The sequence below is a fragment of the Micromonospora sp. WMMD1219 genome (assembly GCF_049315215.1).
Lineage (GTDB): Bacteria > Actinomycetota > Actinomycetes > Mycobacteriales > Micromonosporaceae > Micromonospora > Micromonospora tulbaghiae.
This window is the reverse complement of the sequence record NZ_CP186057.1, coordinates 2148473-3053864: the sequence shown is the minus strand read 5'-3', so window position 1 is coordinate 3053864 and position 905392 is coordinate 2148473. Positions and strand designations below refer to the sequence as shown.

Annotated in this window: 875 protein-coding genes, 8 tRNA genes, 5 pseudogenes and 3 riboswitches (1 of these 891 only partly in view); of the genes and pseudogenes, 388 read left to right on the top strand and 500 right to left on the bottom strand. The window is 72.9% G+C overall.

Features of this window, described 5'->3' with window-relative positions; genetic code table 11:
- Positions 1-35: 35 nt before the first annotated feature.
- Together ACN27C_RS14715 and ACN27C_RS14710 are read left to right on the top strand one after the other, a co-directional pair.
- Positions 36-1106 carry a LacI family DNA-binding transcriptional regulator gene (locus ACN27C_RS14715; protein WP_422751406.1) on the top strand — a complete coding sequence of 357 codons (1071 nt, stop codon included), beginning with the start codon at positions 36-38 and terminating at the stop codon, positions 1104-1106.
- 43 nt (positions 1107-1149) lie between these two features.
- The gene (locus ACN27C_RS14710; RefSeq protein WP_422751625.1) at positions 1150-2793 is read left to right on the top strand and encodes an alpha-amylase family glycosyl hydrolase; all 1644 of its coding nucleotides are present in this window, start codon (positions 1150-1152) and stop codon (positions 2791-2793) included.
- Between the two features lie 21 nt (positions 2794-2814).
- Here ACN27C_RS14710 and ACN27C_RS14705 read toward each other — a convergent pair whose 3' ends face one another.
- The 3 genes from ACN27C_RS14705 to xylA are packed head-to-tail and all read right to left on the bottom strand — an operon-like array spanning position 2815 to position 6961.
- Positions 2815-4251, bottom strand: coding sequence for an MFS transporter (locus ACN27C_RS14705; protein ID WP_252450352.1), 1437 nt, complete (start codon positions 4249-4251; stop codon positions 2815-2817).
- A 56-nt stretch (positions 4252-4307) separates the two neighbouring features.
- Complete coding sequence (gene xylB / locus ACN27C_RS14700) at positions 4308-5762, bottom strand: xylulokinase (protein WP_422751405.1); 1455 nt, start codon at positions 5760-5762, stop codon at positions 4308-4310.
- An 11-nt stretch (positions 5763-5773) separates the two neighbouring features.
- On the bottom strand, positions 5774-6961 hold the full coding sequence (xylA, locus tag ACN27C_RS14695) for a xylose isomerase (protein WP_013288170.1): 1188 nt from the start codon (positions 6959-6961) through the stop codon (positions 5774-5776).
- A 53-nt stretch (positions 6962-7014) separates the two neighbouring features.
- Between xylA and ACN27C_RS14690 the strand changes: the two genes are divergently transcribed.
- From ACN27C_RS14690 to ACN27C_RS14680, 3 genes are all read left to right on the top strand, one after another.
- On the top strand, positions 7015-8274 hold the full coding sequence (locus ACN27C_RS14690) for an ROK family protein (protein ID WP_422751404.1): 1260 nt from the start codon (positions 7015-7017) through the stop codon (positions 8272-8274).
- A gap of 132 nt (positions 8275-8406) precedes the next feature.
- The gene (locus ACN27C_RS14685; RefSeq protein WP_422751403.1) at positions 8407-10074 is read left to right on the top strand and encodes a PP2C family protein-serine/threonine phosphatase; all 1668 of its coding nucleotides are present in this window, start codon (positions 8407-8409) and stop codon (positions 10072-10074) included.
- Entirely contained in the window at positions 10071-11105 is a 1035-nt protein-coding gene (locus ACN27C_RS14680) for a B12-binding domain-containing protein (RefSeq protein WP_396852909.1), read from the top strand. Before ACN27C_RS14685 ends, ACN27C_RS14680 begins: the two co-directional genes overlap by 4 nt.
- Before the next feature lies 1 nt (position 11106).
- Here the strand turns inward: ACN27C_RS14680 and ACN27C_RS14675 are convergent, their stop codons facing one another.
- Positions 11107-11661 carry a MarR family winged helix-turn-helix transcriptional regulator gene (locus ACN27C_RS14675; protein WP_120573475.1) on the bottom strand — a complete coding sequence of 185 codons (555 nt, stop codon included), beginning with the start codon at positions 11659-11661 and terminating at the stop codon, positions 11107-11109.
- Positions 11662-11717: 56 nt separating this feature from the next.
- Here ACN27C_RS14675 and ACN27C_RS14670 point away from each other — a divergent pair, with 56 nt between their 5' ends.
- Positions 11718-12848: a PP2C family protein-serine/threonine phosphatase gene (locus ACN27C_RS14670; RefSeq protein WP_422751402.1), complete on the top strand. Its 1131-nt coding sequence runs from the start codon at positions 11718-11720 to the stop codon at positions 12846-12848.
- A gap of 10 nt (positions 12849-12858) precedes the next feature.
- On the opposite strand, the gene ACN27C_RS14665 is transcribed toward ACN27C_RS14670, so the two are convergent.
- The 7 genes from ACN27C_RS14665 to ACN27C_RS14635 all read right to left on the bottom strand — a co-directional run bounded on the left by ACN27C_RS14665 (position 12859) and on the right by ACN27C_RS14635 (position 21353).
- On the bottom strand, positions 12859-14340 hold the full coding sequence (locus ACN27C_RS14665; protein WP_120573473.1) for a sugar transferase: 1482 nt from the start codon (positions 14338-14340) through the stop codon (positions 12859-12861).
- 212 nt (positions 14341-14552) lie between these two features.
- A complete protein-coding gene (locus tag ACN27C_RS14660; protein ID WP_262014066.1) occupies positions 14553-16307 on the bottom strand; it encodes a VWA domain-containing protein in 1755 nt (584 codons plus the stop codon).
- Positions 16308-16484: 177 nt separating this feature from the next.
- The gene (locus tag ACN27C_RS14655; protein WP_422751401.1) at positions 16485-17519 is read right to left on the bottom strand and encodes a lactonase family protein; all 1035 of its coding nucleotides are present in this window, start codon (positions 17517-17519) and stop codon (positions 16485-16487) included.
- Positions 17520-17620: 101 nt separating this feature from the next.
- Positions 17621-18223 carry a GTP-binding protein gene (locus tag ACN27C_RS14650; RefSeq protein ID WP_262014064.1) on the bottom strand — a complete coding sequence of 201 codons (603 nt, stop codon included), beginning with the start codon at positions 18221-18223 and terminating at the stop codon, positions 17621-17623.
- Positions 18204-18593 (bottom strand): DUF742 domain-containing protein, encoded by a 390-nt coding sequence (locus tag ACN27C_RS14645; protein ID WP_091422853.1) that lies wholly within the window; start codon positions 18591-18593, stop codon positions 18204-18206. Before ACN27C_RS14645 ends, ACN27C_RS14650 begins: the two co-directional genes overlap by 20 nt.
- Positions 18583-19005, bottom strand: coding sequence for a roadblock/LC7 domain-containing protein (locus tag ACN27C_RS14640; RefSeq protein WP_013288181.1), 423 nt, complete (start codon positions 19003-19005; stop codon positions 18583-18585). The genes ACN27C_RS14645 and ACN27C_RS14640 overlap by 11 nt, the downstream gene beginning before the upstream one ends.
- Positions 19005-21353 (bottom strand): nitrate- and nitrite sensing domain-containing protein, encoded by a 2349-nt coding sequence (locus ACN27C_RS14635; RefSeq protein ID WP_422751400.1) that lies wholly within the window; start codon positions 21351-21353, stop codon positions 19005-19007. The genes ACN27C_RS14640 and ACN27C_RS14635 overlap by 1 nt, the downstream gene beginning before the upstream one ends.
- A 303-nt stretch (positions 21354-21656) precedes the next feature.
- Here ACN27C_RS14635 and ACN27C_RS14630 point away from each other — a divergent pair, with 303 nt between their 5' ends.
- The 5 genes from ACN27C_RS14630 to ACN27C_RS14610 all read left to right on the top strand — a co-directional run bounded on the left by ACN27C_RS14630 (position 21657) and on the right by ACN27C_RS14610 (position 25922).
- Positions 21657-22262 carry a hypothetical protein gene (locus ACN27C_RS14630; RefSeq protein WP_120573468.1) on the top strand — a complete coding sequence of 202 codons (606 nt, stop codon included), beginning with the start codon at positions 21657-21659 and terminating at the stop codon, positions 22260-22262.
- A gap of 13 nt (positions 22263-22275) precedes the next feature.
- Positions 22276-23337: a hypothetical protein gene (locus ACN27C_RS14625; protein WP_422751399.1), complete on the top strand. Its 1062-nt coding sequence runs from the start codon at positions 22276-22278 to the stop codon at positions 23335-23337.
- Positions 23338-23463: 126 nt separating this feature from the next.
- Positions 23464-25122: a sodium:solute symporter family protein gene (locus ACN27C_RS14620; protein WP_422751398.1), complete on the top strand. Its 1659-nt coding sequence runs from the start codon at positions 23464-23466 to the stop codon at positions 25120-25122.
- A 17-nt stretch (positions 25123-25139) separates the two neighbouring features.
- A complete protein-coding gene (locus tag ACN27C_RS14615; RefSeq protein WP_091422840.1) occupies positions 25140-25463 on the top strand; it encodes a hypothetical protein in 324 nt (107 codons plus the stop codon).
- Positions 25464-25538: 75 nt separating this feature from the next.
- A complete protein-coding gene (locus ACN27C_RS14610) occupies positions 25539-25922 on the top strand; it encodes a hypothetical protein (protein ID WP_422751397.1) in 384 nt (127 codons plus the stop codon).
- Positions 25923-26029: 107 nt separating this feature from the next.
- On the opposite strand, the gene ACN27C_RS14605 is transcribed toward ACN27C_RS14610, so the two are convergent.
- Positions 26030-27841 (bottom strand): glycoside hydrolase family 6 protein, encoded by a 1812-nt coding sequence (locus tag ACN27C_RS14605; RefSeq protein WP_120573465.1) that lies wholly within the window; start codon positions 27839-27841, stop codon positions 26030-26032.
- A 546-nt stretch (positions 27842-28387) separates the two neighbouring features.
- On the opposite strand from ACN27C_RS14605, the gene ACN27C_RS14600 reads away from it, so the two are divergent.
- Together ACN27C_RS14600 and ACN27C_RS14595 are read left to right on the top strand one after the other, a co-directional pair.
- Positions 28388-29668 carry a hypothetical protein gene (locus ACN27C_RS14600; RefSeq protein ID WP_422751396.1) on the top strand — a complete coding sequence of 427 codons (1281 nt, stop codon included), beginning with the start codon at positions 28388-28390 and terminating at the stop codon, positions 29666-29668.
- A gap of 79 nt (positions 29669-29747) precedes the next feature.
- Complete coding sequence (locus ACN27C_RS14595; RefSeq protein ID WP_422751624.1) at positions 29748-30512, top strand: class F sortase; 765 nt, start codon at positions 29748-29750, stop codon at positions 30510-30512.
- A 64-nt stretch (positions 30513-30576) separates the two neighbouring features.
- Here ACN27C_RS14595 and ACN27C_RS14590 read toward each other — a convergent pair whose 3' ends face one another.
- Entirely contained in the window at positions 30577-35640 is a 5064-nt protein-coding gene (locus tag ACN27C_RS14590; RefSeq protein ID WP_358174990.1) for an NAD-glutamate dehydrogenase, read from the bottom strand.
- Positions 35641-35928: 288 nt separating this feature from the next.
- On the opposite strand from ACN27C_RS14590, the gene ACN27C_RS14585 reads away from it, so the two are divergent.
- Complete coding sequence (locus tag ACN27C_RS14585; RefSeq protein WP_357799820.1) at positions 35929-37896, top strand: penicillin-binding transpeptidase domain-containing protein; 1968 nt, start codon at positions 35929-35931, stop codon at positions 37894-37896.
- Between the two features lie 68 nt (positions 37897-37964).
- On the opposite strand, the gene ACN27C_RS14580 is transcribed toward ACN27C_RS14585, so the two are convergent.
- The 3 genes from ACN27C_RS14580 to ACN27C_RS14570 all read right to left on the bottom strand — a co-directional run bounded on the left by ACN27C_RS14580 (position 37965) and on the right by ACN27C_RS14570 (position 42018).
- Positions 37965-39134 (bottom strand): arginase family protein, encoded by a 1170-nt coding sequence (locus ACN27C_RS14580; protein WP_422751395.1) that lies wholly within the window; start codon positions 39132-39134, stop codon positions 37965-37967.
- A gap of 58 nt (positions 39135-39192) precedes the next feature.
- Positions 39193-40110, bottom strand: a complete 918-nt coding sequence (locus ACN27C_RS14575) for a tetratricopeptide repeat protein (protein ID WP_120573460.1) — start codon at positions 40108-40110, stop codon at positions 39193-39195.
- Between the two features lie 219 nt (positions 40111-40329).
- Positions 40330-42018 (bottom strand): acyl-CoA mutase large subunit family protein, encoded by a 1689-nt coding sequence (locus ACN27C_RS14570; RefSeq protein ID WP_121685044.1) that lies wholly within the window; start codon positions 42016-42018, stop codon positions 40330-40332.
- 318 nt (positions 42019-42336) lie between these two features.
- Between ACN27C_RS14570 and ACN27C_RS14565 the strand changes: the two genes are divergently transcribed.
- On the top strand, positions 42337-42720 hold the full coding sequence (locus ACN27C_RS14565) for a hypothetical protein (protein WP_422751394.1): 384 nt from the start codon (positions 42337-42339) through the stop codon (positions 42718-42720).
- Between the two features lie 4 nt (positions 42721-42724).
- Here ACN27C_RS14565 and ACN27C_RS14560 read toward each other — a convergent pair whose 3' ends face one another.
- Positions 42725-44368 carry a PucR family transcriptional regulator gene (locus ACN27C_RS14560; RefSeq protein ID WP_422751393.1) on the bottom strand — a complete coding sequence of 548 codons (1644 nt, stop codon included), beginning with the start codon at positions 44366-44368 and terminating at the stop codon, positions 42725-42727.
- A gap of 107 nt (positions 44369-44475) precedes the next feature.
- On the opposite strand from ACN27C_RS14560, the gene ACN27C_RS14555 reads away from it, so the two are divergent.
- From ACN27C_RS14555 to ACN27C_RS14535, 5 genes are all read left to right on the top strand, one after another.
- Positions 44476-46008 (top strand): CoA-acylating methylmalonate-semialdehyde dehydrogenase, encoded by a 1533-nt coding sequence (locus tag ACN27C_RS14555; RefSeq protein ID WP_422751392.1) that lies wholly within the window; start codon positions 44476-44478, stop codon positions 46006-46008.
- 17 nt (positions 46009-46025) lie between these two features.
- On the top strand, positions 46026-47357 hold the full coding sequence (locus ACN27C_RS14550; RefSeq protein WP_422751391.1) for an aspartate aminotransferase family protein: 1332 nt from the start codon (positions 46026-46028) through the stop codon (positions 47355-47357).
- Positions 47358-47475: 118 nt separating this feature from the next.
- On the top strand, positions 47476-48606 hold the full coding sequence (locus ACN27C_RS14545) for a thiamine pyrophosphate-dependent dehydrogenase E1 component subunit alpha (protein ID WP_422751390.1): 1131 nt from the start codon (positions 47476-47478) through the stop codon (positions 48604-48606).
- Between the two features lie 28 nt (positions 48607-48634).
- On the top strand, positions 48635-49603 hold the full coding sequence (locus ACN27C_RS14540) for an alpha-ketoacid dehydrogenase subunit beta (protein ID WP_123110079.1): 969 nt from the start codon (positions 48635-48637) through the stop codon (positions 49601-49603).
- 14 nt (positions 49604-49617) lie between these two features.
- Positions 49618-50916 (top strand): dihydrolipoamide acetyltransferase family protein, encoded by a 1299-nt coding sequence (locus ACN27C_RS14535; RefSeq protein WP_358174975.1) that lies wholly within the window; start codon positions 49618-49620, stop codon positions 50914-50916.
- A gap of 75 nt (positions 50917-50991) precedes the next feature.
- Here ACN27C_RS14535 and ACN27C_RS14530 read toward each other — a convergent pair whose 3' ends face one another.
- From ACN27C_RS14530 to ACN27C_RS14490, 9 genes are read right to left on the bottom strand one after another with little or no spacing between them, the layout of a single operon-like run.
- Positions 50992-53292, bottom strand: a complete 2301-nt coding sequence (locus ACN27C_RS14530; RefSeq protein ID WP_422751389.1) for a sulfatase-like hydrolase/transferase — start codon at positions 53290-53292, stop codon at positions 50992-50994.
- An 8-nt stretch (positions 53293-53300) separates the two neighbouring features.
- On the bottom strand, positions 53301-54056 hold the full coding sequence (locus tag ACN27C_RS14525) for an SDR family NAD(P)-dependent oxidoreductase (RefSeq protein ID WP_121685035.1): 756 nt from the start codon (positions 54054-54056) through the stop codon (positions 53301-53303).
- Positions 54053-54877, bottom strand: a complete 825-nt coding sequence (locus ACN27C_RS14520; RefSeq protein WP_121685034.1) for an ATP-binding cassette domain-containing protein — start codon at positions 54875-54877, stop codon at positions 54053-54055. The genes ACN27C_RS14525 and ACN27C_RS14520 overlap by 4 nt, the downstream gene beginning before the upstream one ends.
- On the bottom strand, positions 54874-55860 hold the full coding sequence (locus ACN27C_RS14515) for an ABC transporter ATP-binding protein (protein WP_422751388.1): 987 nt from the start codon (positions 55858-55860) through the stop codon (positions 54874-54876). Before ACN27C_RS14515 ends, ACN27C_RS14520 begins: the two co-directional genes overlap by 4 nt.
- A gap of 5 nt (positions 55861-55865) precedes the next feature.
- Positions 55866-56750, bottom strand: coding sequence for an ABC transporter permease (locus ACN27C_RS14510; protein WP_073830545.1), 885 nt, complete (start codon positions 56748-56750; stop codon positions 55866-55868).
- The gene (locus ACN27C_RS14505) at positions 56747-57691 is read right to left on the bottom strand and encodes an ABC transporter permease (RefSeq protein WP_104114889.1); all 945 of its coding nucleotides are present in this window, start codon (positions 57689-57691) and stop codon (positions 56747-56749) included. The genes ACN27C_RS14510 and ACN27C_RS14505 overlap by 4 nt, the downstream gene beginning before the upstream one ends.
- Positions 57692-57713: 22 nt before the next feature.
- A complete protein-coding gene (locus ACN27C_RS14500; protein ID WP_422751387.1) occupies positions 57714-59156 on the bottom strand; it encodes an aldehyde dehydrogenase family protein in 1443 nt (480 codons plus the stop codon).
- Positions 59153-60397: a M20 family metallopeptidase gene (locus ACN27C_RS14495; RefSeq protein ID WP_252450511.1), complete on the bottom strand. Its 1245-nt coding sequence runs from the start codon at positions 60395-60397 to the stop codon at positions 59153-59155. Before ACN27C_RS14495 ends, ACN27C_RS14500 begins: the two co-directional genes overlap by 4 nt.
- Positions 60398-60408: 11 nt before the next feature.
- Entirely contained in the window at positions 60409-61935 is a 1527-nt protein-coding gene (locus tag ACN27C_RS14490; RefSeq protein WP_422751386.1) for a PLP-dependent aminotransferase family protein, read from the bottom strand.
- A gap of 185 nt (positions 61936-62120) precedes the next feature.
- On the opposite strand from ACN27C_RS14490, the gene ACN27C_RS14485 reads away from it, so the two are divergent.
- The 3 genes from ACN27C_RS14485 to ACN27C_RS14475 all read left to right on the top strand — a co-directional run bounded on the left by ACN27C_RS14485 (position 62121) and on the right by ACN27C_RS14475 (position 65815).
- Positions 62121-63209 carry a 3-isopropylmalate dehydrogenase gene (locus tag ACN27C_RS14485; RefSeq protein ID WP_262014038.1) on the top strand — a complete coding sequence of 363 codons (1089 nt, stop codon included), beginning with the start codon at positions 62121-62123 and terminating at the stop codon, positions 63207-63209.
- Between the two features lie 7 nt (positions 63210-63216).
- Entirely contained in the window at positions 63217-64173 is a 957-nt protein-coding gene (locus ACN27C_RS14480) for a formylglycine-generating enzyme family protein (protein WP_422751384.1), read from the top strand.
- 124 nt (positions 64174-64297) lie between these two features.
- Positions 64298-65815: an ABC transporter substrate-binding protein gene (locus tag ACN27C_RS14475; RefSeq protein ID WP_422751383.1), complete on the top strand. Its 1518-nt coding sequence runs from the start codon at positions 64298-64300 to the stop codon at positions 65813-65815.
- Between the two features lie 726 nt (positions 65816-66541).
- On the opposite strand, the gene ACN27C_RS14470 is transcribed toward ACN27C_RS14475, so the two are convergent.
- The 4 genes from ACN27C_RS14470 to ACN27C_RS14455 all read right to left on the bottom strand — a co-directional run bounded on the left by ACN27C_RS14470 (position 66542) and on the right by ACN27C_RS14455 (position 71669).
- A complete protein-coding gene (locus ACN27C_RS14470; RefSeq protein ID WP_422751382.1) occupies positions 66542-68005 on the bottom strand; it encodes a P1 family peptidase in 1464 nt (487 codons plus the stop codon).
- Between the two features lie 191 nt (positions 68006-68196).
- Positions 68197-68913 carry a FadR/GntR family transcriptional regulator gene (locus ACN27C_RS14465; protein WP_422751381.1) on the bottom strand — a complete coding sequence of 239 codons (717 nt, stop codon included), beginning with the start codon at positions 68911-68913 and terminating at the stop codon, positions 68197-68199.
- A gap of 114 nt (positions 68914-69027) precedes the next feature.
- Positions 69028-69438, bottom strand: a complete 411-nt coding sequence (locus tag ACN27C_RS14460) for an Asp23/Gls24 family envelope stress response protein (RefSeq protein ID WP_121686410.1) — start codon at positions 69436-69438, stop codon at positions 69028-69030.
- Between the two features lie 92 nt (positions 69439-69530).
- A complete protein-coding gene (locus ACN27C_RS14455) occupies positions 69531-71669 on the bottom strand; it encodes an ABC transporter permease (protein ID WP_422751380.1) in 2139 nt (712 codons plus the stop codon).
- 145 nt (positions 71670-71814) lie between these two features.
- On the opposite strand from ACN27C_RS14455, the gene ACN27C_RS14450 reads away from it, so the two are divergent.
- Positions 71815-72459, top strand: coding sequence for a TetR/AcrR family transcriptional regulator (locus ACN27C_RS14450; RefSeq protein ID WP_422751379.1), 645 nt, complete (start codon positions 71815-71817; stop codon positions 72457-72459).
- 33 nt (positions 72460-72492) lie between these two features.
- Here the strand turns inward: ACN27C_RS14450 and meaB are convergent, their stop codons facing one another.
- Genes meaB through ACN27C_RS14435 form a run of 3 tightly spaced genes read right to left on the bottom strand, consistent with a single transcriptional unit; the run spans position 72493 to position 74989 of the window.
- On the bottom strand, positions 72493-73494 hold the full coding sequence (gene meaB, locus ACN27C_RS14445; protein ID WP_422751378.1) for a methylmalonyl Co-A mutase-associated GTPase MeaB: 1002 nt from the start codon (positions 73492-73494) through the stop codon (positions 72493-72495).
- 12 nt (positions 73495-73506) lie between these two features.
- Positions 73507-74700, bottom strand: a complete 1194-nt coding sequence (locus ACN27C_RS14440) for an acetyl-CoA C-acetyltransferase (RefSeq protein WP_194800615.1) — start codon at positions 74698-74700, stop codon at positions 73507-73509.
- A 34-nt stretch (positions 74701-74734) separates the two neighbouring features.
- Entirely contained in the window at positions 74735-74989 is a 255-nt protein-coding gene (locus ACN27C_RS14435) for a helix-turn-helix domain-containing protein (RefSeq protein WP_422751377.1), read from the bottom strand.
- Positions 74990-75089: 100 nt separating this feature from the next.
- Here ACN27C_RS14435 and ACN27C_RS14430 point away from each other — a divergent pair, with 100 nt between their 5' ends.
- The 56 genes from ACN27C_RS14430 to ACN27C_RS14155 all read left to right on the top strand — a co-directional run bounded on the left by ACN27C_RS14430 (position 75090) and on the right by ACN27C_RS14155 (position 113854).
- Complete coding sequence (locus ACN27C_RS14430) at positions 75090-75320, top strand: helix-turn-helix domain-containing protein (protein ID WP_422751376.1); 231 nt, start codon at positions 75090-75092, stop codon at positions 75318-75320.
- A 143-nt stretch (positions 75321-75463) separates the two neighbouring features.
- On the top strand, positions 75464-76663 hold the full coding sequence (locus ACN27C_RS14425) for a DUF932 domain-containing protein (protein ID WP_120573444.1): 1200 nt from the start codon (positions 75464-75466) through the stop codon (positions 76661-76663).
- A gap of 116 nt (positions 76664-76779) precedes the next feature.
- Positions 76780-78525: a hypothetical protein gene (locus ACN27C_RS14420; protein ID WP_422751375.1), complete on the top strand. Its 1746-nt coding sequence runs from the start codon at positions 76780-76782 to the stop codon at positions 78523-78525.
- Between the two features lie 77 nt (positions 78526-78602).
- Positions 78603-78917: a hypothetical protein gene (locus tag ACN27C_RS14415; RefSeq protein ID WP_422751374.1), complete on the top strand. Its 315-nt coding sequence runs from the start codon at positions 78603-78605 to the stop codon at positions 78915-78917.
- Positions 78918-79036: 119 nt separating this feature from the next.
- Positions 79037-79258, top strand: a complete 222-nt coding sequence (locus ACN27C_RS14410) for a hypothetical protein (protein ID WP_120573442.1) — start codon at positions 79037-79039, stop codon at positions 79256-79258.
- The gene (locus ACN27C_RS14405) at positions 79255-79500 is read left to right on the top strand and encodes a hypothetical protein (protein WP_162959337.1); all 246 of its coding nucleotides are present in this window, start codon (positions 79255-79257) and stop codon (positions 79498-79500) included. The genes ACN27C_RS14410 and ACN27C_RS14405 overlap by 4 nt, the downstream gene beginning before the upstream one ends.
- A 153-nt stretch (positions 79501-79653) precedes the next feature.
- Positions 79654-79863 (top strand): hypothetical protein, encoded by a 210-nt coding sequence (locus ACN27C_RS14400; RefSeq protein ID WP_162959336.1) that lies wholly within the window; start codon positions 79654-79656, stop codon positions 79861-79863.
- Positions 79856-80218, top strand: coding sequence for a DUF6197 family protein (locus ACN27C_RS14395; protein ID WP_358174927.1), 363 nt, complete (start codon positions 79856-79858; stop codon positions 80216-80218). The genes ACN27C_RS14400 and ACN27C_RS14395 overlap by 8 nt, the downstream gene beginning before the upstream one ends.
- Positions 80215-82248, top strand: coding sequence for a YqaJ viral recombinase family protein (locus ACN27C_RS14390; RefSeq protein ID WP_422751373.1), 2034 nt, complete (start codon positions 80215-80217; stop codon positions 82246-82248). The genes ACN27C_RS14395 and ACN27C_RS14390 overlap by 4 nt, the downstream gene beginning before the upstream one ends.
- Positions 82245-82634 (top strand): hypothetical protein, encoded by a 390-nt coding sequence (locus ACN27C_RS14385; protein ID WP_358174921.1) that lies wholly within the window; start codon positions 82245-82247, stop codon positions 82632-82634. Before ACN27C_RS14390 ends, ACN27C_RS14385 begins: the two co-directional genes overlap by 4 nt.
- Positions 82621-82773, top strand: a complete 153-nt coding sequence (locus ACN27C_RS14380; RefSeq protein ID WP_422751372.1) for a hypothetical protein — start codon at positions 82621-82623, stop codon at positions 82771-82773. Before ACN27C_RS14385 ends, ACN27C_RS14380 begins: the two co-directional genes overlap by 14 nt.
- Positions 82754-82975, top strand: coding sequence for a hypothetical protein (locus ACN27C_RS14375; protein ID WP_422751371.1), 222 nt, complete (start codon positions 82754-82756; stop codon positions 82973-82975). Before ACN27C_RS14380 ends, ACN27C_RS14375 begins: the two co-directional genes overlap by 20 nt.
- Positions 82965-83903 carry a recombinase RecT gene (locus tag ACN27C_RS14370; RefSeq protein ID WP_422751370.1) on the top strand — a complete coding sequence of 313 codons (939 nt, stop codon included), beginning with the start codon at positions 82965-82967 and terminating at the stop codon, positions 83901-83903. The genes ACN27C_RS14375 and ACN27C_RS14370 overlap by 11 nt, the downstream gene beginning before the upstream one ends.
- On the top strand, positions 83900-84115 hold the full coding sequence (locus ACN27C_RS14365) for a hypothetical protein (protein WP_422751369.1): 216 nt from the start codon (positions 83900-83902) through the stop codon (positions 84113-84115). Before ACN27C_RS14370 ends, ACN27C_RS14365 begins: the two co-directional genes overlap by 4 nt.
- Positions 84112-84582 (top strand): DUF3846 domain-containing protein, encoded by a 471-nt coding sequence (locus ACN27C_RS14360; protein ID WP_422751368.1) that lies wholly within the window; start codon positions 84112-84114, stop codon positions 84580-84582. The genes ACN27C_RS14365 and ACN27C_RS14360 overlap by 4 nt, the downstream gene beginning before the upstream one ends.
- Positions 84579-84869, top strand: a complete 291-nt coding sequence (locus ACN27C_RS14355; RefSeq protein ID WP_422751367.1) for a hypothetical protein — start codon at positions 84579-84581, stop codon at positions 84867-84869. Before ACN27C_RS14360 ends, ACN27C_RS14355 begins: the two co-directional genes overlap by 4 nt.
- Positions 84870-85014: 145 nt before the next feature.
- Entirely contained in the window at positions 85015-85608 is a 594-nt protein-coding gene (locus ACN27C_RS14350) for a crossover junction endodeoxyribonuclease RuvC (RefSeq protein WP_422751366.1), read from the top strand.
- A complete protein-coding gene (locus tag ACN27C_RS14345; RefSeq protein WP_422751365.1) occupies positions 85605-85859 on the top strand; it encodes a hypothetical protein in 255 nt (84 codons plus the stop codon). The genes ACN27C_RS14350 and ACN27C_RS14345 overlap by 4 nt, the downstream gene beginning before the upstream one ends.
- Positions 85856-86401, top strand: coding sequence for a hypothetical protein (locus tag ACN27C_RS14340; protein ID WP_422751364.1), 546 nt, complete (start codon positions 85856-85858; stop codon positions 86399-86401). Before ACN27C_RS14345 ends, ACN27C_RS14340 begins: the two co-directional genes overlap by 4 nt.
- Positions 86395-86658, top strand: a complete 264-nt coding sequence (locus tag ACN27C_RS14335) for a hypothetical protein (protein WP_422751363.1) — start codon at positions 86395-86397, stop codon at positions 86656-86658. Before ACN27C_RS14340 ends, ACN27C_RS14335 begins: the two co-directional genes overlap by 7 nt.
- Positions 86655-87107 carry a hypothetical protein gene (locus ACN27C_RS14330; protein ID WP_422751362.1) on the top strand — a complete coding sequence of 151 codons (453 nt, stop codon included), beginning with the start codon at positions 86655-86657 and terminating at the stop codon, positions 87105-87107. The genes ACN27C_RS14335 and ACN27C_RS14330 overlap by 4 nt, the downstream gene beginning before the upstream one ends.
- Positions 87104-87430 carry a DUF6197 family protein gene (locus ACN27C_RS14325; RefSeq protein WP_422751361.1) on the top strand — a complete coding sequence of 109 codons (327 nt, stop codon included), beginning with the start codon at positions 87104-87106 and terminating at the stop codon, positions 87428-87430. The genes ACN27C_RS14330 and ACN27C_RS14325 overlap by 4 nt, the downstream gene beginning before the upstream one ends.
- Positions 87427-87729: a hypothetical protein gene (locus ACN27C_RS14320; RefSeq protein WP_422751360.1), complete on the top strand. Its 303-nt coding sequence runs from the start codon at positions 87427-87429 to the stop codon at positions 87727-87729. Before ACN27C_RS14325 ends, ACN27C_RS14320 begins: the two co-directional genes overlap by 4 nt.
- Positions 87729-88163 carry a hypothetical protein gene (locus ACN27C_RS14315; protein ID WP_120573428.1) on the top strand — a complete coding sequence of 145 codons (435 nt, stop codon included), beginning with the start codon at positions 87729-87731 and terminating at the stop codon, positions 88161-88163. The genes ACN27C_RS14320 and ACN27C_RS14315 overlap by 1 nt, the downstream gene beginning before the upstream one ends.
- Positions 88163-88525, top strand: a complete 363-nt coding sequence (locus tag ACN27C_RS14310) for a hypothetical protein (protein ID WP_422751359.1) — start codon at positions 88163-88165, stop codon at positions 88523-88525. The genes ACN27C_RS14315 and ACN27C_RS14310 overlap by 1 nt, the downstream gene beginning before the upstream one ends.
- On the top strand, positions 88522-89589 hold the full coding sequence (locus tag ACN27C_RS14305) for a hypothetical protein (RefSeq protein WP_422751358.1): 1068 nt from the start codon (positions 88522-88524) through the stop codon (positions 89587-89589). The genes ACN27C_RS14310 and ACN27C_RS14305 overlap by 4 nt, the downstream gene beginning before the upstream one ends.
- The gene (locus ACN27C_RS14300) at positions 89586-89999 is read left to right on the top strand and encodes a DUF6085 family protein (RefSeq protein WP_422751357.1); all 414 of its coding nucleotides are present in this window, start codon (positions 89586-89588) and stop codon (positions 89997-89999) included. Before ACN27C_RS14305 ends, ACN27C_RS14300 begins: the two co-directional genes overlap by 4 nt.
- Positions 90000-90002: 3 nt before the next feature.
- Positions 90003-90245, top strand: a complete 243-nt coding sequence (locus ACN27C_RS14295; protein ID WP_422751356.1) for a hypothetical protein — start codon at positions 90003-90005, stop codon at positions 90243-90245.
- Positions 90242-90475 (top strand): hypothetical protein, encoded by a 234-nt coding sequence (locus ACN27C_RS14290; protein ID WP_422751355.1) that lies wholly within the window; start codon positions 90242-90244, stop codon positions 90473-90475. The genes ACN27C_RS14295 and ACN27C_RS14290 overlap by 4 nt, the downstream gene beginning before the upstream one ends.
- Positions 90476-90478: 3 nt before the next feature.
- Positions 90479-91171 carry a hypothetical protein gene (locus ACN27C_RS14285; protein ID WP_422751354.1) on the top strand — a complete coding sequence of 231 codons (693 nt, stop codon included), beginning with the start codon at positions 90479-90481 and terminating at the stop codon, positions 91169-91171.
- Positions 91168-91482, top strand: a complete 315-nt coding sequence (locus ACN27C_RS14280) for a hypothetical protein (RefSeq protein WP_422751353.1) — start codon at positions 91168-91170, stop codon at positions 91480-91482. The genes ACN27C_RS14285 and ACN27C_RS14280 overlap by 4 nt, the downstream gene beginning before the upstream one ends.
- Before the next feature lie 470 nt (positions 91483-91952).
- Positions 91953-93611: a hypothetical protein gene (locus tag ACN27C_RS14275; protein WP_422751352.1), complete on the top strand. Its 1659-nt coding sequence runs from the start codon at positions 91953-91955 to the stop codon at positions 93609-93611.
- Between the two features lie 19 nt (positions 93612-93630).
- Positions 93631-93795, top strand: a complete 165-nt coding sequence (locus ACN27C_RS14270) for a hypothetical protein (RefSeq protein ID WP_186461526.1) — start codon at positions 93631-93633, stop codon at positions 93793-93795.
- Positions 93777-95066, top strand: a complete 1290-nt coding sequence (locus ACN27C_RS14265; protein WP_422751351.1) for a phage portal protein — start codon at positions 93777-93779, stop codon at positions 95064-95066. The genes ACN27C_RS14270 and ACN27C_RS14265 overlap by 19 nt, the downstream gene beginning before the upstream one ends.
- Positions 95063-96724 carry a head maturation protease, ClpP-related gene (locus tag ACN27C_RS14260; RefSeq protein WP_422751350.1) on the top strand — a complete coding sequence of 554 codons (1662 nt, stop codon included), beginning with the start codon at positions 95063-95065 and terminating at the stop codon, positions 96722-96724. Before ACN27C_RS14265 ends, ACN27C_RS14260 begins: the two co-directional genes overlap by 4 nt.
- Before the next feature lie 139 nt (positions 96725-96863).
- Positions 96864-98291: a hypothetical protein gene (locus ACN27C_RS14255; protein WP_422751349.1), complete on the top strand. Its 1428-nt coding sequence runs from the start codon at positions 96864-96866 to the stop codon at positions 98289-98291.
- A gap of 13 nt (positions 98292-98304) precedes the next feature.
- Entirely contained in the window at positions 98305-98601 is a 297-nt protein-coding gene (locus ACN27C_RS14250) for a hypothetical protein (RefSeq protein WP_358174855.1), read from the top strand.
- Entirely contained in the window at positions 98601-99008 is a 408-nt protein-coding gene (locus ACN27C_RS14245; RefSeq protein ID WP_358174852.1) for a hypothetical protein, read from the top strand. The genes ACN27C_RS14250 and ACN27C_RS14245 overlap by 1 nt, the downstream gene beginning before the upstream one ends.
- Before the next feature lie 15 nt (positions 99009-99023).
- Positions 99024-99494 carry a hypothetical protein gene (locus tag ACN27C_RS14240; protein WP_422751348.1) on the top strand — a complete coding sequence of 157 codons (471 nt, stop codon included), beginning with the start codon at positions 99024-99026 and terminating at the stop codon, positions 99492-99494.
- Between the two features lie 30 nt (positions 99495-99524).
- A complete protein-coding gene (locus tag ACN27C_RS14235) occupies positions 99525-100328 on the top strand; it encodes a hypothetical protein (protein WP_422751347.1) in 804 nt (267 codons plus the stop codon).
- Positions 100325-100777: a hypothetical protein gene (locus ACN27C_RS14230; protein WP_422751346.1), complete on the top strand. Its 453-nt coding sequence runs from the start codon at positions 100325-100327 to the stop codon at positions 100775-100777. The genes ACN27C_RS14235 and ACN27C_RS14230 overlap by 4 nt, the downstream gene beginning before the upstream one ends.
- Complete coding sequence (locus ACN27C_RS14225; protein WP_422751345.1) at positions 100777-101094, top strand: HK97-gp10 family putative phage morphogenesis protein; 318 nt, start codon at positions 100777-100779, stop codon at positions 101092-101094. The genes ACN27C_RS14230 and ACN27C_RS14225 overlap by 1 nt, the downstream gene beginning before the upstream one ends.
- A complete protein-coding gene (locus ACN27C_RS14220) occupies positions 101091-101522 on the top strand; it encodes a hypothetical protein (RefSeq protein WP_422751344.1) in 432 nt (143 codons plus the stop codon). Before ACN27C_RS14225 ends, ACN27C_RS14220 begins: the two co-directional genes overlap by 4 nt.
- Complete coding sequence (locus ACN27C_RS14215) at positions 101522-102115, top strand: hypothetical protein (protein ID WP_422751343.1); 594 nt, start codon at positions 101522-101524, stop codon at positions 102113-102115. The genes ACN27C_RS14220 and ACN27C_RS14215 overlap by 1 nt, the downstream gene beginning before the upstream one ends.
- A 3-nt stretch (positions 102116-102118) precedes the next feature.
- Positions 102119-102781, top strand: a complete 663-nt coding sequence (locus tag ACN27C_RS14210; RefSeq protein WP_422751342.1) for a hypothetical protein — start codon at positions 102119-102121, stop codon at positions 102779-102781.
- 11 nt (positions 102782-102792) lie between these two features.
- Complete coding sequence (locus ACN27C_RS14205; protein ID WP_358174828.1) at positions 102793-103029, top strand: hypothetical protein; 237 nt, start codon at positions 102793-102795, stop codon at positions 103027-103029.
- 20 nt (positions 103030-103049) lie between these two features.
- Entirely contained in the window at positions 103050-106112 is a 3063-nt protein-coding gene (locus ACN27C_RS14200) for a hypothetical protein (RefSeq protein WP_422751341.1), read from the top strand.
- 10 nt (positions 106113-106122) lie between these two features.
- Complete coding sequence (locus ACN27C_RS14195) at positions 106123-106506, top strand: hypothetical protein (RefSeq protein WP_358174822.1); 384 nt, start codon at positions 106123-106125, stop codon at positions 106504-106506.
- Positions 106503-107642 (top strand): hypothetical protein, encoded by a 1140-nt coding sequence (locus ACN27C_RS14190; RefSeq protein ID WP_422751340.1) that lies wholly within the window; start codon positions 106503-106505, stop codon positions 107640-107642. The genes ACN27C_RS14195 and ACN27C_RS14190 overlap by 4 nt, the downstream gene beginning before the upstream one ends.
- Entirely contained in the window at positions 107627-108316 is a 690-nt protein-coding gene (locus ACN27C_RS14185) for a hypothetical protein (RefSeq protein ID WP_422751339.1), read from the top strand. Before ACN27C_RS14190 ends, ACN27C_RS14185 begins: the two co-directional genes overlap by 16 nt.
- A 10-nt stretch (positions 108317-108326) precedes the next feature.
- The gene (locus tag ACN27C_RS14180; RefSeq protein WP_422751338.1) at positions 108327-110900 is read left to right on the top strand and encodes a hypothetical protein; all 2574 of its coding nucleotides are present in this window, start codon (positions 108327-108329) and stop codon (positions 110898-110900) included.
- A gap of 21 nt (positions 110901-110921) precedes the next feature.
- Positions 110922-111983, top strand: a complete 1062-nt coding sequence (locus ACN27C_RS14175) for a hypothetical protein (RefSeq protein WP_422751337.1) — start codon at positions 110922-110924, stop codon at positions 111981-111983.
- On the top strand, positions 111980-112858 hold the full coding sequence (locus ACN27C_RS14170; protein WP_422751336.1) for a peptidoglycan-binding domain-containing protein: 879 nt from the start codon (positions 111980-111982) through the stop codon (positions 112856-112858). Before ACN27C_RS14175 ends, ACN27C_RS14170 begins: the two co-directional genes overlap by 4 nt.
- The gene (locus ACN27C_RS14165) at positions 112858-113253 is read left to right on the top strand and encodes a hypothetical protein (protein ID WP_120573422.1); all 396 of its coding nucleotides are present in this window, start codon (positions 112858-112860) and stop codon (positions 113251-113253) included. Before ACN27C_RS14170 ends, ACN27C_RS14165 begins: the two co-directional genes overlap by 1 nt.
- On the top strand, positions 113254-113595 hold the full coding sequence (locus ACN27C_RS14160) for a hypothetical protein (RefSeq protein WP_120573421.1): 342 nt from the start codon (positions 113254-113256) through the stop codon (positions 113593-113595).
- The gene (locus ACN27C_RS14155) at positions 113588-113854 is read left to right on the top strand and encodes a hypothetical protein (protein WP_422751335.1); all 267 of its coding nucleotides are present in this window, start codon (positions 113588-113590) and stop codon (positions 113852-113854) included. The genes ACN27C_RS14160 and ACN27C_RS14155 overlap by 8 nt, the downstream gene beginning before the upstream one ends.
- 175 nt (positions 113855-114029) lie before the next feature.
- On the opposite strand, the gene ACN27C_RS14150 is transcribed toward ACN27C_RS14155, so the two are convergent.
- Complete coding sequence (locus tag ACN27C_RS14150; RefSeq protein WP_422751334.1) at positions 114030-114461, bottom strand: FxLYD domain-containing protein; 432 nt, start codon at positions 114459-114461, stop codon at positions 114030-114032.
- A 35-nt stretch (positions 114462-114496) separates the two neighbouring features.
- Entirely contained in the window at positions 114497-115102 is a 606-nt protein-coding gene (locus tag ACN27C_RS14145) for a hypothetical protein (RefSeq protein WP_422751333.1), read from the bottom strand.
- Between the two features lie 410 nt (positions 115103-115512).
- Between ACN27C_RS14145 and ACN27C_RS14140 the strand changes: the two genes are divergently transcribed.
- Together ACN27C_RS14140 and ACN27C_RS14135 are read left to right on the top strand one after the other, a co-directional pair.
- Positions 115513-115707, top strand: coding sequence for a hypothetical protein (locus tag ACN27C_RS14140; protein WP_422751332.1), 195 nt, complete (start codon positions 115513-115515; stop codon positions 115705-115707).
- 231 nt (positions 115708-115938) lie between these two features.
- Positions 115939-116346 carry a hypothetical protein gene (locus ACN27C_RS14135; protein ID WP_422751331.1) on the top strand — a complete coding sequence of 136 codons (408 nt, stop codon included), beginning with the start codon at positions 115939-115941 and terminating at the stop codon, positions 116344-116346.
- 235 nt (positions 116347-116581) lie between these two features.
- Here ACN27C_RS14135 and ACN27C_RS14130 read toward each other — a convergent pair whose 3' ends face one another.
- The 5 genes from ACN27C_RS14130 to ACN27C_RS14110 form a co-directional block, all read right to left on the bottom strand.
- Positions 116582-117043: a hypothetical protein gene (locus ACN27C_RS14130; RefSeq protein WP_422751330.1), complete on the bottom strand. Its 462-nt coding sequence runs from the start codon at positions 117041-117043 to the stop codon at positions 116582-116584.
- Positions 117044-117551: 508 nt separating this feature from the next.
- Positions 117552-118097, bottom strand: coding sequence for a hypothetical protein (locus ACN27C_RS14125; protein WP_422751329.1), 546 nt, complete (start codon positions 118095-118097; stop codon positions 117552-117554).
- Positions 118098-118498: 401 nt separating this feature from the next.
- Positions 118499-119278 (bottom strand): TIGR04255 family protein, encoded by a 780-nt coding sequence (locus ACN27C_RS14120; protein ID WP_422751328.1) that lies wholly within the window; start codon positions 119276-119278, stop codon positions 118499-118501.
- Between the two features lie 711 nt (positions 119279-119989).
- On the bottom strand, positions 119990-120199 hold the full coding sequence (locus ACN27C_RS14115) for a hypothetical protein (protein ID WP_422751327.1): 210 nt from the start codon (positions 120197-120199) through the stop codon (positions 119990-119992).
- Positions 120200-120502: 303 nt separating this feature from the next.
- A complete protein-coding gene (locus ACN27C_RS14110) occupies positions 120503-121063 on the bottom strand; it encodes a hypothetical protein (RefSeq protein WP_422751326.1) in 561 nt (186 codons plus the stop codon).
- Between the two features lie 115 nt (positions 121064-121178).
- Here ACN27C_RS14110 and ACN27C_RS14105 point away from each other — a divergent pair, with 115 nt between their 5' ends.
- Positions 121179-121463 carry a hypothetical protein gene (locus tag ACN27C_RS14105; RefSeq protein WP_422751325.1) on the top strand — a complete coding sequence of 95 codons (285 nt, stop codon included), beginning with the start codon at positions 121179-121181 and terminating at the stop codon, positions 121461-121463.
- A 57-nt stretch (positions 121464-121520) separates the two neighbouring features.
- Here the strand turns inward: ACN27C_RS14105 and ACN27C_RS14100 are convergent, their stop codons facing one another.
- A complete protein-coding gene (locus tag ACN27C_RS14100) occupies positions 121521-122354 on the bottom strand; it encodes a tyrosine-type recombinase/integrase (protein ID WP_422751324.1) in 834 nt (277 codons plus the stop codon).
- Positions 122351-122614, bottom strand: a complete 264-nt coding sequence (locus ACN27C_RS14095) for a hypothetical protein (RefSeq protein WP_422751323.1) — start codon at positions 122612-122614, stop codon at positions 122351-122353. Before ACN27C_RS14095 ends, ACN27C_RS14100 begins: the two co-directional genes overlap by 4 nt.
- A 320-nt stretch (positions 122615-122934) precedes the next feature.
- Here ACN27C_RS14095 and mce point away from each other — a divergent pair, with 320 nt between their 5' ends.
- The 5 genes from mce (at position 122935) to ACN27C_RS14070 (ending at position 130303) form a co-directional block, all read left to right on the top strand.
- A complete protein-coding gene (gene mce, locus ACN27C_RS14090; RefSeq protein ID WP_422751322.1) occupies positions 122935-123399 on the top strand; it encodes a methylmalonyl-CoA epimerase in 465 nt (154 codons plus the stop codon).
- 281 nt (positions 123400-123680) lie between these two features.
- Positions 123681-125036 (top strand): crotonyl-CoA carboxylase/reductase, encoded by a 1356-nt coding sequence (gene ccrA / locus ACN27C_RS14085; RefSeq protein WP_262014027.1) that lies wholly within the window; start codon positions 123681-123683, stop codon positions 125034-125036.
- A gap of 264 nt (positions 125037-125300) precedes the next feature.
- Complete coding sequence (locus ACN27C_RS14080) at positions 125301-126551, top strand: DivIVA domain-containing protein (RefSeq protein ID WP_047894792.1); 1251 nt, start codon at positions 125301-125303, stop codon at positions 126549-126551.
- 171 nt (positions 126552-126722) lie between these two features.
- Positions 126723-128780: a hypothetical protein gene (locus ACN27C_RS14075; protein WP_364802451.1), complete on the top strand. Its 2058-nt coding sequence runs from the start codon at positions 126723-126725 to the stop codon at positions 128778-128780.
- Positions 128781-129085: 305 nt separating this feature from the next.
- Positions 129086-130303, top strand: a complete 1218-nt coding sequence (locus ACN27C_RS14070) for an AI-2E family transporter (protein ID WP_120573408.1) — start codon at positions 129086-129088, stop codon at positions 130301-130303.
- A 4-nt stretch (positions 130304-130307) separates the two neighbouring features.
- On the opposite strand, the gene ACN27C_RS14065 is transcribed toward ACN27C_RS14070, so the two are convergent.
- From ACN27C_RS14065 to ACN27C_RS14035, 7 genes are all read right to left on the bottom strand, one after another.
- Entirely contained in the window at positions 130308-131117 is an 810-nt protein-coding gene (locus ACN27C_RS14065; RefSeq protein WP_422751321.1) for an alpha/beta hydrolase, read from the bottom strand.
- Positions 131118-131184: 67 nt separating this feature from the next.
- Entirely contained in the window at positions 131185-131517 is a 333-nt protein-coding gene (locus ACN27C_RS14060) for a hypothetical protein (RefSeq protein WP_120573406.1), read from the bottom strand.
- A gap of 61 nt (positions 131518-131578) precedes the next feature.
- The gene (locus ACN27C_RS14055) at positions 131579-132631 is read right to left on the bottom strand and encodes a hypothetical protein (RefSeq protein ID WP_120573405.1); all 1053 of its coding nucleotides are present in this window, start codon (positions 132629-132631) and stop codon (positions 131579-131581) included.
- Entirely contained in the window at positions 132628-133122 is a 495-nt protein-coding gene (locus ACN27C_RS14050; RefSeq protein ID WP_357236161.1) for a SigE family RNA polymerase sigma factor, read from the bottom strand. The genes ACN27C_RS14055 and ACN27C_RS14050 overlap by 4 nt, the downstream gene beginning before the upstream one ends.
- Before the next feature lie 41 nt (positions 133123-133163).
- The gene (locus tag ACN27C_RS14045; protein ID WP_120573403.1) at positions 133164-134954 is read right to left on the bottom strand and encodes a 3-hydroxyacyl-CoA dehydrogenase family protein; all 1791 of its coding nucleotides are present in this window, start codon (positions 134952-134954) and stop codon (positions 133164-133166) included.
- 123 nt (positions 134955-135077) lie between these two features.
- Positions 135078-136142, bottom strand: a complete 1065-nt coding sequence (locus ACN27C_RS14040) for an alpha/beta fold hydrolase (protein WP_364802457.1) — start codon at positions 136140-136142, stop codon at positions 135078-135080.
- A gap of 365 nt (positions 136143-136507) precedes the next feature.
- Entirely contained in the window at positions 136508-136954 is a 447-nt protein-coding gene (locus ACN27C_RS14035) for an FHA domain-containing protein (RefSeq protein ID WP_120573401.1), read from the bottom strand.
- 218 nt (positions 136955-137172) lie between these two features.
- Between ACN27C_RS14035 and ACN27C_RS14030 the strand changes: the two genes are divergently transcribed.
- Entirely contained in the window at positions 137173-138675 is a 1503-nt protein-coding gene (locus ACN27C_RS14030; protein ID WP_422751320.1) for an aldehyde dehydrogenase family protein, read from the top strand.
- Between the two features lie 9 nt (positions 138676-138684).
- Here the strand turns inward: ACN27C_RS14030 and nucS are convergent, their stop codons facing one another.
- Positions 138685-139344 (bottom strand): endonuclease NucS, encoded by a 660-nt coding sequence (nucS, locus tag ACN27C_RS14025; protein WP_252454510.1) that lies wholly within the window; start codon positions 139342-139344, stop codon positions 138685-138687.
- 71 nt (positions 139345-139415) lie between these two features.
- Between nucS and ACN27C_RS14020 the strand changes: the two genes are divergently transcribed.
- Positions 139416-140033, top strand: a complete 618-nt coding sequence (locus ACN27C_RS14020; protein WP_120573399.1) for a DUF4126 domain-containing protein — start codon at positions 139416-139418, stop codon at positions 140031-140033.
- A gap of 10 nt (positions 140034-140043) precedes the next feature.
- Here the strand turns inward: ACN27C_RS14020 and ACN27C_RS14015 are convergent, their stop codons facing one another.
- The 5 genes from ACN27C_RS14015 to ACN27C_RS13995 form a co-directional block, all read right to left on the bottom strand.
- Positions 140044-140340 carry a DUF1540 domain-containing protein gene (locus ACN27C_RS14015; RefSeq protein ID WP_120574165.1) on the bottom strand — a complete coding sequence of 99 codons (297 nt, stop codon included), beginning with the start codon at positions 140338-140340 and terminating at the stop codon, positions 140044-140046.
- Positions 140341-140392: 52 nt separating this feature from the next.
- On the bottom strand, positions 140393-142405 hold the full coding sequence (locus ACN27C_RS14010) for a protein meaA (RefSeq protein ID WP_121685146.1): 2013 nt from the start codon (positions 142403-142405) through the stop codon (positions 140393-140395).
- Between the two features lie 103 nt (positions 142406-142508).
- Positions 142509-144662, bottom strand: coding sequence for an FtsX-like permease family protein (locus ACN27C_RS14005; protein ID WP_422751319.1), 2154 nt, complete (start codon positions 144660-144662; stop codon positions 142509-142511).
- On the bottom strand, positions 144659-145339 hold the full coding sequence (locus ACN27C_RS14000; RefSeq protein ID WP_120573396.1) for an ABC transporter ATP-binding protein: 681 nt from the start codon (positions 145337-145339) through the stop codon (positions 144659-144661). Before ACN27C_RS14000 ends, ACN27C_RS14005 begins: the two co-directional genes overlap by 4 nt.
- Complete coding sequence (locus ACN27C_RS13995) at positions 145336-145860, bottom strand: PadR family transcriptional regulator (RefSeq protein WP_302905151.1); 525 nt, start codon at positions 145858-145860, stop codon at positions 145336-145338. Before ACN27C_RS13995 ends, ACN27C_RS14000 begins: the two co-directional genes overlap by 4 nt.
- Before the next feature lie 86 nt (positions 145861-145946).
- Between ACN27C_RS13995 and ACN27C_RS13990 the strand changes: the two genes are divergently transcribed.
- The 3 genes from ACN27C_RS13990 to ACN27C_RS13980 all read left to right on the top strand — a co-directional run bounded on the left by ACN27C_RS13990 (position 145947) and on the right by ACN27C_RS13980 (position 148536).
- The gene (locus tag ACN27C_RS13990) at positions 145947-146795 is read left to right on the top strand and encodes an ABC transporter ATP-binding protein (RefSeq protein WP_120573394.1); all 849 of its coding nucleotides are present in this window, start codon (positions 145947-145949) and stop codon (positions 146793-146795) included.
- Positions 146792-147640 carry an ABC transporter permease gene (locus tag ACN27C_RS13985; protein ID WP_121685142.1) on the top strand — a complete coding sequence of 283 codons (849 nt, stop codon included), beginning with the start codon at positions 146792-146794 and terminating at the stop codon, positions 147638-147640. The genes ACN27C_RS13990 and ACN27C_RS13985 overlap by 4 nt, the downstream gene beginning before the upstream one ends.
- Positions 147641-147726: 86 nt before the next feature.
- Positions 147727-148536: an alpha/beta hydrolase gene (locus ACN27C_RS13980; protein ID WP_422751317.1), complete on the top strand. Its 810-nt coding sequence runs from the start codon at positions 147727-147729 to the stop codon at positions 148534-148536.
- Positions 148537-148576: 40 nt separating this feature from the next.
- On the opposite strand, the gene ACN27C_RS13975 is transcribed toward ACN27C_RS13980, so the two are convergent.
- Both ACN27C_RS13975 and murA read right to left on the bottom strand, forming a co-directional pair.
- On the bottom strand, positions 148577-149425 hold the full coding sequence (locus ACN27C_RS13975) for a 3-hydroxyacyl-CoA dehydrogenase family protein (protein ID WP_120573389.1): 849 nt from the start codon (positions 149423-149425) through the stop codon (positions 148577-148579).
- Positions 149426-149494: 69 nt separating this feature from the next.
- Complete coding sequence (murA, locus tag ACN27C_RS13970; protein WP_422751315.1) at positions 149495-150916, bottom strand: UDP-N-acetylglucosamine 1-carboxyvinyltransferase; 1422 nt, start codon at positions 150914-150916, stop codon at positions 149495-149497.
- Here murA and ACN27C_RS13965 point away from each other — a divergent pair.
- Both ACN27C_RS13965 and ACN27C_RS13960 read left to right on the top strand, forming a co-directional pair.
- Entirely contained in the window at positions 150915-151487 is a 573-nt protein-coding gene (locus ACN27C_RS13965; RefSeq protein ID WP_013475364.1) for a cob(I)yrinic acid a,c-diamide adenosyltransferase, read from the top strand. The two genes, murA and ACN27C_RS13965, sit on opposite strands and share 2 nt — an antisense overlap.
- Positions 151463-151797, top strand: a pseudogene (locus ACN27C_RS13960) (glyoxalase). Before ACN27C_RS13965 ends, ACN27C_RS13960 begins: the two are co-directional and overlap by 25 nt.
- Positions 151798-151842: 45 nt before the next feature.
- On the opposite strand, the gene ACN27C_RS13955 reads toward ACN27C_RS13960, so the two are convergent.
- The 14 genes from ACN27C_RS13955 to glyA all read right to left on the bottom strand — a co-directional run bounded on the left by ACN27C_RS13955 (position 151843) and on the right by glyA (position 164186).
- On the bottom strand, positions 151843-152418 hold the full coding sequence (locus ACN27C_RS13955; protein WP_422751314.1) for a hypothetical protein: 576 nt from the start codon (positions 152416-152418) through the stop codon (positions 151843-151845).
- Positions 152419-153230: 812 nt separating this feature from the next.
- Positions 153231-153686 carry a DUF2550 domain-containing protein gene (locus tag ACN27C_RS13950; protein WP_121684028.1) on the bottom strand — a complete coding sequence of 152 codons (456 nt, stop codon included), beginning with the start codon at positions 153684-153686 and terminating at the stop codon, positions 153231-153233.
- A 12-nt stretch (positions 153687-153698) separates the two neighbouring features.
- On the bottom strand, positions 153699-153977 hold the full coding sequence (locus tag ACN27C_RS13945) for a F0F1 ATP synthase subunit epsilon (protein WP_047893558.1): 279 nt from the start codon (positions 153975-153977) through the stop codon (positions 153699-153701).
- A gap of 109 nt (positions 153978-154086) precedes the next feature.
- Positions 154087-155232: an LCP family protein gene (locus ACN27C_RS13940; RefSeq protein WP_120573384.1), complete on the bottom strand. Its 1146-nt coding sequence runs from the start codon at positions 155230-155232 to the stop codon at positions 154087-154089.
- 215 nt (positions 155233-155447) lie between these two features.
- A complete protein-coding gene (atpD, locus tag ACN27C_RS13935; protein WP_120573383.1) occupies positions 155448-156893 on the bottom strand; it encodes a F0F1 ATP synthase subunit beta in 1446 nt (481 codons plus the stop codon).
- Positions 156893-157822, bottom strand: coding sequence for a F0F1 ATP synthase subunit gamma (locus ACN27C_RS13930; protein WP_120573382.1), 930 nt, complete (start codon positions 157820-157822; stop codon positions 156893-156895). The genes atpD and ACN27C_RS13930 overlap by 1 nt, the downstream gene beginning before the upstream one ends.
- A gap of 4 nt (positions 157823-157826) precedes the next feature.
- A complete protein-coding gene (gene atpA, locus ACN27C_RS13925) occupies positions 157827-159479 on the bottom strand; it encodes a F0F1 ATP synthase subunit alpha (RefSeq protein ID WP_393158634.1) in 1653 nt (550 codons plus the stop codon).
- 85 nt (positions 159480-159564) lie between these two features.
- Positions 159565-160386: a F0F1 ATP synthase subunit delta gene (locus tag ACN27C_RS13920; protein WP_422751313.1), complete on the bottom strand. Its 822-nt coding sequence runs from the start codon at positions 160384-160386 to the stop codon at positions 159565-159567.
- Positions 160386-160925 carry a F0F1 ATP synthase subunit B gene (locus ACN27C_RS13915; RefSeq protein WP_422751312.1) on the bottom strand — a complete coding sequence of 180 codons (540 nt, stop codon included), beginning with the start codon at positions 160923-160925 and terminating at the stop codon, positions 160386-160388. The genes ACN27C_RS13920 and ACN27C_RS13915 overlap by 1 nt, the downstream gene beginning before the upstream one ends.
- A 29-nt stretch (positions 160926-160954) precedes the next feature.
- A complete protein-coding gene (locus ACN27C_RS13910) occupies positions 160955-161182 on the bottom strand; it encodes an ATP synthase F0 subunit C (protein WP_091422600.1) in 228 nt (75 codons plus the stop codon).
- Between the two features lie 70 nt (positions 161183-161252).
- Positions 161253-162050 carry a F0F1 ATP synthase subunit A gene (gene atpB, locus ACN27C_RS13905; RefSeq protein ID WP_121684030.1) on the bottom strand — a complete coding sequence of 266 codons (798 nt, stop codon included), beginning with the start codon at positions 162048-162050 and terminating at the stop codon, positions 161253-161255.
- 11 nt (positions 162051-162061) lie between these two features.
- Positions 162062-162298 (bottom strand): AtpZ/AtpI family protein, encoded by a 237-nt coding sequence (locus tag ACN27C_RS13900; RefSeq protein ID WP_091423295.1) that lies wholly within the window; start codon positions 162296-162298, stop codon positions 162062-162064.
- A 174-nt stretch (positions 162299-162472) separates the two neighbouring features.
- Positions 162473-162904: a hypothetical protein gene (locus ACN27C_RS13895; protein ID WP_357896779.1), complete on the bottom strand. Its 432-nt coding sequence runs from the start codon at positions 162902-162904 to the stop codon at positions 162473-162475.
- Positions 162897-164186, bottom strand: coding sequence for a serine hydroxymethyltransferase (glyA, locus tag ACN27C_RS13890; RefSeq protein ID WP_199733116.1), 1290 nt, complete (start codon positions 164184-164186; stop codon positions 162897-162899). Before glyA ends, ACN27C_RS13895 begins: the two co-directional genes overlap by 8 nt.
- Positions 164187-164221: 35 nt before the next feature.
- On the opposite strand from glyA, the gene ACN27C_RS13885 reads away from it, so the two are divergent.
- Positions 164222-165688 (top strand): SDR family oxidoreductase, encoded by a 1467-nt coding sequence (locus ACN27C_RS13885; protein WP_422751311.1) that lies wholly within the window; start codon positions 164222-164224, stop codon positions 165686-165688.
- Here ACN27C_RS13885 and ACN27C_RS13880 read toward each other — a convergent pair.
- Positions 165685-166527 carry an SDR family NAD(P)-dependent oxidoreductase gene (locus ACN27C_RS13880; protein ID WP_422751310.1) on the bottom strand — a complete coding sequence of 281 codons (843 nt, stop codon included), beginning with the start codon at positions 166525-166527 and terminating at the stop codon, positions 165685-165687. The genes ACN27C_RS13885 and ACN27C_RS13880 overlap by 4 nt on opposite strands.
- Positions 166528-166588: 61 nt before the next feature.
- On the opposite strand from ACN27C_RS13880, the gene ACN27C_RS13875 reads away from it, so the two are divergent.
- Positions 166589-167215 carry a TetR/AcrR family transcriptional regulator gene (locus ACN27C_RS13875; protein WP_422751309.1) on the top strand — a complete coding sequence of 209 codons (627 nt, stop codon included), beginning with the start codon at positions 166589-166591 and terminating at the stop codon, positions 167213-167215.
- A gap of 3 nt (positions 167216-167218) precedes the next feature.
- Here the strand turns inward: ACN27C_RS13875 and ACN27C_RS13870 are convergent, their stop codons facing one another.
- The 4 genes from ACN27C_RS13870 to prmC form a co-directional block, all read right to left on the bottom strand.
- Positions 167219-169327, bottom strand: a complete 2109-nt coding sequence (locus tag ACN27C_RS13870; RefSeq protein ID WP_422751308.1) for a transglycosylase domain-containing protein — start codon at positions 169325-169327, stop codon at positions 167219-167221.
- Between the two features lie 112 nt (positions 169328-169439).
- Positions 169440-170051, bottom strand: coding sequence for a phosphotyrosine protein phosphatase (locus tag ACN27C_RS13865; RefSeq protein ID WP_047893554.1), 612 nt, complete (start codon positions 170049-170051; stop codon positions 169440-169442).
- Positions 170052-170696 (bottom strand): L-threonylcarbamoyladenylate synthase, encoded by a 645-nt coding sequence (locus ACN27C_RS13860; protein WP_047893553.1) that lies wholly within the window; start codon positions 170694-170696, stop codon positions 170052-170054.
- On the bottom strand, positions 170696-171586 hold the full coding sequence (gene prmC, locus ACN27C_RS13855) for a peptide chain release factor N(5)-glutamine methyltransferase (RefSeq protein ID WP_422751623.1): 891 nt from the start codon (positions 171584-171586) through the stop codon (positions 170696-170698). The genes ACN27C_RS13860 and prmC overlap by 1 nt, the downstream gene beginning before the upstream one ends.
- A 130-nt stretch (positions 171587-171716) precedes the next feature.
- On the opposite strand from prmC, the gene ACN27C_RS13850 reads away from it, so the two are divergent.
- Positions 171717-173270: a GGDEF domain-containing protein gene (locus ACN27C_RS13850; protein WP_422751307.1), complete on the top strand. Its 1554-nt coding sequence runs from the start codon at positions 171717-171719 to the stop codon at positions 173268-173270.
- An 81-nt stretch (positions 173271-173351) separates the two neighbouring features.
- Here ACN27C_RS13850 and prfA read toward each other — a convergent pair whose 3' ends face one another.
- The 12 genes from prfA to argS all read right to left on the bottom strand — a co-directional run bounded on the left by prfA (position 173352) and on the right by argS (position 193355).
- On the bottom strand, positions 173352-174440 hold the full coding sequence (prfA, locus tag ACN27C_RS13845; RefSeq protein ID WP_120573346.1) for a peptide chain release factor 1: 1089 nt from the start codon (positions 174438-174440) through the stop codon (positions 173352-173354).
- 88 nt (positions 174441-174528) lie between these two features.
- Complete coding sequence (rpmE, locus tag ACN27C_RS13840) at positions 174529-174753, bottom strand: 50S ribosomal protein L31 (protein WP_013288272.1); 225 nt, start codon at positions 174751-174753, stop codon at positions 174529-174531.
- Positions 174754-175109: 356 nt separating this feature from the next.
- Entirely contained in the window at positions 175110-178541 is a 3432-nt protein-coding gene (locus ACN27C_RS13835; protein ID WP_422751306.1) for a phosphodiester glycosidase family protein, read from the bottom strand.
- 141 nt (positions 178542-178682) lie between these two features.
- Positions 178683-180764 carry a transcription termination factor Rho gene (gene rho, locus ACN27C_RS13830; RefSeq protein WP_422751305.1) on the bottom strand — a complete coding sequence of 694 codons (2082 nt, stop codon included), beginning with the start codon at positions 180762-180764 and terminating at the stop codon, positions 178683-178685.
- A gap of 335 nt (positions 180765-181099) precedes the next feature.
- Entirely contained in the window at positions 181100-182002 is a 903-nt protein-coding gene (gene thrB / locus ACN27C_RS13825; protein WP_121685744.1) for a homoserine kinase, read from the bottom strand.
- Positions 182003-182066: 64 nt separating this feature from the next.
- Positions 182067-183311: an MFS transporter gene (locus ACN27C_RS13820; protein ID WP_120573342.1), complete on the bottom strand. Its 1245-nt coding sequence runs from the start codon at positions 183309-183311 to the stop codon at positions 182067-182069.
- Positions 183312-183320: 9 nt separating this feature from the next.
- The gene (locus tag ACN27C_RS13815; RefSeq protein WP_334461894.1) at positions 183321-184142 is read right to left on the bottom strand and encodes a polysaccharide deacetylase family protein; all 822 of its coding nucleotides are present in this window, start codon (positions 184140-184142) and stop codon (positions 183321-183323) included.
- A 116-nt stretch (positions 184143-184258) separates the two neighbouring features.
- The gene (locus ACN27C_RS13810) at positions 184259-187504 is read right to left on the bottom strand and encodes an efflux RND transporter permease subunit (RefSeq protein ID WP_422751304.1); all 3246 of its coding nucleotides are present in this window, start codon (positions 187502-187504) and stop codon (positions 184259-184261) included.
- A gap of 274 nt (positions 187505-187778) precedes the next feature.
- Positions 187779-188828, bottom strand: coding sequence for a threonine synthase (gene thrC / locus ACN27C_RS13805; RefSeq protein WP_120573339.1), 1050 nt, complete (start codon positions 188826-188828; stop codon positions 187779-187781).
- Positions 188829-188940: 112 nt separating this feature from the next.
- The gene (locus tag ACN27C_RS13800) at positions 188941-190245 is read right to left on the bottom strand and encodes a homoserine dehydrogenase (RefSeq protein WP_120573338.1); all 1305 of its coding nucleotides are present in this window, start codon (positions 190243-190245) and stop codon (positions 188941-188943) included.
- Entirely contained in the window at positions 190242-191627 is a 1386-nt protein-coding gene (lysA, locus tag ACN27C_RS13795; protein ID WP_120573337.1) for a diaminopimelate decarboxylase, read from the bottom strand. The genes ACN27C_RS13800 and lysA overlap by 4 nt, the downstream gene beginning before the upstream one ends.
- A 60-nt stretch (positions 191628-191687) precedes the next feature.
- The gene (argS, locus tag ACN27C_RS13790; RefSeq protein WP_047893771.1) at positions 191688-193355 is read right to left on the bottom strand and encodes an arginine--tRNA ligase; all 1668 of its coding nucleotides are present in this window, start codon (positions 193353-193355) and stop codon (positions 191688-191690) included.
- A gap of 98 nt (positions 193356-193453) precedes the next feature.
- On the opposite strand from argS, the gene ACN27C_RS13785 reads away from it, so the two are divergent.
- The 8 genes from ACN27C_RS13785 (at position 193454) to ACN27C_RS13750 (ending at position 200713) form a co-directional block, all read left to right on the top strand.
- Positions 193454-194290, top strand: a complete 837-nt coding sequence (locus tag ACN27C_RS13785) for a DUF3105 domain-containing protein (protein WP_422751303.1) — start codon at positions 193454-193456, stop codon at positions 194288-194290.
- A gap of 10 nt (positions 194291-194300) precedes the next feature.
- Complete coding sequence (locus ACN27C_RS13780; RefSeq protein WP_120573334.1) at positions 194301-194975, top strand: DUF305 domain-containing protein; 675 nt, start codon at positions 194301-194303, stop codon at positions 194973-194975.
- 404 nt (positions 194976-195379) lie between these two features.
- Positions 195380-196075 (top strand): winged helix-turn-helix domain-containing protein, encoded by a 696-nt coding sequence (locus ACN27C_RS13775; RefSeq protein ID WP_026267749.1) that lies wholly within the window; start codon positions 195380-195382, stop codon positions 196073-196075.
- A 76-nt stretch (positions 196076-196151) separates the two neighbouring features.
- A tRNA-Arg gene (locus ACN27C_RS13770) sits at positions 196152-196223 on the top strand.
- A gap of 131 nt (positions 196224-196354) precedes the next feature.
- Positions 196355-196750 (top strand): GntR family transcriptional regulator, encoded by a 396-nt coding sequence (locus ACN27C_RS13765; RefSeq protein ID WP_120573333.1) that lies wholly within the window; start codon positions 196355-196357, stop codon positions 196748-196750.
- Complete coding sequence (locus ACN27C_RS13760) at positions 196747-197646, top strand: ABC transporter ATP-binding protein (protein WP_422751302.1); 900 nt, start codon at positions 196747-196749, stop codon at positions 197644-197646. Before ACN27C_RS13765 ends, ACN27C_RS13760 begins: the two co-directional genes overlap by 4 nt.
- Positions 197643-198620: an ABC transporter permease subunit gene (locus ACN27C_RS13755; protein ID WP_422751301.1), complete on the top strand. Its 978-nt coding sequence runs from the start codon at positions 197643-197645 to the stop codon at positions 198618-198620. Before ACN27C_RS13760 ends, ACN27C_RS13755 begins: the two co-directional genes overlap by 4 nt.
- Before the next feature lie 95 nt (positions 198621-198715).
- Positions 198716-200713 carry a LuxR C-terminal-related transcriptional regulator gene (locus tag ACN27C_RS13750; RefSeq protein WP_422751300.1) on the top strand — a complete coding sequence of 666 codons (1998 nt, stop codon included), beginning with the start codon at positions 198716-198718 and terminating at the stop codon, positions 200711-200713.
- A 46-nt stretch (positions 200714-200759) separates the two neighbouring features.
- Here the strand turns inward: ACN27C_RS13750 and ACN27C_RS13745 are convergent, their stop codons facing one another.
- Entirely contained in the window at positions 200760-201911 is a 1152-nt protein-coding gene (locus ACN27C_RS13745) for a cupin domain-containing protein (RefSeq protein WP_233585546.1), read from the bottom strand.
- Positions 201895-202335, bottom strand: coding sequence for a hypothetical protein (locus ACN27C_RS13740; protein ID WP_422751299.1), 441 nt, complete (start codon positions 202333-202335; stop codon positions 201895-201897). The genes ACN27C_RS13745 and ACN27C_RS13740 overlap by 17 nt, the downstream gene beginning before the upstream one ends.
- Between ACN27C_RS13740 and ACN27C_RS13735 the strand changes: the two genes are divergently transcribed.
- Positions 202328-203059, top strand: coding sequence for a DUF1275 family protein (locus ACN27C_RS13735; RefSeq protein WP_091422508.1), 732 nt, complete (start codon positions 202328-202330; stop codon positions 203057-203059). The two genes, ACN27C_RS13740 and ACN27C_RS13735, sit on opposite strands and share 8 nt — an antisense overlap.
- A gap of 12 nt (positions 203060-203071) precedes the next feature.
- On the opposite strand, the gene ligD is transcribed toward ACN27C_RS13735, so the two are convergent.
- The gene (gene ligD / locus ACN27C_RS13730) at positions 203072-204031 is read right to left on the bottom strand and encodes a non-homologous end-joining DNA ligase (protein ID WP_357896759.1); all 960 of its coding nucleotides are present in this window, start codon (positions 204029-204031) and stop codon (positions 203072-203074) included.
- An 89-nt stretch (positions 204032-204120) separates the two neighbouring features.
- On the opposite strand from ligD, the gene ACN27C_RS13725 reads away from it, so the two are divergent.
- From ACN27C_RS13725 to ACN27C_RS13715, 3 genes are all read left to right on the top strand, one after another.
- A complete protein-coding gene (locus ACN27C_RS13725; protein ID WP_422751298.1) occupies positions 204121-204522 on the top strand; it encodes a winged helix-turn-helix transcriptional regulator in 402 nt (133 codons plus the stop codon).
- Positions 204523-204613: 91 nt separating this feature from the next.
- Positions 204614-205159 (top strand): TetR/AcrR family transcriptional regulator, encoded by a 546-nt coding sequence (locus ACN27C_RS13720; protein ID WP_120574154.1) that lies wholly within the window; start codon positions 204614-204616, stop codon positions 205157-205159.
- A 28-nt stretch (positions 205160-205187) separates the two neighbouring features.
- A complete protein-coding gene (locus tag ACN27C_RS13715) occupies positions 205188-207368 on the top strand; it encodes an MMPL family transporter (protein ID WP_422751297.1) in 2181 nt (726 codons plus the stop codon).
- A gap of 34 nt (positions 207369-207402) precedes the next feature.
- Here ACN27C_RS13715 and ACN27C_RS13710 read toward each other — a convergent pair whose 3' ends face one another.
- The gene (locus ACN27C_RS13710; RefSeq protein WP_422751296.1) at positions 207403-208659 is read right to left on the bottom strand and encodes an erythromycin esterase family protein; all 1257 of its coding nucleotides are present in this window, start codon (positions 208657-208659) and stop codon (positions 207403-207405) included.
- An 89-nt stretch (positions 208660-208748) separates the two neighbouring features.
- Between ACN27C_RS13710 and ACN27C_RS13705 the strand changes: the two genes are divergently transcribed.
- Positions 208749-208943, top strand: a complete 195-nt coding sequence (locus ACN27C_RS13705) for a DUF2795 domain-containing protein (RefSeq protein ID WP_091422483.1) — start codon at positions 208749-208751, stop codon at positions 208941-208943.
- Here the strand turns inward: ACN27C_RS13705 and erm are convergent.
- On the bottom strand, positions 208927-209733 hold the full coding sequence (erm, locus tag ACN27C_RS13700) for an ErmE/ErmH/ErmO/ErmR family 23S rRNA (adenine(2058)-N(6))-methyltransferase (RefSeq protein ID WP_358176253.1): 807 nt from the start codon (positions 209731-209733) through the stop codon (positions 208927-208929). The genes ACN27C_RS13705 and erm overlap by 17 nt on opposite strands.
- 424 nt (positions 209734-210157) lie before the next feature.
- Complete coding sequence (locus ACN27C_RS13695) at positions 210158-211054, bottom strand: Gfo/Idh/MocA family protein (protein ID WP_422751295.1); 897 nt, start codon at positions 211052-211054, stop codon at positions 210158-210160.
- 131 nt (positions 211055-211185) lie between these two features.
- Here ACN27C_RS13695 and ACN27C_RS13690 point away from each other — a divergent pair, with 131 nt between their 5' ends.
- Both ACN27C_RS13690 and ACN27C_RS13685 read left to right on the top strand, forming a co-directional pair.
- Positions 211186-211596, top strand: a complete 411-nt coding sequence (locus tag ACN27C_RS13690) for a hypothetical protein (RefSeq protein ID WP_121683832.1) — start codon at positions 211186-211188, stop codon at positions 211594-211596.
- Positions 211589-212058, top strand: a pseudogene (locus tag ACN27C_RS13685) (hypothetical protein). The gene ACN27C_RS13690 and the pseudogene ACN27C_RS13685 overlap by 8 nt, the downstream one beginning before the upstream one ends.
- Here the strand turns inward: ACN27C_RS13685 and fabG are convergent.
- Complete coding sequence (gene fabG / locus ACN27C_RS13680; protein ID WP_422751294.1) at positions 212031-212789, bottom strand: 3-oxoacyl-ACP reductase FabG; 759 nt, start codon at positions 212787-212789, stop codon at positions 212031-212033. The pseudogene ACN27C_RS13685 and the gene fabG overlap by 28 nt on opposite strands.
- 60 nt (positions 212790-212849) lie before the next feature.
- Positions 212850-214502, bottom strand: a complete 1653-nt coding sequence (locus tag ACN27C_RS13675) for an alpha-amylase family protein (RefSeq protein WP_422751293.1) — start codon at positions 214500-214502, stop codon at positions 212850-212852.
- A 53-nt stretch (positions 214503-214555) separates the two neighbouring features.
- Here ACN27C_RS13675 and ACN27C_RS13670 point away from each other — a divergent pair, with 53 nt between their 5' ends.
- Both ACN27C_RS13670 and ACN27C_RS13665 read left to right on the top strand, forming a co-directional pair.
- Complete coding sequence (locus ACN27C_RS13670) at positions 214556-215146, top strand: DUF1349 domain-containing protein (RefSeq protein WP_422751292.1); 591 nt, start codon at positions 214556-214558, stop codon at positions 215144-215146.
- Between the two features lie 70 nt (positions 215147-215216).
- On the top strand, positions 215217-215879 hold the full coding sequence (locus ACN27C_RS13665) for a DedA family protein (RefSeq protein WP_422751291.1): 663 nt from the start codon (positions 215217-215219) through the stop codon (positions 215877-215879).
- A 13-nt stretch (positions 215880-215892) separates the two neighbouring features.
- Here ACN27C_RS13665 and ACN27C_RS13660 read toward each other — a convergent pair whose 3' ends face one another.
- The 4 genes from ACN27C_RS13660 to ACN27C_RS13645 form a co-directional block, all read right to left on the bottom strand.
- Positions 215893-217458 (bottom strand): cellulose binding domain-containing protein, encoded by a 1566-nt coding sequence (locus tag ACN27C_RS13660; protein WP_422751290.1) that lies wholly within the window; start codon positions 217456-217458, stop codon positions 215893-215895.
- Between the two features lie 143 nt (positions 217459-217601).
- Positions 217602-219026 (bottom strand): carbohydrate-binding protein, encoded by a 1425-nt coding sequence (locus ACN27C_RS13655; protein WP_357896748.1) that lies wholly within the window; start codon positions 219024-219026, stop codon positions 217602-217604.
- 77 nt (positions 219027-219103) lie between these two features.
- On the bottom strand, positions 219104-219850 hold the full coding sequence (locus ACN27C_RS13650; RefSeq protein WP_120573316.1) for a YidC/Oxa1 family membrane protein insertase: 747 nt from the start codon (positions 219848-219850) through the stop codon (positions 219104-219106).
- A gap of 124 nt (positions 219851-219974) precedes the next feature.
- Entirely contained in the window at positions 219975-220250 is a 276-nt protein-coding gene (locus ACN27C_RS13645) for a DUF6412 domain-containing protein (protein WP_091422448.1), read from the bottom strand.
- A 184-nt stretch (positions 220251-220434) separates the two neighbouring features.
- Between ACN27C_RS13645 and ACN27C_RS13640 the strand changes: the two genes are divergently transcribed.
- From ACN27C_RS13640 to ACN27C_RS13625, 4 genes are all read left to right on the top strand, one after another.
- A complete protein-coding gene (locus ACN27C_RS13640; protein WP_121683805.1) occupies positions 220435-221583 on the top strand; it encodes a carboxylate-amine ligase in 1149 nt (382 codons plus the stop codon).
- Positions 221584-221624: 41 nt separating this feature from the next.
- The gene (locus ACN27C_RS13635) at positions 221625-223007 is read left to right on the top strand and encodes an FAD-dependent oxidoreductase (protein ID WP_358176274.1); all 1383 of its coding nucleotides are present in this window, start codon (positions 221625-221627) and stop codon (positions 223005-223007) included.
- Positions 223008-223085: 78 nt separating this feature from the next.
- The gene (locus ACN27C_RS13630) at positions 223086-224507 is read left to right on the top strand and encodes a WGR domain-containing protein (protein ID WP_422751289.1); all 1422 of its coding nucleotides are present in this window, start codon (positions 223086-223088) and stop codon (positions 224505-224507) included.
- 57 nt (positions 224508-224564) lie between these two features.
- Entirely contained in the window at positions 224565-225437 is an 873-nt protein-coding gene (locus ACN27C_RS13625) for an aminoglycoside phosphotransferase family protein (protein WP_422751288.1), read from the top strand.
- 1 nt (position 225438) lies between these two features.
- On the opposite strand, the gene ACN27C_RS13620 is transcribed toward ACN27C_RS13625, so the two are convergent.
- Positions 225439-226248, bottom strand: coding sequence for an Fpg/Nei family DNA glycosylase (locus ACN27C_RS13620; RefSeq protein ID WP_422751287.1), 810 nt, complete (start codon positions 226246-226248; stop codon positions 225439-225441).
- 274 nt (positions 226249-226522) lie between these two features.
- Between ACN27C_RS13620 and ACN27C_RS13615 the strand changes: the two genes are divergently transcribed.
- The 5 genes from ACN27C_RS13615 (at position 226523) to rocD (ending at position 232086) form a co-directional block, all read left to right on the top strand.
- On the top strand, positions 226523-227272 hold the full coding sequence (locus tag ACN27C_RS13615) for a cellulose binding domain-containing protein (RefSeq protein WP_422751286.1): 750 nt from the start codon (positions 226523-226525) through the stop codon (positions 227270-227272).
- Positions 227273-227277: 5 nt separating this feature from the next.
- Complete coding sequence (locus ACN27C_RS13610; protein WP_422751285.1) at positions 227278-228735, top strand: RICIN domain-containing protein; 1458 nt, start codon at positions 227278-227280, stop codon at positions 228733-228735.
- Positions 228736-228870: 135 nt separating this feature from the next.
- A complete protein-coding gene (locus ACN27C_RS13605) occupies positions 228871-229767 on the top strand; it encodes a thrombospondin (protein ID WP_422751284.1) in 897 nt (298 codons plus the stop codon).
- A 289-nt stretch (positions 229768-230056) separates the two neighbouring features.
- Positions 230057-230872, top strand: coding sequence for a dimethylargininase (gene ddaH, locus ACN27C_RS13600; RefSeq protein ID WP_422751622.1), 816 nt, complete (start codon positions 230057-230059; stop codon positions 230870-230872).
- Positions 230872-232086, top strand: a complete 1215-nt coding sequence (gene rocD / locus ACN27C_RS13595; RefSeq protein ID WP_422751621.1) for an ornithine--oxo-acid transaminase — start codon at positions 230872-230874, stop codon at positions 232084-232086. The genes ddaH and rocD overlap by 1 nt, the downstream gene beginning before the upstream one ends.
- 78 nt (positions 232087-232164) lie before the next feature.
- Here the strand turns inward: rocD and ACN27C_RS13590 are convergent, their stop codons facing one another.
- Complete coding sequence (locus tag ACN27C_RS13590; protein ID WP_121683827.1) at positions 232165-233313, bottom strand: FHA domain-containing protein; 1149 nt, start codon at positions 233311-233313, stop codon at positions 232165-232167.
- Positions 233314-233539: 226 nt separating this feature from the next.
- Between ACN27C_RS13590 and ACN27C_RS13585 the strand changes: the two genes are divergently transcribed.
- Positions 233540-234304, top strand: coding sequence for a hypothetical protein (locus ACN27C_RS13585; protein ID WP_422751283.1), 765 nt, complete (start codon positions 233540-233542; stop codon positions 234302-234304).
- Between the two features lie 51 nt (positions 234305-234355).
- Here ACN27C_RS13585 and ACN27C_RS13580 read toward each other — a convergent pair whose 3' ends face one another.
- On the bottom strand, positions 234356-235408 hold the full coding sequence (locus tag ACN27C_RS13580) for a fatty acid desaturase family protein (protein ID WP_422751282.1): 1053 nt from the start codon (positions 235406-235408) through the stop codon (positions 234356-234358).
- Positions 235409-235694: 286 nt separating this feature from the next.
- On the opposite strand from ACN27C_RS13580, the gene ACN27C_RS13575 reads away from it, so the two are divergent.
- On the top strand, positions 235695-236474 hold the full coding sequence (locus ACN27C_RS13575) for an SDR family NAD(P)-dependent oxidoreductase (protein WP_120573308.1): 780 nt from the start codon (positions 235695-235697) through the stop codon (positions 236472-236474).
- A 106-nt stretch (positions 236475-236580) separates the two neighbouring features.
- On the opposite strand, the gene ACN27C_RS13570 is transcribed toward ACN27C_RS13575, so the two are convergent.
- From ACN27C_RS13570 to ACN27C_RS13550, 5 genes are all read right to left on the bottom strand, one after another.
- Entirely contained in the window at positions 236581-236949 is a 369-nt protein-coding gene (locus ACN27C_RS13570; RefSeq protein WP_422751281.1) for an SCO4402 family protein, read from the bottom strand.
- 259 nt (positions 236950-237208) lie between these two features.
- Positions 237209-240625: an SCO7613 C-terminal domain-containing membrane protein gene (locus tag ACN27C_RS13565; protein ID WP_422751280.1), complete on the bottom strand. Its 3417-nt coding sequence runs from the start codon at positions 240623-240625 to the stop codon at positions 237209-237211.
- Between the two features lie 47 nt (positions 240626-240672).
- Positions 240673-240993 carry a divalent-cation tolerance protein CutA gene (gene cutA / locus ACN27C_RS13560; protein WP_104114519.1) on the bottom strand — a complete coding sequence of 107 codons (321 nt, stop codon included), beginning with the start codon at positions 240991-240993 and terminating at the stop codon, positions 240673-240675.
- A gap of 56 nt (positions 240994-241049) precedes the next feature.
- Positions 241050-242075, bottom strand: a complete 1026-nt coding sequence (locus ACN27C_RS13555) for a 1-acyl-sn-glycerol-3-phosphate acyltransferase (RefSeq protein ID WP_357896730.1) — start codon at positions 242073-242075, stop codon at positions 241050-241052.
- Positions 242076-242909 carry a patatin-like phospholipase family protein gene (locus ACN27C_RS13550; protein WP_091422409.1) on the bottom strand — a complete coding sequence of 278 codons (834 nt, stop codon included), beginning with the start codon at positions 242907-242909 and terminating at the stop codon, positions 242076-242078.
- 178 nt (positions 242910-243087) lie between these two features.
- On the opposite strand from ACN27C_RS13550, the gene ACN27C_RS13545 reads away from it, so the two are divergent.
- Positions 243088-244623, top strand: coding sequence for a serine/threonine-protein kinase (locus ACN27C_RS13545; RefSeq protein ID WP_422751279.1), 1536 nt, complete (start codon positions 243088-243090; stop codon positions 244621-244623).
- Between the two features lie 4 nt (positions 244624-244627).
- Here ACN27C_RS13545 and ACN27C_RS13540 read toward each other — a convergent pair whose 3' ends face one another.
- The 9 genes from ACN27C_RS13540 to ACN27C_RS13500 all read right to left on the bottom strand — a co-directional run bounded on the left by ACN27C_RS13540 (position 244628) and on the right by ACN27C_RS13500 (position 253830).
- Entirely contained in the window at positions 244628-245686 is a 1059-nt protein-coding gene (locus ACN27C_RS13540; protein WP_350814956.1) for a glycosyltransferase family 4 protein, read from the bottom strand.
- Positions 245687-245819: 133 nt separating this feature from the next.
- On the bottom strand, positions 245820-246491 hold the full coding sequence (locus ACN27C_RS13535; protein ID WP_121683538.1) for a BON domain-containing protein: 672 nt from the start codon (positions 246489-246491) through the stop codon (positions 245820-245822).
- 135 nt (positions 246492-246626) lie between these two features.
- Positions 246627-248207 (bottom strand): trypsin-like peptidase domain-containing protein, encoded by a 1581-nt coding sequence (locus ACN27C_RS13530; RefSeq protein WP_422751278.1) that lies wholly within the window; start codon positions 248205-248207, stop codon positions 246627-246629.
- Positions 248208-248269: 62 nt separating this feature from the next.
- The gene (locus ACN27C_RS13525) at positions 248270-249826 is read right to left on the bottom strand and encodes a sensor histidine kinase (protein ID WP_121683540.1); all 1557 of its coding nucleotides are present in this window, start codon (positions 249824-249826) and stop codon (positions 248270-248272) included.
- Positions 249823-250524 (bottom strand): response regulator transcription factor, encoded by a 702-nt coding sequence (locus tag ACN27C_RS13520; protein ID WP_030271847.1) that lies wholly within the window; start codon positions 250522-250524, stop codon positions 249823-249825. Before ACN27C_RS13520 ends, ACN27C_RS13525 begins: the two co-directional genes overlap by 4 nt.
- A 64-nt stretch (positions 250525-250588) precedes the next feature.
- Positions 250589-251209, bottom strand: a complete 621-nt coding sequence (locus ACN27C_RS13515) for a PadR family transcriptional regulator (protein WP_422751277.1) — start codon at positions 251207-251209, stop codon at positions 250589-250591.
- Positions 251206-252036, bottom strand: coding sequence for a DUF4097 family beta strand repeat-containing protein (locus ACN27C_RS13510; RefSeq protein ID WP_422751276.1), 831 nt, complete (start codon positions 252034-252036; stop codon positions 251206-251208). Before ACN27C_RS13510 ends, ACN27C_RS13515 begins: the two co-directional genes overlap by 4 nt.
- 124 nt (positions 252037-252160) lie before the next feature.
- Positions 252161-253057 carry a lysophospholipid acyltransferase family protein gene (locus ACN27C_RS13505; RefSeq protein WP_422751275.1) on the bottom strand — a complete coding sequence of 299 codons (897 nt, stop codon included), beginning with the start codon at positions 253055-253057 and terminating at the stop codon, positions 252161-252163.
- Positions 253054-253830, bottom strand: a complete 777-nt coding sequence (locus tag ACN27C_RS13500; RefSeq protein WP_421498870.1) for a GNAT family N-acetyltransferase — start codon at positions 253828-253830, stop codon at positions 253054-253056. The genes ACN27C_RS13505 and ACN27C_RS13500 overlap by 4 nt, the downstream gene beginning before the upstream one ends.
- Before the next feature lie 174 nt (positions 253831-254004).
- On the opposite strand from ACN27C_RS13500, the gene ACN27C_RS13495 reads away from it, so the two are divergent.
- The 7 genes from ACN27C_RS13495 to ACN27C_RS13465 all read left to right on the top strand — a co-directional run bounded on the left by ACN27C_RS13495 (position 254005) and on the right by ACN27C_RS13465 (position 264148).
- On the top strand, positions 254005-254661 hold the full coding sequence (locus ACN27C_RS13495; RefSeq protein ID WP_358176318.1) for a hypothetical protein: 657 nt from the start codon (positions 254005-254007) through the stop codon (positions 254659-254661).
- 138 nt (positions 254662-254799) lie between these two features.
- A complete protein-coding gene (locus tag ACN27C_RS13490; protein ID WP_374669294.1) occupies positions 254800-255741 on the top strand; it encodes an ABC transporter ATP-binding protein in 942 nt (313 codons plus the stop codon).
- Positions 255738-256565, top strand: coding sequence for an ABC transporter permease (locus ACN27C_RS13485; RefSeq protein WP_121683544.1), 828 nt, complete (start codon positions 255738-255740; stop codon positions 256563-256565). The genes ACN27C_RS13490 and ACN27C_RS13485 overlap by 4 nt, the downstream gene beginning before the upstream one ends.
- Positions 256566-256823: 258 nt before the next feature.
- On the top strand, positions 256824-260570 hold the full coding sequence (locus ACN27C_RS13480) for a multifunctional oxoglutarate decarboxylase/oxoglutarate dehydrogenase thiamine pyrophosphate-binding subunit/dihydrolipoyllysine-residue succinyltransferase subunit (RefSeq protein WP_422751274.1): 3747 nt from the start codon (positions 256824-256826) through the stop codon (positions 260568-260570).
- A gap of 66 nt (positions 260571-260636) precedes the next feature.
- The gene (locus tag ACN27C_RS13475; protein ID WP_013288341.1) at positions 260637-260816 is read left to right on the top strand and encodes a DUF6104 family protein; all 180 of its coding nucleotides are present in this window, start codon (positions 260637-260639) and stop codon (positions 260814-260816) included.
- 156 nt (positions 260817-260972) lie between these two features.
- Positions 260973-263039 (top strand): phosphate acetyltransferase, encoded by a 2067-nt coding sequence (pta, locus tag ACN27C_RS13470; RefSeq protein ID WP_422751273.1) that lies wholly within the window; start codon positions 260973-260975, stop codon positions 263037-263039.
- On the top strand, positions 263036-264148 hold the full coding sequence (locus ACN27C_RS13465; RefSeq protein ID WP_422751272.1) for an acetate/propionate family kinase: 1113 nt from the start codon (positions 263036-263038) through the stop codon (positions 264146-264148). The genes pta and ACN27C_RS13465 overlap by 4 nt, the downstream gene beginning before the upstream one ends.
- 45 nt (positions 264149-264193) lie before the next feature.
- Here ACN27C_RS13465 and ACN27C_RS13460 read toward each other — a convergent pair whose 3' ends face one another.
- A complete protein-coding gene (locus ACN27C_RS13460) occupies positions 264194-264367 on the bottom strand; it encodes a hypothetical protein (RefSeq protein WP_422751271.1) in 174 nt (57 codons plus the stop codon).
- A gap of 181 nt (positions 264368-264548) precedes the next feature.
- On the opposite strand from ACN27C_RS13460, the gene ACN27C_RS13455 reads away from it, so the two are divergent.
- From ACN27C_RS13455 to ACN27C_RS13445, 3 genes are all read left to right on the top strand, one after another.
- Positions 264549-265670: a chlorophyllase/cutinase-like alpha/beta fold protein gene (locus ACN27C_RS13455; RefSeq protein WP_422751270.1), complete on the top strand. Its 1122-nt coding sequence runs from the start codon at positions 264549-264551 to the stop codon at positions 265668-265670.
- Positions 265671-265825: 155 nt separating this feature from the next.
- Positions 265826-266359, top strand: a complete 534-nt coding sequence (locus ACN27C_RS13450) for a nucleotidyltransferase domain-containing protein (RefSeq protein ID WP_422751269.1) — start codon at positions 265826-265828, stop codon at positions 266357-266359.
- A 40-nt stretch (positions 266360-266399) separates the two neighbouring features.
- Positions 266400-267365, top strand: coding sequence for an alpha/beta hydrolase family protein (locus tag ACN27C_RS13445; RefSeq protein ID WP_393158705.1), 966 nt, complete (start codon positions 266400-266402; stop codon positions 267363-267365).
- Between the two features lie 4 nt (positions 267366-267369).
- Here the strand turns inward: ACN27C_RS13445 and ACN27C_RS13440 are convergent, their stop codons facing one another.
- The 3 genes from ACN27C_RS13440 to ACN27C_RS13430 form a co-directional block, all read right to left on the bottom strand.
- Entirely contained in the window at positions 267370-268323 is a 954-nt protein-coding gene (locus ACN27C_RS13440) for a zinc-binding dehydrogenase (RefSeq protein ID WP_121686686.1), read from the bottom strand.
- A gap of 86 nt (positions 268324-268409) precedes the next feature.
- Positions 268410-269585: an NAD(P)-dependent malic enzyme gene (locus ACN27C_RS13435; protein ID WP_120573292.1), complete on the bottom strand. Its 1176-nt coding sequence runs from the start codon at positions 269583-269585 to the stop codon at positions 268410-268412.
- Between the two features lie 157 nt (positions 269586-269742).
- Positions 269743-270081, bottom strand: coding sequence for a S26 family signal peptidase (locus tag ACN27C_RS13430; protein WP_422751268.1), 339 nt, complete (start codon positions 270079-270081; stop codon positions 269743-269745).
- A gap of 78 nt (positions 270082-270159) precedes the next feature.
- Between ACN27C_RS13430 and sodN the strand changes: the two genes are divergently transcribed.
- The 3 genes from sodN to ACN27C_RS13415 are packed head-to-tail and all read left to right on the top strand — an operon-like array spanning position 270160 to position 271525.
- Positions 270160-270564, top strand: a complete 405-nt coding sequence (sodN, locus tag ACN27C_RS13425; RefSeq protein ID WP_013288353.1) for a superoxide dismutase, Ni — start codon at positions 270160-270162, stop codon at positions 270562-270564.
- Positions 270561-271085, top strand: a complete 525-nt coding sequence (locus ACN27C_RS13420) for a GNAT family N-acetyltransferase (protein WP_421498877.1) — start codon at positions 270561-270563, stop codon at positions 271083-271085. The genes sodN and ACN27C_RS13420 overlap by 4 nt, the downstream gene beginning before the upstream one ends.
- A gap of 32 nt (positions 271086-271117) precedes the next feature.
- Complete coding sequence (locus tag ACN27C_RS13415; protein WP_047894358.1) at positions 271118-271525, top strand: ATP-binding protein; 408 nt, start codon at positions 271118-271120, stop codon at positions 271523-271525.
- A gap of 48 nt (positions 271526-271573) precedes the next feature.
- Here ACN27C_RS13415 and ACN27C_RS13410 read toward each other — a convergent pair whose 3' ends face one another.
- Positions 271574-271975, bottom strand: coding sequence for a hypothetical protein (locus ACN27C_RS13410; RefSeq protein ID WP_422751267.1), 402 nt, complete (start codon positions 271973-271975; stop codon positions 271574-271576).
- Between the two features lie 43 nt (positions 271976-272018).
- On the opposite strand from ACN27C_RS13410, the gene ACN27C_RS13405 reads away from it, so the two are divergent.
- Entirely contained in the window at positions 272019-272969 is a 951-nt protein-coding gene (locus tag ACN27C_RS13405) for a diacylglycerol/lipid kinase family protein (RefSeq protein WP_120573289.1), read from the top strand.
- Between the two features lie 450 nt (positions 272970-273419).
- Entirely contained in the window at positions 273420-273677 is a 258-nt protein-coding gene (locus tag ACN27C_RS13400) for a WhiB family transcriptional regulator (protein ID WP_013288358.1), read from the top strand.
- 63 nt (positions 273678-273740) lie between these two features.
- Here the strand turns inward: ACN27C_RS13400 and ACN27C_RS13395 are convergent, their stop codons facing one another.
- From ACN27C_RS13395 to ACN27C_RS13380, 4 genes are read right to left on the bottom strand one after another with little or no spacing between them, the layout of a single operon-like run.
- Entirely contained in the window at positions 273741-274490 is a 750-nt protein-coding gene (locus ACN27C_RS13395; RefSeq protein WP_422751266.1) for a sirohydrochlorin chelatase, read from the bottom strand.
- A complete protein-coding gene (locus tag ACN27C_RS13390) occupies positions 274472-275221 on the bottom strand; it encodes a phosphoadenylyl-sulfate reductase (RefSeq protein WP_120573287.1) in 750 nt (249 codons plus the stop codon). The genes ACN27C_RS13395 and ACN27C_RS13390 overlap by 19 nt, the downstream gene beginning before the upstream one ends.
- On the bottom strand, positions 275218-275376 hold the full coding sequence (locus ACN27C_RS13385; protein WP_120573286.1) for an IS1 family transposase: 159 nt from the start codon (positions 275374-275376) through the stop codon (positions 275218-275220). The genes ACN27C_RS13390 and ACN27C_RS13385 overlap by 4 nt, the downstream gene beginning before the upstream one ends.
- The gene (locus ACN27C_RS13380; protein WP_121686685.1) at positions 275373-277082 is read right to left on the bottom strand and encodes a nitrite/sulfite reductase; all 1710 of its coding nucleotides are present in this window, start codon (positions 277080-277082) and stop codon (positions 275373-275375) included. The genes ACN27C_RS13385 and ACN27C_RS13380 overlap by 4 nt, the downstream gene beginning before the upstream one ends.
- A 631-nt stretch (positions 277083-277713) precedes the next feature.
- Between ACN27C_RS13380 and ACN27C_RS13375 the strand changes: the two genes are divergently transcribed.
- A complete protein-coding gene (locus ACN27C_RS13375; RefSeq protein WP_422751265.1) occupies positions 277714-279573 on the top strand; it encodes a glycosyltransferase family 39 protein in 1860 nt (619 codons plus the stop codon).
- On the opposite strand, the gene ACN27C_RS13370 is transcribed toward ACN27C_RS13375, so the two are convergent.
- Both ACN27C_RS13370 and ACN27C_RS13365 read right to left on the bottom strand, forming a co-directional pair.
- Positions 279548-281140: a histidine kinase N-terminal domain-containing protein gene (locus ACN27C_RS13370; RefSeq protein ID WP_422751264.1), complete on the bottom strand. Its 1593-nt coding sequence runs from the start codon at positions 281138-281140 to the stop codon at positions 279548-279550. The genes ACN27C_RS13375 and ACN27C_RS13370 overlap by 26 nt on opposite strands.
- A 25-nt stretch (positions 281141-281165) precedes the next feature.
- Positions 281166-282194 (bottom strand): SIS domain-containing protein, encoded by a 1029-nt coding sequence (locus tag ACN27C_RS13365; protein WP_030275110.1) that lies wholly within the window; start codon positions 282192-282194, stop codon positions 281166-281168.
- A 183-nt stretch (positions 282195-282377) separates the two neighbouring features.
- Between ACN27C_RS13365 and ACN27C_RS13360 the strand changes: the two genes are divergently transcribed.
- Entirely contained in the window at positions 282378-283979 is a 1602-nt protein-coding gene (locus ACN27C_RS13360) for a tetratricopeptide repeat protein (RefSeq protein ID WP_422751263.1), read from the top strand.
- A 431-nt stretch (positions 283980-284410) separates the two neighbouring features.
- On the opposite strand, the gene ACN27C_RS13355 is transcribed toward ACN27C_RS13360, so the two are convergent.
- The gene (locus ACN27C_RS13355; protein ID WP_422751262.1) at positions 284411-286003 is read right to left on the bottom strand and encodes an MDR family MFS transporter; all 1593 of its coding nucleotides are present in this window, start codon (positions 286001-286003) and stop codon (positions 284411-284413) included.
- A gap of 119 nt (positions 286004-286122) precedes the next feature.
- Here ACN27C_RS13355 and ACN27C_RS13350 point away from each other — a divergent pair, with 119 nt between their 5' ends.
- Positions 286123-286698 carry a TetR/AcrR family transcriptional regulator gene (locus ACN27C_RS13350; RefSeq protein ID WP_120573280.1) on the top strand — a complete coding sequence of 192 codons (576 nt, stop codon included), beginning with the start codon at positions 286123-286125 and terminating at the stop codon, positions 286696-286698.
- A gap of 14 nt (positions 286699-286712) precedes the next feature.
- On the opposite strand, the gene ACN27C_RS13345 is transcribed toward ACN27C_RS13350, so the two are convergent.
- Positions 286713-287225, bottom strand: coding sequence for a GNAT family N-acetyltransferase (locus ACN27C_RS13345; protein WP_121686311.1), 513 nt, complete (start codon positions 287223-287225; stop codon positions 286713-286715).
- Positions 287222-287437 carry a biotin/lipoyl-binding carrier protein gene (locus tag ACN27C_RS13340; protein ID WP_013288370.1) on the bottom strand — a complete coding sequence of 72 codons (216 nt, stop codon included), beginning with the start codon at positions 287435-287437 and terminating at the stop codon, positions 287222-287224. Before ACN27C_RS13340 ends, ACN27C_RS13345 begins: the two co-directional genes overlap by 4 nt.
- 236 nt (positions 287438-287673) lie before the next feature.
- Between ACN27C_RS13340 and ACN27C_RS13335 the strand changes: the two genes are divergently transcribed.
- Positions 287674-287748, top strand: coding sequence for a 50S ribosomal protein bL37 (locus ACN27C_RS13335; RefSeq protein ID WP_369752275.1), 75 nt, complete (start codon positions 287674-287676; stop codon positions 287746-287748).
- Between the two features lie 80 nt (positions 287749-287828).
- On the opposite strand, the gene rsrA is transcribed toward ACN27C_RS13335, so the two are convergent.
- The 5 genes from rsrA to ACN27C_RS13310 form a co-directional block, all read right to left on the bottom strand.
- Complete coding sequence (rsrA, locus tag ACN27C_RS13330; protein ID WP_013288372.1) at positions 287829-288116, bottom strand: mycothiol system anti-sigma-R factor; 288 nt, start codon at positions 288114-288116, stop codon at positions 287829-287831.
- 2 nt (positions 288117-288118) lie between these two features.
- A complete protein-coding gene (locus tag ACN27C_RS13325; RefSeq protein WP_120573278.1) occupies positions 288119-288928 on the bottom strand; it encodes a sigma-70 family RNA polymerase sigma factor in 810 nt (269 codons plus the stop codon).
- A gap of 228 nt (positions 288929-289156) precedes the next feature.
- The gene (locus ACN27C_RS13320) at positions 289157-289768 is read right to left on the bottom strand and encodes an alpha/beta family hydrolase (protein WP_422751261.1); all 612 of its coding nucleotides are present in this window, start codon (positions 289766-289768) and stop codon (positions 289157-289159) included.
- Between the two features lie 98 nt (positions 289769-289866).
- Positions 289867-290259: a WhiB family transcriptional regulator gene (locus tag ACN27C_RS13315; protein ID WP_013288375.1), complete on the bottom strand. Its 393-nt coding sequence runs from the start codon at positions 290257-290259 to the stop codon at positions 289867-289869.
- A gap of 213 nt (positions 290260-290472) precedes the next feature.
- Positions 290473-291180: an SOS response-associated peptidase gene (locus tag ACN27C_RS13310; protein WP_422751260.1), complete on the bottom strand. Its 708-nt coding sequence runs from the start codon at positions 291178-291180 to the stop codon at positions 290473-290475.
- 102 nt (positions 291181-291282) lie between these two features.
- Between ACN27C_RS13310 and aroA the strand changes: the two genes are divergently transcribed.
- Genes aroA through ACN27C_RS13290 form a run of 4 tightly spaced genes read left to right on the top strand, consistent with a single transcriptional unit; the run spans position 291283 to position 295586 of the window.
- On the top strand, positions 291283-292584 hold the full coding sequence (aroA, locus tag ACN27C_RS13305) for a 3-phosphoshikimate 1-carboxyvinyltransferase (protein ID WP_120574139.1): 1302 nt from the start codon (positions 291283-291285) through the stop codon (positions 292582-292584).
- On the top strand, positions 292554-293681 hold the full coding sequence (gene rsgA / locus ACN27C_RS13300) for a ribosome small subunit-dependent GTPase A (RefSeq protein ID WP_422751259.1): 1128 nt from the start codon (positions 292554-292556) through the stop codon (positions 293679-293681). Before aroA ends, rsgA begins: the two co-directional genes overlap by 31 nt.
- A gap of 60 nt (positions 293682-293741) precedes the next feature.
- Positions 293742-294560: a histidinol-phosphatase gene (hisN, locus tag ACN27C_RS13295; protein WP_422751258.1), complete on the top strand. Its 819-nt coding sequence runs from the start codon at positions 293742-293744 to the stop codon at positions 294558-294560.
- A 60-nt stretch (positions 294561-294620) separates the two neighbouring features.
- The gene (locus tag ACN27C_RS13290; RefSeq protein ID WP_199733186.1) at positions 294621-295586 is read left to right on the top strand and encodes a hypothetical protein; all 966 of its coding nucleotides are present in this window, start codon (positions 294621-294623) and stop codon (positions 295584-295586) included.
- Here ACN27C_RS13290 and ACN27C_RS13285 read toward each other — a convergent pair.
- Positions 295469-296737, bottom strand: coding sequence for a glycosyltransferase (locus ACN27C_RS13285; protein ID WP_120573274.1), 1269 nt, complete (start codon positions 296735-296737; stop codon positions 295469-295471). The genes ACN27C_RS13290 and ACN27C_RS13285 overlap by 118 nt on opposite strands.
- Positions 296738-296928: 191 nt before the next feature.
- Here ACN27C_RS13285 and ACN27C_RS13280 point away from each other — a divergent pair, with 191 nt between their 5' ends.
- From ACN27C_RS13280 to ACN27C_RS13270, 3 genes are all read left to right on the top strand, one after another.
- Positions 296929-297927, top strand: coding sequence for an SDR family oxidoreductase (locus ACN27C_RS13280; protein ID WP_120573273.1), 999 nt, complete (start codon positions 296929-296931; stop codon positions 297925-297927).
- 56 nt (positions 297928-297983) lie between these two features.
- Positions 297984-298655: an ATP-binding protein gene (locus ACN27C_RS13275; RefSeq protein ID WP_421498884.1), complete on the top strand. Its 672-nt coding sequence runs from the start codon at positions 297984-297986 to the stop codon at positions 298653-298655.
- A 79-nt stretch (positions 298656-298734) separates the two neighbouring features.
- Entirely contained in the window at positions 298735-299307 is a 573-nt protein-coding gene (locus tag ACN27C_RS13270) for a DUF5709 domain-containing protein (protein WP_422751257.1), read from the top strand.
- Between the two features lie 4 nt (positions 299308-299311).
- On the opposite strand, the gene ACN27C_RS13265 is transcribed toward ACN27C_RS13270, so the two are convergent.
- On the bottom strand, positions 299312-299944 hold the full coding sequence (locus ACN27C_RS13265) for a response regulator (protein ID WP_181726793.1): 633 nt from the start codon (positions 299942-299944) through the stop codon (positions 299312-299314).
- 11 nt (positions 299945-299955) lie between these two features.
- A complete protein-coding gene (macS, locus tag ACN27C_RS13260; RefSeq protein ID WP_422751256.1) occupies positions 299956-301077 on the bottom strand; it encodes a MacS family sensor histidine kinase in 1122 nt (373 codons plus the stop codon).
- A gap of 115 nt (positions 301078-301192) precedes the next feature.
- Here macS and ACN27C_RS13255 point away from each other — a divergent pair, with 115 nt between their 5' ends.
- Entirely contained in the window at positions 301193-301660 is a 468-nt protein-coding gene (locus tag ACN27C_RS13255; RefSeq protein WP_422751255.1) for an ATP-binding protein, read from the top strand.
- Positions 301661-301670: 10 nt separating this feature from the next.
- Here the strand turns inward: ACN27C_RS13255 and ACN27C_RS13250 are convergent, their stop codons facing one another.
- A complete protein-coding gene (locus ACN27C_RS13250) occupies positions 301671-302609 on the bottom strand; it encodes a ribose-phosphate diphosphokinase (protein WP_422751254.1) in 939 nt (312 codons plus the stop codon).
- Between the two features lie 64 nt (positions 302610-302673).
- Between ACN27C_RS13250 and glpK the strand changes: the two genes are divergently transcribed.
- Positions 302674-304158, top strand: coding sequence for a glycerol kinase GlpK (gene glpK / locus ACN27C_RS13245; protein WP_422751253.1), 1485 nt, complete (start codon positions 302674-302676; stop codon positions 304156-304158).
- A 3-nt stretch (positions 304159-304161) separates the two neighbouring features.
- On the opposite strand, the gene ACN27C_RS13240 is transcribed toward glpK, so the two are convergent.
- Positions 304162-304995: a phosphoribosylaminoimidazolesuccinocarboxamide synthase gene (locus ACN27C_RS13240; RefSeq protein WP_422751252.1), complete on the bottom strand. Its 834-nt coding sequence runs from the start codon at positions 304993-304995 to the stop codon at positions 304162-304164.
- Positions 304996-305117: 122 nt separating this feature from the next.
- Here ACN27C_RS13240 and ACN27C_RS13235 point away from each other — a divergent pair, with 122 nt between their 5' ends.
- Positions 305118-306443, top strand: a complete 1326-nt coding sequence (locus tag ACN27C_RS13235; protein WP_422751251.1) for an ABC transporter substrate-binding protein — start codon at positions 305118-305120, stop codon at positions 306441-306443.
- Between the two features lie 49 nt (positions 306444-306492).
- On the opposite strand, the gene ACN27C_RS13230 is transcribed toward ACN27C_RS13235, so the two are convergent.
- A complete protein-coding gene (locus tag ACN27C_RS13230) occupies positions 306493-306741 on the bottom strand; it encodes a hypothetical protein (protein ID WP_091422247.1) in 249 nt (82 codons plus the stop codon).
- Between the two features lie 138 nt (positions 306742-306879).
- On the opposite strand from ACN27C_RS13230, the gene ACN27C_RS13225 reads away from it, so the two are divergent.
- Together ACN27C_RS13225 and ACN27C_RS13220 are read left to right on the top strand one after the other, a co-directional pair.
- Positions 306880-308412 (top strand): MFS transporter, encoded by a 1533-nt coding sequence (locus ACN27C_RS13225; RefSeq protein ID WP_422751250.1) that lies wholly within the window; start codon positions 306880-306882, stop codon positions 308410-308412.
- On the top strand, positions 308399-308974 hold the full coding sequence (locus ACN27C_RS13220) for a TetR/AcrR family transcriptional regulator (protein WP_422751249.1): 576 nt from the start codon (positions 308399-308401) through the stop codon (positions 308972-308974). Before ACN27C_RS13225 ends, ACN27C_RS13220 begins: the two co-directional genes overlap by 14 nt.
- Before the next feature lie 41 nt (positions 308975-309015).
- Here the strand turns inward: ACN27C_RS13220 and ACN27C_RS13215 are convergent.
- From ACN27C_RS13215 to ACN27C_RS13190, 6 genes are all read right to left on the bottom strand, one after another.
- A tRNA-Met gene (locus tag ACN27C_RS13215) sits at positions 309016-309089 on the bottom strand.
- Between the two features lie 136 nt (positions 309090-309225).
- Positions 309226-309299 (bottom strand) — tRNA-Met (locus ACN27C_RS13210).
- Positions 309300-309349: 50 nt separating this feature from the next.
- Entirely contained in the window at positions 309350-310276 is a 927-nt protein-coding gene (locus ACN27C_RS13205) for a hypothetical protein (RefSeq protein ID WP_422751248.1), read from the bottom strand.
- Positions 310266-310775: an RNA polymerase sigma factor gene (locus tag ACN27C_RS13200; RefSeq protein ID WP_120573261.1), complete on the bottom strand. Its 510-nt coding sequence runs from the start codon at positions 310773-310775 to the stop codon at positions 310266-310268. The genes ACN27C_RS13205 and ACN27C_RS13200 overlap by 11 nt, the downstream gene beginning before the upstream one ends.
- 148 nt (positions 310776-310923) lie before the next feature.
- Positions 310924-313923 carry a UPF0182 family protein gene (locus ACN27C_RS13195; protein ID WP_252452959.1) on the bottom strand — a complete coding sequence of 1000 codons (3000 nt, stop codon included), beginning with the start codon at positions 313921-313923 and terminating at the stop codon, positions 310924-310926.
- Between the two features lie 127 nt (positions 313924-314050).
- Positions 314051-315064, bottom strand: a complete 1014-nt coding sequence (locus ACN27C_RS13190) for a YlbL family protein (protein WP_422751247.1) — start codon at positions 315062-315064, stop codon at positions 314051-314053.
- Positions 315065-315179: 115 nt separating this feature from the next.
- Here ACN27C_RS13190 and ACN27C_RS13185 point away from each other — a divergent pair, with 115 nt between their 5' ends.
- On the top strand, positions 315180-316451 hold the full coding sequence (locus ACN27C_RS13185) for a zinc-dependent metalloprotease (RefSeq protein WP_422751246.1): 1272 nt from the start codon (positions 315180-315182) through the stop codon (positions 316449-316451).
- A gap of 109 nt (positions 316452-316560) precedes the next feature.
- Here ACN27C_RS13185 and ACN27C_RS13180 read toward each other — a convergent pair whose 3' ends face one another.
- Both ACN27C_RS13180 and ACN27C_RS13175 read right to left on the bottom strand, forming a co-directional pair.
- Positions 316561-317232, bottom strand: a complete 672-nt coding sequence (locus ACN27C_RS13180; RefSeq protein WP_422751245.1) for a hypothetical protein — start codon at positions 317230-317232, stop codon at positions 316561-316563.
- A 112-nt stretch (positions 317233-317344) separates the two neighbouring features.
- A complete protein-coding gene (locus ACN27C_RS13175) occupies positions 317345-317866 on the bottom strand; it encodes a M48 family metallopeptidase (RefSeq protein WP_120573257.1) in 522 nt (173 codons plus the stop codon).
- Between the two features lie 473 nt (positions 317867-318339).
- On the opposite strand from ACN27C_RS13175, the gene ACN27C_RS13170 reads away from it, so the two are divergent.
- From ACN27C_RS13170 to ACN27C_RS13160, 3 genes are all read left to right on the top strand, one after another.
- Positions 318340-318507, top strand: a complete 168-nt coding sequence (locus ACN27C_RS13170) for a DUF5679 domain-containing protein (protein ID WP_007464795.1) — start codon at positions 318340-318342, stop codon at positions 318505-318507.
- Positions 318508-318685: 178 nt separating this feature from the next.
- Entirely contained in the window at positions 318686-319798 is a 1113-nt protein-coding gene (locus ACN27C_RS13165) for a hypothetical protein (protein ID WP_162959306.1), read from the top strand.
- Between the two features lie 10 nt (positions 319799-319808).
- The gene (locus tag ACN27C_RS13160) at positions 319809-321155 is read left to right on the top strand and encodes an ABC1 kinase family protein (RefSeq protein ID WP_120573255.1); all 1347 of its coding nucleotides are present in this window, start codon (positions 319809-319811) and stop codon (positions 321153-321155) included.
- A 349-nt stretch (positions 321156-321504) separates the two neighbouring features.
- On the opposite strand, the gene ACN27C_RS13155 is transcribed toward ACN27C_RS13160, so the two are convergent.
- The 3 genes from ACN27C_RS13155 to ACN27C_RS13145 all read right to left on the bottom strand — a co-directional run bounded on the left by ACN27C_RS13155 (position 321505) and on the right by ACN27C_RS13145 (position 324510).
- Complete coding sequence (locus ACN27C_RS13155) at positions 321505-321870, bottom strand: WhiB family transcriptional regulator (protein WP_013288404.1); 366 nt, start codon at positions 321868-321870, stop codon at positions 321505-321507.
- Between the two features lie 132 nt (positions 321871-322002).
- A complete protein-coding gene (locus tag ACN27C_RS13150; protein WP_120573254.1) occupies positions 322003-322257 on the bottom strand; it encodes a hypothetical protein in 255 nt (84 codons plus the stop codon).
- A 129-nt stretch (positions 322258-322386) separates the two neighbouring features.
- Positions 322387-324510, bottom strand: coding sequence for an ATP-dependent DNA helicase UvrD2 (locus ACN27C_RS13145; protein ID WP_422751244.1), 2124 nt, complete (start codon positions 324508-324510; stop codon positions 322387-322389).
- 91 nt (positions 324511-324601) lie between these two features.
- Between ACN27C_RS13145 and ACN27C_RS13140 the strand changes: the two genes are divergently transcribed.
- On the top strand, positions 324602-324844 hold the full coding sequence (locus tag ACN27C_RS13140; RefSeq protein WP_018784736.1) for a mycoredoxin: 243 nt from the start codon (positions 324602-324604) through the stop codon (positions 324842-324844).
- A gap of 58 nt (positions 324845-324902) precedes the next feature.
- Here the strand turns inward: ACN27C_RS13140 and ACN27C_RS13135 are convergent, their stop codons facing one another.
- Positions 324903-326156, bottom strand: coding sequence for an MFS transporter (locus ACN27C_RS13135; RefSeq protein ID WP_422751243.1), 1254 nt, complete (start codon positions 326154-326156; stop codon positions 324903-324905).
- Between the two features lie 204 nt (positions 326157-326360).
- Here ACN27C_RS13135 and ACN27C_RS13130 point away from each other — a divergent pair, with 204 nt between their 5' ends.
- From ACN27C_RS13130 to ACN27C_RS13120, 3 genes are all read left to right on the top strand, one after another.
- Positions 326361-327341, top strand: coding sequence for a helix-turn-helix domain-containing protein (locus ACN27C_RS13130; protein ID WP_121686386.1), 981 nt, complete (start codon positions 326361-326363; stop codon positions 327339-327341).
- Positions 327342-327412: 71 nt separating this feature from the next.
- On the top strand, positions 327413-327652 hold the full coding sequence (locus ACN27C_RS13125) for a DUF397 domain-containing protein (RefSeq protein ID WP_120573249.1): 240 nt from the start codon (positions 327413-327415) through the stop codon (positions 327650-327652).
- Positions 327653-327848: 196 nt separating this feature from the next.
- Entirely contained in the window at positions 327849-328118 is a 270-nt protein-coding gene (locus ACN27C_RS13120; RefSeq protein ID WP_120573248.1) for a hypothetical protein, read from the top strand.
- Positions 328119-328389: 271 nt separating this feature from the next.
- On the opposite strand, the gene nudC is transcribed toward ACN27C_RS13120, so the two are convergent.
- Genes nudC through ACN27C_RS13105 form a run of 3 tightly spaced genes read right to left on the bottom strand, consistent with a single transcriptional unit; the run spans position 328390 to position 331987 of the window.
- Complete coding sequence (gene nudC, locus ACN27C_RS13115; RefSeq protein WP_422751242.1) at positions 328390-329337, bottom strand: NAD(+) diphosphatase; 948 nt, start codon at positions 329335-329337, stop codon at positions 328390-328392.
- Positions 329334-330680: a M16 family metallopeptidase gene (locus tag ACN27C_RS13110; RefSeq protein ID WP_121686383.1), complete on the bottom strand. Its 1347-nt coding sequence runs from the start codon at positions 330678-330680 to the stop codon at positions 329334-329336. The genes nudC and ACN27C_RS13110 overlap by 4 nt, the downstream gene beginning before the upstream one ends.
- Positions 330677-331987, bottom strand: a complete 1311-nt coding sequence (locus tag ACN27C_RS13105; RefSeq protein WP_422751241.1) for a M16 family metallopeptidase — start codon at positions 331985-331987, stop codon at positions 330677-330679. Before ACN27C_RS13105 ends, ACN27C_RS13110 begins: the two co-directional genes overlap by 4 nt.
- A 230-nt stretch (positions 331988-332217) precedes the next feature.
- On the opposite strand from ACN27C_RS13105, the gene ACN27C_RS13100 reads away from it, so the two are divergent.
- From ACN27C_RS13100 to ACN27C_RS13085, 4 genes are read left to right on the top strand one after another with little or no spacing between them, the layout of a single operon-like run.
- Positions 332218-333279: an ABC transporter substrate-binding protein gene (locus ACN27C_RS13100; protein ID WP_120573244.1), complete on the top strand. Its 1062-nt coding sequence runs from the start codon at positions 332218-332220 to the stop codon at positions 333277-333279.
- On the top strand, positions 333276-334055 hold the full coding sequence (locus ACN27C_RS13095) for an ABC transporter ATP-binding protein (RefSeq protein ID WP_121686380.1): 780 nt from the start codon (positions 333276-333278) through the stop codon (positions 334053-334055). The genes ACN27C_RS13100 and ACN27C_RS13095 overlap by 4 nt, the downstream gene beginning before the upstream one ends.
- On the top strand, positions 334045-334929 hold the full coding sequence (locus ACN27C_RS13090) for an ABC transporter permease (protein WP_120573242.1): 885 nt from the start codon (positions 334045-334047) through the stop codon (positions 334927-334929). Before ACN27C_RS13095 ends, ACN27C_RS13090 begins: the two co-directional genes overlap by 11 nt.
- A gap of 4 nt (positions 334930-334933) precedes the next feature.
- The gene (locus ACN27C_RS13085; RefSeq protein WP_120573241.1) at positions 334934-335377 is read left to right on the top strand and encodes an RrF2 family transcriptional regulator; all 444 of its coding nucleotides are present in this window, start codon (positions 334934-334936) and stop codon (positions 335375-335377) included.
- A gap of 11 nt (positions 335378-335388) precedes the next feature.
- Here ACN27C_RS13085 and ACN27C_RS13080 read toward each other — a convergent pair whose 3' ends face one another.
- The 8 genes from ACN27C_RS13080 to ACN27C_RS13045 form a co-directional block, all read right to left on the bottom strand.
- Positions 335389-335907 carry a GNAT family N-acetyltransferase gene (locus ACN27C_RS13080; protein ID WP_422751240.1) on the bottom strand — a complete coding sequence of 173 codons (519 nt, stop codon included), beginning with the start codon at positions 335905-335907 and terminating at the stop codon, positions 335389-335391.
- 52 nt (positions 335908-335959) lie between these two features.
- Positions 335960-336145 carry a hypothetical protein gene (locus ACN27C_RS13075; protein WP_120573240.1) on the bottom strand — a complete coding sequence of 62 codons (186 nt, stop codon included), beginning with the start codon at positions 336143-336145 and terminating at the stop codon, positions 335960-335962.
- Positions 336146-336286: 141 nt separating this feature from the next.
- Positions 336287-337540 (bottom strand): DEAD/DEAH box helicase, encoded by a 1254-nt coding sequence (locus tag ACN27C_RS13070; protein ID WP_121686379.1) that lies wholly within the window; start codon positions 337538-337540, stop codon positions 336287-336289.
- 177 nt (positions 337541-337717) lie between these two features.
- Positions 337718-337921 carry a transcription antiterminator/RNA stability regulator CspE gene (gene cspE / locus ACN27C_RS13065; RefSeq protein WP_013288421.1) on the bottom strand — a complete coding sequence of 68 codons (204 nt, stop codon included), beginning with the start codon at positions 337919-337921 and terminating at the stop codon, positions 337718-337720.
- Between the two features lie 204 nt (positions 337922-338125).
- Positions 338126-341530 carry an ATP-dependent helicase gene (locus tag ACN27C_RS13060; RefSeq protein ID WP_422751239.1) on the bottom strand — a complete coding sequence of 1135 codons (3405 nt, stop codon included), beginning with the start codon at positions 341528-341530 and terminating at the stop codon, positions 338126-338128.
- Positions 341531-341644: 114 nt separating this feature from the next.
- Positions 341645-345430 carry an ATP-dependent helicase gene (locus ACN27C_RS13055; protein ID WP_422751620.1) on the bottom strand — a complete coding sequence of 1262 codons (3786 nt, stop codon included), beginning with the start codon at positions 345428-345430 and terminating at the stop codon, positions 341645-341647.
- A 266-nt stretch (positions 345431-345696) separates the two neighbouring features.
- A complete protein-coding gene (locus ACN27C_RS13050) occupies positions 345697-346242 on the bottom strand; it encodes a TIGR00730 family Rossman fold protein (protein ID WP_120573237.1) in 546 nt (181 codons plus the stop codon).
- Positions 346243-346245: 3 nt separating this feature from the next.
- Entirely contained in the window at positions 346246-347109 is an 864-nt protein-coding gene (locus ACN27C_RS13045; protein ID WP_393380242.1) for a TIGR00730 family Rossman fold protein, read from the bottom strand.
- A gap of 173 nt (positions 347110-347282) precedes the next feature.
- On the opposite strand from ACN27C_RS13045, the gene ACN27C_RS13040 reads away from it, so the two are divergent.
- Positions 347283-347444: a hypothetical protein gene (locus ACN27C_RS13040; protein WP_162959305.1), complete on the top strand. Its 162-nt coding sequence runs from the start codon at positions 347283-347285 to the stop codon at positions 347442-347444.
- 48 nt (positions 347445-347492) lie between these two features.
- Here ACN27C_RS13040 and dapE read toward each other — a convergent pair whose 3' ends face one another.
- Entirely contained in the window at positions 347493-348566 is a 1074-nt protein-coding gene (gene dapE, locus ACN27C_RS13035; RefSeq protein ID WP_422751238.1) for a succinyl-diaminopimelate desuccinylase, read from the bottom strand.
- A 102-nt stretch (positions 348567-348668) separates the two neighbouring features.
- Between dapE and dapD the strand changes: the two genes are divergently transcribed.
- A complete protein-coding gene (dapD, locus tag ACN27C_RS13030) occupies positions 348669-349628 on the top strand; it encodes a 2,3,4,5-tetrahydropyridine-2,6-dicarboxylate N-succinyltransferase (protein WP_120573234.1) in 960 nt (319 codons plus the stop codon).
- Between the two features lie 51 nt (positions 349629-349679).
- On the opposite strand, the gene ACN27C_RS13025 is transcribed toward dapD, so the two are convergent.
- Positions 349680-353030: a S8 family serine peptidase gene (locus ACN27C_RS13025; RefSeq protein ID WP_422751237.1), complete on the bottom strand. Its 3351-nt coding sequence runs from the start codon at positions 353028-353030 to the stop codon at positions 349680-349682.
- A 140-nt stretch (positions 353031-353170) separates the two neighbouring features.
- On the opposite strand from ACN27C_RS13025, the gene ACN27C_RS13020 reads away from it, so the two are divergent.
- Both ACN27C_RS13020 and ACN27C_RS13015 read left to right on the top strand, forming a co-directional pair.
- Complete coding sequence (locus tag ACN27C_RS13020; RefSeq protein WP_358176407.1) at positions 353171-353737, top strand: sugar O-acetyltransferase; 567 nt, start codon at positions 353171-353173, stop codon at positions 353735-353737.
- 83 nt (positions 353738-353820) lie between these two features.
- Complete coding sequence (locus tag ACN27C_RS13015) at positions 353821-356406, top strand: hypothetical protein (protein WP_422751236.1); 2586 nt, start codon at positions 353821-353823, stop codon at positions 356404-356406.
- A gap of 13 nt (positions 356407-356419) precedes the next feature.
- Here the strand turns inward: ACN27C_RS13015 and ACN27C_RS13010 are convergent, their stop codons facing one another.
- Genes ACN27C_RS13010 through fdxA form a run of 5 tightly spaced genes read right to left on the bottom strand, consistent with a single transcriptional unit; the run spans position 356420 to position 360161 of the window.
- Positions 356420-357067, bottom strand: coding sequence for a nucleoside/nucleotide kinase family protein (locus tag ACN27C_RS13010; protein ID WP_121683494.1), 648 nt, complete (start codon positions 357065-357067; stop codon positions 356420-356422).
- A complete protein-coding gene (locus tag ACN27C_RS13005; protein WP_422751235.1) occupies positions 357067-357705 on the bottom strand; it encodes an SIMPL domain-containing protein in 639 nt (212 codons plus the stop codon). The genes ACN27C_RS13010 and ACN27C_RS13005 overlap by 1 nt, the downstream gene beginning before the upstream one ends.
- Positions 357706-357710: 5 nt before the next feature.
- Positions 357711-358727 (bottom strand): prephenate dehydrogenase, encoded by a 1017-nt coding sequence (locus tag ACN27C_RS13000; RefSeq protein WP_355506380.1) that lies wholly within the window; start codon positions 358725-358727, stop codon positions 357711-357713.
- 1 nt (position 358728) lies between these two features.
- The gene (gene dapC / locus ACN27C_RS12995; RefSeq protein ID WP_121683501.1) at positions 358729-359838 is read right to left on the bottom strand and encodes a succinyldiaminopimelate transaminase; all 1110 of its coding nucleotides are present in this window, start codon (positions 359836-359838) and stop codon (positions 358729-358731) included.
- The gene (fdxA, locus tag ACN27C_RS12990; RefSeq protein WP_007464872.1) at positions 359835-360161 is read right to left on the bottom strand and encodes a ferredoxin; all 327 of its coding nucleotides are present in this window, start codon (positions 360159-360161) and stop codon (positions 359835-359837) included. Before fdxA ends, dapC begins: the two co-directional genes overlap by 4 nt.
- Before the next feature lie 79 nt (positions 360162-360240).
- Here fdxA and ACN27C_RS12985 point away from each other — a divergent pair, with 79 nt between their 5' ends.
- Entirely contained in the window at positions 360241-361251 is a 1011-nt protein-coding gene (locus ACN27C_RS12985; protein WP_422751234.1) for a GNAT family N-acetyltransferase, read from the top strand.
- Between the two features lie 12 nt (positions 361252-361263).
- On the opposite strand, the gene ACN27C_RS12980 is transcribed toward ACN27C_RS12985, so the two are convergent.
- The 3 genes from ACN27C_RS12980 to mshB all read right to left on the bottom strand — a co-directional run bounded on the left by ACN27C_RS12980 (position 361264) and on the right by mshB (position 363229).
- Complete coding sequence (locus ACN27C_RS12980) at positions 361264-361728, bottom strand: hypothetical protein (protein ID WP_120573226.1); 465 nt, start codon at positions 361726-361728, stop codon at positions 361264-361266.
- An 86-nt stretch (positions 361729-361814) separates the two neighbouring features.
- Positions 361815-362288 (bottom strand): hypothetical protein, encoded by a 474-nt coding sequence (locus tag ACN27C_RS12975; RefSeq protein ID WP_422751233.1) that lies wholly within the window; start codon positions 362286-362288, stop codon positions 361815-361817.
- A gap of 17 nt (positions 362289-362305) precedes the next feature.
- Positions 362306-363229, bottom strand: coding sequence for an N-acetyl-1-D-myo-inositol-2-amino-2-deoxy-alpha-D-glucopyranoside deacetylase (gene mshB / locus ACN27C_RS12970; RefSeq protein WP_199733075.1), 924 nt, complete (start codon positions 363227-363229; stop codon positions 362306-362308).
- Positions 363230-363314: 85 nt separating this feature from the next.
- Here mshB and ACN27C_RS12965 point away from each other — a divergent pair, with 85 nt between their 5' ends.
- Positions 363315-365459 carry a prolyl oligopeptidase family serine peptidase gene (locus ACN27C_RS12965; RefSeq protein WP_422751232.1) on the top strand — a complete coding sequence of 715 codons (2145 nt, stop codon included), beginning with the start codon at positions 363315-363317 and terminating at the stop codon, positions 365457-365459.
- Positions 365460-365505: 46 nt separating this feature from the next.
- Here the strand turns inward: ACN27C_RS12965 and ACN27C_RS12960 are convergent, their stop codons facing one another.
- The 5 genes from ACN27C_RS12960 to ACN27C_RS12940 form a co-directional block, all read right to left on the bottom strand.
- Complete coding sequence (locus ACN27C_RS12960) at positions 365506-367251, bottom strand: ABC transporter substrate-binding protein (protein ID WP_355506369.1); 1746 nt, start codon at positions 367249-367251, stop codon at positions 365506-365508.
- 107 nt (positions 367252-367358) lie between these two features.
- On the bottom strand, positions 367359-368345 hold the full coding sequence (locus tag ACN27C_RS12955; protein ID WP_091422104.1) for an ABC transporter permease: 987 nt from the start codon (positions 368343-368345) through the stop codon (positions 367359-367361).
- Positions 368346-368358: 13 nt separating this feature from the next.
- Positions 368359-369363, bottom strand: coding sequence for an ABC transporter permease (locus tag ACN27C_RS12950; protein WP_073828805.1), 1005 nt, complete (start codon positions 369361-369363; stop codon positions 368359-368361).
- Positions 369360-370382, bottom strand: coding sequence for an ABC transporter ATP-binding protein (locus tag ACN27C_RS12945; protein ID WP_350815550.1), 1023 nt, complete (start codon positions 370380-370382; stop codon positions 369360-369362). The genes ACN27C_RS12950 and ACN27C_RS12945 overlap by 4 nt, the downstream gene beginning before the upstream one ends.
- On the bottom strand, positions 370379-371482 hold the full coding sequence (locus ACN27C_RS12940) for an ABC transporter ATP-binding protein (protein ID WP_422751231.1): 1104 nt from the start codon (positions 371480-371482) through the stop codon (positions 370379-370381). The genes ACN27C_RS12945 and ACN27C_RS12940 overlap by 4 nt, the downstream gene beginning before the upstream one ends.
- Positions 371483-371722: 240 nt before the next feature.
- Between ACN27C_RS12940 and ACN27C_RS12935 the strand changes: the two genes are divergently transcribed.
- The 6 genes from ACN27C_RS12935 (at position 371723) to ACN27C_RS12910 (ending at position 379487) form a co-directional block, all read left to right on the top strand.
- Positions 371723-372271, top strand: a complete 549-nt coding sequence (locus ACN27C_RS12935) for a Uma2 family endonuclease (RefSeq protein WP_422751230.1) — start codon at positions 371723-371725, stop codon at positions 372269-372271.
- A 273-nt stretch (positions 372272-372544) separates the two neighbouring features.
- Positions 372545-373981: a TldD/PmbA family protein gene (locus ACN27C_RS12930; protein ID WP_422751229.1), complete on the top strand. Its 1437-nt coding sequence runs from the start codon at positions 372545-372547 to the stop codon at positions 373979-373981.
- On the top strand, positions 373978-375408 hold the full coding sequence (locus ACN27C_RS12925; protein ID WP_422751228.1) for a TldD/PmbA family protein: 1431 nt from the start codon (positions 373978-373980) through the stop codon (positions 375406-375408). The genes ACN27C_RS12930 and ACN27C_RS12925 overlap by 4 nt, the downstream gene beginning before the upstream one ends.
- A 227-nt stretch (positions 375409-375635) precedes the next feature.
- Positions 375636-376457, top strand: a complete 822-nt coding sequence (locus ACN27C_RS12920; protein ID WP_121685313.1) for a hypothetical protein — start codon at positions 375636-375638, stop codon at positions 376455-376457.
- Positions 376458-376467: 10 nt separating this feature from the next.
- A complete protein-coding gene (locus ACN27C_RS12915; RefSeq protein WP_121685312.1) occupies positions 376468-378381 on the top strand; it encodes a fumarate reductase/succinate dehydrogenase flavoprotein subunit in 1914 nt (637 codons plus the stop codon).
- On the top strand, positions 378381-379487 hold the full coding sequence (locus tag ACN27C_RS12910) for a succinate dehydrogenase/fumarate reductase iron-sulfur subunit (protein WP_091428234.1): 1107 nt from the start codon (positions 378381-378383) through the stop codon (positions 379485-379487). Before ACN27C_RS12915 ends, ACN27C_RS12910 begins: the two co-directional genes overlap by 1 nt.
- Positions 379488-379594: 107 nt before the next feature.
- Here ACN27C_RS12910 and ACN27C_RS12905 read toward each other — a convergent pair whose 3' ends face one another.
- The gene (locus tag ACN27C_RS12905; protein ID WP_205775970.1) at positions 379595-380035 is read right to left on the bottom strand and encodes a (deoxy)nucleoside triphosphate pyrophosphohydrolase; all 441 of its coding nucleotides are present in this window, start codon (positions 380033-380035) and stop codon (positions 379595-379597) included.
- A gap of 184 nt (positions 380036-380219) precedes the next feature.
- Between ACN27C_RS12905 and ACN27C_RS12900 the strand changes: the two genes are divergently transcribed.
- The 5 genes from ACN27C_RS12900 to ACN27C_RS12880 all read left to right on the top strand — a co-directional run bounded on the left by ACN27C_RS12900 (position 380220) and on the right by ACN27C_RS12880 (position 383177).
- Complete coding sequence (locus tag ACN27C_RS12900) at positions 380220-380528, top strand: 4a-hydroxytetrahydrobiopterin dehydratase (RefSeq protein ID WP_120573214.1); 309 nt, start codon at positions 380220-380222, stop codon at positions 380526-380528.
- 32 nt (positions 380529-380560) lie between these two features.
- On the top strand, positions 380561-380923 hold the full coding sequence (locus ACN27C_RS12895) for a PH domain-containing protein (protein ID WP_013288454.1): 363 nt from the start codon (positions 380561-380563) through the stop codon (positions 380921-380923).
- Between the two features lie 22 nt (positions 380924-380945).
- On the top strand, positions 380946-381659 hold the full coding sequence (locus tag ACN27C_RS12890; protein WP_393158273.1) for a SanA/YdcF family protein: 714 nt from the start codon (positions 380946-380948) through the stop codon (positions 381657-381659).
- Between the two features lie 207 nt (positions 381660-381866).
- A complete protein-coding gene (locus ACN27C_RS12885; protein WP_350815543.1) occupies positions 381867-382598 on the top strand; it encodes a class I SAM-dependent methyltransferase in 732 nt (243 codons plus the stop codon).
- Between the two features lie 87 nt (positions 382599-382685).
- Positions 382686-383177, top strand: coding sequence for a GNAT family N-acetyltransferase (locus ACN27C_RS12880; protein WP_422751227.1), 492 nt, complete (start codon positions 382686-382688; stop codon positions 383175-383177).
- Between the two features lie 19 nt (positions 383178-383196).
- Here ACN27C_RS12880 and ACN27C_RS12875 read toward each other — a convergent pair whose 3' ends face one another.
- On the bottom strand, positions 383197-383628 hold the full coding sequence (locus tag ACN27C_RS12875) for a hypothetical protein (protein ID WP_422751226.1): 432 nt from the start codon (positions 383626-383628) through the stop codon (positions 383197-383199).
- Between the two features lie 111 nt (positions 383629-383739).
- On the opposite strand from ACN27C_RS12875, the gene ACN27C_RS12870 reads away from it, so the two are divergent.
- From ACN27C_RS12870 to ACN27C_RS12855, 4 genes are all read left to right on the top strand, one after another.
- Positions 383740-384099 (top strand): GntR family transcriptional regulator, encoded by a 360-nt coding sequence (locus ACN27C_RS12870; protein ID WP_120573209.1) that lies wholly within the window; start codon positions 383740-383742, stop codon positions 384097-384099.
- Positions 384096-384974 carry an ATP-binding cassette domain-containing protein gene (locus ACN27C_RS12865; RefSeq protein WP_422751225.1) on the top strand — a complete coding sequence of 293 codons (879 nt, stop codon included), beginning with the start codon at positions 384096-384098 and terminating at the stop codon, positions 384972-384974. The genes ACN27C_RS12870 and ACN27C_RS12865 overlap by 4 nt, the downstream gene beginning before the upstream one ends.
- On the top strand, positions 384971-385666 hold the full coding sequence (locus ACN27C_RS12860) for an ABC transporter permease (protein WP_422751224.1): 696 nt from the start codon (positions 384971-384973) through the stop codon (positions 385664-385666). The genes ACN27C_RS12865 and ACN27C_RS12860 overlap by 4 nt, the downstream gene beginning before the upstream one ends.
- Before the next feature lie 156 nt (positions 385667-385822).
- Complete coding sequence (locus ACN27C_RS12855) at positions 385823-386542, top strand: DinB family protein (RefSeq protein WP_393158277.1); 720 nt, start codon at positions 385823-385825, stop codon at positions 386540-386542.
- 27 nt (positions 386543-386569) lie between these two features.
- Here ACN27C_RS12855 and ACN27C_RS12850 read toward each other — a convergent pair whose 3' ends face one another.
- On the bottom strand, positions 386570-387133 hold the full coding sequence (locus tag ACN27C_RS12850; protein WP_422751223.1) for a dihydrofolate reductase family protein: 564 nt from the start codon (positions 387131-387133) through the stop codon (positions 386570-386572).
- A 201-nt stretch (positions 387134-387334) separates the two neighbouring features.
- Here ACN27C_RS12850 and ACN27C_RS12845 point away from each other — a divergent pair, with 201 nt between their 5' ends.
- On the top strand, positions 387335-387469 hold the full coding sequence (locus ACN27C_RS12845) for a hypothetical protein (RefSeq protein WP_350815540.1): 135 nt from the start codon (positions 387335-387337) through the stop codon (positions 387467-387469).
- Positions 387470-388042: 573 nt separating this feature from the next.
- Here the strand turns inward: ACN27C_RS12845 and ACN27C_RS12840 are convergent.
- Positions 388043-388396: a hypothetical protein gene (locus ACN27C_RS12840; protein ID WP_422751222.1), complete on the bottom strand. Its 354-nt coding sequence runs from the start codon at positions 388394-388396 to the stop codon at positions 388043-388045.
- Positions 388397-388772: 376 nt separating this feature from the next.
- Between ACN27C_RS12840 and ACN27C_RS12835 the strand changes: the two genes are divergently transcribed.
- Positions 388773-389678 (top strand): hypothetical protein, encoded by a 906-nt coding sequence (locus tag ACN27C_RS12835; RefSeq protein ID WP_422751221.1) that lies wholly within the window; start codon positions 388773-388775, stop codon positions 389676-389678.
- Between the two features lie 189 nt (positions 389679-389867).
- Here ACN27C_RS12835 and ACN27C_RS12830 read toward each other — a convergent pair whose 3' ends face one another.
- The 4 genes from ACN27C_RS12830 to ACN27C_RS12815 form a co-directional block, all read right to left on the bottom strand.
- A complete protein-coding gene (locus ACN27C_RS12830; RefSeq protein WP_422751220.1) occupies positions 389868-390404 on the bottom strand; it encodes a DUF4760 domain-containing protein in 537 nt (178 codons plus the stop codon).
- 180 nt (positions 390405-390584) lie between these two features.
- Positions 390585-391229 carry a hypothetical protein gene (locus ACN27C_RS12825; RefSeq protein WP_422751219.1) on the bottom strand — a complete coding sequence of 215 codons (645 nt, stop codon included), beginning with the start codon at positions 391227-391229 and terminating at the stop codon, positions 390585-390587.
- 594 nt (positions 391230-391823) lie between these two features.
- Positions 391824-392357, bottom strand: coding sequence for a phosphotransferase-like protein (locus ACN27C_RS12820; RefSeq protein WP_422751218.1), 534 nt, complete (start codon positions 392355-392357; stop codon positions 391824-391826).
- Entirely contained in the window at positions 392357-393238 is an 882-nt protein-coding gene (locus tag ACN27C_RS12815; protein ID WP_422751217.1) for an AAA family ATPase, read from the bottom strand. Before ACN27C_RS12815 ends, ACN27C_RS12820 begins: the two co-directional genes overlap by 1 nt.
- 169 nt (positions 393239-393407) lie before the next feature.
- Here ACN27C_RS12815 and ACN27C_RS12810 point away from each other — a divergent pair, with 169 nt between their 5' ends.
- The 13 genes and pseudogenes from ACN27C_RS12810 to ACN27C_RS12750 all read left to right on the top strand — a co-directional run bounded on the left by ACN27C_RS12810 (position 393408) and on the right by ACN27C_RS12750 (position 401644).
- Positions 393408-393725 carry a hypothetical protein gene (locus ACN27C_RS12810; RefSeq protein ID WP_041799353.1) on the top strand — a complete coding sequence of 106 codons (318 nt, stop codon included), beginning with the start codon at positions 393408-393410 and terminating at the stop codon, positions 393723-393725.
- A gap of 294 nt (positions 393726-394019) precedes the next feature.
- A pseudogene (locus ACN27C_RS12805) lies at positions 394020-394911 on the top strand (hypothetical protein).
- Positions 394912-394996: 85 nt separating this feature from the next.
- Positions 394997-395869 carry an FtsK/SpoIIIE domain-containing protein gene (locus ACN27C_RS12800; protein ID WP_422751216.1) on the top strand — a complete coding sequence of 291 codons (873 nt, stop codon included), beginning with the start codon at positions 394997-394999 and terminating at the stop codon, positions 395867-395869.
- Complete coding sequence (locus tag ACN27C_RS12795; RefSeq protein WP_210883953.1) at positions 395866-396078, top strand: hypothetical protein; 213 nt, start codon at positions 395866-395868, stop codon at positions 396076-396078. The genes ACN27C_RS12800 and ACN27C_RS12795 overlap by 4 nt, the downstream gene beginning before the upstream one ends.
- Before the next feature lie 84 nt (positions 396079-396162).
- Positions 396163-396600, top strand: coding sequence for a DUF6197 family protein (locus tag ACN27C_RS12790; RefSeq protein ID WP_422751215.1), 438 nt, complete (start codon positions 396163-396165; stop codon positions 396598-396600).
- On the top strand, positions 396600-396899 hold the full coding sequence (locus tag ACN27C_RS12785) for a hypothetical protein (RefSeq protein WP_422751214.1): 300 nt from the start codon (positions 396600-396602) through the stop codon (positions 396897-396899). Before ACN27C_RS12790 ends, ACN27C_RS12785 begins: the two co-directional genes overlap by 1 nt.
- Positions 396896-397246: an RRQRL motif-containing zinc-binding protein gene (locus tag ACN27C_RS12780; protein ID WP_013288473.1), complete on the top strand. Its 351-nt coding sequence runs from the start codon at positions 396896-396898 to the stop codon at positions 397244-397246. Before ACN27C_RS12785 ends, ACN27C_RS12780 begins: the two co-directional genes overlap by 4 nt.
- Positions 397243-397539 carry a hypothetical protein gene (locus tag ACN27C_RS12775; protein ID WP_422751213.1) on the top strand — a complete coding sequence of 99 codons (297 nt, stop codon included), beginning with the start codon at positions 397243-397245 and terminating at the stop codon, positions 397537-397539. The genes ACN27C_RS12780 and ACN27C_RS12775 overlap by 4 nt, the downstream gene beginning before the upstream one ends.
- The gene (locus ACN27C_RS12770; protein WP_422751212.1) at positions 397526-398281 is read left to right on the top strand and encodes a hypothetical protein; all 756 of its coding nucleotides are present in this window, start codon (positions 397526-397528) and stop codon (positions 398279-398281) included. The genes ACN27C_RS12775 and ACN27C_RS12770 overlap by 14 nt, the downstream gene beginning before the upstream one ends.
- Positions 398278-398541: a hypothetical protein gene (locus ACN27C_RS12765; RefSeq protein WP_422751211.1), complete on the top strand. Its 264-nt coding sequence runs from the start codon at positions 398278-398280 to the stop codon at positions 398539-398541. The genes ACN27C_RS12770 and ACN27C_RS12765 overlap by 4 nt, the downstream gene beginning before the upstream one ends.
- On the top strand, positions 398541-400325 hold the full coding sequence (locus ACN27C_RS12760; RefSeq protein ID WP_422751210.1) for a replication initiator: 1785 nt from the start codon (positions 398541-398543) through the stop codon (positions 400323-400325). Before ACN27C_RS12765 ends, ACN27C_RS12760 begins: the two co-directional genes overlap by 1 nt.
- A gap of 22 nt (positions 400326-400347) precedes the next feature.
- Positions 400348-400536, top strand: coding sequence for a helix-turn-helix transcriptional regulator (locus ACN27C_RS12755; protein WP_013288478.1), 189 nt, complete (start codon positions 400348-400350; stop codon positions 400534-400536).
- 1 nt (position 400537) lies between these two features.
- A complete protein-coding gene (locus tag ACN27C_RS12750; protein WP_030501476.1) occupies positions 400538-401644 on the top strand; it encodes a tyrosine-type recombinase/integrase in 1107 nt (368 codons plus the stop codon).
- Positions 401645-401664: 20 nt separating this feature from the next.
- On the opposite strand, the gene ychF is transcribed toward ACN27C_RS12750, so the two are convergent.
- The 3 genes from ychF to ACN27C_RS12735 are packed head-to-tail and all read right to left on the bottom strand — an operon-like array spanning position 401665 to position 404098.
- Positions 401665-402750, bottom strand: coding sequence for a redox-regulated ATPase YchF (gene ychF, locus ACN27C_RS12745; protein ID WP_422751209.1), 1086 nt, complete (start codon positions 402748-402750; stop codon positions 401665-401667).
- Positions 402751-402808: 58 nt separating this feature from the next.
- Positions 402809-403555: a Type 1 glutamine amidotransferase-like domain-containing protein gene (locus ACN27C_RS12740; RefSeq protein ID WP_422751208.1), complete on the bottom strand. Its 747-nt coding sequence runs from the start codon at positions 403553-403555 to the stop codon at positions 402809-402811.
- 30 nt (positions 403556-403585) lie between these two features.
- Positions 403586-404098 carry a MarR family winged helix-turn-helix transcriptional regulator gene (locus ACN27C_RS12735; RefSeq protein WP_364775893.1) on the bottom strand — a complete coding sequence of 171 codons (513 nt, stop codon included), beginning with the start codon at positions 404096-404098 and terminating at the stop codon, positions 403586-403588.
- A gap of 92 nt (positions 404099-404190) precedes the next feature.
- On the opposite strand from ACN27C_RS12735, the pseudogene ACN27C_RS12730 reads away from it, so the two are divergent.
- Positions 404191-405012: pseudogene (locus tag ACN27C_RS12730) on the top strand (EamA family transporter); the annotation flags it as partial.
- A gap of 233 nt (positions 405013-405245) precedes the next feature.
- Here ACN27C_RS12730 and ACN27C_RS12725 read toward each other — a convergent pair.
- The gene (locus ACN27C_RS12725; protein WP_233586042.1) at positions 405246-405710 is read right to left on the bottom strand and encodes a hypothetical protein; all 465 of its coding nucleotides are present in this window, start codon (positions 405708-405710) and stop codon (positions 405246-405248) included.
- A 242-nt stretch (positions 405711-405952) separates the two neighbouring features.
- Here ACN27C_RS12725 and ACN27C_RS12720 point away from each other — a divergent pair, with 242 nt between their 5' ends.
- From ACN27C_RS12720 to valS, 5 genes are all read left to right on the top strand, one after another.
- Positions 405953-407404 carry an AlkA N-terminal domain-containing protein gene (locus ACN27C_RS12720; RefSeq protein ID WP_120573200.1) on the top strand — a complete coding sequence of 484 codons (1452 nt, stop codon included), beginning with the start codon at positions 405953-405955 and terminating at the stop codon, positions 407402-407404.
- Positions 407401-407913: a methylated-DNA--[protein]-cysteine S-methyltransferase gene (locus tag ACN27C_RS12715; protein ID WP_120573199.1), complete on the top strand. Its 513-nt coding sequence runs from the start codon at positions 407401-407403 to the stop codon at positions 407911-407913. The genes ACN27C_RS12720 and ACN27C_RS12715 overlap by 4 nt, the downstream gene beginning before the upstream one ends.
- 37 nt (positions 407914-407950) lie before the next feature.
- Entirely contained in the window at positions 407951-409771 is a 1821-nt protein-coding gene (locus tag ACN27C_RS12710) for an ABC transporter ATP-binding protein (protein WP_422751207.1), read from the top strand.
- Between the two features lie 17 nt (positions 409772-409788).
- Positions 409789-411768, top strand: a complete 1980-nt coding sequence (locus ACN27C_RS12705) for an ABC transporter transmembrane domain-containing protein (RefSeq protein ID WP_422751619.1) — start codon at positions 409789-409791, stop codon at positions 411766-411768.
- A gap of 161 nt (positions 411769-411929) precedes the next feature.
- The gene (gene valS / locus ACN27C_RS12700; RefSeq protein ID WP_422751206.1) at positions 411930-414494 is read left to right on the top strand and encodes a valine--tRNA ligase; all 2565 of its coding nucleotides are present in this window, start codon (positions 411930-411932) and stop codon (positions 414492-414494) included.
- 52 nt (positions 414495-414546) lie between these two features.
- On the opposite strand, the gene ACN27C_RS12695 is transcribed toward valS, so the two are convergent.
- From ACN27C_RS12695 to ACN27C_RS12675, 5 genes are all read right to left on the bottom strand, one after another.
- Positions 414547-414984 (bottom strand): hypothetical protein, encoded by a 438-nt coding sequence (locus ACN27C_RS12695; RefSeq protein WP_358192262.1) that lies wholly within the window; start codon positions 414982-414984, stop codon positions 414547-414549.
- Between the two features lie 150 nt (positions 414985-415134).
- On the bottom strand, positions 415135-415845 hold the full coding sequence (locus ACN27C_RS12690) for an ABC transporter permease subunit (RefSeq protein WP_013288490.1): 711 nt from the start codon (positions 415843-415845) through the stop codon (positions 415135-415137).
- Positions 415845-416804 carry an ABC transporter ATP-binding protein gene (locus tag ACN27C_RS12685; protein WP_422751205.1) on the bottom strand — a complete coding sequence of 320 codons (960 nt, stop codon included), beginning with the start codon at positions 416802-416804 and terminating at the stop codon, positions 415845-415847. Before ACN27C_RS12685 ends, ACN27C_RS12690 begins: the two co-directional genes overlap by 1 nt.
- Positions 416801-417679: an ABC transporter permease gene (locus ACN27C_RS12680; protein WP_121686229.1), complete on the bottom strand. Its 879-nt coding sequence runs from the start codon at positions 417677-417679 to the stop codon at positions 416801-416803. The genes ACN27C_RS12685 and ACN27C_RS12680 overlap by 4 nt, the downstream gene beginning before the upstream one ends.
- Positions 417672-418586, bottom strand: coding sequence for an ABC transporter ATP-binding protein (locus ACN27C_RS12675; protein ID WP_091426126.1), 915 nt, complete (start codon positions 418584-418586; stop codon positions 417672-417674). The genes ACN27C_RS12680 and ACN27C_RS12675 overlap by 8 nt, the downstream gene beginning before the upstream one ends.
- A gap of 162 nt (positions 418587-418748) precedes the next feature.
- Between ACN27C_RS12675 and ACN27C_RS12670 the strand changes: the two genes are divergently transcribed.
- The 4 genes from ACN27C_RS12670 (at position 418749) to galT (ending at position 422706) form a co-directional block, all read left to right on the top strand.
- On the top strand, positions 418749-419012 hold the full coding sequence (locus ACN27C_RS12670; RefSeq protein WP_121686228.1) for a hypothetical protein: 264 nt from the start codon (positions 418749-418751) through the stop codon (positions 419010-419012).
- A 129-nt stretch (positions 419013-419141) separates the two neighbouring features.
- Positions 419142-420671, top strand: coding sequence for an adenylyl-sulfate kinase (cysC, locus tag ACN27C_RS12665; RefSeq protein WP_120573192.1), 1530 nt, complete (start codon positions 419142-419144; stop codon positions 420669-420671).
- A 176-nt stretch (positions 420672-420847) separates the two neighbouring features.
- Positions 420848-421636 carry a DeoR/GlpR family DNA-binding transcription regulator gene (locus ACN27C_RS12660; protein ID WP_121686227.1) on the top strand — a complete coding sequence of 263 codons (789 nt, stop codon included), beginning with the start codon at positions 420848-420850 and terminating at the stop codon, positions 421634-421636.
- The gene (gene galT, locus ACN27C_RS12655; protein ID WP_120573190.1) at positions 421633-422706 is read left to right on the top strand and encodes a galactose-1-phosphate uridylyltransferase; all 1074 of its coding nucleotides are present in this window, start codon (positions 421633-421635) and stop codon (positions 422704-422706) included. Before ACN27C_RS12660 ends, galT begins: the two co-directional genes overlap by 4 nt.
- 234 nt (positions 422707-422940) lie before the next feature.
- On the opposite strand, the gene ACN27C_RS12650 is transcribed toward galT, so the two are convergent.
- Entirely contained in the window at positions 422941-424158 is a 1218-nt protein-coding gene (locus tag ACN27C_RS12650; protein ID WP_120573189.1) for an NADP-dependent isocitrate dehydrogenase, read from the bottom strand.
- A 139-nt stretch (positions 424159-424297) separates the two neighbouring features.
- Between ACN27C_RS12650 and ACN27C_RS12645 the strand changes: the two genes are divergently transcribed.
- The gene (locus ACN27C_RS12645; RefSeq protein ID WP_422751204.1) at positions 424298-425089 is read left to right on the top strand and encodes an MBL fold metallo-hydrolase; all 792 of its coding nucleotides are present in this window, start codon (positions 424298-424300) and stop codon (positions 425087-425089) included.
- Between the two features lie 130 nt (positions 425090-425219).
- Here ACN27C_RS12645 and mdh read toward each other — a convergent pair whose 3' ends face one another.
- Entirely contained in the window at positions 425220-426170 is a 951-nt protein-coding gene (mdh, locus tag ACN27C_RS12640; RefSeq protein WP_120573187.1) for a malate dehydrogenase, read from the bottom strand.
- 98 nt (positions 426171-426268) lie between these two features.
- The gene (locus ACN27C_RS12635; RefSeq protein WP_120573186.1) at positions 426269-427132 is read right to left on the bottom strand and encodes a bifunctional methylenetetrahydrofolate dehydrogenase/methenyltetrahydrofolate cyclohydrolase; all 864 of its coding nucleotides are present in this window, start codon (positions 427130-427132) and stop codon (positions 426269-426271) included.
- A 390-nt stretch (positions 427133-427522) separates the two neighbouring features.
- Between ACN27C_RS12635 and ACN27C_RS12630 the strand changes: the two genes are divergently transcribed.
- The 5 genes from ACN27C_RS12630 to ACN27C_RS12610 all read left to right on the top strand — a co-directional run bounded on the left by ACN27C_RS12630 (position 427523) and on the right by ACN27C_RS12610 (position 433236).
- Positions 427523-429121, top strand: a complete 1599-nt coding sequence (locus ACN27C_RS12630) for a peptide ABC transporter substrate-binding protein (RefSeq protein WP_252449654.1) — start codon at positions 427523-427525, stop codon at positions 429119-429121.
- Between the two features lie 88 nt (positions 429122-429209).
- On the top strand, positions 429210-430148 hold the full coding sequence (locus ACN27C_RS12625) for an ABC transporter permease (protein WP_120573184.1): 939 nt from the start codon (positions 429210-429212) through the stop codon (positions 430146-430148).
- 18 nt (positions 430149-430166) lie between these two features.
- Positions 430167-431123: an ABC transporter permease gene (locus tag ACN27C_RS12620; RefSeq protein ID WP_120573183.1), complete on the top strand. Its 957-nt coding sequence runs from the start codon at positions 430167-430169 to the stop codon at positions 431121-431123.
- A 63-nt stretch (positions 431124-431186) separates the two neighbouring features.
- A complete protein-coding gene (locus ACN27C_RS12615; RefSeq protein WP_262015840.1) occupies positions 431187-432224 on the top strand; it encodes an ABC transporter ATP-binding protein in 1038 nt (345 codons plus the stop codon).
- Positions 432208-433236 (top strand): ABC transporter ATP-binding protein, encoded by a 1029-nt coding sequence (locus ACN27C_RS12610; protein ID WP_120573182.1) that lies wholly within the window; start codon positions 432208-432210, stop codon positions 433234-433236. Before ACN27C_RS12615 ends, ACN27C_RS12610 begins: the two co-directional genes overlap by 17 nt.
- A 219-nt stretch (positions 433237-433455) precedes the next feature.
- Here ACN27C_RS12610 and ACN27C_RS12605 read toward each other — a convergent pair whose 3' ends face one another.
- The 3 genes from ACN27C_RS12605 to purN all read right to left on the bottom strand — a co-directional run bounded on the left by ACN27C_RS12605 (position 433456) and on the right by purN (position 436248).
- Positions 433456-433911, bottom strand: a complete 456-nt coding sequence (locus tag ACN27C_RS12605; protein WP_422751203.1) for a hypothetical protein — start codon at positions 433909-433911, stop codon at positions 433456-433458.
- 145 nt (positions 433912-434056) lie between these two features.
- The gene (purH, locus tag ACN27C_RS12600) at positions 434057-435631 is read right to left on the bottom strand and encodes a bifunctional phosphoribosylaminoimidazolecarboxamide formyltransferase/IMP cyclohydrolase (RefSeq protein ID WP_358175516.1); all 1575 of its coding nucleotides are present in this window, start codon (positions 435629-435631) and stop codon (positions 434057-434059) included.
- Complete coding sequence (purN, locus tag ACN27C_RS12595) at positions 435628-436248, bottom strand: phosphoribosylglycinamide formyltransferase (RefSeq protein ID WP_120573179.1); 621 nt, start codon at positions 436246-436248, stop codon at positions 435628-435630. The genes purH and purN overlap by 4 nt, the downstream gene beginning before the upstream one ends.
- Before the next feature lie 178 nt (positions 436249-436426).
- Here purN and ACN27C_RS12590 point away from each other — a divergent pair, with 178 nt between their 5' ends.
- Entirely contained in the window at positions 436427-436723 is a 297-nt protein-coding gene (locus tag ACN27C_RS12590; RefSeq protein ID WP_121683018.1) for a CD225/dispanin family protein, read from the top strand.
- A gap of 35 nt (positions 436724-436758) precedes the next feature.
- Positions 436759-437316, top strand: a complete 558-nt coding sequence (locus tag ACN27C_RS12585; RefSeq protein WP_120573177.1) for a DUF4190 domain-containing protein — start codon at positions 436759-436761, stop codon at positions 437314-437316.
- A 75-nt stretch (positions 437317-437391) separates the two neighbouring features.
- Here the strand turns inward: ACN27C_RS12585 and ACN27C_RS12580 are convergent, their stop codons facing one another.
- The gene (locus ACN27C_RS12580) at positions 437392-438678 is read right to left on the bottom strand and encodes a DUF6350 family protein (protein ID WP_422751202.1); all 1287 of its coding nucleotides are present in this window, start codon (positions 438676-438678) and stop codon (positions 437392-437394) included.
- Between the two features lie 158 nt (positions 438679-438836).
- Here ACN27C_RS12580 and ACN27C_RS12575 point away from each other — a divergent pair, with 158 nt between their 5' ends.
- Complete coding sequence (locus tag ACN27C_RS12575; protein WP_120573175.1) at positions 438837-439106, top strand: DUF4190 domain-containing protein; 270 nt, start codon at positions 438837-438839, stop codon at positions 439104-439106.
- A 56-nt stretch (positions 439107-439162) separates the two neighbouring features.
- Here the strand turns inward: ACN27C_RS12575 and sucD are convergent, their stop codons facing one another.
- From sucD to ACN27C_RS12560, 3 genes are all read right to left on the bottom strand, one after another.
- The gene (gene sucD, locus ACN27C_RS12570) at positions 439163-440050 is read right to left on the bottom strand and encodes a succinate--CoA ligase subunit alpha (protein ID WP_120573174.1); all 888 of its coding nucleotides are present in this window, start codon (positions 440048-440050) and stop codon (positions 439163-439165) included.
- Between the two features lie 2 nt (positions 440051-440052).
- Positions 440053-441231 carry an ADP-forming succinate--CoA ligase subunit beta gene (gene sucC / locus ACN27C_RS12565; protein ID WP_073828859.1) on the bottom strand — a complete coding sequence of 393 codons (1179 nt, stop codon included), beginning with the start codon at positions 441229-441231 and terminating at the stop codon, positions 440053-440055.
- A 468-nt stretch (positions 441232-441699) separates the two neighbouring features.
- Positions 441700-442104, bottom strand: a complete 405-nt coding sequence (locus ACN27C_RS12560; protein ID WP_120573173.1) for a cobalamin B12-binding domain-containing protein — start codon at positions 442102-442104, stop codon at positions 441700-441702.
- A gap of 402 nt (positions 442105-442506) precedes the next feature.
- On the opposite strand from ACN27C_RS12560, the gene ACN27C_RS12555 reads away from it, so the two are divergent.
- Positions 442507-443217 carry a M23 family metallopeptidase gene (locus tag ACN27C_RS12555; protein ID WP_120573172.1) on the top strand — a complete coding sequence of 237 codons (711 nt, stop codon included), beginning with the start codon at positions 442507-442509 and terminating at the stop codon, positions 443215-443217.
- A 262-nt stretch (positions 443218-443479) separates the two neighbouring features.
- Positions 443480-444244, top strand: coding sequence for a M23 family metallopeptidase (locus tag ACN27C_RS12550; protein WP_422751201.1), 765 nt, complete (start codon positions 443480-443482; stop codon positions 444242-444244).
- A 53-nt stretch (positions 444245-444297) separates the two neighbouring features.
- On the opposite strand, the gene ACN27C_RS12545 is transcribed toward ACN27C_RS12550, so the two are convergent.
- From ACN27C_RS12545 to pcrA, 3 genes are all read right to left on the bottom strand, one after another.
- Positions 444298-445737, bottom strand: a complete 1440-nt coding sequence (locus tag ACN27C_RS12545; RefSeq protein WP_422751200.1) for a hypothetical protein — start codon at positions 445735-445737, stop codon at positions 444298-444300.
- The gene (locus tag ACN27C_RS12540; RefSeq protein WP_233586163.1) at positions 445734-446264 is read right to left on the bottom strand and encodes a SigE family RNA polymerase sigma factor; all 531 of its coding nucleotides are present in this window, start codon (positions 446262-446264) and stop codon (positions 445734-445736) included. The genes ACN27C_RS12545 and ACN27C_RS12540 overlap by 4 nt, the downstream gene beginning before the upstream one ends.
- A 104-nt stretch (positions 446265-446368) precedes the next feature.
- Positions 446369-448762, bottom strand: coding sequence for a DNA helicase PcrA (gene pcrA, locus ACN27C_RS12535; protein ID WP_422751199.1), 2394 nt, complete (start codon positions 448760-448762; stop codon positions 446369-446371).
- Positions 448763-449051: 289 nt separating this feature from the next.
- On the opposite strand from pcrA, the gene ACN27C_RS12530 reads away from it, so the two are divergent.
- The gene (locus ACN27C_RS12530) at positions 449052-449405 is read left to right on the top strand and encodes a chorismate mutase (protein ID WP_121685974.1); all 354 of its coding nucleotides are present in this window, start codon (positions 449052-449054) and stop codon (positions 449403-449405) included.
- An 84-nt stretch (positions 449406-449489) separates the two neighbouring features.
- On the opposite strand, the gene ACN27C_RS12525 is transcribed toward ACN27C_RS12530, so the two are convergent.
- The 7 genes from ACN27C_RS12525 to ACN27C_RS12495 all read right to left on the bottom strand — a co-directional run bounded on the left by ACN27C_RS12525 (position 449490) and on the right by ACN27C_RS12495 (position 457844).
- Entirely contained in the window at positions 449490-450506 is a 1017-nt protein-coding gene (locus ACN27C_RS12525) for an ABC transporter ATP-binding protein (RefSeq protein ID WP_120573165.1), read from the bottom strand.
- Positions 450499-451527, bottom strand: a complete 1029-nt coding sequence (locus ACN27C_RS12520; protein ID WP_422751618.1) for an ABC transporter ATP-binding protein — start codon at positions 451525-451527, stop codon at positions 450499-450501. The genes ACN27C_RS12525 and ACN27C_RS12520 overlap by 8 nt, the downstream gene beginning before the upstream one ends.
- 25 nt (positions 451528-451552) lie before the next feature.
- Positions 451553-452536 (bottom strand): ABC transporter permease, encoded by a 984-nt coding sequence (locus tag ACN27C_RS12515; protein WP_121685976.1) that lies wholly within the window; start codon positions 452534-452536, stop codon positions 451553-451555.
- Positions 452537-452611: 75 nt separating this feature from the next.
- On the bottom strand, positions 452612-453538 hold the full coding sequence (locus ACN27C_RS12510; protein ID WP_121685977.1) for an ABC transporter permease: 927 nt from the start codon (positions 453536-453538) through the stop codon (positions 452612-452614).
- A 144-nt stretch (positions 453539-453682) separates the two neighbouring features.
- Positions 453683-455326 carry a peptide ABC transporter substrate-binding protein gene (locus tag ACN27C_RS12505; RefSeq protein ID WP_422751198.1) on the bottom strand — a complete coding sequence of 548 codons (1644 nt, stop codon included), beginning with the start codon at positions 455324-455326 and terminating at the stop codon, positions 453683-453685.
- Between the two features lie 588 nt (positions 455327-455914).
- Positions 455915-456592, bottom strand: coding sequence for a response regulator (locus tag ACN27C_RS12500; RefSeq protein ID WP_030501521.1), 678 nt, complete (start codon positions 456590-456592; stop codon positions 455915-455917).
- Between the two features lies 1 nt (position 456593).
- On the bottom strand, positions 456594-457844 hold the full coding sequence (locus tag ACN27C_RS12495; RefSeq protein ID WP_120573160.1) for an ATP-binding protein: 1251 nt from the start codon (positions 457842-457844) through the stop codon (positions 456594-456596).
- Between the two features lie 176 nt (positions 457845-458020).
- Between ACN27C_RS12495 and ACN27C_RS12490 the strand changes: the two genes are divergently transcribed.
- The 3 genes from ACN27C_RS12490 to ACN27C_RS12480 all read left to right on the top strand — a co-directional run bounded on the left by ACN27C_RS12490 (position 458021) and on the right by ACN27C_RS12480 (position 461807).
- The gene (locus tag ACN27C_RS12490; protein WP_422751197.1) at positions 458021-459952 is read left to right on the top strand and encodes a PspC domain-containing protein; all 1932 of its coding nucleotides are present in this window, start codon (positions 458021-458023) and stop codon (positions 459950-459952) included.
- The gene (locus ACN27C_RS12485; protein WP_422751196.1) at positions 459949-460404 is read left to right on the top strand and encodes a hypothetical protein; all 456 of its coding nucleotides are present in this window, start codon (positions 459949-459951) and stop codon (positions 460402-460404) included. The genes ACN27C_RS12490 and ACN27C_RS12485 overlap by 4 nt, the downstream gene beginning before the upstream one ends.
- Before the next feature lie 155 nt (positions 460405-460559).
- Positions 460560-461807, top strand: coding sequence for a phosphatidylserine decarboxylase (locus tag ACN27C_RS12480; protein ID WP_121682935.1), 1248 nt, complete (start codon positions 460560-460562; stop codon positions 461805-461807).
- A gap of 59 nt (positions 461808-461866) precedes the next feature.
- On the opposite strand, the gene ACN27C_RS12475 is transcribed toward ACN27C_RS12480, so the two are convergent.
- The 3 genes from ACN27C_RS12475 to ACN27C_RS12465 all read right to left on the bottom strand — a co-directional run bounded on the left by ACN27C_RS12475 (position 461867) and on the right by ACN27C_RS12465 (position 465133).
- Positions 461867-462781 (bottom strand): CDP-alcohol phosphatidyltransferase family protein, encoded by a 915-nt coding sequence (locus ACN27C_RS12475; protein WP_120573156.1) that lies wholly within the window; start codon positions 462779-462781, stop codon positions 461867-461869.
- Positions 462782-463126: 345 nt separating this feature from the next.
- Positions 463127-464038, bottom strand: a complete 912-nt coding sequence (locus ACN27C_RS12470; protein ID WP_422751195.1) for an NUDIX hydrolase — start codon at positions 464036-464038, stop codon at positions 463127-463129.
- A gap of 147 nt (positions 464039-464185) precedes the next feature.
- Positions 464186-465133: an NUDIX hydrolase gene (locus ACN27C_RS12465; RefSeq protein WP_120573154.1), complete on the bottom strand. Its 948-nt coding sequence runs from the start codon at positions 465131-465133 to the stop codon at positions 464186-464188.
- A 144-nt stretch (positions 465134-465277) separates the two neighbouring features.
- On the opposite strand from ACN27C_RS12465, the gene ACN27C_RS12460 reads away from it, so the two are divergent.
- Complete coding sequence (locus ACN27C_RS12460) at positions 465278-465643, top strand: PspC domain-containing protein (RefSeq protein ID WP_121682926.1); 366 nt, start codon at positions 465278-465280, stop codon at positions 465641-465643.
- Between the two features lie 6 nt (positions 465644-465649).
- Here ACN27C_RS12460 and guaA read toward each other — a convergent pair whose 3' ends face one another.
- Positions 465650-467206: a glutamine-hydrolyzing GMP synthase gene (guaA, locus tag ACN27C_RS12455; protein ID WP_120573152.1), complete on the bottom strand. Its 1557-nt coding sequence runs from the start codon at positions 467204-467206 to the stop codon at positions 465650-465652.
- Between the two features lie 80 nt (positions 467207-467286).
- Positions 467287-468969: an FAD-dependent oxidoreductase gene (locus tag ACN27C_RS12450; protein WP_422751194.1), complete on the bottom strand. Its 1683-nt coding sequence runs from the start codon at positions 468967-468969 to the stop codon at positions 467287-467289.
- Between the two features lie 139 nt (positions 468970-469108).
- Here ACN27C_RS12450 and ACN27C_RS12445 point away from each other — a divergent pair, with 139 nt between their 5' ends.
- Positions 469109-470209, top strand: coding sequence for an LCP family protein (locus tag ACN27C_RS12445; protein WP_393158333.1), 1101 nt, complete (start codon positions 469109-469111; stop codon positions 470207-470209).
- A gap of 4 nt (positions 470210-470213) precedes the next feature.
- Here ACN27C_RS12445 and ACN27C_RS12440 read toward each other — a convergent pair whose 3' ends face one another.
- From ACN27C_RS12440 to guaB, 4 genes are all read right to left on the bottom strand, one after another.
- Positions 470214-471668 carry a M1 family metallopeptidase gene (locus ACN27C_RS12440; RefSeq protein ID WP_252449631.1) on the bottom strand — a complete coding sequence of 485 codons (1455 nt, stop codon included), beginning with the start codon at positions 471666-471668 and terminating at the stop codon, positions 470214-470216.
- A gap of 88 nt (positions 471669-471756) precedes the next feature.
- Positions 471757-473151, bottom strand: coding sequence for a M1 family metallopeptidase (locus tag ACN27C_RS12435; protein WP_422751193.1), 1395 nt, complete (start codon positions 473149-473151; stop codon positions 471757-471759).
- Positions 473152-473249: 98 nt separating this feature from the next.
- A complete protein-coding gene (locus ACN27C_RS12430) occupies positions 473250-474368 on the bottom strand; it encodes a GuaB3 family IMP dehydrogenase-related protein (protein ID WP_013288539.1) in 1119 nt (372 codons plus the stop codon).
- Between the two features lie 30 nt (positions 474369-474398).
- Positions 474399-475961, bottom strand: a complete 1563-nt coding sequence (gene guaB, locus ACN27C_RS12425) for an IMP dehydrogenase (protein ID WP_120573146.1) — start codon at positions 475959-475961, stop codon at positions 474399-474401.
- 197 nt (positions 475962-476158) lie between these two features.
- Here guaB and ACN27C_RS12420 point away from each other — a divergent pair, with 197 nt between their 5' ends.
- The gene (locus ACN27C_RS12420) at positions 476159-476563 is read left to right on the top strand and encodes a DUF5319 domain-containing protein (protein WP_120573145.1); all 405 of its coding nucleotides are present in this window, start codon (positions 476159-476161) and stop codon (positions 476561-476563) included.
- A gap of 12 nt (positions 476564-476575) precedes the next feature.
- Here the strand turns inward: ACN27C_RS12420 and ACN27C_RS12415 are convergent, their stop codons facing one another.
- Positions 476576-477394: a helix-turn-helix transcriptional regulator gene (locus tag ACN27C_RS12415; RefSeq protein ID WP_120573144.1), complete on the bottom strand. Its 819-nt coding sequence runs from the start codon at positions 477392-477394 to the stop codon at positions 476576-476578.
- A 252-nt stretch (positions 477395-477646) separates the two neighbouring features.
- Between ACN27C_RS12415 and ACN27C_RS12410 the strand changes: the two genes are divergently transcribed.
- The gene (locus ACN27C_RS12410) at positions 477647-478030 is read left to right on the top strand and encodes a WhiB family transcriptional regulator (RefSeq protein ID WP_120574131.1); all 384 of its coding nucleotides are present in this window, start codon (positions 477647-477649) and stop codon (positions 478028-478030) included.
- Between the two features lie 165 nt (positions 478031-478195).
- On the opposite strand, the gene ACN27C_RS12405 is transcribed toward ACN27C_RS12410, so the two are convergent.
- The 3 genes from ACN27C_RS12405 to groES form a co-directional block, all read right to left on the bottom strand.
- Complete coding sequence (locus ACN27C_RS12405; protein WP_422751192.1) at positions 478196-479806, bottom strand: sulfite oxidase; 1611 nt, start codon at positions 479804-479806, stop codon at positions 478196-478198.
- Positions 479807-479929: 123 nt separating this feature from the next.
- Positions 479930-481576 carry a chaperonin GroEL gene (gene groL, locus ACN27C_RS12400; protein WP_422751191.1) on the bottom strand — a complete coding sequence of 549 codons (1647 nt, stop codon included), beginning with the start codon at positions 481574-481576 and terminating at the stop codon, positions 479930-479932.
- Between the two features lie 70 nt (positions 481577-481646).
- Positions 481647-481961 (bottom strand): co-chaperone GroES, encoded by a 315-nt coding sequence (gene groES, locus ACN27C_RS12395; protein ID WP_018222648.1) that lies wholly within the window; start codon positions 481959-481961, stop codon positions 481647-481649.
- A 254-nt stretch (positions 481962-482215) separates the two neighbouring features.
- On the opposite strand from groES, the gene ACN27C_RS12390 reads away from it, so the two are divergent.
- The 7 genes from ACN27C_RS12390 (at position 482216) to ACN27C_RS12360 (ending at position 489473) form a co-directional block, all read left to right on the top strand.
- Positions 482216-483415, top strand: a complete 1200-nt coding sequence (locus tag ACN27C_RS12390) for a THUMP-like domain-containing protein (RefSeq protein WP_422751190.1) — start codon at positions 482216-482218, stop codon at positions 483413-483415.
- 56 nt (positions 483416-483471) lie between these two features.
- Positions 483472-483951 carry a Cys-tRNA(Pro) deacylase gene (gene ybaK / locus ACN27C_RS12385; RefSeq protein WP_422751189.1) on the top strand — a complete coding sequence of 160 codons (480 nt, stop codon included), beginning with the start codon at positions 483472-483474 and terminating at the stop codon, positions 483949-483951.
- Positions 483952-484155: 204 nt separating this feature from the next.
- The gene (locus ACN27C_RS12380) at positions 484156-485259 is read left to right on the top strand and encodes a sugar ABC transporter substrate-binding protein (protein WP_120573139.1); all 1104 of its coding nucleotides are present in this window, start codon (positions 484156-484158) and stop codon (positions 485257-485259) included.
- Positions 485260-485362: 103 nt separating this feature from the next.
- Positions 485363-486175 (top strand): ATP-binding cassette domain-containing protein, encoded by an 813-nt coding sequence (locus ACN27C_RS12375; RefSeq protein WP_120573138.1) that lies wholly within the window; start codon positions 485363-485365, stop codon positions 486173-486175.
- Positions 486172-487431: a sugar ABC transporter permease gene (locus ACN27C_RS12370; protein WP_422751188.1), complete on the top strand. Its 1260-nt coding sequence runs from the start codon at positions 486172-486174 to the stop codon at positions 487429-487431. Before ACN27C_RS12375 ends, ACN27C_RS12370 begins: the two co-directional genes overlap by 4 nt.
- 30 nt (positions 487432-487461) lie before the next feature.
- Positions 487462-488637 carry an ROK family protein gene (locus ACN27C_RS12365; RefSeq protein WP_120573136.1) on the top strand — a complete coding sequence of 392 codons (1176 nt, stop codon included), beginning with the start codon at positions 487462-487464 and terminating at the stop codon, positions 488635-488637.
- A 98-nt stretch (positions 488638-488735) separates the two neighbouring features.
- Positions 488736-489473: a DUF4142 domain-containing protein gene (locus tag ACN27C_RS12360; RefSeq protein ID WP_120573135.1), complete on the top strand. Its 738-nt coding sequence runs from the start codon at positions 488736-488738 to the stop codon at positions 489471-489473.
- Positions 489474-489523: 50 nt separating this feature from the next.
- Here the strand turns inward: ACN27C_RS12360 and ACN27C_RS12355 are convergent, their stop codons facing one another.
- The 6 genes from ACN27C_RS12355 to tsaB all read right to left on the bottom strand — a co-directional run bounded on the left by ACN27C_RS12355 (position 489524) and on the right by tsaB (position 495508).
- Positions 489524-491293, bottom strand: coding sequence for an ABC transporter ATP-binding protein (locus ACN27C_RS12355; protein ID WP_393158346.1), 1770 nt, complete (start codon positions 491291-491293; stop codon positions 489524-489526).
- Positions 491290-492996: an ABC transporter ATP-binding protein gene (locus ACN27C_RS12350; RefSeq protein WP_120573133.1), complete on the bottom strand. Its 1707-nt coding sequence runs from the start codon at positions 492994-492996 to the stop codon at positions 491290-491292. The genes ACN27C_RS12355 and ACN27C_RS12350 overlap by 4 nt, the downstream gene beginning before the upstream one ends.
- Positions 492997-493066: 70 nt before the next feature.
- Positions 493067-493321, bottom strand: a complete 255-nt coding sequence (locus ACN27C_RS12345; protein ID WP_091426737.1) for a hypothetical protein — start codon at positions 493319-493321, stop codon at positions 493067-493069.
- A gap of 17 nt (positions 493322-493338) precedes the next feature.
- On the bottom strand, positions 493339-494385 hold the full coding sequence (gene tsaD, locus ACN27C_RS12340) for a tRNA (adenosine(37)-N6)-threonylcarbamoyltransferase complex transferase subunit TsaD (RefSeq protein WP_121685463.1): 1047 nt from the start codon (positions 494383-494385) through the stop codon (positions 493339-493341).
- 5 nt (positions 494386-494390) lie between these two features.
- Complete coding sequence (gene rimI, locus ACN27C_RS12335) at positions 494391-494834, bottom strand: ribosomal protein S18-alanine N-acetyltransferase (protein ID WP_422751187.1); 444 nt, start codon at positions 494832-494834, stop codon at positions 494391-494393.
- On the bottom strand, positions 494831-495508 hold the full coding sequence (gene tsaB / locus ACN27C_RS12330; RefSeq protein WP_422751186.1) for a tRNA (adenosine(37)-N6)-threonylcarbamoyltransferase complex dimerization subunit type 1 TsaB: 678 nt from the start codon (positions 495506-495508) through the stop codon (positions 494831-494833). Before tsaB ends, rimI begins: the two co-directional genes overlap by 4 nt.
- Positions 495509-495739: 231 nt before the next feature.
- Here tsaB and ACN27C_RS12325 point away from each other — a divergent pair, with 231 nt between their 5' ends.
- Positions 495740-496468 (top strand): helix-turn-helix domain-containing protein, encoded by a 729-nt coding sequence (locus ACN27C_RS12325; protein WP_120573129.1) that lies wholly within the window; start codon positions 495740-495742, stop codon positions 496466-496468.
- Here the strand turns inward: ACN27C_RS12325 and ung are convergent.
- Positions 496457-497155, bottom strand: coding sequence for a uracil-DNA glycosylase (gene ung / locus ACN27C_RS12320; RefSeq protein WP_422751185.1), 699 nt, complete (start codon positions 497153-497155; stop codon positions 496457-496459). The genes ACN27C_RS12325 and ung overlap by 12 nt on opposite strands.
- 181 nt (positions 497156-497336) lie before the next feature.
- Here ung and ACN27C_RS12315 point away from each other — a divergent pair, with 181 nt between their 5' ends.
- Complete coding sequence (locus ACN27C_RS12315) at positions 497337-498719, top strand: lipase family protein (protein WP_422751184.1); 1383 nt, start codon at positions 497337-497339, stop codon at positions 498717-498719.
- On the opposite strand, the gene tsaE is transcribed toward ACN27C_RS12315, so the two are convergent.
- From tsaE to ACN27C_RS12295, 4 genes are all read right to left on the bottom strand, one after another.
- Complete coding sequence (tsaE, locus tag ACN27C_RS12310) at positions 498716-499198, bottom strand: tRNA (adenosine(37)-N6)-threonylcarbamoyltransferase complex ATPase subunit type 1 TsaE (RefSeq protein WP_013288562.1); 483 nt, start codon at positions 499196-499198, stop codon at positions 498716-498718. The genes ACN27C_RS12315 and tsaE overlap by 4 nt on opposite strands.
- On the bottom strand, positions 499195-500280 hold the full coding sequence (locus tag ACN27C_RS12305; protein WP_120573127.1) for an alpha/beta fold hydrolase: 1086 nt from the start codon (positions 500278-500280) through the stop codon (positions 499195-499197). The genes tsaE and ACN27C_RS12305 overlap by 4 nt, the downstream gene beginning before the upstream one ends.
- Positions 500277-501395 (bottom strand): alanine racemase, encoded by a 1119-nt coding sequence (alr, locus tag ACN27C_RS12300; protein ID WP_422751183.1) that lies wholly within the window; start codon positions 501393-501395, stop codon positions 500277-500279. The genes ACN27C_RS12305 and alr overlap by 4 nt, the downstream gene beginning before the upstream one ends.
- Before the next feature lie 84 nt (positions 501396-501479).
- A complete protein-coding gene (locus ACN27C_RS12295; RefSeq protein ID WP_364802719.1) occupies positions 501480-502949 on the bottom strand; it encodes an NAD(P)H-hydrate dehydratase in 1470 nt (489 codons plus the stop codon).
- Positions 502950-503166: 217 nt separating this feature from the next.
- Here ACN27C_RS12295 and ACN27C_RS12290 point away from each other — a divergent pair, with 217 nt between their 5' ends.
- Together ACN27C_RS12290 and ACN27C_RS12285 are read left to right on the top strand one after the other, a co-directional pair.
- On the top strand, positions 503167-503469 hold the full coding sequence (locus ACN27C_RS12290) for a type VII secretion target (RefSeq protein ID WP_120573124.1): 303 nt from the start codon (positions 503167-503169) through the stop codon (positions 503467-503469).
- On the top strand, positions 503466-505085 hold the full coding sequence (locus ACN27C_RS12285; protein ID WP_422751182.1) for an alpha/beta hydrolase: 1620 nt from the start codon (positions 503466-503468) through the stop codon (positions 505083-505085). The genes ACN27C_RS12290 and ACN27C_RS12285 overlap by 4 nt, the downstream gene beginning before the upstream one ends.
- A 64-nt stretch (positions 505086-505149) precedes the next feature.
- Here the strand turns inward: ACN27C_RS12285 and glmS are convergent, their stop codons facing one another.
- Positions 505150-507063: a glutamine--fructose-6-phosphate transaminase (isomerizing) gene (gene glmS, locus ACN27C_RS12280; protein WP_120573122.1), complete on the bottom strand. Its 1914-nt coding sequence runs from the start codon at positions 507061-507063 to the stop codon at positions 505150-505152.
- A 272-nt stretch (positions 507064-507335) separates the two neighbouring features.
- On the opposite strand from glmS, the gene ACN27C_RS12275 reads away from it, so the two are divergent.
- Both ACN27C_RS12275 and ACN27C_RS12270 read left to right on the top strand, forming a co-directional pair.
- A complete protein-coding gene (locus ACN27C_RS12275; RefSeq protein ID WP_422751181.1) occupies positions 507336-508298 on the top strand; it encodes an MmpS family transport accessory protein in 963 nt (320 codons plus the stop codon).
- 31 nt (positions 508299-508329) lie between these two features.
- The gene (locus tag ACN27C_RS12270; protein ID WP_421498947.1) at positions 508330-509514 is read left to right on the top strand and encodes a pyridoxal phosphate-dependent aminotransferase; all 1185 of its coding nucleotides are present in this window, start codon (positions 508330-508332) and stop codon (positions 509512-509514) included.
- A gap of 56 nt (positions 509515-509570) precedes the next feature.
- On the opposite strand, the gene glmM is transcribed toward ACN27C_RS12270, so the two are convergent.
- From glmM to ACN27C_RS12240, 6 genes are all read right to left on the bottom strand, one after another.
- The gene (gene glmM, locus ACN27C_RS12265) at positions 509571-510926 is read right to left on the bottom strand and encodes a phosphoglucosamine mutase (RefSeq protein WP_120573119.1); all 1356 of its coding nucleotides are present in this window, start codon (positions 510924-510926) and stop codon (positions 509571-509573) included.
- 117 nt (positions 510927-511043) lie between these two features.
- Positions 511044-511508 carry a 30S ribosomal protein S9 gene (rpsI, locus tag ACN27C_RS12260; protein WP_018784602.1) on the bottom strand — a complete coding sequence of 155 codons (465 nt, stop codon included), beginning with the start codon at positions 511506-511508 and terminating at the stop codon, positions 511044-511046.
- 20 nt (positions 511509-511528) lie between these two features.
- Positions 511529-511972 carry a 50S ribosomal protein L13 gene (gene rplM / locus ACN27C_RS12255; RefSeq protein ID WP_013288574.1) on the bottom strand — a complete coding sequence of 148 codons (444 nt, stop codon included), beginning with the start codon at positions 511970-511972 and terminating at the stop codon, positions 511529-511531.
- Positions 511973-512181: 209 nt separating this feature from the next.
- Positions 512182-513549, bottom strand: coding sequence for an MFS transporter (locus ACN27C_RS12250; protein ID WP_252449613.1), 1368 nt, complete (start codon positions 513547-513549; stop codon positions 512182-512184).
- Positions 513550-513673: 124 nt separating this feature from the next.
- Positions 513674-513967, bottom strand: a complete 294-nt coding sequence (locus ACN27C_RS12245) for a type II toxin-antitoxin system PemK/MazF family toxin (protein ID WP_120573117.1) — start codon at positions 513965-513967, stop codon at positions 513674-513676.
- Complete coding sequence (locus ACN27C_RS12240; protein ID WP_181726592.1) at positions 513957-514214, bottom strand: DUF6364 family protein; 258 nt, start codon at positions 514212-514214, stop codon at positions 513957-513959. Before ACN27C_RS12240 ends, ACN27C_RS12245 begins: the two co-directional genes overlap by 11 nt.
- 175 nt (positions 514215-514389) lie before the next feature.
- On the opposite strand from ACN27C_RS12240, the gene ACN27C_RS12235 reads away from it, so the two are divergent.
- On the top strand, positions 514390-514857 hold the full coding sequence (locus tag ACN27C_RS12235; RefSeq protein WP_121685007.1) for a helix-turn-helix domain-containing protein: 468 nt from the start codon (positions 514390-514392) through the stop codon (positions 514855-514857).
- Positions 514858-514897: 40 nt separating this feature from the next.
- Positions 514898-515497: a PIN domain-containing protein gene (locus tag ACN27C_RS12230; protein WP_422751180.1), complete on the top strand. Its 600-nt coding sequence runs from the start codon at positions 514898-514900 to the stop codon at positions 515495-515497.
- On the opposite strand, the gene ACN27C_RS12225 is transcribed toward ACN27C_RS12230, so the two are convergent.
- A complete protein-coding gene (locus ACN27C_RS12225; RefSeq protein ID WP_422751179.1) occupies positions 515470-516180 on the bottom strand; it encodes a class I SAM-dependent methyltransferase in 711 nt (236 codons plus the stop codon). The two genes, ACN27C_RS12230 and ACN27C_RS12225, sit on opposite strands and share 28 nt — an antisense overlap.
- A gap of 147 nt (positions 516181-516327) precedes the next feature.
- Between ACN27C_RS12225 and ACN27C_RS12220 the strand changes: the two genes are divergently transcribed.
- Genes ACN27C_RS12220 through ACN27C_RS12200 form a run of 5 tightly spaced genes read left to right on the top strand, consistent with a single transcriptional unit; the run spans position 516328 to position 523868 of the window.
- Positions 516328-518439, top strand: coding sequence for a molybdopterin oxidoreductase family protein (locus tag ACN27C_RS12220; protein WP_422751178.1), 2112 nt, complete (start codon positions 516328-516330; stop codon positions 518437-518439).
- The gene (locus ACN27C_RS12215) at positions 518436-519908 is read left to right on the top strand and encodes an FAD-dependent oxidoreductase (protein ID WP_422751177.1); all 1473 of its coding nucleotides are present in this window, start codon (positions 518436-518438) and stop codon (positions 519906-519908) included. The genes ACN27C_RS12220 and ACN27C_RS12215 overlap by 4 nt, the downstream gene beginning before the upstream one ends.
- Positions 519905-522436: a nitrite reductase large subunit NirB gene (nirB, locus tag ACN27C_RS12210; protein ID WP_422751176.1), complete on the top strand. Its 2532-nt coding sequence runs from the start codon at positions 519905-519907 to the stop codon at positions 522434-522436. The genes ACN27C_RS12215 and nirB overlap by 4 nt, the downstream gene beginning before the upstream one ends.
- The gene (gene nirD, locus ACN27C_RS12205; RefSeq protein ID WP_120573111.1) at positions 522433-522780 is read left to right on the top strand and encodes a nitrite reductase small subunit NirD; all 348 of its coding nucleotides are present in this window, start codon (positions 522433-522435) and stop codon (positions 522778-522780) included. The genes nirB and nirD overlap by 4 nt, the downstream gene beginning before the upstream one ends.
- Positions 522780-523868 (top strand): uroporphyrinogen-III synthase, encoded by a 1089-nt coding sequence (locus tag ACN27C_RS12200; protein ID WP_120573110.1) that lies wholly within the window; start codon positions 522780-522782, stop codon positions 523866-523868. The genes nirD and ACN27C_RS12200 overlap by 1 nt, the downstream gene beginning before the upstream one ends.
- Positions 523869-523879: 11 nt before the next feature.
- On the opposite strand, the gene ACN27C_RS12195 is transcribed toward ACN27C_RS12200, so the two are convergent.
- The 4 genes from ACN27C_RS12195 to ACN27C_RS12180 all read right to left on the bottom strand — a co-directional run bounded on the left by ACN27C_RS12195 (position 523880) and on the right by ACN27C_RS12180 (position 528369).
- Positions 523880-524497, bottom strand: a complete 618-nt coding sequence (locus ACN27C_RS12195; protein ID WP_013288586.1) for a GTP-binding protein — start codon at positions 524495-524497, stop codon at positions 523880-523882.
- On the bottom strand, positions 524478-524840 hold the full coding sequence (locus ACN27C_RS12190) for a DUF742 domain-containing protein (RefSeq protein ID WP_013288587.1): 363 nt from the start codon (positions 524838-524840) through the stop codon (positions 524478-524480). The genes ACN27C_RS12195 and ACN27C_RS12190 overlap by 20 nt, the downstream gene beginning before the upstream one ends.
- Before the next feature lie 62 nt (positions 524841-524902).
- Positions 524903-525310, bottom strand: a complete 408-nt coding sequence (locus tag ACN27C_RS12185) for a roadblock/LC7 domain-containing protein (RefSeq protein ID WP_013288588.1) — start codon at positions 525308-525310, stop codon at positions 524903-524905.
- Entirely contained in the window at positions 525307-528369 is a 3063-nt protein-coding gene (locus ACN27C_RS12180) for a nitrate- and nitrite sensing domain-containing protein (protein WP_422751175.1), read from the bottom strand. Before ACN27C_RS12180 ends, ACN27C_RS12185 begins: the two co-directional genes overlap by 4 nt.
- Positions 528370-528816: 447 nt before the next feature.
- Between ACN27C_RS12180 and ACN27C_RS12175 the strand changes: the two genes are divergently transcribed.
- A complete protein-coding gene (locus ACN27C_RS12175) occupies positions 528817-529998 on the top strand; it encodes an ABC transporter substrate-binding protein (protein ID WP_121685014.1) in 1182 nt (393 codons plus the stop codon).
- A gap of 161 nt (positions 529999-530159) precedes the next feature.
- Here ACN27C_RS12175 and ACN27C_RS12170 read toward each other — a convergent pair whose 3' ends face one another.
- A complete protein-coding gene (locus ACN27C_RS12170) occupies positions 530160-530990 on the bottom strand; it encodes an ABC transporter permease (RefSeq protein WP_422751174.1) in 831 nt (276 codons plus the stop codon).
- 104 nt (positions 530991-531094) lie between these two features.
- Positions 531095-532123 carry an ABC transporter substrate-binding protein gene (locus ACN27C_RS12165; protein ID WP_091426339.1) on the bottom strand — a complete coding sequence of 343 codons (1029 nt, stop codon included), beginning with the start codon at positions 532121-532123 and terminating at the stop codon, positions 531095-531097.
- Positions 532124-532409: 286 nt separating this feature from the next.
- On the opposite strand from ACN27C_RS12165, the gene ACN27C_RS12160 reads away from it, so the two are divergent.
- The 4 genes from ACN27C_RS12160 (at position 532410) to ACN27C_RS12145 (ending at position 537395) form a co-directional block, all read left to right on the top strand.
- A complete protein-coding gene (locus ACN27C_RS12160; RefSeq protein WP_349880305.1) occupies positions 532410-533192 on the top strand; it encodes an ABC transporter ATP-binding protein in 783 nt (260 codons plus the stop codon).
- A 2-nt stretch (positions 533193-533194) separates the two neighbouring features.
- The gene (locus tag ACN27C_RS12155) at positions 533195-534145 is read left to right on the top strand and encodes an LLM class F420-dependent oxidoreductase (protein WP_422751173.1); all 951 of its coding nucleotides are present in this window, start codon (positions 533195-533197) and stop codon (positions 534143-534145) included.
- Positions 534142-534450, top strand: coding sequence for a cupin (locus ACN27C_RS12150; protein ID WP_262013077.1), 309 nt, complete (start codon positions 534142-534144; stop codon positions 534448-534450). Before ACN27C_RS12155 ends, ACN27C_RS12150 begins: the two co-directional genes overlap by 4 nt.
- Positions 534451-534524: 74 nt before the next feature.
- Positions 534525-537395, top strand: a complete 2871-nt coding sequence (locus ACN27C_RS12145) for a hypothetical protein (protein ID WP_422751172.1) — start codon at positions 534525-534527, stop codon at positions 537393-537395.
- 46 nt (positions 537396-537441) lie between these two features.
- On the opposite strand, the gene thiC is transcribed toward ACN27C_RS12145, so the two are convergent.
- From thiC to thiE, 7 genes are all read right to left on the bottom strand, one after another.
- Positions 537442-539034 carry a phosphomethylpyrimidine synthase ThiC gene (thiC, locus tag ACN27C_RS12140; RefSeq protein ID WP_252449602.1) on the bottom strand — a complete coding sequence of 531 codons (1593 nt, stop codon included), beginning with the start codon at positions 539032-539034 and terminating at the stop codon, positions 537442-537444.
- 17 nt (positions 539035-539051) lie between these two features.
- Positions 539052-539840, bottom strand: coding sequence for a bifunctional hydroxymethylpyrimidine kinase/phosphomethylpyrimidine kinase (gene thiD, locus ACN27C_RS12135; RefSeq protein WP_121685018.1), 789 nt, complete (start codon positions 539838-539840; stop codon positions 539052-539054).
- Positions 539837-540586, bottom strand: coding sequence for a thiamine phosphate synthase (locus ACN27C_RS12130; protein ID WP_422751617.1), 750 nt, complete (start codon positions 540584-540586; stop codon positions 539837-539839). Before ACN27C_RS12130 ends, thiD begins: the two co-directional genes overlap by 4 nt.
- A 71-nt stretch (positions 540587-540657) precedes the next feature.
- Positions 540658-541431 carry a thiazole synthase gene (locus ACN27C_RS12125; protein WP_422751171.1) on the bottom strand — a complete coding sequence of 258 codons (774 nt, stop codon included), beginning with the start codon at positions 541429-541431 and terminating at the stop codon, positions 540658-540660.
- A gap of 4 nt (positions 541432-541435) precedes the next feature.
- A complete protein-coding gene (gene thiS, locus ACN27C_RS12120) occupies positions 541436-541636 on the bottom strand; it encodes a sulfur carrier protein ThiS (protein ID WP_073828929.1) in 201 nt (66 codons plus the stop codon).
- Positions 541627-542712, bottom strand: coding sequence for a glycine oxidase ThiO (gene thiO / locus ACN27C_RS12115; protein ID WP_422751170.1), 1086 nt, complete (start codon positions 542710-542712; stop codon positions 541627-541629). The genes thiS and thiO overlap by 10 nt, the downstream gene beginning before the upstream one ends.
- A complete protein-coding gene (thiE, locus tag ACN27C_RS12110; RefSeq protein WP_422751616.1) occupies positions 542709-543332 on the bottom strand; it encodes a thiamine phosphate synthase in 624 nt (207 codons plus the stop codon). Before thiE ends, thiO begins: the two co-directional genes overlap by 4 nt.
- Positions 543330-543441: riboswitch (TPP riboswitch) on the bottom strand. (Overlaps the previous gene by 3 nt.)
- A 118-nt stretch (positions 543442-543559) precedes the next feature.
- Here thiE and ACN27C_RS12105 point away from each other — a divergent pair.
- Positions 543560-544471, top strand: coding sequence for a DUF559 domain-containing protein (locus ACN27C_RS12105; protein WP_422751169.1), 912 nt, complete (start codon positions 543560-543562; stop codon positions 544469-544471).
- A gap of 422 nt (positions 544472-544893) precedes the next feature.
- Here the strand turns inward: ACN27C_RS12105 and ACN27C_RS12100 are convergent, their stop codons facing one another.
- Genes ACN27C_RS12100 through ACN27C_RS12085 form a run of 4 tightly spaced genes read right to left on the bottom strand, consistent with a single transcriptional unit; the run spans position 544894 to position 548996 of the window.
- The gene (locus tag ACN27C_RS12100; RefSeq protein ID WP_199733204.1) at positions 544894-545856 is read right to left on the bottom strand and encodes an aldo/keto reductase; all 963 of its coding nucleotides are present in this window, start codon (positions 545854-545856) and stop codon (positions 544894-544896) included.
- Position 545857: 1 nt separating this feature from the next.
- Positions 545858-546673 carry a nucleotidyltransferase family protein gene (locus ACN27C_RS12095; protein WP_422751168.1) on the bottom strand — a complete coding sequence of 272 codons (816 nt, stop codon included), beginning with the start codon at positions 546671-546673 and terminating at the stop codon, positions 545858-545860.
- Positions 546670-548349 (bottom strand): ABC-F family ATP-binding cassette domain-containing protein, encoded by a 1680-nt coding sequence (locus ACN27C_RS12090; RefSeq protein WP_120573095.1) that lies wholly within the window; start codon positions 548347-548349, stop codon positions 546670-546672. Before ACN27C_RS12090 ends, ACN27C_RS12095 begins: the two co-directional genes overlap by 4 nt.
- Positions 548350-548390: 41 nt before the next feature.
- A complete protein-coding gene (locus ACN27C_RS12085; protein WP_357896541.1) occupies positions 548391-548996 on the bottom strand; it encodes a class I SAM-dependent methyltransferase in 606 nt (201 codons plus the stop codon).
- A 125-nt stretch (positions 548997-549121) separates the two neighbouring features.
- Between ACN27C_RS12085 and ACN27C_RS12080 the strand changes: the two genes are divergently transcribed.
- Positions 549122-550357 (top strand): hypothetical protein, encoded by a 1236-nt coding sequence (locus tag ACN27C_RS12080; protein WP_422751167.1) that lies wholly within the window; start codon positions 549122-549124, stop codon positions 550355-550357.
- 7 nt (positions 550358-550364) lie between these two features.
- On the opposite strand, the gene truA is transcribed toward ACN27C_RS12080, so the two are convergent.
- From truA to ACN27C_RS11775, 61 genes are all read right to left on the bottom strand, one after another.
- Complete coding sequence (gene truA / locus ACN27C_RS12075) at positions 550365-551198, bottom strand: tRNA pseudouridine(38-40) synthase TruA (protein ID WP_422751166.1); 834 nt, start codon at positions 551196-551198, stop codon at positions 550365-550367.
- A gap of 70 nt (positions 551199-551268) precedes the next feature.
- Positions 551269-551829, bottom strand: a complete 561-nt coding sequence (rplQ, locus tag ACN27C_RS12070) for a 50S ribosomal protein L17 (protein ID WP_013288611.1) — start codon at positions 551827-551829, stop codon at positions 551269-551271.
- A 34-nt stretch (positions 551830-551863) separates the two neighbouring features.
- Positions 551864-552886, bottom strand: coding sequence for a DNA-directed RNA polymerase subunit alpha (locus tag ACN27C_RS12065; protein ID WP_007073009.1), 1023 nt, complete (start codon positions 552884-552886; stop codon positions 551864-551866).
- Between the two features lie 95 nt (positions 552887-552981).
- Positions 552982-553608: a 30S ribosomal protein S4 gene (gene rpsD / locus ACN27C_RS12060; protein WP_120573092.1), complete on the bottom strand. Its 627-nt coding sequence runs from the start codon at positions 553606-553608 to the stop codon at positions 552982-552984.
- A 14-nt stretch (positions 553609-553622) separates the two neighbouring features.
- Complete coding sequence (gene rpsK, locus ACN27C_RS12055) at positions 553623-554030, bottom strand: 30S ribosomal protein S11 (RefSeq protein WP_013288613.1); 408 nt, start codon at positions 554028-554030, stop codon at positions 553623-553625.
- Between the two features lie 18 nt (positions 554031-554048).
- Entirely contained in the window at positions 554049-554429 is a 381-nt protein-coding gene (rpsM, locus tag ACN27C_RS12050) for a 30S ribosomal protein S13 (RefSeq protein WP_013288614.1), read from the bottom strand.
- 211 nt (positions 554430-554640) lie between these two features.
- Positions 554641-554754, bottom strand: a complete 114-nt coding sequence (gene rpmJ, locus ACN27C_RS12045; protein WP_012184307.1) for a 50S ribosomal protein L36 — start codon at positions 554752-554754, stop codon at positions 554641-554643.
- Between the two features lie 90 nt (positions 554755-554844).
- Positions 554845-555066 (bottom strand): translation initiation factor IF-1, encoded by a 222-nt coding sequence (gene infA, locus ACN27C_RS12040; protein ID WP_007073013.1) that lies wholly within the window; start codon positions 555064-555066, stop codon positions 554845-554847.
- Between the two features lie 232 nt (positions 555067-555298).
- Positions 555299-555823: a DUF1707 SHOCT-like domain-containing protein gene (locus ACN27C_RS12035; protein ID WP_350815553.1), complete on the bottom strand. Its 525-nt coding sequence runs from the start codon at positions 555821-555823 to the stop codon at positions 555299-555301.
- 81 nt (positions 555824-555904) lie between these two features.
- Positions 555905-556759, bottom strand: coding sequence for a type I methionyl aminopeptidase (gene map / locus ACN27C_RS12030; protein WP_120573090.1), 855 nt, complete (start codon positions 556757-556759; stop codon positions 555905-555907).
- Between the two features lie 96 nt (positions 556760-556855).
- Positions 556856-557509, bottom strand: coding sequence for an adenylate kinase (locus ACN27C_RS12025; RefSeq protein WP_013288618.1), 654 nt, complete (start codon positions 557507-557509; stop codon positions 556856-556858).
- A complete protein-coding gene (gene secY, locus ACN27C_RS12020; protein ID WP_355506162.1) occupies positions 557510-558838 on the bottom strand; it encodes a preprotein translocase subunit SecY in 1329 nt (442 codons plus the stop codon).
- A 235-nt stretch (positions 558839-559073) separates the two neighbouring features.
- A complete protein-coding gene (rplO, locus tag ACN27C_RS12015; protein WP_091426377.1) occupies positions 559074-559517 on the bottom strand; it encodes a 50S ribosomal protein L15 in 444 nt (147 codons plus the stop codon).
- On the bottom strand, positions 559517-559699 hold the full coding sequence (gene rpmD / locus ACN27C_RS12010) for a 50S ribosomal protein L30 (protein ID WP_013473693.1): 183 nt from the start codon (positions 559697-559699) through the stop codon (positions 559517-559519). Before rpmD ends, rplO begins: the two co-directional genes overlap by 1 nt.
- Positions 559699-560313 carry a 30S ribosomal protein S5 gene (gene rpsE / locus ACN27C_RS12005; protein ID WP_013288621.1) on the bottom strand — a complete coding sequence of 205 codons (615 nt, stop codon included), beginning with the start codon at positions 560311-560313 and terminating at the stop codon, positions 559699-559701. Before rpsE ends, rpmD begins: the two co-directional genes overlap by 1 nt.
- A gap of 33 nt (positions 560314-560346) precedes the next feature.
- Complete coding sequence (gene rplR, locus ACN27C_RS12000; protein ID WP_030501605.1) at positions 560347-560736, bottom strand: 50S ribosomal protein L18; 390 nt, start codon at positions 560734-560736, stop codon at positions 560347-560349.
- Positions 560733-561275: a 50S ribosomal protein L6 gene (gene rplF, locus ACN27C_RS11995; RefSeq protein WP_018784558.1), complete on the bottom strand. Its 543-nt coding sequence runs from the start codon at positions 561273-561275 to the stop codon at positions 560733-560735. Before rplF ends, rplR begins: the two co-directional genes overlap by 4 nt.
- Positions 561276-561291: 16 nt before the next feature.
- A complete protein-coding gene (rpsH, locus tag ACN27C_RS11990) occupies positions 561292-561699 on the bottom strand; it encodes a 30S ribosomal protein S8 (protein WP_013288624.1) in 408 nt (135 codons plus the stop codon).
- Between the two features lie 98 nt (positions 561700-561797).
- A complete protein-coding gene (locus tag ACN27C_RS11985) occupies positions 561798-561983 on the bottom strand; it encodes a type Z 30S ribosomal protein S14 (protein ID WP_007073023.1) in 186 nt (61 codons plus the stop codon).
- Between the two features lies 1 nt (position 561984).
- Positions 561985-562554, bottom strand: a complete 570-nt coding sequence (rplE, locus tag ACN27C_RS11980; RefSeq protein ID WP_018784556.1) for a 50S ribosomal protein L5 — start codon at positions 562552-562554, stop codon at positions 561985-561987.
- Positions 562554-562874 (bottom strand): 50S ribosomal protein L24, encoded by a 321-nt coding sequence (gene rplX, locus ACN27C_RS11975; protein ID WP_013288626.1) that lies wholly within the window; start codon positions 562872-562874, stop codon positions 562554-562556. Before rplX ends, rplE begins: the two co-directional genes overlap by 1 nt.
- The gene (gene rplN / locus ACN27C_RS11970) at positions 562871-563239 is read right to left on the bottom strand and encodes a 50S ribosomal protein L14 (RefSeq protein WP_007073026.1); all 369 of its coding nucleotides are present in this window, start codon (positions 563237-563239) and stop codon (positions 562871-562873) included. Before rplN ends, rplX begins: the two co-directional genes overlap by 4 nt.
- A 98-nt stretch (positions 563240-563337) precedes the next feature.
- The gene (rpsQ, locus tag ACN27C_RS11965) at positions 563338-563613 is read right to left on the bottom strand and encodes a 30S ribosomal protein S17 (RefSeq protein ID WP_013288627.1); all 276 of its coding nucleotides are present in this window, start codon (positions 563611-563613) and stop codon (positions 563338-563340) included.
- The gene (gene rpmC / locus ACN27C_RS11960; RefSeq protein WP_013288628.1) at positions 563610-563846 is read right to left on the bottom strand and encodes a 50S ribosomal protein L29; all 237 of its coding nucleotides are present in this window, start codon (positions 563844-563846) and stop codon (positions 563610-563612) included. Before rpmC ends, rpsQ begins: the two co-directional genes overlap by 4 nt.
- Positions 563846-564271 carry a 50S ribosomal protein L16 gene (gene rplP / locus ACN27C_RS11955; RefSeq protein WP_007465292.1) on the bottom strand — a complete coding sequence of 142 codons (426 nt, stop codon included), beginning with the start codon at positions 564269-564271 and terminating at the stop codon, positions 563846-563848. Before rplP ends, rpmC begins: the two co-directional genes overlap by 1 nt.
- 3 nt (positions 564272-564274) lie before the next feature.
- Positions 564275-565147: a 30S ribosomal protein S3 gene (gene rpsC / locus ACN27C_RS11950; protein WP_047891645.1), complete on the bottom strand. Its 873-nt coding sequence runs from the start codon at positions 565145-565147 to the stop codon at positions 564275-564277.
- Entirely contained in the window at positions 565147-565596 is a 450-nt protein-coding gene (gene rplV / locus ACN27C_RS11945) for a 50S ribosomal protein L22 (protein WP_013288630.1), read from the bottom strand. Before rplV ends, rpsC begins: the two co-directional genes overlap by 1 nt.
- Positions 565597-565636: 40 nt before the next feature.
- Positions 565637-565918 (bottom strand): 30S ribosomal protein S19, encoded by a 282-nt coding sequence (rpsS, locus tag ACN27C_RS11940; protein ID WP_007073032.1) that lies wholly within the window; start codon positions 565916-565918, stop codon positions 565637-565639.
- Positions 565919-565930: 12 nt separating this feature from the next.
- A complete protein-coding gene (gene rplB / locus ACN27C_RS11935; protein WP_013288631.1) occupies positions 565931-566770 on the bottom strand; it encodes a 50S ribosomal protein L2 in 840 nt (279 codons plus the stop codon).
- Between the two features lie 12 nt (positions 566771-566782).
- Positions 566783-567085 (bottom strand): 50S ribosomal protein L23, encoded by a 303-nt coding sequence (rplW, locus tag ACN27C_RS11930; protein WP_013288632.1) that lies wholly within the window; start codon positions 567083-567085, stop codon positions 566783-566785.
- Positions 567082-567747, bottom strand: coding sequence for a 50S ribosomal protein L4 (gene rplD / locus ACN27C_RS11925; protein ID WP_120573087.1), 666 nt, complete (start codon positions 567745-567747; stop codon positions 567082-567084). Before rplD ends, rplW begins: the two co-directional genes overlap by 4 nt.
- The gene (gene rplC, locus ACN27C_RS11920) at positions 567744-568409 is read right to left on the bottom strand and encodes a 50S ribosomal protein L3 (RefSeq protein WP_120573086.1); all 666 of its coding nucleotides are present in this window, start codon (positions 568407-568409) and stop codon (positions 567744-567746) included. Before rplC ends, rplD begins: the two co-directional genes overlap by 4 nt.
- 11 nt (positions 568410-568420) lie before the next feature.
- The gene (gene rpsJ, locus ACN27C_RS11915) at positions 568421-568729 is read right to left on the bottom strand and encodes a 30S ribosomal protein S10 (RefSeq protein ID WP_007073037.1); all 309 of its coding nucleotides are present in this window, start codon (positions 568727-568729) and stop codon (positions 568421-568423) included.
- A gap of 355 nt (positions 568730-569084) precedes the next feature.
- Complete coding sequence (gene tuf, locus ACN27C_RS11910) at positions 569085-570278, bottom strand: elongation factor Tu (RefSeq protein ID WP_013288635.1); 1194 nt, start codon at positions 570276-570278, stop codon at positions 569085-569087.
- A gap of 222 nt (positions 570279-570500) precedes the next feature.
- Entirely contained in the window at positions 570501-572597 is a 2097-nt protein-coding gene (gene fusA, locus ACN27C_RS11905) for an elongation factor G (protein ID WP_013288636.1), read from the bottom strand.
- 75 nt (positions 572598-572672) lie between these two features.
- A complete protein-coding gene (rpsG, locus tag ACN27C_RS11900) occupies positions 572673-573143 on the bottom strand; it encodes a 30S ribosomal protein S7 (RefSeq protein WP_013288637.1) in 471 nt (156 codons plus the stop codon).
- Between the two features lies 1 nt (position 573144).
- Positions 573145-573519, bottom strand: coding sequence for a 30S ribosomal protein S12 (gene rpsL / locus ACN27C_RS11895; protein ID WP_007465318.1), 375 nt, complete (start codon positions 573517-573519; stop codon positions 573145-573147).
- A 499-nt stretch (positions 573520-574018) separates the two neighbouring features.
- Entirely contained in the window at positions 574019-574390 is a 372-nt protein-coding gene (locus ACN27C_RS11890) for a hypothetical protein (protein WP_199733314.1), read from the bottom strand.
- 350 nt (positions 574391-574740) lie between these two features.
- A complete protein-coding gene (locus ACN27C_RS11885) occupies positions 574741-575109 on the bottom strand; it encodes a hypothetical protein (protein ID WP_199733312.1) in 369 nt (122 codons plus the stop codon).
- 113 nt (positions 575110-575222) lie between these two features.
- Positions 575223-579110 (bottom strand): DNA-directed RNA polymerase subunit beta', encoded by a 3888-nt coding sequence (locus tag ACN27C_RS11880; protein WP_120573084.1) that lies wholly within the window; start codon positions 579108-579110, stop codon positions 575223-575225.
- Between the two features lie 80 nt (positions 579111-579190).
- A complete protein-coding gene (locus ACN27C_RS11875; protein WP_120573083.1) occupies positions 579191-582622 on the bottom strand; it encodes a DNA-directed RNA polymerase subunit beta in 3432 nt (1143 codons plus the stop codon).
- A 575-nt stretch (positions 582623-583197) separates the two neighbouring features.
- Complete coding sequence (gene rplL / locus ACN27C_RS11870) at positions 583198-583584, bottom strand: 50S ribosomal protein L7/L12 (protein ID WP_120573082.1); 387 nt, start codon at positions 583582-583584, stop codon at positions 583198-583200.
- A gap of 54 nt (positions 583585-583638) precedes the next feature.
- Entirely contained in the window at positions 583639-584187 is a 549-nt protein-coding gene (rplJ, locus tag ACN27C_RS11865) for a 50S ribosomal protein L10 (protein ID WP_120573081.1), read from the bottom strand.
- A 315-nt stretch (positions 584188-584502) separates the two neighbouring features.
- Positions 584503-585192, bottom strand: coding sequence for a hypothetical protein (locus ACN27C_RS11860; RefSeq protein ID WP_422751165.1), 690 nt, complete (start codon positions 585190-585192; stop codon positions 584503-584505).
- Complete coding sequence (locus ACN27C_RS11855; protein ID WP_422751164.1) at positions 585189-586076, bottom strand: ATP-binding cassette domain-containing protein; 888 nt, start codon at positions 586074-586076, stop codon at positions 585189-585191. The genes ACN27C_RS11860 and ACN27C_RS11855 overlap by 4 nt, the downstream gene beginning before the upstream one ends.
- A gap of 82 nt (positions 586077-586158) precedes the next feature.
- Complete coding sequence (gene rplA, locus ACN27C_RS11850; RefSeq protein WP_013288646.1) at positions 586159-586875, bottom strand: 50S ribosomal protein L1; 717 nt, start codon at positions 586873-586875, stop codon at positions 586159-586161.
- Between the two features lie 83 nt (positions 586876-586958).
- Complete coding sequence (gene rplK, locus ACN27C_RS11845) at positions 586959-587390, bottom strand: 50S ribosomal protein L11 (RefSeq protein ID WP_018784542.1); 432 nt, start codon at positions 587388-587390, stop codon at positions 586959-586961.
- Positions 587391-587577: 187 nt separating this feature from the next.
- Positions 587578-588300, bottom strand: coding sequence for a transcription termination/antitermination protein NusG (nusG, locus tag ACN27C_RS11840; protein WP_073828961.1), 723 nt, complete (start codon positions 588298-588300; stop codon positions 587578-587580).
- A gap of 35 nt (positions 588301-588335) precedes the next feature.
- On the bottom strand, positions 588336-588728 hold the full coding sequence (secE, locus tag ACN27C_RS11835) for a preprotein translocase subunit SecE (RefSeq protein ID WP_120573078.1): 393 nt from the start codon (positions 588726-588728) through the stop codon (positions 588336-588338).
- A 214-nt stretch (positions 588729-588942) separates the two neighbouring features.
- A tRNA-Trp gene (locus ACN27C_RS11830) sits at positions 588943-589015 on the bottom strand.
- Between the two features lie 127 nt (positions 589016-589142).
- Positions 589143-589535, bottom strand: a complete 393-nt coding sequence (locus ACN27C_RS11825; protein WP_030269317.1) for a MaoC family dehydratase — start codon at positions 589533-589535, stop codon at positions 589143-589145.
- A 4-nt stretch (positions 589536-589539) separates the two neighbouring features.
- On the bottom strand, positions 589540-589986 hold the full coding sequence (locus ACN27C_RS11820; RefSeq protein ID WP_120573077.1) for a MaoC family dehydratase N-terminal domain-containing protein: 447 nt from the start codon (positions 589984-589986) through the stop codon (positions 589540-589542).
- A gap of 122 nt (positions 589987-590108) precedes the next feature.
- Positions 590109-590276, bottom strand: coding sequence for a 50S ribosomal protein L33 (gene rpmG, locus ACN27C_RS11815; protein ID WP_013288652.1), 168 nt, complete (start codon positions 590274-590276; stop codon positions 590109-590111).
- A 130-nt stretch (positions 590277-590406) separates the two neighbouring features.
- Positions 590407-590479: transfer RNA gene (locus ACN27C_RS11810), tRNA-Met, on the bottom strand.
- Positions 590480-590504: 25 nt separating this feature from the next.
- Positions 590505-590577 (bottom strand) — tRNA-Thr (locus ACN27C_RS11805).
- Between the two features lie 96 nt (positions 590578-590673).
- A complete protein-coding gene (locus ACN27C_RS11800) occupies positions 590674-593196 on the bottom strand; it encodes a putative bifunctional diguanylate cyclase/phosphodiesterase (RefSeq protein ID WP_422751163.1) in 2523 nt (840 codons plus the stop codon).
- A 50-nt stretch (positions 593197-593246) separates the two neighbouring features.
- Positions 593247-593384, bottom strand: a complete 138-nt coding sequence (locus ACN27C_RS11795; RefSeq protein ID WP_162959301.1) for a hypothetical protein — start codon at positions 593382-593384, stop codon at positions 593247-593249.
- Between the two features lie 422 nt (positions 593385-593806).
- Positions 593807-594064 carry a hypothetical protein gene (locus tag ACN27C_RS11790; protein WP_422751162.1) on the bottom strand — a complete coding sequence of 86 codons (258 nt, stop codon included), beginning with the start codon at positions 594062-594064 and terminating at the stop codon, positions 593807-593809.
- Between the two features lie 63 nt (positions 594065-594127).
- The gene (locus ACN27C_RS11785) at positions 594128-594487 is read right to left on the bottom strand and encodes a hypothetical protein (RefSeq protein ID WP_357896522.1); all 360 of its coding nucleotides are present in this window, start codon (positions 594485-594487) and stop codon (positions 594128-594130) included.
- Between the two features lie 184 nt (positions 594488-594671).
- Positions 594672-595178 carry an HNH endonuclease signature motif containing protein gene (locus ACN27C_RS11780; protein ID WP_357896932.1) on the bottom strand — a complete coding sequence of 169 codons (507 nt, stop codon included), beginning with the start codon at positions 595176-595178 and terminating at the stop codon, positions 594672-594674.
- A 134-nt stretch (positions 595179-595312) separates the two neighbouring features.
- Positions 595313-595396 (bottom strand) — tRNA-Tyr (locus tag ACN27C_RS11775).
- A 147-nt stretch (positions 595397-595543) separates the two neighbouring features.
- On the opposite strand from ACN27C_RS11775, the gene ACN27C_RS11770 reads away from it, so the two are divergent.
- From ACN27C_RS11770 to ACN27C_RS11750, 5 genes are all read left to right on the top strand, one after another.
- Positions 595544-596038, top strand: a complete 495-nt coding sequence (locus ACN27C_RS11770; protein ID WP_121686212.1) for a YajQ family cyclic di-GMP-binding protein — start codon at positions 595544-595546, stop codon at positions 596036-596038.
- Between the two features lie 233 nt (positions 596039-596271).
- On the top strand, positions 596272-596715 hold the full coding sequence (locus ACN27C_RS11765; protein ID WP_422751161.1) for a YunG family protein: 444 nt from the start codon (positions 596272-596274) through the stop codon (positions 596713-596715).
- Between the two features lie 120 nt (positions 596716-596835).
- Complete coding sequence (locus tag ACN27C_RS11760) at positions 596836-598197, top strand: MFS transporter (protein WP_422751160.1); 1362 nt, start codon at positions 596836-596838, stop codon at positions 598195-598197.
- Between the two features lie 65 nt (positions 598198-598262).
- On the top strand, positions 598263-598769 hold the full coding sequence (locus ACN27C_RS11755) for a SigE family RNA polymerase sigma factor (RefSeq protein ID WP_120573070.1): 507 nt from the start codon (positions 598263-598265) through the stop codon (positions 598767-598769).
- On the top strand, positions 598750-599265 hold the full coding sequence (locus tag ACN27C_RS11750; RefSeq protein ID WP_121686195.1) for a hypothetical protein: 516 nt from the start codon (positions 598750-598752) through the stop codon (positions 599263-599265). The genes ACN27C_RS11755 and ACN27C_RS11750 overlap by 20 nt, the downstream gene beginning before the upstream one ends.
- A 4-nt stretch (positions 599266-599269) precedes the next feature.
- Here the strand turns inward: ACN27C_RS11750 and ACN27C_RS11745 are convergent, their stop codons facing one another.
- Positions 599270-600529, bottom strand: coding sequence for an MFS transporter (locus ACN27C_RS11745; RefSeq protein ID WP_121686196.1), 1260 nt, complete (start codon positions 600527-600529; stop codon positions 599270-599272).
- A 191-nt stretch (positions 600530-600720) separates the two neighbouring features.
- Here ACN27C_RS11745 and ACN27C_RS11740 point away from each other — a divergent pair, with 191 nt between their 5' ends.
- Positions 600721-600885: a hypothetical protein gene (locus tag ACN27C_RS11740; RefSeq protein WP_162959299.1), complete on the top strand. Its 165-nt coding sequence runs from the start codon at positions 600721-600723 to the stop codon at positions 600883-600885.
- Entirely contained in the window at positions 600882-602072 is a 1191-nt protein-coding gene (locus ACN27C_RS11735) for an MFS transporter (RefSeq protein WP_422751159.1), read from the top strand. Before ACN27C_RS11740 ends, ACN27C_RS11735 begins: the two co-directional genes overlap by 4 nt.
- 97 nt (positions 602073-602169) lie before the next feature.
- On the opposite strand, the gene htpX is transcribed toward ACN27C_RS11735, so the two are convergent.
- The 8 genes from htpX to ACN27C_RS11695 all read right to left on the bottom strand — a co-directional run bounded on the left by htpX (position 602170) and on the right by ACN27C_RS11695 (position 610129).
- Positions 602170-603048, bottom strand: a complete 879-nt coding sequence (gene htpX, locus ACN27C_RS11730) for a zinc metalloprotease HtpX (protein WP_422751158.1) — start codon at positions 603046-603048, stop codon at positions 602170-602172.
- A 149-nt stretch (positions 603049-603197) separates the two neighbouring features.
- Positions 603198-604664 carry an NADH-quinone oxidoreductase subunit N gene (locus ACN27C_RS11725; protein ID WP_422751157.1) on the bottom strand — a complete coding sequence of 489 codons (1467 nt, stop codon included), beginning with the start codon at positions 604662-604664 and terminating at the stop codon, positions 603198-603200.
- Entirely contained in the window at positions 604661-606166 is a 1506-nt protein-coding gene (locus ACN27C_RS11720; RefSeq protein ID WP_422751156.1) for a complex I subunit 4 family protein, read from the bottom strand. The genes ACN27C_RS11725 and ACN27C_RS11720 overlap by 4 nt, the downstream gene beginning before the upstream one ends.
- The gene (locus ACN27C_RS11715) at positions 606163-608088 is read right to left on the bottom strand and encodes an NADH-quinone oxidoreductase subunit L (protein ID WP_422751155.1); all 1926 of its coding nucleotides are present in this window, start codon (positions 608086-608088) and stop codon (positions 606163-606165) included. Before ACN27C_RS11715 ends, ACN27C_RS11720 begins: the two co-directional genes overlap by 4 nt.
- Entirely contained in the window at positions 608085-608453 is a 369-nt protein-coding gene (nuoK, locus tag ACN27C_RS11710) for an NADH-quinone oxidoreductase subunit NuoK (protein ID WP_349880265.1), read from the bottom strand. The genes ACN27C_RS11715 and nuoK overlap by 4 nt, the downstream gene beginning before the upstream one ends.
- A complete protein-coding gene (locus tag ACN27C_RS11705) occupies positions 608450-609046 on the bottom strand; it encodes an NADH-quinone oxidoreductase subunit J (RefSeq protein ID WP_358175285.1) in 597 nt (198 codons plus the stop codon). Before ACN27C_RS11705 ends, nuoK begins: the two co-directional genes overlap by 4 nt.
- The gene (locus tag ACN27C_RS11700) at positions 609043-609633 is read right to left on the bottom strand and encodes a NuoI/complex I 23 kDa subunit family protein (RefSeq protein WP_350815472.1); all 591 of its coding nucleotides are present in this window, start codon (positions 609631-609633) and stop codon (positions 609043-609045) included. The genes ACN27C_RS11705 and ACN27C_RS11700 overlap by 4 nt, the downstream gene beginning before the upstream one ends.
- A 73-nt stretch (positions 609634-609706) precedes the next feature.
- Positions 609707-610129 carry an ester cyclase gene (locus tag ACN27C_RS11695; protein WP_422751154.1) on the bottom strand — a complete coding sequence of 141 codons (423 nt, stop codon included), beginning with the start codon at positions 610127-610129 and terminating at the stop codon, positions 609707-609709.
- 141 nt (positions 610130-610270) lie between these two features.
- Between ACN27C_RS11695 and ACN27C_RS11690 the strand changes: the two genes are divergently transcribed.
- Positions 610271-611314, top strand: a complete 1044-nt coding sequence (locus ACN27C_RS11690; protein WP_393376985.1) for a glutathione S-transferase family protein — start codon at positions 610271-610273, stop codon at positions 611312-611314.
- Between the two features lie 141 nt (positions 611315-611455).
- On the opposite strand, the gene nuoH is transcribed toward ACN27C_RS11690, so the two are convergent.
- Both nuoH and ACN27C_RS11680 read right to left on the bottom strand, forming a co-directional pair.
- Positions 611456-612418 carry an NADH-quinone oxidoreductase subunit NuoH gene (gene nuoH / locus ACN27C_RS11685; protein ID WP_013288672.1) on the bottom strand — a complete coding sequence of 321 codons (963 nt, stop codon included), beginning with the start codon at positions 612416-612418 and terminating at the stop codon, positions 611456-611458.
- On the bottom strand, positions 612418-613245 hold the full coding sequence (locus tag ACN27C_RS11680; RefSeq protein WP_422751153.1) for an NADH-quinone oxidoreductase subunit C: 828 nt from the start codon (positions 613243-613245) through the stop codon (positions 612418-612420). The genes nuoH and ACN27C_RS11680 overlap by 1 nt, the downstream gene beginning before the upstream one ends.
- Positions 613246-613348: 103 nt before the next feature.
- Here ACN27C_RS11680 and ACN27C_RS11675 point away from each other — a divergent pair, with 103 nt between their 5' ends.
- Complete coding sequence (locus tag ACN27C_RS11675) at positions 613349-614395, top strand: glucose 1-dehydrogenase (RefSeq protein WP_422751152.1); 1047 nt, start codon at positions 613349-613351, stop codon at positions 614393-614395.
- A 30-nt stretch (positions 614396-614425) separates the two neighbouring features.
- On the opposite strand, the gene ACN27C_RS11670 is transcribed toward ACN27C_RS11675, so the two are convergent.
- From ACN27C_RS11670 to ACN27C_RS11660, 3 genes are all read right to left on the bottom strand, one after another.
- Positions 614426-615742 (bottom strand): DUF2252 domain-containing protein, encoded by a 1317-nt coding sequence (locus ACN27C_RS11670; RefSeq protein WP_252449569.1) that lies wholly within the window; start codon positions 615740-615742, stop codon positions 614426-614428.
- Between the two features lie 102 nt (positions 615743-615844).
- Positions 615845-617761 (bottom strand): carboxypeptidase regulatory-like domain-containing protein, encoded by a 1917-nt coding sequence (locus ACN27C_RS11665; protein ID WP_422751151.1) that lies wholly within the window; start codon positions 617759-617761, stop codon positions 615845-615847.
- Positions 617762-617845: 84 nt separating this feature from the next.
- Entirely contained in the window at positions 617846-618403 is a 558-nt protein-coding gene (locus ACN27C_RS11660; RefSeq protein ID WP_120573053.1) for an NADH-quinone oxidoreductase subunit B, read from the bottom strand.
- Between the two features lie 148 nt (positions 618404-618551).
- Between ACN27C_RS11660 and ACN27C_RS11655 the strand changes: the two genes are divergently transcribed.
- From ACN27C_RS11655 to ACN27C_RS11645, 3 genes are all read left to right on the top strand, one after another.
- The gene (locus ACN27C_RS11655; protein WP_121685634.1) at positions 618552-619109 is read left to right on the top strand and encodes a SigE family RNA polymerase sigma factor; all 558 of its coding nucleotides are present in this window, start codon (positions 618552-618554) and stop codon (positions 619107-619109) included.
- Positions 619102-620289, top strand: coding sequence for a hypothetical protein (locus tag ACN27C_RS11650; RefSeq protein ID WP_422751150.1), 1188 nt, complete (start codon positions 619102-619104; stop codon positions 620287-620289). The genes ACN27C_RS11655 and ACN27C_RS11650 overlap by 8 nt, the downstream gene beginning before the upstream one ends.
- 99 nt (positions 620290-620388) lie before the next feature.
- Positions 620389-621333: a hypothetical protein gene (locus tag ACN27C_RS11645; protein ID WP_422751149.1), complete on the top strand. Its 945-nt coding sequence runs from the start codon at positions 620389-620391 to the stop codon at positions 621331-621333.
- Between the two features lie 48 nt (positions 621334-621381).
- On the opposite strand, the gene ACN27C_RS11640 is transcribed toward ACN27C_RS11645, so the two are convergent.
- Positions 621382-622860: a pyridoxal phosphate-dependent decarboxylase family protein gene (locus tag ACN27C_RS11640; RefSeq protein ID WP_422751148.1), complete on the bottom strand. Its 1479-nt coding sequence runs from the start codon at positions 622858-622860 to the stop codon at positions 621382-621384.
- Between the two features lie 43 nt (positions 622861-622903).
- Positions 622904-624328, bottom strand: coding sequence for an MFS transporter (locus ACN27C_RS11635; protein WP_422751147.1), 1425 nt, complete (start codon positions 624326-624328; stop codon positions 622904-622906).
- A gap of 123 nt (positions 624329-624451) precedes the next feature.
- Here ACN27C_RS11635 and ACN27C_RS11630 point away from each other — a divergent pair, with 123 nt between their 5' ends.
- Together ACN27C_RS11630 and ACN27C_RS11625 are read left to right on the top strand one after the other, a co-directional pair.
- Positions 624452-624808 carry a hypothetical protein gene (locus ACN27C_RS11630; protein ID WP_422751146.1) on the top strand — a complete coding sequence of 119 codons (357 nt, stop codon included), beginning with the start codon at positions 624452-624454 and terminating at the stop codon, positions 624806-624808.
- Complete coding sequence (locus tag ACN27C_RS11625; protein WP_422751145.1) at positions 624808-625248, top strand: nucleotidyl transferase AbiEii/AbiGii toxin family protein; 441 nt, start codon at positions 624808-624810, stop codon at positions 625246-625248. Before ACN27C_RS11630 ends, ACN27C_RS11625 begins: the two co-directional genes overlap by 1 nt.
- A gap of 55 nt (positions 625249-625303) precedes the next feature.
- Here the strand turns inward: ACN27C_RS11625 and ACN27C_RS11620 are convergent, their stop codons facing one another.
- The gene (locus ACN27C_RS11620; RefSeq protein WP_252449560.1) at positions 625304-625615 is read right to left on the bottom strand and encodes an MGMT family protein; all 312 of its coding nucleotides are present in this window, start codon (positions 625613-625615) and stop codon (positions 625304-625306) included.
- A 13-nt stretch (positions 625616-625628) separates the two neighbouring features.
- On the opposite strand from ACN27C_RS11620, the gene proB reads away from it, so the two are divergent.
- The gene (gene proB, locus ACN27C_RS11615) at positions 625629-626786 is read left to right on the top strand and encodes a glutamate 5-kinase (RefSeq protein ID WP_120573046.1); all 1158 of its coding nucleotides are present in this window, start codon (positions 625629-625631) and stop codon (positions 626784-626786) included.
- Positions 626787-626812: 26 nt separating this feature from the next.
- The gene (locus ACN27C_RS11610) at positions 626813-628054 is read left to right on the top strand and encodes a glutamate-5-semialdehyde dehydrogenase (RefSeq protein ID WP_422751144.1); all 1242 of its coding nucleotides are present in this window, start codon (positions 626813-626815) and stop codon (positions 628052-628054) included.
- An 881-nt stretch (positions 628055-628935) separates the two neighbouring features.
- On the opposite strand, the pseudogene ACN27C_RS11605 reads toward ACN27C_RS11610, so the two are convergent.
- The 6 genes and pseudogenes from ACN27C_RS11605 to ACN27C_RS11580 form a co-directional block, all read right to left on the bottom strand.
- Positions 628936-629805 (bottom strand): annotated as a pseudogene (locus tag ACN27C_RS11605) (hypothetical protein); the annotation flags it as partial.
- A 130-nt stretch (positions 629806-629935) separates the two neighbouring features.
- The gene (moeZ, locus tag ACN27C_RS11600; RefSeq protein ID WP_199733261.1) at positions 629936-631183 is read right to left on the bottom strand and encodes an adenylyltransferase/sulfurtransferase MoeZ; all 1248 of its coding nucleotides are present in this window, start codon (positions 631181-631183) and stop codon (positions 629936-629938) included.
- A 41-nt stretch (positions 631184-631224) separates the two neighbouring features.
- A complete protein-coding gene (locus tag ACN27C_RS11595; protein ID WP_252449556.1) occupies positions 631225-632052 on the bottom strand; it encodes a DUF3152 domain-containing protein in 828 nt (275 codons plus the stop codon).
- Between the two features lie 78 nt (positions 632053-632130).
- Positions 632131-632994 carry a DUF3152 domain-containing protein gene (locus ACN27C_RS11590; protein WP_357896493.1) on the bottom strand — a complete coding sequence of 288 codons (864 nt, stop codon included), beginning with the start codon at positions 632992-632994 and terminating at the stop codon, positions 632131-632133.
- Positions 632995-632999: 5 nt separating this feature from the next.
- Positions 633000-634079 (bottom strand): alpha/beta fold hydrolase, encoded by a 1080-nt coding sequence (locus ACN27C_RS11585; protein WP_120573040.1) that lies wholly within the window; start codon positions 634077-634079, stop codon positions 633000-633002.
- Positions 634080-634119: 40 nt separating this feature from the next.
- Positions 634120-636996 (bottom strand): hypothetical protein, encoded by a 2877-nt coding sequence (locus tag ACN27C_RS11580; RefSeq protein ID WP_422751143.1) that lies wholly within the window; start codon positions 636994-636996, stop codon positions 634120-634122.
- 149 nt (positions 636997-637145) lie between these two features.
- On the opposite strand from ACN27C_RS11580, the gene ACN27C_RS11575 reads away from it, so the two are divergent.
- Complete coding sequence (locus ACN27C_RS11575) at positions 637146-637784, top strand: TetR/AcrR family transcriptional regulator (protein ID WP_013288691.1); 639 nt, start codon at positions 637146-637148, stop codon at positions 637782-637784.
- Positions 637785-637849: 65 nt separating this feature from the next.
- A complete protein-coding gene (locus ACN27C_RS11570) occupies positions 637850-638077 on the top strand; it encodes a DUF3107 domain-containing protein (RefSeq protein ID WP_013288692.1) in 228 nt (75 codons plus the stop codon).
- A 45-nt stretch (positions 638078-638122) separates the two neighbouring features.
- Here ACN27C_RS11570 and ACN27C_RS11565 read toward each other — a convergent pair whose 3' ends face one another.
- Complete coding sequence (locus ACN27C_RS11565) at positions 638123-638794, bottom strand: ferritin-like fold-containing protein (RefSeq protein ID WP_422751142.1); 672 nt, start codon at positions 638792-638794, stop codon at positions 638123-638125.
- Positions 638795-639076: 282 nt separating this feature from the next.
- Here ACN27C_RS11565 and ACN27C_RS11560 point away from each other — a divergent pair, with 282 nt between their 5' ends.
- Both ACN27C_RS11560 and ACN27C_RS11555 read left to right on the top strand, forming a co-directional pair.
- A complete protein-coding gene (locus ACN27C_RS11560) occupies positions 639077-640744 on the top strand; it encodes a DEAD/DEAH box helicase (RefSeq protein WP_422751141.1) in 1668 nt (555 codons plus the stop codon).
- A 209-nt stretch (positions 640745-640953) separates the two neighbouring features.
- A complete protein-coding gene (locus tag ACN27C_RS11555) occupies positions 640954-642102 on the top strand; it encodes a class I SAM-dependent methyltransferase (protein WP_422751140.1) in 1149 nt (382 codons plus the stop codon).
- Between the two features lie 12 nt (positions 642103-642114).
- On the opposite strand, the gene ACN27C_RS11550 is transcribed toward ACN27C_RS11555, so the two are convergent.
- Complete coding sequence (locus ACN27C_RS11550; RefSeq protein WP_358175246.1) at positions 642115-642546, bottom strand: hypothetical protein; 432 nt, start codon at positions 642544-642546, stop codon at positions 642115-642117.
- A 192-nt stretch (positions 642547-642738) separates the two neighbouring features.
- Here ACN27C_RS11550 and ACN27C_RS11545 point away from each other — a divergent pair, with 192 nt between their 5' ends.
- The gene (locus ACN27C_RS11545) at positions 642739-643158 is read left to right on the top strand and encodes a helix-turn-helix domain-containing protein (RefSeq protein WP_026268433.1); all 420 of its coding nucleotides are present in this window, start codon (positions 642739-642741) and stop codon (positions 643156-643158) included.
- Between the two features lie 25 nt (positions 643159-643183).
- Here the strand turns inward: ACN27C_RS11545 and ACN27C_RS11540 are convergent, their stop codons facing one another.
- The 4 genes from ACN27C_RS11540 to ACN27C_RS11525 all read right to left on the bottom strand — a co-directional run bounded on the left by ACN27C_RS11540 (position 643184) and on the right by ACN27C_RS11525 (position 648632).
- Positions 643184-644254 carry a hypothetical protein gene (locus tag ACN27C_RS11540; protein WP_422751139.1) on the bottom strand — a complete coding sequence of 357 codons (1071 nt, stop codon included), beginning with the start codon at positions 644252-644254 and terminating at the stop codon, positions 643184-643186.
- Positions 644247-644477: a heavy-metal-associated domain-containing protein gene (locus ACN27C_RS11535; RefSeq protein WP_120573033.1), complete on the bottom strand. Its 231-nt coding sequence runs from the start codon at positions 644475-644477 to the stop codon at positions 644247-644249. The genes ACN27C_RS11540 and ACN27C_RS11535 overlap by 8 nt, the downstream gene beginning before the upstream one ends.
- A gap of 109 nt (positions 644478-644586) precedes the next feature.
- Positions 644587-646707 (bottom strand): DEAD/DEAH box helicase, encoded by a 2121-nt coding sequence (locus tag ACN27C_RS11530; RefSeq protein WP_422751138.1) that lies wholly within the window; start codon positions 646705-646707, stop codon positions 644587-644589.
- Positions 646704-648632: a BTAD domain-containing putative transcriptional regulator gene (locus ACN27C_RS11525; RefSeq protein WP_422751137.1), complete on the bottom strand. Its 1929-nt coding sequence runs from the start codon at positions 648630-648632 to the stop codon at positions 646704-646706. Before ACN27C_RS11525 ends, ACN27C_RS11530 begins: the two co-directional genes overlap by 4 nt.
- Positions 648633-648797: 165 nt before the next feature.
- Here ACN27C_RS11525 and ACN27C_RS11520 point away from each other — a divergent pair, with 165 nt between their 5' ends.
- On the top strand, positions 648798-649598 hold the full coding sequence (locus ACN27C_RS11520; RefSeq protein WP_422751136.1) for a hypothetical protein: 801 nt from the start codon (positions 648798-648800) through the stop codon (positions 649596-649598).
- Positions 649599-649655: 57 nt separating this feature from the next.
- Here ACN27C_RS11520 and ACN27C_RS11515 read toward each other — a convergent pair whose 3' ends face one another.
- From ACN27C_RS11515 to ACN27C_RS11480, 8 genes are all read right to left on the bottom strand, one after another.
- A complete protein-coding gene (locus ACN27C_RS11515; RefSeq protein WP_422751135.1) occupies positions 649656-650408 on the bottom strand; it encodes an SDR family NAD(P)-dependent oxidoreductase in 753 nt (250 codons plus the stop codon).
- Between the two features lie 159 nt (positions 650409-650567).
- A complete protein-coding gene (locus ACN27C_RS11510; protein WP_422751133.1) occupies positions 650568-651677 on the bottom strand; it encodes a branched-chain amino acid ABC transporter permease in 1110 nt (369 codons plus the stop codon).
- Positions 651674-652564 carry a branched-chain amino acid ABC transporter permease gene (locus tag ACN27C_RS11505; RefSeq protein ID WP_120573027.1) on the bottom strand — a complete coding sequence of 297 codons (891 nt, stop codon included), beginning with the start codon at positions 652562-652564 and terminating at the stop codon, positions 651674-651676. The genes ACN27C_RS11510 and ACN27C_RS11505 overlap by 4 nt, the downstream gene beginning before the upstream one ends.
- Positions 652561-653295 carry an ABC transporter ATP-binding protein gene (locus tag ACN27C_RS11500; RefSeq protein ID WP_422751132.1) on the bottom strand — a complete coding sequence of 245 codons (735 nt, stop codon included), beginning with the start codon at positions 653293-653295 and terminating at the stop codon, positions 652561-652563. Before ACN27C_RS11500 ends, ACN27C_RS11505 begins: the two co-directional genes overlap by 4 nt.
- On the bottom strand, positions 653296-654039 hold the full coding sequence (locus tag ACN27C_RS11495) for an ABC transporter ATP-binding protein (RefSeq protein WP_013288706.1): 744 nt from the start codon (positions 654037-654039) through the stop codon (positions 653296-653298).
- A gap of 3 nt (positions 654040-654042) precedes the next feature.
- Positions 654043-655245 (bottom strand): substrate-binding domain-containing protein, encoded by a 1203-nt coding sequence (locus ACN27C_RS11490; RefSeq protein ID WP_422751131.1) that lies wholly within the window; start codon positions 655243-655245, stop codon positions 654043-654045.
- A 216-nt stretch (positions 655246-655461) separates the two neighbouring features.
- A complete protein-coding gene (locus ACN27C_RS11485) occupies positions 655462-655707 on the bottom strand; it encodes a hypothetical protein (protein WP_422751130.1) in 246 nt (81 codons plus the stop codon).
- Positions 655704-656006: a DivIVA domain-containing protein gene (locus tag ACN27C_RS11480; protein ID WP_422751129.1), complete on the bottom strand. Its 303-nt coding sequence runs from the start codon at positions 656004-656006 to the stop codon at positions 655704-655706. The genes ACN27C_RS11485 and ACN27C_RS11480 overlap by 4 nt, the downstream gene beginning before the upstream one ends.
- Positions 656007-656289: 283 nt before the next feature.
- On the opposite strand from ACN27C_RS11480, the gene ACN27C_RS11475 reads away from it, so the two are divergent.
- Positions 656290-656517 (top strand): GntR family transcriptional regulator, encoded by a 228-nt coding sequence (locus tag ACN27C_RS11475; RefSeq protein WP_073829006.1) that lies wholly within the window; start codon positions 656290-656292, stop codon positions 656515-656517.
- Between the two features lie 355 nt (positions 656518-656872).
- Here the strand turns inward: ACN27C_RS11475 and ACN27C_RS11470 are convergent, their stop codons facing one another.
- Positions 656873-657994 (bottom strand): glycerophosphodiester phosphodiesterase, encoded by a 1122-nt coding sequence (locus ACN27C_RS11470; protein WP_422751128.1) that lies wholly within the window; start codon positions 657992-657994, stop codon positions 656873-656875.
- A gap of 108 nt (positions 657995-658102) precedes the next feature.
- Between ACN27C_RS11470 and ACN27C_RS11465 the strand changes: the two genes are divergently transcribed.
- Positions 658103-659437: a TrkH family potassium uptake protein gene (locus ACN27C_RS11465; RefSeq protein ID WP_120573021.1), complete on the top strand. Its 1335-nt coding sequence runs from the start codon at positions 658103-658105 to the stop codon at positions 659435-659437.
- Positions 659427-660095: a potassium channel family protein gene (locus ACN27C_RS11460; RefSeq protein ID WP_422751127.1), complete on the top strand. Its 669-nt coding sequence runs from the start codon at positions 659427-659429 to the stop codon at positions 660093-660095. Before ACN27C_RS11465 ends, ACN27C_RS11460 begins: the two co-directional genes overlap by 11 nt.
- Positions 660096-660168: 73 nt before the next feature.
- Here ACN27C_RS11460 and ACN27C_RS11455 read toward each other — a convergent pair whose 3' ends face one another.
- From ACN27C_RS11455 to ACN27C_RS11425, 7 genes are all read right to left on the bottom strand, one after another.
- Complete coding sequence (locus tag ACN27C_RS11455; RefSeq protein ID WP_422751126.1) at positions 660169-661794, bottom strand: serine/threonine-protein kinase; 1626 nt, start codon at positions 661792-661794, stop codon at positions 660169-660171.
- A gap of 71 nt (positions 661795-661865) precedes the next feature.
- Positions 661866-663422 carry a fused MFS/spermidine synthase gene (locus ACN27C_RS11450; protein ID WP_422751125.1) on the bottom strand — a complete coding sequence of 519 codons (1557 nt, stop codon included), beginning with the start codon at positions 663420-663422 and terminating at the stop codon, positions 661866-661868.
- 36 nt (positions 663423-663458) lie between these two features.
- Positions 663459-664496, bottom strand: coding sequence for a coiled-coil domain-containing protein (locus ACN27C_RS11445; RefSeq protein WP_364802911.1), 1038 nt, complete (start codon positions 664494-664496; stop codon positions 663459-663461).
- Positions 664497-664680: 184 nt separating this feature from the next.
- Positions 664681-665490, bottom strand: coding sequence for an inositol monophosphatase family protein (locus ACN27C_RS11440; RefSeq protein WP_194801486.1), 810 nt, complete (start codon positions 665488-665490; stop codon positions 664681-664683).
- Positions 665483-665935, bottom strand: coding sequence for a response regulator (locus ACN27C_RS11435; RefSeq protein ID WP_091426599.1), 453 nt, complete (start codon positions 665933-665935; stop codon positions 665483-665485). Before ACN27C_RS11435 ends, ACN27C_RS11440 begins: the two co-directional genes overlap by 8 nt.
- Positions 665932-667692 (bottom strand): sensor histidine kinase, encoded by a 1761-nt coding sequence (locus tag ACN27C_RS11430; RefSeq protein WP_422751124.1) that lies wholly within the window; start codon positions 667690-667692, stop codon positions 665932-665934. The genes ACN27C_RS11435 and ACN27C_RS11430 overlap by 4 nt, the downstream gene beginning before the upstream one ends.
- A 53-nt stretch (positions 667693-667745) precedes the next feature.
- Positions 667746-668939, bottom strand: a complete 1194-nt coding sequence (locus ACN27C_RS11425) for a PP2C family protein-serine/threonine phosphatase (RefSeq protein WP_199733316.1) — start codon at positions 668937-668939, stop codon at positions 667746-667748.
- A 312-nt stretch (positions 668940-669251) separates the two neighbouring features.
- On the opposite strand from ACN27C_RS11425, the gene ACN27C_RS11420 reads away from it, so the two are divergent.
- Positions 669252-671630, top strand: coding sequence for a M28 family peptidase (locus ACN27C_RS11420; RefSeq protein WP_422751123.1), 2379 nt, complete (start codon positions 669252-669254; stop codon positions 671628-671630).
- An 84-nt stretch (positions 671631-671714) separates the two neighbouring features.
- Here ACN27C_RS11420 and ACN27C_RS11415 read toward each other — a convergent pair whose 3' ends face one another.
- A complete protein-coding gene (locus tag ACN27C_RS11415) occupies positions 671715-672599 on the bottom strand; it encodes an NAD(P)-dependent oxidoreductase (RefSeq protein ID WP_422751122.1) in 885 nt (294 codons plus the stop codon).
- A 29-nt stretch (positions 672600-672628) separates the two neighbouring features.
- Between ACN27C_RS11415 and ACN27C_RS11410 the strand changes: the two genes are divergently transcribed.
- Together ACN27C_RS11410 and ACN27C_RS11405 are read left to right on the top strand one after the other, a co-directional pair.
- Positions 672629-672979, top strand: a complete 351-nt coding sequence (locus tag ACN27C_RS11410; protein WP_013475175.1) for a winged helix-turn-helix transcriptional regulator — start codon at positions 672629-672631, stop codon at positions 672977-672979.
- A gap of 109 nt (positions 672980-673088) precedes the next feature.
- Positions 673089-673637 (top strand): YciI family protein, encoded by a 549-nt coding sequence (locus ACN27C_RS11405; RefSeq protein WP_422751121.1) that lies wholly within the window; start codon positions 673089-673091, stop codon positions 673635-673637.
- A gap of 4 nt (positions 673638-673641) precedes the next feature.
- On the opposite strand, the gene ACN27C_RS11400 is transcribed toward ACN27C_RS11405, so the two are convergent.
- The 4 genes from ACN27C_RS11400 to ACN27C_RS11385 all read right to left on the bottom strand — a co-directional run bounded on the left by ACN27C_RS11400 (position 673642) and on the right by ACN27C_RS11385 (position 675661).
- Positions 673642-674124, bottom strand: coding sequence for a hypothetical protein (locus tag ACN27C_RS11400; RefSeq protein ID WP_422751120.1), 483 nt, complete (start codon positions 674122-674124; stop codon positions 673642-673644).
- A 2-nt stretch (positions 674125-674126) separates the two neighbouring features.
- A complete protein-coding gene (locus ACN27C_RS11395) occupies positions 674127-674381 on the bottom strand; it encodes a Smr/MutS family protein (RefSeq protein WP_013288724.1) in 255 nt (84 codons plus the stop codon).
- 59 nt (positions 674382-674440) lie between these two features.
- Positions 674441-674803 carry a tetratricopeptide repeat protein gene (locus tag ACN27C_RS11390; protein ID WP_120572992.1) on the bottom strand — a complete coding sequence of 121 codons (363 nt, stop codon included), beginning with the start codon at positions 674801-674803 and terminating at the stop codon, positions 674441-674443.
- Positions 674804-674890: 87 nt separating this feature from the next.
- Positions 674891-675661: an ROK family protein gene (locus ACN27C_RS11385; RefSeq protein ID WP_350816906.1), complete on the bottom strand. Its 771-nt coding sequence runs from the start codon at positions 675659-675661 to the stop codon at positions 674891-674893.
- 85 nt (positions 675662-675746) lie between these two features.
- Between ACN27C_RS11385 and ACN27C_RS11380 the strand changes: the two genes are divergently transcribed.
- The 3 genes from ACN27C_RS11380 to ACN27C_RS11370 all read left to right on the top strand — a co-directional run bounded on the left by ACN27C_RS11380 (position 675747) and on the right by ACN27C_RS11370 (position 679072).
- Entirely contained in the window at positions 675747-677384 is a 1638-nt protein-coding gene (locus ACN27C_RS11380; protein WP_357896443.1) for an ABC-F family ATP-binding cassette domain-containing protein, read from the top strand.
- Between the two features lie 38 nt (positions 677385-677422).
- Positions 677423-677740 carry a hypothetical protein gene (locus ACN27C_RS11375; RefSeq protein WP_013288728.1) on the top strand — a complete coding sequence of 106 codons (318 nt, stop codon included), beginning with the start codon at positions 677423-677425 and terminating at the stop codon, positions 677738-677740.
- Between the two features lie 606 nt (positions 677741-678346).
- Positions 678347-679072: a methyltransferase domain-containing protein gene (locus tag ACN27C_RS11370; protein WP_357793205.1), complete on the top strand. Its 726-nt coding sequence runs from the start codon at positions 678347-678349 to the stop codon at positions 679070-679072.
- 106 nt (positions 679073-679178) lie between these two features.
- Here the strand turns inward: ACN27C_RS11370 and ACN27C_RS11365 are convergent, their stop codons facing one another.
- The gene (locus ACN27C_RS11365; RefSeq protein WP_422751119.1) at positions 679179-680177 is read right to left on the bottom strand and encodes a LacI family DNA-binding transcriptional regulator; all 999 of its coding nucleotides are present in this window, start codon (positions 680175-680177) and stop codon (positions 679179-679181) included.
- 150 nt (positions 680178-680327) lie between these two features.
- Here ACN27C_RS11365 and ACN27C_RS11360 point away from each other — a divergent pair, with 150 nt between their 5' ends.
- Genes ACN27C_RS11360 through ACN27C_RS11345 form a run of 4 tightly spaced genes read left to right on the top strand, consistent with a single transcriptional unit; the run spans position 680328 to position 685012 of the window.
- Entirely contained in the window at positions 680328-681839 is a 1512-nt protein-coding gene (locus tag ACN27C_RS11360) for an alpha-N-arabinofuranosidase (protein WP_350817078.1), read from the top strand.
- 37 nt (positions 681840-681876) lie between these two features.
- Positions 681877-683208: an ABC transporter substrate-binding protein gene (locus ACN27C_RS11355; protein WP_120572987.1), complete on the top strand. Its 1332-nt coding sequence runs from the start codon at positions 681877-681879 to the stop codon at positions 683206-683208.
- A gap of 6 nt (positions 683209-683214) precedes the next feature.
- Positions 683215-684177: a carbohydrate ABC transporter permease gene (locus ACN27C_RS11350; protein WP_120572986.1), complete on the top strand. Its 963-nt coding sequence runs from the start codon at positions 683215-683217 to the stop codon at positions 684175-684177.
- 10 nt (positions 684178-684187) lie between these two features.
- On the top strand, positions 684188-685012 hold the full coding sequence (locus tag ACN27C_RS11345) for a carbohydrate ABC transporter permease (protein WP_350817077.1): 825 nt from the start codon (positions 684188-684190) through the stop codon (positions 685010-685012).
- Between the two features lie 68 nt (positions 685013-685080).
- On the opposite strand, the gene ACN27C_RS11340 is transcribed toward ACN27C_RS11345, so the two are convergent.
- Complete coding sequence (locus ACN27C_RS11340; RefSeq protein ID WP_120572985.1) at positions 685081-686574, bottom strand: amino acid permease; 1494 nt, start codon at positions 686572-686574, stop codon at positions 685081-685083.
- A gap of 272 nt (positions 686575-686846) precedes the next feature.
- Between ACN27C_RS11340 and ACN27C_RS11335 the strand changes: the two genes are divergently transcribed.
- Positions 686847-688511, top strand: a complete 1665-nt coding sequence (locus tag ACN27C_RS11335; RefSeq protein ID WP_422751118.1) for a glycoside hydrolase family 10 protein — start codon at positions 686847-686849, stop codon at positions 688509-688511.
- A gap of 160 nt (positions 688512-688671) precedes the next feature.
- Positions 688672-689214 carry a phospholipase gene (locus tag ACN27C_RS11330; RefSeq protein WP_422751117.1) on the top strand — a complete coding sequence of 181 codons (543 nt, stop codon included), beginning with the start codon at positions 688672-688674 and terminating at the stop codon, positions 689212-689214.
- A gap of 45 nt (positions 689215-689259) precedes the next feature.
- On the opposite strand, the gene ACN27C_RS11325 is transcribed toward ACN27C_RS11330, so the two are convergent.
- Together ACN27C_RS11325 and ACN27C_RS11320 are read right to left on the bottom strand one after the other, a co-directional pair.
- Positions 689260-692076 carry an ATP-binding protein gene (locus tag ACN27C_RS11325; RefSeq protein WP_121686088.1) on the bottom strand — a complete coding sequence of 939 codons (2817 nt, stop codon included), beginning with the start codon at positions 692074-692076 and terminating at the stop codon, positions 689260-689262.
- Between the two features lie 155 nt (positions 692077-692231).
- On the bottom strand, positions 692232-692447 hold the full coding sequence (locus ACN27C_RS11320) for an FmdB family zinc ribbon protein (protein ID WP_013288739.1): 216 nt from the start codon (positions 692445-692447) through the stop codon (positions 692232-692234).
- Positions 692448-692485: 38 nt separating this feature from the next.
- On the opposite strand from ACN27C_RS11320, the gene ACN27C_RS11315 reads away from it, so the two are divergent.
- The 3 genes from ACN27C_RS11315 to ACN27C_RS11305 all read left to right on the top strand — a co-directional run bounded on the left by ACN27C_RS11315 (position 692486) and on the right by ACN27C_RS11305 (position 698236).
- On the top strand, positions 692486-693787 hold the full coding sequence (locus tag ACN27C_RS11315) for a murein transglycosylase (RefSeq protein ID WP_422751116.1): 1302 nt from the start codon (positions 692486-692488) through the stop codon (positions 693785-693787).
- 67 nt (positions 693788-693854) lie between these two features.
- Positions 693855-694871 carry a GNAT family N-acetyltransferase gene (locus tag ACN27C_RS11310; protein WP_120572980.1) on the top strand — a complete coding sequence of 339 codons (1017 nt, stop codon included), beginning with the start codon at positions 693855-693857 and terminating at the stop codon, positions 694869-694871.
- A gap of 92 nt (positions 694872-694963) precedes the next feature.
- On the top strand, positions 694964-698236 hold the full coding sequence (locus ACN27C_RS11305; protein WP_422751115.1) for a lamin tail domain-containing protein: 3273 nt from the start codon (positions 694964-694966) through the stop codon (positions 698234-698236).
- Between the two features lie 32 nt (positions 698237-698268).
- Here the strand turns inward: ACN27C_RS11305 and ACN27C_RS11300 are convergent, their stop codons facing one another.
- The 6 genes from ACN27C_RS11300 to ACN27C_RS11275 all read right to left on the bottom strand — a co-directional run bounded on the left by ACN27C_RS11300 (position 698269) and on the right by ACN27C_RS11275 (position 705053).
- Complete coding sequence (locus tag ACN27C_RS11300; RefSeq protein WP_422751114.1) at positions 698269-698901, bottom strand: helix-turn-helix domain-containing protein; 633 nt, start codon at positions 698899-698901, stop codon at positions 698269-698271.
- Positions 698902-699355: 454 nt separating this feature from the next.
- Positions 699356-700339: a porphobilinogen synthase gene (gene hemB / locus ACN27C_RS11295; protein WP_422751113.1), complete on the bottom strand. Its 984-nt coding sequence runs from the start codon at positions 700337-700339 to the stop codon at positions 699356-699358.
- 13 nt (positions 700340-700352) lie between these two features.
- Positions 700353-701933, bottom strand: coding sequence for a uroporphyrinogen-III synthase (locus ACN27C_RS11290; RefSeq protein WP_091426652.1), 1581 nt, complete (start codon positions 701931-701933; stop codon positions 700353-700355).
- Positions 701930-702916: a hydroxymethylbilane synthase gene (gene hemC / locus ACN27C_RS11285; RefSeq protein WP_422751112.1), complete on the bottom strand. Its 987-nt coding sequence runs from the start codon at positions 702914-702916 to the stop codon at positions 701930-701932. Before hemC ends, ACN27C_RS11290 begins: the two co-directional genes overlap by 4 nt.
- Positions 702913-704286 carry a glutamyl-tRNA reductase gene (locus ACN27C_RS11280; RefSeq protein ID WP_422751111.1) on the bottom strand — a complete coding sequence of 458 codons (1374 nt, stop codon included), beginning with the start codon at positions 704284-704286 and terminating at the stop codon, positions 702913-702915. Before ACN27C_RS11280 ends, hemC begins: the two co-directional genes overlap by 4 nt.
- Positions 704283-705053: a redox-sensing transcriptional repressor Rex gene (locus ACN27C_RS11275; RefSeq protein ID WP_422751110.1), complete on the bottom strand. Its 771-nt coding sequence runs from the start codon at positions 705051-705053 to the stop codon at positions 704283-704285. Before ACN27C_RS11275 ends, ACN27C_RS11280 begins: the two co-directional genes overlap by 4 nt.
- Positions 705054-705442: 389 nt before the next feature.
- On the opposite strand from ACN27C_RS11275, the gene ACN27C_RS11270 reads away from it, so the two are divergent.
- Positions 705443-706747 (top strand): sensor histidine kinase, encoded by a 1305-nt coding sequence (locus ACN27C_RS11270; protein WP_120572973.1) that lies wholly within the window; start codon positions 705443-705445, stop codon positions 706745-706747.
- A 102-nt stretch (positions 706748-706849) separates the two neighbouring features.
- The gene (locus ACN27C_RS11265; RefSeq protein ID WP_120572972.1) at positions 706850-707506 is read left to right on the top strand and encodes a LuxR C-terminal-related transcriptional regulator; all 657 of its coding nucleotides are present in this window, start codon (positions 706850-706852) and stop codon (positions 707504-707506) included.
- A 9-nt stretch (positions 707507-707515) separates the two neighbouring features.
- Here ACN27C_RS11265 and ACN27C_RS11260 read toward each other — a convergent pair whose 3' ends face one another.
- The 3 genes from ACN27C_RS11260 to ACN27C_RS11250 are packed head-to-tail and all read right to left on the bottom strand — an operon-like array spanning position 707516 to position 710102.
- A complete protein-coding gene (locus ACN27C_RS11260) occupies positions 707516-708157 on the bottom strand; it encodes an HAD family hydrolase (RefSeq protein WP_422751615.1) in 642 nt (213 codons plus the stop codon).
- Between the two features lie 24 nt (positions 708158-708181).
- Complete coding sequence (locus tag ACN27C_RS11255) at positions 708182-708436, bottom strand: glutaredoxin family protein (protein WP_013288752.1); 255 nt, start codon at positions 708434-708436, stop codon at positions 708182-708184.
- Complete coding sequence (locus tag ACN27C_RS11250) at positions 708426-710102, bottom strand: AMP-binding protein (RefSeq protein ID WP_422751109.1); 1677 nt, start codon at positions 710100-710102, stop codon at positions 708426-708428. Before ACN27C_RS11250 ends, ACN27C_RS11255 begins: the two co-directional genes overlap by 11 nt.
- A gap of 495 nt (positions 710103-710597) precedes the next feature.
- Here ACN27C_RS11250 and ACN27C_RS11245 point away from each other — a divergent pair, with 495 nt between their 5' ends.
- The 3 genes from ACN27C_RS11245 (at position 710598) to ACN27C_RS11235 (ending at position 713716) form a co-directional block, all read left to right on the top strand.
- On the top strand, positions 710598-711572 hold the full coding sequence (locus ACN27C_RS11245) for an ECF subfamily RNA polymerase sigma factor, BldN family (RefSeq protein ID WP_422751108.1): 975 nt from the start codon (positions 710598-710600) through the stop codon (positions 711570-711572).
- A gap of 292 nt (positions 711573-711864) precedes the next feature.
- On the top strand, positions 711865-712725 hold the full coding sequence (locus ACN27C_RS11240; protein WP_422751107.1) for a DUF5667 domain-containing protein: 861 nt from the start codon (positions 711865-711867) through the stop codon (positions 712723-712725).
- A gap of 112 nt (positions 712726-712837) precedes the next feature.
- Positions 712838-713716: an HAD family hydrolase gene (locus ACN27C_RS11235; protein WP_422751106.1), complete on the top strand. Its 879-nt coding sequence runs from the start codon at positions 712838-712840 to the stop codon at positions 713714-713716.
- 16 nt (positions 713717-713732) lie between these two features.
- Here ACN27C_RS11235 and ACN27C_RS11230 read toward each other — a convergent pair whose 3' ends face one another.
- The 11 genes from ACN27C_RS11230 to ACN27C_RS11180 form a co-directional block, all read right to left on the bottom strand.
- Complete coding sequence (locus tag ACN27C_RS11230; protein ID WP_422751614.1) at positions 713733-714590, bottom strand: lysophospholipid acyltransferase family protein; 858 nt, start codon at positions 714588-714590, stop codon at positions 713733-713735.
- A gap of 362 nt (positions 714591-714952) precedes the next feature.
- On the bottom strand, positions 714953-716026 hold the full coding sequence (locus ACN27C_RS11225) for an NAD-dependent epimerase/dehydratase family protein (RefSeq protein WP_120572965.1): 1074 nt from the start codon (positions 716024-716026) through the stop codon (positions 714953-714955).
- A gap of 120 nt (positions 716027-716146) precedes the next feature.
- On the bottom strand, positions 716147-716248 hold the full coding sequence (locus ACN27C_RS11220) for a 30S ribosomal protein bS22 (protein ID WP_007465623.1): 102 nt from the start codon (positions 716246-716248) through the stop codon (positions 716147-716149).
- Positions 716249-716469: 221 nt separating this feature from the next.
- Positions 716470-716679 (bottom strand): helix-turn-helix domain-containing protein, encoded by a 210-nt coding sequence (locus ACN27C_RS11215; protein ID WP_013288759.1) that lies wholly within the window; start codon positions 716677-716679, stop codon positions 716470-716472.
- Between the two features lie 202 nt (positions 716680-716881).
- Positions 716882-718066 carry an ABC transporter permease gene (locus tag ACN27C_RS11210; RefSeq protein WP_422751105.1) on the bottom strand — a complete coding sequence of 395 codons (1185 nt, stop codon included), beginning with the start codon at positions 718064-718066 and terminating at the stop codon, positions 716882-716884.
- Positions 718063-718959 carry an ABC transporter ATP-binding protein gene (locus tag ACN27C_RS11205; protein WP_422751104.1) on the bottom strand — a complete coding sequence of 299 codons (897 nt, stop codon included), beginning with the start codon at positions 718957-718959 and terminating at the stop codon, positions 718063-718065. The genes ACN27C_RS11210 and ACN27C_RS11205 overlap by 4 nt, the downstream gene beginning before the upstream one ends.
- Positions 718956-720353, bottom strand: coding sequence for an efflux RND transporter periplasmic adaptor subunit (locus ACN27C_RS11200; protein WP_422751103.1), 1398 nt, complete (start codon positions 720351-720353; stop codon positions 718956-718958). The genes ACN27C_RS11205 and ACN27C_RS11200 overlap by 4 nt, the downstream gene beginning before the upstream one ends.
- A gap of 29 nt (positions 720354-720382) precedes the next feature.
- The gene (locus ACN27C_RS11195; protein WP_422751102.1) at positions 720383-722059 is read right to left on the bottom strand and encodes a hypothetical protein; all 1677 of its coding nucleotides are present in this window, start codon (positions 722057-722059) and stop codon (positions 720383-720385) included.
- A 115-nt stretch (positions 722060-722174) separates the two neighbouring features.
- Positions 722175-722510 carry a YrdB family protein gene (locus ACN27C_RS11190; protein ID WP_422751101.1) on the bottom strand — a complete coding sequence of 112 codons (336 nt, stop codon included), beginning with the start codon at positions 722508-722510 and terminating at the stop codon, positions 722175-722177.
- Positions 722507-723076, bottom strand: coding sequence for a TetR-like C-terminal domain-containing protein (locus tag ACN27C_RS11185; RefSeq protein ID WP_358177600.1), 570 nt, complete (start codon positions 723074-723076; stop codon positions 722507-722509). Before ACN27C_RS11185 ends, ACN27C_RS11190 begins: the two co-directional genes overlap by 4 nt.
- Positions 723069-723863 carry an alpha/beta fold hydrolase gene (locus ACN27C_RS11180; RefSeq protein WP_422751100.1) on the bottom strand — a complete coding sequence of 265 codons (795 nt, stop codon included), beginning with the start codon at positions 723861-723863 and terminating at the stop codon, positions 723069-723071. Before ACN27C_RS11180 ends, ACN27C_RS11185 begins: the two co-directional genes overlap by 8 nt.
- A gap of 76 nt (positions 723864-723939) precedes the next feature.
- Here ACN27C_RS11180 and ACN27C_RS11175 point away from each other — a divergent pair, with 76 nt between their 5' ends.
- Positions 723940-724344, top strand: a complete 405-nt coding sequence (locus ACN27C_RS11175) for a VOC family protein (RefSeq protein WP_120572958.1) — start codon at positions 723940-723942, stop codon at positions 724342-724344.
- A 1-nt stretch (position 724345) separates the two neighbouring features.
- Here the strand turns inward: ACN27C_RS11175 and ACN27C_RS11170 are convergent, their stop codons facing one another.
- On the bottom strand, positions 724346-725266 hold the full coding sequence (locus ACN27C_RS11170; protein ID WP_120572957.1) for a proline dehydrogenase family protein: 921 nt from the start codon (positions 725264-725266) through the stop codon (positions 724346-724348).
- 127 nt (positions 725267-725393) lie between these two features.
- On the opposite strand from ACN27C_RS11170, the gene ACN27C_RS11165 reads away from it, so the two are divergent.
- From ACN27C_RS11165 to ACN27C_RS11155, 3 genes are read left to right on the top strand one after another with little or no spacing between them, the layout of a single operon-like run.
- Positions 725394-725669: a hypothetical protein gene (locus ACN27C_RS11165; RefSeq protein ID WP_233585676.1), complete on the top strand. Its 276-nt coding sequence runs from the start codon at positions 725394-725396 to the stop codon at positions 725667-725669.
- 1 nt (position 725670) lies between these two features.
- A complete protein-coding gene (locus tag ACN27C_RS11160; RefSeq protein ID WP_120572955.1) occupies positions 725671-726837 on the top strand; it encodes a glutathionylspermidine synthase family protein in 1167 nt (388 codons plus the stop codon).
- Positions 726838-726856: 19 nt separating this feature from the next.
- Positions 726857-727423 carry a CGNR zinc finger domain-containing protein gene (locus tag ACN27C_RS11155; protein WP_018787720.1) on the top strand — a complete coding sequence of 189 codons (567 nt, stop codon included), beginning with the start codon at positions 726857-726859 and terminating at the stop codon, positions 727421-727423.
- 52 nt (positions 727424-727475) lie between these two features.
- On the opposite strand, the gene ACN27C_RS11150 is transcribed toward ACN27C_RS11155, so the two are convergent.
- Both ACN27C_RS11150 and ACN27C_RS11145 read right to left on the bottom strand, forming a co-directional pair.
- Entirely contained in the window at positions 727476-728282 is an 807-nt protein-coding gene (locus tag ACN27C_RS11150) for a sugar phosphate isomerase/epimerase family protein (protein ID WP_199733150.1), read from the bottom strand.
- A 75-nt stretch (positions 728283-728357) separates the two neighbouring features.
- Complete coding sequence (locus ACN27C_RS11145; RefSeq protein WP_422751099.1) at positions 728358-729302, bottom strand: Ppx/GppA phosphatase family protein; 945 nt, start codon at positions 729300-729302, stop codon at positions 728358-728360.
- Positions 729303-729376: 74 nt separating this feature from the next.
- Here ACN27C_RS11145 and ACN27C_RS11140 point away from each other — a divergent pair, with 74 nt between their 5' ends.
- A complete protein-coding gene (locus ACN27C_RS11140; protein WP_121684348.1) occupies positions 729377-730183 on the top strand; it encodes a hypothetical protein in 807 nt (268 codons plus the stop codon).
- Positions 730184-730228: 45 nt separating this feature from the next.
- On the opposite strand, the gene ACN27C_RS11135 is transcribed toward ACN27C_RS11140, so the two are convergent.
- From ACN27C_RS11135 to ACN27C_RS11125, 3 genes are all read right to left on the bottom strand, one after another.
- Entirely contained in the window at positions 730229-730804 is a 576-nt protein-coding gene (locus ACN27C_RS11135; protein WP_422751098.1) for a hypothetical protein, read from the bottom strand.
- 1091 nt (positions 730805-731895) lie between these two features.
- Complete coding sequence (locus tag ACN27C_RS11130) at positions 731896-732579, bottom strand: response regulator transcription factor (protein ID WP_030272198.1); 684 nt, start codon at positions 732577-732579, stop codon at positions 731896-731898.
- Positions 732580-732600: 21 nt separating this feature from the next.
- A complete protein-coding gene (locus ACN27C_RS11125) occupies positions 732601-733893 on the bottom strand; it encodes a sensor histidine kinase (protein ID WP_393156486.1) in 1293 nt (430 codons plus the stop codon).
- Positions 733894-734095: 202 nt separating this feature from the next.
- On the opposite strand from ACN27C_RS11125, the gene phoU reads away from it, so the two are divergent.
- Entirely contained in the window at positions 734096-734740 is a 645-nt protein-coding gene (gene phoU, locus ACN27C_RS11120; RefSeq protein ID WP_120572951.1) for a phosphate signaling complex protein PhoU, read from the top strand.
- A 46-nt stretch (positions 734741-734786) separates the two neighbouring features.
- Here the strand turns inward: phoU and ACN27C_RS11115 are convergent, their stop codons facing one another.
- Positions 734787-735554 carry a phosphoglyceromutase gene (locus tag ACN27C_RS11115; RefSeq protein WP_120572950.1) on the bottom strand — a complete coding sequence of 256 codons (768 nt, stop codon included), beginning with the start codon at positions 735552-735554 and terminating at the stop codon, positions 734787-734789.
- 151 nt (positions 735555-735705) lie between these two features.
- Here ACN27C_RS11115 and ACN27C_RS11110 point away from each other — a divergent pair, with 151 nt between their 5' ends.
- Both ACN27C_RS11110 and ACN27C_RS11105 read left to right on the top strand, forming a co-directional pair.
- On the top strand, positions 735706-737031 hold the full coding sequence (locus ACN27C_RS11110) for an MDR family MFS transporter (protein ID WP_357896398.1): 1326 nt from the start codon (positions 735706-735708) through the stop codon (positions 737029-737031).
- Positions 737032-737111: 80 nt separating this feature from the next.
- A complete protein-coding gene (locus tag ACN27C_RS11105; RefSeq protein ID WP_422751097.1) occupies positions 737112-738368 on the top strand; it encodes an MFS transporter in 1257 nt (418 codons plus the stop codon).
- 377 nt (positions 738369-738745) lie between these two features.
- Here ACN27C_RS11105 and ACN27C_RS11100 read toward each other — a convergent pair whose 3' ends face one another.
- The 3 genes from ACN27C_RS11100 to mshA form a co-directional block, all read right to left on the bottom strand.
- On the bottom strand, positions 738746-739567 hold the full coding sequence (locus ACN27C_RS11100; protein WP_422751613.1) for a hypothetical protein: 822 nt from the start codon (positions 739565-739567) through the stop codon (positions 738746-738748).
- 287 nt (positions 739568-739854) lie between these two features.
- Positions 739855-740388: a YbjN domain-containing protein gene (locus ACN27C_RS11095; RefSeq protein ID WP_013288782.1), complete on the bottom strand. Its 534-nt coding sequence runs from the start codon at positions 740386-740388 to the stop codon at positions 739855-739857.
- Positions 740389-740439: 51 nt separating this feature from the next.
- A complete protein-coding gene (gene mshA / locus ACN27C_RS11090; protein WP_358174262.1) occupies positions 740440-741801 on the bottom strand; it encodes a D-inositol-3-phosphate glycosyltransferase in 1362 nt (453 codons plus the stop codon).
- A 171-nt stretch (positions 741802-741972) separates the two neighbouring features.
- Between mshA and ACN27C_RS11085 the strand changes: the two genes are divergently transcribed.
- Positions 741973-742737 carry an SDR family NAD(P)-dependent oxidoreductase gene (locus ACN27C_RS11085; protein ID WP_120572946.1) on the top strand — a complete coding sequence of 255 codons (765 nt, stop codon included), beginning with the start codon at positions 741973-741975 and terminating at the stop codon, positions 742735-742737.
- Positions 742737-743519, top strand: a complete 783-nt coding sequence (locus ACN27C_RS11080) for a class I SAM-dependent methyltransferase (RefSeq protein ID WP_422751096.1) — start codon at positions 742737-742739, stop codon at positions 743517-743519. Before ACN27C_RS11085 ends, ACN27C_RS11080 begins: the two co-directional genes overlap by 1 nt.
- A gap of 369 nt (positions 743520-743888) precedes the next feature.
- Here ACN27C_RS11080 and ACN27C_RS11075 read toward each other — a convergent pair whose 3' ends face one another.
- Positions 743889-744980, bottom strand: coding sequence for a UDP-N-acetylmuramate dehydrogenase (locus ACN27C_RS11075; RefSeq protein WP_120572944.1), 1092 nt, complete (start codon positions 744978-744980; stop codon positions 743889-743891).
- Between the two features lie 70 nt (positions 744981-745050).
- On the opposite strand from ACN27C_RS11075, the gene ACN27C_RS11070 reads away from it, so the two are divergent.
- From ACN27C_RS11070 to ACN27C_RS11040, 7 genes are all read left to right on the top strand, one after another.
- Positions 745051-745806 (top strand): maleylpyruvate isomerase family mycothiol-dependent enzyme, encoded by a 756-nt coding sequence (locus tag ACN27C_RS11070; protein ID WP_120572943.1) that lies wholly within the window; start codon positions 745051-745053, stop codon positions 745804-745806.
- Positions 745807-745983: 177 nt separating this feature from the next.
- On the top strand, positions 745984-747291 hold the full coding sequence (locus tag ACN27C_RS11065) for an ABC transporter substrate-binding protein (RefSeq protein ID WP_121683308.1): 1308 nt from the start codon (positions 745984-745986) through the stop codon (positions 747289-747291).
- Between the two features lie 70 nt (positions 747292-747361).
- Entirely contained in the window at positions 747362-748351 is a 990-nt protein-coding gene (locus ACN27C_RS11060) for a carbohydrate ABC transporter permease (protein WP_121683309.1), read from the top strand.
- A complete protein-coding gene (locus ACN27C_RS11055) occupies positions 748348-749181 on the top strand; it encodes a carbohydrate ABC transporter permease (RefSeq protein WP_121683310.1) in 834 nt (277 codons plus the stop codon). Before ACN27C_RS11060 ends, ACN27C_RS11055 begins: the two co-directional genes overlap by 4 nt.
- Positions 749178-750545, top strand: coding sequence for a GH1 family beta-glucosidase (locus tag ACN27C_RS11050; protein ID WP_422751095.1), 1368 nt, complete (start codon positions 749178-749180; stop codon positions 750543-750545). The genes ACN27C_RS11055 and ACN27C_RS11050 overlap by 4 nt, the downstream gene beginning before the upstream one ends.
- Before the next feature lie 19 nt (positions 750546-750564).
- A complete protein-coding gene (locus ACN27C_RS11045) occupies positions 750565-751572 on the top strand; it encodes a LacI family DNA-binding transcriptional regulator (protein WP_421499048.1) in 1008 nt (335 codons plus the stop codon).
- A gap of 62 nt (positions 751573-751634) precedes the next feature.
- On the top strand, positions 751635-752540 hold the full coding sequence (locus ACN27C_RS11040; protein WP_422751094.1) for a GNAT family N-acetyltransferase: 906 nt from the start codon (positions 751635-751637) through the stop codon (positions 752538-752540).
- Here the strand turns inward: ACN27C_RS11040 and ACN27C_RS11035 are convergent.
- A complete protein-coding gene (locus ACN27C_RS11035) occupies positions 752533-753051 on the bottom strand; it encodes an O-acetyl-ADP-ribose deacetylase (RefSeq protein ID WP_422751093.1) in 519 nt (172 codons plus the stop codon). The genes ACN27C_RS11040 and ACN27C_RS11035 overlap by 8 nt on opposite strands.
- Position 753052: 1 nt before the next feature.
- Complete coding sequence (locus ACN27C_RS11030; protein ID WP_422751092.1) at positions 753053-753844, bottom strand: EI24 domain-containing protein; 792 nt, start codon at positions 753842-753844, stop codon at positions 753053-753055.
- A 40-nt stretch (positions 753845-753884) separates the two neighbouring features.
- On the opposite strand from ACN27C_RS11030, the gene ACN27C_RS11025 reads away from it, so the two are divergent.
- The gene (locus ACN27C_RS11025) at positions 753885-754874 is read left to right on the top strand and encodes a helix-turn-helix transcriptional regulator (RefSeq protein ID WP_422751091.1); all 990 of its coding nucleotides are present in this window, start codon (positions 753885-753887) and stop codon (positions 754872-754874) included.
- Here the strand turns inward: ACN27C_RS11025 and ACN27C_RS11020 are convergent.
- Positions 754865-755779, bottom strand: coding sequence for an SDR family oxidoreductase (locus ACN27C_RS11020; RefSeq protein ID WP_357793100.1), 915 nt, complete (start codon positions 755777-755779; stop codon positions 754865-754867). The genes ACN27C_RS11025 and ACN27C_RS11020 overlap by 10 nt on opposite strands.
- A 76-nt stretch (positions 755780-755855) precedes the next feature.
- Between ACN27C_RS11020 and ACN27C_RS11015 the strand changes: the two genes are divergently transcribed.
- A complete protein-coding gene (locus ACN27C_RS11015; RefSeq protein WP_422751090.1) occupies positions 755856-756527 on the top strand; it encodes a nucleotidyltransferase domain-containing protein in 672 nt (223 codons plus the stop codon).
- A gap of 6 nt (positions 756528-756533) precedes the next feature.
- Here the strand turns inward: ACN27C_RS11015 and ACN27C_RS11010 are convergent, their stop codons facing one another.
- On the bottom strand, positions 756534-756983 hold the full coding sequence (locus ACN27C_RS11010; RefSeq protein ID WP_358174231.1) for a VOC family protein: 450 nt from the start codon (positions 756981-756983) through the stop codon (positions 756534-756536).
- Between the two features lie 43 nt (positions 756984-757026).
- On the opposite strand from ACN27C_RS11010, the gene ACN27C_RS11005 reads away from it, so the two are divergent.
- A complete protein-coding gene (locus ACN27C_RS11005; protein WP_358174228.1) occupies positions 757027-757626 on the top strand; it encodes a CGNR zinc finger domain-containing protein in 600 nt (199 codons plus the stop codon).
- A gap of 1 nt (position 757627) precedes the next feature.
- Here ACN27C_RS11005 and ACN27C_RS11000 read toward each other — a convergent pair whose 3' ends face one another.
- The 5 genes from ACN27C_RS11000 to ACN27C_RS10980 form a co-directional block, all read right to left on the bottom strand.
- The gene (locus ACN27C_RS11000) at positions 757628-758365 is read right to left on the bottom strand and encodes an alanyl-tRNA editing protein (RefSeq protein WP_422751089.1); all 738 of its coding nucleotides are present in this window, start codon (positions 758363-758365) and stop codon (positions 757628-757630) included.
- An 11-nt stretch (positions 758366-758376) separates the two neighbouring features.
- The gene (locus ACN27C_RS10995) at positions 758377-759264 is read right to left on the bottom strand and encodes an alpha/beta fold hydrolase (RefSeq protein ID WP_422751088.1); all 888 of its coding nucleotides are present in this window, start codon (positions 759262-759264) and stop codon (positions 758377-758379) included.
- Positions 759261-759575 (bottom strand): DUF2516 family protein, encoded by a 315-nt coding sequence (locus ACN27C_RS10990; protein WP_013288803.1) that lies wholly within the window; start codon positions 759573-759575, stop codon positions 759261-759263. Before ACN27C_RS10990 ends, ACN27C_RS10995 begins: the two co-directional genes overlap by 4 nt.
- A 72-nt stretch (positions 759576-759647) precedes the next feature.
- Positions 759648-760394, bottom strand: a complete 747-nt coding sequence (locus tag ACN27C_RS10985) for a hypothetical protein (RefSeq protein WP_422751087.1) — start codon at positions 760392-760394, stop codon at positions 759648-759650.
- Complete coding sequence (locus ACN27C_RS10980) at positions 760391-760999, bottom strand: helix-turn-helix domain-containing protein (RefSeq protein ID WP_120572928.1); 609 nt, start codon at positions 760997-760999, stop codon at positions 760391-760393. The genes ACN27C_RS10985 and ACN27C_RS10980 overlap by 4 nt, the downstream gene beginning before the upstream one ends.
- Before the next feature lie 113 nt (positions 761000-761112).
- Between ACN27C_RS10980 and ACN27C_RS10975 the strand changes: the two genes are divergently transcribed.
- On the top strand, positions 761113-761910 hold the full coding sequence (locus ACN27C_RS10975; RefSeq protein WP_252448357.1) for an alpha/beta fold hydrolase: 798 nt from the start codon (positions 761113-761115) through the stop codon (positions 761908-761910).
- Positions 761911-762027: 117 nt separating this feature from the next.
- Here the strand turns inward: ACN27C_RS10975 and ACN27C_RS10970 are convergent, their stop codons facing one another.
- The 4 genes from ACN27C_RS10970 to ACN27C_RS10955 all read right to left on the bottom strand — a co-directional run bounded on the left by ACN27C_RS10970 (position 762028) and on the right by ACN27C_RS10955 (position 765550).
- Entirely contained in the window at positions 762028-762987 is a 960-nt protein-coding gene (locus ACN27C_RS10970) for an asparaginase (protein WP_422751086.1), read from the bottom strand.
- 94 nt (positions 762988-763081) lie between these two features.
- Positions 763082-763924, bottom strand: a complete 843-nt coding sequence (locus tag ACN27C_RS10965; protein ID WP_422751085.1) for a 3-keto-5-aminohexanoate cleavage protein — start codon at positions 763922-763924, stop codon at positions 763082-763084.
- 112 nt (positions 763925-764036) lie between these two features.
- The gene (locus ACN27C_RS10960; protein WP_120572925.1) at positions 764037-765146 is read right to left on the bottom strand and encodes a YgfZ/GcvT domain-containing protein; all 1110 of its coding nucleotides are present in this window, start codon (positions 765144-765146) and stop codon (positions 764037-764039) included.
- Positions 765143-765550: a Fur family transcriptional regulator gene (locus tag ACN27C_RS10955; protein WP_120572924.1), complete on the bottom strand. Its 408-nt coding sequence runs from the start codon at positions 765548-765550 to the stop codon at positions 765143-765145. Before ACN27C_RS10955 ends, ACN27C_RS10960 begins: the two co-directional genes overlap by 4 nt.
- 92 nt (positions 765551-765642) lie before the next feature.
- On the opposite strand from ACN27C_RS10955, the gene ACN27C_RS10950 reads away from it, so the two are divergent.
- Positions 765643-766530 (top strand): aminotransferase class IV, encoded by an 888-nt coding sequence (locus ACN27C_RS10950; RefSeq protein ID WP_422751084.1) that lies wholly within the window; start codon positions 765643-765645, stop codon positions 766528-766530.
- A 46-nt stretch (positions 766531-766576) separates the two neighbouring features.
- Here the strand turns inward: ACN27C_RS10950 and ACN27C_RS10945 are convergent, their stop codons facing one another.
- Both ACN27C_RS10945 and mtfM read right to left on the bottom strand, forming a co-directional pair.
- A complete protein-coding gene (locus ACN27C_RS10945; RefSeq protein WP_422751083.1) occupies positions 766577-767164 on the bottom strand; it encodes an FABP family protein in 588 nt (195 codons plus the stop codon).
- Between the two features lie 115 nt (positions 767165-767279).
- A complete protein-coding gene (gene mtfM, locus ACN27C_RS10940; RefSeq protein WP_013288813.1) occupies positions 767280-767384 on the bottom strand; it encodes a small membrane protein MtfM in 105 nt (34 codons plus the stop codon).
- A 23-nt stretch (positions 767385-767407) separates the two neighbouring features.
- Here mtfM and ACN27C_RS10935 point away from each other — a divergent pair, with 23 nt between their 5' ends.
- The 3 genes from ACN27C_RS10935 (at position 767408) to ACN27C_RS10925 (ending at position 770307) form a co-directional block, all read left to right on the top strand.
- Positions 767408-767770, top strand: coding sequence for a DsrE family protein (locus ACN27C_RS10935; RefSeq protein WP_135242222.1), 363 nt, complete (start codon positions 767408-767410; stop codon positions 767768-767770).
- 72 nt (positions 767771-767842) lie between these two features.
- Positions 767843-768232 carry an SCP2 sterol-binding domain-containing protein gene (locus ACN27C_RS10930; protein ID WP_357793080.1) on the top strand — a complete coding sequence of 130 codons (390 nt, stop codon included), beginning with the start codon at positions 767843-767845 and terminating at the stop codon, positions 768230-768232.
- The gene (locus ACN27C_RS10925) at positions 768229-770307 is read left to right on the top strand and encodes a glycogen debranching N-terminal domain-containing protein (RefSeq protein ID WP_422751082.1); all 2079 of its coding nucleotides are present in this window, start codon (positions 768229-768231) and stop codon (positions 770305-770307) included. The genes ACN27C_RS10930 and ACN27C_RS10925 overlap by 4 nt, the downstream gene beginning before the upstream one ends.
- 2 nt (positions 770308-770309) lie before the next feature.
- Here ACN27C_RS10925 and ACN27C_RS10920 read toward each other — a convergent pair whose 3' ends face one another.
- The 7 genes from ACN27C_RS10920 to ACN27C_RS10890 form a co-directional block, all read right to left on the bottom strand.
- Positions 770310-771158 carry a hypothetical protein gene (locus ACN27C_RS10920; protein ID WP_422751081.1) on the bottom strand — a complete coding sequence of 283 codons (849 nt, stop codon included), beginning with the start codon at positions 771156-771158 and terminating at the stop codon, positions 770310-770312.
- A 55-nt stretch (positions 771159-771213) separates the two neighbouring features.
- The gene (locus tag ACN27C_RS10915) at positions 771214-772266 is read right to left on the bottom strand and encodes a hypothetical protein (protein ID WP_422751080.1); all 1053 of its coding nucleotides are present in this window, start codon (positions 772264-772266) and stop codon (positions 771214-771216) included.
- A gap of 130 nt (positions 772267-772396) precedes the next feature.
- On the bottom strand, positions 772397-772735 hold the full coding sequence (locus ACN27C_RS10910) for a DUF1416 domain-containing protein (RefSeq protein WP_013288819.1): 339 nt from the start codon (positions 772733-772735) through the stop codon (positions 772397-772399).
- Positions 772735-773583, bottom strand: a complete 849-nt coding sequence (locus tag ACN27C_RS10905; protein ID WP_120572916.1) for a sulfurtransferase — start codon at positions 773581-773583, stop codon at positions 772735-772737. Before ACN27C_RS10905 ends, ACN27C_RS10910 begins: the two co-directional genes overlap by 1 nt.
- A 205-nt stretch (positions 773584-773788) precedes the next feature.
- Positions 773789-773866, bottom strand: coding sequence for an Ms5788A family Cys-rich leader peptide (locus ACN27C_RS10900; RefSeq protein WP_310503780.1), 78 nt, complete (start codon positions 773864-773866; stop codon positions 773789-773791).
- Between the two features lie 133 nt (positions 773867-773999).
- Positions 774000-774782: a DUF2993 domain-containing protein gene (locus ACN27C_RS10895; RefSeq protein WP_120572915.1), complete on the bottom strand. Its 783-nt coding sequence runs from the start codon at positions 774780-774782 to the stop codon at positions 774000-774002.
- Positions 774783-774861: 79 nt separating this feature from the next.
- A complete protein-coding gene (locus ACN27C_RS10890; RefSeq protein ID WP_120572914.1) occupies positions 774862-775908 on the bottom strand; it encodes a hypothetical protein in 1047 nt (348 codons plus the stop codon).
- 243 nt (positions 775909-776151) lie between these two features.
- Between ACN27C_RS10890 and ACN27C_RS10885 the strand changes: the two genes are divergently transcribed.
- From ACN27C_RS10885 to pstB, 7 genes are all read left to right on the top strand, one after another.
- A complete protein-coding gene (locus tag ACN27C_RS10885) occupies positions 776152-776871 on the top strand; it encodes a winged helix-turn-helix transcriptional regulator (protein WP_176722767.1) in 720 nt (239 codons plus the stop codon).
- 150 nt (positions 776872-777021) lie between these two features.
- Entirely contained in the window at positions 777022-777876 is an 855-nt protein-coding gene (locus tag ACN27C_RS10880) for a polysaccharide deacetylase family protein (protein ID WP_252448343.1), read from the top strand.
- Between the two features lie 67 nt (positions 777877-777943).
- The gene (mshD, locus tag ACN27C_RS10875; protein ID WP_422751079.1) at positions 777944-778882 is read left to right on the top strand and encodes a mycothiol synthase; all 939 of its coding nucleotides are present in this window, start codon (positions 777944-777946) and stop codon (positions 778880-778882) included.
- A gap of 232 nt (positions 778883-779114) precedes the next feature.
- Positions 779115-780212 (top strand): phosphate ABC transporter substrate-binding protein PstS, encoded by a 1098-nt coding sequence (pstS, locus tag ACN27C_RS10870; RefSeq protein WP_358192250.1) that lies wholly within the window; start codon positions 779115-779117, stop codon positions 780210-780212.
- 41 nt (positions 780213-780253) lie between these two features.
- The gene (gene pstC / locus ACN27C_RS10865; protein WP_120572910.1) at positions 780254-781339 is read left to right on the top strand and encodes a phosphate ABC transporter permease subunit PstC; all 1086 of its coding nucleotides are present in this window, start codon (positions 780254-780256) and stop codon (positions 781337-781339) included.
- Complete coding sequence (gene pstA / locus ACN27C_RS10860; protein ID WP_358174200.1) at positions 781336-782424, top strand: phosphate ABC transporter permease PstA; 1089 nt, start codon at positions 781336-781338, stop codon at positions 782422-782424. The genes pstC and pstA overlap by 4 nt, the downstream gene beginning before the upstream one ends.
- 20 nt (positions 782425-782444) lie before the next feature.
- Complete coding sequence (gene pstB / locus ACN27C_RS10855) at positions 782445-783221, top strand: phosphate ABC transporter ATP-binding protein PstB (protein ID WP_120572908.1); 777 nt, start codon at positions 782445-782447, stop codon at positions 783219-783221.
- 114 nt (positions 783222-783335) lie between these two features.
- On the opposite strand, the gene ACN27C_RS10850 is transcribed toward pstB, so the two are convergent.
- Positions 783336-784163 (bottom strand): NUDIX hydrolase, encoded by an 828-nt coding sequence (locus tag ACN27C_RS10850; protein ID WP_422751078.1) that lies wholly within the window; start codon positions 784161-784163, stop codon positions 783336-783338.
- 471 nt (positions 784164-784634) lie between these two features.
- Here ACN27C_RS10850 and ACN27C_RS10845 point away from each other — a divergent pair, with 471 nt between their 5' ends.
- Together ACN27C_RS10845 and ACN27C_RS10840 are read left to right on the top strand one after the other, a co-directional pair.
- Positions 784635-785324: a class I SAM-dependent methyltransferase gene (locus ACN27C_RS10845; protein WP_357896342.1), complete on the top strand. Its 690-nt coding sequence runs from the start codon at positions 784635-784637 to the stop codon at positions 785322-785324.
- A 59-nt stretch (positions 785325-785383) separates the two neighbouring features.
- The gene (locus tag ACN27C_RS10840) at positions 785384-786352 is read left to right on the top strand and encodes a Gfo/Idh/MocA family protein (protein ID WP_422751077.1); all 969 of its coding nucleotides are present in this window, start codon (positions 785384-785386) and stop codon (positions 786350-786352) included.
- Positions 786353-786400: 48 nt separating this feature from the next.
- Here the strand turns inward: ACN27C_RS10840 and ACN27C_RS10835 are convergent, their stop codons facing one another.
- From ACN27C_RS10835 to ACN27C_RS10825, 3 genes are all read right to left on the bottom strand, one after another.
- Positions 786401-787405, bottom strand: a complete 1005-nt coding sequence (locus ACN27C_RS10835; protein ID WP_120572904.1) for an inorganic phosphate transporter — start codon at positions 787403-787405, stop codon at positions 786401-786403.
- Positions 787406-787409: 4 nt separating this feature from the next.
- Positions 787410-788036: a DUF47 domain-containing protein gene (locus ACN27C_RS10830; RefSeq protein ID WP_030504473.1), complete on the bottom strand. Its 627-nt coding sequence runs from the start codon at positions 788034-788036 to the stop codon at positions 787410-787412.
- 149 nt (positions 788037-788185) lie between these two features.
- Positions 788186-789136: a PPK2 family polyphosphate kinase gene (locus ACN27C_RS10825; RefSeq protein ID WP_422751076.1), complete on the bottom strand. Its 951-nt coding sequence runs from the start codon at positions 789134-789136 to the stop codon at positions 788186-788188.
- A gap of 197 nt (positions 789137-789333) precedes the next feature.
- On the opposite strand from ACN27C_RS10825, the gene sigJ reads away from it, so the two are divergent.
- Positions 789334-790287, top strand: coding sequence for an RNA polymerase sigma factor SigJ (gene sigJ / locus ACN27C_RS10820; protein ID WP_393156445.1), 954 nt, complete (start codon positions 789334-789336; stop codon positions 790285-790287).
- 6 nt (positions 790288-790293) lie between these two features.
- Here sigJ and ACN27C_RS10815 read toward each other — a convergent pair whose 3' ends face one another.
- Positions 790294-790800: a DUF402 domain-containing protein gene (locus ACN27C_RS10815; protein ID WP_013288837.1), complete on the bottom strand. Its 507-nt coding sequence runs from the start codon at positions 790798-790800 to the stop codon at positions 790294-790296.
- A 124-nt stretch (positions 790801-790924) separates the two neighbouring features.
- On the opposite strand from ACN27C_RS10815, the gene ACN27C_RS10810 reads away from it, so the two are divergent.
- On the top strand, positions 790925-793066 hold the full coding sequence (locus tag ACN27C_RS10810) for an ATP-dependent DNA helicase (protein WP_422751075.1): 2142 nt from the start codon (positions 790925-790927) through the stop codon (positions 793064-793066).
- Positions 793067-793119: 53 nt separating this feature from the next.
- Here the strand turns inward: ACN27C_RS10810 and ACN27C_RS10805 are convergent, their stop codons facing one another.
- Positions 793120-794394, bottom strand: a complete 1275-nt coding sequence (locus tag ACN27C_RS10805; protein ID WP_308212722.1) for an AI-2E family transporter — start codon at positions 794392-794394, stop codon at positions 793120-793122.
- A 172-nt stretch (positions 794395-794566) separates the two neighbouring features.
- Here ACN27C_RS10805 and ACN27C_RS10800 point away from each other — a divergent pair, with 172 nt between their 5' ends.
- On the top strand, positions 794567-794914 hold the full coding sequence (locus ACN27C_RS10800; RefSeq protein WP_120572899.1) for a GroES family chaperonin: 348 nt from the start codon (positions 794567-794569) through the stop codon (positions 794912-794914).
- 98 nt (positions 794915-795012) lie between these two features.
- A complete protein-coding gene (locus tag ACN27C_RS10795; protein ID WP_013288841.1) occupies positions 795013-795180 on the top strand; it encodes a hypothetical protein in 168 nt (55 codons plus the stop codon).
- A 29-nt stretch (positions 795181-795209) separates the two neighbouring features.
- Here ACN27C_RS10795 and ACN27C_RS10790 read toward each other — a convergent pair whose 3' ends face one another.
- Positions 795210-796775 carry a PrsW family intramembrane metalloprotease gene (locus ACN27C_RS10790; RefSeq protein ID WP_422751074.1) on the bottom strand — a complete coding sequence of 522 codons (1566 nt, stop codon included), beginning with the start codon at positions 796773-796775 and terminating at the stop codon, positions 795210-795212.
- A 23-nt stretch (positions 796776-796798) separates the two neighbouring features.
- Positions 796799-796921, top strand: a riboswitch (SAM riboswitch).
- Positions 796922-796966: 45 nt separating this feature from the next.
- Here ACN27C_RS10790 and ACN27C_RS10785 point away from each other — a divergent pair.
- Entirely contained in the window at positions 796967-798229 is a 1263-nt protein-coding gene (locus ACN27C_RS10785) for an aminotransferase class V-fold PLP-dependent enzyme (protein WP_422751073.1), read from the top strand.
- Between the two features lie 118 nt (positions 798230-798347).
- Here ACN27C_RS10785 and ACN27C_RS10780 read toward each other — a convergent pair whose 3' ends face one another.
- Positions 798348-799601 (bottom strand): FUSC family protein, encoded by a 1254-nt coding sequence (locus ACN27C_RS10780; RefSeq protein ID WP_422751072.1) that lies wholly within the window; start codon positions 799599-799601, stop codon positions 798348-798350.
- Positions 799602-799670: 69 nt separating this feature from the next.
- On the opposite strand from ACN27C_RS10780, the gene ACN27C_RS10775 reads away from it, so the two are divergent.
- Positions 799671-800306 carry a metal-dependent phosphohydrolase gene (locus ACN27C_RS10775; RefSeq protein ID WP_357824884.1) on the top strand — a complete coding sequence of 212 codons (636 nt, stop codon included), beginning with the start codon at positions 799671-799673 and terminating at the stop codon, positions 800304-800306.
- Here the strand turns inward: ACN27C_RS10775 and ACN27C_RS10770 are convergent.
- Positions 800232-800564, bottom strand: a complete 333-nt coding sequence (locus ACN27C_RS10770) for a DUF4031 domain-containing protein (RefSeq protein ID WP_422751071.1) — start codon at positions 800562-800564, stop codon at positions 800232-800234. The genes ACN27C_RS10775 and ACN27C_RS10770 overlap by 75 nt on opposite strands.
- Before the next feature lie 33 nt (positions 800565-800597).
- Here ACN27C_RS10770 and ACN27C_RS10765 point away from each other — a divergent pair, with 33 nt between their 5' ends.
- Positions 800598-801998, top strand: a complete 1401-nt coding sequence (locus ACN27C_RS10765; RefSeq protein ID WP_422751070.1) for an FAD-binding oxidoreductase — start codon at positions 800598-800600, stop codon at positions 801996-801998.
- Here ACN27C_RS10765 and ACN27C_RS10760 read toward each other — a convergent pair.
- Both ACN27C_RS10760 and ACN27C_RS10755 read right to left on the bottom strand, forming a co-directional pair.
- Positions 801995-802492: a hypothetical protein gene (locus tag ACN27C_RS10760; protein WP_120572894.1), complete on the bottom strand. Its 498-nt coding sequence runs from the start codon at positions 802490-802492 to the stop codon at positions 801995-801997. The two genes, ACN27C_RS10765 and ACN27C_RS10760, sit on opposite strands and share 4 nt — an antisense overlap.
- 66 nt (positions 802493-802558) lie before the next feature.
- Positions 802559-804376 (bottom strand): glycerol-3-phosphate dehydrogenase/oxidase, encoded by a 1818-nt coding sequence (locus tag ACN27C_RS10755; RefSeq protein WP_121686490.1) that lies wholly within the window; start codon positions 804374-804376, stop codon positions 802559-802561.
- A gap of 68 nt (positions 804377-804444) precedes the next feature.
- Between ACN27C_RS10755 and ACN27C_RS10750 the strand changes: the two genes are divergently transcribed.
- The 3 genes from ACN27C_RS10750 (at position 804445) to ACN27C_RS10740 (ending at position 808142) form a co-directional block, all read left to right on the top strand.
- On the top strand, positions 804445-806859 hold the full coding sequence (locus tag ACN27C_RS10750; RefSeq protein WP_422751069.1) for a S8 family serine peptidase: 2415 nt from the start codon (positions 804445-804447) through the stop codon (positions 806857-806859).
- A 43-nt stretch (positions 806860-806902) separates the two neighbouring features.
- Positions 806903-807829 carry a GNAT family N-acetyltransferase gene (locus ACN27C_RS10745; RefSeq protein WP_422751068.1) on the top strand — a complete coding sequence of 309 codons (927 nt, stop codon included), beginning with the start codon at positions 806903-806905 and terminating at the stop codon, positions 807827-807829.
- A gap of 70 nt (positions 807830-807899) precedes the next feature.
- Entirely contained in the window at positions 807900-808142 is a 243-nt protein-coding gene (locus tag ACN27C_RS10740; protein WP_120572890.1) for a hypothetical protein, read from the top strand.
- Positions 808143-808213: 71 nt separating this feature from the next.
- On the opposite strand, the gene groL (ACN27C_RS10735) is transcribed toward ACN27C_RS10740, so the two are convergent.
- From groL (ACN27C_RS10735) to ACN27C_RS10725, 3 genes are all read right to left on the bottom strand, one after another.
- A complete protein-coding gene (groL, locus tag ACN27C_RS10735; RefSeq protein ID WP_018787968.1) occupies positions 808214-809836 on the bottom strand; it encodes a chaperonin GroEL in 1623 nt (540 codons plus the stop codon).
- A 274-nt stretch (positions 809837-810110) separates the two neighbouring features.
- Complete coding sequence (locus tag ACN27C_RS10730; RefSeq protein WP_422751067.1) at positions 810111-811301, bottom strand: hypothetical protein; 1191 nt, start codon at positions 811299-811301, stop codon at positions 810111-810113.
- Positions 811302-811591: 290 nt separating this feature from the next.
- Positions 811592-811795: a cold-shock protein gene (locus ACN27C_RS10725; protein WP_013288855.1), complete on the bottom strand. Its 204-nt coding sequence runs from the start codon at positions 811793-811795 to the stop codon at positions 811592-811594.
- Positions 811796-812013: 218 nt separating this feature from the next.
- Here ACN27C_RS10725 and ACN27C_RS10720 point away from each other — a divergent pair, with 218 nt between their 5' ends.
- Positions 812014-812529, top strand: coding sequence for a GNAT family N-acetyltransferase (locus ACN27C_RS10720; RefSeq protein ID WP_357799553.1), 516 nt, complete (start codon positions 812014-812016; stop codon positions 812527-812529).
- Between the two features lie 60 nt (positions 812530-812589).
- Here the strand turns inward: ACN27C_RS10720 and paaN are convergent, their stop codons facing one another.
- From paaN to ACN27C_RS10700, 4 genes are all read right to left on the bottom strand, one after another.
- Positions 812590-814263, bottom strand: coding sequence for a phenylacetic acid degradation protein PaaN (gene paaN, locus ACN27C_RS10715; protein WP_422751066.1), 1674 nt, complete (start codon positions 814261-814263; stop codon positions 812590-812592).
- Positions 814264-814315: 52 nt separating this feature from the next.
- On the bottom strand, positions 814316-815335 hold the full coding sequence (locus ACN27C_RS10710; protein ID WP_252448317.1) for a GNAT family N-acetyltransferase: 1020 nt from the start codon (positions 815333-815335) through the stop codon (positions 814316-814318).
- Between the two features lie 295 nt (positions 815336-815630).
- The gene (gene thrC / locus ACN27C_RS10705) at positions 815631-816920 is read right to left on the bottom strand and encodes a threonine synthase (protein WP_422751065.1); all 1290 of its coding nucleotides are present in this window, start codon (positions 816918-816920) and stop codon (positions 815631-815633) included.
- A 12-nt stretch (positions 816921-816932) separates the two neighbouring features.
- Positions 816933-817065, bottom strand: a riboswitch (SAM riboswitch).
- 72 nt (positions 817066-817137) lie between these two features.
- Positions 817138-818112: a DMT family transporter gene (locus tag ACN27C_RS10700; RefSeq protein WP_422751064.1), complete on the bottom strand. Its 975-nt coding sequence runs from the start codon at positions 818110-818112 to the stop codon at positions 817138-817140.
- Positions 818113-818201: 89 nt separating this feature from the next.
- Here ACN27C_RS10700 and ACN27C_RS10695 point away from each other — a divergent pair, with 89 nt between their 5' ends.
- Positions 818202-818510, top strand: a complete 309-nt coding sequence (locus ACN27C_RS10695) for an ArsR/SmtB family transcription factor (RefSeq protein ID WP_422751063.1) — start codon at positions 818202-818204, stop codon at positions 818508-818510.
- Positions 818511-818517: 7 nt separating this feature from the next.
- Positions 818518-819159 (top strand): DUF4232 domain-containing protein, encoded by a 642-nt coding sequence (locus ACN27C_RS10690; protein WP_422751062.1) that lies wholly within the window; start codon positions 818518-818520, stop codon positions 819157-819159.
- Between the two features lie 54 nt (positions 819160-819213).
- On the opposite strand, the gene ACN27C_RS10685 is transcribed toward ACN27C_RS10690, so the two are convergent.
- The 3 genes from ACN27C_RS10685 to ACN27C_RS10675 form a co-directional block, all read right to left on the bottom strand.
- Positions 819214-819660 (bottom strand): DoxX family protein, encoded by a 447-nt coding sequence (locus tag ACN27C_RS10685; RefSeq protein WP_422751061.1) that lies wholly within the window; start codon positions 819658-819660, stop codon positions 819214-819216.
- Between the two features lie 152 nt (positions 819661-819812).
- On the bottom strand, positions 819813-820730 hold the full coding sequence (locus tag ACN27C_RS10680; RefSeq protein WP_194801866.1) for an ABC transporter permease subunit: 918 nt from the start codon (positions 820728-820730) through the stop codon (positions 819813-819815).
- Positions 820730-823594 carry an alpha/beta fold hydrolase gene (locus ACN27C_RS10675; RefSeq protein ID WP_422751060.1) on the bottom strand — a complete coding sequence of 955 codons (2865 nt, stop codon included), beginning with the start codon at positions 823592-823594 and terminating at the stop codon, positions 820730-820732. Before ACN27C_RS10675 ends, ACN27C_RS10680 begins: the two co-directional genes overlap by 1 nt.
- Positions 823595-823968: 374 nt before the next feature.
- On the opposite strand from ACN27C_RS10675, the gene ACN27C_RS10670 reads away from it, so the two are divergent.
- From ACN27C_RS10670 to ACN27C_RS10640, 7 genes are read left to right on the top strand one after another with little or no spacing between them, the layout of a single operon-like run.
- Positions 823969-825147: a hypothetical protein gene (locus ACN27C_RS10670; RefSeq protein ID WP_121686415.1), complete on the top strand. Its 1179-nt coding sequence runs from the start codon at positions 823969-823971 to the stop codon at positions 825145-825147.
- A complete protein-coding gene (locus ACN27C_RS10665) occupies positions 825134-827989 on the top strand; it encodes a nitrate- and nitrite sensing domain-containing protein (protein ID WP_422751612.1) in 2856 nt (951 codons plus the stop codon). The genes ACN27C_RS10670 and ACN27C_RS10665 overlap by 14 nt, the downstream gene beginning before the upstream one ends.
- Positions 827986-828450, top strand: coding sequence for a roadblock/LC7 domain-containing protein (locus ACN27C_RS10660; RefSeq protein ID WP_013288866.1), 465 nt, complete (start codon positions 827986-827988; stop codon positions 828448-828450). Before ACN27C_RS10665 ends, ACN27C_RS10660 begins: the two co-directional genes overlap by 4 nt.
- Positions 828447-828896 (top strand): DUF742 domain-containing protein, encoded by a 450-nt coding sequence (locus tag ACN27C_RS10655; RefSeq protein ID WP_120572877.1) that lies wholly within the window; start codon positions 828447-828449, stop codon positions 828894-828896. Before ACN27C_RS10660 ends, ACN27C_RS10655 begins: the two co-directional genes overlap by 4 nt.
- Positions 828874-829635 carry a GTP-binding protein gene (locus ACN27C_RS10650; RefSeq protein ID WP_199733027.1) on the top strand — a complete coding sequence of 254 codons (762 nt, stop codon included), beginning with the start codon at positions 828874-828876 and terminating at the stop codon, positions 829633-829635. The genes ACN27C_RS10655 and ACN27C_RS10650 overlap by 23 nt, the downstream gene beginning before the upstream one ends.
- A gap of 45 nt (positions 829636-829680) precedes the next feature.
- Positions 829681-830175: a hypothetical protein gene (locus ACN27C_RS10645; protein ID WP_422751059.1), complete on the top strand. Its 495-nt coding sequence runs from the start codon at positions 829681-829683 to the stop codon at positions 830173-830175.
- 37 nt (positions 830176-830212) lie between these two features.
- Positions 830213-832453 (top strand): AAA family ATPase, encoded by a 2241-nt coding sequence (locus ACN27C_RS10640; protein ID WP_422751058.1) that lies wholly within the window; start codon positions 830213-830215, stop codon positions 832451-832453.
- A gap of 19 nt (positions 832454-832472) precedes the next feature.
- Here the strand turns inward: ACN27C_RS10640 and ACN27C_RS10635 are convergent, their stop codons facing one another.
- From ACN27C_RS10635 to ACN27C_RS10620, 4 genes are all read right to left on the bottom strand, one after another.
- Positions 832473-833504, bottom strand: a complete 1032-nt coding sequence (locus tag ACN27C_RS10635; RefSeq protein WP_422751057.1) for an SRPBCC family protein — start codon at positions 833502-833504, stop codon at positions 832473-832475.
- A gap of 3 nt (positions 833505-833507) precedes the next feature.
- Complete coding sequence (locus tag ACN27C_RS10630; protein WP_422751056.1) at positions 833508-833963, bottom strand: hypothetical protein; 456 nt, start codon at positions 833961-833963, stop codon at positions 833508-833510.
- A 154-nt stretch (positions 833964-834117) separates the two neighbouring features.
- Positions 834118-834627 (bottom strand): GNAT family N-acetyltransferase, encoded by a 510-nt coding sequence (locus ACN27C_RS10625; RefSeq protein WP_223165255.1) that lies wholly within the window; start codon positions 834625-834627, stop codon positions 834118-834120.
- Between the two features lie 150 nt (positions 834628-834777).
- Complete coding sequence (locus ACN27C_RS10620) at positions 834778-835680, bottom strand: hypothetical protein (protein WP_422751055.1); 903 nt, start codon at positions 835678-835680, stop codon at positions 834778-834780.
- A gap of 151 nt (positions 835681-835831) precedes the next feature.
- Between ACN27C_RS10620 and ACN27C_RS10615 the strand changes: the two genes are divergently transcribed.
- Positions 835832-836044, top strand: coding sequence for a hypothetical protein (locus tag ACN27C_RS10615; protein WP_120572870.1), 213 nt, complete (start codon positions 835832-835834; stop codon positions 836042-836044).
- Between the two features lie 6 nt (positions 836045-836050).
- Here the strand turns inward: ACN27C_RS10615 and ACN27C_RS10610 are convergent, their stop codons facing one another.
- The 4 genes from ACN27C_RS10610 to ACN27C_RS10595 form a co-directional block, all read right to left on the bottom strand.
- Positions 836051-836506, bottom strand: coding sequence for a DUF3263 domain-containing protein (locus tag ACN27C_RS10610; protein WP_422751054.1), 456 nt, complete (start codon positions 836504-836506; stop codon positions 836051-836053).
- 136 nt (positions 836507-836642) lie between these two features.
- Complete coding sequence (locus tag ACN27C_RS10605; protein ID WP_120572868.1) at positions 836643-837656, bottom strand: ABC transporter permease subunit; 1014 nt, start codon at positions 837654-837656, stop codon at positions 836643-836645.
- A complete protein-coding gene (locus ACN27C_RS10600) occupies positions 837653-838651 on the bottom strand; it encodes an ATP-binding cassette domain-containing protein (protein ID WP_120572867.1) in 999 nt (332 codons plus the stop codon). Before ACN27C_RS10600 ends, ACN27C_RS10605 begins: the two co-directional genes overlap by 4 nt.
- Before the next feature lie 96 nt (positions 838652-838747).
- Entirely contained in the window at positions 838748-839533 is a 786-nt protein-coding gene (locus ACN27C_RS10595; protein WP_422751053.1) for a DeoR/GlpR family DNA-binding transcription regulator, read from the bottom strand.
- A gap of 198 nt (positions 839534-839731) precedes the next feature.
- Here ACN27C_RS10595 and ACN27C_RS10590 point away from each other — a divergent pair, with 198 nt between their 5' ends.
- From ACN27C_RS10590 to nagA, 3 genes are read left to right on the top strand one after another with little or no spacing between them, the layout of a single operon-like run.
- Positions 839732-840661 (top strand): SIS domain-containing protein, encoded by a 930-nt coding sequence (locus tag ACN27C_RS10590; protein WP_422751052.1) that lies wholly within the window; start codon positions 839732-839734, stop codon positions 840659-840661.
- Positions 840658-841590 carry an ROK family protein gene (locus ACN27C_RS10585; RefSeq protein WP_422751051.1) on the top strand — a complete coding sequence of 311 codons (933 nt, stop codon included), beginning with the start codon at positions 840658-840660 and terminating at the stop codon, positions 841588-841590. Before ACN27C_RS10590 ends, ACN27C_RS10585 begins: the two co-directional genes overlap by 4 nt.
- Complete coding sequence (gene nagA, locus ACN27C_RS10580) at positions 841587-842696, top strand: N-acetylglucosamine-6-phosphate deacetylase (protein ID WP_121683854.1); 1110 nt, start codon at positions 841587-841589, stop codon at positions 842694-842696. Before ACN27C_RS10585 ends, nagA begins: the two co-directional genes overlap by 4 nt.
- Before the next feature lie 12 nt (positions 842697-842708).
- On the opposite strand, the gene ACN27C_RS10575 is transcribed toward nagA, so the two are convergent.
- Entirely contained in the window at positions 842709-843917 is a 1209-nt protein-coding gene (locus ACN27C_RS10575) for a DUF4032 domain-containing protein (protein WP_120572862.1), read from the bottom strand.
- Positions 843918-844058: 141 nt separating this feature from the next.
- Here ACN27C_RS10575 and ACN27C_RS10570 point away from each other — a divergent pair, with 141 nt between their 5' ends.
- Positions 844059-844796: a phosphatase PAP2 family protein gene (locus ACN27C_RS10570; RefSeq protein WP_358174315.1), complete on the top strand. Its 738-nt coding sequence runs from the start codon at positions 844059-844061 to the stop codon at positions 844794-844796.
- 85 nt (positions 844797-844881) lie between these two features.
- On the top strand, positions 844882-847434 hold the full coding sequence (locus tag ACN27C_RS10565; protein ID WP_422751050.1) for a chitinase C-terminal domain-containing protein: 2553 nt from the start codon (positions 844882-844884) through the stop codon (positions 847432-847434).
- Positions 847435-847528: 94 nt separating this feature from the next.
- Here ACN27C_RS10565 and ACN27C_RS10560 read toward each other — a convergent pair whose 3' ends face one another.
- Positions 847529-848674: a hypothetical protein gene (locus ACN27C_RS10560; RefSeq protein WP_120572860.1), complete on the bottom strand. Its 1146-nt coding sequence runs from the start codon at positions 848672-848674 to the stop codon at positions 847529-847531.
- Between the two features lie 276 nt (positions 848675-848950).
- On the opposite strand from ACN27C_RS10560, the gene ACN27C_RS10555 reads away from it, so the two are divergent.
- Complete coding sequence (locus ACN27C_RS10555) at positions 848951-850189, top strand: APC family permease (RefSeq protein WP_120572859.1); 1239 nt, start codon at positions 848951-848953, stop codon at positions 850187-850189.
- Positions 850190-850207: 18 nt separating this feature from the next.
- Here ACN27C_RS10555 and ACN27C_RS10550 read toward each other — a convergent pair whose 3' ends face one another.
- The gene (locus ACN27C_RS10550; RefSeq protein ID WP_422751049.1) at positions 850208-851992 is read right to left on the bottom strand and encodes a potassium channel family protein; all 1785 of its coding nucleotides are present in this window, start codon (positions 851990-851992) and stop codon (positions 850208-850210) included.
- 87 nt (positions 851993-852079) lie between these two features.
- Here ACN27C_RS10550 and ACN27C_RS10545 point away from each other — a divergent pair, with 87 nt between their 5' ends.
- The 4 genes from ACN27C_RS10545 to ACN27C_RS10530 all read left to right on the top strand — a co-directional run bounded on the left by ACN27C_RS10545 (position 852080) and on the right by ACN27C_RS10530 (position 856027).
- Complete coding sequence (locus ACN27C_RS10545) at positions 852080-852559, top strand: MSMEG_6728 family protein (RefSeq protein WP_121683858.1); 480 nt, start codon at positions 852080-852082, stop codon at positions 852557-852559.
- A 77-nt stretch (positions 852560-852636) separates the two neighbouring features.
- Positions 852637-854181 carry an FAD-dependent oxidoreductase gene (locus ACN27C_RS10540; RefSeq protein WP_422751048.1) on the top strand — a complete coding sequence of 515 codons (1545 nt, stop codon included), beginning with the start codon at positions 852637-852639 and terminating at the stop codon, positions 854179-854181.
- Positions 854182-854235: 54 nt separating this feature from the next.
- The gene (locus ACN27C_RS10535; RefSeq protein ID WP_393379392.1) at positions 854236-855372 is read left to right on the top strand and encodes a hypothetical protein; all 1137 of its coding nucleotides are present in this window, start codon (positions 854236-854238) and stop codon (positions 855370-855372) included.
- 214 nt (positions 855373-855586) lie between these two features.
- Complete coding sequence (locus tag ACN27C_RS10530; RefSeq protein WP_120572855.1) at positions 855587-856027, top strand: HNH endonuclease; 441 nt, start codon at positions 855587-855589, stop codon at positions 856025-856027.
- A 73-nt stretch (positions 856028-856100) separates the two neighbouring features.
- Here the strand turns inward: ACN27C_RS10530 and ACN27C_RS10525 are convergent, their stop codons facing one another.
- Positions 856101-856724 (bottom strand): TetR/AcrR family transcriptional regulator, encoded by a 624-nt coding sequence (locus tag ACN27C_RS10525; protein WP_422751047.1) that lies wholly within the window; start codon positions 856722-856724, stop codon positions 856101-856103.
- A gap of 69 nt (positions 856725-856793) precedes the next feature.
- On the opposite strand from ACN27C_RS10525, the gene ACN27C_RS10520 reads away from it, so the two are divergent.
- On the top strand, positions 856794-857345 hold the full coding sequence (locus tag ACN27C_RS10520) for a peroxiredoxin-like family protein (RefSeq protein ID WP_422751046.1): 552 nt from the start codon (positions 856794-856796) through the stop codon (positions 857343-857345).
- On the opposite strand, the gene ACN27C_RS10515 is transcribed toward ACN27C_RS10520, so the two are convergent.
- From ACN27C_RS10515 to ACN27C_RS10505, 3 genes are all read right to left on the bottom strand, one after another.
- Positions 857320-857931, bottom strand: coding sequence for a hypothetical protein (locus tag ACN27C_RS10515; RefSeq protein WP_422751045.1), 612 nt, complete (start codon positions 857929-857931; stop codon positions 857320-857322). The genes ACN27C_RS10520 and ACN27C_RS10515 overlap by 26 nt on opposite strands.
- A 58-nt stretch (positions 857932-857989) precedes the next feature.
- Positions 857990-858757 (bottom strand): enoyl-CoA hydratase/isomerase family protein, encoded by a 768-nt coding sequence (locus ACN27C_RS10510; protein WP_422751044.1) that lies wholly within the window; start codon positions 858755-858757, stop codon positions 857990-857992.
- Positions 858758-858832: 75 nt separating this feature from the next.
- Positions 858833-861232, bottom strand: a complete 2400-nt coding sequence (locus tag ACN27C_RS10505; RefSeq protein ID WP_422751042.1) for a M4 family metallopeptidase — start codon at positions 861230-861232, stop codon at positions 858833-858835.
- A gap of 170 nt (positions 861233-861402) precedes the next feature.
- Between ACN27C_RS10505 and ACN27C_RS10500 the strand changes: the two genes are divergently transcribed.
- Entirely contained in the window at positions 861403-861855 is a 453-nt protein-coding gene (locus ACN27C_RS10500; RefSeq protein ID WP_120572849.1) for a hypothetical protein, read from the top strand.
- Between the two features lie 76 nt (positions 861856-861931).
- Positions 861932-862588, top strand: a complete 657-nt coding sequence (locus ACN27C_RS10495; protein ID WP_233585556.1) for a type 1 glutamine amidotransferase domain-containing protein — start codon at positions 861932-861934, stop codon at positions 862586-862588.
- A 7-nt stretch (positions 862589-862595) separates the two neighbouring features.
- Here ACN27C_RS10495 and ACN27C_RS10490 read toward each other — a convergent pair whose 3' ends face one another.
- From ACN27C_RS10490 to ACN27C_RS10475, 4 genes are read right to left on the bottom strand one after another with little or no spacing between them, the layout of a single operon-like run.
- On the bottom strand, positions 862596-863207 hold the full coding sequence (locus ACN27C_RS10490) for a histidine phosphatase family protein (RefSeq protein WP_422751041.1): 612 nt from the start codon (positions 863205-863207) through the stop codon (positions 862596-862598).
- Between the two features lie 49 nt (positions 863208-863256).
- Positions 863257-863676, bottom strand: coding sequence for a VOC family protein (locus tag ACN27C_RS10485; RefSeq protein ID WP_030502816.1), 420 nt, complete (start codon positions 863674-863676; stop codon positions 863257-863259).
- A 35-nt stretch (positions 863677-863711) separates the two neighbouring features.
- Positions 863712-864131, bottom strand: a complete 420-nt coding sequence (locus ACN27C_RS10480; RefSeq protein WP_120572847.1) for a helix-turn-helix domain-containing protein — start codon at positions 864129-864131, stop codon at positions 863712-863714.
- A 27-nt stretch (positions 864132-864158) separates the two neighbouring features.
- The gene (locus tag ACN27C_RS10475; RefSeq protein WP_422751040.1) at positions 864159-864659 is read right to left on the bottom strand and encodes a GNAT family N-acetyltransferase; all 501 of its coding nucleotides are present in this window, start codon (positions 864657-864659) and stop codon (positions 864159-864161) included.
- Positions 864660-864873: 214 nt separating this feature from the next.
- On the opposite strand from ACN27C_RS10475, the gene ACN27C_RS10470 reads away from it, so the two are divergent.
- Complete coding sequence (locus ACN27C_RS10470) at positions 864874-865260, top strand: VOC family protein (RefSeq protein ID WP_120572845.1); 387 nt, start codon at positions 864874-864876, stop codon at positions 865258-865260.
- 79 nt (positions 865261-865339) lie between these two features.
- Here the strand turns inward: ACN27C_RS10470 and ACN27C_RS10465 are convergent.
- Positions 865340-865416, bottom strand: a tRNA-Thr gene (locus ACN27C_RS10465).
- 365 nt (positions 865417-865781) lie between these two features.
- Between ACN27C_RS10465 and ACN27C_RS10460 the strand changes: the two genes are divergently transcribed.
- Entirely contained in the window at positions 865782-866873 is a 1092-nt protein-coding gene (locus ACN27C_RS10460; RefSeq protein WP_120572844.1) for an ABC transporter ATP-binding protein, read from the top strand.
- Between the two features lie 60 nt (positions 866874-866933).
- Here ACN27C_RS10460 and rlmB read toward each other — a convergent pair whose 3' ends face one another.
- Positions 866934-868055, bottom strand: coding sequence for a 23S rRNA (guanosine(2251)-2'-O)-methyltransferase RlmB (gene rlmB / locus ACN27C_RS10455; protein ID WP_120572843.1), 1122 nt, complete (start codon positions 868053-868055; stop codon positions 866934-866936).
- Positions 868055-869470, bottom strand: coding sequence for a cysteine--tRNA ligase (cysS, locus tag ACN27C_RS10450; protein WP_120572842.1), 1416 nt, complete (start codon positions 869468-869470; stop codon positions 868055-868057). Before cysS ends, rlmB begins: the two co-directional genes overlap by 1 nt.
- Positions 869471-869533: 63 nt before the next feature.
- Here cysS and ACN27C_RS10445 point away from each other — a divergent pair, with 63 nt between their 5' ends.
- The gene (locus ACN27C_RS10445; protein WP_047891141.1) at positions 869534-870181 is read left to right on the top strand and encodes an IclR family transcriptional regulator; all 648 of its coding nucleotides are present in this window, start codon (positions 869534-869536) and stop codon (positions 870179-870181) included.
- A 214-nt stretch (positions 870182-870395) separates the two neighbouring features.
- Positions 870396-871484 carry a hypothetical protein gene (locus ACN27C_RS10440; RefSeq protein WP_422751039.1) on the top strand — a complete coding sequence of 363 codons (1089 nt, stop codon included), beginning with the start codon at positions 870396-870398 and terminating at the stop codon, positions 871482-871484.
- Positions 871485-871552: 68 nt separating this feature from the next.
- Here the strand turns inward: ACN27C_RS10440 and ACN27C_RS10435 are convergent, their stop codons facing one another.
- From ACN27C_RS10435 to ACN27C_RS10425, 3 genes are all read right to left on the bottom strand, one after another.
- Complete coding sequence (locus ACN27C_RS10435) at positions 871553-873241, bottom strand: S8 family serine peptidase (protein WP_162959292.1); 1689 nt, start codon at positions 873239-873241, stop codon at positions 871553-871555.
- Positions 873242-873329: 88 nt separating this feature from the next.
- Positions 873330-874028 (bottom strand): HAD family hydrolase, encoded by a 699-nt coding sequence (locus ACN27C_RS10430; protein ID WP_422751038.1) that lies wholly within the window; start codon positions 874026-874028, stop codon positions 873330-873332.
- A complete protein-coding gene (locus ACN27C_RS10425; RefSeq protein ID WP_358174073.1) occupies positions 874025-874981 on the bottom strand; it encodes an EamA family transporter in 957 nt (318 codons plus the stop codon). The genes ACN27C_RS10430 and ACN27C_RS10425 overlap by 4 nt, the downstream gene beginning before the upstream one ends.
- Positions 874982-875053: 72 nt before the next feature.
- On the opposite strand from ACN27C_RS10425, the gene ACN27C_RS10420 reads away from it, so the two are divergent.
- The gene (locus tag ACN27C_RS10420; protein WP_120572837.1) at positions 875054-875599 is read left to right on the top strand and encodes a CGNR zinc finger domain-containing protein; all 546 of its coding nucleotides are present in this window, start codon (positions 875054-875056) and stop codon (positions 875597-875599) included.
- On the opposite strand, the gene ACN27C_RS10415 is transcribed toward ACN27C_RS10420, so the two are convergent.
- The 6 genes from ACN27C_RS10415 to ACN27C_RS10390 form a co-directional block, all read right to left on the bottom strand.
- Positions 875563-876162: a GNAT family N-acetyltransferase gene (locus tag ACN27C_RS10415; RefSeq protein WP_120572836.1), complete on the bottom strand. Its 600-nt coding sequence runs from the start codon at positions 876160-876162 to the stop codon at positions 875563-875565. The two genes, ACN27C_RS10420 and ACN27C_RS10415, sit on opposite strands and share 37 nt — an antisense overlap.
- A 55-nt stretch (positions 876163-876217) precedes the next feature.
- The gene (locus ACN27C_RS10410; protein ID WP_120574110.1) at positions 876218-877618 is read right to left on the bottom strand and encodes a class II fumarate hydratase; all 1401 of its coding nucleotides are present in this window, start codon (positions 877616-877618) and stop codon (positions 876218-876220) included.
- 53 nt (positions 877619-877671) lie between these two features.
- Positions 877672-880647 (bottom strand): BTAD domain-containing putative transcriptional regulator, encoded by a 2976-nt coding sequence (locus ACN27C_RS10405; protein WP_422751037.1) that lies wholly within the window; start codon positions 880645-880647, stop codon positions 877672-877674.
- 249 nt (positions 880648-880896) lie between these two features.
- Positions 880897-882564, bottom strand: coding sequence for a fumarate hydratase (locus ACN27C_RS10400; protein WP_128136745.1), 1668 nt, complete (start codon positions 882562-882564; stop codon positions 880897-880899).
- A gap of 76 nt (positions 882565-882640) precedes the next feature.
- Positions 882641-884041 carry a PQQ-binding-like beta-propeller repeat protein gene (locus tag ACN27C_RS10395; RefSeq protein ID WP_422751611.1) on the bottom strand — a complete coding sequence of 467 codons (1401 nt, stop codon included), beginning with the start codon at positions 884039-884041 and terminating at the stop codon, positions 882641-882643.
- 108 nt (positions 884042-884149) lie between these two features.
- On the bottom strand, positions 884150-884644 hold the full coding sequence (locus ACN27C_RS10390; protein WP_091425618.1) for an Lrp/AsnC family transcriptional regulator: 495 nt from the start codon (positions 884642-884644) through the stop codon (positions 884150-884152).
- 140 nt (positions 884645-884784) lie between these two features.
- On the opposite strand from ACN27C_RS10390, the gene hppD reads away from it, so the two are divergent.
- From hppD to hisC, 4 genes are read left to right on the top strand one after another with little or no spacing between them, the layout of a single operon-like run.
- Complete coding sequence (gene hppD, locus ACN27C_RS10385) at positions 884785-885990, top strand: 4-hydroxyphenylpyruvate dioxygenase (RefSeq protein ID WP_071097563.1); 1206 nt, start codon at positions 884785-884787, stop codon at positions 885988-885990.
- Positions 885991-886000: 10 nt separating this feature from the next.
- Positions 886001-886705, top strand: a complete 705-nt coding sequence (locus tag ACN27C_RS10380) for an RDD family protein (RefSeq protein ID WP_422751036.1) — start codon at positions 886001-886003, stop codon at positions 886703-886705.
- On the top strand, positions 886702-887724 hold the full coding sequence (locus ACN27C_RS10375; protein ID WP_422751035.1) for an RDD family protein: 1023 nt from the start codon (positions 886702-886704) through the stop codon (positions 887722-887724). Before ACN27C_RS10380 ends, ACN27C_RS10375 begins: the two co-directional genes overlap by 4 nt.
- The gene (hisC, locus tag ACN27C_RS10370; RefSeq protein WP_422751034.1) at positions 887721-888824 is read left to right on the top strand and encodes a histidinol-phosphate transaminase; all 1104 of its coding nucleotides are present in this window, start codon (positions 887721-887723) and stop codon (positions 888822-888824) included. Before ACN27C_RS10375 ends, hisC begins: the two co-directional genes overlap by 4 nt.
- 58 nt (positions 888825-888882) lie before the next feature.
- Here the strand turns inward: hisC and ACN27C_RS10365 are convergent, their stop codons facing one another.
- From ACN27C_RS10365 to ACN27C_RS10345, 5 genes are all read right to left on the bottom strand, one after another.
- Positions 888883-890136, bottom strand: a complete 1254-nt coding sequence (locus ACN27C_RS10365) for a PQQ-binding-like beta-propeller repeat protein (protein ID WP_422751033.1) — start codon at positions 890134-890136, stop codon at positions 888883-888885.
- A 67-nt stretch (positions 890137-890203) separates the two neighbouring features.
- Positions 890204-890686, bottom strand: a complete 483-nt coding sequence (locus ACN27C_RS10360; protein ID WP_422751032.1) for an SRPBCC family protein — start codon at positions 890684-890686, stop codon at positions 890204-890206.
- Between the two features lie 111 nt (positions 890687-890797).
- Positions 890798-891007, bottom strand: coding sequence for a DUF397 domain-containing protein (locus tag ACN27C_RS10355; RefSeq protein WP_120572827.1), 210 nt, complete (start codon positions 891005-891007; stop codon positions 890798-890800).
- 177 nt (positions 891008-891184) lie between these two features.
- Positions 891185-892384 carry a fumarylacetoacetase gene (gene fahA / locus ACN27C_RS10350; protein ID WP_422751610.1) on the bottom strand — a complete coding sequence of 400 codons (1200 nt, stop codon included), beginning with the start codon at positions 892382-892384 and terminating at the stop codon, positions 891185-891187.
- Between the two features lie 53 nt (positions 892385-892437).
- Positions 892438-893304 carry a hypothetical protein gene (locus tag ACN27C_RS10345; protein ID WP_357900288.1) on the bottom strand — a complete coding sequence of 289 codons (867 nt, stop codon included), beginning with the start codon at positions 893302-893304 and terminating at the stop codon, positions 892438-892440.
- A gap of 94 nt (positions 893305-893398) precedes the next feature.
- Here ACN27C_RS10345 and ACN27C_RS10340 point away from each other — a divergent pair, with 94 nt between their 5' ends.
- A complete protein-coding gene (locus tag ACN27C_RS10340) occupies positions 893399-894565 on the top strand; it encodes a homogentisate 1,2-dioxygenase (protein ID WP_422751031.1) in 1167 nt (388 codons plus the stop codon).
- 55 nt (positions 894566-894620) lie between these two features.
- On the opposite strand, the gene ACN27C_RS10335 is transcribed toward ACN27C_RS10340, so the two are convergent.
- Genes ACN27C_RS10335 through ACN27C_RS10325 form a run of 3 tightly spaced genes read right to left on the bottom strand, consistent with a single transcriptional unit; the run spans position 894621 to position 898276 of the window.
- Positions 894621-895661, bottom strand: a complete 1041-nt coding sequence (locus ACN27C_RS10335; RefSeq protein ID WP_422751030.1) for an NAD(P)-dependent alcohol dehydrogenase — start codon at positions 895659-895661, stop codon at positions 894621-894623.
- A 45-nt stretch (positions 895662-895706) separates the two neighbouring features.
- Positions 895707-896873: a tetratricopeptide repeat protein gene (locus tag ACN27C_RS10330; RefSeq protein WP_364803182.1), complete on the bottom strand. Its 1167-nt coding sequence runs from the start codon at positions 896871-896873 to the stop codon at positions 895707-895709.
- A 50-nt stretch (positions 896874-896923) separates the two neighbouring features.
- Entirely contained in the window at positions 896924-898276 is a 1353-nt protein-coding gene (locus ACN27C_RS10325; RefSeq protein ID WP_422751029.1) for a BTAD domain-containing putative transcriptional regulator, read from the bottom strand.
- Positions 898277-898450: 174 nt separating this feature from the next.
- Between ACN27C_RS10325 and ACN27C_RS10320 the strand changes: the two genes are divergently transcribed.
- Complete coding sequence (locus ACN27C_RS10320) at positions 898451-898981, top strand: hypothetical protein (RefSeq protein WP_422751028.1); 531 nt, start codon at positions 898451-898453, stop codon at positions 898979-898981.
- Positions 898982-899019: 38 nt separating this feature from the next.
- Here the strand turns inward: ACN27C_RS10320 and ispF are convergent, their stop codons facing one another.
- Positions 899020-899502: a 2-C-methyl-D-erythritol 2,4-cyclodiphosphate synthase gene (gene ispF, locus ACN27C_RS10315; protein ID WP_422751027.1), complete on the bottom strand. Its 483-nt coding sequence runs from the start codon at positions 899500-899502 to the stop codon at positions 899020-899022.
- A 165-nt stretch (positions 899503-899667) separates the two neighbouring features.
- Between ispF and ACN27C_RS10310 the strand changes: the two genes are divergently transcribed.
- Positions 899668-900774, top strand: a complete 1107-nt coding sequence (locus ACN27C_RS10310) for a hypothetical protein (protein ID WP_422751026.1) — start codon at positions 899668-899670, stop codon at positions 900772-900774.
- Between the two features lie 9 nt (positions 900775-900783).
- On the opposite strand, the gene ispD is transcribed toward ACN27C_RS10310, so the two are convergent.
- Both ispD and ACN27C_RS10300 read right to left on the bottom strand, forming a co-directional pair.
- The gene (gene ispD, locus ACN27C_RS10305) at positions 900784-901479 is read right to left on the bottom strand and encodes a 2-C-methyl-D-erythritol 4-phosphate cytidylyltransferase (protein WP_350815395.1); all 696 of its coding nucleotides are present in this window, start codon (positions 901477-901479) and stop codon (positions 900784-900786) included.
- A gap of 53 nt (positions 901480-901532) precedes the next feature.
- Complete coding sequence (locus ACN27C_RS10300; RefSeq protein ID WP_013288937.1) at positions 901533-902018, bottom strand: CarD family transcriptional regulator; 486 nt, start codon at positions 902016-902018, stop codon at positions 901533-901535.
- A gap of 328 nt (positions 902019-902346) precedes the next feature.
- On the opposite strand from ACN27C_RS10300, the gene ACN27C_RS10295 reads away from it, so the two are divergent.
- Complete coding sequence (locus ACN27C_RS10295) at positions 902347-903042, top strand: hypothetical protein (protein ID WP_121685896.1); 696 nt, start codon at positions 902347-902349, stop codon at positions 903040-903042.
- Positions 903043-903105: 63 nt separating this feature from the next.
- Here the strand turns inward: ACN27C_RS10295 and ACN27C_RS10290 are convergent, their stop codons facing one another.
- From ACN27C_RS10290 to ACN27C_RS10280, 3 genes are all read right to left on the bottom strand, one after another.
- Positions 903106-903708: a hypothetical protein gene (locus ACN27C_RS10290; RefSeq protein WP_422751025.1), complete on the bottom strand. Its 603-nt coding sequence runs from the start codon at positions 903706-903708 to the stop codon at positions 903106-903108.
- 39 nt (positions 903709-903747) lie between these two features.
- On the bottom strand, positions 903748-904800 hold the full coding sequence (locus ACN27C_RS10285) for a type III polyketide synthase (protein ID WP_121685905.1): 1053 nt from the start codon (positions 904798-904800) through the stop codon (positions 903748-903750).
- A gap of 165 nt (positions 904801-904965) precedes the next feature.
- On the bottom strand, positions 904966-905392 hold the final stretch of the coding sequence (locus ACN27C_RS10280; protein ID WP_422751024.1) for an acyl-CoA dehydrogenase family protein. The gene runs 740 nt beyond the window's last position; the window shows 427 of its 1167 coding nt (coding positions 741-1167); its start codon lies off the right edge, out of view; the stop codon is at positions 904966-904968.

The following is a 905392-nucleotide window of genomic DNA, read 5'->3' as shown; positions in this document are numbered from 1 at the left end:
GGCGGCGGGGCCCGGGTCACAGCGGGGAGCTCACGATGACCAAGATTGACGACGTCGCCCGTCTGGCCGGGGTCTCCACGGCCACCGTCTCCCGGGCGCTGCGGGGCCTGCCGACGGTCTCGGCCGCGACCCGCCGCCGGGTGCTCGCCGCCGCCGAACAACTCCAGTACGCGGTGTCGCCCAGCGCGAGCCGGCTGGCCGGCGGCCGGACCGGCACGGTGGCGGTGGTGGTGCCCCGGATCACCAGGTGGTTCTTCGGCACGGTGGTCGAGGCGGTCGAGGAGTTCCTCCAGGACAGCGGCTACGACCTGCTGCTCTACAACCTCGGCGGCCGGGAGCGGACCCGGCAGCGGGTGCTGCGCACGGCCAGCCTGCACAAGCGCGTGGACGCGATCATCCTGGTCGCGACCCCGCTGCGCGCGGCCGACGTGCACGCGCTGACGAAGCTGGCCCTGCCGGGCGTGACGATCAGCTCCGGCAGCGAGGTGCCCGGGTGGCCCTGCGTCCGGATCGACGACGTGGCCGCCGCCCGGACCGCCACCCGCCACCTGCTCGACCTCGGCCACACCCGGATCGCGCACATCTCCGGCGACCCGGACGACGAACTGGCCTTCACCACCCACCTGGACCGGCGGCGCGGCTACCAGGAGGCGTTGCGGGCCGCCGGGCTGCGGCCCGATCCGAGCCTCGACGTCGAGTCGCGGTTCACCATCGACGGCGGCACCCGCGCCACTGCCGAGCTGCTGGCCCGGGGCGAGCCGCCGACCGCCATCTTCGCCGCCTGCGACGAGATGGCGATGGGCGCGATCACCGCGCTGCGTGACGCCGGGCTGCGGGTGCCGCAGGACGTGAGCGTGATGGGCATCGACGACCACGACCTGGCCGGCGTGCTCGGGCTCTCGACGATCGCCCAGCCCGCCGCCGACCAGGGGTCGCTCGCCGCCCGCATCCTGCTCGACCCGCTCGGCGTACGGGCCACCGAGCCGTATCCCGGCCTGGTGCCCGCGCCGCGCGGCGCCGACACCGGCGACGGGACACCACCCCCGGTGATCCTGCCCACTCGCCTGGTGGTGCGTGAATCGACCGCGCCGCCCCGGGCACACTGAACGAACTCGCTCGTCACCGCACCACCCAGACAGGAGTAAGGCGCTGAACACCGACGCGACGCAGCAGGCCCCGGGCACCGGCTGGTGGACCGAGGCGGTCATCTACCAGGTCTACCCGCGCTCGTTCGCCGACTCCGACGGCGACGGGATCGGCGACCTGCCGGGCATCACGTCCCGGCTCGACCACCTCGCCGAGCTGGGAGTCGACGCGGTCTGGCTGTCCCCGTTCTACCCGTCCCCGCAGGCCGACGCCGGGTACGACGTGTCCGACTACCGCGACGTCGATCCGCTGTTCGGCACGCTCGCCGACGCCGACAAGCTGATCGCCGAGGCGAAGGCCCGCGGGCTGCGGGTGATCGTCGACCTGGTGCCCAACCACACGTCGTCCGCGCACCGCTGGTTCACCGCGGCCGTGGCGGCCGCGCCGGGCAGCCCGGAGCGGCAGCGGTACGTCATCCGCGACGGCAAGGGCCCGGACGGCACCGAGCCGCCGAACGACTGGGTGAGCGTCTTCGGCGGGCCCGCCTGGACCCGGCTGCCCGACGGGCAGTGGTACCTGCACCTGTTCGACGCGGGCCAGCCCGACCTCAACTGGGACAACCCGGAGGTCCGCGCCGAGTTCCTCGACGTGCTGCGCTTCTGGCTGGACCGGGGCGTGGACGGCTTCCGGGTGGACGTGGCGCACGGCCTGATCAAGCAGGCCGACCTCGCCGACTGGCAGGAGCCGCAGGAGATCCTCTCCGGCAGCGAGGTGGACAAGCCGCGCCCGCCGATGTGGGACCAGGACGGCGTGCACGAGATCTACCGGGAGTGGCGCCGGGTGCTCGACTCGTACCCCGGTGAGCGCATCCTGGTCGCCGAGGCGTGGGTGGAGCCGGCCGAGCGGCTGGCCCGGTACGTGCGCCCCGACGAGATGCACCAGGCGTTCAACTTCGAGTACCTGCTGGCGGCGTGGAGCGCGCCGGCCCAGTACGCGGTGATCACCCGCTCGCTGGAGGCCACCGACGCGGTGGGCGCGCCGACCACCTGGGTGCTGTCCAACCACGACGTCGTCCGCCACGCCTCCCGGCTCGGGCTCGGCACCGCCGGCGGCCGGGCCAACGGCGTCGGCGTGGACGACCCGCAGCCGGACGCCGCGCTGGGCCTGCGCCGGGCCCGGGCGGCCAGCCTGCTGATGCTCGCGCTGCCCGGCTCCGCCTACCTCTACCAGGGCGAGGAACTGGGCCTGCCGGAGCACACCACGCTGCCCGACGAGGCCCGGCAGGACCCGACCTGGAAGCGCAGCGGCCACACCGAGCGCGGCCGGGACGGCTGCCGGGTGCCGATCCCGTGGGAGGCCGACGCCCCGTCGTACGGCTTCGGGCCGACCGACGCGAGCTGGCTGCCCCAGCCGCCGGTGTGGGCCGAGTACGCGCTGGACCGGCAGCGCGGCGTGCCCGGCTCGACGTACGAGCTGTACCGGACCGCGCTGCGGCTGCGCCGCGAGCACGCGCTGGCCCGGGGCCCGCTGCGGTTCCTGACCTCCGGCGACGAGGTGCTCACGTTCACCAACGGCGACCTCACCGTGCTGACCAACTTCGGTGCCGACCCGGCGCCGCTGCCGGCCGGTGCCCAGGTGCTGGTGTCGAGCGCGCCGCTCGACGGCGACGCGGTGCCGACCGACGTGACGGTCTGGTTCCGGAGCTGACGCAGCGGCCCCGCCGGACGGTCACCGTCCGGCGGGGCCCTCGCTCTCCAGCCGGCCGGCGCGGGCGTGCAGCAGGTCGTGCACCTGCGCGATGTCCCGGGGCGAGGTGCGGGCGGCCAGCCAGTACATGATCCCGGTCGGGATGAAGAACAGCTGGAACGCGGCCAGCCCGACCGCGTAGTTCAGCGGCGGCGGGAAGGCCGCCCGCAGCGCGGCGAACGCCACCCCGACCAGCCCGTTGCCCGCCGCCCGGCCCACGCCGTTGACCAGGTTGCCCAGGCTGTAGACGGTGCCCCGGTGCTCGGGCGGGTTGACGTCGGCGATCAGGGCGAACCAGTTCGGCGAGTTCGCCGACGTCAGCGCCAGCGCCACCACGGCGGTGAGCAGGCTCAGCCCCACCGACGGCTCGGTGAACACGCTGGACAGCACCGCAGTCACCACCGCGCCGGAACCGGCGCCGTCGGGCACGTCGATGCGGATCGGCACGAAGAACAGGACCAGGTAGAACGGCAGCGCCGCGAGGATGCCGACGGCCGCGACCATGGCCCGGCCACTCGGCGTACGCCGTTGCAGCGCGTCGCCCACCAGACCGCCCACGATGGACAGCACGCCGCCGAGCTGGAACAGCGTGGCGAAGACGCTGCCCACCACCACCGCCGTGGCGGGCGAGTAGCCCTGCGCCTCGGCCCGCTGGCTGAACAGCACCGGCAGCCAGACCAGCGAGCCGAACGCGGCCTGGGCGGTGAGCCCCTGGAGGATCAGCCAGCGGTTGGTCCGGCGGGCCAGGATCCGGGGCAGGTCGGCACGGCTGATCCGGTAGTCGTACTCGTTCCCGGCGTCGATCGCCCCGGCCAGCTCCGGTTCGCTCTGCCCGCGCCGGATGTCGTAGGTGAACAGGTACGCCACAGTGGCGGCCAGACCCACGCCGGTCAGCAGCAGGAACGGCCGTCGCCAGTCGGTCGCGCCGAGCACGCCGCCGAGCAGCGTCCCGGCCAGCGTGCCGACGCCCTGGGACAGGCCCCAGAAGCTCATCACCAGGCCCCGGCGGCGCGGTGAGATCAGGTCGGTGACCACCGAGAAACCGACCGACCCCACCGCGCCGAGCCCGACCGCGCCGACGAACTGCGCGATCAGGAACGTCGCGTACCCACCGGCGAGCGCGCTGCCGCCGGTGCCGGCCGCCCAGAGCAGCGTGCCGACCATGAGCAGCGGCTTGCGGTTGGTGCGGTCCCCCACGTACGCCCAGCCCACCGCCGCCACCGCGCTGACCAGGAAGCTGACGGCGGTGACCAGGCCGAGCATCCGCTGGGGTACGTCCAGCGCGGTGGAGATCGGCCCGTACAGCGGGGGCACCAGGCCGATCGCCACGTTGTCCAGCGAGGCGAGCACCACGAAGACCACGACGCTGTAGAACCGGTGTGCCGCGTTCCCGCGCCGGGAGATCCTGGTGCCCGTCATGCCGGGCAGCAAATCAGGTGCAGGTCACCTGCGCAGCACGACCCCCCGTACCGGCGTCATCCCCGCGCCTCGGCGTAGCGCTCGCGGATGGCGGGCACCGCGTCGCCGGTGTACTCCTCGGTGTCGCCGATCGACCAGGCGGGCGGGGTGTCGCCACCCAGCGCCACCCAGGCGGCCTGCCGGGCCGCGCCGTCGGCCACGTACTCCCCCGGCGGCGGCACCACCACCGGGCGGCCGAAGACCTGCGGCGCGATCCGGCGCACGGCCGCGGACCGGGCGCCGCCGCCGACCAGGATGATCCGGTCGGCGCGGGCGCCCTGCGCGATCAGCGCGTCCAGGCCGTCGGCCAGCCCGCAGAGCATGCCCTCGACGGCGGCCCGGGCCAGGTGCGCCGGGGTCGAGGTGCCGAGCGTGAGGCCGTGCAGGGTGCCGGTGGCGTGCGGCCGGTCCGGCGTCCGCTCCCCCTCCAGGTACGGCACCAGCACCAGCCCGTCCGCACCGGGCGGGGCGGACAGGGCCAGCTCGCCGAGCGTGTCGAGGTCGACGCCGAGCAGCGTCGCGGCGGCGTCCAGCACCCGGGCTGCGTTGAGCGTGCACACGAGCGGCAGGAACCGGCCGGTCGCGTCGGCGAATCCGGCCACCGCGCCGCCGGCGTCGGCGGCCGGCGTGTCCGCCACCGCGAACACGGTGCCGGAGGTGCCGATCGAGACGACCACGTCGCCCGGACCGGCCCCGGCCCCGAGCGCCGCGGCGGCGTTGTCCCCGGTGCCCGGCCCGAGGAGCACCGGACCGGCGGCACCGGTTCCCGGGCTCCCGGCCGTACCGGACGCCGCGCCGCCGCCGAGCACCGCCGGGTCGAGGTGCCCGGCCGCCTCGGCCGGGCCGAGCACGACCGGCACCTTCGGGCGCCGGCCGAAGGCCCGCTCCAGCAGGTCCAGCCGGTACTCGCCGGTGCGCGGCGACCAGTAGCCGGTGCCGCTGGCGTCGCCCCGGTCGGTGCGCAGCGCGTCCAGGCCGGGAGCGCCCGCCAGCCGCCAGGTGAGCCAGTCGTGCGGCAGGCAGACCGCTGCCACCCGATCGGCGTTGTCCGGCTCGTGCCGGGCCAGCCAGCGCAGCTTCGTCGCGGTGAAGCTGGCCACCGGCACCGCGCCGGTCGCCTCGGCCCAGAACCGGCGGCCGGCCTCCCCGCCGCCGGCCTCCTCGACCAGTTCCCGGGCCGCGTCGGCGGAACGGGTGTCGTTCCACAGCAGCGCCGGGCGGACCACCTCACCGGAGGCGTCCAGGCAGACCATGCCGTGCTGCTGGCCGCCGACCGAGACGGCTGCCACGTCGGCCAGGCCACCGGCCTCGGCGACCGCCGTCCGCAGGGCCTCCCACCAGGCGTACGGGTCGACCTCGGTGCCGGGCGGGTGCGGCGCGCGGCCCTGCCGGACCAGCGCGCCGGTCTCCGCGTCCCGGACGACCACCTTGCAGGACTGGGTCGACGAGTCGACCCCCGCGACGAGCGGCATGGCGGCCCGCCTCAGCGCGCGCCGAGCACGTGCTCGACGGCGAGCTGGTTGAGCCGGACGAAGCCGAAGCCCTTCGCCCCGGCGGCCTCCGGGTCGAACTCCTCGAACGCGGTCCGGTCGGCCAGCAGCTCGCGGTAGCCCTCACCGGGGTTGAGCGTCGGGGTGGCCAGCTCGGCCACCCGGGCGGCGGCGAGCGCCTCGACCACCTCCGGGTCGGCGCGGAACGCCGCGGCCCGCTCCTTGAGCAGCAGGTACGTCCGCATGTTCGCCTCGGCGGAGGCCCACACGCCGGTCATGTCCTCGGTGCGGGACGGCTTGTAGTCGAAGTGGCGCGGGCCGTCGTAGGCCGGGCCGCCGTTCGGGCCGCCGTGCTCCAGCAGGTCGACCAGGGCGAACGCGTTGAGCAGGTCGCCGTGGCCGAAGACCAGGTCCTGGTCGTACTTGATGCCGCGCTGGCCGTTGAGGTCGATGTGGAACAGCTTGCCCTGCCAGAGCGCCTGGGCGATGCCGTGGGCGAAGTTCAGCCCGGCCATCTGCTCGTGCCCGACCTCCGGGTTGAGCCCGACCATCTCGGGGCGGGCCAGCGTGGAGATGAAGCCGAGCGCGTGCCCGACGGTGGGCAGCAGGATGTCGCCCCGGGGCTCGTTCGGCTTGGGCTCCAGCGCGAAGCGCAGGTCGTAGCCGTTGTCGACGACGTACTCGCAGAGCAGGTCGACCGCTTCGCGGTAGCGGTCCAGCGCGGCCTGGACGTCCTTGGCCACGTCGTACTCGGCGCCCTCCCGGCCGCCCCACATGACGAACGTCTTCGCGCCCATCTCGGCGGCGAGGTCGATGTTGCGCAGCACCTTGCGCAGCGCGTACCGGCGCACGTCGCGGTCATTGCTGGTGAAGCCGCCGTCCTTGAACACCGGGTGGTTGAACAGGTTGGTGGTGACCATCGGCACGACCAGGCCGGTCTCGTCGAGGGCCTTGCGGAAGCGGCTCAGCCGGGCGTCGCGGGTGGCCGCGTCCGCGCCGAACGGGACCAGGTCGTCGTCGTGGAAGGTGATGCCGTACGCGCCCAGCTCGGCGAGCCGGTGCACCGCCTCTACGGCGTCCAGCTCGGGGCGGGTGGCGTCCCCGAACGGGTCACGGGCCGGCCAGCCCACCGTCCAGAGGCCGAAGGAGAACTTGTCCGCGGGGGTGGGGCGGGGTGCCATGGCAGACCTCCAGGTGGTGGTGTCGTCCGCGATTTGTTCAGCGGTTGAATTAAATGGCGGCGATGTGGCAGTGTCAAGAGGTGACAAGCACCAGCACCGCCGGGGCGGTCCGGCAGGGCAGCCTGCGCGAGTTGAACCTCGCGGTGGTGCTCCGGCGGATCGCCGCCGCCGAACGGCCGCCCTCGCGCGCCGGGATCGCCGCCGACACCGGCCTCACCCGGGCCACCGTCTCCGCCGTGGTGGACGACCTGATCGCCGGCCGGCTGGTCGTCGAGGCGGAGCCGGAACCGCGTACCGGAGCGGGCCGCCCGGCCCGGGGCCTCGTGCTCGCCTCCGACGGCCCGGCCGGGCTCGGCCTGGAGGTGAACGTCGACTACCTGGCGGCCTGCGTCGTCGACCTCACCGGCACGGTCCGGCACCACCTGGTCCGCCGCGCCGACCTGCGCCCGGTCTCCCCCGCCGACGCGCTCGCCCGGCTCGCCGCGCTGGCCGCCGAGGCGCGCGCCGCCGCCGTACGCGACGGGCTGACCCTGGCCGGCGCGGCGCTCGCCGTGCCCGGCCTGGTGGGCGACGGCGGCCTGGTCCGGCTCGCGCCGAACCTCGGCTGGCGGGACGTGGACGTGCCGGCGCTGCTCACCGGTCACCCGCTGGCCGAGCCGGTCGACGGGGTGCCCCCGCTGGTGGTCGACAACGAGGCGAACCTGGCCGCACTCGGCGAGCTGTACGCCGGCCCGGGCGGCGCGCGCAGCTTCCTGCACGTCACCGGCGAGATCGGCATCGGCGCCGGGATCGTGCTCGACGGCGCGCTCTACCGGGGCGCACGCGGCTGGAGCGGAGAGATCGGTCACTTCCCGGTGCAGCCGCAGGGCCGGCCGTGCCGCTGCGGCGGCCAGGGCTGCCTGGAGCGGTACGCGGGCCAGGAGGCGATCCTCGCCGCCGCCGGACTGCCCGGCGCGGAACTTCCGGCGGACACCGCCGCCACCCGGCTCGCCGACCTGGCCGAAGCCGGTGACCCGGCCACGCTGACCGCCCTGATCGACGCCGGCACCGCCCTCGGGATCGCCGTCGCGGGCGTGGTGAACCTGCTGGATCTGGACACCGTGGTGCTCGGGGGCGGATACGCCCGGCTCGCGCCCTGGCTGCGGCCGACGGTGGAGGCGGAGGTCTCCCGGCGGGTGCTCACCGCCGGATGGGCGCCGGTCACGGTGCGTCCGGCAGTGCTCGGGGCGCAGTCCGCGGCGGTCGGCGGCGCCGGCTCGGTGGTCCGCCGGATCGTCGACCGGCCGGTGGGCTGGCTGGCCCGGACCACCTGATCCGGGATGATCCTGGACGGGCATTCCGTGCCTGCGCTCGGTACGCTTGCCGCCAGGCAACATGTCGCCGAGTGAGGGGTGCACCGACAGCATGCGCAGGGGTCGACCGACCGAAGCGCCCGGCCACCGGAGGTGACCGCCGCGCGCCGGGGCGGTGTCGCGGGGCCGGTCAGCGGCGGTGGACACGCCTCGCGGAGACGGCCCCGGCGGGTTGCCGAGGCCGCGCTGCCGGCTGACGACCACCTGGCCCGGGAGCTGCTGGACGGGCTCGCCGAGGCGGTCGTGACCGTCGACCACGGCGGGGTGGTGACGCTCGTCAACGCGATGGCCGCCGACCTGCTCCCCGAGGTGACGCCCGGCGTCGACCTGAGCGCGTGCCGGGTGCCGGCGCTGGCCGACGCGGCCGCCGCCGGGTCGGACGCGTTCGAGACCGACCACCACGGCCGGCGGCTGCGCGGCGTGCGGCGTCCCCTGGCCGACGACCGCAGCGCCTGGTACGTCCGGGACGTCACCGAGGAACACGCGCGCACCGACGCGCTGCTCGCCGAACGGTCGCGCACCGCGTTCCTCGCCGAGGCGGGCAGCCGGCTCGGGCTGTCCCTGCACCGCGAGCAGACGCTGCGTACCGCCGTGACGCTGCCGGTGCCCTACCTGGCCGACGCGGCAGTCGTGGTGCACCGCCCGCCGCCACCCGCCGAGGACCAGCCGCACTGGATCCGGTACGCCACCGGCGACCCCGGCCCGGTCACCGGCCTGGCCGGCTGGCCCACCCTGGAGTCGGTGCCCGGCCTGGTCGAGGCGCTCGACGGCGACCTCACCGAACCGAGCCCCTGGCTGGACGCCGAGCTGGCCGACCTGGCCGAGGTGCTGCCCGCCGGATTCGGCCGCCCGGGCACCGTGCTGATCAGCCCGATGCCCAGCGCCGGTGGTCCGGCCGGCGCGCTGGTGCTGGCCCGCCGCCGGGAGCGGCCCGGTTTCGACAGCCGGGAGATCGGCCTGGCCCGGGAGTTCGCCGGCCGGGCCGGCGCCGCGCTGGCCGCGGCCGAGCTGTACGGCGAGCAGGCGCACCTGGCCCGGGTGCTCCAGAACAGCCTGCTCCCGCCGGCGCTGCCCCGCCTGCCCGGGATGACGCTCGCCGGCGGTTACCGCGCCGCCGGGGACAGCCTGCGCATCGGCGGCGACTTCTACGACCTGTTCCCCACCGGCGACGGCGGCCTGTTCGCGCTCGGCGACGTCTGCGGCAAGGGCGTCGGCGCGGCCGTGCTGACCGGCCGGGTCCGCCAGTCGCTGCAGACCCTGCGCCTGGTCGAGCAACGCCCCCGGGAGCTGCTGGAACTGCTCAACCGGGCGCTGCTGGACGCTCCCGACGCGGCCCGCCGGGCCCAGTTCACCACGCTCCTGCTCGGTGCGCTGCGCCGCGAGCCGGACGGCGGGCTGCTGATCCGGGTGGCAGGTGGCGGGCACCCGTCGCCGCTCGTCGTCCGCGCCGGCGGCGGCGTCGAGACGGTCCGGGTGGGCGGCATGCCGGTGGGCGCGCTCACCGACGCCCGGTTCGCCGACAGCGAGGTACGGCTGGCGCCGGGTGACCTGCTGCTGGCGTACACCGACGGGGTGACCGAGGCCCGGGGCGGCCCGACCGAGCCGGCCATGTTCGGCGACGCCCGGTTGCGTCAGGCGCTCGCCACCGGCGCCGGGCTTCCGCCCGCCGCGCTCGTCGACCGGGTGCTCCAGCTCGTCGACGAATGGCTGGACGGGCAGCCCCACGACGACATCGCCATGCTCGCCGTGGCGGCCGGGTGACGCCGCCGCCTGACCGCCCCACCCCCGCGGCCGGGCGCCGGATCGGGCCGGAGACGCTCGCCGCGTACCTCGACCGCCTGGACGCCGCCGACGGGGCCGGCGCGGTCGCGCTGGCGCGCGGCCTGCTGGCCGACGGCTTCTCGGTCGCGGACGTCCTGGTCGACCTGGTCGCGGCGGCGCAGCGGGAGGTCGGCCGGCGCTGGCTCACCGGCTCGTGGAGCGTCGCCCAGGAGCACGCCGCCACCCACGTCAGCGAGCAGGTGGTGGACGCGCTGGGCGCGACGGCCGGCCCGCCGCGGCGCGGTCACGTGGTGATGGCCTGCGTGGAGGGCGAGTGGCACGCGCTGGCCGCCCGCATCGTCACCGAGGTGGTCCGGGCGGCCGGCTGGCGGGTCACGTTCCTCGGCGCCAGCGTGCCGGCCCGGCATCTGGTCTCCTACCTGCATCAGACCGGCCCGGACGCGGTGCTGCTGAGCTGCGTACAGCCGAACCGGCTGGTCCGGGCGGCGCGGATGGTGGAGGCCAGCCGCGCGGCCGGGGTGCCGGTCCTGGCCGGTGGTCCCGGCTTCGGCCCGGACGGCCGGTGGGCCACCGCGATCGGCGCGGCGGGCTGGGGCGCCAGCGCCCGGGACGCGGTGGCGCTGCTGGAACGGCCGCTGTCGGCCGCGCACACCGGAGCGCCGCCGCCCCCGCCCGACGACTCGTACGTGGCGGTGCTGCACCGGCGGCGTGAGCTGGTCGGGCTCGCGCTCGCCACGGTGGACCCGCCCGAGGAGCACGCCGAGGATGTCGCCGCCGGTATCGCGCACCTGGTGGACGCACTGATCGCGGCCGTGCGGGTGGACGACGACCGGCTGCTGCGCGACTTCGTCGGGTGGCAGGAGGAGGCGCTGACGTCCCGGGGCGGCCGGGCGCTGCTGGACGAGGTGCTCGGCACGCTGGAGCGGGCGCTCACCGAGCATCCCCGGGTGGTGGCCCGGTTGCGGGCCGCCCGCGAAGGCGCGCCGGACGATCCCGGCCGGGCCGGCTGAGTCAGGCGGTACGGGCCACCGGAGGCTCGCCGGCCGGCCCGACCGGGTCGCCGATCCGTTCCCCGGAGGGCTGCAGCATCGGCCAGCCCTCCGCCACGGTGGCCTCGCCGCGCCGGCCCACCTCGTCGAACTCGCGCATGCCGCGTACCAGCGCGGCCCGGCCCTCCGGGCTCATCCCGGCCAGGATCCGCTCCAGCCGGCGCCGCCGGTCGGCACGCAGCTCGGCGAGGAGCCGTAGGGCGGCGGGCGTGAGGTGCAGCGAGATCTCCCGCCGGTCGTAGCGGCCCGGCTCGCGCTCCAGCATCCCGGCCGCGACCAGCCGGTCGCACAGCCGGCTGGCGGAGGAGAGCAACATGTCGGTGAGCGTGGCGAGACGGCGGAGGTTGATGCCGTCATACTGCTCGACGACCATGATCGCGCGTAGCTGGGCACTCGACAGCCGGCTGGTGGTGCGCTCCCGGGCGGCCTCCCAGACGGCGAGCAAGGTGCCGGCCGCCTCGTCCAGGGCGGCGGACGTACTCGTTTCAGGTCCCCGGGGACCGCGCTCTTCGGTCATGGTGGGCCCGAGACTACTCCCCGGATCTGCCCGGCGACCTGTGCAAAGGAGCAAAGATGAGCGGAGCGGAGGGCCACGCGCGCCGGGTCCTGACCGAGGCGCCGACGGATCTCATCGTGGATCGGCTCGCCGCCGAGCTGGCGCGCACGTACGGCGTCACCCGCATCGAGCTCTACCAGGTCGACTACCGGCTCGCCGAGCTGCTGCCGCTGGGTGACGGCGCGGCGGTCACCGGTCCCGGCCACCCGGCCTGGCGCGCCTTCGACCACCAGGAGCCGGTGATCGCCGACGGCGTCGGCTGGTTCCCGGTGGGCATGCGCGGCGAACGCCGGGGCGTGCTCGAGGTCTCGCCGGTGCCCGCCGACCCGGACGCCCGCCGGGAGCTGGACACCATCGCCACGGTGCTCGGGCACGAGCTGAGCGCGGTCATGGCGACCACCGACATCTACCGGACGGCCCGGCGCAGCCGGCGGCTCACGCTGGCCGCCGAGATGCAGTGGGAGCTGCTGCCCGGGCGCAGCCGGATCCGCCCGTCTTTCAGCCTGGCCGGGCAGCTGGAGCCGGCGTACGCGGTGCGCGGGGACAGTTTCGACTGGTCCGACGACGGCCACCGGCTCTGGCTGGCGGTGCTGAACGGCTACGGCGAGGGGGTGGCCGCGGCGCTGCTCGCCTCGCTGGCCACGTACGCGCTGCGCAACGCGCGCCGGGCCGGGCTCGACCTGGCCGACCAGGCCGCGCTGGCCGACCAGGCGATCTACGCCCAGCACCGGGGCGAACAGCACGTCTCCGTGCTCCTGATCGAGCTGGACCTGGCCACCGGCGAGCTGACCGTGGTCGACGCCGGTTCGCCGCGGTTGCTGCGGCTGCGGGCCGGCGAGGTGACCGAGCAGGAGCTGGACAAGCAGTTCCCGCTCGGCATGTTCGAGGGCACCGACTACCGCCCGCAGCGGTTCCGCCTGGAGCGCGAGGACCGGCTCTTCGTGGTCAGCGATGGCGTGATCGAGGCCACCACCGAGCAGGTGCGCTACGGCGAGGTGGCGCTGGACCGGTTCCTGCGCCGGACCGGGCCGATGGAGCCGCTGGACGCGGTCCGGTCGCTGATCGGCGACCTGCGGGCCTTCGTCTCCGGTGACCTGGTGGACGACGCGGTGGTGGTCTGCCTGGACTGGCTGGGGCCGCAGCCCTGACCCGCCCCTCTCAGTACGCGCCGCGGCTGTTGACCACCGCGCCGAACGTCTTCCAGAGGATGGTCAGGTCGGCGGCCAGCGACCAGTTCTCCACGTAGTAGAGGTCCAGCCGGATGCCGTCCTCCCAGCTCAGGTCCGACCGGCCGCTGACCTGCCAGAGGCCGGTCATGCCGGGCTTGACCAGCAGCCGGCGTGCCACGTCGCCGTCGTACCTGGCCACCTCGGACGGCAGCGGCGGGCGCGGGCCGACCAGGCTCATCTGGCCGAGCAGCACGTTGACGAGCTGGGGCAGCTCGTCCAGCGACCACTTGCGCAGCAGCCGGCCGACCCGGGTGACGCGCGGGTCGTCGCGCATCTTGAACATCAGGCCGTCGGTCTCGTTGCGCGCGGCCAGCTCGGCGAGCAGGGCGTCGGCGTTGACCACCATGGTGCGGAACTTGAAGACGCCGAACTCCTCGCCGCCCTGGCCGACCCGGGTCTGCCGGAACAGCACCGGACCGCGGCTGTCGATCTTTATGGCGAGCGCGATCACGATCAGCAGCGGCGCCAGCACGAGCAGGGCGATCGACGAGATCGACCGGTCGACGAAGCCCTTGACCAGCTTGCGGGCGCCGCGGAACTCGGGCGCCTCGACGTGGATCAGCGGCAGGCCGGCGACCGGACGGGTGTGGATGCGGGGACCGGCCACGTCGGTCAGCGCCGGTGCCACCACCAGGTCGACGCCGGTGCCCTCCAGCTGCCAGCCGAGGCGGCGCAACCGGGTCGCGGTCAGCTCGCCCGAGGCGGTGACCGCCACCGTGTCGGCGCCGATGGCGGTGGCGGCCTCCGGGATGCCCCGGAAGCTGCCGACCACCGGCACGTCGCCCAGCCGCTGCGGCACCGGGGCGAGCAGCGCGTCCGGGATGCACGCGCCGACCACCTGATAGCCGGCGTACGGCTCCCGGCGCAGCGTGTGCACCAGCTCCAGCACGTGCGCGGTGTCGCCCACCACGAGCACCTTGCGGGACCAGCCGGCGCCCCGGTCGCGGGCCCGATGCAGCCGCTTGCGGGCCGCGAACCGCGCCACCTCCAGCCCGATCGTGCCGACGGCGAAGGAGATGGCCAGGAAGCCCCGGGAGACGCCGACGTCGGCGATGTACCCGGCGATGGCGATGCCGCCGGCGAGTCGCATGCTGGCCGCGCTGACCCGGCGGTACTCGTCGGCGCCGTAGCCGAGCACCTGGTCGTCGTAGCACCGCATCGCCTTGAGCGAGACGAGCCAGACCAGCAGCAGCACCGGGGCGACCACCACGTACGGGATCTCGGAACCGGTCGGCTCCTCGTCGCCGAACCGGGCCAGGTAACCGACCAGGATGGCCACCGCGAGCACGGCGGTGTCCAGCACCACCAGGACCCGGATGTAGGCCCGCTCCGCCGCTCGCGTCGTCTTGCCCGGGCGTTCACCACCGGGTCGCGACGACGTGGCAGGGGTCAACAGCGTCGCCGAGGTCACCGGCCCTCCCCACTTCGCTCAGGACCGCCCCGTCCCCACCCGGCTCCGGTGTGGAGCCCGCGGTCGAGGCACCCGGTCATCATGCCTGGACAATTATGGTTACCGATTGATTCGGACGCATTACCGTCAGTTCTCATCCCGTGTCTTGACCCGGGAAGCCTTCCGCCGTACCGGATTTCCGGTACGGCGGAAGACTAGCGCTGAGCTTCAGGTCAGCGGGGAGCGGGCGGCCGCAGCGCGATCGCCCGGAGGAAGATCTCGCCGATCTTGCTGGGGTCGGTGGTGACGAACGCGCCGCCGCCGGTGACCTTGGTGATCGACTCCAGCTCGGCCCGGTTCACCTCGGTGCCGATGCCGATGATGACGACCTGGACCGGCTGCTCGTCGTCCTTCAGCTTCTTCAGCTGGTCCAGCAGTTCCTTCTGCGAGATGCCGTTGTCGTCCTCGTTCTTGCCGTCGGTGAACAGCACGATCGAGTTGACCTTGCCCGGCTCCCAGTCCTGCTGCACCTTCTTGTACGCCGCGAGCATGGTGTCGTACAGGCCGGTGTTGCCGCTGGAGGGCTTGATCGAGGCCAGGCCGCGCTGCAGCGCGCCCCGGTTGCTGGACAGCGGCTTTATTCCGACCAGCTCGCTCCAGTCCTGCGAGCCCTGCAGGTTGGTGGAGAACGTCCAGAGGCCGATCGACCAGGAGTCGTCGAACAGCCCGAGGCCCTGGCTCGCGGCGGCCACCGTGACCTGCTCCCGGCTGGCGCCGTTGGCGGTCGCGACCGGCTTCTTCATCGAGCCGGAGACGTCGATGACGCAGAGCATCCGGCCGGACTGGGTGGCCACCGACCAGGTGGTGGTGGCGGTCGAGATGGCACCGGGGTCGAGGTCGGCCGCGCCGCCCTGGCCCGACGGCGGCACCTGACGCTCGCCGCCGTTGGCCGGGCTCGGCGCGCCGGTCGGCGCCTGGAAACCCCGGCCCCAGTTGCCGTCCGGCGCGCGCAGCGCCTGCGCGGCGAGCCGGTCCTTGAAGCCCGGCGTACGCAGCACCTCGAAGAGCACCTTGGCGGCGGACGCCTTGGCCGGCTCGATGCCGGGCAGCACCGCGAACGGGTAGTCCAGCGAGATCGGCGGCGGCTGCAGGTACAGCGCGGCGAGCCGGATCGGCGGCTTGGTGCTGTTGTAGGCGATCACGTCCTCCTCGGACAGCGCCGCCGCCCCCAGCCCGTTGGCGATCGCCGTCGGGTCGGACGAGCGCGGGAATCGCGCGAGGAGGTCCTGCCGCAGCGAGGACCGGTTGGTGGCGAGGGCCCGCAGCGCGCCGACCATCGCCTCCTGCGCCTTCGGCGAGCCGGACTCACCGGCGGAACTGGCCGCGGCGGTCAGCGACAGCAGGCCGGACAGGCCGGCCGCGTCCTGGGTCGGCTCGACGATCCCGGCCCGCAGCGGCTTGCTGGCGGTGACCTGGGTCAGCAGGTCCGACCAGCGGAGTTCCTTGTCCGGCCACCCTATGCGGGAGGCCACCGGCTCGGGCAGCGCCACCACGACCGGGCTGCGTGCGATGGACGCGCCGTTGGTCGGCGCGAACGCGCTGGCCCCGCCGCTCTTGAGCCGGACCAGCCAGGTCGAGGAGTCCGGCACCCAGACGTCGGGGGTGACGGCGGTGCCGCTGGCCTGCCCGACGCCGGCGAGCGTGGCACCGTGCTTGCTCGCCACCGCGGCGGCCACCTCGACCGGCTCGGCCGAGGAGACGTTGACCGCGATGCAGGTTCCGCCCACCGCGGCGCCGTCGGAGACCCACTGGTCGGCGGCGGCGCGCACCGCGGGGGCGATCTCCGGGGCGGTCGCCACCGACAGCTCGACGCGGCCCGAACAGTTCGGGCCGGCCAGCTGCTGGTAACCGAACCAGGAGCCGGCTACGACGGCGACCAGGGCGGCCGCCACGGCGGCGGCACCTGCTCCGCGGAGGTGAGAACGCATGCGATGGCGGCCAGACACGGTGACCATCTTGCGTACCTCGTGGGGTTACCACCACAACCGTTCGGACGAAAGTTACGCAGCAGAAACAGTTGATCAGCTAACCCATACGCTAAGTTACTGGTCAGTCATTTATGGTGAGGTCAATCCACTTCGGACTGTCACTTGGTGACCGTCCGGTCACGGTCGGACGCACGTCGGGCTCGCCATCGGCACCGGCTCCCCCACCGGCTCCGGCACCCCGCCGTCCGGATCGACCCGGAAGATCCTGATCATGTCGGCCCGCTCGTCGGCCACGTACAGGTGCTCCCCGGCGAACGCGAAGTGCCGCGGCCACTCGCCGCCGGTGTCAACCTCGGCCACCAGCTCCGGCGCCGGGCCGTCGAGCGCGAAGACGGAGATCGTGCCCACGCCGCGGTTGCCCACGTAGAGGAAACGCCCGCCCGGCCCGACAGTCACCTCGGAGGGCTGGACGTGCCCGGTCCGGCCGCTGGCGTCGACGCGCGTCCGCTGACGCGGCCCGTCCGGCGTCAGCTCGTACGCGGTGACCGTGGCGTCCAGCTCGCCGACGAGCCAGAGGCGCCGCCCGTCCGGGTGCCGGGCCAGGTGCCGGGGCCCGGTCCCGGGCGCCGTCCGCAGCCGGGGCTCCCGCTCGGTCAACCGGCCGGTGCCGGCGTCGACCGCGTACCGGTAGACGGAGTCGGTGCCCAGGTCGACAGCGAGCAGCCCACCGCCGGCCGGGTCGGGCGAGACCATGTGGCAGTGCGCGTGCTCCTGCCGCTGCGGGTCGGCGCCGTGGCCGGAGTGCCGCACCAGGTCGGTGCGCTCCCCCGGCACGCCGTCGGCGTCCAGGCCGAACACCGCCACGCTGCCGCCGCCGTAGTTCGCCACGAACAGGTGCCGCCCGTCCGGTGCGACCGCCAGGTGGCACGGCTCCGCGCCGCCGGTCTCGCGGACACCGAGCGGCGCGAGGTCGCCGTCCGCCGCCACCCGGAACGCGCTCACCTGCCCGGCGGGCAGCTCGTTGCACGCGTACAGCACCGGCAGCGCCGGATGCCGCACCAGGAACGACGGCGACGGGGTGACCGCCACGACGCCCAGCGGGGTCAGTTCCCCGGTCGCCCGGTCCCGCCGGGCCGCCACGACGCCCTCGGCCCGCCCGCCCGTCTCCGCCGTGTAGCCGCCGATGTGGACGATCTCGTCCTGCCCGGTCACCGCACCCACCTCTCGTCGGTCCTGCCTGCGATCCAACCAGAGGCTTCCCGGTGGCGCGCCCGGTCGGTCCCACCAGGCCCGACGGATCGGGTACGGCGTGCTCAGCCCACCGGCACCGGCTCGCCGCGCTGCCGCGCCACGTGCTCGACGAGCGAGATCAGCACCAGCTTGCCGGACTGCCGGTCCCGGGCGTCGCAGAGCACCAGCGGGACGTCCGGGTCCAGGTCCAGCGCGTCGCGGACCGCCTCCAGGCCGAACCGGCGGGAACCCTCGAAGCAGTTGACGCCCACCACGAACGGGATGCCCCGCTGCTCGAAGTAGTCGATCGAGGGGAAGCAGTCGGCCAGCCGGCGGGTGTCGGCGAGCACCACCGCACCGAGCGCGCCGAAGGCCAGCTCGTCCCAGAGGAACCAGAACCGGTCCTGGCCCGGGGTGCCGAACAGATAGACCTGGAGGTCGTCGTTGATGGTGATCCGCCCGAAGTCCATCGCCACCGTCGTGGTCGACTTCTGCTCGACCCCGGAGACGTCGTCGGTGCCGAGCCCGGCACCGGTCAGGACCTCCTCGGTCTGCAACGGCCGGACCTCACTCAACGCGCTGACCAGCGTCGTCTTTCCGGCGCCGAAGCCGCCGGCGATGAGGATCTTCAAAGCCAGCGGCACTCGTGGCGCCTCCGGCTCCCGGTCATAGCGCACGGAGTCCACTGACCACCGCCTTGAGGATGTTGTCGTCGGGCAGGTACGCGGTGGCCGGTGGCCGGTGCACCGCGACGAGCCCATGGGCGAGGAGGTCGCCGAGCAGCACCCGGACCACGCCCACGGCGAGGTCAAGGTCGGCGGCGAGGTCGGCCACGGCCTTCGGCCGCCGGGCCAGCTCGATCAGGCGGCGGTGCTCCGGCTGGAGACCGGGCGTGCCGGCCGGGTCCGCGCCGGGGGCGGCGAGCACGAACGCCAGCAGGTCGAAGCCGTCGACGGGCGGGCGCACCCGGCCGCCGGTGAGCGTGTACGGGCGCACCACCGGGCCGGCGTCGGCGTCCAGCCACTCGTGCTGCGGCCCCGGCGACTCAGCGCGCATCGGTCCGCTCCCCCGCCACCCGGCTCGGCGCGGCCAGGTTCTCCCCGACCCGGATGACGAGCATCGCCATCTCGTACGCCACCAGGCCGATGTCGGCGTCGGCGTCGCTGGCCACCGCCAGGCAGGCGCCCTGCCCGGCGGCGGTCACGAACAGGTAGGCCGACTCCATCTCCACCACCGTCTGGCGGACCGCGCCGCCGCCCAGGTGCCGGGTGGCGCCCTTGGCCAGCCCGGAGAAGCCGGACGCCAGCGCGCAGAGGTGTTCCGCGTCGGTCCGGTCCTGGTCGGTGGAGGCGCCGAGCAGGAGCCCGTCCGCCGAGAGCACCACCGCCTGGCGGGCGGCGGGAACACGCTCCACCAGGTCGTCGAGCAGCCAGTCGAGATCGGCGTTCTGCCGCGTCGTGTGCACCACTAGGCGTCCCTCTCAGTCGCGGTTCGTTGGTCCGGCGCCGGCGGGGCGGGCTCCACGGCCGGCCCCGCGGTGGTGGACGGCGTACCGGTGTCGCGCGTTTCGCTGGCGGGGGTGGCCGGATCGGTTCCGGCGGCGCGGGAGCCGTCCCGGCGTCCGCGGGCAGTGCCGGCCTGCAACGCCGACATGGCCCGGCGGGCCTCCTCGGGGGTGCGGTGGGCCGGGGTGTCGGCGACGGCGGCGCGGGGACGGGCGGTCGCGCCGCGACGCCGGATCCGGCGGGGCAGCCCGTCGTCGTCGGCGGGCGGCTCCACCGTCGAGGCCCGCGCCGACTGCAGCGGGACGACTGTGCTCTCCGACCGGTCCCGGCCCGGCCGGACCGGGCGGACCGGCCGGGGCACGGTGGTCAGCCGGGTCACCTTGGCCAGGCGCCGCCGTTCCGGCCCGGCGGAGGCGTCCGCACCCACCGGCGGCTCGTCGGTGATCAGTTCCGCCGGTACGAACACCGCTGCCACGATCCCGGCCGGGCGGGACGGCCGCAGCTCCACCCGGACGCCGTGCCGGGCGGCCAGTCGCGCCACCACGAACAGCCCCAGCCGTGCGCTGCCGGCCGGGTCGAACTCCGGTGGCTCGGCCAGCTTGCGGTTGGCCTCGGCCAGGGCCGGCGCGGACATGCCCAGCCCCCGGTCGAGGATCTCGATGGTGTAGCCGCCCGGGACGCTGCGGCCGGTGACGTCCACCCGGGTGCCGGGCGGGGAGAACGTGGTCGCGTTCTCGATCAGCTCGGCGAGCAGGTGGATCACGTCGCCGACGGCGCGGCCGAGCACCCCGGCCGGCGCCACCTCGCCCACGTCGACCCGGTCGTACGCCTCGACCTCGGAGATCGCGCCGCGCATCACGTCGACAGCGGCGACCGGGCGGCGCCAGCCCCGTCCGGGCGCGGCCCCGGCGAGGATGACCAGGTCCTCGGCGTGCCGCCGCAGCCGCGTCGCCAGGTGGTCGACCTGGAACAGCCCAGCCAGCTCGTCCGGGTCCTCGGTACGCCGTTCCAGCCGGTCCAGCAGCGCCAGCTGCCGGTGCACCAGCCCCTGGCTGCGGCGGGCCAGGTTGAGGATCACCTCGTTGAAGCCCCGGCGTAGCGTCACCTCGTCGACGGCGGCCCGGACCGCGGTCCGGCGCACCTCGTTGAAGGCGCGCGCCACCTGGCCGATCTCGTCGCCGCCGTGGTCCAGCTCGGGCGCCTCCCTGGCCACGTCGACCTCCTCGCCCCGGCGCAGCCGCGCGACCACGTCGGGCAGCCAGCGTTCCGCCACCTCGGTCGCGGCGGCGCGCACGCCGGTCAGCCGCTGCGCCAGCGACCGGCCGACCCGCAGCGCCACCAGTACGCACACCACGATCGCGATCAGGCCCAGCACACCGGCGGCGGCGAGCTGGACGAGGATCCGGGTGGCCATCGGCACGGACCGCTCGGCGAGGGCGTCCGCGCCGCGCAGCTCGAAGTCGCGCAGGCTCTGCCACACCTCGGCGTGGCCGGTCTCCCACGCCCGCATGTCGAACCGGGCGGGCAGCCCGGGCGAGCGGATCAGGCTGTCCTGGAGCGCGCGCAGCCGGAGGAACCCGGCGCCCTCGGTCATCCGCTGGTACGCGGTCCGCTCCCCGGGCGGCAGGTCGGCGACCGCGATCTCGGCGAGGAAGCGCTGGTTCTCGATTGTGCGTACGAGTTGCTCGTGCTCGCCCTCGGCGTACCGGCCCGCGGTGACGGCGCCGGCCAGCAGCGCGTCGGCCTGCCCGAGCAACTCCCGGGAGCGGCCCAGCGCGGTCAGCGCGGTGGCCTCCCGGTTGAGCTGCGCGTCGGGCAGCGCGGCCATGGCGCCGAACGCCTGGAACGCCGAGCCGATCATTCCGCTGTAGAGGCCGACGGCACCGGCCCGGTCGACCTTCCGGTCGTCGATGAACACCCGCCCGGCGGGCAGCGCGTCGAGCGCCGAGACGAGTTGGTCGAGCCGGTTGTCGAGCTGGGCGTCGGCGACGTCGCGCAGGTCCCCGCCGTCGACCTTGCGGCGCAGCTCGACGATCGCGTCGTCGGTGCGTACCCGCTGCTCGGTCAGCTCGGGGAGGGCGCGGTCGCCGGCGAGCTGGACCACCGACAGCCGCCGCTCGCGTTGCAGCTCGGCCACCACGGCCTCGCCGGGACGGCCCAGGTCGTAGAGGAGGGTACGCGCGGAGAGCAGGTCGAGTGCGGGCCCGAAGGTGAGCGTGGTGGCGAAGATCCACAACGCCAGCAGCCCGGTCACCGGGCCGATGACCAGCGCGGTCAGCTTGGCGCGGATCGGCCAGTCACGGGTGTTCAATCAGACCTCGCCCGGGAAGGTGTCGCTCGGTGGCGCCGGCAGCGGCCGCCGTTTCGCCGGCCACGACGCCGGGCCCCGGCCCGGACGCCTTGGGCAGGATACGTAATCCGGGGCGGATGCACTACCGGCCGTCTCGGCTCTCACTACGGTCCGAGACGGGCACGACGGGCTCAGTCGGACACCGCTGCGGCACCGGACGGCGGTCGCGGCAGCGCGCCTTTTTCCCGGCCGGGGCGGAAAGTGCCGCACAACGGGATTGGCGATCACCCGCACGAGGGAATACCAGCGTGCGAAGGAGGAGCCATGTCGTCCACCCAGGTAGTCGTCATAGTCATCGTCGTCGCCGTCATCGCCGCGCTCGTCGCGGTAGCCGTGGTCGCCAGCCGCCGCCGGGCGCTGCGGGAACGTTTCGGCCCCGAGTACGACCGGGCCGTCGCCGAGCAGGACAGCCGCAGCGCCGCCGAGCGTGAGCTGCGGGAACGCGAGCGCCGGCACGCCGAGCTGGAGCTGACCCCGCTGAGCCCGGAGTCCCGGGCCCGCTACGCCGCCGCCTGGGAGGAACTCCAGGTGCGCTTCGTCGACTCCCCCGCGGAGACCGTCGGCGAGGCCGACGAGCTGGTCAGCAGCCTGATCGCCGAGCGCGGATACCCCACCGGGGACTTCTCGGACCAGATCGCCCACCTCTCCGTCGAGCACGCCCGCACGCTCACCCACTACCGCGACGCCCACGAGATCCGGCAGCGCAACGAGCGCGGTGAGGCCGGCACCGAGGACCTCCGGCAGGCGCTCGTGCACTACCGGGCCCTCTTCGCCGACCTGCTCGGCGAGGACCCGGTGCACACCTCCACGCAGCAGCCGGAGCAGCGCCACCCCGACCACGACCACGACCACGACGTCCCGAGCCGCTGAGGAGGCCGCCGCCATGCGCCAGGAGGAACAGCAGGTCACGCAGGACCACCCCGAGGCCGTCCGGTCCGCACCGGTACCGGTGCCGCAGCCGGGCGAGCACACCGACGCCGACCGGCGCGACGCCGACCGGGCCGACGTGCCCGAGGACGCGCTGGACGACCGGGGCACCTTCGACGACCCGGCGGTCGCCGACCAGCGGCGTGACGCCGAGGTCGACGAGACCCGCGCCTACGACGCCGGGGAGCTGCGCGACGCGGCCGACCGGACCGACGACGACGGGCGGCCCCCGTTCCACGAGCCGGCGCCGCTGCCGACGGCGTTCGGCGCGGCCACGGTGGGCGACGCGGTCGCCGCCTCGGCCCTGGCGAGCGGCCGCCCGCAGGACGAGCGCGACGCGCGCGGCGAGGACACCGCTGCGCCGGGCGACGGCGCGCCGGGACGCACCGACCCGCTGGACGACGAGCGGGCCGACCCGACCGCCGGGGACCGCCTGCACGACCGGGACCGCTGGGACGCCGAGCACTCCGGCACCACCGACCAGGACGTCGACGGTGACGGCCGGGACGACACCGACGACCGCATCGACGGCGTCGTCCGGGACGACGCGGCGGCCGACGGCGCGGTCGGGTACGGCAGCGCCGAGCCGGGCCTGGTCGACCCGGACGCCGAGCCCGTCCCCGCCACCGACGACGCCGACCGGCGGCACGGGGTGGACACGGCCACCGCCGGCGCGGCGGCGGGCGCGGCAGCCGCCGGCACGGGCCTGGCCGGCGCGGCTCGGCCCGCACCCGGCGCGGTGCCGGCCGACGCGGCGACGCTGTTCGCGCCGGAGGCCGCCCAGGGCTTCCGGGACCGCTGGCGTGACGTGCAGCTGCGCTTCGTGGACGACCCGCGCGCCGCTGTCGGCGAGGCGGAGTCGCTGGTCGAGGAGGCGATCGAGGCGCTCTCCACGGCCCTGCGCGAGCAGCGCACCCGGCTCGGCGCCTGGCAGGAGTCCGGCTCCACCGACACCGAGCAGCTCCGGGTCGCCGTACGCGGCTACCGCGACTTCCTGGACCGCGTGCTCGGCCGCTGAGAACCCGTGACGAAGCCCCGGCCGGTGACTCGGCCGGGGCTTCCCCGTGCCCGGACCGAACAGCAGGTATGATACCTCGCAATCGGGGTACGTGCGGGCAGCGGTGCACACGAGGGGAGCACGGGCATGGGCGGTGGCGGCCTGCGGTTGAACATGAACGCCCTGGACTATCTGATCCTGGCGCTCTACTTCGTCACGGTGCTCGGCGTCGGTTTCGCCGCCCGGCGCGCGATCCGTACCAGCGTGGACTTCTTCCTCTCCGGCCGTTCGCTGCCCGCCTGGGTCACCGGCCTGGCGTTCGTCTCGGCGAACCTGGGCGCGCTGGAGATCATCGGCATGGCCGCCAACGGCGCCCAGTACGGCATCATGACCGTGCACTACTACTGGATCGGCGCCGTGCCGGCGATGGTCTTCCTCGGCATCGTGATGATGCCGTTCTACTACGGCTCCAAGGTCCGCAGCGTCCCCGAGTACCTGCGGCTGCGCTTCAACCGCCCCACCCACCTGCTCAACGCGATCAGCTTCGCGGTCGCGCAGGTGCTCATCGCGGGCGTGAACCTCTACGCGCTGGCCCTGATCATGCAGGCGCTGCTCGGCTGGCCGCTGTGGTTCGCGATCATCGTCGGCGCGGTGATCGTGCTGGCGTACATCACCGTCGGCGGGCTCTCCGGCGCGATCTACAACGAGGTGCTCCAGTTCTTCGTGATCATCGCCGGTCTGGTGCCGATCACGGTGATCGGACTGGTCAAGGTCGGCGGCGTCAGCGGCCTGATGGACGCGGTCCGCGACTCCAGACTCGGCGAGGCCGGACTGCACGCCTGGGAGGGCACCGGCAGCACCGACAACCCGCTCGGCGCGCACTGGCTGGGCATCGTGTTCGGCCTCGGCTTCGTGCTCTCCTTCGGCTACTGGACCACCAACTTCGCCGAGGTGCAGCGCGCGCTGTCCGCGCGGAACATGAGCGCCGCCCGGCGTACGCCGATCATCGCCGCGTACCCGAAGCTGCTCATCCCGGCGGTCACCGTGATCCCCGGCCTGATCGCCCTGGTCACGGTGAAGGGGCTGGGCGCCGACGAGGGCGACCTGGTCTACAACAACGCGATCCCGCTGCTCATGCGCGACCTGCTGCCCAACGGCGTCCTCGGCATCGCGGTCACCGGCCTGGTGGCCTCGTTCATGGCCGGCATGGCGGCGAACGTCAGCGGGTTCAACACCGTCTTCACGTACGACATCTGGCAGGCGTACTTCCGGCGGGACAAGCCGGACGAGTACTACGTCAAGGTGGGCCGGCTCGCCACCGTCGCCGCTGTGGTGATCGGCATCGGCACCGCGTTCATCGCGGCCGGGTTCAGCAACATCATGAACTACATCCAGGCGCTGTTCTCGGTCTTCAACGCGCCGCTGTTCGGCACGTTCATCATCGGCATGTTCTGGCGGCGGATGACGCCGCTGGCCGGGTTCTGGTCGCTGCTGTCCGGCACCGTCGTCGCGACCGCCACCTACCTGCTCTACAAGGGCGGCGTGATCAGCTTCAACTCGGACCTGGAGGAGAGCTTCTGGGGCGCGGGCCTGGCCTTCGCCACAGTCGCGGTGGTGGCCGCGATCATCACGCCGCTGACCCGGCCGAAGACCGACCGGGAGCTGACCGGACTGGTGTACGGCCTCAGCGACACGACGCTCGCCGACGACTCGCTGGCCGGCGACACCGCCTGGTACCGCTCCCCGGTGCTGCTCGGCGTCGTCGCCGTGATCCTCGCCGCCCTGTTCTACATCCCGGTCTTCTAAAGGAGGGGACGCACGCCATGGCAGACAACGCGGACCGCCACTACCAGGGCGGCGAGGCGCACGACCCGCTGGTCGACGAGACCGAGGACGCCCGGGAGGAACGCTCCGCCGCGGCCCGGCTGTTCGACATCCGCCGGGTCATCGGCGGCCTGTTCGTGGTGTACGGGCTGATCGTGGGCCTGATGGGGCTGTTCGACACGTCCGCCGAGATCGACAAGGCGCAGGGCGTCCGGATCAACCTGTGGGCCGGCGCGGCGATGCTGGTGTTCGGCCTGCTGATGCTGCTGTGGCAGCGGCTGCGCCCGACCGAGGCGCCGGAGCCGCAGCGCGACGAGTCCTGACCCCCTCCGCCCGCATGGCGCGGCCCGCACCGGGTAGGCCACGGGGATCACGCGAAGGGACAGGAGGGCAGCAGCATGACCGATCGTGACCGCGGTGGCGAGCGGCCGCTGGAGGAGACCCCCGAGGTGGCCGCGGCGGTGGACGACGACAGCACGGTGCCCCAGTTGCGCAACAGCGGCACCGACCCGGACAACCCCACCTTCACCGAGCCCGACGGCGCGGTGCCGGACACCGGGTCGCCGAACCTCATCGGTGACCCGTACGCGGCCGGGACCGGCGCGACCGGCACCGGCACCGGTGCCGCACCGGACGACATCCGTACCGGCGCCGAGCAGCCCTGGGACCCGGCGGACCTGGTGCAGGCCCGGGGCCAGGACGTGACGCCGGAGAACCTGGAACGGGCCCGCCGCGACCTGGCCGAGCTGGGCCGGGCGGCGATCGAGCGCACCGTTCCCTGACACCGGAACGGCCGAGGGCCCCTGGCCGACGTGGGCGTCGACCAGGGGCCCGGGGAACCCGCGCGGCGGTGCCTCACTCCCGCCGCCGCGGGTGGTCCGGCCGCGACTCAGGAGAGCGGCGGGTACGCGTTCTGCATGAGCTGCTGGAACTGGGCCGGGAACCACGCGCCGGAGATCGGCGCGTCGGCCAGGGCGCCGGACATGTTGTTGCCGTTGCGGGCGTTACCGGTGTAGGTCGGGTCGCACATCCGGTCGAAGCCCTTGCCCTCGTTGTTCGGGATCTCCTTGCTGGAGCCGTCCGACTCACCCGGGGGCTTCACCCAGACGTAGGCGTCGATCCCGGTCTCCGGGTTGGCCCGCGGCCGCTCGCCGAGACCCGCGCCGGCCTGGTTGCACCAGTTGCCGGTGTGCAGGCGCCGGTCGACCCGGCCACCGTCGACGTAGGCGTCCACGCTGGTCGACGGGCCGGGGCCGGTCGGCCGGGCGGAGCCGCCCCAACCGTTGCGGGAGGTGTCGATCAGCATGCCGATGTTGCTGTCGAAGCCGACCGAGACCAGCTTCTGCCGGAACGCCTGGGCGAACGACAGCTCGTCGACGTACTGGTTCCAGTCGATCCACTTGGACTGCCGGACGGTCTGGCCGTTCACCGAGTCGGTGACCTTGACGTACGGCTCCTTCAGGGCGGAGTAGTTCGCCGTGTTGACGATGAAGCCCTGCACGTTGGCGACGGTGCTGCCGGACGCGACGGCGGCGGCCTTGAGCTGGTCGGCGACCGGGCCGAAGTTGCTGTCCCAGCCGATCCAGCCGTGGTGGGCGGCGTCGATGTAGTTGTAGACGTTGCCGATCGCACCCAGCTTCGCCAGGGCGTAGCCGACACCGTTCACGTACGCGCCGTTGGCCTTCACCGTGTCACACATGACCGTGCCGCCCGCGTTGCCCGAGGTGTTGGTCACCAGGTTGGGCAGCGAGTCGATCTCGATGATGTTGACGATGCGCAGGTTCCGGTACTTCGAGTCGCCCTGGATCGCGGCGATCGGGTCGATGTACTCGGCCTTGTAGCGGGGCAGCTCGTCCGGGCCCAGCTCACCGTTGGAGGCGAGCGCGGAGCAGTCGCGGCCGGGCAGGTTGTAGATGACGAACTGGATGTAGCCGGCGCCCTGGGCGACCGCGGCGTCCAGGTGGTCACGCACGCCCATCGCGCCGTTGGAGCTGCTGTCCGGCGTGCCGTTGATGGCGGCGATCCGGTCGATCCAGACCGCGGTCGGGTTGTTGGAGACCCGGCTGCCGCCGGACACCGACTCGGCCTTGGCCTTCCACTCGGGGTTCACGTACCCCTTCACACCGGCGTACGGGTTGTCGACCCGCTGCCCCGGCGGCGGAGTCGTGGGCGGCGGGGCCGTCGTGGGCGGCGGCGCCGTCGTCGGCGGCGTGCTGGTGGGCGGCGTGCTGGTCGGCGGCGTGCTCGTCGGCGGGGTGCTGGTGGACGGCGTGCCGCCGTTGCAGACCGTGCCGTTGAGCGTGAACTGGGTCGGCTTCGGGTTGCTGCCGCTCCAGGAGCCGTTGAAGCCGATGGTGGTGCTGGCGCCGCTGGCGAGCGACCCGTTGTACGACTCGTTCTGCGCGGTGACGTTCTGGCCGCTCTGGGACCACCGCGCGGACCAGCCGTTCACCACCCGCTGCGAGCTGTTCGGGAAGGTGAAGCCGAGGCTCCACGAGCTGAGCGCGTCACCGATGTTCTTGATGGTCACGTTGCCGGTGAATCCACCGGGCCAGTCGCTGGTCGTATAGGTCACGCTGCACTGGGTGGCGGCCTGCGCCGCGGTGACCGGGAGGGTCACCAGTCCACCGGCTACCAGGACGCCGGCGCCGGTGAGCGCAAGCGTCCGGTTCCGGCCGGACAGCCTTCTCCACAGATTCATGCCACTGATCTCCTTGGGCGAGACCGGATCCGCGTACGGCCCGGCGCAAATGGCGGCGGCGGTCGTCCTGCGGGGACGGCCGTGCGCGCCAGGGGGTTCTTCGGGGGACGCCCGACCCGGACGGGCGCTTGGGGGTGGTGGTGCCGACCGGTCCGCAGGACCGGCCGATGGAGCCGACGTCGGCCGGTTGGTGCCGGCTGCCCTCGACGTCTGAGCTCGCGGTGTGGCTCCCCGAACCGCGTGCAGCGATTCTTGCATGGGAGCGCTTCCATGGCAATGCCTCGATACGCCCGCCACCCACCCTACCGCCGCGCCCGCCGGCACCCGCCCGGACGGATCGCCATGAGGTGCCGAAACGGCGCGAAGGCTCCCACCGCGTTCCCCCCAGCGGTGCCGAAGGGTGCCCGATCGGCGCGCGGTGTCGCGGAGAACGCGGACCGCCCGAACATCGGCATATCCCTAAAAGCGAAACTTTCCCCGGATAAGTCGCGAAAAGGTCTAACGTCGGCCTTAGCTCGACTGACGTCGGGCTCAGGACGAACAGGGATGGAGACGCTGGTCATGGCTAAGAAGATGCTCGGGAAGGTGGTCGCGGGCGCCGCCCTCGGCGGAGCCGGCCTTCTCGCGTTCACCCCGGGAATGGCCTACGCGGGCGGGCACGACGAGGGCAAGGTCATCGCCAAGCCCCACGTGGTGAAGGCGGGGGACACCGTCGAGCTGCTCGCGATCTGCTCCGAGCCGCAGAAGCACGCCACCGTCTGGTCGAAGGTGACCGGCAAGGTCGACCTGCACCCGGCCCGCGACGGCGAGCACGGCGACTGGGCCGACCGGGGTGGCGACCAGGACTGGGGCTGGGACGACAAGGGCTCGGACGGCAAGGACGACCACGGCAAGGACGACCACGGCAAGGGCCCCGACGGCAAGGACGAACACGGCAAGGGTCCGGACGGCCGCGGCGAGCCCGGCGGGGACGGGCACGGCCCGGACGGCAACGGGCCGGGTGGCAATGGGCCGGGTGGCAACGGTCCCGGCGGCAATGGGCCGGGTGGCAACGGGCCGGGCGGGAACGGTCCCGGTGGCGACGGCATGCCGCAGCCGCCGGCGAACCAGCCCCAGCCGCCGGCCGACCAGCCGGGAGGACAGCCGCAGCCGGGCGGCGCGGGCGCCGGCGCTGCTGTCGACCCGGGCGACTGGCAGGGGCACGACGAGTACGGCCAGGACGCCGAGCCGGGCTGGGAGAAGGAGCAGCGGGGCGCGCCGGACTGGACCAAGGACGCGCACGGCCCCGACGGCAAGGACCGGTACGGCAAGGACGCCAAGGACGAGCACGGCAAGGACGACCGTGGCGGCCGGCCGGACGACAAGGGCAAGGACGCCAAGGACGAGCACGGGTCCTGGCAGGACGACAAGGGCAAGGACGGCAAGAACGAGCACGGCTCCTGGCAGGACGGCAAGGACGACTGGCAGGGCGGCAAGGACGACTGGCAGGCGAGCGGAGGCGCCTGGCAGGACGACAAGGGCGACTACGGCAAGGACGCCGAGGGCGACTACGGCAAGGACGGCTGGGAGCACGGGAAGGACTTCGTCTACTACGGCGAGGCCACCGTCTCGCACGACGCCCGGCCGGGCCGCTACGAGCTGCGGGGCACCTGCGGTGAGGGCGAGCTGGTGGTCCTGCCGCGCGGTGGGGTCGACGGCGGTGACGGTGGCATGACGACCACCGGCGTGGACCGCGACCTCGCCACCGGTGGCGCGGGCATGATCGGCGCCGCGGCGCTGGGCGGCCTGGTGCTGCTGCGCCGGCGGCGGGCCGGTGGCGTGGTCTGACCGGACGACGACCCGGGCCGGCGGCCGTCACGGAAGTCCGTGGCGTGCCGTCGGCGCGGCCGTCGTCGTCCTGCTCGCCATGGCCGGGGCGGGTCTGATCGGCGCGTCCGTGCGCACCGTCCCGCCGCCGGCACCGCCGCAGCCGATCTCGCAGGCGGGCCCGGTCACCACCGGCCCGCAGACCGACCCGGACGGCACGTACGCCGACCCGGACGCGGAGGGGCAGGCGACACCGGACGCCGCCCGGCCCGTGCCCGGCAGCACCGGCCGACCGACGGCGGACGTCGCCGGGGGCGGCGTCGGCCCGGCGACACCGGGCCCACCGACGGGCGGCCCCGGCACCACCCCGGGCGCCCCGACGGCGACGAGCCCCGCCCCGGCTCCGCTCCCCCGGTCGGTGCCGGTCACCATCTCGATCCCCCGCATCGGGGTGCAGGCCCCGATCATGTCGCTCGGCACGAATCCCGACGGCACGGTCCAGGTGCCCCCGCTGGACCAGGCCATGAAGGCCGGCTGGTACTCCCCCGGCGCCAGCCCGGGCGAGTCCGGCAACGCGGTGATCGTGGGTCACGTCGACTCCGCCCAGCTCGGCCCGGCGGTGTTCTTCAACCTCGGCGCGCTGGTGCCCGGCGACACGATCGTGGTCGCCCGGCAGGACGGCTCGGCCGCCACGTTCACGGTGCGGGAGGTGGGGTCGTACCCGAAGACCGCCTTTCCCGCCGCGCAGGTCTACGGCCCGTCGGACGTCCCCGCCCTGCGCGTGGTGACCTGCGGCGGGGTGTTCGACAAGACGGCCGGGAGCTACCTGAACAACATCGTCGTCTACGCGGCGATGACGAGCTGAGGGCGGGAACGGCAGTGGCCCGGTGGTCGGGGAACCGACCACCGGGCCACGCGCGTCGGAGCGGTCAGGCCGCCGCCGAGGTCCGGACCAGGGTACGGATCTGGCGCAGCAGCACCGACAGCGCGGACAGGTCGGCGCGGGACTCGTCGAACTCCCCCATCGCCCGGTGCGCCCGGTGGATCGAGGTGGCGTTCGCCTGCTCCCACTCCTGCACCCGCTCCACCGGCGGCACGTCCTCCGGCGTGGACCCGAGCACCTCCGCGGTGAGCGCGGCGAGCGCGGCGTACAGGTCGTAGCGCAGCGCCATCCGGGCCAGGGTCTGCCACCGGTCCTCGCGTGGCAGCAGGGAGATCTTCGACAGCAGCGCGTCGACCCGGAACCGGTCGGAGAGCACGAAGTAGACCGAGGCCACCTCGCTCACGTCCCGCCCGGTCGCCTGCGCCGTCTCGACGATGTCGAGCAGGCCGAAGCTGTACATCAGGCGGGTCGCCTGCTCGGCCAGGTCACGCGGCAGCCCGCGGCCGACCAGCGACTCGATGTGCGCCGCGATGGCCTCCCGCTCGGTGCCCCAGAACCGGTGCTCCAGGTCCGGCAGGAGCCGGGCCACACCGTCGCGCAGCCGGGCGATCTCCGCCGGCACGTCGATCGGCGAGCGCCGGTTGGTGACCAGCCAGCGCACCGCGCGGTCGAGCAGCCGCCGGGTGTCCAGGTAGACCGCCGTCTGCAACTCGGGCGAGACCTTGTTGTCCAGCGCCTCGACGGCGTCCCACAGGTCACGCAGGCCGAACACCTCGCGGACCACCACGTACGCCCGGAGCACGTCCGCCGCGGAGGCGGCCGTCTCCTCGACCACCCGGAAGACGAACGAGATGCCGCCCCGGTTGATCGCCTCGTTGACCAGGACCGTGGTGACGATGTCCCGGCGCAGCCGGTGCCGGCCCATCCGGTCGGCGAAGCGCTGCCGCAGCGGCGTCGGGAAGTAGTTGACCAGGACGTCGGTCGTCCACTCCTCGTCCGCCAGGCCCTCGCCGACGATCTCGCGCTCCAGCACGATCTTGACGTACGCGAGCAGCACCGCGAACTCCGGCGCGGTCAGGCCGCTCTCGGTGCGGACCGCCAGTTCCTCGTCCGAGGGCAACGCCTCCAGCGACCGGTTCAACGCGCCGGACCGCTCCAGCTCGTTGATCATCCGCCGGTGCACCGGGAGCAACGAGGCGGCCTGGGCCTGGGCGTTGTTGAGCGCCCGCGCCTGGTCGTAGTTGTCCCGCAGCACCAGATCGGCGACCTCGTCGGTCATCTGGGCCAGCAGCTCGTCGCGCTCCGGCCGGTCCAGCTCACCGTCGGCCACCGCCGTGTTGAGCAGGATCTTGATGTTGACCTCGTGGTCGGAGCAGTCCACACCGGCCGCGTTGTCGATGAAGTCGGTGTAGATGCGGCCGCCGGTCGAGGCGTACTCGATCCGGCCCTGCTGGGTGAAGCCCAGGTTGCCGCCCTCGCCGACCACCCGGCAGCGCAGGCCCTTGCCGTCCACCCGGATGGCGTCGTTGGACTTGTCCCCCACCTCGGCGTTGGTCTGGCTGGACGCCTTGACGTAGGTGCCGATGCCGCCGTTCCAGAACAGGTCGACCGGCGCGGTGAGGATCGCCTTCATCAGCTCCTGCGGGCTGAGCTGCGTGACGTCCTCGTCGAGGCCGAGAACCGCGCGGACCTGCGGCGAGACCGGCACCGACTTCGCCGTACGCGGGTAGACGCCGCCGCCTTCGGAGATCAGCTCGCGGTCGTAGTCCTCCCACGACGAGCGCGGCATGTCGAACAGCCGCTTGCGTTCCTCCCACGACCGGGCCGAATCCGGGTCCGGGTCGAGGAAGATGTGCCGGTGGTCGAACGCGGCCACCAGCCGGATGTGCCGCGACAGCAGCATCCCGTTGCCGAACACGTCGCCGGACATGTCGCCGACGCCGACCACTGTGAAGTCCTGCGTCTGGGTGTCGTGGCCCAGCTCCCGGAAGTGCCGCTTCACCGACTCCCAGGCGCCCCGGGCGGTGATGCCCATCTTCTTGTGGTCGTAGCCGGCCGAGCCGCCGGAGGCGAACGCGTCACCCAGCCAGAAGCTGTGCGCCTCGGAGATCTCGTTGGCGATGTCGGAGAACGTCGCGGTGCCCTTGTCGGCGGCGACCACCATGTACGGGTCGTCGCCGTCGTGCCGGACCACGTCCTCCGGCGGCACGATCTCGCCGCTGACGATGTTGTCGGTGACGTCGAGCAGCGCGGAGATGAACTCCTTGTAGCAGATCACCGCCTCGTCCCGGTCGCCCGGCTTCTGCTTGAGCACGAAGCCGCCCTTGGCGCCGACCGGCACGATCACCGCGTTCTTCACCATCTGCGCCTTGACCAGGCCGAGCACCTCGGTCCGGAAGTCCTCGCGCCGGTCGGACCAGCGCAGGCCGCCGCGGGCCACCGGCCCGTACCGCAGGTGCACGCCCTCGAACCGGGGCGAGTAGACGAAGATCTCGAACTTGGGCCGCGGCGCCGGCAGGTCCGGGATGGCCTGCGGGTCCAGCTTGAACGCCACGTACGCCTTGGGCCGCCCGCCCACCGGCTTCTGGTAGAAGCTGGTGCGCAGCGTGGCCTGGATCAGCGTGAGGTAGGCCCGCAGGATGCGGTCCTGGTCGAGGCTGGCCACCTCGTCCAGCGCCTCGCCGATCGCGTCGACCAGCTCGCCGCTGCGCTGCCGCCGCTCGTCGAGCGTGGTCGCGCCCGGAGCGAACCGGGTCTCGAACAGCTTCACCAGCAGTTCGGCGATCTGCGGGTACGCGATGAACGTCTGCTCCATGTACTCCTGGGAGAACACGGTTCCGGCCTGCCGCAGGTACTTCGCGTACGCGCGCAGCACGACGACCTGCCGCCAGGTGAGCCCGGCCCGCAGCACCAGCTCGTTGAAGCCGTCCACCTCGGCCTCGCCCCGCCAGGCGGCGGCGAAGGCGTTCTCCACGTGCGGGCGCACCTCGGCCAGGTCCTGGTGCCGCTCGGGCAGCTCCAGACCGAAGTCGTAGAGCCAGATCCGGCCGTCGACGCGCTCCACCTCGTACGGGTGCTCGTCGACCACCTTCACGCCGAGCGAGTGCAGCACCGGCAGCACGGCGGAGAGCATCATCGGCTCGCCGTACCGGTAGACCTTGAACCGGACGTCCATCGCGTCGTCGGCGTCGGCGGCGCGGGCGGCGTACGGACGCGGCGGCGCCTGCTTGCGGAACAGGTGCATCTCCAGCTGGCCGGGCTCCTCCAGCAGCTCCAGCTTCGCCAGGTCCTTCATCGCCTCGTACGGCGTGTGCCCGTCCTTGTAGCCCTCCGGGAACGCGTCGGCGTACCGGGCGAACAGGTGCTTGGCCTGCTCGTCGCCGAGCTTGCGTTCGAGCACCAGCCGGTAGTCGTCGTCCCAGAGCCGGGTCGCGTCGGCCAGTTCCTCGGCGAGCAGGTCGGCGTCGATGTCGCCGGGCGGGTTGTTCGGGTCGGTACGCACGATGAAGTGCACCCGGGCCAGCATCGACTCGGTCACCCGCGTGGTGTAGTCGACGCCGACGCCGTTCAGCTCGCGCAGCAGGATGTCCTGCATGCGCAGCCGGTTCTGCGTGGTGAACCGGTCCCGCGGCAGGTAGATCAGGCAGGAGATGAACCGCCCGTACGCGTCGCGGCGCAGGAACACCCGCAGCTGCCGGCGGCCCGCCATCCGCAGCACGCCGATCACCGCGTGGTAGAGGTCGTCGGTCTTGATCTGGAACAGCTCGTCGCGCGGGTAGGTCTCCAGGATCTGCAACAGGTCCTTGCCGGAGTGGCTGCGCAGGCTCAGGCCCGAGCGGTCGAGCACCTCGGCGACCTTCCGCCGCACCACCGGCAGCTCCTGCACGCTGGTCCGGTACGCGGCGGTGGAGAACAGGCCCAGGAAACGCCGCTCCCCGACCACCTCGCCGGCCTCGTTGAAGATCTTGAAGCCGATGTAGTCGAGGTACGCCGAGCGGTGCACCGTGGCACGCGAGTTGGCCTTGGTGATGATGAGCAGGCGCTTCTCCAGCACCTTCTCGTGCGCCTCGGGCGTCATCGAGTTCAGCGACCGGGCCTCCGGCGAGTCGGAGCGCAGGATGCCCAGCCCGGTGCCGAGCACCGCCTCCAGGGCCTGCCCGCCGCGCGCGCCGTCGGTGTGGACCAGGCGGTACTCCCGGTAGCCGAGGAACGTGAAGTGGTCGTGCGCCAGCCAGCGCAGCAGCTCCACCGAGTCGGTGATGTCCTTCTCCGGCACCGGCGGGCGGTTGTCCGACGTCCGGGCGGCGGCCAGCTCGTCGGCGAGCGCGAGGGCCCGCTGCCGCATCTTCGGCCAGTCCTCGACCGCCTCGCGCACGTCGGTGAGCACCCGCTGCAACTCACGGCGCAGCGTCTCCCGCTCGGCCGGGTCGCGGACCGGGTCGATCTCGATCCGCATCCAGCTCTCGACCAGGTCACCGGCGATGGCGTCGTCCGGTTCCACGTCCGCCGAGACCTCGGTGAGCCGGCCCAGCGGCTCGCGCCGCACCACGACCAGCGGGTGCACCAGCAGGTGCACGTCCAGGTGACGGGAGTTCAGCAGGGCGGTCACCGAGTCGACCAGGAACGGCATGTCGTCGGTGACGATCTCGACGACCGTGTGGTGCTGCTCGGCGTCCGGCTCGTGGATGCGGAGCTTCAGCTCGCCCGGCACCCGCTGCTGGGCCAGGTCCCGGTGGGCCCGGGCCGCCTCCAGCATCTCCTCGGCGGTGAAGCCGATCAGCTCCTCGTCCGGCGCGAACCGCCAGAAGCGGTCCACCAGTGTGGCCGCGTCGTGGTCGTCGCCGGCCAGCGCGACCGCCTGGGCGACCAGCCGCTCCGCGTTGGGAACGGGCTCGTCCAGCTCGGCGTCCTCCGACTCGTCGGCCAGTGCCTGCGCAGGCAGGCCCAGGTCGTAGAGGGTGTCGATGCTGGAACCGGTCATCCCGGTCACTCCTGTGTCGAGACGGCTGAAACCGTCTCCGTCGGTCGCCGAATCGAAGCTGTCGTCGTCCCGGCCGGTGTCAGCCTGCCGGAGGTCGGGTCCCGGTTTGATCGCCGGACGCCGGTCCATCGGTGCCACTCCCCTCGACCCACCGCGTTGTGGGTCACTCTGCCGCCCAGCCTAGGCCCTACCGCGTGGTACCTCCCGCGGCGGACCACTGGCCGGACGTCCGGATCGGGACTCTGTCCTTTCACCCGTTGCGGGTCCGTGGTCGGCCGCTCGCGGAGTACCCCGACTGGCGATGTTCATCACACTGCCACACGCCGCTTCTCGCGCTGCCGGAGGCCGTGGCGGGGCGGTGGCGAACGCCGGGCCGTACTAGCGTGCAGGGCAGTTGAGCACCGGAGGGACCGCTTCATGCCCGTGTCGTACCCCGTCCGCCCCCACCGCCACACCCGTCACCGCGTCCTCGCGACGCTGGCCGCCGTGCTGGTCACGGCCGGCGCGCTGACCGGATGCTCCGGCGACGACGGCCCGGAGACGGCAGTCGAGGCGTTCCTCGGCGGCTGGCACTCCGGCGACCTCCAGGCGGTCGGCTTCGTCGAGCCGGCCGGCGGGCGGGTGCCCGCCGCCGAGGTGACCAAGCAGATCCAGGCGCTCAGCGGCGCGCTCGCGGCCGACCCGCCCGAGCTGGCGCGCACCGGCGACATCACCACCAAGGGAGACGTGGCCACCGCCCGGATCAAGGTGAGCTGGGCGCTGCCCGGCGGTGGCACCTGGGCCTACGAGAATCCGGTACGCCTCAAGCGCGGCGGCGACGACAAGTGGCAGGTGATCTGGGAGCCGTCGGTGGTGCACGAGAAGCTGGAGGGCGGTGACAAGATCGCGCTGCGGCGGGAGCCGGCGCAGCGCGCCGGTGTGCTGGACGCGGCCGGTCAGCCGATCGTCGCGCCGCGCCCCGTGGTCCGGGTGCAGGTCGTCCCCGGCGAGGTCACCGACGTGCCCGGCCTGGTCAAGAAGCTGGACGCCGCGTTCAAGGCGATCCGGCCCGCGCTCACCCCGCCGGTCGACCTGGGCGACCTGCCCAAGCGACTCAAGGAGGCGAAGGCGGACGGGCTCGTCGAGGTGGTGACGCTGCGCGACGAGGCGTACCGGCAGATCAAGCCGCGCATCTACGACCTGCCCGGCACCCGGTTCGTCTCCGAGCAGCTCATGCTGGCGCCGACCCGCGAGTTCGCCCGGGCGCTGCTCGGCTCGGTCGACCAGGCCACCGCCGACGACCTCCAGGCCCACCCCGAGCGGTACGCGCGCGGCGACCTGGTCGGCCACGGCGGTCTCCAGGGCCGGTACGACGAGCGGCTGCGCGGCGTCCCCGGCGTCACCGTGATCACCGAGCGGACCACCCCGGACGGCAAGGTGGAGCCGACCGGCACGGAGCTGTACCGCGCCGACCCGAAGCCCGGTCAGCCGGTGAAGACCACCATCGACGCGGCCACCCAGAACGCCGCCGACGCCGCGTTGCGCGGGCAGACCCGCCGCTCCGCCCTGGTCGCCGTTCGGATCAGCGACGGCGCGGTGCTGGCCGCCGCGAACGGCCCGGGCGCGGCGGGCGACAACCTCGCCTTCACCGCCCAGGTGCCGCCCGGCTCGACGTTCAAGATGGTCAGCGCGCTCGGCCTGCTCGACCGGGGCGCGGTGACGCCGCAGACGACTGTGGACTGCCCGAAGACGTCGACGGTCGAGGGCCGGGTCTTCAAGAACTCGGACAACTTCGAGCTGGGCGCGGTGCCGTTCGCCACCGACTTCGCCAAGTCGTGCAACACCGCGTTCGTGGCGCTGGCGCCGAAGCTCGGCCCGGACGGGCTGGCGCAGGCCGGCCGTACGCTCGGCCTGGAGGCCGCGTGGGATCTCGGCACCGACGCGTTCACCGGCAAGATCTCCGCCAACGGCCCGGCCACCGAGCAGGCCGCCGCCGCGATCGGCCAGGGCACCACGCTGGTGAGCCCGCTGGCGATGGCGAGCGCCACGGCGGCGGTGGCCCGGGGCAAGTTCGAGCAGCCCAAGCTGCTGCTCGACCCGGCACCGGCCAAGCCCGCGCCGGCCGGCGAGGCGCTCAAGCCGGAGTCGGTGGCGGCGCTGAAGTCGATGATGCGCGGGGTCGTCACCTCGGGCAGCGGCAGCGCGCTGGCGGACGTGCCGGGCGAGCCGGTGCACGGCAAGACCGGCACCGCGGAGTACGACAACAACCCGGCGCACACGCACGCCTGGTTCGTCGGCTGGCAGGGCGACGTGGCCTTCGCCGTCTTCGTCGAGCAGGGCGGGGCGGGCTCGAAGGTCGCCGCGCCGATCGCCGAGAAGTTCCTGCGCGGCCTCGCCGCGAGCTGAGCGGGTTCCGCACCGCCCGGCCCTGAGCCGAGCCCGGTCCGGCCGGGCGACGCGCTGAGGCGTACCGGTCAGGCGATGTCGATGCCGGAGCGGGCCGGGTCCGGCTCGTCTCCGGCGGGCGCGCGGCGCAGCAGGCCGGGCCCCAGCGGGTCCTCGCCGAGGTCGTCGGCGGCGGTCGGGTCGGGGCCGATCGGCTCCACCGCGACCGCCGGCGCCGGTACGGCAGCCGGGGCGGGCAGCGGCTCGGGCTCGGGCCGGCCGTCGGCGGCGCGGGGCGCCGGCGCGACCGGCCCGGCCGGCAGCAGCCGTGGCGGCACGGCGCCCGGCGCGACCACCGGGGCGAGCCCGGCCACCACGGTGTTCACGATCTCGGCCGCGTACGCCCCGTCCGGGTCGTAGTCGGGGTCGAAGACGGTCAGCTCGACGCCGAGGCAGTGCGGGGTGTCGACCAGCCCGGCGAGCAGGATCTCCAGCTCGGCGAAGGCGATGCCGCCCGGGTCGGGCGCGTCCACGGCGGGCATCACCGCCGGGTCGAGCACGTCCACGTCGATGTGCACCCAGTACCCGGCGCAGTCGACGAGCTGCTCGTGCGCCCACTGCGCGGTCCGGGCGGCACCCTCGGCGCGCAGCGCCGGCACCGGCCGGGTGGTGATGCCGGCGGCCTGGAGGTCGAGCCGGTACTCGTCCTGCGCGCGGATGCCGAGCACCACCACGTCGATGTCCCGGAAGTAGGGCCGCCGGCCCTCGATCGCGGCCAGGTCGGGCTGTCCCCGGCCGGTGACCAGGGCCAGGTCCTCCCCGGCTGCCGCACCGACGTAGGAGGCGTTGCCGGGGTGCCGGAAGTCGGAGTGGCCGTCGACGAAGACCAGCCCGATCCGCCCGCCGACCGCCTCACCGAGGCGGTGCATGGCCAGCGCCGAGCCGAGCAGCACCGAGCAGTCGCCGCCGAGCACCAGCGGGAACTCGCCCCGGTCGATGATCGCGCCGATCCGGTCGGCGAGCGCCGCCGAGTACGCGGAGATCTCCGGCGCGTGGCAGACGCCATCGCCGGGGCGCCAGTCCCCCGGGTCGTACCGCGGCGGGGTGAGGCAGCCGGCGTCGCGGGCCCGCAGCCGGGCGAGCAGGCCGTGGTCGCGCAGCGCACCCGGCGCCTTGGCGCAGCCGGGGACGGAGCTCGCGGTGGGCGGGCGCAGTCCGAGGTTCGTCGGCGCGTCGAGGACGGCGATCCGGCGCATCATGGGCTCCCGTCCTCGGTGGTCGGGCGGGCCGGCGGTGCGCCGGCCCGCGCGGGTTGACTCAGAACAGTGCGCTGGCCAGGGCGCGTCGGGCGGAGGCCACGGCGGGGTCGTCCGGGCCGGCGATGGTGAACAGGCCGAGCAGGTGCTGGCGTACCCGGTCCCGGTCGTCCCCGGCGGTGCGCCGGACCAGGCCGACGAGCCGCTTGTACGCCTGGTCGGCGAGGCCGCTGAGCACCTCGATGTCGGCGGCGAGCAGTTGGGCGTCCACGTCGTCGGGGGCGGCGGCCGCGGCGTCGAGCGCGCCCTGCGGATCCGCGCCGGCCACCCGGCGGGCCAGCCCGACCTGCGCCAGGCCCGCCTCCGCCGCCGCGTCGGCCGGGGTCTCGGCCAGGATCTTCCGGTACGCCGCCTCGGCGGCGTCGAGGTCACCGCTCATCAGCGCGTCGTCGGCGGCGTCGAGGCGCGGGTCCTCCGGCTCGGCGACTGTGACGCCACCGGCCTTCAGGACCGCCTGGAGCCACTGTCGCAACTGCGACTCGGGCACCGGGCCGGGGAAGGCGTCGATCGGGCGCCCACCGACGATGGCGTACGTGGTCGGCAGCGTCTGGAGCTGGAACATCTGCGCGAGGCGCGGCTGCTGCTGCACGTCGACCCGGGCCAGCAGCCACGCTCCGCCGCCCTCGGCGGCCAGCCGCTCCAGCACCGGGGCGAACTGGTCGCTCTCCGGGTAGCCGGCGGCGCCGAAGAAGACCACGACCGGTGTGGTGAGCGAGCGTTCGAGCACCTCGGACTGGATGTTCGCCTCGGTCACGTCGATCACGGCGGCGGAGCCGGCGGGGCTGCCCGGCAGCCCGGTCGGCCCAGCGCCCTGGGACGGTGTGGCGGAGGAGGTGTCGGCCGGTGCGGGGGTGCGCAGCGCGCTGAGGTCGACCGCGCCGCGGGTGAAGATCGACGAGGTGATCCGTGGGTCGCTCATGGTTGTCTAGTCTCGCACGTACCCCGAGGATCTCCGACCACCCGCAACGCCCACGTCGCCACTCTCACCCCTGCTCAACCCCCGCGCCGCCCCCTCACCCCCACCTCCCCGCGATCTTGCACTTTCCGCCCCGGCAAATGCGACGAACTGCCGCACGCGGAAGGCCCGAACTGCAAGATCGCGGGGGTGGGGGTGGGGGTGGGAGTGGGGACGGGTGGGTCAGAAGCGGGCGGGCTCTCGGTAGACGCCCCACTCGGTGCGGAGGGCGTCGCAGATCTCGCCGAGGGTGGCCTCGGCGCGGACCGCGTCGAGCATGGCGGGGATCATGTTCTCGCCGGTCCGGGAGACCTCGACCATCCGCGCCACGGCGGCGGTGACGGCGGCGTCGTCGCGGGCCGACTTGCGCTCGGTCAGCACCCGGCGCTGCTCCAGCTCCACCTCGTGCGAGATGCGCAGGATCTCCAGGTCCTTGGCGACGGTCCCGGTGTGGCAGTTGACGCCGACGATCCGCTTGTCGCCCTTCTCCAGCGCCTGCTGGTAGACGAACGCCGACTCGGCGATGTGCCCGGTGAACCAGCCGTCCTCGATGCCGCGCAGGATGCCGGAGGTCATCGGGCCGATGGTGTGCGGGCCCTCGCCGCCGAGCTGCTTGATCCGGGCGAAGATCTCCTCCGCCTCGGCCTCGATCCGGTCGGTGAGCGCCTCGACGTACCAGGAGCCGCCGAGCGGGTCGGCGACGTTGGTCACGCCGGTCTCCTCCATGAGCACCTGCTGGGTACGCAGGGCGATCTCGGCCGACTCGTCGGTGGGCAGGGCGAGCGTCTCGTCGAGGGCGTTGGTGTGCAGCGAGTTGGTGCCGCCGAGCACCGCGGCCAGGGCCTCCACGGCGGTGCGTACCACGTTGTTCACCGGCTGCTGAGCGGTCAGCGACACCCCGGCGGTCTGCGTGTGGAACCGCAGCCACTGGGCCTTCTCGCTGGTGGCGCCGTACACGTCGCGCAGCCAGCGGGCCCAGATCCGGCGCGCGGCGCGGAACTTGGCGATCTCCTCGAAGAAGTCCACGTGGGAGTCGAAGAAGAAGCTCAGGCCGGGGGCGAACGTGTTCACGTCCAGCCCGCGCGACAGGCCCAGCTCGACGTACCCGAATCCGTCGGCCAGCGTGTACGCCAGCTCCTGCGCGGCGGTCGAACCGGCCTCGCGGATGTGGTAGCCGGAGACGGACAGCGGCTTGTACCGGGGGATCTCCCGGGCGCAGTACTCCATCAGGTCACCGATGAGGCGCAGGTGCGGCTCGGGGTCGAACAGCCACTCCTTCTGCGCGATGTACTCCTTGAAGATGTCCGTCTGGAGCGTTCCGTCCAGCGTGGACAGATCGGCGCCCTGCCGTTCGGCGGCGACCAGGTACATGCAGAAGACCGGCACGGCCGGGCCGGAGATCGTCATCGAGGTGGTCACGCCGGCCAGGTCGATGCCGTCGAACAGCACCTCCATGTCGGCGGCCGAGTCCACAGCGACGCCACAGTGGCCGACCTCGCCGAGCGACTGCGGGTCGTCCGAGTCGCGGCCCATCAGCGTCGGCATGTCGAAGGCGACGGAGAGACCGCCGCCGCCCGCGCCGAGGATCATCTTGTAGCGCTCGTTGGTCTGCCGGGCGTTGCCGAAGCCGGCGAACTGCCGGATGGTCCAGGTCCGCCCGCGGTAGCCGGTCGGGTACAGACCCCGGGTGTACGGGAACTCGCCCGGCCAGCCGATCCGCTCGAACCCGGGGTACGCGGTGTCCTCCGGCGGGCCGTACACCGGCTCGACCGGCATTCCGGACAGCGTGGTGAAGTCCGCGTCGCGCTTGCGGGCGGCGTCGTAGCGGGCCTGCCAGCGGGCCCGACCGGCGGCGATCTCGTCAGCGTCCATGCGCGGAGCTCCTTCTCAAGTCGTCGTCCCGGTTCCGAGTGTAGAGCGAGATCCTGAACGATCCTTAAGGGCTCGCGTACCGGCCGGTAACCCGGCGATCGGCCCCACCGAGGCGACCCATCACCTTCGATCCGCAGGTCAGGGCCCTGTCTCACGTGGCGGACGGCTGCCCGGCGCAGCCTCCCGGCGAGCCGGTTCCCGTGCCACACTCCCGCCGTGGGCAATCGAATCGCGACCCGGCTGATTACCTAGGCGGCGTACGCCTCCGCGTGCGTCGCCGGCCAAGCCAACCTGTCGGCTCGTCCCTGTGAGGCCCCCGTGAGCGCGTCCGCATCCATCCCCGCAACCGTCGATCCTCCCCGGCCCGACCCCGGCCGCCGCCCGCACGACGAGCCCGCCGCCGAGCACGGCACGCCGTGCACGATGGTGGTCCACCTCGGCGTGGGTCACTCCACCACCGGGCTTCTCAAGGTGCTGTCCGTGCTGCACTCCCGCCGGGTCGCCGTGTCACACGTCCAGTACGTGCAGTGCCCCGACCGGTCCGCGGTGATGATCGTGGAGTGCTCCCCCGCCACGGCGCCGATGGAGACGGTCCGCAAGAGCGTCGCGAACGCCGTGCCGGTGGTCAGCGTCAGCGTGCACAGCGCCCCGGGCCGCGACGGCGTCCGGCGCCTCCGGTCGGGCCGCGGCACCCACAGGTGACCGGTCAGCCGGCGACCTCCGAGCCGCCGGCGCGCATGACGTCCCGGGCGGTGAGCGCCACGTGCAGCGACAGGCGCCGTTCGCTCGAATCCAGGTCGACGCCGAGCACCCGCTCGATCAGCTCCAGCCGCTGGTACAGCGCGGACCGCGACAGGGACATCGCGTCCGCCGCGCGCCGCTTGTTGCGCCCCTCCACGAGGTACGTCTCCAGCAGGGCGACGTGGTTGGTGCCGTGGCGCTGGTCGTAGGAGAGCAGCGGGCCCAGCTCGCGCTCGACGAACGTCTGCAGGCGCACGTCGTCGCGCAGCAGGTACAGCAGGCCCCGGAGACGGACGTCGTGCAGCCGGTAGAACGGGCGCGGCTCGGCGGTGTGCACAGTCGCGTCGGCGACCTGCGCCGCCTCGACCAGTGAGCGCCGGGCCAGGTCGAGCGTCCGGACCACCGATCCGGCGGCGACCACGACGTCCGATCCGGCCCGGTGGCCCGCCCGGGTGAGCGCGGCGGACAGGCTCCCCAGCGCGGCCTCGTCGGAGCCGGTCCCGTCGAGCGCGACGAGGAGGGTGACGCCGGTGCCGCCGGCCGCCTCGTCCACGTCGCCGACGAGCGCGGCGAGCCCGCACTCGCGTACCGCCGTCTCGACCGCGTCGAGCAGTTCCCGCCGGCGCGCGTTCGCCTCGCCGCCGGTGGCCGGGGCCGGCCGGCGACGCCGGACCACGACGCCGAGCAGCAGTCGCTGCTCCAGGACGACACCGAGCCCGCGCGCCCGCAGCGCCATGTCCCGGGTGGGCGCCGAGTGGTTGACGAGGCTCAGCAGCAGGCTGCTGCGGGCCTGCCGCTCGACCGACGACGAGTCCCGGGCGACGAGCTGGTTCAGCGCGATCGTGGACGCGGCCCGTTCCAGCAGCACCCGGGTCCGGGCCGGCGGCTCCTGGTCGCACAGCAGCACGAGCCGCCCCCACCGGTTGCCCCGCGCCTCGACGCCCGTCACCAGCCAGCCCGAGCGCGGCTCGTAGCCGGTGCCGGACGGGACCTCGACCGCGCGGGAGCGGGTCTCCCAGCGGTCGAGCAGTTCCTCGGCGGTCAGCGGGCCGGTCTCGTACGCCAGCACCTGGTGCGCGAGGTTCTCCAGCACGGCGGGACGCCGGGACAGGCGGGTGACCTCGCGGAGCACCTGCCGGGGCTCGGCGCCCTCCACCGACAGCTCGGTGAAGACGCGGTGGATCTCGTCCTTCGCGAGCAGGTCGGCCGTCTGCTCCTCGACGATCACCGAGTGGACGACCTCGGTGACGGCGACGAACCGCATCTCGCGCCGGAGCGCGATGAGGGGCAGGTTCCGGCTGCGGGCGTGCTCGACCAGCCCGGCCGGCAGGGTGCCGCCGAACCGGCGGCCCAGCTCGACCACCACACCCGCCGCCCCGACGGCCGCGAGGCCGTCGATCCACCGGCGCAGCCCGTCGTCGTCGGGGGGCAGGCCGATGCCCGTGGTCAGGACCAGTTCGCCGCCGCGGAGCAGGTCGGCGATCTCGGGGATCTCGGCGACGTGCACCCAGCGCACCGGCGCGTCCAGCCGGTCCCGGCCCGCCAGGACGCGCGGCCCGGCCTGCTGCAGCGCCGGCAGTTCGAGCACGTCGCGGACGGTCATCGGCATCGGAGCGCCTCCCCCTTCCCTCCGGCGCACAGTATGTGCGCTTCCCGGGGACGGGAACGACACAGTGCCCATTGCCCGGACCTGGGGAAGCGCAGATGATCCCGGGCATGACCCAGACAGCACCCGGCACCGCGCCCGCTCCCGTCCCGCTGGAGCGGGTGACCCACTGGATCGACGGCAAGCCGTTCGCCGGCGTCACCGAGCGTGCGGCCCCAGTCTACGATCCGGCGCTGGGCACGGTCCGGACGGAGGTGCCGCTGGCCTCCGTCGACGAGGTGGACCAGGCCGTCGCCTCGGCCGCCGCCGCGTTCGCCTCCTGGCGGACCTCGTCGCTGACCAGGCGCACCCAGGTGCTGTTCGCGTTCCGCGAGCTGGTCAACCAGCACAAGCAGGAGCTGGCCGAGCTGATCACGGCCGAGCACGGCAAGGTCGTCTCCGACGCCCTCGGCGAGGTCACCCGCGGCCTGGAGGTCGTCGAGTTCGCCTGCGGGATCCCGCACCTGCTCAAGGGCGGCTACTCCGAGGGCGTGTCCACGAACGTGGACGTCTACTCGATCCGCCAGCCGGTCGGCGTCTGCGCCGTCATCTCGCCGTTCAACTTCCCGGTGATGGTCCCGATGTGGTTCGTGCCCATCGCCATCGCGGCCGGCAACACCGTCGTGCTCAAGCCCAGCGAGAAGGACCCGTCCGCGTCGCTGCTCGTGGCCCGGCTCTGGGAGCAGGCCGGCCTGCCCGCCGGCGTGTTCAACGTCGTCCACGGCGACAAGGTCGCCGTGGACCGGCTGCTGGAGCACCCCGAGGTCAAGGCGGTGTCGTTCGTCGGCTCCACCCCGATCGCCCGGTACGTCTACGAGACGGGCACCCGCAACGGCAAGCGCGTCCAGGCCCTCGGCGGCGCGAAGAACCACATGGTGGTGCTGCCGGACGCCGACCTGGACCTGGCCGCCGACGCGGCGGTCAACGCCGGGTTCGGCTCGGCCGGCGAGCGGTGCATGGCGATCTCGGCCCTGGTGGTCGTCGAGCCCGTCGCCGACGACCTGGTGGCCCGGATCCGCGAGCGCATCGCCACGCTGAAGGTCGGTGACGGCCGCCGCTCCTGCGACATGGGCCCGCTGGTCACCCGGGAGCACCGCGACCGCGTCGCGTCGTACCTCGACGCGGGCGTCGAGGCCGGCGCCGAGCTGGTGGTGGACGGCCGCGAGGTACGGGTCGACGGCGATGAGGCCGGGTTCTGGCTCGGGCCGAGCCTGCTGGACCGGGTGTCGCCGGAGATGAGCGTCTACACCGACGAGATCTTCGGGCCGGTGCTGTCGGTCGTCCGCGTCGGCAGCTACGACGAGGCGCTCGCGCTGGTCAACGCCAACCGGTACGGCAACGGCACGGCCATCTTCACCAACGACGGCGGCGCGGCCCGGCGCTTCCAGAACGAGGTCGAGGTGGGCATGGTCGGCGTCAACGTGCCGATCCCGGTGCCGATGGCCTACTACTCCTTCGGCGGCTGGAAGGACAGCCTCTTCGGCGACTCGCACGCCCACGGCGCCGAGGGCGTGCACTTCTTCACCCGCGGCAAGGTCGTCACCTCCCGGTGGCTCGACCCCAGCCACGGCGGGATCAACCTCGGCTTCCCCGAGAACGTCTGAGCAGCGGAGAGAGACCGATGAGCAGCAGCGCACAGCGCACCTACGAGCTCGACCGCGCGCACGTCTTCCACTCCTGGTCCGCCCAGTCGCTGCTCGACCCGATGGTGGTCGAGCGCGCCGAGGGCTCGTACTTCTGGGACGGCGACGGGAACCGCTACCTGGACTTCTCGTCCCAGCTCGTCAACACCAACATCGGCCACCAGCACCCGGTGGTGGTGGCGGCGATCCAGGAGCAGGCGGCGCGCCTGTGCACGATCGCGCCGTCGTACGCCAACGACGTCCGCGGCGAGGCGGCCCGGCTGATCACCGAGCTGACCCCGGCGGGCCTCGACAAGGTCTTCTTCACCAACGGCGGCGCGGACGCGATCGAGCACGCCGTCCGGATGGCCCGGCTGCACACCGGCCGGCCGAAGGTGCTGTCGCAGTACCGCAGCTACCACGGCGGCACCCAGACCGCCGTGAACCTGACCGGCGACCCGCGCCGCTGGCCCAGCGACAACGGCACCGCTGGGGTGGTGCACTTCTTCGGCCCGTTCCTGTACCGGTCGGAGTTCGGCGCCACGACCGAGGAGCAGGAGTGCGCGCTCGCGCTGCGCCACCTCGAACGCGTCGTGGAGATGGAGGGCCCGTCCACCATCGCCGCGATCGTGCTGGAGACGGTGCCGGGCACCGCCGGCATCATGCCGCCGCCGCCGGGCTTCCTCGCGGGTGTACGGGAGCTGTGCGACAGGCACGGCATCCTCTACGTCGCCGACGAGGTGATGGCGGGCTTCGGGCGTACCGGCGCCTGGTTCGCGCTGGACCACTACGGCGTGACGCCCGACCTGATCACCTTCGCCAAGGGCGTGAACTCCGGTTACGTCCCGCTCGGCGGTGTGGTGATCGCCGACCACGTGGCCGAGACGTTCGCCACCCGCGCCTACCCCGGCGGCCTGACCTACTCCGGTCACCCGCTGGCCACCGCCGCCGCCGTCGCGACCATCAACGTGATGCGGGACGAGCGGATCGTCGAGAACGCCGCCACGATCGGCGCCGACGTGCTGGGCCCGGGGCTGCGCGAGCTGGCCGACCGGCACCCGAGCGTCGGTGACGTACGCGGGCTCGGCGTGTTCTGGGCGCTGGAACTGGTACGCGACCGCGAGACGAAGGAGCCGCTGGCGCCGTACGGGTCGTCGTCGCCGGAGATGAACGAGGTGCTGGCCGCGTGCAAGCGGGGCGGCCTGGTCGCGTTCGCGAACTTCAACCGGATCCACGTGGTGCCGCCGTGCACCGTGTCGGAGACGGAGGCCAAGGCCGGCCTGGCGATCCTCGACGAGGCGCTGACACTCGCCGACCGCCACACGGTCTGAGGCAATGCCCACCACCGCCCGCCGGGTCCACCCCGGCGGGCGGTCCCGTATCCGAGAGATCCGCGAGACGGCCGGCGACCCCGGTGACGCGGAGACCGACGCACCCAGAAGGTGACGAATGACTACCGTAGATCTCGCCGACCCACCGGTCACCAACCCGTTCACCGGCACCACCGGACTTCCGCGTACGTCCGAGGGCTGGACCCAGCTCGTCACCCCGGACGGACGCCTGCACCCCGAGGTCGACGCCGACCGCGACGCGCTCGGCCGCCTCACCCGTGACCTGTACCGGGGGATGCGGCTCGCCCGCCGCCTCGACGACGAGGCGTTCGCGTTGCAGCGACAGGGCGAGCTGGGCCTGTGGCTGCAGTGCCGCGGCCAGGAGGCCGCCCAGGTCGGTTCCGTCGCGGCGGTACGCGCCGACGACTACGTCTTCCCGAGCTACCGGGAGCACGCCGCGGCGCTGTGGCGCGGCATCGGCCCGGCCGACCTGCTGCGCCAGTGGCGCGGCGTCGCGCACAGCGGCTGGGATCCGGAGCCGTACTCGTTCCACATCTACACGCTGGTCCTGGCCGCCCAGCTGCTGCACGCCACCGGGTACGCCCTCGGGGTGCAGCGCGACGGCAGCGACACGGTCGTCATGACGTACTTCGGTGACGGCGCCGCCAGCGAGGGCGACGCGAGCGAGGCCATGAACATCGCCGCCGTCAACGCCGCCCCGATGGTGTTCTTCTGCCAGAACAACCAGTGGGCCATCTCGACGCCGACGGCGTCGCAGACGCGTACGCCGATCCACCGGCGCGGCGCCGGGTTCGGCCTGCGCAGCGAGTGGGTCGACGGCAACGACGTGCTGGCGGTGTACGCGGTGACGTCAGCGGTGACCGCGCACGCCCGGTCCGGCAACGGTCCCGCGATCGTCGAGGCCACCACGTACCGGATGGGTGGGCACAGCACGTCGGACGACCCGACCCGGTACCGCACCGACGACGAGCTGGAGGCGTGGCGGGCGCGGGACCCGCTGGCCCGGGTCGAGGCGCTCATGCGCGCCGAGGGCTGGAGCGACGAGGCGTTCCTCGGCGAGATCCAGACCGAGGCGGACGAACTGGCCGACCGTACCCGCCGGGAGTGCCTGGCGCTGACGGCGCCGGACCTCGCGGACGCCTTCGCCACGGTGCTGGCCGACGTGCCCCCGCTCCTGCGGGAGGAGCGCGACGCGTTCGTCGCCTACCGCGCCTCCTTCCTCGACTGACGCCCGCCGCGATCGGAGAACTCGTTTCATGCTCACCCTCTGTCAGGCACTGAACAGCGGCCTGCGCCGCGCCATGGAGGACGACGACAAGGTCCTCCTGATGGGCGAGGACGTCGGCCGGCTCGGCGGCGTCTTCCGGGTCACCGACGGTCTCCAGAAGGACTTCGGCGAGGCCCGGGTGGTGGACACCACCCTCGCCGAGTCCGGGATCATCGGCACCGCCATCGGGCTGGCGCTGCGCGGCTACCGCCCGGTCTGCGAGATCCAGTTCGACGGCTTCGTCTACCCCGCGTTCAACCAGATCGTCTCCCAGCTCGCCAAGATGCGGGCGCGCACCGGCGGCCGTACCGGCCTGCCCGTGGTCGTGCGGATCCCCGTGGGCGGCGGCATCGGCGCGGTGGAGCACCACAGCGAGTCGAACGAGGCGTACTTCGCGCACACCGCCGGGCTGCGGGTCGTCTACTGCGCCAGCCCGGACGACGCGCACTGGATGATCCGCCAGGCCGTCGCCGGTGACGACCCGGTCATCTTCTACGAGCCGAAGCGCCGCTACTGGGTCAAGGGCGAGGTGACAACCGCCGGACCGCCGCTGCCGCTGGACCGCGCCCGGACCGTGCGGCCGGGCACCGACGTGACCCTGCTGACGTACGGCGGCACGGTCGCCACCTGCGTCGCCGCCGCCGAGGCCGCCGCTCAGGAGGGCCGCGACATCGAGGTGATCGACCTGCGGTCCATCTCCCCGCTGGACGTGGCGACCATCGAGGAGTCCGTGCGCCGTACCGGCCGGGCGGTGGTGGTCCACGAGGCCCCCACGTTCGCCGGGTTCGGCGCCGAGGTCGTCGCGCAGGTCACGAGCCGGTGCTTCTACTCGCTGGAGGCGCCGGTCGAGCGGGTCGGCGGCTTCAACCTGCCGTACCCGCCGGCCAAGGTCGAGGAGGAGTACCTGCCCGACCTGGACCGGATCCTCGACGCCGTCGACCGCGTCCTGGCCGCGTGAAGGGAGAGGTACCAGTGAGCGTTCAACAGTTCCGCCTGCCCGACGTCGGCGAGGGCCTCACCGAGGCCGAGATCGTCACCTGGCGGGTCGCACCGGGCGATCCGGTCCGCCTCAACGACGTCCTGGTGGACATCGAGACCGCCAAGGCCGTGGTCGAGCTGCCCAGCCCGTACGCCGGCGTGGTGGACCGCCTCCTCGCCGAGGAGGGGCAGACCGTCGACGTCGGCTCGCCGATCATCGCGATCCGGACGGCGGGCGACGACCCCGCGGCCCCGCCCGCCGATGAGCCCGCCGCCGCGACGCCGGCCGGGGACGAGCCGACCGGCGACGAGCCGGCCGTGGAGCGCACCGCCGTGCTCGTGGGCTACGGGGTGTCGGCCCAGGCGCGGACGCGCCGGCCGCGCCGCGCGACGCGGTCCGTCCGCCCGGCCGAGCCCACCCGCGGGCCGCACACGTCCCGGCCGCCGGTGCTCACCAAGCCGCCGCTGCGCAAGCTCGCGAAGGACCTCGGTGTGGAGCTGACCGAGGTACGCGGCAGCGGCCCCGGCGGCCGGATCACCCGCCAGGACCTGCTCGACCACACCACCGGCCCGGCACCCGTGGCCGACCACCGGCGGGACGAACGCCTGCCCGTGCGCGGGGTCCGCAAGGCGACCGCCGCCGCAATGGTCGCCAGCGCGTTCACCGCGCCGCACGTCACCGAGTTCCTCACCGTCGACATGACCGGCACGGTCGAGTTCGTGGACCGGCTGAAGCAGGACCCGGCCTTCCAGGGGGTGAAGGTCAGCCCGCTGCTCGTGGCGTCGCTGGCGGTGCTGGACGCCGTCCGCCGGTACCCGGACGTCAACGCCCGCTGGGACGAGGAGAACCAGGAGATCGTCCGGTTCGCCGACGTCAACCTGGGCATCGCCGCCGCGACGCCGCGCGGCCTGCTCGTACCGAACGTCAAGGCCGCGCACAACCTGGGGGTACGGGATCTCGCGGTCGCCCTGAACGAGCTGGCGGCCACCGCGCGGGAGGGCCGCACCCGTCCCGCCGACCTGTCCGGCGGAACGATCACCATCACCAACATCGGGGTGTTCGGGGTGGACGCCGGCACCCCGATCCTCAACCCGGGTGAGGCGGCGATCCTCTGCCTCGGCGCGCTGCGCCGGATGCCGTGGGTGGTCGACGAGCAGGTCGTCCCCCGGTGGACGGTGCAGTTGTCGCTGTCGTTCGACCACCGGCTGGTGGACGGCGAACTGGGCAGCCGGGTGCTCGCCCACGTCGGGCGGTTCCTGGAGGACCCGCTGTGGGGCCTGGCCCTGCGCTGAGGCCCCGGTAGGCGGACGGCGCGCGGACGGACGACGAGGTCCGTCCGCGCGCCGCCGCCGTACGCGCGGCGCGTGTCAGTCCACGACCTCGAACCCGACGCCGGCCGACGGACGCGGCGCGACGCCGCCCGCCGGCGCGATCGGTTCGCCGACCTCCTCGGACGCGGCGAGCCGGAACCGCACGTACTCCAGCTCGCCGGAGAACTCGTGCCGGGCCGGATAGCTCGGCGACACCGGCGAGTGGATGCTGCGCCCGACGTCCATGCCCGCGAAGCCGTGGAAGAACGGCAGCAACTGCGGGAACAGCGCCTCGCCCGCCGCCTCGCCGTCCACGTACAGACGGCCGGTGCCCTGGCAGTCGGCCGTCTTCGTCAGCTCGAAGGTCAGCTCCACCGGGCCCAGCGGCAGCTCACCCTCGGACCGCAGCACGTAACGGGTGCCGAGGTGGTTGTACTCGTACACCAGGTGGTTGTCCTGGATGTGCAGCACGTACCCGCCGCTGACGTTGCCGAGCACCACGATCACGCCGCCCTGGGTGGCGTCGGTGCGGTGCACCCGCGCGGTGATGGCGTGCGAGCGGTTCATCGTCGGCGGCACCGCCGCGCCGGAGATCGTCGGCACACCGGCCAGGTACGTGAAGTCCAGCCGGTCCCGCACCGATCCGGGGCGCGGCACCCGGGCCCGGATCGCGAATCCCCTGTCGTCCAGCGGCAGCACGTCGTAGCGGGCCGCCTCGATCCAGAACTCCTCGATGAGACGCCGCAGCACCTCCGGATGCTCGGCGGCGAGATCGCGGCTCTCGGTGGGATCGTCCTCGATCCGGTACAGCTCCCAGCGGTCCTCGTCCCAGGAGGTGCCCCGCTCGTGGAACGCCACCGCCTTCCAGCCCTGGTGGTAGATGCCGCGGTGGCCGAACATCTCGAAGTACTGGCGGTCCCGCGACGGCGGTGCCGCCGCGTCGCGCAGCCCGTCGCGGAAGCTGCGGCCGTGCAGCGGCATCTGCGGGACACCCCGGCGTACGGCGGGCGGCCGCACCCCGACCAGGTCGAGCACCGTCGCGGTGACGTCGATGCTGTGCTGGAACTGCGTCCGCACCTCCCCGCCGGGTACGTCACCGGCCGGCCAGCTCAGCACGAACGGCACCCGGACCCCGCCCTCGTGGGTGTGCTGCTTGTAGCGGCGGAACGGGGTGTTGCTGACCTGCGCCCAGCCCAGCGGATAGTTGCTCTGCGCCCGCGGGCCGCCGATCTCGTCGATCCGGTCCAGGCTGTCCCGGAGGTTCTCCGGCACCCGGTTCTGGAAGGCCGTCGGGTTGAGCGTGCCGAGCGGCGTGCCCTCGGGGCTCGCGCCGTTGTCCGACATGATGACGAAGATCGTGTCGTCCAGCCGGCCGATCCGTTCCAGGAAGTCGACCAGGCGCCCGAGCTGGGCGTCGGTGTGGTCGACCATCGCCGCGTACGCCTCCTGCATGCGGGCGAACAGGCGCCGCTGCTCCGGCGGCACGTCGTCCCACGGCACGACGCCCGGGTTGTGCGGTGGCAGCGGCGCGTCCGGCGGGATGATGCCCAGCCCGATCTGCCGCCGGTGCCGGTCCGCGCGGACGACGTCCCAGCCGGCGTCGTAGCGGCCCCGGTACTTCGCCAGATACTCCGGCGGGGCCTGGTGCGGCGCGTGCGCGGCGGCGTACGCCAGATACAGGAAGAACGGCTTCTCCGGGGTGAACGAGGTCTGGTCCCGGACGAACCCGATGGCCCGGTCGGTCAGGTCCTCGGTGAGGTGGTAGCCCTCCTCCGGGGTGGCCGGCGGATCCACCTGATGGTTGTCGTACACCAGCTCCGGATAGAAGTTGTCGGTCTCGGCCTCCAGGAAGCCGTAGTACCGCTCGAAGCCGCGGCCCAGCGGCCACTGGTCGTACGGGCCGGACGGCGTGGTGTGCTCCAGCGGCGCGACGTGCCACTTGCCGACCGCCATGGTGTTGAACCCGGCGTCGACCAGCATCTCCGCGACTGTGGCGGCGGCGTGGGTGATCCGCCCCCGGCCGCTGGGGAAGCCGCTGTCGAAGTTGGACAGCATGCGCATGCCGACGCTGTGGTGGTTGCGGCCGGTGAGCACGCTGGCCCGGGTCGGCGAGCACAGCGGCGAGGTGTGGAAGTTGGTGTACCGCAGCCCGGAGGCGGCCAGCCGGTCGATCGTCGGGGTGTCGATCTCGGCGCCGAAGCAGCCGAAGTCGGCGAACCCGACGTCGTCCAGCAGCACGTACACCACGTTCGGCGTACCCGCGGCGGCCGACGGCGGCGCGCTCCAGTGTTCCGTCGACTCGTCGTAGGTGCGTCCGATGGTCCCCTCGTACGGAGGGTCCGCCAGAGGTCCGGTCACGGTACGCCTCAGCCGGCCGTCGTGCCGCCGTCGAGGACGAGCGTGTGGCCCGTGATCATGCGCGCCTCGTCGCTGGCGAGGAACACCACCGCGTCGGCCGAGTCGCGCGGCGTCGCCATGCGGCCCAGCGGGATCGACGCCCGGAAGTTCTCCCGCGCGCTGTCCGGCACGTCCCCCATCCCGCCCAGGAACGCGGAGAGCATCGGCGTCTCGGTCGCCGCCGGGGCGATCGCGTTGACCCGGACGCCGTGCGGCGCGAGTTCCAGCGCCAGCGCCTTCATCAGGCCGATGACGCCGTGCTTGGCGGCGGTGTACGGCGCGTACCGGGGGCGGGCGATGACCGCCTGGAGCGACGCGGTGAACACGATCGCGCCGCCACCGGCCTCGATCAGCGCGGGCGCGGCGGCCTGCGCGGTCCAGAACGCGCCCTTGAGGTTCACGTCGACCACGCGGTCCAGCGTCGCCTGGTCCACCTCGTCCAGCGGGCCGGTGAACGGCGTACCGGCGTTGGCGTGCATGAGGTCGAGCCGGCCGAACCGCTCGACGGCGGTCTCCACGGCGGCGCGGCAGTCAGCGGCCCGGGTGACGTCGCAGGCGACGCCGACCACGGCGGACCCGAAGCCGGCGGCCGCCTCGGCGGCGCGGTCGCCGTCGAGGTCGGCGATGACCACGCGCGCGCCCTCCTCGACGAGCCGGCCGACGGTGGCCAGTCCGATGCCGCTGGCGCCTCCGGTGACGACGGCGACGCGGTCAACCAACCTCATGTGCTGCTCCTGTTGAATCGGTCCAGGAGGTCGCCGCTCAGGGTGGGCACCGCGGACAGCAGCCTCTGGGTGTAGGGGTGCCGGGGGTCGGAGTAGATCGATTCGGTCTCACCCGTCTCGACGATCCGGCCCTGGTTCATCACCGCGATCCGGTCGCAGAGGTACCGGACGACGGACAGGTCGTGGGAGACCAGGATCAGGGTCAGCTTGAACTGCTCGGCCAGGTCGGTGAGCAGGTTGAGGATCTGCGCGCGCACCGAGACGTCGAGCGCGCTGACCGGCTCGTCCCCGACGATGACCTTCGGCCCGGCCGCGAGGGCGCGGGCGATGGCGATGCGCTGCCGCTGGCCGCCGGAGAACTGGTGCGGGTAGCGGGTCACCGCCTCCTCGGGCAGACCCACGGAGTGCATCAGCTCGGCCACGCGGGCCCGGTGGTCGCCGGGCAGGCGCAGCGCGCGCATCGGCTCCGCGATGATGTCCGCGACGCGCATGCGCGGGTTCAGCGACGACATCGGGTCCTGGAGCACCATCTGCACGTCGCGGCGCAGGAACCCGAGCCGCCGCTCCGGTACGCCGCTGATCCGCTGGCCCTGGTAGAACGCGGTGCCGGAGGTCGGCTGGTCGAGGGCCATGAGGATGCGCGACAGCGTGGACTTGCCGGAGCCGCTCTCCCCCACGATGCCGAACGCCTCGCCCTCGTGGACCTGCACGCTCACGCCGTCGAGCGCGCGGATCGGCCGGCCCGGCGTACGCAGCGACCGCCGCGGGGCGCGGTACTCGCGCACCACGTCGACGGCTTCCAGCAACGGGGTGGTGGTCATGCGCTGGCCTTCCCGCTTCCTAGGGACTGGTCGCTCTCGATCGGGTGGTGGCAGGCCGCCCGCTGGGTGCTGCCGGGCGGTGCTGTCAGCAGCGGGACCGTGGCGCAGACGTCGTCGGCGCGCGGGCAGCGGTTGCGGTACACGCAGCCGGTGGGGAACGACCCGAGCGACGGGACGCGGCCCGGGATGGTGGACAGCCGGCCGCTCCCGTCGGTGCTCTCCAGCACCGTGGACGCCCGCAGGCCCGCCGTGTACGGGTGCCGGGGCGAGTCGAACACGGTCGCCACGTCGCCGTGCTCGACGATCGAGCCGCCGTACATGACGAGCAGTTCCTCGCAGATGCTGGCGACGACCGGCAGGTCGTGCGTGATGAGCAGCAGCGACGCGCCCTCCTCGCGCACCAGCGTGTCCATCAGCCGCAGCATCTCCGCCTGCACCGTGACGTCCAGCGCGGTGGTGGGCTCGTCCGCGACCAGCACGGCCGGGTCGCACGCCAGCGCGATGGCCAGGACGACGCGCTGGCGCTGACCGCCGGAGAGCTGGTGCGGGTACTTGCGCGCGGTGCGGTCGGGCTCGGGGAGCTGGACCCGTTCGAGCAGTTCGACGGCCCGGGCCGAGGCCGCGGCGCGGCTCATCCCCTTGTGCAGCCGCAGCGACTCGGCGACCTGGTTGCCCACCCGCATCAGCGGGTTGAGCGCCGTCATCGGCTCCTGGAACACCATGGCGATGTCGTTGCCGCGGACCGCGCACATCTCCTTGTCGGACAGGTCGAGCAGGTTCCGGCCGTTCAGCAGCACCCGGCCGGACGCGGTCACGCCGTGGGGCAGCAGGCCCATCAGCGCGAGCGCGGTCAGGGACTTGCCGCAGCCGGACTCGCCGACGAGCCCCATCCGCCGGCCCCGCCCGATCTCGAACGAGACGCCCTTGACGGCCTGGATGTCGTGGACCTTGACGACGAGGTCCTCCACCACGAGCCCGCTCACGCCGCTCACCGTCCTCTCAGCCGCGGGTCGAGGGCGTCGCGCAGCCCGTCGCCCATGAGGTTGAAGCCGAGCACCGACAGGGCGATGGCCAGACCGGGCCAGACGGCGAGCATCGGCTGCACGACGAAGTAGTTCTGGGCCTCCTGGAGCATCCGGCCCCAGGTGGGGGTCGGTGGCGGGGTGCCGTACCCGAGGTAGGACAGCGCCGCCTCGGCGAGCACCGCGTGCGCGAACGACACCGACGCCTGCACGATGAGCAGAGCCGCGATGTTCGGCAGCACGTACCGGACCATGAGCACCACGCCGCGGCGGCCGTAGCTGCGCGCGGCGAGCACGAAGTCGCTCTGCAGCACCTGCATCGCGCCGGCCCGGGTGAGGCGGCCGAACACCGGGACGTTCGCGACGCCGATGGCGATCATGCCGGTGAGGGTGGAGGCGCCGAAGCCGGCGGCCAGGATGATCGCCAGCAGGATGGCCGGGAACGCGAACACGATGTCCAGCGCCCGCATCACCGGCTCGCTGAGCCACCGGTGCCCGGTGGCGGCGAGCAGACCCAGCGGTACGCCGACAGCGGCGGCGATGGCGACGGCGACGACACCGACGAACAGTGTGGTCCGCGCGCCGACGAGGAGCTGGCTGACGATGTCCCGGCCGAAGTGGTCGGTGCCCAGCCAGTGCTCGCCGCCCGGGGAGAGCAGCGTCTGGGACGGGTCGACCCGGGTGGGGTCGTACGGCGTCCAGAGGAACGACACGAGTGCGGTGAGGACGACCAGGCCCACCAGGCCGGCGCCGATCACCAGCGTGAGGTTCCAGCGGCGGCGCGGCTTGACGGGGCCGGCCGCGACGACGTCGGCGGTGGCGTCCGGTGGGGCGTCGGCGACTGATGTCATGCCTTGCTCCTCAGCCTGGGGTCGACCGCGTGGTACACCACGTCGACGACGAAGTTGATCAGAAGCACCGCGGCGGTCAGCACCATCACGGTGCCCTGCACCTTCAGCAGGTCGCGGTTGCCCACGTCCTGCAGCAGCATCCGGCCGAGACCGGGCAGGCCGAAGACGTTCTCGATCACGACGGTGCCGATGAGCAGCGTCGCGAGTTGCAGACCGAGGACGGTGATGACCGGGATGGCCGCGTTGCGCAGCGCGTGCCGGGTCAGCGCCTGCGAGCGGCTCAGCCCCTTGGCCCGCGCGGTCTGGATGAAGTCCTCCTGCATGACCTCGACCACCGCGGACCGGACGTAACGCATCAGGATCGCGCCCTGGGCCACGCCGAGGACCAGCGCCGGCATCAGCAGGGCCTGCACGGCGCCGCCGACGTCGTCCCACCCGGTGAACCCGCCGGCGGGCAGCCACTGCAACTTCACCGCGAACACGGTGATGAGCAGGATGCCGAGCCAGAACGACGGAACGGCGATGCCGACCTGGCTCAGCGCGGACAGCGCCGTCCCGATCGCGGTGCGGCTCTTCACCGCGGCGAGGATGCCCAGCGGCACGGCGATGAGCAGCGCCAGCGTCATCCCGGCCAGGATCAGCGGCACCGTCACGCCGAGCTTGTCGGCGATCTCCGAGCCGACCGACACCCCGCTCAGCGGCGAGATACCGAAGTCACCGCGGATCAGGCCGCCGGCCCAGTCGAGGTACCGCTCGGTGAACGGCCGGTTCGTGCCGAACTGCTCCCGCAGCGCCTCCAGCGCCTCCGGGGTGGCGTTCACGCCGAGCATCGCCTGCGCCTGGTCGCCCGGCAGCAGCGCCAGCATCGTGAAGACGAGGATGGACGCGGCGAACAGCGATACCGCGAGGATGGCCAGCCGCCGGACGAAGTAGATCACCATGCGTGTGTGCTCCCACTCCGAGTCATGGCCTGATCATCACCATCTTGGTCACGGTCAGCTCCTCCATGGCGAAGCGCGGTCCCTCCCGGCCGATGCCGGAGTCCTTGACGCCGCCGTACGGCATGTTGTCGGCGCGGAAGCCGGGCACCTCGTTGACCAGCACACCACCGACGTCGAGGCGGCGCACGACGTCGAGGGCGACCGCCAGGTCACGGGTGAAGACGGCGGCCTGGAGCCCGTAGCGGGACCGGTTGACCAGCTCGACCGCCGCGTCCATGTCCGGCACCGACCGGACGCAGACCACCGGACCGAAGATCTCCTCCGCCCAGCACTCGGCGTCCTCGGGGACGTCGACGAGCACCGTCGGTTGCAGCACCCGGCCCTGCGCCGTACCGCCGGCCAGGCAGCGGGCCCCGGCGGCGACCGCACGGTCCACCCACGAGTGCACCCGCTCGGTGGACGCCTCGTCCACCAGCGCGGACACGCGGGTGTCGGCGGACCGGGGGTCGCCGGTGGCGACCGTCGCCAGCAGCGGCTGGAGGCGTTCCAGCAGCGCCTCGCGGACCGGCTCCTCGACGATCACCCGCTGCACGCTGATGCACGCCTGGCCCGAGGCGTAGAACCCGCCGCGTACGACCGCCTCGGCGGCCCGGTCGAGGTCGGCGTCGCGGCCGACGACGAGCGCCGCGTTGGACCCGAGTTCCAGCAGCACCTTGCGCGGGGCCGCGGCGCGGGCGATCTGGTGGCCGACGTGCGCCGACCCGGTGAACGACACGGCGGCGACGGCGGGGTGCGTGGTCAGGAGCTTGCCGACCTCGACGCCACCGGTGACGAGCTGGACCCCGGCGGCCGGGCAGCCCGCCCGCCGGAACAGGTCGACCAGCACCAGCGTGGCCAGCGGCGTGTTCGGCGCCGGCTTCACGATCACCGGGCAGCCGGCCGCGACCGACGGCGCGACCTTGTGCGCGGCCAGGAGCAGCGGGTAGTTGAAGCCGGTGATGCCGACGACGACACCGACCGGGCGGCGTACCCAGAAACCGAGCATGCCCTCGCCGGCCGGCTGCATGTCCAGCGCCACCGTCTCGCCGGTCAGGTGCCCGACCTCCTCGGCGGCTGTCTCCAGCGTGACGAGCGTCCGGGCGACCTCGACCCGGCAGTCGACGAGCGGCTTGCCGGTCTCCAGGACCAGCAGCTCGGCCAGCGAGTCGGCGCGGGCGCGCACCTTGGCGGCGACCGTCGTCAGGATCGCGCGCCGCCGGTGGCCGGGCAGGCCGGCCATCTCCGCGGCGGCCTCCCGCGCGGCGTCGACCGCCGCCTCCGCGTCGCCGGGGTCGCCCCACGGCGCCTGGGTCACGGTGCTGCCGTCGTACGGGAAGCGCACCGGCGCGGTCTGCGCGGTGGTGGTCCAGCCCGCGCCGATCGGCAGCCCGGCGGGCAGCGCGGTGAGCAGCTCCTGCGCGGTCACGACGCCGCACCCGCCCGGGCGCCGGTGGCACCGGTGAGGAAGGCCAGCGCCGCCTCGGCGTAGACCTTCGTCTTGCGGACGATGTCGTCGACCTCGACGTACTCGTCGGGCTGGTGGGCGATCCACTTCGGGCCGGGGCCGTACACCACGTTCGGGATGCCGCTGTCGCGCCACAGGATCGTGCCGTCGGTCGCGCCGGGCACGCCGCCGAAGACGGGCTCGGCGCCGGTGACGGCGCGGTGCGCCTCGGCCACGGCGAGCGAGACCGGGTGGTCCTCCGGGGTGACCGCGCACGGCCGGTCGTCGACGACCTCGACGGCGAAGGTGACGCCGTGCCGGGCGCCGATGGCGTCCGCGTCGGAGCGGACGCGCGCGGCGAGCGCGGCGTGGTCGACACCGGGTACGGTCCGGCAGTCCACGCCGAGCACGGCGCGGCCGGGGATGACGTTGAGCTGGTCGGCGGAGCCGGCGTCCAGGACCGTGGGAGTCAGGTACGTCAGGCCGAGGTGCACGTGCTCACCCGGGTCGGCCTGCAACTCCTTCTGGAACCGGCCGAGCGCGGCGACCAGCTCGGCCACGGCGGGGACGGGGTTGCGGCCGTGCTGCGGCATCGCGCCGTGCGCCATCTTGCCGGTGCAGGTGACCAGCAGCCGGACGGCGCCCTTGGCGACCGCGCAGATCTCCTCCGCCTCCGGCTCGCAGATGATCGCGGCGTCCACCTCGCGGGCCAGCGCTGTCGTGGTGAAGTGCTTCGCCCCGAGCATCTGGCCCTCCTCGTCCACCAGGGCCGCCACCACGATCCGGCCCGGGAACGGCCCGGCCAGCTCGACGGCCCGGGTCGCGTGGATCATCGCGGCGACACCGGCCTTCATGTCGGCGGAGCCGCGACCGTACAGCCGCCCGTCGACGATGTCACCGCCGAACGGGTCGACGGTCCACTCCTCGGGAGCGCCCTCGGTGACGACGTCGGTGTGCCCCTCGAACATCAGCGTCGGGCCGGGCAGGCCGCCGTCCACCACCGCGACGACGTTGGGACGCCCGGGGACGACCTCGGTGACCTCCGGCCGCCAGCCGAACCCCCGCATGACCTGCGCGACGAGTTCCGCCACGGGCTGCTCGCTACGCCCGCGCCCGGCGTCCCAGGTCGAGGGGATGCGGACCAGGTCCTGGGTGAGCGACACGACGGCTTGCTCGTCCACGAGATGGCCGGCGCGGAGGGAGGCGTGGGTGTCCGACGTCATGGCGTCGGAGGTTACGAACTCCGACCCCGGAGGGGAACGTCCAGTTTCCGGGTCGGCGGGGGTACCAGTCGCGGCCGGACCTGGTCTTCTACGGCCGCGGCGACCCGCCGCACCCCCTCGTCGATGCGGTCCAGCGGCATCACCTGGTACCCCAGGCGCAGGTGGTGACGCGGTGCCGGCCGGGCCGCCCAGTACGGCGCACCGGGGTCGAGCAGGACACCCTGCCGGCGCAGCTCGCGGGCCAGCTCCCCGGCGTCCAGCCCGGACGGGCCGGTGATCCACCGGGCCAGCCCGCCGCGCGGCACCGGCTGCGGTCCCCAGCGCACGTGCCGCTCGACCGCCCGCACCATCTCCTCGTACAGCCCCTGGTAGTGGGCGCGGACGCGGCGCACGTGGCGGGCCAGGTCCCGGCTGGCGATCATCTGCGCGAGGGCGCGTTGCATCGGGCCGGGCGGGTGGCGCAGCACGTAGCGGGAGCGGGCCCGCATGGCGTCCACGAGCGCCGGGGACGCCACCACGTAGCCGAGCCGCAGCCCCGGTGCCAGCAGCTTGCTGAAGCTACCGAGGTAGACGACGCGGTCCTCGTCGTCGAGCGCCCGCACCGCCACCGCGGGCATCCCCCGGAACGTCATCTCCGGGTCGTAGTCGTCCTCGATCACGACCGCGTCCGCCGCGCCGGCCCGGCGCAGCAGCTCCTCACGGCGGGACGCCGACATGGTCGCGCCGGTCGGGTACTGGTGGCTCGGCGTCACGTACACGAGCTGGGCGCCGTGCAGGTCGGCCGGCAGGTCCGCGACGACCAGGCCGTCCTCGTCGACCCGGCCGGGCACCACGTCGGCGCCGGCCATCTGCATGATCGTCCGCGCGTCGGGGTAGCCGGGGTCCTCGACGAGCACCACGCTGCCCGGCCGGACGAGGACGCTCGCCAGCAGGTGCAGCGCGTGCGTCGAGCCCAGCGTGATCATCACCTGGTCCGGGTGGGCGGAGATGCCGCGCGCGGGCAGCACGTGCTCGCAGAGCTGACGCACCAGCTCCGGGTCGTCGGCCTGGCCGGCGTCCCCGATGACCCGGGACAGCCCGTCCTGCCGCAGCGCCTCGCGCTGCGCCCGCTCCCACGCGCCGATCGGGAACATGGACGGGTCGGGCTGGCCGACCACGAAGGGGAACGGCGCCCGCGCCCAGGCCGGATCCCGGTGCACCGGTGTGGGCGGCGGTTCCGGCAGCCGCGCCGCCCAGTCGATCGGCTGCATCGGGGAGCGGGCGGTCCGCCGCGCGGCCCGCATCCGCACCACCGCGTCGGAGGAGACGTAGAGACCGCGCCGCGGGACGGTCACGATCAGACCCTGCTCCATGAGCCGGTCGTACGCGGTCAGCACCGTGTTCCGGGAGACGCCGAGCGCCTCGGCCAGGCGGCGCGTGCTCGGCAGCGGGCCGTCGTCGTACTGCCCGGCGAGGATGGCGTCCTCTAGCCCGGTGATGATCTGTTCGTAGAGCGGAACCGTGCTCTGCGGGTTGACCGGCAGCAGGAAATCCGCCACCTCGACCTCCCACTCCCGCGGGGGTCTCGCCTCGTCCCGTCGTCGTACGCCCTGCACACGCCCCATGCGTCCCGCTGGTACTAGCCTAGCCGGAGACCTGGACCTGTTGCGGAGGGCCCGTTCCCGCCACGCTTGGCCGGGCGATGGCAGGTGACGGTCTCCTGCACGCGGACAGGGGTGGACTCATGAGCGCCCAGCGAATCGCGCTGGTGCCCGGCGACGGCATCGGACCGGAGGTCACCGCGCAGGCGGTCAAGGCGTGCGACGCCGCCGCCCGACGGTTCGGGATCGACCTGGTCTGGGAAGACTACGAACTCGGCGCGGACTACTGGCGGATCACCGGCCAGGTCGTGCCGCCGGACGTGGAACAGGAACTGGCCAAGGCGGACGCCATTCTCTTCGGCGCCGTCGGCGACCCGTCGGTGCCGCCCGGCGTGCTGGAACGCGGCCTGGTCATCCACCTGCGGACCGCGTTCGACCAGTACGTGAACCTGCGGCCGGTCAAGCTGCTACCGGGTGTGCCCACGCCCATCGGCGGCCTGCGCCCCGAGCAGTGCGACCTGGTGATCCTGCGGGAGAACACCGAGGGCGCGTACGTCGGCGCGGGCGGCTTCATCCACCGCGGCGGGCCGGACGAGATCGCCACCCAGGAGTCGGTGAACACCCGCAAGGGCGTCGAGCGCCTCATCCGGCACGGTTTCCGGCTGGCCCTGGGCCGCCGCAAGCACGTGACGCTGGTGCACAAGGCGAACATCCTCACCTACGCCGGCGACCTGTGGCAGCGGACCTTCGAGGAGGTCTCGGCGGAGTACCCGGACATCGCTGTGGACTACGTGCACGTCGACGCGATGTGCCTCTACCTGGTGACGCAGCCGGAGCGGTTCGACGTCGTGGTCACCGACAACCTGTTCGGCGACATCATCACCGACCTGGGCGCCGCGGTGCAGGGCGGTCTCGGCCTGGCCGCGAGCGGCAACCTCAACCCGACCGGGTCGGCGCCGAGCATGTTCGAGCCGGTGCACGGCTCCGCGCCGGACATCGCCGGCCGCGGCTGGGCCAACCCCGCCGGGTCGATCCTCAGCGCCGCGCTGATGCTGGAGCACCTGGGTCACCCGGAGGCGGCCCGCAGCCTGGAGGACGGCGTGAAGGCGGTGCTGCCGCGCCTGGGCGCCATGCGCGGGCCGGAGATGGGCATGTCGACCGAGGACTTCGGCGACGCGGTCGCCGCCGTCATCGGCGAGGGCGCGCACCAGGCGGACGCCCTGCCGGCGTGACACGGATGTGAGCACCGAACCGGATCCGGACGGCGGCGGGGGCGCTCCCCCGCCGCCGCCGTGTTGCGCGCCGAGACGCCCGCCCGCCGCCGGCACCGGCGCCGCGGCGGGCGCGAGTGCCGTCCGCTCACCACACGGGGGTACGGACGACCTGATCGCGCTGCCCGGCGGCACCTTCCTCATGGGCACCGACGACCCGGAGGGCTTCCCGGAGGACCTGGAGGGACCGGTCCGGCCGGTGACCGTGGGCCCGTTCGCGATCGGCGCGACGCCGGTGACGAACCGGCAGTTCGCCCGCTTCGTCGACGCCACCGGCTACCGCACGGACGCGGAACGGTACGGCTGGTCCTTCGTCTTCCACCTGCTGCTGGCGCCGTCCGCGCGCCCGTACGTGCTGGACGCGTCGGTGCCGCAGGCGCCGTGGTGGCTGGCCGTCGAGGGGGCGCACTGGGCCGCCCCGGACGGGCCCGGGTCGGGCGTACGGGGACGCGAGCGACATCCGGTCGTGCACGTCTCGCACCGCGACGCCGAGGCGTACTGCCGCTGGTCCGGTACCCGGCTGGCCACCGAGGCCGAGTGGGAGTACGCGGCACGCGGCGGCCTGTCCCGGGCCCGCTACGCCTGGGGCGACGAGCTGACCCCGGACGGGCGGCACATGTGCAACATCTGGCAGGGCGCCTTCCCGGCTGTCAACACCGCGGACGACGGGTTCGCAGGCACCTCTCCGGTGACCGCGTTTCCGCCGAACGGCTACGGCCTGTACGACGTCGCGGGCAACGTTTGGGAACTCACGGCCGAACCCTGGCGCGACCACCGCGGCCGCATCTCACCAGGTGAGAGCGTCATCAGGGGTGGTTCGTACCTGTGCCACGACTCCTACTGCAACCGTTACCGCGTGGCAGCACGGAGTCGGACCACCGTTGACTCCTCGACCGGCAACACCGGGTTCCGGGTGGCCCGGTAGCCGGACGCTGATTGGTACCTGCCGACCCCGCTGAACTGGCCCTTTTGCATCGGGTACCACGCTCATAGTGTCCCGCCTCACAGGCTACGAGCGCCCTTGGCGTTCTTCGCGATGGGACACACGAATGAATCGGCTGAAGATAACGCTGCCCGCCGTGCTGCTCGCCACGGCGCTGGCTCTGACCGCGTGCAGTAGCGACGGCGACTCGAAGACCACCACCGGCGGTGGTTCCGGCAACGGTACGGTCACCCTCGGCGCCTACCTCGAGCCGGTGAGCCTCGACCTGACCGCCGAGGCCGGCGCCGCGATCCCGCAGGTCCTGCTCTACAACGTGTACGAGGGCCTGGTGCGCCAGAACGCCGACACCGGCGAGGTGGAGCCGCTGCTGGCCAGCGAGTGGAAGGTGTCCGACGACGGCACCAAGTACTCGTTCAAGCTCCGCGACGGCGTGACCTTCCACGACGGCCAGAAGCTCACCGCGCAGGACGTGGTGTGGAGCTTCAAGCGGGTGACCGCCGAGGGCTCGACGAACCCGTTCAAGTCGCAGATGACAGTCGTGAAGACCGTCGAGGCGCCGGACGCGTCCACCGTGGACGTGACGCTGTCCCGGCCCAGCCAGAGCTGGCTGTTCGACGTCGCCGGCCGCGTCGGCGTGGTGCTCAAGGAGAACGCCACCGACCTGGGGACGAAGCCGAACGGCACCGGCCCGTTCAAGTTCGACAAGTGGAACCGCGGCGACAGCATCACCCTGGTCCGCAACGACGGCTACTGGGGCGAGAAGGCGAAGGTCGGCACCGCCGTCTTCCGGTACATCACCGACGCCAACGCGCTCAACAACGCGATGCTCTCCGGCCAGCTCGACATCGTGGCGAACATCCAGGCGCCGCAGCTGCTCGAGGTGTTCAAGGGCAACAAGCAGTTCGAGGTGGTCGAGGGCAAGACGACCGGTGAGGTCGTCCTGGCCATGAACAACGGCAAGGGCCCGCTGGCCGACGCCCGGGTGCGCCAGGCCATCCGCCACGCGATCGACCACGACGCGCTCATCAAGACCGTCTGGTCCGGCTACGGCACGAAGATCGGCAGCATGGTGCCGCCCAGCGACCCCTGGTACGAGGACCGCACCGGGGACTTCCCGCACGACCCCGCCAAGGCCAAGCAGCTGCTCGCCGAGGCCGGTCACGCAGGCGGGCTCACCCTGACCATGGACGTCCCGCCGCCCGGCTACGCCCGCGCATCCGCGCAGTTCGTCGCCTCGCAGCTCGCCGAGGTCGGCATCAAGGTGACCCAGAACAACGTCGAGATGCCGCAGTGGCTCGACAAGGTGCTCGGCAAGGCCAACTACGACCTGTCGATCATCGCGCACGTCGAGCCGCGTGACCTGGTCCGCTACGGCCAGCCGGACTACTACTACCGCTACAAGAACCCGGCCGTCACGCAGCTCATGAACGAGGCCGACACGGCCCTGGACGCGGCGACCCGGGACAAGAAGTTCGCCGAGGCCGCCAAGGTCATCTCGCAGGAGGCCGCCAGCGACTGGCTCTTCCTGCTGCCGAACCTCGCGGTGATCCGCGACGGCGTGGAGGGCTACCCGAAGGACGCGGTGACCCAGTCCTTCGACGTCACCAAGGTCTCCAAGAAGTAGCTCGGTTCCACGCGCAGAAGGACCTGGTGGGCTCCGCCCACCAGGTCCTTCTCGCATCCCCCCGCTCCCCGCTCCCCGCTCCCCGCTCCCCGCTCCCCGCTCCCCGCTCCCCGCTCCCCGCTCCCCGCTCCCGCGATCTTGCACTTGCTGCCCCTGGCGCGGGGGATTTCACCCCGTTCGCCGGGGCACCAAGTGCAAGATCGACGGGCTAGGAGGGCCGGGGACGCCCGGGAGCCGTGGACCGTACGCAGCGGACTGCGCAGTCGAGGTGTGCTGCCTACGTGCCCGACGGCGCGGGGCGTCAGCACAACGCACTGCCGGGCGAGGGCCGAACCGCGGGTAAGACGCGTTCCGTCCCGCCGACGACCACGTCCAGCCCTACGGGGCGCGGCCTCTGTGCTCGGCGCCAGCGCGACGCAGCGAGCTGTCGAGGGCAGCGCATCCCCACTCACGCTCCACCGGCCCAGGAGTTGGCGTGCTGCGAAGCGGGTCGGCCTTGAACGGCCCACCCCGTCGATCTTGGAGTTGTGGCGCCCAGGATGTCCCGTGAGCGAAGTGTGCGAGGTGCCACAACTCCAAGATCGACGAGAAGCGCCCCCGAGCGCAGCCCCGAGCGCCAAGGGCGCGCCCCGGGAACGACGTGAGGCGGGCCCCGTCCGGGTGGACGGGACCCGCCTCGATCGTCACGCGCCTACGATGCCGGCGCGAGGTGAGACAGCGGCTGTGTCAGCTGAGCCGGCCGGACGACGCGCGGCGGCGACCCCGCAGGTGCATGCCCAGCAGGCCGACACCGAGGATGCCCGCGGCCAGCAGGCCCGTGGTCACGCCCGTGGAGAGCGTGGGGCCGCCGGTGTTGCCGGAGGCGAGGACCATGCCGTTCTGCGACTCCTGCTGCGTGGTGTTGCCCGCCGGAGCGGCCTTCGGCTTCGGCTTGTCCTTGCCCTTGCCGTTGTCGGCACCGGCCGGCGCGGGGACCGGGGTCTGCGCCAGCGCCTGCGACGCCTGGGCGAAGGTCTCCGGGGTCACGTCCGGGGCGTTGCCCTGCGTACGCCACTGCTTGAGCTGCTTCATGCCCTTGCAGGCCGAGGGGTAGCGGTCGCAGTAGCTGGTGGTGTTGCCGATGCTCTCGGACGAGAGGACCGCCTTGGCGATGGCACGGGCGAGCGTGCTGGCACCGGCGTTGAAGATGGCGTTGAGCTGGCGGCTGTCGGCCGGGTCGTTGATCTGGAGCGCCTCGCCCTTGCCGGTGGACACGGCGAACACGGTGTCACCGTCGCCGAGCGTGTGGATCGGGCTGATCGCGCGGGCCATGCCGTCGTGCGCGTTGCCGGACATGCGCTGGGCAGCGGCCTTCTCCAGCGGGGCGTTGGTGGCCACCACGGCGATCGTGGTGTTGGCCGGCTGCTCGGCGGCGGCGGCCGGCGGGGTCGGCGGGTTGCATTCCTTCTTCTTGGGAGCCTTGTACCCGGCGAACTCGTCGCCGATGCCGTACTTGACGCCGTACAGGGTGCAGTCGGCCGGGTCGACCGGCGAGCCGGCCGGGTTGACGATCACCATCGCGCCGACGTAGATGCCGTCGCCGAGGTGGACGCTCGCGGTGCCGACGCCGCCGCGCATGCCGCCGCCACGGGCGCCGGTGCCGCCGCCGACGCCGCCCTGACGGACCGGACCGTCCGAGGTGGCCTGAGCCGCGAGGTAACCCCACTCGGCGGACGTGCGGGCCTTCGGGTCGCCGCCGCGGCCGAGGTCGAAGATGTCAGCGGCCGGCACGATCGGGGCCACGCCTCCGGCGCCGACGCGTACGCCCTCGCCCCGGTCCTCCAGCCAGCGGATGATGCCGTTGGTGGCCGACAGCCCGTACATGCTGCTGCCGCCGAGCTGGATCGCGTTGACGCCCGGGTTCGAGTTGAGCGGGCTGAGCAGGTCGGTCTCCTTGGTGGCGGGGGCGCCACCACGCTGGTCCACACTCGCCACGGACATCTGCGGCATGTAGACGACCGAGGTGCCGGTCAGGTACGGAGCGGTGTCGGACTGGACCTGGCCGACCTGGATGCCGGGGACGTCGGTGATGGCGTTGTGGGCGCCCGGGGCGCCGGCGGCGGGGTTGGCCGACGCGGGCGACGCGACGAGTACGAGTCCCGGACAGACCAGGGCTGCCGCGGCGATCGCGGCGAATCTGGACGACTTCATGCAGCTTCTCCCATGTGAAGCGGTGCGACCTCCGCCCCGGTCCGGGGCGATCGATGCATTGGGCAACTGGTGGTCCCCCGTGGTACACGACGAGATGTGGGGGAGGCTACTGGTCAGACCAGTTGAAGGGAAGAGCCTGCTCAGCTGATGGCCGACTCGGATAATCCGAGGTCAGGCCACATCAGGCGGATTCAGAGCAATACGTCCACCATCGAGCGCTGCGCCTCCGGGACGTACTCGGCGTAGTAGCGGTGCAGTTCCTCGCGGGTCAGCCGGGTGACCTCGTCGGCCTCCCCGGCGCGCATCGCGTCGAGGACGCGGCGGTGGTGGGCCAGCGTGCGCTCCATCAGGGCCGCACGGTCCGGAGCCTCGGCCAGCTTGGTGGAGATCAGGTCCAGCACCATGCTCCGGACCGCGTCGAGGCAGAGCACGAGCAACTCGTTCCCGGACAGCCGGGCGACGTGCTCGTGGAAGCGGACGTCGGCCGCGCTGAAGGCCTCGTAGCCGTCGGCCACCGCGTCGCGCATGCCCGCCAGCGCCTGCTCCAGCTCGTCCAACTCGGACGGTGACGCCATCCGGGCGGCGACGGAACCCGCAGCCGACTCGATGATCATCCGGAACTGGAGCAGCTCCGCCACGCCGAGCCGGCGGCTGTCCACGACCCGGGCGAACAGCTTGCGCATCGCCGAGGCGGTCGAGGCGATCACCTGCGGCCCGAGCGGGTCACCGGGGCGCGAGCGGATCAGGCCGCTGCTCTCCAGCACGCGCAGCGCCTCACGCACGGTGGACCGGCTGACGTCGAACTGCGTGGTCAGCTCGCGCTCGCTCGGCAGCCGGTCCCCCGGCCGCAGATCCCCGGCAGCGATCCGCTCCTCGACCTGCCGGACGATCCCCTCGTACGCCCTCACGGTGCGTACTGGAGCGAACGAGACACCCTTCGGCATGGCGAACCTCCCGACGCACGGCGGCCTCGCGCCGCTGTGAACAACGGTACGGGTCGTTGGCCCGTCGGACAGGGAGGGTCAGGCCGTGGGAGGCGGCGAGCCCATCGCCACGTCGTCGACCTTGATGTTGATCTCGTCGACCCGCAGGCCGTACGCCTCGACGGCGGACGCGACAGCGATGCGTACCTCGTCGGTCACCTGCGGAACCGGGTGGCCGGCCTCGATCACGAGGACCAGGTTGATCACGGCCGCGCCGTTGGTGACGTGGGCCGTGCAGCCCCGCCGGGCGTCGCCGACCTGGTCGAGCCCGACCCGGTCGAGCACCGCGTTGAAGAACCGGGCCACGTCGCCGCCCAGCTCGGCCACGCCGGGCACCCCTCGGGCGGCGGCCACCGCGATCTTCTCCACCACCTCGTCGGAGACGTGCGTGGTCCCGCCCGCCACCGCGTCCGGAGTCAGCTGAAGTTCCTGGGTCGCCTCGTCAGCCATGCTCTCCCACCCGTCGCACCGCCCCGCGCCGGCGGCGTGGGGCGGTGCGAGCGTACTGGACGGAGGCGGTCCGCAGTGGACGGCCGCCGGGTTCAGCGCGCCCCGGCCGGCGCCGGCTCGCCGATCCCGTCCAGCCCGCCGGAGGCGCCCGGCACCGGGTGCGGCCCGGTGCCATCCGCTGCCTGCTCGCGTCGCCGGAGCCACCGGTCGACGCCGAGGTTGAGCAGCAGGCCGACCGCGGCCCAGACCGCCACGACGGCCAGGTTCCGCCCGACGCCGACCCCGCCGAAGTAGACCAGCGACCGGGCCGTGTCCACAGCGGCGGGCAGCGGCAGGACGCCCTGGAGCGTCCGGAAGAACTCCGGCACCATGTAGATCGACAGGCCGCCGCCGGACGCGGGCACGCCGGCCATCATCAGCACCACCATCATCGGGACGATCGCGGCGAGGCCGAAGGTACGGGTGAACACGGCGGTCACCAGCGACACGGCGAAGATGGTGAGCGCGCCGAAGCCGATCATCTCCGGGGCGTGCCCGTTGACCGCGCCGATGATCACGTCGAACAGCAGCCACAGCCAGGTGGACATGCCGATCGCCCAGCCACCGAGGATCGGCAGGAACTGGCGCAGCCGCCGGATGTGCGGCGCCCCGCCGCGGAGCACTGCCAGCATCAGGAAGCCGGACATGATCCAGGACATGCCGACGTACAGGCTGTTGCTGCCCATCGTGTCGGTCTCGCTCAGCGGCGACACGTCGGTGACCGCCAGTGGCATCTGCTGCCCGGCCGCCACCTGCCGGAACATGGTCTGGACCATGGTGTGCTGGCTGGACCCGGCGGCCGAGGACGAGTACAGCACGGCCTCGCCGCCGGGCGTGGACGGCAGCACGTACGCGGCGACCAGGTCACGCGCGAGGATGCGTTCCCGGGCCTCGTCCACCGATGCGGCCACGGTGATGTCGGCGACGCCGTTCAGGCCCGCCCGCAGCCCGGCGGCGGCCCGCTCGGCCTGCTCCGGGACGGCGGCGACCACCGCGACCGGGATGTCGTGGGGCTCCGGCTTGTGCATGGAGAAGCTCATCAGGCCCACCACGACGACGAGGATGCTCAGCGGGAACGCCGCGACCGTCGCGTACCGGAACCGCTTGGACCGCGGCGGCCCGCCGGCGAGTGCGGGCAGCGGCGTGTCCGGGCCGTCGACCTGCGGCGCCTGCGGGATGGGCGCCCCGCCGCGCTCCTTGAGCAGGCAGAGCGCCACGGCGGCGACGATCCACGCGGCGAGCGTCAGCAGGTGGACGCCGATGCCCCGGCCGTCGAAGTAGAGCGCCGACCGAAGCGCCTCGCCGGCCGCCGGCAGGGGCAGTACGCCGTGCAGGAACTGGAAGAACCCGGGCATCGTGTGGACCGGCAGCGCCAGGTTCGACGCGGGCATGCCGAACACGACGAAGAGCAGCATCCCGAGCAGGACCGCCAGCGGCCCCATCAGCTTGGTGAACAGCAGTTGGGCGAGACCGACGGCGGCGGTGGCGAGCATGCCGACGCCGAGGAACGTGAGGTAGTGGCCGTCCACCGCGCCGACGACCGGGCCGAGGATCAGCCAGACGATCGTGCTGGTCAGCGCGGACCAGCCGGCGACCAGCGGGACGAACCGCCGCAGGCGCAGCAGGTGGGGGGTGGCCATCAGGAGCAGGCTCAGCGGCACGTAGCCGGCGAGCATCATGCCCATCGCGGCGAACAGCACGGCGATACCGGCCCGGTCCTCGTCGGGCAGCGCGGCGACCTCCTCGGTCGTGGCCGTCCACTGCTGCTGCACCGCGACCGGGGCGAGGAGCTGCTGGGCGGTGGCGGCGCCGGAGGCCCCGGCGGCCGACGCCGTGAAGATCGTCGCCTGGTCCGACCCGGCGGCCGGGAGTTGCAGCGCGCCGCTGATCTCCCGGTCCCGCAGCAGCTCGACCGCGGCGTCACGGGAGGTCACCAGCCGGGCCTCGACCGGCTCTCCCGGGGTGGCGTTGAGCGCGTCCACGACGCCCTGCGCCTGGGCGCCGCTGCCGACCACCGCCACCGGCATCTGCCGGGGGTGGGGCGAGTGCATCGTCGCCATGTAGGTCGCGAACATCATCGTGACCATGAGGAACGGCATGACGAAGAGGGCGACCGAGCGGATGATCCGCTCCTTGCGGTCGGCGGCGTTCGGCTCGGCGGTCGCCGGGTCGGTGGTGGACGGCACAGGCATGCTCCGGACTGGGTTCGCGGCCGCGTCGGCGGCCAGAATGTAAGTCAACTGACTTACGCAGTGTAGGTGACGCCGACGCCGGACCACGAAACGACTAGGTTTGGCCTGCGCCACAGTCGCGCGGTCCACGAGGAGAGGTGCGGTCATGGCACGGTCGGAGGCAGCCCGCGTCGCGCTGCTCGACGCGGCCGAACGCCTGTTCGCCGAGGAGGGGATCGCCCAGGTCTCCGACCGCCGGGTGGCCGAGGTCGCGGGCAACACCAACCACTCCGCGGTGCGCTACTACTTCGGCGGCCGGGAGGGCCTGCTGCGGGCCCTGGTCGCCCGGCACATGGACGCCCTCGCCGGACCCCGCCGGGCGATGCCCGAGCAGCCCGACTCGGTCCTCGGCGACGTACGCAGCCTCGTGCAGCCGTCCATGGCGGTGCTCGCGAGCCTGCCCCGGCCGAGCTGGCGTGCCCGTTTCCTCGCCCAGGCACTGCACGACCCGACGCTGCGGGTGCTGATGCGCGAGGCGTTCGAGTCGGCCTTCGTCGACCTGCCGGTCCGCGCCTCACTGGCGTCGCGCCTGGCGCACCTCGATCCGGGGGTGGTGGCCGGCCGGGCGGCCCTGATCGCCCGCATCGTCATGACCGCCACCGCCGAGGTCGAGGCCCGCGCCGAACAGGACGGGCAGGACCCGCGCTGGCTGGACGTCGGGGACTTCCTCGCCGACGCCATCGCCGGCATGCTGGCGGCCCCGGTCAGCCGGGCCGGAACCGCCAACCCACTCACCGACGCGGAGCTCTGAGAGGCCGGCCGGGACGACCCGGCCGGCCGCGCCTCAGGAGCCGAGCTGGGAGATCAGTTCCTCCGCCGCCGCGTACGGGTCGATGGCGCCCTCGGCCACCTTGGCCGCGAGCGTCGGGAGCTGCGTACCGTCGCGCAGTGAGCCGATCCGGGCGCGCAGCGCGCCCAGCGCGATCGCCTCGATCTCGGCGGCGGCCCGCGCCTCCCGGCGGCGGCGCAGCTCGTCGTGGCGCTCCAGCCAGTCACGGTGCTTGTCGATCGCGGCGGCGATGTCGTCGATGCCCTCGCCGCGGGCGGCGATCGAGCGGACCACCTGCGGGCGCCACTCCCCCGGCCCGCGCTCGCCGAGCGCGATCATGCCCTGGATGTCACGGACGGTGGCGTCCGCGCCGTCCCGGTCGGCCTTGTTGACCACGAAGACGTCGGCGATCTCCAGGATGCCGGCCTTGACCGCCTGGATCGCGTCGCCCATGCCCGGCGCGAGCAGCACCAGGGTGGTGTCCGCCAGCGAGGCCACCTCCACCTCGGCCTGCCCGACGCCGACGGTCTCGACGAGCACCACGTCGCACCCGGCGCCCTCCAGCACGCGCACCGCCTGCGGCGTCGCCGCGGAGAGCCCGCCCAGGTGGCCCCGGCTGGACATCGAGCGGATGTAGACGCCCGGGTCGGTCGCGTGGTCCTGCATCCGGACCCGGTCACCGAGGATCGCGCCGCCGGTGAACGGGCTGGACGGGTCGATGGCCAGCACGCCGACCCGGTGCCCGCGCGCCCGCAGCGCGCGTACCAGCTCGTTCGTGGTGGTGGACTTGCCCACGCCGGGCGAACCGGTCAGGCCGACCACCTGGGCGTGCCCGGCGTACGGCGCGAGGGCCGCCGCGACCCGCGGCAGCACCTCGTCGCCGGACTCGACCAGCGTGATCAGCCGGGCCACCGCGCGGGGGTCACCCGCGCGGGCCCGTTCCACCAGCATGGGTACGTCCCGGCTGCGGCGCACCGGCCCGGAGGCCGCCGCCGGGGCGTTCTGTGCATCGTTCACAGGTATCAGCAATCAGCTCTCGGCGCCGTTCGGCACGTGGATGATCAGCGCGTCGCCCTGGCCGCCACCGCCGCAGAGCGCCGCCGCGCCGGTGCCGCCGCCGCGCCGCTTCAGCTCCATCGCGAGCGTGAGTACGAGGCGGGCGCCGGACATGCCGATCGGGTGGCCGAGCGCGATCGCGCCGCCGTTGACGTTGACCTTGTCGGGGCTGATGCCGAGGTCACGGGTGGACTGGATGCCCACCGCCGCGAACGCCTCGTTGATCTCGATGAGGTCGAGGTCCTCGATGCTCAGGCCGCCCTTCTTCAGGGCGTGGTTGATCGCGTTCGACGGCTGCGAGTGCAGGGAGTTGTCCGGGCCGGCCACGTTGCCGTGGGCGCCGATCTCGGCCAGCCAGGTCAGGCCCAGCTCCTTGGCCTTGGCCTTGCTCATCACGACCACGGCGGCCGCGCCGTCGGAGATCGGCGAGGAGCTGCCGGCGGTGATGGTGCCGTCCTTGGTGAAGGCGGGACGCAGCTTGCCGAGCGACTCGGCGGTGGTGTCCGGACGGATGCCCTCGTCCTCGCTGATCACCAGCGGGTCGCCCTTGCGCTGCGGGATGACCACCGGGGTGATCTCGTCGCCGAAGTGGCCGTTCTTCTGCGCGGCGGCGGCACGCTGGTGGCTGGCCGCGGAGAACGCGTCCTGCTCCTCGCGGGTGATGCCGTGCTTCGCGCCGTGCCGCTCGGTGGACTCGCCCATCGAGCAGCAGTCCCAGGCGTCGGTGAGGCCGTCGAGGGCCATGTGGTCCTTGACCGTCACGTCGCCGTACTTGTAGCCGGAGCGCTGACCGAGCAGCAGGTGCGGGGCGTTCGTCATCGACTCCATGCCACCGGCCACCACGACGTCGAACTCACCGGCCCGGATGAGCTGGTCGGCGAGCGCGATCGCGTCCAGCCCGGAGAGGCAGACCTTGTTGATGGTCAGCGCCGGGGTGGACATCGGGATGCCGGCCTCGACGGCCGCCTGCCGGGCCGGGATCTGCCCGGCGCCGGCCTGGAGCACCTGGCCCATGATCACGTACTGGACCTGCTCGGGCGCGACGCCGGCGCGCTCCAGGGCCGCCTTGATCGCGATGCCACCGAGCTTGGTCGCGGGGAGGTCCTTGAGGTTGCCCAGCAGGCGCCCCATGGGGGTCCGCGCGCCGCTGACGATCACCGAAGCCATTGCCTGCCTCCGAGGGGGTGCCGACCTGTACGCCTTAACGATTGTTAGGACGCACCATAGCGGCCGGGAGTAGATCGATGACGGTGACCCCGAGCACATCGGCGATTCGCTGAAGGTCGTTCAGGTCGATCGGCTGCTGTCCGGTTAGCCGATAGCTCACCCACGATGGCGAGACCCCCAGCATTTGCGCCAGCTTGCGGCCACTCATCCGCCGTCGGGTGAGGAGTACGCGGATCTCCTCGGCGACGGCCTCAGACAGCGTGGCTGTTCGCGCTGCATCAATGCTCATGACCTAAGACTGATAGCGATTCGGTATCACGTCAACCCCAATCCGAAACTATGGCCGAGCAACATTGACAGTGTCGCGCTATGCGTGACACTGTGGCGACATGGACGCCAATGGTCGCCGGGAGGCGATAGCCGCCGAGGTCCGCGCCGAGCTGGCACGCCAGCGCAAGACGCAGCGCGACGCGGCCGAGATTCTCGACCTCCCGCAGCCGTCCGTGCAGCTGCGCCTGGCCGGCAAACGGTCGTTTCGCGCCGAGGAACTGACCACCCTCGCCGACGCCTTGGGCGTGCCTGTCGCGCAGTTCCTGACCACACCGGAGCGGGTCGGGTGACGCCCTTTCCGTGGCAGAAGCCGATCGGCGCACCTCGCCCGTCGACGGCCCCGAAGCCGCGGACCCCCGGGAAGCCACCCAAGCCCAGCAAGCCCAAGCCCAGGGGCGCGACCCGCCCCATCCCACGGAGGGGATGACTGGAGATGACCGACACCCTGCGTCACAGCAAACTCGCCGCCCTCGCGGCAGCCCTCAACGACCAGCGCACCCGCGCCCTGGACCTGGTGGTCCCGGCCCGGGAGATGACCTTCGACGCCGGCGCGCTGCGGCTGCGTGACGCCCCACCGGTCCTGACCGACGACGGCGTCACCGACCCCAACGGCCGGTACACGCCCACCGGCGTCGGGGATGAGGGCATCGCGGAGAAGCTGAACATCCCGATCAAGTACCTGCGGCGGCTGCGCGCTGAGGCTCCGGACCTGTACGACGCCAACGTCAACGGCTGGCTGTCCCGCTCCACCGACTCCTACCTGGTGCGGCTGCTGCGCGGCGACGCCGAGACGGTCGAGACGCGGGGCGTGCTGCGGGCGTTCCTGTCCGACCGGTACCGCACCATTGACAACTTCGACGTGCTGCTGGCCGCGTTGCAGGGCATCCAGCGGACCTGCCAGACGATGCCGGACTTCTCAGCCGATCTCACCGACCGGCGCATGTACGTCCGGGTGACGCACCCGGGCGTCGCGGCGTACGCGCCGTCGCTGCTGGAGGGCTACCGGTCGCCGTTCGACGGCCGCGACGTCGGTAACGGCTGGACCCCGCAGCGGGTCGCCCGCGCCGCCGGCGGGGAAGGGCAGGCCATCGCGGCCGGCGCGGAGCCGATCGTGTTCGCCGGGTTCGTAATCAGTAACTCGGAGACCGGCGGCGGCGCGTTCTCGATCACGCCCCGGCTGGTCGTGAAGGTGTGCAACAACGGCCTGACGATCACCGCCGACGCGCTGCGCGAGGTGCACATCGGCGGCCGGCTCGACACCGGTGTCATCCGTTGGTCGGCGGACACGCAGCGCAAGAGCCTCGACCTGGTCACCGCGCAGACCGCCGACGCGGTCGCGACCTTCCTGGACGCCGACTACGTCAAGGCGAAGGTCGCCGAGCTGGAGGAGAAGGCCGGCACGCCGGTCAACGACGCGCAGGGCGTCATCACCACGGTCAGCAAGAAGCTCGGCTTCACCGAGGCGCAGCAGGCGACGATCCTCGACCACTTCATCCGGGGTGGGCAGGTCACCGCCGGAGGTGTCCTGCACGCGGTCACCTCGGCCGCGCAGACCCTCGCCGACGGTGACGCCGCCTGGGACATGGAGGCCGCCGCCTTACCCGCGCTGGCTCTCGCCGCGCGCAGCGGGTGACCGCCTGCGGGGCCGGCGCGCAGTTCTGTGACGCCGGCCCCGCCCCCTGGCTGACCCCGCCGACGCATCCCCCTCTCGTCTTCCCGCAAACCTCCCCCCGAAGGACGTGATCAGAGATGACCAAGGTCGCCCCCGTCGACGTCGTGTACGGGCAGCTACCCGGCCCGGCCGACGACCCGATCAGTCCCGCTGCGCTCGCCGAGCAGACCGGCATGGGTTACTCCACCGTCACCCGCCACCTGCGTGCCCTCGCCGCGGCGGGCCGCGCCGACAAGGTGGACCCGAGCGAGCGCGGCGCGTCGGTGCGGTGGTTCCGCACCGGCGCCGATGCGACCCCACAGACTCCGGCCCGTCAGGAACCGGTCCGACCGACCGCTGCCGCCCAACCTGACGGGCCGGGCCAGCACCCGCAGTCGCGAGCGGGTGACCCGGCCGACGCCCGGCCGGTAACCGCACCGCAGGCCGAATCCCGCGAGCCTGCGACGGAAGCCGACGCGGAGAATCGCGGCTCCGCCGAGGCAGGCGAGCCGGCTGGTCCGGCGGTGGAGCTTCCCTCGCCGCCGGGCCAGCCGAACCCCCCGCAGGTCGTCGAGCTGAGCGACGAGGAATGGCGGGCCGCCGCGTTGCGCGGCCTGAACCGGCTCGGGTTGACGTTCGCGCAGCTGGCCGAGCAGGGCCGGGCCAGCCGGTTCGACGACACGGAGGCGCTGAAGCTGTGGCAGGTGCTGCGCGGCTCGACGCCCGGTGAGGTCTACAACCCGGAGACCGACCGGTTCGAGACGCTCACCCCGGCGCGCCCGGTGTCCGCGCCGCCCGCGTCCGGCGACGTCGCCGAGGTAGCGGAGTGGATGCAGTCGGCCCGTCCGGTGTCACCCGCCCCGGTGGACGTCGCGGCGCCGCCGCCTGACCGGCTCACCGAGGCCGAAGCCCGCGCGCTGACCGCGGAGATCCGTGCCCGGGTCACCGACCTGCTGCCGCTGATCAAGACGGCGTTCCAGCGGCGCGCCGACCTGGCGTTGGGCTACGCGTCGTGGGCGGCGTACTGCGACGCGGAGCTGCGCGGGCTGCGGATGCCGCTGGAGGAACGGCAGACCGCGACGGCTGCCCTGCACGCCGAGGGTATGTCGACGCGGGCGATCGCCGGGGCGTTGGGCACCTCCGACGCGACCGTGCGCCGGGATCTGCGGGACACAGGCGCGACGGATGACGCACCTGAGCGAGTGGTCGGGCTGGACGGGAAGCGGTACGCGTCCACCCGGCCGACGACGGCTGCCGAGGCTGGCGACCTGGCCTCGGCAGATGCGGGCGGTGAGGGGCCGGACACGAGCGGCCCTGTTGACGCCTCCGCAGCCCCGGCCGCGTCCGTGGGGGCGGACGCGGTCGGGGTCTCCCCGCAGGTCGACACGGCCGCCGAGGGCTCCCACGACCCGGCCCCGGCGGATGGGGTGGACAGCGCGGCGGGCGAGACCCGGCCGCCGACCGGCGCCGCCTCAGCCCTCTCCCCAGCCGACCCGGCTGGGGAGGGGGCAACCCCCGGCCCGTACAGCGCCGATCCGGTCGAGCGGGCTGCGTGGGTCGCGGAGAACACCTCCGGCTACGTGCGGGTGATCGACGGGGAGTCCGTGGAGATGACAGCCGTCGACCCGCACGACCCGGGACCGGTGCCCGAGCCGCCCGCCCCCGACGCGGTGCTGCGCGACCGGATCGAGAACGCCCTCACCCAGATCGACGCGCACATCGGTGACCTGGCCACCTGGCTGCACCAGGCAGGCGACCACGCCCCCGCGTGGAAGCACGCGGTACGGACGCAGCGCCAGTCGCTGGATCAGCTCATCCGCCGTCTCGACGACATCGACGGCTGACAGATCCCGGTGCGGGCGTCCGCGACGTAGGACTCCGGACGCCCGCGCCGGCCAACAGAACCGGGAGGCATCCTCTCATGACCCAGCAGTCCATCCCGCCGCCGCCCGTCGGCACGATCCGCCTCACCGAGCAGAACACCCTGGAGGCCCGGCCGCCCGTCTGTGACCGGCACCCGTCGGCCACCGCGCTGGTGATGGTCGAGTCCCCGCAGTACGCCGGCCACCGCTACGGCACCCCAGCCGACGGCCCGAAACGGCAGCTGACCCTGTGCGGGCACTGCTACGAGCAGCACGCCCTGGTCCTCGACCTCGGCGGATGGTCGGTGGTCGCCGACACCCGGCCCCGCCTGTACGCGGAGGAAGACGCACGCCGGCGGGGGTGGGCGCGGTGAACAGCAGCAGTCGGCCCCGTCCGACACGCCCGTTCACCGCACCCCGTCCCGCCGGCCGGCCAGCCCCGGCCCGTCGGGCACGCCGTGCCCTCGGACGCGCCGGGGCGACGGCCGCGACGGTGGCCGCGAGCACCACCGCCGTGGTGTGGCTTGCCGCGCACGGACGGTTTGCGCAGGCCAGTATCGCCACTCTCGTCATCGTCGCCTACCTGGCGGTGGAGGTGACGCTGTTCCTGCACCGTCACCCGGTCCAGCGACCCACCACCGCTGGTCCTCTCGCGGACTACACCCCGCAGACCGTCGACCGGCATCAGCAGTGGTGGGAGGCGACCCACCGATGACCAGCTACCCGACGACAGTGTGCGGGTCGTGCAAACAGCCGGTGATCTGGACGGTCACCGACAAGAGCAAGCGGATGCCCGTCGACGCGCAGCCCACCGCGGACGGGACGGTCGCGCTGACCGTCGCCGGCAGTCAGGTCCGGTCCCGGGTGGTGGAGGCCAAGTTCCGGTTCGGCCGCCAGGACCTGCACAAGGCCCACTTCAGCAGTTGCCCGCAGGCGAAGACGTGGAGGCGGCGATGACCGCGACGAACGGGCCGGTGACGTTCCCGCCGACGGTGGTCGCGGCCTCCGGCTGCCCGCACTACGTCACCACCGCGCCCGGTGCCACTCGATGCCGCTGGTGCACCGTGCGCCCCCTGGCACCGGCCCGCACCCTCCGGCGAGGTGGCCGCCGTGTTGCGTAGCCGCCTCACCGCAGCACTGAACGCCCGCCGCGACAACGACGTGGTCGCCGACGTCGGCGGCTGCCGGGTGCCGGTCGTCGCCGTCGACTACTGCCCCCTCGGCGACCAGATCGTGCTGCGGCTCGACCCCGACGAACTAGCCGCCGTCCTCGACGCGGCGGCCGAACCGACCGACCCGGAAGGGAACGGCAATGAGTGACACCGTCACCGTACTGCCGCCGGACACCCCGGCCGCCGACATCCTCACCGCCGCTGCCGACGTCATCGCGCAGCGCGGCAAGTGCGAGGGCGCATACACCGACCGGCAGGGCCGGGTGTGCGCTCTGGGGGCGCTGCGGCTGGTCCTCACCGGCGAGGCCGAGCCGAGGCCGTTCGCCCCCGGTGACCGTGACCGGCAGGTCGCGTACATCGACGCCTTCACGGCCCTCGGCCGGCACCTGGAGGCCGTCGATGCCAACGCGCCCGCGATCTACGAGTGGTCGGACGCGTCGACGCAGGACCAGGTAGTGGCCGCGATGCGCGCCGCGGCCGACCGTGCACGGGTGACCCGGTGAAACCGAAGACGGTCGTGCCGTTGACCAACGGCGACGCGAAGAAAGCCGTCGCCCGGTTCGGGCGGTCGCCCCGGGTGCCCGCGGTGCCGCTGCTGCCGGCCGGCCCGCCAGAAGACGTGTGGCTGGCCGCCCGGCGGGCCGGACCGGACGGCTACCGGGTCGGCGCGTCGGAGCTGGCCGCCGTGCTGGGGATCTCCCCGTACGCGTCCCCGTTCTCCCTGTGGTGGTCGAAACAGGACGGCTGGAACGCGGAACCAGCCAGCCGCAGGCAGCGCTACGGCCACGCGGTGGAGGACGGCATCGCCGGCCTGTTCGGTGAGGACCACCCGGAGCTGCTGGTGTGCCGTCCCGGCGCCGGGCTGTGGGGGCATCCCGTCGAGCGGTGGCTGGTGGCCACCCCCGATTTCCTGGCCGTCGCCAGCGACGCCGACCCAGGCTGGCGTGACGACGCGACCGGCCTCACCTCCGGGCCCCTGCCCGGGGTGCACGTCGAGCCGGTGGAGTGCAAGGGGCTGGCACTGGACACCCCGCTGCCGACACCGACCGGATGGACGACCATGCGCGCGGTGCAAGTCGGTAACGAGCTCTTCGATGCCGCCGGCCGCCCGTGCCGGGTCACAGCCAAGTCCGAGGTTCGGTACGTCGACTGCTACCGCATCGTCTTCGACGACGGCTCCTCGGTCGTCTGCGACGCCGACCACCGGTGGGTCGTCTCCACCGGGCAGAACCAACGCCAGCACCCTGCGGTACTCGACGCCCGCACCATTGCCCGGACGCTGCGCGGCACCGATCGGAAACGGCAGCACCGGGTGCCGCTGGCCGGCCCGCTGGAGCTACCAGAGATCCCGCTGCCGGTGGAGCCGTACACCCTCGGCTGCTGGTTGGGCGACGGGTCGACGGCGACCGGACGGATCACCAGCGCCGACCCGGAGCTCTACGACCTGGTCCACGCGGCCAGCGGGCTGGCGATCGGTCAGGACATCGGCCCGGGACAAAGGTGTCCCACGCGCACCGTCCACGGCCTGCGGACGCAGCTGCGGACGGTTGACCTGCTGGGACACAAGCACGTCCCGGACATCTACCTGCGGGCGTCCGCTGGCCAGCGGTTGGCGCTGTTGCAGGGGCTGATGGACACGGACGGCACGTGGGCAGCCCAACGGCACCAGGCAGTGTTCGTCTCAACCGTCAAGGCCCTAGCACTGGCGGTCGAGGAACTTGCGGCAAGCCTCGGGGAACGACCGGTGATGGTCGAGGTGGAGGCCAGCGGGTTCGGCACGACCACGACTGCATGGCGGGTGCAGTGGCGGCCCGTCCGGTATAACCCGTTCCGCCTGTCCCGCAAGGCCGTGCGTGTCACCCTCGCTGGTCCCGGAGGGCAGTCGCACCGCCGGATGATCGTGGAGGTTCGGGCCGTCCCGACTGTCCCCACGCAGTGCGTCGTCGTCGATTCTCCCGACCACACCTACCTGTGCACCGAGCGGATGATCCCGACGCACAACAGCGACGACGGCGGTAAGGGCTGGGGCAAGCCCGGCACCGACCAGGTGCCCGCGCATCACCGGGTGCAGCTGCTGGTGCAGTGCGAAATCCTCGGCGCGCCGCGTGGCTGGCTGGTCCGCAAGGAACACGCCTACGTCGTGGAGTACGACGACGCGGCCCGCGCCGAGATGAAGGCGTGGCTCGCCGAGGGCCGGTCGTTCGTCGTGTCGCTGGAGACGGGCATCAGCCCGGACATCGACGGCCACGGGGCGACCACCGACACCCTCACCCAGCTGCACCCCGCCATCGAGGACGGCGCCGAGGAACCGGTCCCGGCCGCGTTGGCGGCCGAGTTCCGCGCTGCCCTGGACGCCCTGGACGCGGCGAAGACCCGGGCCGAGGAAGCGAAGAACCGGCTGCGGGACCGGATGGGCGCGGCGCAGTACGCGGTCGACGCCGACGGCCGCCGCATCGCCCAACGGCTGATCTACAAGCGCCGCGCCTATGAGGTGCCCGCCGGGATGGTCGACCAACTCAGGAGGACGAAGTGAGGAACGCGAGAGGAAAGGTGCGCATCACCCGCCGGCGTAACGGCGCGGAGGTGGCCGGGGTGGCCGAGAGCCGCCGGACGCCGCGGGCCGGGATGCGGTTGCCGCACCGGCTGGACCCGGCGGTGGCGTCCCGGCTCGCCGGGGCCCGCGCCCGCCACGCCTGCGGCCTGGACTACGTGGCGCGGCTGGGGGTCTACCAGGAGCAGAACGGCCCGCCCTACACCCTGACGGCCCGCCAGCGGCGACGGCTGAACCACAAGGCCGGCCATCAGGAGGCGCAGGCCCGAGGCGCGATCCTCCGCCGCGCGGGGCTGCCCAGGGCGGGCGTGGTCGACGCCCGCTATGTCGACGACCCGTGGCGGGGAGGTGCCAGTGACGCCCGGTGACGACCGGCAGGCGCAGTGGCAGTGGGCGAGACGGCGGCGCACCAGCCGTAAGCAGCGTCGGCAGCTGGCCCGGCTGCGGCGCACCCGCGACGACGTGGCCGCGAAGGGCGGTGGCCGTCGTGGAGACCGAGCGGCGTGACCTGAGCCCCGAGGTGGTGCGGGTGCGCCTGGTGGTCGTGCTGGAGCGCATCGGCCCGATCCGCAAGGACCGGTCGACGGTGGTCACCGCGCTGCGGCGGCTGCTGTGCCGGCAGCACACGGTGTGGGCCGGCACGGACATCAAGCAGACGGCCTACCGGGTCGTGTCGATCGAGGAGGAGGAAACCAGCGATGCCGGATGAGGTAACGAAGACCGCCGGCACGGACGTCGCGGTCAAGAAGAAGGGCACCCTGTCCGACTTCATCGCCAGCTACGAGGGCGACTTCGCCGCGGTGGTGCCCCGGCACGTCAACGTGGAGGCGTTCGTCGGCCTGGCCGCCGCCTACGTGCGCCGCGACCAGTACCTGCGGGCCGCGGCCAGCGCCAACCCGGCGTCGCTGATCCTGGCGTTGCGGGAGTGCGCGGCGCTGGGACACGTGCCGACGCCGAAGGTGTTCGCGCTGACCGCGTTCAACGACCGCAACGCCCCGGGCGGCAAACGGATCGTCGGGATCGAGACGTACCACGGGGTCATCGAGCGGATGTTCCGCGGCGGCGGGGTGCAGGCCGTGCACGTGGAGGTCGGCCGGGAGCACGACCCGGTGCTGCGGTTCAACAGCACCCGCGACCGCCTGCCGGTGCACGAGTACGACGAGTTCGCCGCCCCGGAGGACCGCGGACCGCTCAAGGCCGTGTACGCGTGGGCGACGCTGATGGGCGGCGCCACGTCGCAGGTGATCTGGCTGAACCGGCACGACGTGGCCCGCATCCGCGCCATGTCGAAGTCGATCAACCCGCGTAACGGGCCGCCGGGCGGCAACTTCTGGGGACCGCCGTGGCCGGATGAGGGACCGAACACGGTGCCGATGTGGAAGAAGTCGGCGCTGCACCGGCTGGAGACGTTCGTTCCCACCTCTGCCGAGTACCGGTGGCAGGTCGCGTCGTCGGAAGCGGGCGCGTCCAAGGGCTTCACCGGCATCCCGGACCGGCCGGTGCGGGAGTTCGGTCCGTCGCCGGACGACGTGGTCGACGCGGAGCTGATCGACGACCCGACCGGCCCCGCCGACCCGGGCGGCCCGGACTGGTCGGACGTCGAGACCCGCCAGCCCGGATCGGGGGCACCGGCGTGATCGACGATTGGACGGTCACCGACTCGTTCGGGCAGACCCGCACCTTCACCGACAAGGGGCCTGCGTGCGCATACGCGGTGCGTAACGCCCGCGCCGACAAGACCACGGTGGTCATCGCACCCGACGGTGAACGCACCCTGGTGCTGCGGATCGACCCGGCGGTGGAGGTCCACGCCGTGCGGCGGCTAACCGGCTGGGGGACGATCGCATGACCTACCTGGTGATCGACCCCGACGGTGCGCTGCACGTCCGTGACCGGCCGCCGACCCTCGACGCGATCAACGCGGAAGTCGGCGACGGCGGCACCGACCGGGTGCTCCTCGGCGTGAACGCCCGCGGGTTCGTCAACGACGTCGGCCACCTCGCCGGGCTGCCCCGCAACGTGGTCGGGTCGCTGCTGCTCATGTGCTGCGGCGCCGCGCACCAGCCCTACGCCGGTCCCGTCGTGGTCGTCGGCTGGGACCGGCACGCGTGGGACGGCGTCGAGATCCGGTCGCTGCCGCCGGAGGTGCTGGAGGCGCTGCGCGGCCTGCACACCGACATCCGCACGGTCGTCGACGGCGGTGTCCCCCGCGACCGGTGCGACCCGCTGTGGGTCGCGCAGGTGCGCGAGGCCGCCGCGTTCGTCGCCGCTGCGGACACTCCGACCATCACGATCCGCCGAGGACTGCCGACATGACCGACCCGCACTACTCCCGCGCCTACCTGGCGCAGCCGCACATCCAGGCCGTCGTCGACCAGCGGCGCGCCGAGGTGTCCGACCTCGCCGGGCAGGTCCGCCGGCACCGCGACGACGGCTGCCCGGCCATGTCGTTGTGCCCCGGCACGGCGGTGACCGGCCACCTGGCGGGCATGTGCGACCACCACCGGTTCGACCTGCTGGTGGCCGCGCTGATCCTGCTGGCCGAGAAGAACGCCGAGGTCCGGTCGCTGCGCGGGCAGCTCGGCAGCCAGGGGGCCGTGTGAAGGCCCGGTCGTGCTGCCGGTGCGGGTCCGACGTGGCTCCGCTGACCGCGTCGCGGCGGCACGCCGGGCAGCGGTGGGTGTGCGTCAACACCGGCGCGTGCCGCCGCCGCGTGCACCGCCGAGACATCAGAAGGAGGCGACAACGGTGACCACGACGACCGTCATCGGGATCGACGCCGCGCTGGCGGCCACCGGTGTGGCCGTGTGGCGGCGCAGCCAGACCGGACCCGGCCGGTTCTACCTCGACACCATCCGCACCAGCCCGGACACGACACCACGGCCGGCCCGGTGGGGGCAGATCACCGCGCCGATCTGGCCGTGCATCACCACCAACAGCCTCGCGGTCGTCGAGGCCGTGTTCCAGGGCGCGAAGGGCGACACGGCGCTGCGGCTGGCCGAGCTGCACGGCGTCATTCTCGACGGCCTTTACCGCCGCGGTGTGCCTTACGTGGTGGTCCATGACAAGCAGCTGAAGAAGTACGCGACCAACTCGGGCGCGGCCGACAAGGACCTCATGCTGGCTACGGCCCGCAGTCAGCTCGGTCACGCCGCGTTCCCCGCCGACCACGACCAGGCCGACGCGTTGTGGCTGCTGGCCATGGGCCTGCACCAGTACGGCCAGCAGCTGCTGTCCGGCCCCGTCCCGCGCTGGCGGACCAAGGTGCTGGCCGACATCGGCTGGCCGCCCGACTTCCACCTGCACCCGGAGACCAACACGGCGAGGGAGGGTCCGGCGTGATCACCAAGCTGTTCACCTTCGGCTACGGGCAGACATGCCCGTTCACCGGCCGGAAGCTCGACGACCACTACGCGACGATCACCGCCGCCACCGAGGCGGAGTGCACCGCCCTGATGGTGCACCTGTTCGGCGCGGGGTGGGCATTCCCGTACGACACCCCGGAGGCGGCCGGCGTCGACCGGTTCGGCCTCACCGAGCATCTGCGGCTGACTGTCGGGCTGGCCGCTGACGCGCCGAGGGAGGCGCCATGACCGACACGACGCCGGAAGACGTCACCGGATGGGTAGCCCAGATGGACCAGCAGACCGCGATGGTGCGGGACCTGGCTGCCCGGGTGCGCCGGCACTGGACCGACGGCAGCGGCTGCCCGCTGCCGCGATGCCCCAGCGCTTCCCTGACCGTCCTGCTGGAGATGGCGCCTGCGGACAACGTGCGGGTCCTGCTGCTGACCGCGCTGGTGCTGCTGGCCGACGGTCCCTCCACCGACCAGCCCTCGACGGGAATGACGCCTGCCGAGCGGGCCGTGGTCGACGCGGCCAAGACCTGGCGCTGGTCTGGTGACACCGCCGGCGGGCACCAGCAGGCCGAAGGTGCGCTCATGGCCGCCGTCGACGCCCTGCCAGGCCGCCCCGACCACGGGCCGCGCGCGTTGCCGCACGGCTACGTACCCGACGCCTGCGGCGACCACTGCGACAACCGCCCATGCCCGGCCGGGCAGCTCCACGACCGGTGCAGCCCAGCGTGCCAGCCGCCGGCGGCCCCTGACACCTCACCGGAGGCAAACCCATGTTGATGATCGGCGGTCCCCGCCACGGCGGTGACATCCCGGCCGACGGCGCCATCGGTTCCTACGTGGACCTGGTGAGCGCCACCGCCCACTACCGGCGGCGCTTTGTCCGCGTGTTCACCGACCCGGTGACCGGTAAGCCCGCGAACGCGTATGCCCAGGAGCTTCTGGTGCACGAGTCGATCCCGAACCAGGCTCACGCACGGCCCTGGTTCCGGTACCCCAGCCCGGAAACGCCCTCGCAGGAAGGACCAGCCTCATGACGGCTGTCACGATCTCCGGCACGTTCAGCAAGGACGAGCGGCCTAACAACGGTCTGGAGCGCATCGCCGACGACCTGATCCGCAACCAGCTCGGACGCCACGTGGTGGTCGGCATCGTGCAGTTCGCCGGCGCGACGATCCCCGGCCCCGGGGAACCCCTGTCGCCGCGGGTGAAGTTCCTGGCGATCGAACCGCTGTCCGACGACACGGCCGACCAGGGCCGGCAGATGCTCGACCAGGCCCGCAAGCTGGTCAACCTCGGTCCGGTCGCGGAGACCCTGTTCGACGCGGTCGCCGACGTCGACGACCGGCCCGACATCGAGCCGGGCCCCCCGGCCGCCGGCGGGAACCTGCCCGGCGCGGACGAGCCCACGATCCCGGGCACCGACCCGGACGACGGGCCGGTGTCGGAGCGGCGCCGCGACGAGTGGCTGGACGGCCCGAAGTGAGCCCGGCGGACATCCTCACCGGCGCCGCGACGCTGATCGAGGCCCGCGGCAAGTGCGCGCGGCAGTACCGCGACGACGACGGCCGGTTGTGCACGATCGGCGCGATGCGGGAGGTCGCGTTCGGCAACGCGCTGACCGCGCCGACCCACTACAAGATCGACGCGGCGACGCGGGAGCACTACCTAACCGCGCACCAGGCCATGCAGAACGGCATCGGTGACCGGTCGGTGACCAACTGGAGCGACGACCAGCCAGCCGAGGTGGTGGTGGCCGCGCTGCGCACGGCCGCCGCCGGCCTGTCCACGGCGGGGGCCCGGTCGTGAACGGGCTCACCGCCGCGTGGATCGCCGTGGCCGCCGCCGTGGTGGTCATCGAGACGGTGGCGCTGCTGAACACCCGCCGCGGTGACACCCTGTCGGAACACGTGTGGGCGTGGCTGGGGGTGCGGCGCCCGCAGGACGGTCGGCGGCCGGTGGTCATCTCTCAGGACGACGGCGGCCCCGCCCTGGTGGTGCCTCCGCTGAAGGTCACACCGAGGTGGACGCTGCGACTGGCCCGCACGGTCGTGCTGTGCGGCGGGGTGTGGCTGATCGCCCACTTCCTGACCGGCGGATGGCTGTGATGGCCACGCCCGAGCTGGCCACCGTGCTGGTGCTGTCCGGGGCCGCCGGGGTGGCCACCCGCACCGACCTGAGTCACGCCCCGGCCGAGTTCCACGCCCGGGTGATCGACGACTGGACGGTGCGGCCCGTCGACGGCCCGCCGGTGAACGTGGTGGTCGTGCGGCCACCATGCGGCCCGTACATGCTGACGATCAACCAGCTGTCCGACGGGGCACCCGACGGCGTGGTGTTCCTGCTGGTACAGGCGCTGGACGTCGCCACCGCGCAGCAGGCCCGGGAAGCGACCCGGCATCTGATGCGGGCCGTCGTACACGGCACCCTGCCGGGCGTCCCGGCCGGTGACGACGACCAAGCCCACTGGCAGGCGTGCGCGGCCGTCGTGTCCCGCATCGTCGTGCGGGCGTGGCCGCCCGCCCAGCCGAGGGGACGGTGATGCCGGACCAGGAGACCCTGCCCGGAACCGGGCGCATCCCGTTCAACCCGCTGGACCACGGCCTGTACCGGCATCTGGTCGACAGCGACGGGTTCATCGTGCACGGCGCCTGGCTGCGGGCGTGCGCGGCCAGTGAATTCGTCGGCACGTGCCGGCAGTGCGGCGACTACCTGATCCCGGCGCGTCCGGATGAGGTCACCTCCCAGCGCATGGACTACGAGGCGGCGTGCCGCCGTCGGCAGACCCTCACGGTCGTCGACGGGGTGCGCCGCCTCGACGGTTGCGGCTGGCGTCTGATCGCGGTCGGTGGCCGCACCTTCGCGCGGTCATCGCGCTGGTCGGAAAGGAGAGGCAAGAGATGAGGGGTGGTGAGGACTACGCCGCCACGGCGGGCGCCTGGCTGGACCTGGTGCGCCGCGCCCGGTGGGGCAATCACCGGCTGAAGCTCGCCGCCCTGGTGGTCGGGTCGTACGCGGCAACCGACGGCACGGACGTGCACTGCGGGGTGGCCAGGCTGGCGTTGGACGCGGAGATCGGCTACTCCACCGCCCGCAAATACCTGGCGGAGCTGCGCCGCATCGGGCTGATCGAGCTGGTCGCCCGGGTACGGCGACGCGGCCGAAGCGACGAGTACCGGCTGATCCTCGGCCCGGACGTCCTAGAGCACCTGCAGGTGCCGGACCCGGACGCCTACCGCCGCGACGCCCGCGAGGTCCGCACCGCCGCGCAACGCCCCCGTACGGCTACCTCATGCCGTAGCCGTACCGAGGCTGTGGATAACCCTGGGGACAACGCGGCTACGGCTACGCCTGGAGATAGCCGTACAGCCGCCAGCGGGGCTCGTCCTGTACCGCTATCCCAGGGCGAGCCGTACGACGAAAAGTACGGCTACGTAGAGGCCCCTGTACGGCTATCCCATGGGATAGCCCCCACCTCCCCTACTACACCTACCCGGTCAACTACGGACCTCCCATCACACATGACTGATGTTCGTACGGCCGTCACCGTTGCGCGCACCCGCGAGGCCGTAGCTGTGGACGCTCCCGCCAGCGACAGCAGACCCGCCCCGCCGACGCTGCGAATCATCGCCGGCGACGGCCTCTCGCCCCACCCGAACACCGCCGCCCAGACCGCCCTGTGGCCCGCACCCGTCCGCACCCTGGAGGCGACCGTGAACGCCGAACAGGCCAAGGCCCACATCCGAGCGACCCTGCGCGGCCACCGCCGCGCCCCCCTGTCCCGCTACACCCGCACCAGCCCGCCGCCGGTCCCCCGCGCCGACGCGCCACCACCGGCCCCGCCCACCCGCGGCTACGGACTCTGCATCACCTGCCACCTCACCGGCCACCCCGGCGTCGTCGCCGCCGACCCCGTCAACGGCGACGCCTGCCCAACCCACCTCCACGAACGGAACGCCGCCTCATGACCGAGAAGCCGTACACCGATGCCGACGTCGACGACCTCCACGAGACGTTCGCCAAAGCGTGGACCCTGCACCTCGGCCAACACCCGGCGCCCGCCTGCCCCTCGGACATGAACACCGAGGACTGCTGCGACCGGCACGGCCTGCGCGCCGCCCTGGACGCGCTGACCGCCGCGGGCCGGCTCGCCCCGCCTGACGACGCCCCTCGCCACATCATCGAGTTCCGGCCCGACGGGTGGACCCTGAAGCACCCGCTGAGCTGCCGCCTCGGCGACCTGTTCAGCTGCCCCGTCAACGAGGCCGCCGAAGACCTCGACGAGCCGCCAGCCGAACCCGGCCGGTACGCGGTGACCGTCGACAGCATCGACGGTCACCTGCGGGTAGGCGACCGCGTCGACCAGGCCGAGGGCTGACCGATGCTGACCGACGCCGAACACACCGCGATGGACCTCACCGCCCAACTGTGGAACACCCTGTCCGCCATCGCCGACAACGGCCCCGCCCGCGCCGGCGACCTCGCCGAACTGGCCACACACATCCACGCCATCCAGCACGCGGTCATGGCGCAGGCCGCCGCCCGCGCCCACCCCGACCGGTACCGGCTCATGGGCGGACACCCCATGCAGGGCGTACGGATCGCCGGACGGACCGTCCCGTGACGTACGACGTGTGCGGCCTGCCCGACCCGTACAACGGCCAAGGCGACGGCGTCGGGTCCTGCGACTGCCCCCGCTGCGACCACGGCTGCGGCGTCGCCCGCACCTCCTACCTGTGCCAGGGCCCCGACGACGACCCCGACGCCAGCTGGCCCGACGACGACGAACCGTGGCCCGCCGACGTCATGCCCCGCCTGGTCACCAGCGTGCAACCGTCCGAGAGGTACCTCTGAGCCGTGGACACATCACCGGCCGCGCCGTCGCTGGCCCCCGACCACCAGCCGCTGCGCACCCTGTTCCGCCAGGGCTACCGCCTCGCCGCGCCCGCCAGCCCCGTGCCCTGGCTGCGCCGCTGCGCCGGCTGCGGCCGGACCGACACCCCGGTCGAGGGCCGCCGCCTGCCACCCGCCGTCCCTGTCCCCATCGAGGGCGCCGCCCCGCACTGGCCCGAACCCGAGCCGTGCAACGTCTGCCCCACCTGTTCGGCCGCCACGCCCGGCCCGCACGTCGTCGCCCTGTACCTCGCCCTCACCGCCCACGACGCCTACCGGCTGACGCTGCTGCACGGCGACCGCGCCCACCAGTACGAGGTGTCCGGCCAGCTCGCCCGCGACCCCAGCCACGACCGGCGCGGCCTGGTCGACGCCTGGCGTTGCACCGAACGCCACCTGCTGCGCAGCCTCGCCCCCCGCTGCGCCCACCCCGGCGGATGCACCGAACCCGCCCGCTACCGCTACGAGCTGACCATGCCCGTCCCGTGGGCCGGCACCTGGCTGATGCCCGGCCACACCATCACGCTGTGCGGACACCACGGCGCCGAGCTGTACCAGCACATCCTCACCAGCGCTGATCCCATCCTCGGGCCCTACGCCACCACACCCGTGCACCAAGCCTGCCCACGCGAACCCCTGCCCTGGACGCGGGTATGACCAGCGGACGCAGCGGCACCGGCGCCCGCCCCTACCGACGTAACCGCGCCGCCGTCCTCGCCAACTCCGACCTGTGCCACCTGTGCAACCACCACGGCGCCCGCACCATCGACCACATCATCACCGCCCGAGACTGGCCACGCGGACCCGACGGCCGCCACCTCCCCGGCCTCGACGACCCCGACAACCTCGCCCCCGCCCACGGCACCCTCGGCAACCAGGCGCTAAACCCCTGCCCGCAGGGCTGCGGCCTGTGCAACCAACGCCGAGGCACCCAACCCCTCCCCACCCTCACCCGCCGCCCCTGGTAACCCACCGTCACACCCCACACCCACGGACGCATAACCATGCAGCACCAACACCGCCCCCCAACCAGCACCAACACCCCCACCCGAACGATCAAGGCCCTGAACTGCGGAAACGTTGGGAGTTTTTCATGACCAGAACAGCGGAAACGCGCCGGCGCTTCCGTGTTTTCTCTCTCCCGCCGGAAATCCATGCGCCGTTACGTATGGACGAACGCCGGGCGGTCACGCTCAGTGGCGGGGTGGGCTGATGCCGCGGCGGAAGGCCGAGCCGCAACCGGGGCCGGTCGAGGCGGCGGTGCGCGCGGACCTGGCCCGGCTCGGCAAGCTTGACCAGGGCGTGCGCGGCACGCTGGAGCAGATGGCGCTGAAGCTGGCGCAGGCGTTCGACGCGTACACCGGGGCGGACCCGACGAAGCTGGCCCGCCTCAACCAGGAGCTACGGCAGACCCTCGCGGCGATGGTGGGAGACGGCAATGACGGCGACCCTGACGGAGCTGACCTGCCCGCCCCTGTATGGGACTCCGCGGAGCCCGGACCGGCCGACGTTGGGCGGGCAGCTGGCGGCGGTGGCGGACCGGCTGGGAAAGCCGCTGATGCCGCACCAGCGGCACATCGCCGACGTGGCGCTGGAGCTGGACCCGGAAACCGGGCTGCTGGCGTACAGCGAAGTCGTGGTGATCGGGCCAAGGCAGGCGACCGGGAAGACGGAACTGCTGCTGCCGATGATGGCGCACCGGTGCGTCGGGTTCGGCGATCCGCTGACGCGGTGGATTCGCCAGCACCTCGGGCACGTCGTTCCCGAGCCCGGCCCGCAGTCGGTGGTGTACACGGCGCAGACGGCGGATGACGCCCGCAAGAAGTGGCGGGATGTGCACGTGGCGCGGCTGGAGAAGTCGGTCTACGGCCGCCAGTTCACGGCGCGGCTGCGGCAGAACGCGGAGGCGATGATCTGGCGTAACGGGTCGCGGTGGTCGCCGGCGTCGACGACCGGCAAGACGGCCGGTACGGGTGATTCGATCGACGTTCCGGTGATCGACGAGGCGTGGTCGCGGCCGGACTCGCGTACCGAGCTGGGCATGCGGCCGGCGTCGATGACGCGGCCGTGGCGGCAGATGTGGGTGATGTCGATGATCCCCGGTCTGTCGCGGGCGTTGCCGGGCACCTGGCCGTACCTGGCGCACAAGCGTCGGGTGGGCCGGGCGCGGGTCGTCGCCGGGATGACCAGCGGCACGGCGTTCTTCGACTTCTCGGCCGCGCCGGGCCTGGACCCGGGCGACCCGCAGACGTGGTGGTCGTGCATGCCCGGCCTCGGCCACACCGTGCCCGAGAAGGCGATCCGCGAGGACTACGAGGCAATGGACCTGGTGGACTTCAGCGCCGAGTACCTGGGATGGGAACCGATGGTGACGACCCCGAAGTGGCGGCTGATCCGGGAAGAAACGTGGGAGAACCGGCACGACCCGACCTCGGCGGTGCAGGGCCGTCCCGCGCTGGCGGTGGAGATGGCCCGGGACCGGTCCCGCGGTGTGATCGGGGTGGCGGGCCGCCGCGCCGACCGGCACTGGCATGTGGCGGTCGCCGAGCCCGGCTACCAGGTGCCCGCCGGTGTGACCGGCGTGGAATGGATGCTCCCCCGGGTGCTGGAGCTGGTCGACGAGGCCGACGCGGTCGCGGTGGTCATCGACCCGCGGCGGCCGGCCAACTCGCTGATCGCGCCGCTGCGCAACCGCGAGGTGACGGTGCTGACCCCGAACCAGCAGGAAGTCGCCGCGGCGTGCGGCCGGTTCTACGACGCCACCGGCGAAGACGCTGATGCGACGGATGACGCACCTGCCGACCCCACCCGGCTGTTCCACCTGGGGCAGGCGTCGGTGGCGCGGGCGTTGGGCGCCGCGGTGAAACTCGACGTCGGGGAGGGCGCGTTCACGATCGTCAAGCGCGGTTCGGGGGACGAGCTGATCGACCTGTACGCGCTGATCCTGGCGATGCACGGGCATGAGGTGATGGACCCCGGCGACTACGACATCGGCGACTCCGTCGACCAGACGGTGCCGTGCCTGGTATGCGGCCGGCAGCTGTACTGCAACAATGGCCAGTGGGTGCACTGCGACGACGACAGCGGGCAGTGCTGAACAGAGAGACCGTGAAGGTGTGCGCGACGCAGTGACGGCGGCCCTGGACGTGGCCGGCCTGCTGGCCCTGGCCGCCGGGTCGTTCTACGCCGCCCGGCCGCATGTCGGACTGGTGGCCTTCGGTGTGGCCGGGGTGGTGATCCTCGCAGGCTCGGCGTTCTTCCAGTGGCAGGCCCGCCGCTGATGGGCCTGCTGTTCCCTTCCCGCAAACGGGCCGCCACGGTCACCGGGCCGGTGATCCCGCCGCGCGGCGGCGGACACGGCGTCGACCCGGCGTCCATCAACGACGACAAGGCGCTGCGGCACTCGGCGGTGTGGGCGTGCCGCCGGCTACGCGCCAACCTCATCTCGACGCTACCGGTCGACGTGTTCCGCCGCGTCGACGGCTACCAGGTGCAGCTGCCGAAACCGCCGGTGCTAGTGGAGCCAGGCGGCAAGCGGTGGCGGTGGATTCCGTGGGTGCACGCCTCGCAGTGGGAGCTGGACGGGTCGGGTAACGCGATCGGGCTGATCACCGAGGTCAACGCTTTGGGCCTGCCGTCGCGCATCGACCTGTACCCGTCGTCGGCGTGTTCGGTGCGCAAGCCGAAGGGCTCCACCGAGTACAAGTACCGCATCGACGGCAAGGAGTACGACGCCGACAAGGTGTGGCACGAGGTGCAGTACCCCGTGGCTGGGCTGCCGGTCGGCCTGTCGCCGATCGCGCACGCCGCCTGGTCGATCTCCGAGGGCCTGTCGATGCAGCAGTTCGCGCTGGACTGGTTCGGCGGCGCCGGGGTGCCGAAGGCGCGGCTGAAGCACACCCAACGCAAGATCGACCCCAAAGAGGCCGGGATCATGAAGGACCGGCACAACGCGGCGATCCGCAACGGTGACCTGTTCGTGCACGGCGTCGATTGGGAGTACGACTTCATGCAGGCCGAGGCGGCCGGCAACGAGTTCATCGACGGCCGCCGCATCAACGTGCCGGACATCGCCCGCTACTTCGACTGCCCGGTGGACCTGATCGAGGCGGCCGTGTCCGCGCCGGGGTCGCTGCGCTACGAGACGACCGTGACCCGCAACCTCCAGTTTCTGATCATGGCGTTGGGTCCGGCGATCATCCGCCGGGAAGACGCCTGGTCCGCCGGCCTGCTGCCCCGCCCCCGCTACGTGAAGCTGAACGCCGACGCGCTGCTGCGCATGGACCCGCAGACCCAGGCGCGGGTCATCGACATGCGGATCAAGAACCGCACCCTGACCGTGACCCGGGCGCGGGAGCTGTACAACGAGAAGCCGCTGACCCCGGGCGAGATCGCGGAGTTCGAGACGCTGTTCGGTCCGCCGCGCAGCCAGCCCGCCATGCCGCCGCCGCAGACGCCGGCGCGCGGCGCCGAACCGGTCAACCCGCTGTCCGCGGTTCCGTACGACAACTCGGCGGCGTGGGCCGCCACCTACGGGGAGGGCCCGCTGTGACCAGCATTCACACCCGCCGCCTGGAGACGATGGTCGCGCGGACCACCGCCCGGTTCCTGGAGCTGGCCGCGCAGCAGAACCTGGCCGTCGCGGACCTGCCGCAAGCGCGGCTGCCGTGGTTCGAGGTCCGCAACGCCGACGGCGGCGGCCGGCCGGGCCAGCCGCCCACCGTGCTGATCTTCGACGAGATCGGCGGCAGCCTCGGCGTGAAGGCCAAGGAGTTCGTACAGACGATCGAGGCGATCGAGTCCCCGACGATCCGGGTGCGGATCAACTCCCCCGGCGGCAGCGTGTTCGACGCGCTGGCGATCCACTCGGCGCTGCTGCACCACCAGGCCCATATCGAGGTGTACGTGGACGGCCTGGCCGCGTCGGCGGCGTCGGTCATCGCGATGGCCGGCGACGACCTGATCATGATGCCCGGCGCGCAGCTGATGATCCACGACGCGTCGGCGGTGGAGCAGGGCAACGCCGAGGACCACCGGCAGATGTCGGTGTTCCTCGACCGGCAGTCCGACAACCTCGCCGACCTGTACGCCCGCCGCGGCGGCGGCGACCCGGCCGAGTGGCGGGACCTGATGCGCGCCGAGACGTGGATGTTCGCCCGGGAGGCCGTGGAATCCGGTCTCGCCGACCGGGTGGAGACCGTCGAGATCGACGACACCGAGGAACCCGAGCTGCGGCGGCGGATGCGCCGCAGCTTCGACCTCGGCGGCTACCGGTACGCCGGCCGGGACGCCGCGCCCGCCCCGGCCCGCCGGCACGCCGCCCCGGCGTCTGCCCCAGCCCGCGAGGTCCGCGCGCCCGCCCGCACCAGCCCGCGCCCGCCATCGGTCGACCAGTACCGGGACGCGGCCAGCCGCCGAGCCGCCGCCAGCCGGGACCGCAGCCAGCCGCCGGCCGGGCAGGCCCGCTCGGTGTCGACCGCGTGGATGAGCCGCGCCGTCGCCGGCAGTCGGGAGCTAGCGCCGCTGCCGCCGCGACTGTCGGCGCAGCGGGTCGAACGCGACGGCAAGATGTTCTACCGCGTCGGCGGCCACTACACGGTCCACGAGCGCGGCTACGAGATGTGGGACGAGAACGGCCCGTACGTGGAAATCGTATCCGCGGGCGCCGGCGACAAGACGATCGCCGCCCGCCCCGATGTGATCTTCCTGGTCAACCATCGAGGCCTGGCGATGGCCCGCACGGTGGCCGGGACGCTGGAGCTGTGGTCCGACCGGGTCGGTGACGGGAACACGGCGTGGCTGAACCCGCAGCGTCAGGACGTCATGGACCTGGTCCACGGCATCGAGGACAGCACAATCACCGAGCAGTCGTTCGCGTTCATGATCGAGGCCGGGCACTGGAACGCCGACTTCACCGAGTACCGCATCGACAGTTACGACCTGGACCGCGGCGACACCAGCGCCGTAAACTACGGCGCGAACCCGAACACCTCCATCGCAGCCCGCTCCGCCCGGGAGATTCTGGACGAGCTGGACCGACTACCGGCCGGGGCCGCCCGCGCTGCGATGGACCGACTGACGCACCGGGTCGACCTGGCGCAGAGGCGAGATCAGCCCGCCGCCCCCGCCGCCCCGGACCTGCCGCAGCACGCTGGCCGCTCCGTCACCCAGGTAGATGCCTGGCTGGCCACGATCGGCATCGACCTGTAGCCGCACCTCGCAGCACACACAACTGCATCCCACCTCCGCAACGCAGATGACCGCGCGGGAACGCTGACGCGCGAGCCGGAGATTCGAGCCGCCACGGCGCATGGGGATCCCTGATCCTTCTGCCCGAGAGGCCCGGTCCATGACGACCACCTTCGACGATCTGATCATCTCCGCGGAGGCGGAGCAGTCCCAGGCGATCCGCCGCCGTGAGAAGGCCCTGGCGACGGTCAAGTACATCCACGGCAAGGCCAAGCAGGAGGCCCGCGCCCGTCTCACCGACGACGAGGACGCCGAGGTCGCCGCGGCGATGGAAACCCACGCGCTGGCCGAGAAGGACGTGGCCGGCGCGCAGCACAAGATCGCGCAGCTGACGGCGGCGAAGGCCGCCGAGGAGCGCCACGACCAGGCCATGCAGGAGCGCCGGGAGGACCCGGCGACGGTACCTGCCCGCAAGGCCGCCTACGACCAGGTCGCGCGGGTCGGCCGTGAGGAACGCACCTACCACCGCGGCAACTGCCGCAAGGGCGCCGAGTTCCTGCGCGACGTCGTGGCCGCGCAGATCAACCGCGACATGGACGCGGAGCTGCGGCTGTCCCGGCACATGCAGGAAGAAAAGGTCGAGCGTGGCCAGTACCTGGAGCGCGCCGTCGGGACCGGCGGCTTCGCTGGCCTGGTGGTGCCGCAGTACCTGACCGAGATGTACGCGCCGGCGGTTGCCGCGCGGCGGCCGTTCGCCGACGCGATGACGAAGCTGCCGCTGCCGCCGAAGGGCATGACGGTCAACATCTCCCGGATCACCACTCCGACCGGTGTCGGTAACCAGGCGGCCGAGAACACGAACGTGACGAACACCCCGGAGATCGACGACACGCTGCTGACCATTCCGGTGCAGACGGCAGCCGGTTCGCAGACCCTGTCGCGGCAGGCCGTCGACCGTGGCCTGGGTGTCGAGGACGTGACGATGTCGGACATGCAGCGCCGGTACGCCACCAACCTGGACTCGACGGTCGTCAACCAGGTTCCTGGCGGACTGTCGAACATCGCGCAGCTGATCACGACGGATGACGCCGCGCCGACCGGCGAGAAGCTGTACCCGAAGATCCTCCAGGGTGCATCGCAGTCAGAGGCGGCTCTGCTGGGGCAGGCCACCCCGGACGTGGTGGTCATGCACTCCCGCCGCTGGTACTGGTTCCAGTCGCAGATGGTGGCGAAGTGGCCGCTGATCGGGCAGCCCGGCATCCCCGCGCAGAACGGCGGCGTGAACTACGCCGAGCGGTACGGCTCCGGGTTCCGCGGTCTGCTGCCCAACGGCATGGCCGTGATCACCGACAACAACATCTCCACGACCGTCGGGGCCACCACCCAGGACGAGATGTTCGTGGTGCCGACCGAGGAGTCCTACCTGTGGGAGGACCCGGACGCGCCGCAGTTCATCCGCGCCGACCAGGCCAAGCAGCTGTCGATCGACCTGGTCCTGTACGGCTACTACGCGTACACGATGGGCCGCTACGCCAACAGCCACCAGCGGCTGTCGGGTACCGCGCTCGTCACGCCGGTCTTCGGGTAAGGAGGCCCGGCGCATGGCGCGGTCGGACATCGTCCACGAATTCAAGGGCAACCTCAGTGGAGGCAACTACGCCAGCCCGTGGATCGACACCGCCGAGGTCCAGGCGGTCACCGCGATGTGGACCGACTTCGGGGGCCTCGCCAACACGGGCGAGATCCAGCACTCGGTCGACGGCTCGACCGCGATGCGATCGGCCACCGTTGCGGTCGGCCAGGAAGTCGTGTTGCCGGCGAGGTACTTCCGGTTCCGGCTGTCCACCAGCGGATCCGGTGCCGATCCGTTCCATCTGAGTATGCGGCGGGTCCGCTGATGGCGACGCTGCCGGCGAACGCGTCGGGTCGCACCCCCGAGGTGGTGCCGTTGTCGGTCGCGCAGGCCGGCAACGGCGTGTCGACGAACGTGGCCGACCGTGGGCCGTCCCACAAGGGCGGCGTCGTGCAGATCCGCACGGCGGTGGGCGGCACCCCGACGTGCACCTACCAGATCGAGGTGTCGGCCGACGGGGTGGCCTGGTCTCCCGCGACGTGGGCGGACCTGGCCACCCCGGCCGTCACCTCGACAGGCACGTTCGTGATCACCACGGCCACGACCGTGCAGAAGATCGTCAAGCAGCCGACGCCGTGGCGGTACGTGCGGGTGACCTACTCGGCCAACACGAACGTCACCAACACCACGGATCTGCTCTACGACGACACCCAGACCCCGCCGTGGTCCTGATCGAGGGAGCAGCACATGACGAAGGACAACGACGCAGCCCGCGGGGCACACGCCGACAACACGCCGTCGTGGGCCACCGGACCGACTGACGTGCCGGCGCCCGGCATGGACCCTGACTCGCGGCTGCGGGACCTGAAGGCGCAGCTCGCCCGCGCTGAGTCGACCGGTGACACCGCCGCCGCGGCGACCGCGCGCAAGGAGATCGAGAAGGTGCAGAAGCAGGCGCCGCGGCAGAGCGCCGCGCAGGCCCGCCGGGAGGCGGCGCAGGGCGACCCGAACTCCCGGACGCAGGCCCCGCAGGGCCGCACGCCCGCCCCGGCGAAGCCGCCGACCGGCGGGACCGGCGGGGGCGGCAAGGCCACCACGTCCGGCAACTCGGGCACCGCCGGCACCGGCTCGGCCAGCTCGGCCGGCGCGGGCAGCTCGGGCGGGGCAGGCGCGAAGTCCGCCGCCGGCGGCGACAAGCCCGCGGGCAAGGACAAGTAGCCGGTGGGGCTGATCCGGGTGCAACGCGGCGTGGCAGCGCAGCTGACGCGCAACTTCTACGTGGGCGAGACACCCACCGACGTCGCCGGCGACGTCACGGTCACCGTGACGCGGCTGGACGGCTCGGCGGTCGTGTCCGGCGTCGCGTCGCACCCGGGCCCCGCCGGTCATTACACGTTCGCGGTGCCGGCGCAGGCCCGCCTGGACGCCCTGGCCGTCGACTGGTCGGGCAGCCTCGGCCGGTACCGGGACCTGGTGGAGGTCGTCGGCGGGTTCTACTTCGACCTCGCCGAGGCCCGCACGGAGCACGGCCTGACGCTGGCGCAGCACCCCACCGAGAAGCTGATCCGCAAACGGCTGGAGGTCGAGGTCGAATGCGAGCGGATCTGCGGGCAGGCGTTCGTGCCCCGCTTCGAACGGGCCGAGGTGCGCGGTGACGGCCGCGGCGCGCTGCTGCTGCCCCGCGTGAACGTGCGGGCGCTGCGGGCCGTCACCGTCGCCAGCACGGTGTGGAGCCCCGCCGAGGTGGCCGCGGTGGACGTCGCCGCGTCGGGGGTGCTGCGCCACCCGGTCGGCTGGCCGGCCGGGCCGGTGGTCGTCGAGTACGAGCACGGCATGGACATGCCGCCGGAAGACCTGCGCACCGCGGCGATGCTGCGGCTGCGGTCCCGGGTACACCTGACCACCTCGGGTGTGCCTGACCGGGCGATCAGCTGGTCGGCGGCCGACGGCGGCACATACCGCATCGCCCTGCCGTCGGGCGAACGCACCGGCATCCCGGAGGTCGACGCCGCGTACGAACGCCACACCGTCGACATGGGGGGTTTCGCGTGAGCACCAACGTGTACGCGGCGAAGAAAGCCCTGTTCGACGGTCTGACCGCGCTGACCGCGACGGGCCGGCCGCTGGAGGGCATCCAGGTCGCGTACGCGTTCCCCGGTGACGTCGGCCTGGAGTGCGTGTACGGCGGCGGGGTGCGGTTCGTGCACGACGACGAGACCGCCGAGCGGTGGGTGGTCACCGGTGAGGTGGCGCTGATCTCGGTGTACATCCGGGTCAACCGCAAGGAACCCCGGGCGGTGGCCGCGGCCGACACCCGCTGCGCGGCGATCTTCGGGCAGATCGTGTCGGTGCTGCGCACCTACCCGTCGTTGGGCGGCGGGATGACCGTCACCGGCGTCACGCAGGGACAGGGCGACTACGACCAGCCGCAGGACGAGACGGTCAGCATCCTCGGCGTGCAGGTGCGCGTCGAGTCGCAGATCACCTACGGCGGTGGGTGATGACCGACGACGTGCGGATCGTCGTGCACGAGCGGGCGATCCGGGAGTACGCCGCCGGCGGCGACGTGGCCGACCTGCTGATGGAGGCCGGCGAGCCGGTCGAGGGCTACGCGAAGGCCGGCGCCCCGAAACGCAGCGGTGAGGGCGCCGAGTCGATCCGGCGGGAACCGGTGCTCGATGGGTTCGTGCAGACGGTGCGGATCTCCTGGGACCGCACCCACTACTACCTGTATTTCCACGACCGCGGCACCGAGCATCTGCCGGCGCGGCCGTTCATGGAGCCCGCCCTGGAGGCGGCGATCGGAGGGATCTCATGACATTCCCGGGCATCGAGCACGACCCGCAGGCCCCGCAGGTCAACCCGGACATGCTGGCGGTCGAGGAACGGCGCCGGGAACGCGAGGCCGAGTACGGCGTATGGGTGGCCGTGCAGGACATCCCGTGGGGCACGGTGCTGGCCGCCATCCCCGGCATGCCGGTGCCCGCGTCCACGGTCGAGCGGCTGAAGTGGGACGAGCTGGGCCTGGTCGCCAAGCGCGACAGCAAGGCCGGCCGGGAGGTGCTGGAGCGCACCGGCACCGCGACCACCGAGGAACGGCAGCGGTGGGCCGCGCAGGCCGCCGCTGAGAAGAAGGCCGCCGCCGAGAAGCCCGCCGCGGAAAAGGCCGAGGCCGAGAAGCCCGCCGAGAAGGCGGCGGACAAGACCGCCCGTACGACCACCACGACCACGGAAGGGGCCCGCTGATGCCTCTGTCGCAGGCCACTCCGCTGCTGCTGCGCGAACCGGGCTTCCTGTTCCACGCGCTGATGGCCTCCACCGAGCCGGTGCACGCCGCCGCCGGGTCCAGCTACGACGCCGACCCGTGGCCGGTGGCGTGGATCCCGTGGGGCCCGACCCAGGAAGGATCGGTGTTCTCGCACTCGACGAACATCGAACCGATCCGAGTCGCCGAACTGTTCGAGGCGGTCGCCTACAGCGTCACGGAGGTCACGACCACCCTGGCGTTCGCGGTCACCAACTACACCCTGCACAACATCCGCCGGGCCATGAACGCCCCCAGCTCGCTGGTGACCACCGTGTCCGGCACCGGCCCGACCCTGTCGTCCAAGCTGGAGCCGCCGGACCCGGAGCAAATCGTCCGGTCGATGATCGGCTGGGAGTCGCTGGACCACACGATGCGGCTGGTGGGCCGGCAGTGCCTCAACGGCGGCGAGGTGCAGTCCACGTTCGGCCGCGGCGCTGCGGCCGGCATCGCCACGGTGTGGAACTTCGAGCGGCCCGCAGCCGGTAAGGCGTTCGCGTTCTACGGCGCCGGCGTCGGCCGGCTGGGGTCCTGAGCCGTGGGCCGCAACATCGGCACCCTCGGCCGCACCCGGGAGCCCCTCGATCTGGAGTTCGGCTACTTCGGGGCGACGATCCGGGTGCACCCGCAGGCCACCGACGCGGTGGAGATGGAGTTCCTGCGCGTCGGCGGCGACGTCGACATGAAGGAACTGGAGGGCGTCGACCTCGCCAAGGTCGACGCGCTGCCCCGCGACAAGCAGATCAAGCTGCTGCGGGCGATGGGCCGGCGGGTCGAGGCCGCGCACACCGCGCTGATGACGTCGCTGCGGGCGCTGATCCACCCCGACGACTACGACATGTACTGGCGGCTGGGGATGGAACACGGCCAGCAGATCCGCGACCGGATGGCCGACGTACGGGCGATCACCACGGCGGTGGTGGAGGCGACCACGGATTTTCCTACTGGCCGGCTGTCCGGCTCGCCGGCTGGGCCCGCGACAACGCCGCCCGGATCCGGGGACGACTCGCCCTCGCCGGCCCCGCCGGCGACCAGGGGGCCGGCGTCGGACCTGGAGATGTCGCTGGCGTTGGAGCGGGGCCGGCCGGACCTTCAGGAGTTCTTCGTGATGGAGGCCGAGGCGCAGGACGCCGAGGCGCGGCAGCGGCGGGACCGGGAGCAGCGGGACCAGCAGAAGCTGGCGGCGGCCGGGCTGGTCTGAGCCTGGCCGACGTGCTGGCGGTGGCGTACGTGCTGCGGCTGGAGGACCTGGCCCGGGACGTGCACGCCCACACCGTCGGCGCCGTCATCGCGCAGGCCCTCGGCGCGCAGCAGGTCGCCGGTGACCGCGCCGACTGGGGCGAGGCGAAGGCCCGGTTCGACGCCGCGTTGGCCGCCCCGCCGGCCGGCGAGGGCCCGCGAGACGACAGCGCGCGGGGCATCAAGCTCCGCGCGCTCGGCGTGGCGTGACAGAGGGGAGGTGACGGGGAGTGGCCAGGGGTAAGAAGCTCTCCGACGCCTACCTGGAGTTGCGCGCCGACGACTCGAAGCTGTCGCCGGACGTCAAGGTCAAGGCCCGCCGGGTGGCGAAGGAGTTCGGTGGTCAGCTGAACCGGCAGCTGGCCGCCCTCGACATCGACCCGATCGACATGAAGGCCGACCCCCGTTCGGCGATCACGGCGATCGAGACCACCCGGGAGCGGCTACGCGCGTTGTCCCGCGACGCGGACAGCGTCGAGATGCGGGTGAAGACCGAACGGGCCCTCAGCCAGCTGGAGCGGGTCCGTAAACAGCTCGGCGACGTCGACGACAAGCCGGTGGAGCCGAAGGTCGATCCGTCGCCGGCGCAGCGGCAGATCGGGCAGCTGAGCCGGCAGCTGGCCGCGCTGGGCATCGATCCGCCGATCGCGTTGGACGCCGACCCGAAAGACGCGCTCGCCGACATCGCCCGGGTGGAATCCGAGCTGCGCCGGCTGTCCGCCGAGGGCACGACGGTGAAGGTACGCGTCGACGCCGAGTCCACCCGCACGGTGGTGGAGCGGCTACGTAGACAGATCGGCGACGACGGCGGTGAAGGTGCCGCGCAGAGCTTCGCGGCCCGGTTCGTGGCCCGGCTCGGGCCGGTGGTCGCCGAAGGTCCGGGCCTGGCCGTCGCCGGCGGCATCATCGGTGTGGCCCTCGCGCCCGCCGTCGCGTCGGTGGTGGCCGCCGCGATGATCGGCGGGGCCGGTGCGGGCGGGATCATCGGCGGGGTGGTGCTGGCCTCCCGGGACGCGCGGGTGCAGGCGGCCGGGAAGTCGCTGGGGGCGTACCTGCTCGGCGACCTGGAGGCGCGGGCGACGAGCTTCACCCCGGCGATGCTGTCCAGCATCACCCGGATCCGGGCCGCCTGGTCGGACCTGGGACCGGACCTGGACCGGATCTTCGCCAGTTCCCGGTTCATGGACCCGCTGGTTGACGGGGCGTTGTCCGGGGGCCGGAAGCTGATCGGCGGGCTGGCCGACGCGGTCGAGGAAGCCGACCCGGTCGTGCTGGCGTTCGGCCGTACGTTCGACCAGGTGGGCCAGTCCGCCGGTGAGGCGTTCACCACGCTGTCCGACGACGCCGACGAAGCCGCCTCCGCCGTCGACGACCTGTCCCTGACCATCGACCATCTGATCACCACCATGGCGGGCATCCTGCACGCCGGCGCCGTGGTCAAGGGCTGGACCAACGAGCTCGACATGGCGATCGACAAGGGCCGGTACTGGATCGAGGACAACAGCTACCTGGCCGAGTCGCTGCGCAAGGTGGGCGTCGAACTGGACCTGACCGCCGACGGTTTCAAGAAGGGCAGCAAGGAAGCCGAGGCGATGCGCCGGGCCAGCATCGGCACCGCCACCGCGGCCGACTTCGTCATCCTCAAGACCGCCGGGATGACCGACGCGCAGATCGCCGCCGCGGACGCCTCCGGCACCTACCGGTCGAAGATCGACGAGGTCAACCAGGCGCTGGGTAAGTCCGGGGACACGATCAGCGCGACCGAGGACGACGTCAAGGCCCTCCAGGACGAGCTGGACGCCACCGGGGTGCGGATGGAGAACTTCGGGAAGATCGGCAACGCCGCGTTCGACGGGCTGCTGCTGCGCACCGGCGCCGTCACTGGGGCGATGCTCCAGCAGCAGAGCACCGCCGACAACCTGCGGCGCGCCCATGAGGCCATGTACGGCACGGTCATCGCGCAGACCGAGGCCAGCGAGGGCTACCAGGCGGCGCTGGACGACCTGACCTCCACGGTGAAGAACAACGCCGACCAGATCAGCCGGAACAAGAACAACCTCGACCTTCACTCGAAAGCCGGCCGCGACAACCGGGACGCGTTGCAGGCGCTGCTGCTGAAGTCGAACGAAATGTACTTCGCGGACATCGCCGCCGGCATGGCCGTCGACGAGGCCCGCAAGAAGCACGAGAAACGCACCGACGCGATCCGCACCGAGGCCGGGCAGCTGAAGCTGAACAAGGCCGAAACGGAGAAGCTGATCGGCACCTACGGCAACATCCCGCCGAAGAAGACCACCAACCTGCTGCTGGACGGCGTGGACCGGATCGTGGGTCTGCTGACCGACCTGTACATCTTCCAGCGGTCGCTGGCCGAGGGCATCACCCTCGGCCAGGCGAAAGCGGCGGTGACCGGCACGTACGGCGTTGACCCGAGGCTGCTGAAGCGCACGGGCGGTGAGATCACCGGGCAGGGCCTGCGGGGCGTCGACTCTGAGGTGATCATCGCCGCGCCGGGCGAGTACATGCAGCCGGTGCCGGCGGTGGACTACTACGGCGTCGCCGCGATGGACGCGATCCGGCACCGCCGCATCCCCCGGGAGGCGCTGCGCGGCTTCCGCACCGGCGGGCTGGTCGGCGCGCCGTGGAGCACCCGGCTGCGCTACGAGACGGACGTGCGGGGCACGCGCGTCCCGTCGCGGGAGGAAGTCGCGAACAAGGTCATTCCCGCGTTCGGGGCGTGGCCATCGTCGCCGGCCGCGCAGCGCGGCGACTCCGGGGTGTGGCGGCGCATCATGGCCCTGGTCCGCGGCTCGGGTATCCCGTACACGTTCGGCAACGCGTACCGGCCCGGTGATCCGCTGTGGCACGGCTCCGGCCGGGCCGTCGACTTCATGGGCTACAACCAGGACCGGCTGGCCCGCCTGTTCCTGGGCATGCAGTCGCGGGTGCTGGAGCTGATCCACCGCACCGACCGCGGCGACTACGCGATCTCCCGCGGCCGGCGGGTGTCGATGCCCACGCAGCTGCCGCTGCACCGCAACCACCTGCACGTCGCGATGGACGAGGGCGGCTACCTGATGCCCGGCTGGAACCCGCCCATCTACAACGGCACCGGCCGGCCCGAGCCGGTGACCACCGCCGCGTCCATGGACGCGGTGGTGGCCCGCCTGGACCGGCTGGTCGACGCGGTCGTGCAGCGGCTGCTGCCCGCGGTGCAGGGCATCGGGCCGGGGGTCGGGGTGGCGCTGGCCGGCGCCACCGACGCCGCGTTCGATCAGGCGAGGCTGCGGTGAGGGGGCCGGCATGGCGACGTTGATCCTGCCGTACGTGTTCCTCAACCACATGGGGTCCGGGGCGTTCGTGGCCGCGCGGGCCGCGCCGGACCGCCGGCGGCAGGTGGGCCGCGACGGGGAGGTCCGCACGTACGGGGCGGGCCGCCGCCGGGCCGTCACCAAGGCGGGCCGGCTCCACGAGATGCAGCTGCGGCTGGTGCAGGTGCCGCAGGCGTCGGTGGACCTGCTGGAGCAGTGGACGGGTCAGCACGTCCTGTACCGCGACGACCGGGGCCGCCGGTTCGTGGCCGTGTTCCTGCGCCTGGACGACCACGAGTGGCTGGCCGACAAGCAGCGCTACGACATCAGCCTGACGCTGCTCGAAGTGTCGTGGGAGGAGGCGGTGCCGGCATGATGCAGCCGCTGACCGCGTCGCCACGCGACCAGATGACCGCCGCGCAGGTGCGATGGCTGGTCCAGGACTGCCCGGCCGTCGAGGCCGGCAACGGCTGTGAGCTGGTCGACCAGAACCTGGAGACGATCGACGACATCTCCGATGACTTCACCGGCGGGACGGTTGACCGCCGCTCCTACAACACGCTGCACGGCTCCGCGCAGCTGGCCATCGCCCGCACCCTGGACTGGGGAACAGCGATCGTGCGCCCCTACCTGACCCTGACCGACGGGACGATCTCGGCCCGGTTCAACCTGGGGGCCTACTACACCAGCCGGCCGCAGCGGCGCACCGGGCAGGACCCGCCGGCGCACGCGGTGGTCGGCTACGACATCCTCGACCGGCTCAACGACAAGACCGGCACCGCGTACGCCGTCGACGCGGGCGTCGAGGTGCTGACCGCCGTCGAGACGATCCTGCGCGACCGCGGCTACACCCGCTACATCCTCGACCCGGCGGCGGCCGGGAAAACCCTGCCCAGCGCGTACGTCAGCCCCCTCGACGACGACAAGACGTGGCTGACCATTGTCAACGACCTGCTGAAGACGGTCGGCTACCAGGGGGTGTGGTCGGACTGGAACGGCTACCTGCGCGCCGAACCGTACGCCCGTCCGGCGGAACGGCCGGTGGAGTGGCTGTACACCCTCGACCCGGCGCAGGCGATCATCTCCCCGGAGCGGGCGTACACCCTGGACACGTACGCGGCCCCGAACCGGTGGGTCGCGATCCGCGCCAACGACATCGACGGCGCGCCGCCGGTCGAGGGCGCCGGGATCTTCACGTGGGAGAACCAGTCGGCGGGGCCCACGTCGATCGACGCCCGCGACGGCCGCGTCATCACCAGGACGCTGCGGATCTCCGCCGCCGACCAGGCGGCGCTGGAGACGCAGGCATGGCTGGACATCGACGCCGACATGCGCCGCCCGCAGACGATCACCCACACCACCGGCCCGAACCCGCTGCACTGGCACTTCGACCGGGTCGCCCTGGACGACCCGGCTGCCGACGGCGCGGAACGGTGGGCGGACGTGCTGGCCACCGGATGGCGGCTGCCGCTGGACGGCGGCGACATGGACCACGAATGGACCGTGCTGTGATCCCCACCGGTTTCATCGCGCGGCTGGTCGACATCGTCGACGCGCGCCTGCGCGCGGCGGAGAAGACCACGGAGACCACCGGCACGCTGGTGACGGTGTCCGGCCGCTACGCGCACGTGATCATGGACGGTGATCCGATGCCGCTGCCGTGCAAGTTCGTGGGCGGGCTGACACTGCTGCCCGACTCGCGGGTGCTGCTGCGCCGCTACGGCGACGAGTGGACCGTGACCGGGTCGTTCACCAAGGACTACTGGCCGCGCCACAACCGCAGCCTCGACGCGTTGACCGGGCAGAACAACACCGCGCCGGCGTTGGGCTCCCCCGAGGTCGGTTTCGTGTTCATCGCGCCGCCGTCCGGCGCCGTGATCGTGACCGTCGGCGGGCACATCACCCAGACCAGCAACGGCAACACCGCGTACCTGTCGTGGTCGGTGCGCGCCGGCGACGACTGGACCAACGGCACGCCGGTGCACGGCTTCGACGGACGGTTCGGTATCTCGGCGGGCCGTCCGGTTAACAGCGGCGCCGCCGCGGTCAGCGCGGGCAGCCACACCAGCCGGCTGGTCGGGCTGGAGCCGTGCGCCCCGTACGTGATCCGGACCGGGCATTGGACGACCCCGGCCGGCGGGATGACCGTCGAGTACCGGTACGTGCAGGTCGACGGGATTCGGTGAGGAGCAGACAGTGGGATCGACGGCCACCATCCACACCACCACGCAGGCGGGGCAGCTGCGCTACCCGGGCGGGCGGCGCATCGACCGGCAGAGCAGCACCGGGCACCTGTTCTACGTGGCCGTCACCGACAGCGGCACCGCCTTCCAGGTGTACCGGTCCACCGACAAGGGCGTCAGCTGGGCCGCGTTCGGAGGCACCCGCGCGGCCGAGGCCGCGGTGCAGGAGATGGGCGGCCTGTTCGTCGACTGGCAGAACCGCCTGTACTGGACGTTCCGCACCAACCACAACGGTCAGGACCGGGTGTGGATGCAAGCCGCGGTGATCACCGCGTCGGGCCTGTCGTGGCACACGGCGCTGCTGATGGGTGCCGCGTCCAACGGCGGTAACCCCGGCTCCTACTTCTCCGGAGTGGCCGTGCCGCTGGTGGTGCGGCTGCGCGACGGCCGCAGCGTCGGGTTCGTCGCGGTCGGCCACCAGGGCACGACGGTGATGGCGCTGCGGCTGTACGGGTTCACCATCGCCGCCGTCGGGCAGCCCCGCGCCGCCACCACCGTCACGAACAAAAGCCTGTGGACGTTCACCGAACCGGCCGGCGGTCACCAGGCCCCGGCGGTGGGCTACGAGCTGTCGCCGGCGCACGCCTGGGTGGCGTGGGGCCGCACCTACCTGTGGACGGTCAAGCTGCCGTGGACCGGCAGCAGCTGGACGGGGCCGAACACGGCCGTGCGGTTGTCGCAGCAGGGCACCGACATTCCGGCTCCGCCCGCGATGGACTCGGTGCCGGCGGTGTGGCGCAATCCGGGCTGGCTGGTCGCGCAGCCCTACCAGTACAACACCGGCCAGGTGATTGTGTGGGAACGCAACCAGGCGAACACCCGCACGACCCCGTACGTCACGCCGGCCCACCCGGCCGGCGTGGTCCGGCACTGCACCCTGTCGTACAACAACGTGACCCGCGACTTCCGGGTGTACGCGGTCGGTACCTCCAGCGCGCTGCTGTACTACATCGACTACTCGGTGGCGGCCGGCACCTGGTCGGGCTGGTCGACCGTGTCGGCTACCGCGGTCGCCGGCGTCGACAACTACTCGGTGCGCCGCGACTCGTTCGGGTCGGCCCGCTACGACGTCGTGCTGGCCGGCGGCGCCGCGTCGCCGTGGAACATCACCCACGTCTCGCAGGACCTGACGTATGCGCCGTTCGCGCCCACCTGGCGGTTCGGGGAGGGCGGCAACAGCCTGGACGCCAACGGCCGCGCGTGGGACGTCACCCGGGACCTGGACCTGCGGTGGACGTTCTCCGACCCGGACAGCGCCGACACGCAGTCGGCGTGGGCGATCTCCCGGCAGATCGGCACCGGCACCGTGCAGTACCTGCGGGCCTCCGACAACACGTGGCAGGCCACCGAGCAGAAGAACTCCAGTGCGACCCCGGCGCGGACACTGCCCGGGTTCACGTGGGGTGTGACCACCGACCCGAACCACTCGTACCGGGTGAAGGTGTGGGACTCCACCGACGCGGCGAGCGTGTATTCAGCCGCGCTGGTGGTCGTCCCATCAGGCAAGGTCAACCCGACGGTCACCGCCCCCACCCCCAACCAGGTGATCACGCAGGACACCGTGACGGTCACGTGGACGGCCGCGGAGCAGACCGCCTACCGGGTGCGGCTGAGGATCCTCGCCGAGACGGTGTACGACTCCGGCTGGCGGGCCGGCGACGCCACCAGCCACACCCCGGACCTCGCCCTCGGCGACGGCTTCTCCTACGCCGCGGTGGTCGAGACCCGCAACGCCGAAGGGCTGGGCAGCGACGAACAGTCGGTCACCTTCTCGGTGGACTTCGTCGAACCGGCCACCGCCACGGTGGCGCTGACCCCGATGCCGTCCACGGGCATCATCCGGGCGGCGATCAGCAACCCCGCGCCGGTCGGCGCGCAACCCGCCGTCGCCGCGCAGGAACTGTACCGGCGGCCGGTGCTGAATCCGTACCTGGTCGAGCACTACTTCGAAACCGCGGACATGTCCGGGTGGACGGCGCCGCACGCCGGCACCGCCGCCCGCAGCAGCAGCCGCGCCCATCAGGGGTCATGGTCGTATCAGCTGACCAGCGACGGCACCGACGCGCTGGGCAGCCACGTGCAGACGGCGCTGATCCCCTGCACGGCGGGGGTCCGCTACTACCTCGACATGTGGGCGACCGCGTCGGTGTTGAAGGACGTGTTCGCGCAGCTGCGGTGGTACGACTCGGGCGGCGCCCTGATCGTCGCCGACAACGGGATCGGTAAGCCGCCGCCCGCCGTGCACGCGTGGGAGTACCGGTGGGCGGTCGGGGTCGCGCCAGGCAACGCGACGCACATGCGGCTGTGCGGAGTGCTGGACAGCTTCCCCGCCGCCGGCGACGTGATGTGGGTCGATGAGGTGCGGGTGCGCGTCAACGACCCCAGCCAGGGTGTGCGCATCGCGGCGGGGCTGCCGTCCGGGTCGGTGTTCGACGACTGGCAGGCCGCGTCGGGGATGGCCTACGAGTACCGGGTGCAGGTCCGTGGGGTCAACAACGCGACCGTCGGCGGCGTGTGGACCGCCTGAATCGAAGGAGAGGTGCGACTGATGACGCACGTGGCGAGCGCGGACGGCTTCACCGGCATGTTCGCGGCCAAACAGGACCAGGAGTGGTCCGGCGGTGACCAGGCCACCAGCGTGCCCGCCGGCGGGCACGTGTACTGGCTGTTCGGAGACTCGATGCTCTCGGGCGGGGAAACCGCGGCCAGCGCGTACCCGCCCGGCGCGGTGATGGTCAGCAACCGCATCCTGCGCCAGCACGGCGGCGACCAACTGGTCAACGCCGTCGCCGGCGGCGGCGTCGGGGTGCCGGACCCGGCGACGCACACCCCACAGAACCAGGAACGCTACTGGCCGCAGGCCGGGTTCACCCTCGGCGGCAAGCTGTACGTGCTGGCGCAGCGGGTGCTGGCCAAACCGGCAGGCGACGGTTTCACGTGGGCCGGGGTGGAGATGTTCCGCTACGCCATCGGCGCGGACGGGCAGCTGACCCTGGAGGCGGTGGTGGCCACCCCGTCGACCGGTGTGACCGGTAAGCGGGGCGTGCCCGCCAGCGTGCAGTGGGCCGGTGAGGCGGTGGTCGACGGCGGGTTCGTGTATGTGTTCGGGCACGTCGAGGCCGACGGCAACCCGTACGTCGTGCACTACACCTACCTGGCGCGGGTACCGACCGGGCAGGTGGAGGTGCCGTCCGCGTGGCGGTTCTGGGCCGCGTCGACCGGCCAGTGGGTGACGCAGGTCAGCCAGTGGAACACCGACCCGGCGAACCAGGGTGACGCGATCGTGTCGTCGCAGGTGTCCTCAGCGAACGTCGTGGGCGGCCGGTGGGTGCTGCTGCACAAGCCGTGGAACGGTTTCGGCAGCACCGTGTACGCGGAGACCGCGACCGCGCCGACCGGCCCGTACACGCGCACCGCCCTGTTCGAGTCGCCGGCCGGCAGCTGGCGGGGCCGCGAGTACGTCACGTACTGCCCGCAGCTGCATCCGGAGCAGCAGTTGGCCAGCGGAAAGACGCTCGCGTCGATCGCGTGGAACGGCAAGACCCTCACGGACACGATGGCCGACGCCGACCTGTACAAGCCGCGTTTCGTGGAGGTGGTGTTGCCGTGACGACCGCACCGGCCAACCTGCTGGCCGTCCGCCAGTTGCTGCTGGCCCACCTCAACGTCGACAAGGGCCGGGTGCGCTCCGACGACCTGGAGCCGGCGGAGGTCGGCATCGTGGGCGACCCCGCCCACCGCGGCGGCTACCACTGCGGCTCCGACCGGGTCGTCTCCCGGGACTACTCGGTGGTCGAGTCGTCCCGGGACCGGGCCGGCCTGTCCTCGTACGCGTGTGCGTTGGACGTCGGCCAGTTCGAGGTGACCACGCCGAAAGGCCGCTTCGACCTGCCCCACTACTCCCGCTGGCTGGTCGCCCAATGCGAGGCGAACACGCCGGACACCCGGGACATCCGAGAGGTCATCTACTCCCCGGATGGGCGGACGGTGCGCCGCTGGGACCGCCTCGGCAAGCGCACCAGCGGCGACAGCTCGCACCGCTGGCACACGCACCAGAGCTACTTCCGCGACGCGATCAAGGCGGCCCGGGACCAGACCGCCGTAATCCGCCGCTACCTGGCCGAGATCGGCCTCACCACCACCAGCGAAGGGACCGCCCAAATGTTCTGCAAGCACGGTGACCGGGGCGAGAACGTCCGCGCCCTCCAGTACGCCCTCCACAACATCGGCTTCCCGCCCGGCACCATCGACGGCACCTACGGTGACGCGACCGCCGCGGCGCTCAAGAAGGCCGAGGCGTCGATCGGCGTGACCTCCGACGGCAAGACCTACGACGCCGACTCCTACACCCGAATCCAAGCCCTGTTCGTCAAGCGGTTCTCCGCCGGCGAGCGCGGGCCGAAGGGCGACCCGGGCGGCCTGACAATGGACCAGGTCGCCACCGAGCTGGCCGCCCGCATCACCGCCGGTCCGGCGGCGACCTGATGGTCGCCCGCCCCCGCCGCTGGTCCCGGGTGTTCGGCTACGTGGCGGTGGCCGCCGCCGGGATCGGCGCGGCGATCGTGCCCGACCCGCGCGTGGTCGAGGTGACCGGCCAATGGGTGTACCTGTGGGCCGGGTTCCTCATCGCCGGCGGAATCTCGGCCGCGGTGGGCTCCCTGACCGACCGGTGGCTCGGTGAAGCCCTCGGCTGCCCGCTGCTCGCCACCTCCCTGGCCGCCTACGCCGTGGTGCTGGCCGCCACCCGCCAGCCGCCCCTGGTCATCGGCGGGCTGTTCCTAGCCGGCATGGCCCTGCTGATGTGGGCGCGCAGCCGCGACATCGAGCTGCTGCGGCGGGAGGCCACCCGAGCAGCACACATCCGCCAGAGGGAGACGTAGGTGACCGTCACGCAGGCCGTCGTCGCGATCGTCGCCGCGCTACTCACCACCGGCGGTCTGGCATGGGCGCGAGCGCTGCTGCGCGGTGTCGGCTCCGTCCGCGCCGGCGTGCGGGCCACCGAACGGGCAGCGGTCGCCGACCTGGCGCAGCGGGCCGCCGACGCCGAAGACGACCGGGACTACTGGCGTAACACCGCCGGCGCCTACGCCTACCAGCTGCGCCTGGCCGGCGTCGTACCAGTTCCCGCCGATCCTGTACCACCGTCGGCCCGGCGAGGTAACCCCCGCGCGGCCCGGCGACGGCTGCACACACAACCGCCCCAGGAGGACCCCCGTGACTGACCCGGCGACAACAACCCAGGCGCGGCACCCGTGGCGGGCCGTGCTCCGCACCATCATCGTGTACATCCCCCCGGTCGCGGTCATGCTGCCCGAGGCGGCGAAAGCCGCAGGCATCGAACGGTGGGCGTGGGTAGCGGCGATCCTCGCCGTCGCCGGCGGCATCACCCGCGTCCTCGCGGTGCCGTCCGTCAACCGGTTCTTCCAGCAGGTGTTCCCCCCGCTGGCCGCCGCGCCGAAGACACCAGACAGGGGCCGTTGACCATGTGGCCCTTCCGGCACGCGCGAGGGCAGATGCAGGCCGCCAACGGCGGCTGGATTGAAGGGGCGCGATCGACACATGCCACGCGAACATGCATCATCATCAGCTCAGGAAGAGCCAGTGACCCAACAGAAACGCCCCCCTCCGGGTGGGGGCGTTTCTGTTGGGTCCGGGGTCAGGACACTCTCACAAGCTTGCAGTTCACTGTGGTCGACTCGGCGTTGAGGAACGTGGACTCATCGCCGCGCACAGTGTCGCCGGCGGGCACATCCCCGACGTACGCCGTGTCAGTGTCCAGGCGGGCACCGGACGCGTCCCGGTATTCGATCTCCAACCGGACCCGCCGCGCCTTGTTGCCGGAGTTCCGGACGGTGTACCCGACCTTCGCGACCCGCCCGTTGGTGCTGCACGAGGTGATCTGCGCGTCGATCTGCTTGACCGCGTTGCGGTCGCTCACCGCTCCGATCATTACCAGTCCGACGCAGAGCACGGCGACGATGCCGAGCGACCCGAACACGATCAGAAGGATGCCGGGCGTCGAGCCCCAGAAGCTGGACTTCTTCGGCGGCTGGGCCGGGTAAAACCCGGGAGGCGGCGGGCCCTTCATCGGCCGAGGCCTGTACGGGGCGGGCTGAGGGGGCACTACATCTTCTCCACTTCGGTGACCACAGCGGTGACCTTCTTCGACGAGCTGGACGTCTGTCCGTACTCGGTCTTGTCGACCGAGTAGGAGCCGTCGCCGGTCATCTCGAACGTGCCCGTCATCGGATCGGACAAGCCCTTGTACGTGTAGCTGATCTCGTACGTTGCGGACGGGTCCAGGTCCGGCCCGCTGTAGGTGACCTTCGAGATCCTGAACTCAAGGTTGCAGCCGGCCGACCCGAAGCACTGCTTGTCCAGCTGCTTCACCGTGAGCTTGAAGTCGGCCGGCTTGGGCTGCGCGGCGGCGGGGGGCGCGGCGGCGGCTGTGGTCGCCGGCGCCGGTGTTCGCCATGTCGATGTTGGTGCCGGAGGCGCTGGCTCGAACTTACTGCCGGTGTCGGTGGTGTCGGGGCTGACCATGTAGACCACGAACCCGCCGCAGCACAGCAGAGCGATGAGGACTGCAGCGCCGACGATCAGGGGCACCTTTTTGCTGCGCGTGGCCGATGCCGACCGCCCCGTTTCCTGAGGTGAGGGGTAGCGGTGCTGGCCGGCGTTGCGGTATTCGTCTGGTGTCGGTCCGGTGGGCTGTTCGGGCGCGGTCAAGGGGTCCCCCGTCAGGTGATCGCTCTGGGTGGTCGAGCAGGCACGCTACCGACCTAGGTCACACTGCGCATATTCGATGTAGCGATAGCGTGCTGGGTGTGGATCGGTCAGGCACTCCCCTCGGTCCCGCTGACTGTCCCGGATCGACCGCCTCGGCCCACCACCCACGTGCACCCTGCACCGTTGCCGCGCATTGCGGCGGGCCTCTACAGTCCTGATTGACCGCTTTGCTCCGACCAGTCGAGGAGCGCGACCCGCCTATGCCGCCGATCTTGCCTGTGCCTCCGCCGGATGCTCCGCGCCCGAACGACACGCGGAGCCCGTTCTCACCGCGCGGCAAGGTCCGGCGCACCGCGTGGAAGGTGCCCGTGGACACAGCCGTGGAGGATGCGGTCGCTGCCGGGTTTAGTGTGACGAGCCGCAGCGGCCCGAACAGGGTCAACGTGCAGCGGGACTGGATGACGGCGGCGACGATCACCCCGATTCCTGGGGGCGTGGTCGTGAAGCCGGCGTGGACGACGGCGCAGCTGGCGATCGTGGCAGGGGTGCTGGTGGTGCTGTTCCTCGGGGTGTGCGGCCTTCCCCTGGTCGGTGGCCCCGCCTAGTTCCTGACGCACAGGCTGACTACTTGAGCCGGAAGTCGGCCATTCTGTGGCTGCTGCTCGTCCAGGCCATCGCGGTCGCCGGCTGCGGCCCACCCTGACGCTGGGTCAGGCGCCGCTCCCGCGCGGCTGAGCCCAGGATGCCCCCGACACCGTGGACATGCCGCACGTCTGGGGCCCCGGCCGCCCTCTCGTTACCGCCCTGACCAGGGCATCCTGAGAGAGAATCACATTGTGACCGACAAGCCGATCCGCTGCACATCCACAACGAGGCCGCACCGCCCGCCGTACGGCACCCGCGTCCTCGAAGAGGACACCGGCCTCATCCAGGAATACCGAGGCGGCGCATACCACGCGGGATGGCAGCCTGTCAGCACCAGCGACTCCCTCTGCCCCGCTCCCTACCGCGCTCTCCTCACCGCCACCGACGGAACCCTCCGCGACGTCGCCGCCCTCCACCGGCCCGAACCCCACAGCATCCACTCCAGCGGCCTCGTCAGCTGGTGGCAATGCAAGGGCTGCGACGCCCACGGCTACGACTGGGAGCATTCCGGCTGGCCCTGCCGCACCACCCAGCTGATCGCCTCACAACTCGGCGTATCCCTCGACGAGGAAACCGACATGCCGGACGGTGGAGCATGACCGCATCAACGTCCCGGCCAGCACCGACCAAACATGCAGCGGCCCCGCCCTCCTCCGGGAGGGCGGGGCCGCTTCGTCGTGGCCCGGGGTCAGGGCCGGCTCGACAGGATGCTGCTTACGTCGACGCGGAACGGGCCGGGAAGCCGGAGACCGACGTTCATGCTGCACCGTACGGCCGGTCACCAATGTAGAACCTGAGATCATCCGCGTCTCGATCTTCTCGACGTGCGTGGGATCAGACGGCCCGCCAGCGTGCCCGCGCCTCCCCGTCCTTACGCGTGCACCGCATCGGCGTACCTTTGGCGGTAAGCCCGTAGGCGCCCTCCGGTGCGCAGAACGCGCCCGGCCGTACGTTCCCGACCGGCTTCGCGATCGTCGGCTTCGGCTTCGGCTTCGGCTTGGTGGTGACTTTGGGTGCGGGTTTACGGGTGGGCGTGGTGGCGCGTTTCTTCGTCGGCAACGGCTTGACGGCCGGCGTCGGCGCCGCTGTCGTGGCAGCGGGTGTGGTTGTTGGCGGTTCGGTGGCGGGCGTGGGGCTGGTTTCGGCGGCGGGAATGCTGGTGGCGATAGGCCGCGCGGCGGGTTGTGGGCTGCCGCAAGCGGTCAGGGCGAGCAGGATTGTGAGTGCTGCGGTACCGGCACGCGCCTTCTTGCCGCGCTTCGCGGACGCCGGCCCGGTGGTTTGTTCGGGCATCATCACGGGATCCCCCGTCAAGGTGGTCGCTTAGGGTGGTCGGGCAAGCACGCTACTGGCCTACGTCGCGCTGGTGACATTTGATGTAGCGATAGGGTGAGCCTTCAGGCCATGGCCCACGCCCGCCGACCGCCCTCGGATCGCCCCTCTCCACCGACTATTGGCCTAACACCGCTTCAACCCGGGCCAACGTCAAACCAGCCCTGCCCTTCCACGAGGAGGGCGGGGCCGTTACGCCTAGGGGCGATCCGAGCCGACTCTCGTCAACCCGGACGCTACTGCCAGACGGACGGCTGCGCTAACCCTTGGTTGAGAAGGCGAGCCGCGTGAAGGATCTCGCAAGAACATTCCTCCGCGACCGGGTGATGGCCCGATCGACGACCTCAAACACCTTCTCGAACACCGACGCAAGCGGGGTGACTAATTGGGTGACGACCGAAACTGACAGGTCAAAAGGAGCGGACGATGCGATGTCGGGCAAGAGTAGCAGGGCGGCGAACGGGCAGCAAGGCTATGCCGTTGCAGGCGTGTATTTGTCGAATGCTTCCAGGCCAGCAGGCAATCCGACTCTCATGAAGTATCGAGCGAACCCCTGCGAGATATGCTCGCGATAAGGTGAACGGAGTCGCAGTCGAGTTCCCATTGCTTCCGCGTGATTTTCTACGACTGGCTTCGGAAGCGTATACAAATGACTGAAGTCGACAATGGTCCACGATAAAGTGGGAGGACCCACAAAGGGTGGGAGGAGCGCCAAGTTGGGGTATCGCCCCCTTGAGCACTGGCTGCGAAAATCCTTCTTCCCGTACTTCGCTGGGTTGACGCGAACTAGCTCGTCGTAATTTAGCAGTTCCGCCAGCAGCACGAACTCAACCTTGCCATCATGCTCAAGATCGCAGGACTGCGTCAGAATGACGACATCCGTCGCGACAATAGTGCCTTCCATCTCGTCAGGGTCGACACCTTCATCTTGCCACTTCAGAACACCGCACTGTGGCAGCAAATCGCCCTGCATCAGGGCGCGCCCCTTGCATAGCTCGAACCATGACTGATCAGTCATCCGCAGCGTTGTCCGCGTTCGTCGAGACAGATTCCACGCTATGCACGCGAGTCACTCGGGCGACAACGCGGATGCGGCGGCTTCCCAGAACTCGCCCCATCGAAGGCAGCGTCACATCGAGGTCGGGTTGCAGCTCGTCGCGAAGAGGCGGGCTCAAAATCTCGGAGGAGGGTACGGCGAATTGCTGCTCAAGACGCTCTAGCCATCGCCAGAGTTCTGCCGCCGCCAAGCCGGCCTCTTGGGTTACCCCTGAACTGACGTTGCCTCCGACTGAAGCCGAAGGAAGGGGAGGGGATTCAAAGAAGTACGAGGATGCGTGGTCGAGGGCATCCAGGCGACCAAGCGAATAGGTGTAGCGGCTTGGCCGACATAGGGATGACAACCCTCGCGTCTGCGATTGCTCAGGAGTTTTCGTTTGCATCGAAGATCTCCCTCAAGCGATCATTAATAAGAGACTCGAATGCGATTCTTTCTCTGTTTCTCAATTCTTCCACGTTCGCGAGAACGTTCTCAAAGCTGCATGGTTCGTTCCAGCGAAGGTCCAGGTCTAATACGAACGCGGAACCTCTATCCGACTTCTCCGGCCTGGTTGTTGCCCAGGTAAACGCGATCGTTGCCGGAATCTCGTCGTAGGTGAGTTCCATGCGGTCGAAGAAAGAATTGAGCCGAGCCGGAAAACCGGCTACTGGAAGGCCTTGGACGATAGTGAAGTAGTCTCCAAGACTAAACTGTTCGGCGGCTAGCTCGATCCTATTTATGTAGCGAACCCCTATCGTCGAGACTGCGTCAGGGTTCAATATCGAACGATACGTGGAGAGGGCGCTATCGATGCGAGCCTTAAGGGACTCCCAGCCTTCGTAGGGCCTTACGCTGTTAACCGTAAGCACGTTCGGCCCCAGGACAAGGAGGCGGCTCCCGTTTCTGAAAAGAACGCGCTGCTCTTTTCGATTAACACTGAGCATGGCTTCGTCGGGGGACTTTCCGCCAAAATTGGCCTCGACAACTTCTCGCTGCTCCGGTTCGTCGGGAAACTCACTCTTAATCTGGTCATAGAAACGACCAGGGATTGTAAGATTCCAGGTGAGGCCGCCAAGAAATCGCAATTCTACGATCGCTTCCACAATTGGCGGATTGCGGTAGATGCGCCGTTCAGGTAGATCGGGGCGTTTGGCGTCTTCCACGGAAAACCTCCCTTCCGTGCCGTAGCCCGTCAAGGCTGTCCATCCATGATGCAACAGACGGTACCTTGCCGTCTGTCCTACCAGCGCTCAACGGCGCCTGCGTCGACAAGCTTCCACGCCCTAATACGATCATGGCTAGGTCGCTGACCACATCAGCCGGAGTTGAGACCCGCTCCGGAGCGCGTGCCGTCGGCCGGTGCTTGGTTGCACGCTGCGGGAACGACCGCAAGGTTCAAACCAGCCGCAAGATCCGGAACAGACGCGGAACATTCAGGCACATCAGCCGGGAGTCGATCGACGTACGGCCTGGTGAAACGCGAGTTGACACAGTCGACGCTAGTCCCTTCCTAGAACGTGTGCACTAACGCCGGGACGGCGAGCTACGCCGAACCGGCTCATGGCACAGAACCGCGCAGCCTCCGTGAATCGCGTAGTTTTGCCCTGACCCGGTTCCTCGCAAGGAGTGCGACGCTGAGAGCCCGTCGTCGCGCGTTCACCAGGCAGCAGCGAAAGGCTCCCGCATTTACTGCCGTTCTGCGGGTCCGCGTCCTGGTGGCTGCTCGCGGCGCTGAGACGGGATGGTCATGGCGCGCAGCGCGTCCTGTGGCTTGGCCCGGGCCAGGTAGTCGCGGCGCCACTGCCGCCGCTTGCGCCGGCACGGTCGGCATCCCCACGGCAGCAGCTTGCGTTTCCCGCACATCCAGCACGCTGTCACGGCACCCGCACTTCCCCGCTGAGCGCGTGAGCTGCGTCGAGGGTCAGGGGTGCGACGATAAGGATGGTCAGCAGCGCCACGACGGCGGCGATCAGCGCGATGCGCCGTCGGCGCCGCCGGTCCCGTGTCGCGTAGTACGCCTGGTATTCGGCCCAGCGTGGGTGTGATCGCAGCCGCTGGAGACGTTCCTCGGGTGTCACGGTCAACCTCAGTATCGGAGCGCCGGGAGTGTCGGCTCGACGAGCGCGAGGACGGCGGCGGCAGCACCGATGGCAGCGGCGGCGGTGATGGTTCTGATCACGGGAGTCACCTCCCCTCGCGTGTGCGGATCCAGTGGAGCATTTTGTGCACCATGAGCACTAGGTTCCGTTCATAGTGGTCGGGGTGACTCTCGGAACAATCAGGCCACGGCTAGGCGTTCTGGCGCTTCCTGCGCGCCGGGCACCCGCAGGGGTATATGACGGGCCTATGGCTGGCTGAGGCTGACAGCGCAACCCACACCCCCGCCATCATTCGTGAGTGAACGGTTGGATACGGACGATGATCCTCGGGTGGGTGTGCGGCCTGTGTCTCGCGGGTGAACCGGCGCAGGGCGAACCGGTACCGCTGCCGCCGGTCGGCATCACCGGTACACCGCTGCCCGTCCCGTCGCCCGTGCCGCACGTGATCGAGGTCGTCCCGGTCACGCCGACGCCGCCGGCCATCCGGCCGCCGCGCTCGCCCGGGTCGTCGCGTAGGCCGGCGCCTCCGGCGGTGCCCACCACGCCACCGCCCGCCCCGGCCACGGTGCCCAGCGAGGCTTCAACGGCGCAGCCGGTGCCTCCCGCACCGCCGCCGCCCGCCTGGCCGGACACCGGCCCGGCCAGGCCGCCAGGGCACCCGGACACGTCGGACGACCGCCCCCGTCCCGCGCCGCCCCTGCCGCCGTGGACGGCCCCGCAGGCCGTCGCGCCGCCCTCGACGACCGTCACCGCCGGCGGCGATTCGGGATCCCCGACCTCGGGGACACCCGTGCCGCCGACATGCCCGCCCTCACTGTCCCGCGGTGAGGCGGTGGTGGCCGTGAACACGCAGGCCACCGGCCTGCCCGTGCCGCGCGCTCATCCCCCGCCACGACCGTTCCTGATCACCCCGCCAATCTGGAGCTGATCAGGAGATGACGTCATGGAACGAGCTGTGATTTGGGTGCCCGACACCATCACCGAGCCGGTGCCGGCGGCCGCGAAGTGCATGTCCTACGCCGAGCAGCAGGGCTACCTCGTGCAGGGAGTGGTGCACGCGGTCTGGGCCCGCGCTGAGGAAATGATGTCCGCTGGCACCATCGACGTGGTGATCGTCGCCGACAGGACGCACGTGCCCGCCAAGCGGGCACCGCGGATCGAGCTCGCCGACGTCGGTCCCATGTTCGCCGGGGCGGAGGGCGGCGCGGCATGCACGCCGCGCCGTCGCCGGCCTCGGCGTCTACGCTGAGACGCACCGTGCGCCACGTTGCTCGGGATGCCTCCCCGGGCAGGCAAAGCGTCTTGGTCAGTCGATGGGCAGCGGCAGGCTGTCCACAGCGGCCCGCTTCAGCGGGCTGCTGGTGTCGATGTAGACCTGCGTCGTCGACGGGGAAGCGTGGCCCAGCAGTTCCTGAGTCACCCGCACGTCACCGCCGGCGGCCCGGTGCACATGGGTGCCGTACCAGTGCCGCAGCCGGTGCATGGTCACGCCGCGGTGCCGCAGGGTGCGCTGGAGGTGGTAGTTGGCGCGTTCGCGGACCTGGCGGCGGTTGGCGCGGCCGGTGCCGTCCGGATGGTGGGCGACCGGCCCGTCCGGCAGGTCCCGCACCGCGGCCCACACAGCGGCCGGCGTCGGCACGATGCGCTCCCGGTCGCCCTTGCCGCGGATCCACGTGTCCTCGGCGGTGATGTGCTGACGGTCGAGGCGGGAGATCTCGATGCAGCGCAGGCCCTCCCCGGCTGCCAGCAGGTACCACAGGCGGAAGGGGTCGCGTCCCCGGCGCAGGATGTCGCGCAGCTGATCGTGGGTGACCGGGCGGGCTGCCCGGCGCGGGACGTCGACGTGGGGCAGGTAGCGGCTGGGGTCGAAGTCGAAGCGGTCGGCTTCGGGACGTTCTTCGCTGCATCCCCAGCGGAAGAACCCGCTGACGGCGGCGCGGTAGAGGGCGCGGGTGCCGGGCTTGCGGCCGTCGGTGTAGATGACGGCGCGTAGTTCGTCGGCGTTGGCGTCGCACAGGCCGTAGGGCAGGTCCCGGTCGAGACGGGCCAGCAGGTCGGTGTAGGTGTCGAGGGTGGTGCCGCTGTGCCGGCCGTTGGCGCGTAGGTCGTGGATGTAGGCGGTGATGTACGGGTCGGTCACCGGTCTGCCCGCCTGCTGGCATCCCGGGCGGTGTCGCGTCGGATCTGGACGCAGGCGATAGCTCCGGGCAAGAGAACGGCGAGGGTGTGTGCCGCTTCGAGGTCGTCGTCGGAGAGGCTGGCGACGGCGTCGATCAGCAGGTCCTCGCTGCTGAAGGTCATGCTCCAGTCCTGGTCGAGCATGACTGCGGCGCCGAGTTGCTGCCGGCCGGTGGCGGACAGGCGACGTGGTGGGCCGTAGAACGTGGATAGGGTGCTCATGGTCGGACCTCCCGAGTCCGGTCAACGCCCCGGCGCGTCGTTGCGAGCGACGCCCGGGGTCGCCTTACTGCTGTTCAGCGCGCTTCATGCGGGAATCGTGCATCGATATCGGTCAGCGCGGCATCGTCCGTCCGGCAGGACGATTCAGGCGCGGCCTGCGCTGGCTCGGGTGCGTGGGGGATACCGGGCGGGTGACCTCAGCCGCGGGTCGGCCGTTCGACTGGCGGGGGCGGCGGGGACGTTCGGGCGTGGTCCGGCCGGCTGCGTGAGATGCCTGACTGGGCAGGTCTTCCGAACGATTGTTCGGTCAGACTAGCGTCATGGCTGAGAACTCCCCCGTCGAGCCCGCTGCCGAGTTTGTCACAGACATCGGCCTGCGCCGCATCGACCACGTCGGGATCGCCGTGGCCGACCTGGACGCCGCGATCGACTTCTACCAGCGCACGTTCGGGATGCGCTGCGTGCACACCGAGACCAACGCCGAGCAGGGCGTACGCGAGGCGATGCTCGCGGTCGGGCCGGACGCCTCCGGCGGCATGGTGCAGCTGCTCGCGCCGCTGTCCCCGGACACCACGATCGGCAAGTTCCTGGACAGGCGCGGTCCCGGCATCCAGCAGGTGGCGTACACGGTGGCGGACATCGACGTGGCCTGCGCGGCGCTGCGTGAGCGCGGCGTCCGGCTGCTCTACGACGCACCCCGGCGCGGCACCTCGAACTCCCGGGTCAACTTCGTGCACCCCAAGGACGCCGGTGGCGTGCTGATCGAGCTGGTCCAGCCGGCCTGACGCGCGCGGAGGGGGCCGGTCGCGGCCCCCTCCCGGCATGCGGGAAGGCGCGCGGCAGTGCGCACTTGCACGTTCCCACGGACACCTCCACGCATCGGTGGATGCAGTTTTTCACAGAGGGGTTCCCGCTTTAGCTACCGTTCAGTAACGTCCGCCCGAACAGCAGCGGCGACCGGTTGCCGAATGTGTCGATTGCCGACATGGCGGTCCCGTCGCACCGGCGCCGACGATGGCAGCACCCCTGCCCGCGTCGTGCGGGTGCGGACAAACGGGAGGTCACCGTGCAGGACATCCTCGAAGCGATCATGGCGGCGGAGGGTTCGTCGCAGCCGGAGCGGGAGCTCGCCGGCCTCGCCGGCCTGCCCGTGCCGGAGAGCTACCGGGGCGTGGTGGTGCGTGCCGAGGACACCCGCATGTTCGAGGGCATGGCCACCCGCGACAAGGACCCGCGCAAGGCGCTGCACGTGCAGGAGGTGCCCACCCCCGAACTGGGCCCGGGTGAGGCGCTCGTCGCGGTGATGGCCAGCGCGATCAACTACAACACGGTGTGGACGAGCATCTTCGAGCCGCTGCCCACCTTCAAGTTCCTCCAGCGCTACGGCCGGCTCTCCGAGCTGACCCGCCGCCACGACCTGCCGTACCACGTGGTCGGCTCGGACGCCGCGGGCGTGGTGCTGCGCACCGGGCCGGGCGTGACCAAGTGGAAGGCCGGCGACGAGGTGGTCGCGCACTGCCTCTCGGTCGAGCTGGAGGACTCCGCCGGCCACGACGACACGATGCTCGACCCGCAGCAGCGGATCTGGGGCTTCGAGACCAACTTCGGCGGCCTGGCCGAGATGGCGATCGTCAAGGCCAACCAGCTGATGCCGAAGCCGCGCCACCTGAGCTGGGAGGAGGCGGCCAGCCCGGGGCTGGTCAACTCCACCGCGTACCGGCAGCTCGTCTCGCACCACGGCGCGAACATGAAGCAGGGCGACGTCGTGCTGATCTGGGGCGCCTCCGGCGGCCTCGGCGGCTACGCCACCCAGATGGCGCTCAACGGCGGCGCGATCCCGGTCTGCGTGGTCTCCTCGCCGGAGAAGGCCGAGCTGTGCCGCAAGATGGGCGCCGAGCTGGTCATCGACCGCACCGCCGAGGGGTTCAAGTTCTGGTCCGACGAGCACACCCAGGACCAGGACGAGTGGCGGCGCTTCGGTGAGCGCATCCGCGAGCTGACCGGCGGCGAGGACCCGGACATCGTCTTCGAGCACCCGGGCCGGGAGACGTTCGGCGCCAGCGTCTACGTCGCCAAGAAGGGCGGCACGATCGTCACCTGCGCCTCCACCAGCGGCTTCAACCACCAGTACGACAACCGCTACCTGTGGATGCACCTCAAGCGCATCGTCGGTAGCCACTTCGCCAACTACCACGAGGCGTGGCAGGCCAACCGGCTGGTCGCGCTGGGCAAGGTGCACCCGACCGTGTCGAAGACGTACGCGCTGGAGCAGACCGGCCAGGCCGCGTACGAGGTGCACCGCAACGCGCACCAGGGCAAGGTCGGCGTGCGGTGCCTCGCCCCCGCCGACGGGCTCGGCGTCCGGGACATCGAGATGCGTTCGCGCCACGAAAGCGCCATCAACCGGTTCCGCGGTCACTGACCGTACGGTCGCCCCGGATTGCCTTTCCGGCCGACCGGGGCGCCATTCGACCGGCGTACGCACAAAGGGCCGCGGGTGCCGACCCGCGGCCCTTTTCGCGCCGCCTTCCCCGCAGAAGCCCGACCCGCCCCACCCGCCCGGGAGCTGCCAAGATCGCCAATTGGTCCGGGTCTCACCGGACGGCGGAGTTGACCATGTAAACAGGACGCGAAAGGTGCCCACCGCTCTTGCGAACCACCCTGGGGCGTCTGCCAGTATGTCCCAATGCCCCAGCAGCAGTCCTCCCCTCTTGCGTTCTTCGATAACGCGAACTCACAGCCCGATTTCACCGTTGGCCTGCGTGGTTACAACACCAACCAGGTCGACGACTTCATCGGCCGCCTCAGCGCCGCCCTGAGCCAGTCCGAGCAGGCCCGCGCCGAGGCCGAGCAGCGGATGAACGACGCCCAGCGCCGCCTGCGGCAGGCCGAGCAGCGCCAGAGCGCGCTGGAGCAGAAGCTCACCGAGACCAACAAGCAGCTCGAGGAGAACAGCCGGCCGACCCTGTCCGGCCTGGGCACTCGCGTCGAGCAGATCCTGCGGCTGGCCGAGGAGCAGGCCAACGACCACCGCAACGAGGCCAAGCGCGAGTCGGAGGGCATCCTCTCCGCCGCCCGCCTCGAGGCGCGCGAGATCACCGACAAGGCACGTGCCGAGGCCGCCGCCATGAAGGCGACCGCCGAGCGCGAGGCCGGCAGCGTCCGTACCGCCGCCGAGCGCGAGGCCGCCGAGGTCCGCGTGCAGGCCCGCCGCGAGGCCGACACGCTGCGCGCCGACGCCGACCGCGAGACCAAGCAGCTGCGTACGGTCACCGCGCACGAGGTGGCCGAGCTGAAGTCGACTGTCGAGCGCGAGGTCGCCACGCTGCGCGCCACCGCCGAGCGGGAGATCACCCAGCAGCGGGCGAAGGCCGCCCGGGAGGCCGAGGAGAAGCGGGCCGAGGCGACCAAGCTGCTCACCGACGCGCGCGACAAGCGCGACAAGGACCTCCAGGCCCTGGAGCTCCAGCTCGCCGAGCGGCGCGAGAAGGCCGAGCGCGAGGAGTCGGAGCGGCACGCCGCCCAGGTCGCGCAGACCCAGAAACTGGTGAACGAGGCCGAGCAGCGGGCCCGTGCCGCGCAGGAGCGGGCCAAGGAGATCGAGCAGCGGGCCGAGGCCCGCCGGGTCGAGTCCGAGCGCACCGCCAACGAGACCGTCGACAAGGCCAAGGCGCTGGCCGACAAGACGCTCAACGAGGCGCGCGCCGAGGCGCAGCGGGTGCTCAACGAGGCCCGCACCGAGGCCGAGCTGACCACGCAGGCGGCCCGCCGCGAGGTCGAGGACCTGACCCGCCAGAAGGACGCGGTCACCTCGCAGCTCGGGCAGATGCTGTCCGGCCTGGCCGGCATCGTGCCGGGCGTGCCGGCCGGCGGCAAGGCCGAGGCGCCGAAGGCGGACGCCTCCGGCCAGAAGGTGTCGGCGGAGTCGGCCGGCTGATCGAACACCCGCTGTCGGGGGCATGAGCCACGGCGCGGGGTGACGCCGGGTGACCGGTGTCGCCCCGCGCCGTCATGCTTGTGCGGCCCGTTTCGCCAGGAGGGTGAAGTAGCTCCCAGAAGGGGCGTCCGTATCGCCCCAGCAGAGCCGGATGCGTGTGAGGATGGGGGCATGTCGCACGGCGAGGAACTGTTCGCGCTCGGCGGGGACGTGACGACGGAGCCCAGCTTCGAGTCCGCCCTGCGGGGATACGAGAAACGGCAGGTCGACCGCTACGTCGCTCGCGCGGAGCACGAGATCGCGGCGTTGACCACCGAGCGGGAACAGGCGTACACCCAGATCCACAAGCTGGCCGGTCAGGTCGAGGTGCTCCAGCGCGACCTGGCCCAGGTGCGCAAGCAGGCGGCCGTGGTGGACCGGGCGTCGTTCCGGCACCTGGGTCCGCGCGTCGAGCAGATCCTCACCATGGCCGAGGAACAGGCCGACGAGATCCTCGGCGCCGCCAACGAGGAGATCGAGGCCCGCCGCGCCGCCGCCGAGCACATCGTCGAGGAGGCCCGGGAGCAGGCCGCCCAGGCGCTCAAGGACTTCGAGATCGCGCTGGCCGCCCGCCGGGCCGAGGAGGAGCGGCACACCGCCGCCCGCAAGGCCGAGGCCGAGGCCACGCTCAAGGCCGCAAAGGACGAGTCCGCGCAGCTGCGCAAGGCCGCGCAGGACGAGTCGACGAAGCTGCGGACGGCCGCCCAGGACGAGGCCGAGAAGCTGCGCCGGACCGCCCAGGACGCGCTGGCGAAGGCCCAGCAGGAGGCCACCCAGCTCCGCGACACGGCCAAGGAGATCCACGCCCGGGCCCAGCAGGAGGCCGCGCGGCTGCGCGAGGCGGCCAAGGAGGCGCTGGCGAAGGCCCAGCAGGAGGCGAGCCAGCTCCGCGAGGCGGCCAAGGAGGTGCACGCCAAGGGCCAGCAGGAGGCCAAGCGGCTCACCGACGCCGCCGCCGAGGCCGGCCGGGCCACGCACGCCAAGGCGCTGGCCGAGGCCAAGAAGATCGTGGACGACGCGGAGGAGGCCGCCAAGGCCACCCGCGGCCGGGCCCGCACCGAGGCCAACCGGCTCACCACCGAGGCCGCCGAGGCCGGCAAGCGCAACCGCGCCGAGGTCGAGGCGTACGTGCAGCGCATGCGCACCGAGACCGAGGCGTACGTGCAGCAGTCCCGCGCGCAGACCCAGCAGGAGCTGGGCGCCTGGCGGGCGGGGGTGGAGAAGGAGGTCGCCGAGCGGCGGGACAGCGCGGAGAAGGAGCTGGCCCAGCGCCGGGCCGCCGCCGAGCAGGAGTTCGCCAAGCGCCGCGACGAGCTGGACAAGCAGCACGCCAAGCGGCAGGAGGAGCTGGAGCAGGCGTACACCACGCGGCGCGACGAGATCGAGCGCACCGCCGCCGGCGTCCGGGAGGCCGCGGAGGCCGACGCGCTGAGCATGCGGCAGCAGGCCGAGCTGGAGGCCGCCGAGCTGCTGCGCCGCGCCGAGGCGGACGCCACCGCGCAGCGCCGCAAGGCCGACGAGCACGTGGCGGCCTCGCGTCGCCAGTTCGAGGAGTACGCGGCCACGACCCAGCAGCACCTCGCCACCACCCAGCAGCACCTGGCCTCGACCCAGCAGGAGGTGGCCGCCGGCCGGCAGCAGCTCGCCGGGGTGATGCTGGAGATCGCCAAGGCCCAGCAGGAGCTGGCCGACCTGCGTACCGAGACGTGGAAGTCGCGGCAGGAGTCCGACGACCTGCAACGCCGCCTCACCGATCTGCGGCGCGACGCCGACTCGGCCGGGATCGCGGCCACCCCGGTCGACCCGGACGACCTCGCCACCGCGGCCTCAGGGCGGGCCGGCGACGACGGCGGCGAGCCCGCCGACATCCCGGTCGGCAGCGGTGCGCCGGTGGCCGCGAAGGGCGCCGCCACGACGGCCCCCGACGGCACCGGCCCGGCGAAGGGCGACGGCGAGCCGGCCGAGGCGGGCAAGGCGAAGCCGGTCGGTGAGCCGGTGACCACGATGGACTCCCCCGCCGGCGCGGGCGTCGACGGGGAGCCCACTGTGGCCGCCGTACCGGGCGAGGGTGGCCGGGGCGCCACCCCGACGAAGATCACCAGCACCGGCGAGAACGGCAAGCGCCCGACCAAGCCGACCACCGACGAGCGCAGCGCCAAGCCCAGCACGGTCAGCGTCGACAAGGACTGATACCCCCCGCCGCGCCGGATCGGGGAGGTGGTGGCATCCGCCGCACCCGGACCCCACCACTTCCCCGAACCGGCGGGCCCAGCGCCACGTCGGGGAGGTGGCGGCATCCCACCCACCCGGACCACACCACCTCCCCGAACCGGCGGGCGACCCGCGCCGGGGCGGTCCGGCGGGACGGGCCGGCGGGAAGTGGTGTGGGATGGTCGGGGCGGACGGCGGCGACTACCCTGCGGGCAGAGGGCCGCGCGTCGGCCGTGGACGTCACCGGCGGGCGAGCCGGGCAGCGCGGAAGCCGGGAGGCACGGGTGTCGCAGGAGGGCTCCGCCACCCCGGATGACAAGGCGGCGGCCGTGAACACCGCCGGCGAGGCGGAACCCGCGCCCGACGCCAACCGCACCGCCGGCAACCCACGAGCCGGCACCGGCACGAGCAGCGAGCGGCCCGTCGACGTCGAGCCGGGTGAGTTCGAGCCGAGCGGGCGTTTCGGCGTACCGGGGCGGCCGCTGCGGCGCAGCGCCTTCCTGGTCGGGTTCACCGGCGCGCTCGGCGTGCTGCTGGCGTACGCGCTGTTCCTGGGCATCCGCAACGCCGCGGGCATCCTGGTGCTCGTGGTGATCGCGCTGTTCCTCGCGGTCGGCCTGCACCCGGCGGTGGTCCGGCTGCACAAGTGGGGCGTGCCGCGCGGCCTGGCCGTGGCGGTGGTGACGCTCACCGTGCTGCTGCTGATCGTCGCCGGTCTGCTGGCGCTGGTGCCGCCGGTGGTGACCCAGTCCGGCCAGTTCATCCAGCAGCTACCCGGCTACGTCGAGGAGCTGCGCCGCAATCCCACTGTCAACGACCTCGTCATCCGGTACGACGTGATGGAGCGGGTCCAGGCGGCGGCGAACGCGGACACGATCGGGCGGGCGCTCGGCGGCGTGCTCGGCGGCGCGCAACTGGTCTTCGGGACGATCTTCCGTCTGCTCACCGTGCTGGTGCTGACGATCTACTTCCTGGCGTACTTCGACAAGCTGCGCGAACTCGGGTACGCCCTGGTGCCGCGCTCGCGCCGGCAGCGGGTCCGGCTGATCGGCGACGAGATCCTCACCCGGGTCGGCGCGTACATGGTCGGCGCGCTCGCCATCGCGGTGCTGGCCGGGGTGACCACGTTCGTGTTCGCGCTGGCGGTCGGCCTGCCGTACCCGTTCGCGCTCGCCGTGGTGGTCGCGGTGACCGACCTGATCCCGCAGATCGGCGCGACGCTGGGCGCGGTGGTGGTGACGCTCGTCGGGCTCGCCACGGACCTGCCGGTGGGCATCGCCTGCCTGGTGTTCTTCGTGCTCTACCAGCAGGTGGAGAACTACCTGATCTATCCCAAGATCATGCGCCGGGCGGTGTCGGTCAACGAGGTGGCCGCGTTGCTCGCCGCGCTGCTCGGGGTGGCGCTGCTGGGCGTGGTGGGCGCGCTCATCGCGATCCCGACCGTCGCCGCGTTGCAGCTGATCCTGCGCGAGGTGGTGCTGCCCCGCCAGGACGCCCGCTGAGTCGTTACTCGGCGCGCCGCTGGGCCGGGCCGGGCACCGGGGTGTCCGCGAACGCGGCGACCGTGCGGTCGGCGTACGCGCTGGCGTCTCCGGTCTCCATCGGGCCGTCCCAGGTCGTCGGCAGCGGCAGCGGTACGCCGGGGGCGACCCGCCGGACGACCTCGTCCAGCACCTTCTCCGCGTCGCCGACCCAGAGGTGCTTGGCGCCGTCCACGCCCACCACCTCGGCCTGCGGCACGGCGGCGAACCGCTCCCGGGCCTCCTCCGGGCGCAGGTAGTCGTCGAACTCGGGGACCAGGGCGGTCAGCGGCTTGCCCGTCTCGGCCCAGACCGCCAGGTCCTCCGGCGCGGAGTAGCGCAGCGGCGGGGAGAGCAGGATCGCGCCGGCCACCGCCGGGTCGCAGCCGTACTTCAGCGCCAGGTCGGTGCCGAACGACCAGCCGACCAGCCAGATGTTCGGCAGCTCGTGGAACTCGGCGTACTCGATCGCGGCGGCCACGTCGAACCTCTCACCGACCGCGCCGTCGAACGTGCCCTCGCTGGTGCCGCGGACGCTGGTGGTGCCCCGCGTGTTGAAGCGGAGCACGGCGAGGCCGGCCAGGGCGGGCAGCCGCCAGGCCGCCTTGCGGAACACGTGGCTGTCCATCATCCCGCCGTGGGTGGGCAGCGGATGCAGGCAGACCAGCGTGGCGGCCGGTTCGCGGTCCAGCGGCCGGGCCAGCTCGCCGACGAGCGTCAACCCGTCGGCTGTGTGCAGCTCGATGTCCTCCCGGCGGCCGGGCAGGATCGACGACGCGCGAATCGGAGTGCTCACGCCTGCCAGTCTCCCGCGTCGGCGGCCCCGCCGCCCAGCGGGACGCGAACCGGGTGATCCAGATCGCTCAGCCGTAGCGCGGGGCACCCCGGCCGCGCTGGAGGTTCGGCCCGCGCCGGTCCCGGGCCCGCCAGCAGCCGGAATGCCAGTGCCGGCGGTCGGTCAGGTCGCCCCGGTCGTCGGCCGGCCAGGCCACCAGGTGCGCCACGCCGGGGCGGATCTCCTGGTCACAGCCGGGACAGCGGTACGTCTTGACCGACGCGCCGCCGCTGATCGCGCGTATCTGCCAGTCGCCGTCGCGCCACTGCTGCACGGTCGGCACGCCGTGGCGGGCACGCTCGGCGTCCAGGCCGGGGCCTTCTTCCCGGCGAGGGCGGTTGCGACGGGGGCTCACGGTCACCAAGCGTACGGTCCGCCGGCCGGACCGGCCCGGGTCGGGCGGCCGGCCGGCGGACGAGCGCTCAGTCCCAGGTCTCCGGGCGGGTCGGATCCGGCGCAACCTGGACGCCGCCCAGCACGAGCGCCGCGTCGAGTTCGTCGAACCCCTGCTCCGGCCAGCCGTAATCGGCGAGCAGGCGCGACTTCGGCACGCCCAGAAGCTCGATCCGATCCTGTGCCGAGTAGAGGTGGGCGGGACGCCCGCCGATCGTCATGTTGCGGTCGACGGTGTGCGGCGAGGTCTCGGCCGCGTACTGGTAGGAGACGCTCATCTGGTGGTTGTCGGCACGGACGATGCCGAACCGGGCGGTCACCAGCCGCGGGAAGCCGGTCACGTTGACCCGGCAGCTGGCGACCCGGGCGCCGTCCGGCACGGTCGTGACGCGGACCGGAGCACCACAGCGGCGCGCCTCGGTCAGCCGCAACGCCTCGGCCGCGACGGTCAGCGCCGTGTCCTGTTGCGCCGACACGCTGGCCCGCGCGTACAACCCGGGCGCCGGTCGCCACTGCCGGACCTGGATCGGCATCCCGTCGACGGTCAGCGTGCTGGTCCGGCCGTCGAACGCCGCCTCCTCGGCGAGCGCAGCGACCTCGAACGGCACCCCCTCGGCGCTGGCCTCCCGCAGCGTCTGCGACGAGCGCGCCAGCTCGACAGTGACCTTCCGCCCGTCGCCGACGTCCAGCCCGACGGTCTCCCGGCCCTGCGACGCCTCCCAGCTCAGGTAGCGGGCCCGGGTGGTGTCGACGCCGAAGTGCAGCACCCCGGCGTCGGTGCCGACGACCTCCGGCGCGGCCGCCGCTCCCGGCGCGGCCCGCATCAGCGGTGGCGCCGCCCCGGCCGACGCGGCCGGGCCGGCCGGGCCGGTGAACGGCCGGTCCACGCCCGGCAGGCCCGGGACGACGGCCAGGCCGCCGAGCAGCGCGACCAAGGCGAGACCCCCACCGAGCACGGCCCGGCGACGGCGTAGCCGACGACGGCCACCCGTCACGGCCCCGGCGGTCAGCCGGTCGATGTCCACGGCACCCTCGGCGTGCTCCCGCAACACCGAGACGATCCGCTGGTCGAGGTCGGTCACGGCCGGCTCCCCTTCGTCATCGGGACGCCGCAGCGCTCCCGGAGGTGGGCGAGCGCCCGCATCGCGTGGGTGCGGACGGTGACCGGGGAGCAGTCGAGGATCTGGGCGATCGTGGCGTCGTCCAGATCCTCGTAGTAGCGCAGCACCAGCACGGCGCGCTGGCGGTCCGGGAGGGCGCGGATCAGCCGCCACATCTCGTCCCGGTCGGCCGCCTCGCCGCCGAGGTCGCCACGCTGGGGCCGGTCGGCGAACGTGTCCACCGTCAGCTCGCGGTTGGTTCGCCGCCGCCACCAGGACGTGTTCGCGTTGACGAGCATCCGCCGCACGTACACGTCGGGCCGGTCGGCGCGGGCGATCTTCCGCCAGTGCACGTACGCGCGGGCCAGCACGTCCTGCGTCAGGTCCTCGGCCCGGTGCGCGTCACCGGTCAGCAGCCGGGCCAGACGCAACAGAGCCGGGCCGCGGCTGCCGACGTACTCCTCGAATGTCACACCTCGAAGACGCCGTCACCGGGCCCGGCTGTTGACAGCGGTCAGCGCCGGGTGTGGTCGCGGAAGCCGCGGCCGGACTTGCGGCCCAGGTAGCCGGCCGTGACCAGGTGCTCCAGCAGCGGCGCCGGGGCGAAACCGGGCTCGCGCAGCTCCAGGTACAGCTCCCGCTGGATGGCCAGCGAGACGTCCAGGCCGACCACGTCGAGCAGCTCGAACGGGCCCATCGGGTAGCCGCAGCCGAGCTTCATCGCGTAGTCGATGTCGTCGGCGGTCGAGTAGCTGGCCTCCAGCATCTTCACCGCGTCGTTCAGGTACGGGAACAGCAGCGCGTTGACGATGAAGCCGGACCGGTCGCCGCAGACCACGCCGGTCTTGCCCAGCTTCGCGCAGACCGCGCGGGCGGTGGCCGACGTCTCGGCGGAGGTGCGGATGGTCTGCACGATCTCCACCAGCGGCATGATCGGCGCCGGGTTGAAGAAGTGCAGGCCGACCACGTCGGCGGGGCGCTGGGTCGCCATCGCCACGTCGATCACCGGCAGCGACGAGGTGGTCGTGGCGAGCACGACACCCGGCTTGCAGATCTCGTCCAGGCTGGCGAACAGCGCCTTCTTGACGCTCAGCTCCTCGATCACGGCCTCGACCACCAGGTCGACGTCGGCCAGGTGCTCCAGCGTCGCGGACCAGGTGATCCGGCCGAGCGCGGCGTCCCGGTCGGTCTCGCTGAGCTTGCCCCGCACCACGCCCTTGTTGAGCGAGGTCTTGACCGCCTCGCAGACCTTCGCGGACTTCTCCGCGCCCCGGGTCACCGAGACGACCTCGTACCCGGCCTTGGCGAACACCTCGATGATGCCGGTGGCCATGGTCCCGGAGCCGACCACGCCGACCTTCGCGATGGCGCGGGCGCCGTCGGCGAGCGCGGCGTCCGCGGCGAGCGGCGTGTACTCGTCGGGTACGACCTTCGGCGAGCCCGGCCGCTCGTAGGTGTAGAAGCCGCGACCGGACTTCCGGCCCAGCAGACCGGCGGTGACCATCTGCTTGAGCAGCGGGGCCGGGGCGTGCCGGCGGTCCCGGCCGCCGCGCCGGTACATCGTGTCGAGGATCTCGTACGCGGTGTCCAGGCCGATCAGGTCCATCAGCGCGAGCGGGCCCATCGGCAGGCCGCAGCCGAGCTTCATGGCGGCGTCGATGTCCTCGCGGGTGGCGTAGCGGGCCTCGAACATGCCGACCGCGTGGTTCAGGTAGCCGAACAGCAGCGCGTTGGCGATGAAGCCGGCCCGGTCGCTGATCGTCACGTCGACCTTGCCGAGCCGCTCGCAGAGCGCCTCCACGTCGGCGACCACGTCGGCCGAGGTGACCACCGTGCGGACCACCTCGACCAGCTTCATCACCGGGGCCGGATTGAAGAAGTGGATGCCGATGACCTGGTTCGGCCGGGTGGTGGCGACGGAGATCTCGGTGACGCTCAGCGAGGACGTGTTGGTGGCGAGGATCGCCTCGGGCTTGCAGACCCGGTCCAGCTCGGCGAAGATCCGCTGCTTGAGGTCCAGGTGCTCGGGCACCGCCTCGATCACCAGGTCCACGTCGTGCAGCGCGTCCAGGCCGACCCGGAAGTCGACCCGGGCCAGCAGGGCGTCCCGCTCGGCCTCGGCGAGCTTGCCCTTGGCCACGGCCCGGTCCGTGGAGCCGGTGAGCGTGGCCCGGCCGCGCTCCAGCGCCCCGTCGGAGATCTCGACGGCTGTGACGTCGACGCCGTTGCGGGCGAACACCTCGACGATGCCGGCACCCATGGTGCCCAGACCCACCACGCCCACCCTGGTGAACTCCCGCGCCACGACCGGCCTCCCCTGGCTCGACTCCGCCGTTCGCGACATGAACGGCCGCTAAGGTTATGCGCCGGAGTCTGCCACGTGACGCTGTGTTGTCGAGACGCCGTGGGATATTTCACGCACCGCGCCTCACCCGGTGGCGTTCTCCCCCACCAGCGCCAGCAGCTCGGCGACGAACTCCGCCGGCCGCTCCAGGTGCGGGCTGTGCCCGCAGCCGGGCAGCACCACCTCCCGGTAGGTCCCGCCGGCCGCCGCGTACCGCTGGAGCACCGCGCGGGTCTGCCCCACCATCGGCTGCGGCGGGCACTCCTGCGGGCCGGGCCAGCCGGGCACCACACCGAGCTGACCGAGGTACGCCAGGTCGAACAGCGAGGTGTCCGAGACGATCACGTCGGCGTCGCCGCGTACCCAGGTCACCGGCGGCTTGACCGGCGCGGCGACCAACTCGTCGGCGAGCCGGAAGTGGGCCGGGGCCAGCGCGTTGAGCACGCCGCGCGGCCCGGCGGCGGTCCCCGGCCAGTGCGGCGAGGCGACGGCGGTGCCCGGGTAGTTGTCGTCGCCGGTGGCGGTGGTCAGCATGCTCTCCAGCAGCAGGTCCTCGTCGTCGCCCAGGGACGCCGGGTCGGCCACGTACGCGGCACGCAGCACCGCACGCGGGCTGGTCGGGCCGTCCGCGCCCCGGTCACCGGCGGCGAGCCGGGCCACGAAGTCCGGATTAGCGCCGCCGGCACCGGTGCCGGCGAAGTCGGGCGTCGTCGGGGTGCCGTCGAGGTCCCGGGTGCCGCCGAAGCCGTACGGGGACACCGGCGCCTCCAGCAACAGACCGGCCACCCGCTCCGAGTGGCCGACGAGCAGCCGCATCGCCACCCCACCGCCCAGCGAGTGCCCGGCCACCACCGGCCGCGCGCCGGGCCGGAACAGCCCCGGGGCGTCCAGCAGCGCGGCCACGTCGTCGGCGAAGTCGTCCAGCCCTCGGGTGGCGTCGACCGGCGCGGTGTCGGTCTCGCCGTAGCCGCGCAGGTCGGGAGCGACCACCCGGAGCGTGTCCGGCAGCCGGGCAAGCAGCGGTTCCCAGAACGCGGAGGAGGAGACGTTGCCGTGCACCAGCAGCACCGGCACGCCGTCCGGTGGACCGGCCACGCGGACCGCCTGGGTGATGCCGTTGGCCTGGACCGTGAGCCGTGCGCTGCGCATCCGCGCATGCTGGCACGCGCCCCCACCCCCGCACCATGTCTCCCACCCCCACACCGCCCACCCCAACCATGGGCGCACACCCCCCGCCTCACGGAACCGCACGCACGCGCCACCCCCCTTAGCGCGTCGATCATGAAGTTAGCGGCGACAAATCAGACGCAGAACGCCGCCAACGTCATGATCGACGGGCCTGGAAGCGCCCACCCGGCCCACCCACCCGTCCGCCGGCCCCGTCGCCGGTCGCATCGCCGCGGTGATCAAGGAGTTTGCGTCACCGCGGGAGCCGTTTCCGTACCCAAACTCCTTGATCAACGCGGGTGGGTGGGCCGGGTAAGGAGCGCCGGGAACGCGGCGGGTGCGGAGGGCTAGCGGGCGTCGGCCGGCTGGGCCTCGCGCGCCTCGATCGGCTGGCGCGGCCCGGGGACGGGCAGCGGCAGGGTGGGACGCTGGTCGCGGCGCAGCGCGCCGAAGCTCATCCCGACCGGGTCGGTCCGGGCCACGCCCGGGTCGTAGAGGCGCAGGTCGGTACGGCCCAGCCGGACCACGTCACCGTCGGCGATCGCCACGCTGCCGGTGACCCGGGTGTCGTTGAGCCAGGTGCCGTTGGTCGAGCCGAGGTCGGTGAGCATCACCCCTTCGGGGGTGGCCCGGACGGTGGCGTGCCGCCGGCTCAGGTGCGGGTCGGCGAGCACGATGTCGGCGGTCGGCGCGCGGCCGATCACCTGCGCGTCCTGGCCGACCCGGAACGTGAGCCCACGCATCGCCCCGCCGGACACCGTCAGCAACGGCATCAGCTCAGGATGCTCCTCCATGGACAGTCGACCTCCACCCCACATCGCCCCGCGGCGTCAGCCTGCCACCTCACCGTAGTGGCTTGCACCACCGCGCGGTCACCCCCGCGACCCCGGCCGGTCATCTCCCGTTCGCCGTTTCGGACGGCACTTCCGTCGATGCGACGGCTGATCGTCCGCGCAGCGTACGGCGCGTTCGACACCTACCGGCGAGTAATCCTCGGGTCTAGACTTCGGCCATGACCGCTGTGCATGTGCCGGGCGCCCCGCTCATCTCCGAGGGTCTGCTGGTGTCGACCAGCCCGGCCACCGGCGCCGAGGCAGGCAGATTCCCGCTGGCCGCCGAGGCGGACGTGCGTGCCGCTGTCGACCGCGCCCGGGAGGCCGGCGACTGGTGGGCCGGGCTCGGCTTCGCCGGCCGACGGGACCGCCTCCAGCGCTGGCGCGGTGTGCTCGCCCGGCGGATCGAGGAGCTGGCCGACCTGATGCACACCGAGGGCGGCAAGCCGGTCGGTGACGCGGTGGTGGAGATCCTCACCGCGCTGGAGCACATCGACTGGGCGGCCCGCAACGCCCGGCGGGTGCTCGGGCCGCGCCGGGTCCGCTCCCGCCTGATCCTCGCCGAGTTCACCGGTCACCTCGAATACCAGCCGTACGGCGTGGTCGGCGTGATCGGCCCGTGGAACTATCCGGTCTTCACGCCGATCGGCTCCGCCGCGTACGCGCTCGCGGCCGGCAACGCCGTGGTGTTCAAGCCGAGCGAGTACACCCCTGCGGTCGGTCAGTGGCTGGTCGACCGGTTCGCCGAGGTGGTGCCGGAGCAGCCGGTGTTCCAGGTGGTGCACGGCTTCGGCGCGGTCGGTGCGGCGCTGTGCCGTTCCGGGGTCGGCAAGGTGGCGTTCACCGGCTCGACCGCGACCGCGAAGCGGGTGATGGCCGCCTGCGCCGAGTCGCTCACGCCGGTGCTGCTGGAGGCCGGCGGCAAGGACGCGATGATCGTCGACTCGGACGCCGACCTGGACGCCGCGGCGGAGGCGTGCGTGTGGGGCGGGCTGACGAACGCCGGCCAGACGTGCATCGGCATCGAGCGGGTCTACGCGGTCGACCAGGTCTTCGACGCCTTCGTCGACAAGGTGGTGGCGAAGGCCGGCCGGCTCACAGTGGGCGCCGACGGGTCCGACCTCGGCCCGATCACCATGCCGTCGCAGATCGACATCATCCGCCGGCACATCGACGACGCGATCGACCGGGGCGGCCGGGCGGTGCTCGGCGGCCCGGAGGCGGTCCAGCCGCCGTACGTGCACCCGACGGTCCTGGTCGACGTGCCGGAGGACTCGGCCGCCGTGCAGGAGGAGACGTTCGGGCCGACGCTCGTGGTCAACCGTGTCAGCGACGTGGACGAGGCGGTCGAGCGGGCCAACGCGCTGCCGTACGGGCTCGGGGGTTCGGTCTTCGGCCGGGCGCGGGCGGTGGCGGTGGCGCGGCGGCTGCGTTCCGGGATGGCCTCGGTCAACTCGGCGCTGACGTTCGCCGGCATGTCGACGTTGCCGTTCGGCGGCACGGGCGAGTCCGGCTTCGGCCGCATCCACGGCGAGGAGGGGCTGCGCGAGTTCGGCCGGCCCAAGTCGGTCACCCGCCGCCGGGCCCGGTCGCTGCTGCCGGCGATGACGTTCGAGCGCACCCCGGCCGACGTTGCCCGCATCGTCAAGATCGCCAAGCTGATGTACGGCCGGGGCCGCTGAGGCAGCGCCTCAGAACAGCGTCAGCTCGTCGCGTTCGATGCCGCGCAGCTTGTCGTAGTCGACCACGACGCACCGGATGCCCCGATCGGTGGCGAGCACCCGGGCCTGCGGCTTGATCTCCTGCGCGGCGAACACGCCGGCCACCGGCGCGAGCAGCGGATCGCGGTTCATCAGCTCCAGGTAGCGGGTGAGCTGCTCCACGCCGTCGATCTCGCCGCGCCGCTTCACCTCGACCGCCACCGCGCCGCCGGCCGCGTCCCGGCAGAGCAGGTCGACCGGCCCGATCGCGGTCATGTATTCCCGCCGGACCAGCGTGTAGCCCTCCCCCAGCGTCGCCGGGTTCGCGGCGAGCAGCTCCTGGAGGTGCGCCTCGACGCCGTCCTTGCGCAGGCCCGGGTCCACACCCAGCTCGTACGAGGTGTCCTGGAAGATCTCCTCCAGGGTGATGCGCAGTTCCTCGCCGGCCTTGTTGACCACCCGCCAGACGCCGGGCGCCTCCTCCAGCCGGCAGGGCGGGCTCATCCAGTTCAACGGCTTGTAGGCCCGGTCGTCGGCGTGGATCGACACCGACCCGTCCGCCTTCACCATCAGCAACCGGGTCGCCGGGGGCAGATGGGCCGAGAGCCGTCCGACGTAGTCCACCGAGCACTTCGCAATGACCAACCGCACCCGCCGAGGGTAGCCGAGGCCCCGGCGGACGCCGACGAGCGCCACTGGCGTACCGGTGCCATATTGAGATCGTGCTCGAAGTCCTCACCGGTTCCGGCCTGGCCGCCTCGGCGGGCCTGAACGCCTACATCCCGCTTCTGCTGATGGGTCTGCTGTCCCGCTACACCGATCTGGTCGAGCTGCCGAGCGGCTGGCAGTGGCTCGGCAACGGCTGGGTGGTGCTGATCCTCGCGGTCCTGCTCGCGGTCGAGGTGGTGGCCGACAAGGTGCCGGTGGTCGACCACGTCAACGACGTGGTGCAGACGGTGGTCCGGCCGACGGCCGGCGGGCTCGCGTTCGGCGCGGGCGCCGGCTCGGAGACGGTCACCGTCAGCGACCCGGACACGTTCTTCTCGTCGCACCAGTGGGTGCCGGTGGTGGTCGGCGTGTTCATCGCGCTCGGCGTGCACCTGCTCAAGGCCGCCGCCCGGCCGGTCATCAACGCGACCACGGCCGGTGTGGGCGCGCCGGTGGCCAGCACCGCCGAGGACGCGACGAGCGTCGTCATGTCGGTGGTGGCGCTGCTGCTGCCGGTGCTGGTGCTGGTGTTCCTGGTCGGCCTGGTGCTCTTCGTGCCCTGGCTGTTCCGCCGTCGACGGGAGCGGCGCCGGGAACGCGCCGCCGCCCGGGAGGCCGGTTTCCGCGTCTGACCGTGGCGGCTCAGCGGCTCTCGTACGTCATGCAGTCGGCCATGTCCATGTCCGGGCCGACGGTGATGGCCGGGGCGTGGCACTCCAGGTCGGCGTTGTGCCGGCAGTCCGAGCGCGAGCACGCACCGACCTGGGCCACGAGCTGGTCGATGCCGCCGCGCACGGGCATCTCCACGAACGTGTGGCAGTGCGCGTGGTCGCTGCTGCCGATGGTGATGGCGAACGCGTGGCAGTCGTTCGTGTGGTTGTAGGCGCAGGACCGGACGGCGCACTCCTGGACCCGGGGCATCTCCAACGACGCGGTCATCATCTCGCCCTTCAGTGGGTGTCTTGCCCCGACTTTAGGCTTTGTGATGCTTTCAGCGTGCGGGATCCAGCGCGTTCGCCTCGCGGATCACGGTGACGAGTTCGTCGATGATGCCGGTGAGCGCGAAGTCCTTCGGCGTGAACACCCGGGCCACCCCGGCGGTGCGCAGCGCGTCGGCGTCGGCGGCCGGGATGATCCCGCCCACCACCACCGGCAGGTCGCCCCGCCCGGCCGCGCGCAGCCCGTCCAGCACCGCCGGCACGGCGGCCAGGTGCGAGCCGGACAGCACGGAGAGGCCGACCAGGTCGACGTCCTCCTCCACCGCCGCCGCGACGATCTGCCCGGCGGTCAGGCGGATGCCCTGGTAGACCACCTCGAACCCGGCGTCGCGGGCGCGTACCGCGATCTGCTCGGCGCCGTTGGAGTGCCCGTCCAGCCCCGGCTTGCCGACCAGCAGCCGCAGCCGGCCACTGCCCAGCTCCCGGGCGGTCGCGACGACCCGCTCGCGGACCCCGGCGAGGGTCGCGTCACCGGCTGTGCCGACCGCCCCGGCCAGGCCGGTCGGCGCGCGGTACTCGCCGTACACCTGGCGCAGCGCGCCCGCCCACTCGCCGGTGGTGACACCGGCCCGCACGCAGTCCAGCGTCGCCGGCATCAGGTTCGCCGTGGTGGCGGCGTCGGCGCGCAGCCGGTCCAGCGCCGCCTCGACCGCCGCCGCGTCCCGGTCGGCCCGCCACCGGCGTACGCCGTCGGTTGCCGCCTCCTCGACGGCCGGGTCGACCTGCTCGATCGCCTCGGCGCCGGCTGCGGTCAGCGGCGACGGCTCGGTCTCGGTGAACCGGTTGACGCCGACCACCACGTCCGAGCCGGACTCCATCCGGCGGCGCCGGTCGGCGAGCGAGGCCACCAGCGCGCTCTTGAGGTAGCCGGTCTCGACGGCGGTGACCACGCCGCCCATCTCCAGCACCTTCTCCAGCTCGACCCGGGCGCCGGAGACGATGTCGTCGACCAGCGCGGTCATCACGTGCGATCCGGCGAACAGGTCCGGGTACTCCAGCAGGTCCGACTCGTACGCCAGCACCTGCTGCATGCGCAGCGACCACTGCTGGTCCCACGGGCGGGGCAGGCCCAGCGCCTCGTTCCAGGCGGGCAGCTGCACGGCGCGGGCGCGGGCGTCGCGGGACAGCGTGACGCCGAGCATCTCCAGCACGATGCGCTGGATGTTGTTCTCCGGCTGCGCCTCGGTCAGGCCCAGCGAGTTGACCTGGACGCCGTAGCGGAACCGGCGCTGCTTCGGGTTCTCCACGCCGTAGCGGTCGCGGGTGATCTCGTCCCAGAGCGCGCCGAACGCGCGCATCTTGGCGATCTCCTCGACGAAGCGCACCCCGGCGTTGACGAAGAACGAGATCCGCTGGACCACGTCGCCCATCCGCTCGGGCGGCACCTGGCCGGAGTCGCGCACGGTGTCCAGCACGGCGACGGCGGTGGCCAGCGCGAAGCCGACCTCCTGCACCGGCGTGGCGCCGGCCTCCTGGAGGTGGTACGAGCAGATGTTCACCGGGTTCCACCGGGGCATCTCACGCAGCGTGTACGCGATCACGTCGGCGGTCAGCCGCAGCGACGCCGCCGGCGGGAAGATGTACGTCCCCCGGGACAGGTACTCCTTGATGATGTCGTTCTGCGTGGTGCCGGCGCAGCGGCTCAGCTCCGCGCCCTGCTCGGCGGCGACGGTGCCGTAGAGGCCGAGCAGCCACATCGCCGGGGCGTTGATGGTCATCGAGGTGTTCATCTCGGCCAGCGGGATGCCCTCGAACAGCGCCCGCATGTCACCCAGGTGCGCCACCGGCACGCCGACCCGGCCCACCTCGCCGGAGGCCAGCTCGTGGTCCGGGTCGTACCCGGTCTGGGTGGGCAGGTCGAAGGCGACCGACAGGCCGGTCTGCCCCTTCGCCAGGTTGCGGCGGAAGAGCGCGTTGGTGGCCGCGGCGGAGGAGTGCCCGGCGTACGTGCGCATCACCCACGGGCGGTCCCGCTCGGGCAGCCGTCCCGGCATCGCGTCGTCCATGGCCGGAGTTTAAGTTACCGTTCAGTAAAAGAGAGTGTGGAAAACCACACAACCCGATGCCCGTGCCGGTGGGCCGGCGTGCTCGGCCGGCCCACCGTACGGGTCACTCGCTGCGGGCGGTCTCCGGACCGGTGATCCGTTCCAGCAGCGGCAGGGTGGCCGCGATGACCGCGAGACAGCCGAGCACGCCGAGGGCCACCACCGCGGCGAACCCGATCCCCGGCACGCGCAGGTCGTAGTCCATCTGCGCGCGCAGGAACAGCTGCGCGGCGACCAGTCCCATCCCGACCGCCACCACGGCGACGGTCAGCAGCGGCACGGTGCTCTCCAGGGCCACCACCCGGCGCAGCAGCCGCACCGGGGCGCCGCTGAGCCGAAGCAGGCTGAACGGCCTTTTCCGTTCACTGAGGCCGGCCGCCACGGCCACGGCCAGGCTGCATCCGGCGAGCGCGAGACCGGCCACCACCACGAGGTCGGCCAGCCGCTGCCAGCCCCGCATGGTGTCGGCGAAGTCGGCCTCGAAGTCGCCGGGCACGTTCGGTGCCACGAAGAAGGTGGGGAACGCGGCTTCGAGGAGCGTCCGGGCCCGCTCCACCGCGACCGGGTCCTCCGCCTCGACCGCCACCGAACCCGCCGGGAGTCCCGCGAGGGCGGCCGGGCCCACCGGGGACGACGGCCAGACCCGGTCGGCCGAGGCGGACTCCCCCCAGGGGATCAGGTCCGGCGGCACCTCGGCGACGCTCGCCCCCGTGGCGCACCGCCCGTAGGCGGGCGGGATGTCCACGCAGGCGATCACGCCGGAGTCGCGGCCGTCACCGCGTACCGGGTTCTCCCGGACGAGCACCGGGTTGCGGACGCCGGGAACCGCCGCCAGATCGGCCAGCAGCGTGGCCGGCGCCGGGGCGTCGTTTGTCAGCACCATCGACAGCCGGCCGGCCTCCAGGGAACCCCGGGGCGCCGGACCGCGCTCGTGCGCGATCGTCCCCATCACGCCCACGGCCACCGTCGTGACGAACAGCGCGAGCATCACGCCGCTCACCGCCCGGAACCCGGCGGCCGGGTTGTCGGCGAGCCGGCGCGCGGCGATCAGCGCGGCCGGCCGGCTGGCCCGGGCGGCCATCGCCCGGGCGCCGACCATGGTCAGCCACGGGCCGCCGGTGATCAGCCCGACCATGACCAGCAGCAGGGCGGGCAGGAACAGCGCGGTCTGGCCGTCCGACGTGGGGGGTCGGTACACCAGGGCGAAGCCCAGCCCGGCCAGGCCGAGCGCGAGCGGGATCAGCCGGTACGCCCGGGGCGGCCGGGGCGTGACCCGGCGGCTGACACCGAGCGGGGAGATCCGGACCCGGCGCAGCGCGACCCAGGCCGCGGCCGCCGCGCCCGCCGGCACGCCGAGGGCCACCAGGAGGGCCTCCGGCGCACCGATGGCCATGTCGCCGGGGAAGAACGGCATGCCGGTGAACGGAATGCCGGCGAGCTGCCCGCGGAACGCGAAGAACGCCGCGAAGCCGGCCGCCGCGCCGGCCGCCGCCGCGAGCGCGGCCTCGACGGCCGCGACGACCGAGATCTGCCGGGGCGTGGCCCCGACCAGCCGCATGGCGGCGAACCGCTGCTCCCGGCGGGCGGCGCCGAGCCGGGTCGCCGTGCCGATGAAGACGAGTACGGGAAACAGCAGTCCGCCCGCGGCCACGCCGAGGATGAGGTCGATCGCCGCCCTCGGCAGCGGAGCCCGGTTGTCGTCGAGCCGGGTGACCTTCCTGACCTGGTCCAGCTTCCCGACCTGCTCCGGGGTGCCGCCCACCAGGACGAGCAGGGTGTCCGGCGAGGTGAGCGCCGCCGGCCCGACGACGCCGAGGTCCCGGCCCGGGTAGCGGTCGGCGAGCTGGTCGGCGGGGATGGTGGCCAGCAGGTCGCGCAGCGCCGGGGAGGCGTAGAACTCGCCGGGCCCCGGCGCGCGGGGGACGCCGATCGGCGTGGGCGCGTCCGGACCGGTCGCGGCGACGTCGATACGGAGGATCTGATCGCCCCGGAAGTAGTCGGTGCGGGTGGACCACAGCAGCGGGTCGGCGGACCCGCCCGCCGTCTCCTGCGGGTACATCGACGCGTAGCGGGTGAGCTGGGCGTCGGTGGCGTGCACACCGGCGAGCGTGGTGAGCAGCAGCCCGGTGCCGACCGCGACGGCGGCGGCTACGGCGACCAGCCGGACCAGCGCCTCCCGGCCACCGGCGACGGCGAGCCGGAGCGCGAGCCCGATCACGAGGCGACCCCGGCGGGGGCGTTGACCCGGCCGTCCCGCACCATGACCTCCCGGTCGGCGTACGCGGCGATGCGCGCCTCGTGCGTCACCAGGACGACTGTGGTGCCCTTCTCGCGGGCGGCGTCCACCAGCAGCGTCATCACCTCCTCGCCGGTGAGCGAGTCGAGCGCGCCGGTGGGCTCGTCGGCGAACAGCACCCGCGGCTCGGCGACCAGGCCGCGGGCCAGCGCGACCCGCTGGGCCTGCCCACCGGACAGTTCCCCGGAGCGGCGGTGCTCCATGCCGGCCAGGCCGAGCCGCTCGAACCAGCCCCGCGCGGCGCGCAGCGCCGGAGTGCGGCGGACACCGCGCAGCAGCAGCGGCAGCGCCACGTTCTCCGCCGCGGTGAGTTCGGGCACGAGCTGGCCGAACTGGAAGACGAAGCCGAAGCTGTCGCGGCGCAGCGCGCTGCGGTCGGCCTCGCCGAGCGTGTCGATCCGGGTGCCGTCGAAACGGACCTCACCGGAGTCGGGGCGCAGGATGCCGGCCAGGCAGTGCAGCAACGTCGACTTGCCGGAGCCGCTCGGTCCCATCACGGCGACGACCTCGCCGGCCCCCACGGCGAGGCTCGCGCCGCGCAGGGCGGGTGTCTCGCCGAACGCGTACGTGACGTCGCGTGCCTCGATCATCGGGCTCATGGCCGTACCGCCTTTCTCAGGGCGTCCAGCCGGGCGCCCGTCGTCTCGATCCACCGCAGGTCCGCCTCGAGGTGGTAGAGGCCGTGGTCGGCCAGCATCACGTCGACGAGTTCGCCGCTGCGCTTGATCTCGGTGAGTTCGCGCATCCGGCGCAGGTGGGCGGCGCGCTGGGTGTCCAGGTACTCCTCGGCCGGGCGGTCGAGCATCAGCGCGAGCACGACCTTGGTGAACAACACGGTCTGCAGGTGCGGTTCCGGTTCGACCGGCTCGGTCAGCCAGTGCTCCACCTCGGTGGCGCCCACGTCGGTGATGACGTAGCGCTTGCGGTCCGGCCCGGCACCGGGAGCGACGTCGCCGACCACCACCTTGCCGTCGCGGGCCAGCCGGCTCAGCGTCGAGTAGACCTGCCCGTACGGCAGCGGCTTGCCGCGCCCGAAGAAGGTGTCGTAGTCGCGCTTGAGGTCGTAGCCGTGGCTCGGCTCGCGTTCGAGCAGCCCGAGCAGGGTCAGGGGAACGGTCATGACCAGAGACTACACCGAGTGTATACCTCGCGTATATAGCTGACCCGGCAGTGGAACGGGCGACCGCACGACGCACACTTGACGTCATGGAGAACGAGCTCGCGATTTCCGTGCGAGGGCTGCGCAAGGCGTACGGCGACAACGTCGCCGTCGCCTCGGTGGACCTGGACGTCCGCCGGGGCGAGGTGTTCGCCCTGCTCGGCCCGAACGGCGCCGGCAAGACCACCACGGTCGAGATCCTGGAGGGCTACCGGCAGCGCGACGCCGGCGAGGTACGCGTCCTCGGCGCCGACCCCGCCCACCCCGACGCCGGCTGGCGTTCCCGGGTCGGCATCGTGCTCCAGGGCACCGGCGAGTTCGACGAGCTCAGCGTCATCGAGGTGGTCCGCCACTTCTCCGGCTTCTACCCGGAGGCCGACGACCCGGACAAGGTGGTCGAGCGGGTCGGGCTGGGCGCCAAGGCGAAGGCGCGCACGCACACGCTCTCCGGCGGGCAGAAGCGCCGCCTGGACGTGGCGCTGGGCATCATCGGCCGCCCCGAGCTGCTCTTCCTCGACGAGCCGACCACCGGCTTCGACCCGGAGGCCCGGCGCGAGTTCTGGGAGCTGATCCGGGACCTGTCCGCCGCCGGCACCACGATCGTGCTCACCACCCACTACCTGGACGAGGCCGAGGCGCTCGCCGACCGGGTCGGCGTGATCGCCGCCGGGCGGGTGATCGAGGTCGCGCCGCCGAACGCGCTGGGCAACCGGCAGGAGTCGCTGGCGACCGTCTCCTGGCGTACCCCGGACGGGACGCCGGCCTCGGCGGAGACCGCGACGCCGACGGCGCTGGTGGCCGACCTGGCCGCGCGCTTCGGCGGCGAGGTACCCGGCCTCACCGTGACCCGGCCGACCCTGGAAGACGTCTACCTGCGGATGATCGGACACTCATGACCACCACGACGAAGCACGCGGCCCCGGTCACCGCCGCGACCGCCGCCCGGCGGCCCGGCGCGGGCGCGCTGGCGCTGCGTCAGGGGCGGCTGGAGATCACCCAGTTCCTGCGCAGCCGGGAGTCCGTCGTGTTCACGATGGGCTTCCCGATCATCATGATCCTGATCTTCGCGGCGATCTTCAGCGACGAGATCGCGCCCGGGGTCAGCTACACGCAGTACTTCATCACCGGCATGATCGCGACCGGCCTGATGACTGTGAGCTTCCAGAACCTCGGCATCTGGATCCCGATCGAGCGGGACCGCGGCGTGCTCAAGCGCTACCGCGGCACGCCGATGCCGAAGTGGGTCTGGTTCGCCGGCAAGGTGATCATGGTGGTGGTCATCGGCATCGCGGAGACCGTGCTGCTGCTCGCCGTCTCGGTGGCGATGTTCGACCTGGACCTGCCGCAGACCACCGCCAAGTGGCTGACGTTCGCGTGGGTCTCCGTGCTCGGCGTCACCGCCTGCACGCTGTGCGGCATCGCGATCTCGTCGCTGGCCCGCACCGCCCGCAGCGGCTCGGCGGTGGTCACCCCGGTCGCGCTGGTGCTCCAGTTCATCTCCGGCGTGTTCTTCGTCTTCACCAGCCTGCCCACCTGGATGCAGCAGGTCGCGGCGATCTTCCCGCTGAAGTGGATGTGCCAGGGGCTGCGCTCGGTCTTCCTGCCGGACAGCTTCGGCGCCCGGGAGCCGGGCGGCTCGTTCGAGCTGGGCACCGTCGCGCTGGTGCTGGGCGCGTGGTGCGTCATCGGCCTGGTGCTGTGCCTGACCACGTTCCGCTGGACCACCAAGCGCGACGGCTGAGGTGTAAGGAAGGGCCCCCTTTTAACGCCTGAGGTAGAGGAAGGGCCCCTTCTTAACGCGCGCCTCGCGGTGGCACACTCGCCGGCATGGCATCGACGCTGACCCGGCGTACCCTGCTCGGCGCCGCCGCCGGCGTGGCCGGCGCCGCGGTGGTCGGCGGCCTCGCCGCCCGGCAGCTCTCCGGCCCCCGCCCGGGACCGGCCCCGGACCTGCCGGACGCCCCGCCCGGCGACGAGCGGCTGATCCGCATCGCGTCCGCCGCGCGCGGCCGCGAGGTGGACTTCTGGACGGCCGTGCCCGACGGGTACGGCGACGGCCGCGGCCTGCCCGTCTGCCTGGTGCTGCACGGCGCGTCGGCCACCCCGCGCGACTACGGCCGGTTCGGACTGGCCCGCTTCCTCACCGACGCGGTACGCCGGGGCGCCCCGCCGTTCGCGCTCGCGGGCGCCACCGGCGGGCGGCTGTCGTGGCGCGCCTCGGGCGACGACGACCCGCAGCGGATGGTGCGCGAGGAGGTGCCCACCTGGTGCGCCCGGCGCGGTTTCGACAGCAGCCGGCTGGCCGTGTGGGGCTGGTCGATGGGCGGCTTCGGCGCGTTGCTGCTCGCCGAGACGTACCCGAAGTGGCTGCGGATGGCGGCGGCCTTCTCCCCCGCGGTGAGCCCCGGCGACGCGGTCTTCACCGGTGTGGAGAAGCTGCGCGGCACCCCGGTGGGGCTGTGGTGCGGGCGGCAGGACAACTTCCTCAAGGATGTCCGCGCGCTGGCCCGGGTGCTGCCCGAGGAGCCGGTACGCGCCGCCTGGGCCGACGGGCGGCACAACTTCGGCTACTGGGGGACAGTCATCCCGGACGCGTTCGCGCTGATCGGCGCCGCGCTCAGCCCACCCCGGACGTGAACCGCCCCCGGCCGCGCGGGCCGGGGGCGGGACGGGCCGGTCAGTACGAGTAGAAGCCCTGGCCGGTCTTGCGGCCCAGGTCGCCGGCGGTGGCCATGCGCTGGAGCAGCTCCGGCGGGAAGAACTTCTCGTCCGCGGTGTCGGTGTAGATGTTGCGGGTGGCGTTGAGCAGCACGTCCACGCCGGTCAGGTCGACGGTGGCGAGCGGGCCCATGGCGTGGCCGAAGCCCAGCTTGCAGGCGGTGTCCAGGTCCTCGGCGGAGATCACGCCGGACTCGACGAGCTTGACCGCCTCCATCGCCAGCGCGCAGATCAGCCGGGTGGTGACGAAACCGGCGATGTCCCGGTTGACCACCACCACGGTCTTGCCGATTCCCTCGGCGAACGACTTGACGGTGTCCATGGTCGCGTCGCTGGTCTTGTAGCCGCGTACCAGCTCGCAGAGCTTCATCATCGGCACCGGCGAGAAGAAGTGCGTGCCGACGACCGACTCCGGGCGCTCGGTGGCGGTGGCGATCTGGGTCACCGGGATGGCCGACGTGTTCGTGGCGAGCACCGCGTCCGCCTTGCAGATCTTGTCGAGCGCGCGGAACACCTCGTGCTTGATCTCGATCTTCTCGAAGACCGCCTCGACCACGATGTCCGCGTCGGCGGCGGCCTCCAGCTCGGTGGTCGGGGTGATCCGGGCCAGCGTCGCCTCGACCTCGGACGCCTCGATCTTGCCCTTCTCGGCGAACTTCGTCAGCGACTTCCGGATGCCGTCCACACCGCGCTTCGTGGCCGCGTCGTCGATGTCGCGCAGCGTCACCTGCCAGCCCGCCTGCGCCGCCACCTGGGCGATGCCCGAGCCCATCAGCCCGGCACCGACGACCGCGAGTCGACCCGCCATCTGCTTCTCCCTCGCCGTGTTCTGCAACGTCTGGGAGAACCCTACTTAACGAGGGATAAGCCCCGGCCGTCAGATGGCCAGGTCCGGCTCCTCCGGCGCGGTGCCGCGCTCCACCTCGACGCCGAGCGCCCGCAGGTCCGCCACGAAGTCCGGGTAGCCCCGGTCGACGTGGTGCACGTGCGAGACCTCGGTCAGCCCGTCGGCGCAGAGCCCGGCGATGATCAGCCCGGCGCCGGCCCGGATGTCGGTGGCGCGCACCGGGGCGCCGGACAGCCGCTCCCGGCCGCACACCAGGGCATGGTGGCCGTCGGTACGGATCTCCGCGCCCAGCCGCATCATCTCGTTGGCGAACATGAACCGGCCGTCGAAGATGTTCTCGGTGATCAGCGAGCCGCCCTCGCTCACCGCCGCGAGTCCGATCGCCATCGGCAGCAGGTCGGTGGCGAAGCCCGGGTAGGGCAGCGTGACCACGTCGACCGCCCTCGGGCGGTCGTCCATGCGTACCCGGAAGGCGTCGCCCCGCGTCTCCACCAGGCCGCCGGCCGCGACCAGCTTGTCCAGCGCGACCTCCAGGTACGCCGCGTCCAGGCCGGTCACCGTCACGTCCCCGCGGGTCATCGCGGCGGCGAACGCCCAGGTGCCGGCGACGATCCGGTCCCCCACCGTGGCGTGCCGGACCGGCCGCAGCTCGGGTACACCGACGATGTGCAGCGTCGACGTGCCGGCCCCCTCGATCCGCGCGCCCATCCGGGTCAGCATCGTGCAGATGTCGACGATCTCCGGCTCGCGGGCCGCGTTGTCGATCGTCGTGGCACCCCGGGCCAGCACCGCCGCCATCACCAGGTTCTCGGTCGCGCCCACGCTCGGGAAGTCCAGCACGATGTCGGCGCCGTGCAGCCCGTCCGGCGCCTCGGCGATGACGAAGCCGTGCTCACCGGAGATCTCCGCGCCCATCCGGGCCAGCCCGGCGATGTGCATGTCCAGCCCACGCGAGCCGATGGCGTCGCCGCCGGGGTGGGCCACCCGGACGTACCCCCGGCGGGCCAGCAGCGGGCCGAGCACGCAGATCGACGCGCGCAGCCGCCGCACCAGGTCGTAGTCGGCCTCCGCGCCCGGCCGTTCCGGCACGTCGATGAGCACCGAGCGGGACCGCTCCACACCGCCGTGCGCCACCATCGGGTCGACCGGGTCGTCCGGCCCGAAACGTACGCCGCAACCGAGCCGCCGCAGCACCTCGCCCATGATCGCGATGTCGGTGATCCGGGGCACGTTGGTGATCAGGCTGCGGCCGGGCGCGAGCAGCGCGGCGGCCATCAGTTTCAGCGCGGAGTTCTTCGCACCCACCACGTGCACGGTGCCGGCGAGCCGGGCGTCGCCGCGTACCCGGATGACGTCGACGTCGTTGAGCGCCGGATCTCCCGCGTCACCCGGACCCACCGGACTCGGCCGGGCCGGGATCGTCAGTTCCGGTATCCGTAGGCTGTGCGTCATGGCCGTCCACCTCACGCGCATCTACACCAAGGCCGGCGACGCCGGCATGACCAGGCTGAGCAACAACGAGCAGGTGCCGAAGACCGATCCGCGCATCGCCGCGTACGCGGACGTGGACGAGTGCAACGCCTCGATCGGCGTCGCGCTCGCCCTGGGGCAGCTCTCGGACGAGCTGCGGGCCGTGCTGGAGTCCGTGCAGAACGACATGTTCGACGTCGGTGCGGACCTGGCGACGCCTGTCGAGCCGGACCCGAAGTACCCGCCGCTGCGGGTGACCGAGGAGTACGTCGAGCGCCTCGAGGGCTGGTGCGACGAGTACAACGCGCGCCTGAGCAAGCTCGACTCCTTCATCCTCCCCGGCGGCACCGCGGGCGCGGCACTGCTGCACGTGGCACGGACGACCGCCCGGCGCGCCGAGCGTGCGGCATGGGCGCTGGTCGCACACGACCCCGATCGGACCAGTCCCCTCCCGGCAAAGTATCTCAACCGGCTCTCCGATTTGCTCTTTATCCTCTCAAGAACGGCAAATCCGGACGGCGACGTGCTATGGGTGCCGGGCGGGAAGCGCTGACCATCGGCGGCCTCCATCACGTGGAGGTGTGGGTACCCGACATCGCGGCGGCCAGTCGTTCCTGGGGCTGGCTTCTCGGCCACCGGCGCTCACCGGCCGCACCCACGACAGGTGCGCGCCCGGCCTGAACCACCTGGCCTTCCACGCCGGCCCGCCGGCCGCCGTCGAGCGCCTGGTCGCCACCGCCCCGGGGTACGGCTGGACGCTGCTGTTCCCGGACCGGCACCCGCACGCGGGCGGCCCGGACAGCTACGCCGCGTACCTCACCGACGGGCAGGGGTACGAGGTCGAGCTGGTCGCGGAGACGTGAAGAGGCCGGCACCCCGTTGTTTCGGGGTGCCGGCCTTCGCATCTCTTACTTGTTCCAGTGTTCGGCGACGAGGTCGGCGGCCTGCTGTTCCCACTGGGCGTAGTGGTCGGGGTAGGCGGAGACCTGGACGGTCTGGGCGGCCTTGGTCAGCGGCATGTCCTGCCAGCCGTCGACCTGCTTCAGACCCTTCAGGAACGCGGTGGTCGAGTATTCGGGGTCGGTGATCTGCTCGACCGTGCCCCAGCCGGAGGAGGGGCGCTGCTGGAACAGGCCCTGCGAGTCGTGGTCGTTGCGGTCACCGAGGTGGCCGAGGTTCTCCAGCTTCGACTCCTGCAACGCCGTCGCGATCGACACCACCGCGGCGCGCTCGTCCATGCTGGCCTTCTTCGTCGCGGCGATGATCGCCTTCACGTTCTTGGTCTGCTCGTCGTTCAGGTCGATGTGGGACTGGTTGCCCTGCACGCCGTGCGGGATCAGCTTGTCACCCTGCACCGTGACGCTCACCGGCTTGACCGCGTGGGTGGTGTCCGCCGCGTGGGCGGCCACCGGACCGGCGAAGACGCCACCGGTGAAGGCCAGACCAGCAATACCCAGGATGCTCTTCCGCAGGATCGTGTTCATGATGGGGGCTCCATTCGGGGGATCGACGCCCACACCGACGGGGGTCGGCGCGGGTGCGAGCACCGTCAGGCGCTCAAGAAAGTCTTCAAGGGGGGATCTCGGCTGCTCGCGGGGCACCGGGGGTGCCTCTGCGCGGCGCCGGAAGCATGTCCAACGACCCGCCACCCGCCACCATTCCCGAGGCGGCGCACGCCACCGGGCGGCGCGGGGGTTCACGTCGTCGGAACCGTGTTCAACGACCAGCCCGCCAGGATCATTCCCCGGCTCGTGCCGCCCCGCTCGCGGGGCACGGCCGATGCTCGGTCGTTCACCGGGTTACAACGCCACCCACCCGCCGGCGATTCCACCGTCAGAGTGCCGCCCACCACCCCCGAACCGGACACCCCACCCACACAGGCTCAGGATGCCGACTCCCCCACCTCGAAGCACCCCCGCACCCTCACGGCAACCCGCCCGACGGCGTCGACCATGAGGTTAACGGCGACAAACCGGACGCCAACCGCCGTCAACCTCATGATCGACCCAGCCAGGGGCAGGGCAGAGCTGCCCGGCGCCAAGAGCGTGAGCGGGGCCCCGGGGAGGCATCCGCGATCTTGCGGTTCGCGCCCTGCGCGTGCCCTGTTTGCGCGGTTTGCGAGGTGCCTAAGTGCAAGATCGCGGGGTGCTGCGGGAGAGGCTCGGCGATCTTGGAGGTGTGGTGCCTCGCGAAGGGTGCGAAGTGGGCATCTGCGGCGCCAGAAGTCCAAGATCGGCCGCAGCGAAGGCGCCTACCGCGACCCGTGACAGGGGGCGGAGGTCCGGGGGTCAGGGGGTCAGGCGGCGGGCCAGTCCTGGGAGGCCAGACGCGGCGAGACCGCCCCGGGTGGGGCGGCCTCGAGCCAGGACAGGAATCCCGTGACGGTGGAACGCGCCATGGCGATCTCGATCGGCGCGTGGTGGCTGGTACACCGCAGGATCACCCACTCGGCGGGCATCGACATGCGCTCCTGCCCCTCGGGCAGCCGGCGGCGCTCGACCGCCAGCCCCTTGCGCGAGAGCACCCGCTTGGGGCGCAGCGCGAAGCTGAACATGCGGTACCAGCGGAGTTCGTCGCCCACGAACCGGCCGAACCCGGGTGACCAGCCACGACCGTCGAGGATCGTGTTGACCCGGACGCTCAGCCGGATGATGCCACCGCTACGTGTGAACAGGGCCCGCCGGATGAAGAGGATCAGAAGCGCGACGACGACGATCGCGAAGCCGATTCCGATCCCTTCGACGATCTCCATCGGCGGGTCGGCTCAGCGGGCCGGGGTGGCGGGGGTTGCGCTCTCGGCGAGGACCGTGACGCCCTCACCGGTCACCGACAGGAAGCCGCCGGCCACGTCGTACGCGACCTGCTGGCCACCGGCCTGCTTGATGCGTACCTGGCTGGGTTCGGCGAGCTGGCCGAGCAGAGGTGCGTGCCCCGGCAGCACACCGAGCTCACCCTCGGTCGTCCGGGCGACGACCATCTCGGCCTCGCCGGTCCAGACCTTCTCCTCGACGGCTACGAGCTCGACGTGAAGCTGCTGTGCCACGCTGTCTCCTTGCTGCGGCGGCGGATTGCCGAAAGTCTAGTCGCGCCCCCGCAGCCCACCCAACGCGGGTGGTGAGAGCCGGACCACCACGGCCCCGCACCCGCTCAGGCTACTTGGTCTTCTGGACGAAGTCGGGGTGCTCCAGGAGGAAAGCGTCGAGCTGTTCGGTACGCAGGGCGGTGAAGAAGTCCTCCGCCGGTTCGAGCAGTTGCTCACCCCGGTAGTTGCTGCCGGTGCCGATCCCCCCGCCCGGCAGCTTGATGGTCTCGATCGCGTCCGGGCGGATGTCCTTCAGGGCCAGCCCGAAGTCCACCACGCTGTTGCCGCGTCCGTTGAACACCAGCGACTTGCCGGCCGCGCGCAGTACCCGGTCCAGCTTGACCGGGTTGGTCACCACGTCGGCGCTGAACGCCTGGCTCGCCATCGCCTTGACGAACTGCTGCTGGTGCCGCTGCCGGCCGTAGTCGCCGTCCGGCACGCCGTTCTTCGGATAGCGCTGCCGGACGTAGTCCAGCGCCTGCCAGCCCTCCAGGTGGGCGTTGCCCTTCTTGTACACGGCCTGCGGGCCGAGGTAGCCCCCGCCGCCGGGCCGGAGCTGGCGCGGGGTGCCGTCCGGCTGGAGGTGCTCGGAGCGCACCTCCCGCTCGATGTACATGTCGACTCCGCCCATGGCGTCGACGATCTTCTTGAACCCGCTGAAGTTGATGATCGCGCCGGCGTCGAAGCGCTTGATGCCGGTGACCTCCTGCACGGTCAGGGCGAGCAGCTCGAAGCCCTGTGCGGTGCTGGGGTTCTGGCCGGGCACGTTGCTGCCGTGCGACATGGCCGCGTTGAGCCGGTCGTTGGCGCCCGCGTAGTCGGCCTTGGGGAAGGCCGGGATGTCGACCCGCAGGTCGCGCGGGAGCGAGAAGAGATAGCCGCGGTCCATGGTGGCGGGCACGTGCAGGACCATGATCGAGTCAGCCAGGGGGCGGGCGGTCGACGTGCGGGGGTCCACGCCGACGAGCAGGATGTTGAGCGGGCCCTTGATGTCGCTCTTCTTCTCGTTGGCGCCGGCGGCCTGGTCACCGAAGAGGTCGGCCTTGCCCACCGATCCCTCGTAGCGGGCGACCAGGGCGCGGGAGCCGATCAGCACGGAGCCGCTGAGCACCACCATGACGATGCCCAGGATCGTGCAGACGCGGGCCCACCGGGGCACGCCGCGCCACATGGACCGCTTCCCGCGATCCGCGCCGCCCTTACCGCCCACGAGCATCTCCAATCGTCGCGCCCACGGGTAGGAAGACGGGCGCGGGGGTCCGTTTGGTTGCAGAGATCAACGGCCGGGATGTGAAGTCGTGTCAGGAACGGTACCGCGCGATCCGGCGAACTGCTTGCCGGAGAACCGGGCATCTGGTAGTGCGGTGACCCGAAAAGGCGAAGGCCGCCCCGGCTTTCGCCGGGACGGCCCTCGTGGGTGTGAGCGGGCTCTCAGCCCTCCTCGCCCATCAGCTCCTTGGCCTTGGCCCGAAGGTCGTCCAGGCCGCCGCACATGAAGAACGCCTGCTCCGGGAAGTGGTCGAACTCCCCCTCGCTGATCCGGCGGAAGGCGTCGATGGTCTCGGCGATCGGGACCGTCGAGCCGGGCACGCCGGTGAACTGCTCCGCCGCGTACGTGTTCTGCGAGAGGAACCGCTCGATCCGGCGGGCGCGGCCGACGGTGAGCTTGTCCTCCTCGGAGAGCTCCTCGATACCGAGGATGGCGATGATGTCCTGCAGGTCCTTGTAGCGCTGCAGGATCCGCTTCACCTCGGTGGCGACGGCGAAGTGCTCCTCGCCGACGAACTCCGGGGCGAGGATCCGGGACGAGGACGCCAGCGGGTCCACGGCCGGGTAGATGCCCTTGTCGGAGATCGACCGCTCCAGGTTGGTGGTCGCGTCGAGGTGGGCGAACGTGGTGGCCGGCGCCGGGTCGGTGTAGTCGTCGGCGGGCACGTAGATCGCCTGCATCGAGGTGATGGCCTGGCCCCGGACGGAGGTGATCCGCTCCTGGAGCTCGCCCATCTCGTCGGCCAGGGTCGGCTGGTAACCCACGGCGCTCGGCATACGGCCGAGCAGCGTGGAGACCTCGGAACCGGCCTGGGTGAAGCGGAAGATGTTGTCGATGAAGAGCAGCACCTCCTGCTTCTTCACGTCACGGAAGTACTCCGCCATGGTCAGCGCGGACAGGGCGACCCGCAGGCGGGTGCCCGGCGGCTCGTCCATCTGGCCGTAGACCAGCGCGGTCTTGTCGATGACGCCCGACTCGGTCATCTCGGCGATGAGGTCGTTGCCCTCGCGGGTGCGCTCACCCACGCCGGCGAAGACCGAGGTACCACCGAAGTTCCGGGCCACACGGGTGATCATCTCCTGGATGAGCACCGTCTTGCCCACGCCGGCACCGCCGAACAGGCCGATCTTGCCGCCCTTGACGTACGGGGCGAGCAGGTCGATGACCTTGATGCCGGTCTCCAGCATCTCGGTCTTCGGCTCCAGGTCGGCGAAGGCCGGGGCCTTGCGGTGGATGCCCCACCGGTCGTCGGCCTGGATGGTCTCGCCCTCGGTGAGGTTGAGGCACTCGCCGATCGCGTTGAACACGTGGCCCTTGACCGCGTCGCCAACCGGCACGCTGATCGGCGCGCCCGTGTCGCGCACCTCGGTGCCGCGAACCAGGCCGTCGGTCGGCTGCATCGAGATGGCGCGGACCAGGTTGTCACCCAGGTGCTGGGCGACCTCCAGGGTCAGCGTCTTCTCGCCGCCGGAGAGCGTCACGTTGACGTGCAGGGCGTTGAACAGCTCCGGCATGGCGTCGCGCGGGAACTCGGCGTCGACGACCGGGCCGATGACCCGGACCACGCGACCCGTGGCCGTCTTGGTCTCAACTGCGGTTACAGTCATCACACTTCACTTCCCGACGCGGCCAGCGCGTTCGCGCCGCCGACGATCTCACTGATCTCCTGGGTGATGCCGGCCTGACGGGCCGAGTTCATCTCACGCGTGTACTTCTCGATCATCTCTTCGGCGTTGTCGGTGGCGCTCTTCATCGCCCGCCGACGGGCGGCCGACTCACTGGCCGCCGACTCCAGCAACGCCGCGAAGATCCGCGTGTTGATGTACTTCGGCAGCAGGGCGTCGAGCAGCGACTCCGGCTCCGGCTCGAACTCGTACGCCGGCAGCAGGCCCTCGGACCGGGGCCGGTCCTCGACCTGCATCGGACCGACGATCCGGGTCACCGGGTTCTGCGTCATCAGGGACTTGAACTCGGTGTAGACGATGTGCAGCTCGTCCACGCCGAGGATCCCGTCGGCGCCGGCGTCGTTGTCCGTGTCGTCCGCGCCCGCGGTGAACGCCTTGATCAGCGTCTCACCGACCTCGCGGGCGTCCTCGAACGTCGGCTGCTCGGAGAAGCCCGTCCAGCTGGCGGCGATCTGCCGGTTGCGGAACCGGTAGAACGCCACGCCCTTGCGGCCGATGACGTAGAGCACGGGCTCCTTGCCGTCGGCGCGCAGGCGGGCGATCAGCGACTCGGCGGTCCGGATCGCGTTCGAGCTGTAACCGCCGGCCAGGCCCCGGTCGGCGGTGACCAGCAGGACGCCCGCCCGCCGCACCCGCTCGCGCGGGGTGAGCAGCGGGTGGTCGATCCGCGCGTTCGAGGCCAGCGCCGTCAGCACGCCGGTGATCGCCTCGGCGTACGGCAGCGAGGCCGCCACCTTGGCCTGGGCCTTGGCGATGCGGCTCGTCGCGACGAGCTCCATCGCCTTGGTGATCTTCTTCATCCCCTTGGCGGAACGGATCCGCTGCCGGAGAACGCGTACCTGGGCGGCCATCGGATCAGCTCTCGGCCGGGCGGTCGGTGCTGCCGTCGCGGAAGCGGGTCACCGTCTCGCGGGTCTCCTCGCCCTCCAGCGGCTTGGCCGGCGCGTCGTTGACCCGGACCTCGTCCTCCTTGCCCAGGAAGACCTGCTTGAACTCGGCGATCGCGGAGTCGAGCGAGGAGATGATGTCGTCGTCCCACTTGTTGTCCGCGATCCCGGCCAGGACGCCCTCGTGCTTGTGCCGGAGGTACTGGAGGAACTCGGACTCGAAGCGGCGGACCTCGCCGACCGGGACGTCGTCGAGCTTGCCCTCGGTGCCGGCCCAGACGGAGACGACCTGCTCCTGCACCGGGTACGGCGAGTAGTTCGGCTGCTTGAGCAGCTCGACCAGGCGGGAACCGCGGTCCAGCTGGGCCCGGGAGGCCCGGTCCAGGTCGGAGGCGAAGGCGGCGAACGCCTCCAGCTCGCGGAACTGGGCCAGGTTCAGCCGCAGCGAGCCGGCGACCTTCTTCATCGGCTTCACCTGCGCGGCGCCACCGACCCGGGAGACCGAGGTGCCGACGTTGATGGCCGGCCGGACGCCCTGGTTGAACAGGTCGGTCTCCAGGAAGATCTGGCCGTCGGTGATGGAGATGACGTTGGTCGGGATGAACGCCGAGATGTCATTCGCCTTGGTCTCGATGATCGGCAGACCGGTCATCGAGCCGCCGCCCAGCTCGTCGGAGAGCTTGGCGCAGCGCTCCAGCAGACGCGAGTGCAGGTAGAAGACGTCACCCGGGTAGGCCTCACGGCCCGGCGGGCGGCGCAGCAGCAGCGACACGGCACGGTACGCCTCGGCCTGCTTGCTCAGGTCGTCGAAGACGATCAGGACGTGCTTGCCGCCGTACATCCAGTGCTGTCCGATGGACGAGCCGGTGTAGGGGGCGAGGTACTTGAAGCCGGCCGGGTCGGAGGCCGGCGAGGCGACGATGGTGGTGTACTCCATCGCGCCCGCCTCCTCCAGCGTCCCCTTGATGGAGGCGATGGTGGAGGCCTTCTGGCCGATCGCGACGTAGATGCAGCGGACCTGCTTCTTCGGGTCGCCGGAGCGCCAGTTCTCGCGCTGGTTGAGGATGGTGTCCAGGGCGACAGTGGTCTTGCCGGTCTTGCGGTCACCGATGATCAGCTGGCGCTGGCCGCGGCCGATCGGGGTCATCGCGTCGACGGCCTTGATGCCGGTCTGGAGCGGCTCGTCGACCGACTTGCGGGACATCACGTTCGGGGCCTGGAGCTCCAGCTCGCGGAAGCCCTCGTTGGCGATGTCGCCGAGGCCGTCGATCGGCTCGCCCAGCGCGTTCACCACGCGGCCGAGGAACGCGTCCCCGATCGGCACGGAGAGCACCCGGCCGGTGCGCTTGACGCGCTGACCCTCTTCGATCCCGCCGAAGTCACCGAGGACGACGACACCGATCTCCCGGACGTCGAGGTTCAGCGCCACGCCGAGCGTGCCGTCCTCGAACTCCAGGAGCTCGTTGGTCATGGTCGAGGGGAGACCCTCGACGTGGGCGATGCCGTCACCGGCGTCGGCGACGGTGCCGACCTCCTCGCGGGAGACGTCGGCCGTGTAGGAGGAGACGTAGCGCTCCAGGGCGCCGCGGATCTCCTCCGTCGAGATGGTCAGCTCGGCCATCCTCTGCTTCCTTAAGTATCAGGGGCCCGGGATACCTAGTACCGACCGGTCCGATGGCGTCGAATCAGGGCTGCTAAGACGCTGGTCAGCGCTTCGCGAGCGCGTTGCGGGTCTCGTTGAGGCGGCGCAGGACGGTCCCGTCGTACAGGTCGGATCCGACCCGTACGCGCACTCCGCCGAGCACGTCGGGGTCGACCGTCTGCTTGACGGACACCTCCCGACCGTACATCTGGGAGAGGCGGGCGCCGAGGCGTCGCTCCTCCTCGTCGTTCAGCGGAGCCGCCACTGTCACGTACGCGACCTGACGGTCCCGCCGGTCGGCGGCCAGCTCGACCAGCCGGGTGAGCGCACCGGTGAAGGAGCGTCCCCCGAAGCCGGCGAGCGCGGCCTCGACGAGGCGGACGGTGACCGGCCGGGCCTTGCCGGCGAGCAGCTGCCGGGCCAGTTCGGCCCGCCGCTCGACGGTGGCCATCGGGTCGGAGAGCGTGTTGGACAGCTCGCCGGAGCCCGAGACGACCTGCCCGAAGCGGAACAGCTCGTCCTCGACCTCGCCCAGCTCGCCGGTCGAGTCGGCGCTCGCCAGGAGCGCCTCCACGCCGAGCCGCTCGACGCCGTCGAGCAGCTCCGACGGGGCCGACCAGCGACCGGAGACCAGCGTGGTCAGCAGGTCGAGCGCGTCCGCGCCGACCTTGCCGCCCAGGATCCCGGTGAGCAGAGCGGCGCGGTCCTCACCCGAACGCGCCGGGTCGGACAGCGCCCGGCGCAGCCGCGGCTCGCGCCGCAGCAGGGCGGCGACGGAGAGGATGTCGTCGGCGGTGGAGGTCACCGCCGACGGCTCCGCGCCGCGGGCGTACGCGTCGAGGCGCTCGGCCCCGGCGGAGTACGACTCCCGGCTGGCGGCCTGCATCAGCGGGCCCCCGTGCTCTCGAGACCGCTCAGGAACCGGTCGACGGTGCCCTTGCGGCGCGCCTCGTCGGCCAGCGACTCACCGACGATCTTGCTCGCCAGGTCCACCGCGATGGTGCCGACCTCGGTGCGCAGCTCACGCACGACGGTGGCCCGCTCCGCGGCGAGCTGCTCCTTGCCGGCGGCGATGATCCGGTCGGACTCCTCGCGCGCCTTGGCGAGGATGTCCTGGCGGATGCCCTCGGCGTCGGCCCGGGCGTCGTCGCGGATCTTGGCGGCGTCGGTACGCGCCTCCGCGAGCTGGGCCCGGTACTGCTCGAGCAGCTGGTTCGCCTCGGCCTGCGCGGCCTCGGCGCGCTTGATGCCGCCCTCGATCGCGTCCACCCGGGCCTGGAACGTCTGCTCCATGCGCGGGAAGACGAACTTCATCAGCACGAAGCAGAGGACACCGAAGGCGACCAGCCCGACCACGATCTCCTGCCAGACAGGAAGGATCGGGTTGTGGGTCGTCTCACCACCCTCAGCGGCGAGGAAGTACATGGGAAAACCTCCCGGTCAAAGGGGCTGGTTCAGCCGGCCCAGATGAAGCCGAAGGCGATGCCCAGCAGCGCCAGCGCCTCGATGACGGCGAAGCCGATCCAGACGTACGGAAGGGTCATCCGGGACGACTCCGGCTGGCGGGCGGTCGACTGGATGTAGGCCGAGAAGACCAGGCCCACGCCGATGCCCGGGCCGATGGCCGCGAGACCGTAGCCGATGGCGGCGGTGCTGCCCTCTACCGCGGCGTAGATGTCCATTGGTTGGTTCCTCCTGGTTATCACGCGTGACGGTCACGCGGGACGACAACGGTTGGTGCGAAAGATCGGATCAGTGCTCGTCGGCGAGGGCGCCCTGCACGTAGCTGGCGGTCAGCACCGTGAAGACGTACGCCTGCAGACAGATCACCAGGAACTCGAGGAAGGTCAGCGCGATCGTCATCACCCAGGACAGCACCGAGACCGGTGCCAGCCAGACGTTGGCGCTGAGCATGGCGAACCCGCCGAGCGTGAAGACCAGCAGGAGCATGTGGCCGGCGAACATGTTCGCGAAGAGACGGACGGCCAGCGAGAACGGCCGGACCAGGAACGTCGAGAAGAACTCGATCGGGATCAGCAGCGGCAGGATGTACCAGGGCGCCGGCGGAACCAGAGAGGCCTTGACGTACTTCACGAAGCCGTGGTGCCGGATGCCGACCCAGATGAACATCACGTAGCTGATCACGGCGAGGATGGCCGGGAACGCGATGTGCGAGTTCGGCGAGATCTGGAAGAACGGCACGATGGCGAAGAAGTTCGTCAGCAGGATGAAGCAGAAGAGCGTGGTGAAGTACGGCGCGAACCGCACTCCCGCGTGCCCGATCATGTCCACCGCGATGTTGTTGCGCACGAAGCCGTAGATCGACTCGGCGAACCACTGCTTCTTGGTGGGGACGAGCTGCGGCTTCCGGTACGTGGCCAGGAAGAAGATGATCAAGATACCGACGGCGATCCACACCATCGCCGTGATCTTGGTGAACCAGTACGAGTTCTCCGCACCCCAGGGCAGGATGCTGGGCAGGTAGAAGTCCCCCACACTGGGTGGGAATTCCGCCTGGCCCTGAGCCAGGACGTTCGCCTGTCCGAACACCGCGTCCCTTCCTAAGTAGGCGTGCCCAGTCGGCGGACGACCAGGATGATCCCCCCGGCCATGCCGAGCACGACCCCGATACCGGTGGCGACGCCGCCGGTGTCGAGCCAACGGTCGACCAGCCAGCCGATGAAACCCCAGACGAGCATGCCCCCGATGAGGTATGAGAGCGCGGTCCAACCCTGACCGGCACCGGACGGAACGTCGCCCGGGCCGCCAGTGTCGGGGGGTTTCTGGTCACCGGCCATGACGGGGCGAACGATATCAGTCGAGCAGAAGAGGCTGTGCCTCACCCCCCGCACAACCTGGTTGTGTGGGACACGGGCGGGCGAAGTCGTCTGGAGGCACGGTACTCCTCCCCCGCCACTGAGAGAATGACCGATCGCGGACAGAACAACGCGTCGCCCGAAGGGTGGGACGGCTCAGCGCGGCATCCGTCGGGCGTGGACCGTGGTCAGCCACCAGACGTGCACGCCGGTCCACACCACGACGCCCGCGGCGATGCCGACAGCGAACGGGATCAGCCCCGGCCAGCCGGTCGAGGCGACCAGCACCATCACCCCGCCGAGCGCGGTGATCTTGGCGACGTAGAGGCCCAGCCCGAACGGCAGCACGAGCTGCGGATCCTTGGAGTCCGCCCAGGCCAGGACCACAGTGGTGAGCGTGTAGCTCGCCGCCGTGACGGCCACCCCGGCCGCCGCGCCGAGCGCGCCGTCCGCGCCGCGCCACACCCCGCCGGCCACCGCCGCGACGGCGGCGAGCACCGCCACCGCGGCCAGCAGCACCGGCAGATGGCGCAGTCGCCAGCCGTGGTCCGCGGTCTCCTCCGCCGCGCGCGTCCCGGGCTCAGCCACGGGGGTACGCCGGGAACTCGGTGACCAGCGCGGTCACGTCGGCGGAGATCCGGGCCAGTTCGTCGCCGCCCCCGGCAGACTCCGGATCGGTCCGCACCGCCCGCCCGATCAACGTGGCGATCCGGCGCATCTCCCCCTCGCGCATGCCCTGGGTGGTGACGCTCGGCGAGCCCACCCGGATGCCGGAGGCCACCGCCGGCGGCTGCGGATCGTACGGGATCGCGTTCTTGTTGAGCGTGATGCCGGCGGCGTCGCAGCGGGCCTCGGCCTGCGCGCCGGTCACGCCGGTCTCGCGCAGGTCGAGCAGCGCCAGGTGGGTGTCGGTGCCGCCGGAGACCGGCGGCAGCCCCTCCGCGGCCAGACCGTCGGCGAGCGCGCGGGCGTTGGTGACCACCTGGGCCGCGTACGTGCGGAACTCCGGCTGCGCGGCCTCGCGCAGCGCGACCGCCTTGGCCGCGACGGCGTGCATCAGCGGGCCGCCCTGGGTGAACGGGAAGACCGCCTTGTCGATCCGGGCCGCCAGCGGCTCCCGGCAGAGGATCATGCCGCCGCGCGGGCCGCGCAGCACCTTGTGGGTGGTCGCGGTGACCACGTCGGCGTACGGCACCGGGGAGGGGATCGCACCGCCGGCCACCAGGCCGACGAAGTGGGCGGCGTCCACCATCAGGTACGCGTCGACCTCGTCGGCGATCTCCCGGAAGCGGGCGAAGTCGATCAGGCGCGGGTACGCGGTCGCGCCGCAGATGATCATCTTCGGCCGGTGCGCGCGGGCCAGGTCGCGTACCTCGTCGTAGTCGATCGTCCCGGTGTCCCGCCGGACGGTGTAGCCGACCGGGTGGAACCACTTGCCGGAGAAGTTCACCCGGCTGCCGTGGGTCAGGTGCCCGCCGTGCGGCAGGTCCATGGCCAGCACCGTGTCACCCGGCTGCACCAGTGCGGCGTACGCGGCCAGGTTGGCGCTCGCCCCGGAGTGCGGCTGGACGTTCGCGTGCTCGGCGCCGAACAGTTCCTTCGCCCGGGAGACGGCCAGTTCCTCGGCCCGGTCCACCTCGGCACAGCCGCCGTAGTAGCGCCGTCCCGGGTAGCCCTCGGCGTACTTGTTGGTGAGCGTGGAACCCAGCGCGGCCAGCACCGCGGGCGAGGTGAGGTTCTCGCTGGCGATCAGTTGCAGGCCGCCGCGCAACCGGTCCAGCTCACCCAGCACCACCTCGGCGATCTCCGGGTCGACGGCACTGAGCTGCTGGAAGTCCGGTCCCCAGAAGGTGTCCCTCGCGTTCTCCACAGCGAAGGAGTCTACGGAGCCGCACACTGGAGGCCGTGAGATGCCTCGTCACCGGTGCTACCGGCTACATCGGCGGACGCCTCGCGCCCCGGCTGCTGGCCGAGGGGCACACCGTACGCTGCCTGGCCCGCACCGCCGGGCGGCTGCGGGACGTGCCGTGGGCGGCCGAGGCGGACATCGTCGAGGGCGACCTGCGGCGGCCGGAGACGTTGCCGGCCGTGTTCGCGGGCATCGAGGTGGCGTACTACCTGGTCCACTCGCTGGGCCAACGGGGTTTCGAGGCGGCCGACCGGGAGGCGGCGACGAACTTCGCCGAGGCGGCGCGCGCCGCGGGCGTACGCCGGATCGTGTATCTCGGCGGGCCGGAGCCGGCGGAGCGCGACGGCCTGCCCTCGGCGCACCTGCGCTCCCGGGCGGAGGTCGCGCGGATCCTGCTGGACAGCGGCGTGCCCACAGCGGTGCTGCGCGCCGCCGTGATCATCGGGTCCGGTTCGGCCTCGTTCGAGATGCTCCGCTACCTGACCGAGCGACTCCCGGCGATGGTCACCCCGCGCTGGGTGCGCAACCGGATCCAGCCGATCGCGGTCCGGGACGTGCTGCGCTACCTGGCCGGGTGCGCGCACCTGCCGGCCGACGTCAACCGGGCCTTCGACATCGGCGGCCCGGACGTGCTGACGTTCACCGAGATGATGCAGCGCTACGCCCGGGTGGCCGGGCTGCGGCCGCGGGTCATCCTGCCGGTCCGCCCGCTCACCCCGTCGCTCTCCTCGCACTGGGTCGGCCTGATCACGCCGGTGCCGAACGCGATCGCCCGGCCGCTGGTGGAGAGCCTGGTGCACGAGGCGGTGGCGCACGAGCACGACATCGCCCGGTACGTGCCGGACCCGCCGGACGGCCTGACCGGCTTCGACCAGGCGGTCGCGCTGGCGCTGTCGAAGGTGCGCGACGCGCAGGTGGAGACGCGCTGGTCGAACGCGAGCGGGCCGGACGCGCCCGCCGAGCCGCTGCCGTCGGACCCGCGCTGGTCCGGCGGCACCGCGTACACGGATCTGCGGGAACGGACGGTGGACGCGCCACCGGCGGCGTTGTGGCGGGTCATCGAGGGCGTCGGCGGCGAGAACGGCTGGTACTCGTTCCCGCTGGCCTGGTCGGTGCGCGGCTGGATGGACCGCCTGATCGGCGGCGTCGGGCTACGGCGGGGCCGGCGCGACCCGCACCGGCTCCAGGTGGGCGAGGCGCTGGACTTCTGGCGGGTCGAGGAGATCGTCCCGGGCGAGTTGCTGCGGCTGCGCGCGGAGATGCGGCTGCCCGGGCGGGCCTGGCTGGAGATGCGCGCCGAGCCGGACGGGGACGGGCGCAGCCGCTACGTCCAGCGCGCCGTGTTCCTCCCGCGCGGGCTGCCCGGTCACCTCTACTGGGCCTCGGTGGCCCCGTTCCACGCGGTCGTCTTCGGCGGCATGGCCCGCAACATCGCCCGGGGCGCCGAACACCCGGCCGGTTAGGACGAAGAGCTGCCCTGCAGTGCGGGGCCGAGGAGCAGCCCTCCGTCGATGACGTACTCGGCGCCGGTGATGAAGGCCGCCTCCGGCGACACGAGGAACAACAGCAGCGCGGTGACGTCGGCGGGCTGCCCGAGGCGCGGGACGGCGTACGGCTCGGGCGAGTAGAAGTCGGCGATCGGGGCGTCACTGCCGGCCGCCGGCTCGGTGATGAACGGAGTGTCGACCACGCCGGGGTGGATCGCGTTGACGCGGATGTTGTCGCGGCCCAGTTCGAGGGCGGCGGTCCGGGTGAGCCCTCGGACCGCCCACTTGCCGGCGACGTAGGGCGCGTAGAAGGCGGTACCGCCGATGCCCATGGTGGAGCCGATGTTGACGATCGTTCCTCCCCCGGCGCGCCGCAGCGCCGGGGCGGCTGCCTTGATGCCGAGGAACGTGCCGGTGAGGTTGACGTCGAGGATGCGGGCCCACGTGGCCCGGTCGGTGGACTCGATGAGGGCCGGCGGGTTCTGCACTCCGGCGTTGTTGACCAGGACCGTGAGCGCGCCGAAGGCCTTCTCGGTCTCCGCGACGGCGGCGGCCCACGACTCCTCCCGGGAGACGTCCAGGCGGACGGAGAGGGCCCGGTGTCCGAGCTCGGCGGCGAGGCCGGCGCCACGCTCGGCGTTGATGCCACCGATGACGACGTTGGCGCCTTCGGCGTGCAGGGCGCGAACGTGGCTGGCCCCCTGCCCGCCGGTGCCGCCGGTGACGAGAACGGTCTGATCGGCGAAGCGGGACATCGGATCCTCCAGTACGTACGGGACGACCACCCGGGCCGGGTGGTGAGTCGAGCGACTCACCACCCGAAGATACGCCCCGGCAGATGGTGAGTCAACCCACTCACCTCGCTATGATGGGCGGATGACCCCAGCGCCGTCGGCCTATCACCAGCGCGTGGCCCAGGAGAAGCGCGCGCTGATCGTCCGGGCCGCCACCGAGCTCTTCCTGGAGCTGGGCTACGACCGGGCGTCACTGGCGCGCATCGCCGACAGTGCCGGCGTGTCGAAGGCGACCCTGTTCAAGCAGTTCCCGACGAAGGCGGCACTGTTCGATGCCATCGTCATCGACTCCTGGGCCGAGAAGGACGTCGCCGACGTACCGCCCGCCGGTGACCTGACGGCCGGCCTGACGGTTCTCGGGAGGCAATACGCGACGCTCCTGAGCCGGCCGGAGATGACCGACCTGTTCCGCATCGTGATCGCCGAACTGCCACGCTTTCCCGAACTGGCCCGAGCACACTTCGCCCAGGGCAAACTGCCGTACTTCGAGTCCGTCCGGATCTACCTCGTGGCCGAGCACGAGGCGGGAGCCGCAGACATCGCCGACCCGGAGATGGCCGCCACGCACTTCCTCGGGATGATCTCCAACTACCTGTTCTGGCCGCGCCTTCTGCTCCCGGACTGGACGGTGAACCCTGCCCGCACCACCGCGGTCGTCGAAGAAGCCGTCCGGACCATGGTCGCGCGGTACGGCAGGCCGACGAGCTGACTCTCAGTTGCCGGTTCGGGGGCTGGTGTGCTGGAAGGCCACGGCCTGACCGGGCGGGACGAAGTCGCGTACCGGCTCGTCGCGCAGCGACCACGCGAGGATGCGGCCCACGGCGGCGATCTGCCGCTTCTGCACACCGCCGCCGACCGCGTCCCGGGGGTCGTCCGGGTTCGCGGCGATCGTCGCCACCGACAACTGCGGCGTGAACGCGACGACCGTCTCGGTGGCGTTCCGCTCCGAGCTTCCGGTCTTGCCCGCCACCGGCCGGCGCAGACCAGGGGCCAGCTCCTCGGCCGTGCCACCGTCGCAGCGCCGGTACATGGACTGGTCGCCGACCGGGCAGCGGCTGGCGTCGGCCGCCGCGCGGGCGACCTCGGTGTCGAGCACCTGCCGGCAGTCGGTGTTCCCGGCGGCCACCTTCCGGCCGGCCGGATCGGTGATCGAGGTGACCGGCGTGGGCCGGCACCAGGTGCCCTCGGCGGCCACCGCGGCGTACGCGCCGGCCAGGTCCAGCGGCGTGGTGGCGGAGACGCCGAGAGTGAACGGTCCCCAGCTCTTGGCGCCCTCGCGGGCCATCTTCGCGTCGGCCGGTGCGCGGAACACGATGCCCAGCCGCTGGGCCATCTCGACCACCCGGTCCGCGCCGACGCGCTCGGTCAGCCACGCGAAGTACGTGTTCACCGACCGGCCGAACGCGTCCCACATGTCCCGGTCGCCGTCCATCCAGTAGGTGTTGGCGTTCGCCGGGCACCACCGGCCGCCGCAGCTCGCCGGGCCGGCGCCGACCGGGTACTGCGTCACGTAGACGGGCGGGGCGTCGAACTCCGTGTCCAGCGGCAGCCCCGACTCCAGCGCGGCCAGCAACGCGAACAGCTTGAACGTGGAGCCCGCCTGGTAGCCGGTGATGCCGCCACCGCCGGCCACCAGCTGGTTGACCGTGTTCGGGTAGTTCTGCTGCCCGTCCGGGTTGGCCGTCGTGCCGTAGGTGCGGTTCACCGCCATGGCCAGCACCCGGCCGGTGCCCGGCTGCACCACGGCGGTCGGCGCCGCCCGCGCGATCGTCTCCGGGTAGATCTCCCGCACCTGCTCGCTCGCCTTGGCCTGCACGTCCGGGTCGAGCGACGACACGATCTTCCAGCCGCCGCGGCGCAACGTCCGCTGCCGCTCGTCGACGTTCTCGCCGAACGCCGGCTGGGCGTTCCACCACTGGGTGAACCAGTCGCAGAAGAAGCCCCAGTCGTTGTGGTCGGCGGGCACGGCGGCGCAGTCGTTCGGCGTGGTGTTGGGCTCCAGCGCCAGTTCCGTGGCCTTCGCCGCCTCCGCGTCGGCCGCGTTCACCCGGCCGGTCTCCACCATCCGGTCCAGCACGTACGCCCGGCGTTGCAGCGCCGAGTCGGCCTCCCCGTTGATCGGGTCGTCGGCCGGGGACCGGACCAGCCCGGCGAGCAGCGCGGCCTGGGCGAGCGTGAGCCGGTCCGGCGTGGTGGAGAAGTATCGCTTGCTGGCGGCGGCGATGCCGTACGCCCCGGCGCCGAAGTACGCGATGTTCAGGTAGCGCCCGAGGATCTCGTCCTTGCCGATCTGCCGTTCCAGCGTCAGCGCGTACCGCATCTCGCGGATCTTGCGTCCGACGGTGATCTCGGTGGCGGCGGCGCGCTGCTCCTCGGTCAGCCGGGGGTCACCGGCCAGCGCGTTGCGCACGTACTGCATGGTCAGCGTGGAGGCGCCCTGACGGGTGCCCTCGCGGCGGTTGGCCGTGAACGCCCGTGCCACGCCGCGCACGTCGACGCCGTGGTGCTCGTAGAAGCGCACGTCCTCGGCGGCCACGATCGCCTCGCGCATCACCGGCGCCACCTCGGCGACCGGCACGTCCACGCGGTCCTCGACGTAGAACGAGGTGATCAGCGTCCGCCCGTCGTTGGCGTACAGGTTGGAGCGCTGCGCCGGCTGCGGCGTCTTGAGCGCCTCCGGCAGCACCGTGTACGGCATCAGGTTCTTCACGCCCAGCCCGAAGACCAGCGCGGCCGGCAGCGCGGCGGCGGCCAGGGCCAGTCCGGCGAGCACGCCGGCGAGCACAACGGTGAACAGCTTGTCGAGATAGGCCCGGTTCATCAGCTCTCCCCGCAGGAGCCGGCCGTACGGACCCGTTCAGAATGACCGGATTGCTCGCTTTCGCCGACATCTTCCGCGAAATGCGCAGGAAGTTCGCGAGGAAGGATGAATCTCAGGGCAGCAGCGCGGCAGCCAGCGGCTGCACCGTCTCCTCGATCTCGTCCGCGACCCGGCTGAAGCACTGGTCGCCCCGGCCCCACGGGTCGTCCAGATCGTCGGTGGGCAGCGCGGAGGCGTTCTGCCGGGCCGCGTCGGCGGCCGCCACCAGCGCGACACCGCGCGCGAACACGGCGTCCGGCGTCGGCTCGGCCGGCGGCAGGGCGGACCGGTCCAGCCCGCCGAGCAGGCGGCCGAACTCACCGAGCACGAACGTGCGCGCGGCGGCGTCCGGCCGCAGCGCCACCACGTACTCCTGCTGGTCGGCGGTCGCGGTGAGCACCAGGTCGGCTGCGTCGATCAGGTCGGAGCGCAGCCGCCGGGCGGCGAACCCCTCGGTGTCGCCGCCGCGCGAGAGCACCTGCCGGGCGGCGGGCGGGTTCATCTCCTCGCCCGCGTGCCAGCCGCCGGTGCCGGCGCTGTGGCTGTGCACGAGCGCGTCCGACCCGGCCGGGTCGACGTCGAGGCGGGCCAACCGCTCCCGGACCGCGAGCAGCAGCAGCCGCTCGGCCATCGGCGACCGGCAGATGTTGCCCATGCAGACGTGCAGGACGGTGAAGGGCGGCACTCAGACCCCCCGCTCGTCGAGGATGTCCGGCACGACCTCCCGCAGCTTCGCCAGCGTCACCGCGCCCTCGCGCAGCACCCGCGGCACGTCGCCGGTCAGGTCGACGATGGTGCTCGGCACCGGGTCCACCGCCGGCCCGGCCTCCAGGTACGCCCGGACGCCGTAGCCGAGCTGGTCGCGTGCCTCCTCGGCGGTGAGCGCGGCGGGCTGGCCGATCTTGTTGGCCGACGCGACGGCCATCGGGCCGGTCTCCCGCAGCACCTCCAGCGCCACCGGGTGCAGCGGCATCCGCACCGCCACCGTGCCGCTGTTGTCGCCCAGGTCCCAGGCCAGGCTCGGCGAGTGCTCCACCACGATGGTCAGCGCACCGGGCCAGAACGCCTCGACCAGGTCGCGGGCCGCGCCGGGCAGCGAGAAGACCAGGCCGTCGAGCGTGTGCCGGGAACCGATGAGCACCGGGGGCGCCTGCCGGGCGCCACCCTTGGTGTCCGCCAGGGCCTTCACCGCGTACGGGGTGAAGGCGTCCGCCCCGATGCCGTAGACCGTGTCGGTCGGCAGGACGACGAGTTCACCGTTCTTGACCGCCTCGACGGCAGCGGCGATGCCGCGGTCCCGGTCGGCGGGCGACCGACAGTCGTAGAGCATCACGAGGAGTCAGTCTGCCACGCCGGGGCCGGGTCGGCGTGGGTGCCGTCCGCCCGCCGGGACGCGCTCGCAAAGCGGGGCCGCCCGGCCAGGTCCCGGTGTTCCGCGACCCGGTCGTAGCGGCCGTCGCCACGCAGCAGCGCCGGCACCGCCGCCGCGTGCGTGTCGTCGTGCTCGATGCCGATCGCGCCGCCCGGGCGCAGCAGCACGGCGGCCCGGCCGACCACCGGCCGGATCACGTCCAGCCCGTCCGCGCCGCCGAACACCGCCTCGTCCGGGTCGTGCCCGGCCACCTCCGGCGGCACCGCCACCGACCTCGGCACGTACGGCGGGTTGCAGAGCAGCACGTCGACCCGTCCGGCCAGGTCGGCCAGCAGGTCCGGATCGGTCACGTCGGCGGCCACCACCTCGATCGGCCGGTCCCCGGCGGCGGCCCGGCCGGCCGCGTTGCGCCGCAGCCACGCCAGCGCGGCCGGAGACCGTTCCACCGCCACCACCCGGGCCGCCGGCACCTCCTGCGCGACCGCGAGTGCGATCGCGCCGGAACCGCTGCACAGGTCGACCACGAGCGGCGCGGCGTACTCCCGGACCCGCTCGATCCCCCAGCCGGCCAGCAGTTCCGTTTCCGGCCGGGGCACGAACACGCCCGGCCCGACGGCCAGCTCCAGGTGCCGGAAACCGGCCGAGCCGAGCAGGTGCTGCAACGGCTCGCGCGTCACCCGCCGCCCGACGAGCGCGTCCAGGCGGTCGCGCTGCGCCGGGGTGAAGCCGTCGGCGAGCGCCAGCCGGCCACGCGGCACTTCCAGGACGTACGCGGCGAGCTGCTCGGCCTCGGCGCGGGGCGCCTCGACGCCGGCCGCCGCGAGCGCGCGCGCCACCCGGGTGATCACCAGCGAGGGGCGTTCGCGTTCTGTCCCTTCGGACGGGTGTTGCGGGAGTGCGGTCACGCAATAATCATGAGGCGTCGCGGCCCACCTCACGAGCGGGTGCGTCCGGGCGCACACCGCAGGGAGGTCGCGAGTGGGCTGGCTCGACCAGGTCGAGGACCAGGTTGACGCTCTCCGCCGCGCTCGGTCACTGCAGGAGGCCAGCCGGTCCGCGGAGGCGTGCGCCCTGCTCGACCGCGTCATCCGCACCACCGACGACCCGTACGCCCGCGCCGACGCGCTGGTGCAACGCCTGTCCGCGCTGATCAATCTCGGCCGCACCGCCGAGTTCACCCGTGCCGTCGAGGACGCCTCCGCCGCCGTACGCGACCTGACCGAGCCCTACCTGCACGGGCACCTCAACGCGCTGGCCGCGCTCGCCGCCCACCACCAGGGCGCGCTGGACAGGTGCGTGATGCACCTGGTCCGGGCCGCCCGCGCGCTCAGCGCCGACGACTCCCCCGACCGGGACACCGCCTGGGGCTGGCACGACCTGGCGATGGCGTACTCGTACCTCAGCTTCCACGGCCACGCGCTGGGCGCGATCGAACGGGCCCGGGAGGTCGGGCTCAGCGTCGGCATCCCCGAGGAGACGTTCGCCGCCCCCGGGATCCGGCTGCGCAACGCGGTCGCGCTCGACCACAACGGCGACAGCGACGGGTGCCTGCGGGTGCTGCGCGACGTCGCCGGTGACCTGGCCCGGTTCCTGCGGGGCGGGGGCGCCGGCAACCTGCGCCCGAGCAGCCTGGCCGCGTACGGCTACGCCGCCGCCCGCCGGGCCGCGCTCGGCGACCGGGTGGAGTCCGCCGGGGACGCCGACCCGACCCGGCTGCTCGGCCACGGCGGGGACAGCGCCCGCGCCCGCGACCTGCGCCAGCTCGGTCAGGTCTGCCTCGCGGTGGCCGCCGGCCGCCCGATCGAGGCGGTCACCCGGCTGGACTCGCTGCGGGTCTCCGACGAGACGCTCGGCGCGGCCGAGGCGCCCCGGCTGCGCAGCGTCGCGCTGGCCCGGGCCGGTGACCACGCCGGCGCGCACCGGGCCGACCGGCACGCGTTCCGGCTGGCGGCGCGGCGCAGCGACCGGCTGCGGGACGTCTACATCGACGGCATCGCCGCCCGGATCGACCACGAGGAGATGCGCCGCGAGGCGGCCCGGTACGAGGGCGAGGCGCTCACCGACCCGCTCACCGGCCTGCCCAACCGGCGCCGTCTGGAGCGCTACCTGGGCGCCGTGGTGTCCCGGGGCGAGCGGGTGGTGATCGGCGTCTGCGACCTCGACGGGTTCAAGGCGGTGAACACCCGGCACGGCCACCACTCCGGCGACCTGGTGCTGCAACGGGTCGCCGGGGTGATCAACCGGGTGATGCGGCGGGGCGACTTCGTGGCCCGCTACGGCGGCGACGAGTTCGTCGTGGTGCTGCCCGACACCGTCATGCCGGAGGCCGTCGAGGTGGCCCGCCGGATCGAGGCGGCCGTCCGCACCGAGGACTGGGAGTCCCTGGTGCCGGGCACGCCGGTCGGGGTGACGATCGGCTTCGCCGAGGTCGACGGCAGCACCACTGTGAGTGTCCGGGAGGCACTGGGCGCCGCGTTCGAGCTGGCCGACCGGGAGATGCTGCGCGCCAAGGCACGGTTGCGGGCGAGCTGAGGCCGTACCCGCGGGGTTGCCTTCGCGGATCCCCCTGCGAGCCGTGCGGGCGGCGCGGCCTTCGCGCGGTGCCGCGCCGGGTCAGCGGCGGGACAGCTCGGTCTCGCCGGCCAGCCGGGCCGCGCGGTCCGCCTCGGCCAGCGCGTCGAGCACCCCGTCCAGCTCGCCGGCCAGCGCCAGGTCGAGGTTGTACGCGGTGTAGCCGATGCGGTGGTCGGTGATCCGGTTCTGCGGGAAGTTGTAGGTGCGGATCCGCTCGGACCGGTCCACGGTGCGGACCTGCGCCTTGCGGGCGTCCGACGCCGCGGCGTCCGCCTGCTCCTGGGCGGCGGCGAGCAGCCGGGCGCGCAGGATGCGCATGGCCTGCTCCCGGTTCTGCAGCTGCGACTTCTCGTTCTGGCAGGAGACCACGATGCCGGTCGGCACGTGCGTGATCCGGACCGCCGAGTCGGTCGTGTTCACCGACTGCCCACCGGGGCCGGACGAGCGGAACACGTCGATGCGCAGCTCGTTCGGGTCGATGGTGACGTCGACGTCCTCCGCCTCGGGCAGCACCAGCACGCCGGCGGCGCTGGTGTGGATGCGGCCCTGCGACTCGGTGACCGGGACGCGCTGCACCCGGTGCACGCCGCCCTCCCACTTGAGCCGGGACCAGACGCCGTTGCCGCCCTCCGGGACGCCCTTGCTCTTGATCGCCAGGGAGACGTCCTTGACGCCACCCAGGTCGGAGTCCTGCGCGTCGATCACCTCGGTAACCCAGCCGTGCCGCTCGGCGTACCGGGTGTACATCCGCAGCAGGTCGCCCGCGAACAGCGCGGACTCCTCGCCGCCCTCGCCGGCCTTGATCTCGACGATCACGTCCTTGGCGTCGTGCGGGTCGCGCGGGATGAGCAGTTCCGCGAGCCGTTCCTCCAGCGCCGGCAGGGACGCGGCGATGCTGTCCGCCTCGGCGGCGAACGTCGCGTCCTCGGCGGCCAGCTCCCGGGCGGCGGTCAGGTCGGCGCGGGCCTGCTCCAGCTCGCCGGCCGCCTTGTGCAGCGGGACCAGTTCGGCGTACCGACGGCCGACCCGCCGGGCGGTGCCCTGGTCGGCGTGGATGGCCGGGTCGGCCAGCCGCCGCTCCAGCTCGGCGTACTCGTCGAGGAGGGCGGCCAGGCGCTCACTGCTCATGCTGCGGATGCTCCTTGGAAGTGGAACCGGCACAAACGGACGAACGCCCGTGCCCGGCAGGAGCCGGACACGGGCGTCGTCGACGGAGCTACTTGGCCTTCTTGGCCTGAACCTTGGCGTACTTCTGCTGGAACTTCGCGACCCGGCCGGCGGTGTCCAGCACGCGCTGCTTACCGGTGTAGAACGGGTGGCAGGCGCTGCAGGTCTCGACGCTGATGGCGCCGCCCTTGGCGGTGCTGCGGGTCGTGAACGTGTTGCCGCAGGAGCAGCGGACCTCGGTGGTCACGTACTCCGGGTGGATGTTGGGCTTCATGTCGCCTCGGTCCTTTCGTCGGTGGTCGCCGGGTCGCCGTCAGTGCTCCCCGTCGTCACGACGGGCTCGGGCGTGAACCGGAACCGGTGGCCGATTGACCAGTCTGCCACGGGCGTCTTCCACCCGGCACAGGAGGTCCGCCACCCCCAACGCCGGCCCACCCGTCAGCATTCCCACCCCCACCCCACCCACTCCCCCACCTGCCCGGGGCGCCGGGCCGACCCGCGCCCGGTCTGCCCCGGCGATCATGAAGTTAGCGGCATTTCCTGTCGCTTTTGTCCAGGTCAACTTCATGATCACCGAGGCGAGAGCCAGGTGGGCGAAGGCCGGGGCGGGGCGGGGGCAGGGCCCGGGGGTTACGGGGTGGTGGTCATCTGGGCCTCGGCCTTCACTCCGTTCACCGTCACAGTCAGCTGGACCTGGGCGCCGGGGCGCAGGGCGGTCAGTTTGCCGGTCAGCGGGTCGAATCGGGCGGCGTGCCAGGGACGTACGCCCGCGGCGCCGCCGATGTGCAGGTTCGGCGAGCCGGACCAGTCGGCGCTGACCGGCGCGGCCACCGGCACCTGCCGGCCGCTGGGCTGGGTGAGCGTGGCCGTGACGTCGGCCGGCGTACGCCGGGACACCTGCGCGGGGGCGGTCACCGCGAGCCGGTCGACGTGGGCGTGCATCTCCGCGCTCACCCACCGCGGGCCCTCGGCCAGCGGGTCACGGCGGGCACGCTCGGCCTCCCCCGGCGTCACCGGGTCCACGCCGAACTCGGTCCAGCCGGTGAACCCGCCGAGCGCCGCCGGGGTGGACGGGTCCTTGCCCGAGTTGCCGTTGATCACGTACGGCACGCCGTCCACCCGGTCGGCGTGGAACGTGCCGACGTGACCGTTGACCATCAGCGCGCCCTTGCCGGTGCGGTGCTGGAAGTCGGCCAGCCACTGCTCGACCAGTGCCGCCTCCTTGCGGTCGCCGAGCTGGCTCGCCTTGGCCGGGCTCGGGTCGCGCGGCGGGTGGTGGAAGAGCACCGCCACCGAACCGACCGAGCGGTCGGCGGCGGCCTGGTCGAGCGTCCGGCGCAGCAGCTCCACCTGGTCGAACCCGCCTCCGCGCAGGGAGCCGGTGGCGGTGCTGAGCGTGAGGAACCGGGTGCCCCGGTGGTCGAAGACGCGCGAGGTGTCCCCGAAGACGCTGCGGAAGTTGTCGATCGGCGCGCCCATGATCTCGTGGTTGCCAGGCACGTAGTGGTACGGCACCTGGCCGTCCAGTTCCTCGTCCAGGATGCGCTTGGCCAGGGCGAAGTCCGCCGGGTAGGCGGTGTCCACGAAGTCGCCGTTGATGATCAGGAAGTCCGGCCGGGCGGCGCGGACCTCGCGCAGCGTACGGCGGGCCTGGGCGACCAGGTCGCTGTCCGGGTTCGCGGCGACGAACTGGGCGTCGGAGAGCACCGCGAAGCGCCAGGGCGCCCCGTCCACAGTGCCGTCGCGCACCACCACCCGGTCGGTGCGGTTCGGCTCCGGCGGCGCCTGCACGTCCGGCGGCACCCGGGCCACCAGGTCGTCGATCACGACCTCGCTGCGGTACTGCTTGGCCGGGTCGGTCTCGGCGACGTAGAACCGGCGCACCCGCACCGGGTACTGCACGCCCGGCGGTACGGCGAACTCGACGTACTTCCAGCCGGTCCAGTCCAGGTACGGGCCGCGCAGCACGAACTGGGTGTCCTGTGCGTCGTGCAGGTGCAGGCTGGGCCACTCGCCGGTGCCGTTCGCCTTGATCCACATACCGAACGCCTGCGGCTGGCCGGGGACGTCGATCCAGGCGGGCGGGTCGGCGTACGCGGCCCGGGTGCCGGTGGACTGGCTGAAGTCGTACGACATCCGCAGCCCGCCGCCGGTGTGCCCGTCGGCCGGTGCGACCGACCCGGAGGCGCGGGCCTGGCTGAACTTCCAGGACGCGGCGTCGTCGAACCCGGCCACCGGCACGTCGGTGAGCCCGACGGTCACCGGCATGACCGTGGTGCGGTTGCCGACCCGCGCGGTGACCAGCGCCGAGCCGGTCGCGGCGAGCGCCTTGACGGACAGGTTGCCGTCGGCGGTGGGGGTGACGGAGAGCAGGTCGCTGTCGTACTCCAGCGTCAGGTCGGCCGGCTCGATCGGCGCGGTGTTGCCCTCGGCGTCGTAGCCGACCACGCCGAACAGGCCGCTGTCACCGGCCCGGTCCAGGCCGACCCGGTCGACGGTGCCGTCGATGCGCGCCAGCGGCCCGAGCACTGTCAGCTCGATCGTGCCCCGGGCCCGGCCGCGGGCGGCCGTGACGGTGCTGCGGCCGGGGACGGCGGCCCGGAACACGCCGTCGCCGTCCACCCGGCCGTGGGTGGCGTGCCAGCGCGGCTCGCCCGCGGCCGGGCCGTACGTCTCGTCGTATCCGGCGGCGGTGAGCCGGCGGGTGAGGCCGGGGAAGACCCGGTCCGGCCGGCCGCCGCGCACCGGCGCGACGCCGGGTGCGGCGGTCGGGTCGCTGGCGGTCTCCAGCCAGTAGCCGGTGAGCCGGCCGCTGCCCTTCGGGGCGTAGACGGCGAGCCCGTTGGGCACCGGCCGTTCGCTGCCGTCGGACGGGCTGTTCTCCACCTGGACCGTGGCCGCGCCCGGCTCCCGGGCCAGCAGCGTGGAGGAGCCGCCGCCGTCGAGGTTGAGCGCGTTGGCGGCGCCCAGCTCGGCCATCATGCGGCCCATCTCGGTCTGGGTGACGCCCCGGCTGTCCACCTGCCGGCCGTCCACCGTCAGCATGATCATCTTGCGGCCGTCGGCGGAGAAGCCGACAGCCGTACGCGGCGCCAGCGACTCGTCGGCGACGGCCTGCACCACGCCGTCGCGCACGAGCACGTTGCCGCCGCCGACCGCGGCGCGCAGGTCGCCGCCGTCGGAGGCCCGCGGCCGCCAGGTCAGGTCCACCGCGTCGCCGGGACGCAGCGCGGCGAGCGCGTCGGCGCCGGCCTCGCGGCCGAGCAGCACGGTGCTGCCGGCCGGGATCGGCCCCTCGCCCGCCGTGGTGGCCACGCTTGCCACCCGGCCGCCGGTCACCGTCACCTCGACCGTCCGGGCCGCGCCCTCCACCGCCCGCTTGCGGGTGTACGACCCCCAGAGCGGCGTGAACACGCCCACGCCGTCGCGCTGCACCATGTTGTTGAACTGGGTCAGCGGCACCGGCCCGGCGGGCAGCGTCGCGGTGCCCTCGAAGCCGACCTGGACCACCCGGCCGATGCCCTGGGCGCTGATCCCGACGGCGTTCGGGTGCCCGGCCACCGGCGACTGCACCAGCTCGCCGGAGCGGACGCCGACGCCCTGGGCGGCGCCGGAGTTGTTGATGTCGAAGAAGTCGCCGTTCACCGCCGCGACGGCACGGGACCGGTCGACCGCGGCGCGCAGCGGCTCGTCCTTCGTGACCTCGCCGGAGTTCACGTAGTCCACTGTCAGCCCGCCGGCCAGGTCGGCGGTGAGGGCGTCGGCGCGCAGCCAGCCGGCCGCGTCGTACCTGTCGAAGGAGGTCAGGTCGAGGCCGGGCGCGACCGGCCGGGTGGTCTTGGCGGTCTCCAGGCCGCCGGCCGGCTCCACACCGGCGAGCGCGACGGCGGAGTCGGGACGGGACGAGGCGCGTGGCGCGTCCTCGGCGGCGGTGGCGGCCGACGGCGCGACAGCCGACGGCGCGGCGGTGGCGGCGGTCGGTGCCGGCGCGGTGAGGGTCAGCAACGGCGTCAGCAGCAGGACGCCGGCGAGGTGGGCGGGTCGACGACTGCGGGTTCGCATGGACGACAGTCAACCCGACGGTGAACAGAAGTTTCAATACCTCTCGGCTTAACCGTAGAAAAACTTCACGGCCGGCCGCCCGGTACGCGACGAGGGGCACGGCCGGTGCGGCCGTGCCCCTCGTTCGACGGATCCGTCAGCTCACTCGCCCGGAGTGGACTTCGCGATCTGCATCAGGAACTCGATGTTGGTGCGGGACTGCTTGAGCCGGTCCAGCAGGAGGTCGAGCGCCGCCTGCGAGTCCAGCGAGTGCAGCACCTTGCGGAGCTTGTGGATGATCGCCAGCTCCTCCGGCGCGAGCAGGACCTCCTCCTTGCGGGTGCCGGAGGGGTTGATGTCGATCGCCGGGAAGACCCGCTTGTCGGCGATCTTCCGGTCCAGCTTCAGCTCGGCGTTACCCGTGCCCTTGAACTCCTCGAAGATGACCGTGTCCGCCATGGAACCGGTCTCCACCAGCGCGGTGGCGAGAATGGTCAGCGAACCGCCGTTCTCGATGTTGCGCGCCGCGCCGAGGAAGCGCTTGGGCGGGTAGAGCGCGGTGGAGTCGATACCACCCGACATGATCCGGCCGCTGGCCGGCGCCGCCAGGTTGTACGACCGCCCGAGCCGGGTCACCGAGTCGAGCAGCACGACCACGTCGTGCCCCAGCTCGACCAGGCGCTTCGCCCGCTCGATCGCCAGCTCGGCGACGGTGGTGTGGTCCTGCGGCGGACGGTCGAACGTGGCCGCGATGACCTCGCCCTTCACCGACCGCTGCATGTCGGTGACCTCTTCCGGCCGCTCGTCCACCAGCACCACCATCAGGTGGCACTCCGGGTTGTTGCGGGTGATCGCGTTCGCGATCGCCTGCAGCACCATCGTCTTGCCGGCCTTCGGCGGCGACACGATGAGCGCCCGCTGGCCCTTGCCGATCGGCATGACCAGGTCGATCACCCGGGTGGTGAGGATGTGCGGCTCGGTCTCCAGCCGCAGGCGCTCCTGCGGGTAGAGCGGGGTGAGCTTGTAGAACTCCGGCCGGCGCTTCGCCTCGTCCGGCTCCATCCCGTTGATGGTGTCCAGCCGGACCAGCGGGTTGTACTTGTCGCGCCGCTGCTCGCCGTCCCGCGCGGCCCGCACGGCGCCGGTGATCGCGTCACCGCGGCGCAGGCCGTACTTCTTGATCTGGGACATCGAGACGTACACGTCGTTCGGACCGGCCAGGTAGCCGGTGGTCCGGACGAAGGCGTAGTTGTCGAGCACGTCGATGATGCCGGCGACCGGGACGAGCACGTCGTCCTCGCCGACCTGCGGCTCGCGGCCGCCACCGCTGTCGCCCTCGCCCCGCTCGCCGCGGCCGCGACGACGGTCCCGGAACCGGCTGCGCCGGCCCCGCCGGCCGCCGCCCTCGCCGTCGTCGTCGCCGTCGTTGTCCCGCTCGGCGCGCTGACCACGGTCGTTGCGGTCACCCCGGTCGTTGCGGTCGTTGCGGTCGCCGCCCCGGTCACCGCGGTCGTTACGGTCGTTGCGCTCGGCGCGCTCGCCCCGGTCGGCCCGCTCGTTGCGGTCGCTCCGCTCGGCCCGGTCACCACGCTCGGCGCGGTCACCACGGTCGTTGCGGTCACCACGGTCGTTGCGCTCGCCGCGCTCGGCCCGCTCGCCACGGTCGGTCCGCTCGCCGCCACGCTCGGCACGGTCACCGCCGCGCTCGCCGCGCTCACGGCCCCGGCCCTCGTTGCGCTCACCGCGCTCGGCCCGGTCGCCGGTCTCGGCGGGCGCCTCCTCGGCGCGCGCCGTCTCGACCGGCCGCGCCTCGGCCGCCGGCGTCTCCGCCGGTCGCGCCTCGGTGGTAGCGGCGGCGGCCCGGCTGCGGCGACCACGGGTACGACCCTCGGTCACCTCGGCGGCCGGCGCCTGCTCGGCGGGGCGTGCCTCGGCCCGCTCCTCACGGACCTCCGCGTGCACCTCCTCACGGGCGGGAGCGGACGCAGCCGCCACCTCGGCACGCGGTCGAGGGGTTCCGGCCGCGGCGCCGCCCTGCTGCCGCTCGGTGATGGCACTGATCAGCTCGCCCTTGCGCATGCGAGCGGTACCAGAGATGCCGAGCGACGCGGCCAGGCTCTGGAGCTCCGGCAGCAGCATCGCCGACAGACCGGTGCCGCTCCGCCGGCGGCGCGTGGGGGCGGCGGTGGTGGCATCGCCAGCGACGTTGGAAACATCCGACGTCACGTCGGTGGTGTCGCTCAATGGATTCCTTCCCTCGATAGGCCGGGCTGCCCGGAGTCGTGGAACCAGGTGGCCGGGCGGCCTCGGTGCACCCGCCTCGCATGACGCGTCGCGGGAGTCTGTGACACAGCAGCCGGTGGTTTCCCGACTCACCACCATCGGTGAGCAGGTCTCGCCGTCTGCGGCGACCTGTGGAAACTGCGGCGCGGCGTGGGCCTTGAGCAGGGGTGACGGGCTACCGCCGAGAGCTTCGGGGGTGCGCCGAACCGCAGGAAGATCGCATGCTTCGCGGCTGTGCTAGGTCTAGAGCGTAATCGCCTCGTCCGACCTGCGGCAACAGGGCCCCGCTCGGCGTGTCAAAGTCTACCCCGGATGACCCGGGCACCGCTGACATCTATCGGCAACTCCCACCGGCGCCAATCTGTTCCCGCCTGGAATCCGGCCGGGACCTCGGAGAGCGCCAGCACCGTCGGACCCGCCCCACTGACCACAGCCGCCACACCGGCCTCGCGCAGCGCACCGACCAGCCCTGCCGTGGCCGGCATCCCCGGCGCCCGCTGCTCCTGGTGCAACCGGTCGACGGTGGCGGGCAGCAGCAGCCCGGGATCCGCGGTCAGCGCGTGCACCAGCAGGGCCGCACGGCCCGCGTTGAACGCCGCGTCGGCGTGCGGCACGGTGGCCGGCAACGCCGCCCGGGCCACCGAGGTCAGGCCCCGCTCGGCGGGCACGAAGACGGTCGGGCGCACCGCCGGCGCCACCGGCAGCGAGACCGCCCGCGCGCCGCCCGGTTCCGTCCAGGCGATGGTGAAGCCGCCCAGCAGGCAGGGCGCGACGTTGTCCGGATGCCCCTCCAGCTCGGCCGCCAGCCGCAGCGCGGCGTCGCCGTCCAGCCGCTGCTCGCCGTCGGCCACCAGCGCGCGGGCCGCCAGCACCCCGGCCACGATCGCCGCCGACGACGAGCCGAGCCCCCGGGCCTGCGGGATGCGGTTGACGCACTCCAGCGCCAGGCCGGCCGGCTGCGCGCCGAGCGCGTCGAACGTGGCCCGCATGGCGGTGACGATCAGGTGCCGCTCGTCCGACGGCAGCTCGCCGGCGCCCTCGCCGGTGACCGAAACCCGTACGCCGCCGTCCGTCACCTCGGCCGTGACGTCGTCGTGGCGGCCGAGGGCCAGACCGAGCGCGTCGAAGCCGGGGCCCAGGTTGGCGCTGGTCGCGGGCACCCGGACCCGCACCGGGCCGGGGGTGAATGTGGTCGGCACCGGCTCATGCTAGGACGTCACCCCGACAGCCCGGCCGGACCGCCCGGAGCGTGGGATTGGCGTGTCAGCCGGTGCGCTCGGGGGTCGGCGTGTCGACCGGGTCGGTGAGCGAGAGCCGCCGGGTGGCGAACCGCCAGCCGATCGCGTACACGACTGTGACCAGGCCACAGCCGGCCAGCACGGTGCGCTCGTCCACCCGGTCCACCACGAGCGCCACCACCAGCTGGCTCACCGCGATGGCGAGCGTCGCCAGCATCATGTCGGTGGCGAAGACCCGCCCGCGGAGCCGGTCCGGCACCTCGCCCTGCAACGCGTAGTTGGACAGCACCCAGTTGCTGCCGCCGCCCAGGTGGGCCAGGAACACCAGGACCAGCACCAGCGGGAACCAGGTCACCACCGAGGCGCCCAGGTAGGCCAGGCCGTACATGGACATGGACAGCGCCAGGCCGGTGAGCAGCCAGGCCCGGTTGCTCAGCACCCGGCGCATCATGATCGGGCCGACCAGCGCCCCAGCGCCGCGGGCGGCGAAGAGCAACCCGGCCCCGACCGCGCCGACGCCGTACACCCCGGCGAGCAGCGGGAAGACGGTGAGCACGCCGTTGCCCAGGCCGACCGCCGACTTGACCGTGACCAGCGCCAGCACGCGCGGGCGGTGGGCGATGTAGCGCAGGGCCTCCCGGATGGCCGCCCAGGTGCGCGGCACCGTCGCCGCCGGGTCGCGCGGCGCCTGCAACGGCCGGCGGATCAGCGCGGCCAGGCCCGCGGCGGCGAGCAGGCCGACGGCGGCCACCCAGAAGCTGGCGTACGGGCCGGCCACGGCGCTCAGGATGCCGCCGAGCGAGGCGCCCACCACAGTCATCGTGCCCCAGGCCGAGCCGGCGACCGCGTTGCCGGCGGCCAGGTCCTCCGGGTCGACCACGTTGGGCAGCGCGGCCTGGGCGGCCGGCGAGTAGAACGCCTTCGCCACCGCCACCAGCGCGATCGCCGCCAGCGCCAGCCAGGCCGTACCGGCACTGCGCACGCCGAGCAGCAGCAGCACACCGGCGAGCGCGCCCACGTTGGCCACCATCATCACCTTGCGGCGATCGAACCGGTCGGCGATCGTCCCGGCGTACGGGAGCAGCAACGCGGTCGTGCCGGTGTCCACCGCCAGCACCAGCGCACCCCAGACGCCGCTGCCGGTCAGCTCGGGCAGCAGCACCAGCAGCGGCACCATGACGAACCAGTCCGCGCCGAAGACCACCAGCTCGGCGAGGAACAGATGGCGGAAGTCGCGGTTGCGGACGAGGACCGAGAGGGTGGGTGACACGCGGGCACCCTACCGGGCCGCCCCGGGCGTGGCAGCGCGGCGCAGCAGGTCGGAGACCGTGACGAAGGTGTATCCCCGGGCCCGCAGACCGTTGATCATGTCGGGCAGGCCGCGGAGTGCGACGAGCCGGCCGTCGTTGCCGACGTCGTGGCCGAGCAGGATCGTGCCGGGTCGCACGTCGGCGACGATCCGCCGGGCGTGCCCGGCCGGGTCGTGCGGGAACTCGCTCTCGACCATCTGGAGCGTCCAGAGCACCAGGCGGTAGCCGAGCCGGGCCGACGCGTACAGCACCGAGCCGCCCAGGTGCCCCCAGGGCGGGCGGAGCAGCCGGGGCGCCGAACCGGTGGCCGCCGTGATCGCGTCGTGGCTGCGGCGCAGGTCGTCGTAGACCGTCGCGGCGTCCATCCGGGCCAGGTCGCGGTGCGCCCAGCTGTGGTTGCCGACCTCGTGGGTGCCCATCCGGCCCCGGACCAGGGTGGCGTGCTCGCGGGCCCGCTCACCGACCAGGAAGAAGGTGGCCGGCACCCGGTGCTCGTCGAGCGTGTCGAGCACCATCGGGGTCCACTGTGGGCGGGGGCCGTCGTCGAAGGTGAGCGCCACCAGGGGTTCCTCGGTGCGGACGCCCCAGACGACCTGCATCCCGCCGGTGCCGACGTCCTGGTGGCGGTTGCCGAGCGTGGCGCTGGCCGGGCCGCCCGAGATCGGGAGCCGGCGGTCGGCGACCCAGGTGCTCTCGACGGTCGCGACGGAGCCGACCACCGCCCCGCCGAGCAGGAGCGCGGAGCGGCGCAGCACGGTACGCCGATCCCACCGGCCCGCACCCCCCGCCATCACGCCTCCGAACCGAAAGTAGGCAGCAGCTCACTGAGCGTACCGCCCGGTGCGGCTCGGGTGTGTCCCGCGCGCCGAGTGCCGGGAGGTGCCCGCGCGGGGCCCCTCCCGGCCGGTCACTCGGTGGGCGGGAGCGGCGACTGGCGGCTCTTGGGCAGGCGGAGCACCTCGAACTGGTCGGTGCCGTCGACCAGCGCGCCCGACGGGCGGGCCGGCGGCGGCGCCACCACGGCCCGCTCCTCGGCCCGCTCCCCGCCGCCGACCGCCACCGGCACCGGGTCCGGCTCCGGCCGCGGCTCGACCGGCTCGGGGGCGCCGCCCCGCCGCCGGTTCCGGAACGAGCCCTTGGTGTGCTCGACCATGGTGTAGAGCGTCGGCACCAGCACCAGCGTCAGCAGCGTCGAGCTGAGCAGGCCGCCGATCACCACGATCGCCAGCGGCTTGGAGATGAAGCCGCCCTCACCGGTCAGGCCGAGCGCCATCGGCAGCAACGCGAAGATGGTGGCGACGGCGGTCATCAGGATCGGCCGGAGCCGCCGCCGGCCGCCCTCGACCACGGCCTCGGTCACGTCCATGCCCTGGGCCCGGTACTGGTTGATCAGGTCCAGCAGCACGATCGCGTTCGTCACCACGATGCCGACGAGCATGAGCACGCCGATCAGCGCCGGCACACCCAGCGGCGTGCCGGTGACCAGCAGCAGACCGATCGCGCCGGTCGCGGCGAACGGCACCGAGATCAGCAGGATCAGCGCCTGGGTCAGGCTGCGGAACGTCGCCACCATGATCAGGAAGACGATCGCGATGGCGGCCAGCACCGCGAGCCCGAGGTCCGCGAACGCGTCGGCCTGGTCGGCGCTGACACCGCCGATCACGTACGTGGCGCCCGGCACGTCCAGCGCGTCCAGCCGCTTCTGCAGCTCCTGCGTGGTGGCGCCGAGGTTCGAGCCGGTCGCCGTGCCGGTGACCGAGACGCTGCGCTCCCCGTCGATCCGGGTCACCAGCTGCGGGCCGTCGACCTGCTCGACGTCGGCGATCGCGTCCAGCGGCACCGCGCCGACCCGCAGCGCCCGCAGCTCCTCGACGGTCAGCGGCGGCCGGGCACCGCTGCTGAGAACCACGTTCTGCGCCGTACCGTCGAGCGTCACCTGCCCGAGCGGCGCCCCCCGGTACGTCTGCGCGACGAGCTGCCCGACGGCCGCCTCGGTGAGACCCGCGCGGGCCGCGGCCACCCGGTCCACTGTCACCTCGACGCGCGGCACCTGGGTGGCGAGGCTGCTGGTGACGTCCTCCACGCCCGGCGTGCCGGCCATCGCGCCCCGTACCGCCTCGGCCGCCCGGGTCAGCGTCTCCTGGTCGGCGGCCTGCACGACCACCTCGACCTGGTTGGCGGAGGCGTTCTGCCCGCCGCCGAACGTCAGCTCGCCCACCTCCGGGCCGAGCGCGTCGAGCTCCTTGCGCAGGCCCTGCCGTACCGTCGCGGCGTCGGTGTCGTCGGAGAGCGACAGCGACCAGGTGGCCCGGTCGCTGCCGCCGCCGGCGAACGGGTTGTCCCCACCACCGGCGCTGACCTGGTAGGTCTCCACCCCAGGGGTACGCCGCAGCACCTCCTCGACCCGCGCGGCGGCCCGGTCGGTGCCGGCGAGCGAGGTGCCGGCCGGCATCTCCTGCCGGATGGCGAGCGTGTCCTGGCCGGAGTCGTCCAGGAAGTTCGTCTCCAGCTTCTGCGCCAGGCCGAACGTGCCCAGGAGCACGAGCAGGCCGAGGCCCACCGTGGCCCAGCGGGTCTTCCGCGAGCGGGTGGCGAAGTCGATCACCGGCAGGTACGCCCGCTGCAACGGGTTGCGCAGCTCCTTCTCCTCGGCGGCGCGCCGGGCGGCGGCGTCGTCGGACCCGTCGCGCGGCCGCAGGAACCAGTACGCCAGCACCGGGATGACTGTGAGCGACACCAGCAGCGAGGCGAGCAGCGCCACCGTCACGGTGATCGCGAACGGGGCGAACAGCTGCCCCACGAAGCCGCCCACCAGGGCGATCGGCGCGAACACGGCGACCGTGGTGAGCGTGGACGCGGTCACCGCGCCGGCCACCTCGCGGACCGCGGTGAGGATCGCGTCGCGCTTCGGTTCGCCGTACTCCAGATGGCGTTTGATGTTCTCCAGCACCACGATGGAGTCGTCCACCACCCGCCCGACGGCGATGGTCAGCGCGCCGAGGGTGAGCAGGTTCAGCGAGTAGTCGCCGGACCAGAGCACGATCAGCGCGACCAGCACGGACAGCGGGATGGACACCGCGGTGACCACCGTGGAGCGCACCGACAGCAGGAAGACCAGGATCACCACGACCGCCATGACCAGGCCCAGCAGGCCCTCGGTGGTCAGGCTCTCGATGGACTTCTCGACGAACGGGGCCTGGTCGAAGACCACTGTCAGTTCGGCGCCCGCGGCGTCGCCCAGCTCGTCCAGCCGGTCCCGGATCTCGTGCGAGATCTCCACCGCGTTGCCGTCCGGAGCGGCGGTCACCGCGATGCCGAGGCTCGGCTTGCCGTTGGTGCGGGTGAACGAGGTGGCCGGGGCGAGCTGCTGCTCCACTGCGGCCACGTCGCCGAGGCGTACCGGGGCGGCGGGGGCCGTGGTGAGCACGATGCCGCGCAGGTCGTCGAGCGTACGGATCGGCGTGCCCACCTGCACCGGCAGCGACCGGTCGCCGTCGGCGAGCGCGCCAGCCGGCACGGCCACGCCGTTGCTCTTGAGCGCCGAGGCGATGGCGGTCGGCGCCACCTTGGCGGCGGCCAGCTTCGCCGGGTCCGGCGTGATTGTGACGACCTGGTTCCGGGCGCCGGTGACGTCCACCGCGCGGACGCCGTCCAGCGCCTCCAGCTCCGGTACGACGGCGCTGCGCAGCTTCTCCGCCAGCGCCCGCTCGTCGCCGTCACCGGTCGCGGCGACCACCACGGCGGGCAGGTCGTCGGTGCTGCCGGCGATCACCTGCGGGTCGACGCCCTCGGGGAGCTGGGAGTCGATCCGGTTGAGCGCGGTCTCCATCTTGTTGACCACGTCGTCCAGGTCGGTGCCGAACTCGTACTGCACCTGGACCGTGGCCGCGCCCTCGCGCGAGGTCGAGGTGACCTTGTCCAGGCCCGGGATGCCCTTGAGGCTGTTCTCGATCGGCTCGGCGACCTGGGATTCCACGATCTCCGGCGCGGCGCCCGGGTACGTCGCCACGATGAACGCGGCGGGGAACTCCAGCGACGGCAGGAGCTGCTGCTTCAGCGACGGCACGGCGAACAGGCCGAAGGCCGTGGTCACCAACGCGATGAGGGCGATCAGCCCCCGGTTGGCGAGGCTGAATCTGGCGAGCAGCGACATCGGCGTTACTCACTCCTGGAGAGGTGTCTGCGGGGGTGTCTGAGTCTGCCGCACGCCCCGACACTCCCGGCATCCGCCCCAGCCGATGACACCGCCGCCCTCGGGGGCGTCCCCGCCCGCCTTGATCGACTCCACTTCGCCGAGGTGGCGGCATCCACCCACTCCGATCCCGCCACCTCCCCGAGCTGGTGTCGATCAAGAGCGGGGATGCCGCCACCTCCCCGAGGTGGCGTGGATCAGGGCGGTCGGGGGAACCCCGAAGGAGACGGAGGGATCAGACCAGGTCGAGCGAGCGGGCGGCGGCCAGCGCGTCGTTGGCGATGGTCACCGGCGCCGGGGCGGTGGAGATGGCCCACTCCGGGTCCTTCAGGCCGTGCCCGGTCACGGTGCAGACCACCCGCGACCCGGCCGGCACCCGACCGGCGGCGGCCTGCTGGAGCAGACCGGCGACGCTGGCCGCGCTGCCCAGCTCGACGAAGACGCCCACCTCGCGGGCCAGCAGCCGGTACGCCGACAGGATCTCCCGGTCGGTGACCGCCGAGATCAGACCGTCGGAGGCGTCCCGCGCGTCGATCGCCTTCGTCCAGCTCGCCGGGTTGCCGATCCGGATGGCGGTGGCGATCGTCGACGGCTCCGGCACCACCTGCCCGGTGACGATCGGGGCGGCGCCGGCCGCCTGGAAGCCGTACATCCGGGGCGCCTTCGTGGCGTTGCCGTCGCGAAGGTCCTCGGAGTAGCCCATCCAGTACGCGGTGATGTTGCCGGCGTTGCCGACCGGCAGGCAGTGGATGTCGGGCGCGTCGCCGAGCGCCTCGACGATCTCGAAGGCGGCGGTCTTCTGGCCGTGCAGCCGGTCGATGTTGACGGAGTTGACCAGCGCGACCGGGTAGTCCTGGGCGAGCTTGCCGGCGAGCCCGAGGCAGTCGTCGAAGTTGCCCTGCACCTGGAGCAGCTTCGCGCCGTGCACGAGCGCCTGAGCCAGCTTGCCCAGCGCGATCTTGCCCTGCGGCACCAGCACCGCGCAGGTGATCCCGGCTCGGGCCGCGTACGCGGCGGCGGAGGCGCTGGTGTTGCCGGTGGAGGCGCAGATGATCGCCTTGTCACCGGCCTCGACGGCCTTGGAGACCGCGACAGTCATGCCGCGGTCCTTGAACGAGCCCGTCGGGTTGGCGCCCTCGACCTTGAGCCACACGTCCGCGCCGACCCGGGCGGAGAGCACCGGCGCCGGCAGCAGCGGCGTGTTGCCCTCGTGCAGGGTGACGACGGGAGTCGCCCCGGTGACCGGCAGCCGATCCCGGTACGCCTCGATCAGTCCCCGCCACATGTCGTGCTCCTCGCCTCCGTCGCCCCGCTCCGGGGCCTGTCACCAGCGTGGACCAGCCTGCCCGGCCGGCCACCGGCACACCCTGCTCTAACCATCAGGCGGGACGCGCGGGTTACGCGCCACCCTCCACCCGCAGCACACTCGTCACCGAACGGACGATGTCGAGTCCGCGCAGCTCACTGACGGTGGCCGCGAGCGCGGCATCGGGCGCGACGTGGGTGACGATGACCAGTTCGGCGTCCCCGCCGGCCGGGCCCTGCCGAACCGTGGCGATGGACACCTCGTGCCGGGCGAAGACGCCTGCCACCCCGGCCAGCACGCCCGGCCGGTCGGCCACGTCGAGGCTGATGTGGTAGCGGGTGAGCGCCTCGCCCATCGGCCGCACCGGCAGGTCCGCGTACGCCGACTCGCTCGCCGCGTGCACCCCGGCGAGGCGGTTGCGGGCCACCGCCACCACGTCGCCGAGCACCGCGCTGGCGGTGGGCGCGCCACCGGCGCCCCGGCCGTAGAACATGAGCTGCCCGGCGGCGTCGGCCTCGACGAAGACCGCGTTGAACGCGTCGCCGACGCTCGCGAGCGGGTGCGTCAGCGGGATCATCGCCGGGTGCACCCGGACGTTGACTGTCTCCCGGCCCTGCGCGTCGACGCCCCGGGCCGCGATGCAGAGCAGCTTGATCGTGCAGCCCATGGCCTTGGCGCTGGCCACGTCGGCGGCGGTCACCTCGGTGATGCCCTCACGGTGCACGTCGGCGGCGGTCACCCGGGTGTGGAACGCCAGCGAGGCGAGGATGGCGGCCTTGGCGGCGGCGTCGAAGCCCTCCACGTCGGCCGTCGGGTCCGCCTCGGCGTACCCCAGCTCGGTGGCCTCCTCCAGCGCCTCGGCGAACCCGGCGCCGGTGGAGTCCATGGCGGAGAGGATGAAGTTCGTGGTGCCGTTCACGATGCCGGTGACCCGGGTGATCCGGTCGCCGTGCAGCGACTCGCGCAGCGGGCGCAGCAGCGGGATGGCCCCGGCGACGCTGGCCTCGTAGTAGAGGTCGGCGCCGCCCTCGGCGGCGGCGTCGTGCAGCGTCGCGCCGTCCTCGGCGAGCAGCGCCTTGTTGGCGGTGACCACGCTCTTGCCCGCGCGCAGCGCCTCGACCAGCCAGCCCCGGGCCGGCTCGATGCCGCCGACCACCTCGACCACCACGTCCACGTCGTCGCGCTTGATCAGCCCGAGCGCGTCGGTGGTGAACAGTGCCGGGTCGACCGGCAGGTCGCCGCGGTCACGGCCGATCCGGCGTACGGCGATCCCGGCGATCTCCAACGGGGCGCCGATCCGGGCGGCGAGGTCTTCCGACTGCTCGTGCAGCAGCCGGACCACGTCGCTGCCGACAGTGCCGCAGCCGAGCAGCGCCAAGCGAACCGGTGAGGTCATCCCACATCCAATGCCAGCAGGTCGTCTTCGGTCTCCCGGCGGACGATCAGCCGCGCCCGACCTTCGCGGACGGCGACGACCGGGGGCCGCGGGACATGGTTGTAGTTGCTCGCCATGCTCCGGCAGTAGGCCCCGGTGCCGGGCACCGCGACAAGATCTCCGGGCTGCACGTCAGCGGGCAGGAATTCATCCTTCACCACGATGTCCCCGGACTCACAATGCTTTCCCACCACGCGGGCGAGCATCGGCTGTGCGGTCGACGTGCGGTTCGCCAGCGTGGCCGAGTACGAGGCGTCGTAGAGCGCGGTACGGATGTTGTCGCTCATCCCCCCGTCCACACTGACGTACGTCCGCAGGCCGTCCACATCTTTCACGGTCCCGGCCTGATAGAGCGTGAACACGGCCGGACCGACGATCGCGCGGCCCGGCTCGACCGACAGGTGCGGCACGGCGAGGTTCTCCGCCGCGCACTCCCCGTCGACGATCTTGCGCAGGCGCTTCGCCAGGTCGTGCGGTGACGCCGGGTCGTCCTGCGTGGTGTACGCGATGCCGAAGCCGCCGCCCAGGTCCAGCTCGGGCAGCTCCACGCCCCGGGCGTCGCGGATCTGCGACTGGAGGGCGAGCACCCGGCGGGCGGACACCTCGAAGCCGCTGGCGTCGAAGATCTGCGAGCCGATGTGCGAGTGCAGGCCGCGCAGCTCCAGCACGTCCTCGTCGAGGATCTTGAAGGCGGCCGCCGCGGCGGCGCCGCCCGCGAGCGAGAAGCCGAACTTCTGGTCCTCGTGCGCGGTGGCGATGAACTCGTGGGTGTGCGCCTCCACGCCGACGGTGACCCGGACCAGCACCTTCGGGCGTACCCCGCGCTCGCGGGCCAGCTCGGTGAGCCGGTCGATCTCGGTGAACGAGTCGACGATGATCCGGCCCACGCCGGCGTCCACCGCCCGGGTCAGCTCCGCCACCGACTTGTTGTTGCCGTGGAAGCCGATCCTCTCCGGCGGCATCCCGGCCGACAGCGCGGTGGCCAGCTCGCCGCCGGTGCAGACGTCGAGGAACATGCCCTCCTCGGCGATCATGCGGACCACGGCGCGGCACAGGAACGCCTTGCCGGCGTAGTAGACGTCCGCGTCCGGGAAGGCCGCCCGGAACTCGCGGCAGCGCTCGCGCAGGTCGTCCTCGTCCAGCACGTACGCCGGGGTGCCGTACTCCGCGGCCAGGTCGCGGACGTCCAGGCCCGCGACGGTGAGCGCGCCGCCGGGGCCGCGCGCCACGTTGCGCGGCCACAGTTGCGGCACCAGGGCGTTGACGTCGACCGGGGTACGCAGCCACGCGGGCCCCCGGGTGCCGATCTCGCCGTGCAGTGCGCCTGCCTCGTGAGCCCGCATGTCTACTCGTCTCCGCTTCGCGACTGCGGGGCTCGCAAGCTCACTCCTCGCGCTCGCACGCTACATCCGCTCCGGCGCGGACACCCCGAGCAGGTGCAGGCCGTTGGCGATGACCACCCGGGTGGCGTCGTTGAGCCAGAGCCGGGCCCGGTGGGTGTCGGTGATCTCCTCGTCACCCTGCGGGGCGATCCGGCAGTTGTCGTAGAACCGGTGGTACGCCTGCGCGACGCTCTCCTCCAGGTAGCGGGCCACCCGGTGCGGCTCCCGCAGCTCGGCCGCGGTGGCCACCACCGCCGGGAACTCCGCGAGCGCCTTGAGCAGCTCGTTCTCCTTGTCGTGGCCGAGCAGCTCCGGCTGGAACGCGGCGGCGTCACCACGGGTCAGCCCGATCTCGGCCGCGTTGCGGGCCGCACCGGCGGTCCGGGCCGCGACGTACTGCACGTAGTAGACCGGGTTGTCGTTCTTGGCCCGGGTCCACAGCTCCACGTCGATGTCGATGGGCGAGTCGGCCGAGTAGCGGGCCAGCGCGTACCGGGCGGCGTCCACGCCGATCGCGTCGACCAGGTCCTCCAGCGTGACCACGGTGCCGGCCCGCTTGCTCATCCGCACCGGAGCGCCGTCGCGGACCAGGTTGACCAGCTGGCCGATGAGGATCTCCAGGTTGCGCGCCGGGTCGTCGCCGAAGCACGCGGACATCGCCTTCATCCGGCCGATGTAGCCGTGGTGGTCGGCGCCCAGCATGATCACGACCCGGTCGAAGCCGCGCTCCCGCTTGTTCAGGTAGTAGGCGCAGTCGGCGGCGAAGTACGTCCACTCGCCGTTGGACTTGCGCAGCACCCGGTCCTTGTCGTCGCCGAACTCGGTGGTCCGCAGCCAGGTCGCGCCCTCGGACTCGAAGACGTGCCCCTGCTCCCGCAGCCGGTCCAGCGCCGCGTCCAGCGCACCCCCGTCGTGCAGGTCCTTCTCGTTGAAGTAGGTGTCGAACTCCACACCGAAGTCGCGCAGCGAGGACTTGATCTCGGCGAACATCAACTGGACGCCCTCGTTCCGGAACACCTCCTGGGCGGCGTCCTCGGGGAGGTCGAGCACGTCCGGCCGCAGCCGGACCACCTCGGCGGCGATCTCCGCGATGTACGCGCCGCCGTAGCCGTCCTCCGGCGCGGGCTCGCCCTTGGCGGCGGCCAGCAGCGAGCGGGCGAACCGGTCGATCTGCGAGCCGGCGTCGTTGAAGTAGTACTCGGTGCCCACGTCGGCGCCGGTGGCGCGGAGCAGGCGGCTGAGCGCGTCGCCGACGGCCGCCCAGCGGACCCCGCCGATGTGCACCGGGCCGGTCGGGTTCGCCGAGACGAACTCCAGGTTGATCCGCTGACCGGCGAGGGTGTCGCTGCGCCCGTACGCCGGGCCGGCCTCGACGATGACCCTGGCGAGCTGGCCGGCGGCGGCCGCGTCCAGGCGGATGTTCAGGAAGCCGGGCCCGGCGATCTCCACCGACTTGATCCCCGGCGCCTTGGCCAGCTCGTCGGCCAGCGCGGTCGCCAGCTCCCGCGGGGGTACGCCCACCTTCTTGCTGAGCTGGAGCGCCAGCGTCGAGGCGTAGTCACCGTGATCGGGATTACGGGGTCGCTCGACGGTGGTCTGCGCGGGCAGCGCGGCGCGGTCCAGTCCCCGCTCGTCGAAGACGGCGTGGGCTGCGGCGAGGACGACCTCGGCGAGTTCTGCGGGAGTCACTGATCCATGTTATCGGGGGTAGACTCGGGCACCGCGGAGGCGACCCAGCATGTGAACCGGCCCCGCGCTCCCCTGACCGACCGACCTGACGAGGCACGATGAGCATCAGCACCCCGGGCGGCCCGGAGCGCCGTCCCACCGTGGTCAGCACCGGCAAGAAGCCGGCCGCCGGCCGGCCCTCGGCTGCCGACAAGCCCGCCGCGAAGGCCGGCTCGGGCAAGACCGGGGGCGGCAAGGGCACGCCACGGCAGGGCGCCGGGGGCAAGGGCCGCAAGCCGGTCGCCCCGGTGAAGGTGAGCCAGGGCCGTTCGTGGGGCCCGATCGCCCTCTTCGTCGCGGTCGGCGTCCTGGCCGTGGGCATCATCGGCGTCGGCGCCTGGGCGGTCTACCAGGGCGGCCAGCCGTGGCAGAAGCGGGCCGAGGCGATCGACGGCATCGTCGACTACCACGCCAAGGACAAGGACCTGGTCAAGGGCGGCAACCACCAGCCCGGCGCGATCAAGTACGACATCCTCCCGCCGGTCGGCGGCCCGCACAACCAGGCGTGGCAGAACTGCATGGGTGACGTCTACGACGCCCCGATCGCCAACGAGCACGCGGTGCACAGCCTGGAGCACGGCACGGTCTGGATCACCTACCGCCCGGACCTGCCCGCCGAGCAGGTGGAGAAGCTCCGCAGCAAGGTGCAGGGCAAGGAGAAGACGATGCTCAGCCCGTTCGAAGGGCTGGACAAGCCGATCTCGCTCCAGGCCTGGGGCTACCAGCTCAAGGTCGACAACGCCGACGACGGCCGGATCGACGACTTCATCAAGACCCTGCGGGTGAACGCCTCCATCGAGGGCCCGAACGCGCTCTGCGACCAGGGCGTCACCGCCACCGGCACCGCCCCGCGCGACAACCTGCAGAACACCATGCCCCAGCAGCCCACCCAGTGAGGACGCCGCGATGACCGCTCCGGTGACCACCGACAGCGAACTGGACGAGGCTCCGGCCGCCGACCAGGGCGGCCGGGGCGCGGTGCGCCGCTACGGCCTGCTGGCGGTGGCCGCCGCCCTCGTGGTCGGGCTGGTCCTCGGGTACGCGGGCGGCCTGCTCACCCCGACGCTCACCCGTCCGGGTGAGAACTCGGCGGAGGCCGGGTTCGCCCGGGACATGACCGCCCACCACAACCAGGCCGTGGCGATGGGTCTGCTGGCGTTCAGCCAGGGTCAGGACCCCGAGGTACGCCAGGTCGGAGTGGACATCGCCACCGGCCAGCAGGGCGAGATCGGCACCATGCAGACCTGGCTGCGGTCCTGGAAGCTGGACCCGACCGGCGAGCAGGCGCCGATGGCGTGGATGAAGGACGGCGGCGGGCTGATCAAGAACGGCCTGATGCCGGGCATGGCGACGCCGGAGGAGATGGCGAAGCTGCGCGCGGCGAGCGGCCGCGAGTTCGACGTGCTCTTCCTCCAGATGATGATCCGTCACCACATCGGCGGGGTGCACATGATCGACGGCATCCTCGACGAGGGGGGCGACGACGACGTGCTGGCGGTCGCGCAGACGATGAAGAACACCCAGCAGAACGACCTGACCAACCTGAGCGCCGCACTGAAGCGCCTGGGCGGAACCCCGTAACACCCGCCCACCCGATCCACCGAGGCCCGGTCCCCCACCCAGGGGCACCGGGCCTCACCATCCCCGCCCTCCGCCCGCCCCCGCCCCGCCCCGCGCCGCCCCGCGGAGCGCCGGCGATCTTGCAGTTACTGCCCCGGTGATGCCGGATTCGCCCCGTTATCGAGGGGCCGCAACTGCAAGATCGCGCACGGGGTGCGGGGGTCGCGGCGCGGAGATCTTGGTGCGAAGGGGCCCCTGGGAGGGCCGTTTCGTACCAAGATCTTGACTTCGGAGGGCTGCGGGCTGTCCGGAATGTTCGGTATGGGGGTTTGTAACGGTTTGGGGTTAACGGGTCATTGAGGGGGTTGGAGAGTTTTCTACCCACATATCGTGACCAGTTGCGATTCGGGCTCGTTGCCCAAGACGTGGGGGTTGCACTCAGAGACGCAGGGCGGTCGGTGACCAGCTGGTGCCGACGCCACACCATCGGCGGTGACGGAGCGGTGGCAGCCGTCCGTCGCGGACTGCGGCAGGGCGAGCCGGGAACGCTCAGCCGCGAACAGGAACTCGAACTCATCGACGTGCTCCGGGGCGTCCACCCCGACGAGTTCGGCCTCGACGAGGAGCTGTGGACACGGCAGAGCCTGACCGCTCTCATCGAGCGGCGGTTCGGGCTGGCGATGGACGCCGGCACCGTCGGGGCGTACCTCCGGGCCTGGGGTCTCGGGCCGCGCGAGCCGCGCGAGCGGGCCTGCGGCCTGTGCGTCGGCGCGGTCGAGCGCTGGGTACGCAGCGAGTACCCGGCGATCACGCGGGCGGCCCAGGAGCACGCCGCGGAGGTCTACTGGATCGGCCGGGTACGTCTGCGCGGCACCATGCCCGCCGCCGACGTGGTCTCGGCGGTGTCCTCGCGGGGACGGGTGCGGTTCATGGTGACCACGCCGTCGGTGGACCCGCCGCTGCCCCGGGACTTCGTGCTGCGGCTCAGCGGCGCCGAGGAGCGCACCGTGCACCTGATCGTGGACGGCTCGTGGCCGCGCAACGAGTGGCCCCGCCGGCTGCCCCGCCGGGTCGTGCTGCACCCGCTGCCGAGCTGCGGTCGCGCCGTCGCCGCGGCCTGATCCGACGAAGATCGACTCGCGGGGGTACCGATTCGGTGATCCGGGAGGGGGTTTGCTACTCTTCTCGGGTCGCTGAGCCCCCGTAGCTCAGGGGATAGAGCACCGCCCTCCGGAGGCGGGAGCGCAGGTTCGAATCCTGCCGGGGGCACCTCACAGAAGACCTTCACGAGCCCGACAGCCACCTTGGCTGCCGGGCTCGTTCCGTTCCCGGGCGAGCCGGCCTCCTTGACCACCGGCTCACTGCTTTACTACGTTACTAGTAAAGCAGTGAGGAGCATCGTGTTCGTCTTCCGGCTCGACACCCACTCCGGCGTGCCGCCGTACCTGCAACTCGTCCAGCAGGTCCGCCAGGCGGTGCTGCTGGGCTTCCTCCAGCCCGGTGACCGCCTCCCGCTCATCCGCGAGGTGGTCGAGGACCTGGCGATCAATCCGAACACCGTCGCCAAGGCGTACCGGCAGATGGAGCAGGAGAACCTGGTCACCGGCCGGCCCGGCCAGGGCACGTTCGTCAACGAACAGCAGTCGGCCGCCATGTCGGCGTCCACGTACACGTCGCTGCGCCGCGGCCTGGAGACCTGGTTGCGCCGCGCCTACGCGGCCGGCCTCGACGAGCAGGCGGTGGACGCGCTCTTCACCTCCGTCCACCAGCAGACCAGGAAAGAGGACGTGGCGTGACAGCGACCGGGTCGGCGCTACGCACCGACGGTGTGGGCAAGCGGTACCGGAAGGGCTGGGCGCTGCGCGACTGCACCCTGGCCCTGCCTGCGGGCGGCGTGATCGCCCTGGTCGGGCCGAACGGCGCGGGCAAGACCACGCTGCTGCGCCTGGTCGTCGGGTTGCTGGCACCGAGCACCGGCACGGTGGAGGTCCTCGGCCGGGACGTCACTGCGAGCACCCCGCAGACCCTGTCCCGGGTCGGGTTCCTGGCCCAGGACCACCCGCTGTACAAGCGCTTCACCGTCGCCGAGATGCTCCGCTTCGGCCGGGCCTGCAACCTGCGGTTCGACCAGGGGCTGGCCGAGCGCCGGCTGGCGAAGCTGGGCATCCCGCTCGACCGCAGGGCCGGTTCGCTCTCCGGCGGGCAGCAGGCCCAGGTCGCGTTGGCTCTGGCCCTGGCGAAGCGGCCGGAGCTGCTCGTCCTCGACGAGCCGGTGGCCAGCCTCGACCCGCTGGCCCGGCACGAGTTCCTCCAGGTCCTCATGGGCGCGGTGGCCGAGGGCGGGGTGACAGTCCTGTTCTCCTCCCACGTCGTGCACGAGCTGGAGCGCGTCTGCGACCACCTGGTCGTGCTCAACCAGGGCCGGGTCACGCTCGCCGGTGACATCGACACCCTCCTCGCCGAGCACCGGCTGCTCGTCGGCCCGCGCACGGCCAACGACCTCGACCGGGCCGCCGCCGTCGTGGAGGCCGTCCACAGCGACCGGCACACGACCCTGCTGGTACGCGACGGCGGCATCCCGGCCGCGCCGGGATGGCAGGCCCGGCCGGTCGCGCTGGAGGATTTGGTGCTGGCGTATCTGCGCCGGCCGTCCGAGCCGAGCGCCGGTGTCCCGTCGGGGGTGGCGGCGTGACGTGGTTGATCTGGCGTCAGCACCGGACCGAGGTCTGCGTCCTGGGCCTGCTCGTCGGCGTGTTCGGCGTCGCCCTGCTCGTGCTCGGGACGCAGGCCCACGACCTGTTCCCCGGCGGTCCCGCCCGCTGTGCGGGAGAGGCAGGTGTCGGCGACGCCTGCGCGGCCTCCTTCCGCCGGCTCGACGACGAGTACGGGTACGTCGAGAACCTCCTTGCGGCCTTCTATCTGGTCCCCGTCGTCATCGGTGCGTTCCTCGGTGCGCCGCTGCTCGCGCGCGAGCTGGAGGACGGCACCTGGCAGCTCGCCTGGACCCAGGCCGTGCCGCGGATGCGCTGGCTGGCGGCCAAGCTCGTGGCGCTGGCCGGCGTCACAGTCGTGCTCACCGGGATGTTCACCGCGGTGCTCACCTGGTTCCGTCAGCCGTTAGACGCGTGGGAGGGGCGGTTCCAGTACGACGCCTTCGACCTGGAGGGGCTTGTGCCGGTGGCGTACGCGCTGTTCGCGTTCGGCGTGGCCACCGCGGCGGGGGCGATCCTGCGGCGCAGCCTGCCCGCGTTCGGCGTCGCGTTCGGGGCGTTCCTCGCCGCCCGGATGTCGGTGGCGCTGCTGGCCCGTCCCGCGTACGCCACGCCGCTCACGGCCATGGAGCCGGTCCCCGCCGGCGGCGGGACGGACCAGGCGGGGCACCGGTTCGTGCCCGGCGTCGCCGACTGGGTGATCGAACGCGGCTACGCGGACGCCACCGGGCACAGGCTGAGCAGCGTCGAGTACTACGAGCTGGAGGACGCCGCCAACCGGGCCGGCGCCAACGTCAACCAGTTCCTGCACGCGCGGGGCATCCAGCAGTTCGGGGTCTACCACCCGGCCGACCGGTTCTGGACGTTCCAGCTCATCGAGGCGGCAGTGTTCGTCGCCGTCGCGGCGATCCTGGTCGGTGTGGTGGTGTGGCGGGTCCGGCGCCGCGTGCTCTAGTGAGCCACCCTCACCTTTGTCCCCGATTCGCGGATGGGCCGGTCGTGAGCTGGCTAACCTCGCGGTGAACGGGTCGAACCACAGCACCTGCGAAGGTGAGCCAGTTGCCCGAGACGCCGCTGACCAACCGTCCCAAGATGCACACGGGCGTTCCCTCCTCACTGACCACCACGCAACGGTGGGTCCTGCGCGGCATCGCCGTCGCCGACGCCCCCTGCGGCCTGTGGTTCCTCGAAGCGGTGGCCACATGCACCGGCACCGCACCGGACGAGCCGGTCGACGCGACGGTGGAGGAGCTGATCTCGCGCGGGTTCCTCGTCGACACCGCCGCCGGGCTGCGGCTGGCCTCGATCGCGCTGCGCGACGACGTCCTGCGGGACACCCCGCCGTCGGTACGCCAGGCGTTGCGCGAGGCGGCGGCCGAGGTGCTCGCCGACGCCGGGCGCCCGGCCCAGGCGGCCCGGCAGCTCCTCCGGGTGCTCCCGGCGGTGAGCCGGTCCGCCCGGGCGCTCGCCGCGCGGCTGGCGGGCGACCCGGCGGTCGGCCCGAGCCTCGCCGCGGATCTGCTGCTCGCCACCCCCGCGCCCGGCCCGGCCGACGAGCGCCTGGCCCGGCTGGTCGACGTGGCCGACAACCTCTATCTGGCCGGCCGGGTGGACGAGACGCTGCGGATGCTGCACCGGGAGGTCGCCGCCGACCGGTACGGGCCACGGCAGCGGGCGATGCTGCTCGGGCGGCTCGGGGCCTACTACGCGACGCAGCGTCCCTCGCTGTCCCTGACGTACCTCGGGCAGGCGCTCAACCAGGAGCTGGACGCCGCCGGGCGGAGCTGGACGCTCACCATGCTGGCGTCGCTGGCGGCCCGGTTCGGGCACCCGGACGCCGCCGAGCTGGTGGCGGCGGCGGAGCGGGCCCACGAACGCAGCCCCTCCCCCGGCGGCGGTATCCGCCTGGCCCTGGCGCACGCGTCCCGGGCCACCGCGGCCGGCGATCTGCCCCGCGCCGCGCGGATCCTGCGGGAGGTGGACGCGGGCGAGCCCACCGCCCGCACCCAGGCGGTCTTCCTGCGCGTCGACCGGGTGGCGAACCAGATCGCGCTCGGCCGGTACGTCGACGCGGCGACCGCGCTCGACAGCGTCTCCGCGGAGATCGACACGCTCGGCACGGTGGGGCAGCCGCTGGTGACCGCGTTGGACTGCGTCCTGCGGCTGACCACCGGTGAGCTGGCCGAGGCCGAGGTCCGGGCCCGGCTCGCGTTGACCGAACGCGGTGGCGCCCTGCCGGCGCAGGCGCGGGTGGACCTGCTCGCCACGGTCGTCGAGGTGCTGCTGCGCCGGGGTGAGGTGGCCGCGGCCCGGGATCTGCTGGCCGACGAACGTCCCGCGGTGGGCTGGCCCGACGACATGCAGTGGTTCCGGCTCGGCTGCGCCGCCGCGGGCGATCCGGAACCGGGCCGGCACGCCGCGCTCCTGGAGGCCGCCTTCGCCATGCCGGACCGCTCGGCGGCTCCCCTGCTGCTGGTGCCGCACCACGGCCCGCGACTGGTTCGCGCGGCGCTGGCGCTCGGCGACCGGCAGCGGGCCGGGATCCTCGCCGACCACCTGAAGCGGGCCGCCGGCATGACCAACAACGCGCTCTGGCGCGGGGTGGCGCACCAGGCCGACGGGCTGCTGACCGGCGATCCGGCGGCGCTGCGCGCGGCGGTACGGCTGCTCCGCACCACCTCCGCCCGGCCGGCCCTGGCCGACGCGCTGCACGACCTGGCGCGGTCGCCCGGGCTGCCACCGACCGAGACGTTCGACCTGCTGGCCGAGGCCGACGCGATGTACACCCGGATGGGTGCCGGCGGGACACGGGAGCACGACGGCCCGGCGGGCGACGAGGTCTGCCGTCCGGCCGTGGCCGCGCTGACGCCCGCCGAGGTACGGGTGGCCGAACTGCTCGCGGTCGGCATGACGAAGCAGGAGGCGGCCCGGGACCTGTTCGTCTCGTTCCACACCGTCGACACCCACCTGCGCTCGATCTACGCGAAGCTCGGCGTCCACAACCGGGTGGAGCTGGCGCTGGTCTGGGAGTCGCGGGACGAAGGCTGAGCGCGGACGCCACGACCCTGTGGCGTCCGCGCTCAGCACCACGTCCTCAGTGCCGTTGCAGCGGGCTCTTCGTCTTCGGAAGCGCCTCGACCAGCTCGCGCGGCACGTTGATCGTGTCGGCGACCACCTCCGGCGGGATGTTCGCCAGCCACTGCGCGAGCGACACGTCCTCGAACTTCGCGGTCCGGAACAGCTCCAGGTAGACGAAGGGCTTGTCGCCGATGTTCTCGATGTAGTGGCCCATCGAGATCGGCACGTAGCCGACGTCGCCGGTCTCCATGTTGTAGGTACGGGCCGTGGCGTGGTTGGCGAAGACGCCCATCCGCCCCTTGCCCGAGATGACGTACTGCATCTCCGCGCCGTTGGGATGCCAGTGCAGTTCCCGCATCGCGCCGGGCTCGATCTCCACCAGCGCGGCGGTGGTGGTGACCGCCGCCGCGAAGTTGCTCGAGTCGGCGATCCGTACGCTGCCGCCCTCGAACTTCTCCGGCGTCTGGGCGAGCAGGCTGTGCTTGAACGTGCGGGGCACGTCGCCGGTCGGACTGAAGACCCGGTCCTCGGCCAGCGGCGGCGGCACCTGCCCCGGGAAGATGTACCGCTCGGACTCCGCCGGGAAGTTCGCCATCTGCTGCATGGTCCAGCCGAAGTTCTTGGCGATGACCTCCCGCGGCACGTGCGCGAAGAAGTCGGTCACCTGGAACGTCCCGTCCTCGGAGTAGCACCCGTCGTCGAAGACGAGCAGGAACTCGACGCCCTCCTCGAACGCCTGGATGTGGTGCGGAATGCCGGCCGGGAAATACCAGAGGTCACCCGCCTTGACGTCCTCCAGGAAGTTGCGCCCCTCCTGGTCCACCGCGGCGATCCGGCAACTGCCGGACAGGATGAAGGCCCATTCGGACTGGATGTGCCAGTGCAGTTCCCGGTAGGCGCCGGGATCGAGCTTCATGTTCACGATTGCCAGGTCGTGGGCGATCGGCAGCAGGCGGTTCGTGACCTCCCGGGTCCAGCCGCCGCTCTCCCGGCGGGTGTGCGCCAGCGAGAACGGGAACACCAGGTTCGGCATGAGGCCGTGGTCGGTCGACGGCGGGTTCACCAGGTCCGGGTGGGTGTCGTCGATCGCCGGGTTGCGCGGGACCGTACCGACCATCGCGGTGTCCTTCGGCGGATTCTTGCCGACGGGGTCAGTGGATCTGGGCATGACGGATGTCCTTCCGGGTGAGGGCCGCCGACTCGGCGGCCCGGGACGGGACGAACAACGCCCGCAGGTGTTCCGGGCTCTGAAAGGCCACCGCGAGCGGAATCGCGACACAGAGGAACAGCGACGCCGCGATGCTCCAGATCGGAGCATCAGTGGCGACTCCGGCGACAGCCAGGGCCGCGATCGAATAGAACGTGACGCGGATTCTGGCGACGGGGAGCACGAACATGCGCTCGGCCTCCTTCGGCTTCGAGTCTCGCCGTCGAGACGCAATTGCGATGCTGCCGAATCGGATCCCCCCGGTGAATAACGCGATCGCGCCATTCACCGGAACGGACGGGAAACCCTTTTCCCGGCACTTCCGCGCATCGCGCGCCCCACCGGTTTCGCGGGTGCGACCAGGGGTAGGGAGGGCGATGTCCAACAACGCGGAGGATCGCTGGCGGGTGGGGGAATACGACTTCCACGTACCGTTTCTGGCACTTGCGCTCGCCACCGGCCTCGCCGGTGTTGTCGACGCATTCTCGTTCCTCAAGTACAAGGTGTTCGTGGGTATTCAGACCGGCAATGTGGCGTTCGTCGGAATGGGTGCCGCCGATCACTTTCCGCCCTGGCCGGCCGCGGTGGCGTCGCTTGTCGCGTTCGGCCTCGGCGGCCTGCTCGGCGCCGGCATCCGCCGCCTGCGCCCGGCCGGCCCGCTCACCCCGCCGGGCATGGAACTGCTCGCCATGCTGGCGCTGCTCGTGCTCTGGGGCCTGGTGGACCGCTCCCTCGACTCGGGGCGCGACTCGCTGACCGAGCGCACGATCCTGACCGCGCTGCTGGCGTTCCCGGTCGGCATCCTCGGCGGGTTGATCGTCCGCACGTTCGGCGTGCAGACCGCCACGTCGTACCAGACCGGCACCGTGCTGCGCACCACGAAGGGCATCGCCGACTGGGTGTTCGAACCGGAGGGCCGCAGCGCGGCCGGGCGGCTCGCCGCGACCGGCCTGCTCTGCCTGGTCAGCTACGCGATCGGCGGGTTCGTCGGCGCGGCCACCGAGACCCGCCCGATCTGGACGATGATCGTCACCTGGGCCCTGGCAGTGGTGCTGATCGCGCTCACCTGGGGCAAGCGCCCGCCGGCGACGGCGACCCGGCGCCGCTGACGCGGACCGGCGTCACCCGGCCTCGCGGCGGGCCTTGGCGCGGCGTTTGCCCTCGTGCATCGCCTGGACCCGGGCCACCGGGATGGTCCGCCCCTGCTCGACCAGCTCCGCCGGCAGGCGCTGCGGCGCGGGCAGCGCCTCCGCCCACGGATCCCGGTCGCCCAGCAGCGCGGGCACGGTCCGCACGGTGAAGTCGGCCGGGCTCGCGCTCTCCAGGTCGGCCCAGCCCACCGGGTACGACACCGGGGCGCCGGGCCGGATCCGAGGGCTGTAGGCTGCCACCACAGTCGCCCCGTACGCCCGGGTGGAGTCGACGAAGACGCGGCCGCCGCGGTCGGCGACGACGAACGCGGTGGTCGCGGCCGCCGGGTCGAGCCGTTCGGTACGGGCGGCGAGCGCCCGGGTCGCCGCGGCGGCCTCCTCGGCCGTGGTGGCCGGGTCGACCGGCACGATCACGTGCAGCCCCTTCGCCCCGCTCGTCTTCACCGCGCCGGCCAGCCCGGCGTCGGCGAGCGCCTGCCGCACCAGCAGCGCGACCCGCACCACGGCGCCGAACGCGTCCCCCTCCGGCGGGTCCAGGTCGAGCACCAGGTGGGTCGGATGCTCGGGCTGCCCGGCGCGGGCGAGCGTCGGGTGGTACTCCACCGCCCGCTGGTTGGCGAACCAGAGCAGCGTCCGCCGGTCGTCGCAGAGGGCGTACGAGATCCGCCGGTGCGACGCCTCCGCCCAGACCTCGGTGCGGCGCACCCAGTCGGGCGTGTACTTCGGCAGGTTCTTCTGCATGAACGGCTCCTGGCCGGGCCGCACCCGCAGCACCGACAGCGGCCGGTCGCGCAGTTCCGGCAGGATCCGGTCGCTCATCGCGTCGAGGTAGTCGACCAGGTCGCGTTTGGTCGCCCCGGCGCCGTCGAACAGCGGCTGGTCGAGGTTGGTCAGCGACACTCCGGCCCGGGTCTCGTCGGCGGCACCCATCGGACCACCATCCCGGGCCGGGCCCGGCTCGGCAACCCCGACACGGTGCCCGGCGCGCCTCGCCGGCCCGCACCTGCGACGATCGGGGCGTGGGTGAGGCAGAGTCGGACGAGTGCGGGGCCGGCGCGGCCGGGCAGGCCAGCGCGTGCACCGTGCGGGAGGCGCTGGACCGGGTCGGCGGCAAGTGGGCCATCGGCATCCTGATCGCCGCCTCGGCCGGGCCGGTCCGCTTCACCGAGCTGGAGCGCCGGGTGGAGGGGATCAGCCGCCGGATGCTCACGCTGACGTTGCGCAACCTGGAGCGCGACGGGCTGCTGGACCGGCACGTGCATCCCACGGTGCCGCCGAAGGTGGAGTACACCGCGACGCCGATGGCCCAGGAACTGTACGAGTCGCTGGTGGCGCTGACCAGCTGGGCGGAGCGGCACCGGGAGGCGATCAGCACGGCGCGGGCCGAGTACGACCGGCGGCGCGGCGGCCCACCGGCCTGACCTGCGGAAACAGGCCGTTGTGGTGAACGCCACGCGGTGGATCTGACCGATCGGTCAGCACCTGACCGATCGGTCAGGCATGCTGGAGGACATGGCGCGACCCACCACCGCCACCCACGACGAGCTGCTGGCCGCGGCCGCTCGCCGGTTCGCCGTCACCGGGTACAAGGGCACCTCTCTCCAGGACATCGCCCGCGACGTGGGCTGCTCCAAGGCGACGGTGCTCTACCACTTCGCCAGCAAGGACGCCCTGCTCTGCGAGCTGATGGCCCCGGCCATCACCGTGCTGGAGGAGCTGGACGCCCGGATCGCGGCGCACACCGGCGCAGAGGCCCAGCGCGTCGCCGCGGACGGCTTCGTCGACCTGGCGGTCCGCTTCCGCCGGGAGATCGCCCTGCTCCGGGGAGAGTTCCCCGACCTGCTCCAGCAGCCCGCGTTCGCCCACATCCAGCAGATCTCCGAACGGCTCGTCGCCGCGTTCGCCGGCTTCTCCGACCGTCCGGAGGCACGCGTCGCGGCGCTCGTCGTGCTCGCCGGCATCGCCGAGACCTGCGGCGAGTTCCTGGACATCCCCGACGAACAGTTGCGACCCGCACTGCTCGCCGTGGCGTACCGCGCGCTCGAAGTCACCACCTGATCCGTTCCTGCGAGGACAAGGAAGGTCCATGGCGACCCTGCTGTACCGGCTCGGCCGGGCATCCCTGCGCCGGCGGCGACTCGTCGCCGTCGTCTGGCTCGTCGTACTCGTCGGCCTCGGCCTGGCCGCGGCCACGCTGCGGGGCCCGACGGCGAGCAACTTCACCATGCCGGGCACCGAGTCGCAGAAGGCGATCGACCTGCTCGCCGACCGCTTCCCGGCGGCCAGCGGCGCCACCGGCACGATCGCAATCAAGGCGCCACAGGACGGCGCCCTGACCACGCCCGCCGGTCAGGCGGTGGTCAAGCAGGTCACGCAGGAGGCGGCCACGCTGCCCGGCGTGATCGGCGCGGTCGACCCGTACCAGGCGCAGGCGCTCACCCCGGACGGCCGGTACGCGCTGATCCAGGTGCAGTTCGCCGGCGGTGCCGACGACGTCACCGACGAGCAGCGCGACGCGTACGAGAAGGTCGGCGCGCAGGCCGAGGCGCAGGGCTGGCAGATCGCCCCCGGCGGTGAGGTGCTCAACGCCGAGCCGGAGGTCGGCTCGACCGAGGCGATCGGCGTGCTGGTCGCGGCGATCGTCCTGGTGATCACGTTCGGCTCGCTCGTGGCTGCCGGCATGACCATGCTGAACGCGCTGATCGGCGTGGGTGTCGGCATGGCCGGTCTGTTCGCGCTCAGCGGTGCGGTCGAGCTGACCAGCACCGCGCCGATCCTGGCGCTGATGCTCGGCCTCGCGGTCGGCATCGACTACTCGCTGTTCATCACCTCCCGGCACCGGCAGAACCTGCTCGACGGGCTCTCCCCGGAGGAGGCGGTCGGCCGGGCGGTCGGCACCGCCGGCTCGGCAGTGGTCTTCGCCGGCGCCACCGTGGTGGTGGCGCTCGCCGGCCTGGCCGTGGTGGGCATCCCGTTCCTGACCGTGATGGGCCTGGCCGCGGCCGGCACCGTCACGATCGCCGTGCTGGTGGCGATCACGCTGGCCCCGGCGCTGCTCGGCTTCGCCGGCCACAAGGTGCTGCCGCGCAAGCTGCGTGACCGGAAGGCGGTCGAGGACCCGGCCACCGGCTCCGAGGACCGCTCCGGCTTCGGCTTCCGCTGGGCGCGGTGGGTGACCAAGCTGCGCATCCCGGTGATCCTGGTCGGGCTGCTCGGCCTCGGCCTGCTCGCGATCCCGGCCCAGGACATGCGCCTGGCGCTGCCGGACGCCTCCGCCGCCGCCGAGGGCACTCCGGCCCGGGTCAGCAGCGACCTGATCCGGGAGGGCTTCGGCCCCGGCTTCACCGGCCGGCTCGCGGTCGTGGTGACCGCCGACTCGCCGCAGGACACCCAGGCCGCCATCCCGCAGGTGACCGCGCTGGTGCAGAAGACCGACGGGGTGCTGGCGGTGGCGCCGCCGCAGGTCGACCCGTCGGGGCGTACCGCGCTGATCGGGGTGATCCCGAAGACCGGGCCGACCGACGAGGCCACCGAGACCGTGGTGCACGACATCCGCAAGCAGGTCTCGGGCATCCAGAACGCCGACGTGCTGCTCACCGGCGTCACAGCGGTCGGCATCGACGTGTCGGAGAAGCTCTCCGACGCGCTGCCGGTCTACCTGCTGCTGGTGGTGGGCCTGTCGATCCTGCTGCTGATGCTGGTGTTCCGGTCGATCCTGGTGCCGGTCAAGGCGGCGCTGGGCTTCCTGCTCACCGTGGCGGCCACGTTCGGCATCACCGTCGCGGTGTTCCAGCAGGGCCACCTGGCCGACCTGGTCGGCCTGGACACGCCGGCCCCGCTGGTCAGCTTCCTGCCGATCCTGCTCATCGGCATCCTGTTCGGCCTGGCCATGGACTACGAGGTCTTCCTGGTCTCCCGGATGCGCGAGGACTTCGTGCACGGCGACACCGCACAGCAGGCCACCATCAACGGCATGGGGCACGGCGCCCGGGTGGTCACCGCCGCCGCGCTCATCATGATCTCGGTGTTCGGCGGCTTCGTGTTCCTGGAGGACCCGATCATCAAGTCGATGGGCTTCGCGCTCGCGATCGGTGTCGCCATCGACGCGTTCGTGGTCCGGATGACGATCGTGCCGGCGGTGATGTCGCTGCTGAACAACGCCGCCTGGTGGCTGCCGCGCTGGCTGAACAAGATCCTGCCCAACGTGGACGTCGAGGGTGAGGGCCTGCGCGCCCACCTCGCCGAGAAGCAGCACGCGAACGTGTGATCGGCACGGGTGGGGCCCCGCGGGGCCCCACCCGTCACACACCCGCCGGATACGTCTCCATCTCGCCGGGTGTGACGCACGCCGGCAGCGGGTGCAGCGCCGTCGTCTCGTCGCACCAGATGAACGCGTCGTAGCGCTCACCCAGCCGGGTCGGCACGTAGTTGCCCCAGGACTCGAAGCTCGGGTCGTACACCACCCCGATGGCCCGGTGGTCCGCCTCGCCGGTCACCCACTCCGGCTGGTCGTCGCCGCCGAAGACCAGCACCGCCCGCTCCGGCATCAGCTCGTGCAGCCGGTGTTCCACCGAACCCTCCCGGGCCGGCGGCACCACCATCGTCTCGGCCGGTGAGCCCCAGCGCGGCGCGGCCACCACGCTGCCGCGCCAGCTGCCGAAGCCGATCAGCGCCACCGCGTCCCGGCCGTGCCGTTCCCGGCCGAGCTGTCCGATGTTGACCATGCCGTCCGCCGCCATGTCGGTGGCCCGGGCGTCGCCGACGTGCGTGTTGTGCGCCCACACGATGCCCCGCGAGCCGGGACCGTACCGGTCGAGCAGCCGGTCGAGCGTGTCGGCCATGTGGACGTCGCGGACGTTCCACGACTCGGGACCGCCGCCGACCATGGCCCGGTAGTACCGTTCCGCGCCGGCCACCACCTCCGCGTTCTGCCAGGCCGAGAAGCGGTCCGGGCCGTCCGCGGCGGCCTGTTCCCGGGTACGCGCCAGCAGCCGGACCACCTCCTCCTCGCACCGGGCGGAGACGAACCGGCTGGCCATCCCGTACTCCTCGGGCCGCTTGCCGTACGGCTCGAAGCAGCGGTACGCCTCCTGGGCCGCCTCAAGCGAGGCCGGGTCCTCCTCACCGAGGTAATCGAAGATGGCCTGCATCGACTCCCAGAGGGAATACACGTCCAGCCCGTGGAAGCCGGCCCGCTCCCCCTCGGGGCGTTCCAGGTTCCACGCCCGCAGCCAGCGGCAGAAGCGGGCCACCTCGGCGTTCGCCCACATCCAGGTAGGCCAGCGTTCGAACCGTTCCAGCGCGACGAGCGGATCGGCGAGACCGCCGGGCGCGCCCACCACCGACCGGTGCACCCGGTCGCAGTCCGGCCAGTCCCCCTCCACCGCCACGAAGTCGAACCCCTGCTCGGCGATGAGCCGCCGGGTCAACTGTTCCCGCAGCCGGTAGTAGTCGTAGCTGCCGTGCGTCGCCTCGCCGATCATCACCACCCGGGCGTCCCGCACGCGGTCCAGCAAGGGGTCGAAGTCGCTCGGCGCGCCGAGCCGCTGTACCAGCATGTCCGCGGCTACCCGGGGCCCGCCGGGACAAACCGCCGCCGCGTCCCGGCGGCGGGCATGCCGCCGGGCGCAGCGGGTAGCCGGGCGGCATGACCGTCACCGGCGCGCAGTTGCAGGAGTTCCTGGCCGGGCTGGACTACCCGGTCTCCCGGGAGGACCTGGTCCGCTGGGGCCAGGAGAACGGCGCCAGCACCGAGACGCTCCAGCGGCTGCGCACACTGCCGGCCGAGGAGTTCGACACCCCGGCCGAACTGGTCGAGGCGCTCGTCACGCTCGCCGGTTGAGCGGCGCGTGCAGCAGCCGGAACAGCACCAGCCACTGTTCCGGCCAGACCAGCCCGACCGGGGTGTCCGGCGCGATCCGCGCGGCCCGCAACGCGCCGTCGACCCGCGGCCGGGGATGGCCCGCGCGCAGCGAGGCCGCGAGCGAGCCGCCGACTCCGCCGAAGCCCAGCTCCACCATCCGCCGGTACGCGGGCAGCGCGGCCGGCGCCACGAGTGGCGTCGTCCGGCGTTCCAGCCGCAGGATGCCCCCGTCCACGCCCGGCACCGGCCGGAACGCGGTCCGGGGCACTCGCCCGGCCAGCCGCCAGTGGTACTCGGGCCAGGTGAGCACGGTGAGCCGGCTCCACCGGCCGTGGTCGCCGGTGCGCTTGCGGGCGTAGTCGAGCTGGGTGAGCAGCGTCGCGGTACGCAACCCTGGTGCGGCCAGGCACCACCTGACCACCGCCGCGGTGAGCGACCAGGGGATGTTGCCCGCCACCGAGAACGGGCCGGCGGACGGGGACGCGGTCAGGAAGTCGGCCGCCCGTACCTCGACGTTCGGCAGCGGAGCGCAGGCCGCTGTCAGCTCGGGCAGCACGGCCGGGTCTACCTCATACGCGATCAGCCGCCCGCACCGCGCGGCGAGCGGCCGGGTCAGCCGGCCGCGACCGGCGCCGACCTCCAGCAGCAGGTCGTCCGGGCCGGGCCGGACCGCGCGGACCATCCGCGCGACGGCGGCCGGGTCGGCGAGGAAGTTCTGGGAAAGTACGCGACGGGACCGGTCGCGTGCGGTGTTTCGGCGGGGCGCCACGGGTTCGTCCTGTCTGTCGCCGGACGGCGACGGGTACGGACCGCTGCGCGGGTGTCCCCCGCCGTCGAGGCGGCGTGGGGCGGATCGGGCGGGCGGTCCGAGCGGATCGGGACTCGGACGACCCTGGGGAATGGCCGGGACGCGGCGCATGCCGGAGACAGCCACCTCGGCGAGGTGGTGTGGACGAACCACGGGTACCGCCACCTCGGCGAGGTGGCACGACCGGCGCCCCTCGGGGCAGGTCGGGAACCGGCGGTCAGGTCAGACGCGGGCGGCGTACCGGCCGGCCAGGGCCGGGCGCCGGAACCGCGGACGGGCGTCCAGGAGGAGCCCACACGCGGCCGGCGCGACGGCCACACGGATCAGGGCATGCGTGAACATGCCGCCACGCTAACGACCGGGTCGGGCCCGGGCGACCGGTTTTCTACAGGTCGACTGTGCGTCCCTGCGCCCGGGCGGTCTGCGCGGCGTCCAGCACCGCCACCACCTCGCGGCCGAACCGCACGTCGCAGCGGTGGTCGCGGGTGCCGGCGTCGACCTCCTCCAGCAACTGGTCGAGCGCCGCGCCGAACGCCTGGAGCGCGCTGCCGTCGCCGGGCGGCACCGTCTCGGTGCCGTTCTCGCCGAAGAAGACGAAGTCCCGGGTGACCGCCTCGGACGGCGCGTCCAGGGTGAGCGAGAGCGAGCTGGTCGCGCCGCCGTCGTGGGTGAGCAGCAGGTGCACCAGGCCGCTCGGGCCGTCCATCGCGGCGACCCGGGTGACCCGGCCGAGCACCGGCAGGATCAGCGACAACGCGTGCGGGCCGATGTCCCAGAGCGCGCCGCGCTCCCGCCGCCAGCCCGAGTCGCCGTACGGGTTCCCCGGCTGGAAGATCGACGCGAACATGGTGGCGCGGGCGTGCTGCCAGCCGCCGGCCGCCGCGGTCGCGGCGAGGAAGCCGGTGACGTTCGGGTGGAAGCGCTGGGTGAAGAAGACCACCGAGGCCACCCCGGACGCCTGCGCCGCGGCGACCACCCGGTCGGCGTCGGCGAGGTCGAGCGCCAGCGGCTTGTCCAGCAGCAGGTGCCGCCCGGCGGTGGCGGCCCGGACGGCGATGTCGGCCTGCACGTCCGGCGGGAGCGCCACGGCGACCGCGTCGCAGGCGTCGATGAGCGCGTCGACGTCGGTGAAGGCCGGCACGCCGTGCCGGGTGGCCAGTTCCTCCGCCTTCGCGGGGTTGCGCCCCCACACGCCGGCGAGCCGGGCCCGCGGGTGCGCCTCGATGGCCGCGGCGTGCGTCTGCGCCGCCCAGTAACCCGTGCCGAACAACCCGAACCGCACCCCGGCCCCCTGCCGTCGACGTCCGCCACCGGCGTACGCCGGGACCGTGATCCACGCTAGTCCCCCGGCCCGTCCGGCGCGCCACGACCCGGCGGGCGAGCCGCTACTACACCGGTTAGTAGGCTGTGCCGGTGAACGACACCGTGTCGACGACCAGCGCGGCAGCAGCCTCTCCGGTGGACGGGCCGCTCGCCACGGTCGCGATCGTGATCTCGCTGGCGGTCGCCGTCTGGGCCCTGGTGGCGGCGGTACGCCACCGGCCGCCGGACCGGATCCAGTTCATCGGCCTGGCCGTGCTGGAGGTGGCGCTGCTCGCGCTCACCGTGACGGCGCTCGTCGCGCTCGGCGGCGGGGACCGGCCGGGCGAGCCGGGCGCGTTCTTCGGCTACCTGGCGACGCTGGTCTGCCTGCCGCCGCTGGCCTGGGTGCTGGCCCGGATGGAGCCGACCCGCTGGGGCTCGGGCATCGTCTGCGCGATCTGTCTGGTCACGCCCGTGGTGGCGGTACGGCTCCAGCAGACCTGGGAGGCCCTCGGTGGCTGAGACCACGACCGAGCAGCGCGCCACCAACCGCGGGCCGGGCCGATTGCTGATCGCCGTCTACATCGTCTTCGCCATCGCCGCGACCTCGCGGGCCGGGTTGCAGATCGCCACGAAGTTCGACGAGGCGCCGGTGGCGTACCTGCTGTCCGCGGTGGCGGCGCTGATCTACATCGTGGCGGCGGTCGGGCTGGCCCGGGCCGGGCACGCCGGCCGCCGCGTCGCGCTGGCCTGCTGCGCCGTCGAACTGGTCGGGGTGCTCGGCGTCGGCGTGCTGAGCATCGCCGACAAGGAGCTGTTCCCGGACGAGACGGTCTGGTCCGGCTTCGGCAGCGGCTACGGCTACGTACCGCTGGTGCTGCCGGTGCTCGGCCTGTTCTGGCTCTGGCGCACCCGGCGCGACCCCGCCTGAGCGGGCCCGCGCCGGGTCGGGCCGGTCAGTCCTTCGGACCGCCGGCGACGTAGATGACCTGGCCGGAGACGAAGGACGCGCCCTCGCTGGCCAGGAACGAGATGGTGTGCGCGACGTCCTCCGGACGGCCGGGACGGCGTACCGGGATCTCGGCGGCGGCGTGCTTCTGCAGGTCGTCGAAGTCGACCTTCATCCGCGCCGCGGTGGCGGCGGTCATGTCGGTGACGATGAAGCCCGGCGCGACCGCGTTGACTGTGACACCGAACGGGCCCAGCTCGATCGCCAGCGTCTTGGTGAAGCCCTGGAGGCCGGCCTTGGCGGCCGAGTAGTTCGCCTGGCCCCGGTTGCCGAGCGCGGACGTGCTGGACAGGTTGACGATCCGGCCCCACTTCGCCTCGACCATGTGCTTCTGCGCGGCCTGGCTGAACAGGAACGCCCCGCGCAGGTGCACGCCCATGACCGTGTCCCAGTCGCCCTCGGTCATCTTGAACAGCAGGTTGTCGCGCAGCACGCCCGCGTTGTTGACGAGCACGGTCGGTGCGCCCAGTTCGGCGGCGATCCGTTCCACGGCGGCCTCGACCTGGTCCCGGTCGGACACGTCGGCGCCGACGCCGAGCGCCCGGCCGCCGGCCGAGCCGATGGCGTCCACCGTCTCCTTGGTGGCGGACTCGTCGATGTCGACCACGGCTACGGCCATGCCGTCGGCCGCCAGCCGGCGGGCGGTCGCGGCCCCGATGCCGCGCGCGGCTCCGGTGACGATGGCGACGCGGGGCTCCTCCGACATGCTTACCTCCCGGTAACTTGTGGCTCGATCGAAGGAGCTTAACCCGCCGGTACGCCTCCCCTACCGCTCGTGGCCCCGGCAGAGCCGGATCCACCGGTAGCCGTAGCCGCCGAGCTTGAGCCGGTCGAGCTTGCCCACGTCCTCGTAGTTGCGGTCGCTCAGCACGTCGATCGGCAGGTCCGCCTCCGGGGCCAGCGTGCTCAGGTCCACCTCGACGTCCTCGGTGCCGAGGTTGTGCAGGAAGACCATGGTCCCGGTACGCCCGTCGGCGCGGTGCGCGAGCACGCCCGGCGGCATCGGCACGTCGATGTGGGTGGTGCTGCCCGAGCCGGTCTCCGGCGCCTCCCGCAGCGTCCGGATCATCCGCTCGAACCAGCCGAGCAGCGAGCGCGGGTCCTTGCGCTGGGCGGTGACGTTGACGTTCTGATAGCCGTACTCGCCCTTGTCGATAACCGGGCGGACCAGCTTCTCCGGCTCGGCGGTGGAGAAGCCGGCGTTGTCGGCGTAGGACCACTGCATCGGCGTGCGGATCGCGTCACGCCCGTCCAGCGACAGGTCCTCCCCCATGCCGATCTCCTCGCCGTAGCGCAGCACCGGCGTGCCGCGCAGCGAGAACTGCAACGAGTACGCCAGCTCGATGTGCCGGCGGTCGTTGCCGAGCATGGGCGCCAGACGACGGCGGATGCCCCGGCCGTAGAGCTGCATGTTCTCGTCCGGGCCGAACTTCGCCAGCACGTCGTTGCGCTGGTCGGCGGTGAGCCGGGACAGGTCGATCTCGTCGTGGTTGCGCAGGAACGTGGCCCACTGGCCGCCGGTGGGCAGCTTCGGGGTGTCGCGCAACGCCTCGATGATCACCTCCGGGTCCTGCCGGGCCAGGGCGAGCATCAGCCGGCCGTTGAGCATGAAGTCGAAGAGCATGTGGATCCGGTTGCCCGAGCCGCTGCCGTCGCCGAAGTAGACCGGCAGCTCGTCGGGCTCGACGTTCGCCTCGGCCAGCAGGACCGAGTCGCCGCGCCGCCACTGCACGTGCTGGCGCAGGTCGGTGAGGAAGTCGAAGTCCTTCGGCGAGTTCGGGTTGCCCGGCTCGGTGCGCTCGATGATGAACGGCACCGCGTCCATCCGGAAACCGGAGACGCCGAGCTGGAGCCAGAACGAGGTGATCTTCTTGATCTCCGCGCGGACCTTCGGGTTCTCGATGTTCAGGTCCGGCTGGAACTTGTAGAAGCGGTGGTAGTACCAGGCCTTGGCGGTCCGGTCGTACGTCCACGTCTCGTGCTGCTCGCCCGGGAAGACCATGCCCTGGTGGCGGTCGTCCGGCTCGTGGTCGGCCCAGACGTACCAGTCCCGGTACGGCGAGTCGGGCGAGGAGCGGGCGGACTGGAACCACGGGTGCTGGTCCGAGGTGTGGTTGACCACCAGGTCGATGATCACCCGGATGCCCCGGTTGCTCGCCTGGTGCAGCAGTTCGGCGAAGTCGCCGAGCGTGCCCAGGCGCGGGTCGACGTTGTAGAAGTCGGTGGCGTCGTACCCGTCGTCCTCGTTGGGCGAGGGATGGATCGGGTTCAGCCACAGGCACGTCACCCCGAGCCGGGCCAGGTAGTCCAGGCGTCCGATCACGCCCTGGAAGTCACCCACCCCGTCGCCGTTCGAGTCAGCGAAAGTGTCGACGTCGAGGCAGTAGACGACCGCCTCCTGATACCACCTGTCACCCATGCGAGGACTACTTCTCCGAACGCGCGCGCCGTCAAACCCGGTACTGTGCTCCGATGAGCGAGGCTGACGACTGGTCCGCCGGCACCTGGCTGAACCCGCCGGAGCGGGCCGAACCGGTCGACGGCGGCCTGCTCGTCGAGCCGCGCGGCGGCAGCGACTTCTGGCGGCGCACCAGCTACGGCTTCGTGCACGACGACGGCTCGGCGCTGCTCGCGCCGTTCGGCGTGGACAGCGCCGTGGAGGTGTCGTTCCGGCTCGACTACTCGGAGCAGTTCGATCAGGCCGGCGTGCTGGTGCGGGTGGACGAGCGGCGGTGGACCAAGGCCGGGGTCGAGGTGAGCGACGGCGCTCCGCAGGTGGGCGCGGTGGTCACCGACGAGTTCTCCGACTGGTCGGTCGCGCCGGTGCCGCAGTGGTCGGGCCGGGAGGTGACGGTCCGGGTGAGCCGGGCCGGCGACGCGCTGACCGTGCGGGCCCGGTGCGACGACGAGCCGTGGCGGCTGGTCCGCGTCGCCCCGCTCGACCCGTCGGCGGAGGCGTCGGCCGGGCCGTACTGCTGCTCGCCCAGCCGGGGCGGCCTGCGCGTCCGCTTCACCGGCTGGCGGCGGGGGCCGGCGGACGCGGCGCTGCACCCGGAGGGCTGAGTCACAGGTGTGACACCGGCCGGTCCGGGTAACAGTTCCGGATCTCCGGCTCTCGCGTGGAAGGACCGCCATGGCCCTGGCCCAGGACGTCGACCCGAACCAGTTCACCGGGCTGACCGGCTGGGTGGCGAGCGTGATCGACTCGCTCGGCGCGGTCGGTGTGGCGTTCCTGGTGGCGTTGGAGAGCATCATCCCGCCGATCCCGAGCGAGATCGTGCTGGCGATGGCCGGCTACCTGTCCGCCGAAGGCCGGTTCAACGTGGTGCTGATCGTGGTCGCCGCGACTGTCGGCTCGCTGGTCGGCGCGCTGGTGCTCTACTGGCTCGGCGCGGCGCTCGGCGAGGAGCGGCTCAAGCGCTGGCTGGACCACATCCCGCTGGTCGACCTGGAGGACCTGGAGAAGGCCGACCGCTGGTTCGAGCGGCACGGCCGGTGGGCGGTGCTGATCGGCCGGGTGGTGCCGGTGGTGCGCAGCCTGGTCTCCATCCCGGCCGGGGCGAACCGGATGCCGCTGGGCGAGTTCGTCCTGCTCACCACGCTCGGCAGCGGGGTGTGGAACGCCCTGATCGTCGGCGCCGGGTTCGCCCTCGGGTCGCGGTGGGAGGACGTCGACAGGTACAGCCAGTGGTTCAACTACGCGATCTTCGCCGTGTTCGGTTTCATGATCGTGAGCTGGGCGGTGAAGAAGGTGCGCCGGCGGCGCGCCCGGCAGTCGGTGACCACCGGGCGCTGACCGCCGTGCGGGCTCAGAAGCCCGCGGTGATGCCGGTGAACTCCCAGGTGTTCTGCGCGATGCCGGAGCAGTTGGCGACCACGCCGCCGCCGGGGCAGGGCCGGTCCCGGTTGACCGACCAGAACGTGAACCGGGCCAGGCCGCGGGCCTTGGCCCAGTCGCGGATCTGCGTCCAGGTGGCCGGCGAGGTCAGCTCCTGCTGGTCGGAGAGGCCGTTCATGCCGGACAGGCCCATGTGCGCGTACGCGGTGGCGTCGGACCAGCCGAACGCGCTCTTCAGCGCGGTCTTCAGACCCTCGGCCGCGTTCACGGTGCTCTGGTACATGTTCGCGCCGCCGCCGAAGTCGAACGGCATGATCGTGAACACGTCGATCCCGGCGCCCTTGGCCGCGGCCTGGTTGATCAGCCGGGTGCCGTAGTACGACGGCCCGGTGGTCGAGGTGCCGAACGTGATGATCGTCTTGATGCCCGGGTTGTTCTGCTTGACGATCTTCAGGGCGTCCAGGATGCGGTCCTGCACCACCTCGTTCTCGAACTCGTCGCTGTTCTCGATGTCGATGTCGATCGCCTTCAGCCCGTACGCGTTGATGACCTGCTGGTACGCGCCGGCCAGGGCGGCGGCGGTCGAGCAGTTCGGGCCGAGCTTGTTGCCGCTCCAGCCGCCGAAGGACGGGATGACGTCGCCGCCGGCCGCCTTGATCGCGGCGATGGTGGCGGCGTGCGTGCCGCCGGTCAGCGGGCCGTTGCCGTCCCAGGCCGGGGTGCAGCCGCCGCCGGAGAGCACGAACGCGATGGTGAACCACTTGATCCCGGTCGCGCCCATCACCGTGGCGGGCGCGGGCGGGTCGCCCCAGCCCGGGTAGAGGTAGGGCGCGGCGGCCATCGCGCCACCGCCGCCACCGGTGCAGCCGCTGGTGGTGGCCGCGACCGCCGCCGACTTCGCCGACTCGCCGGTGCCGTTGTACGCGGTCACCGTGTAGTTGTGCCCGCTGCACGCGGCCAGCCCGGAGACGGTGGCCGACGTGCCGGTGACTGTGGCCTTGACGGTCGTGCCCTCGTACACCCGGTAGCCGGTGACGGTGCCGGAGACCGCGTTCCAGGCGAGCGAGACCGCCGACGCGGTCGTGCCGGTGACCCGCAGCCCGCCCGGCGTGGCCGGTGCGCCCGGGTTGCCGGGGTTGCCGCCACCGGTGCAGGAGGCGCCGTTGACAGTGCAGTTCACCGGGTCGCCGGTGCCGCTGACGACGAAGCCGAAGCTGGTGCTGGCGCCCGGGGCGAGCGCGCCGTTCCAGGACTGGTTGACGGCGGTGACGTGCTGGCCGGAGGTGGTCAGCCGGGCGTCCCAGAAGGAGCCGAGCGTGCTGCCGGACGGCAGGTCGAACTGGACGTTCCACGAGGAGATCGCGGCGGCGCTGTCGTTGGTGACGGTGAACCGTGCCTCGTACCCGCTGCTCCAGCTGGAGGTGCGGACGAAGGCGGCGGTGGCGGCGGAGGCGGGCGGCGCGGCGAGCAGGGCACCGGCGACCACTGCGGTGGTCAGCGCGGCGGCGAGCGTCGCCAGGCGGGGGCGGAGTCTCACGGCGTCCTCCAGGGGACGGGCGGGGGTGGAGAGGAATTCACAACCGTCGACGTGCGCCTATTATTAGGAGTGTTAACTGTTTCTGTCCAGCACGGGTTCGACGCGACCCGGACCGGGGGTCCGGGCCGCGCCCCGGCCGCGCCTCAGCGGCGGAAGGTGAACCAGTTGACGTTGACGAAGTCGGACGGCTGGCCGCTGCTGAACGTCAGGTAGACGGTGTGCCGCCCGGTCACCGCGCCGACGTTGCCCGGCACCGAGCGCCAGGTCTGCCAGCCGCCGGTGTTGCCGACCGCGAAACTGCCGATCGGCGGCGCGGTCGGGCTGTCCACCCGGACCTCCACCAGCCCGCTCACCCCGGACGCCGCGCCGGAGGCGACCCGGGCCACGAAGTCGCGCGGCGGCGTCGAGCCGAAGTCGACGTTGTCGTAGCGGGCCCAGTCACCGTTGGCGAGCCAGCCGATGTCCTGGCCACCCTCGGCGCACGTCTCCACCTGCACGCCGTTCTGCGCGTTGAACGACTCGGCCTGGATCGTCGCGTACGCGTCCCGCACCCCGCCCGGCGGCGGCGTGGTCGGCGTGGGCGACGGGTTGCTCCCGCCACCGCGGGTGTAGACGGCCACGTAGTCGACGAGCATCGACCGGCCGGGCACGGTCGATGCGGTGGGGGTCGCCGAGCCGGCCACGCCGTCCGGGAATCCGCCGCCCATCGCCACGTTGAGCAGCAGGAAGTAGCCGGCGTGGTTGGTCATCTGACTCCAGTACGGCTCACCGACCTGGTTCTGCCCGACGGTGTGGAAGAGCTGGCCGTCGACGTACCAGCGCAGCTGCTGCGGGCTCACCGAGGCGTCCCACTCGAACCGGTAGGTGTGGAACGCCGACTGGCAGGTGCTGCCCGGGCAGGCCCGGGACGCGCCGATGCCGTTGAACTCCCCGCACGGGCCGCCCGGCGCGACGCCGCAGTGCAGCACGCCCCAGACCGAGTTGATCCCGTTGACGTTCTCCATCACGTCGAACTCGCCGATGCCCGGCCAGTTCTGGTAGTTGCCCCGGTACGGCGAGCCGAGCGCCCAGAACGCCGGCCAGTACCCGGACGCCGCCGCGCCTGTCACGTTCGGCATCTGGATCCGGCCCTCCAGGGCCAGCACGCCGCCCGACGGCGCCTTGAAGTTGGAACGCACCGTCTCGATCCGGGCCGAGGTCCAGCGGCCGGCCGAGTCCCGCAGCGGCGTGATGCGCAGGTTGCCCGAGCCGTCGTGGGCCAGGTTGGCGGTGCTGGACGTGTAGGTCTGGATCTCGCCGGTGCCCCAGTTGGCCGGGCCGCCCGGGTAGCTGGTGCCGGTGTCGATGATCCAGTTGGCGGACGAGGGCAGCGTGCCGGAGGGGCCGGTGAAGTCGTCGCTCCACACCAGGCTCCAGCCGGACGGCGTCGGGGGCACCGCCGCCTGGGCGGTCATCGAGACGCCCGCGAGGGCTGTGGTGAGCGCGAGGACGCCGGCGGCCAGGGCGAGCCGGCGGCGTGATCGGGGCACGGTGGCGGAGGCGGCCGGGGCCGCCGGGATCGGGTTCATTCGGGGTGCCTCTCTGCGGGGACGGGTCCGGGAGAGCGCTCTCTGAGGCGATTTCTACGCGCCCGCCCCCGCACTTGTCAACGCTTGTCGATGGCCGCCGCCGGCTGCGGCCGGCGCAGCACCACCTGCTCCAGCGCCGTCCACGCCGTGGTGGTGACCAGATAGAGCACCGCCGCCAGCGGCACCACGAGCGCGACGAGCACAGTGGCGTACGGCAGCAGCGGCAGCAGCCGCCCGAGCACCGCCGCGCCCGGACCCTCGGTCGGCGTCCCGGCCACCGTGCCGGTGGCGGCCGCCGCCCGGCGCATCCGCCGCGACGACCACCAGGCCAGCGCGAGCAGCGCGGCCAGCAGCACCCCGAACACCAGCGGGACCGGGCCGGCCAGCCCGTCGCCGAGGTGCCAGCCCAGAGGTACGCCCGCGAGCCGCTCCCCCAGCAGTTCCGGCGCGCCGTCGCCGGTGGCGAACAGGCGGTACATGACCAGGAAGAACGGCGCCTGCAACAGGGCCGGCAGGCAGCCCGCGACCGGGCTGGCCCCGGCGTTGCGGTAGAGCGCGAACACCTCGCTCTGGAGGCGTGCCGGATCGTCGGCGTACCGGCGCTGGAGTTCCCGTACCTCGGGGGCGAGCGCGGTGCGACGCCGCTCCCCGCGGACCTGAGCCACCGTCAGTGGCGAGATCAGCAGCCGGACGCCGACCGTGAACAGGACGATGGCGGCGGCCGTCGCGGCGCCGCCGGTGAGCGGGGCGAGCACGTCGGCGAGCCAGGTGACGACTGTGGCCGCGGCCGAGGCCGCGGAGTGCAACGGTGCGAAGGCGAGCATGGGTGGACCCCTCGACGGCGATTCCGGGTGTCCCGGGCGGCGACGTGCCGCGCGGCGGGACGGATGACGACGGAATCGGCCGCGAAGCCTGGACGGAGACCCGCCGACGCGGGCCGGGAGGTGGCTACGCGGCCGAGGGGTGCAGGCCGGGTGCGCGGGGGCGCGGACGCCCCGGCGCGTCCGGGTCGACCTGCCGGGGCACCCCGCGACGGCGGGCGCGGGCACGCAAAGCGGCGGCGAACCGGGTGCCGGGCGGCGTGGGCAGGGCGCGGACCCGCAGCGCGAGCAGGGTGGCGAGCAGCAGCGCGGCGACGACCGCCGCACCGGCGAGCAGCCCGGCCGGCCGGTCGGCGAACAGGGCGAGGGCGTAGGCCCACGCTCCCGTCAGCACCGCCAGCATCCCCGCCACGCGACCACCCTAGCCCGCGTTGTCACGCCCGGCGGGCCCATGTGCGAACGCGCCCGGCCGACCCGATCGGGCGAACCGGTGCCGACACGCCCGTCGGCACGTTTCCCGAAACGGACACGGTGGGTAACAGGATCTCGACCACGCGGCACGGTGCCGTGAGCGGTCCGGAGAGACGGTGGTGACGATGAGTGGCTCAGTGGCGGAGCGGGAGCGGAGCGCCGCACCGGGCGGAACCGACCTGCTGACAGTCGGCGTCGAGGAGGAGTTCCTGCTCGCCGACCCGCACACCGGGACCGCCGTACCCGCCGTCGACCTCGTGATGGAGCAGGTACCGGCCGAGCTGCGCGGTCAGGTGGAACGCGAGTTCCAGACCAGCCAGATCGAGATCGGCAGCCCGCCCGGGCTGGAGCTGTCCTCGATCCGGCACTCGCTGTCGATGCTGCGCGCCGAGCTGGCCGACGCGGCCGAGCGGGCGGGCGTACGGCTGCTCGCGATCGGCACCGGGCCGGTCGACGGGCCGGTGCCGCCGGTGGTGGACAAGCCGCGCTTCGACCGGATGATCGAGCGGTTCCGGCTGCTGGTGCCCGGCCCCGGCAACAACGGCATGCACATCCACGTCGGCATCCCCGACCCGGACACCGGCGTGCAGGTGCTCAACCACGTCCGGCCGTGGCTGCCGATCCTGCAGGCGGTCACCGCGAACTCCCCGTTCTCGCGGGGCGAGGACACCGGGTACGCGAGCTGGCGCTCGGTGGAGTGGGAACGCTGGCCGTCGGTCGCGCCCACCCCGTTCCTGGAGTCGCACGAGCACTACGAGCGGCTGATCCGGCAGCTCATCGCCAGCGGCGTGATGCTGGACGAGGGAATGCTCTACTGGTACGCCCGGCTCTCCGCCAAGTACCCCACGGTGGAGATCCGCATCGGCGACGTCTGCCCGTCCGTGGACGACGCGGTGCTGGTGGCGGCGCTGGTCCGCGCGCTCGTCGCCACCGCGCTCACCGACATCGCCGCCGGCCGTCCCGCAGTCAACACCGACCACCACCTGCTGGTGGCGGCGCACTGGCGCGCGGCGCACGACGGGCTGGAGGGCGAGGGCGTCGACCTCACCGACGGTGAGCTGCGCCCGGCCTGGGAGCTGCTGGACCGGCTGGTGGACCGGCTGCGCCCGGAACTGGAGCGGCACGGCGACCTGGACCGGGTGACCGATCTGCTCGGCGGGCTGCGCCGGCACGGCAGCGGCGCGGCGCGGCAGCGGGCGGTGTTCGCGCGTACCGGCAACCTCGTCGACGTGGTCGCGGACGTGGCGCGGCAGACCCGTGGCTGAGCGGCCACGCGGCCGTGGCCCGGCGTGACAGGATGGGCGACGTGGCCGAGCGCATGATCGTCATCGGCGGCGACGCCGCCGGCATGTCGGCGGCGTCGCAGGCGCGGCGCCGCCGCCGCGACCGGTCCGACCTGGAGATCGTCGCGTTCGAGCGGGGGCACTTCACCTCCTACTCGGCCTGCGGCATCCCCTACTGGGTGAGTGGCCTGGTGGAGGACCGGGACGAGTTGATCAGCCGCGACCCGCAGACCTTCCGCGACGAGTTCGGCATCGAGGTCCGCACCCGGCACGAGGTCACCGCCATCGACCTGGACCGCCGCGAGGTGATCGCGCGGGACCTGGACCGCGGCGGCGAGGTCCGCGCCGGTTTCGACACCCTGGTGTACGCCACCGGCGCGTCCCCGGTGCAGCCGGAGTGGGCGCGCGACGACGTGTCGGGCGTGTTCGGCGTGCAGACGCTGGACGACGGCGCGGCGCTGATCGGCTGGCTGGAACGCGAGCCCCGGCCCCGGCACGCGGTGGTGGTCGGCGGCGGCTACGTCGGCGTCGAGATGGCCGAGGCGCTGGTGCAGCGCGGGCTCTCCGTCCAGCTGGTGGAGCAGGCCGACCAGCCCATGTCGACAGTGGACCCGGACATGGGCGAGCTGGTGGCCGACGCGATGCGCGGCACCGGCATCGCCGTCCGCACCGGCCTCACCGTCACCGGGTTGGAGGAGCGGGACGGCCGGATCTCCGCGGTGGTCACCGACGAGGGGCCGATCCCGGCCGACGTCGTGGTGCTGGGCCTCGGGGTACGCCCCAACACCGGGCTCGCCGAGGCCGCCGGCCTGCCGATCGGTCCCTCCGGCGCGGTCCGGACCGACCGCCGGATGCGGGTGCCGGGCGTGCCCGGCGTCTGGGCGGCGGGCGACTGCGTGGAGTCGCTGCACCGGGTCAGCGGCATGCCGGTGCACATCCCGCTCGGCACGCACGCCAACAAGCAGGGCCGGGTGGCGGGCATCAACATCGGCGGCGGGTACGCCACCTTTCCCGGCGTCATCGGCACCGCCGTCACCAAGGTCTGCGAGCTGGAGGTGGGCCGCACCGGGCTGCGCGAGCGGGACGCGCGGGAGGCCGGCTTCGAGTTCGTCACAGTGCTGGCCCAGTCGACGAACCGGGCCGGCTACTACCCGGGCTCCCGGCCGATGACGGTCAAGCTGATCGCCGAGCGGCCCAGCGGGCGGCTGCTCGGGGCGCAGATCGTCGGCTGGTCCGAGGCGGCCAAGCGGATCGACGCGCTGGCCGTGGCGCTGTGGAACGGCATGACAGTGGACGAGATGACAGCGCTCGACCTGGGCTACGCGCCGCCGTACGCCCCGGTCTGGGATCCGGTGCTCATCGCCGCCCGCAAGGCCGTCGACGCGCTCGCCGCGGGCGGCAGATGAGAAGTGTCGGTGGCCGGCGTTAGCGTGTGCGCGCTGTCGCGTTGCCGGTCCGGCACTTCCCCTCGGAGGTAACCCCCCATGTCGCAGGAGACGACCTACCTCGAACTGTCCGAAGTGGACGGTGGAGCGCACAAGTTCTACGAGGTGGTGGTCGACGACACCGCGATGACAGTGCGCTACGGGCGGATCGGCGACCAGGGCCAGGTGAAGACGAGCACCTACCCGGACAACACCCGCGCCCGCGCCGCCGCCGCGAAGAAGATCGGCGAGAAGGTCCGCAAGGGGTACGCCCCGGCCGTGCCCGGCGTACGCCAGAAGCGCACGGTGTCGCGCCGGCAGATCGTCAGCACCCGCTCGACCGCCCGCACCGCCCCGGTCCTCTGGCGGTACGCCTCGGGCGCGCCCGCCTTCGGCATCTTCGTCGACGACCGGCACTGCATGGTCGGCAACGAGCACGGCGTGATCACCACGCTCGACCACGACGCCCGGCTGGTCAACCAGGTCCGGCTGCCCGACGGGGTGAAGTGCATCGTCGCCGACGACGCCTGGGTCTACGCCGGCTGCGACGACGGCAACGTCTACGACCTGTCCGGCAAGGTGCCCCGCGCGGCGTACGCGATCGCACCGGAGATCGACATCTACTGGCTGGACATCCACGACGGCGTGCTGGGCGTGTCCGACCGCGACGGCGGCATCTCGGCGATCGACCACGAGGACGAGTTCCTCTGGCGCCGGCCGGGGCGGGGCCGGTCGGCGTGGATGGTGCGCTGCGACGCCGACGCGCTCTACCACGGCCACTCGCAGGGGGTCACCGGCTACGACTGGCGCACCGGCCGCGAGCTGTGGCACACCGGCACCGGGGCGGTCCTGTTCGGCTGGCAGGAGCGGGACGCCGTCTTCGCCGGCACCGGCACCCGCGAGGTGGTGCGCCTGCGCAAGGACGGCAGGGCCGAGCAGGTCTACCGCTGCGACTCGGCGGTCTTCTCCTGCGCCACCGCCGAGGGCGGCCGGTACGTGTTCGCCGGTGACAGCACCTCCTCGATCTACTGCTTCGACCAGGCCGGCAACCGGTTGTGGAAGCTCGGCACCGGCTGCGGCTCGGCGTACTCGATGCAGTACCACGACAACCGGCTCTACGTGGTCACCACGAGCGGCTACCTGGCCTGCATCGACGCGAGCGAGGCGGCGATCCGGGCGGCCGAGGCGGGCAGCGTGCCCGACGTGGTCGACGTCAAGGCGCCGGCCCGGATGCCCGAGACGGCCGCCTGGACGTCGGTCGAGGTGACCACCGACGACCGCGACGGCGTGCTGGTGCAGTGTGTCGAGCAGGGCGGCCGACTGCGCGTCCACGTCCTCGCCGACGGCTACCGGCGGGACTGGTCGGTGCAGTTCCCCAAGGGCATCCGCGAGCCGGGCGCGCGTTACCTGGTCACCGAGGTCCGCGAGTCCGGCCGGGGCGGCTTCTACCGGGCGTACGGGGACATCCGCCGGCTGGGCTGACGAGACACCGGCCGGGCCGGGCCTGCGGATCGTCGCCGCACCGGTCAGGATGTCCCGATGCGGTGCGACATTCCCGAAGGGCTGCGCTGGGTCGAGCGGACCGAGGCCGGCCGGGCGTGGCTCGCGGAGCTGCCCGGCCGGCTGGCCCACTGCGTCGCGCGGTGGGAGCTGACGGTCGGCCCGCCGTTCGCGTACGCGTTCGCCTCGCTGGCGCTGCCCGCGACGCTGCCGGACGGCACCCGGGCGGTGCTGAAGCTCCAGTACCCGGACGACGACAGCGTCCACGAGGCCACCGCGCTGGCGCACTGGGACGGGCGGGGCGCGATCCGGCTGCTCGCCCACGACGCCGATCGGCGCGCGCTGCTCGTCGAGCGGTGCGACCCCGGCACGCCGCTGCACTCCCTGACGGCCGACGCGGCGCTCGACGTCGCGATCGGCCTGCTGCCGGGGCTCGCGGTCCCGGCCGGTGCGCCGTTCACGCCGCTGGCCGAGGAGGCGGCCGGCTGGGCGGATCGGATGCCTGGCAACTGGCGGCGGGCCGGCCGCCCGTACGAGCGGCGCCTGCTCGACGCCGCGCTCGGGCTGCTCGCCGACCTGGCACCGAGCCAGGGCGAGCAGGTGCTGGTCAACCAGGACCTGCACGCCGGCAACGTCCTCGCGGCCGGGCGCGAGCCGTGGCTGGTGATCGACCCGAAGCCGCTGGTCGGCGAGCGGGAGTTCGCTGTGGTGCCGCTCGTGCGCGGCGCGGAGCTGGGTCACTCCCCGGCGGCGGTCCGGCACCGGCTCGACCGGCTCAGCGCCGAGCTGGGCCTGGACCGGGAGCGGGTACGCGGCTGGGCGATCGGGCAGACGGTGGCCTGGAGCATCGGCGGCGACCAGGTCTTTCCCGGCAACGTCGAGGCGGCCCGCTGGCTGCTCGACGAGATGTGACTCAGCCCGCCTGGCAGGTGGGGCACCAGTAGAGGTTGCGCCCAGCGAGCGCGCCCCGGCTGACCGCCGTGCCGCAGACGTGGCAGGGCGCGCCGGGGCGGCGGTAGACGTACACCTCGCCGCCGTGCCGGTCCACCCGGGGCGCACGGCCGGTCACCTCTGGCAGGTCGGCGTCGCGGACCGTGTCGATCCGGCCCCGCTCCACCGCGCGGGTCATCAGCGCGACCAGGTCCGCCCAGAGTTCGGCCCAGCCGGCCGGCGTCAGCTCCCGGCCCGGCAGCAGCGGCGGCAGGCCGGCCCGGAACAGCGCCTCGGTCACGAAGATCAGGCCGGTGCCGGCCACCACCGACTGGTCGAGCAGCAGCGCGGCCAGCGGGGTGGGGCTGCGGCGGATCCGCGCGTACGCCCGGTCCGGGTCGGCGTCGGCGCGCAGCGGATCCGGCCCGAGCCGGTCGCGCAGCGCCGCCACCTCGGGCGGGGTCAGCAGCTCGCAGGCGGTCGGGCCGCGCAGCTCCAGCCAGTGCCGGTCGCTGTGCAGCCGCAGCCGCACCTGCCCGACCGGGGCGGGCGGCTCCCCCGGCCCGTCGGCGAACTTGCCGTACAGGCCGAGGTGTACGTGCAGCGTCAACTCGCCCGCGTAGTGGTGCAGCAGGTGCTTGCCGTACGCCTCGGTGCCGTCCAGGACGGTGCCGCTGAGACGGGCCGCGCCCTCGGCGAAGCGGCCCTGCGGGCTGTCGGCGTGCACCTTGTCGCCCGCGAACAGCTCGGCGTGGCGGGCGGCGAGGCGGTGGATGGAGTGTCCCTCTGGCACGACCGCCAAGCGTAGTCAGCGGACGGCACCGTCGGCGACGTCGGGCTCTGGGACGACATTGAATCGATGTCCGTCGACTGAAAGACTGGCGGCGGTAGCGCTCGGGAGCCAGTGCGAGCAGCTCGATCCCGCCGGAGGGACAAGCGCGGGGTGATGCGCCACCCCGGTGCCGGGCAGTCGTCTCCGGCGCTCCGCCGTGCCGCCACGGCGGCGACATCGCGGTCCACCACTCCGGCGCCGACCGCCCCCGGCGCCCCCAGCTCGGGAGAGACAGATGCTCCGTACGCTCGGCGCGGCACTGGCCGCCGCCCTCGCCCTCACCGGCCTGGCCGCCTCGGCCGGCGCCGACCGGTCCCCCGCCACCACGACGATGACGCTCGCCTCCGTGGCGACGCCCACCCCGACGCCCACGTTCGCGTGCCCGCCGGCGCTGCCGGTCACCGGCCAGGTGACGGGGGCCACCACCACCAGCGTCACCATCACCTACTGGATGGTGCTCAGCCCGCCCTGCGGCTACGACCCGCCGCTCCTCATCAGCCTCTTCGCCAGCCGCGAGGACGCCACCGGGTGGCGCGATCCGGTGGCCGAGGCGGTCACCGGGCCGGAACGGTCCGGGACGGTGACCATCGGCGGCCTGGCCCCTGGTACCGAGTACTGGTTCCGGTTCGGCGACACCAAGGGCACGCGGGATCCGTACGTGATCGGCGGACCGGCGCGCACGCTGTCGCTCTGCTCCGCGACAGCCACGATCGACAGCAGGTGGGGCGGCGGCTTCGTCGCCACGGTGACGGTGCGCAACGGCGGCACCGAGCCGGTACCGGGCTGGCTCGTCTCGTGGCGCTGGTCCGGTGACGAGCGCGTCCAGTCGATCTGGGGCGGGGTGGCCGAGGGCGCCGGCCAGGACGTCGCGGTCCGCAACGCCTCCTGGAACGGGACGCTGGCGCCGGGCGCTTCGGCGACGTTCGGCCTGCTCGTGGCGAGCAGCGCGACGCCCGCCGCGATCACGCCGGTCTGCGGGCGGTGACCGGCATGCGGTGGACGGCACGGCACGGCGGCACCGGCCGCCTCCTCGCGGCAGGGCTGGCGCTCGCCGTGGCCCTCGCGGCGACGGTGCTGGGGCCGCCGGTGGGTGCGCTTGCGGCGCCTGTGACAGTCACCAACGGCACCCAGTTCACCGACACCACCGGCGCGGTGGTGCACGCCCACGGCGGCGGCGTGCTCAAGGTCGGCGACTACTACTACTGGTTCGGCGAGAACCGCAACCCGGACAACACGTTCCGGGCGGTCTCCGTCTACCGCTCGACGGATCTGCGCACCTGGGAGTTCCGCAACAACGTGCTCACCCAGTCGTCGGCCGCCGAGCTGCGTGTCGCCAACATCGAGCGGCCGAAGGTCGTCTACAACGCAGGCACCGGCCGCTTCGTGATGTGGATGCACAAGGAGAACGGATCGGACTACAACGAGGCGCGGGCCGCCGTCGCCTCGTCGGCCACTGTGGACGGCAACTACACCTACCACGGCAGCTTCCGGCCGCTCGGGCAGCACATGTCGCGCGACATCACGCTCTACGACGACAACGGCACCGCGTACATGATCTCGGCCGCCGACGACAACTACGACCTGCACATCTACCGGCTCACCTCGGACTACCTGAACGTCGCCGCTCTGGTGGGCAACTTCTGGGACGGCGCGCACCGGGAGGCGCCGGCGATGTTCAAGCGGGGCAGCACCTACTTCCTGCTGACCTCGGGGGCGACGGGCTGGAGCCCGAACCAGGCCCGGTACGCCACCGCGCCGAGCATCTCGGGACCGTGGAGCGGCTGGACCGACGTGGGCAACGGCACCACGTTCAACTCCCAGCCGGCCTTCGTGCTGCCGATCCAGGGCACGTCCGGCACCGGCTACCTCTATCTGGGTGACCGGTGGGCGGGTGCCTGGGGCGGCCCGGCCAACGACTCCCAGTACGTGTGGCTGCCGATCAGCTTCCCGACCGCCACCAGCATGAGCCTGACCTGGTACCCGTCCGTCACAGTCGACACGGCGGCGGGCACCGTCACCGGCAACTCGCCCACGTACCACCGCGTCACGGCCCGGCACAGCGGCCGGGTGCTCGACGTGATCAACGGTTCCACCGCCAACAACGCCGAGGTCAAGCAGTGGAGCTGGAACGGCGGCGGCAACCAGCGGTGGGAGTTCCAGGACGCCGGCGGCGGCTGGTTCCGCCTCGTCAACGCCGCGAGCGGCAAGTGCCTCGACGTAGCGAACGCGTCCACCGCCGACGGCGCCAACATCATCCAGTACACCTGCGGCAGCGGCGCCAATCAGCAGTGGCAGTGGGCCGCGCTCGGCGGCTGGTTCCAGCTGCGGGCCCGGCACAGCGGGAAGTGCCTGGACGTGGTGAACGCCGGCACCGGCGACGGCGCGGACGTCCAGCAGTACACCTGCGGTACGGGCACCAACCAGCAGTGGTCACGCACCGTGTCCTGACCGGCGACGATCTCCGCACGCTCCGATGCCGGTCGTCGGAGCGTGCGGAGCGGGCCGCGGGTGTCGATTTCGGCGCACCTGGGTACTTCCTGCATGTCATGCGCGGCCTCCGCGCCTGGATCAGGAGGTGCCATCGTGAAGATCCTGTCCCGCCGGAACTCCCCGGCGACCGATACCAACGGCGACGGCGTGGTCGACGAGCGCGACCGGACCGCCGAGCAGCCGGCCGACCGGCCGGTGGTCACCGACCGCGACGAGGAGCGGACCACGTACCGCAGCGCCGCCACGGCGACCGACGACGAGCGCGCCCGGGACGCGGCGGCCGACCGGGAGGCGCGCGACCCCGGCGCGGCGACGGCGACCGACGGCCGGACGGCGGCCACGACGACCGGTGGCCGGAACGCGACGGCCGTGGACGAGCCGGACGCGGAGGCGCGGCGAAGGGCTGCGGACCGGGGCGCGGCGGCGCGCGCGGTCACCGGCCGGCGGGCCGACGCCGACACGCGGACCCCTCCGGTGACCGACGCCCGGACCGTCGGCGCGACGCCCGCCGCCGAGCGCACCGTCGACCTGGACCGCGACGGCCGCCCGGACCGCACCGACCTCGACTGGGACGGCCGCACCGACCTGGACCGGGACGGCCGGCCCGACGGTACGGACGCAGACCGCGACGGCCGGGTGGACCAGCCGGAGCCCTACACCACCAAGCGTCCCCGGGCCAGCCTGCTCGCCACGCTCGGCCTGATCGTCTCGGTGGTCGGGGCGCTGTTCGTGCTCTCCGGCACGCTCGCCGGGTACGGCATCGGCGTCGGCGCGGCCGGTGCCGTGCTGGCCGTGCTGGGCCTGATCGCCACCCGCCGCCGGCACGTGGCGGGCAAGACCGACGCGCTCATCGGCATCGCGGTCGGCCTGGCCGCCGTGGTGCTCGGCATCGTGGCGATGACCGGCCAGTTCGACTGGCCCACCACCGACGGCGACTGGGTGGGCCGGTTCCGCGAGTGGCTTGACTCACAGTTTGGCAACTGGTTCTGACGGGCACTGTCCCGATCGCCGACGCGGGGCGTCGGCAGCCTGATCAGCTCCGGTGGTTCACCGGCCGGGCAACACCTCTTTCGGGGGCGGCGGTTCGCCGCCCCCGAAGTGTGTCCGGCGTCGACGCAATGATCACTCACCGCTGACCGATTCAACGCAACGATTCGCTGCTCAACGCAACTTCTCGCGGTGGATGTCGTCTACCCGGGCCGCATAACGTTGGACCACGGCGCCAGCCCGTGGGCCGACCGTGGCCGGGCGCGCCCGACACTGGGAGCACGACATGACGATGGACGCCATCCGCCAGCGCTTTCTGATGTGCCGGCCGACGTACTTCGCCGTCGACTACGCGATCAACCCGTGGATGGACCCCACCGCCCCGGTCGACGCCGACCTGGCGGTCCGGCAGTGGGAGCAGCTTCGGCGCACGTACCTCGACCTGGGCCACGAGGTCGACCTGATCGAGCCGGTCGCCGGCCTGCCGGACATGGTCTTCGCCGCGAACGGCGGCACCGTGATCGACGGCAAGGCCATGGCGGTGCAGTTCCGCGACCCGCAGCGCGCCGACGAGGCGCCCGCGTACCGGGCCTGGTTCGAGGGCGCCGGCTTCGAGATGTACGACCCGAAGCACGTCAACGAGGGCGAGGGCGACGTCCTGCTGACCGGCGACCACCTGCTCGCCGGCACCGGGTTCCGCACCGCGCACGCGTCGCACGCGCAGCTCCAGGAGGTCTTCGGCTACCCGGTGATCACCATGCAGCTCGTGGACCCCCGCTTCTACCACCTGGACACCGCGCTGACGGTGCTCGACGAGCGCACCGTGGCGTACCTGCCGGAGGCGTTCTCCCCCGGCAGCCGGGCGGTGCTGCGCCGGCTGTTCCCGGACGCGATCCACGCCACCATGGCCGACGCCGAAGTGCTGGGCCTGAACGCGGTGAGCGACGGGCGGCACGTGGTGCTGCCCGCGCAGGCCACCGACCTGGCCGCGAAGCTGCGCGACCGGGGCTACGAGACCATCGGGATCGACCTGTCCGAGCTGCGCAAGGCCGGCGGCGGACCGAAGTGCTGCACGTTGCGACTCCGTCAGGGAAAGGCGAGCAAGTGATCATCGACGACATGCTGCGGACTCCGTCCGCGGTCCGGGACGCGGAGCGTCACACGGCGCACAACTACCACCCGCTGCCCGTGGTGATCTCGTCGGCCGAGGGCGCCTGGCTGACCGACGTGGACGGCCGCCGCTACCTGGACTGCCTGGCGGGATACTCGGCGCTGAACTTCGGCCACCGGCACCCGAAGCTGATCGAGGCCGCGCACGCGCAGCTCGACCGGCTCACGCTGACCAGCCGCGCGTTCATCCACGACCAGTTCGCCGACTTCTGCCGCGAGCTGGCCGCGCTGTGCGGCAAGGACCTGGTGCTGCCGATGAACACCGGAGCCGAGGCGGTCGAGACCGGCATCAAGGTCGCCCGCAAGTGGGGCTACCAGGTCAAGGGCGTCACGCCGGGCCAGGCCAACATCGTGGTGGCGGAGGGCAACTTCCACGGCCGTACGACCACGATCGTCAGCTTCTCCACCGACGAGGACGCGCGCGCCGACTTCGGGCCGTACACCCCGGGTTTCACAGTGGTCCCCTACGGCGACCTGGACGCGCTGACCGAGGCGATCGACGAGAACACGGTGGCCGTGCTGCTGGAGCCGATCCAGGGTGAGCAGGGCGTCGTGGTGCCGCCGGAGGGCTACCTGCCGGGCGTGCGCCGGGTCTGCACCGAGCGCAACGTGCTGTTCGTCGCCGACGAGATCCAGTCGGGCCTGGGGCGTACCGGCGCGACGTTCGCCTGCGAGCACGAGGGCGTCGAGCCGGACATGTACCTGCTGGGCAAGGCGCTCGGCGGCGGCATCGTGCCGGTGTCGGCGGTGGCCGCGAACCGCGACGTGCTGGGTGTGCTCCAGCCGGGTCAGCACGGCTCGACGTTCGGCGGCAACCCGCTGGCCTGCGCGGTCGCGACCGAGGTGGTCCGGCTGCTCGCCACCGGCGAGTTCCAGCGCCGTTCGGCCGAGCTGGGCGAGCGGCTGCACGCCGGGCTGCGCGGCCTGATCGGCAAGGGCCTGGTAGCGGTACGCGGTCGCGGGCTGTGGGCCGGGCTGGACATCGACCCGGCGCTGATGACCGGCCGGCAGGCGTGCGAGCGGCTGATGGAGCGGGGCGTGCTCGCCAAGGACACGCACGGCTCGACCATCCGGCTCGCCCCGCCGCTGGTGATCACCGCCGACGAGATCGACCACGCGGTGGCGCAGCTCGCCGCCGTGCTGGCCGGCTGAGGCCGTACGCGACGAGGCTCACTCCGTACGCGAGAAGGCGCCGGGACCGCGACGGTCCCGGCGCCTTCGCACGTGCGGTCAGGGACGCGGCAGCCGCATCGCCATGGTCGGCGCCTCGGCCATCACCGAGTTCGGGGCGTACTTCGCGTCGCTGCTCATGTCGTCGGCGCGGCCCACCTGCACGCCCGGGTACAGCTCGATCAGGTCGCCCTCGGCGAGCACCCGGGACTGCTGCGGCGCCAGCGCGAGCCGCTCCTGTTCGGCCATCGAGCCACCCGGGCGCACGCCGGAGCCGTTGGTGCTGGTGTCGGTGACCACCACCTCGCCCACCCGCAACTCCAGGCGGATGTGGCTGCGGCTGATCCAGCGCCGGGCCTCGTCGTTGAGCCACTGGCCCAGCGTCACCCCGCCCGGTCCGTCCGGCGCCCGGCCGACCGCCACCGGCTCGGTCTCGGTGAGCGCGAACCGCTTGCGGACCAGCCCGCCGATGCGCACGGCGAGCACAGCGGTACGCGGGCGCGGGCCGGCGTCGGAGAGCCGCGCGCCGTGCCGGGGGCAGGTCGGCGCGCCGGTACGCAGCGTGGGCGGCGGCTGCTCGGCCGGCACCCGGTCCACGGCGGCCAGGTCGGCGAACGCACCGCCGCCCCCGCCGCCGCCGAACAGCGCGCAGCCCGGCTCGGGGCAGCGCCACTTCCGGGAGAGCACCTTGACCCCGGCCGGCGATCGGCTGCCGGTGGCCGGGTCCTGGCCGCCGCCGACGTGCGCGATGAAGACCGGCCCGCCGGCGCCGGGCACCGGGGCGAGCACCCGGCCCGCCTGCCCGATCCACGGGTACCGCCCGACGAGCCCGTCCAGCCGCGCCCGGGTGAGCACCGGAAGGCCGAGCAGGTCGGCCACCTCCAGCATCCGGTCACCGGGCTGGTCGAGCACCTCCACCAGGCCGTCGTCGGCCCACCGGCGCACCACCATCCGCTCGTTGGAGGTCAGGTCGGCGTCGGACAGCAGCGCCCGGTGCACGATCGCGTAGACCGGGACGCTGTCCTCGCCGATCTGCCGGGACAGCGCGTCGATCACCATCCCGAGTCGCAGCAGGCTGGCCGGACGGCCGCCGTCCAGGTTCTGCCAGCGGATCACCTCGGCCAGGTCGACCACGGCCCGGGCCAGCGACGGATCGGTGCAGACCCGACCCTCGATGGCGTCGAGCACCTTGCTGATCTCGAATCTCATGCCGCAGCTCCGCACGATGTCGTCCCGTGACGCGGCCGGGGCCGGTCGGCCCGCCGCGCCGCGCGCCACCACCGTGGCGCGCCCTCCACCATGCGACGACCCTACCGGCCACCCCCGCCGGCGGCCTCGCGGCGCACTCCGGAAAAGGGGCGCACGCCACCCGGCGGGTGCCGTTACATTGATCGTCCGGCCCCGGTGGGGGCCCTTTTGCGGAGGAACATCACTGATGACGAAACGACGGCTGGCGACCACGGGGGTCGCGCTCGTCGCGGTGCTCGGCCTCGGTCTGACCGGGTGCGGCGACCGGACCGGAGCGGACGCGCCAGCCGAACGGGCCGCCGCTACGGGCTCCGCGAGCCCGGCGACGACGCCGCGTGACGAACTGACCGCCGCCATCGAGAAGCTCAACGAGCAGACGTTGCGGGTCAAGCTGGACTCGGCCATGCTCAGCGCGCACGGTGTGACCGATCCGCGGGCCCGCACCATGCAGACCACCCTGACGATGGCCGCGTTCGGTGAGGTGCGCATGCTGGTCATCGGCGCCGACACCTGGGTCAAGTTCGACGGCGAGCTGGGCGAGCAGTTCGGCGGTTCCCGGAAGTGGCTGCGTATGGACACCGGCAACGGCGTGATGCCGGTGGACGACCCGGGCGGGGTGAAGAAGCTGCTCACAGCAGTGGTCGACGTCCGCCGGTCAGGTGACCGCTCGTACGCCGGGACGCTCGACTACACGCGCAGCGGCGCCAACGGGAAGGCGCTCACGGCGGCGGGCGACAAGGCGAAGGCCCTGCCGTTCACCGCGACGGTGGACGAGCAGGGGCACCTCAGCACCTTCACGATGGACATGACGCCCATCGACGCGTCGCTCGGCAAGATGTCGGTCACCTACTCCGAGTTCGGCACGCCGGTGCGGCTGAGCCCGCCCGCGCCCAGCGCGGCGGAGGAAGCGCCGGCGGAGGTCGCCGCGGCCTTCTCGGGCACCCGGTCCTGACCTGACGCCGGGCGGAGGCGCCCCCACTCGCCCCCGCCCGGCCCGCCCGGCTCAGGCCGCGCGCAGCGGCCGGCCCACGTCGTGCAGGTGCGCCAGAGCCTGCCGGTACGACTCGAACAGCCCGGTCTCCGCGTACGGGACGCCCTGCTCGGCGCAGTACGCCATGACGAGCGGCCGGGCCCGGCGCAGGTTGGCGCGCGGCATGTTCGGGAACAGGTGGTGCTCGATCTGGTAGTTGAGCCCGCCCAGCGCCAGGTCGACGAACCGGCCGCCGCGGACGTTGCGCGAGGTCAGCACCTGCTTGCGCAGGTAGTCCAGCTCGTCGTCGGCGGTGGGCATCGGCATCCCCTTGTGGTTCGGGGCGAACGAGCAGCCCATGTAGAGCCCCCAGAGCCCCTGGTGCACGGCGACGAACAGCAGCGCCTTGACCGGGGACATGACCGCGAACAGCAGACCGAGGTACCCGGCGGCGTGCGCGGCGAGCAGCAGCGCCTCCACCGCCCGGTGCCGCATCGGCACCCGCCACCGTCCGTCCGGCTCCCGGCCGACCAGTGCCTGCACGCTCGCCACGTGCAGCGCCAGCCCTTCCAGCAGGAGCAGCGGGAAGAACAGCCACGCCTGGCGCCGGGCCATCCACCGGCTCAGACCACGCGTCGCCGTGGCCTGCTCGTACGTCCAGACCAGCGCGCCCGCGCCGACGTCCGGGTCCTCGTCGGTGTGGTTCGGGTTGGCGTGGTGCCGGTTGTGCTTGTCCACCCACCAGCCGTAGCTGAGCCCGACCGCCAGGTTGCCGGCGACCAGTCCGGCCGCCTCGCTCGGCCCGCGCCGGCGGAACATCTGCCGGTGCCCGGCGTCGTGGCCGAGGAACGCCACCTGCGTGGTCGCCACCGCCATCACCACCGCCAGCGGCACCTGCCACCAGGAGTCGCCGACGAGCGCCACCACGACCCAGCCGGCCACGAACGCGCCGAGCGTGAGCGCGATCCGCAGCGCGTACCGGCCGGGCCGCCGCTCGAACAGCCCCGCCTCGGCGATCCGGCGGGACAGCCGCGCGTAGTCGCTGCCCCGCCGTGCCGCGGGTTCCGTCGACGTGGAAGTAGTCATGTCGCCCCCGATGCCGCGAGCCACGCTCCGTACGCGACTCTCCGTCACCGATTCTGGCGATGATCGTCGCCGTGGGTAATCCCGCAGACCCCCGGCTACGGGGTGGTGCTGTCCCTACCCCTGCGGGCCGGAGCGGCGCAAACGATCTTCGTCACACTGCAGCAAGCCCTCTTGCCGGTGGGCGCACCCCCTCTGACCAGCTAATCTGTACGTAAAGATGAGGGCCATTCATCCGAACGGTCAGCCGTGCCGGACGCACGGACATCGACAGACGGGAGACAGCGCGGTGCGTGGATTGACGGACAAGGTGGTGTTGGTGACGGGCGGCGGCTTCAGCCCGGACCAGGTTGGCTCCGGACTCGGCATGTCCATGTGCGTCGAACTGGCCGCCGAGGGCGCGAAGGTGGTCGTCTCCGACCTCTCCCTGGAGCGCGCCGAGGCGACGGTCACGCGCGTCAGGGAAGCCGGCGGCGACGCGGTGGCGGTGGCGGCCGACGTCACCGACGAGGACTCGGTACGCGCCATGGTGAGCGCCGCCCTCGACGCGTACGGGCGCATCGACGTGCTGGTGAACAACGCCGGCGTGTTCGGCGCGTACGTGCCGCTGCTGGAGATCGAGAACGACCAGTGGGACCGCGTCATGGAGGTCGACCTGAAGGGCGTCTTCCTCGCCACGAAAGCCACGCTGCCGCACATGCTGGAGCGCGGCAAGGGTGTCGTGATCAACGTGTCGTCGGCGTCCGGCGTGGTCGCCAGCGAGGTCGGCGCGGAGTACACCACCGCCAAGCACGGCGTCATCGGGCTCACCAAGCAGATCGCCTACGACTACGGCCACCAGGGCATCCGCGCGGTCGGCATCGGTCCCGGCGTGATCAAGACCGCCGCCTTCGAGGGCGCGGAGATCACCAGCGACTTCCCGTTCTACGACCTGACCATGCAGGCGCCCGCCGGCCGGTACGGCGAGCCGCACGAGATCGCCCGGGCGGTCTGCTTCCTCGCCAGCGACGACGCGTCCTTCATCCACGGCCACACCATCCCGGTCGACGGTGGTTCGCCGATCAGGTGAGACGCACCGGTGCCATCCGAGCCCGGTTCCCGGTCGCGGACGCCGGGTGGCGTCTCGTTCAGACACCACCCGGCCCGCGAGCCACGGCGAACTCTCCTGCTACGCGCTATCCGTCGAAGCTGGACAACGCCCTGTTCGCAGCCTCCACCACTGCCGGCCAACCAGGTGCCCGCAGATAGGCTTCGTCAGGAAGCTCGGTGCCACACTCGTGGAAGAGCGAATCGAGCGCCTGGGCCAATCCCCGCAGTGCATCAGCTTCCTCCTGAGATCTCAGGTATATGCCGATCGCTGCGTCCGGATCCTCCAAGACCTGCGTGTCGTCGTAAAGGATGTGGATGCGATGGGTGAACTCGTCGTATCCGCCGGGCGGCAGTTCCCTTCGAACCCATGCCGACCACTGATGAGCCGGGTCTGCCAGGGCTTTGACGGCCCGAACCATCTCGTTCCTCAAGTCGCGGAACCGGACCTCACTCATGGCTTGCTCCAGGACGACCAGCCTCGCCACTCGCTGAGAGGGATATGGGCATTCGTCGGATCTTGATCAATGGCACCCAACGCCCTTCTCTGTTCGCCCTGCCGGCACCCACGCCTGCCCCGCTACGCGTTGAGCTCTCGGGACCGCTTTCTCTGCCCCCTTCGCGGCGTCGATGCAGCGGAGCAACAATTGCCGCTGATCAATTTTGACGCGACGAAGCCCTCTCACCACAGTGGGTGAGAGGGCTTCGCCGCCCCGCTCAGCCGAGCCGGGCGACCGCGTCGCGCAGCCGGACCACGTCGCGCCGGCGCCGCTCGTAGGTGGCGGCCAGCCCGATCAGCAGCAGCCCGCCGAGGCCCAGGAAGATCCAGCGCGGCAGCAGGTCCCAGCCTCGGGCCAGCTCGTGCAGCGCCAGCGGCACCAGCGTGGCCGCACCCAGCACCACCGGCGCCTGCCAGCGCCGGGCCGCCCCGGCGAACACCACTGCCACTGCCGCCGCGCCGAGCGCCAGCCGCCGCCACGGCTGCGGCTCACCGAGGACCAGCACCGACACCAGGCTCGGCAGCAACGCCGCGCCGAGCCCGGGGCCGAGCGCCAGCCAGCTGGTCAGCCCGGGCCGGTGCCGCAGCGCCAGCACCCCGGCGCCCAGGGCGAGCGCCGCCGCCGGCAGCGTGTACGCCTCCAGCACGACCACCCCGCGCGCGGCGAGCACCAGCCAGCCGCCGACCAGCTCGCTGCCCGCGGCCACCGCCGCCAGCGCGCGACGCCCGGCCGGCGACTCGCCCCGGCGCAGCACCCGGACCGCGACGGCCACGCCCCACAGCACGCAGACCGCCGCCGCGTGCCGCAACGAGCCGCCCGCGAGCAGCAGCGCGAGCAGCGCCACGGCCTGCGCCGACGCCTCCAGCGCCCACGCGCCGGCCCGCCCTGCGCCGGCGCCGTCCGGGCCGCCCGATCGGACCAGCCGCAGCAGTGGCGCCGCGTGCAGCGTCACGGCCGCGACGGCGAGGACCGCGAAGGCTCCGGTACGCAGCGGCTGCCCGGCCGTGAGCGACGCGACGACAGCGAACCCGGTCGCCGCCGTGACGGCGCCCAGCCACCCCACAATCCGGACCACCGCCGGCCGTCCGGCCACCCCGGTCACCGCACCGGCCACCACCAGCACACCGAGCGCGGCGAGCGTCGCGGCGCGGGTGGCGAGCAGGCCGCCGAACCCGGGAACGGCCAGCACCACGCCCAGCGGCACGAGCACCGCCCGGTGCGCACCGGTGAGCGCGGCGGCCAGCAGCGCTGCCAGCCCGATCCCGAACGCCACAGCCGGCACCACCGGCCACGGCGCCCCGGCCGCCTCCGCCAGCACGGGCAGCGCCACCGCGCCGAACGGCGACGCGGCGAGCCACCACGCGACGCGGCGATCCGTCGCGGCGTACGCCCCGGCGGCGGCACCCAGGAGCAGCAGCACCAGCCCGGCGCGGGCGGTCTCGGCGGACGCCGTCGCGGCGGCGGGCACCCCGGCCCCAGGCCGCACCGGCAGGTTCGCGAGCACCAGCAGCGCGGTCCACGCGCCGGCCAGCAGAGCCAGTCCGGCAAGCGCGGCACCCACCGCGCGCGGCGCGGCCGCCGGCCGGGAGCCGGCACCGGCGGCGAGCGCCAGCAGCACCCCCACCGCGGCGTACAGCGCCACCGGTTCCCCGCCCGGCGCGACGAGCGGCCCGAGGCCGACCCCGGCGAGCGCCACGGCGAGCCCCGTCGAGGCGTACCCGCTCAGGTCGGTCCACAGGCGACGGACGGCGAGGACGACGACCACCGGCACCACGACGGCGGCGGTCGCACCGCGCAGCTGCCACCAGGCCGGCGCGCCGAGGCCGAGCAGCGCGACCGCCACGCCCGCCGGTACGGCGAGCAGCGCCACCGCGAGCGCGACGCCGCCGACGACCGGCTGCGCGCCCTGTCCGCGCCGGCCCAGCGTGGCGAGCGCCGCGCCGAGCACCACAGTGACGGCGAGCACGGCGACGGCACCGGCCGGGGCGGCGCAGCCGACCAGCAGCGCGTGCCCGAGCAGCACCGCCCCGGCCGACGCGGCGGCCGGCACGACGACCCGTCCCCCGCGCGGCCGGACCACCGCCGCCAGCAGCAGCGCGGTGGCCGCCGCGAGGTCCACGACCAGCACCAGCGGCCACGGCGTCGCCGTCACGGCCGGCACCGCGAGGGCGACCAGCCCGGCGGCCGCCACGCCGGCGAGCGGCCGGACGGCCCGGGGCGTCAGCAGCGCGACCGCCCCGGCGGTCAGCAGCAGGGCCACCGGAAGCTGCCAGCCCCAGGACGGCACCGGCACGTCCCGGCCGCCCTGCCAGGCCGGGAAGCCGGCACTCGCGGCGGCCGCGCCGACCACGCCGGTGAGCACGACCGCGACCTGGCCCAGCGCGGCGGCCACCGCGAGCGCGCCCACGAGCGGGCCGGTCCGGACCGGCGCCGGCAGCGCCCGGACCGCACCCGCGAGCGCCGCCACCACCAGGCCGGCGGCGAGCAGCAGCAGACCGGGACGCAGCTCGCCGACCGGCCGGACCAACGCGACCGCGAGCACCGGCACCAGCAGCCCGCCGGCCGTCGCGCGCCAGAGGCGGCCACCCGCGGCGAGCGCGCCGGCGACCACTGCCAGCGCCACCACCAGCAGCGGACCGCCGGCCAGCAGTGGGGTGCCCGCCGCGCGGCCGAGCGCCAGCGGCACCAGCGCGCAGCCGGCCGCCAGGACCAGCGCCACGCCGTGCCCGGTCCAGCCCAGCACCCGCCCGGCCACCAGCGCCGTGCGACTGCCGGAGGTACGACGGCGCAGCGCCACCACCACCGCGAGGTCGCCGAGCGCCACGGCGGTCAGCACCAGCGCCCAGCCGGCGGCAGTCGGCCGGAACGCCGCAGCGGCCAGCGGCAGCACCGGCTGCGCGAGCAGCCACGCCGCGAACCAGGGCGCGGTGAGGCGGCTTACCAGGGCGTACCCGGCCGCCACCGCCGCGCCGACGGCCGTCACCAGCGCCGCGTACCGGCTGCCGGGCAGGCCGGTCACCCCGAACAGGTCCACCGACCAGGCGGCGTACCCGTCCAGGACCACCAGGAGCAGCGCCACCGAGGCGAGCGTCTCGGCGGTGCCGCGCAGCCCGCGCGCCCGGGCGACGAGCGGCGCGACCAGGGCGAGCGCGGTGACGGCGAGCAGGATCAGCGCCCGGCCGGCCACCCCGAACGTGGCCCACGCGACGGCGGTGAACACCACGGCGGCAGTGCCGAGCAGCAGTCCACCGAGGACGAACAGCAGGCCCTGGACCGCGCGGGTGGAGGTCTCCGCACCGCCGGGGCGTACCGCGGGGGTGGGTGGAACCGGAACCGGACGCGGCGGCGTCGGCGCCGGCAGCGGCGCGGGACCGGCGGCGCGCGGCGCGGGGATCTCCTGGCGGATCCGGGCGGCCAGCGCCGCCCGCCGCTGCCGGGCCGTGACCAGCCGGCCGGACAGATCCTGGTACGCGAGCCGGGCCGCCTCGACGCGCGGCGCCAGCTCGGTGATCTCCCGGTCCAGCCGGACCACCTCGGCGGCGGGCGGGTAGGGCGGACGGCCGCAGGTGCGGCATCCGGCGACGAGGTCGGCCGGGGCGCCGCAACCGGGGCAGGGGTAGCCGGTGTTCTCCACCCCGCCAGCTTCGTCAGCGGCGGGGCGGACGGACAGAGTAGGAGTACCTAGGGCCGGGTCTGCTCGTGTACCCAGGTCGTGTACGCGGGGTTGCCGCTGTCCTCCCGGCTGACCAGGATCTCCGGCACCTCGTACGGGTGGTTGGCGCGGAGCTGGTCGACCAGGGCGTCGACCCGGTCCGGTGCGGTCTTGAACCGCACCTGCCACTCGGCGGTGGTCTGGATCGCCGACTGCCACCAGTAGGTGCTGTCCACCGGGCCACCGACCTGGGCGCAGGCCGCGAGCCGGCCGGCGACGGCCGCGGCCGCCAACACGTCCGCCACCCCGCGGGCGTCCACCACAGTCGTCACCACGCAGATCTGGTCCACCAGCGCACCCTACGCGGCGGACCTGGCACCGCGCTGAACACGCGCGGCGATTCCGCTCAGGCGTCGTCGGCCGCGCCGTTGCGGTTGGCCGCGATCCAGGTGTCGATGCGGGCCCACCAGTCGAACAGCCAGTCGATGCGTTCCTGCTCGCCGGCCGGGACCTCCTCCGGCGGCACCGACCAGAACCGCATCACGATCCGCTTGTCCATCGGCAGCTCGCGCCACACGTCCGCGACGGTGAGCATCTGGTCCAGGCCGGTGTGCGCCACGAAGATCACCCCGGCGTCCGGCGCGGCGTCGAGCGCGGCGAGCAGCCCGCCCGGCTGCGGGGCGAGCACGTGCTGCATCCGCTCGGCCCGCCGCGCCATCCGTTCCAGGCCGAGCGACCGCAGCCGGTCGATCGCGCGCAGCCGCCGCGACGGGGTGAAGTTGCCGCCCTCCGGGAAGATCACGAAGGCGTCGTCGTCGTCCAGGCCGGTGGCCAGGTGCGCGATCTGCCGCACCACCGACCCCCGCCCGTCCGGCCCGGCCGCGATGAACCGGTTGGGCAACCGGTTGAGCAGCACGTCGATGGCCGGATCCCACTGGAGCGTCTCCTTGAGCACGATCCGGGGTTCCCGCTTGAACCAGTTCACCAGCGCGTGGATCAGGATGAACGAGTCGCCCGGCCCGGCGTGCCGGCAGACCACCAGTTCGGGGCGGCCCGGCAGGGCGGTGTCCGGGTCGGTGCCGACCACGTCGATGCTCAGCCGCAGCGTCCACCGGGCCTGCCAGAACATGAACCGCAGGAACCAGCCGGCCAGCACGTAGTGGGCCCGCTGGAAGGCCGGCGCGCGCTTGTACGCGCCGAAGCCCGAGGCGAGCCAGAGCAGGAACAGGGCGAGCAGCGCGGCGGCGTCCCAGACCAGGTAGACGGTGCCGATCCAGAGCAGCCGCAGCGGGCGCAGCCGTCCCGGCACCAGCGGGGACGCGGCGAGCGCCAGCAGCGCCCAGCCGGGCAGCGTGGTCACCACGAAGACGGCCAGCAGCACCACTCCAGGAGCGAGCACCAGCCGGCGTAGCCAGCGGGGTGGCAGCGGCATTCAGCGCTCCAGCGCGGTGTCCAGGTATCGGCGGGAGGCAGTGTACGCCCGGCTGATCCGCCGTCCCACCGCCGCCGTGTCCCGGTACGCCCACGGGCTGTCGTCGCGCGGCTCCAGCCCGCCGGTGGGCAGCACGTGCACCTCGACGTCCTCGGGCAGTGCCGCCATCTCCCGCGCGAACCGGTGCCTGCGGGCGATCTCGAACGCCACCTGGGCGATCTCCCAGGGGCGGCGCGGCGGGCTCAGCTCGCGTTCGATCCGGCCCACCTGGAGTACGAAGATCTGCTTCGCGCCGAGCAGGACCGCCTCGCCGACCGGGATCGAGTTGACCACCCCGCCGTCGATGTAGTGCTGGCCGTCGATCTGGGTCGGGGGCAGCAGACCGGGCACCGAGGCGGACGCGAGCACCGCCGGCACCAGCGGTCCGGTGTGGAACCAGTGCTCGGCGGCACGCTCGATGTTCGCGGCGCAGCAGCGGAACGGCACGGCCAGGTCGGCGAAGGTGGTCTCCTCGCCCAGCGTGCTCTCCAGCAGGCGGTACAGCGGGCGGGGCGAGTGCAGGTGGGTACGGGCGGCGAACCGGCGCAGCTGCCGGGCGACCGAGTCGCCGTACACCTCGCTGGCCTCGGGTGACGCCCAGAGCCGGACCAGCCGGTCGGTGACCGCCTCGGTCGGGTCGGCGGCGACCAGGGCGCCGTTGACCGCGCCGATCGACGTGCCCAGCACCAGGTCGGGTTTGATCCGCGCGCGGAACAGGGCACGCAGCATCCCCACCTCGACCGCGCCGAGCACTCCCCCGCCGCCGAGCACGAACGCCACCGGACCCGCTGCCATGCGTTCATCCTGGCACGCGGCCCACAATAGGCCGGGCGGGCCGTCCCCGCTGGTCCCGGCCGTCACCGCGAGCCATCGCTGATGCGCGCCCCGCAATCGGCTCCGCGGGGACTGTTGACAGGTAAGACACATTCACGCAACCTGATAGCGCTCCCGAGCCCAGGCAGGTGCGAGCTAGATGGCGACACTCCAGGCCGGCCGTCTGCTGGCCCGGCGGTACCGGCTCATCGACCGGATCGGCGCCGGTGGCATGTCGGTGATCTGGCGTGCCCGCGACGAGGTGCTCGACCGGGTGGTGGCGGTGAAGGTGCTCGCCCCCTCGCTCGCCGCCGACGCGCGGTTCCGCGACATGGTGCGCGAGGAGGCCCGCTCGGCCGCCCAGCTCGACCATCCGCACGTCACAGCCGTGCACGACTACGGCGAGACGGTGGCCCCGGACGGCTCGATCACCTCGTTCGTGGTGATGGAGCTGCTCAGCGGCGAGGAGCTGGAACACCTGCTGACCCAGGGGCCGCTGCCCTGGCCGACGGCGGTGGAGACCGGCGCGCAGGTGGCCGAGGCGCTGGCCGCGGCACACCGGCTCGGCATCGTGCACCGCGACGTGACCCCGGCCAACGTGATGATGACCGCCACCGGCGCGAAGGTGCTCGACTTCGGCATCGCCACCCGGATCGGCACGCCGGACGACGACGAGGACGGCGGCACGTTCGGCACCCCGGCGTACGTGGCCCCGGAACGGCTCGACGGCGCGCCCGCCCAGCCCGCCACCGACGTGTACTCGCTCGGCGTGCTGCTGTTCGAGACGCTGACCGGGCAGCCGCCGTACCCGGCGGAGACCTGGGAACAACTGAGCGCGGCGCTGGCGGACAGCCCGGAGCCCACACTGGACGACGTGCCGGGACTGCCCGGCCCGGTCGCGGAGATCTGCCTGCGCTGCCTGGCCCGCGACCCGCGTCGCCGGCCCACCGCGCGCCGGGTCGCCGCCGTGCTGCGCGACCAGATGCTGCCCGCGGACCCGCAGGCGGCCACCATGCTGGCGCCGACCATGACGCTGCCCGCGCTGACCTCCCCGCCGCCGGCCGGCCCGGCCGCGCAGCCGGCCCCGGACCAGGTTCCCGCCGCGCCGCCGGTCCCGGAATCGGGGCAGGTTCCCGCCGCGCCGCCGGTCCGGGAGCCGGGACAGGTCCCCGACGCGCCGCCGGTCCCGGCCGCCGCGCCGGGCCGGCGCCGGACCCTCACGCTGGCGGCCGTCGGCGTCGCAGTGGTCGCCGCGGCGGTGCTGCTGGCATCCGCGCTGACACCGGACCGGCCCGCCGGCCCCCGGGTGCTGCCGACCGCCGGGCCGGTACAGCCGTCGACCGCCGAACCGCCGGTGACGGAGGCGCCGGCCACCACGCCGCCGGCCGCGCCGACTACTCCGCCGTCGACGGGCGGCGCCCGCCCGCCGGCCGCCGGTCAGGCCGACGCCGCCGAACGGGTGGACGGGCTGATCGAGGCCGGGCTGACCGAGGGCCAGATCCGCGAGGACGTCGGGGTGGACCTGCGCAACCTGCTGCGCAACGCGGTCGCCGCGAACGGCGAGACCGAGGTGACCGCCGCCGTGGACCGGCTCCGCGGCAAGATCGACGAGCGTCGCCGCGAGGGCAGCATCAGCCCCGGGTACGCGCGGCGACTCGACGCCGCAGCGGCGGAACTCGTGGCCGGGCAGACCTGACGGGTCAGCCGACGGCCGGCGCGACCGTCCGGGGTGCCCGTGCGGGCTCCCGCGCGGCCAGGAAGCCCCGGTAGACCGCCTCGTAGTCGGCGGCCATCCGCTCCACCGAGAAGTTCTCCGCCACGTGCGCCACGCAGTCCGCCGGGTCCAGGTCCGCCGCCGCCCGCAACGCCGCCGGCAGCTCGCCCGGGTCGTCGCAGACGAAACCGGTGACCCCGTCACGGACCAGCTCCGGCACCGCGCCCCGGCCCAGCGCCACCACGGGCGTACCGGTCGCCATCGCCTCCACCATCACCATGCCGAACGGCTCCGCCCACTGGATCGGCATGATCAGGCAGCGGGCGTCCAGCAGCATCCGCAGCGCGGTCGCCCGGTCGGCGTTCACCACGGGCGTCACGTCGTCGCCGAGCAGCGGCCGGACCACCTGCTCCAGGTAGCGGCGCTCGGCCGGCTCGTTGCACTTGCCCGCGAGCGTGAGCGGCAGCCCGGCCGCCCGGCAGGCCGCGATCGCCACGTCCGGGCCCTTGTCCGGACTGAACCGGGCCAGCCAGAGCACCGGGCCCGCGCCCGGACTGCGCTTGCGCGGGATGTCCCGCAGCGGCATCGCGTTGTGCACGGTGCCGGCCCAGGGCAGCCCCGGGTTCGCCCGGCGCTGGGTGTGCGAGATCGCGACCAGCCCCACCCCGTTGTCGGTGTTGCCGAGCACCGTGCCGTACTCGCCGACCGGGTTGCCGTGCACGGTGGCCACGGTGGGCACCCGGCGACGGCCGGCCACCATCGGGCCGATCGTGGTGTGGTCGTGGATCAGGTCGAAGCCGGCCGGGTCGACCAGGCGGTCCACGTGGGCCAGGTGCGCCAGTTCGGGCAGCGACTCGCCCATCCGCTCGTACTGGAGGTCGTCGCAGGTGGAGACGAAGTCGGCGGCGGTTCCGTGCTCGGTGCCGGCGCCGAACAGCGTGACGCGGTGCCCCCGGTCGACGAGCGCGTCGACGAGGCCCGCCACCACCGTCTCCAGCCCGCCGTAGCCGGGCGGCGGCACGGACAGCCACGGCGGCACCACCATGGCGATCCGCAACGGACCGGCCCACGCGCGCTCCGGGGACTGCTGGTTCACGGCCACGAGTCCTCCCCGTCGGTCCCCGGCGTACCCCGCTGGGCGCGGGTTCCCGACCCGGCCCGCGGTAAACGACAGCCGGTCAGCCGGCCACCACGATCCCGACGTGCACCTCCCGTACGCCGGGCAGCGCCCAGGCGGCCCGTTCCGCGTCCTCCCGCTGCCACCAGGCGCTCACCACGCCGTCGAGCACCACCGTGTCGCCGTCGACCCGGGCGTCGATCCGCTCGGTTCCGGTGCGCCGCAGCAGCAGGCTGCGCAGGTCGAGCCGCTTCTGCTCGTCGCTCGGCGGGGTCGGTGGCCGCACCTCGACCAGGTTCGTCACGCCGCGTACGCCGCGCAGCCGGCGCAGCTCCCGTTCGGCGGTACGGCGCTGGAAGCCGAACTCGACCTCGCCGCGCAGCATCACCCAGCCGTCGGCCACCGTCACGTCCAGCCGCTCGGCGGGCACGAAGCTGTCCCACTCCAGCGCCCGGCTCGCCGCGATCGCGATGTCGGCGTCGGTACGCAGGTCCGTGGCGGGCAGATCGACCGCCAGGTCACTGGCGACCGCCCGTACGCCGCGTACCCGGTGCGCACAGCGCTCGACGGCCCACCGCCGGGCGTAGCTGTCCACCTGCCCGGTGAGCGTGACGACGCCCCGCGACACGGTCACGCCGACCTCGGTGGCCCGGGTCTGCGCGTCCCAGTCCAGTTCGGCGAGGACGTCGCGCTGGATCTCCTGGTCGGTACGCAGGGCGGACGTGGTGGTCATGCCCCGAGCCTGCCGCCGGTACGGGTGAGGCGTGCTCACCCGTACCGGGTGAGAAACGAGGAGGGGCGGCGGGTGACGGAGCCAACCCCCTTGGCTCCGTCACCCGCCGCCCGGGAGGGAGGCAGGTCTTCGGGACTATGACGTCTCGGCGAGCGTCACGGTTGCGTTCTCGGTGGATCCGTTCCGCTTGTACTGCACCTCGACCCGGTCACCGACCTTGCCGGCCTGCACGGCGCCGACCAGGTCGTTCGAGTCGTTGATCACCTTGTCGCCGAACTTGGTGATCACGTCGCCGCGCTGGAGGCCGGCCTTCTCGGCGGGGCTGCCGGGCGTGACGGCGGCGACCAGCGCCCCGCCGTCCTCGGCGCCGTTCACGCTCACCCCGAGCGAGGGGTGGCTGATCTTCTCGCCGCGCTGGAGCTTCTCGGCCACGTCCTTGGCCTTGTTGCTCGGGATGGCGAAGCCGACGCCGATGTTTCCGGTGCTGCCCTGCCCGGCGGTGGCGATGGCGGTGTTGATGCCGATCACCTCGCCCCGGGTGTTGACGAGCGCGCCGCCGGAGTTGCCCGGGTTGATCGGGGCGTCGGTCTGGAGCAGGCCGGAGATCGAGCTGGCGCCCTGCTGCGGGTTCTGCTGGCCGCCCTCCCCCGCCTGGATGGTGCGGTCGCGGGCGCTGAGGATGCCGGCGGTGACCGAGCCCTGGAGGCCGAGCGGGCTGCCCAGTGCGAGCACCTGGTCACCGACCTGCATGGCGTCGCTGTCGCCGAACTTGGCCGCCTTCAGGTCGCTCACGCCGCTGGCCTGGACCACCGCGAGGTCGGTCTTCGGGTCGGTGCCGACGATCTTCGCGGAGGCGCTCTTGCCGTCGGCGAAGACCACCCGCACGGTGTCGCCACCGGCGCCGGCGACGACGTGGTTGTTGGTGAGCACGAACCCGTCGGCGCTGAGGATCACCCCGGAGCCCTCACCGCTGTTCGTCATGATCGTGACGATGCTGTCCTGGACGGAGGCCGCGATCTTGGGCAGGTCGGCGCTGTTGATCACCGGGGCGGCGGAGTAGGTGCGGGTGGGTCCGCCCTCGTCGAGCGCGAGGGCGAGCGCGCCGCCGGCCGCGCCGGAGCCGAGCATCAGGACCAGTGCCAGCGCGCCCGCGCCGACGAACTTCCCGGCCCGGCTGGGGCGGGCCGGCTGCTGCGGGCCCCACTGCGGCATCGGCTGCCCGGGCTGGTACGACTGGTAGCCCTGCTGCGTCTGGTACGGCTGCGCCTGGTACGAGGGCACCGGCCCACCGTGCTGCGTGGCCGGGTAGCCGGTGGCGGCCTGCTGGTTCCAGCCGCCCTGCTGGTGCTGCTGCTGCCCGTACCAGGGGTGGGGCTGCTGCGGCTGCCCCGAGGCCGGGTACGGCGGCGCGGACGGCGTCGCCGGCTGCGGCGGGTACGGCCCGGCGGGCACGTTGTTCCCGGCGCTCTCGGCCGGGTTCGTGTTCCCGGCGCTCTCCGCCGGGTTCGTGTTCCCGGCGCTCTCCGCCGGGTTCGTGTGCCCGGCGGGCGTGCTGGTTCCGGCGGCCGGGGAGTCGGCCGGAACCGACGCCGCGGCCGGGGTGGTGGAGGAGTCCGACGTCCCGCTCTCGACGCGGGGCAGCTCGGCGGTGTGGTGCGACGGCTCGGCGTCGGCGGGGGCCGGCGACCGCTGCGGATCGGTCTCGTGCTCGGTCATGCCACCAGCTTTCCCCGTTGCACTGTCACCAGCCTGGAATCAGCCTGGAAGTTTTCTGAATGTCACTCGCCCGGCTCGGGCGCCTCGGGCAGCAGCGGCAGCTTCACCCGGAACGTCGCCCCGCCACCGGGCGTCTCCGCCACCTCGACGGTTCCGTGGTGCGCGGCGACGAGCGCGGCCACGATGGCCAGGCCGAGGCCGGTGCTGATCGGTCCGCCGGCCCGGCGGGTCCGCGCGGCGTCCACCCGGTAGAACCGCTCGAAGACCCGCTCGGCCTGCTCCGGGGTGAGCCCGGGACCGGTGTCCGCCACCTCCACCACGGCGAGGTTGCCCGCCTCCGACCGCAGCCGCAGCGTCACCGAGGCGTCCGGCGGGGTGTGGGTGAGCGCGTTCGTCATCAGATTGCCGATCACCTGGCGCAGCCGGGCGTCGTCGCCGAGCACCACCAGCGGGCCGGAGCCCGGCTCCCGCTCCAGCTCGATCCGCCGGTCCGGGTCGACCACCCGGGCCGCCTCCACCGCGTCGGACGCCAGCACCGGCAGCTCGACCGGGCTCAACGCGATCGGCCGTTCCCGGTCCATCCGGGCCAGCAGCAGCAGGTCCTCCACCAACAGACCCATCCGGGACGCCTCGTCCTCGATGCGGCGCAGCAGGTCGGCGGTCTGCTCCGGCGCCCGGGCCGCGCCCTGCCGGTACAGCTCGGCGAAGCCCCGGATGGTGGTCAGCGGCGTGCGCAGCTCGTGCGAGGCGTCGGCGATGAACTGCCGCATCCGCTCCTCGGACCGGCGGGCCCGCGCCTCCGACGCCTGCGCGTACGCGGCGGCGTCCCGGGCGCCCATCTCGGCGCTGCGCGCCGCCGCCTCGGAGGCGGCCCGCGCGGTGAACGCGGCCTCGATCTGCGCCAGCATGGCGTTCAGTGCCCGGGACAGGCGGCCCAGCTCGGAGGTCGGGCACGACCGCCCCTCCTCCGGGTCGGGCACGCGCCGGGTCAGGTCACCACCGGCGATGGCCGCCGCCGTCCGCTCTATCTCCACCAGCGGCTTCAGGCTGGTACGGACGATGCCGGCGCCGACGGATGCCAGCGAGATCAGCACCGCGCCCCCGACCAGGAGGTCTATCCACACCAGCCGCCCGACCGCGGAGTCGACGCCGGTGAGGTGCTGCCCGAGCGCGATGATCCGCCCGTCGGGCAGGGCGGTGTAGAGCATCCGCCACCGGCTGCGGCCGTCCTCGGAGCGCACGGTGAACGGGTCGCCCACCCGCTCCTGGTAGCCCGCGAATTCGGTGGGGAAGCGGGGCAGTTCCTCTTCGCGCAGGTTCTCGTAGCGCGTCGGCTCTTCCGGCAGTTCGCCGGGTGCCATGACGGACGCCACGTAGTCCGACGGAATAGTGATCTTGATCGGGCCGCCGCCGGCCTTGTCGAGCGTGTTGGCCACCGTGTACGCGCCGCCGCGAAGCTGGTCGTCCGCCTGCCCGATCAGGTAGTTGCGCAGCAGGAACGCCGTCAGGCCGCTGATCACGACGAGCGCCACGGCCACGAGCGCGAGGACGGCGGCGACGAGCTTCAGCCGGAGCGGGACGCTGCGCAGCCTGCCCTTCGCGTCGTCGACGACGTTCACGCCGCCGGCTTGCGGAGCACGTAACCCACTCCCCTGAGCGTGTGGATCAGCCGGGGCTGGGTGTTGTCGACCTTGCGCCGCAGGTAGGAGATGTAGGACTCGACGATGTTGTCGTCACCGCGGAAGTCGTAGTTCCAGACGTGGTCGAGGATCTGCGCCTTGCTGAGCACCCGGTTGGCGTTGAGCATCAGGTACCGCAGCAGCTTGAACTCGGTCGGCGACAGCTGCACCCGCTGGCCGGCCCGGTGCACCTCGTGCGTCTCCTCGTCCAGCTCCAGGTCGGCGAAGGTGAGGCGGGACGGTGCCTGCTCGCCGGTCGCGGTACGCCGCAGCACGGCCCGGATCCGCGCGGTCAGCTCCTCCAGGCTGAACGGCTTGGTGACGTAGTCGTCGCCGCCCAGGGTCAGCCCGCGGATCTTGTCGTCGGTGGCGTCGCGCGCGGTCAGGAAGACCACCGGGGTACGGGTTCCGCCCTCGCGCAGCATCCGGATGACCTCGAAGCCGTCCAGGTCGGGCAGCATCACGTCGAGCACCACCAGATCGGGCCGGTGGTCCTTGGCGGCGTTCAGGGCGGCGCTGCCGCTGGTCGCGGTGGCCACGTCGAAGCCCGCGAAGCGCAGGCTCGCGGAGAGCAGTTCGAGGATGTTGGGATCGTCCTCGACGACGAGAAGCCGGGCCTCGGTCTGGGTAGCCGCCATGGCACCCATCATCCGCGCTCCGGCTGCGGTCGCGCTGGGTGCCGGCTGGAAACAACCTGTGAGATCAGCGGAGCAGCCGCCGCAGCCCTTCCAGCGCGCCGTCGAGCAGCCGGATCGCGGTACGAAGCTGGTTGTCGCTGAGCCGCCGGGCCCGGACCAGCGCCCCGACCTCGACGGTGAACGCGGCCAGCCGCTGGTCGAAGTCGGCGAGCAGCGGCGAGTCGTCCGGGCGGGGCGATCCCCCGTCGCCCGCCGGCCGGGCGCCGGCGGACGCCGTCCAGCCGTCCTGCCGGGTCTGCCGGGCCGCCTCGCGCAGTTCCCGCTTCAGGTCGCGCACCGAGCCGCGTACCTCGGTGCGGATCTCCCCGGCCAGCGCGGAGAGATCCTCGACGGCGGCGCCGATGTCGCTCTCCAGCGTCGACAGCTCGTCGGCGCGCTGCCGCAGTTCGGCGCGGCCCGCCTCGGTGATGTCGTAGACCTTGCGCCCGCCCGCGGCGGTGTGCGTGACGAGCCCTTCCGCCTCCAGTCGTTGCAGGCGCGGGTAGATGGTGCCGGCGCTGGGCGCGTACAGGCCGAGGAAGCGCTCCTCCAGCAGACGGATCAGCTCGTAGCCGTGCTTCGGGCCGTCGTCGAGCAGCTTCAGCAGGTAGAGGCGGAGCCGGCCGTGGCTGAACACGGCGGTCACGGCACGTCCTCCACATGGTCGGCGGGCGCGACCGGGCGGGCGAGCAGCGCGATGCTGCCGGAGGTCGCGGAGGCCCAGAGCCTACCCGCACCCCCACCGAGCACGCCGTGGCTGTCCTTGATCGAGCCGAGGCCGCGCCCACCGCTGTCCACCTGCGGGAAGCCGCTGGTGATCTTGCCGGAGGTGGTGTGCAGGTGCACGGTGAGGTCGCTGTCCTCGCGGACCCGCACGGTGATGCTGCCGGAGATGGCGCTGAGCCGGATCTCGCTGCCGCGCGGGTTGTCCAGGTCGCAGGTGATCGAGCCGGAGACGGCGTGGGCGCGGACCCGCTCGGGCGCGCTGTCGGCCAGGATCAGCTCACCGGAGACCGTCTCCAGGTCCAGGTCGCCGCCGATGCCGAGCGCCTCGACCGGCCCGGAGATGACCTTGGCGCTGGTGCGCCCCCGCAGCCCGCGCAGTGTGACCTGCCCGGAGGTGACGTCGACCCGGGTCTCCCGGCGCAGCCCGGAGGCGACGAGCGCGCCGCTGACCACCGACAGGGTGGCGAGCACGTCCGGCGGAACGGCTACCGACACCTCGGCCCGGATCCGGTTGCCGAACCAGGAGAAGATGCCGAGCAGGCCGGGCTTGCGCTTGTGCCGGATCGTCAGCCGCCCGTCGCGTACCTCGACGAGGAGCGGCCGGCTGCTGATCCGGGTCACGTCGACCCGGGCCGGCCCGTCGGAGCCGACCACGTTCAGCCGGCCGCTGATCAGCTCGGCGTCGAGCCGGGTGATCGGCTCGTCCAGCGTGATTCGCTGCGGGTTGTCGACCGTCCAACTGGCCATGACGCGCTCCCCTCGTCGGCGTGCCGATCCACGGCGCACCAGGTGTTGCGAGGAGCATAACGCGATACATCGCGACTGAACAAGACACTATCGCGACTGTGTCGCGTCCCTGACGTCCCGCAGGTCAAGCCGCCAGGTCGAGCTGTGTCGCGAGCGGCGGTCGAGGGGACGGATGGATCGCGGCCTCCGCGATCCGGGCCAGCGACCTGCGGTCCGCGCCTTCGCCCGGGTGCAGCGCGGCACTCAGCGCCACCGACACGGTCAGGCCCCGGGCGGCGAGCACCCGGCGTACCGATGCCCAGAGCGTCTCCTCGCCGAGGAAGGCGGGCAGCGTGCTCGGATCGCCCGCGTACCGGTAGCCGATGCGCAACGGCACCACCGGCGCGCCCGCCGCCACGGCGGCCTCGAACATCGCCGGGCGGAAGCCGCCGCTCGGGCGGCAGTCCGTGGCGGCGCCGCACCAGGTCGTACCCTCCGGGAACACCGCCACCGACCGCCCGGATCGCAGCGCGCCGGCCACCTGAGCGACGGTGGCCGGCAGGTCACGCGGCCGGGACCGGTCCACGAAGACGGTGCCCGCCGCGGCGGCCAGGGCGCCCACCAGCGGCCAGCGCCGGACCTCGCGTTTCGCCAGCATCCGGGCCGGCGACACGGCGAGCACCGCCAGGACGTCCAGCCAGGAGACGTGGTTGGCGACCAGCAGCGCGCGCCCGCGCGGCGCCCGCCCGCGGACCAGCAGCCGGACCCCGAGGGTACGCAGCGTCCACAGCGCCCAGCCGCGCAACGCGGCCCGGCCCCGGGTGGCGGGCAGCAGCGGCAGCAGGACCGCCAGACCCGTCCCGGCCACCAGCATGCCGAGTACGCCGAGCAGCCGTCCCGCCCGGCGCAGCCGCGACACGTCCGGGGCGGCGGGCGGCGGCAGGCAGTCCGGCCCGCAGCCCGAGGCGGGCCGCCACAGACCCGCCCCGTCGACACCGGCGCCCAGGCCCGCGCCGACCCCGGGAACGGCGACGGCGGTCACGACCCGGCCTCGCCGAGGAAGTGCCGCAGGTAGCGCGGGTTCATCCGGTCCAGCGAGAACAACACGTAGAAGTCGGCGCAGCCGAAGTCCCTGTCGTACGCGGGCTCGCCGGCCACCCAGGCGCCGAGCCGCAGGTAGCCGCGCAGCAGCGGCGGCACGAGCGCCCGGCGTTGCGCCGGGGTGAGCGCGGCGAGGTCGGCGGCCGGCGCCTCGGCGAACCAGGGCCGGCGCGGGGTGACCCGCAGCAGCGGCGGGGCGAGGTGCCGGGCGGTGACCTCGGCCCACACCTGCGCGGCGGCGGTCCCGCCGTCCGCGACCGGCACCGAGGCGCAGCCACCGAGCCAGCGGACACCGCGCAGGTGCAGGTAGCGGCAGATCCCGGCCCACATGAGGTTGATCACGGCGCCGGTGCGGTGGTCCGGGTGGACGCAGGAGCGGCCCGCCTCGACCAGGTCGTCGCGGAGCGGGGCCAGCGGGCCCAGGTCGAACTCGGCGTCGGCGTAACGGCAGTCGGTGCGGCCGGGCGGCAGCAGCCGGTACGTGCCGACGACCTCGCCGGTGCCCTCGCGCAGCACCACCAGGTGGTCGCAGTACGCGTCGAACTCGTCGGTGTCGAGCCCGGTCGCGGCGGTCGGCACGGTGGCGCCGAGTTCGCCGGCGAACACCTCGTGGCGCAGGCGTTGCGCGGCCGCGACCAGTGCCGGGTCGTCGGCGATCAGCAGGGTGTAACCGCTGGTCGTGAGCGGTGCGCCAGCGGCGTGCAGGACAGCCATGACTCCTGTGTAGGTGCCCCGGGTTGCCACCGGACGGGACGAGGGGTGTCGATCCGGTGAACGACGGCCGGCGGTGGTGTGCGAACCGGGACGGCCGGGGCGGGATCGGCGTGTGCGAGGCTGCCGGGCGGACCGCCCGCGACGGCGCCGGCGGCGGTGGACCCGGAGGTGCACATGCTGGTCGAGGCCCGCTTCCAGGGACCGGACGGCTCCGGCAACGGCGGCTGGAGCGCCGGGATCTTCGCCGCGCTGATCGACGACCGGGGCCCGGTGGAGGTCACGTTGCGCCGGCCGCCGCCGCTGGACACCCCGCTGACCGCAGCCGACGGCGAGGTACACGACCCGGACGGCCGCCTGGTCGCCCAGGTACGCCGGGTCGAGCCGGTCGACGCGGTGGTGCCGCCGGTGGACCCGGCGACGGCGGCCGAGGCCGCGCGGGCGTACCCCGGTCTGGTCGACCACCCGTTCCCCCGCTGCTACGTCTGCGGACCCGCGAACCCGGACGGGCTGCGGATCTTCCCGGGGCGGCTGCCGGACGGGCGGACCGCCGCGCCGTTCCGCGCGCCGGCCGCTGTGGTGCCCGCGACGGTGTGGGCGGCGCTGGACTGCCCGGGCGGCTGGGCGGTGCTGGCGCCCGGCCGGCCGTACGTGCTGGGGCGGATCGCCGCGCAGGTCACGGCGCTGCCACGGCCCGGCGACGAGTGCGTGGTGACCGGCCTCGCCGTCGGCGGCGAGGGACGCAAGGCCGAGGTGCACACCAGCCTGTACGGTTCGGACGGCGCGCTGCTCGGCCGCGCCCGGGCCACCTGGGTGGCGCTGCCGACGGCCTGATCTCCTCCCTGAGGAGGACGGCGCGTACGCGTCCCGCCTGATTGACCCCCTTGCGCCGGGTTGGAAGGCTGTTGCGGGGCGCCCCCGCAACGGCGCCCCCACCGGCGCGCGTCGAGCCCGCCGGGGCAGGAGAGGAGAATGATGTCCGACGGGCAGCCACGCCCCAGTGCCGGGACCGGCCAGATCATCGTGTCCGGCCTGACCAAGCAATACAAGACCGTCCGCGCGGTGGACAACCTGTCGTTCACGGTCGAGCCGGGCCGGGTCACCGGCTTCCTCGGCCCCAACGGCGCCGGTAAGACGACCACGCTGCGCATGCTGCTGAACCTGGTGACGCCGAGCGCCGGCACGGCCACCATCGGCGGCAGCCGGTACGCCGACCTGACCGACCCGCTGCGTACTGTCGGCGCGGTGCTGGAGGCGTCCAGCGCGCACAAGGGCCGCACCGGCATCAACCACCTGCGGGTGATCTGCGCGGCGGCGGGCCTGCCGAAGGAGCGCGCCGACGAGGCGCTCGCCCTGGTCGGGCTCTCGCCCGCGGCGAAGCGCAAGTTCAAGGGCTACTCGCTCGGCATGAAGCAGCGGCTCGGCATCGCGGCCGCGATGCTCGGCAACCCGCAGGTGCTGATCCTGGACGAGCCGGCCAACGGCCTGGACCCGGAGGGCATCCGCTGGATGCGCGGCTTCCTCAAGGGGCTGGCCGCCGAGGGGCGTACGGTGCTGGTCTCCAGCCACCTGCTCTCCGAGATGCAGCTGCTCGCCGACGACGTGGTGATCATCGCGGCCGGCAAGCTGGTCCGGCAGGGTCCGGTCGACCAGGTGATGGCCTCGATGACGCACGACGTGCAGGTACGGGTGCGTACCCCGCAGGCCGACGAACTGGCCGCGGCGCTGCGCGAGCAGTCGGCCACCGTCGACACCGACCCGCACGGCGCGCTGCTGGTGACCGGCGTGGACGCGCCGACCGTGGGCCGGGTCGCGCTGGCCGCCAAGGTCGAGCTGCACGAGCTGACCACCGAGCGCCCCGACCTCGAAGGGGTCTTCCTGGAGCTGACGGCCGGAAAGGCGGAGATCCGATGACGCTGGTCCGATCCGAACTGCTCAAGATCCGTACCACCAGCACCTGGTGGATCTTCGGGCTGATCAGCCTGGCGCTGTGGGCGCTCACGCTGTTCTTCAACTGGTTGCAGACCGAGGCGCTGGCCGGCGGGGACTTCGGCGAGGTGCCGGCCGACCAGTCCGACCAGTTGCAGGCCATCTCGGCCGCCGACAACCTGGCCGCCAACCTCTACACCAACGGCCAGTTCTTCGGGCTGCTCATCGTGCTGCTGCTGGGCATCGTGGTGGTGACCAGCGAGTTCTTCCACCAGACGGTGACCACCACGTTCCTCACGGCGCCGCACCGCACCGCGGTGATGCTGGCCAAGTTGGCCGCGGCCGGCGTGCTGGCGCTGCTGTTCTGGCTCGTCACCACCGTGCTGAACCTGATCATCTCGCCGCTGATCCTCAACTCGGTGGACGTCGGCTCGCAGCTCGGCAGCGGCGCCGTCTGGCGGGCGATCGCGCTCAACGGCCTGGCCTACCTGCTCTGGTCGGTGCTCGGCGTCGGGCTCGGCGTGCTGATCCGCAGCCAGATCGGCGCCACGGTGACCGGCATCCTGTTCTACCTGGGCGGCGCGATCGGCGCGGTCATCGTCCTCAGCCTCCTCGCGGCACGGTACGGCGACTGGATCAACAAGCTCCAGCTGCTGGTCCCGTCGCTGGCCTCCGGGCTCATGGTGGGCGGCGACACGGACATCCCGGGCAACCCGCCGCAGTGGGCCGGCGCCCTCGTGCTGATCGGATACGCGGTGGTGGCCGGCGCGATCGGCGTGGCCACGATCCGCAAGCGCGACATCTCCTGACCTCGTGGTCGGGGCGGACCCCGGTCGATGACGGACGTCGTCGGCCGGGGTCCTGCTCGTCTAGCAGGAGTCGGCGGATCACGCAGCGTTTGCCGAACTTCTGGCATCTTCTGTGAAACGGACCACCAGCCGGAGGCGAGAATGCCTGCGCGCAGCGCACGGCGTAGCCTTGGCATCGGTTTACCCAGCGTCGGCAACCGGGGGTCACCGGGGGCCACCGTGACATTCACAACCGCGTGAAAGAGGCGATTAGCGGCCGTGTCGACCCAGCAGACTTCGCAGGAGAACCCACTGGCGGGTTTCGGCCCGAACGAGTGGATCGTCGAGGAGATGTACCAGCGTTACCTCGCCGACCCCTCGAGCGTCGATTCGGCCTGGCACGACTTCTTCGCCGACTACCGGCCGGCCCCGGGCGCCGCCACGCCGCGCCCGGACGGGCAGGCCAAGCCGGCCGCGAAGCCGGAGCCGGCCGAGCAGCAGGAAGCAGTGGCCACGGTCAAGGAGCAGCCCGCCGCCAAGGCGGAGCCGAAGGCCGCCCCCAAGGCCGCGCCCGCCCCGGCCAAGCCCGCCGCCAAGCCGGCGGCGAAGGCCCCTGAGCCGGCCAAGAAGTCCGCCCCGGCCAAGCCGGCCGCCAAGGCGCCGACCGCGAGCGCCGCGGGCACCACGCCGCTGCGCGGCGTCGCCGCCAAGATCGTGCAGAACATGGACGCGTCGCTGTCGGTCCCGACCGCCACGAGCGTGCGCGCCGTCCCGGCCAAGCTGCTCGTCGACAACCGCATCGTGATCAACAACCACCTGACCCGCGGTCGCGGTGGCAAGGTCAGCTTCACCCACCTGATCGGGTACGCGCTCGTCCGTGCGGTCGTCGAGCACCCGGAGATGAACAACTCCTTCGCCGAGGTCGACGGCAAGCCGGCGATGGTCCGCCCGGAGCACGTCAACCTGGGCATCGCGATCGACCTGGTCAAGCCGGACGGCTCGCGCAACCTGGTGGTGCCGTCCATCAAGGGCTGCGAGCAGATGGACTTCCGGCAGTTCTGGCAGGCGTACGAGGACGTGGTCCGGCGCGCCCGCCGCAACGAGCTGACCATGGAGGACTACTCCGGCACCACGATCTCGCTGACCAACCCGGGCGGCATCGGCACCGTGCACTCCATCCCGCGCCTGATGCAGGGGCAGAGCGCCATCATCGGCGTCGGCGCGATGGAATACCCGGCCCCCTACCAGGGCATGAGCGAGGCCACGCTGGCCGAGAACGCGGTCAGCAAGGTCATCACGCTGACCAGCACGTACGACCACCGGATCATCCAGGGCGCGCAGTCCGGCGAGTTCCTGAAGGTCATGCACGAGCTGCTGCTCGGCGAGCGCGGCTTCTACGACGGCATCTTCACCTCGCTGCGGATCCCGTACGAGCCGGTGCGCTGGATGCGCGACGTGGCCGTCGACAGCGAGGGCCAGATCAACAAGACCGCGCGGGTGCACGAGCTGATCCACGCGTACCGGGTCCGCGGCCACCTGATGGCCGACACCGACCCGCTGGAGTTCAAGATCCGCAAGCACCCGGACCTGGACGTGCTCCAGCACGGGCTCACGCTGTGGGACCTCGACCGCGTCTTCCCGGTCAACGGCTTCGCCGGTCAGCAGCGGATGAAGCTGCGCTCGATCCTCGGCGTGCTGCGCGACTCGTACTGCCGCCGGGTCGGCATCGAGTACATGCACATCCAGGACCCGGAGGAGCGGCGCTGGATCCAGGAGCGGGTCGAGCGCAAGTACGAGAAGCCCAGCTCCGACGAGCAGAAGCACGTGCTGAACAGGCTCAACGCCGCCGAGGCGTTCGAGACGTTCCTGCAGACCAAGTACGTCGGCCAGAAGCGCTTCTCGCTGGAGGGCGGCGAGTCGCTGATCCCGCTGCTCGGCGAGGTGCTGGAGTGCTCCGCCGAGGCCGGGCTGGACGAGGTCGTCATCGGCATGGCCCACCGCGGCCGGCTCAACGTGCTGGCGAACATCGTCGGCAAGCCGTACGAGAAGATCTTCTCCGAGTTCGAGGGGCACCTCGACCCGCGGTCCACGCAGGGCTCGGGCGACGTGAAGTACCACCTCGGCCAGAACGGCAAGTTCACCACCCCGGACGGCGAGCACGCGGTCAAGGTGTCGGTGGTGGCGAACCCGTCGCACCTGGAGGCCGTCGACCCGGTGCTGGAGGGGATAGTCCGGGCCAAGCAGGACCGGATCGACCTCAAGCTGGAGGGCTACACCGTGCTGCCGCTGGCGGTGCACGGTGACGCCGCCTTCGCCGGCCAGGGCGTGGTCGCCGAGACGCTCAACCTCTCCCAGCTGCGCGGCTACCGCACCGGCGGCACCGTGCACGTGGTCGTCAACAACCAGGTCGGCTTCACCACCGCCCCGGAGTACAGCCGGTCCAGCCTCTACAGCACCGACGTGGCCCGGATGATCCAGGCGCCGATCTTCCACGTGAACGGCGACGACCCGGAGGCCGTGGTCCGGGTGGCCCGGCTCGCGTTCGAGTACCGGCAGGCGTTCAACAAGGACGTCGTGATCGACATGGTCTGCTACCGCCGGCGCGGGCACAACGAGGGCGACGACCCGTCGATGTCCAACCCGCAGATGTACAAGATCATCGACTCGAAGCGGTCGGTCCGGAAGCTCTACACCGAGGAGCTGATCGGGCGCGGCGACATCACCGTGGAGGACGCGGAGGAGCTGCTGCGCGACTACCAGTCGCAGCTGGAGCGGGTCTTCAAGGCCACCCGGGACGCCGCGACCACCCCGCGTCAGCTCAGCCGCCCGGCGCGGGAGGAGGAGCCGGAGCCGCAGGTCGACACCGCCACCGACGCCGCAGTGGTCAAGGCGATCGGCGAGGCGCACGTCAACCTGCCGGAGGGCTTCACCCCGCACAAGCGGATCCAGCAGCTGCTGGAGCGGCGCCGCAAGATGTCCGTCGAGGGCGGCATCGACTGGGGCTTCGCCGAGATCATCGCGTTCGGCACGCTGCTGCACGACGGGGTCACCGTCCGGCTCGCCGGGCAGGACTCGCGCCGCGGCACGTTCGTCCAGCGGCACGCCTCGGTGGTCGACGCCAAGACCGGCGAGGACTACCTGCCGCTGAAGTCGCTCACCGCCGACGGCGAGCGGTCGCGCTTCTTCGTCCACGACTCGCTGCTCTCCGAGTACGCGGCCATGGGCTTCGAGTACGGCTACTCGGTGGAGAACATCAACGCGCTGGTGGCCTGGGAGGCCCAGTTCGGTGACTTCGTCAACGGCGCCCAGTCGGTGATCGACGAGTTCATCTCCTCCGGCGAGGTGAAGTGGGGTCAGCGCTCCGCGGTGACCCTGCTGCTGCCGCACGGCCACGAGGGCCAGGGCCCGGACCACACCTCCGGCCGCCCGGAGCGGTTCCTCCAGCTCTGCGCCGAGGACAACATGCGGGTGGCCATCCCGACCACCCCGGCGAACTACTTCCACCTGCTGCGCCGCCAGGCCCTGTCGCCCAAGCGCAAGCCGCTGGTGGTGTTCACGCCGAAGTCGCTGCTGCGGCACAAGCTCTGCGTGTCGCCGGTGGAGGACTTCACCACCGGGACGTTCCAGCCTGTGCTGGCCGACACCGCGGCTCCGGCGCCGGAGCAGGTCAAGCGGGTGCTGCTCTGCTCGGGCAAGGTCTACTACGACCTGTTCCAGGCCCGGCAGGAGCGGGGCGTCACCGACACCGCGATCCTCCGGATGGAGCAGCTCTACCCGCTGCCCGTCGAGGAGGTCCGGGCCGCGCTGGCGCAGTACCCGAACGCCGAGGACTTCGCCTGGGTCCAGGAGGAGCCGGCCAACCAGGGCGCCTGGTCGTTCGTCGCGCTCAACCTGCTGGAGCACCTGCCCGAGGTGCGGCTGCGCCGCATCTCCCGCCCCGCCGCCGCCGCTCCGGCGGTCGGCTCGGCGAAGATGCACGAGGTCGAGCAGAACGCGCTGATCGAGGCGGCTCTCCCCCGCCCGTGACACCACCGGCAGCGGCCCGTCCCGACCCGGGGCGGGCCGCTGCCGTACGACGACGAGAGGAACACCGTGTACTTCACCGACCGTGGCATCGAGGAGCTGGTCGAGCGCCGTGGCGACGAGCAGGTCAGCATGGAGTGGCTGGGCGAGCGGCTGCGTGACTTCATCGACCTGAACCCGGAGTTCGAGACCCCGATCGAGCGGTTCGCCACGTGGCTGGCCCGCCTCGACGACCCGGACGACGACTGACGCCCCTCTCTCCCGCGATCTTGCAGAAATGGCCCACCTCGTGTCCGGTTAGTGGCGTCTGCCGGGGCGGCAACTGCAAGATCGGCAGTGCCGGAGGGGATGGGGACGGGTCGAAGGACCTGGGCGGGGGTTACAGCGATCTTGTAGCGTGAGGTCGTGGCGCGCAGCGTGTACCTGACCGGCGTTGGTTCGGGCGGCGGAAAGTCGACGGTGGCGCTCGGGCTGGCCGAGCTGTTGTCCCGGCAGGTGGAACGGATAGGCGCGTTCCGGCCGCTCGTCTCCGGTGACGGCACCGACCCCATCCTGGCCCTGCTCACCGAGCGCTACCGGATGGACCTGCCGGTCGACGAGCTGTACGGCGCCACGTACGCCGAGGCGAGCGCGCTCGTCGCGGACGGCCGCCGGGAGGAGCTGATCTCCCGGATCGTCACCCGCTACCGGGAGGTCGAGCGCCGCTGCCCGGCGATAGTGGTGGTCGGCAGCGATTTCGCCTACGGCGACGGCACCGGCCCCCGTGAACTGGCCTTCAACGCCCGGCTGGCGACCGAGTTCGGCAGCGTCGTGGTGCCGGTGGTGGACGGGTTCGGGCAGCAGCCCGACGCGATCGCGGCGGCGCTGCGCGGCGCCTACCACGATCTGGTGGACCTCGGCGCGACAGTGATCGCGGCGCTGGCCAACCGCGTGCCGGAGCCGATGACGCTGCCCGAGCTGCCGGTTCCCGCGTACGCCATCCCGGAGGTGCCGACCGTGTCGGCGCCGACGGTGGCCGAGGTGGCGGCGGCGCTGCGCGGCACCGTGCTCACCGGTGACGAGACCGCGCTCGACCGCGACGTGCTCGACTACGTGGTGGGCGCGGCGCACGTGCCGACGCTGCTGGACCACCTCACCGACGGGGCGCTGGTGATCACCCCGGGCGACCGCGCGGACCTGCTGGTGGCGGCCGGCGCCGCACACGTGGCCGGGCAGGTGTCGCTGGCCGGGCTGGTCCTCACGCTCGGCGAGCAGCCCGACCCGCGCGCGATGCGCCTGGTCGAGCGGATGAACACCGGGCTCCCAGTGCTGTCGGTACCGAGCGACAGCTACGACACGGTGGCCGCGTCCAGCCGGATCGAGGGCCGCCCCAGCACCGCCAACCCGCGCAAGGTCGAGGCCGCGCTCGGCGCGTTCGAGCGCTGCGTGGACACCGACGACCTGGCCCGCCGGCTGCGGGTCAGCCGCTCGGAGCGAGTCACCCCGCTGATGTTCGAGAACGACCTGATCGACCGGGCCCGCGCCCGGCGCCGCCGGCTGGTGCTGCCCGAGGGCGCGGACGAGCGGATCCTGCGCGCCACCGAGGTGCTGCTGCGCCGGGGCGTCGCCGAGATCACCCTGCTCGGCCGCCCGGACGAGATCGCCCGGCGGACCCGGGAACTGGGCGTCGACCTCGGTGACGCCCAGGTCGTCGACCCGGTGACCAGCCCGTGGCGGGACGAGTTCGCGCAGGCGTACGCGCAGTTGCGCGCCCACCGCGGCGTCACCGTCGAGCTGGCGCACGACATCGTGGCGCAGCCCAACTACTTCGGCACGATGATGGTGCAGACCGGCCACGCCGACGGCATGGTCTCCGGCGCCACCCACACCACAGCCGCCACCATCCGGCCCGCCTTCGAGATCATCCGAACCGTGCCCGGCGTCTCGGTCGCCTCCAGCGTCTTCTTCATGCTGCTCGCCGACCGGGTACTGGTGTACGGCGACTGCGCCGTCAACCCCGACCCGGACGCCGACCAGCTCGCCGACATCGCCATCTCGTCCGCCGACACGGCGGCCCGGTTCGGCATCGAACCGCGGGTGGCGATGCTGTCGTACTCCACCGGCAGCTCCGGCGCCGGCGCCGACGTGGAGAAGGTCGCGGCGGCCACCAAGCTGGTCCGGGAACGCCGGCCGGACCTGCTGGTCGAGGGCCCGATCCAGTACGACGCCGCGATCGACCCGCAGGTCGCGGCCACCAAGCTGCCGGACAGCCCGGTCGCCGGGCGGGCGACGGTCTTCATCTTCCCGGACCTGAACACGGGCAACAACACGTACAAGGCGGTGCAGCGGTCGGCCGGAGCGGTGGCGGTCGGGCCGGTCATGCAGGGCCTGCGGCGGCCGGTGAACGACCTGTCCCGCGGCGCCACCGTGCCGGACATCGTCAACACGGTGGCGATCACCGCCATCCAGGCCGCCGCGGAGGCGTCGGAATGAGCCGCATCCTGGTCCTCAACAGCGGATCCTCGTCGGTCAAGTACCGGCTGTACGACGGCGACGACGTCCTGGACAAGGGCACGGTCGAACGGATCGGCGAACCCGGCGGCGGGCCGGCCGACCACGAGAGCGCGGTCCGGGAGATCATCGGCCGGCTCGACCTGACCGGGCTGACCGGCGTCGGCCACCGGGTGGTGCACGGCGGGCGGAAGTTCAGCGCGCCGGTACGCATCGACGACGCGGTCGTCGCCGCGATCGAGGATCTGGTGCCGCTCGCGCCGCTGCACAACCCGGCCAACCTCGCCGGCATCCGGGTGGCCCGGGAGGCGCTGCCGGACGTCCCGCAGGTGGCCGTCTTCGACACCGCGTTCCACCACACGCTGCCCGAGGCCGCCGCCACGTACGCGATCGACAAGGCCATCGCCGAGCGGTACGGGGTGCGCCGCTACGGCTTCCACGGCACCTCGCACGCGTACGTCTCGCGTCGCGTCGCCGACCTGCTCGACCGCCCGTACGACGAGCTGAACACGATCACCCTGCACCTGGGCAACGGGGCGAGCGCGTGTGCCGTCCAGGGCGGGCGCAGCGTGGCCACCTCGATGGGCATGTCCCCGCTGGAGGGCCTGGTGATGGGCACCCGCAGCGGCGACCTCGACCCGACAGTCATCTTCCACCTGCGCCGCGAGGGCGGCATGGTCGTGGACGACATCGACGACCTGCTCAACCACCGCAGCGGCCTGCTCGGGCTGACCGGCGTCAACGACATGCGGGAGGTGCTGGCCCGCCGCGACGCCGGTGACCCGGACGCGACGCTGGCGTTCGACGTCTACTGCCGCCGGATCACCGGCTACGTGGGCGCGTACTACGCGCTGCTCGGCCGGGTCGACGCGATCGCGTTCACCGCCGGGGTCGGCGAGCACGCCGCTCCGGTGCGGGCGGCGTCGCTGGCCGGGCTGGAGCGGCTGGGCGTCACGGTCGACCCGGCGCGCAACGACGGCCACGGCGACCGGGTCGTCTCCCCGGACGGCGCGGAGGTGGCGGTGCTGGTGGTCGGCACCGACGAGGAGCGGGAGATCGCCCGCGAGACCCGCGAGGTGCTGGGCGTCTGACCGTCCGACCCTTCGCGCGGCTGATCCGGACCGGATCAGCCCGGCTCAGCCCAGGGCGATCCAGGCGACCAGGGCGACCACCACCGCAGCGGCGACTGCGACGCCGGCGATCAGCGGCACGCGCGACGGCGCCGACGCCGACGCGGCCGGCTCGGGAGAATCGACGAATGCGCGGAACTGCGCGGTGTTGCCACTCGGGTCGGTGTAGTTCTCAGCCATGCGGCTGACCCTAGCGAAGCCGCCCGGGGCGGAATGTCCCGCCGGGCCGCCACCTGCGGATCCGGATGGTGGGATCGGGCAAACCCGGCCACCCGGTGGAGGCGGGAGCCGCCCGGGTGGCGGCACCGACCGGCCCGGACGGCGGGCGCGGGCCGACCGCTCGGCTGCCTACCGTGCAGGTGTGAGGGGGCAGCGGCTGGTCGCCGCGCTGATGACGGCGCTGCTGGCCGGTTGCGGCCCGGCCGTGGCCACGTCCGACCCGGTGCCGGCCGCCGTCGGGCCCGCGCCGACGCACCAGTACGCGGTAGGGATGCGGCAGTTCACGCTCGACCCGGACGGCAGGCGGCCGCTGCCGGTCACCGTCTGGTACCCGGCGCAACCACCGTCTCCCGCACGGCCGCACACGGCCGGCCCCGGCCCGACTGGTTCCGGCTCGGCCGGTCCTGGCTCGACCGACCCTCCTTCGGCCGGCCCTGGCTCGGCCGGTGCCGGTCAGGCGCCGGTCCTGCCGGGCCCGCGCGGGCCGCGCGCTTCGGCCCTGCCGTCCGTCGTCGCGGCTCCCTCCGGACGCGCCACACCGGCGAGCCCCGGACCGCGTGTGCGGCCGGGAGCGCCGTTCGCCGCCGGACGGTTCCCGGTGGTGCTCTACAGCCACGGGCTGCGCAGCCTGCCCGCCCTGCACGCGGCGCTGACCAGCCGCTGGGCCGCCGCCGGCTTCGTGGTGGTCGCGCCCACCTATCCGCGTACGAACCAGCGCGCCCGCGCCTTCACCCGCGAGGACGTCCGCAACCAGCCGGCCGACGCCTGGCGACTGATCCGTCACCTGGTCCGGCTGGGCGCCCGCCCCGGGGATCCGCTCGGCGCGCACATGGCAGTGGACCGGTTCGCCGCCGCCGGTCACTCGGCCGGCGGTCACACCACGCTCGGCATGTTCGCCTCCGGGCAGCCGTTCCCGGTACGGGCCGGAATCGTGATCGCCGGTGGCCGGATGGTCGCCGGGCTCTCCCGGCCGCTCGCGCCGATGCTGTTCGTGCACGGGAGCGCGGACCGGATCGTGCCCGAGTCGATCGGCCGGGCCGCGTACGCCCGCTGCCTCGGGCCGGCCGCCTTCCTGAGCCTCACCGGTCAGGGCCACGGGGAGTACCTGACGCCCGGGCGACCCGGCTTCGCCCAGGTGCTCGCCACCACCACCGACTTCCTGCGCTGGACGCTCTACGGCGACCGCGCGGCCCTGCACCGCCTCCCCGCCGACGCCGCAGCGCCGGCCACCACCACCTTCACCACCCGCTCCCTCCCCACCTGACGCACCGCGCTCCCGCCTCCCGCCCCCGCCCGCCCCCGTTGTCCCGTCGATCATGAAGTTGACGGCGTTCGCTGTCCGGTTTGTCGCCGTCAACTTCATGATCGACCGGGGCTGGGCGGGCGGCGAGGGCTGGGCGGGGTGGGTAGGGTGCCGGGGTGGACGGGCTGGAGGGGCGGCAGCTGGGGGCGATCCGCGAGGTCGTCGACGTGTGCGACGCCTGCGGGGTGGACGTATGGCTGCGCGGGGGGTGGGCGATGGACTTCCACCTCGGTGACGTGACCCGCCCGCACGTCGACGTCGACTGGTACTGCTGGCGGCGCGACGCCGACACGCTGGCCGACCGGCTCGGCGCGCTCGGCTGGCGCCCCGACCCCCGGATGCCCGCCACGACGCAGCTCGACCTGCTGCGCGACGACGTCGAGCTGAGCTTCGCGTACCTCGACCGGGACGCGGACGGCCGGGTCGTCGTCGGCGCCGGACCGTGGGCGGGCACGCTCCTGCCGGACGGCATGCTCGCCGGGCCGCCCGGCCGGATCGGCACGCTCGCGGCGCCGGTGATCAGCGTCGCGGCTCAGATCGAGTTCAAGGAGATGTTCCCGGTCTGGATGCCGGAGCGCCCCCGCCGGGCCAAGGACGCGGCCGACCTGGCTCGTCTCCGGGCGTCAGCGTGTGGTCACCCGGCGCGCTGACCGGGCCTGGCGGCCGGAATCGCGAGGCACAATCGAGTTCATGCGCCGTCGTCCCGCCGCCCTGCTCACCGCCGCCGTGCTCGGCGCCGCCCTCACCGGCTGCTCGGAGCAGCCCACCGCCCCGGCCGGGCGGCCCGCACCCGACGTCCCACCGACCACCACCACACCCGCTCCGCGCGTACCGGCGGGCAAGGCCCCCACGGAGAGCTTCGCGGTCGGCGTACGCCAGGTGAAGCTGAACCGCGACGGCGAGCGGCCGTTGCCGGTGACGCTCTGGTACCCGGCGGCGGGCTCGGCCGGTGGCGCGGTCGAGCGTTCCGCCGCGGCGGCCGACGGGCGGTTCCCGGTGGTGCTGTTCAGCCACGGCCTGAGCGCGCGGCCGGAGGACTACCAGGCGCTGCTGACCCGCTGGGCGGCGGCCGGTTTCGTGGTCGCCGCGCCGCGTTTCCCGCACACCTCCCGGGGCACCGAAGGCAACCCGCTGGACGTGCTCAACCAGCCGGCCGACGTGTCGTACGTGCTGACGCAGGTGCTCGCGCTGGGCGAGAAGGCGGGCGATCCGCTGCGCGGCCGGCTGGACCCGGAGCGGGTGGCCGCGACCGGGCACAGCGCCGGCGGTGTGACCACGATCGGGTTGTTCACCGCCGGCCGGGACGAGCGGCTGGACGCGGGCATCGTCTTCGCCGGCACCGCGCTCGGTGTGGGCACCGCGTTCGCCGGCGCCGCCGCGCCGCAGTTGTTCGTGCACGGCGAGGCCGACGAGGTGGTGTCGTACGCCGCCGGCAAGGCCGTGTACGACGCGGTGCCGTGGCCGAAGGCGATGCTCAGCCTGCCCAAGGGCGACCACGGCCGGGCGCTGCTCGGCGACGGCAAGGCGCTGGGCGTGGTCGCCGACACCACTGTCGAGTTCCTCCGCTGGACGCTCTACGGCGACCCGGCGGCGAAGAAGCGCCTCCCGGCCGACGCCGCCCGGGGCGGCCTGGCCACCCTGGACGACCGGCTCTGAGACGTCAGGCGGTGTGGTCGACGACCACCTTGCCGAAGACCTCACCGGAGTGCAGCCGGGCGAACGCCTCGGAGATCTCGCTGAACGGCACCACCCGGTCGACCACCGGGCGCACCTCGTGCTCGGCGCAGAACGCGAGCAGCTCGGTCAGCTCGTCCGGGGTGCCCATCGAGGTGCCGAGGATCTCCAGCTGCATGGCGAAGACCCGCCGCAGGTTGACCTTGGGCTCGTGCCCGGCGGTGGCGCCGGAGACCACGATCCGGGCCAGCGGGGCGGCCGACTTCAGCGAGTGGTCGAAGGTGGCCGCACCGACCGTCTCGATCACCACGTCGACCCGCTCCGGCAGCCGCGCGCCGGGCTCCAGCGCGGTCGCGCCCAGCTCGGCGATCCGCTCCCGCTTGGCGGCGTCGCGGCTGGTCGCGTACACCCGCTTGCCGAGCGCGACGCCGAGCGCGACGGCCGCGGTGGCCACGCCGCCGCCGGCGCCCTGGACCAGCACCGACTCGCCGTCGGCGACCCGGCCCTTGGTGGTCAGCATCCGCCAGGCGGTGAGCCAGGCCGTGGGCAGGCACGCCGCGTCGGTGGCCGACAGGCCGTCGGGCAGCGGCAGCAGGTTCATCCGGGGTACGGCGACAAGCTCGGCGAACGTGCCCTGGTAGTGCTCGGAGAGGATGGAGACCCCGCGCGGGTCGCCGGGGGTGGGCACCACCGGGTAGATGACCACCTCGTTGCCGTCCGGGTCGGTGCCGACCGCGTCGCAGCCCAGGATCATCGGGAGCTGGTCGGCGGTCAGGCCCACGCCGCGCAGCGACCAGAGGTCGTGGTGGTTGAGCGAGCTGGCCCGGACCCGCACGGTGACCCAGTCGTCCTGCGGGTGGGTCGGCTCGGGACGGTCGCCGACGGCGAGCGCGGCGAGCGGGTTGTCGGCGTCGAAGGCCGAGGCGAAGGCAGCACGCATGATCGGCACGGTAACAAGCTGAGCAGCGGTTAAGAAGGGGCCCGTCCTATGCGAAACGCGACAGGACGGGCCCCTTGCCGTACACGTCAGCGGCGGGCGACCCCGTCGCGGCGGGCGGCCTCTGCGACCGCCTCGGCCACCGCCGGTGCGACTCGCGGGTCCAGCGGCGAGGGCACGATCGCGTCGGCGGTCAGCGACTCGGCCACCACGCCGGCGATGGCGTCGGCGGCGGCCACCTTCATCGAGTCGGTGATCCGGGTGGCCCCGGCGTCCAGCGCGCCCCGGAACACACCCGGGAACGCGAGCACGTTGTTGATCTGGTTCGGGTAGTCGCTGCGCCCGGTGGCGACCACCGCCACGTGCCGGGCGGCCACCTCGGGGTGCACCTCCGGGGTGGGGTTGGCCAGCGCGAACACGATGCCGCCGGGAGCCATGCCGGCCACCGCGGCCTCCGGGATCTGGCCGCCGGAGACGCCCACGAGCACGTCCGCGTCGCGCAGCGCCTCGGTGATGTCGCCCTGCCGGCCCTCGGCGTTGGTGATCTCGGCCAGCTCGGCCTTGGTGCCGGTCAGCTCGCGGTGCCGGCCGATGATGCCGCGCGAGTCGCACACCACCACCCGGTCCGGGTCGACGCCGCCCGCGATCAGCATCTTGGTGACCGCCACTCCGGCCGCGCCCGCGCCGCTGACCGCCACCCGCAGGTCACCGAGCTTGCGGTTGAGCAGCGTCGCGGCGTTGCGCAGCGCGGCGAGCACCACGATCGCGGTGCCGTGCTGGTCGTCGTGGAAGACCGGGATGTCCAGCGCCTCGTCGAGCCGGCGCTCCACCTCGAAGCAGCGCGGGGCGCTGATGTCCTCCAGGTTGATCCCGCCGAACGAGGGCGCGAGCGCCTTGACCGTCGCGACGATCTCGTCCACGTCCTGCGTGTCCAGGCAGACCGGCACCGCGTCCACGCCGGCGAACTGCTTGAACAGCACCGCCTTGCCCTCCATCACGGGCAGCGCGGCGCGCGGGCCGATGTTGCCGAGACCGAGTACGGCGGAACCGTCGGTGACCACGGCGACGGTGTGCGACACCCAGGTGTAGGTGTCGGCCAGCGCGGGGTCGGCGGCGATCGCCTCACACACCCGGGCCACACCCGGGGTGTACGCGAGGGAGAGGTCCTCGCGGCTGGTCAGCGGCACTGTCGAGGCGACTGCCATCTTGCCGCCGACGTGCAGGCGGAAGACGGGATCGGCGGGGTCCGGGGTGGACGAAGACATGGTGACTCCAGGATCTGTCGAGCAGACGGACCGGCCGGCGTGGTCAGCGGTGGTCAGCGACCGGCGGCGCGGCGGTGCGGGGGTCACCCGGGCACTTTTCGAGCATAGTCACGCTTCGGCACCCAGTATGTGAGCGGGGTCATATCCGCTCCGGTCGTTACCTGCTCCTGACCCGTCCCGGACGCGGCCACCAGCGGGCCACCACCCGGCCCCGGACGTCGGCCACCCCGTACGCGCGGGAGTCGTCGGCGACGAACTCGTTGTCGCCGCGCAACCACCATCCGCCGTCGCGCGGTTCCACCGCCCGCTTGACGACGAGCAGGTCGGGACGGCTGCGGAACACCGCGACGACCACGTCCCCGGGGCGTAACGGCCGGCCTCCGGTGCGGACCAGCACCGCGTCGCCGTGACGCAGCGTCGGGGACATGGACGGGCCGGTCACCAGCACCGGCACCAGCGGGCCGCGCAGAGCCGGGGGTTCACCGGTGGACGCCATGTCACCTCCCAGCCCCCGAGGGCGTCTCCAGGAGTAATGTCGTCTTGGATCATCGCAAACAACCCATGGAGGACCCTGATGCGCCTTCCCCGCATCCTCACGCCCCGGGTGACGGCCAGCGCTCACTGCGACCTGCCCTGCGGCGTATACGACCCGGCCCAGGCCCGGATCGAGGCCGAGTCGGTCAAAATGATCTGCGAGAAGTACCAGGCCAACACCGACCCGGAGTTCCGCACCCGCGCCATCCTGATCAAGGAGCAGCGGGCCGAGCTGGTCAAGCACCACCTGTGGGTGCTCTGGACCGACTACTTCAAGGCTCCGCACTTCGAGAAGTACCCGCACCTGCACCAGCTGTTCAACGAGGCCACCAAGCTGGCCGGCGCGGCCGGCGCCAAGGGCGGCACCGACCCGGCCAAGGCCGACGAGCTGCTGGCGAAGATCGACGAGATCTCGAAGATCTTCTGGGAGACCAAGCAGGCGTGACGTCGCCCGACGGCACTCCGACGATCCGGCCGGTACGTCCCGAGGACGTACCGGCCGTCGTCGCCATGGTGCACGAACTCGCCGAGTACGAGCGCGCGCCGGAGCAGTGCCACCTCACCACGGCACAGCTCGACGCGGCCCTGTTCGGCCCGTCCCCGGCGCTGTACGGCCACGTCGCGGTCGACCCGTCGGACCGGCCGGTCGGCTTCGCGCTCTGGTTCCTCAACTTCTCCACCTGGGCCGGCGTGCACGGCATCTACCTGGAGGATCTCTACGTCCGCCCGGACGCCCGGGGCACCGGCGCGGGCCGGATGCTGCTCGCCACGCTCGCCGCGATCTGCGTGGAACGCGGCTACCAGCGGCTGGAGTGGTGGATGATCAACTGGAACCCGGCGGCCCGCTTCTACGCCGCGATCGGCGCCACGCCGATGGACGAGTGGACCCCGTACCGCCTGGCCGGGCCGGCGTTGCGCGAGCTCGCCACGCACGCGACGGCCGCGCCCACGCGGCCCGCCCTCTGACCGGGTAGAGTCCCGCACCGGGGGGAGGAGCCGTGACTCAACTGACCGGGCACCCGACGACCGACGACGACGTCGTCCACCTCACCGTGCCCGCCGACGGTGGTTACCTCGGCGTGCTCCGCACCGCCACGGCCGGGCTCGCGGCCCGGCTCCAGTTCGCCCTCGACGAGATCGAGGATCTGCGCATCGCCGTCGACGAGGCGTGCGCCATGCTGCTCGCCATCGCCACCCGCGACGCCGAGCTGGAGTGCCGCTTCGCGGTCACCGAGGACGCGCTCACCGTCGAGGTGACGGTGCCGACGGTCCGGGGCGCCACGCTCCCGTCCGAGTCGTCGTTCGCGTGGAAGGTGCTCACCGCGCTGACCACCGGGGCGAACGCCCACGCGTCCGGCGGCCGGGCCACCATCTCGCTGCTGACCCGCCGCGCCGGCGGATTCTGACCGGCCCCTTTCCGGCACCGGTCGGCGGCGTCCGGGCCGGGTCTGCGCTCAGCGGGCCGGCTCGCCGAAGCCCAGCGCGCGGTTGGTCGGACCGCTCACCAGCAACGCGACCATGCCGATCCCGAGCACCATCAGCGGCACGCCGAGCCAGCCCATGCCGCCCTCGATCATGAACCAGCCGACCGGCAGCAGCATGAGCTGAAGCACGATGGCCGGCGCGCGGGCCCCGGCACGGCGGCGGGACAGCGCGCCGCCGAGCGCCCAGAGCGCCACCGCGCCGCCGACGGCGAAGACGGTCACCAGCAGTGCCGAGGTCAGATCCGTCGCGTCGGCGGTGAGGTCGGACCAGATGAGCCACACCGCGATCAGCCCCAGCGCCACCGCCTGGGCTCGTAGCAGGAGCACCGCGGCGCGCAGCGTGCCGGGGAGCGGGTCGGAGTCGATCGTCACGGGCGCCACGATACCGGTGGGTAGTCGCGGTACAGTGCCGCCCATGCGGGCCGTCCTGGTGGTCAATCCGAAGGCCACCACCACCAGCGAGCGCAGCCGGGACGTGCTGGTCCGGGCGTTGCGCAGTGAAGTCGACCTGTCGGTGCGGTACACCCGCCGACGGGGCCACGCCATGGACCTGGCCCGGGAGGCCGCCCAGGAGGGCGTCGACCTGGTCGTCACGCTCGGCGGCGACGGCACGGTCAACGAGGTGGTGAACGGCCTGATGGCGGCGGAGCCGCCGACGTTCCGCACCGGACAGACCTCGGCCGAGCGGCTGCCCGCGCTGGCCACCGTGCCGGGCGGTTCGACGAACGTGTTCGCCCGCGCGCTCGGGCTGCCCCGGGAGTGGCCGGACGGCACCAGCATGATCCTGGAAGGGCTGCGGCTGGGCCGGTCCCGCACGATCGGGCTGGGCCGGGCCGACGACCGCTACTTCACGTTCTGCGCGGGGTTCGGGCTGGACGCGGCGGTGATCCGCCGGGTCGAACAGGCCCGTAAGAAGGGGCGCGTCTCCACCCCGGCGCTCTACTTCCGCTCCACCGCGAGTCAGTACTTCGTCGGCTCGGACCGCCGCCACCCGTCGATCACGCTGGAGCGCCCGGGTGAGGCGCCCGCGACGGAACTGGCCACCGCGATCATCCAGAACACCGCGCCGTGGACGTACCTGGGCGACCGGGAGATCAACCCGAACCCGGAGGCGTCGTTCGACCTCGGGCTCGACGTGCTCGCGCTGCGGCGGCTGCGGGTGGCCAGCACGGCCCGGACGGCGGTGCAGTTCTTCTCCCGGCAGCCGGATCCGCACGGCAAGCAGGTGCTGCGGCTGCACGACGTGGCGGAGTTCACCCTGGTCTCGGACCGGCCGCTGCCGTTCCAGCTGGACGGGGACTACCTCGGCGAGCGGGAGAAAGTCCGATTCACATCCGTTCCGGCCGCACTGAGAGTAATCTGCTAGGTCTCGGGTACCCCAGTCGGTTGACGCGGACCCCCCCCCGCCGCGCGGGTGCGGTGGCCGCCACGCCGAGGAAGGGTGCCGGAAATGTCAGCAACGTCACGCAGACCGTACTACATTGATTATCGACTGTGGCACGCCGGGTAACCAGAGCCCTGGTAAACCCGGACAAATGGGTGGTGAGCCCGCTCACTGTTCGGAGTTTTTCCGAGCGTCACCCTTGACATCGCTGTAGTTCGTGAAAGTATTCACAAGCGAACTCGTGTTGCCGGGACATTGCCTGGATATGCTCGTTCGGTTGAGCTGTTCCAGCAGGTCCGGGCACCCCACAGCCTGCTCACGCTGCGCCGAATTGATGGATGCTGACCGTCACCATTCGGCAATGCGGACGCAAATAGAAATAGCAACGAAGCGTTATCTGGCCACCCACTAAGAATGAGGAGTGTTGCCGCCATGGACTGGCGCCACGATTCGGTCTGCCGCGACGAGGACCCGGAGCTGTTCTTCCCGATCGGGACGTCCGGCCCGGCCCTCCTGCAGGTGGAGCAGGCGAAGGCCGTCTGCCGGCGCTGCCCCGTGACCGACCAGTGCCTGCAGTGGGCGCTGGAGTCCGGTCAGGACGCCGGCGTCTGGGGTGGGATGAGCGAGGAGGAGCGTCGCGCGGTGAAGCGCCGCGGCGGCCTCCGGGTGCTGCGCGCTCACTCCGCCTGACCCGTACACGCTGATCGCCCCGGCCGGGATTCCGGCCGGGGCGTTCTGCTGTCCCGGACCGGGTCAGCCCGTCACCGCCGCCACCCGCCGCCGGACCAGGTCCGCCAGCTCCGGCAGGTCGGTCAGGGGATCCGCCACCGCCACCGCGCCGGCCGACCGGGCCGACGCGCGTACCCCGTCGTGGAACCGGCCCGGGGCCAGGAAGTAGGCGGCCACCGCGACCCGGCGGGCGCCCGCCGCACGCAGTCGCGTCACCGCGCCGCCGACCTCCGGAGGCGCCGCCGAGGCGTACGAGACGCGGCAGGGCACACCCAGCCCGGCGCCGAACGCCGCGGCGACCCGCCCCACCGAGGCGCGCGCCCCCGGATCCCGGGTGCCCGCCGCCGCCAGCACCACCGCATCCAGCCCGCCCGGCCCGTCGCCGGTCGCCTCCGCCAGGCGGCGGCGCAGCCCGTCCAGCAGCCCGCCGTCCACCCCGCCGCCGGTCGGCCCCAGCACGTCGGTCACCCGTACCTCGATGTCCGCGCCGGCCGCCGCGACCGCCGCCGGGATGTCCACCTTCCGGTGGTACGCGGCGGTCAGCAGCAGCGGCACCAGGACCGCCCGGGAGTGACCGGCGGCGGCCAGCCCGCGCAGCACCTCGGCCGGCCCGGGATCGGTGTGGTCGAGCCAGCTCGGCAGCACCGGACGACCCGGGCAGGTGTCCGCCACGGCCCGGGCCAGCGCCCGGGTCGCCTCCGCCGCACGCGGGTCACGGCTGCCGTGGGCCACCAGCACCACCGGTGGCCCGGCGCTCAGGTGTGCAGGCCGCACTCGGTCTTCTCGAACATCGCCCAGCGACCGGACCGGGGGTCCTCCCCCGCCTTCGTCCGCCGGGTGCACGGCCAGCAGCCGATCGAGCCGTAGCCGCGGGCGAACAACTCGTTCACCGGGATGTCGTACCGGGCCACGTAGGCGTCCACCTCCCGCTGCGTCCACGCCGCGATCGGGTTCACCTTGACCTTGCCGCGCCGCGCGTCGAAGCCCACCACCGGCGTGTTCGCCCGGGTCGGCGACTCGTCCCGGCGCAGCCCGGCGGCCCAGGCGTCGTACCCGGACAGCGCCCGCTCCAACGGCTCCACCTTGCGCAGCTGGCAGCAGTCGTCCGGGGACCTGTTGAACAGGCGCGGACCGTACTGGCCGTCCTGCTGGCCCACCGTCATCCGGGGCCGGATCGAGCGCACCCGCACCGGCATCCGCCGGGCCACCTCGTCGCGGACCTTCAGCGTCTCCGGGAAGTGCAGCCCGGTGTCCAGGAACACCACGTCGACGCCGGGCGCGACCCGGGAGACCAGGTGCGCCAGCACGCCGTCGGCCATCGAACTGGTCACGCAGAACCGCTCGCCGAACGTCTCCACCGCCCACCGCGCGATCTCCAGCGCGGGCGCGTCCGCCAGTTCCCGGCCGGCCTCCTCGGCCAGCGCGCGCAGCTCCTCCGGGTCGCGGCGGGCCGGCTCGGCCGCGCCGATCAGCCCGAGGCCGGCGGCGGAGACCAGGCCGGTCACCGGTTCACCGCCCGGCTCAGCAGGCCGGTGAACTTCACAGTGAAGACCCGCGCGCAGGCGTGGCACTCCCAGGCGCCGTGCCCGGCCTCGTGCGGTCGCAGGTCCTCCTCCCCGCAGTACGGGCAGTAGAGAGGCGCAGACCGAGCGTCGCTCATCGCAACTCCTCCTCGTCGACTCTGATCACCCAGTTGGCGAACGTCTCACCCTCGGTCCGGCCGGCCAGGTAGCGGCGGGCGAGGCGTTCCACGTACTCCGGAAGCTCCTCGGCGGTGGTCTTCAGACCGCGCAGCTTGCGGCCGAAGCCGGCGGTCTGCCCCTGCGCCATGCCGAGGCCGCCGCCGAGGTGCACCTGGAAGCCCTCGACCTGCCGGCCGTCCGGGCCGACCACGAGCTGGCCCTTGAGCCCGATGTCGGCGACCTGGGTGCGGGCGCAGGCGTTCGGGCAGCCGTTGAGGTGGATGGAGATGTCCGCGTCGAAGTCGCGCAGCCGCTCCTCCAGGCGCGCGACCAGTTCCTCGCCGCGCCGCTTGGTCTCCACGATCGCGAGCTTGCAGAACTCGATGCCGGTGCAGGCCATCGTGCCGCGCCGCCACGCCGACGGCCGGGCCTCCAGGCCGATCCCGCGCAGCGCCGCGACCAGCTCCTCGGTCCGCTCCGGCGCCACGTCCAGCACGAGCAGCTTCTGGTACGGGGTGAGCCGCACCCGGCCGCTGCCGTGCGCCTCGACCACGTCGGCGAGCTGCGCGAGCTGGGTGCCGGAGACCCGGCCCACCACCGGGGCCGCGCCCACGTAGTTCGCGCCGTCGCGCTGCGGGTGCACGCCGATGTGGTCGACCGGCTTCGCCGGCAGGTCCGCGGCCGGACCGTCGAGCAGCGTCCGGCCCAGGTATTCCTTCTCCAGCACCTCGCGGAAGCGCTCCACGCCCCAGTCGGCGACCAGGAACTTCAGCCGGGCCCGGTTGCGCAGCCGGCGGTAGCCGTAGTCGCGGAAGATACCGACCACGCCGGCCCACACGTCCGGCACCTCGTTCAGCGGTACCCAGACGCCGAGCCGCTTGGCGAGCATCGGGTTGGTGGAGAGCCCGCCGCCGACCCACACGTCGAACCCGGGCCCGTGCTCCGGGTGCTCCACGCCGAGGAACGCGATGTCGTTCGCCTCGTACGGCGTGTCGACCAGCCAGGAGATCGAGGTCTTGAACTTGCGCGGCAGGTTGGAGTACGCCTTGTCGCCGACGTACCGGCGGACGATCTCGTCGATCGCCGGGGTCGGGTCGAGCACCTCGTCCCGGGCCACCCCGGCGACCGGGCTGCCCAGCACGATCCGGGGGCAGTCGCCGCACGCCTCGGTGGTCTGCAGGCCGACCGCCTCCAGCCGGCGCCAGATCTCCGGCATGTCCTCGACCCGGATCCAGTGGTACTGGATGTTCTGCCGGTCGGTGATGTCGGCGGTGTCCCGGGCGAACTCCCGGGAGATGTCCGCGATCACGCGGAGCTGGGCCAGGTTGAGCTGGCCGCCGTCCACCCGCACCCGGAGCATGAAGAACTCGTCCTCCAGCTCGTGCGGCTCCAGCACAGCCGTACGCCCGCCGTCGATGCCGGCCTTGCGCTGGGTGTAGAGGCCCCACCAGCGGAACCGGCCGCGCAGGTCCTGCGGGTCGATCGAGGCGAAACCGCGGTGGGCGTAGATGTTCTCGATCCGGTCCCGCACGTTCAGCGGGTCGTCGTCCTTCTTGATCCGCTCGTTGGGGTTGAGTGGCTCACGGTGCCCGAGCGCCCACTGCCCCTCGCCGCGTGGCCGGCGGGGCGCACGGGCGGCAGGCGCCGGGGTGTCGGGACGGGTCGGGGTGCTGCTGACCGCCATCGCGGCGTCCTCCATGGGTCTGCTGCGGTGCCTGGAGCGCGGACGCGGCGGCCGGCCCTGGGAAGGGCCGTGGACGGCGATGTCGATGACGGCCGGCGCGAGTACGCGCCCGAGACGGAAGGGTCGGGCGTCGTCAGTGGGCCGGACAGATCGCGCTGCGCACGCGGCCGTAATCGACGTGGCGACGAGCCACGAAGCGGCGGACGACAGCGGCGGTCATGTGCCTCATGCTGCCACACCCCGCCCCGCCCGACCACAGCTCCGCCCTGTGATCCCACATCACGGGCCCCCACCCGAGATCGACCCCCATCCACCCCACCCGCCGACCCTCCCCCCGCCCTCCCTCCCCTCCCGCCCTCTCCCGCGGTGATCAAGGAGTTAACGTCCCCCAACCCGCTACCCCAGACCGCAATCTCCTTGGTCAACAAGCTCAACCCCACCCACCCACCCACCCCGTTGATCATGAAGTTGGCGGGGGCAAAAGGGACGGTGAGCGCCGTCAACTTCATGATCGACCGGCCCGGGGCGGGGGGCCGGGGCGGGAGAGGGGGCGGGGCCGGGTGGGTGGGAATTGGTGGAGCGGGCGGGGTGACGGCGACCGGCGTGTGACGCTGCGGGGGTGAGGAGGTTCGTGCCCGCGTCTGCCTGCGGCCGTTCGGGTCCGGTGGTGTGGGTGGTTCCGGGACTGCTCACGCTCGTGGTGACGCTGGCCGGGATCGGGCACGCCCAGCCGTGGCGGGACGAGCTGGCCACCTGGAGCGCCGCCACCCGGCCGGTACCGGACCTGGCCCGGATGACCCGCACCATCGACGCCGCGACCGGGCCGTACTACCTGCTCATGCACGGCTGGACGGCGCTGGCCGGCACGTCGCCGACGGCGCTGCGGCTGCCCTCGGCACTGGCCATGGCGGTGGCCGCCGCGCTCACCGCCCGCCTCGGCGCGGTGCTGGTCGGCCGCCGCGCCGGGCTGCTGGCCGGGCTGCTGTTCGCGGTGCTGCCGGTCACCTCGCGGTACGGCCAGGAGGCGCGCCCGTACGCGCTCGCGACGCTGCTCGCCGTGCTGGCCACGCTGCTGCTGGTCGGGGCGCTGCGCCGGCCGGGACGGTGGCGGTGGGCCGGGTACGCGGTCGCGGTCGCCGCACTCGGTCTGTTCCACCTGCTCGCGCTCACGCTGCTCGCCGCGCACGCAGTGGTGGTGCTGCTGGTCGCCGCACGTGGCCCCGCGGCGGTCGTCGATCCGCCCGGCCAGTTCCGAGCCGAGATGCCCGACGCGAGCCGGCCATGCCGCAGACACCCACGGCGTTCCACCCAGCCACGAGATCGAGCGCCGGTGGAACGCCACAGGTGTCACGGCGCCCCGCAGACACCCACGGCGTTCCACCCAGCCACGAGATCGAGCGCCGGTGGAACGCCACGGGTGTCACCGCATCCCGGGAGCCGGGAGCACGGCACGGACGCGCCGGAAGCGGAACCGCAGGACGTGACCGGCGAGGCTCGGGAGGCGTCGGCGTCCGGCCGACGGGTGCTGGCCGGGTGGCTGGTGGCGCTGCTGCCTGCGCTTCTGCTGGTCACTCCGCTGGCGCTCGTGGCCCGGGGACAGCGTGGACGGCAACTCGACTGGGTGGATCCGGCGCGCCTGCCCGACCTGGCGGCGCTGCCGGGCGCGCTGGCGCAGAGCGGCGTCGTCGGCGGGTTCGTGCTCGCGCTCGCGGCGCTCGGCACCGCCCGGCTGGGTCGCCGGGCGCTGCTGCCGGCCGCCGCCGTACTGCTGCCGGTGGTGCTGGTCTTCGCCGCCGGAACGATGGTGCCGCTCTGGGTGACCCGCTACCTGGTCTTCACCGTGCCGTTCGCCTGCGTACCGGCCGGCGCCGCCCTGGCTGCCGCGCGGGTCACTCCCGCACCGACCCGGACGCCGGGCGCAGCAACGCTCGCCGAACCAGAGCGCACGGCGACACCCGCCGCAGCCGGCCGCAATGCCGCGCCCGCGGAAGCAGAGCAAGGACCGACGTCGCCGCGCGGACGGATGGCGGCGGGAATCGCGGTGGTGGTGCTGGCGGGTCTGCTCGGACTGCCCGATCAGGCGGCGCTGCGCCGCACCCACGAGTGGCCGCGCAGCGCACCGGTCGACTACGCGGGCGCGGCCGGGATCATCGGCGCCGAGCAGCGGCCCGGCGACGCGATCGTCTACTCGCCCCGGGACGGGTGGCTGTTCCCGGATCTCGGCATGGCGTACCACCTGGGGCCGAGGCTGCCGCGCGACGTGCTCGTGGTCCGCGACCAGCGTCAGGACGCGAGCCTCTGGGCCGTGGAGTGCGACGACCCGGCGCGGTGCCTGGCCGGGGCGGACCGGGTCTGGCTGGTGGTCACCGGGCGGCGCGCGGACCCGCCGGCGGCGGTGCCGGGCGCGAAGGGTGACGCGCTGCGGGCGGGCTACACGGTGCGGCAGGTGTGGCCGCGGCCGGGCATCACGGTGGCCCTGCTCGTCCGGTGAGGCGGTCGGTGGTGCCGCGGGCCAGCGGTACGACGATTGCGGCCTCGGTGCCGCCGTCGGCGCAATTACGCAGCTCGATGGTGCCGCGCAGCTCGCCGGTGACGAGTGCCCGGACGATCTGGAGGCCGAGGTTGCCGCCGCGTTCGGCGTCGAACTGCTCGGGCAGCCCTCGGCCGTTGTCGGTGACCGAGACGTGCAGCTGTTTGCGGGCCCGGTGCGCGGTGACCACCACCTCGGGCCGGGGCGCGGTGACCTCGGCCTCGGGCCGGAGCGCGTCCGCGGGCGCGGGGGCAGCGGCCTCCTCGTCGGCGGGCGGGAAGCCGTGTTCCACGGCGTTGAGCAGCAGCTCGTTGAGCACCATCACCAGCGAGGTGGCGATCTCGGCGGGCAGGATGCCGAAGGTGCCGCGGCGGCGCATGCCCACGCTCACCTCGGTGGCGGCGACCTCGGTGGCGGCGCTGGCGACACGGTCCACGATGCCGTCGAACTCGACCGCCTCGTCGCTGGACATGGAGAGCGTCTCGTGCACGAGCGCGATCGAGGCGACCCGGCGTACCGATTCTTCGAGCGCCACCCGCGCCTCGGGCATGGTGACGCGCCGGGCCTGGAGGCGCAGCAGCGCGGCGACGGTCTGGAGGTTGTTCTTCACCCGGTGGTGGATCTCCCGGATGGTGGCGTCCTTGGTGATCAGGGCGCGGTCGCGACGGCGTACCTCGGTGATGTCGCGGACCAGCACCAGCGCGCCGATCGGCACTCCGGCGGGCATCAGCGGCAGCGCCCGGGTGAGCATGGTGGCGCCACGGGCGTCGATCTCCCGCCGGGGTGGCGCCTCGCCGCGCAGCGCGGCGAGCACGGCGTTGCCCGCGTCGGTGCCTTCGAGGGGGTCGCCGGCGAGCCGGCGGTGCAGCTTGGCCAGGTCCTCGCCGACGAGGTGGGAGGCGTAGCCGAGGCGGCGGTACGCGGACTGCGCATTCGGGCTCGCGTAGGTGACCTTGCCGTTGGCGTCGAGCCGCACCAGACCGTCGCCGACCCGGGGCGCCGACGTGGTCTCGCCGGGGTGCCGGGGCGGCGGGAACGTGCCGTCGGCGATCATCTGGGCGAGGTCGTCGGCGGTCGTGAGGTAGTTCAGTTCGAGCTGGCTGGGCGTGCGCGCGGTGGACAGGTTGGTGTCCCGGCCCACCACGGCGATCACCTCGCCGGCTTCACCGTCGCCGGTGCGCAGCCGGACCGGGATCGCCTCGTGGCGGGCCGGCACGTCGCCGTACCAGACCGGGTCGCCCTCGCGCCAGATCCGTCCCTGCCGGTGGGCCACCTCCAGGTGGGCCACCTCGGCCCCGCCGACGATGCGCCCGACCTGGTCGTCCAGGTAGGCGGTCGGCGCGGTGGTGGGACGGACCTGGGCCACGCAGAGGAACGTGCCGTCACCGTCCACCGGCACCCAGAGCAGCAGGTCGGCGAAGGACAGGTCGGACAGCAGCTGCCAGTCGCCGGCGATCCGGTGCAGGTGGTCGATGTCGGCCGGGCGGAGCGCGGTGTGCTCCTCGGCGAGGTCACGGAGGGTGGACACGCCCCACAGCGTGCCACGCCGGACCTCACATCGTCGCCGTGACCTTCTTCAAGCCGCGCGGCGCGTCCGGGTCCTCGCCCCGGGCCAGCGCCAGGGACAGCGCGAGCCGTTGCAGCGGCAGGATGTCGAGCAGCGGCGCGTACCGCTCGTCGACCTCGGGCACCGCCATCCGGGTCTCGCCGACCTCGGCGGAGCCGACCACCACCACGTCGGCGCGGCGCTCGCCGAGGCGGGGCAGCACCTCGCGCATGGACGTGCCGCCGGGGCCGGAGCCGACCACGGCGAGCACCGGGACGTCCGGGTCGGTCATGGCGAGCGGGCCGTGCAGCAGGTCGGCGCCGGAGAAGGCGAGCGCCGGGAGGTACGACGTCTCCATCAGCTTCAGCGCCGCCTCCCGGGCGGTCGGGTACGCGTACCCCCGCCCGGTGGTGACGAGCTGGGCGGCGAACCGGTAACGCGGGGCCAGCCGGGCCGGGGTGTCGTCGGCGAGCGTCTGCGCGGCCAGCTCAGGCAGGCGGCTCAGGGCGGCGTGCTCCTCGGCCGGCAGCACGCCGTCGCCGGCGCGTACGCCCTCGATGAGCATGAGCAGCGCGAGCAGCTCGGCGGTGTAGGTCTTGGTGGCGGCGACCGCGCGCTCGTGGCCGGCGGCGATGTCGACGCTCAGCTCGGCGGTCTCCACCAGCGGCGAGCCGGGGTTGTTGGTGACGGCGAGGGTGAGCGCGCCGGAGGCGCGGGCGACCCGCAGCACCTCGGCCAGGTCGGGCGAGCCGCCGCTCTGGCTGACGCCGACGACGAGCGCGTCGGAGAGGTCGGGCCGGGCGCCGAAGACGGTGATCGCGCTGGGTGAGGCCAGCCCGGCGGGCAGGCCGAGGCGGATCTCGGTCAGGTAGGCCGCGTAGAGCGCGGCGTGGTCGGAGGTGCCCCGGGCGGTGAAGACCACGTGCCGGGGGCGGCGTTCGGCGACGACGGCCGCCACCTCGGCGATGGCCGCCGCGTGCTCGGTGGAGAGCAGACGCTCGTAACCGGCCGGCTGCTCGTCGATGTCGGCGGCCATACCGGCCCCTGGACGCGTCACTCCAGAACCTCCTTCTGCGCGTTTCCCGCGCGTTCGATGCTCAGTCTTGCACGTTTGAGCGGCTCCAATCAACGCAACGAGCAGGAGTGCGCAGTGGATCACTAATCGACGGAAGATCCCCTAGGCTTGCCCGGCTGACCGACCCCCTGGCGAGAGGACGACGTGCCCGAGGACGACGCCGCGCTCTCCGCGGAGGAGGAACTCGCGCTGGCCCGGCTGGCACTGGGCGAGGGCGACCTGCGGCACGCCGCCGACCACGTGGCCGCGGCGCTGGTCCGCTCCCCCACGCTGCCCGAGGCGCACGAGACGCTCGCCCGGCTGAACGCGGCGAGCGGCGGCGACCTGGACCTCTTCCCGCTCGGCCAGCAGGCGTTCGTCGGCGCCGTGGTGGCCCGCGCGCACCTGCTCGCCGCCGCCGGCCGCCCCGCCGAGGGACTCGACCTGCTCGCCGCCGCCACCGGCTACGCGCCCGCCGCGCCCTGGGCCGCCGTACCCTGGGTGACCGCCCCCGACCTGCCGGAACGCCTCGATCCCGAGCGCACCGCCCGGATCCTCATGCAGGTCTGCGCGGCGGCGCCGGACCCCGCGCCGCGCAAGCTGCGCGAGCCGCTCGCGCCGTACCTCACGCTGGCTCGCAACGCAGTCACCGTCCATCCGGACCATCCGCTGCTGCTGGGCGCGGCGTCCGCGCTGGCCCGGCGCCTCGGCGAGGTCACCCTCGCCGTCACCTGGGCCACCCGGGGGGTACGCGCACAGCCCACCAAACTCGGCGAGGTGTGGCTCGGGTACGCGTACCGCAGCGCCGGCCGGACCGCCGAGGCGCTCGCCGCACTGGAACGCGCTGTCGCGCTCGACCCCGACGACCTCGCTGTCTACGCGGACATCGCCGGCACGCTGGCCGACCACGGCCGGCTCGACGCGGCGCTGGGCTGGATCGACCGGGCGCTGGCGAAGGACCCCGCGTTCGACTGCGCCGTGCACACCGCGCACCGGCTGCGCTACCTGCGCGACGGCGACGTGGACCACCTGGTGGCGCTGGCCGACTTCGTCCGCGACCACCCGGACGACACGCACGAGCACGGCGACCTCGCCGAGTGCTGCCGGGGGCGCCCCTGGCTCGGTCAGGTGACCCCGGCGGGCGACGACGCCCCGGCCCCGGACGGTCCCGCCGCCTCGACCGAGGCGGTACGGCGGCTCCAGCAGCTCGCGCACCCCGCCTGGGCGCACCCGCCGGCCGCGTACGACGCCGCGGTCGGGCTGGCCACACTGGACCTCGCCGACCTGCTGGCCCTGCTGGCACACCCGCCGGAAGCACCGGCCACCGCGCTGGGCCGGGTGCTCGGCGGGCAGGACCCGGCACTGTGGACGCGCTGTGCGCAGGTCTGGGCCTGCCTCGGCCTGCTGCACCACCGCACCGACGAGCCGTGGGAGCGGTCGACCCGGCGGCGGGTGCTGGGGGAACTGGCCGCCGGCGATCTCGGCCCGGCCGCCGAGGCGGCACTGTTCGCCCTGGTCACCGCCGCCTGGGTGCACCCCGACACCCGCGCCGACGTGGCCGCGCTGGTGGCCGGGCGGGTCGCCGAGGTGGCGTCCGGGCCGATCCGGCGTACCCCGGTGGCAGTGTCGCTGGCGTACCTGGCGCGCGCTACCCCGGCCCTCGACCCGGCCGCCCGCGCCACCGCCGACTCCCTCATCGCCGGTGCAAGCGGCGGTCCGCTGCGCCGTCTCTGGCGCCGCCTCATCGCCTTGTTCCGCAGAGGCTGAGCCCCGAATCCGTCCCGTGGGAACCCCTGCTTTCCCCGCGGGCCGTCCCTGCCAGGCTCCCCCACTGGCCCCCGAGATTGCCCGCCCCGGTTCGCACCAGCCCGCCCAGCGCCGCCACTTCGCCGAGGTAACGCGATCAGTCCCCTCCGGACCCCACCACCCCCCGAACTGGCGGGCACGCCCGCCCGGAGCGGCCACGCCGAGGACTCGAACACCCGCAGGCCCGCCACGTCGCCGAAGTAGCGCGATCAACTCGCCCTGGACCTCACCACTTCCCCGAACTGCCGGCGCCCACGGCCCCGGGCCCTCCCCGCGCACCGGCTCCCGGGCCCGGCGCCTCGCCACCTCCGCGAGATGGCGGGATCAACTTGCCCCGGACCCCGCCATCTCCCCGAACTGGCGAGCAGCGGGGCACGGGCCGCGACGGTGCGTCAGGCGACGGGGGCCTTGCCGAGCGCGGCCTCGGCCTGGTCCTCCGGTGTGGCGCCGGCCGGCGGCACGTCGTTGGTCGCGCGCAGCGGCACCTCCTTGATGAACCAGGCGAGCACCGGTACGGCCACCGTGAACAGGACGGCCCAGAAGAAGACGTGCGAGATGGCGTCGGACAGGCCGCCGAGCACCGCCTCGCGCATTCCGCCGGTGAGCTTCTTGAGGGCCTCCAGGTTCATCGCGCCGCCCTCGCCGCCGCCCGAGCCCGCGAACGCGGGGCCGGCCGCCGAGTCGGCGAGACGGTTGGCGAAGATCGCGCCGAAGAGGGAGACGCCGAACGAGCCGCCGATGGACCGGAAGAAGGTGGCCGCGCCGCTGGCCGCGCCGAGGTCCTTCTGTTCCACGCTGTTCTGCGCGATCAGCATCGAGGTCTGCATGAGGAAGCCCATGCCGACGCCGAGCACGATCATGTAGAGCGAGGACTGCGTCTTGCTGGTGTCGACGTCCAGCAGGCTGAGCAGGCCCATCCCGGCGGCCATCACCACGCCGCCGATGATCGGGAAGGCCCGGTAGCGGCCGGTCTTGGTGATGGTGCGGCCGACCACGAGCGACACCACGAGCATGCCGAACATCAGCGGGAGCAGCAGCAGTCCGCTGTTGGTGGCCGACGCGCCCTGGACGGTCTGCTGGTAGAGCGGCAGGAAGTTCATCGCGCCGAACATGGCGAAGCCGAGCAGGAAACCGATCACCGAGATCAGCGCGAAGTTGCGGTTGGTGAACAGGCTCAGCGGCAGGATGGGCTCCGGCGCGCGGCGCTCGACCAGCGCGAACGCGGCGAGCGTGAGCACCGCCAGCACGGCCAGGCCGAGGATCTGCGGCGAGACCCAGTCGTACTCGTTGCCGCCCCACGTGGTCACCAGCACGATCGCGGTGATGCCGACGGACAGCAGGGCCGCGCCCAGCCAGTCGATCTTGTGCTCGGTGCGGTACTTCGGCAGGTGCATGGTGGTGGCGAGGATCAGCAGCGCCGCGCCGCCCAGCGGCAGGTTGACGTAGAACGCCCAGCGCCAGGAGAGGTGGTCGGTGATGAAGCCGCCGACGAGCGGCCCGGCGACCATGGCGATGGCCATGATGCCGGCGATCATGCCCTGGTAGCGGCCCCGCTCCCGCGGCGGGACCAGGTCACCGATGATCGCCATGACGCCGACCATCAGGCCGCCCGCGCCCAGGCCCTGGACGGCCCGGAACGCGATCAGCTCGGTCATGCCGGTGTCGGCGCCGCCGAAGACGCCGGAGCCGGACATGCCGCAGAGCGCGGAGCCGACCAGGAACACGACCACAGCGGTGAGGAAGACCGTCTTGCGGCCGTAGAGGTCGCCGAGCTTGCCCCAGATCGGCGTGGAGACGGTCGTACCGAGCACGTACGCGGTGACCACCCAGGTGAAGTGGTCGGCGCCGCCGAACTCGAAGACGATCCGCGGCAGCGCGGTGCTGACGATCATGTTGTCGAGCATCGCGAGCATCATCGCGATCATCAGACCGAACAGGACGACCCGGACATTGGGTCTGGTGGTCACCTGGGCTGGTTGACTCATCGGTAGGCTCCCCCGCAGATCGGATGATCGACTTACTTGCCGCCCGGCTAGTTTGCTTACTAGCCGGACGGTAAGCTGATGGCGGGCGCACGTCAAGCGGATTGGAAGGATGTCGGCCGGTGAGGGAGACCACAGGTGGCACGCGGGAGCGGATCCAGGCCGTCGCCTTGGAACTCTTCACCGAGCAGGGCTACGAGAAGACGTCGCTGCGGGAGATCGCCGAGCGGCTGGGCGTGACCAAGGCGGCGCTCTACTACCACTTCAAGAGCAAGGACGAGATCGTCACCAGCCTGGTCGACGACCGGCTGCGCCGGATGGACGAGCTGATCGCCTGGGCCGCCGACCAGCCGCCCACGCTGGCGACCCGGCGCGCCCTGATCGGCCGGTACGCCGACAGCATGTTCGCCGGCGACCTGCCCCAGGTGATGCGCTTCTTCGAGCAGAACCAGACGGTGCTCAAGAGCCTGGTCGCCGGCCAGCAGATGCGGGACCGCATGATGCGGCTGGCCCACGAGCTGTGCCGGGGCGACGACTCACCCGCCGCCCAGCTCCGTGCCGCGCTCACGCTGTTCGCGGTGCACAGCAGCTGGTTCGCGGTGCGCGCGCCGGGCATCACCGACGACGAGCGCAAGCGGATCGCGCTCCAGGTGGCCGACGAGCTGCTCGCCAAGATCGGCGAGACCGGCCAGGGCTGAGCCGCGGGCCGGATTCAGCCTGCCGAGGGCAGGTCCAGCCGCAGGCCGCGCAGGTCGATCCCGGGCAGCGGCGTCCAGTCCTTCTCCGGGTACCTGACGAAACCGAGCCGCTCGTAGAGGCGGTGGGCGCTCGCCGCCATCCCGGCGCGTACGCAGATCACCACAGCCGTGCAGCCCAGGTCCGTCGCGCGCGCCACGCACGCGGCCGCGAGCGCGGCGCCGGCGCCCCGGCCCTGGGCGGCCGGGTCCACCGCGAGCATCCGGAACTCGGCCTCGCCCGGGCCGGCCAGTTCGGCGTACGGGGTGCCGGGCAGCACGAACGTCACCGCGCCGAGCACCTGGCCGGTGGCGTCGTCGACGGCCACCAGCACCTCGCCGGTCTCGGCGCGCGTGGCCACGTCGGCGAGCACCGGCGCGTACCCGCTCTCGTCCTTGAGCTGGCCGTCCGCCTCGTACGCGGCGACGGTCAGCCGGGCCACGGCCGGGAAGTCCGCCGGCTCGGCGCGGCGCACCCGCAGGCCGGTCAACCGATCTCCGCGATCAGGTCGCCGTCCTGCACCACGTCACCCTCGTTGACCGCCAGCTTCTGCACCACGCCGTCGGACTCGGCGACCACCGGGATCTCCATCTTCATCGACTCCAGGATGACGAGGGTGTCGCCCTCCGACACCGTGTCGCCGGCCGACACGACGACCTTCCAGACGTTCGCCACCATCTCGGCGCGGATCTCCTCGGCCATCTCCGGCCCTCCCTCTCCCCGACAGCTCCCCGACAATCCTGCGAACGGTATCCAATCATGACGCCGGTCACGCCGGACCGCGCACCACCGCCGCGCGATCCGCCCCGCCGCGCCCCGGCGGGCGGTGACGGCACTAGCATCGTGCGGGTCGGCCACCGGCGAGCCGGGGAGCCACACCGCGACCTCCGCCGCGCCCAGCCGCGGACGGAACCGTGACCAGCACAAGGAGGCAGAGCATGGCGAAGAAGGCCCGTAAGAAGAAGGCCCGTAAGAAGAGCAGCGCCAACCACGGCAAGCGCCCCAACTCCTGATCATCCGATCAGCGCGGCGCAGGCGCCGGACAGCGGAACGGCCCGGGTCCGTCATCGGACCCGGGCCGTTCCGTCGCTTGTCAGTCGGCCAGTTCGCGCGACTCGGTGCTCTCGAAGACCACCAGTTCGGTCAGTCGCAGGCGCAGCCGCTCCCGCAGCTTCTCCGGGGCCGCCTCGTTGCCGCAGCACCGGGCCACGAGCGCCTTGACCTCCTGCTCGATGCCGTACTCGCGCAGGCACGGCCCGCACTCGTCCAGGTGGTGCCGGATCAGCACCCGGCGCTCCTCGGCGCACTCCAGGTCGAGGTAGAGGTAGACCTCGGCGAGCACCTCGCGGCAGTCCGTCTCGTGCGGTTGTCCACAGCTCACGGTCACACCTCCCGGCCGGCGGCGGCGGTCGAACCCTTCTTCGACGAGGCGGCGCTGAAACCCCGCTCCGCCGCGTACTGCTCGAGCAGCTTCCGCAGATTACGTCGGCCACGGTGCAGACGGGACATCACGGTGCCGATCGGCGTGCCCATGATGTCGGCGACCTCCTTGTAGGAGAAGCCCTCGACGTCGGTCAGGTAGACGGCCAGGCGGAACTCCTCCGGCAACTGCTGGAGGGCCTCCTTGACGTCGCTGTCCGGCAGCCGGTCGAGCGCCTCCGTCTCGGCCGAGCGCAGGCCGCTGGACGTGTGCGACTCCGCCTCGGCGAGCTGCCAGTCGGTGATCTCCTCGGTCGGCGCCTGGATGGGCTGGCGCTGCCGCTTGCGGTAGGTGTTGATGTAGGTGTTGGTCAGGATCCGGTACAGCCAGGCCTTCAGGTTCGTGCCCTGCTCGAACTGGTGGAAGGCGGCGTACGCCTTCAGGTACGTCTCCTGAACCAGGTCCTCCGCGTCGGCCGGGTTGCGGGTCATCCGCAGTCCGGCGGCGTAGAGCTGGTCGACGAAGGGCATCGCGTCCCGCTCGAAGCGGGCCCTGCGCTCGTCCGTCTTCTCGGTGGTCAACCGCACATCCCCTCGCGTCGGATGCTTTCCCGCCGAGGATACGCGTACCCACTTGCCGGCAGATTCACTTCCGGAGTGTGTGCCGGTGCTCACGACCGACGCCGCCGCGGGCCACTCCGGCGCGTCGAGCAGCCGCCGGAGCTGGCGCTCGTCCCGTTCGTCCCGTTCCCGGCTCCGTGTCTCGATCGGCACCGGTCACCCCCCTCGCGATGGCTCTGTCGTCGTCCAAGGGAGGTAACGCGAGTTGTGGGGCGTGGCATTCCTCCGGCCCCACCCGATCCTGGTCCCGGCCTCGGCCGCGACCGACGCTGGGACCAGGAAGGGCCTGGGAGGGTGGCCCCGGCGCGCCCGAACCGGGCGGCCGGCACCAACCGGTGCAACGACCCGCCGCGCCGGACGGTCACGGCGCGCGGCGCCCGGTCAGGACGACCATCCGTGTACGCGCAGCCAGTCCCGCACCACGGCGGCCGTGCCGGCCGGATCCCCGCGCAGGTCGTGGCGCTCCCCCGGCCGGACCACCACCTCGATGCCGGGGCCGGGCTCGGGCACGCCGAACGGGTCCCGGTCGCCGTTGACGACGAGCGTGGGCAGCCCGGTGAGCAGTTCGCCGGCCCGGGATCGCTCCGGTCGTCCCGGCGGGTGCAGCGGGAACGCCAGCGCGACGACTCCGGCCGCCCCGACGGCGGCGGCGGTGCGGCAGGCCACCCGCGCGCCGCTGGACCGGCCCCCGACCACCCAGTGGGGCACCCGCGGGGCGCGCCGGCGCAGCTCGGCCAGCACCGCCGTCCACGCCTCGTCGAGGTGCCCGGCGGGAGCGGGCGCGCGCCGCCCGGCGACCCGGTAGGGCTGGGTCACCAGGGCCACCCCGGCCCCGGCGGCGAGCACCGCGTCCCGCACGGCGGTCAGGTCGGGCGCGTCCACGTCACCGCCGGCGCCGTGCCCGAGCACCAGCACCGCCGCGCCGTCTGCGGGTGGGTCGAACCGGAGCCGGGCGGGCCCCCGTGGTGTGTCGATGTCGTCGTCGTGCCGCACCGGCCCATTCTGCGCGGGCCGGCCGGCCCGCCGGTGCTCGGGCGCGGAAACGGACGTCGCCCGCGACCTGCCGGAGCGGGCCACGGGCGACATCGGGATCAGCTCAGCGGGACCAGCGTGAGCAGCCGGTCGCGCACCGGCGGACCGGCGTCGTCGAGCGCGTCCGGATCCGGCTGCACCTCGCTGCGCCAGGCCACCAGCATGGCGCGCCGCTCGCGCGGCGTGGTGCCGCCCCAGACGCCGTGGCAGTCGCCCACCTCCAGTGCCCATGCCAGACAGGAGCCCTGGACGTCGCAGGTGCGGCAGAGCGCCACCGCCGCGTCGGCCGGTTCGTTCGGTGCCGGAAAGAACGTCTCCGGATCGACGTTCTGACAGGTGCCCCTGGTGCGCCAGGCGTCGTCCTGGCGTCGTTCGCTCAGCGCCCGCAGCAGTCGCGGATCGCGCCGCGCGGCGGCTACCTCGTGCGGACGCGGCATACGTGCCCGTGTCAATACACCCACCTCCCCCGTGGGAACCGGCGTAGATCTTTACAAGATCGATGAGTGTCATCCGCCCCGTGCGAACAGACGCCCATCACCGGCGCTGTGTTCTATCGCATTCGCGTACGTAAGGACAAGAGTCTTCAATGAAACTGACTGAACGTCCGGGCGACTTTTCCGGCCCAACCCCGGCAAAGGGGTACACGCAAATGTGGCGGAGCGTGATCAGAACAGCGTCGGTCCGGCGGCCGTCTCGGCACCCGCCGGAGCCACCGCGGCGATCAGCTCCGGGCCGTCGTTGCGGACGTCCCCCACGGCCCGGGAGACGGGCCGGATCTCCAGCCCGGCGAGCAGGCCGGCGTCCGGCGGCGTGAGCAGTTCCGCCGGCTCCTCGGCCGGGCCGAGCCAGCCCGCCCAGCGCTCCGGCGACAGCAGCAGCGGCATCCGGTCGTGCACCTCGGCCAGCTCGCCGACCGCAGCGGTGGTGAGCACGCTGAACGTGAGCCGGGCCGTGCCGGCCGACTCCCACACCGACCAGATGCCGGCGAAGGCCAGGACCGAGCCGTCCCGCGGGGTCATGAAGTAGGGCTGGCGCCCGCCGTCGGCGAGGCGGACCCACTCGTACCACCCGTCGGCGGGGACCAGGCAGCGGCGGCGGGCGAAGGACGACGCGTACGCCCGGCTGGTGGCGACCGTCTCGGCCCGCGCGTTGATCATGCGGGCGGCCCCGGCGGCGCTGCGCGACCACTGCGGGAGCAGGCCCCAGCGGCCGAGGGAGAGCAGCCGGTGCCCCTCCGGGGCGAGCCGGACCAGCGGCACCGGGTCGGTCGGCGCGACGTTGTAGTCCGGCGTCACCCCACCGGTCTCGTCGGCCGACTCGAACAGCCCGCTCAGGTCGGCGGCGCTCCGGGTCGTGGCGTACCTCCCGCACATGGCGCCCACGCTAGCCGCATCCGGACGTTCCGGCTGTCCCGCCCAACGGGAGCAGCGGCGACGAACGGTTCCACCGGCCCGCGAGCTTGGCAGAATGTGACCGTGAGCAATCCGACCGCGACGCGTCCACCGCAGCCGTGGACCGCGCCGACCGCGAGCGACCCGGTCGCCGCGACGCTGCGCCTGCCCGGCTCCAAGTCGATGACCGCCCGGGCCCTGGTGCTCGGCGCGCTCGCCGGCGGGCCGTCGACACTCGCCCGTCCGCTGCGCGCCCGGGACACCGAACTGATGGCCGGTGGCCTGCGCGCCCTCGGTGCCCACATGTCCGTCTCGGACGACGACCGCTGGCTGGTCCGTCCCTATCCGCTGGCCGGCCCGGCGCACATCGACGTCGGCCTGGCCGGCACCGTGATGCGCTTCCTGCCTCCGGTGGCCGGGCTGGCCGCCGGACGGGTCACGTTCGACGGCGACCCGCACGCCCGGACCCGCCCGCTCGGGCCGCTGATCGGCGCGCTGCGCACGCTCGGCGTCCGCATCGACGCACCAGCGGCCGGAAGCCTGCCGCTCGTCGTGCTCGGCGCGGGCCGGGTGGCCGGCGGCGACGTGGTGATCGACGCCTCCGCGTCCAGCCAGCTCGTCTCCGGGCTGCTGCTCGCCGCACCCCGCTTCGACCGGGGCGTCGTGGTCCGGCACGAGGGGCCGCCGGTGCCGTCCGCGCCGCACCTGCGGATGACGGTGCAGATGCTCCGCGCGGCCGGCGCCGCCGTCGACGACACCACGCCGGACGTGTGGACGGTCGAGCCGGGCCCGCTGTCCGGGCGCGGCTGGGAGATCGAGCCGGACCTGTCCGGTGCCGCGCCGTTCTTCGCCGCCGCCCTGGTCACCGGCGGTGAGGTGACGTTGCAGGGCTGGCCGCGCAGCAGCCTCCAGCCGGTCGAGCGGCTCCGGGAGCTGCTGCACCGGATGGGCGGCGAGGTGAGCCTCGGCACCGACGGCCTGACCGTGCGGGGCACCGGCACCGTGCGCGGGCTCGACGCCGACCTCTCCGACGTCGGCGAGCTGACCCCGGTGCTGACCGCGCTCACGCTGCTCGCCGACGGGCCGTCCCGGCTCACCGGCATCGGCCACATCCGCGGCCACGAGACCGACCGGGTAACCGCGCTCGCCAAGGAGTTCACCGCGCTCGGCGCGGACATCACGGAGACCCGTGACGGGCTGGACATCCGGCCCCGCCCGCTGCGCGGCGGGACGTTCCGCACGTACGCCGACCACCGGATGGCGCACGCGGCGGCGGTGGCCGGGCTGGCCGTCCCCGGCATCGAGGTCGACGACGTGGCGTGCACCTCCAAGACCATGCCGGAGTTCCCGGCACTATGGTCGGGGATGGTGACCGGCAAGAACTGAGAGCGGGGGACGTCCTGGCGACGAAGCGGCGCGAGTACGACGAGGACGACGTCCGGATCCGGCCGGGCCGGTCGTCGCGCCCACGAACGCGCACCCGGCCCCGCCACGCGGACGCCGTCGAGGGCTTCGTCATCGCCGTCGACCGGGGCCGCTACACCTGCGTGCTGGCCGGGGCCGGGCCGGACGCGCCGCTCGTGACCGCCATGCGCGCCCGCGAGCTGGGACGCAAGTCGGTGGTGGTGGGCGACCGGGTCGGGCTGGTCGGGGACACCTCCGGCGCGCCGGGCGCGCTGGCCCGCATCGTGCGCATCGCCGAGCGGACCTCGGTGCTGCGGCGTACCGCCGACGACGACGAGACCACCGCCGAGGGGCGGCTGGAACGGGTCGTGGTGGCGAACGCCGACCAGCTGGTCATCGTCAGCGCGCTCGCCGACCCGCCGCCGCGTACCGGGTTCATCGACCGCTGCCTGGTGGCCGCGTACGACGCCGACATCGAGCCGCTGCTCTGCCTCACCAAGGCGGACCTGGCCGGCCCGGAGGCGGTGCTCGGCTACTACACCGAGCTGGAGCTGCCGTACGTGCTGATCCGCCCGGACTCCGACCTGGCCGCGCTGCGGGCGCTGCTCGCCGGCCGGGTCTCGGTGATGGTGGGTCACTCCGGGGTGGGCAAGTCGACGCTGGTCAACCGCCTCGTCCCGGACGCCGAACGGGCGGTGGGCACGGTCAGCGCGATCGGCCGGGGCCGGCACACCTCGACCAGCGCGGTGGCGCTGCGGCTGCCCGCCGAGCCCGGCGCCGACGGCGACACCGGCTGGATCGTCGACACTCCGGGGGTACGCAGCTTCGGGCTGGCGCACGTGTCCGCCGAGAGCCTGCTGCACGGCTTCCCCGACCTGGTCGAGGCGACGGTCGACTGCCCGGCCAACTGCCCGCACACGGCCGACGAGGCGGACTGCGCGCTCGACGCCTGGGTGGCCGCCGGGAAGGCCGACGCGCGCCGGCTCGCCTCGTACCGCCGGCTGCTGGCCTCGCGCAGCGGCGAGGGCGACCCGCGCGAGCCGGAGCGCAACCCCGGCGACCCGCTCGCCGGGTCCTGAGCGGCGGACCGGCGGCGACCCGCCGTCGCCGGCCCGACCGCCGCCACTAGCGTGTCCGTCATGACCGGGTACGCCGACGACCTCGCCCTCGCCCACCTGCTCGCCGACGCCGCGGACGCCGTCGCCGCGGCCCGGTTCCGCGCGCTGGACCTGCGCGTCGAGTCGAAGCCGGACCTGACCCCGGTCTCCGACGCGGACACCGCCGTGGAGCGGGAGATCCGCGCGCTGCTGGCCGCCCACCGCCCCGGTGACGGCCTGCTCGGCGAGGAGTACGGCGAGCAGCCGCCCGCCGGCCCGGACGGGCGGCGCTGGGTGATCGACCCGATCGACGGCACGAAGAACTTCGTCCGGGGCGTACCGGTCTGGGCCACGCTGATCGCGCTGCTGGAGCACGACCGGCCGGTGCTCGGCCTGGTCTCCGCCCCGGCGCTGGGCCGCCGCTGGTGGGGCGCGCTCGGCGCGGGCGCGTTCGCCGGCACCGGCCCGGCGGACGGCACGCCGATCCGGGTCTCCGGTGTGACGGCGCTCGGCGACGCGAGCTTCTGCTACTCGTCGCTGACCGGATGGGAACAGGCCGGCCGGCTGGACGCGATGCTCCAGCTCATGCGCGACACCTGGCGCAGCCGCGCGTACGGCGACTTCTACGGCTACATGCTGCTGGCTGAGGGGGCACTGGACGTGATGGTGGAGCCGGAGCTGTCGCTGTGGGACATCGCCGCGCTGGTCCCGATCGTCACCGAGGCGGGCGGCCGGATCACCGACCTGGCCGGGCGGCCGACCCCGGGCGGCGCCGGCTCCGCCGACATCAGCGCCGTGGCCAGCAACGGGGCGTTGCACGACGACATCCTGGCCCGGCTCGGCCGTCCAGCCGAGCGCTGACCCCGGCGGAGCCTCTATCCTCGCCAGGTGGTTTCCTCCGGTTGGTGCTTCCTGGCGGCGATGATCATCGCGTACGGCTTCGCCAACCTCCTCCAGTCGGTCGCGGCCGCGCGGACCACCGTGCACCACACGTTCGATCCCGGGCTGCTGCTGCGCCTCGCCGGGCACCGGACGTACCTGATCGGCCTGACCTGCCAGGTCGTCGGCTTCGTGCTGGCCTTCCTGGCCCGCCGCGACCTGCCGTTGTTCCTGGTCCAGGCCAGCGTGGCGGCCGGGCTCGGGGTGACCGCAGTGCTCGGCGTGCTGGTGCTCAAGTGGCGGCTGCCGGCCGCCGAGGTGGCCCTGCTGGTGTTGCTGTTCGCCGGCATCACCGCGCTCGTGCTCTCCGCCCAGCCGGCGCCGTCGCGGCAACTCGGCACCGCCGGGCTGGTCGGTCTGGCGGTGGCGGTGGTCGCGATCGCCGTTTCCGGCTTCTTCGCCGCCCGGCTGCACGGCGCGCTCGGGTCGGTGGTGCTCGGCTCACTGGCCGGGATGGCGTTCTCCGCCGCGGCGGTGGCGGCCCGGCCGCTCGCCTCGGCCGGGTCGGTGGAGGCGTTCGTCCGCGACCCGCTGCTCTACCTGTTGATCGTCCACTCGGTGATCGGTCAGCTGCTGCTCGGGCTGGCCATGCAGCGCGGGTCGACCACGGCGGCGGTGGCCGCGATGGACGCCGCCGGCGCGGTCCCCGCGGCGATCGTCGGCCTGCTGCTGCTCAACGACAAGATCTGGCCCGGCCGGGAGTGGCTGGCCGGGCTCGGCTTCCTGGTGACGCTCGCGGCTGTGGTCGGCCTGACCCGGTACGCCGAACCGCAGCACCACCATGCCGGCGCCCGCCAGAAGGCGATCGTGGGCGCCCCGATGGTGCCGGTTCAGGCCGCCTCGACCGGCCCCCGTTCGGAGACGACCACCTCGACCGGCGGTGTCACCTCGACCGGCGTCGGCTCGATCGGGGTGGCCGGGCGGCGCCGCCCGATCACCCGCTCGTAGAGGCGCTCCAGCGCGGCGGCGGTACGTTCCCAGGTGTAGCTGCACCGGACCCGGTCCACAGCGGCGTGGCCGTACGCGAACCGCCCGGCGTTGTCCGACAGCAGCCGGCGCAGCGTGACCCCGAGCGTGCGCACGTCACCCGGCGGCACCAGCTTGCCGGTCACCTCGTCCACCACCGCGTCGGCGATGCCGCCCATGGCGTAGCCGACCACCGGCACGCCGCAGGCCATCGCCTCCAGCGACACCCGCCCGGCCGATGCGTAGTGCGGCGTGCAGGCCACCACGTCGGCGGAGCGGTACCAGGTGGCCATCTGGTCGTGCGGCACCGCGCCGACCAGCTTCACCTGCTCCGCCACGCCCGCGCGTTCGGCCAGCTCGCGCAGCCGGCGCGCCTCGGCGTGCCCGTCCAGCCGCTCGACCGGCGGGCCGCCGGCGATCACCAGCTCCGCGTCACCGACCAGCCGCATCGCCCGGATCAGGTCGTCCTGGCCGTGGCCGGGCGCGAGCCCGCCGACGGAGAGGATGCGCGGCCGCTGGTCCCGGGGCGCCGCCTCGCCGTCCGGGTGGAACTGGCCGGTGTCCACCCCGGTCGGCACCATCGCCACGGAGGTGCGTTGCAGGCCCATCCGGGTCAGCTCGTCGACCTCGTCGTTGGACTGGGCCACCGCGACGTCCACGGCCCGGGTCAGTGCCCGCTCCAGCGGGATGCGCTCCCCCGGCCCGCCGTACTCACGGCCGAGGTGACGCAACTGCTCCACGCCGAGCGAGTGGAACGTCTGCACCACCGGGATGTCGGTGGCGCGTACCGCGTGGGCGGCGGCCAGGCCGCCGACCCAGTAGTGCCCGTGCACCACGTCGGGGGTCCAGTCCCCGGCCCACTGCCCGGCCAGCCAGCGGCCGTACTCGGCGACGAACGGGACCAGCTCGGCGGTGGAGAGCATGTCGGGCGGGCCGACCGGGACACGTTCCACCCGGTAGCCGTCGAGTTCGGTCAGGGCGGGCTGGGCGGAAGCGGCACGGCGCTCGTAGACGCGGACGTCATGGCCCCGGGCGGCGAGTTCCGCCGCCACGCGCGCAATGTGCTCCTGGGTCCCGACGGTGGGACCGTCGGTGGACGAGCCGGCGTGCGCGCATACAAGGCCGACGCGCATGGTGCACCTCCATGCGTTCTAGCGAGCGGGGTCTCCGGTCAGAGCGTCCCATTAACCCAGCTCCGGTGCGCCCAAACCTGACAGATCGGGGTCACCCGGCCAGGGCGTCCCGTGGACGCGACAGCCGACCGAACCCGATCACCGTCGAAAACGGTCGGCATGACGACCCGGACCGGGGGTACCGACGGGGAATGCCGCTGACCCGCAGCCTCTCCGACGCCACAGTCGTCATCACCGGCGCCTCCAGCGGGATCGGTGCGGCCACCGCGTACGCGCTGGCCCGCCGGGGTGCCGACGTGGTGCTGGCCGCCCGTACCGAGTCCGCGCTGCGCCGCGTCGCGGCGTTCTGCCGGGAGCTGGGCGGGCGGGCCCTTGTGGTGCCCACCGACGTGACCGACCCGGAGGCGGTGGAGCGGCTGGCCGGGCGGGCGGTGGCCGAGTTCGGCCGGATCGACGCCTGGATCAACAACGCGGCAGTGGGCACCGTGGGGCTGTTCGACGAGATCCCGGTGTCCGAGTTCCGCCGGGTGGTGGACGTGAACCTGCTCGGCGCCGTGTACGGCACGCGCGCCGCGCTGCCCTGGCTGGGCGCGGCCGGCGGCGGGGTGCTGGTCAACAACGCCTCGGTGCTGGCCGAGGTGGCGATGCCGTACCAGTCGGCGTACAACGCGACCAAGCACGCGATCCGCGGGCTGGCCGACACGGTGCGGCAGGAACTGCGGGTGACCGGCCGGGGGAACATCTCGATCTGCACCGTGCTGCCCGCCACCATCGACACGCCGTTCTTCCGGCACGCGGCGAACCACTCCGGCCGGGAACTGACCCCGCCGCCGCCGGTGTACCCGCCGGAGATGGTCGCCGAGACGATCGTCAAGCTGCTGCGCCGGCCCCGGCGGGAGGCGTACGCGGGCGGCGCGGCCCGGCTGATCGGGCTCCAGTGGCGGCTCGCCCCGGCGCTGGCCGAGCGCGTGCTGGGCTGGTACACCGCGCGCACCCAGTTCGGCCCCGGCGTACGCGCCGACTCCACCGGCGCCGTCTTCACGCCGGACTCGGCGGCGGAGCGGACCGACGGGTGGTCCGGCCGGCGCGGTCAGGTGCTGCGGCTGACGGCGGCGGTCGGGCTGGCCGCCGGCACCGCTGTGGGCACGGTGGCGGCGATCAGCCGCCGGTCCCGGGGTGACCGGCCGTGAGTCCCGTCGACCGGACCGGTGCGCGGGCACGGACCGACGTGCACAATGAGGCGATCATGCCGACGGATGCGCGTTGCCTGGTGGAGGCCGACGATTCCTCCCCGACGGTCCGGCTGACCGGGGTGCTCGACCGCTTCGAGGTGGAGGCCGTACGGGACGCGCTGCTCGCCCGGCTGTGGCAGCGCCCGGGGTTGCTGCTGGTGGACCTGTCCGGGGTGCGGATCCCCGACCCGCTGGCACGTGAGGCGCTGGACGAGGTCTGCCGGGCGGTCGCCGACTGGCCCGCCGCCGAACTGCTGCTCGATCCGGACGGGTCGCCACCGGAGGCGCCGCCCGAGCCGCTCGACGCCGAACTGTCCCCGGTGGTCGAGGCGGCCCGCGAGGCGCGGGTGCTGGTCGCCGCCGGGTGCGCCAGGTGGGGGCTGCCGGAGCTGACCGAGCCGGCCTGCATCGCGGTCACCGAGATGGTCAACAACGTGGTGGCGCACGCCGTCACGCCGATGACGCTCCGGCTGGCCCCGCGCGGCGGCGCGCTGCACCTGGCCGTCCGGGATCACTCGGCCGGGCGGCCCGCGTACGGCGGTCCGGTGCCGGCGGACTCGGTGGGCGGGCGAGGGCTGCTGCTCATCGACACGGTGGCCCGGCGCTGGGGCAGCACGGCACTGCCCGACGGCAAGGTGGTGTGGTGCGTGCTGTACGCCGAGGACGAGGCGGCGTTCCACAACTGAGTACCCTTTCGCCCCGTTGCTCCCGATCCACCCGGCCGGTCGCGGTTAGGGCGGGGAGCGCAGTGGGTAGTTCCCGAGCATGCGCGACGACGAGTACCCCACCCCCGTGTCCGATCCCGAGGCGGAGGGTCTGCCCGACACCGCCGACGACGACTCCACCGCCAACGACGACGTGCTGACCGGGCGCGAGGCGGACGGCCCCGAGCCGGCCCAGCTCCCCGGTGACCGCACGCCGGTCGCCGTGGACCAGTTCGGCACCACGGCGGAGGAGCAGCTCGACGGCGAGTCGCTGGACTACAAGCTCCAGCGCGAGCAGTACGAGCGTCCCGCCGACGATCCGCTCGCCGGCCCGGTCGACCCGGACATCGCCGCCGAGGCGGACAGCGAGGAGGCCGCCGCGCAGGCCCAGCTCGACGCCGACGTGATCGACCCGGGCCCGGTCTCGGACCCGCACTCCCCGGTCTCCGTGTACGACCACGGCCAGCTCGGCACCGTCGCCGACCACCAGGTGGGCCGGCTGGTCGAGCCGGACGAGGGGGCACACACCGACCAGGAGACCGACAACGTCGCCTACGACGCCGGCGCGGCCGGTGGCGGGGCCAGCGCGGAGGAGCTGGCGGTGCACGAGACCCGGCCGCCGGACGCGCGCTGACCGCTCAGTCGTCCAGGCCCCGCTCGATCGCGTACCGGGTCAGCTCGACCCGGTTGTGCAACTGGAGCTTGCCCAGGGTGTTCTGCACGTGGTTCTGCACGGTCCGGTGGGACAGGCCCAGCCGGTCGGCGATCTGCTTGTAGGACAGCCCCTTGGCGACCAGACGCAGCACCTCGGTCTCCCGTTCGGTGAGCCGGGGTGCTTCGTCGTGCGGGGCGGGCGGCGTCGCGGCCAGCCGCCGGTACTCCCCCAGCACCAGCCCGGCCAGGCCGGGCGTGAACACCGGCTCGCCGGCCGCCGTGCGGCGCACCGCGTCCAGGAACTCCGCCGGTGCGGCCGACTTGGTCAGGTAGCCGGTGGCGCCGGCCTTGACCGCGTCGAGCACGCCCTGCGGCTCGCCGCTGGCCGAGAGCATGAGCACCCGCACGTCGGGCAGCGCGGCGCGCAGCCCTCGGATCACCTCGACGCCGGAGATGTCCGGCAGCTGGAGGTCGAGCACGACCAGGTCGGGGCGGGCCGCCGCGGCCACACGTACCGCCTGCCGTCCCTCCCCGCTGGTCGCCACCACCTGGTGACCGGCCTCGGTGAGGTCACGGGCCACACCCTCGCGCCACATCGGGTGGTCGTCGACCACCATCACCCGGATGCTCACCCGCGGCTCCTCGGCACGACCAGCTCGATCTCGGTGCCGGCGCCGGGCGCGGAGACGATCCGCACCTCGCCGCCCAGGTCCGCCACCCGGCCCCGGATGGACTGCGCCACCCCGAGCCGCCCCTGCGCGGCGGCCTCCGCCAGCCGCCCCTCCGGGATTCCCGGTCCCTCGTCGCGTACCGAGACGGTCACCGTCTCCTCCTCGTCCTCGATCAGCACCCAGGCCCGCCCGCCGGCGTGCCGGGCCACGTTGTCGAGCGCCGCGCCGACCGCCGCGCCCAGCTCACCGGCAGCCCGCGCCGGCAGCGGCACCGGTGTGGCGGGCGCGGACACCACGACCGTGGCCGAGGCGTACCTGTCGAGCAGGTCGCGCAGGTCCTGCTCGTCCCCGGCCGGGTCCGGCGGCGCGCCCGCCCGGCCGATCAGCGCCCGCAGCGCCACCTCCTGCTCGCCGGCCAGCCGGGCCAGCTCGGCCGCCTCGCCGTCCAGGTCCGCGCCGCGCCGCCGGACCAGCGCGAGCACCTGGAGCACCGAGTCGTGGATGTCGCGGGCCAGACGCTCCCGTTCCCGGGTGGCCGCCTCCAGCTCCACCGCCCGCTGCAACCGCTCCTCCGCCTCCACCGCCAGCCGCGCCACGTGCCCGACCACCACACCGGCGAGCAGCATGAGGATCGCCCCGGTCAGCGCGGACGGGCTGATCCGGTCCCGGGTGGCGAGGTCGGCGCCGCCGAGCACCAGCGCGGCCACCGCGCCGCGCCGCCGCCCGCCGGAGACCGCCCAGGCGAGCACCGGCCCGGCCAGCCAGGCGGCGGTCAGCATCGGCACCCCGGCGGCGAGCGCCGCGCGGCCCACCACCCAGGGCGTGACGAGGATGATCGCCAGCACCACGCCGAGGTCGGCCAGGAGCAGCGGCCAGCGCCGCCCGGCCGGACGGCCGTAGCCGGCCGCCGTCACGCCGCTCCACGCCAGCATCGCCAGCAGGACGGCGCCCGCGGCGACCGGGTGCGCGTAGCGGTCCGCGTCGCGCAGGACGACCAGTCCGACGTACGCGAGCGCGGCGAAGCGGAACACCGCTATCGATCGCCAGAAGGGGCCCTCGAGGCCGGAGGACGACGGCATGTGCGTCACCCTGTCACAGCCGGTCCAGGGCACCCCGGGCGGTGCGGCTCGAGAAACCCTGACGTACGGTGGAAATGCCGCGAAAGTCGTCGAGAAGCATCGTCGGGACGGGGTCATGACAGACGCAGAACTCCCCGCACCGCGTACGGTTGTGCCCATCGAACCTTCCCTCCTCCTCGCCACGGCCTTCGACCAGGCGCAGGTGACCGGGCTGCGGCACTCGGTCACCTCCTGCGCGCACGGGTCCGGCCTGTCCGGCCAACGGCTGGACGACTTCGTGCTGGCGGTCAACGAGCTGATCACCAACGCGGTACGGCACGGCGGCGGGCAGGGCTGGCTGCGGCTCTGGGAGCGGAACGGCGAACTGGTCTGCGAGGTCGCCGACCACGGGCCCGGCATCAGCGAACGGCGGCTGCGCGACCGCGACCGACCCGCGCCGGACACCGCCGGCGGCTGGGGCCTCTGGCTGGCCCGGGAGCTGAGCGACGCGATGGAGGTGGAGAGCGGCGACGCCGGCACAGTCGTCCGGATCACCGCCGCGCTCGCCACCCGCCAGCCCGTCACCGGCCCGCGGGACGGCTGACCCGCCACCGTCAGGCGAACAGGGCGCTCACCGACTCCCCGTTGTGGATCCGCCGCATCGCCTCGGCCAGCGCCGGCGCCACCGACAGCACCTCCAGCGTCGGCACCCGCTTCTCCGCCGGGATCGGCACCGTGTTGGTGCAGACGATCTCCAGGACGCCCTCCTGCGCGCTCAGCCGCTCCAGCGCCCCGCTGGAGAACAGGCCGTGCGTACAGGCCAGCCGGATCGAGCGGACCCGCCGCTCGCGCAGGTGCGAGATCAGCTCGATCACGGTGCTGCCCTTGGCGATCTCGTCGTCCAGCACGATCACGTCCCGGTCCGCCACGTCGCCGATGATCGTGCTGATCTGCACCCGGTCGTCGCTGTAGCGCTGCTTCGCGCCGGCCGCCACCGGCGTGCCGAGCATCCGGGCGAACGCGGCGGCCTCCTTGGCGTTGCCCAGGTCCGGCGAGACCACCACCGCGTTGCTCAGGTCGTACCCCTTGAAGTGGGTGGCCAGCTCGCGCAGCGCGTGCAGGTGGTCCACCGGGACGCTGAAGAAGCCGTGCACCTGCGGCGAGTGCAGCGTCATGGCCAGCACCCGGTGCGCGCCGGCGGAGGTGAGCAGGTCGGCGACGAGCCGGCCGCCGATGGAGATGCGCGGCGCGTCCTTCTTGTCCGACCGCGCGTACGCGTAGTGCGGCAGCACCACTGTGATCCGCGCGGCCGACGCGCCCCGCGCCGCGTCGATCATGAGCAGCAGCTCGACCAGGTGCTCCTGCACCGGCGGCACCAGCGGCTGGATGAGGAACACGTCGCGCTCCCGGCAGTTCGCCTGCAACTGCACCTCCAGGCAGTCGTTGGCGAACCGGGACACCCGGACCGGGTGCAGCGGGACGTGGAGGTGGGCGCAGATCTCGGCGGCGAGGTCGGAATGGGCCGACCCGCTGAACACGGCAATGTCACGCACGTCTGATGATCGTACGGGCCGTCGGAGGGAGACGGTGGACGCTCGCGGCGGGTACGGTGCTGCCGTGACCGCAGAGTTCGTCGCCGCCATCGACCAGGGCACCACGTCCTCGCGCTGCATCGTCTTCGACCGGGCCGGCGAGATCGTCGCCGTGGCCCAGCGCGAGCACCGGCAGATCTTCCCCCGGCCCGGCTGGGTGGAGCACGACGCCGAGGAGATCTGGACGAACGTCGAACACGTGGTGCGCGAGGCGCTGGCGAGCGCCGACATCGGCACCGAGTCGCTGGCCGCGGTGGGCATCACCAACCAGCGGGAGACCACAGTGGTGTGGGACCGGGAGACCGGCCGCCCGGTGGCGAACGCGATCGTCTGGCAGGACACCCGCACCGGCCCGCTGCTGCGCGAGCTGACCGCGACGTACGACGAGGAGCGGCTCCGGGCCCGCACCGGCCTGACTCCCGCCACCTACTTCGCCGGCCCGAAGCTGCGCTGGCTGCTCGACCACGTGGACGGGCTGCGCGAGCGGGCCGAGCGCGGCGAGGTGCTGTTCGGCACCATGGACAGCTGGCTGATCTGGAAGCTGACCGGCCGGCACGTCACCGACGTGACGAACGCCAGCCGCACCATGCTGATGGACCTGGAGACGCTCGACTGGGCCCCGGAACTGCTCGACGCGCTGCGCGTCCCGGCCGCCGTGCTGCCCGAGATCCGCAGCTCGGCCGAGGTGTACGGCACCGCGCAGGGGGTGCTGGCCGGAGTGCCGGTGGCGAGCGCGCTCGGCGACCAGCAGGCGGCGCTGTTCGGGCAGACCTGCTTCCAGCCCGGCGAGGCCAAGTGCACCTACGGCACCGGCAGCTTCCTGCTGCTCAACACCGGTGCCAGCCCGGTGCCGTCGCGGCACGGCCTGCTCACCACGGTGGCGTACCGGATCGAGGGCCAGCCCGCCGTGTACGCGCTGGAGGGCGCCATCGCGGTCACCGGCTCGCTGGTGCAGTGGCTGCGCGACAACCTGGGCCTGATCTCCACCGCCCCCGAGGTCGAGGAGCTGGCCCGCACCGTCGACGACAACGGCGGCTGCTACGTGGTACCGGCCTTCTCCGGCCTGTTCGCCCCGCACTGGCGCAGCGACGCCCGGGGCGTGATCGCCGGGCTGACCGGCTACATCACCAAGGGGCACCTGGCCCGCGCGGTGCTGGAGGCGTCCGCGTTCCAGACCCGCGAGGTGGTGGACGCGATGAACGCCGACTCCGACGTGGCGCTGCGCCGGCTGCGGGTGGACGGCGGGATGACCGGCAACGAGCTGCTCATGCAGTTCCTCGCCGACGTGCTGGACGTGCCGGTCGTGCGGTCCCGGATCACCGAGACGACGTGCCTCGGCGCCGCGTACGCCGCCGGCCTGGCCGTCGGGTTCTGGCCCGACCTGGCCACGCTGCGGGAGAAGTGGCGCTCGGACGCGCAGTGGGAGTCGACGATGGACCCGGCGCACCGGGAGCGCGAGCTGCGCCAGTGGCACAAGGCCGTCCGGCGCACGCTCGACTGGGTCGACTGAGCGTCAGTCCCAGCTGTTCCCGGTGAGCTTCTCGTACACCTCGACGTAGCGGGCCCGGGTCGCCTCGATCACCTCGGCCGGCACCTCCGGCGCGGGCGGCTGCTTGTCCCAGCCGCTCGACGTGGCCCAGTCCCGCACGTACTGCTTGTCGTAGGAGAACTGCGCGCGGCCCGGCTGGTACGACTCGGCCGGCCAGAACCGGGACGAGTCGGAGGTGAGCACCTCGTCGCCGAGGACCAGCGTGCCGTCCGCAGCCCAGCCCAGCTCCAGCTTCGTGTCCGCGATCAGGATGCCCCGCTCGGCGGCGATCTCCGCGCCGCGCCGGTAGACGTCGACGGTGATCTGCCGCAGCCGCTCCGCGACCTCCGGCCCGACCTTGTCGACCACCTGCTCGTACGTGATCGGCTCGTCGTGCTCGCCCTTCGGCGCCTTGGTCGACGGGGTGAAGATCGGCTCGGGCAGGATCGACGCCTCGACCAGGCCGCGGGGCAGCGGCACCCCGGAGACCGAGCCGGTGCGCTGGTATTCCGCGAAGCCGCCGCCGGTCAGGTAGCCCCGGGCCACGCACTCGACCGGCACCATGTCCAGCCGCCGGCAGCGGATCGCCCGGCCGGCGAACTCCGCCGGCACCTCGGTCGCGGAGATCACATGGTTCGGCACCAGGTCGGACAGCTGCTCGAACCACCACAGCGACAGCGCGGTGAGCAGGCGGCCCTTGTCCGGGATCGGGGTCGGCAGCACCACGTCGTAGATGGAGACGCGGTCCGTGGCGACCAGGATCAGGTCCTCGCCGTCGGCGTAGACGTCCCGGACCTTGCCCGAGTGCAGAAGTTCCACGGCGCTAGTACACCATGACGGGCGCGCGCCGCCGGGCGCGCCCACCAGCCGTCCCGCCCGGCGTTGACACCCGGCCGGGGGCCGGTGAAATGATCCGTCCACCCCACCTTCGGAGAGATTCAGTGCGCGCTCCGCAGTCCGTACCCCGTCCCGGGCTCGACCGGCGACGGTTCCTCGGCGCGCTCACCGGGCTGCCGCTCGCCGCCGGCGCGCTGCCGCTGCTCACCGGGTGCAGCCCGGAGGAGGTGGCTGCGGACGACGGCCCGATCGAGCTGTCCGTGTTCTGGTGGGGCGGCGCCCGCCGGGCCGCGGCCACCGAACAGGCGCTGCGGCTGTACTCGCAGCAGAACCCCCGGGTCAGCTTCCGGGTCACCTGGCAGGGGCTGGGCGGCTACTACGACCGGATCGCCACCCAGGCCACCGGCGGGAACGCGCCGGACCTGTTCCAGATCGACGACACAGTGCTCGCCGAGTACGCCGGCCGGGACATCCTGCTCGACCTCACCCGGTACGTCGCCGACGAGCGGCTCGACCTGCGCGAGGTGCCGGAGCAGCTGGCCCGCTACGGCCGGGTGGACGAGCGCACGGTGGGCGTGCCGGCCGCGCAGACGAGCGCCGCGCTGGTGTTCAACCGCCGGCTGCTGCGCCGCCTGGGGCAGCCCGAGCCGCGTACCGGCATGTCCTGGAAGGAGTACGTGAGCTGGGCCGCCCGCGTCACGCGCGCCTCCGGCAACCGGGTGGCGGGCACCATGGACGCCTCCGGCGACTACCGGGCGTTCTGGCTCTGGCTGCGCGGCCAGGGCAGCGAGCTGTACCAGGGGCGGCAGCTCGGCTTCAGCTCCGCCGAACTGCTGGCCTGGTTCGAGTTCTGGGAGGTGGCGCGCTTCGACCGGGCCACACCGAGCGCCGCGCTGGTCGAGCAGGCCGACAGCGGCGAGCTGGCCCGCCAGCTCGTGGTCACCGGGCACACCGCGGCCTCCTTCGCCTGGTCGCATCAGTTGCCCGAGTTGCAGAGCCTGACCGACGACGAGCTGGGCGCGGTCGCCTTCCCGGGCACGCCCGCCGCCCAGTGGCCGCGCGCGTCGATGTACTGGGCCGGTTTCCGGGGCACCCGCCACCCGGAGGCGGTGGTCGACGTGCTCGACTTCCTGACCACGAACGTGGCCGCCGGCCGGCTCCTCGGCGTCGAACGCGGCCTGAACGCCAGCAAGCAGGTGCGCTCGTTCGTGGCCGCGGAGGTGACCGGCCGGGCCGAGAAGCGCATGGCCGCGCTCGGCGCGGAGCTGGACGACCTGGCCGGCCCGTCACCCGCGCCGCCGCCCAAGGGGCACGCGGCGGTGCGCACGCTGCTGATCGAGGCGGCCGAGAGCATCCGCGGCAAGCGGGCCGGCGCCCGCACCGCGACCTCCCGCTTCATGGCCCAGGCGAACGCCGCCCTGGCCGGCTGACCCACCCCACCCGCTCACCCTCTCGGCGTGGGCGGGGTGGGTGCGGGTGTCAGCGCGGGGGGCGGTTGCGGCGGTTGCGGGTGAGCAGCACCACCAGCAGCACGATGCCGCCGACCACCACGAGGCAGCAGAGCAGGCCGAGGAAGCCGAACCCGCCGCGGGAGCGCCGGCGCGCGGCCTCCACCACGATCTCGCCGGTGCCCGACGACGCCCAGGCCGCGACCGGCACGAAGACCGAGAGCACGACCGTACCGAGGACCGCGCCCAGGCGGCCCCACCACTTGTTCCATGCAGACATGCCCCCATCCTCGCCGAGACCCGCAACCGGGGCACGGCGGACGGAAAGGATGTCGCCGGACGCGGCGAAGGGCGGCTGCCGCAGCCCGGGTGGCTCTACTCACGATTAGCCGTCCGTTTGGACTGTTACGGTTGGCCGGTGACCTCCTTTCTGCGCTCCAACCCCGCGCCGGCCCGTGCCGGAAAGCGGGAATGGGCGGCCCTCGTGGTCCTCGTCCTCGTGGTCCTTCTGCTCGCCATCGACGGGACGGTCCTCTACCTCGCGGTCCCGTCACTGACGGAGGACATCGAGCCCAGTGCCACGCAGATCCTGTGGATCGGGGACATCTACGCCTTCGTGCTCGCCGGGCTCCTGATCACGATGGGCAACCTGGCCGACCGGATCGGCCGGAAACGGCTGCTGATGATCGGCACTGTGGGGTTCGGCTCGGCGTCCGTGCTGGCGGCCTTCGCCTCCACGCCGGAGGTGCTGATCGCGGCCCGCGCCCTTCTCGGCCTGGCCGGCGCCACGTTGATGCCGTCGACGCTCTCGATCGTCCGCTCGATGTTCGCCGATCGCGCTCAGCGGGCCCGGGCCATCGCGCTCTGGTCCGCCGGGGCGACCGCCGGGGCCGCGCTCGGCCCGCTGGTGGGCGGCGCGCTGCTGGAGCGCTTCTGGTGGGGATCGGTCTTCCTGATCAACGTGCCGGTGATGGTGCTGGCGCTGGTGGCGGGGTGGCTGCTGCTGCCGGAGTCGAAGGGCGAGGCGCCGGCGCGGATCGACGTGGGTTCCTCGGTGCTGTCCATCGTCACGATCGTCCCGCTGGTCTTCGCCCTCAAGCGTCTGTTCAGTGACGGTGTCGACGCCCTCACCGTGGCCGCAGCCGCGGCCGGGCTGCTGGCCGGATGGTGGTTCGTGCGGCGGCAGAACCGGCTGGCGGTGCCGCTGCTCGACGTCTCGCTGTTCAGGGTGCCGGCGTTCTCGGGCGCGCTGGCCGCCAACGTGCTGGCCATCTTCGGGTTCCTGGGGCTGCTGTTCTTCTTCTCCCAGTACCTCCAGCTGGTCCGGGGCTTCGGCCCCCTGAAGGCAGGCGCCGCCGAGCTGCCCGGGACACTCGCCGCGGTGCTCGTGGTGGCGCTGATCGGCGTCCTACTGGCGCGGCTGGGTGCGGGTCGCGCGATCGGGCTGGGACTGATGGCCGCCGCCGTCGGGCTCGCCGTCATGGGGATGAGCGTCGACCTGCGGAGCTACTGGGGCCTTGGCGTCGGCCTCGCCGTCATCGGGCTCGGCATCGGTGTCGCCATGACGCTCTCCACGGACGCCGTCGTCGGCGCCGTCCCGGAGCGGCGCGCGGGTGCCGCGTCGGCGGTGGCCGAGACGGCGTACGAGCTGGGCGGCGCGCTCGGCATCGCCGTCCTCGGCTCGCTGCACGGGCTGCTCTACCGCTCGTCGCTGACGCTCCCGGCCGGGGTCAGTGCCACCGATCGGGCGCTGGCGGAGGACTCCCTGGCCGCAGCCGTGTACGGGTCACCGACGCCCGGCGTCGTGGCCGCGGCGCAGGACGCCTTCGCCCAGGCGATGCAGTCCGCCACCTTCGTGGCCGCCGTGATCCTGGTCGGCGCCGCGGTGGTGGCCTGGAAGATCATTCCCTCCGAGCCCGTGTCCGGTGGAGGTGTCCGTGTCGACCACTGAACGTCGTCCGATCCGCGATCGTGCACGCACCCGGCGAGCAGTGCTGGACGCCGCCGAACGGGTGGTCACCCGGCACGGCGCCAACGTCAGCCTGGCCGCCATCGCCAAGGAGGCGGGTGTCACCAAGAGCGGCCTGATGCACCATTTCCCCTCCCGCGAGGACCTGTTCGCCGCCCTGGTCGAGCAGGTGATCACCCGGTTCTGGGCGGAGGTGAACGCCCACGTCGACCCCGCCGACGACCGGCCCGGAGCCTTCACCCGCGGGTACGTGCGCGCCCTCACCGGAGACAGCGCGTACCTGGCGGAACTGAACAGCGCCACCGGCCTGCTCGCGCAACTCGGGGTCGACAGCATGGAGCACGTGCTCGCTGTGGATCCCGAGGACCCGGCACGCTGGAACCGTGCCTTCGAGGCCGACGGCCTGCCGCCGGGCCGCGTCTGGGCCGTCCGCTACGCCGCGGAGGGAGTCGCCATCGGCATCGGCACCGCCTACGTCACGGACGAGCAGCTCCGGCTGGCCCGCGCGGAACTGCTCGCCCTCACCGAGACGGCGCCGGAATGAGTTCAGGCCCGGAATCCGTGGATTCCGGGCCTGAACCTTTGTAGCGGGGACAGGATTTGAACCTGCGACCTCTGGGTTATGAGCCCAGCGAGCTACCGAGCTGCTCCACCCCGCGTCGGCTCATACAGCTTATCGCACCCCGATCCTGGAGATCAGCCGGGTACCCGGATCCGCCGCCGGTCGTTCCCGGGGCGCCTCGGGCCGGAACGGCGAAGGGCCCCGGAGAGAACTCCGGGGCCCTTCGTCACGAGTAGCGGGGACAGGATTTGAACCTGCGACCTCTGGGTTATGAGCCCAGCGAGCTACCGAGCTGCTCCACCCCGCGTCGGCTCGACAACCGTAGCGCACCGACCCGGGGAGGCGCAAAACGGGTACTCAGTCCAGCCACCGCCGGATCGCCTCGACCGCCCGGCGGCTGTCCGCGTCGAACTGGGCGCGCTGGGTCGAGGTGCTCTCCCAGCCCTGCTCCCACAGCACCGTCACCACGTCGCCGGAGCGCACCGCGCGCACCAGGTGCACCTCGTCGCCGCCGCTCGGATCGCCGTTGGCGTCCCGGTACGGCGTCCGCGTCTCGAACAGCACCGACTCGTCGCCGTACCCGCTGTCGGGCAGCAGGCGCTGCCGCACCGTCGCCGGCGGCGTACCCCGGGCGGGCTGCTCGGGGCAGGCCCGGACCGCCGCGCGCAGCTCGGCCAGCGCCGCGCCGGCGCCCCCGGGCCGGTAGATCGTGATGCTGTGCCGGTAGTTGCCGGACGGCACCTCGTCGGCCGGCGCGCCGGCCCGGCGGTACGGCAGCGCCCGGGCCCGCTGCGCCACCACCCGCTCGTCGCCGGGCGTCGCGCCGCACAGCACCGGCAGCACCGGTCCCGGGCCGAAGTAGTTGCCGGTACCCGCGTCGTTCGCGGCGGGCAGGACGAAGAACGCCCGGTCCGGGATGGTGGTCGGGGTCGCCGCGGCGGGCGGCGTGGTGGTCACGGCCGGGCTCCGCGAGCCGGAGGTACGGCCGACGGACGGCGACGGCGTGGCGGTCGACGGCGCGACCGAGGGCGCGGCGGACGACGGGCGCGGGGTGGGCGTACCCGCGGGGGGTGGAACCGGGTCGGGGCCCGGCCCGGCGGCGAACACCAGCTGGCTCCCCGCCACAGTGCCCGCGACCAGCCCGGCGGCGGCCAGGACGGTGATCGCGGCGCGGCGCCGGGCCCAGCGGTCGGCGCTGCGGCGCAGCCGGTCCGGCGCCGGCAGCACCCGCTCGTCGGTGTCGGCGGCGAGGGACCGGTAGTAGCGGTGCAGTTCACGCGACATCGTTGACCTCCAGCTCCTCGGCGGCGACGCCGGGCAGCAGCTCGGCCAGCCGGGTCCGTCCCCGGGACAACCAGGACTTCACAGTGCCGGCGGGCACGCCGGCCTCCCGGGCGATCTCCTCCACCGGCAGGTCGAACAGGTAGTGCAGGGCGAGCGCCTGCCGGTGCCGGGGCGGGAGCTGCCGCAGCGCCGCGACCAGCAGCACGGTGTCCTCGCCCGGCGGCCCGACGTCGGGTGGCGGGCCGGTGCGGCTGGCCGCGAGGCGCCACCCGCGCAGCCGCCGGAACCGGTCCGTCGCCAGCCGGCTGATCACCAGCCGCAGCCACGCCTCCGGCGCGGGATGGCCGGCGAGTCTCGCCCACTGCCGCCAGGCCCGGGCGTACGCCTCCTGCACGAGATCCTGGGCCTCGGCCGGGTCGCCCGCCACCGCGTACCCGTACCGGACGGCCCGCCCCGACGTGCTGCGGTAGAAGTCGTCGAAGCTGTCCGCGTCCCGCATGTGCCCTCCCGCCCCACACGTTCACCTGCACTGTTGACGGCGCGGCGGGGTGCGGGGTTGCGGGCGGGGAGTCCGGAAGACGACACGAGCCCGTGGTCCGGGTGACCGTTGCGGTCCCGGACCACGGGCTCGTGGTGTCAGCTCGGCGTCAGCCGCCCGGTGTCGGCGCGGGCGACGTCGGCGCCGGTGGCGAGACGCTGCCCGACGGCGCCGGGTTGCCCGAGCCGCCGGCCGCGGCCTGTGCCTGCTGGAACGCGCTCATCGCCTCGTCCAGCGCCTTCAGCGCACGCCCGTACCGCTCGAAGTCGCCGGACGTCTGCGCGGCCTTGACCTCGGCGATCGCGGTCTGCACCCGGGCGGCGGCCTGGGCCAGCTCTCCGCTCACCGGCGGCGTGTTGTTGTCGCCCGCGGTCGGCGACGGCGTGGGGTTGTCCGGCGTGGGGTTGTCGTCGGTGGCGGGCGGCGGGTTGTTGTTCGGGGCCCGCTTGCCCTGCTCGACGAGCTGCTTGATGCCGTCGTTGAGGTTGTTGGCGAGCACCACGTACGAGCCGCCGTCACCGTAGGAGAGCAGCACCTTCTGCAACAGCGGGTACGCGTCCTGGCTGCTGCTCTTCACGTACACCGGCTCGACGTAGAGCATGCCGTCGGCGAACGGCAGCGAGAGCAGGTTGCCGTACTGCACCTGCGCCTGGTTGGAGGAGAGCAGGTTGAGCTGCTGCCGGATGTCGCCGTTGTTGGTCATCTGCTGGTGCACCTGCGTCGGCCCGGAGATCCGGGTCTGGTCCGGCAGTTCCAGCACCTCCAGCTTCGGCTGCCCGTCGACGTACGACCCGGAGACCAGCGCGGCGAGGTTCTGCCGCCCGTTCGGGGTGACCGCGGAGGTCAGCTGGAAGCGTGGCCCGTCCTGCCCGGGGAACTGGGTGAACAGGTAGTACGGCGGCTGCTTCTGCCCGCTGTCCGGCGCGTCCGGCACGTTCGGGACCTGCCAGAAGTCCTGGCCGGAGTAGAAGTCGCCCGGGTCGGTGACGTGGAACTTGGTCAGCAGGTTGCGCTGCACCTTGAACAGGTCGGCCGGGTAGCGGAAGTGCTCGGCCAGCTCGGCCGGGATGTCGCCCTTGGGCAGCACCAGGTCACCGCCGAACGCCTTGTTCCACGCCTTGAGCACCGGGTCGGTGTCGTCGTACGAGTAGAGCTTGACCGTGCCGTCGTACGCGTCGACAGTCGCCTTCACCGAGTTGCGGATGTAGTTGACGTTCTCCCGGGCGAGCTGGAACGTGCCCCGGCCGGTCAGCTCGTCGGTCGTCTCGGCCTGGAGGTTGACCCGCTCGGCGTACGGGTAGGTCGCCGCCGTGGTGTAGCCGTCGATGATCCACAGCACGCGCCCGTTGACCACCGCCGGGTACGGGTCGCCGTCGAGCGTGAGGAACGGCGCGACCTTCTCCACCCGGTCGCGCGGGTTACGCACGTACAGCAGCTTCGAGTTCTCGTTGACCGCCTCGGAGAGCAGGAAGTTCGACTCCTGCTCCTTGATCGCGTAGAGCAGCCGGCGCGGGAACGAGCCGATCTTGACGCCGCCCTCGCCGGTGTAGGTGTAGTACTGCTCACCGCCGGTGGAGGTGGGTCGGTCGAACTCGACGTTGCGGTCGCCGTTCTGCCCGACGATCGCGTAGTCACTCGCCTCCATCCGCTCGCCGTAGTAGATCCGCGGCTGCTGGGCCGGGATCTCCTCGGTCGGCGAGGAGCACGCCTCCTGCGCCTTCTCGCCGAGGTAGCCGGAGACGAAGTACGGCTGGCCGCCGCAGACCACCTGGTTGGCCGGGGCGGCCACCAGGCCGTACCCGTGGGTGTAGACGGTGTGGCGGTTGATCCAGTTGCTCTGCTGGTCGGTCAGCTCGCCGTAGTTGATCTCACGGACGCCGACCACGTAGTCGGAGGTCTTGTCCTTGACCGAGTACCTGTCGATGTCCAGCTTCGAACCGAAGTCGTAGAAGCCGCGGACCTGCTGGAGCTGCGTGTACGTCTCGGAGACGAGCTGCGGGTCGAGCAGCCGGATGTTCGACACCACTGAGGTGTCGGTGGCGAGGCTGGCGGGTGGAACGAGGTTGCTGGCCGCGTACGGCGTGGTCTTCGTGCTGTCGAGACCGAACGCGGACCTGGTGGCCTTGATGCTGCGTTCGATGTACGGCGCCTCCTTGTCCCGGGCGCTCGGCTTGACCTCGAAGGTCTGCACGGCCCACGGGTAGATGCCGCCGATCGCCACCGCGGAGACGCCCAGCAGGGCGAGCGAGATGCCCGGCCAGACCAGGTTCCGCATCACCGCGTTGGAGAACACGATGATCGCCAGCGCCACCAGGACGGAGATCCAGGCGAGGATCTCCTTCGCCGGCAGCAGCGCGTTCACATCGGCGTAGCCGGCGCCGTAGAGCTTGGCGCCCTCGTTGTACTCCAGCAGCATGGCCCGCCGGTCGAGCACGTAGGCGACGGCCTTGAGCAGCACGAACACGGCGACCAGCGAGCTGAGGTGGGCGCGGGCGGCGTTCGTCATCCGGTCGCCGACGCCCTGGAGGCGCACGCCGCCGAAGATGTAGTGCACCGCGAGCGCGCCGAGCAGCGACAGCACCACGGCGGTGAAGCCGACGCCGAGCACGTAGCGCCAGAACGGGAGCTGGAAGACGTAGAAGCCGACGTCGACGCCGAACTCCGGATCCTTCACGCCGAAGTCGCCGCCGTTGCGGAACAGCAGCCACTGGCCCCAGCGGCTCTGCGCGGAGAGTCCGGCGAACAGTCCGACGACGGCGGCGGCGAGTGCGATCCAGGTGCCGAGCCGCGGGCTCAGCAGCATCCGGTAGCGCTCCAGCGTGGCCTGCTCGGCCGAGTGCGGACGCATCTTGGGCCGCAGCCGGTGGGCCAGCCAGAGGTTGCCGCCGACGAGCAGCGCCATGCCGGCGCCGACCACCAGGAACAGCAGCAGGCGGGTGGCGAGCACGCCGGTGAAGACCTGGGTGTAGCGGACCTCGTCGAACCAGAGCCAGTCGGTCCAGGCGTTGACGCCCCACCCGAGGAGGGTGAACAAGATGAACACCCCGATCAGGACACCGATGGTGACGCGTCCGCGCCGGCTCATCCTCGGTAAGGGACTGCTACGCATGACCACTGTTGGCTCCGCACGCTCGATGTGATCGGCTCCGACCAGGCACCAAGAGTACGGGGTGTTCCTGAGCACGTCGGGTCAAGGTCACGTCACGATCCGCCCGCCGGCCGCCGCCCGGCCCGCCTCAGCAGCGCGTCGGCTGCCCCCCGGCGCGCAGCGTCTCGAGTGCCTTCAATGCCTCACCCAGCGTGGCGACCTTCAGCAGCGGCAGGCCCGGCTGCGGGTTGCGCACCGCCTCGGCGCAGTTGTCGGCGGGCACCAGGAACGCCTTCGCGCCCGCGTCCTTGGCGCCGACCAGCTTCTGCGCGATGCCGCCGATCGGGCCGACGCGACCCTCGTCGTCGATGGTGCCGGTACCGGCGATGATCTTCCCGCCGGTGAGGTCGGCCGGCTCCAGCTTGTCGATGATGCCGAGCGAGAACATCAGCCCGGCGCTCGGCCCGCCGATGTCACCCAGGTCGATCTTGAGGGTGAACGGGTGCGGCTGCTGCTGGTCGATCTCCACACCGATCCGCGGCCGGCCGTCCTGTTCGCGGCTGGTCACGGTGGCCGTCCCCGGGGTGTCGCCCCGGGTGTAGCCGATCTTCAGCGCGGTGCCCGCCGGCTTCGCCCGGATCAGCTCGGTGAGCTTGGCCGCGCTCGTCACCGGCACCCCGTCGACCGAGGTGACCACGTCGTCGGGTCGCAGCACGCCGACCGACGGGCCGCCCGGCATGACCGCCTTGACCAGCACCTTGATCGGGTAGCCCAGCTCGCGCAGCGCCGCCGTCTCGGCGCTGGTCTGCGAGTTCTGGAAGTCCTCCGCGTTGCGCTTCTCGACCTCCTCCTGCGACTCCCCCGGCGGGTAGACCAGCTCCCGCGGCACCACCGCCTCGTTCGAGGAGAACCAGCCGGCCAGCGCCGACCGCAGCCGCACCGTCGGCTGCACACCGACTGTGGTGAGCCGCAGCTGACCGGCGGAGGTGGACGTCGCGCGGCCGGTCACCTGGATGACCTCCTTGCCGTCCTCGCTGCCCAGCGTGTTCACCGTCGGACCGGGGCCGAGCACCACGTACGGCAGCGGGACGCTCAGCACGCCGACGCTGAGCAGGGCGGTGAGCAGAGCACCGAGCAGGACGGTCACGCCGCGACGTCTCATGGGCCAGAGCGTACCGATCCGCACCCGGCCGTCCGGCGCGGTGACCGGCGGACTTCGCCCTCAGCGCAACGCCGAGTGGCGCGACCTGCGGCGGGGCCCGCGTACCGTAGAGGTCGTGCCTGATATTCCGTTCGGCTTCGCGCTCCCGGGTGGTCAACCACCAGACCCCAACGATCCCGCGGCGATGCAGCAGTTCATGTCGCAGTTGCAGCACCTGCTCTCGGCGCCGGGCAGCGGGCCGGTCAACTGGGACCTCGCCCGGCAGGTAGCCGCCAGCCAGCTCGCCGCCGCCGGCGACCCGGCGGTGTCGCCGTTCGAACGCAACGCGGTCGAGGAGGCGCTGCGCATCGCCGACCTCTGGCTGGAGCCGGCGACCTCGTGGCCCTCCGGCATCCGCACCTCGGTCGCCTGGAACCGCAACGAGTGGATCTTCAAGACGCTCGACGTGTGGCGCAAGCTCTGCGACCCGGTGGCCAGCCGGATGGTCGGCGCGATGGGCGACCTGGTGCCGCCGGAGGCCCGCGCCCAGCTCGGCCCGATGCAGTCGATGGTCGCCACGCTCGGCGGCGCCCTCTTCGGCGGCCAGCTCGGCCAGGCGCTCGGCTCGCTCGCCGCCGAGGTGCTCTCCGCCGGTGACATCGGCCTGCCGCTCGGCCCCGCCGGCACCGCCGCGCTCGTCCCCGCCAACATCAAGGTGTACGGCGAGGGCCTGGAGCTGCCCGAGGACGAGGTACGCCTCTACGTGGCCCTGCGCGAGGCCGCCCACCAGCGGTTGTTCCAGCACGTGCCGTGGCTGCGCGGGCACGTCCTGACGGCGGTGGAGAACTACGCCGCGGGCATCCGGGTCAACCGGGAGGCGATCGAGGAGGCGATGGGCCGGGTCGACCCGACCGACCCGGAGTCCATGCAGGCGATCGCGCTGGAGGGCATCTTCACGCCCGAGGACACGCCCGCCCAGAAGGCGTCGCTGGCCCGGCTGGAGACCGTACTCGCCCTGGTCGAGGGCTGGGTCTGCCACGTCGTCGACAGTGCCGCCGGTGACCGGCTGCCCAACGTCGTACGCCTCGGCGAGGCGTTCCGCCGCCGCCGCGCCGCGGGTGGCCCGGCGGAGCAGACGTTCGCCGCGCTCGTCGGCCTCGAACTGCGGCCCCGCCGCCTGCGTGATGCGACGGTGCTGTGGGCGGCGCTGACCGAGCACCGCGGCATCGCCGGCCGGGACGCGGTCTGGGGCCATCCGGACCTGCTGCCCTCCGACGACGACTTCGCCGCGCCGGAGGCGTTCGCCACGACGAGCACCGATCTCGACGACGAGCTGGCGAACTTCGACTTCTCCGCCCCGGGCGCTCCCGAGGAGAAGTCCCCGGGCGAGGACGACGACAAGCGCTGACACCGTCTACCCCGTCGATCTTGCAGTTGTGACCCTCGGAATGTCCTGAAAGCGGCTTCTGTCGGGTGCCAAACTGCAAGATCGGCGGGCCGGGAACGGAGGGTGGGGGTCAGACGGGTCGGCCGGAGAGCAGGGCTCGGGTGGCCTCCCAGCCCTCGACGGCTGGATCGAGCGCAGCAAGGTCGGCCGGGCCGCGCATGCGGTGCCAGCCGGCGGTGACCGCCACGTCCCCGGGGCTCGGTGCCGCCCGCCGCACCTCGGCCGGTTCGGTCGTGTCCAGGTCCAGCGCGGGCAGCCACGCCGGTACGGGCAGCCGCGCCGCCACCCCCAGCAGCCCGGTTCCGCTCCCCTCGACCGGGGCCACCGCCACCGGCCGGGTGGTGAGCGGGCGCAGCAGCTTGCCGAGCGTCAGCCCCGGCAGGTCCGGCGCGTCCGCCACCACCACCGCCACCTGGTCGTACCGGACCGCCCGGTCGCCGGTGACCGCCGCCTCGCCCGTAGTGGCCGCCAGCTCCTGCCCTGACGCCTTCCCGGCCAGCGCCGCGAACACCGCGTTCGGGGTCGGCTCGGGCACCTCGTACACCTGGGTGCCGGGCCAGACCACGGCGTCGGCCAGCCATCGGTCCCCGGCGGTGACCGCCACGGCGGTCTCCACCTCGTTCAGCGTGGCGAGCAGGTCGACCACGTCCTCGGCGAGCGCGGTACGCCATCGCGCCGGGTCGATTCCGGGCGGCGACCAGGTCACCGGGCCGAGCAGCGCCACCACCACACGTCGCGACATTCGCCGACCTTAACCCCACCCCCGCGCGGGCCCGCGCGCGATCATGAAGTTGGCGGTGACGAAGCGGACGGAACGCCGGTCCAACTTCATGATCGACCGCGACGGGCGGGGGTCAGGGGATGGCGGCGGTGGCGGCTACGCCCTCCAGGTAGCCGCGGGCGCGTTCCGACCTGGGGTAGCGGGCCACCAGCGCCCAGAACTCTGCGTTGTGGCTGGGCACGATGAGGTGCGCCAGCTCGTGCAGCAGCACGTAGTCGATCACCCAGTCGGGCATGTCCTGGACCCGGTGCGAGATCCGGATGGTGCGGTCGGCGGGCGTGCAGGAGCCCCAGCGGCCGTTCTGGTTGGTCACCCAGCGGACGCTGGCCGGCGCGGCGGCCGACCCGTACTCGGTCAGGTAGAGGTCGATCAGGCGGGCGGCTCGGGCGAGCAGTTCGGCGTCCGAGCGGGCCAGCCTGCCCTCGCGGGCGGCGAGCCGGGCGAGCATCCGGTCGACCCACTCGCTCTCCTCGGCCCGGGAGAACTGGTCGGGGATGAGCACGACGACGCGCTCCCCGTCCCGGTACGCGGACACCGTGCGCCGCCGACGCTGGCTGCGCCGCACCTCGACGACGGGCTTCCGCGTCACGGCCATTACCGGTCCGCGCAGCCTCGGTTGACTGTCACGATGGAAAGCTAATGCGTACTGACCAGGACTCCGCAAGAGTCAACACGACGACACGCGCCCGGAAAGTGGCGGTTGGTTGTCAGGAGTCCGGAAAAATTCTTTGCGACGGTAGCTGACCATCACCTGACCGGCCCTGTTCACGTTAAGTGATCTACGACGAGTGACAGTCGGCGGGGCCACGCGAAGCGGATCTGGGTGCATTCATCCGGCGTGTCCGCGCGAAACTGACTTATCCGACGTTACTCGGCATGCACACTCTCGACGTCGACTTGCTCACAGAGTCGGCGCACAGCTGACATGGAACCGCCCAGACCTGGGTAGGGTCCGCCAACCACGGTCAGGTGACTGACCGCGGAGAACCCCCCGGCGCCGGGCCACGCGTGGACCGCCGCAGGGAGACCCGCCGGGACACCTCCGGCGGACGAGACGAGGAGGCTACCGTGGCCGACCAGGCCCAGACCTACAACGGTTACTGCGTGAAGTGCAAGGAGAAGCGGGACTTCGAGGGGCACGTGGAGGTCTCGAAGACCGGCATGAACATGGCCAAGGGCAAGTGCCCGGTGTGCGGCACAACAGTGAACCGCATCCTGGGTAAGGCCAAGGTCTGACCCGTACGGCCGACACGGGGGAGGACGGCCGGTGGCCGTCCTCCCCCGTCGTGTAGCCGACAGAGTTACCGGCTAGTTGTGGAAAACCGGCGAGATCCTGTGGACAACGCTGGCCACGGCTCGCCGCACCTGTGGACAACGAGCCACGGAGCGCGTGGAGACGGTCACGATCAGTGGCGTGACCGATCCGACGCCGCTCGTCCGTCCCGTCCTGCTGCCCGGCCTGACCCGGCTCTGGCGCGACCGGCACACGCTCCAGCTCGGCGAGCCGCCCGGCCGCGCGGTGCTGCTGGAGATGTCCTCGCCGGGGACGGCCCGCCTGCTCGACCTGCTCGACGGCACCCGCAGCGAACGCGCCGTGCTGGCCGGGGCGGGCGCCGCCCGGGTTCCGCCCGATGAGGCACGCGCCCTGCTCGACACGCTCCGGGGCGCCGGGCTGGTGGTGCCGGCGCAGGCCCTGCTCCCCCGTGACCTCACCGGCCCGGCCCGGGCCCGGCTGGCCGCCGAGGCCGCCGCGCTGGCGCTCGCGTCGCCCGACCTGCCCGGCACACCGGCGCGGCTGCTGCGCCGCCGCCGTGCCGCCCGGGTGCTGGTCACCGGCACGGGACGGCTCGGCGCGGCGGTCGCCGTCGCGCTGGCCCAGGCCGGGGTCGGGCACGTCGTACCCGATCTGGCCGGCCCGGTCGGCGCCGGTGACCTGGTCGGGACCGGCCTGACCGCCGCGGAGCTGGGCCGGCCGCTGGCCCCGGCGGTACGCGCGGCGCTTGCGCGGTGCGCGCCCGGAACGGTCACCGGCCCGTCCCGGCCGGCCCGGCCGGATCTGGTGGTGCAGCTCGGCGTCGACCGTCCGGCCGAACTGCTCGCCACCGGGTACGCCCGCCGGCGCCAGCCGCACCTGCTGCTCGATTTGCGGGGCGGCGTACCGGTGGTCGGTCCGCTGGTCCGCCCGCCCGTCGGTCCCTGCCTGCGTTGCCTCGACCTGCACCGCGGCGACCGGGATCCGGACTGGCCCGCGCTGGCCGCCCAGCTCGCCGCCGACCGGGGCGAGCGGGCCTGCGCCGCCGCCACCGGGCTCGCCGCGGCGGCCTTCGCGACGGCCGAGGTGCTGGCCCAGCTCGACGGCGCCCAGCCGGAGACGCTCGGCGGCGCGGTGGAGATCCGCGGTCCGGGTCGGGTCCGCTACCGACGGTGGCCGCCGCACCCCTCCTGCGGTTGCTGCCGGCGTCGCCCGATCCGGTCGGCCCCGACCGCTACCGGCCGCACGGCAGCAGCGGAGGCCCCGAGTCGGTAACAATGGCCGGGTGACCGACATCCCGCGCCGGGCCGTGTCCCGCACCGCCAAACTCGCCGCCCTGCCGCTCGGGTTCGCCGGTCGAACCGTCCTCGGCATGGGCAAGCGGGTGACCGGCCTCGCGTCCGACGTCATCTCCGCCGAGATCCAGCAGCGCACCGCCGAGCAGTTGTTCAGCGTCCTCGGGCAGCTCAAGGGCGGGGCGATGAAGTTCGGCCAGGCCCTGTCGGTGTTCGAGGCGGCGCTGCCCGAGGAGGTCGCCGCGCCCTACCGGCAGGCGCTGACCAAGCTCCAGGAGGCTGCCCCGCCGCTGCCGGCGGCGACTGTGCACAAGGTGCTCGCCGAGCAGCTCGGCCCGGACTGGCGCGACCGGTTCGTCGAGTTCGACGACACCCCGGCCGCCGCGGCGAGCATCGGTCAGGTGCACCGGGCGGTCTGGCGCGACCCGGGTTACGAAGCGGCAGGCGGCCCTCGGCACCGGGACGTGGCCGTGAAGATCCAGTACCCGGGCGCCGGTGACGCCCTGCTGGCCGACCTCAAGCAGCTCTCCCGGCTCGGCGGCATGTTCCGGGCCATCCAGCCGGGGCTGGACGTGAAGCCGCTCCTGGCCGAGCTGCGCGAGCGCATCACCGAGGAGCTGGACTACGAGCTGGAGGCGGAGTCGCAGCGGGCGTTCGCCGCCGCGTACGCCGACGACCCGGACATCTTCATCCCGGAGGTGCTCGACGCCGCGCCACGGGTGCTGATCACCGAGTGGGTGGAGGGCATCCCACTGTCCCAGATCATCCGGGAGGGCACCGAGGAGCAGCGCGACGAGGCCGGCCGGCTGATGGCGGAGCTGCACCTGTCCGCGCCGGAGCGGGCCGGGCTGCTGCACGCCGACCCGCACCCGGGCAACTTCCGGCTGCTGCCGGACGGCCGGCTCGGCGTGATCGACTTCGGGGCGGTGGCCCGGATGCCGCAGGGCACGCCCGAGCCGATCGGCCGGATCGCGGCGCTGGCGCTGCGCGGGGACGCCGACGCGGTGGTGGAGGGGTTGCGCGCCGAGGGCTTCGTCAGCCGCACCGAGTCGATCGACGCCCCGGCGGTGCTGGACTTCCTGCGTCCGATGCTGGAGCCGATCGCCGCGGACGAGTTCCGCTTCACCCGGGCCTGGCTGCGCGGCGAGGCGACCCGGCTGGCCAGCCCTCGCTCCCCCGCCTACCAGCTCAGCCGGCAGCTCAACCTGCCCCCGTCGTACCTGATGATCCACCGGGTCACGCTGGGGTCGATCGGGGTGCTCTGCCAGTTGGAGGCGAAGGCGTCCTACCGGTCGATCCTGGAACGCTGGCTACCGGGCTTCGCGCCGGTGGCCTGAGCGCGGCCGGCCGGAAGCGGGCCGGCGAGCGGGCGGGGCCGGCGACGAGCACGGCGAAGGGGCGGTGACCTGTCGGTCACCGCCCCTTCCTCACGCGATCGTTCTACAGAACGCCCAGGTCGCGGGCCGACTGGCTGCGACCCCGCATGGCGACGGTACGGGCGGAACGGGTTGCCTCAGTGCTCGTGGTGTTGCGACCGGCCTGAGGCCGGCGCATTCGGGCCCTGGACAACGCTTCGTGGAGTAGTTGCATCTCGAATCCGTTCGGCAGGTTCAGCATCAGAATTTCTCTCTCAGGTCGGCCGGTGGAGGGACACCGGCATCGGTTCGGGCTCGGAACGTAGGTGTGTCAGGCTGCCAGCCGGACGGAGCTTCGCGACTCGGACAGCCCGCTGGCCGCCAGTCGCGCCTCCGCCTCGACCCGGAGCTGCGCGTCTCGGGCGAGGTCCTCCTTGCGCGGACGGCCACGGGGCCGCTTGCGCGGGACGACCGCGCCACGCTCGAAGATCTCGCCGCCCCAGACGCCCCAGGGCTCGGCTCGCTCCACCGCCCCGGCCAGGCACTCGACGCGCAGCGGGCAGTCCCCGCAGAGCGACTTGGCCAGCTCGAGCTCGGCAGGCGAGTCGGAGAACCACAGGTCGGGGTCGAACTTCCGGCAGGGCAGGTTCGCCTCCACGTCGACGCTCACGTCGAGCGGGGCCAACGCCAGACTCATCCTCCGGTCACCTCTCTCTCACTTCGATCTCGTGGATCGCATTCCGACGTACTTCGGCGGGACAAAAAACTGAGGCCGCGGATCCCGGTATGCGGGTTCCGCGGCCTCGAGGTGAGCCGGTGGTCTGATGGATCAGACCGGTCTACCTCGAGGTGGAACACCGCGGACATCCGTGCGCTTCTTGGCGCCATCGATGCCCTTGCCCGCGAAGCCACTGGTCCCCTCGACTCCGGCGATCGGCGCAACGGTCAGGGTCAGCTCGGCCTGAACCTGAACCTGGTGCACCTGCGGAGCCGACGGTCGAGCGGCGAGGGCCACCCGGACAGCCGACAGCGGAGCGACGGCAGACGGCATCGCCGCAAGACGCTCATAAGTGAAGATCTTCATTGGTGCCACCTCCCTACTCTCCTCGTGCCGACCGTGGACTCATCCCCTTTGAGCAGCCAGAACGGCGCCGCTCGCGAGGTGTGTCATGAGGCTATTCCTCGCCCTCGGGCGAGGGCAAACGATTTACGGCTACTTTTCAGAAGTTTTCTGTGGGCAGACAGCGTCGACCGTGGCGCCCGCCACCAGGGCGAGCACCGTATCCCCATAAAGACCGACTTTTCGGGGCCCGATCCCGGCGATCGCCACCAGCTCCTCCGTGCGGCCGGGCTTCCGCTCGGCCAGCGCGGTGAGCGTGGCGTCGGTGAAGACCACGTACGCCGGCACCTTCTGCGCGCCCGCCACCCGCTGCCGCCACTCGCGCAGCCGCTCGTACAGTTCCTCGTCGATGTCCGACGGGCAGGTCGGGCAGCGGCCCAGTTTGCGGTCCGCGCCGGCGAGCAGCGTGGCGCCGCAGATCCGGCACGAGACCACCTGCGGCCGGCGCCGCTCGGCCCGCCGCGCCGGCCCGGCGCCGCCGGCCCGCTCACCGCCGCCGGACCGGTCGAGCTGGGGCAGGAACCGGGAGGGACGCCGGGCCCGCCCGCCCGGCGAGCGCGCGGTGGCGTACGACAGCCAGAGCCACTCCCGGGCTCGGGTGATCCCGACGTAGAGCAGCCGTCGTTCCTCCTCGACCTGTTCCATGGTCTTCGCGTACGTGGTGGGCAGCGTGCCCTCGGCCAGCCCGACCAGGAACACCGCGTCCCACTCCAGCCCCTTCGCCGAGTGCAGCGACGCGAGCGTGACGCCCTCGACGGTGGGCACGTGCTGCTGGGCGGCCCGCCGGGCGAGTTCCTCGGTGAACCCGGTCAGGCCGGGATCGTCCTCGGCTTCCGCCGCGTACTCCTCGGCGAGCTGGACCAGCGCGGCGAGCGCCTCCCACCGCTCGCGCGCGGCGCCGCCCGGCGGGGGCGAGTCGGGCGCCCAGCCGACGGCGGTGAGCGCCTCGACCACGGTGGCCGGCAACGGGGTGCCCGGGTCGGCCGACCGGGTGGCGGCACGCAACGCGATCATCGCCTGGCGCACCTCGGGCCGCTCGAAGAACCGCTCCGCGCCCTGGAGCACATACGGCACGCCGGCCTCGGAGAGCGCCTTCTCGTACGCCTCGGACTGCGCGTTGGTGCGGAACAGCACCGCGATCTCCCGCGCCGGGGTGCCGCCCGCCACCAGCGCCCGGCAGCGCGCGGCGACCGCGTTCGCCTCGGCCGGCTCGTCGGTGAAGATCCGCAGTTCCGGCTCCGGGCCGGGCCGGCGCTGGCCGTGCAGCTCCAGCCGAAGCCGCGCCTCGGCGCCCCGGGCCTGCGAGATCACCGCGTTGGCGAGCCCGACCACCTGCGGGGTGGAGCGGTAGTCGCGGACCAGCCGGACCACAGTCGCGCCCCGGTGCAGGCGGGGGAAGTCGACCAGGTACGACGAGGTGGCGCCGGTGAACGAGTAGATCGTCTGGCTGGCGTCGCCGACCACTGTCAGGTCGTCCCGGCCGCCCAGCCACGCCTCCAGCAGCCGCTGCTGGAGCGGGTTGACGTCCTGGTACTCGTCGACCACGAAGTGCCGGTACTGGCTGCGCACCTGCTCGGCCACGTCCGGGTGCTCCTCGATGCCCCAGACCGCGGCGCGCAGCATGTCCTCGAAGTCGATCACCCCGTTGCCGCGCTTGAGCCGCTCGTACGCGTCGAACACGTCCGCCACCCGGGCCGGCTCGTACGGCGTCTCGCGCAGCGCCTTGGCCGCGGCCACGACGTACTCCCCGGGCTCGACCAGCGACGACTTGGCCCACTCGATCTCGGCGGCCAGGTCCCGCGCGGCGGCCCGGTCGGCGCGCAGGCCGACCTTGGCGGCGGCGAGTGTGACCACCCGCACCTTGCTGTCCAGCAGTTCCGGCATGGCCCGCCCGGCCAGCAGCCGGGGCGCGAAGTAACGGACCTGCCGCAGCGCCGCCGCGTGGAACGTGCGTGCCTGCACACCCTGCACCCCGAGCACGCCGAGGCGGCTGCGCATCTCGGCTGCGGCGCGGGCGGTGAACGTGACCGCCAGCACATGCCGGCCGGCGATGTCGCCGGTCAGCGCCCGGTACGCGATCCGCGACGTCACCGCCCGGGTCTTGCCGGTGCCGGCGCCGGCCAGGACGCAGACCGGGCCGGCCGGGGCGGTCACCGCGGAGCGCTGCTCCGGATCCAGCCCGGCCAGCACCCGTTCCGCCGCTGAGTGAACGCCCACAGCACGGAATCATCCCAGCATCGTGTGACGTTGCAGCGATTAGCCTGGCCTGATCGGACCGGGCGCGAGCCACCCCTTGGAGGACCAGACCATGCTGACGATGTATTCCACCCCGTGGTGCGGCTACTGCCACCGGCTGAAGTCGCAGCTCGACCGGGAGGGCATCGCGTACGAGGTGGTCGACATCGAGCAGGACCCGACGGCCGCGGACTTCGTGATGAGCGTCAACGGCGGCAACCAGACCGTCCCGACGCTGCGCTTCGCCGACGGCAGCGCCCTGACCAACCCCTCGATCACGCAGGTCAAGCAGCACCTGGCCGCGCTGCCCGGCTGATCCGCCCGCGACGCCACGAGCGGCCGTACCCGATCCGGGTACGGCCGCTCGCCGTCGTTCAGGACCCGCCGCGGCTGAGCACGCCGTCGTCGGCGGGTTTGCGGGGCGCCGGGATCCGGACCGGTCCGGATCCCGGCGTGGTCAGCCCGCGGCCCCGCCACAGGTAGAGGCCGGCCGCCGTGGTGACGGCCCCCACCAGGGCGAACAGCAGCCGGTAGTCGAACACGCCGACGAGCAGCGCGCCGGTGCCGATGGAGAGCGCCTGCGGCCCGCTGACCAGCGCCTCCGACGCGGCGGTCACCCGGCCGAGCAGCCGCGGCGGCGTCCGCCGCTGGATCAGCGTGTTCAACCCCACCATGGTCAGCGGCAGCGAGAGGCCGGCCAGCAGCAGCGCCACCACCCCGAGCCACAACCGGGGGTACGCCAGCGCCAGCGCGGCCGGCCCGAAGAACGTCACGCCCGCGGCGAGCGCGCCGACCTCGCCGAACCGGCGGACCACGGCGGCCGAGAACAGGCCGCCGACCAGCCCGCCGACGCCCTGCACCATGACCAGCACGCCGACGAACGCGGCGTCGCGGTGCAGGCCCAGATCGACGTACGCGAAGATCAGCGACTCGGTGAAGCCCATCACCAGCGAGCCGAGCCCGTACCCGAGCAGCGCCCGGCGCAGCGCCGGCTCCCCGGTCAGGTGGCGCAGCCCGGCGCCCAGCTCGGACGGCCCGCGGCTACCGGAGCGCGCCGGTGTGCCCTCCTCCACGCGCAGCCGCGCGACCACCGCCGCCGCGGTCAGGAAGCCGGTCATGGCCAGCAGGACCAGCAGCCAGCCGCCCACCGCGGCGTACACACCGGCCCCGGCCAGCGGCCCGATCAGCCGCAGGCCCTGCCGGACGGTCTGGAGCAGCCCGTTCGCGTCGGCCAGCAGGTCGGCCGGAACCAGATGCCGGATCAGTCCGTTGAGCACGGCGGTGAGGGTGATGTACGAGAGTCCGTAGAGCGCGGCGACCACGTAGATCACCCAGACGTCGGAGCGGTCCCGGACCGTGAGCAGCGGGCCGAGCAGCACTGCCGCGACCAGGTTGGCGGCGATGAAGAACTGTCGCCTGCGGTAGCGGTCGACCACCCAGCCGACCAGCGGGGCGAGCGCCATCGGCGCGATGACCGCGAAGATGGTCGCCCCGGCCATGCTGTCCGAACCGGTCAGGTCCTTGACCCAGACGGCCAGGGCGAGCAGCAGGACCGACTCCGCAGCCATGCTCGCGACGAGCGCGGCGAACAGCAGGCGGAAGTCGGGGCGGCGCAGGACGGTGCGCATCGGTTCCCTCCGGCGGGGGTGCGCCACCAGGGGCGCGTCGGGGGCGGGCGCTGGTGAAGGCGCCCTCCACAGTCCTCTTTTTGTCTCGTGACACGCCCTTGCCGGAACCTCCGGCGCCGGTCGCGCCGTCCATACTGACCGTGGGGGGCGAATTTCATACAGTTACCGTCGCGTCAAGCGACGGTCGACGGGAAAGAGGACGCCGTGCCTCCTGCCGTACCAGGCCCGATTCTGCGCCGCCGTCGACTCGGCACCGAGCTGCGTCGGCTCCGCGAACAGGCCGGTCTGACCGGTGACCAGGTCATCGAGCGGATCGGCTGGGCCTCCGCATCCAAGTTGTCCCGCCTGGAGAACGGCCGCAGTCGTCCCGACCCGGACGACGTGGACGTGTTGCTGACGCTCTACGGCGCCGACGAGGAGCAGCGCGCGGAACTGACCGGGATCACCCACGAGGCCGGCGACATGCGCGGCTGGCTGCGCAACTTCCCGGTGATGACGCAGCAGCAGCGCGCCTTCGCCGAGCTGGAGGCCGGCTGCGCGGAGATCTCCGAGTACAACCCGGTGCTGGTGCCGGGGCTGTTGCAGACGCCCGGGTACGCCCGGCACCGGATCATGTCCGCCGCGCAGGTCGCCGCCGAGGCCGGCGACCCGGAGAGCGAGGATCCGGAGACCGAGGTACGCGCGCGGCAGGCCCGCCAGTCGCTGCTGACCCGCTCCCCCGAGGTGCCCCGCTACACGGCGGTGCTGGAGGAGGCCGCGCTCGGCCGGCGGGCCGGGCCGCCGGAGGTGCTGCACGAGCAGCTCGTCCACCTGTGCGAGATGGCGCTGCTGCCGAACGTGACGCTGCGTCTGCTGCTGCGGGACACGCGGGTCGGCGACTGGTACCTTCCGCCGACCGCGTTCTCGGTCTATCGGTTCGCCGATCCCCTCGATCCGGAGACACTCGCCATCGAAGGTGGGTTCACCGACGTCATGTCGACCGAGGTAAACACCCTAAATCGCTATAAAGTGGTGTTCGAGTGGCTATGCTCGTCGGCACTCTCCGCATCGGACACCCTCTCCTGGTTGATCGAGGCGACGGGACGGCTGACCGGCACGGCAGTCGAGTCCACGGTGGCGTACGGGCCGGCAACGGCGCCGACCCAGCGACGCCGGGACTCGGGGCGCCTCACCACGGAACGGTGATCCGGTACGGGCACCGTCCGCGCTCCGGCGTCGCTCGGTCCCATCGGAGCACCTCACCAGGAGCAAGCACCATGAACGAGATCCACACCAGCACGACCGCACTGTCGGGACGGCTCGCCGGCGCAGCCTGGCGCAAGAGCACCCGCAGCCAGACCTCCAACTGCGTGGAGGTCGCGCCGCTCGACTCCGGGCCGGCCACAGTGGCGCTGCGGGACAGCAAGGACCCGAGCGGACCGGTCCTGCTGTTCGACCGGGCCGGCTGGCTCGGCTTCCTCGCCGGCACGAAGAGCGGTCAGTTCGATCTGGACTGATCCGGCGAACCACGGGGGGCCGTCGGCGCGAGCCGGCGGCCCCTCGCGCGTCCATCCCCGACAACGGTGCTGACCTGGGATCCCCCGATCGGTCGAGCTGGCGCGTTCCCCTTGCCGGGCGGACACATCGGCGTAACATGACGCGGGAGTGACGTGGAAGTTCCAGCGTGTAACCGCCGATTGTCCGGGGGACACCATGCGGTTCCTGATCGTCCGCACCGAGATCCGTTCCGTCGCCGACGCCGACATCGCCGCCGCCTGGGCGGGCGGGGGTCGCCTGCGGGACGAGACGAGCACGCCGGAACCCCGCCGCCAGGTCGTCCACGCCGAGGACCGGGACGCCGCACTCCTGCTCGCCCGCGCGCTGTCCGCGGTCGGCGCCGTGCGCGCGGGCCGGCACCGGGTCAAGGTGCTGCCGATCGAGGAACCCGCCCCCGGGCACCCGTACCGCTGGGACGGTGGATGACCGGACGCTGACGTCCGTCGTGGCCGGACCGGCCTCCCCCGCCGCTTTCCTGCCTCACCCGGCCCCGACGGCACGTGTTCCCGACCCGGACCGTCGCGGCAACGACGGTCCGGGTCGGGGCCGCGTCCTCCCGGCCTGTGTCCGCCCGGCCCGGGCCGGGCGGCTTCGCCAGCTCGGGGAGGTGGCTGCATTCCACCGCCCTCGACCACACCACTTCCCCGAACTGGCGCGACCCCAGCCGGAACCCGCCGACCCGACGGGGTCGGGCGGGTCAGCAGTGGCCGTCGAGCCAGCGGTGCACCAGGAACAACGCGATCGAGGACGGCGGCGGCAGGACCAGCCGGTCTCCCCCGCCCACCGGCACCGGCTCGTCCGCGAGCGCCGCGCCGATCTCCCGGCGGGTGAACCAGCGCGCGTGCGCGATCTCGGCCAGGTCGACCCGGATCGGCGCGTCCGCGTCGGCGCGGGCCAGGAAGCCGAGCATCAGCGAGCCGGGGAACGGCCAGGACTGGCTGCCCACGTACGCGATCTCCTCGACCGGGACGCCCACCTCCTCGCGGACCTCGCGCAGCACGGCGGCCTCGGCCGACTCGCCGGGCTCGACGTATCCGGCCAGGCAGGAGTAGCGGCGCTGTCCCGGGGTGCGCGGCCAGGCCGCGTTGTTGCCGAGCAGACAGCGGCCGTCCGGGCCGTCCACCCCGTCGTGCACCAGCACGATCATGGCCGGGTCGGTACGCGGCCAGACCCGGTCGCCGTCCGGATCGATCCGCGACCAGCCGGCCTCGTCGGCGCTCGTCGCCTTGCCGGTGGTCGACGAGTAGCCGTGCCGCAGGTGCCAGTTGAGCAGCGCCAGCGCGGTGGTGAACAGGCCCGCGTCCCGGTCGGTCATCAGGTGGCCGACCTCGCGCAGGTGGGCCGGACGGGTGTCCGGCAGCGCCGGCAACGGCCCGTCCACCGCGAACACGGGTACGCCGTCCGGCTCGACGCCGAGGAACATCGGCACCGACCGGGGCACCTCGGGCAGCTCGCCGGGGCCGACCAGGACCAGCTCCGGCGGGGTGGGCGCGCCCCGGACCAGCGCCCGCCCCTCGGCGGTGGAGTCCAGCACCAACACCCGGGCCCGTTCCCACGCCTCGGTCAGCCAGCCCGGATCGGTACGCCGGTGCGCGGCCCGGTCGAGCGTCGACCGGGCCAGCGGCGGGGCGGATTCGCCGCTCATGCGGATTCCGTACGCACCGGTGTCAGCGCGGCGAGCGAGTCGGCCACCCGCTCGGCGTCGCCGAGCACGACGGTGACCGCGCGGGCCGGGGCCAGGTAGCGGGCGGCCACCTCGGCCACGTCGTCCACGGTCGCGGCGGCCAGCCGGGCGGCGTGCTCGGCGAGGAAGTCCAGCCGCAGCCCGTTGCCGGCGTACGCGCTGGTCAGCGACGCGAGGCCGGCCTGGGTGGACATGCCGAGCTGGAGCGTGCCGAGCGCGTACTGGCGGGCCTGCTCCAGTTCGTCGGCCTTCGGCGGCACAGTCGCCAGGCGGCCCAGCTCGTAGTTCGTCTCCACCAGCGCCGCCGCGGTGACCTCGGTGGCCACCTCGGCGCCGGCGACGAGCAGCGAACCGGCCACCGAGTGCTCGACGAGCGAGTGCGGCCCGTACGTGTAGCCCTTGTCCTCGCGGATGTTCTCCACCCAGCGGGAGGAGAAGTAGCCGCCGAAGATCAGGTTGGCGAGCTGCAACGCGGCGTGGTCCGGGTGGGTACGCGGCACCGCGGGGAGCGCGAGGCGTACCGAGGACTGCACCGAGCCGGGCCGGTCGACCAGCAGCAGCGGACCGGGTTCCAGCGGCGGCGCGGGGGGCAGCTCGGCGACGTGGCCGTCACCGCGCCACCCGGCCAGCGCCTGCTCGGCCGCGTCCAGCGCCCGCTCCGGCGCCACGTCGCCGACGAGCACCAGCACCGCGCCGGCCGGGTGCACCCGCTCGGCGTGCAGCCGGCGCAACGCGGCCGGGCGGACCGCCCGGACCTGGTCCGGGTCGGGCGTCTGCACCGCGTACGGGTGCCGGCCGTACACCCGCTTGAGCAGCGCGGTGCGGGCCAGGTGCGACGGCTGGCTCTGGGCGACCTGGATGCGGTCGACCAGGCGGTCCCGCTCGGTCTCCACCCAGTCGGCCGGGTAGGTGGCCCCGGTGAGCACCTCGGCGAGCAGCTCCAGCATCCGGTCCAGGCCGGTGACCAGGCCCGCGCCGGAGAGCATCAGCCGGTCCGGGTCGAGACCGGCGGTCAGCCCGCCGCCGACCTTCTGCAACTCGGCCGCCAGCTCGGTGGCGCTGTGCGCCTCGGTGCCGGAGAGCATGGTCTGCGCCAGCATCCCGCCGCGGGCCAGGTGGGTGCGCCCGAACGGCATCCAGAGTCGCAGCTCGACGAGCGGTACGGAGGAGCGGCGTACCGCGATCACGGTGAGGCCGTTGCCGAGCGTGCGCTCGGCCTGCTTGGGCACCTTGAGACGGCGGTTCGGGCGCAGCGCCGGCAGCGGCCGGACGGTGGTGGCAGCGGTGGTGGCGGTGGCAGTCATCGGGCTCCTCCGGCGACGACCTCGACTGATGCGCGGCGCTCGGGCCGCAGGGTGGCGGCGGCGGCGCGGACCTGCTCCTCGGTGACCTCGCCGACGAGCCGGGGCAGGTCGTTGAGCAGGCCGGGTTCACCCCGCTGCTGTTCCAGCACCGCCATCCGCAACGCGCGGCCGAGCACCGCGTCCGTGTCGCGCAGCAGGTGGGTGGCCATCCGGGCCTGGGTACGGGCCAGCTCGCCCTCGGTCAGCCCGTCGGTCGCCAGCCGGTCCAGTTCCTCGTCGATGGTGCGCAGCACCTTGTCCACGTCGTCACCGGGCGGCAGGTGCGCCTGGAGCAGCAGCGCGGTGGGGTCGCGCACGTCGAACGGGTCGCCCATGAAGCCGAGGTACCCGCCGAGGCTGGTGACCGACCGGTCGCGCTGCACCAGCCGCTCGACCAGCCGGGAGGCGTCACCGTCGGTGAGCACCTCGGCCAGCACCACGTACGGCAGGTAACCGGCGAAGTCGCTGACCGGGTCGGGCACCCGCCAGGCGCCGGCCACCGCCGGGAGCGGGGCCAGCGCGTCGGTGTACGTGTTGCGCCGCTCGGCGGTCAGGTCGGGCTCGGCGAAGTCGGGCCGCTGCGGGGCGGGCCGGGCCGGCACGTCCCCGAAGTGCCGCTCGATGAGCGTGGTCGCCTCGGCCACGTCGATGTCGCCGCTGACCGCGAGCACCGCGTTGCCGCTGGCGTAGTAGCGGCGGAAGAAGTCGGCGGCGTCGGCCACGGTGGCCGACTCCAGGTCGACGAAGGAGCCGTAGCCGTCGTGCGCGTTGGGGAAGGTGTCGAACATCACCGGGGGCAGCGTCAGCCAGGGGAACCCGCCGTACGGCCGGTTCAGCACGTTGACCCGGATCTCCTCCTTGACCACGTCGACCTGGTTGCGCAGGTTCTCCTCGGTCAGCCGGGGGCCGCGCATCCGGTCGGCCTCCAGGAACAGCGCGCGTTCCAGCGCGTTGGCGGGGAGCGTCTCGAAGTAGTCGGTGTAGTCCAGGTGGGTGGAGCCGTTGAACGTCCCGCCCGCGCCCTGGACGTGCCGGAAGTGGGCCAGCTTCTCCAGGTTCTCCGAGCCCTGGAACATCAGGTGCTCGAAGAGGTGGGCGAACCCGGTGCGTCCCTCGGGCTCGGAGCGGATGCCGACGTCGTAGACCACAGCCACCCCGATGACCGGGGCGCTGCGGTCCGGCGTGAGCACCACACGCAGGCCGTTGTCGAGGGTGAACCGTTCGACCGGGTACTTCGTCGCTGGGATCTTCGCTCTCCGCGTCGGCACGAGATCGACATTAGCGCCTCGGTACCGGCTCTACCGCCGGTGTGCCACGGCCCACCGGACGGCGGTCCCGGCGGCTGGCCGACCGGCCACGCCTTCTCCACCGAACAGGTGGGAATTATCGGGAAATCCCAGGTCGCGGGGCGCGGCCCCTGAGACGGGGCTTGACGCCACCGGGCCGCTGGCCCACTCTTCCTACCAACTAAATAGGAATACTGCGGATTGGACATTCGATGAGAGGGCTTCCCCTGCGCCGCCTGGCCACCCTCGCGGCCCTGGCCGCTGTCGGCGCGGCCACGCTCGGCACCACCGCCGCCTGCGGCGACGACAGCGACGCCGGCGCCGCGTCCGGCCCGGTGACGCTGCGCCTGGGCTACTTCCCCAACATCACGCACGCCCCGGCCGTGGTCGGTGTGGAGAAGGGGATCTTCGCCGAGAAGCTCGGCAGCGACGTCGAGCTGGACACCAAGACGTTCAACGCCGGCCCGGCCGCCATCGAGGCCGTCTTCTCCGGCGCGCTCGACGCCACGTACATCGGCCCGAACCCGACCGTGAACGCCTTCTCCAAGTCCAAGGGCGAGGCGGTCCGGGTCGTCTCCGGCGCCGCGTCCGGCGGCGTCGCGCTCGTGGTCAAGCCCGGCATCACCTCGGTGGAGCAGCTGCGCGGCAAGAAGATCGCCACCCCGCAGCTCGGCAACACCCAGGACGTGGCGCTGCGCTTCTGGCTCAAGGAGAAGGGCCTGGAGACCACCAAGGAGGGCGGCGGCGACGTCAAGATCGTGCCGCAGGAGAACGCGCAGACGATCGAGACGTTCGGCAGCGGCGCCATCGACGGCGCCTGGGTGCCCGAGCCCTTCGTCTCCCGGCTGATCAACGCCGGCGGCAAGGTGCTCGTCGACGAGCGCGACCTCTGGCCGGACAAGAAGTTCGTCATCACCAACCTGCTGGTCAGCACCAAGTTCCTCAAGGCGCACCCGGACGTGGTGAAGAAGCTGGTCGAGGGCCAGGTCGCGGCGAACGAGTTCGTCAACACCAAGCCGGACGAGGCGCAGCAGGCCATCTCCGACCACATCGGCAAGATCACCGGCAAGCCGCTGGACCTCAAGCTGATCAAGCAGGCCTGGCCGACGCTGGAGTTCACCAACGACCCGATCCCGTCGTCGCTGAAGACCGGCCTGGACCACGCGGTCGCGGTCGGGCTCACCCAGCCGGTCGACCTGAACGGCCTCTACGACCTGAAGTACCTCAACGAGGTGCTCAAGGCGCAGGGCAAGGCCGAGGTCAGCCAGCCGTGACGTCGACCAGCACGACCCCGCGCAGCGCGACCGGCTCGGTCGCGCTGCGCGGCGTGACCAAGGTGTACGGCCAGGGCGAGCAGGCGGTCCTGGCGCTGGACGGGCTGTCGCTGGACGTCGCTCCGGGCGAGTTCGTCTGCATGGTCGGCGCGTCCGGCTGCGGCAAGAGCACGCTGCTCAACCTGGTCGCCGGGCTCGACCGGGCCAGCGGCGGCGCGATCGAGCTGGGCGAGGGCGTCAACCCGGGACTCATGTTCCAGGAGCCGGCGCTGTTCCCGTGGCTGACCGTCGAGGGCAACGTCGAGGTGCCGCTGAAGCTGCGCGGGCTGCCCCGCGACCAGCGCAAGGAGCGGGTGGCCGAACTGCTGCGCACGGTCCACCTGTCCGAGTTCGGCCGCAAGCGGCCGCACCAGCTCTCCGGCGGCATGCGGCAGCGGGTCGCGCTGGCCCGCACGCTCGCGCTGGAGACGCCGGTGCTGCTGATGGACGAGCCGTTCGGCGCGCTGGACGCGATGACCCGCGACATCCTGCACGACGAGCTGGAGCGGATCTGGTCCGAGCGCAAGCTCACCGTCCTGTTCGTCACGCACAACGTCCGCGAGGCGGCCCGGCTCGCCGACCGCATCGTGCTGCTCTCCAGCCGGCCCGGCCGGATCATCTACTCCACCGAGGTCGCCGTGCCGCGCCCCCGGCGGATCGACTCGCCGGAGGTCTCGGCCATCGCCGCCGAGGTCACCGACCGGCTGCGCAAGGAGGTGGGCCGGCATGGCCAGTGACACCCTGTCCGCGTCGGCACGGGCCGACGCGGAGATCTCCGGCCTCGACGCGCTGGAGATCGCCGGCCGGGAGAAGGGCCCGTCCCGGGTACGCCGCCTGTGGTCGGCCACCTGGCCCAAGTTCGCCGCGCTCGCGCTCGCCGTGGCGATCTGGCAGGCGGTGGTCTGGTCCGGGTGGAAGGAGCCGTGGGCGCTGCCCGGCCCGGCAGTGGTCTTCGGTGACCTCGGGGAGTACCTGCTCAGCTCGGCGCTCTGGGAGGGCCTGGCCACGACCGCCCGGCGGGCGGCTGTCGGCTTCGCCGCGGCCGTCGCCGTCGGCCTGCTGCTCGGCCTGGGCGTCGCCCGGGTCAAGGTGCTCCGGGCCGCGCTCGGCTCGATGATCACCGCGTTGCAGACCATGCCGTCGATCGCCTGGTTCCCGCTGGCCATCCTGCTGTTCCAGCTCAGCGAGCAGGCGATCTTCTTCGTGGTGGTGCTCGGCGCCGCGCCGTCGGTCGCCAACGGCGTCATCCACGGCGTCGACTACGTGCCGCCGCTGCTGGTCCGCGCCGGCCGCAACCTCGGCGCGCGCGGGCTCAACCTCTACCGGTACGTGATCGCGCCGGCCGCGCTCCCCGCCATCGTGGCCGGGCTCAAGCAGGGCTGGGCGTTCGCCTGGCGCAGCCTGATGGCCGGTGAGCTGCTCGTGGTCATCGCCACCCGCACCTCGATCGGCGCGCAGCTCACGTACGCGCGCGAGCTGAGCGAGGCGCCACGCCTGATGGCCATCATGATCGTCATCCTGGTGGTGGGCCTGCTCGTGGACACCGCGTTCGGGGCCGCCGACAAGGCGATCCGCCGCCGCTGGGGCGTGCTGGACCAGGCCGGCAACTGACGTCGTGTACATCTCCGCGCGCGCCGACTACGCGCTCCGGGCCATGCTCGCCGTCGCCGACGTCGCCGGGACCACCGGCGACCCGGCGGCCGGCGGCGGCGAGCTGGTCAAGGCGGCGAGCCTGGCCGAGAGCCAGGACATCCCGCTCAGCTTCCTCCAGGGGATCCTGCTCGACCTGCGGCGGGCCGGACTGCTGCACAGCCATCGCGGCACCGAGGGCGGGTACGCGCTGACCCGCCCGCCGGACGAGATCAGCGTGGGCGACGTGCTGCGCGCGGTGGGTGGCGCGATCACGAGTGTGCGGGGCATTCCCGCCGACCGGGCCGGCTACCACGGCGTGGCCACCGGCCTGCGGGACGTGTGGCTGGCGGTGGACGGCGCGATCGCCCTGGTGGTGGATCGGACCACGCTCGCCGACCTGCTGAGCGACCGGGCCACGGCACCCTGACGCGCGCCCGGTCACGGCGCCGGCGGCCGTACCTGCCCGTCGCGGACCATGCGGATCTCGCGTACGCCGTCCTGGACCTGGGTCGTCCCGTCGGCCACGAAGCCGTGCCTCCGGTAGAACGCCTGGGCACGGGGGTTGGGATCGGCGACCCACAGCGCCACCGACTCCGCCGCGTCGAGGACGGCCCGCAACAACGCCGGCCCGGCACCGGTGCCGTGGTCGGCCGCGTGCACATAGAGGACGTACAGCTGCCTCGCCCACGCCGCCTCCGCGTCGAGCGGCGGGCCCGACATCGCGACCCCGATCAGCTCGCCCCGCCGCTCGGCCACCGCCGCCCGGTTCGCGCGGTAGCGCTCGTCGGTCAACGCGGCGGTCCAGAACCGCTCCCGGAAGGCCGGGAGACCGGGATCGTCCAGCACCGCGTCCGGCATGAGCCCGCGGTACGTCTCCTGCCAGCACCGGACATGCACGCGTGCCATCCGGGCGACGTCCTCGACCCGGGCCTCGCGAACGGTCACCGACGAGTCCACCGCCGCATCGTAGGCAGCCGGCCGGCTCCGGCATCACCCCCTTGCGGGGCGGCTACGGGACGTGCGGGGCGCTCATCCCCGGGGTGAAGCTGCGGGCGGCCCCACGGTCCTGCGGGCCGTCGTCGGACGGTTGCCACGGCCCGAACGCGGCCACCGCGGCGAGCGCCAGTCCGGCGCCCGCCACCGCGAGCACCAGCAGCACTTCCCGTGCTCCGCCTGAGCCGGCGTCCCCCGCCATGAACCGCTCCCTCCGCGTCCGGCCGACCCCCCGACCGGTCCCCCGACCGACAGCATCGCCGTCGGGTTCCGGTCGGACAGTCGGGCAGCCGACCGAACGTCGGCTGATTCCCGACTCAGGTCGGTCGGACGCGGGCTGCGGTCAGCGGCGGCGCGGGCGCCGGCGAGGACGGGTCGCCGGGGCGGGGTGCGCGGCGGCGGGCGCGGTGATGGTCACCGGGACGCCGGACGGCTCCCGGGCGCCGGTGAGCCGAGTCAGCTCGCCGTCGCCGGGGCGTACCCGCGTGGTCTTGGGGTTGATGCCCGCGGTGCTCATCAGCCGGGCGACGTCGCGGCGCTGGTCCGGCAGGACGAGCGTGACCACGGTGCCCGACTCCCCGGCCCGCGCGGTCCGTCCACCCCGGTGCAGGTAGTCCTTGGCCTCGGTGGGCGGGTCGGCGTTGACGACCAGGTCCAGCCCGTCGACGTGGATGCCCCGGGCCGCCACGTCGGTCGCCACCAGCGCGGTGACCTGGCCGGTGCGGAACTGTTCCAGGATGCGGGTGCGCTGCGGCTGCGACTTGCCGCCGTGCAGCGCCGCCGCGCGTACGCCCTTGGAGAGCAACTGGCGGGCCACCCGGTCGGCGCGGTGCTTGGTGGCGATGAAGACGATGGTGCGGCCCTCGCGGGCGGCGATGTGCGCCAGCGCGGCCGGCTTGTCCTCCGCCTCCAGGTGCAGCACGTGGTGCGTCATCGCGGTGACGGTGGCGGTGCCCGGGTCGACGGAGTGCGTCACCGGGTCGGTCAGGAACCGGCGGACCAGCCGGTCCACGCCCCGGTCCAGGGTGGCCGAGAACAGCATCCGCTGACCGCCCGGTGCGACCTGCTCCAGCAGCTTCGTCACCTGCGGCAGGAAGCCCATGTCGGCCATCTGGTCGGCCTCGTCCAGCACGGTGATGGCCACCTGGTCGAGCCGGGCGTCCCCCCTGTCGATCAGGTCGTGCAGCCGGCCCGGCGTGGCCACCAGCACCTCGGCGCCGGCGCGCAGCGCGGCCGCCTGGCGGCCCAGCGAGAGCCCTCCGACCACCGTGGCGCAGCGCAGGCCGAGCGTGGCGGCGTACGGGGCGAGCGCGTCGGTCACCTGCGCGGCCAGTTCACGGGTCGGTACGAGCACCAGCGCGAGCGGACGGCCCGGGCGGGCCCGGCGTCCGGCCGTACGGTGCAGCAGCGGCAGCCCGAACGCGAGCGTCTTGCCGGAGCCGGTACGGCCCCGGCCGAGCACGTCCCGGCCGGCCAGCGAATCCGGGATCGTGGCCGCCTGGATCGGGAACGGCGCGGAGATGCCCTGCGCGGCCAGCTCGGAGACGAGCGCCGGAGCCAGGCCGGTGGCGGCGAACGTGGGCAGGGTCGTGGTCATGCGGAAAGCCTTCCTCGAGGCGGCACGTGTCGAGGAAGGGCGCCGAGAAGCGGCGCGTCACCGGCGTCACCGGTGGTCACAAGCACGAACCGAAGGGACGGGCCGGCCCGGCAGAGGCGGGCCGGCCCGTGCACCACGCCCGAGAGGGCGCGGTGGTGGTGCCGGTTGATCCGAAGATCAGAGCGGGCGGATGTTCTCCGCCTGCGGGCCCTTCTGGCCCTGGGTCACCTCGAACTCGACCCGCTGGTTCTCGTCCAGGCTCCGGTAGCCGGAGGTCTGGATCGCCGAGAAGTGGGCGAAGACGTCGGCTCCGCCGTCGTCCGGGGTGATGAAGCCGAAGCCCTTGTCAGCGTTGAACCACTTGACGGTGCCAATTGCCATGTGTTTCGTCTCCTTGACGGAACGGTCGGCCCGCACGTGTTGCGGGCCGGAGAGGAGCACCCCGCGCGTGGAATACGCGGCGTGCCTGTCGCTGCTGGTCGCCCCGCCCGGAGAACTCCGGACACAACAAAGAGCGCCTGGGGCCACAATCCGCCAGGCGCACACAGAGTCTCTGGAAACCAAAACTGCAACCCGGTCAACGTATCACGGATTCGTGCGCTCCGGGAGATCCCCCGGGATTTCCGGCACGGCGGCCACCAACGCGGTCAGCCCCTCCGCGTCGAGCAGGTCGGCCGGGCGGACCGTCGCGGAGTCCCGCACGTAGTGGAACGCGGCGCCGACCCGGTCCACCGGCACCCCGGCCAGCTCCGCCCAGGCCAGCCGGTAGACCGCCAGCTGCACCGCCGCCGCGTCGGCCTCCCGGCCGGCCGGCTGCCGCCCGGTCTTCCAGTCGACCACGTCGTAGCGCCCGCCCGGGCGGGCGAACACGGCGTCCATCCGCCCCCTGACCACCACCCCGGCGATGACGGTGGCGAACGGCACCTCCACCTCCACCGGCACCCGGTCGGCCCACTCGCCGGCCAGGAAGCGCTCCTGCAACTCGACGAGCGCCTCGTCCGGGGCCGCGTCCTCGTCCGCCGCGCCGGGCAGCTCGTCCACGTCCAGCAGCCGGTCGGCGCCGAAGCGCTGCTCCAGCCAGGCGTGGAACGCGGTGCCGCGCCGGGCGTACGGGTTCGGCTCGGTCGGCATCGGGCGGCGCAGCGTCCGGGCCAGCGCCTCCGGGTCGCGGCGCAACGCCACGAGCTGGGTCACCGAGAGCTGGCCGGGCAGCTCGACCTCGACCGCCTCGGCCTGCCGGGCCAGCTCCGCCCGCTCGGCGAGCAGGAGATCGGCCTCGCGCCGCCAGCGGGCCACCTCGGCGTCCTCCGCCGCTGCGGTGGTGGCGAGCACTGCCGCCTCGCGGCGGGCCGTCTCCGGGTCGGCCAGGTACCGGCGGACCAGCGCCGCCGCCTCGGTCAACGCGGGCCGGCGGGTGCCGAGCGGGTCGGCCGGCCACTCGGCCCGCAGCACCGTCTCGGTGGTCGGGTTCACCGCGTCCCCGGCCGGCTCGGGCGTCCAGGCGTCCACCACGTGCCCGTCCGCACCCGCCAGGCAGGCGTCGTGCACCTCCCGCAGGAACACCGACGGGCCGCGGAACCGTTTGGTCCCCTCGCCCCACCAGTAGCCGGAGCAGAGCAGCAGCCGGCGGGGGCGGGTCACCGCCACGTACGCCAGCCGGCGCTCCTCCCGCTCGTCGTGCGCCCGCCACGCGTCGGTGAAGTCGGCGAGCGCCCGCGCCACCCCGCGCTGGTCCTCCGCCTCCGGCAGGGCCAGCTCGGGCAGCCCGTCCGCGTCGCCGCGCAACGGGAACGGCAGCACGCCCAGCCCGCCCAGCCAGTGGTCGGAGTTGCGGACCGGCCCCGGCCAGACTCCCCGGGTCATCCCGGCCACCGCCACCACGTCCCACTCCAGGCCCTTCGCGGCGTGCGCGGTGAGCACCTGCACCGCGCCGGCCACCACCTCGACCTCGCCGGGCGCCAGCCCGCGCTCCTCGTCCTCGGCGGCGGCCAGGTAGGCGAGGAAACCGGCGAGCGTCGCGCCGGGTGTCTCGCCGCTGAACCGGGCCGCCACGTCGCCGAGCGCGTCCAGGTGGGCGCGCGCCAGCCCGGCGTCGCCCGCGCCGTCCCGGCCCGCCCGGACCGCCACCTCGACGTCGAGCCCGATGGTCCGCTCGATGTCCGCGATCAGTTCCGGCAGCGACTGGTCCAGCCGGTAACGCAGCAGCGCCAGCTCCATCCCGTACGAGCGCAGCCGCGCGTAGCCCTCGGCCGAGTACGCCTGCGCCGGCCCCGGATCGGCCAGCGCCTCGACGAGCGTGGCCTCGTCCAGCGCGTCCACGGTGATCTCCGGGCCCTCGTCGCCGGTCAGCTCCCGGCGGCTGCGGGCGATCGCGCGGGCGCGGCGGTGCAGGGCGACCAGGTCACGCGGGCCGATCCGCCAGCGCGCGCCGGTGAGCAGCCGCAGCAGCGCCGCCCCGTCGGTCGGGTCGGCGAGCACGCGCAGCGTGCACACCACGTCCCGTACCTCAGGGGTGTCCAGCAGCCCGCCCAGGCCGACCACGTCGACCGGCAGTCCGCGGGCGCGCATCGCCGCCTCGATCGCCGGGATCTGGCTGCGCAGCCGCACCAGCACCGCAGTGGTCGGGCGGCGGTCGGCCGGGATGTGCTCGGGCAGCGCGCCGGGCATCCCGGCCGCGCCCCGCCAGGCCGCCAGCACGCTGTCCGCGATCCAGTCGGCCTCGTCGGCGTACGTCTCCAGCAGCGCGCAGTGCACGGTGCCGCCCGCCTGCCCGCCCGGCGTGCGGTGCGGGATCGGGTCGCGGACGCTGAGCGCGGCGTGCAGTTCCGGCACCCGCGCGCCGGCCGCCCGCAGCGGCACCGACAGCGTGTTGGCGACGCCGAGGATCTCCGGCCGGTTGCGCCAGCTCGTGGTCAGGCTGAGCACGTCGGCGGGGCTGCCGTCGGTGCGGGCGAACTCGGCCGGGAACCGGTCGAGCGTGCCGGCGCTGGCCCCGCGCCAGCCGTAGATGGACTGGCACGGGTCGCCCACCGCGGTGACCGGGTGGCCGCCGCCGAACAGCGCGTTGAGCAGCACCACCTGGGCGTGGCTGGTGTCCTGGTACTCGTCGAGCAGCACCACCCGGAACCGGTCCCGCTCGATCACGCCCACGCCGGGGTGGTCGCGGGCCACCCGGGCCGCGCGGGCGAGCTGGTCGGCGAAGTCCATCGCCTCGAAGTCGTCCTTGCGCCGGGCGTACGCGCGCACCAGCGGCAGCAGCTTCAGCCGGGTCCGCTGGAGCTGGAGCGCCTTGCGCACGTCGGCGTAGACCCGGCCGGGCCGGGACTGCACGTCGGCGAAGAACCGGCCGGTCCAGGCGGCCAGCTCGTCCGGGTCGACCAGGTGCTCGTCCAGCTCACCGGCGAGCGCCAGCACGGCGTCGGTGATGGTCGACGGCATCCGGTCCACCTCGGACATGTCGCCGTCGTAGTTGCGCACCAGCAGGTCTACCAGCTGCCAGCGGGACGCCTCGGTGAGCAGCCGGGTGGTCGGCTCGTACCCGGCGCGCAACCCGTGCTCGGTGACGATCCGCCCGGCGTACGAGTGGTACGTGGACACCGTCGGCTCGCCCGCCAGCGGGTCGTCGTGCGGGTCCCGCCCCTGCCGGCCGAGCCGCCGGATGAGCTGGTCGAGCCGGGTCCGGACCCGGTGTGCCAGCTCGCCTGCCGCCTTGCGGGTGAAGGTGAGGCCGAGGATGTGCTCGGGGCGTACGTAGGAGTTGGCGACCAGCCACATCACCCGCGCGGCCATCGTCTCGGTCTTGCCCGAGCCGGCGCCCGCGACCACCAGCAGCGGTTCCACCGGCGCGGCGATGATCGCGGCCTGCTCCCGGGTGGGCGCGGGCAGCCGCAGCAGCCGGGCCAGCTCGACCGGCGTGTAGCGGGGCCCGGCGTCGGCGGTACGCGGCGCGGGCGTGGCGGAGGCGCCGAACAGCGCCGGCTGAACGCTCACGGCTCGGTCCTTGTTCGCGACTGCGGGGCTCGCAACACCGGCTCACTCCTCGCGCTCACGGCTCGGTCCTTGTTCGCGACTGCGGGGCTCGCAACACCGGCTCACTCCTCGCGCTCACGAGCCCTCCGGGGGCGGCTCGACCACCTGGCGGCCCTGGCCGGACACCGGGCAGCTGGTGCGTACCGGGCAGACCCGGCACTTGGAGTTCGCCACGGCGGCGAACGTGGACGCGGCCATCGTGTCGGCGGTACGGCGCACCAGCGCGGTGGCCCACCCGGCCTCCGGGCCCTCCCCGGCCGCAGCCTGGGTCTGCTCCTTGGCGTCCCGCGCGCCGGTGCCGAGCTGCACCAGCGCGGCACCGCCCGGTTCCTCGCCGAACTCGGCGAACCCGCCCGCCTCCACCGCCGCCTGGTACGCCCCGAGCTGCGGATGCTCGGCCACCTCCCGCTCGGTGACCGCCGTCGACTTGCCGGTCTTCAGGTCGATCACGACGAGCCGCCCCTCGTCGTCGACCTCCAGCCGGTCGACCCGGCCGGTCAGCTGGATCGGGCGGGACGGGTCGTCGAGGCGGACCGCGAACTCGTGCTCGATCGCGAGCAGCCGGCGGGGATTGCCGGCCAGCCAGCGCAGCAGCTTGTCCACCATCGCCTCGGCGCGCTGCCGCTCCGGGCCGGCCATCCACCGCGCGGCCAGCTCGATCGCGTCGAACCGGGCCGCCACGTACTCCAGCAACGCCTCCCGGTCGACGCTGGCGTCCTCGGCCAGCATCGCCGCGGCGTGCACCAGGTTGCCGACGCCCTGCGCGGCGCTCGCCGGCCCGCTGCCGCCGTGCCGTTCGAGCAGCCAGCGCAGGCTGCACCGCAACGCGCTCTCCATGGCCGACGGGGTGACCCGCACCGGCTCGCCCTCGTCGACCAGCGGCCGGTCGTCGGAGAGGCCGCGCAACCCCCACCAGTCGTCCGGGTGCGCGCCGGGCACCCCGGCGGCGGCCAGCCGCGCCAGCTCACCCGCCGCCGCGTGCCGCCGGGTGATCGGCGTCGCCGGGTCGGTGACGGCGGTACGCAGCTCCGCCACCAGCGCGGACAGGGTGAGCCCGCGCGGGGGCAGGGTGACCGGGAGCGCGGCGGGCGGCCCGTCCTGCGGGTGCTCGTCCCCGTGCGGCACCGGCCCGTCCGCGGCTCGCCCGCGCGTGGCCTGGCCCGCCGGACCGTTCCCGGCCGGGCCGGAGCCGGCCGGGCCGAGGCCGGTCGGGGCCGGGCCGTCCGGCGCGGCGTGCTCCGGGCCGGGTGGGTTCGGGCCGCTCGCGGCGTTCCCAGCCCGGTCAGCCGGGCCGGTCGGGCTGTTTCCGTTCGGAGCCGGACCGTTCGGGTTCGGGCCGGTCGGAGCCGGGCCGGTTCCGCCGGTGGCGGGAGGGTCGGCGGCGGCCAGCTCGTGCAGGAAGCGGCTCGGCTGCTCCTCGTGGTCGTCCCCGCCGACCGCCGCGGACGCGACAGCGGTGACCAGCAGCCGCCGCCGGGCCCGGCTGATCGCCACGTGGAACAGCCGCCGCTCCTCGTCCAGCAGCGCCGACGTCTGCCCGACCAGGCTGGCCCGCAGCCCGGCGCCGTCGGCGCGACCGGCGAGCACGTCGACGAGCCGCTCCGAGCCGAGCAGGCTGCCGCGCAGGCGCAGGTCCGGCCAGACGCCCTCCTGCACCCCGGCCACCGCGACCAGATCCCACTCCAGGCCCTTGGCGGCGTGCGCGGTGAGCAGGCGTACCGCGTCACCCCGGTCGGCGGCGGCGGCGAGCGTGTCGGCGGGCAGCTCCTGCCCGAGGACGTGGTCGAGGAACACCTCGGTACGCGCGCCGGGCAGCCGGTCGGTGAATCGGGCCGCCGCGTCGAAGAGGACGAGTACGGCGTCCAGGTCACGGTCGGCGGCCTCGGCCCGCCAGCGCTGGGCGGTCTCGTGCTCGCCGGTGGCCGCGCGTCCCCGGGTGATCGCACCGGCCCAGCGTTCGGCCAGCCCGCTCTCCCGCCACACCGCCCAGAGCACGTCCTCAACCGTGGCGCCGGGCCGGCCGGCCGTCTCCCGGGCGGTCGCGAGCAGGTGCGCCACGGCCTGCGCGGGCGCGGCCCAGCGACGCTCGATGGTGGCCAGTTCCGCCGGGTCGCGCAGCGCCTCCACCAGCAGCTCGCCGGAGGGACGGCGGTCGCCCCCGGCCAGCGCCAGCGCCCGCAGCCCCTGGCGCAGTCGCCGTTCGGCCAGCGGGTCGGCGCCGCCCAGCGGCGAGTGCAGCAACGCGACCGCCGACTCCTCGTCCAGCCGGTCGGGTTCGAGCGCGCAGCGCAGCAGGAGCAGCAGCGGCGCGACCGCCGGCTGGAGGTGCAGCGGCAGGTCCTCGCCGTGCACTACGGTCGGCACACCGGCCGTGTGGAGCGCGCGCCGCAGCGACGGCAGTTGCCGGCCGGTGGAGCGGACCAGCACCGCCATCCGGGACCACGGCACGCCGTCGAGCAGGTGCGCCTCGCGCAGCGCGTGCGCCAGCCACGCCGACTCGCTGGTGGCGGACCGGAACGTCCGTACCTCGACCGATCCGGCGGGCGCGCCGGGAAGCGGGCGCAGCCGCCGGTGCGCCGCCGGGCCGCGCAGCCGACGGGCCAGCCGGGCGGTGGCCGCGAGCAGTTCCGGCCCGGCCCGGTACGAGGTGGTCAGCGTGACCTGCGCGGCCGGCGCACCGGAGGCGGTGCGGAAGCGGTGCGGGAACGTGGTGACGCCCGCCGGGTCGGCGCCGCGGAACGCGTACGTGGACGAGTCCGGGTCGGCGAACGCCACCAGGGACCGCCCGCCACCGGCCACCACGGCGAGCAGGTCGAGCTGGGCCGGGTCGGTGTCGGCCAGCTCGTCGACGTACACGTGGGCCAGCCGACGGCGCTCGGCGGCGAGCAGCTCGGGATCGTCGAGCAGCATGCCGGTGGCGGCGCGCACCAGCTCCGCCGGGTCGTACGCGACCGAGCCCCGGTTGCTCACGTCGCGCAGGGCGAGCACGGCGACGTACTCCCGCAGGAAGCGCGCGGCGGCCGGCCAGTCGGCGCGGCCCAGCTTCTCGCCCAGCCGGGCCAGTTCGACCGGGCCGACGCCGCGCTCCGCGGCACGCATCAGCAGGTCGCGGAGCTGCTGGGCGAACGCCCGGGTACGCAGCGCCGGGCGCAGGTCCTCCGGCCAGCCGACCGGGTCGTCGCCGGGTTCCTCCCCCACCACGTCGAGCAGCTCACGGATGATCAGATCCTGCTCCGGGCCGGTGAGCAGCCGGGGCGAGGGCTCGCCGCGTTCGGCCGCCGCGCGGCGCAGCAGACCGAAGGCGTACGCCGGGAACGTGCGCACCAGCGGCTCGCGCACCACCCGGTGTCCGTCGCCGGCGATCCGCGCCTCGATCCGGTGGCGCAGCTCGGTGGCGCCGCGCCGGCCGAAGGTGAGCACGAGGATCCGCTCCGGGTCGACACCCTCGGCCACGCGGGCCGCGACCGCCTCGACGAGCGTCGTCGTCTTGCCGGTGCCGGGACCGCCCACGACGAGCATCGGCCCGTCGGTGTGCGCGACCACCTCGGCCTGCACCGGATCCGCCCAGCGCCCGGTGTCCGTGCCCCGCCCGGCCGCGCTCGGCGACGAGGCGCTGCCGGGCGCGCCGGTCGCCGTCTGCGGCAGGGCGTTCCCGGGCGACGCGGCGGTCTCCGGGTGCGGCAGGGCGTTCCCGGGTGGCGTGGCGGTCTGCGGGTGCGCGGCATCGCCCGCTGACCCCCCGGATCGCGGCTCCGCCTCGGCCGGCCCGCCGGGCCGACCCACCCCCTGCCCCGCCCCGGCGTCGTGGGTGACCCCCGCCCCCGCGCCGCCGGGCCGGCGCACCAACCGGTACGCCTGCATCACCGACATCCCACCACGCCGGTACGACACCCGGAAACCGGCCGCCGTCCCGCCCGTCACCAGCTCACCCGCATGCGGCGTGCACCGTTGCCGGGCTACGCCCTCACGTCCGGCCCCCGGCGTCCACGCCACTTCGGCGAGGTGGCGGCATCACACTCCTAGATCAACACCACCACGGGGAAACGGCCACATCACACCGGCCCCGACACCACCAGCTCCCCGTACTGGTGTCGATCACGCACGGGCGGCCGACCGGGCGCGCGGGGTCAGGTCAGGCGGGTGTCGATCAGGTCCAGGGCGGCGGGGACGCTGTCGGCGACCATCAGCAGGTCCAGCGCGGCCGGCTTGAGGAACCGCTGCTCGCCGAGCCCGCGGATCCAGTCGAGCAGCGGCCGGTAGAAGCCGTCCACGTCGACGATCACCATCGGCTTGGCGTGCAGGGCCAGGGTGGCGGTGGTCCAGACCTCGAACAGCTCGTCGAGCGTGCCGAGGCCGCCGGGCAGCGCGACGAACGCGTCGGACTTCTCGTCCATCAGCGTCTTGCGGCTGGCCAGGCTGTCGGTGACCAGCAGCTCGTCGGAGTCCAGGTCGGCGACCTCCAGGTCGACCAGGGACTGCGGGATGACGCCGACGGTGCGACCGCCGGCCGCCCGCGCGCCCTGCACCACGGCGCCCATCATCCCGACGCAGCCGCCGCCGCTGACCAGCGTGTGGCCGCGCCGGGCCAGTTCCTCACCGGTCTCGGTGGCGAGCGCCAGCCAGCGGGCGTCGAGGGTACGGGAGGACGCGCAGAAGACACAGACGTTGGCCACGGGTCAGCTCCGTCCCGCCGGGCCCTCGGGGGCGGCCTCGGCGGCGGCGCGCTGGTCGGCGGCCACCCGGGCGACCGCCTCCTCGCGGACCGCCTCCTGCTCGGCGGAGAGCACCGCCTCGGCCTCCACGATGTGCCGGACCGCCTCGTTGACGTCGTCGGTGAGGCGGATCAGGTCGAGGTCGGACGGGCCGATCTTGCCCTCGGCGGCCATGGTGCCGCGCAGCCAGTCGAGCAGCCCGCGCCAGTAGTCGGTGCCCATGAGCACGACCGGGAAGCGGGTCACCTTGCCGGTCTGCACCAGCGTGAGCGCCTCGAACAGCTCGTCCAGGGTGCCGAAGCCGCCGGGCAGCACCACGAACGCCTGGGCGTACTTGACGAACATCGTCTTGCGGGCGAAGAAGTAGCGGAAGTCGATGGCCAGGTCGACCCAGTCGTTGAGGCCCTGCTCGAACGGCAGCTCGATGCCGAGCCCGACGGAGAGGCCGCCGGCCTCACCGGCGCCCCGGTTGGCGGCCTCCATCACGCCGGGACCGCCGCCGGTGATCACCGCGTACCCGGCCCGGGCGAGTGCGCCGCCCAGTTCCTCGGCCATCCGGCACTCCGGGCTGTCCGGCTTGCTGCGGGCGGAGCCGAAGACGCTCACCGCCGGGGGCAGGTCGGCGAGGGTGTCGAACCCCTCGACGAACTCGGAGAGGATCCGCAGCGCGCGCCAGGCGTCCTTGGTCTTCCAGTCGCTGCGGCCCCGGGAGTCGAGCAGCCGCTGATCAGCCGTACTCGTCGGAATCGCCCGGTTGCGCAGAGTCACCGCGCCGCGGTGCCGTTCTCCCCGGTTCCGCTCCTCCCGCTGGCCGTCCCCGGCCGACATTCCCCTGCTCTCGCCCATGGGGTCACCGTAGTAGAGCGGCTCCGGCCCGGCGCGCAGGCCCGGGAGCCGGAGAAATCTTTGGGATCCGGGCAACTAATTCGGTCGCACGTACGTCTTACTATTCACATACCCGGTATACCCCGGGCGACGCGCCTTCGGGGGAGGAGCCAGCGTTGATCAGTAACAGCGAGATGATCCGGATCCGCCGTCAGATGCAGCGGCGGATCCGTGACGTGGTGGCCGAGCGCCGCCGCGCCCGGATGATGGAGAGCCACCGGTCCGACCTGACCGGCGAGACCGGCGAGGCGGAAGCACCCCTGACGACGACCGTCTGACGATCACGGGGCCCGCGAGGCGGGCGCGGGCCCCGTGATCGCAGCGCGTCAGGCCGGGGCCAGCCAGCGGTGCAGCGTCGCCGCGCCGTCCCGGATCTTGGTCAGTTCGACGTGCTCGTCCTTGTGGTGCGCCAGGTTCGGGTCGCCGGGGCCGAAGTTCAGCGCCGGGATGCCCATGGCCGCGAACCGCGCCACGTCCGTCCAGCCCAGCTTGCCGATCGGCGCGGCGCCGACCGCCGCCAGGAACTCCTGCGCCGCCGGGCTCTCCAGTCCGGGCGGCGCACCGGCCGCCGCGTCGGTGACCTCCAGGTCGAAGCCGGCGAAGACCTCGCGCAGGTGCGCCTCGGCGCCCGCCGGGTCGCGGTCCGGGGCGTACCGGTAGTTGATCTCGATCTCGCAGCGGTCCGGGATGACGTTGCCGGCCACCCCGCCGGTGATCCGCACCGCGTTGAGGCCCTCGCGGTAGTCGCAGCCCTCGATCGTCACCCGGCGGGCCTCGTACGTGGTCAGCCGCCGCAGCACCTCGCTCGCGCCGTGGATGGCGTTCACCCCGTGCCAGGAACGCGCCGCGTGGGCCCGCTCCCCGTGCGTGGTGACCACCGCCCGCATGGTGCCCTGGCACCCCGCCTCGACGATCCCGTACGTCGGCTCCAGCAGCACCGCGAAGTCGGCCTCCAGCCACTCGGGGTGGCTCTGCGCGACCAGGGTGAGGCCGTTGTACTTCGACTCGATCTCCTCGGCCTCATAGAAGAAGTACGTGACGTCGTAGCGCGGGTCGGGCAGCGTCACCGCCAGGTGCAGCGCGAACGCGACCCCGGACTTCATGTCGGAGGTGCCGCAGCCGTACATCAGGTCGCCGCGCATGGTCGAGGGGAAGTTGCCGTTGAGCGGGACGGTGTCCAGGTGGCCGGCGAGCACCACGCGCTGCGCCCGGCCCAGGTCGGTACGGGCCATGACGGTGTTCGAGTGCCGGTAGGTGGTCAGGTGCGGCACACCGCGCAGCACCTCCTCGACGCAGTCGGCGATCGCCTTCTCGTTGAGGGACACCGACTCGATGTCGACCAGGGCGCGGGTGAGCGACACCGGATCGGCCAGGACCTCGGGGGTCAACGGGTTCTGCATGTCTCGCACGGTACCGTCATCCTCGGTGGGCGCGAGGGACACGTGCCGCGCCCCGGCCGCGAGCAGCGGCGGACGCCGCCGCCGGAGCAGAGAGGTGACACAGTGACGTCCGCACCATCCGCCTGGGGCATCGGCCTGGCCACCGTCACCGCACAGGACCAGGTGCTCGACACCTGGTACCCGACCGGCAAGCTGGGTCTGGGCGAGCTGCCGCTGGTGCCCGGCGAGGACCGCGCCGACGTGCTCGACCTGCCCCCGGGCGCGATCGGCGAGCGGGCGCTGCCCGGGTTGCGCACGGTCGAGGTGACCACTGTGATCGGCTCGCTGGACGACCCGATCAAGGACGCCGCCGACGCGTACCTGCGGTTGCACCTGCTCTCCCACCGCCTGGTGCGGCCCAACGAGCTGAACCTCGACGGCATCTTCGGCAAGCTGGCGAACGTGGCCTGGACGTCGGCCGGGCCGTGCCCGCCGGAGCGGGTGGACGAGCTGCGCGTCATCGAGCGGGCGGCCGGCCGTCACCTGGCCGTCTACGGGGTGGACAAGTTCCCCCGGATGACCGACTACGTGGTGCCGTCGGGGGTGCGGATCGCCGACGCGGACCGGGTCCGGCTCGGCGCGCACCTGGCCGCCGGCACCACCGTGATGCACGAGGGCTTCTGCAACTTCAACGCCGGCACGCTGGGCACCTCGATGGTCGAGGGCCGCATCGTGCAGGGCGTGGTGGTCGGCGACGGCTCCGACGTCGGCGCGGGCGCCTCGATCATGGGCACGCTCTCCGGCGGCGGCACCGACAAGGTGCGCATCGGCGAGCGCAGCCTGGTCGGCGCGAACGCGGGCATCGGCATCTCGCTCGGCGACGACTGCGTGGTGGAGGCCGGCTGCTACGTCACCGCCGGTTCCAAGGTCACGCTGCCGGACGGCCGGGTGGTCAAGGCCCGCGAGCTGTCCGGCGTCGACGGGCTGCTGTTCTGGCGCAACTCGGTGACCGGCGCACTGGAGGCGAAGCCCCGCACCGGCCAGGGCATCACGCTCAACGCCGCGCTGCACGCCAACGACTGAGCCGTACCCCCGTCCGGGTCCGCGCTCACCGCGCGGACCCGGACGGCCGGCTCACCGCAGGCGGTACGCCTGGATGATCCGCTGGGTCACGGTGTTGCCGGCGTCGTCACGGGCGGTGGCCCGCAGTGACGCGTACCCCGGCCCGGCCGGGTGCCGGACGGTGGCCGTCCACGCCCCGCCCTGCTTCTTCAGCGCCGCCTTGCGCCAGGTCTTCCCGCCGTCGTACGAGACGTCGACGGTGAGCGCCACGACCCGGCCGGACGGCGCGCCGGGCTGGCGCTGCACCGTCACCGGCACGGTGAACGTCCGGCCCGCCGGGGCGGAGCTGTCCACCGCCAGCGGCGGGGTGAACCGGACCGCCATGGCCGGCAGCCGAGCCGGCACGTCACCGGGCACCCGCTTGGAGCGGAACGTCCAGCTCGCCGAGACCTCGGTGCTCAGGTCGGTGAAGCCGCGCGTCGCACTGGTCTCCAACCGGTAGTTCGCCGCTCCCGGCGGCAGCGTGAACTCGCCGTACCCCGGGTAGGGCGACTCGGCGAGCAGCTTGCCGTTGCGGTAGAGCCGGGTCTGCTCGGTGTCGTTCAACGAACCGCCCGGGTGCCCGGCCGCGTCGCTGTGCACCGGCAGCGAGACCACGAGGGTGTCGCCGGTACGGGTGATGCCCTGCTCCGGCCACCGCGGCTGCGGGAACGACGGGCCGAACGGGGCCTTGTTCCACTCGTCGCGGTAGGTGTGACCGGCCCGGTACCGGGTCGGCCCGGACTCCAGCGCCGCCCGCGGCTGCAACCAGCCGTCCTCGTCCCGCTCACCGAAGGCCAGTTCGACGCTCCAGCGGGTCCGGTTGGTGGTGAGGTGGTCGATCCGCTTGCCGGGCACCTGGACGGGCAGGATGACCGCCGAGCCGCCCATGTTGTAGTCGGGCTCCGGGTACACGACCAGTTCGTTGTCCATCCCGGTGTATCCGGCGGCGAACCGGTTGGCGACGGTGGCCAGGTCGGCGGGCCGGTAGTTCCGGACGAAGCCGGTCGGGAAGCGGCCCGGGAACAGCTCGTTCAGTCCGTAGAAGTACGGGCTGCGCTCGGGCGCGGTCGGCTCGGCCCACTGGCTGGCGAACGAGCCGACGAAGACCTTGTCGGAGACGGTACGGCCGAGCTGGGCCGAGTAAAGACCGTCGAACGTGTCGGTCCAGAGCCCGAAGCTGGCGTAGTAGTCGCCGAATCCCCAGGCCGCCGTGACGTCGATCAGCAGTGGCGCGGCGCCGCGCTGCGGCACCGTCATACGGACCGGCTTCGCCCGCCGGGCGTCCAGCGCAAGCCGCTGGTTCCCGGTCACCACCAGCTCCGGCTGGGTCAGCGTGGAGACCTCCGTCCAGCGTTCCTCGCCCACGACGAAGATCAGGCTCTGCACGCCGTACCGGCCCTTGGGCACCCGGAGCCGGGCCTCGCCGTCGGCGTCGTACACGTCGCGGTAGCTGCCGTCGTCGAGCCCGAGCAGGCTCGTGTAGTAGCCGTCGGTCAGGGCGCCGGAGCGGTCGCGGTGCGTGACGGTCAGGTCGTAGCTCTCCACCTCGCGGTCGACCGCGAGCGGGGTCACCGCCACGGCGTCGCCGGTGCGGGCGAGCAGGCGGCCCGTCCAGTAGCCGTCGGCGCCGCCGAGCCGGGTGTCCACCACGACCGTCACCTGGGCGGTGCCGCCCGCGGGGACGGTGAGCCGGGAGGTGCTGAGCGTGAGCATGCCGGCCGGTGCGGCCCGCCCGCCCGGCCCGGTGAACTCGGTGCTGAGATCCAGCGTGAGCGGGGCGTTCCCGCCGTTGCGGTAGGTGACGTTCCGGCTGATCGGCTGGTCGTCGGTGTGCGGCCAGGTCGCCACGCCGAACGAGACGGACGCCGGTTCGCTCGTCACGTGCTGGGTGATCGCACGGGCGAGGTCGACCCGGCCCGCGCCCTGCTGGAACGCGGTCTGCTCCGGGTGCGGCTTCGCCGAGGCCATCAGCGTCGCCTTGTAGCGGCCGGGCGTCCAGCCGGGGTGCTGCTGGGCGAGCAGCGCGACCGCGCCGGCCACGTGCGGGGTGGCCATCGACGTGCCGGACAGCGAGGCGTACCGGTCCCCCACCGGGTCGCCGATCTGGCCGTTCGCGGCCCGTGCGGCCACGATCTCCACGCCGGGCGCGGTGATGTCGGGCTTGATCGCCCCGTCACCGACCCGGGGACCGCGGCTGGAGAAGTCGGCGAGCGCGTCGTCCCGGTCCACCGCGCCGACCGCGAGCGCGGCGTCGGCGGTGGCCGGCGAGCCGACCGAGCCGTCGGCGCCGTCGTTGCCGGCCGCGATCACGAAGAGCGTCCCGTGCTGCTCGGTGAGCGTCCCGACCGCCTCCTCCAGCGGGTCCACCTCCGGCGAGTCGCCGCCGCTGAGGCTCATGTTGACCACCGTGGCGTGCTGCTCGGCCGCGGCCCACTGCATGCCGGCCAGGATGGCCGACTCGGTGCAGCCGTAGACCTCGCAGACCTTCCCGGACAGCAGCGTGGCGTCCGGCGCCACGCCCCGGTACTTCCCGCCCGAGGCGGCGCCGCTGCCGGCGATGGTGGAGGCCACGTGCGTGCCGTGCCCGACGATGTCGTCCGGGTCCGCCTCCTCGGTGAAGTTACGCGACTCGGCGACCTTGCCGGCCAGGTCCGGGTGGGTGAGGTCGACGCCGGTGTCGAGCACCGCGACCCGCACGCCCTTCCCGGTCCAGCCGGCCGCCCAGGCGGTCGGCGCGCCGATCTGCGGCACGCTGTGGTCGAGCGTCACCCGCCGCCGGCCGTCGAGCCAGATCCGGTCGACACCCCCCGCCGCGTCGAGCCGGGCGCCGGAGCGGTCCGCGCTCACCGCCTTCCAGAGCGCGGCGGTGTCGCCCTTGTCGGCGACGACGGCCGCGCCGTCGATCGCCGGCAGGTCGCGGATCACCCGGGCGCCGGCGAGCGGGGCCGCCGCCCGCCGGGCCACCCCCGGCCGGTACGACACGAGCAGCGGTACGGTGCCACGGCGCGCGTCGTCGTAGCCGGCCTCGATCAGCCCGGTCACGTCGAACAGCCGCCGGTCGAGCTTGCCCGCGCGGATCAGCGGGAGCGCGTCCTGTGGCAGCACGGTGAGCCGGTCGCGCTCCCGCTCGACCACGAACTGGATGCCGGCGCGGCCGGCGCCGGGGCGTACCGCGGCACGGCCGCCGGGGGCGACGCTGACCCGGTCGCCGGTGATCAGGGTGACGGTGACCGGGTGGGCGCCGGGCTGGGCGGACGGCCCGGTACGGGCGGACGGGCCGGTCGGCGCCGTGGGCGCGGCGGCCAGCGCGGGCACCGGCAGGCCGAGCGCCAGCGCCAGGCCGAGACCGAGCGCCGTCAGCTTTCTGCGGTTCCGGAGCAACCTTCCTCCTTCGTCGGACGTTTCATCGATGAGAGACACATCGACGCGGGTATAAGAATTGCATACCGGGTATGCAACGGGAAGTCGCCGATCCGACGGAACCGCCACCCCGTTCCCGGCCCGGCCGGGACGATCGAGCGATGACCTCCATGAAGGACCGGATGCTGGCCGGCGAGCAGTACATCGCCGACGACCCCGCGATCATCGCCGACCTGGAGCGCGCGGCCCGGCTCGGCGAACGCTTCAACCGCAGCTCCGCCGACGACCCGCCGGGCCGCCTCGCCGCCCTGCGCGAACTGCTCGGCTCGCTCGGCGAGGACGCCTGGGTCCGGCCGCCGCTGTACTGCGACTACGGACACCGGACGCACATCGGCCCGCGCACCTTCGTCAACTTCAACGCGGTCTTCCTCGACGTCGCCCGCATCACCATCGGCGCGGACGTCCAGATCGGACCGAACGTGCAGCTGCTCACCGCCACCCACCCGGTGGAGCCGGAGGCACGCCGAGCGAAGTGGGAGTCGGCCCAACCGATCACCATCAGTGACAACGTCTGGCTCGGCGGGGGCGTGATCGTGCTGGCCGGCGTGACCATCGGCGAGAACACGGTGGTCGGCGCCGGTGCGGTGGTCACGCGTGACCTGCCGGCCAACGTGGTGGCGGTGGGTAACCCCGCTCGCCCGATCAGGAGCCTCACTAAACCGTCCTGAGCTGCGGGAACAACCGTTCCAGCGGATGCGGATTCCCGACCCGTCGCGCACTCTGGGTAGTAGGGCGTTTACCGGGAGGCACGATGGAACGGGTCCTCGAACTGCGGGTGCACGGGGTCTCCAACACCCCGCCGGATCAGCTGCTCGGCCTGACCGCCGGCGTCAACGGTGACGGTGCGCAACCAACGCTGGTCGCCGGTGGTCAGGTGACCGGCTTCTACCGGTCGAGCACCGCGGGCCGGGACGACCCGATCACGGTCGAGGCGTACAGCTGGGGGCAGTTGACCTCCGGCGCGCGGACCCGGCGGGACGTGGAACGGGCGCTGTGGACGCTGATGCTCCCTTTCGCGCTGGCGAACGTCGCGCTGCACGCCCGCGCCGGCATCCCGCCCGACCCGGACCAGGAACGCTGGGCCAGCCGGTCCGGCATCACCGCCTGGCTCATCCGCCTGTTCTGCCTGAGCCTGACCTGCACGCTCGTTCTCACCCTGACCGGCGTCGGAGTGGATCTGATCGGCTGGCAGTGCGTGGAGGCGGACTGCCTCGGCCGGCTCCCCGGCCCGTGGGAGTTCCTCGGCGACTCCTGGTGGCGCGCCGACACCCGGGCACTCGCGCTCGGGCTGCTGCTGCCACTGCTCGTGCTGGCCGCGATCGGGCTCGTCGCCTTCCGCACCTACCAGTACGAGGCGCAGATGCCCGCCGACCCGCACCACCACGCACCGGCCCGGGAGGGCGGGGAGCCGGTCGAGCGACCGGACCCGCGTGAGCCCCCGCAGAACCCGCTCCAGGACCCGACGTTCTGGAACGGGGAGGGGCAACTGCGCCGGGCCGCCGTGCTGCACCTGTGCACCGGGGCGGTCAGCGCCGCCGCCGTACCGGTCGTCGCGGTGCTGATCATGGACCCGCCGCGCGGTGTGCGGGCCGCCGTCGCCTGGCCCACCGTGGCGCTGCTCGCCGCCGTGGTGGTGATCGCCGTGGTGGCGGTCGCCCGGCCGTGGCTGAGCCGGCGCCAGGGCGCCACCCCGCTCGGCCGGTGGAGCGCGGCGGTCGCGACGCTCACCGCGCTCGGACTGATCGGCTCGTTCGTCCTGCTGCTGCTCCCCGACGGGGCGGCCGGGCAGCCGCTGTCGACGTACCGGCCGCCGGACGGGTGCGCCACGCAGCCGGACACCGCCGGCTGTCACGCCGACCGGTCCCTGCCCGGGTACGACACCGCGATCGCCTGGCTCATCGCGTACCAGGTGCTGTTGCTGCTCGCCATCGCCGCGGCGAACCGCTCCGGCCGCCGGGCGCTGGCCGGACCCGGCGCCGGGATGCTGCTGCTGCCGCTCGGTGCGGCCTGGATCGAACGCGGCCTGCCCGCGCTGCCCGCCGCGCCGGACGAACTACATGCCTGGATGCTCGTCGGCCCGGCCGTCGCGCTGGCCACCGCCGGACTGTTCCTGCCCCGCCTGCGGCCGGCGGTGCCGACCCAGCCGCTCGGCGCGTACACCGATCTGGCCTGGCGGGGCTGCGCCCCGGCGGTCATCGCCGGGTTCGGCTGGATGATGGCGGTGGCCTACTGCGCCGGGCTGCTCTACTGGGTCAGCGACCGGCTCGACGCGTCCGCCGAACCGAGCGGCCCGAGCCGCGTCGTGCCGCCACTGGCCGTCTTCTGGGCCGGGCTGGCCTGCGCGATCGGCCTGGCCGCGCTGATCGGCCTGCTGATCCGGGCCGTCGTCCTGCTGCACCGCCTGCGCCGGGTCGAGTACGCCCGGCTGGCCGACACACCCGGCCTGTCCGCGCACGACCTGCGGCGCTGCCGCGACGTCAGCACCTACCGGGCGCTGCACCGGCTGGTCGGCGAGCACGCGGTACGGCTGCTGGGCTGCTACGCCGCGTTCTGCGCGATCCTGGTCACCCTCTGCTGCGCCGCCGCGCTGTCCGGCGAACGGCCCAGCCCGCTGTCCCCGTCCGGCTGGCAGACCGCCATCCACTGGACCGCCGAGCGCGGCGACACGGTCCTCGGCTGGCTGCCGGTGGTGATGGCGGCGCTCGGGCTGCTCGTCTACCGGACCGACTCGGTCCGCCGCTCGGTCGGCGTGATCTGGGACGTGTGCACGTTCTGGCCCCGGGCCGCGCATCCGCTCGCGCCGCCCAGCTACGCCGAACGCGCCGTACCGGAACTCCAGACCCGGGTGGCGGGGCTGCTGGCGCTGCCGCCGCACCACGGCGACCGGATGGACGGCGTCATCCTCTCCGGGCACAGCCAGGGCACCGTCATCTGCGCCGCGGTGCTGCTGCAACTGCCCCGCCGGTGGCGGCTGCGGACCTGGTTCTTCTCCTACGGCTGCCAGCTCACCCGGCTATACGGGCGGATCTTCCCGTCCTACTTCGGGCCGGAACGGCTGCGGGCGCTGGCCGGCGCGCTCACCTGGCCCGGCGGGCACGTGGCCTGGACGAACTTCTGGCGGGACACCGACCCGCTGGGCTGGCAGGTCAGCGCCGGTCAGCGGGACGTGCCGGTGGCCGACCCGGAGGCGCTGCACCCGTCCGGCGGCGAGGTGGCCGACCCGCCCATCCGCAGCCACAGCGGCTACCCCGAGGCGGTGGAGTTCACCCGGGAGCGGGCGGTGGTGGCCCGGCTGCTGCGCCGTACCGTGCCGTCACCCCGGCAGCGGACCGGCTGACCCGGCCCCGGCGTCACGCCTGCGGCGGGTCGGCCAGGCGTACCACCAGGTCGGCGTGCCCGGCCGTGCCGGCGACCCGCCGCGCGTTCTCCTCGTCGCTGCCGAGTGCCCAGGCACGGGCCTGCTCGGGCGACTTCCCGTACGCCTCGTGCCGCGCGGTGAGCCGGCGCAGCCGCAGCTCCGCGTCCAGGTCGAGGAACCAGATCTGGTGTACGAGCGTGCGCACCTCCTCCCACGGGTCGTCCCGCAGCAGCAGGTAGTTGCCCTCGGTGACCACCAGGCGCACCTCGGGCGGCACCTCGATCGCCGCGGCGACCGGTTCCTCCAGGTCGCGGCGGAACTCCGGCACCCACACCGACGTCGGTTCCAGCCGGCGCAACCGGCGCAGCGTGGAGACGAAGCCGTTGACGTCGAACGTGTCCGGTGCGCCCTTGCGGTCGGCCCGGCCGAGCCGCGCCAGCGCCGACCCGGCCAGGTGGAAGCCGTCCATCGGGACCAGCCGGGCGACCGGGCCGAGCGCGGCCACGATCCGTTCCGCCAGCGTGGACTTGCCCGCCCCGGGCGCCCCGGCGATGCCGAGCAGCTGGCGCGGGCCGTCCTCGGCCAGCGCGCGGGCCCGGGCGACCAGCTCGCCGAGCGGGAGCGTCTCCGCCGCCGGCATCAGCCCAGCACCGGCTCGCTGATGGTGAACCGCGCCTCGACCGCCGCGTGCACCGGCTGCGGGGCCGGGTCCAGCTCCAGCTCCGGTTGCTCGCCGGAGCGCGCGTACGCCGCCTTGACCATCATCGGCGGGCCGGCGCTCATCCCGGTGTCGGACAGCTCCCGCAACGCGATCACCCGGGCGCCGAGCGCCTCGGCGTACTCCCGGGCCCGGACCAGCGCGTCGGCGATCGCCGCCTGCCGTACCTCGCGGTAGGCCGGACTGTCCGGCCGCAGCGACCACACCGGCCCGGCCACCCCGACCTGCTCCTGGTCGGCCAGGCGGAGCATCAGGTCACCGAGCACCGTGAAGTCGGTGGTCGTCACGGTGGTGCTCACGCTGCCCTGGTAGGCCACCACCCGGTCGCCGGAGCGCTTCGTCACCGGCCACACGTGGACCTGGCCGGTCTCCCGGCGCTCCACCGCCGGCTCGGCCGCGTCGAGCAGCGCCCGCACCGCGGCGGCCCGTTCGGCCAGCCGGGTCAGCGTGGTCTCCCGGTCCCGGTCCCGCGCCGTCGCCGTCACGGTGAACCGGGCCAGCTCGGGAGCCACCTCCCGGTACGCCTCACCGCGTACCGCCACGACCGGTGCGTCCGCCATGCCGCTCAGCCTAACGGCGGTGTGGCCGGCAGGTGCCCCATGTAGGTGACCGCGCCGGCCGCCTCCCGGACCTCGCTCAGGTGGCCGCCCGCCGCGCCCAGCTCCCGCAGGTACGCCAGCTCGCCCGCGTGGTCGGCGGCGGCCGGGAACTCCCGCCGGTGCGCGGTGAACGTACGGGCCCGCAGCGTGGAGCGGACGTCCCGTCCCTCGGCGAACCGGTCGGCCAGCGCGCCGGCGTCGCCACCGCGCAGAGCCTCGGTCAGCTCGTCCAGGAACGCGCCGAGCGCGTCCAGCTCGGCGAGCACGCGGTCCCGGTTGCCGAGCAGCATGTTCGCGGTCCGCTCGGGCGGCCCGCCGGCGACCCGGGTGCCGTCGGAGAAGCTGCCGGCGGCGAGCGTCAGCACCGCGTCCCGCAGCGCCGACCGGTGCACGGTGCCGGCCAGCGCGCCGGCCAGCACGTGCGGTACGTGCGAGGCGAGCGCGGCGGCGCCGTCGTGCTCCGGGGCGGACATGGGCACCACCCGGGCGTGGAAGACGTCCACCAGCAGCACCGCCAGCCGCCGGAACGCGCCCAGGCCGGTCGGCCCCGGGCAGAGCACCCAGGCGGCGCCGTCGAGCAGATCCGGGCTGGCCGCGCCCGCTCCGGCCCGGTCCGCACCGGCCATCGGATGGCCCGGCACGAAGCGGTGCCCGAGCCCCTGGACGGTGGCCGCGGTGCTCACCTCGGCCTTGACGCTGCCCACGTCGGTGAGCACGCAGCCGTCGTCGGTCACGGCGGCGACCCGGGCCAGCGTCGTCGGCAGCGTGGGCAGCGGGCCGCAGAGGAACACCACGTCCCGCCCGGTGACCGCCTCCTCGACCGTGTCGGGCGCGTCGACGCCCCGGTCGCGTACCTGCCGGCGGGCGGCCGGATCCGGATCCCAGCCGGCGACGTCGAGCCCCGCGTCGCGCAGCCGCAGCAGCACCGAACCGCCGATCAGCCCGGTGCCGACCACCGCCGCCCGCGCCAGCCCGCCCGTCACGTCAGAACCCGGCGAGCCGCCCGGCCACCGCGTCCACGTGCTCGTCGGACTCGGTGAGCGCCACCCGGACGTGCCGGGCGCCGGCCGGGCCGTAGAAGACACCGGCGGCCACCAGGATGCCCCGGCGGGCGAGCCGGTCCACTGTCTCCCAGCAGTCCTCGTCCCGGGTGAGCCACAGGTAGAGCCCGGCCTCCGAGTGCTCGACTGTGAAGCCGGCGCCGGTGAACGCCGCGCGCAGCTTCTCCCGCCGGACGCGGTAGCGCTCCCGCTGGGCGTCGGCGTGCTCCTGGTCGCCGAGCGCGGCCACCATGGCGGCCTGCACCGGGGCCGGCACGATCATGCCCGCGTGCTTGCGGATCTTGAGCAGCTCGGCCACCAGCGCCGGGTCACCGGCGACGAACCCGGCCCGGTAGCCGGCCAGGTTGGAGCGCTTGGACAGCGAGTGCACCGCCAGCACGCCGTCGTACGAGCCGCCGCACACCTGCGGCGAGAGCACCGAGACGGGCTCGGCGTCCCAGCCCAGTGGCAGGTAGCACTCGTCGCTGGCGACCACCGCTCCGCGCTCGCGCGCCCACTCGACCACCTTGCGCAGGTGGGCGGCGGGCAGCACGCGGCCGGTCGGGTTGCCCGGCGAGTTGACCCAGACCAGGCGGACCCGGGGATCCGGGCCCAGCGCGGTCAGCGAGTCGGTGCGTACCGTCGTCGCACCGGCGAGGCGGGCCCCGTCCTCGTACGTCGGGTAGGCGACCGACGGCACCACGACCACGTCACCGGGGCCGAGCCCGAGCAGCGTCGGCAGCCAGGCCACCAGCTCCTTGGAGCCGATCGTCGGCAGCACGCCCAGGCCGTCGACGCCCGCGCCGCAGGCCCGCGCGACCCAGGCCGCGATCGCGTTCCGCAGGGCCGGAGTACCGGCGGTGAGCGGGTAGCCCGGCGCGTCGGACGCGTCCGCCAGGGCCTGCCGGATCAGGTCTGGCACCGGGTCGACCGGCGTGCCCATCGACAGGTTGATGAGACCGTCCGGGTGCGCCGCGGCCGTGGCGGCCGCGGCGTCCAGGGTGTCCCAGGTGAAGTCGGGCAGCCGTGCCGAGACCGGCGTACGCCGGTTCAGTGGCCCTCGCCGCGCGGCGGCTGCGCGGCGACGAAGGTGGCGTCCTTCTCCACCTTGCCGATCTTCGAGGCGCCACCGGGCGAGCCCAGGTCCTCGAAGAACTCGTAGTTGGCCCCGGTGTAGTCCTTCCACTGCTCCGGGACGTCGTCCTCGTAGAAGATCGCTTCCACCGGGCAGACCGGCTCACAGGCACCACAGTCGACGCACTCGTCGGGGTGGATGTAGAGCATCCGGTTGCCCTCGTAGATGCAGTCGACCGGGCACTCCTCGATGCATGCCTTGTCGAGCACATCCACGCACGGCTCGGCGATGATGTAGGTCACCGGTCTTCTCCTCCGCAAGACTCGTCGCGATCAACCGCAACGGTAAGAGCCTAGTATCTCGCCGGGGAGGGGGTCGATCGTGCTCCGACAGCAGGACGTGGGACACCGGATCGTGGTCCGCCGGATTGTGGGGATTCGCGAGGGCCGCACGCTGTTCTCCGACGCGCTCGGCGAGCTCGTGGAGCTGAGCGAGACCCACATCACGCTCTCCACCGACGCCGGGCCGCTGCGCGTACCGGTGGCCGAGGTGCACCGGGCCAAGCGGGTGCCGCCGGCCCGCCGGCCCACCGCCGCCGCCGTGGTCGCGCTGGAGCTGGCCGCCGACGAGGCGTGGCCCGCACCGGTACGCGGACGGCTCGGCGACTGGCGGCTGCGCTGGGCCGACGGCTGGACCGGGCGGGCGAACAGCGCGCTGCCGGTGGGCGACCCGGACCGCCCGCTCCCCGCCGCGCTGGACGCGGTGCAGCGCTGGTACGCCGAGCGCGGCGGGCCCGCGCTGGTGAACACCCCGCTGCCGCTGGCCGCGCCGGTCGGCGCGGAACTGGACGCGCGCGGCTGGACGTCCCGGCCCCCGGTGCTGGTGCAGACCGTCCCGCTGCGCACCCTGACCGTGCCGCCCGCTGTTCCGCTGCCGACCTCCACCCCGCTGCCGGCCGACGCCCCCGCCGGCGTCCCCGCGGATGTGCCGCCGGTGACGCTGACGGACGCGCCCGCCGACGACTGGCTGGTGATCGCCGCCGGCCGCAAGGGCGGGCTGCCGGACGCCGCCCGGCAGGTGCTCACCGGGACGCCCCGGGTCCGCTTCGCCGAGCTGCGCGAAGACGGCCGGCTGCTCGCGGTCGGGCGGGGCACCGTGACCGGCGGGGGTCGCTGGCTCGGCGTCAGCCTGCTGGAGACGGTGCCGCAGGCACGCCGCCGAGGGCTCGCCGCCGCTGTCGTACGCGCGCTGGCCGGCTGGGGCGCCGCCGAGGGCGCCTCCCACGCGTTCCTCCAGGTGGAACAGAGCAACACCGGCGCTGTGGCGCTCTACCGGGGGCTCGGCTTCACCACCCACCACACCTACCTGACCCGGGTCGCCCCGGCGGGCTGAGCGGCGCTCCGGTCAGCGCCGGACGATCCTGCGAGGGCGGGTGCGCTTCATCTCGGCGTACCGCTTGAGCTGGCGGGACCGGTAGTCCCGGCCCAGCGCGGTCAGGATCAGGTAGCCGACCAGCACGCCCGCCGCGGTGGCCGCGAGATAGAGCCAGATCTGGGCGAAGAAGAGGCCCGCACCGCCGCCGAACGGGTTCTCCCCGACCAGCAGCGGGCCGACGAACACGGTGAGCGCCAGCGCGACCGCGACGGCGGCGGCCAGGTCGCCGGCCCAGCGGCCCAGCGGCCGGTCGGCGCCCCACCGGAACGCGGTGCCGGCCAGGATCAGCCCGATGACCAGGAACATGGCGAGCGAGACGCGGCCGGAGGCGGTGTCGTCGTCCGGGAACGCGAATCTGATGACCAGCCGGGCCACCACGTTCACGCCGAACAACGCGGCCGCCAGCACGCCTACCGCACGCCACCGCTGAGTCATCGCACGCCTCCCGCCGTACCGCCCGCTCCCTCGGCGGGCCTCTTGGCAGGAATGTCTACCACCGCGAGCTGTGCGGCGTCAGCACCTCACCGTGCGTCCGGTGGTGTCACCAGGTGCCGGAAGCCCAGTACCGCGAACGTGACCGCGCCGGCCACGATCAACGCGAGGCCGAGCACGTTGTCACCGGCGAGCGCCAGGTCGCCCTCGACGGTCCGGAAACCACCCACCACGATCACCAGGAACCACGGCAGCGCGCCGAGCGCCACCGCCCAGCGCGTACCCGTCGACCGGTGGGCGAACCGGCCCAGCAGCACCGTCGTGGCCACCACGGCGACGACGCCGGCGGCCACCAGGCCGACCCCGAGAAGGGCCCGCAGCCCGCCGGAGCGGCCCTGCACCGTCTCCCAGGCCCAGGTCGCGAAGATCAGGTCGAGCAGCGCCAGCAGGACGCCGGCCCAGACCGTGACGACGCCGCCGGCCACCCGCAGGGCGCGGTCGAGCACCCGCTCCGCCGGGCTCGGCGTCGCGGGCGTCGGCGGCTGCTCGGGAAGGGTCGACACGGGTACGGCCGGCAGCGTCACCGGAGACCGGCCGCCGCGACCGGGGACCGCTGCGTGCCGTCCAGGGCGATCCCGGCGAAGAGGTCGTCCTCCCAGCCGTACGGGCCGGCGCCCGGGCCCTTCTCGCCGACCGCGAGCGTGAAGTACTCCACGCCCATGAACTCGCCACCGAAGTTGCCGGCGATCGAGTAGAGCCAGGAGTTGGCCGGGATCTGGGTGGCGTGGGCGCGCATCGCCGCCTCCTTGGCGGCGTGCTGGTCGGTGCCGTCGATCCGGGCGGCGATCTCCGCGTCCGGCGTGCCGAACGGCAGCTCGTCGGCGCTCTCGATGCCGGCGAAGGGGTTGTCCGAGGACTCGGTGAACGTCTCCAGGCCCGCGTCGAGCACGCTGCGCGGCATGGCCGTCCAGTAGACCTTCGCGGGGGCGATCCCCTCGGCCGCGGCCAGCTCCACCGCCCGCATCGCCACCCGGTGCGCCTGGATGTGGTCGGGGTGGCCGTAGAAGCCGTCCGGGTCGTACGTGACGAGCACCTGGGGACGGACCTCGCGGATGACCTCCACCAGGTAGCCGGCGGCGACGTCCAGGTCGGCCTGCCAGAACGCCCGCGGGTGCTCGTTGGTGGTCAGGCCCATCATCCCGGAGTCCCGGTAGCGGCCCGCGCCGCCGAGGAACCGGTGGTCGGTGACGCCGAGCGCGGCGCACGCCGCGGCCAGCTCGCCGATCCGGTAGCCGCCGAGCTGGTCCGCCTCGGCCGCGCAGAGCTGGGCCAGGGCCGGGACGTGGATCTCGCCCTCCTCGCCCAGCGTGCAGGTCACGAGCGTGACGTGGGCGCCGGTGGCGGCGTAGTGCGCCATCGTCGCGCCGGTGCCGATCGACTCGTCGTCGGGATGCGCGTGGACCAGCAGGAGGCGTCGGTCGGGCAGGGTCGTCACGCCCGTCACTCTAACCGGCGGTCCTGCCCGCTCGACGGTGATGCGTCCGCCCAGGTCGGCCACATCACCCCCGGCGCCCGCCTACTCTGCAGGCGTGGACTTTCCCGAGCTGGCCGCCCGTACCCGTCGGTTCAGCCACGGGGCGCCGCGCGCCGTCGCCGTCGCGGGCGACGGTGCCCGGGTGATCTTCCTGCGTTCCGCGGGACCGGAGGACCCGGCCGACGCGCTCTGGCTGCTCGACGTCGACAGCGGCGAGGAACGACTGGTCGCGGACCCGGCGGTGCTGCTGGGCACCGACGCCGAGCCGGCCCGCCTCGCTCCCGGTGAGCGGGCGCTGCGCGAGCGGCTGCGGCTCAGCTCCGGCGGCATCGGCTCGTACGCGCTGGACTCGGCCGGCCGGGTCGCCGCGTTCGCGCTGGCCGGGCGGCTGTTCCGGGCCGACCTGGTGCACGGCGACGTGGTCGAGGTGGCGGCCGTCGGGCCGGTCATCGACCCGCGGCCCGACCCGGCCGGTGAGCGGCTGGCGTACGTCACCGACGCCGCCGAGGGGGTGCGCCGGGGCCAGTTGCGGGTGGTGGAGCCGGACGGTACGGACAACCTGCTCGCCGGCGAGGACAGCGGCGTCACCTGGGGGCTGGCCGAGCACATCGCGGCCGAGGAGTTCCACCGCTACCGGGGCTACTGGTGGGCGCCGGACGGCCGCAGCGTGCTGGCCGCCCGGGTCGACGAGTCCCGCCTGGAACGCTGGTACCTGCACGACCCGGCCGACCCGGCGAGCCCGCCGACGTCGCTCGCGTACCCCGTGGCGGGCGGGCCGAACGCGGAGGTCAGCCTGCACCTGCTCGACCTCGACGGCGGCTGGGTCGACGTGCACTGGGACCGGGAGACCTATCCGTACCTGAGTTCGGTGGACTGGACCGAGGGCGGCCCGCTGATCACAGTGCTGCGCCGATCGCAGCAGCACGGCCTGGTACTCGCGGTGGACCCACGCACCGGGGAGACGCAGGTGCACGCCGAGCTGGCCGATCCGCGCTGGGTGGAGCCGATCCCCGGCACCCCGGCGCACCTGCCCGACGGGCGGGTGCTGGTCGGTGGCGAGCTGGCCCACGACGGGTACGACGCGCGCTGCCTGTTCGCCGACGGCACGCTGCTCACCCCACCCTCGCTGTACGTGCGGCGGGTGGTCGGGCGGCTGCCGAACGGCCCGAACGCGGCGGCGGACCTGCTGGTGGAGGCGAGCGAGGGCGAGCCGAGCCAGCGGCACCTCTACCGGGTCCGGACCACCATCGGTGGCGGCATGGACGCCCGCCGGATGGGCAGCGACCCGGGCTGGCACACGGCCTCGATCGGCGGGTCCACACTGGCGGTCGGCATCGCGTCGCTGGAGCACGCCGGGGTCCGCTGGCGGGTGTGGCACGGCGACCGCGAGGTGGGTGAGCTGCGCTCGTTCGCCGCCACCTGCTCGTACGCGCCGCGGCCGACGATGGTCCGGGTGACCGACCGGCGGCTGCCCAGCGCGGTGCTCTACCCGGCCGAGCACGTCAAGGGCACCCGGCTGCCGGTGCTGCTGGACATCTACGGCGGGCCCGGCCACCAGGAGGTGGTGGCGGCCCGCAGCGTCTGGCTGGAACGGCAGTGGTGGGCCGAGCAGGGCTTCGCGGTGGTCACCATCGACAACCGGGGCACCCCGGGCATCGCGCCGTCGTTCGAGAAGGCGATCCACCGCCGGGTCGCGGACGTGATCCTCACCGACCAGGTGGACGCGCTCACGGCGCTCGCCGACAAGCACCCGGATCTGGATCTGGAGCGGGTGGCGGTGCGCGGCTGGTCGTTCGGCGGCTGGCTGGCCGGGCTGGCGGTGCTGCGCCACCCGGAGCTGTTCACGTGCGCGATCGTGGGCGCGCCGGTCACCGACTGGGCGCTGTACGACACCGCGTACAGCGAGCGCTACCTCGGCATGCCGGACGACGGGATGGACGTCTACGCCCACCACTCGCTGGTCGAGCTGGCGGCCGAGCCGCTCGGCGACCCGGCGCAGGCCCGGCCGATGCTGCTGGTGCACGGCCTGGCCGACGACAACGTGCTCGCCGCGCACACGCTGCGGCTGTCGGCGGCGCTGCTGGCGACGGGCCGCCCGCACGCGGTGCTGCCGCTGACCGGCGCGAGTCACCTGGCCGCCGGTGGGGTGTCGGAGCGCCTGCTCCGGCTGGAGCTGGACTTCCTGCGCCGCTACCTGTGAGGAAGGGCCCCTCGACGAGGGGCCCTTCCGTCAACCACAGGTGTGGCTACTGCTTGACGTACGCGTTGACGAAGCTGGGCCAGCCGAAGATGCTGCCGATGAAGAGGCCGCCGGCCTTCTCACCGTGGGCCACGGAGACCACCTCGTTGTAGAGCGGCACCGCGGGCGCCGACTCCTTCATCAGCTTCTCGTCCAGCTTGCTCCACTCGTCGGCCTGCTTGGCCGGGTCGAGGGCGAGCACCCGGTCGAACTCGGCGTTGATCGCCTCGCTGTTGAGCTGGGAGGTGTTGCTGTTGCCCTCGGCCTTGAGGCCGCGACCGTCGAAGAGCACCGGCAGGACGGAGGCGCCGCTGGGCCAGTCGGCAGCCCACGAGTCGACCCAGATGTCCCACGGGTTGTCCTTCTTCTTCACGAAGTCGAGGTAGCCGTCGGCGGGGATCGGCTTGACCGTGACCGTGAAGCCGGCCTTCTCCAGCGCGTTCTTGACCTGGGTGGCGGTCTCCTGCTGCCAGGTCTCGTCCCCGGTGCCGAGCACCAGGTTGACCGACTTGCCGCCCAGCGCCTCCTTCGCCTTCGCCGGGTCGCCGCTCTCGCCGGCCGGGTACGCGTCGAACTTCTTGTACCCGAGCGTGGTCGGGGGCAGCAGCGTGGTCAGCGGCATGGCGCCGTACGGGCCGCCGAGGTTCTTGGTGATGCTGCTGCGGTCGATCGCGTAGTTGATCGCCTGCCGCACGGACAGGTCGGTGACGCGGGTGGTGTTGATGCTCAGCCGGAACACGTTCGGCGTCGCGGCGACGATCATCCGCGCCTTCAGCGCCGGGTCACCGGTGATCTTCGCGAGCAGTTCGGACGGCACGCCGCCGCTGGCCACCGCCGCCGCGTCGTTGCCGGTGCCGGCGAGGACCCGGTTGGTCTGGGTGTTCTGGTCCGCGCCGAGGGTCCAGACGAACTTGTCCGGGTACGCGTGCCGCACGGCGTCGGTGGCCGGATCCCAGTTCGGGTTGCGCTCCAGCACCATCTCCACACCGGGCTGGATCTTGGTGAACCGGTACGGCCCGGACGAGAACGGCATGTTGTCCAGGTTGACGCCGGTGTCCTTGTCCGGCGGCAGCGGCGCGGTGGCCGGGAGCGACACCGCGAACGGCAGGTCGCAGCGGGGCTTGTTGAACTCGAAGCGCAGCGTGCGCGGGTCCGGCGTGGTCAGGCCCGGAGGCAGCGAGGTCTTGTTCTTCTTGAAGTCCCACTTGGTGTCGTACTGCGGGGTGTCGGCCAGCCACTCCTGCAGGTAGGTGGGGCCGCCGGTCAGGTCCGGGTCGAACGAGCGGGCGATGCCGTACGCGATCTCCTTGGAGGTGATCGGGCGGCCGTCCTCGAACTTGACGCCCTCCTTGATCGTGAACTCCCAGACCTTGCAGTCGTTGTTCACGTTCTTGCCGGGCGTCTCGGCCAGGTCGCCGACCAGGGTGACGTTGCCCTTGCCGTCGTCCTTGAAGGTGGTGAGGAAGCGGGCGTAGAGCTGGCTGCCCATCAGGCCGGCGAACGAGTAGACCCGCTGCGGGTCCAGGTGGGAGATCTTGCTCTCCCGCAGGATGTAGAAGGTCCCGCCCTTGGCCGCGCCCGGCACCTCGGCCGCGGGGCCGAGCGAGTCCTTCGGGTCGGTCGCGATGGCGCCGCTGCGGGGCTTGTTCGTGTCCACGCTGTCGCCGCTGTCGCCGGTGTTCTTGCTGCACGCACTGAGGGCGACCACCAGTGCCATCGCGCCGCCCATGGCGGTGGCGAGTCTTGCTCGCATACTCAACTCCTCGGGTCCGATGAAGGAAAGCTTCGCCTAGCTTTCACTCGCGGTAAATTTCGAGCAGATAACGGGGGCACAACGATCGACCACCGGCGACGCCGAGGTCAGCCGAGACGCACCCGGGGATCGATGAACGCGTAGAGCAGATCGACGATGATGTTCGCCACCACCACGAACAACGCCGACACCAGGACCGTGGCCATGATGGTCGGCAGGTCGCCCTGGCGCACCGCCTCCACCGCCGTACGCCCCAGCCCCTGGATGCCGAACGTCGTCTCGGTGATGACAGTGCCGCCCAGCGCCGCGCCGACGTCGATACCGGCGATCGTCACGATCGGCGTGATCGCCGCGCGCAGCGCGTGCCGTCCGTACACCTTGCGTTTCGCCACGCCCTTGGCCCGCGCCGTCCGGACGAAGTCCTCGGAGAGCGTCTCCAGCATCTGCGCCCGGGACAGCCGGGCGTAGATCGCGGAGAAGAGCAACGCGAGCGTCACCCACGCCAGCACCAGGCCGCGCGCCCACTCCACCGGGTTCTCCAGGAACGGCACGTACCGGGGTGTCGGCAGGATCTTCAGCGAGTACACGAAGATCAGCAGCAGCACGGCGCCGACGAAGTAGAGCTGCAGCGACGCGAACGTGAGCGTCAACCCGATCGAGATGCGGTCGAGCAGCGACCCCCGCCGTAGTGCGGAGATCATCCCGAGTCCCACCCCGAGCGCCAGCCAGAGCACCGCCGCCGGAAGCACGATGTTCAGCGTCACCGGCAGCACCCGGGCGAACGTGTCGGTCACCGACTCGCTGTTCACGTAGGAGTAGCCGAGACAGGGCGCCTCGCACTTGCCGCCCTGCGCGCTGCCCAGGTCGCGGCCGACGAAGATGCCCTTCATGTAGTTGACGTACTGCGTCGGCTTCGGGTCGTTGAGCCCCAGCTCCGTACGCACCCGCTCCAGTCGCTCGGCGTTGCAGTTCTTCGGGCACATGCCGGTCACCGGGTCGCGGGGCAGCGCGAAGAACATGAGGAAGCTGACGATGCTCACCGCCAGCAGCACCGAGACGGCGAGCAGCAGCCGCTTCAGCAGGAACCGCACCATGTCGTCGAACCCCTTACCGTGACGACTTCGGGTCGAGCGCGTCGCGCAGCGCGTCGCCGAAGAGGTTGAACGCCAGCACGAGCGCGAAGATGGTGATGCCGGGGAAGAAGACGTACGCCGGGTCGGTCTGCAGGTAGTCGATGCTCCGGTAGATCATCCGGCCGAAGCTCGGCACCGACTCGGGCAGGCCGACGCCGAGGAAGGACAGCGCCGCCTCCCCCGTGACGTACGACGGCACGGCGAGCGAGAACGCCACCAGGATCGGGGCCCAGATGTTCGGCAGCAACTGCCGGAACAGCATGTGCCCGAGCCCGGCGCCGCTGGCCCGCGCCGCCTCCACGAACTCCCGCTCGCGCAGCGAGACCACCTGCCCGCGGACGAGCCGGGCCGTGCCGGTCCAGCCGAACGCGGCGAAGACCACGATCAGCGTGGTCACCGCGAACCACGTCGGCACCGCGTCCCGGGGGCCGTAGAAGCGCAGCGAGAACGTCGGCACCACGGCGAGCGCGAAGATGAGGAACGGCAACGCCAGCGCGACGTCGGTGATCCAGCTGATCACCGAGTCGACCACCCCGCCCAGGAAGCCGGCGACGATCCCGAGCACCACGCCGATCGTCGTGGTGACGAGCGCGGCGCCGAGCGCGATCAGCAGCGACGTCCGGATGCCGTAGATCATCCGGATGAAGATGTCCCGGCCCAGGCCCGGTTCCAGCCCGAACCAGTGGTCGCCGCTGACGCCGCCCACGTAGCCCAGCGGCATGCCGGTGGCGTCCAGCAGCTCACCGAACTGCTGGTTCGGCGACACGCCGTAGAGCCGCTGGATCAGCGGCGCTGCCACCGCCACCAGGATGAACAGGGCCAGCACGATGCCGCTGACCATGGCGGTGCGGTCGCGCCGCAGCCGGGCCCAGACGAGCTGGCCGGGTGAGCGGCCGACGAGCCGCTTCTTCTCGTCCGGCTCCTGCCCGGGGGACTCGATCTCGGCGAGCGCGACACCCTCGACCGGCGACAGGCTCATTTCGACACCTCCACGGGTTCGCCGGTCGGCACGCCGACCGGTCCGCTCTCCGGGTAGTGGCAGGCGGTGAGCTGCCCGCCGCCGTCCCGCGTGACCAGCGCCGGTTCCTCGGTGGCGCAGTGGTCGGTGGCTTTCCAGCAGCGGGTGCGGAAGCGGCAGCCCGACGGTGGGTTGAGTGGGGTGGGCACGTCGCCGGTGAGGCGGATGCGTCCGGCGGGTCCGAGGGCGGTGACGTCGGGGATGGCGGACAGCAGGGCCCGGGTGTAGGGGTGCTGGGGGCGGGTGTAGATGGTGTCGCGGTCACCGATCTCGACGATCTTGCCGAGATACATGACGGCGACGCGGTGGCAGAAGTGCCGGACGACGGCGAGGTCGTGGGCGATGAACACGAACGCCAGGTCGAGGTCGCGTTGCAGGTCGCGTAGCAGGTTGATGACCTGCGCCTGGATGGACACGTCCAGCGCCGAGACGGGCTCGTCGGCCACGATCAGTTTCGGTTTGAGGGCGAGGGCGCGGGCGATGCCGATGCGCTGGCGTTGCCCGCCGGAGAACTCGTGCGGATACCTGTTGTAGTGCTCCGGGTTCAACCCGACCAGTTCGAGCAGTTCCTGCACCCGTTTCTTCACCCCGCCCGGCGGGGTGATCCGGTTGACCTGCAACGGCATCGCCACGATCCGCCCGACCGTGTGGCGCGGGTTCAACGACGCGTACGGGTCCTGGAAGATGATCTGCAGGTCCTGCCGCAACGCCCGCAACTCACGACGCCCACCGTGGGTGATGTCCCGACCCGCGAAGGTGATGCTGCCGGCGGTGGGTTCCAGCAGACGCACCAGCATCCGCCCGGTCGTGGTCTTCCCACACCCCGACTCCCCCACCAGCCCGAGGGTCTCCCCCGGCCGCACGTCGAAGTCCAGGCCGTCGACCGCCCGCACCGCACCCCGGGCACGCAGACCCTGCCGCACCGGGAAATGCTTCGTCAGCCCCCGCACCGACAGCAACGGCTCGGTCTCGGTGCTCATCGGGCCACTCCCACCTGGGCGATGTCGTCGCGGTAGATCCGCTCCCGGTCGGCCGCCGACAGGTGGCAGGCCACCAGGTGACCGGGCGCCCCGGCCGGCCCCAGCTCGGGCACGTCGGTGCGGGAGCGGTCGCCGTTGACGTCGGCGTACCGGCAGCGCGGGTGGAACGCGCACCCCGGCGGAAGGTTGATCAGCGACGGCGGGTTACCCGGGATCGGCACCAGGTCCGCGTCCGCGTCGCCGTGCAACGACGGCACACTCGACAACAACCCCCACGTGTACGGATGCTGCGGCGCCCGCAACACCCGCTCCACACTCCCGTGCTCCACCGCCCGACCCGCATACATCACCAACACGTCATCAGCCACCTGACTGACCACACCCAGGTCGTGCGTGATCAACACGATCGCCGACCGGAACTCCTCCTGCAGATCACTGAGCAGATCCAGGATCTGCGCCTGCACCGTCACGTCCAGGGCGGTGGTCGGTTCGTCGGCGATCAGCAGATCCGGATCGTTCACCAACGCCATCGCGATCATCGCCCGCTGCCGCATCCCACCCGAGAACTCATGCGGATACTGATCGAACCGCTTCCCCGGCTGCGGAATCCCCACCCGGCCCAGCATGTCCACCGCCCGCGTGCGCGCCTCCCGCCGACCCGCCCTCGGGTGATGCACCCGATACGCCTCCGCGATCTGCCGACCCACCGAGTAATACGGATGCAACGCCGACAACGGATCCTGGAAGACCATCGCCATGTCCCGGCCCCGCAGCCGCCGCACCTCCTCCTCACCCAACCCCACCAGCTGACGCCCACCCACCCAGATCTCCCCCGAGATGGCCGTCCGCTTCGCGTTGTGCAAACCCAGGATCGCCAGCGACGTCACGCTCTTACCCGACCCGGACTCCCCCACGATCCCCAGCGTGCGACCCCGCTCCACCGCGAACGACACCCCGTCCACGGCCCGCACCACACCGTCCTCGGTGTCGAACCGCACCCGCAGATCCCTGACCTGGAGATAGGGCCCGTCGCCGGATCGCTGCTCCGGCACCTCCGGGCGGTCCGGCTCCCCGGACGGCACCGCCTCCGACCTGCCCATTGACCGCCTCCCCTTCGGTGATGAAGAGAACCTACAGCAAACCCTTGGAGGCGAAAATAAGCTACATCGAGCGGTCTGTCAGCGGTGAGAGCGTAACGACTCGGTCTCCCGTCCGCACGCCCCTCACCTGGGACATTCACGGCCACGATTCGGCATCTCGGCCTCGTCGTCGCACCCGGGGTGCGACCATGGTCCCGGTGACGAAGGGACGATTCCTGTCGGCACGAGGTGGAGGCGACCATGACCGCGGCGGTGTTCGGCCACGACGGCCCGTGGACCGAAGAGGAGTACCTCGCCCTCGGCGAGACGCGGCAACGCGTCGAACTCTTCGACGGGAGCCTGCACGTGACACCGGCACCGACTCCGCGGCACCAGCGAATCCAGCGGAACCTCGGCAATCTGCTGGAGGCCGCGGCCCAGCACGCCGGCCTGGAACTGCTGGAGACGGTCAACGTCCGGCTCCGGCCAGGCCGCATACCGATTCCCGACCTGGTCGTCACCGAGTCGATCGACTTCGACGAGCCGATGATCGAGGCGCGGGACGTGCGGCTCGTGTGCGAGGTCATCTCACCCGGCAACGCGGCGACCGACAAGGTGCTCAAGATGCACTACTACGCCGCCGCGGGCATCGAGTGGTACCTGCTGGTGGAGCAGGAGACCGGCACGCTGCACCTCCACCGGCGGCAGGGCCGGCACTACCGGGAGGTGTCGGTGACCAAGCCCGGTTCCGTGCTGGAGCTGGCCGAGCCCGTCCAGGCCACGATCCGGCCGGAGGATCTCGTCCCCTGACGGATGTCGGCGCGCTCGCCTAGGGTCGGGCGCATGAGCGAGCGTCAGCGAGCGAATCATCGGGGCGGCGCGAAGGTGCCTCATGCCGGCACGCAGCGCAGCGGAGTGCCGGCATGAGCGAGCGTCAGCGAGCGAATCATCGGGGCGGCGCGAAGGTGCCTCATGCCGGCACGCAGCGCAGCGGAGTGCCGGCATGAGCGAGCGTCAGCGAGCGAATCATCGGGGCGGCGCGAAGGTGCCTCATGCCGGCACGCAGCGCAGCGGAGTGCCGGCATGAGCGAGTTCGACGCGGCGACCGCCGCCGTCCAGGCCGCTCTCGACGCGGGCGCCCGGTACGCGGACGCCCGGGTCATGCACCGCCGCTACGAGTCGATGTCGGCCCGCAACGGCGACATCGAGGAGCTGAGCCAGGACGAGAGCATCGGGCTGGGCGTACGCGCGCTCGTCGGATCGGGATGGGGCTTCCACGCCGTACCCGATCTGTCCGACGCCGCGGCCCGCGAGGCCGGGCGGCGCGCCGCGGCGATCGCCACGGCGAGCGCGCGGGTTCCCGGCCCGCCGATCGACCTGGTGCCGGTCGAGGCGACGGTGGCGACCTGGGCCTCGGACTGCGCGGTCGACCCGCTCGGCGTGCCGCTGTCGGACAAGGGCGACCTGCTGGCCCGCGCCACGGCGACGATGCGCGAGCACGGCGCCGACCTGGCCGAGGGGCTCTACCAGATCTGGGACACCTCGAAGTGGTTCGTCTCCAGCGAGGGCCACCGGATCGACCAGCGCATCCGGGAGTGCGGTGGCGGCATCTCGGCCACCTCCATCGGTGACGGCGAGACCCAGCGCCGGTCCTACCCGAGCTACCGCGGGCAGTACGGCACCACCGGGTGGGAGCTGGTCACCTCGCTCGACCTGGCCGCACACGCCGCCCGCATCGCCGAGGAGTCCCAGGAGCTGCTCACCGCGCCGCTCTGCCCGGCCGGCGAGACCGACCTGATCCTCGGCGGCGAGCAGCTCGCGTTGCAGATCCACGAGTCGGTCGGGCACGCCATCGAGCTGGACCGCATCCTCGGCTGGGAGGCGGCGTTCGCCGGCACGTCCTGGCTCGACCTGGCCCGGCTCGGCTCGCTGCGCTACGGCTCCGAGCTGATGAACGTGACGATCGACCCGACCATCCCGGGTGCGCTGGGCAGCTTCGGCTACGACGACGAGGGTTCGCCGGCGGTCGCCCGGGACGCGGTCCGCGAAGGGCGGTGGGTCGGGGTGCTCGCCGGCCGTGACTCGGCCGCCGTCGCCGGCCTGGACCACGGCGGCAGCGTACGGGCCGACGGCTGGGCGCGGCTGCCGATGGTGCGGATGACGAACGTGGGCCTGGAACCCGGCCCGCACACGCTCGACGAGATCGTCGCGGCCACCGACGACGGGGTGCTGATGGACATCAACCGGTCCTGGTCGATCGACGACAAGCGGCTCAACTTCCAGTTCGGCTGCGAGGTCGGCTGGGAGGTGAAGAAGGGCCGCCGGGGGCGGATGCTGCGCAACCCGACCTACACCGGCATCGGCCCGGTCTTCTGGCGCTCGATGGACATGCTCTCCTCGGAGACTGTCGCCTGGGGCACGCCCAACTGCGGGAAGGGGCAGCCCGGGCAGGTCGGGCACACCGGTCACCCGGCCGCGCCGGCCCGGTTCCGCGGCGTCCGGGTGGGGGTGCGGGCATGAAGCGGAGTGCCGGCATGAGTGCCGAACTGGAGATCGCCGCCGGGGTGGTGGACCTGGTCCGGCACACGGCCGGTCCGGCCGCCGAGGCCGAGGTGCTGGTGACCCGCTCCGACCTGGCGCTGACCCGGTTCGCCAACTCGTTCGTCCACCAGAACGTGTCCGAGACCGGCGTCGCCGTACACCTGCGGTTGCACGTGGACGGGCGGACCGTGACCGGCAGCGGCAGCCGGGTCGACGCCGGCGGCCTGGCCGCGCTCGTCGAGCGGACCCGGGCCGCGGCCCGGCTCGCGCCGCCCGACCCGGCCTGGCCGGGACTCACCGCGCCGGTGCCCGTGCCGTCCGGCCCGGCCGTGGACGAGGCCACCGCGTTCGCCTCGCCGGACGAGCGGGCCGAGCGGGTACGCGCGTTCGTCGAGGCGGTGGAGGGGCTGGAGGCGGCCGGCTACTGCCGCACCGCGTACCGGTCGGGGGCGTTCGCCAACTCGGCCGGGCACACGGCCGTGGGCCGGGCGGCCGAGGCGGCGATGGACGGCATCGCGCGTGCCGGCGGCGCCGACGGGGTGGCGCGGCTCTGCGCGGACCGGCTGGCCGATCTCGACGGCGCGGCGCTCGGCGCCCGCGCGGCGGCGAAGGCGCGCGCCGCGGCCGACCCGGTCGAGCTGCCGCCCGGGCACTACGAGGTGGTGCTCGAACCGGCCGCCGTGGCCGACCTGCTGCACAACCTGGCCTGGTACGGCTTCAACGGCAAGCGGTACGCCGAACGGCAGTCCTTCGCCGAGCCGGGCACGGCACAGTTCGACCCTTCGGTGACGCTGGTGGACGACCCGCTGCACGCGAGCACGCTGCCGTTCGACCTGGAGGGCACGCCAAGGCGGGCGTTGCCGCTGGTCGAGGGCGGCACCACCGGCGCGGTGGCGTACGACAGGCGTGCCGGTGCCGAGGCGGGCGCCGGGTCCACCGGGCACGGCATGCCGGACAGCGCGACGTTCGGGCCGATCCCGCACAACATCCGCCTGCTGACGGGCACGACCGACGCGGGCGTGGCCGGCGGGGCCGTCGCCGCCGGAGCGGTGAGCGCGGGCGTGACCGGGGCGGTGGGCGACCCGGACACCGCCGCGCTGGTGGCCGGGATGCGGCGCGGGCTGCTGGTGAGCGACTTCTGGTACACGCGGGTGCTGGACCCGAAGCAACTGGTGATCACCGGGCTGACCCGCAACGGGGTGTGGCTGGTCGAGGACGGTGTGCCGACCCGGGCGGTACGCGACTTCCGGTTCACCGAGTCGTACCCCCGGGCGCTGGGGCCGGGCCGGGTGCTCGGCCTGGGCCGGACGGCGGTCCGCCAGCCGGGCCGCGTCGACGGGTCCTGGTACGAGGGTCCGGCGCTTCGGCTGTCCTCCTGGCACTTCACCGGCGGCGCGTCCGGGTGATCCGGTACGCCGCCGGGCGCGCCACGCCACCGGTCGGCGCACCGTTCGACCGACCCGCCACATTGATCATGAACTGACTCTTTCCAAGCTGCGGGACACACGGGACACTGCGTTGCGCGGCCGGGCCGTGAAGATCGGCGTAACGTGTGTCACTTAGCCGCACCGGTTCGCCGGTGTGGCCTCGCGCGTGCGCAGGACGTGACAGTGACGTCAGGGAGATGACTCGAATGACAACTACGTCGGCCAGGACGCCGAGACCGCAGCCGCGGGGAGGGCGGGCACGCGCCGCAATCGCGGCGAAGACGTTGCGGACCGACAGATGGTGGATCGCCCCGCTGATCACAGTGGTGGGGCTCAGCGCGTGGGTCATCTACGCGACGGTCCGGGTCTTCATGCACAAGTGGTACTGGGTGGAGCAGTACCACTACCTGACGCCGTTCTACTCCCCCTGCGTCACCGACCGCTGCGTCGAGGGCTCCTCGCACTTCGGCCAGTTCCTGCCCGGCTGGTGGATCATCCCGGACGCGGCGCTCACCCTGCCGTTCCTGCTGCTGTTCCGCCTGACCTGCTACTACTACCGCAAGGCGTACTACCGGTCGTTCTGGCTGTCGCCGCCGGCCTGCGCGGTGCCGGACGGGCACCAGTCGTACAGCGGCGAGACGCGGTTCCCGCTGCTCGGGCAGAACCTGCACCGCTACTTCTTCTACGCCGCCGCGATCATCTCGCTGATCAACACCTGGGACGCCGTCCTGGCCTTCCACTCCCCCGAGGGCTTCGGCTTCGGCCTGGGCAACATCATCCTGATCGGCAACGTGGTGATGCTGTGGGCGTACACGATCTCCTGCCACTCCTGCCGGCACATCATCGGCGGGCGGCTCAAGCACTTCTCCAAGCACCCGATGCGCTACAAGGCGTGGACCGGGGTGTCCTGGTTGAACGTCCGGCACATGCAGCTCGCCTGGATCACCCTCGGCACCCTGGCACTCACCGACTTCTACGTGATGGCGGTCGCCGCCGGCTGGATCAACGACCTGCGGTTCATCAACTGAGAGCCTGGACATGACTGAGACGCGAATCGAACGACACCACTACGACGTCGTCGTGATCGGGGCCGGTGGCGCCGGCCTGCGCGCGGCGATCGAGGCCCGGCTGGCCGGCAAGAAGACCGCGATCATCTCGAAGTCGCTGTTCGGCAAGGCGCACACGGTGATGGCCGAGGGCGGCGCCGCCGCCGCGATGGGCAACGTGAACTCGCGCGACAACTGGCAGGTGCACTTCCGGGACACCATGCGCGGCGGCAAGTTCCTCAACAACTTCCGGATGGCCGAGCTGCACGCCAAGGAGGCGCCGCAGCGGATCTGGGAGCTGGAGACGTACGGCGCGCTGTTCGACCGCACCAAGGACGGGAAGATCTCGCAGCGCAACTTCGGCGGCCACGAGTACCCGCGCCTGGCGCACGTCGGCGACCGGACCGGCCTGGAGCTGATCCGCACGCTCCAGCAGAAGATCGTCTCGCTCCAGCAGGAGGACAAGCAGGAGTTCGGCAGCTACGACGCGCGGATCCGGGTCTTCTCCGAGACCACTGTCACCGAGCTGCTGCTCGACGGCGACCGCGTCGCCGGCGCGTTCGGCTACTACCGCGAGTCCGGCGAGTTCGTCCTGTTCGAGGCGCCCGCGGTGGTGCTGGCCACCGGCGGCGTCGGACGGTCCTACAAGGTCACCTCGAACTCGTGGGAGTACACCGGCGACGGCCACGCGCTGGCGCTACGCGCCGGGGCCACGCTGATCAACATGGAGTTCCTCCAGTTCCACCCGACCGGCATGGTCTGGCCGCCCTCGGTGAAGGGTATCCTGGTCACCGAGTCGGTGCGCGGTGACGGCGGCGTGCTGAAGAACTCCGAGGGCAAGCGGTTCATGTTCGACTACGTCCCGGACGTGTTCCGCAAGCAGTACGCGGAGACCGAGGAGGAGGCGGACCGCTGGTACACCGACCCGGACAACAACCGGCGCCCGCCGGAGCTGCTGCCCCGCGACGAGGTCGCCCGCGCCATCAACAGCGAGGTCAAGGAAGGCCGGGGTACGCCGGCCGGCGGCGTCTACCTGGACATCGCCTCCCGTAAGTCGGCCGACGAGATCCGCCGTCGCCTCCCGTCGATGTACCACCAGTTCAAGGAACTGGCCGACGTCGACATCACCAAGGAGCCGATGGAGGTCGGCCCGACCTGTCACTACGTGATGGGCGGCGTCGAGGTGGACCCGGACTCCGGCGCGGCGTACGGCACGGTGCGCGGGCTCTACGCCGCGGGTGAGGTGTCCGGCGGCATGCACGGCTCCAACCGGCTCGGCGGCAACTCGCTGTCCGACCTGCTGGTCTTCGGCAAGCGCGCGGGCGGGCACGCCGCCACGTACACCGATCAGCTCACCACCCGCCCGGCGGTGTCGGTGGCGGCGGTGGAGGCCGCCGTGGAGACGGCGCTGGCGCCGTTGCAGCGGGACACCGGGGAGAGCCCGTACCAGCTCCAGCAGGACCTCCAGGCGGTCATGGGCGACCTGGTCGGGATCATCCGGCGCGAGGGCGAGCTCGCCGACGCCATGCGCAGACTGGCCGAGCTGCGGGAGCGGGTGGCGAAGGTGAGCGCGGCCGGCGGCCGGCGCTACAACCCGGGCTGGCACCTGGCGCTGGACCTGCGCAACATGCTCGTGGTGTCGGAGTGCACCGCGATGGCGGCGCTGGAGCGGCAGGAGTCGCGCGGCGGGCACACCCGGGAGGACTACCCGGCGATGGACCCGAAGTGGCGGCGGGTCAACCTGGTCTGCTCGCTGGACGGGGACACGGTCCGGCTGACCCACAAGCCGCTGCCGAAGATGCGGCCGGAGCTGATCGGGCTGTTCGACCGGGCCGAGCTGGCCAAGTACCTGACCGACGAGGAACTCGCCGAGTTCGACGCCCTCACCGAGGAGGCGAACAACTGATGGGAAGTAAGCGCCAGTTCCGCATCTGGCGGGGCGACGAGACCGGCGGCGACCTGAAGGACTACACGGTCGAGGTGAACGAGGGCGAGGTGGTCCTCGACGTGATCCACCGCCTCCAGGCCACCGAGGCCCCGGACCTGGCGTGCCGGTGGAACTGCAAGGCCGGCAAGTGCGGCTCCTGCTCAATGGAGATCAACGGCAAGCCGCGGCTGGGCTGCATGACGCGGATGTCGACGTTCGAGGAGTCCGAGACCGTCACCGTCACCCCGTTGCGCACCTTCCCGGTGATCCGGGACCTGGTCACCGACGTCTCGTTCAACTACGAGAAGGCCCGGGAGACCCCGGCGTTCGCGCCGCCGGCCGACGTGGCGCCCGGCGACTACCGGATGCAGCAGGTCGACGTCGAGCGCTCGCAGGAGTTCCGCAAGTGCATCGAGTGCTTCCTGTGCCAGAACGTCTGCCACGTGATCCGTGATCACGACGAGAACAAGCCGGCGTTCTCCGGCCCCCGGTACTTCATCCGGGCGGCCGAGCTGGACATGCACCCGCTCGACGCGCGCACCGACCGCCGGGAGTACGCGCAGTCGGACATGGGACTCGGATTCTGCAACATCACCAAGTGCTGCACCGAGGTCTGCCCCGAGCACATTAAGATCACCGACAACGGGATCATCCCCATGAAGGAACGGGTCGTCGACCGCAGGTACGATCCCCTTGTGTGGCTCGGTAACAAGATCTTCCGGAGGGGTCAGGTGCCTCAGACCAGCGCGACCAGCGGGCATTCGAGTGGTGCCGTCACGTCCGGAGGGGCGCACGGCGGGGCGCACGCGCACGGCGGCGGCTCGCACGCCGGCGGGGTGCACTCGCACGCGGGCGGCTCGCACGACAGCGCCGCCGAGCGTCAGGCCCAGCAGGGCGTCAACTGGCACCGCGAGGTGCCGCACCCGACCGCCCCGGCGGTGGACGCCAACGGCAAGCTGCCGCTGACCGAGCTGACGTTCAACAAGGCCGCCGCGCCGTCGCCGTTCGGCGACGACGTGACGTTCCCGCTGCCGCCGGAGCACCTCAACTTCGCTCACCCGCAGCAGGACGAGCCGAAGCACTGAACAGCAGCGCGACGATGACGGGGGCCGGCGGCACGAGCCGCGGGCCCTCGTCCCGTTTCTGCCGGGCTGTCCGGTTCACCGGACGGCACGGCTCGCGCCGCGGTCGTTCAGGGGGTGTCGAGCAGGGGGCGAAGCGCGGCCACGATCGGCACGTCGGCCGGCAGCCAGTCGACGCTGTCCAGCTCGGCGGCGGACAGCCAGCGCAGCTCGGCGTGCTCCAGCGCCTTGGGCTCGTCGCCGTGCAGCAGGCGGGCGGCGTAGACGCGCAGCACGGACCGGCCGTGCGCCATCCGTACGTCCCGGCCGACGCGCGCGCCGACCGCCACCCGTACGCCCAGTTCCTCGACGCACTCCCGGGCCAGCGCGTCGGTCTCGGCCTCGCCCGGCTCGACCTTTCCGCCCGGGAACTCCCAGCGCCCCGCCACCTCGGGAGGCGCGGAGCGCTCGCATGCCAGCACCCGGCCACCCTCGATGATCGCCGCCCCGACGACCACCCTCGGCTCCCGCCGGTCGGCCTGCCCGCTTCCGCTAACCCGTTCGGTCCGCACGGGCCACCAGCGTGCCAGATCAATCGGCGGTTTGGGTAGCTGCGTCGGCCGTCAGGTCAGCAGAACACGGAAGTGTGGGCGTGGACACACCATCTGAGTGGCGAGAGACTAGAGGGCGTCGACTGGGACACGGGATGGCGACGATTTGGCCACAAGCCGGCAACGACGCCTGGGAGGTGCGGTGATGCGCGTGCTGTTCAGCGGCCGGGCGAAGCACGACTACCTCAGCGACGCACTGGCCCTGCTGTCCGGATGGACGCGCGAGGGCGAACAGATCCGCCGCACCATCGTCCTCGACGACACCCAGCACGCCGCGCTCACCGAGCGGGTGGCGGTGGTTGCCGACGCGCTGCGGCTGCGCCCCGAGATCAGCCGCCGGGCCGACCGTACCCACATCAGGCTCGGGCACGGCGACGGCGAGCCACTCACCGAGGGTGAGGTGCTGCTGGCGGCGCGCATCGAGGACGCGGTCCGCGCGGTCACCGAACCCTGATCCACTGGCACGCCCCGCCTACCCTCGGGTGCATGTCTGGCCCCACGTACGACCGCAAGGAACAGTTCCAGCAGATCCAGAGCGGGTTGCTGCCCGGTGAGCAGATCATCGCCGTCTACGACGCGGTGGGCACCGGCACCGGCTTCATCGGCCTGACCGACCGGCGGGTGATCATCCAGGACCGCTCCTTCGTCGGCAAGCGGTACGCGATCACCAGCATCCCGTACTCGAAGATCACCAGCGTGAGCGTGGTGAGCAACAAGTCCTGGGGTGGCTCGTTCTTCTCCACCGGGTCGATCGCCGTGCACGTCGGCACGCACACCTACGAGGTCGAGTTCCGGGGCGCGCAGAAGAGCCACCACGTGCACAACGTGATCCTGCACCACATCTCCTGACCCGCCTGGCACAATCGCCGCCATGCGAGGGCTGACGGCGCGGTGGCGGGCCTGGCGGGGCGACCATCGGCGGGCCGTACGCCTGCTCCGCCGTCTCCTGGTGCTCGCCACGGCCGCCGTGGTGCTGCTGGGCGCCGCCACGATCGCCAGCGTGACCTGGGTCCGCGACGCCGCCGAGGGCCGCGTGTTCGCCGCCGCGGACGTGCCCGAGACGCCGGTGGCCCTGGTGCTCGGCACCAAGGTGGAGCCGGACGGCACGCCGGCGCCGTTCCTCGCCGGCCGGCTGGAGATCGCCCGCCAGTTGTACGCCGCCGGCAAGGTCGAGGTGCTCCTGCTCTCCGGCGACCACATGGACTGGGACTACGACGAGCCGGACGCGATGCGGCGCTGGCTCGTCGAGCGGGGCGTACCGGCCGAGAAGACGGTGCTGGACCACGCCGGGTTCGACACGTACGACTCGTGCGTCCGCGCGCACCGCGTCTTCGGGGTCCGGCGGGCCACAGTGGTCACCCAGTCGTTCCACCTGCCGCGCGCGGTGGCGCTCTGCCGGGACGCCGGCATCGAGGCCGTCGGCGTCGGCGACGACACCGCCCGCCGGTACGCCGACCAGTGGCGGATCAGCTCCACCCGGGAGTACGGGGCGTGCGTGAAGGCCGCCGTGGACGTGCTCACCGGGCGTGACCCGGTGCACCTCGGCCGCCGGGAGACCGGCGTGGACGACGCGCTGCGGGCGTAATCCGGTTGTCTCCCCCGCAAGACCGCTGGTCTGCTGAACGCCTCGAAGCCGACCGGAGGGAGCACCGCCATGCCACACGCTGCGAAGCCCAGCCGACCCGTCGTCATCCCATCCGAAACGAGGCTTCGTCTTGTCGTACCCCATTTCGGCGGAGGTCACTGACCTCGCGCCGCGTCGCGTTCCGTCCGCCCGGCGGGAGGGCGCGTGATGTCCGTCTTCGACGATCCCGGCCTGTTCGGCCGGCTCTGGGCCGCCACCTACGACGGCCCCGGCAATCCCGACCCGGCCCCGGCCGTCGACTTCCTCGCGCCGCTGGCCGACGGCGGCCCGGTGCTCGAACTGGCTGTGGGCACCGGCCGGGTGGCCCTGCCGCTGGCCGCCCGCGGCATCGCCGTGGAGGGCGTCGAGGCGTCCCCCGAGATGGTCGCGCACCTGCGCGCCAAGCCGGGCGGCGCGGACATGCCCGTCACCGTCGGCGACATGGCGGACGTCCCGGTCGCCGGGCCGTACCGTCTGGTCTTCCTGGTGTTCAACACGCTGTTCAACCTGGTCTCGGAGGAGCGCCAGGCGGCGTGCTTCCGCAACGTCGCCCGGGTGCTCGCGCCCGGCGGCGCGTTCGTCATCGAGACCTTCGTGCCCGACCCGGCGGACTTCGACCGGGACGAGCAGGTCCAGGTGCGGGAGGTGACCGAGGACTCGGCCACCATCCGCATGCATCGGTACGACCGGGCGGCGCAGACGTTCGTGCGCCAGACCGTCACGTTCGACGCCCACGGCGTGCACCTCAAGCCGTTCGCCATGCGGTACGCCTGGCCGGAGCAGATCGACGAGCTGGCGGAGCGGGCCGGGTTGCGGCTCACCGAGCGGTACGCCGACTGGGACCGGTCGCCGTTCGACGCGGACAGCCGCTCGCACATCTCCGTCTACCGGCGGCGGTAGCGCTCAGACCGAGGGGCCGGGCATCCGTCCCGGCCCCTCGGTCGCGCGACTACGCTGACGACCGCCGGGTCCGGACAGGAGGGGCCGATGACAGTCACCGTCGCCGCCATGGACGACTCGCACGCCGACGCCGTGCTGGACATCTACCGCCTCGGCATCGCCGAGGGCAACGCCACGTTCGAGACCGAGCCGCCGGACTGGACGCGCTTCACCGCCACCCGCCTGCCCGGCCACCGCTGGGTGGCGCTCGACGAGGCCGGCGACGTGCTCGGCTGGGTGGCCTGCTCGGCGGTCTCCGACCGCTGCGTCTACGCCGGCGTGGTGGAGCACTCCGTCTACGTGCACCCGCGGGGGCGCGGGCGCGGGGTCGGCCGGGCCCTGCTGGACGCGCTGATCGCCTCCACCGAGGCGGCCGGGATCTGGACCATCCAGTCCGGCGTGTTCCCGGAGAACACCGCGAGCCTCGCGCTGCACGCGGCGTGCGGCTTCCGCGTCGTCGGCACCCGCGAGCGGGTGGGCCGCCACCACGGCACCTGGCGAGACGTGACCCTGATCGAACGCCGCAGCCCCGAGATCTGACCCTTGATCACCGGGTCGGTCAGGCGCCGATCAGGTGACGGCGTACCAGGGCATCCCGCTCCAGGATCAGGTCGACCATCTGCCAGAACTCGGCGAGCCGGGGATGGCTCAGGCCTTCCTCGCGGCTGAGCTTGCGGCCGAAGATCGGGCTGTCCCCCGCGACCTCACCACCGTTGACGAGCGTCGCGGCCGGCCCCGGCGAGCCGGCCACCGGCCCGACCCGGCAGCCGAAGGTGACGTGGTCGTCGGTGTTGTCGCCGCCCCAGCTGCCCAGAATCGCGTCGATCCAGACCTCGTGCACGCCGTCGTGGTGGTAGCAGCTCGCGAAGTAGACGGCCGCCGTCGCGCCGTCGGTGCGGATGTCGGCCCAGGTCCGCTCCGCAGCGGTGTTGCAGCAGCCGCAGACGAACTCGCGTACCTGTCGGGTGCTCTCGTCGATCCTGAGTGTCACGGCGCGAACCTTAGCGAGCCGCGAGCGGCCGCGCGTACCCGAAGAACGCTTGACGTCCCGGCCCACGAGGTGCCATGGTTAGTTACATGAGTAATGAACCGAAGAACCGGGATGGATGACGGGCGGCCGATCTTCGTCCAGATCGCGGAGCTGATCGAAAACTCGATCATCGACGGGACGCTCGCGGAGGAGACCCAGGTGCCGTCGACGAACGAGCTGGCGGCGTTCCACCGGATCAACCCGGCGACCGCCGCCAAGGGGATCAACCGCCTGGTCGATGACGGGATTCTCTACAAACGCAGGGGGATCGGAATGTTCGTGGCAACGGGGGCCGTCGAAACACTCCGGGAACGCCGCCGGCGCGAGTTCTCCGACCAGTACGTGCGACCCCTCATCGAGGAGGCACGCAAGTTGGGCATCGGCACCGAGGAGCTGAAGAAGCTCATCGAGACAGGGGAGGAAGAGCGATGAGCGTCGTGGCGGCAGCCGGCCTCACGAAACGGTTCGGTGAGGTGACCGCTCTCGACGACGTCACCTTCACGTTGACAGGTGACAAGATCTACGGCCTGCTCGGGCGCAACGGCGCCGGCAAGACGACGCTGATGCAGCTGATCACCGGCCAGAACAGCGGCACCAGCGGCGACCTCACGCTCTTCGGCGAGCGCCCGTACGAGAACGAGCGGGCACTGTCGCGGGTGGTCTTCATCAAGGAGAGCCAGACGTACCCGACGGCGTACCAGGTCCGGCACGTGCTGAGCCTGGCCAAGCGGCTGTTCCCCAACTGGGACGAGGACTTCGCCCAGTCCCTGGTGGACGACTTCGACCTGCCGCGCAAGCGCAACGTGCGCAAGCTGTCCCGCGGCATGCTGTCCGCGCTGGGCGTGACGATCGGCCTGGCCGCACGCGCGCCGCTGACCTTCTTCGACGAGCCGTACCTCGGTCTCGACGCGGTCGCCCGGCAGCTCTTCTACGACCGGCTGCTCGCCGACTACGCCGAGAACCCGCGCACCGTCGTGCTCTCCACACACCTCATCGACGAGGTCGCCGACCTGATCGAGCACCTACTCCTGCTCGACCGCGGAAAGCTGCTGCTCGACGCGCCCAGCGACGAGCTGCGCGGCGAGGTGATGGAGGCGTCCGGCCCGGCCGCCGCGGTGGACGAGTTCGGCGCCGGGTACCGGGTGCTGCATCGCGAGCAGCTCGGCGGCGCGGCCCGCGCGACGCTGCGCGGGTCGTTCGACGACGCCGAACGGACGCGCGCCAAGAAGCTCGGCATCGACCTGGCGCCGGTGTCGCTCCAGCAGGCCGTGGTGCGCCTGACGACGGAAAGGACGAACGCGCGATGACTCGTATCCTCGACGTCGCCCGGATGCACACCATCGCCTGGGTCGGCCAACTCGCCTGGCCGTGGGGCATCATGGCCATCTCGCTCGGCGTCAACCTGCTGATCTTCGCCTCGATCGACGAGGCGGCGCCGGGCAAGAACACCACAGGTGGTCTGGCCAGCCTCTACATCGTCTGCGCGATCGTCGCCGCCGCCTCGATCAGCCAGGTGTTCCCGTTCGCGCTCGGCATGGGCGTCACCCGGCGCACCTTCTACCTCGCCACGGTGCTGGTCAACGTGGTGCAGGCGGTCGTCTACGGCATCCTGCTCTACCTGCTCAACCTGATCGAGGGTGCCACCGGCGGCTTCGGGATCCAGCTACGGTTCTTCCGGATCCCGTACATCGACGTCGACAACGGGCTGCTGCAGATCGCCGTCTACGCGGTGCCGTTCCTGTTCCTGAACTTCCTCGCCGTCTTCGCCTCCGTCTGGTACGTCCGGTTCGGCATGAACGGCCTGCTCGGGGCCGGCGCGGCCCTGATCCTGGTGACCGGCCTGCTCGTCGCGTTGATCACCTGGCAGGGATGGTTCGGCGACATCTGGCAGTGGTTGAGCAGCCAGCACCAGGTCAGCCTGCTGGTGGGGTGGCCCGCCCTGATCGCCGCGGTGGCCGCGCTCGGAGGAATGGCGGCCATCCGCCGGGCGAACGCCTGACGGCAGACGCCTGTGGCGGCCGACGATCCGCGCGGTGCGGGTCGTCGGCCGCCACAGGCGCGTCCCAGCGGCCGACGCCTTCGTCCGGTCGCGTCGGCGGTCGTTGTCGGACCCGCTCGCTAGCATTGCCGCGATCGCCGACGGGAGGGGTGCGCCGTGGACCAGAGCGACCTCACGACGTTCGTGGACCGGGACCTGCAAGGCGCGCGCTTCACCAGGTCGACGCTGGCCGGCGCGGTGATGCGCGGCGTCGACGTGCGCGGGCTCGACATCGATGCGCCGTGGCTCACCGACGGCGCGCTGCTGGTCAACGGTGTCGACGTCGTGCCGCTCGTCGAGGCCGAACTCAACCGGCGGTTCCCCGGGCGCGAGCTGAGGCATGCCGAGGATCCCGACGGCCTGCGCGCGGCGTGGGCAGCGCTCGAACGGGCCTGGACGGCCGCGGTCGACCGGGTCCGGTCCATGCCCGACGGAGCCGCCGACGTCTCGGTCGACGGCGAGTGGTCGTTCGCGCAGACCCTGCGCCATCTCGCGTTCGCCACCGACGCGTGGCTCGGCAAGGCGATCCTGCGCCTGCCGCAGCCCTTTCATCCGCTGGGGCAGCCGCACGCCGAGTACGAGACGGACGGACTCGACATGTCGATCTTCCCTGCGGCGCGGCCGACTCTCGCCGAGGTGCTCGATCTGCGGGCCGAGCGGCAGGCCATGGTGCGGGACTTCCTCACGGGCGTCACTCCGGAGCTGCTCGCCGAGCCTCGGCCGACAGCCTGGTCACCCGAACACGAGAAGCCGGTCCTGCACTGCCTCCACGTCATCTTCGACGAGGAGTGGGAACACCTCCGCTTCGCAGTGCGCGACCTCGACGCGCAGGAGTGACGCCGCGTCTCCGTGTGGAGGGGGCACTCAGCGCCTGGTCTCGTACCTGCTGAGGAGCACGCCACCCGGGAACGTCCGGGTCTCCCGCAGGGCCAGGTTCACCCAGTTGTCCAGGGCCGTGAAGAACGGCATACCGCGACCGACCAGGACCGGATGGGTGACGAGCACGTACTCGTCGATCAACCCGGCCCGCATGGCCGCTGCGGCGAGGGTGGCGCCGCTGATGTCCATCGGGCCGCCGTCCTCGGCCTTGAGCCTGGCGATCTCGGTGACCGCGTCGCCAGTGACCAGTCGGGTGTTCCAGTCGACCGGCCTGGTCGTCGAGGAGAACACCACCTTCGGCATGTCCCGCCAGCGGCGGGCGAACTCGGCGTGCGCCGGTGTGACGCCCGGCTGCTGATCGGCGGTCGGCCAGTGCGAGCTCATCGCCTCCCACAGTCGCCGCCCGTACAGCGCCGTGCCTGTCGCCCCCACCCGGTCGGACCACCACTGGAACCACTCGTCGCTCGGCGTGCTCCAGCCGAGGTCGTCACCGGGCGCGGCAACGTAGCCGTCCAGGCTCAGGTTCATCGCGAAGGTCAGTTTGCTCATGCGTCAGCCTCCCGTGAGTCGGTACCCGGCGTAAAGACCAACACGGCAGCGGGAAACCATCGGTCAGGCCACACCGAGGGCCGCTCACTGTCTCGGGCTCGCTTCGCGGGTAGCGCCGGTCCACCGACTCGGAGATGATCACCCGGCACCATCACCCTCGATCCCGGTCCCGGATGGGTGGTCTACGGCCACCACAACGACGTGCTGACCTACGTGGGGCCCGACGAGATCTCCGACAGCAGCGACCTGGCCGTTGGTCTGTACGGACGCCGCAAGCGAGACCAGGACGGCCATGAGCTTGACGTCGTACACGTCGAGGACAAGCGGCCCCGGTGAGTCAGGGCCGCGATTCCGCCGTCAGACGTTGAAGCGGAACTTAGAGCCGCACTCCCACCGCCAGCGTGAACGCTGGTCGGCACCTGCTCACACGGCGTATCTGGCTGCCATCGTTGGTGGCCAATTCACGACGTTTGACGCTGTCTTGTGCCCCCTGTGTGCCCCACCGGCCGGTAAGCCGTGATTAGCTGCCGGCACTGGCATCCGGCGGCGAGGGGATCGACGTGGCGTTGACCAAGAAGAGCTCTCGGCTCATCACGGTCGACGGCGTGGTCTACAGGTGGCGGGTGCGCGGAAGACCCACCTATGCCCAGGCGCTCGGTGAGCGACCACTCGCTCTCGCCGTTGAGCAAGCCGACTGCAAGGGCAGCGTACTTCTGGTCAGCATGCCCCAGGACCACCCGAGCAACTGGATCGGCGGCCCGCCGGTCCCTGTTCTTCCATCGATGGTCGCGGCAGTCATTCGCAAGGCGCTGAGCGGGGGATGGCGGCCTAGCCAGCCAGCGGCGGCCTTTCGCACGACTGCGCCCGACGTATCGCAAGAGCCGTGACCCCTTGACCCCCAGGCAACGATCAGGGGGTCTCTACCTGGGCCGACCTCCACCCTACGCTGGCGCTCGTGTCCGTCATCATCCGTTCGGCTGGCCGTAGTCTCACCTGCCAGTTGTGAGCGGCATGGCCGACCACTACCGCATCGAAGTAGACGCCAGCAGCCGGAAGCTCGCTACCACGCGGGAGCGCGGTTATCTCCAGCAGTCCCACCGCATCCGGCTGGCCGTCGATCTCGACGAAGACGCCGAACGGCATTGCCGCGAGCACCCGCACGTGAACCCGTTCCCCCACCGGCAGTGCCGACTTGATCGCTGACCACGAACGCTTTGCTCGCTCAGCTCTGCCGTCGAGCAAGCGCCAATCGTTGGGGCTCATGGCCACTCATCCTCGCACGGTCAGTTTGGAAGGTGTGTTGATCTGGGGACACGTCCTCCTGGCCGTGCTGGCGAGCAGGTTGGCTCCGAGCCGCTGGAAGCCGGCTACCCAGTTACGCGATCCGTTGTTGCCCCTTGTTACCCCTGTTAGCGGGCACGCGACGGGCACGGCAGGGATGGCCAGCGTGACGCGGCGCTGGCATGATCGACGCGTGGGGTTCCCTGTGGACACTTCCTGGTCGCCGTCTAGAGAAGATGCGGCCGCAGCGGTCGACGCTTGCGGTGGCCCGAGACGTGTCCGCGCACACCGCCCAGCTATCCATCCCGCCTGACGATGCTCTGAACTAGCCGGATTCAACGACGGCCTGGAGGAACGTTTGATCGACGTAACGTTTGGCGATGACATTCCTCTTCCTGCCGTAAATGTCGAAGCATACCGCGCCATCTACAGGATTGAGAACTGGCTAAGACGCATAACCCTCGCTGCATATATGAACAAGTACGGTACAGCCTGGCCATCGCACATCGATCCTCAGCTCCGGGGTGCGCTGCGAGGTCGTGTGCAGGCTAACGGTGGTCGCATTTATCTGAACGCCGAGTCGGACGACAATCTGATTTGGTTGACGATGCATAAGGAGTTGCGTCGTCTATTGCTGGACGAGGAAATTTGGCCCTTTGTGCAGCGGATTCTAAGTCTGCCCAAGGATGCCCTTGGTTCCAAACTGCTAGAGCTGAACGAAATTCGTAACATGCTTGCCCACAACCGCGCCTTGACCCCTACTACCAGTGTCATTCTTGCAGGGCTGTGCGCTTCGTTTGAGGCCGGTATACATCGCTTCAAGATGGAAACGCTGTACGGATATGGCGAGATTTTGGGCGAGGATGAAGGGCAGCCGCTAATCGAGGAGTTGCGCGATCAAGTAGGCGTCTCGCTGATGACAGCGTCCGGGTATCAAGCCTTTGTCTCAATGAATCAGAACGTGTATGAACTCGTCTGTCTGCCTGTTGAACGACATGACCGAGATTGGGTGAACGTAGCCGCGCTGCTGAAAACCTACAGGAGTAGCCTGTCCTCAATTCTTTCTTTCTGCCTCAATGCAGAGGGCTCCGAGTACAGGATACTTCTTCCGAGGTCTCTCGCTGTTGAAGAAATCGCCCCCACGTACGCAAAGTTCGCGAACAACCCTCCAATCTGGACCGAAAAGCCGTACTCGAATCAGAGTGACAAATACCTACACAATCCAAAGGTGTGGTTTTATCAGAATCAGACGCCTGAAGACTAGTGTGCTTCGCATTGTTGCAATCGTGGTACGCGCGAAGCTAACAGTCGTCCCGCTGCTGGGAGTTGACTTTCTTCGTCCCGAAGAAACTTCCGGGCCGGCTAGACCAGCTTCGATCTGCCTGCTGAGCTGCGGGAAGGGTCCGCTAGCGTCCACGGTCGTCTGGCGGTGTGTGTACCGGTCGTCACTCAGTTAGTAACTCGTCCTTGTCCCGCGCCGCGCCCGACGACCTCCATCCAGCGCTTGTCGAATCAACTTGTGGTTGATGACCTCCGCGTCTTGCCGGTCGGACAACAGAGCCAACATCTCAAAATACCCCAGGTAGTACCGGACGCCTCGACGCTGCCGCTCTGCTTCAATGCAGGGTTTGAGCTTTAGCCACAATCGGCTACAACCATTTCCCAGGAACGCCACGAATGGTTCCGACGGTAGTAACCTGTGACCTATCAACAAGCCCAAATGGTCGAAATAGTAGGCTAGGCGAAAGCCGTCCTCGCGGACCTCGTCGGGCAGCATTGACAGCGGCGGGGCCGGTTCTTCGTCACTCGACAAGCGATATACCTTATCCCGCGAATCACGCATAGGCAGGCTGCGGTACTCGGCAAATAGCGCAAGGATGGCAGAGTTCGTGTCGCTCCTTCTCGACGCCTGCAACTGCCGGACGGCGACTAGGACCGACACCGCGAGCGCCGCAGCAGACAGCACGGCAGAGAGAATGTTGAAAATCACAGCACCATCCTTGGCTGGCGATTTCCCGCATAGCCTATCTGGTCCCCGCAACACCAGACATTGAAGCGGAACTTAGACGGCCTCTCCCCTGACCTGCGGCGATCTGGTCGGCGCGCTGGTCACGCTCGCTCCGCCGCCCCTACGTAGCCGTTCAGTCGAACGCTCGAACCGATCGCCGGCCTAACCGAACGGCGCTGGTGAACTGGGTCGAGCATTGGGCAGCGCATATGGAATGGTTAGAGCTGGAGACGCAAGGCCACGATCAGCGCGCATTAATTCAACAGTCTTTCTAGCAATAGCCTTATAGCTGTCGTGCGCACCAATTGCCGCATCTAGCCCATTCGATTCCTCTGAAATAGGGAGCAAAGCATCCACTTCGGCGACAAACTTTGACATAACATCGCAGCATTCACGGGCGGAATTTCGGACAGGCGTGGAGGCGAAAAGCTCCAGCTCCGCCAAGATTCCTACGGCATCCACGCTGGCCTGGTAAAGCTCATCGGTCTCTAGGGTGAATAAGTGCCCATCTCCTGCCTCTAATATCTGTCTGATAAGAGCTGCCTTTCGACCCCAACTCCAAATCGTCTGCATAAAATGCATATAGGTCTCTTCGCGGGACTCGCGATGCCGAAGCTCATCTTCTCGCTGCCACTGCGCAGCCCGGTCATCCCGCTCTCGCTCCCAGCGCTCTTGGTCTCGTTTGCGTTCCAACTCCCATCGACGGTCCTCGCGGCGGGTCGTAAGCACCTGGGTCGAGATAGCGGCCCCGAGGGTGCCGATAACGCCAAGCGCGGCGACGAGGAGCACTGGCCAAATCTGGTTCATGGTGAGAGTGTCCAGCCTTGACGCAAACTCAACCTGCGCCCGACCTGCCATCCCGTCTGCCGTCGGCCCGCCCACCTGGGGAGCGGGCCGCCACCCGGCCCGCCACGTCAAGACGGCCTTGACGCACGGTCGGACGCTGGCGGGTCGGGCGGTGGTCTGCTCGGCTCGCCCGGGTCGTCGGCTGGCGGGATGACCCGCGCAACCACCCACGGACCGCAACGCGCCGACGGGGTTGCAACCATCTCGGAGCCCGAGCGCCCCCGCCGGAGGCGCAGTAACCGCAACCCCGCCACCGCCGCCAGATCGCCGACGCGACCGGCGTGCGCTCCCCTACGCCGCGCGGGCTCGTGACCGCGCGGCCCCGGCTGGCTGCCGGCCCAGCCCTCACCCGTCAACGGTCTGTCGTGCTGCGGCGGCCCTCCGGGCTTCCCGCCCTCCGCGCCAGCCGCCGGGCGTGTTGCGTGGCCGGAGTCGGAGCGCCAGCGCAGCGACGGACGCGCGCCCAGGCGGCGGCGCGTGCGGCCCGTTCAGGGCCGCCTTGAAGACGTACAGAAACTTTGAACCACCTCGCCGGCAGTCCGGCCGCCCATGCCTCTACGGCGCCGCAGCCCGCACCGCCTGGTCGATGAGCAGTGCCGCTTGGTCCGCCGTCGTCTGCGAGGTGTCGATGGTGATGTCCGCGGTCGACGCAGGCGCAGTTTCGTCCCATGCTCTGAGCCGCTGCCAGGTGTCGCCCGTCCCTCGTCGAACTATTCGCTGTTCGGCCACGTCTCGGGGGCAGGTGAGAGCCACGACGGTCCAGGACACATCGGGGAAGGCTTGCCGTACAGCTTCGATTGCCTCGACCTGGCCGAGATGCACGACGGGAATGGCGTCGTCGAGCTGCTGACGGAGGCCGGGGCTGTCGACGACATACACCGAGCCATACCGCTGGTTCTCCCAGACCACATCACTTGATGCCCGCAGCGCGGTTAGCTCGGCTTCGGTGGTCATACGGTAGCCATCAGTGCGCCCAGGTCCAACCTTCAGGCGTTGGAACTGCTGGTAGCGGTCGTCGAGCTGGTGCAGGGCCGCCGTGATGGTGTCTTTCCCTGATGCTGGCGGACCGTAGAGGATCACGCCGTGCATCAGTCGAGCTCCAACCCCATCAAGGACTTCACCAAGGTTTCCGCCTGTTCCTGTAAGGGCTTCGCAGACACACAGTTGTTGACGACCGTGTGATCGACTGGCGGCCGGAAACCTGTATCGATGCGGCTGAGGTAGCCCGCCCAGTCAGCGAGCTTTGCCGCATCGCGTGCAGCTCCCCGTCTCCGCAGGTACAGGTTCATCGTGTCCTCGTCGCAGTACACCCAAACCACGCTCAGCGAGGCGTCCATGCTGGCGAATCGTGCGCGCGTCCGGTCCAGCCACTGCGGGTTCTGAAACTCGGCAATGAAGGGTGCAGTCACGATGACGCTGTTGCCGCACTGCACGTTCTCTTCCGCCGCAGCACTCAGGGCTTCGTACTCCCGGGGCCGGACGAGCTTCAGGTAAGTTTCCGACTCCCGGTCATGCGGTGACTGGCCCAGAATCTCCAACGCGGCTTCAACGATTGGCCGGGTCAGCGTGTCCTTGTCGAGCATGGGCCAGCCGGTGGCACGAGCAAGCATTCGGCCTAACTCGGTCTTGCCGCTGCCGGCGTACCCGCCGATGAGCACCACGCGCGGCTTCGGCAGGCGGACCGGCCCCCGTCGCTCCTGGTTGGGCACGCGCACAACCCTCTTGGACCGGGACTTGCTCTCGATGACGCCTTCTGCTTCCAGCAGCTTCATGGCTGAGGTGACGGTGAAGGCGCTCGTGTTCCACTCGGCCGCCAGCTCGCGGCTAGATGGCAGGACATCGCCATCCCGTCTGATGCCAGCGGCGATCTCGTTCCGGATGTGCCGGGCGATCTGCTGGTGTACGGACTCGCCCCGGACCTGCCGAGGGCGCAATGAAGCCGGGTCCGGCTTCTCGGTAGAAGCGTCCACTACCAGAGCCTACCAGTCACCTAACATCTGGCTTTCCCTGTAACCGCAGGTCAAGTCGCCGTTTCAGATAGTGATTACCTAACAGTTGCTTTGCCTACCAACCAACTGTTAGCTTCGATGCATCGAGCAGTCGTCCACAGGGGATGCGCTCAACTACGGGAGGTCTGTTGTGAAGCTGTACGTGGACACCACGAGCAAGCAGGTGACGGCGTCGAAGGACCCGGAGCCGAAGAACGACCAGAACGGCAACCAGAAGTCCGAGAAGAACACGGGCCGGCCCATGTGGTCCACCCAGGTCTTCGTGCTCGACGAGACGGGCGGGGAGGTCATCACCATCACCACGGCGGGTGAGAAGCCGAACGTGAAGGTGGGCGACTTCCTCGCGGTCGAGCAGTTGGAGGCCATTCCGTGGGCGACCAACGGGCGTAACGGCGTCGCGTTCCGGGCGGTGTCGCTGAAGCCGAAGACTGGTTCTCCGGCCAAGTAGGTCTCTTCGCACGTCGTGCTGTGTGAGCCACAGGTGTCCGTGGCTTGCGAAGCGGCCTGATGGTCCGCTGATTCAACCCCATGCGGTTCCGGGAGTGTTCCTGACTCCTACGTTCCCGGACCGGTCGTCACGACAGGTGGCGGCAAGAAGGAAATTGGCCCGGGGTCGGTACTGACTCCTACATCTGCCGACCCCGGTGCCGTCAACTCATCCGATCCCAACTGGCACTTGGGAGGACTCGTCGTGTCCAAGTCTAGCCCTCGCCGTTCCTTCGGCGGGAAGTCAACCGGAACGGTGACGGTCATTGAGGCCAGGGTTCACCGTTCCTCGGCCCGTAACGCCCGGCTGGCGTTCGTTCTGTCGGCGGTCATCGTCGGTCTTCTGTCGGCTGTGGTGGCCGCGTCCTATATGCACCCGATCCTGGCTCTGTTCCTCGGCGCGCTCGTCGGCGTGCCGCTCGGTGGGATCGCGTGGGTGCTGGTCCGGATCTGGCCGGTGCTGCGGCTGCTGTGGTGGTGGGCGATCGAGATCGTGCTCGCGGTCGCCGTGCTCACCTTCTGGGTGCAGCTCGCCGACCACACCCCGGCCGTGGTGACGCTGCTCGTGGTCGCCCTGGTCGTCGGTGTCCCGGCCGCCGTGCCGGTCTGCCGCCGCCAGGTGATCGCCTGGGCGTGGTGTCTCGTGGTGAGGCATCGGCTGCGGGTGTGCTTCTCGCAGTTCATCATCGCCAACCAGTCCGGTTCGCTGCCGCTGATCCTGTGGGCTCGTCCCACGCCGGTCGGTGAGCGGGTCTGGGTGTACCTGCGTCCTGGCCTGTCGGCCAAGGACCTGGAAGGCCGCCTCGACAAGATCGCCGTGACCTGTCACGCCTCCACCGTGCTCATCGAGCGCGCCTCGGAGCGGACCGCCGCGTATCTGCGGTTCGACATCAAGCGCCGTGAGGTGCTGACCGCCACTGTGGGTTCGCCGCTGGTCGACGTGATCGACCCGGACGCCCCGACGGTCGAGCAGGCACCGCTGACGGTGCCGACCGCCCTGGACCTGCCGGACGTCGACGTCCCGACGATCACCCTCCCGGCACAGCAAACCCGCCGGCAAGAAGCCGGCCACCACCACGACGGCCAACGGCAGCAAGCCCGCGGCTTCGTCCTCGACGCCCGAGGACGACGTCTCCGACTGGATCTGACCCCCATCTCACCTGGGACGCGAGGAGCCCTGCGGGCTCGTTCGTGTGGTTCCTCGCGTCCACCAACCGCCCAAGGAGGGCACCGATGACCGCGATTCCCGCCCCCGCTGCTGCGGTGCCGGTGGGTCCTGGCCTGTCGATGTTCGACCCGATCTTCATCGGGATCGACGAGTTCGGCCAGCCCGTCTACATCACCCTCGCCTACCGCAACCTTCTCGCCGGTGGTGAGCCCGGCGGCGGAAAGTCCGGGCTGCTCAACTGCATCGCGGCCCACGCCGCGCTCAGCGTCGACTCCCGGCTCGTGCTGCTCGACGGCAAGCTCGTCGAGCTGGGCCAGTGGGAAGACTCCGCTGACGCGTTCATCGGCCCGGACATCACCGAGGCCCTGACCGTCCTCAAGCGGCTGCAACTGGTGATGAACAACCGCTACGCCTGGCTGCGTGCCCACGGGCGCCGCAAGGTGACCGCCGACGACGGCCTGTCGGTCATCACCGTCCTGGTCGACGAGATCGCCTTCTACTCCGCCACCGTCGGCAGCAAGCAGGAGCAGGAAGAGTTCGTCGCTCTCCTGCGTGACCTGGTCGCCCGGGGCCGGGCCGCCGGTATCCCGGTCGTGGCCGCGACGCAGCGGCCGTCGTTCGACATCATCCCCACCAGCCTGCGGGACCTGTTCGGCTACCGGGCCGCGTTCCGCTGCACCACCCCGAACAGCTCGAACATCGTCCTGGGCCACGGCTGGGCCGAGCAGGGCTACACGGCCACCGACATCGCCCCCACCAACCAGGGCGCGGCCTACCTCATCGCCGAAGGCGGCGTCCCGCGCCGCATCAAGGTCGCCTACCTGACCGATGCCCAGATCGCGGGCATCGCGGACTACGCCGCCTGGGTCCGCCGGCCCCGCCGGTTACCGGACCAGGTTCCGGACCTCACCCGCGTCGACTTCGGGGTGGCGGCATGACCACCCGGGAACGCACCTACGCCAAGGCCAACAGCCAGCGGGCCGCGCAGTACACGGAACTGTGGATCGTCGGCCGTCCCGAGGACATCGCCGCCATGGTCCAGGTCGCCTCGGCCAGCGGCCGACTCGTCTACCTGTCCGCCCCGAGATCGATGGGCGGCGACGACACCCGCCAACGCCGCTACCTGCGGCTGCGCACCACCCGATAAGCGGCCGACAGGACCAGGACATCGCCTGGCAGCAGTGCTGGTCCTGCCGACCTCCACCAACAGCCCCGAAAGGACGTGGCTGCCATGAAGGCTACCCAAAACCCTGCCACCGGAGTCCGGGTCACACCCGCTGACCTGCTCCGGTGCGCTGCCCTCTACCTGCGCCGGCACGGCTGGCACCAGGGCACCTACTACGCACCCGCCACCGACATCCTCACCCCGCCGGCCTGCGCCGCCGGGGCCATCGGCATCGCCACCGCCGGACACCGCGTCGAGCACTTCTCCCAGCTCGACCCGAGCGCGCTCGCCGACTACCTCGCGGCCATGGCCGCGTTCGTCGACTACCTCGACGACCACGCCCCGGTCTTCCACATCGACGAAGACGGCTACCTGCTCGACGAGCACACCTCCCCCTACTCCTGGAACGACGACCCCGCCCGCACCGCCGAGCAGGTCATCACCGCCCTCGACGCGGCTGCCGACGAGTGGGACCGCCTCCACAACCAGGGAGGCGAGAACTGATGTTCACCGTCAAGGCGTCCTTGACACGCACCCCCTCCCGCCGCAAGCGGCGCGACGTCGTCGAGAACGCCGCGTTCGCCGCGTTCGCCCGCCGCATCATCCGCGCCCACGGCCGCCGCGTCGCCGCCGGTGACGTCGAAGCCCTCCGCGACCTCGTCGCACTGTCGGCCAACCTCGACGACGCCATCGGCGAAGCCGTCGTCGGCCTGCGGGCCTTCGGCTACTCCTGGGCCGAAATCGGCCAGCGCCTCGGCATCTCCAAGCAGGCCGCCCAGCAGCGCTGGGGAGGCCAGTCATGACCACCTACACCTACGACCCGGCCAACCCCGCCGACGAATTCCCCACCTACCCCTACCGGCTCGCCCCCGACGGCCTGGCCACCCGCCGACAACTCCGCGCCGCCGGCCTCCGCCCCGGAGGACATCACGCCGTCGCGCAGATCCTGTGGCGTCGCGGTAAGCGCGTCGCCTACCTCTACCGCCTCGACCTCGCCGCCCCCAAACGGGTCGCGACCCCGGCCCAGCGGGCCGCTATCGCCAAAGCCCTGCGGGCTCGCCGCACCTGCCGCCACTGCGGCCAGACCAAGCCCTACTACATCCCCCGCCGCTACGGCTGCTGCCTCGACTGCCACGGAGGCGACCGATGACCTTCAACCTGTCCGACCCGTGCCTGTGGTGCATCGAGGGCAACTCGCCCGCTGGCGTCCACGACATCCTCGGCCCCGTCTACACGCCCTGCCCCGTCTGCCTCGGCCGTTGCGCCCTCTGCGAAGGCGACGGCCTCTTCCCCGCCGACTTCACCTGCCTGCCCTGCTTCCGCAACCAGCTCGCCGCCCGGGGCCTGGCCCCGATCATGTGCGCCCACTGCTCCGGCGTGGTCGACCTCATCCCCCTCGACAGCATCCCGGCACCGGAGGTGACCCCCCATGCCCACCACTAACCCGACCGCTGCCTGGCCCGCCCGCCTCGAAGGCGGCGTCCTGGTCCTCATCGTCATTTTCGTCGGCCTCGCCGCCGGGGCGGCTTCCTTCACCCACGTCCACGACTGGACCATGGCCAACAGCCCGGAAGGCACCTCCGGCTGGTTCGGCTGGGCCAACGCCGTCATCTCCGAACTCGTCCCGGTCGCCTGCCTGCTCGTCATCCGCCGTCGTAAGCGCCACGGCGGCCCGATCGGCTACCCCCTGGTCCTCCTGATCGCCTTCGCCGGCTTCTCCCTCGCCGCGCAGCTCGGCGTCGCCGTCGGCCAAGTCGGCCCCTCCGGCTGGCTCCTGTCCGCCGTCCCCGCTCTGGCATTCATGGCTCTGGTCAAACTCGTCCTCGCCCCCGTCAAAACCACCACCGACAACACCGACACCAACGACGCTGCCGACCAGCTCGTCGACGAGCTGCCGACCATCGACACCCCGCCAGCCGTCGACACCCCGCCGGCAGTCCCGGCCGTCGTCGAGGCACCCGTCAACCCGGTGCCGATAACCCGACCCGAGGTGCCCGCGCACCTCATCCCCACCGCCCGCTTCGTCATCGGCCGCCACGAACAGAGCACCGGCCGCCCCATCACCATCGACGAACTCGCCGGACTGCTCACCGTCACCCCGGACATCGCCCGGGAACTGCTGCACACCCTCGGCGGCCACACCACCGCCGTCAACGGCACCCCCGTGGCCGGTGGTGCCCGATGACCATTCACGTCGTCGACATCGAGCAGGTCACCCACACCTGCCCCGCCTACCCGGACGAGCCGCACCCCTACGACACCCGACGCACGGTCATCCACGTCATCCCCGGCGGCCCTTGCCGGACCCCGGTCACCATCCGCTGCGGCCGGGTGACCATCACCATCGCGTGTCACCGGCACGAACCGGCCGCCCGCCAGTGCGGGGCCTGCCGGACCATCGTCACGCAGCACTCCATCACCAACCGGCCCGAGGTGGCCGCCTGATGGCGTCGACGCTGGACCTCACACCCCGGACCGCTCTGGCCCGGGGTGTGGGCTCGAACGCCGACACCACCACCCCCGTCTACGCCTACACCGCCGCCGGTTCCGCGTTCCAACGCGCCACCCGACCCGACTACTTCGGCTGGCTCGACCACGTCCGCGCCGCTGCTGGCTGCACCCGACCCATCCGCCTCGCCGGCAGCCTCTACACCGTCGAACCCGGCACCGGCCGCATCCTCGACCAGCGGCACACCGACGCCATGCCCGACGCCGCCATCTACAAGGCGTGCGGCAACCGCCGCGCCACGGTCTGCCCTACCTGCGCGCAGACCTACCAGCGGGATGCCTTCCAACTCCTGCGCGCGGGCCTGGTCGGCGGCAAAGGCGTCCCCGAATCGGTGGCATCGCATCCGGCGGTGTTCGCCACCTTCACCGCGCCGTCGTTCGGCACCGTTCACGCCCGGAAGGTGAAGCGGCACACCTGCCGCAACCGACGCCGCTGCGACTGCCGCGCCGAACCCTGCCACGCCCGCCGCGACACCGGACTCTGCGCGCACGGCCGACCCGCCGTCTGCTGGGCGCGCCATGAGACGGGTGATGCGGTGCTCGGGCATCCGCTGTGCCTGGACTGCTACGACCACGACCACCAGGTCGTCTGGAACATCTTCTCCGGCGAACTCTGGCACCGCACCAAACAAGCCGCCGAACGCTGGCTCGCCAAACTCGCCCAACGCCGCGGCATCCCCCGCGTCGAGCTGGTCACCGCCTCCGGCAAGACCCGCAAAGTCGCCCCGGTGAGGCTGTCGCCCGGGAAGGTCGCCGAACTGCAAGCACGGGGAGCGGTGCACTTCCACGCCATCGCCCGCCTCGACGGCGTCGACGGCCTGGACCCCGACAACGTCGTGCCCCCGCCGGCCGGGTTCACCGTCGACGACCTTGTAGACGCGCTGCGCCACGCCGCCCGGCAGATCGCCTTCCACACCCCGCCTCACCCTGACCGGCCCGACGGCTGGCCGATTGCCTGGGGCGAACAGCTAGACCTGGAACCAATCGCCACCGACGGCACCGGAGAGGTCACGGACAGCCTCGTCGCCGGATACCTTGCCAAGTACGCCACCAAGAGCACCGAGGCCACGGGGCACACCTCCACCCGCCTGACCGCCGACACCATCGGCGACTTCGCCGACCCCGACGGCGACCACACCGCCCGCCTCATCGACGCCTGCTGGCGCATTGGCCGACCCACCAACGCCCCGGTCCCACTGTCCGGACGGCCACGGGAACGCCGTCCACGTCCCGGTTTCATCGAGCGCTGGGAGTGCCCCGACTGCGGCACCCACACTCGCTACCGGGCCTGCCCCGTCTGCGTCGCCCAGCGTCAAGCTGCCCTTGACGCTGAACCGTCAAAACCGGCCAGCGGCAACCCGTACACCCGCCTACGGCGGTGGGCGCACATGCTCGGCTACGGCGGCCACTTCCTCACCAAAGCCCGCCGCTACTCCGTCACCTTCCAACTCCTGCGCGACACCCGCGTCCAGTACCGGCGCCACGAGCACCAGGACCACGAACACCCCGCCGCCAGCGGCCCACCCGTCGAGCAGGTCGACGAGGACACCACGCTCATCGTCGGCAGTCTCACCTTCGCCGGAGTCGGCTGGCACACCTCAGGTGATGCCCTGCTCGCCAACACCGCCGCCGCCCTCGCCCGCGAGCGACGAACCACCGGCCGCGAAGAACTCGCCCACGAACTCGGCACCACCCCGGCCGGTATCGCGTCGGCCGCATAGCTGACGACAGGAGGAGACAGCATTGGCAACCCGTGAAGCAGCGACCGAACTGTGGTCGATCGAGGAGGTGTCGGCGTTCCTGCGGGTGCCTGTCGGCACGCTTTACCAGTGGCGCTACCGGCGCACCGGTCCCCGGGCGTTCAAGGTCGGCCGACACCTGCGCTACGACCCGGCCGACGTGCGGTCCTGGCTGTCGGGGCAGGCGGCCTGACATGGGCAGCGTGGAGAAGCGGACACGTGACGGCAAGGTCACCTACCTGGCCCGGTGGCGCGACGACGCCCGCCGCCAGCGCAAGCGCTCCTTCACGCGCAAGGCCGACGCCGATCGCTTCCTCGCCCAGGTCGAAGCCGACATCGTGCGCGGGCAGTACGTCGACCCGTCCGACAAGACGACCGTCGTCGAGTACGCCCGGCGGTGGGCTGCCGGCCGCGCTCACCGTCCCACCACTGCCCGGCGTGTCTCCAGCTTGATCGAGACGCACATTGCCGCGACTCCGCTCGGCTCTCGCCGCCTGGCGGCCGTCGTGCCCTCCGAGGTCCAGGCGTGGGCGGCAGACCGTGGCAAGGTGCTGTCGCCGTCGACTCTGCGCAACCTCGTCGGGCTGCTCCGCTCGGTCTACGCGGCGGCCGTGCTGGATCGGCTCGTCGGCCGCTCGCCTGTGGTCCGGGTCAGCCTGCCGTCAACCCACCGGGAACGCGTCGTGCCGCTCACCGTTGACCAGGTTCGCGCGCTCGCTGACGCGATCCCCGCCCGCAACCGCGCCATGGTCCTCACCCAGGCCGGGTTGGGCCTGCGTCTCGGCGAGCTGCTCGCGCTGCGGGTGCAGGATGTCGACTTCGCCGCGCGCCTGGTGCGGATTGAGTGGCAGTTCGCGCCACAGTCCAAGGTGCGGACGGTCCCCAAGACACCGCGCTCGCGCCGGATCGTGCCGCTGCCCCAGGTCGTCGCCGACGCGCTGCGGGCGCATATGGCGCAGTTCCCGCCGGCTGATGACGGCACCCTGTTCACGACCCGCTTCGCCGGCCCCTACCGGCACGACTACTACGGCTCGCTCATCTTCGGCGCGGCCGTGCGGAAAGCGGGCCTGCCGGAGAGCATCACGACCCACGACCTGCGTCACCACTACGCCTCGGTCCTGCTGATGCAGGGTGAGTCGGTCATCACCGTGGCGGAGAGGCTAGGGCACGAGAACGCGACGTTGGTCCTGTCGACGTACGGTCACCTGATGCCGGACTCGGAGGAGCGCACCCGCCGGGCGGTCGATGAAGCGTGGGGTTGTGCCCCCGGTGTGCCCCAGGGCGAGGCACCAAACCGCTGACCTGCGGAAACGGGCCGGATTCAGACGTTGAAGCGGAACTCCACCACGTCGCCGTCCTGCATGACGTACTCCTTGCCCTCGATCCGGACCTTGCCGGCGGCCTTGGCCGCCGCCATCGAACCGGCCTCGACCAGGTCGGCGTAGGAGACCACCTCGGCCTTGATGAAGCCGCGCTGGAAGTCGCTGTGGATCACCCCGGCGGCCTCCGGCGCGGTCGCGCCGACCGGGATGGTCCAGGCCCGCGCCTCCTTGGGCCCGGCCGTCAGGTACGTCTGGAGCCCGAGCGTCCGGAAGCCCACCCGGACGAGCTGGTCCAGGCCCGGCTCGGACTGCCCGATCGACTCCAGCAGCTCGCGGGCCTCGTCCTCGGGCAGGTCGACCAGCTCGGACTCGATCTTGGCGTCCATGAAGATCGCCTCGGCGGGCGCGACCAGGCCGCGCAGCTCGTCGAGGAACTCCTCGTTGCCCAGCTCCGCCTCGTCGACGTTGAACACGTAGAGGAACGGCTTGGTGGTGAGCAGGTGCAGCTCACGCAGGTGTTCCAGCTCGACCTTCGCGGCGGCGGCGCCCGCGTACAGGGTCACGCCGTTGTCGAGGACCTCGACCGCCTTCTTGGCGGCCTCGACCGCGGCGGCCCGGTCCTTGCGGAGCTTGGCCTCCTTCTCCAGCCGGGGCAGCGCCTTCTCCAGCGTCTGGATGTCGGCCAGGATCAGCTCGGTGTTGATCGTCTCGATGTCGTCGGCCGGGGAGACCTTGCCGTCGACGTGCACCACGTTCGGGTCGGAGAAGGCGCGCACCACCTGGCAGATCGCCGAGGCGTCGCGGATGTTGGCGAGGAACGCGTTGCCCCGGCCCTGCCCCTTGGAGGCGCCCCGGACCAGGCCGGCGATGTCGACGAACGAGACCGGCGCCGGCAGCACCTTCTGCGAGGAGAAGATCTCGGCCAGCTTGGCCAGCCGCTCGTCGGGCAGCCCGACCACGCCGACGTTCGGCTCGATGGTGGCGAACGGGTAGTTCGCGGCGAGCACGTCGTTCTTGGTCAGCGCGTTGAACAGGGTGCTCTTGCCCACGTTGGGCAGGCCGACGATGCCGATGGTGAGACTCACGACGAACCAGCTTACGCGGTTCGCCGCTCACGCCGGGCAGGCAGGTCCGCGAAGCCGGTCACTCCGACCCGACGGACAGCAGGCGCGGCTCGATCCGGGTCTCCCGGACCGTGCCGTCCTCGGCGCGGACCAGCTCGTACGCGGCCACGCCGGGCCGGTCAGCCACCGCCTCGGCCAGCCGGGTGCCCCGGTAGATCAGCCCCACGCCGTCGTCGGTGCAGTGGCTCGCGGGCAGCGTGCCGTCGGCGACCAGCCGGTGCATCAGCGGGCGGCGCTGCTCCTCGCTGTCGTAGTGCACGCCGTTGCCGTACGGCAGCCAGCCCAGCCCTTCGGTGAAGGGCCGCAGCGTCGGGCCGTAGCTGTCGGTGGCGCCGCCGGTGTGCCAGCAGATCGAGCCGGCGGAGACCCCGCCGAGCACCACTCCGGCCTGCCAGCACTCGTGCAGGATCTCCGGCAGGCCGTGCACCCGCCAGACCGCGCAGAGGTTCGCCACGCTGCCGCCGCCGACCCAGACGATGTCCTGCGCGAGCAGGTGCGCGCGGATGTCCTCGACGTTGGGCATCGGGTAGAGCGCCAGGTGGGAGGCGCGGAACCGGGTGCCGGCGAACGCGCCGTAGAAGACGGTGAACCCGGTCGGCTGGTCGCCGGTGGCCTGGCCGAGGTAGCAGATGCGGGGCGCGTCACCGGCCCCGGCCAGTTCGGCCGCCAGATCGAACAGGGCGCTGGGCCGCGCGTCCCAGGGGCCACGGCGACGGCTGGCGAAACCCATGCTGGTGGCGACGATCGTCGGTTCGGTGGCGGGCACGGTTTTCCTTCCGGGCGGTGGCGGCGCCGATCATTGTGCCGGATCCGCGGGCCCGGCCTCGGCCGCGGCGAGCAGCGCGCGCAGCAGATCGGCCAGCCGGTCCCGGTCGGCGGGCGGCAGCGCGTCGAGGATCCGGCGCTGCACCGCGAGCCCGGCCTCGGCCGACTCCTCCACCACCCGCCGACCGGTGTCGGTGAGGGTGACCCGCAGCGCCCGCCGGTCGGCCGGGTCCGGCGAGCGCCGCACCAGGCCGGCCCGTTCCAGACGGTCGAGCCGCCCGGTCATGCCGCCGGAGGTGAGCATCAGCGAGGCGGCGAGCGCCTTCGGCGCCAGCGTGTACGGCGAGCCGGAGCGCCGCAGCGCCGCCAGCACGTCGAACTCGCCCCGGCCGATGCCCCAGCCCGCGTACACCTTCTCCTGGCCGTCGCCGACCAGCCGGGCCAGCCGGTAGATGCGGCCGAACACGGCCATCGGCTCGGGCCGCATACCTGGTCGTTCCCGCCGCCACTGCTCGACGATCGCGTCCACCTCGTCGCCTGTCACGGCTGCCGATTGTGCCGCACGTCCCACTTCCCCTTTTCGCTCGGGGCTGATTAGCTCAGCCCTAAGATACTTAGGGCTGAGGAGAGGCCGTTATGAACCGCCGCTGGACCGACGTCGCGCTCACCGCCGCCGCACCCGTCACCTGGGGCACCACCTACCTGGTCACCGCCGAACTCCTTCCCCCGGACCGGCCGCTCTGGGCCGGGGCGATCCGCGCTCTCCCGGCCGGTCTGCTGCTGCTCGCGCTGACCCGCCGACGACCACACGGACTCTGGTGGGGGCGGGCCGCAGTGCTCGGCGCGCTGAACATCGGGGTGTTCTTCCCGCTGCTGTTCCTCGCCGCGTACCGGCTTCCCGGCGGCACCGCCGCCGTCCTCGGCGCCGCGCAGCCCCTGCTGGTGGCGGTGCTGACAGTCGCGCTGCTCCGCGACCGCCCGACCCGGCCGGCGCTGGTCGCCGCCGCGGCCGCCCCGCTCGGCGTCGCCCTCGTGGTGCTGCGCCCGGGCGCCGGCCTCGACCCGCTCGGCGTCGCCGCCGGACTGGCCGGCGCCGTGGCGATGGCCGCCGGGCTGGTGCTCACCCGCCGCTGGGGCCGGCCGCCCGGAGTGGGCGTCCTCGCGGCCACGAGCTGGCAGCTCGTCGCCGGCGGCCTGATGATCGTGCCGGTCGCCGCCGCCGTCGAGGGCGCGCCGCCCGTGCCCGACGGGCCGGCCCTTCTCGGGTACGCGTGGCTCGGGCTGGCCGGCACCGCGCTGGCGTACGTGCTGTGGTTCCGCGGCGCGGCGCGACTGCCGGTGTCCCGCGTGTCGGTGCTCGGCGCGTTGAGCCCGCTCACCGCGGCGGCGCTCGGCTGGATGGTGCTCGGCGAGGCGCTGGACCCGGTCCAGCTCACCGGTTTCGCGGTGGCCGTGGCGGCGATGGTGCTCGCCCAGATGCCCGACCGGTCGCCACGCCCGCGCCCGGGCGGCGACGCGGACAGCCCGGCGGCACCGGCCGGCCTTCACGCAAGTGACCGGGCGGCGGCGTCGGCCGGCCCGCGGGCAGGCGGCAGGGCGGCGGCGTCAGCCAATCTCCGGGCAGGCGGCCCGACGGCAGCGCCGACCGGCCTTCGGGCAGGCGGTCCGACGGCGGCCTGGTGGCGGCGCGGTCAGCCGGCCCGCAGCCGACGCCAGTCGTCCGGCCACGCCTCGGCGGCGACGCCCTCGGGCAGCACACCGGCCGGTAGCTGCGCCGCGGCCGCGAGCGGCAGCGTGAACCGGTGCGCGGCGGCGGGCCCGGCCGCGTACGACCGGTCGAGCAGCCACCGCACCTCGTCGGCGGTCCAGCCCAGGCCGGAACGGGCGGCGATCTCGCGGACCAGCCGCAGGCCGACCCGGGTGTCGTCGTCGTAGAAGCGCATGCACCAGTGATGCGCCCACATGCCGAGCGCGCGCAGCCCGTCCGGGTCGAGGGAGCCGGCCAGCCGCCCGCAGGCGGTGTCCGCGAAGGGGCGACCGGGGTCACCGGCCCGGTCGCGCTCGATGGCGCCGTACGCGGCCGACGCCACCACCCGCATCCGCTCGTAGAAGCCCTCCACCACCGCGGCGTCCAACGGTGCTCGCCCCGATCGCATCAGCGGACACCCCGCCCGGCCACGCTCGCCATGCCCCGCACCTCTTCTTGAGTTGGTGGCGGGACGCTACCGACCACTTACGACACTTTCTCGGGTCCGTCGGCCATGATCCACGCCATCTCGGCGGAGTGGCGGTGTCCCGGGGCGCGGGACACCGCCACTTCCCCGAGCTGGCGCGACTGCCGCACGTCATGTCCGAATCCCGCCAGCCGGGCCCGGGAGCTGCGAGGCAGGATCGTGGCATGGAGCTGGACTTCGAGCGCTGCTACCGAGCCGTCGACAGCCGCGACCCGCGGTTCGACGGCTGGTTCTACACCGGTGTGACGTCGACCGGGATCTACTGCCGGCCGTCCTGTCCGGCGATGACGCCGAAGCGGCAGAACGTCCGGTTCTTCCCGTCCGCCGCCGCCGCGCAAGGGGCCGGGCTGCGGGCGTGCCGCCGGTGCCGGCCGGACGCGGCGCCCGGCTCGCCCCAGTGGGACGTCCGGGCCGACCTGGTCGGCCGCGCCATGCGGCTGATCGCCGACGGCGTGGTGGACCGGGACGGGGTGCCCGGCCTGGCCACCCGGCTGGGCTACACCGAGCGGCACCTGCACCGGATGCTCCGGGCCGAGCTGGGCGCCGGCCCGCTGGCGCTGGCCCGCGCCCAGCGCGCGCAGACCGCCCGGATCCTGATCGAGACCACCGGCCTCGGCCTGGCCGAGGTGGCCTTCGCCGCCGGGTTCGGCAGCGTCCGGCAGTTCAACGACACGGTCCGCGAGGTCTACGGCGGCACCCCGTCCGAGCTGCGGGCCGGCCGGCGTGGCCCGGCGGCGACCACCGGGGCGGGCACGCTCTCGCTGCGGCTGGCACACCGGCCGCCGCTGCACGCGGGCGCGCTGCTGGACTTCCTCGCGCTGCGCGCGCTGCCCGGCGTCGAGGTGGTCCGCGACGGCACCTACCACCGAGGGCTGCGCCTGCCGCACGGTCCCGCCACTGTCGCGCTGACCCCCGCCGACGGCCACATCGACGCCACGCTGCGGCTGGCCGACATGCGTGACCTGGCTCCCGCGGTGGCCCGCTGCCGCCGCCTGCTCGACCTGGACGCCGACCCGGTCGCGGTGGACGCCACACTGGCCGCCGACCCGGCGCTGGCCCCGGCCGTCGCGGCCGAACCCGGCGTCCGGCTGCCGCACGCGGTCGACGGTTTCGAGCTGGCCGTCCGCGCCGTCACCACCCAGCAGGTCTCGCTGGCTTCGGCGCGGACCACGCTCACCCGCCTGCTCTCCGCCACCCGGACTGCGAGCGGGGCGGGCGCCGACGACCCGGCGGACGGCCTGGTGGCGTTCCCCGGTCCGGCGGAGGTGCTCGCGGCGCCGGACACGGCGTTCCGGATGCCGGCGGCACGCCGGGAGACGCTCCGCGCGCTGGCCCGCGCGGTCGCCGACGGCGAGCTGGACCTGGAACCCGGAGGCGACCGGGAGGAGACGGTCCGGCTCCTGGCCGCGGTGCCCGGCGTCGGCCCGTGGACCACCGGCTACCTGGCCATGCGCGCACTCGGCGACCCCGATGTCGCGCTCACCACCGACCTGGGCGTACGCCGCGGCGCAGCAGCGCTCGGCCTGTCCGACGACCCGAAGACCCTGTCCGCGTACGCCGACCGCTGGCGCCCCTGGCGGTCGTACGCGACCATCCGACTCTGGAGAGCAGCATGAGCACTGTGGACAGCACCGTCATCGACACCCCCGCCGGCCCGCTGAGCGTGCTCGCCGGCCCGACCGGGGCGGTACGCGCGGCGGGGTTCACCGCCGACCCGGCCGTCCTGATGCCGTTGATCCACCCGAGCCTGCGCGGCGAACTGCGCGAGCGGGCCGACCTCGGTCCGGTGACCGCCGCCGTCCGGGCCTATCTGGACGGTGACCTCACCGCGATCGACGCGGTCGCCGTGGAGCAGCACACGGGCGGCGCATTCCTGACGCACGCCTGGCAGGTGCTGCGCGACGTGAAGCCCGGCGACCCGGTCACCTACACCGGGTTCGCCGCGCTGGCCGGGCGGCCGGCCGCGATCCGGGCCGCCGCGGCGGCCTGCGCGCGCAACGCCGCCGCGCTGTTCGTGCCCTGCCACCGGGTGCTGCGCACCGACGGTTCGCTCGGCGGCTACCGCTGGGGGCTGGACGTGAAGAAGTGGCTTCTCGGGCATGAGGGACGGGTGACGGCTAGCTGACAGCCGGAGTGTCACCCCCGGCCGCTACCGTCGGGTAGTGCCCGCGTCCAGCGACGGCAACTCCGCGGCGCATACCGGCGCCCGGTCCCAGCCGCTGCGCAACCTCTGGCGGCTGCGGCCCTACCTGCGCCCGTACGCGATGGAGTTCGCCTGGCTGCTGGTCGCGGCGCTGGCCGCCACCGCTGCGAGCCTGGCCGTTCCGCTCGTGGTGCAGCGGGTCGTCGACGGGCCGGTGGCCCGGCACGACGAGGCCGGGCTGCTGCGGCTCGGCACCCTGGCGCTGCTGCTCGGCGTGGCCGAGGCGGTCCTCATCTTCATCCGCCGCTGGACGCAGTCGTCGTCCTCGGTCGGGATGGAGGCCGCCATCCGCGCCGACATCTACGCCCACCTGCAACGGCTTCCGGCCGGCTTCCACGACCGCTGGCAGTCCGGCCAGTTGCTGTCCCGGATCACCAGCGACCTCTCGGTGATCCGGCGGTTCCTCTCCTTCGGGCTGCTGTTCCTGGTGCTCAACCTGGTCACCTACGCGGCGGTGGTGGCGCTGCTGATCCGGCTGCACCTGTGGCTGGGGCTGCTGGTCGCGGCGAGCGCCGTACCGCTGTTCCTGATCAGCCGCCGCTTCGCGCGCCACTACCACGCGGCGTCGCGCCGGATGCAGGACCAGCAGGGCGATGTCGCCACGCTGGTCGAGGAGACGGCGCTGGGGTTGCGCACCATGCGGGCGTACGGGCGCGGGCCGGAACTGGCGGCCCGGTTCGCCGTCGGCGCGCGCCGGCTGCACGACACCGGGATCGGCAAGGCCCGGCTGCTGGCCCGCACCTCCGCGATGTTCGACCTGGTGCCCAACCTGACGCTCGGCGCGGTCCTGGTGGCCGGCGCGGCAGCGGTCGCCGAGGGCGCGCTGTCCATCGGTGAGCTGGTCGCGTTCGTCAGTCTCCAGCTCATGCTGATCTGGCCGGTGCAGTCGCTGGGCTGGATCATCGCCAACGGCCAGGAGGCCGCGACCGCCGCCGACCGGATCCAGGAGGTCCTGGACACGCCGCCGACCATCGTGGACGCACCGCACGCCCGGCCGCTCGACCGGGGCGAGGTACGCGGCCGGCTCCGCTTTGAGGGGGTCAGCTTCCGCTACCCCGGCACCTCCGCGCCGGTGCTGCGCGACCTGGACCTGACCGTCGAGCCGGGCGAGACGATGGCGCTGGTCGGCGCCACCGGCTGCGGCAAGAGCACGCTGCTGTCGCTCGTCCCCCGGCTGCACGAGGTGACGCGCGGCCGGGTCACGATCGACGGGCACGACGTGCGTGACCTGCGGCTGGAGTCGTTGCGCCGAATGGTCGCCGTGGCGTTCGAGGAGCCGACGCTGTTCTCCATGTCGGTCTGGGAGAACCTCACCCTGGGCCGTCCGGACGCGAGCGAGGACGAGGTCCGGGCCGCGCTGACGCTGGCCCAGGCGGAGTTCGCGTACGAACTGCCGTGGGGGCTCGCCACCCGGGTCGGCGAGCAGGGGCTGTCGCTGTCCGGCGGGCAGCGGCAGCGCCTCGCGCTGGCGCGTGCGGTGCTCGGCCGGCCCGCGGTGCTGGTGCTCGACGACCCGCTCTCCGCGCTGGACGTGCACACCGAGGCACTCGTCGAGGCGGCCCTGCGCCGGGTGCTGCGGGACACCGCCACCACCACCCTGCTGGTGGCGCACCGCCCCTCGACAGTGGCGCTGGCGGACCGGGTGGCGTTGCTCGACGACGGCCGGATCGTCGCCGTCGGCACCCACTCGGAGCTGCTGGCCCGCGTACCCGCTTACCGGGCGGTGCTGTCCGCCGAGCCGGAGCGACGGAGCGACGGCGTCGGCCTGGTGCGCTCGTGACCGGCCGCGCGCCGCGGGTGCCCCGGCCCCGCGACGCGCCGAACGGCAACGGGACGGCCGGCGCGCGCAACCGCGGCGACCCGGACGCACCGGCCGGCCGCGCGACGACCGACCCGGACGGTCACCCGACGACCGGGCCGGGCGGCACCGCTCCGGACGCGGACCTGTCGCGCTGGCGGGGGCGGGCCACCGACCCGGACGCCGACCGCAGCCGCGCCGAGGACTCGTCCCCGGCGGCGGTGACCCGGCTGCGTGCGCGCAGCCGGGTCCTGCTGCGACGGCTGCTGCGCCCGCACCGGCGTGCGCTCGGGCTGGCGGTGGCGTTGCTGCTGGCCCAGAACGCCGCCGCGATGTCCGGGCCGTACCTGGTCATGCTCGGCATCGACCGGGGCATCGGGCCGCTGCGGGCCGGTGATCCCGGCCCGCTGATCGCTGTCGCCGCCGCGTTCGTGGTCGCGACCGCCGTGGAGTACGCGGCCCGGCGCGCGTTCCTCACCCTCGCCGCCCGGATCGGCCAGGCCGTCCTGCTCGACCTGCGCCGCCGCGTGTACGGGCACTTCCTCCGCCTCGACGTCGGGTTCCACGAGCGCTACACGTCCGGCCGGATGGTGTCCCGGCTGACCAGTGACCTGGAGTCGATCGCCGAGCTGGTCGACGGCGGCATCGACAAGCTGGTGATGGCCGGGCTGTCGGTGCTGTCCGTGGCGGGCATCCTGCTCTGGCTGGACCTGCCGCTGGCGGCGGTGACGCTGCTCGCGTTCCCGTTCCTGTTCGTGCTGTCGCGCTGGTTCGCCCGCGCGTCGGCCGGGGCGTACCGGCGCACCCGGGAGGCGGTGGCGCTGGTCATCGTGCACTTCGTCGAGTCGCTGCGCGGCATCCGGGCCGTGCAGGCGTACCGGCGGGAGGACCGCAACGACCACATCTTCGGCGCGGTGAACGACGACTACCGGCGTTCCAGCCTGCGCGCGTTCCGGCTGATCGCGATCTACTCGCCGGGCATCCGGCTGATCGGCAACCTGACCGCGGCTGTGGTGCTCGGGTACGGCGGCTGGCGGGTGCTGGGCGGCGGCGTGGAGGTGGGTGTGCTCGCCGCGTTCCTGCTCTACCTGCGCCGGTTCTTCGAGCCGATGGAGGAGCTGAGCCAGTTCTACAACTCGCTCCAGTCGGCGACCGCCGCGCTGGAGAAGCTGGCCGGGGTGCTGGACGAGCGCCCGGCGGTGGCCGAACCGGCCCGGCCGGTGCCGCTGCCCGCCGGGCCGCCGCGCGGGGCGGTCACGTTCCGCGCCGTCGACTTCGGCTACCGCCGCCGGACGCCGATCCTGTCCGGCCTGGACCTGACCGTGCCGCCCGGGCAGACCGTGGCGCTGATCGGGCCGACCGGCGCCGGGAAGTCCACTGTCGCGAAGCTGGTGGCCCGCTTCCACGACCCGGATGCGGGCGCGGTCCGGTTGGACGGGGTGGACCTGCGCGACCTGGCCGACGCCGAGCTGCGCCGGGCGGTGGTGCTGGTGACCCAGGAGACCCACTTGTTCAGCGGTTCCGTGGCGGACAACATCAGATTCGGCCGGCCGGACGCCGACGACGAGGCGGTGGTCGCGGCCGCGCGGGCGATCGGCGCGCACGACTTCATCGCCGCGTTGCCCGACGGGTACGCCACCGACGTGCACCGGCGCGGCGGCCGGCTCTCCGCCGGGCAGCGGCAGCTCGTCGCGTTCGCCCGCGCGTTCCTCGCCGACCCCCGGGTGCTGATCCTCGACGAGGCGACCTCGTCGCTCGACGTGCCGACCGAACGGCTGGTGCAGCGTGCCCTGCACAACGTGCTGCGGGACCGCACCGCGCTGGTGATCGCCCACCGGCTCTCCACGGTGGAGACCGCCGACCGGGTGCTGGTGCTCGACGACGGCCGGATCGTGGAGGACGGACCACCGGCCGAGCTGATCGCCGCCGACGGCCGCTACGCCGCCCTGCACCGCCAGTGGCGCGATTCCCTCCTCTAGCCCGTTCGACCCCCGCCGATCTTGCACTTGGTGTCCACGGGATGCCCGACAAGCGGCTTACGCCGGGGCAGCAAGTGCAAGATCGACAGGGACAGAGGGCGGGGACGGGCGGGGTGGGGAAAGTCGTGGAGTGGGGCGGGCGGGCTGCCTACCATCGGCTGATGACCGACACGACGAGGAGCGCCCGCGGCGGCGTCCCCGAGCGTCCGAGCCTGGACGGCCTCGAGGAGACCTGGGCCCGCCGCTGGCAGTCCGACGGCACGTACGCGTTCGACCGCACCAAGGAGCGGTCGGACGTATACGCGATCGACACTCCCCCGCCCACCGTGTCGGGCGAGCTGCACATGGGACACGTCTTCTCGTACACGCACACCGACACGGTGGCCCGGTTCCAGCGGATGCGCGGGCGGACCGTCTTCTACCCGATGGGCTGGGACGACAACGGGCTGCCCACCGAACGCCGGGTGCAGAACGTCTACGGCGTGCGTCCCGACCCGGCGCTGCCGTACGACAAGGACTGGCGCCCGCCCGCCGCACCGGTGGACGACGCGGCCCGGAAGAACCCGACGGCGATCTCCCGGCGCAACTTCATCGAGCTGTGCGAACTGCTGACGGTGGAGGACGAGAAGGCGTTCGAGGCGCTGTGGCGGCGGCTCGGACTGTCCGTGGACTGGTCGCTGACGTACACCACGATCGGGTCGGCGGCCCGCGCGGCCAGCCAGCGCGCGTTCCTGCGCAACCTGGCCCGGGGCGAGGCGTACCAGGCCGAGGCGCCGACGCTGTGGGACGTCGGGTACGGCACCGCCGTCGCGCAGGCGGAGCTGGAGGACCGGGAGCGGCCGGGCGCGTACCACCGGCTGCGGTTCACCGGCCCCGACGGCCGCGAGGTGTTGATCGACACCACCCGGCCGGAGCTGCTGCCGGCCTGCGTGGCGCTCGTCTGCCACCCGGACGACGAGCGGTACGCGGACCTGGTCGGCGCCGCTGCGCGTACCCCCGTCTTCGGGGTCGAGGTGCCGGTGCGCGCGCACCCGCTGGCGGACCCGGCCAAGGGCACGGGCATCGCGATGGTCTGCACGTTCGGTGACCTGAACGACGTGACCTGGTGGCGTGAGCTGCGGCTGGACACCCGCGTGGTGATCGGCCGGGACGGGCGCCTGCTGCCGGAGCCGCCGGCCGGCGTGCCGGCGGAGCCCTACGCGGCGCTGGCCGGGCAGACGGTCAACGGCGCCCGGCGGACGCTCGTGGAACTGCTCGCGGACGCGGGCGACCTGGTGGGCGAGCCGCGGCCGATCACCCATCCGGTGAAGTTCTACGAGCGCGGCGACCGGCCGCTGGAGATCGTCTCGACCCGGCAGTGGTATCTGCGCAACGGCGGCCGGGACGCCGGCCTGCGCGAGGAACTGCTGGCCCGGGGCCGGGAGCTGCGCTGGGTGCCGGAGCACATGCGGCACCGGTACGAGCACTGGGTGGGCGGTCTCACCGGTGACTGGCTGGTCAGCCGGCAGCGGTTCTTCGGCGTGCCGGTGCCGGTGTGGTACCGGCTCGACGACGTTGGCGAGCCGGACTGGTCCCACCCTCTCACACCGGACGAGGCGATGCTCCCGATCGATCCGACGAGCGAGCCGCCGCCCGGGTACGAGGAGTCGCAGCGCGGCGAGCCGGGCGGTTTCACCGCCGACCCGGACGTGCTGGACACCTGGGCCACCTCGTCGCTGACCCCGCAGATCGTCGGCGGCTGGGAGACCGACCCGGACCTGTTCGCCCGGGTCTTCCCGATGGACCTGCGCCCGCAGGGGCACGACATCATCCGCACCTGGCTGTTCGCCACTGTGGCCCGGTCCCACCTGGAGCACGGCGCGCTGCCCTGGCACACGGCGGTGCTCTCCGGCTGGATCCTCGACCCGGACCGCAAGAAGATGTCGAAGTCCAAGGGCAACGTGGTCACGCCGATGGCGCTGCTGGAGCGCAACGGGTCCGACGCGGTCCGCTACTGGGCCGCCAACGGCAAGCCGGGCATGGACCTCGCCTTCGACCCGGCCCAGGTCAAGGTGGGCCGCCGGCTGGCCACCAAGCTGCTCAACGCGTCGCGGTTCGCGCTCGGGCTGGGCGCCGCCGACGCGCTGCGGGCCGCGGCGACCCAACCGCTGGACACCGCGATGCTCGCCGAACTGTCCGGCGTGGTCGCGACCGCGACCACCGCCTTCGACGGGTACGACCACACGGCCGCCCTGATGGCCACCGAGGCGTTCTTCTGGCGGTTCTGCGACGACTACATCGAGTTGGTGAAGGAGCGCGCCTACGGCACCGGGCCGGCGGCCGACTCGGCCCGGGCGGCGCTGGCGACCGCGTTGTCGGTGCAGTTGCGCCTGTTCGCGCCGGTGCTGCCGTTCGTCACCGAGGAGGTCTGGTCGTGGTGGCGGTACGGGTCGGTGCACCGCGCGCCATGGCCGACCACGTACGAGGTGGGCCGCGCGACGCAGGCGCCGGGTGACCCGGAGCTGCTGCGGCTGGCGGCGGACGCGCTGGGTCAGGTGCGCCGCGCCAAGTCGGAACGGAAGCTGTCGATGAAGGCGGACGTGCCGCTGGCCGAGGCGCTCGGACCGGCGGCGGTGCTCGACCAGCTCGGTACGGTCGCCGGCGACCTGCGCGCGGCGGGCCGGATCGCGAAGCTGGACCTGCTGCCCGACCGCACCACCGAGCTGGTCATCGCGTGCGCGTTCTGACCGTGCGAGGGGCGGCCGGCATGACGCCGGCCGCCCCTAGACGGTAGGTGCCTCAGCTCGCCGCGCAGGCGGTCTTGAGCTTGGCCCGGGCGGCGGTGAGATCCGCCTTGCTCGGCGCCTTGCCCGGCGCCTCGGCCCAGGTGTCGGCGAGGTCGGTCATGGCGGTGGCGACGCCCTTCACCGCGCCGTTGACCTCGTCGCTGCTGGTGAAGGCGTGCGTGTAGAGCGTGGCCGCGCCGGCCGAGTACTGGGCGCTGACCGCCGAGTGGCCGGCCGGCGGGCCGATCTTCTCCGCCTCGGCCACCTCCTTGAGGGCGGCCGTGATGTCCTTCTCCGCCTTCGCGCAGGTCGTCCGCGTGGCGTCGTCGAGGCCCGCCGGCGCCGGGGTCACCGGCGGCACGGACGTGGCGGCGGGGGCGGAGGGTGCCGTCGGCCCGGCCGAGGGCTCGTCCTTCCCGTCGTCGCAGCCGGACATGACGATCATCGCCACCGCGGCCGGAGCCAGCAGGGCGAGTCGAGCTGAACGCAATGTGTTCTCCCCGTGTCGGTGTTCGTAGCCGCCGCAAACTAGCAGACCGGACACGGCGGGGCGGGGCCCGTTTTCCGGCGCGAACGCCGGAAAACGGGCTCCGGCCCGGGTTCAGCTCGTCTCGCCGGCCACGCTGAACGAGCGCAGGCGGTCGATCGCCAGCACCGTGAACCCGACCGCGACCAGGGCGGTGAGCACCGCCGCGACCGGCACCGAGACGGTGGTGCCGAGCAGCGGCGTCGGCGCCATCCGGTCGGCCAGGGCGATCACCCACTGCTGGATCGACAGCACCCGGGTGCCGCCGACGAACCGGCCCAGCAGCCCCTCCCAGATCAGCACGTAGACCAGGCCGAGCAGCACCGGACGCCGGGTAACCAGGCTGAGCGCCAGGAACAGCGCCGAGTACGCGAGCGCGCCCGCCGCCGAGGCGGCGACGAGTGCGAGCCCGAGGCGTACCGAATCGGCGAGCACGCCCGCGACGTAGATCGGGACGCCGACGGTGACCGCTGTGACGCCGGCCGCGACCGCCAGCTTCGGCAGCACGATCTGCCAGCGCGGCAGCGGCTTGGTGAGGATGTGCACGACGGTGCCGTCGTCGATCTCCGCGCCGAGCACGCCGGTGCCCACGATCAGCGCCACGACCGGCAGCACCACGGCGAGGCCGAGGCCGACGAGCACCGGCGGCCCCCACTGGCCCGGGTCGACGCCGAGCGACCGGCAGAGCACCGCCAGGCCGATCAGGACCAGCGGCAACGGCAGGAGCATGAGGAACCGGCTCCGGCCGAACAGGCCGCGCGCGGTGATCCAGGTGACTGTCGACATCATGCCTCCACCAGATACGAGAAGACGCTCTCCAGCGACTCGTCCTCCGGCAGGAGCTGCCGGACCCGGATGCCGTGCCGGAGCGCGATCCGGGGCAGTGCCCGGGTGAACGCGCCGTAGTCGCCGGCCTTGACCGTCAGGCCGGTACGGTCCAGCTCGACGCCGGAGACCGACACCTCGGCCATCAGCGCCACCGCCAGCGCCCGGTCGTCGGTGGAGCGCACTCCGAACACGTGCGGCCGGTTGGTCATCAGGCGGCGGATGGTCCGGTAGTCGCCGGAGGCGGCGAGCCGGCCCGCCACCATCACCTGGACCGTGCCGGAGACCTGCTCGACCTCCTCCAGGATGTGCGAGCTGAACAGGATGGTCCGCCCCGCGTCGCCGAGCCGGTGCAGCAGCGCCATCATGTGCAGCCGCTGGCGCGGGTCCATCCCGTTGAACGGCTCGTCGAGCAGCAGCACCTGCGGGTCGTGCACGAGCGCGGCGGCGACGCGGGTGCGCTGCCGCATGCCCTTGGAGTAGGTGCCGATGCGGCGGGTCTGCGCGTCCTCCATCTCGACCAGCTCGATCGCCCGCCGGGCGGCGGCCTCCGGGTCGGGCAGCCGGTGCAGCTTCGCGCTGGCGAGCACGAACTCGTACGCGCTGAGGAACGTGTGCACCGCCTCGCGCTCGCTGACCAGGCCGAGTCGCCGGTAGACGGCGGGGTTGCGCCAGGTCGGCTCCCCGTCCAGCGTCACGGTGCCCCGGGACGGGGACAGGAAGCCCGCCATCATGTGCAGCAGCGTGGTCTTCCCGGCGCCGTTGGGACCGAGCAGGCCGGTCACGCCGGGGCCGAGCCGCATGGTGACGTCGTTGACCGCCACCACGTTGCCGTACCAGCGGGAGACGCCCGCCAGGTCGAGCGTGCTCGTCGCGGCGGCGGGCGCGCCGGCCGTCGACTGGGTGCTGATCGCCGTCATCGGGCGGCCACCTTCCGGTATCGCAGGAGCAGCAGGCTGACGCAGGCGGCGACCAGCAGGACGGCGGCCACGGCGTAGACCGGTCCGAAGTCGCCGATCGGCATGCCGCCCCGTCCCTGGGTCAGCCGGTCGCCGAGCGCCCAGTTGCCCACGCCGCCGACGAGCGTCGGCGGGGAGGCCACGAAGGCCAGCTCGTTGATCGTCTGCGAGGGCAGGATGGACAGCACGCCCACGACCGGCGTGGTCATCAGGAACACCGCCACGATGCCGCCGGCGGCGAACGCGCGCTTGCCGGTGAGCGAGGCGACCAGCAGGGCGATCGAGGCGAACACCACCGCCCAGAGCCCGGCGTAGAGCAGGCCGGGCAGCAGGTCGAGCAGCTCGTCCCACACCCCGCCGATACCCCGCTTCGTGGTGAACGCGGCGCCGAGGAACATCACCAGCTGCGGGCCGCCGAGCAGCAGCCACAGCGCGGTGACGAGCGCCAGCAGCTTGGACAGCGCGTAGTCGCCGCGCGGCAGCGGCCGGGAGAAGTACAGCGGCAGCACGCCGCTGCGCAGGTCGCGGGAGACCAGCTCGGGCGCGGCCACCGCGGCGAAGAAGATGACCAGCCAGCTCATCGCGTCGGCGAACTGGGCGTACGTCATCACCACCTCGCCGATCTGGCTGCGTACCGCGGTGACCCCGGCGGCCACCACGGTGACCACGGAGACGACCAGCCAGGGGAAGATCTTGGCCTTGGCGCTGCGGCCGAGCCCGAAGACGGTACGCACGCCGTGCAGGTAGAGCGCGCCGAACACCTGCCGGCGGCCGAGCCGCGGGCCGGTGTAGCGCTGGTAGCCGATGTCGTGGATGACCCCGGTCGCGTCAGACATGGCTGGGCTCCCTCGCGGCGAAGAGTTCGGCCACCCGGTGCCGCCGCTGGTCCAGCCGGTGCAGCGGCAGGTCCAGCTCGGCGACCGCGCCGAGGATCTGGTCGTAGGTGGCGTCGTCGGCGAGCGGGACGAGCAGCAGCCGCCCGTCGCGGGTCACCGGCAGGTCGAGCGCGGCGAGCCGGGCGGCCAGTTCCTCGGTGCCCTCGCTCACCTCGACGGCGAGCACGTCGGTGGCGGTGGTCATGGCGGACACCCGGTCGGCGCGCAGCAGCCGGCCGCCGTCGATGGCGACGAGCGTGTCGCAGATCCGCTCCACCTCGCCGAGCAGGTGCGAGCAGACCACCACCGAGATGCCGAACTCGGTGCCGATCCGGTGGATCAGCGCGAGCATGGCGTCCCGGCCGGCCGGGTCGAGGCCGTTGGTCGGCTCGTCGAGCAGCAGCAGATCGGGATCGTGTACGAGCGCCTGGGCGAGCTTGACGCGCTGCTTCATGCCGGTGGAGTAACCACCGACGGCCCGGTGCCGCTCCTCGTGCAGACCGACGTGGCGCAGCGCCTCGGAGGCCCGTTCCCGGGCGACGGTGCGCGGCAGCCCGCTGATCCGGCCCAGGTGGGTGACCAGCTCGGCGGCGGACAGGTCGGGCGGGAGGGCGTCGTGCTCGGGCATGTAGCCGACCCGGGCGCGGACCGCGGCCGGGTCGGTGGTGGGGTCGAGGCCGAGCACCTGTACCCGGCCGCTGGTCGGCGGGAGCAGACCCAGCAGGATCTTGATCAGAGTGGACTTGCCGGCGCCGTTCGCGCCCACCAGCCCGATGATCCCCGGCTCGACCGACACGGTGAGGTCGGCCAACGCGGTGACCCGGCCTCCGTACGTCTTGGTCAGCGACTCGGTCGCGAGCAGTGTCACGCCGTTCAGCGTAGAACTCCGGCGCTGGCCCGGAGCCCTTCCCGACCCCTGCGATCCCCTGATCCTCGGTCGCCGCAGCCCCTAGGTGGCGGGCACGGGATGGTGGGGTGGCGACCGCTCCGGGATGCTGCCACCGTGTGCGGCCGACTCGACGGGGGCGACATGAGCGACGGTGCGGACCGGCTGGTGAGCCGGGGCACCTGGGAGGTCCGGGCCCGGGTGATCCAGGCCGGGTGGGCGCTGGACGCCCGCCTGCCGCTCGTGGTGCGCTGCGCGGCCGACGGTGGCGCGCCCCGGGTGGAGGACTCGCGCCGGCTGCGGTCCCGTCTCCGCCGCGCGGTCCGTCGGATACGGGACCGCGCGCTCGGCCGGTCGGCGCGCGCCGGCAGCCGTTCGCAGGATCGACCGGCCGCCGCCCGCCGGTAAGGATTCGGTGACCCCGGTTCGTCCTCGGCGCGGTCGCCGGACACGCGATCACCGGGAGGCCGGGTGGCGCTCTCGACCGATCGCCGGTGGGCTGCGAAACTGTGTGCCGGCCGGTGAGTTGGGGGTTCGATGAGCAACGGGTGGCTGCTGCCCGAGGACGTTCTGCGGGATGCGCCGTCGTACGCGCCCAGGCCCGCTGAACTGGCCGATCTCCAGTTGTTGCTGAGCGGGGCGTACGCGCCGCTCACCGGTTTCATGAGCCGGGCCGACCTGGCCTCGCTGAACCGGCGCGGCCGGCTGGCCGACGGCACGCCGTGGCCGGTGCCGGTGACGCTCCAGGTGCCGGCGGCGCTCGCCGACGGGCTGGACCCGGCCGACCCGGCCCGCCGTGCGGTGGTGCTCACCGACGGTGAGGGCGCGCCGGTGGCGGCGATGGACGTGACCGACGTCTGGCCGGGCCGCGAGGGCATGGTGGGTGTCGGCGGCGCGGTGCGCCGACTGGGCGACGGCGGCCACGGGCCGTTCCAGCGGCTGCGGCGCGGCCCCGACGAGGTGCGCGGCCTGCTGCCGCCGGGCCGGGTGCTCGGCGTGTTCGCCGACCGCCCGCTGCACCGGCCGCAGCTGGCGCAGATCGCGCACGCGGCCCGTACGCTCGGCTCGCACCTGCTGGTGATGATCCCGGTGGGCGAGGAGTCGATCGGCGGCCTGCCGGCCGAGTCGCTGGTGCGCAGCGTGTTCGCCGCCCGCGACCGGATGCCCCCGGCGACGCTCGTGGCGGTGCCGCTGGCCCGGCGGCGCGACGAGATCAGCGACGCGCTGCTGCGGGCCCGGGTCGCCGCCGCGTACGGGGTGACCCACCTGCTCTCCACCGAGGGCATGCTCTCCGGCGCCGGCCTGCGCGTGCTGGTGCCCCGCGAGCTGGCCTACGACAACCGGGACGGGCAGTGGCGCTGGCGCGAGGACATCCCGCCGCGCAACCGGCGGCTGGCGCTGAGCACGCGCGAGATCGACGACCTGCTGGACCGCGGTTTCCCGCTGCCCGAGTGGCACACCCCGCCGGCGGTGGCGAAGGAACTGACCCGGGCCCGCCCGCCGCGACGGCACCGGGGCCTGGTGATCTTCCTGACCGGCCTGTCCGGCTCGGGCAAGTCGACGATCGCCCGCGGGCTGGCCGACGTGCTCCGCGAGCAGGGCGACCGCACGATCACGCTGCTCGACGGCGACGTGGTGCGGCGGGAACTCTCCGCCGGGCTGGGGTTCAGCAAGGCCGACCGGGATCTCAACGTGCGCCGGATCGGCTGGGTGGCCGCCGAGATCGCCCGGCACCGGGGCGTCGGCATCTGCTGCCCGATCGCGCCGTACGCGGCGGCCCGCGCCACCGCCCGGGAGATGGCCGAGACGGCTGGGGCGGGCTTCCTGCTGGTCCACGTGGCGACGCCGCTGGCGGTCTGTGAGCAGCGCGACCGCAAGGGCCTGTACGCCCGCGCCCGGGCCGGCCTGATCACCGGGATGACCGGCATCGACGACCCGTACGAGGAGCCCACCGACGCCGACCTGGTGGTGGACACCTCGGACCTGAGCGTCGAGGAGGCCATCGGGAAGGTGATGGAGCACCTGACCGAGACCGGCTGGGTGGAGCCCCGCCTCCAGCCCGCCTGACCGTCTCACCGCCGGGCCCGTCCCGGCCTGCGAGCACCTCGACCGCCGTCGTCCGGCTTCCGGACGGCGGCGGCCTCGCATCACCCCTCGCTGCGCGGTAGTGTTCGTCTTTGTTGGAACACGTTCGACCGCGTGGAGTGTCCGCGTGGTCGGTGAGGCGCGGAGGTGGGCCGGGGATGCTGGCGCGGCAGCGGCAGACCGCCATCCTGGAACGACTGCGCCGCGCCGGTGGCGTCCGGGTCACCGAGCTGGCGGCCGAGTTCGGCGTCTCCGACATGACCATCCGGCGCGACCTGGACACGCTGCACGAGCAGGGCCTGCTCGCCAAGGTGCACGGGGGCGCGACACCCGCCGGCCCCGGCTCGACCGACGAGCCCGGCTTCCACGCCAAGTCCGTCCGCCAGTCCGCCGAGAAGGCCGCCATCGCCGACTACGCCGCGGGGCTGGTCCGGCCCGGCGCCGCGATCGCGCTCTCCGCCGGCACCACCACCGCCGAGCTGGCCCGGCGGCTGGTGGACGTGCCCGGCCTGACGGTGGTCACCAACTCGCTGCCGGTGGCGGAGGCCCTGCACGTCGGTGGCCGGCCGGACCAGACGGTGGTGCTCACCGGCGGCGTCCGCACGCCGTCGGACGCGCTCGTCGGCCCGCTCGCCGTGGCCGCGATCGCCGCGCTGCACCTGGACCTGCTCTTCCTCGGCGTGCACGGGATCAGCGAACGGGCCGGGTTCACCACGCCCAACCTGATGGAGGCGGACACGAACCGGGCACTCGTGGCAGCGGCGGACGGGCTTGTGGTGCTCGCCGACCACACCAAGTGGGGCACCGTCGGCATCTCGTCGATCGTGCCGCTGGACGCGGCGGACGTGCTGGTCACCGACGACCGGTTGGCACCCGAGGCCCGACGGGTACTCGACGACAGGGTGGGCGAGCTGGTGACGGTGCCCACGACGAGGGGGGCGGAGTGAAGCGTACGCAGATCGCGCTGGCCGACGGCCGCGAGCTGATCTACTTCGACGAGCGGGACGACGCGGTCCGCGACCAGCCGGACCGGCGGGATCTGCCCCCTCCCCCGCCCGCCTCGCAGCTGCGGTACGACCCGCTGACCGACGAGTGGGTGGCGGTGGCGGTGCACCGGCAGACCCGCACGTTCCTGCCCCCGGCCGACCAGTGCCCGCTGTGCCCGTCCCGGGGTGAGCGGCACAGCGAGATCCCGGCGCCCGACTACGACGTGGTGGTGTTCGAGAACCGGTTCCCCTCGCTGAGCCAGCGGGTGGCCGACGAACCGGCCGAGATCACGCCGTTCACCCCGGTACGCCCCGGGCGCGGCAGGTGCGAGGTGGTCTGCTTCACCGACGACCACAACGCCTCGTTCGCCCGGCTCTCCCCGCGCCGGGTGCGGACGGTGCTGGACGCGCTCGCCGACCGCACCACCGCGTTGAGCGCGCTGCCCGGTGTGGAGCAGGTCTTCCCGTTCGAGAACCGGGGCGTGGAGATCGGGGTGACGCTGCACCACCCGCACGGGCAGATCTACGCGTACCCGTTCGTCACGCCGCGCACCCGCAGCATGCTGGCCGCCGCCCGGCGGTACGCCGACCGCACCGGGGGCAACCTCTACGCCGACGTGCTGGCCACCGAACGTGCCTCCGGGGAGCGGGTGGTGGCGAGCAACGAGCACTGGACCGCGTACGTCCCGGCGGCGGCCCGCTGGCCGTTCGAGGTGCACGTGGCGCCGCACCGGCCGGTGCCGGACATCCCGGCGCTCGACGACGCCGAGCGGGACGCCTTCGGGCCGCTCTACCTGGATCTGCTGCGCCGCTTCGACGGGCTGTTCGACCTGCCCATGCCGTACATCGCGGCCTGGCACCAGGCGCCGGTACGGATCGACCGGGAACTGGGCCACCTGCACCTTCAGCTGTTCAGCATCCGGCGGGCCAAGGACAAGCTGAAGTACCTGGCCGGGTCGGAGTCCGGCATGGGTGTGTTCATCAACGACATCGCCCCGGAGCGCGCCGCCGAGCTGCTGCGCGCCGCCTGAGCCGGCCGCCGCGGCCGGAGCTCGGCGAGGCTGGAGCGGGAGGCACGCGCCGCACAACAGGGCGCGGGGGGCCCGGGACAGGGCCCCCCGCAAGGGAAGGGACGGCTGGACGAGACTGGCATCGCGTCCACCCGGTACAACGAGCCCGGCCCGGACCCGGTGACGCACCGGGCCCGGACACGACGGAACCCGCCGGCGCGTGCCGGCGGGTTCCGTGGTGATCGACGGGAGTGATCAGGCGGCGAGCTTGCGCGCCAGGTTCTCGTCGAGCGCGTTCATGAACTCGTCGGTGGTCAGCCACGGGGCGTCCCGCGAGATGAGCAGCGCGAGGTCCTTGGTCATCTGGCCGCCCTCGACGGTGTCCACGATGACCTTCTCCAGCGTGTTCGCGAACTCGGTGACCGCCGGGGTGCCGTCCAGCTTGCCCCGGTGGGCCAGGCCCCGGGTCCAGGCGTAGATCGAGGCGATCGGGTTGGTCGAGGTCTTCTCGCCCTTCTGGTACTGCCGGTAGTGCCGGGTGACGGTGCCGTGCGCGGCCTCGGCCTCGACGGTGCGGCCGTCCGGGGAGAGCAGCACCGAGGTCATCAGGCCGAGCGAGCCGAAGCCCTGCGCCACGGTGTCGGACTGCACGTCACCGTCGTAGTTCTTGCACGCCCAGACGTAACCGCCCTCCCACTTGAGCGCGGCGGCGACCATGTCGTCGATCAGCCGGTGCTCGTAGGTGAGGCCGGCCGCGTCGAACTCGGCCTTGAACTCGTTCTCGAACACCTCGGCGAAGATGTCCTTGAACCGGCCGTCGTACGCCTTGAGGATGGTGTTCTTGGTCGACATGTAGACCGGGTAGTTGCGGTCCAGGCCGTACCGGAACGAGGCGCGGGCGAAGTCCCGGATCGACTCGTCGTAGTTGTACATGCCCATGGCGATGCCGCCGCCGGGGAAGTTGGCGACCTCCATCTCCATCGGGGTGCCGCCGTCGGCCGGGGTGTAGGTGATGGTCACCGTGCCCGGGCCGGGGACGACGAAGTCGGTGGCCTTGTACTGGTCGCCGTGCGCGTGCCGGCCGATGATGATCGGCTTGGTCCAGCCCGGGACGAGCCGCGGCACGTTCGACATGATGATCGGCTCGCGGAAGACCACGCCGCCGAGGATGTTGCGGATGGTGCCGTTCGGCGACCGCCACATCTTCTTCAGGCCGAACTCCTCCACCCGGGCCTCGTCCGGGGTGATGGTGGCGCACTTGACGCCGACGCCGTGCTCCTTGATGGCGTTGGCGGCGTCGACGGTGACCTGGTCGTCGGTGGCGTCGCGGTGCTGGATCGACAGGTCGTAGTAGTGCAGGTCGACGTCGAGGTAGGGCAGGATCAGCTGCTCCCGGATCTGCTTCCAGATGATCCGGGTCATCTCGTCGCCGTCGATCTCCACGACCGGGTTGTTTACCTTGATCTTCGCCATCGGCCGGCGCTCCTCTCGGGGGACACGTGCTCAAGCAGTACGAGCGTACTGGAAACTGGCCGGCAGTCCCCAGGCGGCCCGGGTGGGCCGCCGGAAAAGCGGGCTGCGCCGCGCCTCGGGCCGCTGGCATCATCGTCCGATGCCGCACAGCCGCACCCTCGGGTCTATCACGGTCACCGCGCTCGCCGACGGTGAGGGGCCCTTCTTCCAGCCCCGCGGCGAGGCGTTTCCCGACGCGACCCAGGCGCACTGGCAGGCCGCCGACCGGCTCGACCCGGGTGCCGTCACCGACGACGGCCGGTGGTGGCTGCGGTTCCGCGCGTTCGCGGTGCGGGCCGGCGACGGGCCGGTCACGCTGGTCGACGCCGGCATCGGTCCGGCCGACTCGCTCGCCGCGAGCTGGGCGCCGGTACCGGGCCGGCTGCCGGCCGAGCTGGCGGCCGCCGGGATCGACCCGGCCGACGTCCGCACCGTGGTCCTCACCCACCTGCACACCGACCACGTGGGCTGGGCCGGTCCGCTGTTCCCGAACGCCGATCACCTGATCCAGCGCGCCGAGGTGGACGCGCTGGAGCTGTTCCACCCGGAACTGCCGGCCCGGCTGCTGACGCCGTTGCGCGCCGCCGGCCGGCTGCGGGTGGTCGACGGCGAGACGCCCCTCACCCCGGGGGTACGGCTGCTGCACACGCCCGGCCACACGCCGGGTCACCAGTCGGTGCTGGTCGAGGCCGACGACGAGCGCCTCCTGATCACCGGCGACCTGCTGGTGCACGCGATCCAGTTGGTCGACCCGGAGCTGGCGTACGCCCACGAGGAGGCTCCGGACACGGCCCGCCACTCCCGCACGACCCTGCTGGCAACCCTCTCCCCCGCCACCCTGGCCACCGCCCACCTGACCACCCCCTTCACCCCCCACCCCCTTCCCGGTTGATCATGAGGTTGGCGGCAGAATTGACCTCCGTCTCCGCCGTCAACTTCATGATCGACGGGGAGAGACGCGGGTGGGACGGCAGAAGGCCCGCCGGCGCGTGCCGGCGGGCCTTCTGTGCGGTGGTCGGGCGTCACATGCTGGCGACGTCGCCCTGCTTGGCGCGGACGGCCTCGGCGGCCTCCTTCAGCGCGGCCAGCTCGTCGGCGTCCAGGTCGGTCTCGACGACCCGCTTCACGCCCTCGGCGCCGATCTCGGCCTCGACACCCAGGTAGACGCCGGAGATGCCGTACTCGCCGTCGACCCAGGCGCAGACCGGCATGACCGCGCCGGAGTCCTCGGCCACGGCCTTCGCCATCCGGGCCGCGGCGGCGGACGGGGCGTAGTACGCGGAACCGGTCTTGAGCAGCGCGACGACCTCGGCGCCACCGTTGCGGGTCTTGACGACCAGCTCCTCGATCTGCTCGGCCGGCATGACGTCACGCAGCGGCTTGCCGTTCACGGTGCTCTTCGACGGCACCGGGACCATCGTGTCGCCGTGCGAGCCGAGCGTCAGGGTCCGTACCGACTTCACCGGCACGCTCAGCGCCTCGGCGACGAAGTTGGTGAAGCGGGCGGTGTCCAGCATGCCGGCCTGGCCGAGCACCCGGTTCTTGGGGAACTGGGTAGCGAGCTGGGCCAGCGCGGTCATCTCGTCGAGCGGGTTCGACACCACGATGACGACGGCGTTCGGGGCGTACTTGGCGACGTTCTCGGAGACCTGCCGGACGATCTTGGCGTTGGTCTCCAGCAGGTCCATCCGGCTCATGCCCGGCTTGCGCGGCAGACCGGCGGTGATGACGACGACGTCCGAGCCCTCGATGGCGTCGTAGCCCTCGCCGTTCGGGCCGGTGGTGACGCCGACGACCTTGGTCTCGAAGCCCTCGACCGCGCGGGACTGGTTGAGGTCGAGCGCGAGACCCGCCGGCTTGCCCTCCACGATGTCGGTGATGACGACGGTGTCGAAGACGTCGTACTCGGCCAGGCGCTGTGCGGTGGTGGAGCCGTAGAATCCGGCGCCGACGACAGTGACCTTCTTACCCATGGTCGTCCCACTCCCTGATACCAGTCGGTTTTCCGGACCGTATCAGCCATCCTGGCACCGATCGGGCCAGGGGCGGACGGTTATGACCTGGGTGGGTGTCAGCCCGCCCGCTCGGCCCGTTCGACCACGTTCGTCAGCAGCATCGCCCGGGTCATCGGGCCGACGCCGCCGGGCATCGGCACGAGCTTGCCGGCGACCTCGGCCACCTCCGGGTCCACGTCGCCGGTGTAGCGGCCCTTGCCGTCCTCGCCGATGACCCGCGTGATGCCGACGTCCACCACCGTCGCACCCGGGTTGATCATGTCGGCGGTGAGCAGCCCGGGCACCCCGGCGGCGACGATGACGACGTCGGCGGCGCGGGTGTGCGCGGCCAGGTCGAGCGTGCCGGTGTGGCAGAGCGTCACTGTGGCGTTCTCGCTGCGCCGGGTCAGCAGCAGACCCAGCGGGCGGCCGACCGTGTTGCCCCGCCCGACCACTGCCACGTTCGCGCCGCGCAGCGGCACGTCGTGCCGCCGCAGCAGCTCCACGATGCCGCGCGGGGTGCAGGGCAGCGGCGCGTCGTACCCGAGGACGAGCCGGCCCAGGTTGACCGGGTGCAGCCCGTCGGCGTCCTTGTCCGGGTCGATCGACTCCAGCGCGCGCTGGGTGTCGAGGTGCCCGGGGAGGGGGAGCTGGACGATGTAGCCGTGGCAGGCCGGGTCGGCATTCAGTTCGGCGAGCGCCGCGTCGAGCTGCTCCTGGGTGGCGTCGGCGGGCAGCGTGACCCGCAGCGAGGCGATACCGACCTCGGCGCAGTCGCGGTGCTTGCCGTTGACGTACGCCTGGGAGCCGGGGTCCTCCCCGACCAGCACCGTGCCGAGGCCGGGGGTGATGCCGCGTTCCGCGAGCGCCTTGACCCGGGCTCGTAGCTCGTCCTTGATCTCCGCCGCGGTGGCCTTGCCGTCCAGGATCGTCGCCGTCACGTCGTGATCGTCTCACGGCCCCGGCGGACCCGGACGACGACGGCCGACGATCACGCTGCGCAACGTGCCTTAAGTCACGGAGGGTGATCAGTCACTGGGACGCGGCGGCTCGGGCGCACCCGGGGAGGCAGGGATCGGACAGACGGCCCAGGCGCCTCAGATGCCTCCGACCGCGACCTGAACCGCCCACCGGCGGCGAACAAAACGCCAGGTAGGGGCGAGTTCTAGCACCCACGAGCGGCAGCGACAAGGCTCGCCGGACACGATCCGTCATCAGTTGACCACGCACCATTTGTCGACGGGCCGGATCGCGACCTACCGTTACCGCTCGTTGCGCAGAGTCACCCAGCGCCGGGACGACCGCGCAGCGTGAGGAGATGAGGAGACTCCATGCGTGTTCGTAGGCTCGCGGCCTGGGCCGCGCTCCCGCTCGCGGTGACGCTCGGCCTGACGGCCTGCGGCTCGGGCGGTGGCGGCGGCGGTGCCGGCGACTCCGATGCGGCCGTGCGGATCGAGATCGCCGAGCCGCAGCACCTGGTGCCCACCAACACCAACGAGACGAGCGGCTCCCAGGTCCTGTCGGCCCTGTTCAGCCCGCTCGTCGACTACGACGAGGCGAACAAGCCGCACGAGATGGCGGCGGACTCGGTGACGACGTCGGACAACAAGGTCTGGACGGTCAAGCTGAAGCCCGGCTACACGTTCCACAACGGCGAGAAGGTCACCGCCGACAACTACATCGACGCCTGGAACTACGGCGCCTACGCGCCGAACGGCCAGAACTCCAGCTACTTCTTCGAGAAGGTGGCCGGCTACGACGACCTCCAGGGCGAGAGCCCGAAGGCGACGACGATGAGCGGCCTGAAGAAGGTCGACGACCTGACCTTCACCGTGACGCTCAGCCAGCCGTACGTGGACTTCAAGTCCATGCTTGGCTACACCGCCTTCTACCCGCTGCCCAAGGCGGCCTTCTCCGCTCCGGGCGTGCTCGCCGAGGGCTACGAGCAGGCGCCGATCGGCCAGGGCCCGTTCAAGATGAAGGGCAACTGGCAGCACGACGCCAAGGTCGAGGTGGAGCGCTACGACGCGTTCCCGGGCCAGCAGCCCAAGGTCGGCGGCGTCGAGTTCCGCATCTACCAGCAGCCGACCGCCGCGTACGCGGACGTGCTGTCGGACAACCTCGACGTGATCAAGACGATCCCGACCGAGAACCTGTCGACCGCCGCGACCGACCTGGGCGACCGCTTCCAGCAGAGCCCGGCCTCGTCGCTGCAGGTGCTGGCCTTCCCGACGTTCCAGGAGGAGTTCAGCAAGCCCGAGGTGCGCAAGGCGATCTCGATGGCGATCGACCGGGACGAGATCACCAAGTCGATCTTCAAGGACTCGCAGCAGCCGGCCCGCTCGTTCGTCTCGCCGGTGGTCGCCGGTTACCGGGAGAACACCATCGGCACCGCCGGCGCGTTCGACCCGGTCAAGGCCAAGGCCATGTACGAGGCCGCGGGCGGCCCGAAGAAGATCGAGCTGTCCTACAACGGCGACGGCGGCCACAAGGACTGGATCGACGCCACCTGCAACCAGCTCAAGGCCAACCTGGGCGTGGACTGCGTCGGCACCGCCGAGCCGAAGTTCGCGGACCTGCTGACCAAGCTCAAGCAGAAGCAGCCGGTCGGCCTGTTCCGGATGGGCTGGGTCATGGACTACCCGTCGATGGAGAACTACCTCGGCCCGCTGTACAGCACCACCGGCTCGTCGAACTACTACGGCTACAGCAACCCGGAGTTCGACAAGCTGCTCGCCGAGGGCGCCCGCGCGGCGACCGAGGACGAGGCGATCAAGAAGTACCAGGCGGCGGAGGACCTGCTCGCGCAGGACATGCCGGTGATCCCGCTCCGGTACGGGCAGAACAACTTCGGCCACTCGACCAAGGTCAAGAACGTCCACGTGGACCTCTTCGACCGGGTGGACCTGCTGAAGATCGAACGCGCCTGACACCCCGCTGACGGGCCGGGCCACCCCCACGGGTGGCCCGGCCCTCGCATTGGCACGCATTTAGCCCAGTTTCGGCAGACTTGCCAGCATGCTCCGGTTCATCCTGCGGCGACTGCTCCAGATGGTCCTCGCCTTCTTCGGGACCACTCTGATCGTCTACGCGCTGATGTTCGCCGGGCAGGGCGACCCGATCCAGGCCCTCGCCGGGGAGCGGCCGGTGACCGCCGCGCAGCGGGCCTATCTGACCGAGAAGTACCACCTGGACGCGACGGGCGTCGGCGGCTTCTTCTACCGCTACTTCGACTATCTGGGCGGCCTGGTCCAGGGCGACCTCGGACAGTCGCTGACCGGGCGGCAGATCAGCGACATCCTCGCCGCCGCCTGGCCGGTCACCCTGAAGCTCGCAGTGATCGCGATGGCCGTGACGGTGATCTTCGGGGTCACCGCGGGCGTGATCGCGGCGATCCGGCGCTCCGGCGTGTTCGACCACGCCACGCTCGTGCTCACGCTGCTGGTGCTCGGCATCCCCACAATCGTGCTGGCCCCGCTGGCCCAGTACTTCCTGGGCGTCCGGTGGCCGGTCTTCCCGCCCACCGCGGGAGCCCAGCCGTCCTTCTACGCGCTGCTGCTGCCCGGCATCGTGCTCGGCTCGCTGTCCCTGGCCACCGCGCTGCGGCTGACGCGTACCTCGGTGACCGAGAACCTGCGCGCCGACTACGTCCGGACCGCCCGCTCCAAGGGCCTGCGGCGACGCCGGATCGTCGGGGTGCACGTGCTGCGCAACTCGCTCATCCCGGTGGTCACCTTCCTCGGCGTCGAGCTCGGCAACCTGATGGGCGGCGCGATCATCACCGAGGGCGTGTTCAACGTCCCGGGCGTCGGCTTCAACCTGTTCCGCGGCATCCGCACCGAGGACGGCCCGCTGGTGGTCGGCATCGTCAGCGTGCTCGTCGTGGTCTACCTGCTGTCCAACCTGGTTGTGGACGTGCTCTACGCCGTCCTCGACCCGAGGATCCGCTATGAGTGAGCGCAGCGAGGTGCCGCAGTGAGCGACTTCGAGACGGTGGCGGCCACGGAGAACCAGGCCGCGCGGCGCGGCGTCTCCGGCGAGCCGGGCACGCCGGGCCGGGCCGGGCGGCCGGACCGGGCCCGCAGCCTGGCCGGTGACGCCTGGCGGGACCTGCGCCGCAACCCGGTCTTCTGGATCAGCCTGCTCCTGGTGGTGCTGGTCGCCGCGATGGCGGTGGCGCCCGGGCTGTTCGCCGCCAACGACCCGCGCGACTGCGTGCTCTCCCGGCAGCACGCCGGGCCGTCCGGCGGGGCGATCTTCGGGTACGACTTCCAGGGCTGCGACACGTTCGCCCGGGCGGTCTACGGCGCCCGCGCCTCGCTGCTCGTGGGCGCGCTCTCCGCGCTGATCACCGGTGTGATCGCGCTCGTCGTCGGCATGCTCGCCGGCTACTTCGGCGGGTGGATCGACGCGGTGCTGTCCCGGGTGATCGACATCGTGCTCGGCATCCCGCTGCTGCTGGCCGCGATCGTGCTGCTCAAGCGCGTCAGCACCAGCGGCGACACGGTACGGCTGTTCGCGGTGATCCTCGTCCTGGCGCTGCTCGGCTGGACCACGGCGGCCCGGGTGGTCCGCTCCTCGGTGATCACCGCCCGGGAGCAGGACTACGTGGCGGCGGCCCGGATGCTCGGGGCGGGCAACGGCCGGATCATGTGGCGGCACATCCTGCCGAACGCGCTCGCCCCGGCCATCGTGGTGCTCACCATCGCGCTCGGGTCGTTCATCGCGGCCGAGGCGACGCTGAGCTTCCTCGGCATCGGGCTGAAGGCGCCGACCATCTCCTGGGGCATCGACATCGACGCCGGCCGGGTGCACATGCGGGAGTCGGCGACGCCGCTGATCGTGCCGTCGACGTTCCTCGCCCTGACCGTGCTCGCCTTCATCATGCTCGGCGACGCGATCCGCGACGCCTTCGACCCGAAGCTCCGGTGACATGCGAGCGCGAGGAGTGAGCGCAGCGAGCCCCGCAGTCGCGAGCGAAAGGCAGGCACAGCCATGACCCAGTCGTCGGTCCGGCCCACGCCGGCCTCACCCACGCCGCCCGGCGGGCACCTGCTGGAGGTACGGGACCTGCACGTCGAGTTCCGTACCCGGGAGGGCGTGGCCCGGGTGATCAACGGGGTGACGTACCACCTGGACGCCGGTGAGACGCTCGCGGTGCTGGGCGAGTCCGGCTCCGGCAAGTCCGTCACCGCGCAGGCGATCATGGGCATCCTGGACACCCCGCCCGCGTACGTGCGCGCCGGGCAGATCCTCTACCAGGGGCGGGACCTGCTCACCCGGCCGGAGGAGGAACGCCGGCAGATACGCGGCGCCGAGATCGCGATGATCTTCCAGGACGCGTTGTCGGCGTTGAACCCGGTCTTCCCGGTCGGCTGGCAGATCGGCGAGTCGCTGCGCGAGCGGGCCGGGATGTCGCGCGCCGACGCGCGCAGGCGCACCGTCGAGCTGATGGACCTGGTCCGGATCCCGGCCGCGGCGAAGCGGCTCGGCGACTACCCGCACCAGTTCTCCGGCGGCATGCGGCAACGCGTCATGATCGCCATGGCGCTGGCGCTGGACCCGAAGGTGCTGATCGCCGACGAGCCCACCACCGCGCTGGACGTCACGGTGCAGGCGCAGATCATGGACCTCCTTGCCGACCTGCGCCGGGACCTCGGCATGGCGCTCGTCCTGATCACCCACGACCTGGGCGTGGTCGCGGGTGTGGCGGACCGGATCGCGGTCATGTACGCGGGCCGCATCGTCGAGCACGCCGACGTGCACGCGCTGTACCGGGCGCCGGCCCACCCGTACACGAAGGGGTTGCTGGAGTCGATCCCGCGCCTGGACGTGCGCGGCCAGGCGCTGTCCAGCATCCGCGGGCTGCCGCCGAACCTGATGGCGATCCCGTCCGGCTGCCCGTTCCACCCCCGGTGCCCGTACGTCCAGCCGGTCTGTGTGGACGAGGTGCCGCACGACCTGGTGCTCGCCGACGGGCGGACCAGCGCGTGCCACTTCGCCCAGGAGGTGCACGATGACCGCGACGGCTGAACCCGCCAAGGTGCGCGGCGAGACGATCCTCGCCGTCGACCAGTTGGTCAAGCACTTCCCGATCAGCCAGGGCGTGCTGTTCAAGAAGACCATCGGCCAGGTCAAGGCCGTCGACGGCGTCTCGTTCGAGCTGCGGCGCGGCGAGACGCTCGGCGTGGTGGGCGAGTCCGGCTGCGGCAAGTCCACGCTGGCCCGGCTCCTCATGCGCCTGGAGACGCCGACGGCCGGGCGGGTCACGCTGGAGGGGCGCGACCTGCTCCGGGCGACCGGGGCGGACCTGCGCCGGCTGCGCCGGAACATGCAGATGGTGATGCAGGATCCGTACACCTCGCTGAACCCGCGGATGACCGTCGGCGACATCATCGGCGAGCCGTTCGAGATCCACCCGGAGGCCGCCCCGAAGCGCAGCCGGCGCCAGCGGGTGCAGGAGCTGCTGGACGTGGTCGGGCTCAACCCCGAGCACGTCAACCGCTACCCGCACCAGTTCTCCGGCGGCCAGCGGCAGCGCATCGGCATCGCCCGCGCGCTCGCGCTGCGGCCCGAGATCATCGTCTGCGACGAGCCGGTGTCGGCCCTGGACGTCTCGATCCAGGCCCAGGTGATCAACCTGCTGGAACAGCTCCAGGACGAGCTGGGGCTGTCCTACATCTTCATCGCGCACGATCTGTCGGTGGTGCGGCACATCTCCGACCGGGTGGCGGTGATGTACCTCGGCCGGATCGTGGAGATCGGCACCGAGGAGCAGATCTACCAGCGCGCGACCCACCCGTACACCCAGGCGCTGCTCTCGGCGGTGCCGGTGCCCGACCCGGAGGCCCGCGACCGGCGGACCATCATCCGGCTCACCGGCGACGTGCCGAGCCCGGCCGAGCCGCCGTCCGGCTGCCACTTCCGGACCCGCTGCTGGAAGGCCGAGGAGGTCTGCGCGACCCAGGACCCGCAGGCGGTGCCCCGCGCGGCGGACCCGCACCCCAGCGCCTGCCACTTCGCCGAGGTGCGCACCGAGGCGTGACGACGAAGGCCCCGTCCCCCGGAGGAAGAGGGGGCGGGGCCTCCGATGCGGGCACGCGTGCGGAAGGCGGACCCGGGACGAACCCGAGGCGGACCCGGCGGCGTGAGGCGCGCCGCCGTACCGGTGGACGGCAGCTCACGGCGGAACCGCCGGGTCGACGCGGCGGTTCCGGTCGGCGCGAGCGCGGCGTCCCGGTGCGGGCTGCGGGTTCGGTGCGGCTCAGGCGGCCGGCGGGGCCCGCGCGGCGAGCGGGCCGCGCGGCGGCAGCGGCACGACCGGCGGCCGGGGCGCGGCCACGACGGGTTCCGGCACGGCCGGGCCGGCCACGCGCGGGAGCGCGGCCGGGGCCAGGTCGTCCGGTCCGTCGGCGTAGCCGAGGCCGCCGCCGTGGTCGTGCCACGGCCCGGCGGCGAGCTCCGACCAGGAGATTTCGGGGTACGCGGCACGCAGCGCGACCGGGCTCGTTCCGCTCGCCGGGGCGGCGGCCGCAGCGGGCGGCGCGGCGGCGAACGCTTCGGCGGGTGGTGCGGCGGCGGGAGCGGGCCGCGCGGCGGCGAGCGCTTCGGCGGCCGCGGCGGCCGGCGCGGTGACCGCGGGCGCGGCGGCCGATCCCAGTCCGGCCAGGACGAACGCCAGCGTGACGACGACGGCGGTCAACCGGTCGCGAACGCGCATGGCACACCTGCCGGGCTCACAGACAGCGGAGACGGTCGATCGTCGCCGCGCACACGCTAGCAACCGCCTCCGGCGGCAGGCAACGGCACGGCGTCCGGGTGCGTCCGCCGTGTGGACGGCGGACGGCACCCGGACACCGGACCGGTCAGTGGAAGAAGTGCCGGGTGCCGGTGAGGTACATGGTCACGCCAGCCGCCTTGCAGGCCGCGATGGTCTCCTCGTCCCGGATCGAGCCGCCCGGCTGGACGATCGCCCGCACCCCGGCGTCGATGAGGATCTGCGGGCCGTCGGCGAACGGGAAGAACGCGTCCGAGGCGCAGACCGAGCCGCGGGCCCGCTCGTCACCGGCCCGGCTGACCGCGAGCCGCGCCGAGTCCACCCGGTTCACCTGGCCCATGCCGACGCCGACTGTGGCGCCGTCGCGGGCCAGCAGGATCGCGTTGCTCTTGACCGCGCGTACCGCCCGCCAGGCGAACGCCAGGTCGCGCAGCGTCGCCTCGTCGGCCGGGTCACCGGTGGCGAGCGTCCAGCCGGACGGGTCGTCGCCGGGCGCGTCGACGGCGTCCCGCATCTGCACCAGCACGCCGCCGCTGACCTGCCGCCACTCGGCCGGCCGGGTGGCGAACGCGGGCGCCCGCAGCAGCCGGATGTTCTTCTTGGCCCGCAGCACCTCCAGCGCGCCCTCGTCGAAGCCCGGCGCCACCAGCACCTCGGTGAAGATCTCCGCGACCTGACCGGCCAGCTCCACGCTCACCGGCCGGTTCACCGCGATCACGCCGCCGAACGCGGAGACCGGGTCGCAGGCGTGCGCCTTGCGGTGCGCCTCGGCCACGTCCGCGCCGACCGCGATGCCGCACGGGTTGGCGTGCTTGATGATCGCCACCGCCGGCTGGTCCGGGAAGTCGTTCGCGGCCCGCCAGGCGGCGTCCGCGTCGACGTAGTTGTTGTAGGACATCTCCTTGCCGTGCAACTGCTCGGCCTGGGCCAGCCCGGCCGGCGCGCCCGGGTCGGTGTAGAGCGCCGCCGCCTGGTGCGGGTTCTCGCCGTACCGCAGCACCGCCTGGCGGCGCAGCGCCAGGCCGGCGAACTCCGGCCAGCCGTCCTCGGCCGGCGACACACTGGTGGCGAACCAGTCGGCCACCGCGACGTCGTAGTCGGCGATGTCGGCGAACGCGCGGGCGGCGAGCGCCCGGCGCCGGGCCAGCGTGAAGCCGCCCTCGGCGAGCGCGGCCACCACCGCCGGGTACATGGCCGGGTCGGTCACCACCGCCACCGAGGCGTGGTTCTTCGCCCCGGCCCGCACCATCGCCGGACCCCCGATGTCGATCTGCTCCACGCACTCGTCGGCGTCGGCGCCGGAGGCGACGGTGGCCTGGAACGGGTAGAGGTTGGAGACCAGCAGGTCGATGCCGGCGATGCCGTGTTCGTCGAGCTGGGCGGCGTGCGTGTCCTTGCGCAGGTCGGCGAGGAGGCCGCCGTGGATCTTCGGGTGCAGCGTCTTGACCCGCCCGTCGAGGATCTCCGGGAAGCCGGTGACCTGCTCGACCGGCGTCACCGGCACCCCGGCGCCGGAGATCGTCGACGCGGTGCTCCCGGTCGACACGATCTCCACACCGGCCTCGTGCAGGGCGCGGGCCAGCTCGACCAGGCCGGTCTTGTCGTAGACGCTGACCAACGCGCGCCGGATCGGGCGGCGGCCGGCGTCCTCAGTGGCGTTCACGGGATGGTGACCTTTCTTCCGGTGATCGTCCAACCTTCACGGACCAGGCGGCCGACCTGCTCGACGAGCTGGCGCCGCTCGGCGGACTTGATGCGCTCGGTGAGCGCGTCCTCGTCGTCGTCGTCGTGCACCGGCACGGCGACCTGGGCCACGATCGGGCCGGTGTCCATGCCGGCGTCGACGAAGAACAGGGTGGCCCCGGTGACCTTGACGCCGTACGCCAGCGCGTCGCGGGGGCCGTGGATGCCGGGGAACGCCGGCAGCAGGGTGTTGTGCGTGTTGAGGTAGCGGTCGCCGAACGCGGCCAGGAACTCCGGGCCGACGAGCTTGAGGAACCCGGCGCTGATGACCAGGTCGGGCCGGTGCTCGGCGACCCGCGCGGTGAGCGCCTTGTCCCAGTCGGCGCGGGTGGGGTGGTCCTTGACGCGCTCGACGAAGGACGGCACACCCGCGGCGGCGGCCCGGTCCAGGCCGGCGATCCCGTCCCGGTCGGCGCCGACGGCGACCACCCGGGCGCCGTACCCGGGGTCGGCGGTGGCGTCCAGCAGCGCCTGGAGGTTGCTGCCGGAGCCGGAGACGAGGACGACGAGGCGGGCGACGGACGCGGGCTCGGTCACCGGGCAACCCTATCGGGCAGGTCAGGCGGCCCGGCCGCGGGGCGGCGGCCCATCGGGTGACCTCCCCGGTGGCGTGATCGCGGTACGCTGCCGGTCGCCCGGTGTCCGGCCCCGTGCCCGGCCCGCACCCCCAGTGAACCCGGCACGCCGCGTGCCGCCGGACCGAGGAGTAGTTCCCATGCAGCCCGGATACCCCCCGCAGCAGCCGCAGCAGATCGACAACAACATGACGATGTCCATCGTCGCGATCTTCCTGTTCTGGCCGCTCGCGATCCCGGCCATCATCAACGCGTCGAAGGTCAACCCGCTGATCCAGCAGGGTGACTACGCCGGCGCCCAGGCCGCAGCCGCCGAGTCCAAGAAGTGGTCCAAGTGGGCCCTCATCGTCGGTCTGATCTGGATCGCCGTCATCGTGGTGGGATGTTGCCTCCTCGGCGGCCTGGCTGGTCTCGCCGGCAACAGCGGCACGAACTGACCGACAACCCGAACCGACCTGAGGAGCACCCAGACATGCAGCCCGGTTACCCCGGACAGGACCCGTACGGCCAGCAGCCGAACCAGGACCCGACCGCCCAGCCGCACGACCCGTACGCCCAGCCGCCGCAGGCCCCGCAGTACGGCCAGCAGCCCCAGTACGGGCAGCAGCCGCAGTACGGCCAGCAGCCGACCTCGGGCCAGCCGTACGGCCAGCCCACCTCGGGTCAGCCCGCCTACGGCCAGGACCCGTACGCGCAGCAGCAGCCGCCGTACGGCGCCGCGCCGCAGTACCCGGGCGCGGGCTACCCGGCCGGGGCGGGTCAGACCCCGAACAACACGCTGGGCCTCGTGTCCATGATCCTCGGTATCGCCTCGATCCCGCTGGTCTGCTGCTTCTACCTCGGCATCCCGCTGGGTATCGCCGCTGTCGTCACCGGCTACCTGGGCCGCCAGAAGGCCGCGCAGGGGCTCGCCAACAACGACGGTCAGGCCAAGACCGGTCTGATCTGCGGCGCGGTCGGCGCCGGCCTGGGCATCATCCTGATCATCCTGGGCATCGTCGCCAACGTCAGCCTGCCGGCCCAGCCCTGATCCTCCGCCGTCCAGGGGCGTCCACCTTCCGGTGGGCGCCCCTGACGCGTCTCCGGGCCCCGGCGGCGGCGCGGGTCAGCGGGTGCGGGTCAGCGTGCGGGTGGCGGCGGCGCCGAGCACCGCGCCCACCCCGATCACGAGCGTGGCCACCACGGCCACCGCCCACGGCGACGGCCCGACCTCGGCCAGCCGGCCACCACCGAGCGACCCGCCGGAGGCCGCCGCGAACAGCCCCAGCAGCGCGCCGGCGACCGGTCCGGCGAGCGCGGCCGGAAGCAGCAGCGCCGGCCAGCCCACCTCGGCGCGTTCCTCGGCCGCCGCGCGCAGCAGCCGCCGGGCCAGCAGCCAGCCGGCCGCCATCGCGGCCAGCACCGGCACCGCCAGCAGCGCGCCACCCAGCCCGTCCATCGGCCCGCGCGGCAGGCCGGCCAGCAACGGTACGGCCGGCAGCGCGCCCACGGAGACCTCACTCGTACGGACGGCGGTGTCGGTGCCGACCGCGAACCCGGGACCGAGCAGATAGCTCGCCGACCAGGCGGTGGCGTTGGGCGCGTAGGCGATGCTGACCAGGGTGATGCCGGCCTGACCGGCCACCCCGGTCCGGTACGCCCCGATCATGTCGGCCGCGTCGCCGCCACCGGTGGCCACCGCCAGTCCGGCCGCGCCGGCGCCCGCGCCGCACAGCAGCAGCGCGGCGACGAGTCCGGTGCGCAGACCGTCGCGCACCGGCGGTGGGCAGCGCGCCGCCAGCAGCGCCCACACGCCTGTGGTGCGCAGCGCGCCGACCAGGGCGGCGGGTATGCCGAACGCGGCGAATGTGAGCGCGGCGGTGACCGGGGAGACCCCCAGGCCGCCCGCGTCGACGGCGAACGCGGCGAACGCGCCGAGCAGCGCGTACCCGATGCCGACCGCGACCGCGACGGTGAGCGCCTGGCGGGGCGAGCCGGCGCCGCGCGCGCCGACGGCCCGGCTGACGTGCACCCCGGCGCGGGTGAGCCGCCAGACGGCGAGCGCGCTGAGCGCGAGCGGCGTGAGGCCCAGCGGGCCGGCGGTGGTGCCCAACGGCACGCCGTGCCCGAGCAGCCATCCGGCCAGGCCGGCACGCAACGCGCCGCCGAACGATCCGGCGTCCTCGCTGAGCTGGGCGAGGCCCAGCACGGCGGAGACCGGCAGCCAGGAGGTCAGCGCCGCCCAGAGCGCGGCCACCCCGGCGGCGACCGGCAGCGGGGCCCGGCTGCGGGGCTCCTCACCCGTTCGGGGCGCGGGCACCCGGGCGGCCGGACGGGCACGGCCGGGCGGCCGGACGCCGGCGGGGGGACCGGTGGCCGGACGGCGGGGCTGGTCAGGGGTGACGCGTGACATCGTGTCTACTCTGGCACGCCGCGCGGAGGACGGCAGTCCGATACCCGGTCGGCAGCGTGGCGAGTTCGCCGAACCCCGGTCCCACGGCGGTGATCCGGTCTAGCCTCGGCCTCAGACGCGACCGTTCCCGTCGCGGTGCCGACCGCTCGGAGGAAGCCGTGAACGCTCCGTACCCGCCGCCCCCGCCGCCACCGGCCGTCGGCCGGGACCGGACCACGCTCTGGGGCGTCCTCGGCATCGTCTTCGGCCTGTTCTGCTGCGGCATCCTGGGCATCGTCTTCGGCGCGCTGTCGATCCGCGACGCCCGGCGCAACGGCAAGTCCCAGTTGCTGGGCTGGCTGGCCATCGCGTTCGGTGTGATCAACATCGTCGCCAGCGCCATCGTGCGCGCCCGGGGCAACTCGTACTACCCGTACTGGTACCGCTGAACGCGAGGGGGCCGACCGGTTCCCCGGTCGACCCCTCGGCACGTCGCTCCGACCGCTCAGCGGCCGGACATGATCTCCCGCATCAGGTTGGCGGTCTCGGTCGGGGTCTTGCCGACCTTGACGCCCACCGCCTCCAGCGCCGCCTTCTTGGCGTCGGCGGTGCCCGCCGAGCCCGAGATGATCGCGCCGGCGTGGCCCATGGTCTTGCCGGGCGGGGCGGTGAAGCCGGCGATGTAGCCGACCACCGGCTTGGTGACGTTGGCCTTGATGAACTCGGCCGCCCGCTCCTCGGCGTCGCCGCCGATCTCGCCGATCATGACGATGGCGTCGGTCTCCGGGTCCGCCTCGAAGGCGGCCAGGGCGTCGATGTGGGTGGTGCCGATGATCGGGTCACCGCCGATGCCGACGCAGGTGGAGAAGCCGATGTCGCGCAGCTCGTACATCATCTGGTAGGTCAGCGTGCCGCTCTTGCTGACCAGGCCGATCCGGCCGGAGCCGGTGATGTCGGCCGGGATGATGCCGGCGTTCGACGCGCCCGGCGAGGCGATGCCCGGGCAGTTCGGGCCGATGATCCGGGTGCGCTCGCCCTTGGACTTGTTGTACGCCCAGAACGCGGCGGTGTCGTGCACCGGGACGCCCTCGGTGATCACCACGGCCAGGTCGATGCCGGCGTCGATCGCCTCGACCACGGCGGCCTTGGTGAACTGCGGCGGCACGAAGATGACAGTGACGTCCGCGCCGGTGGACTTCATCGCGTCCGCGACGGAGGCGAAGACGGGCAGCTCGGTGCCGTCGAAGTCGACAGTGGTGCCGGCCTTGCGCGGGTTGACGCCGCCGACCACGTTGGTGCCGGCGGCGAGCATCCGCCGGGTGTGCTTGGAACCCTCGGAACCGGTCATCCCCTGCACGATGACCTTGGAGTCCTTGGTCAGCCAGATAGCCATTGTCAGACCCCCGCAGCTGCCAGCTCGGCGGCCCGCTCGGCCGCGCCGTCCATGGTGTCGACCCGCTGGATCAGCGGGTTGGCCGCGCCGTCGAGGATCGCCCGACCGGCCTCGGCGTTGTTGCCGTCGAGGCGGACGACGAGCGGCTTGGTGGCCTTCTCGCCGCGCTGCTCCAGCAGCGCCAGCGCCTGCACGATGCCGTTGGCGACCGCGTCACAGGCGGTGATGCCGCCGAAGACGTTGACGAAGACGCTCTTGACCGACGGGTCGGACAGGACGATCTCCAGGCCGTTCGCCATCACCTCGGCGCTCGCGCCGCCGCCGATGTCGAGGAAGTTGGCCGGCTTGACGCCGCCGTGCCGCTCGCCCGCGTAGGCGACCACGTCGAGCGTGGACATGACCAGGCCCGCGCCGTTGCCGATGATGCCGACCTCGCCGTCGAGCTTGACGTAGTTGAGGTCCTTGGCCTTCGCGGCCTGCTCCAGCGGGTCCACCGACGCCTGGTCGACCAGGGCCTCGTGGTCCGGGTGCCGGAACGCGGCGTTCTCGTCCAGGGTGACCTTGGCGTCCAGGAGCAGCAGCTTGCCGTCCTTGGTGGTGGCCAGCGGGTTCACCTCGACGAGCGTGGCGTCCTCGGCCACGAACGCCTGCCACAGCTTGACCGCGACGTCGACCACCTGGTCGGCGATCTCGGCCGGGAAGCCGGCCGCGGTGACGATCTCGCGCGCCTTGGCCTCGTCCACGCCGGTGTTGGCGTCGATCGGCGCCTTCACGACCCGCTCCGGGGTCTCGGCCGCGACCTGCTCGATGTCCATACCGCCGGCCACGCTGGCGATGCAGAGGAAGGTGCGGTTCGCCCGGTCGAGCAGGTACGAGAAGTAGTACTCCTCGGCCACGTCCGCGGTCACGGTGATCATGACCTTGTGGACGGTGTGACCCTTGATGTCCATGCCGAGGATGTCGGTGGCGCGGGCCACCGTCTCCTCCGCGCCCTCGGCCAGCTTCACGCCGCCGGCCTTGCCGCGGCCACCGACCTTCACCTGCGCCTTGACGACCACCCGGCCGCCGAGGCGTTCGGCGATCGCGCGGGCCTCCTCCGGGGTAGTGGCGACGCCGCCGGCGAGCACGGGCAAGCCGTGCCGCTCGAACAGGTCCCGCCCCTGGTACTCGTACAGGTCCACGATTGCGCGTCCCGTCCCGTCTCCGCGGCGCGCCGTCGCGCCGCCACCAGCTTCGGAAAATCAGTTTGACGCCTGTCATCAGATGAGACAGGCCATTTGCCGCAGCCTAACGAGATGGGAACGGGCGGCAACCGAGCGGGTGCGGGGTGTGCGGTAATGCACAGGCCGGCGCCGGCCGGGCCGATCACCGCCGCGCCGGCGCACACGGGCGTCAGCCGTCCGGGGGATGTCCGGGCCGGGGCGTAACCGCCCGTCGGGGGCGTCGTTGAGTGTGATGTCGGCGCGCTGGTCAAGCGCGACGACGGGAGCGGCCGATGCCCTGTCGGTCGAGGGGTGGCGGCGGGGCATCGTGCATAGAGGGGCCGGGCGTGTGAGGGGTGCGTCCGGCCCCTCCCCCGTGCCCGGACCCGGAAACGCAGGGGCCGGGAACGTAGGGGCCGGGGACGCAGGGGCCGGGGACGCGGCGGGTCAGCCGACCGGCTGGGCGACGTTCTCCCGCACCCACTCGACGATCGACCCGGTGGTGGCGCCCGGGGTGAAGATCTTCGCGACGCCGAGCCGCTCCAGCTCCGGGATGTCGGCCTCGGGGATGATGCCGCCGCCGAACACCACGATGTCGGTGGCGTCGCGCTCGGCGAGCAGTTCGACGACGCGCTTGAACAGCGTCATGTGCGCGCCGGAGAGCACCGAGAGGCCGACCGCGTCCGCGTCCTCCTGGATCGCGGTCTCGACGATCTGCTCGGGCGTCTGGTGCAGGCCGGTGTAGATGACCTCCATGCCCGCGTCCCGCAGGGCGCGTGCGACGACCTTCGCGCCCCGGTCGTGGCCGTCCAGGCCGGGCTTCGCGACGACGACCCGGATACGAGAGCTCATCTGCGCACACCTTTCACCGGCACTCCTGACCTGAACGAACGGTAACCCGGCCGGGCGGGGGGCGGGAAGCCGGGCCGGACCTTCCCACATACGAGCCGTCCCCCTACCGCCCTCCCGGGTACGCGGAAAGCCGGACACCTCCGCCGTTCGGTCACTGTCCGCGACGAACGGGCAGTCGACAGGCCATCCGACCGGCGGCACGAGATATGACAAGGTCGGATGGAATTGGACATAACGAATCAGCACTTCGGCGCTTCAGCTTGTGACAGGAGTGGCGGTTGGCTAACGTGTCCACGGTTGTCATCAGGTCCACGGACGGGTGACGACGCGACACCGGAGGTTCGACCGAGCTTCACCGAACGGTCCGGAGTCGCATCGGATCCCCGACAACGGAGGGTGTGCGTGCGCCAGCGCCTGTCGTCTGAGCCCGATCGCTATCGCGGCCGCCGCCGCGTACCCACCCCCCCGCGGAGCCGCTACGCCGCGGTGGTCACCACCGCGTTCGTCGGCGCCGGCATCGTCGCCATCGGCGCGAACGCCCTGCCCGACGCCAAGAGCGTCAGCCCGTCGGTCCTCGACGAGCTCCGGCAGGCCTCGGTCGCCAGCCAGGACGCCGCCGACCGCGGCAAGAGCGCGGACACCGCCTCCCGCTCCGACCGCTCCGACAGCAAAGCCGCCGAGCAGGACCCGTGGCTCCTGCCGCTGCACGGCTACGACTTCAAGTCCCCGTACGGCATGCGCTGGGGCAAGCTGCACACCGGCATCGACCTGGTCGCCCCGGAGGGCACGCCCTACAAGGCGGTCCACGCCGGCACCGTCAGCAAGGCCGGCTGGTTCGGCGGCTACGGCTACGCCGTCATCGTGAAGCACTCCGACGGCAGCGAGGCCATCTACGGCCACTCCTCCGCCGTGACGGTCAAGGAGGGCCAGGAGGTGAAGGCCGGCGACCAGCTCGGCCTGGTCGGCAACACCGGCCACTCCTACGGCTCCCACCTGCACCTGGAGATCCATGTCAAGGGCCAGCCGCAGGACCCGGTGGCGTTCCTCAAGGACCGCGGAGTGGACATTCAGCTCGAAGTCGAGGAAGTTTACAGCGACGTAGCCGCGTCCTGACTCTCCGTACGCCCCTTCACCGCCCGGATCGCATGGTCCGGGCGGTTTCGTCTGTGCCGATGTCTGCCAGGTCACACCGACGGGTGTGAGCGGGAGCACATCGACCGATGATCGTCTCTTCGACCGAACCGGCCGGCCGGTTCGAAACCGGACGCGCGGCGGCAGCGCGGACCACCGCCTCCACACCCCCGATACCCGCTGCGACCTGCACCGACACCAGTATTTCGAGGTCACGTGCCCCTCGAAACCGATGAAGGATCCCGTGCAGCACAGCAGCCCCACCCCGGACAACGCTCCCGCCCGGCACCGGCGCCCGCGCCGCGCCCGGCGCACCGTTTACGTGGTCACCGGCGCGGTGGCCCTGCTCGGCCTCGGCATCGGTGGCGTGGTCGCCACCACCGCCCCGTCCGACCCGACGCCCGCCGCCGTCGACCTCGGCGCAGCGGCCCGCGCCGACGACGCCGCCCGCGCCGACCGTTCGGACCGCCAGCCGGTCACCCCGTCCGCCGTACCGGCCAGCCCGTCGCCGAGCCCGAGCGCCGGCGCGACCAGCCCGGCGCCGAAGAGGACGGCGACCGCGAAGCCCAAGCCGAAGCCGACGAAGAAGAAGACAGCGGCGAAGAAGCCGACCTGGGTCATCCCGATGAAGGGCGCCGACATCACGTCCTGCTACGGGCCCCGCTGGGGCACCCAGCACGCCGGTATCGACTTCGCCATGCCCTCCGGCACGCCGATCCACGCCGCCGCCGCCGGCACCGTGGTCAAGGCCGGCGACGTGGGCGACGGCTACGGCATCTCGGTCTTCATCGACCACCACAACGGCTACCTGACCCACTACGCCCACCAGAGCCGGCTCGCCGTCGGCGTCGGCGACACGGTCAAGGCCGGTCAGGTCATCGGCTACGAGGGCTCCACCGGCGACTCCACCGGCCCGCACCTGCACTTCGAGGTGCACCAGGGCGCGATGTGGAACCAGATCGACCCGGCGCCGTTCCTGCGTGCCCGGGGCATCAGCGTCGCCTGCTGACGCGGGTGATCCATCGGCGTGGCCGAGCCGTCCCCGGCTCGGCCACGCCTGCGTCAGGGGGTCACCCGGGTGGCCGGGCTGTCGCCGGGCAGGCCCGACATGTCCGTCTCGACCGGCGGCACCGGAGTGGCGCCGAGGACGCTGCCGTCGGTGGCGTACGCGGTGAGGGTGGCCGGCTGGTCCGGCGGTACCCGGGTGGTGCCCACCTTCGACGCGTCGAGCGCTACGGCGACCGGAGGCGCGCCGCCGACCGTGACCGTGACCCGGGCCGCGTCCGGCGGGGCGATCACCCGCACCTGGCCGGTGGGCGGACGGGTGCCGCCGTCGGCCCGGATCCGCCAGCCGACCGGCCGCCGGTCGGCGCCCTCGGCCGGCAGCAGCAGCCGCAGGTCGATCCCCCAGCCGGTGCGGTGGTCGCCGTGCATCGCGTACGCGATCACCCCGCCGCCTGCGGGCTGCACGGTGAGCAGCGCGGCGGGCCGGCCGCCCTCGGTGCCCGACCACAGCACCCGTACCGTCGTCCCGGCCACCGGGAGGCGGCTGTCGAGGAGCGCCCATCCGGCGACGTCGCGCAGGTCGGCGTCGGCCATCGGCGTGCCTCGGGCGCCCCGCCGGGCGGCGGTGAGCAGGACGTCCATCTCCCGCGCGGTCGGGTCGATTCCGGCGTACGGGCCGCCGCCCAGGCCGCCCTGGAAGAGCACATGGTTGTCGTCGCCGACCCGGACGACGGGTTCGTGCCGCAGCGGCCCGGGAGGCAGGACGGCGAAGCCGACCCCGCTGCCGTCCGCCCGCGCGATGTCCTCGTACTCCAGCGTTCCCCTCGGCGTGTACCGGGGGTCGCCACTGATCGTCACGGTGGAGCCCGGGGGCCCGACGACGACCGCGAATGCTCCCCCGTCCGGACCGGCCTGCATCAGCGTCATGACCGGGTCGTCGGCGGCCTCGCTGTGACCGGCGTAGCGCATCTGCCCGGCGTCGGCACCGGCCGGGCCCGCGTACCAGACCAGCGTCTCCTTGGTGAGCAGGCCGAACCGCAGCGGCACCGCCACCAGTGCGACCCGGCGGCCCGGCCGGTCACTGCCGTAGAGCAGACGGATCCGGTCGCGATCCCCGACCTTCCAGAAGCCGTCCGTCTTCGAGCCGCCCGGTGCGGTGGGGCGGCCCATCGCCGGATCGGCGCTGATCCGCTCCCGTAGCGTGTCCAGCCAGGCCCGGTCGCCGGCGAGCGCGCCCCGGGGCGGCGCGTCGAGCAGCGCCGCCGGGGCGGCGGCGACCGCGATGCCGGGCGCCCAGCCCGGGAGGGGCACCACGTTGGCCTGGACCCCGACGAGCGCGGCCACGACCGCTGCCACAGCCGCCCGGATCAGCCGGTTGCGCCGGTGCCGTCGCTCGCGCCGGGCGAACCCCGGCCACGGGTCCTCGGGTACGCCGACACCGTGCGCGGCCTGGCACAGCGCGGGACCGAGCGTCGAACGGGCGAAGTTCTCGGTCATGCCGGATCCTCCTGGAGCCGTACCGGGGACGCAGGGGCGGGCGGGGCGAACTCGACCCGCAGCCGGGCCAGCCCGCGCGACGCCTGGCTCTTCACCGAGCCGACGGAGCAGCCGAGAACCCGGGCGGTGTCCGCCTCGCTGAGGTCCTCGAAGTAGCGCAGCACCAGAACGGCCTGGGTTCTGGGCGGTAGCCGGCGCAGCGCGGCGAGCAGCAGTCGCCGCTGCTCCACCTGCGCGTACGCGTCAGGCACCGGCGCGCTGTCGGAGGTCAGCAGCGGCACCTCCAGCGGCCGCCGCCGGCGCCGCCACGAGATGGCCGTGTTGACCATCGCCCGGCGCACGTAGACCTCGGGCGCGTCTCTGCGCAGCACCCTCCCCCAGCGCCGATGGGTCTTCTCCAGCGCTGACTGGACCAGGTCCTCGGCTGTCCCCCGGTCGCCGGTCAGCAGGTAGGCGGTGCGGACCAGCCGTCCCCACTGTGCTTGGACGAACAGCCGGAACTGTTCGTCGTCCTCGTCGCGACTCACGCCACCTCCAGGTCGCATCCGTCTCGCGTCCACGAGTGGATGCAGGGTGAGACGCGATCGGTGACGTCCGGGGTTGAGTGCGGGCGGTCAGGACCGCCCGACGCTCAGAGCTTGTCGATCGGGGCGTGCCGCAGCACCAGCCACATGGTCTGGTCGCCGAAGTCGATCTGGGCCCGGGCGCCCGGCCCGGCACCCTCCACCGCCAGCACCCGGCCCAGGCCGTACCGCTGGTGGTTGACCCGGTCGCCCACCGAGACCTTCGGGGCCTGCTTCAGCTCGCTCGCGGTGGCCAGGCGGCTGGCGTCCACGCCCAGCCGCTTCGCCAGCTCGGTCGCCTTGGGCGTGCCGCCGGCGAAGCCGCCGCGGCCCAGCCGGTCCGCGCGGCCGCCGACGCCGCCGCCCCCGCCACCCCACGAGGTGTACGACCCCTCGGTGCGCTCCCAGCGGACCAGCTCCGGCGGCAGCTCCTCCAGGAACCGCGACGGCGGGTTGTAGGCGGGCGCGCCCCAGGCCGACCGGGTCACCGCGCGGGACAGGTAGAGGCGCTGGCGGGCCCGGGTAATGCCCACGTACGCCAGCCGCCGCTCCTCCTCCAGCTCACGGGTGTCGCCGAGCGAGCGCAGGTGCGGGAAGACGCCGTCCTCCAGGCCGGTCAGGAAGACCACCGGGAACTCCAGGCCCTTGGCGGTGTGCAGCGTCATCAGCGTGACGACACCCTGGTGGTCCGGGTCGTCGGAGGGGATCTGGTCGGCGTCGGCGACGAGCGCCACCTGCTCCAGGAAACCGGCGAGCGTGGCCCGCTCGTCGTCGGCACCGAGCGCCTCGATCCGCTCGGTGTACTCCCGCGCGACGCTCACCAGTTCCTGGAGGTTGTCCACCCGGCCGGCGTCCTGCGGGTCGAGGCTCTCCTCCAGCTCGGCCAGGTAGCCGGAGCGGGTCAGCACCGCCTCCAGCACCTCCTCCGGCGTGCCGGTGTCGGCCAGCTCCCGCGCCGCGTCGAGCAACGCGACGAACTCGGCGATGCCGTTCGCCGCCCGGGTGGAGATGCCCGGCGCGTCCTTGGCCCGGCGCAGCGCGGCGCCGAAGGAGATGCGGTCCCGCGCGGCCAGCGCCTCCACACACGCCTCGGCCCGCTCGCCGATGCCCCGGCGCGGGGTGTTGAGCACCCGGCGCAGGCTGACCGTGTCGTCGTCGTTCACCACCGCGCGCAGGTACGCGAGCGCGTCGCGGACCTCCTTGCGCTCGTAGAAGCGCACCCCGCCGACCACCTTGTAGGGCAGGCCGACCCGGATGAACACCTCCTCGAACACCCGGGATATGGCGTTGGTGCGGTAGAACACCGCCACGTCACCCGGGCGGGTCTCGCCGTCGTCGACCAGCCGGTCGATCTCCCGGGCCACCCAGTCGGCCTCGGCGTGCTCGGTGTCGGCGACGTACCCGACGATCTGCTCGCCGGACCCGGCGTCGCTCCACAGCCGCTTCGGCTTCCGGGAGGTGTTCCGGTCGATCACCGCGTTGGCCGCGTTGAGGATGGTCTGGGTCGAGCGGTAGTTCTGCTCCAGCAGGATCGTGCGGGCGTCGGTGAAGTCCCGCTCGAACTCCAGGATGTTGCGGATGGTGGCGCCGCGGAACGCGTAGATCGACTGGTCGGCGTCACCGACCACGCACAGCTCGGCCGGCGGGATCCCCTCGGTCCCGGAGACCAGCTCCTTGATCAGCACGTACTGGGCGTGGTTGGTGTCCTGGTATTCGTCCACCAGCACGTGCCGGAACCGGCGCCGGTAGCTCTCCGCCACGTGCGGGTGCGACTGGAGCAGGTGCACCGTCGTCATGATCAGGTCGTCGAAGTCCAGCGCGTGCGCCTCGCGCAGCCGCCGCTGGTAGAGCGTGTACGCCTCGGCCAGCGCCCGCTCGTTCGGCCCCTTGGCCCGGCCGGCGAACTCCTCCGGGTCGACCAGCTCGTTCTTCAGGTTCGACACCTGGGCGGCCAGGCCCCGGGCCGGGTAGCGCTTCGGGTCCAGGTCCAGCTCGCGGGCGACCATCTGCATCAACCGGCGCGAGTCGTCCGCGTCGTAGATCGAGAACGTCGACTTCAGGCCGGCGTGCTCGTGCTCGGCCCGCAGGATGCGTACGCAGGCGGAGTGGAACGTCGAGACCCACATGAGCCGGGCGCGCGGGCCGACCAGCGCGGCCACCCGCTCCTTCATCTCACCGGCGGCCTTGTTGGTGAACGTGATCGCGATGATCTCGCCGGGGTGCACGTCGCGGGCGGCGAGCAGGTAGGCGATCCGGTTGGTCAGCACCCGGGTCTTGCCGGACCCGGCGCCGGCCACGATCAGCAGCGGGGAGCCGGCGTGGGTCACCGCGTCCCGTTGGGGGCCGTTCAGGCCGTCGAGGAGGGCCTGCGGGTCCGACCCGGCGCCCGCAGGGCGGCGGGCCGGGGTGGGCCGGGACTCCGGCGCGGGCGGGGACGCGGGAATGTCGAAGAGAGGATGCATCGCAGCCCGAGTCTATGCCGCCGGGCGGACACTTCCCCGCCCGCGCCGCCGCCCGGCGCACGCCGTCACGTCTCACCTGTTGGTGCGTCTCCTTGCGCGCCCGCCCAGGTGGTCGGCATACTCGACGACGTGTTCGATCAGCGCTTCTACTTTTACTACGGCACCGGGAGTCCGGCAGCCGTGGGTCGCGCCTGATCACAGACCTACGAAACGCCCCGGGCTCCCCAGAGCCCGGGGCGTTTTCGTTCCGGGATCCGGGTACCGGGCCCGAGCCCCGAGAGGGACGACGATGATGACTGACGTGGTGGAGTCCAGCGGCAGCCTGGCGCGGCACGACCGGCCGGCCGGCGGCGACCCGACCGGGGCCGCGTCGGCCCGGACCGGCACCGACGACGCGGCGGCGGCGGAGCGGATCGGCGAGATCCGGCGACGGATCGACGAGATCGACAGCACTCTCATCGCGCTCTGGCAGGAGCGGGCCGCGCTCTCCCAGGAGGTCGGCGCGACCCGGATGGCGTCCGGCGGAACCCGGCTGGTGCTCTCCCGCGAGCGGGAGATCCTGGAGCGGTTCCGGTCCGAGCTCGGCGCGGACGGCACCCAGCTCGCGCTCCTGCTGCTGCGCGCCGGCCGTGGCCCGCTGTGACGTCCGCGCGGACGCGGTGACGCCCACGGAGACGACGAACCGCCTGCCGGTGTCGTAACGACACCGGCAGGCGGTCCGGTTGGATCAGGCCACCTCGTGGGTGACGACGATCTCCCGCTTCTCCGCGAAGTGGCAGGCGCTCGGGTGGTCCGAGCCCGGCCGGATCTGGAGCAGCGGCACCTCCTGGGCGCAGACGTCCTGCGCCTTCCAGCACCGGGTGCGGAACCGGCAGCCCGAGGGCGGGCTGACCGGCGAGGGGACGTCGCCCTGGAGCCGGATGATCGCCTTGCTCTCGCGCACGGTCGGGTCCGGCACCGGCACCGCCGACAGCAGCGCCTGGGTGTACGGGTGGGTCGGCCGCTCGTAGATCTCGTCCTCGGTGCCGACCTCCACCATCTTGCCCAGGTACATCACGGCGACCCGGTCGGAGAGGTGCCGCACCACCGACAGGTCGTGGGCGATGAAGACGTACGACAGCCCGAACTCGGCCTGGAGCTTCTCCAGCAGGTTCATCACCTGGGCCTGGATCGAGACGTCCAGGGCCGACACCGGCTCGTCGCAGACGATCACCTCGGGCCGCAGCGCCAGCGCCCGGGCGATGCCGATGCGCTGCCGCTGACCGCCGGAGAACTGGTGCGGGTACCGGTTGATGTGCTCCGGGTTGAGGCCGACCAGGTCCAGCAGCTCCTTGACCTTGCTGCGCCGGCTGCCGCGCGGGGCCACCTCGGGGTGGATCTCGAACGGCTCGCCGATCAGGTCACCCACCGTCATCCGGGGGTTCAGCGAGGTGTACGGGTCCTGCATCACCAGCTGGATCTGCCGGCGCAGCCGCCGCAGCGCGCCACCGGAGAGCTTGGAGATGTCCTGGCCCTTGTAGAGCACCTGGCCGCCGGTCGGCTTCTCCAGGTTCATCAGCACCCGGGCCAGCGTCGACTTGCCGCAGCCGGACTCGCCGACCACACCGAGCGTCTCGCCGGCCTTGAGGTCGAAGGAGACGCCGTCGACCGCCTTGACGTGACCGATGGTCTTCTTGAACACCACGCCCCGGGTCACGGGGTAGTGCTTGACCAGGTCACGAACCTCGATGATGTTCTCAGTCACGGTTCACCAGCTCCTCGGCGAAGTGGCAGGCGCTGGCCCGGCCGTTGCCCAGTTGCAGCAGCGGCGGGACCTTCTCCCGGCACACCGGCTGCGCCATCGGGCAGCGCGGGTTGAACGCGCAGCCCGTCGGGATGTTCATCAGGTTCGGCGGGAGGCCCTTGATGGTACGGAGCTCCTGGCCCTTCTCGTCCATCCGCGGGATCGAGTTGAGCAGGCCGAGCGTGTACGGGTGTGCCGGCTTGCCGTACAGGTCGTAGACGTCGGCTTCCTCGACGATCCGGCCCGCGTACATGACCGCGATCCGGTCCGCGACGTCGGCGACCACGCCGAGGTCGTGGGTGATCAGGATCATGCCCATCTGCCGTTCCCGCTGGAGCTCGCCGAGCAGGTCCATGATCTGGGCCTGCACGGTCACGTCCAGCGCGGTGGTCGGCTCGTCGGCGATCAGCACCTCGGGGTCCAGCGCCAGCGACATGGCGATCATGGCGCGCTGCCGCATACCGCCGGAGAACTGGTGCGGGTAGTTGCTGAACCGGCCCTTGGCGTTGGGGATCTTCACCTGGTCGAGCATCTCGATCGCGCGCTTCTTCGCGTCCGAGCGGCTCATGCCGCGCCGGACGCGGAACTGCTCGGCGATCTGGAAGCCGACTGTGAAAACCGGGTTGAGGGCCGAGAGCGAGTCCTGGAAGATCATGGCGATGCCCTCGCCCCGGATCCGCCGCCGCTGCTCGGGGGACATGGTGAGCATGTCCTTGCCGTGGAAGCGGACCTGGCCGCCGGTGACGAAGCCGGGCGGGGTGTCCAGGATGCCCATGATGGTCTGCGCGGTGACGCTCTTGCCGGAGCCGGACTCGCCGAGCACGGCGAGGGTCTCCCCCGCGTCGACGTGGTACGTGACTCCGTTGATGACCTTGGCGACGCCGTCCCGGGTGCGGAACTCCACCCGAAGGTCGTCGACCTCGAGCAGGCGGCCCGAGGGGCGGCCGGATCCGTCGGCGCCCGGGGCGGACTGCTCGGACACGAGAATGTCGGACAACTCAGTTCCCCTATCGGAGCTTCGGGTCGAGGGCCTCGCGGACCGCCTCGCCGAGCATGACGAAGCTCAGCACAGCGGCGACGAGGAACGCGGCGGGGAAGAACAGCAGGAACGGCGAGACCCGGATGTAGTTCTGCGCCTCGCTGATCATGATGCCCCAGGAGACGACCGGGCTCTTCAGGCCGATGCCCAGGAACGAGAGCGTGGCCTCCGCACCGATGAACGAGCCGACCATGATCGTGCCGTAGACCAGCAGCGGGGCCAGGCAGTTCGGCAGCAGGTGCTTGAGAATGATCCGGCCGGTGCCGGCGCCGAGCGCGCGGGCCGCCACGATGTAGTCGGCCTCCTTGGTGGCGAGCACCGAGGAGCGCATCAGCCGCATCACGACCGGCCAGCTCAGCACGCTCAGGGACAGGATGACCAGCCCCATGATCGTCCACTCGCCGTTGTCGGTGCCGGATCCGTTGAACGTGGTCAGGATGACGATCGCGCCGAGCACGAACGGCAGGCCGAAGAAGATGTCCGCGATGCGGGACAGCAGCGCGTCCACCCAGCCGCCGCGGTAGCCGGCGATGATGCCCATCGTGCCGCCGACGAGCAGCGTCAGGACGGTGGAGACCACAGCGACGACGATCGAGGCGCGGGCGCCGTAGATGACCCGGGCGTAGACGTCGCGGCCCTGCACGTCGTAGCCGAACCAGGCGGCCGACGACGGCTCGACCCGGCTGCGCTCCAGCGTGCCGTTGACCGCGTCGCCGGAGGTGAACAGCCAGGGGAAGGCCGCCATCACGAGGAACACCACGATGATCGTCGCCGAGATCCAGAACAGGGGCTTGCGACGAAGGTCGATCCAGGCGTCGCCGAGCAGACCACGCGGCTTCTGCTGCTTCGCGCTCTCCGGCAGGCCGGCGTTTGTGGGAGCGCCCGAACCGGCCTCGGTGGGCATGGTCGCGGGCGGCGTCGACACGATCGACGCGGTACTCGGGTCACTCATGCCCGCACCTCGCTGCGCTCGGCGCGGGCGTGGTTGCCCGCGCAGACTGCTGGGACGATTCGTTCGCTGCGGCGGTCACTCATAACGGATCCTCGGGTCGAGGGCGGCGTAGAGCAGGTCGACCACCAGGTTCATCACGAGATAGACGAGCACCAGCACCACGACGATGCCGACAACGGTAGCGCTCTCCTTCGTGACAATCGAGCGGAGCACCTGCCGGCCGATGCCGTTGATGCCGAAGATGCCCTCGGTCACGATCGCGCCACCCATCAGGGCGCCGAGGTCGGTGCCGAGCAGCGTGACCACCGGGATGAGCGAGTTGCGCAGCAGGTGCACGCCGACCACGCGGCGCATCGGGAGGCCCTTGGCGATCGCGGTGCGGACGTAGTCGGCACGCCGGTTCTCGGCGATGCTCGTACGCGCGACCCGGGCGATGTACGCCATCGATGCGCTGCCGAGCACGAAGCCCGGCACGATCAGCTCACTGAACCGCATCTCGTTGGACACGGTCGGGTTGATGATGCCCCACTTCACACCGAGCAGCCACTGCAGCACGAAGCCGATGACGAAGACCGGCAGGGCGATCAGGAAGAGGGTGGAGACCAGGACCAGGTTGTCCAGGAAGCCGTTGCGCCGCAGACCGGTCAGGATGCCCGCGCCGAGACCGATCACGGCCTCGATGGCGAGGGCGACCACCGCCAGCTTCAGGGTGTTCGGGTACGACGTGGCGATGATGTCGCTGATCTCGCGACCGCCGAACGTGATACCGAAGTCACCCTGCAGAAGGTTCTTCATGTAGCTGGCGTACTGCACCCAGATCGACTCGTCGAGGTTGTACTTCTCGGTCATCATGGCCCGGTAGTTCGGGGGGCAACCGCGGTCGCCGCACTTGCCGGCGAAGGGGTCACCGGGCACGGACCAGACGAGCCAGTAGATCAGGAACGTCGTGCCGATGAACACCGGCACGAGTTGCAGCAGCCGTCTCAAGAGATAACGGCCCATGGGGTGGTCCTCCAGACAGGGAGCGCCGGGTGAGCCGGCGCGGCGGCGACAACGTGCGAGGGGTTCGTTGTACACCCCCTCGCGGAACGGCCCCGGGTCGGGCTCACCGGTAGGCGAGCCCGACCCGGGGTCAGACCGTTCGGATCAGAGCTCGACCGAGGTGATGTCGAGCTCGCCGACGTTGGTCAGCTCCAGCTTCTTGATCTTCTCCGAGTGACCGGACTGCTGGCCACCGAAGTAGATCGGCATCGACGGGACGTCCTGGTCGATGAGCTTGACGGCCTCAGCGAACTTCTTGTGGGCCTCCTCGATGCTGGGGGCCGCGGTGGCCTCCTTGGCGAGGGCGTCCACCTGCGGGTTGCTGTACTTGCCGTCGTTCGAGGAACCGCCGGTGACGTAGAGCGGGTTGATCCAGTTCTCCACGTCCGGGTAGTCCTGCTGCCAGCCGGCCCGGTACGCGCCGGTCATCTTGTAGGCGTTGATGTTGGCGCGGAAGACCGCGAAGGTCGGCACGCCGACGGCAACCGCGTCGATGCCCAGGTTGGTCTTGATCTGCTGCGCGACGGCCTCCATCCACTCCTTGTGGCTGGCGTCCGCGTTGTACGACAGGGTCAGCTTGCCCTGGAAGCCACCGGCCTCCTGGAGGAGCTGCTTGGCCTGGGCCACGTCGAACTTGCAGGCGGTGCAGTTGCCCGGCTCGGCGCCCGGGGTCAGCGGGTTGGCCCAGCTGTCGGCCGGCTTACGGGTACCGAAGAAGATCTTGTCGGTGATCGACTGCCGGTCGATGGACAGCGAGATCGCCTTGCGCAGCTTCGGGTTCTGGAAGCGCTTGTCGTAGATCGGGAAGGCGATGATGCCGGTCGACGGGGTGGTCGAGGCCATGGCCCGGTCGGCCAGGTCGGTCTTCCACTTGTCACCGGCCAGCGCGGAGACCGGAACCTGCTGCTGGAAGTCCAGGTTGCCGGCGAGCAGGTCGTTGTACGCCGCCGTGTCGTCCTGGTAGATCTTGACGGTGACGTCCTTGATCTTCATCTTGTCGCGCAGGCTGTAGTCGTCGAAGCGGGTCAGCTTGATCTCGACGTCGTCCTGCCAGGAGACGAGGCTCACCGGGCCGTTACCGATCGGCTTCTTGCCGAAGTCCGCCGGGGTGGACGAGAAGAACGCGTCCGGCAGCGGCACGAAGGCGCTGTAGCCGAGCTTGGTCGGGAACACGGCGGTCGGCGCGGAGAGCGTGACCTCGAAGTTCCAGTCGTCGACGACCTTGAGGCCGGACATCTCCTTGGCCTTCGGCTCCGGGGCCTTCTGCGGGCCGTCCGGGCCGTCCGGGTCCTCGGTGTAGACCTCGTCGAAGCCCTGGATGTCGGCGAAGAAGGAGGCGTTCTGCGCGCCGTTCGGGCCGTACGCCGCCCAGTTCCAGGCCTTGACGAAGCTCTCGGCCTTGACGGTGGTGCCGTCGTGGAACTTGGTGTTCTGCTTGATCTTGATCTTGAAGACCTTCGAGTCGCTCGTCTCGATCGACTCGGCGAGCAGGTTCTGCGGCGCCCCACCGTTGTTGGGGTACTCGACCAGACCGCTCCACAGCCAGTCGATGATCGCGCCGCCACCGGTCTCGGTGGTGTTCGCCGGAACCAGGGGGTTCTCCGGCTGGGTGCCGTCGATGACGATCGCGCCGTCCTTGCTGGCGCCGGCGTCGCCACCGTCGTTGTTCCCGCTGGAGCAGCCGGACGCGACGAGCGCGAATGCCGCGCCCACCGCGAGCGCGCCGCTCGCCCGCTTCGAGACTCTCATTCCGAGGGGCCTCCTCTTTCTAACCTGGTTCCGTCGTGAGTTTCACGCACGTCTTTGGGGGTGACACCACCGGCGACCCGAACCGCAGGACGCCGGTTTACCGCAGAGGAATTCGGGACACCCCAGGGGTACCGATCCGCCGGGCGCCACACCCTGGACGAGACACCGCGCAGGGTCGGCGACCACGCGGCGGCGCGAAAGACGGCGTCACGTGGTCGGCAGGCCCGACGAGATGCCTCACACCGGGGGGTGAGGTGCTGCCACTGTGACACCAACCGGCCCTTTCCGTGAAGGTGCCGTTATCAAGCCGTTAGTTGGTCGCCACGTTGCCGATACTTGAGAAAAGATCACAAAGCGCACGGACGATAGGGCCCTGAACAGGCAAGACGGGCACAGAGGGGTCGACAGACGTCCCTGCGACGCGCAGGGCTGTGACGTTCACCGCGCCGACCTCGGCGTCTCTCACGGGCGCACGACTGCGGCGTTTTTTGTCCGTCCGGATGATGCCATGCCGACTGAGCGGGCACCAGCGGGGCCCCTGGGGTACGAGGCCGCCGAGGCCCCGCCCCCGGGGATCGGCGTGGAGTCCTAGACCAGCCGGCGGTCGGCGGCCCAGCGGGACAGCTCGTACCGGTTCGACATCTGGAGCTTGCGCAACACGTTGGAGACGTGCGTCTCGACCGTCTTGATCGAGATGTACAGCTCCTTGGCGATCTCCTTGTACGCGTACCCCCGGGCGAGCAGCCGCAGCACCTCGCGCTCGCGGTTGGTGAGCTGGTCCAGCTCGGGGTCGGCCACCGGCGCGTCCGGCCGGGAGGCGAACGCGTCGAGCACGAACCCGGCCAGCCGCGGGCTGAACACCGCGTCGCCGTCGGCCACCCGCCGGATCGCGTCGGTCAGCTCCTCCGGCGAGATCGTCTTCGTGACGTACCCCCGCGCGCCGGCGCGGATCAGGCCGATCACGTCCTCGGCGGCGTCGGAGACGCTCAGTGCCAGGAACCGCACCTGCGGGTGGGTGCGCCGCATCGCCTCCAGCACGGCGCGACCGCCGCCGTCGGGCATGTGCACGTCGAGCAGCACCACGTCCGGCGCGGTGGCCGCGATCCGGGTCACCGCCTCGGCCACCGAGCTGGCCTCGCCGACGACCTCCACCCGCGCCCCCAGCTCGGCACGGACGCCGGCCCGGAACATCGCGTGGTCGTCGACGAGGAACACCCGCAGCGGCCCGCGCGGCGCCGTACCCTCGACCGGTTCCTGCTCGGACATGTCACTTGTCCCTTTCCGCCGTGGAGCCGGAGCCGCTGATCGGCAGGATCAGCCGGACCTCGGTCCCTTCCCCCGGCTCGGACCGGATCTCCGCCCGGCCGCCGTGCCGCTTCATCCGTCCGATGATCGAGCCCCGGACGCCGTGCCGGTGATTCTCCACCGTATCCGGGTCGAAGCCCTTGCCCCGGTCCCGGACGAACACGCTCACCTGCTCCGGCTCCACCTCGGCGTACAGCGACACGGTCTGCACACCGGCGTGCCGGGCCGCGTTGACCAGGGCCTCCCGGGCGGCGGCCACGATGGCGCCCACCCGCTCGTCGGTCTCCCGGTCGCCGACCACCACCACCTCGACAGTGATGGCGAACGTGTCCTCCACCTCGGCGGCGGCCTGCTCCAGGGCGGCCGCGAAGCGCTCGGTGGGCGAGGCGGCCGGCTTGTAGAGCCAGTTGCGCAGCGAGCGCTCCTGGCCGCGGGCCAGCCGCTGCACCGTCTTGACGTCGGTGGCGTTGCGCTGGATCAGGGCCAGCGTGTGCAGCACCTGGTCGTGCACCATCGCGGCCAGTTCGGCGCGCTCCTGCTCCCGGATGCGGCCCTCCCGTTCGGAGCGGAGCTGGTTCCAGGTGCGCCAGAGCACCGGGCCGGTGACCACACCCACGCCGGCCAGCCCGACCAGCGCGAAGATCACGCCGTTGAGCACCGCGTCGACGTTCTGCGCCGGCGAGTAGACGGCCGCTACGCCGATGATGCCGACCGCGACGAGCACTCCGCCGCCGATGAAGCGCAGCACGAACGCGCGCCTGTCGCTCTCCTCCACCACCGCGCCGAGCCAGGGCACCGCCGAGTCGCCCCACTGCCGGCGGCGCTCCGGGGCGGACTGGTGCCAGATGACGCCCGCGCCGACCGCGATGATCGCCACCAGCCAGCCGGCCGTGCCGGCCGCGCCCACCGAGTTGAACGCGACCACCTGGAGCAGCAGCACGCCGAGCCCGATCACCACGAACGGCAGCAGCTGGGCGAGGTCGCGGCGGGGCGGGACGGCGGTGTCGCCGGGGCGGGGCGGGACCACCGCCCAGAAAGCGGCGTAGAGCAGCAGCCCGAGCCCGCTCAGCCCGAGCAGCACCATGAACGCCACGCGCACCCGCAGCACCGGGATGCCCAGGTGCTCGGCGATGCCCGCGGCCACCCCGGCGGCCAGCCGGTGGTCGGTGGCCCGGTAGAGGCGCGGGGCGTGCGGGGCGGGGGTGCTGCTGATCGGAGGCTCCCAGGTCGAGGCGGACGCGCCGGCGGCGCCGACGCTCCGATCGTCACACGGCGGCGACACCCCGGACCACGGGGACGCCCCGGAGTTTCACCGGCGGCGGATCTCAGGGTGGGGTCAGGGTCGGGTCCGGAGGCTGCTCGGGCGGGCGGGGCAGCAGTATCGAAGGCATGAACGAGGACGCTGCCCGTCCGCCCCGCCCCTGGGCGGCAGCACAGGACACCCCGCCGCCGCCCCCGCCGGGACCGGCGCCCGCCACCGACCAGGCCACCCCGCCGCCCGGCGGCACGCCGTTCGCCGGTCCGCCACCCGGTGGGTACGCCCCACCGCCCGGCGCCGCCGGCTTCACCACCCGGTACGGCCTGGTACGCCCCCGCGAGGGCCGCTACCTGGCCGGGGTGTGCGCCGCCATCGGCCGGGCCACGAACACCGACCCGGTGCTGTGGCGCGTGCTGCTGGCCGTGCTCGGCTTCTTCGGCGGCATCGGGATCATCGTGTACGTCGCCGGCTGGCTGATCATCCCCGGCGAGGGCGACACCGCCTCGCCGGTGGAGGCCATGCTCGGCCGGGGCCGGTCCAGCATGTCCCCGATCACGGTGATCGTGCTCGGCATCGTGGTGGCGCTCGGCTTCGCCTACGTCGTCACCGACGGGTTCCGGGCGATCCTGCTCGGCGCGGTGATCCTGATCGGCGGCGCGCTCCTGCTCAACCGCGAGCAGCGCGGCCCGGCGCAGCGTCCGGCCCAGCCGGCGCCGCCGCACGGTCCCCCGCCGGGTCCGGTGCCGCCGGTGGCCTGGCCCGCGCCGCCCGCCCCGGCGCCGGGTACGTGGGCCGCGGCTCCCCCCGCGGCACAGTGGACCGGTACTCCCGCCGGACCGGGCCACCCCGGGACGGCGCCGTCCGGCGGCCTGCCCGCCGAGCCCGGCTACCCGCCGCCCGGCCGGCCCGAGCCGGGCCATCCCCCGGTGCCCGCCTCCGAGCCCGGCTACCCACCGGCGTCCGCCTCCGAGCCCGGCTACCCACCGGCGCCGTCGGTCGAGCCGGGCTACCCGCCGGCGTCCGCGTCCGAGCCGGGCTACCCGCCGGCCTCGCCGGCCGAGCCGGGGCACCCGGCGACGTCCGACGCGGAGCGCGAGCCGGGCCGTCCCGGGCCCGCCACCGGCTACCCGACGCTCCCGGCGCCGGGCTGGCCCGCCGCGGCCGGCACCCGGCCGGGCCCGTCCGAGCCGGCGACGGTCGCGATGCAGCAGGTGACCGGTCCGGTCGCCGACACCGGCACCTGGCCGGCCTACGGCACGAACCCGGCCTGGCCGGGCGCACGGGACGCGGGCACCCGGCTGGACGAGCCGGCCGCCGTGCCGCCGCCCGCGCCGGTGGGCGCACCGCTGCCGCCCGGCGGCTACCGGCCGCCGTTCGCCCCGCACGGCCCCTACGCCGGATCGCCGCCCGTCCCGCCACCGGTCCGGCCGCCGCGACCGCCGAAGCGACCCAAGGAGCGCTCACCGCTCGGCGCGATCACGTTCTCGCTGATCTTCCTGGCGCTCGGCGTGGTGGCCATGCTCGACCTGCTCGACGTCTTCCCGGTCGGCGCCGCCGGCTACTTCGCCGCGGTGCTCGCCACCATCGGCCTCGGCCTGCTCGTCGGCACCTGGTTCGGCCGGGCGCGCTGGCTGATCGCCCTGGGCCTGGTGACAGCGGCGGCGCTCGGCATCGCCACGGTCGCCGAGTCCTACGACCGGGTACGCGGCATCGACGGCAACGTCACCTGGGCGCCGACCGACCTGCGCGACCTGGCCGACCGGTACGAGAACAACCTCGGTGACGCGACACTCGACCTGCGCGGGATCGACTTCGACAAGCAGGACGTCCAGGTGACAGTCGACGTGAACCTCGGCAACGCGACAGTGGTCGTACCGCCGAACGTCGACGTGACCACTGTGGCCGACGTGAACGCCGGCGACGCCACGGTCTTCGGCCGGCGCAGCGGCGGGCTCGGCGGCCGTCAGTGGGAGACCACCGACGCGGGCGCCGACGGTCCCGGTGGCGGCAAGCTGCGCCTCTACGTCCACGTGAACGCCGGCAAGCTGGAGGTGACCCGGTGAAGGCACACCGTACCGACATCGTGTCGTTCGCTTTCGGACTCGTCTTCCTCGGCCTGTCCGTCTGGTGGCTGCTGGCCCGGATCCTCGGCCTCTCCGTACCCCCGGTCGGCTGGTTCCTGGCCGGCGGGCTGGTGCTGATCGGGCTGCTCGGACTGATCGGCGCGCTGCGCTCGGGCCGCGCACCGGAGCAGCCCGCGCCGGAGTCCTCGCCGGAGGTCACTGTCTCGGCGCCGTACGGCTCCCCCGCCGCCGGCGCGGAGACGCCCGGTGGCGTGGAGACAGCCGGTGGCGTGGACACGGCGGCCGGCGCGGAGAGGCCCGACGCCGCCGACGAGTGGGTCACCGAGGCCACCACGGACTCCTCGGAGCCGGCCACCCGCGAACTGCCGCCGCTCGATCCACCGGCCGACGAGGCGGCTGCGCAACGCCGTACGCCGGGGGATCCGGCCTGACCGCGCCACTGCGGCGCCCTTCGGACGCGGCCTATGCTGGTCGGCGGAGATCTCGCCTCCGCCGGCCGGCCCACGCCCCCGACACGCCGGAGCCGCCGGTCGGGTCGCCGGAGCCGCCGGCGTCCGTTCGCTATCTCGTCAGGAGCCCGTCCGACATGACCCAGTCCCCCGCCGTGCGCGTCACCGGTCCCTCCGGTGCGGTCCGCATCGGCGAGCGCGCCGCCCGCACGCTCGTCAGCGAGTTCGCCCGGCGTAACGACCCGAAGGCCGGCCTGCTGGTCGGCGCGACCCCGGAGTCCGCGGTGCTGGCCGCCGCGATCGAGGCGCTGCTCCCCGGCGACCGGCTCACCGTGGTGCCGGCGGAGGGCGCCGCCGCGGCCGCGCTGCGCGAACACGTCACCGCGCAGGGCCGCTGGGTCGCCGACCGGGTACGCGTGGTCGACACCCTCGCCGAGGCGGACGCCGCCGCGGTGGTGGTCGTCGCCGAGCCGTTCACCGGCACCGCGGACGACGCCCGCGCCGCTGTCGACGGGCTGGCGAAGTACCTCGCCGAGGGCGCGGTGCTGAGCGTCGCCGCGCCGCTGTTCCGCACCGAGGGCGCCGACGGCGAGCTGGACCGGCAGGGCGTGCTGCACGGCGTGCGCACCGACCTGGTGCTGCGCAACACCCCGCCGGTACGCGTGCACCACCTGCGGTTCACCCCGGCGCCGGTCGCGCTCGCGGCCTCGCTGTCCCCGGCGTACCGGCCGTCGAGCGTGCCGCTGACCCGGGGCATGCACATCGACTCGAACGGGGTGGCCGCCGCGGGCATCACGCTCGGCCTGGCCGCCCTGGCCCGGGCCGCGCGACCGAAGTCGAAGCTGTGGCTGCTGCCGGCGCTGGCCGCCGCACCGGTGGCCGCGTTCTTCCGCGACCCGGAGCGGGACGTGCCGGAGGACCCGTCGGCAGTGGTCGCCTCGGCGGACGGTCAGGTGCTGTCCGTGCAGCGCCTGCAGGACGAGCGCTTCGGTGACGGCGAGTGGCTGCGGATCGCGGTCTTCCTGTCGGTGCTGGACGTGCACGTCAACCGCGCCCCGGTGGCCGGCAAGGTGGTCGACTACTTCGTCGCCGACGGCGGGTTCGTCAACGCCATGAAGCCGGACGCCGAGCACAACGTGGCGGCGTACACGGTGCTGGACACCGACCACGGCACGGTGGTGGTGGCGCAGCGCACCGGGCTGATCGCCCGCCGCATCGTGCAGCGGGCGCCCGTCGGGTCGCTGCTGGCCCGGGGCGAGCGCTTCGGCCTGATCCGGTTCGGCTCGCGTACCGACGTCTACCTGCCGGCCGACGCTGCGGACCCGCTGGTCGGTCCGGGCGACAAGGTGGTCGGCGGCGCGACGGTGATCGCCCGCTGGCGCTGACGGCGCCGGACACGAAGAAGGGGCGCCGCTCTCGCGGCGCCCCTTCTGTCGTTCTCGGATCAGGCGGTACGGCGCTGGTGCAGCCAGAGCAGCGGCCCGCTGACCAGGTAGCCCACCACCACGAGGGCGAACGTGAGCCGGATGTCGACGAGCGCGCCGACCACCGGGGCCAGCCAGAGCCACGGCGGCAGCTTCAGCAGCCGGGCGAGCTTCGCGTACGGGAAGCTGGACACCATGGCGAAGGCGAGCAGCGCGACACCGGCCACCATGACCAGGCCGGGAACCGGCACGCCGATGGCCACGGTCAGTGCGAGCACCGCTGCCGCCATGGTGGTCGGCACGCCGCAGAAGAAGCGGCCGTCCTTCGGCGAGACGTTGAAGCGGGCGAGCCGGACCGCCGCGCAGGCGGCGACGAGCGCGCAGGACACCGCGGCGGCCGCCGGGGGCGCCGAACCGGCGAGCGAGGCGTAGACCACGACCGGCGCGGCGAGGCCGAACGAGCACATGTCGGCGAGCGAGTCCATCTGCGCGCCGAACGGGCTGGCCACACCGAGCTTGCGGGCCAGCGCGCCGTCGAGGCCGTCGAACGCGACGCACGCGATCAGGCAGATCGCGGCGATCTGCACGTCACCGCGCATGGCCAGGAAGATGGCCAGCATGCCGAGCATGAGGCTGCTCAGCGTGCACGCGTTGACGAGCGCGAACTTGGCCCGGCGGGCGGCGGTGCGCTCACCCGGCAGGAGCGGGATCGACATCGCCGGGGACTCGTCGTCGACCGGGGCGGCCGGGGCGAGTGCCGGGCTGATCGGGCGTACCGCCTCGATGTCGGTGTCGAGCCGGCCGTAGCGAAGGCGCTGGCGGTCGGCGTAACGGTGGTCGGGGGTGACCAGGTCGGTCCCCGAGACGGTCGCGCCGTCCCGGCGGCCCACCCGGACCAGCAGCACCTGGCGGGCGAACGTACTGCTGCGGCGCAACCTGCCCGCCCAGCGACGCCCTGCGGGGCGCGGACTGTCAGTCGTACGACGCCGGCGCCATGGGGCTCTCGGCACGTTTCCTCCATCACCGGATCGGCTGGCCGCCCACTGCGGGGCGGGTGTCCGGCTGTCTCGTGCCGGACCTTTCGGGTCCGGCAGCCCTTTTGCGGAGTACACCATTGCACAGGGGACTGGGGCTTGGCGATAGCTGCCGGCGGTACTTATATCTCCCTTAACCGCGCGAACCGCCCACTCATTCCCATCTCGGGCCTCAACGCCCGTTTTTGTCGGTCAGCCGTACTTCCGACTGTACCGGAGGCCACCCAGGGCGGCTCGGCGAGCGATTCAGGTCACCCGCTGCCCGGTGGCCCGGGCCGCCACGTCGGTCATCGACAGACCGGTGACCTGCTCCGGGGCAAACCAGGCGGCCCGCGCGGTCGAGCCGCCGGCCAGCTCGGTCACCACCGCGTCGGTCGGCGCGTCCACGCGTACCCGGTAGATCACCCGGACGCCGTGCCAGTCCAGCGGGCGGCCCTCCGGGCCGAGCGCGGCCGGGTTGTGCAGGTTGTCCACGGCGATCAGGTCGACCACCCGACCCAGCTGCCCGGCCTCCTCGACCAGCTCACGCAGCAGCCCGGCGGCGGGCTGCTCGCCGTGGTCGGTGCCGCCCCCGGGCAGGTGCCAGCGGCCCGCGCCCGGATAGCCGTCGGCGATCATGGTGAGCAGCACCCGGTCGGCGGGGTCGGTGACCAGCCCGTACGCGGCGAAGCGCTGCCGGCGGTCGACTGCCGGTCCGGTCGGCTCGGCGGGTAGAGCCCGGGGCAGATCGGCCGGCAGCGGGGTCACCGGCAGGCCGAGCAACTCGGCGGTGAACGGCATCAGCGGCCGGGCCGCCGCCTCCTCGGGCGCGCACCACGCCACCTCGTCGCTGCCGCCGGCCGGTTCGGGCCGCAGCCGCCCGCCGCGCGCCTCCACGTCGAAGATCAGCCGGTCGGTGTGCAGCGCGACCCCCAGGTCGGCGAACGCGGCCACGTCGGCCACCGCGGCCCGGATCGCGCCGGGCACGACGGTCAGGCCGGTCTCCTCGGCGAACTCGCGGACCACGGTGTCGGCCGGGTGCTCCGCGTGCTCGACGCTGCCACCGGGCAACTGCCACACCCCCGGGTACGGGCACTTCGCCGAGCCACGCGCCAGCAAGATCCGCCCCTCGGAGTCCCGCAGCACCCCGTAGGCCCCGACCCGCCGCAGCTGCTCCACAGCACCCTCCCCCGCCCGCGCGCCCCCGCGCACTCCCCGCGTCCCACTCCGTCGATCATGAGGTTAGCGGTACCGAGGCGGACATTTCGCGCCGTCAACTTCATGATCGCCGGGGTGGGGCGCACGGGGCGGGGCGCCGGGGTGGGGCTAGAGGAGGTGAGCGGCCTGGACTGCTTCGGCTGTCACCTCGGTGAGGCGGTCGGTGGGGAGGGCGCCGAGTTCCTCGCGACGGAACCAGCGGGCCTCGCAGGTGGAGCCGCCGATGTCGGCCACGGTGGGCGGCGCGGGCTGGTCGACCACCACCCGGTAGAAGGCGCGCACGCCGTGCCAGTCGATCGGGTAGCCCTCCGGGCCGAGCGAGGCGGCGTCCCGGTGGCTGGCCACGCCGAGCAGCTCGACGAGGCGGCCGGTCTGGCCGGTCTCCTCGACCAGCTCCCGGATCAGCGCCGCGCCCGGCTGCTCGCCGTAGTCGGTGCCGCCGCCGGGCAGGTGCCAGCAGCCGGCGCCCGGGTAGCCGTCGGAGACCCGGGTCAGCAGCACGCGCTCCTCCGGGTCGGTCACCACCGCGTACGCGGCGAAGCGCTGCGCCCGGTGCAGCCCGTCCGGGCCGGGGACGGCGTAGAACGAGGGGAACTCGGGCACCTCCTCCGGCACGATGTCGTCGGTGGAGGTGGGCAGGCCCAGGGCACGCGCGGTGAACGACCGCAGCGGCAGTTCCCGGGCCTCGTCGAGGGTGAACCAGCGGGCCAGGTCGGTCGGGCGGTCGACCCGCTCGGTGAGCGTCCCGCCGCGGACCGACACGGTGTAGAGCAGCCGGTCGGTGTGGATCGTGATGCGCCGCTCGGGCAGCGCCCGCATGTCGGCGAGCACGTCCTGGAGGCCGGCGACCGCCACCGAGAGCCCGGTCTCGGCCGCGGTCTCCCGTACGACCGTGTGTTTGGGGTCCTCACCGTGGTCGACCGCTCCTCCGGGGAGCGACCAGGTGCCGGGGGTGCCGGAGCGCTCCGATGCGCGGACCAGCAACACTCGGCCGTTTGAATCAGCACAAACTGCGTATGCCGCGATCCTGCGGAGCGGCTCCAGCGAGGTGGTCACGGGAGCAAATTCTCCCCGGACCGGGTTACCGAGATCGAAAAGAGTCAGATTCCTGACTCTTGGCTGGCGCCTCAGGGATGGGTCAGGGTAAGTGTCCGGGCGGTCACCGAGGTCGGCCGCCGCAGCCCGCGGGACCGTTGACCCATGACCTTCCCGAACCCCTCCCAGGCCCCGTACAAGCAGCTCCGCCGGCCGGTCAGCGACCGCATGATCGCCGGTGTGGCGAGCGGCCTCGGCCGCTACTTCGCCGCCGACCCCACTCTGATCCGGGTGGTCTTCGCGACCGCCACGGTGCTCACCGGCGGGCTCGCCGCGCTCGCGTACCCGATCATGTGGTTCCTGATGCCCGAGGAGCCGGCCGGCGCGCCCGCCTGGCCGCACCCGCCGGGCACCGCGCCGGGCTGGCCGCCGGTCCCGCCGGCCGCACCGGTCCCGCCGGCCACGCCGCAGCCCGGGGCCGGACCGCAGACGCCGCCGCGGCCGGACGCCGGAGCGCCGCCCGCGGCCTGAGCGGCGTCACTCCCACTCGATGGTGCCCGGCGGCTTGCTCGTCACGTCCAGGACCACGCGGTTGACCTCGGCGACCTCGTTGGTGATCCGGGTGGAGATCCGGGCCACCACGTCGTAGGGCAGCCGGGACCAGTCGGCGGTCATCGCGTCCTCGCTGGAAACCGGGCGCAGCACCACCGGGTGACCGTAGGTGCGCCCGTCGCCCTGCACCCCGACGCTGCGCACGTCGGCCAGCAGCACCACCGGGAACTGCCAGACGCCCCGGTCCAGGCCGGCGGTGGTCAGCTCCTGCCGGGCGATCAGGTCGGCCTTGCGGAGCACGGCGAGGCGCTCCTCGTCGACCGCGCCGATGATCCGGATGGCCAGGCCCGGGCCGGGGAACGGGTGCCGCCACACCATCGCCTCGGGCAGTCCCAGCTCCAGGCCGATCGTGCGGACCTCGTCCTTGAACAGCGTGCGCAGCGGCTCGACCAGCGAGAACTTGAGATCCTCGGGCAGACCGCCGACGTTGTGGTGGCTCTTGATGTTGGCGGTGCCGGTGCCGCCGCCGGACTCGACCACGTCCGGGTAGAGCGTGCCCTGCACCAGGTATTCCACGTCGCCGTGCGCGGCGATCTCCCGGGCGGCGGCCTCGAAGACGCGGATGAACTCCCGGCCGATGATCTTGCGCTTCTGCTCCGGGTCGGTCACCCCGGCGAGCGCGCCGAGGAACCGCTCCCGGGCGTCGACCACCTTGAGCTTGATGCCGGTCGCCGCGACGTAGTCCTTCTCGACCTGCTCGGCCTCACCGGCCCGCAGCAGGCCGTGGTCCACGAACACGCAGGTGAGCTGGTCGCCCACGGCGCGGTGCACGAGCGCCGCGGCGACCGCCGAGTCGACGCCGCCGGAGAGGCCGCAGATGACCTCCTTGTCGCCGATCTGCTCACGGATCCGGGCGACCTGCTCGTCGATGATGTTCGACGGCGTCCAGGTCGGTTCGATGCCGGCGATGTCGTACAGGAAGCGGGTGAGCATCTCCTGGCCGTGCGCGGTGTGCCCCACCTCGGGGTGGAACTGCACGCCGGCCCGCCGCCCGGCCACGTCCTCGAACGCGGCGACCGGGGCGCCCGCCGACTCGGCGGTGACGGTGAAGCCGTCCGGGGCCTCGGTGACGCAGTCGCCGTGGCTCATCCAGACCGGCAGGTCGGCCGGCAGGTCGCGCAGCAGCACGCCGGGCTCGGTCAGGCGCGGGCGCAGCGGGGTGCCGCCGTACTCGCGGTTGCCGGTGCGCGCGACGGTGCCGCCGAGCGCCTGGGCCATGGCCTGGAAGCCGTAGCAGATGCCGAAGACCGGCACCCCGGCGTCGAACATCCCGGCGTCGATCTGCGGCGCGTCGGGCGCGTAGACGCTGGACGGGCCGCCGGACAGGATGATCGCGGCCGGGTCCTTGGCCAGCATCTCGGACACCGGCATGGAATGCGGGACGATCTCCGAGTAGACCTTCGCCTCGCGGACACGGCGCGCGATGAGCTGGGCGTACTGGGCTCCGAAGTCCACCACGAGGACGGGGCGAGGCGTGCTCATGTGCGCAAAGCCTACCGACAGTCACCGGCCGCGCGGACGCGCCCCGGCGGTGTGGCGGGGTGAACCTTGCGACGGCGTCCTCAGCGCAGCGCGGCGGGGGCGTGCGCGGGGACGGCCGGCCGCCGCGGCGGCACCGGCGCCACCCGGGTGTACGCCGACCCGAGCGCCGGGCGCGGGTCCGCCTCGCCCTTGTTCGGCCAGTACGACATGGCCCGCTCGGCCTGGGCGGTGATCGTCAACGACGGGTTGACGCCCAGGTTCGCCGAGACCGCCGCGCCGTCCACCACGTGCAGCCCCGGATGCCCGTACACCCGGTGCCAGGGGTCGATGACGCCCGCGTCCGGGGTGGCGCCGATGACCGCACCGCCGAGGATGTGCGCCGTCACCGGGATGTTGAACGGTTCGGTGACCGCCCCGCCGGGGGTGCCGCCGATCTCCTCGGCGAGCAGCCGGGCCGCCGTGTTGCCGGCCGGGATCCAGGTCGGGTTGGGCGCGCCGTGGCCGGGGCCGGAGACCAGCCGGCCCTTGCGGTAGCGGGTGGTCAGCGAGTTGTCGACCGACTGCATGACGAGCGCGATCACGGTGCGCTCGGACCAGCGGCGTACCGACAGCATCCGCGCCGCCAGCGCGGGCTGCCGGACGATGCTGCCCAGCCAGCGCCGGACCCGGCGGGGACCGCCGTCGACGAGCAGCGACTGGAGCAGGCCCATCGCGTTGGAGCCCTTGCCGTAGCGGACCGGCTCGATGTGGGTCTGCGGGTCGGGGTGGAACGAGCTGGTGATCGCCACCCCCTCGGTGAAGTCGAGGCCGCGCCGGCGGGCCGCGCCGGGCGCCACCGAGGCGCCGAGGATGGCCTCGGAGTTGGTGCGGGTCAGCTCGCCCAGCCGGGGCGAGAGCGCCGGGAGCGCGCCGGTCGCCTTCATCTCGTGCAGCAGCCGCTGGGTGCCGAGCGCGCCGGCCGCGAAGACCACCTGGTCGGCGTGGATCACCTCGCGCCGCTTGCGCAGCCAGGCGCCGGTGCGCTCGGTGTGCACGGCGTAGCCGCCGGCCGGGTCGGGGCGTACGGCGGTCACAGTGGTCAGCGGGTGCACCTGCACGCCGAGCCGCTCGGCCAGCCAGAGGTAGTTCTTCACGAGCGTGTTCTTGGCGCCGTGCCGGCAGCCGGTCATGCACGACCCGCAGTGGCTGCACCCGGTGCGGTCCGGCCCGGCCCCGCCGAAGTACGGGTCGGCCACCCGCTCGCCGGGGCGCCCGATGTGCACCCCGACCGGCGTCGGGTGGTAGGTGTGCGCCACCCCCATCCGCTCGGCCACCGCGCGCACGGCCTGGTCCGCGCGGGTGTCGATCGGGTACGTGGTGACGCCGAGCATCCGCTTCGCCTGGTCGTAGTGGCGGGCCAGCTCGTCGCGCCAGTCGGTGATGTCCCGCCACTGCGGGTCGGCGTAGAACGCGTCGAGCGGCTCGTAGAGCGTGTTCGCGTAGACCAGCGACCCGCCGCCCACACCGGCGCCGGAGAGCACCAGCACGCCGCCGCCGGCCTTGCGGTCGGCCGAGCGCAGCAGCGTGATCCGCTGGAGCCCGAAGCAGCCGAGCCGGGGCGCCCAGAGGAACCGTCGCGCCCGCCAGGACGTACGCGGGAACTCGTCGTCGGCGAAGCGCCGGCCGGCCTCCAGCACGCCGACCGAGTAACCCTTCTCGGCCAGCCGCAGCGCGGTGACGCTGCCGCCGAACCCGGACCCGATGACGACCACGTCGTAGCGCATGGACGCATCATTACCGACGAGTAGCTATAGCGCCAACGAGGCTTTTTCGCACATCATGCAGAGCGCTCGATCGCCGGGATTCCCGCCCCTGCAACCCGTGGGCCGCCCTGGCGCGTCGAATCCACGGGGAGGAACGAACGTGACGAGACGACGCCTGCTGGGCCTGGCCGCACTGGTGGCGGCGCTGCTGGTGGCCACCGGAGCGGTGGTGACCACCCGGCTGGTGGCGAACCGCCCGGCCGCCCCGGTCGCCGGCCCGACCACAGCACCCCCGGCCTCGCCCACGCCCGCCCCGACCACCGCCAGCCCGACGCCGCCGCCCGGCGCCGACCTGAAGGGCCCGCTCAACCTGCTGCTCGTCGGCGTGGACACCCGGGTCAGCATCCCCGGCTGGGAGCCGCACGCCGACGCCGTGCTGCTGCTGCACGTACCGGCCGGGCTGGACCGGGCGTACCTCTTCTCGCTCCCCCGCGACCTGGTCGTGGACATCCCCGCCTACCCGAAGGCCCGTTACCCGGGCGGCCGGACCAAGCTCACCCACGCGATGAGCTACGGCAGCCGGGTGCCGGGCGACAAGCGCAACCCCAGCACCGCCCAGGGGTACGAACTGCTGCGCACCACCGTCTCCCGCTACACCGGGCTGCGCATCGACGCCGGGGCGGTGATCACGTTCGGCGGCTTCGACAAGCTGGTGGACACGCTCGGCGGGGTGGACCTCTACGTCGACCAGCGGGTCGAGTCCCGGCACCGCCGCCCGGACGGCACCATGCGGACCCTGACCGGCGGCGGGTACGTCGGGCCGCAGATGGTCTACGAGAAGGGCACCCGGCACCTGACCGGCTGGCAGGCGCTCGACTACGCGCGGCAGCGCTACACCGCGGGCGGCGACTACACCCGGCAGCGGCACCAGCAGCAACTGCTCCGGGCGCTGGCCCGCAAGATCGTCGGCCAGGGCACCGCCCGCGACCCGCAGCGGGTCGAACAGGTGGTGGCCGCGCTGGGCAGGACCCTGGTGTACGCCGGTGGCGGCCGGAAGCTCATCGACTTCGCGTACGCCCTGGGTGGCCTGCCGGCCGACCGGCTCACGCTCGTCGTGCTGCCCGGCGCCGGGGTGAGCAGCGGCGGCGCCTACCGGGGTGAACAGCTCAAGCCGCTCGGCCGCGACTTCCTCACCGCGCTGCGCGGCGGGCGGGCCGACGCGTTCCTGGCCGCCCACCCGTCGCTGCGCGTCAAGAACTGACGCGCTACAGCGGCTTCGGGGCGGGCGGGCGCTCGGTGCCGTACAGCCACGGGTCGAAGACCTTCGCCAGCTTCTTGCCGGTGATCCGCTCGGCCAGCGCCACGAAGTCGGCGGTGGTGGCGTTGCCGTTCTTCCGCTCCGCGGCCCAGGTGCGCAGGATGGTGAAGAACGCGGTGTCGCCCACCGCCACGCGCAGCGCGTGCACAGTCATCCCGCCCCGGTCGTAGACCGAGCGGCTGAACAGGTTCGCCACGCCCGGCTTGCCCGGCGGCGTACGCCACACCTGCCCGCCGGCGTTCGCGTACTTCTGCTCGAACGTGCGCTGCACGGTGGTGGAGCCGCTGTGCTCCGCCCACAGCCACTCGGCGTACGTGGCCAGCCCCTCGTTGAGCCAGATGTCCTGCCAGCGCTGGATCGACACGCTGTTGCCGTACCACTGGTGGGCCAGCTCGTGCGCGACCACGCCGGTGTTGTCGCCCTGCTGGAAGAAGCTCGCCGAGTAGACCGGGCGGCTCTGCGTCTCCAGCGCGTACCGGATCCGGTCGTCGGCGATCACCACGCCGCCGTACGCGTCGAACGGGTACGGCCCGAAGACGCTCTCCAGGTAGTCGGCGACCTCGACCGTGCGCGCGAGGGACCGGTCCGGCGCGCCCTGCGCCACCTGGGTGGTGACCGCGCTGTAGACCGGCCGTCCCTTGTGCTCCCCGGTGGTGACCCGGAACTTCCCGATCGCCACGGTGGTCAGGTAACTGGCCGTCGGGGCGGTCTCCGACCACTTCCAGGTGGTCCAGGCGCCGCTCGTCGACCTACCCTTCGGCACGCCGTTGGAGACCGCCGTCAGTCCCTTCGGGACGGTGATCTCCATGTCGTAGGTGGCCTTGTCCGACGGGTGGTCGTTGACCGGGAACCAGGTGCTCGCCGACTCCGGCTGACCGAGCGCGATCGCCCCGTCGGTCGTGTGCAGCCAGCCGCCCTCGCCCAGCGCCTCGTTCCGCAGCGGCTCCGGCCGGCCGTCGTACCGGATCTCGGCGGTGAAGCCGTTGCCGGAGGTCAGCCCGATGGCCGGGGTGATCACCAGCTCGTCGTCGGTGCGGCTGTGCCGGGCGGCGGCGCCGTCCACTGTGACCGACCGGACGGTCAGCCCGGCCAGGTCCAGGTTGAACGCGGACAGGTCGGCGGTCGCGGTGGCCCGCAGCGTGGTGGTGCCGCTGAGCTTGTCGGTCTCCGGGTCGTAGCGCACCTTGACCGTGTAGTGCGCGACGTCGTACCCGCCGTTGCCGTAGCTGGGGAAGTACGGATCGCCGGCGCCGGCCGCGCCCGGTGCGAAGCTGCGCGAGGTCGCCGGTGCCGGGCCGGCCGGGGTCGACGGACCCGGGTCCGGCTCGGCCGAACCGCAGCCGGCCACCAGCAGCGTGCCGCAGGTCAGCAACCCGAGTCGTCGTGCGCCGCGCCGCGTCATCGCCTCGATCCCTCCCGGGGCCGTTCGGCGGCCACCGCCCACGGGCCGCTCCGACGCGGCAGCCTACCCAGCGGCGGTCACGCGTGCGTCACGGCAGTCCCGGCGGCGTGCCGCCGACCAGCCAGGCGTCCAGCAGCGCCCGCAGCGGCCGCCCCGACGTGCGTTCGGCGTACCCGACGAAATCGGCAGTGGTGACGTTGCCGTCGCGGTGCTGCGCCAGCCAGCCGCGCAGCACGCGGTGGAACGTCTCGTCGCCCACCGCGCGGCGCAGCGCGTGCACCGCGAGCGCGCCCCGCTGGTAGACCGCGTCACCGAACATCCCGGCCCGGCCCGGGTCGACTGTGGGCTTCGACCAGTCGGTGTCCGCGTACCGTTGCGCGACAGTCTGCGCCACCGTGCGTCCGCCGTCGTGCTCGGCCCAGAGCCATTCGGCGTACGTGGCGAAGCCCTCGTTGAGCCAGATGTCGCTCCACCGGGCCACCGAGACGCTGTCGCCGAACCACTGGTGGGCCAGCTCGTGCGCGACCACCTCGGTGTTCGGCCGGTCGCCGCGGAAGAACGCCGGCCCGTAGACCGGACGGCTCTGCGTCTCCAGCGCGTACCGGATGCGTTCGTCGGCGACCACCACGCCGCCGTACGCCTCGAACGGGTACGGCCCGAAGCGCCCTGCCAGGAAGTCGGCGACCTCGCCGGTGCGGGCCACCGACGCGGCGGCCGGCCCGTCCGCGGGCAGCGCCGCGGCGACGGCGGTGACGATGGGCTTGCCGGCGTGGGTGCCGCTGCTGACCCGGTAGTCGCCGATCACCAGCGTGCTCAGGTAGCTGGCCATCGGCGCGCGCTCGGACCAGCGCCAGGTGGTCCAGCCGCCGCTGGACGTCCGGCCCTCCGGCACGCCGTTGGACAGCGCGGCGAGCCCGTCCGGCACGGTGACCGCGAGGTCGTATGTGGCCTTGTCCGACGGGTGGTCGTTGACCGGGTACCAGGTGCTCGCCGACTCCGGCTGACCGAGCGCTATCGCGCCGTCCGCAGTGGCGTGGAAGCCGCCGTCGCCCAGTTCGGCGTTCGGCAGCGGCTGCGGCACCCCGCCGTACGCGACCTCGACGGTGAACCGCCGCCCGGACGGCAGCCCGCCCGACGGGGTGACGATCAGCTCGGCGCCGTCGTGGCGGTGCTTCACCGCCTCGCCGTCCACCCGCACCCGCTCGACGTCCAGGCCGGCCAGGTCGAGCTGGAACCGGGACAGCGCGCGGGTGGCGGTGACGGTCAGCGTGGCCCTGCCGGTGAGCCGGTCGCTCGCCGGGTCGTAGCGCACGTCCAGCGCGTAGTGGCCCACGTCGTAGCCGCCGTTGCCGGCTCCCGGCACGTACGGGTCGCCGGCGTCCGCCGCGCCCGGCCGGAACCCGTTGTCGTCGCCGCCGGTGCACCCGCTCAGCGCGAGCGCCGCCGCCACCAGCCCGGCCGCCCAGATCCGCCCCCGTCTCACCCGGCGAGCCTAGACGCGCGACGGCGCGGGCGGGGCCGGAACACGTCCGGGCCGCCGCCCGCGCCGTCGTGCGGTGCTCAGCCGACACTCAGCGGTGCTCAGCGGTCGAGGACCAGTCCGACCTTCTGGAACTCCTTCAGGTCGCGGTAGCCGCACTTGGCCATCGCGCGGCGCAGGCCGCCGAAGAGGTTGAGCTGACCGTCCGGCTCGTCGGCCGGGCCGAACAGCAGCTTCTCCATCGAGCCGAGCGGCTCGCCGGCCACCTCGAACGCGCCCCGGGGCAGCGACGGGTGGCTGGCCGCCGAGTGCCACCAGGCGCCACCGGCCGGGGCCTCCTCGCAGAGCGACAGCGGCTCGCCGAGCATCACCGCGTCCGCGCCGCAGCCGAGCGCCTTGGCGATGTCGCCGGAGGTCTGCATGTCGCCGTCGGCGATCAGGTGCACGTACCGGCCGCCGGTCTCGTCCAGGTAGTCGCGGCGGGCCGCGGCGGCGTCGGCGATGGCGGTGGCCATCGGCACCCGGATGCCGAGCACCGACTCGGTGGTCGACCAGTCGTCGCCGCCGATGCCCACGATCACGCCGGCCGCGCCGGTACGCATCAGGTGCAGCGCGGTCTTGTAGTCGGTGCAGCCACCCACGACGACCGGCAGGTCCAGGTCGGCGATGAACTCCTTGAGGTTCAGCGGCTCGTCGGTGGTGGAGACGTGCTCGGCCGAGACGAGCGTGCCCTGGATGACCAGGATGTCCACGCCGGCGTCGAGGATCACCGGGGCCAGCGCCAGGGTGTGCTGCGGGGAGACCCGCACCGCCACCGTGCCGCCGCCCTCGCGCAGCTCGCGTACCCGCTCGGCGATCAGGTCGGGCCGGATCGGCTCGGCGTAGACCTCCTGGAGGCGCTTGGTCGCCCGCGCGTCCTCGCCGAGACCGGCCAGCTCCTCCAGGATCTTGGCCGGGTTCTCGTACCGGGTCCAGAGGCCCTCGACGTTGAGCACGCCGAGGCCGCCGAGCTGGCCGAGCCGGACCGCCGAGGCGGGGCTCATGGTCGCGTCCGAGGGGTGCGCGACGCACGGGATGCCGAACTGGTACGCGTCGAGCTGCCACGCGGTGGAGACGTCGTCGACGTCCCGGGTGCGGCGGCTCGGCACGATGGCGATGTCGTCCAGGTGGTAGCCGCGCTGCGCGGTCTTGCCCAGCCCGATCTCGACCACGTCACGCATGGGGGACTCCAGGTGGTTGGGGGTGGTGGGTCAGCGGGAGTGGTAGTTGGGCGCCTCGACTGTCATCTGGATGTCGTGCGGGTGGCTCTCCTTGAGCCCGGCCGCGGTGATCCGGATGAGCTGGCCACGCCGGTGCAGCTCCGGGATGCTCTCCGCGCCCACGTACCCCATCGCGGCGCGCAGCCCGCCGATGAGCTGGTGGGCGACGGCGGACAGCGGCCCCCGGTAGGGCACCTGACCCTCGACGCCCTCCGGGACCAGCTTGTCCTCGGCGAGCACGTCCTGCTGGAAGTAGCGGTCCTTGGAGTAGGACTTGCCCTGGCCGCGCGACTGCATCGCGCCGAGCGAGCCCATCCCCCGGTACGCCTTGTACTGCTTGCCGTTGATGAAGATCAGCTCACCGGGGCTCTCCTCGCAGCCGGCGAGCAGGCTGCCGAGCATCACCGTGTCGGCGCCGGCCACCAGGGCCTTGGCGATGTCGCCGGAGTATTGAATGCCGCCGTCGCCGATCACCGGCACGCCGGCCGGGCGGGCGGCGCGGGCCGCCTCCATGATCGCGGTGATCTGCGGTACGCCGACCCCGGCCACGATCCGGGTGGTGCAGATGGCGCCCGGTCCGACGCCCACCTTCACGCCGTCCGCGCCGGCCTCGACGAGCGCCTTCGCGCCCGCGTACGTGGCGATGTTGCCGCCCACGATGTCGATGCTGACGTCCCGCTTTAGCCGAGCCACCATCTCCAGCACGGCCCGCTGGTGACCGTGCGCGGTGTCCACGATGACGACGTCCACGCCGGCGTCGACGAGCGCGCGGGCCCGCTTGTAGCCGTCCTCGCCCACGCCGACCGCGGCGGCGACCCGGAGCCGGCCCGCGTCGTCCTTGGTGGCGTTCGGGTACTGCTCGCTCTTGGTGAAGTCCTTGACCGTGATCAGGCCGCGCAGCTTGCCGCCCGCGTCCACGATCGGCAGCTTCTCGATCTTGTGCTGGCGCAGCAGGCCGAGCGCGTCGTCCTTGCTCACGCCGACCGGCGCGGTGATCAGCGGGGTGCGGGTCATGATCTCGCGCACCGGCGTGGCCGGGTCGGAGACGAACCGCATGTCGCGGTTGGTGACGATGCCGACCAGCTGGCCCTGCCCGTCCACCACCGGCACGCCGGAGATGCGGTAGCGCCCGCAGAGCGCGTCGACCTCGCGCAGCGTGTCGTCCGGGCTGGCGGTCACCGGGTTGGTGATCATGCCGGACTCGGAGCGCTTCACCAGGTCGACCTGGAGCGCCTGGTCCTCGACGGAGAGGTTGCGGTGCAGCACGCCGATGCCGCCCTGGCGGGCCATCGCGATCGCCATCCGCGCCTCGGTGACCGTGTCCATCGCGCTGGACAGCAGCGGCACGGTCAGCTCGATGTTGCGGGTGAGGCGGGTGCGGGTGTTGACGCGGCTGGGCACGACGTCCGACTCGCCCGGCTGGAGCAGTACGTCGTCGAAGGTCAGCCCGAGCGGCACCACCCGGGCCGAACCGGCCGGCAGCTCGGGCAGATGGCCACCCAGCTCCCCGCCGTCGGTGCCGGCCGGAATCTCGGTGCTGGGCGAATTCTCCACGATTGCTCCCCTGAGCTGGTCGAACGGGCTGCAGCGAGGCGGCGCGCGGGGGCACCGGCAGGCGCCTGGTGACGGCGCGTCGCCTCATCGTACCCACCTACCCGTCCCGGCCCGGGCAGCGGCGGGCCCGAGGGTAGGCCGGGCCACAGCACGGGCTGGGGCGGGCTTTCCGGCGGCTCGGGGTCTACGGTGAGGGGGTGCACGACGAGCCCATCGACCCGTTCAACGGCGACCCGGCCGATCCGGCTGCCGGCCTGCACGATCCCGGCGACGACGACGCGCTCGACCCGCTGACCGAGGTCGAGCGCCAGGACGTCCTGGAGGATCTCGCCGATCTGGAGATCTACCAGGCGCTGCTCCAGCCGATCGGCGTGCGCGGCCTGGTGATCGAGTGCGAGGACTGCCGCGAGCCGCACTACTTCGACTGGGACCTGCTGCGCGGCAACCTGCGCCACCTGCTCAACTCGGGGCGTCCCCGGGTGCACGAGCCGGCCTACGACCCGGACCCGGACCACTACGTGAGCTGGGACTACGCCCGCGGCTACGCCGACGGCGTGCACGACACGCTCACCGAGGGCACCGACGACTCCGCGTCGGAGTGACTCCCGCCGGGGTCAGGCGACCAGGCCGGCCCGGAATCCGGCCGCCACGGCGTGCGCCCGGTCGCGCGCGCCGAGCTTGCGGAACAGCCGCCGGGCGTGCGTCTTGACCGTGTCCTCGGAGACGAACAGCTCCCGCCCGATCTCCGCGTTGCTCTTGCCCTCGGCCATGCCGAGCAGCACCTGAAGCTCCCGCTCGGTCAGCCCGATCGCGCTGCGCGGCGTCCGCGCCGGCCGCTGGGCCGCGCCCGTCCGGGGTGCCTCCGCGCCGTCGGCCGCCGCCGGGTCGTCCGGGTCCTCGCCCCGTTGCACGGGCACCACCGTGGGCAGGCCCGCAGCGTCCACCGGGGCCGTCGCCGGCCAGCCGGGCCCACCCTGGGTACGCCCCGGCGCCGCCGACCGGGTCGGCCCGCCCACCGCCGCCGCGTCCCGGGCGGTGTCCGCCACCCGGTGCCGGTTGCTCCGGCCGGGGGCGGAGAGCAGCAGCAGCGCCTTGGCGACCGCGCTGGTCAGGTCGTGGTCGGCGTTCTGGATCAGCCCGCGCGCCCCGGCGCTGATGGTGGCCGCCGCCGACTCCGACTCCTCGGCGCCGAGCAGCAGCACCGCCGCCTGCGGGGCGCGGGCGAGCACCCGCCGGACGAAGCCGGCGCTGTCCGGCCGGGTCAGGGCGGTGTCGGCGAGCACCACGTCCACCGGGCGCTCGGCGAGCCGCAACATCACCTCCGGATCGGAGACGGCCGTCCGGACGACGCCGGACAGCCCGAGCCGCGCCGCCGCGGAGGTCAGATGCTGGGCCGCCAATGGTGTCCGAACGCACACAAGAACACTACGCACAGTGGTCTCCTCTCCGACTCAGAGCAGACCATGCGGAGGTGGGGTCGGGAGGGGGTTCCGGGCAATCATCCGAACTTTTCCGACAGATGGGGCATATACCGCCGAGTGTCCGAGGTTTTCGATCACAGATGTGTGAGGCGCGGACCGCTCGGGTACCGAGGGGTTCATCCGGAACCGGCATCCCGCGCGGACCGCCGCCCGGTAGCTGGCAACGAACATTCTCCGCGGTGCCGCGCGGGAGGAGGGGTGCTGATGTCGAACGTACGTAGGCTGCCTGGACCGATCGACGAGCTCTGGGACTGGCAGCGGCTCGGAGCCTGCCGTGGCCGCGACAGCGCGCAATTCTTCCACCCGGACGGCGAGCGCGGCTCCTCCCGGCTGCGCCGCGAAACCGGCGCCAAGTCCGTCTGCCGCGCCTGCCCGGTACGCGCCGAGTGCGCCGCGCACGCGCTCTCCGTCCGCGAGCCGTACGGCGTCTGGGGCGGGTTCAGCGAGTCCGAGCGGCTGCGGCTACTCGCGCTCGGCTGGGAGGACCTGGCCGACCGCCGGCAGACCCGGGTGGACATCGCCCGCCTGGAGGCGCGCCTCGGCCGCCCGCACAACACCGCCGTGCCGGACCAGCGCAAGGTCGCCTGACCGGCTCCACGACCCCCGACGCCGCGCCCCGGACCCCGGGGCGCGGCGTCGTGTCGTCCCGGCCCTCGCGTGATCAACACCAGTTCGGCGAAGTGGCCATATCGCGGAACCTCTGATGCCACCACTTCGGGGAGCTGGTGTTGATCTTTCGGGGTGGGGCGGTCGTCAGGTGACCGTGACCCGCACTGTGTGCCAGCCGGTCGCGCCGTCGGGGGCGACCGGGGCGCGCTGTTCCGTCTGGGTCTCGCCCGCCGTGTCGGTCGCCCGGACCTGGAGCGTGTGCTCGCCCGGCGTCGCGTCCCACCGCCAGGACCACTGCACCCAGGTGTCAGCCGACACCGCCGGGGCGAGCGTCGCCTCCTGCCACGGGCCGCCGTCGGCGCGTACCTCGACGCGGCGGATGCCACGGTGCTGCGCCCACGCCACACCCGCCACCGTCACCGGGCCGGCGGCCGGGCGGCTGCGGGGCCGGGGCGTGTCGATCCGGGACTGCGTCTTGATCGGGCCCTGCGCGGACCAGCCGCGCGGCACCCAGTAGGCGTCGAAGTCGGCGAAGCTGGTCAGCTCCAGCTCGGTGAGCCACTTGCAGGCCGACACGTACCCGTAGAGGCCGGGCACCACCATCCGCACCGGGAAGCCGTGCTGGATCGGCAGCGGCTCGCCGTTCATGCCGACCGCGAGCAGGGCGTCCCGCCCGTCGCGCAGCACCGACGTCGGCGTGCCGCAGGTCCAGCCGTCCACCGCGCGCCCGACCACCTGGTCCGCGCCGTCGAGCGGGCCGGCCTCGTCGAGCAGTTCCTTGATCGGTACGCCGAGCCACCGCGCGTTGCCGATCAGGTCGCCGCCCACCTCGTTGGAGACGCAGGCGAGCGTCACGTACCGCTCGACCATCGGACGGGCCAGCAGGTCGTCGAAGCTCAGCTCGATCGGGTTGCGCACCCGACCGTGGATGCGCAGCCGCCAGGTGGCCGGATCGACCTGCGGCACCACGAGCGCGGTGTCGATCCGGTAGAACTCCCGGTTCGGTGTGACGTACGGCGCGAGCCGGGGCAGCGACAGGTCCGCTCCGGCCGGCACCTGCGGTGCGGGGGCGGCCGGGGCGGGCAGCGTCACCGCCTCCCGGGCCGCCGACACGCCGCGCCGGCCGGCCAGCCAGTGCCCGCCCAGCCCGGCCACCGCCGCCGCGCCCGTGAGCAGCCCGGCGCCACGCAGGAACCGCCGCCGCGACTCCGCGTCGTCGTGCCGGACCGGCTCCCAGCCGCCGGGGGTCTCCCCCTCGCGGGCGAGCGCGGCGACCGCCGGGGGCGGCGCGGACGGCGGCGTGGCGCGGGGTGCCCGATCGGCGCTCAGCGGTCCGGCCACGAAGGCCCAGAGCGTCAGCGCGCCGAGTCCGCCGCCGACCAGGGAGGGCAGCGCGTCGAACGCGTTCGCTCCGGCCCGGGTCAGCGCGGCGGCGACGCCGAGCACCGTGAACGCGGCGACCCCGGCCAGGCCGATCACCAGCCGCCGGGCCGCCGCCAGGCCGAGCAGCGCACCGAAGGCGGCCAGCAGCAGTGCGGTCCCGACCAGCAGGGCGATCTTGTCGTACGTGCCGAAGACGTCGATGGCGAACTGCTTGAGCGGCTCGGGGACCAGGTCGACGACGAGTCCGCCGACGGCGACGAGCGGAGCGGACCGGGGACCGGTCAGGACCGCCACGGGTTCGGCGGTGCCGAGGGCCACCACGGTGGCGACGACACCGGCCGTCGCCGCGCGGCGGCGGGAGAGGGTGCTCACGGCGTCCAGTCTGGTCGACCCGCCGGGCCGGCTGCCAATGTCGTCAGCGTTCCGTAAGCAGATACGCGTCAGGGCACACCACCGGGTCGGCGGTGTGCCCTGACGTCGGGCGTGCTCCTCGGGTCAGAAGCCCGGGCCGTGCTGGTGGCCGTGACCGTGCGAGTGGCCGTGCCCACCGGCGGCGGCCGGCTCCGGCTCGGCCGGCTTCTCCACCACGAGGCTCTCGGTGGTGAGCAGCAGGCCGGCGATCGAGGCGGCGTTGCTGACCGCGTTGCGGGTCACCTTCACCGGGTCGATGATGCCGGACTTGGCCAGGTCGACGTACTCGCCGGTGGCGGCGTCGAGGCCGTGGCCCCAGTCCTGGCCGACGACCTTCTCCACCACCACGTAGCCGTCGTGGCCGGCGTTCTGCGCGATCCAGCGCAGCGGCTCGACGAGCGCCTTGCGCACGATCGAGACGCCGACCTTCTCGTCACCGGTGAAGCCCAGGTCGTCGTCGAGCACCGGCAGGATCTGGGCCAGGGCGGCGCCGCCACCCGGGACCGTACCCTCCTCGACCGCGGCCTTGGTCGCGGCGATGGCGTCCTCGATGCGGTGCTTGCGCTCCTTCATCTCGACCTCGGTGGCCGCGCCGACCTTGATCACGGCGATGCCGCCGGAGAGCTTCGCCAGCCGCTCGGCCAGCTTCTCCCGGTCCCACTCGGAGTCGGAGGCCTCGATCTCCTTGCGGATCTGCGCGACCCGGTCGGCGACCTCGGAGGCCTGCCCGCCACCGTCGACGACAGTGGTGTTCTCCTTGTCGACCACGACGCGGCGGGCGGTGCCGAGCACCTCCAGGCCGACCTGGTCGAGCTTGTAGCCCAGCTCCGGGGCGACCAGCTCGGCGCCGGTCAGGATCGCCATGTCCTGGAGCATCGCCTTGCGGCGGTCGCCGAAGCCGGGGGCCTTGACGGCGCAGACCTTGACGGTCTTGCGCAGCGCGTTGACCACCAGCGTGGACAGGGCCTGGCCCTCGACGTCCTCGGCGACGATGAGCAGCGGCTTGTTGTTCTGGAGGACCTTCTCCAGCAGCGGCAGCAGCTCCTCGATCGCCGAGATCTTCTGGGTGGTGATCAGGATGTACGGGTCCTCCAGGACCGCCTCCTGCGCCTCCAGGTCGGTGACGAAGTTCGGCGAGATGAAGCCCTTGTCGAACTGCAGACCCTCGGTCACCTCCAGCTCGGTGGTGAGCGCGGAGCCCTCCTCGACGGTGATGACGCCGTCGCGGCCGACCTTCTCCATCGCCTCGGCGATCAGCTCGCCGATCGCGGCGTCCTGCGCGGAGACGGTCGCGACGTGCGCGATCGACTCCTTGCCGGCGACCTCGACGGCCTTGCCGAGCAGCGCCTCGGAGACCTTGGCGGCCGCCGCGTCGATGCCGCGCTTCAGGCCGGTCGGGTTGGTGCCGGCGGCCACGTTGCGCAGGCCCTCGCGGACCATGGCCTGGGCCAGCACGGTGGCGGTGGTGGTCCCGTCGCCGGCGACGTCGTTGGTCTTGGTCGCCACCTCCTTGACCAGCTGCGCGCCGAGGTTCTCGTACGGGTTGGTGAGCTCGATCTCCTTGGCGATGGTCACGCCGTCGTTGGTGATCGTGGGCGCACCGAACTTCTTGTCCAGGACGACGTTGCGCCCGCGCGGGCCGAGGGTGACCTTCACCGCGTCCGCGAGGGCGTTGACACCGTGCTCGAGCAGGTGCCGGGCGTCGTCCGAGAAGCTGAGGATCTTCGCCATCAGTATCCCTTCGAAGCGACGTTGCCCCGGCCCGGCGAGCCGGACCGGGGCAACGACACTGATCGGTTGCTTACTTCTCGATGACCGCGAGGACGTCGCGGGCGGAGAGCACCAGGTACTCCTCGCCGGCGTACTTGACCTCGGTGCCGCCGTACTTCGAGTAGAGGACGGTGTCGCCGACCTTCACGTCGATCGGCACGCGGTTGCCCTTGTCGTCGATCCGGCCCGGGCCGACAGCGAGGACGGTGCCCTCCTGCGGCTTCTCCTTGGCGGTGTCGGGGATCACGATGCCCGAGGCGGTGGTGGTCTCGGCCTCGTTCGCCTGGACCACGATGCGGTCCTCGAGCGGCTTGATCGCAACCTTGGTCGCGGTAGTCACGGGCATACCCTCCCGGGTACTTGGTGTCGTTGCCGGCCGGCATGCCGACCAGCGTCAATCTGCCACATGCCACCGGGCGGGGCCGTCGTCGCGGGTGCCGGTCCGCCTGGCGCTCAACCCCCGGGCACGAGGCTCGGGTGTTGGCACCCTCAGGGTGAGAGTGCTAATCGCAGGTTATTCCTCGGCTAGCACTCCGTCAAGGAGAGTGCCAACGCGTCGCCCTCCGTGTCGCGCCGGAACCGGGCCGGGAGAATGAGCGCGTGGATCTCGACCAGCTCGCCGCGCTGCGTACCCCCGAGGGGTCGGCGGCGCTCGCCGCGGCCGAGCGGGTGGCCGGCGGCGACCCGCTGGCGGCGGCGGCCGCGCTGCGCTCGGCCGGCCTTCCCGGCGGGCTCGCGGCGGCGGCGCTCACCCAGGCCGAGCTGCGCCGCCGGGCGGCCGGCAAGTTCGGCGCGGCGGCGGCCGGGATGTTCCTCACCCGGGCGGGGCTGGAGCAGGCGACCCGCCGCGTGGTCGCCGACCGGCGCGCGGCGCGGCTGCGCGCCGCGGGCGTGACCACGCTGGCCGACCTGGGGTGCGGCCTGGGGGCCGACGCGCTCGCCGCGGCCCGCGCCGGCATCCGGGTGTACGCGGTGGAGGCCGACCCGGTGACCGCCACGATGGCCGCTGCGAACGCCGAAGCGGCCGGGCTCGCCGATCTGGTGACGGTCTCCTGCGGTGACGCCACGGCGTTCGACGTGACCGGGGTGGACGCGGTGTTCTGCGATCCGGCCCGGCGGCGGGCGGGCACCGGGCGGCGCGTCTTCGACCCGAACGCCTACTCGCCGCCGTGGGACTTCGTCACCGGCCTGGCCACGCGGGTGCCGCGCACGGTGGTGAAGGTGGCGCCCGGGCTGGACCACGCGCTCATCCCGGGCGGCGCCGAGGCGGAGTGGGTGAGCGTGGACGGCGACCTGGTCGAGGCGGCGCTGTGGTGCGGCGAGCTGGCCGAGGTCCCGCGCCGCGCCACGGTGCTGCGCGAGCGCGACGACGCGGTATCGCTCCTCACCGGCACGGGCGCGCAGGAGGCGCCGGTGGGACCGGTCCGGCGGTTCCTCTACGACCCGGATCCGGCGGTGGTGCGCGCGCACCTGGTCGCCGAGCTGGCCACCGACCTGGACGCCACGCTCGCCGACGCGTCGATCGCCTACCTGTACGGCGACGAGGCCCGGCCCACCCCGTTCGCCCGCTGCCTGGAGATCACCGACGTGCTGCCGTTCTCGCTGAAGCGGCTGCGCGCCCTGCTGCGGGAGCGGCGGGTCGGCCGGGTCGAGATCCGCAAGCGCGGGTCGGCGCTGGAGCCGGAGAAGCTGCGCCGCGACCTGCGGCTGTCCGGCGACGAGGCGGCCGGCCTGGCGCTGACCCGGGTGGCCGGCGCCCCCATGGTGCTCGTCTGCCGGCCGGTTCCGGCCGGCGGCTGACCCCGGCGCGCGGTTTCGGCTCGCGGTCGGCCGACGGCCGGGCTAGCTTGACGCCCATGGCAGGCCCCGGCACTCCGGCGATCGCGTTGCTGAGCAAGCGGAAGATCGCCCACAGCACCCACACCTACGACGTGTCGCCGGACGCGCCGAACTACGGCGCGCTCGTGGCGACCGCGCTCGGGGTGGCGCCGGAGCGCGTCTTCAAGTCGCTCGTCACCGAGGTCGACGGCGGGCTGACGGTGGCGGTGGTGCCGGTGACCGGCGAGCTGGATTTGAAGGCGCTCGCCGCCGCAGCGGGTGGCAAGCGGGCCACCATGGCGGACCGGACGACCGCCGAGCGGGCGACCGGATACGTCTGCGGCGGCATCAGCCCGCTCGGGCAGCGCAAGCGGCTACCGACTGTCATCGACGCCTCCGCGCTGGCGCACCCGACGGTGTACGTCTCGGCGGGCCGCCGGGGGTTGCAGGTGCAGCTCGCGCCGACGGATCTGGTGGCGCTCACCGGGGCGACGACGGCATCGATCGCCGCCACCTGAGCGGGGTCGTGACGGTACGTGTGGGAGCGTTCCCGGAACGCGCTCTCCCGGTGGTGTCCCGCGGGTGACAACCGCGTTGCTGAATTGTTACCGCCGCCAACAAACTTCTGACCTCGGCAGTCTTGCGGCGCATGGGAAGCGGGGAATACGTTGCCGGACACAACAAAACATCACCACTCCCCCACCTCCGAAAGGACCCTGCACATGCGCAAGGGCTTCCTCACCTTCGCGGCCGTCGGTCTCCTCGCGACCGGCAGCATGGCCGCCTGTGGTGACAACGGCGGTTCTTCCGACGAGGCCGGCGGCTCCAACGCCAAGAAGCCGAAGATCGGCGTGATCCTGCCGGACAGCAAGTCCTCCGCCCGCTGGGAGGGCGCGGACCGCAAGTACCTCAAGGCGGCGTTCGACGCGGCCGGCGTCGAGTCCGACATCCAGAACGCGCAGAACGACAAGACCGCGTTCCAGACCATCGCCGACCAGATGATCACCAGCGGCGTCAACGTCCTGATGATCGTCAACCTGGACTCCGGCACCGGCAAGGCCGTGCTCGACAAGGCCAAGTCGCAGGGCGTCGCGACCATCGACTACGACCGGCTGACCCTGGGCGGCTCCGCCCAGTACTACGTCAGCTTCGACAACGAGGCGGTCGGCAAGCTCCAGGGCGAGGGCCTGAGCAAGTGCCTGACCGACAAGGGCGTCAAGAACCCGTCGATCGCGTACCTCAACGGCTCGCCGACCGACAACAACGCCACCCTGTTCAAGAACGGGTACGACTCGGTGCTCAAGCCGAAGTTCGACTCGAAGGAATACACCAAGGTCGCCGACGACCCGGTGCCGGCCTGGGACAACGCGCAGGCCGCCACGATCTTCGAGCAGCAGATGACCAAGGCCGGCGGCAAGATCGACGGCGTGCTCGCCGCCAACGACGGTCTCGGCAACGCGGCCATCTCGGTGCTGAAGAAGAACAAGCTCAACGGCAAGGTCCCGGTGACCGGTCAGGACGCCACCAAGGAGGGCCTGCAGAACATCCTCGCCGGTGACCAGTGCATGACCGTCTACAAGGCGGTCAAGAAGGAGGCGGACGCCGCCGCCGAGCTGGCCATCGCCCTCGCAAAGGGCGAGCGGAAGGACACCGGCCAGACGGTCAAGGACCCGGAGGGCAACCGGGACGTGCCGGCCGTGCTGCTGGAGCCCAAGGCCATCTACAAGGACAACGTCAAGGACGTGGTGGCCGACGGCTACGTCACCAAGGAAGAGCTCTGCACCGGTGCGTTCGCCAAGCTCTGCACCGACGCCGGCGTGAGCTGACCCACCCGCCTCAGGCGGCGCCGCCCGGCACGGGGAGACCCGTGCCGGGCGGCGCCCGCGCCGGACGGGATCCGAGACCTCCCTCCGCCCAAAGGAGAACCCCGTGTCCGCAACCCCCCTGCTGGAGCTACGCGGGATCGACAAGAGCTTCGGTCCCGTCCAGGTGCTGCGTGACGTCGCCTTCGCCGCGCACCCCGGCGAGGTGACCGCGCTCGTCGGCGACAACGGCGCCGGCAAGTCGACCCTGGTCAAGTGCATCAGCGGCATCCACCCCACCGACGCCGGCGAGTTCCTCTTCGACGGCAGGCCGGTGACCATCAACAGCCCCCGCGACGCCGCCGCGCTCGGGATTGAGGTCGTCTACCAGGACCTCGCGCTCTGCGACAACCTCGACATCGTGCAGAACATGTTCCTCGGCCGGGAGAAGCGCAGCGGCATCGTGCTCGACGAGCCGACCATGGAGCAGATGGCCGCCGAGACGCTCGCCGGCCTGAGCGTGCGCACCGTGAAGTCGCTGCGCCAGCACGTGGCCAGCCTCTCCGGCGGCCAGCGGCAGACCGTCGCCATCGCCAAGGCCGTGCTCTGGAACAGCAGGCTCGTCATCCTGGACGAGCCGACCGCCGCGCTCGGCGTCGCGCAGACCGCCCAGGTGCTGGAGCTGGTGCGCCGGCTGGCCGACAACGGCCTGGCCGTGGTGCTCATCTCGCACAACATGAACGACGTCTTCGCCGTCTCCGACCGGATCGCCGCGCTCTACCTCGGCCAGATGGTCGCCCAGGTGAAGACCACCGACATCACCCACTCGCAGGTGGTCGAGCTGATCACCGCCGGCCGCTCCGGCAGCCTCGGCCTCACCGGCGAGCCGGGCGGCAACGGCGCCGCGCCCGCCGACACCACTCCAGGAGCCGTCCGATGACCGCCATCGTCGTGAAGAAGGAAGGCCCGGCCGGCGTCGCACCGACACCGACCATGAGCAGCCACGTGAACAACTACTGGCGCCGGGTACGCGGCGGCGACATCGGCGCGCTGCCCGCTGTGGTCATGCTCGTGGCGCTGGCGGTGGGCTTCTCGATCGCCCGCCCGTCGTTCTTCACCGCCGGCAACCTGGCAAACCTGTTCACCCAGGGCGCGGCCGTCACGCTCATCGCCATGGGCCTGGTCTTCGTCCTGCTGCTCGGCGAGATCGACCTCTCCGCCGGCTTCGCCAGCGGCGTCTGCGCCGCGATCCTGGCCAATGTGGTCACCGTGCTCGGCTACCCCTGGTACGTGGCGGTGCTCGCCGCCGTCGTCACCGGCGTGGTCATCGGCACCGTGCTGGGCCTGCTGGTCGCCAAGGTCGGCATCCCGTCCTTCGTGGTCACGCTCGCCGGGTTCCTGGCCTTCCAGGGCGTCGTGCTGACGCTGATGGACGAGGGCGCCAACATCGCGATCCGCGACGACGTGCTCGTCGCGATCGCCAACCGCAACCTCACCCCCGCGCTGGGCTGGGCGCTGGCCGCGGTGGCCGTCGCCGGGTACGCGGCCGTGCAGTTGCTGCGGTACCGCAACCGGGCCGCCCGCGGCCTGCTCACCGACCCGATCGCGGTGGTCGCCGCCCGGATCGCCGGCCTCGCGGTGATCCTCGGCGTCGCTGTCTACGTGCTCAACCTGGAGCGCAGCCGCAACGTGCTGATCACCTCGCTCAAGGGCGTGCCGATCGTGGTGCCGATCATCGCGGTGCTGCTGATCGTCTGGACGTTCGTGCTCCAGCGCACCAGCTACGGGCGGCACATCTACGCGGTCGGCGGCAACGCCGAGGCGGCCCGCCGGGCCGGCATCAACGTCGACCGCATCCGCATCTCCGTCTTCGTCATCTGCTCCTCGATGGCCGCCATCGGCGGCATCGTGGCCGCCAGCAGGGGCAACTCCGTCGACCCCAACACCGGGGGAAGTAACGTACTGCTCTACGCCGTCGGCGCGGCGGTGATCGGCGGCACCAGCCTCTTCGGCGGCAAGGGCCGGATCCTCGACGCCGTGCTCGGTGGCGCGGTGGTCGCGGTCATCGACAACGGTATGGGACTGATGGGATACAGCTCGGGCGTGAAGTACGTGGTCACCGGCGTGGTGCTGCTCGCCGCGGCGACCATCGACGCGCTGTCGCGTCGGCGGGCCGCCGCCACCGGCAACCGCTGATCAGGGGTACGAAACACCATGGCGGTGGCAATGCGCGCGGGCCCCAGTCAGGACGAGATCCGTCGGCAGAACCTGGGCGCATTGCTCCGCTACGTACACGTTCACGGCGCCACCACCCGGGCCGAGCTGACCACCGCGCTCGGCCTCAACCGCAGCACCATCGGCGCGCTGACCGCGGACCTGGCCGGCGCCGGTCTGGTCAGCGAGGGGACGCCGAAGGAGACCGGCCGGGCCGGACGACCGTCACTCGTCGTCCGGCCCGAGTCGGAACGGGTCTACGCGTACGCGTACAGCGTCGAGGTGGACCGGCTGCGGGCCGCGCGGGTCGGGCTCGGCGGTGAGGTGCTCGACCGCCGGGAGATGGACCGGCCGCGCAACCTGGTCGCCGGGGAGGCCGCCCCGCTGCTCGCCGGCGCGGTCAAGGAGATGCACCAGTCGGTGCCGGCGGACGCGGTCTGCGTGGGCGCCGGGCTGGCGGTCTGCGGCATGGTCCGCCGGGAGGACGGTCTGGTCCGGCTCAGCCCCACAACCGGCTGGGTGGACGAGCCGATCGGCGCCGCGCTCGCCGTCGAGCTGGGAATAGACGTACCGATCACGGTGGGCAACGTGGCCGACGTGGCCGCGTACGCCGAGCACGCCCGCGGCGCGGCGGTCGGCTGCGACAACGTCATCTACCTCTACGGCGACGTCGGTGTGGGCGCGGGCATCATCGCCGGAGGGCGGCGGCTGAGAGGGCACGGCGGCTACGGCGGCGAGGTCGGCCACATGGTGGTGGTCCGTGACGGGGTGCGCTGCGACTGCGGCCGGCGCGGCTGCTGGGAGACCGAGATCGGCGAGCACGGGCTGCTGCGCGCCGCCGGCCGGTCCGAGGCGCGCGGCCGGGACGCGCTGCTCGCCGTCTTCGACGCCGCCGACCGCGGCGACGCCCGTGCCCAGACCGCGGTACGGCAGGCCGGCGACTGGCTCGGCTTCGGCGTCGCGAACCTGGTCAACATCTTCAACCCGGAGATGGTCATCTTCGGCGGCACCATGCGCGACCTCTACCTGGCCTCCGCCGCGCAGGTGCGCAGCCGGCTCAACTCCAACGGGCTGCCCGCGTGCCTGGAGCACGTGCGGCTGCGTACCCCGAAGCTCGGTGACGACGCGGCGCTGATCGGCGCCGCCGAGCTGGCGTTCGAACGACTCCTCGCCGACCCGCTGAACTGATCGGCCCGCCGATCCGTACCAGTGTGCGGACGGGCGGCCGGCTTGCGCGGCCGTCCACGACCCCGCGTACCGGTCCGGACCGAGGAGGCACCGCAACCATGGCATCGCTGGAATCCGCACGCCGCAAGCTGGCGCACCGGGTGGTACTGCTGCTCGCCGCGCTGGGCGCGGGGATCGGCGTCGTTCCCGGGACGGCGCAGGCCGCACCCAACCCCGGCGTGCAGATGAACGCCGCCGACATGACGCTGCTCAACGGCGTACGGCTGGCCGGGCTGTGGGAGATGCCGGCCGGGCAGATGGCGGCCGAGAAGGGCCAGTCCGCCCGGGTACGCGAGGTCGGCGCGGAGATCGCCAAGCAGCACGCGGAGCTGGACCAGCTCGTGGTCGAGGCGGCCAACAAGCTCGGCGCCACCCTGCCGACGGATCCGACGGCCGAGCAGCAGGGGTGGCTGACCGAGATGCGGAACGCCACCGGCGCCCGGTTCGACCAGATCTTCGTCACCCGGCTGCGGGTCGCCCACGGCAAGATCTTCCCGGTGATCGGCGCGGTCCGGGCGAGCACCCGCGACCCGATCGTGCGCAAGCTGGCCGAGGACGCCAACACGTTCGTCAACGACCACATGACCATGCTGGAGAGCACCGGGCTGGTGCGCTGGCAGCAGTTGCCGCCGGCCGCGCTGCCGCCCGCGCAGAGCGACTCGCTCGTCGCCGCCGCCCAGGCCAACGTGGGCAGCGGTGGTGGGCTCCAGGTCGGCACCGGGGTGGTGTGGGCGGTGTTCCTGATCGCGCTCGGCACCGGCGGGTACGCGACCTGGCGGCTGACCCGCCGTTCGTGAGCCGTCCGTCGAGCGGGCCCCGGCACGTCGCCGGGGCCCGTCGCGCGTCCTCAGCCGTGCCAGGAACGCCACAGCGCGGCGTACGAGCCACCGGCCGCGACCAGCTCGTCGTGTGATCCCAGCTCGGTGATCCGGCCGTCGGCGACCACCGCCACGCGGTCCGCGTCGTGCGCGGAGAAGAGCCGGTGCGCGATGGCGATGACGGTACGGCCCTGAAGCACCGCCGCCAGCGACCGTTCCAGGGCCCGGGCCGCCCGCGGGTCGATCAGCGAGGTGGCCTCGTCCAGCACCAGCGTGTGCGGGTCGGCGAGCACCAGCCGGGCCAGCGCGAGCTGCTGCGCCTGCGCCGGGGTGAGCGGGTGTCCGCCCGCGCCGACCTGCGTGTCGAGCCCGTCCGGCAGGGCCAGCGCCCAGTCCAGCGCGTCGACGGCGGCCAGCGCCGCGCGTACCCGCTCCGGGTCGGCGTCCGGCCGCACCATCGCCACGTTGTCGGCGAGCGTGCCGATGAACACGTGGTGCTCCTGGCTGACGAGCGCGACATGGGTACGCAGCTCGGCCAGGGGCATCCCGGCCAGCGGGCGGCCGTCCACCGTCACCGTGCCGGCGTTCGGCGCGTGCACGCCGGCCAGCAGCCGGCCCAGCGTCGACTTGCCCGCCCCGGACGGGCCGACCATCGCCAGCCGCTCCCCCGGCCGGGGTTCCAGCGTCACGCCGTGCAGCACGTCGTGACCCGGGCGGTACGCGTACCGGACGTCGTGCGCGGCGAGCCGGCCGTCGCCGCCCGCACTGCCCGGAGCGGCGGTGCGCTCGTCCGGCGTGGCGGATGCCCTGGCGCGTCCGTCCGGCTCGACGGCCACCCCGAGCAGCCGGGCCAGCGAGGCGCCGCCGACCTGGAACTCGTCCAGCCAGCCGAGCAGCCGCTCGATCGGGTCGGTGAGCTGCTGGGCGTAGAGCGTGGCGGCGGTGACCTGACCGAGGCTGGCCCAGCCCTTCAGGTGGAACCAGCCGCCGATGAGCAGGGTCGCCACCATCGGCACCAGGTAGCCGAACTCGGCCACCGGCCAGAACACGGTCCGCAGGTGGAGCGTGTAGCGCTCGGCCGCGTACGACCGGCGGATGTCCGCGTCGCCGCGGGCCCGGCGGCGGGCCGCCTGCCGCAGCGCCTCGGTGGTCCGCGCCCCCTCGACCGTCTCGCTGATCCCGTCGGTGATGTCCGAGTAGGCGGCGTTCTCCCGCAGGTAGCCCTGCGGCGCGCGGCGCAGGTACCAGCGCGTGCCGGCCCACAGCACCGGCACCGCCAGCAGGCTGGGCAGCACCAGCAGCGGACCGGTCAGCAGCAGCGCGCCGAGGATCAGCAGCACTGTCAGCGCCGCGATGAGCGTCTCCGGCCCGGCGAACCGGACCGTACGGGACAGCGCGGCGACGTCCCGCGAGGTACGGGTGAGCAGGTCGCCGGTGCCGGCCCGCTCGACTGTGGCCAGCGGCAGCGCGAGCACCCGGTCGACGAACTCCTCCCGCAGCTCGGCGAGCACCCGCTCACCGAGCCGGGCCGAGGCCAGGTGCGCGAAGCGGACCAGCACGGCCTGCACCACCACGAACGCGGCGATGGCCGCCACGACCCGGTCCACTGTCGTCGCGGCGATGCCCTGGGAGATCCCCTGCACCAGGTCGCCGAGCAGGCGCGGGGCGACGAGCCCGGCCCCGGCGGCGAGCGCGTGCAGGCCGAGCGCGGCGGCCAGGCCACGCGGGTGACGGCGGATCAGCTCGCGCACGTACCGGCGGACCTGGGCGATGTCGGCGACGGGCAGCGCGTTGCTCATCGGTCCTCCTCCCGGCTCACCGTGGCGGCGTAGCGCGGCTCGGCGGCGAGCAGTTCCTCGTGCCGGCCCTCGGCGACGACCTTGCCGTCCTCCACGAAGACCACGTGGTCCGCGTGGCCGAGCACCAGCGGGCTCGTGGTGCAGACGAGCGTGGTCCGGCCGTGGCGGGCCGGACCGAGCCGTTCGGCGATGCGCGCCTCGGTGTGCGCGTCCACCGCGCTGGTCGGCTCGACCAGGATCAACGTCTCCGGGTCGGCGACGAGCGCGCGGGCCAGCCGCAGCCGTTGCCGCTGCCCGCCGGAGAACTCCCGGCCGCGTTCGGCGACCTCGCCGTCCAGGCCGCCGGGCAGCGCCTCGACGATGTCGGTGGCGCTCGCCGCGGCCAGCGCCGCCTCGACGGCGCCGGGCTCGGCCCGGTCGTGCGGGTCCAGCTCCGTGCGCAGCACGCCGCTGAACAGCTGCGCGTCGTTGTCGGCCACCAGGATCCGCTCCCGCACCGTCGCCAGTGCCACGTCCCGCAGCGGTACGCCGTGCAGCGTGACGTCCCCGTCGGCGTACCGGCCGAGCCGGTCGGCGATCTCGGTGGCGTCCTGCGGGGCGGCGGTGGCCAGCGCGGTGAGCCGGCCCGGTCGCAGGACGAGTCCGGAGCGTACGTCCGCCAGCTCGCCGGGCCCGGCCGGCACCGGCACCGGCGTGGCCGGATCGGTGAACTCCGGCGCGAGGCGCAGCAACCGGACCACCCGGCGGGCCGCGACGTGTCCCCGGGTCAGCTTGTCGGCCGCCTCGGTGAGGTTGCGCAGCGGGCTGACCAGGAACGCGGTGTAGCCGTAGAACGAGACCAGCTCGCCGGCGCTGATCTCGCCGCGCAGCGCGAACCGGGCGCCGAGCCAGGTCACCAGCACCACGAAGACGCCGGGCAGCAGGATCTGCGCGGCCTGCAGGAGCGACTCGACCCGGGCCACCCGCAGCCCGTCCGCGCGCAGCGCCTGCGACCGTTGCCGGTAGCGCTCGGACAGGACCGGCTCGCCGCCGACCCCGCGCAGCACGCGCAGGCCGGAGACGATGTCCGCGGCCCGGGCGGTGAGCCGGCCGGTCGAGTCCCGGTACGCGGCCTGCTGCCGGTGCAGCGGGCGGATCAGCAGCGCCACGAGCGCCATCAGCAGCGGCACCCCGAGCACCACGACGAGGCCGAGCGGCTGGGAGGCGTTGAGCAGGATCACCGCGACGGTGACGATGCCGACCACCGAGCCGACGCCACGGGCGGTGATGTCGATGGCGCCGCCGATGTGCTCGATGTCGGCGGTGCCGATGCTCACCACCTCGCCCGCCGCGACCCGCCGGGGCAGCGCGGCGCCGAGGCGGTTGGTGGCGTCCACCGTCACCTGGACGGTGCGGTAGGCGGCGCCGAGCCAGTTGTGCACCGCGCAGCGGTGGCGCAGGATCCCGGCGACGGCCTGCACCAGACCCAGCCCGAGCAGCGCCAGACTCCAGCGCACGAGCGCGTCCGGGTCGCGTTGGGCCAGGCCGGCTTCCACGGCGCGGCCGAGCACGGCCGGCACCAGCGCCTGGGCCAGCATCCAGATCACGCCGAGCGCGAGACCGGCGCCGAAGATGACGGGGTGCCGCCCGGCGAGCCACACGAGGTATCGGGTGGCCGACCGCGCGTCGGGGGTGCCGGGATCGCCGGCCGGTGAGAAGCGCATGACCCACCGACGCTAGGTGCCGAGGCGATCCGCGCGCCAACCAATTCCGGCCGTCGTGACGGCCGTCGCGTCAGCGGTCGACCTGGGTGAAGTCCCAGCTGTGCGGCGGGCGGGCGATCAGGCGCGCCGGCGGCTCCGGCAGCTCCCGGGGGTTGTTCCGCCACTTGGAGATGACCACGAGCCGGTGGTCGGTGGAGGAGAACACCTCGCTGGAGACGTGCATCGGGTCGTGCTCGAACTCGGGCAGCGCGGTCTCGCAGACCCAGGTGATCAGGTCGGCGAAGCCGTACGGCTCGGCCTTGGCCTCCCACATACGGACGATCATGTCGGTCCCCTCCCCGCTCACACGCTGACCACTGTCAGCGGCATCGCCGAGTCGGCCGGCAGGTCCAGCCGGCTCGGCGCGACACCCGCGGCCACCAGGTGCGAGCCGAGCGCGGCCACCATCGCGCCGTTGTCCGTGCAGAGCTTCGGCCGGGGCGTACGCACCCGGATGCCGTGCCTGCCGGCCCGCTGCTCGGCCATCGCCCGCAGCCGCGAGTTGGCGGCCACGCCGCCGCCGATCACCAGCGTGTCGATGCCGCTGGTGCGGCAGGCGTCGATCGCCTTGCCGACGAGCACGTCGCAGACCGCCTCCTGGAAGGACGCGGCCACGTCGGCGACCGGGACCGGCTCACCGGCCCGCTGCCGCGCCTCCACCCAGCGGGCCACCGCCGTCTTCAGGCCGGAGAAGGAGAAGTCGTACCGGTGCCCGGCCAGGTCCTTCGCGGCGGTCAGCCCGCGCGGGAAGGCGATCGCCGCCGGGTCGCCGGCGCGCGCCTCCCGGTCGATGTAGGGCCCACCGGGGAACGGCAGCCCGAGCAGCCGGGCCACCTTGTCGAACGCCTCCCCGGCCGCGTCGTCGATGGTCGCGCCGAGCGGCACCACGTCGCGGGCCAGGTCGTCGACGCGCAGCAGCGAGGAGTGCCCGCCGGAGACCAGCAGCGCGATGGCGGGCTCGGGCAGCGGCCCGTGTTCCAGCGTGTCCACCGCGACGTGCGCGGCCAGGTGGTTCACGCCGTACACCGGCTTCTCCGCCGCCACCGCGTACCCCTTGGCGGCAGCGACCCCGACGAGCAGCGCGCCGGCCAGGCCCGGCCCGGAGGTCACGGCGATGGCGTCGATGTCGGCGAGGGTGACGCCCGCCTCGCGCAGCGCCCGGTCCATGGTCGGCACGATGGCCTCCAGGTGGGCGCGGCTGGCCACCTCGGGCACCACGCCGCCGAACCGGGCGTGCTCCTCGACGCTGGAGGCGAGCGCGTCGGCGAGCAGCGTGTGCCCGCGCACGATGCCCACGCCGGTCTCGTCGCAGGAGGTCTCGATGCCGAGGATCAGGGGTTCGTCAGCCATGCGCGTCAGTCCTCGTTGCGCTGCATGACCAGCGCGTCGGTGTTGCTCGGTTGGTAGTAGCCGCGCCGTACGCCGATAGGATCGAAGCCGTACGTGGCGTAGAGCCGTTGCGCGGGCGCGTTGTCCGCGGCGACCTCCAGCAGCGTGCTGCGGGCGCCGCGCCGGGCCGCCTCGGCGAGCAGCGCCTCCAGCAGCAGCCGGCCGATCCCCCGGCGCTGGGCGTCCCGGCGGACCGCGACGTTCTGCACCCACGCCTCGTCGGGCGGGGACACGGCCAGCCCGGCGTAGCCGAGCACGGCGCCGTCGTCGCCGGTGGCGACCTGGTAGAAGTGCCCGTTGGCGAGTTCGTTCCAGAACATCGCCGCCGACCACTGCTCGGCGCCGAACAGGTCCGCCTCGATGGGCAGCACCTCGTCGATGTGCCACCAGCGGAACCGGCCCAGCCTCATGGCAGGACCGGCTTGTGGCCGGTGGCCGCGACCGCGTCCGGGCGACGCAGGTAGAGCGGGGTGAGCGTCTCGCCGGGCGCGCCCGCGCGGATCCGTGGCGCCGCGAGACGGGCCAGCGCCAGCGGGTCCGGGTAGCGCGGCTCGTCGCGCACCGGCAGCCCGAGCACGTCGGCGTACCGGTGCGCGCCGTCGCCGACCGCGACGGTGACCGCCAGTTCGCGCGCCCGCTCCGCGACCACCGCCGGGGCCGCCACCTCCGGGCCGGCCAGGCGCTGGCCGGCGCCGTCGTAGACGGCCCAGTAGATCTCCCGGCGCCGCGCGTCGCTCGCCGCCAGGACCGGCTCGCCGACGGCCGCCGGGTGGCCGAGCCCGTCCAGCGAGCAGACGCCGTACGTGGGTACGCCGAGCACCTGACCCATGGTGGCGGCGGTGACCAGCCCGACCCGCAGCCCGGTGAACGGACCCGGGCCGAGGCCGGCGACGATCGCGGCCAGGGCGGCGGGTCGCGCGCCGACGTCCGCCAGCACGGCGTCGACCTGCGGCGCGAGCAGCTCGCCGTGGGCGCGGGCGTCGACTGTGCACCGGGACGCGCGGAGCGCGACGCCGTCCGCCGAGACCTCGGCCAGGGCGGCGGTCACCGCGGGCGTCGAGGAGTCCACCACGAGTACGAGCACGGTAAGCCAGCCTAGCCGTCCGCTCCGCCCGCACCGGCACGCCCTCGGCACGCCCTCGCCGCTCGCCGCTCGCCGCTCGCCGCTCGCCGCTCGCCGCTCGCCGCTCGCCGCTCGCCGGGGTCACGATGCGTAGCGCCCGGGTCAAAGACAAGAGGTGAGAGCCTTATGCCTGTGGGTCATAAATATGACTCAGAGGCATAAGGCTCAGAAGAGGACTGCCATTCTCCGGAGATGACGGAGAGTCGCCTCGTTCGAGAGGTCGCCCGCACTCTGCGGCGGGAACGCGAACAAGCAGGGCTCACCCAGCAGGCGCTGGCCGCCCGGTCCGGGCTCAGTCAGGCCGCCATCGCCCGGATCGAACGCGGCGACCGGCTGCCGAGTTTGACCACCGCGGAACGCCTGCTCGCCGCGCTCGGCCGGCAACTGCGGATCGAGGTCGAGCCGCTGGACAGCCACCTGGACGCCGCGCTGGACGAGATGGCCGGGACGGTGCTTGCCGAGCGGATCGAAGTCCTCCGGCTGGATCGGATCACGGAGGCCCTGGGCGACCTGCCGTACGTGCTGTCGGGCGGCACGGCGGCACTGCTGCAGGGCGCGCCGCTGCCGGTGGACGCGGTCGAGATCGCGGTGCGCTGGCGGGACTCGCCGCAGTTCAGCGCGCTCCTCGATCGGATCTACGCGCAGCGCTGGAACGCCCGATGGCAAGAGTGGGGCGGCATCCACACCGAGCCCGAGGAGCCGGGCGAGCACCGTTGGCTGACCCGCTACGGCGAGCTGCGGGCCCGGATGTGCGACGAACTGCCCGAGCCCATCGAGGTCCGCCTCGGCGAACGTACGTACCCGGTCGAGCCGCTGGTCGAGGTGGAGGTGACCGACCGGCGCACGGCCGAGCTGCTGTCCCGGTACCGCCGGCGCCTCGCCGCGGCGACGGGCGAGGCGCCGGACGGGTCAGCCGGCTGAGCGCTCCCAGTCGACGGTGGGCAGCCCCGCGTCGGCAAGCGCCTTGTTGGCCGCGCTGAACGGGCGGCTGCCGAGGAAGCCGCGCGGGTTCATCGGGCTCGGGTGCCCGGCCTCCAGCACCACGTGCTGCGGGTTGGTCACGAGCGCCGCCTTCTTGCGCGCGTAGCCGCCCCAGAGCAGGAAGACCACGCGCTGGTCGAGCGCGTCGAGCGCCCGGATGGTGGCGTCGGTGAACTCCTCCCAGCCCTTGTTCGCGTGCGAGCCGGGAGTGGCCTGCCGGACCGTCAGCACCGAGTTGAGCAGCAGGACGCCCTGCGCGGCCCAGCCGTCGAGGTTGCCGCTGCGCGGCTTCGGCACGCCCAGGTCCTCGCCCAGTTCCTTGAAGACGTTGCGCAGTGACGGCGGCACCGCCACCCCCTCGCGCACGCTGAAGCTCAGCCCGTGCGCCTGGCCCGCCTTGTGGTACGGGTCCTGCCCGAGGATGAGCACCCGGGTGTCGGCCGGGCCGCACAGCCGGTAGGCGGAGAAGAGGTCCTCCAGCGGCGGGAAGACGGTGGCGGTCGCGTACTCCCGGGCGACGAACTCGGCCAGCGCCGCGGTGCGGGCCGGGTCCAGGTGGGGGATGAGCACGGCACGCCAGGCCTCCGGCAGCAGCGCCGGCAGGTCCAGGGTGGGAGCGTCGGGCATCGGCAACCTCTCCTCGTCGGTCGCCATCTTCATACCAGCCGCGACCGACACTCCCGGGCGGCGGCAGGGCCGGGACACTGGCGGCAAAAGTTACCGGAGCGTAACCTACTGGCAAGTTACTTACGCCACACCGCCGCTGCTAGCTTGCATCCACCACCATCGATGCTCGCTAGGAGTGCCCGTGAGCAGTAGGAACACCCGTCCCCGCACGTCCTCCGCCGCCCTCTCCCGCCGCCGCCCGAGAGGCGTCCGGATGCTCGCCGTCGCCGCGGCGGCAGCCGTTTACCTGGCCGGATCCGGCGCACCCGCGGCCGCCGACGACACCGCTCCGGTGGTCTCCCGCGGCGTGACCATCCCCGCCTTCTACCACCCACCCGCCGACCTGCCCGCCGTCAACGGCACGCTGATCCGTACCGAGCCGCTGCCGCTCGGCCTGAGCATCCCCGGGCTCGACGGCCGCCCGATGCCCGGCACCGCCACCCGGCTGATGTACCGGTCCACCGACTCCAACGGCCGGGCCGTCGGCGTCACCGGCGCCTACATCGAACCGTGGGCGGCGTGGCGGGGCACCGGACCACGCCCCCTGGTCGCCGTCGCCTCCGGCACCATGGGACAGGGCGACCAGTGCGCGCCCTCGTTCGCGCTGCAACATCCGCTCACCCTCACCGGCGACACCCTCTCCGTCGGCTACGAGGCACTGGCGATCTACCGCCTCCTCGCCACCGGCGCCGCCGTCGTCGTCACCGACTACGTCGGCCTGGGCACGACCGACCGGCTGCACACGTACGTCAACCGCCTCGACGAGGGGCGGGCCCTGCTCGACGCCGCCCGCGCCGTCCGCGCGGTCCCGGGAGCATCGGTCACCGACCGGTCCCGCGTCGGTCTGTACGGCTACAGCCAGGGCGGCGGCGCCAGCGCCGCCGCCGCCGAACTCCAGCCCGCCTACGCGCCCGACGTGCCGCTCGCCGGCACCTACGTCGGCGCGCCTCCCGCCGACCTGACGGCTGTCATCGGCGGCATCGACGGCAGCGCGCTGGCGGGAGCGCTGGGCTGGTCGCTCAACGGCTTCGCCCAGTCCGACCCGGCCGTGCGGGACGTCATCGAGGCGAACGTCAACGACGCCGGGCGGGCGGCGCTCAAGGACACCTCCACCATGTGCGTCGGTGACGCGATCCTCCGGTACGCGTTCACGAAGAGCAGCAGGTGGATCACCGGCGGCCGGTCCCTCACCGCTGTCATCGCCGCCGCGCCCGAAGCCCAGGCCGTCCTCGACCGGCAGCGCATCGGCACGCTCAAGCCCGCCGGCCCGGTACGCGTGGCGACCGGCGTCCAGGACGACATCGTGCCCCACCGGCAGGCCCGCCAGCTGGCGGTCGACTGGTGCCGCAAGGGCGCCAACGTGACCTACCAGGCCGTCAGCCTGCCCAACCTCGGTGACAAGATCCTCACCAACCACCTGGCGCCGCTCATCACCGACCAGGGCGACGCGGTGGCCTGGCTGACCGACCGGCTCGCCGGGCGCACCGCCTACTCCAACTGCTGGACGATGCCCCTTCAGCCCTAGGACAGTTCGGCGACCCGGGCGGCCCAGTCGCCGCCGACCGGCTCCAGCGTGACCGCCCGGGTGTCGTCGTCGCGGCGGTCGATGCGTACCCGCAGGTGCGCGTCGACCAGCTGCTCGACCATCCCCTCGCCCCACTCCACCACTGTCACCGCCTCGTCCACCGAGGCGTCCAGGTCGAGGTCGTCGATCTCCGCGCGCGGGTCGGCGGCCTCACCCAGGCGGTACGCGTCGGCGTGCACGAGCGTCACCCGGCCGCCCCGCGCCGGGTCCGGCCGGTGCACCCGCGCGATGACGAAGGTGGGCGAGGTGATGTCCCCGCGTACGCCGAGGCCGGCGCCGATGCCCTGGGTCAGCGCCGTCTTGCCGGCCCCGAGCGGACCGCTGAGCAGCAGCAGGTCACCGGCGCGCAGCACACCGGCCAGCCGCCGCCCGAACTCGTGGGTGTCGTCGACCGTCTTCAGTTCCACGACCACTGTCATAGCGAATCCAGGAACCTCTCCAGCGCCGCGTTCACCTCGTCGGCGTGCTCCAGCATCACCACGTGCCCGCTGTCGTGGATCTTCACGAACTCGGCGTGCGGCAGCCGCCGGACGATCTCCTCGGAGTGCGTCACCGGCGTGATCATGTCCTTGTCCCCCACTATCACCAGCACCGGCGTGCCGGCCAGCGCCGCCAGCGCGGGGAACCGGGAGTGGGTGGCGATCGTGCGCAGGTAGCGGGTGACCGTGTCGGCCGAGGTGCGCGAGTTCATCGTCTCGACGTACGACACCAGCGCCGGGCTCGGCTTCGAGGTGCCGAACCCGTACTTGCGGGTGAGCAACCAGGCCACGTTCGAGGTCGACCGGCGGGCCCGGTCGATCACGGTGCCGCCGTACCGGGTGGCGTTGCTCATCATGTAGAGCACCGGCGAGCCGACGCGGCCGAGCAGCGCGGGCGCCACCAGCTTGGTCTCCGCCGCGAGGCCGCCCGAGGTGGCCATCAGCACGGTGCCGACCACGCGGTCACCGAACATCTCCGGGTACAGCTCGGCCAGCGCCATGATCGTCATGCCGCCCATCGAGTGCCCGACCAGCACCAGCGGGCCGTCCGGGGCCACCTCGTCGAGCACCCGGCGCAGCGTGTGGCCCAGCGCGGTCAGGTCGTACTCGCCGCTCTCCAGCCGGCCGGAGCGGCCGTGCCCCGGCTGGTCGTACGCGACCACCCGGTAGTCGCCGCGCTCGGCGAGCCGCTTGCGCTGGAAGTGGAACGTGCCCATGTCCAGGCAGAACCCGTGCACCAGCACCACCGTCGGGTGCCCGGCGACCGGGCGGGCCGGCTCGACCACCTCCACGTGGATGTCGGTGCCGTCCGGCATCTCCAGCCGGTACGCCTCGTCGTAGCGCTGTTCGCCGAAGAGCTCGCCGGCGTACCGGTCGGCCGGGTCGTTCTTGAGCCGGCGGACCAGCACCCGCTCGCTGACGACGCCCGCCGCGAGCCCGGCGGCGGCCACGCCGACGGCGGCGCCGACCAGCCCGGCCACCTTGCCGGCGGCGGTACGCGGTCGCGGCAACCGGACACTCATGCGCGCTCGCCGTCGTAGACGCGGGGCACGCGCACGCCACCGAAGCGGGTCACGATCTCGTAGTTGATGGTGCCGACGGCCTCGGCCCAGTCGTCGGCGGTGGGCTCGCCGTCCGCCCCGCTGCCGAACAGCGTCGCCACGTCGCCGTCGGCCACCTCGTCGTCGCCGCAGTCGACCACGAACTGGTCCATGCAGACCCGCCCGGAGATGGTCCGGCGCTTGCCGGCGAGCTGCACCGGCCCGGTGCTGGAGGCGTGCCGGGGCACCCCGTCGGCGTAGCCGAGCGGCACCACCGCGAGGTTGGCCTCCTGCTCGGTGAGGTAGGTGTGGCCGTAGGACACGCCGGTGCCGGCCGCCACCCGCTTGGTGAGCATCACCCGGGCGCGGGCGGTCATCGCCGGACGCAGACCGAACTGCTCGCCCGCGACCGGCGACAGGCCGTAGACGGCGATGCCGGGACGGACCAGGTCGAAGTGGGTGTCCGGCCGGGTGAGCGTGGCCGCCGAGTTGGCCAGGTGCCGGTAGCGCGGACGCAGGCCGGCACGCGTCACCATCTCCAGCCCTTCCTGGAACACGGCGAGCTGACGGTCGGTGGTGGGGTGACCGGGCGAGTCCGCGTACACGAAGTGGCTCCACACACCGACCACCTCGACCAGGCCGTCGGCCTGGGCCTTCGCGGCGGCCTCCAGCAGCGCCGGCCAGTCGGCGACGGTGGCGCCGCCCCGGGCCAGCCCGGTGTCGATCTTGAGGTGCAGCCGGGCCGGGCGGCCCGCCCGGCGGCTCGCCTGGATCATCTCGTCGAGCTGGGTGAGGCTGGCGCAGCCGAGGTCGACGCCGACGGTGATCCCGTCGTGCAGCGGCACCCCGGGACTGAGCAGCCAGGCCAGCACCGGCGCGGTGATGCCCGCCTCGCGCAGCCGCAGCGCCTCGTCCAGCGTGCAGACGCCGAGCTGGTCCGCCCCGGCGTCGAGCGCCGCGCGGGCGGCCGGCACCATGCCGTGGCCGTACCCGTCGCCCTTGACCACCGCCATCAGCTCGGCGCTGGTGCCGGCCTTGAGCCGGGTCACGTTCTCCCGGATCGCGTCCAGGTCGACGCGCACCTCCGACTGCCACATGTCCCCAGCCTACTTCCGTCAGTGATCCTCAGAGCCGTGAGCCGTGCGGGCGGTGCCCGTCGCCACCGGACGGCGCCGCCCGGATCAGCCCAGCCGGGCCAGTACCGGACGCAACGCGACGGCCACGTCGGGCGCGGTCACCGGGCCGCCGCGCGCCGCCTCCCGGCCGGCCAGCCCGTGCAGGTACGCCGCGGCGCCGGCCGCCCGCTCCGGGGCCAGCCCGGCGGCGAGCAGCGAACCGAGCAACCCGGCCAGCACGTCGCCGGTGCCGCCGGTGGCGAGCACCGGGGTGCCGGTCGGGTTCACGTACGCGCGGCCGTCGGGCGTGCCGACGACCGTGCGGTCGCCCTTGAGCAGCACCACCGCGTTCATCCAGGCGGCCAGCCGCAGCGCGGCGGCGACCCGGTCCTCCCCCGGCATCTCGCCGCAGAGCCGGGCGTACTCCCGGTCGTGCGGCGTCACCACGATCGGGGCGTCCCGGCCGCGCAGCCGGCCGGCCAGCTTGCCGTCCACGAGCAGCGTCAGCGCGTCCGCGTCGAGCACCACCGGCACCGGCGCGGCGAGCACCGCGCGCAGCTCGGCGGCGGAGTCATCGCCGGTGCCCAGCCCGGAGCCGCAGACCCACGCCTGCACCCGGCCGGCGTCGGCGACCCGGCCGGTGGCGATCACCGACGGGTGTTGGTGCAGCACCTCGCCCTTGGCACTCCCGGCGTAGCGGACCAGTCCGGTGGGACCGGCGAGCGCCCCGGCGACCGAGAGCACCGCGGCGCCCGGGTAGGTGGCCGAACCGGTGGCCACGCCGACCACGCCCCGGGAGTACTTCTCCGACGACGCGCCCAGCGCCGGCCACCAGTCGACGACGTCCGCCTGCTCGATCACCTGGAGCGCCGGTGTGCCGCGCAGCCAGGGCGTCAGCCCGATGTCGACCAGCTCGACCTCTCCGGCCAGCTCGGCGGCCGGGCCGACGACCAGTGCGGGCTTGAGCGCGCCGAAGGCCACCGTCACGTCGGCACGAACCGCCCGGGGCCGCCCGGCGTCGGTGAGCGGGACGTGGCCGGTGTCGACAGCGACGCCGCTCGGCACGTCGACGGCGACCACCGTGGCGGGCGTGCCGTCGCGCCCACGCTGCCCGGTCAGGCTCGCGGCCAGCTGCTCGGCCGTCTCGCGGAGCCCTCCGGTGCCGCCGATGCCCACGATGCCGTCGAGCACCAGGTCGGCCACCGCGGGCGGTCGGTCGGCCACGCGCCCACCGGCGGCACGCAGGGCGGCCAGGCCCTCGGCGTGCGCCCGGCCCGGCGCGAGGAGCAGCGCGGTCACCGCCGCGCCCCTTCGGGCCAGGTGCGCACCCGCGAACAGGGCGTCGCCGCCGTTGTCGCCGGACCCGACGAGCAGCAGCACCCGGGCGCCGTAGACGCCGCCCCGATCGGCCAGCAGCAACGCGCAGCGGCGGGCCAGCCCGGCCGCGGCCCGCTGCATGAGCGCGCCGGCCGGAAGGGTGGCCATCAGGCCCGCTTCCGCCGCGCGAACGTCCGCGACACGCCACACCTGTCTCATGCCACCCCGCCCCGCTCGTCGCGCCCGGCTCAGCTTCCGCCCGCGGCTCCCCCGATCACGGCCTCACCCTACCGGCGGTACGCGCCGCGGGCCGCCTGGCGGAAACGCCCTGTGGAAAACCCCGGCCGTTGTCCACAGGGGTCGGCGGCCACCGCCGGGTGCCGCCTAGCGTCCCGGTGTCCGGAGCCGGCCGGTGGCGCCGGGCGAGGGAGGTCACGTGGTGGAGAGACCGTTCGACGTCGACCCGGAGCTGCTGCGCAGTGTGGCGCGCGAGCTGGCCGACGACGCGTACCGGCTGGCCCGTGGGCCGGGCGCGGCGCCGGAGTCGTTGCTGGTGGCGGCACCGGACGGCTGGCGATCCGCTGTCGCGCTGGGCGACCTGGAGGCGGCGGTGCGGCGCTGGTCCGGCGCGCTCGGCGCCCGGGTGGCCGACACCGCTCAGGCGTTGCGCAGCGGAGCGGACGGCTACGAGGCGGTCGACGAACGCGCCGCCCGCCGCCTCACCGGGGTGCTCCGGTGAGCGGCGGTCCCACCGGCGCGGCGGACGTGCCGGTCGGCTACGCGCAGCTCTGGCGGGCCGACCCGGGTGCCTGGTCCACCACCGGGACAGCGTGGCGGAACCTCGCCGGGCCGGTACGGCAGCGCGCCGACGCGCTGACCGCCCGGATCGGCGCGCTCCGCCCCGGGTGGTCGGGCGCGGCCTCGGCGGCGGCGCAGCGGCGGATCGGGGATCTGCGCACCGGCCTCACCGACGTGCTTCCCGCACTGGTCGAGGTCGATCAGGTGCTCGCCGAGCTCGGTGCCCGGCTGGGCGCGGCGAAGGCCCGGCTCGGCGCCGAGGTGGCCCGCGCCGAGTCCGGTGGCCTGCGCGTCGACCGCACCGGCGCGGTCCGGCCCGACCCGGCCCGGGTGGCGCAGACCGGGCCGGCCGTGGTCCACGCCCGGGCCGGCATCCGGGGCGCGCTGACGCTCGCCGGCGCCGCCGACCGGGAGGCGGCCGGCCGGCTGGCGGAACTGACCACCGCAGCGGTGCGCGGCTGGGTCAGCGTCCCGCCCGCGTGGCGGCCCGGGCCCGGTGCCGGTCCGGCCGAGGTGAGCCGCTGGTGGGCCGGTCTGAGCGCGGCCGAGCGGCGCTGGCTGGTGGGGCGGGAACCGGACCGGATCGGGCGTCTCGACGGGCTTCCGGCCGCCGCCCGGGACCAGGCGAACCGGCTGCTGCTCGGCGACCGGCGGGAGCAGTTGCTCGTGCGGCGGCTCGCGCTGCGGCACCCGCTTCCGGCCGGGCCGCTGGAGGCGTCCCGGCGGGTCCGGCTCGCCGCTGTCGAGGCGTCGCTGCGCGGGCTGGACGGGCTCACCGAGCGGCTGGCCGCGGGCGGGGCGCCCCGGGCGTACCTCTTGGGTCTGGATCCGGCCGGCGACGGCCGCGCGGTGGTGGCGCTCGGCAACCCGGACCGCGCGTCCTCGGTGCTCACCTACGTCCCGGGCATGACCTCGGATCTCGCCGACGCGCCGGCCGAGCTGGGCCGGGCGGCCCGGGTGTTGCAGCGGTGCGCGGCGCTCGGGCCGGGCGAGGAGGCGGCGGCGGTGCTCTGGCTGGACTACGACGCGCCCGACTTCCTCACCGAGGCGGCGGGCACCCGGCAGGCCGAGGACGCCGGCCCGGCGCTGCACCGGTTCCAGGAAGGGCTGCGGGCCGCGCACGAGGGCCCACCGGCCCGGCAGACGGTGCTCGGGCACAGCTACGGCTCGCTCGTGGTCGGCGCCGCCGCCCGCGACCACGGGTTGGGCGCGGACGCGCTGGTCTTCGTCGGATCGCCGGGGGTCGGCGTGGACCACGCCGCCGACCTGCGGATGCCCGCCGGTGAGGTCTGGTCGTCGACCGCGCCGGACGACGTGATCCGGCTGGCCCGCCCGCCGGACGAGCTGGCCCGCCGCGCGCTGCTCGCCGGTACGCCGCTCGGTCCGGCGCTCGCCGTGCTCGACGGGCACGGCGAGCGGCTCTGGTTCGGCGCCGACCCGAGCGCGCCGGGCTTCGGCGGCCGGCACTTCCCGAGCGCTCCGCACGGCCACACCGGCTACTGGGATCCGGACAACCCGGCGCTGGACGGCATGGCCCGGATCGTGCTGGGCCGGTGAGCAGGCGGAGACGGCGCGGTCCCTCCGCCCGGTGGACGGGCGGAGGGACCGTGGACGAGATCGGCTACTCGACCGTGACCGACTTGGCCAGGTTCCGGGGCTGGTCGACGTCGTGCCCGCGGGCGGCGGCGATCTCGGCGGCCAGCACCTGCAACGGCACCGTGGTCACCAGCGGCGCCAGCAGCGTCGGCGTACGCGGCACGTAGATCAGGTGGTCGGCGTAGCGGACCACCGCCTGGTCGCCCTCCTCGGCGATCACGATGGTGCGGGCGCCCCGGGCGCGTACCTCCTGGATGTTGGAGACGACCTTGTCGTGCAGCATGCCGCGGCCGACCGGCGAGGGCACGATGCAGATGACCGGCGTGCCCTTGTCGATCAGCGAGATCGGGCCGTGCTTCAACTCGCCGGCGGCGAAGCCCTCGGCGTGCATGTACGCCAACTCCTTGAGCTTCAACGCGCCTTCGAGCGCCACCGGGTAGCCCACGTGCCGGCCGATGAACAGCACGGTCGGCTCGGACTTCAGCTCACGCCCCAGCTCGCGGACCGGCTCGATCCGGTCCAGCAGCTCGCGCAGCTTGCCGGGCATCTCCTGGAGCTGGGCCACCACGGCGCCCACCTCGTCGGCGAACTTGATGCCGCGCACCTGGGCCAGGTGCAGGCCGATCAGGTAGCAGGCCACGACCTGGGTGAGGAACGCTTTGGTGGAGGCGACAGCGATCTCCGGGCCGCCGTGGGTGTAGAGCACCGCGTCGGACTCACGCGGGATGGTGGAGCCGTTGGTGTTGCAGATGGCCAGCACGCGGGCCTTCTGGTCCTTGGCGTGGCGCAGCGCCATCAGCGTGTCCATCGTCTCGCCGGACTGCGAGATCACCACGATCAGCGTGGACCGGTCCAGCACCGGGTCGCGGTAGCGGAACTCGCTCGCCAGCTCCACCTCGCAGGGAATGCGGGTCCAGTGCTCGATCGCGTACTTGGCGACCAGGCCGGCGTGGTACGACGTGCCGCAGGCGACGATGAAGATCTTGTCGACGTCGCGCAGATCCTGCTCGCTGAGGCGGACCTCGTCGAGGGCGATCTCGCCGCTCTCGGTGAGCCGGCCGAGCAGCGTGTCGGCGATGGCCTGCGGCTGCTCCTCGATCTCCTTGAGCATGAACCAGTCGTAGCCACCCTTCTCGGCGGCCGACGAGTCCCAGTCGATGTGGAAGTCCTTGCCGCTGGCCGGCTGACCGTCGAAGTCGGTGATGTCGATGGTGTCCGGGGTGATCAGCACGATCTGGTCCTGCCCCAGCTCGACCGCGTCCCGGGTGTGCTCGATGAACGCGGCGACGTCGCTGGCCAGGTAGTTCTCGCCGTCACCACGGCCGACCACCAGCGGCGAGTTGCGCCGGGCGCCGACCACCGCGCCGGGGATGCCGGCGTCGACGGCGAGCAGCGTGAACGCGCCCTCCAGGCGCGCGCAGACCACTCGCATGGCGGCGGCCAGGAGCTGCGGGCTGTCGGTCTCACCGGCCGAGCGCAGGTCGGCCAGCGCGCGGGCGATCAGGTGCGCGGCGCACTCGGTGTCGGTGTCGCTGGCGAACTCGACCCCCTCGTCCTCCAGCTCGGTGCGGAGCTTCGCGAAGTTCTCGATGATGCCGTTGTGGATCACCGCGACGCGGCCGTCCGGGGAGAGGTGCGGGTGGGCGTTGCGGTCGGTCGGGCCGCCGTGCGTGGCCCACCGGGTGTGGCCGATGCCGGTGGTGCCGTCGCCGATGCCGATCGGGCTGGCGGCGCAGTCCTCGGGGTTGTCCGCCGCCCGCTCGGAGAGGACCTTCTCCAGGTTCGCGAGCTTGCCGGCCTTCTTCTCGGTCAGCAGCTCGTCCTCGCAGACCACGGCGACGCCGGCCGAGTCGTAGCCGCGGTATTCGAGACGCCGCAGTCCGTCAAGCACGATGCCGAGCGCCGGGCGCGCACCGGCGTAACCCACGATTCCACACATGATCCGCAGCCTAACCGAGTTTCGCTCATCGCGCGTGCTCGGAAAGCCGGTTAACGATCACTGAATTTGAGCGAACCGAACGTCGGGGTTGCCATTACCGGACAAAGCACCATCCCGGTCGTTCCACCCGTCCGGACCGGTACGGGACGCGGCGCGCGGACCGCCGGCCGGGACCGCACGGCTGGCCGTCACCGCCTACATTGAGGCCGGGCGCCGTCCCCCGGGCCCACCGTTCCGCGGTCGTCCGCGCCGTACCCCTGTGAGCTGAGCCGATGTCCGAGACGACCCCCGCCCCCGAACCGGCCTCCGGACCGAGCGACCCGACCGCCGCACCGGCCACGCCGCCGCCCTCCACCTGGACGCCGCCGGACCCGTTGGCCGCACCGCAGCCGTGGACGCCACCCGCGCCCTGGTCGCCGTCCCCGGCTCCGAGCCCCTGGGCCGCACCCGGCCCGGAGAGCACGTCCGGAACCGGCCCGGCCGCGTCCCCGAGCGACACGGGCCGGCCGGTGGGCGAACCGGGGTGGGCGGCTCCGGCCGACCCGGCCGCCACGCCGCGCCCGGCCGTCCCACCGGCCTCCGGCGATCCGCAGGCCCCAGGCTTCCCGGGCACTCCCGGGTGGCCGTCCCAACCCGGCACCCCGGACCTCCCGGCACAGCCGGCCTGGACACCGGGTGCCTACCCGCCCGGCCCCTACCAACCCGGCGCCTACCCGCCGCCGTACGCGTATCCGGGCATGCCGCCGCGCCGCAGCGGCGGTGGCTGGGCGATCGGCCTGGTGATCGGCATCGTCACCGTCCTCGCACTGATCGTCTGCGGCTGCGTCGGGCTGTCCTTCCTCGGCCGCTCCATGACCGACGGGACGGCCTCCGGCGACCGGTACGACGGGCCGCTGTACGGCGAGCCCGACGGATGGGCCGACGAGCCCACCGGTCCCCCGGCCCGACCGGTCACCACCCCGTCCGGCGGACCCGGCAGGTTCACCGTCCTGTACGAGGTCACAGCCACCGACGGCGAGGCGGAGGTGCAGTTCTACGACGCGGACGCGAACTTCCACCAGCCCGGCGCCGTGGACACACCCTGGCGGCTGCGCTTCACGGCGAACGACCGCGAGCGGGTGCAGATCATCGCCAGCCCGGTCGATTCCGGCGACGTGACCTGCCGGATCACAGTCAACGGCAAGGTCGTCTCCACGGACTCGGGCGAGTACGGCGCGACCTGCTTCGGCTGGTGAGCAGTCGGCGGCGGGTCGTAGGCTGGCCGCCGTGACGACGACCGATCCCCTGGTGGCCCGGATGCGGCCGTTCGGCACCACCGTCTTCGCCGAGATGTCCGCGCTGGCCGTGCGTACCGGCGCGGTCAACCTCGGGCAGGGCTTCCCGGACACCGACGGCCCGCCGGAGATGCTCGCCGCCGCGGCCGAGGCGCTGCGTACCGGCCACAACCAGTACCCGCCCGGCCCGGGGATCCCCGCGCTGCGCGCCGCCGTCGCCGAGCACCAGCGCCGGTTCTGGGGCCTGGAGTACGACCCGGACGGCGAGATCGTGGTGACGGCCGGCGCCACCGAGGCGGTCGCGGCGAGCATCCTCGCACTGTGCGAGCCGGGTGACGAGGTGATCTGCTTCGAGCCGTACTACGACTCGTACGCCGCCTCGATCGCGCTGGCCGGTGCGGTCCGCCGCCCGGTGACGCTGCGTCCCGGCGCCGACGGCCGGTACGCGTTCGACCCGGACGAGCTGCGCGCCGCGTTCGGGCCGCGTACCCGGATGGTGCTGCTGAACTCGCCGCACAACCCGACCGGCAAGGTCTTCACCGCCGACGAGCTGGCAGCGGTGGCCGAACTGTGCCGGGAGCACGACGTGTACGCGGTCACCGACGAGGTCTACGAGCACCTCGTGTTCACCGACGCCGCCGCGCCGCACGTACCGCTGGCCACGCTGCCGGGCATGCGGGAGCGGACGCTGCGCATCTCGTCGGCCGGGAAGACGTTCTCCTGCACCGGCTGGAAGGTCGGCTGGGTGAGCGGGCCGGCCCCACTGGTGGCCGCCGTGCTGCGGGTGAAGCAGTTCCTGACGTTCGTCAACGCCGGACCGCTGCAACCGGCGGTGGCGGTGGCGCTCGCGCTGCCGGACTCGTACTTCACCGGGTTCCGGGACGACATGCAACGGCGGCGGGACCAGCTCGCCGCCGGGCTGGCCGACGCCGGGTTCGGCGTGCTCGCGCCGGAGGGCACCTACTTCGTCACCGCCGACGTCACGCCGCTCGGTGGCCGGGACGGGGTGGAGTTCTGCCGGGCGCTGCCCGAGCGCTGCGGTGTGGTGGCGGTGCCCACTCAGGTGTTCTACGACGACGTGGAGGCCGGCCGCCGGCTGGTCCGGTTCGCGTTCTGCAAGCGGCCGGAGGTGCTGGCCGAGGCGGTGACCCGGCTGCGCCGCCTGCGCGCGAACTGAACCGCCCGCCGAGGAGATCCCGGCGGGCGGCGTGGCTCAGGCGACCCGGTGTGGCGTCAGGCGACCGGGCTGGCGGTGCGTACCTGCTCGGCGATGCGCTCGGCGACATCGCGCGCGGTGTCCTCGGTGGCCGCCTCGACCATGACCCGGACCAGCGGCTCGGTGCCGGAGGGGCGCAGCAGCACCCGGCCGGTCTCGCCCAGTTCCGCCTCCGCGCGCTCGACCTCGGCCCGGACGGCGGGTGCGGCGGCGCCGACGGTACGGTCCCCGACCGGCACGTTGATCAGCACCTGGGGCAGCTTGGTGACCACGGCGGCCAACTCGGCCAGCGAGGTGCCGGTGGCGGCCATCCGCGCCATCAGGTGCAGGCCGGTCAGCACCCCGTCGCCGGTGGTGGCGTACGCGGGCAGCACGATGTGCCCGCTCTGCTCGCCGCCGAGCGCCAGGCCGGAGGCGCGCAGCTCCTCCAGCACGTACCGGTCGCCGACCTTGGTCTCGACCAGCCGGATGCCGTGCTCGGACATGGCCAGCCGGAGGCCGAGGTTGCTCATCACGGTGGCGACCAGGGTGTCCTGGGTCAGCTCGCCGGCGTCCCGCATGGCCAGCGCGAGGATCGCCATGACCTGGTCGCCGTCGACCTCGTCGCCGTCGGCGGTGACCGCGACGCAGCGGTCGGCGTCGCCGTCGTGGGCGATGCCGAGGTGGGCGCCGTGCTCGACCACGGCGGCGCGCAGCGCGTCGATGTGGTTGGAGCCGCACTCGTCGTTGATGTTGAGCCCGTCCGGCTCGGCGTGGATGGCGATCACCTCGGCGCCGGCCTCCCGGTAGGCGACCGGCGCGACGTCGGCCGCCGCGCCGTTGGCGCAGTCGACCACGACCTTGATCCCGTCGAGGCGGTGCGGCACGGTGCCGACCAGGTGCTGGACGTAGTGGTCGGCGCCGTCGAGCAGGTCGTTGACCCGGCCCACGCCGGCGCCGATCGGGCGCTTCCAGGCGGTGGTGGCGTTGGCCTTCACCGCCTCCTCGATCCGCATCTCGATCTCGTCGGGCAGCTTGTGCCCGCCGGCGGCGAACAGCTTGATGCCGTTGTCCGGCATCGGGTTGTGCGAGGCGGAGAGCATCACGCCCAGGTCGGCCTTGATCTCGGCGGTGAGGAACGCCACCGCCGGGGTGGGCAGCACGCCCACCCGGACCACGTTCGCGCCGGCGCTGGTGAGCCCGGCGACCACCGCCGCCTCCAGCATCTCGCCGCTGGCCCGGGTGTCCCGGCCGACCACCGCGAGCGGCGGATGACTCTTGTCGGTCTCGGCCAGCGTGTGGGCCGCGGCCACCGCGACCGCCAGCGCCAACTCCGGGGTGAGATCCGCGTTCGCCCGCCCGCGTACGCCGTCCGTGCCGAACAACCGGCCCATACCCGCCAACCTCCGTGGAACTGCCGATGAGAGGAGAGAAACGCGGAACGGCCGGCCCGCCTCCCGGAAGGGGAGGCGAACCGGCCGTCCGTCAGAAGTACAAGACGCTTGTGGTGATCAGCGCTTCGAGTACTGGGGAGCCTTACGGGCCTTCTTGAGGCCGTACTTCTTGCTCTCCTTGACCCGGGCGTCACGGGTCAGGAAGCCGGCCTTCTTCAGGGCCGGGCGGTCGTCGGGCTCGCTGACGATCAGCGCCCGGGCGATGGCGAGCCGCAGCGCGCCGGCCTGGCCGGTGGTGCCGCCGCCACGCAGGTTGGCGATCACGTCGAACGCCTCGGGCTTCTCGGCGGTGACCAGCGGGTCCTTGATGAGCTGCTGGTGCACCTTGCTCGGGAAGTAGGCCTCGAGGTCGCGGCCGTTGCAGGTGATCTTGCCGGTGCCCGGCACGATCCGGACCCGGACGATGGCTTCCTTGCGCCGACCCACGGTCTGGATCGGGCGGTCACCACGGGGCGCGCGCGCGACGGGCGCCGGCGCCTCGGTGGCCTCGGGGGCGACCTCGGTGGCGGTGATGTCGGTCATGCTGCTTCCTTCGCCCGCGCTCACTGCGCGATCTGCTTGATCTCGAACGGCACCGGCTGCTGCGCGGTGTGCGGGTGCTCGGCACCGGCGTAGACCTTCAGCTTCTTGAGAAGCTGACGGCCCAGCTTGTTGTGCGGGAGCATGCCCTTCACGGCCAGCTCGATGGCCCGCTCGGGCCGCTTGGTCAGCAGCTCGTCGTAGCCGACCCGCTTCAGACCACCCGGGTAACCGGAGTGGCGGTAAGCGACCTTGGTCTGGCGCTTGTTGCCGGTCAGCGCGACCTTGCCCGCGTTCACGATGACGACGAAGTCGCCCGTGTCGACGTGCGGCGCGAAAGTCGGCTTGTGCTTGCCACGCAGGAGCGTGGCGGCGTGGGTCGCCAGGCGGCCCAGCACGACATCAGAGGCGTCGATGACGTGCCACTGACGCTCGATCTCACCCGGCTTCGGGCTGTACGTACGCACAGGTCTACCTTGTCTCGTCGTCGGTCTGGGGTCGCGCGCCGAGGTGACCAGGAGTTCCCAGCCGGACCAGCGCGCACGAACGACCAAGCGTACCTGATGCGGCACGCCTAAGAATGTCGTACAACAGCAGGCAACGATACCCGGCCGCCCGGCGGCAGGTCAAAACGGGGTCGCGCCGCGCGTGGCCTGCGGGGTCGTCATGGCACAGGTCACACGCCGACCAGCGTACGCGGCCCGGGACGCAGGTAGACCACCCACGTCACGAGGAAGCAGAGCGCGTACCAGCCGATGAAGGCCAGGTAGGCGGCGTCGGCAGTGCCGGAGGTCAGGAACGACTGCCGGAACGCCACGTTCACCAGCACCCCACCGGACGCGCCGACCGCGCCGGCGATGCCGATCACCGCGCCGGACAGGCGCCGGGCCCGCCGCTGCGCCGCCTCCGGGTCGCCGGTCAGCTCACTCTCCGTGACGGCCCGGGCCCGGAAGATCGCCGGGATCATCTTGTACGTCGAGCCGTTGCCGATGCCGGAGAAGACGAACAGCGCCAGGAACCCGGCCAGGTAGAGCGGGAACGACCGCTCCCGGGCGGCGTACAGCACCAGCCCGGCGCCGGCGGCCATCGCCACGAAGTTCCAGAACGTCACCCGGGCCCCGCCCAGCCGGTCGGCGAGCTGACCGCCCACCGGCCGGATCAGCGACCCGATCAGCGGGCCGAGGAAGGTCAGCCAGGCCGCGTCGACGGGCGTCGGGAACCGGTCGTGGAACTGGAGCTGGAGCACCTGGCCGAAGGCGAAGCCGAAGCCGATGAACGATCCGAACGTGCCCACGTAGAGCACCGACATCACCCAGGTGTGCGGGTCGCGGGCCGCCGCGCGCAGCGCGCCCGGCTCGTTGCGCGCGCCCGGCACGTTGTCCAGCCAGCGGGCCGCGGCCAGCGCGGCCAGCACGATCAGCGGCAGGTAGACCGCCGGCACGAGCCGGGGGTACGCGGCGCCGGCCGTCGCCAGCACCGCCAGCCCGACCAGTTGCACGGCCGGTACGCCCAGGTTGCCGCCGCCGGCGTTGAGCCCCAGCGCCCGGCCCTTGAGCCGCTCCGGGAAGAACAGGTTGATGTTCGCCATCGACGAGGCGAAGTTGCCGCCGCCGACGCCGGACAGGCAGGCGAGCACCATCAGCGTGGCGTACGACACCCCGGGCTCGATCAGCACGGCCATCGGCACCGCCGGTACGAGCAGCAGCAGGGCGCTCACGATGGTCCAGTTCCGGCCGCCGAACCGGGCCACGGCCAGCGTGTACGGCAGCCGCAGCACCGCACCCAGCGCGGCCGGTACGGCGGTGAGCAGGAACTTCCCGGCCGGGTCGATGCCGTACTCGGGGCCGAGGAACAGCACCGTGACGGACCAGAGGCTCCACACGGAGAAACCGACGTGCTCGGCGAAGATCGAGACGTACAGGTTGCGCCGGGCCACCCGGGCGCCGCCCGCCGCCCAGAACGCCGGATCCTCCGGCCGCCATTCGGTGAGCCGGCCGGCGGTGGTGGCCGGCGGCGTGGTCGGTGCGGAAACGAGCGTGCTCACTGACGGACTCCTCCTCGTCGATGACGAGGGGGACGCTCTCAGCCCGTGGTTTCCCCGGCGTGCCCCGCGCGCGTCGGCCCGGCAACGGAGATCGCACGTCCGCCGGACGGCGCCGGTGAGACGGTCACAGCTCCTGGAGGATCCGCAGCGCCCGGCCGACCCGCTGCATGGTCTCGGTGTCGGCCACGTCCACGCACTCGGTGAACCACTTCTTCATCGGTGAGGAGATCCGGTCGGGCATCACCACGTACGGGCCCATCCGCACGGCGAGCGGCGAGTCGCGCAGCAGCGACTCCTCGACCACCTCGGCCACGATCACGATCGGCACCGCCGTGGCGTTGTAGACGTCGGAGCTGATCACCAGGCCGAACCGTTCCCGGGCGCCGGAGATGCGCCAGACCTCGCCCCTACGCAGCACGCGGACGCCCGCCGAACAGGGCGTCGTCGACGAGCGCGGCCTCCTGGGCGTCGGCCAGGGCGGCGGATTCCAGGTCCAGGCCGGCCCGGCCGACCGCGTCGGCGTGCGCGGTGAAGACCTCGCGCAGCGCCTTCTCCCGGGCGGCCTGGTCCATCCAGGCGGAGAGGGAGAGCCCTTCCCGCTTGGCGAACCGGCGCGCCTCCTCAATCGTCTCGTCGGAGAACGACAGCGTCACCTTGGCGGTCATGCCGCGAAGACTACCCATCGGTATGACCAGCAGTCATCCTCCTCCCCACCGCTCGGGGATTAGGACATCATCAGGTGAAACAACCGAAGCTAGTTGCGGATGTTGCACTTGGAAGCGACGATGGTGTCAGTCCGAACGGTTGGGACGCGAGCCACGTCTGCCACAGGGAGCCGTCATGAGCCTCAGCACCGGCATGGCCGCCTCGGTCATGCCCACCGAGGGAGCGGAGCGCCGGAAGGCAGCCGCCATGGAGGAGTTCCTCGTGCGGCACCCCCTTGCCGCAGGCGGGGGCGTGGCCCGCCTCGTCTCGGCGGACGGCGAAGAGGTCGAGGTTCCCGCCCAGATGTTCGACGTCCTCCATCAGATTTCGGCGATGCTCGCCCGCGGCGACGGCGTCGCGATCAGCGCCATCTCCCGCGAACTGACGACGACCGAGGCGGCCAAACTGCTCGGCATGTCCCGCCCCACACTCGTCCGTCTGGTGGAGAACGGGTCGATCGCGTCCCACCGGGTCGGGAGCCACCGGCGCCTCTTTCTCCGCGACGTCCTCGCTTTCCGGCAACGACAGATGGAAGAGCGACGGAAGTCGTACGAGGCCCTGATGTGGGAGTCCGACGCGCTGGGCTTCACCGACGACGTGTAGTTCCCGGACCGGCCAAGGGGCGCTGGGTAAGGTGTCCACTGTGATCCCCAGCGCCCCACTGGTGTTCCTGGACGCGAACGTTCTCTATTCCAGGACCCTTCGCGACTGGATCAGCCTTCTCGCGCTCGAAGGCGACTGCGCCGTCTTCGATCTGCGGTACAGCGAGGACGTCCTGGCGGAATGGATGTACCGCCTGCGCCGCAAGCGGCCCGAGCATTCCGAGCAGGCGATCGGTGGGCAGCGGCGTCGTTTCGTCCAGGCATTTCCGTACGGCCTCGTCACCGGCTATTCGCCGAACGACGTGCCGTGCCCGCCGGACCCGGACGACCGGCACGTCCTGGCCGCCGCCGTCCATGGCCGCGCCGACATCCTGGTGACCGACGACCGGCGCGCCTTTCCTCCGGAATGCGTACGGGAATCCCTGTCGGTCCTCACCGGCGACGAGTTCCTCGGCTGGGCGGCCGACCGTTCGATGCCCCTGGTTCTGCGGGCATTGGCGCGGCAGATCGACTACTACCGGCGCAGCCTCGTTTCAGAGGACAAGGACGCGGTCGAGTTGATCGCCCACTTACGGAAGGCCGGCGCACCCCGTTTCGCCGAGCGGCTCGAGAATCATCTCGCCGATCCCCCCGGCCGCTGACCGCCGAAGACCGCAAAGCGCCATTCCTTGAAGAAGCAGTCCACGTCCACCAGTCCCGCCTCGGCCAGCCACCGGCACTGCTCGGCCACCGGGGCCGGCCGGTCGTGCCGCATCCGCTCCCGGGCGCCGGCGATCTCCTCGGCGTCGGAACCGAGCTCGGTGATCCGCGCGGTCCACACCTCGTCGTAGCGGCGGTCCAGCGCCGGGGTCGGTCCGGCCACCTGCTCGGCGTTGACGAACACCCCGCCGGGGACCAGCGCGTCAGCCGCCCGCCGGTACAGCGCCCGCTTGCCGGAGTCGTCGAGGTGGTGGATGGCCAGCGCGGACACCACCGCGTCGTACCGGCCGGCGGGCAACGGGTCGGCCAGGTCGGCGTGGACGGTGCGGTGCGGCACGCCCCGGGCGTCCAGGTGCCCGGCGGCCACCGCGAGCATGCCGGGGGCGCCGTCCACGAGCGTCAGGCGGACCCCGGGGACGGCCGCGGCCAGCAGCAGGGACAGCAGGCCGGTGCCCGCGCCCAGGTCCAGCACCTCGGGGGTACGCCCGGCGGCGAGCGCGGCGCGCAGCGGCGGCGCGGCCACCTCGACAGCGGTGCCGTAGAAGGCGTCGAAGCAGGGCACCAAGCGGCGCCGGGCCTGGTCGTAGCTGCCGGCCACCACGTCGAACGCGTCCGCCACGCTCATCGGAGCCTCCCGTTATTTAAGACGGATTTCCCACATTGTAAACCCCGCGGAGGACGACGTCACCCACGTGCGGTGTGAAGCGGTCGTGACAGGACCGAAACAGAGCAGACCCGGACCGGAAACCGCCCGACGGCACGCTTTTCCGACATGACAGACGGTGCACGCACGGCGACGCGAACGGGGTCACGCCCCGTCGAGGCCGCCACGCACTGCCCGTACTGCGCGTTGCAGTGCGGCATGGTGCTGCGCGCCACCGGTGACGGTGTCGAGGTCGCCGCACGCGACTTCCCCACCAACCGGGGCGGGCTGTGCCAGAAGGGCTGGACCGCCGCCGACCTGCTCGACCACCCGGAGCGGCTCACCACGCCGCTGCTGCGCGACCGGCCCGGCGGCGAGCTGCGGCCGGCGACCTGGGACGAGGCGCTGGACCGCGTCGCCGCCGGGGTCCGGGACGTGCAGCACCGCCACGGGCCGGACGCGGTGGCCGTCTTCGGCGGTGGCGGACTCACCAACGAGAAGGCGTACGCGCTCGGCCGCTTCGCCCGGGTGACGCTGCGGACCCGGCACATCGACTACAACGGGCGCTGGTGCATGTCGTCGGCCGCCGCGGCCGGGAACCGGGCGTTCGGGATCGACCGCGGACTGCCGTTCCCGCTCGCCGACCTCGGCCGCGCGGACACGCTGCTGCTGGTCGGCGCGAACCCGGCCGAGACCATGCCACCGCTGATGCGGCACGTCACCGACCTGCGGGAACGCGGCGGTCGGCTGATCGTGGTCGACCCGCGCGCCACCGCCACCGCCCGCCAGGCCGACCTGCACCTGCAACCCCTGCCCGGCACCGACCTCGCGGTGGCGAACGCGCTGCTGCACATCGCGCTCACCGAGGGCTGGCTGGACCGGGCGTACGTCGCGGAGCGGACCACCGGCTTCGACGAGGTCCGGCGGACGGTGGCCGGCTACTGGCCGGCGGAGGTGGAACGGCTCTCCGGCGTGCCGGTGGCCGACCTGTACGCGACCGCCCGCGCGCTGGCCACAGTGGACCGCGCGGTCGTCCTCACCGCGCGGGGCGCCGAGCAGCACGCCAAGGGGGTCGACACGGTCACCGCCTTCATCAACCTGGCGCTCGCCCTGGGCCTGCCCGGCCGTCCCGGCTCCGGCTACGGCTGCCTGACCGGGCAGGGCAACGGGCAGGGCGGCCGGGAGCACGGGCAGAAGGCCGACCAGCTCCCCGGCTACCGGCGTATCGACGACCCGGCGGCCCGCGAGCACGTCGCCGGGGTGTGGGGCGTCGACCCGGACGCGCTGCCCGGGCCGGGAGTGCCGGCGTACCAGCTCCTCGACGCGCTCGGCACGCCGTCGGGCGCGCGGGCGCTGCTGGTGTTCGGTTCCAACCCGGTCGTGTCCGCGCCCCGCGCGGCGCGGGTCGAGTCCCGGCTGCGTGCCCTGGACCTGCTCGTGGTGGCGGACTTCGTCCGCTCCGAGACGGCCGAGCTGGCCGACGTCGTGCTGCCGGTCGCCCAGTGGGCCGAGGAGGACGGGACGATGACCAATCTGGAGGGCCGGGTGTTGCGCCGCCGGGCGCTGCGCGAACCACCCGCCGGCGTCCGTACCGAGCTGGCGATCCTCGCCGCGCTCGCGGAACGGCTGAGCGGCGGCGGGACGCCGTTGCCGGCCGATCCGCGCGAGGTGTTCGCGGAGCTGGGCCGGGCCTCGGCCGGCGGGCCGGCCGACTACGCCGGGATCACCTGGGACCGGATCGACGCCGACACCGGCGTGTTCTGGCCCTGTCCGGACCGGGACGGCCCGGACACCCCCCGGCTGTTCGCCGACCGCTTCCCCACCCCGGACGGCCGGGCCCGGTTCCACGCCGTGACCCACCGGCCGGCCGCCGAGCCGGTGTGCGCCGACTACCCGCTGCACTTCACCACCGGCCGGGTGCTCGCGCAGTACCAGTCCGGCGCGCAGACCCGGCGGGTGGCCGCGTTGCGCCGCGCCGCGCCGGGCGGCTTCGTCGAGCTGCATCCCGACCTGGCGGCACGGATCGGCGTGACCGACGGGGTGCCGGTACGGGTGGTCTCCCGCCGGGGTGAGCTGCGCGCACCGGCCCGGCTCAGCACCGCGATCCGGCCGGACACCGTCTTCGCGCCGTTCCACTGGCCCGGCGCGCAACGCGCCAACTCGGTCACCAACGACGCCCTCGACCCGGTCTCCGGGATGCCCGAGTTCAAGATCTGCGCGGTCCGGGTGGAGGCGGCATGAGCGAGCACATCGTCGTCGTCGGCTACGGCATGGCCGGCGCCCGCCTCGCCGCCGAGCTGCACGCGCGCGGTGGGGACCGGCGGATCACAGTGCTCGGGGCGGAGCCGCACCGCGCGTACAACCGGATCATGCTCTCCACGCTGCTCGCCGGGCGCATCGGCGAGCCGGACGTGGAGCTGGTCGAAGCAATCGGGCCGGAGGTCGGGGTCCGCACCGGCGCGGCGGTCACCGCCGTGGACCGGGCCACCCGCGAGGTGGTCACCGACGACGGCGAGCGGCACGGGTACGACCACCTGGTGCTCGCCACCGGCAGCCGGGCCGTGGTGCCGCCGCTGCCGGGCCTCGCCCCACTGCCCGAGCGGGTCGTCCCGTTCCGCACGCTCGGCGACTGCCGCCGGATCCTCGCCGCCGCCGAGGGCGCGCGACGCGTGATCGTGCTCGGCGGCGGGCTGCTGGGTCTGGAGGCGGCCCGCGGGCTGGCCGCCCGGGGTCTCGACGTGACTGTGGTCCACCCGGTCGGCCACCTGATGGAACGGCAGCTCGACCCGCCCGCCGGCGCGGTCCTCGCGGGCACGCTCGCCGGCCTGGGCGTCCGGTCCCGGCTCGGGGTGCCGGCGACCGCCGTGACCGCCGGCGCCACCGGCGTCCGCCTGCACCTGGGCGACGCCGAACCGCTCGACGCCGACCTGCTGGTGCTCTGCTGCGGGGTACGCCCCGACACCGCGCTCGCCGCGGCGGCCGGGCTCGCCGTCGAGCGGGGCGTGGTGGTGGACGACCGGATGCGGACGAGCGATCGGCGGATCTCCGCGATCGGCGACTGCGCGCAGCACGACGGCGCGCTGACCGGGCTGGTCGCGCCCGCCTGGGCACAGGCCCGGGTGGTGGCCGACGTGCTGACCGGTGCGGACCCGCTGGCCCGCTACCGGCCCCGGCCGGCGGTGACCCGGCTCAAGGCGGCCGGCATCGACCTGGCCGCGATGGGCGACGTGGCCGGCACGGGCGACCCGGGCGGGCCGGTCGAGGAACTGACCTTCGCCGACCCGGCCCGTGGCACCTACGCCCGGCTGCGCATCCGGGACGAGCGGCTGACCGGCGCGATCCTGCTCGGCGACAACCCGGCGGTCGGCACCGTGGTGCAGCTGTTCGACAGGGGCGCTCCGGTGCCGGCGGACCGGCGCGCGCTGCTGCTCGGCCGGGCGTTCGGCGAGACGCCGGCCGGGCCGGCCGCGTCACCGGCGCTGATGCCGGACGCCGCGACCGTGTGCCGGTGCAACGACGTGAGCAAGGGCGCGCTGGTGGCGTGCTGGCGGGCGGGCGCCCGGACGGCGGCGGCGTTGTCCGCGGCGACCCGGGCCGCCACCGGCTGCGGCAGCTGCCGGGACGCGGTGGCGGGCATCGCCGGCTGGCTCGCCGAGGCGGATCCGTCCACAACCGACGAGGTACGCGAGACGGTGGAGGTGGCGTCATGACCGAGCGAATCAGCAGGCTGGTCGTCGTCGGCAACGGCATGGTGGGGCAGCGCTTCGTCGAGGCGCTGCGGGCCCGGGACACCGACGGGCGGTGGCGGGTCACGGTCCTCGCCGAGGAACGGCGTCCGGCGTACGACCGGGTGCGGCTCTCGGCCGTCTTCGACGGGGTGGACGCCGACGATCTGACGGTGCACACCCCCGACGCCGGAGTGGACCTGCGCCTGGGCGAACCGGCCACCGGCGTCGACCGGGCCCGGCGGGTGGTGACCACGGCGGCCGGCGAGTACCCGTACGACGCGCTGGTGCTCGCCACCGGCTCGTACGCGTTCGTGCCGCCGGTCGACGGCACCGACCTGCCCGGCGTCTTCGTCTACCGGACGCTGGACGATCTGACCGCGATCCGGGAGCACGCCCGGGGCCGCCGTGCCGGCGCGGTGATCGGTGGCGGTCTGCTCGGGCTGGAGGCGGCGAACGCGCTGCGGCTGCTCGGGCTCGCCACCAGCGTGGTCGAGTTCGCGCCCCGGCTGATGCCGGTGCAGGTGGACGAGGCGGGCGGCGCGATGCTCCGGCGGTACGTCGAGGAGCTGGGCGTCACGCCGTACCTCGGGGTGGCCACCACGGCGCTGCGGCCCGGGCCGGACGGCACTGTGGCCGCGCTCGACCTGGCCGACGGGCGCGCGCTCGACGCGGAGCTGGTGGTGGTCGCCGCCGGGATCAGGCCGCGCGACGAGCTGGCCCGCGCGGCCGGGCTGCCGCTGGGCCCGCGCGGCGGCGTGCTGGTGGACGCGGCCTGCCGGACCGCCGACGAGCGGATCTGGGCGGTCGGCGAGTGCGCGGCGGTGGACGGCGTCTGCCACGGACTGGTCGCGCCCGGGTACGCCACCGCCGAGGTGGTGGCGGACCGGCTGCTCGGCGGCGCGGCCACGTTCCCCGGCGCGGACACCGCGACGAAACTCAAGCTGCTCGGCGTGGACGTGGCCTCGTTCGGTGACGCGCACGGCGTCACCCCGGGCTGCCTCGACGTGACGTACACCGACCCGGCCACCCGCTCGTACGCGAAGCTGGTCCTCTCCGACGACGCGCGGACGCTGCTGGGCGGCGTGCTCGTCGGGGACGCGAGCGCGTATCCGGCGTTGCGGGCCAGTGTCGGCGGGCCGCTGCCCGCTCCCCCGCTGGCCCTGCTGGCGCCGGCCGGCGGCGCGGGCGCCGGTGCGGGCGCGTTGCCGGCCGGCGCGCAGGTCTGCTCCTGCAACGCGGTGACCCGGGCCGACCTGGACGCGGCGATCGCCGCCGGGGCGGCCGACGTGCCGGCGCTGAAGGCGTGCACCCGGGCCGGTACGAGCTGCGGCTCCTGCGTGCCGATGCTCAAGCAGCTGCTGGACGCCGCCGGGGTACGCCAGTCGACGGCGTTGTGCGAGCACTTCGACCACAGCCGGCAGGAGCTGTTCGACCTGATCCGGGTGCGGGGCATCCGCACGTTCTCCCGGCTCGTCGCCGAGCACGGGCGCGGCAGCGGATGCGACATCTGCAAGCCGGTGGTGGCCTCGATCCTGGCCTCGCTGGGCACCGGGCACGTGCTCGACGGCGAGCAGGCGTCGCTCCAGGACACCAACGACCACTTCCTGGCGAACCTGCAACGCGACGGCAGCTACTCGGTGGTGCCGCGGATTCCCGGCGGGGAGATCACCCCGGAGAAGCTGATCGCGATCGGCGAGGTGGCGCGCGACTTCCGGCTGTACACGAAGATCACCGGCGGGCAGCGGATCGACCTGTTCGGCGCGCGGGTCGACCAGTTGCCGCAGATCTGGCGCCGGCTCGTCGACGCGGGCTTCGAGTCCGGCCACGCGTACGGCAAGGCGCTGCGCACGGTGAAGTCGTGCGTGGGCGACACCTGGTGCCGCTACGGCGTACAGGACTCGGTGGGGCTGGCGGTCGCGCTGGAGCTGCGGTACCGGGGCCTGCGCGCGCCGCACAAGCTCAAGTCGGCGGTCTCCGGCTGCGCCCGGGAGTGCGCCGAGGCCCGGAGCAAGGACTTCGGGATCATCGCCACCGAGAGCGGCTGGAACCTGTACGTCGGCGGCAACGGCGGTTTCCGGCCCCGGCACGCCGACCTGTTCGCCACCGACCTGAGCACCGCCGAACTGGTCACGCTGATCGACCGGTTCCTCATGTACTACATCCGCACCGCCGACCGGTTGCAGCGCACCGCCGCCTGGGTCGAGGCCATGGACGGCGGCCTGGACCACCTCCGGTCGGTGCTCGTGGACGACTCGCTCGGGCTCTGCGCCGACCTCGACGCGGCGATGGCCCGGCACGTCGCGAGCTACTCCGACGAGTGGCGCGACGTGCTGGAGGACCCGGACCGGCTGCGCCGCTTCACCTCCTTCGTGAACGCGCCCGAGGTGCCCGACCCGTCCATCACGTTCACCCAGGAGCGGGGCCAGCCGGTGCCGGCCCGGGGCGCGCCCCCGGACGGCGGACACCGTCGCCAGCCCGTCGTGCTGGGCCTGCCGGAGGTACGCCGATGAGCCCCGTCGTCACGCTGGACTGGACCCCGGTCTGCCCGCTGGACCGGCTCGACCCCGACCGGGGCGTGGCCGCCCTCGTCGACGGCGTGCAGGTCGCGGTCTTCCGCACCGCGCACGGCCTGTACGCGGTGGACAACCTCGACCCGGTCGGCGGCGCGTACGTCATGTCCCGGGGCCTGGTCGGCAGCCGGGGCGGGGTGCCCACGCTCGCCTCGCCGCTGCACAAGCAGGTCTACGACCTCACCACCGGGCGGTGCCTGGACCTACCGGGCGTGACGCTGCGCCGGCACCCGGTGCGCTGCCGGGACGGCCTGGTCGAGGTGCGGTTACGGCAGGAGGAATGATGCGGGACGAGCTGGCCGGCTTCACCATCGGCGTCACCGCCGACCGGCGGCGCGACGAACTGGCCGCGCTGCTCCAGCGGCGCGGGGCGCGGGTGGTGCTCGCCCCGGCGCTGCGGATCGTCCCGCTGGCCGACGACACCGACCTGCGTGAGGCCACCCGGGCCTGCCTGGAACACCCGCCGGACGTGCTGATGGCCAACACCGGCATCGGCATGCGCGGCTGGCTGGAGGCGGCCGAGGGCTGGGGGCTGGCCGAGCCGCTGCGCACCACGCTCGCCCACACGTACGTGGTGTCCCGCGGTCCGAAGGCGACCGGTGCGATCCGGGCCGCCGGGCTGCGCGAGCACTGGTCCCCGGAGTCGGAGAGCTGCGACGAGGTGGTCGAGCACCTGGTCCGGCGCGGGGTGGCCGGCCAGGTGGTGGCGATGCAGCTGCACGGCGAGCGGCAGCCCGAGTGCGCCGACGCGCTGGTGGCGGCCGGCGCCACGGTGATCGAGGTGCCCGTCTACCGGTGGGCGCCGCCGGCCGACCCGGCGCCGCTGCACCGGCTCATCGACCTGGTCGCCGGGCGTCTCGTCGACGCGGTCACGTTCACCTCGGCACCGGCGGCCGAGGCTCTGCTGCGGGCGGCCGGTGACCGTACCGAGACGGTGCTCGAGGCGCTGCGCGGCGACGTGCTGGCCGGGTGCGTGGGCACCGTCACCGCCGAGCCGCTGGTCCGGCGCGGGGTGCCGGTGAGCGCGCCGAGCCGGGCCCGGCTGGGCGCGCTGGTCCGCACCATCGTCGAGGAACTGCCCCGGCGCACGGTCTCGGTGAAGGCGGCCGGGCACGTGCTGACGCTGCGCGGGCACGCCGCGGTGGTGGACGGGGAACTGCGTCAGCTGGCGCCGGCGCCGATGGCCGTGCTGCGGGCGCTGGCCGCGTCCCCCGGGAAGGTGCTCTCCCGCACCGCGCTGCTGCGTACGCTGCCGCGCGGCGCCGACGAGCACGCGGTGGAGATGGCTGTCGCCCGCCTGCGGGCCGGGCTGAAGGCGCCCCGCGTGGTGCAGACGGTGGTCAAGCGGGGGTACCGCCTGCGGGTCGACTGACCCGCAGGCGGTCAGCCGACCGAGGCCGGGTAGCCGTGCTCGGCCTGGAGGCGGAGCATCGCGTGCTCGACCACAGTGACCAGCACCTGCTTGACCGAGTCCCGCTGACGGGCGTCGCACAGGACCATCGGCACGTCCGGGGAGATGGCGAGCGCCTCCCGGACCTCCTCCAGCTCGTAGTGCGGCGCGTCGCCGAAGCGGTTCAACGCCACGACGTACGGCAGCTTGCGGTTCTCGAAGTAGTCCAGCGGCGCGAACGCGTCGGTGATGCGGCGGGTGTCCACCAGCACCGCGGCGCCCACCGCGCCCCGGATGATCTCGTCCCACATGAACCAGAAGCGGGTCTGGCCCGGCGTGCCGAACAGGTAGAGGATCAGGTCCTCGGCCATGGTGATACGGCCGAAGTCCATGGCGACCGTGGTGGTCTCCTTGCCCGGCACCTTCGACGCGTCGTCGATGCCCACGCCCGCCGCGGTCATCAGCGCCTCGGTGGTCAGCGGCTGGATCTCGGAGATCGCCCCGACAAGTGTCGTCTTGCCCACGCCGAAGCCACCCGCGATCACGATCTTCGCGGAGATGATCTCCCGGCCGCGGTTCACCCCGTCGGGGTCATAGTTCGCGAAGTCCACTTAGCACCCTTCCAAGCAGGTTCATCCGCGCCGCGAAACCCGTCGCGGGAGCGGCAGTGTGTAGCGTCAGCAGGCCCTCGGCCACCATGTCGGCGACCAGCACCCGGGTGACGCCCAGCGGCATCCGGGTGTAAGCGGCGATTTCCGCAAGCGACTGCGCCCGGCCCTCACAGACCGAGGAGATGCGGTACTTGTCGTGCCCGGCGAAGCGCGCCTCGGCAGACTGCGTAGGCGTGCTCGACAGCACCGCTTCGAGCGCGATGTTCTGCAACGGCTCGGTGCGGCCCCGGGTGACCGCGTACGGCCGCACCAGCGCGCCACGTGGATCACGTCGCGGGTCCATCTCGCGATCACCTCCCCTCGTTCGGAGCCGCACCGGCTCCGGTCGTCAGCTCCCCGGCCCGATCAGGACCGGACCGCGTCTCTCGGCAGCGGGACCAGCGCCTGGCCGACCCGCTCGACCAGCAGCGCCATCTCGTAACCCACCTGGCCGACGTCGCAGCTGCGCGCCGCGAGCACGGCCATCGACGAACCGTCGCTGATGGACATCAGGAACAGGTAGCCGCTGTCCATCTCGATGACGGTCTGCAACACCCCGCCGGCGCTGAACATCCGCGCCGCGCCCTCGGTCAGGCTCACCACGCCGGAGGTGATCGCGGCGAGCTGGTCGGCCCGGTCGCCGGGCAGGTCCCGGGAGGAGGCGAGCAGCAGCCCGTCCGCGGACACCGCCACCACGTGCGCGATGCCCGCAACGCTGTCGGCGAAGTTGGTGAGAAGCCACCCCATGTCCTGCATGGCCGCCGGCCTGTTCATCGGTTCGTCTCCTTGGTCGAGGTGCTGTTCAGGTCGGCGCCGGCCGTACGGCCCCGCTGGACGCCACGGTGGTAGGCGGAGAGCAGACCGCGTACCTCGTCCGGCGTGCGCCGGCTGCGGTCCCGGCCGCTCTTCGGCTCTATCCCGCCGGGCACGAGCTGGGCCTGCGGCACCCGCTTGGGCAGGCCGGAGCGGGTGGTGCCGCCGGTGGTGGGCTCCGCGGCACGGCTGGCCCGCGACCAGCCCTCGTCGGCCGCCGTACGCCAGGCCTCCGGGTCGATCGGTGCCGTGGGCGCGGGTGCGGGCTCGGCGGCGGGCGGCACCGGGGGCGGCGTCGCGGCCGCCGGCGGCGTGGACGGAACCTCCGGCGGGCTGTACGCGGGCGGCGTGGTCGACGTGGTCAGCCCCGACGCCTGGGCCCCGGGGGTACGGGTGGGCAGCTTCGGACGAGCCGACGCCGCGGGGGGCGCCACGGCCGGCTGCGCCGGCGCGGGCGGCTCGTCGAACGTGGGACGGGTGAAGATGGTGGTCTCGTCCTCTCCGTGCGAACGGAACCAGACCGCCTCCATCTCGCGGAATATCGGCGCCTCGGCCCGCTGCTCGGGCCGGGCCACCACCGGCGTCGCCGGGGTGCTCTCCACCGCCGGCCCCGCGGCGAGCGGCTGGTAGGCCGGAGGTGCGGCCTGGGTCGCGGGTTGCGCGCTCTCGACTCCCGGCGTCCGCTTGGGCAGCGGGTCGAGCGCCGGGTACGCCACCGTCGGTCCGCCGGCCGACCAGCCCGCTCCGGAGACCGGAGCCGGTGCGGTGGCGGGCGCCGCGGCCACCGGGGCGGGCGCCGCCACGGTGGGCAGCGCGCCGGTCGCCCCACCCAGCTGTACGGCTGGAGTGGTGTCGCGCGTCTCGCCGGGCGTCTGCCACCTGGACGGCGGGGCGGTGCTCGCCCCGCGCCACCCGTCGGCGAGCGTCGCGGTGGCCGCGCCCCGCCCGGCGCCGGCCAGCGCGTCGCCGGCGCCGACCTGGCTGAGCGGGGACTGCTCGACGGCGAGCGGCTGACGCGGCCGGGTCAGCGGGGCCTGGCCCCGGTTGGCCGGCAGCACCACAGTCGAGTTCGGCAGCGTGACCTGGGCGACGGTGCCGCCCTCGACGTTGCGGCGCAGCTCGACGCGGATCCCGTAGCGGGAGGCGAGCCGGCTCACCACGGCCAGACCCATCAGCCGGAACGCGGCCACGTCGACCGTCGGCGGCGCGGCCAGGCGCCGGTTGAGCGAGTCGAGCTGGTCGTCGCTGAGACCCAGACCGCGGTCCTCGATCTGGATCAGCACGTAGTCGCGGATCCGGCGGCCGTCGGCCACCACGCTGGTGTTCGGCGGCGAGAACCGGGTGGCGTTGTCGAGCAGCTCGGCGACCAGCCGGACGACGTCGTTGACGGCGTGCGCGGCGACCGAGATGTCGGTGTCGACGGTGCCGAACTCGATCCGGTTGTAGAGCTCGACCTCGGACTGCGCGGCGCGCAGCACGTCGACCAGGAGCGCGTCGTCGCGGCGCGGCACGGCCGAGTCGGCGCCGGCGAGCACCAGCAGGTTCTCGTCATTGCGGCGCATCCGGGTGGCCAGGTGGTCCAGCTCGAACAGCTGCGCCAGCCGCTTCGGGTCCTCCTCGGACCGCTCGATCGCGTCCAGCTCGCCGATCATGCGGTCGACCAGGCTCTGCGAGCGGCGGGCCAGGTTGAGGAACATCGCCGAGACGCTCGTCCGCAGCGCGGCCTGCTCGGCCGCGACCCGGACCGCCTCCCGGTGGACCACGTTGAAGGCCACCGCCACCTGACCGACCTCGTCGCGGTTGCTCAGCTTGATCGGGTCCCGCACCTGCTGGACGATCTCGTCCACGCCGCCGTCACCGATGGCGTTGACGTTCTGCAGCCGGCTCACCGCGTCCGGCAGGTCGTGGTTCGCCACCGCGAGCGCGCCCTCGCGCAGCCGACGCAGCGAGTCGTTGAGCGAGCGGGCGAGCACCACGGCGAGCGTCACCGCGACCGCGAGCGTGAGCAGCACGAGCAGGCTCTCCACGATCGCCTGCCGGATCACGTCGGCGCGTACCTCGTCGGCGTCGGCCAGCATCTCGTCCAGGAGCTGGATCTCGGCCCACCGCATCAGGTCGTCGACCGCGCCGATGGCGGCGGACGCCTCGTCGCGGGTGACCAGCGAGGGACGCTCGATCGACCGGGAGATGTCGTTGGCGACCCGGTCGGCGAGCTGGACGGCGTCACCGGAGACGGTGCGGTCCACCAGCGCCCGCTGGCTCGGCGTCGCGGTCCGGGAGAAGGTGAGCAGCGCCTCCTGCTGACCGGTGAGCGTGGCCACGAAGGACGAGAACTGCTCCTCGTCGATCTGGCCGCCCTCCAGGGCGGTGAAGGCCACCGCCTGCTCCTCGGCCACCTCGGCCTTCGCATGGGCGAACGCGGCCACCGCGCGGCGGGCGTCGGCCAGGCTCTCCGCGCCCGGCTGCTGCGCCAGCGCGTCGCCGTACGCGACCAGGTCGTCCAGCACGATGCCGTAGCGCAGGGTCGCCTCGGCCACCGGCATCTGCAGCCGGTCCAGCACCTCCTGGCGGGTGCCGTTCAACGTGGACAGGTGGGCGTCGATCACCTTGAGCTGGTTGCTGATCGCGCCCGGCACCTCGCCGAGCTTGCTCCGCTCCTCCTGGTACGCCGCGATGCGCTCGTCGGTCTGGCGCACCCGCAGGTTGTACGCGTCCGGCTTCTGGTTCGGGTCGGCCAGGAAGACCGCCGCCGCCATCCGCTCCTTGTGCAGGTCCTGGGTCAGCGCCGAAACGTCGACCGACACCGCGCTCAGCGACCGGACCCGGTCCGCCTCGTACGCGCCCTGACCGACCGAGATGAGTCGGATAGTTGCCAGCGCGATGACAGCCGCGACCGGAACGACCAGGATGAGGGCGAGCTTGGAGCGGATCCGCGCGTCGCGCAGCCTGGGCAGGCGCCGGCGCCGGTTGGGCTGTTCGGCGTTGGGGCTTCCGGGCAGGGTCGTAGGTCCGGTGCTCACGACATCGCCTCCGTCGTTTCTTCCACGCGCGACCCGCTGACCCGTGCCTGGTGCAGCGGCCACCGCCACGCGCGGCACGGCCGCGATTTCATCAGACGAGATCCTGTTTGGGAAGCCGCAGTGAGGCAGGAAACGGTCGCGGCCGACGCATCCCGGGATCCGATCACCTAATACCTTCTTTTCTCCAACCCCCTGATCAGGGGATGTCACTCCAGAGTGGTCACACGCTTCTGTGCAGTAATTGTCAGTTAATGTTCCGTGTCCCCAGCATGTGGGATGGCTGTCCCGAAACAGCGCTCGTCAGCCCGGCTTGACCACAGGCCTCGGCATTGGCAAGGTTTTGCAGGCTTCGCGCACACCGTACGGCAAACCAATCCCGTTCCTCCACTGAGGACGGACGAGCGGCGGTGATCGGGCGTCGGCCCGCGCCGCACCTGGAGGACTGAGTTGAGCCCCATCCGCTCCGCGAGCATCGCGGCGCTCGCATCGGCCGTGCTGGCCACCACGCTCACCGGCTGCGGGATCGGCGGGGAACCGCAGGACACCAGCCCGATCGTGATCGCCGCCGACCTGGAACTCTCCGGCGCCTCGGCGCCCGTCGGCAAGGTCTACCAACGGGCTCTGCAACTGAAGGTCGAGCAGTTGAACGCCTCCGGCGCACTGGGCGGCCGGAAGATCGATCTGCGGGTCAAGGACAACCGCTCGGACGCCGCGGAATCCTTGCGGAACATCAATGATTTCAGCGGTGACTCACGCGTGAGCGCCGTCATCATGGGCGGTTGCAACGAATGCGCCGTCGGCGCGGCCCGCACGATCGGTGAGAAGCGCATTCCGACGATCGCACTGGGTTCGTCGAGCGCCATCACCGAGCCCGTGGCCGAGCGTCGATATGTCTTCAAGCTCGCCCCGAACGCCACCGACAGCGCCGCCGCCCTCGCCGGCGAACTGGACCGGCGCAACATCCGCAAGGTGGCGTTGCTGCACAGCGCCGAGGGTTACGGCCAGGAAGGGCTCGCCGCCCTGCGCCGCGAACTGAGCAAGACCCCGGTCAAGCTGGTCGGCAACGAGTCGGTGCGGGTCACCGACACCGAGGTCGGCACGCAGATCAACGAGCTGATCGCCGGCAAGCCGCAGGCACTGGTCCTGTGGACCACGCCGGAGCAGGCGATGCTCGCCGCCACCACCGCCCGGCAGAGCAAGTTCCGCGGGTCGCTGTTCTTCGACGCCACGGCCGCCGGGGACCTCTTCCTCGGCCCGTCGGCCCGCTCCACGGACGAGGCGACGCTGATCTTCACCCAGACCATGGTGATCGACGACGTCATCGCCACCACCCCGGCCAAGGCCGCGCGGCGGCAGTGGTTCCAGGACTACACCGCCCGGTTCGGCGGCTACAACGGCTTCTCCTCGTTCGCGGCGGACGCGGTCCAGTTGATCGCCGACGCCGAGCAGCGGGCGGGCGGCGAGCCGGGCAGGGTCGACCGGGAGGCGCTGCGCGACGTGCTGGAGACCTCGCAGCTCGACGGGCTGTCCGGCCCGATCCGGATGACGCCGGACAACCACTCCGGGTTGATGCCGCAGGCGTTGACGACGCTGGTGGCTCGTGGTGGTCGTTGGCGGTTGGCGGGGTAGTCACTGTTGGGGGCGTGGCCCCACCGCAACCGGCTCCGGGCGGTCAGGCTTGATCCCTGCGCCGGTTGCGGTGGGGCCACGCCTGTCGTGGTCGGCCGCCATCCGTGGGTTGAGGTTTACCTTCTGGGTTCTCGGTCGACGTCGGGTTCTCGGGTCAGTGGCTAGCGGGCTGAGGTGGTGGCCCGCACCCAGGGCAGGGCCAGGCGCTCGACCAGGCTCAGGACGGCGTAGAGCACGATGCTCATGAGCGCCACCAGCACGATCGCCGCCCAGGCGGTCGCGGTGTCGCCGACGCCGTTGTACTGCAGGATCTGGTAACCCAGGCCCGGGCGGTCGGAGTAGAACTCCCCGATCACCGCGCCGATCGCGGCCAGCGGCATGGCCACCTTGAGGCCGACGAAGATCTGCGGCAGCGCCGCCGGGAAGCGCACCTTGCGGAACGACTGCCACCACGAGGCGTTGAGCGACCGGCCCAGCTCCGCCAGATCCGCCGGGGTGGTGGTCAGCCCGGTCGCGGTGGAGAGCACGATCGGGAAGAAGCAGAGCAGGAACACCATGGTCAGGATGGGTTTCTGCCCCCAGCCCACCGCCACCACCAGCAACGGCCCGAACGCGATCTTCGGGACCGCGTTCACCGCCACCAGCAGCGGCGCGAACATCCGCTCCACCCGCCGGGAGGCGGCCAGCGCCATCCCGATCAGCACCCCGGCCACCGACGAGAGCAGGAAGCCGAACACTGTCATCCAGGTGGTGATGCCCAGCGCGGGCAGCAGCACCTCGGTGGTGCTCGTGAGGGACTTCCCCACCGCCTGCGGCGGGGGCAGCGCGGCCGGGTGCACCAGGTTCAGGCCCGAGGTGACCAGCCACCAGGCCGCCACCGCGATCACCAGGCCCAGCGCCGGCAACCCGACCGCCGCCGGGCGTACGGCGATCCCGCGCCGGACCGCCGGGCGCGGCGGCGCCTCCGGCCGGGCCTCGGTCGACTGTGTCAACGTGTCCTCCTCTCTGCACCGGTCGGTGTGACCGGCACGCGAAGGGGGTGCGCCCCACCGGGGTGTCCGGCGGGTCGCACCCCCGTTTGGCCCGAGCGGACCGGTCAGGCCTTCGGCGCGAGGTTGAAGTCGATGATCTGGTCCGGGGTCAGGTTCTGCTTGAGCGCACCGGCGCCCTGGAGCAGCGCGATGCTCTTGGCCACCCGGCCGCTGTCCAGCGTGCCGATCGCGGTGCCGGAGTTGCTCGACCGGACGTACGCGGCCATCAGCTGAAGCTCGGCGGAGGCCGCGGCCGGGACGGCGGCCGGCACGTTCTTCTTCAGGATCTCGGCGGCCTCGTCCGGGTTGGCCAGCGAGTACTCCAGGCCCTTGAGCAGCGCGGCGGTGAACTTCTTCACCATCTCCGGCTTCTCCTTGGCGATCTTCGAGGACGTGATCAGCGCGTTGCCGTAGAGGTCCTGCATCACGTTGCTGTACGGCAGGACGACCGGCTTCTTCTTGGTCACCGTCTCCACCGTCGGCTGGCCGACGACGAACTGGCCGATGCCGTCCACCGAGCCCGAGCCGAGCATGCCGATGAGGCCCTGCGCCTCACCGTTGACCCAGGTCACCTTGCTGCCGTCGATGCCGGCGAGCCGCGCGTACGTCGGGAAGAGGTTGCGCACGACGGACGTCGGGGTGTCGGCGAGCTTCTTGCCCTCGAGGTCCTTCGGGGTGGCGATGTTCTTGCCCTCGACCGTGACGATCGCGGCCATGGTGCGCTGCTGGATCGCGGCCACCGCCACGAAGTCCTTCGCCTGGCCGTTGCCGAGCTGGAGGATGCCACCGGTCAGGTCGATCGGGCCGAAGTCGGCCTGGCCGCCGGTGATGGTCTGGATCACGGAGCCGGTGCCCTGACCGGGCTTGATGTCGACGTCGAAACCGGCCTCCTTGAAGAAGCCCTTGTCCTTCGCCACCCAGGCGTAGGAGTCACGCCCGAAGTTGCCGAACGAGGTGAGGTACGTCACCTTCTCCAGCGCCGCGCCGTTGCCGCCGCCGCTCTCGGACTTCTCCGAGTCGCTGCTGCAGCCGCCCACCAGGGCGAGGGCGGTGGCCAGAGCCGCGGCGGCGACCGTACGGGTCAGCCTTCTCATCAGTGCACCATGTCCTTTCCGACCAGGACTTCTTCGCCGGTCGGGTCGTGGGTCCGACGGGGTCGGCAGGTGGGTTCGGCCGACTGGACCGTCGTGAGGGGACTCTTCGCGCGCAACAGCGTACGAGAAGGCAGATGACCTGCCGCCGCCGTCCCGGTTGCGGAACGGAAACGAAGTTGCGTGACGGAAAGCGGACTGACGTCCACCCCGGACAGTGCTATAAGCACCGTCCGCTACGCTAGCCCGGCTCGCATTTGGGGACGACGTGGAAGGGAGCCGGCGGGAGATGATCCGACTGTCCGGGGTGTCCCGCACCTTCGACGGCCGTTCGGGGCGGGTGGAGGCGTTACGCGGCATCGACCTCGACGTCGCCGAAGGCGAGTTCGTAGCCGTCCTCGGCCGGTCCGGCTGCGGCAAGTCCACGCTGCTGCGCATGATCGCCGGGCTGCTGCCGGTCACCGGCGGTGAGATCACCGTGGGCGGCACGCCGATCACGAAGCCCCGCCGCGACGTGGCGATGCTGTTCCAGCGGCCGGCGCTGCTGCCCTGGCGCTCGGTGCTGGACAACGTGCTGCTGCCGGTGGAGATCTTCGGCTGGCGCCGCGCCGAGCACCGCGACCGGGCCCGCAAGCTGCTGGAGATGGCCGGGCTGGGTGGCTTCGAGAAGCGCCTCCCGCACGAGCTGTCCGGCGGCATGCAGCAGCGCGTCTCGCTGTGCCGGTCGCTGATCGGCTCACCCCGGGTGATGCTCATGGACGAGCCGTTCTCCGCGCTCGACGCGCTCACCCGCGAGGAACTCTCCGGCGAACTCCAGCGGGTGCACATGGAGACGAAGGCGACGATCGTCTTCGTCACCCACTCCATCGACGAGGCGGTGCTGCTCGCCGACCGGGTCGTCGTGCTCAGCCCGCGCCCCGGCCGGATCCGACAGGTCGTCGAGGTGAACGTCCCCCGGCCCCGCACGCTCGGCCGCCACGAACACCTCGCCGACGTCGCGCGGATCAGCGCCGAGCTGCACGAGCTGCTGATGGAACGGGACGCGCCGGGCGTACCCGTGGGAGGCCGCTGACCATGCGGGTCTCGGTGTTCACCGAGCCGCACCGCGGTGCGGACTACGACGACCAGCTCCGGTTCGCCCGGCTGGTCGAGGAGACCGGCTTCGAGGGCTTCTTCCGGGCCGACCACTACCGGGCCATGGGGGACGAGCCGGCACTGCCCGGCCCCACCGACGCCTGGCTGACGCTCGCCGCGCTGGCCCGGGAGACCTCCCGGATCCGGCTCGGCACGCTGGTCACGTCCGCCACGTTCCGGCTCCCCGGGCCGCTGGCGGTCATGGTCGCCCAGGTCGACCGGATGAGCGGCGGCCGCGTCGAGCTGGGCATCGGCGCCGGATGGTACGAGCGCGAGCACACCGCGTACGGCATCCCGTTCCCGCCGGTCAGCGAGCGCTTCGACCGGCTCGCCGAGCAACTGGAGATCGTCACCGGGCTGTGGCGCACCCCGCCCGACGAGACGTACAGCTTCACCGGTGAGCACTACCGCCTGGTCGACGCGCCCGCGCTGCCCAAGCCGGTACAGCAGCCCGGCCCGCCGGTGATCGTCGGCGGCCGGGGACCGAAGCGCACGCCCGAGCTGGCCGCCCGCTACGCCGACGAGTTCAACATGCCGTTCAAGAGCGTGGCCGAGACCGCCGCCGCGTACGAGCGGGTGCGGGAGGCGTGCGACCGCGCCGGACGGGACGCCTCCGGCCGCGCGCCGCTGACGCTCTCCGCCGGCATCGTGGTGGCGATCGGACGCACCGACGCCGAGGCGCAGCGCCGGGCCGCGCCGCTGCACGTCACGAGCGCGCTGCCGCCGGAGGACCCGGTGGTCGGCTCCCCCGCCCAGCTCGTCGAGCGGATCGGCGAGTTCGCCGCGATCGGGGCCACCCGGGTGCACCTGCGCCTGATCGACTTCGACGACCTCGACCACGTGGAGCTCATCGCCGCCGAGGTGCTCCCCCGACTGGACGGACCACGATGACCGAACTCCCCGCCGACCTCGAACTCGGCCCGGTGGGCCAGGAGATCGTGTACGAGAACGACCGCGTACGCGTCTGGCACATCCGGCTGGAGCCGGGTGAGCGGCAGCCGCTGCACCGCCACGACCACCCGTACCTGGTGGTGGCGATCCAGGGCGCCAAGAACGTGGTGCAGACGATCGACGGCACCACCATCGACGCCGACGAGCCGACCGGCGGCGTGGTCTACCGCGACCCGGGCGCGGTGCACATGCTCACCAACGTCGGCGACACCACCTACCTCGCGCGCCTGGTCGAGCTGAAGTAGCCGCACCGGCAGGTTCGCCGCGCCGCGCGGCGGCAAGGTGGCGATCGGGGGCACCGGGCCGTAACGTGCCCGACATGGCCTTTCGGACGTGGGGCAGGCTGCTGCTCACGGCGCTCGGCGTGAGCGTACTGGCCGGGGCCGGCCAGTTGGGCATCGCGTACGGCTTCGGAGTCGTACGCCTCGACGGCGCGTTCGTGGACGTCTCGGTCAACCGGTGGCCCGCCCAGCTCGTCTGGGTGGGCTGGTTCGCCGCCGTCGCCACGGTCGCCGGAGCCGTCCTCACCGAGCGCTTCGCCCGCCGCGACGACGATCAGGGCGGCACCACCGAACTGCTCTCCATCGCCGGCGTGAGCGCGCTCGGCGCGATGGTGGTCGCCCCGCTGTGCATGCAACCGGCCCGCGCGGCCGAGCTGGGCGGATCCGTCGACCCGGTGTGGGCCGCCGGCATCTGCGCCGCCCTCGGCGCGGTGGTCGGAGCGGGCGCCGCGATCGCCGTCCTGCTCAAGCCGCCGTTCGGCTGGGGCGTGGCGATCACCGCCGGGATCGTCTGGCTGATGGCGCTGCTCTCCGTCGCGCCCACGATCGTCTCCAGCCGCCCGCTGGCCACGGTACGGCTCGGCGTCCTCGAACCCTCCTGGCTCGACCCGGAGGCGGCGCAACGCCTGTCCATGCTGCTGCTGCCGGTGCTCGCGCTGCTGGCCGGCGGGGCGGTCGGCGTACTCGCCCGCCGGGCCGAATGGCCGCCGCTCGTCGGCGGCGCGGCCGGGGCGGCCGGCCCGGTGCTCGTCGCGTTCGCCTACCTGACCGCCGGTCCCGGCTCGGCGACCGACCGCTACCAGGTCGCGCCCTACTACGGGGCGCTGATCGCCGTGATCGCCGGCGCGCTCGGCTCGACCGCCACCACTGTGCTGCCCCGGCCGGTCACCACCGGTGATCCCGACGCCGTCGAGGCCACCGACATCCTCGCGCCGCTGCCGCACTCGTCCACTCCGGGCGTTCCGGCCGCCCCGCCCGCGCCTCCGGTGACCAGCGGCGCCGCCGCGCCGGCGCACTGGAACTGGCCGGAGGCCGGCGGCTCGGCCACGGTGTCGGCACCGGCCGGTACCGATCTTCCCGCCGCCGATCAGCCGGCCGTCACGGGACAGCCGGTGGGCGACCGTCCGGCCGTCGTCGACACGGGCCACGGCCAGCCCATGCCGGGCCTGCTGCCCCCGGGGCGCCGGACGTCGGCCATCGACGTCCTCGCCGCGAGCCGCCCCGACCCGGTCCCAGGTGCGGGCACGGTCCCGGGCGGTGGCACGGTCCCGGGCGCGGGCACTGCCCACACGGACAGTGCCCGCGAGGCGGTCACCACGGACCGCGCAGCCACCGCCGACCGGGCCGTCGCCGGTTCCGGACCCGCCACCACCTCGGCCACCGGCGACCGCGCCTCTGACACCTCCGCAGTCACCCCGGCGGACAGCAACGGCACCTCCGCAGCCGCCCTGGCCGACAGCAAGGGCACCTCCGCGGCAGCCCCGGCCGACACCTCCTCGGCTGCCCCGGCTAGCGGTTACGGCTCCGCAACTGGCGATGTCGCACCGAAACCGGTTCAGGAAGCGGCGGCGACCGCGCCACGGGTGACTCGGCCGCGCCGTACCCGCGCCGGCCGGTCCGACGGACCGGCGTCACCCGCCGACGAGACCACAGCAGCACCCGGCACCGGGGACGCCGCCTCGAAGGACGCGTCACCGGCCACCGGCGGCACCACCGAGAGCCACGTTCCCGGCCCGCGTACGGACAGCGGCGCCTTCGCCGGACCGGTCCCGGCCGACGCGGACAGCGACACCCCCGACGCGCCACCGGCCGAGTCCACTGCCGGAACCGGCCGTTCCACCCGTTCCCGTCGCCCCCGCACCCCGAAGGCCGGACCGCGTGCCGGCGCCCCGGCCTCCCCCGAGTCCGCCCAGGCCGACATCGCGCCGACGACGCCGAGCGGGCAGGCCGACGCCGCTCCGACGACGCCGAGCGAACAGGCCGACGCCGCTCTGACCACGCCGAGCGGGCAGGCCGACGCCACGCCGACAAGCACCGACGCCCAGGCCGGCTCGACCGACGCCGCGTCGACGGCGACCGGCCGGCGGACCCGACCGGCCCTGGACGCCACGAGCACCGCCGCGATCCCACCGGCCGCGAACGCAGTTTGGGACGACGCGGGCACCACCTCGGCACCGGGCCACACGGACCCCGGCACGCAGGGCGGCCCGGCTTCCCACACCGGCGCCCCCACCGGGGATGGCGCATCGTCCGGGCGTACCGGACGCAGTTTCTTCTTCGACGACCCGGCGCCGGCCCCGTCGTCCCGGCCCCGGTTCCCGATGTTCGAGGACGTCACCGGCGCGCCCGGCGAGGTACGCCCGGCCTGGCCGATCACCCCGGCTACCCGTCCGCACCGCGCCACCACCGAACCGGACGCACCGACCCGCGACGGCGCGGAGGCGAGCGTCCCGGCCGAGCCGGCGCCGCGTCCCCGCCATCGGGGCCTCCCCGAGCCGGGCGCGAGCGCCGGTTGGGACGCGCTGGCCACGAACGCCCGTCCCGCCGGACCGGTTGCCCGGCCGGAGGCAGGGCCGGTCGCCCGTCCCGAGGCGGTGACCGCCGTACCGGCCGAGGCCGTCGCGGCGCTCCCGGAAGCCACCGCGCCGGAGACGAGCGAGCCGGACTCCCGGCGCGGGCGGCACGCCGAACCGGACGACGCCGACGCGCCCGCCGGGAAGTCGAAGCCTCTGCGTGGTCTGTTCCGCCGCAACCGCGGGGCCAAGGGCGACCCGGAGCCGGCCGAGCGTACGGCCGAGCCGACCACCGCTGCCGACGACGAGTACGTGGACTGGGTCGCCGGTCTCGCCTCGGACGACAACGCCGACGACGCCCGCTCGCTGCGGACCGGACGGCACCACCGCGACTGAACGAGCACCGGGGCGGGCCGGATCGCACGGCCCGCCCCGGCCTCGCTCACGCCAGCGGCAGGTAGACCCGTGACCCGGAGGCGACGAACTCCTCCGACTTGCCGCGCATGCCCCGCGCCGCGTAGTCCTTCAGCTCCTGCGTGATCTTCATCGAGCAGAACTTCGGCCCGCACATCGAGCAGAAGTGCGCGGTCTTCGCCGGCTCGGCGGGCAGCGTCGCGTCGTGGTAGGCCCGCGCGGTCTCCGGGTCGAGCGCCAGGTTGAACTGGTCCTCCCACCGGAACTCGAACCGGGCCTTCGACAGCGCGTCGTCCCACGCCTGCGCGCCGGGGTGCCCCTTGGCCAGGTCGGCCGCGTGCGCCGCGATCTTGTACGCGATCACGCCCGCCTTCACGTCGTCGCGGTCGGGCAGCCCGAGGTGCTCCTTCGGGGTGACGTAGCAGAGCATGGCGGTGCCGAACATGCCGATCATCGCCGCGCCGATCGCGGAGGTGATGTGGTCGTACGCGGGCGCGACGTCGGTGGTCAGCGGACCGAGCGTGTAGAACGGCGCCTCGTGGCACCACTCCTGCTGGAGGTCCACGTTCTCCTTGATCTTGTGCATCGGCACGTGCCCGGGGCCCTCGATCATCACCTGCACGTCGTACTCCCAGGCGACCTTCGTCAGCTCACCGAGCGTGCGCAACTCGGCGAACTGCGCCTCGTCGTTGGCGTCGGCGATGGAGCCGGGGCGCAGGCCGTCGCCGAGGGAGAACGTCACGTCGTACTTCGCGAGCAGCGAACACAGCTCCCGGAAGTTCGTGTAGAGGAAGTTCTCCTCGTGGTGGGCCAGGCACCAGGCGGCCATGATCGAGCCGCCCCGGGACACGATGCCCGTCACCCGGTCCACCGCGAGCGGCACGTACGGCAGCAGCACCCCGGCGTGCACGGTCATGTAGTCGACGCCCTGTTCCGCCTGCTCGATGACGGTCTCGCGGAACACCTCCCAGCTCAGCTTCACCGGGTCGCCGCCGACCTTCTCCAGCGCCTGGTAGATCGGCACCGTGCCGATCGGCACCGGCGCGTTCCGCACGATCGCCTCGCGCGTCTCGTGGATGCGCTTGCCGGTGGACAGGTCCATCACTGTGTCCGCGCCCCACCGGGTCGCCCAGGTCAGCTTCTCCACCTCCTCGGCCACCGACGAGGTGACCGCCGAGGTGCCGATGTTGGCGTTGACCTTCACCAGGAACGCCTTGCCGATGACGGCCGGCTCGCACTCCGGGTGGTTGACGTTCAGCGGCAGCACGGCCCGCCCGGCCGCGATCTCGTCCCGCACGAACTCCGGCGACACCGACTCCCGGATCGCCACGAACTCCATCTCCGGCGTGACGATCCCGGCCCGGGCGTACGCGAGCTGCGTCGGCCGCTTCCCGTCCACGCCCGCCAGCGGCGTGCCGGCGCCGCGTACCGGTGCGACGTCGCCGCGCTCGGCGATCCACGGCCCGCGCAGCGCGGGCAGCCCCACCTCCGGGTCGGAGCCGGGACCGGAGGTGTCGTAGAGCCGTACCGGCGGGTTGTCCCCGGTCAGCGGCACCTCGGCGAACGGCACCCGGATGTCCGGGCGTGACCCTTCCACGTACACCTTGCGACGTGCCTGCATGACAGCCTCCCTGTCGCTCATGCGGACCAGCCGAAGTGGTCCAGCGGGCCGCGTCCCGCGCCCAGCTCCCAGGTCCGCGCGCCGGTCAGCGCGCGGGTGACGTACTCCTTGGCGGCGGCCACCGCGACCGGCACCGCGTCGCCCGCGGCGAGCCGGACCGCGACGGCGGCCGAGAACGAACAGCCGGTGCCGTGGTTGTGCCGGGTGTCCACCCGGGGTGCGCGCAGCAGCCGCGTGGTCCCGCCGCCCGCGAGGACGTCGACCGACTCGCCGTCGGCGTCCACGTCGCCGCCGGTCACCACCACGAACGCCGGGCCGCGCGCCGCCAGCGCCTCGGCCGCCGCGACCATCTCCTCCACGGTGCCCACCGGGCCTCCGGTGAGGGCCGCGGCCTCCGCGCAGTTGGGCGTCGCCACCTCCGCGTACGGCAGCAGTCGCTCGACCGCCTCCACCACGCCGAGCCGGTGCCCGCTCGTGGCGACCAGCACCGGATCGACGACCAGGTGCGGCAGCCGCCCGGCGCGGGCCGCCTCGGCGACCGCGTCGGCGACGGCCGGGGTGCCGAGCATGCCGCTCTTCACGGCCCGCACGTCGAAGTCGCCGAGCACGCTGTCCATCTGGTCGCGCACGGTCTGCGGGGGCAGCGGCAGGACGGCGTCCACGCCCCGGGTGCTCTGCGCGGTGACGGCGGTGAGCACGCTCGTGCCGTACGCCCCGAGCGCGGCGAACGTCTTGAGGTCGGCCTGGATGCCCGCTCCCGCTCCGGAGTCGGAGCCGGCGATGCTGAGGACTGTTTTCGGCGTCACTGGTGTTCTCCGGTAGTTGCGGTGGAGGGCTGCGGCCGACCGTGCCCACTCCGGGCGGTCAGGCTTGATCCCTCCGTGGGCACGGTCGGCCGCAGCCCTGTCGCGTGCGGGCCTTCGTCGGATCGCGCGGGGTAGGTGTGCGCCACACGGGTGGCCGCCTCTTCGAAAGCTCTGCCCAGCGTGGTGGCGGTTTCGGTGGGGTCCGGGGCGCGCATGATGGCGCCCAGGACTGCTACTCCGGTGGCGCCCGCCTCGACGCATGCGGTGACCTGGGCCGGGGTTTCGATGCCGCCGAGGGCGAGCACCGGGACCGGGCTGGCTTTCACCAGCGCGGCGAGTCCGGCCGGCCGCAGCGCCGGGCCGTAGCCGGGCTTCGTCCTCGTCTCGTAGACCGGGGACAGCGTCGCGTAGTGCTCGGTGGTGAGCCGGGCCAGCTCGGCGGTGTCGTGGCAGGAACGGCCGACCAGTCCGACGGCGGGCGGCGGGTACGGGCCGGCGGCGGGCAGGTGCACCGCGTCCCCGTCGAGCGGATCGGGTCCGGCGACGACGAGCGTGCCACCTGCCTCGGCGAGGATCGCGCGCAGGTCGGCGGCGAGCGCGAGGCGTTCGGCGCGGGGCAGGTCCTTCTCCCGCAGCACCACCCACCGCACTCCCCCACCGACGGCACCCGCCACCACGTCGACGAGCGCCCCCCGAGCCACCCGCCGATCGGTCAGCACGACGACCCCGGTCGGGCCGGCGTCGATCTTGGTACCCGGCCGCCCGTCCAGGGGCGCGCGCGTACCAAGATCGCCGGGATCGGTGACGCGTGAAGCGGTCACAGGTCGGGCCGGCCATCGTCCGGGGTGGACGCCAGGGCGTGGAAGCGGCGGGCGATGCGGCCCGCGCCGTACGCCAGGCGGCCCGCCTCGACCGCGTACCGCATCGCGGTGGCCATCGCCACCGGGTCGGTGGCCCGGGTCACGGCGCTCGCCAGCAGCACCGCGTCGCAGCCCAGCTCCATCGCGAGCGCGGCGTCGGAGGCGGTGCCGATGCCCGCGTCGAGCACCACCGGCACGTCGACGGCCTGCCGGATCAGCCGGATGTGGTGCGGGTTGCCGATGCCCAGCCCGGAGCCGATCGGCGACCCGGCCGGCATCACCGCCGCGCACCCCACGTCGGCCAGCCGCCGGGCCAGCACCGGATCGTCCGACGTGTACGCCAGCACCGTGAACCCGTCCGCCACCAGCTCCTCGGCGGCGCGCAGCAGCTCCACCCCGTCGGGCAGGAGCGTGCGCTCGTCGCCGATCACCTCCAGCTTCACCCAGTCGGTGTCGAACGCCTCCCGGGCAAGGTGCGCCGTCTTCACCGCCTCGACAGCGGTGCGGCAGCCGGCCGTGTTCGGCAGCAGCCGTACGCCGCACCGCTCCACCAGGTCGAGCAGGCCGCCCGACCCGCCGGGCGTGGTGTCCACCCGGCGCAGCGCCAGCGTCACCAACTCGGTGCCGGAGGCGCGGATCGCCTGCTCCAGCACGTGCAGGTTGGCCGCGCCGCCGGTGCCGAGGACGAGCCGGGAGCCGAACGTGACCCCGTCGATCTCCAACGTGGACATCTGCTCACCCGCCCTGGGTTGCGCTGAGCACCTCGACGCGGTCGCCGTCGCGCAGCACGCTCGCCGACCAGCCGCCGCGCGGCACCACCTCGCCGTTCACCGCGACCGCGAGCCCGCGCTCCCGGTCGGTGACGGTGCGGACCACCTCGGCGACTGTGACGCCGTCGGGCAGCGTCCGGCCGGTGCCGTTGACGATCAGTTCCACGTGCGCTCCTTCCCGAAGCGGTCCGGGGTGAAGGGGGCGAGCGCGGGATCCGGCTCGCCGGTGACGATCAGCTCGGTGACCAGGTCGGCGGTGACCGGGGCGAGCACGATGCCGTGCCGGTGGTGCCCGGTCGCGGCGAGCACGCCCGGCTGCCCGGGCAGCGGCCCGATGATCGGCGCGTTGTCCGGCGTACCGGGACGCAGCCCGGCGACGGCCTCCACCAGCTCGTACTCGACCAGTTCCGGCACCAGCTCGGCGGCGGCGCGCAGCAGTGTCAGCACGCCACCGGCGGTGACCTCGGTGTCCGCGCGCTCCTCGACCGTCGCCCCGACCACGACCTCGCCGCTGTCCCGGGGCACCAGGTAGACCGACTCGCTGTCCGCGTACCCCCGGATCACGTGCCGGAAGCCCGGCGGACCGCCACCGGGCGCGCGCAGCCGCAGCACCTGGCCCTTCACCGGCCGGACCGGCAGGCCGGTCAGCGCCGCCGCGCCGCAGCCGGCCGCGACCACTGTGACCCGCGCGTCCACCTCGGACAGCGCGCCGACGCGCGCCGGGCGCAGCTCCACGCCGGCGCGCTCGGCGGCCGTGCGCAACGCGGCGACCAGCCGCCGCGGGTCGACCTGGTGGTCGCCGGGCGCCACCGCGCCACCGCGCACGCGCGGCGCCAGCGCCGGCTCGCGGTCGCGCAGCTCCGAGGGACGCAGCGGCGTGATCGGCAGTCCCAACCCCCGTTGGTACGACCACAGCCGCCCCGCCTCGGCCAGGTCGTCGGCGGTGAGCCCGACGACGAGCGTGCCCTCGGTGCGGTGGCCGACGTCGACGCCGCTCGCCCCGGCCAGTTCGGCGGCGAAGCGGGGCCACCGGGCGGCCGACTCGACGAGCAGCCCGGTCAGCTCGTGCTCACCGAAGTACGCCTCGGCGACCGGCGACAGCATCCCGGCGGCCACCGAGGACGCGCCCGACCCCGGCCGGTCGTCGTGCACCACCACGCGCAGTCCACGTTGCGCGCACCGCCACGCGATCGCGAGTCCCACCGGCCCGGCGCCCACCACCGCCACGTCGGCCGGGCTCATCGCGTCAGCGCCCGCAGCAGCTCGGCGGTGGCGTGCGCGGGATCGGCGGCCAGGCTGAGCGCCCCGACCACCGCCACCCCGTACGCCCCGGCGGCCCGCAGCGCCGGCACGGTCGCGGCGGTCACCCCGCCGATCGCGATCACCGGCACGCTCACCGCCTCGGCGACCGCGCGTATCCCCTCGGTGCCGATCGGGTCCGGCAGGCCGGACTTGGTGGTGGTGGCGTGGCACGGGCCCACGCCCAGGTAGCTCGCGCCCGCGTCCACCGCCGCGCGGGCGCTTACCGGTTCGCGGGCGGTCGCGCCGAGCACGGCGTCCGGGCCGAGCACCCGGCGCGCGGCAGCCACCGGCAGGTCGTCCGCGCCGACGTGCCCACCGGCGGCGTCCACCGCGAGCGCCACGTGCAGCCGGTCGTTGACCAGGCACCGTGCCCCGTACGGCCGGCACGCCTCGGTCACGCGGCACGCCAGCTCGTACGCCTCCCGGTCGGTGGCGTCGTCCTCCACACGCACCTGCACGACGAGGTCGGCGCCCGCCACGGGCAGCGCGGCACGCAGCACGGCGAGCGGGTCACGCCCCGGCCGGGTGTCGGTGATGAGATGCAGTCGTCCCAGGGACAGCACGGCAACGCTCCTCCCTGCGCCGGCATTACCCGGATCAGGTTCGACGGTCGGGGGCTCCCAGCCCCCCTCTCAGCCCGGTCCGCACCGGGCTCCCGTGGGTCACTTGCGGCCTACCGTACGACGCCTCCCGCCCGGACGGAAGCCCGGGTGAGGTTTTTCCCAGGAACCAGCCGTCCGCCGGATCGGGGCAGCGGGTGACCGTCCCGTCACGACACGCTGCCGGGATGTCCGTTCCCGCCCGTGTCCCGCGCCGCCTGGCGATCGTGCCGTTCCGGGGCGGCAGTGTCGTCTCCGAAGGGCTGCTCACCTGGACGATGCTGCGCGGGCCGGCGTGGATCCGCCTGCTGCCGGACGTGTACGTGCACCGGGACGGATACCGCGCCGACGACCACCGGATGTGGTGCGAGGCGGTGACGTTGCGTCTGCCGCCGGATGCCGTGCTTGCCGGGCGCAGCGCCGCCTGGGTGTACGGCGTGGACGTGCTCACCCGCGACGCGCCGGTGACAGTGGTGCTGCCGCCTGCTGCTCGACTGCGACCGCACCCACGGTTGCGGGTGGTCAGGTCGCCGATGGCGGCGCGGGACCGCACCCTCGTCGGCGGGCTACCGGTCACCACCCCGCTGCGTACCGCGTTCGACCTGGGCCGCCACGGCACCCGCGTCGAGGCGTTGGTCGCCGTCGACGCGCTGCTGCGTCGCCGGGTCGTGATGCTGCCCGCCCTGCGGGCCTACGCCGCCGACCGGCCGGGCTGGCCGGGCGCTCCGCTGTTGCGCCAGGTGCTGGCGCTGGCCGAGCCGCTGAGCGAGTCCCCGATGGAGACACGGCTACGGCTGCTCCTCCTCGACGCCGGCCTCGGCCCGCTCACCGCCCAGCACGAGGTTCGCGCCGGCGGACGCTTCGTGGCTCGGGTGGACCTGGCCTGGCCGGCTCTCCGCCTCGCGGTCGAGTACGACGGCGACCACCACCGCGAACGGGCTCACTTCCGGCGGGACGTGGCACGCCTGAACGCGCTCCGCGCCGCCGGGTGGGTCGTGCTGCGGTTCACCACCGACGACGTGCTCCGCCGTCCCGACGCCACAGTGGCCCTGGTACGCCAGGCCCTGGCGGAACGTCGCGCCGCCGAGGCGCACCACTGACCAGTGCCCGCAGCCCGCCGCCCGCTCGCCCCGCCGCACCCCCGGCCCGGCCACCGCCACCCGGTGCCTGGCCGGGCCGAGCCGAGCCGGACCGGGCCGGGCCGGGCCGGGTCGCCCGAGACACCACGGGCGTCAGGAGGCCGCCGCAGACACCTATGGCGTTCCACTCGCGGCTGAATCTGGCGAGGAGTGGAACGCCATAGGTGTCTCAAGGCCCTTTTGACACCCATACCGTTCCACCCATCGTGAGCGCTGCCTCTGAATGGAACGCCATGGGTGCCTCCGCGCGGGCGGGCCACGGTGGGCGCACGCCCGCCGCGCGGGGCGAGCCCTGACGCTCACACGCCGACGAGCGGGCGCACCTGCGAGGCGCGAGCGGACGCCCGACGCGCGGGAGGGCGCGTCGGTACCGGGCGGGGACGTCAGAGGATGGCGTCCAAGGCGTCCAGGTCCTCGTCGCTGGGCTGCCAGGTGCCGGCGTCGGCGTTGGCCTTCACCTGCTCGGGAGTGGTCGCCCCGGCGATCACCGAGGTCACCGCGGGACGGGCCGCCAGTCCGCCGATGGCCACCTGGAGCATGCTGATCCCGCGCTCGGCCGCGTACGCCTCGATCGCCTCGATGACGTCCCAGCGCGCGGCGGCCAGCCGCTCGGCGTACCGGCCGCCACCGGCCAGGCGGCTGCCCGCCGGGGGCGCCTCGCCCCGCTTGTACTTGCCGGTGAGCAGCCCGTTGGCGAGCGGGAAGAACGGGAGCATGCCGAGGCCGAACCGCTCGCAGGCCGGGATCACCTCGTCCTCCACCCCGCGTTCCACCAGCGAGTAGTGGTTCTGCGCGGAGATGAACCGGGTACGCCCCTGCGACGACGCGGTCCAGTCGGCGTCGGCGATCTGCCACCCGGCGAAGTTGGAGTTGCCGAGGTAGCGCACCTTGCCGGCGGTCACCAGGTCGTCCAGCGCGGCGAGCGTCTCGTCGATCGGGGTGCCCGGGTCGGGCTCGTGCATCTGGTACAGGTCGATGTGGTCGGTGCCGAGCCGGCGCAGCGACGCCTCGACGGCGCGGGCGATGTAGCGGCGGGCGCCCCGGGCGCCGTGGTCGGGCCCGTTCGCGCCGTTCATGTCCATGCCGAACTTGGTGGCCACCACCACGTCGTCGCGGCGGCCCTTGAGCGCCTGGCCGAGCAGTTCCTCGGAGGCGCCCTGCGGCTCGCCGTAGATGTCGGCGGTGTCGAAGAAGTTGATCCCGGCGTCGAGCGCTGCGTCCACCACCGCGCGGGTGCCGTCGAGGTCGAGTTTGCGGCCGAAGTTGTTGCAGCCGATACCGACCACTGACACCACGAGCCCGGAGTCGCCCAGCCGGCGATAGGTCATCTCACTCACGAGATCCACCCTATGCCCGCTCCCCGGGTGTCACCCGGAGAGCGGCGGCCAGCACCCGGGCGTCACCGACGGTCGCCGCCAGGTCCTCGGGGGTACGCCCCACCGCGCCCAGCAGCGCCTGCGCCCGCTCGGCGAAGTCCGGCGGCGCACCCGGCAGGCGCCCGGCGGAGGCGATCATGCCCTTCTCGTTCACCAGCCACCGTCCGGCCCGGCCGTGCAGCGCGTGGACCAGCACCCCGACCACCCGGAACAGGCAGCCCGCCACGTAGCCGGCGTCGCCCCCGGCCGCGCCCTTGGCCGCGCCGTCGAGCAGCAGCCCGGTCTCCCAGCCACCGGCCACCAGCGCGGCGCCGAGCGCGGGCGGGTAGTCGACGGTCTCGGCGCGCAGCGCGGTCAGCTCGCCGGTCGGGTCGCCGAGCACCCGTCCGAGCGCCACCTCCCCGGCGTACGTGTGGGAGTAGAAGCCGAGCGGGTGCCCGGCCTGCGCCTCGACCGTGTAGCGGCCGGCCCGGCAGTCCGCCCAGACCCGGTGCACCCGGTCCAGGTCCCGGTAGATCCAGTCCACGGCGACCCCGCCGACGCGCAGCCAGCCGCCACCGTCGACCCACGGTCCCCAGCCGCCCGGGGCGGTGAGGTCCACCGGCCCGTCGGCGATGGAGGCGGCCACCGCGCGCAGCCCGGCCAGGTCGGGCGTACCCCGGTAGTAGAGGCCCAGGTCCCAGTCGGAGTCGGGCCGGTGATCGCCGCGGGCACGGCTGCCGCCGAGCGCCACCGCGACCACCCCGTCGACCGCGCACAGCCGGTCGACCACGTCCTGGTCGATCACCCCACGTCCCAGACCGGCTCCGGCGTCTCCACCACGTCGCCGTCGCCGCGGAACAGCACGAATCGGTCGAAGGTACGGGTGAACCACCGGTCGTGGGTGACAGCGACCACCGTCCCCTCGAACGCGGTCAGTCCGGCCTCCAGCGCCTCGGCCGAGGCCAGGTCGAGGTTGTCGGTGGGCTCGTCGAGCAGCAGCAGCGTCGCCCCGGACAGCTCCAGCAGCAGCACCAGGAACCGGGCCTGCTGCCCGCCGGAGAGCGTGCCGAACCGCTGGTCGCCCTGACCGGCCAGCTCGTACCGGGACAGCGCCGCCATGGCCGCGTGCCGGTCCATGCCGGCACGGTGGTCGTCGCCGCGCCACAGCACCTCGACGAGCGTCCTGGCCGTCAGCTCGGGCCGGTCGTGGGTCTGCGAGAAGTGCCCAGGCCGGACCCGGGCGCCGAGCCGGACCATGCCGCCGTGCGCGACGGGCGCGAGCGCGGCGGCGCCGTCGACCGGGGTGTTGCCGGGCTCCGGGTCGGTGCCGCCCCGGGCCAGCAGGCGCAGGAAGTGCGACTTGCCGGTGCCGTTCGCGCCCAGCACCGCGACCCGGTCGCCGTACCAGAGTTCCAGGTCGAACGGGTACGTCAGGCCGTCCAGCTCCAGCTGCTCGGCGATCACCGCGCGTTTGCCGGTCCGCCCGCCGGTCAGGCGCATCCGGATGTCCTGGTCCTTCGGGGGTACGGGCGGCGGCCCGGCCTCCTCGAACTTGCGCAACCGGGTCTGCGCGGCCTGATAGCGGGAGGCCATCCCGTCGTTGTACGCGGCCTTCTGCTTGTACATCAGCATCAGCTCGCGCAGCTTCTGGTGTTCCTCGTCCCAGCGTTTGCGCAGCTCGTCGAGGCGGGCGTGCCGGGCCACCCGGGCGTCGTGCCAGCTCGCGAATCCGCCCGGGTGCACCCAGGCGCTGCCGCCCTCCACCGCGACGACCCGGTCGGCGGTCTGCGCCAGCAGTTCCCGGTCGTGCGAGACGTAGAGCACGGACTTGCCCGACTCGCGCAGCCGCGCCTCCAGCCAGCGTTTGCCGGGTACGTCGAGGAAGTTGTCCGGCTCGTCGAGCAGCAGCACCTCGTCCGGGCCGCGCAGCAGCAGCTCCAGCGCGAAGCGCTTCTGCTGGCCGCCGGAGAGCGTGCGTACCGGCCGTTCCCGGGCGCTGTCCCAGGGCAGGTCGAGCACGATGGTGGCGACGGTGTCGAAGAGGACCTCCGCGTCGTACCCGCCGGTCTCGCCCCAGGCGGCGAGCGCTTCGGCGTACGCGAGCTGGGTCTTGGCGGCGGCGGAGCTGTACTTGCCGCGGACCTCGGCCGCCCGCATGGCCGCCTCGGTCTCGGCGAGCCGCCGGCCGGCGTCGCGCAGCGCCGGCGGCGCGAGCGACAGGGCCAGGTCGGCGAGCGTGGACTCGTCGCCGATCATGCCGATGAACTGCCGCATGACGCCGAGCCCGCCGGAGCGGGCGATCGCGCCGGTCTTGACCGGCAGGTCACCGGCGACCATCCGCAGCAGCGTGGTCTTGCCGGCGCCGTTCGGGCCGACCAGCGCCACCTTGGCACCCTCACCGACCCGGAACGAGACGTCGCTGAACAGCTCACGCCCGTCCGGGAGGATGTGCCCGGCTCCTGCCACGTCCACGTATCCCACGCGGGCATCCTGCCCGAGCCGGGGCGGTGGACGACACCGGATTACCGGGTGACCCGCAGCACGCGGTAGCCCTTCTGGCTGGCGTGCCGCGCGACGGACCAGCCCTGCTCGACCAGCCAGCGGTGCAGCGAGTCGCCGCCGAGGTGCCGGGCGACGACGAGCCAGGCCACGCCGTCCGGGGCGAGCCGGGGCAGCCAGCGCAGCAGCAGGCCGTGCAGCTCCGCCTTGCCGATGTGGATCGGCGGGTTGGACCAGATCTGGGTGAAGGTGACGTCGTCGGGCAGCTCGTCTGGCGCAACGGCGCGTACCCGGTCGGCGGCGCCGACCCGGGCCGCGTTGGCGGTGGTGAGGGCGCGGGCGCGCTCGTTGACGTCCACCGCCCAGACGGTCGCCTTCGGCGCGGTGGTGGCCAGGACGCAGGTGATCGGGCCGAAGCCGCAGCCGATGTCGAGCAGCGCGCCGGTGACGTCGGCGGCCGGCAGGTCGGCCTTGCGCAGCAGCACGGCGGTGCCCGGGTCGAGCCGGTCGGCGGAGAAGACGCCGCCGGCCGAGGCGAGCGTGTAGTCGCGCCCGGCGACTGTGAACTCGACCTCGCGCGGGCGGGCCGGGGTCGAGGGCTCAGCGGTGAAGTAGTGGTCGCCGGTCACGCCCGCATTCTCGCACCGGGGCGGAGCGGTTCCGGCGACGGTGTCACAGGCGGGGTCGCACGCCACTCCGCCAGATTTTCCCGATATTACCCCTGAAAGGGACAATCAGTCCTACTCTATGCCACATGGTGTACCGGTACGAGTCCGATGAGGACGCCTTCCTGGAGTACCCGAAGCCCGGGTCGGCCCCGAACGGGCCCGCAGCCGCGACGCCCCCGCCCGCGGGTCCGTCACGCTCCCGCTTCCCCACGCCGTCGCTGCCCCGGCCGCCCCGGCCCACCGTCCAGCCGGCGCTGCCGCCGTCCGGTGCGGCCGAGCAGCAGGCGCTGCCACCGGCCGGACCCGACGAGCAGGCGGTGGCCGACGACGCCCGCGCCCCGGTTCCCGCGCCCCCGGCCCCGGCCCCGGCGCCGACACCGGGACGGCCCGCGCCACCCCGGGAGCCCTCCCCCGTGCCGCAGCCCGCGCCGCCCGCGCCGGCACCCGTACCGGCGGTGGCGAACCGGCCGACGGTGCCGATCCCGGCCAGCCCGACCGCCCGCGCCGCCGACGTCTCCGAGCTGCCCCGGACCCGGCGCGCCGAGCGCCGCGGCGGCGGCCGGTTCTGGCAGACGCTCGTCGGCGGCGCCGCCGTACTGCTCCTGCTCTCGCTCACCGGCCTGGCCGTCGCGGCCCTGCTCGACGAACGCACAGCCACACCGCCGGCCGGCCAGGCGACGCCGCAGCCGACCGAGTCGAGCACCCCGTCCGGCGTTACCGACCTGGACTCCCGGGACACCGACCAGGCGGCGCTCACCGCCAAGGAGGTCTTCCCGGCCAAGGACCTCGTGATCACGGACGGGAAACCGGCCTACCGGGTGCTCAAGACCCAGGCCAGCACGAAGTGCCAGGTCGCGGCCACCGGCGAGATCGCCGAGCTGCTGACCCGGCTCGGCTGCAACCAGGTCGTGCGGGGCACGCTCCGCTCCCCCGACGGCGACCACCTGATCACCGCCGGTCTGTTCAACCTCACCGACGTGGCCACCGCCCAGCGGGTACGCGACCGCATCCGGCCGCTGCTCGACGCGCGCCAGGGACGGTTCCGCGGCATGGCGGCGGGCGACGGCACCGAGTCGGTGGAGAAGGCCGCCGCCCGGGTCGCCTGGCAGGTACGCGGACACTACGTCGCCTTCTGCCTGGTCACCCGCGCCGACGGGGAACGCATCCCGAGCGACGACGCGACCGCCCGCGAGATCATGTACGACCTGGTCGAGCTGCACCTCAACCGGGGTGTGCTGGACCGTCGTGCGGCCGCCGGCACGGCCGGGCAGCCCGACGCGGACTCGGCCGGGGACAGCGCCGGTCAGCGGGGCACGGACTGAGCCGGGCTCAGCCCTCGGCCACCGGCACCCGCAACCGGCGGGTCTCCTCGGCGCGGCGGGCGTACTCGGCCGGGTCGGCCGGGTAGCCCACCTCGACCAGGGCGAGGCCGTGCGCGGGCGCCACTGTCACCTCGCTGGAGCGCTCGCGCCGGGTCAGCAGGCCGGCCGGCCACAGGACCGGACGCCGCCCGTCGCCCGCCACCAGCATCGCCCCGACCAGGCTGCGCACCATGTTCTGGCAGAACGCGTCGGCCTGCACGGTGGCGACCAGGATCCCGTCCGGGTCGCGCCGCCAGTCCAGCCGGGTCACCTCGCGCAGCGTGGTCGCGTTCTCCTTGCGCCGGCAGTACGCGGCGAAGTCGTGCTCGCCCACCAGTCCGGCGGCGGAGGCGTTGAGCGCCGCCAGGTCCAGCGGCTTCGGCCAGGCCAGGGTGTCCCCGCGACGCAGCGGCTCGGCGCCCCACGGGGCGTCGGTGACCCGGTACTCGTAGCGCCGGAACGTGGCCGAGAAGCGGGCGTCGAAGTCGGCGGGCACCTCGGTCATCGCGCGGACCCGCACGTCCGGCGGCAGGAGCCGGGCCAGCCGCCGCAGCAACCGCCCCTCGTGCTCCCGCCACACCGCGGCGGGCAGGTCGAGGTGGCAGACCTGCCCGGTGGCGTGCACGCCGGCGTCGGTACGCCCGGCCACTGTCAGGCCGGTCGCCGTGCCCGCGCCGAGCACCAGGTCCAGCGTCTGCATGAGCACGCCGGCCACTGTGCGCCGGGTCGGCTGGGGCGCCCAGCCGGAGAAGTCGGTGCCGTCGTACGAGACGTCCAGCCGCAGCCGGGTCCGCTCGTCCACCTCGTACCTCCTGTCGACGGCGACGGGCCCGGCACCCCCGAGGGGATGCCGGGCCCGGTCGAGCCTGATCTCAGGCCTTGTCGTTCTCGGTGGCCTCGTCGCTGTCCTCACGGGCGGCGGCGGTGTCACCCGACGCGGAGACCGGCGCCTCGGCGTCCTGGTCACCGGCGCTGGAGCGCGGGGTCTCCTCGGCCGGGGCCAGGGCCTCGACCTTGTCCTGCTGGGCGGCCTTGCGGGCGGCGGTCTTCTTGTTCGCCTTCGGCTCGGCGACCTGAAGCTCCTCCACCAGCTCGATGATCGCCATCGGAGCGGCGTCACCCTTGCGCGGACCGGTCTTCACGATCCGGGTGTAGCCACCGTTGCGGTTGGCGTACCGGGGCGCGATCTGGTCGAACAGGGCGTAGACCACGTCCTTGTCCTTGACGACGCCCAGCACGCGGCGGCGCGAGGCGAGGTCGCCGCGCTTGGCCTTGGTGATGAGCTGCTCGGCCAGCGGACGCAGCCGCCGGGCCTTCGTCTCGGTGGTCTGGATCTTGCCGTGCTGGAACAGCGCAGTGGCCAGGTTGGCCAGCATCAGCCGCTCGTGCGCGGGGCTGCCGCCGAGGCGGGGGCCCTTGGTGGGCGTGGGCATGCTTGGTGCTCCTCAGGTGTGGCGGCAGCGCGGACTAGAGCTGCTCGGTCTCGCGGTAGTCGTCGGTGTCGTAGTCCGCCTCGCCGAAGGCGTCCACGACGTGCGCCGGGTCGAAGTTCGGAGCCGAGTCCTTCAGCCCCAGGCCCATCCCGGCGAGCTTCATCTTGACCTCGTCGATCGACTTCTGACCGAAGTTGCGGATGTCGAGGAGGTCGGCCTCGGTACGCCCGATGAGCTCACCAACGGAGTTGATGCCCTCGCGCTTGAGGCAGTTGTAGGAGCGGACGGTGAGGTCCAGCTCCTCGATCGGCAGGGCCAGGTCCGCCGCCAGCTGGGCGTCCTGCGGGGACGGCCCGATGTCGATGCCCTCGGCGGTCTCGTCCAGCTCCCGGGCGAGCCCGAACAGCTCCACCAGCGTCGAGCCGGCCGAGGCCAGCGCGGTACGCGGGCCCATCGACGGCTTGGTCTCGACGTCGATGATCAGCCGGTCGAAGTCGGTCCGCTGCTCGACGCGGGTCGCCTCGACCCGGTACGTCACCTTGAGCACCGGCGAGTAGATCGAGTCGACCGGGATCCGGCCGATCTCGGCGCCCGCCTGCTTGTTCTGCGCCGCCGTGACGTAGCCGCGACCCCGCTCGACGGTCAGCTCCATGTCGAGCCGGCCCTTGCCGTTGAGGGTGGCGAGCTTCAGGTCCGGGTTGTGCACCGAGACACCGGCCGGGGGCTGGATGTCACCGGCGGTCACGTCGCCCGGGCCCTGCTTGCGCAGGTACATGCTGACCGGCTCGTCGTGCTCGGAGCTGACGCACAGCTCCTTGATGTTCATGACGAGCTCGACCACGTCCTCCTTGACCCCGGGGATCGTGGTGAACTCGTGCAGGACACCGTCGATCTTGATCGAGGTGACCGCCGCACCCGGGATGGAGGACAGCAGCGTACGCCGGAGCGAGTTGCCCAGCGTGTAACCGAAGCCGGGCTCCAGCGGCTCGATGGTGAACCGGGAGCGGGTCTCGTTGATCGACTCTTCGGAGAGAGACGGTCGCTGGCTGATGAGCATCTTTTCTCTTCTCTTCCGGGGCGCCCGCTATTTGACGCCCACGACACAACTGTTCCGGTGGCCCGCCCGGAAGGACGGGCCACCGCAACGAGCCCTTACTTGGAGTAGAGCTCGACGATCAGCTGCTCCTGGACCTGGGTGTCGATCACCTGGCGGGCCGGGAGCGAGTGCACGAGGATCTTCATCTGGCTCGGGATGGCCTCCAGCCACGCCGGAACCGACCGCGAACCGGCCTGAGCCTGCGCCACCAGGAACGGGGTGAGCTCCTTGCTCTTGCCCCGGACCTCGATGATGTCGTGCTCCTTGACGCGGTACGACGGGATGTCGACCTTCTTGCCGTTCACCGTGAAGTGGCCGTGCTTGACCAGCTGGCGGGCCATGTCCCGGGAGCTGGCGTAGCCGGCCCGGTAGACCACGTTGTCCAGCCGCGACTCGAGGATCTGCAGCAGAACCTCGCCGGTCTTGGCCTCCTTGCTCACGGCCTCTTCGTAGTAGCCGCGGAACTGCTTCTCCAGCACGCCGTAGACACGACGGGCCTTCTGCTTCTCACGGAGCTGGAGCAGGTACTCCGTCTCCTTCGTGCGGCCGCGGCCGTGCTGCCCGGGCGGGAACGGCCGGGACTCGAACGGGCACTTCGGACCATCGCACTTGCTGCCCTTGAGGAACAGCTTCATCTTCTCCCGCCGGCAACGGCGGCAGTCAGCACCGGTGTAACGAGCCATCTCTCTCTAACCTCTCAGACCCGGCGACGCTTCGGCGGACGGCAACCGTTGTGCGGCTGCGGCGTGACGTCGGAGATCTGCCCGACCTCGAGGCCCACTGCCTGCAGCGAACGGATGGCGGTCTCCCGGCCGGAGCCGGGGCCCTTGACGAACACGTCGACCTTGCGCATGCCGTGCTCCATCGCGCGGCGCGCGGCGGCCTCGGCGGCGAGCTGCGCGGCGAACGGAGTCGACTTGCGGGAGCCCTTGAAGCCGACCTGGCCGGAGGAGGCCCAGGAGATGACCGCACCGGTCGGGTCCGTGATGGACACGATGGTGTTGTTGAAGGTGCTCTTGATGTGCGCCTGCCCGTGGGCGACGTTCTTGCGTTCCTTGCGCCGGACCTTCTTGACGGCGGCTCCGGCACGAGCCTTCGGTGGCATAAGTCTGTGCGCTCCTAGTTACTTCTTGCCGGGCTTCTTCTTGCCGGCCACGGTCCGCTTCGGGCCCTTCCGGGTCCGCGCGTTGGTCTTGGTGCGCTGGCCACGCACGGGCAGACCGCGACGGTGCCGGATACCGGCGTAGCAGCCGATCTCGACCTTGCGGCGGATGTCAGCGGCGACCTCGCGGCGCAGGTCGCCTTCAACCTTGTAGTTGCCCTCGATGTGGTTCCGGAGCTCGACGAGCTCCTCGTCCGTGAGGTCCCGAACGCGCTTGTCCGGCGAGATGCCGGTCGCGGCGAGCGTCTCCAGGGCGCGGGTACGACCGACCCCGAAGATGTAGGTGAGCGCGATCTCCATCCGCTTCTCGCGGGGGAGATCCACGCCGACTAGACGTGCCATGTGCGGGCGTACTCCTCGTGATGTTGTGGCGGAGGTGTGGACCCGTCCCACCCCGCTACCGGCCGTCCCTGTCCTTCCGGCGTCAAGAACGCCGGCGACCGGGATCGGTCGCTGCCCGAGCGGGCCCCGGCCTCCGACCGGGGGTCAACCACGAGGGGGTACGCGCTGCGCACCCGACCGCGGCTGGGACGAGCTGGTGATGTGTGGGGCGTCAGCCCTGGCGCTGCTTGTGGCGCGGGTCGGTGCAGATGACCATGACCCGGCCGTGCCGGCGGATCACCCGGCACTTGTTGCAGATCCTCTTGACGCTCGGCTTGACCTTCACGGTTGCCTTACTTCCCATCTGGCCCGGAGCCGCGGCGGTGCGCGATCCGGACGTCGAAGACGGACACGGGTCTCCCGGCCGCCGTCAGGCTTACTTGTAGCGGTAGACGATGCGCCCGCGGGTCAGGTCGTACGGCGAGAGTTCGACGACGACCCGGTCCTCCGGCAGGATGCGGATGTAGTGCTGCCGCATCTTGCCGCTGATGTGAGCGAGCACCTTGTGGCCGTTCGCGAGCTCCACCCGGAACATGGCGTTCGGCAGGGGCTCGATGACCCGACCCTCGATCTCGATTGCTCCGTCTTTTTTCGGCATGTCCTCCGCTGTCCTGACGTCGGTTGCTCCGGACGGCTCACAACGTCTTACACGGGTGAACTGACCAAGATCAGGAAACCCGCGCCAGCCGCGGCTCCGACTCCCACCGAAGCGCTGGGTGGGCATGGCGGAGTGGACGCTGTGCGCCGATCCAAAAGTGTACGCCGACCCGTACGTGCTCGCCAAACCGACCGGCGCGACGGTCACCCGGACGGCTCGGACATGACGCAGGTCACGTCTCCGGCAGCTCGCGCTTCGCCCGCCGGCGGGCCTCCCGCTCGACCTGCTTGCGCCGCCGGCGCTCGGCGTCGTGCTCCGGCGCCCCGTGAGCCAGCCCCTGGATCGTCTGGTAGAGCACCACGGCGCCCCACGGGCCGAGCACCCAGATCGGCCAGTAGTCGTCTAACTCGAACTCACCCTCACCGAGCTGGGAGACGAACCAGATCGCGCTGAGGATCAGGGCCACCTTCAGCCACGGGCCCCAGACCCCCAGCAGCCAGGCGTTACGCGCGCTGACGGCAGCCCGGCCCGGCTCAGCCACCCCGCTCTTGCCGGTCGCGCGCGGAGCCGGCAGGGAGTTCTCCGCCGGCCGGGGACCGGGCAGGTCGGTCAGCAACTCGTCCAGCTCGCCGTAGGTCTTGGCGCCGTACGCCTGCCGCAGCCGGTCGTCGTACTCGCCCAGGTCGAGCCGGCCTTCGGCCAGCGCCACCCGGAGTCGTTCCGCGGTGGCCTCCCGGTCCGCGTCGGCCGCCCGCATCCGGTTGCGCTCATCCATGGGAACAAGCATGGCACCCGATCGCCAAGGCGGCAGCACTCGACCGGGTACGGGGCAGCCCGCTCAGACCGCCGGAGAGTCGACGGACGTCTGCCGGGCGGTCACCAGGTCACCCAGACGGCCTCGTCCGCCGTCCTCGGCCGTGAGCACCCACACGCCGTCGTCCAGCAGCGCCATCGAGTGCTCCACGTGCACCGCCATCGACCCGTCCCGGGTCACCACGGTCCAGCCGTCGGACAGCTCGACGGTACGCGGCGAGCCCATGGTGATCATCGGCTCGATCGCGAGCGCCAGGCCGGGCACCAGGCGCGGGCCCTTGCCGGGGCGGCCGTGGTTGAGCACGTGCGGGTCCTGGTGCATCTCGGTGCCGATGCCGTGGCCGCCGTAGCCGTCGACGATGCCGTACCGGCCGCCCTTACGGACCGCGGTCTCGACCGCGTGGGAGATGTCGGTGAGCCGGCCCTTGCCGGAGGCGGCACCCCGCGCCGCCGCCGCGATCCCGGCCCACATGGCGTCCTCGGCCACCGCCGTCATCTTCAGCAGCGCCGGGTCGACCTCGCCGACCGGCACCGTGACGGCCGCGTCGCCGTGCCAGCCGTCCAGCACCGCGCCGCAGTCGATCGAGATCAGGTCACCCTCGCGCAGCACCTGCGCGGGCGACGGGATGGCGTGCACCACCTGCTGGTTGACCGAGGAGCAGATCGACGCCGGGAAGCCGTGGTAGCCCTTGAACGACGGCACGGCGCCGGCCTCGCGGATGGTCGACTCGGCGATCGCGTCCAGGTCGGCCGTCGACACGCCCGGCGCCACCGCCTCGCGCATCCGGCGCAGGGCACGGGCGACGACCAGACCCGCGGCCCGCATCAGCTCGATCTGCTCGGGGGTCTTCAGCTGGATGTCCAGCTGGGGACGGCGCATGGTGGTGTTTACCTTTCGTTGCGCGTACGCGGAGCAGCGGGGCACGTCGCACGTACCCCGCTGTTCGCACTCTATCCGCCGGGTGGCGGTGGGACCTCAGCCGCCGTACGAGCGCAGCGCGTCGATGGCGCGGACGGTGACGTCCTCCACCGGGCCGGTCGCGTCGATGCCCACCAGCTTGCCCTGGGCGCCGTAGTAGTCGACCAGCGGCGCGGTCTTCTCGGCGTACTCCCGCAGCCGGGCGGCGATGGTCTCCGGCTTGTCGTCGTCCCGCTGGAACAGCTCCGCGCCGCAGCGGTCGCAGACGCCCTCCCGGCTCGGCGAGTCGAACTCGACGTGCCAGATCTTGCCGCAGCCGCGGCAGGTGCGCCGGCCGGACAGCCGCCGGATCACCTCGTCGTCGTCGACGACCAGCTCCAGCACCAGGTCCAGCGCGGTGCCGAGGTCGGCGAGGAGCTTGTCCAGCGCGGCGGCCTGCGGCGTGGTCCGCGGGAAGCCGTCGAGCAGGAAGCCCTCGCTCGCGTCCGGCTCGGCGAGCCGGTCCCGCACCATGTTGATGGTGACCTCGTCCGGGACCAGCTTGCCCGCGTCCATGTACCGCTTGGCCTCGACGCCGAGCGGCGTGCCCTGGGAGACGTTCGCCCGGAAGATGTCACCGGTCGAGATCTTCGGCACCGAGAGGTGCGCGGCGACGAACTCCGCCTGTGTGCCCTTGCCCGCGCCCGGCGGGCCAACCAGAACGAGTCGCATCTACCGCAGGAACCCTTCGTAGTTCCGCTGCATGAGTTGGCTCTCGATCTGCTTCACGGTCTCCAGACCGACGCCGACCATGATGAGCACAGCGGTGCCGCCGAACGGAAAGTTCTGGAACTGCTGGTTGTCGAGCCAGATGAAGAAGAAGTTCGGCAGGATCGCGACGATGCCCAGGTAGAGCGCGCCCGGCAGGGTGATCCGGCTGAGGATGAAGTCGAGGTACTCGGCGGTCGGCTTGCCGGGGCGGATGCCCGGCACGAAGCCGCCGTACTTCTTCATGTTGTCCGCGACCTCGGTCGGGTTGAACGTGATCGACACGTAGAAGTACGTGAAGAAGATGATCAGCAGGAAGTAGATCGCGATGTGCTCCGGCGCGCTCGCCTTCACGATGTGGTTCTGGATCCACGCCTGGACCTTGCCCGGGTCGTTCTGATCGAAGAACTGGAGCGCGAGCTGCGGCAGGTAGAGCAGCGACGAGGCGAAGATGACCGGGATGACACCCGCCTGGTTCACCTTCAGCGGGATGTAGGTCGACGTGCCGCCGTACATCCGCCGGCCGATCATGCGCTTGGCGTACTGCACCGGGATGCGGCGCTGCGCCTGCTCGATGAACGTAACAGCGGTGATGACCACCAGCACCAGGGCGATGACGAGGAGGAACATCCCCCAGCCCTTGGTGGTCTTGATCTTCCAGCCCTCGCTGGGGAGGCGGGCCGCGATCGAGGTGAAGATCAGCACGGACATGCCGTTGCCGACGCCCCGGTCGGTGATCAGCTCACCGAGCCACATCACCACGCCGGTGCCGGCGGTCATGGTCATGACCAGGATGCCCAGGGTCAGCCAGTTCGGGATTCCGGTGCCCTCGGGCACGATCGGGAACTGGTCGCACTGGTTGTTGAACAGCTGGCCGGAGCGGGCCAGCGCCACGAACGCCGAGGCCTGGAGGACACCCAGGCCCAGAGTCAGGTAGCGGGTGTACTGCGTGATCTTGGCCTGCCCGGCCTGGCCCTCCTTGCGGAGCTGCTCCAGGCGCGGAATCACCACCGTCAGCAGCTGCAGGATGATCGACGCGGTGATGTAGGGCATGATGCCCAGCGCGAAGACCGAGAGCTGGAGCAGCGCGCCACCGGAGAACAGATCCAGCAGGTTGAGCACTCCCGTACTGCCGCCCTGCGTGGCCTCGAGACACTTCTGCACGTTGCCGTACGAGACGCCCGGGCTGGGCAGCGTGGCGCCCAGCCGGTAGACCGCGATGATGCCTACTGTGAACAGCAGCTTCTTGCGCAGGTCAGGCGTACGGAACGCACTGAGAAAGGCGGACAGCAACTTCTTCCTCCTGCGCGACGCGGGCCGCCGGTGACGAATCCTGGCGGGGCGGGGTGGTGCCGGGCGGCATGCCCGGTATCCATGGCTGGGAACGGACTCTAACAGTCCGATCCCGGTCCGGGCAGATGTGCCCGGCTACATAAAACGAATCCGATGTTACCCGGCGCACACGTGGCCGGTAGACCATGGCGCCCGCCCAGTTGCGAACAACTGAGCGGGCGCCGTGGACATCGCCTTACAGCTCGGTGACCGAGCCACCGGCGGCGGTGATCTTCTCCTTGGCCGACGCGCTGAACGCGTGCGCCGAGACCTGGAGAGACACGCCACCGAGGTCGCCGGTGCCGAGCACCTTGACCGGGTGACCCTTGCGGACCGCGCCGGCCTCGACCAGCTCGACCGGGCCGATCTGGCCGCCGTTCGGGAACAGCTCGGCCAGGCGGTCCAGGTTGACCACCTGGAACACGACCTTGAACTTGTTCTTGAAGCCCTTCATCTTCGGCAGGCGCATGTGGATGGGCATCTGCCCACCCTCGAACGCCGGCGAGATGTTCTTCCGGGCCTTCGAACCCTTGGTACCGCGACCGGCGGTCTTGCCCTTCGAGCCCTCACCGCGACCCACGCGGGTCTTGTCGGTCTTGGCACCCGGAGCCGGACGCAGGTGGTGCACCTTGATCGTCATTACTCGACCTCCTCGACCTTCACGAGGTGGTTGACCGTGAAGATCATGCCGCGGATCTCCGGCCGGTCCTCCTTGACCACCACGTCGTTGATCCGCTTGAGACCGAGGGAACGCAGCGAGTCACGCTGGTTCTTCTTGGTCCCGATCTCGGACCGGACCTGGGTGACCTTCAGGCGTGCCATCAGGACGCCACCCCCGCCCGCGACGCCAGCATGGCGGCCGGCGCGACGTCCTCGACCGGCAGACCACGACGGGCCGCGACCTGCTCCGGGGACTCGAGCCCCTTCAGGGCCGCCACCGTGGCGTGCACGATGTTGATCGGGTTGGACGAGCCGAGGCTCTTGGAGAGCACGTCGTGGATGCCCGCGCACTCCAGCACGGCACGCACCGGACCACCGGCGATGACGCCCGTACCGGCGGAAGCCGGCTTGAGCAGCACCACACCGGCCGCGTCCTCGCCCGTGACCGGGTGCGGGATCGACTGACCGATCCGCGGCACCTTGAAGAAGTGCTTCTTGGCCTCCTCGACACCCTTGGCGATCGCCGCGGGCACCTCCTTGGCCTTTCCGTAGCCCACACCGACGGTGCCGTCGCCGTCGCCCACGATCACCAGGGCGGTGAAGCTGAAGCGACGACCACCCTTCACGACCTTGGCGACGCGGTTGATCGCGACGACCCGCTCGAGGTGCGGGGTCTTCTCGACGGGCGCGTTTCCGCGGCCGCCCTCACGGCGGTTGTCGCGGCGACCACCCTCGTTGCCACCGGACCCGCCGCCACGGCGCTGTTGACCTGGCATCAGCAGCCTTCCTTCTCTCTCGTGACGGGGTTTCTAGAACTCGAGCCCGGCTTCGCGGGCGGCGTCGGCAAGCGCGGCGACACGCCCCGCGTACCGGTTGCCACCGCGGTCGAAGACGACCTTCGAGACGCCGGCGGCCTTGGCACGCTCGGCGAGCAGGGCGCCGACCTTGCCGGCCAGGGCGCTCTTGTCGCCCTCGGCGCCGCGCAGCGAGGCGTCCATGGTCGAGGCCGACGCCAGGGTGTGACCCTTGGTGTCGTCCACGACCTGGGCCACCATGTGCCGCAGGGAGCGGGTGACGACGAGGCGGGGACGCTCGGCGGTTCCGCTGACGTTCTTGCGGACCCGGAAGTGCCGACGCGCACGCCCGACGGCACGCTTGGCGGCGACGCCGCGGCGGCGCTTGAGCAGCGTGGCGCTCACTTCTTACCTGCCTTTCCAGCCTTGCGGCGGATGACCTCGCCCTGGTACTTCACGCCCTTGCCCTTGTAGGGCTCCGGCGGACGGATCTTCCGGATGTTGGCGGCGACCTCACCGACCTGCTGCTTGTCGATGCCGGCCACGTGGAACAGCGTCGGCTTCTCGACCGTGAAGGTGATGCCGTCCGGCGCCGGCACGAGGACCGGGTGCGAGAACCCGAGCGCGAACTCCAGGTCCTTGCCCTTGGCGGTCACGCGGTAACCGGTACCGGCGATCTCCAGGCTCTTGCGGTAGCCCTCGGTGACACCGACGATCATGTTGGCCACCAGCGTACGGCTCAGGCCGTGCAGCTCCTTGGCCTTGCGCTCGTCGTTGGGCCGGTTGACGTGCAGCTCGCCGTCCTCGCCCCGCTCCGCCGTGATCGGCTCGGCCAGCACGTGGCTCAGTTCGCCCTTGGGGCCCTTGACCTTGACGGTCCGGCCGTCGATCGTGATGTCGACGCCGGCAGGCACCGGGATCGACTTACGTCCAATACGCGACATTTCTACCTGTCTCCCGTTACCAGACGAAGGCGAGGACTTCCCCGCCAACGCTCCGCTTGCGGGCCTGCCGGTCGGTGAGCAGCCCCTGGGACGTCGAAATGATCGCCACGCCCAGCCCGCCGAGCACCCGCGGGAGCCCGTCCGACTTGGCGTACACCCGGAGACCGGGCTTGGACACGCGCTTGATGCCGGCCAGGCTCCGCTCGCGGTTCTGGCCGTACTTCAGCTCGACGACCAGTCGCTTGCCGACGGCGCCCTCCTCGGGCTCCTCGACCGACCAGGTGGCGATGTAACCCTCGGCCTTGAGGACCTCGGCGATGTTCGCCTTGATCTTCGAGTAGGGCATCGTCACCCGGTCGTGGTACGCCTGGTTGGCGTTACGCAGACGCGTGAGCATGTCTGCGATCGGGTCGGTCATCGTCATGAAAACTCGTCAACCTTTCTCGCCGGGGTTCCCCGGGCCAGGCCCGGGGCCTACGGCGAAGAGACAGTTCAGCTGACGCGCCGGAGCGCGCCGGGCTATTACCAGGAAGCCTTGGACACGCCGGGCAGCTCACCGCGGTGGGCCATCTCCCGGATGCACACCCGGCAGAGACCGAACTTGCGGTAGACCGCCTTCGGACGCCCGCACCGCTGGCAGCGGGTGTACGCGCGAACCGAGAACTTCGGCTTCGCGGCCGCCTTGAGGATCAGCGCCTTCTTGGCCATCTCAGTTCTCCTTGAACGGGAAGCCCAGGAGCTTGAGCAGCGCCCGGCCCTCGTCGTCGGTCGTGGCGGTCGTGACCACCGTGATGTCCATGCCCCGCTGGCGATCGATCTTGTCCTGATCGATCTCGTGGAACACCGACTGCTCGGTCAGGCCGAACGTGTAGTTGCCGTGCCCGTCGAGCTTGCGCCCGTCCAGGCCGCGGAAGTCACGGATACGCGGCAGCGCGATCGAGAGCAGCCGGTCCAGGAACTCCCACATCCGGTCGCCGCGAAGGGTGACCTTCGCGCCGATCGGCATGCCCTCGCGGAGCTTGAACTGCGCGATGGACTTGGTGGCCCGCCGGACCTGCGGCTTCTGGCCGGTGATGGTGGCCAGGTCGCGGACGGCCCCGTCGATCAGCTTGGCGTCGCGAGCGGCCTCGCCGACACCCATGTTGACGACGATCTTGACCAGCCGCGGCACCTGCATCGGGTTGGCGAACTCGAACTGCTTCTGCAGCTCGGCCACCACCTCGTTGCGGTACCGCTCCTTGAGGCGCGGCAGGGTCTTGGTTTCGGTAGCCGTGGTCATCAGAGGTCCTTACCGGTGCTACGCGCGATGCGGACCTTCTGGCCGTTGTCGTCGATCCGGTAGCCGACGCGGGTCGGCTTGCCGTCGGAGTCCAGGACCATCACGTTCGAGACGTGGATCGGGGCCTCCTGGGTGACGATGCCACCGGTCTTGGCGCCACGCTGGGTGGTGCTGATACGGGTGTGCTTCTTGACCCGGTTCACGCCCTCGACCAGGACCTTGTCCTGCCGCGGGTAGGCCGCGATGACCTTGCCCTTGGCACCCTTGTCCTTGCCGGCGATGACGACGACCGTGTCGCCCTTCTTGACCTTCACGGTCACAACACCTCCGGCGCGAGAGAGATGATCTTCATGAACCGCTTGTCCCGCAGCTCCCGGCCCACCGGGCCGAAGATACGGGTACCGCGCGGGTCCCCACCGTCCTTGATGATGACGGCGGCGTTCTCGTCGAAGCGGATGTACGACCCGTCCGGCCGCCGCTTCTCCTTGGCGGTCCGAACGACGACGGCCTTGACGACGTCGCCCTTCTTCACACCGGCACCGGGGATCGCGTCCTTGACGGTCGCCACGATGACGTCGCCGATGCTCGCGTAGCGCCGACCGGAGCCGCCGAGCACCCGGATGCACAGGATCTCCCGGGCACCCGTGTTGTCGGCGACGCGCAGTCGCGACTCCTGCTGAATCACGTCTATCTCCTATGTCTGCCGGTTCTCCGGCCGCTCGGGGCGGCCGGAGCCTGGCGGAACCTGCGCCCGACCGAGACCCGGCCGAGCTCGAGCCTTCGCTACTTGGCCTTCTCGAGGATCTCCACGAGCCGCCAGCGCTTGGTGGCGGACAGCGGCCGGGTCTCCATGATCAGGACCCGGTCGCCGATGCCGGCCGAGTTCTGCTCGTCGTGCACCTTCAGCTTGCTCGTACGGCGCATGATCTTGCCGTACAGCGCGTGCTTGACGCGGTCCTCGACCTCGACCACGACGGTCTTGTCCATCTTGTCGCTGACCACGAGGCCCTCGCGGACCTTGCGGCGGGACCGCGCGGGGGCGGTGGTGTTCTCACTCATGATGCAGTCACCTCAGTCGGCGCGGCCGAGAGACCCAGCTCACGCTCACGCATGATCGTGTAGATCCGGGCGATCTCCCGACGGATGACCTGCAGCCGCCGGTTGTTGTCCAGCTGCCCGGTTGCGGCCTGCACGCGGAGGTTGAACAGCTCCGCCTTCGCCTCGCGCAACTTCGTGACCAGCTCCTCCTCGGAGAGCTCACGCAGCTCGGAGGGCTTGACGCCCGCTGCCATCAGGATTCACCCACTTCGCGCGTAACAATGCGGCACTTCATCGGGAGCTTGTGGATCGCGCGACGCATCGCCTCTCGCGCGATCTGCTCGTTGGGGAAGGACATCTCGAAGAGAACCCGCCCCGGCTTCACGTTGGCGACCCACCACTCGGGCGAACCCTTACCGGAACCCATCCGGGTCTCGGCCGGCTTCTTGGTGAGGGCCTGGTCCGGAAAGATCGTGATCCAGACCTTGCCGCCACGCTTGATGTGGCGGGTCATCGCGATACGCGCCGACTCGATCTGGCGGTTGGTCACGTACGCCGGCTCGAGAGCCTGGATCCCGAACTCGCCGAACACCACCCGGTTACCACCCTTGGACGCGCCACTGCGGTCCGGGTGGTGCGGCTTGCGGAAGCCCTTCGGGGGCTTGCGCGGCATCAGCATCTGTCAGCCCTCCTGCTGCGTTTCTGCCGGCTGGGTCGCGGCTGCGGCGACAGCGCTGCTGTCGACCGGCTCACCGGCCGGCGTCTCCGCCTGCTGCGCGATGGTGGTCGCGGCAGCCCGGCCGGCCTCGGTGCCACCGGCGGTCGTACCGGACGAGCCCGAGCGGCCACGGCGCGGCCGGTCCGGCCGGTCGCCACGGTCGCGGCGCGGGCCGCGCGACGGGGCGGCCTCGGCCGGGGCCTCGCGGCCCGGGACGGCGTCGCCCTTGTAGATCCAGACCTTCACGCCGATCCGGCCGAAGGTGGTACGGGCCTCGAAGAAGCCGTACTCGATGTTGGCCCGCAGCGTGTGCAGCGGAACCCGGCCCTCGCGGTAGAACTCGGTCCGGCTCATCTCGGCGCCGCCCAGACGGCCCGAGACCTGAACCCGGATGCCCTTGCAGGCGGGGTTCTTCATCGCGGACTGCATCGCCTTGCGCATGGCCCGACGGAAGCTGACCCGGCTGGACAGCTGCTCGGCGACGCCCTGGGCGACCAGCTGCGCGTCCGACTCGGGGTTCTTCACCTCGATGATGTTCAGCTGGACCTGCTTGCCGGTGAGCTTCTCCAGCTCGCCGCGGATCCGGTCGGCCTCCGCACCCTTACGGCCGATGACGATGCCCGGCCGGGCGGTGTGGATGTCGACGCGGACCCGGTCACGGGTGCGCTCGATGTCGACCTTGGAGATGCCGGCGCGCTCGAGGCCCTTGGACATCATCCGGCGGATCTTGACATCCTCGCCGATGTAGTCCTTGTAGAGCTTGTCCGCGAACCAGCGGGACTTCCAGTCGGTCGAGATGCCGAGCCGGAACCCGGTCGGGTGAACCTTCTGACCCATTACTCGGCACCCTCCGTCGTGCTCTGCTCCTCAGCGGCCGGCTTGGCCGGAGCGGCCTTCTTCGCCGACTTCTTCGGCGTGGCCGCCGCAACCGCCTCGACCGCCACGGTGATGTGGCAGGTGCGCTTGCGGATCCGGTACGCCCGGCCCTGCGCCCGCGGCCGGAACCGCTTCATGGTCGGGCCCTCGTCGACGAACGCCTCACTGACGAGCAGCGCGTCGGGGTCCAGCCGCTCGTTGTTCTCCGCGTTGGCGATCGCGCTCGCGAGCACCTTGTACACCTGCTCGCTCGCAGCCTGCGGCGCGAACTGCAGCACCGTGAGCGCCTCCTTCGCGGGCAGGCCGCGGACGAGGTTGACCACCCGGCGCGCCTTCATCGGCGAGATGCGCACGTGCCGCGCAACCGCCCGCGCGCCCGGAAGCACCGGAGCGTCGCCCTTTCCTGGCATCGCTGTAACCCCTTGTTCCTCTATCCGTATGCCCGCGGCGTCAGCGCCGGCGGCTCTTCCGGTCGTCCTTCTCGTGACCCTTGAACGTGCGGGTCAGCGCGAACTCGCCGAGCTTGTGCCCGACCATGGCCTCGGTCACGAAAACCGGGACGTGCTTGCGTCCGTCGTGCACGGCGATCGTGTGACCCAGCATCTCCGGGATGATCGTCGAGCGCCGCGACCAGGTCTTGATGACGTTCTTCGAGCCCTTGTCGTTCTGCGTCTCCACCTTCTTGAGCAGGTGGTCGTCGACGAACGGGCCCTTCTTCAGGCTGCGAGGCATGTCTTATCTCCCTCAGCCGCGCTTACGCGTGGCGTAGCGGCGGCGGACGATCAGCCGGTCGCTCGGCTGGCCCTTACGACGGGTGCGGCCCTCGGGCTTACCCTGCGGGTTGACCGGGTGGCGACCACCGGAGGTCTTACCCTCACCACCACCGTGCGGGTGGTCGACCGGGTTCATCGCGACACCACGGACGGTCGGGCGCTTGCCCTTCCACCGCATACGGCCGGCCTTACCCCAGTTGATGTTCGACTGGTCGGCGTTGCCGATCTCGCCGATGCTGGCGCGGCAGCGCACGTCCACACGCCGGATCTCACCGGACGGCATACGCAGGGTCGCGTACGCGCCCTCACGGCCGAGCAGCTGGATGCCGACGCCGGCCGAGCGGGCCAGCTTGGCGCCGCCGCCCGGACGCAGCTCCACGTTGTGGATGGTGGTACCGACCGGGATGTTGCGCAGCGGCAGGTTGTTACCCGGCTTGATGTCGGCGCCCGGACCGGACTCGACACGGTCGCCCTGCTTCAGGTCCTTCGGCGCGATGATGTAGCGCTTCTCGCCGTCGGCGTAGTGCAGCAGCGCGATGCGCGCGGTGCGGTTCGGGTCGTACTCGATGTGGGCGACCTTCGCCGGCACGCCGTCCTTGTCGACCCGCTTGAAGTCGATCAGACGGTACTGGCGCTTGTGGCCGCCACCGTGGTGCCGCGTGGTGATCCGGCCGTGGGCGTTGCGTCCGCCCTTCTTCGGCAGCGGAGCCAGCAGCGACTTCTCGGGCGTCGACCGGGTGATCTCGGCGAAGTCGGCAACGCTCGAGCCACGCCGGCCCGGCGTCGTCGGCTTGTACTTACGGATAGCCATTGTCTACACCCCTCAGCTGACCGGGCCGCCGAAGGCCTCGATACGGTCACCGTCAGCCAGCTTCACCATCGCGCGCTTGGTGTCCTTGCGCTTGCCGAACCCGGTACGGGTCCGCTTGCGCTTGCCCTCGCGGTTGAGCGTGTTGACCGTCAGGACGCGGACGTTGAAGATCTGCTGGATAGCGATCTTGATCTCGGTCTTGTTGGCGTCCGGGTGCACCAGGAAGGTGTACCAGTTGCGGTTCAGCTCGCTGTAGCTCTTCTCCGAGACGACCGGCGCGACGATGACGTCACGCGGATCGGCGATCGTGCTCACTTGCCATCCTCCTCGGTGGTCTCGGCGGGAACGCCCAGGAACTCGTCCAGGGCCTCCTTGGTGAAGACCACGTCGTCGGCCACCAGCACGTCGTAGGTGTTGAGCTGGCCGGCCTCGATCAGGTGCACCCGGCTGTCCTGCGTGTTGCGCAGGTTCCGCAGCGACACCCAGTTCAGCTCGTCGGTGCTGCTCAGCACGACCAGGACCCGACGGGCCTGGGTCAGCTTGGTCAGCGTGGCCAGGGCCGCCTTGGTGGACGGCTTCTCACCCGAGACGAACGCCTCGACGACGTGCACCTGGCCGGCGCGGGCCCGGTCGGAGAGGGCGCCACGCAGGGCGGCGGCCTTCATCTTCTTCGGGGTGCGCTGGCTGTAGTCGCGCGGCACCGGGCCGTGGACCACGCCACCGCCGGCGAACTGCGGCGCGCGGGTCGAGCCCTGGCGGGCACGACCGGTGCCCTTCTGCTTGTACGGCTTCTTGCCTCCACCGGAGACCTCGCCGCGGGTCTTCGTCTTGTGCGTACCCTGGCGGGCCGCCGCGAGCTGGGCCACCACGACCTGGTGCATCAGGGCGATGTTGGCCTGCGCGTCGAAGATGTCGGCCGGCAGCTCCACGGAGCCGCTCTTGGCGCCTTCGACGTTGATCACGTCAACGGTGGTCACTTGGCCGCACCGCCCTTCTTCACCTTCGCCTTGGCCGCAGTGCGGACCAGGACCAGCGCGCCCTTCGGGCCCGGGATGGCGCCGCGGACGAGCAGGAGGTTGTTCTCGGTGTCGACCGCCTGGACGGTCAGGTTCTGGACGGTGTAGCGCACGCCACCCATCCGGCCCGCCATCCGGGTGCCCTTGAAGACGCGACCCGGGGTCGCGCAGGCGCCGATCGAGCCGGGCGAGCGGTGCTTGCGCTCGACACCGTGGCTGGCACGCAGACCGTGGAAGCCGTGCCGCTTCATCGGGCCGGCGTAGCCCTTGCCCTTGGTCTTGCCGGTCACGTCGATCACGACGCCGGCCGGGAACTCCTCGACCGTGACCTCCTGGCCCGGCGCGTAGTCCGCGGCGTCGGAGGTGCGCAGCTCGACGATGTGCCGGCGCGGCGCGACGTCCGCCTTGGCGTAGTGGCCGGCTACCGGCTTCTTGACCTTGCGCGGGTCGATGACCCCGTACGCCAGCTGGACCGCGGAGTAGCCGTCCTTGTCGGCGCTACGAACCTGGCTCACGACGCACGGGCCGGCCTGAACCACGGTCACGGGCACAACCTTGTTGTTGTCCCAGACCTGGGTCATGCCGAGCTTGGCGCCCAGGATCCCCTTGACTTGCCTGTCCATTTGTCCGGTCCCTACAGCTTGATCTCGATGTCGACGCCAGCCGGCAGGTCGAGGCGCATGAGCGAGTCGACCGTCTTCGGGGTCGGGTCGATGATGTCGATCAGACGCTTGTGCGTACGCATCTCGAAGTGCTCGCGCGAGTCCTTGTACTTGTGCGGCGAGCGGATGACGCAGAAACGGTTGATCTCCGTGGGCAGCGGCACCGGGCCAGCGACCTGCGCCCCGGTACGCGTCACCGTCTCGACGATCTTCCGAGCCGAGGAGTCGACGACCTCGTGGTCATAGGCCTTGAGCCGGATGCGGATCTTCTGTCCCGCCATGGTGGCTTCTGTTCCTTCTCTCGATGCCGCTGTGTTGCGGGCGCCTGTACCGGCTGGCACAGGCCCACTTCCGCCGACCCCCGCGGTCGGGCGTGTCGCGCCCGTGGGCCAGGCTCCGCCCCGGGACTCCGGAGCGATTCTCTGACCACGCGGTGGGTCATGGCGCCGATCGCGGGGACCGCGACCTGGACGCCGCGCGAGGGTGGTTGACCGCCGATGGCGGCCAACCACCCTACGCGAGACAGTCTGACTCCCGGAGGTCCAGCGTCAACCGGACGCAGGTGACCGACTGTCGTTACGCAACCTGACTAGTATGCCGCACGACCGGCGGCAACGCTAATCGGGGTTACCCAGCTCACTTGATGATCTTGGTGACGCGACCCGCGCCGACCGTACGACCACCCTCGCGGATCGCGAACTTCAGGTTCTCCTCCATGGCGATGGGCTGGATCAGCTTCACCGTCATCGAGGTGTTGTCGCCCGGCATGACCATCTCGGTGCCCTCGGGCAGCGTGACGACGCCGGTGACGTCCGTGGTCCGGAAGTAGAACTGCGGGCGGTAGTTCTGGAAGAACGGGGTGTGCCGGCCGCCCTCCTCCTTGGAGAGGATGTAGACCGTCGCCTCGAACTCCGTGTGCGGGGTCGTGGTGCCCGGCTTGATGACGACCATGCCGCGCTCGACGTCCTCGCGCTTGATGCCGCGCAGCAGCAGACCGACGTTCTCGCCCGCGCGGGCCTCGTCGAGCAGCTTGCGGAACATCTCGATGCCGGTGCAGGTGGTCTTCATCGACTTCTCACGGATGCCGACGATCTCCACCTCCTCGTTCGGCTTGAGGATGCCGCGCTCGGCGCGACCGGTGACCACGGTGCCGCGACCGGTGATGGTGAAGACGTCCTCGATGGGCATGAGGAACGGCTTCTCGGTCTCGCGCTCCGGCTGCGGGATCGCGGTGTCCACGGCGTTCATCAGGTCCAGGAGCTTCCCGGTCCACTCCGGGTCGCCCTCGAGGGCCTTCAGCGCCGAGACCCGGACGACCGGCAGGTCGTCACCCGGGTACTCCTGCGAGGAGAGCAGCTCGCGGACCTCGAGCTCGACGAGCTCCAGGAGCTCCTCGTCGTCGACCATGTCGCTCTTGTTGAGCGCCACGACGATGTACGGCACACCGACCTGACGGGCCAGCAGCACGTGCTCGCGGGTCTGCGGCATCGGGCCGTCGGTCGCCGCCACCACCAGGATCGCGCCGTCCATCTGCGCGGCACCGGTGATCATGTTCTTGATGTAGTCGGCGTGACCGGGGCAGTCGACGTGCGCGTAGTGACGCGCCTCGGTCTGGTACTCGACGTGCGCGATGGAGATCGTGATGCCGCGGGCCTTCTCCTCCGGCGCCTTGTCGATCTCGTCGAACGGCGTGTACGGGTTCAGGTCCGGGTACTGGTCGTGCAGGACCTTGGTGATGGCCGCCGTCAGCGTCGTCTTACCGTGGTCGATGTGACCAATGGTGCCGATGTTGACGTGCGGCTTAGTCCGCTCGAACTTCGCCTTCGCCACTGGTGTCCTCCTGTGGACTTTCTTGGTTCGTTCGCCCGGCGCGCCGTGCGGCGCTTAGGACTCTGTCGACAGCCTTTCCGGCCGGAAGGCCGGAGAGCTTTTGTGGGTTCTGCGGCGATGAAGCCTACAGGCCCGGTCTCACACAATCCGATCGAGGTGGCCGCGGGCGGGAGAACCCTCCCGCGACCGCCCTCGCGTCATCGGGTCAGCCGAGGGTGAGTGTCACTCACCCGTCGCCTTGGCGATGATCTCCTTGGCCACCGAGTTCGGAACCTCGGCGTAGGAGTCGAACTGCATGCTGTAGCTAGCCCGGCCCTGGGTCTTCGACCGCAGGTCGCCGACGTAGCCGAACATCTCCGACAGCGGCACCAGGGCCCGGACGACGCGGGCGCCGCTGCGCTCCTCCATCGCCTGGATGATGCCACGCCGGGAGTTGAGGTCGCCGATGACGTCACCCATGTTCTCCTCAGGAGTGGTGACCTCAACGGCCATCATCGGCTCGAGGAGAGCGGGGTCGGCCTTGCGGGCCGCCTCCTTCATCGCCATCGAGCCGGCGATCTTGAACGCCATTTCCGACGAGTCGACCTCGTGGTACTGGCCGTCCACCAGGGTGAGCTTGACGCCCACCAGGGGGAAGCCGGCGAGGATGCCGTACTGCATGGCGTCCTGCGCGCCCGCGTCCACCGAGGGGATGAACTCCCGGGGGATACGGCCACCGGTCACGGCGTTGGCGAACTCGTACGTCGGGGCGTCGTTGCCCAGCGGCAGCGGCTCCACGCTGATGATCACGCGGGCGTACTGGCCGGAACCACCGGTCTGCTTCTTGTGGGTGTACTCGACCTTCTCCACCTTGCGGCGGATGGTCTCGCGGTACGCCACCTGCGGCTTACCGATGTTCGCCTCGACGTTGAACTCGCGGCGCATCCGGTCGACCAGGATGTCCAGGTGCAGCTCGCCCATGCCGGAGATGACCGTCTGACCGGTCTGGTCGTCCAGCTTGACGCGGAAGGTCGGGTCCTCCTCGGCCAGCCGCTGGATGGCGGTGCTGAGCTTCTCCTGGTCGGCCTTGGTCTTCGGCTCGATGGCCACCTCGATGACCGGCTCCGGGAAGGTCATCGACTCCAGGATGACCGGGTTCGCCGGGTCGCACAGCGTGTCACCGGTGGTGGTCTGCTTCAGACCCTGCACCGCGATGATGTCGCCGGCCTGGGCGGAGCTGCGCTCCTCCCGCTTGTTGGCGTGCATCTGGTAGATCTTGCCGATCCGCTCCTTGCGGTCCTTGGTGGAGTTGATCACCTGAGAACCGGACTCGAGCGTGCCGGAGTAGATCCGGACGTACGTCAGCTTGCCGAGGTGCTTGTCGGTCTGGATCTTGAAGGCCAGGCCGGAGAACGGCTCGGAGACCGAGGGCTTCCGCTGCAGCGGGGTCTCGCCGTCGGTGGCCGTACCCTCGATCGCCGGGATGTCCAGCGGCGAGGGCAGGTACGCGACGACCGCGTCCAGCATCGGCTGGATGCCCTTGTTCTTGAAGGCGGTACCGGTGAGGACCGGGTTGGCCTTGCCGGCGATGGTGGACCGGCGGATGGCGGCCTTGATCTCGTCGACCGAGATCTCCTCGCCCTCGAGGTACTTCTCCATCACCGAGTCGTCGACGTCGGCGAGGGTCTCCATCAGCTTCTCGCGCCACTCGGCGGCCGAGTCGGCGAGGTCGGCCGGGATCTCCTCGACCGCGTAGTCCTCACCCTTCTGGGTCTCGCCGCGCCAGGTCAGCGCACGCATCTCGACCAGGTCGACCACGCCGATGAAGTCGGACTCGGCGCCGATCGGGATCTGGAGGACCAGCGGGGTGGCGTTGAGCCGGTCGATCATCATCTGCACGCAGCGGAAGAAGTCGGCGCCGGTCCGGTCGAGCTTGTTGACGAAGCACATCCGGGGGACGTTGTACTTGTCCGCCTGCCGCCAGACGTTCTCCGTCTGGGGCTCCACGCCGGCCACGCCGTCGTAGACCGCGACCGCACCGTCCAGAACACGCAGCGACCGCTCGACCTCGACCGTGAAGTCGACGTGGCCGGGCGTGTCGATGATCTGGATCGTGTGGCCCTTCCACTCGCACTTGGTGGCGGCGGAAGTGATGGTGATACCGCGCTCCTGCTCCTGCTCCATCCAGTCCATGACGGCGGCGCCCTCGTGGACCTCACCGATCTTGTACGTGATGCCGGTGTAGAACAGGATTCGCTCGGTGGTAGTGGTCTTACCGGCATCGATGTGGGCCATGATGCCGATGTTGCGTACGTTGGCGAGCGCGTCTGCGGCGGCCACTTCAATCCCTACTTATCGTCGTCTCGACACAACTGGTGGCGGTTCCGGCGCCGGTGGGCGCCGGAACCTCAGGTGTTACCAGCGGTAGTGCGCGAAGGCCTTGTTGGACTCGGCCATCTTGTGCGTGTCCTCACGCCGCTTGACGGCGGCGCCGAGGCCGTTGCTCGCGTCCAGCAGCTCGTTCATCAGCCGCTCGACCATGGTCTTCTCACGCCGGGCCCGGGAGTAGGTCACCAGCCAGCGCAGACCGAGCGTGGTCGCACGGGACGGCCGGACCTCGACCGGAACCTGGTAGGTGGCGCCACCGACACGGCGGCTGCGCACCTCGAGGGTCGGCTTGACGTTGTCCATCGCGCGCTTGAGCGTGACGACGGGGTCGGTGCCGGACTTCTCGCGGCAGCCCTCCAGGGCGGCGTACACGATGCGCTCGGCGAGCTGACGCTTGCCGCGCAGCAGGATCTTGTTCACCAGCTGGGTGACCAGGGGCGAGTTGTACACCGGGTCAGCGACCAGCGGCTTCCGCGGAGCGGGTCCCTTACGCGGCATGTCAGCTCTTCTCCTTCTTCGCGCCGTAGCGGCTGCGAGCCTGCTTGCGGTTGCGGACACCCTGGGTGTCCAGCGAACCGCGCACGATCTTGTACCGCACGCCGGGGAGGTCCTTCACACGACCGCCGCGCACGAGCACGATCGAGTGCTCCTGGAGGTTGTGGCCGACGCCCGGGATGTAGGCGGTCACCTCGATCTGGCTGCTGAGCTTGACACGAGCGACCTTGCGCAGCGCCGAGTTCGGCTTCTTCGGGGTGGTGGTGTACACGCGGGTGCACACGCCGCGCCGCTGGGGAGACCCCTTGAGCGCCGGGGTCTTGGTCTTGGTCGTCTTGGCCTGACGGCCCTTTCGGACCAACTGCTGAATGGTGGGCACCGGGTTTCTCCGCTCCCTTCGGCCGCTGCGAGGCGACCGCGCCGTCTGCTCCAGCCGTCCGGATGGGCGGCTCTCTTACATTCCAACCAGGGCCGCCTGACGGCACCCCAGCACCCGCGGTCGGGCGTGTCGCCCGAGTCACGGTTCCGATGCCGGCCGCTGACGCGTCGTACCGGATGTTCTGGTCTTGGTGGTGCGACCGCGCGATCACCGGCTGACCGGTTCCAGCGCACGCACGCATTGCCCGGGCGGGCCCGGGCACAAGGGGAAAGAGTACCTACCACAGCCGCGCCGGTCAAAACGGATGGGTCGGGAAGGACCGCTCCGCGGTCCGCCGCCCGTCTCCGGGTCGCCGATGCGCCAACGATGGGCACCTACAGTGACAAGTGTACCGGCTCGTCCGCCGCGCGACCCGGCGGCCCCGACACCGCCCGGCCTTCGGACACCCGGACATACCGCTCAACCCAGGTCAGCGGCCGCAGGCGGCGCGGCGAGGGCCTCAGGTGATCTGCACCACCAGGGCCAGAGCGAGCCCGATCAGGCCGAACAGCACCCCCACCGCGCCGCAGGAGATGCCCGCGACGGCCAGGCGGCCGCCGGTGAACCGGACCGCGGGCGGCGGCGCCGGCCGCCGGATCTGCCGCCGGGCGAGCAGCCCGGCCACCACCGCGCCGGCACCGATCAGCGCGCCCAGCACGGTGAACGCGCCGGCCGCCCAGGCTCCGCCGACGTTCCGGCCGGCGAGACCCACGCACAACACCAGCAGCGACACCAGGATCGCGGCGATGCCGGCGACGAGCGACCCGATGGCCAGGCCCGAGGTCACCGGCGGCACGTCGAGGTGGACCACACCGAACGGCGTACCCGGCACCGCGTCGACCCGCTTCGGCGGCCGCGGCGCCTCGGCCGGCGGCGGCGGGAACGCCGGACCGGCGTGCGGACCCCAGCCGCCGTGGCCGGGCGCGCTCGCCGGCACCGGCCACCCGCCGCCGTGCGCCGGCGGATTCCCCGGGTACGACACGTACGGCCCCGCCTGGTGCGCCGGCGCGGACGCGGGACCCGGCGGGTACGGCCCGGGGCGGGTCGGGTCGCCTCCCGGCGGAGCCGGTTCCGTCACGGGGTCCTCCTGTCCACACGCGCCCGCCGCGCGACGGACACCGGCCAGGCTACCGTCGCCGATCACCCCCGGGTGGGCGGGCGCGGGCCCGCTCCCCCACCGGGTCAGTCGAAGTTCGGCGCGAAGTCGTGGCCGAACGAGGCGTCCGCGGCACGGACCACACCGATCACCACCGCCGCGACCACGGCGGCGGCGGTCAGCACCAGCCCGGTCCGCGCCATCTGCTCGCCGCGCCGCAGCCAGTCCGCGCCGGTGAGATAACCACCCGAGGCGTACGCCTCCCGGCGCGCCTGCCGGGCCAGCATGAGCGCGATCGTGGCCGGCACCGCGCCGCCGAGGAACAGACCGGTGAGCGCGCCGATCAGCCCGAGCGCGAAGACGGCGCGGGCCTTGGTGGAGCGGACCGGCTCCGGATCGTGCGGATGGCGGTACGCCTGCGGCACGACGGGCGCCTGCCCGGGCACGGTCGTCATGCCCTCCATCATGCCCCGACCCGGCCGTCCATCCCGACGGAAGGACCCGGTCCCGGCACTCCGGACGCGACGAGGCCCCCGGCGGATGCCGGGGGCCTCGTCGTTCCTACTGCTTAGCGGTACGACCCGAAGTCGAAGTCGTCCAGCGGAACCGCCTGGCCGCTGGCCGGCCCGAAGCCGTAGTCGGTCTCCGGGTAGCCGGTCATCGAGTAGACCTTGGCCTTCGCCTCCTCGGTCGGCTCGACCCGGACGTTGCGGTACTTGCTGATGCCCGTACCGGCCGGGATGAGCTTACCGATGATCACGTTCTCCTTGAGGCCGATCAGCGAGTCGCTGCGGGCGTGGATCGCCGCGTCCGTCAGCACCCGGGTGGTCTCCTGGAAGGAGGCCGCCGACAGCCAGGAGTCAGTGGCCAGCGAGGCCTTGGTGATACCCATCAGCACCGGGCGACCGGCGGCGGGCTCGCCACCCTCGCCGACGAGCCGGCGGTTCTCCGACTCGAACAGCGCCCGGTCGACCAGCACACCCGGCAGGAACTCGGTCGAGCCGGAGTCGATGACCGTCACCCGCTTGAGCATCTGGCGGATGATGATCTCGATGTGCTTGTCGTGGATGAGCACACCCTGCGAGCGGTAGACCTCCTGGACCTCCTGGGTCAGGTGGACCTGGACCGCGCGCGGGCCGAGGATGCGCAGCAGCTCGTGCGGGTCGATGGTGCCCTCGGTGAGCTTCTCGCCGACCTCGACGTGGTCGCCGTCGTGCGCCCGGAGCCGGACCCGCTTCGAGATCTTGTCGTAGACGATCTCGTCGCTGCCGTCGTCCGGGATGACCACGATCTTGCGGGACCGCTCGCCGTCCTCGATCCGGATGCGACCGGGGGTGTCGGCGATGGGCGCCTTACCCTTCGGCACCCGGGCCTCGAAGATCTCCTGGACACGGGGCAGACCCTGGGTGATGTCCTCACCCGCGACACCACCGGTGTGGAAGGTACGCATCGTCAGCTGCGTACCCGGCTCACCGATCGACTGGGCGGCGATGATGCCGACCGCCTCGCCGACGTCCACGGTCTTGCCGGTCGGCAGCGAGCGGCCGTAGCACGCACCGCAGACGCCCAGCTTCGACTCGCAGGTGAGCACGCTGCGCACCCGCACCGTCTCGGTCCCGGCGGCGACGATCGCGTCCACCAGGATCGAGTTGATGTCCTGGCCGCGGTGGGCCACCACGGTGCCGTCCGGACCCTTGATGTCGTCGGCGAGCGTCCGGGCGTGCACGCTGGTCTCGGCGTGCTCGTGCACGACCAGCTTGCCGTCGATCCGCTCCCCGATCTGCATCGGGATGGCACGGTCGGTGCCGCAGTCCTCCTCACGGATGATGACGTCCTGCGAGACGTCCACCAGACGCCGGGTCAGGTAACCCGAGTCGGCGGTACGCAGGGCGGTGTCCGCGAGACCCTTACGGGCACCGTGCGTGGAGATGAAGTACTCCAGCACGGACAGACCCTCCCGGTACGAGGCCTTGATCGGCCGCGGGATGATCTCGCCCTTCGGGTTGGCCACCAGACCACGGATCGCCGCGATCTGCCGGAGCTGGAGCAGGTTACCGCGGGCACCCGAGTTGATCATCTTCCACAGCGGGTTCTCCTGCGGCAGCGCGGTGTCCATCTCCTTGGCGACCTCGTTGGTCGCCTTGGTCCAGATCTCGATGAGCTCGCCGCGGCGCTCCTCGGCGGTCATCAGACCACGCTGGTACTGCTTGTCGATCCGGTCGGCTTCCTTCTCGTACCGCTCCAGGATCTCCCGCTTGCGCGGCGGAGCGATGACGTCCTCCATGCCGATGGTGACGCCGGACCAGGTGGCCCAGTGGAAACCGGCCTCCTTGAGCCCGTCCAGGGTGGCCGCCAGGGCCACCTTCGGGAAGCGCTCGGCGAGGTCGTTGACGATCGCGGAGAGCTGGCCCTTGCGGATCTCGTAGTTCACGAAGCGGTAGCCCGGGGGCAGCGTCTCGTTGAACAGGACCCGGCCCAGCGTGGTCTCCACCGTCACCGGCTCGCCCTCGGTCCACCCCTCGGCGGGGGTCCAGGGCTCGGCGCCGGCGCCGTTGTCCACACCGACGACGTCGCGCAGCCGGATCCGGACCGGTGCCTGCAGGTGCAGCTCACCGTTGTCGTACGCCATCCGCGCCTCGGCGTCCGAGCTGAACGCCCGGCCCTCGCCCTTGCCCCCCGGAGTGAGGTGGGTGAGGTGGTACAGACCGATGACCATGTCCTGGGTCGGCATGGTGACCGGCTTGCCGTCGGCCGGCTTGAGGATGTTGTTCGACGACAGCATCAGGATCCGCGCCTCGGCCTGGGCCTCGGCGGACAGCGGCACGTGGACCGCCATCTGGTCACCGTCGAAGTCGGCGTTGAACGCGGTGCAGACCAGCGGGTGGATCTGGATGGCCTTGCCCTCGACCAGCTGCGGCTCGAAGGCCTGGATGCCCAGACGGTGCAGGGTCGGCGCGCGGTTCAGCAGAACCGGGTGCTCGCCGATGACCTCTTCCAGCACGTCCCACACGACCGGCCGCTGCCGCTCGACCATCCGCTTGGCGGACTTGATGTTCTGCGCGTGGTTGAGGTCGACCAGCCGCTTCATCACGAACGGCTTGAACAGCTCCAGCGCCATCTGCTTGGGCAGGCCGCACTGGTGCAGCTTGAGCTTCGGGCCGACCACGATGACCGAACGGCCGGAGTAGTCGACGCGCTTGCCGAGCAGGTTCTGACGGAACCGGCCCTGCTTGCCCTTGAGCATGTCGGACAGCGACTTCAGCGGCCGGTTACCCGGGCCGGTGACCGGACGACCGCGACGGCCGTTGTCGAACAGCGCGTCGACGGCCTCCTGGAGCATCCGCTTCTCGTTGTTGACGATGATCTCGGGCGCGCCGAGGTCGATCAGCCGCTTGAGGCGGTTGTTCCGGTTGATCACACGCCGGTACAGGTCGTTCAGGTCCGAGGTCGCGAAGCGGCCACCGTCGAGCTGCACCATCGGGCGCAGGTCCGGCGGGATGACCGGGACGCAGTCCAGCACCATGCCGAGCGGCGAGTTGCGGGTGTTCTGGAACGCCGCGACGACCTTGAGCCGCTTGAGCGCCCGGATCTTCCGCTGACCCTTGCCGGAGCGGATGGTCTCGCGGAGGTTCTCCGCCTCGGCCTCCAGGTCCATGTTCTGGACCAGGGCCTTGATCGCCTCGGCGCCCATGCTGCCGGTGAAGTACTCACCGAAGCGGTCGCGCAGCTCGCGGTAGAGCAGCTCGTCGGTGACCAGCTGCTTCGGCTCCAGCTTGCGGAAGGTGTCGAGGACCTCGTCGAGGCGGTCGATCTCGCGCTGGGCCCGGTCGCGGATCTGGCGCATCTCGCGCTCTCCGCCCTCCTTGACCTTGCGCCGGACGTCCGCCTTCGCGCCCTCGGCCTCCAGCTCGGCCAGGTCGGCCTCCAGCTTGGCGGCCCGCTTCTCGATCTCCGAGTCGCGGCTGTTCTCGGCCTGCCGCTTCTCGGCCAGGATCTCGTTCTCGATGGTCGAGAGGTCGCGGTGACGCGCTTCGGCGTCCACGCTCGTCACGACGTACGAGGCGAAGTAGATGATCTTTTCGAGGTCCTTCGGGGCGAGGTCCAGCAGGTAGCCCAGCCGGCTCGGCACGCCCTTGAAGTACCAGATGTGGGTCACCGGAGCGGCCAGCTCGATGTGACCCATCCGCTCCCGGCGAACCTTGGAGCGGGTCACCTCGACGCCGCAGCGCTCGCAGATGATGCCCTTGAAGCGGACCCGCTTGTACTTACCGCAGTAGCACTCCCAGTCCCGCTGCGGACCGAAGATCTTCTCGCAGAAGAGCCCGTCCTTCTCCGGCTTGAGGGTGCGGTAGTTGATGGTCTCGGGCTTCTTGACCTCGCCGTGGGACCACTGACGGATGTCGTCAGCGGTGGCGAGGCCGATGCGCAGCTCGTCGAAGAAGTTGACGTCGAGCACTATGTCCCCTATGTCGTCGTCTGTACTGCTAGCTAACGAGTGGGATCCGGGGCAGGGTGACCCTGCCCCGGATCACCACCTCAGACCTCTTCGACCGAGCTCGGCTCGCGCCGGGACAGGTCGATGCCCAGCTCCTCCGCCGCCCGGAACACCTCGTCGTCGGTCTCGCGCATCTCCAGGGCCACACCGTCGCTGGAGAGCACCTCGACGTTGAGGCACAGCGACTGCAGCTCCTTGAGCAGCACCTTGAACGACTCCGGGATGCCCGGCTCGGGGATGTTCTCGCCCTTGACGATCGCCTCGTAGACCTTGACCCGGCCCAGGACGTCGTCGGACTTGATGGTCAGCAGCTCCTGCAGGGCGTAGGCGGCGCCGTACGCCTGCATGGCCCAGCACTCCATCTCACCGAAGCGCTGGCCACCGAACTGCGCCTTACCACCCAGCGGCTGCTGCGTGATCATCGAGTACGGGCCGGTCGACCGGGCGTGGATCTTGTCGTCGACCAGGTGGTTGAGCTTCAGGATGTAGACGTAGCCGACCGCGATCGGGTCCGGCAGCGGCTCGCCGGAGCGACCGTCGAACAGCTGCGCCTTACCCGTGCGGCCGATCAGCTGCTTGCCGTCCCGGTTGGGCAGGGTCGACGCCAGCAGACCGGAGATCTCCTCCTCGCGGGCACCGTCGAAGACCGGAGTGGCCACGTTGGTGTCCGGCTCGGACTCGTGCGCCTCGATCGAGCGGAGCTGACGCTTCCACTCCTCGTCGTCGCCGTCCACGCTCCAGCCGGTCTTGGCCACCCACCCGAGGTGGGTCTCCAGGACCTGGCCGATGTTCATCCGGGACGGCACACCGAGCGGGTTCAGCACGATGTCGACCGGGGTGCCGTCCTCCAGGAACGGCATGTCCTCGATCGGCAGGATCTTGGAGATGACGCCCTTGTTGCCGTGGCGGCCCGCGAGCTTGTCACCGTCCTGGATCTTGCGCTTCTGGGCCACGTAGACCCGCACCAGCTCGTTGACGCCCGGGGGCAGCTCGTCGCCGTCCTCGCGGGAGAAGGTACGCACACCGATGACCGTGCCGGTCTCGCCGTGCGGCACCTTCAGCGAGGTGTCACGGACCTCGCGCGCCTTCTCACCGAAGATCGCGCGGAGCAGCCGCTCCTCGGGGGTCAGCTCGGTCTCGCCCTTCGGCGTGACCTTCCCGACCAGGATGTCGCCGGGGACGACCTCGGCGCCGATCCGGATGATGCCGCGCTCGTCGAGGTCGGCGAGCATCTCCTCGCTGACGTTCGGGATGTCGCGGGTGATCTCCTCCGGGCCCAGCTTGGTGTCCCGGGCGTCGACCTCGTGCTCCTCGATGTGGATCGAGGTGAGCACGTCCTGCTGCACGAGGCGCTGCGACAGGATGATCGCGTCCTCGTAGTTGTGGCCCTCCCAGCACATGAACGCCACCAGCAGGTTGCGTCCGAGCGCCATCTCGCCCTCGTCGGTGCACGGACCGTCGGCGATGACCTGGCCGGCCTCGACGCGGTCGCCCTCGAAGACGACCGGCTTCTGGTTGACGCAGGAGCCGGCGTTGGAGCGGCGGAACTTGTGCAGCAGGTACGTCCGGCGGTGACCGTCGTCCTGGTGGACCGTGATGTAGTCCGCGCAGAGGTCCTCGACCACACCGCCGACCTCGGCCACGACCACGTCGCCGGCGTCCACGGCCGCGCGGTACTCCATGCCCGTACCGACCAGCGGGGCCTCGGCCTTGACCAGCGGCACCGCCTGACGCTGCATGTTCGCGCCCATGAGCGCGCGGTTCGCGTCGTCGTGCTCCAGGAACGGGATCATCGCGGTGGCGACCGAGGTCATCTGCCGCGGCGACACGTCCATGTAGTCCACCGCGCCCGGCGCGACGTCCTCGGTCTCGCCGCCCTTACGGCGGACCAGGACGCGGTCCTCGGCGAAGGTGCCGTCCGACTTCAGCGGGGCGTTGGCCTGCGCCTTGACGAACCGGTCCTCCTCGTCCGCGGTCAGGTAGTCGATCTGGTCGGTGACCCGGCCGTCGATGACCTTCCGGTACGGCGTCTCGATGAAGCCGAACGGGTTGACCCGGGCGAACGTGGACAGCGCGCCGATCAGGCCGATGTTCGGGCCTTCCGGCGTCTCGATCGGGCACATCCGGCCGTAGTGGGACGGGTGCACGTCCCGGACCTCGAAGCCGGCCCGCTCGCGGGAAAGACCACCCGGGCCGAGCGCGCTCAGCCGGCGCCGGTGGGTCAGACCCGCCAGCGGGTTGGTCTGGTCCATGAACTGGGACAGCTGCGACGTACCGAAGAACTCCTTGATCGCCGCCACCACCGGGCGGATGTTGATCAGGGTCTGCGGCGTGATCGCCTCGACGTCCTGGGTGGTCATCCGCTCGCGGACGACCCGCTCCATCCGGGAGAGACCCACCCGGACCTGGTTCTGGATCAGCTCGCCCACGGTACGCAGGCGACGGTTGCCGAAGTGGTCGATGTCGTCGGCCTCGTAGCCCTCCTCACCGGCGTGCAGCCGGCAGAGGTACTCCACGGTCGCGACGATGTCGTCCTCGGTGAGCGTGCCGGTGGTGATCGGCACGTCCAGCTCGAGCTTCTTGTTGAACTTGTAGCGCCCGACCTTGGCGACGTCGTACCGCTTCGGGTTGAAGAAGAGGTTGTCGAGCAGGGTCTGGGCGTTCTCACGGGTCGGCGGCTCGCCAGGGCGGAGCTTCCGGTAGATGTCGAGCAGGGCCTCGTCCTGGCCGGCGATGTGGTCCTTCTCGAGCGTGGTCATCATGAGCTCGGACCAGCCGAACTTCTCACGGATGCGCTCGGCGGACCACCCGATGGCCTTGAGCAGGACGGTGACGGCCTGGCGGCGCTTGCGGTCGATGCGAACGCCGACCGTGTCGCGCTTGTCGATGTCGAACTCCAGCCAGGCACCCCGGCTCGGGATGACCTTGACGCTGGAGAGGTCGCGGTCGGAGGTCTTGTCCGGCTGCTTGTCGAAGTACACGCCCGGCGAGCGGACGAGCTGGCTGACCACGACGCGCTCGGTGCCGTTGATGATGAAGGTGCCCTTCGGCGTCATCATCGGGAAGTCACCCATGAACACCGTCTGGCTCTTGATCTCGCCAGTGGTGTTGTTGGTGAACTCCGCGGTCACGAACAGCGGCGCGCAGTAGGTCAGGTCCTTCTCCTTGCACTCCTCGATCGAGGCCTTGACCTCGTCGAAGCGCGGAGCCGAGAAGGAGAGCGACATGGTGCCGGAGAAGTCCTCAATGGGACTGATCTCGTCGAGGATCTCCGCGAGACCCGAGCGTGCGTGCGGGTCGTCCGCCGACCGGCCCTGCCAAGCCTCGTTGCCGACGAGCCAATCGAAGGACTCGTTCTGAATGGCGAGGAGGTTGGGGACCTCGAGGTGTTCGGTGATCCGACCGAAAGAAACTCGGCGGGGCGCGAATGCGCTCGACGTACGACTGGTCTTCGCAGGGCGGGAAGCTGCCAAGATGCGTCCTTCCGAGGACCGGTGCTGCAGAACGGCTGGTACGCGTGCACTCCAATGACCCCACCAGAAATATCCACAATCGGACATTTCCGAGCAGGGGTCAAGTCGGAAGGCAGCGCAAACTAGCAGTGTAGCCGAGAGGCTAACCGCTGTCCAGCCCACCCCGCAGGTCGTCGCGGAACAAGCCCTGGGACCTCGGAAAACCGGGTCGACCGGGCCGCTCGGAACGCGACGCTCCTGCCGGTCCGCTCGGGTGCCGCGGCGGTGGTGCTGCCGTTGCCTTTACCCGAGAGGCGGCCGTTGCAAGCGCGGAAGGTCTTGCTGATGTTCAGCGTGCCTGGCAGGCCCGTGCCGCGTCAAGGCCCGGTTACCGCTCGGGGTGTCTTTCCCACCGACGGGCTACCGACAGACGTCGCTGACCGGCCGATGAGAGGACGCTGTACGCCCTGCTCACGCCGTCCGCCGGCGGGTGGCACCAACACGGCGGGCGGCGACCCGGTCCCCCGGATCACCGCCCGCCGCGACGCGGTGTGCCCCGGCTCACGTGAGCCGGACGCGCGTCAGGTGGAGCAAGGTCACTTCATGGTGACCTTGGCGCCCTCACCCTCGAGCTTGGCCTTGGCCTTCTCGGCGGTCTCCTTGTTGACCTTCTCCAGGACGGCCTTCGGCGCGGCCTCGACCAGGTCCTTGGCCTCCTTGAGGCCCAGGCCGGTCAGCTCACGCACGACCTTGATGACCTGGATCTTCTTGCCACCGTCGGCGTCGAGGACGACGTCGAACTCGTCCTTCTCCGGCTCGGCCTCGGCGGCCGGGGCACCCGGGCCGGCCGGGCCGGCGACGGCGACCGGAGCGGCGGCGGTGACCTCGAAGGTCTCCTCGAACTGCTTCACGAACTCAGAGAGCTCGATCAGCGTCATCTCCTTGAACGCGTCGAGCAGCTCGTCGGTGCTGAGCTTCGCCATGTCTGGCGTCCTTTCTCGCAATGAAAACTAAGAACGTGGTGCGCCGGGAGGGCCTCAGGCCGCCTCGGCGCCCTCCTGCTCGCGCTTCTTGTCCGCCAGGGCGGCCGCCGCGCGGGCGGCCTTGGAGAGCGGCGCCTGGAACAGGGCCGCGGCCTTGCTCAGGTTGCCCTTCATCGCGCCGGCCAGCTTGGCCAGCAGCACCTCGCGGGACTCCAGGTCGGCGAGCTTCGTGACCTCGGCCGCGGAAATGGCCTTGCCCTCGAAGACACCGCCCTTGATGACGAGCTTCGGGTTGGCCTTCGCGAAGTCGCGAAGCCCCTTCGCCGCCTCGACGACGTCGCCCGAAACGAAAGTCAGCGCGGTAGGACCGGAGAACAGCTCGTCGAGGCCGGAGATGCCCGCATCGGTCGCGGCACGCTTCGCCAGCGTGTTCTTCGCGACCGTGTAGCTGGTCTCCTTGCCGAGCGAGCGCCGCAGCTGGGTGAGCTGCGAAACCGTGAGCCCGCGGTACTCGGTCAGCACGGTCGCTCCCGCGTTGCGGAAGCTCTCGGTCAGCTCGGCGACGGCCGTGGCCTTGTCGGCCCGGATCGGCTTGTCCGCCATGTCCCTCCTCTCTCGTTACTCGGAGCTGGTACGCCGGCGGCGAGCCGAGGCTCGACGACGGCGGCGGAGGCATCACGACAACGAAAAAGCCCCGGCGCAGGGCGCACGGGGCGAGGGCCGGGACACGGGCACAGTCGGCGGACCATGCGTGACACCGAGTTTCGCTTACCGCCCTGCGCGGGTCGCCCGTCGTCGCGGGACCTTCGACCGTGCCGGAGCACGGTGACCAGCGGTCTCTGGGTGGAACTACCGCACCAGGTTACGCGACGTGCGCCGCAGCACCAAATCGCCGGTTGTGCTCCCGGTCACCCGGGTTCACGCCCGGCTGCGCCGCGCCCAGGCGTAGCCGGTCAGCGCCACCGCCGTCCAGACCACCGCCCAGCCGGTGAGCAGCAGACCGGCCCCGGCCGCGACCGGCCCGGTGAGCGCCCGCGCGGTCGCCATCACCGGCGGGACCACCCACGGCGCTACCGAGCCGGAGAGCCCGAGCACCACGACCCCGACCGCGCCGGTCACCAGCACCGCCACCCCGTAGCCGGCGCTGCGGGTCACGGCCCGGCTCGCCAGCGCGCCCAGCGCCACCGCCGCGGGCAGGGCCAGCAGGTGGGCCCAGAGCCCGAGCGCCACCCCCACCAGCACCGGCCGCTCCCCCGGCCCGACTGCCGCGGTGACCCCGCCGAGCGGCCACGGCAGCGCCAGCGCGACGAGCACCACGGCGAGCCCGGCCGCCAGCGCCGCGAGCAGCCCGGCCGCCCGTTCCCGGGCCGGCCCGACCACCACCCGGGCCATCCGGCGCTGCACGTCCGGTTCCACGTCCAGCAGGATCTTGGTCTGCCAGGCCAGCACCGGGAACAGCACCACGGCGGAGACGCCGTAGGCCTCCGCCGGCCGGGCCCGGCCACCGCCGTAGAGGACGCCGAGGACGAGCAGGCCGGCCAGCACCGGTGCCAGCGCCCGTCCGGTACGCAGGAAGCCGGTCAGCCGCAGGCGGACCAGCGCGATCACCGGGCCACCTCCGGCGCCGGCCCGGGTCGGCCGGAGTCCCCGGCCCCGGCGCCGGCCTGGTCCGGGGAACCAGCGGCGGACGCGCCGCCCGACCCGCCGGTGCCCGACGGGCCGGCGGAGGCCGGCACCGGGTGCGTGGCCGGGGGCGCGACGGCGTGTTCGCGTACCCGAAGGATCTGGTGGCCGTCGGCGCGCAGGCGGGCGACGGCGGCGGCCAGCCCGGCGGCCGGCACCGCCAGCTCGACCACGGCGACGGCCGCGCCGCCCGACGACGCCTCCTCGGTCACCGTGCCGTCGGTGACCGACAGGTGCCGGGCGCCGGGGAGCCGGACCGTCTCGCCCCGGTGGTCGCTGACCAGCACCGTGCCGCCGCCGGCCAGCACCTCGCCGATGATCTCGGGGACCGACTCGCGGGCGGTGGCGTCCAGCCCCTCCCACGGCTCGTCGAGCACCAGCAGGCCGGGCGGGCGCAGCAGCGCCTGCGCCAGGCCGACCTTCTGCGCGGTGCCCTTGGACAGCCGCGGCAGGCGGACGTCGTGGAAGCGGGTCAGGCCCAGCCGCTCCACCCAGTGGCGCACCGCCCGGTCGGCGGCGGGGCCGGGCAGGCCGGCGACGCGGCCCATGGCGGACAGGTAGGCCCCGACGGTGAACGGCTGGTCGGCGGGGAAACGCTCCGGCACCCAGCCGACGACCGGCGGCCGGTCGACCACCCGGCCCCGGCTCGGGCGCAGCACCCCGGCGGCGAGCTGGAGCAGAGTGGACTTGCCGGCGCCGTTGCGGCCGAGCACGACCGCGACCTCACCGGGACCGATCGTGACGTCGACCTGTCGCAGCACCCACGGGCCCTGCCTTTGGTAGCGGAGCCAGACGCCGTCGAGCCGCATGCGCCCGAGCGTGCCACACCGGACGAACGAACGGGGCCCCGCCACGACGTGGTGGCGGGGCCCCGTTCGGGAGTACGCGTGCTCAGCCCTCGGCCGAGCCCTCCTGGAAGTTCTTCACGACCTTCGGGTCGACCGGGACGCCCGGGCCCATGGTGGTGGTGAGGGTGACCTTCTTGAGGTACGTGCCCTTGGCCGCGGACGGCTTGGCCCGCAGCACCTCGTCCAGCACCGCGGCGTAGTTGTCCACCAGCTGGTTCTCCGAGAAGGAGGCCTTGCCGATGATCAGGTGCAGGTTGGAGTGCTTGTCCACCCGGAAGGTGATCTTACCGCCCTTGATGTCCGAGACGGCCTTGGTGACGTCCATGGTCACGGTGCCGGTCTTCGGGTTCGGCATCAGACCGCGCGGGCCCAGGATCCGCGCGATCCGGCCGATCTTGGCCATCTGGTCGGGCGTGGCGATCGCCGCGTCGAAGTCCAGCCAACCGCCCTGGATACGGGCGACCAGCTCGTCGGTGCCCACCTCGTCCGCACCCGCGGCGACGGCCTCCTCGGCCTTCGCGCCGGCGGCGAAGACGATCACGCGGGCGGTCTTACCGGTGCCGTGCGGCAGGTTGACCGTGCCGCGGACCATCTGGTCCGCCTTGCGGGGGTCGACGCCGAGGCGCATCGCGACCTCGACCGTGGCGTCGAACTTGACGTTGGTGGTCTCCTTGGCCAGCTTGACGGCCTCGACCGGGGTGTAGAGCTTCGACCGGTCGATGACGTCCGCGGCCTTGCGGTAGCTCTTGCTGCGCTGCATTTCTGGTGACTCCTGTGGTCTCTGGCGGGCGCGCGTCACTCGCGGCCCTCCCACGAACAGATCGGGTGGAGCGGGTACCGAGGTCAGTCGGCGACGGTCAGGCCCATCGACCGGGCGGTGCCGGCGATGATCTTCTCGGCCTGGTCGATGTCGTTGGCGTTGAGGTCCGCCATCTTCTTCTCGGCGATCTCACGCAGCTGGGCGCGGGTGACCGAGCCGACCTTCTCCTTGTGCGGGACGCCCGAGCCCTTCGGCACGCCGGCGGCCTTGATCAGCAGCCGGGCGGCGGGCGGGGTCTTCAGCACGAAGGTGAACGTGCGGTCCTCGTAGACGCTGATCTCGGCGGGGACGATGTCGCCCCGCTGGGACTCGGTCTGCGCGTTGTAGGACTTGCAGAACTCCATGATGTTCACGCCGTGCTGGCCGAGCGCGGGGCCGACCGGCGGCGCCGGGGTGGCCTGGCCCGCCGGCAGCTGAAGCGTGAACGTCTTGACGAGCTTCTTCTTCGGAGGCATGTCTCTTCCTGGGGCTTGGAACTGGGATTCTCGCCGGTCCGCGGGCGCGCACGGTCAGCACGGTGCGGACAGCCGACGTTCTAGGGTAGCGCAGCCGTCGGCCACCCTCCGCGCCGAGGTCGGCGGATGGCGAAACGGCGCACCGGCGGCCACCCCGGAAGGGGCGGGCCGCCGGTGCCGACGTACGTCAGATCTTGGCGACCTGGTTGAAGTTCAGCTCGACCGGGGTCTCCCGGCCGAAGATCGACACCAGCACCTTGAGCTTCTGCTGATCGGCGTTGATCTCGCTGATCGTCGCCGGCAGCGACGCGAACGCGCCGTCGGTGACGGTGACGGAGTCGCCGACCTCGAAGTCGAGGACCTTGACCTCGGGCTTGGCCTTCTTCTGCTCGGTCTCGACCGCCGGTGCCAGCCACTTGAGCACCTCGTCGAGGCTGAGCGGCGCCGGCCGGTCGGCCCGGTCGGTCGCGCCGACGAAGCCGGTGACCCCCGGGGTGTTCCGGACGCAGGAGTAGGACTCGGCGGTCAGCTCCATCCGGACCAGGATGTAGCCCGGGAAGACCTTCGCCTGGACCTGCGACCGCTTGCCGTTCTTGACCTCGACCTCTTCCCGGGTCGGCACCTCGACCTGGTAGATGAAGTCCTCCATGTCGAGGGAGGTGATCCGGGTCTCGAGGTTGGTCTTGACCTTGTTCTCGTAGCCGGCGTACGAGTGCACCACGTACCAGTCGCCGGGCGCGTAGCGCAGCTTCTGGCGCAGCTCGGCGACCGGGTCGAAGTCCTCGTCCGGGGCCGGCTCGGTGGTCGGGAACTCCGGCTCGCTGGCGGCCTCGACCGACTCGTTGTTGGCCGCCGTCGCCACCGTGGACTGCTCGTCCGGGGTTCCGGCGGTCTCGTCGTACTCAGGCACGCTCGCTCACTTCCGTCAGTATCGCTGTCCGCAGGTCAGCTGGACTCGCCGAAGACCCACAGCACCGCCTTGGCGAAGCCGTAGTCCAGGCCGGCCACGATCGCCAGCATCACCGCGACGAAGGTGACCACCACGGCCGTGTAGGTCAGCAACTCCTTGCGGGTCGGCCAGATGACCTTACGCAGCTCGGCCACGACCTCGCGGAAGAACCGCGCGATGCGGGCGAACAGCCCGATCCGCTCGGTGTCCTTGCGGGTCTTCCGGCCCTCGGCCGGCTCGGCCTGCGCCCGCTTACGGGTCGCGGTGCCACCCCGGGAGACCGGCTCGTCCGCGTCGGTGGCGTCGTCGTCGGCCACGTCGTCGACGGTCGCGTCGTCGTTCAGACGCTCGTCGCCGTCGTCCTCGCCGCGGCGCTTGCTCTCGGCCACTTCGCCCTCCGTGCGGGATATGGGGTCGCACGCCGGGCGGCGTGCGCGGCGTGTTGGTCACGCCGGCCGGACCAACCGTCCCGCGACGGGCCGCGGCCGGCGGACCGGCCGGGAGGGCCCGAACGCCTCGGAACCACCCCACCGGTGCCACCACCACGGGCCGGACGCCACCGGTGAGGGCGGCGCGACCCACGGAACGGTCAGGCCTGAGGCGCAGGGGTGACAGGACTTGAACCTGCAGCCTGCGGTTTTGGAGACCGCTGCTCTGCCAATTGAGCTACACCCCTGTGCGGCAACTCACCTCCGCCCGGACACGTTGTGCCGAGCGGGGGTCACTTGCCCCACGGCGGACCAGTGTACGGGTAGTCGTGCGACTTTCCCAACCGGTCTGCCCCTCGCGCGTCGGGCGGACCCTCAGCGCGTCGTGCGGATCAGCGCCCGAGCCTGCGACAGCACCTTCTCACCCTGGCAGGTGGCGGTGATGTCGAGCCTGGTCAGGCCCTCTTCGGTGACCTCCTTGACGACCGCTGACACCTCGATCTCGGTGCCCTCGTCGGTGTCCGGGACGACCACCGGGCGGGTGAACCGGACGCCGAAGTCGACCACCGCGTCCGGCGCGCCGGCCCAGCCGGCCACCGCCCGGCCGACCAGGGCCATGGTGAACATGCCGTGGGCGATGACGCCCGGCAGCCCGACGCCGGTGGCGGTGCGGTCGCTCCAGTGGATCGGGTTGAAGTCGCCCGAGGCGCCCGCGTAGCGGACGAGGTCCGCGCGGGTCACCCGGTACGTCTGGGTGGGCAGCTCCATGTCCTCAGGCCTCCCCGCGTACGACGATCTTGGACCAGACGGCGACCACCGGCTCACCGTCCACCGTGCTCACGTCCGTGCGGGTGGTCAGGAAGCCGTGCCCGCCCCGGCTGGTGACCTCCTCGATGGTGCTCACGCACACCAGCTCGTCCCCGGCCACCACCGGCCGGGTGTACGCGAACCGCTGGTCGCCGTGCACCACACGGCTGTAGTCGACGCCGAGCGCCGGGTCCTCGACGATCTGCCGGCTCGCCGCCATGGTGACGACCACCGGGAAGGTCGGCGGGGCCACCACGTCGGCGTGGCCGAGCGACCGGGCCGCCTCCGGATCGTGGTGGGCCGGGTCGGTCGCGCCGACTGCGGCGGCGAACTCACGGATCTTTTCTCGGCCCACCTGATAGGGGGCGGTCGGCGGGTACGTCCGGCCGACGAAGGACGGGTCCAGGGACATGCCGCCGAACCTACACGGAAAACACGAACGCCGATCCGCCCGGTCGGGCGACCCGGAGGCCACCCGTCAGGGGCGAATCGGCGTTCGAGAAAGCTGCTGCGAGCCGGCTGCGCCGGCCGCGATCAGCGGGTCTCGCGGTGGACGGTGTGCTTGCCGTCCCGGGGGCAGAACTTCTTCAGCTCGATGCGGTCCGGGTCGTTACGGCGGTTCTTGCGCGTGATGTAGTTGCGCTCCTTGCACTCCACACACGCCAAAGTGATCTTCGGCCGAACATCGGTCGCCTTCGCCACGGCGGAGTGCCTTCCTCGCTCACGGAACAACTACAGCGCGTCAGCCTACGCGCTGACGACGCGGACATGCAAAGTGGGCGCCTGTGGCGCCCGTCCCACCGGCCACCGGGCTGGGCCCGGAGGACGAGAGTAGCGGTGGCCGGACTTGAACCGGCGACACAGCGATTATGAGCCGCTTGCTCTGCCATCTGAGCTACACCGCCGTGGCGGGTCCAGCCGGACCCTCTGAGCCCCCTTACGGAATCGAACCGTAGACCTTCTCCTTACCATGGAGACGCTCTGCCGACTGAGCTAAGGGGGCCTGCTCGATCACCCCGGGGGGTGTCGCGCAGAGGAAACAGTACACGACCGCGTCGCGCAGGTGAAATCGGATCCCCCAGGTGCGTGTCCGCCCTGGTCAGGGCACCACTCGCAGGCGCGGCAGCTCCCCCGCGACCACCGTCTCCGGGTCGACCTGGGCGCCGAACCAGGCCTCCAGCCGCTCGTACGGCAGAGGGCGGCTGAACAGGAAGCCCTGGCCGATCTCGCAGCCGATGTCCTGGAGCAGCTCCAGCGTCAGCTCGCTCTCCACGCCCTCGGCGACCACCGCCAGGCCGAACTGCTGGGACAGCGTCACCACCGCGTTGACGATCGCCAGGTCGCCCGGATCGGTGGCCATGCCCTGCACGAACGACCGGTCCACCTTCACCTCGTGCACCGGCAGACGGCGCAGTTGCGCCAGCGACGAGTTACCGGTGCCGAAGTCGTCGACCGAGAGGCGGACACCGAGGTCACGCAGGCTGCGCAGGGTCGGTATGGGACGTTCGGTGCCGTCCAGGACACCCGCCTCGGTGACCTCCAGCGTCAGCCGCTGCGGCGGTACGCCGTACTCGGCCAGCAGATCGCGTACGAGCGCCGGGAAGTGCTGGTCGGTGAGCGTACGCGCGGCGAGGTTGACCGCGACGGACAGCGGCTGTTCGCCGTGGCTCCAGTCGCGGCTGCGCCGCAGGCTCTCCCGGAGCACGAACTCGGTGAGCCGGCCGAGCTGGCCGGTGTGCTCGGCCACCGCCACGAAGTCGTCCGGGGCGACGCTGCCGTGCGCCGGGTGCTCCCACCGGGCCAGGCACTCCACGCCCACCAGGCGGCGGTCCCGCAGCGTGACCTTGGGCTGGAAGTAGACCTCCAGCTCGCCCTCGTCCAGCGCCCGTTGCAGGTCGCCGGCGAGACCGAGCCGGCGCAGCGACCGGGACTCCAGCGCCGGGCTGTAGAGCTGCACGCTGCCCGGTACCGACTTGGCCGCGGTGGCCGCCAGGTCGACGCGTTGCAGCAGCGCCACCGCGTCGCTGCCGTGGTCCGGGTGGACGGCCACCCCGACGACCGTGTCCACGTCCAGGGTGAGCGCGTCGAAGACCATCTCGTCGCGGATCTGCTCCCGCAGCTGGGCCGCCAGTTCCAGGGCCGCCTCGGTGCTCTCCAGCCGGAGCGTCACCAGGAACTCGTCCCCACCGGCCCGGCCGACGAGCGCCGAGGAGGGCGCGCAGGAGCGCAGCCGCTCGGCCACCTCCATGAGCACCTTGTCGCCGGCGGCGTGGCCCAGCGACTCGTTCACCTGGCGCAACCGGTCCACGTCGAAGAGCAGCAACGCCACCACCTCGCCCGGGGCGCGGATCTTTACCGCCTCCGCCACCGACGAGGTGAGACGCCGCCGGTTCGGCAGCCCGGTGAGCGCGTCGTGGTCGGCGTCGTGCCGCAGCCGGTCGACCAGGCGGGAGTTCTCCAGCGCCACCGCGGCGTGCGCGGCGACCGTCTCGAAGACGGGGATGTCGCCGGGGGCGAAGTGGCCGATGTCGCTGAGCCGGTTGGTCACCTCCAGCGTGCCGATCACGGCCTGGCCGGACCGCAGCGGCACCACGATGGCGTCCTTGACCCGCTCCTCCCCTGCGGCCTGCCGCAACGCCGGATCTCCGCCGAGCCAGCGGCCGATCGAGAGGGTACGACCCTTCTTGTGTACCTGCTGGCGCAGGCTCGCCGGGGTGGGCGCCAGGTCCAGCAGGCCGGGCGTGTCCACCCGGGCGGTGAGCAGCACCTCGGGATGCCGCCCCTGGGCGGGCAGCCAGAGCGTCGCGTACTCGGCCTGCATCAGCGCGCGCACCCGGTCGAGCAGGATGTCGGCGAGCGACCGCTCGGTGCCGGAGGCGAGAAGACGGGTGAGCTCGTACATCCCGGCCAGCGTCCGGTGCTGCCGGAAGAACTGGGAGTAGGAGCGGTAGACCAGGACCAGGCCGCTGAAGAGGGCGGCGAGCAGCAACGCCGACCACCACGTCGTCTTCAGGGCGATCAGGACGAGCAGGCCGATCGCCACGTTGATGGCGGCGGTGAGCAGAGCCGTCGGCATGCTGCGCAGCGCGTCCCGCCCGGCCTGCCAACCCTGGAGCAGCACGTGCACACCGACCACGCTCACGAGGCTGACCAGCGTGACCACGCAGACGGCGAGGAAGAGGGAACCCCACGTCCCCGGTCCGACACCGCGCAGCGGCGGCAGTGCCAGGAGTACGAGGCCGGCCAACGACGTGGCGGCGGCGGCCTTGGCGACGTTGAACCAGAGCTTCGCCGCACCGAAGCGATGCGAGGCGCTCCAGATCAGCACCGAGAGTGTGTAGATCAGGACGACACTCAACGGGGGCAGGAAGTAGAGCGCCACGATGAGTGGCACCTCGGTGAGCGTCACGCCCACCGACTGACGCCGGACGTAGACGTTCAGCACCGCGAAGCTGATCCCCGCCATGACGACGAAGAACACGAAGGCGAGCGGCCACTTGCCGAACGGTTGATCGGCAACCAGCGCGACGCAGGTGCTGCAGACCACCGCCAGCAGAGCCAGAGGGGCAGTGACGAGCCAGGCACGTTCCGTCGACCTACGAGGTCGGCCCTGGCCTGCCATGCCCCTCCTACCCGAGACGCCGTCCGCCGGGCGGCGGACGGCTCGATGATTCAGCGTGGGGCGTCCATCGTCCAGACGATGTCGGCGAGTTGCGCGCTACCAGTGCCGGGGATGATGCCGAAGGCGCCTGCGATGGCGGCGAGCACGAGGAGCGAGCCAAACAGCCGGCCCAGCGTTCGACCAGACATGATTGCTCCTGTCGGGAGATTGCCACAGGGATGGTGAAGGTTTCCCGATCGTGCCACAAGCCTGAGGGGCAGAAAAGCGGAGAGGGCCCGCCCAGCCCGAGTAGCTGTCAGGTTCCGCCGTTCGGCCCGGCTACCCACGACACGCAGCCAGGTCATGGGGGTGAAGGGACGTCAGCCGCTTCGTCCATTGCGGATTCCCACCTTCACCCACGAAGGGGATCAAGTCACGCGAAACCCCACACCACCAACCCTGGGTCGCCCGGCCGGCTCGACCTGGCCGATCCGTCCGGTGGGTTGCCACCGGACCCGCGGGCATTGACCACCATACCTGCCCCTGTCATGAACGCCAGAGGATGATTCCCTCATTCACGCCGGAACAGCTCAGGGTGCACCAGGTGGCCACCAGGGCCCTTCGGCGTACGTCACCTGAGCATGTCCGCCACGCCGGTGTCCGGGTCGACCGCCACGCTGAGCTTGAAGTGTCCCCGGGCTCGGGCCTCGCCACGGGGGACGAAGTCGACGACCAGCAAGCGCTCGGTTCCGCGGAGTCCTCGCACCTGCGCTTCGTACGGCTCGGAGATCTGCCAGTCGTCGAGCTGGAACCCGCCTCGGAGCTTGCCGGCGCGCATCCGCCTGGTGAACTCGGCGGCCGCCAGCACCCGAACCTCATCCTGATCCACGACCCAGTATCGATCTACCGGCCCGTCCGCCGGAGGACGCGGCCCGGCGGACCGGTCGCGCGGCTACTGGCCGAAGGTGTACCGCAGATTCGCGTTGATCAGCTCGTTCAGCCGCTTACGCAGATGCCCGAGCAGCGAGGGATCGGGTAGAGGCTCAGCGAACAGCAGCGTCCACCGAAGCAGGGTGCCTTGATGCCCGTCGGACGCGAGGTCGAAGCGCACCTGGGCGTCGGGTCGCTTCGACCACAGCGATGACCAGACGACCAGGTTCGGGCGTTCGCGGAGCAGGATCTGCGGCCGCTGTTCGTCATCGAGCAGCTGCAGCCACGGGCGTGCCGGATCACGGTCGGGCTCGGTCAGCGCCTCGAAGACGACGGCCGGCGGAGGCGCTTGACCGCGCATGCGGCTGCCCGCTTCGATCATGGCTCAGCTTAACGGCGCAAGCCGACAGGGCTGACGAGTGCTCCACGTCTTGAACGAGAATGGCCCCGGAGCGTGCTCTCGCAGCTCACGGGGCCGTTCTTGCACCTGGTGGCGGGTAGAGGGATTCGAACCTCCGTCCGGCGGCGCAGCCTGGGGCGGCCTACCGGCGCCAGACATACCCGCCCTATTCCAGGGGCACAGCGCCCGTCCACTTGGTGACGAACTGGCGTCCAGACTCCGTGAGTGCATAACGCTCCATCACGTCCATCCCGAACATCTGCACTTGTGCGCCAGGACGAGGGATCTTGACCAACAATCCGTCCCGCACCAAGTAGCTGATCAGGATGTTCAAGCTGCCATGCAGGTCGATCTGGTTAGCCGCTGGATTTTCAGCGAAAGCCGTGAGGATTCGACGCTCAAGATCCCCGTAGCGGCTGTTCAGCAGCGCCAGGTTCGCCTTGTACTGAAGCATTGCCTTCCGGTCGATATCTCCCCGGTCAAACCTCGTGTGGCAGGTCGGGCAGAGCGCGATGATGTTGCCGAAGGTGTGCTCCTGGACCTTGCTCCAAGGCTCGATGTGAGCCAACTCGACCGGCACTTGGCGGCAAGTTGGGATAGCACAGCGATGTCCGGCCTCGACAAGGACCTGGCGCTCAAGCTCCCGCGGTATCGCGGGCCTTCCAGCAGGCATGTCATGCCCCCCATCGGCGTGCCCGCTACGAGCCCGATCGGGCAGTCGATCAGCGGCAACAGCGTTCACCAGCAGCAGGAGACAGCAAAGGCCCCCGACTCGCGTTTCCGCAGGTCAAAGGCCTTGCCAGTCCCTGGTGGCGGGTAGAGGATTCGAACCTCTGTAGCTTTCGCGACGGATTTACAGTCCGCTCCCATTGGCCGCTCGGGCAACCCGCCAGGGCACACCACCGCGTCGCAACGCGGCGGCGGAAGCAAGGATAGCGGTTGCCCCCGGCACTGCCGCAACCGGGTACCGTCAGGAGGTCCCACGCTGGTCAGCGCGGGACGGACCAGGACAGACCGCCGGACAGCAGGAGCATGAGCATGGCAGCGAACCCGTCGTTCGACATCGTGAGCAAGGTCGACCGGCAGGAGGTCGACAACGCCGTCCGCCAGTCGGAGAAGGAGCTCTCGACGCGGTTCGACTTCCGCGGCACCGGCGCCGAGATCACCTGGTCGGGAGAGGAGGCGATCAGCCTCCAGGCGGAGACCGAGGAGCGGGTCCGAGCCGCGCTGGACGTCTTCAAGGAGAAGCTGGTCAAGCGGAACATCTCGCTGAAGTCGCTCGACGCAGGTGAGCCCCGTCAGTCGGGCAAGATCTTCAAGATCGATGCCAAGGTGGTGCAGGGCATCGACTCGGACAAGGCGAAGGCGATCAGCAAGAAGATCCGCGACGAGGGCCCGAAGGGCGTGCAGGCGCAGATCCAGGGCGACCAGCTCCGCGTCACCGGCAAGAAGAAGGACGACCTCCAGGCCGTCATCGCTCTGCTCAAGGGCGAGGACTTCGGGCTGGCGCTCCAGTTCACCAACTACCGGTAAGGCTCGACCGCCCGGGCAGGTCAGGGCATCGGTCACGCCATCTGGCCTCGCGGGTCTCGTCGCCACTGGTCGTCGTTCGTCACTACTGTGTGGCGACCGACGGCCGGGCGGCGACCCCGCACCACCCGCTCAGGTAACCATGAACAAAGCCGGCGCCGGACACCATTTGATGAGCGCCCGCTGGCGGGGATGTTCCTTGACTCTCGACCCGGTCGAGGGCCGACCCTTTCTGGATGACGCCTCAAGAGCCCGCCCAACGATCAGTCCCTCTCGCGATCGACCTGGAGATGCTGCGGCCGGTACTGCGCAGCGGCTGGGGAGCGGACACCTGCGACCCACACGATGCGCAGGATTGGCACGCCGGCAACCCGGCCCGTGGTCAGTGCGGAGTGACCGCCTTGATCATCCAGGACCTGCTGGGCGGAGAGCTGATCCTGGGCGAGGTACTCGCCGGAGACGTCAAGATCGGCTACCACTACTGGAATCGGTTGGCCGACGGTCGCGAGGTCGACCTGACAGCTGACCAGTTCCAGCCGCCGGAAGTCGTCGTCGGTGGTCAGGTCCAGCAACGCCCGCCGGGCCCACCTCGGCGATGCCGCCAGCAGTACCAGATCCTGCGGCACCGCGTCTTCGCAGGCCTCTACGGCGGCGAATCAACGCGACCCGCTCAGCCTTGACGGCGACGTCGGCAGAGACCACGGTCCAGCCACGGCCGGCGGGCCGCAACGCCACGGCCGTCTTCTGCCGTCAGGCAACTTCCTTGGGGTACGGGCCGGGCGTGCGGTCGGGTGGGAGCCATGACGCTCGCGATGCTCCTCCCCTACCGCCCGGTGTTCGGTCAACCGGTACTGCGCCGGCTGCTCCCCGGCCTCGCGACCTCCGCTCTCGGTGACGGGCTCGCCCTTGTCGCGGTGACCTGGCTTGCTCTGCAACTCGCACCCGACGGGCAGCGGGGCACCTGGACCGCGTTCGCGGTGGCGGCGTACACGCTGCCGGGTGCGGCCGGTACGGTGCTGCTCGGCCGGTGGCTGGGGGGACGGAGCGGGGCGCAGCTCGCCGGCTGGGACGCGACGGTGCGAGCCGCCGCGTTGGGGGCGATCCCCGTTGCCCACCTCGCCGGGGTGCTGGACGTCGGTCTGTACGTCGCCCTGCTCGCGGTGTCCTCGCTGCTGCACCCGTGGGGCTCGGCCGGCCGGTTCACGCTCGTGGCCGAGCTGCTGCCGCAGCGGCACCACCTGGCCGCGAACGCGCTGCTCGGGGTCTTCGGCCAGGCCGCGACGATCGTCGGCCCGCCGCTGGCCGGCCTGCTCATCGCCTGGGTGGGCGCGGTCTGGGTGATCGCCGTCGACGCCGCCAGCTTCGCCGTGCTGGCCGTGAGCTACCGCCTGGTCGTCCTCGATCGAGAAGCCGCGGCCGGCCGGTACCGGAACGGCCCGGCCGGGGCGGGGCCCTCGCGTACGTCGGGATTCCGGATCATCGCGCGGGACCGGTCGCTGCTCGGCCTGCTGTCGCTGTCCTTCGCGTTCTCCTTCCTCTTCGGACCGTTCTACGTGGCCATGCCGGTGCACGTCACCGACGACCTGCGCGCCTCCGCCGGGACGCTCGCGGCCTACTACACCGCGTTCGGCGTCGGCTCGCTGCTCGGTGGACTGCTCACCGGCCACCTGCGCGGATGGCCGCTGCGGACCACGCTCGCCGGCATCGTCGCGCTGTTCGGCGCCGCGCTGCTCCCGCTCGGCCTGGGCGCGCCGGTCGTCCTGTCGCTGCCCGCGTTCGCGCTCGCCGGCCTGGTCTGGGCGCCCTACCAGCCGACCGCGACCGCGCTGTTCCAGCGCCGCGCCGGCACCGTGGACCTCCCCCGCGTGCTGGCGGCCAACGGGGCGGTCACCGTGCTGGCGGTGCCGCTGGGCACGATGCTCGGCGGTCCGGCGACCGCACTGCTCGGGGCACGCCCCACGCTCCTGGCGTGCGCGGTGACGATCCTCGCGCTGGGTCTGGCCGCCGCGACGGCCGCCGCACGCCCGGGCCCCGCAGCGCGGAACACAGAGCGGACCGGGCCGGCGGGCCCGCACGACCCGCAGACGACAGACCAGCTCGGACCGCACGACCCGCCCGCCCGGGTGGACGTGCCGGATCGGGTACGACCCGGAGCGACCTGATCCGCCTGCAACCGCCGGAGCCGCATCGGGGTGTCGTGTGGTGAGAGCGGACACGGGAGGTGGGCATGGACGGCCCCGAGGACTTCGACGCCTTCTACACGGCGACCGCGCGGCGGGTCGTGCACCACGTCTACGCGCTCTGCGGCGACCTGGCCGAGGCCCAGGACGTGACGCAGGAGGCGTACGCACGGGCCTGGCAGCGCTGGTCGCGCGTCGGGGCGTACGAGGATCCGGAGGGCTGGGTCCGGACGGTGGCCTGGCGGCTGACCGCCAATCGGTGGCGCGGCCTGCGGCGCTGGTTCGCCGCGCGGGCCCGGTTGGGCCGGGAGGCTCCGGCGCCTGGGCCCAATCCGGACCGGGTGGCGTTGCTCGCGGCGTTACGCCGGCTGCCCGAGGCGCAGCGGCTGGTCGTCGTCCTGCACCACCTCCACGATCTGCCGGTGGCGGAGATCGCCCGGACCACCGGCATGCCCGAGGGGACTGTCAAGTCGTACCTGTCCCGGGGCCGTGCCGCGCTCGCCGTTCTACTGACCGACGACAAGGAGGAAGTCGATGTCGGCACGCATTGGTGAGGCTCTGCGGGAGTTGGAGCAGGACATGACCGGGCTGCGGCTCAGCCCGGCGGCCGAGGTGCGCGCACGGGGGCGCGCCAGGAGCCGGCGACGGGCCACGGTTCTGGCGGGGGTGGCCGCGGTGACTGTCACCGGCGGCGCCGCGACCATGGCGACGCTGTCCGGACCGGCGGCGCCGATGCCGGCCGCCGGCACCGCGGCCACCCCGTCCGCAGCGGCGTCGGTCGCGTGCCGGGCCGACCCTCCGGTACGCCTGGACGTCGTCTTCCGGCCGGGTGCCGGCACGCCGCAGATCGGGGAGGTCGACTACCGGATCGGGCAGGCGCGCGGGGACACGGGGCTGCGCTGCGGTGGCAGGACGGTCGCGGCCCGGCCGGACGGCGACGGCCGGGTGGTCCTGTCGGTGCTGCTGGCGCAGGGTGAGGACCCGGCGCCGATCCGGGCCGCCGTGGAGAAGCTGCCCGGCGTGGAGCGGGTGGTGACCGCGGGCGGGTGAGCGGTCAGGCGGCGAGCGTCTGCTCGGCGCGTACCGCTGTGGCCTCGGCCCGGGCGATCGGGCCGCCGGGCAGCGCGGCGACCGCGGCCCCGACGGCGACCGCCACCCCGGCGAAGACGAACGCCCACGAGACGCCGCCGGCGTGGTCGATGATCAGGCCCGCGATCGAGCCGCCGGCGGCGCTCGCCGCGACCGACATGGTCACCACCCAGGTGTACGCCTCGTTCAGCATGCCGGCCGGGGTGATCCGCCCGACGAGCGTGTTCTCCAGGGTGAGCGCGGGAGCGATCGCCGCTCCGCCGAGCACCAGCGCGACGCCGAGCGCGGCCGGGCCGGGCATCACCGCGAAGACGGCGAAGCTGGCCGCGACGGTGCCGAGCAGGAGAGCGAACTGGCGGGTCATGTTGGCGGCGGGTTTGCGTACGCCGAACCAGAAGCCACCGATGGCGCTGCCGATGCCCCAGACGGCGAGCAGCACGCCGGCCAGGCTCTCCGGGTCGTCGGCGCCGGAGTTCCCGGCGAAGGCCGGGACGATGACGCCGGAGGCGCCGAACGCGATGCCGAGGCTCGCCACGCAGAGCAGCAGCGCGGGGAAGCCGCCGAGCCGCAGCGGGCCGAGGCCCCGGGCGTGGTGCTCACGCGCGTGCGGGCGCCAGCCGCGCATGACCCGGCCGAGCGCGACGGTGCCGGTGCCGACCAGGGTGACCACAGCGGCGCCGACGAGCGCGGCGGCGGCGTCGGCGAACAGCACGAAGCCCGCCACCAGCAGCGGGCCGATCACGAACACGACCTCGAACAGCGTGGTCTCGGCGGCGAGCGCGGTGTTGCGCAGGTGTGCCCGGCCGGTGGCGGGGGCGGTGAGGTCGTTCCAGGCGCCCCGGATCGCGGCGGTGAGCGGCGGGTACGTGGCTCCGGCGACGCCCGCGCCCAGATAGATCAGCCCGAGGTTGCCGCTGTCGGAGCGGGTGGCGACGAGCAGCCCGATCAGGGCGAACGGGTGGGCGAGCGCGGTGACCAGCAGGACGCGGGCGGGACCGACCCGGTCGGCGATCCGGCCGGCGACCGGGCTGAGCGCGGCGCCGGAGAGCGCGTAGATGCCGCCGGCGACGGCGGCCAGGGAGTACCGGCCGGTGACCTGCTCGACGACGAGCAGCAGCGCCAGCGGGGTCATGCCGATCCCGAGCCGGCCGATGATGCCGAGGATCAGCAGCATGGGCGCGCCGGGGATCCGCCAGACGCCCTGGTACTGGCGCAGTGCGGCCACTGTGTGCACCTCCGGGAGTAACGAGTGAGTCAGCCTCCGACCCTAACGCCCCTGCTGACCGGGACGGTGGTCGAGTCGGTCACATCGGGCTCCAATGCGGGGCTGCCTTACCCGCCGGGAACGAGTAGGTTCGGTGATCGAACGGAGTCCATGCCTACGGCGGGTCGGCCGCCGCCGTGATCGGAGGTCGGATGAGCGGCATGGCTGTCGCGCCGCTACGGGTCGAGATCTACTCCCTGTACGGCGACGCCCGGCCCGCCGAGCCCGCGTCCGCCACCCTCCGGGTCCGCCGGCTACGCGAGCGGGCCGACTACGAGCCGGTCGGCGTCGAGGAAACGGACCCGTCGGATCGATGACCGACACCGCGACGCCCGTGCCCGGCTACCGGGCCCTGTTCCGGCATCCGGTCGCGGCCCGGCTGCTCGTCGCCCGGGGCGTCTCCGAGCTGGGCGACTTCGTCGGGCTGGCGGCCCTGCTGCTGCTCGCGTACGACCAGACCGATTCGGTCCTCGGCCCGGCCGCCGTGTACGCCGCCCGCACGGTGCCCGCCCTGCTCGTCGCGACCGTGTTCAGCGGCTGGCTGGACGTACCGGCCCGGCGCACCATGCTGGTCGGGCTCTCGCTGGCGGGTGCGGTGCTCATCGCCGTACCGGCGGCGGCGCCCCGGCCGGTGCCGGCGATCGTGGCGGCCGGGCTGCTCGGCGCGGTCCGGGCCGCGTACGCGAGCGTGCACGTGGCGATCACGGCCGAGGCGGTGGAGGCGCCGCTGCGGCTGCCGCTGTTCGGGCTCTCCGCCTTCGCCAACCAGAGCGGCCAGGTCGTCGGCCTGCTCGCCGGGGCCGGTGTGACGGTGGCGCTCGGCCCCCGGGTGGCGCTCGTGATCGATCTGGTCTCGTTCCTGCTCGCGGCGGTGGTCCTCGCCGGCCTGCCGGTGCGGAGGCAGGAGCACCGGGGTCCACGGCCGCCCGCCACCGCGGGCATCCGGATCATCGCCGCCCATCCGGTGCTGCGGGGCGTGGCGCTGCTGACCCTGGCCACCGTCCTGTCCGGCGGGCTGCCGGAGACGCTCGCCCCGGATCTTGCCTCCGGCGGGTGGCGGCCGGTCGTGCTGGCGGCGTCGTCGTTCGGCGGGGCGGTTTTCGTGCTGGTGGTGGGGCGGCGGGGCTGGCTGGCCCGGGTGACCGGCCAGGTGGTCTCGGCGAGCGCGCTCGCCGCCGCGCTGCTGCTGGCCGGTCTGCTGGTGGCGCTCGACGCCCCGGCGTGGGCGCTCGCCGTGGCGAACGCGCTCGTCGGAGCGGGCGGCGGGTGGCTGATCGGGGCCCAGGCCACGTTCGCGCGGCTGGCGCCGCGGGAGCGGATGGGGCAGGTGGAGGCGACGATCGTGGCCGGCAACATCGTGCTCTCCGGCGTCGGGATCTTCCTGCTCGGCGGCGTGGCGGTGCTGCTCGGCCCGGCCGCCGCCTACCTGGCGGCGGGGGTGGTGCTGCTCGCCGTGGTGCTGGTCGCGCGGCCGGACCGGCTGTCCGAGCCGGCCGTGTCCTGACGCGGCCCGGCCGCCCGGGCCGGCCGGGCGCGGAAGGGCCGCAGACGCGACGCCGCCCGCGTCCGGGTGGACGCGGGCGGCGTTCGGGTCACGCGGGTCAGCGCTGGAACTGCACCGGCCCGGAGTTGCGGGCCATCTGCTCCAGGCGGGCCACCCGCTGCTCCATCGGCGGGTGGGTGGCGAACATCGCGGCGATGCCGCCGCCCCGCTTGAACGGGTTGTCGATCATCAGGTGGGCGGTGCTGGCGAGCTGGCCCTGCGGCGCCAGCGGGCGCGCCTGCGTACCCATGTGGATCTTGCGGAGGGCGCTGGCCAGGGCCAGCGGGTCGCGGCTCAGCTCGGCACCGGACTGGTCGGCCTGGTACTCCCGGCTCCGGCTGATCGCGAGCTGGATCACCGTGGCGGCGATCGGGCCGAGGATCAGCGTGAGCAGCAGCACAGCCGGGTTCGGGCCGTCCTCGTCGTCCGAGGAGCCCAGCGGGATGAACCAGGCCAGGTTGGCCAGCATGGTGATGATGCCGGCCAGGCCGGCCGCCACACTGGAGATCAGGATGTCCCGGTTGTAGACGTGGGACAGCTCGTGGCCGATCACGCCGCGCAGCTCCCGGTAGTCCAGGATCTCCACGATGCCCTGGGTGACACAGACCGCCGCGTTCTCCGGGTTACGACCGGTGGCGAACGCGTTGGGCTGCGAGGTCGGGCTCACGTAGAGCCGGGGCATCGGCTTCCCGGCCAACGTGGAGAGCTCCCGCACCATCTGGTACAGCTCGGGGAACTGTGCCTCGCTGACCGGTTGCGCCTTCATCGAGCGCAGTGCGAGCTTGTCGGAGTAGAAGTAGGTGACGCCGTTCATCAGCAACGAGATGACGACGGCGATGACGAGACCGCCGCTACCGCCGAACCAGTAGCCGATCGCGAGGATCAGCGAGGTCAACAGGCCGAGCAGCGCTGCGGTCTTGAGACGGTTGTGATGCACGATCTCTCCTTCGGTGCACGGGCCCTTGCGGGAGGCCCGCTGACCGGTTCAACACACCGGTACCCGTCAACCATCCGGCTCATGGCTGAAAGTTGGCTGGATGTTGCTGTGCGCAGGCTGAAGCGGTCGCCCATCCGGGCAGGAACCGGTCAGCGCGCCGCCACGTCCAGCACGAGCTGCGGTGCGAAACCGATCACTACCGCCACGGCGGTGGCCACGCCGAGCGCCAGCGCCACGGTCCGCGCGGGCCGGACCGCCGTCGCGCCGGCGGGTGTCGCGTAGAGCGAAGCGGTGACCCGCAGGTAGTAGGCCAGGCCGATCACCGCGTTCAGCGCCACCACGAGCGCCAGCCATCCCGCGTGCCCGGCCAGCAGCGCGCGTACCACTGTCACCTTGGCGAACAGGCCGGCCAGGCCCGGCGGCAGGCCGGCCAGCCCGATCAGCGCCAGCGCGAACGCGCCGCCCACCCACGGGTGCCGCCGCGCCGCGCCGCGCAGGTCGGCCAGCGTGCCGCCGTCGCCGTCCGCCGGGCGCAACGCCACCACAGCGGCGAACGCGGCCAGCTCCAGCAGCACGAAGAAGATCGCGTACGCGACGGCTGCCGCGTACGCGCCCGTCCGCGCGTCGCCGGTGCGGCCCGCGGTCAGCGCCAGCGCACCCAGCGGCGCCAGGATGTACCCCGCCTGGGCCACCGACGACCAGGCGAGCAACCGCACGGTACGGCGCTGACGCAGCGCCACCAGGTTGCCGACGGTCATGGTCAGCACCGCCAGCGCCGCCAGCACCGGGCCGGTCATGTCACCGGGCAGCGCGCGCTGCACCACCGCCAGCAGTGCCACCACGCCACCGAGCTTGGAGGCGGTCGACAGGTACGCGGCCACCGGCAGCGGCGCGCCGTCGTACGTGGCAGGGGCCCAGGCGTGGAACGGCACGGCGGCGACCTTGAACGCCAGCCCGGCCACCACCAGCGCCACCGCGACCCCGGTCAACGGCAGGCCGGTCAGGTCGTCGCGGGCGGCCAGTGTGGCGCCGAGCCGGTCCAGGTGCAGCGTGCCGGTGACCGCGTAGAGCAGCGCCGCGCCGAGCAGCGTCACAGTGGTGGCGACCACGCTCACCACGAAGAACGTCACCGCCGCCTCGGCGCCGGCGAGGCTGCCCCGGCGCAGGCCGACCAGCACGTACAGCGGCAGCGTCAGCGTCTCCAGTGCCACGATCAGCGTGATCAGGTCACCCGCGGCGCCGAGCACCACGCCGCCGGTCATCGCGCAGGCGAGCAGGAAGCAGTATTCCCCGACCGGGGTGCGCCCGGCGCGCAGCAGCGGACCGGACAGCGCCAGCACGCCGAGCGTGAGCAGCGCGATCACGGCCCCGACCAGAGCGGCCCGGCCACCCCACACCCAGGAGCAGTCCGCGCCCACGCAGAACGTGCGCCGCTCACCGGCCGCCCCGACCAGCGCCGCGCCGGCCGCGGTGCCGGCCGCGCCGAGCGCCGCCACCGCCACCGTGGCGGCGGGCCGCGCCACCAGCAGGTCGACCAGCAGCACCAGCACTGCCGTGCCGGCGGCCAGGTACGCAGGCAGCATCGCCAGGTTGTCGACAGGTTGCACCAGGCTCATGGGACGACCCCCAGCAGCGCCTCCACCGGACCGGAGGCGTACGACAGCACGAGCGCGGGGGCCAGGCCGACCGCCAGCGCGAGCAGCACCAGCGGCGCCCAGGCGGTCAGTTCCGCCCCGGCCAGCCCGGGTGCGAGCCCCGCCACCGCCGGGCTGGGCCGCCCGTGCGTGACCCGGCGCAGCAGCCGCAGGAAGTACGCGGCGGTGAGCGCCCCGCCCAGCGCGGCCAGCACGGCGAGCGTCAGCCAGAGCGGGCCGCCCCGCCGCACGGCGGCGACCACGGCGAACGCCTCGCCCCAGAACCCGGCCAGGCCGGGCAGTCCCAGCGAGGCCACGGCCGCGAAGCCGAGCAGCCCGGCCAGCCGGGGCGCGGTCTCCCGCAGCCCGGACAGCTCGGCCAGCGACCCGGTGTGGGCGCGGTCCTTGACCGCGCCGGCCAGGAAGAACAGCAGGGCGGTGATGACGCCGTGGGCGATGTTGCCGATCAGCGCGGCCTGGAGCCCGGTGGCGGTGAGCGTGGCGACCCCGAGCAGCACGAAGCCCATGTGCCCCACGCTGGAGTACGCGATCAGCCGCTTCAGGTCGTCCTGCGCCAGGCAGACCAGGCCACCGATCAGGATCGCGGCGACGGCGAGCACGCCGAGCACCGGCGCGGCCCAGCGGGCGCCCTCCGGCGCCACGCCCACCGCGACCCGGATCAGCCCGTACGTGCCCATCTTGAGCAGCACCCCGGCGAGGATCACGCTGCCGACTGTGGGCGCCTGGGTGTGCGCGTCGGGCAGCCAGGAGTGCAGCGGCCAGAGCGGGCTCTTCACCGCGAACGCCAGCGCCAGCAGCGTGAACGCGGCGAGCTGGGTGCCCCGGGACAGCCCGGCGCCGCCGGTGAGCGTGACCAGGTCGGCGGTGCCCGCGGCGGCCACCACCACGTAGACGCCGACCAGCAGCAGCACCGAGCCGAACAGCGTGTACAGCGCGAACTTGCGGGCCGCCCGCCGCCGGTCTTCGCCGCCCCAGCCGGCGATCACCCCGTACATCGGCAGCAGGACGACCTCGAAGAACAGGAAGAACAGCACCAGGTCGAGCGCGAGGAACGTGCCGAGGATGCCGACCTCGACCACCAGCAGCAGCGCCACGAGCGCCCGCCCGCTGCCGCCGCCGGACGGCACCCGCCACAGCGTGTACGCGCAGCACAACAGCGTGAGCAGCGCGGTCAGCACCACAAGCGGCCAGGAGATGCCGTCCACGCCCAGGTGGAAGCGCAGGTCGAGCCCGGGCACCCACTGCTGGTCGAGCTGGTGCCACGGCTGCACCGCCGGGCGTGGCCCGTACCCGAACCAGCCGTGGTCGCCGCCGACCAGCGGCAGCGCCGCCAGCAGCGTCACCGCGGCGGCGACGGTGCCGACCACCCGGCCGGCCCGGTCACCCGGCACGAGGGCGGTGGCCAGCGCGCCGAGCGCCGGCACCGCGACCACGGCGACCAGCAGGACCTGCCCGAACGTCATGAGGTCACTCCGATCAGCGCGACCGCGAGGCCGATCAGCAGCGCACCGGCCAGCACGCCGGCCGCCGCGCGCGGCAGCGCCGCCCGGTGCAGCGCGGCCAGGCCGCCGCCCACCTCGACCGCCGCCCGGCCGCTGCCCTCGACCAGCCCGTCCACGCCCAGTTCGTCACCGGTACGCACGACCCGCGCGAGCGCGCCCGCCGGGCGTACGACCAGGGTGTGCTGGACGTCGTCGAGCCGGAACGCCCGGGCGAAGACCGGCCGCAGCGGGCCCAGGAAGCGGGCCGGGTCGGCGGCCGGGTCGCGGCGCCAGCCGGCCCAGGCGACGCCCGCGCCGACCAGCAGCAGCAGGAACGGCAGGATCAGGTTCGGCGCGAGGTGCACCAGCTCGACCGCCTCGCCGCTGTCGTCGCCGGGCACTCGCAGGCGGTCGGCGAACCAGGGCGCGAACGCGGCCAGGCCCAGCAGCGCGGCCGGGACCGTGAGCAGCAGCACCGGCCAGCGCAGCAGCGCGGGCGGGTCGTGCGGCCGCAACAGCGGCGTCCGCGTCTGCCCCAGGAACGTGCGCAGCAGCAGACGGGTCGCGTACCAGGCGGTGACCGCCACCCCGACCAGCCCGGCCAGCCAGACCAGCCAGCCCACCCAGGCCGCCGTCGGCCCGGCGCCGTCGAGCGCGGCCGTCTCGGCGGCGGCGAGCACGCCGTCCTTGCTCCAGAAACCCGAGAGCGGGGGTACGCCGGCGAGCGCGCCCAGGCCGACCACCATGCACCAGAACGTCACCGGCATGGCGGTACGCAGGCCGCCCATCCGGGACATCAGCGTGGTGCCGACGGCGTGGATCACCGCACCGGCGGCGAGGAACAGCAGCGCCTTGAACGCGGCGTGGGTGAGCAGGTGGAACAGCGCGGCAGCCGGTGCGCCGACCGCCAGCGCGCCGGTCATGTAGCCGATTTGGGACACCGTCGACCAGGCCAGCACGCGCTTGATGTCGTCCTGGGCGGTGGCGGCGAACGCGCCGAGCAGCATGGTGATCGCGGCCATCACGCCCAGCACGGCGAGCGCGGCCGGTGCGCGCTCGAACAGCGGGAACAGCCGGGCCACCGCGTACACCCCGGCGGCGACCATCGTGGCGGCGTGGATCAGCGCGGACACCGGCGTGGGACCGGCCATCGCGTCGGGCAGCCAGGTGTGCAGCGGGAACTGGGCGCTCTTGCCGGCCACCCCGGCGAGCAGCAGCAGGCAGGCGGCGGTGAGCGTGCCGGTGCCGTAGTCGTGCGCCAGCACGTCGGCGATCCGGAAGCTGCCCGCGCCCACGCCCAGCAGCGCGATGCCGAGCAGGAAGCCGACGTCACCCACACGGGTGACCAGGAACGCCTTCACCGCCGCGCCGGGCGCCTCGGGCAGCCGCCGGTCGTGGGCGATGAGCAGGTACGAGCAGATGCCCATCACCTCCCAGCCGACGAGCAGCATGATCAGGTCGCCGGACACCACCACAGTGAGCATGGCGGCGGTGAAGAGGCTGAGCTGGGCCGCATAGGGCGGGTACCGGTGGTCGACGTCCACGTCGTCGTGCGGGCCCCGGCGCAGGTAGCCGATCGAGTAGACCTGGACGGCCAGCGCCACAGCCGCCACAGCGGTGGCGACGAGCACCGCCACGCCGTCCAGCCGCAGGCCCAGCGTGACCCGCAGCCCGCCCAGGTCGATCCAGGTGGTGGACGCCTCGACCGGGGCGTCCACGCGGACCAGCAGCGCCAGCGCGGCCAGCAGCGACACGGCCGCCCCGGCCACGCCCAGCGCGACAGCCGACCGCCGGGCCGACGCCCGGTCCTGGCGCGGGGCGGGCGGCAGCAGCAGGCCGAGCAGCCCGGCGACGAGCGGCGCGGCCGGCAGCACCGCCGCGAGCCACAGCGTCGGCGTGCTCACCGGACCGCTCCTTCCGCATCCGGCCGCCCGGACGTCGGGCCCGCCGCCACCGCCGGCGCCGGCTCGGCCAGCGGTACGTCGTCGACCGTGACGCTGGCGCGCAGCCGGTAGAGCTGGAGCACGATGGCGAGCCCGACGCCGATCTCGGCGGCGGCGAGCACGATCACGAACAGCGCGAACACCTGCCCGGAGTGCGGCAGCACGGCCTTGACGGTGGTGTCGGCGGTGACCAGCACCAGGTTCACCGCGTTGAGCATCAGCTCCACCGCCATCAGCACCAGGACGGCGTTGCGGCGGCGCAGCACGCCGTACACGCCGAGGCCGAACAGCAGCGCGGCGGTGACGTACGGGATGACCGGCCTCACGGGCGCCCGCCCTCGTCGGCGGCCGACGCGGCGGAGACCGGGCCGTCGCCGCCGGTCCGGTCGCCGTCGGCCGGCGCAACGGCGGTGTCGGCGGCCGGGCGGCCGATGTCGGGGCGGGACAGCACGATCGCGCCGACCAGCGCGGCCAGCAGCAGCACCGACAGCACCTCGAACGGCAGCACCCAGGAACGGAAGATCTGCTCGCCGAGGCGCTCGGCGGTGCCCGCGGCGGGCAGGTCCACCCGCGACCAGCGGAACGCGTCGATCAGCAGCACCGCCAGACCGAGGCCGCTGCCGCCACCCACGAGCGCGGCGGCCCAGCCCGGCCGGTCCAGGTCGTCCGACGGGCCGATCGGCGCGCGGGTCAGCATCACCGCGAACAACAGCAGCACCACCACCGCGCCCACGTAGATGAGCACCTGCACCCAGGCCACCAGCTCGGCGGTCAGCACCAGGTAGTCACCCGCGAGCGCGCCCAGGCACACCACCAGCCACAACCCGGCCCGGACCAGATGACGGGTGGCGACCACCAGCGCACCCGCGCCCACCGCCACCGCGCCCAGCGCCAGCAGCAGGACGTCCGCACCGGTCATGAGGCAGCGCCTCCGCCCGGATCGGTGGGGGCGTCGGGGCGTACCCGGGAAGGAGCCGGACGGGCCGACGGACCCGCCGCCTTCCGGGCGGCGGTGGTCTCCTCCTTGGAGGGGTCGCCGAGCGGGTCGTGGGCCGGCGGCGGCGGCACGGTGGCCATCCACTCACCCAGGTGGTCCTTGTCGTGCAGCAGGTTCTTGATGTCGTACTCGGCGTACTCGAACTCGGGCGACCAGTAGAGCGCGTCGAACGGGCAGACCTCGACGCAGATGCCGCAGTACATGCAGAGCGAGAAGTCGATGTCGAACTTGTCGAGCACGTTGCGCTGGCGGGGGCGGGCGGCGCCGGGCACCGCCACCTCCTCCTTGTGCGAGTCGATGTAGATGCACCAGTCCGGACACTCGCGGGCGCAGAGCATGCAGACCGTGCAGTTCTCCTCCAGCAGCGCGATCACGCCGCGGGAGCGGGGTGGCAGCTCCGGCTCGACGTCCGGGTACTGCTGGGTGGTCGAGCGGCGGGTCATCGTCTTCAACGTGACCGCCAGGCCCTTCACCAGGCCCCCGCCGGGCACTCCACCGTGCTCGCTCATGCCGCCCATCCTGCCCTGTGCCCCGGGCGCGCGCGACCACCACCCGGCGCTTTGGCCCGCGCGGGCGGCCGGATCACGCCTCGCCGGGTGTGAGCGGGGGCAACATCTCCACGCCGAGCTGCTGGAGCACCTGGAACAGCTCGTTGACGCTCCACACGTCCACGATCCGCCCGTCGTCGTCGAAGCGCAGGAACGTGGCCCCGGAGTAGCTGACCACGCGGCCGGTCGGCGGCACCGGGCCGAACTGGCCGGCCTGGGTGCCGGCGGCCCGCCAGCGCACTGCCACCCGGGCGCCGGTCGCCACCACCTCGACGATCTTGTAGCGCAGGTCGGGGAACGACGCCCGCCGGTCCCGGTGCCAGGCCAGCACCGCCGCCGGGCCGGTGCCGCCGAGCCCTGGGCAGTCCGCCACCACCAGCTCGTACGCGCTCTCCTCGCGCCCCGCGTTCCACACGTCGGCGACGAAACGCCGGGCTGCCGCCTCCACATCGGTCACGGCGGCAGCCTATGCCCCTCCCCGGCGCGCTCGCCCCGCCGGTCTCCGGCGCGCTCGCCCCGCCTCTCTCCGGCGCAGTCGCCCTGCCGGGAGCGGCCGGAGCGACCATGATGGGAGCGAAAAGCGAACTCGGAGGTGGGTGTGGGCAGCGACGACGAGGTCCTGGACCGGACCGGCGGCAAGTACGTGGAGCCGGGTGGCGAGTTCACCCGCGACCAGCGCTACATCGCCACCCGGATCACGGCGGACGGGAGCAACGGCTGGCCGGTGGAGCCGGGCCGCTACCGGCTGGCGGTCAGCCGGGCCTGCCCGTGGGCCAACCGGCTGATCATCATCCGGCGCCTGCTCGGGCTGGAGGACGCCATCTCGATGGCCGTGGCCGGGCCCACCCACGACAAGCGGAGCTGGACGTTCGACCTGGACCCGGACGGCAAGGACCCGGTGCTGGGCATCGAGCGGCTGGCCGACGCGTACTTCGCCCGCTTCCCCGGCTACGAGCGCGGCATCACCGTGCCGGCGCTCGTCGACGTGCCCACCGGGCAGGTGGTGACGAACGACTACGCCCAGATGAGCCTCGACCTGTCGACCGAGTGGACCGCTTACCACCGGCCGGGCGCGCCGGACCTCTACCCGGAACCGCTGCGCGGCGAGATCGACGAGGTCAACGAGGTCGTCTTCGCTGATGTCAACAACGGCGTGTACCGGTGCGGCTTCGCCGGCAGCCAGGAGGCGTACGACAAGGCGTACCACCGGCTGTTCGACCGGCTGGACTGGCTGAGCGAGCGGCTGGCCGGTCAGCGGTACCTGGTCGGAGACACGATCACCGAGGCGGACGTACGGCTGTTCACCACGCTCGTCCGCTTCGACCCGGTCTACCACGGGCACTTCAAGTGCAACCGGCAGAAGCTCAGCGAGATGCCGGTGCTGTGGGCGTACGCCCGGGACCTGTTCACCACGCCCGGGTTCGGCGACACCATCGACTTCGTCCACATCAAGCGGCACTACTACGAGGTCCATCGGGACATCAACCCGACCGGCATCGTGCCGCTCGGCCCGGACCTGAGCAACTGGTTGACGCCGCACGGACGGGAGGAGCTGGGCGGCCGCCCCTTCGGCGACGGCACCCCACCCCCGCCCCCACCCGAGTCCGAGCGGGTGGACCCGTCCCACACCCCCTTGCGCTGACCCACCCCGCCCCGCCTCGCCTCGCCTCGCCTCGCCTCGGCGATCTTGCACTTTGGGCCCCAAACCTGGGCACCTTGCCCCTTTTGTCGGGGCCGAAGGTGCAAGATCGCCGGGGAGGCGGAGGGGTGGGAGGGGGTAGGGCTAGAGGGCCAGGCGGACTGCGGCGGTCAGGACCAGCTGGGCCAGGGCCAGGGGGACCAGGACCAGCCAGCAGAGTCGCTGGAGCTGGTCCTCGCGCAGCCTCGGGTAGCTCACCCGCAGCCAGATGATCACGAAGGCGACGGCGAAGACCTTGAGCAGCGTCCACAGCCAGCCGAGCTGCGCGTCGGCGAACGGGCCCTGCCAGCCGCCGAGGAACAGCACAGTGGTCAGCGCCGCGATCACCACGATGCCCACGTACTCGGCGAGCAGGAAGAACGCGAACCGCAGGCCGGTGTACTCGGTCATGTAGCCGAAGACCAGCTCGGAGTCGGCCACCGGCATGTCGAACGGCGGGCGGCGGATCTCCGCCAGCCCGGCCACGAAGAAGATCACCATGGCCGGCGCCTGCCACAGCAGCCACCACGGCTGCCACGCCTCCACGATGCCGGGCAGGCTCAGCGTGCCCGCCGCCATCGCCACCGAGGCGGCGGCCAGCACCAGCGGCAGCTCGTACCCGAGCAGCTGGGCCGCGCCGCGCAGCCCGCCGAGCAGGCTGTACTTGTTCGCCGACGCCCACGCGGACATGAGCACGGCCAGCACCCCGACGCCCACCACGGCGAGCACGAAGAACAGGCCGATGTCCAGCGGCTGGGCGACCAGGTCGCCCGGACCGAGCGGGATGACCAGCAGCACGAGCAGGTACGGCACCAGCGCCACCGCGGGCGCCAGCCGGAACACCGGCCGGTCCGCGTCGCGCGGGGTGACGTCCTCCTTCTGCACGAACTTGATGCCGTCGGCGACCAGTTGTGCCCAGCCGTGGAAGCCACCCGCGTACATCGGGCCCAGCCGGCCCTGCATGTGCGCCATCACCTTGTGCTCGGCCTGGCCCACGATCAGCGGCAGCGTGAGGAACGCGACGAGCACGCCCGCCACGCGCAGGACCAGCTCCAACCAGTCCGGCATCAGCTCTCCCCCGCCGCGTCGGGCTCCGGCTCCTGGCGGGGCGGCCCGGTCGGCCGTTCCCCCGGCAGCGGCCGCCCGAGCGGACCCGCCTCACCGGCTGCCGGAGCAGCGGCGGGCCGCGCCGGACGCTCCCCGGCGACGGGCCGCGTGGGACGCTCCCCCGGAGCGGGCCGCGCCGGGCGTTCACGGGCCGGGCGCGCCGGCGTACCCCCTCGGGGCCCCTCACCGGCGCCGGCCGCACCGGCCGGCGTGGGCGTCGTGCCCCACTCCCCCGGCGCGGGCACTCCCGGCGGCCGGACCGGCCGGCGGCCGCCGCCGGCCTCCGACTCGCCCGGTTCCTTCGCGCCGGGCCACGGCTTCGCGACCCGGGAGGCGAGGACGAACTCCTTGCGCAGCGGGTGCCCCTCGAACTCCGGCGGCAGCAGCAGCGGTCGCAGCTCGCCGTGGCCGGCGAAGTCGATGCCGAACATCTCGTGCGTCTCGCGCTCGTGCCACGCGGCGCCGGGGAACAGGTCGACCACCGACGCGACCACCGGCGTGTCCCGGGGCACCCGGGTACGCAGCAGCAGGCCGTGCCGGTGCCGGACCGACCAGAGGTGCAGCACCACGTCGAAGCCGTCGGCCAGCTCGTCCACCGCCGACAGCCAGTCCAGGAAATCCAGGCCCAGCTCGGCGTCGTCGCGTGCCGCGCGCACCGCGTCCGCCCAGCTCGCCGGGGGTACGTCGACGGTGGCGCGGGCGTACCCCTGACCGCCGGAGACGGACGCGGTGGCCTCGACGGGCGCGAGCAGCGCGACCACTCGCCGGCCGACCTCTTCCGGAGTCATGCGCTGATCCTATGGCCGACGGCTGCGGACCGGGTCGGGCCGCCCGTGCCGGGATCGCCGCTTTGCCGGACGGGCGGCGGCAGCGCGCGGAAAGATGAGGTGTGTGCGCGCTGTGACTGTGACCCCCGGTGTCCCGGATTCGCTGCGGCTCGTCGAGGACTGGCCCGAGCCGCCGCCCGAGGAGGGCGCGATCCTGGTCGAGGCGCTGGCGGTGGGTGTCTGCGGCACCGACCACGAGATCGTGGCAGGCGAGTACGGCGAGGCACCGCCGGGTCAGGAGCGGCTGGTGCTCGGGCACGAGTCGCTGGGTCGCGTGCTGGAGGACCCGACCGGCACGTTGCAGACCGGCGACCTGGTGGCCGGCGTGGTCCGCCACCCCGACCCGGTGCCCTGCGCGAACTGCGCGGTGGACGAGTGGGACATGTGCCGCAACGGGCAGTACACCGAGCACGGCATCAAGGCACTGCCCGGCTTCGCGCGGGAACGCTGGCGGTTGCAGCCCAAGTTCGCCGTCGGCCTGGACCCGGAGCTCGAGTCCGTGGGCGTGCTGCTGGAGCCGACGAGCGTGGTGGCGAAGGCGTGGGACCACATCGAGCGGATCGGCCGCCGGGCCGAGTGGAAACCGATGACGGTGCTGGTGACCGGTGCCGGGCCGATCGGGCTGCTGGCCGCGCTGCTGGGCAGCCAGCGTGGGCTGTCGGTGCACGTGCTGGACCGCAACACCAGCGGGCCGAAGCCGGAGCTGGTCCGGGCGCTCGGGGCGACGTACCACACGGCGACGGTGCCCGAGCTGGACGTGAAGCCGGACGTGGTGATCGAGTGCACCGGCGCGCCCACAGTGGTGCTGGACGCGATGTGCAAGGCCGCGCCGACCGGCATCGTCTGCCTGACCGGTGTGTCCAGCGGCGGCCGGACCATCAACTTCGACGCCGGGGCGCTCAACCGGGAGCTGGTGCTGGAGAACAACGTGGTGTTCGGCTCGGTGAACGCCGGCCGGCGGCACTGGGAGATGGCCGCCGAGGCGCTCGCCCAGGCCGACCGGTCGTGGCTGACGTCGCTGATCACCCGCCGGGTGCCGCTGTCGAGCTACCGCGAGGCGTACGCGCCGGCCGGCGAGGACATCAAGGCGGTGCTCGACTTCACGCAGTGAGGCGGGGCGCCGGATCCGGCGCCCCGGCCCTCAGATGCCTGGTAGCCGGCCGTTGCGGAACAGGTCCACGAAGAGCTGGTGGTCCTCGCGCGCCCGGATCCCGTACCGGTGCCCGAAGTCGACCAGGTAGTCGACGAACGCCTCCGGGTCGGCGTCGACGACCGCGACGATCGCCTCCTCGGTGGAGTAGTCGACCAGGTCGTGGCTGGACTCGTCGTCCGCGACCGAGTGCATCCGGGCCACCGCCCGGCCCAGGTCGGCGAGCACGCCGGCCAGTTCCTCCGGCTCGTTCACGTCGGCCCAGTCCAGGTCCGCCGCGTACGGGGACACCTCGGCGACGAGCTGCCCGACGCCGTCCAGCTCGGTGAAGCCCAGCCACGGGTCGGCGTGCGCCTGCAACGCGCGCTGCGACTCGGCGGTGCGGTGCCCCTGGTGCCGGAAGTACGAGCGGACCCGCTCGTCGTCGACGTAGCGCGCCACGGCCGGCACCTGCGCCTGCTTCATGTAGATGACGACGTCGTTCTCCAGCGCCTGGGTGTGCCCCTCCAGCAGCAGGTTGTACGACGGCAGCCCGGCCGACCCGATGCCGACGCCCTTGCGCAGCACCACGTCCTTGATGCCCGCGGCGACCGGGCGCATCCGGGTGGTCGAGGCCGGCAGCGTGTGCAGGTAGTCGGCGAACGCGGCGCACACCTTCTCCCGGGTGGCGTCGTCGATCTCGTGCACGCCGTCGCCGAGGGAGAACCGGCGCTCGTAGTTGTCGATCGTGGTCTGCGCGGCGAGCAGGTCCACCCGGGTGTTGAGCCGAGCCTGCTGAAGCACCCGGCGCAGCACGCCGTCGGCGTTGTCGAGCGTGATCGAGCCGATCGCGTCGTCCCCGCCCGCGGCGATGGCCCGCAGCTCGGCCAGGTACGACCGGGCGAACCCGGTCACCAGCTCGCCGATCACCCGGTCGGAGAGCGCCTTGGCGTAGCCGAGCAGCGCCACGCTCGCGGCGAAGCGCTTCAGGTCCCAGGTGAACGGCCCGACGTACGCCTCGTCGAAGTCGTTGACGTTGAACACGAGCTGCCCGGAGGCGTTCATGTAGGTGCCGAAGTTCTCGGCGTGCAGGTCACCGTGGATCCACACCCGGCTGGTCCGCTCGTCGAGGAACCGGTCGCTGCCGAAGTCGCCGCGCTGGTCGGCGTAGAACAGCGCGGCGCTGCCCCGGTAGAAGGCGAACGGTGACGCCGCCATCTTGCGGAACTTGCGGCGGAACGCCGCCGGGTCGATCGCCATGGACGCGCCGAACTCCTCGGTCAGCACGTCGATGATGAATGCGGAGCGCTCCTCCGCGAGGTCGGTCATGAGCCGCAGGCTAGCCACCGGGCGCCAGTCGACGGCCCGTTCCGGCCCCGCCCGGTGGCCGGTACGACGGCGGTCGCCGCCGTACCGGCCGATCGTCGACAGTCAGCGCCCGGTGCGCGAGTCAGGTCGAATGCCCAGCGGAGCCGCGGCGGCGCGGGCCACGCCCGTGGGGGGAGCCCCGCAGGTGGAGTCGGTGTTCATCGCGACGGTGGTGGTGGCGCCGACCTTGACCCGCACGGTCTGGGCCTGTCGGCTGCCGTACCAGCAGTCCTTGTTCACCCAGTACTGGACGTAGACGTCCTGCGTGCGGTGCCCCTTGACGGTGAACGACCCACCGCTGCCGCTGTCGAAGTACCCGTAGGAGGCGCTGGCGATGTCGCCGGTGCGCGCGTTGTACGTCCAGACGTAACCGGTGGCCCACGGGTCGGCCGGGTCGGTCACCTTGCCGGCGAGCACGCCACCGGCGACCAGCTTGGCGTTGACGGTTGCCGTGCCACCCGATTTGACCTGGGTGTACGTGGCGGCGAAGCGGTCGGCGACATTGCCGGACCACTGCCAGGCGTAGCCGCTGTTGGCGTTCGGTGCGAACTCGACCGGCCAGCGGTAGGGGCCGAGGTCGTTGATGGTGTAGCGGCCGGAGGCGTCGGAGCAGTTCTTCCCGAAGATGGCGCCCTGGCCGGGGTGGAAGGCGTACGGGTAGGAGCAGACGCCCGGGACCACCTCGCCCGCGGCGTTGCGGACCGTACCGGTGATCGTGCCCGGCTGGTCCATCCGGATGGTCGGGATGGTGATGGTGCGTGCCGCCTGCAAGGTCACCGCCAGCGCCGCGCGCTGGTCGCCGCTGCCGCCGGCGGCGGTGACCCACTGGTCGCCGTACCGGCGCACCGGCGGGTTGTACGGGTTGTCCGCCTGGTAGGCGTACACGTTCCAGGTCGCGAGTTCGTCAGCCTCGAACGGGCCGACCTCCAGGCGGCCGTCCGCGCCGGAGCAGTACTGCCACATGTGGGCGGACTGTCCACCCCACTTGGGCTGGACCAGGTGTACGCAGATCCCGTCGACCGGGGCGGAGGTGGCCGCGTCCCGGACCGTGGTGGTGAAGGCCGCACCGGGCCGCAACGCGTACGAGACCTCGGTGACAGCGCCGCGCCGCACGTCGACCGTCGGCTGCGGGTCGGCGGGGAAGTACGAGGCGCCGCCGGTCACCTCCGTCGTCCAACTGCCCGGCCGCACGTCGGTGACCCGGACCAGGCCGTTCGTGCCGCAGATGAACTCGTCGCGCCCTCCCATGACGTACAGGCAGGGACGCGGCACGGGCTTGCCGGTGACCGAGTCGGTCACCCGGGCCTCGATCTCCCCCAGCGGCAGCACCTGCTCGTCGACGGTGAGCGTCGCGCCGTCGGCCACCTCGAACACGGTGGCGGTGTCCCGGGTCTCCTGACCCGGCACCCACTGGTAGCCACGGCTGTTGTCGTAGACGGAGATCCGGTACCGGCCGGGGGGCACGTTGTCGATCTGGTAGCGCCCGTCGCCGAGGTTCCAGGTGTAGGCGATCGCCTCGTAGTTCGAGTCCTCGCCGTAGATGGTGACCGTGGCCTCGACCGGCGCGCCGGTCTCGTCGGTGATCCGGCCCTTGATCCCCGCCGATCCCTGTCCGAGCCGGACGTTCTGCTCGACGAGGTCGTACGCCGGAAGGCTGATCCGGTCCGCGTTCAGGTAGTCCGGGGCGGAGTACCACCACTCGGTCCGGAAGCCGTCGGCGTGCACCCGGATCTTGTAGGTGGTGTTGGTGTCGGCGGTGCCGGGGATGGTGTAACGCCCTTGCGCGTCCGAGCAGTACTCGGCGGCCACCTCCTCGGGCGAGGTGTGCAGGGCGAGACAGGCGTTCGCGACCGGCTCACCGTCTGCGTCGGTGACCAGCCCGGTGTAGCCGACCGCGTCAGCGGCCGCCGGTGTGGCAGAGAGGGAGATCGTGGCGAGCGCCGCCAGAAGGGCGGCCCCCGCAGCCCGCAGTCGTGTCATGCCAGCAACATAACGGTGACCGTCGACATTCAAGATCATCCAAAGAGGTGAACCGCGTCGCCGTTCGCCCCGCAGGGCGTGCGCTCAGGCCGGCGGACGTACCGGCGGTGCGGTGAGCGCCTCGACCGGCCGCGCCACAGCGTCCGCCGGGGAGGTGAGCGCGTCGGGGCGCGGCACGCCACCGACGCCCGACTGCTCGGCGGCGATCTTCTCCTGGAGGCGGAGGATGCCGTGCAGCAGCGCCTCCGGACGCGGCGGGCAGCCGGGCACGTACACGTCGACGGGGATGAGCTGGTCGACGCCCTTGGTCACCGAGTAGGAGTCCCAGTACGGGCCGCCGCAGTTGGAGCAGGCGCCGAACGAGATCACGTACTTCGGCTCGGGCATCTGGTCGTAGAGCCGCTTGACCGCCGGGGCCATCTTGTCGGTGACGGTGCCGCTGACCACCATCAGGTCGGCCTGCCGGGGCCCGTGGGCGAACGGGATCACGCCGAGCCGCATGAAGTCGTGCCGGCCCATGCTGGTCGCGATGAACTCGATGGCGCAGCAGGCCAGCCCGAAGTTGAACACCCAGAGCGAGTAGCGGCGGCCCCAGTTCAGCACGAACCGGATCGGCTCGCCGAGCACGGCCGGCACCTGCACCTCGGGCCTCCCCTGTCTGCGAAACTCCGCTGTCCCTGAACCGACAGTCAACCACAGCACCCGGATCGGCAACCCTCGCAACCCGTACGGGCGTCAGGGCGTGTGACCGGCGTGACCGCGTCGGCGGTACGCACACGGGGAGGACCAGGTGACGGTGACGAGGGAGCCGATGCTCGACGAGCCACCCGAGGGGACAGCGAGGCGCGCCGAGCGGCGCGAGGCGGTCGACTTCGACGGGCTCTACCACGCACACTTCCGGTCCCTGACCATTCAGCTCACCGCCTACTGCGGTGACCTGTCCCAGGCGCAGGACATGGTGCAGGAGGCGTTCTGCCGGGCGTTCGCCCGCTGGTCCCGGGTGTCCCGCTACGACGACCCGGTGGCCTGGGTCCGCCGGGTGGCCTGGAACCTGGCCACCAGCCGCTGGCGGCGGCTGCGGACGGCCCAGGCGTGGCTGCACCGGCAGCGGGAGGAGTACGTGCCGGGGCCGGGTCCGGACCGGGTCGCGCTGACCGCCGCGCTGTCCGAGCTGCCGGCCCATCAGCGCCGCGCCGTGGTCCTGCACTACCTGGCCGATCTCAGCGTCGCGCAGATCGCGGCGCAGGAGGACGTGCCGGAGGGCACCGTCAAGTCCTGGCTGTACCGGGGGCGGGCCGCGCTGGCGGCGAAGCTCACCACCACGAGCGAGGTGAACCACAGTGACTGAGCCCGACGACATCCTGGTCGGCGGCGAGTTCGCCGAGTTCCGCGCGGCGTACGCCCCGGTGGTGCACCCGGCCGGGACGGCCGCGGTCCGGCGCACGGTCCGGCGCCGTCGCCGGCGGACCGCGGTGGTCACCGCGACGGCCGTGGTGCTCGCCGTGGTGATCCCGGTGGGCGCGAACGCCGCCCTGGACCGGCGGCCCGGACCACCCCCCGCCCCCGCGCAGACCGTCACCCCGACCCCGTCCGTGAGCACGTCGCCGTCACCGTCGACGCCGCCGCCGAGCACGGCCGGCTCGACCCCGCCCGCTCCGGACGGGCGGATCACCCGGTCCCAGCTGCTCGCGGCCCGGCTCGACCTCGTGTCCTGGCCGGACGCGCCGGAGACCTGCGCCAGCGACAACGTCCGGCTCCGGCCCGGGCCGCCGGACACGACCCCGACGCTGCGGGCCGGGCCGGAGTACGGCGATCTCGACGGTGACGGCGCGGTCGAGACGGTCGTCCTCGTCGCCTGCCACTACGGCGAGGTGTCGGTCAAGCAGGTGCTCGCCTTCGACCGCGACGACGACGGCCGGATCGTCACCATGGGCCGGGTCGTCGGCACCCGTGAGGGCATGGGTGACATCACCGAGTTCTCGGTGCGGGACAGCGGGGAGATCCGGGTGCACGTCGCCGACATCCAGCCCTGTTGCGGAGTTCCGGAATGGGCGCCGCAACGACAGTGGCGGACGTACTCCTGGGCCGGCGATCGGTTCCGGCAGGCCGGCGGACCCACGAAGTTCGGTGTCGACCCCCGCCTGACCGACCTCACGATGACCGCCCGCGACGTCGTGGCCGGGCCACCTGACAAGAAGGGGATCCGCAAGGTCACTGCCACCGTGACGGTGGTGAACCGAGGGCCGGTGAGCGTGCGCATGCTCGGGTTCACCGGCTGGTACGGCTACACGGTACCGACCGATTCCGCCCTGGACCGGTGCCGGAACGTGCGGCTCGACGGAGACATCGCCTGCGTTCTCGACACCCTGTCGGCGGGCGCGAGCAGGACGTACACGTTCACGTTCGACCATCCGGTGACCGCCGACGGCCCCCCGACGCTGCGAGTGATCCACATCGACTCGCAGCAGCGCTACTGGAACGACCTGAACGGTGAGGACAACCTGGTCGAGCTGACCTCAGTCGGCTGACCGACAGATCGCAACCGGCCGTCCGATTCGGACGTGTCACCGGCATCGGACGGACGGACATGCCGCCGTCCGGCAACGGGGAATCACGGGAGGAACAGCATGACCACACGTACGGCACGGATCGCCACCGCACTGCTCGGTGGGACCGCCGCACTGATCACCCTGGCCGCGCCGGCCGCCGCCGCGCCGAGCGCCGCCACCGCCGGCCGCGTCGACGTCACGGCGCAGCGGCTCGTCCTCGACCCGACCGACAGGGGGTACGTCGGGACGCTCACCGCGACGGTGACCAACCGGCGGCCGACCGCGACGTGGGTGAGCCTGGTCGTCACCGAGCCGGCGGGGGCCTCGTTCACCACGATCGAGCCCGGCGGTGGCTGCTTCTACACCCGCCTGGTGGAGAACCGGCTGGTGATCGGCTGCGGCGGCGAGCAGATCGAGGCCGGCAAGAGCCTCACCTTCCGGCTCGGGTTCCACGTCTGGACCACCGCGCGCAGCTACCCGATGGTCGCGAACGGCGGGCGGATCGAGGTCGTCCCGGACGGCGCCGCCGCCGCTTCCGACGCCACCGGCTTCACCACCCTCTTCCGCTCCACCACCGGCAGCCTGCGCAAGCCGCGCCCGTACGTGCAGGCCGTCGACACCGACCTCGGCATCCGGGGCAGCGCGGTGACGCTGACCCCGCAGCCGGACGGCACCCTGCTCGGCCGGATGCCGGTCACCGTGCGCTACGGCAACGACGCGCCGACCTTCGCTCTCAACGTCGCCGCCGCCCTGCCCGCGGGGGTGCAGGTCGACCACATCGAGCCGCAGGACATGCCGAGCTTCCCGTACGGGTTCTCCGTGCCGGGCGGCCGGTTCGTGCCGGGCGAGGAGCGCACCTTCGACGTCTTCCTCCGGGCGCCCGTCGGCACGCCCGCGGGTGAGCTGGGTACCGGCAGCCTCACCGTGACCGGGGGCTACTTCTACGGGGCCGACGACCCGCAGGACGTGGACCCGTCGGACAACACCACGTCGTTCCCGGTGACCGCGGCCGCCGCGAGCTGACAGTCGCCCGCCCGGCCGGCGCCCACGCGCCGGCCGGGCGTCGCCGTGTCACCAGGCCGGGCGCTGGAGCAGCCCGACGAATTCGGCGAGCAGCCGTTCCCGCAGCCGCGCCGGGGCGGCGTCGAGCAGCGTGTTCACCACCGCCATCCGGTCCGGCACCCCGGCGCCGCCGGCCAGGCCGAGCCCGTCGGCGAGCCCGGCCACCAGCTCGGAGGTGAGCGCCTCCGGCGTGAGGCTGCCGGCCAGCGCCAGCAGTTCCGGCGGCAGCACGACCGGCCCGGCGGCGCGGGCCGCCGCGACCGCCTCGGCCAGCGCCGGGCCGAACTCGGCCACCCGGGGCGCCACCGCCGCAGTCACCGTGAGGTGGACGCTGGCCGGCAGATCGGCGTACGTGAGCTGGGGCTGGGTGTGCCAGCCACGCGCGGTCAGCTCGTCGACGAGCACGAACAGGTCGAGCCCGGGATCGTCACTGGTGAAGCAGACCACTGTGGTCTCCGGTTCGGCCATCAGCCGCAGCCCGCCGGTGGCCCGTACCGCGCCGGCCAGCCCGGCGACCGCGTCCCGGGTGGCGGCGGCCAGCCGCAGGTAGCCGTCCTCGCCGAGGTGGCGGAGTGTGGCGTACGCGGCGGCGATCGGCCCACCGGACCGGGTCGAGGCGATCACCGGGTTCACCATCGTGTAGCCGGGCCAGTCCGCGTACGCGAAGAACTGCGGCGCGCGCAGCGCCGGATCGCGGTGCAGCAGCACCGAGACGCCCTTCGGCGCGTACGCGTACTTGTGCAGGTCCACCGAGATCGAGGTGACCCCCGGTACGGCGAAGTCGAACGGCGGCACCGGCGCGCCGAGCCGGCGCAGCCAGGGCAGCGCCCAGCCGCCGAAGCAGGCGTCCACGTGGCAGCGCACCCCGGCGGCCCGCGCGACGGCGGCGATCTCGGTCACCGGGTCGACCACCCCGTGCGCGTACGACGGGGCGGACGCCACCACCAGCACGGTCTCCGGGCGGATCGCGGCGGCCACCGCTGCCACGTCCGGCCGCAACGTCACCGGGTCGACCGGCACGGTGTCGAGCGCGACCCGCAGGTAGTGCGCCGCCTTGGCGAACGCGGCGTGCGCGCTCGCCGGCGCCACGATCCGCGGCTCGGTCAGGTCGGGGCGGGCGTCCCGGGCCGCCTTGACGGCGAGCAGCAGCGACTCGGTGCCGCCGCTGGTGACGCTGCCGACCACGTCCGGCGCGCCGGTGCCGGGGCCGCCGCCGAGCAGCCGGGCGGCGGCGCCGACGAGCGCGTTCTCCATCGCCAGCAGCGACGGGAACGCGGTCGGGTCGAGGCCGTTGACGTGCGCGCTCTCCGCGTACGCGGCCTGCGCCAGCGCGTCCAGCCCGGCCACGCCGGGGTCGTAGACGTACGCGAACAGCCGCCCGCCGTGCGTCGGACGGTCGGCGGCGCGCAGCGCGCGGACCTCGTCGAGTACGTCTTCCGCGGGCATCCCCCGCGCGGGCAGCGCGCCCACGTCTGCCGTGTCGGTCATCGGGTGGTTCCTCTCGTGGACGGGCCGGGCGGGCGGTGCTTGCTCATGCCCGCGCGGCCGGTGCGGCGCCGTCGGCCTCGGGTGCGGCGGCGGCCGACGTGGTGGCCCCGGGCGCGGTGGCGTCGGGCGCGGTGGCGCCGGGCGCGGTGGCCAGATGGGCCGGGGTCAGGGTGTAGCCGCGCAGCAGCACCAGCGGGATCGCCACCAGCAGGGCCGGCAGCACGGTGAAGCCGAGCAGCACGCCGAGACGGGCCGTGTCCGACTGGACGGCGGCGGTCCCGGTGGACGAGGAGACGTAGCCGGAGAGCTGGAGCACCAGCCCGTAGATGCCCGGCCCCAGCGCCAGCCCGAACGTCTCCCCGGCGGTCCACAGCCCGGTGAACACCCCGGCCTGCCGCCGCCCGGTGCGCGCCGTGTCGTACGCGATGCAGTCCGGCAGCATGGCAAGCGCGAAGACCTGCTGGCCCGCGTACCCGACGCCGATCACCGCGACCACCGCGTAGGCCGCGGCGGCCGGCAGAGCGGGCGCGGTGACCAGGGCCAGCGCGCCCGCCGCGAAGATCAGCGACGCGGCGACCAGCGACGTCCGCTTGCCCAGCCGGGCGCCGGCCCGCGACCAGAGCGGCATGACCAGCAGCGCGGGCGCGACGAAGCAGGCGAACAGCAGCGTCGGGCCGCTGTCCGGCTCGCGCAGCACCTGGTCGGCGAAGTACTTCACCCCGGCCAGCACGGTGGCCACCCCGGCGGACTGGATCACGAAGCAGATCAGCAGCACCCGGAACGGCCGGTTGCCGGTGGCGACCGCGAGCTGCGCGCGCAGGCTCGGCTCGCTCTCCCCCACCGTTCCGGTCGGCGCGGACCGGGTGCCGAGGAAGACGCCGACGGTGCCGGCGACGATCAGCACGGCCACGAACAGGCCCATCCACCGGTGGCCGGGTATGCCGTCGCCGCCCGCGGTCACCACCGCCGGGGCCACCGCGCCGGAGACCAGGATGGCCAGCGCCAGCACCGCGATCCGCCAGGTCATCAACCGGGTACGCTCCGCCGGGTCGGCGGTCAGCTCGGCCGGCATGGCCACGTACGGCACCTGGAAGAACGCGAACGCGGTGGCTGTCGCCAGGAACGCCAGCGCCACGTACGCGGCAGCGGCCGGACCGTTCGCGAACGGCGCGGCGAAGATCGAGGCGAACAGCACCGCGAGCGCCAGCCCGCCACCGAGCAGGTACGGCCGGCGCGCGCCCCAGCGGGAGCGGGTCCGGTCGGAGATGCGCCCGGCGACCGGGTTGACCAGCACGTCCCACGCCTTCGGCAGCAGCACCAGCAGCGCGGCCAGCCCGGCGGCGACACCGAGCGTGTCGGTGAGGTACGGCAGCAGGAGCAGCCCGGGCACGGTGCCGAACGCGCCGGTGACCAGGGAACCCAGCGCGTACCCGAGGTGCACCCGGCGAGGCAGGCCCGAAGCTGTCATGGAGCCGAATGCTACTCACGTTATGGCCCGGGTCACATCCCCTCGTCCGGCACCGGCTGTTCGATGCCCGCTGGCACTCGCGAGTCGCGGCGAGCCGCAGGTCGGCACGGTTACCCTGTAGGCATGGACCCGGCCCGATCCGTCCGCAGTTCGAGGGCACCCTACGAGGCCCGCCCCGGCCGTCGTGCGGTCGTGGTCCCCGACCTGAGCGAGTTGCAGGGCCCCGTCGCAGGCGTCGTCGAGCTGCCCCACCGGCTGTTCTGGCAACCCGACCGGCACGTCGACCTCGACGTCCCGGGCCTGCTCTCCTGGATGTACGAGACGGTGCTCACCGAAGCCGTTCATCCCGACGAGCTGCGCGCCTGGCTGCACGGCCCCACCCTCATCCGGCTGTGGCCCGAGTTGTACGTGCCCCGCGGTGTCCGCCGCGCCTGGGAAGAGAGCCACCCGGCGCTGCGTGCCCGGGACGTCGCCGCCTGATGTCACCGGCGCCGGACCCGTTCCAGCACGAGGACGACGTCTTCTACGGCTTCGAGCACGACATGACCGAGTTCGAGGTTCGCCGCGACGACCAGACCGTGCGGCTCCAGCTCGTACGCTTCGCGCGCAGCGCCAGCCCGATCGTGCTCGACGTCGGGCCGGTGCTGCACCTGGACGACGTGATCGGCACCAAGGTCGCCGCCATGGTCACCCGCGCCCAGCCCCGCGACTACATCGACGTCGCCGCCGCCCTCGGCCGCTACAGCAGGAACGACCTGCTGGGCCTCGCACGGCGGGCCGACCCGGCGCTCACCGACGAAGAGTTCCAGGACGCCCTACAGCGCCTCGACCGCCTGCCCGACACCGTCTTCGCGCTCTACCGCCTCACCCCGGACCAGATCCGCGACCTCCGCCGCGCGTTCTCGGACTGGCCGCGATGACGGGCCCGGTCCGGCGCCGTCGCGATTGACCCCCGGCGCATCCGACGCGGTCGGGTCACCCCTCGTCCGGCGACCAGGAGGCCGCCGCCAGGTCCACCCGGTCGCCGCGCAACGGGCACCCCTCGGCGAGCAGCCGTTCCCGGGCCCTGCGCTCGTGCCCCGGCGGCATCCGGCCGGCCGCGTTCACCACCCGGTGCCACGGCACCCCGCCACCGTGCCGCGCCATGATCGAACCGACCAGCCGCGGCGACGCCCGTCCCGAGCGCTCGGCCAGCGCGTCGGCCACCGCCCCGTACGACATCACCCGCCCCGGCGGGATCCGCTCGACCAGCGCCAGCACCGCCTCGACGTACTCGTCAGGTGTCACGAGCTGCCACGATATGGGAACGCGCCGCGGCGCGGCAGACCGCAGCGCGCAGAATGGTCGGGTGCGCGAAGCAGTCACCTCGGCCCGGCGGATCGTCGTCAAGATCGGTTCGTCCTCGCTGACCACCGCGACGGGCGGCCTGGACGACGCCCGGGTCGACGCGCTCGTCGACACGCTCGGCGGGCTCGCCGCCTCCGGCCGCGAGGTGGTGCTGGTCTCCTCCGGCGCGATCGCCGCCGGGCTCGCCCCGCTGCGGCTGCCCCGGCGCCCGCGCGACCTGGCCACCCAGCAGGCCGCCGCCAGCGTCGGCCAGGGCCTGCTGATCGGCCGGTACGCGGCCGCGTTCGCCCGGCACGGCCGCACCGTCGGGCAGGTGCTGCTCACCGTGGACGACGTGACCCGGCGCGCGCACTACCGCAACGCGTACCGGACGCTGCGCAAGCTGCTCGACCTGCACGCCGTGCCGATCGTCAACGAGAACGACACGGTGGCCACCGAGGAGATCCGGTTCGGCGACAACGACCGCCTGGCCGCGCTCGTCGCCGCACTCGTCGACGCCGACCTGCTGGTGCTGCTCTCCGACGTCGACGCGCTCTGGACCGGGAACCCGGCCCGTCCCGGCAGCACGCGGATCACCGAGGTGCACGGCGAGGGCGACCTCGCCGGCGTGGACATCGGCGGGGCCGGTCGCGCCGGGGTGGGCACCGGCGGCATGGTGACCAAGGTCGAGGCGGCCCGGATCGCCACCGGCTTCGGCATCCCGGTGGTGCTCACCGCCGCGCCGCTGGCCGCGCCGGCGCTGGCCGGGGAGCCGGTCGGCACGTACTTCCACCCGAGCAGCCGCCGCCCCGCCGCCCGTCTGTTCTGGCTGGCGCACGCCACCGCCCCCCGCGGCCGCCTGCACCTCGACCCGGGCGCGGTGCAGGCGGTGGTCGGCCGCCGCAAGTCACTGCTGCCCGCCGGCATCACCGCCGTCGACGGCGCGTTCACCGCCGGGGACCCGGTCGACCTGGTCGACACCGCGGGCGCGCCGGTGGCCCGGGGCCTGGTGAACTACGACGCGGTGGAACTGCCCGGCCTGCTCGGCCGTTCCACCTCCGAACTCGCCGCGGCGCTCGGCCCGGCGTACGAACGTGAGGTCGTCCACCGCGACGACCTCGTCCTGCTGTGAGCCCCACCGGTGAAGGAGTACGCACGATGAGCGTCGTCGAGCAGGCCCGGCGAGCCCGGGACGCGGCGGAAGCCCTGGCCACGGCCACCCGTACCGTCAAGGACGCCGCGCTGCACGCGATGGCCGACGCGCTCGTGGCGCGTACCCCGGAGGTTCTGGCGGCGAACGCGGCGGACCTGGCGGCCGGGCGCGAGGCCGGGCTGTCCGCGGCCGTGCTGGACCGGCTCGCGCTCGACGAGGGCCGGGTGGCGGCCATCGCGGACGCGCTGCGCCAGATGGCCGCGCTGCCCGACCCGGTGGGCGAGGTGGTACGCGGCTCGACGCTGCCGAACGGCCTGGAACTGCGCCAGGTGCGGGTGCCGTTCGGGGTGGTCGGCATCGTCTACGAGGGCCGGCCCAACGTGACAGTCGACGCCGCCGGGATCTGCCTGAAGTCCGGCAACGCGGCGCTGCTGCGCGGCTCCTCGTCGGCCGCCCACTCCAACGCGGCGCTGGTCGCGGTGCTGCGCGACGCGGTCGCCGGCGCCGGGCTGCCGGCGGACGCGGTGCAGCTGCTCGACTCCAGCACGCGCGACTCGGTCAAGGAGCTGATGCGCGCCCGCGGCCTGGTCGACGTGCTGATCCCGCGCGGCGGCGCGTCGCTGATCCGCGCCGTCGTGGAGGAGTCGACGGTGCCGGTGATCGAGACCGGCGTGGGCAACTGCCACGTGTACGTGGACGCCGCCGCCGACCTCGGCAAGGCCCTGGCGATCACGCTGAACGCCAAGACCCAGCGGCTGTCCACCTGCAACACCGCCGAGTCGCTGCTGGTGCACCGCGACGTCGCGGACGAGTTCCTGCCGGCCGTGCTGGCCGCGTTCGCCGACGCCGGGGTGACCGTGCACGGCACGCCCGCCGTGGCCGCCCACTCCAACACCGTGGTGCCGGCCACCGACGAGGACTTCGGCACCGAGTACCTCTCCGCCGACATCTCCGTCGCTGTGGTCGACTCGCTCGACGCGGCGGTCGCGCACATCCGCCGGTACGGCACCGGCCACACCGAGGCGATCGTCACCGACTCGCAGCGCACGGCCCGGGAGTTCGTGGCCCGGGTGGACGCCGCCGCCGTCATGGTCAACGCGTCCACCCGGTTCACCGACGGCGGCGAGTTCGGCTTCGGCGCGGAGATCGGCATCTCGACGCAGAAGCTGCACGCGCGCGGCCCGATGGGGCTGCCGGAGCTGACCAGCACGAAGTACGTGGTGACCGGAGACGGCCACCTGCGCTGATCGCCCTTGCCTCCTGTCGCGCGCCAGATCGGGGAGGTGGTGGCAGCCCCGCACCCACTTCCCCGAACTGGTCCGGGGACGCGCCAGATCGGGGAAGTGGTGGTATCCCAGGGCCTCTGATGCCACCACCTCGCCGTACTGGTCGAGCACGCGCCAGGTCGGGGAAGTGGTGGTATCCCGGCGCCTTTGATGCCTCCACTCCCCCGAGCTGGTATTGATCATCGGCGGCCGGGCTACGCGATCGGGAGTGGATCTCCGTCGGCCGGTGTGGTGGGGTCGACCGGCGGAGTCGTACCGGGCTGCGGCGGTGCGGCGATCACCTGGGCCGTGGGCTCCGACGGCGGCATGACCAGTGGCGGCAGCCCCGGGGGCACCGGGGCGGCCGGTGGCACCGCGACCGCCGGAGGCAGAGCGGGCGGCACCGGGCCGGGCAGCAGGTCCGCCACCGGCTGCACAGCAGGCCCGGTGCTCTCGCCGGGCAGCAGATCGGGTGTGACGATCCAGGCGGACCACGGCCCCTGCCCGGCCGGCACCTCTACACCGGCCGATGGATCGGGCACCGCCCCCGATCCGGGCGTGGCATCCGGCTCGACGTCCGGACGGAACCAGGTCTGGGGCCCGAGACCCCGGGCCGGAAACAGGTCCGGCGCGCCGTCCGGACCGACTGACGGCGCGGGCGTGATCCCCGATCCGGCCGACGGCGCGGACGCGGACGGTGGAGGCGTAGACGGCGGAGGCGCGGACTCGGGGACTGGCGGCGGAGACGTCGATGCGGGGAGCCGGCGCGGGCGCGGGACCGGCACCGCTGGCGGCGCGGGCAGCTCGGCGGTCTGCGGCACCACGAACGGCGCTCCGGACACCGGGGCCTCGGGCGTGTTCGGGCGGCACGCGCGGATCGCCCGCAGCGTGGTGTGCACGTCGAACTGGTGGCCGTCGTCGCTGTCCCAGCCGCCGTCGCTGCGCTGCGTCTCGGCGAGCCGCCGGCGCGCCGACACCAGCAGCCACTGCTCCTCGCCCACGTCGACGCGGCGCAGCGTGGCGGCCAGCCAGGCCACGTCGGCCGGGGACATCCGGGGGATCCGGTCGGCCAGCACCGCCTGGATGCGCGCCGACTCGTAGTACATCTGCTGGCGGTGCAGCACCGCGGCGGCGAGCCAGCCGGCGGGCAGGAAGGACGGCCAGCTTCCGTCCGGCGCGAGCTGGGCGGCGAGCGTCTGCGCCGCCGCCTGCACCACACCGGCGTACGCGCCGCCGACCCGGTGGTCGAGCGGCCCGGCGGCCCGGGCGTCGAGTCCGGCCACTGTGAGCCAGAACCCGGCGTTGGCGGTCTGGTAGAGCCGGGCCTCGGGGTCGCCCGGGGTGGCCCACTCGGGGGCGAGCCCGGCCAGTGACGGGTCCTCGTCCCAGCCGCCGTCGGGCAGTTGCCGGGCGGCCAGCCAGTCCAGCGCGTGCCGGGCGGCCGGGCGGCCCAGCGCGCCGAGGTCGTCCAGCTCGGCCAGGCGGAAGCAGGTGGCGTCGACGGAGGCGACCTCGCCGTCGAGGACGGCGGGCCAGCCACCGCCCGGCGCCTGCCCGGCCTCGGCGGCGTCGAGCACGTCGGGCGGCACCGGGGCGCCGGAGCGCAGCCGGGAGAGGCGGGCGCGGTCCACCGCGTCACCGTGAGCGACGACGAATCCGATCGCCGCGTCCAAGTCCACCACGGCACTGACGGTACTGGTGCGGCCGAGGTTACGCCTCGGTAGCTCGGTCAGGGCCGGTACCGCCCACCGGCCCTTGAGATCATCCGCCGTTGGGGTGCGCGACCGGGTGTTTGCCCATGCCAGGGGGCACGGAAAGCGCGATGGGCCCGCCCGGAACGCCGGGCGGGCCCATCGACACGACTCAGTACGACGGCAGCGACGGGTCGATCTGCTTGACCCAGGAGAGCACGCCGCCCTGGACGTGCACCGCGTCGGTGAACCCGGCCGCCTTCAGCGCGGCGAGCGCCTCGGCGGAGCGGACGCCGGACTTGCAGTGCAGCACGATCTGCCGGTCCTGCGGGAACTTCGCCAGCGCCTCGCCGGACAGGATCTCGCCCTTGGGGATGAGCGTCGAGCCGGGGATCCGGACGATCTCGTACTCGGCGGGCTCGCGCACGTCGACCAGGAAGATGTCCTTGCCGGAGTCCTGCCAGTCCTTCAGCTCCAGCGCGGTGATGGTCGAGTCGACCACCGCCTCCTGCGCCTCGTCGGAGACCGCGCCGCAGAAGTCCTCGTAGTCCTCCATCAGGTCGGTGAGGGTCGGGTTCTCGCCGCAGAGCACGCAGTTCGGGTCCTTGCGGACCTTGATCTTGCGGTAGCTCATCTCCAGGGCGTCGTAGACCATCAGCCGGCCGACGAGCGGCTCACCGATGCCGGCGAGCAGCTTGATCGCCTCGTTGACCTGGATCGACCCGATCGACGCGCAGAGCACGCCGAGCACGCCGCCCTCGGCGCAGGACGGGACCATGCCGGGCGGCGGGGGCTCCGGGTAGAGGCAGCGGTAGCAGGGGCCGTGCTCGGCCCAGAACACCGACGCCTGGCCGTCGAAGCGGTAGATCGAACCCCAGACGTACGGCTTGCCGAGCAGCACGGCCGCGTCGTTGACCATGTAGCGGGTGGCGAAGTTGTCGGTGCCGTCGACGATCAGGTCGTACCGGGAGAAGATGTCCCGGACGTTCTCCCGGTCCAGCGCAGTGTTGTGGATCTCCACGTTGACCAGCGGGTTGATCTCGCGGATCGACGCCGCGGCGGACTCGGCCTTGGACCGGCCCACGTCGGAGACGCCGTGGATGACCTGGCGCTGGAGGTTCGACTCGTCGACGGTGTCGAAGTCGATGATGCCGAGCGTGCCGACACCGGCCGCGGCGAGGTAGAGCAGGGCCGGCGAGCCGAGGCCACCGGCGCCGACACAGAGCACCCGGGCGTTCTTCAGCCGCTTCTGCCCCTCCACCCCGACGTCCGGGATGATCAGGTGGCGCGAGTAGCGGCGGATCTCGTCAACGGTCAGCTCGGCGGCGGGTTCGACGAGCGGGGGCAACGACACGGTGGACTCCCCGGGATCGGCGGTGTGACCGCGCCATTGTCGCTCGCCCGGGCGGGGATCGGCCATGATGAGGGACACTCGGCCCGAACTGCGGGACCGGGAATAACTCAGACGCCGTCGGTGGGCTCGCCGGAGTACCGCATCCCGCCGACGTACGGCCAGGCGTTGGGCAGGCAGCCGTCCAGTCCGTACGTCTGCTGCTGCATCACCGGGGCGGGCGCGCCGGGCTCGGGGCACGCCTCGTGCAGCTCGCCGAACTCGTGCCCGACCTCGTGGTTGATCACGTAGGTGCGGTAGACCTCCAGCGGGGCGCCGTAGTCGGGCACCGCCGTCATCCACCGGGCCAGGTTGAGCACGACCCGGCCGGGCAGCCGGCAGGAGGTGTACCGGTCGGTGCGCAGGCCGCCTTCGGCGCACATCCGCTCGGAGGTGACCGGGGTGGCGAGGTAGACGGTGAAGTCGGCCGCGGCGGCCTCGGGTACCCGCTGCACCCGCAGGTCGCCGGACGCGATCCAGCTGCGCGGGTCGCCCAGCACCGCGTCCACGGTGGCGGCGAACTCGTCGGCGTCCTGACCCGTACCCTGCTCGACCTCGACCCGGTAGCGGCGCAGCGGGCCCTCCTGTCCGCGTACCGGAGACCGGCCCTGGGCCACCGCGAACGTGCCGGGGCCGGCGGTGGGATAGCCGGTCGGCGCCGGGGCCGGGACGTCGGCCTCGGCGGCGCCGCGCGCCAGCGACGGTTCGGCGGCGAGCGACGTCCCGCCGTGCCCGGACGGCGGCGCGCTCAGCCGGGTGATGCCGACCGCGCCGCTGACGGCCGCGAGCAGCATCGCCAGCAGCAGCACGGAGCGGCGGCGGCGCCGGCGCATCCGGCGCAGGGTGGGACGCTCGGGCGGCGGTGCGGCGGGGTTGTCGTAAGGGGACGACGACGTCATGACCTCAGCGTGCCATGCAATTCGGGCATATAGCTGCTTTTGCCGCCTATGCCGCGAATGTTCTTCACAAACCGGTGCTCAGAGAGCCGGCCCGGTGTACCGCTTCCCACCCACGTAGGGCCACGGGTTCGGCCGGCAGCCCTTGAGGAACAGCGTCTGCTGCTGCATCACCGGCGCCGCCCGGCCCGCGCCCGGGCACCCCTCGTGCCGGTGCCCGAGCTGGTGGCCCACCTCGTGGTTGACCACGTAGAGCCGGTAGTCGTCCAGCGGCATCCCGGCGGCGACCAGGTGCGGCGCCGAGGTCCGCCACCGGGCCAGGTTGATCACCACCTTGCCCGGCACGCGGCACGACGTGTACGGCACCCCGCCCACCCGGATGTCGATCCCGCCCGCCCCGCACAGCCGCCCCGCCGTGTCGCGGGTGGCCAGGTAGATCGTGAAGTCGTACCGGTCGCCCGGACCGACCCGCTGCAACCGCAGCTTGCCGCCGTCGACCCAGCTGCCCGGGCCGGCCAGTGCCCGCTGCACCGCCTCGCCGAAGGCGGGGACCTCCTCGCCGGAGCCGTTCTCCACCGCGACCCGGTAGCGGCGCAGCGTCCCCGAGCGGCCGAGCACACCGCCGGTCCGCTCGTCGTACGCGAAGGTGCCCCGGCCCTTCGCCGGCCCCGGGCCGGACAGCGTCAGCACCGGCGCGGCCGGCGAGCTGGGCGTCACCGGAGGCGGCGGCGGAACGCTCGGCGTGGACGGCGCCTGCGTGGGGGCCGGGGGCTGGGCGACGAACCCGTCGGTGATCCGGGTCCCCGCGCCCGCCGACGGCAGTTGCACCGCAACGCCGACACCGACCGCGGCGGCGGCGACGAAGGCGCAGACCACGAGCGCGGTGCGCCAGTGACGGAACGAGGAACGGGAGCGGGCGGCACGAGGACGGCGGGAGCTGGGCATCCGGCTCAGCCTGCCATGTCACGCTCCGTTCCGCTCTCCCCCGTTCCGGCCACCAGCGCTGTGGCCTGCGCATTCTCCCGTTCCGGCCGCCCGGCGCCCGGCGCGTCGCCCGACGACACGCCCGCGCCCGCCGCCTGCTCCGGCTCCGCCTCGGCGAGCAGCCCCAGCACCGCCCGCGCCACGGTCCGGGGCACCTCCAGCTGGGCCACGTGCCCGACGCCGTCGAGCATCAGCAGCCGGCTGTCCGGGATGACCCGGGCCGCCTGCGGCGCCACCCGCACGTCGACCAGCCGGTCCTGCCGCCCGCCCACCACGAGCGTGGGCGCGCGTACCGCAGCCGCCTGCCGCCAGAGCGCGCCCTCCCCCGGCAGGTACGAACGCAGGAAGCTGCCGACCAGGCCCCGGAACGTCCGCACGTACGCGGCGGCGTAGTGGGCCGCCTCGTACCGGACCCGGATCTCGTCGATCGCCTCCTGCCGGCGCTGCTCACTGATCCGGGTCAGGTCCGCCACGCACGCCTCCATCACCTGCTGCGCGGTCACCTCCGGACTGAACTGGGCCAGCCGCCAGGCGGCCAGCCGTTCGCCCCGGGGGATCGCCAGCAGCGGGAGCATCCGCCCCTGCAACGAGCGCCGGAAGTCCAGGAACGGCAGGGCGGGCGAGACCAGTGTGAGCGTGCGGACCAGGTCGGGACGCAGCGCCGCCACCCGGACCGAGATCGCACCGCCGAGCGAGTTGCCGAACAGGTGCACCGGCCCTCGGTCGCTGTGCTCGATCCAGCGGATCACGCGCTCCGCGAAGGCCGGGATGGTGTAGCGCGGCCCCGGCTCGCTGCGCCCGAACCCGGGCAGGTCGATCGCCTGGCCGTCGAGCCGGTCGGCGAGCAGGCCGGCCAGGTCGGTCCAGTTCTGCGCCGATCCGCCGAGGCCGTGCACGTACAGCGCGGGCTCCGCGCCGGGACCGGTGGCCGGTGTGTCGCGGACGTGCACGAGCGTGCCGTCGAGGCGTACGTGCCGGCCCGGCCAGGGCGGCGGGACGTGGTGTGCGGGAAGGCTGTGCTCCGGCCAGAGTGCGGCACGTTTCATGTTTCCAGTCTCCCCCGCACGGGCCGCACCGCACACCGGCTCAGGAGAGCAGCGCCTCCAGCCGCCGGTTCACCGCCGCGAGCGTGGCCCGCACGACCGCCTGCCGGGGATCACCGGCCACCAGTGCCGAACCGGCCAGCTGCTCCACCCAGCCGTCGCAGACCAGCAGCACCACCACTGTCGCGACCTCGCAGTTGCCGAACGGCACCACCGCGGCGTGCTCCACGAAGCACCGGCCCCGCTCACCGGCCGGGACGACCCGGCCGAGCAGCTCGTCCACCGCGGCGGCCGCGGCCACCGCGCAGAGCCGCAGCACGTACCCGTCGACAGCCGGGCCGGTCGCGTGCCCCTCGGCCGTCCGGTCGCCCGCGACCAGGCGGACCTCGGTGGTGGCGTCCAGGCCGAACGTGCTCACCAGGACGTGCTCGATCACCACCCGGGGCCCCGGCACGCCGCCGGTGTCCAGCGGTCGCGACGGCGCGGTCTCCGTCGTGGTCATCTGCCCACCGGAGTACGACGTACCGAGCGTGACCGGGCTGCCGGTGGACATGCCGGTCGGCGCGGCGGCCAGCGACGTCTCGTCCACCGCGGCCCGGCCCCGGTGGGTGGCCTGCCGGCGGCGGCGCGGCGGCTCGTCGCCGTCGCCGGGCGCCGCGGCCGGGCGCGTGGCGCGGTCGGCGCCGAACCTTGCGTCGCCGGAACGGTTGGCGGCCGGCCGTGCCACGGCGGTACGCGACGGCGTCTCCTCGCCGGCCGCCTCGTCACCGGTACGGGCCTCGCCCGGCTCGGGCTGCGCGGCGGCACCGGTCCCGCCCGTCCGGGCCGGGCCCGGCGCCGGCTGCGCCCCGGGTGCCCGGGTGTCCCCCGCGCGCGTCTCACCGGAGCGGTCCAGCCGGGCCGACCGGCGGCGCAGCGGAGCCGGCGGCGGCACGGCGGGCGCGCCGGGCAGGTTCTGCGGGGCGGCGGCCAGGCCCATCCGCTCCTGGAGCAGCCGGGCCACCAGGCGGCTCACCTCGGCCGGGTCCGCGCCGTCGGCCAGGTCGAGCCGGAGGCTGTGCGCACCGGCCGGGGTACGGCGCAGCGCGGCGTCGCGTACGCCCGCCACCTCGCGGACCGCGTCGAGGATCGCGTTGACGTCGAAGCCCTCCGGCCGCTCCCGCAGCGGCGCGGGTTCGTCGTCGCGGCGCAGGTGGGTGGCGATGCGGGCGAGTTCGGGGGTCTCGGCGGACGGTTCCACTGCCGGTGGCTCCGGCACGACTGGCACGTCCGGTTCCGAGGGGACGCGCTGCGGCAGCACGGGGGACGGTTCCTCCGGTCGGGGCTCGGCGACCGCGTCGGCGGCCGGCACCGGTTCCGGTGCGGACCGGCGGGCCGCGTAGGGAGGGGCGCTCGTCGGGTGGGGCGCGGGTGCGCGGTCGAGACGTTGCGCGCCGCCCTGGGCGGGAACGCCCGAGGTCGGCGGCACGGCGGCAGCCGCGTCGGCGGGCGGGGCCGGGGCGTACCCACCGGCCGGGGCGGGCGGGGCGCTGGACACCGGCGGCGCGCCGGGCGCGGGCGGGGCACTCGTCGGCGGAGGGCCCGGGGGCGTGATCAGCGGGGCGACCGGCACCGGCGGCCCGGCCCAGGAGGGCCGCTCGTAGCCGTGCGGTGGTTCGGCGTCGCCCCGGGGGAGGCGGAACGGGCGGGTCGGCTCGGGCGCCGGCTCCGGCGCGGCCGGGGGCTCGTACCGGCGCGCCGGCTCCGGCCCGGCACCCGGCTCGTACTGCCGGGGCGCCTCGGACTCGGCGGACGGCGGGTACTGCCGCGTCGCCTCCGGGCCGGGGGCCGGCTCGGCGCGCAGCGGCTCGTACGGCCGTACCGCCTCGGGCCGGGGTGGCTCGTAGGCGGCGGGCGGCTCGACGCGCGCCGGCTCGTACGGCCGCACCGGCTCGGGCGCCCACTCGGCCGCGCGGTCCTCGCGGGCGGTGCGGTGGGCGGCGCTGTCGTCCTCCCACTCGCGCCGCTCGGCGGCGGGCTCCTCGGCGCGGCGGGCGGGTGGCTCCTCCGGGCCTCGGACCGGCGGCTCCTCGGCCCGGCGGGCCGGCGGCTCGTCGGTGCGGGCCCACGGCGGGGCCCAGCCGTCACCCCAGCTCGGGCGGTTCCAGGACGGCCCCGACCAGTCCGGCTCACCGGCCCTCGGGTCGTCGGCCGCCGGGATCTCGGCCGCGGCCCGCGGCTCGGCAGCGGCGGCCCGGCCCTCGGGCGGGTGGACCTCGCCCGGTGCGTGCTCCGGCCGGTTCGCGGCCGGCTGGGTGACGGGCCGGTCGGCCCAGCCCCGGGACAGCGACGGGGTGGACTCGGTGTTCGGCGCGTGGAAGCCCGGCGGCACCTCGAAACCGGAGGCGGCGGCGCCGACCGGCGGGACCTGGAGCGCCGGGGGCGCGGAGGTCGGCCCGCTCTCGGCCCAGCGCGGCGCCCGGACGGCCGGGTCGTCGGCGGCGTGCCGGGAACCGGCGTCCCCCGGGTCGGTCGGCTGCTCGATCGTCGGCGCCGGGCGCGGGGCCGGTACGGCCAGCCGTTCGCCGTCGGTGGGCCGGGGCGGCTCCTCCGTGGGCGGGGCACTGACCGGCGCCTGGCGGGTCACTGGCGACTCCTCCCCGGCGTGGTGCACGCCGTTGACGTGGCGGCCGTTGACGCGCCCCGGTTCCGGCGCGGAGTGGCCGGGCAGCGGGGCCGGCAGGTCGCCGTGCCGGGGCGAGGAGGCGGCCCAGCCGCCGAGGTCGCCGTAGGGCCAGCCGCCGGGCGCCGGAGCGCCGCGGGACCAGCCGTTCGGCGGGGGCGCCCAACCGCCGCCGGTACGGGCCGGTTCGTCCTGCTGGCCCGTCCCGTCGCCGTGCTCTCCCGGGGTGGCGGCTCCGGGTTGCCCTGTTTCACTCACCGCGCGCTCCTTGGTCGCCCCCGCTGAGGCTACCGTGTGGTGACAGTGGCGATAAGTTACAGCGGCGGGCCAATTCCGCGACGGGTTCACGAACCCGGACCGGTTCGGGTGATACGTGCCGGCTCGTACGCAGATACTCGGAGGATCCGATGACCGCAGTGGGGAACGGTGCACAGACCGCCGGTCGGCCCACCCGCCTGCCCCGCTCGGCGCGCCGTAAGCAGCTGCTCGCCGCCGCTCAGGAGGTGTTCGTCGCGCAGGGCTACCACGCCGCCGCGATGGACGACATCGCCGAGCGGGCGGGTGTCTCGAAGCCGGTGCTCTACCAGCACTTCCCCGGGAAGATGGAGCTCTACCTCGCGCTGCTGGACACGCACTGTGACGCGATAGTGGCCAACGTGCAGGACGCGATGAGCGGCACCAACGACAACAAGGAGCGCGTCGGCGCCGCGGTGCGCGCGTACTTCGACTTCGTCGACCACGAGAGCGAGGCGTTCCGGCTGGTCTTCGAGTCGGACCTGCGCAACGACCCGGCGGTGCGGCAGCGGGTGGAGCGGGTCGAGCAGGGCTGCATCGCGGCCATCACCGACACGATCATCTCGGACACCGGGGTCAGCCGCTCGCACGCCGAACTGCTCGCCTCGGGTCTGGTCGGCGCCGCCGAGACCGCCGCCCAGTTCTGGCTCGCCGGCGGCCGCCAGGTGCCCAAGGCGGAGGCCGAAGCGCTGGTCGCGGCCCTGTCCTGGCGCGGCATCGCCAGCTTCCCGCTGCAAGGTGAGTCAGCCTGAACATCGGGCCGCCGGATCGGATAGCCTTCCCACGGTGGCTTTTTCGCCCCAGTTGAGGAGGCACAGTGGAGGTCAAGATCGGCGTGCAGTACGCGCCGCGGGAGCTGGTCCTGGAGAGCGCGCAGTCGCCGGCCGAGATCGAGCAGATCGTGACCGACGCCTTCGCCAAGAGTGAGGGCACCCTCTCCCTGACCGACGAGAAGGGCCGGCGCGTGATCGTGCCGGTCGGCAAGGTCGCCTACGTCGAGATCGCCGAGGCGTCGCCTCGCGCGGTCGGGTTCACCGTTCGCTGATTCCCGCGGCACCGGCCGCCGTGGCGGGCCTCCCGCCACGGCGGCTCAGTTGTTCAACCCGACAGCCGTCATGCGCGCGGCGTGCGCCTCGGTCAGCCGGCGCAGCAGCCCCGGCACGTCCCCGCCGGTCCGCCCGATCAACGCGACGAGCGCGCCCCGGTCGGCGGCGGCCACCCGGCCCGCCTGGGACAGCGCCTCCCCGAGCAGCCGCCGCGCCCACATCGACAGCCGCCCGGCGGCCCGGGGATCGGCCTCGATCGCGGCCCGGATCTCGGCGCCGGCGAACTCGGCGTACCGGGAGTCGTGCAGCACGTCGAGCAGCAGTGTCCGGTCGGGGCCGGCCAGGCCGTCGGCGATCCCGCGCAGGAAGTCGTCGGTGATCGCGTCCCCCACGTACGCCTTCGTCACCGCCTCCGCCCAGTCCCGCGGCTCGGTCGAGTCGTGGTAGGCCCGCAGCGCCTCGACGTACGGGGCCATCGCCTCCTCCGGTGTGACGCCCCGGGCGGCGAGCCGGTCGGTGAGCCATCGGTAGTGCGCGATCTCGGCGGCGGCCATCTCGCTGAGCGCGGCGCGGCGGCGCAGGTCGGGTGCGAGGCGCGCGTCGGCGGCGAGGCGGTCGAACGCGAGCAGTTCGCCGTAGGCGACGAGCCCGAACAGATCGGTCGCGGCAGGGTCGGGGACGGCGGGGTCGGGGACGGCGGGGTCGGGGGCGGACACGAGCGCAGGCTACCGGCGCCACCCCTATGACTCAAGTCACAACGAACCGCCCCGCGTGCACGGCCACCACCTGGGAATCGGGACGCCTCAGGGGCCGTTCAGGTAGGATGAGACAGTTGCCGTGGGCACCGAATCGGTCACTTGCTGATCAACGCCGGTCCCCGACGCGCGTGCGGCCCGGTCCGGCTCGGCGAAATCGCCCCTGACCGCGTGGCCCGCGCCACACCGATCGCGCCCTGAGGACCTGAGGGGCGCACCACGAGAGGGCACCCCCAAATCCATATGAGCGAGCAGATTTCCGGCCAGCCACTGGCCCCCACCGCTCCGGTCCCCCCGGAGGCACCCACGTTCGCCGCGCTCGGCGCGCGGCAGGAAACCGTCGAGGCGCTGGCCGCCGCCGGCATCACCCGCGCCTTCGCCATCCAGGAGTACGCGCTGCCGATCGCGCTGCGCGGCGTCGACCTGATCGGGCAGGCGCCGACCGGCACCGGCAAGACGCTCGGCTTCGGCATCCCGCTGCTGGAGCGGGTGTTCGCCCCGTCCGAGGGCAGCGACGGCGTCCCGCAGGCGCTCGTCGTCGTACCCACCCGTGAGCTGGGCATCCAGGTCGCCAAGGACCTCGACGCCGCGGGCCGCACCCGGGGCGTCCGGGTGCTGCCGATCTACGGCGGCGTGGCCTACGAGCCGCAGATCGAGGCGCTGCGCAAGGGCGTCGAGATCCTGGTCGGCACCCCGGGCCGCCTGCTGGACCTGCAGAAGCAGAAGCACCTGCGGCTCGACCGGGTCCGCGCGCTCGTCCTCGACGAGGCCGACCGCATGCTCGACCTGGGCTTCCTGGACGACGTCGAGAAGATCCTGGCGATGCTGCCGGAGGACCGGCAGACCATGCTGTTCTCGGCCACCATGCCGGACCCGATCGTCGCGCTGTCCCGGCGCTTCCTGCGCCGCCCGGTGACGATCCACGCCGGGCACACCGCCGAGACCGGTCCGTCGCCGCAGACCAAGCAGCTCGCGTACCGCACGCACTCGCTGAACAAGGTCGAGATCGTGGCGCGCATCCTCCAGGCCGAGGGCCGCGGGCTGACCATGATCTTCACCCGTACCAAGCGGGCCGCCGACCGGGTCGCCGAGGATCTCGACTTCCGCGGCTTCGCCGTCGCCGCCGTGCACGGCGACCTCGGTCAGGGCGCGCGCGAGCGGGCGCTGCGGGCGTTCCGCGCCGGCAAGATCGACACGCTGGTCGCCACCGACGTGGCGGCGCGGGGCATCGACGTCACGGGCGTCACGCACGTGATCAACTACGACTGCCCCGAGGACCAGGACACCTACACCCACCGCATCGGCCGTACCGGCCGGGCCGGGGCCACTGGTTCCGCGGTGACGTTCGTCGACTGGGACGACATGCCCCGCTGGCGGATCATCGACAAGACGCTCGGGCTGGACATGCCCGAGCCGCCGGAGACGTACCACACCTCCGCGCACCTCTACACGGACCTGGCCATCCCGACGGACGTCAGCGGCACGCTGCCGACCGCCGAGCGCACCCGCGCCGGTCTGTCCGCCGAGGTCGAGGAGGACCTGGGCGGCGGCGGCCGGTCGCGCCGGGGTGCGCGGCGCGGTGACAGCCGGGGCCGCGAGCGTGGCGACCGCGACCGCGACCGCGGTCGGGGCCGGGGTGGCGACGGCGGTTCGTCCGCCGGTTCGCCCGCCGCGCAGGCCGACGCCGGGGACGACGAGACCCCGCGTACGCCGCGTCGCCGGCGTCGTCGCCGGGCCGGTGAGACGGTGGCCGGTGAGCCGACCGCGGTGATCGGTACCGAGGGCGCGGCCGAGACCGCCGCCGCACCGCAGCCCACGGAGGGCGAGGCCGCGAGCACCAAGCCCCGCCGTCGTCGCCGTCGCCGCAGCGGCAGCACCGGCGCACCCGCCGAGGCCACCAACGCCGACTGACCCACACCAACGGAAACGGCCTCCCGGACCCCCGGTCCCGGAGGCCGTCCCCATCCCCGCCCCCACGCCCGCCCCTGCCCTCATCGCGACGATCATGAAGTTGACGGCGCGACACGCCGTGTCCGGGTGCCGCCAACTTCATGATCGACGGGGTAGGGGCTGAGGGCGGGCGAGTGGGAGCGCGGGGAGAGCAGGAGAGGTAGGTACTGATGCCGGAAGCGTTGGACTCGGCGCTGGCCGAGGTGCGGGCGTTGCTGCTCGCACCGGGCCTGACCCGCGCGGTCGCCGCCGGGCGCCGCCGTGGGCAGCGTCCCTCGGTGGTACGCGCGGAGCTGCGCCCGGTCACGCTGAAGGCCGGTCCCCGGTTGCAGATCGCCGTCTCGGACGGATCACGGCCGCACACCCGCAACGTGGCACCGGGTATGGAGGCCGGCGCCGCGGTCGACGAACTGCTCGCCGAGCCGTTCGGCAACTGGCACGTCGAGACCGCCGACGCCACGCTCCAGCTCCGGGTCACCAAGTCCGGCGAGGCGCAGGTGCACCGCGCGGCCGCCAGCCGTCCGGCCGCCGAGCCGGGCGGGCACGACCGGTCCAAGGAGTGGCTGCTCGACCCCGGCGATCCCCTGTTCCGGGAGATCGGCGGCTCGGCGGCCAAGCGCCGGCAGGTCGACGCGTTCCTGCGGGCGCTCGCGGCCACGCTGCCCGACGACCTCACCGGCCCGCTGCGGGTGGTGGACCTGGGCTGCGGCAACGCGTACCTGACCTTCGCCGCCTACCGCTACCTGGTCCAGCGCGGCTTGGACGTGACGCTCGTCGGGGTCGACGTCCGCGAGGACCAGCGCCGCCGCAACACCGAGCTGGCCGAGCGGCTGGGCTGGGCCGACCGGGTCGGGTTCGTGGCCGGCACCATCGCCGAGGCGCCCGTCGAACCGGCGCCCGACCTGGTGCTGGCGCTGCACGCCTGCGACACCGCGACCGACGAGGCGCTGGCCCGGGCGGTGCGCTGGGGCGCCCGCTGGGTGCTCGCCGCGCCCTGCTGCCACCACGACCTGGCCGCCCAGCTCCGGGCCGGTCAGGCGCCCGCGCCGTACGAGCTGCTGACGCGGCAGGGCATCCTGCGGGAGCGGTTCGCCGACGTGCTCACCGACTCGCTTCGGGCCGCGCTGCTGCGCCTGCACGGCTACCGCGCCGAGGTGGTGGAGTTCGTCGACTCCCAGCACACGCCGCGCAACCTGCTGATCCGGGCGCGGCGGACGGCCGGTGCGCCGACCGACGGGCAGCGCGCGGAGTATCGCGAGCTGGTCGGCCAGTGGGGTGTCACGCCCCGGCTGGAGACGCTGCTGGCCGAGGCGGGCTGAGCCGCGGCGGTCCTACCGCCCCCGGTCGCCCCGGTTGCGGTCGCCCCGGTCCAGCACCGACACCCGCTCACCGGCGCTCCGGTGCGGCGGCCACTCGCCGTCGTGCGACGCGCTCGGGAACGGCACCACCTTCCCGGACTGCTCGGCGTTCCCGGCGGCGGCGAAGGCGTTCCACGAGATGTCCACGAGCATCCGCTTCAGCTCGGCGTGCCGAACCGCGGCGTTGCGCTGCACCGCCATCCGGGCTCCCAGCACCACCGAGGCCAGCGTCGTGCAGATCGCGCCGGTCGCGGCGATCAGGTGTACGCCGGTCGCATCGCCACCGCGTACCGCCAGCACCAGCAGCCAGATCCAGAAGCCGAGCGCGAACACCGCGGCCTTGGCTACGAAGAAGAGGCTCACCGCCCCGGGGCGATGCGGTACGGGACGGTCCGGCTCGGCCATGCTGTTCCTCCATCGACTCCCAGGGTTCACTCAGCCTATTACCCGAAGCGCATTGCCCGAAGCACACTTCCGTAGTTGTCGGGTCTCGCCGACGGGACCTCCGGACCGATCAGTCAGTTACTTCTCCGGTCCGGCGTACTAGGCTCGGTGCGCGAGCCGGGCCACCGGAGGAAGGGGACAGATCCACCAGGGATGGGTTCCGCAGACGTTTCGCCACAGATGGCCTTCGCGCGCTTCGTACGCCGGGCCATCGACGCCGCGCGCGAGGAGCGCGGCTGGACGGTGACCGACCTCGCCACCCACACCGGTGTCGGCCGCTCCACGGTGTTCCGCTGGCTGGCCGGGGACTGGCAGGACTATCCCGAACTCGCGAAGGTCCGCGGCTTCTGCGCCGCCCTCGACCTGCCCGTGGCGGCCGCGTTCCGCGCGCTGGGCCTGCCCGACGCCGGGCCGGTGCCCCGCCGCCGGGGCGCCGAGGACGGCCCGGTGGAGGCCGACGTGCGGGTCATCCTGGATCGGCTCGCCGACCCGAACGTGCCCGCCGAGGAGAAGCACCACATCCGCGACTTGCTCCGCTACCTGGCCCGCCGCCCGGTCCGCCGGGCCGGCTGACCTCCCGGCCGGCGACGCCCGCGACTCAGGCCACGGTCAGCGTGAACTCGGCGGTCCGCACCACGCCGCCGACCTGGAAGTCCAGGAACATCCGGTAGCTGCCCGGCCCCGGCGCGGTCAGCCAGAACGTCACGTCGTCGCCGTCGCGTACGGGCTCCGGGTGCACGTGCAGGTAGCCGAGGTCGCCCTCACGCAACGCCACCAGATGCCCGTACGCCCCGAGGTACGGCTCCAGCGCCGCCGCCGCGCCGTCCGCGCCGGTGACCCGGAACCGCAGCGGCACCGACTTCCCCACCTCCGGCGTGCCGGCGTACCCGACGGTGAACCCGTCGACAGTGGCCGACGTGGCGGCGGCGGGCAGCGGCCGGGGCCGGTACGCGCCGGACGCGGTCAGGTCGGCGCCGAGCACCACGGCGACCTGGCGCCCGTCGTCGGCCACCGCCGTGAAGTCCGCGTACATCCGCCAGGGGCCGGCCTCCGGCGCCGTGATCGGCACCGACCAGGTGCCGTCGGCGGCCATCGTCGGGTGCAGGTGCCGGTAGCCGCTGAGGTCACGCCGAACCATGATCACGTGCATCGGCTTGTCGTGCACGACGGCGAACCGGGTGACCGCCCGGCGCTGGTCGTCGCGGATCTGGAAGCGCAGCTCACCGGCGCGGCCCGCGACCAGCTCGGTCGACGGCACGAGCGTGTAGCCGGCCGAGGTGATCGACAGTCCGGTCGCGCCGTCGCCGCCGCCCTGGGTGACCGTGGCGCCGTCGTGCGTGTGCGCGCCGGTCCCGGGTGAGTGGGCGTGCGCGCCACCGTCGGCGCCGCCCGTGGCGACCCCGCCGGCCGTCGCGCTGCCGGGCCGGGCCGGGTCGGCCGGCGCGTTCATCCGCCCGAGGCCGAAGCCGAGCAGGACGGCGAGCACCAGGCCGCCCACCACCAGGGCCAGCCGCAACGTCTCCCGGTCCACCACGGCGGGACCGGCCGCAGCCGCCCCGGCCGAGCCACCCGCGCCGTCCCCGGACCCCGTCGCGAGGGCGTCGGAGCCGGCCTCGGAGTCGTCGGGGACGACGCCGGTGCCGGACGTGACCGACGACGACTCAGGCACCGCCGCCGACCAGCTCGTAACCCGCCTCGTCCACGGCGGCACGCACGGACTCGTCGGACAGCGGCGCCGCGCTGGTGACAGTGGCGGTGCCGCTGGTCAGATCGATCCGGACCTCGTCGACACCGGGCAGCGCGGACAGCTCCTCGGTCACCGCCTTGACGCAGTGTTCGCAGGTCATCCCGGTCACGGTGTACGTCTGGACGACGGGTCGCTGCTCGGTCATGGCCCCACGGTACCGCCGCCCGGGCGCGGGCCAGACGACGGTCCGCCGACGGTGGTGACGCTCGCATTCCGCCCGGCCCGGGAACTTTCCGCGCAGGCCGGGGGACGGGTCAGCCGGCCACCGCGAGCGCCAGCGGCAGCACGTCCGGCGCGCCGGCCCGGCGCAGCAGCCGCGCCACCATGGCCATCGTCCAGCCCGAGTCGACCAGGTCGTCCACCAGCAGCACCGGCCCGTCCAGCCCCGGCAGCGCGCCGGCCAGGTCGTCGGGCACGCGGAAGGCGTCGTGCAGCGCGCGTACCCGCTGGGCGCTGTTGCCCCGCGGTCCGCCGGCCCCGGCCGGGCCGGTGGGGTCGACCCGGCCGAGCAGCGGCAGCCGGCCCACGGCGGCGATCCGCTCGGCCAGCGAGCCGACGAGCAGCGGTCGCGTCCGGGAGCCGACCGCCACCACGCCCACCGGCCGCCGGGGCCACGGGTCGTCGCCGTGCGCCCACGCCTTCAGCACCTCGACCACGGCGGCCACCACGTCGTCGGGCACCGGGCCGTCCGGCGCCTCCGGCCCGACCAGCCCGCGCAGCCGCCCGCCCCACCCCAGGTCGGACAGGCGTCCCACGGCCCGGCCGGGCAGCGTCTGCTCCGCCGGGGGGATGCGGCCCTTCAGGGGTACGCCCACCGCCTCCAACCCGGTGGGCCAGAGCTTCTTGGGCGGGATCGGCACGCCGGGGCGCCCGAGGAACGTCTGCGCGGCGGTCAGCGCCGCCTCGGAGACGCCGGCGGCGAACAGCGGGCCGGCGCAGTTGTCGCACCGGCCGCAGTCGGCCGCCCCGCTGTCGTCCAGCCCTTCCCGCAGGTAGCGCATCCGGCAGGCGGACGTCGAGGCGTACTCCCGCATGGCCCGCTGCTCGGCGGCGCGCGCGTCGGCGACGCGCCGCAACCGGGCCTCGTCGTAGATCCAGGGCTCGCCGGTGGCGAGCCAGCCGCCGCGCACCCGGCGGACCGCGCCGTCCACGTCCAGCACCTTGAGCATCAGCTCCAGCCGGGCGCGGCGCAGGTCGACCACCGGCTCCAGGGCCTGGGTGGAGATCGGCCGTTCGGTGTCCAGCGCGGCGAGCACGGCGCGGACCTGCTCCTCGGGCGGGAAGGCGAGCGAGGCGATGTACCGCCAGATGGCCGCGTCCTCGACGCCGGGCAGCAGCAGCACCTCGGCGTGCTCGACGGCCCGGCCCGCGCGGCCGACCTGCTGGTAGTAGGCGATCGGCGAGGGCGGCGCGCCCAGGTGCACGACGAAGCCGAGGTCGGGCTTGTCGAAGCCCATGCCGAGGGCGCTGGTGGCGACCAGGGCCTTGATCTTGTTGTCCAGCAGGTCCTGCTCGGCGGCCCGCCGGTCGGCGTCCTCGGCCTGCCCGGTGTAGGAGGCGACCGACCAGCCCCGGCCGCGCAGGAAGTCGGCCGTCTCGGTGGCCGCCGCGACGGTGAGCGTGTAGACGATCCCCGAGCCGGGGAGCCGGTCCAGGTGGTCGGCCAGCCAGGCCAGGCGGTGGGCCGGGCTCGGCAGATCGAGTACGCCGAGGCGCAGCGACTCGCGGTCCAGCGTGCCGCGCAGCACCAGCGCGTCACCGAGCTGCTCCGCCACGTCCTGGGTGACCCGGGCGTTGGCGGTGGCGGTGGTGGCCAGCACCGGCGTGCGCTCGGGCAGGTTGGCCAGGAACGTGCGCAGCCGCCGGTAGTCGGGGCGGAAGTCGTGCCCCCAGTCGGAGACGCAGTGCGCCTCGTCCACCACGAGCAGCCCGGTGGTGGCGGCGAGCTTCGGCAGCACCCCGTCGCGGAAGTCGGGGTTGTTCAGGCGCTCCGGGCTGATCAGCAGCACGTCGACCGCACCGGCGTGGATCTCGGCGGTGATCTCGTCCCACTCGTCCAGGTTCGCCGAGTTGATCGTGCGCGCCCGGATGCCGGCGCGGGCGGCGGACTCGACCTGGTTGCGCATCAGCGCCAGCAGCGGCGAGACGATCACCGTCGGCCCGTGCTGGTTTCCCTCGCGCAGCAGCGCGGTGGCCACGAAGTAGACGGCCGACTTGCCCCAGCCGGTGCGCTGCACGCAGAGCACCCGCCGCCGGTCGACCACGAGCGCCTCGATGGCCCGCCACTGGTCCTCGCGCAGCCGGGCGTGGTCACCCGCCAGCCGCCGCAGCACCGCCTCGGCGCGTTCCCGCACGGCCGTCCGATCCTGGCTCATCCGGCATTTCTACCAGGGACGGCCGACGCCGCCGGCGGACCGGGCGGCGAGGTGGGCGGCGGTCCGGGCGGCGAGGTGGGCGGCGGTCCGGGCGGCGAGGTGGGCGGCGGTCCGGGCGCCGGGGCGGGCGGCGGTCCGGGCGCCGGGGCGGGCGGCAGGAAGATCAACAGCTCGCGCAACGAGTCCGTCGCCGCCGCCGGTAGCAGGCACCGCGAGGCCAGTTCCTCCATCGACGTGTACGAGCCGCGCATCCGCCGGTCGACCACCACGTGCTGCGCCTGCGACCGGGTCAGTCCGGGCAGCCCGGCGATCACGTGGTCCGGCACCGAGTTGACGTCCACCAGTCCGCCGTCGTCGTACGCCCGGGGCAGATCGGGTCGCCCGATGCGCAGGTCGTCCCGCGCCGACGGGTACTGGTAGAGCAGGTAACGGGCGTACTCCCGGCGCAGCCGGTTGCGGTCGGCGTACGGCCGCCCACGCCACAGGCCCCGCAGCCAGGTGAGCAGCCGGCCGTTGAGCAGCACCACGTGCGGGACGCCCGCCGCCCAGGTGGTCAGCCAGATCACCATCAGGGTGGCCTCGGGCGCGCTGACCTCCTCGGTCTCGCTGCTGCCGATGACCACCACGAACGTCGCGGCCACGGTCAGGTAGTAGACCGCGGCGAGGACGCTCCCCCAGCCCCGGCGCCAGACCCCGTAGAGCAGCACCACCAGCCAGGTGAGCATGCCGAACGAGAACAGGGCGACGAGCGCGCCGCCCACCGTCGCGACGACGCTCAACCAGCCGGGCACACCGGACGGACGCCTGGACGGCGGCACGGCGCCGATCAGCGGCGCGACCGGGGGCGACACCCAGGGCGGCAGGCCCGCCGGCGGCTCACCCGGACCGGCCGGCAGCGGGAACGGACTGCCCGGCTGCGCCGAGACGGTGAACTGGACCGGAACGGTGAGCTGGGCCGAGACTCCAGATGGGGCGGTGGGCGGAGGCGGGGCAGTCGCCGGCTTCACGGGCAGCGGCCGGGCCGATGCCTCGGCCGGGTTCGTGGGCGGCGGCTGGGCCGGCGCTTCGGCAGGGGATTCGACGGCGGCCGGAATCGGCTCCGGGTCGCCCGCCCACCTCCCGCCCGCCCCGGCCCGTTCCGGACGTGCCTGCGGCAGGAGGTCCGGATCGGCGCGCAGGATCCGCCGGTGCAGATCCTGGAGCGCCCCGCCCGGCTCGATGCCGTACTCGTCGCGGAGCAGCCCCGCGTAGTCACGGTAGGCGGCCAGCGCCTCGGCCTGCCGTCCACTGCGATGCAGCGCCAGCATGAGCTGGTGACGCAGCCGTTCCCGGACCGGGAACTCGGCGACCAGCTCGACCAGCCGGCCGACCAGCTCGCCGTGCCGGCCGTCGGCCAGCTCCAGTTCGGTACGCGTCTCCAGCGCGACCGCGCGCAGCTCCACCAGCCGGTGCCGGGCCGTGTCGAAGTACGCGCCGGCGAACCCGGTGAACGGCTCCCCCTGCCACAGCTCCAGCGCGGCGCTCACCTCGGCCAGCGCCTCCGCCGTACGCCCGGCCGCCTGCGCCGCCCGCGCCCGCTGCACACCGCGCTCGAAGCGCGCCACGTCCACCGCCTCCGGCGGCACGCGCAGCAGGTATCCGGCGTCGGTGAGGGTGAGCACCCGGGCCGGCGTACGCGGTGACCGGTCGGGTTCCAGCATCCGGCGCAGACCGGCCACGTGCTTCTGCACCACGTTGAGGCCGTTCACCGGCGCCTCGTCCGGCCAGACCGCCTCGACGATCTGCCCGGTCGGCACGGGACGGCCCACGGCGAGCAGCAGCACGGCCAGCACGGCCCGCTGCTTGGCCGGGCCCAGATCGAGTGGTCGGCCGGCGTACCAGGCCCGCTGCGGGCCGAGGAGTTCGAAGCGCAGCGCCTCTGACATGCGAGTTTCCGCCCCCGTACCGACTGCCTTCGCCCACCGTGGCCGACGGCAGTCGGACGGCAGCATATCGGCAGCGAGGCCGCCGTGACGGCTGCCGATACTTACCCGGCAACAATCACCTGGGAAAGTGAGTCGAACACCATGACGCAGCGATTCGGATCCGTCGTGAGCCTCCGGCGGACCGCGGCCCTCGCGACGGCTGTGCTGGCCACCGCTGTCCTGTCCGCGGGGTGCGGGACCGGGGACGCCACCGAGGGCACCGGGCCCGCGCCCAGCCCGTCGGCCGACCCGAAGGTCGCGCTGCTGGCCGCCGTGCCGGACGAGAAGGACCCGGCCTTCCGGTTCACCACGATCGAGGGCGCGGACAAGTTCGACGGGGTGGTCGACCCGGCGGCGCGCGGCCTCGAGCTGTCCATGTCGGAGAAGAGCAAGGACCCGGAGTTCACCATGGGGATGACCTTCCGCGTGATCGAGGAGGACATCTGGATGCGGGTCAAGATCACCGGCATGGCCGGCCTGCAGGACATGATGAAGCTGCCCAAGCGTTGGATGCTCCTGGACCGCACCAAGCTCGACGACGCCTCCGACGTGCCGGTCTACCAGAACGCCGATCCGGCCAACATGGCCGCCGTCATCCGGACCGCGGAGACGGTCGAGGACCGGGGCGACGGCACGTACGCCGGCTTCGCCGACCTGACCGCGAACGCCGACATCCGCGAGAGCTTCACCACAGTGGACGTGGCCGCGCTCGGTGACGCGGCGAAGAAGGTGCCGTTCACCGCTGTGGTCGGGCCGGACGGGAACCTCACCTCGCTGACCCTGGAGCTGCCGGCCGCGGGCAAGCAGAAGGCCATGAAGGTGGTCGCCAAGTACTACGACTTCGGCAAGGCGCCGAAGCTCACCGTGCCGACGGGCGCGCAGGTGCAGAAGGCGCCGGCGTCGGCGTACGAGATGCTCAACGGCTGACCACGACGTACGCGCGAGGGGCGGTGGCCGCACGGGGGGCCACCGCCCTTCCGCGTGTCAGCGGCCGAGCACGGAGCCACCGTTGACGCCGAGCACCTGCCCGGTGACGTACCCGGCGGACGGGCCGACCAGGTAGCGCACGGCGGCCGCGATGTCGTCCGGCACACCGGCCCGGCCGACGAGCGTGGCGGCGACCCGCTTGGCATGCCCCTCCGGCGTCATCCGGTCGCCGAAGAACTCGGTCTCGGCGACGTAGCCGGGGCTGACCACGTTCACGGTGATCTGTTCCGGACCGAGCTGGGCGGCCAGGTCGTACGCCCAGCCGTGCAACGCGGCCTTCGCGGCCGAGTACGGCCCGGCGCCACCGCGCTGCGCGGCGATCGAGCTGAGCAGGACCACCCGGCCGCCGGGACGGCGCAGGGCGGGCAGGAGCGCCTCGGTGAGCAGGACGGCGGTCAGCACGTTCGCGTCCAGGTTGGCCCGCCACCAGTCCGCCACCCCGCCGAGCGAGTCGGTCGACCCGCCGAGGTAGCCGCCGGCGTTGTTGACCACGGCGTCCACGGCTCGTTCCCCGACGGCGTCCACCACCGCCCCGACCTGCCCCGGATCGGTCAGGTCGGCGGCGACGGCCGTGACTGCCCCGTTCCGCCCGCTGTCGGCACCGATCCGCCGCGCGGCGGCTTCGAGCACGTCACCCCGCCGCCCGACCACGAGAACGTCGAACCCGTCGGTGACGAGCCCGCGCGCCACCGCAGCCCCGATCCCGGTCCCACCCCCACTGACAACCGCAAGCCGCCGCAGCTCCCCCATGACGTCTCCCTCCCCGCATCCCGTTCCCGCATCCCGTTCCCGCGTCCCCACCCCGGCCCTGTCCCGGGCGATCATGAAGTTAGCGCCATCGGACCGGCGTGTCGCGGCGTTAACTTCATGATCGCCGGGGCAGGGGTGGGGCGGGTCGGCGGGGGCGGGTCAGCGGGGGCGGCGGAAGGCGGTCAGGACGGGGGCCAGGCGGGTTCGCAGGCTGGCCAGGCCGCCGGGGAAGAAGTAGACGGCCAGGATGAAGACAGTGCCCAGGACGAACAGGGGCTGGCTCAGCGGGTGGCTGAGGAACGCCGGCAGGCTGTTCACCGCGTCGCTGCTGCCGAACGCGGTGAGCCGGTGGTCCAGATACATGTAGAGGATGCCGCCCAGCACCGGCCCCCACCGCGTACCGGGGCCGCCGAGCACCACCATGACCAGCAGCGACAGCGTCAGCTCCGACGAGGTGATGTGCGGGCTGGCACCGCCGACGATCAGTACGTAGACCACCCCACCCGCCGACGCGAGGCCACCGGCGAGCGTGAACGCGACGAGCTTGAACCGGTACGGGTCGAGCCCGAGCACCCCGATCCGCCGCTCGTCGTCGCGCAGGCCGGCCAGCACCCGCCCGGTCGGCGAGGCGCTGACCCGGTGCACGACCAGGACGACGATCGCCAGGTACGCCAGCGCCAGCCAGTAGAGGTTCACCGTGTTGGTGACACCGACGAGCGCCGCCGGCAGCCCGGAGACGTCGAGCGGCAGCCCCTCCTCGCCGCCGGTGAGGCCGCCGAAGTCGCGGGCCACGAGGATCGCCCCGACCTGCGCGAACGCCAGCGTCACCATGGCGAACGCGATGCCCACGGTCCGCAGGGCGACCGCCCCGAGCAGCGCCGCGAGCGTCGTGCCGCCGATCACCGTGAGCACGGCGGCCTGCCACAGCGGCAGCCCGGCCTTGGTGATCAGGATGTCGGTGCCGTAGACCCCGGCGGCGAAGTAGAGGGCGTGGCCGAAGGAAAGCATCCCGGTACGCCCGAACAGCAGGTCGTAGCCGGCCGCGAGCCCGCCGAACACCAGGCAGATGGCGAGCAGTTGCAGCGTGCCCGGCGAGTTCAGCGGCCCCTCGAAGATGCCGGGCAGGTTCAGTGTGGAGTACGGCAGCACAGCCGCCACCACCAGAGCCACCAACGGCAGGTACGGGCGCAGTCCGTGCCAGCGGGAACGCCCGGGGGTCAGTTCGTCGGGCACCTGCGCCGGAGGCGCGTCGACCACCGAGTTGGTCATGCGTGAGCCACCTTTCCGGCCAGGCCCTGCGGACGCAGCAGCAGCACCACGGCGAGCAGGCCGACCACGCACAGGTCGCCCAGCCCGGACGTGCCGTAGTAGTTGACGAACTGTTGCAGCAGCCCCACCGCGACCGCCGCGTACGCGGACCCGACCACCGAGCCCATCCCGCCGATCACCACCACGATGAACGCGAAGATCAGCAGCGAGCCGCCCTGCCCCGGCGAGACGGTGCCGAAGTAGACGCCGCCGAGCGCGCCGGCCAGCGCGGCGGCGGCCCCGCCGATGGCGAAGACCAGCGTGAACGCCTTGCGCACGTCGATGCCGAGCGCTGTCACCATCTCCCGGTTCTCCACGCCGGCCCGGATGATCAGGCCGTACCGGGTCCAGCGCAGGAACGCCAGCAGCGCGCCGAGCACCACAGCGGCGGCGACGATCAGCAGCAGCCCGGCGTTCGGCACCTGGGCGCCGAACACCCCTGTCACGCCCCGGCTCCAGTCCGGCCGCGGGAACGGACGCGGGTCCGCGCCCCAGGTGGCCTGGAGCAGCGCCACCCCGGCCAGCGACAGGCCGACGGTGACCAGCACCTGTTCGATGGTGCGGGAGTACAGCGGCCGGATCAGCACCAGCTCCACGAGCACCGCGACGAGCGACCCGGCCAGCACGCCGAAGACGACTGCGAGCACGAAGCCGAACCCGTCCGGCCCGGCGCCGGGCAGGTTGCCGGCCGCCCACCACGTCGCGTACGCGCCGACGCCGAGGAACAGCCCGTGCGCGAAGTTGAGCACGTCGGCGAGGCCGAAGACCAGGGAGAGGCCGGAGGCCACGAGGAAGTACAGCGCCGCCAGGCCCAGCCCGGTCAGCGTCAGCAGGACCACCGTGTTCACGCGTGCACCTCCCCGGAGCCAGAACCCACACCGAGCAGCGACTTCGTCAGCGCGGTCTCCAGCAGCAACTCCTGGGCGTCGCCGGTCCAGGCGACCTTCCCGGCGGAGAGCACCACCGCGTCGGTCGCCAGCCGCCGTACCACCGCCAGGTTCTGCTCGACCAGCAGCACCGGCACGGATTCCGCCACCCGCTCCAGCACCTCGGCCACCTCGGTCACCACCTTCGGCGCCAACCCCTTCGTCGGCTCGTCGACCAGCAGCAGCCGGTTGTCGTTCAGCAGCACCCGGCCGATCGCGAGCATCTGCTGCTGCCCGCCGGACAGCGAGCCGGCCCGTTGCCGTCCGCGCCGCTCCAGCTCGGGGAAGAGAGCGAAGACCTTGTCGTACGCGGGCGTGACGCCCCGCCGTTCGGCCAGCCGCAGGTTCTCCGCCACGGTGAGCGCGGCGAAGACGCAGCGGTCCTCCGGCACGTAGCCGAGGCCGTCGCGGACCAGCCGGTGGGTGGGTCGGGCGAGCAGGCTGCGCGCCCCCATGCGTACGCTGCCGCGCACCTCACCGCCGCGCGGCGTCAGCCCGACGATCGCGCGCAACGTGGTGGTCTTGCCGACGCCGTTGCGCCCGAGCAGCACCGTGACGCCGGTCGGCGCGACCTCGAACGACACCCCCTGGAGGATGTGCAGCCCGGCGATCCGCACGGACAGGTCCGCCACGGACAGGACAGGTTCGGTCATTTAGAGCGCCTCCCCCAGGTACGCCTCCTGCACGGTGGCGTTCGCCATCACCGTGTCCGGGGTGTCGCACGCCAGTAGCGCGCCGTGGTGCATCACGGCGATCCGGTCGGCCAGCTCCAGGATCACGTCCATGTGGTGTTCCACCATGAGCACCGCCCGGCCGCTGTCCCCGGTCAACGACTTGATCACGCTGACCAGCTCAGGCACGTCCTCGGCGCTCACCCCGGCCATCGGCTCGTCCAGCAGCATCACCCGGGGTTCACCGGCGAGCAGCAGCGCGATCTCCAGCTTGCGCTTCTCGCCGTGGGCCAGGGTGCCGGCCAGCGCCGTACCCCTGTGGTGCAGGCCGACGCGGTCGAGCGCCGCGTCGGCGGCGGCGGCCACCTCCCGGTCGGCCGCCGCCCGCCGCCACAGCTTCATCGAGCCACCCCGGTGTGCCTGTACGGCGAGCCGGACGTTCTCCCGCACGCTCAGCGAGCCGAAGACCGAGGACGCCTGAAAGGTACGCCCCAGGCCGAGCCGGGCACGCCGGTGCGGCGGAAGCGCGGTGATGTCCGCGCCGTCCAGCAGGACCGTGCCCTCGGTGGGCCGGCGCAGGCCGGTGATCAGGTTGAACAGGGAGGTCTTGCCGGCGCCGTTGGGCCCGATCACGCCGAGGAACTCCCCCGGCGCCAGATCGAGGTAGACGGAGTCGACGATGGCGACCTCACCGATCCGCCAGGTCAGACCGCGGGTGGCGAGCACGGGTCAGCCCTTCATCTGCGCGACCGGCGGCGCGCTCTCGTCACCGGTGAGCGACTTCTGCGCGGTCGCGGTGAAGGCGGTGCCGCTGCCGGAGAGCTTGGCCTGGTACATCGGCTGGAGCAGGGCGTGGTCCTCGGCGCGGATCTTCATGGTGCCCTTGACGCCCTCGAACTCCCAGCCCTCCAGCGCCTTGACCATCTTCTCCACGTCGTCGCCGCCCTCCTGCACGGCACGGACGACCATCTGCGCGGCGGCGAACCCGTCCGGGTGGAACAGGTCGAGCGTGCCGCCCGGCACCTTCGCCTTCGCGGCCTTGGCGGCCTCGGTGTCGCTGGCCCCGTCGAAGTAGTGCGACAGGAACGAGATCTTGCTGCCGGCCGCGCCGAACGTCGGCCACGAGGCACGGATGTCCAGGCCGGTGACGACGGTGGTGGAGGCGAGAACGCCCTGCTGGTCGAGCGTCTGCCACATGGCGCCGGCGGTGGTGCCGGCCCAGGCGACGAAGAGCAGGTCCGGCTTGGCGGCCTTGATCTGGCTGGCGAACGGCGTGAACTCGGTGGCGCTGGCCGGGGCCCGGACGCTGCTCACGTTCGCGCCGGCGCCGCCGATCACGGCCTTCACGGCGGCCTCGTTGGCGTCGCCGAACGCGCCGTCCTGCGCGAACACCACGACCTTCTTGCCGGCCGCGTCGCCGATGAACGACCGGGCGGTCACGACGTCCTGCCACGACTGCCGGCCGGACCGGAACGTGTACTTGTTCGCGCCGGTCACCGCGTCCGTGGCGGCCGGGCCGGAGATGAACAGCACCTTGTTCTGCGCGGCGATCGGCGCGACCTGGAGCGCCACCCCGGAGGAGGTGGACCCGGCGATGATCTTCGTACCCTTGCCGATCAGGTCCTTCGCGGCGGACACGGCCTTGGCCGGGTCGCCCGCGTCGTCGGCCTCGGTGACCTCGATCGTGCGGTCACCGACCTTGCCGGTGCCCTTGGTGGCGAAGTCGAGGCCCGCCTTGAAACCCTCGATGTACTGCTTGCCGTAGCTGGCGAGCGGCCCGGACTGGGAGTAGACCAGACCGACCTTGACCGGGGCGGCGTCGCCGCCGCCGAGTGCGGTGTCCTGCGGGCTGCCACAGGCCGTGGCGGCCAGAGCGACCGCCACCGAGGTGGCGGCGGTAAGGAACACCCGTCGCGTGTGCCGGATCGTCATTGCGACTCCAGGTGAGGACAGGGGGAATGTCAGTTGTCGGCTCACGCTAGAAGTGACGTCACCCACGGGCTATGTGGTCGGCGCACACAAGTACCCGTGACGGGGTGGCCGCACGTTACAAACGCGGACATCACCACGTAACGGCACCGACCCGGGATGGCCACACCCGCCACGCACACCTCGCCGGGAATGTCGCCCCACGCCATCGCGCGCCGGTCACCGCCCGCCGCAGTCCCCGTCGTGGTCGGCCGACCGTGCGCACCGTCGGCCACCCTCGCGAGGCCGGTCGCACCAGACCCAGTGGCGTACGGACTGCTCGTCCTCCCGTGACACGGTGGTCCCGGCGCGCTCCACGTCGGCCAGGAACCCGAGCGCCCGGCAGATGGCACGCGCGAACCCCCGCGCGCCGTCGAGGTCAGCCGCGACAACCGGCAGGTGTACGACGAACCGCTCCCGGCTCACCGTTGCGCGCCCGGCGTGAACCGGGACTGCCAGCTCTTGAGCGCCGCCTTGATGCGCGTGTTCTCCTCGGCGTACCGGGACGCGTCTCGCCGGGCCAGCGCCAGGTCACCCGCTACCCGGTAGAGGAAGGCGTGCACCTCCGCCGGGTCGAGCCCGTGCCGAACGGTGCGGAACCTCCGCTCGCGGATCTGCCCGACGCTCAGCGGCCGGCACGACTCCGAGCGGTACCAGCCCTGGTTCGGCGGCCTCCGGGTCCGGTTACGCCGCGCCGACTGGAACAGGTTGAGCACGTTACGCACGCCGATCCTCCTCACCGAGCCGTGGAGGCGACCCGCCCGCAGACAGGGGACGCGGGCGGGCCGCCGACCCCGAGACCGCAGCCCGTTCGGCGGTACGACCCCGGAGCCCAATCCGGGTCCGACTCCCGAGGTTTGCCGAACCAACCGGAGCCGGACGCGACCCAACCTACACCAGTATCTGGTTATGCGCGAGCCTCCACTCTCGACGTGCTGGGCAACTTGTTGCAGTTACTTGTGCAGGTAGGGCAGGATCGGATTCGCCGAACCAACCGGAGTCCCCACCATGCCCACAGCAGAAGCACCGTTCCGCCGTATCGCCAACGACATCGCCGCAAAGATCAAGAGTGGCGAGCTGAAGCCGGGCGACAGGCTGCCCTCAACCCGCGAGTTGGCCGAGACCTACGGCGTCCACATGAACACGGCCTACCGCGCGATGTCGCTGCTGCACGATCGCGAACTGATCACCGGCCAGCCCGGCCGAGGCACCTACGTAGCCGAACCACCGGCCTGATCAACTCCACTACGCCGAGGTGGCGGCATCCCGCCCGGAAGCAGCCACCTCCCCGAAGCGGCGCCCGCCCCCGCCGCGCCCCGCCGATCGCACCCCTCACCCCGCCCGTCGCCGCCCCACCCGCCCCGCCGATCTTGGAGTTGCGGCGCCTCAGATGCCCGCTTCGCGGCTTACGCGAGGCACCACAAGTCCAAGATCGACGAGGAAGCCCCTCCACGAGTGCGATCTTGGTACGAGCCGGCCCTCAGAAGGGCCGTTTCGTACCAAGATCTCCGGAGCAGCCGAGCGCGACGGCCCAGAAACGCGCGGACGGGGTGCCCGCCGGGACGGCGGGCACCCCGGAAAGAGTGCAGGGTCAGCGGCCGGCTCGGGCGGCAACCGCCGTGTCGGGGTGGTCGCTGAACACGCCGTCCAGGCCCAGGTCGAGGAACAACTCGTACTCGGACGTGATGTCACCACGCGCGTTCGGGTCGGTGCCGATGCGGAAGTCCACCGGCAGGAACTGGTTCTCGGCCCGGAACGTCCACGCGTGCACCACCAGCTTCTGCCGGTGCGCGTCGCGGATCACCGAGGTGGGCGCGAGCAGCCGTCCGGCGGCGTCCCGGGGCACGATCAGGTTCTTGTTCAGGCCCACGCCGTCGGCGTACCGGGAGATCCAGGCCAGGCCCGCGGGCGTGGCCAGGTCCGCGTAGGTCCGCTTGTCGCCGCCCGCGACGAAGTCGTAGGGCGCGCCGGACGCGTCCATGAGCTGCACCAGCCGTACGTCGATCATCTTGTCGAGCTTGCGCAGGTTGGCGGTCTCGAAGCTCTGGACGAACACCGGGTCGTTCCGGTGGGTGAGCCGGTTGCGGCGCAGCACCGCCACCAGCGGCTCCTCCAGCGCGCGCCCGATCGACGCGAAGTAGGTCGGGTGCTTGGTCTCCGGGTAGACGCCGATGGTCCGGCCCCGGGACTTCGACTCGGCCCGCGCCAGGTCGATGACCTCCTGGAACGTCGGGATCTCGAACCTGCCGTCGAACGCGGTGTTGGCGACCCGCACCTGGGGCAGCCGCTCCTTGGCCCGCAGCGTCTTCAGCTCGGCCAGCGTGAAGTCCTCGGTGAACCAGCCGGTGACGGTGACCCCGTCGATGGTCTTCGTCGCCTTACGGGCGGCGAACTCGGGGCGGGCGGCCACGTCGGTCGTACCGGAGATCTCGTTCTCGTGCCGCGCGACCAGGACGCCGTCCTTCGTCGAGACCAGGTCCGGTTCGATGAAGTCGGCGCCCTGGCGGATGGCGAGCCGGTAGGCCTCAAGGGTGTGCTCCGGGCGGTAGCCGCTCGCGCCCCGGTGGCCGATCACGATCGGCCGCTGAGCCGGGCGGGCCTGCTCGGCGGCGCGGTGGTCGGGGCCGGCCTGGGCGGCCACTGCCGGCACCACCACAGCGGCCGCCGCGAGCAGCGCGCCGGCCACGCCGAGGGCGGAAAGGGTACGTCGCAACGCCGTCTCCTGTTCGTCGATGGGGTACGCACAGCAGACCGGGCGTGGTTGACCGCCAGTTGGTCGGTTCCTGACCTGCCGGTGAATCTCCGGACGGAAGATGACGGGATGCGCCGCCTGCTCCGGAAGCCCGTACGGCTGGTGCCGTTGGGGTTCCTGGCGGTGATCCTGGTCGGCACCGGCCTGCTCATGCTGCCCTGGGCCACCAGCGAGCAGCGGTACACCCCGTTCGTCACCGCGCTGTTCACGTCCACGTCGGCGGTGTCGGTGACCGGGATGGCGATCACCGACACGCCGAACTACTGGAACGGCTTCGGCCTCGTGATGATCACCGTGCTGACGCAGCTCGGCGGTCTGGGCATCCTGACCGGGGCGTCGCTGGTGATCCTGGCCGTCTCCCGTCAGCTCGGCCTGCGTAACCGGCTGCTCGTGCAGGCGGAGACCGCCGAGTTCGGCCTCGGCGACGTACGCCGGTTGCTGCTGCGCATCGCGGCCACCGTCTTCGTCACCGAGGCCCTGATGACGGCGGTGATCGCCGCGCGCCTGTTCCTGGCGTACGACTACCGGCCGGGCCGGGCGCTGTGGTCGGCGGTGTTCCACTCGGTCCAGGCGTTCAACAACGGCGGGTTCGCGCTCTACTCCGACGGTCTGGTCGCGTTCTCCCGCGACGGCTGGGTCGCGCTGCCGCTCAGCATCGGCGCGATCATCGGCGGGCTCGGTTTCCCGGCGCTGTTCGAGGCGGTACGCGAGTGGCGGCAGCCCGAGCGCTGGGCGGTCGCCACGAAACTGACCGTCTGGGGCAGCGTGGTGCTGACCGTCTTCGGCGTCGCCTACCTGCTGCTGGCCGAGTGGGGCAACCCGTTCACGATCGGCACCTTCGACGTGCCGGGCAAGGTGCTGGCGTCGTTCACCCAGATCGCGTTGAGCCGTACGGGCGGCTTCGACGTGGTGAACGTCGGGCGGCTCACCGACGAGAGCTACCCCATGTTGATCGGCCTGATGTTCATCGGCGGCGGCAGCGCGAGCACCGCGGGCGGCATCAAGGTCTCCACGTTCTTCCTGCTCGGCTTCGCCATCTGGGCCGAGCTGCGGGGCGAGCCGGACACCACTGTCGGGCGGCGGCGGGTGGCGGCGGCGAGCCAGCGGCAGGCGCTGACCGTGGCGCTGCTGAGCGTGGCGCTCGTGGCCGGCGGGACGGTCGGCCTGATCGCGCTGACCTCGCACATATCGTTCTCGGCCGCGTTGTTCGAGGTCACCTCCGCGTTCAGCACCACCGGCCTGACCGTCGGGGTGTCCGGTCAGCTCTCCCCGCCGGGCCAGTACGTGCTGACCGCGCTCATGTACATCGGCCGGATCGGGCCGCTCACGCTCGGCTCGGCCATCGCGTTGAACACCCGTCGACGGCTGTACCGCTACCCGGAGGAGCAACCCATTGTCGGCTAGACATCCGGAGGAGACCGGCATCGCGGTGATCGGCCTGGGCCGGTTCGGCGCGCGCCTGGCGGAGTCCCTGTCCCGGCTCGGTCACGAGGTGCTCGCGATCGACCACGACCCGAACCGGGTCCAGCACTGGTCGTCCGACCTCGACCGGGTGGTGCAGGCCGACAGCACCGAGGAGGTGGTGCTGCGCCAGCTCGGGCTCGCGGACTTCCGCCGGGTCGTGGTCGCGATCGGCGCGTCGCTGGAGGCGAGCGTGCTCACCGTACTGGCGCTGGCCGAGCTGGGGATCGAGCAGATCTGGGCGCGGGCCACCTCGGAGAAGCACGCGAAGATCCTGCACTCGGTGGGCGCGCACCACGTGGTCTTCCCCGAGGCGGAGACCGGCGAGCGGGTGGCGCACCTGATCGTCAGCCGGATGCTCGACTTCATCGAGTTCGACGACGACTTCGCCATCGCCAAGATCAAGGTGCCGGCGCCGCTGGTCGGACGGTCGCTGCGCGACATCGCACCGCAGGACCGGTACGGCGTGATGGTGGTGGGCGAGAAGCAGCCCGGGGAACCGTTCCGCTACGCCGGGCCGGAGACGGTGCTGGGGGCGGACAGCGTGCTCATCGTGGAGGGCGGCATCTCCCAGGTGCAGCGCTTCTCCGCGCTGACCTGACCGCCACGCCGACCTGACCGTCAGCCCTTCTTCGGACCCTTGCCCTTGCCGTGCTCACCCCCCTTCGGCCGGTCTACTTTGCTTTTCCCTTCGGGCCCTCCTTGCCCTTGGGCGGCTTCGGCGCGGCCTTGGGCTTCGCCGGCTTGGCCTTCGCCGCCGGCCCGCTCTTGGTGGTGGTCTTCGCGGTGCTCTTGGTGGCCGGCTTGACCGGCGTCTTCACCGGCGGCGCGGTGGTCGGTGCCGAGCCGGCGATGCCGGAGACCTGCACGCCGCAGGTGCTGTCGCCGAGCGTGAACTCGACCGGCAGCGTGTTGCTCCCGGTGTAGCGACCGGCGAGCGTCAGCTTCGTCGACGCGCCGGGCGCCAGCGCCGGGTCCGTCGCCGGCGCGGCGATCGAGACGGTACGCCCCGCCTGACGCGCCGTGGGCTGGGACGTGGTGACGGTCTGCTTGCCGGGGAACGTGAAGTTCATGGTCCAGCCGCGCAGTTCCCGGTCGCTGGTGTTGGTGAGCGTCAGCTCGGCGGAGAACTCCTTGCCGGTGTCGCGGCGCAGCGAGTAGTCGACAGCGCAGGGGACCGCCTCGGGCAGGCTCATCCGCGCCTCGGTCGGCTCCACCCCGCCGCTGGCCGGGCTGCGCGACGTGAGACCCCACAGCGTGGCGGTCACCGCGACCAGTCCGACGGCGGCCACGCCGGCCTCCACCTTGCGCCGCCGCGCCACCGCCCGCCGCGTTCGGGTACGGACCGCCGAGAACGGCAGCGCGTCGGTCTCCGCCGACCACGGCAGGATCGTGGTTCCGGCGTTCTCGGCGAGCCCCGGGTCCATCCGGCCGAACGCCGGCGACACCGGCACGATCGCCGCGATACCGGCCGCCTCGGCGAGCGTACGGGCCACCTCGGCGGTGGCCGGGCGGTCCTCGGGGCGCTTCGCCAGGCACCGCTGCACCAGCGCGGCGACCGGCTCGGGCAGGCCCGGCACCGCGGGCATCGGGTCCGGGTCGCGGTACATGTGCGCGCGCAGCATCTGGGTGGTGGTGCTGGCCTGCCACGGCAGGCGGCCGGTCAGCATCCGGTAGAGCAGCAGCCCGACCGCGTACACGTCGGTGGCCGGCGAGACGTGACCGTTGTCCAGCCGCTCCGGCGCCAGGTACGCGGGCGTGCCGAGCAGCGCGCCGTCCGGCCCCTTGTCGCTCTCCCCCACCAGCGCCGAGATGCCGAAGTCGACGACCTTCACCCCGGTCGGGGTCAGCATGACGTTGCCCGGCGTCACGTCCCGGTGCACCACGCCACGGGCGTGCGCGGCGGCCAGCGCCGAGGCGACCTCCGCGCCGATGGTCATGGCCTCCCGCCAGGGAAGCTGCCCGTCGCGGCCGAGCCGCCCGCTGAGCGGACCGCCGTCGACCAGCTCCATGACCACGTACGGCACGGTCAAGCCGACCTGCACGGACTCGCCGTAGTCGTACACGTTGGTGATGTTGGGGTGGCACAGCCGCGCGGCGGCCTGCGCCTCCACCCGGATCCGGTGCCGGAACGCCTTGTCGCTGGCCAGCCGCGACGCCAGCACCTTGACCGCCACCTGCCGGCCCAGCACCTCGTCGTAGCCGCGCCAGACGACCGACATGCCGCCCGCACCCAGCTGCTCGACCAACCGGTATCGCTCGCCGAGCAGTTGCACGCCGTTCCTGACCGGTCCACCCATGGTCGGTCCTGTTGCCCGAAGTCGACCCCGGTACACCTCAGCGGTCGGAATCGGTCAGGAAAGTCACCCGTTCAGGCGGTCGCCAGCAGTTGGTCCACCGGCGCGTAGTCGTCGGTGAGCACCATCGCGTCGCCCACCCACCCGGTCACCGCCGCCTCGTCCATCAGCTCGGCCCGTTCGGGCAGCAGCTTCAGCCCGGGCGGGATCGCGGCGAGCGGCAATGGCGCGTCCGAGGCGACGATCACGAAGTTGGCGCCCTGCTGCCCGTCGATCGCGCCGGGCGGTGCGATGAGCGCGACGTGCGCGAACTCGGCCTTCACGGTGGCCAGCTCGGCCCGGATGAACCGGCCCGGCGGGTAGTCGATGACGTTCTGCACGTAGATCCCGTCCGGGCGCAGCACCCGGCGGATGTCGGCGGCCATCTCCCGGGTCGCCAGGTGCCACGGCACCACGAGGTGGCCGAACGCGTCGCCCACGATGAAGTCGCGGCTGTCGGTCGGCTCGCCGCGCAGCAGCACCCGCGCGTCGCCCACCTCGGCCCGCATCTGCGGGCCGGTACGCAGGCCCAGCTCCCGCCGGTCCAGCTCGACCAGCCCGCCGTCGAGTTCGAACACCAGGTTGTCGGTGCCGGGCCGGGTCGCGGCCAGGTAGTGCGGCACGGTGAAACCGCCGCCGCCCAGGTGCAGCGCGTCCATCGGCTGCTTCGCCGGCCGCGCCACGTCCGCGACCAGGCCGATCCACTGCGTGTACGCGTACTTCAGGTGGGTCGGCTCGCCCAGGTCGACGTACGAGTGCTCGGCCGAGTTGAGGTAGAGCGTGCGTCCCTGCGGCCACGACGGGTCAACCTCGACCCGGGCGCAGTGGTACGCGGTCTCCACGTCGCACGGGTTCGGCGCCGCCGCGGTGAGCCCGGCGGCGGCCAGACCGAGCAGCGCCAGCGCGGCCTTGACCCGGCCCGGCGCGGACAGCCCGCTCGGGCCGGCCTGCCGGCGCAGCCAGAAGCCGAGCGCCAGCCCGGTCACGCCGAGCACGGCGGCCAGCCCCAGCACGATGACGGTGCTGGACAGCGTCGCCACCAGCACGAAGCCGGTGCCGAGCGTGGCGGTGATGCCGCCGAGCGTGCCGATGCCGGACAGCTTGCCCACCACCTGCCCGGTCCGACGCAGGTCGGCGAGCTGGAGCTTCACCACGAGCGGGGTGATCCCGGCCAGCAGCGCGGCGGGCAGCAGCACGGTCAGCGCGGTCAGCAGGAGCACCGCGCTCGCCGCGCCGCCGCGCAGCGCCTCACCGGCGTACCTGACGATCGGCAGCGTGACCGCGGTGGCGATGCCGGCCAGCACCAGCGCCGGGGCGAGCAGGGTGCGCGGGTCACGCCGGTCGGCGAGCCACCCGCCGAACCACGCCCCGTACGCGATGGCGGCCAGCGCCATGCCGATCACCGAGCTGGTCACCTGGAGGGTCACCCCGACGTACGGGCCGACCAGGCGCAACGACACGGTCTCCAGCACCAGCACGGCCCCGCTGGAGAGGAAGACGAGGAACGCGGCGAGCCCGTTGGGCAGGGCCCGGGGCGGAACCGGGGCGCCGGCCGCCGGTTCCGCGATGACGTCGGACGATGTGCTGCTCACCGTGGCGATGCTACGCAGCGCTCGCGGCGGACCGGGTCAATACATCGAGATGTGAACATGGTTTGTGTGGTCCGCCGCCGGGCTGCCGCCGCCGCTGTACGCGCGCCAGCCGGTGTTCGGCATCCAGATCTGCCGATACCAGATGACGTACATGATGCCGAGGCGGTTCGCGTTGTTCTTCGCCCAGGCGGCGAGGCTGTCGCCGTACGCCTTGTCGCCGCCGGTGGCGGTCTTGTCCTCGAACCCGCCGCTGGCGGCGGAGAAGTCGCAGGCCCGGCCCTTGGGGTGCTCGCCGCCGCCACCGCTGCGGTGACACGAGGCGTAGCGCTTGTAACCGGCCCCCTTGGCCTGCTGGAGCATGTGCAGCGTGCGCGGCGTGATGCAGCCGGACGCGGGCGTCGGGTCGTCCACCGAGCAGGACTCCGACGGCCACGAGCCGTCCGAGTTGCGCGGCGCGGGCTTCGCCGACGAGGACGTGCCGTTGAACCCGGACCCGGCGCCGGAGCTGACCTTCGCCAGCGCCACCTCGGCGTCCTTCTTCTTGCGGGCCTGCACCGCGACCTGCTTGGCCTGCTCGCGCACCTCGGCGTCGATGGCGAGCTTCGCCTCGGCCGCCTGCGCCTTCGCGTCGGCCAGTTCCCGCAGCCGCTTGCTGTCCCGCTGGGCCATCACGTCCAGCTCGGCCGCGCGCTTGAGGAAGTCGTTCGGGTCGGCGCTGGCCAGCAGCATCGACGTCGCGGTCAGCCGGCCCATCCGGTACGACTGCGCGGCGACCTCACCGGCCTGCGCGCTGAGCCCGACGAGGCGTACCTCGATGTCGCTGAGCTGGGCGGCGAGCGCCTTCTGCCGGCGCTTGGAGTTCTCCAGCTTGTTCTGGGCCTCGATGTGGCCCTTCGCCGCCGCCTCCAACGCGGCCCGCAGCTGCTTGCTGCCGCCCTCGTTCGGGGCGTTCGGGCTGGGTACGGCGGCGGCCGGGCCGGCGGCCACGCCGGAGCCGAGCAGCACGGCCACCGCGGCGAGCGCGGCGAGCAGCGACCGCCGGACGCGCCGGCCGGTAGGGCTGGTCCTGGGCACGTGTTGGTCCTTCCGTCGACCGCCGGCCCCCGCACACCGAGCGGCGTCTCCGCCGGCGCCGGACGGCGGCCTGCTGGCGGAGACCGCCGGTCACGATACCGGACCACGCGCGACGCGCCAGGCCGGCGACGGCGTACGGCGTCCGACGTCGACGCAGCGTGCCGTGCCCGTCGCACAACGCCGCTCAACCGCCCAGCAGGGCGGCGCTCACCTCGTCCCAGATCTCCGGGCTCGACGCCACGAGCAGTCCCCGGCCGTCGTCGGCCGGGTGGTAGTCGGCGCCGTCGAACCGGCGGGCCACGCCACCGGCCTCGCGCACCAGCAACGTGCCGGGTGTGTGGTCCCACGGCAGGGTGCGCCAGAACAGCACGAACTGCTGCTCGCCGGTGAGCACGTCCAGGTATTCCCGGCCGGCGCAGTGCTGGCCGGGCAGCAGCTCACCGATGCGGCGTCCGCCCTCCTCCACCCGGCGGCGGAAGTCCGGCGGCAGGAACTTCGTCGCCGCGGTGCCGCGCAGCGCGCCCACCCGCGGCTCGGCCGGCGGCGCGCTCAGCGACGCCCCGTCCAGCTCGGTGCCGGCACCGAGCCGGCACGCCGCCATCGTGCCGTCGAGCGGGTCGTACACCCAGGAGGCCACCGGTACGCCGTCGGTGAGCAGCGCCGCCATCAGCGCGAACGGCCGGCGACCGGCGGCGAAGTTGGAGGTGCCGTCGACCGGGTCGACGAGCCACACGTCGCCGCTGCCGCGCAGGTGCCGCAGCAGGTCCGGGTCCTCGGCGACGGCCTCCTCGCCGACCACCACCGAGCCGGGACGCAGCCGCCGCAGGCCCTCGGAGATGAGCACCTCGGCCTCGCGGTCGGCGACGGTGACCACCTCGCCGGGTGCCTTCTCGGAGATGTCGGACGCGTCGAGCCGGCGGAACAACGGCACGACGACCTTGGCCGCCGCCTCCTTCAGCAGCGCGCCGACGTCGTCCAGCAGCGGGTCAGCCACGCGGCGGCAGCTTGACCACGCTGACGAAGAACTCGTCGATCTGGCGGACCACCGAGATGAAGCGCTCGAAGTCCACCGGCTTGGTCACGTAGGCGTTGGCGTGCAGCTGGTAGCTGCGCAGGATGTCCTCGTCGGCCTGCGAGGTGGTGAGCACCACGACCGGGATCCGGCGCAGTTCCTCGTCCTTCTTGATCTCCTCCAGCACCTCCCGGCCGTCCCGGCGGGGCAGGTTCAGGTCGAGCAGGACCAGGTCGGGCGTCACCGCGTCCGCGTACTGGCCCTCGCGGCGCAGGTAGGCGAGCGCCTCGGCGCCGTCGGAGACGACGGTGAGGCGGTTGCGGAGCTTGTGCTCCTCGAACGCCTCCTGGGTCATCAGCACGTCGCCGGGGTCGTCCTCGACGAGCAGGACCTCGATCGGGCTCTTGCCGTCCGCGGGCGCGGTCATCCCACCGTCTCCTTCATGCCACCGTTTGTACCGTGTCGGTCCGCCTCCGCGGGCGGCTCTTCGCGTGCCTCGCCGTCCGGCTGCCGCCCGACGTCCGCCGGGTCACCGTCGGCGCCCTCGGCGGCCGGCGCCTCGGCCGGCTCCGCGGCGTCCTGCGCGTCCGTCGTGTCGTCGTCCGCCGCGGTCTCCGCCGCCTTGGCGGCCTCGATGTCGGCCTCCAGCGCGGGCAGCGTGAACCGGATCGTGGTGCCCTCGTCGGCGTCGGTGTCCACCCAGACCCGGCCGCCGTGATACTCCACGATCTTCTTGACGATGGCCAGTCCGATGCCGGTGCCCGGGTACGCGTCCTTCGAGTGCAGCCGCTGGAAGATCACGAAGATCTTGTCGGCGAACTCCGGTTCGATCCCGATGCCGTTGTCCCGGCAGCTGATCTCCCACTCGCCGTCCACCAGCCGCGCCGACACGTGCACCTTCGGCGGCACGTCGGGCCGGCGGAACTTCACCGAGTTGCTGACCAGGTTGACCAGCAGGTTGGTCAGCAGCGGCTCCTCGCCGCGGATGGTGGGCATCTCGCCCCAGGTCAGCTCCGCGTCGGAGTACTGCAACGCCGCCTCGGTCTGCCCCGCCACGTCGCCCATCACCTTGTTCAGGTCGACCTCGGTGAAACCGGTGGTCAACCGCCCGATCCGGGAGAACGCCAGCAGGTCGTTGATCAGCCGCTGCATGCGCTGCGCGCCGTCGACCGCGAAGGCGATGTACTGGTCGGCCCGCTCGTCGAGCTGCCCGGCGTACCGCCGCTGCAGGAGCTGGCAGAAGCTCGCCACCTTGCGCAGCGGCTCCTGGAGGTCGTGCGAGGCGACGTACGCGAACTGCTCCAGGTCACGGTTGGACCGGGTCAGCTCCTCGGCCTGCTTCTGCAACTGGCTGTTGACCCACTCGATGCGCTCCCGGGCCTCGCGTACCTCGTCCAGCTCCCGGGCGATCTTCATCCGCATCTGGTCGATGTCGTCGGCGAGCCGGCGGAACTCCGGCGGCCCGGACCCCTCGATGCGGTGCCGGTAGTCGCCGTCGGCCACCTCACGCACCTGACCGACCAGGTCGGCCAGCGGGCGGATCAGGATCCGGTCCAGCGAGAGCAGCATGACCACGCCGGCCGTCGTCACCACCAGCGCGGCGATGATCAGCAGTACGACGAGCGTGTTGCTCGTCGCGTTGACCCGGTCGGCGGTCTCCTGCCGGACCGTGAGGATCTCCTCCTGAAGCGTGTTCACCGCCGTGCGGATGCCGTCGAACTGCTGGCGGGTCGCGTCGGTGATCAGCGCCTGGCCGGCCTCCGGGCCGTTCCGCTCGACCGTGGTGATGACCGGCTCGGCCACCTGGGTCCGCCACTGCGCGGTCTCCTGCTCCACCACGTCCAGCGACCGGCGCACGTCCGGGTAGTCGGCGGAGAGGTCGCGGATCGAGGCGACCAGGTCCTGCTCCCGCTTCACGCCCTCGCGGTAGGGCTCCAGGTCACCGCGGTCACCGTTCACCGCGTACCCGCGCACCGAGGTCTCCTGGTCGAGCAGGACGCTCATCAGCTCCTGCGCCTGGACACGCAGCGGACCGGTCTTGAGCAGCACCGCGTCGATGTTCTGCCGGTTCTTCGCGGCGACCGCCGCCTCTGCGGCGGCCAAGCCGAGCAGCAGCACCACCACCACGCCGAGCAGCGCGGCCACCCGCCGCCGCAGGGTCCAACCCTGCTGGTACGCCTTCACAGGTTCTTCTCCGTTCGGCACTGCGGGACTTGCCGGACCGGTTCGCTGTTCGCTCACCGGCCGGTGCCCCGGGTCACCAGCAACATCGCCACGTCGTCGGCCAACGGACCACCGTTGATCTGCTCGGCCCGCCCGACCAGCCACGCGGGCAGTTCGGACAGCGGCACCGCCCGGTTCGCCGGTTCGGCGAGCAGCCCGGTCAGGCCCGGCACGTCGAGGCGTTCGTCCCCGCCGTCCACCCGGCCCTCGATGAGGCCGTCGGTGTACATCAGCAGGGACCAGTCGTCGGTGTCGAACTCCAGGTCGAAGGCGACCGGGCGGCGCGGGCGTACGCCCAGCAGCAACCCGCCCTTGGCCGGCACCGGCGCGACCTTGCCGCCGCTGAGCAGCAGCGGCGGGGGGTGACCGGCGAGGCGTACGGTGGCCCGCGCCGACGCCAGATCGAGCCGGGCGGTGGCCACCGTCGCGAAGATCTCCTGGAGGCGGCGCTCACTCATCAGCACCTGCTCCAGCGCGGGCAGCACCTCGTCGTCCGGCACCCCGGCCAGCACCAGCGCCCGCCAGGCCACGCGCAGTTCGACGCCGAGCGCGGCCTCGTCCACGCCGTGCCCGCAGACGTCGCCGACGATCAGGTCGATCCGGTCCGGCTGGGTCTGCACCACGTCGTAGAAGTCACCGCCGATCAGCGCGGCGTGCCGGCCGGGCCGGTAGAACGTGTGCACCGACACCTCGTCGGTGGTCATCAGCGGCTGCGGCAGCAGGCCACGCTCCAGGCGGGCGGACTCGGCCTGGCGCAGCTCCACCTCGCGCAGCCGGCGGGCGTTCTCGTCGGCCCGCTTGCGCTCGACCGCGTACCGCAGCGCCCGGGTCAGCAGGACGCCGTCGACCTGGCCCTTGACCAGGTAGTCCTGCGCCCCCTCGGCGACCGCGACGATGCCCAGGTGCTCGTCCGAGCGGCCGGTCAGCACGCAGACCGCGGCGCCGCTGGCCATCTCCAGCACCCGGCGCAGCCCGTCCAGGCCCTGCGCGTCGGGCAGGCCCAGGTCGAGCAGGACGCAGTCCACGCCCATCACCCGCTGCCGGGCCTCGCTGAGGCTCGTGGCGACCAGCAGGTCGATCATCGAGTTGGTCTCGGCGAGCAGCTCGCCGACCAGGAAGGCGTCGCCCTCGTCGTCCTCGACCAGCAGCACCCGCAGCCGCTCGCCCGGCGGGACGCCGCCGTGCAGCCCCGCCCCGGCCGACGGCACGTAGACGGCACCCGACGCGCCGGAACCCCGCTGCGGTCGGGTAACCGCCGCGAGTCGCGGGAGTTCGCTGGTGATGTCGGGCTCCTTCCGAATGCCCTGCTGATCCTGACTCAGACAACAGTCGCACACCGCGCGACCGTCGCCGGTGCGGCGGAGCGTGTGACACGTCCATCCGGACAGCGGCACGGTCGACCCACGATGTTACGCCGGGAGCGCTGTCACGCCCGCAGCGCACCGACCGGGGACTGCCGCCGCAGGCCCCGGGGGTGCAGGATGATCCCCACCCCGTAGATCCACCCCGAGGAGTCCCCCGTGGGCGTACCCCCCACCCGCCCCGCCGACCGCGCGTTCGCCAGGCCCCGCCGGAGGCCGATCGCCGCCGTCGCCGCGACTGTGGCGCTGCTCGCCGTCGGGGCGGGCGTCCTGGTCGGCCTCTCCACCCCGGCGCCGCGTCCGGCGGACGCGCCGGAGGGCGAGTTCAGCGCCGGCCGGGCGTTCCGGAACGTCGAGGTGATCGCCGCCGAGCCGCACGTGGCCGGCAGCGCCGCCAACGACCGGGTACGCGAACACCTGGTGGGCACGCTGCGCGGGCTGGGCCTTCAGACCGAGGTGCAGGACGCGGTCGCGCCCGAGGCCGGGCAACTGTCCGGCGCGGCGGGCGGGGCGACGCTGGCCCGGGTCCGCAACGTGGTGGCCCGGCTCCCCGGCACCGACCCGACCGGGAAGGTGTTCCTGGTCTCCCACTACGACTCGGTGCAGACCGGGCCGGGCGGCAACGACGACGGCGCCGGCACCTCCGCGATCCTGGAGGTGGCCCGGGCGCTGAGCACCGGCCCGCGCCCCCGCAACGACATCGTCTTCGTGCTGACCGACGCGGAGGAGGCGTGCCTGTGCGGGGCCGCCGGATTCGCCGCCGACCACCCGCTCGCGCGCGACGGCGGGGTGGTGCTCAACCTGGAGGCGCGCGGCTCCACCGGTCCGGTGATCATGTTCGAGACGTCCCGGAACAACGCGAAGCTGGTGGAGATCTTCGGCAGGGCCGCGCCGCACCCGGTGGGCACCTCGTTCGCGGTGGAGATCTACCGGGCGCTGCCGAACGATACCGACTTCACCGCGTTCCTCGACCGCAGGTTCGTGGGCCTCAACTCCGCGTACATCGACGGCGGCGCGATCTACCACACCCCGCTGGACGTGCCGGCCCGGATGGACCGGGGCAGCCTCCAGATGCACGGTGACAACGCGCTCGGCCTGGCCCGCGAGTTCGGCCGCACCGACCTGGGCGACCTGCGTGCCGGTCACGACGACACCTACTTCCCCGTGCTCGGCGGCCTGGTCCGCTACCCCGGCTGGCTGACAGTGCCGCTCGCCGTGGCCGCGCTGCTCGCCGTCGGCGCGCTCGGCTGGCTCCTGCGCCGCCGCGGCCGGGCCACCGCCGGCACGCTCGCCGCCGGCTTCGGCCTCACCCTGGTGCCCGTCGTCGTGGCCCCGCTCGGCGCGTGGCTGCTCTGGACCGCGATCACCACGATCCGGCCCGGGTACGCCGAACTGCTCGACCCGTACCGCCCGGTGGCGTACCGGCTCGCCGTGGTGGCGCTCTCCGCCGCGGTGCTGTTCTGCTGGTACGCGCTGCTGCGCCGCCGGGTGGGCCCGGCCGCGCTGGCGTTCGGCGGGCTGGCCTGGCTGGGAGTCTTCGGTGTGCTGCTCGCCGTGGCGGTGCCCGGCGGGGCGTACCTGACGACACTGCCGGCGCTGGCCGGCGCGCTCGCCGGGTTCGCGGCGCTCGCCACCCGGCGCGACGGCCCGTGGCCGGTGGTCGCGGTGACGCTCGCCGCCGCGGTGGCGGTGGTGATCCTGCTGCCTCCGGTGGTGCTGCTGTTCCCGGCGCTCGGCATGGGCATGGGCGCGGTAGCCGCGCTCGTCGCGGTGCTGCTCGGCCTCGCCGTACTCCCGGTGGTGGACCTGCTGCACCCCCGGGCCGGCGGCCAGCGCGGTCTGCTGGCGCTGCGCGCACGCCGGCTCGGCGCGCTGCCCGCCGCGGCCGCCGCGCTGGCCGCGGTGGTGCTCGCCGGGGTCGGCCTCGCCGTGGACCGCTTCGACGCCGCGCATCCCGTGCCGACCCACCTGATGTACGCGCTGGACGCGGGCACCGGGAAGGCCGCGTGGCTCACTCGCGAGGAGAAGCCGCAGCCCTGGACCGACGGCTACGTCGACGGCACGGTCTCGATCGCCGACGACTTCCCCGGGCTGGGCACCACCGAGCTGCGCGGCGGACCGGCCACCGCGGCGCCCCTGCCCGCCCCGAAGCTGGAGTTGTTGTCCGACAGCCGCTCGGGCGACCAGCGCGTGCTGCGGGTACGGGTGGTGCCGCAGCGGCAGGTACGCCTGCTCACGCTGCACGTCGACACCGGCACGGCCACCGTGCGGTCCGCCTCGGTGGCCGGGCGGGACGTGCCGGTCGAGCCGGGCGACGGCAAGTGGGGATTCGGGGTCGTGTTCCACGCCCCGCCGCCGGAGGGTGTCGAGTTCACGCTGACGCTCGTGCCCCGGGGCGGTGCCGTTTCGGTGCGGGCCATGGACGCCAGTGACGGGCTGTCCGGGGTGCCCGGGTTCCGGCCCCGGCCGGAGGGTGTGGGCGTGGTCGGCTCGCACAGCTCGGAGATGCTGGCGGTGGCCCGCACGTACCCGCTCTGAGCGGTCTGCCTGATCGACACCACCTCGCCGGAGTGGCGGTATCCGCGCGCCGGGATACCGCCACTTCGGCGTACTGGCTGTGGGTCAGCGCCGCCCCAGCACCTCGGCGACCCGCAGGAAACCGTCCGCGCCGTGGCCCAGACCGACGGCCCGGCGGGCCATGCCCTCGGCCGCCCGCATCACCCCGGCGTCGATGCCGTGCGCCTCGGACGTGTGGACGATGTGCGCCATGGACGACACGGCGGAGGTGATCGGGTTGCCGTCTCCGGGGAAGGTGCCCGTGTCCATCTCCACCGCGCCCTCCTCGAAGATCGGCGGCAGGATCGCGGCGATGCCGGCGGCGAACGGCGCGAGTTCCCGAGCCGTCACGCCCTCCGCCCTGGCCACCGCCAGCGCGTGCGCGTACCCCGCCATCGCGGTCCAGAAGATGTCGAGCAGCGCGATGTCGTACGCCGCCGCGCGCCCGATCTCCTCGCCGAGGTGCGTGTGGGTGCCGCCCAGCGCGTCGAGCACCGGCTGGTGCTCCCGGTAGAGGCCGGCCGGACCGCTGTAGATGAGCACCGCGCCCGCGGTGCCGATGGTGGTGGTCGGCGTCATGATCGCGCCGTCCAGATACCGGATGCCGTGGCCGGCCGCCCATCCTGCGGTGTCCCTGGCCCGGTCCGGGGTGTCGGCCGTCAGGCTGGCGACCGTGCGACCCGTGAGCGCGGCGGCCACCGCATCGCGTCGCAGGATCGCGTCCGACGCGTCGTAGTTCACCACGCAGACCACAGTCAGCCCGCTCGCGGCGACCGCCTCCTCGGCGGTCCGTGCGCTCGTCGCACCCCGCTCGACCAGCTCACGGTCCTTGCCGGGCGTGCGATTCCAGACCGTCGTGGGCACTCCGGCGCTCAGGAAGGCGCCGGCCAGCGCACGACCCATCGGTCCCAGACCGAGCACCGTGACAGACTTGTCGGGGTTGGTGTTCACGCAGACTCCTCTTGTCGAACGGGACGCAGATGACGCGCAGCCGGGCCCAGGATCTGAACGTCTGTGGAGTGACGGCCGCGATCGCCGTGATCGACGGCAAGTGGAAGACAGCCCTGCTCTGGCTGCTGGAATCCGGCCCGCGCCGCCCCGGAGAGCTGCGCCGGCAGCTTCCGGGACTCACCGAGAAGGTGCTGACTCAGGCGTTACGCGAGATGGAGGGCGACGGACTGGTGCACCGGGAGGCGTACGAGGTGCTGCCGTTGAAGACCGAGTACTCGCTCACCACTTTCGGCCGCGAACTGGCCGAGGCGCTGGCTCCCCTCTCCGACTGGGGCCACCGCCGCCTGGACAAACTCGCCGAAGCCCGTACCGCCTCCTGACCTGTTCTTTTCCGCCTCTGCCCACAACCAGGTTCGTCGCGGTCGCGCACGGCGACAAGTACCCACAAAAAAGTGGCTACGTCTGCTGATCGACAGCGAGACTCGGGTCATGGAATTCCTCTGCTACCACCGCGATCGGCTCGGCTCGGCGTCTCTGCGCCAGGAACTGGTCGAGGAGCACTGGTCCTACATGGACCGGCACGCGGAGCAGATGATCGCGCGCGGCCCGACCCTCGCCGACGACGGCTCGCCGACCGGCAGCGTGCACATCCTGAGCCTGCCCGACCCCGCCGCCGCGCGGGCGTTCGCCTTCGACGAGCCCAACTACCAGGCCGGCGCGTACCGGGACGTGATGCTGCGGCGGTGGCGGAACATGCTGGGCCGCACCATGTGGGACTTCCCCGGCGGCCGGACCGGCGGCAACCGCTACCTGGTGCTCGGCCTCGGTCCGGAGCAGAGCGCCGGCCCGGTGTTGCCGCAGCGGCAGGACGAGCTGATCGCGTACGGGCCGCTGCTGTCCGACAACGGGGCAACGTGGCTCGGCACGGCGGCGCTGGTACGGGCGGCCGACCCGGACGAGGCACGGGCGGTGCTGGCCGCCGACCGGTACGCCGACGTCGAGGTGCACAACTGGGTGTTCGGCGGCCGTCCGGCGTAACCGGCTACTCGTGATCTCCCAGCCAGCCACCGATCCGCAGTTCGGACGGTACCTGTCCCTGCCGCAGCACCCACTCGTCAGCCAGAGACGCGACGACCAGGTCGCAGTGATCGAACCGCAGCAGGACACCGGTCGGCTGGGCCGATACGCCCCGGATCGGTGCGGCGTTCAGCAGCCGATTCCCGGGTAGCAGCGCCAGCAGATCGGGCCGTTGTGCCGGTCCGACGCGCGTCTCACCGTCCTCCCCCATGTCGTACGCCGCGTACGGCTCGGCGAACCGAAGACGCAACGCTTCGCCGGATCCATGGGCCATGAGCGGTGGCGTGCCCGAGAAGTGCAGCCAGAAGTGCAAGAGGCTCTCCGTGTCGCCGCCACGCCGGCCGCCGAACCAGTGGCGGGCCTCGGTGACCGCGACGAGATCCCGGCCGATGACCGGACGCAGCACCTGCACGGCCGCCGCTTCGGTGTCATCGGGTGAATCGGGCACGGCTACTTCCAGCGGAAGTGCACGAACAAGCGACCGAAGTTCTTCGAGTCCTTCTCGACCCGGTGGTAGAGCTGCTTCACGTCCTTCTGGTCGAGGAAGCGCAGCACCTTCTTCTTCAGCGCGCCGGAGCCCTTGCCCGGGATGATCTCCACGAGCGTGGCCTTCTTCGCCACCGCCTCGTCCATGATCCCGCGCAGCGCGCGATCGATGTCGTGGCCCTTGTTGTAGATGTCGTGGAGGTCGAGCTTGAGCTTCACGGTCCCATCCTAGGTACGCGGAAGGGCAGCCCGCCCGGGCTGCCCTTCCGCGTCATCGGTCAACGACCGACCTTGCCCTCCACCCGGCGCAGGGCGGTGGCGTAGTCGGTGTTCGTCGAGTACATCGCGGCCGCGATGCGCAGGTGCCGCAGCGCGTCCGCCGGCCGGTTCATCCGCTCCAGCGTGCGGCCGAGCACGTGGTGCGCGTAGTGGTCGCTCGGGTCGCGGTCGACCAGCGCGCGCAACTGCTCCTCAGCCCGGTTGAGCTGGGCCGACTGGAAGTACGCGCGGGCCAGCAGCTGCCGGACCGATGAGTTGTCCGGCTCCGCCTCGATGATCGGTTCGAGCAGCCGGGCCGCTCCGGTCGGGTCACCCGCTTCGAAGAACATGGTCGCCCGCCGGTACTCCGCCAGAAGATCCACTCGACCCACCTCCTCGTGTCGCGCCAGGCCCTAGGTCCGACGCTGGCACAACACCGACGGAACCGCGAGTGTTCCTGCGGTCGAAGATCAGGTGGTCGGGTCGTACCGGCCGCCGATCAGGTCCCAGGCCCGGACACCACCGACGATTCCGGCCGTGTTCGGGACGATCACCACGTCGTCGCCCATCCGGGCCACCTGCTCGGGCCGGATCAGCCGGGAGTTGCCGCCGCCGAGGTACAGCCGGTCCCAGCGGAACACCGGCCGCAGGCCGTCCACCACCTGCCGGATCCGCCGCGACCAGAACGCGTCGCCGAGCCGCCGTCGTTCCGGCTCCCCCACGTACGTGTCGTACGTGGTGTTCCACCGCACCGGCGCGTGCGACAACTCCAGGTGGGGTGCCAGCGTCCCGCCGTCGAACAACGCGCTGCCCAGCCCGGTGCCGAGCGTCAGCACCAGCTCGCAGCCGGTCCCGGCGACCACGCCCGCGCCGTGCACCTCGGCGTCGTTGAGCACCAGCGCCGGCACGCCGAACGCCTCGGCCAGCGCGGTGCGCGCGTCGTACCCGGACCACTCGGCTACCAGCTCCGGGTCGACGCGGCTGCGCGGCCCGGAACGGGTCACGTAGTGCGGCGTCGCCACCACCACGCCGTGCCGGATCATGCCGGGCATGCCCACGGTGAGCCGGTCCGCCGTGGGCAGGCGGGCGCCGAGATCCAGCAGCGTCTTGACGAACAGGCCGGGCGGCAACGGGTACGGCGTGGGCACGCGCAGCGGCCGGGCGCGCATGGTCCCGGCGGCGTCCAGCACGGAGGCCTTGATCCCGCCGCCACCGCAGTCGATCGCCAGTGTGGTCACCACGGCTGTGAGTCTCCCTCACACCGGTGCCGCCGCGAGCGCGGGTCACGGTAATCCGGATGCGCCCGCCGGTAGGCTCGACCACCTGATGAGCGCCACGTTGATCGCCAAGGACCTCACCGCCGGCCACGGTGACCGCCTCCTCTTCGAAGACCTCGACCTGGTCGTCGCGCCCGGCGACGTGGTGGGGCTGGTCGGGGTCAACGGCGCGGGGAAGTCCACGCTGCTGCGTACCCTCGCCGGTCTGCTCCCCCGCGAGCAGGGCTCTGTCTCGCTGAGCCCGCCCACGGCGACCGTCGGCTACCTGCCGCAGGAGCCGGAGCGCCGGCCCGGCGAGACGGTCCGCGAGTTCCTGGCCCGACGGACCGGGGTGACCGCCGCGCAGGCCGCGCTGGACGCCGCCACCGAGGCGCTCACCGCCGGGGCGGCGGGCGCCGACGACGCGTACGCGAACGCTCTGGAACGCTGGCTCGACCTCGGCGGCGCGGACCTGGACGAACGGGCCGCGCAGGTCGCCGCGGAGCTGGGTCTCGACGTCGGCCTGGACCACCCGATGACCGGCCTGTCCGGCGGGCAGGCCGGTCGCGCTGGGCTCGCGTCGCTGCTGCTCAGCCGGTACGACGTCTTCCTGCTCGACGAGCCCACCAACGACCTCGACCTGGCCGGGCTGGACCGGCTGGAACGCTTCGTCACCGGCCTGCGTGCCGGGACCGTCGTGGTCAGCCACGACCGCGAGTTCCTCACCCGCACGGTCACCCGGATCGTCGAGCTGGACCTGCACCAGCGGCAGGTCAACCACTACGGCGGTGGCTACGCGGCCTACCTGGAGGAGCGGGAGGTGGCGCGCCGGCACGCCCGCGAGGAGTACGAGGAGTACGCCGACACGAAGAGCGACCTGGAGGCGCGCGCCCGCACCCAGCGGGCGTGGATGGAGAAGGGCGTCAAGAACGCCCGGCGCAAGGCCACCGACAACGACAAGATCGGCCGCAAGTACCGCGCCGAGTCGACCGAGAAGCAGGCCGCGAAGGCCAAGCAGACCGCCCGGCTGATCGAGCGGCTGGAGGTGGTCGAGGAGCCGCGCAAGGAGTGGGAGCTGCGGATGGAGATCGCCGCCGCGCCCCGCGCCGGCGCCGTCGTGGCCTCGCTCCGAGGAGCAGTGGTACGCCGAGGCGGCTTCACGCTCGGCCCGGTGGACCTGCAGATCGACTGGGCCGACCGGGTGGCGATCACCGGGGCGAACGGCTCCGGCAAGAGCACCCTGCTCGCCGCGCTGCTCGGCCGGCTCCCGCTGGACGAGGGCCACGCCGCGCTCGGCCCGGGTGTGGTGGTCGGCGAGGTCGACCAGGCCCGAGGGCTGTTCCTCGGCGACCAGCCGCTGCTCGACGCGTTCGGTGCCGCCGTACCGGATCTGGCCCCGGCCGACGTGCGCACGCTGCTGGCGAAGTTCGGGCTGCGCGCCGACCACGTGCTGCGGCCGGCGGCGACGCTGTCGCCCGGCGAGCGGACCCGGGCCGCGCTGGCCCTGCTCCAGGGCCGGGGCGTGAACCTGCTGGTGCTCGACGAGCCGACGAACCACCTCGACCTGGCGGCGATCGAGCAGCTCGAATCGGCGCTGGCCAGCTACCCGGGAACGCTGCTGCTGGTGACCCACGACCGGCGGATGCTCGACGCGGTGAGCGTGAACCGGCGGCTGCGCGTCGCGGACGGACGGATCGCCGAACACTGATCCGTGCCGAGTCGCCCGCGCGGGTCCACAATGAGCGCATGCTCAAGTGGGAGTACGCGCTGCTGGTCCGCCGCCGCCAGGCCGCCGCCACCGACGCCGGGTGGGAGGTCGTCTTCATCTGGTACGGCCCGGACGGCTCCATGATCGACGTGACGCCGTACGGCGACACCGCGCTGGCCCACCTGAACCGGGCCGGCGACCAGGGCTGGGAACTGGTCGCGATGAGCGAGGATCCGTCGCTGCCGGGCAACAACGAGCTGCACCGCTACCACCTCAAGCGCCCGAAGGCAGCGGCTGCCCAGCCCCGCCAGCGCATGCGAGGCTCCCGCACAGTCCGCCGAACCCTCTCCCCCTGACCCCCTGCTCCCCTCCCGCCCTCCCCGCCCTCCCCGCCCTCCCCGCTCTCCCCGTTGATCTTGCAGTTGCAGCCTCTCGCATGTCCTCTTTGCGAGCTTGGTCCGGGCCACAACTCCAAGATCGGCGAAGGCCGACCCGCGACCCTGCCCCGCCTCCCCGCACAACCCCGCCCTGCAGGGTCGATCAAGGAGTTCGCGTCGGCTTCGCCCTCGATCCAGGACACAAACTCCTTGATCAACGGGGTCGGTCCGGGTCGTGGGAGATCTTGGAAGGAAGTGCCCCTATGAGGGCCGGAATCTTCCAAGATCTCGGGCGCGCTTCGGTGATCAAGGAGTTTGGGTCTCCGAGGGCGTCTTCTGCTGACACGAACTCCTTGATCACGGGCGACAGGCGGGGCGGCCGGGCCGACGAAGGGCGAGGGCGGGTCGGACGGGGCTGACGGACGGGCTGGGTGCGGCCGGGCGGGCGCGGCCGGGCGCGGGGCGCGGCTCGGGCGGAGGGACGAGGGCGGAGGGGCGGTTGGGCGGCAGCCCGGGGCGGGAGGACGACGGATGGGTGGGGCATATGGGGGTGAAAAGGGGGTAACGGGCCGCCGGAGGTGGCGCATGGTGGCGATGGGGCAGACCGCTCTCTCGGGTGAGCGACTCCGGCAGACCGACGGCTTCCTCGCCGAGGCGTGGGCCGACATGGTCCGGCACGACGAGCGGCTGCGCGGCACGGCCGTCGAGGTGCGCTTCGACCGGGGGGTCGCGCATCTGACCGGCGAGGTCGCCGACCCGGAACAGCTACGGCTGGTACGGGAGCTGATCGGCCGGCTGTCCGGCGTACTCGGGGTCTGGTGCCGGGTCACAGTGGCCGGGCGGGCGCCGGTGGTGGTGGACCTGGGCTGCGGTGCGACCAAACAGTGGCCGGGCAACCTGGGACTGGACATCTATCCGGCGCCGGGGGTGAACGCGGTCGCCAACCTGGCCGGCTCGCTGCCGCTGCGCGACGACTCGGTGGACGTGTTCTTCGCGGTGCACATCGTCGAGCACCTGATCGACTTCCTGCCGCTGTTCGACGAGTGCCACCGGGTGCTGCGGCCGGGCGGGGTGCTGCACGTGATGAGTCCCTGGTGGCGGCACGTCAACGCGGTGGCTGACCCGACCCACGTACGCCTGCTGGACGTGCAGACGTTCAAGGGCATCTGCGGTCAGCGCCCACCGGGTACGCCGCGCTGGTATCCGCTGCACGTCGGCTGCGACGGCGCCTCGATCTTCGCCGACCTGACCCCGCTGCCCGCAGACGCCCCCGCCCCGCCTGCCTCCCACCTGGCCCGCTTCTTCGACTGACCCCACCCCGCCCCAGAGACGCCCCAGAGACCGTCGATCATGAAGTTGACGGCACTCAAGGAGATCGACTTCGCCGTCAACCTCATGATCGACGGCAAGAACAGGGCTAGGCGGATTCGCGCAGGGCCAGGTGGTGGGGGGCTACCAGCTCACGCGGTGGGGAGTCGCGGTCGGGGCCCAGGCGGCCGGCGAGCAGCTCGACCGCGAGGCGGGCGATGCGTTCCTTGTCGGGGGCGACAGTGGTCAGCGTCGGGATCGAGAAGCGGCCGTCCTCGATGTCGTCGAAGCCGGCCACTGCGACGTCCTCGGGCACGCGCAGGCCCATCTCGTGCAGGGCGCGCAACGCGCCGAGCGCGAGCGTGTCGTTGAAGCAGAAGACGGCGTCGGGGCGTACCCCCGTGGTGAGCAGGTGCCGCATGGCGGCGGCGCCGTCCGCGCGGTGCCAGGCCGGCGCGGGCGCCACCAGGCGGGCGTCGTACGCGATGCCGGCCTCGGCCAGCGCGGCGGTGTAGCCGGCCAGGCGGAGCCGGGCGCTGGCGCCTTCGGGGGTGCGCTGGGAGCCGATCGCGGCGATCCGGCGGCGGCCGAGCCCGATCAGGTGGGCGGTGATCTCGCGGGCGGCGGCCACGTTGTCGATCATGACGTGGTCGGCGGGGCCGTGGTCGACGCGCTCGCCGAGCAGCACCATGGGCAGGCCGGCCAGCGCGGCGAGGTCGTCGGCGGTGAGTGCGAGCGGGCTCAGGATCAGTCCGTCGATCATGTGGTCGCCGATGCCGCTGGCGGCCTTGCGTTCCTGTTCGGAGCCGCCGCCGGTCTGGTCGATGAGCACGGTCCAGCCCTGGTCGGCGACGGCGGTGACGACGTGCCGGGCCAGCTCGGCGAAGTAGGGGATGTCCAGCTCGGGTACGGCCAGCGCGATCACGCCGGTACGGCCCTTGCGCAGGTTGCGGGCCGACAGGTTGGGCCGGTAGTTGAGTGCGGCGATGGCCTCCTCGACCCGGGCCCGGGTGTCGGCGCGCACGTGCTGGTAGCCGTTCACGACGTTGGAGACGGTCTTCACCGACACTCCGGCCCGCTCCGCGACGTCCTTGAGCCTGTGCCGCACTGCACTTCCTTCCGGTGAACGCTGGCCGCACTGTACCGCGCCACGACGACGCGACTGCCTCTTTACACGGGCGCTTACAACGTTGTAGAAACCACTGAAAGCGGAGTGACCGCGGTCACCCGCAACAGCAGCGAGAAAGAGGTTGGCATCGTGCCGAACGCGCAGCTCACGATCGATCCGGCGTTCCGGATCGCGCCGGCGGACCGCCGGATCTTCGGTTCCTTCGTCGAGCACATGGGGCGCTGCGTCTACGGCGGGGTGTACGAACCGGGACATCCGAGCGCCGACCGGCGGGGTCTGCGGCGCGACGTGCTGGACCTGACCCGCGAGCTGGGCGTGTCGGTGGTCCGGTACCCGGGCGGCAACTTCGTCTCCAGCTACCGCTGGGAGGACGGCGTCGGCCCGGTCGGCGACCGGCCGCGCCGGCTCGACCTGGCCTGGAAGACGATCGAGACCAACGAGTTCGGGCTGGACGAGTTCATGACCTGGGCGGCGGAGGCCGGTATCGAGCCGATGATGGCCGTCAACCTCGGCACCCGCGGCGTCACCGAGGCGCTCGACCTGCTGGAGTACACCAACCACCCGGGCGGCACCCAACTGTCCGACCTGCGCCGCAAGCACGGCGCCGAGCAGCCGTACGGGGTGCGGCTGTGGTGCCTCGGCAACGAGATGGACGGGCCGTGGCAGGTCGGGCACAAGACCGCCGACGAGTACGGCCGCCTCGCCGCCGAGACCGCCCGCGCGATGAAGATGATCGACCCCTCGATCAGCCTGGTCGCCTGCGGCAGCTCCGGCCGGGGGATGCCCACGTTCGCCGCGTGGGAGGCGACAGTGCTGGAACACACCTACGAGCACGTCGACTTCATCTCCGCCCACACCTACTACGACCCCTCCGACGGTGACCGGGCCAGCCTGCTCGCCTCCGCCGTCGACATGGACGCCTTCATCAGCGAGGTCGTCGCCACCGCCGACCACGTGGGCGCCAAGCTGCGGCAGAAGCGCAAGCTGAAGATCTCGTTCGACGAGTGGAACGTCTGGTACCAGTCCCGCCTCCAGTCCGACCTGGACCGGCGCGGCTGGGTCGAGGCGCCCGCGCTGATCGAGGACGACTACACGGCCGTCGACGCGGTGGTGGTGGGCGACCTGCTGATCACCCTGCTCCGGCACGCCGACCGCATCGGCGTGGCCTGCCAGGCGCAGCTCGCCAACGTGATCGCCCCGATCCGTACCCGCAACGGCGGCCCGGCCTGGCGGCAGAGCATCTTCCACCCGTTCGCGCTGACCGCCCGGTACGCCCGCGGCACCGTGCTGCGGACCGAACCCACCGGCCCGGCCTACGAGACCCGGCGGTACGGCGACGTGCCCGCGCTGGACACCGTCGCCGTGCACGACGAGGAGACCGGCGGGCTGGCCGTCTTCGCGGTGAACCGCAGCTCGCAGGACGTCCCGCTCGACCTGGACCTGCGCGGCCTGCCCGGCCTGCGGGCCGAGGCGCACACCACGGTGGCGGCCGGAACCGACCCGGACGCCACGAACACCGAAGCGGCCCCGGAGCGGGTCACGCCCCGGGACCTCACCACTCCCACTGTCGACGGCGGCCGGGCCTCCGTGCTGCTGCCGGCCACCTCCTGGAACCTGCTGCGCTTCGTGCCGGCGCTGTGACCAGGCAATACTCCATCCCGTCCCCCAAGGAGTACCCATGATCCAGAACGAGATGAGCCGGCGGCGCCTGCTCGGCCTCGGCCTCGGGCTCGGCGCGGCGGCCACGCTGACCCTCAGCGGCTGCGGCGGCGGCAGCAGCTCCGACAGCTCCGGCGCGTCCGGCAACGGCGGCAAGGACTACACCGGCCCCAAGGTGGACCTGAAGCTGTGGAACGGCTTCACCGGCGGCGACGGCGAGATCTTCAAGGCGCTCGTCCAGCAGTTCAACGGCGAGCACCAGAACATCGCGGTCAGCGTGATCACCTACGAGTGGCAGGACTACTACAGCAAGCTCCCCGGCGCGGTCTCCAGCGGCAACGGCCCGGACATCGCGGTCATGCACATGGACCAGCTCGCCACGTTCGCCGCCCGCGGCACGATCAGCGAACTGGACGACGTGGCCAAGGCCCTGGAGCTGAGCGAGGGCGACTTCGCCCCGACGGTCTGGAAGGGCGGCCTCTACAACGACAAGCGGTACGGCATCCCGCTCGACATGCACCCGCTGGGCTTCTACTACAACAAGGCCGTCATGCAGAAGGCCGGCCTGGACCCGGAGAAGCCGCCGACGACCCGGGACGAGTACACCGCGGCGCTCACCGAGCTGAAGAAGTCCGGCGTGCAGGGCTTCTGGGTCAGCCCGTTCCAGTTCACCGGCGGCATGACCTTCTACAGCCTGCTGCACCAGTGGGGCGGCACGCTCTTCGACGCCGAGGTGGCGAAGGCGACGTTCAACTCCGACCCGGCGGTCGAGGCGTGCACCTGGCTGGTCGACATGATCAAGCAGGGCCACTCCCCGGCGAACGTCGGCCAGGACGCCGACTACCTGGCGTTCAAGAACGGCAAGAACGCCTTCACCTGGAACGGCATCTGGCAGATCAACGATCTGAAGAAGAGCCCGAACGTGCAGTGGGGCGTGGCGCCGCTGCCGCAGATCGGCAGCCAGAAGGCCGCCTGGGCGAACTCGCACAACTTCACCATCGTCAAGCAGCGCTCCGCGAACGCGAACAAGACCGCCGGGGCGAAGGTGTTCATCAACTGGCTGAGCCAGCACTCGCTCGACTGGGCCAAGGGCGGCCAGGTGCCGGCCCGCAAGGCGGTCCGCGAGAGCGGCGACTTCAAGGGCCTCACCGAGGTCAACGCGCTCGCCCCGGAGCTGGAGTACGCCGCCTTCCCGCCCGCCGCGCCGGGTCTGGGTGAGGTCATGCTGACGTTCTACAGCGCGTTCAACGAGGCGGCGCTGGGCAAGAAGTCGCCGAAGCAGGCGCTCGACGACGGCGTGGCCAAGGCGAACAAGCAGCTCGAGGACAACCGCAAGAAGTACGGGAACTGATCCGCCGTGGCGGACGTGATCGAGGCCGGGGCGGTGCGTGAGAACGCGCCGCCCCCGGCGGCGCCCACCCGCCGCCGGGGCGCGACGGAACGCGGCAACCGCGCAACCCCGTACCTCTTCCTCGCGCCGTACCTGATCCTGTTCGGCGTCTTCGGCCTGGCGCCGATCCTGTTCGGGCTCTGGATCAGCCTGCACCAGTGGGACCTGCAACTGCCCAACCGGCCGTTCGTCGGGCTCGGCAACTACCGGGACCTGTTCTCCAGCGAGTCGGCGATCTACGGGGACTGGTGGTCGAGCGTCCGGGCCACCGGGATCTTCACGCTGTTCTCCGTACCGCTGCTGGTGGTGATCCCGCTCGGGCTGGCGCTGCTGCTCAACCGCTCGTTCCCCGGCCGGACGTTCTTCCGGGCCGCCTTCTTCGCGCCGTACGTGCTGGGCGTGGCGGTGATCGGTCTGCTCTGGCGGTTCCTGCTGGACGCCAACCTGGGCCTGGTCAACCGGCTGCTCGGCGTGGCCGGGCTACCCTCGGACACCCCGTGGGTGACCGACGTGCCGTGGGCCTGGGTGTCGCTGGTCGGCGTGACCGTGTGGTGGACCTGCGGATTCAACGCGGTGATCTACCTGGCCGGCCTCCAGGACATCCCGGCCGAGCTGTACGAGGCGGCCAAGGTGGACGGCGCGGGCGCCTGGGACCGGTTCCGCCACGTCACGATCCCCGGGCTGCGCCCGGTGATGCTGTTCGTCTTCACCACCACGATCCTCGCCTCGGCGAACGTGTTCGGGCAGGCGTTCCTGATCACCCAGGGCGCGCCGGGCGAGCAGACCCGGACCGTGGTCTGGCGGATCGTCGACGAGGGGCTGCGGGACTACGACGCCGGCCGGGCCGCCGCGATGAGCGTGTTCTTCGCGCTGTTGCTGGCAGTGGTGAGCGTCGTCAACTTCCGGCTGTTCCGCTACCGGGAAGACTGAGGGCTACGACATGAGGAACATGCGCGCGGTGGCGCGGTACGGCGTCCTGCTGCTGATCACCGCGATCTTCGTGACCCCCCTGGTCTGGATGCTGCTGACCTCGGTGAAGACGTACGACGACGCGCAGCGGGTGCCGCCCGGCTGGCTGCCGGACCCGTTCTCCACCTACGGCTACGGGCAGATCGTCGACAACGCGGCGAACCCGGTGCTGCGCTGGTTCGTCAACAGCATGGCGGCGGCCACGCTGCACACGCTGCTGGTGCTGGTGACCGCGTCGATGGCCGCGTACGCGCTGGCCCGGATGCGGTTCCGCGGCCGCAAGGTGCTGTTCGCGCTGATCGTGGGCACGCTGTTCCTGCCGCCCACCTCGCTGATCATCCCGAACTTCATCATCGCCGAGCGGCTGAACTGGATCGACACGCTGACAGTGGTGATCGTGCCGGGCGCGGCCAGCGCGTTCGGGGTGTTCTTCCTGCGCCAGTTCTTCCTGTCCATCCCGGCCGAGCTGGAGGAGGCGGCGGTGCTGGACGGCGCGAACCACTGGCAGGTCTTCCGCCGGGTGCTGCTGCCGCTGTCGAAGCCGGCCCTGGCGACGCTGGCGGTGCTGTCGTTCCTGACCAACTGGAACGACTTCCTGTGGCCGGTGTACGTGCTGTTCAGCCCCGAACGGCTCACCCTGCCGGCGGGTCTGGGCCTGCTCCAGGGCGCGTACGTCACCGACTATCCGGTGATCATGGCGGGCGCGGTGCTGGCGAGCGTACCGGTGCTGATCCTGTTCGTGCTGGCCCAGCGGCACATCATCCAGGGCGTCTCCCGCAGCGGCCTGAAGGGGTGAGCGGATAGGGAACGGCCCCCTTCTCGACGCGCGCCGGCGTCGAGAAGGGGGCCCTTCAGGTGCCCGCCTCAGGGGGTGGGGGCGGGCTCGGGGGTGTCCGAGTGCTCGCGCCGGGCCAGCCGGTTCTTGCGGTGGCCGTACCCGAAGTAGATGACCGCGCCGATCAGCATCCAGGCGAGGAACCGCAGCCAGGTCTCCACCGACAGGTTCAGGCTCAGGTAGAGGCACGCCACGGCGGTGAGGATCGGCAGCACCGGCGAGAACGGCACCTTGAACGGCCGCTCCAGGTCGGGGCGGCGCTTGCGCAGGATCGGCACCGCGATGGCGACCAGCGTGAACGCGCAGAGCGCGCCGATGCTGACCAGGTCGGCGAGCGCCGACAGCGGCAGGAAACCGGCCAGCAGCGCCACCGCGATCGTCATGATCCCGGCGATCCGGTACGGGGTGCCCCAGCGCGGGTGCACCTTGGCGATGGCGGGCGGGATGAGCCCGTCCCGGGCGATGGCGAAGCCGATCCGGCCCATGGCCACCAGGTCGACCAGGATCACGCTGGTGAGCCCGGCGACGGCGGCGATGGAGACGAGCACCGCGGCCCAGCCCGCGCCGACGGCCCGGAACGCGGACGCGATCGGCGCGCCCTCGTCGATCTCGGTGTACTTGACCATGCCGACGACGACCAGCGAGACGCCGATGTAGAGCACCGTGGAGATCACGAGCGTGCCGAGAAGGCCCAGCGGCAGGTCCCGCTTGGGCTTGCGGGTCTCCTCACCCAGGTTCGCCACGGCCTCGAATCCGGTGTACGCGAAGAACACGACGGCGGCGGCGGTGAGCACCCCGACGAAGCCGAAGACGGAGGGTTCCAACCCGAAGAGCGCCTGGGTGACCGGTTGCTTGATGCCGTCGTCCCCGGCGCCGGCCGGCTCCGCGGACGGGATGAACGGGCTGAGGTTGGCCGCCTTGACGAAGAACAGCCCGGCGATGATGACGAAGGCACAGATCGCCACCTTGACCAGCACGAGCAGGTTGGTGACCCGGGCCGACTCGCGGATGCCGACGATGGCGACCACGCCGAGCACCAGCACGATGCCGATCGCGCCGAGGTTGACGACGCTGCCCTCCTCGGCGAACCAGGCGCTGGGCAGGCCGAACAGGTCGGCGAGGTAGCCGGACCAGCCGCGGGCCACCACCGCCGCGCCGAGCGCGAACTCCAGCAGCAGGTCCCAGCCGATGATCCAGGCGACGATCTCGCCCATCGTCGCGTACGCATACGTGTAGGCGCTGCCGGCGGTCGGCACGCTGCTGGCCAGTTCGGCGTAGCAGAGCGCGGCGAGCAGCGCGACCAGGCCGGCGATGCCGAACGAGATCACCACGCCCGGCCCGGCGCTGTTGCGCGCCTCGACGCCGGTGAGCGTGAAGATGCCGGTGCCGATCACGATGCCGATGCCGAAGCCCATCAGGTCGACCGCGCCGAGCCGGCGCCGCAGGCCCGGTTTGCCGTCCTCGCCGTCGGCGTCGCCCTGGGCGAGCACGTCCCGGATCGGCTTGGTACGCAGGACCGACATCTGATCACCTCCCCCGCCGTGTGGCCGCCACGGTGGCGGTCTGCGACCGGCAAGCTACCCAGCCGTTTTCCGCTCCAATCCCGCACCGCGTGTCTCGGAATCGTCACGATCCGGCCGATCGGACGACACGGGACATCGATCGGCCGTCAGGGTCTTGCGCCGGGCACGGATAGATGAAAGTTTTCTACCGGAGGTATGGGTAGCGCGGCGAATCTTGCCGCCACACCCCGCCGCCGACCGTCCCCCCGGACCCGACGAAGGGACCGCACCGCATGAAGGCAACTCGGCTCGGAGCCGCCGCGCTGGCCGCGGCGCTGCTCGGCACGCTGGTCGCCGGCACGCCGGCGCAGGCCGCCCCCGGCGACACCGGCACCGCCACTTCCCCCTCCACCGACTGCGTCACCGACCCGGCCACCCCCAAGCGCCAGTTCCGGGCCATGTGGATCGCCTCGGTGACGAACATCGACTGGCCCAGCAAGGACTCCTGGACCGCACCGGACCAGGTGGCCAAGCAGAAGGCCGAATACCTGGCCTGGCTCGACCTGGCCCAGAAGCTCAACCACAACGCCGTCGTGGTCCAGGTCCGCCCGACCGCCGACGCGTTCTGGCCCTCGCCGTACGAGCCCTGGTCGGAGTACCTGACCGGCGTACGCGGCAAGAACCCCGGCTGGGACCCGCTGGACTTCCTGGTCGCCGAGTCGCACAAGCGCAACCTGGAGTTCCACGCCTGGTTCAACCCGTACCGCGTGTCGATGCCCGCGCCCGGCGGCGCCGGCGCCGACCTGTCGCAGCTGGCCCCGGACAGCCCGGCCCGCCAGCACCCCGACTGGGTCTTCGCCTACCCGCCCGCCGGCGTCGCCGGCAGCCGGCTCTACTACAACCCCGGCGTCCCCGAGGTCCGCGAGTTCGTCCAGACCGCGATGATGGACGCGGTCAAGCGGTACGACATCGACGGCGTGCACTTCGACGACTACTTCTACCCGTACCCGAGCGGCACCCACCAGGTGCCCGACGACGCCACGTTCGCGGCGTACAACCGGGGCTTCACCGACAAGGCCGACTGGCGGCGGGACAACATCAACCTGCTGATCCAGGAGATGAACGCCAAGATCAAGGCGGTCAAGCCGTATGTGAAGTTCGGCGTCAGCCCGTTCGGCATCTGGCGCAACGCGTCGGCCGACCCGAACGGCTCGGACACCACCGGCTCGCAGTCGTACGACATCATCTCCGCCGACTCCCGCAAGTGGGTCAAGGAGGAGTGGATCGACTACATCGTGCCGCAGCTCTACTGGTACATCGGCCAGTACCCGGCGGCCGACTACGCCCGGCTGGTGCCGTGGTGGGCCGAGCAGGTGCGCGGCACGCGGGTGCAGCTCTACATCGGCCAGGCCGACTACAAGAGCGGTGACCCGGCGTACGGGTCGTTCTGGATGAACCCGCAGGAGCTGTCGAACCACCTGACGCTCAACCGGTCGTACCCGGAGGTGCTCGGCAACGTGCACTTCTCCGCGGTGCAGGTGCGGGCCAACCGGCTCGGCGCCACCGACATCTACGCCGCCGAGCACTACTCCCGCCCGGCGCTGGTGCCCACCATGACGCACCTGCCGCGCAAGCCGCTGCTGTTCCCGGTGGTCACCAAGGCCCAGCGCGAGGCGGACGGGGTACGCCTGAGCTGGCGTCAGCCGGCCGACGGCAAGGGCCCGCTCGGCACCGCCGCGTCGTACGCGATCTACCGGTTCGACGGGCACGGCCTGGCCGGGCGCTGCGACTTCGCCGACGCCTCGCACCTGGTCGGCACCGTTCGGGCCACCGACGGCGCCGTGCAGTCCTGGGTGGACGCCACGGCGGCCGACGGCGCCCGGTACACCTACTACGTGACCGCGCTGGACCGGCTGGCGAACGAGAGCCCGGCGAGCCCGCCGCGCTTCGTGCGCTGACCCCCACCGGATGCCCCCGGGCCGCCTCGCGCGACCCGGGGGCATTCGTCTGTTCAGGCGGATGTCAGCGAGCCGTTCTCCGGGGCATCGCCCCAGCTCACCCATTTGATCGACACTTGTCGACATCCGGAGATCCCGGCCACCACCCGCGGAGGTTCCCGTGTCCCGTCGCCTCGCCACCACCCTCGCCGCCGGCGCGCTCGCCCTGCTCACCCTGCTCGGTCTGGCCACACCGGCCGCCGCCGCGGTGAGCACCCAGCAGAAGCTGTCCGTCCTGACCAGCTGGACGCAGACCAGCGCGTCCAGCTACAACGCCTGGAACAGCGCCCGGCAGAACCGGGCGCCCTGGACCGAGTACGGCTTCGACTGGTCCACCGACTACTGCTCGTCCAGCCCGGACAACCCGATCGGGTTCAACTTCAAGCTCTCCTGCTACCGCCACGACTTCGGCTACCGCAACCACAAGGCGATGGGCGTCTTCTCGGCCGCCAAGTCCCGCCTGGACAGCGCCTTCTACGCCGACCTGAAGCGGGTCTGCGCCACGTACAACGCGGTGGTCCGGCCCGCCTGCTACAGCCTCGCCTGGACGTACTACCAGGCGGTGAGCGTCTTCGGCTCGGTCGCCGCCGTGTCGCAGGCCGACCTCGACCGCGCCGCCCGGATGAAGGCCGACGCCGAACGTCGCGCCGCCGCGCGCGCCTGACCCACCGCACGGGGAGTCCGCCGCCCGGCGGGCTCCCCGACGCGCTCAGCCGGCCGTGCTGCGTGGCTCGAACGCCGGCCAGGAACCCGGCGGCCGCACGCCGAACCGGGGCGAGTCGGCGGCCAGGTCCGGATGCTCGACGTGCAGCGCCAGCGCCGCCACTTCGTCCAGCCGCAGCCCCGACCCGGCGCCGTAGGCGGCGTCGAACGCCTCGTCGCCGAGCACCCGGCGCAGCTCCTTCTGCCGGGCCGACCAGTACGGGCCGTATATCCCCGGCGTGGCCCGCAGGTTCGCCCGGGTGGCCTGCGCCGCCCCGAACAGCCGGGCCGCGGAGAGCGCGTCCCCGGCGAGCGCGCAACGCACCGCTATCGCGTTGATCGTGTCGCAGGCCCGGCCCAGGTAGCCGTGGCTCATCCGGGACCGCAACGCCACCAGCAGATGCTCGTGCGCGGCGACCAGATCGCCCCGGGCCAGGGCCACCATGCCGAGCAGCATGTCCACCGATCGGCCGCCCCGCTCGGCCGGCCGGGCCGCCTCGACCGGGCGGGCCGCGGCGAGCAGGTCGGCCGCCTCGTCCAGCGCGCCCCGGCGCCAGAGCAGCTCGGCGAGGTTGTAGACGGCCAGCAGCGCGTCCCCCACCACGTCCTGCGCGAACGCCCAGTCGATCACCTCACGGCAGACCCGCTCCGCCTCGGCGAACTGCCCCATGTCGACCAGCGGCGCGGCGCGTCCGGCCAGCACCCGGGCTAGCAGCCCCCGGTCGCCGGACTGCCGGGCCGCCGCCTCGGCCCGCTGCGAGTACCGCAGCTCCTCGCCGAACTCGCCGTCCGCGCCCGCGTGCAGCGAGTGCATGTGGTACGCGGCGGCCAGCTCGGCGTCCGGCATCACCTCGCCGGTCTCGGCGAGCCGGCCGTAGAGCCGGAACAGCCAGAGCCGCCCCTCCCGGGCCAGCCCGCGCTCCCGCCACCACTGGTCCAGGTCGCCCGCCAGCGACAGCCCCGACCGGGCGCTGCCGCCGGTGGCGCACCAGCGCAACGCGGCCCGCAGCTCGTTCGCCAGCGGGTCGAGCGCGTACAGGGACAGCGTCACCGGGCGGCCGTCCGCTCCCAGGTGTGCCCGGTCCAGCGCGTGCCGGCACCAGGCGACGTGCCGGTCCCGGGCGCTCTGCTCCTCGCCCGCCTCGACCAGCCGCCGGGCCGCGTACGCGCGGATCGGGTCGAGCATCCGGTAGGTGCTGCCGGAGGCGTGCGGCTCGGCCAGCACCATCGACTTGTCCACCAGCACCGACAGCGGGTCGAGCGGGTCCTCGTCGAGCAGCCACTGCACCGTCGGCAGGTCCACCGGGCCGGCGAACACCGCCATCCAGCGCAGCAGCCGGGCCGAGCGCGCGCCCAGCGTCCGGTACGACCACGTCACGGTGGCCTGGATGGTCAGGTGCCGCTCGCTGGCCGAACGCTGCACCGCCCGGGTCGCCGGGGTGGGCGGGGCGGCGCCGGTCGCGGCGGCCACCAGGTCCACCGTGTCCTGCTGGTTGCCGCTCCAGCCCGCCTCCACCGGCGGCGGCTCCGCGGTCTCCCGGCCGGCGTCGAGCGTGCCCAGCATGTCGTCCAGCCGCTCGGCAAGTTGGCCGGCCGAGAGCACCCGCAGCCGGGCCGCGGCCAGCTCGATGGCCAGCGGCAACCCGTCCAGGCGGCGTACCACCCGGTGCAGGTCGGCCTGCTCGGCGGGCTCCGGCGCACGGCCGCCCCGGGCCACGGCGGTACGGTCCAGCAGCAGCGCCACCGCGTCGCTGCCCCCGCCGTCGGGCCCCTCGTCCACCGACAGCGGCGGGATCCGCCACACCACCTCGCCGGGTACGCCGAACGACTCCCGGCTGGTCGCCAGCACCCGCACGCCTCGGCCACCGGCCAGCAACCGGCTGATCACCTCGGCCGACGCGGCGGTCTGGGCGTCGCAGGTGTCGAGCAGCACGAGCATCCGGCGCGGCGCCGCGTACTCGACGAGGGTGTCGAGCATCGGCCGGCCCGGCTCGGGACGGAGGCCGAGCACGGCGGCGATCTCGAACGCCACCAGCCCCGGGTCGGTCACCGCGGCGATGTCGACGAACCAGACGCCGTCCGGGTAGTCCTCGACGATCCCGGAGGCCAGCTCCACCGCCAGCCGGGTCTTGCCGGCGCCGCCCGCGCCGAGCACCGTCACCAGGCGGTACGCCTCGACCAGCCGCCCCAGCTCGGCCCGCTCGGCCTGCCGGCCGACGAACGAGGTGACCTGGGTGGGCAGGTTGTGCGCTGTCGCGTCGGCGGTACGCGGACGCGGGAACCGCCGCTCCAGCCCGGGTGCGACGAGCTGGAACAACCGCTCCCGGTCGTCGAAGCCGCGCAGCCGGTGCAGCCCGAGGTCCAGCAGGGACACCCCGTCCGGCAGCGGGTCGGCGTGCTGGGCGGTGGCGGCCGAGCAGAGCACCTGCCCGCCGTGCGCCGCGGCGGCCACCCGGGCGGCCCGGTGCACCTCGGGGCTGGCGTACTCGCCGTCGCGGGGCTCGGCGTAGCCGGTGTGCAGCCCCATCCGCACCCGGGGGGTGGCGTCCGGGTTGGGCCAGTCGTGGCCGGCGAGCGCGCGCTGCGCGGTAAGGCAGGCGCGGACCGCGGCGGCGGCGTCCGGGAACGCGAGGAAGAACGAGTCGCCCTCGGTCAGCAGCTCCGCGCCGTCGGTGCCGGCCAGGGTGTCGCGCAGCAGCCGCCGGTGCTCGTGCAGGACCGGGCGGTAGACCGGGCCGAGCATCCGGGCCAGCCGCGTCGAACCCTCGATGTCGGTGAACACGAAGGTCACCCACCCGCTGGGGAGGTGGTGTCCTTGCGACATACGTCGAACCTCCGCCCGGTGACGTCGGGTTCATGCTGCCCTATGGTCGTGCCGTCACGCATCGTGAGAACGGCTGGGCAGATTCCGCCCCAAGGTGCCAAAAGATCACAGCGGCGGCAAGACCCCGATCGACCCGCGGGACGGGCGGCGGAAAGTCAGCAGCCGCAGGAGCCGCCGCAGCAACCGCCACCGCTGGGAATCCCACCGCTCGGAGCGGAGCCGCCCCGGCCGGTGACGGCCACCGTGGACAGCAGTTTCACCGTGTCGGCGTGGCCCTGCGGGCAGGTGGCCGGCCGTCCGGCCTCGGCCATCGGGCGGTTGACCTCGAAGGTGTCGCCGCAGGCGCGGCAACGGAACTCGTACCGGGGCATGTCCCAAGCGTACGGCCGGGCCTGACGTCGTCACCCGGATGGGTGATACTCGACGGGTGGTGGACGGCGAACGGCGAGCGACGGCCCGGCCCCTGCGACCCGCCGCGCCGCCGCCCGACGACGGCGCCCCGCCCGTCCCGCGTCCCCGGCGCGAGCGCGACGCGCTCCCCCCGAAGCCGCCCGCCGACCCGGCCCGCGATGCGGGTGCGGCTGCCGGCGCGGGCCCCGAGCCGGGTGAGAAGCCGCCGCCGGAGCCGGATGCCCGACACGACGCGGGCGCCGAGCCCGGCACGAAGCCGCAGCCCGAGCCAGGTGCGAAGCCGGACGGTGAGTCCGGGGCGAGCGGGCCCCAGCAGACTGACTCCGGCCCGGAGGCGAAGGCCGAGGCGGCGGCCGTCGGCGGGCGGCGTCGGCGGATGCCGTTCGCGCACGCCGTCCGGGCGCGCCCCAGGCAGCTCGCCGTCGGCGCGGCCCGGGCCACCCGCGCCTGGTCCCGGCGGCCCGGCGGGCGCACCACGCTGCCCGCGCTGTTCCTGCTCGCCCTGGTCGCCGCCGCCGCAACGGCCGGTGCGGTGATCGTGCCGGCGGCGGTCGGCCGGCCGGAACCGGTCGCCGACGCCACGCCGTCGCAGAGCGTGCCGCAGACCGCCGCGGCGCCCGCCACGCCCCCGCTGCCGGAGCTGACCGGCCTGCCCGGCACCGCCGCACCGACCGGCACACCGCTGCCCGGCGCGACCACCGCCCCGGTGCTGCCCGCCGGACGCCCCGCCGACGCGCTCGCCGGCTGGGCGCAGCGGGTCGGCGCGGTGACCGGCATCCCCGCGGTGGCGCTCCAGGCGTACGCCTACGCCGAGCTGGTGCTCGCCCAGACCAACCGCGCCTGCCAGTTGAGCTGGACCACGCTGGCCGCGATCGGGTACGTCGAGTCGCGTCACGGCGCGGCCAACGGCGCCACGCTGCAAGCCGACGGCCGGGCCCTGCCGGAGATCAAGGGGCAGCCGCTCGACGGGCAGGGTGGCCGGTCCCGCATCCTCGACACCGACCAGGGAACGCTCGACGGCGACCGGGTCCACGACCGGGCGCTCGGCCCGATGCAGTTCATCCCGACCACCTGGCAGGAGATCGGCGCGGACGCCGACGGCGACGGCGTGAAGAACCCGCACGACATCGACGACGCGGCGCTGGCCGCCGGGCTCTACCTGTGCAAGGGCGGCCGGAACATGACCATCCCGGGCGACTGGTGGGGCGCCATCCTCTCCTACAACGATGTGCGTCGGTACGCCCAGGACGTCTTCGACAAGGCCGACGAGTACGGCAGGCTCAGCCGCAACGTGAGGTGACGGCTCGCGTACATTCGCGGACTGAACCCTTCCCCCCGGCTGCCGTTGACGGCAAGCTAGACGGGTGATGGTGCGCGAGTGGGATCCCAGGACCGCGTCGTCCGCCGAGATCGCGTCCCTGCTGGACACGCTGAACGCGGTCCTGGCGGCCGATCTGCCGCAGGATCCGCCATGGCGGGAGAGCTCCATGCGGGAGTATCTGTCCGAGGTCATGCCCGGCGAGCGGCGGATCTCGTGGGTCGCGCAGGACGACGACGCCCCGGACGGCACGCCCGGTGCGATCCTCGGGCATGTGCACGTGCTGCTGCTCGGCGGAATCGGCGTGCTCGAGGTGCTGGTGCACCCGTCGATCCGGCGCAGCGGCATCGGCCGTGAGCTGGTGCGGGTGGCCGCCCGCCGGGTCTGGGACGAGGGCTTCCAGTCGATCGGCGTGGAGGTGGTCGGCGACACCCCGGCCGTGGGGTTCTACGAGTCGCTGGGCTTCACCCGCGACTACGTGGAGACCCGCAGCGTGCTCGACCTGCGCACGGTGGACTGGCCGGCGCTCACCGAGATGGCCGCCGAGGTCGGCGCGGGCTACCGCGTGGAGTTCTGGCCGGGTGGCCCGCCGGACGAGCTCATCGAGGCGTACGCGCGGGCCAAGGCCGAGGTGCGCGACTCCGACGACGTGGAGCTGCGGCCCAGCTCCTACGACCCGGACCGGCTGCGCGACAGCCTCGCCACGCTGCACCGGCGCGGCATGAAGCCGTACATCGTGCTGGCACTGCACGAGCAGACCGGCGAGGTGGCCGGGTTGACCGAGGTGGTGGTGCCGGCGCAGCACCCGACCCGGGCCGACCAGTACGACACGATCGTCGTCCACGACCACCGCGGCTACGGCATCGACCGGGCCATCAAGGCGCGGATGCTGCTGGAGCTTCGCTCGGCCGAGCCGGAGGTGGCCGAGGTGCAGACCTGGAACGCGCAGGACAACGAGTCGATGCTGAAGGTCAACGCCGAGCTGGGCTACCGCCCCGACCGCGACTGGTGCGAATACGGTGTGGACGTGGCCGAGCTGGTGCACCGGCTGGACAGTCACCGCTGAGCGTTCACCGGCCGGCCATCGAAGGGGCTGGACGGTGCACCCACCAGAGCCTTAACGTTCGTTAGTTCCTGTCCACCCATCGTGGAGGCCCCATGCGCCCGCGCCGCACCCTCGCCGCGCTCGCGACCACCGCCGCCGTCACCCTCACGGTGATCGCTGTCGCACCCACCGCGGCCAGCGCCGCGCCCACCGACCTGTTCATCTCCGAATACGTCGAGGGGTCGTCCAACAACAAGGCCGTCGAGCTGTACAACGGCACCGGTGCCCCGATCGACCTGGCGGCCGGCGGCTACCAGCTCCAGCTCTTCTTCAACGGTGCCACCACCTCGACGAACGTGGCCCTGACCGGGACCGTCGCGGCCGGTGACGTGTTCGTCCTCGCCGCCGCGGCGGCCGCGCCGGCGATCCTCGCCCAGGCCGACCAGACGTACTCCGGCTCGCTGTTCAACGGCGACGACGCGATCGTGCTGCGCAAGGGCGACGCGGTGGTCGACTCCCTCGGCCAGGTCGGCGTCGACCCGGGCAGCGAGTGGGGCAGCGGGCTCACCAGCACTGCGGACAACACGCTGCGCCGGCTGCCCTCGGTGACCGCCGGCGACACCGACCCGGCGGACGCGTTCGACCCGGCCGCGCAGTGGGCCGGCTTCGCCACCGACACGTTCGACGGGCTGGGCAGCCACACCGTCGGCGGAGGCGGCCCGGTCGACCAGCCGCCCACCCTGGCCTGCGGCGGGGCGCTGACGCTGTCGGCGGGCGCCACGGCGACCCGCGAGGTCACCGCGACCGACGCCGACGACACGGTCACCGACCTGGCGGTCACCTCGGTGGTGCCGGTGCCGGCGAACGGCTCGATCAGCCGTACCGCGTTCACCCCGGCGGCCGGGAACGGTGGCACGGCCACCGCGACGGTCACCGCCACCGGCCTGCCGGCCGGCAGCTACGCGGTCACCGTGACCTCCACCGACGCCGAGGGCGGCACCGCCACCTGCACGCTCACCGTGCAGGCCACCAGCGTGCTGTCGATCGGCGAGGTGCAGGGCCGCACCGCCGGCGACGAGGACGGCCGCACCGACCGGTCGCCGCTCGCACCGGCCAGCGGCAACGGCACCAGCTCCACGCTGTACGACGTGCGCGGCGTCATCACCGGCATGTCGCTGACCCGCAGCTCGGCCGGGGCCGTCCAGTGGGGCTTCTACCTCCAGAGCCGGCTCGGCACCGAGGACGGCGATCCGCTGACCTCCGACGGGCTGTTCGTCTTCATGGGCTCGTTCACCACGCTGATCGGCGGGTACGCCCCGACCGTCGGCGACGAGGTCGTGCTGCGCGGCCGGGTCTCCGAGTACTTCAACCAGACCCAGCTCTCCGGTGCCTCGCTGGTCCGCAAGCTGGACTCCGGCCTCGACGTGGACACCGCGGTCCGGGTCGACGACGCGGTCCCGCCGGCCGAGGCGGCCGCCGCCGACCTGTTCTGGGAGCGGCACGAGGGCGAGCGGATGCGGGTACGCGCCGGCAGCGGCGTCTCGGCGCCCCGGCACATCTACTCCTCCACCGCCGACTCCGAGATCTACGTGCTGGACCGCGAGGACCCGGTGATGAAGCGGTCCGACCCGTACGCCCGGCGGGTGTTCCGGGACGCGCACCCGCTCGACGACATCCCCGGCACGCTGTTCGACAACGGCAACAACCAGCGCATCCTGCTGGGTGCCGGCGGCGTGAAGGCGACCGCCGGTGACTCCCGGGCGCTGCTGCCCGAGGCGCGCACGTTCGACACGCTCACCGAGGACGCCTACGGCTCCGTCTCGTACGCGTTCAGCAAGTACAGCGTGCAGCCCGAGCAGCTCACCCTGACCGGCGGCGCCGACCCGGCCGCGAACCACCCGCCGCTGCCCGCCGACCGCGGCAGCGAGGTCGCGATCGCCACGTACAACGTGGAGAACCTGTACGACTACCGGGACGACCCGTTCGACGGCTGTGACTTCGCCGGCAACACCGGGTGCCCCGGGGTCAGCCCGCCGTTCGACTACGTGCCGGCGAGCCCCGAGGCGTACGCCGCCCGGCTGGCCGTGCAGGCCCGTCAGATCGTCGACTCGCTGCACAGCCCGGATCTGATCCTGGTGCAGGAGGCCGAGGACCAGGACATCTGCTCGGTGGTCGACGGCGCTCTGGCCTGCGGTGACACCAACAACGCCGACGGCGCGCCGGACACCGTGCAGGAGCTGGCGCTGACCATCGCGGCGAACGGCGGCCCGGCGTACGCCGCCGCGTACGACCGGACCGGCGCGGACGCCCGGGGCATCGCCTCGGCGTTCCTCTACCGGACCGACCGGCTCACGCTCGCCGAGGCGACCGCCGCGGACCCGCTGCTGGGCTCCGCCCCGACGGTCCAGTACCGCTCGGCGGCGCTGCCGTCCAACACCGACGTGCAGAACCCGAAGGCGTTCAACGCGGTGCTGCCGGCCGACGTGGACCGGTCGACCGGGGTGGACGGTAGCAACGTCTACACCCGCGCGGCGCAGGTGGCCCGGTTCACCGTGAAGGCCGGCCCTGGATCGACCGAGCGGTTCACGCTCTGGGCGGTCGCCAACCACTTCTCGTCCGGGCCGGACAGCCGGGTCGGGCAGCGCCGCGAGCAGGCCGCGTACGGGGCGGCGATCGTCCAGGCGGTCGAGACGAGCGACCCGAACGCCCGCGTGGTGTACGGCGGTGACCTGAACGTCTTCCCCCGCCCGGACGACCCGATCGCCACCGCCCAGAACCCGACCCCGTCGGACCAGCTCGCCCCGCTGTACGAGGCCGGGCTGCACAACCTCTGGGACGACCTGGTGGCGGACGCGCCCGCGTCGGCGTACTCGTACACCTTCAGCGGTCAGGCGCAGACGCTGGACAACCTCTTCGTCAACGACCCGATGCACGACGACCTGGTGCAGGTGCGGACGGCGCACATCAACGCCGACTACCCCACCGACGCGCCGGAGTTGGGCGACCGGGGCGCCAGCGACCACGACCCGCAGGTGGCCCGGTTCCGGTCGCGCGCCTCGCTGCGGGTCGCGGACACCTCGGTCGCCGAGGGCGACAAGGGCACCAGCGCGATGACGTTCACCGTCACCGTGTCCCGCCCGCTCTCCGAGCCGGCCCTGATCTGCGCGACCACGTACGGCACCACAGCTCAGGCCGGGTCGGACTACGACCCGTACGTGGGCTGCCGGGTGCTGGCCGCGGGCCGGACCTCGCTGACGTTCCCGGTCACCGTGCGCGGTGACCGCAAGCGCGAGGCGGACGAGAAGCTCACGCTGTACGTGGCGGGTGTGCCGGGCCTGCGGCTCGCCGACCCGTCCGGCGTCGGGACGATCCTGAACGACGACTGAGCGGCGTTCCGCGCGGCGGCCCGTCGATTCGCTCATGGGCGGATCGGCGGGCCGCCGCGGTATCCGCACCGCTGCGGGTCGGGCGGGGGCGGCACGCTCCGGTACTTGGCCACCCGCACCTCCCACTGGCTGCGGCGGCGCAGCCAGTCCCGGACCTCCCGATTGCGGTAGAAGGTCTCCGGCGGGCGGGCCAGCCCGTACCGGTCGGCCCACCACTCCCCGGGCTCCGGGTCGGTGACGATGTCGAGGTGGGACGGGTACCGCCGCTCCGCGCCGTCGCGCAGGTCGGCCCGGTCCCGCATCGGCTTGAGCACCCGGCCGGCCTCGTCGACGACCACGAGCCGGAAGCCGGCCGTGCCGACGATGCGGGACAGCATGGCCAGGCTCGGCGTCAGGCTGCCCGCCTCGATCCGCCCGATCGTGCTCGGATGCACCCGGGCGAACCGGGCCAGCTCACGTTGGCTGGTGTCGGCCCGGCGACGCACCGCCCGGACGATCCCCGGCGCCGGGAACGGCACGTCGAACGGCTCGGTGAGCAGTGCCGGCCCGCCGTCTGCCGCCGCCGCGGCGGTAGCCCCGGCCTCGGCGCCTGGATCGGCGGACACCGCGCGTGCGGTGCCGTTGGCGGGAGCGGCTTCCGGCCCGGTGTCGGCGATGTCTGTCACGCCGCCCACGGTCCCGCCGTCCGCCCTGGCCCGGCAACCCCGCGCCCGGCTCCTGTGGAAAACCTGGCAGACGGCGCCCAACCCGGCTCTGCGCCAGCCGCCGACACACACAGAGCGTGATCTTCACTCAGCGTTAGGTATCGCGCGGAAGCCGGCAGCCAAACGCGATCAACAAATAGGACGTAAGCGGATACAATCCCCGAGATCGCGGCGGCAGCAGGAACCACCTCGGCAGACTTTGCTCTGCAGCCATCGAGGCGGCACTCACGCTTCGTGACAGTTGCGCCCATGGCTGCAGAGCAAAGTGGGCCAGAGGTGAAGCAGCCCGCAGGCCGGAAGGTTGCGCTGAGTGACCGGCCTGGCTGTGGACAACCGTCGTCGGCTGCACGAACCAGCGCGAGGCGAGCCCGCTGGCGACGTGCCGGCAGCGCGAGCGACGTCGGGCGCGCGTCGGTCAGTAGCGCTCGCGCAGCAGCTGGGCGGCCTCGACGGCCCAGTAGGTGAGGATGATCTGGGCGCCGGCCCGGCGGATCGAGGTGAGCGTCTCCAGCATCACGCGCTCGCGGTCGATCCAGCCGTTCGCGGCGGCGGCCTCGACCATCGCGTACTCGCCGGAGACCTGGTAGGCGGCGACCGGGACGTTCACCGCGGCCCGGACCGCCGACACCACGTCGAGGTAGGGCAGCGCCGGCTTGACCATCACCATGTCGGCGCCCTCGGCCACGTCCAGCTCGACCTCGCGCAGCGACTCGCGCAGGTTCGCCGGGTCCTGCTGGTAGGTGCGCCGGTCCCCCTCCAGCGCCGACTCCACCGCGTCGCGGAACGGGCCGTAGAAGGCGGAGGCGTACTTCACGGCGTACGCGAGCACCGAGACGTCCTGGTGCCCGGCGGTGTCGAGCGCCTTGCGGACCACGCCGACCTGGCCGTCCATCATCCCGGACGGCCCGACCACGTGGACCCCGGCGGCGGCCTGGGCCACCGCCATGTCGGCGTACGCGGCGAGTGTGGCGTCGTTGTCGACCCCGCCGTCCGGGGTGAGCAGGCCGCAGTGCCCGTGCGAGGTGAACTCGTCCAGGCACAGGTCGCTCATCACCACAGTCGAGTCGCCGACCTCGGCGATCACGTCCCGGATCGCCGTGTTGAGCACGCCGGCCGGGTCGACGCCACCGGAGCCGGTCTCGTCCCGCGTCGCCGGCACCCCGAACAGCATGATCCCGCCGACCCCGGCCTGGACCGCCTCCGCGGCGGCCTTGCGCAGCGAGTCCCGGGAGTGCTGGAGCACCCCCGGGAGCGACGCGATGGCCCGCGGCTCGGTCAGCCCCTCCTTGACGAACATCGGCACGACCAGTTCGGCCGGGTCGACGCGGGTCTCGGAGACCAGCCGCCGCACGGCCGCGTTGCTACGCAGCCGGCGGGGCCGGATCTCGGGGTACGGCATGACGGGCCTCCTGTCAGCGGAACCGCAGGGCGGTCGGGCCCTGCACCTTCGAGCCCCGGCGCTGCTTCGCCGGCATGGCGGCGAGCTTCTCCCGCAGCTCGACGGCGTAGGCGGCGAGCGCCTCCACCAGGTCGGGGACCGAGGCGTGCGGCGGCTGCACGTCGACGCGCAGGCCGAACTCGGTCGCGGTCTCCGCCGTCTTGGGCCCGATCACTGCAACAACGGTCCGCGCGTGCGGCTTCCCGGCGATACCGACGAGGTTCCGCACCGTGGACGACGAGGTGAACAGCACCGCGTCGAACCCGCCCGACTTGATCGCGTCGCGGATCTCGGCGGGCGGCGGCGCCGCGCGCACGGTCCGGTACGCGGTCACGTCGTCGACCTCCCAGCCCCGCTCGGTCAGGCCGGCGGCCAAGGTCTCGGTGGCAATGTCGGCGCGCGGCAGCAGCACCCGGCCGACCGGGTCGAGGATCTCGTCGTGCGGCGAGAACTCGGCCAGCAGGCCCTCGGAGGACTGCTCCCCGGACGGGATCAGCTCGGGCTGGATGCCGAAGGCGCGGACCGCCTCGGCGGTGGCGTCACCGATGCAGGCGATCTTCACGCCGCCGAAGTGGCGGGCGTCGAGGCCGTGCTCGGCGAACTTCTCCCACACCGCCCGGACCGCGTTCACCGAGGTGAAGATGACCCAGGCGTACCGGCCGTCGACCAGGCCCTTGACCGCCCGCTCCATCTGCGCCGGGGTGCGCGGCGGCTCGACCGCGATGGTCGGCACCTCGCACGGGATCGCCCCGTAGGCGCGCAGCCGTGCGCTCATCACGCCCGCCTGCTCCTTGGTGCGGGGCACCAGCACCTTCCAGCCGTACAGCGGGCGGTTCTCCCACCAGCTCAGCTTGTCGCGGTCGGTGACGGCCGCGCCGACGGTGAGCACCACCCGGCCGGTGAAGCCGAGCGCCGCCGCGACGAACGAGTCCACGCTCGACGTGGTGGTGTACTGCGTCTCGCCGGTGCCGTCGCCGGTCACCCCGACCGCTGTGGTGCCGTCGACCCCGGCGGCCAGCAGGCCGTCCCGGACGGCGGCCAGGTCACCGGCGTCCACGGCGAGCGCCAGCGAACCCCGGCCCACGGCCGTGGCGAGCGCCTCGAAGTCCAGCGCGGTGACGTCCTCGACGTCGGCGGCGGTGCGTACGCCCGGCAGCGGGACACCCGCATAGGTGGCGACGCCCTCGGCCTGGCCGACGCCCGGCACCACCTCGAAGTGCGCGGCGGTACGCGCGACCGCCTGCACCTCCTTGACCACCGAGTCGTGGCCGAACGGGTCGCCGGCGACCAGGTGCACGGCGTTCTGCCCGGCCCGGGCCGCGGAGATCAGCACCTTCGCCACGTCCCCCGGCACGCCCTCGGCGGGGCTGAACTCGGCGTCGGGCCGGGCCTGGGCGCGGACGTGCGCCAGGAGCGACTCGGGTACGCCCCGGTCGTAGACCACCTGGTCGGCGTCGACCAGGGCGTCCAGCGCCCGGCGGGTCAGCAGGCCCGGGTCGCCGGGACCGGCCCCGACGAATGCGATCTGGCCTACGGGCTTACGGGTGCGGGTCATTCTGTGCTCCCAAGTTGCTGGGTCCCCGGGCCGGCCTGTGCGTCCTGGCCGAGGATCGAGTCGGCGCCGAGTTCGAGGAGTTCGGCGGCGAGTGCCTTGCCGATCTCCGCCGCGTCGGCGGGCGTTCCGGTGCGGGACAGCCGGAGGTCACGCGAACCGTCCGGGCTGATCACTGCACCGCGCAGGTAGATCTCCTGATTGACGTCGCCCTCGTCGGTGGGCTCGCCTTCGGCGAGGACGGCGTACGCGGCCACGGGTGCGCTGCATCCTGCCTCCAGGGTGGCCAGCAGCGCCCGTTCCGCGATGATCGCGGCACGGGACGGTGCGTGGTCGAGCAGCGCGAGCAGCTCGATCACGTCCTGGTCGTCGGCCCGGCACTCGACGGCCAGCGCACCCTGAGCGGGCGCGGGCAGCATGAGCATCGGGTCGAGCGTCTCGGTGATGACGTCGGCGCGGCCGATCCGGTTGAGCCCGGCGCGGGCCAGCACGACGGCGTCGAGGTCGGCGTCCGGGCCGAGCACCCGGCCGAGCCGGGTGTCGACGTTGCCCCGGATCGGGGTGACCTCCAACTGCATGCCCAGCGCGTGCAGCTGGGCGATCCGGCGCAGCGCGCCGGTGCCGACGCGGGCGCCGGGCGGCAGCTCGGCGAGCGTACGGCCGTTCGTGGCCACCAGCGCGTCACGCGGGTCCTGCCGCGGCGGTACGGCCGCGACGTGCAGGCCGGGCGCCGCCGCGGTGGGCAGGTCCTTGTACGAGTGGACGGCGAAGTCGATCTCGCCGGCGGTCAGCGCGTCGCGCAGCGCGGAGACGAACACACCGACGCCGAGCCGCTGCACCGGGGCGGTGGACCTGTCGCCGGCGGTCACCACCTCGACCAGCTCGACCGGTCGGCCGGTGGCCGCGGTGAGGGCCTCGGCGACGTGGCCGGACTGGGCCATCGCCAGGGCGCTGCCCCGGGTACCGAGGCGAAGGGGGGCGGTCATCGCGCACCTCCGGTGGGCGGGACGTCGGCGGCGTCGAACGACGACCGGCCGTCGGAGTCGGTGGCGACCACGTCGGGAACGGTGTCGACCGGGGACGTCTGCGGAACGTCCAGGTCGAACAGTTCGCGCAGCAGCGCCGCGTACTGGTCGCCGCCGGGCTCGGCGGCGAGCTGGCGGACCCGTACGGTCGGCTGGTGCAGCAGCCGCTGCACGACCCGGTGCACGGTGCGGGCGACCTCGGCGCGCTGGTCGTCGCTGAGGTCGGGCCGGCGCTGGCCGAGCCGGCGCAGCTCGGCGCTGACGACGTCCTCGGCCCGGCCACGCAGGGCGGCCACCGTCGGCGCGACGTCGGCGCCGCGCAGCCAGCTCAGGAACGCCTCGACCTCGCCGGCCACGATCCGGGCCACCTCGGCGGCGTCGGCCGCGGCCGGTCCGTCGGCGAGGACGGCGGCCATCCGGTCGATGTCGATCACCTCGACGCCGGGCAGCTCGGCGACGCCGGGCTCGACGTCGCGCGGGACGGCCAGGTCGAGCAGGACCAGCGGGCCGCGGCCGGCGTCCCGGCGGGCCAGCGCCCGGGTCACGACGTCACGGGTGAGCACCGGCTCGGTGGCGGCGGTGGCGGCGACCACGACGTCGACCTCGGCGAGCGCGGTGATCAGCTCGGCCATCGGCACGGCCGACGCGCCGTACGACTCGGCGAGCCGGACGGCACGGGCGGCGCCCCGGTTGGTCACGGTGAGCGGGCCGGCGCCCAGCCGGGACAGCGTGGCCACGCCCAGCGAGCCCATCGCGCCCGCGCCGACCACCATCGCGGGCCGACCGGCGAGGTCACCGTCGAGCAGCTCGGCGGCGAGGTCGAGGGCGGCGGTGACGACGCTCTGCCCGGCCCGGTCGATGTTGGTCTCGGCGTGCGCGCGCTTGCCGACCCGCAGCGCCTGCTGCATGAGCTCGTGCAGCAGCCGGCCGGCCGAGTCGGCGCCACCGGCGGAGTGGTAGGCGTCGCGGAGCTGGCCGAGGATCTGCGCCTCGCCCACCACCATCGAGTCGAGCCCGGCGGCCACCCGGAAGACGTGGTCCACGGCGGCGGCGTCGTAGTGCACGTAGAGGTGCGGCGCGAGCGCCGCCGGCTGGCAGCCGGCCTGGTCGGCCAGGACCGCGCAGATGTCGCCGAGTCCGCCGTGGAACCCGGAGACGGCGGCGTAGACCTCCACCCGGTTGCAGGTGGAGACCAGGACGGCCTCGGCGACGTACGGCTGGGCGATCAGGCGGTCCAGCGTGCGGGTGAGGTCGGCGGGCGGGACGGCCAGCTGTTCCAGGGTGGCGACCGGGGCGGTGCGGTAGGACGCGCCGACGACGAGCAGTTTCACGTGCCGATCGCCTCCTGGGTGTCGGTGGCCGCGAGTCCGCCGGGCAGGGCGGTGAGGGCGGACCCGCCGGTGGCGGGGAGCGCGGTCAGCGATGCCTTGCGGTGCTCGTGGAAGGACAGGATCTGCAGCTCGATGGCGAGGTCGACCTTGCGCACGTCGACCCCGTCCGGAACCGAGAGTACGCACGGCGCGAAGTTGAGGATGCTCGTCACGCCGACGGCGACCAACAGGTCGGCGACCGCCTGGGCGGCCGGGGCGGGGGTGGCGATGACGCCGATCGAGATCGACTCCTCGGCGACGATCTGCGGCAGCTCGTCGACGTGCCGTACGACCAGGCCGTTGATCTGTTCGCCGACGCGGGACCGGTCGGCGTCGAGCAGCGCGGCGATGCGGAATCCGCGGTTGGCGAAGCCGTCGTAGCCGGCCAGGGCGTGACCGAGATTACCCACGCCGACGAGCGCGACGGTCCGGCACTGGGTGAGCCCGAGCACCTCGGAGATCTGGTCGACCAGCAGCGCCACGTCGTAGCCGACGCCCCGAGTGCCGTACGAGCCGAGGTGGGACAGGTCCTTGCGGAGCTTCGCGGAGTTGACGCCGGCGGCGTTGGCCAGGCCCTCGCTGGACACCGTCTCGTGCCCGGCGTCGGCGAGCGCGTGCAGCGCACGCAGGTATTCCGGGAGCCGCGACACGGTCGCCTCGGGCAGGTCCGGAAGCGCCGGTACGGCACCGGTGCGACCGGGCGCGCCTGGTTGACGGTGCTGGCTCATGAGACTCCGTGCGGTGCGATCCTCGACCAGCGACGGGGGCCGGTCGTTTCGGGACTCCCGCTGGCGACCGAGATTGCCGGCTGTGCTAGCAGGGCGCGTCGGAACTACAGAGTAGGTGTTTGTGAAGGGGTGCACAAATCGCGATCTTGAAAGCTCGCGACGCGCCTTCACCTGCCCCTCCATTCCCGCAAGATCGATCAACCGCGTCTCTCGGCGGCGCGTGGCGATTATTGCTCAATCCAGACTTCCCTGACCAATCGCGCGGGGCCCGTAGCGCTCCGTGACCGGCGTGGCGAGGCGAGTCTCACGTTTTCAGTAGGGACAACCCCACCCCCGAAAGGCCAGCGTGCGGGATGGGTGGGCGGGCCGCGCGCCCATAGCCTCGAACCATGACCGCCGTACCACTCGCCACCGCGCCCACTCCGCTGTCTCCCGTCCGGGGCCTCCTGCGCCGCCTCGGCCGCGACACCACCTACGTACTGGTGGGCTTCCCGCTGGCGCTCGTCAGCTTCGTGCTGGCAGTGGTGGGGATCTCACTCAGCGCCGGGCTACTGGTGATCACGCTCGGCCTGCCGATCCTCGCCGGCTTCCTCTACGCGGCCCGCGGACTGGCCGACATCGAGCGGCTCCGGCTCGCCGGGGTGCTGGACCGGCCCCGGGTACGCCCCGTCTACCGCAGGCCGGAGCCGGGCGCCGGGTTCTGGCGCCGGGTGTTCACCCCGATCCGGGACGCGCAGTCGTGGCTCGACCTGCTGCACGCCTTCGTCCGGCTGCTCGTGGCGGTGCCCACGTTCGTGCTGCTGGTGGTCTGGTGGGTGCTGGCCCTGGGCGGCACGCTCTACATCACCTACGACTGGGCCATCCCGCGCGGGCCGGGCGAGCAGGATCTGAGCCAGCTCCTCGGGATGGGCGACGGCGCCGGCGCGCGGATCACCCTGAACACCGCGATCGGGCTGTTCGCCCTGTTCACCCTCCCGCTGGTGGCGCGCGGCTGCGCCCGGCTCCAGGCCGGGCTGGCGTACTCGCTGCTCACCGGCGTGGCCGAGATGCGGCAGCGGATCGTCACGCTGGAGGAGCAGAAGCGGGCCGCCGCCTCGGCCGAGGCGGTCGCGCTGCGCCGGCTGGAGCGCGACATCCACGACGGTCCGCAGCAGCGGCTGGTCCGGCTCGCCATGGACCTCGGCCGGGCCCGCCACCAGCTCGCCGCCGACCCGGAGGCGGCCCGGCAGACGCTCGACGAGGCGGTCGCGCAGACCCGGGAGACGCTGGACGAGCTGCGTGCCCTGTCCCGGGGCATCGCGCCGCCGATCCTGGTCGACCGGGGCCTGCCCAGCGCGCTCGCCGCGCTCGCCGCCCGCGCCCTGGTACCCACCGAGCTGGCCGTGGACGACGACCTGGGCACCGCCGCCGGGCGGCTCGACCCGGGGCTGGAGAGCACCGCGTACTTCGTGGTGGCCGAGGCCCTGACGAACGTGTCGAAGCACAGCCGGGCCACCGCCTGCCGGGTGGAGGTCACCCGGAAGGTGGGCCGGCTGGAGATCACCGTCACCGACGACGGGGCCGGCGGGGCGCACCTGGCCAAGGGGCACGGCCTCAGCGGCATCGCCGACCGGGTCCGGGCGGCGGGCGGCACCCTGGAGGTGGACAGCCCGGCCGGCGGGCCGACCCGGATCCACGCCGAGCTGCCGAGGTGACCCGGTTCGCCCGGACTCCGGGCCGTCGCGCGGTGGCGTGGCGCGCCCGGGATCCGGGCCGCCGGGCCGGCACGGGGTCCGGGCGTGATAGACACCGGACCCATGCGGGTGGTGATCGCGGACGACGCCGTACTGCTCCGGGAGGGGCTGGTCCGGCTGCTGACCGAGTACGGGCACGAGGTGGTGGCGGCCGTCGGTGACGGTGACGCGCTGGTCGAGGCGGTGGTGGCGCACCGGCCCGACGTCTCGGTGGTGGACGTGCGGATGCCGCCGTCGCACACCGACGAAGGACTGCGCGCCTCGGTGGAGGCCCGCCGCCGGGTGCCCGGTACGCCGATCCTGGTGCTGTCCCAGTACGTCGAGGTGTCGTACGCCGACGACCTGCTGGACACCGCGGGCGGAGCCGGCGGCGGGATCGGCTACCTGCTCAAGGACCGGGTCGCCGCGATCGACGAGTTCCTGGACGGCCTGGCCCGGGTGGCGGCCGGCGGCACCGTGCTCGACCCGGAGGTGATCAGCCAGTTGCTGGTCCGGCGGCGGCGCGACGACCCGCTGGCGTCGCTGACGCCGCGCGAGCGCGAGGTGCTGGCGCTGATGGCCGAGGGCCGCTCGAACACCGCCATCGCCCGGACGCTCGTGGTCAGCGACGGCGCGGTCGAGAAGCACGTCCGCAACATCTTCACCAAGCTCGACCTGCCCCCGGACGCGACCACCCACCACCGCCGCGTCCTGGCCGTCCTGGCCCACCTGCGCGCCTGACCGGGCGGGTCAGGCGAGCGTGCGGGCCAGTGTCACCGCCTCGGTGAGCGTGTCGGCGGCCGGGTGGCCGCTGCCGCGCAGCCGGTCCGGGTCGGACAGGCCACCGGTGTAGAGGACGCAGCGGGCACCGACCGAGGCGGCCGCCTCGGCGTCGTCGAGCGAGTCGCCGATCAGCACCACCTCGTACCCGCCCAGCCCCAGCTCGGCCAGGTGCTTCTCCAGCCACTCGGCCTTGCGCCCGCCGCCGACTGTGGCGCGCAGCCCGTCCACCCGGCGGAAGTGCGGCGTCAGCCCGTACGTGTGCACGGTCGGCACCAGCTCGTCGTGGAACCACATGGACAGCAGCGACTGGCTGCCCTCCCAGGACTCGATCGCGGCGGTGGCGTCGGCGGCCAGGGCGCAGGTGGTCAGCCCGGCCCGGTACGCGTCGTGGAACACCCGGTCCAGCGTCCCGAACGCCTCGGCGTCCACGGCCCGGCCGAGCATCTCGGCGTAGTAGTCGGCGATCGGCCGCCGGAACCGCACCCGGTGCTCGGCCGCGGTGACCGCCGGCCCGCCGGCGCTGGCGAAGGCGACGTTCGTGGCCTGGACCACCAGGTCGAGGTCGTCGAGGAGCGTTCCGTTCCAGTCCCACACGAGGTGGCGTCGCATACCCGTCACCCGAGCACCATAGTGCTAGAGCTGCGGCGTGGTCAGATCGCGCAGCAGCCGGTCCTCCTCGACCCGCCAGTAGCCGTGCTCCTTGCCGTCGAGCAGCACCACCGGCAGCCGGTCGCCGTAGTCGCGCTCCATCTCCAGGTCCCCGGTCACGTCCCGCTCGACCCAGCGGTCGCCGGTGACCGCCACCACCCGGTCGAGCGCGGCCTTCGCGTCGTCGCACAGGTGGCAGCCGGGCCGGGTGATCAGAATGAGCCTCGGGTCACTGGACATCGGATACCTCCGTGCGGATCTCGGTCGGCGACGCCGGCGACGGCACCGCGGGCGCCGGGCGCAGTTCCGTCTTGCGTACCTTCCCGATCGCCGAGTACGGCAGGCTGTCGACGAACTCGACGGCGGTCGGGCACTTGAACCGGGCCAGGTTACGCGCGCAGTGGGCGAGCAGTTCCTCCGCCGTCACCGGCGGGCCGGCCGCCCGGACCACGTACGCCCGCACAGTCTCGCCGGTCCGCGGGTGCGGCACGCCCAGGACGGCCGACTCGGCCACCCCGGGGTGCGCCTGGAGCACCAGCTCCACCTCGTGCGGGTAGACGTTGAAGCCGTTGACCAGGATCAGCTCGCCGAGCCGGTCGACCAGGAACAGGTCGCCGTCGCCGTCGGCGTACGCCACGTCACCGGTGGCCCACCAGCCGTCCGGGTCCGGCCCGCCCCGCCCGTCCGGCCAGTAACCGGCGAACAGGTTCGGTCCGCGCACCACGATCTGCCCGGGGTCGGTGCCGCCCGGCTCGTCGGACAGGTCCATCTCGTCCTCGTCCGGGGCGTCGGCGGGCACCCCGTCGCGCCACAGCTCGGTGCCGTCGGACCCGGTCAGGCGCAGCCCGACGCCGGGCAGCGGGCGGCCGATCGAGCCCGGTTTCGGCTCGCCGCCGACGAGCGTCGAGGTGAGCACCGGCGCGGTCTCGGTGAGCCCGTAGCCGACGTGCACCGGGTGCCCGGTCAGCTCGGTGAAACGCGCGCCGGCCGCGAGCGGCAGCGGCGCCGCGCCGCACACCGCGACGCGCACGGAGGCGAGCGCCGCGGCCGGGTCACGCGCCGCCTCGGCCCAGGTCAGGAACATCGACGGTACGCCGACGAGCACCGTGACCCGGTGCCGGGCGATCTCGTCCAGCGCACCGGCCGGGCCGGGCTCGTCGACGAGCACGCCTGTCGCGCCGTGCCGCACGACGGCGCCGAGCACGGAGTTCAGCCCGTACGCGTGGAACAGCGGAAGGGCGAGCAGCACGACGTCGCCGGGGCCGACCACAGGTGGTTCGATGCGGTCGACCTGGTCGTGGTTGGCGGCGAGCGCCCGGTGCGACAGCATCGCGCCCTTGGGCCGGCCCTCGGTGCCGGAGGTGTAGAGCAGGACGGCCAGGTCGTCACCGGAGCGGGCCGGGAACCGAGACGGTGGGTCGTCGCCGGCGACCGGCGGCGCGGTGTGCACGGCGCGCAGGGCGGGCAGCTCGGCGGCGTCCACCCGCGCGGCCACCTCGGGCGCGCCGACCAGCACGGCGGCGCCGGAGTCGGCGAGCACGTGCCGCAGCTCGCGTGCGGTGAGCGTGGGGTTGACCGGTACGGCCACCAGTCCGGCCCGGAGCGCGGCGAGGTACGTGACGACGAAGTCCGGTGTGTTGCCGAACGCGATCGCCGCCCGGGGCGGGTGGCCGGTGGCGTCGGCCGGTGGCGCGTCGGCGAGCAGCGCTCGGGCGGTGGCGGTGACCGCGTCGTCCAGCTCGGACCAGGTCAGCGTCCGGTCGCGCCAGTGCAGCGCGGCCCGGTCGCCCCGCCGCGCGGCGGCGTCGCAAAGCCGGTCGGCGAGGTTCGGCGCGGAGCTTTCGGCGGCGTCCTGCACGGTGGCTGAGTCTGGCACAGCCGGGTCCGCCGGGCCATGCCCGAACACCGCGTGGGGTCCGCCGCACGGGACTGCAATTGCCGTACGGTGGGATTCCTGACCACGGGATGAGGATCTCCACCGATGCCGGGGCGGGCAGCCGGAGTCGACCCGGCCGCACCCCTCCCGCGACACGCCGAGCGAAAAGAAAATCGGCTCCGACCAGGACTTTCCACTCCGGACCAGGTTCCGGCGCGAAAGTCAACCACACACGACGGACAACGGGTCCGCCATGTGTGCGACCTGGCGGGAAATACTTCCGCTCTGTGTAACGGACTTGCCACGCGTGGGTGACGTTGGCCCTATCATCACTCGGGTCGGCTCACCCCATTTGCCGTGAGTCGACACCCCTCAGCCCGAGGAGGCCCCCGTGCCCGTGAGCGCATTGGACCAGCACCTCAAGGGGATCTGCCGCCCGCCGGCACGTCCCGACCCGGCCGTGCCCGACCGGGTGACACCCGGTCCTCCGGCGCGGTCCCTGTCCGCTCAGCCTGGGGAGGCGCGGTGACCACCTTCGGTTACGCCGAACGACCGGCCGGCGTCACCGGCCCGACGCAGCGCAACCCGCTCAACGAGCGCGCGGACCCCCCCGGCCCACGGGGCGCCGACGGACAGCTCGCGGTACGCGGCGACGGGCGGCGGGTACGCAGCCGCGCGCACCACACGAACGAGGCGCCGCCCCGCCCCGCGACCCCGGGCGGCAACGCGAAGCCCGCGACCGGCCGCCTGGGCAGCCCGACCCGCCCGACCATGCCGGCCCAGGCGCGGCGCGGCGACGCGGCGACCGGGGCCGAGCCGTCCGCCGCCGAGACCGCTGTCCTGCCGGCGGTGACCACCGGCGACACCGCCGTCCTGCCCGCCGTGCCGGCCGCCGCGCCCGCCACCGGCTTCCCCAGCCGCCCCGACCCGTCCGACCCGGCCACGGAGGTGTGGACGCTGGTCGAGCGCGCGCAGGCCGGCGAGTCCGAGGCGTTCGGGCTGATCTACGACCGGTACGTCGACACCGTCTTCCGGTTCGTCTACTTCCGGGTCGGCAACCGTCAGCTCGCCGAGGACCTCACCTCCGACACGTTCCTGCGGGCACTCAAGCGGATCGGCAGCTTCACCTGGCAGGGGCGCGACCTCGGCGCCTGGCTGGTCACCATCGCCCGCAACCTGGTCGCCGACCACTTCAAGTCCGGGCGCTACCGCCTGGAGGTCACCACCGGTGACGTCCTGGACGCCGACCGGGAGGACCGCGGGCCCGAGGGCAGCCCGGAGGCGGCGGTGGTGGAGCACATCACGAACGTCGCCCTGCTGACCGCCGTCAAGCAGCTCAACCCGGAGCAGCAGGAGTGCATCGTGCTGCGGTTCCTCCAGGGCTTCTCGGTGGCCGAGACGGCCCGGGCCATGGGCAAGAACGAGGGCGCCATCAAGGCTTTGCAATACCGGGCGGTCCGGGCGCTGGCCCGGCTGCTGCCCGACGGCTTCCACTCCTGAGCGGCAGACACACCCGTCCTTCTCCACCGGCGCAGACGCCGGGCGCTGTCGTGTGCCCGACGCCTTAGGCGAGCCGATCACTCTTGGTGATTTCGCCGCCGTCCCAGCCGTAACCGGCGACCGGCGCGGTCCGTTTCTCCGGGTGCGACCAGTGGTTGTCCCGGCGTCCCCCGGGCCACCCGGTCCGGCGGGTCAGGTCGGCCGTCCCGGTCGGCTCTGCGCCACACGCTGCCACCGGTCGCTGGTGACGACGACGGCCGCCCGGCCGTGACCAGCGAGAGGGGGTGCCGCGGTGGACAGCGACCTCTTCTCCCGTCGGCGGGCCGAGCGCTTCGCGCAACTCCTCGACGAGGCCAACGGCGGACGCCGGCACCACGTCCGGTCCAAGGCGGACGGTGAACTCACCGCACTCGTCGAGGTGAGCCGCCGGCTCACCACCGAGCGGCCCGACGTCGAGGTGGACGCCGAGTTCCGTACCGGCCTGCGGGCGATGCTCGTGGCCACCGCCGAACGCGAGGGCATCGGGACGCCGGCCAGGACCACCACCACGAGCGGGGTACGCGGCGCGCTGCTGCCCGCCATCACCGGCCGCCGGGCGCGGGCCCGGGGCGCGATCCTGGTCGGCGTGGCCGCCGGGGCGGTCGCCCTGTCCGGCATCTCAGCCGCCAGCGAGAACGCGCTGCCCGGTGACGCCCTGTACGGCATGAAGCGCTCCACCGAGCGCGCCCAGCTCGCGCTCGCCAGCTCGGACATCAGCCGCGGGCAGCTCTTCCTCGACTTCGCCCGCACCCGGCTCGACGAGGCCGCCTCGGTCCGCGACGACCGGCTCGGCTTCAGCGCCGTCCTCGACGACATGGACGCGGACACCCGCCAGGGCGTACGCCTGCTGACCACCGTCGCCGCGCAGCGCTCCGACCCGGCGGCGCTGGACGCGGTGGACACGTTCCTGGCCGGCCAGCGCCGGGTGGTCAGCGGCCTGCTCGACCGGCCCGACCACGCCGACCGGGACCGCACCCGCCGCTCGCTGTCCCTGCTCGACGCGGCGGGCAAGCGCGCCGACGCGCTCCGCGAGGCGATCGCCTGCGGGCTGCCCGCGCCGCAGGCCAGCGACATGCTCGGGCCCGCTCCGGCCACCTGCCCGGCCGACCGCTGAGCGGCGGACGCCTACCGCGCCACACTTCTCCCGGCGGACACCCGGCCGTCACATCGTGCCGGATACGCTCGACGCGGAGGGCGTACGCGGTCGTCGAGGCAGGGAGGTCGCCGTGGCCGGAAGCCGGAAGGTGACCGTCAGCACCGACGCGCACGGGCACACCGCGGGCTGGTCGGAGGCCCCGTCGGCACCGGCGACCACAGTCACGCCCGACCCCACGGCCGCCGCGTTCTTCGACGTGGACAACACGATGATGCAGGGCGCGTCGATCTACTGGTTCGCCCGCGGGCTGGCCGCCCGGAAGTACTTCACCACCGGTGACCTGGCCCGGTTCGCCTGGCAGCAGGCCCGGTTCCGGCTGCTCGCCACCGAGCACGCGGGCGACATGTCGCAGGCCAAGGAGGCCGCGCTCGCCTTCGTCGAGGGCTGGCGGGTCGACGACATGGAACGCCTCGCCGACGAGATCTTCGACGAGCTGATGGCGCCGCGCATCTGGGCCGGCACCCGTCGCCTGGCCCAGCGTCACCTCGACGCGGGTGAGCGGGTCTGGCTGGTCAGCGCCGCCCCGGTGGAGATCGGCCGGGTGATCGCGGCCCGGCTCGGCCTGACCGGCGCGATCGGCACGGTGGCCGAGGTGGTCGACGGCGCGTACACCGGGCGGCTGGTCGGTGACCTGATGCACGGGCCGGCGAAGGCCGAGGCGGTCACCCAGCTCGCCGCCGTGGAAGGGCTGGACCTGGCCCGGTGCGCGGCCTACAGCGACTCGGCGAACGACCTGCCGATGCTCCGCGCGGTCGGCCGTGCGGTGGCGGTCAACCCCGATCCGGCGCTGCTGCGGCAGGCCCGCGAGCAGGGCTGGGACGTGCGCGACTTCCGCACCGGGCGCCGGGCCGTACGCATCGCCGTGCCCTCCACCGCGGCGGCCGGGCTGCTCGCCGGCGCGGTCACGGCCGGCCTGGCGCTGCACCGGCGCCGCCACCGCGACGCCTGAACCGGCGCGGCCCGGCTCAGGGGCCGAACGGGTCCGGCCGGCGTTCGAGCAGCTTGTGCAGCGTCTGCTGGATCGTCTCCCGCACCTGGTCGGCGAGGTTGAACACCACGAGCGGGTCGTCCGCCGCGTCGCGCAGGTGCGCGGTCGGGATCGGCGGGCAGAACTCGATCAGCCACTTGCTCGGCAGCGGGACCATGCCCAGCGGCCCCAGCCAGGGGAACGTCGGCGTGACCGGGAAGTACGGCAGTTTGAGCAGCCGGGCCAGCGGCTTGATGTCGGCGAGCATCGGGTAGATCTCCTCGCCGCCGACGATCGCCACCGGGACGATCGGCGTCCCGGTCCGCAGCGCGGCCGAGACGAACCCGCCCCGCCCGAAGCGCTGGAGCTTGTAGCGGTCGGCGTAGAGCTTGCCGACGCCCTTGAAGCCCTCCGGGAACACGCCCACCAGTTCCCCGTTGCCGAGCAGCCGCTCCGCGTCCGGGTTGCACGCGACGGTGCCGCCGGTCTTGCGCGCTATCTCGGAGACGACGGGCATCCGGAACACCAGGTCGGCGCCGAGCAGCCGCAGGTAGCGGTGCGCCGGGTGCCGGTCGTGCAGCGCGGTGGAGAGGATCAGCGCGTCGAGCGCCACAGTGCCGGAGTGGTTGCCGACGACCAGGCCGGCGCCCTCGGCGGGCACGTGCTCGATGCCGGTGACCTCAGTGCGGAACCAGTCCCGGTAGAGCAGCCGGACCAGCGGGTGGACCACCGCGTCGGTCAGGTCGGGGTCGAAGCCGAACTCGTCGACCTCGTAGTCGCCGGCGAGCCGCCGCCGCAGGAACGCCAGCCCCTGCGCCACCTTGCGGTCCCAGTGGTCCCCCGGCCGGTCGGCCACGGCCGGGCCCGGCGGCGTGTCACCGGCCGGCGCGTTCCCGGTCGGCGCCGCGTCCGCGGGCGCCTGCCGCGCGACGGCCTTTTTGGCGGCGGTCTTCTTGGCGACGGCCTTCTTCGCCACGGCCTTCTTGGCCACCGTCTTCTTCGCCGGCTGCTGCGGCGTGGCCGGGCTCGGAACGCCCGCGTCGGCGGCGCCCGGCTCGTCGGTGGAGGTGTCCGGCTCGTCGTCCATCGCCGGCGCGGCCGGGCGGGCGGACGGTGCGGTCACCCGGCGGTGCCCGTTGCGCCGCGCCGGCTCCGCGCCCGGATCCGGCACACCCAGCGGTACGTCGTAGCGCGCGTCACGCCGCTCGTCGGGGCTGCTCACGAGCGCTCCCGCACCGACGAGCGGACCTGCCGGATGCTCTCCAGCACCAACTGCTCGGCGGCGGCGAGCTGGTCCCGGGTGACCACGACGCCGCCGTGGTGGGCGCGGATGAAGTCGTCGAACGCGGCGGCGGTCGAGCGGGGCGTGAAGCCGTACTCCCGCTCCAGTCGGCTGGTGTCCACCACCCGACCGTGCACGAAGAGGTCCACCTGGTCCAAGCCGTACCCGCCGAAGCCCAGACTGCGGGCGATGGCGGCGACCCCGGCCAGGCCCGGTTCCAGCACCGGCACCGCCACCCGGCCGGCCCGGCGGATCGCCTGCGACAGCGACAGCACTCCCGGCCCGGCGACGTTGTACGTGCCCGGGTGGTCCTCGGCGACGGACCGGTGCAGCACCTCCAGCGCGTCGTCGAAGTGCACGAACTGCAGGCGCGGGTCGCGGCCGAAGACGGTGGGCACCACCGGCTGGGAGAAGTAGCGGGTGAGCGTGGTGTCGGCGGCGTACCCGATGAACGGCGCGAAGCGCAGCACCGTCGCGGTGACGTCGGGCCGGCGGCGGCGGAACCCGCGGACGTACCCCTCGATGTCGAGGATGTCGCGGCCGAAACCGCCGCGCGGCACCTCCCGCGGCTCGGTCTCCTCGGTGAAGACGGCCGGATCGCGGAACGACACCCCGTACGCGGCGGTGGACGAGCGGACCACCAGCTTGCGCAGCCGGGGCGCGCGTTGCGCGGCGGCGAGCAACTGCATGGTGCCGATGACGTTCTGTTCCTTCATCCCCGCCCGGCCGCCCTGCTGCGGGTCGGGGGCGGTGACGAGCGCCAGGTGCACCACCGTGTCGACGTCGAGGTCGAGCAGGAGGCCGCCGAGCGAGTCGAGGTCCAGGCGGATCCGTTCGACGTCGGAGAGCAGGTCGGTCAGTTCGGGGTTGGGTGGCGCCGGGTCGACCCCGATGACGCGCTCGATGCGCTCGTCGGCGGCGAGCCGGGCGGCCACGTGGGCGCCGAGCCAGCGACCGACCCCGGTGACGACGACGACCCCCGGGGCACCGGAGGTGTCACCGGGGGTCATGTCGTGCGCCTAGCGCGGCAGGCGGGATCGAGCCGGGACGTCCACGGCCTGATCACCTGAGCCTCCGAGGGTCGACAGTTGGCAAGTGGTGCCGGGTGCCGGGCCAGTGCCCGGCCCCGGTCACTTGCCGAGACGGCGACGCTGGACGCGGGTCTTGCGCAGCAGCTTGCGGTGCTTCTTCTTAGCCATGCGCTTGCGGCGCTTCTTGACCACCGAGCCCATACGACAGCCTTTCGATGCAACGTGCGGGGCGGACCGGACGGCACCACCACGGGTGGCGCCGTGACCGCTTGCGGACAACGGACCGGACCAGCGTGGTGGGCAGGGCACACCAGAGAGCGGTCACGGTCGTGGCCCAGCCTAACCGGAGTGCGTCAGCAGGACCAACGCGCCCCCGTCGATGCCCCTTTTCGTCGTACTCGGCGGACCGGCGCGGCGAGAGCTCAGGCGGACTCCTGGAAGGCGCCCCGGAGGTATTCGTGCACGGCGTGCTCGGGCACCCGGAACGACCGGCCGACCCGCACGGCGGTCAGCTCACCGCTGTGCACGAGGCGGTAGACGGTCATCTTGGAGACCCGCATGACCGTCGCCACCTCGGCGACGGTCAGGAACCTGACATCCGACAGCCGTGCGTCGGACTGCGACCCGGCCATGGCTCACCGACCCATTCCCGTGCCCGGCGCGTGTCACCGGGCAGGTGTTCCCGCCTCGACGAGCGACGCGCGTGTAACCAGTACGGTAGCGGGACGGCTGTGACCTGCGCGATCCCTTCCACCCTTTGATCATGGCGAGACAGCCGTTCACCCGATGTCCACCAGGGCTTTTTCGCCCGGACGGGTGTCTCGTCCGATCCGGCTACTCGGCGCGCAGCGCCACCACCGGGTCGAGCCGCCCGGCCCGCTGCGCCGGCACCACGCCGAAGACGATGCCGACCGCCGCGGAGACGCCGAACGCCAGCGCCAGCGACCACCAGGTGATCGCCGCCGGGATCGGCGAGAACGCGTCCACGAGCAGCGCGGTGCCCACGCCCAGCGCCATCCCGGTCAGGCCGCCCACCGAGGTGAGCAGCACCGCCTCCAGCAGGAACTGCACGCCGATGTCGCGGGGGCGGGCGCCCACCGCCTTGCGCAGCCCGATCTCGCGGGTCCGCTCGCGTACCGAGACCAGCATGATGTTGGAGACACCGACGCCGCCGACCAGCAGCGAGATGCCCGCGATGGCCGCCAGCACACCGGTCAGTACGCCCAGGATGTCGCCGAGCACGCCGAGGATCTGCCGCTGGGTGACGGCGCTGAACTCGGTGTCCGGGTGCCGGCGGGACAGCTCCGCCACGATCCGGTCACCGAGTTCGTCGATCCGCTCCCGGTCCGGCGCGTTCACCGCGATGCCGTCGATGCGCTGCGTGCCCCACAGCCGTTGCGCCGCCGTCACCGGTACGTGCACCTCGTCGTCCCGGTCCACGCCGAGGCTCTGCCCGAGCGGGGCGAAGACGCCGATCACCCGGAACCGCACGCCGGCCAGCGTGACCTGCTGGCCGAGCGGGTCACGGTCGGGGAACAGCGACCGGGCCACCGAGTCGCCGAGCACCGCCACCCGGCGGCTGGTGTCCACGTCCGCCCCGGTGAGGTAGCGGCCCCGCGACAGCGACCGGGTGAACACCGACGGGGTGGTCTCCAGGACGCCCTGCACGGTGGTGAAGTCGGAGCGGTTGCCGGCCCGCGCGGTCGCGCCGGAGGCCACCGTGACGGCGACCCGGCCGGGGTCGCCGACCACCCGGGAGACCGCGTCGGCGTCGCTGAGGTCCAGCGGCGAGACCACCGGCGCGTTGCCCACCTCGATCCGGCCCGGCACCACCAGCAGCAGGTTCGAGCCGAGCCCTTCGACCTGCTGCTCGACCTGCTGTTTCGTGCCGGTGCCGATGGCCACCAGGATCACCACCGAGGCCACCCCGATGATCACCCCGAGCATGGTCAGCAGGCTGCGCATCCGGTTGGCCCGCAGCGCGTCCGACGCCACCCGCCACGCCTCGGCCAGCCTCATCCGGCGTCGCCCTCGCCTCGCGGGAGGCGGCCGTCCGACCGGGGAAGGCGCTCCTCGTCCCGCGGAAGGCGCCCGGTGGCTCCGGTGGCGCCACCGGGGCCACCGGGCGGGTGCCCCGGACCGCTTCCGGACGCGGACCGGGGCTCCGCGCTGGGAGCGGGGTCCAGTGTCGCAGGTACGCCGGAGCCGTCCGACGGCGGTCGATCATGAAGGCTGTCGGACCGGATCAGCCCGTCCCGTACCGCGATGCGCCGGTGCGCCCGGGCGGCCACCTCCTGGTCGTGGGTCACCATCACCAACGCCACCCCGGACTCGGCGTTCAGCCGTTCCAGCAGCTCCAGCACCGCCTCGCCGGTGGCGCTGTCCAGGTTGCCGGTCGGCTCGTCGGCGAGCAGCACCGCCGGCTCGGTGACCAGCGCCCGGGCGATCGCCACCCGCTGCTGCTCGCCGCCGGAGAGCTGGTTGGGCCGGTGGTGCAGCCGGTGGCCGAGCCCCACCCGGCCCAGCATCGCCGCCGCCCGCTCCCGCCGCTGCCGCGCCCCGACACCCCGGTAGACCAGCGGCAACGCTACGTTGTCCACAGCCGACGTACGGGCCAGCAGGTGGAACGCCTGGAACACGAAGCCGATGGTCTCGTTGCGCAGCGTCGCCAGTTCCGGGGCGGTGAGCGTGGTCACGTCCCGCCCGCCGATCACCAGCCGGCCGCCGCTGGGCCGGTCCAGCCCGCCGAGCAGGTGCATCAGCGTCGACTTGCCCGAGCCGGACGGCCCGATCACCGCCACGTACTCGCCCTGGTCGATGGTGAGCGACACCCCGCGCAGCGCGGACACCGACACCCCGTCCAGCTCGTACGTGCGCCAGACGTCGACCGCCTCGACCGCCGGTACGGTCACGGCAGTTCCTGGCCGTCGCGCACCTGGTCGGCCCCGCGCACGACCACCCGGTCACCGGCCCGTACGCCGTCGACGATCTGCACCAGGTCCTGCCCCTGCACGCCCACCGTCACCGGCACCCGGCCGGCCCGGCCGTCGCGCAGCACCCAGACCGCGTCCCGGCCGTCGGCGGAGAACACGGCCGACGCCGGCACCGCCACCGCGTCGGCGGCCTCCCGCACCCGCAGCCGCACCACCGCGTTCATGCCGGGCCGGGGCGCCGGTGCCGCCTCGGCCTCACCGAGGCGTCCGGCACCGAGGTCGAGCCGGACCCGGTAGGTCACACCGCCCCGCGCCGAGCTGGTGGGCAGCACGTCCACCGAGCGCACAGTCGCGTCGTACGTCGCGCCGGTCACCGCGTCCAGCTCGACCGACGCGGGCACCCCGGCCCGGACCAGCAGCACGTCGGTCTCGTCCACCTCGGCGAGCAGGCCGAGCCGGCCGATGTCCACCACCGTGAGCACCGGCGTGCCGGCGGTGACCCGGCCACCGGCCGGGATCGCGTCGTCCACGCCCGGCGGCGGGCCGCCCTGCCCGCCCGTGCCCAGCGCCGACGGGTCGAGACCGGGCACCGCCGCGCCACCGGCCGCACCGAGCAGCCCGGCCAGGTCGGCCGGCGCCGCCGACCGGGTGCCGCCCGGCTGCACCACACCGGCGATCGGCGCGCGCAACGTCAGCGCGTCCACAGTCGCCTTCGCCAGGTCGTACGCCTGCTGGGCCTGGAGTCGTTGCGCGGCCGACAGCGCGCCGACGGCGCTGTTCAGGCCCGCGACGCCGCGCTGCACCTGGGCGACCGCCCGGTCGGCGGCGCGGGCGGCGGACTCGTACTGCCGCTGCGCCGAGGAGACCTGGAGCAGCAGCGCGGCGCGTACCTGCGGGTCGCCGACCTTGCCGGCGGCGACGCGGGCGGCGGCGAACGCCTCGTCGGCGGCCCGGTCGGTGCCGCGCCGGCTGCCGCCCAGGTCGCCCGTGCCGGCGCCCCGCCCGGCCCGCTTCGCCGCACGCAGCGCGTCCCGCGCCTTCGCCAGGCGGTCCCGGGCCGACGGCGAGTCGATCACCGCGAGCACCTGCCCCCGGGTCACCCGCTGTCCCGGCTGGACCCGCAGGCGGGCCAGCGTGCCGTCGGCCGGTGCGGTGAGCGTTGCCGCGGCCCGCGCGGTCACCGTGGCCGGGGCGTCGATCACCTCGCTGACCGGCGCGCGCCCCACCTCGGCGACGGTGACCGCCGGTGCGTCGTCGCCGCAGGACGCGGCGGTCGTGCCGGTCAGCGCGACGACGGCGAGCACGACGGTGACGAGACGGGGGCGGCGGGCCGCGGGCAGCCGCGGCGAGGGAGTGCGGGCCACCCGGCCCATGCTACGACCCGTCGACAGGCGTCGACGTGTCAGCCGACGACGGCCCGGACGTAGGTGACGCAGTCGTCGTGCAGCATCGACCACGGGTCGCCGAACACCTCGTCGGCGGCCTGCTCCGGGGTCCGGCCCTGGTGCACCACGGCCCGGTAGAAGTCCAGCATCCGCTGCTCGCCGTACCTGTCGACCAGATGCCGCACGGCCAGGTAGCCGACGCCGTACGCGCCGCCGACCCGGTCGTCGCTCGCGTCGTCGGCGGGCGCCACCGCGTCCAGCCGCCCCGACCACCCGCCGCGCAGCAGGTCCCGCACCTCGGTCAGACCGTCGTAGCGGTGCACAGGCTGCCCGTCGGCACCGGCGTACTCGGCCAGCCCCTCCACCAGCCACCAGTCCGCGCGGTCGGCGTAGCCCCGGTCGGGCAGCGAGGCGGCGTGGGTCAGCTCGTGCCGGAGCAGGTCGTCGAGGCCGGCCGGGGTGACGATCTGGGCGTTGAGCACCACGTCGTGGCGTCCACCCCCGACACCCACCGCGTAGCCGGCGGTCCACTTCGGCCGCCCGCCGCCGTACCAGCGCTGCCACTCGCCCTTCCCGGCGTAGTAGACGAGGTACCGGTCCGGCGGCCGGCCGCCGATCGCGTACCGGTCCGCGGCCCGGGCGGCGGTCTCGGCCTGTGCGAGCAGACCGGGCAGCTGGCTGCGCTGGGCCGGCGTGGTGGCCACCACCACCCGCTTGCCGACCGCCACCGCCAGGTCGTTCACCTGCCACGGGCGCACGCCCGCCGGGTCCGTCGACGACGGGTCCACGGCGGTCAACCGGGGCTCCTCCCCCGCCAGCCGCCAGCGCGTGCCCAGCTCCACTGTGCTCGGCGCGCACTCCGGCACCACGAAGCAGTAGCCGACGGTCACCGCGAACCGCCACTCCCCCGGCTTCCCGTCGACCGCCGCCGGTACCCCGTCCGCAGCCGACCGCCAGGTCGTGACCCGCAGTGCCCGCAGCGCCGCGTACCGGCGGCTCAGCGCGGGCCGGGCCGCCGGCTCGGCGATCGCGAGGAAACCGGCCCGGTCGGCGCCGACGAGCGCGGCGGCCTGCCGGTCCAGCAGCGCGAGCATCCGCTCGCCGAGCCGCCGCTGCGCCGCCGTGCCCGGGTCGTGCTTCGCGGCCGACCGCCCGGCCGCGTCCGGCGCCGACCCCCGCAGGAGTACGCCGGGCACCGCGCCCGCCACCAGGCCGAGCGCGAGTCCGAGCGCGGTCCAGAGCGGCCACCGCCGCCGTTGCCGCACCGTCCGCGCCGGGTCCGGCTTCGCCAGGGGTACGGGGCACGGCGCCGGACCAGCGGCGAAGTGCGGCAACGACGCCGCGTCCGGTGCCGGTGCCGGTGCCGGTGCCGGTGCCGGTGCCGGTGCGATGGTGTCGACGGCGGCGTCCACGCCGGCGGAGGTGGCGGCGGTTTCGGCGTGGGTGTCGTCAGCGCGGGCGTCGGCGGCGCGGGCGGCGTCGGCGGCGCGGGCGGCGTCGGCGCGGTCGGCGTCGGCGGTGGTTTCGGCGGCGCTGACGTCAGCGGTGCTCGCGTCGGCCGCGTGGTCGGCGCTGGCGCTGACGTGGACGGTGCTCGTGTCGGCGGCGCTCGCCTTGTCGGCGGCGTCGACGGTGGGACGAGGCTCGTCGCCGTCCGTCGTCCGGCCGGGAGGCTGCTCGTCGCCGTCGGTCACCGGCGAAGGGTACGACCAATCGGGCGTTCCGGGAAAGAGTCCCGCCGTGTTCCGCCTCGCCTCGAGATCTTGGTACGAAAGCGCCCTGATAGGGGCCGGTTCGTACCAAGATCTCTCAGACCGGGGTGCCGGTCAGCGTCAACGCCGTCTTGTCGGCTGCCCAGAGGGCCACCAGCGCGACGCCGGGGGCGGCGTGGCCGGCCAGGGCGAGCAGCACGCCGCCGGTCAGGAAGCAGGCAGCCTGGACGGCGAGCTTGGCCGGGTCGGGCAGCGTCACCGTGGCACGCGGTGAGCAGAACAGTCCCCACACCACGGCGATCACCAGCGGCGCGCCGAGTCCGGCGAGCAGGCGCAGCGGCCAGCCGGCGTCGAGCGTGAAGCCCCAGTACCCGGCCGAGCCCAGCACGGCCAGCTCCAGCAGGAAGATCACGCCCAGCCGCAGCGCGGTCATCGGTCCTCCCAGGAACGGTAGGCGCGGTCCAGACCCGCGATCATCTGGTCGAAGGAGCGGTCGGTGTCGCGGGGCAGCCCGAATCCGCCCGCCGCCTCCAGCGCGACGAAGCCGTGCACGGCGGCCCGGAACATCCGGATGGCGTCGGTCGCGGCGTCGCCGTCGAGGCCGTACCCGAGCAGGATGGCCCGGACCGCGCCGACCGCGCGTTCTCCGGCGGCCAGGTGGTCGGGGTCGGCCGGGTCGGGCGCCCGCTGGGCGGCCGGGTAGCGGCCGGGGTGCTGCCGCGCGTACGCCCGGTAGGCGGCGGCGACGGCGCGCAACGCGTCGCCACCGGCCCGGCCCGCGGCGGCGGCCGTGAGCACGTCGGCGATCTCGGCGGTGGCGAGCACGGCGAGCTTCTGGTGCAGCGCGTCCACACCCCGCACGTGCTTGTAGAGGCTCGGCAGCGCGACGCCGAGGCGGGCGGCGAGCGCGGCCAGCGTCAGCTTCTCGTAGCCGACCTCGTCGGCGAGCGCGGCGGCCTCCCGCACGACGGTCGCCGGGGTCAGGCCGGCCCTAGGCACGTGCGGTCGCCGCCAGGAACTCGACCAGGTCGGCGGCGGTGGCGTCGGGCTGGTCGGCGTGCGGGTAGTGCCCGGAGTCGGCGATCATCCGGGCCTCGGCGACGGCGAACAGCCGGCGCGCGGCCCGCGCCTCGGCGCCCGGGTCGGGGAAGTCCGGGTCCTTCGTGCCCATCAGCACCAGCACCGGGCGGCGCACCTCGGGCGCCCGCGCGGTCCAGTGCGGGTCGGCCGGCGCGATCACGCCGCGCACCGCGGCCATCCGCCCGCGCAGCTTGGCGACCAGCTCCTTGCGGTACGCGACGTCGTCCGCCGGGCGCCCGCACGGGAACAGCGTGCGGTGGAACAGCCCGAACAGGCGAGGGCTACGGAGTACGGCGGCCTGCGCGACCCGCATCAGCGGGTTCGGCTTCGGCGTGCCGACGAACGCGCCGATCTGCACGATGCCGCTGACCAGTTCCGGCGCCTCGGCGGCGGCGAAGACCACTGCGGCGGCGCTGGACGAGCTGCCGACCAGGGTGGCGGGCTCGCCGCCGAGCGCCCGCACCACGGCGAGCAGGTCGCCGCCGACGTGCTCGGGGGCGTACGTGGGCCAGTGCGGGCTGGAGTCGCCGTGCCCGCGGACGTCGACCGAGGCGACCCGGTAGCCGGCCGCGACCAGCCGGGGCGTCAGGTGCCGGAAGGCGGCCCGGTTCTCCCCCATGCCGTGCGCGAGGACCACGAGCGGTCCCGATCCGTGCACCTCGTACGCGATCGTGCCGCCGTCCCGCGCCATCTGGCTAACTGTCATAGCCATAAAGCTAATGTCATTAGCCAACCTCGTCAAGCTTGAACTCAACCCGAGGTGAGGTCGCACGATCCCGGGCATGCCGATCACCGCCGACACCCACGTACGCCTCGCCCGCCCGAGCCGCGACCTCGCCGCCGCCGAGCGGTTCTGGACGCAAGGGCTGGGCCTGGACGTGCTCTACCGGAGCGAGGGCGGTCACGCGGACGAGCACGACCTGGTGATGCTCGGCCTCCCCGGAGCCGGCTGGCACCTGGAGCTGGTCGGCGGTCCGACGCTCGCGGTCGAGCCGCGCCCCACCGGGGAGGACCTGCTCGTGCTCTACCTCGACGGCCCGGCCGACGACGAACTGGTCCCGAGACTGGAACGGGCCGGCGGGACCAGGGTCTCCGCCGGCCCGTACTGGGACAGGTGGGGTGTCACGTTGACCGACCCGGACGGCTACCGCCTCGTGCTGTGCACCCGGGCCTGGTCGAACGACTGACTCACTTCTTCGACAGCACCGCGCGGCCGAAGAACGCCAGGTTGGCCGGGCGCTCCGCAAGCCGGCGCATCAGGTAGCCGTACCACTGGTCGCCGTAGGGGACGTACGTCCGCACCGTGTAGCCCTCGCCGACCAGGCGCTGCTGCTCCTCCGGGCGGATGCCGTAGAGCATCTGGAACTCGAACCGGCCCGGGTCGCGGTCGAACCAGCGCGCCCGGTCCTCGCCGATCGCGATCAGCCGCGGGTCGTGCGTGGCGAGCATCGGGTAGCCGTCGCCGGACATCAGCACGTTCATGCAGCGCACGTACGACTTGTCCACCTCGCGGGCGGACTGGTACGCCACCGACTCCGGCTCCTTGTACGCGCCCTTGCACAGCCGCACCCGCGACCCCGCCGACGCCAGCTCCCGGCAGTCCGACTCGGTCCGCCGCAGGTACGCCTGGAGCACCGCGCCGGTCGACGGGTGGTCCTTGCGCAGCTTCGCCAGGATGTCCAGGGTCGAGTCGGTGGTGGTGTGGTCCTCCATGTCCAGCGTGACGGTGGTGCCCGCCGCGTCGGCCGCCGCGCAGATCGCCCGCGCGTTGTCGTACGCGAGCTGCTCGTCGAACATCTGGCCCAGCGCGGACAGCTTCACGCTGACCTCGGCGGCCGGGGTGAGCCCGGCGGCGCCGAGGCGGCTCAGCAGCGTGAGGTACTCGTCCCGGGTGGCGTTCGCCTGCTCCGGGGTGGTGGTGTCCTCGCCCAGGTAGTCGAGGGTGACCGCTTGGCCGTCGGCGACCAGCTCGCGGGTGGCGCGCAGCGCGTCGTCGGTAGCGGCGCCGGCGACGAACCGGCGGACGACGTCCCGGGTGAACGGGGCCGTCGCGACGAGCCGCTCCACCTGGGAAGACCGGGAGGCGGCGAGGATGACGGAACGGAGCATGAGCCGAGCGTAACGCTCACCACCGGGCCCCCGCCGGGTGCGTCCGAGGCCCGCCCCTCTCGCCCGCTCCCGCCCTCCGGCCCGGGCCGGGCACCCCCGGCTGGCGGGGATCGGCTACAACGTTCACGTGGATCGACGACACCCCCGGCGCCGGCTCCGCTCGGCCTCCGTGCAGCTCGGCGCGCTGACCGCGCTGGCCCTCGCGCTCTCCGGCTGCAACAACGGTTACGACGACGACGATGACGACTGCGCACTCGGCCCGGCCGGCGGGGGCGGCGACATCGTCGCCGTGGCCCTGCACGTGCCCGCGCCGGTCACGGCCGCTCGCGGCGAGCCGGCCCCGACCACCGCCCTGCCCGAGCGCGGCGGCTTCGGCACCCACCTCGCCTCCTGCGGCGGCTGACGTGCGCCGCGAGGCGAGCACGCCGCGCCCCGGCTGGGACGAGACCATCCGGGCCCAGGGCCTGGTGTACGTCGACACCGAGCTGCCCGACGGCGAGATCATGTCGTACTGGGACGAGACGGCGGCGTACTCGTTCACGCTGGACGAGGTGCTCCGGCTGGAGGAGGCCACGGAGGAGCTGCACCGGATGTCGGTGGCCGCCGCCGAGCACGTGGTGGCCCGCCGCCGGTACGCCGAGTTCGGCATCCCCGAGTGGGCCGCCGAGGCGGTCGCCCGCTCGCTGCGGGAGAACCCGCCGACGCTCTACGGCCGCTTCGACCTCTGGTACGACGGCAGCGGCCCGCCGAAGATGCTGGAGTACAACGCCGACACCCCGACCGCGCTGGTCGAGGCGAGCATCGTGCAGTGGTACTGGCTGGAACACACCCGCCCGGACGCGGACCAGTGGAACAGCCTGCACGAACGCCTGGTCGGCGCCTGGGCCAAGATCGGCGCCGGGCTGCACGAGCCGCGGGCGCACGTGCTGTGGTCCTCCGAGGAGGAGTCGGGCGAGGACCAGATCACCGCCGGCTACCTGGCCGAGACGGCCCGCCAGGCCGGGCTGGACGTGACGCTCATGCCGATCCAGCGGGTCGGCTGGGACGGGCGGCGCTTCGTCGACGCCGACGACCGGCCGATCACCACCTGCTTCAAGCTCTACCCCTGGGAGTGGATGCTGGCCGAGCCGTACGGGCGGCCGGCGCTGGACCCGGGCACGCCCACCACCTGGATCGAACCGGCCTGGAAGCTGCTGCTGTCGAACAAGGCGCTGCTGGCGGTGCTCTGGGAGATGTATCCGGGGCACGACTACCTGCTGCCCGCGTACCTGGACTCGCCGCGCGGCATGACCGAGTACGTGGCCAAGCCGCTGCTCGGCCGCGAGGGCGGCTCGGTACGCATCGTGACCGGCGACACGGAGATCACCAACCCGGGGATCTACGGCGACGAGGGCTTCTGCTTCCAGGAGTTCCGCGCGTTGCCCGAGTTCGAGGGCAACCGGACGGTGCTCGGGAGCTGGATCGTGGACGGCGAGTCGGCCGGCGCCGGCGTACGCGAGAGCGAGAGCCTCATTACTGACGGTTACGCGCGGTTCCTGCCCCACTACATCGACGCACCGCGTGTGCTCTGAGTCGTCTACCGTTGGTGTCGTGAACTTCGACGCGTACGCCCGGACCGGGGTCGAGCTCGTCAACGCCCGGCTGGACGACCTGGACGGCCTGCGGGCCGTCTTCTCGGACGAGCAGGGCTGGATGCGCGACGAGGTCGCGGAACGGGACCTGGCGATCTTCCGGCGGGCGCAGAAGCGCCTCCGGGACGTCTTCGAGTACGGCACCTCCGGCCGGGACAACGAAGCGGTGGCGGAGCTGAACGCGCTGCTGGAGGCGTTCCCGGTGCAGCCGCGGATCTCCGGCCACGACTCCTCCGACTGGCACATGCACGTGACCAGCCGGGGCGCGTCGGTCTCCTCGGAATACCTGGCCGGCGCGGTCTGGGGCCTGTCGGTGTGGCTGTGCGAGTACGGCAGCGCCCGCTTCGGGGTCTGCGCCGACGACCGCTGCGGCAACGTCTACCTGGACACCTCGTCCAACTGCTGCCGGCGGTTCTGCTCCGAGCGCTGCGCCACCCGCTCCCACGTGGCCGCGCACCGGGCCCGCAAGCGCGCAGCGGTCGGCGAGCAGGCCGTCCCGGCGCAGCCGCTGTCCCCGGTGAGCTGACCTCCGGCGTACGCCCCGGCCGCGTGCGAGCGGCCGGGGTGGCCCGTGCCGGTCAGACGTCGACCGGGGAGGGCGCGGTCAGGTTCGCCCGGGCGAACTCCAGCGACTCCCGCAGGTCCGCCTCGCGAACCGCGCGGCTCTTCGCGCCCCGGGTGGTCACCTCCACCGCCACCGAGCCGGTGAACCCCCGTCCGGCCAGCGAGCGGAGCATCTCCGCGCAGGGCTGACCGCCGCGACCGGGCACCAGGTGCTCGTCGCGCCCCTCGCCGGTGCCGTCGCCCAGGTGCACGTGCGCCAGCCCGGAACCCATCCGGTCGGCCATCGCCAACGCGTCCGTGTGCGAGGCCGCGCAGTGCGACAGATCCAGCGTGTACGAGGCGTAGCCGATCTCGGTCGGATCCCAGCCCGGCGCGTACGGGACGAACTGCCGCCCGGCCATCCGCACCGGGTACATGTTCTCCACCCCGAAGTGCAGGCCGCCGAACTGCCCGGCGATCGTGTCGAGCCCGTCGGCGAAGGTGCGCGCGTAGTCACGCTGCCAGGTGAACGGCGGGTGCACGACGACGGTCGGCGCCTCCAGCGTGTCGGCCAGCTCGGCGGCCCTGCGCAGCCGCTCCCACGGGTCGGGGCTCCACACCCGCTGGGTGACGAGCAGGCAGGGGGCGTGCACCGACAGCACCGGCACGCCGTAGTGCTCGGCGAGGCCGCGCAGCGCGCCCGCGTCCTGGCTGACCGGGTCGGTCCAGACCATCACCTCGATGCCGTCGTAGCCGAGCTCGGCGGCGAGCTGGAACGCCGCCGCGGTCCGTTCGGGGAAGACCGAGGACGTGGACAGGAGCACCGGAACGCGGTAGGTCACGCCTTCGAGGGTAGCCCCAACCGCCAGCGAGCATCGGGACGAGCAACCGCAAAGCAACCCAGAGCGCTCGTACGGTCACATCGGCGCGAGCTGATCCAGCCGGCGCAGGATGACACCCTCCCGCAACGCCCACGGGCAGATGTCCACGCAGTCCACGTCGAGGCGCCGCATCACCGCCTCGGCCACCACCGCACCCGCGAGGAGCTGGTGCGCCCGCTGCGCGCTGACCCCCTCCAGCTCGGGCAACTGGGCCGGCGGGATGTGCCTGATGAACCCGAGCACCTGCCGCAGCCCGGTACGGGTCAGGCTGCGGCGCGCCCACAGCCCCGCCCCGGAGGGCGCGGCGCCGGCCAGCCGGGCCAGCATGCGGAACGTCTTCGAGGTGGCGACCGGACGCTCCCAGCCCACCGCGCTCAACTGCTCCACCACCGGGTCGAGCTGCGCGTCCACGTACGCCCGCAGTTCCTCCACGGCCTCGGCCGACGGCGGCGCCGTGCCGGCCGGATCCACCGCGAGCCGCTCCCGGCTGAGCCGCCCCGCGCCGAGCGGCAGCGAGATCGCCACGTCCGGGTGCTCGTCGATCCCCGCGGCCAGCTCCAGCGAGCCGCCGCCGATGTCCATCGCCAGCAGCCGGCCCGCGGACCAGCCGAACCACCGCCGCACCGCCAGGAACGTCATCCGCGCCTCGTCCGCGCCGGAGAGCACCTCCAGGCGTACGCCCGTCTCGTCGCGGACGCGGGCCAGCACGTCGGCGGCGTTCGTGGCGTCGCGGACCGCGCTCGTGGCGAACGCCAGCAGATCCTCGGCGCCCAGCCCGTCGGCCGCCGCCCGCGCCATGCCGACCGCCTTGACCAGGCCGTCCGCGCCGCCCTCGGTGAGCGCGCCGTCCGGCCCGATCTGCTCGGCCAGCCGCAGCACCACCTTCTCCGAGTGCGCCGGCCAGGGATGCGCGCCGTGGTGGGCGTCGACCACCAGCAGGTGCACCGTGTTGGAACCGACGTCGAGGACACCCAGTCGCATGGGAGAGACCCTAGGGCCAACACGTTTCGTCGGCTCGGCGGCCGGGCGGGGTCACCGCGCGTACGCTGGTCCGAGTGACAGGGCAGATCGAGCTTCACGTGCTGGTGGACGACCCCGAGGACCCGCGCAGCCGCGAGGTCGGGCTGGACTTCCCACGGGAGTGGATCGAGTTCGTCGACCCGGCCGACGCGAAGCACGTCGTCCGCGCCGACCTGACCTGGCTGCTGTCCCGCTGGACGTGCATCTTCGGCCAGGGCTGCCACGGCATCATCGCCGGGCGCGCCGCCGACGGGTGCTGCTCGCACGGCGCGTTCTTCACCGACTCCGACGACGAGAAGCGCGTCCGGGCGGCGGTGAAGCGGCTGACGCCGGAGACGTGGCAGCACTTCCGGCGCGGGTTCAAGAACTGGACCGAGAACGACACAGTCGACGGCAAGACCCCGGCCCGGCGTACCGCCACCCGCGACGTCGACGCCCCGTGCGTGTTCCTCAACGACGCCGACTTCCCCGGCGGGGGCGGCTGCGCGCTGCACGCCCAGGCTCTGCGCGACGGGGTGCACCCGCTGGAATACAAGCCGGACGTCTGCTGGCAGCTGCCGGTACGCCGCGACCAGGAATGGCACAAGCGGCCGGACAACACCAAGGTGCTGATCTCCACGCTGGCCGAGTTCGACAGGCGCGGCTGGGGTGCCGGCGGGCACGACCTCGACTGGTGGTGCACGTCCTCCACCGACGCGCACGTCGGCGCCGAGCCGATGTACGTCTCGTACGGGCCGGAGCTGACCGCGCTGATCGGCGCGCCCGCGTACGCGAAGCTGGCCGAACTCTGCGCCGCCCGGCAGCGCCAGGGTCAGGTCGCCCCGCACCCCGCAAGCGAGTGAAGGCCGGCACCCCGTTGGTTCGGGGTGCCGGCCTTCTCGTGTGTCTTACTTGTTCCAGTGCTCGGCGACCAGGTCGGCGGCCTGCTGCTCCCACTGGGCGTAGTGGTCGGGGTAGGCGGACACCTGGACGGTCTGGGCGGCCTTGGTCAGGGGCATGTCCTGCCAGCCGTCGACCTGCTTCAGACCCTTCAGGAACGCCGTGGTGGAGTATTCGGGGTCGGTGATCTGCTCGACCGTGCCCCAGCCGGAGGACGGGCGCTGCTGGAACAGGCCCTGCGAGTCGTGGTCGTTACGGTCACCGAGGTGGCCGAGGTTCTCCAGCTTCGACTCCTGCAACGCGGTGGCGATGGAGACGACGGCGGCGCGCTCGTCCATGCCGGCCTTCTTCGTCGCGGCGATGATCGCCTTCACGTTCTTGGTCTGCTCGTCGTTCAGGTCGATACGGGACTGGGCGCCCTGCACGCCGTGCGGGATCAGCTTGTCACCCTGCACGCTCACGCTCACCGGCTTCGCCGCGTGGGTGGTGTCCGCCGCGTGGGCGGCCACCGGGCCGGCGAAGACGCCACCGGTGAAGGCCAGACCAGCAATACCCAGGATGCTCTTCCGCAGGATCGTGTTCATGAGGGGGCTCCATTCGGGGGATCGACGCCCACACCGACGGGGGCCGGCGCGGGTGCGAGCACCGTCAGGCACTCAAGAAAGTCTTCAAGGGGGATTCGGCTGCTCACGGGGCACCGGGGGGTGCCTCTGCGCGGCGCCGGAACCATGTCCAACGACCCGCCACCCGCCGTCATTCCCGAGGCGGTGCACGCCACCGGAGGGCGGGGGTTCACGTCGTCGGAACCGTGTTCAACGACCAGCCCGCCAGGATCATTCCCCGCGGCTCACGTCGCCAGAACCGAACTCAACGACCGACAGCCCAAGACTGTTCCCGCAGCCAGCGGCCCCTTCTCGGGGCGCGGCTGGTACTCGGTCGCTCACCGGGTTACAACGCCACCCACCCGCCAGCCATTCCACCCCCAGAGTGCCGCCCACCACCCCCGAACCGGACACCCCCGCCCACACAGCCCGCCAACGATCGATGTCCCCGACCTCGGGGCACCCCTCAAACCGGACAGCCTCACCCACACGGGCCACCCACTCCCGCACGGTCGATCATGAGGTAAGCGGGGACAAAACGGACACCCGACGCCGCTAACCTCATGATCGACGCAGCCGGGCGGGCCGAGCGGGGCGGGAGCAGCGGGGCGCCGCGCGACCGCTCCGCGATCTTGCAGTTCGAGCCTCCCGGATGTGCCATTCGCGCGTTTTGCAGGGCACCGAAGTGCAAGATCGGCGAGGAGGGAGGGGATGGTGGCCGCTCCTGCCCGACGGGCGGCGGCGGGATCTGCCCACCTCCCGCTGCGGTGATCAAGGAGTTTGCGGCCAGTAGGAGGCGCAAGGAGTCCGCTAACTCCTTGATCAACCGAGTGGGACGGGGCCTGGAGGGGCGCAGCCGAGAGGACTCGTCGAGGGGACGGGCCGGGACGGTGGGTCGGGTGGCCGGAGGGATGGGCGGCCGGGGCGGGCCGAGATCCGAGGTCCGTCGCGGCGATCTTGGAGTTGTGGCAGCTTGCGAAAGTACCCAAGTCGGGCATGTCGTGGCGCCACAACTCCAAGATCGACGCGGGCGGGGCGGCGGGCGGGGCGGCCGAGAGCGGCGCGGAGGGGGATCAGGGCTCGAACTTGTAGCCCAGGCCTCGGACCGTGACGATGTAGCGCGGTGCGGACGGCTCCGGCTCGATCTTGGAGCGCAGCCGCTTCACGTGCACGTCCAGCGTCTTCGTGTCGCCCACGTAGTCGGCGCCCCAGACCCGGTCGATCAACTGGCCCCGGGTGAGCACCCGCCCGGCGTTGCGCAGCAGCAGCTCCAGCAGCTCGAACTCCTTGAGCGGGAGCTGCACGCCGGCGCCGCCGACGGTCACCACGTGCCGTTCGATGTCCATCCGGACCGGGCCGGCGGCGAGCGTCGGCGCGCCCGTCTCGTTCGACTCCGCGCTCTGCCGCCGCAGCACCGCCCGGATGCGGGCGACCAGTTCACGCGGCGAGTACGGCTTGGTCACGTAGTCGTCGGCGCCGATCTCCAGGCCGACCACCTTGTCGATCTCGCTGTCCCGCGCGGTGACCATGATGATCGGCACGTGCGAGCGCTGGCGGAGCTGCCGGCAGACCTCGGTGCCGGACATCTCCGGCAGCATCAGGTCGAGCAGCACGATGTCGGCGCCGGTCCGGTCGAACTCGGTGAGGGCGGCGGGGCCCGTCGCGGCGACGGAGACCTCGAAACCCTCCTTGCGGAGCATGTAGGACAGGGCGTCGGAGAACGACTCCTCGTCCTCGACCACCAGTACGCGGCTCAACGGGTGTTTCCTTTCCTGTGGTCAGGCCTGCCGGAGCTCGGCCGGGCCGGCCTCGATCCCAGCGGAGGCGAGTGTCGCCTCCAGGTCGTCCGGGGGGCGTGCGGGCAGCCGGAGGGTGAACGTCGATCCCCCACCAAGGGTGCTCGACACCTCCACCCGGCCGCCATGGTTGCTGGCGATGTGCTTGACGATGGCCAGGCCCAGGCCGGTGCCGCCGGTCGCCCGGGAGCGGGCCTGATCGGCCCGGTAGAACCGCTCGAAGATCCGGTCGACCTCGTTCGGGGCGATGCCGATGCCCTGGTCGGCCACGGCGATCTCGACGTGTTCCTCGGTGCCGGTGACAGTCACCCGGACCGTGGTGTCCTCGCCGGAGTAGGTGATCGCGTTCTCCACCAGGTTCGCCACCGCGGTGGCGAGTTGGCTGTCGCTGCCGTACACGGTGAGGCCCCGCTGCCCGCCGACGGCGATCTCCACCCGGCGGGCGGTGGCGGCGGTGCGGGTGCGGTCGACGACCTCGGCGAGCACCCAGTCGACCGAGACCGGCTCGGGGGCGGGCTGCGGTTCGGCGCCCTGGAGGCGGGTCAGTTCCAGCAGTTCCTGCACCAGGCGGCCGAGCCGGGTCGACTCGTGCTGGATCCGCTCGGCGAACCGCCGCGCGGCGACCAGGTCCTCGGACAGGTCGGGCGCGCCGCCGGCGGCCGGTTCGGTGGCGTCGACGAGCGCCTCGGCGAGCAGTTGCAGCGCGCCGATCGGCGTCTTCAGCTCGTGGCTGACGTTCGCGACGAAGTCCCGGCGTACCCGCGCGAGACGGTGCGACTCGGTGACGTCGACCGCCTCGATCGAGATGTAGCCGGAGCCCAGTCCCATCGCCCGCAGGTGCACGCCGAGCGGGTTGTCCCCGCCGCCGTCGCGGCCCCGGGGCAGGTCCAGCTCTATCTCGCGACGCACGCCCGTGCGGCGGACCTGCCCGGCGAGGGTACGGATCAACGGGTGCGCCGCGATCGAGCCGGGTGTCGCCCCGGTACGGAGCAGACCCATCGCCCGGGCGGCCGGGTTCACCAGCACCGGCACGTCGTCCGGGCCGAGCACCACCACGCCTGCGCGCAACGAGTCGATCGTCTTGCGGCCGAGCCCGGATAGGCCCCCCTGCTGGTCGTCCGGAATCGTCGTCCTCCCTGCGTCACGACGGAGGATCCCGCCGCCCCGCGACGCCCGGCGGCGCCGCCATTCGTCAACGGGCCCGGACAGCAGCGCCCCGGCGACCAGCCCGGTCACCAGCGCTCCGGCCACCACGACCGCCACCGCCCATTCCACCCGGCGATCGTAGGGTCATTGTTAACCCGGGGATCGGGCACAAAGGGACGAACCACTCTCGCTTTCGGCAAAGTTCACCTGCGGGCCCCGCGTCGTTCATCCACGTTCACCCTGGTGCCGACCGTCCGGCCTAGCGTGGGGCGCGCACCTGCTCCTGCCGTACCCCGTCGGGGTGGCGGCCACCGACCCCCAGGAAGTGACGATGCGCGACGAGTTCCGGGCCGACCTGCAGATTGTCAGCCAGTTGCTGGTGGACATGGCCGAGGCGGTACGCGCGGCCATGCGGCAGGCCACCAAGGCGCTGCTCACCGCCGACCGGACGGCCGCCGAGACGGTGATCGCGCGGGACGCCGAGATCGACGACCTCTACCGGCACGTGGAGGAGCGGGTCTGTGACCTGCTGGCCCGGCAGGCGCCGGTGGCCTCCGACCTGCGGGCGATGATCACCGCGTTGCACGTGGCAGCCGATCTGGAGCGGATGGGCGACCTGGCCGACCACGTGGCGAAGACGGCCCTGCGCCGGCACCCGTCCCCGGCGGTGCCGGCGGAGCTGCGGCCGGTCTTCACCGACATGGCCGGGATCGCCGACCGGATGGCCGAGAAGATCGGCTCGGTGCTGGCCGAGCCGGACGCCGCCGTGGCCGCCGAGCTGGACGGCGACGACGACGCGATGGACGACCTGCACAAGAGCCTGTTCGGCGTGCTGCTCGGCGACGACTGGCCGTACGGGGTGGAGACGGCGATCGACGCGACGCTGCTGGGCCGCTTCTACGAGCGTTTCGCCGACCACGCGGTGAACGCGGGTGAGCACGTGGTCTACCTGATCACCGGTTCGACGTCCGGCTGAGGACCGTGGGCGGGGCCGCCTCGGGGGAGGCCCCGCCCACGCCGTCTCAGCGGCCCTGGTTGGCGACCGCGGCGGCGGCGGCCTTCGCCGCCTCCGGGTCCAGGTACGTCCCGCCGAGCACGTGCGGACGCAGGTCGGCGTCCAGGTCGTAGCGCAGCGGGATGCCGGTGGGGATGTTCAGCTTGGCGATCGCGTCGTCGGAGATCTGGTCGAGGTGCTTGACCAGGGCGCGCAGCGAGTTGCCGTGCGCGGCCACGAGCACCGTCCGGCCGGCCAGGATGTCCGGCACGATCGAGTCGTACCAGTAGGGCAGCATCCGTTCGACGACGTCCTTCAGGCACTCGGTGCGCGGCATCAGCTCGGTCGGCAGCAGCGCGTACCGGGGGTCGCCGACCTGCGACCACTCGTCCGCGTCGTCGATCGGAGGCGGCGGCGTGTCGTACGAGCGACGCCAGAGCATGAACTGCTCCTCGCCGTACTCGTCGAGGGTCTGCTTCTTGTCCTTGCCCTGCAGGGCGCCGTAGTGGCGCTCGTTGAGCCGCCACGACCGGCGCACCGCGATCCAGTGCCGGTCGGCGGCGTTCAGCGCCAGCTCGGCGGTGCGGATGGCCCGGCGCATCAGGCTCGTGTGCACCACGTCCGGCAGCAGGTCGTGCTCGCGCAGCAGTTCGCCGCCGCGCCGCGCCTCGGTCTCCCCCTTGGCGGTCAGGTCGACGTCGACCCAGCCGGTGAAGAGGTTCTTGGCGTTCCAGTCGCTCTCGCCGTGCCGCAGCAGGACCAGCGTCCCGACGGTGGGCCCCTCGCTCGCAGTCATGCCGATCATCCTGCCGTACCGGCCGGGCGGACACGCGGCGACCTGTGGTGACGACCACCACGTGGAAATCCTGATGACCACGGCTCCGGCCCGGCACTAGGTTGTAAGGCGTTCTGATCAGGTCGGTCATTACCATGCGGGGGGCGTCGGGATGCGGACGGTACGGGGCTGGTTCCAGGACACGGCGGGTGGCCTGCCACGGACGTTCTGGTACCTCTGGGCCGGCACGCTGATCAACCGGCTCGGCTCGTTCGTCCTGATCTTCCTGGCCATCTACCTGACCCAGGAACGCGGCTTCTCCGCCTCCCAGGCCGGTCTGGTGATCGGCCTCTGGGGCGCCGGCGGCGCGGTCGGCACCACCATCGGCGGCACCCTGACCGACCGCTGGGGACGGCGGCCCACGCTGCTCACCGCGCACGTCGGCGCGGCGGGCATGATGATCGCGCTGGGCCTCGCCCGTCCGCTGTGGGCGGTGGCGGTGGGCGCGCTGCTGCTCGGCGCGTTCGCCGAGGCGGCCCGCCCGGCCTTCGGCGCGATGATGGTCGACGTGGTGCCGGACAAGGACCGGCTGCGCGCCTTCTCGTTGAACTACTGGGCCATCAACCTCGGGTTCGCCTGCGCCGCCGTGCTCGCCGGCTTCGCCGCCCAGGGCAGCTACCTGCTGCTGTTCCTGGTGAACGCGACCACCACGCTGGTGACCGCACTGATCATCTTCGCCAAGGTCGGCGAGACCCGCGGCCCGGTCACCGCGCTCCCGGTCAAGGGGATGCCGGCGCCGGCCGGCGCGCTGCGCACCATCCTCGCCGACCGCGTGTTCCTCGGTTTCGTCGCGCTCAACCTGCTCGCCGCGCTGGTGTTCCTCCAGCACATCTCGATGCTGCCGATCGCCATGGGCGACTCCGGGCTCAGCCCGGCCACCTACGGCTCGGTGATCGCACTGAACGGCGTGCTCATCGTGTTCGGCCAGCTCTTCGTACCCCGGCTCATCAAGGGCCGCAGCCGCTCGCACGTGCTGGCGCTCGCGTCGCTGGTGATGGGCGCCGGGTTCGGGCTCACCGCGCTCGCCGACACGGTCTGGCTCTACGGCCTGACCGTGCTGATCTGGACCCTCGGCGAGATGCTCAACTCCCCGTCCAACGCAACCCTGATCGCGGAGCTGTCGCCGGCCGCGCTGCGCGGCCGCTACCAGGGCGTCTTCTCGCTGTCCTGGCAGCTCGCCGGTGCCGCCGCGCCGATCCTCGGCGGCCTGGTCCGCGAGCACGCCGGCAACAGCGCGCTCTGGCTCGGCTGCGCGGGCATCGGCGTCGTGGCGGCGGTCGCCCACCTGATCTCCGGCCCGGCCCGGGAGCGCCGCGCGGTCGAGCTGCGCGCCGTGGGCACGCCCGTCACGCCGGTCACCGCCACCGCATCCCCGGCGCCCGAGGCGGGCGAGGCCGCGGCCACCGCACCCGCCGCCCCGGTCCGGTCCGGTTCCTGAGTACGCCCCGGCGCGACCGCACCGAGGCGGATGGATACGGTACGGAACGGAATCGGTAAGGAAACCTTCCTGGAGGACGTGTGCGCGGCCTGCGGCGCTGGTGGGACGACACGGCCGGCGGACTGCCAGCCACGTTCTGGTACCTCTGGTCCGGCCTGCTGATCAACCGGGCCGGCGCGTTCGCGCTGCTGTTCCTGTCGCTCTACCTGACCGCCGCGCGGGGCGCCCCGCCGTCGCTGGCCGGGCTGGTGGTCGGCGCGTACGGGATCGGCGGCGCGGCCGGGACGCTGCTCGGCGGTGTGCTGGCCGACCGGTGGGGCCGCCGGGCCACGCTGCTCGCCGCCCACGTCGCCGCCGCCGGGCTGATGGCGGCGCTGGCGTTCACCACGCACCTGGCGGTGATCGCCGTACTCGCCACGCTGGTCGGGGTGGCGCACTCGATGCCCAGCCCGGCGTTCGTGGCCGCCATCGTGGACGTGGTGCCCGAGGCGCGCCGCTCCCGCGCGTTCAACCTCCAGTTCTGGGCGTTCAACCTGGGCATGGCGGTGGCCTCGCTGCTGGCTGGCATCCTCGCCGAGGCGAGCTTCACGGCGCTGTTCCTGGTCGACGCCGGTGCCACGCTGGCGGCGGCGGTGGTGATCGCGCTGAAGGTGCCGGAGACGCTCACCCGGCGGCCGGCGCCCACGCCACGGGCGGTGGCGGGACGCCGTCCCGGTCTGCACACCGCGCTGACCGACCGCACCTTCCTGGTGTTCGTCGGGCTGACGTTCCTGCTGGCCGTGCTGACCATGCAGACGTCCACGATCATGCCGCTGGCGATGCGCGAGGACGGTCTGCGCCCGTCGGCGTACGGGCTGGTGGTGGCGCTCGGCGGGGCGCTGATCGTGGTCGGGCAACTGTTCGTGCCCCGGCTCATCGAGCCGTACCGGAAGTCGAGCGTGCTGGCCGTCTCCACCGGCCTGATGGCACTCGGGTTCGGCGCGCTCACGCTGGCCGACGGGCTGCCGCTCTACCTGGGCGCGGCGGTGGTCTGGACGGTCGGGCAGATGCTCGCCGCGCCGCCGAACGCGCAGATCAACGCGGACCTCGCGCCGCCCGAACTGCGCGCCCGCTACCAGTCGGTGTTCTACCTGACGTTCCCGGCCGCGTCGTTCGTGGCGCCGGCGCTCGGCGGGCTCAGCCTGGAACACCTGGGCGAACGGCACTGGCTGGTGGTGGGCGCGCTCGGACTGCTGGCCGCCGCCGGGCACCTGCTCGCCGGGCCGCGCCGGGAGCGGCGGGTGGCCGCGCTGCGGACCGCGGCGCAGCGGCCCGGGACCGTCGGGTCCACCCGCTGACGGGATCGGACAACGGCAGAGCGCCCACCCCGACCCCCGTCGAGATGGGCGCTCGTACCGTACGCCCGGCGGCGGCGGGCGACACTCACCCCCGTAAGCGTCGCCCGCTCGCGCCGCCGGTTCCACGGGCGGCACCGTCCCCCAACGGTGTGCTCCACCCGATCTTCGCATCTCGCCTGCGCGGATCTGATCGATCCACCGCTCCCCCGAACGGAAACAAGCGTGACGCGGTGCAATAAAGTTAGTTCGCCCGGATTCCGGATTCAACCCAGAACGCTGTCTTGCCCGTCACAGCACCCGCGTCGCAAACCCGGCTGTCCGTGCTGTCGTCCCTGGAATGGCAAACACGGGGTTCCCGTCGGCCATTCCCGCAAACCTCAGCCGTCCTCGCGATTCGGGTTCTCGGTCCGGAAGAAGTTGCTCTGCCGGCCGTCCCGCATCTGCTCCTGGTAGATCAGGTTCAGCCGTCGCAGGTCGAACGTGCGGAACCAGTCGTCCCAGGTGATCTCGCGAATCCGGCTGCTCTCCCGGTACCCGGGGATGTTGAACGTCAGCACCCCGGGCCGGCCCTCGCGCTCGGTGCCGGCGATGGTGGCGGGCTTCGCGCCCCGCGCCCGCGCCCAGCGCTGGATCACCTCGTGGTTACGGGTGACCAGGCTCCGGCCCGGACGCTCCGGCCGGTCCGCGAGCGACGTGATGAGCTGCGACGATCCGATCGACCGGCTGGACGCCGGCCCACGGGTCGGCGCCGTCTGCGCGCTCGGCGCCTTGGCCCGTGACTGCGCCGCCTTGGCCCGTGACGGAGCCGCCTTGGCCCGCGAGGGGGCGGCCTTCGCCCGTGACGGGGCTGCCTTGGCCCGCGACGGAGCGGCCTTCGCCCTCGACGGGGCCGCCTTCGCCCGAGCGGGCGCGGCCTTCGCGCGGGACGAGGCAGCCTTCGCGCGGGACGACGTCGCCTTCGCCCGCGACGAGGTCGCCTTGGCGCGCGACGGGGCCGCCTTGCGCGTACCCGTCGCCTTGGCCCTGGCACCGGTGGCGCGTGCGGCCGGCGCGGCCTTGGCCGGCGACGTGGCGCCCCGGCGGGCCGACGTGGTCCGCTTCGCCGCCGTGGTCTTCTTGGCGGCGGTGCTCTTGCGGGTCGCCGACGGCCGACCGGCCGGGCCGGTGCTCCGCCGGGCGGCGCCGCCCTCCCCGCGCATGCTTCGCGCCAGGGTCTTCACCAGTTCCGGCTTCCGCAGCGCGGAGATCCCCGAGACCCCGCGCCGCCGGAGCTGGCTGCGGATGTCGTCGACCTTCATCCGGGAGATCGCCGACTCCGACACCCCCGGGGTGTTCGGCGTCTGGTTGCCGGTTTGCCGCTTGGTCCGAGTCGCAGTCGTGCCGCGACCTGAGCTGTTGCGCTGAGCCATGGGAAACGCTCCTCGACAGTCCGTCCTCGGCCCGCGGTGGGTCCCAGTGCTCCGCACCGCGCGGGGCGGCATACCCGTCAGGAGGGCTCCGAACCTCCGGCGGACGATCCGGCAGTCGCGGACGGCTCGAAGAGGTGCGCGAACGCGGCCAGATTGGCTGTCGACTCACCGCGCTTGACCCGCCACTCCCACTCCCGGCGGATCGCGGTGCCGAACCCGATCTCCAGCATGCTGTCGAACGACTCGTCGGCGTACGTCAGCACGGAACCGAGCAGCCGGTCCAGCTCGTCGGCGTCGATCCCGGCCAGGTTGACCCGCCCGGTCAGGTAGACGTCGCCGACCGAGTCGATGGAGAACGAGACGCCGTACATGCGGGCGTTGCGCTGGAGCAACCACGCCCACAGCTCCTCGCGGCGCTCGTCGGGCTGGCGCATCACGAAAGCCTCGACCCGCAGCGCGTGCTCACCCACGATCAGGTTGCAGATCGTCTTGAGCTTGTGCGTGCCGGGCAGCGTCACCGCGTACGACGCCTCGCCGGTCGACTCCCACTCCAGCTCACGCTCCGCGCAGACGGACTCGATCAGCGCGGCGACCTCACTCCTGCGGCTCATCGCACCCACTCTACGACCGGCGTACCGGGGCCGCCCGGTGGCCGGTGGAGATCACCAGGAGCACAGCGCGGCCGGTTCGCCGAGCCGCCGCGCCAGCCGGGCCCGGTGCTCGGTGATCGCCTCCCCGTAGACCGCGAGCAGGCCGGAGGCGGTGCGGTGCCAGGAGAAGTCCCGGGCGTGCCGCTCGGCGCCCCGGCCCAGCGCGGCACGGCGTACCCGGTCGGGCAGCAGCCGGGCCATCGCGCGGGCCCAGTCGACCGGGTCGTGCCCGTCGATGAGCATGCCGCTGACGCCGTCGCGTACCGCGGTGACCAGGCCGCCCACGGCGGCGGCCAGCACCGGCGTGCCGCACGCCTGGGCCTCCAGCGCGACCAGCCCGAACGACTCGTTGTGCGACGGCACCGCGACCAGGTCGGCGGCGCGGTAGAGGGCGGGCAGGTCCGCGCCGGTCTGCGGCGGGAGGAAACGCACCCGGTCGGCGATGCCGAGCGCGTGCGCGAGTTCGATCAGCGCGGTGGGCCGGTCCAGGCCGGTGCCGCTCGGCCCGCCGCAGATCACCACGGTCAGCTCGTCGGCCAGCGCCGGATCCCGCTCACGCAGCGCGGCGGCGGCGCGGACCAGCACGTCCGGCGCCTTGAGCGGCTGGATCCGGCCGACGAACGCGACCACGTACCCGTCAGCCGGCAGGCCGAGCCGGCGGCGCGCGGCCCGGGTCGCCACGTCCCGGTCGCCCGCGGCGGGACGGAACCGGTCCAGGTCGACGCCGGGTTCCACGACCGCCACCCGGTCCGGGACGGCCGCGTACCGGTCGAGCAGGTCGCGGGCCTCGACCCGGGTGTTGGCGACCAGCCGGTCCGCCTCGGTGACCACCTGCTCCTCGCCGATCACGCGTGCCTTCGGCTCGGGCCGGTCCCCGGCGGCGAGGCGGGCGTTCTTGACCTTGGCGAGCGTGTGCGCGGTGTGCACCAGCGGTACGCCCCAGCGCTCCTTGGCCAGCCAGCCGACCTGGCCGGAGAGCCAGTAGTGCGAGTGGATCAGGTCGTAGTGGCCCGGCGGGCGGGCCGCCTCGGCCCGCAGCACCCCGGCGGTGAAGGCGCAGAGTTGACCCGGCAGTTCCTCCTTGGTCAGCCCTTCCAGCGGCCCCGCGGTGACGTGCCGGACGGACACCCCGGGCGCCACCTCGACCACCGGGGGCAGGTCACCGGCGGTGGCCCGGGTGAAGATCTCCACCTCGACGTCGGCCTCGGCCAGCCGCCGGGCCACCTCCAGGATGTAGACGTTCATGCCGCCCGCGTCACCCGTACCGGGCTGGTGCAGCGGGGACGTGTGCACCGACAGGGTGGCGATACGGCGGGGCCGCGGCCACGGAAGGGCACCTCGCTGACGACCGACACCGGTGTGCAAATCCGCCACGTCCGCTCCCTCTGTCACGGTTGATGCCGTCCCGCACGACCGGCGCTTCTCGGTCAACCCGTGTGCCGGATGTCATCTTCCCCATCGGGGTACGGAAATGCTTTGCGCCGGGTCCCGGGCGTGACGGACCTCATCCCGCCGCCCGGCCCGGCGACGGGAGACAATGACCGGATGACTTCAGTCGCCATCGTCACCGGGGCGTCCAGCGGGATCGGCGCGGCCACCGCCCGCCGGCTCGCCGCCGAGGGGTTCCACGTGCTGGCCGCCGCCCGGCGTACCGACCGGCTGGCCGCGCTGGTCGCCCAGATCGAGGCGGCCGGCGGCACCGCGACAGCGGTGGCCTGCGACGTGACCTCGGACGAGTCGGTGGCCGGCCTGGCCGCCGCCGCCGAGGCCGCACCCGGGCCGGTCACGCTGCTGGTGAACAACGCCGGCGGCGCCCGCGGCCTCGACCCGGTCGAGACGGCCGACGTGGGCGACTGGCAGTGGATGTACGACGTGAACGTGCTCGGCACGCTGCGCGTCACCAAGGCGCTGCTCCCGGCGCTGGAGCGCTCCGGCGCCGGCACGATCGTGATCGTCAGCTCCACCGCCGGGCACGTGGTCTACGAGGGCGGCGGCGGCTACACGGCCGCCAAGCACGCGCAGACCGCGGTCGCCGGCACGCTGCGGCTCGAACTGTGCGGCCGACCGGTGCGGGTGATCGAGATCGACCCCGGCATGGTGAAGACCGAGGAGTTCGGCCTGGTCCGCTTCGACGGTGACGCCGACCGGGCCGAGGCGGTCTACGCCGGAGTCGCCGAACCGCTCGTCGCCGACGACGTGGCCGACTGCGTCGCCTGGTGCGCGACCCGCCCGCACCACGTCAACGTCGACCGGCTCGTGGTCCGCCCGCTGGCCCAGGCCGCGCAGCACAAGGTGCACCGGACGTCCTAATGGAGCGTCCGCTCGGCGTGGCCACCCGGGGCACCACCAACCCCAACCGGCTCCGGCGGGTGGACAACTGGATCGTCGAGACCTGCGGCGACGCGCTGCGCGCCGCCGCCGACCCGCTCGTGGTCGACCTCGGCTACGGCGCCACCCCGGTCACCCCCGTCGAGCTGCGCGCCCGGCTGACCTCCGGGGTCCGCGCCGACGTGCGGGTGGTCGGCCTGGAGATCGATCCGGTACGCGTCGCCGCCGCCCTGCCCGCCGCCGACCCGCCCGGACTGACGTTCGCCCGGGGCGGCTTCGAGCTGGCCGGGCTGCGTCCCGCGCTGGTCCGGGCGTTCAACGTGCTTCGTCAGTACGACGAGAGCGAGGTGGCCGACGCCTGGGGTACCGTCACCGGGCGGCTCGCGCCGGGCGGGCTGCTGGTCGAGGGCACCTGCGACGAGCTGGGCCGGCTGGGCTCCTGGGTGCTGCTCGACGCCACCGGCCCGCGCACGCTCACCCTGTCGGCGAAGCTGGTCACGCTGGAGACCCCGGCGACGCTCGCCGAGCGGCTGCCGAAGGCGCTGATCCACCGCAACGTGCCGGGCGAACGCGTCCACGACCTGATCGACGCGCTGGAGCACGCGTGGCGCTCGGCCGCCGGTTACGCCCCGTTCGGCCCTCGGCAGCGCTGGCTGCGGACGGTCGGGGCGGTGAAGGAGTCAGGCTGGCCGATCCAGGACACCCCCCGCACATGGCGCCACGGCTACCTGACGCTCCCCTGGCCCGCCATAGCCCCCCGCTGACCCACCGCCCCGCCCGCCCCCGCGCCGCCCCGCCGCCTCGCCCGCCGATCTTGGAGTTATGGCGCCTCGGATGCCCGGTTAGCCCGACTTATCAGGCGCCACAACTCCAAGATCGCAGAGGTTCCAGGGCGGCGCGGGCGGGAGTTCCTCGTTCAGCTGTTGCTGCGTCGAGCGCCGCCCATGTCGCGAGACTGGCGTTCCGCGAGGTGGGATCGGCGAAACGGACGTCCCCGGGGATCTCGACGAGCACTTTCGTTGATCTTGCAGTTGCTGCCCCGGCAAAGCGTGTGAGTCGGACATTCCCGGGGCCGAAAGTGCAAGATCGGCGGGCGAGGGGTCCCGGGGGGCAAGGGGGGTGGGGTGCGGGGGTCAGATGGTGCAGTTGATGAGGACTGGCTCGGGGTGCAGGGTTACGCCGAAGCGGGACTGCACGCCGTCGCGGATCTCGCGGGCCAGCGCCACCAGCGCGGCCGCACTCGCCGTGCCGGAGCGGTTCGTCAGCGCCAGCGTGTGCTTGCTGGAGATGGCGACACCCTCCGGGCCCGCGTACCCCTTGCCGAACCCGGCCTTGTCGATCAGCCACGCCGCGCTGACCTTCACCGTGCCGTCGGCGCCCGGCCAGTTCGGCGGCTGTCCCAGGTCGGCGGCGCGTTCCCGCACCTGCTCGAACACGTCGCCCGGAAGCACCGGGTTGGTGAAGAACGAGCCCACCGACCAGGTGTCCGGGTCGGCCGCGTCCAGCACCATGCCCTTGCCGGCGCGCAGCTTGCGCACCGTGGCGCGGGCGTCGGCGAGCGGCACCCGGTCGCCCACCTCGACGCCGAGCGCCCGGGCCAGTTCGGCGTAGCGGACCGGGCCGGACAGCGGGGACCGGGTGAGCCGGAAGTCGACGGTGAGCACCACCCAGCGGTCGCTGTACTTGAAGATGCTGCCCCGGTAGACGAAGCCGCAGTCGGCCGCCGCGATCCGCACCACCCGGCGCTCCGTCCGGTCGTACGCCTCGACGGCGACGATCGTCTCGGACACCTCCTGGCCGTACGCGCCGACGTTCTGGATCGGGGTCGCGCCGGCCGACCCGGGGATGCCGGACAGGCACTCCAGCCCGGACCAGCCGCGCTCGACGGTGGCGGCGACGAGGTCGTCCCACGGCTCGCCGGCTTCGACACGTACCGTGACGGTGTCGCCGTCCTCGGCGACGACCTGGAACCCCCGGGAGCGGACGAGCACGACGGTGCCGGGGAAGCCCTGATCGCCGATCACGACGTTGCTGCCGCCCGCCAGCACCAGTACCGCCTGCTCCCGGGCCTCCGCTTCCTGCACTTTTAGTACGATCTGGGCGGCGTCCCCGGCGATCTCCAGCCGCCCGGCGGGGCCACCGAGCCGGAGCGTGGTGTAGCGCGCCAGGGTGGCCGGATCGGTCGGGTCACCGGCAGTAGCCGGTTCGGCGTAGACGTCTGACACGCCTTTCACCCTAGGCTGAGGGGTAGCCGGAGCACCCACTGGTGGCCCGGTCACCCCCGGGAGGATGGCGATGAGCAGACTGCACCACACGAAGGACTTCTGGATCGGCGCGCTGCGCACGGAGGGCCCGGCCTTCGCCGCGGCGGTGGCGGAGGCGCCACCCGAGACACCCGTGCTGTCCTGTCCCGGCTGGACGGTGACCGATCTCGCTCATCACCTGACCCGCACGTACGCCTGGGCGGGCACCGTGCTGACCGCCGGCGTGCCGACCCGCCCGGAGCGGCACGACCCGGAGCCGCCCGCGGGCCTGACCGCGGCGCAGTGGTACACGCAGGAGTACGAGCGGATCAGCGCGCTGCTGGAGTCGACGGACCCGGAGGCGCCGGCCTGGAACTTCGCGCCCCAGCCGAAGAAGGCGGCCTTCTGGCCGCGCCGGCTCGCGCACGAGACGGCCGTGCACCGCTGGGACGCCCAGCTCGCGATCGGTGCGGGTGATCCGATCGAGGCGAAGCTCGCGGCCGACGGGGTGAGCGAGGTGCTGGACACCTGGCTGCCGGCGGGACGGCGGGTGCATCCCGGGCAGTGGCGCGGCGTGGTGCAGCTGAACGCGACCGACGCGGCGCAGGAGTGGTACCTGCGGTTGCGGGGTGAGGGGGTCGCGCTGCTGGACACCGCCACGATCCTCGACCACGACGACCACCGCGCGCGGGCGCAGGTGGCGGGCACGGCGAGCGATCTGCTGCTGGCGCTGATGGGCCGGATCAGCTTCGACGCGCTGGACGTGGCGGGCGACCGTTCCCTGCTGGGCGGCCTGCGGGTCGGCTGACGGACGGCACCACGCGGAGAGGGGCGGCCACCGCCCCTCTCCTTCTTTTCGGACACCTCTGAGAGCGCTCTCTTGACAAGGTCCACGCCCCTCCCCCACGCTGTCGTGAGAGCGCTCTCTTAGTTCCGGAACCGCCTTCCACCACCCGTTTCGACGACCCCGAGAGGTCAGGACAGCATGCTCACCTTCACGCGCCGCCGCCTGGCGGCGGTTGCAGTGGTCGCCGCCACCGCGCTGCTCGGCACCACCGCCTGCGGCGGCGGCGACGATGCCGCCGCCGACGGGCCGATAACGCTCACCGTCGACGTCTTCGGCCAGTTCGGTTACGCCGATCTCTACCAGGAGTACATGGCCAGCCACCCCGGCGTGAAGATCGTCGAGCGCGGCACCGGCGGCAACCTCGACGAGTACTCCCCGAAGCTCACCCAGTGGCTCGCCGCGGGCAAGGGCGCCGGTGACGTGGTCGCCATCGAGGAGGGCCTGCTCGTCGAGTACAAGGCCAACCCGCAGAACTTCGTCAACCTGCTCGACCACGGCGCGGCCGACCTGAAGGGCAACTTCCTCGACTGGAAGTGGAACCAGGGGCTCACCGCCGACGGCAAGCAGCTCATCGGCCTCGGCACGGACGTGGGCGGCATGGCGATGTGCTACCGGACCGACCTGTTCGCCAAGGCCGGTCTGCCCACCGACCGGGAGGCCGTGTCCAAGCTCTGGCCCACCTGGCAGGACTACATCAAGGTCGGCGAGCAGTTCACCGCGAAGAAGACCGGCGCCTCGTTCCTGGACGCGGCGACGAACACCTTCAACACGATCCTGCTCCAGACCGCCGGCAACAGCAGCGGCTACAGCTACTACGACACCGGCAACAACCTGGTCGTGGGCAGCAACCCGGCGGTGAAGCAGGCGTACGACACCACGATGGACATCATCGACTCGGGGCTGTCCGGCAAGTACGGCTCCTGGTCCGAGGAGTGGGTGTCGGCGTTCAAGCAGTCGAAGTTCGCCACCATCGCCTGCCCGGCCTGGATGACCGGCGTGATCGAGGGCAACGCGGGCGCCGGCGCCAAGGGCAAGTGGGACATCGCCCAGATCCCCGGCAACGGCGGCAACTGGGGCGGCTCGTTCCTCGCCGTGCCGAAGCAGAGCAAGCACCAGGCCGAGGCGATCGAGCTGGCCAAGTTCCTGACCAGCGCCAAGGGTCAGATCGGCGCGTTCAAGGCGAAGGGCCCCCTGCCCTCTTCGCCGCAGGCGCTGGAGGACCCGGCGATCATCGACTCGAAGAACGCCTACTTCTCCGAGGCGCCGGTCGGGAAGATCTTCGCCGAGGGCGCCAAGAGCCTGAAGCCGGTCTACATGGGACCGAAGAACCAGGCCGTACGCACCGAGGTCGAGAACGCCGTCCGCTCGGTGGAGCTGGGCAAGCGCTCACCGGAGCAGGGCTGGACCGACGCGGTCGCCAACGCCGAGAAGGCCGCCGCCAAGTAACCCGAGCAGCGCGTGCGGGCGGCCACCCGGCCACGGGGGCCGCCCGCACGGCGGAAAGGAGTCCCGGGTCATGGCCGTCCAGCTCGACGCCCGCCCGCCGGTCGCACCGGCGCCCCGTCCCACCCGTCCCGGCCTGGGCAACCGGCTCAGCCGGATCGACACCAGGTACTCGCCGTACCTGTTCATCGCCCCGTTCTTCCTGCTGTTCGGCGTCTTCGGGGCGTACCCGCTGGCGTACACGTTCTGGGTCTCGCTGCACGACTGGGACCTGCTCGGCGCCGAGCACCCGTTCATCGGCTTCGACAACTACACCCAGCTGCTCGCCGACTCCGATTTCTGGCACTCGGTGGTCAACACGCTGGGCATCTTCGTGATCTCCACGGTCCCCCAGTTGCTGGCCGCGCTCTGGCTGGCCAACCTGCTGAACCGGCAGCTTCGCGCCCGTACCACCTGGCGGATGGCGGTGCTGATCCCGAACGTCACCTCGACCGCCGCCGTGGCGATCGTGTTCGCGGTGCTGTTCGGCCGCGAGTTCGGCATGATCAACTGGCTGCTCGACCACGTCGGGATCAGCGCGATCGACTGGAAGGCGAACCGGTTCGCCGCCTGGGTCGCCATCTCCACCATGGTCGACTGGCGCTGGACCGGTTACAACGCGCTGATCTTCCTGGCCGCCATGCAGGCCATCCCCCGCGACCTGTACGAGTCGGCGGCGATCGACGGCGCCGGCCGGGCCCGGCAGTTCTGGTCCATCACGGTGCCGCTGCTCAAGCCGACGATCATCTTCGCGGTCATCATCTCCACCATCGGCGGTCTCCAGCTCTTCACCGAGCCGCGGATGTTCAACTCCGGCACCAACGCGATCCGCGGCGGGCCGCTGCGGGAGTCGCAGACGGTGACCATGTACATGTTCGAGAACGCCTTCGCGCCGCACTACAACTTCGGCTACGGCTCGGCGGTCGCCTGGCTGCTGTTCGCGCTCATCGCCGTGGTCGCGGCGATCAACGTCCTGCTCCTGCGCCGGCTCGGCGGCGGCTCCCGCAAGGAGGTCTCCCGATGACCCGCCTCTGGTCGGCAAGCCGGCTCACCTACCTGGCGCTGACGCTCTCGGCCGTCCTGTCGATCTTCCCGATCTACTGGATGTTCGTGGTGGCCAGCCGGACCAGCGACACGATGGGCCAGGTCCCGCCGCCGCTCACCCCCGGCGGCAACCTCGGCGCCAACATCGCCCGGCTGTTCGACAACACCGACGCGTACTTCCTGACCGGCCTGATCAACTCGGCCATCGTGGCCACCACGGTGACGATCTCGGTGGTGTTCTTCTCCACGCTGGCCGGGTTCGCGTTCGCCAAGCTGCGCTTCCGCGGGCGCAACGCGCTGCTGCTGGTCATCGTCGCCACCATGATGGTCCCCACCCAGCTCGGCGTGATCCCGCTCTACCTGCTGATGACGAAGCTGAACTGGAACGACCGGCTGCCCGCCGTGATCGTGCCGGCGCTGGTCACCGGCTTCGGCGTGTTCATGATGCGCCAGTACGCGGGCCAGGCGGTGAGCACCGAGCTGATCGAGGCGGCCCGGATGGACGGCTGCAACACCGCGCGGATCTACTGGAACGTGGTGCTGCCCGCGCTGCGCCCGGCCGCCGCCGTCCTCGGCCTGCTCACGTTCATGACCACCTGGAACGACTTCCTGTGGCCGTACGCGGTGCTGAACGACCCGGAGAACCCGACGGTGCAGCTGTCGCTGCGGGCCCTCTCCGACGGGTACTACCAGGACATGTCGCAAGTGTTCACCGGCACGGCCATCGCCACGTTGCCGCTGCTGCTGGTGTTCGTCGTCTTCGGCCGCCAGATCATCGGCGGCATCATGGAAGGTGCGGTCAAGGCATGAGCAACGTCCGATTCCCGGAGGGCTTCGTCTGGGGCGGGGCCACCGCCGCGTACCAGATCGAGGGCGCCGCCCGCGAGGACGGTCGCGGTCCGTCGATCTGGGACACCTTCAGCCGTACGCCCGGCGCGGTGTTCCAGGGACACACCGGCGACGTGGCCTGCGACCACTACCACCGGTACGCGCAGGACGTCGCGCTGATGGCGGAGCTGGGGCTGCGGGCGTACCGGTTCTCGGTGTCCTGGCCCCGGGTGCGGCCGGACGGCACCGGGCCGGTCGAGCCGCGCGGCCTGGACTTCTACGACCGGCTGACCGACGCGCTGCTGGCCGCCGGCATCGACCCGATCGTCACGCTCTACCACTGGGACCTGCCGCAGGCGCTGGAGGACCGGGGCGGGTGGACGGTCCGGGAGACCGCCGAGCACTTCGCCGAGTACGCGCTCGCCGTGCACCGCCGCCTCGGCGACCGGGTCCGCACCTGGACCACGCTCAACGAACCGTGGTGCTCGGCCTACCTCGGGTACGGCTCCGGCGTGCACGCGCCGGGGCGCCGTGACTCCGGTGACGCGTTCCGGGCCGTACACCATCTGCTGCTCGGCCACGGCCTGGCGGCGCGGGCGTTGCGCGCGGCCGGCGTGGAGACGCTCGGGATCACGCTCAACCTGGCCGACGTGCAGCCGGCGGACGCGGGCAGCGCCGCCGACGCCGAGGCGGTCCGGCTCGTCGACGGCCTGCACAACCGGATCTTCCTGGACCCGCTGACCGGCGGCGGCTACCCGGCGGACGTGCTGGCCCACGTCAGCCGGATCGTCACGCCGGACTTCGTCAGGGACGGGGACGAGAAGCTGATCGCCGCGCCGCTGGACCTGCTCGGCCTGAACTACTACGCGCCCACCTACGTGGCCGGGCGGGCCGACGGCGCGGGAGGCGGCGCGTACCCGGGCACCGCCGGGGCGGTCGAGTTCCTGCCGCCGGCCGGGCCGCTGACCGACATGGGCTGGTCGATCGAGCCGGCCGGGCTGACCCGGCTGCTCGAACGCGTGGCGGCCGACCACCCCGGGCTGCCGTTGATGATCACCGAGAACGGCGGGGCGTTCCCGGACACCGGGCTCGACGAGCGGGGTGAGGTGGCCGACGCCGACCGGGTCGCCTACCTCGACGGGCACCTGCGCGCCGCGCACGAAGCGATCGCCCGCGGCGTGGACCTGCGCGGTTATCTCGTATGGTCGGTGCTGGACAACTTCGAATGGGCCGAGGGTTACCGGAAGCGGTTCGGGATCGTCCACGTCGACTACCTGACCCAGCGGCGCACACCAAAGCGCAGCGCCCGCTGGTACCAGGAGGTGATCGCCCGGAACGGGCTGTGACGAGGTGGTGGTTACGGGGATGACGACGGCACAGCGACCGACCCTGGAGGCGGTGGCCCGGCTGGCCGGCGTGTCCCGGGCCACCGTCTCCCGGGTGGTGAACGGCTCGACCACAGTCGCGGAGCCGATCCGGCAGGCGGTACGCCGGGCGGTCGAGGAACTCGGGTACGTCCCGAACCTCGCCGCCCGCAGCCTGGTCACCCAGCGGACCGACTCGGTCGCGCTGGTGCTGCCCGAGGCGGCCACCCGGGTCTTCTCCGACGACCAGGTCTTCCCGGGCATCATCCGGGGCGCGGCGCAGGAGCTGGAGGCGGCGGACAAGCAGCTCGTGCTGATGCTCGCCGGTTCGCCGGCCGGGCACGAACGGGTCGAGCGGTACACCACCGGCCGGCACGTCGACGGGGTGCTGTTCGCCTCGCTGCACGGCGAGGACCCGCTGCCCGGCCGGCTGGCCCGCCTCGGCATCCCGGTGGTGTGCAGCGGGCGGCCGCTCGACGGCGCCGACGTGCCGTACGTGGACGTCGACCACGAAGGCGGCGTGAGCACAGCCGTCCAACACCTGATCGCGAGCGGGCGGCGGCGGATCGCCACCATCGCCGGGCCGCAGGACATGGTCGCCGGGATCGAGCGGCTGATCGGCTACCGCAGCGCGATCACCGACGCCGGGCTGCCGGAGCTGGTCGCGTACGGCGACTTCACCCGGGAGTCCGGCACCGCCGCGATGCGCGAGCTGCTCGCCGCCGACCCGGAACTGGACGCCGTGTTCGCCGCCTCCGACCTGATGGCGCACGCCGCGCTGCGCGCCCTGCGCGAGGAGGGGCGGCGGGTGCCCGAGGACGTGGCGGTGATCGGGTTCGACGACATCGAGACGGCCGCGTACACCGAGCCGCCGCTGACCACGGTGCGGCAGCCGATAGTGGAGCTGGGCCGGTCGATGACCCGGCAACTGCTGCGGATCGCCGCGGGCGAGCAGGTCGAGCAGGCGCTGGTGCTGCCGACCGAGCTGGTGCTGCGCGAGTCCGCCTGATCATCCGGTCGCGCTGGTTATCCGGTCGCGGCGCGGGCGGCGACGGGTCTAGGGTCCGCCGAATGAGTGGAGCCGAGATCCGTCCCGCCCGCGCCGACGACGCGCCCGCCGTGGTGGCGTTGCGCGCGCTCGTCTACCCGTACCTGGTGCGCGGCGTCGAGTCGACCCGCCGCATGATCGCCGACCCGCCGGCCGGCGAGGACTGGGCGGCCTGGGTCGCCGAGGCGGACGGGCAGGTGATCGGCTGGGTGTCGGCGTACCGCAACACGCAGACCTCGACGCCCGGCGTGGGCGAGATCGCCCTGCTGCACGTGCACCCCGAACACCGCGGCCGGGGCACCGGCACCGCGCTGTTCGACGCCGCGTTCGGTCACCTGCGGGCGCTCGGGTCCACCCGGGTGCTCACCCATGCGCGTACCGAGTCGCTGCCGTTCGCGCAGCGGCACGGCTTCACGCCCAGCCGGGAGGTGCGTTACTCGGCACTGGACCTGAGCACGCCTCCGCCGATGCCGCAGGCGCCGCCGGGCGTACGGCTGGTGTCCGCCGCCGGGCTCGACCCGCGCCTGGTGCACCGGGTCGACGCCGAGGCGTCCCGGGACGAGCCGGGCGACGTGCCCACGGACTCGCTCGGCTTCGACCTGTGGCTCCACGAGTGCTGGGACAACCCAGGGCTGGACCGAGAGGCCAGCACGCTCGCCGAGGTGGACGGCGAACTGGTCGCGCTCAGCCTGGTCAAGCGCGACGGCGACCGGATGTGGTCGGACTTCACCGGCACGCTGCCCGCGTACCGGGGGCGAGGGCTGGCCCGGCTGGCCAAGCAGGCCGCCCTGCACGCCGCCGCCGCGCGCGGGGTACGCACCGCGTACACCTCGAACGACGAGGCGAACGCGCCGATGCTGGCGGTGAACGAGCGGCTCGGCTACCGGCCGGTGGACAGCCAGTGGTCGTGCCGGCGCAAACTCACGTGAGCCCGGCTGCCACCCGCACCGCGGTGGCGTACGTGTCCGCGCCGAACAGCACCAGCCGGGCCTCGGTGACGTGCGCCGGGGTGGCCGCGTGCAGCACTGTCAGCGCCTGCGCCACCGCGTCCTCGACCGGCCAGCCGTAGATCCCGGCGGAGATCAGCGGGAACGCGATCCGGGTCGCGCCCAGCCCGTCGGCGACCCGCAGGCTGTTGGCGTAGCAGTCGCGCAGCAGCGCCGAGCGGTCCTCGCGCGGCGAGAAGACCGGCCCGACGGTGTGCACCGCCCAGCGGGCGGGCAGGTTGCCGGCGGTGGTGGCGACGGCCTGGCCGGTGGGCAGCCCGCGCCCGTACCGGGAGGCGCGCAGCGCCCGGCACTCCTCCAGGATCGCCGGGCCGCCGCGCCGGTGGATCGCGCCGTCCACTCCCCCGCCGCCGAGCAGCGACGAGTTGGCGGCGTTGACTATGGCGTCGACCTGTTGCGCGGTGATGTCCCCCTCGATCAGGACGGTGTCCATCTCAGCCCTCCTCGATGGGCTGGCCCAGCGACCGGCGGGCCAGCAGCGCGGCCCCGGCGACGGCGGCCGGCATGACCAGCACCGCGCCGAGCGGGATCAGGAAGCACAGGAAGACCGCCACCCCGAAACCGAGCGCCGTCGGGCGGTCGGTCCGCAGCCGGGCCCGCCGGTCCGGCAGCCGCATCCCCCGCCGGTAGAACGGCGCGCCGACCAGCTCCAGCGCCAGGAACCAGCCACCCACCAGGGCACCGACCACCGGGACCACCGTCTGCCCCACCACCGGGATGAAACCGGCCGCGAACAGGGGTACGCCGATCAGCGCGGACAGCGCCACCAGGCGCAGCGAGTCGGCGAGGCTGCGCCGAAGCGAGGACCAGAACGGCACGTCGACCGCGCCGGGGGTGCCGCCGAGCCGGTTCTCGACCCGCTCGGAGATCGCCTCGTAGAACGGGTCACCGATGACCAGCGTGACGGCGGTGAACGTGAGCACACCGACCAGCCCGGCGACCCCCACCACCGCCAGCCCGGCGGCGACCCGCAGCAGCCCGCGCCAGGGCGACGACCAGTCGTCGGCGAACGGGGTGAGCCAGCCCGCCAGGTCGTCCACGAAGTAGAGCAGCGTGGCGAACAGGGCCACGTAGAGCGCGCCGGTGATCAGCGCCGGGATCACGCCGAGCAGCATCAGCTTGGGGCTGCGGACGTACATGCCGAAGCCGCGCAGCAGCAGTCCGGCGCCGCCGAGGAAGCGGGTGGCCGCGCCGGTGACCGGCGCGACGGTACGGGAGGCGTTCACGACGGCACAGCCTAATCTCCCGGTGCACCACAATGGGTCTGTGCGTGCGTCCCGGCTGATCTCGCTTGTGCTGCTGCTCCAGTCCCGGGAGACGATGACCGCCGCCGAGCTGGCCCGCGAGCTGGAGGTGTCCGAGCGGACCGTCTACCGGGACGTGCTGGCGCTCTCCGCCGCCGGTGTCCCGGTGTACGCGGACCGGGGCCGGGCCGGCGGCTACCGGCTGCTCGGCGGCTACCGGACCCGCTTGACCGGGTTGAGCCGGGACGAGGCCGAGGCGCTGTTCCTGGCCGGGCTGCCCGGGCCGGCCGGGGACATGGGACTGGCCGACTCGGTGGCCGCCGCCGAGCTGAAGGTGCTCGCCGCGCTGCCGCCGAGCCTGCGGGACGCGCCCGCGCGTACCGGGCAGCGGTTCCACCTGGACGTGCCCGGCTGGTTCCGGGAGACCCCGGCGCCGCCGACGCTCGCCGAGCTGGCCCGGGCGGTCTGGCGGGACCTGATGGTGGAGCTGCGCTACCGGCGCGGGGACCGCGAGGTGACCCGCACGCTGGCGCCGTACGGGCTGGTGCTGAAGAACGGGGTCTGGTATCTGGTCGGCCGGGTCGGCGACGCCTGGCGGACGTACCGGGTGGACCGGGTGATGGCGGTCGAGGTGGGCGCCGACGGCTTCGACCGGGACGAGGACTTCGACCTCGGGGCGTACTGGCGGGAGCAGGCCGGCGCGTTCCTGCGCGAACTGCTGCGGGAGCGGGTCACCGTGCGACTGAGCCCGGCCGGGCTGCGGACGCTGCGGCACCTGGTGGACGCGCCGTTCGTCCACACCGAGGCGGTGGACTCGGCCGGGCCGCCGGACGAGCAGGGCCGGCTGGTGCTGCGGCTGCCGGTCGAGTCGGTGGACGTCGCGTACACCCAGTTGCTGGCGCTCGGCCCGGAGGTGGAGGTGCTGGCGCCGCCGCAACTGCGGGCCCGCTTCGCCGAGGCGACCCGCAGGGCGGCGGCGCTCTACACCGATCCGCCGTCGGGTCAGCGGTAGCCGTCGGGGTCGGCCGGCTTGCCCGGCTTGACCACCTCCTCGTAGTAGCGGGCCCAGTGCGGGCGGCTGCCGTCGACGTCGGTGAAGCCGTACACCTGGGCCAGGCCGCCGCTGTCGAGGGACTGCCCGTTCCAGCGGGCCCGGTCCGGGTCGGCGGCCAGGGCTGCCACCGCGCGCCCGACGAGCGCCGGCGTCTCCGACATGACGAAGTGCGGCTCGGTCTTCGCGGCGTCACGCCAGGTGGCCTCGGTGACGCCGTAGTGTTCGAGCATCGCCTCCGAGCGCAGCCAGCCGGGCGTGAGCGAGACGGCGGTGCAGCCGTGCGGGGCCAGCTCGTGCGCCTGGCTGAAGCCGAGCCGGTTCACCGACACCTTCGCCAGGTCGTAGAAAACCGACAGGCGGTACTCGCTGTCGTTGTGCTCCTTGGTGCCGTCGCCGATCTCGACGACCAGGCCGCCCGGGTTGCGGATCAGCAGCGGCAACGCGAAGTGGCTGGTGATGATGTGCGTGTCGACCGCGAGCCGCAGCATGCGGAAACCGGCGTCGAGCGGCTGCTCCCAGACCGGCTTCTCCCAGGTGATCAGCGGATCGCCGCCCCAGACGTCGTTCACCAGCACGTCGAGGCGGCCCTGCTCGGCGTCGATCCGCTCGACCAGGCCGCGTACCTGCTCGGGGTCGAGGTGGTCGACAGCGACGGCGATGCCGGTGCCCCCGGCGGCGGTGACCAGCTCGGCGGTCTCCTCGATGGTCTCCGGCCGGTCCATCTCGGAGCGGCGCTCGCGGGTGGTGCGGCCGGTGGCGTAGACGGTGGCCCCGGCGGCGCCGAGCTGCACGGCGATCTGCCGGCCGGCGCCCCGGGTCGCGCCCGCGACGAGCGCGACAGTTCCGGTCAGTGGTGAGTTCATGGGATCACCGTGTCACCGATACCTGCCAGCGGAAGTCCGGTTTTCCTCCAGACCCGGATGGGCGATCATCACCGGTATGCACCTGCTGCTGTCCGGGATCGTCGGCTCGGTCGCGTACGGGCTGGCCGGACCCGGCTCGGACACCGACCGGATCGGCGTGTTCGCCGCGCCCACAGTCGCCTTCCACGGCCTGCGCCCGCCCCGCGAGTCGGTCGTGACCACCGAGCCGGACGTCACGCTGCACGAGGCGCGCAAGTACGCGCTGCTGGCGCTCAGCGGCAACCCGACCGCCACCGAGCTGATGTGGCTGCCCGACGACTGCTACGAGACCCGCACCGGGTTCGGCGAGGAGCTGATCGCCGTCCGGTCGGCGTTCCTCAGCGCGCCGCGGGTCCGCGACGCGTACCTCGGGTACGCCTCGCAGCAGTTCCGCAAGCTCGCCAGCCGGAGCGCCGATGTCGGCGGGCGGCGACGCTCGGCGAAGCACGCCCGGCACCTGGCCCGGCTGCTGCACCAGGGCCGGATGCTGTACGCGACGGGCGTACTGGAGATCCGCCTCGCCGACCCGGAGTGGTTCCACGCGTTCGGCGAGCGGGTCGCCGGTGGCGCGCTGGACGAGGCGCAGGCCCTGGTGGCGACCGCCGAGGCGGAGTTCGACCGGACCCGCTCGCCGCTGCCGGAACGCCCGGACGAGGAGACCGTGGAACGCTGGCTGCTCGCCGTCCGGGCGGCCCACCTGCCGCGCTGAGCGGGGTCACTGCACGTCGAACTCGTTGCCCTCCGGGTCGGCCATCGTGGTGTGCTCGCTGCCCCGGTCGGCGACCTCGGCCAGCACCGTGGCGCCGAGCGCGGTCAGCCGCTTCACCTCGGCCGCCCGCCCCTCCGGGCCGACGTGCAGGTCGACGTGGAGGCGGTTCTTGACCCGCTTGGGCTCGGGAACGGCCTGGAACAGGAACCGCCGGCCCAGCCCGGTGCCGCTGGCCGGGTCGACCGGGTCGTCCGGGTGGCGTACCGCCGCCAGTTCGCGCCACGCCTTGCGGCCGTCCACCTCGACGTACGCCTCCGGCGGCACCGCACCGGCGGCGGCCAGCCGCTCGATCAGCACGCTGTTGTCCTCGACCTGGTAGCCGAGCGCCTCGGCCCAGAAGCGGGCCAGCCCGATCGGGTCGGCACAGTCGATGACGAGTTTCCACTCCCGGGCCATGTGTCCTCCGTGGTCGGTTGGTGTAACCAGTTATAGTGGTTACGTGACGAACGGCGCAAGCGGACTCACCCTGATCAGTCCCGAAGGCACCCGGTACCGCTTCGACCCGGGCGCGCTCTGCCTGGAACTGCTGACCACCGGCGGTCCGGGCGCGTTCGCCCGCTACGAGGTGCTGCACCGCCCGGACGACCTCGCGGGCTGGCTGGCCGCGTCCCGGCTGCGGCTGGACCCCGCCGCCGTCACCGTCGACGCGGACGACCTGGCCGCCGCCCGTCGACTGCGCGACGCGCTCTGGCGGGTGGCGCAGGCGCGTACCCGCGACGAGACCCCACCGGCCGCGGACCTGGCGGTGGTGAACGACGCCGCGGCCGGGCTGCCGCTGATCCCGCAGGCCGGCCCCGACGGCGGCCGGTCCTGGCGTACGCCGCTGACCGGCGCGCAGGTGGTCGCGACGTTCGCCCGGGACGCGGTCGACCTGCTCACCGGCCCCTACGCGGCCCGGATCCGGGAGTGCGGCGCACACGACTGCCAACTGGTCTTCGTGGACACGTCGCGGCCGGGGCAGCGCCGCTGGTGCGCGATGGAACGCTGCGGCAACCGGCAGAAGGCACGCGCGCTGCGGTCCCGGCGCGCGCCCGGGTGAATCAGTCCGCCAGGCGCACGCGTACCCGGCGGTTGGCCCGGCCCTTGCTCTCCACCTTGACCACCTGGACCTTGCCGATCTGGGCGGTGGACGCGACGTGCGTGCCGCCGTCGGCCTGCACGTCCAGCCCCACGATGTCGACGATCCGCACCTCCTGCTCCTCCGGCGGGATCAGGTTCGACTGGGTACGGATGATGTCCGGCAGGGCGAGCGCCTCGGCGCGCGGCAGCACCCGTACGGCCACCGACCGGTCGGCGGCCACCTCGGCGTTCACCAGCTCCTCGATGCGGGCCTTGAAGTCCGGCGGCACCTCGGGGAGGTTGAAGTCCATCCGCGCCTCACCCGGCTCCATGTTGCCGCCGGTGACGAGCGCGCCGAAGTCGCGGAACACCACGCCGCAGAGCACGTGCAGCCCGGAGTGGGTACGCATCAGCATGGTCCGGCGGGCGTCCTCCACCGCGCCGACCACCTCGGTGCCGACCGGCGGCACCGGGTCGCCCTCGGCCGGGATCAGCCACAGGTCGTCGCCCTTGCGGGTGCCGACGATCCGGGTCTGTACGCCCTGCCAGAGCAGCACCCCGTGATCCGGCGGCTGCCCGCCGCCACCGGGGTAGAACGCGGACCGGTCCAGCACGATGCCCTGCTCGGCATCGGCCGCCAGCACCCGGCAGGTCCACTCGCGCAGGGTCGGGTCGGCGAGGTCGAGCCGGTGCGTACGGCCGTGGTGTGTGACGCCCATGGACGGCGACGTTACCCGTTCAGGAACTCCGAGACGCGCTCCCGCAGGTCGGCGCGCTCGGTCCAGAGCACGCCGGGCCGGTCGTACACGTGAAGTGTGGCGTTCGGGAGCGCGGCGGCGAGCCGTTCGGCGACGGCGACCGGGTGCAGGTCGTCCTCGGCGGCGGCGATGACCAGCGCCGGCGCGGTGACCGCGGCGAGCGACCCGGCGTCGTCGAGCGGGGCCTGGGCGGGCAGGTCGGCCAGCCCCGGCGCGAGCCCGTCGCGCAGCAGCTGGTCGAGCCGCTGCCGCAGGTACGCCCAGCCGGCCGGGGTGTTGCGCACCGACGGCGGCAGCTCCAGCGACACCGCGTCGGCCAGCGCCGACGCGTCGCCCTCGGCCACCGCGTCGAGCAGGCCGGTGAGCCGGGCGCGCGCCGCCTCGCCGCGCGGCGCGTCCAGCACGGCGGGCAGGAAGAAGACGAGTTTCTCGAAGCGTTCCGGGCTCTCCGCGAGCAGCCGGCAGAGCGCGCCCGCGCCGAGGCTGGCGCCGAACGCCCGGGTCGCGCCGCTCAGGTCCGCCATCGCGCGCAGGTCACGGGCGAGGTCCAGGTAGCTCCACGGCCCGGGCGGGGAGTCGGAGCGGCCGTGCCCGCGGAACTGGAAGAAGACGCGCCGCCCGGTGACGCCGCTGCCGAACGGGCGGGTGGTGGCGATGCCGCTCCCGAGCCCGTGCGCGAACACGGTGACCGGGTCACCGGTGCCGGTGACCAGCCGTTCCAGGCTCACCCCGTGCGGGGTGGCGACCAGCTCCGTCTCCGGCTCGGGCAACGCGGGACGCCCGGTGCGGGGCGCGCCGGGGCCGGGCCCCCAGGTGCGGGGACCGCCGTCCGGTGGCGGAGGCCAGCGGAAACCTCTCACCAGGACCCTCGGCCGTCGTGCAGGTCCCGCAGGCCGGGCCGCACGTCGAGCAGGTAGATGAGACCGGCCGCGATGCCGATCAGTCCGAACAGGCTGATCGGGCCGAAGCCGAGCAGGGTCAGCAGCAGGCAGACCGCCAGGATGGCGACCCAGCCGCCCTTGGGCAGCGTGCCGAGCGCGGCGAAACCGTCGCCGCGCTGGGTGACCGCGTGCACCAGCGCCACTCCCTGTACGACCAGGGCGAAGACGAGCAGGATCAGCTGGATCACGTCTTGGACTGCGAACGCGAAGATCGGCGCGGCGATGGCCATGGGGGCAAGCTTATGCCGAGACCCCGGAAACGTCCGACAAGACGTTGTCCGGGGTCCCGGTGGAGCTTCGGGTCACTCGGCGGCCGGGCGGGTCCGCTTCGTGGTCTTCGGCAGCTTCGCCGACGGGGTGGCCGGCTTGGCGGCGGCCGTCTTCGTGGCGGCCTTGGTGGCGGTCGCCTTGGTGGCGCGGGTCCGCTTCACCGCGGCCGGCTTGGCGGCCACCGCCTCGGCCACCTCGGCCGGGGTGGGCACCTCGGCCGTCGCGGCGGCCTTCGGCGCGGTCTCCGGCTTCGGGGTGATCTCGGTCTTCGAGGCGACCTCGGTGCCGGTCGCCGCGGTGGCCTCGATGTCGGCGTTCACCGTGTCGGCGGCCTCCAGCACGCCGGCGCCGACCACGCGCTCACCGCGGGCGACCAGCTCGGCGTACGCGGCCAGCGCGCGCTCCTGCGCGGCGTACGCACCGGCCACCACGACGGCGGCGTTGCGGGTGGCTGCCTCGCGGAGCTTGTCCAGGTTCGCGGCGTCCCGGAGCTTGTCCAGGTTCGCCGCCTCGCGCAGCTTCTCCAGGTTGGCGGCCTCGCGGAGCTGGTCGAGGTCGGTGGCGACGGCCCGCTCGCGCAGCCCGGTGGCGGTCTGGTTGGCGGTCTTCAGCGTCTCGGTGGCCTTCTGGCGCAGCTCGAAGCCGGTGACGACGGCCTTGCCGCCGAGGTCGGTCACGACGGTCGGCAGCTTGCGCAGCTGCTCCAGGGCCAGCTCACCGGCGCCGGCGGCGGCGTAGAGGGGTGCGGGGATGCGGTTGGTCTTCGGCTGGGTGGTCATGACTGCTCCTCCTCGGCCGCACCGGCGGCCTTCCGGGCCGCCCGGCGGGCGGCCGTCTGCTCAGGGGCGGCGGTGGTCGGCGCGGGCGCGCCGCCCGCTTCGGTGACGGCTACGGATTCGAGGACCGCCTCGGTCGGGGTGCCGTCCGGCGTCACCGGACCGGTGGCGGCCGGCGCGACGGTGGCCGGGGCCTCCGGAGCGGTGGCCGTCTCGGCCGTGGTGGCCGCTTCCGTCGTGGTGGCGGCCTCGGTCGCCTCGGCCAGGCGGGCGTTCTCGCGCCGGAACGTCTCGTAGATCTGGGTGAGCGACTGCTTCTGGGCCATGGTCAGCTCGGGGTCGACGGCGATCGCCGCGAGCACGCCCTGACCCTCCTTGTCGTCCAGCAGCCCGGCACGCAGGTACATCGCCGGGGTGGAGACGCGCAGCGCGCTGGCGAGCTGCTGGAGCACCTCGGCGCTCGGCTTGCGCAGCCCGCGCTCGATCTGGCTCAGGTAGGGATTGCTGACGCCCGCCTGCTCGGCGAGCTGGCGCAGTGAGATCTTCGCGTTGCGCCGCAGGTCGCGAATGAACCCGCCGACATCGGGAAGGTCCTTGCTGGTGGCCATGACTCAACGCTAGCTCGGGCCGCTAACTCCTGCAAGCAAAACGCTAGCCAGAGTTAGCAGGGTCACTGAAGGTGGGTTGCGGAGCCCATGTCCGGTCCGTACCGTTCTCCCCCGTGACCAAGATCGATATCAACGGCGCCCAGCTCGCGTACGACGAGAGCGGCACCGGAACCGCCGTGGTGTTGCTGCACGCCGGCATCGCCGACCGGCGGATGTGGCGCGGGCAGATCCCGGCACTCGCGCAGCGACACCGGGTGATCGCGCTGGACCTGCGCGGCTACGGCGACTCGGAGCTGCCGCCCGCGCCGTTCGCCCACCACGACGACGTGATCGGGCTGCTCGACGCGCTGGGCATCGAGCGGGCCGCGCTCGTCGGCTGCTCGTTCGGCGGCCGGGTCGCCGTGGACACCGCGCTCGCCCACCCGGAGCGGGTCTCGGCGCTGGCGCTGTTCGGCGCGCCCGTCTCCGGCAACGAGTGGTCCGAGGAGACCGAGCAGCTCTGGGACGAGCTGGTCGGTGACGTGGACCCGGAGGACTTCGCCGCCACCGCCGCCGGCGAGGTGCGGTTCTGGGTGGTCGGCCCGACCCGCCGCCCGGAGGACGTCGACCCGGAGCTGATCCGGTTCGCCGAGGAGATGGACCGCCGGGCGCTCGCCGCCGAGCAGGCGCTGAGCGCGATCGAGGTGGGTGAGCTGGACCCGCCGGCGATCGACCGGCTGGGCGAGCTGCGCGTACCGGTGCTCGTCGGCACCGGCGCCGACGACCTGGCCGACATCCGCCGCCTGGCCGACCGCATCGCCGACGAGGCCCCGAACGGCGTACGCCTCCCCGACGTCCCCGATGCGGCCCACCTGCTCCCCCTGGAGCGCCCCACCGAGACCAACACCGCCCTCCTGTCCTTCCTCCCCTGACCCGCCCTCCCCGCGCCCCCTGCTCGGCGATCTTGCAGTTGCGGCCCTCGGCACGCCTGGAATACGCGCTTTGCCGGGGCGGTAAGTGCAAGATCGCCGGGGGGGGTGTGGCGGGGGTTACCAGGTGGGGTGGATGGCGCCTACCGGGAGGCCGCCGCCCAGCAGGGGTGGCTCGGCGTACTCGGTGAGGATGGGGGCGCGCACGTTCAGGCGCGCCAGGGCTGAGGTCAGGACGGGTGTGCGGGCTCTGGCGGCGCCGTCGTCGATCTTCAGGGCCACGGCGCCGACCTCCGGGATCGCCGCCGCGATCACGCCCTCCGCGCCGATCTTGGCGAGCAGACCGGGTACGCCGCGCATCAGCCGCGTGTCCTCCGCCTGGGTGCCGCCGACCAGTTCCGGGTACGCCCGCATCGCGTCCGCCACCGTCCGCTCGACGGTGCCCGGCTCGGCGCTGACCATCCGCAGGAACGCCCGGGCCAGCCCGGTCAGCGAGACGGCGAGCACCGGCGCGCCGCAGCCGTCCACCCCGACGGCCGCCGCCCGCTCGCCGGTGAACTCCTCGATCGTGGCGGTCAGGCACTGCTGGAGCGGGTGCTCCGGGTGCCAGTAGCCGTCCAGCGGCCAGCCCGCGGCCAGACAGGTGCGCACCATGCCGGCGTGCTTGCCGGAGCAGTTCATCAGCACCCGGGCCGGTCCGCCGCCGGCCCGCAGCACCGCCTCCCGGGCGGCCTCGCCGAACGGCAGGTCCGGCGGGCAGTGCAACGCGTCCTCGGTCAGGCCGGCGTCGCGCAGCAGCGCGGTGACCCGCTCGACGTGGAACTCCTCGCCCGCGTGGCTGGCCGCGACCAGCGCCACGTCGGCCGGGTCGGTGAGCGGCAGCCCGGCCCGGAACATCCCGATCGCCTGCATCGGCTTGTTCGACGAGCGGGGGAAGATCGGCGAGGTGACGTCACCGGCTCCGTCGACCGGCTCACCGGCGGCGTCGAGCACCACCACGGACCCCCGGTGGACGCCCTCCACGAAACCGGACCGGACCACCTCGGCGAGCGGCACGCCGCCCTCGTACGTTTTTCCCACGGTATGGACCGTACCGAGGGGACGGACCCGGTCGGCGGCGGGGTGACCTGCGACGTCGACCGGGGCGGTACGGGGTCGTGGCCGGGTGTGCCGCTTACCGGGCGGCGGCCGGTACGCCGAGCAGCGTACGGGCCTCGGCGGTGGTCAGCGGAGGACGCTGGGCGAGCTGGGCGAAGCCGACCGCCCGCGCGACGAGCTGCATGTTGGACTCCACCGGGCGCCCCTTGGCGTACGTGACCGTGTCCTCCATCCCGACGCGCAGGTGACCGCCGGCCGACAGCGAGGCCAGCATCACCGGGATGGTGCTGCGCCCGATGCCGGTGGCCGAGAACGTTGTGCCCTCGGGCAGGTCGCGCACCATCTGCTGGGCCGCCACGAGCGTGGCCGTGGTGCCCGGCATGCCGCCCGGCACGCCCATCACGAAGTCGACGTGCACGTGCCCGCCGTGCGGCAGGCCGTACTTGCCGAGCAGCCGCTGCAACGCGGTGAGGTGACCCAGGTCGAAGATCTCGTACTCGGGGACGACGCCCCGCTCCTGCATCCGGGTGTGCAGGTCGACGATGAACTCCCACCGGTTGAGGAACACGTCGTCGCCGAAGTTGACGGTGCCCATGGTGCAGGAGGCCATGTCCGGCGCGGCGTCGAGCACCGCCAGCCGGGCGGACTCCGGGTCGGTCACCGCGCCGCCGGAGGAGAGCTGCACGATCAGGTCGGTGTTCTCCCGCAGCGCGGCCACCGTGTCGCGCAGCCGCCCCTGGTCGAGCGTGGGCCGCGCGTCGTCGTCGCGGATGTGGACGTGGATCACGGCGGCGCCGAGCGCCTCGCACTCCTTGGCGGTCAGCAGCAGCTCGTCGAGCGTCACCGGCAGCGCCGGCACCTCCGCCTTCGCCGACTCCGCGCCGGTGGGGGCAACCGTGATCAACGTCCCTGTCGTCATGCCCCGGATCCTAGACCGGTGCCCGGCACCGGGTCGACCGGAGGATTTCCGGTGCGAGCGGTATCAGGAAGGGATCCTTCCGCCACCGAGGGCGTCCGGGAGGTTCCCTTCCTTAGGCGTCGATCGCGGCGGCGCTGTCGCCGACGAGCAGGCGGGCGTCGTCGGGCGTGTTGCGCTTCAGGACGGCGAGCGCCACCTGACCCAGCTCGTAGTGCTGCACGGCGGTGCCGACGAAGCCGACGGTCCGGCCGTCGAGCGTCACCGGCGTACCGGCGACGGGCGGCTGGTCGCTCGCCACGCCGTCGAGGTGCAGCAGGACGAGCCGGCGGGGCGGCTTGCCCAGGTTGTGCACCCGGGCCACCGTCTCCTGCCCCCGGTAGCAGCCCTTGTCCAGGTGCACAGCCGGGGCGATCAGGTCCACCTCGGCCGGGATCGTCCGGTGGTCGGTGTCCACGCCGGCCCGGACCCGCTTGGCGGCCACCCGGATCGCCTCGTACGCCCACAGCCCGGCCACCGGCACACCGGCGCCGCGCAGCTCCGCCACCACCTCGGCCATGGCCGCCCGGGGCACGAGCAGGTCGACGCCGAGCGCCACCCGCCGGGCCCAGCCGCCGACCGGCAGCGGCTTGACGTCGTACACCACCGAGGGCCGCGCGGGCATCTCGCCGGAACGGAACTTCGGACCCGGCACCGCGACCACGTCGGGAGCGGCCAGCCCGGTGACGCCGAGCGTGTCCAGCGCGCCGGCCGCCTCCGGCCCGACCAGCGACAGCAGCGCGTGGTCGGCGGTGGCGTCGCGCGGGTCGACCTTGCTGAAGAACCGCATCTTCTCCAGGTATGACAGCAGGCCCTCGGTCATCCCCGGCTCGGTGTCCAGCCAGGTGGTCTCGCCGTCGTCGGCGACCATCGCGTGCTGCTCGACGTGCCCGTGCGGGGAGAGCACCAGCAGCTCGGTGCCCTGCCACGGCGCCAGCGCGGCCAGGTGCTGGCTGGTGAGCGTGTGCAGCCAGCCGATCCGCTCCTCGCCGGGCACCGCGACCACGCCCCGGTGCGACCGGTCGACCAGGCCCACGCCGGTGGCCAGGAGCCGCTGCTCGCGCATCGGGTCGCCGTAGTGGGCGGCCACCGGGCCGACGCCGGCCGCCCGGTGGGCCGGCTCCGGCTGGTCCCGGGTCTGCTCGTCGATGGCGTCGGTGGTCACCGCGCCCGCGATGTCGATCATGTGGGTTCCCCGTTCTGTGCGCAGCGGCCGCAGACCCCGAAGAGCGCGACATGCCCGATGTCGACCTTGAACCCGCGCTGCTCGTCCAGTTGGTCGGCGAGCGGGCGAAGCATCTCCGGGGCGATCTCGTCGATCGCCCCGCACTCCCGGCACACCAGGTGGACGTGCTGGTGCTCACCGGCCGCGTGGTAGGTCGGCGAACCGTGCGACAGGTGCGTGTGCGTCACCAGGCCGAGCCGTTCCAGCAGCTCCAGCGTGCGGTAGATGGTGGTGATGTTGACTCCGGCCGCCACCTCGCGGACCGCGGTGTGCACCTGCTCCGGGGTGGCGTGCCCCAGATCCAGGACGGCCTGGAGCACCAGCTGCCGCTGCGCCGTCAGCCGCAGCCCGCGCGAGCGGAGCATTTCCGCGAGGGAGGATTCGGACACCCTTCGATCATAGTTCGGCCGCCGCGCCGGCCGGTCCGCCGCCGGGGGTACGCCACTACGCTGCGCCAATGGGTACGACACGGGTGGCGGTGCTCGGCCGGGGCCTCGTACCGGCCGGTGAGCCGGTGCTGCGCGGCGACGACAGGGGCGTCCTGCACGGCGACGGCCTGTTCGAGACCATGCATCTGCGCGACGGCCGCCCCTGGCTGCGCGAGGCCCACCTGGCCCGGTTGCGGGCCGGTGCGGCGGCGATCGACCTGCCGTTGCCGCCGCACGCCGCGCTCGTCGAACTGCTGGACGCGGTCTGCGCCGGCTGGCCCGCGCAGACCGAGGGGGCGCTGCGGCTGGTCTGCACCCGAGGGCCGGAGGGCGGTGGGCCGCCCACGGTGTACGCCACACTCGGCGAGGTGCCCGCGGCCGCCCGCCTGGCCCGGCGGGACGGGGTGACCGTGGCCACGCTGCCGCTCGGGGTGGCCGCCCGGTCCCGCCCCGAGCTGGGGTGGCTGCCGAGCGGTGTGAAGTCCACCTCGTACGCGCTGAGCACCGCCGCCCGGCGGTGGGCGCAGCGGACCGGCGTGGACGACGTGCTCTGGGTCTCGACCGACGGCTACGTGCTGGAGGGGCCCACCGCCAACGTGGTGTGGCTGAGCGGCGGGACGCTCGCCACGGTCCCGGCGGCCCAGACCGGCATCCTGCCCGGCGTGACCGCGAACCACCTGCTGGAACGGGCAGCAGAGCTCGGCCTGACCCCCGCCGAACACCTGCCCACCGTGACCGACCTGCACGAGGCCGAGGCGATCTGGCTGACCAGCTCCCTACGCGGCGTAGCCGAGATCACGGCCCTGAACGGAACCCCTCGTCCCGGTTCCCCCCTGACCCCCCACATCCAGGCCCTCCTGAACTTCCCCCACCCCCACCCCCACCCCGTTGACCATGAAGTTGGCGGCGTCGGGTGACCGATTTGTCGCCGCCAACTTCATGATCGACGAGGCAAAAGGGGGGTCAGCCGGCTACGCGGGTGAGGCGGGCGGAGAGGTGCGGGCTCAGGGGCTGGCCCACGGCGGCCATCTCCTGGGCGTACAGCAGGGCGCCCTCGACGATGCCGAACAGCCGGGCGCCGGCGGTGACCTCCTTCGCCGTCGCGGTACGCACGACCGCGTCGGTGGCGAACTCGATCTGGGTGCCCTTGCGCTTGCCGATGTGCAGCTCCATCACGCCGGTCGGCGTGGTCATCAGCGCCTCCAGCTCGTCGGTCACCCGCTCACCGTCGAGCACCGGGCGCCACCAGCCCACCTCACGGCCGGCGGGGCGGACCGGGTGGCTCTGCTCGTCCAGGATCCAGGCCCGCGACTCGTAGAACAGGAACGGCCGGCCGTCGTGGCTGATCCGGATCTCCTGCGCGTAGTCGAAGTCCTCGATCGTCGGGAACCCACCCCGGCCCCGGCCACGCCACACCCCGACGTACGGCAGCAGGCCGTCCAGGCTCGGGTGCAGCTTCGGGCCGACGCGCAGGTCGTGGCTCTCCTCGTACGGGTACGGGTCGACCGGCGGCGCGTTCAACCACGGCGGCTGAAGCGGATTCTCACTCACAGATTCACCTTCGTTCGCGACTGCGGGGCTCGCAAAACCGGCTCACTCCTCGCGCTCACCAGGGCCACCTTCGTTCGCGACTGCGGGGCTCGCAAAACCGGCTCACTCCTCGCGCTCACCATTTACCTCTAGCGATTCGCACTGCGACATAGACCAGGCCACCGGCGAGCGCGCCCAGGCCGGCGACCAGCAGGCTGACGAACCCGATCTCGGTAACCATCCGGACCATCCTATGCTGGCGTCATGGCGCGCACTCTCGTCGTCAAGGCCACCGCCGGCGCGGACTCCCCGGAACGCTGCGCCCAGGCGTTCACAGTCGCCTCGACCGCAGCCGCGGCCGGGGTGGACGTCTCGCTCTGGCTCACCGGCGAGTCCACCTGGTTCGCCCTCCCCGGGCGGGCGGAGACGTTCGAGCTGCCGCACTCCGCGCCGCTCGGCGAACTGCTGCACGTGGTCCTGACCACGGGCCGGGTGACCGCCTGCACCCAGTGCGCGGCCCGGCGGGACATCGGCCCGGGCGACGTCATCCCCGGCGTACGCATCGCGGGCGCGGCGGTGTTCGTCGAGGAAGCGATGGCCGAGGGCGCGCAGGCGTTGGTCTACTGAGCAACCCGCCGGGCTGTCCACTCTGCCCGGTGCGCCGATCCTGGCCCGACATGTCCGGATTGCGCCTACGATGTGAACGTGAGTGAGGCCATCCGACAGTTCTTCGCGTCGCTGCCGGCGCGCGCCGCGTCGGTGCTGAACAGCCCGATCGGCGGCACGCTCCAGATCGACCTGGCCGACGGCAACCGCACCGAACACTGGTACGTGACGCTGGCCCCCGGATCGGCCCAGGTGAGCCAGGAGGAGCAGCGGCAGGCCGACGGCGTGCTCACGCTCTCCAGCGAACTGTTCGAGAAACTGGTCACCGGCCGGGAGGCCGGCATGGCCGCGGTGCTGCGCAACGAGGCCACGTTCAGCGGGCACGTCGTGCTGTTCCTGGCGTTCCGCCGGTTCCTGCCGGCCCGGCCCGACGTACGGGATCCGCGGGACGCCGCCCGCGAACACGTCCGGCGGCTGGCGTGAAGGACCGGGTCAGCATCCTCGACGGCAACACGTTCCTGGTCAGCGACGATCGCGGCAACATCCAGCCGTCGTACGACTTCCCCACCGGTCTGTTCTCCTTCGACACCCGGTTCCTGTCCACCTGGATCCTCACCCTCGACGGGGAACCCCTGCACGCGCTCTCCATCGACGACTCGCTGTCGTACAAGACGCGGTTCTTCCTGGTCCCCGGCGAGCCGACGCACTACCTGGACGCGAAGGTCTCGGTCATCCGCAGCCGCGCGATCGGCGGCAGCCTGGACGAGGAACTGACCCTGCTCAACCACTCCGAGCAGGAGACGGAGTTCCGGCTCCGGCTGGAGATCGGGTCCGACTTCGCCGACCTCCTGGAGATCAAGAACCAGCGCGACAAGAAGGGACACACGCTGCCCACGGTGGAGACGAACGCGCTGCGGCTGACCTACCGCCGGCAGGCGTTCCACCGCGAGACGCTGGTGACCAGCAGCGCGCCGGCCGAGGTCGACGAGAGCGGGATGACGTTCCGGGTCCGGGTCGGCCCGCACGGCGAGTGGACCAACCGGCTGCACGTCGACACGGTCATCTACGGCGCCCGGGGCGAGGACATCCGGGCCATCCTGCCGCTGGGCGGCCAGCGCACGGCGGCCGACATCGAGGCGGAGCAGAGCGAGCTGATCAGCCGCGCGCCGAAGCTGGGCTGCGACTGCGAGCCGCTGGCCGGGGCGTACCGGCGCAGCCTCAACGACCTGGCCGCCCTCCGGTACGAGTCGATCACGCTCGGCGTCCGGCTGCTCGCCGCCGGCCTGCCCTGGTTCATGACACTGTTCGGCCGGGACAGCATCTTCACCTCGCTCCAGGTGCTGCCGTTCCTGCCCGAGCTGGTCAAGCCCACTATCGTCATGCTCGCCGGCCTCCAGGGCAGCCGGGTCGACGACTTCCGGGACGAGGAACCCGGGAAGATCCTGCACGAGCTGCGCTACGGCGAGAGCGCCGGGTTCGAGGAGCAGCCGCACTCGCCGTACTACGGCGCGGCCGACACCACACCGCTGTTCGTGATCCTGCTCGACGAGTACGAGAGGTGGACCGGTGACGCCGACCTGGTCCGCAAGCTGGAACACGAGACCCGGGCAGCGCTCACCTGGCTGGACACGTACGGCGACCTGCTCGGCACCGGGTACGTCTGGTACATGTCCCGCAACCCGGAGACCGGCCTGCCGAACCAGTGCTGGAAGGACTCGCCGGACGCCATCTCCTACGCCGACGGGCGGATGCCCGAGTTCCCCCGCGCCACGTGCGAACTCCAGGGGTACGCGTACGACGCGAAGCTGCGCGGCGCCCGGCTGGCCCGCACCTACTGGAACGACCCGACGTACGCCGACCGCCTGGAACACGAGGCCGCGGCGCTGAAGGAGCGGTTCAACCGCGACTTCTGGATCCCGGACCGGGAGTACTACGCGCTGGCGCTCGACCCGCGGGGCCGGCAGGTGGACGCGCTCACCTCCAACATCGGCCACCTGCTGTGGAGCGGCATCGTCGACGAGGACCGCGCCCCCGCCGTCGCCGCCCACCTGCTCGGCCCGCGCCTGTTCTCCGGGTGGGGCGTGCGGACGCTCGCCGACGACCAGGGCCGGTACAACCCGGTCGGCTACCACGTCGGCACGGTGTGGCCGTTCGACAACTCGATCATCGCCTGGGGGCTGTGGCGGTACGGCTTCCGGCAGGAGGCCGGCCGGATCTGCGACGCCCTGCTCAGCGCGTCGCACTACTTCGACGGTCGGCTGCCCGAGGTGTTCGCCGGCTACGAACGCGCCCTCACCGACTACCCGGTGGAGTACCCCACCGCGTGCAGCCCGCAGGCGTGGTCCGCCGGCACACCGCTGCTGCTGCTACGGGTGATCCTGGGCCTGGAACCGCAGGGCGATCACCTGATCATCGACCCGGCCGTGCCGCCCGGGATGGGCCGGGTGGAACTGCTCGACATCCCGGGCCGCTGGGGCCGGGTGGACGCGCTGGGCCGCAGCCGGGAGCCGCACGAGGAACAGCCGTCGCCACCGGCGCTCGTCCTGCCCGGCGGCTGACGTCAGGCAGGGCAGGCCGTGGTCACCGCGACCCGGACCCGCTCCCCGCCCCGCTGCGCCAGCACCGCCGGGTCGCCCGGGCGCGCGTACGCGTCTGCCGAGTCCACCACCGGCGCGGCGCCCCCGGCGAACGCGGCGGCAAGCGGCTGATCGGCCGGCGCGGCCGCCTCGGACCGGGCGGTGCGGGCCGTCCCGCCGCCCGGGCAGGGCGCGGCGAGCACCTGGACCGGCCCGGTCGCGCCGCCCCAGCGGCCCAGCGCCGACGCCAGCACCGCCGACTCGGCGGCGGCGTCGGCGGACGGGGCCCGGTAGCCGGAACCCAGCGGGCGGCAGCCGGTGGCCGCGGTGAGCAGCACCCGGCCCGGGCCACCGGAGCGGCCCTCGACCGTGACGAACTCGCCCGCGTCGGCGCGCAGCAGCGGCTCGCCGTCGAGCGTCGACACGCCGGCCCGCCAGCCCGACGGCAGCCGGTCGGCGATGCCGCGCAGCACCTCGCGTACGTCGCCGCCGATCGCCACCTCGACGCCGCGTTCCAGCGTGGCGCCGTCGTCCATCGGCGTGATCCGGCAGCCGCGCTCCAGCCGGTCGGGCAGGAGCGCCGGTACGCCCGCGGTGCCGACCGCGGCGGTCAGCGCACCGATCGCCCGGTCCACCACCGGGCCGGCCTGGTCCAGCGACCGCTGCTCCTTGACCGTCGGCGCATCAGTGCGCACCGACCACCAGGTCAGACCCGCGAGCAGCACGGCCCACGCGACGGTGGCGACCGTCAGCCAGCGCAGCCGGCGTCGGCCGCCGGGGCCGGGCCGGCCGGGCGGGGTGGGCGGGGCGTAACCCGTCTCGACGGCAGTCACCCCGCCATGGTGTCACGCGTCGGCGAGCTGCCCGGCCGCGCCTCGGCACCCTCGCTCAGACCGGCACCGACCGGCGGGACAGCAGCCACAGCAGGTAGAAGGGGCGCTGCCGCAGCTCGCCGCGACGGTCGGCGTACTGGTCGGCGGCGAGCACGGCGGAGAAGAAGCCGCCCGCGCCCAGCATGCCGAGCACCGGCGCCAGTTGCGTGCCCTCGACCGCCACCAGGGTCGCCGCGACAGTCGCCACCGCCGCGCCGGCGGCCTGTACGGCCGAGCGCCGGGACACCCGGGCGACCTCGGCCCGGGCCGCCCGTACCCCCTCCTGGATCTCCGCGTCGAGCTTCGCGAGCTGCACGAGCGCCCGGTCCGGATCGGTGTCGACCTCCAGCATCCGGCCCCGCAGGTACGCCTGGGTCGCGGCGAGCGCGTCACCCTCCTGGGTCAGGATGGCGCAGTAGTCCCGCAGCGAGGTTCCCTCCAGCATCGGCAGGTCGAGCTGGAGCAGCGGGGTGACCAGCCGCGCCTTCACCGGATCCCCGCTCGGCACGTCGACGACCCGGTGCCCCTTGACGATCAGGTCGAGCGTGCGGTCCGGGTTGTCGCCCAGCTCGATCTGGCCGACGCTGTTGAACGGCGACGAGGTGGACTGGGCGTCCGGCGCGCGCGACTCCAGGTGGCTGCGGCGGAAGGTCTGCGGGAAGTAGACGAGCTGCCCCAGCTCCAGCAGCGGCGCGCAGTCCCGCAGGTACGCGCCGAGGCGGTCCAGGTCGTCGCACTCGGCGAAGAGCTCGTCGATCCGGATGTCCTCGTACCGGCAGCGCGGCCCGCAGTGGTCCGGGTCCTCGCCGCACCTCTTGCAGATCTCCCGGTTGACCAGATAGCGGTGCTCGCCGCCCGGCTGGGACAGGACCAGCTTGGCCGTGACGAGCGTGGCCCGCTTGGTGAGGAACGACAGGTCGGTGTCGAGGCTGGCGACCGAGACGTCGAACGGGCGCGCGCGGCCGGACCCGTCGGCGCGCTGGAGTTCGCGGACGATCGTCTCGCCCCGGTTGCCGTCGATGAAGTCGATCAGATAGCGGCGGGCGTGGGCAGCGGCGTCGTCGGGCACCTGATCCCCCTCCGGCGCGTCCGGGACGCACCGCCGTCCAGCCTGCCAGCCACTGCCGAGGCGCACAGTCGCCGGACCGGCTCGTGGCCCGCCACCCGGGTGGGCGGCGGGCCACGATCTACAGCGTGGGTCAGGCGGCGACCGAGACGGTCACCTCGTTGATCCCGCGGGCCGCGGACACGGCGGTGTCGCCGTTGCCGTGGCGCGACAGCGCGCGCAGCGTCCAGGAGCCCGGCGCGGCGAAGAACCGGAACTGCCCGGCCGCCGAGGTCACCACCTCGGCGGTGAACTCACCGGTCGAGTCGAGCAGGCGCACGTACGCGCCCGGCACGACCTCACCGGACTCGGCCAGCACGCGGCCGGTGATCACGGTCTCCTTCTCCAGGTCCAGGCTCGCCGGGAGGGGGGCGGACTGGTCCGGCGCGGCGCAGCCGGCGGCAGCCGTCGAGGCGGCGGAGGCGGCGGTCATCAGGCCTCCCCCGGCTCGTCGCCGAGCGCCACCGGCACCCCGACGAGCGAGCCGTACTCGGTCCAGGAACCGTCGTAGTTCTTCACGTTGCGGTGCCCGAGCAGCTCCTGGAGCACGAACCAGCTGTGCGAGGAGCGCTCGCCGATCCGGCAGTACGCGATCGTCTCCTTGCTGTCGTCCAGCCCGGCGTCGGCATAGATCTTGCGCAGCTCGTCGTCGGACTTGAACGTGCCGTCCTCGTTGGCCGCCTTCGACCACGGGACGCTGATCGCGGTCGGGATGTGGCCGGCCCGCTGCGCCTGCTCCTGCGGCAGGTGGGCGGGGGCGAGCAGCCGGCCGGCGAACTCGTCGGGGCTGCGCACGTCGACCAGGTTCTTGGTGCCGATGGCGGCGACCACCTCGTCGCGGAACGCGCGGATCGAGGTGTCCGGCTCCTGCGCGACGTACTGCGTCTTCGGCCGCTCCGCCACGTCGGTGACGAGCGGACGGGCGTCCAGCTCCCACTTCTTGCGGCCGCCGTCGAGCAGCTTCACGTCGCCGTGGCCGTAGAGCTTGAAGTACCAGTACGCGTACGCGGCGAACCAGTTGTTGTTGCCGCCGTACAGGATCACGGTGTCGTCGTTGGCGATGCCCCGGTCGGACAGCAGCGCCTCGAACTGGCTCTTGTTGACGAAGTCCCGGCGGACCTGGTCCTGGAGGTCGGTGCGCCAGTCCAGCTTGACGGCGCCGGCGATGTGCCCGGTCTCGTAGGCCGAGGTGTCCTCGTCGACCTCGACGAAGACGACGCCCGGGGCGCCGAGGTTCTTCTCGGCCCACTCGGCCGAGACGAGTGCGGTGTCGCGACTCATCAGATCACTCCCTGGTGAGGATGGTTTGGTGAGTCTGCGCGTGGAGATCGATGCCGATGGTTGTCGCACCACACGCGGACCCTGAGCTAGGAACGGATCACGGGTACGTGCGACGGCGCCGCTGCCGGGCGTTGGGGAGGGGGAACCGGGGAAGGTTCGTGGACCCTGGTGGCCGCCGTTCAGGCGGCCGGAGACAGCCCCGCCGTCAGATGACGGGGCGACACAGGCAGGTGGCCACGCGGCACAGGTCGACCGCGCGCCGTTTGGTGAGGTGGGTCCCCATGGGCAGGGAGATTACCAGCCGGGGCGACAGCTGCCACCAGGCCGACCAGCATCCGGGACAGGGACGGGCTTTCAGCCGGCGGAGTTGACGGCAGGCCGGCTTTCAGCCGGCGGAGTTGATGGCAGGCCGGCTTTCAGCCGGCGGAGTTGATGGGCACGTTCGCCGCGTCCGCCGTGACCACCAGGCCCTCCGGCTTCGGCTCCACCTTGCGCAGGTTGAGCTGGAACGGCAGCTCCGGCAGCGGCACGTCGATCGAGATGCCCTGCGCGTACCGGGTCAGCGCGGCCCGGGCCAGCGGCACGTTCGGCAGGCCGTCGGCGGTGAGGTCGTTGAAGCGCAGCGCCACCTTGTTGCCGGCCACCGTGACGTCGGCGGTGCCGTTGACGGTGAGCTTGATGCCGAGGACGTCCACCGGGGCGGTGACCGCGAGCTTGCCGTTGCGCTCGCCCAGCGTCAGCCCGGGGCGGTCCAGCAGCTTGGCCAGGCTCTCGTAGGTGACGGTGCCCCGCCCGTCCACGCTCTCGGCCACCACGTCGCCCCGGCCCGAGCGCAGCGTGTCCAGCGAGGCGGTCACGTTGCGCGCGTCCACGTCGAGTTTCGGCACCTCGACCGCGTCGCCCTGCACGTCGCCGCGCACGTCGGTGAGCTGGATCGAGATGCGCTCGTACCGGCCGTCGAGCACCTGGGTGAGGAACGGGAAGCCACCCACCTCGACCTGCGGCGCGGCGGACTGCGCGTCCTGCTTGGCGATCTCCTGCCGGACCTGGTCGGCGATGGCGCGCTCGGCCACCCCGGCGGCGACCCGGTCGGCGACGACGAGCAGACCGGCCAGCACCAGCAGCAGGACGATGAAGCCGATCAGCACCTTCCGGCCCCGTCGCCGGGGTCGGCTCTCCGCCGGATACGCCTCTGCCACGCCGTCTCCCGTCCTCGCCGCCGTCACCGCGCCTCGCGGCGCAACCGTACTTACCCGAGGCGAATCCTCCCCAACCGCGTCAGAGGAACAGCACGCACATGGCGTACGCGGCGGGCGCGGCCAGCGCGAACCCGCCCAGCGGCCCCTGCATGTGCCGGGCCACCCACATCGTCGGCGGTTCACCGGCCATCAGCCGGCCCGCCTCGGCGTACCCGACGGCGAGGTCGGCCAGGACGGCGGTGGCCGCGCTGACCACCCCGACCAGGGCGGCGCTGGTCGGGGTGAAACCGACCAGGTAGCTGCCGAGCACGGCGCTGGTGAGCGTGCCGAGCATGGCGCCGGCGACCACGCCCGCCGCGCCGCGCGGCACCTGCGGGGCGAGCCGGGGCCACGGCGCGATCGCGTCGGTGAGCCGGGCGACGAGCAACGCCACCCCGGCGGCGGTGAGGCAGACGGTGATCGCCTGGGTGCCCTTGGGGATCCGGCTGAGCACGACGAGCGTGGCGAAGGCGACCACACCCACCACGATGAGCAGGGTGCCGCCGAGCGAGTCGGTCACCCGGACCCGGTCCACCCGCCGTACGAGCTGTCCCAGCACGGCGAGCAGGAACCCGGCCGCGGCGGCGTAGCCGAGCGGGGCCAGGCCGGCGATGTCCGACTGCACGGCGGCGACGTCGGCGATCACCGCCGTCGCGGCGCTGACGAGCGCGACGACGAGCAGCGCGGGCGGCCGCATGGCCATCGTCCAGGCCAGCACGAACAGCAGTTGTACGCCGAAGATGATCGCGGCGAACGGCAGCCGGTGCCCCGGGCCCGAGGTCTGCGCGCCCAGCACCAGGCCGACGCCGAGCAGCGCCGCGAAGCCGGCGACGGTGAGCGCCAGAGGGCGGCGCACCGGGACCGGCGGCACCTCCTCCTCGGGCTCCTCGTCGGACTCGTCGTCGGGACGCCGGCCGGGGCCGCCCTTGCGCAGCCGGCGCGGGCCCTTGCGTTCCGGCCGGTCGCCCTCGTCGGCGGGGCCGGTACGCGGGGCGGGCGGGTAGCCACGGGCGGGGCCGGACGGCCCGGCGGACGGGTCGTCGGCCCACGGTTCACGACCGGTGTCGCGCGAGGTGGAGGGAAACACGCCCCGATCGTGCCAGACCCGGGCGGCTCGGCGGAGGTCCCGGTTTCGGTGACGTTAAAACCTGCGCCGCGATCGAGGGCAGAAAGGGCAAACGGTAAATCGCGCGAAGGTGACGGCCGGTCCATCGGTTACGCTCAGGCCGTTACCCGCCCGTCGACGACGCCGGGACCCACGCAAGTTCACAGTGCCGCCCCACCGGGCGTGTCGCTGGTCGCGCGCGGCCGGAAGGCCGCCGGGACGGAGGTGATCGTGGAGCTCCTGCTGCTCGTGACCGCGCGGGCCGGTGAGCCGTCGGCGGTGCTGCCGGCACTCGACCTGCTGCCGCACTCGGTTCGCACCGCACCCCGTGACGTCCGCACGCTGGTCTCCGGCCCGACACCGGACGCCGTCCTGGTGGACGCCCGCTCCGAGCTGAGCGAGGCGCGCGCCACCTGCCGGATGCTGCACGCCACCGGGCTCGGCGTGCCGCTCGTCGCGGTCGTCACCGAGGCCGGGCTGATCGCGCTCAACGCGGACTGGGGCGTCGACGACGTGATCCTGGCCGGTGCCGGGCCGGCCGAGGTGGAGGCCCGCCTGCGGCTCGCTGTGGGCCGGCTCAGCAACGCCACCGCCGGCGCCGGCGGCTCGATCCGGGCCGGTGAGCTGAACATCGACCCGGACACGTACGCCGCCAAGCTGAAGGGCCGGCCGCTCGACCTCACGTACAAGGAGTTCGAGCTGTTGAAGTTCCTGGCCCAGCACCCGGGGCGGGTGTTCACCCGGGACCAGTTGCTGCGCGAGGTCTGGGGCTACGACTACTTCGGCGGCACCCGGACGGTGGACGTGCACGTGCGGCGGCTGCGCGCCAAGCTCGGCTCGGAGTACGAGTCGATGATCGGCACGGTGCGCCAGGTGGGCTACAAGTTCGTCGTCCCGCCGTCGCGCTCGCTGCCGGAGTCGGAGCCCGCCCCGCTGCCGGTCTGACCGCCCACGCTCCACCCCGCTAGAGGGCACTTTTCTCGTATGCCCTTTTTGCCCGATCAGTCAGCCATATCCTGGCTGCCGGAATTGTCGGGCTAAGGGGGCGACGGTGCGTGCGGTGAACACGGGGGCGACGAACGGCCGGTACCGCTGATGCGGGGCCCGACGCTGCGCGCCGCCGGCCTCGTGACCGTCGTGCTGGCCGGCCTGCTCGGTTCGGCGTTCGCGCTGGGCCGCAGCCTGGTGCCCGACCCGCATCCGTCGGCCGCCGGAGTCGCCACCACGCTCAACGGGCCGCGGTACGGCGATCAGCCACCCAGCACCGACTTCCCGGGCGGCACGGCCAGCGCCCGGCCGAGCCCCGACGCCGCGCCGGACGCCGCCCCGGTCGAGCCCGACGGCGACGGCCCGTACGGCTCCCTGGTCGCCACCGGCTCGTCCCGGGTCGCGCTGACCTTCGACGACGGCCCCGATCCCCGCTGGACCCCGCAGGTGCTCGCGCTGCTGGCCCAGTACGGCGTGCGGGCGACGTTCTGCGTCGTCGGCGAGAACGTCGAGGCCCACCCGGACCTGGTCCGGTCGATCGTGGCCGAGGGCCACACGCTGTGCAACCACTCCTGGAACCACGACGTCAACCTGGGCAAGCGATCCCCGGCGACGATCCGGGCCGACGTGCTGCGCACCAACGACGCGATCCTGGCCGCCGCGCCCGACGCGCGGATCGCGTACTACCGCCAGCCCGGCGGGGCCTGGACGCCGTCCATCATGTCGGCCTGCGCCGACCTGGGCCTCACCCCGCTGCACTGGAGCGTGGACCCGTCGGACTGGAAGGCGCCGGGCGCCACCACCATCGAGGCGATGGTCCGCTCCCAGATGGGGCCCGGGGCGATCGTGCTCATGCACGACGCGGGCGGGGACCGTTCCGGCACCGTCAGCGCGTTGCAGCAACTCCTGCCCGAACTGCTGACCCGGTTCGAGTTGGAGCCGCTGCCCGTCGGCACCCCGTGACGAGCGCCACCGATCGCCGTCGCCGTCCGGCGCGAACCGCGGCCCGCCGGCCGTTACCGTGACTCAGATGAGCAGCACCGAGCCGACGAGTGGTCCCGCGACCGACCGGATCGACCGGGCGGACCGGCTGACACCGGACGAGGTCACCGAGGTGCTGGCGCTGGCCCGCGCCGCCGGTGACGCCGACGGCGCCGACCCGCTCGACGAGCACGTGCTGCTGCGGCTGCGCGACCCCGAGGCGCCCGCCGTGCACCTCACCGCCCGGACCACCGAGGGCACCCTCACCGGGTACGCGCACCTCGACACCACCGCCCCGGCCGAGGGCGTCGGCGTGGAGATGGTCGTGCACCCGGCGTACCGGCGGCGGGGTTCCGGCCGCGCGCTGGCCCGTGGCGTGGTGTCCGACGCGCCCGGACCGCTGCGTGCCTGGGCGCACGGCGACCACCCGTCGGCCGCCGCGCTCGCCGTCGACCTGGGCTTCTCCCGGGCACGGGTGCTCTGGCAGATGCGCCGCCCACTCACCGCCGAACTGCCGGCGCCGGTAGTGCCGGACGGCGTGACGCTGCGCGTGTTCCGGCCCGGCGAGGACGACGAGGCCTGGCTGGCGGTGAACAACGCCGCCTTCGCCCAGCACCCCGAGCAGGGGAAGTGGACGCTCGACGACCTGCGCGTCCGCATCGCCGAGCCGTGGTTCGACCCGGCCGGTTTCCTGCTCGCCGTCGACTCCGCCACCGGGCGGCTGCTCGGCTTCCACTGGACCAAGGTGCACGAGCGGCCGGGGTCGGCCCGGATCGGCGAGGTCTACGTGCTCGGCGTCGACCCGTCCGCGCACCGGGGCGGCCTCGGCCGGGTGCTCACCGCCGCCGGCCTGACCCACCTGCGCGACGAGCGCGGGCTGGACCGGGTGATGCTCTACGTGGACGAGAGCAACACCGCCGCGGTCGCGCTCTACGAGCGGCTGGGCTTCGCGCGCTGGTCCGCGCACGTCAACTACCAGCTCGGCTGAGCGCTCGCCTACCCGGGAAAATCGCCACAAAGGCGATGCCGGGCCGCTAGTTCACGAAATGGACAACCCTTCCTCAGCGTACGGCCACCTCGTCGGCTGAACGTGTTCACCGCGCGTTCACTTGCGTCCGGCGAACCGTCCACCTGGCCCTCCTACCTTCATGTCAGCCGGTCAGCGCCGGCCCCCGGCACTCCGGGCGACCTGACCAAAGACGTGAAGGGAAACCCCTGAAGTGAAGCTCCAGCGGCACGGCGCCATCGCCTGTCTCGCTCTTACCGCGGTTCTCGGTCTCAGCGCCTGCGGCTCGGACAACAACGAGCCGGCGAGCGCCTCCGGTTCCACCGCCGCGGTGGACTGCGCGACGGGCACGCTGAACGCGCAGGGCTCCTCCGCCCAGAAGAACGCCATGGCCGAGTGGATCAAGGCGTACCAGCAGAAGTGCGCCGGCACCACGATCAACTACGAGCCCAGCGGCTCGGGCGCCGGCATCCAGGCGTTCATCGCCGGCACCGCGGACTTCGCCGGCTCGGACTCCGCCCTCAAGCCGGAGGAGCAGCCGCAGGCCGACGCCAAGTGCACCGGCGGCCAGGCGCTCAACCTGCCCATGGTCATCGGCCCGGTCGCTGTCGTCTACAACGTCAACGGCGCGGACAACCTCCAGTTCAGCCCGGCCACCCTGGCGAAGATCTTCGCCGGCAAGGTGACCAAGTGGGACGACCCGGCGATCAAGGCCGACAACCCGGACGCCAAGCTGCCGTCGACCGCGATCCAGGCGGTGCACCGCTCCGACGAGTCGGGCACCACCGACAACTTCACCAAGTACCTCTCCAAGACCGCCGAGGCGGACTGGACGCTCGGCAACTCCAAGGCGTGGAAGGCCCCGGGCGGCGTCGGCGCGGCCAAGTCCGACGGCGTGGCCAGCAAGGTCAAGAGCACCGACGGCACCATCAGCTACGTCGAGTGGTCGTACGCCGAGAACTCCGACCTGAAGATGGCCAAGATCAAGAACGGCAACGGCGAGTTCGTCGAGCTGACCGGCGACTCGGCCGGCAAGACCATCGCGGGCGCCAAGTTCGAGGGCCAGGGCAACGACCTGAAGATGTCGATCGACTACAACACCAAGGAGGCCGGGGCGTACCCGATCGTCCTGGCGACCTACGAGATCGTCTGCAGCAAGGGCCTCGCCGCCGACAAGCTGCCGCTGGTCAAGGGCCTGCTCGGCCACGCCGCCAGCGCCGAGGGGCAGAAGGAGCTCGTCGAGCTGGGCTACGCGCCGCTGCCCGAGACCGTCCGCACCAAGGTCGAGGCCGCGGTCGAGAGCCTCTCCTGACGCTCCGACCGACACCTCCTCAACACGAAGCGAGCGAGCAGATGGGTGACACCCCTCACCGCTCGGCCCACGCCGGCACCGGCGGGAACCCCGTGGCCACGAGCCACGAGCGACCCGCCGGTGCCTCGGCGCGTGTGGCCGAGCGCCCCGGCAACCCGGGCCGCCCCGACGGTGGCCTCGGCGGCGGCGGTGCCCTCCCCCGGGCCCGCGCCTTCGGCGCGGAACGGGCGTTCCGCGGTCTGACCCTGGCCGCCGGCACCACGGTCCTGGTGGTCATCGCGGCCATCGCGATCTTCCTGGTCGCCAAGGCCGTCCCGGCGCTGCGGGCGAACACCGAGTCGTTCTGGACGTTCGAGGGCTGGTTCCCGAACGACGACCCGCCGCAGTTCGGCATCGGCGCGCTCGCCTTCGGCACCGTCCTGAGCTCGCTGCTGGCGCTGCTCATGGCGGTGCCGGTCGCGCTGGGCATCGCCCTGTACCTGTCGCACTACGCGCCCCGGCGGCTCGGCAACGCCCTGGGCTTCCTGATCGACCTGCTCGCCGCCGTGCCGAGCGTGGTCTTCGGCCTCTGGGGCCGCGACTACTTCGCCCAGCCGGTCGCCGACCTGTCCGCCTGGCTGAACAGGTACTTCGGCTGGATCCCGATCTTCGGCGACGGCCCGTACGGCAACTCGATCCTGCTCGGCTCGGTGGTGCTCGCCATCATGGTGCTGCCGATCGTCACCTCGCTGTCCCGCGAGGTGTTCCGGCAGACCCCGACCGCGAACGAGGAAGCCGCGCTCGCGCTCGGCGCCACCCGCTGGGAGATGATCCGCACCGCGGTCCTGCCGTACGGGCGGCCGGGAGTCATCGCCGCGGTGATGCTCGGCCTGGGCCGGGCACTGGGCGAGACCATCGCGCTGGCGCTCACGCTCGGCTCGACGTACGCCATCTCGTTCAACATCCTGCAGAGCGGCGGTAACTCGATCGCCGCCAACATCGCCAACCGGTTCGCCGAGGCGAACGACACCGGCCGGGGCGCACTCATCGCCTCCGGCCTGGTGCTGTTCGCGATCACGCTGATCGTCAACATCACCGCGCGGGCGATCATCTACCGGCGGCGCGAGTTCACGGAGTCGGCCGCATGACCACCACCCTCACCCCCCGCCGCCCGCGCCCGCCGGCCCAGCCGGCCACGCTGCGGGCGAGGCGACTTCCCGCGTACGCCGCTCCGGTCATCGCCGTCGCGGCGCTGCTGCTCGCGGCGGCCCTGGTGTACGGCGCCGGCGTCGGCGGCCCGGTCCTGGTCGTGGTGGTCGGCGCGTTGCTCTACCTGGCCGGTCTCTTCGTCGCGGCGAACGCAGTGGAGGGCCGCCGGTCGGCCCGCAACCGGACCTGGAGCGCGCTGATCCACTCCGCGTTCGTGCTCGCCGTGCTGCCGCTCGCGTCGGTGGTCTGGACGCTCGTCAGCAAGGGCTCCGAGCGGCTGGACGCGAACTTCTTCGGCACCTCGATGAACAACATCGGGTCGCGGGACGCCAACGGCGGCGCGTACCACGCGATCGTCGGCACGTTGCAGCAGGTCGGCATCGCCACGCTGATCACGGTGCCGCTCGGCGTGCTCTGCGCGATCTACATCGTCGAGTACGGCCGGGGCCGGTTCGCGTTCACCATCCGCTTCTTCGTGGACGTCATGACCGGCATCCCGTCGATCGTCACCGGCCTGTTCGTGCTGGCCTTCTGGGTGCTGATCGTCTCGCCGTGGTTCAACGACGGGCGGCCCGGCTTCTCCGGCTTCGCCGCCGCGCTGGCGCTGAGCGTGCTGATGCTGCCCACAGTGGTCCGCTCCACCGAGGAGATGCTCCGCCTGGTGCCCGCGCCGCTGCGCGAGGGCGCGTACGCCCTGGGCGTACCGAAGTGGAAGACCATCCTGCGGGTCGTGCTGCCGACCGCGCTGCCCGGCATCGTCACCGGCATCATGCTCGCCATCGCGCGGGCCGCCGGCGAGACCGCGCCGGTGCTGCTCGTCGCCGGCGGCGGCGCGGCGATCAACTTCAACCCGTTCGAGAACAACCAGTCGTCGCTGGCCCTCTTCGTCTACCAGCAGGCCGGAGAGGCGTCGAAGTACTCGCCGGCACGGGCGTGGACCGCGGCGCTGACCCTGGTCGCTCTCGTCCTCGTCCTCACCGTGGCGGCGAAGCTGCTGTCCCGCCGCAACCGGCTCGGCCGATGAACCCCGGAGGTACCGCCACCATGGCCAAGCGCATCGAAGCCACGAACGTGACCGCCTACTACGGCGGGTTCAAGGCGATCGAGAACATCAACCTGACCGTCGAGCCGAAGACGGTCACCGCCCTGATCGGGCCGTCCGGCTGCGGCAAGTCCACCTTCCTGCGGTCGATCAACCGGATGCACGAGGTGCTGCCGGGCGCCCGGGTCGAGGGCAGCCTGACCATCGACGACCAGGACATCTACGACCGCGACGTGGACGTCACGGCGGTCCGCCGCATGATCGGCATGGTCTTCCAGCGGCCGAACCCGTTCCCCACCATGAGCATCTTCGAGAACGTGGTGGCGGGGCTGCGGCTCAACGGCGTCCGGCGCAAGTCGATCCTGGAGGAGGCGGCCGAGCGGGCGCTGCGCTCGGCGAACCTGTGGGACGAGGTGAAGGACCGCCTGGCCAAGCCCGGCGCGGGCCTGTCCGGAGGTCAGCAGCAGCGCCTCTGCATCGCCCGCACCATCGCCGTCGAGCCGCAGGTCGTGCTGATGGACGAGCCCTGCTCGGCGCTGGACCCGATCTCGACGCTGGCCATCGAGGACCTGATGTTCCAGCTCAAGGACAAGTTCACGATCATCATCGTCACGCACAACATGCAGCAGGCCGCCCGGGTGTCGGACCGGACCGCCTTCTTCTCGATCGAGAAGACCGGCGACCCGGGCCGTCTGATCGAGTACGACAACACCCAGAAGATCTTCAGCAACCCGGCCCAGAAGAAGACCGAGGACTACATCACCGGCCGCTTCGGCTGACCCCTTTCTCTCCCGCTCTCTCTTCCGCGCGATCTTGCACTTTCGGCCCTCGTGCCGGGCGGATCGCCCCTTATGTCAGGGCGCTGAGTGCAAGATCGGCGCGGGGGTAGGGCGTCAGTGGAGGTGGAAGCGGGGGGCGGCGGGGTCGGAGAGGTCCAGGTGGGGCGTGATCGGCGTACCCGGGTCTCGGTCGGCCGCGGCTCGGGCCACGCCCGGGAGGTCGCCCGCCGCGGCCACCTCGGCAAGTGTGACCATCGTGGGCGGCAGCATGGTCAGCTCGCCGGCCTCCGCCCGGGCCAGGGCGTCCGCCGGGCGCAGCCACAGCGTGTGGTCGGCCTCGCCGGAGACGTCCCGGGTCCGCTGTCCCTCGGGCAGCAGGGCGACGAAGAAGTACGTGTCGAAGCGGCGCGGCTCGAACTCCGGCGTGATCCACCGGCTCCACGGCAGCAGCAGGTCGGAGCGGAGCGTCAGGCCCTTCCCGGCCAGCAGGTCCGCGAAGCCGACCCGCCGTCCCTCCAGGTCCTGCCGGGCCGCCTCCCAGTCGTCGCCGCTCACGTCGCCGACGACCGTGTCGGGGTCCGGCCCGGCGAGCAGCACGCCCGCCTCCTCGAAGACCTCGCGGGCGGCGGCGCACACCACCGCCTGCGCGGCGGCCGGGTCGAGCTGGAGCCGTTCCCCCCACGCCGCCGGGTCCGGGCCGGCCCAGCCGAGGTGCGCCTCCGAGTCGGAGCGGTCCACCCCGCCGCCGGGGAAGGCGTACATGCCGCCGAACGTCATGGCCGCCACCCGGCGGATCATGTAGACCTCGAACCCGTCGCCTACCGGGCGGAGCAGCAGCACTGTGGCGGCGACGCGGGGCACGGCCGGTACGGCGCCCTCGGCCCGGAATCGGCGGGCATGCTCCACCAGGGCGGGGGGTGCGGCGAAGCCGTCGATCGTCATGCGCCGAGCCTAGTTCCCGCCCGGGCGGCCCGGCCGGGGGCGGCCCGGCCGGGGGGCGGCCGGGCGCGGGCACACGGCGCCTCACCTCACCCGCCCTCCCCGATCAGACCACCTGGTCACGATGCGTAGTTTTCGGCCCCGAGCAGCAGACACCCCTCCGTCGACTTTGCTCTGCAGCCAGATCCGCATCTGCAACCTTCCGTGAGCGGTGCGCATGAGGCTGCAGAGCAAAGTCGGCGAGAGGCAGTCAGCCCGGCCCGCGAAAGTGCTGCCTTATGTCCGGTTGGGTGCCTTTGGGTGCCAGCATTCGGCGACAGGGCAGGCGGAAGCCATCACGCTGAGCAATCTTCACGCTGCGTGTTCCCCATCGAGCAACGTCAGCCCTCGCGCTGTGCGGGAGCGGTGCCGCAAGGCGCGACGCCGCCCCGCCGCCCGATGGCGTCCTCCTCCGTTTGCGGCGATGCTCGTTGGGTGACGGATCTCGACAACCAGGCGGGGTACTGGAACTCCACGGGTGCCACCAAGACTTTCGGCCACCCGGTCGCACTTCCGTGGCTGGACGGCATCGACCGGCGGGCACGGGTTCTCGACTACGGGTGCGGTTACGGTCGGCTGGTCGGGCTGCTCGTGCGGCAGGGCTTCGAGAATGTCGAGGGGGTGGATGTCGCGCCCCGTCTCGTCAGCCGCGCGAAGAACGAGCAACCCGGCGCGCGATTCACGGTTCTCACCAACCGTCCGCACCTCGACCAGCAGGAGGACAGCGTCGACCTGGTGCTGCTGTTCGCGGTGTTGACGTGCATACCCGGCGACACCGGGCAGCGGGAACTGGTGACGGAGCTGCGTCGGGTGCTACGGCCGGGTGGGCTGCTCTATGTCAGTGACCTGTGCCTGCAAGAGGATCACCGCAACCGTTCCCGGTACCAACAGTTCGCAGCGAAGTACGGCACCTACGGGATCTTCGAGACCGGCGACGGGGTGGTGTGCCGACACCACACCACCGACTGGCTGGACCAACTCTTCGGCGATTTCGCCCTCGTCACCGGGCGCGAGGTCGAAGTGGAGACGATGAACGGCCGCCCGGCCCTGGCCACCCAACGGTTGATGGTCAAGCCGCATGCCGAAACACCGCGGACCGGGCGCACGGCCCCCGCCACCGCCTGACGTCCCGACGGGTGGATCACCCTGCCGGCCCCGGAGCGGGAAGGGATAGCGTGCCGGGCATGACGCGTTGGGGAATCCTGGCCACCGGAAACATCGCCGCCCGCTTCGCCGAGGATCTGCGGCTGGTGCCGGACGCCGAACTGGTCGCGGTCGGCTCGCGTACCCGGGAGAGCGCCGAACTGTTCGCGCGCCGGCACGACGTGCCGCGGGCGTACGCCTCGTGGACGGAACTGGCCGCGGACCCGGACCTGGACGCGATCTACGTGGCCACCCCGCACGCCGCGCACCACGAGGCGGCGCTCGCCTGCCTGGCCGGCGGCAAGGCCGTGCTGGTGGAGAAGCCGTGCACGCTGGATCTGCCGACCACCACCGAGCTGGTGGAGACGGCCCGCGCCCGGGGCCTGTTCCTCATGGAGGCCATGTGGATGCGGACCAATCCGCTGATCCTGCGCGTGCTGGAGCTGATCCGGGACGGCGCGATCGGTGAGGTGACGCACGTACGGGCGGACTTCGGCGTGGCCGGCCCGTTCCCGCCGGAGCACCGGATGCGCGCTCGCACGCTCGGCGGCGGCGCGCTGCTCGACCTCGGCGTCTACCCGCTGAGCCTGGCCCACCTGGTGCTCGGCGCGCCGCAGCACGTGCAGGCGTGGGCGAAGCTGACCCCGGAGGCGGTGGACGAGAACACCGGCATGGTGCTCGGATGGGACTCCGGCGCGGTGGCGACGCTCAGCTGCGGCATGGTCGGCGCGACAGCGATCACCGCGTCGATCACCGGTACGACGGGTCGGATCGACCTGCCCGAGCTGTTCTTCCGGCCCGCGCACGTGGTGCTGCACCGGGCCGGCGCCGAGCCGGAGACGATCCCGGCGGACCTGACCGGCGGCGGCTACCAGTACGAGGCGATCGAGGTGCAGCGCTGCCTGGCGGCCGGGCTGACCGAGAGCCCGATGGTGCCGCACGCCGCCACGCTTGAGGTGATGGGCCTGATCGACGACATCAAGGCCCGGATCGGCGTCTCCTACGCGTGAGGGGTCCCCCGCCACGGCGGGGAACCCCTCGACGTCAGCGCGCGGAGATCAGAACAGGGGCCGGACCAGCAGGTACGCGAGGCAGGCGATCGCGGCGGCGGCCGGGAACGTGATGATCCAGGCGATCACGATGTTGCCCGCCACGTTCCAGCGCACCGCGGAGAGCCGTTTCGTCGCGCCCACACCCATGATCGCCGAGGTGATCGTGTGCGTGGTGGAGATCGGTGCCTTCAGCACCAGCGCGTTGAAGTAGAGCACCGCGCTGGCCACGGTCTCGGCCGCGAAGCCCTCCGCCGGGCCGAGGTCGATGATCTTCCGGCCGAGCGTCCGGATGATCCGCCAACCGCCCGCGTACGTGCCGGCCGCCAGCATCGCGGCGGAGGTCCAGAAGACCCAGCCCGGGATGTGCGTCTTGCTCTCCTGGAAGCCGCCGGTGTAGAGCGCGAGCACGATGATGCCCATGGTCTTGGCGGCGTCCTGCATGCCGTGGCCGACCGACATGGCGGCGGCGGACGCGGTCTGCGCCCACCGGAAGCCGCGGCTGAGCTTGCCGGGCTGGCCCTTCCGGAACAGCCACATGATCGCCAGCATCACCAGGAAGCCGAGGATCAGGCCGACCACCGGCGAGAGCACCATCGGGACGAGGACCTTCTCGATGATGGTGCCCCACTGGACGATGCCGTCGGCGGCGAACAGGGTCGCGCCGACCAGGCCGCCGAAGAGGGCGTGCGAGGACGAGGACGGCAGGCCGAAGTACCAGGTGATCAGGTTCCAGATGATCGCGCCAAGCACGCCGGCGAAGACCACGCCGAGGCTCTCCACCCCGGTCGGCAACGTCACCAGCCCGTCGCCGACCGTCTTGGCCACCCCGGCGCCGAAGTGCGCGCCGACGAAGTTGCCGACGGCGGCCAGCGCGAGCGCGATCCGGGGGGTCAGCGCCCGGGTCGAGATGCTGGTGGCGATCGCGTTTGCCGCGTCATGGAAGCCGTTCGTGTAGTCGAACGCCATGGCGACCGCGATCACCGCCAGCACGGCGATGAGTTCGGGACTCACTGGATCAGGACTCCTTGACCGCGATGGTCTCGACGGTGTTGGCGACGTGCTCGAAGGCGTCGCAGGCGGCCTCCAGTTCGTCGGCCACCTCCTTCATCTTCAGCACCGTGAGCGCGTCGTACTCACCGGAGAAGAGGCGTACCAGCAGCATCCGGTACGCCTGGTCGCCGTCGTTCTCGAGCCGGTTGCACTCGATCCAGTAGTCCTCGAGATCCTTCATCGACTTCAGCCGGGGCATCGCCTCGGCGGTGAGCTTGGCCTGCAGGTCGAGCACGTTCACCAGCTCGTGCAGCTCGCGCGGCAGCGACGGGAGCTTGGTCAGGCCGTACAGGTAGAGCAGGTTGCCGACCGCCTCCAGGTGGTCCATCACGTCGTCGAGCAGCGAGCCCAGCCGGTAGATGTCCTCCCGGTCGAACGGCGTGATGAACGTGGAGTTGATCTTCTTGTACAGCTCGTGCGTGATCTGGTCGCTGTCGTGCTCGATGTCGGTCAGCCGCTCGCTGATCGACTGCACGTCGGCGCCGGGCAGACCCAGCTCGTTGAGCAGGTCGGTCCCCTTCACCAGGTTCTGCGCAGCCCTGGTGAAGAGCTCGTAGAAGGCGCCCTCGGTGGGACGGAAGGAAAACTTCACAGCACGGACCTCGTCGTGTCGGTGGAAGGGTGGCCGTCGCCCCCCGGGCGTCTGCTCTGCGCATGCTAGGGACCGCGCCGAACCTACTTTCGATCGGCCCACCCCTGGTCAGGCCCGATTCACCGCTCGTTCACCTTCCGTTCACCTGATCACTCACGGCGCTGGCTCCGTAACCGGTCACGCTCCCGTTCGACGTCGAAATCGGCAGGCGGATACCCCAGATCCAACCCGTCGAACGTCTCCCGCAGCAGGTGGGCGACCGCCCAGTCCCGGTACCACTTGCGGTCCGCCGGCACCGCGAACCAGGGCGCGGCGTCCGTGCCACAACGCTCGAAGGCCTCGGCGTACGCGGCCTGATAGTCGTCCCAACGTGCCCGGGTGTCCAGATCGCTCGGGTTGTACTTCCAGAACTTCGCCGGGTCGGTGAGCCGCTCCATCAGCCGCTCGCCCTGCTCGTCGTACGAGATGTGCAGCATGACCTTCACCACTGTGACCGCCTGCTCGGCCAGTTCCCGCTCGAAGTCGTTGATGATCGCGTACCGGGATCGCCAGGTCGCCTCGTCGACCAGCCCTTCGACGCGGGCGATGAGCACGTCCTCGTAGTGCGAGCGGTTGAACACGCCCACGTACCCGGGTGGCGGCAGCGCCCGGCGTACCCGCCACAGGAAGTCGTGCCGCAACTCCTCCTCGGTGGGCGGTCCGAACGAGCGGATGTGCAGCCCGAGCGGGTTCATCGCGCCCGCCACCCGCTTGACCGTGCCGTCCTTGCCGCCGCAGTCCATCGCCTGGAGCACCAGCAGCACCCGGCGCGGCCGGTTCCCGTCCAGCCCGGCGTCCGCCTGGGCGGGCGCGCTGGTGGCGCCGCCCGGTCCGGCGGCGCTCTGCGCCGAGGCGTACAGCATCTCCTGCTGCCGCCCCAGTTCCGCGCCGATCAGCTCGACCTGGGCCCGCGCCCACTCCTTGCGCGTCGGCCCGCGCCCGGCCGCCGCCGGCAGCCCGGGCGTCGACCGGGGGTCGATCGCCGCCAGATCCACCGCCCCCGGCCCCACCCGAAGCAGTTCCCGCATACGCCCGCCCTCGGGCCCCACCACCTCACTCATCCCCCGATCCTCACCCCCAGAGCCCTTCCCCGCTCGCTCCGCGACCCCGCCTCGGCCCGCCGATCTTGCAGTTGCGGCCTCCGGCACGCGCGGAAAGCACCTTTTGCCGGGGCGGCAAGTGCAAGATCAGCGAGCCCGGGTGGGGGCGCGCGGCGGGCGGGGCGGTGGGGTGGGGGGTGGGGCGGGAGAATGGGTGGGTGGAGGAGCTTGCGGGGGAGTTCGAGGCGGAACGAGGACGTCTCCTGGCCGTCGCGCAGCGGATGCTCGGCAGCCGCAGCGAGGCCGAGGACGCGGTGCAGGAGACCTGGCTGCGTTTCTCCGGCGCGCTGAGCGACCCGGAGGAGCGCGCCCGCGTACGCGATGTGCGGGGCTGGCTCATCACCACCTGCTCCCGGATCTGCCTGGACGTGCTCCGCTCCGCCCGGGTGCGCCGGGAGGCGTACCCCGGTCAGTGGCTCCCCGAGCCGATGGTGACAGCGGTGCCGGCGGCGGACGGGTTCGCCCCCGACCCGGCCGAGCGGGCGGTACGGGCCGACCAGCTCGGCACCGCGCTGCTGGTGGTGCTGGAACGGCTGACGCCCGAGCAGCGGGTCGCGTTCGTGCTGCACGACGTGTTCGCGGTGCCGTTCTCCGACGTGGCGGACGTGCTCGCGGTGACGCCGGAGGCGGCGCGTCAGCTGGCGTCACGCGCCCGCCGGGCGGTGCACGGGCCGGACGCGCCACGGCACAGCGCCGACCTCGCCGAGCAGCGGCGGGTGCTCGCCGCGTTCGCCGCCGCGGTGGAGTCGGGTGAGCTGGAGCAGCTGGTCCGCGTGCTCGCCCCGGACGTGGTGTCGATCGGCGACGCCGGCGGTCACTTCCCGGCCGGACGTCGGCCGGTGGTGGGCGTCGACTCGGTCGCCCGCCTGCTCCTCGGCCTGTACGGCCAGGCCCGGCAGCGGGGTGGCCTGCGCGGCCGGCCGGTGCTGGTGGACGGGACGCTGGGATGGCAGTCGGAGTTCTTCCACCGCGACGGTCGGCCCATCCGCATGGTCACCTCGTTCGCGGTCCACGAGGGGCGGGTCACCGGCGTGTTCAACCAGCTCAATCCGGCCAAGGTGAGCGACCTGCCGCCGCTGGGGCCGGACGCCGTCTGGCCGCCGCGCTGGTGAGCCGGCTCAGACCACCAGCGCCAGCCACTTCCGGTACGACGTGGCGAACGGCTCGGTGCCGTCGCCGAGCGCGCCGAGCAGCCAGCGGGACGCGGCCTCGGCCTCGGTGACCACGTCGTCCGGGTAGCCCCAGCGGGCCCGGTGCACGGCGAACTCGTCCTCGTCGCGCAGCTCGACCAGGCCGGTCTCGCGGCGGCGCACCACGTCCAGGTCGAGGTCGATCAGGTGGACCGTCTCCTCGCCCTCCCAGCGGGCCGGGGTGGCGATGTCGCAGTAGACCTCGCTGGTGCGCGGCGGCGGGTTGAACATGCCGGTCCACCAGCCGTGGTGCGGCACCAGCAGGACGAACGGGATCTGCTCGACGGACGGGCGGCCGTGGTAGACGGATTCGGTGCCGGCGGGCACGCCGAGCCAGACGCCGAGGTCGTCCTCGGCGAGCCGGCGGGCCGGGTAGTCGCGGTGGGCGCTGCCGTCGTACTTGCGGTAGATCACGCGGACCACGTCGCTCGGCATGCCTGGCACCCTAACCGATTCCGGCCACGCCACGCGATCGGGAGGTAACCGGACGCGACCCGCCGTCCCGCCACGCCGCCGGAGTGGCCGGACCCCCGTCGGTGCCGGCGGGTACGGTCGCACGGTGACCCCGTCCCGCACCGCCACCGGCCCGGCCGTCCCGAAGAAGCGCCGGAGCAACCGACCCGGTGCCGGGGAGTTGCTGACCGCCGCGGTGGGCGCGGTTCCCGGCGGCGCGGCCCGGCCGGGTCAGCAGCAGATGGCCGAGGCGATCGAGCGCAGCATCGGCTCCGGCGAGCACCTGCTGGTGCAGGCCGGCACCGGCACCGGCAAGTCCCTGGCCTACCTCGCTCCGGCGCTCACAGTGGACGGGCCGGTGGTGGTGTCCACCGCCACGCTGGCGTTGCAGTCCCAGCTCGTCGAGCACGACCTGCCGAGGCTGGCCGACGCGGTCGAGCCGGTGCTGGGCCGCCGTCCCACCTTCGCCGTACTGAAGGGCCGCCACCACTATCTCTGCCTGGCCCGGCTGGACAGCTCGGTCGAGGACGAGCCGGACGACGCGCTGTTCGACGCGCCCCGCTCCGGCAACGGGGGCACCAAATGGCTCGGCGAGGCGGGCCGCCTGGGCAAGCAGGTGCAGCGGCTGCGCGACTGGGCCGAGGAGACCGCCACCGGCGACCGGGACGAGCTGGATCCGGGCGTGGACGAGCAGGTGTGGCGCAGCGTCTCGATGCCAGCCCGGGAGTGTGTCGGCGCGAGCCGCTGCCCGTTCGGCCAGGAGTGCTTCGCGGAGGCGTCCCGGGCCCGCGCCCGCGAGGCCGACATCGTGGTCACCAACCACAGCCTGCTCGCAGTCGACATGCTCGCCGGGCGGCACATCGTGCCGCCGCACAAGCTGCTCGTGGTGGACGAGGCACACGAGCTGGCCGACCGCGTCTCGTCGGCCGCCCAGGCGGAACTGGTGCCGGAGCTGATCGACAGGTCCACCCGGCGGGCCCGGCCGCTGCTGCGCCCCGACGTGGCCGAGCGGCTCACCGAGGCCGGTGACGCGCTCGCCGTGGGGCTGGCCGAGGCGCCGGCCGGGCGGCTCACCGCCGGTCTGCCGCCCGCGCTGCGCGAGGCGTGCACGCTGCTGGACTCGGCGACCCGGGCCGCCCTGGAGGCGATCGGCGACGTGAAGGCCGACGACCCCGACCCGGTACGCAAGCAGCAGGCCAAGGCGGTGCTGGACGAGCTGTCCACCACCGCCCAGCGGCTGCTGGAGGAGGCCGACCACGACGTCGCCTGGGTCGAGAAGCCGGACAACGGCAGTCGCCGGGCGCTCGTGGTGGCGCCGCTGTCCGTGGCGGGCACGCTCGCCACCCACCTGTACGACGAGCGCACGGTGGTCGCCACCTCGGCCACGCTGGCGCTGGGCGGCCGCTTCGACACGGTGGCCCGGGCACTGGGGCTGGACGCGCCGCCGCCCGCCCCGCCGTCCCCGGCCGCCGCGGCGATCGCCACCGCTGCCGCCGCGGGCCGCTCCCCGGTCACGCCGGTGGCCGCCACCGAGGGCAGCCGGGCGGCGATCGGCACCGTACCGGCGACCGAGGGGCCGGGCTGGAGCTCGCTCGACGTCGGCTCGCCGTTCGACTACGCCCGGCAGGGCATCCTGTACGTGGCCGCGCACCTGCCCCGTCCCAGCGTCTCCGGGCTGCCCGGGCCGGCCGGTGAGGAACTGCTGGCGCTGGTCGAGGCGCTCGGTGGTCGTACCCTCGGGCTCTTCTCGTCGCGACGGGCCGCGCAGCAGGCGGCGGAGCTGGTCCGCGCGCGGACCGACCTGCCGGTGCTGCTCCAGGGCGAGGAGGCGCTGCCGCTGCTGGTGCGCCGGTTCCGCGAGGTACGGGAGAGCTGCCTGTTCGGGGTGATGTCGCTCTGGCAGGGGGTGGACGTGCCGGGCGACGCCTGCCAGCTCGTGGTGATCGACAGGTTGCCCTTCCCCCGCCCGGACGAGCCGCTCGCGGCGGCGCGGGCGGCGGCGGTGGATGCCGGCGGCGGCTCGGGTTTCGCGGCGGTGAGCGTGCCGATCGCCGCGGTCCGGCTGGCCCAGGGCGTCGGCCGGCTGATCCGGGCCACCGGCGACCGGGGCGTGGTCGCGGTGCTCGACTCGCGGCTGGAGACGGCCCGCGGGTACGGCCCGTTCCTGCGCCGTTCGCTGCCGCCGTTCTGGTACACCACCCGCCCGGAGGTGGCCCGGGGCGCGCTGGAACGGCTCGCCAAGAGCTGACGCCCGCGCCTCCCCGGCCGGGGTGACGCGGGCGTCGGTGGATCTGTCGCCGGTCAGGGCGCCTGGGAGGCGACCACCACCGCGTCCGGTGGGGTGTCCGGCACGGTACGCGCGGCGAGCCGCCGGACCGCGGTGTTGACCACGGCGATCAGCGGCACCGCGACGAGCGCGCCGGCGATGCCGGCGAGCACCACGCCGGCGGCGATGCCGATGATCACGGCGAGCGGGTGGATGGCCACCGCGCGGCCCATGATCAGCGGCTGGAGCACGTGGCCCTCGACCTGCTGCACGCCGACCACCGCACCGAGGATGATCAGGGCGGTCACCGGGCCGCTGTCGACGAGCGCGACCAGCACGGCCACCACGCCGGACAGGAACGCACCGACGATCGGGATGAACGCGCCCAGGAAGACCAGCGCGGCCAGCGGGAACGCGAACGGGATGTCGAACAGCACCAGGAAGATGCCGATGCCGACCGCGTCGATGAAGGCGACGAGGACGGTGGCCCGCACGTACGCGCCGAGGGTCGCCCAGGACGCGCGACCGGCGTCGTCGACCTTCCAGCGGGCCGCGACCGGCAGCAGCCGGACCAGGAACCGCCAGATGGAGTTGCCGTCGCGCAGGAAGAAGAACGTGGCGAACAGCACGAGCACGGTGCCGGTGAGCACCTCGGCGAGCGTGGCGGCGGTGCTGAGCGCACCGCTGGTGAACCGCTCGGTGTTGCCGTTGATCCAGTTCTGCGCCTCGTTGATGTAGCGGTCGAGCTGGCTGTCGGACAGGTGCAGCGGGCCGGTCTTGAACCAGTCCTGGATCTGCCGGATGCCCTCCGAGGACTTCTCGCTCAGCTCCGGTACGCCCTTGATGAACTCGTTGACCACCAGCGTCAGCGTGCCGACCACTGCGGCCAGGCCGCCGACGAGCACCACACCGGTGGCGAGCGAGCGGGGCAGGCGGGCCCGGAGCAGCCAGCCGACCGCCGGGGCGAGCAGCGCGGAGAGCAGGAGCGCGACGGTCAGCGGGATGATCACGATGCTGATCGTGCCGATGATCTTGATGAGCGCCCAGGTCACGATGCCGATCACGATCAGCCGCCAGCACCACGCGGCGGTGATCCGCAGCGCGTGCGGCACCTCCGTGTCGTCCCGGCTCACAGTCGAGGAGTGCAACGCGGCCGGCGACCCGGCGCCCACGACCATCGCCTCCGGCGGGGCGGTCGGCCCCGGCGTGGCGGGCGAGGCCACTCCCGCGTCCTCCGCCTCCGCGGTGGCCCGCCGGGTCCGGGCCGTCTCCCGGCCCGACTCGTACGCGCGGCGGAGCCGCCCGCGCATCCGCTCGAAGCGGCTCAAGCGCACCTCCGGCAAAATCAGCCCCACCAGATCGCAGGGGGCACAGGATACGTCCGTACGCCCCACCCTAGGGCGACTCGGCCACACATTGCCCGCCCTGCGCACTCGCCAACCACACCGGAATCGACCGACGGCCACGCGGTAGCGTCTTCGCGTGACCGCCGACCAGAGTCTCGACGCCGGGCTGCCGATCCGTCTGCTGCACGACCGCGTGCTGGTGCGTACCGAGGGTGGCGAGGGGGAACGCCGCTCCACCGCCGGCATCGTGATCCCCGCGACGGCAGCCGTGGGCAAGCGGCTGGCCTGGGCCACAGCGGTCGGCGTCGGGCCGAACGTCCGCGCGATAGTGGCCGGCGACCGGGTGCTGTTCGACCCGGACGACCGCTCCGAGGTCGAGTTGCACGGGCGGGCGTACGTGCTGCTGCGCGAGCGGGACGTGCACGCCGTGGCGGCCGAGCGGGTGGAGACCACCGCCGCCGGCTCCACCGGCCTCTACCTGTAGCTCTCCCCCTCCGACGCCGCTCGCTGCGCGGCGGTGCTGTTTGCGGCGCTGCCCGGCGGGAAGCCCAGGCACCTCAGCGCGCCCTGGGGAGGGACACCATGCCGGTAGTGATCAAGAAGATCCTCGCCTGGGGATTCCTCGCGTTCCTGATCTACTTCATGGCGTTCCGGCCGGACGGGGCGGCGCAGGTGTTCAAGGGCATCGGCGGCGCGCTGATGGCCATCGCCCAGGGGCTCGGCGACTTCCTGACCGGCCTGATGAGCTGACCGGCGCCGCCGACGGGCCGAACGGCCTCTCAGCGCCCGGGATGCCAGGGCGCGCCCGGGTCGTGCCGGCCGCCCGGTCCGTGGCCGGCACCCGGGCCGTAGCCGTGACCGGAAGCCGGACCGTGCCCGGCGGCCGGGCCGTGCCAGCCCGGGCCGTAGCCGCTGGGGCCGTAGCCGCCGTGCGGGAAGGCGGGCGGCTGGGCCAGCACCACCGGGATCGGCACCACCGGGTCGTCCGGCGCCTCCACCGGGCGCTGCGAACCGTCCGGGAACCGCAGGTGGTAGCGCTGACCGTCCCAGACCCCGACCGGCGCCTGCGGGTCACGACCGACGAAGAACGACCGGTACGCGGTGATCGCGTCCAGCAGCTCCCGTTCCTCCCGCGCCGTCCGCTCCCGCTCCTCCGGCTTGCGGTCCAGCCCTCGGCGCATCCCGTCGCGCAGCAGCGCCAGGCGGGTCGCGGCGAACTGGTAGCCGCGCATCGCGCGTACCCCGCCGTCACCGGCGACCCGGCGCGCCCACGTACGCGCCGCGTGCCGGCGGCCCAGGCTGCCCAGCGCCGCCACCTCGGGCGGAGTGAGCCAGCCCGCGCGGACGTAGTCCGGCAACGTGCGCTCGGTCAGCCGGCCCTCCCAGGCGCGCAGCCAGACCGCCAGCCCGACCATCGCGAAGAAGATCGGCACCATCACACCGATGTAGCCGTAGAGCACGATCACGGTCTCGCCGGTGGCCTGGGCCAGCGAGGGCAGCAGGTTCCAGGTGCCGTGCAGGATCATCGCCAGCAGCAGCCCGGCGAGCGGCGCGAGCACCCGCACCCGCCGGTCGGCGGTACGCGCGGCGACACCCAGCCCGACGCCGGTCATCGACGTGAACAGCGGGTGGGCGAAGCCGAACAGCAGGATCCGGACGATGAAGATCGCGATCACCTGCTGCGCGCCGGTGGCCGGACCGTACTCGTCGGCGCCCGCGCGGTAGCCGTGCCCGCCCAGATAGAGGATGTTCTCCACCATGGCGAAGCCGACCGCGGAGAGCCCGCAGTAGACCAGGCCGTCGGTGATGCCGGAGAACTCCCGCCGCCGGAAGATCAGCACCAGGAGCGGACCGGCCGCCTTGGTCAGCTCCTCGATGAACGGCGCGACCAGCACCGCGGTCAGCGCGACCGGCAGCCCCCGGTCTTCGAACAGCCCCGCGCTGGCCGTGTTCACCAGCAGCGAGATGGCGGTGGAGACGAAGGCGCCCCAGGCGAAGCAGAAGATCAGGTACTTGAGCGGCTCCGGCTCGTAACGGTCGAGCCAGAGGAAGCAGAAGACCAGCACCGGCACCGGCAGGATCGCCGCGATCACGCCGATCAGCAGCGCCTCGGCGCCCAGGCTCTCGCCGAGCGTGAACACCATGAACAGCGCACCGGCCGCGATCAGCAGCACCACGCCGGCCAGCACCAGGAAGCGCCGCCAGCCGAGCCGGCGCAGCGGCATCCGGGGCGCCGGCGCCCCCGGCGGGGCGGCGGGCGCGTGCGGTGGCGGCGGAGCTGCGCCGGGCGGGGTGTCGGCCATGCGGTCAGCGTAGTCACCCACGACCCACTGGTCCGGTCGCATCGTGAGGGCTATGCTCCCGGACAGGTCACGAGCGCCAGCGTCAAGCCCCGGCTTGCTGGCCGGCAACCCTCGTCGAGGTTCGCGGTGGGGTGCCCCGGGTGATGACCGGGCCCGGTGCCGCTCCGCGCGCCGGGCAAGCGCGGACCCCGTCCCGGCACCCCTGGGGTCCCTGTGACCCGGGAGGCTCCGGCATGACCGTCACCCTCGTACCCTCGCTGCCCGTGCTGCCCGCGCCGGTCCGGCCCGACCCGCTCGGCGTGCTCGGCGTACCGGGGGAGATCAACCTGGACCACGCCGCCAGCGCGCCGTGCGCGCGGGCCGCGGCCGACGCGGTGGCCGAGCTTCTGCCCTGGTACGCGAGTGTGCACCGCGGCGCGGGCGCGCTGTCGCGGCGCTGCACGCTCGCCTACGAGCGGGCCCGGCAGACGGTCGGCGACTTCCTGGGCACCCGCCCCGACGATCACGTGATCTTCACGCGGAACACCACCGACGCGCTGAACCTGCTGGCCCGGGCGCTGCCCGCCGGCACCACCGTGATCACGTTCGGTGGCGAGCACCACGCCAACCTGCTGCCCTGGCCGCGCGGCTCGGTACGGCTGCCGGTGCCGGACAGCCCGGCCGGCGCGGTCCGCTCCCTCGCGGCGGCGCTCGGCGAACTCGCCCGCGACGCCCGGCCCGGCCTGCCCGTGCTGGTCGCGGTCACCGGCGCCGGCAACGTCACCGGCGAGTGCTGGCCGGTCGCCGAGCTGGCCCGGGTGGCGCACCGGTACGGCGCCCGCATCCTGGTCGACGCCGCGCAGCTCGCCCCGCACGCCCCGGTAGACCTGACCGCGCTCGACGTGGACTACGTGGCCCTGTCCGGGCACAAGCTGTACGCCCCGTTCGGCGCGGGCGTGCTGGCCGGGCGCGCGGACTGGCTGGACGCGGCGCCGCCGTACCTGGCCGGAGGCGGCGCCACCAGCCACGTCGGCGCCGCGACGCACGAGGTGCGCTGGACGACCGGCCCGGCCCGGCACGAGGCCGGCACGCCGAACCTGCTCGGCGCGGTGGCGCTCGCCGCCGTGTGTGAGGCGCTCGGCGCGGCCGACCGGGACGCGCTGCACGCCCGGGAACAGGCGCTGCTGGCCCGGCTGCGTACCGGGCTGGCCGCGCTGCCGGACGTGGTGGAGCTGCGCGTGTTCTCCCCCGAAGCGCCCCGGGTGGGCATCGTCAGCTTCGTGGTCGCCGGGCGGGACTCCGCCGAGGTGGCCGCCCATCTGGCGAGCCGGCACCGGATCGGGGTACGCGACGGCCTGTTCTGTGCGCACCCGCTGACCCGGCGCCTGCTGGCCGAGGCCGCCGCCCGTACCGGCCGCACCGACCTACCCCCGACCGCCCTACGAGCCAGCCTCGGCCTCGGCACCACGCAGGCGCAGGTGGACACCCTCCTGACCGCCCTGACCCACCTCCCCTAGCCCCTCCCACCCACCAGCCGCGCCCCACCCCGTCGATCATGAAGTTGACCGTCTCGGAAAGCGCTCTCCCTCCCGTCAACTTCATGATCACCGCGCAGGAGCCCAGGGGCGGAACGGGTCAGCCGACGGGTGGGGCTGTGGGCGGGTGGGCGGCGGGGTTGCGGGCTGCGGGTTCGCCCTGGCGGTTCTCGCCGAACGCCTGCCGTACCAGCCGGTTCGCCTCATCCTGCTCGATCCCGGAGGCCACCAACAGGTCGCTCGCCGTGGTACGCACCTGGGCGATCACCACGCTGCCGGAGAAGCCGACCCCCTCCGCGTACGCCCGGCCGGCCTCGCTCACCGCGCGCAGCGACCGTTCGCGGGCCTCCTCCGGCTCCTGTCCGGCGGCGAACTCCTGCCGGAGCAGGCGTACCGACTCGGCCAGGTGACCGATCGCGTCCGGCATCGGCTCGGGGACCGGCTCGGCGTCCTCGATCATGGTGACGGCGCGGCGGATCAGCGTGCCGCTGTTGCGCATGGCCCGGTCGATCGGTTCGGCCGCCTCGGCGTAGTGGGTCAGCTCGCTGCGCCGGTGCCAGCGAGCGGGTGACAGCGTGCTCGTCTCCTTGGCGCCCTCGATCGCCTCGGAGAGCGCGGCCAGTTCCTCCTTGTTCTCGCGCAGCCGGAACAGCGCCCGCTGGGCCGCCTCCCGGTCCCGGTCGCGTGCCGCGCCGGCGCAGGCGTCGAGCTGGTCGGCGAGCAGGTCCAGCGCCGGCCGGGCGGCCCGGTTGATCACCCGCAGCGGGTTGAGCGGCAGCAGGATGGCGGTGACCAGCAGCGCGATGCCGCCGCCGAGGAACGCGTCGATGAAGCGGGGGAACTCCAGGTTCTCCGTGGACGGGCTGAGCGTCACGATCAGCACCGCGGTGGCGGCGGCCTGGATGACGATCGCGACGCTCGCCCCGGCGAAGATGCTCAGCAGGATCGCCGAGGTCACCACCAGCGCGAGCTGCCACGCGCCGGTGCCGACGAAGTAGATGAGCGCGTCGCCGACGAGCACGCCCACTGCCACCCCGACGATCAGTTCGACGGTGCGCCGGAACCGCTGCCCGACCGAGGCGGCGAGCGTGCCGACAGCGGAGATCGGGGCGAAGACCGGCTGGGGGTTCTTCAGCACCCGGTGCGCGATCAGGTACGCCAGGCCGGCGGCGAGCCCCGCCTGCACCGCCAGGCCGAACGCGGTACGGACCCGGTGCAGCCGGTCGTGCAGTGTGGCCTTGCTGCGGTGCCGCAGTTCCTCCATCGCGGAGGCGATCCGCTGGCCGTCACGGTCGCCCGGGCCGTCATGCTGATCGCCGCGACGAAGGAACGGCAGTCGTCGGTCCCGGGCCATGGCGGGTACTACCCGCGACGTACCCGCTGAATCCCCGGTCCGGTCGCGGAGTGGGGCAGACTGCACCCGGTGGACGATCTGACGGCACGGTGGCGGGAGACGGCACGGGCTGCGGGCGCGACCGATCCGGCGGGAGTCGACCGGGCCGGTGCCCGGCTGCTGGCGGGCTGGCGGGAGCCGCACCGGCGCTACCACGACGAGGCGCACCTGCGGGCGGTGCTCGACGTGGTCGACGCGTACGCCGGTCTGGCCCGCCACCCCGACGTGGTCCGGCTGGCGGCGTGGTGCCACGACGCGGTCTACGACCCGCGCGCGGCGGGCGACGCCAACGAGAGGGCCAGCGCCGACCTAGCCGGCGAGCTGCTGGCCGCCGCCGGGCTCCCGGCCGCGACGGTGACCGGGGTACGCCGCCTGGTGCTGCTCACCGCCGGCCACGTGGTCGGGCCGGACGACCCGGACGGCGCGTTGCTCTGCGACGCGGACCTGGCGGTGCTCGCCGCCCCGGCGGAGCGGTACGACAGGTACGCCGCCGCGATCCGCGCCGAGTACGCGCACGTGCCCGAACCGGACTTCCGCACCGGCCGGGCCGCGGTGCTGCGGCACCTGCTCGCCCTGCCGGCGCTGTACCGCCTACCCGAGCCGCACGCCCGCTGGGAGGCCCGGGCGCGGGTCAACCTGTCCCGGGAGCTGGCCGCGCTCGCCTGAGACGCGGTGCTTCGGTCGGCGCAGGCCGGCGTCACGCAGCAGCCGGACGATCTCCCGCGAGGGCACGACCGTGGCGCCGAGCCACACCGCCGCCCGGAACCGCTCGGCGGGCACGTCGTAGTGGTCCCGGTCGAAGCCGCGCCGGGGCACACCGAGCATCTCGGCGAACGCGTGCAGCTCGGCGTACGAGACGTCGCTGATCAGGTGCGACCAGAGCCGGCCGCGCCAGGGCACGGCGGGCGGGTCCAGGTAGAGCACGGCAACAGACGGTACGCCGGTAGCCTTCCCGGCATGGCCGCCCATCCCCTCCTCGACGACCTGCGGGCCGCGCTCGGCGACGCCGCCGTGCTGACCGACCCGGACCTGCTGGCCGGGCACGAGCGCGACGAGGCCGACCTGTGCGACTCGGGCACGCCGCTGGTGGTGGTGCGTCCCCGTGACACCGACGAGGTGGTGGCGGTGGTCCGGGCGGCCGGGCGGCACGGCGTACCGGTGGTGCCGCAGGGTGCGCGGACCGGGCTGGCCGGCGCGGCGAACGCGGTCGCTGGCGCGGTGGTGGTGAGCACCGTGGCGATGGACGCGGTGCGGGAGATCGACCCGGTCGGCCGGATCGCTGTGGTGCAGCCGGGCGTGGTGAACGCGGCGCTGGCCCGCGCGGTACGGGAGCACGGCCTCTGGTATCCGCCGGATCCCGGCTCCTGGGAGTCGTCCACCATCGGCGGCAACGTGGCCACCAACGCCGGCGGCATGTGCTGCGTGAAGTACGGCGTGACCAGCGAGTACGTGCTGGGCCTGGAGGTGGTGCTCGCCTCCGGCGAGGTGCTGCGCACCGGACGGCGTACCGCCAAGGGGGTCGCCGGGTACGACCTGACCCGCCTGTTCGTGGGTTCGGAGGGCACGCTCGGCGTGATCACCGAGGTGACTGTGGCGTTGCGCCCGGCCCCGGAGGAGTCACTGACCCTGGTCGCGGTCTTCCCCACCGTGGCGACGGCCGGCGGCGCGGTCGCCGGGATCGCCGAGCGCGGGCTCACCCCGAGCCTGCTGGAACTGCTGGACCGGACGCATCTGCGGGCGATCGAGGCGTACCGGCCGATGGGTCTGCGCACCGACGCCGAGGCGCTGCTGCTCGCGGCGGTGGACACCGGCGTGCGGGCCGCCGACGACCTGGCCCGGCTGGCCGAGGTGTGCACGGCGGCGGGCGCCGACGAGGTCTACGCGGCCACCGACGCGACCGAGGCCGCGGCCCTGCTCCAGGCGCGGCGACTGGCCCACCCGGCGATGGAGCGATTCGCGGCCGAGACGTTCCCGGGCGGCAACGGCGGCCTGGTCATCGACGACGTGGCGGTGCCGCGCGGCCGGCTGGCGGAGCTGCTGGACGGGATGGCCCGGATCGCGGAGGCGTGCCAGGTGCCGATCGGGGTGGTCGGCCACGCGGGCGACGGCAACATGCACCCCAACATCGTGGTCGACCGGGCCGATCCGGCGAGCCTGGCCCGGGGGCGGCGGGCCTTCGACGAGATCATGCGGCTGGGGCTGGAACTGGGCGGCACCTGCACCGGTGAGCACGGCGTCGGCCTGCTGAAGCGGGACTGGCTGGCCCGCGAGATCGGCCCGGTGGGCGTACGCGTGCACCAGGCGATCAAGGCGGCGCTGGATCCGGCGGGGCTGCTCAACCCCGGCAAGGTGTTCTAGCCCTTGTCCTCGGCCGGTGTGGCCTGGGTGACGAGCAGCAGCACGTCGTAGGCCACCTTCGGCTTCGGCTCGCCCGGGCAGTCCTGGATGGTGACGGTCAGGTCCGGCGGCACGAGCAGCGTCGAGGTCAGCACGCCGATGCAGCCCTGCTTGTAGCCGCGGGCCTGGTCGGTCTCCTTTGCGATCGCCGGGTCCGCGAGCATCCGCTGGAGCCGCTTGGTCTGCTCCGGGCTCAGCGTGCCGGTGGCGTCCACGCCGTCACCGGCGCAGTCGCGGCACTGCCAGCGACCCGACGGGTCGACCTCCAGGTTGCGGACCGGGCCGTCGCCGAGCCGCTGCACCAGGGAGACGCGCCTGCCGTCCGGTGTCGGACTGGCCGTGCCCGCCGCCCCGGGTGTGGTGGCGCCCTCCGCCCGGCCGAAGGAGCAGCCGGTCAGAGCCAGCAGGACCACGACGCACAGGGCGGGGACGCGCAACCAGGATGGGCGAACCACGCCGGGAAACCTACACTTCCGTAGGTAGCGCGCACTACCGGCCGAGCGGCCCGGGTCGGGGATCCCCTACCTGGGGGAGGCCGGAAGTTCAACGCCCGGGCCGTCGGTGCCCCGGTCGGCCGCGAACCCGCGCACGTCGGGCGCGCCGAGGCGGGCCGCGTCGGCCGCGATGTCGTCCGTCATGAGCTGCGACTCCCGCTCGGCCAGCACCCGCGCCCGGTAGTGGGCGACCTCCCGGTCCCGGGTCGCCGCGTCCCAGCCGAGCACCGCGCCCATCAGCTCCGCGGCGTGCTCCGCCGACTCCAGGCCGCGGTGGCTGGTCTCGATCGAGATCCGGGTACGCCGGGTGAGCACGTCCTCCAGGTGCAGCGCGCCCTCGGCGCGGGCGGCGTACGTCACCTCGGCGGCCAGGTATTCCGGTGCGCCGGCCAGCGGCGAGCCGAGCAGCGGATCGGCGTCGACCAGGGCGAGCAGGTCGAGCGTGAGGGTGCCGTAGCGCTCCAGCAGGTGCTCGACCACGCCGACCGCCACCCCGTGCCGGCGGGCCAGGTCGGCCCGGTCCCGCCACATGGCCGCGTACCCGTCGGCGCCGAGCAGCGGCAGGTCGGCGGTACGCGAGGGGCGGGTCCGGCCGAGCCGGTGCATCGCGCGGTCGACCACGTCGGAGGCCATCACCCGGTAGGTGGTGTACTTGCCGCCGGCGACCAGCAGCAGGCCGAGCATCGGCTCCACCACCGCGTGCTCGCGGGAGAGCTTGGAGGTGGAGTCCGCCTCGCCGGCCAGCAGCGGGCGCAGCCCGGCGTAGACGCCCTCGATGTCGGCGGTGGTCAGCGGCCGGTCCAGCACCTCGTTGACCTGCGACAACAGGTAGTCGATGTCGCTCGCGGTCGCGGCCGGGTGGGACCGGTCGAGTTGCCAGTCCGTGTCGGTGGTGCCGATGATCCAGTGCCCGCCCCAGGGGATCACGAACAACACGCTCGTCGCGGTACGCAGGATCAGGCCCGTCTCGCCGACGATCGCCGAGCGGGGCACCACGAGGTGCACCCCCTTCGACGCCCGGACCCGCAGCTTCGGGCGCAGCCCGACGTCGTTGAGCATCCGCGACATGTCGTCGCTCCACACGCCGGTGGCGGCGATCACGGTGCGGGCGCGTACCTCGAACTCGGCGTCCGGCGAACCGGCGGGCGCCTCCAGGTCGCGGACCCGCACGCCGGTGACCTCCCGGGCCTGGCGGATCAGGCCGACCGCGCGGGCGCTCGTCACCACTGTCGCGCCGAGGCTGGCCGCGGTGCGCGCCAGCGTCACCACCAGGCGGGCGTCGTCGACCTGGCCGTCGTAGTAGCGGATCGCGCCGGCCAGCTTGTCCGGGCGCAGGCTGGGGAAGATCCGGCGGGTGCCCTCGCGGGTGAGGTGCCGGTGCAGCGGCATGCCGCGCCCGCCGCCGAACACCCCGGCGAACGCGTCGTACGCGGCCACGCCGAGGCCGTAGTAGGAGCGGCGGAAGAAGCGCCGGGGCAGGTCACGCGCGCCGCCCTCGGCCGGGAGCGGCACCAGGATCGGCACCGGCCGGACCAGGTGCGGCGCGAGCCGCGTGGCGAGCAGGCCGCGCTCGGTCAGCGCCTCGTGGACCAGGTGGAACTCCAGCTGCTCCAGGTAGCGCAGGCCGCCGTGGATCAGCTTGCTGGACCGGCTGGACGTGCCGGCGGCGTAGTCGCGCGCCTCCACCAGGGCGACCTTCAGCCCTCGGGACGCGGCGTCGAGCGCGGCGCCCGCTCCGGTCACGCCGCCGCCGATGACCAGCACGTCGAACCGCTCGGCCCGGAGCCGGCGCAGGTCGTCGGCGCGGCGCTCGGCGGAGAGCCGGCCGGCCGTGGATCGGGACACACTCGGGTCACGCACCAGTCAACCGTAACCGTCCCGGGCGCGCCGCGACACGTCCCGGCCGTACCGTGATGACCATGCTGACCGGCCCGCCGCCCGCCCCCGTACCGCCGCCGCCACCGCGCGAGACCGGTCCGTGGCCGGTCGTCGCGGCGGTGGCGACCGGGGTGTGGATCGTGCTGGTCACCGTGCCGGGCCAGATCACCGGCTGGCTGGTCGACCAGGTGGCGCTGGTGATCGGCGCGGACCGGCCGGTGGCGGGCTGGCCGGTGGTCGCGGTGGCCACAGTGCTGCTGGCCGGCGCCCCGGCGCTGGCGCTCGCGCTCGCGCCCCGCTCCCCCGCGCTGCGGGCGACCGGCCGGGCCTGGACCGCTGCCGTGGTCGCGCTCGGCGCGACCACGCTGCTGCGGACGGTGCCGCCGGTGCACCACGAGGCGTACCTGGCCGCGCTCGCGGTGACCGCCGCGGCGCTCGCGCTCGCCGCCGTCCGGCTCGGCCGCGTCCGGCCGCCGGTCGTGGTGGACGCGGTCCCGGAGGGCCGGTTCGGGCCGGTGTCGCTGCTGGCGATCGCGGCCGGTCTGGCCGTGCTGCTGCCCTGGGCCTGGGTGGGCGCGCTGGGCGGTGCGCTGGAGACGCTGCTCGCCGGCCTGGCCGCCGCCGCGCTGGGCGCGCTCGCCGGGGCGCTTCTCGGCGCCGGCTTCTGGGCCGCGTTCGGGCCGGGTCCGGCCCGGCTGGTGCTGGTCGGCGGTCTGGTCGCGGGCGTGGCGCTGACGCCGCTCGCCGCCGGTGCCGGGCAGTCGGGCATGCAGTTGCCGGCGCTGCTCCTGCTGCCGCCGCTCGGTTTCGTGCTGGCCGCGCTGGAGGCGGCGGCCCGCCACGCGGGCCGCCCGGCCGGCTCCGCGCCGGCGCGCCGGCTGGTCGGGCTCGCCCTGCTCGGCCCGCTCGCCTTCACCGACCCGGAGGAGGTCAGCCTCCTGCTCTCCGCGACCCGCGACACGCCGTTCTGGGTCGCGGTCGGCACCGGCGTGGCGTTCGCCGTCGCGGTCGTCCTGGCCGTCGGGTACGGCGTGCTGCTCGCCCGGTCCCGCGCCCGCGCGCCCCGGCGCGGTCCGGCCGCGCTCGCAGCCGCCGCGCTGCTCGCCGCCGTCGCCGTGGTGTACGTCGTTCCCGGCCGGCCGGGACTGTACGGCGAGCGGCTGCTCGTGGTGCTGCGCGAGCAGGCCGACCTGACCGGCCTGCCGGCCGGGACGCCGGGCCGGGCCGGGCGGGACGCCCGGGCGACCGAGGTCTACCGGCGGCTGGTGGCCACCGCCGACCGCACGCAGGGCGACCTGCGCCGCAAGCTGACCGGGATGCGGCTGAACCCGACGCCGTACTACCTGGTGAACGCGATCGAGACGGACGGCGGCCCGGCGGTACGGGCCTGGCTGTCCAGCCGTCCCGAGGTGGCCCGGGTGCTGGTCAGCCAGCGGCTGCGCCCGCTGCCCGCGCCGGCCCCGCAGGCGCGCGGCGACGCGCCGGCACCGGCCGGCCCGGCCTGGAACGTCTCGCTGATCGGCGCGGACCGGGTCTGGTCCGAGCTGGGCGTCACCGGGTCCGGCGTGGTGGTGGGCAGCTCCGACTCCGGGGTGGACGGCCGGCACCCGGCGCTCGCGGACGGCTTCCGGGGCGGCGACGACTCGTGGTACGACCCGTGGGAGGGCCGCCGCTCCCCGGCCGACCGGGGTGGCCACGGCACCCACACGCTCGGCAGCGCGGTGGGCCGGGACGGGATCGGCGTGGCGCCGGGCGCGAGCTGGGTCGGCTGCGTCAACCTGGACCGCAACATGGGCAGCCCGGCCCGCTACCTCGACTGCCTCCAGTTCATGCTGGCCCCGTTCCCGGACGGCGGGGACCCGCTCACCGACGGCCGTCCCTCCCGCGCCCCGGACGTGCTCACCAACTCGTGGGGCTGCCCGCCGGTGGAGGGGTGCGACCCGGGTGCGCTGCGACCGGCGACCGCCGCGCTGACCGCGGCGGGCATCCTCGTGGTGGCCGCGGCGGGGAACACCGGCCCGTCGTGCGGCTCGATCGCGGACGCGCCCGCGCCGTACCCGGACGTGCTGACCGTCGGGGCGGTGGACCGGCAGCGGCGCGTCACCGAGTTCTCCAGCCGCGGCCCGGCGCCGGACGGCCGGGCCAAGCCGGACCTGGTCGCCCCCGGTGCCGCGGTGCTCTCCGCGATGCCGGGCGGCGGGTACGCCACCCTGGACGGCACCTCGATGGCCACGCCGCAGGTCGCGGGCGTGGTGGCGCTGATGTGGTCGGCGAATCCGGCGCTGGTCGGGGACCTGGAACGGACCCGGGCGATCCTGCGCGACACCGCGCAGCCGGTCGCCCAGCCCGCCGGGGCGGACGCCTGCGGCGGACCGCAGGACGTCTCCGGCGCCGGGCTGGTGGACGCGTACGCGGCGGTGCGCGCGGCCCGGTCCGCGGCGACCGGTTAACAACCCTGTCCATTGGCCTGCCGATGTTCTAGGGTCGGCGTCCATGGACGTGGAGATCATCGAGCTGGGCCGGGACCGGCTGCCCGAGGTGGTCGAGCTGTGCCGGCTGTCGTTCGACCTGCCGGAGGACGCGGCCGAGGCGTCAGCGGTGGTGCTCACCGTGGCGGAGCGGGCCGAGGCCGACCGTCCGGTGCTGCGCCTCGGCGCGGTACGCGACGGCGCGCTGGTGGGCGTACTCGTCGGGTCGCTGTCGGCGGCCGATCCGCGCCTGGGCCACGTCGACCTGGTCGCGGTGGCGCCGACGGACCGCCGCCAGGGTGTGGGCGGGGCGCTGCTGGCCGAGGCGGAGAGCCGGCTCGGCGCGCTCGGGGCGGCCGAGGTGCTGCTCGCCGGCAACCCGCCGCACTACGCCTGGCCGGGCATCGACGTGCGCTACACGCCGGCGGTCTGCGCCGCGCAGCGGCTCGGCTACCGGCAGGACCGTACCGCCTGGAACATGACCGCCGACCTGTCCGAGGGGTCGGCGGCGCTGCGTCCGACCGGGGCCGCCGAGCAGCGGCTGGCCGGGCGGGGCGTGACGGTACGCCGGGCCGGCGCCGACGACCTGCCGGCGCTCGCCGCGTTCGCCCGGTCCACGTTCGGCGGCGCCTGGGACGGTGAGCTGGCCGGTTCGCTGGGGCGGCCGGACGCGGGAGTGCACCTCGCCGAGCGGGACGGCGAGATCCTCGGGTTCGCCGCGTACGGGTCGGCGCGGCCGAGCTGGTTCGGGCCGATGGGCACCGCACCGGCGGCGGAGGGATCCGGGATCGGTGGCGTGCTGTTGCGCCGCTGCCTGCGCGACCAGGCGGCCGCCGGGATCACCGCGGCGCAGATCGGCTGGGTCGGACCGGTGCCGTTCTACTCGAACGCGGCCGGGGCCCGGATCGAGCGGGTGTTCTTCCTCTACCGGAAAGCCATCAAAGGGGCATAGACGTCAATAGCGCCATTCGGCCTCCTTCGCCATCGACCGGGCTCTACGGTCGGAGCAGAGGAGGCGGTGCATGACCACGAATGACGAACGGGCCGAGGATCCGGCGGCGGCCCGGCGCCCGGCCGACGAGCTTCCCGGCCAGCTCCCGTTCGACCGGCTCGACGTCGGCGACGCCGAGCAGCTCGCCGAGCTCACCGGCACCGACGGGCCACCGGTGGAGGAGCAACGGCAGCCGGTGGACGAGCCGAGGCGGCCGCCACCGCCGTACGACAGGGCGCACAAGCGGCGCAACCAGCGCCCGCTGCCCACCTGAGCCGGGTACGCGAAAGGGGGCGGACCGCTGACGCGGCCCGCCCCCTTCGGCGTAACTGGGTGGAGCTGGACTCAGAAGTCCATCTCCCCGCCACCCGGACCGGCCGGGGCGGCCGGGGTCTTCTCCGGCTTGTCCGCCACGACGGCCTCGGTGGTGAGGAACAGCGCGGCGATCGAGGCGGCGTTCTGCAGCGCGGAACGGGTCACCTTGGCCGGGTCGATGATGCCCGCGGCCAGCAGGTCCACGTACTCGCCGGTCGCGGCGTTGAGGCCGTGACCCGGGTCGAGGTTGCGGACGCGCTCGACGACGACGCCACCCTCCATGCCGGCGTTGACGGCGATCTGCCGCAGCGGGGCGTCCAGCGCGATCTTGACGATCTGCGCGCCGGTGGCCTCGTCGCCGGCCAGGTCCAGCTTGTCGAAGGCGGTCTTGCCGGCCTGCACCAGCGCGACGCCGCCACCCGGGACGATGCCCTCCTCGACGGCGGCCTTCGCGTTGCGAACGGCGTCCTCGATGCGGTGCTTGCGCTCCTTCAGCTCGACCTCGGTGGCCGCGCCGACCTTGATCACCGCAACACCGCCGGCCAGCTTGGCCAGACGCTCCTGCAGCTTCTCCCGGTCGTAGTCGGAGTCGCTCTTGTCGATCTCGGCCCGGATCTGGTTCACCCGGCCCTGGATCTGCTCGGCGTCGCCGGCACCGTCGACGATGGTGGTCTCGTCCTTGGTCACCACGACCTTGCGGGCGCGGCCCAGCATCTCGAGGCCGGTCGCGTCCAGCTTGAGGCCGACCTCCTCGCTGATGACCTGGCCACCGGTGAGGATGGCGATGTCGGTCAGCATGGCCTTGCGGCGGTCACCGAAGCCCGGCGCCTTGACGGCGACCGACTTGAAGGTGCCACGGACCTTGTTGACCACCAGGGTGGCGAGGGCCTCGCCCTCCAGGTCCTCGGCGATGATCAGCAGCGGCTTGCCCGACTGCATGACCTTCTCCAGGATCGGGAGCAGGTCCTTCACCGACGAGATCTTGCTGTTGACGATCAGGATGTACGGGTCGTCGAAGACGGCCTCCATACGCTCCGGGTCGGTCATGAAGTAGGCGGAGATGTAGCCCTTGTCGAAGCGCATGCCCTCGGTGAGCTCGAGCTCCAGGCCGAAGGTGTTGCTCTCCTCGACGGTGATGACACCTTCCTTGCCCACCTTGTCCATCGCCTCGGCGATGATCTCGCCGACGCTGGGGTCGGCGGCGGAGATGGAGGCGGTGGAGGCGATCTGCTCCTTGGTCTCCACGTCCTTGGCGAGCTTGAGCAGCTCCTCCGAGACGTTGGCCACGGCCGCCTCGATGCCCCGCTTCAGGGCCATCGGGTTGGCGCCGGCGGCCACGTTGCGCAGACCCTCACGGACCAGGGCCTGGGCCAGGACGGTCGCCGTCGTCGTGCCGTCACCGGCGACGTCGTCGGTCTTCTTCGCGACCTCCTTGACCAGCTCGGCGCCGATCTTCTCGTACGGGTCCTCGAGCTCGATCTCCTTGGCGATGCTCACACCATCGTTGGTGATGGTGGGGGCACCCCACTTCTTCTCGAGCACGACGTTGCGGCCCTTGGGGCCGAGGGTCACCTTCACGGCGTCGGCGAGCTGGTTCATGCCCCGCTCGAGGCCGCGGCGCGCCTCTTCGTCGAACGCGATCATCTTGGCCATACGGCGTTGTCCTCCTGGACACTCACGGGCCACCCGGATGCCCGGATGGGCCGTCTGGTGTACGCACCTTGGGGACGTCGCCACCTGGCGACGACGACGTCTCCTCGGTCGGGCCGGACAGCCCGCGACGACCGGCCTCGTACCGCTCCGGCGCCCCTTCGGACACCGGCGCGGCCGTGGCCCTACCGCCCCGACCTTCTGGCACTCACCGTACGCGAGTGCCAATGACTTGTTTAGCACTCTCCCTAGCCGAGTGCAAGCACGACAGCCCCGCTCAGCCGAGTTCCGCCGCCAGCCGGGCCGCGTTCACCGGGCCTTCCTGAGCCCGCTGTTCGGCGTACGTGACGACCAGCCCGACCTGCTGCGCCAGGTACGCCGGGGCAGCCAGCAGGGCGCCGAATACGGCCAGCGCCACGGCGCCGATCGCGGTGCCGACGGCGTTCATCGGCTCGACACCGAACGCCGCCCCGCTGATCCCGCCCACCACGGCGTCGAGCACCGTTGCCGCGAGGAGTACCGCGATCACCAGCGCGACCCGGCCCAGCACCATGCCGAACCGGTTGTGGAACATCCGCCACGCCCGCCCGATCGGCTCCCGCCGCTCGAACAGGTAGACCGGGCCGAACAGGGCCAGCGCGAACGCGGCGTAGAGGCCGGGCAGCAGGCAGAAGCAACTGCCGATCATGACCAGCAGCGAGACCAGGAGGGTCCAGCCCCACAGGCCGAGGGCACGGCGCAGCCCGTACCGGAAGGCGGCGCCGAGTCCGGTCGGTTCGCCGGCCGCCTGGCGGGCGACCACCCAGGTGCCGGCGGCCCAGCCCGTCGCCTGGAGCAGGCCGAAGACCAAGCCGGCGGCCAGGAGCACGCCGTAGAAGGCGAACATCTGCCCCCAGAAACCGGCCGGCAGCACCGGCGCGCCGTCCGGGGCGGTCGCCAGCTCGCCCTCCGGACTGAAGACGAGCGTGAGGACGCCGATCACCGCCGCCGGGACCACCTGGGTGAGCAGCACGATCGGCAGCAGTTGCCGCCAGCCGCGCCGCAGCGCCGCGGTGCAGCGGGCGAACCAGGGACCGATGCCCGCGTGCGGCGGGTTGACGAGCGGATCCTGCGGGTCGATGCCGGGATACCAACCGGCGTACGCCCCGGGACCGGCCGGCACCGGGTACGCCGCACCGGGGACCGGGTAGGCCGCGCCGGGCATCGGATAGCCCGGGTACGCGGGGCCGCCGCCCCAGCCCGGCGGCGGAGTACCCGGCGGAGCGGTCCAGCCCTGGGGTGGAGTGCCCGGCGCGGTCCAGCCGTGCGGCGAGGTGCCCGGCGCGGTCCAGCCCTGCGGGGTGTGGCCGGGTGGGACGTCGCCCGGCGCGGTCCAGCCCGGCGGGGCGCCCCAGGCGGGTTGGCCGGCCGGGTTCGGGACGCCGGGCTGCGGGCTGTCGTACCCCGGCTGGTCGGGCACGATCGGCACGGGGCCGGTATGACCGGCCCACGGGTCGGCCCCGGACGCGCCGGAGCCGGGCGTGGCCCCTCCGGTGGCCCCAGACGGTCCCGGTGCCGGATCGGCAGCAGGAGGTGGGGGCGCGGTCGGGTCGGCCGGAGGGCCGGACGCCGCCGGCTCGGTGGAACCCGACGGGGGCAGATCGGACATGGGCCCTCCTCAGCGACTACGGCTGGAACGGCTCATGATCTTCCATGGTGGCCGGCCGCAACGCAGCCCCCGGTCCGGGGTCCGATTGCGGGAGCACCGCCCGCCGCGGTTCAGGCGATGACGCGGACCCGCTCGGCCTGCGGACCCTTCTGCCCCTGCGCGATCTCGAACTCGACCCGCTGACCGTCGTCGAGCGCCTTGTAGCCGTCCATCTCGATCGCGGAGAAGTGGACGAAGACGTCCTGCCCGCCGTCGACGGCGATGAAGCCGTAGCCCTTTTCGGCGTTGAACCACTTCACGGTGCCCTGTGCCACGGTGCACTTCCTCACTCTGCGCGGCGTTCCAACACCCGGAGACCGGCGGACCGGCACCGGCGGCGCACCGATTCAGCGATCGGTGATGCTGAATTCAGTGACCGAAATCGCACGCTACACGAGGCGTGACGACGGCGCACGACCACAAATCGGGCATATTCCGGGGCGTACGCGGGCCTGTCGCACACCCACCGCGAACCGTCCGGTATGCATGCGGCATGACCAGCGCGACCACCACGACCACCGTCCGCCGGGTCCGGCCGACCGACGCCGCCCGGATGCGGGCGCTCCGGCTGGAGATGCTGGCCGACTCCCCGCTGGCCTTCCTGGAGACGGTGGCCGAGGCCGCCGCCCGGCCGCACGCGGAGTTCGCGGCCCGGGTCGCGGCCGTCTCCCGGGGCGACCACACCGCGCAGTTCGTGGCCGACCCGGGCGGCCGTCTGGTCGGCCACGCCGGCGGCATCGCCGCGCCGGACGAGCCGGGCCTGACGCTCGTCTACGCGGTCTACGTGACGCCGGCCCGGCGGGGCAGCGGCCTGCTGGCGGCGCTCGTCGACGAGGTGGCGGCCTGGTCGCGCGCCTGCGGACGGCCCGAGCTGATGATGGAGGTGGTGGTCGGCAACGACCGCGCCTACCGGGCCTATCAGAAGCTGGGCTTCGTGGACACGGGGGTACGGGTGCCGCACCCCCGGATCACCGGCCTGCACGAACTCCAGATGCGCCGCCCGGCCTGAGGACGCCGCCGGGTGCGCCGGTCGTCACCGCGACGACCGACGCACCCGGGATGCGGTGACTCAGACGTGCCGGCGGCTCTGCACGATGCGGAACCGGTTGGCGACGTACGCGCCGTCGGTCAGCGCCGAGTTGGCCGCCGCGTTCGCGCCCGAGCCGTGGAAGTCGGAGAACGCCGCCGACTGGTTGACGAACACCCCGCCGGTCAGGTTGCAGGACAGGTGCACCCCGGCGTCGATCGCCGCCTTCTCGGCCTCGTCCAGCACCGCCTCGTCGGTGGAGTAGACGCCCGCTGTGAGCGCACCCTTCTCTCCCACCGTCTCGCGCAGGATGCGCAGGCTGTGCTCGGTGGAGTCGGTGGCGATCGCGAACGAGATCGGCCCGAACCACTCCCGCGAGTAGGTCGCGGTGTCGGACGCGTCCAGCTTCACCACAGTCGGCGTACGCACCACCGCGCCGGGGAAGGACGGGTGCTCGACGGTGCGCGACTCCAGCACCGGCTCGCCGACCTTGGTGACCTCCTCCAGCCGCTCCAGCACGCCGTCGTTGACGATCGCGCCGGTCAGCTCGACGCCCCGGGCCGGGTCGGCGGTCAACTTGGCGACCGCGCCGGCGATCCCGGCGGCCACCTCGTCGAAGCTCTTGTGCCCCTGGTCGGTTTCGATACCGTCGCGCGGGATCAGCAGGTTCTGCGAGGTGGTGCACATCTGGCCGCTGTACAGCGTCAGCGTGAAGCCCAGGTTGCGGCAGAGCCCGGCGAAGTCGTCGGTGGAGTCGATCACCACCGTGTTCAGGCCGGCCTTCTCGGTGTAGACGGCGGCCTGCCGGGCGTTCGCCTCCAGCCAGTCGCCGTACTCGGTGGAGCCGGTGAAGTCGACGATCTTGACGGCCGGGTGCAGGGCCAGCGTGGTGGCGAGCTTCTCGCCGTCGGTCTCGGGGGCGAGCTGCACCAGGTTCGGGTCGAAGCCGGCCTCGGCGAGCACCTGGCGGGCGTACCTGACGGTGATCGCCAGCGGCAGCACCGCGCGCGGGTGCGGCTTCACCACCACCGGGTTGCCGGTGGCGAGCGAGGCGAACAGACCGGGGTACGAGTTCCAGGTCGGGAACGTGTTGCAGCCGATGACCAGCGCGACCCCGCGCGGCACCACGTGGAACGTCTTGGTCATCCGCAGCGGGTCGCCCTTGCCGGCGGCCTTCTCCCAGCCGGCCGTCCCCGGGTGGCGGGTCATCTCCGCGTACGCGTAGGCGACCGCCTCCAGCGCCCGGTCCAGCGCGTGCGCGCCACCGGCCTGGAACGCCATCACGAACGCCTGGCCGCTGGTGAACTGCACCGCGTTCGCCAGCTCGAACACGTTGCGGTGCAGCCGGTTCAGGATCTCCAGGCAGACACCGGCCCGGGCCTGCGGGCCCGCGTCGCGCCAGGCGGGCAGCGCGGCGTTCGCGGCGGACACCAGCTGGTCGGCGCCCGCGTGCGGGTAGCGCACGTCCAGCGCCACCCCGAACGGGCTGACCTCGGTGGCCACTGTGGTGCCGTCACCGGCCTGGTCGAGCGGGAAGTCCTCGCCCAGGTACGCCTCGAAGGCGGCCTTCCCGTCGGCGGCGGCGGTCTCGCCGTACACCCGGGGGCTGGGCGACTCGGGGTAGGCCGACCAGTACCCGCGCTCCGCGATGGCGGTCAGCGCCCGGTCGAGGGTCTCGCGGTGCCTGTCGTACAGGGGGTGCGGGGTCTCCGTCATGCCCGCCATCATGCAACAGGAAGGCACCAGATCAGTAGGGGCGTGTCACAACTCAGATCGTCAACTGCCAGTCGACGGAACCGGCGGCGGGGCGGAAGCCGAGCTGTTCGTTGATCCCGATCATGTGGCGGTTCGCCGCCGCGTTCCAGGTGTCGACGACCCGCAACGCCGGTTCGTGCGCCAGCGCGTACGCCAGGTTTCCGGCCTTGCAGAGCAGGCCGAGCCGGTGGCCGCGGTGGTCGGGGTCGACGATGGTGATCTCCTGCCAGGCGTGACCGGTGCTGCCCGCGTCCAGGCCGAGCTGGGTCCAGCCGACCAGCCTGCCGGACGCCTCGTGCACCACGCCGGTGTTGTACCGGCGTACGCCCCGGGCGTCCAGCGCCCGCTCCGCGTCCCGCACCCGCGCCGCGTCCATCTGCTCCGGCTCCCAGTCCAGCTCACCCATCGGCGCGTCGACCAGCAGCCGGCCCTGGAGGTAGGCGACGTCCGCGACGTACTCCTCAGGGGTGTGGTCGCGCCACCGCACCGGCCGGTATCCGGTCGCCGCGGCGCGGGCCTCGGCCAGCAGCGCGGACAGCCGGTCGCGGTCGAGCCCGGCCACGTCGAGGCGGCGGCGGACGTCGGCCAGCGCCGGTTTGGCGCCCATGGCGGCGGCGAACGCGGCACCGGGGAACACCCGGTCCTCCTCGCCGGGCAGCGCGGCGACCGTCGCGCCGACGAGCCGCTTGCCCCCGTGCTCCCGCAGCAGCCGCACCCCGTGCTCGTGCAGCGCGCGCCCGATCCCCCGCCGCCGGTACGCCGGGTCCACTGTCAGTTCGACGCTCGCGTTCTCGGTGTTGTCGATCGTGTGCAGGTAGAGCCGCAGCCAGCCGACCGGCGACCCGCCGAGGCGGGCCACCAGCCAGCGCGTGTCGATGCCGGGCATCGGATGCGACAGCGGCGCCTCGAACCGCCGCCGGCAGGGGTCGGGCAGGTCCGGCTCGTCGACGGCCTGCGCGGCGCACGCGATCCGGTAGACCGCGTCGAGCGTCTGCCGGTCGGCCGGGTCCAGGGGCGTCACGGTGAGCGTCATGCCACCAAGGGTGTGCCGGACACAGCGAAGGGGCCAGCGGTTTTCCGCCGGCCCCTTCGGACGTTGGTCGGGAGGGACGTCCGCACAACGCCTCCGGCGTTGGGTCGCAAGAACTTGAAAAGTCTCCGGCGGATGCCCTCCCGCACGAAGCATCTTGCGCCGTCCGGTTCCTGCCGTCAAGTCCTTGAGGGCGGTTTTCTGGCACTCACCGCACATCACCGGTTACCCACCGGTCTCACCCGATCCCCCACCCGGGCGAGCCCACCTCCCCCACCCGGCCGAGGCCGGCTCCGGGTCAGGCGAGGAGGCCGGCGTCGCGGGCGGCGCGCAGGCTGGGCTTGATGCGGTGGGTGGGGCCGACCTGGGCGGCCACCGCGTCGAGCGTCTTCAGGCCCTCGCCGGTGTTGAACACGACCGTCTCGGCGGCCGGGTCGAGCCGGCCGGACTCGACCAGCTTGCGCAGCACCGCGACCGTCACGCCGCCCGCCGTCTCGGCGAACACCCCGGTGGTACGGGCGAGCAGCCGGATGCCGGCGCGGATCTCGTCGTCGTCGGCGTAGTCCATCCAGCCGCCGGTACGGCGGACCGCCTCCAGCGCGTACAGCCCGGCGGCCGGGTCGCCGATGTTCAGCGACTTGGCGATGCCGGCCGGCTTGACCGGTGTGATCGTGTCGGTGTCGCCGTGCAGCGCGGTGGCGATCGGGTTGCAGCCGGCCGACTGCGCGCCGAACACCTTCCAGCCGCCGGCCGGCGCCTCGACCAGCCCGATCTCGACCAGCTCGGTGAACGCCTTGTCGATCTTGGTGAGCAGCTCGCCGCTGGCCATCGGGATGACCACCTGGGCCGGGATCCGCCAGCCGAGCTGCTCGGCCACCTCGTAGCCGAGCGTCTTGGAGCCCTCCGCGTAGTAGGGGCGCACGTTCACGTTGACGAACGCGGTGTCCTCGAACTCGTCGGTCTCCACCAGCTCGCCGCAGAGCCGGTTCACGTCGTCGTACGAGCCGTCGATGGCGACCAGGTCGCCGCCGTAGACAGCGGTGGTGACGACCTTGCCCTGCTCCAGGTCGCCGGGGATGAAGACGATCGACGGCACGCCGGCCCGGGCCGCGTGCGCGGCGACGGAGTTGGCGAGGTTGCCGGTGGACGCGCAGGCGTAACGGGAGAAGCCGAGCGCCCGGGCCGCGGTGAGCGCCACCGAGACGACCCGGTCCTTGAACGAGTGGGTGGGGTTCGCGCTGTCGTCCTTGACCCAGAGCGGCGCGGTGAGCCCCAGCTCGGCGGCGAGGTGCGGAGCGGCGACGAGCGGGGTCAGCCCCGGGTCGAGCGTGACCCGGATGGCCGGGTCCTGACCGGCCGGCAGCAGCGCCGCGTACCGCCAGATGTTGTCCGGACCGGCCTCGATCCGCTCGCGGGTGACGGTGGCCAGCGCGGCGGTGTCGTAGTCGACCTCCAGCGGCCCGAAACACTCGTAACAGGCGTGCTGGGCGGCGAGCGGGTACCGCGCCGAACAGGCGCGGCAGACCAGGGCGCGGGCCGGGCTGAGGGTGGTGTCGATACCGGTGGCGACGGGAAGCGTCGACGTCATGTCGAGGATTTCCTCTCATCTTTCCCCGCATCGCCGGGTGCGGCGGGGACGGAATTGGCACCTGCCCGCCGTCGCTCGTCGTCGAGCGTGCGGGTGGTTGCCGGGGCGTCGTCGGGCCGTATCCCTCAGCCCCTCTGGATGAGGTATTCAGTTGTGCCGCCGAGTCTAGGCGCTGCTCACGGCCGCGCCACCCCGGGATCCCACGCTGTGGGCCGGCTCAGCGTCCGACCACCGCGACCGGGTCCACCACCGCGGGCCGGTCCACCACCGCGACCGGCTCCGGCGCCGTCGTGGCCGGCGCTGCCGACCGGGTACGGGTGACGAGGTTCGCGGCCACCAGGGCGGCGATGGTCAGCCCGGCGCCCACCAGCTCCAGCGCGACCGGGCGGTAGCCGCGCAGGATCTGCACCGCGAACGTGGCCACCGGCACCAGGTTCATGAACAGCGCGGCGTCGGCCGGGCCGAGCCGCCGTACGCCGGTGTTCCACGCCAGCACCGCGAGGACGGCGGCGACCAGCACCGCGTACGCGAGCTGGGGAGCGATCGCGACGAGGTCGGCGGCGGCCGGGGCGTGCTGGAGCCCGGTGAGGTCGGCGACGGCGCTGGCGGCGAGCATGGCGAGCATGCCCGCGACGGCGGTCAGCGTGGTGTAGCGCAGCGCGGACCACTCCGGGAACCGGCTCGCGCCGTGGGTGTAGAACGCCCAGCCGAGCACGGCGCCGATCATGAGCAGCCCGCCCCAGCCGAACTGGCCCAGTCCGTCGAGCCGGCCGCGGGTGATCACCAGACCGACGCCGGCCAGGGCGACGAGCGAGATGCCGAGCAGCGCCGGACGCGGGCGGACGCCGTCGCGCGCCCAGCGGACGAACTGGGTGACCAGCGGCACGGTGGCCGCGAACAGCGCGATCTGCTGCGGTGCGGCGTGGCCGAGGGCGAGGTTCATCAGCGTGTTGAACCCGGCGAAGCCGAGCGCGCCGAGGAGCACCACCTCGACGCCGCGCCGCTGGGTGGCCAGGGCGGCGACCCCCTCGCGGGCCAGCAGCAGGGCGAGCAGCACGGCGGTGGCGAGCACGTAGCGGGCGGTGGTCAGGTTGAGCGCGTCCACGCGGGTGAGCGCGCTGGCGAGCACGGGGAACATGACGCCCCAGCTGACCGCGGCGAAGATCGGGAGGGTGGCGTGACGGGAACGCATCGCAGCTCCTATGTTCGAATACCGTCGAACCAACGGCACGACTCTAGGAGCTTGTTCGACGGTTGTCGAACATAGGTTATCGTAGTCACATGGAGCTGCACGAACCCGAGCTGCGCGCAGTACCGGTCACGGCCGTGCTCGCGGCGCTGGCCGACGACGTCCGGCTCCAGATCGTGCGGGCGCTCGCGCCGGGCGGGGAACACGCCTGCGGCTCGTTCGAGTTCGGCGTCTCCAAGGCCACCCGCAGCCACCACCTCAAAGTGCTGCGGGAGGCCGGCCTGACCCGCACCCGGGTCGCCGGCACCACCCGCTACGTGCGGCTGCGCCGCGAGGAACTGGACCGTCTCTACCCGGGCCTGCTCGACGCGGTCCTCGCCGAGCGCGGCGGAGTGGCATGATCGCCGGATGCGGAGACCGGCGCGCCTGATCGGCGTCCTCACCGGCGTGACGCTGATGGCCGCCTGCACCCCGGCCCGGGGGCCCGCGGACGGACTGTCCGACCCGCCGCCGCGACCGGGCGCTCCCACCGCCGACCCCACGCCCGCCGCCACCTGCTCCCCGGAGGGCATCGCGATCACCGGGCTCGGGGTGAGCGCCGCGATGGGCCTGCGGGCGATGGGCCTGGAACTGCTCAACTGCGGCGACCGGCCGTACGAGCTGCGCGGCTATCCGGCGGTCACGCTCCGGGACGCCGACGGCGACCCGATCGAGGTGCGGATCATCCCGGGCGCCAAGCCGATCACCTCCGGCTTCGACCACCCGCCCACCCGGATCGTGCTGGCCCCCGGCGAGCGGGCCGGCGCGGCGCTGATCTGGCGGAACCTGGTCACCGACCCGACGGTGGTGGCGACCGACGGCAGGGAACTCGACGTCGCGCCGGTGGCCGGCCGGCCGGCGCACCCGGTCGCCCTGGACGGGCCGATCGACCTCGGCAACACCGGCCGGCTCGGCGTCAGCGCGTGGGAGCGCCGGAAGCCCGACCCGGCCGGCACACCCACGCCGGCCGTCCCGCCGCCGCCCACGACTGCGCCGGTCAATCCGCTGTAGAACCAGAGCCCGGCAGGGATCACCCCGACCGGGTTCTGGTTCGCCGCCGCGGACTCAGGCCGGGACCGAGGCCGGGGCCGCGGTGGGCTCGGTCGCGATGGACCGGCGGCGGGCCAGCAGCGTGTCGAGCGCCCAGTTTCCCGGGCCGAGCACCGCGACCAGCAGGAACGACCAGCAGAAGAGCGCGGCCAGCTCGCCGCCGTTCTGCATCGGCATCAGGTGGTCCGGCTGGTGCACCACGAAGTACGCGTACGCCATCGAGCCGGAGGCGAGCAGCGCGGCCGGCCGGGTGAACAGGCCGACGAGCACCAGCGCGCCGCACACGAGTTGGATCAGTGCCGCCCACCAGCCGGGCCAGGTGCCGAACGGGACGGCCCCGCCGGTGGCCGGGTTGCCGCCGAAGACGCCGAAGATCGAGGCGGTGCCGTGGCAGAGGAAGAGCGCGCCGGTGACGATGCGGAACAGGGACAGCACGGGGGCTTTCAGCTGCGCCGGGATCATGGGAAACCTCCTGGTACGGGTGCCGGACGCCGTCCAGGATGGCGGGACTATTGATTGATGTTAATCGATTTCCTTGCAGGCGGGACAATCCTGTGGGAACGCTCCCATGATATGGGCCGGACCACGCCCGTGGCGACCCCGTCCGCCTCACCTCAGCTCGTGACGTCCTTGCGGGTGAAGCGCCAGAACGCCAGACCCCAGAACAGCGTGGCGTAGACGACCGCCGAGAACGCGCCCTTGACCACGTCGTCGGTCTGCATCGGCGTCGACAGCAAACCCAGCCAGGCGCTGCTGTAGTGGGTCGGCAGCAGGTTCCGCAGCCCGCCCAGCGCGGTGATCTGGTCCAGGATGCTGGACAGGATCCACAGCAGCACCGCCCCGCCGACCGCGCCCAGCGCGGCATCGGTGGTCACCGACAGCAGGAACGCCAGCCCGGCCACCACCAGCAGCACGACCGCCAGATAGCCGAGCACGCCGAGCAGCCGCAGCAACCCGTCAGCCGGGGCCAGCTCGGCCGAGACCTGGCTGCTCAGCGGCTTCCAGCCGTACCGGAGCGTGCCGGCGAGCAGCGCGGTGCCGGCCAGCAACAGCAGGGCCAGCCCGGAGTACGCGAGCGCGACGACCAGCTTCACCGCCAGCAGCCGGGCCCGGGGCACCGGCACCGCCAGCAGGTAACGCAGGCTGCCCCAGCTCGCCTCGCTCGCCACCGTGTCGCCGCAGAACAGCGCCACCACCACGACCAGCAGGAACGACGCGGACACCAGGATCGAGAACAGGGTGAAGTTGAGCCCGCCCGAGGTGGCCAGGTCGGCCAGGCTGGAGAACTCGCCCCGCCCGCCGCCGTCGTCGTCCCCGGCGTCGAACTGGAACGCCACCAGGATGATCAGCGGCAGCAGCACCATGAACCCCAGCGCGAGCTGGGTACGCCGGCGCGACGCCTGCCGCCGGAACTCCGCCGCGAACGGGAGCGTGGCCGAGGGCCGGTAACCGGCCGCCGCCCCGCCCGCGCCCGGCGCCGCCGTACCGGACGTGCCGCCACCAGGCGACGATGCCACAGACGAACCCGCCATCACCGGTCCCCGCTTCCCCGAGAGTTCTCGCCCACCAGGGCGAGGAACGCGTCCTCCAGGCGGCGCCGGGGCACCACCCGGTCCACCCCGATGCCGGCGCGGACCAGTTCCGCCACCACCTCGCTGCGGGCGGTGCCGTTGGTGTCGACCACCAGCCCACCGTCGACGTCGGGCAGCACCCGTACGCCGCCGAGCCGGTCGAGCACCGTACGCGCCGCGTCCGGGTCGCTCACCTCGAACAGCACGCTCGGCGACTCGCCGACGATCTCCTCCACCGGGCCGGACGCCACGATCCGGCCCTTGTTCACCACCACCGCGTGCGTGCAGGTCTGCTCCACCTCGGCCAGCAGGTGGCTGGAGACCAGCACCGCCCGGCCGTCGGTGGCGTAGCGCTGGAGCACCCGGCGCATCTCGGCGATCTGCGGCGGGTCCAGCCCGTCCGTCGGCTCGTCCAGCACCAGCAGCTCGGGCAGGCCGAGCATGGCCTGGGCGATGGCCAGCCGCTGACGCATGCCGTGGCTGTACTTCTTCGTCCGCCGGTGCACCGAGTCGCCCAGGCCGGCGATCTCCAGCGCCTCGTCGAAGTGCGCGTCCTCCCACGGCCGGCCGGTCGCCCGCCAGTACGCCTTGAGGTTGTCCAGGCCGGACAGGTGCGGCAGGAAGCCCGGTCCCTCGACCAGCGCGCCGATCCGGGACAGCACCGGCGAGCCCGGCACCAGCCGGTGACCGAAGACGTAGATCTCACCGGCGGTGGGCTGGGTCAGCCCCATCAGCACCCGCAGCGTCGTGGTCTTGCCCGCGCCGTTGGGCCCGAGCAGGCCGACCACCTGGCCGGGGTGCACCTCGAAGTCGACGTCGGACACCGCGACGAAACCGTCCGCGTACTCCTTGCGCAGGTTGCGCACGGCGAGCGGGACGCCCGCGTACTCCGGGTGCACGGAGTCGTCCTGGCGACGGTGCCGGCGACGGGTGAGCAGCACGACCACGACGAGCCCGGCCACGATCGCGGCGAGCAGTCCGGCCAGCGCCCAGCGCCAGATCGTGGCGGTGGTGGGGATCGGCGTGGCGTCGACGGTGGGCAGCGTCAGCGGCCCGTCCGCGAGCGCCACCGTGTGCACGGCCGGTTCGGCCGGCGAGGCGTACGCCTGGTCCGACGTCGCCACGACGAGCCGCAGCCGGTGCCCGGCCTCGACCCGCCGGACGATCCCCGGCAGCGTCACGGTGACCGGCGTGGCCGCGTCGACGGTGGCCGGCAGGCCGGTCAGGCGCACCGGCGCGACCAGGCCGGACGGCAGCGTGGCCGCGCCCTGCGGGTCGACGTCGTAGAGCTTCACGAACAGCACCGCCTCGCCGGTCGGTGAGGCGGCCCTGATCCGCACCGTGGGCGCGCCCACCACGTCGACCGGCTCGTCCAGCGGCGCCGACTCGAAGCGGGCGTGCTGGCCGGGGATGTCACCGGCGACGCCGTCCAGCAGCGAGCCGAGCGCGCCCGCGAACGGCACCGAGGAGATGGCCGCCGGGTTGCCGTTGGGCGGCACGGCGACCGGCTGCGGCGGACCGGCGAGGGTCACCTCGCGGCGACCCTCACCGGTCAGGCCCGGATAGTCGGCGATGCGGAAGCCGGTCGCCACCAGGCCCCGGTCGAGCGCGTCGAACCCGGCGATCCGGGAGAACGTGAACGTGTCGCCGGGGGCCGACCCGTCCCCCTTGACGTAGTGGTCGAGCCACTGCGCGGTCAGGAACTTCACCCGGTCGGAGTCGGAGGTGGGCCCGGAGCCGCCGTCGTGGCCGCCGGTGAACCAGGCGACCCGCACCGGTGTGCCGGCCGCGGCGATGCCCCGGGCGTTGGCGTCCGCCTCGGCCAGCGGGAAGAGCGTGTCCGCCTCGCCCTGCACCAGCAGCGTCGGCGACTTGATCCGGTCCAGCACGCCGGCCGGCGACGACCGGCGCAGCAGCTCGACCGCCGCCGCGTCGGCCCGGCCGGTGGTGGCGATGCGCAGGTACGCGGCGCAGACGTCGGCCGCGAAGCGCCCGCAGGACGGGTCGGCGGCGCCGGCCGGCGCGCGACCGGGACCGCTGCCCGGCCCGGCGCCCGGCTGCGGGCTCGGCGGGCCGGCGGACTCGGGTGCGCCCTCCGGTGCGGCGGCGGTGGCCCCGGAGAGACCGGCCGGGCCGGATCCGGCGTTCCCGCCGCCGCCGAAGAAGATGCCCGCCCAGCCCTTCTTGAACACACCGTCGGTGGGCTGCCGGCCGCTGCTCTCCGGCAGGAAGGCCCGGGACAGGTCGTTCCAGGTGATCATCGGGACGATCGCATCGATCCGCTGGTCCTGCGCGGCCAGCAGCAGGGCCAGGCCGCCGCCGTACGAGCCGCCGACCACACCCACCCGGGGGTCGCCGGCCGCGTCGAGGCGGATGTCCGGCCGCTGGGCGAGCCGGTCGAGCAGCCGCTGCGCGTCCCGCACCTCGTAGTCGGGGTTGTCCAGGTGGATCTGGCCGCCGCTGCGCCCGAACCCGCGGGCGGTCCAGGTGAGCACCGCGTACCCGCGGGCGACCAGGTCCTCGGCGTCGGAGCGGACCGAGTCCTTGGTCCCGCCGAAGCCGTGCGCCAGCAGCACCGCCGGTACCCGGTTGGACGAGGAGGCGTCCTCCGGCAGGTAGAGCGTGGTGTCCAGGTCGACCGGCTCGTCGCCGGAGGGCCCGGAGCGTACCGTCACCGTCTCCGGCTCGGTCCGGAAGTCCGTGCCGCCCGGCCGGGCCACCCAGACCAGCGCGGCGGCGACGAGGACGACCACCACCACTGCGGCGACGGTGCGGCGCGGACGGCCGGCCAGGGCGCGCCGGAGCCGCGCGGCGGTTGATCTCATGCGCCACACGGTACGGGCCGACGGCTGAGCATTCGCTGAGATCCGCCGTACGTCTGTCCGGTTGCACCGATCGTCGCGTAGCGTCCGTCATCCGCCAAAGGTCCAGAGCATCCCAGCGGGACGAATTCGGATCATGTGAATTCACATCTACGGGCGCAAACCACCGTCGATGTCACTTCTCGGCTACACGATCGCACGCTACGTACCATTCGCCCTGACACAGGGTCACCCAAAGTGGACTGACGTGAAGCCGACTCATCGGCCGAGGTCCCACCCGCGTCCGGTTCGGCTACTTTTCCGGTCCGGTGCACGGGACTGCGTACGGCGACCTCCCGGGGCACCGATCGCCCCGCCGTCGCCGGAGGAGACACACCATGACAGTCCCCGCGTCGCGGGTCCGTCGGCGGCCCGCCGTACCGGGCCGTACGCTCGCCCTGGTTCTGGTGCTGGCGCTGCTGGCCCCGCTCGGGCTGATCTTCGTCCAGGCCGAACGCGACTTCGCCGACGACCACGACCTGGCGACCCGGGAACGGCTCGGCGTCCGCTACCTGCGCGCCCTCGGGCCGGTCACCGACACGCTGGTGGAGGCCCAGGCCATCGCCGTCGCCGAGGGAGCCGTGTCCCGGGCCTCGCTCGCCGCCGCCATCGAGGGCGTCGCGGAGGTGGACAACGCCGTCGGAGACGAGTTGCGCACCCACGAACGCTGGGCCGGGCTGCGGGCCAAGCTGGAGTCGCTGCCGGACCGCGGAATCGGTGACCCCGAGGCCGCGTACCGGGCCTACGGCGAGGCGTCCGACCTGCTCCTGGCCCTCTACCGCAAGGTACGGGAGAGCTCCGGCCTGATCCGCGACCCGCGCTCCGACTCGTTCTTCCTCCAGGACGGCATCGGCGGCGACCTGCCCACCGCGACGGTGCTGGCCGGACGCCTCGTCGACCTGGCCCGGCTGTCCGCCAAGCGCCCCGCCGCCGAGCGCGCGCGGGTGGGCGCGGAGCTGGCCGAGCTGCGCGTCTCCGCGCTCGGTCCCGCCACCGACCTGGTCGCCGACCTGCGCTCGGCGGTCGACAGCTCGGAGAGCACCGACCTGGGCGCCAACGTGCTCACCCCGCTGGACACGTACCAGCGTTCACTGGAGACGTTCGCGACCTACTCGGCACCCGGCGCCGGCCGGGCCGCGCCGGGCACCGACCAGCTCACCCGCGCCGGGATCAGCGCGCAGAACGCCGCCAAGGAGCTCCGCACGGTCATCCTCGACCAGCTCGACGCGCTGCTCGTGGAACGCCTCGACGCCCTGGAGCGGGACCGGCTGCTGGGCCGGATCGCCGCCGGGGCGGCGGTTCTGCTGATCGCCGGAATCGTCGCGCTGCACGTCGCCGCGCTGCGCCGGGACCGGTCCCGGGCCACCCCGGCACGCCGGGAACCGGCCGAGGCCGCACCGGCGCCCACTGTCCACCCGGAACCACCGCTCACCGCGCCCGGCGCCGACCGCCAGCCGGTCGCTGTGGGGCACGGTGGCGACGCCGACCGGTGGAGGCCGTTCGATGCTGCTCGGTAAATTACGCATCCGGGGCAAGCTCGCCCTGCTGGTGATCATTCCGCTGCTCAGCATGGTCGGACTGGCCGTACCGGTCGTCATCGACCGGGTGACCACCGCCCAGCGGGCCGCCGACACCGCCGAGACCGTCCGCGTCGCCAGCCGGGTCGGCAGCCTGGTCCAGGACCTCCAGCAGGAACGCCTGCTCTCGGTCGGGCTGCTGCTCGGGCGGGTGAGCCGTACCGAGCTGATCCAGAAGTCGGCCACCGTCGACGACCGGGTCGCCGACCTGCGCGCCGAGCCGCTGCCGTCGGCGGTCCGCGAGAGCCTCGACGGGGTACGGCGGCTGGAGGACGTCCGCAACGCCACGCTCGCCGGCCGGGCCACGCCGCAGCAGATCCTGACCGTGTTCGGCGAGGTCGACACCGCCCTGATCGACGCGTTGCGGCTGCCCTTCCAGGTGGACACCGACACCGCGGCCGGACGGCAGGTGCTCGCCCTGGACGCGCTGCTGCGCGTCGACGAGGCACTGAGCTCGTGCACCACCCAGATCGTGCTGGTCAAGGCGACAGGCGATCCGCTGGTGGCCCGGTCGTTCGTGGCGTGCATGGCGGGGCTCAACGTCGACAACCGGCGGTTCCGCAAGCTGATCACGCCCGAGCAGCTGAAGGTGGCCGAGCTGGACGACGCGGCGGTGGCCGCCCGGACCAGCCCGACGTTCCTGGTGGACAGCCTCCGGGACCCGGTCGGCGCGATCGCGCCGGTGCCGCTGGACGTGCTGTTCCCCTCGGCCCGGTCGATGATCACGCTGGGCCAGTTCGTGGAGAAGAAGGTCGTCGCGGACGTCATCGCGGAGACCCGCGCCCGGGAACGGGAGGCCCTGACCGCGGCCTGGCTGGTCAGCCTCGCGGCGACGGCGATCCTGCTCGTCGTGGTGCTGCTGAGCATGACCGTGGCGCGTACGGTGGCCCGGCCGCTGAGCCGGCTCACCCGCTCCGCCGAGCGCGTCGCCCGGGTCACCGAGGCCGAGCTGACCCGGGTCGCCGACGACGAGTCCGAGACCGTCCCCCCGGTACGCCTCGACCCGGTGGAGATCAGCGCCCGGGACGAGATCGGCGACCTGGCCCGCGCGTTCGACCGGGTGCAGCACACCGCCGCCCGGCTGGTCGAGCGGCAGGTCGCCGGGCGGCGCAACGTGGCGCAGATGTTCGGCCACGTCGGCCGCCGTACGCAGAACCTGGTCGGCCGCCAGATCGCGCTCATCGACCGGCTGGAACGGCAGGAGACCGACCCGGGCCGCCTGGAACACCTCTACCGGCTGGACCACATCTCCAGCCGGTTGCGCCGCAACGCGGGCAGCCTGGTGGTGCTCTCCGGCGCCACCGGCTCGGACGGTCACGTGGCGCCGGTCCCGCTGGCCGACGTGGTCCGGCTCGCGCTCGGCGAGATCGAGGACTACACCCGCGTCGACGTGGAGGTCCCGCCCGGCGTGGCGGCGTCCCCCGCCATCGCCGGCGACCTGGTGCTGACGCTCGCCGAGCTGATGGAGAACGCCACCTCGTTCTCGCCGCCGCACACGCGGGTGGTGGTGACCGGTGAGCTGACCGACGGCGGCGCACGGCTGGTCGTGGTCGACCACGGCATCGGCCTGACCGAGGACCGGATGGCCGAGGAGAACGCCCGGTTCACCCGGCGGGAACGCCTCGACCTCGCCCCGACCGAGGTGCTCGGCCTGTTCGTGGTCGGCCGGCTGGCCCGCCGGCACGGCTGGAGCGTCCGGCTGAGCCACACCCCCGGCGGCGGCGTCACCGCCGCCCTGGAGATCCCGGGCGCCTCGCTCGTGATCCGCCGTCCCGAGCCGGTCGGCGTCAGCGCCGGCCGCGCCGCGGTGCCCGGCACCCACGAGCCGGAGCCACCGGCCGTCGACGCGCCGGCCGGCTTCGACGCCGAGTTGCTGACCCGGGCCACGCGCAGCATGTCCAGCGGCGACCCGTGGAACGCCTTCGGCAGCCAGGCCGGCACCGCGGAGACGGACGAGGACGACGATCCGGCCGCCGGCGGTCCGCCGCCGGTCTGGCCGCCGGCGACCCGGCCGTCCGGACCGGCGGCACGTCCCGGGCACGTCACCCCGCCGACACCGGTCGTCGGCCCGGCCCCGGCCGCTCCCCCGGCCGCCGGGCCGGCGACCGGCCCGACCCTGGCGCCGCCGGCCACCCGCCCGGCCCTGGCGCCGTCCACCGGCCCGGCGCTCGCACCGCCGCCCGCCGGCCCGGCCGTCGCCCCGCAGCACGGTCCCGGGCTCGCGCCGCAGCACCGCCCGGCGATCGCGCCGCAGCACGGGCCGGCAGTCGCGCCGCAGCGCGGTGGCACCCGCCCGCCGGCGCCGGCCGGGCCGCCCCCGGCCGTGGCGGCGCCGACCGGACCCAACCCGATCGGCCCGCCCGCCGGGCGGCCCGGTACCCGGTCGCCGATCCGGCAGCGGGTGCCCGGCGCGAACCTGCCGGCCGCGCCGCCGGCACCACCGGCCGGACCGGCCGGACCGGCCACCGGCGGGCCGCTGATCGGCGTGCCGGCGGACCCGTCGAGCGTCCGGGCCCTGGTCGAGGCGTTCCAGGACGGGGTACGGCGAGCCGAGGGCGCGGTCGATCCCACGCCGTCGGCGGCGGAACGGCCCCGGCTCAGCCGCCGGGTGCCCGGCGCGAACCTGTCCGTCGCCCCGGCGCAGTCCGTGCCGCCCACCAGCTCCGACCCCGGCGATCCCGTCGAGGTCCGCAACCGGATCAGCGAGTTCGAGGCGGGCGTCGCCCGTGCTCTGCGCGAAGTCAGTACCGACCGCCGCTACGAAGAGGACCCATCACGGTGACCAGCCCCTTCCTCCACGAGAACGTCGAACAGAGCACCACCGGCGACCTCAGTCCCGAGGCACGCACCTTCAACTGGCTGCTCGACTCGTTCACCTCCAGCACCGCCGGGGTGATGGAGGCGATCGCGGTCTCCTCGGACGGGCTGCTGATGGCCATGTCCGCGATCAAGGACCGGTCCAACGCGGAACGGCTCGCCGCCGTGGTCTCCGGCATGACCAGCCTCGCCGGGGGCGCGGCGAGCTGGTACGCGCTCGGCGCGCTCAACCGGGTGATCGTCGACATGGCCGAGGGCTACCTGCTGATCAGCGCGATCAGCAGCGGCTCGGTGCTCGGCGTCGTCGCCGACCGCACGGCCAACCTGGGCACCGTGGCGTACGAGATGACGCTGTTCGCCGGCCGCGCCGGCGGTGCCCTGAGTCCGCGCCTGATCGCCGAGCTGAAGAACGCCGTACAGCAATGAGCCCAGGGGCCGCCGGCGCGGACCCGGAGCCGGAACCCGGCTTCCGGATCCGCCCCTTCCTGCACGCGTCCGCTCCGGTGCCGGAGCCGGACGCGGGCGACGGGGAGCCGACCGGCCCACGCCCCTTCGTGCTGACGTCCGGACGGGTGGACGGCGACCCGGCGATCGGCCTGGAGACCCAGGTAACCGCTCGTCCGGGCAGCACCTCGTGGGCGGTGACCGCCCGGTTGGCCCCGGAGCTGGCGGCGATCGTCGCGATCTGCGCCGAGCCCGTCTCGGTGGCCGAGATCTCCGCCCGGACCCGGATGCACTTCGGGGTGACCCGGGTGCTGGTCGGCGACCTGCGGGCCGCCGGCCATCTCGACGTGCACGTCGCGGACGTCGACGACGCCCTCGATCCCGACATCATCCTGCGAGTGATTGATGGACTTCGTGCGATCTCCTGAATGGCCGGCGGCCGCCACGGGCGGGCCGTCCGCCAACAGCGCCCCGAGCCGCTACGGCGGCCCGGCGCCGCTGATCGGCCGGGCCACGCCGCCCCCGCCCACCCCGCCGCTGCCGTACCTGCCGCCCGGTGTGCCGCCGGCCGAACCGGCCCCGATCGTCAGCCGGGTGCCGGCGCCCCGGCCGCCGATCCCGGTCAAGATCCTCATCGCCGGCGGGTTCGGGGTCGGCAAGACCACCACCGTCGGCGCGATCTCCGAGATCGCTCCGCTGACCACCGAGGCGGAGATGACCACCGCCGGCATCGGCATCGACGACCCGGGCGGGGTCGCCGGCAAGACCACCACCACCGTCGCCATGGACTTCGGCTGCGTGACCATCGACCGCAGCCTGAAGCTCTACCTCTTCGGTACGCCCGGACAGGCGCGCTTCGGGTTCATGTGGGACGACCTGGCCCGGGGCGCGCTCGGCGCGCTCGTGGTGGTGGACAGCGCCCGGCTCGACGACTGCTACCCGGCGATCGACTTCTTCGAGCGGTCCGGGCTGCCGTTTGCGGTGGGCGTCAACGCCTTCGACGGCCGGCTGGCCCTGGACCTGCCGTCGATCCGCTGGGCACTGGCGATCGGTGAGCACGTGCCGCTGGTGCAGTTCGACGCCCGGGACCGCCTCTCGGTACGGGACGCCCTGCTCGTCGTCCTGGACCGCGCGCTGGACCGGGCCACCCGATCCCGGGCAGGCTGAACCGGCAGTCGTTTCGATCCGTTGTCCGGCGAAGGGGTGGACGCCATGAGGGGTGATCTGGACGAGACACTGGCCCGGATGGCGCGGCGCGAGGAGGCGCTGCGCCGCCGGGCGCCGATGCCCGGGGAGCCGGCCGGGGCGACCGGGCGGGACGTACCCGAGGAGGCGGCGGACGAGCCGGGCGACGGGCGGGCGGGGCACGGCGCGTACCGGCTGCGCGGTGGCGAGGCGCCGGTGCGGCGTGACCCGGTCGAGGAGGTCGCCGAGGCGGTCCGGCGGGTGGTGGCCGAGCACCCCGGGCTGGCCGTGACGCTGCGCGTGGAACTGGGCGAGCAGGCGTACCCGCTGCGGGTCTCCTGGTCCGGCACGGCGGTGACGGTGGGCCCGGCGGCGCCGCCCGCGCCGCCGCCGGCGTGGCCCATGTCGGTGAAGACGGTGCCCGCGCCCGGCCACGACCCGCTGGAGTCCGACCCGGCGGCCCGGCTGGCCGAGATGATCCGGCGCGACCCCTCGCTGCTGGACGACCCGGGTCCGCGCTGACCCGCCACCCGATGATCGGGGCGGCTACTGTCGGCGGGTGGCCGAACCCGACCTGACCCTGACCGCGACGCTGCGGCCGGCCGCGCTCGACGCCCGGCGCGGCGTGGTGCGCCTGCATCCCGAGGTGCTCACCGCGTTGGCGCTGCGCCCCGGCGACCCGGTACGCCTGACCGGCCGCCGGGTCACCGCCGGCATCGCGGCCGCCGCCGAGCCGAGCACCAGCGGCGCCCTGCTGCACGCCGACGACCTGCTGCTGGGCAACCTCGGCCTGCGGGCCGGCGGCCAGGTCACGGTGAGCCCGCTGCCCGCGACCCCGGCACGCCGGCTCACCCTGTCCGGCCCGGCCGCAGTGGTCGCCGCGGTCCCGCCGGAGATGCTGCGGCTCGCGCTGCTGGGCAAGGTGGTCACCGCCGGGGACGACGTCTCGCTGCTGCCGCAGGACGTGCTGCCGGACGCCGCCGTGCGCGGCCTGATCGAGGCCGCGCGGCGCAGCCTGGCCAGTTCCGTCGGGTACGCCTGGACGAGCACGCTGCTCACCGTCGTGTCGACCGAACCGGCGGTCGGCGCGCTCGTCACCATGGACACGGTCGTGGGCTGGGAACACGGCGCCGCCACCCGCGGCTCCGGCCCGGCGTCCTCGGCCTCCACCGCGCGGGTCTCCGCCCCCGCCGCCCCGGCCGGGACGGAACCCGACGCGGACCTGCTCGGCCCGGAGGACGCGCCCGACGTGGACGAACTGCCCGGCCTGCGCGCCCAGGCCGAGGAGCTGACCGAACTGCTTGACCTGGGCTTCCACCACCGCGAGGTGCTGGGCCGGCTCGGCACCACCGTCTCGCTCGGCGTGCTGGTGGAGGGTCCGGCCGGCTCGGGCAAGTCCGCGCTGGTGCGTGCCGTGGCCGCCCGGGTCGGCGCGGGCGTCCGGCCGCTGTGGGCACCGGAACTGGCCGCGCTCAGCAACGACGCGGCGGCCCGCCGGCTGCGCGAGGCGGCCTCGGCGGTACGCGCCGGTGGTCCCGCCGTGCTGCTGGTCACCGACGTGGAGTCGATCGCCCCGGCCGACGAGCCGGGCCCGCTGGCCACCGTGTTCCGGCAGGTGGTCGCCGAGACGCTGCGAGCAGGCGCCGCTGTGGTGTGCACCAGCGGGCGCCCCGAGGCGGTCGACCCGGCGCTGCGCGGCCCGGACCTGCTCGCGCTGCGGATCACCGTGCCGCTGCCCGACGCGGCGCTGCGCCGGGAGCAGTTGACGGTGCTGACCCGCGAGGTGCCGCTCGCAGGTGACGTCCGGCTGGACGAGGTGGCCGCCCGTACCCCCGGGTTCGTCGCGGCGGACCTGGCGGCGCTGGTACGCGAGGCCGGGGTGCGCGCGGCGCTGCGGCAGAAGACGGTGGAGACGCCGACGGTGGCGATGGCCGACTTCACCGCCGCGCTGGAGGTGGTCCGGCCGACCACGATGTCCGCGTCCACGCTGGAGCTGGCGTCGGTGACGCTGGACGACGTGGGCGGGCTGCACGAGGTCAAGCAGACGCTCACCGAGTCGGTGCTCTGGCCGCTCACCTATCCGGACACGTTCGCCCGGCTGGGCGTGACACCGCCGCGCGGCGTGCTGCTCTACGGTCCGCCCGGCTGCGGCAAGACCTACCTGGTGACCGCGCTGGCCGGTACCGGGCGGGCGAACGTGCTGTCGGTGAAGGGCGCGGAGCTGCTCTCGAAGTGGGTGGGTGAGAGCGAGCGGGCGGTCCGGGAGCTGTTCCGCCGCGCCCGCCAGGCCGCGCCCACGCTCGTCTTCCTGGACGAGGTGGACGCGCTGGCCCCGGTACGCGGGCAGGCCACCGACGGCGGTACCACCGACCGGGTGGTGGCGGCGCTGCTGACCGAGCTGGACGGCGTGGAGGCGCTGCGCAACGTGGTGGTGGTCGGCGCGACCAACCGTCCCGAGTTGGTCGACCCGGCGCTGCTGCGTCCCGGCCGGCTGGAACGGCTGGTCTACGTGCCGCCGCCGGACGGTCCGGCCCGCGCGGAGATCCTCCGCGCGTCCGCCCGGGACGTCCCGCTCGCGCCGGACGTGGACCTCGACGCGCTCGGCGCCGAGCTGGACGGCTTCTCCGCCGCCGACTGCGCCGCGCTGATCCGGGAGGCGGCGCTGGCCACCATGCGGGAGTCGCTGGAGGCGAGCACCGTGACCGCCGCGCACGTCGAGGCGGCCCGCACCCGCGTCCGTCCCTCCCTGGACCCGGTGCAGCTCGCGCACCTGGAGTCGTACGCCACCGGCCGGCCCTGACGAACCGGCCCGCCTCCGGTCAGCTCTCGCCGCGGCGGCGGGCGGCCGGGCGGCGGGGACGCTCCGGGACGCGGCGGCGCCGCTCGGGTTCGCGCTGCCCGCGTGCCGGACGGCGGGAGCGCTCCGGCGCGGTCAGGACCGGCTCGTCGGCGTACTCGTCGTCGTCGAAGTCCTCGCCCTCGTCGTAGGCGGCGTACTCGTCGTCCTCCGGCCCGGCGTCGCCCCGCTCCTCCCGGAGCGCGGTCTCGTGGTCCTTGACGACCTGGGAGTCTTCGATCTCGCCGCGCCAGCCCTCGACGGAGTCCGGGTCGAGCACGGTCTCGGTCATCACGTGCCGGACGAAGTGCTTCAGCTCCAACCGCACGCGGCGGCCCTGGGCCCGCCACAGGTTGCCGGTGTGCTCGAAGAAGCCCTGCGGGTGGTACTCCAGCACCACCAGGATCTTCGTCAGTTCCGGGCCGACCTCGTGGAAGCTGACCGTGCCGTCGACGGAGCCCTTCTCGCCCTTGGACCGCCAGTGGATCAGCCGGTCCGGCATCTGCCGGACGATCGTCGACTCCCAGGTGCGGTGCGACCAGAGGACCTGCGCCTTCCAGGTCATCTTCTCGTCGGCGTCGCAGTCGGCCTGCTCGACCTTCTTCATGAAGCTCGGGAAGTCACCGAACGTCGTCCACTGGTTGTAGGCGACCCGGACCGGCACGCCGACCTCGATGGTCTCGACGATGTTGGTGACCTTGAGCTTCTTGCCCCCGCCCTTGCCGCCCTTGCCGCCGCCGAACACCGACATCACCTTCTCCTTACCGCCGGCGAGGCCGGCATGGAACATCGCCTTCAGCGGGGAGTCGCCGTCCGCGAGCTTCTGCGCCCCGGTGGCCGCGGCGACCAGGCCGGGCCCGCCGCCCTGCTTGGCGTACTCACTGAGCCGACCGGTGGCGCCGGTGACCCGCTCGGTGACCGCCTCCACGGCCCGCTCCCCGATCGCGGAGGCGAGATTGCGCAGCTCGCCACCGATCTGGTCGCGGGCTCGGTCGGCCAGGCTGCTCGTCGCCACGGCTCACCGCCCCCGATCGGCTCGGGCCGGCACCGGCGCGCCGGGCTGGTCGTCCAGCTCCTGCTCCTCGTCGGGCGCGGAGCGCTCGGCCTTCGGCGCGGAGCGCGACCCGTCCGGCGCGGAGCGCTCGGCATCCGGCCGGCCCGCGCCACTCCTGCGGCGCAACGCGTCGGCACCGCCGCGCAGTCGTCCGCCGATGGCGTCGATGCCGTTGCCGGCGGCTGCGGTCGCGGCCGCCCGCCCGGCCGCCACCAGCGGCGGGCCCAGCCCACCGAGGTTGCGCAGCTGCGGGTTCGCGGCCATCAGGTCCACGCCGAGCTGCTTCAGACCGCCCGGGCGCCGGCTGGCCCGCCCGGCGGCGACCGCCGCGGCGAGCGTCAGCGCGGTACGCATCTTCTTCCGGCGACCCAGCAGATAGCCGAAACCGACTGCCAACGCCACCCGTGATCCGCTTTTCATCCGCTCTCCTTCGCGCCCTCCGGGAGGCGGACATCGCGTCCCGGAGAGGCGGGCAGTACCCGTCACCCCATCGGCAAAACATTTCCGCAGGAGCGCGAAACCACCCATCAAGGCGGCACTGAGCAGGAGAAACGTAAACGGTGAGCGAGGAGCCTCAGCGGATCGGAAGTGCCGAATCCAGGCTCATCCGGGCGTGCAGGCTTCCGTCTTCCTCACGCAATTCCGCACCGCATTTACGCAGCACCGAGATCGCACCCGCATTGTCCGGAGTGGTTTTCGCGACCACTGTGTGCATCCCGGCCGCCGCGGCGGCGTTCAGCAACTGCCGCAGCGCGGCGGCGCCCAGGCCCCGGCCCCGCGCCGACCGGCCCAGCCACATGCCGGTCTCCACCGTCCCCGGCTCGTCCCGGCGGGTCATCCGCACCATGCCGACCACCTCACCGCCGGAGACGATCGCGTACATGGCCGTGCGGGTCGGGCCGTTCAGCCCGCCGAGGCTGGCGCGGTGGAACTCGCGGAACGCGTCGCGGCGGGCCAGCGACCAGCCCGCGGGGGCGTCCACCGGAGGCATCACGTCCTCCGGCTCCGCCTCGGCCGCCGCTACGGAGAGCAACGGTTCCAGGTTCCGTTCGTCCACCGGCTCCAGCCGTACAGCACCCGTCACGTCGCGCAGTCTGCCGCGCGTGGTCCGGGTCGTCCACCCCTTTGGGGAGGGATTGCCGCTATGGCCGACCGCCTCGTCCGGTCGTACCCCCGGGGTGTTCCCGCCTCACGCTGCGTTGTCATCCGACCGGTCGTTCCGGCGTGAGCGTGGTCACGCCGAGGGGTCGAACTCGCAGAGCACGGCTGAGGCGTCGTCGGTGCGCTTGTGCCGCCGCAGCCGGTCCGGGTGGTCCCGCTCGGCCGCGCGGACCCGGCCGATCAGCCCTTCCGGGCCCTCCACGGACAGCACCTCCAGCAGCCCGGCCCAGTCGAACAGGCCGAACTGGTCGACCGCGCAGGAGGCGCCGTCGCTGAGCAGCGCGGCCCGGCGCAGCGCCCCCGGACCGCGCAGCGGAAGCGTCCCGGTCAGCGCGTGGTACGCCGCGTCCGGGTCGCTCGCCGCCGCCCAGTAGCCGTGAGTGCGGTTCATCCGGGTCCGCTGCACAGTCGTCGCGCGCCGGAACCGGGTCACCGGGTCGGTCTCGCCGTCCGGCAGCGCTGCGGCGCTGCGGCGCAGGTCCGCCACCGCGTCCGCCAGCCGGTCGTCGGTCACCACCTCCATCCCGCGGTCGGTGTCGAGCACCAGCGGGCTGTCGCAGAGCACCAGGTAGTCGACCCGGTCACCGCTGTGCCGCAGCAGGCAGACCGTGGACGACGGGGTGCCGGGATGGTCGAGGTCGCACGTCCCGCCGTGGTCGGCCCGTACCGCGAGGACGGCCGCCGCGAGGCTGCTCATCAGCGTGGCCGCGGGGCGGGCCGCGATCGCCAGGCCGATCCGGGCGGCCAGGTGCCGGACGTACCAGGCGGGACCGTGGGTGCAGCCGGTGTCGAAGCCGTCGGGCACCGTCGCGCCGTCGAGGACGCCGACGAGCGGGCCGAACCGGAAGACCACGTCCTCGTTCTCCGACCGCTCGGGCGCCGGGTCGGAGGCGGAACGCACCCGCATCACCGGCGCCTCCGCGACCGGACGGGCCGGCCTGCTGCCGATCGCGTACCGGCGGTCTGGTGCCCCCATCGTCGGCCTCCGTTCGTCGTCGCCGGCCGCCTACCCGGCCCGCGCCCGGTCATCCGCGGCCGACCCGATCGAGGTAACCGTGCGTCATCTTCTCCGGACCTTCGGTAGCGTCGGACGCGACCGGGTCGGTCCCGGCGACAGGGGGTTCGAGATGTTGGAGCGGTTGCACGAAGGCGGCATCCGGGCGGAGCACGCCTACCTCGCCGGGTTCGTCAGCATCGGCCTCTCGGTCACCAGCTGGTTCCTCTCCAAGCACATGGAGCGCGCCGGGGTGGCGCGGGCGGACCGCTGGGGCATCTTCATCGGCGAGTGGGCGCCGACGTTCTTCGCCATCGGCAACGGGCTGCGCACGTACGAGAGGTGACGCCGGTCAGCGGCGCCGGTTACGGGCACGCGACGAGCGCAGCCGGCGCAGCCGGCCGATCAGCACCGGCTCGGCGGCGAGTGCGGCCGGCTGGTCGAGCAGGGCGTTGAGCAGCTGGTAGTAGCGGGTGGCGGAGAGCCCGAACGTGTCCCGGATGGCCTGCTCCTTGGCGCCGGCGTGCTTCCACCACTGCGCCTCGAACGCGAGGATCCGCCGCTCCCGCTCGGTGAGGCCGTCGTCCGGCGCGCCGGACGGCGCCGGGGCGGACGCCGTACCACCGGACGGGGCGACGTCGTCGAGGGACGTGCTGTCGTCGACGGGCGCGGACCGGTCCGGCGGCGTGGACTCGACCGGGGGCGCGGTGCGTGGCGGCGGGACGGCACCCGCCTGGCGCGTGCCCGCTGTCGGCCCCGGCGGGTCGGGCCGGTCGACGGCGGCCCGCTGCGAGGCGTCGGCGGACATGGCGCTCCTCTCCGACGGCGGGTGACCGGCACGCGGAGCGCGCCGGCCGGGGGAGCCCCAGCGTAACCAGGGCCGCCCCCGGCCGCATCGGACGCGGGGTCCGCACCGCCGGGGGGAGCCGGCGGCGCGGACCAGGTCAGGCGATGTCCCGCCGCCGCATCGTCCAGAACGCGGCCACGAGCGCACCCACCAGGGCCACGCCGAACACCACCGCCGACTGCTGCCAGGTGACCATGTACGTGGCCGGCTCGCAGGCGCCCTGGGAGAACTGGCAGGTGTCGTAGTCGAACAGCTCCGCCTGCTTCAGGAACCACGACTGGGCGTACGTGGAGAGCACGTACCGGTCACCGAACTGGACGCCGAGCACGGCTACCGCGATCCGGATGCCGATCTCGCTCACCGCGAAGATCCCCACCGCCGCGCCGAGGGCCATCGCCGTGTGCCGGCCCAGCGAGGCCAGCGCGAACCCGATCGCCGCCACGAGCAGCGTCATGCCCAGCGCGCGCAGCCCGTCCAGCCCGATCGACTGCCACACTCCGGCGGTCATCTTCGCGGTGCTGCCGCGCTGGCTGGCGATCAGCCAGAACGCCGCCGTCCAGAGGGCGCCGAGCACCACGGTCAGGCCAAAAACCGTGGTGAGCAGGGCGGCCAGCTTCGTACCCAGCACGGTGAGCCGTTTCGGCCGCCAGAGCAGCAGGTTCATCATCCCGCCGGTGTTCCACTCGGCGCCCACGAAGGAGGCGCCGACGATGAAGCCGAACAACGCCACGGAGGCGGCGAACACGGCGATGAACAGGGGGAACTCGGCCCGGAAGTCGAACTGGTACGGCAGGTACCACTTCGCCTCGAACATGTCGGGCTGCGGCTGGTAGTCCTTGCCGCAGTTCGGGCCGTACCGTTCCTCGGTCTTCTCGCCGCGCGCCTGGGCCGCCTCACACTCGGCGATGGTGCGCTTCCACTCCGTCATCGCGGTCTGGTAGTCGTTGTTCGCCTTGGCCTCGGCCTCGGCCACCGCGGCGGGCGACAGCTTCTCGCTGGAGAAGCTGAACGCGGTCGCGACTGTGGCCAGGCCGACCACCAGCAGCACGAGCATCAGCCGGGTCACCCGGCGCTTGCCGAGCCGGCGCAGCTCGGTGACGAACAGGCTCATGCGCCCCAACCTCCTGCGGTGCCGGTCTGGTCGACCTTGGCGGACTGATCGACCTGACGGTGCTGGCCGGGGACCGGCGCGGTGGCGGTCAGTTCGAGGAAGACGCTCTCCAGGTCGACCGCGACCGGGGTGAGCTCGCTGACGTAGAGGCCCTGCTCGGCGAGGAGCCGGCTGACGGTGGCCGGTTTGTCCACACCGGACAGCACCAGGTGGTCGGGCTCGGTGGCGACACGGACCCCGGCGCGGGTGAGCGCGTCGGCGGCCTGGGGCAGGTCGCTGACCGCCTCCAGGCGGACCCGCACGGAGGCCTGGGAGTGGGCCGCGAGCACCTGCTCGACCGGCCCGAACGCGACCCGGCGGCCGAGCGAGATGATGGTGACCGAGTCGCAGATGAGCTGGATCTCGCCCAGGATGTGGCTGGAGAGCACCACTGTCATGCCGTTCTCGGACAGGTCCCGCATCAGCCCGCGCATCTCCCGGATGCCGCCCGGGTCGAGGCCGTTCGCCGGCTCGTCGAGGATCAGCAGCTTGGGGTTCTTGAGCAGCGCGGAGGCCACAGCGAGGCGCTGCTTCATGCCGAGCGAGTAGGTCTTCACCCGCTCGCCGGCCCGGTCGCGCAGCCCGACCAGCTCCAGCACCTCGTCCACGCGCTGCTTGGGCAGCTCACCGGCCTGGGCCAGCAGGCCCAGCGTGTCCCGCGCGGAGAAGTGCGGGAAGAACTGCGGACTCTCCACGATGGCGCCGACCTGCCCGGCGACCGCCGGCAGGGCGTGCGGCAGCTCCTGGCCGAGGATGGCCATCCGGCCGCCGTTGGGCCGGATCAGGCCGAGCAGCGTACGCAGCGTGGTGGTCTTGCCCGAGCCGTTCGGGCCGAGGAAGCCGTGCACCTGGCCGGCCTCGACTCGCATGTCGAAGCCGTCGAGCGCGTGGCGGACCCCGCGTTTCCGGCTCCGGTACGTCTTGCGGAGACCTTCGATCTCCAGGACAGCCGACACAGCTGACCTCCCCCGATAAGTAGGCGTCAGCGACACCATACGCGGTATGCACCCGAAGGCAATACCCGGTATGCAGTGTCGGCGTGTCGGGTTAGGTCAGGCGCAGACGACGTGCACGCCCGCGTCGCGGAACGCCGCCACCACGTCGGGGGACGCGCCGGAGTCGGTCACCAGCGTCTTGACCCGGTCCACCGGGCAGATCCGGGCGAACGCGTGCCCGCCGAGCTTGGAGGAGTCAGCTATCACGACGACCCGCTTGGCCCGCGCGACCATGAGGCTGTTCATGGCCGCCTCGCCCTCGTGGTGGGCGGCGGCGCCGAGCTGCGGGTCGATCGCGTCCACGCCGAGCAGCGCGACGTCCAGCGTGACCTCGCGCAGCAGCGCCCCGCCGAGCGGGCCGACCAGCTCGAACGACTTCGGCCGGACCACGCCGCCGGCCACCACCACCTTCATCCGCGAGCGCACCAGCAGCTCGTTGGCGATGTTCAGCGCGTTGGTGACCACCGTGAGCTGGGCGCCCTCGGCGCTCGTGTTGAGATCGGGGCGGACCGCGAGCGCCCGCGCCACCTCGGTGCTCGTGGTGCCGCCGTTGAGACCGACGACGGTGCCCGGCGACACGAGCGCGGCGGCCGCCGCGCCGATCCGCTGCTTCTCGGCCGAGTGCTTCGCGGTCTTGTAGCGCAGCGGCAGGTCGTAGGAGACGCCGTTGGCGACCGCGCCACCCCGGGTACGGGTGATCATCTGCTGCTGGGCCAGCTGGTCGAAGTCGCGGCGGATGGTGGCCTGGGAGACGTCGAGCCGCTCGGCCGCCTCCTCGACGGTGACCCGCCCGCTGTCGGTCAGCATCTCCAGCAGCGCGTTCCAGCGCGCGTAGCGGTCCACCGCGGGGCCCTCCCCAGACTGTGCGTGAACGGTGATCGGTTGCGTGCACACTAGTGCGCGAAACTGGGTCCGCGCAAAACCCTGCGCTGCGCGAACTGGGAGACGGTTGCCACGACCACCCCACTTCGCGCAGAATGACGCGCGAAAGGCGGCCGTATCGCGCCGTATTGCGCAAGGTCTCCCCGGCGAGGAGTTGTCATGGCGTACGTGCACGCGGAGATCGCGAGCCAGCCCGACTGCTGGCGGGAGGCGGCGCGACTCGCCCCGACCGTCGCCGCGCACCTGCCGCGCCCCGGCGAGCGGGTCGCCGTGGTCGGTTGCGGCACGTCGTGGTTCATGGTCACGGCGTACGCCGGGCTGCGCGAGGCCGCCGGCCAGGGCGAGACCGACGCGTTCCAGGCCAGCGAGTTCCCGGCCGGCCGCCGGTACGACCGGCTCATCGCGATCACCCGCTCCGGCACCACCACCGAGGTGCTCGACCTGCTCAGCGCGCTGCGCGGGCGGATCCCCACCACGGTCCTGGTCGGCGACCCGGACTCGGCCGCCGTCACGCTCGCCGACGCCACAGTCGCGCTGCCCTTCGCCGACGAGCGGTCGGTGGTGCAGACCCGCTTCGCCACCACCGCGCTCGCGCTGCTGCGTGCCCACCTCGGCGAGGACCTCGGCCGCCTGGCCGCCGACGCTGAGGTGGCCGTACGCGCCCCGCTGCCGATCGACCCGGCCGGCATCGAGCAGGTCACCTTCCTCGGCCGCGGCTGGACCGTCGGGCTGGCCCAGGAGGCCGCGCTGAAGTGCCGCGAGGCGGCCACGTTCTGGGCCGAGGCGTACCCGGCCATGGACTACCGGCACGGCCCGATCTCGGTCGCCGCGCCCGGCCGGCTGGTCTGGGCGCTCGGCGAGATCCCGGACGGCCTGCCCGAGGACGTGGCCGCGACCGGCGCCGCGTTCTTGCACAGCCGCACGCACGGCTGGCGCACGGTGCTGACGAGCTGGTCGGCCGGCCGCAACCCGGTCGACCCGATGGCCGACCTGATCCTGGCCCAGCGCTTCGCGGTCGCGCTCGCCACGAGCCGCGGCCTCGACCCGGACGCGCCCCGGCACCTGACTCGGTCCGTGGTACTGGCGTGAGCCGCGGCGACGAGGTCGTCGTCGCGCTGGACGTGGGCGGCACCGGGATGAAGTGCGCCCTGGTCCGGCCGGACGGCACGACAGTGCACACCGAACGGCACGCCACCGGCGCGCAGCGCGGCCCGGAGGCAGTGGTAGGCACGATCCTCGACGTGGCCGAAGGGCTGGCCGGCAAGGCCCGCGCCGACGGCCGTACGCCGGTGGCCTGCGGCATCGCCGTTCCCGGTGTGGTCGACGAGGCGCGCGGCGTGGCGGTCTGGTCGGCGAACGTGGGCTTCCGGGACGTACCCCTGCGGGAGCTGGCGGGCACGCGGCTGGGACTGCCCGCGGCGCTCGGGCACGACGTGCGTGCCGGCGGCCTGGCCGAGGCGCGGCTCGGGGCCGGGCGGGACGCCGGCCACGTCCTGTTCGTCGCGATCGGCACCGGCATCGCCGCCTCACACGTGGTCGACGGGTCGGCCGCCACCGGCGCGCACGGCGCCGCCGGGGAGATCGGCCACATCCTGGTACGTCCCGGCGGCCCGCGCTGCGGGTGCGGGCGGACCGGCTGCCTGGAGGCGGTGTCGTCGGCCTCGGCGATCGGGCGCCGGTACGCGGAGCTGTCCGGCGCGCCCACCACAGCCGCCGAGGTGGCCGACCGGGCGGCCGCCGGTGAACCGCTCGCCGTGGAGGTGTGGCAGGAGGCGGTCGAGGCGCTCGCCGACGGACTCGCCACCGGGCAGGCGCTCTACGATGTGTCGACGGTGGTGCTCGGCGGCGGGCTGGCCCAGGCCGGTCCCCGGCTGTTCGACCCGCTGCGGACGGCGTTGCGCGAGCGGCTGACGTTCCACCGCGAGCCGCGCCTGGTCGCGGCCGACCTCGGTGACGAGGCCGGCTGCCTGGGCGCCGCCCTGCTGGCCCTGGACACCCTGGCGAAGGAGAGTCGATGACCCGGCGCGTGACCGGCAAGGTGGTGACCCCGACCGGCGTCATCCGGCAGGGTTGCGTGGAGATCGCGGACGGGCGGATCACCGCTGTCGCCGAGTATCCGTCGGTGCGTGACGGGCACTGGATCGTGCCGGGCTTCGTGGACATGCACACCCACGGCGGCGGCGGGCACACGTTCACCACGGGCGACCCGGAGTCGGCGCGGCAGGCCGCCGCGTTCCACACCGGGCACGGCACCACCACGCTGCTGGCGAGTCTGGTGAGTTCCCCGTTCGAGCTGATGCGCGACGCCACCGCCGCCTACCGCCCGCTGGTGGAGTCCGGAGTGCTCGCCGGCGTCCACTTCGAGGGCCCGTACCTGTCCGCCGACCGCTGCGGCGCGCAGAATCCGGAGTTCCTGCGCGACCCGTCGACCGCCGAGCTGACCGAGCTGATCGAGCTGGGCGGCGGCGCCGTCCGCATGGTCACCATCGCTCCCGAGCGGGACGGCGCCACCAAGGCGATCGAGCTGCTGGTGTCGCACGGCGTGGTCGCGGCGGTCGGGCACACCGACGCCACCTGGGAGCAGACCCGGGCGGCGGTGGCCGCGGGCGCGAGCGTCGGCACCCACCTGTTCAACGGGATGCGCCCGGTGCACCACCGCGAGCCCGGCCCGGTGGTGGCGCTGCTGGAGGCCCCGAACGTGGTGTGCGAGCTGGTCGCCGACGGGGTGCACCTGCACGACGGCATGCTCGGCTTCGCCACCTCGGTGGCCGGCCCGGAGCGGACCGCGCTGATCACCGACGCGATGGCCGCCGCCGGGATGCCCGACGGCGAGTACGAGCTGGGCGGCCAGGCGGTCACCGTGTCCGACGGGGAGGCCCGGCTCAGCCACAACGGCGCGATCGCCGGCAGCACGCTCACCATGGACGCGGCGCTGCGCCACGCGGTCGGCGCGGGCGTGGCCCTGCCGGACGCCTGCCGGATGGTCGCCACCACCCCGGCCCGCGCGATCGGTCTGGGCGACCGGGTGGGCGCGCTCATCGCCGGGCTGCGCGCCGACCTGGTGATGCTGGACGACGACCTGAACGTGGTACGGGTGATGCGCGGCGGCGACTGGGTGGAGTGATCCGCCCGGGGGTCAGACCGTTGGCACCTCGACGCCGAGCACCGCCTGCTCGTCCGGGCGGTGCACCAGCACGTCGGCCAGGTACGACTGCACCGCCCGGCGCATTCCGACGTCCCGCCCGGCCTGCTCGGAGAGCAGCCACTTGTGCTCGATGATCTGGGCGAACAGCTCCTGCGGCTCCAGCTTGCGGCGCAGGTGCGCGGGCACCGCCCGGACCACCGGCTCGAAGACCTCGGTCAGCCAGCGGTGCGCCGCCTGCTGCTCGTCGGTCAGGTCGCTCTCCAGTCGGTAGGCGTCCAGATCGTTGAGGAGCTTGCGGGCCTGGTTCTCCTCCGCGTCCAGGCCGGTCAGGCGCAGCAGCCGCCGGGTGTGGTAGCCGGCGTCGACCACCTTCGGCCGGACCAGGTAGCGCCCGTTGTCGACTGTCGACATGGCCACCTCGGCCACGTCGAAGCCCAGCTCGTTGAGGCGGCGGATGCGGCGCTCGATGTCGTGCCGGGCGGCGCGCTCGACCTGCTGCTCGTAGGTGATCTCGTGCCAGAGCCGCTCGTAGCGCCGCACGACCTCCTCGCAGACCACCTCCGGGTCGATCGACTCGTGCAGCAGGCCGGCGGCCTGGAGGTCGAGCGCCTCGCCGAAGATGTTGACCCGGGCGATCTCCAGGTCCTCGCCGCGCTGGCCGTTGGACAGCGACGGGTACAGCGCCCCGGTCTCGGCGTCGACCAGGTAGGCGGCGAACGCGCCCGCGTCCCGCCGGAACAGCGTGTTCGACAGCGAGCAGTCGCCCCAGAAGAATCCGGTCAGGTGCATCCGCACGATCAGCGCGGCCAGCGCGTCCAGCAGCCGGTTCATCGTCTCCGGGCGCAGCGTGTTGGAGAACAGCGCCCGGTAGGGCAGCGAGAACTGGAGGTGCCGGGTGATCAGCACCGGGTCCAGCGGCTCGCCGTCGTCGGTCTGCCGGTCGGCCACGATCGCGATGGCCTCGACCGACGGGAAGTCGATCCGCTCCAGCGCCCGCAGCAGGTCGTACTCGCGCTCGGCGACCCGCTCGCCGGTCTCCTTCACCGCGTAGACGTACCCGCCGAGCCGGACGAACCGCACGATGTGCCGGGAGATGCCCTGCGGCAGCGCCACCAGGTGCTCGGCAGGCCACTGCTCCAGCGGGGTCGACCAGGGGAGGTCGAGCAGCGCCGGGTCGACGAGGGCCGAGGTGATCCGCACGGCAACCAGTGTGACCGCTGACCCCCGCGCCGCGCTTCCCTTCGTGGCTGGGCACACAGCCGCCGATGCCCGCGCCGCCCGGCCGCCGCCCGCGGCCGGTAGCGTGGTCGCGTGCGTCAGACCTCGGGGGTACGCGGTGACCTGCGGCTGCGGCCGGTCCGGCCGGCCGGGTGGTGGTTCGACGGGCTGCTGCTCGCGGCAGTGGTGGCGCTGACCGTCGCGCTCGCCTCCGGTCACCTGTTCGGCCTCGACCGGGCGGTCGCCGACTGGTCCGACGACAACCGCCCGACGGCCGCCCGCTGGGTGGCGATGACACTGAACCTGCTCGGCCAGGGCACCCCGCTGACGCTGCTCGCGGCCGGGCTGGGCGTGCTGCTGGCGCTGCGGCTGCGATCGGTGCGGCCGCTGCTGCCGCCGGTGGCCGGGTTCGTGCTCACGTTCTTCACGATCGGCCCGCTGAAGGTGTGGACGGCCCGCCCGGCGCCGAGCGCCTCGGTCAAGGAGCCGTTCCTGTCGCCCGAGCAGACGCTGCCGCTGTTCCAGCACGACCTGCCGGTACGGTTCGCGCAGTCGTACCCGTCCGGGCACGTCGCCAACGCGATCGTCTGGTACGGCGTGCTGGCGCTGCTGCTGGCCCCGCTCGTGCGCACGTTCGGCCGGACCGTGCCGCCCCGGCTGGTCACAGTGGTCCGGGTGGTGCCCCCGGCGGTGGTCTTCTGCACCACCGTCTACCTGGGCTGGCACTGGCTGACCGACTCGGTCGCCGGGTTGCTGCTCGGCCTGCTGCTGGACCGCCTGCTGCGCCGGGTGCCCTGGAACAACCTGCCGCTGCCGGCGCGGCTGGGCGGCTGGGCCCGGCCGGCGGAGCATCTCGGCTAGCAGTCAGCCTCTTGTCTCGGCGCATCCACGCCGGTATACATTTAGCAACCTTAATAGTTAAGTTTGTTAAATGTAGGAGGTGCGCGTGCTGGCGAGACGAATCAGCCGCTGGCTGTCGGCCGGCGCCGCCGGTCTGCTGCCCGCGATGATGGCGGTGGTCGTGGCCGCCCCGGACGCCCGTTCGGCCGCCGCCGACGACGAGGCGTGCCGGCCCGACGGGCTCCACCGCACGACGGGAGTGTCGGTGCCCTACTGCACCGTCTACGACACCGCCGGCCGGGAGAAGATGGGCGCCGACCACACCCGCCGGATCATCGGCTACTTCACCAGTTGGCGGACCGGCCGCAACGGCGCTCCCGCCTACCTGGTCAACCAGATCCCGTGGCAGAAGGTCACCCACATCAACTACGCGTTCGCGCACGTCGACGGCAACAACAAGATCTCCGTCGGCAACCCGGCCGCCCCGAACAACCCGGCCACGAACATGACCTGGCCCGGCGTGGCCGGTGCCGAGATGGACCCGGCCCTGCCGTACACCGGGCACTTCAACCTGCTCAACAAGTACAAGAAGCAGAACCCCGGAGTCCGTACGCTGATCAGCGTCGGCGGCTGGGCCGAGACCGGCGGCTTCATCGACGACAGCGGCAACCGCATCGACTCCGGCGGCTTCTACCGGATGACCACCACCGGCACCAACACGGTGAACACCGCCGGCATCGACACGTTCGCCGACTCGGTGGTGACGTTCCTGCGCACGTACGGCTTCGACGGGGTGGACATCGACTACGAGTACCCCACCTCCAACAACAAGGCCGGCAACCCGCTCGACTTCGCCCAGGCCGACGCCAAGCGGGCCGGTCTCAACGCCTCGTACCAGGTCCTGATGCGCACGCTGCGGGAGAAGCTCGACCGGGCCGCCGCCACCGACGGCAGGCACTACCTGCTCACCGTGGCCGCGCCCGCGTCCGGCTGGCTGCTGCGCGGGATGGAGTCCTACCAGGCGTTGCAGTACCTCGACTACGTCAACGCGATGTCCTACGACCTGCACGGCGCGTGGAACCACTTCGTCGGGCCGAACGCGGCGCTCTACGACAACGGCGACGACGCCGAGCTGGCCGCCGGCGGCGTGTACGGCGCGTACTCCGGCATCGGCTACCTGAACACCGACTGGGCGTACCACTACTTCCGGGGTGCGCTGCCCAGCGGCCGGGTGAACATCGGCGTCCCCTACTACACCCGGGGCTGGCAGGGCGTCACCGGCGGCACCAACGGCCTGTGGGGACGGGCGGCGCTGCCCGACCAGACCAAGTGTCCGGCCGGCACCGGCGGCTCGATCGGCTCCACCACCCCATGCGGCAACGGCGCGGTCGGCATCGACAACCTCTGGCACGACCTCGACGCCGCCGGCAACGAGGTGCCCGGCGGCGCCAACCCGATGTGGCACGCGAAGAACCTCCAGGCCGGCATCACCGGCGACTACCTGGCCGGATACGGCCTCACCCCGGCCACCGACCCGGCCGACCGGATCAGCGGCAGCTACGCCCGTAACTACTCGGCCGCGCTGGTCGCGCCCTGGCTGTGGAACGCGGAGAAGAAGGTCTTCCTCTCCACCGAGGACGACCAGTCGCTGGCTGCCAAGGCCGACTACGTCGCGACCAAGGGCCTCGGCGGCGTGATGATCTGGGAACTCGCCGGCGACTACGCCTACGACTCCGCCAAGGGCCAGTACGGCATGGGCGACACGCTGACCACGCTGCTCTACGACCGGCTGAAGGCCGCACCGGCGTACGGCGCCCGCAAGGCGGGCATCACCATGCCCACCCGGACGCTGGACGTGGCGGTCGGCATGGGCGGCTTCGCGCTCGGCGACAACAACTACCCGATCAACCCCGAGCTGCGGCTGACCAACAACACCGGCGCGCCGATCCCGGCCGGCGCGCACCTGGAGTTCGACTATCCCACCACCACCCCGGCCACGCTCAGCCAGCAGTCCGGCTGGGCGCTCACCACTGTCACGACCGGCCACACCGGCAGCAACGTGGGCGGCCTGAAGGGCGACCACAACCGGGTACGCCTCACCGTACCGACCGCGATAGCGCCCGGCTCGTACGCCGAGGTGACGCTCAACTATCAGCTCCCGATCTCCGGTCCGGCCAACTTCACGCTCGCCTTCGGCGGCCAGACGTACGCGCTGGCCGGGGACTGGGCACGTGGTGGCGAGGTGGTCACGCCGTCGCCCGGCCCGAGCGGTTCCGCCCCGCCCGGCGGGGGCACCTGCACCGCGCCGGCCTGGTCGGCGGCCACCGCGTACTCCGGCGGTGCAACCGTCTCGCACGCCGGACGGACCTGGAGCGCGAAGTGGTGGACCCAGGGCGAGACGCCGGGCAGCGCCGCGGTCTGGGCCGACCAGGGCGCCTGCACGGGCTCCCCGACGCCGACCGCCTCCCCGACGCCCACCGGCTCGCCGTCACCCACCGGTGGTGCGTGCGCCGCGCCGGCCTGGGCCGCGGGCACCGCGTACCCCGGAGGCGCTGTGGTGTCCTACGGCGGATACCGGTGGACCTCCCGGTGGTGGACCCAGGGAGACGTGCCGGGGACCAACAGCCAGGGCGTGTGGACCGACAACGGGCCCTGCTGAACCCGATCCCGGTGCCGCCGGCAGATTCCTGCCGGCGGCACCGGCCGTTCACCCCGGGCACCTGGGACGCCGGTGTGGAAGGCCGGCACGGCGCTCAGCCGGCCGGGCGGATCTCCACGATGCTGATCCGGGTCCGGGTGCTGTAGGTCAGCCGGCGGCGGTGGTCGTCGTCCTCGGGCCGCACCGCCACCTGGATGCGGATCTGGGTGCCCTTCGGCAGCTCGACCCGTTCGTCCGGCGTACTCACCACGAACACCCCGCCGGTGGTCTCCGGGTCGATCGACACGCGCTCCTGCCGCAGCAACGGGGTGTCGTTCTCCGCGTCCCCGGGCCGGGTGTACTCGGCGCGTATCCGGACCAGGTCGTCGCGCCGCAGACCGCGCAGGTCGACTGTCGCCTGGACGCTGACCAGCCCGGTCTCCGGCACGGTCCAGTGGTACAGGCCGGTGGCCCAGCGGATGGCGTGGAACCGGTCGGTGGTGTCGAGCGTGTCGCCCGCGTGCGCGGTGCTGTGGAAGGTGGCGATCACGTCCCGTTTCGTGGTCGTGGACGTCTTCTCGCCGATCATCGTCGCGAAGTCGCCGGCGGTGCCACGGAACGCGTCCGCGTCACAGGTGTGCTGGCGGCCGATGATCGCCGAATCGGTGAACTGCCAGATGCGCGGCGTCTCCGCCGGCTTGCCGTATCGGGTCCAGCCCGGGCCGGAGTCCCCGCCGGCCCGCGCGTACGCGGCCTTGAAGTCCTCGGCCACCCGGTACGGGTAGTCGGCGTTCCAGCGCGGGAGGTCGCCCAGGTCGTCGTCGCCGTACTGGCCGCGCGAGGCGTACATCACCGCCACCTTGCCGGTGCGTTCCTCCAGTTCCCGGCCCACGTCGACGCCGATGTGCGGGGGCACGTCGTCGGTCGGCCAGCGCTCCAGGTCGATCTGCCAGAAGAACCCGTCGTACGTGCGCCACCAGGGGGTGTGCTTGTCGGCGTAGTCGACGGCGGTGGCGGCCTGGTCCTCGATGGAGACGTCGGAGTGCACCACCACGTACATGCCCAGGAACGGGATGCCCGCGTCCTTGGCCGCGGTGAGCATCACCCCGTAGTACTGGCTGTGGAACGTGCCGTCGCGCGACTGTTCCGTGCCCTTGTAGGTCATGAAGTCGATGCCCGCGGCCCGGGCGTCCCGGATCCGGTCGGCGGTCAACCCCCGGTCGACGTCGTAGTCGCTCGCGTCCCAGCCGAACAGCGTCATGTGCGGTACCTCCCGCGATCGCGGTGAAGTGGTTCCCGGAACTGCCGGAGCCGATTCGAGGGCACCTTTGCCCGATCGACGCGGAAAAAATCTGATCATCGCCATCGGACAATCGGCACGGAAGCATTTGCAAACCGCGTCTGACCTGCGTAAACGACTCTACCGATGGCGTCGACAATCGACCACCGCTGAGCGCGGATTATTTATGCAAATCATTTTCGTCAATTTGCCGCCCGCGGGCACCTGCCGTTCACCCGAGCGCTTTAGGCTGCCGGTGTGGAACAGCTGGCACGGCGACTCGGCGTACCCGACGCGGTCGTCATCGGTCTCGGCTCGATGCTCGGCGCGGGCGTCTTCGTGGTCTTCGCCCCGGCCGCGGCGGCGGCCGGCGGCACCGGCCTGCTCGTCGCGCTGGCGGTGGCCGGTTTCATCGCCTACTGCAACGCCACCAGCTCGGCCCGGCTCGCCGCCCGCTACCCCGAGTCCGGCGGCACCTACGTCTACGGCCGGGAACGCCTGCACCCGTTCGCCGGTTTCCTGGCCGGCTGGGGGTTCGTGGTCGGCAAGACCGCGAGCTGCGCGGCCATGGCGCTGACCGTCGGTGCGTACCTGTGGCCGGGGCGGGCGCGGCTCGTCGCGGTCCTCGCCGTGGTGGCGGTGACGGCGGTGAACCTGCGCGGGATCGGCAAGACCGCCACCGCCACCCGGGTCCTCGTCGCGGTGGTGCTCACGGTGCTCGCCGTGGTCGCGGTGACCGGCGCGCCGCAGGTCGCCGCCGACCGGCTCACCGCACCGGCGGGGATCGGCGCGGGCGGCGTGCTGACCGCCGCCGGCCTGCTGTTCTTCGCCTTCGCCGGGTACGCGCGGATCGCCACGCTGGGCGAGGAGGTACGCGACCCGGAGCGCACCGTCCCCCGGGCGGTGCCGCTGGCGCTCGGCGCGGTGCTGGCGATCTACCTGACGCTGGCGGTGGTCGCGCTCGGCGTGCTCGGCGCCGACCGGCTGGCGTCCACGGACGCGCCGCTGGTCGAGGTGGTGACCGCCGCCGGGCACCCGGGGCTGGCCTGGCTGGTCCGGGCCGGTGCGGCAGTCGCGGTGACCGGGGTACTGCTCTCGCTGGTGGCGGGCGTCGGCCGGACCACGCTGGCGATGGCCCGCCGCCGGGACCTGCCGGGCGCGCTGGCAGCGGTCCACCCGCGCCACCGGGTGCCGCACCGCGCCGAACTGGCGGTGGCCGTCGTGGTGATCGCCGTGGTGACGGTGGGCGACATCCGGGGCGCGATCGGCTTCTCCAGCTGCACGGTGCTGGTCTACTACGCGATCACCAACGCGTCGGCGCTCACGCTCGGCCCGGACCCGGACCGGCACGTCCCGGTACGGCTGCTCGCCGCGCTGGGCCTGGTCGGCTGCCTGGTGCTCGCGGTCAACCTGCCGCTGCCGAGCGTGCTCGCCGGGTTCGGCGTGCTCGCCCTCGGCGCGCTCGGGTACGCCGTCCGCAGGCGTCGGCCGGCCTGACCGATCCGACGCGCCCGGTCACTCCTGCGGGCGGCGCGCGGCGGGCGGGCCGGTGGGTGCCGGCGGCGGCGCGGGCGTGGTCTCCCGGAGCAGCGCGGTCAGCCCGGCCCGCCGGGCCACCACCGTCAGCCGGTCACCGGCCTGGATCACCATGCGCGGGTCGGCCGACCAGTCGGCCTTCTGGTTCGGGCGGGTGTACGCGAGCAGGCGTACCTCGCCGGGCCGGGCCACCGCGCTCAGCGGACTCCCGTCCAGCGGCGAACCGGCCACCACCGGCACCTCGGTGACCAGCAGCGCGTGCCGGTCGACCGGGATGGTGGCGATCACCGCGCGGTCGAGCAGCGCCGCCGCGAACGCCGGCGCGGCCAGATAGGACACGCTGCGCGAGATGCCGATGCCGAACGCCTGCTGGATCCGCTCGGCGAAGTCGCCGTCGAACAGCCGCAGCACCACGCGCAGGTCCGGGTCGAGGGACCGGGCGATCAGCGCGGCCCGCAGGTTCGTCCCGTCGTCGGTGGAGACCACCACGAGCGCCTGGCAGGTGTCCACCGAGGCGGACCGGAGCGTCTCCTCCCGGCCCGCGTCGCCCACGATCAGCGGCACGCCCAGCCGGTGCGCCAGCGCGGCGCCGCGCGCGTCCGGGTTCTTGTCGATCGCCACCACCTCGACGCCGAAGTCGTGCAACTGGGCCATCACCCGGGTGCCGATGTTGCCCAGCCCGACCATCACCACGTGCCCCGAGCGGTCCGGCTGGACCCGGCCCGCGTGCAGGGCCAGCCGGGCGTTGACGATGCCGTCGACCACCGCGGCCGTGATCAGCGGGATCAGCGCCAGCCCGGCCAGGTTGAGCACCACCTGCATCACCTGGGCGGCGACCGGCTTGTTGACGTCCGGGTCCTGGCCGGTCAGCGTGGTGACCAGCGTCAGGTAGACCGCCTCGCTCCAGCTCACGTCGGCCGCCCGGGCGTTGAGCCAGCCCAGCGCCGCGATCACCCCGAGCAGCACCAGCACCGCGATGCCGATCTTGCGGGTGGCGAAGTGGCGGACCGCGCGCAGCAGGACGGCGACCGGCTGCCGGCGCCGCCGCGCCCGTACCAGCCGCCGCGCGGCGACCTCGGTGCCCGCCGGCCGCCCGGTCGCCTCGGCCAGCACCACGTCGGCCGCCGCCTCGTCGGCGGGCAGCACCCGGACCAGGTCCGGATCCGTGGTGACGGCCAGGCCGCAGACCACGTCCTGCGGGCGTACGTCGTCTCGGCGGGCCACGTAGAGCGTGCGCCCGGCGTGCCGGAAGTGGGTCGGCGCCACCTCGCCAAGCGCGGCGGCCACGAAGGCGGGCGCGGCCATCGAGGCGTCGGAGAGCACCGCCGAGTCGGGGAAGAGCTGCCGCAGCCCGTCCGCCAGGTTGGTGTTGAACATCCGCACCACCAGGCGCAGCCGCGACTCGACCTCCTGGGCGCACAGCGCGGCGTGCATGTTGCCCACGTCGTCCTGGTGCAGCAGCGCCAGCCCGGCCGCCCCGGCCAGCCCGGCCCGGCGGAACGCGGCCTCGTCCAGCCGCTCCGCCGTGACCACCCGTACCCCCGGCACGTCCCGCCCGTCGGGGCCCTCGGACCGGCGGCGGCCCGGCACCACGAGCGTGACCCGCACCTGGCCGTCGGCGCTGTCGGTGGCGAGCAGCGACCGGACCACCCAGTAGGCGAGCGGATCGGAGCCGCAGACCACGTAGTGGGGGCGTTCGTCACCGTTCATCCGGAGCCGCCAGCCGGTCGCGCGGCGCGCGCGGTCGCGCAGTGGCTCGGCCATGTCCGGATCGTAGTCAGCCGCTCGCGATGTGCGCAGCCCCGGCGATCATGAACGCATGGCGGGCCCGGGTCCGGGTAGAGCACCGGCATGCAGACGTTCCTGCCGTATCCGGACTTCCTGGCCAGCGCGCGCACGCTGGACCAGAAGCGGCTGGGCAAGCAGCGCGTGGAGGCGATCCAGGTGCTGCGCGGGCTGACCCGGCCGGACTACGGCTGGCGCAACCACCCCGCGGTGAAGATGTGGGCCGGGTACGAGGAGGCGCTGACCCGGTACGGACTGGACATGTGCGCGGTGTGGTGCGAGCCGGGCCGGGCCGACACCTGCGCCGGCACGCTCGCCACCGATCTCGCGACTGCCTGCGGCATCTCGGTGATCCGCACCCAGGACGAACTGGCCGCCGCCGGTGAGCTGCCGCCCTGGCTGGGCCGCGACGACCTGCACCGCAGCCACCGGTCGTCGCTGCTGCGCAAGGACCCGGTCCACTATGCGCCGCTGTTCGGCGACGTCTCCCCCGACCTGGAGTACGTCTGGCCGCCGTCGGACCGCCCGCGCCGCTGCCTGCCGTGAACGCCCCGCCGACGCGTACCCAGCGGGTTGCCGCCCCGACCGGCAGACTGTGAGCACCGCCGACTGGAGGATGCCCCGTGGGTCTGTCGCAAGTGGTAGGTCGCCTGATCGGCGTACGCGAGCACGTGGTGGACCCGGGCGGCGGTGGCCCCGACCGCGTGCCGCGACCCGTCGCGGCGCTCGTGGTCGGCGGCGGCATCGCCGGCATGTCGGCGGCTGTGGTGCTGGCCGAGCGCGGGGTGGCCGTGACGGTGCTGGAGGCGGCGCCGCACCTCGGCGGACGGCTCGGCGCCTGGCCGGAGGAGTTGCCCGACGGCGTCCAGCGCAACGAGCACGGCTTCCACGCGTTCTTCCGGCAGTACTGGAACTGGCGGTCGATCCTGCGTCGGGTCGATCCGGAGCTGGGCTTCCTCAAGCCGATCCCGGGCTATCCGATCCTGTCCGAGCAGTGGCCGACCGAGGAGTTCGGCAAGCTGCCGCCCGCGCCCCCGGCGAACCTGCTGGCGCTGCTGCTGCGCAGCCCCAGCCTGCGCCTGGCGGACCTGCGGTCGATGGACCGGGACGCGGCGCTGCCGCTGCTCACCTACGACCCGGTACGCACCTACGAGGAGTTCGACGAGCGGACCGCCGACGAACTGCTCACCTCGCTGCGGCTGCCGGACCGGGCGCGGGCCATGCTGTTCGAGGTCTTCTCGCACTCGTTCTTCAACCACGAGGCGGAGATGTCGGCCGCCGAGATGATCGCGCAGTTCCACTTCTACCTGCTCGGCAACCCGGAAGGGCTGGCCTTCGACTGCCCGGACCGGGACTACGGCACGGCGATCTGGGAGCCGCTGACCCGGTACGTGGAGAAGCACGGCGGCCGGGTGCTGACCGGCGCGGCGGCCGCCCGGCTGGACCGTACCCCGGACGGCTGGCGGGTCACCGGCGCCGACGGCGACGCCTGGGAGGCGCCGCACGTGGTGCTCGCGGTGGACCCGCCCGCGCTCGCAGCGCTCGTCGACGCCTCCCCCGGCCTGGCCGGGGCAGCGCCCGAGCTGGTGGCGCGGATGCCCGCGTTCGGCCGGCCCGGCCCGCCGTACGCGGTGGCGCGCTACTGGATGGACGGGGACGTCCGGGCCGACCGCGCGGTGTTCAGCGGCGTCTCCCGACAGCCCACGCTGGACTCGGTGACGCTCTACCACCGGCTGGAGGACGAGCCCCGCCGCTGGGCCGAGCGGACCGGCGGCTCGGTGGTGGAGCTGCACGCGTACGCCTGCGAGCCGGAGGTGCCGGCCGACGAGCTGGCCGCCCGGATGCTGCGGGAGCTGACCGCGCTCTGGCCGGAGGTGGCCGGCCTGCGGGTACGCGAGCTGCGCGCCCGGGTCGAGGCGCAGGCGCCCGCGTTCACGCCCGGCAGCCACGCGTGGCGTCCCGGGGTGGAGACCGACGCGCCCGGCCTCTACCTGGCCGGGGACGGCATCCGCACCGAGTTCCCGAGCGCGCTGATGGAACGGTCGGCGGCCACCGGGATCATCGCCGCGAACCACATCCTGCGGGTCGAGGGGGCGGCGACCGAGCCGGTCCGCTCGATCCGGCCGCGCGGGCTGCTGGCCGGGCGGGCCGCACCGAAACGGTCATAAGCGGCCAAAAACGCCTCTACGCTCGACTGATCCGGTGACACGGGAGGTCGGGCGGTGAGCACCGCGACGCGGGATCGGCGCGACGAGGAGCACGGCACGCCACGGGACGAACGGACCGCGGTGGTCACCGCGCTGCGGCTCGGCTGGTCGATGGCGGACGCCTACCACCACGCGCAGACCGCCGACCTGACCGGGGACGGGCACCGGCAGACGCCGGCGCCGCCGAAGCTGTCGAACCTGACCGAGCTGGCCGGGCGGCACCGGCTCGGCATGTACCTCGACGGCGTGGACGTGGCGCTGGCCCAGATCGCGCCGCTGACCCCGCCCGGCCGTACGGTGCCGTCCGCCGCCGCCGCCCGTGGTGCCACCGGGGCCGACCGGGAACCGCTGCTGCGGGCGCTCGACGACCTCAACATCGACGTGCTGCGGTGGACGATGGCGACGAACCACCGGGTCGGGGTGGCGTACCGGCTCGGGCGCTCGCTCGCCGACACCGTCCGGCGCGGCGACGCCGACCAGCTCGCCGCGCGCTTCGGCGGCCGGCACCTCCAGATCAGCAGGTGGCTGGACGAGCTGGCGAGCGTGCTGCCGCCGTACTCGGCCGCCGTGGTGCGCCGCTCGCTCGCCGCCTGGGCCACCGCTGTCGGCCGGGCCACAGTGGGCGATCCGGGCGAGGCCGGGCTCGCCGAGCTGGCCCGCGAGCTGCGCAACCAGGGCGACCTGTGGCAGGACGTCCTGACCGGCGGCCTGCACCCGCGCGACCTGCTGGACGAGGAGAACTGGGCGGTGATCGCCCGCAACGTCGTCATCCGGGACCGGAAGCTGGTGGCGCAGGCGGCCCGGGGCATCTTCTGGCCGGTGCTGGCGCCCCTGCTCGTGGTGCTGCTCGCGGTCGTCGGGGTCAGTGCCGCCGCCGCGGCCGGCTCCCCCACCACCCGGGCGGCGGTGGCGCTCGTCGGCCTCGGCGCCGGGCTGACCGCGATCTGGCGGTCGATCTCCACACCCACGCTGTCGGTGGCGGCCGAGGTGAACCGCCCGCTGCTGGACAGCGAGCTGGTGGTGCAGATGACCGCCCGGATCGACAGGCCGCTCACCGCCGCCCGGCGGGCCGGGCGGGCCGGACGGCAGCGGCGGCCCGCCGACGACGGATCGAAATACGTTGCCCGTGATTCCCGAATCGATCTACCGTGAGCGCGCAAGGTCAGCCACCGTTCCGGGAGCCGTCGATGTCGCTGCGATACGCCACCACGAAGACGTCGTGGCTGCTCGGCGACGGCTGCCGGGAACACGGTCCCTGGCCCGGAGGCCACGACTGACGCGTCTCGCGTCCCCGTCGTCGCCGCCCGGTCTTGTGGACCGGGCGGCTTTTTCGTCGCCGTACCGCCGATCGTGAAGGGAGAGCCCGGTGGACGCCGTCCTCGTCATCAACGCCGACCTCGGCCCGCTGCACCGGGTCACCGTCAAGCACGCGATCCGGATGCTCTGCCGCCGGGTCGCCGAGATCCACGAGGCCGAGCCCGACCGGGTGATCGGCGTCTTCCCGCTGCCGCGGGTGGTCCGCCTCGTCCGGTACGTGGTGACCCGCTGGCGGTTCAGCGCCGGCCCGGCCTGGTCCCGGGCCGGGGTGCTGGCGCGCGACCGGCGGAAGTGCGCGTACTGCGACGGCGCGGCCAGCACGATCGACCACATCCTGCCCCGCTCGCGCGGTGGCCGGAACACCTGGGGGAACACCACCGCCGCCTGCTACGCGTGCAACCAGCGCAAGGGTGACCGGACCCCGGCCGAGGCGGGCATGCCGCTGCGGCGGGAGCCGGTGACGCCGAGCTGGGCCGCGCTGGCGCGGTGACGGACGGCCGGCGGGCACAGGGGGCGGTGTCGGGGGTACGCCCCGGCGCCGCGCCCGCCGGTCCCACCATGCCCTAGGTGCCGAGACGCCGGGCCAGCCCGTCGAGCAGGAGGTCCAGCCCGCCACCGAACTCGTCCTCCGGTGCGACCGCACCGGCCGCCCGTGCGGTCTCGGCGAGCAGGGGGAACTCGTCGCGGGGCAACGCCGCGATGACGGCCGTGCCGGGCCCGGCCAGCGCGCCGAGGTGTTCCATCTGGATCGCGCCGATCACGTAGCCGAGCAGGGCGCGGAACGCGATCACCCGCCCGGTGCCGGTGAAGCCGGCCCGGGTCAGCACCGCGAGCACCGCTTCGCCCCAGCGCAGGATCGCCGGTGAGCGGTGCCGGTGCGCGGGCAGCAACGGGACGACGGCCGGATGGGTGCCGACCGCCCGGCGTACCCGGCCGGACAGCTCCCGGATGCCGTCCGGCCACGGGGCGTCGAGCGGCGGGCGGGTGTCCACCCGGTCGAGGACCCGCTCGACGACGAGCGCCTCCAGTTCGTCGCGGTCGGCGACGTAGCGGTAGAGGCCCATCGTGCTGGTGCCGAGCTGCGCGCCGACCGCGCGCATGGTGAGGCCGGCGAGGCCGTCCCGGTCGAGCACCGCGAGCGCCGCGTCGGCGAGCTGGGCGTGGGTCAGGGAACGGGGACGGGGCATGGCCTTGACAGCGTACAAGATACGCCTACGGTTGTAGGAGTACGTCGTACGCCTACAACGGGAGCGCGCATGGACGTCGTCACCCCTCGCCACCTCACCAGCGTGACCGGCGCCCAGGTCGCCCTGCCGGACCCGGACCGCCTGGTCCACCTCCAGTTCCGCCGCTTCGCCGGCTGCCCGGTCTGCAACCTCCACCTGCGCTCGATCGTCCGCCGGCACGCCGAGATCGAGGCGGCCGGCGTACGCGAGGTGGTGCTCTTCCACTCCCCCGCCGACGAGTTGCGCGAGCACGTCGCCGATCTGCCGTTCGCCGTGGTGGCCGATCCGGACCGGCGGCTCTACCGGGAGTTCGGGGTGGAGTCGGCGCGACGGTCGCTGCTCGACCCGCGCGCCTGGCTGCCGATCCTGCGTGCCGTGGTGACCGGCACCTGGCACGTCCTGCGCGGCCGGGAGCGACTGCCGTCCCGCACGCCGCACGGCGGCCGGCTCGGGCTGCCGGCCGACTTCCTGATCGCCCCCGACGGGCGGGTGCTCGCCGCGAAGCACGGCGAACACGCCTCCGACCAGTGGTCGGTGGACGAACTGCTGGCCCAGGTCAGCGGGAGCCGGTCGGCACGCTGACCGCCGGATCGCCGGGGTGTTCCCGCAGGAACGCCTCGGCCCGGGGCGCGTCCCGGAGGATCTGCCCGCAGGCGAGCGCGAACATCACCACCGTGACGCCGAACAGGACGAACCAGATCGGCGCCAGGCTGAGCAGCAACTGGCCGAGGTTCATCGTCACCAGACCGCCGAGCAACGGCACGAATCTCCGCTGCCGGATCAACTGCTCGGCGGTGGTGCGCAGCCAGGGCAGGTCGTCCGGGGAGTCCACCACGCCCCGCCGGACGGCCCGGACCAGTTCCCGGCGACGGCGGAAGCTGACCGCCCACAGCCGCGACTCGCGGTCGGCCCGGTGGCTGCCGCTGCGGACCATGCGGACCAGCGCGACGATTTCCAGCCCCAGACCCAGCACCACGAGAACCAGACCGGTCACCTCCACCCAGTCGGGCGGGTCACCGCGTTCCAGCCAGCTGCTCGGGAACGCACCGTCCGCCATCAGTCCGACCAGCACCGACGCCAGCGCGAACGTCAACACCGTGCCGACCAGCAGCAGCCGGACACGGCGGCGTCCCCGCTTGATCTCCCGACGTTCCGAATCACCGTCCACGATGGCCCCCGCTCGACGGCCGGAACGTACCCATCGGGGAATGCCGGTCAAACGGCGGTCAGCGCGTGGCGGGCGGGGTCCAGCCGAAGCGCGGCGGGCGGCGCTCGTTGATCGCCGCCACCCCCTCGCGGGCCTCGCCGCTGCCCCGCACCTGGGCGTGCCACCAGGCCAGTCGCTCGGCGTCGGCGCGGCCGTCGACGATCTCCTTGGCGGCGGTCACGGTGAGCCGGGACCGCTCGGCGACGGTGGCGGTCAGCGCCGCCACCCGCCCGGCCAGTTCCCCGGCCGGCAGCACCTCGTCGACCAGGCCGATCCGCAGCGCCCGCTCGGCGTCCACCAGCTCGCTGGTGAACAGCAGGTGCTTGGCCGCGGACGGGCCGACCAGCGCGGCCAGCCGCCGCGTGGTCGGCGCCGGGTAGACCAGGCCGAGCCGGGCCGGGGGTACGCCGAACCGGGCGTCGGCCGCGGCCAGCCGCAGGTCGCAGGCGACGGCGAGCTGGCAGCCGCCGCCCACGCAGGCGCCCTCGATCGCGGCGACCGTGGGGCGGCCGAACGCGGCGAGCCGTTCCTCGGCGGCCACCGCGATGCTGCCGTCACCGGCCGCCAGCAGCTCGTCCAGGTCGCCCAGGTCGGCGCCGGCGCAGAACGTGCCGCCCGCGCCGGTGAGCACCAGCACCCGTACCGCCGGGTCCGCCTCCAGGCCGTCGAGCAGCACCGGGAGCTGCCGCCACATGGCCGGGGTCATGGCGTTGCGCCGGGCCGGGTTGTGGATGACCACGGTTGCCACCGGGCCGTCCAGGGTGACGGTCAGTTCCGCGTCGGACATGGGTCCGACCGTAACGGGCGGGGCCCGCCTACCACCCGAGTGGGTGGTCGCCGGGCCCCGGGATCGGCGGTCAGGTCAGGAGACGTTGAGCGCGGTGTCGTCGATCACGAACGAGGTCTGCAGCGAGCTGTCCTCGGTGCCGGTGAACTTCAGCGTGACGGTCTGCCCGGCGTACGCCGCCAGGGAGAACGACTTCTGGCTGTAGCCGCTGGCCTTGTTCAGGTTCGAGTAGGTCGCCAGCGTGGCCAGCACCGAGCCGGACGAGTTGAGCACCTGCACGTTCAGCTTGTCGTACTGGACGCTGGTGGTGCTCTCGGCCGAGTCGATGTGCAGCCAGAACGAGAGGGAGTACGCGGAGCAGCCGCTCGGCAGGCTCACCGACTGCGACAGCGTGTCGGTGCGGGTGCTGCCGTAGCCGTTCAGCCACGCGTTCCACGTACCGGTGCGGGTCGGCTGGCCCTGCGAGCCGTACTGGCCGATGACGCCGGAGGTGGTGGCCCAGACCGTGTTGCCGGACTCGAAGCCGGGGTTGCCGAGCTTCTGACCCGCGCCGGTGCAGCCGCCGCCGACGCTGCTCACGGTCAGCGAGTACGTGGCGGACTTCGTGCCCGACGCAGCGCTGCCGGTGACCGTCACCGAGTAGGTGCCGGCCGGGGTGCTGGAGCTGGTGGAGACGGTGAGCGTGGACGAGCCGCCCGAGGTCACCGAGGCGGGGCTGAACGACGCGGTGGCGCCGGTCGGCAGGCCGGACGCGGAGAACGTCACGGTCTGCGCGGTGCCGCTGGTGGTGGACGTGGCGACGGTGGCGGAGGCGGATCCACCCGCGGTGACCGACCCGGAGGTCGGCGAGAGCGAGACGGAGAAGTCGTTGCCGGTGGAGCTGCACGGCGCGTCGTTGCCGGCCACGTTCACCGCGGTCCACGCCGCCTGGACGGTCTTGTACTCGGTGGAGCAGTTGCCGTACAGGTCGGTCGCGGCCCGCAGGGTGTACGCGCGGGCGGTGTTGGCCGGGTTGCTGGTGTTGACGTACGAGGTGTTCGAGGTGAAGTACACGTCGAGCGCCCGGTACCAGATCTTCTCCGCCTTGGCGCGACCGATGCCGGTCACCGCCGGGGCCGAGCCGCAGACCGGCGAGGTGCCGTACGCGGTGGCGCCGGTGCCCTCGGCGAGGTTGAAGAAGAAGTGGTTGCCGACACCGGAGGAGTAGTGCACGTCCTTGTTCTTCGTGCTGGTGGACCAGCAGGAGTCGGACGAGCCGTCCAGCGACGGGTTGTACATGTAGCGCAGCGGCGTACCGTTGCCGTTGATGTTGATCTTCTCACCGACCTGGTAGTCGCCCGGGTCGCTCGGCGCGGCGGCGTAGAACTCCACCATGTTGCCGAAGATGTCGCTGGTGGACTCGTTGAGGCCACCGGACTCACCGGAGTAGACCAGCCCGGCCAGCGCCTCGGTGACGCCGTGGCTCATCTCGTGCCCGGCCACATCCAGCGAGACCAGCGGGCGGGAGTTGCCCGAGCCGTCGCCGTAGGTCATCTGGGAGCCGTCCCAGAACGCGTTGACGTAGTTGTTGCCGTAGTGCACCCGGCTCGGCACACCCTGGCCGTTGCCGAAGATGCCGTTGCGGCCGTGCACGTTCTTGAAGTAGTCGAACGTCTTGGCGGCGCCGAAGTGCGCGTCCACCGCGGCCGACTGCCGGTTCGAGGTGGCGCCGTTGCCCCACGCGTTGTCCGCGTCGGTGAACGTGGTGCAGGTGGAGGTCCCGTTGTTCATGTCGCAGGTACGGCCGTTGCCGCGTACCGGGTCGATCATCTGGTACGTGCTGCCGCTCAGCGTCGTGTCGATGGTGACCGAGCCGGTGTAGATGCCCTGGCCGGTGCCGGCCACCGTCTCGATCTCGTCGTACGAGCCGATCACCTTGCCGGTGGTGGCGTCGGTGATGACGTGCAGCTTCGACGGCGTCTGCTTGTCCGCCTTCCAGCCCGTCGCGACGGTCTCCCAGGCGAGCCGGCCCTTGCCGCTGCTGGCGTCGACGAACAGCTCCGGCGCGCCGACCGAGGTGAGCGACCCGGAGAACGTCTTGCGGGCGCTGGCCTTGGCCGCGTCCGCACCGACCTTGGCGGTGGTGCCCAGGGTCAGCGGGGCGGAGAGGCTGACCGATGCGCTGGTCATGGTGCCGTTCGGGGCGGTGTGGATGACGAAGTCACCGCCGTACACGCGGAGACCCTGGTAGGTCCGGCTGTACCGGGTGTGCGCGGCCCCGGAGGGGTCGACCTTGGTGCGGACGGCCTGATAGGCCTCACCGCCGGCGCCCTGGACGACGCCGGGGTTGGCGCGCAGCAGGCTCGCGGCCTTGGCTGCGGCCGAGGTCTCGGGGCTGGAGGCGCTTGGCGCTGCCGCTTGCGCCGAGGTGGTGACGCAGGCCAGCACGCCGCTGGTGAGCAGCGCTGCGCTGACGGCGGCGACGGATCTTTTCACGGGCCCTCCTGGAAGGCGAAGTTGTGACGGGGGTAGTCACTGATGTAGATATAGCGATACATCGAAGAACGTGAAAGAGGCTGGCGAGATCTCGCCGGAGACATTGACCGAACGGATGAGGAGGACCGGTGGGCCGGAACCGGGTGGTCCCGTCGCGCGTCCGATCGGGTATGAGAGCTGCCTCCGCCGCGGCGGCCGTCGCCGCCCTTCTCCTCCCGCTCGCCGGCTGCGCCCGCGCCGACGCGCCACCCGTCATCACGGACGGGCCCTCGCCGCTGCCCGCCACCGAGGTCGTGCTCGAGAAGTCGGGCGGCATCGCCGGGGTGAAGGACACCGTCACCGTGCGGCCGGACGGCCACTGGACGAGGACCGACCGGACCGGCGCCTCCCAGGAGGGCAGGCTCGCCGAGACGGACCTCGCCCGGCTGCGACAGCTCGCCACCGACCCCCGGCTGGCCACCGAGGCCACCGAGACCAAGGGCCCGGACAACTGCGCCGACGGGTTCACCTACCGGCTCACCGTCGGCCCGGCCGAGAGCGGGTACGTGGACTGCGGGCCCGCCGCCCGGCCGCCGGCCGTCACCGCCGAGGTGGTCGAGCTGCTCACCCGCGCCACCGGCTGACCCGGCTCTCAAACCCGCTGTCGCTGTGACATCGGCCTATGGCCGGTGGACCGGCGACCGGGCCAGCATGGAAGGCATGACTCGCGCACTCATCGCCCTGACCAGTCACTCCGAGCTGGGCCGAACCGGCCGCTCGACCGGCTACTACGTCGGCGAGGCCGCCGAGCCGTGGGAGGTGTTCCGCGCCGCCGGGTACGACGTCGACCTGGCGTCGGTGGCCGGCGGCGAACCGCCCGTCGACGGGCGGGACGAGAACGACACCACCCAGAACGACTTCCTCGCCACCGCCGGCGTCACCGACACCCCGAAGGCCGCCGACGTCGACCCGGAGCGGTACGACGTGATCCTCTTCGCCGGCGGCCACGGCACCATGTGGGACTTTCCCGACGACCCCGACCTGGCCCGGATCGCCCGCTCGGTCTACGAGCGCGGCGGCGTGGTGGCCGCCGTCTGCCACGGCCCGTCGGCGCTGGTGAACCTCACCCTCACCGACGGCTCCCGGTTGATCGCCGGCAAGCGGGTGGCCGGGTTCACCAACAGCGAGGAGGCGGCCGTCGGCCTCACCGACGAGGTGCCGTTCCTGCTCGCCGACAAGCTCACCGAGGCGGGCGCGCAGCACGTGCCGGCGCCTGACTTCACCGAGCACGTGGTCGTCGACGGACGCCTGGTCACCGGCCAGAACCCGCAGTCCGCCCGCGCCGTCGCCGACGCCGTGGTGAAGCTGATCCCCTGAGCGCCGGTCAGAACCGGTAGTCGTCGGGCAGACCGGTGGCCCGCAGCTCGGGCGGCAGGTGGGCGACGTCGTTGAGCGCGACGAGCGTCGGCGGGCCGCCCGAGCTGTAGCGGATCACGGTGAGCCCGCAGTTCTGCTGGTTGAGCCCGATCCACCGGTGCGGCGGCGCCTCCAGCGCGTGCAGCACCAGCCAGGCGACCAGGAAGTTGTGGGTGACGACCAGCTCGCGTACGTCACCCTCTGCGGGGGCGGCGGCGAACCGGGCCACCGCCTCCGCTGTCACGCGCGGCCCGTCGCGCCGCTCCCGCTCGGTGAACGCGGCCAGGAACTCCGCGTACCGCTCGGGCATGCCGGCCGGGTCGGTGTCGTGCGGCATGTGGTCGCCGGCCCGGTCGTCCTCGCGTACCGGAACACCCGGCAGCGACGCCGCGACCAGCGCGGCGGTCTCCGCGGCCCGGCGGGCCGGCCCATGGTGTACGGCGGTGAGCCCGGCCCCGCGCAGCCGCTCGCCCAGCAGCGTCGCCTGCCGCCGGCCCCGCTCCGACAGGCCGGTGTCCGCCTCCTCCTCCGGCCGGTCCTGCTCGCCGTGACGGACCAGGTAGAGCAGGCGGCTGGGCATCGGCACCTCCACGGTCGGGGACCGCGAGACTAGCCCGCCGCCGCGCCGTTCACCGGCCCTGGTGCATCTGGCCGATCCGGATCCGGTTGCCGAACGGGTCGCGGATGCCGAAGTCGATCCCGTACGGCCGGTCGGTCGGCTCGTCGGTCACCTCGACGCCCTTCGCGACCAGGTCCGCGTACGTCTTGTGCGCGTCGTCGGTGGTGAAGAACAGGAAACCCCCGGCAGCGCCCTTGGTGAGCAGCTCCCGGACCTGCTCGGCCGTCTTCGGGTCCAGCGCCGGCGGGCCCGGCTTCTCCAGCAGGATCTCCCGGCCCGGGTCGCCCGGCACGTTCACGGTGAGCCAGCGCATGAAGCCGAGATCCTGGTCGGTGCTGACCTCCAGGCCGAGCTTGCCCACGTAGAAGTCGAGCGCCTCGTCCTGGTCGAGCACGTAGATCTGGGAGCGGGAAGTCGAAGTCATCGTCATGCCCACGACGCTAGAGCAGCGTCCCGGCCTGCTGCTTATCCAAAAGTGCGCAGTCCCGCGGTGGCGCTCGGGCGCATCCAGGCCTTGGTGAAACAGCTCGGGACGTCGGCCGGCGTGGCCTTGCGGCGCCGGTAGGCCGAAGGTGACTCACCGACGATGCCGTGGAACGTCCGGCTGAACGTGCCGAGGCTGCCGAATCCGACCAGATGGCAGATCTCGGTGACCGGTTCGTCGGTGCGCACCAGCAGGTACATGGCGCGTTCCACCCGGCGGCGTTGCAGGTAGCGGTGCGGCGTCTCGCCGAAGGTGGCCCGGAAGGTACGGATGAAGTGCGCCTCCGAGACGTGCGCGATCCGGGCCAGCGCGGGGATGTCGAGCGGCTGCGCGTACGCCCGGTCCATCGCGTCCCGGGCGCGCAGCATCGCCCGGTTGGACTCCTCGACCGCGCGACTCATCGCTGGTCAGCCTAGCGCCTCGCGTCCCTACGACTCGTCCACGAGGCTCCTGGTCATGATGTGCTCGCGGCGCACGTCGTCGGGCATCAGGCCGCCGACCTCGCCCGTTTCCCGGAAGCCGGTGCGCAGGTACAGGGCCCACGCGTTCGGGTTGCCCTCCGCCACGGCGAGCCGCACCGTCCGCGCTCCCGCCCGCCGGGCCCACTGCTCGACCGCCCGCACGAGGTGGTCGCCCACGCCCCGGCCGCGTCCCCCGGGTGCCACGTACATCGAGATCAGCTCGACGACCCCGTCGTGGTCGGTCGGCATCCCGCTCGCCATCCCGACCGGTTGCCCGTCGAGCAGCACCACGACGTTGTACGACCCGGGGACGGCCAGCCGCCCGCGCCAGCGTTCCTCGCGGTCGCCGTCGCCCTGCCAGTCCGCCAGGCGGGCGCCGAAGGCGTACCCGGCCTCGGCGAGCGCGGCGAGCCGCAGCTCCCGCCACACCTTCCAGTCGTCCTCGCCGAGGACGCGTGTCTCGATCATGCGGAGAGGGTTCCGCAGGCACCCCGAGCAGACAATCGATATCCGGCGACGGCGAGTCGGTGGCCGGACCTGCACAACCCCCGGCGGCCCAAACCCGGTGCCTGCTCTCCGGCCCGGCTGCTCGTCAGAATGCGGCGTCCTCTCTACCCTGAAGCCGGCAGGGCTCAGCCACGTCGACGAGGGTACGGACAGCGCCTAGCGGGGAGAAGACATCGTGGAACGCGTGACGGGCATCGGCGGCGTCTTCTTCCGCGCCCACGACCCCGACCGGATCAACCGCTGGTACGCCACCCACCTCGGTGTCGAACTGGCACCGGAGTCCTACGACGTGTCCTCCTGGTGGCAGAAACCCGGTCCTACCGTCCTGGCGGCCATGCCGGCGGACTCCGAGCACTTCGGCGGTCCCGAGCACTCCTGGTCGCTCAACTTCCGCGTCGTCGACCTGGACGCGATGGTCGACCAACTGCGCGATGCGGGCATCGACGTCGAGGTGGACCCCGAGGAGTATCCGAACGGCAGGTTCGCGAACCTCAGAGATCCAGAGGGCAACATGGTCCAGCTCTGGCAGCCCGCGGGGGCCGACGCCCGTGGGCCCGCCTGACCCCTCGCGCGTGCACCGTCATGTGGCTGCAGACGGAGCAAGGCGTCCCGCGGCATCGGACCGGAACGCCTTGTGGAATTGGAGCCCCCGGCCGGGATCGAACCGGCGACATCTCGCTTACAAGGCGAGTGCTCTGGCCAGCTGAGCTACAGGGGCGCGTGCGTCGGGCTCAGCATAGCGACTGAGCCCCGGAAATCCCGCCTCGCAGGGCTCCCGAGCACGGAAAACGTCGGTATCCCGACCGGTACGGCCGATGGATCATCGCCCGGCAACGCTCACGAGCCGGGAGATTGATGCCTCGCAGTGCCTTCCTGACCGTTATGCGTATGCCGTCCGTCCCATCCGACGCGCCACGTCTTGGCACGATCGCGAAAGCCGTTTACCGTGCAGTGACGCGGACGACACTCCGGCCGGCCTCGGCTGCCTGAGCGACGACCCCGTTGGCCGGTGCCTTGGGCACCGGTCGCTCCTTCACTCGGATCGTCCGGCACGTTCCTGCCGGTGAAAGGAAGCGCTCCATCATGGCTACGGTCACCTACGCGAAGGCATCCCGGATCTATCCGGGCACCGAGCGCCCCGCCGTCAACCAGCTCGACCTCCAGATCGGTGACGGGGAGTTCCTCGTCCTGGTCGGCCCGTCCGGCTGCGGCAAGTCCACCAGCCTCCGGATGCTCGCCGGCCTGGAGGACGTCGACGACGGCGCGATCTACATCGACGACCGCGACGTCACGCACCTCCCGCCGAAGGCCCGCGACATCGCGATGGTCTTCCAGAACTACGCCCTCTACCCGCACATGACGGTGTACGAGAACATGGCGTTCGCGCTCAAGCTGCGCAAGACCTCGAAGTCGGAGATCGACCGGCGGGTCAAGGAGGCGGCCGGGCTGCTCCAGCTGGAGGAGTTCCTCAGCCGCAAGCCGAAGGCGCTCTCCGGCGGTCAGCGCCAGCGTGTCGCCATGGGCCGCGCGATCGTCCGCGAGCCGCAGGTCTTCCTCATGGACGAGCCGCTGTCGAACCTCGACGCCAAGCTGCGCGTCCAGACCCGTACGCAGATCGCCTCGCTGCAGGCGAAGCTGGGCGTCACCACTGTCTACGTCACCCACGACCAGGTCGAGGCCATGACCATGGGTCACCGGGTGGCGGTCATGCTGGACGGCGTGCTCCAGCAGGTGGACACCCCGCGGGCGCTCTACGACACCCCGGCCAACGTCTTCGTCGCCGGCTTCATGGGCTCCCCGGCCATGAACATCAAGACGGTGAAGCTGACCGACCAGGGCGGCGCGTTCGCCGAGATGATCGTGCCGCTGACCCGCGAGCAGGTCGAGGCGGCCCGCTCCGAGGGCGGCGACGGCAAGGTCACCGTCGGCTTCCGTCCGGAGGACTGCGACCTGGTCAGCCCGTCCGAGGGCGGCATGCCGGTCGTGGTCGAGCTGGTCGAGGACCTCGGCTCCGACGCCAACGTCTACGGCCACGCCGCGCTGGAGGGCCACAACGAGCGGTTCGTGGTCCGCACCGACCGCCGCAGCATGCCGAACATGGGTGACACCGTGTTCGTCAAGCCGCGTACCGGCCGCAGCCACGTCTTCCACGCCACCACCGGCCAGCGGATCTGACCTACGTACGCGAGAAGGGGCGGCCCGCCACGGCGGACCGCCCCTTCTTCGTACTCTCGATCAGACCTCGACGGACCGGCGGCGGGCGACCTCGGCCAGCGTGACCGCGGCGGCGACGCTGGCGTTGAGCGACTCCACGTCGGAGACCATCGGGATGCTGACGGTCAGGTCGCAGGTCTCCCCCACCAGGCGGGACAGCCCGCGCCCCTCCGAGCCGACCACCACGACGAGCGGGCCGACGGCGGCCTCCAGGTCGTACAGGTCGGTCTGCCCGTCGGCGTCGAGGCCGACCACGACGAAGCCGGCGTCCTTGCAGGCCTTGAGCGACCGGGTCAGGTTGGTGACCTGGGCGACGGGCACGCGCGCGGCCGCGCCGGCGCTGGTCCGCCAGGCGGTCGCGGTGATCCCGGCGGCACGCCGTTCGGGTACGAAGACACCCTGCGCGCCGAACGCGGCAGCCGACCGGATGACCGCGCCGAGGTTGCGCGGGTCGGTGACGCCGTCCAGCGCGACGAGCAGCGGGGCGGCCTGCTCCAGCGCGGCGGCGACCAGGTCGTCGAACGGCTCGTAGGCGAACGGCGGCACCTGGAGGCCGACGCCCTGGTGCAGCACGCCGCCGGTCATCCGGTCCAGCTCGGCGCGGCTGACCTCCAGGATCGCGATGCCGCGGTCGGCGGCGGTGCGGACGATCTCCTTGACCCGGTCGTCGATGTCGATGCCCTGCGCGGTGTAGAGCGCGGTCGCGGGCACCTGGGTGCGCAACGACTCCAGCACCGGGTTGCGCCCGACCAGCAGTTCCGGGCTGTCCTTCGCCGGGTTGGCCTTGCGGCCCGGCGCGACCCGGGGACCGCCCCGGCCGCCGGCCGGCTTGCCGCCCCGGCCCTTGGTCGTGGGCGTGCCCCGGCCACCGCCCTTGCCCCAGGTGGTGTCCTTGGTGCCGGGCTGACCGATCTTGGGCGCGCGGCCCTCCTCGGCGGCGGCGCGGCGCTCCTTGTCCTGCTTCCAGGCGGTGCGCTGGGGCAGCTTCTCGGTGCCCGAGTACGCCTTGTGCCAGGGCCGCTCGTCGGCGGGCAGCGTGCGGCCCCGCCCGGCGAGCGAGTCCTTGTTCTTGCCACCGGTGCCCTTGGGGGCGCCCGCCTTCGGCGTCAGTCGCCGGCCACGGCGCTGCGAGTTGCCGGCCATCAGTCCTGCTCTCCAATAGTCCAACGCGGGCCCTGGGGGGTGTCCTCGACGACCACGCCTGCCTGCTTGAGCTGGTCGCGTACGGCGTCGGCGGCAGCCCAGTCCTTGCGGCCGCGGGCCTGCGCGCGCTGCTCCAGAGCCAGCGCGATCAGGGAGTCCACCACGCCGCGCAGGTCGTCCGTGCGGCCGCCGCCGGTCCAGGCCGGGTCCAGGGGGTCGACGCCGAGGATATCCAGCATCGCCCGGGTGGCGGCCAGCGTCGTGCGGACGGTCACATCGTCGCCGGCGGTGAGCGCGGTGTTGCCGTCCCGGACCACCTCGTGCAGCGCCGCCAGCGCCGCCGACGTGTTGAGGTCGTCGTCCATCGCGGCCACGAAACCGGCCGGCAGGTCGCCGGGCCGGCCAGGGCCGACCCGCTCGGTCGCCCGCTGCACGAAGCCCTCGATCCGCCGGTACGCCACGGCGGCCTCGCGCAACGCGTCCTCGGAGTAGTCGATGCGGGACCGGTAGTGCGCGGCCACGTAGTAGTAGCGCAGCTCCACCGGGCGGACCCCGAGCGAGGCCACGTAGTCGAGGTCGAGCGTGTTGCCGAGCGACTTGCCCATCTTCGTGCCGCCGATGCCGAGCAGGCCGTGGTGCACCCAGTAGCGGGCGAACGGCAGGTCGGCGGCCTGCGACTGGGCGATCTCGTTCTCGTGGTGCGGGAACGTCAGGTCGAGGCCGCCGCCGTGGATGTCGAACTCGGGGCCCAGGTAGCGCCAGCACATGGCCGAGCACTCGATGTGCCAGCCGGGCCGGCCGCGGCCCCACGGCGACGGCCAGTAGGCGTCGGCCGGCTCGCCCGGCTTGGCGCCCTTCCAGAGCGCGAAGTCACGCGGGTCGCGCTTGCCGCGGTCGGGGGCGTCACCGGCGGGCTGCATGTCCGCCGGTGACTGGCCGGACAGCGAACCGTACGCGGGCCAGGAGGCCACGTCGAAGTAGACGTCGCCGGAGCCGTCGGTGGCCGGGTAGGCGTGGCCGGTCTCGATCAGCCGGGCGATCAGCTCGTGCATCTCCGGGATGTGCCCGGTGGCCCGCGGCTCGTACGTGGGCGGGAGCACGTTGAGCGCCCGGTAGGAGGCGGTGAGGATCTGCTCGTTCGCGTACGCGATCGACCAGAACGGCCGGTCCTGCTCCATCGCCTTGGCCAGGACCTTGTCGTCGATGTCGGTCAGGTTGCGGATGAAGGTGACCTCGAAGCCCTTGCTCACCAGCCAGCGGCGCAGCACGTCGTAGTTGACGCCGGAGCGAAGGTGGCCGATGTGCGGCGGGGCCTGGAGCGTGAGACCACACAGGTAGACCCCCACCTTGCCGGCTTCCCGCGGGACGAAGTCCCGCACCGATCGGGTGGCGGTGTCATACAGGCGTAGCGTCACCTCACAAGGGTAGCCGTCCGCACATTTCCGGGTTGGCCGGAGCCGGGTCGTACGCTGCGTGCTGTGGACACGGCGGCGCGCACGGGAGAGACGGCACAGACCCTGGACCGGGGTCTGCGGCTGCTGCACCTGGTCGCGGACGCGCCGGGCGGGCTGACGGTCACCGAGGCGGCGCACCGGCTGGGCATCGGCCGGGCGGCCGTCTACCGGCTGGTCGGCGCGCTGACCGGCCACGGGATGCTCCGGCGCGACGGCGAGGGCCGCCTGCGGATCGGCGTGGGCGTGCTGCACCTGGCCCGCCGTGCCCAGCCGCTGCTGGCCGAGGGCGCGCTGCCCGCGCTGCGCCGGCTCGCCGAGGGCACCGGGGCGACCGCCCACCTGACAGTGGTCGAGGGCGGTGAGGGGGTCGCGCTCGCGGTGGTCGAGCCGAGCTGGACGTCGTTCCACGTGGCGTACCGGACCGGCACCCGGCATCCGCTGGAGCGGGGCGCCGCCGGCCGGGCGGTGCTGGCCGGGCGGGCCGGCGATCCGGGGCCGGTGAGCACCAGCGGCGAACTTCAATCAGGCGCGTACGGGGTGGCCGCGCCGGTGCTCGGTGTGCCGGGCCTGGAGGGCAGCGTCGGGGTGGTGTCGCTGACCCCGCTCGACGTGGCCGACGTCGGCGCCCAGGTCACCGCCGCCGCCGAGGCGGTCGCCGCCGCCCTCTCCTGACCCCCGCATGCCCTCACGCCAGCTCGGCGAAACGGTTGCATCAAGCGGCCCGGATACCGCCACCTCCCCGAAGTGGAGTCGATCATGCGCAAGTCGAGGGCCTTAGCACATGGACAGGGCCGGGTGGGGGTTGTCCACAGGGTGCGGTGGGCGGCGCGGCTGCGGCTGTCCACAGGGGTACCGATCTCGACCTGCACGCCGCCACGCTCGTCACATGCCACCTCATCCTCATCGACCACCGGAGTTGGCCTGGCAGGTCTTCCGGGGCTCGGAAGCGATCCGGCGCGGGCTGTTGTCCCGGCATCACCTGCGCGGCTCGTCCTGGATCCGGCTCCGGCAGGACGTCTACGCCGACGCGCGGCTCGACCGCGACCACGCACTGGCCTGCCGCGCGGCGCTGCTGCGCATGCCACCGGGCGCGGCGATAGCCGGTCCTTCGGCCGCCTACCTGCACGGGGTCGAGCACGCCGCCGACTTCACCGACGACGTGCACGTCCTGCTGCCGGCCACGGTCCGGGCCGACTCCCAGCCGGGGGTCCGGGTGCACCACGCCCCGATGTCGAGCACCCGCAGCGGCCTCCTGGTCCCCGTGGGCAGCGCCGCACCCGCGCGAACCAGCTCACCCGTCGGCACGAGGTCGCCCGCCGGCACGAGGTCGCCCACCGGCACGAGGTCGCCCGCCGGCACGAGGTCGCCCGCCGGCACGAGGTCGCCCGCCGGTTCGAGCCCACCCGCAGGCACCGGGTCCCCCGGCGCGGTGATGATCCTGGCCGGGCCTCCGCCCCGCACCGAGCCGGCCGCCTGCGCCTGGGAGACGGCGGTCTGGGCCGATCCGGTGGAGGCGGTCGGCATCGTCGACGGGCTGCTGCGTACCGGTTCGGTGAACCGGTCGGCACTGGCGAGCGAGGCCGCCCGGAACGCCTGTCGCCCCGGCGGGCGGCGGGCGGCGTGGGTGTTCGGCCTGACCGACGGGCTGGCCCAGTCCCCGCCCGAGTCCCACCTGCGGGTCCGTCTCGTCCTCGCCGGCCTGCCCCGTCCGGTGGCCCAATATCCGGTGCGGGTGCCGACCGGCCTGATCCTGCACCCCGACCTGGCCTGGCCGGAGTTCCGGGTCGCCGTCGAGTACGACGGTCAGTGGCACTCCGAAGCGGACCGGATGCATCTCGACCGGCGGCGGCTCAACCAGCTCGTCGCGGCCGGCTGGCTGGTGCTGCACGTGACCGGCCGCCGTCTGCGCAAGGAGTTCTCCGCCCTGGTCCGGGAGATCCGCGCCGCACTGGTGGCCCGGGGATGGCGGCCGTGACACGGGCCGGAACGCCGAGGTGGCGGCGTCCGGGAACTCCGGACACCGCCACCTCGGGGAAACAGTCGTTACGGTCGCACGTTCGGCTTGACCGGGGTCTTCACGGCGGCGTAGGCGTCGACGATGCCGTAGCCGTAGAAGCCGTTGAAGTTCAGCGAGCCCGCGCAGTACGCGTCGAACTCGGCGTCCCGGCCCTCGTTGGTGTAGCTCTGCAGCCGCGGCTCCGGGCAGGCGTGCTCGGCCGCCGTCCGGTAGAGGTGCTGCTCGACCAGGTTCGGCGCCATGCCGTAGCCGTTGCGGCCCTCCTTCTTGCCGTGCTTGCTGACGATCAGCGCCGCCACGCCCGAGACGTGCGGGGACGCCATCGAGGTGCCCTGGAGGTAGGTGTAGTAGCCACACTCACCCTTGGCGGTGCACTGCTTGAACACCGAGTTCTCGAAGCCGGCGACGATGTCGCCGTTCTCGTCGACCGACCCCTCCTCCTGGAGCACCTTCTTCGGGTACGTGGAGAGGATCATGTTGGCGTCGGTGCGGTACGTGTCGGTGCCGAAGCCGTCCCGGAACCAGCCACCCGGCGCCGCCACCGAGATCTGCTCGGTGCCGTAGTTCGAGTAGTCCGACTTCTTGCCGGACGGGCCGACCGCCGACACGCCGATCACGTGCGGCCCCTCGACCGGCAGGTCCCAGCAGGTCGCGTTGTCGATCGGCCGCGGGTACGGGTCCGCGCCGTAGTCCGGGCTGCTCACGTCGGTGCGCGGCGCGCCCAGGTCCTCGTGGTTGTTGCCGAGCGACCCGACGAGCGTGACGCCCTTGCGGTGGGCGAAGTTCAGCGCCCGCTTCATCGCCTCGATGACGGTGCGCTGCTCGGCCTGCGCCTCCGGCGAGTCGGCCGGGTTGGCGGTGCAGTTGTAGAGCCACGGGTCGACGTAGAAGGACATGTTGACCACGTCCAGCCCGGAGCGGCCCGCGTGCACCAGGGCGTTCACCACCGGGTTGAGGAAGAAGTAGCCGCTGTCCTGGCCACCCTTCAGCTCGACCAGGGATACGTTCGGGGCCACGCCGGAGAGGCCGAAGCCGTTCGCGGCGGCGCCGATGGTGCCGGCCACGTGCGTGCCGTGCCCGCCGTCGTCGGTGCCGACCGGGTCGAGGCAGCTCGCCACCTCGCACGGGCCGTCGACCTCGGGGATGTCCGGGGCGAAGTTGCGCGACAGCGCCCAGTTGAAGTTCGGCGCCAGGTCGGGCTGGCTGGCGTCGACACCGGTGTCCAGGACGCCGACCGTGACCCGGCGGTCGCCCGGCTCGATCTTGCGGGCCTTGTCGGCCCGGATCATGTCCAGACCCCAGAGCTTGTCGTCCAGCGGGTCCATCTTCTTGCCGTTGTTCCTGGCGGCCTTGCCCTTGGTCGCCGCGGCGGCCAGCAGGTGCTCCTGCTCGACCCGGTCCAGCTTCGGCTTGCGGCCGATCGCCTTCTCCTCGGCGGCGCCGACCAGCGCGCCGGCCGCGGTGGCCCGGCTGGCGAAGTCCGCCCGGTCGCTGGTGACCTGGAACAGGCCGACGTCGTCGGTGCGGGCGACGACCTTGCCACCGGCGGCGGTGATCGCGGCGACCGCCGCGTCGCCGGAGACACCGCTCTCGGCCAGCACGGTGAAGGTCCGGAACTCCGACGGCGCGGCGTTCGCCGGGATGCTCAGGCCGGTCACCGTGAGTGCCAGCGAGGCCGCAGCCGCGACCGCGCCGGCGGTGAAGCGCTTGCTCACCACATCAGATCCTCTCGTTGAGGGACGTGGTGTCATCCCACATCACGGGAGCGGGTTCCGCCAGATCGACGTCCGTTATCGGCGGCAACTAGGCATTCGCGTTCGTCAAGGTGGTGAGCACCGTGGACAGTCCGGCGAGGGTGGACACCTCGGCGTCCGGTTCGAGGCCCCGCGGGCGGGGCAGCCCGGCCCGGTTGAGCCAGACCGCGCGCAGTCCGGCCTGCTGGGCGGCGACCACGTCGTGCTCGGGCGAGTCACCCACGTGCACGATGCGCGCGGCGGGCAGCCCGGTCGCCGCCACCACCGCCGCATAGAACTCCGGCGCCGGTTTCTTGGGCAGGCCGCCCTCGTGCGCGTACAACTCGAAGGCGAACTGCCCGGCGAGGCCGCAGCGTTCGGCGCGGCTGTTGCCGTTCGTGGCGAAGCCCAGCACGTGGTGCGGGCGCAGCGCCGCCAGCGCGGGCAGCACGTCCGGGAAGGGGCGGCTCAGCGCGTACCGGCGGGCGAAGAACAACGCCGCGAACTCGTCCAGGTCCGCCTCCAGCCCGGCCCGGGCCAGCGAACGGGTCAGTGCGGCCCGCCGGATCTCCTGCACCGGGGCGGCGCTGAGCGCGCCGAAGACCGCACCCCAGTCCCCCTCCAGGTCCGCGAGCACCACTCCGGCCGCCGCCGGGGTCCGCCGCCGCATCTCGTCGAGTACGGCGACGAGCGCGCCGGTGACCGCCGGGCGCAGGTCGACGAGCGTCTCGTCGGCGTCGAAGACGACGGCGCCGAGCGGCCCGCTCATCGGTCGCCGGCCAGCACCGGTTCGGCCGGCGCGGACGCCGACGGTGTGCCCCGCAGTTCGTCCGCCCGGACCAGGGCGACGCCGCCGAGGATGAGCACACCGCCGGCCAACTGGATCAGGCTGGGCAGTTCGTCGAGCACCAGCCAGGCGATCAGCACCGCGAACATGACCTCGGTCAGCCCCACGAAGGAGGACAGCCGCGCCCCGAGCAGCCGGGTGCCCGCGACACCGGCCAGGTACGCGACCACGGCGGCGATCAGCGACAGCCCGGCGATCGGCACCAGCCAGCTCACCCGATGCCCGCCGAAGCTCACGTCGGCGGTGCCGGCGGCGAGCGGCAGCGCTCCGATGCCGCCGAGCAGCAGCAGCGCCAGCGCGCCGACGGCCATGCCGCCGCTGGCCATCACCACCGAGGGCAGGCCCGCGTCGATCCGGCCGGCGATGACGAAGTATCCGGCCAGCCCGACGCCCGCGCCGAGCCCCCAGAGCACGCCCACCGGGTCGAGCCGCCCTGCGCCGGTGAGGTCGAGGACGAGCACCAGCCCGCACAGGGCGGTGACCGAGCCGGCCACCGTGAGCAGCCGGGGGCGCTGCCCGTGGACCAGCCACATCCATCCGACCACGAGCACGATGCCGAGGTATTCCAGCAGGAGCGCCACGCCGACCGGGAGGTAGCGGACCGCGTTGAAGAAGCACGCCTGCGCGGTGGCCACGCCGAGCAGCCCGAACAGCACGACGCTCACCGCGTTGCGGCGCAGCACCGCCCACCGGCCGCGCAGCGCCAGCACGGCGGGGACGGCGAGCACCAGCGCGGCGATGCCGACCCGGGCGATCACCACGGCGACAGCCGACCACTCGCCGGTGATCAGCGGTCGGGCGAAGGTGCCCGAGGTGGCGAACGTGATCGCGGAGAGCAGTGCCAGACCGAGCCCGGCGCCGGACCGTTCACGCATCGGGAACTCCTGGTCATGAGTGAAGGGAGGTTATGCTGATGACGCTAGGCGCAGCCTCCGACAGGAGTCAAGTTGCTTTTCGCCCATGACACCGAATGCGCGCTGGTCGCAGCCGCCGCGCTGGTGAACACCGCCGGCGACCCGGACGGGCTGCCCGACGTGGCCGCTCTGGACGCCTTCTTCACCACCCACGGGTGGAGCGGCCGGCACGAGCACACCGACGCCGAACTGCGCCAGGTCCGCGCGCTGCGGCCCCGGCTGCGCCGCATCTGGTACGCCGACACCGACGAGGTGGTGGCGATCGTCAACGGGCTGCTGCGCGAGTCGCACGCGCTGCCGCAGCTCGTCCGGCACGACGACGAGCCGTACCACGTGCACGCCGTGCCGCGGGACGCGCCGCTGGCGACCCGGATGGCGGTCGAGGCCGCGATGGCGATGGCCGACCTGGTCCGGATGGGCGAGCTGAGCCGGCTGCGGCACTGCGACCACCCCGACTGCGACAACGTGCTGGTCGACCTGTCCCGGAACCGGTCCCGCCGGTTCTGTGACGCCGGGTGCGGCAACCGGGCCGCGGTGAGCGCCTACCGTGCCCGCAGGGCCGCGGCGTCCCACTCCTGACGGGTCGCGGGCCAGGCGTCGCGGGTCAGCTCGTACTCGACCTCGCCGTGTTCCGTACCCGGGATCGGGTCGTCGAAGGCCAGGTGGAACGTGCGGACGTAGCGCAACCCCGCGCGGGCCATGACCGCGCGGGATCGGTCGTTCACCGCCATCGTCTGGGCCCACACCCGGCGGACGCCGGCCGTGTCGAACGCGTGCCGCACCAGCGCCCGCGCGCCCTCGGTCGCCAGCCCGTGCCCCCAGGTCGCGCGGCGCAGCCGGTAGCCCAGCTCCGCCTCGGCGCCGTCGTCGGACGGGTCGAGCGAGTGCCAGCCGAGGAACTCGCCGGTGAACCGGTCGAGCGTCGCCCAGCGGCCGAGCCCGGGGTGCCGGGCGTACTGCGCGAGCACCCGGGGCAGCACCTCGTCCCGGTACGTCCCGGGCGGGGTCGGCACACCGCCCGTCAGGAAGCGCATGACCTCCGGGTCGGCGTCCAGCGCCACCAGCCGGTCCACGTCGTCAGTCGTGAACCGGCGCAGCGTCAGCCGCGCGGTCTCCAGCAACACACCGCCGTCGTCACGCACCGTCGGATCATGCCGCGCCCACGGTGACGGGTCGAGGCAATTACCGGCGCCGCCCTCAGGGGTGGGTCATCCGCAGCAGGTCCAGTGCCTCGTCCAGCTGGGTCTCGGTGAGCGTGCCCGAGTCCACGTGGCCCCGGGAGATCACCACCTCGCGGATGGACACCTGCTTGGCCAGCGCCTCCTTGGCGATCGAGGCGGCCTCGTCGTACCCGAGGTGGCGGTTGAGCGGGGTGACGATCGACGGCGAGCCCTCCGCGTACGCCAGGCAGACCTCGGCGTCCGCGACCAGGCCGGCCACCAGCCGCTCGGCGAACAGCCGGCTGGACGCGGCGATCAGCTTGATCGACTCCAGCAGGTTGCGGCCCATCACCGGGAGCATCACGTTCAGCTCGAAGTCGCCCTGCGAGCCGGCGAACGCCACCGCCGCGTCGTTGCCGATCACCTGGGCGCAGACCTGCCGCATCGCCTCGGCCACCACCGGGTTCACCTTGCCCGGCATGATCGACGACCCCGGCTGGAGGTCGGGGATGCGCAGCTCACGCAGCCCGGCACGCGGGCCGGAGCCCATCCAGCGCACGTCGTTGGCGATCTTGTAGAGGCCGACCGCGACGGTACGGAGCTGCCCGGACGTCTCCACCAGCGCGTCCCGGGCGCCCTGCGCCTCGAAGTGGTTGCGCGCCTCGGTCAGCGGCAGGCCGGTCGACTCCCGCAGCTTGCCGATCACCCGGTCGGCGAAGCCCAGCGGCGTGTTGATGCCGGTGCCCACAGCGGTGCCGCCCAGCGGCAGCTCGGCCAGCCGGGGCAGCACCGACTCCAGCCGCTCGACGCCGTAACGCACCTGCGCGGCGTAGCCGCCGAACTCCTGCCCGAGCGTGACCGGCGTGGCGTCCATCAGGTGGGTACGCCCCGCCTTGACCACCGTCTCGAACTCGGCCGCCTTCTCCTCCAGCGCGTCCGCGAGCTGCTTCAGCGACGGGATCAGATCCTCCACCACGAACTGGGTGGCGGCCAGGTGGATCGAGGTGGGGAACACGTCGTTGCTGGACTGCGACGCGTTGACGTGGTCGTTCGGGTGCACGTCGCGGCCCAGCTCCCGGCCGGCGAGCGTGGCGATCACCTCGTTGGTGTTCATGTTGGACGACGTGCCGGAGCCGGTCTGGAACACGTCCACCGGGAACTGGTCGTCGTAGCCGCCCTCGGCCACGTGCGCGGCGGCGGTGGCGATCGCCTGCGCCACGTCCGCGTCGATCACCCCGAGCTCACCGTTGACCAGGGCCGCCGCCCCCTTGATCTGCGCCAGGGCCTTGATCTGGGCCGGTTCCAGCCCGCGCCCGGAGATCGGGAAGTTCTGCACCGCGCGCTGGGTCTGCGCCCGCCACAGTGCCTCGGCGGGCACCTCCACCTCGCCCATCGAGTCGCGTTCGATCCGGTAGCCGGTCGCCTCTGGAGTCGTCACGCGTTCCATCCTGCCGCGCATCCGGGCGGTGTGCAGGGAAAGTGGCGTGGCCCTCAGCCCAGCTCGGCGAGCAGCCTCTCGGTCTCCCGCCGATCCGGCGACTCGACCTGGCGGAACAGCGCCAGCGCCCGCGCGGCGTACCGGCGGGCCTCGTCGGAGTCGGCGTGGCGCAGGCACCGGGCGAGGCCGTCCAGGGCCCGGGCCTGCTCGTAGCGCAGGCTCAGTCGCGTGGCGTCGTCCAGCACCCGGCGGTGCAGGTCGATCGCGGCGTCGACATCGCCCAGATCGTGCAGGGCGCGGGCGAGGAGGTTCCGGGAGGCGCACTGCCCGATCCGGTCCCCCGCGTCGGTCATCGCGATCAGGGCGGCCCGGTGCCGGGCGGCGGCCTCGGCCGGGCGGCCCGCCTCACGCTCCATCATGCCGATCTCGTTGAGGATCTCCCCCTCCCCGAACCGGTTCGCGGTGGTCCGCTTGAGGTGCAGTGCCGCCCGGAGCAACCGGCGGGCCGGCCCGGTGTGGCCCAGGCGGTGCCGGATCATGCCGAGGTGGCCGAGCGCGTTCGACGTGTGCCGTGGATCGCCCGCCTCCCTCGCCAGGACGATGTGCCGGCGGGCCGCCCGGAGGGCCAGGTCGTACCGGCCACGGAACAGCTCGGCGACGGACAGCATGTTGAAGAGGCTGGATATGGTCGCCGCGTCGTCCGGGTAGCGGCTGATCCGTAGCGCCTCGTCGACGTACCTGACGCAGCGCTCCGCGTCGTCGGTCCCGAAACACACCGCGGCGAGGTTGGCGAGCGCCTGGACCTGCTCCCGGCGCAGACCGAGCCGGCGGTACCTGTCGACGCCCGCCTCCAGGAACCGGATCGCCTCCGGAAAGTCCCCCAGCCGGAACTTCGCCGAGGCGAGGTAGTTCATGGTGATGGCCACTGCTTCCTCGTCCCCCGACCCGGTGGCGACGCGCAGCGCCACCTCATGCGTCTCGACCAGTTCGTCGAGGTGGCCACCGACGAAATTGGACCACCAGCACGCCCGGGTCAGCTGCCAGCAGTACGCCGGGAGGCCCTCCGACTCGGCCAGGTGCACCAGTCCGACGAGAGCCGCCCGGTTCTCGTCGAACCAGGACTGACCCGGCCTGTCCTGGACCGGCAGCAGGTCGGGACGCCGTGGCGGCGGGAAGGCGACCTGGCTCAGCGCGCCCTGCTTCGTCTCGGCGACGATCGCCAGGCCGACCGCCACCTGAAGGTGATGGTCGAGCAGGTGGGCCACCGCCGTCCGGCGCTCGGCCGGACGCTCGGTCTCGGTCAGCAACCGGCGCGCGTACTCCCGGAGCAGGTCGTGGAGGCGGTACCGGCCCGGCGCGGTCTCCTCGGCCAGGTGCACGTCCACCAGCTCGTCCAGCAGGTCCTGCGCCTCCGGCAGTGGCACGTCGGCGAGCGCCGCCGCCACCCGGTTGTCGAACCGTACGCCGGGGTGGAGCCCGAGCAGCCGGAACAGCCGCCGGGCCGGCGCCGAGACCTGCGCGTACGAGAGCGTGAAGGCGTGCCCGACGGAGCGTTCGCCGACCGCCAGCTCGGCCAGTGAGTCCTGCGCCTCGGCCAGCCGCCGCGCCAGGTCGGCGACCCGCCAGTGCGGGCGGTGCGCGAGCCGGGAACCGGCCAGCCGGATGGCGAGCGGCAGGTGACCGCACCGCCGGGCAACCTCGGCGGCGGCCACCGGCTCGGCGCCGACCCGGTCGGCGCCGACGATCCGGCCGAGCAGTTCGACGGCCTCGTCCGGGTCCAGGACGGGCAGCGAGTGTGGACGCCCCTCGTCGAGGCCGGCCAGTCGGCGACGGCTGGTCACCAGCACGAGATTGTCCGGACCGCTGGGCAGCAGCGCCGCGGCCTGGGCGGCGCTCGCCGCGTTGTCGAGCACCACCACGGCCCGCCGGTCGGCCAGCTCGGAGCGCCACATCGCCAGCCGGTCCTCCGCGTCGACCGGCACCCGTTCGGCGGGCACGCCGAGCTGTCGCAGCAGGGTGGCCGCGGCCGCCGCGGGGGTCAGTGGGCTGCGCTCGCTGTAGCCGTGCAGGTCGATGAAGAGTTCCGCGTCGGGGAACCGCTCGCGCAACGCGGTCGCGACCTGGACGGCGAGGGTGGTCTTGCCGCTGCCGGCCATGCCGTCGATCAGGTACAGCCGCGTCCCCTCCTCGACGATGTCCTTGACCAGCCGCGCCATGGTCTGCTGACGGCCGGTGAAGTCCCGGATGGCCCGGGGCAGCGTGCGTACGGGCGCCGCGGGGCGCGGACCGGCCGCCTCGTCACCGGCCAGTACGCGCTGGTGCAGTTCCTGCAACGCCGTGCCGGGCTCGATGCCCAGTTCCTCGGCGTAGATCCGGCGGCCGTCCCGGTAGACGGCCAGTGCGTCCGCCTGCCGGCCGACCGCCGCGAGGGCCAGCATCAGCTGCCCCCGCAGCCGTTCCCGCAGCGGGTTGTTCTCGACCGCCTCGGTGAGCTCGTCGACCAGTTCGGTCCCCCGGCTCAGCCGCAGCTCGACGTCGACGCAGTCCTCCAGCACCGCGAGCCGTTGCTCGTCGAGCGCCTGGGCCCGCAGCCGCACCAGCCGGGCCGGGATGCCGGCGAGCGCCGGACCGCGCCACAGCGCCAGGGCGGCCCGGTAGTGGCGGCGGGCCTCGGCCGGCCGGCCGGCGGCCGCCTCGGCGCGGGCCGTCTCCACGGCACGGGCGAACATGTCGGCATCGAGGTCGTCCGGCTCGATCCGGATGCCGTAGCCCGCCGGGTCGGTGACGATCGTGTCGGCCGGCAGCCCGAGCGCAGCGAACCGCTGCCGCAGTCTCGACACGCAGATCTGGAGCTGGGTCCGCGCGGTCGCCGGGGGACGGTCCTCCCAGACGGCGTCGACCAGATCCTCCACCGGCACCACGCGGCCGGGGCGCAGCAACAGCATGGCGAGCACGGTGCGATCCCGGCCCGCGGTGACGGTGGCTTCGCCGCCACCGACCCGCAAGGGCCCCAAGATCCCGAATCGCATCCGCGCCCCCGCCTGCCGCCATGCAACTTCCAGCAGCGTAGCCCGGCGGTCACCGAGCGGCGCGACGAGGCGATAGCGATCCGATAGCGACGGCACCCAGACTCGACACGGGTTGTCGGTGACGGCATCCGACGGGGGCGGTGCGCCTGCCCGGCCGAGTGGCCGGGCAGGCGCACCGATGTCGATGCACGACGGACACACCGAGGGGCGCCCGGGACATTCCCGGGCGCCCCTCGCGTACGTCTGACGTCAGCGCCGGCCGACGGTGAGCACCGGCTTGGTGACCTCGGCGAAGAAGTCGTTGCCCTTGTCGTCGACGACGATGAAGGCCGGGAAGTCCTCCACCTCGATCTTCCAGACCGCCTCCATGCCCAGCTCGGCGTATTCGAGCACCTCGACGTGCTTGATGCAGTCCTGCGCCAGGCGGGCGGCCGGACCGCCGATCGAGCCGAGGTAGAAGCCGCCGTGCGCCTGGCAGGAGCGGGTGACCTGGGCGGACCGGTTGCCCTTGGCCAGCATCACCATCGAGCCGCCGGCCGCCTGGAACTTCTCCACGTACGCGTCCATCCGGCCGGCGGTGGTGGGACCGAACGAGCCGGAGGCGTAGCCCTCGGGGGTCTTCGCCGGGCCGGCGTAGTAGACCGCGTGGTCACGCAGGTACTGCGGCATCGGCTCGCCCGCGTCCAGCCGCTCGGCGATCTTCGCGTGCGCGATGTCCCGGGCGACGACGAGCGGGCCGGTCAGGGACAGCCGGGTCTTCACCGGGTACTTCGACAGCTCGGCCCGGATCTCGTCCATCGGCCGGTTCAGGTCGACCCGGACGACCTCCTCGGTCTCCAGCGTCTCGTCGGTCACGTCGGGCAGGAACCGCGCCGGGTCGGTTTCGAGTCGCTCCAGCCAGACGCCCGACGGGGTGATCTTCGCCACCGCCTGCCGGTCGGCCGAGCAGGAGACCGCGATCGCCACCGGGCAGGAGGCGCCGTGCCGGGGCAGCCGGACCACCCGTACGTCGTGGCAGAAGTAGCGCCCGCCGAACTGCGCGCCGATGCCGAAGTTGCGGGTCAGCTCCAGCACCTCGGCCTCCAGCTCCAGGTCACGGAAGCCGTGCGCGCTCATCGAGCCCTCGGTGGGCAGCGCGTCGAGGTACTTCGCGGAGGCGTACTTGGCGGTCTTGAGCGCGTACTCGGCGGAGGTGCCGCCGATGACGATCGCCAGGTGGTAGGGCGGGCAGGCCGCGGTGCCGATGAGCCTCAGCTTCTCCTCCAGGAACTGCATCATCCGCGTGGGGTTCAGCAGCGCCTTGGTCTCCTGGTAGAGGTAGGACTTGTTGGCCGAGCCGCCGCCCTTGGCCATGAACAGGAACTTGTACGCGTCGGCGTGGCCGTCCGGGTCCTCGGCGTACAGCTCCACCTGGGCGGGCAGGTTGCTGCCGGTGTTCCGCTCGTCCCACATGGTCAGCGGGGCGAGCTGGGAGTAGCGCAGGTTGAGCCGGGTGTACGCCTGGTAGACGCCGCGCGAGATCGCCTCGGCGTCGGTGCCGTCGGTGAGCACGTGCCGGCCGCGCTTGCCCATCACGATCGCGGTGCCGGTGTCCTGGCACATCGGCAGCACGCCGCCGGCCGCGATGTTGGCGTTGCGCAGCAGGTCGAGCGCGACGAAGCGGTCGTTCGGCGAGGCCGCCGGGTCATCGATGATCGACCGGAGCTGAGCCAGGTGGGCCGGGCGCAGGAAGTGGGCGATGTCGTGCATCGCCTCGGCCGTCAGCGCGGTCAGCGCGCCCGGATCCACGGTGAGGAACCGGCGGCCTCCGGGGCCGTTGACGACGTCCACGCCCTCGTCGGTGACCAGGCGGTATTCGGTCTGGTCGGGACCGGTCGGCAGCAGGGGTGCGTACGAGAAGGCGGCGGCACTGCTCATGACCGAAAAGCCTAGGGCAGAGCTGTCGATCGGTGGCACCCGCAGGTGGGTCGTGGGACGACGCTCTCACCCGCTGTCACTTGCCGCCCGCGCAGAGTTCGTTCTTCGGCCCGCAGCTTCCCTGGTCGCTCGGCGGGCGCCAGCTGCCTCCCGGGTCCGGCGCCACCGGCGCGCCGTCCTGGCCCGGCCCCGGCGTCTCGCCCGTGCCGGCGCCCCAGCGGACGTACCCGATCTCCCGCCCCTCGCCGATGATCATGCCGTTCGGGCCGACCGCCAGCGCGTTCGCCGAGGTGCGCAGCTCGACCAGCACCCGGCCCTCCCGCGGCTCGACAGCGATCAGCCGGGACGGCTTCTCCTCGCTGATCACCGCCGCGTACGGGGTGAGCGCGGCACCGCTCCTGCCGCCCGCCGGCCGGGTCCAGCGGGTCCGGTCGGCCGACAGCTCCCGACCGAGCAGCGAGCCCTTGTCGGCGCTGCGCACCACTGTGTAGCGGTCGTCCACGGCGAGCAGCTTCTCGCCGTCCGCGCCGACCTGGAGCAGCCGGCCGTCGTACCCGTCGAGCACGGTCTCCCGGCCGTCCGGGGCGACCCCGATGATCACGTTGCGTCCGCCCTGCGGATCCTCCCGCTGCACGCAACCGGCGTAGTCGGCGGTGCGCAGGTTGATCCCGGTACGCCGCCACACCTGCTGACCGGTGGCCGGGTCCACGGCGGTCACCGTGTAGTAGCAGCTCCCGTCGCGGGAGGTGGCCGCGATCCGCAGCAGCCGGCCGCCGACCACTGCGAGCCGCTCCTCCCGGCCGGGCTGGACGTTCTGGAGCACCCGGCCGGTGGCGGTGTCCACCACGTGCACCCGGCCGTCGACCGGGAAGCCGAGCAGCGGCGGTACGGACTCCGGCCCGGCCACCCCGCCGTCGATCCGGGTGGCGCCGAGCCGCCGGGTGCCGAGCAGTTCCGGGTTGTCGGCGAGCACGCCGCTGTGCACGCCGGGCAGGAACGCGCTCCACAGCGGAGCGGTGCCGCGCGGCTCCCAGGCACGCAGCGTGCAGTCGGTGGCCTGCACGCAGTACGCGTCCAGCAGCAGGTTCCGGTACGTCCAGACGGCGATCGCGCGGTCGTCGCGGCGGCGGGTCACGCCGCTGACCGGGTCGAGCACCTCGTACCCCTTGTCGAGCAGCTTGCCCACGGCGACGACGGACTCCCGGCCGCTGCCCGCGACCGCCGACCAGTCGGCCTTGCGCTCCCAGAGCTGGCCGCCGTCGGCGAGGTTGCGCGCCTCGATGCGGGTGCGCTGCTCCACGATCACGGTGTCGCCGGCGATGGTGACGCTGCGCGGCGTGCCGCCGACGCGCTGCTGCCAGACCACGTCCGGCTCGGAGATCGGCTTGCTGCGGTCGACCCAGTCCCAGAGCGCCGGGAACGGGTTCCAGACGCCGGTCGCGGCGAGGACGACCACGGTGACGAGCCCGAGCAGCAACCAGCCGCGTACCCCTAGGCCCTTCACACCGCACACGGTAGCGACGATCACCGGTCCCCCGGGCCGCGTGCGGGGCGTGTCGCGGCCCTTCTTGGGTGGCCCGGGGTGTTAAGGGCCGCCGCGGGCGGCGGAGCGGACGAGCGGCAGCGTCCGGTACGGGATCTGCTCGGCCAGCGCGATGATGGTGGAGGCGCGCCGGATGCCCTCCGAGGCGACGATCTGGTCGATGACCCGCTGGAGGTCGGTGTTGGACCGGGCGACGATCCGGCAGAGCAGGTCGCTGGAGCCGGTGATGGTGTGCGCCTCCAGCACCTCGGGGATCGCGGCGAGGTGCGCGGTGACCTGGTCGTGGCCGTGCCGCTGACTGATCTCCAGGGTGACGAAGCTGGTCACCCCGAAGCCGATCGCGGCGGGGGTGATGTCCGGCCCGAACCCGGTGACGACGCCCCGGCCGACGAGCTTGTCGAGCCGGGCCTGGACCGTGCCGCGGGCCACGCCGAGCCGCCGGGAGCACTCCAGCACACCGATCCGGGGCTCCTCGGCGAGCAGTTCGATCAAGCGGGCGTCCAGCTCGTCGAGCTGTACATCCTGACCAGTGTTCATGGTGCCCAACCGTACCGAATGCACAACCTGACCAGGAATAACGTCAACTGTTGCCCAACTCACCGTGGCCCGTAGATCCTCGCCGGAAGAGCACATCCACGGCGGCCCGCGAGGCCGGCCGGTACGCGAGGGAGGCCACCATGACCCAGGCGATCGACCGACCCCAGTCGACCGAGGAGGTCGACGTCGACGCTCTCGTCGGCGCAGTCGACCACGACATCACCCGCGACCCGTTCCCGGTCAAGGGCATGGACCACGTCCACTTCCTGGTGGGCAACGCCAAGCAGGCCGCGCACTACTACTCCACCGCGTTCGGCATGACCTGCGTGGCGTACCGGGGGCCGGAGCAGGGCTACCGGGACCACGCGCAGTACGTGCTGACCAGCGGTTCGGCCCGCTTCGTGCTGACCGGCGCGGTACGCCCGGACGCCGACGGCGCCGAGCACGTGGCGAAGCACAGCGACGGCGTCTCCGACATCGCGCTGGAGGTGCCGGACGTGGACGCCGCGTACGCGCACGCCGTGGCGCAGGGCGCGACCGGCCTGGTCGAGCCGCACGACGTCAGCGACGAGCACGGCACCGTCCGGATGGCGTCCATCGCCGCGTACGGCGACACCCGGCACAGCCTGGTCGACCGGTCCCGCTACACCGGCCCGTTCCTGCCCGGGTTCGTGGCCCGCGGCCCGATCGTGGACCGGCAGCCGATGATCGACGCCGGCATCCAGCCGAAGCGGTTCTTCCAGGCGGTCGACCACGTGGTCGGCAACGTGGAGCTGGGCCGGATGGACGAGTGGGTCGAGTTCTACAAGCGCGTCATGGGCTTCTCGAACATGGCGGAGTTCATCGGCGACGACATCGCCACCGACTACTCGGCGCTGATGAGCAAGGTCGTCGCCAACGGCACCCGCAAGGTGAAGTTCCCGCTCAACGAGCCGGCCGTGGCCCGCAAGAAGTCGCAGATCGACGAGTACCTGGAGTTCTACCAGGGCCCCGGGGCCCAGCACATCGCCGTGGCCACGAACGACATCCTGGCCAGCGTGGACGCCATGCGCGCCGCGGGCGTCGAGTTCCTGGACACCCCGGACTCGTACTACGAGGACCCGGAGCTGCGCGCCCGCATCGGCAACGTCCGGGTGCCGATCGAGGAGCTTCAGTCCCGCAAGATCCTGGTCGACCGGGACGAGGACGGCTACCTGCTCCAGATCTTCACCAAGCCGGTGCAGGACCGCCCCACCGTCTTCTTCGAGCTGATCGAGCGGCACGGCTCGCTCGGCTTCGGCAAGGGCAACTTCAAGGCCCTGTTCGAGGCGATCGAGCGCGAGCAGGAGAAGCGCGGGAACCTGTAACACTGTCCGCGTGACCCAGCCTCCTCCGAACCCGACGCCGCCGCCCGCCGGACATCCACCCGCGGGCGGCGGCTTCGCGCCGCCCGGCGGACCGGCGGTGCCCGCACAACACGTGCCTCCGGGGTACGCCGGCCCGCCCGGCTACCCGCCGCCCGGTTACCCCCCACCCGGGTACGCCCCGGCGCCCGTGCCGCCCCCGGTGGCGCCGAACGGGCAGCCGCTGGCGGGCTTCGGCGACCGGCTGCTCGCCTACCTGATCGACACCGCCGTCGCCATGGCGGTGATGATGGCGCTGTTCGTGCCGGTCTTCTTCCTCGTCTTCTTCCGGATGATCGACGAGATGGAGCAGGCCGGCCCGAACGGCCCCGACCCGGTCGAGGTCTGGACCAGCGTGTTCCTGCCGCTGCTCGCCGCCGAGCTCGGGGTCCTGCTGCTGATGCTCGCCTTCTACTGGGTCTACCACGTCGAGTACGCCCGCCGGACCGGGCAGACGCTCGGCAAGAAGGTGATGAAGCTGCGGATCGTCCCGGTGCAGCCGGACGCCGCGCTGACCCGGGGCATGCTCGGCAAGCGCTGGCTCGTCGAGTTCGCCGGCGGCATGTTCGTGCCGTTCCTCAACTACCTCGACGGTTTCTGGCAACTGTGGGACAAGCCCTGGCAGCAGTGCCTCCACGACAAGTTCGCCGGAACCGTCGTCGTTAAGGTTGGCCCGTGAGTTTGGAACCCGGCTGGTACGTCGACCCCGCCGACACGGAGACCCGCAGGTGGTGGGACGGCGAGGGCTGGATCGGCGCGCCGATCCCGGTCGACGTCACCCCGCCCGACGGCCCGCCGCCCCCCGAGCCCGAGCCCGCGCCGGCCACCCCGACGCCCGCCGCCGACAAGCCGGCCTCCGGTCCGGGCAGCCGCACCGACGCGACCCCGACGTCCGGCACCCCCGGCCGGCCGGGCCCGTGGCCGGGCCAGCCGGGTCAGCCGGGTCAGTCCGGCCAGGCCGGGCCGTGGCCCGGGCAGCCGGGACAGCCGGGTCAGCCGAACCCCTGGCCGGGCCAGCCCGGACAGCCGGGTCAGCCGGGCATGCAGGGACCGCCGCCGGGCTGGCCGTACCCGCACTGGCCCGGCGCGCAGCCGGTCCCGCGCCCGCACGGACTGCCGCTGGCCTCGTACGGCGCCCGGCTGGTCGCGCGCCTGATCGACCTGGGCATCGTGTTCCTGCTCAACGCCGTGGTCAACGGCTGGTTCGTCTGGCGTTACGTCGAGGCGGTCTCCCCGTACCTGCGTGAATCGGTACGCCGGGCGCTCAACGGCGACACGTCCACCGAGGGGCTGCCCCAGATCGACGACCAGGCCGGCGGCCTCCAGATCGCCATCCTCGTGATCGCCACCGCGCTCTGGTACGCGTACGAGGTGCCGTCGATGGCGGCGCGCGGTCAGACCTTCGGCAAGCGGCTGATGGGCGTACGCGCGCTGCCGGTCGAGGCGGACCAGCCGCTCGGCTTCGGCCGGGCCACCCGGCGCTGGAGCACGCTCGGCCTGCCGACGCTGCTCTGGTACTGCTGCGGCCTGGGCCTGCTGCTCCAGCTCATCGACGCGGTATCGCCCCTGTTCGACCACCCGCTGCGCCAGGCCCTGCACGACAAGCGGGCGCAGACGGTGGTGGTCCAGCTCCCCCGCAAGCGTGACACCAGTACCGCCCCGCCCGAGAGCGCCGACACCCCGGGAGACACCCCATGACCGAGACCGGACGCCACCAGCCCTCGCTGCGGCTCACCCGCGCCGACCTGGACGCGCTGCCGAACTACGTGCCCGGCCGCAGCCCGGCCGACCTGGCCCGCGAGCTGGGCCTGGCCGAGGCGATCAAGCTGGCCAGCAACGAGGTGCCGTACGGCCCGCTGCCGGGCGTGGTGGAGGCGGTCGCCGAGGCGGTGGCCGGTTCGCACCGCTACCCGGACATGGGCGTGGTGGTGCTGCGCCAGACGCTCGCCGAGCGGTACGGCGTGGACGCCGACCGGATCGCCACCGGCTGCGGTTCGGTGGCGCTGGCCGAGCACCTGGTGCGCGCCACCTGCCTGCCCGGTGATGAGCTGCTCTACTCGTGGCGCTCCTTCGAGGCGTACCCGATCATCGCGGCGACCAGCGGCGCGACGAGCGTGCGGGTGCCGAACGACGCCGGCCACGGCCACGACCTCGACGCGATGGCGGCGGCGGTGACCGACCGGACCCGGATGGTCCTGGTCTGCAACCCGAACAACCCGACCGGTACGGCTGTGCGCCGGGCCGAGCTGGACCGCTTCCTCGACGCGGTGCCGGACGACGTGCTCGTGGTGATCGACGAGGCGTACCGGGAGTTCGTCACCGACCCCGACGTGCCGGACGGCCTGACCTACCTGGACCGGCCGAACGTGGCGGTGCTGCGCACGCTGTCCAAGGCGTGGGGCCTGGCCGGCCTGCGGATCGGCTGGCTGGTCGCGGCGCCGGAGGTGGCCGCCGCCGTCCGCAAGGTGGTCACGCCGTTCTCCACCAGCATGGCCGCCCAGGCCGGCGCGCTGGCCGCGCTGGCGCAGGCCGACGAGGTGGAGCGGCGGTGCGCGCTGGTCGTGGCCGAGCGGGACCGGGTCACCGAGGCGCTGCGCAAGTTCGTGCCGGACGTGCCGGAGAGCCAGGCCAACTTCGTCTGGCTGCCGCTGGGCGAGCGGGCGGTGGAGTTCGGCCGGGCGTGCGAGGCGCGTGGCGTGATCGTCCGGCCGTTCCCGGGCGACGGGGTGCGGGTCACCATCGGCACCCCGGCCGAGAACGACGCGTTCCTGGCCGCCGCCGAGGCCGCGCTGGCCTGACCGGACGCGCCCGGCGCCGGTCCGTCAACCCCCTACGGACCGGCGCCGGGCGTCCGGATCAGGTCACGGCGAGCAGCACCGGCTCGGCCATCAGGAAGTAGCCCTGGTCGTCGTCCTCCGGAGCGGCGCTCTCCCGCAGCCGCTCCACCGCGACGTAGCCGTCCACCGCGTACGCCCGGCCCGGCCGCCAGCCGATCCCGTCCCGCCCCAGGTCGAGCACGAAGATCGACCGGGTCGTCCCGGTGAGCGGGTCGACGGTGACCAGTTCCCGCCGGTCGGTCAGCAGGTGCACCCGCCCCGGCTCGGTCGCGAGCACCCGGGCCGGATGGATGTCCGCCCGGCGCCACAGCTCCTCGCCCGTACGCGCCGAGCGCCCGACCACCACCGGGCCGGACGTGTCCACCGCCCGCTCGCCGTCCAGCACCGTGTCCGGGTGGTCCAGGCCCGGCGCGGCGGCCGGCTCGCCCGGGTCGGTCACCAGCCAGCCCCGGCTGCCCGCGCCGTCCGGCCCAGCGGTACGTAGCCCACGACACCCGGAGTGCCCGTGTGGGCAGCCCACCGGCGTTAGGACGAGTTGCTCCGGCGCGTCCGGCGGCCGCCAGCGGGTCCGCACCGTACCGGTCGCCGCGTCCCGCAGCTCGACCGCGGCCGGGCCGTCACAGCGGTCCACGCCGACCAGCTCACCGCTGGCGGTCGTGCCCACGTCGGACCGGCAGCCCCGGGCCACGTCGGCGCGCCAGAGCCGGCGGCCGTCGGTGAGGTCGTAGCCGCCGAGCCCGCCCGGACCGGTCGCGAGCAGCACGGTCCGCCCCTCGGCCGTACGCGCCACGTGCAGACCGGCCGGATCCCAGACGGTGGCGGCGAAGGTGCGTCGCGGCTCCGGCACCGACCCCGGATGCGGGCCGTCGGCCCGCCAGGCCACCCGGCCGGTACGCGCGTCGAGCGCCACCAGCTTCCCGTCGGACCAGCGGCTGACCACCGTGGTCCCCTCGGCGAGCACTCCGACCAGCGTCGCCGGCCAGCGACGGAAGGACCAGAACGGGGTGACCCGGTGCCGCCCGGTGACCGGCTGGTCCGCGTACACCTGACGGGTGCCCGCGTAGACGCGGAGCCGGCCGTCCACGACCAGCGGCGCCACCGGCAGCCGCGCGAGCACCCCGGCGGTCGGCGCGGGCGCCGCCGGGTAGGGCTTCCGGGCTGCGGTGTCGACCTCGGCGGGCGCCAGCACCCGGACGACCACGGCGACCGACGCCGCGACGGCGAGCACCGCCACCAGCGCCACCACGACCCGCCGCCTCGGGGCCTTCGCCATCCGTCACCTCCGCCCCGGCACCCTACCGGCCGGGTGCGTGCCGGGTACGGGGAGCGGCCGGGTCGGCTCAGGCGGCCTCGGTGGATCGGGCGGGACCGGCGGCCAGGGCCAGGTCGGCCAGGTCACGCCGGAGCGCGCTCTCGACCGCGCGGGCGGCCAGGCCGCCGAGGATCAGGGCCAGCACCCGCCCGTACGCCCGGGTCGGCACCGCCTCCTGCTCGACGGTGACCTCGGTGCAGCCGCGCCGCCGGCGCTCGACGGTGCGCAGCGTCCAGGTGATCCGGTAGTCCGCGCCGGCGCCGCGCGAGCCGAGCACGAGGCGGCCGGGCGCGACCGCCTCGATCACCTCGAACTCCTCCGGTTCGGTGCCGCCGTCCGGCCGGGCACGGGTCTCCCGCCATATGGTGCCCGGTCCGAACCCGCCGGCGCCGAGGACCTCGACCGCGTCCACCGCCGACAGCCAGTCGGCGCGGGCCGGGAGGTCGGTGAGCAGCCGCCAGAGGTCGGCGTCCTGCGCTTCGATGAATGCGGAAACCGTCACCGTCGACATGGCACCTCCCGTGTCGTACACGGTACGGGCCGTGACCGGAAACGGGGAGCCTCCCGGTGACATTTCCATCACCGGTGCCCCGGCCGGGGCACCGGTGTGGTTCGCGAGTGGTCAGCCGCCGAACGAGCCGCCCCGCAGCGCGGTGACGAACGCGGCCCAGCCCGGCGGGCTCACCGCGAGCGCCGGACCGTCCGGGTCCTTCGAGTCGCGTACGCCCACCACGCCGTGCGCGGCGACCACGTTCGTCGCCACCTCGACGCAGAGGCCCTGATCGTTCGAGCGGCTGCTGGTGCGCCAGACGGCACCGGTCAACTCGGTCATGCTCGGTCCTTCCTGTTTCGGCTTCCGCGGGTACGCCCCCCGACCCGGCACCACCCGCGGCTCCGGTTCGACCGGGAGCCGCCGTCCGGGGCGTACGTGATCCGAGCGATCAACGCCGAAGGAAACGGCCCCGGTCGCACATCGGGTGCGACCGGGGCCGGTTCGGAAGGTCGGAATTCAGCGGGCCGGAAGGATCGTCCCGGTGACCTCGCCCAGCGCGACAGTGGTGCCGTCCGGTCCGGGCGCGGTGGCGGTGATCGTCACCGTGTCGCCGTCCTCCAGGAACGTCCGCTCGCTGCCGTCGGCGAACTTGACCGGCTCGGACCCGCCCCAGGTCAGCTCCAGGAACGATCCGACCTGGCCGCGCTCCGGACCGGAGACGGTGCCGGAGGCGTAGAGGTCGCCGGTACGCAGCGACGCGCCGTTGACGGTGAGGTGCGCGAGCTGCTGGGCCGGGGTCCAGTACATGCCGGCGAACGGCGGCTCGGCCACCCGCTCGCCGTTCCACTCGACCGACAGCGTCAGGTCCAGCCCGACGTGCGGGGTGCCGCGCAGGTAGTCCTGCACCGGCGGGTCCTGGTCCGGCGCGGGCACGAACGCGTCGGCCAGCGCCTCCAGCGGCGTCACCCAGGCCGAGACGGAGGTGGCGAACGACTTGCCGAGGAACGGTCCGAGCGGCTGGTACTCCCACGCCTGGATGTCCCGGGCCGACCAGTCGTTGACGAGCACCACGCCGAAGACGTGGTCGGCGAAGTCGGCCACCGGCACCCGCTCGCCGAGCCGGCTCGGCACGCCCACCACGAAGCCCACCTCGGCCTCGATGTCCAGCCGGACCGAGGCGCCGGTGGTGGGGCCCTGCGCGCTGGCCCGCTGGCCGGTCGGGCGGATCACCGGGGTGCCGGAGACGACCACCGTGCCGGCCCGGCCGTGGTAGCCGATCGGCACGTGCTTCCAGTTCGGCAGCAGCGGCGGCTGCCCGGGCCGGAAGATCTGCCCGACGTTCGAGGCGTGGTGCTCGGAGGAGTAGAAGTCGACGTAGTCGGCCACCTCGAACGGCAGCGCCATCTCGACCTCACGCAGCGGCACGAGCAGCGGTTCGACAGCCGCCCGGTGCTCCGGCTCGGTGAGCAGCTCGACGATCCGCTGCCGGACCGCCGTCCACTGCGGGCGGCCGAGCGCCATGAAGGCGTTGAGCGCCGGCTCACCGAGCGCGCCGCCGGCCAGCACCAGACCGGCCGCCTCCGCACCGGCGAGGTCCAGCGCGAAGTCACCGATGCGGACGCCGACGCGCGGCTCGCCCTCGCCGTGCCGGAACACGCCGTACGGCAGGTTAGTCACCCCGTACGGCGACCCCGCCACACCAGGTACCCAGCTCATGCCGTGCCGACTGGGCATGCCCTCACGGCCCTCGCTCCGCTCGGTGCGTTCGCTCATGCCTCGTAGCCTCCGTTCACCAGCCCCAGCCGGATCAGATCGGTCAGTGGTTCGGCGATGCTGCACGAGCCGTACCCGACCCAGAGCGGGCGCTCGGCGTCGCGGTGTGCCCGGGCCGGCTCGACCACGCGTACCGGGTCGGTGGCGGCGAGCAGCTCGGCCACGCCGTCCACCTCGGCGCCCCCGACGGCGGCCAGCGTGGCGCCCAGCACGTTGACGAAACCGTGGTGGTTGAAGCCGGTCTCCGGGTCGCGGTGCCGGATCGCGTGGTGCAGCCCGGCGGTGAGCTTGAACGGCAGCTTACGGTCCCGGCACGCGCAGATCACCGCGGCCAGCTCGACCGGGGTGGGGAACAGCTCGGCGGCGAGCCCGCCGGTACGGAACTTGGCCGCCACCGGCAGCCCGCCGGCGCGCGCCTCGGCGAGCGTGTCGAGCGCGCCCATGAGCCCGAAGGTCAGCGGGATCTCCGCGTACACGGCCGCGCCGTCGAGCCGGTCGGCGAGCGCGAGCAGCTCGGACAGCCCGGGTTGCGGGTCCTCGCCGCGCTTGGCGACCGGCGCCTCGATCTGCCGGGCGGTCACCCCGTCGGGCGCGAGCGCTTCCAGCGCCTGCGGGAGCTGGTCCAGGCCGGTGTCGCCGATCAGCCCGATCACCAGGCCCTCGGCCGGGTCCACCAGGCCGTTCAGCGACCCGCGCTGGATCTCCGAGGCGGGCAGCAGCAGTGGGCCGACCATGTCGGCGTACCAGGCCGTGCGGTGGGTGCGGTGCGCGGTCACCGCGTCGGGCAGCGCGGCGTTGCCGGGCGGGAAGACCGCGGCGTCGTCCACCAGGCCGGAGAGGAGGCGGGGCACCTGCGTTGACACGAGACAAGAATGTACGGGACGCTACGAGGAACGGACAACAGCGTCCGATTATCGGACGCCACCGGCCGGAGAACGGGACATATCGGGAGGTGAGATGCCGTACTACCGCAGCGTCGGCGACGTGCCGCGCAAGCGCCACACCCAGTTCCGCCAGCCCGACGGCACGCTCTACGCGGAGGAACTGGTCGGCCAGGAGGGCTTCTCCTCCGATTCGTCGCTGCTCTACCACCGGCACGCGCCGACCGCGATCCTCGGCGCCGAGGAGTACGCCCCGCCCACAGTCACCCGCGTGCCGAACCTGCCGCTCAAGCCGCGCCACCTGCGCACGCACAAGCTCGACGGCACCGGCGCGGACCCGGTGCTCGGCCGGCAGTACCTGCTCGCCAACGACGACGTACGCATCGCGTACGTGCTCGCCGACCGGCCGTCGCCGCTGTTCCGCGACGCCACCGGCGACCACTGCCTCTACCTGGAGGCCGGGTCGATGCGGGTCGAGTCGCCGTTCGGCGTGCTCGACGCGGTCGCCGGCGACTACGTCGTCATCCCCACCTCGACCATCCACCGCCTGGTGCCCACCGGCGACGAGCCGACCCGGCTGCTCGCCGTCGAGGCGTCCGGCCACATCGGGCCGCCCAAGCGCTACCTCTCCGTACGCGGGCAGTTCCTGGAGCACGCGCCCTACTGCGAGCGCGACGTCCGGGGACCGGACACCCCGCTGCTGGTCGACGGCGAGGAGGTCGAGGTGCTGGTCAGGCACCGCCGCGGATGGACGAGGTACGTCTACGCCAACCACCCGTTCGACGTGGTCGGCTGGGACGGGCACATGTACCCGTGGGCGTTCTCCATCCACGACTTCGAGCCGATCACCGGGCGGATCCACCAGCCGCCGCCGGTCCACCAGACGTTCCAGGGTCCGAACTTCGTGATCTGCTCGTTCGTGCCGCGCAAGGTGGACTACCACCCGGCCGCCATCCCGGTGCCGTACAACCACCACAACGTCGACTCCGACGAGATGCTGTTCTACACCGGCGGCAACTACGAGGCCCGGCGCGGCTCCGGCATCGAGCAGGGCTCGATCTCGCTGCACCCGTCCGGCTTCACACACGGCCCGCAGCCGGGCGCGGCCGAGCGGTCGATCGGTGCGGAGTTCTTCGACGAGCTGGCGGTCATGGTGGACACGTTCCGCCCGCTCGACCTCTGCGACGCGGCCGCCGCCTGCGAGGACGACGGCTACGCCTGGACCTGGGCGCGCAAGTCCTGACGTACGCGAGAAGGGGCCGCGCCCGGCACGGACGCGGCCCCTTCGCACGCGGTCGTCAGAACGTGGACGCGTCGATGACGAAGCGGTAGCGCACGTCGGAGGCGAGCACCCGCTCGTACGCCTCGTTGATCTTCTCGGCCGGAATGACCTCGATCTCGGCACCCAGCCCGTGCTCGGCGCAGAAGTCGAGCATCTCCTGGGTCTCCGCGATGCCGCCGATGTTCGAGCCGGCGAACGACCGCCGGGCCGGGATCAGCGAGAACGCGTGCACCGACAGCGGCTTCTCCGGCGCGCCCACGTTGACGAGCGTCCCGTCCACCGCCAGCAGCCGCAGGTACGCGTCCATGTCGAGCGTCGCGCTGACCGTGTTGATGATCAGGTCGAAAGAGCCGGCCAGCGTGGTGAACGTGTCCTCGTCGGAGGTCGCGTAGTAGTGGTCGGCGCCGAGCCGCAGCCCGTCCTCCCGCTTCTTCAGCGACTGGGACAGCACAGTCACCTCGGCGCCCATCGCGTGGGCCAGCTTCACCGCCATGTGGCCGAGACCGCCCATGCCGATCACCGCGACCCGGCGGCCCGGCCCGGCGTTCCAGTGCCGCAGCGGCGAGTACGTGGTGATGCCGGCGCAGAGCAGCGGCGCGGCGGCGTCCAGCTCGATGCCGTCCGGGATGCGCAGCACGAAGTCCTCGGTGACCACGATGGCCTGCGAGTAGCCGCCCTGGGTCGGCTCGCCGTCCCGGCCCACCCCGCCGTACGTGCCGGTGCTGCCGTTGCGGCAGTACTGCTCCAGGCCCTTGCGGCAGTTGTCGCACTCCCGGCAGGAGTCGACCAGGCAGCCGACGCCGACCCGGTCGCCGACGGCGAACTTCGTGACCGCGGAGCCGACCTCGCGCACCACGCCCGCGATCTCGTGACCCACCACGATCGGGTAGCGCGCCGGGCCCCACTCGCTGCGCGCGGTGTGGATGTCGGAGTGGCAGATGCCGGAGAACCTGATGTCGATGAGAACGTCGTCCGGTCCGAGATCCCGCCGCTCGATGGTGGTCGGGGCGAGCGGTTCGGTCGCGGACGTCGCCGCGTAGGCGTTGACGGTGAGCACTGATTCCCGCTTCCTTCAGCCGGTGTTTCCGGTCCTCCTACCCTCTCACCGGCGAGCGAACGCGGTGAATCCGGCCACCACCGACGCGGTGATCGCCCCGACCAGCGGCCACGGGCCGCCGACCAGCGCGTACGCCAGCAGCAGCACCACAGCGGCGGCGGCCGCGTAGACCGGCACGACCAGGCCGCGCGACATCGCCTCCCGCAGGCCCGGCCGCCACGTCGCCGGGCGCCGCAGCAGCACCGCCACCCCGGCCACCGCCAGCACCGCGAACAGCCGGGACGCGCCCGGCGAGGCCGGGGCCAGCGCGGCTACCAGCACGCTCCCGAACAGGGACAACCCGGCCACCGACAGCAGGAGGCGCCGGATGCCGTCGTCCACGGTCCGGACCGGGTCGGGACGGGCCACCGGCAGGTCGGCCATCGCGGTCAGGTGTTCCAGCGTCTCGGCGTACCGGCGCCGTTCCAGCCGGGCCACGCCCACGTCCTGCCCCGCCTCGCCCAGCTCCGGGTCCAGCCGCAGCGCCTCCCGGTAGGCCCGCTCGGCCAGGTCGAACAGTTGCAGCCGCACCGCGACCAGGCCGAGCACCAGGTGCGCCTCCGGCTCGTCCGGCGACAGCTCCACCCCGCGCCACGCCGCGTCCAGCGCCGCCTGCCCGTTGCGCGACGCGGAGAGCAGGGCGGCGGCACTGCGTTGCGCGTACGCGTCGCCCGGCGCGCGCGCCAGGATCTCGTCGGCGGTCGCGGCGGCGGGCTTCCAGCGTTCGAGGTCGAGCAGCGCGAACCCGCGCGCCACGAGCGCCGGCACGACCTCCCCGGCGGCGGGCGTCTCCGCGCCGGCCGCCTCCTGGGCGGGCGTCTCGTCGGCAGCGGCCCCGGCACCAGGCGGCACGGCGCCGGGCACGTCGCGGGTGGTCGTCTCCGCGGCGAGCGTCCCGAAGGCGGGCGGCTCAGAGGCGGGCGACTCACGCTCGGACGTGCCACCGGCGGCGACCACCGCGGTCTCGGCGGCGGCGAGCGCCTCGGCCGGCCGGTCGGCGGCCAGGTGCATCCGGGCCAGCATGGTCAACGCGGGCAGGTGCGCCGGCTCGGCCGCGATCAGCGCGGTGAGTTCGCCGATCCCCTCGTCGTAGCGCCCCAGCTCGGCGAGCAGGTGGGCGCGTTGCAGGTAGCCGTCGGCGGCGGACTGGTCGGGGGCGGCGTCACTCGGCATCCCGGCGAGCGTATCCGCCCGGCCCCACCGCGCGCCGAGGGTGCCCGGCGTCAGGCACTCCGGCAGGACGCGCCCGCCCGGCCGCCGCACGTCCCCAGGCTGCACCACCGGCGCAGCCCGCTCTCGTCCAGGAACAACCACCCGCACCGCCGGTCCGGGCAGACCCGCACCGTGAACCGGGCCGGATCGGCGAGCAGCTGCGCGCCGCTGAACGCGGCGGCGTGCACCGGCAGCCGCAAGCCGGCCGCCAGGTCCGGCCACCAGCGGCCGCGTCCGTCGGCCTCACGCCGGAAGACGAGCGTACGGGCGGCGGCCTCGGCGGCCCGCGCGACAGTCTCGAAGGCCGGGCCGTCGTCCGGGTCGACCAAACTGGCGTAGAGCGCTGCGCGGAGCGTACGGGCCTCGCCGAGCACCGCCTCCGCCGTTTTCGGGTCGCGGCGGGCGAGGTGCAGCAGGCGGTTCGTCGAGACCTCGTCCACCAGCCCGACGTGACCGGCCCAGACGGCGAGGGTCCGGAAGCCGCGCAGCCACTCGGCGCCGGGCAACGGAGGCTCGTGCCCCCAGCCGGCGAACGTGTTGCAGAAGTCCAGGGCCGGGTGGCCGCCCACGCTCCACGGCAGGCTCTCGTCGCCGACCCGGATCTCGTGCATCGGCCGGCCGGCCCGGTCCAGCCGGTCGTCGCCCGCGAGCACCCGGCGCTGCACCTCCCGGAGCCGGGGCCCCGGCTCGACACCGAAGTCGGCCACGAGCAGGTCCCGGGTGGCGCGGTAGAGGCGCAGCGCGTCGGCCCGCCGGTCACCCCGGTACAGGGCGGTCATGAGGACCGCCACGAGGTGTTCCCGGGTCGGGTGCCGGGCGGCCAGCGGCATCAGTTCGGTGATCGCCCGCGCGTGCTGCCCCAGCGCGAGCTGCGCCTCGGCCCGCAGTTCCACGGCGACCAGGCGCAGCTCCTCGACCGTGCCGTGCAGCCGGTCCCGCAACTCGTCGTCCGCCGCGTCGGCGAGCAACGGCCCGCGCCAGAGGGCGAGCCCTCGGTCGAGCGAGCGCACCCGCTCGGCGGGATCGGCGGCTCTCCCGGCCGCCCGGACCAGGTCGGCGAACTCGTCGACGTCGACCCGGTGCCCGTCCTCCTCGACCACGTAGCCCTCGCCCCGGGTGCTGATCCGCACCCCGTACGGGTTGAGCGAGCCCCGCAGCCGCCCGATGTACGTCTGCACCGCGCTCCGGGCCGTGGCCGGCGGCCGGCCGTTCCAGAGCAGGTCGATGAGGCGGTCGGTCGGCACGACCCGGCCCACGTCGAGCAGCAGCACCCCGAGCAGGCAACGCTCCTGGCGCCGGCTGCCGACCTCGACCGGCCGGCCGTCGTGGCGGGCCTCGAACGGCCCGAGCAGGCGGAACTCCATACCGAACAGGACGATCCGGCCTGGGCCGGGGGTTGTCGCCCGGCGGTGATCGCGTGGTGAGGATCGCGCCCGGCCGGGTCCGCCCGCTCGACGGGGGCCACCCGGCGCGGTGAGCCGGTGGTGATCCGCCCCGGTGATGCTCGCGGTCCGGACCAGCGACGGATGGAGTGGAACATGCGGTTCAGGATGAGTATCGCGGTGGCGAGCGTCGTGGCGGCGGTGGTCGCGGCCCTGCCCGGCTCGGCGTCCGCCGCGCCGGAGCGGCATCCCGCCCCGGGCGCCTGGGAGCCGGCGCCCCAGGCCGCGTTCGAGATGCCCGCCGGCGCGCGATGCGAGTTCGCGGTACGGGTCGAGCCGATCGTGGACGAGGTGCGGAAGCTCACGATCGAGACCTACCCGGACGGTACGCCGAAGCGGGAGCTGTTCACCGGCGCACTGATCAACCGGGTGACGAACCTGGAGACCGGCGCCACGTCCACGGCGGACGCGAGCGGCACCTCCCTCGTCGTCTACCGCACCGACGGCTCGATGACCTGGTACGTGACCGGGCCGGTGCTGCTCGGCTTCCGGGAGAACGCGGGCACGCTGCCGAAGGGGCTGTGGATCGTCGACGGCCGGTTCCGGGTGGAGTTCTCCCCCACCTACGACAAGACGATCACGATGCTCCACGGCACGACCCACGACGTCTGCACCGACGTCGACTGATCCGCCGGACGCGGTGGCCGGCGTCGCCGGTCACCGCGTCAGCCGGCCGGCGCCTCGTAGACCAGGGCCACCGCGATACCGGCCAGTCCCTCCCCACGGCCGGTGAAGCCCAGGCCGTCGGTGGTGGCCGCGGAGACGGTCACCGGCGCGCCGACCGCCTCGGAGAGCACCCGCTGCGCCTCCTCCCGGCGCGGCCCGATCTTGGGGCGACTGCCGACCACCTGCACCGACACGTTGCCGATCTGGAAGCCGGCCGCCCGTACCCGGCGCGCGCTCTCGGTCAGCAGCGCCACCCCGGACGCGCCCGCCCACTCGGGCTGGTCCACCCCGAAGTTCGCGCCCAGGTCACCGAGACCGGCGGCGGAGAGCAGGGCGTTGCAGGCGGCGTGCGCTGCCACGTCGGCGTCGGAGTGACCGGCCAGGCCGTCCTGGTCCGGCCAGTGCAGGCCCGCGACCCAGCAGGGCCGCCCGGCCGCGAACGCGTGCACGTCGGTGCCGACAGCCACCCGAGGAACGATCATGACCAGAGGGTACGCGTCGCGCCTTGACGGCGGCCCGGGCTGTGGTTAGCTTTGGTTGTTGTACGCCCCAGTGTCGCCTCTGCCTCGTGCAAGCGCCTGGGGCTCTTTCTTTGCCGTCGGCGCGGCGGACGATGCCGTGCGCTCGTCACGCTTAGCATCCATCCCGTGACGCAGCACCCCCATGCTCGAACGGTGCACCACTGGATCTCGCCCGGCAGGTTCCACCCCTATCTGGCTGCCGCCGGTGGCGACGAAAGCAAAGCCTGCGAGTTGTACGAGTGGAGCGTCGCGCTGACAGGCGCGTCGTTCGAGGCGTTCCACTACGTCGAGGTCGTCACCCGCAACGCGATTGATCGGGAGATGAGAGCCCACCTCAACGAGCCGGACCGCGGCATCCCGTGGTTCCTCCTCGAGGTCAGCGGTAAGCGCCACGTGCAGGACGGGATCGACCGGAACGTCGCCGAGGTCCGCGCGCGCTTGCGTCGAGACCATTCCCGGAAAGAAACCCGCGACCAAATCATCGCGAGCTTGAGTTTCGGCTTCTGGGTCTCGATGTTGGGCTCGGAGCACGAGCAACTGTGGCGGGATGCCCTGCACCTTGCCTTCCCATACTCGTCTGGCAAGCGCCACGACGTCGCCAGCGCGATGAACGCTCTCCGGGTGTTCCGCAACCGGCTTGCCCATCATGATTCGCTCCTCGCCACCGACGTGCCGTTCCGCCTCAGTCAGATGATCGACGTCGTCGGGTGGGCCGACCCGGATGCCGCCCGCTGGCTCAGGATGATCGAGCGGGTGACCGACGTACACCGACTGCGCCCAGCCGCCCGCAACGACACGGTCGTGGTCCCCGCCAAGAACGCATGGGGGCTCTACCAGTCGGCGCGCGCGTACGTCTGCCAGGCGGGCAGGTCATTTCAATCTGTGGATCATCTGGCCTTCTACTCGCAGCGCCAGATCCTTCCGGAGGTGCCCAAGATCCTCTTTCGGCTCGACAACGTCGATTGGACGGTCGGCGAGGTGAACCGGCTCCGAGCGACGGGCGAACGGCGCGACGCACTCGTCGCCGACATCATCGAGGTCAGCCGGAAGCACGGGTGGACCGAGGGGCGTTATCAGGTGTTCGGACTCACGGCGCCGGGATCGGCCGGCCACCTGACGCTGCCGACGCCGATCCCGCACCACGGCCGAGGCAGGGGTAGCGCCTTCACACAAGGCCAGCGGTATGTCGTCCGAGACCGCCTCCGCCGGGCCAGATCCACCGCCGACCTGTGAGGCGGCGCGTCAGGCGCCTGTGGCCAGCAGGTGTTCGGCCAGGGCCAGGTCGAACGGGCGGGTGATCTTCAGGGCCATCTCGGAGCCGGGTACGCAGGTCACCGCGCCCCCCTGCTTCTCGACCAGCCCGGCGTCGTCGGTCAGCGCGTCACCCGCCGACCGGTGGGCGGCGACCAGCACCGACCGGCGGAAGCCCTGCGGCGTCTGCACCGCGCGCAGCGCTGACCTGTCGACGGTGCCGAGCACCCGCTCGGTCGCGTCGACCTCCTTGATCGTGTCGACCACCGGCAGCACCGGGATCACCGCGTCGTGCCCGTCGCGGACCGCCGCGGCCACCGACTCGACCAGGTGGGGCGGGGTGAGCGCGCGGGCCGCGTCGTGCACCAGGACGATCTCCGGACCGGCGGGTACGGCCGCGAGGGCCGCCGCCACCGACGCCTGGCGTTCGGCACCGCCGGGCACCACTGTCACCGGGGCGACGGGGGCCAGCATCGCGCGTACCGCCTCGACCTCGGTCGCCGGCGCGGCCACCACGATCGTGTGCACGGAGGGGGCGGCGGCGATCCGGCGGACCGCGTGCACCAGCAGCGGCTCGCCGGCGAGCAACCGGAGTGCCTTCGGGGCGCCGGGTCCGAGGCGTACCCCGGCACCGGCCGCAGGAACGAGGACCGCGACGTCACCGCGCGGATTGAGCTGCGCGGTCACGTCGCGGTCCTCGGATTCGTTCGCTGCGGGGTGGGTAGAGGCAGAGGCGTGGATCAGGCCTCGGTCAGCACCTTGTCGAGCAGCGTCTCGGCCTCGTCCTTGGTGCTCTTCTCCGCCAGCGCGACCTCGCCGACGAGGATGTCACGAGCCTTGGCGAGCATCCGCTTCTCGCCCGCCGACAGGCCCCGCTCCCGCTCCCGGCGCCACAGGTCGCGGACGACCTCGGCCACCTTCAGCGGGTTACCGGAGGCCAGCTTCTCCAGATTCGCCTTGTAACGCCGCGACCAGTTGGTCGGCTCCTCGGTGTGCGGTGCACGGAGCACGTCGAAGACCTTGCCCAGGCCCTCTTCGCCAACCACTTCGCGCACACCCACGATCTCGGCGTTCTCGGCGGGCACCCGGACCGTCAGGTCACCCTGTGCGACCCTCAGGACGAGGTATTCCCTGGGCTCGCCCTTGATGACCCGAGTCTCGATTGCCTCGATGAGTGCGGCCCCGTGGTGGGGGTAAACAACGGTCTCGCCGACACTGAAAACCATAGGTTCGAAACCCCTTTCGCTGTGTCTAGGGTAACACGCTCAGGCACCGATGTCTCACCGCTGTCCTGACCGTTGGCGCAGCTCAGGGGCCCTGTGAGAGGTATTTCTTCAGCTTGACAGGCGGTCAAACCGATGCTTTCGACACGCTCCGTGAGGAACACGTGACAACCCGGTAACGGGTGACGGGAGCGTCCAGATCTAGGGCAATGCGCTCCTTCCATGGTAGCTCCGCAACTCGGTCCGCGCCCAGGTGTGGCGTTACGGCGGCCGGTGCGGGACGCTGGTGAGGGACGTGACGTCCGCTCACCGAGACGTTCCTGGGGGTCCGATGGGCGTGCCTGACGCTGACGGCCAGGGGCCGCCGGACGGGCTGCCCGGCCTGCCCCCGGAGTGGGGCCGGGTGGTCGTACCGGACGACGCCTCGGCGCTCGCCGACGAGGCCCGGCAGGTCCGCCGGGAGCTGCGCCGCGCGCGGCAGGGCTCCGGCCGGCGTACCGGTCCGGCCCGACTCGGGCTGCCCGCGCTGATCCTGCTCGTGTCGGTGCTGGTCACGCTCGCCGGGCTGGCCGCCGTCACCTGGCCACGTGCCGGCGCGCGGTCCGGCGCGCCGACGGTGCTCCCCCGCTCCACCACCGCGCCGCAACCGGTCGGCCCGCTGCCCGCGCTGGACCTGGTCGGCGCGGACGACACGCCGGTACCGCTGCGCAGCCTGCTGCCCTCCATGATCATCCTGGTCGACGCCTGCGCCTGCGCCGAGCAGGTCGGCACCGCGGCACGCGCCGCCCCGCCCGGCGTCACGGTGGTCACCGTGACCGAGGGCCGCAGCGCCGGACCGGCGAGCGTCCCCGGGGTACGCCCGCTCGGCGACCCGGCCGGCGGGCTGCGCTCCTACCTGCACCTGTCGCCCCACCCCGGCACCGCCGCCGCGCTGCTCGTGGACCGGCAGGGCTCACTGGTCCGGGTGGTGCCGGAACTGGGCCCGCTGTCGGACTACGGCGCCGACCTGGCCCGGCTGGGTGGCTGAGCCGCCGGGGGCGAGGACGCGAGCGGGGCGGCCGAGCCGCCGACGCGGGGCGCGCCACAGCGGTCAGTAGAGCGCTTCGAGCCGGGCGTCCAGCTCGGCCCGGCCGCGTACAGCGGTGAACCGCACCAGCACCGGTGCGCCCGTGCCACCCAGCAAGGGCAGCTCCAGTCGCCCGCCGCACCGGAGGAACCGACGTGCGTCGCCGGACCCGGCACCGGAGAGCTGCACGGCGACCGCCCCGTCCCCGGAGCAGCTCACCGTCAGCCGATAGTCGTCGCCCCGCGAGGGGTTCACCTGCCGTACGACGGGCGGCCCGTCCGGCGTCAACGCGGACGTCTCCCGCCACACCACGTGCGACACCTGGAGCACATGCGAGGTGCCGTCGTCCTCGACCCGGATCACCACCGACCGGTCCGGTGCCGTGGCCGGCGCACGGAGTGCCCGGGCCGTCGGGTCGCGCCCCGGTCGTGCCGGCCAGGCGTCGCCTGTCGACGGGTCGACCCGCCAGGTGCGGGCGATGGGTTCGGCGCTCCGGGGCGGCGCCGGCACTGCCGTGACCGCACCCGGCTCCGGTGCCGCCGACCGCCACCAGGCCGCGCCGGCCGCCAGCGCCAGAACGGTCAGGACGGCCAGCAGCACCCGCCCGTCCCGCTCCTCGGAGGCCATGACGGCAGCGTATCCGCGCGGCCCGGGCGGGGCGAGCCGTCAACCCACCCGTTCCAGCAGCACCGCGTAGAGCGTCAGGCCCGGGCCGAACGCGAGCATCACCACCCAGCGCGGCGGTGACGGCTCCGTACGCCACAGCCGGTCCAGGATCAGCAGCACCGTCGGCGACGAGCAGTTTCCGTGCTCGGCGAGCGTCCCCCGGGACGCGGCGAGCCCGTCCGGCGGCAGCGCCAGCTCACGCTCCACCACGTTGAGGATCCGCGGCCCGCCCGGGTGCACCGCCCAGCCGTCCACGTCGGAGCGCTCACACCCGTGCCGGGCCAACAGGTCGTCGACCAGATCCTGCACGTGCCGGGAGAGGACCTGCGGCACCTTCGGCGACAGCCCCATCCGGAACCCGGTGTCGGTGACGTCCCAGGTCATGTGGTCGGCGGTGGACGTGTCGGTGACCGAGGTGACCTCGCGCAGCGCGTACCCCCGGCCGCCGGGGACGACCACGGCGGCGACCGCGGCGTCCGAGAACAGCGCGTGGGAGACGATCTGCTGGGTGTCCACCCGGGCACCCGGCGGCTGGATGTGCAGGCTGGTCAGCTCCGCGCAGAGCAGCAGCGCGGGCCGGCCCCGGGCGGTGACGAAGTCGCTCGCCGCGCCCAGCCCGGGCAGGGCCGCGTAGCAGCCCATGTGCCCGACGAACATGCGCTGGGTACTCGGGGACATGCCCAGGTCCCGGGCGAGCAGGATGTCCAGCCCGGGGGTGGCGTACCCGGTGCACGAGCAGACGATGAACAGCCCGACGTCGGCGGCGTCCAGGCCGGCGGCGGTGAGTGCCCGGCTGACCGCCTCCTTGCCCAGCGGCAGCGCCTCGACCTGGTAGCGGCGCATGCGGCGCTCGGTCGGCCACTCCGAGACGTCCTCCAGCAGCGGATTCACCGCCGCCTGCCGCCGGGTCACGCCCGAGTTCGCGAAGATCCGCTCGGCCAGCGCCCGGGTGTTCCCCTGGAAGTGCCCCGCGAAGAAGCCCGTCCACAGCTCGTCCTGCATCGCGGCCGGCGGTTGCGCCGTACCCAGACCCGCGATCACCGGTATGCCCACGTCCCCCACCCCTCGCCCTTCACTCACTCCTCGCGCCCAATTTGGTCACAGCGCCGCCTTTCGTTCGCGACTGCGGGGCTCGCAAACCCGGCTCACTCCTCGCGCTCACCGTGCCGCCCTTCGTTCGCGACTGCGGGGCTCGCAAACCCGGCTCACTCCTCGCGCTCACCAACGAGGGAGCGCGCTGTCCCGGTCCGGGTCGCCGCCGAGTGCGGCGATGCCGAGCCAGTCGGCGCACACGTCGGACGTGGCCGGATGCAGCGAGCCGCAGCGGGCGTCCCGGTAGAGCCGCTCCAGCGGATGCCCGCGCCGGGTCGCCGACGTGCCCGCCGCCTCCAGCATCGATGCCGCCACCTCCGCGGCGGTCGTACCGGCCAGCAGCTTGGCCCGCCACACCCAACGGTTCGTCTCCGCGTCGCCGGGCGCCTCGTCGACCCGGCGGGCCGCCTCGGCGACCACCAGTTCGGCGGCGGCGGTGGCCGCGTCGGCCCGGCCCAGGCGCGCCCGTACGGCGGGCAGGCCGGCGAGGTTGCGCGCGTTGAGGTGCTCGGCCGCGGCGTCGATGGCGGCCCGGGCCACGCCGACGTAGACC

Bases quoted from the DNA above. Each gene is read 5' to 3' on its own strand.
- dapE (WP_422751238.1), bottom strand. From the start codon at position 348,566: ATGCAGAACCCGTTGACCCCCGAGGTCCTGGCCGATCCGGTGTCGCTC.
- ACN27C_RS13310 (WP_422751260.1), bottom strand. From the start codon at position 291,180: ATGTGCGGGAGGTACGCCACGACCCGGAGCGCCGCCGACCTGAGCGGG.
- ACN27C_RS14625 (WP_422751399.1), top strand. From the start codon at position 22,276: ATGCGCCAGGAGGAACAGCAGGTCACGCAGGACCACCCCGAGGCCGTC.
- ACN27C_RS11000 (WP_422751089.1), bottom strand. From the start codon at position 758,365: ATGGGCGTCACACACCACGGCCGTACGCACCGGCTCGACCTCGCCGAC.
- ACN27C_RS12795 (WP_210883953.1), top strand. From the start codon at position 395,866: ATGACCACCCGGGAACGCACCTACGCCAAGGCCAACAGCCAGCGGGCC.
- ACN27C_RS13490 (WP_374669294.1), top strand. From the start codon at position 254,800: ATGATGTCCGACGGGCAGCCACGCCCCAGTGCCGGGACCGGCCAGATC.
- ACN27C_RS14590 (WP_358174990.1), bottom strand. From the start codon at position 35,640: ATGGACCGGCGTCCGGCGATCAAACCGGGACCCGACCTCCGGCAGGCT.
- ACN27C_RS11210 (WP_422751105.1), bottom strand. From the start codon at position 718,066: ATGAGGCTGGCCGAGGCGTGGCGGGTGGCGTCGGACGCGCTGCGGGCC.
- ACN27C_RS11640 (WP_422751148.1), bottom strand. From the start codon at position 622,860: ATGACCGACACGGCAGACGTGGGCGCGCTGCCCGCGCGGGGGATGCCC.
- ACN27C_RS11625 (WP_422751145.1), top strand. From the start codon at position 624,808: ATGTCACCGGCGCCGGACCCGTTCCAGCACGAGGACGACGTCTTCTAC.
- ACN27C_RS12190 (WP_013288587.1), bottom strand. From the start codon at position 524,840: ATGGACCCGCGACGTGATCCACGTGGCGCGCTGGTGCGGCCGTACGCG.
- ACN27C_RS14395 (WP_358174927.1), top strand. From the start codon at position 79,856: ATGAGTGACACCGTCACCGTACTGCCGCCGGACACCCCGGCCGCCGAC.
- ACN27C_RS12775 (WP_422751213.1), top strand. From the start codon at position 397,243: ATGACCTTCAACCTGTCCGACCCGTGCCTGTGGTGCATCGAGGGCAAC.
- ACN27C_RS12545 (WP_422751200.1), bottom strand. From the start codon at position 445,737: ATGACCGAGAACTTCGCCCGTTCGACGCTCGGTCCCGCGCTGTGCCAG.
- ACN27C_RS11255 (WP_013288752.1), bottom strand. From the start codon at position 708,436: ATGTCCAGTGACCCGAGGCTCATTCTGATCACCCGGCCCGGCTGCCAC.
- ACN27C_RS14550 (WP_422751391.1), top strand. From the start codon at position 46,026: ATGAGCAGCAGCGCACAGCGCACCTACGAGCTCGACCGCGCGCACGTC.
- ACN27C_RS12785 (WP_422751214.1), top strand. From the start codon at position 396,600: ATGTTCACCGTCAAGGCGTCCTTGACACGCACCCCCTCCCGCCGCAAG.
- ACN27C_RS11270 (WP_120572973.1), top strand. From the start codon at position 705,443: ATGACCGCCGTACCACTCGCCACCGCGCCCACTCCGCTGTCTCCCGTC.
- ACN27C_RS14075 (WP_364802451.1), top strand. From the start codon at position 126,723: ATGTCGCACGGCGAGGAACTGTTCGCGCTCGGCGGGGACGTGACGACG.
- ACN27C_RS11825 (WP_030269317.1), bottom strand. From the start codon at position 589,535: ATGGAGCTGCCCACCCAGACGTACCGGGTGACCCGCGCGGACCTCGTC.
- ACN27C_RS12960 (WP_355506369.1), bottom strand. From the start codon at position 367,251: ATGCGAGCAAGACTCGCCACCGCCATGGGCGGCGCGATGGCACTGGTG.
- ACN27C_RS11260 (WP_422751615.1), bottom strand. From the start codon at position 708,157: ATGCGACGCCACCTCGTGTGGGACTGGAACGGAACGCTCCTCGACGAC.
- ACN27C_RS14335 (WP_422751363.1), top strand. From the start codon at position 86,395: ATGTTGATGATCGGCGGTCCCCGCCACGGCGGTGACATCCCGGCCGAC.
- ACN27C_RS13570 (WP_422751281.1), bottom strand. From the start codon at position 236,949: ATGAGTGAGGTCCGGTTCCGCGACTTGAGGAACGAGATGGTTCGGGCC.
- xylB (WP_422751405.1), bottom strand. From the start codon at position 5,762: ATGCCGCTCGTCGCGGGGGTCGACTCGTCGACCCAGTCCTGCAAGGTG.
- ACN27C_RS12860 (WP_422751224.1), top strand. From the start codon at position 384,971: ATGACTCGTATCCTCGACGTCGCCCGGATGCACACCATCGCCTGGGTC.
- ACN27C_RS11670 (WP_252449569.1), bottom strand. From the start codon at position 615,742: ATGACCGACCTCGCGGAGGAGCGCTCCGCATTCATCATCGACGTGCTG.
- ACN27C_RS13440 (WP_121686686.1), bottom strand. From the start codon at position 268,323: ATGCGTGCTGCCTTCGCCTCGGCCTTCGACGCCGACAACCCGCTCGCC.
- ACN27C_RS13590 (WP_121683827.1), bottom strand. From the start codon at position 233,313: ATGAGATTCGAGATCAGCAAGGTGCTCGACGCCATCGAGGGTCGGGTC.
- ACN27C_RS10980 (WP_120572928.1), bottom strand. From the start codon at position 760,999: ATGGCCACCAGCAAGGACCTTCCCGATGTCGGCGGGTTCATTCGCGAC.
- ACN27C_RS12590 (WP_121683018.1), top strand. From the start codon at position 436,427: ATGCAGCCCGGATACCCCCCGCAGCAGCCGCAGCAGATCGACAACAAC.
- ACN27C_RS11720 (WP_422751156.1), bottom strand. From the start codon at position 606,166: ATGACGTTCGGGCAGGTCCTGCTGGTCGCCGTGGTCGCGGTGCCGGCG.
- ACN27C_RS13940 (WP_120573384.1), bottom strand. From the start codon at position 155,232: ATGCTCGTGGGCGGTAAGGGCGGCGCGGATCGCGGGAAGCGGTCCATG.
- ACN27C_RS11220 (WP_007465623.1), bottom strand. From the start codon at position 716,248: ATGGGCTCGGTGGTCAAGAAGCGCCGCAAGCGCATGGCTAAGAAGAAG.
- ACN27C_RS10900 (WP_310503780.1), bottom strand. From the start codon at position 773,866: ATGGGGACCCACCTCACCAAACGGCGCGCGGTCGACCTGTGCCGCGTG.
- rplV (WP_013288630.1), bottom strand. From the start codon at position 565,596: ATGCCAGGAAAGGGCGACGCTCCGGTGCTTCCGGGCGCGCGGGCGGTT.
- ACN27C_RS10510 (WP_422751044.1), bottom strand. From the start codon at position 858,757: ATGTCCGACGCGGAACTGACCGTCACCCTGGACGGCCCGGTGGCAACC.
- ACN27C_RS11700 (WP_350815472.1), bottom strand. From the start codon at position 609,633: ATGAGCGAGCACGGTGGAGTGCCCGGCGGGGGCCTGGTGAAGGGCCTG.
- ACN27C_RS12790 (WP_422751215.1), top strand. From the start codon at position 396,163: ATGAAGGCTACCCAAAACCCTGCCACCGGAGTCCGGGTCACACCCGCT.
- ACN27C_RS14555 (WP_422751392.1), top strand. From the start codon at position 44,476: ATGACCCAGACAGCACCCGGCACCGCGCCCGCTCCCGTCCCGCTGGAG.
- ACN27C_RS13150 (WP_120573254.1), bottom strand. From the start codon at position 322,257: ATGAAGATCTTCACTTATGAGCGTCTTGCGGCGATGCCGTCTGCCGTC.
- ACN27C_RS14420 (WP_422751375.1), top strand. From the start codon at position 76,780: ATGACCAAGGTCGCCCCCGTCGACGTCGTGTACGGGCAGCTACCCGGC.
- ACN27C_RS10650 (WP_199733027.1), top strand. From the start codon at position 828,874: ATGGACTTCGTGCGATCTCCTGAATGGCCGGCGGCCGCCACGGGCGGG.
- ACN27C_RS12105 (WP_422751169.1), top strand. From the start codon at position 543,560: ATGTCCGTTCCCGCCCGTGTCCCGCGCCGCCTGGCGATCGTGCCGTTC.
- ACN27C_RS14610 (WP_422751397.1), top strand. From the start codon at position 25,539: ATGACCGATCGTGACCGCGGTGGCGAGCGGCCGCTGGAGGAGACCCCC.
- ACN27C_RS11290 (WP_091426652.1), bottom strand. From the start codon at position 701,933: ATGACCCGCACCCGTAAGCCCGTAGGCCAGATCGCATTCGTCGGGGCC.
- ACN27C_RS12560 (WP_120573173.1), bottom strand. From the start codon at position 442,104: ATGAGCTCTCGTATCCGGGTCGTCGTCGCGAAGCCCGGCCTGGACGGC.
- ACN27C_RS13340 (WP_013288370.1), bottom strand. From the start codon at position 287,437: ATGGCCGAGGAGATCCGCGCCGAGATGGTGGCGAACGTCTGGAAGGTC.
- ACN27C_RS14475 (WP_422751383.1), top strand. From the start codon at position 64,298: ATGAATCGGCTGAAGATAACGCTGCCCGCCGTGCTGCTCGCCACGGCG.
- ACN27C_RS13405 (WP_120573289.1), top strand. From the start codon at position 272,019: ATGCGGGCCGTCCTGGTGGTCAATCCGAAGGCCACCACCACCAGCGAG.
- sucD (WP_120573174.1), bottom strand. From the start codon at position 440,050: ATGGCTATCTGGCTGACCAAGGACTCCAAGGTCATCGTGCAGGGGATG.
- hemB (WP_422751113.1), bottom strand. From the start codon at position 700,339: ATGCCGTACCCCGAGATCCGGCCCCGCCGGCTGCGTAGCAACGCGGCC.
- ACN27C_RS10490 (WP_422751041.1), bottom strand. From the start codon at position 863,207: ATGCCCAGCCGCCTGCTCTACCTGGTCCGTCACGGCGAGCAGGACCGG.
- ispF (WP_422751027.1), bottom strand. From the start codon at position 899,502: ATGATCGTTCCTCGGGTGGCTGTCGGCACCGACGTGCACGCGTTCGCG.
- ACN27C_RS12930 (WP_422751229.1), top strand. From the start codon at position 372,545: ATGAGCGAGTTCGACGCGGCGACCGCCGCCGTCCAGGCCGCTCTCGAC.
- ACN27C_RS14315 (WP_120573428.1), top strand. From the start codon at position 87,729: ATGGCCACGCCCGAGCTGGCCACCGTGCTGGTGCTGTCCGGGGCCGCC.
- ACN27C_RS10430 (WP_422751038.1), bottom strand. From the start codon at position 874,028: ATGAGCGGGCCGCTCGGCGCCGTCGTCTTCGACGCCGACGAGACGCTC.
- ACN27C_RS14415 (WP_422751374.1), top strand. From the start codon at position 78,603: ATGACCCAGCAGTCCATCCCGCCGCCGCCCGTCGGCACGATCCGCCTC.
- ACN27C_RS10500 (WP_120572849.1), top strand. From the start codon at position 861,403: ATGAGAGCTGCCTCCGCCGCGGCGGCCGTCGCCGCCCTTCTCCTCCCG.
- ACN27C_RS10460 (WP_120572844.1), top strand. From the start codon at position 865,782: ATGGCTACGGTCACCTACGCGAAGGCATCCCGGATCTATCCGGGCACC.
- ACN27C_RS12165 (WP_091426339.1), bottom strand. From the start codon at position 532,123: ATGAGAAGGCTGACCCGTACGGTCGCCGCCGCGGCTCTGGCCACCGCC.
- fabG (WP_422751294.1), bottom strand. From the start codon at position 212,789: ATGTCGGAGGAGCCCCGCGTCGCCATCGTCACCGGAGCCGCGCGCGGC.
- ACN27C_RS10665 (WP_422751612.1), top strand. From the start codon at position 825,134: ATGCTGCTCGGTAAATTACGCATCCGGGGCAAGCTCGCCCTGCTGGTG.
- ACN27C_RS13580 (WP_422751282.1), bottom strand. From the start codon at position 235,408: ATGACTACTTCCACGTCGACGGAACCCGCGGCACGGCGGGGCAGCGAC.
- ACN27C_RS11305 (WP_422751115.1), top strand. From the start codon at position 694,964: ATGCGCCCGCGCCGCACCCTCGCCGCGCTCGCGACCACCGCCGCCGTC.
- ACN27C_RS14615 (WP_091422840.1), top strand. From the start codon at position 25,140: ATGGCAGACAACGCGGACCGCCACTACCAGGGCGGCGAGGCGCACGAC.
- ACN27C_RS10950 (WP_422751084.1), top strand. From the start codon at position 765,643: ATGGGTACGACACGGGTGGCGGTGCTCGGCCGGGGCCTCGTACCGGCC.
- ACN27C_RS13430 (WP_422751268.1), bottom strand. From the start codon at position 270,081: ATGGCGTCCACCGGTGAACCCCCGGCTCTGCGCGGCCCGCTGGTGCCG.
- ACN27C_RS13780 (WP_120573334.1), top strand. From the start codon at position 194,301: ATGACCGCTCCGGTGACCACCGACAGCGAACTGGACGAGGCTCCGGCC.
- rplK (WP_018784542.1), bottom strand. From the start codon at position 587,390: ATGCCTCCGAAGAAGAAGCTCGTCAAGACGTTCACGCTTCAGCTGCCG.
- ACN27C_RS13005 (WP_422751235.1), bottom strand. From the start codon at position 357,705: ATGGCGGACGCACCGGTCGTGGCGGTACGCGGTGAGGCGTACCGGGAG.
- ACN27C_RS14340 (WP_422751364.1), top strand. From the start codon at position 85,856: ATGACCGACACGACGCCGGAAGACGTCACCGGATGGGTAGCCCAGATG.
- ACN27C_RS12505 (WP_422751198.1), bottom strand. From the start codon at position 455,326: ATGAGAGTCTCGAAGCGGGCGAGCGGCGCGCTCGCGGTGGGCGCGGCA.
- ACN27C_RS14175 (WP_422751337.1), top strand. From the start codon at position 110,922: ATGACGCACGTGGCGAGCGCGGACGGCTTCACCGGCATGTTCGCGGCC.
- tsaD (WP_121685463.1), bottom strand. From the start codon at position 494,385: ATGGCTGACGAACCCCTGATCCTCGGCATCGAGACCTCCTGCGACGAG.
- ACN27C_RS13625 (WP_422751288.1), top strand. From the start codon at position 224,565: ATGCGGTGCGACATTCCCGAAGGGCTGCGCTGGGTCGAGCGGACCGAG.
- ACN27C_RS11595 (WP_252449556.1), bottom strand. From the start codon at position 632,052: ATGACGTCGTCGTCCCCTTACGACAACCCCGCCGCACCGCCGCCCGAG.
- ACN27C_RS13290 (WP_199733186.1), top strand. From the start codon at position 294,621: ATGATCATCGCGTACGGCTTCGCCAACCTCCTCCAGTCGGTCGCGGCC.
- ACN27C_RS12440 (WP_252449631.1), bottom strand. From the start codon at position 471,668: ATGACGCGGCGCGGCGCACGACGACTCGGGTTGCTGACCTGCGGCACG.
- ACN27C_RS12615 (WP_262015840.1), top strand. From the start codon at position 431,187: ATGACCCAGTCGTCGGTCCGGCCCACGCCGGCCTCACCCACGCCGCCC.
- ACN27C_RS13140 (WP_018784736.1), top strand. From the start codon at position 324,602: ATGCTGACGATGTATTCCACCCCGTGGTGCGGCTACTGCCACCGGCTG.
- ACN27C_RS12220 (WP_422751178.1), top strand. From the start codon at position 516,328: ATGACAGACGGTGCACGCACGGCGACGCGAACGGGGTCACGCCCCGTC.
- ACN27C_RS11665 (WP_422751151.1), bottom strand. From the start codon at position 617,761: ATGACACGACTGCGGGCTGCGGGGGCCGCCCTTCTGGCGGCGCTCGCC.
- ACN27C_RS11375 (WP_013288728.1), top strand. From the start codon at position 677,423: ATGCTCAAGTGGGAGTACGCGCTGCTGGTCCGCCGCCGCCAGGCCGCC.
- ACN27C_RS14560 (WP_422751393.1), bottom strand. From the start codon at position 44,368: ATGCCGATGACCGTCCGCGACGTGCTCGAACTGCCGGCGCTGCAGCAG.
- ACN27C_RS13930 (WP_120573382.1), bottom strand. From the start codon at position 157,822: ATGGCCGCCCAGGTACGCGTTCTCCGGCAGCGGATCCGTTCCGCCAAG.
- ACN27C_RS11550 (WP_358175246.1), bottom strand. From the start codon at position 642,546: ATGGCCGAGCCGGACCGTCCCGTACCGCATCGCCCCGGGGCGGTGAGC.
- ACN27C_RS14305 (WP_422751358.1), top strand. From the start codon at position 88,522: ATGAGGGGTGGTGAGGACTACGCCGCCACGGCGGGCGCCTGGCTGGAC.
- rplF (WP_018784558.1), bottom strand. From the start codon at position 561,275: ATGTCGCGTATTGGACGTAAGTCGATCCCGGTGCCTGCCGGCGTCGAC.
- ACN27C_RS12900 (WP_120573214.1), top strand. From the start codon at position 380,220: ATGCGCGTGCTGTTCAGCGGCCGGGCGAAGCACGACTACCTCAGCGAC.
- ACN27C_RS11525 (WP_422751137.1), bottom strand. From the start codon at position 648,632: ATGTCAGAGGCGCTGCGCTTCGAACTCCTCGGCCCGCAGCGGGCCTGG.
- rplP (WP_007465292.1), bottom strand. From the start codon at position 564,271: ATGCTGATGCCGCGCAAGCCCCCGAAGGGCTTCCGCAAGCCGCACCAC.
- ACN27C_RS12125 (WP_422751171.1), bottom strand. From the start codon at position 541,431: ATGTCCACGTTGGAGATCGACGGGGTCACGTTCGGCTCCCGGCTCGTC.
- ACN27C_RS10690 (WP_422751062.1), top strand. From the start codon at position 818,518: ATGCGGAGACCGGCGCGCCTGATCGGCGTCCTCACCGGCGTGACGCTG.
- ACN27C_RS12800 (WP_422751216.1), top strand. From the start codon at position 394,997: ATGACCGCGATTCCCGCCCCCGCTGCTGCGGTGCCGGTGGGTCCTGGC.
- ACN27C_RS11800 (WP_422751163.1), bottom strand. From the start codon at position 593,196: ATGGCAGGCCAGGGCCGACCTCGTAGGTCGACGGAACGTGCCTGGCTC.
- ACN27C_RS12365 (WP_120573136.1), top strand. From the start codon at position 487,462: ATGCGCGCGGGCCCCAGTCAGGACGAGATCCGTCGGCAGAACCTGGGC.
- ACN27C_RS14525 (WP_121685035.1), bottom strand. From the start codon at position 54,056: ATGAGGTTGGTTGACCGCGTCGCCGTCGTCACCGGAGGCGCCAGCGGC.
- ACN27C_RS10495 (WP_233585556.1), top strand. From the start codon at position 861,932: ATGACTCGCGCACTCATCGCCCTGACCAGTCACTCCGAGCTGGGCCGA.
- ACN27C_RS13710 (WP_422751296.1), bottom strand. From the start codon at position 208,659: ATGCTGGTACAGCGGCTCGGCGCGCCGAGCGACTTCGACCCCTTGCTG.
- ACN27C_RS12715 (WP_120573199.1), top strand. From the start codon at position 407,401: ATGAGCACTGTGGACAGCACCGTCATCGACACCCCCGCCGGCCCGCTG.
- ACN27C_RS13195 (WP_252452959.1), bottom strand. From the start codon at position 313,923: ATGCGTAGCAGTCCCTTACCGAGGATGAGCCGGCGCGGACGCGTCACC.
- ACN27C_RS12240 (WP_181726592.1), bottom strand. From the start codon at position 514,214: ATGACCGCCAAGGTGACGCTGTCGTTCTCCGACGAGACGATTGAGGAG.
- ACN27C_RS12065 (WP_007073009.1), bottom strand. From the start codon at position 552,886: ATGCTCATCAGCCAGCGACCGTCTCTCTCCGAAGAGTCGATCAACGAG.
- prfA (WP_120573346.1), bottom strand. From the start codon at position 174,440: ATGAGCAGTGAGCGCCTGGCCGCCCTCCTCGACGAGTACGCCGAGCTG.
- ACN27C_RS11610 (WP_422751144.1), top strand. From the start codon at position 626,813: ATGAGCGTCGTCGAGCAGGCCCGGCGAGCCCGGGACGCGGCGGAAGCC.
- ACN27C_RS11015 (WP_422751090.1), top strand. From the start codon at position 755,856: ATGCACCTGCTGCTGTCCGGGATCGTCGGCTCGGTCGCGTACGGGCTG.
- ACN27C_RS10295 (WP_121685896.1), top strand. From the start codon at position 902,347: ATGGGCGTGCCTGACGCTGACGGCCAGGGGCCGCCGGACGGGCTGCCC.
- ACN27C_RS11555 (WP_422751140.1), top strand. From the start codon at position 640,954: ATGCCGGAAGCGTTGGACTCGGCGCTGGCCGAGGTGCGGGCGTTGCTG.
- ACN27C_RS12935 (WP_422751230.1), top strand. From the start codon at position 371,723: ATGACCGCGGCGGTGTTCGGCCACGACGGCCCGTGGACCGAAGAGGAG.
- ACN27C_RS13110 (WP_121686383.1), bottom strand. From the start codon at position 330,680: ATGACTGCCACCGCCACCACCGCTGCCACCACCGTCCGGCCGCTGCCG.
- ACN27C_RS12645 (WP_422751204.1), top strand. From the start codon at position 424,298: ATGCCGCACAGCCGCACCCTCGGGTCTATCACGGTCACCGCGCTCGCC.
- ACN27C_RS14080 (WP_047894792.1), top strand. From the start codon at position 125,301: ATGCCCCAGCAGCAGTCCTCCCCTCTTGCGTTCTTCGATAACGCGAAC.
- ACN27C_RS13090 (WP_120573242.1), top strand. From the start codon at position 334,045: ATGGCCAGTGACACCCTGTCCGCGTCGGCACGGGCCGACGCGGAGATC.
- ACN27C_RS13460 (WP_422751271.1), bottom strand. From the start codon at position 264,367: ATGGCTGAGAACTACACCGACCCGAGTGGCAACACCGCGCAGTTCCGC.
- ligD (WP_357896759.1), bottom strand. From the start codon at position 204,031: ATGGGTGCCGCCGACGAGACCCGGGCCGGAGTGTCGCTGACCAACCTC.
- ACN27C_RS10905 (WP_120572916.1), bottom strand. From the start codon at position 773,583: ATGAGTCGCGACACCGCACTCGTCTCGGCCGAGTGGGCCGAGAAGAAC.
- ACN27C_RS11585 (WP_120573040.1), bottom strand. From the start codon at position 634,079: ATGAAACGTGCCGCACTCTGGCCGGAGCACAGCCTTCCCGCACACCAC.
- ACN27C_RS12910 (WP_091428234.1), top strand. From the start codon at position 378,381: ATGGGAAGTAAGCGCCAGTTCCGCATCTGGCGGGGCGACGAGACCGGC.
- ACN27C_RS13500 (WP_421498870.1), bottom strand. From the start codon at position 253,830: ATGGCTGTCCTGCACGCCGCTGGCGCACCGCTCACGACCAGCGGTTAC.
- ACN27C_RS12625 (WP_120573184.1), top strand. From the start codon at position 429,210: ATGCTCCGGTTCATCCTGCGGCGACTGCTCCAGATGGTCCTCGCCTTC.
- ACN27C_RS11575 (WP_013288691.1), top strand. From the start codon at position 637,146: ATGACCGCAGTGGGGAACGGTGCACAGACCGCCGGTCGGCCCACCCGC.
- ACN27C_RS13615 (WP_422751286.1), top strand. From the start codon at position 226,523: ATGCTCCGTACGCTCGGCGCGGCACTGGCCGCCGCCCTCGCCCTCACC.
- ACN27C_RS14435 (WP_422751377.1), bottom strand. From the start codon at position 74,989: ATGAGCATTGATGCAGCGCGAACAGCCACGCTGTCTGAGGCCGTCGCC.
- ACN27C_RS11265 (WP_120572972.1), top strand. From the start codon at position 706,850: ATGCGGGTGGTGATCGCGGACGACGCCGTACTGCTCCGGGAGGGGCTG.
- ACN27C_RS13675 (WP_422751293.1), bottom strand. From the start codon at position 214,502: ATGGGTGACAGGTGGTATCAGGAGGCGGTCGTCTACTGCCTCGACGTC.
- guaA (WP_120573152.1), bottom strand. From the start codon at position 467,206: ATGAGCACGCCTCGCCCCGTCCTCGTGGTGGACTTCGGAGCCCAGTAC.
- ACN27C_RS12825 (WP_422751219.1), bottom strand. From the start codon at position 391,229: ATGAACCAGATTTGGCCAGTGCTCCTCGTCGCCGCGCTTGGCGTTATC.
- ACN27C_RS13435 (WP_120573292.1), bottom strand. From the start codon at position 269,585: ATGTCTTCGTCCACCCCGGACCCCGCCGATCCCGTCTTCCGCCTGCAC.
- ACN27C_RS11335 (WP_422751118.1), top strand. From the start codon at position 686,847: ATGAAGGCAACTCGGCTCGGAGCCGCCGCGCTGGCCGCGGCGCTGCTC.
- ACN27C_RS11885 (WP_199733312.1), bottom strand. From the start codon at position 575,109: ATGACGACCGTGCCCGGGCAGGCGCCCGTCGTGCCGCAGGCGTACCGC.
- glmS (WP_120573122.1), bottom strand. From the start codon at position 507,063: ATGTGTGGAATCGTGGGTTACGCCGGTGCGCGCCCGGCGCTCGGCATC.
- ACN27C_RS13800 (WP_120573338.1), bottom strand. From the start codon at position 190,245: ATGACCTCACCGGTTCGCTTGGCGCTGCTCGGCTGCGGCACTGTCGGC.
- ACN27C_RS13720 (WP_120574154.1), top strand. From the start codon at position 204,614: ATGGCGCGACCCACCACCGCCACCCACGACGAGCTGCTGGCCGCGGCC.
- ACN27C_RS11345 (WP_350817077.1), top strand. From the start codon at position 684,188: ATGAGGAACATGCGCGCGGTGGCGCGGTACGGCGTCCTGCTGCTGATC.
- ACN27C_RS13670 (WP_422751292.1), top strand. From the start codon at position 214,556: ATGAGCGAGGCTGACGACTGGTCCGCCGGCACCTGGCTGAACCCGCCG.
- ACN27C_RS12865 (WP_422751225.1), top strand. From the start codon at position 384,096: ATGAGCGTCGTGGCGGCAGCCGGCCTCACGAAACGGTTCGGTGAGGTG.
- ACN27C_RS11405 (WP_422751121.1), top strand. From the start codon at position 673,089: ATGGAATTCCTCTGCTACCACCGCGATCGGCTCGGCTCGGCGTCTCTG.
- ACN27C_RS13705 (WP_091422483.1), top strand. From the start codon at position 208,749: ATGACCGTCACCGGCGCGCAGTTGCAGGAGTTCCTGGCCGGGCTGGAC.
- ACN27C_RS14545 (WP_422751390.1), top strand. From the start codon at position 47,476: ATGACTACCGTAGATCTCGCCGACCCACCGGTCACCAACCCGTTCACC.
- mce (WP_422751322.1), top strand. From the start codon at position 122,935: ATGGCTGAGAACTCCCCCGTCGAGCCCGCTGCCGAGTTTGTCACAGAC.
- ACN27C_RS12720 (WP_120573200.1), top strand. From the start codon at position 405,953: ATGGAGCTGGACTTCGAGCGCTGCTACCGAGCCGTCGACAGCCGCGAC.
- ACN27C_RS12895 (WP_013288454.1), top strand. From the start codon at position 380,561: ATGTCTGGCCCCACGTACGACCGCAAGGAACAGTTCCAGCAGATCCAG.
- ACN27C_RS11315 (WP_422751116.1), top strand. From the start codon at position 692,486: ATGGGTGATACTCGACGGGTGGTGGACGGCGAACGGCGAGCGACGGCC.
- sodN (WP_013288353.1), top strand. From the start codon at position 270,160: ATGCGCCTTCCCCGCATCCTCACGCCCCGGGTGACGGCCAGCGCTCAC.
- hisN (WP_422751258.1), top strand. From the start codon at position 293,742: ATGACCGGGTACGCCGACGACCTCGCCCTCGCCCACCTGCTCGCCGAC.
- atpA (WP_393158634.1), bottom strand. From the start codon at position 159,479: ATGGCCGAGCTGACCATCTCGACGGAGGAGATCCGCGGCGCCCTGGAG.
- ACN27C_RS14425 (WP_120573444.1), top strand. From the start codon at position 75,464: ATGACCGACACCCTGCGTCACAGCAAACTCGCCGCCCTCGCGGCAGCC.
- ACN27C_RS10630 (WP_422751056.1), bottom strand. From the start codon at position 833,963: ATGAAAAGCGGATCACGGGTGGCGTTGGCAGTCGGTTTCGGCTATCTG.
- ACN27C_RS12530 (WP_121685974.1), top strand. From the start codon at position 449,052: ATGATGACTGACGTGGTGGAGTCCAGCGGCAGCCTGGCGCGGCACGAC.
- ACN27C_RS12660 (WP_121686227.1), top strand. From the start codon at position 420,848: ATGCTGGCGCGGCAGCGGCAGACCGCCATCCTGGAACGACTGCGCCGC.
- pstB (WP_120572908.1), top strand. From the start codon at position 782,445: ATGGCCAAGCGCATCGAAGCCACGAACGTGACCGCCTACTACGGCGGG.
- ACN27C_RS13020 (WP_358176407.1), top strand. From the start codon at position 353,171: ATGACCTCCATGAAGGACCGGATGCTGGCCGGCGAGCAGTACATCGCC.
- ACN27C_RS12325 (WP_120573129.1), top strand. From the start codon at position 495,740: ATGACGGAGAGTCGCCTCGTTCGAGAGGTCGCCCGCACTCTGCGGCGG.
- ACN27C_RS14295 (WP_422751356.1), top strand. From the start codon at position 90,003: ATGCTGACCGACGCCGAACACACCGCGATGGACCTCACCGCCCAACTG.
- ACN27C_RS12295 (WP_364802719.1), bottom strand. From the start codon at position 502,949: ATGAGACAGGTGTGGCGTGTCGCGGACGTTCGCGCGGCGGAAGCGGGC.
- ACN27C_RS13655 (WP_357896748.1), bottom strand. From the start codon at position 219,026: ATGAACCCGATCCCGGCGGCCCCGGCCGCCTCCGCCACCGTGCCCCGA.
- ACN27C_RS11040 (WP_422751094.1), top strand. From the start codon at position 751,635: ATGAGTGGAGCCGAGATCCGTCCCGCCCGCGCCGACGACGCGCCCGCC.
- ACN27C_RS12215 (WP_422751177.1), top strand. From the start codon at position 518,436: ATGAGCGAGCACATCGTCGTCGTCGGCTACGGCATGGCCGGCGCCCGC.
- ACN27C_RS10795 (WP_013288841.1), top strand. From the start codon at position 795,013: ATGCCGGTAGTGATCAAGAAGATCCTCGCCTGGGGATTCCTCGCGTTC.
- ACN27C_RS10670 (WP_121686415.1), top strand. From the start codon at position 823,969: ATGACAGTCCCCGCGTCGCGGGTCCGTCGGCGGCCCGCCGTACCGGGC.
- ACN27C_RS14185 (WP_422751339.1), top strand. From the start codon at position 107,627: ATGGACCGTGCTGTGATCCCCACCGGTTTCATCGCGCGGCTGGTCGAC.
- ACN27C_RS14600 (WP_422751396.1), top strand. From the start codon at position 28,388: ATGGAGACGCTGGTCATGGCTAAGAAGATGCTCGGGAAGGTGGTCGCG.
- ACN27C_RS13200 (WP_120573261.1), bottom strand. From the start codon at position 310,775: ATGCGGGACGCGGACAGCTTCGACGACTTCTACCGCAGCACGTCGGGG.
- ACN27C_RS13815 (WP_334461894.1), bottom strand. From the start codon at position 184,142: ATGGCGGGGGGTGCGGGCCGGTGGGATCGGCGTACCGTGCTGCGCCGC.
- ACN27C_RS13015 (WP_422751236.1), top strand. From the start codon at position 353,821: ATGGAACGGGTCCTCGAACTGCGGGTGCACGGGGTCTCCAACACCCCG.
- ACN27C_RS11070 (WP_120572943.1), top strand. From the start codon at position 745,051: ATGAGCAGACTGCACCACACGAAGGACTTCTGGATCGGCGCGCTGCGC.
- rimI (WP_422751187.1), bottom strand. From the start codon at position 494,834: ATGAGGCTGGGCCGGTTCCGCTGGTGGCACATCGACGAGGTGCTGCCC.
- ACN27C_RS11080 (WP_422751096.1), top strand. From the start codon at position 742,737: ATGGAGCGTCCGCTCGGCGTGGCCACCCGGGGCACCACCAACCCCAAC.
- ACN27C_RS11535 (WP_120573033.1), bottom strand. From the start codon at position 644,477: ATGACCGAGCAGCGACCCGTCGTCCAGACGTACACCGTGACCGGGATG.
- ACN27C_RS14660 (WP_262014066.1), bottom strand. From the start codon at position 16,307: ATGCGTTCTCACCTCCGCGGAGCAGGTGCCGCCGCCGTGGCGGCCGCC.
- macS (WP_422751256.1), bottom strand. From the start codon at position 301,077: ATGCCGTCGTCCTCCGGCCTCGAGGGCCCCTTCTGGCGATCGATAGCG.
- ACN27C_RS11705 (WP_358175285.1), bottom strand. From the start codon at position 609,046: ATGACCGGTGCGGACGTCCTGCTGCTGGCGCTGGGCGCGGTGGCGGTG.
- ACN27C_RS14405 (WP_162959337.1), top strand. From the start codon at position 79,255: ATGACCAGCTACCCGACGACAGTGTGCGGGTCGTGCAAACAGCCGGTG.
- ACN27C_RS13190 (WP_422751247.1), bottom strand. From the start codon at position 315,064: ATGAGACGTCGCGGCGTGACCGTCCTGCTCGGTGCTCTGCTCACCGCC.
- ACN27C_RS12460 (WP_121682926.1), top strand. From the start codon at position 465,278: ATGACCTTCCCGAACCCCTCCCAGGCCCCGTACAAGCAGCTCCGCCGG.
- ACN27C_RS10790 (WP_422751074.1), bottom strand. From the start codon at position 796,775: ATGCGACCGGACCAGTGGGTCGTGGGTGACTACGCTGACCGCATGGCC.
- ACN27C_RS11320 (WP_013288739.1), bottom strand. From the start codon at position 692,447: ATGCCCCGGTACGAGTTCCGTTGCCGCGCCTGCGGCGACACCTTCGAG.
- ACN27C_RS12980 (WP_120573226.1), bottom strand. From the start codon at position 361,728: ATGACTCAGCGGTGGCGTGCGGTAGGCGTGCTGGCGGCCGCGTTGTTC.
- ACN27C_RS12225 (WP_422751179.1), bottom strand. From the start codon at position 516,180: ATGAGCGTGGCGGACGCGTTCGACGTGGTGGCCGGCAGCTACGACCAG.
- ACN27C_RS12510 (WP_121685977.1), bottom strand. From the start codon at position 453,538: ATGGGCCGTTATCTCTTGAGACGGCTGCTGCAACTCGTGCCGGTGTTC.
- ACN27C_RS12370 (WP_422751188.1), top strand. From the start codon at position 486,172: ATGACCGCCATCGTCGTGAAGAAGGAAGGCCCGGCCGGCGTCGCACCG.
- ACN27C_RS11435 (WP_091426599.1), bottom strand. From the start codon at position 665,935: ATGACCGCGCCCGCGGACGGCAAGAGCCCGATCGAGGTCCTGCTCGTC.
- rplC (WP_120573086.1), bottom strand. From the start codon at position 568,409: ATGGACAGGCAAGTCAAGGGGATCCTGGGCGCCAAGCTCGGCATGACC.
- pcrA (WP_422751199.1), bottom strand. From the start codon at position 448,762: ATGCATCCTCTCTTCGACATTCCCGCGTCCCCGCCCGCGCCGGAGTCC.
- ACN27C_RS14645 (WP_091422853.1), bottom strand. From the start codon at position 18,593: ATGCGCGCTGAGTCGCCGGGGCCGCAGCACGAGTGGCTGGACGCCGAC.
- ACN27C_RS10440 (WP_422751039.1), top strand. From the start codon at position 870,396: ATGCCACCTCATCCTCATCGACCACCGGAGTTGGCCTGGCAGGTCTTC.
- ACN27C_RS12080 (WP_422751167.1), top strand. From the start codon at position 549,122: ATGGTGTACCGGTACGAGTCCGATGAGGACGCCTTCCTGGAGTACCCG.
- rpsG (WP_013288637.1), bottom strand. From the start codon at position 573,143: ATGCCGCGTAAGGGACCCGCTCCGCGGAAGCCGCTGGTCGCTGACCCG.
- ACN27C_RS13275 (WP_421498884.1), top strand. From the start codon at position 297,984: ATGCCGACGGATGCGCGTTGCCTGGTGGAGGCCGACGATTCCTCCCCG.
- ACN27C_RS10425 (WP_358174073.1), bottom strand. From the start codon at position 874,981: ATGCGTGAACGGTCCGGCGCCGGGCTCGGTCTGGCACTGCTCTCCGCG.
- rpsC (WP_047891645.1), bottom strand. From the start codon at position 565,147: ATGGGTCAGAAGGTTCACCCGACCGGGTTCCGGCTCGGCATCTCGACC.
- ACN27C_RS14670 (WP_422751402.1), top strand. From the start codon at position 11,718: ATGAGCGGAGCGGAGGGCCACGCGCGCCGGGTCCTGACCGAGGCGCCG.
- rplO (WP_091426377.1), bottom strand. From the start codon at position 559,517: ATGACGATCAAGGTGCACCACCTGCGTCCGGCTCCGGGTGCCAAGACC.
- ACN27C_RS10475 (WP_422751040.1), bottom strand. From the start codon at position 864,659: ATGATCGAGACACGCGTCCTCGGCGAGGACGACTGGAAGGTGTGGCGG.
- ACN27C_RS12480 (WP_121682935.1), top strand. From the start codon at position 460,560: ATGACCCAGTCCCCCGCCGTGCGCGTCACCGGTCCCTCCGGTGCGGTC.
- ACN27C_RS11735 (WP_422751159.1), top strand. From the start codon at position 600,882: ATGACCGACACCGCGACGCCCGTGCCCGGCTACCGGGCCCTGTTCCGG.
- ACN27C_RS12670 (WP_121686228.1), top strand. From the start codon at position 418,749: ATGAGCGACGGTGCGGACCGGCTGGTGAGCCGGGGCACCTGGGAGGTC.
- ACN27C_RS12820 (WP_422751218.1), bottom strand. From the start codon at position 392,357: ATGCACGGCGTGATCCTCTACGGTCCGCCAGCATCAGGGAAAGACACC.
- ACN27C_RS12155 (WP_422751173.1), top strand. From the start codon at position 533,195: ATGCGGGTCTCGGTGTTCACCGAGCCGCACCGCGGTGCGGACTACGAC.
- ACN27C_RS14580 (WP_422751395.1), bottom strand. From the start codon at position 39,134: ATGATGCGCCGGATCGCCGTCCTCGACGCGCCGACGAACCTCGGACTG.
- ACN27C_RS12920 (WP_121685313.1), top strand. From the start codon at position 375,636: ATGACAACTACGTCGGCCAGGACGCCGAGACCGCAGCCGCGGGGAGGG.
- groES (WP_018222648.1), bottom strand. From the start codon at position 481,961: ATGCCCGTGACTACCGCGACCAAGGTTGCGATCAAGCCGCTCGAGGAC.
- ACN27C_RS14505 (WP_104114889.1), bottom strand. From the start codon at position 57,691: ATGGTGATCTACTTCGTCCGGCGGCTGGCCATCCTCGCGGTATCGCTG.
- ACN27C_RS13735 (WP_091422508.1), top strand. From the start codon at position 202,328: ATGTCCAACAACGCGGAGGATCGCTGGCGGGTGGGGGAATACGACTTC.
- ACN27C_RS12685 (WP_422751205.1), bottom strand. From the start codon at position 416,804: ATGACGGCGATCAGCACCCAGTCGACGGCCGGCGCGCCCGCCGCCGCG.
- ACN27C_RS10720 (WP_357799553.1), top strand. From the start codon at position 812,014: ATGACCAGCGCGACCACCACGACCACCGTCCGCCGGGTCCGGCCGACC.
- ACN27C_RS13975 (WP_120573389.1), bottom strand. From the start codon at position 149,425: ATGGCGGGTCGACTCGCGGTCGTCGGTGCCGGGCTGATGGGCTCGGGC.
- cspE (WP_013288421.1), bottom strand. From the start codon at position 337,921: ATGGCAATTGGCACCGTCAAGTGGTTCAACGCTGACAAGGGCTTCGGC.
- ACN27C_RS12725 (WP_233586042.1), bottom strand. From the start codon at position 405,710: ATGCGATCGGGGCGAGCACCGTTGGACGCCGCGGTGGTGGAGGGCTTC.
- ACN27C_RS13610 (WP_422751285.1), top strand. From the start codon at position 227,278: ATGCGGTGGACGGCACGGCACGGCGGCACCGGCCGCCTCCTCGCGGCA.
- rpmD (WP_013473693.1), bottom strand. From the start codon at position 559,699: ATGGCACGCCTGAAGGTCACCCAGGTCCGGTCCGAGATCGGGACCAAG.
- ACN27C_RS12580 (WP_422751202.1), bottom strand. From the start codon at position 438,678: ATGTCACGCGTCACCCCTGACCAGCCCCGCCGTCCGGCCACCGGTCCC.
- ACN27C_RS14455 (WP_422751380.1), bottom strand. From the start codon at position 71,669: ATGCCTGTGCCGTCCACCACCGACCCGGCGACCGCCGAGCCGAACGCC.
- ACN27C_RS12515 (WP_121685976.1), bottom strand. From the start codon at position 452,536: ATGAGTGACCCGAGTACCGCGTCGATCGTGTCGACGCCGCCCGCGACC.
- ACN27C_RS10480 (WP_120572847.1), bottom strand. From the start codon at position 864,131: ATGAGTCGCGCGGTCGAGGAGTCCAACCGGGCGATGCTGCGCGCCCGG.
- ACN27C_RS14000 (WP_120573396.1), bottom strand. From the start codon at position 145,339: ATGAGCCCGATGATCGAGGCACGCGACGTCACGTACGCGTTCGGCGAG.
- ACN27C_RS13180 (WP_422751245.1), bottom strand. From the start codon at position 317,232: ATGTCGCGACGTGTGGTGGTGGCGCTGCTCGGCCCGGTGACCTGGTCG.
- ACN27C_RS13385 (WP_120573286.1), bottom strand. From the start codon at position 275,376: ATGAGCGACGCTCGGTCTGCGCCTCTCTACTGCCCGTACTGCGGGGAG.
- groL (WP_018787968.1), bottom strand. From the start codon at position 809,836: ATGGCCAAGATGATCGCGTTCGACGAAGAGGCGCGCCGCGGCCTCGAG.
- groL (WP_422751191.1), bottom strand. From the start codon at position 481,576: ATGGCGAAGATCCTCAGCTTCTCGGACGACGCCCGGCACCTGCTCGAG.
- ACN27C_RS13650 (WP_120573316.1), bottom strand. From the start codon at position 219,850: ATGCTCGCCTTCGCACCGTTGCACTCCGCGGCCTCGGCCGCGGCCACA.
- ACN27C_RS14430 (WP_422751376.1), top strand. From the start codon at position 75,090: ATGGACGCCAATGGTCGCCGGGAGGCGATAGCCGCCGAGGTCCGCGCC.
- ACN27C_RS10645 (WP_422751059.1), top strand. From the start codon at position 829,681: ATGAGGGGTGATCTGGACGAGACACTGGCCCGGATGGCGCGGCGCGAG.
- ACN27C_RS14010 (WP_121685146.1), bottom strand. From the start codon at position 142,405: ATGGACGACGCGATGCCGGGACGGCTGCCCGAGCGGGACCGCCCGTGG.
- rpsE (WP_013288621.1), bottom strand. From the start codon at position 560,313: ATGCCAGGTCAACAGCGCCGTGGCGGCGGGTCCGGTGGCAACGAGGGT.
- ACN27C_RS11170 (WP_120572957.1), bottom strand. From the start codon at position 725,266: ATGCTCCGTTCCGTCATCCTCGCCGCCTCCCGGTCTTCCCAGGTGGAG.
- ACN27C_RS11645 (WP_422751149.1), top strand. From the start codon at position 620,389: ATGACCACACGTACGGCACGGATCGCCACCGCACTGCTCGGTGGGACC.
- ACN27C_RS13910 (WP_091422600.1), bottom strand. From the start codon at position 161,182: ATGGACATCTACGCCGCGGTAGAGGGCAGCACCGCCGCCATCGGCTAC.
- hisC (WP_422751034.1), top strand. From the start codon at position 887,721: ATGACCGAGACCGGACGCCACCAGCCCTCGCTGCGGCTCACCCGCGCC.
- ACN27C_RS13230 (WP_091422247.1), bottom strand. From the start codon at position 306,741: ATGTCTGCATGGAACAAGTGGTGGGGCCGCCTGGGCGCGGTCCTCGGT.
- ACN27C_RS10955 (WP_120572924.1), bottom strand. From the start codon at position 765,550: ATGCTCCGCTCGCGCGGGCTGCGGCTGACGGCGCAGCGGCAGCTGGTG.
- ACN27C_RS10960 (WP_120572925.1), bottom strand. From the start codon at position 765,146: ATGATCGACATCGCGGGCGCGGTGACCACCGACGCCATCGACGAGCAG.
- ACN27C_RS14040 (WP_364802457.1), bottom strand. From the start codon at position 136,142: ATGCGCAGCGCACGGCTCACGGTCCAGGCCAACGGCATCACCCAGGCG.
- glmM (WP_120573119.1), bottom strand. From the start codon at position 510,926: ATGGGCCGGTTGTTCGGCACGGACGGCGTACGCGGGCGGGCGAACGCG.
- ACN27C_RS12150 (WP_262013077.1), top strand. From the start codon at position 534,142: ATGACCGAACTCCCCGCCGACCTCGAACTCGGCCCGGTGGGCCAGGAG.
- ACN27C_RS12160 (WP_349880305.1), top strand. From the start codon at position 532,410: ATGATCCGACTGTCCGGGGTGTCCCGCACCTTCGACGGCCGTTCGGGG.
- ACN27C_RS12275 (WP_422751181.1), top strand. From the start codon at position 507,336: ATGTCCGAGACGACCCCCGCCCCCGAACCGGCCTCCGGACCGAGCGAC.
- ACN27C_RS14495 (WP_252450511.1), bottom strand. From the start codon at position 60,397: ATGACGTCGGACACCCACGCCTCCCTCCGCGCCGGCCATCTCGTGGAC.
- ybaK (WP_422751189.1), top strand. From the start codon at position 483,472: ATGGCAGGCCCCGGCACTCCGGCGATCGCGTTGCTGAGCAAGCGGAAG.
- ACN27C_RS14245 (WP_358174852.1), top strand. From the start codon at position 98,601: ATGGCGACGCTGCCGGCGAACGCGTCGGGTCGCACCCCCGAGGTGGTG.
- ACN27C_RS11770 (WP_121686212.1), top strand. From the start codon at position 595,544: ATGGCAGCGAACCCGTCGTTCGACATCGTGAGCAAGGTCGACCGGCAG.
- ACN27C_RS11765 (WP_422751161.1), top strand. From the start codon at position 596,272: ATGACGCCTCAAGAGCCCGCCCAACGATCAGTCCCTCTCGCGATCGAC.
- ACN27C_RS14280 (WP_422751353.1), top strand. From the start codon at position 91,168: ATGACCAGCGGACGCAGCGGCACCGGCGCCCGCCCCTACCGACGTAAC.
- rpsS (WP_007073032.1), bottom strand. From the start codon at position 565,918: ATGCCTCGCAGCCTGAAGAAGGGCCCGTTCGTCGACGACCACCTGCTC.
- paaN (WP_422751066.1), bottom strand. From the start codon at position 814,263: ATGACGGAGACCCCGCACCCCCTGTACGACAGGCACCGCGAGACCCTC.
- ACN27C_RS11465 (WP_120573021.1), top strand. From the start codon at position 658,103: ATGCGCCGCCTGCTCCGGAAGCCCGTACGGCTGGTGCCGTTGGGGTTC.
- ACN27C_RS10620 (WP_422751055.1), bottom strand. From the start codon at position 835,680: ATGGGGGCACCAGACCGCCGGTACGCGATCGGCAGCAGGCCGGCCCGT.
- ACN27C_RS12025 (WP_013288618.1), bottom strand. From the start codon at position 557,509: ATGCGACTCGTTCTGGTTGGCCCGCCGGGCGCGGGCAAGGGCACACAG.
- thiO (WP_422751170.1), bottom strand. From the start codon at position 542,712: ATGAGCCCGGCCGACGTGGCGGTGGTGGGCGCCGGGCCGGTGGGACTC.
- hppD (WP_071097563.1), top strand. From the start codon at position 884,785: ATGACCCAGGCGATCGACCGACCCCAGTCGACCGAGGAGGTCGACGTC.
- ACN27C_RS14440 (WP_194800615.1), bottom strand. From the start codon at position 74,700: ATGGCTTCGGTGATCGTCAGCGGCGCGCGGACCCCCATGGGGCGCCTG.
- ACN27C_RS13155 (WP_013288404.1), bottom strand. From the start codon at position 321,870: ATGAGTCTGGCGTTGGCCCCGCTCGACGTGAGCGTCGACGTGGAGGCG.
- ACN27C_RS11560 (WP_422751141.1), top strand. From the start codon at position 639,077: ATGAGCGAGCAGATTTCCGGCCAGCCACTGGCCCCCACCGCTCCGGTC.
- nirD (WP_120573111.1), top strand. From the start codon at position 522,433: ATGAGCCCCGTCGTCACGCTGGACTGGACCCCGGTCTGCCCGCTGGAC.
- ACN27C_RS11985 (WP_007073023.1), bottom strand. From the start codon at position 561,983: ATGGCCAAGAAGGCGCTGATCCTCAAGGCGGCCGCGAAGCCGAAGTTC.
- ACN27C_RS11820 (WP_120573077.1), bottom strand. From the start codon at position 589,986: ATGTCCCTGGACCCGTCCTTCGTCGGCCGGACGTACCCGCCGACCGCC.
- ACN27C_RS10780 (WP_422751072.1), bottom strand. From the start codon at position 799,601: ATGGCCCGGGACCGACGACTGCCGTTCCTTCGTCGCGGCGATCAGCAT.
- nagA (WP_121683854.1), top strand. From the start codon at position 841,587: ATGACCCGGCGCGTGACCGGCAAGGTGGTGACCCCGACCGGCGTCATC.
- ACN27C_RS10300 (WP_013288937.1), bottom strand. From the start codon at position 902,018: ATGGTTTTCAGTGTCGGCGAGACCGTTGTTTACCCCCACCACGGGGCC.
- ACN27C_RS10700 (WP_422751064.1), bottom strand. From the start codon at position 818,112: ATGCGTTCCCGTCACGCCACCCTCCCGATCTTCGCCGCGGTCAGCTGG.
- ACN27C_RS14620 (WP_422751398.1), top strand. From the start codon at position 23,464: ATGGGCGGTGGCGGCCTGCGGTTGAACATGAACGCCCTGGACTATCTG.
- ACN27C_RS11515 (WP_422751135.1), bottom strand. From the start codon at position 650,408: ATGGGGGAGCTGCGGCGGCTTGCGGTTGTCAGTGGGGGTGGGACCGGG.
- ACN27C_RS14250 (WP_358174855.1), top strand. From the start codon at position 98,305: ATGGCGCGGTCGGACATCGTCCACGAATTCAAGGGCAACCTCAGTGGA.
- ACN27C_RS11175 (WP_120572958.1), top strand. From the start codon at position 723,940: ATGCCGATCACCGCCGACACCCACGTACGCCTCGCCCGCCCGAGCCGC.
- ACN27C_RS12750 (WP_030501476.1), top strand. From the start codon at position 400,538: ATGGGCAGCGTGGAGAAGCGGACACGTGACGGCAAGGTCACCTACCTG.
- rpsD (WP_120573092.1), bottom strand. From the start codon at position 553,608: ATGGCTCGTTACACCGGTGCTGACTGCCGCCGTTGCCGGCGGGAGAAG.
- ACN27C_RS10695 (WP_422751063.1), top strand. From the start codon at position 818,202: ATGGAGCTGCACGAACCCGAGCTGCGCGCAGTACCGGTCACGGCCGTG.
- ACN27C_RS11455 (WP_422751126.1), bottom strand. From the start codon at position 661,794: ATGGGTGGACCGGTCAGGAACGGCGTGCAACTGCTCGGCGAGCGATAC.
- ACN27C_RS12765 (WP_422751211.1), top strand. From the start codon at position 398,278: ATGACCATTCACGTCGTCGACATCGAGCAGGTCACCCACACCTGCCCC.
- ACN27C_RS14240 (WP_422751348.1), top strand. From the start codon at position 99,024: ATGACGAAGGACAACGACGCAGCCCGCGGGGCACACGCCGACAACACG.
- ACN27C_RS12680 (WP_121686229.1), bottom strand. From the start codon at position 417,679: ATGTCTGACGCGACCGGGGTCATCCACGACATCGGCTACCAGCGCTAC.
- ACN27C_RS10485 (WP_030502816.1), bottom strand. From the start codon at position 863,676: ATGACGATGACTTCGACTTCCCGCTCCCAGATCTACGTGCTCGACCAG.
- rpsJ (WP_007073037.1), bottom strand. From the start codon at position 568,729: ATGGCGGGACAGAAGATCCGCATCCGGCTCAAGGCCTATGACCACGAG.
- ACN27C_RS13380 (WP_121686685.1), bottom strand. From the start codon at position 277,082: ATGGCGGTCAGCAGCACCCCGACCCGTCCCGACACCCCGGCGCCTGCC.
- ACN27C_RS10765 (WP_422751070.1), top strand. From the start codon at position 800,598: ATGGCCGCCCATCCCCTCCTCGACGACCTGCGGGCCGCGCTCGGCGAC.
- ACN27C_RS13950 (WP_121684028.1), bottom strand. From the start codon at position 153,686: ATGGAGATCGTCGAAGGGATCGGAATCGGCTTCGCGATCGTCGTCGTC.
- ACN27C_RS11340 (WP_120572985.1), bottom strand. From the start codon at position 686,574: ATGTCGGTCCTGCGTACCAAGCCGATCCGGGACGTGCTCGCCCAGGGC.
- rplQ (WP_013288611.1), bottom strand. From the start codon at position 551,829: ATGCCCACGCCCACCAAGGGCCCCCGCCTCGGCGGCAGCCCCGCGCAC.
- ACN27C_RS13280 (WP_120573273.1), top strand. From the start codon at position 296,929: ATGCCGCTGACCCGCAGCCTCTCCGACGCCACAGTCGTCATCACCGGC.
- ACN27C_RS14690 (WP_422751404.1), top strand. From the start codon at position 7,015: ATGGCGGCGATGTGGCAGTGTCAAGAGGTGACAAGCACCAGCACCGCC.
- ACN27C_RS14540 (WP_123110079.1), top strand. From the start codon at position 48,635: ATGCTCACCCTCTGTCAGGCACTGAACAGCGGCCTGCGCCGCGCCATG.
- ACN27C_RS11410 (WP_013475175.1), top strand. From the start codon at position 672,629: ATGACGCGCAGCCGGGCCCAGGATCTGAACGTCTGTGGAGTGACGGCC.
- nudC (WP_422751242.1), bottom strand. From the start codon at position 329,337: ATGAGCGGCGAATCCGCCCCGCCGCTGGCCCGGTCGACGCTCGACCGG.
- ACN27C_RS12610 (WP_120573182.1), top strand. From the start codon at position 432,208: ATGACCGCGACGGCTGAACCCGCCAAGGTGCGCGGCGAGACGATCCTC.
- ACN27C_RS14300 (WP_422751357.1), top strand. From the start codon at position 89,586: ATGACCGAGAAGCCGTACACCGATGCCGACGTCGACGACCTCCACGAG.
- ACN27C_RS11545 (WP_026268433.1), top strand. From the start codon at position 642,739: ATGGGTTCCGCAGACGTTTCGCCACAGATGGCCTTCGCGCGCTTCGTA.
- ACN27C_RS11055 (WP_121683310.1), top strand. From the start codon at position 748,348: ATGACCCGCCTCTGGTCGGCAAGCCGGCTCACCTACCTGGCGCTGACG.
- ACN27C_RS14225 (WP_422751345.1), top strand. From the start codon at position 100,777: ATGACCGACGACGTGCGGATCGTCGTGCACGAGCGGGCGATCCGGGAG.
- ACN27C_RS10910 (WP_013288819.1), bottom strand. From the start codon at position 772,735: ATGACCGCCGCCTCCGCCGCCTCGACGGCTGCCGCCGGCTGCGCCGCG.
- ACN27C_RS10405 (WP_422751037.1), bottom strand. From the start codon at position 880,647: ATGCGATTCGGGATCTTGGGGCCCTTGCGGGTCGGTGGCGGCGAAGCC.
- ACN27C_RS13270 (WP_422751257.1), top strand. From the start codon at position 298,735: ATGCGCGACGACGAGTACCCCACCCCCGTGTCCGATCCCGAGGCGGAG.
- ACN27C_RS13645 (WP_091422448.1), bottom strand. From the start codon at position 220,250: ATGCTGGCGGTGCTGACGGGAGCGTGGGCCTACGCCCTCGCCCTGTTC.
- ACN27C_RS11275 (WP_422751110.1), bottom strand. From the start codon at position 705,053: ATGAGCCAGCACCGTCAACCAGGCGCGCCCGGTCGCACCGGTGCCGTA.
- ACN27C_RS13530 (WP_422751278.1), bottom strand. From the start codon at position 248,207: ATGACCGAGCACGAGACCGATCCGCAGCGGTCGCCGGCCCCCGCCGAC.
- ACN27C_RS13835 (WP_422751306.1), bottom strand. From the start codon at position 178,541: ATGCGAACCCGCAGTCGTCGACCCGCCCACCTCGCCGGCGTCCTGCTG.
- ACN27C_RS12950 (WP_073828805.1), bottom strand. From the start codon at position 369,363: ATGAGCCTGTCGCCGGTCGAGGGTGTCGCGCTCGCCGAGATCGAGTCC.
- ACN27C_RS11225 (WP_120572965.1), bottom strand. From the start codon at position 716,026: ATGACCCCCGGTGACACCTCCGGTGCCCCGGGGGTCGTCGTCGTCACC.
- ACN27C_RS12690 (WP_013288490.1), bottom strand. From the start codon at position 415,845: ATGTCGACAGTCACCTGGATCACCGCGCGCGGCCTGTTCGGCCGGAGC.
- ACN27C_RS14360 (WP_422751368.1), top strand. From the start codon at position 84,112: ATGACCTACCTGGTGATCGACCCCGACGGTGCGCTGCACGTCCGTGAC.
- rsgA (WP_422751259.1), top strand. From the start codon at position 292,554: ATGGTCGGGGATGGTGACCGGCAAGAACTGAGAGCGGGGGACGTCCTG.
- ACN27C_RS12840 (WP_422751222.1), bottom strand. From the start codon at position 388,396: ATGAGCCCCAACGATTGGCGCTTGCTCGACGGCAGAGCTGAGCGAGCA.
- ACN27C_RS10850 (WP_422751078.1), bottom strand. From the start codon at position 784,163: ATGACGATCGACGGCTTCGCCGCACCCCCCGCCCTGGTGGAGCATGCC.
- ACN27C_RS13810 (WP_422751304.1), bottom strand. From the start codon at position 187,504: ATGTCGCTGCTCGCCAGATTCAGCCTCGCCAACCGGGGGCTGATCGCC.
- rplL (WP_120573082.1), bottom strand. From the start codon at position 583,584: ATGGCGAAGCTCAGCACCGACGAGCTGCTCGACGCGTTCAAGGAGATG.
- ACN27C_RS13355 (WP_422751262.1), bottom strand. From the start codon at position 286,003: ATGAGTCAACCAGCCCAGGTGACCACCAGACCCAATGTCCGGGTCGTC.
- ACN27C_RS12630 (WP_252449654.1), top strand. From the start codon at position 427,523: ATGCGTGTTCGTAGGCTCGCGGCCTGGGCCGCGCTCCCGCTCGCGGTG.
- ACN27C_RS11085 (WP_120572946.1), top strand. From the start codon at position 741,973: ATGACTTCAGTCGCCATCGTCACCGGGGCGTCCAGCGGGATCGGCGCG.
- ddaH (WP_422751622.1), top strand. From the start codon at position 230,057: ATGGACGCCATCCGCCAGCGCTTTCTGATGTGCCGGCCGACGTACTTC.
- proB (WP_120573046.1), top strand. From the start codon at position 625,629: ATGGGAACGCGCCGCGGCGCGGCAGACCGCAGCGCGCAGAATGGTCGG.
- ACN27C_RS12305 (WP_120573127.1), bottom strand. From the start codon at position 500,280: ATGAGTGTCCGGTTGCCGCGACCGCGTACCGCCGCCGGCAAGGTGGCC.
- hemC (WP_422751112.1), bottom strand. From the start codon at position 702,916: ATGACCGCCCCCCTTCGCCTCGGTACCCGGGGCAGCGCCCTGGCGATG.
- ACN27C_RS10390 (WP_091425618.1), bottom strand. From the start codon at position 884,644: ATGAACACTGGTCAGGATGTACAGCTCGACGAGCTGGACGCCCGCTTG.
- atpD (WP_120573383.1), bottom strand. From the start codon at position 156,893: ATGACTGTAACCGCAGTTGAGACCAAGACGGCCACGGGTCGCGTGGTC.
- ACN27C_RS14095 (WP_422751323.1), bottom strand. From the start codon at position 122,614: ATGAGCACCCTATCCACGTTCTACGGCCCACCACGTCGCCTGTCCGCC.
- ACN27C_RS13630 (WP_422751289.1), top strand. From the start codon at position 223,086: ATGTCGCAGGAGACGACCTACCTCGAACTGTCCGAAGTGGACGGTGGA.
- ACN27C_RS12650 (WP_120573189.1), bottom strand. From the start codon at position 424,158: ATGGCGAAGATCAAGGTAAACAACCCGGTCGTGGAGATCGACGGCGAC.
- ACN27C_RS11045 (WP_421499048.1), top strand. From the start codon at position 750,565: ATGACGACGGCACAGCGACCGACCCTGGAGGCGGTGGCCCGGCTGGCC.
- ACN27C_RS14570 (WP_121685044.1), bottom strand. From the start codon at position 42,018: ATGGACGCTGACGAGATCGCCGCCGGTCGGGCCCGCTGGCAGGCCCGC.
- ACN27C_RS11785 (WP_357896522.1), bottom strand. From the start codon at position 594,487: ATGATCGAAGCGGGCAGCCGCATGCGCGGTCAAGCGCCTCCGCCGGCC.
- ACN27C_RS12490 (WP_422751197.1), top strand. From the start codon at position 458,021: ATGAACGAGGACGCTGCCCGTCCGCCCCGCCCCTGGGCGGCAGCACAG.
- ACN27C_RS11065 (WP_121683308.1), top strand. From the start codon at position 745,984: ATGCTCACCTTCACGCGCCGCCGCCTGGCGGCGGTTGCAGTGGTCGCC.
- ACN27C_RS12760 (WP_422751210.1), top strand. From the start codon at position 398,541: ATGGCGTCGACGCTGGACCTCACACCCCGGACCGCTCTGGCCCGGGGT.
- ACN27C_RS10840 (WP_422751077.1), top strand. From the start codon at position 785,384: ATGACGCGTTGGGGAATCCTGGCCACCGGAAACATCGCCGCCCGCTTC.
- ACN27C_RS14510 (WP_073830545.1), bottom strand. From the start codon at position 56,750: ATGACATCAGTCGCCGACGCCCCACCGGACGCCACCGCCGACGTCGTC.
- ACN27C_RS12770 (WP_422751212.1), top strand. From the start codon at position 397,526: ATGCCCACCACTAACCCGACCGCTGCCTGGCCCGCCCGCCTCGAAGGC.
- ACN27C_RS10990 (WP_013288803.1), bottom strand. From the start codon at position 759,575: ATGGCCATCGCCGCGCCGATCTTCGCGTTCGCAGTCCAAGACGTGATC.
- nirB (WP_422751176.1), top strand. From the start codon at position 519,905: ATGACCGAGCGAATCAGCAGGCTGGTCGTCGTCGGCAACGGCATGGTG.
- ACN27C_RS14310 (WP_422751359.1), top strand. From the start codon at position 88,163: ATGCCGGACCAGGAGACCCTGCCCGGAACCGGGCGCATCCCGTTCAAC.
- ACN27C_RS12925 (WP_422751228.1), top strand. From the start codon at position 373,978: ATGAAGCGGAGTGCCGGCATGAGTGCCGAACTGGAGATCGCCGCCGGG.
- mshD (WP_422751079.1), top strand. From the start codon at position 777,944: ATGAGCAGCACCGAGCCGACGAGTGGTCCCGCGACCGACCGGATCGAC.
- ACN27C_RS10525 (WP_422751047.1), bottom strand. From the start codon at position 856,724: ATGCCCCGTCCCCGTTCCCTGACCCACGCCCAGCTCGCCGACGCGGCG.
- ACN27C_RS14705 (WP_252450352.1), bottom strand. From the start codon at position 4,251: ATGACGGGCACCAGGATCTCCCGGCGCGGGAACGCGGCACACCGGTTC.
- ACN27C_RS14130 (WP_422751330.1), bottom strand. From the start codon at position 117,043: ATGATGCCCGAACAAACCACCGGGCCGGCGTCCGCGAAGCGCGGCAAG.
- ung (WP_422751185.1), bottom strand. From the start codon at position 497,155: ATGCCCGACGCTCCCACCCTGGACCTGCCGGCGCTGCTGCCGGAGGCC.
- ACN27C_RS11355 (WP_120572987.1), top strand. From the start codon at position 681,877: ATGATCCAGAACGAGATGAGCCGGCGGCGCCTGCTCGGCCTCGGCCTC.
- ACN27C_RS14460 (WP_121686410.1), bottom strand. From the start codon at position 69,438: ATGGCTGACGAGGCGACCCAGGAACTTCAGCTGACTCCGGACGCGGTG.
- rpsK (WP_013288613.1), bottom strand. From the start codon at position 554,030: ATGCCACCGAAGGCTCGTGCCGGAGCCGCCGTCAAGAAGGTCCGGCGC.
- ACN27C_RS10330 (WP_364803182.1), bottom strand. From the start codon at position 896,873: ATGCCGAGTGACGCCGCCCCCGACCAGTCCGCCGCCGACGGCTACCTG.
- ACN27C_RS11490 (WP_422751131.1), bottom strand. From the start codon at position 655,245: ATGACGATCCGGCACACGCGACGGGTGTTCCTTACCGCCGCCACCTCG.
- ACN27C_RS13055 (WP_422751620.1), bottom strand. From the start codon at position 345,430: ATGCAGGCGTACCGGTTGGTGCGCCGGCCCGGCGGCGCGGGGGCGGGG.
- ACN27C_RS10355 (WP_120572827.1), bottom strand. From the start codon at position 891,007: ATGACCGAGTTGACCGGTGCCGTCTGGCGCACCAGCAGCCGCTCGAAC.
- ACN27C_RS12145 (WP_422751172.1), top strand. From the start codon at position 534,525: ATGGCCTTTCGGACGTGGGGCAGGCTGCTGCTCACGGCGCTCGGCGTG.
- ACN27C_RS10675 (WP_422751060.1), bottom strand. From the start codon at position 823,594: ATGAGATCAACCGCCGCGCGGCTCCGGCGCGCCCTGGCCGGCCGTCCG.
- rplB (WP_013288631.1), bottom strand. From the start codon at position 566,770: ATGGCTATCCGTAAGTACAAGCCGACGACGCCGGGCCGGCGTGGCTCG.
- ACN27C_RS14630 (WP_120573468.1), top strand. From the start codon at position 21,657: ATGTCGTCCACCCAGGTAGTCGTCATAGTCATCGTCGTCGCCGTCATC.
- ACN27C_RS13520 (WP_030271847.1), bottom strand. From the start codon at position 250,524: ATGGCGGCTACCCAGACCGAGGCCCGGCTTCTCGTCGTCGAGGACGAT.
- ACN27C_RS10965 (WP_422751085.1), bottom strand. From the start codon at position 763,924: ATGACGACAGGGACGTTGATCACGGTTGCCCCCACCGGCGCGGAGTCG.
- ACN27C_RS10400 (WP_128136745.1), bottom strand. From the start codon at position 882,564: ATGAGCAGTGCCGCCGCCTTCTCGTACGCACCCCTGCTGCCGACCGGT.
- ACN27C_RS12500 (WP_030501521.1), bottom strand. From the start codon at position 456,592: ATGTCCGAGCAGGAACCGGTCGAGGGTACGGCGCCGCGCGGGCCGCTG.
- ACN27C_RS14595 (WP_422751624.1), top strand. From the start codon at position 29,748: ATGGCCGGGGCGGGTCTGATCGGCGCGTCCGTGCGCACCGTCCCGCCG.
- ACN27C_RS14030 (WP_422751320.1), top strand. From the start codon at position 137,173: ATGACCGCTGTGCATGTGCCGGGCGCCCCGCTCATCTCCGAGGGTCTG.
- infA (WP_007073013.1), bottom strand. From the start codon at position 555,066: ATGCCGAAAAAAGACGGAGCAATCGAGATCGAGGGTCGGGTCATCGAG.
- ACN27C_RS12235 (WP_121685007.1), top strand. From the start codon at position 514,390: ATGAGCCTCAGCACCGGCATGGCCGCCTCGGTCATGCCCACCGAGGGA.
- ACN27C_RS10935 (WP_135242222.1), top strand. From the start codon at position 767,408: ATGGCGCGCACTCTCGTCGTCAAGGCCACCGCCGGCGCGGACTCCCCG.
- ACN27C_RS14370 (WP_422751370.1), top strand. From the start codon at position 82,965: ATGCCGGATGAGGTAACGAAGACCGCCGGCACGGACGTCGCGGTCAAG.
- ACN27C_RS14330 (WP_422751362.1), top strand. From the start codon at position 86,655: ATGACGGCTGTCACGATCTCCGGCACGTTCAGCAAGGACGAGCGGCCT.
- ACN27C_RS13745 (WP_233585546.1), bottom strand. From the start codon at position 201,911: ATGCCCAGATCCACTGACCCCGTCGGCAAGAATCCGCCGAAGGACACC.
- ACN27C_RS14150 (WP_422751334.1), bottom strand. From the start codon at position 114,461: ATGAAGGGCCCGCCGCCTCCCGGGTTTTACCCGGCCCAGCCGCCGAAG.
- ACN27C_RS14520 (WP_121685034.1), bottom strand. From the start codon at position 54,877: ATGACCACCACCCCGTTGCTGGAAGCCGTCGACGTGGTGCGCGAGTAC.
- rpsQ (WP_013288627.1), bottom strand. From the start codon at position 563,613: ATGAGTGAGAACACCACCGCCCCCGCGCGGTCCCGCCGCAAGGTCCGC.
- ACN27C_RS14255 (WP_422751349.1), top strand. From the start codon at position 96,864: ATGACGACCACCTTCGACGATCTGATCATCTCCGCGGAGGCGGAGCAG.
- ACN27C_RS11530 (WP_422751138.1), bottom strand. From the start codon at position 646,707: ATGAGCCAGGATCGGACGGCCGTGCGGGAACGCGCCGAGGCGGTGCTG.
- ACN27C_RS13915 (WP_422751312.1), bottom strand. From the start codon at position 160,925: ATGTACTTCCTCGCCGCTGAGGGTGGTGAGACGACCCACAACCCGATC.
- ACN27C_RS13985 (WP_121685142.1), top strand. From the start codon at position 146,792: ATGACCACCACGACGAAGCACGCGGCCCCGGTCACCGCCGCGACCGCC.
- ACN27C_RS14125 (WP_422751329.1), bottom strand. From the start codon at position 118,097: ATGACTGATCAGTCATGGTTCGAGCTATGCAAGGGGCGCGCCCTGATG.
- ACN27C_RS11630 (WP_422751146.1), top strand. From the start codon at position 624,452: ATGGACCCGGCCCGATCCGTCCGCAGTTCGAGGGCACCCTACGAGGCC.
- ACN27C_RS10745 (WP_422751068.1), top strand. From the start codon at position 806,903: ATGGACGTGGAGATCATCGAGCTGGGCCGGGACCGGCTGCCCGAGGTG.
- ACN27C_RS11215 (WP_013288759.1), bottom strand. From the start codon at position 716,679: ATGGCCGGGTCGCAGTCCGACGCACGGCTGTCGGATGTCAGGTTCCTG.
- ACN27C_RS10590 (WP_422751052.1), top strand. From the start codon at position 839,732: ATGGCGTACGTGCACGCGGAGATCGCGAGCCAGCCCGACTGCTGGCGG.
- ACN27C_RS13550 (WP_091422409.1), bottom strand. From the start codon at position 242,909: ATGGCAGCGGGTCCGGTGGCGTTCGTGCTCGGCGGCGGGGGAGTGCTC.
- ACN27C_RS10740 (WP_120572890.1), top strand. From the start codon at position 807,900: ATGACCACGAATGACGAACGGGCCGAGGATCCGGCGGCGGCCCGGCGC.
- ACN27C_RS12850 (WP_422751223.1), bottom strand. From the start codon at position 387,133: ATGAGCAAACTGACCTTCGCGATGAACCTGAGCCTGGACGGCTACGTT.
- ACN27C_RS14675 (WP_120573475.1), bottom strand. From the start codon at position 11,661: ATGACCGAAGAGCGCGGTCCCCGGGGACCTGAAACGAGTACGTCCGCC.
- ACN27C_RS14470 (WP_422751382.1), bottom strand. From the start codon at position 68,005: ATGAAGTCGTCCAGATTCGCCGCGATCGCCGCGGCAGCCCTGGTCTGT.
- ACN27C_RS10610 (WP_422751054.1), bottom strand. From the start codon at position 836,506: ATGTCCGCCGACGCCTCGCAGCGGGCCGCCGTCGACCGGCCCGACCCG.
- ACN27C_RS12430 (WP_013288539.1), bottom strand. From the start codon at position 474,368: ATGCGTGACGTGGTCGAGATCGGGCTGGGCAAGACCGCGCAGCGCGGC.
- ACN27C_RS11370 (WP_357793205.1), top strand. From the start codon at position 678,347: ATGGTGGCGATGGGGCAGACCGCTCTCTCGGGTGAGCGACTCCGGCAG.
- phoU (WP_120572951.1), top strand. From the start codon at position 734,096: ATGCGCGACGAGTTCCGGGCCGACCTGCAGATTGTCAGCCAGTTGCTG.
- murA (WP_422751315.1), bottom strand. From the start codon at position 150,916: ATGACGCACAGCCTACGGATACCGGAACTGACGATCCCGGCCCGGCCG.
- ACN27C_RS14485 (WP_262014038.1), top strand. From the start codon at position 62,121: ATGAGCGCCCAGCGAATCGCGCTGGTGCCCGGCGACGGCATCGGACCG.
- ACN27C_RS13545 (WP_422751279.1), top strand. From the start codon at position 243,088: ATGGCGACACTCCAGGCCGGCCGTCTGCTGGCCCGGCGGTACCGGCTC.
- rplJ (WP_120573081.1), bottom strand. From the start codon at position 584,187: ATGGCGGACAAGCCGATCCGGGCCGACAAGGCCACGGCCGTCGCCGAG.
- pstC (WP_120572910.1), top strand. From the start codon at position 780,254: ATGGGTGACACCCCTCACCGCTCGGCCCACGCCGGCACCGGCGGGAAC.
- ACN27C_RS14215 (WP_422751343.1), top strand. From the start codon at position 101,522: ATGCCTCTGTCGCAGGCCACTCCGCTGCTGCTGCGCGAACCGGGCTTC.
- ACN27C_RS13175 (WP_120573257.1), bottom strand. From the start codon at position 317,866: ATGGCCGTGACGCGGAAGCCCGTCGTCGAGGTGCGGCGCAGCCAGCGT.
- ACN27C_RS13900 (WP_091423295.1), bottom strand. From the start codon at position 162,298: ATGGCCGGTGACCAGAAACCCCCCGACACTGGCGGCCCGGGCGACGTT.
- ACN27C_RS11750 (WP_121686195.1), top strand. From the start codon at position 598,750: ATGTCGGCACGCATTGGTGAGGCTCTGCGGGAGTTGGAGCAGGACATG.
- ACN27C_RS13875 (WP_422751309.1), top strand. From the start codon at position 166,589: ATGACCCCAGCGCCGTCGGCCTATCACCAGCGCGTGGCCCAGGAGAAG.
- ACN27C_RS14450 (WP_422751379.1), top strand. From the start codon at position 71,815: ATGGCACGGTCGGAGGCAGCCCGCGTCGCGCTGCTCGACGCGGCCGAA.
- ACN27C_RS12345 (WP_091426737.1), bottom strand. From the start codon at position 493,321: ATGATCGTCCGTATGTGGGAGGCCAAGGCCGAGCCGTACGGCTTCGCC.
- ACN27C_RS11200 (WP_422751103.1), bottom strand. From the start codon at position 720,353: ATGGGCCGGGTGGCCCGCACTCCCTCGCCGCGGCTGCCCGCGGCCCGC.
- ACN27C_RS12870 (WP_120573209.1), top strand. From the start codon at position 383,740: ATGGATGACGGGCGGCCGATCTTCGTCCAGATCGCGGAGCTGATCGAA.
- ACN27C_RS12410 (WP_120574131.1), top strand. From the start codon at position 477,647: ATGTCGAACGTACGTAGGCTGCCTGGACCGATCGACGAGCTCTGGGAC.
- ACN27C_RS13265 (WP_181726793.1), bottom strand. From the start codon at position 299,944: ATGGTGGTCGACGACCACCCGATGTGGCGCGAGGGTGTGGCCCGTGAC.
- ACN27C_RS11325 (WP_121686088.1), bottom strand. From the start codon at position 692,076: ATGTCGCAAGGACACCACCTCCCCAGCGGGTGGGTGACCTTCGTGTTC.
- ACN27C_RS10825 (WP_422751076.1), bottom strand. From the start codon at position 789,136: ATGAGTGAGGTGGTGGGGCCCGAGGGCGGGCGTATGCGGGAACTGCTT.
- ACN27C_RS11190 (WP_422751101.1), bottom strand. From the start codon at position 722,510: ATGACCGCGCTGCGGCTGGGCGTGATCTTCCTGCTGGAGCTGGCCGTG.
- ACN27C_RS10545 (WP_121683858.1), top strand. From the start codon at position 852,080: ATGCAGACGTTCCTGCCGTATCCGGACTTCCTGGCCAGCGCGCGCACG.
- ACN27C_RS11635 (WP_422751147.1), bottom strand. From the start codon at position 624,328: ATGACAGCTTCGGGCCTGCCTCGCCGGGTGCACCTCGGGTACGCGCTG.
- ACN27C_RS13510 (WP_422751276.1), bottom strand. From the start codon at position 252,036: ATGGCCAGTTGGACGGTCGACAACCCGCAGCGAATCACGCTGGACGAG.
- ACN27C_RS13540 (WP_350814956.1), bottom strand. From the start codon at position 245,686: ATGGTGGTGCCGCCGTGGCTGTCCGTGCCGCCGCCCGGCTACGGCGGG.
- ACN27C_RS13400 (WP_013288358.1), top strand. From the start codon at position 273,420: ATGGACTGGCGCCACGATTCGGTCTGCCGCGACGAGGACCCGGAGCTG.
- ACN27C_RS10290 (WP_422751025.1), bottom strand. From the start codon at position 903,708: ATGGCCTCCGAGGAGCGGGACGGGCGGGTGCTGCTGGCCGTCCTGACC.
- ACN27C_RS13255 (WP_422751255.1), top strand. From the start codon at position 301,193: ATGACAGACGCAGAACTCCCCGCACCGCGTACGGTTGTGCCCATCGAA.
- ACN27C_RS11755 (WP_120573070.1), top strand. From the start codon at position 598,263: ATGGACGGCCCCGAGGACTTCGACGCCTTCTACACGGCGACCGCGCGG.
- map (WP_120573090.1), bottom strand. From the start codon at position 556,759: ATGCGCCGTCCCCAGCTGGACATCCAGCTGAAGACCCCCGAGCAGATC.
- thiC (WP_252449602.1), bottom strand. From the start codon at position 539,034: ATGCAGGCACGTCGCAAGGTGTACGTGGAAGGGTCACGCCCGGACATC.
- ACN27C_RS11475 (WP_073829006.1), top strand. From the start codon at position 656,290: ATGCCCACAGCAGAAGCACCGTTCCGCCGTATCGCCAACGACATCGCC.
- ACN27C_RS14355 (WP_422751367.1), top strand. From the start codon at position 84,579: ATGACCGACCCGCACTACTCCCGCGCCTACCTGGCGCAGCCGCACATC.
- ACN27C_RS10320 (WP_422751028.1), top strand. From the start codon at position 898,451: ATGCGGTTCAGGATGAGTATCGCGGTGGCGAGCGTCGTGGCGGCGGTG.
- ACN27C_RS13445 (WP_393158705.1), top strand. From the start codon at position 266,400: ATGCGCCGTCGTCCCGCCGCCCTGCTCACCGCCGCCGTGCTCGGCGCC.
- ACN27C_RS13485 (WP_121683544.1), top strand. From the start codon at position 255,738: ATGACGCTGGTCCGATCCGAACTGCTCAAGATCCGTACCACCAGCACC.
- rlmB (WP_120572843.1), bottom strand. From the start codon at position 868,055: ATGGCCGGCAACTCGCAGCGCCGTGGCCGGCGACTGACGCCGAAGGCG.
- cysC (WP_120573192.1), top strand. From the start codon at position 419,142: ATGAGCAACGGGTGGCTGCTGCCCGAGGACGTTCTGCGGGATGCGCCG.
- ACN27C_RS11510 (WP_422751133.1), bottom strand. From the start codon at position 651,677: ATGACCAACTCGGTGGTCGACGCGCCTCCGGCGCAGGTGCCCGACGAA.
- pstA (WP_358174200.1), top strand. From the start codon at position 781,336: ATGACCACCACCCTCACCCCCCGCCGCCCGCGCCCGCCGGCCCAGCCG.
- rplE (WP_018784556.1), bottom strand. From the start codon at position 562,554: ATGACCACGGCTACCGAAACCAAGACCCTGCCGCGCCTCAAGGAGCGG.
- ACN27C_RS11145 (WP_422751099.1), bottom strand. From the start codon at position 729,302: ATGCGACTGGGTGTCCTCGACGTCGGTTCCAACACGGTGCACCTGCTG.
- ACN27C_RS13100 (WP_120573244.1), top strand. From the start codon at position 332,218: ATGAGAGGGCTTCCCCTGCGCCGCCTGGCCACCCTCGCGGCCCTGGCC.
- thrC (WP_120573339.1), bottom strand. From the start codon at position 188,828: ATGTGGCGGGGACTGATCGAGGCGTACCGGGATCGGCTGCCGGTCACC.
- ACN27C_RS12780 (WP_013288473.1), top strand. From the start codon at position 396,896: ATGACCACCTACACCTACGACCCGGCCAACCCCGCCGACGAATTCCCC.
- ACN27C_RS12885 (WP_350815543.1), top strand. From the start codon at position 381,867: ATGTCCGTCTTCGACGATCCCGGCCTGTTCGGCCGGCTCTGGGCCGCC.
- ACN27C_RS14275 (WP_422751352.1), top strand. From the start codon at position 91,953: ATGACGGCGACCCTGACGGAGCTGACCTGCCCGCCCCTGTATGGGACT.
- ACN27C_RS10365 (WP_422751033.1), bottom strand. From the start codon at position 890,136: ATGGCGAAGGCCCCGAGGCGGCGGGTCGTGGTGGCGCTGGTGGCGGTG.
- ACN27C_RS14165 (WP_120573422.1), top strand. From the start codon at position 112,858: ATGGTCGCCCGCCCCCGCCGCTGGTCCCGGGTGTTCGGCTACGTGGCG.
- ACN27C_RS12200 (WP_120573110.1), top strand. From the start codon at position 522,780: ATGCGGGACGAGCTGGCCGGCTTCACCATCGGCGTCACCGCCGACCGG.
- ACN27C_RS12355 (WP_393158346.1), bottom strand. From the start codon at position 491,293: ATGAGCAACGCGCTGCCCGTCGCCGACATCGCCCAGGTCCGCCGGTAC.
- ACN27C_RS12380 (WP_120573139.1), top strand. From the start codon at position 484,156: ATGCGCAAGGGCTTCCTCACCTTCGCGGCCGTCGGTCTCCTCGCGACC.
- ACN27C_RS13870 (WP_422751308.1), bottom strand. From the start codon at position 169,327: ATGAACCGGGCCTATCTCGACAAGCTGTTCACCGTTGTGCTCGCCGGC.
- ACN27C_RS14605 (WP_120573465.1), bottom strand. From the start codon at position 27,841: ATGAATCTGTGGAGAAGGCTGTCCGGCCGGAACCGGACGCTTGCGCTC.
- rpmE (WP_013288272.1), bottom strand. From the start codon at position 174,753: ATGAAGCCCAACATCCACCCGGAGTACGTGACCACCGAGGTCCGCTGC.
- ACN27C_RS11095 (WP_013288782.1), bottom strand. From the start codon at position 740,388: ATGAGCCGCAGGAGTGAGGTCGCCGCGCTGATCGAGTCCGTCTGCGCG.
- ACN27C_RS10805 (WP_308212722.1), bottom strand. From the start codon at position 794,394: ATGCGCGGGCGGCTCCGCCGCGCGTACGAGTCGGGCCGGGAGACGGCC.
- ACN27C_RS11035 (WP_422751093.1), bottom strand. From the start codon at position 753,051: ATGGACACCGTCCTGATCGAGGGGGACATCACCGCGCAACAGGTCGAC.
- ACN27C_RS10880 (WP_252448343.1), top strand. From the start codon at position 777,022: ATGCGGGGCCCGACGCTGCGCGCCGCCGGCCTCGTGACCGTCGTGCTG.
- ACN27C_RS10750 (WP_422751069.1), top strand. From the start codon at position 804,445: ATGACCATGCTGACCGGCCCGCCGCCCGCCCCCGTACCGCCGCCGCCA.
- ACN27C_RS14220 (WP_422751344.1), top strand. From the start codon at position 101,091: ATGACATTCCCGGGCATCGAGCACGACCCGCAGGCCCCGCAGGTCAAC.
- ACN27C_RS13535 (WP_121683538.1), bottom strand. From the start codon at position 246,491: ATGACCACCACGTCCGCCCTGCGTACCGACCAGGAGATCCAGCGCGAC.
- ACN27C_RS12350 (WP_120573133.1), bottom strand. From the start codon at position 492,996: ATGCGCTTCTCACCGGCCGGCGATCCCGGCACCCCCGACGCGCGGTCG.
- ACN27C_RS11780 (WP_357896932.1), bottom strand. From the start codon at position 595,178: ATGCCTGCTGGAAGGCCCGCGATACCGCGGGAGCTTGAGCGCCAGGTC.
- fahA (WP_422751610.1), bottom strand. From the start codon at position 892,384: ATGAGCTGGGTACCTGGTGTGGCGGGGTCGCCGTACGGGGTGACTAAC.
- ACN27C_RS14195 (WP_358174822.1), top strand. From the start codon at position 106,123: ATGGCGACGTTGATCCTGCCGTACGTGTTCCTCAACCACATGGGGTCC.
- ACN27C_RS11760 (WP_422751160.1), top strand. From the start codon at position 596,836: ATGACGCTCGCGATGCTCCTCCCCTACCGCCCGGTGTTCGGTCAACCG.
- ACN27C_RS12035 (WP_350815553.1), bottom strand. From the start codon at position 555,823: ATGCGGGCGGCCGACGCGGACCGGGAGGCCACCGCGGAACGACTCCGG.
- valS (WP_422751206.1), top strand. From the start codon at position 411,930: ATGACCGACACGACGAGGAGCGCCCGCGGCGGCGTCCCCGAGCGTCCG.
- ACN27C_RS10605 (WP_120572868.1), bottom strand. From the start codon at position 837,656: ATGAGCCTGTTCGTCACCGAGCTGCGCCGGCTCGGCAAGCGCCGGGTG.
- moeZ (WP_199733261.1), bottom strand. From the start codon at position 631,183: ATGGCCGATCCCCGCCCGGGCGAGCGACAATGGCGCGGTCACACCGCC.
- ACN27C_RS13070 (WP_121686379.1), bottom strand. From the start codon at position 337,540: ATGACCACGACCCTGCCCACGTTCGCCGCCACCGGCCTGGCTCCGGCG.
- ACN27C_RS13995 (WP_302905151.1), bottom strand. From the start codon at position 145,860: ATGACCGTTCCCCTGACCCTGCTCGGGCTGCTCGAACGCGAGCCGAGC.
- ACN27C_RS10815 (WP_013288837.1), bottom strand. From the start codon at position 790,800: ATGCCGAGCGACGTGGTCCGCGTGATCTACCGCAAGTACGACGGCAGC.
- ACN27C_RS12360 (WP_120573135.1), top strand. From the start codon at position 488,736: ATGGCATCGCTGGAATCCGCACGCCGCAAGCTGGCGCACCGGGTGGTA.
- ACN27C_RS13125 (WP_120573249.1), top strand. From the start codon at position 327,413: ATGAACGAGATCCACACCAGCACGACCGCACTGTCGGGACGGCTCGCC.
- ACN27C_RS11020 (WP_357793100.1), bottom strand. From the start codon at position 755,779: ATGAACTCACCACTGACCGGAACTGTCGCGCTCGTCGCGGGCGCGACC.
- ACN27C_RS13120 (WP_120573248.1), top strand. From the start codon at position 327,849: ATGCGGTTCCTGATCGTCCGCACCGAGATCCGTTCCGTCGCCGACGCC.
- alr (WP_422751183.1), bottom strand. From the start codon at position 501,395: ATGTGGCAGTCGGAGGTGCGCGTCGACCTGGACGCGATCCGGGAGAAC.
- rpsM (WP_013288614.1), bottom strand. From the start codon at position 554,429: ATGGCACGTCTAGTCGGCGTGGATCTCCCCCGCGAGAAGCGGATGGAG.
- thrC (WP_422751065.1), bottom strand. From the start codon at position 816,920: ATGACGTCGACGCTTCCCGTCGCCACCGGTATCGACACCACCCTCAGC.
- ACN27C_RS11135 (WP_422751098.1), bottom strand. From the start codon at position 730,804: ATGAACACGATCCTGCGGAAGAGCATCCTGGGTATTGCTGGTCTGGCC.
- lysA (WP_120573337.1), bottom strand. From the start codon at position 191,627: ATGCGGGCTCACGAGGCAGGCGCACTGCACGGCGAGATCGGCACCCGG.
- rplA (WP_013288646.1), bottom strand. From the start codon at position 586,875: ATGCAGCGCAGCAAGAGCTACCGCAAGGCCGCGGACGTCATCGACCGG.
- ACN27C_RS12880 (WP_422751227.1), top strand. From the start codon at position 382,686: ATGACAGTCACCGTCGCCGCCATGGACGACTCGCACGCCGACGCCGTG.
- rpsH (WP_013288624.1), bottom strand. From the start codon at position 561,699: ATGACGATGACCGACCCGATCGCAGACATGCTCACGCGTCTGCGTAAC.
- ACN27C_RS10655 (WP_120572877.1), top strand. From the start codon at position 828,447: ATGAGCCCAGGGGCCGCCGGCGCGGACCCGGAGCCGGAACCCGGCTTC.
- ACN27C_RS13285 (WP_120573274.1), bottom strand. From the start codon at position 296,737: ATGCGCGTCGGCCTTGTATGCGCGCACGCCGGCTCGTCCACCGACGGT.
- ACN27C_RS11010 (WP_358174231.1), bottom strand. From the start codon at position 756,983: ATGGCCCGGGAGTGGAAACTCGTCATCGACTGTGCCGACCCGATCGGG.
- ACN27C_RS14015 (WP_120574165.1), bottom strand. From the start codon at position 140,340: ATGACCGCGTCGTTGGAGATGCCCCGGGTCCAGGAGTGCGCCGTCCGG.
- nuoH (WP_013288672.1), bottom strand. From the start codon at position 612,418: ATGCCGGACTGGTTGGAGCTGGTCCTGCGCGTGGCGGGCGTGCTCGTC.
- ACN27C_RS10785 (WP_422751073.1), top strand. From the start codon at position 796,967: ATGACCGTCACCCTCGTACCCTCGCTGCCCGTGCTGCCCGCGCCGGTC.
- ACN27C_RS13860 (WP_047893553.1), bottom strand. From the start codon at position 170,696: ATGCTCTACGACTGTCGGTCGCCCGCCGACCGGGACCGCGGCATCGCC.
- ACN27C_RS10985 (WP_422751087.1), bottom strand. From the start codon at position 760,394: ATGACCACCCAGCCGAAGACCAACCGCATCCCCGCACCCCTCTACGCC.
- ACN27C_RS11180 (WP_422751100.1), bottom strand. From the start codon at position 723,863: ATGACAGTTAGCCAGATGGCGCGGGACGGCGGCACGATCGCGTACGAG.
- mtfM (WP_013288813.1), bottom strand. From the start codon at position 767,384: ATGGTTACCGAGATCGGGTTCGTCAGCCTGCTGGTCGCCGGCCTGGGC.
- ACN27C_RS11740 (WP_162959299.1), top strand. From the start codon at position 600,721: ATGAGCGGCATGGCTGTCGCGCCGCTACGGGTCGAGATCTACTCCCTG.
- mdh (WP_120573187.1), bottom strand. From the start codon at position 426,170: ATGGGTAAGAAGGTCACTGTCGTCGGCGCCGGATTCTACGGCTCCACC.
- ACN27C_RS11100 (WP_422751613.1), bottom strand. From the start codon at position 739,567: ATGCGCGGGGAGGGCGGCGCCGCCCGGCGGAGCACCGGCCCGGCCGGT.
- ACN27C_RS10340 (WP_422751031.1), top strand. From the start codon at position 893,399: ATGCCGTACTACCGCAGCGTCGGCGACGTGCCGCGCAAGCGCCACACC.
- ACN27C_RS13465 (WP_422751272.1), top strand. From the start codon at position 263,036: ATGAGCCGCATCCTGGTCCTCAACAGCGGATCCTCGTCGGTCAAGTAC.
- ACN27C_RS14575 (WP_120573460.1), bottom strand. From the start codon at position 40,110: ATGAGCGACCCACGGATCACCTCGTCGATCTTCACCCGCGGCGCGGTC.
- ACN27C_RS13075 (WP_120573240.1), bottom strand. From the start codon at position 336,145: ATGGCGGGGGACGCCGGCTCAGGCGGAGCACGGGAAGTGCTGCTGGTG.
- xylA (WP_013288170.1), bottom strand. From the start codon at position 6,961: ATGGCACCCCGCCCCACCCCCGCGGACAAGTTCTCCTTCGGCCTCTGG.
- ACN27C_RS13785 (WP_422751303.1), top strand. From the start codon at position 193,454: ATGAGCATCAGCACCCCGGGCGGCCCGGAGCGCCGTCCCACCGTGGTC.
- ACN27C_RS12945 (WP_350815550.1), bottom strand. From the start codon at position 370,382: ATGAGCACCGAGACCGAGCCGTTGCTGTCGGTGCGGGGGCTGACGAAG.
- ACN27C_RS13495 (WP_358176318.1), top strand. From the start codon at position 254,005: ATGCTGGTCGAGGCCCGCTTCCAGGGACCGGACGGCTCCGGCAACGGC.
- ACN27C_RS10550 (WP_422751049.1), bottom strand. From the start codon at position 851,992: ATGGCCGAGCCACTGCGCGACCGCGCGCGCCGCGCGACCGGCTGGCGG.
- ACN27C_RS12185 (WP_013288588.1), bottom strand. From the start codon at position 525,310: ATGAACAGGCCGGCGGCCATGCAGGACATGGGGTGGCTTCTCACCAAC.
- ACN27C_RS13010 (WP_121683494.1), bottom strand. From the start codon at position 357,067: ATGCCGGCGGCGGAGACGCTCCCGCTCGGCGAGCTGGTCGCCCGGGCC.
- ACN27C_RS13135 (WP_422751243.1), bottom strand. From the start codon at position 326,156: ATGCGCACCGTCCTGCGCCGCCCCGACTTCCGCCTGCTGTTCGCCGCG.
- ACN27C_RS11855 (WP_422751164.1), bottom strand. From the start codon at position 586,076: ATGCGGCTCGACGGCGTCTGGCTCCGCTACCAAAGGCAGGGCCCGTGG.
- ACN27C_RS11380 (WP_357896443.1), top strand. From the start codon at position 675,747: ATGAGCGCCACGTTGATCGCCAAGGACCTCACCGCCGGCCACGGTGAC.
- ACN27C_RS10520 (WP_422751046.1), top strand. From the start codon at position 856,794: ATGGACGTCGTCACCCCTCGCCACCTCACCAGCGTGACCGGCGCCCAG.
- ACN27C_RS12940 (WP_422751231.1), bottom strand. From the start codon at position 371,482: ATGGGCAGGTCGGAGGCGGTGCCGTCCGGGGAGCCGGACCGCCCGGAG.
- ACN27C_RS11725 (WP_422751157.1), bottom strand. From the start codon at position 604,664: ATGAGCCTGGTGCAACCTGTCGACAACCTGGCGATGCTGCCTGCGTAC.
- ACN27C_RS14190 (WP_422751340.1), top strand. From the start codon at position 106,503: ATGATGCAGCCGCTGACCGCGTCGCCACGCGACCAGATGACCGCCGCG.
- ACN27C_RS13990 (WP_120573394.1), top strand. From the start codon at position 145,947: ATGGAGAACGAGCTCGCGATTTCCGTGCGAGGGCTGCGCAAGGCGTAC.
- ACN27C_RS13665 (WP_422751291.1), top strand. From the start codon at position 215,217: ATGGCCCTGGCCCAGGACGTCGACCCGAACCAGTTCACCGGGCTGACC.
- ACN27C_RS12585 (WP_120573177.1), top strand. From the start codon at position 436,759: ATGCAGCCCGGTTACCCCGGACAGGACCCGTACGGCCAGCAGCCGAAC.
- rpsI (WP_018784602.1), bottom strand. From the start codon at position 511,508: ATGACCGACATCACCGCCACCGAGGTCGCCCCCGAGGCCACCGAGGCG.
- ACN27C_RS10325 (WP_422751029.1), bottom strand. From the start codon at position 898,276: ATGGAGTTCCGCCTGCTCGGGCCGTTCGAGGCCCGCCACGACGGCCGG.
- ACN27C_RS13585 (WP_422751283.1), top strand. From the start codon at position 233,540: ATGACGAAACGACGGCTGGCGACCACGGGGGTCGCGCTCGTCGCGGTG.
- ACN27C_RS11795 (WP_162959301.1), bottom strand. From the start codon at position 593,384: ATGTCTGGTCGAACGCTGGGCCGGCTGTTTGGCTCGCTCCTCGTGCTC.
- ACN27C_RS14035 (WP_120573401.1), bottom strand. From the start codon at position 136,954: ATGGAGGAGCATCCTGAGCTGATGCCGTTGCTGACGGTGTCCGGCGGG.
- rpmC (WP_013288628.1), bottom strand. From the start codon at position 563,846: ATGGCAGCGGGCGTCAAGCCCTCCGAGCTGCGTGAGCTCTCCGAGGAG.
- ACN27C_RS13955 (WP_422751314.1), bottom strand. From the start codon at position 152,418: ATGAACACGATCCTGCGGAAGAGCATCCTGGGTATTGCTGGTCTGGCC.
- ACN27C_RS13045 (WP_393380242.1), bottom strand. From the start codon at position 347,109: ATGTCGGCCGGGGACGGCCAGCGGGAGGAGCGGAACCGGGGAGAACGG.
- ACN27C_RS10560 (WP_120572860.1), bottom strand. From the start codon at position 848,674: ATGACGCTGTTCGGCTGGGACGCGAGCGACTACGACGTCGACCGGGGG.
- ACN27C_RS10680 (WP_194801866.1), bottom strand. From the start codon at position 820,730: ATGGCGGGTTCGTCTGTGGCATCGTCGCCTGGTGGCGGCACGTCCGGT.
- ACN27C_RS12955 (WP_091422104.1), bottom strand. From the start codon at position 368,345: ATGGTGCGGTTCCTGCTGAAGCGGCTGCTGCTCGCCGTCTCGGTGCTG.
- ACN27C_RS12890 (WP_393158273.1), top strand. From the start codon at position 380,946: ATGCGAGGGCTGACGGCGCGGTGGCGGGCCTGGCGGGGCGACCATCGG.
- ACN27C_RS13715 (WP_422751297.1), top strand. From the start codon at position 205,188: ATGGCGACCCTGCTGTACCGGCTCGGCCGGGCATCCCTGCGCCGGCGG.
- ACN27C_RS13920 (WP_422751313.1), bottom strand. From the start codon at position 160,386: ATGCAGGCCGCCAGCCGGGAGTCGTACTCCGCCGGGGCCGAGCGCCTC.
- ACN27C_RS12915 (WP_121685312.1), top strand. From the start codon at position 376,468: ATGACTGAGACGCGAATCGAACGACACCACTACGACGTCGTCGTGATC.
- ACN27C_RS11110 (WP_357896398.1), top strand. From the start codon at position 735,706: ATGCGGACGGTACGGGGCTGGTTCCAGGACACGGCGGGTGGCCTGCCA.
- ACN27C_RS14715 (WP_422751406.1), top strand. From the start codon at position 36: ATGACCAAGATTGACGACGTCGCCCGTCTGGCCGGGGTCTCCACGGCC.
- ACN27C_RS12450 (WP_422751194.1), bottom strand. From the start codon at position 468,969: ATGCGCTACGACGTGGTCGTCATCGGGTCCGGGTTCGGCGGCAGCGTC.
- ACN27C_RS13965 (WP_013475364.1), top strand. From the start codon at position 150,915: ATGGCCGTCCACCTCACGCGCATCTACACCAAGGCCGGCGACGCCGGC.
- ACN27C_RS13205 (WP_422751248.1), bottom strand. From the start codon at position 310,276: ATGTCGCGTGAACTGCACCGCTACTACCGGTCCCTCGCCGCCGACACC.
- ACN27C_RS10685 (WP_422751061.1), bottom strand. From the start codon at position 819,660: ATGATCCCGGCGCAGCTGAAAGCCCCCGTGCTGTCCCTGTTCCGCATC.
- ACN27C_RS11590 (WP_357896493.1), bottom strand. From the start codon at position 632,994: ATGCCCAGCTCCCGCCGTCCTCGTGCCGCCCGCTCCCGTTCCTCGTTC.
- ACN27C_RS10615 (WP_120572870.1), top strand. From the start codon at position 835,832: ATGTTGGAGCGGTTGCACGAAGGCGGCATCCGGGCGGAGCACGCCTAC.
- ACN27C_RS13980 (WP_422751317.1), top strand. From the start codon at position 147,727: ATGGCATCGACGCTGACCCGGCGTACCCTGCTCGGCGCCGCCGCCGGC.
- ACN27C_RS13555 (WP_357896730.1), bottom strand. From the start codon at position 242,075: ATGCCGCTGCCACCCCGCTGGCTACGCCGGCTGGTGCTCGCTCCTGGA.
- ACN27C_RS11115 (WP_120572950.1), bottom strand. From the start codon at position 735,554: ATGACTGCGAGCGAGGGGCCCACCGTCGGGACGCTGGTCCTGCTGCGG.
- ACN27C_RS10710 (WP_252448317.1), bottom strand. From the start codon at position 815,335: ATGACGCTCACCGTGACGCCCCTGGACCCGGCCGACCGGCAGACGCTC.
- tsaE (WP_013288562.1), bottom strand. From the start codon at position 499,198: ATGACAGTGGTCGTGGAACTGAAGACGGTCGACGACACCCACGAGTTC.
- ACN27C_RS11060 (WP_121683309.1), top strand. From the start codon at position 747,362: ATGGCCGTCCAGCTCGACGCCCGCCCGCCGGTCGCACCGGCGCCCCGT.
- ACN27C_RS11680 (WP_422751153.1), bottom strand. From the start codon at position 613,245: ATGACTCCGGAAGAGGTCGGCCGGCGAGTGGTCGCGCTGCTCGCGCCC.
- ACN27C_RS13365 (WP_030275110.1), bottom strand. From the start codon at position 282,194: ATGGCCGCCGACATCGACGAGCAGCCGGCCGGTTACGAGCGTCTGCTC.
- ACN27C_RS12605 (WP_422751203.1), bottom strand. From the start codon at position 433,911: ATGCGCGTTCGCGACCGGTTGACCGCCGTCGTCGTCACGCTGGCGTTC.
- ACN27C_RS10360 (WP_422751032.1), bottom strand. From the start codon at position 890,686: ATGTCGACGGTGACGGTTTCCGCATTCATCGAAGCGCAGGACGCCGAC.
- ACN27C_RS11050 (WP_422751095.1), top strand. From the start codon at position 749,178: ATGAGCAACGTCCGATTCCCGGAGGGCTTCGTCTGGGGCGGGGCCACC.
- ACN27C_RS14585 (WP_357799820.1), top strand. From the start codon at position 35,929: ATGCCCGTGTCGTACCCCGTCCGCCCCCACCGCCACACCCGTCACCGC.
- ACN27C_RS11500 (WP_422751132.1), bottom strand. From the start codon at position 653,295: ATGACCGAACCTGTCCTGTCCGTGGCGGACCTGTCCGTGCGGATCGCC.
- ACN27C_RS11310 (WP_120572980.1), top strand. From the start codon at position 693,855: ATGGTGCGCGAGTGGGATCCCAGGACCGCGTCGTCCGCCGAGATCGCG.